This is a genomic window from Streptomyces sp. RPA4-2 (assembly GCF_012273515.2).
Lineage (GTDB): Bacteria > Actinomycetota > Actinomycetes > Streptomycetales > Streptomycetaceae > Streptomyces > Streptomyces kaempferi.
In genome coordinates this window covers 8,314,567-9,229,408 of record NZ_CP050975.2, presented here as the reverse complement: position 1 = coordinate 9,229,408, position 914,842 = coordinate 8,314,567, and the positions used below count along the sequence as shown (strand labels likewise).

The window sequence follows — 914,842 nt, the reverse complement described above, 5'->3', positions numbered from 1 at the left end:
CCGGCGGGGCCTCGGCGAGTCGCTCGACGTACCGCTGGCGGGCCGCCTGGCGGAAGACGCCGCGGTGTTCGCTGATCGACGTCCAGGGGGGTGTACGGCAGCGCGCACCCCGCGTACGACCTGGCCGACGGCCGCGTCCGCTTGACCGGACAGGTCTTTGACCACAGCGATGACGGCATCCAGCAGGCCGAGTTCGTCGTCGCTGCCGGCGCGGGCGCAGCCCCGCTCCACGCGCCGACCGCCGCGGCCGCGCCGTCTTGCACCGGCCGGCCGGGCAGCCAGTGGATCACCTCGGCAGACTCTCCGGTAACGTCAGAATATGAGTCATCCGCATCCTGAACTGAAAGCCGCCCCTCCCCTACCAAAAGGAGGGCTGAGGGTCGTCGCCCTGGGTGGTCTGGGTGAGATCGGCCGCAACATGACCGTCTTCGAGTATGCCGGCAAGCTGCTCGTCGTCGACTGCGGCGTGCTGTTCCCCGAAGAGACCCAGCCCGGCGTGGACGTGATCCTGCCCGACTTCACCTCGATCCGTGATCGCCTGGACGACATCGTGGCCGTGGTGCTCACCCACGGCCACGAGGACCACATCGGTGGCGTGCCGTATCTGCTGCGCGAGCGCTCCGACATCCCTGTCGTGGGCTCGAAGCTGACCCTGGCGTTCCTGGAGGCCAAGCTCAAGGAGCACGGCATCAGGCCGCGCACGGTCCGGGTCCGCGAAGGCGACCGGCGCGGCTTCGGACCCTTCGACTGCGAGTTCGTCGCGGTCAACCACTCCATCCCCGACAGTCTCGCCGTCGCGATCCGCACCGGTGCCGGAATGGTGCTGCACACGGGTGACTTCAAGATGGACCAGTTCCCGCTGGACGACCGCATCACCGACCTGCGCGCCTTCGCCCGCCTCGGCGAGGAAGGCGTCGACCTCTTCCTCACCGATTCCACCAACGCCGAGGTCCCTGGCTTCACCACCTCCGAGCGCGAACTGAACCCGGCGATCGAACAGGTGATGCGTACCGCCCCGCGCCGGGTGATCGTCTCCAGTTTCGCCAGCCATGTGCACCGCATCCAGCAAGTCCTGGACGCCGCGCACCAGCACGGCCGCAAGGTCGCCTTCGTGGGCCGCTCCATGGTCCGCAACATGGGCATCGCCCGCGACCTCGGTTACCTGAAGGTGCCCAGCGGCCTGGTCGTGAGTACGAAGGAACTGGAGAAGCTCCCCGACCACAAGATCACCCTGGTGTGCACCGGATCCCAGGGCGAGCCGATGGCGGCTCTGTCCCGGATGGCCAACCGCGACCACGTGATCCGCATCGGCAAGGGCGACACCGTCCTGCTCGCCAGCTCGCTGATCCCCGGCAATGAGAACGCCATCTACCGGGTGATCAACGGGCTGACCCGGTGGGGCGCCCATGTCGTCCACAAGGGCAACGCCAAGGTGCACGTCTCCGGGCACGCCAGCGCCGGTGAACTCGTGTACTGCTACAACATCGTCAAGCCCCGCAATGTCATGCCCGTGCACGGCGAATGGCGCCACCTGCGGGCCAACGCCGACCTGGCCATCCGTACGGGGGTCGATCCCGAGCGGGTGGTCATCGCCGAGGACGGCGTGGTCGTCGACCTCGTGGACGGGCGTGCGTCGATCACCGGCAAGGTGCCCGCGGGCAACGTCTACGTGGACGGCATGGAGGTCGGCGGCGCCACCGAGGCGTCCCTGAAGGACCGCGTCACCCTCGCGCAGGAAGGCGTGGTCACCGTGGTGGCGATCGTCGACGCCGACACGGGCGCCCTCGCCGAGACACCCGACTTCCTGGCCCGCGGGTTCGTCCACGACGACACCACGTTCGAACCGGTCATCCCCGTCATCGAGAAGACTCTGGCGACCGCCGCCCAGGAAGGCGTCGGCGACGCACACCAGCTGGAACAGCTCATCGCCCGTGCCGTGGCGAACTGGGCCTTCCGGACCCACCGCCGCAGGCCCCTCATCATCCCCGTCATCATCGACGCCTGACCGGCGGCCCCCGTCCCCGCTCCTGCCCAGTCGACAGCAGGAGCGGTTTCTGGCATCCACACGTACGCCGAGCGGCGTTCAAGAAACCGACGTCGGGCACCGACCGCGCGCCAGAAAGGAAACGGAAGAGCGCGCTCGGCCCGCACGCGCTCCCGGTCAGATCGCGCAGCTCGCCGCGATACCGTTTCGCGGCGCGTGAGGCGAAGTCACGGGGGACCGGCTTGCTCCGGCCACCCGTACCCAGATCTGTACGTGTGGGGCAAGGGGAAGCGCGGCACCCCAGGCGGGAGCGGTGCGGCCACGCTGGAGAAGATCCTTGCCACCGGCGGTCTCCCGGCGGTACTCGCCGGGGCGGTCACCTCGCTGGACCGGGGCGGTGCGCGTCCTGCATACGCGGCGCTGCGCGGGCAGATCGCCGGGCCGGCCCCGTCGTTCTTCACCAAGTTCCTCTACTTCGCCGGGCAGGCGGTACCTCCCGGGCACGGGCTGCGGCCGCTCATCCTGGACCGGGTCCTGTCCCAGCGGATCCGTGCCGTGGCGGCCCGGGTCGGCCGGGACAGCGGCCACGACCCGGACGGGACGGTCGCGGCGTGGGTATGGGCGGACGGGGACTGGTCGCCTGACCCCTACGAGGCCTACCTGTCGTTCATGCAGGTCGCCCTCGCGCTCGCCGAGGCCGCGCAAGCCCACCGGGCCGGCCGCGCGGGGCACGGGCAAGCTCGTCCTCCGTCGACGGCTGAAGGCAGGATCTGGCAACCCGCGGTGCGTGCGTCGCCTTCAGCAGTCCGACGAGACACGAGGCGCCCGGGCGAGGAGCCCGCCGTGGTCGGAGGCCCACGAACACCGTCGCTCCGGCGCACGGTTGCGCGGCCCGTATAGGGGGAAATCCGCTTACATGGCCGGATGATGAGACCACATCGCGTGTGGGAAGTCCGGCGTTCCGGTGTGAGGGGGGAGCGCGATGCAGATTGTTCACCGTGGCGCGCGGGCCGGGGCCAGAGCGGCCGCGGCGGCCGTCCTGACGGTGCTCCTGGGCCTGGGAGCGGCCGGGTGCGGCAGTTCGGGTGGTGGTTCCGGCGGAGGTTCTGGCGGTGGGTCCGCAGGAGGCTCGGGCGGTGGCATCGAGCCAACGGCGTTAGACGGTGGCCAGGACGGCGATCCGGGGCTCTCGCCCGTGGCACCGCCGCCGACAGACACGGGCCCGACGACGGTTGGCCCCGGTGCCACGGGGAGCGCGCCGCCGCCTTCACCCTCGTCGTGCGGACCCGAGCCGACGCCAGGGGCGACCTGCCTGCCGTCCCCATACGTGTCCGACACCGGTCTCGCAACCCAGGGCGGCTGACCAGTGGCCGACTCCGGCACCCCGGCCGGGATGCCTTCCGCGGGGCCACGGCCCGCGATCGTGCCGAGCCAGAGCGGTCGGCCCAGAGCGCGGCGTCGCGGCGTCCAACGCGGGCCGCGGCGCGTGCGCATGCGGCGTCGGACCCGCAGGCCTGTTCCCCGGCCGTCAGCGACCCCGCCGTCCCGAGGTGCGCCGCTGGACCTGGTCAACTCTGCCGCCGGGACGGCGTCGTTCCTCGGCTCCCTGTTGCTGTACGCCGGCTACATCTACATCAACGCCTATTTCGGCTACTTCCACCTCGACAGCTTCGCCATCGGCTTCAGCACCTTCGAGCTGATCATGCGCAGCCTGCGGCTGGCCACACTGCCCACGTTCGAGGTAATGGCCGTGATTCTGCTGATGCCTGGCCTGCTGCGCCTGCTTGCCCTGCTCCCCGTCCGGGGTCGGTATCTGCGTGGCCTGCGGCAGACCGGTCGTGCGGTCGCCCGCGCCTACCTCGCCGTGGCGGCCTCGGGTGTCGTACTCATGCTCCTGTGGCGCTGGATCCAGCCCCACGCCTGGGTCGCGCCCTCGCTGGTGGCGGTCGGGCTGCTGCTGGGGCGGACACCGGCCGCGACACCCGCCCGAGCATCGTCCGGCCCGGCATGGGAGCGGGCCGGGGCCCTCGTGATGGCGGGACTCTTCCTGATCTGGGCGGTCGCACTGGTGGCCGGACAACTGGGTCGACAGGGCGCCAGCAGTGACGCCGGGCAACTCGTGCGGCGGGTCGCCGTGGTCGTCGTGAGCACCGACCGGCTCAGCATGGTCTCGCCCGGCCTCGTCTACGAGGACCTCGGGCCCGGCACGCACTACCGGTACCGCTACAGCGGGCTGCGCCTGCTCATAGAACGCGACCACCGCTACTACCTGGTATCGCTCGGCTGGCGCAGGAACACCGATCCGACGTTCGTCATCGAAGACGACGACAGCGTGCGCGTCGAACTCCGAGCGGGGACCCAGCCGTCCGGCTGAGACCATCTCGCCGTGGCCGTCCCCTGACGGCCGTCGCTTCGCGGCCGATGGGGCTGGGGGCAGCTACGTTCGGCGCCCGCGGGCAAGGCAAAGGGCATACGGTCGTGGGTGGATGGCTGGGCTCATGTTGATGGCCCACCCGGTAGTCCTGCACCGCCTGGTCAGCGAGTACGAGACGCTGCGGGACCTGCACGCGGAGAACGGAAGTCCGAACGCGGAGCAGCGTATGCAGGACGTGGCCTACACGCTGCTTGTCCACCGGCACCCGTGATCGACGCCGCACTGATCGCCGCACGCCATCAACTGCCGGTGGCCCGGCCCGAAGACGACTCCCTGCTCGCCGCCGACTGAACCCCACCGCAGCCGGAAAGCCCCCGCACCGCGGTGCCAATCTCCGCCCGGCTCAAGGCCCGTGCCAGGTATGGGCTCACGAAATAGCAGTCGCATCCCGGAGAGAGACTGGAGGTCATGAGCCGACTGCTGCGGGAGATGGCGTGGCACGGGACAACGCCTGTTGCAGGCCGCGGTGATGGGGTGGTGGTCGAGGCGTTTGACAGTGAGCCCAGGCATCCATGCCCTCGCGCCGCCCCGACCGGCCGGAGGATCCCAAAACGAGGTTCCCCAGGCGGCGTTGCGGGAAATAATGTCCGCCATGACGTACGAAGGCTCCTCCATCGACCCGGCCAAGCCCAGCATCGCCCGCGTCTACGACTACCTGCTCGGCGGCAAGGACAACTACGCCGTGGACCGTGAGATCGGCGACGTGTTCAAGCGCGACCTGCCCGGTTCAGTGGCCATCGCCTTCGCCAACCGCGCGGCCCTGACCCGGGCGGTCAGGCAGATCGCGAAGACCACCGGCATTCGACAGTTCATCGACCTGGGCAGTGGCCTGCCGACCGCGGACAACGTCCACCAGGTCGCGCAACGCCACGCCCCCGAGTCCCGGGTCGTCTACGTCGACATCGACCCCCAAGTACTGGTCCACGGCCGCGCACTGCTCGAGAACAACGACCGGACCCGCGTCGTCGCGGTCGATGTGCGCAACCCCGAAGGCATCCACACCCACCCCGACACCCTGGAAATCATCGATTTCACCCGCCCCGTCGCCGTCATCCTCAGCGCCGTCCTCCACCACGTCAACGATGACGAGGACCCGGCCGGCATCGTCCGCTACTGGCGAGACCACATCCCCTCCGGAAGTTACTTCTTCATCAGCCACTTCCGCTCCGGCAACAACCCGGAGACCTCGGAGGCCGAGAAGGTCCTCCAGCAGACGTTCGGCCGCGGCCGGTGGCGCACCGACGCGGAGATCGCCTCCCTGCTGGACGGCCTGGAGATCCTCGACCCCGGGATCGTCCCCGCGTCCCTGTGGCGTCCCGACGAGAGCGACAACCCGTGGAGCAGCGGCGAAAGACGAGAGCTCACGGTCTGGGAACACCTCATCGCCGCCGGGCTCGCCCGGAAAGCCTAGACGCGATCCCCGGATGACGATCGCCGGGCAGCTGCGCCTCCGGCCGGCAGGTCGCCGGGGTGTCCACGTACTACTGACCTGCGACTGTTCAGGATGCAAGAGGCTCGGTAAGGGGACGTCGGCCCATCCGGGGGCGGCGAGCGTGCCCTGCGTCGTGGGGGTGCTCACAAAGTCGATCGCGTATCGGCGTGAACGTACGCATCACCCTCGGCGACGTCGTCGATCTCCTCGGCCCGTACAACGGAGAAGCCTGCCAGTCGCAGGATCCCGATCATTGCCGTCTGCATGAGGAGGACGACCTCGGCGTAGCGCTTCCACTCCGGCGCTGTTCTGCCAGTGCCCGCATACCGGCCTCTCCCAGTTCCGGGGCGCTCCAGCGGACGTAGACACCTCCGGCGTACTCACCCTGGCTGTCGACTTCCACGCAGACGCCGGGCTCGCTCCGCGCGCCCGGGCGCTCGACATTGGCGGGAAGGCCGGCGCGGTGGAGTTCTCGGCAGACGCGGCCTGCCAGGTCGTACCCAGCGGCGATGTTTTCCTCCGAAGCATACGAATATCCGTGCGCCTCAGCCTTGGCTCGGCTCTCGGGGTCCATATACGTCACTGGGTATCTCTTTCGAGGGGCAGGATCTGGACCAGGCCGACCGAGTTCTCCTCGTCCGCCTTGGTATGGGTGGCTCGGACCCTCCAGCGGCCGGCCGGCAGCGAAACCGATGCCTGGGTGGGCATCCCACCGCCGGGATAGTCCATGTCCAGTGCGGAGCCCGCTTCGGCGGAGTCCATGAGCACGGCTGGACCATCCGACGACCACGTGCCGCACTCCTCCCACTCGGTGACGGGGTCTGAGATGACAGCGCCGGCCGCCGCCCTCAACCCGGCCTCGGAGTCGGCGCCAAGCCACCGCAAGAAGGCCCGATGCTCGGGTAGATAACAACTGGTGGCAGGCTCGTCCGCCAACACCAGTGCCTGCGCACCACTTTCGCCAACGGCGATCACACCGGCCAGATCGTCCACCGCGCAGGCCCGGTCGTAGTCGTCCGGAGCGGAGGCGTCTCCCGCCATCACCCCGCTCTCCGTACACCCATGCCATGCGGCCAACGCCGAGACGGGGACGACGATCAAAGGCCCGCCCATCGACTCCACCCAGAGAGGGGAGGTGTGGGGTGATGCAGGGGCTTCGGCAGACGAAGGGGTGCTCATCCCGTCAGTGTGCCCGCACCCACTGACAACGCCCACGGCGGCCGATCGGCACGTGCTCAGCGCTGGCATCGAACGGTTCGGCTACTTCGAACAGCTGGCCGCCATCAGCCGTGGCGAAGCGGAATTCGCGTCGCTTCTCCCCGAACAGCACCGCTACGACGTGTACTTCGAAGACCTCCCCCACTGACGGTCGACCCCCATCGCGGTGGACCAACCCGCCACACCGTCTGGTTCGACGCCCTTGGACACCGATCCTTTTGGCGTGGCTCAGGCTGCTGGCGCCACTCATCAGCCCATCCGCCGGGGGGCAACCCTGTCGAGGGCATATGGTCACTACTGCGTCACAGCTGCCAGGCCAACACCACTCTCCACCGCCCCTGACCACCTGATGCACGTTCTCCGGCAAGGACTCCGCGAGATCTCGTACCGGTACCAACCGCGTCGATGGATGTCCCGCTGAAACCGGCCTCACCTTCACGCCAGCACGCCAGCACGCCAGCACGCCAGCACGCCAGCACGCCAGCACGCCAGCACGCCAGCAAAATGAGTTGCTCCGTCGGCCGCCCTGCTATGCATAGTCGCCGACGAGCGCAGCGAACATATCCAGTAGGCGCAGAGTCTCGGCCTCGGGCTGAGTCGGCAGGGAAAGCGCTACGCGTTCAACCCCCGCCTCCGCATACGCGGCGATCAGTTCGGGCCGCGGTGCTACCGACGCCACCATCACCGGCACATCTCCGGCGACCTCGGTCAGCCGGCTCAACTGCGACTGCACCCGGGCCGGGTGGCCCACCGAGTGTGGCATCCAACCATCGCCGTGCGCCGCCACCCTGGCCAATGCCGCCTCTCCATCGCCGCCAATGAAGATGGGCGGATGTGGGCGTTGTACCGGCTTGGGCCAACTGAAGATCGGGGCGAAGTCAATGTATGTGCCGTGGAACTCTGCCTGGTTCTTCGTCCAGATCTCCTTGATCGCGGCCAGTTGCTCATTCAGCTACTTTCCCCGCGTGCGCGGATCCACGCCGTGATTGCGCATCTCCTCGCGACTCCAGCCCGTGCCCACACCGAAGAGCACGCGGCCGCCGGACACCAGATCCAGGCTGGCTACCTGCTTGGCGGTTTGAATCACATCGCGCTGGACAAGCAGAGCCACTCCAGTTCCCAGCACCAGATCGCTGGTCACCGTCGCGGCCGCCGTCAGCGCGACGAATGGGTCAAGCGTGCGGTAATACATCCCGGGCAGTTTCCCACCACCGGGAAACGGCGTCTCCTGCTTCACTGCGACGTGGCTGTGCTCGTGCAGGAGAAGCGAATCGAAAGCTCGCTCCTCCAACGCCCTGGCCAGCTGGGCAGGCCGGATGCCCTCGTCAGTCAGGAACGTCGTGACACCAATCTTCATCACGTAAGTGAACCACGCCCTCCGCGGCTCTTCCTTGCCAAAAGGGGGGGCTAGGTTTGTGCCGTTGCGGTGCTGGTCTGGGCAGCGCAGTCCGCGTGAGCAATGGGCCCCCGACGCCGCACGATCGACGTTTCCCATTCCGACGTGGCCGAACGACAACACGAACGGCCTACCACCGCAGTAGTTCCCGACAGGGGCTAAGCGCCCAGCGACAGCCCGTCAGCGGCCAGCCCCGGTATTTAGCTTCCTCGGAACTACGGGCATCCGCATCAGAAATGGTCGGACTCCTTATCACATTTCAAGGATACTGATACATACCAGTCACCTATTCGATTCTTAATTCCTCATGGCTGTCGCTGAGCCAGGATGCGTCGGGAAATGACTGCGGGGGAATCCTGGCACCGTGCGTGGCTGCCCTACCAGGGCTTCAGTTGGATGGACCGACCCGGATCCACCCCCCCGCTGGAACGTTGCTCGGGCCGCGGCTGCAGCATCAGGCTGGCCTGGCCCTGTTGGAACGCTTGGGTTCACCCGCCCAGATCCGCAAGGCGGGGCCGTGCCGCCGGTTCGCGACCCTCGTGGCTTGCCGGCCAGGTCGTCGTCGAACCCGACGATCATCCCCAGCTCGACGATCGTCTCGTCCTCGCCGTCGATGGCCCGCAGTGTGTGGGGCAGGCATCGCGCGGGCTGCGTCCGCGATGATGAACGCGTCCCTCGGCGTCGGTCTCGGCCGCGCCCGGGTAGAGGTCGGCGATCCGCCGCATCGTCAGCCCCGGCAGGTAGGCGACCGGGCAGCCCATGTCGCGGGCGACGGCCAGCGGCAGGGCGCCGATTGAGGCCGGTTGGTCGACGACGAACAGCACCGTTCCATGCTTGGCCTGCAGCTCGGCGAACAGTTCGCGGAGCTTGGGTTCGGTGTTGGGCAGGCGTTTGTCGAAGGCTTTCTTCCCGGCCGGGGTGACGGCGGTGGCGTGGTGTTCGCCCTTGCCGACGTCCAGGCCGAGGAAGATGTGGGTCAACCGGCGGATCTGACCGGCTCTCGCCACCTTCAGCACACCGAGCGTCGCGAGCACGTGCCCACGCACCGCGCTCGTCGACCTGTACGGATACATCAACGAACCACCCACACCCCTTCCGGTCCCCACCTCACCGCCCCCCGGCTTGGCCGCGGCGAGTTGGACGGCCAGGGGTCCATACTTCTGATCCAGGGAAGATCGCGCCGACGGCCGGTCGGCGTGAGGCGGGGGGAACCATCATGGGCGTGGACGGCGCCTCGGGACCGGACGAGTTCGGGCAGCTGCTGGTCGCGCTGCGTCGGGGGGCCGGACTCAGCCAGGAGCAGCTCGCCCACCTCGCGGGCATCAGCGTTCGCGCATTGGCGGACATGGAACGTGGCCGGACCCGCGGCCCGCAGCGCGGCACCGTGCAGGCGCTGTGCGAGGCCCTGCGCGTGGAGCCGTCGGCAGCCGGTGAACTGGAGCGCGCGGCTGCCGCCGGCCGGCCGCGCGGTGAACGTACAGGCGGCGGCCCGGCTCGCCACCCGCTCGCACTCCCCCGCGACTTACATGACTTCACCGCTCGCCGCCGCTCCCTCGACGGGCTTCGGTCCCTGGTGGCGGCCGCCGAGGCTGCGGATCCGCCGGTCGTCGTTGTGTGCGGCCAACCCGGACTCGGCAAGACCGCGTTCGCGGTGCACGCCGCGCACAGCCTCGCACCGTTCTTCCCGGACGGGCAGTTCGCTCTCGACCTGCATGGCATGGACATGGAGCCGGCCGACCCGTGCGAGGCGCTGGCACGGCTCCTGCGCGCACTGGGCGTCGCCGACCGGGGCATTCCGCCGGGAACGGAGGACCGCTCGGGCCTGCTGCGGTCCATCCTGGCCGAGCGGCGCGTGCTCCTGCTTCTGGACAACGCCGGAAACGAGGCCCAGGTCCGGCCGTTGCTCCCCGCCACCGGACATTCCCTGACGATCGTCACCAGCCGCAACGCCCTGGCCGGTCTCGAAGCCGTCCACCGCACCGAACTGTCAGTTCTGCGCCGGGAGGAGGCGGTGGAACTGCTTACCCGGATCGTCGGACCGGAACGCGTCAGTGCCGAGGCTCAGGCCGCCCGGGACCTCGCCGACCTGTGCGGCAACCTGCCGCTCGCCGTCCGCATCGTGGGGCAACGGCTGGCCGCGAGACCCGGCGAACGCCTGCGCAAACTCGTCGGCCTGCTCGCCCAGGAGGAGCGCCGCCTCGACGCCCTGCGAGCCGGCGGCCTCCAGGTCCGCACCGCCTTCGCCCTCTCCTACCGGCGGCTCGGGCCGTCCGCCCGTACGGTCTTCCGTCGCGCGTCCCTCGCGGCGGGCAAGGATTTCGGGCCCGCAACGGCCGCTCTGCTCGCGGGCCTCTCGTCGGCGGAGGCCGCGCGGTGCGCCGAGGAACTGACAGACGCGGGCCTGCTTCAGCCACATCCCTCCGAGGAACGCTACCGCTTCCACGATCTGCTCCGGCTGTTCGCCGAGGAGCGGGCCGTCACCGAGGACGGCCCCGAGACCTGCGCCGCCGCCCGCGACCTGACCGCCCGGTGGATGCTGCGCCGGGCCACCGCCGCAGCACTGCGCTTCGACGCCGACCGACACCAGGACACCCACGACGGCGACCCGGACCCCGCCACCGCTCCCGCCGACCGTGACCAGGCCCGTACCTAGCTGGAGACCGAGCGCGACGAGTGGCTTTCCGCCCTCAAGCTGGCCCATGCCACCGGCCACCATCAAGAAGTCGTCGACGCGGCGGAAGCCATGCACTGGTTCTCCGACCTCAACCAGCACTGGGGCCTGTGGGCCGAGGTGTTCACGTCCGCCGTCGAATCGTCCCGCGCCCTCGGCAGCAGGCACGACGAGGCAGTCCACCTCAACTACCTGGCGTGGGCCCACAACAACTGCCGCTACGACCACACCGCCGCTCTGCAGACCGCCGAACTCGCCCTCACCGCCGCCCGCGAGATCGCCGACACCCTGCAGACCGGCTGGGCGCTCGGCTACGCCGCCGGGGCCCTGCAGCGCCTGGGCCGGATCGACGAGGCCATAGGCCGGCTCCGCGAAGCCGCCGCCTGCCTCGAAGGCCAGACCTCCGCCAACGGACGGCTCGCCGAACTCACCGTCCTGAACACACTCGGCAACAACCTGCGGGATGTCGGCCGTGCCGAGGAAGCGCTGGCCGTCCACCGCCGCAGCGAGGCGATCTGCCGTACCGGGATGCCCGGGCAGTCAACCGACCTGGTGGCCGCCTATCACGCCGTCGCACTCGCCGAGACCGGCCGCGACCTGGCAGCCCTGCGCCGCTGGGCCGAGGCCGAAGAACCGCTGCGCCGGGCCGTCACGAACTTCGAGAGGGCCCGGATGGCCGCCTGGAGCGAACCCGCCCGGCTCGACCTCGGGCGCGTGCTCCGTCACCTGAACCACCTGGACGAGGCCCGGGACTTTCTGCGCGCGGCCGACGACGCCCTCGGCGGCCTCAACAGCCCCCGGCAGGCCGAGGCCTCCGCGGAACTGGTCGAACTCGACCGGATGCGGACCACCCAGGGCCGATGAGTCCGCCGCCGGTCAGACGGAACTCCCGGTACCGGCAGAAGTGGACCGGACGCCAGATCTGCCGGTGGAAGTGCCTGGGCTGCCGGGCGCCACGGTGATCGACTGTTCCCGGGGTCCCGGCCGTGCGCACGGGACTTCCGCAGGACCCGCCGCGGCCGGGGGCGTGACGCCGATGGGCCGGGAACCGTACACACCGAGGGAACGGATCATGGGGATGAGTGACGGACAGCAGATGACGAGGCGCCAGATGCTGGTGGCCGGGGCAGTGACCGGGGCCGCGGTGGCGAGCAGCACGCTCTGGGCACCGAAAGCCTCGGCGGCGGCGGCACCGGCGATCTTCTACTCGCCGCACCAGGACGACGACGCGCTGGGCCTCGCCGGGTCCATCCTGGAGCACAAGGCCGCCGGCCGGCCGGTCTACCTGGTCCTCGTGACCAAGGGCGAGAACGGCGACCTGGCGACGCTGATGAACGGGGACCCGTGCCCGCTGACCACGTGGGGGGCGTCCAGCCACCCGTGCGCGGCGGGCGGCCACCACAATCTTTCGTGGCCGACGGACGGGACGAGCATGATCGTACCGGGCCGCACCACGGAGTTCATGGCCTCGGCGAAGAACCTCGGGGTCGACAAGGTCATCAACTTCAATTTGAGCGACGCCGCGTACGGAACCCCGGACCACTACAACGCGTTCGTGAACAAGGTCAAGGCGAAGATCAAGGCCCTCGCGCAGCAGTACCCGGGCGCCTCGCACAAGTTCACCGCCGGCTGGCTCGAGGTCACCGACACCCACAAGGCCATCTCTGACGCCGCATATCTCCTCATGAATGAGGGCGTGTTGACGGACGTACGGTTCAACTACGTCTACGCCTACGACATTCCGACGAGCAAGCGGGCCAACGGCGCCGCGTACGTGCTGAACATCCCGTCGAACCACATGGCCATAAAGCGCAACTCGATCTACTGCTACAACACCTGGGACCCGAGCCGGAACTTCTACGCGCTCGGCTACCACAGCGTGCCCGACAAGCTGGAGAGCGCGCACGCCGACCCCAGGGAGTTCGTGTTCACGATCCCCTCGGGGTACCGGACCGGGCAGATCACGCAGCCCATGACGTCCTGGTAGCGGGACCTACCGTGCGGTGACCTCCGCCGGATGGCGGGACAAATCGGGACCTGCTGACAGTCGATCTGCAGAATGGGCCTTATCCAACCTGATGGGGCGGCAGGTCCTGGTCTCGTAGTCACGCTCGAGGCGACGGTGGGCGGTGAGCCTTGAGAAGGTTCCCGCCCTTCGGCGCGACCACTGGTACAAGCTGCCCCCGAGAGCACCGCAACGCCTGCCACCGTGGACGCACGGGCCTGTTCATGATCCACGCGGTCCGGCGCTGCCGACGTCCCGATCACGAAGACGCCAGATCAGGTGGCTCGAGTCGGACGCCTGGGCGGGCTGCGGCAAAGGTCGCCGCCCGGGTCGCCCGCCTGGCGAACACAGCGCGCATCCCGGCTCCTGCTCATTTATCGCTCAGATGCCGTCGCAAGATCCGCCACCGCCTCGCGCCGGCCCTACCGGACGGGCCGCGCTCGCCGAGTATCTCGCCGACTGCCCCGGCGGCCCCCTCGCCGTCACTCTCTCCGGCAGACCGGGCACGCACCTGGCCCGTCGCTGGGGGGGAGCGCGGCGGGCCAGATATATCTACGTTCCCACAATGCCGCCGCATGCGCATCAGCTTCGTACCGCGCCGTCAGCCCATCCGTTTCACCGGCAGGCTCGAAGCCGGAAGCCGGCGGCCACCTTCATGGAGGAGTCGGGCGGCGCCACGACGGCGGTCGATGTCAGGCGGGGCTCGCCGGATCGATCAAGGTTCCACCCTGCGTCCACACGCCCCAGCCTTCTCCGGCCGGCGCATCTCGCCCACCCCGGCTTCGGCGCCCTGCCGACGATATATAGTTGCGCGACACATGCAACTGCTTGGTGAGGCCATGAGAGGTACGGGCATGGGCAATCTGCCCCCGGACGGGGATCACGGCACGTCACCCGGGGAGTCCGAGGGCCATGAGCCCATCCGGCAACTCGCCGAGGGCGTCGACCGCCTTATGCGGATGTTCATCCGCACGCGCGCTCAGTTGCTGGACCGCGCTCGTGACGACGTCGACTGGTCGGTCCAGATCCTGATGAGCGTACTGGTGAAAAACGGGCCCATGCGCGTCAAGAAGCTGGCGGAGCTGGTCGAGTCCGATCCCTCCACGGTGAGCCGTCATGCGGCACAACTCGTACGTGACGGCTTCCTCGAAAGACGCTCCGACCCAGCTGACGGGCGCGCCTGCCAGCTGGTGGCCACCGACAGGGCCCGGCGCTCCGTCGCCGACCGGACACGGTCACGCGACACGCATTTCGAGGAAATGCTCCACGGATGGGACAACCAGGACCGCGAGAGGTTGGCCGCACTGCTGGTGCGCTTTATCGACGACTTTGAAACGTACAAAACCGCGCTCGCAGCCAAGGACTGGAAGGGCTTCCGTCCCCCGGTGAGCCAAAAGGAGACCACCGCATGAGTTCCACCAGCGCCGCGTCCGCCGATACCGGCTCGGCCGGTACAGGGGAAGCGCCGAGAACCGGCTACACCCACCGGCAGATCATGGTGATCCTGTCCGGCCTGCTGCTCGGGATGTTCCTGGCGGCCCTGGACCAGACCGTCGTCTCGACCGCGATCTACAGGATCGGTGAAAGCCTCAACGGGCTGACCGCGCAAGCATGGGTGACCACCGCGTTCCTCATCACCTCGACGATCGCCACGCCGATGTACGGCAAGCTGTCCGACCAGTACGGGCGTAAGCCCTTCTTCCTCTTCGCCATCGCGGTGTTCATCACCGGCTCGGCGCTCTGCACACTCTCCACCTCGATGTACATGCTGGCCGCGTTCCGCGCCTTCCAGGGCATAGGCGCCGGCGGTCTGTTCTCCCTCGCCTTCGCGATCATCGGCGACATCATCGCGCCGCGTGAACGGGCGAAGTACCAGGGTTACTTCATGGCCGTCTTCGGCACGTCAAGCGTGCTCGGCCCGGTTGTCGGCGGCGCGCTGGCCGGCCAGAACACCCTGCTCGGCATCGACGGCTGGCGCTGGATCTTCCTCATCAACGTCCCGATCGGCATCGTCGCGCTGATCGTGGTGGCCAAGGTCCTCCACCTCGAGCACAACCGGCGCGAGCACCGCATCGACTTCGCGGGCGCCATCTCGCTCATGGTCGCACTGGTGCCCCTGCTGATCGTCGCGGAACAGGGCAGGACGTGGGGCTGGGGTTCCACCTCCTCGCTCGCCTGCTACGTCATCGGCGTCCTCGGCATCGTCAGCTTCCTGTTCGCCGAGCACCGGGCCGGAGAGGACGCGCTGCTGCCGATGCGGCTCTTCCGTAACGGCGTGTTCGCCGTCGGGGCCGCCCAGTCGATGATCATCGGTATCGGCATGTTCGGCGGAATCACCCTGCTGCCGCTCTACCTCCAGCTCGTCAAGGGCAACTCCCCGACCAAGGCGGGTCTGCTGACCCTCCCGCTGGTGCTGGGCATCATGGCGCTCTCCGTCGTCGCGGGCCAGATCACCTCGCGCACCGGCCGGTACAAGATCTTCCCGATCATCGGTGGCGGACTGCTTGTCATCGGCATGCTCATGCTGTGGCGGCTGTCGGCCGACAGCGGTCTCTTCTACGCCGACATCTCGATGTTCGTGGTCGGCGCCGGCCTGGGTCTGAACATGCAGACCATCGTGCTGGCCATGCAGAACGCCGTGCCGCCGCGCGACATCGGCGTCGCCACCTCGTCCACCACGTTCTTCCGGCAGATGGGCGGTACGGCGGGTGTCGCCGTGTTCCTGTCGATCGTCTACTCCGTGGTGGGCGGCAAGATCAGCGACGCCTTCGCCGACGCACGCGGCACAGCCGCCTTCCAGGCCGCGGCCCAGGCCCACCCCGACCAGCTCAAGACGCTCACTTCCGCGTCCTCCGGCTCGGCGGGCACCCTCAACGACACGTCCTTCCTGAGCCACCTCGACCCGGTCCTCGCCCACCCCTTCAAGGTCGGCTTCACGAACGCGGTCACCGTGGCGTTCCTGGTCGGCGCCGTGGTGCTGGTAGGCGCCTTCATACTGGCCTTCTTCATCAAGGAGGTGCCGCTGCGCACCACGGCCGCGGCCTTCACCAAGGACCCGGCCGAGACCGAGGCGAAGTAAGTAGACCGGACGGAGCCTGAGCGCTGCGGGAAGACCCCTGCCTTCCCGCAGCGTTCCACTCTCTTCCCGGATCTCGCGCTGACGTCGCCCGCTCCTGCGCGCCGACGACCGGCTGTCCGCACGCGCCCTGCGGCAGCTCGATCACGCGTTCGGCCGCGACGACCCGGCCGGGGAGACCGGTGCGGCCTGGGGCGTCGGGGACGTCTGCGGCAGCTGCTCGCGGGCCATCGCACGGACATACCGCGCCTGCTCGCCCTGGCGCGACCTGCCGGTCGAGCTCGGCTCGTTCAAGACCGCTCGATCACGGCTGATCAGGTGGGCCGTGGACGGCACCTGGGAACGGATTCTCACCATGGTCCGGGCAGCGGCCGACACTTGTGCCGACATCGGCTGACGCGACGGCTTCGGGGCCGTGATGGCAAACCTCCACGTTCCGCGGAGCGAACCCAGCGACGGGAAACCGCCTCAAATCCCACGTTGTTCTCCGCACTGTATGCGGATCAGCGGGCGATCGAGATCGCGAAGGGCGCGAACCCGCTGGACCGGATCACGTGCGGTACGAACAGGATCGCGGCTTCCGTCGCGCGGGCGGTCTGGATCCCGCCGAGATCAGTGATCCACTCCTTCCGCCAGCCGAGGTTGGTGAGCAGTTCGCGGACGGTCTGCTTGGCCTGCGGGTCGTCGCCGGAGAGGAAGGCGTCGGGCGCCTGGGTGAGTATGGCCGGCGCCGTCATCACCGGGAAGAGCATGGTGTTGAGTGTCTTGACGACGCGTGTTTCGGGGAGCGCTTCCTGGAGAAGCTCGGCGAGGCTTGAGCCGGGGTAGATCAGGTCGGCGGGCAGTCCGCCCGGTCCGTCGACGGTGGCGTTGGAGACGTCGACGAGAATCTTGCCGCGCAGTTCCTCGCGCAGGACGACGAGCCGGTCCAGCGAGCCGGCGCCGGGGGTGGCGTTGATGACGATCTGGGCTGTCCGGGCGGCGTCGGCGGCGGCGCCCGGCGCGCGGTCCGCCACGGTCACTTCATGCCCTGCCCGAGTGAGGGCTGTGGCCAGGTTGCCGCCGACCCGGCCGTTTCCGAGAACTGCGATCGTGGTCATGATGATCTGGTCCTTCCATGCGTGCGGGTTGTGGTGCGCGGTCAGCGTGAGAGCGTGGCAACGGCCTCGGCGTGGACGCCGGGCGCGGCGGCCAGGAAGCCCTCGCTCTGCGGGGTCCAGGGGCGGCCCTCGGCGTCGGTGATCTGTCCGCCCGCCTCGGTGACGAGCAGGGCCCCGGGCAGCAGGTCCGCGCGGGCACCGGCGAACTGCCAGAAGACCTCGATCCGCCCGGCGGCGACGTTCAGCAGGTGCAGGGTCGCGGGCACGGCGGTGCGGACGACGAGCGCGTCGAAGAGCATCGCGGTGATCGAGGAGCCGACGCGCCGCACGACCTTCTCGTCCTCGTCCGGCCGGGCCTGGCTGGTGGCCACGATGCTCAGGCCGAGGTCCGCGGTCTGGGCGACGTGCAACGGCCGGCCGTCGAGATGGGCGCCCGCGCCGGTGAGCGCGGTGTAGGTCTCGCCGGTCAACGGCAGGTGGACCACGGTGAGCACCGGCTGGTTCTCGCGCACGAGGGTGGCGGTCACCGCCCAATCCGGCAGGGCGTGCAGGTGGTTGACATTGCCTTCGACCGGATCCACGACCCACCATTCGCCGGACGGCAGCGCCCCGCCGTCCAGCTCCTCCTCCACCCAGCCGGCGTCCGGGCGCAGGCGCGTGAGGCGGGGGCGCAGGATGTCGAGGGCCGTGTCGTCGTTGGCGGCGAGCGCGCGCATCAGCTCTTCGCGGGTCTCGTAGCGGACCACCTCGCCGAAGCGCTCGCGCAGCGCCGAACCGGCCGCGCGCACGGCGATCGCGGTCTGGTCGAGAAGGTCGGCGTCGGAGGCGGCGGCGTCAGTGGTCTGAAGCGTTTCGGGCATGGCGGTACTCCCGTGTGAGGAGGGGTGATGAGGTCGGTCGGGCCGAGCTGTGCGTTCCGTCTTGCGCTCTCGTCTCGAAGGTATACAGGCCCTCAATTAACTTCAAATGCATGTCAAGCACGGCTAGGATTACTCACATGCAATTGGATTTGAACCTGCTCGCCGCGCTCGACGCGCTGCTGGAGGACGGAAGTGTGGCCGGCGCGGCCGCACGCCTGCACGTCACCGCACCCGCGATGAGCCGGAGTCTGGGCCGAATCCGGCGCACGACCGGGGATCAGATCCTGGTGCGCACCGGCCGCACGATGACCCCGACGCCGTATGCGATCGCCGTCCGGGAGCAGGTGCACGAGCTGCTGCACCAGGTCCAGGGGGTGCTGGCGCCGAGCCGTGAACTCGATCTGGCAACGCTGGAGCGCACTTTCACACTCCGCTGGCACGATTCCCTGGTCGCCCTGAGCGGCCCCGCACTGCTCGCGGCCGTACGCGGACAGGCGCCGGGCGTGCGCCTGCGCTTCGTCGCGGAATCGAGCATCGACACCCCCGAGTTGCGGCGCGGCGAGGTCGACCTGGAGGCGAACGCCAACCGCCCGAGCGCACCTGACATCCGTGCCGAGAACGTGGGTGAGACCCGCCTCGTCATCGTCGTGAGGCAGGGGCACCCCCTCGCGCGCGTCAGGACCGTCACCGCACAGCGGTACGCCGACGCTGAGCACGTCACCGTCTCGCGACGTGGAAACCTCAGCAATGCCCTCGACGACGCCCTCGCGCAGCTCGGCCTCACCCGCCGCGTGGTGGCGACCGTGCCAACGGAAGCGGCCGCGCTGGAGTTCGCGCGCGGTTCCGATCTCGTGATCAGCGTCCCCGAAGCCACCACGCGGTCCGCGGTCGCCGACCTCGGCCTGGTCCTGCTCCCCCTCCCGATCGAACTGCCCTCGGCACCGGTGTACCTGTCGTGGCATCAGCGCTACGACACCGACCACGCCCACGCCTGGCTGCGCGGACTGGCACGAACCGCGCTGAGCGTTGCCCCGTAACTGCTCGTCACGGAGGAGATGATCTGGCCGTGGAACGTGCCCCTTCCTGACGACACCGGCCATGTCACCGGCCCTCGATGCAGTCGCCCCCTCCTGACCGCACACTGACGGCTTCCGTCCTACGAACAGGTGCGGGAGCCGTCTGGTGTTCGCATGCGTATGCCTTCAGCAGGTCACGCGTGACGGTGCGAATGCCGGTCACCGGTGACGAGGCGGTAGAGGGCGCCGCCCACGCCTGCCTGACCGTTCTACGACCCAGGGACTGGATGCGGAGAAGCAGAAACGGATCCTCCCAGCTCATCCACCTCAGCCTCGCCGAGATCAGACGTCTGAATCAGCCGGCCCACCGACCGCCGCCCCTCCCCCCTCGACCACACCTTGCACTGGTCGACATGGCGTCGCGGGCGCCAACAGCAAGCCTGCCCCAGTCACTACAGACAACAAGGCCACAGCCCCTGAAGGCCTGCCCAGCAACCAGAAAAAGCACCGTTGCACTACTTAAGCGACGCTCCTCACTCGCCAAGCACGCCACGTAGTACATCTGCTGCGGATCCATTCATCCATTCCATTTCTCAATGCCATGACCAGCAACTGTTGGACTTGCGAATCATTGATTCCTAGGCTCGGTCAGACAGGCCTTCCGTGCGAGAAGACCTCGACCACCTGTCTTCCACATCCGGAGGAGACGTTCGATGAAGCAACGCACGATCGGCGGACAGACGGTGTCGGCGATCGGGCTCGGCGGAATGCCGATGTCCATTGAGGGCCGCCCCGACACCCGCAGATCGATCGCGACGATCCACGCTGCGCTCGATGCCGGTGTCACGCTCATCGACACGGCGGACGCGTATCACCGCGACGCCGGCGAGGTCGGACACAACGAGGAGCTCATCGCCCAGGCTCTGCGCGCGTACGGCCGGGGAGCGGACGTCGTGCTCGTCGCGACGAAGGGGGGTCACCTGCGGCCCGGCGACGGCAGTTGGACTCTGAACGGCAATCCGGCCCATCTCAAGCAGGCCGCCAAGGAGTCGGCCAAGCGCCTGGGCGTCGAGGCGATCGGCCTCTACCAGTTCCACCGCCCCGACCCGCGCGTCCCGTACGCCGATTCGATCGGTGCAATCCGTGACCTGCTCGACGAGGGCGTGATCCGCATGGCGGGTATCTCCAACGCGACTGTGGACCAGATCGACGAGGCGAACGAGGTCCTGGGCGGTCGGCTCGACTCGGTCCAGAACCAGTTCTCGCCCAGGTTCCGTTCAAGTCTGCGCGAGCTGGAACGCTGCAACGAACTAGGGATCGCGTTCCTGCCCTGGAGCCCGTTGGGCGGCATAGCGAACGCGCCCGAACTCTCGGCGCAACACGCCGCTTTCCGAGAGGTCGCGGACGAGGTAGGCGTCAGCGTCTACCGGGTGACGCTGGCCTGGGAGCTTGCTCTCGCGCCCGTGGTGGTCCCGATTCCCGGGTCCTCTCGCCCCGAAAGCATCCGTGACTCAGCGGCCGCCACCGACGTCAAACTCACTCCTGAGCAGATTTCCCGCCTCTCGGCGGCCTGAGGCGCCCGGCACCGAAAACTACTGATGGACAAGGATCCGATCGTGAAGAATTTCAAGCTGCCCGGCACCGAAATGGTCGTCCCGAACATCGTGCTCGGCCTCATGCGCATCCAGGACAAGAGCGACGCAGAGGTACGAGAACTCCTCGCCACCGCGATGGACTCCGGCATCACATTCCTCGATCACGCCGACGTGTACGGCAGCGAACTGCACGGCTGCGAGCGCCGTTTCGCCGAGGCGATGCGACTGGGCCCCTCGCAGCGCGAAAAGTTGATCATCCAGTCAAAGGCGGGCATCGTCCGCGAAGGCCCGTACTTCGACTTCTCCTACGAACACATCATCGAGTCGGTGGACGGTTCACTCAAGGCCCTTGGCACCGACTACCTCGACATCCTGCTGCTGCACCGTCCCGACGCCTTGGTCGAACCCGAGGAAGTCGCGCGTGCGTTCGACGAACTCGCCACGGCAGGCAAGGTACGGGCCTTCGGCGTCTCGAACCACACCTCCCGGCAGATCGACCTGTTGAAGCGCCACGTCAGTCAGCCGCTGGTGGTGAACCAGCTCCAGCTGTCGATCACGCACGCCCCGCTCATCGCGCAAGGCGTCGCAGCCAACATGCAGGGCTTGGACCAGTCGGTCAGCCGTGACGACGGGCTCCTGGACTACTGCCGCCTGCACGACATCACCGTGCAGGCCTGGTCACCGTTCCAGGCCGGCTTCTTCGACGGACCGTTCCTCGGCTCGGAGCGCCACCCCAAGCTCAACGCCGTCATCGACCGCCTGGCGGCGAAGTACGGTGTGCCCTCCCTGGCCATCGCGACAGCCTGGATCACCCGGCACCCCGCCCGGATGCAGGTGGTCATCGGTACCACCACACCGCAGCGCGTCGTGGACGCGGCCCTCGGATCGGACGTACCACTGACCCGTGCGGAATGGTACGAACTGTTCCGCGCCGCGAACTACATCGTGCCCTGACCTCCGACCCGACGCCATCTGCATGGGCCTCAGAGGTCGTTCAGTCCGTTTCTGGTAGTGGCCTCGTCCGGCTTTGGTGAGGAAGCCTTGGCGGGCGAGGCGGCTGTCGGTGACGTTCATGTCCGGGTCGTCGGCGGGCAGGCCGAGTAGCCGTGCGGTGCACGATCTGCTGATAGGCGGTGCCTTGGTCGTGAGGACCGAACCGAGATCGGATATTCGGCGTTCTGCCCGCCCCATGAGGACACAAGATGGTGCGCATGACTTTGGCCACCCCCATGCTGCACACCGCTCGCCTGCGGCTGCGTCCCTTCACCGACGCCGACGCGGACCGCCTCTTCGCACTGCACGGCAACACCTACGTAATGCGCTACTGGGACTCCCCGCCGTGGGACGAACGGGCTCGCGCCGAGCGCTTCATCGCGATGTGCCGGAAGATGGCGGACGAAGACACCGGGGTGCGGGTGGCCATCGACCGTGCTTCTGACGGGGCCTTCGTCGGCTGGTGCGGTCTGACCAGATGGAACCCGGACCACCGCAGCGCGTCGTTGGGCTACGTCCTCGGCGAAGCGATGTGGGGCCACGGCTTCGCGACGGAGGCCGCGCACGCCTTGCTGCAGTGGGCATTCGACAGCCTGGACCTGAATCGAGTTCAGGCCGAGACCGATACGCGCAACGTGGCATCCGCCCGGGTCCTGGAGAAGATCGGATTCATGCGTGAAGGGACGTTGCGGGAGGACTGCGTCGTGAACGGCGAGGTATCCGACTCGTGGGTGTTCGGGTTGATCAGGCGAGAGTGGCGGCCGGCGGCCGTGCCGATTCCAGCCCACGAGGAGCGGCTTTAATTCCGTTTCTGGTGGCGGCCGCGTCCAGGTTAACGCCTGATCGGGGTGGGTGTTGAAGGCATTCAGGATGGCCTGGTGGGCGGTGGCCGACTCGGACGGTTCGGATTCGGCCCCGGTCGGTGCGAGTTCCGCGATGACCTTCCGAGTCGTGGCGAGTTCCGCTCGTGTCTTGCGCCGGAGATCCGTCGTTAGTTTGTGTATGCCCGCTTCTGCGGGTGTGCCGGTGCCTCGTCGTGGTCCGAAGTTGGAACCGTTGTTGTTGTCGCCCGATGAGCGTGTGGTGTTGGAGCATTGGGCCCGCAGGGCGTCATCTGCGCAGGCAGTGGCGGGCCCGCATGGTGTTGGCATGCGACGGTGCTGATGTGCCGTTGTTGTGGTGGCACGGGAGTTACGGGTCGCGGCGGACACGGTCCGCAAGTAGCGGCGCCGGTTTCTGGCGGCCCGTCCGGACGGGCTGGTGGACGAGCCCCGGCCGGGCCGGCCACCCACCATCAGCGTGGACCAGGTGGAGGCGGTCATGGTCAGCACGCTGGAGGAGATCCCTGCACGCCCCGCACCATGACGGCTACTGCCAGGGCCAGTTGCCACCCGGTCGCCACCAATCGATCGGGTAGGCCGCCTGCGCTTCGCGCGCCCGTGAGGACCGCTTCGGTGGGACGAGGTTCCGGCGGTAGGGACGTCCCACGCCATGTCGGAAAAGTCCGCCCGGGGCGGGAGGGCCGGGTGTGTTCTGGTACCGGCCCTCCCGTGGGTGTGAGCGTTACTTCGGGCAGGTGTCCTGGGTGACCTTGCCGCCCGAGGCGGAGGCGGTGGCTGGGTCCATCGACAGGCACAGGCCCGTCCAGTTGTTGATGAACATGTAGGCCCCCTTGGTTCCGACCTTGGTCGGGATGATGTTCCACATCTGGCTGCCCGAGAACCAGCGGGTCTCGCAGCCCCACCAGAACAGCTGAGTCCCGGCCGACGGCGGGGTGCCGTTGTTGTAAGGGACGGTCAGGCACATGCCGTTGCCGGCCTTGATCCAGTAGTAGCCCTTGCTGTCAAAGGACGAGGGGAGCTCGGCTGCCCACTGGTGGCTGCTGGGCGCCGTCGACTGGCACACGTGCTGGGTCACCAAGCCGCCGGTCTTGGAGCTGTCGAACTCAGGTCCGCGCACCATGCACCGGTTGTACTCGGTGTTGACGTAGGTCTTGTCGGAGTTGACCACCCAGATCGCCCGATTGCCGGACGTGGTCGGTGGGGTGCCGCCCCAAGCCCAGTTCTGGCTGGGGGTGTCCCGGTTGTCGGCGGAGCCGCAAGCCCAGGCTGCCACCGTGCTGCCGTTGGCGGTCTGGCCGTTCAGGTCGTTCATGCAGATGTCCTTGGACCGGTCGTCTTGGTCCGTCATGTGCCGCAAACTGCCGCTGGGCGACATGTGCCAGCGTTGACCGGGGATTTCCTCGCAGTCCCAGATCTGAAGCTTGGTCCCGTTCGTGTTGTTGTTGCCCTCCAGGTCGAGGCACTTGCCGTTGGCCGCCTGGAGCTTGTAACCGTTGTAGGTCCACTTCTGTGAGGCGCCGCCGTTGCACTCCCACATCTGCACGGGGGTGCCGTTCGCGGTGCCGTTGCCGGTGACGTCCAGGCAGGCGTGGTAGCCGGGGCTGCTCGCGTCGGGGGTCAGGCTGCCGGTCGTGGTGGCGTAGCCGGACCGCGCGGGGAAGTGGAGGGTGCGCACGTCGCCGTCGCATTCGTAGGGCCTCGAAGTGTTCGCCCGACAGGTCCACGGCTCCTCTTTGACGGTGTCGCTGTCGTTGCCGGTGAACGCCCAGTTCATGAAGCCGCCGTCACCCCGGTTGCGGAAGGTCGAGTCCCCCTGGAAGACCCAGATCTGGAAGATGTCATAGCCGGAGGGGTCCTTTTGGTCCTTGTCCAGGAAATGTTTGAGCTTGTAGGTGGTGTCGAGCAACACCCCCGTCATGTCAGCCGTGTGCTCGTTCACAAAGAACTCGGAGTCAAACAGGTCGGTGCCCACGGTCTTGAACACCATGACGTTGAAGCCCGGAAACTCCGCGCTCAAGTTCGTCGCGGTGTTCTGGGTGAACGCCGCGTTGTCCAGCTTGTTGATGTCGGCGGCCGCTCGCTCGGCTTTGATCATGTCGAAGGCGGAGCTGATCAACGAGCTCATGCAGTTGCCGCCGGCCGGCACGGATGGGGTTCCGCAGGTCTTGTCCACGGGGGCGGTTGACGCCGGCGCAGCCTGGGCTTGGGCAGCCAGGCCGGAGACTACTACGACGGCTGCGGCGACCCCGCAGGCCAGGGCACGTCTCAGGCGGGACAGGGCTTCCATGTAAGAAACATCTTTCTTCTCGACCAAGGAGGGACGATAGGCCCCTGAATCCCCCATCTCGCGACTCCTTACGACATCCATACGGCAAGGCCGAGAGGCCTGACGCCCTTTCGCGTGCTACCCCGGTCCGGTGAGCCTTGCGGACCAAGACGTTGTTTCCTGAGCAATCGTCAATACCTGTGGACCGACGGTTGTCTGACGGACGTCCAGTCCGCGGAGGAAATCGACGTGCGTGGGAGCTCGGGCGCTGTCAAGCTGCGCCGGTGAATCGTGAACAGATCTCCAGGCTCGCCCATGCCAACCACCCGATCCAGTCTCCACTCGACGACGACTCGGTGCGACAACTGCTGGAACATGGCGCCCCATGTGGCGACGAGCGGGTACTCGACCTGGGCTGCGGCGGCGGGGAATGGCTTCTGCGCGCCCTGACCGCGCACCCGCAACTGCACGCCGAGGGGGTCGACATCTCCGAGGACGCCCTTCGACAGGCGCGCGAGGCCGCGAGCCGGCTGGGCGTCCAAACGCGCCTGGCACTGCACCGCCAGGAGGCCGCGGACTTCCGTTCCACGGACTCATTCGACCTGGTACTCAGCGTCGGGGCCACGCATGCCCTCGGCGGCCTGCTGCCCACCCTCGCGGCGGCACGTAGGCACTTGGCTCCGGGCGGACGTGTCCTGATCGGTGACGGCTTCTGGGAACGTGAGCCGTCACAGGAGGCCATCGAGATGCTCGGGGACTTCACCGACCTGGCGACCACCCTGGACCGCGTCGTCGCCGACGGGTGGACTCCCGTCCACGGGCATGTCAGCACGCGTCGTGAACTGGACGACTACGAGTGGGCCTGCTGGGGATCGCTGGCCTCATGGGCCCTGGACCACCCTGCCGACCCGGACAGCTCGCAGGTGCTTGAGACAGCCGCGGTCCGCCGCACCGAATGGTTGCGCGTCTACCGCGACACGTGGGGCTTCGTCGGTCTGGTCCTTCGTCAGACATCCGACTGACCCTGGACAAGCCCCAGCGCCCAGCCCCGTCGATGGATCGCGTCGGTACTCCCGCGCCCTGTGTCCTGCGGCTCCCTCCGCGCGCCAGGCTGGGCCGACTTGGGGGTCGCGTGGAGCACGTTGGCCGTTTCGTGAACCCAGCGCCGTTGATGGCGGGCCTCGGGGAACACCTCGGCCAGCCAAGGCCTTCCAGAAGCCCAGTGCTGGGCGCCCGTCCCCCGCCGGGCACAGTCACGCAGCAAGTCGCCCCAGGACTCGGCTGATTCCCGGTAGCCGTCGGCCATCGCGATCAGCTCCTTGGTGCCGTCCGCACTCACGCCCATGACGACCAGCACGCAGGACTTCGCCTCTGACAGGCGGATCCGCAGGTGGATGCCGTCGGCTGGTCCCCCGTTCGTGTTCACCTGCTCGCCGAAGCCGGCCTCCCCGCATAGGCGGGGATGTCCCGGAGACGCGATGCCACCCACCAGGTGTCCGAGCTGCTCCCCACACCCCTGGCGCGACCCGTGGGCCCACCGCGAACATCGCTTTGCGCCTGGGCCTCGGTCCGTTATCACCCGTCGAGTGGCGCGTGGGGTCAGATCACGCGGAGCGCCGGAACGGCTTCGACCTACGACACCGCAACGCCCGTCGGCTGTCTCTCCGGTGTCTCGCTCGGTCGGGTGCCAGTGATCGTGGACCGGCCCGCGTCACCCCCGGTTGTCGAGTTTCTCGTAGAAGGACAGGAGGCCGTCCGCGAGCCTGTCGGGGGCTTCCATCGCCGCATAGTGGCCGATCCCGTCGAGTGAGAGGGTGCTGACGTCCTCGGCGACCTGGCGCAGGGTCGCCGGGGTGAACTCTCCCGATCTGCCGCCGACAGCGAGCACGGGCGTGGTGAGTTTCCGGGATGCCAGTTCGCGGATTTCGTCGCCTTCGCGGAGCATCGATCGGTACAGTCCGGCCGCGCCGTTGAACGCGTCGGGTCGCGCGTAGGAGCGGGCGAGTTCGTCGATATCGTCGTCGGTGAACGCGTCAGGGGTCACGCAGAGCGACGGGATCGCGTACTGCGCGAGGAACGCCCGTTCTCGTCCGGCGAGCAGCATGTCGGGGATGCCGGGGGCGGCGAGCACGCCGATGTGCCAGGCGCCGCCATGGGCGACGTCCGCGAGCCTTTCGACACCGAACCCGGGCAGTCCGGTCTCGATCGCCGCATAGCTTCGCACGAGGTCGGGTCGTGTGGCGGTGACACGGAACGTGGTGGGGCCGCTGATGTCCTGGCCCGTGAGATGGACGGGGCCCACGTCGAGCCGCGCAATCAGTTCACACAGATCCTGGGCCGCGGTCACACTGTCGTGCGCTGTGGTCGCGGTGGCGGAGTCACCGAAGCCGCGAAGGTCGGGGGCGAATACGCGATGGTGCTCGCTGAGCAGGGGGATCAGCTTGCGGAAGACCCACCAGGTCTCGGGGAAGCCGTGGACCAGCATGACGGGAGAGCCGCTGGTCCCGGCCGATATGTAGTGCAGTTCGGTCCCGTTCAGGCTGACTTGGTGGTGCTCGACACCCGGGATGGTGGCGCCGCCGGCAAAGGGTTCCATCATGCTCCTGGACTCGATCGACAACATAGTTGTCAATCTATAGGTCGACAACATGGTTGTCGACCTCGTTTCTCGTATGCTTCGTCGCATGGCACGATCACCGGGCGCTGAACTCGCGCTGCTGCTTCTCGGCGGCTTCCAGTCGATGGTGGACGACGTGCACGGTGAACTGGCGCGTCGCGGGCACCCGGGCGTGCGCGCATCGCATGAGTTCGCCCTGCGCGCCATCGACGAGGGAGCGGACACGGCCTCGGAGCTCGGCCGTCGGCTCTCGGTCTCCAAACAGGGTGCCGCCAGGACGATTGCCGCACTGGAGAAGCTCGGATACGTCGAGCGGGAGGACGACCCGAGCGACGGCCGCCTCAAGCGGCTGCGGGTCACCGGCCGGGGCCACGACATGATGACGCTCGGCGCCTCACTCTTCGACGACGTGCGCGAGCGCTGGGGAGCGCATATGGGGCTCGAGCAACTCGAGTCCCTTGAAACACACCTGGCCCGGTTTGTCGCAGGTCGGCCGTCGAGCGTTGACGCCGCGGCACGGCTGAATGAGGATCTCGGCGAGGTCACCTGAGGACGCCGATCGCTGGACGGAACCGTCCGACCCGAGGTGACAGCTGTCGGCAGGATTCGAACGGTTCGCGGACACCGACGACGGTTGCTCGTGCGAGAGAAGTGCAGGTCGGCCCGGCTGTCGGAGAAGAACTGTTCCGCAGTCGGGTTGTCGGTTGGGAAGGGTCGCCGTTCCGGCCATGTTTGTTGCACCTGCCCGGAATCGGGAGGATCGTGATTGATGGGCAGGGGCGTAGCCGGGAAGTGACCACAGCCTGACAGGGCCCCAGGCAGAGAGCAGCGAAGCATCACCAAGCCTTCTGCCGATCCAGCGACGTTCTTCTGGAGGGCGTACTCGATGAGGCCGTACAGCCTGCCGGAATCGATTGAAGCGTGCCTGTTCGACCTGGACGGTGTCATCACGAAGACGGCCGTCATACACGCGGCTGCCTGGAAGGAGACGTTCGACGACTTCCTCCTCCGGCACGACGGATCCGGCTTCACGCCGTTCGACGTCACCGAGGACTATGACGAGTACGTGGACGGAAGGCCACGCACGGACGGTGTGCGCAGCTTCCTCGCCTCGCGCGGCATCAAGCTTCCCGAGGGCTCCCCGGACGACGAGGGCGACACGGTGCGGGGTCTAGGGAATCGCAAGAACGATCTATTGCTGGAGAAGATCAGCGCGACGGGCGTCGAATCGTACCCGGGCACCATGCGCTACATCCAAACAGTCCGGCAGCACGGCTTGAAGACAGGTGTCGTGTCCTCCAGCGCGAATTGCCGCGAGATCCTGGTGTCGGTCGGGGCCGAGGCGCTGTTCGACGTTCGCATCGACGGGCTGGTGGCCGCGGAGCGCGGGCTTCCCGGCAAACCGCATCCCGATACGTTCCTGGCCGCCGCCCATGACCTCGGTGTCACAGCTCGGGTGTCGGCTGTCTTCGAGGACGCACTGGCCGGAATGGACGCCGGTCGGTCGGGTCACTTCGGCTACGTCGTCGGGGTCGACCGGGTCGGCCAGGCGGATGCCCTGCTCGCCCACGGCGCTGACATCGTCGTGCAGGACCTCGCCGAGCTGGAGCACCAGCAATGATCACGGACAGTTGTTTCGCCGTCGATCCCTGGGCCCTGAAAGAAACATTTCTCAACTTGGATCTACTGCCGCAGAGCGAATCGGTCTTCGCGCTCTCCAACGGTCATGTCGGCTGGCGCGGAAACCTTGACGAGGGCGATCCTCATGGTCTGCCCGGCTCCTACCTCAACGGCTTCCACGAGTTGCACCCTTTGCCCTACGCGGAAGGAGGATACGGCTACCCCGAGTCCGGCCAGACCGCCATCAATGTCACCAACGGCAAAATTCTGCGGCTGCTGGTCGACGACGAGCCCTTCGACGTGCGCTACGGCAGGCTCGGCAGCCACGAGCGGGTGCTGGATCTGCGTGCCGGTCTGCTCCACCGCAGTTGTACGTGGACCTCGCCGGCGGGCCGCACGGTGCGGGTGCGCTCCACGCGGATGGTCTCCTTCACGCAGCGCTCCACCGCCGCGATCGCCTACGAAGTCGAAGCGGTCGACACCCCGGTACGCGTCGTGGTGCAGTCCGAACTCGTCGCCAACGAACAGCTTCCGTCAGTCGCGGGCGATCCCCGCACCGCTGCGGTCCTGGAGTCGCCACTCGACGCGGAGGAGAACCATGCGGTGGGGAACCGTCTCCTGCTGATGCACTGCACGCGCAACAGCAATCTGCGGGTCGCGGCCGCGGCCGAGCACACCGTACAGGGGCCTGGGCAGACGGAGACCAGTAGCGAGAGCAGCGACGACGTCGCGCGCCTGACGGTCACGTCGCTGCTGATCCCGGGCGAGAAGCTGAGGATCGACAAACTGGTCGCCTATGGCTGGTCACGCATCCGTTCCTTGCCCGCCGTACAGGACCAGGTGCAAGCCGCGCTCGCAGCCGCCGGCAGCACCGGCTGGCAAGGGTTGGTGGATGAACAACGGCACTACCTGGACGAGTTCTGGGCACGCTCCGATGTCGAAGTCGACGGAGACGAGGAAGTCCAGCAGGCCGTGCGGTTCGGACTGTTCCACGTGCTGCAAGCCGGCGCCCGCGCCGAACAGCGGGCCATCCCCGCCAAGGGGTTGACCGGCACCGGTTACGACGGCCACTCATTCTGGGACACCGAGACCTTCGTCCTGCCGCTGCTTACCTACACCTGGCCCGGTGCCGTCGCCGAGGCGCTGCGCTGGCGGCAGAGCACTCTGCCGGCTGCACGGGACCGGGCGAGGCAGCTGGGACTGCGCGGAGCGACATTTCCTTGGCGGACCATCGATGGTTCGGAGTGCACCGCCTACTGGCCGGCCGGCACAGCCGCCTTCCACGTCAACGCCGATATCGCGGACGCCGTCATCCGCTACGTCTCCGCCTCCGGCGACCAGGACTTCGAGCGGACCAGTGGGTTGGAGCTCCTCGTGGAGACGGCCCGGCTGTGGATGTCGCTGGGCCATCACGACCACCGCGGCATCTTCCACATCGACGGCGTGACCGGGCCGGACGAGTACAGCGCGGTCACCGACGACAATGCCTATACCAATCTCATGGCCGCCAGGAACATGCGCGGAGCGGCCGACAGCGCCGAACGTCACCGCGACGAGGCAGCGGCTCTCGGCGTGGACGACGAGGAAGCGGCGACCTGGCGCGACGCCGCACAGGCCATGCACCTGCCCTATAACGACGAACTGCAGGTGCATGAGCAGCATGCGGGGTTCACTGGCCACCAGCTGTGGGATTTCGCCGCGACCCGACCCGACCAGTATCCCTTGCTGCTGCACTTCCCCTACTTCGACATCTACCGCAAGCAGGTGGTGAAGCAGGCGGACTTGGTGCTGGCCATGTACATGTGCGGCCAGTACTTCGACGCCGACCAAAAGGCCCGCAATTTCGCCTACTACGAACCGCTGACGGTCCGCGACTCGTCACTGTCCGCGTGCTGCCAGGCCGTCATGGCAGCGGAGGTCTGCCATGAACGACTTGCCTACGACTATGTCGTCGAGGCCGCACTGATGGACCTGGACGACCTGGAGAACAACACTCGGGACGGGCTGCACATCGCCTCACTGGCCGGAACCTGGATGGCCCTGGTTTGCGGCTTCGGGGGCATGCGCCATAACGGCGACACACTGTCGTTCATGCCCCGACTGCCTGAAAAACTCAGTCGGCTCACCTTCCACATGGGGATCTGGGGCCGCCGCCTGCGGGTGGAGATCAAGACAGGAATCGCCACCTACACCCTGCTGGCCGGCTCAACGATGACGGTTCGGCATCACGACGAAGCACTCACCCTCACGGTCGGCTCTCCTGTGAGCCGCCCCGTCCCCGGCTCAACCTTGCGCCCGGCCCCCGAACAACCGCAGGGCCGCCGCCCCGGTCAGCTCCGGCTGCAACACGGGAAGCAGTGACAGTCGGGGACGAGCGCGCGCACCGTGACCCGCCGCATCGCGGCGATCGCCTCCGGACTCGGCCTCGACACGCGCTTCCAAGCGGGCAGAGGCGGCCAAGAGGGGCTGGATCCAGGGCCCGGGCGTTGTTCACGTCCGCGTTCACGTCGGTGTGCGTCGACGTGGACGATCACCCCCGGGTTCTCCGATCGGCAGCCCGCACTCGCGCTGAGCGAAACGTGCGGTCACGGTCTTGCCGTGCCGCTGGCACATCATGCTCCAGTCGTCAGCGAGAGTGTGTGGTCGAGGGACGAAAGCCCAGGGTGAAGCTCCTCCCGTGCCGGCGTATCAGCACTGGGGTGGGGTGACGGGTGGTGCCGGTGGCTCCGGTCGGTGGGCCTCCCAGTCCGCGCGGCCGCCTGCTCCCAGGACGCCTGTGGTGCGGCGCAGTTCCGCGGCGGAAAGGCTCGCGAGGGATCGGCGCGCGATGCGAGAAACGAGCAGCGGCAGCACAGGACGCAGGGGCTGGACGAGGCGCAACCACGGTGGCGCGTAGACGCTGGTGGCGCGGTGTTCGATACCGCGGGTCAGCCAGGCGGCGACCTGTTCGGGGCTGTGGACGCGGCGGACGGGTGCGGGCTGGTGGGAGCGCAGGGCACGCAGTACGGGATGGTCGTCGCGGGCGTCGATCATGTCGGTGCCGGTCCAGTGAAGGTAGGCGATGCCCACGCCGACGCCCTCGGGGCGCAGTTCGGTGCGCAGGGCCTGGGCGAAGGATTCCGCTCCTGCTTTGGAGGCACAGTAGGCGCTCATCAGGGGCGACGAGCCGAAGGAGGCGGTGGAGGCGATCTGGAGGAAGTAGCCGCGGGTGCGGAGGAGTTGGGGGAGGAAGACGCGGGCTGTGTTCGCGCTGCCGATGAGGTTGACGTCGATGACCCGGTTGAACAGGGCTGCGTCGCTGGCGGCGAAGGGGCCCGCGGTGGCGATCCCGGCGTTCGCCACGACCACCGATGCCGGCCCTAGCCGAGTTTGGACATCCCGTGCCGCTCCCCGCATGGCGGCTTCGTCGGTGACGTCCACCTCGAAGCAGCATGTGTCGGTGGGCAGACTGTCCGCCACGCGCCGCAGTGACTCCAGCTCTCGTCCCAGCAGCGCCACCCGCAGTCCGCGCCGTGCGAGGTTGCGGCTCGTTGCTTCTCCCACCCCTCGCGCTGCCCCGGTGACTACTGCCACCCGCCCGTTCGGTCGGCTCTGCATCGCTGCTGCCTCCTGACGGATGCGCGGCCCCTCGCTCCGGCCAGTCGATCACGCCCTCGCTTCCTCCACCTCCCACAAGCACCCCACCGGGTGAGCCGGAACCGCGCGAAGGGCTGGCCCATCCATGTGCCACACCAGAGGTCGTGCCACGGTTCCGAGACACATCGTGCCTCGCGAGTTCTGGGCGACGGCGTCGAGGGGATCGGGACGTAGTTGCCGCGCGGTCCCTCGGAGTCCGAACCCGTCGGCTTCCCCCGTCGGCGTCCCCCGACGGCGCAGCCGGTGTCGACGCGTGGGCGGAGTACCCGAGTCACACGCGTTGCCCCTTGCGGTCGCGGTGGGTGAGGCGGCTTTGCAGGGAGGAGAGTGCGCCGGTGCGATGCCGGCGCAGGGCCGCTCTCGCGGCGTTGGCTCCGGGCGCGCCGTGGACGCCTCCGCCCGGGTGCGCGGAGGCGGAGGCGAGGTAGAGGCCGGGGACGGGGGTCTCCGCTCGGCCGGAGCCGGGGACGGGACGGAAGACCAGCTGTTGGTGCAGGGCTGTGGTGCCGCCGTTGATGGCGCCACCGTGAAGGTTGGCGTCCAAGCCCTCCAGCGTGGGCGGGGCGAGGATGCGCCGCGCTCGGATGAGCCCGCGGAATCCGGGGGCATAGCGTTCGACCTGAGCCTCGACGCGGTCGGCCATCGCCTCCTGCTCGCGGGTGTCCCATGAACCGTTCAGTCCCTCGTCCCCGGCGTCCCCCCGTACCCGATGCGGCACGTGCGTGTAAGCCCAGGCGGACTCGGTGCCCCGGGGAGAGCGGCTGGGGTCGGTCGTGGTCATCTGACCGAAGAGGGCGAAGGGCTCGTCGGGGATGAGGCCCATCGCGATCTGCGCGGCGAATCGGGTGAGACCGTCCACGCCCTCCGCGAGATGGACGGTTCCGGCCCGCGAAGCCTCCGGGCAGGTCCAGGGCACCGGGCCGTTCAGCGCCCAGTCAACTTTGAACGTGGCGAAGTCCCACTGGAAGCGCTTCAGGTCGGCGAGCAGCCGCCCGGGGAGGTGCCGTTCGGCCACCAGAGAGCCGTACAGCGCCGGCGCGGACACGTCGGCCAGCACTGCCCTGCGGGCCGGGACCGCCTCGCCGCTCCTGGTGCGGACGCCGACGGCCCGCCCTCCGTGCACGACGACCTCGGTGACCTGTTCCCCGCAGTGGACGGCGCCGCCGCGGCGCGCCAGGCGGCGGACGAGAGCGGCGGTGAGCGCCCCGGAGCCTCCGGTGGGAACGGGAAACCCGTAGGTCTGGCCGAGCATGGACATGAGCCAGCCAAAGCCGCCGCTGCCCGCTGCCTCCGGCGAGAGGTCCGCGTGCAGGGCACTGCCCGCGAGCAGGAGCCTGCCGCCCTCGCCGCGGAATTCCTCCTCGCCCAGCCGCCGCACCGGCAGCACCATCGTCCTGGCCAGCCGTAGCCCGCCGGCGGCGCGCAGCCGCCACGCCAGCCGGGCTCCGGCGCGGAGCGGGGGGAAGGGCGTGAACAAGGCATCGAGGATGTCCGGCCGCAGCGTCTCCCATACCTCCCGCAGCTCCTTCCACGCCGCTCCGTCTCCGGGGGCGAACGTCTCCAGGCTCGCGGCGGTCTCCTCCGGATCACGGCTGAGAACCGCGCAGCGACCGTCCTGCAAGGGGTGGGCCAAGACCTTAGGGGCATGGCTCCAACCCAGGCCCTCCCGCTCCAGATTCAGGGCGGCGAGGACCGGGGACGCGGCGGCGAGAGGATAGAAGGCGCTGAAGAGGTCGCTGGCAAAGTCCGGGTCGACCCCGCGGTCGTGCCGGACCGCTCCTCCGGGCTCGTCCTGGGCCTCCAGGACCTCCACGCTCCAGCCCGCGTCGGCCAGGAGGTTCGCGGCGATCAGCCCATTGGGACCCGCACCGATCACTACGGCGTCCGGCATGAATCGCTCCCGGCTTGATGGGTGGCGCCGCCCCTGTAGGCGGCCGTCTCCAGCTCGGTACCGGCTCAGGTCCTGCGTGGACGCAGTCGCTCAGGGGTGGCGTCGGCCGGGTCCTCGTCCCCCTCGCACAGCCGGGCAAGGCGTCCCAGCATCGCGCGGTTTCGCACCTGTTGCGCCACCTCCAGGAGGCCGTTGTGCAGAGCGCCTCCCGCGCCACGCAACGGGTGTTCGTCGAAAATGATCAGGGTGTGTTCACCCCAGGGCCGCAGTTCCATCGCGATCCTCGCGGTCCCCAGTGGCCCGCTGTCCGCCTCCAGTTCGAGGACGGTGGGCGGTTCGCTGCGGCGCACGACAGTCCGATTGTGGAGGCTGATCGGCCCGAACTTGATCTCGTAGCGGAGGGCAGCCCCCAGTTCGGGCCATTGTCCCTCGTCCGGCTCGGCCCGTGAGGTGCCGACGACCCAGTCCGCGTAGCGTGCGGCGTCGGACAGAACCTCCCAGACCTCCCTGGGGGATTTCCTGATCAGACGGTGGCGTACGGCCATTGTGTTCCTCCGCCGCTCAAGTGTCGTGTCACTCCGCGCGCGTTCACACGCGAGGCTGGCTGGGGTGCCCGCTCCCGCGCTGGGACGGCAGCCATGCCCGATCTTCAATCGGCCGCTGAGCGCATCCCGCCATGAACCGGCTCTTCTTCCCCAGCCCCAGCAGTGCCACCCGGGCGCCGCGGCGCTGAGGGTAGGGCGTCCGACGGTTCGCCAGACTGTCTCGTGGGGGGTCAGATCATGGGGTCGAGGCCCTCCGGCGCGCCGCCCTGCTGCTCGCTCTGCTTCCGCAACTTACGGGCTTTGGCCTGCAGCTGCTCGCGCTCCTGGGGGTCCGAGGCGCTCTGGGCAGCATCTTCCAGCTTCTGGGCCTTCTGACGCATTTGCTGGGCAGAGTCACGGGAAGGATCTGCGGCGCTCATGGATACTCCTTCATGGACGAGGAGAGCGGGTCTCACCAGCAAAGCAGCCCCCTCAGGTCCGCGCATTCTGGAATGCGGGAGGACGTTCCGGAGACCTCCGGTCCGCGTGCGGCAGGCGGAAGAAAGTCATCCGGGCTCACCTGGACCGGGTAGATCGGCGGGGCCATCAACGACAAACGAGGCGACGCTCGCCGCCTGAACGCCTTCGACAAGCAAGCTCGGAGGGCGCGAAGACCGCTCTTCCGTCCGCTGCAGCAATTCGCCGCCCGCCCGTGAGTCACGAGGCCCGGGATACGAGTGCCTGATACTCGAGTTCGGACAGGTCCGTGGCCGGCACGTAGACCTGGACACCGTCGAGGAGATTCTGGAGTGCGCGGTAGCCGGAGGAGTGCGCGATCTTCTCCTCGGCCGTCGTCCGCGCCGGGCACCAGGCGATCAGCACGATCTTTTCCTGCCGGGCGCCGTCCGCCGATGCGAAGAGCAGGTTGTGGACAGCGTAACGAGGCTCATCGGCCTGGAAGGCCTTCAGCAGTTCGTCGTGCGTGAGGTTCCCCTTGAAGTCGAAGAGGACGGTCTCCAGCGTGTCACTGAGCCGGTAGATCACCGTGTTGATGTCCCGCCTGCCCTTCAACTCCTGAAAGGCGCTGATACAACTCTCGTCCACTACGACATTTCCGCTCACGACGAGTCCTTCTGATAACGGGGAGAGCAGGCCTAACGTCTCAACGAACCGGCTCCCCGGAGGTTCTGGGCCGCTCGCCCTGAGCACCTGTTCTGCTCCGCGAGACCACCGGGAGACCGTTCGCGCAGGCGGCCTGCGGTGTGTACGGGGCGCCGGTCTGTGCGGGCGATGCGGTGGCCGGCCGCTGACGGTCGAACCGCGAGTTCGCGGTCTTCGCCGGTGGACAGGGGAGCGAAGACGCCCACCCGCAGGTAGGCCGCCGCGGACACGGCCAGGTTCGCTCCGTGAACATGTGGGTACTCCCACGCCTTCTCCACCCCGCTGAACTGAGCGTAGAGAAGTGGTTGACGTCGTGCAGGCTTTCAAGGAGGGCGTCAGCTGTGCTGGAGGTAAGGCGGATGGTGCCCAGGACGGCGTCGTAGCCCCGTTACTGTAATTACCCGGCCGACTCCGTGAGAGACGTAGAAGATCGGGTACCCGCCCCTTATGTCTCCCCACTTTCTCGCGGCCTCGGTCTCCTCGTCGTTGTTTTTGATCATCGCTGGCCTGGTGCTGGTCACACTACTGATCGGTGCGTTCTGGTACGGCAGCAGACGCAACGCTCGCGAATCGAGCTCCAGAGTTCGCGCGGCAGGTCAGAGCTCACCGGCGGCGACACGTCGGGGCTCCTGGCAGACACCGGACGGGGAAACCGACGAGCCGCCCCAGCATTGATATGACGTCCGCCCGCTCCGCGTCCCGCACGCGCAGAAAGGGCTGAACCCGAGCCCCCATTCACCGTTCGATCCGATGTTCTCCGCCAAGCTCCGCGCTGCGGACACACGACATTGCGGAGGCCCCGGTGCCCAGTACAGCAGTGGCCCAAGGAGTACTTCCACGGTTGCTGGCGCTGCCCGGTGTATACCGGCCCCAAGCCGACACCCACCTGCTCGCCCGCGCCCTGGCAAGGGAAGACCTCCGCCCGACCACGAGGGTTTTGGACATCGGCACCGGCTCGGGAGCCATTGCGCTGCGCGCGGCAAGCAGAGGAGCAAAAGTCACAGCCGTGGACACGTCGTGGCGTGCGGTGGCCACCACGCGCCTCAACGCCCTGCACCGGCGCCTGCCCCTACGGGTCCTGCACGGCGATTTCACGGCCCGCACGACGGGCCAGCGATTCGACCTCGTCCTCGCCAACCCCCCTTACGTTCCGTCGCCCAGTAACCGGTTGCCCGTCAGCGGCCCGGAGCTCGCGTGGGACGCCGGCCGCAACGGCCGGGTGGTCATCGACCGGATCTGCGCAAACGTCCCGGTCCTCCTGCACCACGGCGGGCTCCTGCTCATGGTGCACTCCGCGATGTGCAACCCCGACCACACGCTGAAACAATTGGCAGAGTCGGGCCTGATCGCGCACATCACTCAGAGGGAGTACGTGCCCTGGGGACCGGTACTGCGCTCACGACGCGCCTGGCTCCAAAAGCAGGGGCTCGCCGCCTTCGGCGAAGAGCGGGAGGAACTGGTGATCATCCGTGCCCAAGCACTCTGACACGGCCCCCGCCGGGAGAACGACCTGCCGTGCTCGCCGGGTGAGTGTCGACCCCCTGGGGCCTGTCCTGGTCGAAGGACCGGTGGAGATCGTCCTGGATGACGGCACGGTCGCCCGCTCGGAACGTTTCATGGTCGCGATCTGCACTTGCCGCCGCAGCCGGACCTATCCCTGGTGCGACACCAGCCATCGACCCCGCGAGAAGACCGCCGGCGTCCCCACCCCCCATGAACGCTCCCAACAGGCCCATGACGGCAACGACGGACGCGCGACCAGGCCTGCTCCGGATGACAGGAACTCCCCATGACCACGCCCGGCATCACCACCTCCTCGCCTGCCGTCGGCGCGCGACTGGTCGGGGGCCGGGGAGACCTGTCAGGGACGGTCGTGGCGTCCTTGCGGACGGGCCTGCCTCTCGCGTATGAACCGGAAGCGGTAAGCGACCTCGACCCCTTGGGCGAGGACCTCCAGCTCGCCCTGCACCTGCTGTACGAGCTCCACTACCGGGGGTTCGAAGGCGTCGCCGACGACCGGGAATGGGATCCGGAGCTGCTGTGCCTGCGCCAAGGCCTGGAGGCCCGGTTTCTGAGGGCCCTGCGATCCGCCCTGGCCCACGCGCCACGGACCGTCGAGGAGACCTTCGCACCACTGCTCGTCGAACCCGTGGATCTCACCGGCAGCCTCAGCCACTGGCTCGAGACGTCCGGCGAACTCTGGCACCTACGCGAGTACGCCGCACTGCGTTCGCTCTACCACCTCAAGGAAGCCGATCCGCACGCCTGGGTCATCCCCCGCCTGACCGGCCGGGCCAAGGCCGCGATGGTCGCCATCGAGTACGACGAGTTCGGCGCCGGCCGCGCCGACCGCATCCACGCCCACCTCTATGCCGACCTCATGAACGACCTCGGCCTCGATCCCGCCTACGGCCGCTACCTCGACCAGGCACCCGCACCTCTCCTCGCCACCGTCAACCTGATGTCGCTGTTCGGCCTCCACCGGGCGCTGCGCGGCGCGCTCGTCGGCCACTTCGCCTGCGTCGAGGTCACCTCCTCCCCCGGCTCCCGCCGCCTCGCCAGAGCAATGCGCAGGTGCGGGGTCGGTCCCGCGGCCGAGCACTTCTACGCCGAGCACGTCGAGGCCGACGCCGTCCACGAACAGGTCGTACGCCACGAAGTCATCGGAGGCCTCCTGGCCGACGAACCGGAACTCGAAGAGGACATCGCCTTCGGCTGCGCGGCGACCCTCCTGCTGGAGGACCGGCTCGCCGCCCACATCAAGACCGCATGGACGCAGGAACTGTCCGCCCTGCGTACGCCTCTGCCGGGGAACTGACCCGCCCCTGTCCGGCCCACGTCCCCGGCGTCGCCTGTACGACCGATCAACCGACCTGGGAGACGAGGCAGTCGTAACGATGGTTCACGACGCGAAAAGGTGCGGTCAGTGCACGCAGGCCTGGTCCGTCTCGAAGGGGATGAGACGGACCAGGCCTGCGTCCAAAATGCCATATATCGCCACCTCGCGCCTGGTTCCTTGGCGGAAAGGTCGTACGGGCGCGGTGAACGCAAGTCAGCCCGAGACCGGCACGCTGAGCCCAGGCATCCCTTCGGAGGTCTTGGGCTGCACCGATGTGCGCGGCCTGAGGGCACGGGAAATTCATGACTTCGCCTCCCGCACCGATGGCCGCATTGGTGTGGCCGTACAAGAAGAAGGTCCGTCGCATGTCGCAGATCGAAAAGTCCATCGAGGTGGACGTCTCACTCCGCATCGCCTACACCCAGTGGACGCGGTTCGACACGTTCCCCCTCTTCCTGGACGGCGTGGAGGAGATCACCTATGTCAGCGACGTCCTCACCCGCTGGAAGACGAGGATCGACGGTGTTGAACGGGAATTCGATGCCGAGATCACCGAACAGATCCCTGACGAGCGCGTCGCCTGGAAAACCGTCGGCCAACCGAACTGGGCTGCGGTCGTCACTTTCGAGCACCTTGATGACGCAAAGACCAAGATCACTCTTCAGCGGATCTACACTCCCCAGGGCCTCACCGAGAAGCTCGGCGACAGGCTCGGCCATGTCAAGCGTCGGGCCTCCGGGGACCTCAAGAACTTCAAGCAATACATCGAAAGCCGCAGCGCCCAATCTGGCTACTGACAGGACGCCGTGACGCGCGTACCGGACTAGACTTGTTGTTTCTGCAGCCGTTGTGGCGTCGCTCCTGCCACGAGGGACGTCACCAGAGAGATCTCCGCGGAGGTACCCGGATGAGCGCCGGAGAGAGAGCTAAAGCAAAAGCCGAACAATCCCTTGGAAAGACTGTACGGAAGGCTGCCCACGCGGTTCACAGAGAGACCCTCGCCGCAAAAGGCGCTGCTCTCGAAGCGCGAGGCATGATGCGCGGCGCAAAAGAACAGACCAAGCGATCCGCCAAGGGGTGAAGTGGGTGTGACCTCGTGGTGGCCTGGCGGCGCCTCGGACAGCGGCGCCGGATGAACCGAGGGGGCGCGCTGTGGCCACGGACCCGTGGCTGTGTTTGCGGGAGACTTTTCACGGGGACTCGCCGATCAGGGGTCAAAGCTCCCCCGTCGGAGGAAAAAATGATCGTCCTCGGAGTTATCCTGCTCATCGTTGGACTCCTGGCAGGCATCGGAATCCTCTGGACCATCGGGGTCATCCTGGTGATCATCGGAGTGGTGCTGTGGATTCTGGGTTCCGTCGGGCACGCGGTGGGCGGCAGGCGCCACTATTGGTGATTTTCTGGAAGGACCTGAGAGGCGCACGGCGCCTCTCAGGTCGCGTCTACGGCCTCGCATTTCTCGCGCAGGCGCGTGCCCTCTTCGTGCGGCGCCGCGCCGTCTGCGCTCGGCTCTAACTTCGCGGCAGCAGAGTCCCGAGCGGCCCCAGGTCCAGATTGAGATCCTCCGGTCGCAATCCGTGTTGCTCACACAGTTCCGTCATTCGCTGATCGAGCAGCATCAGGGTGGTTCCGATCTCATCGACCTGAGTGTCGCTGAGGTCGCCCTGCTCGACACGGCGGATCGCCTGTCGTTCCATCAACTGCCTGAGGAGCTCGACCACGGTGAGTACCAGGGAGACCAGGTCACGCCCTATTTTCTCCGAGTCGAGGTCGAGTCGGGACTCGGTCACAGTGGACCTCCGTCACCCCAGGGGGCCGGAACACGTTCGTTGACGGATGACAACAGAGCGTGAAGTGACAGGCGAACCAGCGGGACGTCCGCGATGGCGATGACAAGATCGCCGCTGATGACCACTCCGGTGGCCAGTAGACGGTCCAGCAGGTCTACGAGAGGCACTCCGATGGGGCCGCTCAGTGGTCCGGAGTTGTCCCAGGGCACCACCTCGTGGGTCATGGACCTACACCTCGCCGACGAAGGAATAGGGCACCCACGGCCCTGACAGCTCGATCTGCAGCCCGGTCCGTTCACTCAACGAGATTGTCAGCCCGGCAAGTTCGTCGGCACGGTGATCAGCTACCAAGTATGTCGCGTTGAGGATCTGAGTCCGGGGGTCTCCCGAGAGTTGAGCCCCATGCGGGCGCAACCTACGGGAGGCGGCGGCGAGAAGACCCACTTCGGAATCCACTGACTCGGCGGCCTGCAGCGCTTCCTGCAGCTTCCGTTCGCGACGCTCCTGCACTCCCCGTTTGCGGTCCAGGTAGGCGAGGCCGGCTCCTGGTGCCGGGCGGTGCCGGCCGCTCGGCGCGGCGCTGTGGATCGATTCGTCCGGCGGGCTCGATGGCGCGTACACCTTTACGCCCCATTCAGCATGGTGCGCGATGCGCTCGAGCGCGGCGTGAAAGCGGTCCACCTCCTTGGTAAGCGCGTCCCGCGCCCTCTGTTCACCGTGGTACACCGTGGCCATCGGCACAGGAACGGTAGGACAGCAGGCGGCGGCCGCGGTGACGACATCGTGGTGGGCCCGTGCGTAGCGTTCCACTTCCCGCTGGTCGGACAGGCGAGCCTGCCAGGCCTCGTCGGTGAAGTCGCCGGCTCGGACGGTCTGGACGATCGCCGTCAGTCTCTCCAGCGGCAGTATGGTCACGGGCGCCTCGTCAGTGACACCTGGCAGCCCGAGGAAGGCTGACGGATCCGGTTTCCAGCACACAGCGAACACGTAGGTGGCGTTGGCGTCCGAACGCTCAGACCCGCGCTCCGTCATATTCCTCGGTTCTCCTTGGTCCTCGCTGGATGGGGTGGGAGGGTCGGTGCGGGATCACTACTCGGGCAGTTCATCCGGCGTCTTGGATTCGAGCTCCTCCAGACGCTCCCGCAACGCACGGTTCTCGTCCCTCAGAGCGTTGCGCGAAGCGCGTGAGCTGAGAGCCGGGTCGTTCTCCCACCAGTCGATCCCGGCTTTCTTCGCGGTATCCACGGAGGCCACGAACAGGCGGATTCTGATGGTGAGCAGCTCGATGTCGAGGAGGTCGACCTTGATGTCCCCGGCGATCACGATCCCCTTGTCGAGGACGCGTTCGAGGATGTCGGCAAGATTGGTGGTCTGAGGGCCGGAGACGGGAGGGGAACTCTGCCTGAAGTCGACGTCAGTCACGGCGCCGCCTCTGCCGAGGCTTCCTGGACGCGCCCTCGTCCTCGTCGGCGTCCTCCTCGGCATCCTCCGCTTCGTCCTCGTATCCGTCTTCGGCCTCCTCGTCCTCCGCTCCCTCTTCCTCCTCGTCCTCGGGCTCGTCCTCGTCCTCGTAGGCACCTTCGGCTTCGTCCTCGTACGCGGAGTCGGCGCCTTCCTCGGAGCCTTCTTCTTCGTCACCCTCGGGTTCCTCGTTCTCGGACTCCTCCTGCTCGGCCTCTTCCTCTTCGACGGCGTCCTCGTGCGACACGACGACTTCGCCGTCACGGATTTCGCCGCGCCAGCCTTCGGGCTCCTCATTGGTGAGCGTGACGTATCGCTGGAAGTTCTTGAAGTCCAGTCGCATACGGCGCCCTTGGGCCCGCCACAGGTTGCCGGTCTTCTCGAAGAACCCTGAGGGGTAGTACTCCACGACCAGCACGATGCGTGTCAGGGTGGGTGCCAGTTCATGGAAGCTGACCGCGCCACGAGTGGTGCCCTTGGCTCCCTCGGAGGTCCAGACGATGCGGTCGTCGGGAATCTGTTCCTGAACAGTCGCCTTGAAACTGCGCGAAGAAGGGCCGACCTTGACCTTCCAGTCGCTCCCGACCTCATCACTCTTCGAGACGTCGCGAACGCCCTTCGCGAAGCTGCTGAATTGGTCGTACTGAGTCCAGTAGTCGTAAGCGTCGCGCAGGGGCACTCCCACATCGAGGGTCTCGATGATGTTCATGACCTTGCCCCCGCTTGACTTACGTTTCCCCTTTCCCCCGCCGAAGGCTTCCTTCACCTTCCCCACGACGTTGTCCTTGACGCCCTTGGCCTTTTCCGAGACGAAGGCCTTCAGCGGAGAGTCGCCTTGCAGAATGCGGGAGCCGATGGCGGGAAGCGAGCCGGACTCGGCTGACTCGGAAAGCTGACCGGTGACGTCCGTCAGTTTTTCGCCCGCCTTCTCGGCAAGGTGTTCCACCTGCGCGGAGAGGAACTTGGTCAGCTCTCCGCGGAGCTGGTCCACGCCCGAAGTTTCCCCTGCGGATTGGTCTTTCTCCGTCTTGGCCATGACTGCCTACCTCCGACGATCGGCGCGCTTGGATGCTGCTCGCTTCGATGACGTCGTCTTCCTGGCCGCGGTCTTCTTGGCCGGAGCTGACTTCTTCGCCGCCGCCTTCTTCGCCGGAGCTGACTTCTTCGCGGGCGCGGACTTCTTCGCCGCCGCCTTCTTCGCCGGAGCTGACTTCTTCGCGGGCGCGGACTTCTTCGCCGCCGCCTTCTTCGCCGGAGCTGACTTCTTCGGCGCAGGCTTGGCCGACCGGCTCCTCTCCGCGCGGGCGGGAGCGGCCTTCTTGGAAGTCGCCGGCGGGGAGGTCCTGCGGGATCGCCGCGGGCTGGGGCGCCGTCGCTGAGGTCGCGCCACTTCAGGTTCTTCTTCCGGCTCTTCTTCCTCTTCCTCCTCCCCCTCTTCTTCGTACTCGGCCTCCGGCTCTTCTTCCTCCTCTTCTTCCTCCTCGTCCTCGCCGTCCTCGTACTCGGCCTCCGGCTCGTCCTCTTCCTCGTACTCCGCGTCTTCCTCTTCCGGCTCGTACTCCTCCTCGTCCTCCTCGTCCTCACCCGCGATCTCGCCGAGCCGGGCCGTGCGGTCGCTGATGGCGCCGGCGAGCGTGCTCATCCCCCGGTCGGCGGCAGCAGCCACTGCCTTGCGTCCCGCTTCGAGTACTTCTCCGCGCAGTTGCTCCTGCAGTTCGGCGAACTGAGGGATCTCCCCCAGCCTCCGCATCCCCTCGGCCGCGAGCTGGCGAGGTTCAAGCCCGAATCGCCGGCCCGCCAGGTAGGTCGCAATGGACAGAGCCAGGCGGCCCTTCTTCGTTCGCCCCAGCACATAGCCGCCCACTACAGCGGCCGCGAGCGTCACTTTTTCCTTCTCATCCATGAGCGTGTCCCCTTCGATCATGCGGTGCGGGAGCGACCCGTGTGGCGTATAGCCGATCGAGCAGTCGTTCCTCTTCTCGTTCGAACTCCTCCAAGGTGATGTCGCCGTCTTCGAACTCCCGGTTCAGCAGGGCCAACTGGGCACGGAGCACTCCGGGGTCGTGCAACTCACGCTCAGCCGCGTCGTTGAGTTTTTCCGCCACCCAGACGACGCCGCGGACCGGGGCGATGGGGAGAGTGAGAATGCCGGTGATCAGCCCCATGTCAGACTCCGGCGGTCCGAACACGGATGCTTTCGACGGAGACGAAGCTGTAGCAGGGCAGTGGGCCCGCGAGACGCAACTCAACGCGTTCGCGGCGGGATTCGGCAAACTTCTCCGCCGCGCTCATGAAGTCGTCGCTGTCACCGCGACCGACGAGGAACGACACGTTGAGAACGCACCCTTGGACGTCCGGCCCCGGGGCCATGGCGCGTGCCCTGGACGTGAGTTCGCGCAGTACTCGCCGGCCAGCTTCGGCGGCCCTGCTCTCCAGTGCGGTCGCGACGGCTTCGCCCAGTCGGACGTTGGCTTCGTACCCCGGCCTTCGACGAGCCTCGTCCCGCAGTCGCCGGACGTTCTTGTCCTCCGTGATGAGGCTACCGAGCGCGTTCTGTGCCGGGAGCGCCTTGACGTTGATCTCCACGCCGTCCGCGAGATGTTCCAGTACAACCAGGTGGTCCGCCTCCTGGGCTGCCAGCTGACCGCGCACCGTCTCCTCGTCCGGCGCCACCATCCCGAATCGCATCGGCAGGACCGGACCTTGGCCCGAAAGGCGGAGCAGAAGCTCCTGGTGAGCCAGAAGATCGCGTCGCCTGGCTCGGAGGTTCGCAGGAGCGTCACTGACCACGGCGGCGATCCCGCCCTGCCGGATCACGCGCAGCTGGGCTGCGGGGCTTCCCACACCGTTCGCGTCCGCCGGCAACAGGCTTCCGGCCCGCGTGATCGCGTACACGTACACCCCATCGCCTGTCATGGCTCAGGCCCTCACCGGTCGTCGACTCGAACCGCTACGGGTAGGAGCACGCCGCTTCCTCGGCCGCTCCTGCTGCTCTTCCTCGTCCTCGTCCTCGTCATGCTCGTCGGAGTCGTCGCTGCGGCCTCCGACTGCCTTGCGTACGGTGTCACCCACGCTCTCGGCGGCCTTGCGGACCTTGCGTTTGCCGATGGACTTGGCGGCGCTGCCGCTGAGCAGTTCGGGAACCGTGGTGCTGCCGGAGTCCCGTTCCAGGTCGAGCCGGTTGCAGGCCTCAGCGAACCGCAGATAGGTGTCCACACTCGCGATGACGATGCGCGCGTCGATCTTGAGGATCTCGATGCCGACCAGGGAGACCCGAACGAAGACGTCGATCACCATGCCCCGATCGAGAATGAGTTCCAGCACGTCGTACAACGTGCCGGCGCGCGGCGGGCACGCCACTACCTCATCGGAGTAGGTGGTCGCAGGCATGGGGTGTCCTTCCGGTTGTCGGCAGACCTGGGTCACTCATCGGCGGATCCGCGCCGATATCGACGGACCCTGCTGTACTCCAAGAGCTCGCCGTCCTGGTCGATCTGCACCTCGTACGAAGCGAGAAGGCTTGTCGTGTCCGGAATCCGGGGCAGCTCAAGGACGTCCACGACGACACACCAGCCGTCATCGACGCGCTTCACCGCTGACACACCCTCCGTGGGATGGCCGATCAACCCCTCCAGGCTCTGGCAGGCAGCCCGCGCTGCTTGGCCTGCACCCCTCACAGGGGGTGGGCGGCGAGCGGCTGTCGTCGAGGCTTTCCCGGCGCGCGGCCGACGTTCTTCTGCCATGTGTACAAGTCTGGCCAATATCGGGCATCGTGCACGTCGAGCAGAGCAGACGAGCGCACGTGACGCTGAGTAATGTTGTCACCTGCGGCCGAAGACGAGACCTGACAGGCTCGGCCGCTATGGCGATTCGGCGGCCGACAAAGGCGTTGCAGGGCACGATCCCCGCTCGGTCCGTTACGGACGTTCGGCTACAAGGATGTTGGGTGGGCGTCGATCACCCTGATGTCGACGGCTGTCACCGCCATGCCCAGGGTTTGGCCGGAGGTGTCCACCACAGACCGGCGCACCAGTCCGGCCGTCTCAGGCAATGGTCGATCCAGACCAACGGTCAGAGTCATGCTCACGTGCACGCCTGTGGACAGATCCGCGCGCGCCAGGCGGCAGCTGGCGGCGGTCACGCCCGGGACCGCGTCCGCCGCGCGCCTCAACGCGGCGGACGCCGCGCGCTCGGTGATCTGCAGCGTGAACGTGGGGTCGTCCAAGGGCAGCAGCGGCCCCAGCCACATCTCGTCACGGACGCAGGCCGTCACGTGATCGATGAGGCGCTGCGTGCTGGGCGGTTCCCGATCCCGCAGGGCCCTCGTCGCATGGTCCATTACCGGGTCGGCGACGGGGTCGCGGGGTGGAGGCCGAGTGCGGTGGTCGTCTAGCGCCACGAGGCCATCATCTCCTTCAGGGACCGGCGAGCCCGGTACAGCCTTCCGCGGACCGTCTGCTCGCTGGTTCCGGTCACTTGGGCGATCTGTTCGTAGGACAGTCCGTGCAGTTCCCGCAGGATCCAGCAGACCCTCTGACGAGGTTCGAGGTCGCCGAGTGCTTCCGCCAGCGCGTCGGCAAGAGCGTCCTCCTCCGCTGCCTGGGCGGGCGAACAGTCCGCGCGGGCGGTGGGTTCGGCCACTGCGTTCAACGGTACCGGCGCAGGTCGACGGCGCAGGGAATTCAGACAGCGGTTGACGGTGATGCGGTATATCCAGGTGCTGAATGCACAGGCATGGCGGAATTCGGGGAGGCGCCTCCAAGCGCTGATGAACGCGTCCTGGACCGCGTCCTCGGCGTCCTGAGGATTGCCCAGCGTATGGATGGCCAGTGCGAGCAGGGGGCGGCTGTGGCGCCGCATCAGGATGCTGAAGGCTTCCTCGTCGCCCTCGCCAGCGCGTGTCGCCAGCAGATCGTCCGGCGCGGTGAGCAGTCCGTCGGTCAGTCCGGGGACAGGAGCGTGGGGAGTGGGGGCGCCGCGGGCGGCTTGGCGCGGGGAAGGGCTGGTGCTGTGTGGCACGCCGACACCTCCTCCCTGCTCTGTTACGGGTGCCCGGCTTGGGAGACGTGATGTGGCTTAAAAGGCATATGTGACGATTTGCAACCCACGGGTGTCCAACCTTGTGACGGACACCGCGCCAGGTGCCCGCGTCGACCGAGCGAGGTGACTGTCATGTCAGACAGCCCCGACCGTCCCTCTTCCGGACAGGACGGCACTACAGAACCCGCGACCATGCTGAAAGGGCCGACCGGAGCCGGCACCTCACCCGAAACTCGGGGCCAGACCACCATCGCCGACGGCGTCGTGGCCAAGATCGCGGGAATGGCCGCCCGTGAGGTGCCCGGTATCCACAGCCTCGGAGCGGGAATGACCCGCGCCCTCGGAGCCGTCCGTGAGCGCGTCCCCGGTGGAGGGACCGGTGGTGTCAGCCGTGGAGTGAAGGTCGAGGTGGGCGAACGCCAGGCCGCTGTGGACATCGATGTCGTCGTCGACTACGGCTTCCCCATCGTCGAGGTCGCAGCCGAGGTACGCGTCAACGTCATCGGCGCAGTGGAACGCATGACGGGCCTTGAGGTGGTCGAGGTGAACCTCGTCGTCGACGACGTGAACCTGCCCGACGAAGACGACGCAGAGCCGAGCGAAGGCCGTGTCCAATGACCTCCGGCAGCGGGGCGGTCCCGCCAAAGGCGGCCGAACCCCCTCAAAGGGCAGGTGAGCGAGCGATGAACACAGCAACTGTGGGGCTGGCAGCCGGAATGGCACTGGGTTTCGCAGGATATTTCGGCGGCTTCTGGGCCTTCCTTCTCGTGGCGGTCCTGGGCGCCGCGGGCCTGGTCCTCGGTCTCGTCCTTCAGGGCGACGCCGATGTATTCACCCGGCGGCAACGGTGAGCACCGCCTCCCATACCGACGAACCTCGCGAACAGCCAGGCGCCGGGGATACGGGCATGCCATACCGCCCCACCCCGCCCGCGGCACGGGGCGCGACGGTGATACCTGACCGCGTAGTAGCCCGTATCGCCGCAAGAGCGGCCGGCACAGCCCTCTACCAGATCATCGGGCCGCGACACCCGCTCCCAGAGCTCGACGCACCCAGCGCCCGCGCGACTACGCACGACGGGACGGCGCGGCTGACGCTGTCCGTGGACCTCCCCTATCCCACAGACATCACCGGCACCTGCCGGCAACTGCAACGCGAGATCAGCGAACAGGTGGCCCACCTGACGGGGCTGGACATCAGCGAGGTGATGCTGACGGTACGGCGCCTGGTGGTCACGGACCGGCCAGCCCGCGTCCGCTGATTCGAACAGCCCGTAACACCTGCTCGTACTCGGCACCGGCCCTGCCTCCAACCCGCAAACCACCACCCACTGACGGCGGACGGCGGACACCATGACAGCTTCACAGCGGACCGCCTCAACTGAGCAGACGACAGGAAACGGGCAGCCCGGCAACCGCGCCCCCGCAACGAGCCCTCGGCCGCACGACGGTCAGGGGGCGAGGTCCCCCCGCCTGTGGTCCGGCCGCCGCATCCCGGCCGCCTTGGTCGCATTCATTGCGTTCTGCGCCATCGGAGCGCTGCTCTACGACGTGATCGCCGTACGCGCCGGACAGCCGGCCGGAACATGGCGCACCCGCATCACCGAGGAGATGACCACCCGCCCGGTGGACGACCCCTGGCTGCTGGCCACGGGTGCCGTCGCGGTCGTCCTCGGCCTGTGGCTGCTCATCCTCGCCCTGACGCCCGGTCTGCGCCGGCTCCTGCCCTTGCGAACACCTGAGGATTCCCCGGAGACAGGGGCCTGGCTGGACCGCAAGGGCGCCGCCATCGTGCTGCGCGATGCCGCGATGCGGGTCCCCGGCGTCAGCCGTGCCCGGATTCAGGTCCGGCGCCGCCGCGTCGTCGCCCGTGTCGAGGTCGGATTCCGCGACATCGCGACCGTCCGCGACGACCTCTCTCAGGCCCTGCAGCGGCAGTGTCGTCAGCTCGCGCTGGTACACACCCCACGACTGGCGATCCGGCTGCACCACCACACCCGCTGACACCGCCCTGCCCTGACCTGCCCCTGGAGCGCACCATGAACGGTCGATCCACACTCAACCGTCTCCTCCTGGCGCTGTGCGGCCTGGTGTTGCTGGGAGGCGGCCTGCTGATCCTCACTGCCGGGTTCGACGTCTACCACCGCCTTCGTGTCGTGCCGCCTGCCGGGTGGCCCGTGGCCATGCCCCGCGACGTCCTGCTCAGCAATGCCGACCGCATACGCTGGAGCGACCAGGGCTGGTGGTGGTGGGCTGCCGTCATCGCCATTCTGGTTCTGGCAGCGGCTCTGGCCCTCACCTGGCTACTCACCCAGCTGCGTCGTCGGCCTGGCGCGGTGCAGCTGGGTGGGACGCCTCCGGCCGAAAGCGTCGAGCTACGGGGGCTCGCCCTCGGTGACGTCGTAGCCTCGGAAGCCCGTACGCTGCCCGACGTCGAGCGGGCCAGCGCCCACCTCACCGGGCGCGCGGCGGGGCCCCAGCTCCACGTGGCTCTCACACTGTCGGATCATGGTCTTCCCGCCTCCGTGCTCCAGTCCCTGTGCCGTGGTCCCGTGGCCCACGCCCGCGAGTCGACAGGGTTGACCCACCTGCCTGCCCGCGCACACCTGCACGTGACCAGGCACAAGGCTCGCCGCGCCGAATAGAGCGGCGGCTCCCGTGGGGCGAAGGCGCCCACCAACAGGCAGCCCGCAACGGGCCCCGAACCTACAGTCCCGAGAACGGACCAGCCGCGGAAAGGATCGCGTGTGCAGACCTTTCTCCCGTATCCCGACTTCATGCAGTCCGCCGCGGTGCTGGACCAGGCGCGTCTGGGCAAACAGCGAGTCGAGGCCCTCCAGGTGCTGCGCGGCCTGACCGTCCCCGACCACGGATGGCGCCACCATCCCGCGGTACGCATGTGGACCGGCTACGAGGAGGCCCTGGTCCGCTACGGCCTGGACGTGTGCGCCATGTGGACGGCGGAAGCGCGCACCGACACGTGCGCCTCCACGCTCACCACCGACTTCGCCCGGTACCGTCCCGGCGCCACCGTACGCGTCCAGGAGCAACTCGCCGACGACGACGAGCTGCCACCCTGGCTGGGAGACCCCGCCTTCCACCGCAGCCACCAGTCGGCACTGGTGCGCAAGGCACCGGAGATCTACACCCCGTTCTTCCCGGACGTCCCCGACGATCTGCCGTACGTCTGGCCGACGTCCGACCGGGCCACCTCGTAAGGACCTGGCCCAACGCGGAGGCGCGGGACGCCACATCATGGGTGGCTTGCCCGAAGCCCTCTGCCCTCTGCCCTCTGCCCCATGACCCAGGTCGGACCCCCCTCCTCCTCATCCCCACCCGGCCGACCGTGCCGCAACCGAAGACAAAGTTATACAAGTCGCATAAAGGCGTAACCTGAGGTAAGTCATGCCGAAATGACAGAATCCTTTCCGAGCAAGACAGGGCGTGAGTACCGTGGCTGCCAATCAGAAGGCCCAGGCCAAGGGCGAGCGAGCCAAGGGCAAGGTCAAGAAGGTCGTCGGAGACGCGGTAGGTAATGAGTCCCTGGCAGCCAAGGGGCGCACCCAAGAGTCCAAGGGCGACCTGCGCGCGGCCAAGGAGAAGGTCAAGGACGCGATCCGACCCAAGTAGGCCTGCGCACCGCTGCGACCCCGGCAGGTACGTCACCAACTGCCGGGGTCCAAACTGCCTGATACGGGCAGTGCGTCGACGCATGGCATCTATGCGCAACCGAACAAGCCCCCCCCGCATGCCTGCCTCGGGGTCAGTCCTTCCCGACCGCGACAGCGGACGACCTCTCACAACCCCCGTGGGCTGCGTGGGCGCCTTGCGTTCGTCATGTGTGAACGCCGCGGGGCGGGGGGACTTCGTTCGACCAGGGCAGGCCCGTTTCGTGAGGCGTTCCTGCCGGAGTTCGCGCAGGCGTCATCGAAGTCGACGTCATGACGGGCAAGATGCTCCGGCCGCAGAGCACGTAATGCGACCTGTTCTAAGAGAGAGCTCAGGCGGCCCTGCCGGCGGGCAGACAACGTCGTGCGGGTCGAGGGCCGGATGATGGCCCTCGACCCACGACGCCGTTCTCTCACGCAGTCATAAGCGCGGCCCGACCGGAGTGCCGCCGACCACACGATCCCTCGGTGACTGCAGGTGCTGAGCACCGACTCCGGCCGCCGGATTTCCTGGTCTCAGAGGACGTTAAGTCCCGTTTCTGATGATGTGGTGTCGCCCGTTCGTGGGTGATGGGACAGTTCCGCCCTCGGGTCATGTCGTGTGCATGATGAGGTCGTGGGCATGGAACGGATGCCGTACGCAACCGACTTGTCCGACGAGCAGTGGGCGTTGATCGAGCCGCTGGTCACCGCGTGGAAGCAGGAGCGGGTGGCGCGGTCGGCGACCGGGGACCCGGGCTCCTGCGACCTGCGCGAGGTAGTGAACGCGCTGCTCTACCAGAACCGGACGGGCTGTCAGTGGCGGCTCCTGCCACACGACCTCCCGGCCTGGTCGGCGGTGTTCTACTACTTCACTCTGTGGCGCCAGGATGGTCTTGACCAGCGGATTCAGGAGATCCTGCGCTGCCAGGTGCGGGAGCGGTCCAGACGATTAGAGGACCCGTCCCTGGTGATCATCGACACCCAGTCCGTCCGCGTGGCGGCCGGGGTGCCGAAGGAGACGACGGGACTGGACGCGAACAAGAAGACGCCTGGCAGGAAGCGGGGACTCGCAGTCGACGTGCTGGGCCTGATCATCGGTGTGGTGGTCCTGGCCGCGAGCGCCCACGACAACGAGGCCGGCATCGCCCTGCTGGACCAGGCGGCCGAACGATGTGGGATGCGCCTGGAAAAGGTCCTGGTCGACCAGGGTTTCAAGGACGCTGTGATCATCCACGGGGCGGTAAAGGACATCACCGTCGAGGTGGTTCGGCGCAACCCCGACGACGAAGGCAAGGGCTTCGTCCCGCAACCGAAGCGGTGGGTGGTCGAGCAGGCCAACGGCACCCTCATGCTGCACCGGCGCCTCGCCCGCGACTACGATCACCGGCCCGACAACGCGGCTTCCCGCGTCTACTGGGCCTCCACCGCCGGCATGCTCCGCCGCCTCACCACCCCTGCCCCCGCCTGGCGGGACGACGTGGAGCTGGCCGCGTGAACGTCAGCGAACTCCTGCGGCTGCTGCAGGCCGAGCACGATGAGACCGCCGCACGAGCCGACCACCTGCGCGAGCAGATCGTGCGGCTCACCACCGGCCTCGCCGAGACCGAAGCCCGCCTGGCCGAGCTCACCGCGACTCGCAAGGTCATCGACGGCCTCACCCCGCCCGATCACGCAACGGCCTTCGTGGAGACCGCCACCGTCTACCAGCGCATCGTGACCACGTTCAACGAGCACCCTGGGAAGGTGTTCCGTGTCCGCGACCTGCACGAGCACCTCGGCCTGCCCACCGACGAGCCCTCGATCAACGTCACCCGCTCCCGCCTGGGACGACTCGTCCGTCAAGGACTCCTCGAACAACCCGGACGCGGCCGCTACCAGAAACGGACTTAACGCCCTCTCAGTGACCGAAGAGGTGGATTCGCCTGCTGCGGTGGCGTGGCTCGGGCGTCGCCGCAGGTGCCGACGCCCACGGTGTGGGCTCGGCCGCTCCCGCCTGACCCGTGGCTGCGTCAGTGGGCCCCTGTGGCCGTGTGGCTGTCCCGCGTGCCGACAGTTGGGCCGCCATGGCGTCGCGCTCGTTGCGGATCCGCATCGTGCGGCGGCGCCGGTGCATGGCGCCCCCGGCGGTCATCCACAGGCCGAGCGAGAAGATCAGGGCGAGGGCGAGCCCCGCGCAGAAGATCATCAAGACGCTCATGGTGGCGATGTCATTTCCCAGCACTGACACCGTGTAGTCGGGACCGCCGCCCAGGTTGTCGGAGATCGCCAGTCCTGTGAAGGCGGCCGTAGCGGCGAGCAGAAGAAGTCCGAGGAAAAGCATGCAGATCACCTCCAGGTCTCTGCTCAGCGGTTACCCCCGGTAGGCCCGCTCTAACATCCGGCGGTGTGAAGGGCTCGGCCGGGGCGACTGGCTCACGATCCTCCAGCTGTCCACCCGTACACCGGACTTCAACCAGGTCGCAGCCATCTCGAACGCGGCCAGACGTGCGTAGTCCGCCGCTGGGTCGGCGCCGAGACCCTTGCTGCGTGTGGCTCATGCGGCCGCTTCTCCTGGCGCCGCGCACGGTCCCAGAAATCGCACGGAGACCTGCGGGCGAAATTGCCGAGCTGGAGTCGGTTTGCGCCTACTGGTGCGGGTTAGGGGGAAATTCAAGGCCCCTTGTCGGACGCAGCCTGCGCACGGCACCGTCGCCCAGGGACCTTGCCGGAACGAAATCGTCACGCTCAAGGGAGAGAACGTCAGCAGAACCGACCGAATCGCCGAAAGACGAAAGAGGTGCCTCGTGCCTGACGACCACATTCGACAGACGAAGGAACCCGTTCCCCGCTCACGCTCCGGCGTGATCGGTGACAGATCCCCGAGAGCCGGAACCGAGCCGAGCAACGCCCAGAGCCCCCTTCGTCTGAGGTTGCTGCTGTCCGGGATCTTCCTGCCTCTCTTCGTCGCGGCGGCCGTAGTGTTCGGCGTGTGGGCGGCCGCCTCCGACGCTGGGGACACACCCGGCCGCGGCGCCCTGGTCACCATCGCGGCGGTGGCAGCCGCACTCGCGCTGACAGCCGCCTTGGACGTGACGATCGTGGCGCGTCGTCTGCGACGCGAACGAGTCCGCCGCGCTTGAACGACGCCGCCCCGGCACCGGCACACAGGCGTTCGGGTTCGGCGTCATCCGCAGGCGTTGAGCGGCATAGCGTCCGGGTACCCAAGGTCCACGCACTCGTCGTCGTGAGCGTCTGGAGGAAACCCTTGTCGGTGAGCCGAGTCCCGGTGACTGGAGGGCCGGCATGACCGGCACGGAGACGGTGAGGGCGGGCCGCCGCACCCTCGACATCCATCGGCCGGACAAGGCGATGTTTCCCGCCGACGGAGGGGACCGGGAGTACACGAAGGGCGATCTCGTCGACTACTACGTGGCCGTCGCCCCGTTCATGCTGCCGCACCTGCGAGGGCGCCCGCTGATGCTGGAACGGCACCCGGACGGCATGAACGGTCCCCAGTTCATGCAGAAGAACGTTCCGGATCACTATCCGGACTGGATCAAACGCGTCGAGGTGGCCAAGGAGGGCGGTACGGTCACGCACGTGGTCTGCGACGACACCGCCACGCTCGCCTACCTCGCGGACCAGGCCTGCATCACCCCACACCGCTGGTCGTCCCGTGTCGGTCGGCTCGACCGGCCCGACCGCTTGGTATTCGACCTCGATCCGATGACCGGGGACGACTCCGGTACCGTTCGCGAGGCGGCTCATCACCTGGGCGCGTTGCTGTCCGAACTGCGGCTGCCTTCGGCCTGATGACGACCGGATCGCGGGGTCTGCACGTCGTGGTTCCCCTCGGGGGGCACCATGGCTCCGAGGTGCGCGTACACGTCTGCGTGCCGAATAAACGCGGACGATCCGGTTTCAGGCCGTGCAGGGCCCCCCATTTCGGACTGGGAGCGGCTCCCCGCTGGTGGTGCGGTCACTGAACGCGCTCATGCGCTCACCGCACGACCGCCCGTCGCGCAGAAGCTGGCCTGAGCGCTGCTTGCCGAGAACGGCAGCCCCGCCGCACGGCAGCGGATGGACGAGGTTTCGTACTCGTTGTGTGTGTCCACTGGCACCCGGGGTGCCGATGTCGCCCTTCTCGCCGCCCGGCACCAACTGCCCGACGCCCTCCCCAGGACGACTCCGTACTCACCGCAGACTGACCTACCTACCTCATACCGCCGACGGATCCGGTCACTCCCGCTCGGCGAAGACGCTGGAGTCCAGGTGTGCGAGGAGGTCGGCGGGGTCTCTGTACACCGCACGGGCACCGGCCTTGTCCAGGTCCGCGCGCGGGATCCCGCCGGACAGCACCGCCACCGGAACCACTCCGTCGCGTACGGCGGCCTCCATGTCCCACACGGTGTCGCCGACGAACACGGCTCGTTCGCTCGGAACGTCTGCGAATCCCCTGGCCTGTTGGACGGGGTCGGGGGCGGGTTTACCGTCGGTGACGTCGTCCGCGCTGGCCGCTCCGAGGATGACGTCGTCCGCGTCGATGGCCCGACGCAGCGCGGAGAGTTCCGCGCCGCTCGCCGAGGTCGCCAGGACGATCTTCCAGCCCCGCCCGGCCAGTGCGCGCAGCAGGTCGCCCGCCGCGTCCAGCGCCGGCAGCCGGTCGAAGTACGTGGCATAGAGGGCGTGGTGGGCCGCGACGACCTGCCCGTCGTCCTCGGGATCACGATCCTTCCCGAGCAGATGCTCGATCAGGTCGCCACCACCCAGACCCACGGCCCGATGGATCTCACGCATGGGGACACGGTGGCCCGCCTGCCTGAACGCCTCCCACCAGGTGACGACATGCAGGTAATTGGTGTCGACGAGGGTTCCGTCGACGTCGAAGATCGCGGCGCGTTCCGTGGTCATCGCGCGCTCACAGCCCGCGGAGAGCGGGCAGCAGCTTCTGCTCGGCCCATTCCAGGTACGGCTCCTGGTGTTCGCCGCCGATCTGGACGAGCGCGACCTCGGTGAACCCCGCTTCGGCGTAGGGGCGTACGGCCTCGACCACTGCCTGTACGTCGTCGCCGCAGGGAATGGACTGGGCCACGTCCTCGGGCCGTACGAACTGGGTGGCACCCGCGAACCCGGCGGGTCCGGGAAGCTCGGAGTTGACCGGCCAGCCGCAGCCGAACCAGCGGAACTGGTCGTGGGCGCGGGCGATCGCAGCGTCGCGGTCGGTGTCGCAGCAGATCGGCAGCTGACCGACCTTGGGTTTGCCCGCGCCACCGTGATGGTCGAACGCGGAGATCAGCTCCGGTTTCGGTTCGGTGGCGATCACCAGGTCGGCGAGGCGGCCGGCGAGTTCGCACGAGCTGTCACCGGAGACGGCGACACCGATCGGCAGGGGGGTCTCGGGCAGGTCCCACAACGTGGCGTTCTCCACGTCGAAGTGGACGCCGTGGTGGTTGACGTTCTCCCCCGCGAAGAGCGCGCGGATGATCTCCACAGCCTCCTCCAGCATCGCCAGCCGGACGTGCGCGGCGGGCCAACCGCCGCCCACCACATGCTCGTTGAGGTTCTCTCCGGAGCCGAGCCCCAGGCGGAACCGTCCCTGGGAGAGAAGCTGCATCGTGGCGGCCTTCTGCGCGACGACCGCCGGGTGGTAGCGGGTCGTCGGGCAGGTGACGTAGGTCATCAGGGGAATGCGTTCAGTGGCCTGCGCGGCGGCGCCGAGCACGCTCCACGCGTAGGGGGCATGACCCTGGGATTCCAACCAGGGGAAGTAGTGGTCGGACGTGACCGAGAAGTCGAAGCCGGCGCGCTCGGCGCCGACCACATGGCCCACCAGCTCCCGCGGACCGGCCTGCTCGGTCATCATCGTGTATCCGATCCGCACCATGCCGCTCATCTCCTCGAAGGTCACCTACGCGAATACGGTCATCCGTCCCGTCACCGCCTGCTCACGGGCCCCTGCCCGCGGAACGTCGAAGGGCCACGCGGCCGATCCACGCAAGCAGCAGGTGGCCGGACCGATCCGTCACACGAGTGCGGGTACCCCTCTCATGGCTTTTCGCACCGCCGGACTCACCCACCACGCGGAGCGTCAGCCGGGCGGCTCCAGTGCCTGTCGTAGCGCGGCGCGCGCTTCCGCCCGGTGCCGGCCTCGTCCGTATCGGGCGTCACCAGGAAGTGGCTGAGGCCGGGCGTCTGGACGTGGGCGCCGAGTACGACGGCCGAGCCCATGACGGTGAGCATCACCAGGGGGCTGTGCCATCGCCCCGCGGCGGTCTGTGTGAGCTGGACGCCGGCGACGCCGCACAGGGCCCTCGTGCTGGGCGGCGCGCAGAGCCGGGCGTGACTGCGCCGATCAGCCATGCCGCACACGCGCCGAGCGCGGTGACGACTCCACAGCGGCGGATCTGGTGAATCAACGGGCTTTCCAGCGTAGCCAGCCCCACCGGCTCCGTGCCGACGTGTCCCACCCCTGGCGGACTGTCCGCCTCCCGTGGGGTGATGGTCGACGAGGTGGGGTTCTTCGACGAGGCACCCTCGGGCCGACAGGAAGTGGTCGACAGCAGGACGGCGAGCGAGGGCAGCATCCCCTACCTCCGCGGGCCAGAGGTGGTCACGGACGTCTGTGCCGGCCGTACACGCCGTGACGAACAGTCACGGCGAAGTGCTGCCGCTGTCCCGCGTCACGGACCTACTCGGGACCCACTCATGGCGTTGCTGTTCGAGGGAGGGCGGGTTGAGGATTTCGGTGACCGCCGCGGAGACCTGCCGCCGCAGTCCGTCGGGCAGCTGAGCACCGTTCACCGCTCCGACCAGGCCCTGCGCGACGTGGTGGAGTTTGTTGTTGGTGCACTGAGAGGTCTTGACCAGCACGCTCCAGGCGTCCTCGGCGGTCAGACCGAAGGAGGCCATCAAGACCCCGCGAGCCAGATCGATGACAGGACGGGTCTCCATGGCCCGCTTGAGCTGGCAGATTTCGATGCGCAGGCTGTCCTCGGCGTCCTCACGCGACCCCTCCCCCTCCAGAGGGCCGGCGGTGGCTGTACGCATGCCCCGGGCGTTGAAGGTCGTGCCGGGGTCGGTGCCATCGGGGTGGGCGAAGAGCGCAGATGTCCGGGTGAGCGTGAGCAGGTGCTCGACCGCGATCCCCGCAGTCTGGATGCGGACCGTCTTGGCCTCTGCCAGGGCCAGGCGGTGGATGCACAGCAGGACGTTGAGGCCGGAGCAGTCACAGAAGCCGACGGCGGCCAAGTCCAGGTCCAAGCCGCGGGCGGATGAGGCCAGCGCTTCGCGAAGGGCACGTTTGAGCGCCTGCTCCGTGTCGATGTCGAGTTCACCCGCGACCACCACGATGGTCCGCTCGCCGGCGGGGTAGGCCGCGACCTTCAGGAAAGGCGAGCCGTGCGCTGCCATCGTGTCGCCCGCCAGTACCTCATGGCCGGCTTCGTCGCCGCTTCTCACCTGGGAAGTAAGCAGATGCTCTGACATGAAGTCGCTCCCGGGGTGTCCACCGGTCTTTGCCTCCTCCAGCGTCGACCTCCCCATCTCACACGTCAAGCGATACACGAAAATATTTTCGTCCTTTCGAATGCGTGAACGCCACGTATGAGGTACTAGGCTGAAAACCATGGACGGAGTACCTGAGGGATACGGCGGCTGGACCTTCCTGACCAATCACGCACGGGTGCTGGCGTCGATCGACGACGATCCGGGCACCCGGATCCGAGACATCGCCGCACGATGCCGACTCACCGAGCGCGCCGTCCAGAAGATCATTTCCGATCTTGAGCAGAGCGGCTATCTCACCCACACCCGCCAGGGCCGCTCGAATCTCTACCGCATTGAACAAGGGACCATCCTCCGGCATCCGGCCGACGCCGGCCTCACCGTGGCGGGCCTGCTGGCCGCCCTCGACCAGCACGAGAACTCCCACCAAACCCGGCCCGCACAGCCGGCACGGCCTCAGGGCAACGACGGGACGGAAGAGCCTGCTGGCGACGGCAGTACGGCGGCCACGAAATCCGTATAGTCCGCCGTCATGCCGAGATGGCGGCGGCATTCCCGGAGATCGTGGCCGGACAGGGCAGCCACGGGACGCACGCTGGGCCGGTGTTTCGTCACCGGTAGGGCTGTCTCGGCCGACCTGTGTCTCACGTGATCCGAGGTAGACCCCATGTGGCGGATGCTCTACGAGATATGCGTGCGTGCGGGGATGCCGTGCGCGGCACGAGGGGCGGCGGTCGCGCACGGCATGAGGGGCGCCCCGTTGCCGTGCAGTGCGTGGCAGGGCACCCACCAGCATCGTGACACCGGCCCCGAGACCGCGCCGCGTTGAACATGGCATCTGTATGACGGCCGGCCTCAGGAGACCTGGACGTCGTGAATGTGGATGAAGCCGGGGCGGCGGTCACGGACAGCTTCATTCAGTGTCCAGACCTCGGCCTGTGCCCCCTTCGCAACCTGGCCCTCCTCGATGGCTCCCAGCGCCTCGGCTGCGCCGCTCTCACCCGCTGAGGCAGCCCCTCACGAGCCGCAAACCGGTAAGCGATGAGGCGCCGGATCTCCCGCTCTTCCGGGCTCACTCACCGAGCCTGAGCGGGAAACCGCCGCCTCATACAGGCAACCGCGTGCAGGGCCATGTGCGCGGCCGCTTCTCCCTCGGCATCACCCTTCGTGATGCTTCGCAGTGTCTCCCGGGTCTGCAGGCTGCACAGCAGGATCGCGGTCCCCACGATCAGAAGGAACAGGCCTACGCCGACGATGAACCCGGCGCCCGAACCCCACCACGAATCCAGCAGGGAACCGGCACCGGTCCCCCGTCACTGTCGCGCACACGCCCGACAGCCCACCCACCGCGTACAGGCGCGAGCCGGGCCCCTGTGAATGAGCGCCTCAGTTGGTGAGCTTCGCCAACTGAGGCACTCACGGCTGTGTCAGTGGTGTCGCGTAGCGTTCGTATCGAATGCGGGTGCTGTGATCTGCGCGGATGGGGGGACAGCGACGTGAGTGACTGTATGGAGTGGTTGGCGGGGCGCGATCGGGACGCGGCGCTGATCATCAGGACCGATTACAGCGACGAACAGGCATGGGCTGCGGTGAAAGCGGAACTGATGAGGCCCTGGGGTGATGGGGACTTCGAGCCGTACGTTCACATAGCCGATGATCCGCAGTGGGCGGGATGCACCTCGGCTCAGATTCTCTCCGCGGTGTCTGTCGATGAGGAACTGAGCGTGGTGTTCCTCGCCGATCGCCACTCAATGGGTGACGGGCTCATCACGTTGCTGGCAGTGGCGGTGCTGGCCAGGGAAGAGTGCAGCGACGAGGATTTCGAAGCGGACGGTGGCGAGTTCCGCACCGTCCCTGCCGGCGTCCACGAGATGCACGCGAACCTGATGATCGCGAATCTCTCCTTTGGCGATTTCAAAGAAGCGGCCGTGGAGGACTCCCAGGGCACCTTCCAAGGGTTCGCCATCTGAACACTCGGCTCGCCAACTGGAGCGCTCATCCGCCAGTTGAAGCACTCAGTCACAGCCCCGGCCGGGGCCGACCCCGGGGCCCGGCTCGTAGGTCGAACTCGACGTGCTCGCCGTCGGGAACTCAACTCCCTGGCCCTTGGCGCGGCTGATGCCTTCGCGACCGTAGACCTCCCCAAGGCGATCTGCACACACCAGTGCTCGATGAACTCCGCGTCGTCGTCGCTCAGCGTGTGGACGATCACGTAATTCCCCGGCCGTGGGGTCACGTAATTCCCCACCCTGTCGGTGGCGAGGTGTGAGGGGTCATCGTCGACTGGCCAGTGGCCTCTGGCAGACTCCGCGGCATGGGAATGTTCAAGCGGGCCAATGAGGCGGAGAGTGCTGGTCAAGTCGGGGAGCGAACCGACTTGAGCATCCTGCTGCTGCAGGGCGAAAACATGATCGAACAGTTGGGTCGTGCCCACATGTCCTGGGGGCTGGGTTCAGCGGACCGCTGGGATCTGGACCAGACGACCGGCATCATCACCTGGACCTTCCCTGACAAGAGGGCGACAGCACCCGCGCAGATCCTCGGCAGTTTCAGCCCCGGCTCGGGCTCGTGGCTGTGGGCCTGGGCCAACAAGAGCATCCTCCCCGACATGAGCCGTGACGCCCGCAGCTTCCGGGACTGGGCAGAAGACAACGGGCATCCCGCTCTCGCCCAGCCGAAGATCGAGGCCGATGAGAGGGCCGCTGGGACGCTTGTGGCCTTGGCTGTTCGGGTCACCGAGGCGACCGGCTATTACCGGGGCCCGGGAGGCAACTCCGCCGTGATCATCACGTTCGGTCCGGTCACTCTGACCGCCGCCGACGGCAGCGTTTCCAACTTCAACATCAATATCGACTAGCGCCGGAGAGCTGGGCGGAGCTCGACGCCTGGGCCTCAGTGCTCAGGCGCCGAGCGGAAGACTCCTACGGTCAGCTGTCCTTCGCGGTCGCCGTTCCGTTCTTGTCGGTGGGGTTCCTGGGGCGCTTGTTGGGGCGGTAGCTGGGGCCGTTCATGATGACCTGATGGCTGGTGTTGATCAGCCGGTCCAGGAGCGATTCGGCGACGACGGGGTTGCGGAACAGGGGATACCACTCGCTGGATGCCCGGTTGCTGGTGATGATCAGGGATCGTCCCTGCCGCTCGCTGACCAGCTCGTAGAGGTCGTCGGCCTGGGCGGCGGTCATCTGGCGCATGGCGAAGTCGTCGAGGATCAGGACGTCGGGGCGGATCAGCTCGCGCATGCGCTTGTCCCAGGTGCGGTCCGCGTGGCCGCCGGCGAGCTCGGCCACGATCCGGCTGGTCTTGGCGAAGCGGACGTTCGCGCCCTGGCGGACGGCGAGGTGCCCCAGGGCCTGGGCGATATGGGTCTTGCCGACACCGACCGACCCGAACAAAATTACGGACTCCCCGGCATGGAGCCAGCGCAGAGCGGCCAGGTCTCGGATCTGGGCGGCCGGGAGCTTGGAGGAGGCGGTGAAGTCGAACTCCTCCAAGGTCACCTGCTGCTCGACCTTGGCGCGGTGCAGGCGGCGTTGGAAGGCGACGGTCTCGCGGCGGGTGATCTCGTCCTGACACAGGACCTGGAGGAAGTCCAGGTGGCCGAGCTCTCCGCCGTGGGCTTGGGCCAGGCGGGCGTCGAGGGTCTCCAGCATCCCGGACAGCCGGAGCACCTTCAGCGATTCGCGCAGGGCGGTGTCCATCACGCTCATCGCACGGTCTCCTCAGCGTCGTCGTGGCCCTGGTCCTGGTGGAGTCCGCCGAGTGTCTGGGTGGGGATGTCGGTGGGGAACAGGCCCTCGGGGCCGTGGAGGAAGGCCGCAGCGCCGGCGTCGCCGGTCTCCGGCTCGGGGTCGGTCTCGGTGCCGGCGATCAGGATGCCCTTGATCGTGCGGTAGGACGGGTCGCCGACGGTCAGGGCCTTCGCGCAGGCGGCCTCCAGCCGGCTGTCGCTGTACTTCTTCCGCAGCCCGAGGATCCCCTGGGCGGCGCGGAGCCGGTAGAGCGCGTTGACCTCCAGCAGTTGGTCGACCACCTCCGGGCAGCGGTCCCCGACCTCGGACGCCTGGGTCCGGCACCAGAGCGGGGTCTTCATCTGGAACGCGATCTTCTCCGGCGGGTAGTCGCCTCGGTCAGTACGTTTTCCCTGTTCTAGGGCCGCATGAGTCTTGACCAACTGTCCCTCGTGGAAGACCTGGACCATGGTCGCGGTGGAGCGGACGTCGACGCGGCGGCCGATCAGCTTCCAGGGCACCGAGTAGAGCGTGCGGCCGACCTTGACGTGGATGTCCGGGCCGACCGTGACGGTGGACCATCGGGCCAGCACGAAGGGCTTGTCCGGCAGCGGTAGCAGGGCCGGGGCCTCGACCGCGTCGAACACCGCCAGCGGGGCGGCCCCGCCCAGCGGCCTGCACTGCCGACCGCCGGCGATCTCCCTGGCCCAGACGAGGGCCTCAGCCTGCATGTGTTCGAGCGAGGTGAACTGCCGCCCGCTCCAGAATGAGTCGCGGACGTAGGGCATCGGACGCTCGACCCGTGGCTTGTCCTTGGGATGAACCGCTCTGGCCGGATCGACCAACGCGCCGTAGTAGAGGGCGAGTTCGGCATACGCTTTGTTGATCTTCGGATCGTAGAGGTCGGGCTTGTCCACCCCGGTGGGCAGGTTGTCCGGCACCAGACGGCGCGGGACGCCCCCGAAGAAGCGGAACGCCTCGGCGTGGGACTCGGTCCAGGCGTGCTGGTCCATATGGATCACCGGGCGCACGAACATGTGCCGTGAACAGGGCAGCACCATCACGAAGGCCCAGATCCGGTGACGTTTGCCGGTGCCCGGATTGATCCACTGCCCCAGGAAGCCGTAGTCGATCTGAGCCTCCGAGCCGGGTTCGACGTCGCCCCGAAGCACCGTGACCTTCGACCTGGCCGCCTCGTCGGGCAGGTTCTCGTGCACCCACCGGCGGAACGAGGAAATCGATGCCTTCAACTTCCGCTCGTCACGCAGCCGTTGGTGGATCATGGTGACGGTGGTGGTCTCCAGCAGGGTCTTGATGTAGTCGCGGTGCTGGTCGATCTCGGGCCAGGTGATCTGGTTCAGACCCCGCCTGCCCCGGGAACCAGGTCTTGATCAGCTTGGCCCAGTCCGCCTCGCCCATCGGCGGGCCGCCTGGGGCGATCCCGGGCGCCTCGGCCGGCGCCAGGTACTTCCTGACCGTCTTGCGATCCACCCCCAGCGAGGCGCCGACCTGCGACTTCGAGCGGCCCGCATACCAGTGGACGTAGATCTCGATGATGTCGACCACGGTGAACGTTCTCCTTGCCATCCGGTTCGTCCATCGACCTCTCGGTCTCCAGGTCGAAGGACAGCGACGACTCCGAGACGCCCAGGGCCCTCGACCCGGCACGGGCATGCTCATGGGGAGACTGGAGGAATCGACAGAGATGATCAGTAGCCGCTCAAACAACTTAAACAGGGACAACAAGCCCCCGGTCCGGTGCCCCTAAGCCCTCGCCCGAGGTCACCGTCGCCATGGGGAATCGTGATCGCGAGGGTGGGGAATTACGTGACGCTGAAACCGCGCGGAGTGGGGAATTGCGTGATCGCTGACAGCGCGGTCTCGATCAGGACTCCCGCCGGCTCGCCTTCCGCCGAATGGTCACGCAGAGCCCGTTCCTTCGTCTCGACCACCACCTCGTGAGGCAGCGCGGGAGGGTTCTCGAACCTCAGACGAGAATGCACCCCGCGAAACTACGCGGACCGCATCCAACGGTTGCCTGTCATCGACCCGTCGAGCAAGAGGGAACACTGCCTGATGCGGCACGATCCCCGCGTGACGATCAGGGACAGCGGGCGGCAACGACCGTCTGCGCTCAGGTGGACCTTGCTGGTGAACCCGCCGCGCGAGCGGCCCAGACCCTCACTTCCTGCACCACCTCCACCAGGCGGGCGATGAGGCTCTGCCACGGCTTTTCGGCTTGGCGTTCTACACCCTCGCCCCCCTTTGAAGCAGGGGCTGGCGGCGGATCGGTACGGGCGCCCGCCGCGTGCTGGTGGGCGCGCACGATGGTGGAGTCGACCGAGATGTCCCAGTCGATCTCGCCCGCCTCGTCTGCTGCAGCCTGAACCTGCTGCAGCAGAAAATCCCAAGTGCCGTCCGCTGACCGCAGCCTGTGGCGTGCGTACACCGTCTTCCATGGCCCGAATCTCTCGGGCAGATCCCGCCACTGCACCGCGGTCCGCACCCGGTGCAGAATCCCGTCGATCACCTGCCTGTGATCTCTCCACCGGCCACATCGCCCATCGCTGACCGGTAGGAACGGCCGCAGGCGTTCCCACTCGGCATCCGTCAGATCTCCCCGCCCCATACTCAAAGCAACGACTCGGGCATAGGGCAGTCACATGATCGGCCGAACAAGTCCTAGGCGGCCACGAATACCTAAACACTCATGAGCCGCCGGACAGGCCTTAGCCTCGATCTTTCTTGAGGGTCCGCCGACGGAGTCGGCGGACCCTTTTGCTTTCCGGAGCTGATGCCGGGCAGGCCGGTGGCCCGGCTGTCGCGTCGGGTGGGCGCCGGGTTCCACTGCCCGGGCGGGTGATGCTGCCGCAGGGACGATGGGTTGCCAGTCAGCCGGGGTCAGGCAGGAGCGCGAGCCGTTCAAGGGCGGCGGTGATCTCGCCGGTCCAGGGCCAGTGCCGGGCGAGGCGGAGAATCCTGCGCCGACCGGTGGTGACGAGCTGGCCGGCTGCGGAGAACAGGCGGAACCGCAATCGACGCGGTTCCCAGAGCCTCGCCCGGCCGGTCAGCGCGAGCATGGGCATCCAGGCCAGCAGGTCGAGCGCGATCTGGACGATCTCCATCCAGACCCGGTTCTGGGCGGTGTCGTGCAGGGGCAGGTTGCGCAGGCCGGTGGCCCGGGCGGCCCGGATCCGGTCCTCGGCCCGTGCCCGGAGCCGGTGACGCAGCTCGAGCTCGGCGATCGGCTCAAGCCGGTGGTGTTGGTCGCGAAGCACGTGATCCGCATGCCGTCCGCGTCCGTGATCCTCAACTGGGCGCCGGGATGGGGCCGTTCCTTGCGGACGATGAGCCGCATGCCCTTGGGCCAGTCGTCCAGGAGCTTGCCGGTGAGCTCGGCGACCCAGGCCCCGTCCCGGGCCTCACCGTCGGCCTCGACGGCCGGGGTCCAGGCCGAGGCGGGGACCTTCAGCACGTGTTCGTGGATCGCTTCGGTGACCGTCATGCCGACCGAGTAGGACAGCCATCGGCCCGCTTCGCGAGCCAGGACACGAAGTCGTGGGTGCCGTAAGCCGGAGTCCGTGCGGATCAGCGTCTGCCGTCCTCGCCGGTAGTGCTTGGGCAGTTGGGCCAGGGCGAGTTGGGCGGTGGTGATGTGGTCGGCGGCGGTGTTGGAGCCCGCGTTTCCCGGTCGGAGGAGGGCGGCGACGGGTTCACCGGTTCCGCCCGGTCCGTGGTCGACGAAAGCCGTCAGCGGGTGATGGCCGTAGGTCTTCTTCCAGGTCGCGGCCGCGTCCTGCTTGTCGGAGTGGGCGATCACGAGGACGCCATCGAGGTCGACAGTGACCTGGCCGTCGGCGTCCGGGGCGTTCTCGCCGGCCAACGACCAGGCACGATGACGGACTTCGGAGCGTGCGGACCGGACGGCCTGCAGGGCTTTGTCGCCGGATGCGGCGAGGGTGTCGATCAGGCGGGAGACGGTCGGGTCCGAGGCGACCGGGCCGAAGACGGCCGGCTCACACCGCAGCATGGAGACGTCCGCGAGGCAGTCCCCGCCCAGTGCGACCGCCAGGGCGACGTCCAGGAGGATCTTGCCGGGATCGTGGACGGCCCGCGGTTTGCGCCACGGAGCCAGAGCTGCGGATATCGCCTGGTCAAGGCCCGTCTTGCGGACCGTCTCCAACAGCAGGACCGCACCGGCCTGCGAGAGCACCTGCCGACCGTCTGCCTGGACACGGACACGTGGGTACGACGAGATAGGCTCTCTCACCTGGAAAGTGCTCTTTTCCTTGCAGCCAACAGGACCCTCAGCAAGTCCCATCGTTGCAGGTCAAGGGCACTTTCCGTGTTTCTGATCAACTCTTGGACAGCCCACCTCGTGAAAGCCCGAGGTTAGCCCGCGGACGTGGCGGTATCGGCGTGCCGGGCCTCCATCGCGGCGATCACCCGCTGCCGGGCCAGCCGCCGGGCCTGCCTGAGCTTCGTGTCGGCCAGCAGGACGGGCGCGTACCAGATCCAGCCCCACACGCTGTAGGAAACGGTCCCGCTCAACACCAGCGCCTTGTTGGTGGCGAGGACCAGCACGAAGGTGGCGACGTACGCGGCCACCCGATGCCGGACCATGAGCCGCAGCGGAGCCCGCCACGGACCGGCCAGCAGTTCCAACGCGGCCGCCACCTCGGCGGCCCGCAGGTCCTCGGGATGCGCGGGCGCCTGACCGCCCTGCTCAAGCGCTTCCGCGACATCAGCGCTGTGAGACGCCAGAGCCGCACGTTCGACCCGCGCGGTGGCCGTCCTCTCCCGTAGGTCCTGCCAGTAGCCCCGCCCGGCCCAGCCGAGCGCGTCCTCCATCCGTGCCGCCTCGGGCGAACCCGCCGGAGCCAGCACGGCGATCCGCTCCTTCAGCAAGGCCGCCCGACCGCTGCGCCCGGGATACGTCCACTCGTCGGCCCGCAGGCACAACTCCAGGTAGGAGACGAGCAGTCCGAGGTCGTCGGGACACTGCGCGAGCCCGGCCTCGTAGGCCTTCTCCGCCTCGGCGTCGTGGTCGTCCTCGTCCTCCGCCGCGTGTGCGAGGCCGAGCCACCGGTAGAGCACTGGATCGGGCCCGAGTTCCTCCAGGCCGGATTCGGCCAGCTTCCGGACCTGCGTGAATCCGCCCACTGCAAAGAGCTCCTCGCAGCGGTCGACGTATTCGTCGTGCGTCATGCTTCCCACCCCAGTCGATCAACAGGGCCACTTTCAACCACACGAACCCGCTGGTCAAGGCATGTCGACGCGAGCCCAGAGCTCGCACCTGGCCGACGCCGCCGTCCACGAAGAGTTCGACGCCGGTGACGAACACCGTGGAACGGGCGATCAACCGACTGAAGCAGCACCGGACCGGGGGCCACTCGCTACGACAAGCGCCGCTACGTCTACCCCGGCACCGCCACCGCGGCAGCCCTCGCTATCTGGCTCCGGACATGATCAACCAGACAAGTCCTAGGCGTCGAGGTAGTGGTAATCCCCGTCCGGGAGGCCGATCACCAGGCCGCCGTTGTGGACCCTCCACTCGCTCATGCCGTCGACGTCGTGGCTGACCAGAAACAGCCCCCGCGGCCTCTCGTCGTACTCGTCATCCTCGTAGGAGGCCGGGATCTGGGCGATCTGACGCAACCTCTCCTCGAACCAGTCGAGGGACACCGCGCGGATGTTGCCCCCGTAGAAGGCCCACCCGCCGCTGTTGTACTGCCGAGGGGGGAAGGCCCAGCCCCCGCTGTAGGTGCGCTCCGGATCGTCTGCTTCCACGATCTCCTTGATCTGGGCCAGCTGTCCGTCGTCACACTCCAGCCAGCCCCTGACCGAGACCATGATTCCCACGGCGGTTCCTCCCCATTCGTGTGGCGCGCCGCCCTGGCGCACGGTTCCTGTGCGCTTGCACGCTAGGAGTGACCTGCTCGGTCGCGCAAAGGAATTGCCAGCCGGATCAGCCGTCTCGAGCGAGAGCGCACCTTCCCCATCCGGTCGGCCCCGGGCCATGGCCTCGTCGTACATCGCCCGCCAGCGGGCCGCGTCCATGCTGTGGCCCGCGGCCATCGCTCGAGTTTCAGGAGTCCACACCCTGCTGATGATCTGCGTTGGCCGTTCTCATACTCACCCGGGCCCGCAGAATCGAGAGGTATCCGCAGCCGGTCGTAAACGCCACGCCAGTTGCCGTACTTCTCCGGCAGGTGAACCCATGGGGTCACGGTCTGGAACTTGAAGGCGATCGCGTCGATCATCCCCCGGTGATCACGCCACCGGGCTGCGGAGTCCGGTCCGCGAGCAACAGCGCCATTCCCGTCCATTGCAACTGAGTTGACGGCATGCCCGGACCAACGACCGACTGATCCGAACGAAACTCCCTCGCCAAGGCGCCGCAGCTGGTCCCGTGTACGCGCACGTGTGGACGGCGAACTGCTCGCGGTGGCTCCGGAGGACCGGGCCGGGATTCTGCTGCACTCTGCGCCTCAGCCCGAACCTGAGTCACTAGCCGCGTCGCGGCTGTTCCTGACGCGCTGCCCGCACGCCCGGGCGCCAGCTCCTGGCACCCACGATCGGTTCACGGGTCCCCGGGAGCCTCCTCTCCGGGTTTACGCGTACGTGTCGACAGGGTTTGAAATCGCCGACAGAGAACACACGGGCTCTGACACATTCTTTATACGACCAGGTAGGAGACACACACCATGGGCATCATCGCCTGGATACTCATCGGTCTGCTCGCGGGCATCATCGCCAAGGCCCTCATGCCCGGCAGGGACCCGGGCGGCATCATCATCACGATGCTCATCGGTATCGCGGGAGGTCTCCTCGGCGGCTGGCTCGGCAAGGTCATCTTCGGCGTCGACTCCATCGACGGCTTCTTCGACCTCTCCACCTGGATCGCCGCCATCGTCGGCTCGCTCATCCTCCTCGTCCTGTACCGGGTCTTCACCGGAAACCGCCGCCACGCCTGATCCCACCCCCGCTCCCCGGGCGAAACGGCTCCGGCCTTGGATCCATCCAAGGCCGGAGCCGCCGCCTTTTGTCGACTTCCCGGAGCGACCTTCAGGCTGCCCCGGGGCAGCCTTCCTTACCTTGGCTGTCGTGAGACCCACGCTGTACGCCGGGAACGCTCGTCGCAGCGCCGGCCGCAAAGCCCCGGATCCGACGCGCGCACGCCGCGCCCTGCTCCTCAGCCCGTTCTGTTTCCCGGTCGACGCCTCGGCCCTGACGTAGTGATCCAGGTCTCTGAACGCTTCCCGACGCGTGCTTCCCGTCCCTTCAGGCAGAAATGACGGAACGGGTGACCAGCCAGGGACCAGATGTCGAGACACGATGAGGATCCAAGTCGACCATGCGCAACCAGCGGCGCGGGGTGCGCTGACGGAACACCCGGGGCGCCGAATGGAAGAGCAGCTCATCCTCATCCGGGCGGCGAACACTCACCGCGAGGATCTGGTGTTCGTCGGCGAGGTTCTCCCACTGCTTCGCGGCTCAGTCGCTGAAGCGACCTCTGCGCGGCGGCGTACGGGCACAGGCGACGGCCGGACGTGGAGGGCCGCGAGAAAACGCTGCGGCGGACGTAGCTGCGCAAGCTACCGCGGGCGGCCGCGGAAGGTCTCGCAGAGGTGCCGCTCGCCACCAGGCCTCGGCCTGCTCCGCCGGCCCAAGATCACTGTGGGGGGGCCGATCGGGCCTGCGCGCAAACTGAGCAGTTGGGCCTGTACATGATGGTCCGGAGGGCCAAAAGTGAGCTGACGCGGCGGACGAAACGCGGCCGCGCTTCTTCGCTGTTCCCCCCAAAGCCAGCGAGGATGCGGTTCCGTGGACATCCTGCTCGTCGCCAGCGCATTCAACAGCCTTTCCCAGCGCCTGTACGCCGAACTGACGGGTCACGGCCACCGTGTGGGGGTCGTACTCGCCGCTCACGGCCCTGACCCGATCCGGGCCGCTGTACGCGAGTTGCGGCCCGGCCTGGTCATCGCGCCGATGCTCAGGACGGCGCTGCCCGAGGACGTGTGGCGGGAGCACACGTGTTTGATCGTGCACCCGGGTCCGCCCGGCGACAGGGGACCGTCCGCTCTGGACTGGGCCATCGACGCACGGGCACCCCGCTGGGGTGTGACCGTGCTGCAGGCGGAGGCGGCGATGGACGCGGGCGCGATCTGGGCGGCCGAGCCGTTCCTCGTGCCGCCCGTCGGCAAGAGTGACCTGTACCGGGGCGAAGTCGCTGATGCTGCGGTGAGCGCGGTCCTTGCGGCGGTACGACGCTTCGCGGACGGCACACACAAGCCCTTGCCGCAGACAGACACGTCGGTGACGGTTGTCTGGCGTGATTCCTTCCGCCAGGAGCGGCGCCGCATCGACTGGCACCGTGATGACACCGAGACGGTGCTGCACAAGCTTCGCGCCGCCGATTCACAGCCGGGCGCGCTGGATGAACTCCTAGGCCGGGAGGTGTTCCTTCACGGCGGCTTTCCGGAAGACCAGCTACGCGGTCGCCCCGGCGAACTCCTCGCCAAGCGCGCCGGTGCCGTCTGCCGGGCCACCATGGACGGCGCGGTCTGGATCCCGGAGCTTCGCCCCCGCAAGAACTCTGGCGATCCCGCTCCCTTCCGGCGTCCGGCCACCTCTGTTCTCGCCGCCTTCACCGGACGTACCGGGGCGGCTCTGCCGGAGGCCCGCCTCCCCTTCGATGTGCCGGCGAACCGCCGTACCTGGAGCGATATCCGATACCGCCAGCATGGTGATGTCGGCTTCCTGAGCTTCTCCTTTCCCGGCGGGGCGATGAGCACCTGGCAGTGCCGCCGACTGCTCGCCGCCTACCGGTTCGCGCTCGCCCGCCCCGCCCGCGTCCTCGTCCTGGGCGGCACGCGCGACTTCTTCTCCAACGGGATCCATCTGAACGTCATCGAAGCAGCCCCCGATCCTGGCCGGGAGTCCTGGGCCAACCTCAACGCCATGGACGACCTCGTCGAGGCGATCCTGCTCACCACCGACCGGCTCGTGGTTGCCGCTCTCGGCGGGAACGCAGCCGCCGGCGGCGTCATGCTCGCACTCGCCGCCGACGAGGTCTGGTGCCGCACCGGCACCGTCCTCAACCCGCACTACCGGCGGATGGGTCTGTACGGCTCCGAGTACTGGACCTACACCCTGCCCCGGCGCGTCGGCCCCGAACAGGCGGAGCGGCTTACGAACGAGGCTTTGCCGGTCAGCGCGGCCCACGCCGAACGGCTCGGTCTCGTGGACCGGCTTGTAGCGGCCGCACCGCAGGACTTCGCCGCCGAGACCGGGCGGCTGGCCTGCGAACTCGCCGCCGGCCCTGGCCTGGACCGGCGCATCGCCGCCAAGGCCGACGCCCACGCCGCGAAGGAACGCGCACGTTCCCTCGCCGGCAGCCGACGTGCCGAACTCGCCCGCATGCACGCCATCTTCTTCGACCCCCGCGCCCCGTACCACGCCCTGCGCTCCGCCTTCGTTCGCAAGACCCCGGGCCATTCACCCTTCCCGCTCACCGGACCCGTCGACCCCGGATGACACCGCGTCCGCTGACGGCCGATGCCGGGAACATCTTCCTCAGCAACGACCTCTCCACGCGGCGCCGTGCAGGACTGCCCAAGACCGCCCTTTGCCGATCGTTCCGCCACTCCTCTCGCCGGCAGTTCCATGGACTCTGACTTTGCCCAGAAAATCGAACATGCGATCTAATCGGGGCTATGGACGCACCCACCTTCCCCAGTGACCTCGTCCAGGCTCAGACCGCCTGGTACGCCACGTACCGAGAACTCGCCCACACCCCGGCCACCCACGGCACCGCCGCGCACCGGCGACGCCTGCAAGAGCTGTCCCGTTTCATCGCCGCACACCCCTACTGGCAGAGTCCCAACGGAACGCCAGCGGCCAGAATGGCGCTCAAGGACCTTGCGCGGCAGCAGGCCCACTCATAATGCCCGGCACCGCATGTCAGCCCGCCGGCGAGCAGCACGGCAGCGCAGATCACGCCTTCGACATCACCGACCTCGAGTCCGGCATCGTGTTCGTGAACCCGGTACACGTGATCATGGCCAGGAGAGTCGAGAACGTGAACACCGGCCTCGCCGCGACATGGGCATCGTTGTCGCTGGCGGCAGCGTTCCAGAGGTTCCAGGGCTCGAGGCGGCAGTGACGCGTGCGCCACCGCTACGTCCCCCACCATCGGCACGGTCGGCTCGAGACCCGGTCCGGGACGCCGCCGGCTACCTGCCCTAGCGGACGAGGAACCAGGCCCCCCGAGCCGCCCGGTGGCGTCGTCCGGCTAAACAGGCGAACCTCTACGGCACGTCCAGTCGCCACTGCACGATCGACCGCATAGATGACGGGCTGTCCTTCCGTGACGGATCCCGCGACCAGGCGTCTGGCGGCTGCACGCCGCGCTGCCACGGCCGCCGGCCAGCCGGATTCCGGGCTGGTGTGGCGCCAGAAGGTAGGTGCTGGGCCGTCCAGAGCTGATGTCGGGTCCCGCAAGGCTGGGCCCCGGCAGGGGGTGGCGGTGGGGCACGCGGTGTTTTGTCGGGCTGGCGTCACCCCAGCGGTATGGCCCCTCGTATGCCTGTCTGCGACCACTACGTTCCCCAGCTTGGTGAAGTCGCCGTGCCGAACCCGTGCAGCCAGGACGTGGTGGGGGGAAGGGTGCATCAGGTGGCGGCTTCCCAGCGCAGGCTCGCTGCCTCGTCCCCGATCTCCCGGTAGGCCCGCGCCGCACGCTCCTTGACCCGTACAGGGGACTTCCGATCCCTGGCGCACCGGGGATTCGTGCCGGGATGGTTACGGTGTTGCCCATGCCACCAGAGCTGACTCCAGATCAGGTCATGCGCGCGGTCGCCGCACTCGAAGCGGCGTGGGCCAGTGACGATGATGCACTGGCCACCTTGGTGCAGAGCGGGCACGGCGAGCGGTCGCTCGCGGAGCTCGTCGCCCAGTACGGCGCCAGCCGACTGCAGACCGTGGTGCTCGTCGCCACCGGAATCGCCCACCTGGACGGGGCAGAACAGCAAGAGGCGCTGACGCAGTGGCGGGAGGGCCCCGTCTCCCTGGTGACCTCGGTCGCGATGACCATGATGTCCGGTTGGGCCCGCGCGGCCGGTGAGGACGTCCAATCGACGGGCGACCTCGCCCGGCATGCCCTGCAGGCCATCCTCTCCTTCACCGCGATCGGCGACGACCCACAGGGCGTACGGTCGCTGTTCGCGTACTTGCGGGAAGACGCCGTGGCTCATTCGTCATGAGACCTACTGGCAGGCATGCGCCCAAATGTGGCCGCGAGCGGCGCAGGGGTAGCGTGCTGGGTGGCCGTGGCAAGCAAGGCGCGGCAGGCGTAGGGCTCTCGCCCACGCATCCCCGGGGGGATGTCAGATGACGCGCCCGCCACGGGCCGAGCTCAACGTCAGCGTTCTATGGCAGGCGAGGGTGATGTGCGGCTGCACTCTCCCCAGGGGGCGCAGGCGTGGTGGGACGACGAACGCGGCGCGACCTACCAGATCCTCCAGACCCAGGTAGGCGGCGTATCGGACCGCCTGTGCGCGGCGGAGGGCCTGGCGTCGCTCGAAGTCGTCCACCAGACAGAGGCCCTCGCCGGCGAGCCGTGAGGCCGCTGCAGCTTCGATCGTTCAACACGCCTCCGGGGTACATGGCTCCGGATCAGGACGGCGTGCTGGGCGGCTCATGCTCGGGATCGTCGGGCATAGCAAAAGGTGCCCCGACCTGGAGTCGGGGCACCGCATCGTCTTGCGGGAGCAGAGAGCTGAGCGAGGCGCGGGACGGATGCGGAAAAGGACCGTGACAGTAGCCGCCGTTGCTCCGGGGCGGCCTCTTCGTAGCCGCGCAGGGGCTTGTGCGGGGATTCGGGGCAGGGATACGGAGCAGGCGGGAAGGATGCGGCGATGGCGTCCACGATGGAGGCAAGGGCGTCGGCTTCCGCCAGTGTGGTCGGCACGGGTTCCGGAGCGAGGCGACCCGTGCCGTGTGCATCAGGTGAACGGCGGCATCGCGCAGGTGGCGTCGGGCGTGTTCGGCCACGCTGATCCGCGCGTACGCGGGCGTGTGCCGGGGGCGCGGCATGCGCTGATGAGCGCGTGAAGGTGGGCGGCGGTCGGCTTCCGCGCGCCTGCAGCAGACCCGCCGCGCCAAGGCACTCCACCGGTGCGCGATACTCTCCCGATGGGTTCACGTACTGCTCCGATCAGCCAGACGGTCACGATACGGAGGGCCGTCGCGCAGGATGCCAAACGACTCACGCGGCTCGTGCGTGGCTCGGGCGCCTACCGGGGCAAGTACGCAGCCGCAGTCGCGGGCTACCGGGTCGGTCCTGATTACATCGAGGCCCATCGCGCCTTTGTGGCCGTCGGCGCCGACGAGCACGGAGGCCGGGTCCTCGGGTTCTACTCGCTCGTCCTCGCGCCACCGGAGCTCGACCTGCTGTTCGTCGCCGACGAAGCGCAGGGTCGGGGTATTGGACGCCTGCTCGTGGCGCACATGCAATCCGAGGCCCGTGCCGCTGGGCTCGACCGTCTCAGGGTCGTGTCGCATATTCCCGCCGAGGACTTCTACCACCGCGTTGGTGCGGTGAGGACCGGGACCGCCTTTGCGAACCCGCCCGCCGTGCCGTGGGACCGTCCCGAATTCGAGTTTCGCATTCCTCCGGAATGACGCGGTGTGCCTGCGGGCACCCTGATCGGTATGGCCACCGACGGGGCCGCCCACTGCTGCACCACCGACGACCAGGGCGCCCCGCCACCCCCACCAGCCACATCGGCACCCTCGGAACGCCTACCTGTATGCCGGTGGCCTTACGGCGGCTCCGTCAGGTTCCAGCCGACGCCGGAGCACCCGTCATGGCGCGGTCGAGCTGACCGGCGCCGCCATGTGTCTTCGCGATCATGCGCGTCCCGATCCACAGGTCGCAGAGGGTCTCCGCGTCGCTCGTTCGCCTCGCCGTCGAGGACGGTCCCGGCCGGGAGCGGCAGGCCGGCCAGGTCGGCGAGGTCGCCCCACACCGCGGTGACGTCACGTCCGGAGCGGGCCCGCATCCGCACCCGTCACCGGTCCGCCACATGACCCGTCCGGTGGCCGTCGACCCTCATCTCGAACACCCAGCCCCCTCCGGTCGGCAGTGCCGGAACAGGCTGGGGCGAGGACGACGGAGACGGGCCAGTCCGGCCCTCCAGCCTGCGACGGCCGCGGGTGTACTGCTCGCGGTGCGCTTCGGGAAGCAGACTCGGGTCCGGCTCCCTACGCTGGCGTAAGGTCTCGCAGCTGACGGCACGGGCCCTGCCCACTGACCAGGAGCTCGGCTGGGTCGCAGTCGCCGGTCGATGGCGCAGTCCGCCAGTCTCACGGCGGCGGCATTTCCTCAGGGAGTGGACGGCCTGGGGCCCCAGATCTGAGTCGGCGAAGCTGGAGTCCCCGGGGGTTGGCTGGCGCGGTTCGTGAAGAGGTACGCCAAAGTGCACAGCGCGCCGCGCGAGGCGGCACGCGACTTCGCGGGTGACGCGTCTTCGCGGGTGACGCGGCGGCCGGGCGATCGGCTGGAGGCCGATCGCCCGCCCCTCGTTCCAGCAGGTGTCAGCGCGCCTCGTTCGCGGGCCAGGCGCGTGGGTAGGGCACGCGCATCGTCTCGGGCGCCACAGGGGTGTGGTCGGCGGCGGCCCGGATGCGTCCGTCGCGCAGGACGATGGCACCGCTGCGGAGCATGGTCGTGACCAGTTCGGTGGCGAGGGCCTCGGGGGTTACGGCCAGGAGGTGGGCGGCGTCGGTCAGCCAGGCGCGGGCGTGGAGATACGGCTCGACCTCGTCGGATCCCGTCGCGGATCATCAGGGCGAAGGCGAAGATCCGGCGGGCGCCGTACCAGATGGTTCCGGCGGGGTCGTCGATGAGTCGCTGAGCCCGGCGAAGGGCGGCGGAGAACGCGGCTGCGGGGTCGGTGGGTATCGGGCCGTGGGAGGGGAGGATCAGGCGGGGGTCGAGGTCGGCCATCCGTTTGAGGGAGGCGAGCGCGGTGGTCGCCGCGCCGGGGCCGTCGAGGGCGAGGTTGACCCAGCCGACGTCGTAGTCCGACAGCGCGTCCCCGACGACGAGGATCCGCTCCTCTGGCTGCCACAGCGCGAGATGGCCCGGAGTGTGGCCGGGGGTGCGGACGGCCTGCCAGTCGGTGTCGCCCAGCTGTAGGACCTGGCCGTCGTCGAGCGGGACGTTCACGGTGTACGGGGCGACGGGTTGGTCGAGGTACTCGGCCCCGCAACAGCCGGGATCCCGACGGGTGATGGCGTCGGCCTCCGGTGTTCCGGCGGCGATGGTGGCGCCTTGGGCCTGGAGGAGGGCGTTACCGCCGACGTGATCGGAGTGCCAGTGGGTGTTGACGACCAGGTCGATGGGGCCGGCGTGTGCGCGGGCCCAGGCGGCGGTCTCGTCGGCGTGGCCGACGAAGCCGGTGTCGACCAGGGCCGGTTGCCGTCCCGGCAGCAGGAGGGTGTTGGCGTCAGGGAAGGGCCGCTGCCACCACGTCAGCCAGGACGGCAGGATCGCGTTGGAGGGCTGAGGGCTCATGCGGCGGGCCGGTTGACGCGGATCAGGGTCTGCTGGCCGTTGGCGACGAGCTTGCGGGCGCCGTCGACCTGGACGCCGTAGACCTCCAGTTGACAGACGGTCAGGGTGCGTCCGGTTTTGAGGACGGTGCCGATGGCTTCGAGGTGGTCGCCGGCGGCGGGTGCGAGGAGGTTGATCTTGTACTCGACGGTGAGGACCTCGGATTCGTCGTCGAACAGGGTGAGCGCGGCGTAGCCGCCGGCGGTGTCGGCGATGGCGCTGGTGGCGCCGGCGTGGATGTAGCCGTGCTGTTGTGTCACCTCGGGGCGGGCCTGGAGCACGATGTGGACCCGGCCGGGCCTGATGTGAGTGATCCGTGCGCCGAGGTGGGACATCAGGCCCTGCTGGTCGAAGCTGTCCTGGATGCGCTTGCGCACCGCGGGGCTCGCCTGTTCCTGCTGGTCTTCCACGTGCGTGCGCTCCTTCGGATCCGGGTCGGGTGGAGCGGGACGGGTTCCTCAGCCGGCCAGTCGTTCCACCAGCAGGAAGATACCGATGGCGATCATCATGGCACCGCTGATCCGGGTGACGATGCGGGCGGCGGAGGGGCGGGTGCTCAGGACCGTCCGTGCCAGGACGCCGACGGCGAGGTAGACGACTGTGCACGCGGTCAGATGCACCGTGCTGAGGAGGCCGGTCTGCGCGGTGACCGGCCAGCCCGTGGCAGGGTGGATGAACTGCGGAAACAGCGAGAAGTACAGCAGGAGTGCCTTCGGGTTCAAGCCGCTGATCCCGGCCCCCTTGAGCATGACCCGCAACCGGGAGGTGTCCGTGCTTTCTCCGGCGGCTGTCGGCACGGCCGGCTGTCGCAGGACGCCCCAGCCCAGCCACAGCAGGTAGCCGGCGCCCGCCACGGTCAGGGCGGTGAGCGCGGCCGGGGAGCTCGCCACGATGACTGCCAGGCCCGCGACGGCCACGAGCGCGTAGGCCGCGTGGCCGGCGATCAGGCCGGTGACGGCCGGGACGATCGAACGTCTCCGCAGGCCGGCGGAGATCGCGTAGGCCCAGTCCGCACCTGGCGTGAAGACCAGCAGCAGGTCCACAGCCAGGAAGGCCGCCAGCGTCGTCGTATTCATCGTTCGTTCCCTCTCGCATGTCTTGCTCTGGAGGGAAGGCTAGGCCGGAATTGCCCGAAGATGTTTGCGTATTTACCTCATGATCGCGAGATGTGAGGGAGAATCTCCTTCGTGGATGCCTTGGATCGGAAGATTCTTGCTGAGCTGCAGCTCGATGGCCGCCTGACGGTGACCGAGCTGGCCGCTCGTGTACAGCTGAGCGTCTCGCCCTGCCACCGTCGACTGCGCGACCTCGAACGTGAGGGAGCGATCCGCGGCTACCGGGCCGTCGTCGATCCGTCCGCCGTCGGCCTCAACTTCGAGGCCCTCGTCTTCGCCACCCTGCGCTGGGAAACTCCCGACACCGTCACCGCCTTCGAAGAGGCCGTGTCCGCCGTCCCCCACGTGCTGCAGGCGCAGCGCCTGTTCGGCGAGCCGGACTACCTCCTGCGCGTGGCCACCAGCGACCTTGCCGCCTTTCAGCAGCTCTACGACCAGCAGTTGGCCCGGCTTCCCGGAGTCCAGCGCCTGACCTCCACCCTCGTCATGAAGAACGTCATCGACGACCGGCCGTTGCCCGAGTAGCCGAACGCCTGAGGGTCAATTCCGCGGCGGGCGGCCCGGGTAGGCGGAGAGCCCCGGGGTGCCGGACCAGGATCACGCAGCCGCCGATCGCAACCGGCCTTACGGCGAGGCAGCGTCCGTACGGGTTCACCGTGCCCGGGATCGTCTGCTTCGCCGCGGCGTCTACCGCCGTTCCCCGGCGGGACCGCACCTTCTGACATCCTGTCCGGTCTGCTGGGCGTGCCCGATCCGCGCGAAGAAGCGGGACGTCGTGCGAGTTCCCCGCGACCGTGTTACTCCGACGACGGAACGGTGACCCCGCGGCGCGGCCCTGGGGTCCCTGACGGCGAGAGGAGGTTGCGGGCGAACACGTCCAGCGCTTCCGTGACCTCCCTCAACCGGTGCGCCTCGTCGGATCCGAGGACGGCGGTGAGTGCTTCGTCGATGCCGGCGGCGCGGACCCGCGCCACGCGCTCGGACTCCTCGGCGGCCTGACGCACCAACAGCCGGCGCCGGTCGGCGGGATCCGGGGTCCTCGCCTCGAAGCCTCGTCCAGCGGGACACCGTCAAGGTCGGCACGGCGCGGCTCGTCGAGAAGATCAGGCGCGAAAAGCCACCCACGTCGGAACCCGGCGGGGAAGCGGAGGTTCTCCAGGTGGTCTGCCGATGGCTCGGTCCAACCTCGTAGCACCACCCGCGTGAACCCCACCGCTCGCCGTGTCCACGCAAAGGTCGCGACCACCTTCGGCCATGCTCGATCTTCCAGAACTGCGCCAACGCCGCAGCGGACACTGAGCGTGACGTCTGGGCTGGTCATCGTTGCGCCCATGGCGGCCAGTGACCTATGCCCAGGCGCTACCTCCGACTGCCGTGACCTCAGCCGTCAAAGATCTCTAGCGGCGTACCTTGAACCTCAGGTGCAGCACCCTGTCGCCCTGGATGACCACGTGTGGATCCTCCAGCAGATGCTGCTCGTCGATGCCGCCGAAGTAGCGTCTGCCCGACCCGAACACCACCGGGACCACGTCCATCGCCACCTCGTCCACGAGACCGGCCGCGAGGATTTGGGCGCCCGCTTCGCCGGCATTCACCGCGACGATCCGCTCCCCGGCGAGTTCCCGGGCCTTGTCGATCGCAGCCACCACTCCATCGACGAAATGGTAAGACGCCTCGGGGTGCCACCCCTCGGGCTTGGGCCGACCGGACACCACGACCACGTGATCGCCCGCGGGTGGCTTGCCCTCCCAGCCGTTCACCTGGTCGAACAGGTTACGGCCCATCACAATCGTGCCGATCGACTCCCACGTCGACCGGACGTAGTCCGCCGACGCACGCGAGACCTTGATGCCGTCGCCGGCTCCGGAATGGTCGTACTCCTCGTCCCCGCCAACGACGATCGGGACGTCCCCGCTGAAGTACCACTCATGAAGAGGCCCCACCCCGCCGTTCGCGTCGGCGATGAAACCGTCCACCGACACCACACTGTGCATGATCACCGTGCCCACGGGCCCTCCTCAGAGTCTCCTTGCGCGTTCGCCACAATCCTTTCGCGTCGAGGGGATCCGGGCATGTAAGAAATCAATCGGCAGGCATCGGGCCGAAGTCCTGCGGGCCTCTCCGCTCGGTGGCGAATCGACGCTGCCGGGCCAGGTATTCCGTCGGAGTGTGGCCAGTGAAGTCTTTGAACTCCCTGCTGAAGTGGGCGTGGTCGAAGTACCCCGCCGTTTGGGCGAGCTGCGACCAGTCGACCGGGCGCAGGGCATCCACGCCCACGATCAGCCGCGCAAAGCGGTAGATCCGTGCCACCCGCTTGGGGGTGACACCGACATGTGCCTTGAACAGGCTGGCCAGGTGATTGCCACTCACCCCGGCGGCCTCGGCCAACGAACCGACCGGGATCGTGCCGTGCGAGGTCTCCAGACGCCTGCCTGTGTGCTGGACCAGGTCGAGACCGCGGGCCGGGGCTTCGACGAGCCGCGACCGCAGCTCCTCTTCCAGCACCCGCAATGTCTCGGCCGCCGACGCGACGTCGCCGACCCGGTTTCGAATCCGGTCCCCAGAGCGTTGCCAGACGGCGTCGACCGGCGCCCACCGGTTACGCAGTTCGGCGGCCGGCATGTCGACGAACGGCGACATCCCCCAGGGTTTGAAGTGCACCCCGACGAGCCGCACATGCTCGGGGTACTCAAAGAGGAAGCGCCTGGTCCACACGCCCATGAACCACCCCTCGGTGAACACAGCCGGCGCCACCGAACGGTCGGAGTCCCACAGACGGACAGGTCCGCCCAGGTGAAGGAACAAGTGGGCCGAAGGCATCGGCGGGACGTTCATCAGCCGGTGGCGCGGCACCCCGGTCAGACAGTAGATGTCGTCGATGAACCGGTCGAGCGGCGGAGCGGGCACCCGGCCGACGTATTCCATGGACCCAGTGTGGCCGCCCGAGCGGTCGGTTCGCGAGGGTGGTGTCGTCGGCCCTGCCATCGATCGTCTCCCTGCTGAACCCCGGCCCCTGAAGATCTCTGGAGGCCTGGTCGTTCGGGCTGCCTGAACTGCCGCAGCAGGCCTACTGGTAGCAGTTGCCGCTGCACAGCATGGAGACGGTGCCGCTCTCACCGGAAACCGCTGCAGCGGCAGGGATCCTGTGCGAGTCCCACGGCGTCGGCGCAGCAACGGCCGGCGTCCCGAGGGCGGCGAAGGCCGCGACGGCCATGAGAGCGGCAGCAAGGGCACGCTTGGGCATACGCATTCGGAACTTCTCGAACGATCCCGGTGGCTCAGCTACTTGCATCCGGCTGGACGCGAGACCAGTCTCACCATGCCGACTCCGCTCTGAGTAGCTCTTCCATGAGGTTCGAAACGTTCCGAGGCCTCCACGCCTCGGCTGCAGGCCGTCCCACCGCTCGGCTCTCACCGCGGCGTTCCCCTTTACGGCGTGAGCGGGGTCCTCTGCGGCCGCCTCACCAGGGGACACCTCCACGTCGTCGCCCAGCCTGACCACGCCGTGCCCTACGGCCACCCTGGTCCGGCCGCGTTCCTCGCCTCGCCGATGATCCGACGTCTCGCCAGCTTCCGCATCTTTGACCTCGATGAGTTGATGCGGTGACTTGGTCCGGGCCCACAGACCGCGCCCGGTCGCCCCGGTCCCGCCCTCCCGTGACCAGCGAGCGGACCCAGGCCGCCGGGCAGTGGCCTTTCCCCGAGCGCCACTGCCCGGCCCACACAACGACAGCACCGTCGTACGCCTACTGGACTCCGGTAAGGCGCCTTGAGCTCCAGGAACCTGCCCCTTCGCCGCTACATGCTGGGCGTTGTGGACGACGTTGGCCGACCTTGTCCCGAAGACGCCGGAACCGGTGGGCAGGGGCGGGCGGGTGTGGGAGACCTGATGTGACGGGCCGCAGGAGGCGGCCTCATGGGCAGGCCGCGGGGAGGCCGGGCGTGGGAGAGATCGTGCAGGGGCTGGAGCGTGCGTTGCGCACCCACCCGTCCCCTCGAGCACCGAGGCCCGTCTGCGGGTCCTGCTCGTAGCACACCGGAATTCCACCAGGAGCGTCGCCGCCGTGCTGGGAGTGTCGCAGCGCACCGTGCAGCGATGGGTGACGAAGAGGCCCGGAGCGCGGCGCCCGCCGGGTCCGCTGCAGGTCCGGGCTATTGAGAGGCGGCAGCAGAGCTGGGGAATCGTCGCCGACATGCCGGGAGGTGTTGAACTCGTCGACCGGGCAGACGAGTCGGACTACGAACTCGGCCTCGATCTCGATCTCGACTGCCTTGCGGGCCTGCAGGAGCCGGTGGAAGCCCTTGAAGATCGGCACATGCCCGCGCCGGGTGAACGTCGCCCGATCCTTCACCGCCAGGTCACCGACCATGCAGGCCCGACGGGAGCGCTTCGCCGGTCCCGTTGGTCTTCCGCCTCAGCACTCTCACGCTGTGCACGGCCGGGACGGGGCATTGCGCGCCGTCGAGTCCGCGCTGGCCATCCGTTCGTCCACGGGCGCTTTCCCCACCCCGGCCGCTTCCCTCAACACCGACACCGACAGCTGGAACAGGTACGCGAACGAGTCCTGCTCGCTCCGTAGTCACGTTGTCAGTGCCTGATGCGAGGATCAGGTCGACCTTACGCAAGGAGATCAGCATGGGCACCTGGGACATCGGTCCCTTCGGCAACGAGACAGCTGCGGGCTTCGCCAACGCTCTCGACGACGCCGAGCCCGAGGCATGTGAAGCTCTGATCCGAGGCGTCCTCGTCCGGACGGTCGTCGCCGCGGGCTATCTCACGGAAGCGGACGAGGCGGTGGCCGCCCCCGCACTCATCGCGGCGCAATGCCCGGGAGGCCAAACTGTCGTCGCCACGCCCTGCGGCCCGGAAACGCCTATCCCCGTGTTCCCTTCCGACCTTCGGACGCTCGCTGACAAAACCCTCGCCCGCATCGCCGGCGACGAAGCTGGGCCGGCCTCGAAGTGGGTCGACCCGGAGGACTGGAAGCAGTGGCAGGCCATACTCACACGCCGCCTTCGCGCAGCGCTTGTCCCGCCGCCCCCCTTCCATCGCTCTCTTCGACGTCCAGCCATAACGAAGCGTCACTCCGCACGGAAATTGAGCCAGAGCCCGAGAAGGGGCTGCATATGCTCACGACTTCGAGAGGCGTTCAGTCAGCCGCGGCCGAGCCTCCCGACTGCTCACCAACCAGCCTTTATCAAAACTACAGGTGCTGACACATCCACGTCAAAAAATCAATACCGACAAACCGGTACAGCTCAACAGGTCTACGTGGGCGGGTGTCCTGAAGAGAGGGGCGGGTCGGGAAGCCCGCGATGTTCGGAGGCGATGCTGCCACCTTCGCCTTTCCCACGAGGATTTGCCGCCCGGGTCCCGTGTCTGGGATCTTGTCCGAGGCGGCGATCTCGAGCAACGCGCGCAGTCGCGGCGCACTCACTCCGGCCCCAACTCAGGCCTGGTGGTGGAGTCGTGGCCGAGCCAGGAGCGTCGGATCTGGCGGATCTTCGGACTGTCCATGGCCATACTAAGAAGGAGAAATAGCGTGAACACCGAAAAAGTTACCGCTCGACGTCTTACGAGCGACGAGGTTGCAGAATTGGGCCTCCAGGAGGAGATTTTCGTCTCGGCAGAGCTGGACGACCTTTCTCTCGACTGCTTCGCTCCGGCTTTCCTCACGAAGCCGGGAAAGTATTTTGATGGAGGATCCTTCATCGCAAGGACAATTTTCGGCAAGGAAATTCATGTTCTCCCGGACAATTCCGAAGAGCGCGGGATCTGGGTTGCCGACGAAGCCGGGGAGGAAATCGAGGTTCTCCAGAGTGCCGGCGTCCTCCTGAACCTCGCGCTCTTCGTGCCCAACGGGAACAAGGAATCTCTGGAGTCGCTCTACACCGCCGCGAGGGAAGCGTTCGGCGCGGGAATCGTCCAGCGCTGGAACGAGGAAGTCGTGGCGGTGCCGGACGTCAAGGTCGACCTGTTCGAAGAGCCGGCCCGCGGTCGGAAGAACACGAGCGGCCAGAACCGCGACCGCCGCGCCTTGGACATCTACCCCACCCGAGTGCGGTTCATGGAGCCCAGCACCGGCTGGAAGTTCATCGTCGAACCGCACCACGAGCCCATCGACGACACACCGACGATCTGAGCCGACAGCAGCCCGCAGAACGCACGCCGACGGCTGCTGTCTCTCACCGCGCGACTTCAGCACACAGCCTGACCCGATCGGGACGAGACGGGGCGGGGCGGGGTGGCGGCACCCCGCCCCGCCCCCGCGCGACCCGCACATATTGCGGAGCTCTTTCGCGTATGCGCCGATCAGGCGCGCCGGCCTCGTGCGGGAGCAGGGTGTGGGCCGCTGATATCTCCGACAGCAAGGAGTGTTTCTTCTGATGACCGCACAGTCCGCACGCCCTGAACGCAGCGGTCCGGAGACCGCCTCGGTCATGGATGTCTCACCGTTCAAACCTTCTCTCGTCAAAGCGGTGTTCAGGGACGTGACCCCGATGCACGTCTCTCGGTCGGCCGCGTGGGCCGCCGCGTCGGTGACGCGGACAGTGCTGACGGAGATCATCGACGGCGCGAGGAGAGCGGCGGCGGCGGAGGCCCGGAAGAAGCTGATTCCCGGGGACCTTCTCTCGGCGATCGACCGGAACGTCGAGCTGGAGGTGGGGGGCAAGTGGTACGACCACAGCCCGACGTTTCAGGGCCTGACCGGTGTCCTGTACGACGCCGAGGGTGTCATCGTGCCTTCTCGTAAGCGCAGCAGGTCGCGCAAACCGAGCGCTGTGGTCGGCGCCCACAGGTTCGAGGCCGGGGTCAAGAAGCTGCTACGGAGCCAGAGGGCGACGGCCGTCCGGGCGATGGTCCGCGACCTCGACGGAATCGCGAGCGTGTTCCTGACGGACCTCGCCCGGGACGCGGCCATGGTCGTCCGCGAGGGCGGGGGCAAACGGTTCGGTTCGGTCACCCCAGTGATGTCTGGCGAACCGGCCCCACCCCCGTTCCCCAGGGATTCTTCCCTCCCGGCCCTGTCCGCCCGCAGGGGGGACAGGGCCGGGAGATCGGCAGGGACGACATCCTGGCCGCCACCACGATGCAGTTGTTCGGCGGCAACCTCAGACAGCAAGCCCTCACCGACGCAACGCAGGGATGGTTCCTGACCACCTGACGGGCCGCAGAGCCTCCCCATCTGCTCCCCTCGCGTGCCCGCATACCAGCCCCTCCCAGTTCCGGGGCGCTCCAGCGGACGTAGACGCCTCCGGCGTACTCACCCACGCTGTCGGCCTCCACCCAGACGCCGGGTCTTCTCCAAGCCTTGACGCTCGAGATTGGCGGCAGGGCCAACACCGTCGAGTTCCTCCAACAGCACCATCATCGAGACCGACAGCACCCCCAACGACCTGATCAAGCCCGAGGTTGTCAACCAGCAGGTGCGCAAGACGGCCGACGGCTCTGCCGGCCCCGGCCCGGCGCCGGCGGCGCAACGCACGGTCGTCCGCCGCTCCGAGCGTCGCGGCCGATCGTGACCGAACCTCCCCGAGCACAGCGGCGTCGGCTCCTCGAGGACGCTCGCCGGGAACTCGTGGACCACCTGCGGCGGACCATCAGTCCGCAGATGGGTCCAGAGCCGGCCCAGGACATCCTGGAACAGGCCAGGGTCTGGGGTCCGACGCCGGCGCTGGAGCTGGCCGCCCACCTGGACAAGCGACCGAGCACCTTCACCGCGCCCGCAGCGAATTGCCCAGCATCCCTGGTCCGACTGCTGTGCACACTGGACGAGTTGGGCCTGGCCTTGTTCACGGATAGCGGTTCTGGCTCAACTTGTGTGGCGTGGGTAGCCGGTCGACGGCCTCGTCGCGGACGTCAAGCACGGTCTGCTGGGGCCGGGACTGTGACTCAGAACGGATGGGACGCCTGCCCGGTGCCAAATCGGCATGCCTAACGTAGCCACTCGATGCGATCATGCAGTCCGCCGACAGAGCGGGGAAAGCGTATGGCCGGCCTGACAGTGACGGTGTGTCTGCCGCCCGAAGCCGCGGACGACATCGACGAGGCCCTCACGACGGCCCTCGCGCCATTTGACCAGGACAGTGACAACCCCGTGGACCGCGGCATGTGGGATTCACGCCGCATCCTCGGCGGCAGCAACGGCAGGGGGTTCGCGGTCGTCCGCGGATACGAGGACGACCCCAGGCTGATTCACGACGAGCCCACCTATAACGGCCTCCCCGCTCCCAGCGCTCCAGGAGTCTGTGCCGGAGGACCGCGTGCCCTGCTCGACTTCTCACGGCCGCAAGCCGCTCCCGAACGCGTGACAGCCGCAGGCTGGGATTTGTGGCAGCAACTGTCCGCGGTCCACCTGCCGGCACTGCCCCTGTCGTTCTTCGAGGAGCGTTGGAAAAAAGACCAGCACGCGTTCCCGGGCGGCCCCTGGGCCAACGGCATGCTGGCCGCCTACCGGGCCCAGCCCCTGATCAAGGCCTACATCCATCACTCCTGGAGCCTCTGGCTGGGATATCCAGACTCCCCGATCAGCAGGGAGCATCCCATCATCGGCTTCCGCGGCAGCCGCGCCGACTACATCCGTGAGTACTCCTGGGTTCCGCACAACACGGACGTACTCACCGTGGACGGCTGGTGGCGCGAAAGCAACGGAAGCGCCCTTCACGCGTACTGCCACCCGAAGTCGTGTCCCCACCAACCCCCCAGGCCCACTGTCTGGCCGGGCAGCGAGGCATACCTGTCACAGCAGCCCCACGACACCATCCTGGTACGACTCCACTGCCACTGCTGACATCACACAAAAGCTGTGCCAGAGCCCGGATAGCGACAGCGATTGTTCACGGGTTTGGGAGCCACCCCGATCCACGGTCGGGTGATGTTCACGAGTTTTCACAGCACTGCGGTTCTTGCCGAGGCAGCATCGGGATGCTCCTGGTGAAAGGTGCTGGTCATGCCGGTCCTGACCGAGCGTGAGGAGAAGAACAGCGTCGCGATCGCCTCCAACGAGTCCTTCGGCGGCTGGACCAAGACCTTCACCGACCCCCGCCTCTGCGCGGCCATCGTCGACCGCCTGACCTTCAACGGAACCATCATCGAGACCGGCACCTACTCCTACCGCCTCGCCAGCACCCGAGCCCGAGCCGAACACGCAGAAGCGGGCTGATCAACCGCTTCAACGCCTGGCCGGCAACCGTTGGAGACCGGCCAGGCCGACGTCATCCGAGCGGGACCCGCCCTGCGGCCAGGGGCCCGGCATCCAGATGAGCTGCGATGCGCGCGACGGTCCGGGCGTTGTCCTCGAACAGATGCGCCTGCATGCCCGCCGCCTGGGCGGCCTCAATGTTGACCGCGACGTCGTCGATGAACAGGCAGTTCTCCGGCCGCACGTCCAAGCTGGCGCATGCGGCCTCGAAGGCACGCAGGTCGGGCTTCTCGATGCCGATCTCGTGCGAGTAGAGGATCTGCTCCACCAGCTCGTCGAAGTGATAAAGCGACGTCTCCCGCTCCCTGGCGCCCACGAAGCTGTTGCTCAGGATGCCCAGCCTGCAGCTTCCGCGCAGCCCTCGCACATAGTCGATCAACTCCTCGTTCGGCGTCCCCAGATACTCCGCCCAGAGATCAGCCATGAAGGCTTCAACCTGGGGAGTGGCAAGACCCAAACGGGCCGCCACCTGCTCGTGCACCTCGCGCTCGCTGATACTCCCGACACTCCCAGCCCGCCACACGTCGCGCATCCGCTCATGGACAGTGCCCAGTGGCAGCTCCAACCGCTCCTCCCACCGTTGCACGCATCCCGTTTCCGGCGTGATCTCCAGCACGCCACCGATGTCGAGAATGACGCAGGTCGCGGTCACGCGAACTCCCCCTCTTCGTCCTGGACCAGCGAGCACAGATCGCCCTCTCATGTGATCGACAGAGACACTGTCGTCTCTCCCTCTGGGGCAAGGTCAAGCGATCTTCGAAGCTTGTGACAGCCCTGTCGCAAGCCGCCGACCCGGCTCGCCTCAATCAGCAGGTGCCTTCAAAACTCGTGACGATCCGCGAAGCCGTCGACCGGACGCTGCTGTCCAAACTCGTCAACAAACGCTGTCGCAAGAAGTGATCGAAGCCATGGGCCACGGCGAAGTCGTCACATTGCCGGTCTGCGTGGTCTGCGGCCGCACCGGCCGACTACCCAGCCGCACCAAGGAGGGTGACCGCTGCTGCACTTACTGCTACACGCGCCTCAATCCGCAGCCCTGCGCGCGTTGCGCAGTAGTCCGGCCGATCGCAGCCCGCCGCCCGGAGGGAGGGATCTGCCGAAGCTGTCAGGCGACGGACGCCCACTACTTGAGGCAGTGCGCGGACTGCGGCCGCATGCGTGCCCCACATACTCGACGGGCCGACGGCGGCATCCTTTGCCAGACCTGCGCACAACGTCCACCGAGCGTGTGCTGCCGCTGCGGGCAGGTGCGTCCTGTTCATGCCCGTAGTGATGACGGCCCGGTCTGTCGCGCCTGCTACCAAGGCTCTCGTCGGCACTGCGGTCTCTGCGGCGAGATCGCTCCGATCGCGTTACGCGCCACCGCCGAACGTCCAGAAACCTGCCAGCGGTGCTACCGCAACAAGAAGGAATGTCTGCGGACGCGTCCGCGACGGCAGGAAACTGCCCAGCGGCGGCTTCCGCTGCACCAGTTGTCGCCCCCGGACGATGCGTACCTGCGCACTCTGCGGCCGCCACCGGCCGATCACGTCGAACTGGCCCCTCGGCTCGGTATGCACTCCCTGCTACGACCACCACACCCTCAACCCGCACGCCTGCCCGAGCTGCGGCACCATGCGGGTTCTGGTCGGCCGCGCCAAAGACGGATCCCAAGTCTGCGGCCCCTGCGTCGGTTCAGAACTGAGGCAGCCGCCCACCACCAGCACGAGAACCCATGAGCCCTGCCACACCAGCACCGTTGATCAGAGGTTTTCAAGATGGTGGATCTTCGCTCTGGCCGCCTGCCTGCCCGGCGGTGTGGTGCTTCTTCTCCGTCGCGGTGCCTGTCGGAGCTCGACGCCGGGCGGGTCGCCGACTGTCAGTCGATGCCTTCGACGATGCGGAAGTCGCGCTCGACGCCGTCGGACAGGGCGACCAGCGCCTCCTGGTAGGCCTCGCTCTCGCGTGCCGCGAGGGCCTGTTCAAAGCTGTCGAACTCGATCACGATGGTGCGCTCGGCGATTCCGGCGTCGTGTGCGACGACCCGGCCGCCTCGGATGAGGAGCCGCCCGCCCCCGGCCTGGACGGCCGGACCGGCCAGTTTGTTGTAGGCAGCCAGCTTCTCAGGGTCTGAGATGGTGCGGTAGGAACTGACCCAGTAGCCCTTGGGCACGAAACCTCCAGTATTCGAAGAGCACATCTGACTTCGTATTCGCAATTCGGTTCTATCGAACCTGACGGCGGGTCGCCGGGATGATCCGGAGCACGAGCTGGTCGGCTCCGACCCTGCGGTCGACCGTCGCAGGATCCTCCCGAATGTCGGATCGTGCAGTCGCGTCGCCATTGCGACGCTGGGAGTCTGCGATTCGACCGAGGCTGCCGACTCGGCCTCTCAAGATGGGGAGATGCTCAGGAGCATGCTCAGATCCACGGCCGGCGCGCTGTGGGTCAGCGCGCCGACGGAGACGGCGTCGACACCGGTTTCCGCGACGGCGCGCAAGTCGTCCAAGGTGATCGTGCCCGAGGCCTCCAGCTCGATGCCGGAGTCGGGGGCCAGTTCGCGTCGAAGGCGGACGGCTTCGGCCAGTTGCGGCACGGTCATGTTGTCGAGCATGATCCATGACGGCTCGGCCTGCAGCGCTTCACGGGCTTGGGCGAGCGTGGCCACCTCCACCTCGATGGCCATGGTCCTGCCCTCCGACGCCATGTTCTTACGGACGCTGTCGATGGCGGCGGTGACGCCGCCGGCGGCCGCGATGTGGTTCTCCTTGAGGAGCACCATGGCACCGAGGTCCAGCCGATGATTGTGCCCTCCGCCCGCGGCGACCGCGTACTTGTCCAGCAACCGAAGTCCAGGGGCGGTCTTGCGGGTATCCAGGACGCGGACAGGCAGATCGCGCACGGCGGCCACATACCGATCGGTGAGTGTGGCGATGCCGCAAAGCCGCTGGAGGAGGTTCAGCACCGTCCGTTCGCCGGTGATGATCTGGTGTGCCGGGCCGGATATCCTCGCCAGGACATCGTCGGCCTCAAGTCGAGTGCCGTCGGGCACCGATTCGTCGATCCGTGTTTCGCCGCCGATACGGGCGTAAACCTCGGCAGCCAGGGGCATCCCGGCAGCCAGGCCCGGTTGGCGGGTGATGATGACTGCCGTCGCCCATTGTCGCGGCGCGACGCTCCATCGAGTGGTGACGTCATCAGCGGCCGCATCTTCGGATAGCGCGAGTGTCACGACGTTGCGGGCTGCCATGTGAGGGAACTGCATGCGGGGTCCTTGGCTTCCGGTTCGATCGGATGGGGCGTGCCGGTGATCGCGGATCAGGCGGTTGCCGGTGCCGAAGGCGCACAGGCGTCCTCGGCACCGACAGCGCCGATCCCGGCGGCATCTGTGGCAAGGGCTCGGCGTTGACGGCCGATCACGGCGTAGTGGTACGACTGGTACCTCCTGCCGGCTCCTCGATCGGGTCGGTCTCGGGCGAGCGGCGGGCGAGGGCGAGGCTGGTCAGGGTCGTGATCGCCATCGCGGCGATGCCGACCAGCGCTGCCGTGGTGTAGGCGCCATCGCTCGGGAAGAGGTGGTCGGTGTCGGTGCCTGCGGCCAGCACCAGGCCGCCTATGGCGCTGCCCAGGGAGTACCCGACGCTTCGGACGACATAGTTGAAGCTCATGGCGCTCGACGTCTCGCTCTTGGGCGTGACGGCCAGGATGACGCCGGGCATGGCGGCCGAGAAGCTGCCGACGCCGAAGCCCAGCACGCCCATTGCCACGAACAGTTCGGCCAGGTTCGACCGGGCCGCCACGAAGAGGACGAATCCACAACCGACGACGACGGCGCTGCCGGCCAAGAGCAAGGGGGCGTCGATCCGCATCCGAACCCGAGGCGTGAGCTTGCCTGCGACGAACCCCAGCACAGAGAACGGAACGAGGACCAGCCCGGCGACGAAGGTGGTCAGCCCGAAGCCGTAGCCGGCGCTGTGCGGTGTCTGCGCGTACCGGGTGATGAGCGTGAGCAGGAGGTACATGCCGATCCCGCCGACGAACATGGCGATATTCGCCCCGGCGACCGCCGGGCGCCGTACCGCCCGGACATCGACCAGGGGCGTCTCACTGCGCAGCTCGGAGGCGGTCCAGGCGCAGAGCAAGAGCACGGCAACGAGGGCGAGGACCACCGCCACGGCGAGCTGATGGCTCCATAGACTCGTCTCGCTTGCGAGGAACAGGACGAGGAACAGTCCACCCGCCAGGACGAGCGCGCCCGTTACGTCCACGTGAGCGGAGCGGCCTTCGGGAGCTACGGGCATGGAGCGCCAGGCGGCCAGGAAGGCAAGAGCGGTGACGAACAGACCGAGGCCATAGGCGGCGCGCACCCCGCCGAACTCGGCGAGCAGGCCGGCGAGGGGGTAACCGACGCCGACCCCGATGATGGAGACCACCGAGATCAGGGCGATCGTGGCCGCGCTGCGCCGCTCGGTTAGATGGTCACGGGCCACGCCCATCATCAGCGCCGTCAGACCGAGCCCGACGCCTTGGGCCGCCCTACCGACAAGCAGCCACGCGAACGGCAGTGGTAACACGGTGAGCGCACTGCCGGCGACGACGACCGCCAGCGTGGCGAGAATCGTGGCTCGTCGGTGTGGGCCGGCTCCGAGCCGGCCGAGGACGGGCGTAGCGACGGCGCCGCTCAGCAGCGCGATGGTCAGCGTCCACTGCGCGCTGTCGAGCGAGACGTGGAACGTGGTCGCCACGCTGGTGATGAGCGGTGCCCCGAGGCTGGCGACTGCCGCCACGACCAGGGCGATGAACATCAAGGAGGGGACCAGCAGCCGCGCCTCGGAGTGCTCCCGGGTAGTGCTCACCGGTTGCTTCCGGTCGTGCTGGGGAGGAAGTCGGCGAAGCGAGGCGCGCCGGACTCGTGCGGCACACGCGTGGCGCGCGCGGCGAAGCTGACGGCGTGGTACCACCCGCACAGCAGAAGCAGATCGAGCAGTTGGAGCTCGTCGAAGACCGACACGAGCCGTGTCCACAGCGCGTCATCGATGTCGGAACGCTCGTGCAGCGCGTCGACGGCGAGGATGAGCAGCCGTTCCCGCTCGGACGTCCAGCACTCGTCAGCGGGGCCGCCGTGCACCAGGGATGCCGCCTGCTCGCGGGTGAGCCCGATCCGTTCGGCGAACGTCATCATGTGCACGCCCCACTCGTACTCGCAGCCGCACAGCGCGCATGTCCGGTCGATGGCGATCTCGCGTTCCCTCATGGTCAGGGTCAGCTGTCGGCCCAGCTCATAGCGCCCCCATCCGTGCAGGGCGCCGGCCATCGGGGGGTTTCTGGCGAACATCCGGAACAGTCCGATCGGCGGCACGTCCCCGGGCATCATGCGCGCGAGCAGCGCGCCGGCCTGGTCGGTGTACGGCGGCTCCAGCAGGGCTATTCGCGGCATCGGCGCTCCCGTTGAGGTTGTTTCGAAATTCGAAACACGCATGGATGCTAGTGTTTCGAATAACGAAACGCAAGGAGGGTCATGCCGACACCGCGCCCAGGAACACCGGTTCGTGGATCGACGACCGGCCGTCCGATCATGGCCGCGATGGACCTTTTCGGCCGTCGGTGGGCGCTGCGCATTCTCTGGGAGCTGCGTGCGGGGCCGCTCGGCGCCCGCGCGCTGCTGGCACATTGCGAAGGACTGTCGTCCAGCGTCCTCTACCAGCGGCTTCGCGAACTCACGTCAAGCGGGATCATCGCCGCCTCAGCCGACGGCTACGAGCTCACTCGCCTGGGGACAGCACTCAGTCATGCCCTCCAACCGCTCAACGAATGGGCGATCACCTGGGCGCAGGCGCAAGAACCGAACGATCAAAATCCTGCGGAGGCATGAAGGTGGAGCCGGCGGCGGGCGGAGGAAGCGGACGCCGATGCGGCACAAGGATCACGGCACTGCGATGAGCAGGCACGGTCTGCCCGTCACGATCGTCCGCGCGTGCATGCGCGACGGCCAAGGCGGTAGTCCCACCGCGGTGCTGGACGAGGCGCCGTTGAGTGACGATGGACGCCGTCGTGTGCCGGTTCTGACGGGAACGTCGCACGCGGTCTTCGTGTCGGTGCACGACAGCCGACGGGGCAGTCCGGTCGTTTCCCTCCGCTTCTTCACCGCCGAGGGAGAACTGCCTGCGTGCGGTCATGGGACGGTTGCCGCTCTGGCCTTCCTGGCCGAGCGCGCCGGGGGCCGGGAGTATCGGACCACTGTCCATGCGGCAGGGCGTGTCTTCCCTGGTTGGTCCGTACGGGAGAAGACGCATGTCCATGCCGCCTTCGACCCGGGTCCCGTAGACCTCCGCACGCCCACAGCGATCGAGTGCGACCTTGTCCTGCCCGCACTCGGTGTCACCTCGGGCGTACTCGCTCCTGGTATCCGCGTCGCCTCAGTGGGACGGCCGCGGTTGCTGGTTCCCCTGCCTACGCGGTCCGCTCTCACCACCCTCAGCCCGGACTTCGAACGGCTCCGTGCCGCCTGCGACCGTCTCGGTCTCCTGGGCTGCTACACCTACTCGGTGCCGACGCCCACCGGCCGCGTCGCGGCCCGCATGTTCGCCCCGTCGATCGGCGTCGCGGAAGACATCGCCAACGCCAACAGCACCGCCTGTCTCGCTGCGCACCTGGCCGGCCAGGGCATCAGCGACATCACCGTCGACATGGGTGACTCCCTCGGCAGTCCCTCCACGATCACCGCCACCGCACAGCCTGACGCGTCGGGGCTGCGGGTCCTCTTGGGCGGCGCCGCGGATGTCATACGCAGCATCCGCATGCCATAGCCGGCCCGTAGCTCATCAGCGGCCGGCACGACAGACGATCTCCACCGGCGGCATGGCCGCAGGCCAGAGGCGGTACGGGGGGCCTGGTTCGGGCCGTAGGCAGGTCAGGACGGCGAGCGGAGCCATCCGTAGGTCCTGGCACCCGCCCACCTCCCCAGTCCCCGTCCCGAACTACTCAAGGGGACCAGCGAACGGCACCGAACAGCATGCGTGCAGTTCTCCTGCGCAGTAACCGTCGCAGGTTGGGTCGGCCGCGTGCCGTCACACACCCCACCCCCACGTCTCTCTGACAGACAGTCACTCCCGGCAGCTCTTTCTTCCATAGAGGAACTGCACCCAGTGCGGCCGAACTGCGTGCCGGCCGACGGGACCTGGTACTCGCCCTACGACGACCAGTACCTCGACAGTGCCAAAAAGCTGGAAGTCGACCACCTCCTATCTGCACCTTCGACAGCTTGACCTAGAGTTCTTGCTGGTCAATGCGTCAGCGGTATGCCGCTGGTGGCCACGACGTCGTCAATTGGCCCCGGCATGACGACTCGAAGCGGCCCCGATTCGTGAAGTTCCATGATGGTTCAAGCAGCCCCGTGCCGGCATGGCCCGGTCTCTGCCGGGGCCTGCGAAATCTGCCGCTGCTCAAGTGGGTGCGGCTCGAGCCGCCCGGGTGGGGCCGCCGAACCACGTCGCGGCCAAAAAACGTGTACGCGGGTGAGGGCGGCTACGCCTGGGCTGACGGCCTTGTCCCACCGTGAGCCGATGGGGATCATGACCGGGTGCCGCACCAACAGAAACTCCACGAACTGCTCGCACGCGCCGGACTCACGGTCGTCGAGGACGTGCGCCCGGGCAGCCTGTTCCCGCCGGAAGCCGGCCGGCGGATCGCGCGGGGTATCGCGGCACCGGACGGCGCGGCCCGGGAAGCGCTCGACGCCGCGTGGTGGCGCCGTCTTTGCGATGTCGACGGCGAGTTCCTGGTGGCCGTTCTCGGGCACCGGATCGGCGGCAACGACTCCTGGTGGACTCGGGTCCGGTACGCCGGGAGCGGTGTGCCGGAGTTGACCGGCGACCCCGGGTTCGTGGCGCTCTCCCTCGACGGGCAGGTGTTGCTGGCGGAGGTGTCCGGCGCGTACGGGGATCGGGTGACGGCCCTCGACCGACTGCCGGAGCGGCTGGAGGAGGCCGCCGCGGCCGCCGGGCGCGAGACGGAGGTCGAGCGCGCCGAGGTGTGGGCGGCGGTGCCCGGCCGACGTGCGTGGCCTCTGCACTGGGCCGAGGGGATCGGGTCCAATCCGGCCGCGACGGACGAACTGCTGATCCGACTGCTGGATGTGGAGGTGGGCTTCCTGCACAGCTGCGACCGGCCTGCCGTACTCGACGCCGCGGTGGCGCATCCCGATCCGCAAGTGCGGTCGAGGCCCGCGGACACCTTCCGGCCCAAGCTCACATCCGATCAGTGGGTACGCCTGGTCCGCGCCGAGCCGTCGCCGAGCCGGCGCGTGCTCTGGGCCGAGCATGCCTGCGCCTGGGGTGTCGAACTCCCCGAGGACCTTTACGACGACCTCCTCGCAGGCCCGTCCCGCGCTCAGGCCGCCGAACTCTCGGGGCTCCCCGCACACCGCCTCCCCCGCCTCGCGGCCGACGCCGATCCCCGGGTGCGGGCGACTGCCTGCGCGCGCTGGGAAGACCTCGCCGCGCCGCTGCGGGCGCTACTGCTGGCCGACACCGACGACGCGGTGCGTACGGCGGCGCTGCTCGCCCACCACAACGGCGTCCCCATGCCTCGCGAGGTTTTTGCCGCGCTGCCCGCGCCCCGGCGCGCGCTCGAACAGTGCCGTCTCTCGCCCGAGTTGGAGGCGGAGCTGGTCCGGGACGGGGGCGCGGAGGTACGCCGAGCGCTGGCCGCCAACCCACGGCTCAGTGCACACAGCGTCGCCGTCCTGGCCGAGGACCCATCCGACGACATCCGCTCGGCGGTGGCGCTGCGGCCGGACCTCAACGAGGAGCAGCGTGCCGCGGTGCGCTACGACTTCGCCCCGACGTCGATGTCGCGCACTCTGCCCTGGGTCGAGGGCCTGCACGGTGACGCCGACGCGATGCGGCGCCTCGCCGTATCGTCCCATCCGCTCATCCGCCGAAGTGTTGCCCGTGCCCGGCATCTTCCACCGGACGTCGTGGAGCGTCTGGCGCGGGACGAGGACCGGACGGTCCGCCTATTCCTCGCCGAATCGTGCGATGACGCGCCGGCCGAGATGCTGCTGGGGGTCTGGCGCTGGTGGGACGGCAGCTTCACGCACCCCGACCGACCCCGCAGCCACCCCAACTTCCCCCGTACGGACCTGCTGCGCTACGTCGGCGACCCCGGTGGGCGGATGCGCCGCCTGGCCCTGGACGACCCGGAATCCACGCCTGCCGACGTCGCACGTCTCGCCCGCGACCCAGAAGCCGAGGTGCGCCGCCGTGCGGCCGAGGACAGCAGGCTGTCACCGGCTGACGCGGTGCGGCTGCTGAACGACCCAGCGGCCCACGTCCGCGGCATCGCGATGCGCAATCCGCGGCTGCCGGCCCGCGTCCTTGCCGAGCTGCTGCACGACCGCGACACGGCATGCACAGCGGTCACCAATCCGGCGATCCCGGTCCCCGTCCTGCACCGCATCCTGGCCGCTGCCGCGGCAGCCGTGGGCGCCCGGCGCTGATCACCGCCACCCCGCAGGGCGGCCGTGGCGGTCTGACCCTGAACTCCGGCACACCCCCGCCTGGGCGGCTCGAGTTGGGGTCTGGCACATCACGGAACTTGCGCCAGACCCCGGCAGTTCCCCGTCCGCGGCCGGCTCCTCTCCTTTGAGGAGCTTGTCCATGAGCTCCCGGGAGAGCTCCACCGGCGGAGGATCGGCCCGGACGGTCGACACGACGAAGACCTCGCGCAGTTCAACGCTTTGCTGCGTGCTCTGGTCGATGTCGGGGGTGAGGACCTCCAGATCGAGACGTCCGTACGTCTCCCGGACGCGGCGCGCGTAGGGCACGCGCGCCCGGTCAGCGGCGGCGTCCCGCTGATCCTCGGCGGCGCCGCCCGGGCCGTTTTCCTTGGCCGCTTCCAGGAGCGTGACGAACTGCCGGTGCCGGTTCCGCCACAGCTTCCCGGTCCACCAGAGAAGCGCTGACCGGATCGGAGGGCGGGGCGCAGCGGACGCATCCGCCGAGGACCGCCGTCACGGCGTCCCAGTCCGGAGGCCCGACGAACTCGCCCTGCAGAAGCCGGTGGACGCCCGACCTGCTCACGGCCCGGGCGCCGACCGCCGGGTTCCGGGCGATCGTCCACTCCAGCTCCGCCGACGCTGGGCGTGCCCGCCGCCCGGTGCACCTCCCTGAGCCAGGCGGCGAACTGCTTGCGTGCCTCGTCTCCCCGCTGCAACGCCGCTCCCTCCCCAGCGTCCCGGAACGTCCCGGGACGCCCCGCGTCCCGGCCTGGGCCGCAGCCTGCGGCAAGAAGGCCCGTATCCCGATCCGACCCGGCTTCCGCCACCGGCCGCCCGGGCGGCGGAAGGTACTCCCGTCACCGACAAACGAACGGAGCACACGATGACGCCGCACGACCTCCTCAACACCCTCGACCCCGTCGGCCTGCTCGCCCTCACCGGCACGGTCATGATGTTCGTGGGGGTGGTGCTGGCGACCATCTGGTCGCGCCACGCCAACCGCCGGCCCGCAGCCCGCACAACCATGAACACTCTCCTCAAGGCGCTGCGCCGGCTCCATCCCCTGTGACGCCCGAACGGCCGACCGACGGATCCGTCCGAGCCTCAGGACATGCTGCCCCGGCACACCGTCCCCGGGGCCGGGGTGCGGCCCGTGCGGAGGTAGCGGTCGACCGTCCCCGTGACGCAGCGGTTCTGCGGGTACGTGCCGTGGCCCTCCTCCTCCGCCGTCAGGAGGACGCCGACACCGTCGCCCAGGGCGCGGGCCATGTGACGGGCGCCGGAGTAGGGGGTGATCGGGTCGCCGGTGCCGCCGACCACCAGAACGGGGGCCGCGCCGTCGGCGTTCACCTGGAGCGTGGCGCGCTCGCCGTCGAACGGCCAGTCGTAGCAGAGGTAGACGCCGGTGGACCAGGCCGCGCCGAAGACGGGTGAGGCGGCTTTGACCCGGGCCTCGTCCCGGTCGAGGCGTTCGAAGCCGGGGCGCAGGCTGGAGTCCGCGCAGGTGATCGCGGTCTGGGCGGCGCGGCTGACGTCGCTCGGGGTCGCCGCGCGGTCGGCGGAGCCGATGTCGTCCGCGCCCTTGCGCAGCGGACGGCCGTCGTTGTGGTCGATCAGCGCGGTGAGGGCCTTGGCGAGCGGCGCCCAGCCGTCCGTGCCGAGGTCGAGATGGTCGCTGACGGCGTACGCGACGTCGTCGGCGTCGAGGTTCCTTCCGGCGCCGGCCGGGGCGGGCTTCTTCGCCAGGCGGTCGGCCAGGCGCGCCATGCGCCGGGCAGCCTCCTCGGGCCCGTCGCCGGTCGGGCAGTGGCGGATACGGGCCGCGCAGTACGCGGCGAACCGGTCGAACGCCGCTTGGACCGCCTTCACCTGCGATACCTGCTCCTCATCGAGGTCCTCGGTCGGATCGACGGACGCTTCGAGGACGAGCCGTCCGACGTGCGACGGGTACATGTGGGCGTAGACCGCGCCGAGCGCCGTTCCGTACGAGACGCCGAAGTAGTGCAGCCGCTCGTCTCCGAGGAGGTAGCGCATCAGGTCGAGGTCGCTCGCGGTGTGCGAGGTGCCGATGTACGGGAGGAGCGCCCCGGAGTGCTCGGCGCAGGCGTCGGCCCCGTCGTAGCCGGTGTCGTCCGCGGTCTTCCCGCATCGCACGGGGATGGTCGCGCCGACGCCGCGCGGGTCGAAGGAGACCAGGTCGTAGCGGTCGAGGAGCGCCTCGTACTGGTTGAGGCGTTCGGGCAGTCCGCTCACGCCGGACACGCCGGGGCCGCCGAAGTTGAGGACGAGCGAGCCGATGCGCCGGGCGTTCGGGCCGGTGGCCTTGCGGCGGATCAGGGCGACGTCGATCGTCCTGCCCTCCGGCTTCCGGTAGTCGAGAGGGGCCTTCATGGTGGCGCAGTCGTAGCCCGTGCGCGCGGTGGACGGCGAGGTGCAGCTGGACCAGTGGAGGTGCTGGCCGGTGGTGAGCGCGGTGGGCAGACCGGCGGGCGGGTTGTTCGCGGTGAACTCCGTACGCGGCTCCGCACTCCGGCCGGGAGCGTCGTACTGGAGCCAGGCGCCGAGGGCCCCGATCGCGGCGAGGACGACCCCGGCGATTATGCGCGCGCCGACCGAGAGGCCCGGTCTGCGGCTTCGTATCGGATGTGCGTCACTCATCGAGATCCCCGCGCTCCCGCCCCTGGACGCCCGCCCCGTGCCCGCATGCCCGTACCCGTGAACGTCCGAACGTCGAATGCGTGCAGGATACAAGCCGCCTCCGACAGCACGGCCGGACGCCCGGCGTGCGATGTCCGGGACGGCGGGCTCGTCACGGCCGGTCAGCCGGTGGCGGACGGGGACACGACTCGACCACCGGTGTACGCGCGCCGACCCACCGCGCCGCCCCCTGCGCATCGACGCAAGCCGCGGCAGCGGGAATCGCCACCTCCACCGGCGCCGAGCAACTCCAGATCCTCAACCGCTACGACGACGGCACCCGCCGTCTCGCCAACACACACGGTCGACCGGACCAACACCGGCTGCACCAGCGCACGGCAGGACCGACTACGTGCAGAACATCGGCTGCTCCCCGTCCGGCGAGACGAACCGGCAGCGTCAAGGTTGTGCCGAGAACAGAAGGTCAGGGATGTCCTGAGCCCTCACACATCACGGCGATGGGTATGCGGGGCCAGGTAGAGGATTGGGTAGTTGTCGCCGGTTGTCGGCGCGTCAGCTGGACCCGGATCTATGAGCCGGATGTAGCGACCTCGACGGTGGGTTCGTCAGACCGCACGTCCGCAAGCTGCTGGTGACGGCCTGGCCGCCCGCCAGAAGTGACTTCCTGGGCGACTGCAGTGAACGTCCGCCGGAACGGACTCGATTACAAGCGTCTGCCCCAGCCCTCCGGGCCCACCTGCACTGGGCACTCATCACCGTGATGACCCGGCGCCGAGGGCGTGTATCGAAAGTTGTCTTCGATGTGAGCGGAGGCTGTTGCGGGGGTGGCGCCCGTCGGCCGCCTTTCCAACACTGGTGACGTACAGGCGACGGGGGGCACAGACATGGCGACGCGCACAGAACCGGCGCAGGCACCGCTACCGGAGCGACGGCCGGAGCTGGACGCGATCCGGATGCTGGTCGTGATCGGGCTGGTCTTCTTCCACTCGGCACTCGTATTCGCTGCCGACGACGACTTCTACGTCAAGAACGCCGAGACCACCGAAGCCATCATGATCATCGCCGGGTTCGGAGTCGTCTGGGCCATGCCGCTGCTGTTCCTCATCTCCGGCCTCGGTGCCTGGCACTCGCTTCAGCGCCGCGGCGCGTGCGGCTTCGCCAGCGAGCGGCTGCTGCGGCTCGGCGTTCCGCTGGTCTTCGCGACCCTCACGCTGAACCCGCTGCCGCAGTGGCTGCGGCTGCGCTCGGCCGACGCCGACTACCACGAGTCGTACCTCGGCTTCCTGCCCCACTTCTACGACGTGCACCTGGAGCCCGAAGAGTTCCCCTTCCTCGTCCAGGGCGAGCACTTCGAGACCGGCCATCTTTGGTTCGTCGTGCTCCTCCTGGCGTTCTCCCTCATGCTGGTGCCGTTCCACCGATGGTTGCCGCGCGAGCGCGTCCGCCGCATCGGCGACCGGGTGGCGGAGGCGACCCTGCACCGGCGGGGCGTCGTGTTCCTGCCGGCCCTCGCCTTCGCGGCGATCTGTGCCTTCGCAGGGCTGGAGGAGGACTACGCAGGCTGGCACCGCTGGTCGTACCTGCTGTTCTTCGTTGCCGGCTTCGCGCTCGCCACCGACGACCGCTTCCGCACCGTGATGCGGCGCGACGCCGGGAGCGCAGCCTGGCTCGGCGCCCTGCTGTTCGCGGCAGCCGGCCCCGGCTTTGCGCTGGCCGATGAGCCCTTCACGGAGATGACCGCCCTGGCCACCGCCTCACGGGCACTGTTCGGTGCTGCCGGATGGTGCCTGGTGGTCGCCATACCAGGCCTCCTCGACCGTCGGCGGCTGGAGCAACCGCGTGCGGCGCCGAACCCGACCCCGACGACGCGTCGGCGCCTCTATGACTATCTCGCCGCGGCTGTGCTGCCGCTGTACGTCCTGCACCAGCCGATCGTGGTCGCCGTCGCATACTTCGTGATCGGCTGGTCTGCGCCGATCTTGGTTGAGTACGCCGTGCTCGTGGTGATCGCCCTCATCCTCACCCTCACCGCGTACGAGCTGCTGGTCCGCCGCACGCGGGCGACCCGCTTCCTGTTCGGGATGCGACCCTAGGGGCGTCTCGAATGTGCCGGTCGCAGCCACTCGTTGACAGCCGCTACAAGGACGGTCGCCTCGTAGCGGACCGCGAGCTTGTCGTACCTCGTGGCCACCGCACGGTGCCTTTTGAGGCGACTGGCACCGCACTCGACCGCGTGCCGAGCCTCGTAGTCCTCCGGGTCGAACTTTGGCGGACGGCCGCCGCGGGAGCCGCGTTTCCATCGGTCGCGGGCCTGGTCGGCCTTGTCCGGGATGGTGCAGCGAATGCCACGTCTGCGCAGGTAGGCGCGGTTCGTGCGGGAGGCGTACGCCTAATAGGCGTTGAGGGCTGGGAGTTGGATCAGCTCTGGGCACCCTGATGCGGCCCAGGACGACCTCGAACCGCGGGAGGTTCCCGCGTTGCCCGGCGGTGATCACGATCGACATGGGCTTCTGCCCCTGCTCGACGGCGAGGTGCAGCTTGGTGGTCAGGCCTCCGCGCGAGCGCCCGAAGCCGTGATCGTCGGACTCGGTGGCGACACCACCGGGCAGCTCCTTCTGCAGGTCCCCCTTTCCGCACTCCGGCGGCGTGCTGGTGGGCCCGGCAGATGGTGGAGTCGATGTTGAGGTCCCAGGTGATCAGGTCCTTCGCATCGGCCCCAGCCTGGAGTTCGGTGAAGATGCGCTGCCAGGTGCCGTTGCGCTGCCAGCGGCGGAACAGGTTGTGCGCCCGGCCCCATGGCCCGTACTCGGAGGGCATGTCCCGCCACGGGATGCCGGTACGGACCGGAAGCGTATGCCGTCGATCAGCTGCCGTCGGATCCATATCGGTGGCCGGCCGGGCCTCTTACCCCTCGGCAACAGCGGCTCCAGCACACCCCATTGTTCATCCGTCAGGTCTCCACGCACCACGAACCAAGATCACCTCACCGCCGAGATCCAATTCCGATACACGCCCTAGTCTTCTGAGTCAGGAATTCTGTTCAGATAGCTGGCGAGGCGTTCGAGGGTCTCGTCTGCGGTCTTGGTCCAGACGTAGGGCTTGGGGTCGGTGTTCCATGTGGCGATCCAGGTTCGGATGTCCTTCTCCAGGGCCTGGACGGATCTGTGGACGCCTCGCCGTATGTGCTTCCGGTTGGCCGGGCTGCGCAAAGGCTCGTCCTCGCTCCGGGCTGAAGCGCCGGCCACAAGCTGCGGCTGGGATGGGCAGCGTGGACCTGCGCCGGCCGGGAACTCATCGGTCCGCCCCGGAGGCCGGCGTACGCGGGACGGGGACCCGGCGCTACGGCCGATGGTCGCCGGTTCCCAGGACCTTCATCTGGGCGGTCACGAGGGCGGTGGGAACCTTCTTGACCCTGTGAGCCTCGGTATCGACCGCGGAGAAGACTGCCACGGTGGAACCCGAGCGGATGACCTGGAAACTCTGGAGCGTCCTGACGGGATCGCTGTCCCCGCCGGTAGAGGACGACACGACGTCGAGCCTGAAGGAGACTCCCTCGTCGCCCTGATGCGGATCGCCGGTGGGACGCAGGTCCTCGAAGGTCGTATCCGCCGGCCACGTCATCGTGTAGGTAGTGCAGGTCGCCAGGGCCGAGCGCAGTTCGTCCATCACCCGCTCGGCGTCGGCCGCACGATAGGACACGAGGTGGAAGGTGGACGTTCCGTCCTCGTTCTGGGCCATGCGCGTCACGCTGCCGAGTGGGGTGTACTTGCTGGCGCCCGACAAGGCGGAGCCAACCGGCGCGCAGGACACGGGACGCGTGGCCTCCTCGCGCAGGGCACTGACGGTGCCGTCGCCGAAGCCGTCCGTGCCGGAGCCCAGCCTGGTGATGGTCCACCCCGGCAGGTCCCGTGCGTCGACCACCGCCCGTTCGAGCTGATTCTGAGTCAGGGGGCGCTGTGTCGGGCTTTTCGGCGTCGGCGTCGCGGCGGAAGCCGTTCGTGCGGCGCTCTCCGCACCCGGTGCATGGCCGGCGGTGGAGCCCCCGCCCTTCTCGGCACCGCAGCCGACCGTTCCCAGGCCCAGGACCACGCCTGCGGCTCCGACGGCCCATCTTCGTATGACGATGTTCTTCACTGCCCACCCCTGGATCGCATCTGTGAGAGGGGATAGTACGGCCATGACCTCGGGCGTTGCCCCCGGACCCCTGCGTTGACCGTCGGGCGCGCGTAGCGTGCGGGCATGCACCTTCGCTGGGAGTGGATCGAGCATCTGATGCCTGAGCAGTACGTGCCGACCCTCGGTTCAGTCCACCCGAGCAGCCCGTTCGCCGATCTGTTCGCGGCCGTGGTGGAGGTTGCCGGTACAGGCCGGTTCCTCCCACATGACAAGGACCTCGGATGGTGCGACCGAAGGACCGAGTAAGTCGTGGTCGACGCGATCGAGCACGACCACCGGCGGACCCTGGTGCCCACGCTCCTTGACCGCGGGAGGCGCACCGTCGACATGTACGAGTCCGACCCGGACAGTCCGGCCCGCGCCGCGGGCCTCGCCTGCCGGCTTGCCCAGGTGTGCTGCTGCTGGCGCTTCCCGACGGACGACCTCGCCGTCGATTCCCTACTCAGCGATCATTCACAATTCCTGATTGGCAGCCGAGTCGTCGTGGGGCGCCGGGCGGCCAATCACTGAAAGCCACAAACGGCAGAGCCTTTTGAACGACACCCGGCACCCCTGGGGGGTCAACCGCCCGGCACCCCTGGGCGGGTCAACCAACGACGGGCTTACCACATGTTCAGAGGACGGTCTGTTCCCACTCCCAGGGCCTGGCGTGGATCTCCCGGAGGAGTTCGGCGAAGGTATCACCGTCGAAGAGCAGACCGTTGTAGTCCGCCGGGATCCGCTTGTCGTTGATCACAGCGGAGGGCGTTCCTGGCCCTCCAGGGTCCTTCGCGCCCCCGGCCCGCTCGTACGCTTTCTCGGAAGTGGTGACGAAGGAGCGGTACTTCATGCTCTTGACGGCCGCGTCGAACGCCGGACCGCGCAGCCCCTCCACCTGGCCGGCCAGTTCCAGCAGACGGGCGTCGGTGAACCCATCAACACTCTCCTCGGGCTGGTTGGCGTAGAGCACCTCGTGGTACTCCACGAATTTGTCCTCCTCCAGCGCTGCCCGCAGTGCGTTGACCGCCTTCTTGGAGCCGCTCCCACCGAGCCTGTCGTCCAGGAAGGAGGCCAGGGTGTATTCGGTTGTCGCGCGGCGGGCCAGCATCGCTTCGCGCAACTGCGGGGAACCACCTGTGGTCTCGAACTCCTCGCAGACCGGACAGCGCGGATCCTCGTACAGGTGCACGGTCACCCTCGCGTCCGGATCACCCACCACGATGGTCATGCCATCCTTGCCGAGTTTCTCCGGCAACTTCTTCGCGCTCACGAACGCCGGTTTGGCCTCAGCCGACCGGTGCCCGCACCCCGCCAGCATCAGCACTGTGGCCACGCACAGCACAGCCCACTGCCCCCCACGCACCATGCGCCATCCCCTCCTGAAGAACAGCCAGACCTTAGACCATGTGTTCGGCAGGTGCCCAGCTCATTTCGTACGGGAAGCGGCAAGGCGTTCGCCACTTCGACGCCTCTGCCCGATGTCGCCGCAGGGCGCGGCGGTTGGCTCAACGTCGGGCCCGCACCAGCAGGTACAGGAAGTACGGCGTGCCGATGACCGCGGTGACCACGCCCGCGCCCAGTTGCGCACGGGCGATGAGCGTACGGCCCAGGAGGTCGGCCGTGCAGGGCAGCACCGCACCCAGAAGCAGGGACATCGGTACCACCCGGGCGTGACGGCGGCCGACCAGAGCGCGGGCCGCGCGCGGAGCCACCCGACCGACGAAGCCGATGGTGTCAGGCCTCGGCGAGCCAGCGATGCGGGACCGGCTCTGCAGGCTATGAATCGCCCACGCCGACGATATGCGGCGTGCACGGGCGAAAGCGCTGCCGAGAACATGCTCCGCAAGGCACGCCAGGTGCTCCCCGCTCTGCCTGGTCGGCGGGCCGTCCTTCTGACACTGCGGCGCCTGCTCGCCGATCCGGCCAAAGCGGCACCGGCCGATACGATGTCCGGGCCCAGCCGTCCCCCCGGCGACAGGCCCGTGTCCAGCGGAAGGACTCCGCAGTGATCCAGCTCCGCGCCCGTGCGGCGGTGTTCTCGGCTGGCTCATGGGGCACCGCCGTAGGAAAGATCCTCGGCGATGCCGGCACCGACGTGACCATGCACGCACGGCGCAGCGAGATCGCCGACGCCATCAACACCCCGCATCGCAATCCCCGGTACTTCCCCGACGTTCAGCTGCCGCCACCCGTGACCGCCACCACCGACCCGGCTGCCGCCGTGGACGGCGCGGACTTCGTGGTCCTGTCCATTCCCGCGCAGTCCCTGCGCGCGAGTCTCGCGGGATGGGCGCCGCACATCGGTCCGGACACGGTGATCGTGTCGCTGATGAAGGGCATCGAGGTCGGCAGCGGGCTGCGGGCGAGCCAGGTCATCCGCGAGGTGACCGGCGTGAATGCCGAACGGGTTGCCGTGCTGTCCGGCCCGAACCTGGCAGCTGAGGTCATGTCGGGCCAGCCCGCCGCCGCAACCGTCGCATGCTCCGACGAGACCGCGGCCCGCCGCTTCCAGCAGGCGTGCCGCACCTCCTACTTCCGGCCCTACACCAGCACCGACGTGACCGGCTGCGAGCTCGGCGGCGCCGTGAAGAACGTCATCGCCCTGGCGGTCGGTATCGCCTCGGGCATGGGCCTGGGGAACAACGCCACGGCCATGCTCATCACCCGCGGTCTTGCGGAGGCCACTCGGCTTGCCACGGCCATGGGCGCCGCCCCGGCCACCCTCGCCGGCCTTTCCGGCGTCGGCGACCTGGTGGCCACCTGTTCCTCACCGCTCTCCCGCAACCGCACCTTCGGCACCCACCTCGGCAACGGCCTGAGCGTCGAAGAAGCAACCACCGCCACCCGGCAGACCACCGAGGGTGTCAAGTCCGCCGCGGCAGTCCTCTCCCTGGCCCAGGTCCACGACGTCGAGATGCCGATCACTGAAGTGATCTCCGCCCTGCTGCACGAGAAGGTCACCCTCGACGAGGCCGCCGCCGCGCTGATGCAGCGGCCTCCCAAGCCCGAGCGCTGACCCCCGCGGCCCTGTTCGCGGGGCCCATCATCACCGACGGACACAATGTCACGGACGGCTGGAAGATGTTCAACCGACAAGGGCGGCGGATCGGTACGTATGACCCGGATCTCAACTACCTCAAGCCATGAGGGTTTCGCGATCGAGGTCGCGTCGCCAGGTGCCGGGAGGATTGTCGTCGGCGACTTCACCGAGACCTTCCCTATGGACCTCACATTCTGGGATTCGGGGCACTACGAGAAGAGCTGGGCGAACGCACTGCGTCGACTGGAGGAGGCGGATGTGGTGACTTCCTGCCTCGTCTCCTCCATCACGGATCCGAAGACGGCCAATTTTATCTTCTGTTGGCCGCTCTACCGGATCCGGGGCGACGTTTTCGCGCAGAATTCCCTGATCATCTTCAATGAGCTGGATAGCGCCTTCGACCCGGAGAGTCCCTGGCATTCCGTCAGTCCCCGAGAGATCGTTGATGAGGACGGCAATAGGATCTCAGAATGGTGCACCGACATCGAGACCGTACGGGAATTTCGAGCAGCGTCGGGATGAACTTGAGCGACCTTCTTCATTTAGCACTACGGCGGAAGGTGCGTCACGCGGCAGTCGCTGCGGACCATCACCATCCGCAACCGAGGGTCACTCGCCAGCACCGTCGCGCCGTTCCCCATCTAGAGGAATGGCACACGATCCTCAAAATCCGCGTCGTCAGAAAATTCTGGCGGGATCCAATTTCGCGACTGAGGCTTTTCCATCATCGGTCTGAGCTGGCCAAATGCAGGGTGAGGACGGCCTGGACGAGGCAGGTGATCCGGGTGGTCGAGCACCGGAGCTTGCGAAGAAGCCGCCAAGACTTGAGGGTGGCCACTGCCTGCTCGACGAGGGCGCGGATCTTCGCGTGAGACCGGTTCACCGCCTGCTGACCAGTGGAAAGGGCCTCCCACCGCCCCCAGCACGGGGTACGGACCGTGCCGCCGGCACCCCGGTAGCCCTTGTCGGCCCAGCACGTGATGCCGGCCCCGGCGAGGGCGTCGACGATGCCGTGTTCGCGAGCCGCGCGGACGTCGTGGACGGCGCCGGGCAAGGCTGGTGACGCCCACAACAGCCGGCCGAAGGGATCGGCGAGGACCTGCACGTTCATCCCGTGCCTCTTGTGCTTCCCCGAGTAGTAGGGCCGGTCCGCGGCGATCCGGTCGATCGGCAGCAGGGTCCCGTCCAGCAGCACGAACGCCTTCGACGATGCTGTCCGGACCGCCTCTGCAAGGGTCGGCGCGAGAGCGGCCAAGACCTCGACGGCCTCGGTGATGTACCGGTACGCGGTCGTGGTCCCAATGCCGAACCCGGCCGCGAGCTGGGCATACGGGTGGCCGTTGCGGAGATGGGCGAGCGTGAGCAGGGCCTGCCGGCCGACGCTCAGGCGCCGCCAGCGGGTACCGAGATCCCTGCGGCGCTGACGGAGCTTGGCGGACAGGAAGCGCAGGGCAGAACCGGACACGTCCACGCCGGACGGGTAGACAAGCACATGAAGCCTCTGGTGGAGACGGATTTCTTGGTCGAAAACCCATCTACCAGGGGCCTCACCGGTCTGTCAGCCCAACTGCTCGCCTCACCGGTCAGGTTGACAAGACATCAGTGCTCCCCGTGCACGTGACGCTCATAGAATCCCAGCATGCCCTCCCCGATAGCCCGACGCCCCTTGCTAATTGCCCTGCTGGTCGTGGGACTGGCCGCATTCGGCTACTACGCTCTGCAGCCCGTACGGGAAGCTTGCACGCTTTCCTCCGAACCGTATGGCTCCACCTTCACCCCAAACAGCTCCCACACCTCCGGCAGCGGCAGGTGCGGCGAAGATCGCACGCGCTTCATGGTCTGGCTTGAGGGATAGGCGCACCCATCGGATGAGATCGACCACCCTTGGGAAGCCGATGCAAGCCGCTGCCTGGCAGCCGCTGCGTTGGCCCGATGGCGGGTCAGCCCTGTTCAGCCGCGGTTTTGAAGGCGGCCTGCCACTCGATGCGAGCAGTACGGGGCAGGCTCACTGATCAGGTTGGAAAGGGCTCACTGCCCGAGTTCCAGCAATTCTACGGGCACCTCAACACGATATCTTTCCACCTAGTATGGATACGTTGTGGGCCAAAACCAAACTCCGTCTGCCTGAGAACCCAGGGCACCTATAACCGGCTTAGTGCGATCCAGCTCATCATGAGCTGGACTTCCCGATACGAGCATATGGAACGCCGCCGTCAGATATGAAACCACTTCGACCGTCGCGCCTGAAAATTTATTACATGAGGCCGACAGAAGAGGCTGACCCGGCACGCCACTCTCCGTATCACTATAGAAACCGACAGGCCTAAGCATATTTGTCATTTCTCATTCTCTCAGGGGGTGAATAGTTTCCACTTTCCAAGCGGGCGGTAAGGAGTATCGCTGAGCCGAATACGCCCGAAAGCGTACGCGTTGCCAAGGAGAGCCGCGTCTTCGGCCTCGCAAGTCCGCACACTCTTCTGACACCGGGACCACCCGCCCCGCAGCCGCACCTGACCCTAGAGCGATCACGTTCCCGGCCCTGTGCCCACTATCTGCGGCCCGTTGCCGTTCTTTTCCGGCATGGAAAGCGGCGGCTCATGAGGAACGCACGAGCCGACAGGACCGGACACATCGGGGAGTTCATCAGGCGCGGTCCGTGGTCGCTGAAGTCGATTCGCTCTTGACCCGACAGGTCCACCTCTTCGACACCGATCGCCTCGACTCCCTCAGCGTCGTGGTACTCCCGGTGCGCATCGAAGACATCCACGGTGTCTCGATCAGCGAATTCGTCCTCTTCGACAGCCGGTTCACCTGCATCGACGCCATCGTTGAGGTGATCAGTCATCACGCTGGCACCGCTGAAGGGAAGATCCGGCGGCGAACCCCATTTGTCACATGTGTATCAGCTACGGCGTTTCGGCCAATCCTCGACGAGGGTGAGGCCCACGTGCTTCAAGGGTGCATGCCGTCTACACGAGAGCATTCCGCACCCCGGCACGGAACTCGCTTCGTCTCAAACACGCATGTTCGATCCGGCCCGCCCCGTCGCTGATCCAGGCACCATCACAGGGTCGCAACCCATCCAGCGGCACGCACAGTTAGCGTCCAGCGAGCTGTGCGGTTTTGCAGCCTCCACACAAGAAGGAACGCCATGAATCCCTCCCCCACTCCGATGCATCAGCCCGACAAGAGCGGGCCCCGGCCTGTCCCCACGACGTCCCGCGCCGGCCACCTGCGCTCCTCGTCACGCCCGGACACGAGGTGGGCGGCATGAGCGAGCCCACTGATGAATCGGCCGAAAGCGTCCCGGGGCCGCGCACCACCACAGCGTCCCCCACCGCCACCCCCGAACTGGGCGGCGCCGCGCACCATGCGCCCGCTTCCGGGGCGCAGATGCGCTTCGTCGACCTGACGGGAAGTCGCGAAGCGGCAGGCCGCTCGATCCGGATGCGGGACATGGCCCGTCGCCTGCCGCAGCTCGTACGCCGCTCGCTGGCCCTCGCCTGGCAAGTCGATCGACGGGCCACCGTAGGTCTCCTGTTGTGCCAGACCGTTACCGGCGTGATGCAGGCCCTGGGCCTGGTCGCCGTCGCCGGCACCCTGACCGCGCTCCTGCGCGACGGCGACGTGTATCACCGGCTTCTCCAGGCGTGGCCGTCCGTCGCCTTGCTCGCGGGCGCCGCCGGCGTGCGTGCGCTCCTGGGCATCACCGTCAACTGGCTCTCCTCCCGGCTGGGCCCGCTGATGTCACGCGAGGCCGAGCAGATGCTGCTGACCGGCTGCGCCGAGGTCGAGCTGTGCGCCTACGACGACCCCGACTTCAACCGTGACCGGGAAGCCGCCGACCGCGGCGCCCAGGTCACCGGCGACCTGATCAATGAGGGCCAGGACCTGATCGCCTCGGGCGCAAGCTTTCTCGCCGGGGCGATCGTACTGACCGGCGTACACCCGATCCTGCTCCCCCTCCTCGTCGCAGCCAGCCTGCCGCAGGCCCTGGCCCAGGTCAGCGCCGCACGCGTCCGGTACCTGGCGAACCTCCGCAGCAACGGCGACAACCGGATGCTGTCAGTGCTGCGCTGGCACATCTACACCAAGGACGCCGCCGACCAGATCCGCGCCGGGACCATGGCCGGATTCCTGTCCGGCCGGTACCGGCAGACCGTCGCCCGTATCAACCGGGAAGACCGGACTGCAGCCGACCAGGGCGCCCGGATGTCGCTGGTCGGCGCAGTCTGCGGAGGCCTGGGGTCGGCGGTGGTGTGGGCGGCGGTCGTGTGGCTGCTCGCGACCGGCCGTATCACCGTCGGACATGCCGGCACGGCCGTCTTCGCCCTGCAGACGGTAGGCATGTCGGTCCGCGGCCTGGTGGCCGTCGGCGCACGCGCCGTACGCACAGGGCTGTACATGGATGACTGGAGTGGCTTCCTGGACAAGGCGGGCGGGTTCCGCATGCGCCGGGGTCCGCACCGTCCGAAGCCGCCGGAGACGATCGAGGTCACGTCGGTCACCCACCGGTACGCCGGCAAAGACCGCGACGCACTGTCCGACGTCTCCCTGACCTTGCGCCGCGGCGAGGTCACGGCGCTGGTGGGCTTCAACGGCTCAGGCAAGTCGACACTGTCGAGGCTGGTCAGCGGCCTCTACCTGCCCACAGGCGGGCAGGTGCTGTGGGACGGCGTCCCCACCGGCAACAGCGATCCGCACGCGCTATGGCAGCAGGTCGCCCTCGTACCGCAGGACTACTCGCACTGGCCACTGACGGTGCGCGAGAACGTGACGCAGGGACAGCCCACGGCGCGCGGCGACGCGGCGGTCCGGGAGGCATGCGAGGCGGCCGACGCCGACGAAGTCATCGACAAGCTCAAAGCCGGCCTGGACACCCTCCTGGCCCGCGAGTGGCTCAACGGAGAAGAACTCAGTGGCGGCCAGTGGCAGCGCATCGCCCTGGCGAGAGCGTTCTTCCGCCAGGCCGGTCTGCTGGTCCTCGACGAGCCGACGGCGAACCTGGATCCCCGCGCCGAGTACCGTATCTTCCAGCGGCTGCGAGACCTCGCCCGGGACCGGGCGGTGTTGCTGGTGACCCACCGCATCACCAATGTCGCCGTCGCCGACCGCATCGTGGTCCTCGACGACGGCAAAATCGTCCAGGAGGGCACCTACGCGCAGCTCTCCCAACAGCCGGGCCTCTTCCAGCAGTTGCTGTCCTACCAGATCACGTCCGAGCCGGACGGCTCGAAGCGCGAGACCCTCTCATGAGCGGCCCAGGCGCCACCTCCGTACGCCCAGCCGAAGCGGCCGCACCCACGGCCGCAGACGGCCCCGCCCTACGAATGCCGTCCCGAGGTGATGACGTGCCGCTCACCCGTTCCCATATCCGCGCGACCACCGAGGCGTACCTGGCCCGGCATCCGAACGAGCGGGATTCCCTAGCCGGGCTGTTGTCCCTCGTGGACGGAGTCGACGCCCCGGCCAGTCGTGCCGCGCTCCCCGGTCACGTCACTTGCAGCGCGGTGGTCATCGACCGGGAACAACGCGTTCTGCACGTCGGCCACAAGGTCACGGGGCTGCTCCTCGTTCCGGGTGGCCATGTCGAGGACGACCGGACGCTCCTGCCCGCGGCGCTGCGGGAAGTGTGCGAGGAGACCGGCATCCAGTCGGGCGACCTGTGCCTGACCCCGCAGTTCCTCGGCGCTCCGATCGACATCGACGTTCACGACATCGACGCCAACCCCGCCAAGGGCGAAGGCGCCCTCCAGCACTTCGACTTCCGCTTCGTCTTCTACCTCGTGCCCGAGCAGCACCTCCAGTTCACCTTGCAGGACGAGGAGGTTGCCGACGCCCGGTGGCTCGAGTTCGCCGACGTCAGGTCCCCGACCTTGCGTGCCAAGCTCCTGGACGCCCGCAGCCAGGGCCTCGACGGGCAGCCCGAGCCCGTTAACGCCTCCGCGCTGATCCGCGACGGCCACGGCAGATACCTGCTTCACCTCCGGGACCAGCGTGAGGGCATCTGGGTCCCTGGCACGTTCGCTCTCCTCGGCGGCGGCCGTAACGTGGAGGACGTCAGCCTGGAGGCGACCTTGCGACGGGAGCTCGCCGAAGAGGCCCCGGGCTTGGAGGTGAATGGCCTGACGCCGTACGCCCTGGAGGAGGCGACAAGCGTCGACGGCTTCGCGGTGCCGATCCAGGTCTTCGTGGGCCGCTGGAACAATGATCCGGAGACGGTGGACCTTCAAGAGGGCGTGCTGCTGCGGTGGTTCACCCCGGACACGCTCGAGCAACTGCACCTGAGCCCCGGTCTCAGCGACCTGATCCGCCGGCACGCGGCCGAGCATCCCCCGGCCAGCAAGCCGCCGGCCACGCTCCGGCTGCTGGGTGACGAGGCGCCGGAGGGGACCGAGCTCCACATCGTGGGTGTCCACCTCTACTTGGAGGACAACCACGGCCGGATCCTCCTCGACCTGCGCCAACCCGACTCTGCATACGCGGGCAACACGTGGCACTTCCTGGCCGTTCATTAGGCAAGTCTCTTGTCGGGTGCCAAACTGTCGGCTCGTCCAGAAGCTACGTGGAGTGTTGTTGGGAACTTCCGCAGCTCCGGTCCGTACTGCCCCTGCCGGACTTCATGCCTGCATACACACGAGGATCCGGTTACGAGCCCACGTGAGCCACTCTTGTTCATCCAGGCGGGCGCATCAAGATCGTGGCTCGATGTGGGCGGCGACAAAGGATTCTCGACTACTGAAAGTGATCGGTTGATGTCGGCTTGTGTCGGATGCCCGGGTGGCCTCGGTAGTCCTAGTGGGGCCATGCCCGTCATGTGGAACGGCAAGAATGGGCGGACAGTAATCGAGGTTGAGCGCATGGCATCCGAGGGAGACGATCACTGCCAACGCGACGGTCAGGCGATCGCCGTGGATCGCCAAGCGGCGGTGACGCCTCCTTCCTCCCAGTGCCACGATCCCTCACCCTCGCCGTGTTCCAAGAGCTTCCGAATCCGTGGAAGATCCGCATCGGGCGGGACATCGAGAGCCACCATCCGGAATTGCTCGATCCCCTCGCCGGTGGTGCCGAGGCGATGAAGGGCCTTCAGCACGGTCTGACGGGCGGCAGCTGAACCACCGTCCTTCAGCACGATCAACCTGATCGTGCAGTGCTCCGAGGCCCGGACCGTCTCCCCGGCCCCGCGAACACCTTCCTCGTCGGGTTCCACGCGGATGATGTCCCCGCTGGCGACTCCGCGTACGAACCAGGGCGTGTTGTCCAACCGCACCGAGCCGTCGCCGAGATCAACTGCCCACAAGCTCTCGACGCTTGCCGGCGGCCAGCCCTCCTCATCCACATCCATGCGGAAATGAACCCTCACGTGGTCTCCACTGATGCTCGTCACCGTGCCATCATCTACGCTGTCGCAGCAGACCTGGAGGCCATCCCCACCAGCGCCTTTCGTTCCCGCCGCAGAATGCGAAAACCGGGCGTTCGACCGGCTCCACGGCCGCTCACTCGAACCGGCTGAGAGGCTGAAGGCCCTCCACGAATGCCCGGAAGTCGGCCGCGAGCGGCAGTTCTGCTCCGGAGTCGGTGTCGAACCAGGTCACCGACGGTTCCCCCAACGCACTGTAGGCCCGGTAGTCGAGACCGATCCAGTGGTGACCGTCACCGGACAGCAGCACGACTGGAGACGGCAGTCCCCACTCCTCCACCAGGTACGGCGTGTCCAACAGCGACAAGCCGTGCCCGCCGGTGCCGATCCCCATCAACTCGGTGAACGGGATGTGGTCCTCACTCCACGAGGTTGGCTGATGGGTCGGAAAGGCATCCCGGTCGGCCGTGACACCGCCGCCGTTTTGCACACGCAGAAGGTCGAGCAGCGATTCGGGGAGTCGCAGCCCGAGGACGCGCTCCGCGTCGGCGACGGTCGCCTGGGTCAAGGCGGGCTGAACACCGTAGGTGTGTCCGCTCCAGAAGGACGCCTTGATTTCATCAAACTTCATCGGCTCCTCCACTCGGGCCGTCGCGGCGAACCAACTGATCAAGCTCTTCAGCGGAGTCGGCGGCGAGGCGGTAGATGCCGTGGAGGCTTACCGAGCGGATCAGCCGCCCGTCCTCGACGTACTTGAGCAGGCGCTCGCCACGACGAGATGTGAACGTCAGCCGCTCCAGAAGGTCCCCGGGGACGACCGTGTCGAAGGTGAGCGGGGCACCTGGCGGTCCGACAAGCACTTCAGTGACACATCCAGCCTTGAGCGGGCGCCAGTCCAGCAACTTCACGTAGTCATCATCGGGAAGCACCGAGCCGACGTTCTCGTAGGGAACGATGTGAGCTACCTCCAACATCCCCAGCACATGGAGGCGGGTGCGGTGCACACGCACCGGGTAGATGCGGTCGCCAGGCTGCACCCCCGCGCGCTGGAAGCTCGGCAGCGACTGGTGCGGCCCGCCGAACAGCATCGTCAGTCGCTGACCGGCATAGCCGGACCGCTCAAGCTCTCGGCACAAGTCGTTGATCCACAACGTCGTGTATGAGTTCGAGACGCCAGCACGGTAGCCGTGCCCTCTGACAGGCACCGTGCCGGGAGCCGATGTCAGTACGTGGTGGCATGCTCGCGGCCATGAACAAGGAGCATTTCTGAATGTTGATCGAGAAAGCCCGTGAACACGTACCTGACACCAGGGACGGTTTCCAATATCGCCGACTGTGCCTCCGCTTTGCTTGCTCGCCGCTCAGTCCAAGAGATCACCGCGGCACAACAGACCCTGTGGGATCTCATGGCCGACTCGTACCAGAACCGGCTGTGGGCTGCCGCCTATGTCGTCAACGGCGGCTGCTCGGACGACGGCTTCGACTACTTCCGAGGCTGGCTGATCGCACAAGGACGTACGACATTCGAGCGCGTCCTTGCAGCCCCCGACACACTTGCCGAACTCTCCCACGTCCGCACTGCCGCGGCTGAGGGCACCGACCTCGACTGCGAAGACATGCTGAGCATCGTCTGGAACGCACACCAGAAGGCCACCGGCCGGGAACTCCCCGCCGATGCCTTCACCATCCGGTACCCGGACCTGGACCCTGCCTGGGACTTCAATTTTGACGACCGTGAAGAGATGGCTCGCAGGCTTCCCGCCTTGACCGCGCTGTATTCGTACTGACAGCAGTCGGCAACATCCCGTGATGCCGATAGAGCCCAGCCTGAACTGCCCCACCGCAACCGCTACTCGAGTCCCATCCGGAAGGCCATCATGAGCTGGGACGTGATCCTCCTTCGCCTGCCCGACGACGTCACCTCGGTGCAGGAGATTCCCGCCAACTACACCCCGGACCCGCTGGGCCGGCGACACGACGTACTCGCGGCTGTCACCCAGGCCGTTCCCGATGTTGATCTCTCGGACCCCGCGTGGGGCGAACTTTCCGGCCCCACGTGGTCCATCGAGCTCAACATCGGCTCAGAAGACCCGGTGGACTCCGTCATGCTCCACATCCGGGGCTCCGGCGACGACGTGCTGACGCCCGTCCTCCGTCTCGCCGAGGCTCTGCGGTGCAAGGCGCTCGACTGCGCCGAAGGGGACCTGATCACTCCGGGGCAGACGTCGGGCTGGCACGCTTTCCAGCAGTTCCGCGATCGAGTGGTGGGACCCTCCCAGTGATACTTCCTGGTCACAGCGCCAGCATCTGCCCCATGCACCCTGAAACCCGATTGGGCCTCGAAAGCATGCTTCCGCCCGGTCGGATGGTCACGTCCGATGAGGGCGACGGAGATGTACAACCCCTCTGGCTCAGTGACGGGCCGGCCACGGCCGAGCTGTGGACGCGGATGCACGCCGAACACGTGCGGTCCGGCCTGTGGCCGCTGCTGCTCGACTCGTTGGATCCGAGCGACAGCGAATTCCGCCCATGGGGATCCGGGGAGGTCTTCCCCGAGCAGATGTCCTCCCCGGCAAGCCACGACCCTGCCGACCTCCTCGCCCAGTGGTGGACGACCTACACAGCCGTCGACGAAGACGACGACATGCTCGACACCCACAGGCGCCTCGCCGTCGCGGCCCCCTTCGGGCAGACCTGGCCCGGTCTCGCGTCCAGTCGGGAGACGACAACGAACCCCGATCAACTGGCCGCCGAGTTCGCGCAGGCGTTCCTCGCTGACCGCCCCCAGACGCGCCTGGGGCTTGTCGCCGCGGCATCCGGTGCCGAGGCGCTGACGGCGGCGGGCTGGGCCGGCCCCTGCAACTACGACAATGACACCGCGAAGTTCTCAGCGGTCGTCCGAGATTGGGAGCACCGGTTCGGTGCTCGTGTCGTAGCGGTCGGCTTCTCCACGCTGCACCTCAGCGTCGCCTCGCCTCCCGTGGACGAGCACGAAGCTCTCCTGGTCGCGGCCGAGCACTTCGCCTTCTGCCCGGACAACATCTGGCAGGGCAGTAGGCCGTACACACTGGCCGCATACGCCGAGCGGATCACCGGTGCCCACCACTGGGACTTCTGGTGGGACTGATCCGCTACCCGGTAGACGTTCGACTGGGAAGTGGCCTTCAGAGTGCGGTGCTGGGTTGTCAGGCGACGGACAGTCTGTGCCACCAGTGACTGCAGCCGCCGGAGCAGAAGCGCTCGCGGCGCCGTCCGTCGGCGATCGCGAGCACCGCGATCAGCAGCCGGAACGCCTTGCGGCGTTCGTCGAGAGGCGCGAGACCGGCGATCTTTCCCAATTGCTCGTCTATCCGGCCTCGTGAGATCAGCACTGCGGGTGCATGCGTCGGGCGCAGCCCGGCACGGCGGATGCTCTCTGGTGCGTCCTCGGTGACTGCGGGCGCCTGGACGCAGTGATGGCGCAGGAACAGCAGCACCTCGGACTGCTCTTCCTGGCCGAGGCCGTCGAACCATTCGATGCCCTCTGACATCGGGCGCAGCCCCTGCGCGAGCTTGTTGAGCAGGACATCGCGTTCGTTCACGACTGCCTCCCGTGGGATAGACGCTGCTCCGCAGCGGTGATCAAGATTCCGAGCAGCACCGCCAGATCGGCCGCGCCTTCTGCGTTGTCGGCCCAGCGGGTGGTCTGCAGTGGGTGAACCTGGTCGAGGAGAATGCCTTCGCGGGCCAGGACGAAGGCCAACGCCAGCATGGCCGCGCGGGCGTTGCCGTCCTTGAACGGATGGAAGAAGAGGATGTCGAGGTAGGTCCGGGCAGCGCGTGACGGGAGGGGCAGATCAGGTTGAGAGCGATCGGACAGACAGCGCTCGAACAGCGCCTGCGTATCGGGTGCAAGACCGTAGCGCTCCCGTCCGCCCTGCGCGAAGGCCGGCATCGTGCGGAAATCGACCAGGTCGTGGCCCAGCACAGCCCGCGGCCACTTCGCCATGAGGGCGAAGGTCAGCGCCTGCCCTGCCCTGCTCAGCGTCGGCGAAGGCCACCTCAAGAGCGGTCAGGACCCGCACGGTTCCCTCGCTGTCACGTCCGCCTCGCGTTGCCATGAAGAAATTCCGGAAGCCGTCGCGGGCCGGCGCTTCCGAGACGAGGCGTGCGCCGCGCCAGGACGGCCAGGAGATCTCCGGCCGGATGAGCAGCCAGTCGGCAAGGCTGTCCTTCGGTTGGCCGGGCCCCGGAAGTCATCTGATGCCACCCACGCCTCTGGCGAACCGCGAACTCACTGCGTCGACCACCGAAACGTCAGGTGCGATCCAACTGCCGAACCAACTGCCGAACCGGCCGCCGACCGCGTTCTTTACGATCTCCTCGGTCTGGCCCTCATCGATGCCGTTGTAGGCGAGAAACCATCGGAGGACTTGCATGCAATGCCCGTACCAGCCGCTCTCGGCCTGCGTGCGGTCAGCCACCACGGTGACCAGGCGCGTGCACGCCCGCTCCCAGTGCCAGAGGTCCGCCGAAGACACCGGCGTGCTATCCGGTGGAGCTTCCTGGCCCGCAGGCAGGCTCGGGGAGGGCTCGTCGGGATAGGTCGCGCGGATGCACCCTCGTCGATGGCATCCCGGCACCTGGACGCAGCGGAGCATGCTGGCGCCTCCAGCGGACACCGACCACGGCCTGTGACTGGCCGCAGACCACCTGCTCGGGGGGCTGGTGCGCGACTTCGCCGCCGAGCACCTGTCCATCGGCGCGCCCGCCTGCGGATCCTGGCTACGGGTGGAGCCGGCGGGGCGCTCTCGTCGGAACGTCACCACCCACGGTCCGCGCGACATCTGGAAGGAACTCCAGGACCTGGCCGTCCGGTGGCAGGCAGCCGGCAGCCCCAGCCGGTACCGCCTCCTCTTCGAGCCGGACGGTGGCCAGCGCGCCGTATCCGCGTGCGGCCGTCTGTCCTGGCGCCTTCCCACCCACCGTGCGGGAGCAATCCGTACCGGCGGAACTTGGCCCGGCCCTGGATCGGGTAGTCCTCACGCAAGCCCGTCGACCTGATTGCTATCCACTGATACCAGCATCTAGCTATGGTGGTGTGTATGGGAAAGCAGACGAACATCCGACTGGACGACGCCGTCAAAGCGGCCGCTGAGGACCGGGCCAAGCGCCGCGGTCTGAGCCTGCAGGGGTACGTGGCCGACTTGATCGAAGCCGATGTCAACCAGTCGCGAGCCGCCTTCATGGCCGGCGCAGCAGCGTTCCTGGCCAGCTACACGGAGACGTTCGAGGCAGAGGTCGGCGAAGACCGGTACCCCGGCCTCCCGCAAGGGCTGACAGAGAGCGCGCCGAGGGACGCCGCGTGAATCTCCGGATCGATCTCGCCTGGATCCTGGCAGTAGCGCAGCAGATCCCGGGAGACCCCCAGGTCGTCGACTACGGCGTGCCAGTCGCAGCGGAAGCACGTCATCGCGCGGAAATCCTGGACCACGAGGTCTATCCCGAGCCCCAGCACAAGGCCGCCGCGCTGCTCTGTGAGCTGGCGAGAAACCCCAGCCTGGAAGTGAGGAATCTCCTGTTCGCGGCCACGGTGACCGCGGCCTACTTGTCGGCGTGCGGCCTTCCGGTCAACCCCGGCCTGGACACCGTCCTCCCGTTGGCCCGCGCGGCTCGGGACGGGCTCCCGGTGCGGGAGGTCGCCGCTCAAATCAAGACCTGGACGAGCTGATCGAGCAGGCACTCCGTGCAATGCCGGGTCAGGGTTGCGGGTCTCAGCGAGCGTCGGCCGGGTATCCGCAGCGGTGAGGCGGCCCAGCGGGGGCACCTCGGTGGCCGGGTCAGTCCCGCTGAGATAGCGGGCGAAGCCGCGGACCGCGGTGATGCGCCGCGGGCTCACGGTCGTCACCACTTCACCCTCCCGCTTTTTCACCCAGGCCAGCGCGGCGGCGACGGTCACACGGGTCTGCTCGCGCTCTTCCAGGAAGGTGACAAAGTCAGGCAGCAGCCAGGCCGCCTCGGCCATCTTGTGCCCGAGGGACCGGCGAAGCCGCAGGTAATCCTCTAGCGCCTGCCGCAGCGCGGTCACGCTGCCCCCTGTCCGGGCCAGGGCTGAGCGACCTCGCGCAGTGCGGTGAAGTCGACCTTCGCGTAAAGCGCGGTCGTGGCCAGGTCCTGGTGACGGAGTACTTGGCTGATCGCCATCAGCCAAGGGCCCTGCCGCAGCGTCTCCCCGGCCAGGGCGTGCCGCAGCTGGTGCGGGCCCACTCTGGGCAATCCGGGACGCAGGCAGGCCCGTTCCACCACATCGCCCACCAGGTCCGCCCGGATCGGTCCGTGCGGAGCTCGGCAGGTAACGAAGATCCGACGAGTGCTCCCCCGTGGGCGGGCCCCGGAGAGGTAGGCGACCAGGGCCTCGCCGACCTCGACCGGTAGCGGGAGTCGGTCCTCCCGGCGTCCCTTGCCGCGGATGGCGATCTCGCCCAACCGCCAGTCGACATCGTCCAGTTGTAGCCGGGCCACCTCGATCGAGCGCAGGCCCAGGCGGGCCAGCAGCATCAGGATGGCGTAGCCGCGGATGCCGACGGCTCCTTCGCGCGGGCAGTGGTCCAGCAACTGCTGAACATCGGCTGCAGCCATCGTGGGTGGCACCGTTGCCAGGCGCCAGCCACCCACCGGCGGCACGGCCGTACCGAGCCTCAGCGGAGTCAGGCCGCGCAGGTGGAGAAACCGCATCAGTGACCGGAGTTCGGCCACCCGTCCCTTCGCCGAACCGGCCGAGACCCGTACGCACTCCCGTAGCAGGAAGGCGTTGAGGTCCGCGCCGGTCAAGCCACCCGGGGTGAACACCCCGGGTGGCTTGACCTGCTCGGACAGGAATCGGCGGGCGGTGTTCTCATAGCGCAGCACGGTGGCCGCGGACAGGCCGCGCTCGCCCACCATCCAACACCGGTACTGCACCAGCACATCTTCCAGCGGTGACGGTGCCACCAACGGGGGCGGGACGACCGCGGCCTGGCGCAGATACGTCAGCAGCGGCCTCATGCCGCGCGGGCCGGGCAGCCGACGACGGCCGACCTCCCACTGGTCGGACAAAAACTGCTGTAGTCGATCTTCACTGAGGTCAGCGGCCTGAAGTCCCCGCCGCGATAGCCACACTCCGACCTGGCCCAGGTCCTTGACCATGTTCCGGATCGTCAGCTTCGTGTAGCCGTGCTCCGCCAGCCAGGCCCGATAGCCCTCGACCTGCGATGCCAAAACACCGGCTTTCTGCGCGATCCCGCCATCGCCACCCCCTCCCCGGGAGCCCCCTGCCCCCAAGATCAAGGACTGCCCAGCGCGGCAACTATGCAGAGACCAACAAGCATGCGTTCACGCGAAAGAGACCTTCGCCCCGCACAATCGGCATAGTCGCGAACTCGGCATAGATCGATCTATGCGGATATCCACGTAGATTGACGAACTAGGGTATATGGAGCTTGATCGTCGCGGGGCGGATCTGCTGTTCCAGGTTTTGACGGAGCGTGAGGAAAAGAATTCTGTGGCGATCGCCTCCAACGAATCCTTTGGAGGTTGGACCAAAACCTTTACGGATCCAAGGCTCTGCGCGGCCATCGTGGACCGGCTGACGTTCGGCGGCAACATCATCGAGACCGGCACCGACTCCTACCGTCTGGCGGCCACCCGCGCCCGCGCCGAGCAGCAGGCCGCCGCCGCGGTCGCCGCAGGCTGACGAAGACGGCGCCGTCCTGCGGGGTCGAGCGCGTGGACGTCCTTCTGGCCGGAGAGCCGTTGAAGTCATCCGGGAAACCACGCGTCCTGCCGCTTGGGGTGCAGTTCGAAGGGCAGGGCCAGGGCGCGGAGAGTCTGTTCGGCGAATACAGGCTCCACCGGCCACTTCGGATCCCGCGGGTCCTGGCAGCGGATCCGCTGTTCGCAGTCGTGCAACACCGACCGGAGCGTCAGAGCCTGGTCTGGGGCGCTTCGCCGCACGCGGAGCAGGTGCGTAAGGTACGAGCGGCCCGGGAGCCGTGTGCGCCAGGCCGCCCCGGCCGCGCGGACGACGCGACCGAGGGGCCGAGCAGCGGGGGTGGCCGGGATGGCGGACGCGACAGACATGGCGGACGTGGGGCGGCATGCGGACGAGGCCGGGAAGGCCGGCGGGCGGATCGCACCGCTGGACCGGCGGGTGTTCGCCGTCGCGGGGGTGGTCTTAGCCGTGCTGATGGCGCTGTCCCCGCGCTACGGCTTCCACATCGACGAGCTGTACTTCCTCGACTCCGCCCGGCACCTCCAGGCGAGCTACGTGGACCAGCCGGCGCTGGCGCCGCTGCTGGCCCGGGTCTCGCTGTCGCTGTTCGGGGTCTCGGAGGCGGGCCTGCGGCTGTGGCCCGCGCTGGCCGCCGCGGGCACGGTGGTCGTGGGCGGGATGACCGCGCGGGAGTTCGGCGGCGCGCGGCGGGCGCAGTTGCTCGCGGCCGTCGCGACCGGCACCATGCCCGTCCTGCTGGGTGGCGCGCACGTCGCCAACACCACGTCGTACGAAGTGCTGGCGTGGGCGGCAATCGCGCTCGTGGTCGTACGGATCGGCCGCACCGGCGACACGCGGTGGTGGCTCGCCGCGGGAGCGCTGGTCGGCATCGGCGCGGAATTCAACCACCTCGCGGCTATTTTCGGGATCGTCCTGCTGGCCGCCGCGCTGCTCGGCCCGGCCCGTCGGACCGCGGCCGACCGCCGACTGCTCGCGGGCGCCGCGATAGCCGTGCTGCTCGTGCTGCCCGACCTGTGGTGGCAGGCACGGCACGGCTGGGCCATGTTCGAGATGACACGGGCGCTGAACGGGGAGAACGGAGGCCCGGGGAACATCCTCACCTGGATCGTGGGGCAGCTCGGCATGTCCTGCCTGGCGATGACGGTGCTGTGGGTGGCGGGCCTCCGGTTCCTGTGGCAGTCCCGCCGAGCGCTGTGGCGGTGCCTGGTGACCGCCTACGCCGTGCTGTTCGTGCTGTTCGCCGTGACGACCGGAGCGCAGGTCTACTACCTGGGCGGACTGTACGTGTGTCTGCTGGCGGCCGGGGCCGTGGGACTCGACGGGTGGCTGCACTCCCGCCCGGACCAGTTGCGCGGCCTGATGATCGGAACCGCAGCCTCGACCGCGCTGCTCGCCGTGATCGTGCTGCCGGTGCTGCCGCCCTCCGACGTGGCCTGGACGTACGACATCAACTCGAATTCGGGGGAATCCTTGGGCTGGCCCCAACTGGTCGGCACCGTGCGGCAGGTATGGACCGGGCTCCCGCCCGGGCAGCGCGCGAACGCGGTGATCTTCGCGGCGGACTACGGCGAGGCCGGCGCCATCAACGAACTCGGCCGCGGTACCGGACTGCCCACCGCCGTGAGCGCCCACAACACCGACTGGTGGTGGGGCCCCGGCAACCCGGACGCCACGACCGTGGTGGCAGTCGCCCCCGGCCCCGACCACGCCCCCGAGTACGCCGCCCATCTGCGCCAGTACTTCCGGCACGTCCGCGTGGCCGCCACGCTCTCCAACCCCGACGGCGTGCACAACATCGAATGGGGCGGCCACGTCTACATCTGTACAGGCCCCCGCCGCCCCTGGGGCGAGATGTGGCCCGAACTGCGCAACTACGCGTGACGCCCCGCTCCCGCGGTAAGGGCCGGACGGCATGAAGCGTCCTCACCGCTGCACCACTGGTCCTCGCGCTGGGTCCAGCCGCGAGCACTATCCGACGCTACATGTCCGTACGTCGTAGCTACACGAGAACAGAGCCACCACAGCGGGGCCGCCAGGTGGAGTCATTTCTCATCTACAAAATCGGGGCCCCCAGGCACCAGGTGGAGTCAGAACTGACCTACAAGTGGAGTCAGCCGTCACCTACGAAGCCAGACTCAGAAGGTTCACCGGGTTGGGGCAGGCCAGTCGGCGGGAAGCGTATAGCGCCAGCCCGGGCGCCATGCAGGTGGGGCTTCGAGCAGGTCATCCAGTGATGCTCCGGTGAGCAGACAGTCCAGAGCCCATCGGTTGGCCGAGTGGGCGATCAGCAGGATCCGGCAGCCGTCCCAGTCAGTGGCCAGGTCATGGAGGAATGCGTCGGTGGCCGCCAGGACCTGGCGGTAGCTCTGTCCGCCTGGGAAGGGCTCGTCGATCCAGCGGGCCCGTTGGGCGGCGATGAGGATGGCGGATGTTCCGTTGAGGTCGCCGTAGTTGCACTCGCGTAGTCGGATGTCCTGATGGATCGCGGGCTTGCCGCCGGGGAACGCGATCCGGGCGGTTTCCACGGCGCGGTGAAGGTCGGAGGTGAACACGGCCGCGAGCGCGTCGCCGCGTCGGCGCTCGCCCAGTTCCCCGGCCTGGCGACGGCCCAGTTCCGAGAGCCGGCCCGGGAGCCAGCCGGTAGCGATGCCCGCCTGGTTGTCGGTGGTGGTGGCGTGGGTCTCGTAGATGATCTCTACTGCCATCGGAGGCTCTCTTCTCGGTGGGTCAGGCCGCTTCGGCGAGTGGGCGGCCTCCCCAGCGGATACCCTTCTCGCTTCGGATACGGGCCCGCTCGCGGCGCTGGGCTGCCAGCACGTCGGGGTGACGGGCATTCATATTGCGCCAACGCGGACAGGACTGCAGGGCCCGGGTCTGCACGGTGTGGTTGCGGTGGTCGGAGTTCGCGATGGTGAACTGCCGCAGCGGCCCGAAGTGCGCCTCGATCGGGTTGGCCCAGGACGCGTAGGTCGGCGTGAAGCACAGCTCGACGCGGTTCTTCTTCGCCCAGCGGCGGATCGTCTCACCCTTGTGGGCAGACAGGTAGTCCAGGATGACGTAGTTGGGGGCGCCGTCCGGGCGGGCGGCCCGGATCGACCTGAGCGCGGCCAGCGTGTTCGCGGCACCCTTCTTCCGGCGGTTGATGCCCCGGAGCGTGTCGTCGCCGATCGAGTAGCACCTGTGGAAGTACCTGACGCCGTGGGTGCGATGGTAGGTCGCCGGGTGCCGCTCGGGGTGACTGGCGGGGGCCCAGCCCGCACCGCCGGTGGGGCGGATGCCGAGCGGGCCGAACTCGTCGAACGCGAAGACCCGGTCCGGGAAGCGCTCCAGGACATGCTCGATGCGGTCCAGCTTCGCCTCACGGTCGGGGTCCGGGGACTCCTTCCACGTCTTGGTGCGCTGGAAGGTGATGCTGCGGCGGGCCAGCAGGCGGCGTAAGGCCTCGCGGCCGATGTGGATGACCCTGCCATGGAATTTCCGCAGGCAGGCGGCGAGTTTGCGGATGGACCAGCGGGTGAAGGGCCGGCCAAGCTTGGTCGGGCGGGTGGTGGCCGTCTGGACGACGAAGTCCTCGTCGTCAGTACTGAGAAGGCGGGGACGGCCTCCCGCCCATCGAGGGTCCAGGCAGGCCAGGCCGATCTCATGGAACCGGTGGATCACATCCCGGACGGTGTCCTCGTCGGCCTGCACCAGCTTCGCGATCACCAGCACCCGGTTCCCGCCGACAGACGCCGCCAGCATCATCGCGCGTCGGAAGCGCACCGAACTGGTGCTGCCCCGGCGCACGATCTGCTGCAGCTTCTGCCCCTCCTGGTCAGTCAACCTGCGCACGCGGACAGGCTCAGCCACCGCACCCCCAGCACTCCGATCGGACGTCACCGCACATCCAACCGCCCCGACCACCAACCCGGCGAACCAATGTGGTCAGAGCACTAGTGTCCTGCGCCAGTAGTTGATCGTTAGAAAGTGCATGACCTCTGCTGCTGGTGTGTCAGTTCCTCGTCGTGGCCCAAAACTCGAACCGTTGCTGCTGTCTGATGACGAGCGGGCGGTGTTGGAGCGGTGGACGCGTCGGGCGACATCTGCCCAGGCCCTGGCCTTGCGGGCGCGGATCGTGCTGGCGTGCGCGGGGCCGGGAGTGCCGCCGATTGTCGCGGTCGCCCGGGATCTGCGGGTGACAGCGGACACCGTCCGCAAGTGGCGGCGCCGCTTCCTCGCCGAACGGCTGGAGGGGCTGGCCGACGAGCCGAGGCCGGGCCGGCCGCCCACCATCAGCGTCGATCAGGTGGAAGAGGTCGTGGTCACCACGCTGGAACAACTGCCGAAGAACGCCACCCACTGGTCTAGGAAATCGATGGCGGAGCACAGTGGTCTGTCGAAGTCCACGGTCGGCCGGATCTGGCGGCAGTTCCAGCTCAAACCGCACCTGAGCGACACCTTCAAGCTGTCGACAGACCCGTTGTTCATCGAGAAGGTCTACGACGTCGTCGGCCTCTATTTCAACCCGCCCGAGGGCGCAGTGGTGCTCTCGGTGGACGAGAAGTCGCAGATCCAGGCCCTGGACCGCTCCCAGCCCGTGCTGCCGATAATGCCGGGCATGCCCGAGCGGCGCACCCACGACTACGTCCGTAACGGCCTGACCACCTTGTTCGCCGCCTTCGACGTCGCAACCGGTCAAGTCATCACCGCTCTGCACCGCCGGCACCGGGCCGCGGAGTTCAAGAAGTTCCTGATCCGCATCGACAAAGTGGTGCCGGCGCACCTGCAGGTCCACCTGATCGTAGACAACTACGGCACCCACAAAACACCGGCGATCAAGGCCTGGCTGGCTAAACACCCGCGGTTCGAGCTGCACTTCACTCCGACCGGCTCCTCCTGGATCAACCAGGTCGAGCGGTGGTTCGGCTACCTGGCCCACCAGATGATCCGCCGTGGCGCACACAAGAACATCCAGGCCCTTGAAGCCGACATCCGAGCGTGGGTCAAAGACTGGAACGAAGACCCCAAGCCGTTCATCTGGACCAAGACCGCCGAGGAAATCCTCGACTCCCTCGCCCGCATCTGCCGACGGATCTCCGGCGCAGGACACTAGCAAGCTAGAGCTCACCGCTTCGCCAGAGCCGCTCCTGCTCGTTGAGGAGTCCCTCGTCGACGGCCGTGTTCCGGCGGTCTTCAACCCATACCTCGGCAAGTGGCCCGAAGACATCGAGTTTGTCGGCAGGGAAGGAACCATCCTCTTCACAAAGGGCGATCAGCGGCGCGACGGCCGAGTCATCGCGATCGCAGACTCGACACAGCACGGACTCTCTGAAGCCGCTGACGGTGGCGCCCTTGTTGTTGGGCCAGCTGTGGGGATAGCGGGCCAGCAGTATCGTCGGCCGGCTGCAGTTGGGGCACGGTGGTGTTACGTCGACGTTGAGGACGATCTCTTCTAAGTCGTGCGGCTCGCCTGTACTGGCTTCCTCGCTCACGCCACCCCTTGCCACGCCTCCGGGCCAAAGGATCCCTTGATGTCTGATGCGATGGTAGCGGCGTTCACCAGCGAGGGAAGCTGGTAGACGATGGTTTTCTGCGGGCCGCGGACCGCGAGTTGAACGGGATTCTGGCCGGGGTGGGCACCCATGATGCGCTTGAGTTCGTTGATGCACAGCTCGTTGATGCGGTGATAGGGCAGCCGAAGCTGGACGGGGGCCGCGCCGTCGCGTTCGGCGGAGGTCACGTCGAGGACCTGCAGTTCCTGCCCGAAGATGCTGATGGTGCCGTCGCGGTCGTTGACGCGGCCTTGCACGGTGATGACGCTGTCCTCCACCAGGGCGGCGGCGACCATCTGGTAGGTGGCAGGGAAGAAGAGGACCTCGATCGTTCCGTCACGGTCGGCGAGGTTGACGATGGCCCAGGCGTTGCCTTGTTTGGTCATCTTGGGCTGGACGCTGGTGATCAGGCCGGAGAGGCGGACCATACCTTCGGTGCGCCCTGAGGCCAGCAGATCGACGATGGTGGTGTCGCGGTTGTTGGACAGGATGTGCTCGGTGCCGTCCAGAGGGTGCGCGGAGACGTACATGCCGAGCATCTCGCGTTCGATGGCCAGCAGTTGTTTGCGGGGCCATTCGTCGTCGCTGACCGGCACGTCCAGGCTGAAGGTGTCATCGCCGGTTGCGTCGCCGAGTCCGGCGAAGAGATCGTCCTGTCCGTAGGCGGCTGCCTTCTTGAGCGGGACGACTGCGTCGATGGCGCTCTCGTGGGCGGCGGACAGTCCCTTGCGGGTGTGTCCGAGGGAGTCGAAGGCGCCGGCTCTGATGAGGGATTCCACGGCCCGCTTGTTCAGCGCGGGCAGATCGACCTTGTCGAGGAAGTCGGAGAACGAGGTGAACTTCCCCTTGGCCTTGCGGGCCGCGATGATCGATTCGATGACGTTGTCGCCCACGTTGCGCACGGACAGCAGTCCGAAGCGGACGTCGTCGCCCACGGCCGCGAACTCGGCGAGCGACTCGTTCACATCCGGCGCAAGGACGGTGACGCCGAGCTTTCGGGCATCGGCGAGGTAGATGCCGGCCTTGTCCTTGTCGTCGCCGACGGAGGTGAGCAGGGCCGCCATGTACTCGGCCGGGTAGTTGGCCTTGAGGTAGGCGGTCCAATAGGAGACGAGCCCGTAGCCGGCGGTGTGGGACTTGTTGAACGCGTAGCCGGAGAACGGGAGCATGACGTCCCAGATCGCCTTGATGGACTCTTCCGAGTAGCTGTTGTCGGCCATGCCGTCGTGGAACTTCTGCCACTCGGCGGCCAGCACCTCGGGCTTCTTCTTGCCCATCGCGCGGCGCAGCATGTCCGCGCCACCGAGCGTGTAGCCGGCCAGGGTCCGGGCGATGGCCATGATCTGCTCTTGGAAGATGAGCAGGTGGTGGGTGGAGCCCAGGATCGGGTCCAGGATTTCCTTGAGCTCGGGGTGGATCGGGTCCGGGTCCTGCTTGCCGTTCTGGCGTAGCGCGTAGTTGGTGTGCGCGTTGGCGGCCATCGGGCCGGGCCGGTACAGGGCGAGGGCGGCCGCGATGTCTTCGAAGCGGGAGGGCTCCATCAGCTTCAGCAGTGCGCGCATGCCGCCGCCGTCGAGCTGGAACACGCCGAAAGTGTCGCCGCGGCCCAGAAGCTCGTAGGTCTTCTTGTCGTCCAGCGGGATCACGGTGACGCTGGTGTCGCCGTTGCCCGGGTCGACGGTGGCCAGTTTGACGCCGCGGTTCTCGCGGATGTTCGTCAGCGCGTGGTCGATCACGCCCAGGTTGCGCAGGCCCAGGAAGTCCATCTTGACCAGCCCCATGTTTTCGCAGCTGGGGTAGTCAAAGCCGGTGATCTTGACGCCGTCCTTGGCGCGCATGTGCAGCGGGATGCGTTCGGTCAGCTTCGTCTTGGACAGGATGACCGCGGCCGCGTGCACACCGGTGCCGCGGGTCAGGCCTTCGACACCCTTGGCGGTGTCGATGACCTTCCTCACCTCCGGCTCGTTCTCGTACATCGTCCGGATTTCGCCGGCTTCGCCGTAGCGCGGGTGTGCGGAGTCGAAGATGCCGTCCAGCGGGATCGACTTGCCCATGATGTCCGGCGGGAGCGCCTTGGTGATGCGCTCGCCATGCTGGAAGGGGTAGCCGAGGATCCGGGAGGAGTCCTTGATCGCATTCTTGGCTTTGATCTTGCCGAAGGTGTTGACCATGGCGGTGTACTCGTCGCCGTACTTCTCGGTGACGTAGCGGACCATGGCGTCGCGCTGGCGGTCGTCGAAGTCGAGGTCGACATCCGGCGGGTTGATGCGCTCAGGGTTCAAAAAGCGTTCGAAGAGCAGGCCGTGCTCGAGCGGGCACAGCTCGGTGATCCGGGTCGCGTACGCGACGATCGAGCCGGTGGCCGACCCGCGGCCGGGCCCGACCGGGATCCCGTTGTCGCGGGCGTGGCGGCAGATGTCGGCGACCACGAGGAAGTAGGAGGAGAAGCCCATGGGACCGATGACCGTCATCTCGGTCTCGAAGCGCTCCATGACCTCGGCCGGGATCGGGGCGCCGTAGCGCATGGCGAGGCCCTTGAGGCATTCCTTGCGCAGCCAGGACTCCTGCGTCTCCCCCTCCGGCACGTCCGGGTACTGCGGCATCTCGTCGACGTTCTCGAAGACGGAGTCGTAGGACTCGATGCGCTCGGCGATCAGGAGGGTGTTGTCGCAGGCGTCCGGCAGTTCCGCGAACAGCTCCCTCATCTCGGCGGCGGTCTTGAGGTAATAGCCGCTGCCCTGGAACCGGAACCGCTTCGGGTCGTCCTTGTTCTTGCCCACCCCGATGCACAGCAGGTTGTCGTGCGCATCTGCGTGGTCCTCGTGCACATAGTGCGCGTCGTTCGTGGCCAGCAGCGGAATGTCCAGATCCCTGGCCAGCCGCAACAGGCCGTCGCGGACGTCCTTCTCGATGGACAGCCCATGGTCCATCAGTTCCAGGAAGTAACTCTCCTTGCCGAAGATGTCCTGGTAGGCGGCGGCGACTTCACGGGCCTCGTCGTACTGGTTCAGCCGTAGCCGCGTCTGGATCGCCCCGGACGGGCAGCCCGTCGTGGCGATGATGCCGCCTGCGTGCTCGCTGATCAGCTCCATGTCCATCCGCGGCTTGCCTGCGGGGAACTGACCGGTGTAGCTGGCCTCGGTCGACAGGTAGAAGAGGTTCTTCAGACCCTGGACGTTCTGCGCCCACATCGTCATGTGCGTGAACCGGCCACCGCCGGAGACGTCCTTCGATCCCTCACCGTCATCCGACATGGCCCGTTGGCCGCCCGGACCCCAGAACTCCTGCTTGCGGTTCCGGCGCGAGGACGGTGCGACGTAAGCCTCGATCCCGATGATCGGCTTGACGCCGTCGACGCCCTTGGACACCTGATGGAACTCGTACGCACCGAACATGTTGCCGTGGTCGCTCATGGCGACGGCAGGCATGCCCTGACGCTCTACTTCGGCGAACATCGGCTTGAGCTTCTGCGCGCCGTCGAGCATCGAATATTCGGTGTGATTGTGCAGGTGAACAAAGGAATCCGTCACTGGGAGGGCACCTCCGGAGCAGTCGCGGGAAGGCCCTCACCCTAGCCCTCAAAGGATGATCACTTCCGGCCCTGAGACGACCTCAAAATCGTCTCGGCCAAGCCCTTCCCGGGTGACCTCGCACTCTCACAGAACGAAGTCGGAACTCTCCTCGGCGTGGCGGATCGGCGCGTGTCGACGACGATCTTTACAAGCCCGACATAGCATGGAATGCATCAGCTGGCGATCATTGCGGGGATGCTGTCGAGATCGCACAGAGATGGCCGGTTTCTGGCATAGCGCGACCCTGGCGGGGTCAACACCAGACAGACCCAGGTCCTCGACGACGATGGGTGCTGGTGCTGTGACGGGGATGGTTCACCGGGCCTCGGCGCTGGTCGCCCGGGCCCGTAGCCTGGCCGGATGCCCGTTGACATCCGCGCTCTGTGGCCTCTCGCGCCCGCCTCCGAGTCCGACTGGCTCGCCGAACTCGCCCAGGACGACGGCCTCACCGGCTACGAGGCACCTGGGCGGCCCGACGCAGCCTGGGTGCTCGGCGCCATGTATGAGCGCGGAGAAACCGCGGGGGAATCGGTCAACGACACTCAGAGTCGGAACGAGCACCCCGGCCCGGGTTGGGAGCGGCTGCGCTGGGCGGAACTGGCCGCCCGCATCGGCGATCCCGTCGTGCCGCAGGGCCGGTACCCCTGTTTTCGCTGCTTCCCTTCCGCGAAAGAGGCGGGCATCCAGCCCGGCGCCATGGAATGGCCCGCCGAGGGCAGTCTTGACAGGCCGACATGGGACCAACTGATCAGGTTCCTCACCGCGCACAGCCCCCAGGGAGCGGATACCGCCTGCCTGGCGTACTACAACCCGATCGTCGCGCGGGACTTCGACAAAGGACAGGTCCGCTCTGGCCGCCTGGGCGACGCTCAGTCCCTCTTCGACCACCCGGACATCCCATACACCCCGTCCAACCTGTGGCCAGCCGAACGCTCCTGGGTCGTCTGCACCGACTACGACCTCTGGGGCACAAAGGTCTGTGGCCCCCGCCCGCTTGTTGAGGTGCTGCTCGCTGACCTCGAGATCGAAGCCATCCGCCTGCCCTGGACCAGCTAGTGACGTGCCGGACGCCGCGACACGGTGAACCCTGCCGGTCACGGCACTACTAGCAGTTCAGCTCAGAGGCAGGGCATGCTGCCCGATTTTCGTTGCTCACGCAGGTCTTCGCCACGCGAGTGCTGACGGGCTGCATCGTCGCACTGGACTATCTCTGGCTGTTGACGATGGCGTGTACCAGGGCCCAGATGAAGCCGTACGAGAATAGGCCGAGGTAGACGGTAGCGCTCAAGGCCAATATGCAACCCTGCTTGAACCTGGGTTCTTCGGACTTCTTGACAAGCCAGGCGTTGTAGACCACCGCGACGATGCCGAACGCTAGGAAACCGGCGAGCAGCCACACAGTGGAGAAGGTGACGTCGTCAGGCCCTATGACTTCTTTCGCATAAAAGCCGTGTGTCATGCCCTCTCCTGGTCAGCGGTCCCGCAAGTCGAATGTCTTCGTGCTGCCCGCGGAGAAGGTCAGACCGTAGCAGTGCCGCCTTGACGGCTTGACTTGATGGGGGTTGCGTCCGGTGGTGTAGCCGTCAGGGCCCGTATAACCGATCGACGTCCTGCTCTTGATCGGGTTGGCTGGATGGCATGCGAGAGCTCTGTACCGATCGTCTACTGCTCCGCCCGTGGCGGGAGTCCGACCTCGAACCGTGGGCGGCGATGAACGCCGATCCCGAAGTCCGAGAGTACCTGGGAGAACTGTTGACGCGGGAGCAGAGCGATGCCGTGGTGGCAGGCATGCAGGCCGAGTTCGACGAGCGCGGTTTTGGGTGGTGGGCACTCGAAGCACGCCACACTGGTGAGTTCATCGGCCGAGCCGGCTTGGACGAGGCGGGCGACGATATGCCGTTCACGGGTGTGGATATCGGTTGGCGGTTGATGCGTTCGGCTTGGGGCCACGGCTACGCCACCGAGGCCGCCCTCGCCTGCTTGGCCTTCGGTTTCGAGTCCCTCGGGCTGCCGGAAGTGGTTGCGTCGACGACCGTCGACAACCTTCGTTCCCAGGCCGTGATGCGCCGGATTGGCATGACCCGGGACCCGGCCGACGACTTTGAGGATCCGAGTGTGCCTAAGGGACCGCTTCGCCAGTGCTTGCTCTACCGGGTCTCCCGCAGTGATGACCACGGCCCGCACCACTCAGTGGGATACGACCCACGGCGCAGCCCGCGAGCTCCACGAGCGAGTGGCCCGACTCGTCGTTGATCGCGCAATCGTCTGGGGAACGAAGAGTGAACCTGGGGAATTTCACGGCTCTGGTCGCAGTCCGTGAACCACAGCCTCTGATGCGCCAGCAGAGACAGATGCGCCGATGACCCCGTCCCTGACGGTAGGGCATGCTGTTGCGGTGAGTGATCCTCAACCACCATGGCAGGAATGGCTGAACAGCCTGGACGTGCCCCGGAAGGCCGCCGCGGAGTCGCTGTGTGCCCAGTTCAGCTCGCTCGGCGTGACTGATCCTGTCGACCTGATCAAGTCGGAGGTCATGGAAGACCTTCCGCAGCTCGCGCGATTCGTGCTACTGCGAAACTTGTGGCACGGTGCGATCGACGGCTGGACCGAGCCAGGCTCGCTCGATCAACTGCCCGCCGGGCAACGCCTTCTTGCCGCCGGAACGGACCGGGAGGACCTTGTTCGCCTAGTCCGAGCCGTTGCCTATGAGGCGGTGTTCGCGACGCTCGACGAGCTGGACGCCGGCGGCGATCTAAACGTGTCGGGCGTGGAGGCCGGCTGGGTGGTCATGGAGTCGGGCGAAGATGGCTCTCCGACTGGGCGGACCCTGTCGGGCCTGCATGAAGACCTCCTGACAATGGATCCCAGTGGACGCGACGGAACTGACCTCTGGCAATGAGGGCAGTGCTTTGGGCTGATTGATGCAAGTCACGACTGGGTGAGGATGCGGGTCCGGAGGAGTGCGAATGAGGCTCGGCCGTACATAGCTCGCTTGAGCGTTTTCACCCGGTTCACGTGCCCTTCGACCACCCCGGAACTCCACGGAAGGGTGAGCCGGGCGGTGACAGCGTCGAGGTCCTGGCGGAGGAAGCCGGCGAAGCCCTTCATGGGCTTCGGTGCGTCCTGTTCGGCCTGCCGGATCCACTCCAGCAACAGGTATCCGCGCTGGTGGCGGACCAGGTCGGCGAACGCCCGAGCAAGATCGCAGGCCCGGGTGATGTCCGGGCAGGCGAGCCGGACTTGTAGGAGTCGCTCGCCCTGGCTTTCGGTGAGCGTCTCCCGGGCCCGCATGATCCACGAGGTGACCTTGCGAGGGCTCGGGATGTCGGCCCGGACCGGTTCGGCGGCGCCCGTGCGGAGGGCGGCGAGGTGTTTGCGGACGACCTGGCGGCTGCAGTGGTGGCCGCGAGCCTGGATCTCCAGGAACAGTCGGATGCCGCTGACCTGGCCTTTTGCTTCGGCGAAGCGGGCGTTGAGCTATGCCTTGAACGGCTCCAGGACGCCGTTGGGGCGGCGCTCGCGGGCGGAGACCACCCGGTCGTTGAGGTCAGTGTCGCGGAAACGGCGCACGGTCTTGCGGTCGAGGCTCAGACGGCGGGCGATGACGCTGATCCTCCAGCGTTTCTCCAGCCGGCGGTGGATGTCCTCGTTGCGGTGGCGGGTGCGTTCGATGATCTGGGTGCGGGGCAGTTCCGCGGGCGGTAACAGCATCGGAGGCGGCTCCGGTACCTCGGTCACCGTCTCCCCAAGGGTTTCCGGGCCGTTGCCACCCGCTACGAGAAACACGCCTACATCTGCCTCGGCACCGTCACCTTCGCGGCCCTCACGATCTGGCTCCGAACATGAGCCGAGAACCATAGCCTGGCTCCAGCTCTGCGTGCACCGAAGGTAGATTTTTCTACCTACAAGGGTGATCACCATAGAGGCAGGGTCATGACGAAAACGGATCCCGCGACCGCCAAGCAGGTAACGGCGGATTGGGCGCGAGTCTTCGACGGCTTCGACATTTGGCGCCCTTTCCGGCTGTTGCGCCGAAGTCGGGCCCCTGGTCCAAGGGATCACTCTTGATCGGTCCACTTCGGGTGACGCCTATTTCCCGACAGCACACATTCACGCATTGATGCGACCATTCCCAGTCGTCTCTCTGGCACTTGGCCAACGCCTGGCGTCAACATCAGGAGTGCAGGAAGCCATCAAGTTCACCGACCATGCGGAGGACTATCTCGACGCCGCCCGGCGCCTCGCTGGCCAGGCCAGATTGAGTCTCGATGTTCCGCCCACCGTCGCAGACGTCGTCAACGAACTGCGCGCTTTCGCGACAGCTCAGCAGGGTTTGGGCGGCTTGCCCGCGATATGGGCGGTTGAAGACAGCATCCTCGTCCCGTCGGCGAGTGGGGACAGGGACCTAGCGGAGGAGGGGCTGCAACTTGCTCGGGATCTGGTGAAGAAGTGGCCTAAGCACAGGCTGCCGCTGGACTGGGTCGGCGAAGAGGTATGGATTACTTCCTTGCGCAAGAGCGCGGACAACGCCGAGGATCTGCGCGCCATCGTTGAAAGCCAGGTCAGGGCCCACAAATTGGCGAAGATCCGACAGAACTAACGCGTCGGCACAAGGGCCTTGTGCTGTGTGGCTCCATCGCAAACCCGAAGGGGCATCGGCGCCGGCCAGATGATGAATGCTTGATCCAAGAAACAGGGCCTAGTGGTGAGGGGCGAGCCAGGCGTCGTAGTGGTCGCGCATGAGGGCCAGCGGTATGCGAGGGTGCAGAAGATCTGCTGGGCGGCGATTAGGCTTCACGCATGCTGACCAGCGAAGACGAGTCATACGAGGCCGTCAGGCGACTGGCCGCCGGAGTTGCTCTGGACCAGGCGCTCGATGTGACGGATCCGGAGTCCTGGATCGGCCTTGACTTCGGGGTACGCGAACTGGCCTGGCAGCGGCCGGAGCTGTTCCACTCGAACGCGTCGCTGTCCGGGCGGCGGCTGAGTTGGGATGCGGATGCGTCGCTGCCCACCGTCACTTGGCGCCATAGGCCCGATGACGCCGAACTCGCCCTCGCCCTCTGCCACCCCGACGGCCGGATCCGTGAGGCCGCACTGGACCATACCGAGGAGCGGCCCGCGCTGCTTGCGCTGGTCGTCATCCGCTGCGCGGACTGGGCTGGGCCGGTACGCGAACGGGCCCGCGTGCTGCTGTCCGAGACGCCCCCGCACCGGCTGGCCGCGCACGCCGCGCTGACCCTGCGGATCGGCCGCCGCCCGCGGGGCGGCTTCGCCCAAGAGCTGCTGACCGGGGCGCTGCGCGCGGGCCCTGCCGCGCAGGCCGAGGCGCTGCTCGACAGCGGCGACCGGGCCACGGCCCGCATCGCGTACCGCATCGCCGTCGAGCGGCGGCTGCTCCCCGCAGCGCGGCTCGCTCGGACCGCCGCCCGCCATCGCGACGTCGTAGTGCAGGACCTGTGCGCCGAAGCGGCTGTGGCCGCCCTCGGCGAGGGCACCTTCGACGAGTTCAGCGAGGTCGTGGTGCCGCTGCTCGGGTCCCGGCAGCCCCGGGTCAGGTCGGCGGGTGTGACCGCGCTGCGCCGGGCCGGGCGGCACGCCGACGCCGAGCCGTACCTCACCGACCGGTCCGCCGTGGTACGGGCGTGCGCCCGGTGGGTGCTGCGGCAGGGCGGCACCGACCCGGCGCCGCTGTACCGCGCGCTATGTGCCGACCCCACGGCCCAGCCCGCCGCCGCAGTGGGCCTCGGCGAGTGCAGGGTGCCTGAGGACGCGGACCTGGTCCGGGAACTCCTCGCCCACCCGGTCCCCGGCGTGCGCGCCTGCGCTTTGGCGGGGCTGCGGGCGCTGGAGGCGGTACGCGTCGATGACATACGACCGCTCCTGGACGACCCGTCGGCGGCGGTGGTCCGGCAGGCGACCGCCGCCCTGTTGCCGTGGGCCGACCGCGTACCGCAGGGGCTGCTGCGCGGGCTCCTGGCCCAAGACCGTCCGCGCCACCAGCGGATTGCGGCGGTCCGGCTGCTGCGGGCCGTCGGGGTGCACGCCCGGGTGGCCACGCGGCTCTGAGCCAATCCGCCGGACAGACCCTGAGGAAGCGACCCTCCCCTGTCTCTGACCGCCGCCTGCAGGTTCGTTCTGGTGAGCTTCAGCGCGGCCTGTAGAACGAACCCGCCGGCACCCCCGGACGGGTCGGCTGCCCGGCCTGTGTTCCTCAACCAACAGGGAAGAGGCCAGGGCGCCCCCGCAGCTCGAAGTACCGGCGGCCCGCCACCCGCTATGACGTCGGTAAAACCGTCAAACGGCCCCACGCGCCGAAAGCCGACGGCTGACCCGGCCGACCTTGGTAGACAGAAACAAGCGGGGAGCCTGCAGGCACCTGAACAGCCACACGCACAGCACGCGCCTCCCAAATCAAGGGAGGTCCGTGCCATGCGCCTCGGATGTTATTGCTTAGCCTCGGCATTCACATGAGTCACCCTTGCCCCGGGAATTGCCAGTGCTTCGACGATCCGGTCGGCGGCTTCCGTGGAGAAAAGCCCGTCAGTCACGCTGAGAACGTAGCTGGCGACGGAGGCATGGTGCACTTGCCGCAGCAGGATGAACGCCTCTGCCTGCGCCGGCGAGAAGGCGAAGCACAACCACTCCGCGAAGTCGTCTTCGGTGATCTCCAGCGGTTCATAATTCGACACCTCAAGAGTGAGGGCGTGCCGTCCACCACATGAGGCCACGCTAGCGTATGGAACCTCGCAGGCGGTGAATAGGTTGCGCACAACGAGCACGTCTTGCGCGACCGCCACAGACGGGCGAAAATAGAAAGAAACGGAGAAATAAAAAAATCAGGGGGCGGGGGGCAAGCGCGGTGGCCGTAGTGCCACCGCTTGATGCCACAACGCTTGTTGAGCGAAAATTTGCAGAGCGGAAAAAAATTTATCAACCTACGCTTTAGTGATTCTGCCTGTGGAACCTGAGGCCTACGTAATGATCAAGTATGGCTAATCTTCCGCTTGAACGAGCAACCCAGCGGTCTACGCACACGGGGCTCGTCGTGAAGGATTGAGCCTCAACCGGCATCGCCATGCGTACGCGACTTGTATGCGATTGGTAGAATCGTAGGTGCGGTGGGTCTGAGGGGATTGCAGTCGCCTCGTCGGGGATGTTCCAGCAGCGGGCGTCGCTAGCCTGAGTTGACCGGACCGCCGGATCTTGTCGTGCGACGCGGCGTCGCAGGATTCATCTGGAGCCTCCCATGCGCGTATTCGTCACTGGAGCCAGCGGCAGCATCGGCTCAGTTGTCGTTCCCGAACTTATCGCTGCTGGTCACGAAGTCCTCGGCCTTGTCCGTTCCGATGCTGCAGCTGCGGCCGTTTCCGCCGCCGGCGGGATGCCGCTCCGCGGCGACCTCGCCGACCTTGACAGCCTTCGCGCTGGCGTCGCCCAGGCCGATGGTGTCATCAACCTGGCCTTTGGGAACGACTGGAGCGACTTGGAGCCGTGCATCGACGAGGAAGCGCGCGCCGTGCAGACCTTCGCGGCCGCGCTCTCGGGCAGTGGCAAGCCGTTCGTGCATGCCGGCCTCACGCCGATGGTGCCAGGCCAAGTTTCCACCGAGGAGGACCCCGACACCACCAACGGTCCGGTCGGTGGACGCGGCCGCAATTCCCACGCGGTTCTGGCGCTGGCCGCCCAGGGTGTCCGGTCCTCTGTCGTCCGGCTGCCACGCTCCGTGCATCAGCGCGGGTCGCAGTACGGCTTTTGCTCGGTGCTCATCGCCGCCGCGCAGAAAACGGGCGTGTCGGCGTACGTCGGCGATGGCACGCAGCGCTGGCCGGCGGTCAACCGGCTTGACGCCGCCCGGCTGTTCCGCATCGCACTCGAGGATGCTGAGCCTGGCACGGTCCTGCACGCGGTAGCCGACACGGGCGACACAATGAGGTCGTTGGCAGAGGCTATCGGCGGGGCTCTCGCAGTGCCCGTCGAGTCGGCGTCGGCTGATGACTTCGGCGTCATCGGCCGCTTGTTCGCCCTCGACATGGCGTCATCGAGTGCACTGACTCGGAAACGGTTCGGCTGGGAACCTGCCCACCCGAGCCTGATGGCCGACCTCGTCGCCGGCGGCTATCCCGCCCTGGGCTGAAAACCTCAGACGAGAACAGACGGCCTACGCTTGCGAAGTCAGAGCGGAAGAGTTCCGGTAAGGCACCGACGCCGTCTTGTCGGCTGATGGACCCGTGACCGTTGGTGTCCAGCTCCGCAAACTACTCGTCCACCCACTCCTGGTGCCCATGAGCCCGCACCTCCGGGAGGTCAGAGCGTGCCCTGGACGCTCCAGCCCTGCTCGGGGCGGTCTGGGCGGACATGCGCGTACCGGAAAACGAACGCCTTGCGGATGGAGCGCTTCCGGGGCGGGCCCTGCCGCCTTCTCCCTCATGGGCGGGCCTGCGGCAGGCCCGCCCGCGGTACGGGCTTCTGCCCAGATCTCTGCGGCACCGCGCCCGGCCAACTCGCCTGATGCCACGACGAAGATCCTGATGGGGTGCGTCCAGGACTGAGGCTGCCGAGTCTGCCGGGCGCTCGCACCGCGGCGGCACATCACCTCCTCCGGCGGCTGAGCCTTGATGAACCTTCCTAGTCTCAGCCTGACGACTTCCCGCTCGCGCCTGGCGGCCCTGTGGCCCGCCATCGGGATCGATCGGTGCCCGGTCGGGTCATGCTGGGATGAGCACGATCTTCTTACCGCCGGCCCGTCCGGCAACCACCTGGGTGAATGCAGCCGGTCCCTCGCTCAGCGGCAGGGGCTCCGGTGCGAGTTTCAAGGTTCCCACCGCGGCCTGCTCCGCGAGCTGGACGAGTTGCGCGCCGTTGGGCTCGAGGTAGAGGTCCCAGCTCGTGATGCCGCGTTCCTCCGGAGGCGCGTCCGAGGTCAGGGAGCACAGTTGGCCGCCGTCCCGCACCAAGGGCAGGGCCGCGTCCGCCGTACCGGCAGCGATGATGAGGGCAGCGTCGAACCCGCCGCGCACCTTGGTCGACCAGTTCGGGTCGTGGTAGTCGACGACTTCCGCCGCTCCCAGACCAGTCAGGCGCTCTGTGGCGGTCGCGGAAGCGGTCGTGGTCACCTCGATGCCGTTGACCGCGGCGAGTTGGATGGCCAGGGCTCCGGTGCCCCCGCCTCCGTTGGTGATCAGGAGCCGCTGTCCTCGGCTGAGGTCCAGCTTCTCCAGGGCCTGCAACGCGGTGAGCCCGTTGACCGGCAGCGCCGCCGCTTGCACGGCGTCCAGCCCTGGTGGGCAGGCCGCAGCGTGATCCGCGTTGATCAGAACGCGTTCGGCCCAGAAGCCGCTTCCCCCGGGCAGCGGCGCCTCGTGTGCGAGCACCCGGTCGCCTACGGCAAACCCGGTGACACCCGCACCGACGGCCAGCACCTTGCCTGCGCCCTCCACTCCCAGTGCAGCCGGGGGGCGCAGCCCTACGTCCCAGCTGGCGTCGATTTCCAGTTCGTCCCACGGTCCGACTCCGGCTGCCTCAACCTCCACCAGGATCTGACCGGGCTTGGGAGATGACGGTTCGGGCAGTTCCAGCAGGACGACTTCCTTCTCGGCCGTGGATACTCCGCATGCCTTCACAGTAGATCGTTGTCCTCTCGTTCAGTCCGGCCGACCAGGAGGTACGGGCCGGAAACCCAAATCCGGCAGCGGTGTCGAACTGGACATTCCGCATGCCTTCACAGTAGATCTTTGTCTTCGTACTCAGTCCGACCGACCGGTTCCAGATCTCCGGCGCCTCAGACAGCAGCGTTGCTGGCGGCGGCGGGTCTCCATCCGTCCGCGTGTCCGCGTCGCGGAGGCCGCGGCGCTCGACGAGCAGTACGCCGTGGATGCCGGGGCGCTGCGGGAGGCGCCGCCGGACCCGGTCGGCGTCGCCGAGATGGGTGCCGGCTTGGCACGGTCTGGGTCTCGTCGACGCCTACCGCCAGCAGTTCCGTGCTGAGCCGTTCGACGACCCCGCGGTGCGGGTCGGAGAACCCGATGCCGGAGGTCCGCGGAGGCCGTTGGGTCATCCGGGCGCCAACGATCGGGGCGCCGGCCGGCGCCCCGCGACCGACGTCGCGACGTCCGTGATGACCGGCCGCGCCTGCCGCAGGTCTCGTTGTGCGGGTGGGCCGATATCGAGGCCAAGGGTGTCCGCGGCCCGCGGACTTCGGCCACAGTCGTTCCCGGTGCCGGGGCTGTTTAGACGAAGGTGAACAGCTTGTCGGTTTCGAAGCGCGACGTCGGGCTGTTGTACACCTTCGCGGGGTCGGGGTAGCCGAGAGCCAGCAGCACTGTCGTGGTGTGTCCGGTTTCGCGGATCTTGAACGCCTTGTCGACACTCGTCGGGTCGAACCCTTCGAGCGGCATGGCTTCGACGCCGAGCTCAGCAGCCGCCATCATGGTCAGACCCATGGCCAGGTAGGTCTGCTTTTCCATCCAGTGGTTCACGTCCTTGTAGCCGTACTTGCGCAGGTTGAGGAAGTCGCGGGTCATGAACTCCCACAGCTCGTGCTTTGCCGGGTCGGCGAACCGGCCGTCGGCCCTCTCCTTGCTGAACACCGCATCGAGGTGGCTGTCGGGAAGATCCGCCCTGGTGGTGAGGATGACGGTGTGTGAGGCGTTCAGGATCTTCTCGCTGTTGTCCTGGAATCGCTCGCCGAGGTTGGCCGCCAGCCGCTCCTTGCCTTCGGGCGTGGCGAGGACGTAGAAGTGGTTGGGCTGTACGTTCGTCGACGACGGTGTCGAGCGCAGGAACCCCAGCAGTTGCTGAAGTGTTTCCTCCGGGATGGTCTTGCTGGGGTCGAAGTACCTGGTGAGGTGCTTGTTCATGAGCTTGTCGAGATTCATGGCAACCTGCCTTTGTCTTGCAATCACTGGTTGAAGAGTTAGCGATTCGTGCTGTTTGGGTTAGTTCTTGCCGTGGCTAAGCAGTTCGTTGACGCGCGCGAAGCTCATACCTGTCGTCGCCGAAGCGAGGTCGCCCGCGCGGAGCGCCTTCGTGGCCTGTTCGAGTGCGCCCATCGCGTGGGTGTAGAGCAGCGGACCCAAGCTGATGCGCTTGACCCCGGCCTGCTGCAGTTCAGCGACGGTCAGCACTTTGTCCGACGGAGACACCAGGACGTTGACTGGTGTCGGGGCGACCGCGGTGACGATCGCGACGAGTGCTTCGCGGTCGGGTGGGAACGGCGCGTAGACCACATCCGCGCCCGCCTCGGCGAAGGCCGTCAGACGCCGAATGGTGTCGTCAAGATCGGGCCGTCCCTGGATGAAGTTGTCGGTGCGGCCGGTAATGACGATGCGCCCCTTGGCAGCGTCGACGGCGCTGCGTACGCGACTGACGGCTTCGTCGAAGTCGCGGATCGGTTGATCGGGATCGCCGGAGGTGTCCTCCACCCCGATACCGGCCAGGCCGGACTCCACGGCGGCCTCAACGGTCGCGGCGACGTCTTCAGGCATGTCGCCATAACCGTCTTCGAAGTCTCCGTTGACGGGCAGCCCGGTGAGGCGGCCGAGCAGCCGCGCATGCTCGAGGTGCTCTTCGCGGGTGACTTCGTGACGCCCGTCGAGGCGGCCGAGGGTGGCGGCGATCGCGGCGGACGATGTCGCGATCGCCTCGAAGCCGGCATCGGCCAGCATCAGCGCCGAGAGGCCGTCCCATGCGTTCGGCATGACGAGGCCACCGTCGCGGGTGTGCAGCGCCATGAACTTCTCATAGAGTTCGGAACCCGGCATGTCGAGCCTTCCTGAATGATCGTTGACTCAGTGAGGGGTTCGTCGGCTGGGTGCCTGGACCGCGCCGAGGTTCCAAAGAACAACCGGTGGGTGGGGTGTTGTTGGCGGCGGCGCGGAGCTTCCTAAAGCCGCTCCAGCCCCAGCAGACGAGATGACGCGCGCTGACTCCGTGGACGATGTCCGTGGACTCGACCATGCTCGATCACGCTCTCGCGTGCCGTGCCGGGCGTCGGCGGAACCGGGTGCGGGTTCACTGGGGCACGGTCGTAGCGACCGAGTCGGCAGCGGGGATGTCGAGGTCGGTCTGGTTGACATTGTTGATGAAGTTGGTGAGCAGGAACTGCACCGCCACCGCGATGATCGCCAGGATCTGCGGGTCGGTGTACCCGGCGCCCCGCACTCCTGCGAGCTCGGCGTCGCTGACCTGTCCGCGGCTCTCGACCACCCGCTGCGCGAAGCGGGCGGCCGCGGCGCGTTGGGGATCGATTGAGCTCCCGACGCGGCCGAGTTCGATGTCGTCGCCCGACATGCCGCCGAATCTGGTCGCGACGTGGGTGTGCATCGCCACGCAGTAACTGCAGCCGTTTGCTTGCGACACAGCCAGCGCGATGCTGTGCCGCGTCCTGGCGTCGAGAACCCGGCTCAGGGTGCCTTGCAGAGTCGTGACGACCTCAAGAACGGTCGGGTTCGACGCGAGGGTCTTGAACATGTTCGGGACGAAGCCCAGCTGCGCACCAACGTTGTCGAGTATCTGCTGTGCGCCGGTAGGCACATCCTCTGGAGGGGGAACGTTCAGTCGTGACACGGCGAGTCGACCTCCGGTCGGGGTGTGTGTAGTCGTCGTTGCGCCCAGGTCGGGCTCGAAGTGGTTCGGAGTTCCGTCGCAGGCCCTACCTGCGTTGGCTGCAACCTGGCCGGTGGCATCGGTTGCGCTTGGTGCCGTGCATTGCGGGGGGTGACTCCGCCGGAGCCGAGTCCGGAGATCTCTCCGCCACCCCAGACACCACATGTAAAGGACTATACAGACCAGAAATTTCTACGCAACCCCCTCGGGCGAATCGCCATCCACCATGTTGCATCCAGGCGAGCCGATGTCGCGTCGGATCAGTAAATATGCAGCTCAGAGGCATGGTAGGGCGACGTCGCGAGCAGCTCGGGCGATCTCGACAGGCAAGTTCAAGCCGCCTCAAGTCGGCCCGACTCGAACCCGAGTGTTGAGTTTTCTGGACGATTTAGTCCAACATTGGATGAGGAGGCTGACTGCAACGCAGGCAAGAGCTCTCGGATCTGCCTGCGCCTCCATCGCCCCTCCGTCTACGAGGAGGTCTGGTTGAGATGGCCCGCTACAACACAGTTCATCGACGCCAGGGTGTCGCGCCGCAGCACCTACTCCGATGCGCTCGCGATCCCGGCCGGCGCCCCGCAGGCCGTCCTGTCCGGCACCCCGGGATTGCGGCTGGACGGAACCCTGCCGGATGACTTCGCCGAGGAGGCCGAAAGCCTCGGACGACGTGTGCGAGGCGCTGCGGCGGGCTGGTGCCGAACTGAGCGACATCGGCCAGGTCCGGTCAGGGCTCACCGACCGCGACGACGTCGACGCCTACGTGAAGGTTCGCAAGGACGACATCTCTCACCGACCGACGTATATGCTCGTATTGGTCCTACAACTGATCCGGCCCAGCCTCCGTCTGAAGATCGAGGCCACCGCGGTTGTGATGCATTCCCCGGCCGAGCAACAGGAGTGAGTGACATGCGCGAGGGAGGCACCGTGCCCGGAACCAGCGGTACTCGCCGCACGCCACGCGGCCTGGAGACCCGTTCACGGATCGTTGATTCGGCGGCCAAGCTGTTTTATGTCAGGGGCGTCAACGCCACCACCCTCGATGACGTCCGGCTGGCGAGCGGCACGAGTAAGTCGCAGTTGTACAACCACTTCGAGGACAAACTCGCGCTGATCCACGCCGTGATCGACCTGCAGTCGACGTTCGTCCTCGCCCGCGAGGAACAGCGCCTGCGCGGCGTGAAGACCCTCACGGGTCTGCGCCGATGGCGTGACGCTCTCGTCCAGGCCAACTCACTGCAGGACGGCTCGTACGGGTGCGCGCTGGGCGCGATGTCGATTGAGCTGTCCGACAACGATGAACAATCCCGTCAAGCGCTCAACGCATCATTCGATGCGTGGCGGCGGATGCTCGTCGAAACGCTGACCCGGCTCCGCGTCCTCGGCGTACTTGCCGAGCACGCGGACCCGCAACGCTTGGGTACTGGTCTGCTGGCTGCTCTGCAGGGTGGCTACGTGCTCGCACAGAACGCTCACGACTCCGAGCCAATGGCCGTCGCGCTGGACATGGCCCTGGACCACATCGCCTCCTTCGCTCGCCGCTGAGCACACGTTCGCAGTTGCACGACACACTTCTCAGGCGGTCGCTGCCTCCTGAGGCCGGCTGGGCATACCTGCGCGACCCAAGAACACGGCGGCCACAAGGGTGCCTTCTGCAAGCTGGTCGGAGTCCAGATCGTCGGCGAGCCCGGACCCTGTGCGCTCGAGGATCGCCGGCCAGGGGCGTGGCGCGCCCGGAGATCGGTTGCCGAGGCGGCGAGCCCGCGCGCCTCCGGCGCCGAGTTCAGCAACTTGACGGCCGCAGACCAGTCCAGGGCGGCAGTTCCGTCGATGGCGAGGGTGATCGGCCTACCGGGAAGCGTGGCGACCAGGGCGCTCCACCCCGGGGTGACTACTCCGCCAAGTACCGGGTAACGAAGGCTTGGTTGGCAGGCCCGCGGTGATCGATGGGTGTTCGTCCTGCGGCAGCCGCCCGTACTCCGGTTCTGTCTCGAGGGTGACGGTGCGTCCGTCTGGGTCGTCCGTGACGATCAGGAAGACCTCGCCCGCCACCGTGCGGACGTCCAGTTGCTCGGTGAACGGGCGCCCTGGGCTGACTCCGGGCAGCGCCCGTGCTGTGTCGCGCGCTCTGTCCTGGAGCTTCTCGCTGCTGATGGGCATGACGAAGGTCAGACGCGGCGGCCGTAGGTGTGCTGATCCACGGGCCGCTCGGACTTGGGAAGCCCTCCGACCACGAGACGGTAGGAGTCCATCACGAGTTCCTTCACCAACTTCTCGTCGATGGTGCCCCCGCCTTCCACCGTGATCCAGTGCCTCTTGTTCATGTGATAGCCGGGGGTAATGTCCGCGTGCCGTTCACGCAAGGCCGCGGCGTCGTCCGGATCGGCTTTCAGGATCACGACGGGGCGACCCGGCATGTCGGTCATCAGCATGAAGACCTTGCCTCGCACCTTGTACAGGTCCCAGTCGGGGCCGAGACGACGCTCCAGGTCGGCCCCGGGCAGTTCCACAGTGCAGTCGCCCGCAATCTTCTGCAGCTCATGTCCGTCCAAGGTGATCAACTCCTCTATCGATCCGAGTGCCTTGACCGATCGACCGACCGGCCAGGGTTCAAGGTGGCGTCTATCGCATGGCCGCCACGAACGGCGGCGCCAGTACGCCGGCAACCGTGACGGAAGCTGGACGGGGGCTCCACTGTCTCCGCAGCGCTCGGTACGTACGCGCTCAGGTGCATGACCCAGGAGCACCAGGTAGGCAGCCGTCTGCTCGACGAACGCCGCCGTCCTTTGTCCGGGGTGGCCCCTGTGGGCCCCTTCGGAGGTGAGCGCCCGAGGGCGGCGATTTCTTACTTCCGGCCCGTCGGGAAGGTGAGGTCCTGGCGGCACAGTCTTTCCCGTCCGCGCCCGACGGACGGCTGCCAGGCTCCCAGGGCGTATTCGGCTGCGGTGCGAGCCCCCAGGTCAGCGCTGCCGGGCCGACGTCGTCGCCGCTGCATCAGCCCGTAGCGCTGAGATGTCCGCTGGCTACCAGCTGATCTCGCAATTTCTTACGGGCGTCAAACATCGTCTTGTAGAGCGCGTTACGATTCGTCTCCAGCTCACTGGCGAGCGTTTCCAGGGGAACCCCGTTGACGACCGCGGTGAAGACCTGCCGCTGGTGGGCGCTCAGTGCCGTCTCGACCGCGTTGCGCGCGGCTTCGCCCAGCTCTCGTGCCTGCCAGTGGCTGACGGGGTCGCTGCCGGAGCGGTCGGGCACTTGCGTCCATTCGTCCAAGTCGAACAAGGTATGTGCAACACGCCAGAAATGGCGGCCCAGCTTGCTGGACACTTCAAGTACGACGAATCGGAACGCCCACGTGGTGAACCTGGCGTCGCCTCGAAATTCCTGGATTTTGTGCGTGATCCTCATCAGTGCGTCGGCAGCCGCCTGGTGGGCGAGATCGTTCAGCTCGGGCCCGGTAATTCGGTAACGAGGGCCCCGGCGGAACACTTCGTTCATGGCGATCCGCACCAGCAGTTCGTGCAGCTGCGTGCAGGCCTGCTCGTAGTGCGACCCATGGCCGCCCTCGAGCGCGTCCACCCAGGCGGCGGACTCCGGGTCGAGCTGCCGTCGGCCCGTGGCGGGCCCTGCTGCCGGGGGGCTGCCGCTGGTTCCGGCATGTCTGTCCGGAGCCGAGCGGCAGGTCTTTTAACATCCGCAGAGTGCATGGTTCTCAATCCTCAGGTCATTTCGTGCGGACAAGCCCGTCACGAGACCAAGTACAGAACGTCTACGCGAAGTCACTGTTTTCTTTCGCCGTGCGCGCATCCTGCGATTCATGGACGGGGTTTCCGGCGTATTTCGACGAGGGATTCACCCGCTGCGTGGGGCACGCTTTTCCGTACTGTTGTGGTTGGTTGGTGAGCAGGCTGACCGTCGAGGCCTGTGACCCAATTCGCCGGTGACAGGCGTTCACGCCGTGCGCAACCCGGGGCGTGTACTGCGGCAGCAGTTGGCGGAGCTGCTGGTGCCCTCTGTGGATGCGCGACGTCGTGGTGCTCACAGGGGTTCCCCTCGTTTCTGCGATTTCGCGGCAGGAGAGGCCCTCGACGTCTGCGAGGTACACAGCGAGCCGGCGCTGCGCTGCTGGCCCGCGAACGGCCCCGGGATCCCGGTGAGACCCCTTTCCACATCTCGCGGCCCTCGGTCAGCAGGCTCGCCGCGGATGTCAGGTCGCCGGCGGTGCGGGCTTCCCTCGCCCATGCCGTCGTTTCCTCGAACCTGTTCAGGTCCAGAGCGTCCGGTTGGATGCGCGGCAGACAGCCCCCGCCGACCAGGCTCACGGAGCGGTCGCACTGCTCCCCCAGTGCCTGCCTGAGCCTGTAGGCGTACGTGCGCACGGAGCCTGCGGCGGATGGTGGGGCGTCGTCGCCCGACACGTCCTCCACCAGTTTCGAGAGGCTTACAGGCTTGCCTGCCCTGAGCAACAGCGAAGTGAGCACGGCGCACTGCCTCGGCTGACCGGCTCCGGTCTCGACCCTCTGTCTGTGCAGCCGGACCGGGTGGAGCACTGAGAACTGGACGCCCGCATACATGGTGCCTACCGCCTAGGGGATCCTTGTGAGGCTTGACTGCTTGGCCGTCCGCGAGGGACCGCTTTCCCCAAACGTACCGCAGGTCGGTCCAATTTTCAGGACTAAATAGTCCCCTTATTTGTGGGCCAGACCTACTGGCACCTCGCACTGCAGGACGGCTACGGCGCTGCGCCGGCATGACCGGACGGGCCCGCCCTGGCCGTGGTCGAGCAACTCTTCATGACAAGCGGGCAGGCTCGGAGCCGCCACGGTCCTCGCGGGCGGCGGTGTGTGCTCGCGCAACCGTGACTGGTAGCGGTTGGCGAACCACTCGGTGACCTCCGGCATGGAGGACGGCATGCAGCGGAGTGCGGGCGACCCGTCCAGCTCTCCGGCCGGCCGGAGAGCTGGACGGAAAGCGACCTGCCTTTGCGCAGGAGCCGCCGCTTTTTTCGCTGGCAACTGGGGTCGCATGCGGACAGTGAGGCATGCGGACGAACACGGCCTCCCGCCGTCGCGCCTCTGGCCTGCCGGGAGGAAGGTGAAGCCCAGCCGGCAGGGAGACCGCGGCGCAACCGCCCGCGGTGCCGCACTGGGCCTTCTCGGCGCCGTCTCGTCCCGGGCGGTTTTAGTGCCCTGCCGTGCCCTCCGCAGGCGGATTGCCGTCCTCGGCAGGCATGGCATAAGTCTTTATGTGGCCGATCGCCATGTCGAGGGCGATCCTCATGGGTTGGACGTTCCGCGCCGTCTGGGCAAGGAGATAGCCACCTTGAAGGGCGGCCATGAGGCCGGTGGCGAGTTCTCCAGTGTCCGCGTCGGCACGGAGGACTCCCGAGTCCTTCATCCGTGCGAGCCCGGCCTCGAGCAACCCTTCCCAGGTGCCGAAGTGCCGCGCGATCGCGGTGCGCGCCTCTTCGTCCTGATCGGCCAGCTCGCTTGCGAGGGAGCCGAGCGGGCAGCCGTACGCTCCGTTTCGGAGCGCGTTGTGTTCGACCACTGCGTCCCGCCAGCGCTCCAGCCCGCGGATGGAGTTGAGCCGCCGCAGTAGCTGGTGCTGGCGTTCGAGCAATTCCGCGGCCTGCAACGCGACAACGTCCCGCACCAACGCATCCTTGTCGGGGTAGTGGCGGTAGAGCTGAGATTTACTCGTTCCGCTGGCCGCCCTGACATCGTCGAGGGTCGTGGAACCCACGCCCTTGACGTACATCATGTCGGCGGCGGCCCTCAAAATGCGCTCTCGAGTCGCCCGCCCGCGCTCAGTCAACCGGGAGCCGTTTTTGTCGCTCGCCTGTTCCGCCACATTGACCAGATTACCGGTGCGAACGCTAGCAGGATTCAGAGTGGACCTCAAGGTCCCTTTTCTGTCCTGCCTCCGGTTCTCGGCCTATCCGACCTGGAGCCATCGCCCCGGGCCTCGCCGCCTCGACGAGCCCACGACCGCAGAGCTGGAACTCGGCGCCCAGTCGACGCGACAGCCGAGCTGCGACCATGCCGGCCACTCGACCGAGCAGCCGAAACGGCCCACTGGATGCACCGACGGGCCGACACGCGATCCGGTGAAGAACGGGAAGCCACGGGGAACTCCGCACGCCATCACAGGTCAGCGACTCTGCAGGCCAGGTGCCATCCACGCACGCGATCTTCCAAACTAGGGCTCTGGGTGACTGGGCTCCGTACCGAGCATGTGTGAGGACGCGGGCGACGTCATGTGCGTCGGATGATCAGCACGGCCACGTCGTCGAGGTGGTCTACCGCGACCGCGGCGTCGAGGATGCGGTCGGCGGTCTCCTCGGTGTTCAGCCCGTCGTGGATGGCTTGGGCGGCCAGCGTTCCGGCTCGCTCCAGTCCGGCGTCCAGTGTCAGGCTCGGCCCTTCGACCACGCCGTCGGTGACCATGACCAGCGCGGCGTCCTTGTCCAGCGTGAAGGTTTCTTCGGCGTAGTCCGCGTCGGGCAGGACCCCCAGCACCGGGCCGCCCGGCATCTCACGAATGCTGTGACTGCCGTCGTCGCGTGCGTACAGCAAGGGCACATGGCCGGCGCTCGCGCCGGTGACCCGTCCATCGTCTGGGTCGATACGCAGCATGGTGCAGCTGGCGAATCGTGCCGCGTCCATCGTGACGAGCAGCTCGTTGGTCCGCGTCAGCACCGTTGCGGGATCCGGTTCGTGGGCGGCGATCGCGCGCATGGAGGCGCGCACCTGTCCCATGGCTGCGGCGGCGTCCACGTCGTGCCCTTGGACGTCGCCGATCTCCAGGGCGATGGCACCGTCGGGCAGGACGAAGGCGTCGTACCAGTCTCCGCCGATGTCGAGCCCGTCGCGGCTTGGTTGGTAGCAGGCGGCGGCCTCCAGGCCCGGGAGGTGCTCGGGCAGCGTGGGGAGCATGGCCTGCTGGAGCGCCGTGGCCAGCTCGACTCGTGCCTCCTGCAACCTGACGCGCTTTAGTGCCTGGCCTGCAAGGTCGGCAAGAGTGCCCATGAGGGCCCGCTCATCCGGGGAGGAACGGTGTTCGCTGTCGTAGGTCACAAACCAGGCCCCGAGCGGCTGATCGCCACTCGGGCTGAGGGAGGTGATCGAGATGGCGTAGCCGGAGTCGAGCCGGTCGAAGTACGGCACCATGGCCCCGTGCGGCCAGCGGCGGATGTAGTCCTCCTGGTTGGAAATGAACTGCGGCTCACCAGTGCGGATCACATGGGGCAGCGCGCTGGGGGCGTCCAGCGGCAGGCCGTGCAGGGCGGCCACCGGTATCGGGATCCCGGCATCGGAGGAGACGCGTAGGCGGCCATTGGTGATGAACGCCAGCGCGGCGCCCGTACCGCCGAAGGTCGCGGCGAGCCGGGTCAGGACGACCTGCTGTATTTCTTGCTCTGTGACTGCTGTCATCACGGCGGAGGAGAAGGCCGCGATCTCGTCGGCGCGCTGACGTTCAGCACTCAGCGCGACCAACGCTCTGCGTCGGCGCGCTTGCCTCTTGGTGTCGTCGTGGATCACTCCGAAGACCCGCTCAGGGCCGCCAGACCCCAGAATGATCCGACGGGCCCGGCAGACCAGAAAATGCCAGCCATCGTGCTCGGTAAGGAACCGCAACCTGATCCAGGGGGACTGGGCGGCCGCCGAACGCACGAGCCGCCGCAGAGCGCCGCGGTCATCGGGATGGACTCGCCGAACCACCTCGGACAACGACATGGAGGCCTCCGGGAACAGCGCCGCCAAGGCGGGCGCGCCTCCCAGCCACTCCAGCTTGCGTTCCTGGGGTGAATACATGCACAGACCGAGGTTGGCGGCCTTGGCCGCCAGACGGAACGGGATCAGCAGGCCGCCCCGGTCGTTTCTCGCGTCCAACGAGTGCACCCACACCAGCGCCTCGCCACCTACGGGATCATTCACTCGTCGCGCCTCGACAAGGCAGACGACAGATGCTGCACCTGGCCCGGGGAACTCCAGCACCCGCATCGCAACCGTCGTCGTCGTGGCGGCATGGGAAACGAGACTCTCGCTCGCGCTCAGCTGACTTGTGGGCAACAGATCACCGAAGCCACGACCCACGCACTGCTCCACTGACCTGCCCAGCGTCCTGGCCATCGCCGCGTTGAGGCTGCGGATAACTCCGTCCAGGGTCAATAGAGCCGACGGTGTAGCCATCTGAAGAATGTCGTCCGAGGAGTCCATTTCGCCGCTCACTACCCATCTTCGAGCGATATGACCTCGTTGTCCTTCAATAACAGTATCTGCGTGCAGGGCAGGTCGCCTCCACCAGCAGCGGCATGCGACAGGGCGCAAAGCGCGGGACACCAGCGGACAGCCGACTGCGTGCGGGTCGACCGCCTGACCGCCACCCACCAGCTTGACCGGCTCCCGGGCGAGCTGGTCAAGCCGGGCCGCTACCTACTGATCACGCTGATCATGATCGACGGGGTCTATCACCATCGGTGATCCGATGGTCGCGATCGGCGTGCGTCGGCGGCTCGGGTGGCGACCCGCTCAGGGTCGGGTGAGGCCTGGGTGACGGTGAGGATCATCATGATTACTTACCGTACTGGGCGCGTCCGTGAACGGATTGCGTGCAGCGAGGACGGTGAACAGGGTGGCGACGATGGCAAGTCCGCCGTATCCGAGGGCGATCCGCGGTAGCGAGAAGTCGTTCGAGAGTTGGCCCGAGATGAGGCTGGGGAAAGCGGCGCCGCTGTAGCAGAGGAGGTAGATCGCGCTGAAGATCGGCGCCCGGTCGGCGAGTGTGCTGCCGTACAGCAGGCCGCGGGTGGCGGCACTGATGGCGATGCCTTGACCGGCGCCGGCGACGATGGTTGCGGCGATGAACAGCGCCAGTGTGCCGATGGCGATCGCTGCAACGATGCCGATCCAGCCGGCCAAGAAGACGGTCATGCCGATGCGTTGGGCTACCGCGGATGTGAAGCGGCCGCCGACGGGAGCGCCGAGAACGCTGGGGGCCATGTAGGCAGCAAACACCAGTCCGAGGAGGAGTGGGCCGTGGGTGTGGAGTTGATCTGCGACCAGTGCGGGCATGAAGGCCTGGTAAAAGGCCCCGGTCGCCCAGGTGGCCAAGAACACCGCGGCCGCGACAGGGAGCAGGTGCCTGACCCGGGCCGCTACGTGGACCCGGGGTATCAGTGATCGCCAAGCGCCCGGTGTCGACTTCGCGGTTTCCGGGCTGATGACGATGAGTGCGGCTGCCAGTACGAGGAGACCGGCGCAAACCAGGTAGATGAGGTCGCGTGGCCAGGGGGCGAACTGGACCAGGGCGCCGGAGGCGATGGCGCCGAGGGTGAGGCCGAGCATGGGTCCCTGGCTGGACGCGACGGAGGCCAACCATTCCGGCCTGGTGGGTGCGGTGTCGACGATGTAGGAGGTGAGGCTGCTGCTGGCCAACCCCGCACCGACGCCCATCAGTAGCCGACCGGCCAGCAGGGTGCCGATGTCCTGCACGTTCAGCAGGAACAGACAGCCCAGCAGGAGCAGTCCGAGGCTGGCGATCGCGGTGAGCCGCCGGCCCAGATGATTGGACAGCCGTCCCAGCACCAACAGTGTGGCGATAGTGCCGACGGAGTACGTGACGACGGCCAGCGAGATGCCGGCGTTGGTGAACCCGTCCTCGGCCCGGTAGGTGTTGAACAGGGGAATCGGTGCGGCCGTCGCGGCAAACGAGGCCACCAGGGAAACCACCGCAGATGAGAATGCCAGCCGGGGCGATTTGCCCCCGCGCGCCAGGTTGATCACTGGTGCCACGTCTTGCATCTAGCCGTGCCTTTCTATGGTTCTGAACCACCCGGAGTTTCTGGAAGTCCGGGGCTGTCTACCCAAGGCGCCGACGCCGGGCAGAGCTGGGCCGGCACACTCCGGCCAAATGACGCACCACGCGACACCACCCGTAAGCAAGAGGTCACAACGAACGGATGTCAGCGTCCGTCTGGTTGGTGTCGAACCGCGGCGCCGTCTTACCAACCACGTCGCGATCTCGCCCGTTCCTCGTCGCCCTCCCACCGCTACCAGCGCCGGTGAGGGAGGCCGGCATAGGCGATAGCGAAATATCGGTAAGACGGCGCGAAGGATCGACGCTCATCAGACAGGTGCAGAGGCAATCCGGCAGCCCCTGTCGCTCATCGGAGTCGCGTCATGCGCCACGGGGCGTGGGAGAGCCCATCCCACACACCGGGTTGAAAGGAGCCCTCATGCGTGACAGCTGGACTTGTTGGCGAGACCGCACTGATCACCGGCTCTGGCCACGGCATTGACGCAGCGATTGCGACCGGACTTGCCCATGCCGGAGTCGATGTCATCCTTCTCGCCCCCACCGCCGACCAACTCGACGAAACCACCAACGCCATCAGAGCAAGCGCGTCGAGTGTTGAGGTTCGCTTCGTGACTACCCATCTGACCAACGACGACCAGCGCACCACGGCCATCAGCTACCTGCTGCCCGGCGGCCCTGTTGATGTCCCGATCAAAAATGCGGCCGCTGTCGAGCACCTCGGCGCCCACGCCAGGATCAGTCCAGCGCAGCTACGGCAGACCTTGGAGAATGATTTGATGGGAGCTGGACGAGGTGTGCGCCGTGCGCTGGCCGAAGCCGTGCGCGAAGCGGTCCGCACCGGCCACCTGCCCCCGGGGACACGGCTGCCCTCCTCCCGCCGGCTCGCCGCCGATCTCAGCCTTGCACGCAACACCGTGGCTGACGCCTATACCGACCTCGTCGCCGAAGGATGGCTTACCGCGCGCAGAGGCTCGGGCACGCTCGTGGCGGACAGGATGAACACTCGGCCGATCTCGGCGCGCTCGGCCGCCGAGCCGTCCGGAGACCTTTGCCACGACCTGATCCCAGGTAACCCCGACCTCACCACTTTTCCTCGTGCAGCGTGGCTGAAGGCCACACGCCGCGCCCTGGCGGCGGCCCCCGCCGACGCGCTCGGCTACGGCGACCCCCGCGGTCGGCCGGAACTACGGGTCGCACTCGCGGACCATCTCGCTCGAGCCCGGAGCGTGTACGTGAGTCCGGATCACATACTCATCTGCGCCGGCGTCTCCCACGGCCTGCAAATCCTGAGCGGAGTCCTGGCCGGGCGGGGGGCGAGGAACGTCGCCGTCGAGTCCTACGGCCTGGACAAGTACTGCGCGCTGCTGGCGGCTGTTGGGCTGCAGACCCTCCCGCTTCCCTTCGACACCCACGGAACCGACCCGCTGCCGCCGGTCGGCACCGATGCGGTCCTGCTCACACCGGCTCACCAGTTTCCTGTGGGCACGGCGCTGCCGCGCGATCGCCGGACCGCCGTCGTGGACTGGGCCAGACGGACCGGCGGCTTGGTCCTGGAGGATGACTACGACGGTGAGTTCCGGTTCGGCAGCCAGTCCGTCGGGGCGCTCCAAGGGCTCGACCCCGACCACGTGATCTACCTGGGTAGCGCCAGCAAGACCCTTGCTCCTGGCTTGCGGCTGGCCTGGATGGCGCTGCCTCCCGCGCTCGCTGAGGAAGCCGCGGCGGCCAAGGGACAGATCGACTCGTGCGAGGTACTCAGCCAGCTGACGATGGCGGAATTCATCACCTCCGGCGCGTACGGCCGTCACGTACGTGCTGCGCGCCGGCGCTACCGCGATCGACGAGACGCTCTCGTCACAGCCCTGGCCCAGCACGCACCCAAGGTGCGCGTCATCGGGACACCGGCCGGCCTGCACACCGTGCTCGCTTTGCCGCCCGGGACCGAGCAGCGGGTCCTTCAGGCGGCAACCCGGCAGGGCCTCAAAGTGGCTGGCCTGTCCCGATACCGCCATGAACGTTCCCTGGACGCCCTGTCCGATGCCCTCGTCGTCGGTTACGGGGTGCCCTCCGACGCAGCCTGGCCTCAGGCGCTCTCCGCACTCGTGCGGATCCTTTCCTGACGCGCCCCCGACGCCCTGGAAAGGGCGTTCGCGGACGGCAGTATCCTGCGAGACTTGCACCAGCTGGAGGCGCCAGGTGCCGAGTTCGGGGTCGGGGCGAAGCCCGGCTGGCTGGTCGCCGGGCGCTGGTCTCGGGCGTGCTGCCCCCCTTCCTGGGCGTGTTCGCTCCTACCTCTTCCAGCAACGGGACCTGCCGGGCTTCCTGACTCGGTGGACCAGGCCGTCACTGCTTGGCGGCCTGGGGCCGGAGCTCGGACCTGGCCCTCTTTGTCCAACAAGTCGAACGAAAGGGGGCGCCGGGTTGCTGTCGGAACTGCTGAACACCTTCTGGTGATCACGGAGTTGCGACGCTCTGCGATCGCTGGGGGTCCTCGGTGACCCGGATGATCGTCCTACCGGTGACGCGCCGCTCCGGGGCGAAGGCGGCCGCTGCCTCGGTCAGCGGATGCACCGCGCCGACCCGCACATCGAGTCGCCCGTCCCGGACACGCTGCGCCAGGTCCGCGAGGCGCGCACGGTCGGGTTCCACGACGAAGAAGATCGCCCGCCCGTCCTCGGGCCGGACGGTGGGCGGCTGAGCGATCGTGACGAGCGTGCCGCCAGCGCGTACGAGCGCGGCCGAGCGGTCGAGGATGTCACCGCCGATCACGTCGAACACCACGTCGACCTCGCCGACGTCCTCCAGCCGGCTGGCCTCGAGATCCAGGAACGTATGCGCGCCCAGCGCGAGGACGGTCTCCCCGTCAGCGGACCGACCGGTGCCGATCACCCGGGCGCCCGCCTCCAGCGCGAGCTGCACCGCGATCGAACCGACGCCGCCCGCGGCGCCGTGGATCAGGACGCTCTGCCCGGTCATGATCCGCGCGTGGTCGAACAGGCCTTGCCAGGCGGTCAATCCGGAGATCGGCAGCGCCGCCGCCACCGTGCAGTCGACATCTGCGGGCAGCGGGGCGAGGTTGCGGGCCTCCACGGCGACGTACTCGGCCAGCGAGCCGTTGCGGGCCCAGTCGGTCAGTCCGAAGACCCGCTGACCGACCGTAATGCCGGTGGTTCCGTATCCGAGCTCCGCCACCACACCGGAGACCTCGTGCCCGGGCACGCTCGGTGTACGGTCGCGGCCCGCGCGATCGGACCACGTTCCGGGCCAGTCGAGCTCTCCGCGCGTGAATCCCGCGGCATGCACCCGCACGATGACGTCGTTCTCGGCGGCATGGGGATACGGCAGGTCGGTCAGAGTCAGCCCGCTGACGCCGGCGTCGCGGTCCAGGGCGGTGACGGCTTTCATGGCTGGTTCCTTGTCTGGCTTTCCGAAGAGCGCATTTATCAACCACGTCGGTGGATCTTCACCGTCGTGTCGTTGGCTCTCGCAGGTACTCCGATACGCGACGGCCGCCAGCACCGGTCCGATATGGCCGGCCTGGCCGGTAGATCCGTCGGCACGTGACCGACCGGTATGGACGAGGGCAACCACTGACAGAACTCCGGCACCACCCAGGTCGTGCGGGCTCGATCTCAGTAGCCGACGACGGATTTGTTCTGCGGGCAGTAGTCGGTGTGCCTTGTCAGTTTTCGATCCTGACCTGGCGTACATCGAAGGCGACGTAGCCGCTGAAGTCGCGACCGACACGGCTCGCCGCCGACTCCTTGATGTTCGGGTAAGACCAAGCCCCGTCCCTGAGCGTGACCTCGCCAACCACAACGTCGTGATACTGCGCCCTCCCCTTCCAGGGGCATGTGTAAGGAGTCGGGCTATCGCGGAGCGCGCCGGCCGCAACTGAGTCCGGTGGGAAGTAGACATTCCCCTCGATACTGACTACTGCCTCGCTCGCGGCCTCGGCCACGACGGTCTCCCCAACCACTGCCTTCATCGGTCTTTCCCTTCATCGATCCGTTTGCTTGGGCCACATCTGCCCTCGTGTCCGCCCGCGTGAGCACAGAGGCACCAACCCCTCGCGCTATGGCTCTCCAAGTCGCGATCACCGGTTGAGACGCCGGGCTTCGGTCGGGCGTCCAGTCGGTGCAGTCACAGCCGGCTCGCGCATTCGGTCGGAGGTTGGCGTCGGGTGGACTCCGCTTCTTACCCGTGTCTTGACGCTACGGGTGATCGGGGAGGCGTGAGCTCATCGGCGTTCGCAAGCCGTGCCGAATCACCCTGGCCTGCGGCTGGGTCGCTGCACTCCGCCCATGTGCTCAGGGCCGCACGTCATGAGACCGCGATGGGACTCCTCCGAGGGAACTGATGACTGCGGCCCGGTAGCTCAGCCACCAGCCGCCACCCGCGCCGACTCGGCGGCAGCACGATCGGAGTAGCCCGGGTGCCGGGCGTCGACCAGATCGGCGTAGCCGGTTGTTCGCGAGAGGTAGTCGGCCACGAAGGGGCAGATTGCGGTGATCGTGCCCCCGCGGGTGCGGATCTCGTCGGACACCCGCCGCACCAACGCGCCCGCCACACCCTGGTGCTGATGGCTCGTCTCGACTTCAGTGTGCCGAAGCGCGTACCGGTTGGGCTTCAGGTGGGTGTAGTAGAGCCAGCCGACCAGGCCGTCGTCACGGCGGAGCTCAAATCGACCTCGATCCATGTTGTCGGTCAGCTGCTCAGTTACCGGCACCTGCTCTTCGCCGCTCATCGCCTTACCCCTCCAACGTGTCGTCACGCCGACCATTCAAACAGTCACGCCTCGGACCTTCTAGTCCAGTACGGTGCTTCTCTACTCGCAAAAGCGTGCGTAGAATGGACTTGATGGTCCGTTCGCGCGCCGAGTGAGGTGCTCGGGACCACCGACCGAAGACGAACGAGGCGAGACGAGTACATGCAGCCATCACCGGCCGCCGTTGAGGTACGCAAGGACGAAACCACCCGCCTCTACGAGGCACTGATCGATGACCAGGTCGTCGGTACGCTGGCATACGAGACGACCGGCGGACGTGCCACGCTCACCCACTCTTATGTGGATCCAGATCACCGGCATCGGGGCATCGCGTCTGCCCTGGCGCGCCGCGCCCTGGAAGACCTGGCTCAAGGGCCGGCCAAGGTTGGCATCTACTGCGGTTTTGTCGCCGACTACGTCCAAGACCACCCTGAATGGAACGACGCCGTCGACATCAGCCGCTCGGCCTTCATCGCCACTCGCACCGCGCGAGACACGACCAGCGGGCGCTGACACTACGAAGAACCTGCACGTTGCCATCGAGCCTGGGCTCACCGTCACTTCGACGCGTCGACCGACGCGAACACGACTGAGCCGCACGCCCGGCATCCGCGCGCTTCGGCGCGCTCGGCAGGGAAGAGCCCGCCGGGCCCGGGCGCGCCCGGCGCCGTCGCCACTCTTCCTCTAGCGGACCGCGCCTTCGTCACGAGGCCCACCGGTTCTCGGAGATCCGGGCCCGGACGAGCGCCCCCTCGTGCTGCAGCACGATCAGGGCCATGTCGTCGCCGAGCGGCCCACCCGTATGCGCCCGCAGGTCTGCGCCGATCCTGCGCACGAGCGCATCCGGACGCTGATCGGCCCAAGCCGTCACCCGCTCCACGAGGGGGTAGAAGCTGCCCATGCGGTCCCGGGCCTCGGTGACTCCGTCCGTGTACAGCACCAGCCGGTCGCCCGGGGTGAAACGGAAGGTCAATGGGGCGTACTCGGTCTCCGTCAGTGCGCCAAGACCCAGTGGAGGGGCGGGGACGCTGACTTCCAGAGGCGTGACGTGCCTCCCGTGCAGCAGGAGCGGCGGCAGATGGCCGAAACTGATCAGACGGGCACAGGACTGGTCGTCCGGGATCTCGAGCACGGCCGCTGTGACAAAGTGTTCACCGGGCCATTCATCAGGATCTCCGCGATGCGACTGGCCCAGGTCCCAGCACACGTCGGACTCCAGGGCGGACGCGAGCCCGGACAGTGTGGAGTGGCCGTGCGCGTTGAAGCGGAAGGCACCGAGGACGGTCTCGATGTCCCCGATGGCCCCGAGCCCCTTGCCGCGCGCATCCCCGATGATCAGCCGGGTGGTGCCAGACGCGCGGACCAGCGCGTAGAGGTCTCCACCGATACGGGCTTCGGTCTCGGCGGCCACGTACGTCGACGCCAGGGACACCGATCCCGCGCGTCGCGGCAGTGGCCGCAACAGCACAGACTGCGCGGCTTCCGAGACCTGGCGCACGACAGCCAGCCGGCGCTGATGCTGCTCGCGCAGACGGGTGGCGATCAGGAGCAGCGTCGAGAACAGCACCAGGGACAGCATCTGCACGAGTACGTTCTCGGTGGTCAGTGTGTGTCGCTCAGCTCCCGCGGCGATCAGCGCTACGAGGGCCAAGAGAGCGGTGGCGGCAGTACGGCGGATGTCGGCGAAGGCGGCGGCTAGCGCGAGCGGGATGACCAACAGGTGGGCGAGGTGGATGTTCGGCGGCAGGAACCAGTCGGCCACCGGAATCGCCGCGATCGGCGCGGCCCACAGCGGCATCCATCGGTAGCCCTGCCACTGGCTGGTTGCTCTAGGCGTCGGCAAGGGCGGTCTGCTCATCATTGTTCTCCCAGGTTCGGCGCGCACGGCAATGAAGCGTCGCCGCTCGGTTCGCACACCGAGTTGCGTCACGGCACAGGGCACCGGGAAGAGCAGTCGTTCGTACATCCACAAACTGCTGTATCCGGTCGCTTCGGCCGTTCTGGCTGCTTCGACCATGTTGCGGATCCACTCCCAGCCTCTGGGGCGGACGAGGTCCGAGCTTCACGAAACTCCGATGCCGTGGTTGGGGTTTGGCGACAGGGCGGGGGCCGGATGGGACTTTCCACCCCGATTCCGGGCTGCCGCTGGCGTCGCGTAGGTCTGCTCTCCAGTTACGCGTGTTCGGTGTTCTCGGAGCACAGGCAGTGGCTTCCAAGCTGAAGCTGGGCGCGTAGTGGTTTCACGCACTGGCTGGCAGTTGCTGATCAGCCCAGATGATTTTGCCGTCCGGGATGTGGCGGGTTCCCCATCGGCGGGACAGTTGAGTGACGAGGAAGAGGCCGCGGCCGTGTTCGTCGGTGGTGCGGGCCTGTCGCACAAGCGGGTGGCTGTGGCTGGCGTCGGAGACCTCGCAGGTCAGCATCTCGTGCCGGATGAGGCGTAGGCCGATCGTGCGGTCGCTGTTGCAGTCGCTGTTGCCGTGGATGAGGGCGTTGGTGAACAGTTCGCTGACGATCAGCTCTGTGGACTCGGCCAGACGTTCCAGTCCCCACTGGGTCAGCTGCCGGGCAGCGAGAGTCCGGGCGCGGCTGACGACGGCGGGGGCGCTGGGGAACTGCCAGGAGGCAACCTGGTCCCTGCTCAGCGAGCGGGTCTGTGCGAGAAGCAGAGTGGCATCGTCGCTCGGCGGCTTGGCCCGCAGCGTGTCCACCGTGGAACCGCACAGCTCGTCCAGCGTGAGGTCGGGCCGTGCGAGGGCCGCGCGCAAACGGTTCATGCCGGTGCTGATGTCCTGGTGACGGGTCTCGATCAGACCGTCGGTGAAGAGGGCGAGCACGCTTCCTTCGGTGAGTCCAACGTTACGGACTCGAAGGGGACCAGTCCGAGACCGAGCGGTGCTCCGGCGGGCAGGTCGGGGTAGGTGACGTGGCCGTGCGGGGTGATGACCGCGGGCGGGGGATGGCCGGCCCGTGCCATGAACATGGTGCAGGTGCGGGTGACCGGGTCGTAGACGGCATACAGGCACGTGGCGGCCATCATGGTGGTGCCCGGGCTCTGGGGGTCTTCCGCCTCGGTGAAGCGGATGACCTGCTCGTCGAGTCGGGACAGTACTTCGTCGGGAGGCATGTCCGTGTCCGCGAGGGTGTGCATAGCGGTGCGGAGTTGGCCCATTTTCGCCGCCGCGTTGATGCCGTGTCCGACCACGTCGCCGACGACCAGGGCGACGCGGGCGCCGGAGAGGGGGATCACGTCGAACCAGTCACCCCCGATGCCGTGGTGGCTGTCGGCCGGCAGGTAGCGCCAGGCCACATCAGCGGCGGAGCCTCCCGTGGGGCGGTGGGGGTGCAGCAGGCGCTGCAGGGCGAGAGCCGCGGAGCGTTCGCGCGCGTATTGGCGTGCGTTGTCCAGGGCCAGTGCTGCCCAGCTGACGAGTTCCTCGGCCAGGAGCAGGTCGTCCTCCTCGAACGGCCGGGGGTCCTCGGTCCGCACGAAGACCTCCACGCCCAGCACTGCGCCCCGGGCGTGGATCGGGACGACCATCAACGAGTGCATGGCGTGCTCGCGGATCTTCTTCGCCCGCGCCGGGTCGTGGTGGTCGAGCCATGTGCCCGAGGATGGGTCCAGCATCGGCTCGAAGTGGGATTTCCCGGAGCGCAGGACCCCGGTGAAGGGCGAAGTGGGCGGGACGAAGACCGGCTCTCCGCGAGCGAACTGGGACTCCGGCGTTCCCGGGTGGATCGAGGCCAGGCCCGCACGGCGGAAGACGGGGATGCGCCCGTCCTGTGGGCCGAGACGGGCCAGGGGCTCCTCGCCGAGTGGGACGGACTCCGCCAGGTCGACGGTGGCGTAGTCCGCGAGGGAGGGAACGGCGAGGTCGGCCAGTTCCTGCGCGGTCTGCATGACGTCCAAAGTGGTGCCGATTCGCCTGCTGGCCGCGCCGAGGATGGCCAGACGCTCTTGTGCCCGTCGGCTGTCGGCGGCGTCCACGCTCACGACGCACACGCCCAGCGCGCGCCCCTGCGCGTCGTCGAGGCGGAAGTAGGACGCGGTCAATATGCGACTGCTTCCCTCCTTCGTCGGCAGGAAGGCTTGGTAGTCCACGTTGATCGCCGGGTCGCCGCTCTCCAGCACCTGGTGCATCACTGCCTCCAGCATTTCGGTCTCCGTCCCGGGCGCTGCCTCCGTCAGCCTGCGGCCCAGCCGCTTGGGGAGAGGGATGCCGTCCTTGGAGCCCTGGGAGTCGTTCACCTGGATGCAACGCAGGTGCGTGTCCCGTATGACGACACCGATCGGCGGGCAGCTCGGCAGCATAGCGAGGAGCGGTTCCGTTCTTGTGGCATCGGTCGGCCACGCGGGAAGCAACGCCTTGTCGGTCGCATAGACCGCCCACCAGCCTCGGCCGTCCTGCCCGGACAGCGATGACACGCACAGGCGCACATCGATGCGGTGGCCGTCGCGGTGGCGCACCTGCGCGAGGTCGGACCAGCCGCCCCGGAGGGTGCTCTCTTGTGCGGCGTGTGAAGCCTTTGCTCGGTCGCCAGCAGCCACCAACAGGACACCGGCGGACCGCCCCACCACCTCCGCGGCCGAGTAGCCCACGAGCCTCTGAGCGGTCTGCGACCATCCGACCACCGTCCCCTGCGTGTCTAGGAGAGCTATCGCTGGGGAGACTGTCTCGATGGTCGCCTGAACCTCGGAGACTGCTGTCGTTGCGGAACTGCCCATTGCTCTTCCCTTCTGTCTCCCCCCGGCGATGCGGTCCCCCAACTGCTCAGCTGTCTGGTGGATGGATAGGTTCAGGGCAGGAGTGATCGAGCTACCGGGCACGGCATGCCACAGCCCATTCAGGCTGTGCCCGGCGGTCGCCGCGGTGGTGGTCTCGGCCCGTCAGGCGGGCTCCGGCGGGACCCATGTCGTGGCCTGCGGTGCGGCCAACGGCCGTCGGCTGACACCGACGGGCAGCAACACGGCCGTCCGAGGACTTCTCGCTTGCTCTCACCCGTACCTCACGCGTCGGTCGACGACTAAAGGTGGTGCAGCCAGGCCCCCAGGGCAGCCCGCCAGGCGGCTCATGGCCTGAAGTCGCCAGTCCAGGCGGCGTGTGTGCTCGGAAAGCGCTGCGGGTTCCATGTGCGTCGTACGTACTCATGCGCGCAACGCTACGTATCCAGTGGCGCTGGAGGCGGGTCCATTTCTATGACAAATCCCCAGACCAATTCTGGACAAAGCGAGATCGCGATCTTCGGAGCTGGGACACTTGACTCGTCAAGCCCCACGCTCGCAGCCGCTGTGTAGCCTGTCGATCTGTTCGAACGGGATGAGGAGGCCGCCGGTGGATGCCGAAGGAGCGCATACTGCGATCCGGCTTCCCGCAGGGTCCTGGTGGGACTGGGACGTCGTCGCCTGGGACGGCGGACAGCTCAGGCTCGCCGCCGGCCACGACTTGACCCACCACCACGGCCTGGAACTGATCTTCGGCGATCCGATCTTCGTCAGTTGTCCGTCCGGCTTTCACGATCCGGTCTTCCGATCCCCGTCGCCCGACGAGCTCCTGAAAGTCACTCGCCAGCTCGGCGAGAAGCCGCCCATCGTGGTTGCCTTCGAGGCCGACGCCGGCGGGCAGGAGCCGGTCGCGTGCCTCATCGCCGCAGAGCGCCTCGACATCGTCCAGGAAACGGTCCTGCGGTACTGGCGCGAGGATGCAGGCCCCGACCAGCGCTTCGCTCCCTGGGTGACGTCCCCAGGCCAGTAGACGCACTGGGCTATACGGCCGCTGTGCCGACCTCTGCGGTCGGTGCTGGGAAGGCCAGTGCCTCGTCATATGGATGGCACTGCTGGAGACAGTGGTAGAGCTGGCCGATCATGCGGTTGAAGCAATGCCACGAAGTTAACGCCGCGGCCTCCAAGTCAAGCCCGGTGCGGAGATGGATCGTTCCGGGGTTCCAGGCCGCGGTTCCCTGATAGGAGAAGGTCGACCAGCACCTTCTTGACCAGGGGATCCGTTGTCGAGTCAGCTCTCCACCTGCACCTTGACCCGTACTACCACCGTCGCAGCGGGCGCCTTCGCGCCGGGCCATCTGGGCGGGCTGACTCAGCACATACCCTTCGAGCTCGTCGATCACGTCCTCGAAGAGACCAAGACCGTTCAGGCCCGGGTGCGTACGCTCCCGTCCCGGGTCGGGATCTACTTTGTCCTGGCCCTGGGGCTCTTTCCGTCACTCGGATACCGCCGCGTGTGGGACAAGCTCGTGGCTGGCCTGTCGGGCATCGACCACGGTCTTCCGTCGGAAGCTGCACTGCGGCAGCTGCGCCGGCGCCTTGGGCCGGAGCCCATAGAGGCGTTGTTCGAAACACTCGCAGTGCCACTGGCACGGCCGACCACGACTGGTGCCTGCTACCGGCGCTGGCGGACCGTAGCGTTCGACGGCTGCAGTTCGCTGAAAGCCCCTGACCTGCCGCGCATCCGAGCTCTGCTGGGCAAGGTTCGGCACCACTGGGGCATGTCGGGCTACCCCGCTTTGAGACTGACCGTTCTGTGCGAGACCGGGACTCGGGGCCTGCTCGGGGCAGTCTTCGGCCCGTCCGAGAACGGGGAGACCGTCCAGGCGGCCGAGTTACTGCCCCGGCTGACACCGGAGATGCTCCTGCTCGCGGACCGGGCTTTCGACGGCGACGAATTCCTGCGTGCTGTCTCCGAGACCGGTTCTCAGTTCCTGATCCGGCTGTGCGCACACCGACGCCCCGCGGTGCTGGCAGTCCTCCCTGACGGCTCCTACCTCACCCGCCTCCGCGGCTTGCGCGTCCGCATCATCGAAGCCGACATCACTCTCACCACCAGCAAGGGACAACGCATCACGGGCCATTACCGGCTCGCGACGACGCTCCTGGATCACCGCCACGACCCGGCCGAAGCCCTGATCCGTCTCTACCACGAACGCTGGGAAATCGAATCTGCCTTCTACTCACTGCGGCACACACTTCTGACTGGCCGGGTCCTGCGGTCCCAAGATCCACGCGGACTTGAGCAGGAAGTCTGGGCTCTGCTCACGCTCTACCAGGTGATCCGCACGGCCATGGTCGAGGCCGTCGAGTCTGTCCCAGGGGCTGACCCCGACCGGGCAAGCTTCACCGTTGCGCTCCAGGCCGCCCGCGACCAGGTCATCCGCGCGGACCACATCCTGCCGACCTCATCGGGCTTCACCACGAGCGGCATCTCCACTGCGGTCCGGTCCGCTCTGCTGCCGCCCAGGCGCGCACGCACCAGCGCCCGCAAGGTCAAGTGCCCGACCTCCCGTTATCCGGCGAACCCGACCAGCGAGCACCCCCTGACCAGCAAAAACGTGATCGGTCTTGCCGTTGAAATCCGGGCCCATCCCACATCGTCGGCAGGGCACGGCCGCAGCGGTCAACGTAATCAGGTCCTCCAGCACATGCGCACCTCACCGCATCGACCCTGGCATGCACGCGAGCTTGCCACTGCCCTCTCTCTCACTCACTACGACAGCTTCTGCGTCCAGCTGAGCCGCTGGACCAGGGAAGGTCTCCTCGAGAAGACCGCGAACGCGACCTACAAGCTCGCCCCTGAATGCCTACTGCCTACAGAAACGGGAGGGGCTTGACTTGGAGGCCGCGGCGTTAACTTCGTGGCATTGGCGGTTGAAGAGGTTACGCTGGGCGGCGGCGCGCCAGTCCGCGTGGTTGTGGCGCGCTCGACAATGCAGCGTTGGGTGCCGAGTTCGGAACCGTGTTCCGTGCCGCGTCATGGTCGTAGCCTCGGTCACCGAGCACGACATCGGGGGGCGCCGAGGCGCCCATGGGTCTCCATGGCACCAGCAGCCGGGACGGCACACAGCGCAGCCGCAGGTACCGTGCGCCGGCACGCTCGTGTCACCGGAGACCGGTCTGCCGCAGCGTTGCCACGGCGAGTCCCCGGTGCGCGCCTCCGTCGCGGCTTCGACCCGCTCCGTCTCTCCCTGCCCGGCCGGGGCGTTGGCAGCGGGTTGAAGCGCTCCACGCCCGTGGGACAGCCGGGCCCAGGACGTACTCGCCCAGGATGCGGTGGGCGAGGATCATCGGGTCGACGTGACGCGCGTGACCGTCCACCGGATCCCCCGTGGTGGACGGTTCGCGCCTCGGTGTCCAGAGATCGGAGTCGGCTGCGGCGACGTAAGTGTCCTTGGCCACTGGACGACACCGGCCGGACCGGCGACGGGATTCGAACCCGCGTTGCTCTCTTGACAGGAGAAGTAGCCGCGACCTGCGCACCTGAACGGGCTTCACCGTACTCGCCTCCCGACCGCCTGGCATCCCGATTTACGCGAGGCTGCCGTCCCACACGATCAGTCCTCGATGAGCTGTCGCCGGCGGAGTGATGTGCTGGCACTCGACGGCGCCGACCGGCCGGAGGTACGTATGGGTGACTCGACAGGTGATCGGCGGACGTCGGCCCATTCGCCGTTCAGCCACGTACGCCGCCGTTCAGGCGGCCGACGCCCGCGCGTCCCCGGAATCCTCCGCCGTCTGTCGCGCATGGGGGGCTGTCGGCACGGGAAGTCCACGTATCTCGCCCAACAGGCTCGTGATCGCGGCCATGATCTCGTCCGTCACCTCCCGGCACACCTCCAGAGTCGGCTCCCTCCCCTGGTAGCGGGAAAGGTCCACCGGCGGTCCGACGAGCACGCGGTGGGTTCTGCGGGGAAATATCCTTCCCATTCTCCCGTACGGCGGCATCAGCAGATTGGCGCCCCACTGCGCCACCGGAATCACCGGACAGCCGGTTTCCAGCGCGACCCGTGCGATTCCGGTCCTGCCCCGCATCGGCCACATCTCCGGATCACGGGTGAGCGTGCCTTCCGGATAGAAGACCACGCCCTCCCCCGCCCGGACCGCGGTGGCCGCCGTCTCGAGGGCCGCCAGCACACCGGCCCCTCCACGGGCGACAGGGATGTGCTTCATCGCATGCATGAGCCGCCCGAAAGCACCGGTGAACAGTCCCTGCTTCGCGAAGAAGCGGGGCGGCCGCCCCATGGCGTACTGGAAATACCCGTACGCTAGCGGATCGACGTAGGAATTGTGGTTGACCGCCGCTATGAAACCACCGTCGGCGGGGATGTGACGCTCGCCCTCCCATTCCCGCTCGAACAGCAGACGCACGATGGGCTGCGCGATCGCGGCCATCACCCGATAGGTCATTCCGATCTTTCGGCGCGGCATGCGTTTTTTCGTGTAAGGCATGTGCTGTGACCCCCGGAAGAAAGCAATCCCGAGCGAACTCCGGGGCACCTTTCCTCACACCTGTTTCCGCTCGGAATACGGCATCGCACTTGAGTCGCGAACTGGCCGACTCGTACGGTTCCGCTTGCCAGTCAAGCGGCACCGCGCACACTAAGCACAAGTGCTTGTACAGTCAAACATATCTTGCGTGGCGGACGCGTACCGCGGGCTGCCCCGACAACGGCCGGCGCAACGAGGCGGATCCTCGCAGTAGCCCTGCCTCGGGGCAGGCGTTGAGCGCTCGGTCCGGCACGGGGCACAGACGGCCGATCGCGCCGCCGATCTACCGGTGTTGCTGATCGCATGACCACAGTCCGCTCCGCAAGCCCGGCCAGGCAGCCGAGTTCGACACCGCGTTCCGCACCGGCCCGACTTCGACAACGACAGCATCGTCGGACTCCTCGTCCTGTTCGGCCATCATGGAGGGCGTGCCCATCCCAAGGCCCGCACCCCTTGAACTCCTGCCACGAACCTGCTGACTTCTCATCCCCCGTCGGAGAAAGCCTCCTGGCCGTACACCCGCACCCAGCACCCAGCACCCACAGCGACGATCCGACGCTGTGAATCCCGTGCGCCCCGACATCCGAAGCGCCTTCGCGGCGCGGAAGGCTGTCGCGGGATTTACCACGGAGTGAGCTACGCGTGGGCCGGGCGCGGGTGGGCGCCGGCACCGCTGTCGGGCCGCCTCCGGTCGGCGTGAACATCAAAAGCATCCAACGGCTCCGGCCGCGCCGCCCGTCGGGCCGTGCCTGCCGCGGCCCACGCCTTCCGCCACGCCTATGCCACACCGGCCCCGCCCGGTATCGTGCGCGATCCACATCCTGCTGCACGACACCTACCTGTGAAAGGAGAAAGCCGGCATGCGTCTGGGCATCACGGGCCACCGAGGTCTGTCCCCGGAGGTCGAAGGGCAGGTCCGCGTCGACCTCACCACGATCGTCGCCGTCTACGACGCCGAGGACCTGGTGGCCGTCAGCTGCATCTCCGACGGACCTGACACCTGGTTCGCGCAGGCCGTCCTCGATCACGGCGGCCGTCTGGAGGCCGTCATCCCAGCGGCCGAGTACCGCGAGACCCTGCCCGACTGGCACCACCCGGTGTACGACGAGCTCATGGCACAGGCCGATGACGTCCATCACACCGGCATGAAGGAGTCGACACCGCAGGCCCACCAGGCGGGCAGCGAGGTCGTGGTGGGCCTCGCCGACCAACTGATCGCCGTATGGGACGGGCAACCTGCCCGCGGCTACGGCGGCACCGCCGACGTCGTCGCATACGCGCACAGTGTCGGCCTTCCCATACGCGTCATCTGGCCCGAGGACACCACGCGAGACTGACTCAGCGAAGTACGGCGGGTAATACCGCCGAGGGCTCGGTGGTCGCTCTTCCCTCATGCTGCCTCTCACCGATGCCGGAGGCAGCTCTGCAAGCAGGCGTGGCGCAATCAGGCGCGCACACCTCTGCCGGCACGGTCCATGATTGCTGTCTGGTGCAGTTCCATTGAAGGGAAGGGTTGGGGATGCTACCCGTTGAGGAGCAACCGCCCCCTGCTCGGAGGTGCCCCCTTCCGTGAGCGGACGTCTTCGGTCACGGTCAGACTGAATTACCCGGACCCATCAGGCGGTGGTCCTGATGACAAGAGTGGAGATGTCTTGATCATCACGGCGGCCGCCGTGCGCAGCCCCTGGGTTCTCCAGAGGGTATGTGCTCCTCGTCGTGGCGGTGTTGGCGTGCCCGGGAGTCACAGGACGCAGAAACCGGTGGCCTTGAGGGCCTGGTTGATCTTCTTGCCCTGAGACTCGGTGGTGGTGACGTCCTTGTAGGTGAAGCGCTGCGAGGCGAGGTGATCGAGGCGCTGCCCGCTGCGGTTGATGGCACTGCACTGGTTTCGGGCGGCGTCGATGGCCTTGTCCTCGTAGCGGGCGGCGGCCGGGGCAGCCGCAGCCAGGGCGCGGAGCAGTCGGGCCCGAGCAGCGCCGGTCGGCTTCGGCGGAATGCCGGTTGCCTTAGCGACGGCATCGACGCCCGGCGTCGCGGCCGCGGTGGTGACCGCCTTGCTGGGCGCCGCGCTGGGCTTGCTCTCGGCCTTGCTGGTGCCGTCGTCGCAGGCGGTGAGCGCGGCGGCCGTCACGAGCAGGATGACGGCGGACAGGGTGGCGCGGGTCGTCAAGGTCCCCCCATGGAATCCGAGTTGAGCAGACGTCAGGCCGCGCGTGTGGTGTCAGAGTTGCATGTTGCGGCAGACGCATAGGTAGAAGGTCGTACGGTACAGGGCTACAGCGTCCCTGGGGCGGGGCCGGTGCGACCGGCCCCGGCGGCGAGGGCGTGCTGGTCGACGAGACGGATGCCCACGGAATGGGCGTAGCCGGGGCGGGCGGCCCTATCCCGTTCGCGGTCACCACTCTGCGCGCTGCCGAACACCGCACCCGGGAGGCATGTCTTCCGGCAGATGGGCGGTACGGCGGGTGTCGCCGTGTTCCTGTCGATCGTCTACTCCGTGGTGGGCGGCAAGATCAGCGACGCCTTCGCCGACGCACGCGGCACAGCCGCCTTCCAGGCCGCGGCCCAGGCCCACCCCGACCAGCTCAAGACGCTCACTTCCGCGTCCTCCGGTTCGGCGGGCACCCTCAACGACACGTCGTTCCTGAGCCACCTCGACCCGGTCCTCGCCCACCCCTTCAAGGTCGGCTTCACGAACGCGGTCACCGTGGCGTTCCTGGTCGGCGCCGTGGTGCTGGTGGGCGCCTTCGTACTGGCCTTCTTCATCAAGGAGGTGCCGCTGCGGGAGCAGGTCGCCCGCGCACGTGAACGACCGCTCGTTCCGCGGACTGTTCGGCGGAGAAGCACCGTCGGGAAGTGGTTCCCGGAGGTCATGTCCGTACTGGAGCCGCTTCGGTGCGCCGCCTGCCGGTGAGGATTGAGGAGACGATCACGAGAAGGATCTCCGTGGTGACATGGGCCGGAACACCCGCACGGGCCGACCGGTCCAGTCGGTCACTCCACGCTCGAACGGCGAGCGGAAAATCCGGACCGTCCTCGGCGGCCCCGCCATCGCGAAAAGCCCTCGCCTCCAAGGAACGAGGGCGAGGGCCATGTCGCGCGTCGACTAGAGGTCGGTGCGTCCGCCGAAGTGCTCGGGTACCTGGTCGCGCAGTACCCGCTCCACCGCGTGGAACTCGTCCTCCTGGCCAAGTCGCGAGCGATGGAGTGCGAGCCGCAAGCCCCTGATCAGCTCTTCCAGTCGGACCTCGTCACCCTCGTCGCTCTGCTTCCGAGCTTCCGCCAGGAGGCCGGCGAACGCGGCTACGGCCGAGTCCTTGTCGCGCTCCCACATCCAGGCGAACACGTTCCCGAACGCGTCGCCAGGGTTCGCGCTCTGACCTTCGACGCGGTAGATGGCGACGTCACCGGCCTCGTTGCGGATGAAGCCTTTGAGCAGGTGGTCGAACGTCCGACAGGGCACTTCCAAGCTGTCCATGTACGCCCCTCTCGTCAGCAGGTGTCGGGGTCATCCTGGCCGCAGTTGGGCTGCCAGGACAGTGTGCCCAGCGGACGCCGACCCAGTCGACGAAGCGTGACCAGGCGCACGGCCCGATCCCCCGGTCGTACAGAACCGTGGGACAGCCACAGCCCAGCGCCCTGGCCGCTGCCCTGGGAGATGGTGCCGCTGAGGTCATGGACGTGGTTCGACTGTGGTGTGGCGTACCGTGACCGCCCTGCGCGGACCACTGCCGATGTTCTGGCCCGTGTACCCGAACCACCCGCACGAATCTGGCCGCCCCGCCACCAACCGCGCCCCACGCGCCGCCGTGATCGCGGAAGGCACACCCATCGCCCTCGCAATGGCGGCCGCCTTCCGGATTACGACCATCGTCGCAGTCGGCCGCAAAGCCCAGGGCTCGCTCGTCCGCAACGCCGTTCAGGCCATCCCTCTACGCCACCCAGCCCAGGGCGGCGCCCGGATTTTCGCCACCCAACTCGTCCAACTCGACGAGGAAGCGCAGTCAGAGACCTGACACCCGTGGCGAACTGTCCGTCCTCACGCAGGCCACGGGACAGCAGCTGTGAGGATGCGCCCCGTGCATGTTGCGCCGCCCGATCGCCGGTGGCTGGGTGTGCGGTCAGACCGATCGTGGCTCATCGTCCCGCGTGCCGCCGACGGGACCTGCGGCGTGCAGCCGCGTCCGACCCGCCTCGCCCCGTACATGCCGGTGGCCCGGCCGGGGCTCACCGCCCCGGCCGGGCCACCTCGCGACAACTCACGCTCACGGCCGCCTGCGTGCCTGCGCGTCAGCGCTTCGCGCCGCCGTCCTCCCAGTGCTTGGTCACGGGGGTCGCCGTCACATCGCCCGAGTACACCAGCGCCACGCGGTGGTTGTACTGGATCGTGTACTGCGTCTTCGCGCCGGTGACGACCGTCCCGCTGGACTTGAAGTAGTCCACCGTCGCGTTCGGCGGCTGCGTGGCGACGTAGGCCTGGCCCGCGGGGAGGCTGTACCCGCTGATCGGGGCCTGCGTCGAGGCGCCCAGGCCGGCCGGGTACTCCGACGCGTCCGGGTAACTCGACCCGTAGACGGCCACCGGAGTGCTGCCCGCAGCAGAGATGATCTTCACGCCGTAGGCCTGCTTGGTGTTCTGTCCGCCCGGGTTGTAGAACCACACCTTCGCGCCGCTGAACCAGATCGCCGTCCAGTCGCCCTGCTGGTCGGCGACGACGAACTGCTGGCCGGTCTGTGCGGTGCTGCCCCAGTCGCTGATCTTGTTCGTGCCCGCGGCCGTGCCGTGGATCGCCTGGTCGCCGAAGAGCGGGGCGGACGCGTCGGGCGCGGTGCGCAGGAAGACGAAGTTCGACGCCTGCTTCCGGTCCGTGCACGCGGTCGTCGCACCGGTCGGGTCGTCGATCGGGCACACCTGGACGGTCTGCAGGTTGGTGTCGAAGGCGGGGTCGATGGTCACGACCGAGCCCACGGGCGCGGTGCCGCGCAGGCCGCTGAGCGGCGCGCCGAGCAGGCGCATGAAGTGGTCCCAGTCCCAGCTCGGTCCCGGGTCCCAGTGCTGCGCCAGGACACCGCTCAGGCTCGGCCCGGCGACGTCGTCGTGACCCAGGATGTGCTGGCGGTCCAGCGGTATGCCGAACCGGTGGGCCAGGTACTGCACGAGGTAGGCCGTGGACTCGTACTGCGCCTCGGTGTACCAGGTGGCGCCCTGCGCGGCGTAGCCCTCGTGCTCGATGCCGATCGAGTGCAGGTTCGAGGAGTAGTTGCCCGCGTGGAACGCGATGTCCTTCGTAGGCACCATCTGCGTCACCGCGCCGTCCGAGGACCGCATGACGTAGTTGGTAGACACGCTGTTCGACGGGTTGGCGAGACCGGCCACCCCGGAGTCGTACGTGCCCTCCAGGTCGTGGATGACGATGGTGTCGATCTTGATGCCGTTGGCGGGGCGGTTCGACACCTGCAGGCCGGCCGGGGAACCGGGCACGAAGGTGCACGGCACGGCCGGCGGGCACTCGGTGTCGGTGGCCGCGGCGGTCTTCAGGTGCAGCCGGTCCACCTGGGCGGTGGCGGGGCGCACCGCGGGGGCGGCGTCGAGCCGAACCCGCTGGCCGTCCTTGGTGGTGACACCTGCGCCGCCGCGGATGGTGGCGTAGACGCGGTTGGCGAAACCCGCCGCGTCCTGCTTCTGCGGCGACTGGCTGTAGCGGGCGACCGCGCCGTACCACTGGGCCGCGTCCGACGGCACGCTGCCGGCCACCTGCTTCTCGTACGAGGCCAGCAGGGCCGCGCCACCGCGGATGTTCGCCGCGGGGTCCTTGCGCAGCGCGTCCTCGGGCAGGCCCGTCAGCTTTGCGGCGGCCTGCAGGGTGTGCAGCGCCGGGTTCGCGGCCATCGACTTCAGATCGCTGCGGCCGACGGCGCCCGCGTCGCCGGAGGCCATCATGGCCGGGGTCACGTCGGTGAGGTGCATGGGCCCGTAGCCGCCGTCGGCGCTGGCCTGCGCGCCGTGCGAGTCCCAGGCCGACTCCTGGTATGCCAGGCCGAGCAGGACGCTCGACGGGACGTGGTACCCGGCCGCGGCCGAGGCGAAGTCCTGCTGCCGGGTGCTGCTCGTGGCGCCTGCGGTGCCGCTCGTCGTGTCGGCCAGCGCGGTGATCGGCAGGACGGCGAGGCCGCCTGCGGCCACCGCGCCCATCGCGATCGCGAGCGTCACACGCCGCCGCCGCGTCTTCCTCTTGTGCAAGGTGCTGATCCTTTACGGGAGTTCAGAAGTGGAAGGTCGTCGAGCACTCCGCTGACCAGGTCGCCACCAGGGATCAGGCATGCCGGTGGATCGATCGCCGGTCACACTGTCCGACCGGTCGACTACTCCCGAACCTGCTCCAATGCGTGCGACCCGGCCGGCGTCACTGGCCCCGGAGGGCCGTCGTCGCAGATCAGGGCGTGAGCCGCCCGCACCGGCCACGTTGCCGTGCGGGCGCCAGCCCATGACGAAGGCACCCCGTGACGACGGACGTCACGGGTGATTTGCTTGACGACTCAATGATATTACGTGGTCGATGCACGAGAACGCGTCGCGGTCGAGCGACGAAGGTGTGAAGGTCTTGAACGGGTCCTACGCCCCAGGGCGTTCGCTGGGGACGGAGGACCCGGCGCTGTTCGTGGGCGGTGGCGAGCGAGCGGGCCAGGAGGTAGCGAGGGACATGCGCTGTCCGGTCGTCTACCTGCCGGGGTTGCTTACCGACGGCCTGTCTAGAAGGCGGTCCAACCCGGCAACACCGAAGGAAGCGAGGGCAATCTGGACGGCCAGCTCGATCCAGTCGACACCCTTAGCGTCAGCGACGTCGAACACACCGGCAATGGCTGTTCCGAGCAGCGCCGCGGCGATGCCAACCACGAAGGTCCACAACACCCCGATGTGCTGACGGCCGGGCAGGACAAGGCGGCCCAAGAGACCAATCACGATGCCAATCACGAGGGCCGTGGCGACCCCTGAGATCTCCATGTGGCCTGCCTCCCCCTGCTGCTCCACAGGATTGTCGAAATAACGGTGCCCCCGCTTTCCTGATGCAGTCTCACCGCCTTGGACATAGACGTGGCCGATTCGTTCGATGTCGTACGAGCCGATGGCGCCACTCCGCCCGTTGGCGCCGCACCCGACATGGCGCACACCGGGGCGCCCGCGTGACCGACACGCGAGCAGACCTGACCGCTGTGCTGTGCTCACCAGCCAGCGATGGAACGGGCGAGCACACCGGTGAGGGCTGCGGTATGGCCACACCAACGCCCGCACCATGCAACTGGAAAGACCCCGAATCCGGCCCCGAGCATTGGCAGGAACAAAAGCGTGTCGTGGCACGGGCGCTGCCCTCCGCCCATGTGGCTGGTAGTCGGTGATGTGTCCGAAACAGTCACCGCGTGGGCGCCTTGGACGGGGGTATCCGCGTTATCGGTATTGGCGTGACTGGTAGAGGAGACGCTCATGTTGATGGCTCACCCGGTGGTTCTGCAGCGACTGGTCACCGAGTACGAGACACTGCGGGACCTACACGCGGAGAACGGGAGCCCGAGCGCGGAGCAGCGCATGCAGGACGTGGCCTACAGCCTGTGCGTCTCCACCGGCACCCGTGACGTCGACGCCGCCCTGATCGCCGCACGCCACCAACTGCCCGGCGCCCGGCCCGAAGACGACTCCCTGCTCGCCGCCGGCTGAACCCCACCGCGGCCAGAAAGCCCCTGCAACACGGCGCCGATCTCCGCCCGGCCAAGGCCCATGGGTCCGCGAACCCGCAGTCGCATCCCGTACGTCACAACCCTGGCCGCCTTGGCCTTTCCTGCCGCCCTCGCTCTGCCCTCCAACCCTCCCCTGGAGGGCAGAACAAGGGGCATCACGGGAGAAGGGCGAAGGGGGCCTCGATCGTGCGGCACCGTCAGGTCGCGGAAGCCGTCTTCTGCGCGTCCGGGACGGTGGGGCAGGTGTTCAGGACGGTATCTGCGCCGGTGATCTCCAGCAGCCGCCGTACAGCCACGGGCGGCCTGGCGATACGGAGGTCGGTGCTTCGGTGGAAGCGGAGCAGGTTGTTGAGGAACGTGGAGTCGGCGAAGCCAATGCCGTCGGCGTCCAGGACCGCCCTGGTACTGGCATGGTTGTGCCCGTCGGAGCCGATTTTGGGGGTACCCGGAAGGCATAACCGACCAACGCATCAGCACGCCGGGACGGACGTAAGGAAGCCGACGGTGCCGCCGCCCTGCGTGCCAGGGGAGAACCGATGGAATTACAGGTGGACGAGGTCTACGACGGCACCCCGTCCTGCGTCAAAACGGCCCGCCTCACGACGAAGGCGTTCCTCGCCCGGGTCGGGACCGAGCGCCTGGCCCGAATACCGGCCGACACCGTCAGCGGCGCGCAGCTCGTCGTCAGCGAGCTCGTCACCAACGCCGTCCGCCACGCCGAGGGCACCTGCGGGATGAACCTCGCCTACCGCGGCGGGCACGGAGTCGAGATCACGGTGTGGGACAAAGCATCCGGAAGCCTTACCGCCCGCGAGTGGGACCCGGACCGCCCGGGCGGCTTCGGACTCGAGATCGTCCGCACCATCTGCGGCCCCCTCACCATCACCCCCACCCAACACGGCAAACAGATCTGTGTCCGCATGCCCCTGCCACAGGCCGCCTGAACGCAGCCCCGACGCACTGCCATCGTCGCCATGCGAGTCACCACGGTGCACTTAAGTCCCCTCACTCGTGCCCAGGCAAAGCGCCGGCGCCCGGCTGCCGTCTGCGCCCGGCGTCCTCCAGCGCGACACGGACAATGTCCGGCAGCGGGTGACCCTGCGTCCAACCGATGATCGTGTCGGCAACGTCCCTCAGTCTGGTGTTGGTGTGCTGCGACACTTCGCGCAGGATCTCCCACCCGCCGACGGCGGAGCACCGGTGCAAGGCGATCAGGACACCGATGGCCTGGTCCACGGCCGCGTGGGATTCAACAGCCTGGCGAAGCTGCGCGTTCTCCGCCTTCAGACGCGCAAGGCTCCCCTCCCGCTCGCCCTCCGGCGGGCACGGCTGGGTACATCGGTCACGGGGCAGGGTCACAGCACGTCCTACAGCGATATCGGGGGCCTTTCACTACAGCTGCCCTGCCTGCACACGGTAAGACCACCTGATCAACGCCAAGATCACCTGACCGAACCGGTAGACGCATGTGGACGGACAGCCGCCCCCAGCAGCCCTACCGCGGCAGGCAGGACCACGGCACACAGTGGGAGGCAGGCGTTCCGGTGCGAAGAGGAAAGGCATGGTTCGCCCGCTGCACTGGCATCCGATGTCATGCCCGCTGCGTCAGCCAGGCCTGCTGCGTGTCCTCAGCGAGCCCTGCCGCGTTGGACAGATGATGCGTGCGTTTTCGTCCATCCGAAAGCGTCGCTCGGGGTCCTGGATGCCACGCCCGGCCTTCCGGGGCCCCCCACCACCTCCGCAGCCCCCGGCACACCTAGGCGGGGCGTACCTCCACGGCCCGTACCGCCGCATCCGCCCGCTCGATCGCGTAGACGACGAACTGCCCTGCTGCCACGAACTCCACGAATCTGACAGCCTGCGCGTGGAACGGGACATGCTCCTCACTGCCGCACGGAGCGATCACCCCCAACCCCTGCGCGGGGTCGAACGACATCACTTTGCCCGTTCGCAGAACGCTCCGCACACCGCCACCTCTCCTCCGACACCGCCGGCCGATCCCCTCATCACCTCGCGCACCGCACCGTAGGGCAACCCGGCCTCCCCCGAACAGAGCACACAACGCACCTTCGCCGGCCAACCTGCTCCGTAACGGGCCCACAGCACCCGTCTGGCGGCACAGGCGAGCCCGCCCAGCACGTCACCCGGACGGCACCACACCGCGGCTTCTGCAGCAGTCCGCGATCCCGGCACGTCGTCAGAGCCGAAGCGCTTTCGACCACGCGTCCTCAACGGCGTCCGCGTGCACTCGTTCGCCGAAGATGCCCTGCTGGAAAGCCGTCACCAAGTGCTCACCGCCACCCTCGAGCCGGAACGCCCGCGAGCCGCTCCGCAGGATTTCGACGAAGACGTCCAGCAACAAACGGGGCGCACCCGGCTCATCCGTCGACCCGCTCGATACGGCTCAGACAACAGGACGGCTCCGCACCGCAGTAGAGAAGGACCGCACGTCGGTCGACCATGACGGGATGACCCTCCACACGCCCGACAGGCACCACGACGGCAGGAGTCTCTACACCGGCGAGACCATGCAGTGGCCGCCGCTCGCTGCCGAACCACACCACGGCGAACCGATGAAGAAATGGACCCAGATCACACGGAACGACGGCACCATGCAGTGGGCCTACGACGGCAAGCCGCTGTACACCTTCGTGAAAGCGAAGAAAACCGCAGACACGACCGGCGATGGTGACGGCATGAAGGGCGTCCTCCCACCCGCTAGGCCGTAGAAGAAACAACTGCCGGGCGTGCCGGTTGGAGCCGTCATCGCAAGGTCAGGCTTCCAGCTGGAGCTGAGCTGGCCGCGCCTCGCCTCGTTCGCCGCGCGATGCGGCGATCAGTCAGTGGGGATCTTTTCCCGGCCTCGCTGGGCGTGGCGCACCATCGTCTCGATGCCGAGGGGATCAGTGTCGCTGGCCTGCTGATCAGGTCGGTCCCTCGGTATCGGGCGGGCCGCTCACGAACCGTTCCGCTCTCACTCATGGGAGCGCCTGCCTTCAAATGCAGTAGCCCAAATGCCCACGATCGGCCCGAACAGGCAGCCTCCCGAAGCCCGTTGACAGGAAGCGCAGAGCAACCTGCCACCGCGTAGGACTGCTGACGCCCTGCCCCGTGGTTCCGCTCCGCCCCAGCCCAGCCCATCAGGCGGGTGTAGTCGAGGACGTCGTGGGCACCGAGGCCGCGTACTCGGTCTATGTTGCGCGGGCTCGCGATGGCGGTGCCGTATGCGCCTTCGCGGTGGGAGCCCGATGGCGTAGCCGCCGACCGCGCCGCCGACCGTTGACCAGGCCGGCCCAGCCGGAGGTGAGACCGCCATGCTCGAGCAGGGCCTGCCAGGCGGTCAGCGCCGCGCCCCCGCCCGGTATCCCCCGGGCGGGGGCATGGCACGGCCGGACCACATCACCGTCCGCGACAGTTGACGGTTACCGCGTTGCGGTGGCCAGTGCCGCGCGGATGGCGTCCCTGCCGACCGGCTGGCCCTTCTCGTTCGAGTACGGCCCGTACGGTGTTCCCCACACCGGCGTACCCGTTGCCTGCCGCCAGCTGTCGGCCAGCGCTCCCGCGTCTACCACGCTGTACCCGATGGAGTCGATGAATTCCTTCACCGCCGCCTTCGCCGGTGCGGAGTCCCCGGCGATCGGCAAGTAGGACCGGTCGGCCGCCTCTGCCGGGCGGGCGAGTGACAGCAGGTGCTTGAAGAAAATGTTGTTGAACGCCTTTACGAGCAGGGCGTCCGGGACGTACCGCAGAAGCAGCTCGCTTGAGGTGAGGGACTTGCTGTCGAGCTCGGGGATGTGCCCGTCACGCTCGGGGCCGTAGTTGCAGGTGTCGATGACCGTCTTCCCGGCCAGTGGCGCGGCGGGCACGTGGGGGAAGGCGCTGACCGGCACCGTGACCACGACAATCTCACCCACCGCCGCGGCCTCTTCGCTCGTCGCCGCGGACGCCCGTGGCCCCAGTTCCTCGGCCATGTCCACGAGCGTTTCGGGACCGCGCGAGTTGCTGAGCACCACCTGGTGCCCGGCCCCGACAGCGAGTCGCGCGATGGTCCTGCCGATGCTTCCGCTTCCGATGAATCCCACAGTCGTCATAATCTCAACGCCCTTCAGAGGAGCCGAACTTGCCGGTTGCCGAGCTCGTTACGATCCGGGTTCGCGCCGTCAGACGGCGGGGAAATAATGGCCGTTGTCCAGATCGGCGAGCAGGCCGGGCCGGCCGGGTTCCCAGCCGAGAGTCCGACGGGTGATGAGGTTGGACGCCGGGTAGCTCTGCGTGACGATATTCGTGAGGAACCCGAAGTACCCCGGCGTCATCAGGGAATCGTTGGGAACGCTCACTGCGGTCAGGCCCAGACGGCAGGCGATGGCCTCGGCGATCTCGCGGAACGGGATGCCCCCGTCCCCAACCGCGTGCCAGTATCTGCCGGCTGACCCCTTCTCCAGCGCCAGGCGGAACAGGGTGGCGGCATCACGGATGTGCACGGCGTTCCACAGGTTCGCACCGTCGCCGTGGTAGCCGACGAACCCCTTTTCCTTCGCGAGCGCGATCAGCGTGGGGAGGAAGCCGGCACGATCGGTCGTGCTGTGCGCGATGTTGGCGATCCGCACGACCGAAGATCGCACCCCCTGCTCGGCGAGGTCGACAACGGCCCTTTCCACGACGTTGCGGACCCTCAGGGTGCCCTTGTGTTCCTCGCCGACGGGGAGGGCAGGGTCCTCCTCGGTGGCCGGCCGCCCCAGGTTCCCGGGCGAGCCGATGCTTCCCGCGGTGACCAGCGGCTTTCCGGTTCCCGCGAGTGCCTCGCCGTACGCGAGCATGATCGGAAGCTCAGCGGCGGCCACGGCGTCGAGCCCGCCGGAGGGCAGCAGATCCTGCCTGTGCGCGACGTGGATGACGCCGTCGGAGTCCGCGGCTGCCTCCTTGAGCCCGTCGAGATCCTGAAGGTCGCCGCGACGCACCTTAGCGCCGAGCGCGGACAGGGCCGCGGCGGCCGCGTCCGACCGGGCCAGGCCGGTGACCTCGTGCCCGGCGGCGATGAGCTCGGGGATGATGTACGAACCGGAATGGCCGGTCCCCCCAGCGACGAATACGCGCATCAAAACTGTCCTTGTGAGTGTAGGTGCAGGGTCTTCCCGTGCCGTAAGTGAACTGGCGTAATGCGGCACGAGAGGTAGTGGTAGGGGTGCGCTCAGCCGAGAAGGCTGATGCCGAGGGAGAAATTGGCGTGCTTGACGGAGTGGTTCATGAGGCCCAGCTCCAGCAGGCCGACGTTCTCCAGTGCCCGCGCCATGAACAGTTCCCCGATGTCCCAGGGGCGCAGCCCCAGGCTCTCGACGAACGCTGACACGCGTGCCTTCGCCTGCGCGTCGTCGCCCGCGATGAACACGTCCAGAGGGCGGTCCTCGGCCGGGCCGGCCGCCAGAACGTGGGAGAACACAGTGTTGAACGCCTTGACGACATGCGCGTCGTCGGGAGCCGCCTTGGCGATCTCCTGTGCGCCGGAACTGTCGTCGGGGACGACGAAGCCCTGCAGGTCGGGGGCTACGGGGTTGGTGAGGTCGACGATGATCTTGCCGCGCAGCGCGTCCCCGTACTCCCTCACCACCGCCGCCGCGCCGGCGTACGGCGCGGCGAGGATCACGATGTCCCCGCTCGGGGCGGCCCCGACCGTCCCGAGCGTGGCGCCGTCGAGCGTGGCGGCCAATTCCTTGGCCTTGGCCTGATCGCGGCCGATGATCTCGACGGCGTTACCGCCGGCGAGCGCCCGGCCGGCCAAAGCACGGGCCATGTTTCCCAGTCCGATAATGCTGATGCTGCTCATCGGTGTTCCTGCTTTCCGGGCTTCGGCCCTGCCGTCAAATTCCCGTGTCGAATTCTTGCGCCGAATTCACTTCGACGCCCTTAAGCGCCTGCTTTTCATGCTGCCATCGGTTCTGAGTGGCGTCCAAGACCTATTGAAGTCGCGGTGATACCCTGGAGGTATCACCGGGTTGGAGGTTCTATGGATCTGGATCTGGATCTGCGCAAATTGCGTTACTTCGCCGCCGTGGCCGACCAGTTGCACTTCGGCCGCGCCGCCGATCAGCTGCATATCGCGCAGCCGGTGCTCAGCCGGCAGATCCGCGCGCTCGAGCAGGATCTCGGCGCCTCGCTGTTCACCAGGGATCGCCACGGCGTAGAGCTGACAGATGCGGGCCGACAACTACTGGCCGACGCCGGTCCGCTGCTCGCCTCAACCCACGCGGTCCGCCGCCGGGTGTCCGCGGCCGCCAGCGGCAAGCGGCGGCTGATGGTCGGTTTCCGGGCCGGCATTGCAGTCACCCCGGCGGCCCGTGCGTTCGAGGCCCGGCACCCGGACGTGGTCGTGGACGTGCAGCGGATCGAAGGGGACAACCAGGCTGCGATGCTGCTCGACGGCCGCATCGACGTCGGCTATGTGCGGCTGCCCATCGACGAGGCCGGCCTGCGCGTCACCCCGCTGTACACCGAGCCACGGATAGCGGTGCTGCCCGCCGGACACCGGCTTGCCGGCAAGGAGGAGGTCACCGAGACCGACCTGGCCGGCGAACCGCTGGTCTGGCACGGTGACCCGAGCACGCAGCCCACCAAGCGCCCGCTCCCCAATGCCGGGTACCCGGTACGCGGGGTGGACGAGACGCTCGAGCATGTCGCGGCCGGCCGGGGCATCTCCTTCCTGGCCCGTTCGGCGTCGGTGTTCTACTCGCATCCGGACGTCGTCTATGTGCCCATCCCGGATCTGGCACCCGACCAGGTGTGCCTCGCGGTGGCGGCATCGCACACCACGCCGGTAGTGGATGACTTCGTCACCGCGGCCCAGTCGACGGCCGAGATCACGGCAGAATGTGGGAACTACGAGATGTGGCAGCTTGGAGGCGATGCCGTCACAAGGCACGCTTGAGCAGTTCGACGGCCCCCCGTTCATCATGCGGTCAACTTGACCTGGCCTTGAAGGGCCGGGCTTGGAGGTAGTGCCCAGCTGGCTGCTGGGGTGGACTCCTCCGTCCAGACACCCTGATGGGGTGGCAGGGACGCGTGACTCACGCCCCGCGTTCCACACGCTTTCGCCACGGGTGGCGATGTTGTGGGAAGCATTCCGGTCGGCGTGGGCAACGACCCCGCACCCCCGGCAGATGAAAAGCCCCTGGTCGACCCGGTTTCGCTTGTCGATGTGGCCGCACTCGGCGCACGTCTGCGACGTGTATGCGGGATCAACGAAGACCAGGGGCACCCCGGCCCGCTTGGCCTTGTAGACGATGAAATCTCCGAGCTGGGCGAATGCCCAGGAGTGGAGTGCGACCCGTTGGGGCTTGCGGAGCCGTACCCGGTTGCGGATGCCCTTGAGTTCTTCGAGTCACACGCCGCGTCCGGTGCGTTCTGAAGTTCCCCCCGCGAACTGGACAGCGGGTGTTTACGCTGCCGGGACGAGGTTCTGCCTGAGCAAGGATCTCGTTTCGAGCGGGGTGACGTACCCGTAGTCGGGGTGCCGACGGAGCCGGCTGCGGTTGTACTCGACCTCGACGTAGCGGAAAACGTCGGCCCGGGCGGCCTCGCGGGTCTCCCACATGGTCGTCCCGATCTCCGCTTTCAGGATGGCGAACCAGCTTTCCGCGGCGGCATTATCGTAACAAGAGCCGACACGCCCCATCGACTGCCTCATGCGCAACTTGCGTATTTCGCTGCGGAATTCGTCACTCGTGTACTCGCTGCCGCGATCCGTATGCATGACGCAACCCTGCTCCAGGCCGCCACGCCCGGCCGCCATCCGCAAGGCGGCGACCGGCAGTTCGGCGCGATGATGGTCGGCCATCGCCCAGCCGACCACCTCCCGCGTCGCGAGATCGATACAGGTCGCCAGATACAACTTCCCTTCCAGCGTACTGAGTTCAGTCATGTCGCCGACGAGCCGCATCCCGGGCCGGGGCGCCGTGAAATCCCGGCCGATCAGGTCGAGCGCGAACACCGCCCGCTTCGCCTGCCGGGTCAGGCCCCGCCGCCGGCGGCGGGTGATCCCGACGATCCGATGCTTGCGCATCAGCCGCTCGACCTTCTTGGAGTTCACCACCCGCCCGGCCCGCCGCAGGGCGGCGTGGACCCGCGGGGCCCCGTAGGCACCGCGAGATCCGGCGTGAAGCACCCGGATCTCGCCCACCAGCACCTCCTCGGCCCGCTCCCGCACCGTCCGGGCCCGCCGTGACGCCCTGTGCGCGTAGTAGGTGGAACGGGGCACTCCCAGCACACGGCACAGAAAAGCAACGCTGTGACCTGCAGGATTACCCTCCGATGCCTTCTCCGCATCGATGAAACGACACCGTGCCACGGTGTCTACCTCATCTTGTCCCGAGCGAAGAAGGCGGTCGCTTTTCCCAGAACCTCGATCGTGGCCTCCTGCTCGCGAACCTTCCGCCGCAGCCGGACCAGCTCCTCACGCTCCGCAGTGGTCAAAGCCCCGGCAGGCCCCTCACCGCGGTCGACCTTCGCCTGCTTCACCCACCCCCGCAGCCCTTCCGGACTCACACCCAGATCCCTCGCGACCTCGGTGACCGTCTTCTCCGAGGACAACGCCAAGGCGACCGCGTCCCGCTTGAACTCGGCCGTGTACCGCTTACTCATGTTGCTCTTGCCGCTCACTACCTGTGACTGCTTCCTCCGGGACCATCCGTCCCAGTATCAAGCTGTCCGACCGGCAGGGGGAACCTCATTCAGCCTCGGTCACGATCGTCTTGGAGATGATGTGATTCTGGTTGGCGGCGTGCCGCGCCTCTGTGCGGGCACGGGCCTTGAGCCGCCGCTTGGCGCTCTTGGTGCGCTTCTTCTGGAGCTTGGCCCGCAGGGCAAGCTGTCGCTTGCGGTACCGGTTGAGTCCCCGCCCGGCGGCGAGGTAGCCGGTGGAGGCGGTGGCGATGTTCCCGATGCCGAGGTCCACGCCGATGAAGCCGTCCGGCTCGTACTGCTGCGCCTCGGGCACGTCACAGGTGGCGACGAGGTAGAACACGCCGTCGCGCTCGACCAGGTCGGATTCGCCCTGCCGGTGCGCCTGGAGCACCTTGAGCGTGTCCGGGGAGCACACGAATGAGACGTTCTTGACCCGGCCGTCCACGGTCCAGATGGACACGGTCCGCTGACCGTACTGCCGGCTCAAACACCGGTCGTCATACGGCTGCGCGGCCTGGGGCCGGAACGCGATCGGCTTGGACTCGGCCTTGCGGCGACGCCTGGAGCCTTCCTTGCCGAGGTTCCCGGCACGGATGCTGGCCTTGAGCGTGGTGTACGAGTCGCGCACCTTCTTGGTGACGTGCTGCGCGGCCTGCGCTCCCAGCCCACGGGCTTTGAGTTCGGCGTAGGTGTGCTTGCGCAGCTCGTACTCACGCGGCACGCCGTGCTCGAACGCCACCTCCGACACCCAGTTCGCGGCGTCATTGACCGTGCTCAGGGTGCGCTCAAGCGCGGATGCCTGCACGGCATCCGGCATGAGTTTGACCTGCGTCACGATCTTCATGGACGTAACCGCAACATTGATCCATGTCACCACGCTGAGAGCCAAACCCCGATATCCGCAGGGGTCGTAGCGTCGTCCACACCCTCCATGCGCATTTGGTCTTCACCCCCAAATATCGGCGCGGACCATTCACCGACGAGATCCTTCGGCGCTGCGAAGAGGTCATGCGCGACGTGTGCACCGACTTCGGCGCGGAGCTGCGGGAGTTCAACGGCGAACCCGATCACGTCCACCTGCTCGTGCACTACCCGCCCAAGGTCGCCATCTCCCGGCTCGTAGGCTCCCTCAAGGGTGTCTCCGCCCGTCGCCTGCGGCAGGAGTTCCCCGGCCACATCCGCAAGTATCTGTGGGGTGAGCACTTCTGGTCGCCGTCCTACTTCGCCGCCTCGTGCGGGGACGCCCCGCTCGCCGCCATCAAGGAATACATCGAAAACCAGAAAAATCCCGCCTGAGGCCAATACCGCAGACCCGTGCACCCGCGCCGGTCACAGCAGCGTTAAGAAGCACTTCCTCCCGCGCGTGAACGCCCAGGGTTCCGCGCCAGATCATGCTGAAGAGTGAAATGGCCTGACGGAGTCGTGCTGTTGTGGCTGACCTCTGAGCCGGTTCTGTTCTTCGGCCGGCAGTTGTCTGAGGGGACCCCGAAGCACCTGAGACCGACTGGAAGTACGTGCTGCGGACGCGGCTCAAGTCGGCTGATCACGCTGCCGTCGGAGCAGAGCCGTTCACCGACGGTCTGCCGTTCGTAGCGTCGGGAGTCAACGCCGTCCTGCCCCGCGAGGAGAGCGCCGCGGTGGAGTGGATGAGGGGGCGGCAAGTCTCCGGGGTATCGCCGAGGTGAGCCCAAAAGGGGCCATGGAATGATCTTGAAGCTGTGAAGGCCCGGCCTAACTCGGCGAACAGGCTTGATGCCTTCAAAACCAAGGGGCTTCCGGCCTGGGAAACGCCGGAGGCCTTCGCTGCTCCCCTGGTCACCCGCGCCTTCGGATCGTAGGGCTACGGACGTCGTCCCAGTGCGGTAGGCCCCGGACTCCTAGGTCGGGACACTGTTCACCGGCTGGGGCGGCGAACTAGCGACCTGCCGCAAGTTCGCCCCAACCGCCAGGAACTACACCGCCTCGAAGCTGTTGTCCCAGGTCGGCCTGCGGGTGAGCGAGGCATGCGGGCTCGACCTGGACGACATCAAATGGGACCTGGGCCGCTTCGGCAAACTCCACGTTCGCCACGGCAAGGGCGCCGGCGGCTCGGGTCCGCGCGAGCGGATGGTGCCGCTGATCAACGGCGCCGACCGGACCCTTCGGTGGTTCATCGAGGACGTCTGGGGCCAGTTCGACGACGACCACACCCGCCCCGGCGCCCCGCTGTTTCCCTCCGAGCGCAAGAACACCGGCGGTTCCTCGCGCCGGGTCGGCGACGACTCACTGCGCGACGGCCTCAAGAACGCGACCAAAGCGCATCTGCCGGGGTGGGGGGAGAAGCTGACCCCGCACGTCCTTCGGCACTTCTGCGCGTCCCAACTCTACCGAAATGGCTTGGACTTGCTCGCGATCCAGGAGGTCTTGGGACACTCCTGGATCGCCACGACGATGCGCTATATCCACGTGCAGCAGACCCGGGTCGAGGATGCCTGGGTCGCCAGAATGGAACGGGCCGCGAAGCGGCTGGAAGGACTGGTCCGATGAGGTGGAACCTGCGGCTGACCGCCGCGAACAAGGGCATCTGGAAGGCGTCCGAGCTCCAGCGAAACCTCGCGGAGCGCGGCCTGGTGATCTCGGCCGGGAAGATGTCCGGGCTTTGGTCCGGCCAGCTCGTCTCTCTCAAGCTGGAGGACCTGGACGTCATCTGCGTGGTCCTCGGCTGCGAGATCGGCGACCTGCTGATTCCCGAGCCAGAGAAGGTCAGCAGCCCGGGGCAAGAGGAGAGAGAACGAGCAGCGGTCGGTGCAGGGACTGTCGCGCCGAAGGTGATCCCTAAGCGGCGCGACGGTCGATCGCTGCCGCCGGAGTGAATAGGTGACCCCGTTGCGCAAGTCCGCCCACTCCTGCGAGAGCTGCCTGGCCTGGGGAAATTGCCGTGGTCAGTTCTGCCCCGCCTGCTACTTTTTCAGCCGGAATCATGAGGCAGGCGTATGTGCCGGCTGTCATCGGAACCAACCACTCAAGCGCGACTACTGCCGTTTGTGCTCCTGCCAAGCCCGCCTCAACGTGAAGACCACCACGGGCAAGGCCACCGTCAGCGGCGAGGTGATGACTCCATGGCTCCAAGCGGTCCAGCACCATCAGCTCTTCCTCGCGGGCCTGCACTACCGGAGGGGCTCCGCGCTGAGTCCCGCGCGTCACGGCGGCCGAGTGGGAGCCCCTCGAAAGCCGCCGCCGTCTCCCGCTTGGCGCCCGAGTCCCCGATCGACTCAGCTACCGCTCTTCGCGCAGGTCAGCCGGAACTACCAACGATTCGACCCGAAGACCGTTGACTTGTCCAACCCGTGGCTGGCTTGGGCGAAATACCTCGCCTACCGACTCGCCGAAGCCCGGGGTTGGGGAGGCACTATCCGCTTCGCCGTCAACCGCGGCCTGGCCGTTGTCCTCACCGGCTACGTCGAGGGCGACCTCATCCGGCACAGCGAGGTGTTCACCCCGCTCCGGGCGCTCGATCTGCCGGTCGGCCACACCACCACGGTCCTGGAGGAGATGGGGATCTTCGAGGACGACAGCGAACCGTCCTTCGAACGCTGGCTCGCCGCGAGGCTGGAGGGCCTCGCGCCCGGCATCCGCGCAGAGGTCGAAAGGTGGACCCGGACCCTGCACGATGGCGGCCCTCGCAGCCTCCCACGGCAACCAGGCACGGTCTGGCTCTACCTCAACCGGGTCCGCCCGGCACTGCTGGAGTGGTCAGACCGATGCGACCACCTGCGGGAAGTGACCCGCGACGAGGTCCTCGCTTATCTCAAGACCTTGCACGGCCGTCACCGTCATGAACAGCTTGTCGCCCTCCGTTCGCTGTTTACGTGGGCCAAGCGGGCCAGCCTCATCTTCCGCAATCCCACCAGCCGGATCAAAGTCGGGCAGTACCAGTACGCCGTGCTCCAACCGCTCATCCCCGAACAGGTCAACCGATCGGTCGCGGCGGCCACTACGCCGGCAGCACGCCTCGTCCTCGCCCTCGCCCTCGTGGCGGTCCATGCCGCCCGGGTCGCGCAGATCGGCACCCTCAAGCTCGACGACGTCGACATCGGGAACCGGCGGATGACCATCGCCGGACGCGTCCGCCCGCTCGACGATCTCACTCTGAAACTGCTGCTGGACTGGCTGGAACACCGAAGGAAACGGTGGCCTAACACCGCGAACCTCCACCTGCTGATCAACAACCAGACCGCCACCAAGACCAGCCGCGCCAGCAACCACTGGATCAGCGCGCCGATGCGCGGGCAGACCGCGACCCTGGAGAGGCTCCGCGTCGACCGGCGCCTCGAAGAGGCCATAATCCAAGGCCCTGATCCGCTTCACCTCGCCGAGGTCTTCGGGCTCGATGAGAAGACCGCGATGCGTTACGCAGACTCCGCGCGGGCCCTGCTGGAACAAGCTGCCGAGCTGCAGCACCGGTGAAACCTGTTCGACCAGGACCCGAGAGTGAAGGGATCATAGGCGGATGCCGTCGCCCGAAGCAGCAGCCAGCGAACTGCAGGACCGCGCCACTCTCTGGAGCGTGGGCGAGATTCCCGCAAGCGATGTTGTCAGCGCGGCCTGTGATGCGCTCGTCGCCGGCCTAGACAGCCCCGGACTTACGATCGCAGGCGCGGTTGGCGGCCCTGGGGTTGAGGGCCGGATGGACCCGCTACGAAGCATGCCGGGGCGACCCCTTCCGTTGGCAGGGTCATGCCCAAAATTGGCGTGGTGCCACCCTCCCCGCGGCCGGATCCGCGTGGCCGCCTCGGAGAGGTTGTGCGGCGCGCCCGCGCTGCGGCAGCATGACGCCGTATGAGCAGAGACCGGTACGTCGACTTCTTGCGTGCGTGGGCGATCGTCCTGGTCGTACTCGGCCACTGGCTGATCACCGCTCTGGTGCGGGGGCCCGGTGGGGAGATCACCGCGCCGGAACTGCTGGCGACCATCCACTGGACCCAGTGGCTGACCCTGGGATTCCAGATCATGCCGCTGTTCTTCCTGGCCGGGGGCCACGCCGCGGGCGGCTCCTGGTCGCGGGTCCGCGCTTCAGGCGGTACGGCCGGCGGGTGGGTGAGACGGCGGGCTCTGCGGCTGCTTCTTCCGGCGGCCGTGTACAGCGCGCTGGTGCTGCTGGCCGTCGGGATCTGCTCGGCTGTCGGCGTGGACCCGGACACCCTCGCGCTGGTGGGCTGGGCGATGGGGATGCAGTTCTGGTTCCTTCCGGTGTATCTGCTCCTGAGCGCCCTGACTCCGGCGCTGCACGCGGCGCACCGACGCTGGGGAGCCCTCGTCCCGCTGGCGATGGGCGCTGTGGCGCTGGCAGCCGACACCCTGGTGGAGACAGCGCGGACGCCGTACGTCGGACTGCTCAACTATGTGCTCGTGTGGGGTGTGGCCTATCAGTTGGGCTTCTGCTGGCGCGACGGCCTGCTGACGGGGCGTCGGCCGGTGCCGGCCGTGATGGCGGCGGCAGGCGGACTCGCCTTCGCCGCGCTGATCACCGTCGGGCCTTTCCCGGTCAGCCTGATCCTGGTGACCGGGCAGAGCCCCGGCAACACCGATCCGCCGTCGGCGGCCATGCTGGCGTGGGTGGTGGCCGAGATCGGCCTGTGCCTGCTGGCCGGGCCCGCGATGCGGCGGCTTCTGGACCGGGCGCGGGTATGGCGGCTGGTGCGCCCGGTGGGCGGCGCCAGTATGACGCTCTACCTCTGGCACATGCTGCCGGTGCTGGTCGTCGCCGCCGTGTTCTATCTGACCGGGCTCGCGCCCGAGCCCGCGTTCGGGTCCGCGGCATGGTGGGAACTACGGGCGCCGTGGCTGCTGGTGCTCGGCGTTGCCATGGCGGGGGTGCTGCTGGCGCTGCGGCCGCTGGAACACTGGCTGACGCTCCTTTACGAGCGGACACGGCCGGACGCCGGCCCGCGCCGGTCCTGGGCGCTCTGGTTCGGCCTGGCGGTGAGCGTCGCCGCTTTGAGCCGCTTCGCCGTGCACGGCTTCGCGTACGACGGCCGGTTCCCGCTGCTCCCCGCGCTGGGCCTGGCGCTGGGCACGACGCTGGTGACGGTCCCCGGACCGAAGGCGGCGTACCCGAGCCCCGATAAGCCTGTGGATGACACCACCCTCGGTGCCCCGGCCGGCCGGCCGACCTGAACCGGTGCCCCCGGCCGTGCGGAGGGCCGCGCCGGGGCAGGTTCCCGGTCATCGACGGCCGCGTACGTTCCTCGTGTGCCCGGCGCCGGCGGGTCAGTTGACGCGGGCGAGGCGCAGCAGCGCCGTGGTGGCCGCTGCGGCCAGCACCACCAGCAGGAAGGGTGCCTTGCGCGCCGCCAGCAGCCCGCCGACCACCACTCCGGCCGGCCGGGCGATCCCCGCCGCGCCGTGCCCCGTTGTCAGCGACGCGGTCGCCACCAGCGCGGCCAGCAGCACGATGGCCGCGGTCTTGAGCAAGTCCTCGGCGCGCGGCGGCAAGGCGACTCTGGCCCACAGCAACGGCCCGACCAGGCGGAACGCGAAGGTACCGGCGGCCAGTGCCAGCAGCGCGGCCAGCATGGCGAAGGGGTACGGCATCAGATGGCCTCCGCGGTGATCGGGTTGAGCGCCATCCCGGCGAGCGCCAGCAGCTCCGGCAGCCCGGCCGGCAGGAAGGGGGTGGTGGCCAGCGCGATCGCCGCCCCGGTCAGCGTCGCCCGCCGCACACCCCGCTCCCGCAGGGCCGGCAGGATCACCGCGGGGAACACGGCGTCCAGCCCCAGCGCGTCGGTGTCGTGAATGAGGTTGCCGCCAGCGCGCCGACGAGCGCGCCGCTCGGCCAGCAGACCAGTACTCCGACCCCGCAGGCCCAGTACGCGGCGCGCTGCCGGGGCAGGTCGGGTTGGGCGAGCGCGAGCACCACGCACGCCCCCAGGCCAGCCGCCGACCTCAATCGCTCCCCACGTCGTTAGGGTGCTGGCAGCCTGCACACGCGCAGAGGCGGACTACGATGTGCACGACTTGCTCCCCGAAGCGCTCGATGAGCTCGGCCTCATTCTCTATCCGATTGCCAGTGAGGCCGGCCGAGAAGCCGCCGCGCGAGAGCTCGCACGACGCATGATGGCCGGTGAGCTGAAACCTTGGGAGCTCACTTTCCGGATCAACCAGCGCTACGGGCACGAGCTGCCCCTGACAGCACGGCTCGCCGAACTCGATGACGAGTACGCCTTCCTCGAATACGGCGGCGACGAAGAAGTAGCTCAGATCGATGCCGAGGTCACGACCGAAGCACACCCCCGCGTTCCCGCCGAACCCACGGGCGACCCCACCTGATGCACACGGACCGACCCCCGAGTTCCCACTGAACAGGCTTCAGTTTCTCTGAACTCACGGGGCTCTGTGCGACATCCCGTGAGTTCCCGTGACTCCTGCTGGGGCCCAGAGTCCCTGGCCTGGGGTTTCTCCCTCGTTGGCGTGCTCGGCCAACCTGTGACGTAGCTTCGGAATTCCTGAAGTGTCCTCGTTTTGTCCGACCATTCTGCGGCCTGGTCGAAGTCGAGGAGACTCATGCTGACGGCGCTGGCGGTGGTGAAGGACCTCAGCAAGATTCTGGAGAACTCACAGGACGTCGCGCTGGGCGGCGAAACCGGTCCGCCGGGCCGGCCACTCGGGCTGCCAACCCCGGCTTCGAGCAAGCGCGTTGAGAGCGCCGCGCTCCCACTCCTGCCGGCCCGCCACCGGGCCGGGTGCTTCCTCCGGCCACCACGGGACGTGACCGATCGCGTTGTTTCGACGGCCTCCGGATACGCCTGGGGCTTCCCGTGGCCGGCCAGTGCCAGCAGATGCTCATCGCTGTCCGTACGGTCGGCGGCCCACTCCAGCTCCTCGCGAGTCGGTGAGAAGAACAGATGCAGCTCATGCGCGGTGATCAGCCGCTTGAACTGCGGATAAGCGGTCCGTTCGATCGAGGTCACAACCCACCCCAGGCCCCAGACCACAGTCAACATCACCACCAACGACACTGAGCCGACGGGTGACGGGCCGGGCCCTCACAGCTTCAAGATCATCCCATGGCCCCTTTTGGGTTCACCTCGGCGATACCCCTCTCCGGCTCGTTTTTCTGAAGATGTGGGTGGCTCGCCAGCGTCGCTGGCGGGCCACCCACATCTTCAGAACCCGCCAGTTGCGTACGAGTTTTTCACGCGCCACCGCGTACGGACGCGTGTGATCAGCCGTCTGTTCGAACCGGCGGCGTGTCAGCGCCCTGGGCCGGGATGACGTCCTCGAACTCCTGAAACCTCCGGGGGTCGCCGGTCTCCCCAGCGGCTTCTGCTGCGGCCTTCAGAAAGCGGGCGGCCAGTTCCGTAAACGCCCGCAGGTCCGGGCCAGGTGCCGGGCGGCTGGTGTCGCGTACCAGCCGGCGCAGCCACGCGACCGGCAGCGCGTCCAGCCCGGCCGCGGAGTGCCAAGTCAACTCGACACTTCCTCCCGCCGCCGGTCATCGCCGGCTGGGGCCGGGATGGCGTTGTCGATGAGGACGGCCGCGATGGCGGCGGCGGCGGGGAAGGCGTCGGCGTTGAGGACCCGGGTGCGTGCCGCTGCGCCGTCGATGAGCAGCGCAAGTTGCTCGCCGAGCTGTTCAGGGTCGGCGGCGCCGGCTTCGCGGGCGGTGTCGGCGAGCCGCGCGGCGACGGCTTTCTTGTAGTCGCGTGCGTACTGGGACGCGGGGTGCTCGGGGTCGTGGAGTTCGACGGCGGCGGCGATGTAGGGGCACATGGGCGTGGTGGCAGGGATGTCGAAGGCGGCGAGGAGCCGTTCGCGCGGCGTGAGATCGGTGCGGTCGAACACGCCGGACAGAACGGAGGGGTCGAACCGGCGCAGGTACTCGGCGACGAGTTCGTCCTTGCCGGTGAAGTGCTGGTAGGCCGTGCGCTTGGACACCGTGGCCGCCGCACAGAGCTGGTCCATGCCGGTGCGGTTGATGCCCTGCTCGCGGAACAGCTGCTGGGACGCGCTGATGATGCGCTCGCGGGCGCCCCGGCCGCGGCGGCGGCCCGTGGGGCCCTTCTCCAACTCCGTCATGGCTCCATCGTACCGCCGCTGGGTAACGACTGGTGTACATAGTTGCGTCCCGGCCGCCCACCCCATACCGTAAGCACACAGGGCGGTGTACATAACACCGTCATCCCAGGTGCACACGGCACCACCGACTCAAGGGAGTGACGATGGGGAAGCTCGACGGCAAGGTGGCAGTTATCACCGGCGGCACCAGCGGCATGGCGCTGGCCGGGGCGAAGCTGTTCGTCGACGAGGGAGCGCACGTCTTCATCACCGGCCGCCGCCAGGAGGCCCTGGACGAGGCCGTGCAGCAGATAGGCCGCAACGTCACCGGTGTTCAGGGCGACGCCTCCGACCTGGACGACCTGGACCGCCTGTACGACACCGTCAAGCGGGAGAAGGGCAGCCTCGACGTGCTGTGGGCCAGCGCCGGAGGGGGCGAGCCCGCCCCGCTCGGCGAGATCACCGAGACCCAGTTCGACACCTGGTTCGGGCTCAACGCCCGCGGCACCCTGTTCACCGTCCAGAAGGCCCTTCCGCTCTTCAACGACGGCGGCTCCATCCTCATGACCGGCTCCAACGCCTCCCTCGGCGCCTTCCCCGGCTGGAGCGTCTACGCCGGCAGCAAGGCCGTCCAGCAGGCCTGGGCCCGAATCTGGCTCAACGAACTCAAGGACCGCCGTATCCGCGTCAACGTCCTGACCCCCGGCCAGGTCGCCACCGCCAAGCAGGCAGAACTCTTCGACGAGGCCACCAAGCGCCAGTTCGAGTCCCTCATCCCCCGCGGCCAGATGGGCCGCCCCGACGAGATCGCCACCGCCGCCCTCTTCCTCGCCTCCGACGACTCCAGCTACGTCAACGGCATGGAACTCGTCGCCGACGGCGGCACCACCGCCATCTGAACCGAACAACCCACGACGAGGACAGGACTTCTCATGAGCAGCATCAGCATCATCGGCACCGGGAACATGGCCCGCACCATCGGCGCGCGGGCGGTAGCGGGCGGCAACACCGTCGAGGTCATGGGCCGCGATCAGTCCAAGGCCGCGGACCTGGCCACGGCTCTCGGCGGCGGCACCACGACGGGAGTATGGGGCACCGCCCCGGCCGGGGACATCGTCATAGTGGCCCTGCTGTACGACGGTGTCGTGCCGGTAGTCGCCCAGTACGGCGACGCTCTCGCGGGCAAGGTCATCGTCGACATCAGCAATCCCTTCAACTCCACGTTCGACGGGCTGGCCCACCACGGGGAGACCTCGATCGCGCAGGAAGTCGCCAAGGCCGCCCCGGCCAGCGCCGGCGTGGTGAAGGCGTTCAACACCATCTTCCGTCAGGTCCTGGAGAAGGGTCGGCCCGACGTCTTCCTCGCCGGCGACAATGCGCAGGCCAAGGCACGCGTGGAGGCGTTCATCGAGAGCCTCGGGCTGCGCCCGCTGGACGTCGGCGGCCTGAAAATGGCGCACTGGCTGGAAGGAGCGGGCGTGGTCACGGTGGGCCTCGCCAACCACGGAGTGGGGAACCTGGACTTCGCCCTCAGCATCAGCGAACTTCCCGTCTGAGCAAACGGTTGACGGATCACCGAAAGACTCCTGCTGTGCTGCGGATCGGCTGCTGGCGCGACCGGGGCGCCCCTACCGACGGCGTTCTCGCAGCGGGTGTGTGTGGCAACTTCAACTGGCCCCGCTCCGGCACTCAAGTTGGCTGGTGTCGCGTCGTGGACGGCCAATTCGTGCCGGAGTAGTGCCTCTGTCCCTTGCGCCACTGGAGTGTCCGCCACGGCGCAGCAGCCCTCAGCACGTCGACCGAGACAGCAGCCCAACGGCAGGTCCTCGAGGAACTGGCCACTCGTCTGGCGAACACTGACGGTCACAGCGAGACTGTTCATGGCGCTACCCCAACCCGAGGAACGGCCCACAAGGCCACGATGCCGTTTGGGGAGCCAAGGGTGAGCGTCTCTCGGCCACCGGCCCTGAATGGGTGTCGGTACTGAGCAGTTGGTCTGATGTCGGGTGGACAAGTGCAGCCAGTCCTGAGACTGTGCAGCGAAATTTCAGATCCCACAGCTGGTGTGGCTCGGGGCTGTCGTGGAGGTTCGTGACGCCCCGACCCGTGTGGAGCGGTGTGATCGGTTTCGGGCTGGTGACTTCTCTGAACCAACGACAACCAGCGGGACCCGCTTCCGCCAGGAAAGCGATAGCAGCGCGGCCGAACATGTGGCGCTTGAGCACCTTGACGCGATTGACGTGTCTTTCGACGAATCGGGGTTCCAGGGAAGGGTGAGGTCGGCGATCACCGATGGTGATATGGGGTGTTTTATCCCAACTTGTCACGGGTAGCCACACCTCATGGGTGACTACGACACTTCGATCAGCGTGGCGGTGGCTCCAGCCAGGCTGTTCAGCTACCTCGCCGATGTGCAGAACCTTCCCGCCTACATGCCCGGGATGACCTCCGCCAAGCCGCACGACGGAGACCGGGTCACGGTTACCGCCCACATCGAACCGGCCTCCGAGCCAGAGCAGGACGTCAAGAGCGAGGCCTGGATCCGTGTTGCGGAAGAGGGCAAGTCGCTGGAATGGGGTGCACCAGGTCCGCACGACTACCGTGGCCAGTTGCACGTCGCTGCCGGAGACGACGAGAACCACTCACAGTTGTCCGTGGAACTGCACACCGAGCGGGTTGAAGGCACTCAGGTCGACCGGCGACTTATGGAGGCGTTGCAAGGCATCAAGTCCGCTGTGGAGGCGGCCGAGGCAAACCGGTAGCCACCGTCACGTTCCCCGCGTGAGGCTGCCTTCTGCGTGGCGGTCCACGCGCCGGGTTGGTCGAGTGCTGGAAAGAAGGCCCATCGAGTCCCCTTGCGGCCGGCAACGAGCCACACCGAACAGCACATCAATGAGCTCCTCAACACCCCGTGCACAACGGGACGCGCGCCCCGTAACAGGTGAACGACTGCGCAGTGTTCTGCGCTGCGGCCGCAGGTGACGTCACGGGTCGAACGACGGGTGCAGCTGTGCCAGTTGCTTCAGGTGAGAGGGCGTGTACTGAGAGCAGGCAGGATCGCGGCATCGATGAATGGTGTGAGAAATGCCTGGGTGGGCGGCAGGTGGTCGATCAATGTCCGGGCCGCGAAGCAGCCGATCAACAGGTGTGGGATGTAGTCGATCGCGAGGTTGTCGGCCAGGATTTCGCCTCGGTCAACGGCCCGCTGTAGCGCCCGCCGCATTTCCTCGAGTTCCAGCACGAGTTGATACTCCCGGAAAGAGTGCAAGAGTTCGATATTTGCGTGCGCTGCTACCGCAAGACTCCGCATCAGCTGTGAGTTGCGCTCCATTTGAGAGTCGTCCTGGCGGAGGACGATAGCTTGGAGGTCGCCGCGCAGAGTACCAGTATTGATTTCGGCCATATCGTACGACTTCTGGTGCCGAAGGGCGTTGATGATCAGCTCGTTCTTGGTACCGCGTCGATAGAGGGTGGCTTTGCTGGAGTGGGTACGCTCAGCAATGGCGTCCATGGTCAGGGCGTGATAGCCGACCTCCCGGAGCAGATCAAGTACGGCTTCGTACAGCTCACTCTCACGCTCCGGCGTGATCTTACTATTCCTACTTGGCTTGTTTTCATGGTGGCTGTTTTTCCCCTCGAAGTTTGCGCGCAAGGTTAACCGGTTCCTCAAGTACTTCCACATGGCCGACGGTCGCGGAGCTGCTGCATTTCATTGAGCGACTCAAAACCTGCGGCCTGTTTGCGGGAGGAGGATGATGCTCTCCACCCCGCCCATGAGGTGCTGCCGAGTCGGCAAAGTCGTCGCGTCGCAGCCGTGCTGTTCAGGGGTTCATGTCGTTGTCACCATCCCTGCCCCGGAAGTCCCTCTGCTCTCTGTCGCCCCGAGCAGAGGGACCATCTTGATCATCTAGTAGCTTCAGGATTGCTGCGTCTGCTTTCTTTTTGTCTTCCTTCGTCAGTTCGAGGGTCGCATTGCTGTAGACGGTGTATCGGTCGGGGTCGACAATGTTGGCGGCTCTTAGGGTAAACGTCAGAAGGATGCGCCATCCTCTGCGGTGGCCGACTCGCGCCTCAAGGTGGACTTTGTAATCACGGGGCTCCGGTACAAATCCGGAGAACGGCGCCTCAAACTCGACAATGAGTTGTTGTGCTTCCCTTCCGGCCACGGCGAATCCGGCCGGCAATTTTGTCTCGTCCTCTGGTCCGGGTTGGAGACGGGAGGGCGACGACATCCACAGAAGCGGCAGATGAGAGGCCGGCTCCTCAGGGAAGCTCAACCTCAGATCCTGCACAACTATCGGCTTGGCACCAGTGTTATGGAGGACGAGTGGAAGCCTCAGGCGAGCCATGGAGCAGTGGACAACCGCAGCGAAGGAGCGAGGTTCCCAGGACTTGAGGTGACCTTGCCTAGCGTTGATCCACCAGAAGGATGCGACCGTAAAGAGCAGCGCGCAAACCGAGATAACCCCGGCACCTGGAATCGATGGGGACGCATCCTGCACTACAGCGGCCGTCAGCGGAACCACAAATTCAGTGTGCCAGCCACAGGGCACGGAGGCTAACAGAACCGGTGTCGCGGGGTGAGTGAGTGGCCTCCCAGCGACCAGCGGTGCGGCGGCAGCGTCGTTGCCGCACCGGGGGCCTCCTTCGGCACGGTTCATGACGTCGGCAGTGGCGACCCATCGCACAGCCCTGAACGACCACCGGTGGGATCACGGCACCGGCGTCAGCGAGCCCAGTGATAGTCGGCCCTGCAGCCTATTCGGGCGCCGCCGTCCCAGCCACTCGGTCATCAAGCGGCGGTCAGCATCCATCACGACCCTTTTGGAGAAATTGGGCTCCCGCTAATCGGAAGGGCGCCGATGCCTACGTTTTGGCGCCTCTCCCCTACCAAGCAGCGCGAGTGCTGTCAGGCGTAGGCGACGGCGACCTCGACAGGGACGCGGGGCAGCCGCGGAAACCACGGGTCGGCGCCGGGGTGACCGATGTTGACCACCAGATGCGAGCGCCAACTGCTACCGGCGAAGAACTCTCCGTCTACGCCGGCCTTGTCGAAGCCCGCCATGGGACCGGCTGCAAGCCCCGCCGCGCGTACCGCGAGCAGGAAGACGCCGGTTTGCAGCGCCGAGTTGTACGCCGCGATGCTCGCACGCGTGTCGATCTGGTCGGCGAACGCCGCTCGCAGTATGTCGCCACGGGCGGGGAAGACTGTCGGCATCTGCTCGTGGAAGTCGATGTCGTAGGCGAGGATCGCCACGGCCGGCGCACTGAGCGTTTTAGCCCTGTTGCCCTCATCGAGATGCCGGACGAGTCGTTCCTTTCCCTCGCGGGTGCGCACGAAGAGCACGCGCAGAGGCTGGCCGTTGGCGGCGCTCGGCGACCAGCGGGCGAGCTCCCAGATCAAGGCGAGTTCTTCGTCGCCCACAGCCGCGTCGGTGAAGGTGTTCGCGGTGCGGGCCTCGGTGAACAACACCTTTCGTCCGGCGTCGTCGAGGACGTCGAGGGCCTGCGGTTCGCGGTCGGTCATGCTCACGATTTCTCTCTTGCTTCGGTTGCAGGGATGGTGCTTGGCATGTGTGGATGGCGCGGTACCGGGGCGCTTTGATCGCCCCCGCACTACGCGGCGGGCAGGGCTTGGCGGAGCGCGGGCACAAGGGACCCCTGGTGCTGCCACGCGGGCGTGTGATGCCCGACCGGCGATGTACGGCTCATGGACGGTTCTTGCGCTCCGCGCCAAGGCAGGCGAAGTATGCGATCAGGTCGGGGTTGTCGACCGCGGCGGGATTCAGGACCTGTTCGGCGGGGGCACCCTGGAGCAGACGTTTGACGGGGACCTCGAGTTTCTTGCCTGTCTTCGTGTGCGGGATCGCCGATACAGCGATGATCTCGTCGGGGACGTGGCGGGGCGAGGCGTCGGCGCGGATCGCCTCGCGGATCCGCTCCCGCAGGGAATCGTCCAGGCGGGCCCCGGCGGCGAGGACCACGAAGAGCGGCATCCAGTAGCCGCCGTCGGGTTCCTCCGCGCCGATGACGAGGGCCTCGGTGATCTCGGGGAGGCGTTCGACGGCGTCGTGGATGTCGGCGCTGCCCAGGCGCACGCCGTTGCGGTTGAGGGTGGCGTCGGAGCGGCCGTGGACGATCACCGAGCCGTGCGAGGTGAGCGTGATCCAGTCGCCGTGCCGCCACACACTGGGGTAGGCGCCGAAGTAGGCGTCGCGGTAGCGGCTGCCGTCGGAATCGTTCCAGAAGTAGAGCGGCATGGAAGGCATGGGCCGGGTGACGACCAGTTCGCCGAGCTGGTCGAGGACGGGGGCGCCCGTCGTGTCATAGGCGGCCAGCGCCACGCCGAGGCTGGGGGCGGACAGTTCCCCCGCCCAGACGGGGGTCGTGGATGCGCTGCCGGCGAAGCCGGAGACGATGTCCGTGCCACCGCTGGTCGAGGCCAGTTGGACGTCGGCACCCACGTGGTCGCGGACCCAGGGGTAGGCGGATGCGGGCAGCGCGGAGCCGGTGCAGCCGACGACGCGGATGGCCGATAGGTCGTGCACGGAGGGTTCGATGCCTATCTTGGCCATGGTCAGCAGATACTGCGGACTGGTCCCGAAGACGGTGACTTTGTGGCGGGCCGCCAGCTCCCAAAGGACGTCCGGACGCGCCTGCGGCGCGGGGCTGCCGTCGTAAGTGCAGGTGGTGGCGCCGGTCAGCAGGGTGGAGACGACCAGGTTCCACATCATCCAGTGGGTGGTCGTGTACCACAGCAGGCGGTCCCCGGTGCCGAGATCGGTGTGCAGGCCGAGGGTCTTGAGGTGTTCGAGCAGGACTCCGCCGTGCCCGTGGACGATGCCCTTGGGCAGTCCGGTGGTGCCGGAGGAGAACACCACCCACAGAGGGTGGTCGAAGGACACGGGGGCGATGGTGAGGTCCTCGGCGCGGGTGGCCAGGTCCTCCCAGGGGAGCATCAGCCCCGAGCCGACCCTCTTGGGCCAGGCGAGGCCCACGTGGTCCACGAGCACCGTGGCCTTCAGCGTCGGCAGGGCGGCGGCGAGTTCGAGCGATGGGGCGCAGCGGTCGTGTGTGGTGCCGTTGAAGAGATAGCCGTCCGCGGCGATGAGCACTGTCGGTTCGAGCTGGGCGAAGCGATCCGCGGCGGCCTTGGGCGCATAGTCCTGCCCGCACACCGACCACACCGCGCCCAGGCTTGCGGTGGCGAGGAAGGCGACGATGGCGTGGGGGGTGTTGGGCAGATAGCCCACCACCCGGTCGCCCTGTCCGACGCCCAGGTCGCGCAGGCCGGCAGCGACGGAAGCGACCCGGGCGCGCAGCTCGCGGCCCGTGATCTCATAGCCGACTCCGGTCTCGTCCAGGGCGGTGATCGCGGGAGCGTCCGGCCGCAGGTTGCGCAGCGCGTGATGGGCGTAGTTGAGGGTGGTTCCGGGGAACCAGCGGGCGCCGGGCATGGTCTCCTCGGCCAGCACCCGCTCGTACGGAGTCGTCGCGTCGATGTCGAAGTAGTCCCACACCGCGGCCCAGAATCCTTCGAGGTCAGTGACGGACCAGTGGTGCAGGGCTCGGTAGTCCGTGGGGTCCTGGATCCCTTCGGCGTTTTGGTGCCGGGCCGCCCATCGGGCGAAGTCCGCGATGCGACTGCGGGCGGCCGACTTCGGGTCGGGGGTGAAGAAGGGTTCCTTGTACGGCGCGGGGTGCGGGGTGGTCATGGAGTGGTGCTCCTCGTCAGGCAAGCCGGGCGTCAGCGGTAAGGCGGGCCGTATGCAGCAGGGATGCCCAGGCGGCGGTGTCCGTGAAGTCGCCGGTGCCGGCCGGGACGGTGTCCATCACAATGCGGTCTGGGCGCAGCAGGACGGCGTCGACTCGGCCGTGTGCCAGCCAGCCGGCCAAGGTGCCGTCGTCGCCAAGGTCGTCGGCGCGGATCATCGGGGCGCCCAGTGCCGTGGCCACGGCCGTCATCTGCGCGGTGGCTGGTCCTGCGGTGAGGACGGCGAAGGACTTCCCGAGGAGGTCATCGAGGCGCACTCGCCTGCCGTCCTGCCGTACCCAGGGCTGTGGGCAGAAGGTGCCGGCGAGCACGCGGCCGGTCAGTCTGGGGCGGCGGCGTACGAGTGGGCCGGCCGTCAGGGCCGGGCTTAGGTCGCGGCTCACCGCCGCGGTCACGCCGGGAATGCGGCAGGCCGTCCCCACGACGGCCCGGCGGAGCGCCGCGCTGCGGTCCTGTCCGCCGGTCATGGCCCAGCCCATGGCGACCGCCATGCGGATCACATGGCGGGCGTGTGGCTTGCGCTCGCGTTCGTAAGTGTCCAGCAGCCCCTCGGGTGCGCCTTGTTGGAGGACGCGTGCGAGTTTCCAGGTGAGGTTGTAGGCATCGCGCAGGCCGGTGCACAGGCCCTGCCCGACGAAGGGCGGGGTGAGGTGGGCGGCATCGCCCAGCAGGAAGACGCGCCCTTTGCGCCACCGGTCGGCGAGGCGGGCTCGGAAGGTGTACTGCGCCTGCCGTATCACCTCGAAGTCGTCGCCCTGCGAGGCGTCGGACGGCAGGTCCACCCAGGGGGCGACCAGCTCGCGCAGGCGCTCCCATCCGTCCGGGCCGTCCAGGTTCTGGTCCTCGGCCAGCCGGAACTCCCAGCGGTAGCGGTCCTCGCCGACGCGCATGAAGGTGGCCGGCCGGTCGGGGCAACAGATCTGCTCGACGCCTTCCCAGGTGCGCACCGGGCGGCTGGTGCGCACGTCGATGACCCGCCAGCTCTCCTCGAAGTGCAGGTCCTCCCAGAGGGTGCCGATGGCGTCACGGGTGACGCTGCCCGCACCGTCGCAGCCGAGGACGGCATCGGCCCACAGGTGCTCTTCGTCGTCGCTGCCGTCGCGCCGGAAGGCGACCCGGACCGGACCCGTGGGATCGTTCGGTCCGTTGGTGTCCCGTGCGACGGACTGGGTGACGGACACGACCTCCACCCCGCCCCACAGCTCGCACTCGGGGCGTCGCGCCAGGGCGTCGCGCAGCAGGCGTTCGAGATCCGGCTGGTCGAACATGCTGGTCTGCGGGAAGCCGTGGTGCCCGCGCAGGGACCGTGGGAACTCGCTGATCACGCGGCGCCGGGCGTCCAGCAGCCGCAGGCCGGGCGCCGGGCGGGTGAGGGAGGCGAACTCCTCGTGCACACCTACGCTCTGCAGGATCCGGCGGATCTCGTCGTCCACGACGACGGCGCGCGGCAGCGGGTAGACGTCACGGTGCCGTTCGAGAACGACGCTGCGCACTCCGTGCCGGGCGAGCAGCAGGGCGGCCATCACCCCGACGGGTCCGGCACCGATGATCACCACCGCTCTGCGGACTGTGCCTTTCATGGTGCGTCCGTGACGGGGGTCCGCTGCTCGCCGAGGTCGATGTGGCCGTCCGGGGTGGCGATCGTGGCGGTGATGAGGTCACCGCTGCGCAGGTACTTGGGGTTCTTGGCCTGGCCCTTGAAGAACGCCTTCCACTTCAGTGCGGGCGGCAGCAGCGCGGCGATCTTCTCGGCCGCCTTGGGCGGGGCCTTCAGGGCCGTGCCGCCGGGAGTGCCGGTCAGCAGCAGGTCGCCCGGGTCGAGGGTCTGGAAGCGGGCGAGCAGGGTGAGCGCCTGCGCGGGCCGCACGATCATGTCGGCCAGCGTGCGGTCTTGGCGCGACACGCCGTTGACCGACAGCCGCAGCCGCAGGTTCAGCAGATGGGCGAAGTCCTCGGGCTCCAGCAGGGTCAGGTACGGACCCGTCGGTGTGAAGGTCGGGTAGGACTTGCTCTCGTAGAACTGGGTCTTGGTGAGCTGGACGTCGCGGGCGCTGACGTCGTTGGTCAGGACGAGGCCGGCGACGTAGCGCGGCAGGTCCTGCTCCTCGACGACGGTACCCACCGGCAGGGTCGCGCCCATGACGAGGCCGAGTTCCACCTCGTAGTCGAGGAACTTCACATGCGCGGGACGGATGATCGCATCGTGGGGGCCGCTGACCGAACCGGACGCCTTGCGGAAGAAGGTGGGCGGGATGTCGCCGGTGAATCCTGAATCCTTGGCGTGGCTGCGGTAGTTGACCATCTGCGCGACGACCCGGCACGGGGTGGTGACCGGTGGCAGTGTCACCAGGTCGGCGACGGGCGTGCCGTTCTCAGTGGAAGCGGCGGCTTCGCGGACCGCGTCCCGGTCGGCGAGCAGTTCGGCGGTGGTGCTGGCCTTGGTCTGGATGCGGACGGCGCGTTCGTCCCGGACGACCCACCAGCCTCCCCCACTCTCGGCTTCGCTCGAGCGGGAGGCGCCCCCGGTGGTGCGCAGAACGTTGGTGCTCATGAGCTCATCGCTTTCATCAGGCCCAGCAGGCGTGCGGGGTCGAGTTCGTTGTCACCGCGCAGGGCCGTCATGACCTCGCGCAGCTTGGCGGGGGACGGGCTGGCGCCCAGGAAGTCGCGGGTGACCGGCGGGCCCCACTGGGCCAGGCCGCTCGCCGACATCGGTGCCCAGCCGGGCTCCAGGTCGCAGGAGAAGAGGTCGCCGTCGGCGAAGTGCTCCAGCATGAAGTGGTCGGGATCGCGCCAGTAGTCGAACAGCTGGCTGCCCTGGATGTGCCGGCCGATGCCCCAGCTGCGCTGGTAGCCGCGTTCGGCCAGGTACTCCCCGCCGGCGGCGATCGAGTCGAGGTCGGTGACCTGGTAGGCCGAGTGGACGTAGCCGGTTCCGGGCCCCAGGTGCAGGGCCAGCGTGTGGTGATCGACCGCCGCGCTGCCCTGGTCGCACCGGATGAACGCCATCGTCGGCCCGCGCCCGCGCTGCCCGTCGAGGAACAGGAAGTCGGACACGATCATCCCGAGGGTGTCCAGGTACCAGTCCAGGGTCCGGGCGAACACCCGTGATTCCAGCACTACATGGCCCAGCCGCTGGATACGGGACGGCTCACGGGGCGGCCGCTGGGTGGTGTTCGTACGGCGATGGTCGGTACCGAAGTTGAGGATCAGCGGCTCCTGCTCGGGCAGCGCGGGCAGCTGCTCGGCGCAGTGCACGACCCGGACCGGCAGGCCCGAGGGGTCGAGCAGGGCTACCTCCTGGCCCCCGCCCGGTACGCCGATGTCCCGGACGGTACTGCCGGTGGCGCGTGCCAGCCGGTCGAGGTCGGCGCGCTCGGCCGCCCGGAACGCCGGCCCGATGAACCGGGACGCACGCCCCCGCCGAATGACCATGCAGGGTGAGCCTGCGAAGGTACCGCGCAGCCACAGCTCCCGCTCGGTGCGGGCGGCGATAGCGAACCCGAAGTCACGTGCGAAGACCTCGGCCCGGTCCAGGTCCGGCTTCTCGAACTCGAGCCAGGCCAGATCCGCCGCCTTGATCACGGGGTTCCGGGAACGTCCTGGGTGCTCTCCGCGCAGGGCGCCCTGCTCACTGTGGAGGTCTTGGTGGGGCGTCCGGGGATCGGCCCTGTTAACGGGGGTGTGGGACATGGTGTCCTCCAAGCAACACTGCTGTAATGAGGAAATCATCAACTTTGGCGATACCCATCGTCAATAGAACGAGGCAAATAATTGAGGATCTCATCAGTAATGGCAGACTCATCGCGATGGCGGTTACACTCGGCGTATGCCGACGTCAGCCCCGCCCAAGAACCGCTTCGAGCGGCGCCGTGCCGAGACCCGTCACGCGCTAGTCCGCGCGGCCCGGCAGATCCTCGCCGAGACCGGCGACACCAGCGCCAGCATCCAGGCCATCGCCGAGCGTGCGGACGTCGGTTTCGGCTCCTTCTACAACCACTTCGAGTCCAAGACGGAGCTGTTCGACGCCGCGGTGACCGACGCCCTGGACGAGTTCGGGCAGGTCATCGACGAGCGGGTACAGGACATCGCCGACCCGGCCGAGCTCGTCGCCGCGGGTTTCCGGCTCACCGCCCGCATGGCCGACTCCCACCCTGAGCTCATGCGGATCCTGCGCGACCGCGGCCTGGCCTACATCCACTCCGATCGCGGACTCGCCCCGCGAGCTCTGCGCGACCTGGAGAACGGCATCGCCTCGGGTCGCTTCACCTGCCGCAACGCGACGACCGCCCTGTCCGCCCTGGGCGGCACGCTGATGTCCCTCGTGGCGCTGCGACTGGCCCGCCCCGACCTCGACGGGGACGAAGCCGCCTCGGACCTGGCCGAGATGGTCCTGCGCATGCTGGGCGTCCCGGCGGACGACGCCCACCAGGTGACCCGGCGGCCACTGCCCGGCCTCGATTGACCCGAGCACCGACTGCGCCAGGCCCCGTGACCACCGGCAAGGCCGTCGGCGCCATCCCGCCCGCCCATCGCCGCGCGGACCCTCGACCACGACCAGCCCGTAACCCGTTTCCCCCGGCCACCACGCCACCGGATGCGGCCAGCTGACGTTCGCGATCCCCCAGGGCGGCGTAACGTCGTGACAGTGGACTTCACCGCGGACAGTCTTCTGTCACGTGCCGCGCATGAACTCAGCCCGCGAGCGGACGAGCTGGTCCACGACGTAGTGCAGTGCCTGCGACGCGAGGTCCCCGAGCTGTGGGACGAACCGGACATCGCACGGATGACGGGGGAGAACGTCGCCGAGCACGTCCGCGCCCTACTTTTCGGCATCGCGCACGACGTTGAGCCACGGCGGATCCATCTGCCGGCTGCCGACGCGGAGCGCGCGCGCCGGCTGGCTCAACATGGGAAGCCGGTCACAACGCTGCTGCGCGCCGTCCGGCTCGCGCAGGGCCTCATCCTGGACAAGCTGCTCGAAGAGCTGCCCCTGCTCACCAGCGATGCTGAGACGATCAGCGGCGCGGCACGCAAGTTGATCACGCTGGCGACCGAATACACGGACCGTACATCGGAGAGGGGCGTCCTGGCCTTCCAGGACGAGCGGGACCGCCAGGTGCAGTGGCGTCTGTCGGTGGTGAACGAGGCAAGCATGCGCGTCGGGACGACCCTGGACATTGTGCGCACCGCCCAGGAGTTGGCGGACCTGGCCACGGAGTGTCTCGCCGATGCCGTCACCGTCGACCTCCTCGACACGCCCTCCGGAGACGAGCCTTCGGCGCTGGGCACCCGCATGCTCCGCCGGGCCGCCCAGCGGTCGGTGACGGACGGATTCCCCGAGACGACCTGCCTGGAAGCGAACTCCGGTGAACCGTTGGTTCGGCCAGAGCAGCTCCACAGGTATCCGGACGGCTCCCCACAGGCGCAGGTCCTGGTCACCGGGCAGCCCTCACGGCACCACCCCGCCCCGTCCACATCCATGCTGCTGATACCGCTGTGCGCGCGTGGCACCACGCTGGGCGTCGCGCAGTTCCTCCGGCACAGGCCCGACGCCTACGGGGACGAGGACCTGCTTCTCGCCCAGGAGATCGCGGCCAGGGCTGCGGTGGCCGTCGACAACGCCCGCCGATACACGCATGCGCGCGCCACGGCCCTCGCCCTCCAGCGCAGCCTGCTCCCACGCGGCACACCCGAGCAGTCTGCCGTCGAGGTCGCCTCCCGCTACCTGCCCGCTGCCGCCCAGCTCGGCGTGGGCGGCGACTGGTACGACGTCATCCCGCTCTCCGGTGCCAGGGTCGCACTCGTGGTCGGCGACGTGGTCGGCCACGGCATCCAGGCCGCCGCCACCATGGGCCGGCTGCGGACCGCTGTACGCACCCTCGCCGACCTCGATCTGCCACCCGACGAACTCCTTACCCACCTGGACGACGTCGTCATCCGTCTGTCCGGCGAAGTCTCTGCCGAAGCCACCGTCGAGACGGACACCGAAGCCGCGGGAGACCTCGGGGCCACCTGTCTGTACGCCGTATACGATCCCGTTGCCGGCTGCTGCACCCTCGCCCGCGCAGGCCACGTGCCGCCCGTCGTGATGACTCGGGACGGAACCGCCAGCATCCTCGAGCTGCCGGCCGGCCCACCTCTCGGAGTGGGCGGCCTGCCGTTCGAGACGGTGGAGATCGATCTGCCCGGGGGCAGCCTCATCGCCCTCTACACCGACGGCCTGGTCGAGGCCCTCGACCACGACGTCGAGGCAGGCATCACCCGGCTGTGCCAGGCCCTCGCGCAGCCCTCCACCTCCCTGGAGGCGAGCTGCGACGCCATCTTCGAAGCGCTGCTGCCGGCAGAGCGACCCCACGACGATGTGGCTCTCCTCCTGGCCCGCACCCACGTCCTCGGGGACCGTCAGGTCGCCACGTGGGATGTGGATGCCGACCCTGCCGAGGTCGCCCGGGCCAGAGCGTGCGTCTGCGAGCAGCTCAGCACCTGGGGACTGGAGGAACTCGTCTTCACCACGGAACTTGTGGTCAGCGAACTGGTCACCAACGCCATCCGTTACGGTCGGCCCCCCATCCAGCTGCGTCTCATCCACGACCGCACGCTCATGTGCGAGGTCGCGGACGCCGGCAGCACGACTCCGCACCTGCGGCGGGCCCGTGTCTTCGACGAGGGCGGGCGAGGCCTGTTCCTCGTCGCCCAACTCGCCGAGCGCTGGGGAACGCGTCATGCCCGACGAGGCAAGACGGTCTGGGCGGAGTGCGGCCTGGGTGCGCCGGACCTCTTCTCGGAAGCGGAAGCGCTGGGGTTGGACAGCCTTCCGGGGGCTCTGTGAGCGCCAACCTGCTAAGGGCTGTCCCGTAATCCCCGGTGGATCAGCGCGCGGCGTCAGATGCGGTGCATCGCAAGGCGGAGGGTCGTCCTCATACTGGGCGTATTCGGGCGATCCGACAACGCGGCGAGGTGCCGTAGCTGTCGTCGTGCGCCCGCCGGGGATTACGGGACAGCCCTTAGGCACACCGGATCCGATCGCGAGGTTCTTCGCAGGCTCGCCCGGCCGACGATGCAGCACCAGTCGGCATACATCCGGACGGGTACAAAAGGTTCCCTGGCGGGCTCGCTCTGCACTCGCCCCCGAGGCGGTGTGCCCGATACACGAACACCGAAAAATGTGGGCGCCGGTGCTCCCTCAAGCACCGGCGCCCACTCACCCCTGCCGGAGGTGGTCTTGGTGAACTTTCTGTTCGGGCATCAGGGGACGAGGATGAGGCGGATCGGATCGCCGATCTTGTTCTCCAGGCGGTTGACCGCGGCAGCGGCCTCGGCGAGCGGGATGTGGTCGGTGATGGACGGGGCCAGGTCGAGACGGCCGACCTCGGCCAGCCGGACCAGCTCGGTGACGGATTCGGGAGTGCCGCCGTAGTGGCCGCGGACCTGCTTGCCCAGGTAGTTGAAGGTCAGGCCCTCGCTGATGGTGATCGGCCTGGGGCTGATGCCGACCAGGATGAGGACCCCGTTCAGGCCCAGCGTGGCGGCGGCCTGCTCACGGACCGCCGGCACGCCGGCGCAGTCGAAGGCGAAGTCGAGGCCCCGTCCGCCGGTGGCCGCGTGGACCTGGTCTGCGAAGTCGGGGGCGGCCGGGTCCAGGGCGAAATCCGCACCGAAGGCCAGGGCACGCTCCCGGGCGCCGGGCAGCGGGTCGACGGCGATGATCGGCGCCGCGCCGGCCAGGCGGGCGACGCGGACGTTGTGCGCGCCGACACCGCCCACGCCCCAGATGCCGACGGACTGTGCGGGGCGCACCCCCGCGGTGGCGACGACGGCCGCGTAGGGGGTGGAGACCGCGTCGGGGATGATCGCGGCCTGGTCGAAGGGCAGGCTGTCGGCGATGGGGATGAGGGTGTCCTCGCGAGCGACGGTGTACTGGGCCCAGCCACCGTCGTAGTCGATGCCGGCGGTGAGCATCTGGGTACAGGGGCGGCGGCGCACGCAGCCCGCGCACTGTCCGCAGGTCTTGCCCGCCTCCAGGGTGACGCGGGTGCCGACGGTCAGGCCGCGCTTGAGGTCGGGGCCGAGGGTGTGGATCACTCCGGCGACCTCGTGGCCGACGGTGACCGTGTCGGAAGTGGCGAAGAGGGGGACGAGGGAACCGTCGATCAGGTGGACGTCCGAGAGGCAGACGCCTGCGGCCTTGACCTCGATGAGGACCTCGCCCGGGCCGGGAACGGGGATGGGTACTTCCTCCACGGCGAACTTCTTGCTGTCCAGGTGGAAGCGTCCGGCGAGCATGGTGTCCATGGGGGCTCTGCTTTCTGTGAGCGGCACTCAGGCGGTTCGGGCCGGTGGGTGCCGTGGGGTGCCTCGCGGGTGAGTGGTGGCCGGGAGGAGTGCGGGTGTCAGGAGGACCGCAGGCCTCCCGGCGTCTGGGGGCCTAGGCGAAGACGTCCTGCTGGTAGCGCTCGTCGGCTTCGAGCTGGGCGAGCCACTGCTGGGCGGTCTCGTCGTCGCTGCCGGTGTGCCTGCGGTAGATAGCCGCGAGCGCCTCGCGCACGGCGGGTGCCATGCGGCGGCCGTCCCCGCAGACATAGACGTATGCGCCGTTCTGGATGGCCTGCCACACGGTGTCGGCGGCGCCTGCGATGGCGTCCTGGACGAAGCGGGCCGGGTGGCCGGCCACTGCGGAGAAGGCGGTGTGCACCTGGGCGATCCCGGCCTGCTCCCAGTCCTGCATCTCCTGGCGGTAGAAGTAGTCGTGCTCGGGGTGGCGGCAGCCGACGAAGACCTGGGACAGGCCCACCTGGGTGCCGTTTTCGTGCTGGTGGGCTCGCTCCTCCAGGAAACCGCGCAGCGGCGCGATGCCGGTTCCGGGGCCGATGAGGATCAGCGGCGTGGCGGGGTCGGCAGGCGGGGCGAAAGTCGGGGAGGGCACGCGCACATAGCCGTAGACGACGTCGCCGGGATTGAGGCTTACGATGTAGGAGGAGCAGGTGCCGCGGTATCGGCCATCGCCCGACAGGGCCGGTCCTTCCAGGAGGCCGACGGTCAGGCGCACGTGCCGGGGGTCGGCCAGTGGGGAGGAGGAGATGGAGTAGAAGCGGGGGCGGATCGGGCCCATCATCTCCAGAGCGACCGCCAGCGGCAGTTCGACCGCGGGGAAGCGCTCCAAGAGGTTGAGCACGGAGACGCGCTTGCCCAGGACCTCGGTCTGGTAGCGCTCCTCGGCCTCGGCCGTGTCGGCCGTATATGCCTGCAACTGGGGCCGGGTCCACGGGCACTGGGTGTGCTCGGCCAGCGCCTGTATCTGGGAGCGGGTGGCCACGTCCTGCAGCTCCACGAACTCGGTGAAGAGCAGCCCTGCGGTGACAGGGGTGCCCACCGGAAGGTGGGTGCGGCCGCCTGCGGGCTGGTCCAGGCGCAGGACCTGGTCGCGGTCGACGCCGAGCCGTGCGAGGGCGCGGTTGACCAGCTGCGGCTCGTTCTTGGCGAAGACGGCCAAGTGGTTGCCGGTGTCGTAGGTGACTCCGTCGGGGAGCTCGACGGTGATGGACTTCGCGGCCGGGCGCGGGGGCTCGATGCTGAAGTCCCACAGGCCGGTCGCGTCGCTGACGAGTTCGTCGTTGGCCACGACAGTGAGGGGGTAGGCCTGTTCTGAGACGATCGCGGGGCGCACGTCGGCTTCGGTGAGCAGCTGGACCTGGAAGCGCGGCCCGGTGGTTTCGGAGGCGTCGGCGGCGTACTCCTCGGCCAGGGTCGTCCACAGGGTGTTCATCCATCGGCTGGCCATGCCGTCGAAGTCACCGGCGGCATCGGCGATGCCGCGCTCGATGACGCGGGTGGCGCCGGCGGCCAGCAGGCCCGCCTCAATCCGCTTGGGAAAGCCCTGGTAGGTGGCCACCCACTGGGTGTTGCCGGCACCCAGCAGTGCGAACCGCACGTTCGACAGTGAGCCCTCCGGGAGGCCGGCGGCGAGCAGGTCGTCGAAGCGCTGCGCGTTGTCCGGGGCCTTGCCGTTGTAGCTGGAGGCCACGACGACGAGCAGTCCCTCGGTGGGGAGGTTGTCGCCCAGCTCGTCCAGGCCGACCAGGGTGGTGCCGAACCCCGAGCGTTCGCCGCGGTCGGCGATGGTGCGCGCCAGGTCCTCGCACGAGCCGAGGCTGGAGCCGTAGGCGACGGTCAGGTTCACCCCGACACCGCTGACCGCGACCTGCTGCCGCGTGTCGTCGGTCTGCAGGTCCGCGGCGCCGAAGACGGTGCGCTCGTGCTCCTGGCGGGCGCGCACGACCAGTGTGAAGTCCCCGGGCTTGCGCGTCAGCGCCTCCCGAACGTCCATCTTGTAGTCGCTGGGGTCGGAGAACTTGAACTTCTGCAGCACCAGCGCGAGGGCCAGGCGCGCCTCGGTGAGCGCGAACTGCCGTCCGATGCAGGCCCGCACGCCGTTGCCGAACGGCTTGTAGGCATGCGGGTGGTGGTCGACCCGGTTCTCCGGCAGCCACCGGTTGATGTCGAACTCCTGCGGCCGCTCCCACGCCTTGGGATGGGTGTGCAGCGGGCCTTCGAGGATGTTGACCCTTGTTCCCTTCTTCAGCCCGTAGCAGCCGCCGATGACGGTGTCCTCCAGCGGGGACTTGCCGATCAGGGGGATGGGGGCCCACAGGCGCAGGGTCTCCTCCAGAATCCGCGGGATCACATCCATCTGCATGATCGTGTCGTAGTCCGGGACCGTGTTGCCCGGCATCAGCCGGTCCACCTCGGCGTAGGCTTGGGCCAGGACGTGCGGGTTGCGCATCAGCGAGTACGTGGCGAACGAGAGCAGGCCGCTGGTGGTCTCGTGACCGGCGATCAGGAAGGTGACCACCTGGTCACGGACGTTGTCGTCATCCAGCCCCTTGCCGGTCTCGGGGTCCGTGGCCTGCAGCATCAGCCCCAGCAGGTCGTCCTCGCCCGTGCCCCTGCCCTCGCGGCGCTCCTTGATCACATTTCCGACCAGGTCCCGCATCAGCTGGACGTTCTCGCGGTATTTCTTGTCGTCCGCCTTGCGGAGCTTGGTCATCATCGGCAGTTCCTGCGAGCGCCGCAGCGACTCCACGAGCGCCTGCAGCAGCGCGTTGAGGAAGGGGTGCAGATCCTCCTTGGCGAAGGAGTCGAACCGGTAGCCGAACCCTGACAGGGCGATCGTGTCCAGGGTGAGCCGGGTGTAGTCGTCGGTGATGTTGACCGGCTGGCCCTCCTTGCTCCCCCACTTGCCCGCCAGGTTCTGGGCGATCTCCAGCATTTGCCCGTAGTAGGCCTTCATGGCTCGCTGGCTGAACGCCGGCAGGAGGATCCGGTGCGCCATGCCCCATTCCTCCTCGTGCTGGTGGGCCGTGAACAGGCCCGCACCCGTGAAGTCCCGGACATGGTTCAGCGGCGTCTTCTCGATCTGCTTGTAGAACCGCGTCTCGTCGCAGACCTCGGCCACCAGGTCCGGGTCCCAGACGAAGACCTGTTCGATGCCGGCGATCTCCATGCCATAGAGACCCTCGGGAAACTGCTTGGACAGCTCGCCGAAGTACTCCACCGGGTTGGTGCTGGGTATCTGCGGCGTGTGTCCGAAGAACGGGACCCCGCGCGGAGACCGGATGGGTCGCAGGCCGGTCTCGGGCTGTGTGGACATGGCTTGCTCCTTTGTGCAGGGAGGGGGCAGGGGCGCCGGCGGAAACCGGGCGAACGACGGAAACATACGCCGTATGGAATTGGTACCATACGGCGTATGGAAAGTCGACCCCAAGCCGGGCGATGACTCCACCACCTGGACCGTTGCGCGATCACACCTGCTTCCGTACGACGTACGAAACTGGTACCGTACGAAGTATGGAAAAGGCGAAGCGTCCCCCGCGAGGAACGAGGAAGAGAGAGGTGCCTCTGACCGAGGCCGGCATCTACGCTGCCGCCGTGCAGCTCATCGATACGGATGGGGTCGAGGCGCTCACCATGCGCAAACTCGCGACCGTCCTTGATGCGAACCCGATGTCGCTGTACCACCACGTACCGAACAAGGACGCCCTACTGCGCGGCGTAGCCAGAATGGTCGGCGCCCAGTTCCGCACCGTGACACTGGAGGACGCTCCGTGGCAGGAGCGCATGCGCCTGCTCGCCACGGACTTCCGGACGCTGGCACACCGCCACCCCAAGCTCATGGCGTATTCGTTCAGCCACCAGGCTGACTTCATCCAACCCGAAGATCCGTTCTGGGTTTCGCTCGCCGCGATCCTGGATGCCGCCGGGGTGCCGCACTCCGAGTTCCCGCAGATCGCCGCCCTCGTGTGCGCCGTCATCACCGGAGTCCTCAGCGCCGAGCTCAACGGCGCGCTCCGCCAGTGGTCCAGCCTCAAGCCCCCCGCTCTCGGCGAAGACGGACTCACCGGGCCGAGCCACGACGAAGTCGAGGTCTTCCGCCTGGCGCTGGACACGATCATCACGGGCCTGGAAAGCCGGCTTGCAGTCGGTGACGGCAGTCTGGGCGCCGACCATTGAGTTCGCAGTCCTGAAAGTGTTGCGTCGAAGATCGGGCGGCGGCCGCGCAATGCCGCCCATCAGGTCCAACGACCTGGACGCGCCGGGCAGCCTGTTCTTCGGACACGTCTGCGCCCCCGTTATCTTTTTCGCGGTCCTGCAAGAGGACCGCCGGCCTCCGGGCCCGGCATGACTGTTCCCCCCTGTCGAGCGGATGACCTGGGGGTGGTGTCACCGGGCCCGAGGGGTGCCGTGGGAGACGCTGATAAGAGGTCCGACTACCGCCTGGCCGGGCGCAATGCCCGGCAACTCGAGGCGGCAGGCCTGCATAACGTAGATGCACGCATACGGCGCCATCGCCCTGGCCAGCACTGCACGAGCCCCGTTCGGGAGGATGGGTTGTACGACATCGACGAGATGGGCGTCTTCCTCGGCCTGGAGGTCGGCAAGAGTGCGCATCACGGGCACGGGCTCACCCGGGCCGGCAAGAAGGTCTTCGACAAGCAGCTGCCCAACAGCGAGCCGAAACTGCGAGCCGTCTTCGACAAGCCGGCCGCGAAGTTCGGCTCCGTGCACGTCGTCGTGGACCAGCCCGCCTCCATCGGAGCCCTGCCGCTGACGGTCGCCCGGGACACCGGCTGCAAGGTCGCCTACCTGCGCGGGCTTGCCATGCGGCGGATCGCCGATCTCTACCCGCGCTCCAGACGTCGCCGCTCCGCCTCTGTCAGATCCCCTCGACCAGTCACACAAGAGCCAACGATCCAGTGGGCGACTTGGGTGCGGTCAGCACCTGCGATGCCACCAAGCCAACCCCGGCTCTGCCGTTGGCTCGTGATGCGTTCGCCCGAGGAGCATCGCGTCCAGGCACGCTACCTGCACACGGAGTTCGCCGGCGGCCCTCGGTGGAAGCATGAACAGAGCCTCTTGCAGCTTGTCCCGGGCCCAACCCTCACCGCAGTACGGGCAGGTGAATTCAGCCTCCCACTGCCTCCACCGGCGCTTCGTGCCGTGAACACGCACGGACCACACGCTCAGTGCCACCGCCACGATGCCCGGAGACAATCGTTCCCGTTCGAGCACACGGACGGCAGCATTCGCCGCGCCCGACAGACCTGGGATATCGCGATACCGCACCCAGGGGCTTCCCCAGCCGCGTTTCCGCGGCCGAAGCGAGGCTGGTGATCTACGAGGCACGGCCCCTTCGGATGCAAGTCATAGACGACATCGTCCCACAGCCCATGATCGGCCGGGCAGATCCTAATGCGGAAAGCGACGGGGTGGGCGAGTGACTATGGATTCGCGGAACTCGGCAATCCGCGAGTGGACTTGGCGCATCAGATGGGTGTCCTCGATCCGATCCAGGTAGAGGCAGCGGGCTGCCAGGCCCGGGAGGTCGAAGGCGAAGTACAGGGACATCAGCGGGTTCACGAACAACTCGCTGCCCCGGGTTCGGTCAGTGAACCGGACATCGCCGAACGAGCCGCGCACGGCTGCCGCGATTGAACCGTTCACGATGCTGGGGCGCTCCGGGGTGTGGTGCTGAGCGTGCGTCACCGCGTCAAGGTAGAGAGCGCCCTCACGGGTGGCGCGCGGTATCGAGAACGCACCGAGGTACGCGCCGTCGCGCTCCAGCGCGGCAATATTCTCCAATACCTGCATATGGTTTACGCCGTGGTACGCGTCTACACCGAAGCCGACTGACACGACGAGCCGGGTCGGTATGCCGTCCAGCGCGGCCAGCGCCGCCACGCTCGTCAGGTCCTCCTCCGGAGTGCCGAGCCCGGCTTCATCGCCGCGCATCAAAATGTCCGTACCGCCGTCGACCAGCACCACAGCGTCGACGCAGTGCAGCTCGATCAGTGCTTGGTAGGCGGCGCGCAGCGGGCGCACCCCGGTCTGCGGGAAGGCGTACACGGTGAACGGGTAGCCGTGCTGGCGCAGCCACTGAGCGAGGGTCCGCTCCGGGAAATAGCCCTGGTGCAAAGCGGAGTCGGGAGTGACGGCGGCCAGGTCGGGGGCGACCCAGTCATCGATCGGGAGACCGGCGAGTGCGCTGAAGGAGAGGTTCGCGAGATATACCTGCTTGCCCTGATGCAGGAGGGAGAGCGCCAACGGCAGGCCGGAGTAGATGTCGAAGCCGCCACCCGCGCCCGCGACGAGGATCCGTTCGGCATCGGCGAGCCGGGTAAAGAGTGGGTTGGAGTGGAGGGACGTCATGACGATCATTGTCCGGGGACCCGGCCCCAGGCGCTCCCGAGTTCTCGACGCGGCGGCGGAGCCACGGAGTAACCGGAATCAAGAACTCTGACCCTCGACCGCCCAGAGTCAACCTGTTGCGGTGAGAACCCTGACTGGCGCCCGCTCATGAGACGTCTGTAGCAGTTCGCATAAAACAGCGAACTCGTCGTATGAGAGGAAGACCGACTCGCGGGTGGAAACGCGCTCCATCATCGGCGTCGCGACGCACTTGTTGCTGCGACGCCGCGAATCCGCCGATGCATCACCAGGCCGCCAGACGGGACCACAAGAATCGTCACCGGACATCCTCCCCGGCCAACTCCAGGGCGAGCGGTTCCGGTGCTACGACGGCACCCCGACCGCGCCCGTCAGCTACATGCGCCCGGCCGGTGACCAACCGGCCGCCGCAGCCTGTCAGTTCATCTCTGACGGCTGCCTGATCCGCCCTGCCCCGCGAACCGCGGGCCGGCTGGTGAAGGGGAGCCGGGCAGCCCGGCCCCGCGCACACGATCTGTCCTCTCATGTCCTGGTAGCCCACCTCTTGATGGCGAAGAAGCCGCCGCCCGCCGCGCTCCGCGTCCTCACCACACCCGCCACGCCCACAGCACCGTCCCGTCCGCGACACCGTCGAGTACGCGCGGATCATCGCGGCGCTCACTGGCCGCCAGCACCCGTCACAGAGAGCACCCCGAGGCGCGTGCGTGGCTTGCGCTCATCCGGGGAGCCCGGGCGGGGACAGGCGGACGGGGCGAGACTTGGTCTCGCCCCGTCCTGTCAGGCGTGTGCGGCGGCTGCCGTCAACGCAGCGTGTACGCCGTGGGCATGGTCTGCCTGACGGTGTTGCCCTGGCTGTCGGTCGCGCTGATTCTCAGTCCGATGCCCTTGGGGGCCTGGTTCCGCCGGGGGTTCTTGATCGTCGTGGTGAAGGTGTTCTTCCCAGTGGCTCTGGTGGTTGCCGGGTGCCAGGTGCTGCCCCCGTCGAAGGTGGTCTCAGCCTTCAGGGAGGTCACCTTGGGCAGGGCGGTGAGGCGTGGCTGGTAGTAACCGACGACGGTGATGTCGTGGTTCTCCCCGGCCTTGACGGTGTTGTCCAGGGCCAGATCGAAGTCGTAGCGCAGGAAGATCAGCGGTTCCGGGCGGCAGGCTGCCTTGTTGCTGCCGGTCACGTCACCCATGCACGGGCTCACCTTGGGGGCGTCACCCTTGGTCGCTTCGGCCGAGGTGTACTCCCAGACCGTCTTGACGTCGTTGGTCTTCGCCTCGAACGTGTACCGGGCCGACTTCGCCGGCAGGTCGTAGGCGATGAGGTCACCACCGTTGCAGCCGGCCAGCGCCAGCATCACCGCGGATACGAGCACCATGAGGGATCCTCTGCGGCGCCGTGCCGAAGGCACACCGGTGTTCATCGTGTTGGTCTCCTTAGCGGGTTCGAGTGCCGTCACTGGCTGATGTAGCTCTCGTCGGGGAGATGCTCCGTGCGGCGCTCGATCTCGTGACCGGACGCGTTCAGCAGAGCGAGGTCGCAGGTGTAGTCGAGGTTCGGCGACGTGGACGACGGAGTGGGCCCGCACGCCGGGATATCGGCGAAGTCGTGCGTGATCAATTCGTCGTTGACGATGCCGATCAGGGCCTGGCGGCCACCGCTGCTGTCTGTCAGGTAGATGGTCGGGTAGAACGTGTCGCCCTGTCGGCAGCCCGAGCACGGTCCGGCTCCGACCGAGAAGCCGGACTTGGTCTGCACCTGGGGAATGGCCCCTGGTACGGAGGGCCCCGCGTTCCAGTGGATGTCGTCCTTGCCGGTGAGGACCAGGTCGTTCGCCTCAGAGCGGTTGTGCGTCAGGAAGGAGTCCGCTCCGCGATCGGCCCACGATGCGGTGAACCGGCTGATCGCGTCGTTCTGCCGCTTGACGAACGTGGTGAGCGTCTGCCGCGTGGGCAGGCTGGGCAGAGTGACCTGTGACGCGATGGGGGTGTTGCGGAGGAACTGCATCCAGGCCAGCTGGTGGACGTCGCCGGGCTGTGCCGCGTGGAAGTGGAGGTCGACTTGGTCGAGATCGTCCTTGGCGACCCGGTAGCTGTCCGGCTTGATCTGTCCCTCGTCGTGGTACCTGGCGGCGTACACCTTCGGCACGACGCTGCCGCCGACACTGAGCTCGACAGGCGACCGTTCGGATCTGATCCGCTTGACCAGGCTTTCGGCCCGGTCGTAGGGCAGCGTCACGATGGGCAGAGGGCCGTAGGACTGGATGGCCGGGCAGCTCTTCGGCCCGTCCGGGCACTGGTCGAGCTCCGTGGGACGGCCCAGCGAGGTGAGATCCGGTGCGGCGACCAGCACGCCGACGGCGCCGGCGGCGGCAGCGGCCGCAACCCGCTCGTCCCGGAGCCTTGTGAAGTCACAGGTCGCCTGGCAGATGTCAGTCGGCGTCAGAAGCACGAGCTTGCCCCGGGCGTCGACGTTCGCAAGCTCGGCGGCGGAACCGGTGCCCGCCTCGACCACCGGGAGGTGTCCCTTGATCGGCAGCCGGGGAACCGGGATCGAGGCTTCGCGGAAGCTTGGATCACCGTCGTCCTTCAGCCACATCTGCGTCTCGCTCAAAGCGGCGTCAGGGGTCCCGTAGCGGGCGGACAGGCTGGTGGGGACACCGCGGCCGGTGGTCCGCAGGGTGACGACCGGGGTTGTCCGCGAGCTGTAGAAGTCGTGGGTGAGGGTGCCGATGCTCACCTTGCCCGTAGGCAGCACCCACCAGTTCGATTCGCTGACCCTGTAGCCGAGCGAGACCACCGTACCCGTTGTCCATTGCCCGGTCGCCGAGACCCGGTTGACGGAATCGGACGTCATGTAGGTTTCAGTCGATTCCGGGTACTGCACGCTCAGCGGCTTGGCCTTGCGCAGGTCCAGGCTGACCGTCGTGGCCTTGGTGAGGCTGACCTCCGGTGCCATCGGCTCTGCCTGCTGCCACTCACCGGCCGCGTTGCGCCAGGTGACCGGTATCTGCGCCGCGTAGACACCGCGGAAGAGCTGTTCGGTCACGGTGTCGGCGCCGGTTGCGTAGGTCGGGCCCGCGTGCAGGTGTACTTGGTCGTCGACCGGCGTGAACGTGGCGCTGCCGTAATGCACGTCGGTGGCACCGGTCGGAGGGACTACGTGCAGGGTCAACGGGAACTTCTCGGCTTCGACGAAGGTGTGAATGCCCGAGCTCAGCTGAATCTTGCCGGAATCGTCCCGGGCTTTGAGCAGCCCGTTGTAACCGCCGTAGGCACCGTCGGTGCCGAGCACGCCGCCGTCGAGTGTCACCGACACCTCGGCGGACCCGTTGGCGGGAACAATGACCTTGTCCGTGCCGAGGGTGAACATGCCTGCCACGGCGGGCCGGCCGTCGGCGAAGGAGACCGGCGCCTCGAGATGCAGCGTGATCGCCTTGTCAGCGTGGTTGGTGTACGTGATCTTCTTCGTCACCGGCGACTGCGGGTAGGCCAGGCGGCCGAAGTTCAGGTTCCCCTTCGGGATGACCTGCGGATCGGTCGCGGTCGCGAGGTCCACCCGGCCGGCGCCCTGGGCGTACAGGTCGTGCCCCAGATCGGTGGCAGTACTCATCAGCAGCGCCTTGATCTGCTGACCGGTCAGCTCCGGATGCTGCTGGGCGACGATGGCCGCGGCGCCGGCCACGTGGGGCGTGGCCATCGAGGTTCCGCTGGCCGTGGTGTAGTACTGGTCGACCGGAGTGCCCATGGTCGTACCGGCGGCGCGGGCCGCGACGATGTCGACGCCCGGAGCCGCGATGTCAGGCTTGGCGGCGCCGTCCCCGATACGGGGTCCGCGGTTGGAGAAGGACGCCATCTCGTCGGACTTGTCGACAGCCGCCACGGTCAGGGCGTCGTCGGCCGAGCCCGGGGCGACTACCTTCTGCGGAGTCAAGCCGGAGTTGCCGGCCGCGACCACGAACAGGGTCCCGGTGGCGCGGCTGAGCTCGTTGAGCGCCTGGCTCATCGGGTCCGTTCCGTCGGTGGGGTCACCTCCCAGGCTCATGTTGACGATCTTGGCTCCCGAGTGGGCAGCCCAGTCCATGGCCGCGATGATTCCGTCGTCGGGGCACTGCCCGCTGTCGTCGCAAACCTTGCCCACCAGCAGTTTGGCGCCGGGCGCGACGCCCTTGCGCAGCCCTTTGGAAGCGGCTCCGCTGCCCAGGACCGTGGACGCCACGTGGGTGCCGTGCCCGTGCCCGTCCTTGGCGCCCGTGGGGCTACCGGTGAAGTCGACCTGTCCGGCGATGCTCGCGGACACGTCCGGGTGGGTGGCATCGATGCCGGTGTCCAGCACCGCCACGGTCACGCCGGTGCCGTCGTAGCCGCGTTCCCAGGCGACCGGCGCGCCGATCTGCGGTACCGACTGCTCGAGGTCGACGTGGGCCAGGCCGTTGAGCCAGACCTTCTTGACCCCTGTCAGGGAACCGGCGGAGCGGGCGGCGGCCGGCGTGGAGGCCGTCTTGCCCCGCACCTCCTGCCACCACCGCCCGTCGTCGGCGATGTTCAACGAGCGGCCGTTGATGCTCGGAAGGGTCCGCCCGCCGGAGGCCCCGGCGACCTTCCGCGTCTTGTCGGCCGCGGCCGTGTCGGTGTAGGTGACGAGCACCGGCACCGTGTCGCCCTTGCCTGCCTCGACGAGCGTCACCAGTTGGCTCAGGTCGAACAGACTCCAGTCCAGCATCCCCTTGCCGACCAGCGCGAGGGCATCGTCCGGCACGACGTACAACTTGCCCTGGCGGGTGAGGGTGTGGAACACGACCGGCAGTCCGTCGGGCCGTGGCGCGCTCTCGGTATCGCGAACGACCGGTTTGCCGTCGTCGTCGACACCGACGTGCAGTTTGTCGCCGGTGATCAGCGTGACGGGGACGGACCCGCCGGACGCGGAGACGATCCGCGCCAGGTCTACGTTGGCGACCGCTTTCGGGTTGTTCGTCTGTGCGACACCGGATGGCGGCGTCTGCCGGACCGGCTCGGCGGCGTGGGTCGTCGTCGACGGCACGAGCATGCCGAAGACGGTCAGACCGACGGTCACCGCGCCCCAGCGTCTGCCGGTGCCCTTTCGTGCGCTTGACCTCATCTATGAGCCTCCTGTGAGAGGAACAGCGGGAAATTTGGGGAGATTTCGACGTGTTGGCCTGCGGCGCGCGGGCGATCGGGCCCCGCGCATACGAGAACGCCAACCCCCTCCTGCGGACTGGATCACTCGGCGCCCGGCGCCATGGGCTTCCGTGCCAGGGCCTGTCTGACAATCCCCGTCGTCGCCCGGAGAGCGGCCCCGCGGCGTCAGGTGCGTGCGCTCGGCGTGCCGGGCTCAGACCCTCGTACCGGGCGTACTCGGGTGTGTGCCCGGTCCGGTACGAGTGCGTGCATGGCGTCGCGGGGCAGACGGGAATCGTCAGGCAGGCCCTAGAGCGGTTCGTACTCGGCGACGTCGTCGGCGCCGGCCTCCCCGCTGTGAGCAGTGGCGGCGCCCGCTGGGTCCGGCGGCGGTCCGGCCGGCACCGGTTCGGCTTGAGAACGGAGTTCCGGTTCGGACGGGTCCTCTTCCGGCAGGGGCGTCGGCGGCTCAGCGGGCAGCATGGCGACGAGTGTGCGGGAGGGCCGACTGTCCGTGCGATCGGTCAGATGCGGGATTTAATCCAGCCGCCCGTTCCTCGACTTTTCTTCGTCCTGCGAGCGCTCTGCGGAATTCACTCGTCGCTCGAAGTCCGTTGGTTCAACTCGCCTACGAGGCCCGACTCGACGACCCTGACCGCGAGGGCCGTGCGCGAGCTCACGTCCATTTTGCGCATCGCCGACTTCACCTGACTGGCGATCGTCTGCGCCGACACCACCAGTACGTCAGCGATCTGACGGTTGGTCAGCCCATTGGCCAGCAGCCGGACCACTTCCAGCTCGCGCGGCGAGAGCTGGTTGCCGTAGCCGGGACGCCCCCGGCCGCGCGCCACCGCGACGACATCTCCTCCCCGCCCGGCCAAAAACCGGCCGATCCGGTCGGCGTCGTTGTGAGCACCAAGCTCCGACAGCGCCTGCGCGACGGCCGACAGCAGAGACAACCCGGCTTCGTCCCGACCTTCCACAAGCAGGCAGCGGGCGGAGCTCTCCCGGGCGAGCAGAGCGTCGTACGGGCGTGGCAGTGCCTCCCACGCGGCAGCCGCACGGAAGAACAGCGTGGCGGCATCCGCGATGCGGCCGTCGGCTTCCGCCAGGATCGCACGGCACAGGATCAAGGAAGCCTGTGGCGCCGCCGCGTCTCTGTCGCCCAACGCCCCTTCAAGAGCGTTCACCACGTCCGCGGCAGGCCCGAGCCGGCCGGCGGCGACCAGGGCCGCGGCGCGCGCCGGGGCGAACTCGACGGCGCGTGACCACAGGCCGCCGCCGACGACGATCTCGGCGAGCTGGTCCGTCAGACGCAGCGCCTCGTCGACATCGCCGTCGCGCAGGCACACCTGGGCCAGTGCGGCCGCGGCCTCGATACGCTGCTGGTCGTCTCCTCCGGCAAAACGCAGCCGCTCCTTCGCTGCCTCCCGGTCTCCCGCCGCGGCCTGCAGCAAGCCCGCGACGAGCGCCGCCTCGCACCGGTCCTTGAGCCGTACCCCGTTGTCGTCGTCGACCAGACGCTCGGTCCGTTCGGCGAGTCCCGACCAGGCGCCGGTGAACCAGTCGAGGTGGGCCCGGGAGGAGGCGATGCTGTCGAGGTAGTCCACGAGCTGATGGCGCTCGGCGAGGATCCGGGCCTTGGCCAGCCGTGCACTGGCCTCGTCGTACCGTCCCCACCGCGTCGCCTCCTCACCGACGTTCGTATGCCCTATCGCGACGATGGACGCTTCCCGCGGATCCAGGACGTCGTCCGGGATTTCGCGGGCCGCTGCCCATCCGGCCTCCTCGCCCAGCATGAGCAGCGCGAACGCGCGTTCCACGGACAGGCGCAGTCGGTCGAGGGACGCCATCGACTGCGTCAGCGGCGGCGCCTCCTGGAGCCATCGCAGGTGCTCCGAGACCGGCCGCGCGTTCCCCAGTGGCAGGGCCAGCAGGACGCGGGCGCGGGCCGTCTCCGGGGACCCCGGCGACAGATCGGGCAGCGCCGTGAGGATCTCGCGGCGGCCCGCCTCGATCTCGCCCGCCACCATGAGAACCCGGCCGACTTGGAAACGGACGGACGCCTGTCCCCCCGGCGCGAGGGCCTGGCCGGTGAGAGCCGAACGCAACGCTTCGATGATCGCCGAGTACGGGTCGGATCCGGACAGCGCCTGAAACTGGATCTTCGTCACCAGTCGTACCAGGATGCCGGCAGGGAGCGGGACGGTGGCGACCAGACTGTGCAGCAGCAGCGCCGAGGTGGCCATGTCCCCGGACTGGACGCAGAGGTCGGCCGCCTCGTCGGTGTACCGGCACGCGGCCTCGCTGACACCGGCCAGTCGGAAGTGCCGCGCCAACTGTGCCACCGGGGGCAGCGGCCACCGCTCCAGCGTCCGGCCCGCCCGCAGGTGCATGGCCCGCCGCTCCCCGGTCGAGATGGCGTCGTACACGGCGTCACACGCCAGCGAATGCCGGAACGACCACTGACCGGGCCTGGCCTCGCGCAGCAGGCCGTTGCCGAGCGCCTCGGCCGCCTGCGCTGCGAACCGCTCCTCCGGCAGACCGGTGACCGCACGCAGGGTCACGAAGTCGGCCGGCCCGGAGAGCACTGCGGCCGCGTAGAGGACGGTGCGGCTGTCGGGGTGGAGCCGCTGTACGCGTTCGAGCATGGCGTCGCGGATCGTCGGCGGGACCTCGATGCGATCCAGCCGCCGTCGCGCCCAGCCGCCGTCCTGGCGGATCAGATCGGCGCGGTCGTGCATCAGCCGCAGCGATTCCTCCACGGCAAGCGGTACGCCCTCGGTGCGCGCGTGCAGAAACGCCGCGAACTCGTTCGAGACATACCCGCCGTCCAGCATCGACGAGACGAACGAGGCGGTGTCGGCGACGTCCAACGGTCCCGGCGTCAGCCTGACCAGATGGGCGTCGGAGGGCAGCCGCGAGGCCAGCCTCAAGAGCGGGGAAGCCGACGGCACTTCGTCCCGCCGGAAGGTGAGCACCAAGCTCACCGGCTGCGGCCGGCGGGAGACGAGGAACTGCAGGAACTCGAGGGTCGCCTCGTCAGCCCAGTGGACGTCCTCCAGCGCGAGGAGGGCGACGTCGAGCCGGTCGAGGACCTCGACGAACGCACGGAACAGCCGGTGCCGGGCGGCGGTGGCGTCCTCCAGAGCCTCCGGAGCCGGAGGCAGGTCATCGGCCCACTCGGGGAACAACGGCCGCAGCGCACCGCCCAGACCGCTCAGCCGCAGCCCGACAACGTTGTCGACGCCGTCGCGCACCGCGTCAACCACCGCCCCGAGCGTGTACGGCACCCTCAATTCCAGGCAGGCACCGACCAAGGCGCGTCGCCCCCGCTCCGCCTGCGACGCCAGGAACTCGCGCAGCAGCCGGGTCTTGCCGATGCCCGCTTCGCCGTCGATCAGGACGACCGCGGGGGTACGTTCGAGCGCCGATCCGAGCGTGTCCAGCTCACCGTCCCGGCCTACGAACTGCGGCGCAGACAGCGCCGGGAGCCGACCGCCATCTTTAAGGGCCCCTCCACCCACCGCCAAATCCCCTCAGCCGACCACCGGTACGCCAGCGCCGACTTTATCCCCCGGGAGATCATGTGAGGGGCCGGCATCGCGGCTTTCACCGGGTGCCGCCGACAGGGACAGTTCCAAGCCTGTGATCCGTATGCCACGACTGTGTCGTTTTGGTGGATCGCGCCAGGAGAGACCGGTTCGGATCTTGCAGACCGTGCCACTGGTGGTCCGCCGCCCATCTGCCCGCAGCCGGGCGTAGTCGCCGAGGTGTCGGCGCAGGCCGGCAACTCCGTCTGGCCGCCGTTGACTTCATGGCGGTGTGGCACGGCGGTGTCCGCGTAGGACTTGTACTGGGTGGCGGTGCGACGTGACCAGGGGTCGTTGACGGTGACCGTCACCGACCTCCGTCTGGCCGCGCTCGGTTGGAGAGGGGTTGTTGAGGAGTTCGTTGATGAGCTGGGTGGCTTGGCTGTGTCCAATGCCGTCGTGCGCACTGCGCAGGTCGTCCTCGGCGCGCAGTAGCGTCGTCGCGGCTGCCTGATCCTGCCCGGTCGCAGCGAGACACCGCGCGTGAACGACGCCCAGGAGGGCCCGCTCATGCGGCGTTGCCGAGCGATACCGCCGGCCGGCTACCGAGGCGGTGGAGAGCTCCAGCGCCTTGGGAGACAGGCGGCGGCCTCGGTCTCTATCTGCGCGCGGGCGGCCTGCAGCCTGGCCAGGCGCTTCTCGCGCCGGTCCAGCTCGGCGGGCAGGTCCACCTCCTTGCCGTGGGGCGCCAGCAAGCCGGCTCCCGAGTTCTTCCAGCGCGTTGCCGAGTCTGTCCCCTTCCGTAACGACGAAATCCTCTACGTCGGTGATCGAGTAGACAACGATCTGCGACCGGCAGTGGCAGCAGGCATGCACACCGCTTTGGTGCACCGCGGCCCGTGGGCAACTATTCCGTGGCGAACCCGGAGGCTGAAAAGCTCCCAACTTTCAGGGTCGAAACCCTCCTTGAGCTATCAGGACTGATCCTTAACTTCAACGAGTCAGCGCGCTGACAGTCGTCGACCATCCATACAGTCGGTCGTCTAGTAGGACTCGCACGCGCCGCTCGTTCTGGTGCGGCGCCAACACACGCCGCACTTCCCGCACCCGGTCCATTCCCATCGCATACCAGGTCCGTTCAAGCTGATCGAGCGCCCGCACGGCATACCTGCAGGCCTCCTCAGGCTGTCCAGCAGCAGCCTCCACCGCGGCCAAATCGCCAAGTACAACTGCGTGGGCGCCGCTTCGTGCTGGCCACGCCAGCGACAACGGTCGGCGTTGCTACAGTTTCGACGCAGGGCGTCGCAGCACTCCAACCGGCCAGCGTCGTGGCGGATTACGATGCGGTTACGCGTTCGCATCGGCGCTTGTACTGGTCGGTCGCTCCAGCGGCACTGCATCCATCAGCCATGGCTTACGCGGCTTTGGCGGGGGGCGCGTGTTGCCGCAGCGGGTTTCGCACGCCGCCTCCACCGCGTCGAGCCAGGCAAGGACCTCCGCAGACGCAGGCCCGCGGCGAGCGCTCTTGGCCGGCGAGCCACACCACGGCGACGGCAGCCTCACGGTCGCCGCCCTCGCCCGCGAAGCGGGCATCTCTGGGGCGAGCGCCTACCGGGCCACCGAGGCGCTGGAGACCTTCCGACAGCGCGTCGACGAACGCACCAGCGGTCCCGATGTTCCCGCGACTCTGCGCGAGCGCATCCGCGAGCTCCAGGGCGAACTACGCGAAGCACGTCGCGCCCGCCACGAAGAGATCACTGATCTTCGCCGGTCCGTCGACACGCTCGCCCAGCACGTCCAGGTCCTCACCCTCGACAACGGGCGGCTGCGAGCCGAGTTGGGCCGGCAGAACACCGTCACCGTCATGCCGACGTGAGACGGAGCGAGGTAGTTGTCGCTAATCCTGATCCGTGACCAGAAGGTTTCCGAACCCACTGAGCACGACGGCTGTCGTCAGATTCGCATCGTTCTTGGCGCGTACCTCACGTTTTGCAATCTGGGCCGCCGGAGAGGAACTCGCCGCATGATCACCCGCATCCGAGTGTCAGCCCGGCCACGGCAGCACGGTGAGCTCCGGCCACTCGTCCCTCCAGCGCGCCGCCTTGGTCTCATAGACCTCCCGCGGGGCAAGGACTGGGTTCGGCCGGACCACGAGGTTGAACACGTCGGAAAGCCCATGGGGCGCATAGACACGCCACCCACCGTCGGCTTCCAGCCGCACCCCCAGACAGCACGTCGTCGCGGCGAACGAGTCGATCGCCGCCTCGGTGGACTCGTGAGGCGGGCAGGGCACCCCGAATTTCTGCTCGTACCAGAGATGCACACGGGCCTCGTTGCGGATCTCCACCTCGGCCGGCAGCCCGGCGAACACCTCCTGCCCTGCCTTGATCGCGGCATCCTCCGCCTCCCAGGACAGGTCGGTGCCGTCGAAGTAGAAGATGTCGTAGTCCTTGATACCGCTGGTCGGGGGCCTGCCGGTGACCACGTTCCACACCGTCTGGAACAGGCAGCCCGCCGTTACATACCAGCCGGGCAGCTCCATCGTCGCTGCCCTGGTCATCACGTCGGTCAGGACCTCGTTCTGGGAGAGCACGGACCGCAAGCCATCGAGTTGCTCAACGAGCGGGAGTCGACCAAGCATCCGTATTCCCTATCACGAACAGCCACTCGCACAACGCGTTGGCCTCGAGCAGGCGCCCCAGCCCGCGGGGCAGGCAATGTCAGGACCGCGCGGTCCGGAACGCGAGATGCCGGCTGAAGGCTTCGTGGCTGTCGGGGGTGAAGCGCCACTCCAGCAGGGCCGAACGCAGCTCCGGCTCGGTCAGCCAGCCATGCCAGGCGACCTCATCAGGATCGGCGGCCACCGTGTCCGGCACAACGGCTTCGTGCACGCCGAGCCAGTGAGGGCTCACGCCGCTGCGGTTGAGGAACGTGAACAGCAAGCGCGGCAGCACACGAATGCCCAGCTCTTCGGCCAGTTCCCTCGCGGCGGCCTGTTCATAGGACTCACCGACATCCACGGCGCCACCGACCATGACCTCGTAGAGCCCGGGGAAGCGCGAGAGCTGCTCCGACCGCCGGTGGACGAGGATCCGCCCACGCTCATCACGACACACCGTCACGGCGACCCGGTGCAGCCAACCCTCCCGGGTGGCCTGCCGGCGGCTGACCACCACCCCCAGCACACGATCTTGATCGTCGACACGCTCCACCAGTTCATCCACGACGCACACCCTGGCAGAGCCCACCGACAACGCCGCTTCCCGCGACCCGCAGAACGGACCGAGAACATCTGCGCAAGGAAGCCGGACGAGGATGAAGACAGTTGACCTGCAAATGCGACACCTATCGTGCTCAGGCTGATGACGACCGGCCGTCCGCGTCCCTCAGTGGAGTGAATCGGCTCTGCCCTTCCCTTGAGAGGGAGTCGCTGATCAGAAACGTTTCTGCCCGAATAACGGTGTCGAGGACGACGGTGTCCGGATCGGCGAGACCGGTGCAGGCCCACTCCTCAAGGCCGGCGACCTGCTCGCGGCGCGCTTGCTGAGCTGCGCCTCCAACGCTGCAGGCGGGCACCAGCGTGGCTCCTGGTCCCTCGGGATCGCAGCTTCCGAGACGCGACGACACGTCCAGCAGATGCGGGCTAGCAACGCCAGGCGTTCCTCGTGCTCTTGCGCCCTGCACGCGATGCACTGCCCGTACACAACGTGCCGGCGTACCTGCCCGCATTTCGGACAGGTACGCCGCGCCGTCATCGCAGCCTGCTGCTGCGCCGACAGTGCCCGCATCGGAGCCGCGGCGGCCGGGCCGTAGAGGGGGAACTCGCCCCATCCGTGCCGCGCCGGTAGACCCGCAGCAGTGCGACCGGCTGCTGTCCGTCGGCGGGCTTGAGGCGCTGGGCTTTCAGCTCTGTGGTTGTACGCAGGTGCTGAAGATGGTCGGGCACTTCGCAGCGCCGGTACACTGGCGGGCTGCTCTCTGCCGGCTGTGCGTCTGCCGTCGCTGTCGTCGTGTCCGTCATGTCACTCCCCCTCCTATTGGTGGAGTGCACTTGTCTCGCAGGTGCCGTATTCCTGTGCAGAACCGACAGAGAAGCCCACCAGGCCGACAGCTTCTGTCCCTAACCATTGCCAATCGGGACGATCGAGTACTTTTCTTGATCTCAGCTCTGAGGTGCGCCTGATAATGGCTTGATCATGGGGTGGCCCGTGGCCGAGTGACTACGCTGGCCGCTTTCACGCCTCGGAGGTTCGGTTGGTACGGCAAAGTGCGCTCGGGCAGGACTTCCGGCGGTTGTGGGTCGCTTACGCGGTCAGCGCGGCGGGTAGCGCCGTCGGCATGGGGGCCTTGCCGCTGATTGCCCTCCTGGTACTGGATTCCTCGGCCTTTCAGGTCTCTGTGCTCGCTGCGTTGTCCGCGGTGGCCAGCGGGGTGATCGCTCTACCGCTCGGGGTGCGTATCGAGCACCAGTACAAGCGGCCGGTCATGATCACCGCCGATCTGGTCCGTTGCGCGGGACTGGCAAGCGTTCCCGTCGCCATGGCTTTCGACGGACTCACCTTCACTCAACTGTGTGCGGTCGGCGTTCTGCAGACGGCGGCGTCTGTCGCGTTCGACGCGGCGAGTGGGGCGAACCTGAAGGCACTTGTCCTGTCTGAGCACCGCCTTCGTGCCAACAGCCTGTTCGAGACGACCAACTGGATCACCGTCAGCGCCGGCCCGCCCGTCGGCGGGCTGCTGATCGGGGTGCTGGGCGCGGCCGCGACGCTGGTGGTCGACGCGCTGTCCTTCCTCGGGTCGGCCCTTGGGATCCGTCGCATCCGGGAGCCTGAACCCACGCCGCCGAAACGCTCCGCCACCTCTCACCTGGGTCGTGACATTGCTGCCGGTTGGCAGTACCTCCTGCGGCACCCGGGACTGCGGCCGCTGTTCTTCAATGCGCTTCTTTTTGGCGGATCCATCATGATGACGTCACCGCTGATGGCAGTCTTGATGCTGGATGATCTCGGCCTGGCGCCGTGGCAGTACGGACTCGCCTTGGGACTGCCGTGCCTGGGCGGCGTACTGGGCTCGCGCCTGACCCCGCTGCTCACCCGGCGATTCGGACAGCGTCGCGTTCTGCTGCTGTCCGGTGTTGCACGCACGCTCTGGACGATCCTTCTGCCACTGGCGCCCTCCGGTGCCCTCGGCGTGTTCGTCATCGTGGCCGCCGACTTCGGACTGCTCTTCTCAGCCGGGGTCTTCGGCCCGTCGTTCACCACGTACCGCATGGCTGCCACCCCGGACGCGTTCATGTCCCGCGTCGGCACCTCCTGGTCCGTCGGCTCCAAGACATGCCAGGCCGTCTTCATGTTCGCCGGTGGCCTGATCGCCGCCGCAGTGGGGGTGCGTGGCGCTCTGCTCATCGCCGGCCTGCTGTGCATGGCAAGCGCGCTGCTCCTGCCATGGCGAAAGGCACGCATCTCTACCGGGCTTGTCCCAGCGCCTACGACGGAAGCGACTCCGTCCCCGACTACGGATAGTTCCTCCGCTTAGCTGCGCCCCGGCCCTTGCGGCCGGGCGCAGCTGTTTCAGAACGGGGGTTCGTCCGGCCAGGCGGCGCGGACGGGCAGGAGCGGGAGGCGCAGCGTGCGCCGGTCCGTCCAGCAGCCACACGCCTCCATCTCCGGGAACGGGCCCCTGGTCCACCAGCCGCCCGCGCCCCGGCAGTCGGAGAGCAGGAGCGACGGGGCCGTGGGGCCAGCTCGATGCGGTGCCGGTCGGCGTACAGCGCCAGGTCCCCGGCGGCCGTCACCGCGACCGCGGCTGGCGCGGCGGCGGAGCAGCAGGACGGTGATGCGGATGCGTGAAAAATTCCCCAGGGCTGCTCTTCGCCTCAGTTCGTCCGCTGGGCAACTGAGTGGGGATCGAAGAGCGTGCCCTGCCGGTGCTGATGGGGAAAAGCCGTTGCTCCGGAACCTGTTAGGACTGATAGAAGGGGGCATGGACGACGAGATCACTCCCCCGGTCGAGCGGATGCTCGCGGAACGCGCCTGTGAGCGCATCATCGTGGACTTTATCCACCGCCTTGACCTCGGCGACCCGAGTTCGGTGGCCGAGCTGTTCACGCCCGATGGTGTCTGGCACTGGCCTTTCGGGGACCGGCGCATTGAGGGGCGTGAGGCCCTGCGCGCCTACTTCGCCTCCCGCCCTGTGGACAGGCTGTCGCGTCGTCTAATGACGAACCTCTTGGTCACGGTGGAGTCTGAGACGACAGCGCGGGCCGTCTCGTATCTGACGACGTACCGGGTCGACGGCTACGCAGGCGGGATGATCGAGCCCCGGCTCCCGGCGAACGTCGGCCACTACGAGGACATCTTCCGCAAGGTCGACGGCGCCTGGTTCCTCGCCAGCCGCACCGTCTTCCTCCCCTTCGGCGGCGGCACCGAACGGCTCCCCGCCGTGGATGCATCACACGGCTGATGACCCGGCTTTGCAGGGCCCGGCGAACGAAGGTCGCTGGGCCCTGGTGATCGGTGAGTGTCAGCCGGGGTCGGCCGTGTAATAGGTGCGGCTGGGTACCCGCGACCTGCACTTTCGGGTACTGCACTTGCGTTAACCTCGCTGTTTCACTTGAGGTGACGCTGGGGGGTCGATCGAGGCGGTTTGGGGCGGTGGGCATGGTGGGGTCCCGGCGCGTTGGTCGGGTTCTCCAAGGTCTTTCGTGTCGTAGGTGGGCGGGGCGGCTGGTCAGTTGGCGGGGCGGGGTAGGGCGGCCAGGCGGTGGAAGGCGGCGGCGAGTTGGTGTCGCCAGGGCCAGGTTGCTGCGATCCGCAGGTGGAGGCGACGGCCGCCGCGGGTGAGACGGGCAGCGACGTGCAGGATCCGGTAGCGGAGTTTCTTGGGTTCGGCGGTAGCCGGCTCGCCGTCCAGCAGCAGGACGCGGGTCCAGGCCAGAAGGTCGATGGCCGCGAGGCTGAGCTCGAGCCAGGCGGCGTTGACGGAGAACAGGCGGGATGGGAAGCGTCCGAAGCCGGTGGTCTTGCCGCAACGGATGTGGTCCTCGACGGTGGCGTGTCCACGGTGGCGGACCTCCAGGAACTGGGCCGAGCCGCCGCCGGAGTACGGGGTGTCGGTGAGGAAGACCTGGTGCCGCAGGCCCTCGTCACTGTCGAACAAGGAGAGCTGGGCGCCGGGGTGCGGGCGTTCGCGGCGCACGATGATGCGGGTGCCGGCCGGGTATCCGTTCAGGTCGACCATGCCCGTCAGCTCGGCGACCTCGGCGGACTCACGCAGGGTCCCGTCGGCGTCCAGGGCGGGGTGCCAGACCTGTTCGGGCAGGGCGCGGATCGCGCGGCGGACCGGTGCGGTGACCGCGTATCCGACCGAGAAACGCAGGTGAAGGCCGTTGTCACGCAAGGCGCGAAGATGCGTGAGGAACGCCTTCGCGCTGCCCGCGCTGTTGGTGCGGACCAGGATGTCGGTGCCGTGCCGGTGGGTGTCGGGGATCTGCGCGAGGGCCTGGTCGAGCACGGTGATGTGATCGGCGGCAGTGTTGGCTCCGGCGTTGCCAGGCCGCAGCAGCCCGGACATCGCCTCGCCGGTGTTGGCCAGGAAACACAGCAACGGGTGGAACCCGAAGCCGCCTTTGTAGGTGGGTGCGGCCCGGTCTTTCTCGGAGTGGCAGGTGACCAGGGTGGCGTCGAGGTCCAGGACCAGGTCGGGCAGTTCGCGTCCGCCGGTCTTCACCGCGGGTATCGCGGTGCGGGTCTCGGCGGCCTGCAGCCAGGCCACCTCTCGGGCTGCGGCGCGGGCCGACCGCAGGCGGTCCAGTATGCGTTCGTCGACGGCGGCCAGCAGCCTCCAAGCCGTCGGCTTGGAGGCCACCGGGCCGAACACCTCGCGCTGGTCCCGCAGAACGGCCAGATCCGCGATCGCTTCGCCGCCGTCGGCGAGCATCACTGCGAGATCGGTGGCGATCCGGCCTGGGTCATGGCCGGTGCCGCGCGGCCGAAGCGGCCGGAGCACGGTGGTATACGCGGCCGTCAGCCCGGTCGCTTCGGCGAGGTCTGCCAGCAGACGTGCTCCGGCGTGCCCGACCACCCCCGACCCGTCGGTGGACACCACTAGCCGGGGCCGCGAACCGATATCCTTCACGCAGAAAGTGCCTTCCTCTGGCGACGACAGAACCCCTAGACAAGGTCCATCGTCCCAGCTCAGGAAGGCACTTTTGCGTTTCTACCCAACCCTCAGCCGCACCCCAACCGAAACGGCGAGGCTAACGGCCCACCGCACCCCCGGCACGACCGCGGTCCAGCATCCTGCTCCGCGACCACAACCAGCCGCAGTCGGGGGCCACCGTCCCTGCCCAAACGGGCACCGTAGGACCGGCAGCCGGCTTACGACAGGCGCACGGACGGCCAACGCGAGGGGTCTACATCCGCTGCACGTACGCAGCCCGCCATTCCGGCGACAGGTCCGTACCCAGCTCGGTCCAGTACTCCCGCCCACCAACGATCTTTCCGTCCCGAACGGTCCAGAACGACGCCACGCGGTGGACCCCCATGGCGTCGTGCGGGACCTCCACCTCAGAGACCACTGCCGCGCCGTCCGCCACGATCCGCAGCACCCGGATCGACCACCCCTCCGGGTACTCCGCGTTGATGCTCACGAAGTTGTCGCGACCCACGATCCGCTCTCCACTCACGGGCCACTCCACCACCAGGTCATCGGCCAGCAACTCACCTAGGCCGTTTCGTTTGGATCACCGCGCTGACCAGAGGAAGATGCCCGCGATGTGGAGTCCGGCCAGGTAGATGGTCGCGGTCTTCTCGTAGCGGGTGGCGATGCCCCGCCACTGTTTCAAGCGGTTGATGCAGCGTTCGACGGTGTTGCGCTGCTTGTATGCCTCGCGGTCGAAGGCGGGTGGCCTGCCGCCCCGGCTGCCGCGCCGCAGCCGGTGACCGCGTTGATCGGCTGGAACGGGGATGACCGCCCGGATACCGCGCTTGCGCAGGCGCTCGCGGATCGCGCGGGAGGAGTACGCCTTATCGGCCAGGACCACGTCCGGCCTGGTGCGGGGCCGTCCTCGCCGTCGAGGAACGCGAAGGCGGGCCATGACGTGATCGAAGGCGGGTGCGTCACCGGCCTGTCCGGCGGTGAGCACGAAGGCCAGTGGCCGGCATTGGGCATCGGAGGCCAGGTGGATCTTTGTGGTCAGTCCGCCGCGGGACCGGCCGATGGCGTGGTCTGCCGGTTCGCCTGCTGGGGCCCCGTTACCTTGTTCGTGGTCCCGCAATGGGGCTCCCGGCCTTCCGGTTCGGTATGACTTGGGCCCCTTGTCGATCATGGTCGAAAAAGTGGTGTCCCCGAGCCGGGAGGCATTGGCAGACCGCTGATCAGGGGCATGACCGCTCGCCTCGCTCGTCGAGGTGAAGCAGGCCTTCGTAACGTGGATGCTTAAGCACGCTGATGCCGCAGGTGGGGCCGGGGAAGTTCTGTCGGGGAGGGGTTTGTGCACCACGAGAGCGAAATCGACGTCTATCTCGGTCTGGACGTCGGCAAAGGTGAGCATCACGGCACTGCTATCACCCCGGCAGGCAAGAGAGTGTTCGACAAGCCGCTGCCGAACAGTGAAACGCGGCTGCGGGAGCTGTTCACTAAACTGCAGGCCAGACACGGAACAGTACTGGTCGTGGTGGACCAGCCAGCCTCGATCGGTGCTCTGCCGTTGGCCGTTGCCCGTGATTCGGGCTGCCGTGTCGCCTATCTGCCGGGGCTGACGATGCGGCGGATCGCCGACCTGTATCCGGGCGAGTCGAAGACCGACGCGCGTGACGCAGCGATCATCGCGGACGCCGCCCGGACCATGCCGCATACCCTGCGCGAGCTGGCACCGGACGACGAAACGGTCGCCGAGCTGAACATGATCATTGGGTTCGACGACGACCTCGCCGGCGAGGTGACCCGGATCAAGAACCGCATGCGCGGCCTCCTCACCCAGATTCATCCCTCGCTCGAGCGGATTCTGGGGCCCCGTCTGGATCACCCGGCGGTACTGTTCCTGCTGGAACGCTACGGATCGCCCGCCCAGTTGAGGAAAGCCGGCAGGCGCCGGCTGATAACGATGTTGCGGCCCAAAGCACCACGCATGGCCGAACGTCTCGTCGAGGACATCTTCACCGCCCTGGACGAGCAGACCGTCATCGTCCCCGGCACCGACGCCGCAGCCTTGATCATTCCCAGCCTTGCCGGCTCGCTGACCGCGGTACTCGACCAGCGGAAACTCCTGGCCGCCAGGATCGAGGAGCTGCTGGAGGCCCACCCTCTTTCGCAGGTCCTGATCTCGATGCCCGGCATCGGGGTCAGGACCGCCGCCCGCATCCTGGTCGACGTCGGCGACGGCAGTGGCTTCGCAACCGCCGGACACCTCGCCGCTTACGCAGGACTGGCCCCCGCCACCCGCAGATCCGGGTCGTCCATCCGCAGTGAACACCCTTCCAAGCGAGGTAACCGGCAACTCAAACGTGCCTTCTACCTCGCCGCCTTCGCCTCACTGTCACAGCCGGACTCACGCGCCTACTACGACAGGAAACGACGCGAGGGAAAACACCACGTCGCAGCCATCATCTGCCTCGCCCGACGCCGCACCGACGTCCTCTTCGCCATGCTCCGCGACGGCACCTTCTACCAACCACCCACCACAGCAACGGCTTGACGAAAACCATAGGGGCACTTTTTGCGGGCCCCGGCCGCGTGTTGGTGTGCGCGCACGATGGTGGAGTCCACCGAGACAGCCCAGTTGAGGTCGTCGTCGGCGTCGGCCTGTGAGACCAGCGCGGTGAACACCCGCTCCCATGTGCCGTCGATGGCCCACATCCGCAGCCGGTTGTAGACGCCTCGCCAGTTGCCGTACTTCTCCGGGAGGTGGATCCACTGCGATCCCGTCTGGAACTTCCAGGCGATCGCGTCGATCAATTCTCGGTGATCCCGCCACCGGCCACCCCGCCGTGGTTTCCGATCTGGGAGTAACGGCTCGATTCGCGCCCACTGCGCGTCAGTCAACGGCACACACGAACAACGACTGGCGGTGCTGGTTGGAACGGCGCCGCTGTCAGGCGGTCGGCCCAGTGCGGAGTCGCCGTGCGTCCCGCACGAGCGTGTACGAAGCGCTGAGGAAGATCACGGCTCCAGCCACGAGCCAGAGAACCGAGGCCCCAGAGCGGTACTCACGAACGGCAAAAACGAGCAGCATCACGCTCGCAAGGATGCCGAAGGCCGAGATCAGAGCGCTGATGCGGTTAGTCACATGGACATCATCAACGACAACCTCGGCCAGCGGAAGTGATCCAAACGAACCGGCCTAGCCCCTCCCAGTCCCGGGCCTGCATGCGGTCCCACAACGCTTCAACGATCTTCGAAGACTCCATGGCCGCATCCTGACAGGCCCTACTGACAACACTCGGTCCGTGTGCCGGATAGCCGCAGGCGACAGCAACACTGAAACCGTACACCCAACCTGTCATGCCAGCATCAGACACAGGCACTGACCAAGCCCGTGGCTCCTGCGTGATCGTTCTGCGTCGAGAACAGAAATGATCAGGTATGACCACGGGCGCTCTGCATTCGGATGCCGACAACCACCACGACCGTCACCATCGTGACGACAGGTCAGCCCCGTCAGCCGAGTACACCGCTCAAGTTCGAAGACCCGCCAAAACGCCCTGATATCCGTAACCCCGAAACCGCCCGGCGGGCTGTATTCGGGAGTATCCTGAAATTACCGAGGACATTTCGCATAAGAGTTTCTAAGCTCCTGTCGTTCTCGGCGATTCACAACACCGGGCCGGTGTACACCGGCCCGGGGGCAGGTCCGCGTCATGACCGCGACCATTCTGTATACGGCGGCGGTCGAGGAGCGGACCTTTTCGCTGCCGCTGCGTCTCGCGCTCGCCTCAACGGACACCCCTGGTGCTCTTCTGGACGGCGCCTGGTGGCCCCGCTCCCGCGACCTGGCGGCGGAACTTCCTGCGTTGACAGCGGTGCTGGATCCCCTTTGGGGGCGCATCACGCATGTCACGGTGAACCCGACCCTGTGGCCGGTCATCCCACGGAAGGTGCCCGTTGATGGGCATGTGGTGAGCGTCGGCTGGTTCAAGGCCGAGCAAGACCCCCACAAGCTGTTGCTGCTCTCCTACACCGTCGGCCGCTGGGACCTGCTGGTGATTCCGCCGCAGACGGATCGGGCCATCGCCGCCTGGCTGATGACCGCGGCTACCGGTCCGCTGCGCAGCCACATAGCGAGTGATCTGCTGGAGAGGGCCGAATTCCAACGGCTCGTGATAGAAGCCGACCAGGCCCGAGAAGCGGTCTGGGAATCCGAGGGCGGCCATGGCGCCCGTGTGACCGCGCCAGCACGCTCTGCGTGATCCCCGAAACGGCCCCGGTGAAACCGCCGGGGCCGTCCTTTCAGGCGCAACACGTGAGAGTGCGCAACCCACAATCCACGGTACACCTGCAGGTAGTTTCCGACGTGATTCCGTCGGCTGACGCGAAGCATGAGCACATTCTGCTCGGACCTCAAGCACCGACGGCCGGGCCCAGCTGCCGGCAGCGCCCGGCACCTGGCAGAGTGCTTGCTATTCCGCATTACCGCGCCACTGCCCCTGGACACGGAACCAGAGTCCAGGAGCGTAGATCGATTCGACGACAGCGGCTTCGCCTTTGGTCACCCTGAGGATCCGCAATGCGCCGCTCGGAAGCAGGTCGTACTCGTACGTGGCAGGCGACTCACCTTCGGTGATGTCGTCGTAGGAGATATCTGCAGCCGCCAGCTCCGTGTATTCCTTGGGGGGCCGGTTCTCCACCAGCTTGATGAACACGCTCATACCTTGACGATAGATCCCTCGCGGTTTTCTCGCGTGACATGCCAGAGTCACCGCCAACGGCCGCACCACCAGTCGGGCGGTATCGGCTCATTCAAGGTGGTCGGCGGCACCCTCGCGCCACTCGAATCAGGAAGAGGGTCGCGTCGTCGCTGATGATCCCGCCCCGCTCCTGGATCAGGGTGCGGGAGAGAGAGCGCACCACCGCCCGAACCCCTTCCTCGGCGTGCTCGATGCGGTTGACCCAGGCGATGAGTAGCTCCTCGCCGAACTGGAGGCGTTGCGGCTGGTCCGGGAGCGCACGAAGGTTCCCGTGCCGGAGGTCGACTTCGTCGATCGGTCCCATGAGGTGTGCGACGCCGACTACTTCTTCATGACGCACGTGGACGCGGACAACCTCAACACCGTCAGCGACACCCTGGCCAAGGCGGAGAGCGACGCGTACGCCGAAGGGCTCGGCGCGATCACCCGCGAACTCAACACCATCGTCGGCGCCGCTTTCGGCTCGCTGACCGGGCCGGGCGACAGTACGTGGCGCGCGGCCTTCCTGCGGATGGTCGAGGAGCTGCTGGGAGACGGCGAGCGACGCGGCGTCGTCCTCCCGCACGGCTACGACGTGATCCGCGACGCCGCAGCCGCTCATGCGGATTCGCTCGACGAGGTGACCGAGCCCCGGTTCGTCGAGTGGGACCTGTGGCCCGGCAACTGCATGGTGCGCGACGGTCGGATAGTGGCGATCATCGACCACGAGCGGGCGTTCTACGGTGATCCGCTGATGGAGTTCGGCTTCGCAGGAAGTGAATCGAGCGCTTACGGGAACGCCACGGCTTTCACTCGCGGCTACGGCCACCGGCCGTTCACCGCCGCCGAGCGGACCCGCCGGCGGCTGTACAACCTTCACCTCGCTCTGATCCAGATCATCGAGACGAACTTCCGGGCACACACCAACACCGAGCAGTATGAGTGGGCGTGCGCGCAGCTACGGGAGACCGTGGCCCTGCTTGGCAGGTATGCCGGAGACTGCTCCTCGACGCCGCACGCCCACACCGCACAAGAACCCTTCGGAACCCGCACAACGAGCTGCCATCACCTACGTGTCGGTTCGTCCGACGAGCAGCAACGCGACGGCGGGCCGGTCCCGCCAGCCTGCGAGGGAAAGCGGTCCGATCCGGCGGGCACCGCCCGCCCGAAGCGCGGAGGCAGGCCGCCGCCGACGCGCAGCTACACCCGCAGGCGCCCCGAATTCCCCGGAGAGGTTTCGTTCCCGCCCCGACCGCCATTACCAGCGAGGGGCGGGAACGAGAGTGCTGAAGGGGATGTCTGACCCCACACCAAGCCCGCGCACACGGCCTGAACAGCCGTTTCCCTCCACCCGGACGGAAGCCGTTGAGGGGCGCCTTACGAGCTCGCGCACGGTAGGCGGTGAGGCATCGGGTTTTCGATCGTTGATCATGGTCGTGTGGTGGGGAACGTATCTCGTGCAGCAATCATCAACGACCGGAGGATCACAGGTCCTTCGGCCGATTTGGTCGCTGAACTCGTCGCCGAAGTAGGTCCGTTGTGGCATGAACGGCACCAGGCCAGGCTCCTGCCCAGGCCAAGGAAGCGGGCTGTGGGCGCCGGTGCCGCGCTGTCTGCCGAAGCACTCAGGTTCGTAGCCCCCAGCAAGGTGGCCGGGGGTGTCGTACGCGGATTGGGCAGCCGGGGGCCGGGCGGCCGGGCTCAGTGTTTGTGTAGGCGTTCGAATCCCCGCGCGCCGGACCTCGACGCAGCTATCGAACGGTAACGTCCTCCAGCAACTCCGCGACCGTGAACCGGGATCCATAGGACTGCCGGGCGCCGTCGATGACCAGGAGGAAGCCGTCGCCGTCCCGGAACAACCTGCGGCGCTTGGGACTCAGAGGATGATCTGGCCTATAGCGCCTGGCACGCATCTCCAGCTCCACCAGCGCCTCGTCGCGCGTTCCATTCACATACGTCAGCACGTGGGCCTCGGAGTGCTTGCCCTCTCCCGCGCCCACAGTCGTCTCGACGATCAGTCCCCACGTTGTCATGCATCCCCTCCCGTTCGGATCAACGTACGCCACAGAGGCCCAACAGGTCAGAACGCGCCGGGAAAGGGCACACGAAGCCCTGAGGCACGAGACCGAAGGTGACATCAAAGCCCACTGACATTGATCTTGCCAACAGCCTCGAAACGGTTCCCGAAGTCACCTCAAAAACGACCCCTTGGGAACTGACACAGCCCCGCTCCGTCTCCTTCTCTTCCTGCCCCCGCGGCAAGCCTGCCGCGGGCAGCGAGCACGGAGACCGCTACCGTCGCGTAATCAGACCAGCCGGCGCCCGATCCCCCGAGGCGCTCCCGCACTCCTCCCCTTCCCGTCCATTCTCTTTTCCCAGCCACAGCGCGAGGGTGGTACGCAGAGGCGGATGTCCCGCTGCCGTTCAGGGCACGTACTCGATCAACCGGTCGACCAGCTCGACCGGGCGCGACAGCGCAACCAGGTGACCGCCGGGAACCTGGTCGATACCTCGCAGCCCTTGGGCTCAACTGGGACTGGGGACACCGGGATTGTGGGGCGGGGAGGCCGTGCGCGGCGGAGGGGGCAGAATGCCGCGCACGGCGGGGGCGCCCTGTGCTGTGCGGGCGGAGGGGCACCCGCCAGCATCATGGCACCGGCCATGAGGCCGTGCCGCGTTGAACAGGGCATCGGTGTGACAGCCGGCTTCAGGAGGGCTGGTCGTTGTTGAGGTGGATGAAGTCGGGGCGGCAGTCACGGACCGCTTCGTTCAGGGTCCAGACCGCCGCCTGCGCCTGCTTCGGGTCGTGGCCCTGCTCGATGGCTCCCAGCGCCTCGGCTGCTGCCACCCGCACCAGTTGCGGCAGCCCCTCACGGGCTGCGAACCGGTACTCGACGAAGCGCCTGAGCTCGCGCTCGGCCGGCTTCACCCCGCCGGGCCGCAGCGGGAACACCGCCCCCTCGTACAGGGCGACCGCGTGCAGGACCATGAGCGCGGCGGCCTCCCCCTCCGCATCACCCTTCGTGAGGCTGCCCAGCGTCTCCCGCATGTGCAGGCTGCACAGCAAGAACGCGGTCCTCACGATCAGAAGGAACACGCACACGCCCACGATGAGCCCGGCACCCACACCCCACCACGCATCCAGCAGGAAACCGGCACCCGCCCCCAGCGCTGCCACGCACACACCAAGCAACCCGCCCGCCGTGCACAGGAGCGAGTCGGGTGGGAAGGGGACCTTCATGTCCAGGCTTATCCCCGCTGGCCGTGACGCGACGGCCGATCACCGCGTTGGAACAGCAGCGCCAGATTCGTCCCCCTGCCGAGCGGCGCGTGAGCCGGGCCCCGGGCCGACCCCGGGGCCCGGCTCACCACAGGCGGAACCCGACGGGCTCTGGGCTCGACGTCGGTGAACTCCACGCCCAAGCCCTGCACGCCACGGCCGCCGCCGGTGCCTCCACTCTGGCGGTCCTGGTCGCCGTCGTGCACGGACCGTTGCTGCTTGTCCCGTCGGCCGTCACAGCGGTGTTGGGAGCTCGTCGCGGGGTTAGGTGTCCTGGCGGCCGAAGAGGGCTTTGAACAGCCCGGTGGGCGGCCGCGCCGCTTCGGTGATGCGGCAGGCCTCGCAGGTACGGCCGTCCGGCGGCGGGGCAGAAGGGTCCTCACCGCCAAGCCTCTCGAGTAGGCCACCGCAGCTCTCGCAGGGCGGGGACGGCGGGAGCGCGGGGTCGGGCTGCGCGGGAATGTGCCGCTGGGACCAGTCCCCGGCGGCAGCCGATCCATTCTTCCGCTCCCGGGCTTCCTGTTCTTTCCGGGCTGCGTTGTTCGTCCCCGAGGGTGAGGCCGGGGGGCAGGTGGTCCGCGTCGAGGCCCTGGCCGCCCAGCACCGTGGCGTTGCGTTCGTCCCGGTCCTGCTTGCCGGGGCACCCGCGCGCGCCACCTGGCAAGCCCCGGCGCGGGACCTCCCCTGGCGCGCGCACGGAGAAGCGCCGTCTCAGACCCAGGGCCCGGCCATCCCGTGCCGGGCCCGACAAGCTCCCCAGGATGCTGTCCGACACCCTGCGGCTGGTTCTTGGCCAGGAGGGTCTTCGGATTGAGGTCCTCGAGGTGGGGCGGGGCGCCACCCGGTGGGTGGCGCCCCGCGGGGTTCAGCCGACGTTGAGGGTCAAGGCTGCGGTGTGGAGCTTGCCGCCGGTCTGGAACTGCAGGAACAGCCGCCAGTTCCCCGAGGTCGGAAGCTCCGCGTTGAAGGACAGTTCCGGTCCGCCGAGGTCGCCGTTGACCTTGGTGGTCGGGTGCAGGTGCGCGAACGCCGTGTCGCCCTCGTGGAAGGCCGTCAGGTGCGCATAGGTGTCGAGGTAAGGCTGGAGATCGGTGACGGGCTTGCCGTCCTTGGTGACGGTGACCGTCATCGGACGCGCCATCCCTGCCATCGGCTCGCCCTTGACGGTGACCGTGTAGCCGTCGACCTCGGCGGTCTTGGCGGCGGCCGGAAGCGGCGTCTTCGTCTCCGGGCCCAGCACGGAGACGGTGCGGGACAGAACGAACGCTGTGCCCTTGCCTGCTCCGCTGTCGGGAGTGAAGGAGGCGAACATGCGCCACGCGCCGGGCGCGAGCGTGTCCAGGTCGGCCGTCCACGTGCCGTCGGCGGCCATGATCGGGTGGATGTGCTGGAAGCCGGTCAGGTCGGAGCGGATGGCGTAGAAGTGCATCCGCTTGGTCTGGTCGACCGCGAAGTCGGTGGCGGGCTTTCCGTCCGGGCCGTTCACCGTGAACCGGTAGGCGGCCTGCTTTCCGGCCGCCAGGGTCGTGTCCTTGCTGGTGAGGCGGTATCCGTCCTTGTTGTCGGACAGGCCGTTGCCGTCAGCCATGTGGTCCATGCCGGGCATGTCACCCATGGAGGGCGTCGCCTTCGCCGAAGCGGACGCGGACGACTTGGCGCCGTGGTCCATGCCCGGCATCGAGGAGGAACCGTCGTTGGAGGAGCCGCAGGCAGTCAGCGCCAGCGCGAGAGCGGCTGCGGTACCGGCCACCGCGAGGGCACGACGGCGCACAGCGGGACGGGTGGAAGCGAACATGGTGGTGGTCTTTCCGGGTGGGCGCACCACGCCGGGCGGGCGCGCGGAGGTGAGCAGGACACGTGCCGGGCCCCGGCGATCGGGGTTCCGGCGGGGTCCTGTCAGGTCCGCGCGATACACACCTGGAGCAGCAGACTTCGCCCGCCTGGTGGCGGTAGGCCCCTGCGCCCCGTACGACCCGGGGCCAGGGGGCGGCCCGCCAGGAACAGGGCCGCGAGGACCGCGACGACGGCCAGCAGACCGGGTGCCGTCAGTGGGGCTTCGTCGCGGGCGGGCGTCGAGACACACGTCGACCCGCTCATCGCCGCCGATCCTGACGCCTGCTGCCCGCCGGGATGTGCCATGGGCGCCGTCACGGACTGCAACGCGGCGGGGTCTTCGTGCATCCCGGCGGGCGCGGACATCGCACCGTGGCAGCCCTCTGCGGCGGTGGCCGGTGCGCCGTGCATGAGGAACAGGCCGAGCAGGACCGCGCACAGCGCCAGGAGCCGGGCGATCCCCCGCCTGCGCGCCTGTCCGCTGCCTGCTATCACTGCTTGCCTTCCCCACGTCATCGAACCCGGCCGAAGCGTCGCTACATTGCCTCGACCATACCCCGGCCCGGTACCCGACGCCCGGTGCATCAAGCCGTCGCGGCCACCGTCGCCTTCCCTTCCGGCATCCTCCCGCGTGGTGGGCCAGGGCGGCGTGCGGGTCACCGCCGTGGGTGGTGTGGTCGGGTGCACGGCGGCGGCGGTCAGCCGCGGTACGGCGTGGATCAGGGCGTGCTCGGCTGCGACGGCCAGGGCGTGGGCCTGGACCACGGTGAGGTCGGGGTCGACGACGATGTCGGCCTCGGCGCGCAGGGTGTGGCCGATCCACCGCATCCGGACCTGCCCGACGCCGCGGACGCCGTCCACCGCGTGCAGCGCATCTTCGGCGGTGTCGACCAGGGCGGGGTCGACGGAGTCCATCAGGCGGCGGTAGACCTCGCGGGCGGCATCGCGCAGCACCATGAGGATCGCGGCAGTGATGAGCAGGCCGACGATCGGGTCGGCGGCCCGCCAGCCCAGCGCGGCGGCGACCGCCCACAGGTGGGTGATGTCGCAGCCCGGCCGCAATCACACTGCTGAGCACCATGAAAACACCGGCGCGCGCTGCGGCGCCGGGCACGGTATGCGGGGCAGCGGTGAAAGGGAGCATGTCCGCCCCGGTATCGCCCAGTCGGGGCGGTCGTGACCTGGGTCCGGCAAAGGCCCCGAACGTGCCGGCGGTCGCGGGGTGGTCAGTCTTCGAGTTCGTGCCGGACGCGGCGCGAGGGGGTGAAGGTGTAGAGGTCGAGGATGTCGGGCGGCTCGGCAAGACCGGGGCCGCCGTCCTTGACCCAGGCGGTGATGTCGGCGGCGGCGCCGGAGTCGTTGACCTGGCCGAGCCAGACGGGCCGCCCGCCGGCCTGGCGGCCTTCGGCGGAGGGCTGGATGACGATGACGTTGGCGCGCTCACAGGCGTCCAGGCAGTCGGTACGCCGCACCATCGCCACTCCGGCCAGCAGGGTGCGCAAGTCGATGAGTTGCGCTTCGTGGTCCAAGCGCGGGACCTTGGCGGCGGTTCCACAGCAGCAGCCACGGCAGACGGTGACCGTGGGCCGTACCGCCCCCGAGGCGGGGGCGGCCTTCTTGCTGCGGCGGCTCACCGGTCGCCCCCGGCGGGGTGCCGCGGCCCGGTTCCATGCGGTGTCCCGCAGCAGCCGCAGCCCGTTGAGACCGACGATCACGGTCGATCCCTCGTGGCCCAGGACGCCGAGGGGCAGCGGCAAGTGCCCAGCCAGGTCCCAGATGACCAGACCCGAGATGAACACCGCCGCGATCACCAGGTTCTGCACCACCAGGCGTCGGGCGGCCCTCGATAGGCCCACGACGGTGGGAACGGTGGCGAGTTCGTCGCGGACGATCACCGCGTCGGCCGTCTCCAGGGCCAGATCGGATCCGGCCCGCCCCATCGCGATGCCGGTATGAGCAGCGGCCAGCGCGGGGGCGTCGTTGACGCCGTCTCCGACCACCAGCACCCTGCGCCCGGCCTTCTCCTGCTCCTGGACGGCGGTGGCCTTGTCCTGGGGCAGCAGTCCGGCGCGGACGTCGCTGATGCCGACCTCATTGGCCAGCAGAGCAGCGGCGCGCGGGTTGTCGCCGGTCAGCAGCATCGGCGTGCTGCCGGTCAGCGCAGCCAGGGTGGCAACGGTAGCGGCGGCGGCGGGGCGCAGCCGGTCGGCGATGCCCAGGACGCCCACGGCTACGCCGTCACGCTGGACGAGAACGGCCGTGCGACCCTCGCACTCCATGCTTTCGGCGATCGCCGCGGCTTCGACGGCAGCCGCGTCGGTGCCCTCCAGGAGGCGTGCGGGGGCTCCGACCGCGATCGCGTGGCCGTCGATGGTGGCGGCAACTCCGCTCCCGGGGACCGAAGTGAAGTCCCGCATGGCCGGGATCACCAGGCCGCGGGTGCGTGCCGCTTCGACGACGGCGCGGGCCAGCGGGTGCTCGCTGGGATGCTCCGCCCCCGCCGCCAACGTCAGCAGGGCGTCCTCGTCCAGGCCGGAGCCGGCCAGCGGCCGGACGTCGGTCACCCTCGGAGTGCCCTCGGTCAGGGTGCCGGTCTTGTCCAGGGCGACCACGTCGATCTGACCGAGGCGCTCCATCACGACGGCGGACTTGACCAACACGCCGTGGCGGCCCGCGTTCGCGATCGCGGAGAGCAGCGGCGGCATGGTGGCCAGCACCACCGCGCACGGCGAGGCGACGATCATGAAGGTCATGGCCCGCAGCAGCGAACCGGTGAGATCCGCGCCGAAGCCCAGCGGCACCAGGAAGACCGCCAGGGTCGCGACGACCATGCCCAGGCTGTAACGCTGCTCGACCTTCTCGATGAACAGCTGGGTCGGCGCCTTGGTTTGTGAGGCTTCCTCGACCATCGCCACAATCCGGGCGATCACCGAGTCGGAGGCATCCCGCTCCACCTTCACCCGCAGCGCCCCGGTGCCGTTGAGTGTGCCGGCGAAGACCTCGTCCCCGGCCTCCTTCGTCACCGGCAGGGGCTCGCCGGTGATGGTGGCCTGGTCGACCTCGCTGGCCCCCTGAAGGATGCGGCCATCGGCCCCGACCCGCTCGCCGGGACGGATCAGGACGGTGTCGCCGACAGCGAGGTCCTCGGTGGCCACTGTCTCCTCGCTCCCGTCGTCGGCCAGACGGGTGGCGGTGGTGGGGGCGAGGTCGAGCAGGCCGCGGACCGCGTCCTGGGTACGAGCGGTGGCCAGCGCCTCCAGCGCGCCGGAGGTCGCGAAAATGACGATCAGCAGGGCACCGTCCATCACCTGCCCGATCGCCGCCGCACCGAGCGCGGCCACGATCATCAGCAGATCCACATCCAGGGTCTTCTCCCGCAACGCCTGCAGGCCGGCACAGGCCGGCTCCCAGCCGCCCGTGACATAGGCCGCCGCGTACAAGGGCCCCCAGGCCCAGGGCGGGGCGCCGGTCAGCTGGAGCGGCAGCGCGATCAGGAACAGCCCCAGCGCAGCCCCGGCCCACCGCGCCTCGGCCAGCGCCAATACGCGCGTACCGCGGCGCGGCACCGCCGCCGGAGCAGCCGACGGCGTCCGTTCGGGGCGCTGGATGAGAGCGGAAGGCATGACAAAACGACCCTTCACGGGCGGAGGACAGCAACACATCCACCGTACAGGATCATATGAACAGGTCTTCATGTGTCACCAGTATGATGGCGTCATGGGTCACGGAGCCGATGCCAAGAACACCGCCACCACCCGCGAGCGACTCGACGCCGTGGGCGCGACCGATGTCGCGGCGACCCTCCAGGCCCTGGCCACCCCCTCCCGGCTGCGGATCCTCGCCCGGCTCCAGGAAGGCCCCTGCGCGGTCGGCGACCTCGCCGAAGCCGTCGACATGGAAGCCTCCGCCTGCTCCCACCAATTGCGCCTGCTGCGCAACCTCGGCCTGGTCACCGGCGAACGCAACGGCCGCTCGATCGTCTACGCCCTCTACGACCACCACGTCGCCGAACTCCTCGACCAGGCCCTCTTCCACGTAGAGCACCTCCGCTTCGGCCTGCGAGACACCCCCGAACCCGCCGCCGCAGCGACGGGAACGGTGTAGTCGACCCTGGCGCCCGGGTCGGCCGCCGGGAGGTCAGCGGCAGAGGGTCTGGATGTCGCTCCGCAAGCGGCCGGGCAAGTCGCCCTCCTCGTAGCCGGGCTGGTGACCGCCTGCCAGGAGGGACGGCGGGAGATTACGGCCATCGCCGCCCCTGCCATCTGCGGCGACGGGTGGATGAGGTCCCGAACGGCCGCTCTACGCGACGGATCCCGGGCCGGTGAGCCGGGAGAACGCATGCCGGCAGTTCGTGTGCCTTCTGCGAGGCCGATACCCCGGGCACCGTCGGCCTGGGTGCGTCCGCGCTCATGAACGACGGACCGAGAAGGGGTAACGGCCCTGTGACAGCACGCGGTTGGCGCCGGACGCGATAGTGACACGGGCGCAACCTCGCCCCATGATGGGTGGGTCATAGGGGGTTCGGTGGATGCGTCCCGTCTGTGCCGCCGCGGCGTGGTGCCGCGTGTGGTGCCAGTTGCGGCTGTCCGGGCAGCGCTGTTCTCCTTGCTGGGTACGGCGGTTGCAAGCACGGTCCACCATCTGGCCTTCGACTCCAGCCCATCCTGGGGCGTGCGTGTCCTTGCCGCGTGCCTGCTCTTCGGCATCGCGCTGCCGGGCGCGGGTCAGGACAAGTTGCTGGTACGGCAGTTGGTGCTCGCGGCCGGCTCTCAGGCTGTCGTGGGGTACTGGTTCGTACGGGCCGATGACGTGGTGAACGTTCCGGCGCACGGAGTGTGGCCGTCCTCCGTGGTCCCACTTCTGACGGTGTCGGGAGGAGCGGCTGACGGCGGCGGGCGAGGGTGTGGTCTACCGGTGGTGATCGGTGGGGTCTGTGACGGCGGTGGGATCTGTGACCGTGGTGGCGCGAAGGCCACGATCGACGAGGTCGATGAGATAGTCGAAGCTCTCGCCGAGGTCGGCTGACCACTGGAATCCGCCGGATGCCTGCAGGCTGGCGAAGCCGTGGAAGACGCTGCGCACCGCCCGCAGCGCGTGGGTCATCTCCTGTGGGTCGATGTCGTATCCCCGCAGTACCGCTTCGAAGGGACCGATCCCCCGTCGGGAGGCGAGCATGATCGGGTCGTCGGGACCGGTCGGCGTGAGGCCGAGGGTGGCCGCGTAGCGGCCGGGGTGGGTGAGCACGAAGTCGCGGAGTGCGCCGGCCGCGGCGGCCAGGGCGTCGCGGCCGGCGCGGCCCTGGACGGCGGTGCCGATCGCGTCGGCGGCCTCGTCGAAGGCGAGCGCCGCGATGCGCCGGTGGAGGTCGTCCTGGCTGGAGATGTGCTTGTAGAGCGACGGGGCTCGCACACCGACCCGCTCGGCCAGCCGGCCCATGGTCAGCTCGCTGAAGCCGATCTCGTCGGCGAGGTCGGCGGCGGCGACGACGATCGAGGCCGCGTCCAGGCCTGCCCTAGGCACGGACGCCTGCCAGGAAGGCCAGGACCGCGGTGAGGGTCTGCTGAGGGAACTGGACGTGCGGGTAGTGACCGGCCCCCTCGATCATCTCCAGCCGGCCCAGACCGGTCCGCAGGTCGGCGACGATCGCCTCGCCCTCGGCCTGCGGTGAGGCCCAGTCGGGGTCGAGGGTGCCCTGCACGACGAGCACCGGGCAGGTGACGTTGCCCAGCTGCTCACCGGCGTCGGCGGGGGAGATCTTGCCCATCGCCTGCAGGACCTTCATCCGGCCGGGCTCCTCCAGCATCGCGGTGATCTGCCCCATGCGCGTGTCCCAGTCCGCGGGCTTGGGGCCGGGGTAGGCGGCGTCAAGGTACTTGGCCCATTGCCGGGTACTGCCGAGGATGGTGGTGCCCATGAGATGGGTAGCGCCGCGGCGGTAGCCGGCCACCCGAAAGTCGCCGAGCCGGATCTGCTGCTTGCGGGTGAAGGGCGCGAGTTCGACCAGCGCGGTGACGAGGTCCGGGGCCTTGGCCGCGGCGATGGTGACCGCGCCGCCGGCGATGGAGTGGCCGACGAGTATCGCCGGCCCGCCGAGGTGCTTCACCAGGGCGATCAGGTCCCCCGCGAGGTCGGTGCGCGTGTAGGACGCCCAGCCGACGCTGGACTCGCCGTGGCCGCGCAGGTCCACCGCGGCGACTCGATACCCAGCCTCCACGAGGGCGGGGGTGAAGAACCGGTAGGCCTCGCGGCTGTCGCCCATGCCGTGGGCGACCACCACCAGCGGCCCGGCGGTCCCGCTCACCTCGTACGCGATGGTCCCGCCGTCGACGTTCAGGAACTCGGTCACAACTACCTCCATATGGTCCGCTAGCCCGGCGGCTAACTGCATTACCTAAAAGCTATCAGCATTAGCTTGGAAGTCAATCCCGGCGATGGAACTGCAGGCAATGGCAGGGCACGTGCCGCGCGCGGAGACCACAGGCTGCACTCAAGGCACGAGCGCCCCGCGGGGCCCTTCAGTCCCGCACTGCCTGCGCACCGGGGCGGCGACCGGCACCGATACGGCCGATGGATCCACCATGTTCGAGACCGCAAGAGCCGTGCCGTCGCACGCAGCAGCGCTGCTGATGTCACCGCGACAACGGCGCCGCGAAGTGGCGGTGCTACCCGCTGTACGCGGCATGCGTCGAGCCCGGCATCCCCTTGAGCAATGCTCAGGACTTGTGGATCGGTTCCGGGAGGGGACGCGGAGGGCGTACCTTCCCGAATGATCCTTAGATCTCCGAGTTAGGCCCGCGTTGCAGCGCGGGTCGGAAAGGCACGCCCAGTGCTGTAGTGAACGGCGAGGGCTCCACGCAGTCCGGCTCCCTGATCGACGAGATCGTGCGCGAGGGCGCCCGGCGGATGCTCGCCGCCGCGCTGGAGGCGGAAGTCAACCAGTACATAGCCGAGTTGACGGCTGAGACCGATGAGCGGGGGCATCGTCTGGTGGTCCGCAACGGTCGCCATCGGCCACGGACCGTGGCCACGGCAGCCGGGGCCATCGAGGTCACCGCGCCCCGGGTGAACGACCGCCGCATCGACGCGTCCACCGGCGAGCGCAAGCGGTTCTCCTCGAAGATCCTGACGCCGTGGTGCCGCAAGTCGCCCAAAGTCAGCGAGGTGCTGCCGCTGCTCTACCTGCACGGACTGTCGTCCGGGGACTTCGCGCCCGCGCTGGAGCAGTTCCTCGGCTCGGCCGCCGGGCTGTCACCGGCCACCGTGACCCGGCTGACGAAGCAGTGGGGCGAGGACCATGCCGCCTTCCAGGATCGAGACCTGTCCGACCGGGATTTCGTCTACGTGTGGGCCGACGGAGTGCACCCGAAGGTCCGCCTCGGGCAGGCGCACTCCTGCGTCCTGGTCCTGCTCGGCGTCCGCGTCGACGGCACGAAAGAGCTGATCGCGCTCGCGGAGGGGCTGCCCGAATCGACCGAGTCGTGGGCCGACCTGCTGCGCGACTGCCGCCGACGCAGCATGCGCGATCCCGAGCTGGTCGTCGGTGACGGTGCGATGGGCTTGTGGAAGGCGCTGGTGGAGGTGTTCCCGGCCGCACGGCAGCAAAGGTACTGGGTTCACAAGGCCCGAAATGTCACGAACTGCCTGCCGAAGTCGGCACAGCCGGGCGCGACGAAGGCGATGCAGGAGATCTGCAACGCGGAGGACAGGGCCCATGCCGAGAAGGCGATCGAGGTGTTCGTGAAGACCTACGGCGCCAAGTGGCCCAAGGCCGTCGCGAAGATCACCGACGACGCCGAGGAATTGCTCGCCGTCTACGATTTCCCGGCGGAGCACTGGATCCACCTGCGCACCACGAACCCTGTTGAGTCGACGTTCTCCACGGTCAAGCTCCGCACGAAGGGCACCCGCGGTGCCGGTAGCCCGGCTGCGGCCCTGACGATGGTGTTCAAGCTCGTCGAGTCCGCCCAGGCCCGCTGGCGGGCGATCACCGGCGCCCACCTGGTGCCCCTGGTCCGGGCTGGAGCTCGATTCAAGAACGGCGTCCTGGTCGAGCGGGAGGAGGCCGGAGCGGCATGAATCCTGGTGGCGATCCTGCCGCTGCCTCCGAGATCATCTGTCCATGTCGCACAACGATTCAGATCAGAACGAGGCAGTCCTGTCCAATGCTCACACCAGCGTGCCCGGCGGTCTTGAAGTGCCTGGCCAGCCGCCGGGCGGATTGATCATCTTCCTGAACGGAACATCGAGTTCTGGCAAATCGAGCATCGCCCGGGAGCTTCTCCAGATCCTGGATGAATCGTTCTTTCACATGCCGGTGGACGCCTTCCATGCGATGCGGTCTGATCGGGACATTCCCGACGAACGTCTGCAGGCCGAGATCGACCGAACCGCCATGGGCTTCCACCGCGCCATCGCCGGGATGGCCGCGGCCGGCAATCAGGTCGTGGTTGACCACGTGCTGAGCCAGCGTTGGCGCCTCCTCGACTGCCTCGACCTGTTCACTGCCGAGAACGTCGTCCTCGTCGGCGTTCACTGCCCGTTGCCGGAACTGCAACGCCGGGAACGGGTCCGCGGCGACCGGACGCCCGGCCTTGCCGCGCGGCAGTTCGAGCAGGTCCACGCGCACGGCACCTATGCCATCGAGTGCGACACGAGTAAGAGCACCTCTGGGGAGATCGCTCAGCAGATCAAGAACGCCCTGGCACGGCGGCCGACTCCGACGGCATTCACACGGCTGAAGCTAGCCATGCGCGCTGGCGATCCGAATTGAGCTCCACCCACAGGTCTTGACAATAGCTCCATCCCCTTCTGTACGCGGGTCGGGCACACCGGCCCTCTCAAGCCCTCGGAGACCGGGCGGCCGATCCCCTACATCGATCAGGTAGCGCCGGAGCCCGACCATAGGCCCGACCACGGCAGACATCCCACAGGGTTTGCGTGTCAAGTTCAGAGGGCGAGTCCGCTGTTGACGATGCGGGCCCAGAGGGTGTGGTGCCACTCGTTGGCGTCGGGGGCGGGTTCGGTGGTCAGGACCGGATTCGGGCCTGTCTCGATGAGGTGCAGAAGTGCCCAGGCGACGCCGTAGCAGTCGTCCGGGCCGAAGCAGGCGACCAGCGCTTGGGCCTCCTCGCCAGTGACGGGCTTGGCGATGGCGTCGAGCTGGTCGGATCGCCGGTCGATCTCCTCCCCGTCGGCGTCCCAGTCGGGGAGGGGGCCGTCGGCTACGAACGCCTGAACTTCTGGTCTCATCCTCGAATGATCAACCGCTGTGGCCGGCAGGAGCAAGGCGTCCTGCCGGTTCACGCGGCAGTCGCCTCTGCCTGCATGGCGGCTGCTGGGAAAGGAATGTGCTCGTCGAACCGTTCGTGCTGCTGGAGACAGTGGTGGAGCTGTCCGAGCAGTCGGTTGAAGAGATAGCGTTGGGCAGCGGCGTGCCAGTCTCCGTGTTTACGCCGGGCGCGGTAGTGGGCGCCGGCTCCGGGTGAGGCGGTGAGGCGGAGAACGCCCAGAGGTAGCCGGCGTGGTTGAGGCGGTCGTTCTTGACGATGCGCCGGCCGATGTGGCTCATCTTGCCGGAGGCGCGAGTGACTGGCGCACCTCCGGCGTAGGCCTTGAGGCCGCGGGCGTCGGCGTCGGCGAAGCGGTTATGGTCGTCGCCGACCTCGGCCAGGACGCGGGCGGCCAGCTGGATTCCCAGGCCCGGGAAGGACAGCAGGATCTCCGCGTCGGGGTGCCGGGGGAAGAGCTCTTCGACGGCCTGGGCGAGTTCCTCGGCAGCCTGGCAGGTGGCGTCGAGTTGGTGCAGAAGGGCGAGCATCTGCTTGCCGAGAGCGTCCTCGACCAGCTGCGGCTGGTGGGCGTACTCGGCGCGGAAGACCTCGCGCAGGCGGTCGGTCTCGGTGTCAAGCTTGCGGCTGCGGTAAGCCGCGTCTGAGGGCGGCGGCGATCTGGCTGCGGGTCAGGCGGGCGGCGCGGGCCGGGGTGGGGGCGAGCTTGAGGAGTTCGCGGGCTTCGGGGCGGCAGAGGCCGTTCTGCCAGGCTCCGAAGGCGTCAAGGGCGGCGGGGTAGTACTCGCGCAGCAGGGAGCGGAGCTGGTTGGAGATCTGCTGGTGGTTCCAGGTGGCGTCCTGCTGGGCTCGGGCCAGCACCGCGATGTGCTCGGCGAGCTCGACGTCCGCCTGGGCCCGGTCGGCCCGCGCGTCCGCGCCGGCCAGCCACCGGTAGAAGCCGGACCGCGAGACCGTGAGTATCCGGCATTGCCGCTTGACGCCGAAGGCGCCACGATGATCGTCGACGAACTGGAAGCGGCTCGGTGTACGCACGCTGGATCTCGATGGCCTCGTCAGCGTGCGCCGCTTCGAAACGATCCAGCGAACCGGCGGCTACCTCGACGAGTTCCACCTCCACGACCGGCATGGGATCCGGCTCACAGTCAACAATGAGCGCGCAATTAATCCGGCCCTCCGCCGGGCCCTCCAGTCGCCAGATTCGCGCCCCGGCACGAACGGTTTGACGACCGCGAAAATTACCCGTCACGCCCGCACTGCGCTTGGAATCACCCCACGCTCCCGCGTCCCCAAGGCGATGCACAGATTCTGGGGTTTTTGGATGATGATAGCCACAATGGGCGCGCCCCTGCTCTGCTCAGTTACCTACCAGCCTGCGTGCTCGCGGGAACGGACATCCTCGGGAGATCGGGGCACTGAGTCTCTCCATGTCGGCCGGCCCTGTCAGCTCTCTTTACGACAGACGATGTAGTCAGCCCCGTCCCGTTTAGCTAGGGCAGTCCAGCGGGTGGCGTTGCTGACGCTTGTGCCAGTGAGGTCGGCCAGTACCGAGGCGGGGAGATCAGTGGCCAGGGCAAGGCGTGCGCTGTTGCGGGCGACCAGACCAGTAAAGCCATGCGGAACCTGTCAAAGCGATCAAGGCAGGTAGATCGTTCTAACGCTGTGCTGGGAGCAGTGGGCCGTCTGGTGCCGGCTGGTTGATCCAGGCCGCTGCGGGGACCTTCGGGGGCTCCGGTGGCTTGCGGACGAAGCGTTCGGGGTGCTTCGCGTAGACCGCCTGGAGGACGTCGGCACGCATCTCGCGGAGCTGCTCGGCGAGACCGAAGTGCACGTCGTAGGGCGTGTGCAGGCCGATCCCGGAGTGCCGATGCTCCTCGTTGTACCAGGTGAAGAACTGGGTGCCCTACGCCCGGGCGTCCTCGAGGGATCCGAAACGCTCGGGAAAGTCGTGCCGGTATTTCAGGGTCTTGTACTGGCTCTCGCTGTACGGGTTGTCGTTCGACGTCTTCGGCCGCGAATGCGACTTGGTGACGCCGAGACCGGCGTCTTCGCCGACCTGGAGGACTCCGCCCTCGGTCACCTGCCCTCGGGGAAGTTCACCGCGAACGCCGCCTGGCTGACCCTGGCCGCCACCGCCTACAACCTCACCCGGGCCGCAGGTCACCTCGCCTCCACCTTCCATGCCAAAGCGCGGACCGGCACCATCCGCCGCCACCTCATCCACGTCCCGGCCCGGATCGCCACCAGGGCGCGGACGATCACCCTGCACCTCCTTCAACGCTGGCGCTGGGAAGCGGACTTCACCGGTCTGTGGACTACCACCGGACAGCGCCTGAGGACCTGACCCAGCTGCCCGACGCCCGCCCACGACCAGGAAAACCTTCGGAGAACCCGCCACCGGGACGGCCACCCGGCAAAACGTGCTGCCCAAACCCGGAATCAACACCAGAACCCCACCCGAAATCGAAGATCAGAATTCACGCGGTGGATCGAGGCTCAGAGACAGCGCCCCCGACGGGCTTCCCGAGGCCTTGCCCGGTCTTCACATCAACCCCCGGTCTCAGCTGGCTCATACCGCTCTTCCCCGGGCCGCATGAGCCAGCTGATGGCACCGAGAACGAGGCACGATTCCTGGACCGCTCGCGGACGCGGTCGTTGACGGTCGAAGTACGCGTCAGCTGACCCGAAGACCGACCGCCAGCGTCAGTTCAAGGACCCGGTGTGGCGATGCGAGATCCGGAAACAGCTCCCGCAGCTGCGACATCCGGTACCGGACGGTCTGGGGATGGACGAACAACGCCGCCGCCACCTCGTCCCGCCTGCCCTGGTGCAGCAGCCACGCCCGCAACGTCTCCTCCAGCCGCCGTGCGGTCGCGACAGGCAAGGTCCGCAACGGCGCGAGGGCTCGGGCACGCAGGTCTGCGAACGCGTCCACGTCGGCGCTCAGCACCAGCTCAGGCAGGTGGTCCTCGGTGTCGCGAATATCAGAGGAGAGGGAGCGCGCGCGTACGGCTCGTGCGTACGAGGCGGACGCACGAGTCCATGGCCGGGCCGGGCCGACCACGGCGGTGCGGCCGGTCAGCTGCCGCAGGAGATGTGATCGGTCGGCATCGGGGACGAGCAGCACACCGGTGGCATCCGGCAGATCGTCGAGGACGAGGGTGCTCGGGTCGAGTGCGCGGTAGGCAGGCCGGGCCTGGGCGGCGGGCAGCAGGACCGCGGTCAGCGAAACCGGAGGCTGCCACCCGGCCCGTTGAACAGAGGCCCGCAGCACGTCCGGGCTCGCGCCGGCGAGGAGGTCGCGGGCCAGGTGTTCCATGTGGCGCTCGTGGGCCCTGCCCCGGGCGGCCAGTTCGTCGGCGTGGCCCGCGGCGCTCGCGGCGGAGAGCTCGTCGATGTAGGCGAAGGTCAGCTCGGCGAACTTGGCGACCTCGGCGGCGGGCAGACCTGCGGGTACGGCACCCGCTGCCAGGTATCGCCAGGCCACGCGGGCGCCGACGCGGTAGGCGCTGAGTAGGGCGTCCATCGAACGGCCGTCGCGCACCTCGCCGCGGCCCAACTCGTAGGCTGCGTCACCGGCGTCGCCGCCTGTGGCGTTCCCGCTCGCGAGGTCCAGGTAGTGCCCCAGGGCGGTGCGGACGGCTCGGCGGATGGTGACGCCCATGTGGCCCGAAAGGGCGTTGGCGTAGGAAGGGACCTCGTCGATGATCGCCTGGACGACCTCGTCGGCGGTGGTCTTCAGCACGGCCCGAAGTGCGGTGACCGTCGTCTCGTCCAGGGCCAGTTCGCTGGCCTTCCGGATTGCATGGCTCACGTTTTGTTCCCTGCGAACAATTCAGCCGACCAGATTTACGTCCTGCGGTCAGGACTTTACGCCTTGAGGCGCAGCAAGCTGGAGTCATGACGAGTGCAGCCCTCCGCAGCAGGGCGTGGAAACTGCTGGAGATGGTCACGACGCCGCTGCTGCCGTCGGACTACCTCGACCTGGTCAGCCCACTGCGTGCGGGCGCTGACCTGCGTGGGCGCATCGAGGCCGTGCACCCCGAGACGGGTGACGCCGCGACTGTCGTGATCAGGCCGGGACGGGGCTGGCGCGGCCACACGGCCGGTCAGTACGTGCGGATCGGGGTCGACGTCGACGGGGTGCGCCTGTGGCGTGCCTACTCCATCACCTCGCCGACAAGCCGCCAGGACGGCCGCGTCACGATCACCGTGAAGGCGATCCCGGGCGGCAAGGTCAGCAACCACCTGGTCCGCAGGGCAAATCCGGGCACGCTGATCCAGCTCGACCAGCCGACCGGTGACTTCGTGCTGCCGCAGGCCAAGCCCGTCAAGGTGCTCTACCTGACGGCCGGCAGCGGCATCACGCCCGTGATGGGCATGCTGCGCGACATCGAGTTCGACGACGTCGTCATGGTCCACTGCGCGCCACAGCCGCAAGACGTGATCTTCCGCAACGAACTGCACGACCTGGTCGCGGACAAGAAGCTGCGGCTCACCGAGGTGCACACCGACACGGACGGCATGCTCGACATCGCCCGTCTCGACGAACTCGTGCCCGACTGGGCCGCGCGCGAGACCTGGGCTTGCGGGCCCGCGGGCCTGCTCGACGCCGCCGAAGAGCACTGGACCGAGCACGGCGTCCAAGAGCGCCTGCACACCGAACGCTTCCGCCCCAGCATCGTCGTCGCCGGCGACGGCGGCGGCGGCGAGGTCACGTTCAGCGCCACCGGCAAGACCGTCGACGCGGACGGCGCCACGCCGTTGCTGGACATCGGCGAGGAGGCCGGCGTGCTCATGCCCTCCGGGTGCCGCATGGGCATCTGCTTCGGCTGCATCACGCCGCTCAAGGCGGGCGCCGTCCGCGACCTGCGCACCGGCGAGATCACCGAGGCTGAGCCGGGCGTCCTCATCCAGACCTGCGTGTCCGCCGCGGCGGGCCCCTGCGACATCGAACGGTAGGAGCACCTTGACCGCCATCGACCCCACCGCCCACCTGACCGCGGAGCAGATCGAGGAGCTAGGCCGCGAGCTGGACGCGATCCGCGACGAGGTGATCGCCGGCCGCGGCGAGAAAGACGCCGCCTACATCCGTAAGGTCATCTCGGCGCAGCGCAAGCTCGAGCTGGTCAGCAGGGGCGTGCTGCTGTTCTCGATCTTCCCGCCCGCGTGGCTGCTCGGCACCGCCGGGCTGTCCGTGGCGAAGATCATGGACAACATGGAGATCGGCCACAACGTCCTGCACGGCCAGTGGGACTGGATGCGGGACCCGAAGATTCACTCCACCACCTGGGAGTGGGATCACGTCTCGCCGTCCGAGCAATGGAAGCACTCACACAACGAGCTGCACCACACGTACACCAACGTGATCGGCAAGGACAACGACCTCGGCTACGGCATCATGCGCGTCGACGAGGACCAGAAGTGGCACCCGTTCCACCTCGGCCAGCCGCTGTGGAACTTCATCAACGCCTGCTTCTTCGAGTACGGCATCGCAGCGTACGACCTGGAGCTCGGCAAGAACCTGCACAAGCGCCGCCGCAAGAACCCGGAGTTCCGCGCGCGGGCCAAGGCCGTGGGCCGCAAGATCCGCAAGCAGGTACTCAAGGACTACGTGATCCACCCGCTGCTGTCGGGCCCGTCGTTCCTCACCACGCTCGCCGCCACGTTCACCGCGAACCTGGTCCGCAACATCTGGTCCCACTCGGTGATCATGTGCGGGCACTTCCCCGAGGGCGTGCAGGTCTTCGAGCGCCGGTCGATCAAGGGCGAGACGCGCGGCCAGTGGTACCTGCGCCAGATGATGGGCTCGGCGAACATCAGCGGCAGCAAGGCCATGCACTTCATGACCGGGAACCTGTCGCACCAGATCGAGCACCACCTGTTCCCGGACCTGCCGAGCAACCGGTACGCCGAGGTCGCGGTGAAGGTGCGCGCGCTGTTCGAGAAGTACGAGCTGGAGTACGTCACCGGCCCGCTGCCCAAGCAGGTGTTCTCCGCGTGGCGCAAGGTCTTCCGGCTCTCGCTGCCGAACAAGAAGCCCAAGGTCAAAACGCCGGACCGCGAGCAGGAGCTCGTCGCCGCCTGATCCCCGGGTATTGGTTTCAGATCTCTCGGCCGTACCGGCGCAGCCCCACCCGGGCAGCTCTCCAAACAGTCTCGGCTTGTCGCGCACAGATCCGCGATCACGGCTCCGCCACCCGCGGCCAGGCCCCCGGCAAGGACGCGGCCGCGTTCAACTGGGTCGGCGACACCGTGTCCGAGTCGATCGTCCCCGCAGACGTGGCCTCCGCGATCTGGCGGGCCGCCGCGAAGATCCCCGGCGTCGTCCTCGTCAAGGACTCCGTCGACGCGGCCGGCCGGCACGGCGAAGCCGTCGCCCACGTCTCCAACGGCGAACTCACCGAGTACATCTTCGACCGCAACACCCACCTGTTCCTCGGCGAGCGCGGCTACCTCGTCAAGGACACCGCGATGGGCAAGGCCGGCATGCTCACCGGCACCAGCGCAGTCCTCTCCCGCGCCGTTGTGAACAAGATCGGTGACCTGCCCGCAGGCGCCCGCGCCTGACCCGTACACCGCCCAACCGCCCGGCCGCTGTCCACCACTCAGCAGCCGGGCGGACCCATCCCCCGACCACCTCGGCACCACACGGCCCTGCCCGGTGCTCGATCCCGCCGTTTCGCCGAGCAGGCAGGCGGGTGGTCTTGTATGCGAAGAACTGAGCGTGCCTGCTGTCCTGCCGGGGGGCAAGGTGGAACCGGTGAGAGATTGGGTGCGGGCGGTGCCCGCAGTCAGGAGAACGCTTGGAGGCAACGATGCCGGGTGCCCCGTTCGGGCTGACTGGGCTGCTCGCCGCAGCGGAGGACGCGGCGCCGGGGGCGTCTCTGGCAGTGGTGGCGCGCAATCTGCGCGACCGGTTCGGCGCGCGGGCGGTGTCGTTCCTGTTCGTCGATGTCGCCGGCCGACAGATGGTGCGGCTGGACGAGGGGAGCGCCTCGCAGTTCGGCCGCCACGCCAGTCGGATCCAGCTGGCCGGCAGCGCCTACGACCGAGTGCTGCTTGCCCAGGAGCTGGTGCAGGCCCCTGATGCCAGGCACGGGCAGCGGGTGCTCGCCCCGGTGACCCACCGCGGAGACACCATCGGCGTCCTGGAGTTGTCCCTGCCCCAGGTCAGCCGGGAGATCCTGGAAGAGGTCCGCGAGGCCGCACACGCGCTGGCGTACATCATCGTCACCGACCGCCGCTTCACCGACCTCTTCCGCTTGGGGCAGCGCGCCACCCCGCTCAGCCTGGCCGCCGAGATCCAGCGACAGCTCCTGCCCGACGCGCCTTCCTGCGAAGCCGCACAATTCGCGCTCGCCGCGTCCCTCGTGCCCGCCGAATCCGCCGCCGGGGACACCTACGACTACACCCTCGACCACGACATCCTGCACCTGTCCATCACCGACGCCATGGGCCACGACGTCAACGCCGCCCTCATGGCCACCCTCCTGGTCAACGCTTCGCGCGGCGCCCGCCGCGACGGCGCCGACCTGGCCGAACAGGCCCGCCGGATCCATCAGGCTCTCCTCGACCACGGCCACCACGCCCTCGCCACCGGCCAGCTCCTGCGCGTCGCCCTGGACGGAACCGGCGCACAGCTCGTCAATGCCGGACACCCCTGGCCGCTGCTCCTGCGCGACAGCGTGGTGAGCGAGGTGCGTCTGGACGTCGATGTGCTCTTCGGCGCGCCCCGAGGCACCCGCTACCACGTACAGGACCTCGACCTGCGCCCTGGCGACCGCCTCCTGCTCTACACCGACGGCATGCAGGAGCGACAGGCCGAGTCCGTCGACCTGCCGAGCCTGATCCGTAACACCGCCTCCGAACATCCCCGCGAGGTCGTGCGCGTCCTGGCAACGGCGGTCACCGACGCCTTCGACGGCCGCCTGGCCGACGACGCCACCGTGCTGTGCCTCGACTGGCACGGCCCCCACTACGACGGCCGCCACACCCACACTCGGGCCGGCCGATAGGCGCTGCCCCGTGCCCCGCAGGAGACGACCGGCGGGGAGGAAGGGCGTGCAGCAGTGGACGTGCGAGCAGGTCCTTGGGATCGAGCCCGCCGACGAAGGCGAGAAGCCGAAGCCGCGCACCAGCCAGGCGGAGAAGTGGGCCACCCGCCTCGCGGCCGCGACACAGTTCTTCAAGCGCGGGGGGCACTGAAAGTGCCGCGCAAAGCGCCGCGAACCCATTCGGCGGTTCGGAACGCACCATGCACTGGAACCTGCTGGGCGAAGGCGCCTCCGGCAGGACCCGCGTCGGCTACGTGCCCAGCCTGCGCTTGCTGACTGGACCGAGTCGTGCCGAGCCGCCTCTCATCGCTCAGCCGTCGGACTTCCTCCTCAAGTCGGCTCCGTTCGTCCCGCACGCCGGCTTGGAGTCCATCCCTTTTGATCGGGGTGGAACAAGCTGCCACGACCCGCTCACCCCAGCACGGGCTCACCTTGCTGGCTCCGGACGTCGGCTCGCACGTCATGACCCCCACCGCTTCCCCGGCCGCCCGGTGTCGACACCGTGTGTACACAAGGACGGTGGCCGCCGCGACCGGGTTTGAGCCGGGCACACGAACAGCGCCATGATGGGGCCCGTCGAACAGCCCCGGTGCGGTGGGAGTAACAGATGCGGCCAGACGGGAAGACGGCCCCGTCCGATCTCCAGCTGAAGATCGTGCTGCACGGCACGAGACCGCCCCTGTGGCGGCGCCTCGTGCTGCCGTCCGACACCTCGCTCGGGACGCTGCACGACGCCATCCAGGTCGCCTTCGGATGGCACGGTGGCCACCTGCATCTCTTCACCGACGGGTCCGGCCGGGGGTACGGCAATGCGGCCAGGCTCACCGACATCGATCTCGGCTTCGGCCGCGGGGTCGGCGACGAGGACGCCACCGCGCTCGGCGACGTGCTGGCCGAGGAGGGAGCACGGCTGCGCTACGTCTACGACTTCGGCGACGACTGGGAGCACGGGATCACGCTGGAGAAGACACTGCCGCGCCCGGTCCGCGCGGAGCGGACGGTGCGCTGCGTCGGCGGGCGCCGCGCCGATGTACCGGCCGAGGACATCGGCGGCGTGTCGGGGCTGGCCGAGGTACTGGAGTTCCTCGACACCCCGGACGGAGCCGGGGATGGCCCGTACGGTGAGCTGGTCGCCGAGCTGCGGGCGGCCGGTTACGACCCGGCGGCCTTCGACCGGGACGGGATCACCGCGCGCCTGGCCCAGTTGACGCCGGACACGGTGTCCGGCAAAGCGAAGCCGCCAGCCGGTGATCGGGCCGGGCGCGGCGGTGTCCGTCGGCTGGCCGCCGAGGACGTGGCCTTGTGTACCTGCGGGCAGTGCGGGGTGGGCGATCCGGTCGATGCCGGAGTCGACGGACCGGCCGAGGATGTGCCGGTGCTGCGCCCGGTGACCCTGGCTCCGCAGGAGGACCTTGTCGCTGCCGTGCGAGGTGTTCCGCTCTTCGACGCGGCGCTGCGGCTCGCCGCCTGGTGCCACGAGGGACGGCAGGTCACCGCCGGCCGGGTGCTGCGGCCCGCGCTCGCCCGTGAGGCCGTCGAGGAGCTCCAGCTGTGGAAGCTGGCCGACGACGACTCGCCGTATGCGGATGCCGTCGCGCGCGCTCGCGCGTTGAAGTCGGTGCGCAGTGCCAAGGACGTGGCCGTTCTCGACGATCCGTGGTGGCTCGCCGTGGACGGCGAAATGATCACGATCAGCGGGGGCCGCGCGTGGGGTGGCGCGGCAACCGACTTCGCCGGTGAGGGGCTTCTGGCGTTCTGGGCCGCCACGATGGACGATCTGCTGGAGGAGGTCGGTGAGACGGGGGTGTTGGACGGGTGGCACGGTGAGCTGGGCGAGCTGACCGCCCAGATCGCCGACGGACTGGTCGGTCTGCTGTACGACGCCCCGGACGACGCCTGGGTGGATGTCGACGAGCTGCGTGCGCAGGCCCGCGAGGCGGGCGAGAACGGGCCGGCGTTCGATCTCTTCCAGGCGCTGTTCGCGGCGTCCTTCCAGGAGCTCGGGGAAGGGCTCGCCCTGCTGGGCGCGGTGGAGTGCGAGCCCGGTGACGGCGACGATTCGGCGGAATCTCTGCGCACACTCCTGAACGCCATGGGCGGGCAGGAACTGGGCGGCGGTTCGGGAACCTCGTCGGCGGCGTCGGACCGGTCGTGGGAGGACAGGCGGGGGCACCGCATGCGGCTCACCCCACTCGGCCGCTACGGACTCCGCGCCTACCTGATGGAGTGCGGTGTGCCCGCCCCCCTGCTCGGTGAGTACGCCGAAGCGGACGCCGGCTCTCTGCTCCAGGGACTCCTGGGCTACTCCCCCGAGGAGATGCGCCGGGAAGTCGAAGGGTGGCTGGAACACCGCTCGGCGGCCGATGCCGCGGTAGGGCTGCTCGACGCATGCGCGGGAGCCGGCCACGAGGCGGCGGCGAAGCGCGCCGTGGCCCAACCGGTGCTGGCCGATCTCGACGAGCCCCGGGCACTGCGCGTGCTGCGCAAGGCAGCGGACTCCGACGTCGAGGGGTGCCGACAGGTGGCCGCCGCGACCCTCGGCGCGCGCCTTGGGGCAGAAGCACCCAGCAGCCCGGCGCGAGCCGAGGAGGCCGGACTGTGGCTACTCATCGACGGGCTGTCGGTCCTCGCCGGTGCGGGGGAGACCGAGGAGCTGGTCCGGGGCTTCCTGGAGAACTGGAACACGGCGCCGGAGGCGCTCGAACAGCGGGTGGACGACCTGTGGCGAGTGGAGCACCCGGCCACCGCCCACGTACTCGCCGAACTGGGTGAGGGCCTGCGCGGCGTCGACAGGCGGCTGGCCAAACGCATGCGTACCGCGGCCAACAAGGCCCACTCCCGCCGGTGACAGCAGGGTCGGAACCCACTGGTGGACGAAGGCGCGGTGAAGACCGCCTGGATGACGGTGAGGCGCAAGAGTGGCACGAGTCTTCGTACGGGAGCAGGGCACGGGCATGAGGAGCGTGCCGCCATTGGCCGCACCGGAATCGGCTGCCTGGGCGCGGAGTCTGCTCAACGACGGCTGGGCGGCGGTGTTCCTGCCCGGCGAGCCTGCCCGCCTCGGCCGATTGCTGCTCTGGCAGCCCGCCGGGTCAGCCGCCGAGAGCATGGCACCCGCGGGCATCGAGACCGAGGCGGCGGAGCTCGTACTGCCGCACGGCCGCTCGGTCGGACGGCGCAAGGTGGAGGGTTACGCGTTGCCTGTCGCCCTCGCTGTGGCCGCGCTGTCCGGGGCACAGCCGCCGCATCCGTCCGCCGACGCCTGGCAGGCCGCCGCCCGCTTCGCGCTCCGGCTGCTCGCCGACGGCCGTCTCCACCCGGCCCTCACCCCCGCCGGCTACGACACCTGGCAGGCGGGCCCTTTCACCGCCGCCCAGCGTCGGACGCTGGACGCCCTCGCCGCCGCCTTCCCGCCCCACGGCCACTGCCTGCCGGAATCGGGTCCCGCCCCGCTGCGGATCACTGAACCGGGTGCACTGGTACGCCGGTTCTGCGACGCGGTCGCCGACGACCTGGTCCGCACTCCTGCCGCTCCGCTCGCCATGGGAGCCCTGCCGTACGCCTGGCGCGAGACGCGTGCCGTGCCCGCCCTGCACGAGTGGGCCGAGGAGACCGCCGCCGCGTTCACCGCCGACGTCAGGATCTCTCTGCGGGTCGACGTACCCGATGGACGCCGCAGGCAGTTCCGGGCTGTCCTCCAGCTGCACACCGCTGCGGATCCGGCGCTCGTCGTGGAGGCCGCACAGCTGTGGAGCGAGCCGGCCGCGACCGAGCGCCTGCTCGGCCCGCGCGCCGAAACCGAGACGCTGCTCGCACTGCGCCGCGGCGCCCACGTCTGGCCACCGCTCGACCGGCTGCTGAAGGACGCCGCTCCGGACCAGGTGCGGCTGACCGACGACGAGGCGTTCGACCTGCTGGGCGACGCCACCGACACGCTGCGCGCCGCCGGTATCGACGTGCACTGGCCGCGCGAGTTGGTCAAGGCACTCACCGCGACCGCGGAGATCGGGCAACGCACCGCGCCCGGCTCCAGCGCCGGCGGCATGCTCGACGCCGACACCCTCCTCGACTTCCGCTGGCAGCTCTCGCTCGGCGGCGAGCCGATCACCGAGGCCGAGATGGACGCCCTCGCCGAGACGCGCCGCCCCCTCGTCCGTCTGCGCGACCAGTGGGTGGTCGCCGACCCGAAGCTGGTGGCCCGCGCCCGGCGCCGCCGGATGGAACCGCTCACTCCCATGGAGGCACTGGGCGCCGCGCTGATCGGCGAGATGGAGCAGGACGGGGAGACTCTTCGCTGCGCGGCGGTGGGAGCGCTCGGCGACCTCGTCACTCGTATCCGCGACCCCGAATCCCGCACCCCCGCCCCGCAGCCCGCCGCTCTGAAGGCCACTCTGCGCGACTACCAGAAGCGGGGCCTGACCTGGCTGGCCGAGATGTGTGAGCTCGGTCTCGGCGGCTGTCTCGCCGACGACATGGGCCTGGGCAAGACCATCACCCTGCTCGCTCTGCACCTGCACCGCCAGACCGAACCGGCCACCGCTGGCCCCATGCTCGTCGTCTGCCCCACCTCCCTGCTCGGCAACTGGCAGCGCGAGGCCGCCCGGTTCGCGCCGTCCACCCCCGTGCGCCGCTACCACGGCGGTGACCGCCACCTCGAAGACCTGGCCGACGACGAGATCGTCCTGGTCACCTACGGAGTACTGCGCCGCGACCGCGAAGCCCTCGCCGAGAACGTCTGGTCACTGGTCGCCGCCGACGAGGCCCAGCACGTCAAGAACCCCTACGCCGTCACCGCCCGCGAGCTGCGCGCCCTGCCCGCCCGCGCCCGCGTCGCCCTGACCGGCACCCCCGTGGAGAACAACCTCTCCGAACTGTGGGCGCTCCTCGACTGGACCACCCCCGGACTCCTCGGCCCCCTCTCCGCCTTCCGAGACCGCCACGCCCGCGCGATCGAGTCGGGCGAAGACCCGCAGGCCGCCGAACGGCTGTCCCGTCTGGTCCGCCCGTTCCTGCTGCGCCGCAAAAAGTCCGACCCAGGCATCGCGCCCGAACTGCCCGCCAAGACGGAGACCGACCGCGTCGTGCCGCTGACCGCCGAGCAGGCAAGCCTGTACGAGGCGGTGGTCCGCGAAACCATGGCGAAGATCGCCGAAGCCGAGGGCATCGCCCGCCGCGGCCTGATTCTGAAGCTCCTCACCGCGCTCAAGCAGATCTGCAACCACCCCGCCCAGTACCTGCGCCAGTCCACACCCCTGCACGGCCGCTCCGGCAAACTGGCGCTTCTGGACGAACTGGTCGACACCATCACCGCCGAAGGCGAGTCGGTGCTCGTCTTCACCCAGTACAAGCAGATGGCGACCCTGCTGGAGAAGCACCTCACAGAACGAGGCGTCCCCACCCTCTTCCTGCACGGCGGCACGTCCGTCACCGCGCGCGAGGAGATGGTGGAACGCTTCCAGCGCGGTGAAGTACCGGTGTTCCTGCTCTCCCTGAAGGCCGCGGGCACCGGCCTCAACCTCACCCGCGCCACCCATGTCGTGCACTATGACCGCTGGTGGAACCCGGCCGTCGAGGACCAGGCCACCGACCGTGCCTACCGCATCGGCCAGGACGGGCCCGTCCAGGTCCACAAACTCCTCGCGGAGGGGACCGTGGAGGACAAGGTGGCGAGGCTTCTCGAATCCAAGCGCGCGCTCGCCGACGCCGTCGTCGGCTCCGGCGAGGCCGCTCTGACCGAACTGTCCCACGACGACCTCGCCGAACTGGTCGCCCTGGGGAGGCAGTCATGAGCCCCTCGACCCCCGGCCCGCGCCGCGTACCCACCCGCGGCAAGCGTGCCTTCGCCGCGACCTGGTGGGGCCAGGCATGGGTGACGGCCCTGGAGGACTCCACCCTGGACTCGGGGCGCCTGTCCCGCGGACGTACCTACGCCCGCCAGGGCATGGTCGGTTCCGTCACCGTCGCCCCCGGCCAGGTCAAAGCCGCCGTCCAGGGCAGCAGGCCCCGCCCCTACCGCTCCGCCGTCCACCTGCCCGTCCTCACCGACGCCCAGTGGGACACCCTCCTCGACGCCATCGCGGCCCGAGCCGGGCACCTCGCGGCGCTCCTCGACGGCGAGATGCCCGCCGAACTCGTCGACGACGCGGGCCAGGCAGGTGTCCCCCTGCTCCCGCAGCCCACCGAACTCGACCCCGAATGCTCCTGCCCCGACTGGGGCTACCCCTGCAAACACGCCGCCGCGCTCTGCTACGCCATCGCCGCCACCATCGACGCCGACCCCTTCGTGGTGTTCGCCCTGCGCGGCCGCGTACGGGAGGAGGTCCTGGCCCAGCTGCGCGCCCGCCGTACGGCCGCCCAGGCGCCCTCCACACCACCGGCCCGAGCGGGGCTCCCGGCCGTAAGCGCCTACGCGGCCTGGGCCGCCCTGGCCGAACACACTCCGCCTCTTCCCGACCTCCCCGAACCGGCCCCCCACACCGCCGCACTGCCCGCCGCCCCGCCGCCCGGCACCGGGCTGTCCACTGCGGACCTCGAACGCCTCATGGCGGATACCGCCACACGCGCCGCCCAGCTGCTCACCGGCGACACCACCAGCCTGCACCTGTCCCAGCACGAGGACGCGGCGCGGATCGCCGCGAGCAACTGCGGACCCGACTGGTTCCACCACCTCATCCAGAACACCGGTGCCAAACCGACCGCGTTCGCCCGCCTCACCCGCGCCTGGCGGTATGGCGGCCCGATCGGCATCACCGTCGCCGAACAGCCCCGCACCCCCGACCCGGCAGCGATGACAGGCGCCCGCACCGCCCTGACCGAGGCCCTCACCGAAATGACCACCACCCCGGTCGCCCTCAGGGCCTGGCGCAACCGCCTCACCCTCACCGACCACGGCATCCAACTGCGCCTGGGCCCCGACACCCGCTGGTACCCCTACCTCCAGGATGACGACGGCGACTGGTGGCCGGCAGCGCCGGTCGACCCCGACCCGGTCGCGGCGCTCACCTCCGTGTGGCAGACCGGGAGGTGACACGTACGACAGACCCGTGAACCCGCCGGCTCAGCCCACATGCCACGTCTCCCCACTTCCGTCACCCGTACCGTTCACCAAGGAGCTCATGCCCCTTGACGACACCTGTCCGGGGGGTGCATCACTTTGGGAGTGGGCTCCGGAGCAGAGCGCTTCAACGCCATGGCCTTGGGATGCCGCGAGCCGTTTGAGAAGCGCGCTGCCGTTCGTCCAGGGCGGACCACCGAGGCACGAGCGTCAGCCCACACCGCTGCCCCGCACTCTGCAACCCGAAAGCCACCTGACACGCCATCAGAACGAGCGTCACGTGAGCGTCGAAACTGCCGTGCGCCGTCCCGGCGAAGGTGGTGGCACGACGTTTCGCCCACCACGCCACTGGCCGAAACCGCAGGTCAGCGATCGAACGCACCTTCGGTGCGCGCCGGCGGCGTGGTAAATCCCGTGGTGCGTGCTGGAGGTGCTTCCGTCTCCCCCTGACGTGGGCGGATGCGGCCATGGTCTCTCCCCGGGGTGGACCTCGAAGACGGTGCCGTCCCGGGTGCCATTCAGGGCGATGCCGGAAACAATGTGCAGGGTCTGGGCCAGGGCGTGGGAGTGCCAGTCGGTGCGGGCGCCCGGCGAGAAGCGGACCAGTTTGGCGCGCATCCGGGACGGCTCCTGGCCGACCACGATAGCCCGAGTGCCGTCAGCGGTACGAGGGTGAGTGCGGCAGCCACCGTGCCGACCAGCGGTGGCCCTGCCTGCCGCGGATGTTGCACGCTCGAGCTACTGCATGCTGGCTGAACGCACGAATCTGATCCATTTCGGGCCCTTGAGTAATCGTCAATACCTGTGGATCAGTTTCGGGTGGGCTGATCGCAACGAGTTCGACCTCGAAGCCGTCGTCGTTCTCCAGGTAGGCGGCGTAGTGCTGTCCGCCGCCGGCGTGCGGGTGCAGTTCGGGGAACATCAGGCGCCAGCCATGCTGGGCGGCCTCGACGGCCACCTTCTCGACAGCAGCGGCGTCCTCGACGTGGAACGCGAGGTGGTTCAGACCGGGGCGATGGCGGTCGTGCCGGTCGGCGGTGAGGGCCGGAGACTGTTCGAGGACGAGGTAGGTCGGCCCGAGCAGCCAGCTGCGGCCAGCGGCCCAACTCTGGGAGATGGTGTAGCCCAGCGTCGCCAGCAGCCAGCCGAGCGAGGCGAGTGCGCGGTCGAGGTCGGGCACCCAGATCTCAACGTGATGCAACGCTCCTGCGGTCCTTGTCCGGCGCTCCCCCAGGTGCGGCATGGGCGCGGGGCAGCAGCGGAAACGGCGTTTCGGGGCGCTCTCGTCACTGCTCCCAGGCTTTCGTCCGGTCAGAGCGGTTGCGGGGATGCCCAGTTCGGCAGCGCGCCGGGGTACACGCGTTCGTAGGCCGTGTTGTAGGTGCTGGCGAGTGCGGGGTCATCGAGCAGCCACGGCGCGGGGGCCGGCGGGCGGCTACGCCCGCCTCAGCGGCGGGTCGGGGCGCATCAGCACAGGGACCGGAACGGCAGATCGGGCAGGTATTGCTGCCATTGCTGCGGTGTAAGGGCGCTGTGGGTGGTGACGCAGATCCGTTGGACGGCTACCCCGACGCTGACGCGCGTCAGCTGAAGGGTGCGGTCGTCGGCGACGGTTGCCAGGACACGCCCGTCTGGGCTGAACGCCGTGTCGTTGACGGGTCCGCCGTGACCGGTCAGGGCCGAGCCGATGGCGGTGGCATGTTCCGGATGAGATACGTCCCACAGGCGCACGGTCCGGTCGTCGCCACCGGTGGCCAGGACACGTCCGTCCGGGCTGAAGGTGAGGGCGTCGACGAAGCTGGAATGGCCGGTGAGCGGCTGGCCCGCCCGTGCGAAGTGGGCAGGGTCGGTGACGTTCCACAGCCGTACGGTGTGGTCGGCGCTCGCAGTGGCGAGGGTATGCCCGTCCGGGCTGAAGGCTGCGGCGCGAATGCCGCCGCTGTCGGTCTGTACGGCCGGCCGGAACAGCCGGGGCTGTGCCGGATTCGACGTGTTCCACAGACGTAGCGTGTCATCGGAGCCCGCGCTGGCCAGAACGTGTCCGTCCGGGCTGAACGCCAGCGCCTCGACGCTGTCGGTGTGGCCCTGCAGGACGCCCAGAGCACGAGCACGCCCCGGATCGGTGACGTTCCACAGCCGTATGGTGTGGTCGGCGCTCGCGGTGGCCAGCACGCGGCCGTTCGGGCTGAACACCACGCGCATGACCGGGCCCTTGTGCCCGCCCATCACCCGCAGGCGCCTGGCTCGACGGGGGTCGGCGACGTCCCACAGGCGCACGGCGCCGTCGGCTCCGGACGTGGCCAGCACGCGGCCGTTCGGGCTGAAGTCCACGCTGGAGACGGTGCCTTCAGTGCCCGCCAGCGCAGCCAGTGCTCTGGGAAGCGCGGGATCGGTGACATCCCAGAGCTTCGTGCCCTGGTCGCTGCCCCCGGTGGCCAGAAGATGACCACAGGGGCTGAAGGCGACGGCGTCGAGGGGACCTGGGGTAGCCAGACGAGTACCGGGAAGATGCCACAGTCGTACCGTGTGATCACGGGAGGCACTGGCGAGCGTACGGCCGTCCGGGCTGAAGGCCAGCCAGTAGACGTAGTCGGTGTGACCGGTCAGCGGTTCGCCGAGGGCCGATGGATGCTGGGGGTCGGTGACGTTCCACAGCCGTATGGTGTGGTCGGCTCCGGCGGTGGCGAGGGTCTTTCCGTCGGGGCTGAACGCCACGGCGTACACGGAGTCGGTGTGGCCGGTCAGCGCAGGGCCCAGTGGGGTGGCGTGCGTGGGGCGGGACACGTCCCAAAGGCGTACGGTGTGGTCATTGCTGACACTGGCGAGCGTGCGGCCGTCAGGGCTGAAGGCGACCGCGTAGACCGTGTCCTTGTGGCCCCTCATCGGAGAGCCGAGAGGCTTGGGCTCGGCCGGGTCCGCGATGTCCCAAAGGTGGATGGTGTGGTCGTGGCCGGCGCTGGCGAGCACGCGCCCTCTAGGGCTGAACGTTGCCGAGGCGACCGCCCCTACATGTCCGGTCACGGCGTGACCGATGGGCGTGGCGTGCGCGGGGTCGGACACGTTCCACAGCCGTAGCGTGTGGTCGTAGCTCGCGGTGGCGAGGATCCGGCCGTCGGCGCTGAACGACACGGAGAACACGTAACTGGTGTGCCCCCTCAAGGGCGGGCCCCACACTGCGGGATGAGCGGGATTGGTGACGTTCCACAACCGTACCGCCCGGTCGCGGCCCGCGGCCGCCAGAGTGCGGCCGTCGGGGCTGAAGGCCAACCAGTACACCCAGCCGATGTGGTCCCTGAGGGGTTTGCCGAGTGCTCTGGGGCGGGCGGAGTCGCTGACGTCCCACAGGTGCACGGTGCCGTCGGTACCCGCGGTGGCCAGGGTGCGCCGGTCAGGACTGTACGCCACGGCGAAAACGGTCTCGGTGTGGCCGGTCAACGTGGTCGCGAGGGGCGTGTTCTCGGTGCTGAGGAGCCTGGTGTAGAGCTCGGGTGAGGGCCGCAGCCGGTAGGCGGCCAGGCTGAGACGTGCGGCCAGCGAGCTGTCGTTGCTCTCCACCTGCTCGGACCGGGCCGTGATCTCGCGGGATATGGCGACATCACGCTCCGCCCGTGCGGCGCCGCGCTGCTGGAACGCGACGACGGCGGCCGTTGAGGCCAGGACCGCCAGGACGGCCAGTACGGCGACTGCTGCTCGGCGCAGGTGACCGGCCCGGCGTTGCTGCCGGAGGGACGCCGTCAGGAAGTCCTGGACTCGTTCGCTGAGAAGGAGGTCGCCGCGGTGACGTTCGGCCCATTCGGCAGCTGTGGCCAGCTGACCGCCGCGGTGGAGCAGGCCCGGATCCTTGTGCTCGCGCTCCCAGGTGGTTGCGGCTTCCGCCAACCGCTGGTGGGTGAGCAGTCCTGCCCGGTCCTCGTTCAGCCAGCCGGCCAGCCGCGGCCACGCTTGGAGCAGAGCCTCGTGGGTGATCTCGACGGTGCCGGTGTCCAGTGTGACGAGGCGGGCCTGGGCCAGCGCGTCCAGAACGGCCTGGGTGCCGGGGTGAACGAGGGCGTCCAATTCGGCGCGCGCCACGCGTCGTTTGGTGTCGTCAGCCCCCTCGCCGAGGGCGACGAGCCGCAGGAAGACGGCGCGGGCCAGGTGCTGTTGGGAAAACGTCAGGCTGGCGAAGACGGTTTCGGCTGTCTGCGCGAGAGCATGTCGGATGCCGCCGGCGGCTTCGTAACCGGCCAGGGTGAGGGTGTTGCCGCGTCGGCGCCGCCAGGTCTCGCGCAAGGCGTGCGAGACCAGCGGCAGGGCGTTGGGCTGGCCGGTGGCATCGGCGACAACGCGGGCCAGCAGCGGGGTTTCGACCGTGCAATCGGCCTGTACGGCGGGTTGGCTGATGGCCCGGCGCAGTTCGTCGGTGGTCATCGGGCCGACGAGCAACTGCGTGTCGCGCAGCGCCTCGACAAGCTCCGGGTGTTCGGAGCAGCGGGCGTAGAAGTCGGCCCGGACGCCGATCACGACGCGGGTGCGGCTGTTGGCAGCCTGGGCTGCGGTGGTCAGTGCCTCGATGAATGCGGCCCGTTCCCGTGTGCTGGTGCAGAGGGTGAAGGTCTCCTCGAACTGGTCGACGATCAATAGGAGTTCGCTGTCCTCGGGCCGGTCGGCGAGGATCTGCAGAACGGTCATGTGCAGGGCGCGGGGCTTTTCCTGTAGCTCCTCGGACAGGGCGGTGGCTGATCCGCCGCTCAACGCGGCCAGTCGTGCGGCGCACTCCTCCAGCGGATGGGGGCCCGGGACGAGCAGTACTGTGCGCCATTCGCCTTTCCCTGTTGTGATGGCATCGGCCCTGGGCAGCAGGCCGGCCCGCAACAGGGACGACTTGCCCGAGCCGGAGGCTCCGAACACCGCGAGGAAGCGATGGTCACGGACGCGGGTGACCAGATCGTCGGTCAGGCGTTCGCGTCCGAAGAACCGTTCGGCGTCTTGCGGCTGAAACGCCGCGAGCCCCGCGTAGGGGCTCCGGCGTTCGTCGTCCAGGGAATCGAGCGCCTCGGCCGGTGCCTCGGCCGCCAATTCCGCGGCGGTCGACCGCCACCGCGTCTCCCACTCGGCCGGATCACCGTCACAGGCCCGTACGTAAGCGAGGGCGACAGCCAGGCTCGGGAGTCTGCGCCCCGCGGCGGCGTCCGCGAGGGTCGTGGACGAGTAGTGCGCCCGACGGGCCAACTCACGGTAGGGCGGACTTCCCGCCTCGGCCCGTAATCGCCGCAGGTCTGCCGCAAAGGCGGTCAGCAGGCCATCGTCGTCCGCCAACGGACGCTCGGCTCGCGGCACCCATACCTCCCCGAGATCAACAGATCCGGCTCATTGTCCGGAGCTTGTTGTCCGGCATCCAACTCCCGATTCCGGACAACAAAACAGCAGTACAAACAAGGGCAGCAGCCTACTGCGGTCTTCGCTCCGCCGACTCACCTCGGTCTGTCGGACGGCCGGACGCCAGCAGGATCCGGAACAGGATCTGAACCAGGGAGAAGGGTCACCGATGACGAAGCTCGTCGCTGTCACGTCTGGTGTGCTCACCACGGCGCCGGCAGCCGCGACGTCAGGCGCAGGCGCGGCCGGCGCGAACACGCGTGGAGCAGCGGGTGCGAGCGTCGCTTCCTTGCCTCCAAGCAGGCCTGGAGGCAGGGAACGAGCTCCAATGCCGCTGTCGCCCTCGCCGTGGTCACCCTCGGCCTGAGTGCCGAACAGGCCGGGGGGAGCAGCGCTGGGCTCACAACAACGTCTGCGGCTACAACGGCCCGTACGACGGGCTGCTGGGCGCAGAGAGCGACAGCGGACCGATCGACGGAAGGATGTCTCATGGGAAACGCACAAAGGGCGAGGCCTATGCCCAGGAAGCTCGCCATCGGTTCCTTCCTGGGCGCCGCAGCACTCGTCCTGACCGCGCTGGCGGTGGCAGACACCGCCGAAGCCGCAGATTGCCCCTCCGGGGCGCTGTGTTCCTACACCTCGACGTACGAATCCGGGTCACGCGGCGCGATCTACGGGGACAACACGGACCTCACCGGCTTCTCCCAGTTCCGTGGGGCCGAGTCTCTGTGGAACGCCGGTACCTCCTGCAATGTACGGGTCTACAGCGAGCGCAACTACACGGGCCACTACTGGACATTGGCCCGCGGCACGGGCATGTACTCGCTTAACGACGTGGCCAACAACCCGGAATGGGGAACGGCTTTGTACCACCACGTCTACTCAGACAACTGGTGCGTATGAGGCGAGCCCCGGCACGGCTCGCGGAGATCGTCGTCACCGCCGCGGCGTTCACGACTGGCTGTTCGTTCTCGGGTAGCGGCGACCGAGGGCAAGTCCCGTTCGACCCGCGACCGCTGTCCGCCGCCCTCGTCACCTCCGTGGCGGACACCGCTCGTTTGCGGGAGCAAGAGGAGTCCGCCGTCGCTGGTTGCATGGCACGCCGCGGATTCAGGTACGAGCCGGAGCGAACAACGGTGAGCGAGCGTGCGGTGACCACCAATCCGTACGGTCTGCTACGCAAGGAGCAGGCACGCCAGGACGGTTACGGCGTAGTGGGCGAGATTATCGGCGGGACGGGCAACCATGCTCCGCCGGCCGCTCACCACTCCACTGGCTGGACAAAGGCGCTGGAAGGCACGCACGTAGAGAAATTCACTCTTTCGACCGGAGTGGTTCTGACCTACCGGCCCGACGGGTGCGCTTACCAGGGCCGCGAAGCGGCCTACGGGCCGGGCTGGAACCGGCTTGAGAATGAACTGGAAGGTTTGCAGGCGGCTGTGATGGACCAGGCCGAAAAAGACGGCCGATATGTCAGCGCGCTGGCCAAATGGTCCTCATGCATGCGGAAGTCAGGCTACGTGTACGACGATCTGCAGGCACCGAGAAAAGAGCTTGCCCGCGACGTAGAGTCGACCGACGGCAGCGACAGAGCACTACGCAGCCTCGGCGGTGAAGAGTTGCGCATCGCATCCGACGATTACGTCTGCGAGCGCAGGGCACGGCTTCACGAAGCGGTGTACGAAGCCCAACGGTACGCGGAAAAATCCGCGCTCAACGACTCGACCCGAGCCGACCTTCGGCGCTACCAGATGTTGAAGCGGAAGGCATTAGGAACGCCAAATAGAAGTACCTCCACCGGCCCAGAGTGAAGGAAATGCACAACAGCGTCTACCGCAAGCACGTCACGCTGGAATGATTTCCCTGCCCTGAGTCCCGACAGGGGCGGCGCGCCCAGCGGGGCGGATTCACGACACACGTGCGTACGTGCCGGACTGTTCCCAGTGCAACTAGCCGCCCCATGCACGACCTCGGATGACGAACCCCAAGAGCAGCGCTACCTGATCACGGTGCAATCCCGTCAAGAACCCGTCGGGAGGCTTCCGCAGGAAGTCCCCGACGTCCAGCCGGCCCGGTGGCGCTTGGCCCTCGCGCAGGGCGTCGACCTTGGCGACGCGCGACGGCCCTGACGCTGGTCAGCGCGCCTCCACACTTTCGGCCGGCTGACAAAGGGTGTCACCCGACACCTCACGCAAGGTGATCCCATTTTTCGGGTCCGCCTGAGGCACCGAACAGATCTGACCAGAGGAGAGAGATGCTGATCCGCTCACGCCTGGCACGGTTTACCGCAACGGCCGTCGTCGCCGTCGGGGCAATGACCGCCTCGACCGCAGTTCCGGCGTCGGCAGCGCCGGCTGCCTTCCCCATCGACAAAACCGAATGCCCCAGCCACTACTTCTGCGCCTGGCACGTTCAGGACAATTCCTACTCGCAGATGTGCAAGTGGAAGGACCCGGTTCCCTCCTGGTTCAACTGCTCATGGGTGGCGGACGGTAAGTTCACCTACGCCGTCTACAACAACGGCACCTCGGGGGCGGGAGTGACGATGTACCGGGAGGTCGGCTACGTCAGCGCCATTGGCGGCTGCGTCTCGAAGGGCGAGTTTGTCCATCTCGCGAACAACTACAGCCCTCATTCGTCCAAGTGGGACTGCTGACCCGTTCGACTGGTTCCAGCAGACCTTCCGCACCCGCGGGCCCGTCATCGCGCTGCCGTGTACGGCGGCCAGCAACGCGGGCAGCCTCTGCCCTCGCCCGGCCATACGGTGAGGGTGGAGGATTCCGTAAGGTGTGTGGGGCGGGGCGGGACGCGGTCAGCCGCGCAGCGCGGAGGCGAGGATGCCGGGCACTTTCCACACGCTCGGTGCGGCGGTGAAGCGTGTGACTCGTTCGACGGTGGTCAGTGCGGTGCGGTTGGTGACGAAGTACGGCGGACGCGGGGACAGCGAGGGATCGCCCGTGAGCAGACCGCGTGGAGCGGGTGTGAAGGGGGCACGCAGTACGGTCTTTTCGATGTTCTCGAGCATGAACGCGTTGTGCACGAACCCGGTGCCGCTGCCGATGTCCTGGCGGGTGTGGCCGGGGAAGGCGCCCCAGGGGGTGAAGCCGAGCAGGAAGCCCACCCCGGACCAGCAGTTGACGCCCAGGGTGCCGTAGCGCAGGCCGGCGATGGCCGTCTGCACCGTCGGCCCGTCGGTCTTCTCGGTCCTGGGGTGGACGATCAGGGTGGCGCCGAGGGTTCCGGGGAGGGTGTTGTTGGAGAAGTCGACGGCGTGCCGCAGGAATTCGGCCGTGGTCGCGCCGGGCAGTCGTACGACGCCCAGGGCGCTTCCGAAGACCTCCTCGGTGATCAGGACGTCGTCGTGCTCGGTGATGTCGGGGACCAAGAGCCGGGAGCCGTCGCCGTGGGTCTCCGCCTGTGGGTGGGCGGCGAGAACGGCGGCCAGGCGGCGGTCGGTGCCGGGGTAGTAGTCGGCACGTGCAGGCAGCTCGCGCAGTACCCGCCGGATCTCGTCCAGGAGCCGCTCGGTGCTGTCCCAGTCACGCGGCACGACCAGGACCTGGCTGGCGATGCAATTGTGGCCGGAGTTGTTCATCTTGCTGGTGACGATGTGCTCGGCCTGGAAGCGGAAGTCGGCGTCGCTCCACGGCCCGGGCGCCACGATGCACGGGCTGACACCGCCCAGTTCACTGCTGAAGGGCTTGGTGACCAGGGGCTGGTCGGCGCGTCGGCGCCGTTCTGCGGCCTCGTCGGTGCCCCAGACGATGGCGTCGTGGGTTCGGTCGCTGCCGGTGACGTGGATGGCGTCGATGCCCTCGTGGCGGGTGAGGTAACCGCCTTCGGCCGCGCCGCCGTCGACGAACCGGACCCAGCCGCGTGCGACGAAATCGGTGAAGATGCGCTCGAAGTGGGGGCGCAGATAGGCGTTGACCGGGTTCAGTTTGGCGATGACGACCTGGCCCTCGACGTAGAGCTTGTGCAGGACGTCGAGCGCGGTGATGGCGGCGACATTTCCGGCGCCGAGCACCAGGGCCACGGCGGGGCGTCCAGGCCGGCCCCGGTACTCGCCCGCGGCGCGGTCGCGTACCTGCTCGGCGGTGGTACCGGGGCTCATCCACACCTGGGCCGTGAAGCCGTTGAGCAGCAGCCGGTCCCAGCCGGTGGCGGGGAAGACGCCGACCTTGGTGCGGCCGTCCTCCTCGCGCACGGCACTGGGGTCGACGGGGCCCTCGCCACGGGCGATGCGTCGCAGTACGTGGAGATAGGCTGCGGCGTTCTGCGCCAGGGCCCACGGTCCTCCGCTCCAGTCCTCGGCGGTCCACGGGGAGTCGGGGGCGTACCCCTTGGCGAGAGCGCCGACCGCGGCCAGTTCTGCGGCGCCGGACGCCACGCGGGGCAGCAGCCGTTCCAGCAGGGCGATGCGTCTGGTGAGCGGGGTGGCCGACCAGGACCCGGCGTTTTCGCGCAACTCCTTGACGGCCCGATCGAGGGAGGAGGTGCTGAGGTCACTGGAATTCACGTCATTCCTCGCAGAATTGGGTGAGGGTGGGCGGGGCAGTGCGCCGGGGCGCACTTCGCCCGGGGCACCTTGGATGCCGCGTCGTCACGCGGACAGCAGGCGCGCGTCGCGAGATGGGTCGATGAGCGTGATGGCGGCGGTTCCGCCGATCAGGAGCAGTGCACCGGTGATCAGGACAGCGTGCTGGTAGCCCGCTGCTCCCTGGGTGTCCACAAGGCTCCCGATCAGTGTCGGGGCAATGAGGCCGGCGGTGGTCACCACGGCGTTCATGAGGCCCAGGGCCCCGCCGCGGCGGTGGGCCGGGGCCAGTTCCGCGACGGTGGTGACGGCGATGCTGCCCATCGCTCCGGTGAGCCCGAAACCGATGACCAGGAGCGCGACCGTCGCCGCACCGGCTGGAGCCGACGGCAGGGCCAGGCACGCCGCGGCGCCTATGAGCAGAAGGATGCCGCCGAGCCCGCCGCGGGCCCGTCGGCTCGTGATGCCACTGCGCAGCAGCCATCCGGCCACGCCTGCCTGTCCGAGCACCACGACGCCACTCAGACCCCAGACCAGCATCAACAGCCGGGCGGACGCGGCCGAGGAATAGCCGAGTCCGTCGTGGAGGTAGGAGGGAAGCCAGACCAGGCCGAAGGCGATGACCCAATAGGTGCCGAAATAGGCGATCGTGGCACCGATCCAGGTACGGGTCGCGAGGATCCGGCGGTACGGCGTCCTGTGCGCGGCCGGGCCCATCCTGGTTCCGGCCCCCTTGACCGTTGCCGTCCCCGTTGCCTCACCGGAGTCGGCCGTGGCCGGGGAGTCATCGTCCGACGCGGCGGCGTACGGTCCCTCTCCGCCGAGGGGGATCCACAGCAGCGCCCACACCGTTCCGGCGAGCGCCACCACGGTGACGGCCGAGCGCCAGCCGTGGTCGTGGATCACCCACGTCAGTACGGGAGCGGCGATCAGGACTCCCAAGGTGATCCCCAGCACGATCAGAGCGCCGGGCAGGTTGCGTCGGTGGTTGGGGAACCAGGACAGGGTGGTCTGCTGAGCGACGGGGAAGGCGGGCCCCTCGGCGGCACCGAGGAGAACACGTGAGGTGATGAGCACGGCGAGCCCTCCGCCCATGGCCAGAGGAGCCTGGGCGACGGACCACAAAGCGGCCATCGCGAGCAGCAGCCACTTGGGCCGCACGCGGTCCGCGAGCAGTCCCACCGCGGCGCCGCAGATCGAGAACAGCAGGAAGAAGGCGCTGCTGGCGAGTCCGAAGGCGGACGAGGACAGGCCGAGGTCCTTGCGGATCGGATCGGCCGCGAGGCCGAGCACGGACTTGTCGGCGAAATTGATCATCATGAAGACGACCAGCAGCGCGGTGACGACCCATGCGCGGTGTCGGGGGCTCCTCACGGCCCTCGGACGGTGAGCGGGCACAGCGGGTACGACGTCGGTGTCGGTCACAAGGGCTCCGCGGGAGACGGGCGAAAGGGGGGCGGGGCGAGGGGCGGAGAGCGGCCCGGACCCGGGTTCGGGTCCGGGCGGTGTTCAGGAGAGCGGGACCCCGGCGATCGCGATGCGTTCCATGACGCGGCGTTGCGGGTAGTAGTCGTTGATCGCGTAGTGCTGGACCGCGATGTTGTCCCAGATCGCGACGGAGTCCGGCTGCCAGCGGAAGCGCACCTGGTACTCGGGGATCCGGGCCTGCAGCACGAGTTCGTGGAGCAGCTCGCGGCCCTCTTCCTCGTCCAGTCCGACGATGCGCGTGGCGAACGGTTCGTTGACGTACAGCAGCCGGCGCCCGGTCACCGGATGCCGGACCACCACGGGGTGCTCGACTGCCGGCATGGTCTGCCGCAGCGCGGCGATCTGGTCCTGAGCCATCGTCGCGCCCCAGGTGGGCACCCAGTCGTGTTCGGCCGTGAGGCCCTCGATCCGCTGCTTCGTCGCGTCGGGGAGGTTGTCGTAGGCGGCGCCCATGTCGGCCCACAGGGTGTCCCCGCCGGAGGCCGGGATCTCGACGGCGCGCAGTACCGAACCAAGGGCCGGGGCCGCCATGAACGAGTGGTCGCTGTGCCAGATGTTCTCGGTGCCCACGGCCATGGCGTCCTTGGCCAACCGGGAGACGCCGGCTCGGTCGCCCGTGGGGAAGAAGGGGTTGGCCTCCGGCTCGCCCCAGAGCCCGGCGATCGCGGCGTGGTCCTCCGGGCCGAAGTCCCGCTGGTCGCGGAAGAAGATCACCTTCCACTCCAGCAGCGCCTGGCGGAGTTCGTCGGCCAGGTCCGCGCCGATCGGCTGGGAGAGGTCCACGCCCGTGATCTCGGCGCCGATGTGCGGGGTGAGCGGGTGAATGCCCAGGATCCGGTACTCGCCCGGATCCGTGCCAGGTGCGGTGCGCTCCAGGATGCGCTTGCCGAACCGGATCAGTGGCTTGTCGAGAACAGGGTGGGGCGTCGCGACGCCGGTGCCGGCCATGCAGTCCTCCACGATGGGGATGGCTGATTTCGTTACTGGCAGTATCGATATTCGGGTATGGGGCCGCAAGGGCACGGAGCAACGAATTTCACGGATCCGGGCGGGCCGGTGTCGCTGTCAGGGCCGCGCCGGGCGGGCCCGCGCCGCCGTCAGGGCCGCGCCGCCACGGCGCGTGCGACCAGGTCGACCACCTCGTCGACGAAACGTCCGTCGAGCGGCTCCTGTTCGCCCAGCAGGCGGAACACCAGTGGCGCCGCCACCAGGGTCGACGCGGCCGCGACATCGACGTCGGCCCGCACATCCCCCCGCTCGATTCCGCGCTGCAGAATGACGCGCGTCTGCGCCGTCACCCGCTCGCTGTACGTCGCGTACGCGCTCCGAGCGGTCCCTGCCTTGGCCGCCGCACTCATGAGCTCGGCCAGCAGACGGTCCGTGCCGGGCAGGCGGTAGACCTCCAGACGCGCCGTCAGCAGAGCGTGCAGTTCGGCACGGAAATCCCCAAGGTCGGCGACGGAAACCGGGCCGACCCGGCTCTCCGCGGCGGCGAGGATCAGATCCTGCTTGGTCGGCCAGCGCCGGTAGATGGCCGGTTTGCTCACCTCGGCCCGGGCCGCCACCGCGTCCATCGTGACCGCGTCCATACCCTGCTCCGTGACCAGGTAGAGCACCGCGTCGAGCACCACCCGGGTGACCCGCTCCTCGCGTGGCCGCCCCGGTCCCCGCTTCTCCGCCTGGATCTGCCGTCCTCCCATGGCCACGAGACTAGAGGGCGTTCACCGGCTGAGGCACACGAGGTCGAGGCGGGGCCGACGACGGAAAGCCGGCAGGAGAGACCCGCCGCCGCTGTCGGCCCTTTCTGAACGGACCAACTGGCTCGCCGGGAGGCGGGGGCGTGGCGCGCAGCGGTGGCGCAGCCGTCGGATGCGCGTTCTGATCGTGTATGTGCGGTCGTCGTGCCGAATCTCTGAGCGCAGGGTCCTGTCGTGAGTAGCCCGCATCACCAGAACGACCGCCGTGGACATACCCGACTGGTTCGACTGGATCTTTCTCGGCCTGGCCGTCTTTCAGGCCGCAGACCTCGTCCCCATCATCCGCCGACGGCGCGGACTCGACTCCGCGGTGCGCTCCAAGGCACGCCTCGACCTGTGGGAGACCGTCGGTAGCCTGCTGCTTTCAGCGGCGTGCCACTAGGTTCCCTGGTGGCGGAATCCTGGTTCTGGCTCACCCTCGCCGGCCTCGCTCTCATGACCGCCGTCTACGCCGTGAAGGGCGTCCGCTTGCTCACCCGGACGTCGGCGGGAGTCGTGGGCGTCGTCTTCTTCAAGAGGCTGGGAGATCCCTACCGGCCCGCGGTTCAGGGCTGGTTGAAGTACACGGTCCACGAGACCACCGAAGCCATCGCCGGCCCCCCACCGTGCCCCGCACCCTGCTGCCCGGCAGATACGACGACCAGGAGCCCCTGCAGTACATCGGCCGCACCACCACCCTCCCCCGGAGCGCCGGCGCTACGGTCGCCGGACTCCTCACGGCGGCCCGGGCCAGGCATCCGAGGACAGGGTGGTCGCTCTCGGCCCGGTGGGGCAGCCAGGAAACCCTGGACGTCACCCTGGTCGAACTGGATCAGCCCGGTCTGCGGCGTGCGGGTGGGACGAGCCGACCGTGCTGTCATCGGCAGCTGACAGCGCGGCCCTCGGAGCGCGGGTCTCTCCTCTCGATTCAGCGGCACCGGATGAACCCGAGCCTGTGCGCAGGCCCGGTCGGCGCGCCCCGGCAGTCCGCCGGGCGGGAGGCGGCCGACGGGCAGATGGCGTCGTACGAGGAACTGGTGGCCGGCTGATCAGCGCGCGGCGAAGACGGGCGTCCACCGTCCGGCGGCGCGGTCGTCACCTCCGCGGAAGCCGCTCAGCGGCACCTCTTTGTCGCTGCCCAGGGCGACGACCACGAGCCGGTTGCGGAACTCGTTCGAGCCGGGCGTGATGTCCCAGGCGATCAGCCGCTCGTTGTCGATCCAGGCGAGCAGCTGCTGTCCGCGCACCGTGGTCGTGCGACTGCCGGTGGTGGGGTTCAGGATCTCGGAGGAGCTGTACTCCGTCCCGCCGCCGGCGTCGCCCGCGGCGAGTCGGCCGTTGAGGGACAGCCGCGCGTCGACGTACCAGCGCAGGTGCTTCTCCAGCGCGGGCGTTGGGGCCGGGTGGCCCCGGAAGTCGTAGAACTGCTGGCCGGGTTCCGCGGTGAGGCCCGTGTAGACGAGCTTGCCGTCACGGCTGAAGCCGAAGTCCTGGCGGTCGTTGAGGCCGGTGCCGTCACCGGACGGAACCTTGCTCCACGACTCCGTACCGGACGCGACGTCGACGATGGAGAAGCCGGTCCGGCCCGGTTCCTGGTAGTTCGGCCAGCGGCTCGACTGATTGCCGGACAGGGTGACGTGCACGTCGGGGTTCTTCTTGTAGGTCGTCGCGAGGAGTGTGCGGCCGTCGGGCGAGAACGCGACGGCCCCGACGGTGTGTTCGACCGGGATCCAGCGTTCCACCTTGCCGGTGAGCAGGTCGAGCAGTCCGATCCGTGAGGTCGGCAGGTCGCGTTCCAGAACAGCGGCGGTCCGCAGGCCCGGGGCGATCGCGACGAAGGACCACTTCGTCGCCTTCTCGTACGTGTGCGTCCGTGGGTTGAGAAGCCAGTAGGTACGGACGGTGGTGTGCCGGCCGCCCGACTGTTTGACGCTCGTCGCGGTGCAGTATGCGGCCAGCACGACTCTCCCGGCCGCGATCATGTCGCGCGGTGGCGACTGGTCGGGGTGGGCGATGAGGTCGCCGTGGTCGAGGACGTTTGCCGGGCGCACGTCATTCTTGCCGGAGTCCAGCCGCGGCACCGCCACGGCGACGGCCACCGCGGCGGCGGTGGCCACGGCGACGGACGCGATCGTTCGGGTCCGGCGGCGTCGCCGGACGGCCAGTACCCGGTCGGCGAGGTCCACCGGCGGCGGAGCCGACTGCGCGTTCTGCTCGCGGAAGGAGTCACGGATGAGGTCGTCGACGTTCACGGGCGCGCCTCCAGGGCCGAGAGGGCACGGGTCGGGGGTTGTTCGTCGGCGCCCCGGCCGAGCGCGGCCACTTCCGGGGCGAGGGCGCGCAGCCGGGCGAGCGAGCGGTGTGTCGTGGACCGCACCGTCCCGACGGAGCAGCCGAGGAGCCGGGACACGTCCGCCTCGGGCAGATCCTCGTAGTAGCGCAGCACGAGAACGGTGCGCTGGCGTGCGGTGAGCCGGGCCAGCGCGCCGCGCATCACGACGCGCAGGTCGGCCCCGGCCGAGGAGTCCGTGCCGTGGCGCGTGCCTTCCGGCGGCTCGGCGACGCTCACCTCCCGCCGGGGCCACTTCAGCCGCCAGCGGCTCACCTGCTGCCGGTAGAGGATCTGCCGTACGTACGCCTCGGGTTCGTCGATGCGGTGCCAGCGCCCGGCGGCCTTGATCAGGGCGTTCTGCAGCAGGTCCTCGGCGGCGTGGCGGTCCCCGCCGCTGAGCAGGACGGCCGTCCTCAGCAGCGCGGACGACCGGTTCGCCACGAACTCCCGGAAATTCTCCTGTGCTTCGGCATCCATCGTCACCTTCGTCTGTCCCCCGGGGGCCTTCTCCGACGGCGCTCGCCGCCACCCCCTGTGCCCCGGGTGACGCGCGCCGCGGGCCCCCGCTATGCCTCCCGGTGCAGGAAAATTATCCGGACTCCCCCAGCTGCGGGCGCCGTCCGACCCCTGCCTCGTTCCGGTCCCGCAGCCGACGCCAGCAGATCATCCCCGAGCCGAAGCCCAGCTCCTGGGACAGAAGCTCCCAGCGAATACCGGTGTACAACCCGAACAGTATCCCGCACGGCACCTCGCGGCTATCCGGACGCTTACGACCCGGACGCTGCGGATTACGCGTAACGACAGGCAGCAGCCGCTCGATGCGCGCCCACAACTCGTCCGTCTTGCCGTCGTTGAGAACAGCGCGAAGCGTCCGCCCTCGCGTAGGGCGGACGCTTGCGTTCGGACCTATCCCTGCAGCTTCATGCCTTTGGGCGTGGTGAGGCCTTTGGAGGCGTGAGCACGGAACGTCGCCGTCCAAATTGTGGGCGGGCACCCCTTGCCGTTGGGGTATTGCTTCTTCAGCTTGGCCTGGACACTGTCCTTGACGACCGTTTCACCGTTTTTCGTGGACGACACGGTGAGCTGCACGGGCAGGCGGGATGCACCGATGTGGTCGGAGAGTTGCACGGACAGCGACATGAACGGGTCGTCGGGGCTGCCCGTCGTACGTTCCTTGCACCTGCCGTTGACGCACAACCGGATCTTCGCTGCGTCCTGGCTGCCGAAGTCAGCGGGCTTCCAGACAACGGAGACGTGTGATTCTCCACCGGCCTTGGTGCACGGTGTGTCCTGGCCGAATAGCGAACATTCGGTCAAAGTCACCGCAAGCAGTGGTACGAGGAGAAATCGGAGCATGTCAGTACCACGCAACCTTCCCGGGGAGGGCACTGTTGGCCAGCCCGATGTCGGTGAATATCAACTGGCAGGGATCGAAGAATCCTCGGCTGCTGTCTCCTCCGCCTCCTCCTCCACCGGAGACGATCCCCTTGGCGAAGGCCCTTCCGCTGCTGTCGACCGTGTACACCGGCCTGCCTGAGTCGCCCTTCTTGCTGCAGGGGCCGGACGTCTTCTTGGCAATGACCATGTTCTCGGCCGTGGTTCCGGTTGTGTAGTGAACGGTCGCCTGTGTGCCAGTCACCTTCCACCCGCACATCTCGCCCGTCTGCATACCTCCCGTGCAGACCGTGTCGCCGCTGTGCGCCCAACGCGTCCAATAGCCGGTTCTGGCACAGATCTTGGGGAGCTGTCGCGGAGCGTCACCTCGAGGTTCGATTGCGAGGGGACGGTTCCCGTGAGACCGCGTACGCCTTGTCGTCTGACCGCCGCAAGTGACGCTCCCTCAGGTCCCCGCGGGTCGATGCTGTGGTCGGACGTGGACAGTAATGGTGCTGGTCATGCAGACCGATGCGCCGTTCTGGGACTCACTGGTGTTCGCCGGGATCGACGATGTGGATGTCGAGGCGGTGACGGCCGCGTTAGGCACCGTCGAGGTGGCGGCGAGAGGCCGCGCGGCAGGCTCTGCATGTCCGGACTGCGGCCGCTTCTCGGACCGAGTCCACGACCGATACCTGCGCAGGCTGAAGGACCTTCCGCTCGCTGAGCAGGGCTTTGTCATCCGGCTGACTGTAAGGCGCTTCATCTGCGGGTCGGTGGACTGCCCGCGCCGGACGATCGCCGAGCCGTTCTCCCAACTGGCCGCCCCGCACGTGCGGTTCACCACTCGACTCAACCACGCCCTGGAGCGAGTGGGGCTTGCGCTGGCCGGGCGGGCCGGCGCTCGGCCAACTGCCCAGCTCGGGTTCGGAGCGGGACGGATGACCTTGTTGCGCAGGGTCATGGCATTGCCCGATCCACGGTTCAGTACTCCGCGGGTGCTTGGCGTGGACGACTTCGCGATCCGTCGCGGCCAGACCTACTCCACTGTCTTGACCAGCGTCGAAGACCACCGCGTGGTCGACGTGCTTCCCACGCGTAAAGCCGGGCCGCTGACCGCCTGGCTGATCCGCCATCCCGGCGTGGAGATCAGCTGCCGAGACCGGGCCAGCGCTTACGCCGACGGTGCACGCCGCGGCGCCCCCGACGCTCTGCAGGTTGCTGACCGGTTCCATCTGTGGCTGGGCCTCTGCCGGGCCGTGGAGACCTGCGTCGCCGCCCACCGCGACTGCCTGCGCAACCCATCGCCCAGCAGCATGCTGCCGGAGGCCACCCTGGGTTCCGGTCCGCCGCAGGATGATACGGAGCCCGTCGGCCGGCGGGCCGATCGGAAGAAGGCAGCACATGCCCTGGTCCACGAGCTTCTTGCCCAGGGCCACTCACGCCGGGCGATTGCCCGGCACCTGGGCTGGGGCCTCAATACCGTGCTCAGGTGGGCCGACTGATCGCGCGCATCGATGAGGAATTCGAACGCCGTACTCTGCCGGAGCCCAACTACATCGAGTTGGCGATCTTCGGCTGGTGGTGGACCAGAATGCGGGAACGCTGACGGACCCGGGCTCGTGACGTTCCCTGATATCGATCACCGCCGCCGCTCTCCGCGACGACTTTCCAAGATCTGTGCCAGAACCGAGTTCGGGCAGCGTTTGCTCAGTACTTCGGGCGGCACCCGTACAGGTGAGGGAATCGAACGTGGACGCTCGCGTCGCCACGGCTCGCTGAGGGCACGCGGCCGACGGCCGGGCGGATGGCTCGGGTCAGGCGTTCTGCTTCTGCGGGTGCAACTCGAGTGTGATGTGCGGGTCGAGCGCCTGCAGGAAGTCGGGGGCGTCGAAGATCTCGCCGGCGGAGGCGACGCCGACGGTCTTGGTGCGGCCGGTCAGGACGCGCTCGAGGGCCACGGCGACGAGGGGCGCGGTGACGGCGTAGATGTCCTGGCCGCCGGCCGTGGCCCGGCGCTCGGTTCCGCCGGAGCGGACGACGACGTCGACGAGGAAGGTCTGGTTCGAGCGCCCGCTCTCGTCGGCGGCGGTCGGGGCCGGCGTGTGAGGGGCAGCGACGTCTCGGGCCGCCTCGGCGCTCATGTAGGTGGTCACATCGGGGATGGAGAGGTGCTGGGGGACGGTGACGGAGTCCGCCATCGTGAACTCCCCGATCACCAGCCGGGGTCCCATCGGTTCCGGGAAGGTCCACTCCAGGGTGGGCGCGGCGTCGGTGCGGCGCTCCCACTGTCCGCCGCTGTAGCGCAGGCGGTGGTCGCCGCGTCGCTCGCGGGAGACCGCGCCTGAGAGCCGGGTACCGGCAGTGGGGTGCCAGTTGCTGAGCGCGTAGGCGATGTGTGCCTCGTCGGCTTCGGTCCAGTCGCCCATCGCCGCGGTGGCCAGCAGGTCGCCGAGGCCGCCGAAGAAGGCCATGGCCGGGACGATCACCGCTCCCGCGTCCCGGGCCCGCTCGCGGTAGTGGGCGAATGTGTCGAGGTTGGCCTCGAGCTCGGCGGCCACGTCCAGGTAGGGGATCTTCGCGCGCAGCGCGGCCTCGATGACGGGGCCGGTGGTTGATGCGAAGGGGCCCGCGCAGTTGATGACCGCCGCCGTGCCCGCCAGGGCCCGGTCCAGCGAAGCCGGGTCCTCGACCGACGCCACCCGGGCCTCCAGCCCGTGTTCGTGGGCCATCTCCTCCAAGGTCTGTGCGTTGCGCCCGGACAGCACCGGAACGAACCCGCGCGCGGCCAGCTCCGCGACCACGAACCGCCCGGTGTGACCGTAGGCGCCGAACACCGTTACCAGCTGACCTGACCCCATGAGACTCTCCCACGTACTCGAACGCCCGCTGCGAGGTCGATCCGCTGCGGCCTGACATCCACATCCTGCCCCTCCGGCAGCGCCCCGCACGAGTGTCGGAAACGACATGCCGCGTACAGTTTCGGACATGCCTACTGTTGCCCTGGCCGCCACCGACGGCATGCTCCATTACGAACTGTCCGTGGCCGTCGAGGTCTTCGGAACCGACCTGACCCACATTGTGGATCCCTGGTACGACTTCTCCCTCTGCGGGAGCGGGCCGGTGCACGTCGACCGCTTCCGCCTGGACCCCGACCACGGACTCGACCACCTCGCGCACGCAGACACCGTGATCGTCCCCAGCTGGGCCGACACCGACCGCGACCCGCCCGCGGAGTTGGTCGAGGCGGTGCGTGCGGCCCACGCGGCCGGTGCCCGCGTGGCCTCACTGTGCACGGGCGCCTTCATCCTGGGCGCGGCAGGACTGCTCGACGGGAGGCGCGCCACCACACACTGGGCCCACACGCGGGAACTAGCCCGGCGCCACCCGGCGGCCACGGTCGATCCGGACGTCCTCTACGTCGACAACGGCGACGTCCTCACCTCCGCGGGCAAAGCCGCCGCCATGGACCTGTGCCTGCACCTGGTCCGCCTCGACCACGGCTCGGCCAACGCCAACAAGATCGCCCGACGCCTGGTCATCCCACCCCACCGCGACGGCGGCCAGGCCCAGTTCATCGCCACCCCCTCCCCGCCCCGGGCAACCACCCCCTGGGCGAGCTCCTCCCCTGGGCGCTGGAGCGGCTGGACCAGCCGCTGACCGTGGAGGATCTGGCCCGCCAGGCCCGCATGAGCTCACGTCACCTCGGCCGCCTCTTCAAGCACCTCACCGGTACCACGCCACTGCAATGGCTCCACACCCAGCGCATTCGCCACGCCCAGGAACTGCTGGAGACCACCGACGCCACCGTGGACACCATCGCCGCGGCCACCGGCATGGGCACCGCCACCACCCTGCGCCGCCACTTCCACCGCAGCGTCGGCGTCCCACCCGACACCTACCGCCGCACCTTCCGTCCCTAAAGGAGTTCCAAGGCCCTGTCGGCCAATCGAACAGCGCCAAGGCAGGTGCCGTCCGAAGTGGTGAACAAACGCTTCCCGCAGGCCGGCGTCGAGGTGGCGCTTCCCAAGTGCGGAACGACGTCGGCGAGGGTCCCCCGGCAGTACTGCGGCGCGTTGGGCAAGCGAGCGAACTGCCAGTCGCGGTCAGCGTGCACGCGGCCACCGACACCGCCTTCCGGCCCGGGGAATGGGTGGCGGATGACACGCGCCGAAGCCGGCTGTTCGTTGGGCCTTCGTAGAAGGTGGCCCCAACGACGATGAGTTCGAGCACTCTCCCGGGTCTTCAACACGCATGCATCTCCCGCTCGTGAATCTGGAGGCACTTTGAAGCTCTTGCTCACGTCAGGTGGCGTCACGAACCCCAGCATCCATTCGGCGCTCGTGCAGCTTCTCGGTAAACCGGTCTCCGAGTGCCACGCTCTTTGCATCCCGACAGCACAGTGGGGGCACCCGATGTGCGGTCCGGCATCGGTGCGGGGCTTCGTAGCCGCCGAGCCCACGTGGCAGCACATGTCCGGCCTGGGCTGGGCATCGCTCGGTGTCATCGAGCTCACCGCACTGCCCACCATTGGACCGGAGCGATGGATCCCCTGGATCCGGGCGGCCGACGTGCTCCTGGTCGACGGCGGCGACGCCACCTACCTGTGTCATTGGATGCGGGAGTCCGGGCTGGCCGATCTGCTGCCTTCGCTGTCCGACATGGTTTGGGTGGGGGTGAGTGCCGGAAGCATGGTGATGACGCCGAGGATCGGAGGGTACTTCGTCGAGTGGCCGCTGGCGCCGGACGACCGCACCCTGGGAGTCGTCGACTTCTCGATCTTCCCGCACTTGGACGCGTGGCCGAAGAACATGCTGGCTGATGCGCAGCGGTGGTCAGCTGACATTGGCGTCCCGGCCTATGCCATCGACGAACAGACGGCCATCAAAGTCGTCGACGGCGCCGTCGAGGTGATCTCCGAAGGGCAATGGACAAAGTTCGGGACATAGCCGCCCGGAATCGCAGGTCGCCGGCCAGCCACAGTGCCTCGGCGTCGCTCCGGTCGCCGCGGCTTGCGTCGATGCGCAGGGGTGCGGCGCGGCGGGTGCCGCGTTCGCGTTCACCTGCGGTCGGCACGTCGAGGGCGGGCGTGTTTTAGGCGTGCAGCGCGGCCGCCCGCGGCGTCTGTCCGGTGTGGCCGTCGTAGACGTCCCATTGGAATACGCGATGGCCACCGCTACCCGAACTCATGTCGAAGTAGACGGAAGGCGGGACTGTGCCATCGGCCAGGAGCACGCCGACGGCTCCTGTGTGGGAGGCCGAACTCGTCCGTCGTCCAGGCTTCCCGCTCCCCATCCCCCATAGCCCACCCTCCAGCCGTACGAACGCGCCCCGGATCGGAACGCCGACACCGACCATGCCGCAGCACCAGCGGGCCGCACATCGAATCCCTGAAGAGGTGAACTGGCCCCCGGACGCGGCTGCGGAGGCGACGGCCAGCGTGCACGACGCTGGCGGCCGGGTAAGTGCCTTTTCACATTTCGTGGGCCTCGCGGGGTATCGCCAACGCTGGGCGGAAGGGACTGTGGAGTGGTGTTGAAGCCGAACGGACGGTGGCGGGCCGGTCAAAAATGGCGGTTCGCCCATGATTTGGGAAGGGGGCGTTCGTGAAGCATGGATCCGTGAAGCGGCCTAACCGTGTGGCTGTCATCGGAGTGGGCATCATCGGCGCCAGCGTGGGCTGGAACCTGACCCGGCACGGGGCCAAGGTGGTCTTCATTGATGCTGGCCAGCCAGGCGAGGGCGTCACGAACTGGTCTTTCTCGTGGGTCAACGCCAGCAAAAAGACCGTGGCTGAGTGCTCAGTGCCGAGGCCGTGATGCCCTCCTCGCTGTCTGATCAGTGAGCACTGGCCGCTCGCTCCAGTCGAGGAAGCAGGAAGTCACTGATCTCCCACACAACGTCGGTCGTCAGCTCATCGGCGTACTACGGACCGCTCCGCAACGGGTCGACCTCGCTCGTCAAACCGCCCCCTCTGGCTTGGCCTTGATGTTCAGAACCCGTCGCCCCATCCGAAGGTGACGTTGTACGCGCGTTGGAGGGCATGCTGGCCCTCGTCCCCGTCGGCGTAGGCCCATACAAGGGCTGCGGCGAACCAGAGCAGAAAAACTCCGCTGACGATGCCCAGAGCGGCCAGCTTGCCGTACCAGCTGAGGAGGACCAGGGCGACGGTCACGATGACCGCGCCGAGGTGGGCTCCCCGCGAGTCGAGCGACGCGGCCTTGCGTGCCGCTCTTCTTTCAACTCTTTCTGCGGCGAAGCGCTCCTCGCGAACCGACTGCAGTTCGTTCTCGTCGAAGTTCATCTCATCCCCCTGGCACTGACGCTACATGGACCCGGACCGCGCTGTCAGAGGAGCACCACGGGGATATGGAACAGGTACTCACCTTGTCGTTTAACTTCAGGCGCTCGGTGGAGTCGTGGCAACGGCAACCTGAGCTGTCCAGGACCCGGGTTCCCGGGGCGGATCCCAGGTCACATCGACGTCGACTTCGTGGAAGTCGTGTGCGAGTCCGACCACCATGGCAGCCACGGCGGCCTGTGCCTCGGCTGGGTCGGTGTTGGCCGCCACGTCGGCAAGGCGTCCGCAGAGCATCGCGCCTTCCTCGGTGAGAACACTGTGGCGCCAGCCTTCCGGCGTCGCCAGCAGGACGATGCTTCTCGGCATGCCGAAGGGAGGCCGTTTCTTCGTCACGCGCTCTCGTCGCACCACGGAGCTATCCAACCTCGTGGGCTTCCTGGAGGTTCGCGCGGGTGGAAGCTCAGGCGCCGCGGCGGGGTTTGGTGCCGATCTTGTGGTGGGCTGGCCGGGCGTATGCCTCACCAGTGGCGAGGACCCGCCCGACGTCGTGGCGGGGTGCCGATCGCTGGTTCTTCGATCCGGGTGGCCGGCCCGGACCCGGGTGGGAAGGTTTCGGTGCACCAGCCGGGGAGCCGGTCTTTGTGCGCAGGTTTCTGAACCCTCTACGGACCCGGGCGGGCGTGAGCTTGTTTGGCGGGGTCGGCTTCTCCCAGGGCCGACGAAGGTCGGTGGCCAGCAGGCGGGCGAGGCGGGGCTGGGCGAAGGCGACGATCACCAGCCACGTCCACCGGTCGGCGGCCTCGGAGCTGCGAAGCCGGGGCTTGGTCCACCCGAGTGTCTGCTTGAACAGGCGAAAGGTGTGCTCGATGTCGAAGCGGCGGAGGAAGGAGTGCCAGCAGCGGTCGACGTCCGCTTCGGTGGCGCCGGTGCGCGACCACCACAGCCATACCGGCTTGTTGACCCTGCCGCTGGGCAGCTTCTCCACGGCCAGGCGGATGACGGTGCCCTCGATGACGGGCGGCGGCCCGTCGTGGCCGAGCCATACCGCCCGTCGGGTCAGCCGCGGATGCAGCCGGTCCCACGCCTGCGCGGTCGCCTTCCCATAAAGCCGCGTGTCCGTGGCCGTCACGGCCTGCCCGGTGCCCCAGGTTCTGGGATCGCCGAAGACGAATTCGCTGCCGTGCTTGGGCGGTCGGCCGCCCTTGGGGTTGGCCAGGCTGAACTCTTTGCGGGAGGGTGTCGGACGCCGCATCACCCGGCGCTGTCCTTGCCGGGACTGCACCTGCTGGAGGGCCGGGAGTGAGCCCGCGTCCGCGGCGTCTTCCCCGTCCTGGGCAGCCCCGCCGGCCTCGCCGCAGAACCGACTTTGTGCGCGAAGTGACCCCGTGGTCAACGAGACAGCTCAGCACATCTGGGACGCCCAGAATCATCCGGCGACCACGATCCCCGCCAAGACGGGCAAGGAGATCCCCGGCGCCCCCACCACGACGCCATTGCACCGGATCTCCTACGACGCCACGCTGCGCAGGCAAAACCGTGACACCGCGCGGGCGGCGTGCCAGGCCAGGTGGCCGAACTACTCCGCCGGCGGCAAGGACTGCGACGAATACCCGTTCAGTACCACGAAGGAAGGGGCCAAGAACGCGAACGGCAACTACTCGGCCCGGGCCCTGGACAGCACGGACAACCAGAAGGCGGGATCACGGCTCGCCACCTGGTACAACGACGACCGCATCCTCGACGGTGACGCCTTCTACGTGAAGGTGAAGTAACTCCCGCACGAGCTGAGCGGCCCGCCTGCGTCTGGACGTTCTTGTTGCCCTTGGCGATGAAAAAGGTGGCCGGGACGAAGTCGTACGTGTGGACCTTGTCGCGGCCGGTACCGGAGGCCGCGCCTTCGTCGAAGGGCAGCAGCTCCCTGCTCTCCCTCTTCCAACCCTTGATGCTGGCGTCCTCCTGCGCCGCGCCGACCTCGCCGCGGAAGCCACCCGAGACCTGCGTGAAGCCCCCGTGCTTCTGCCCCTTGTGCAGAACGGCGCCTGTGGCACTCGACTGGTTCCACCAGTTGATCAAGAACGTAGTCGTGTCTTTGATGGTGCCGGTGGTGTTGATCTTCTCGATGTACTACTCGAACAGGACGGACAGCTCGCCCTGGAAGGCGTACCCGATGATCGTCTCGACGTAGGTGAGGGTGCCGACAGGAGTGCCGGTCTCCACGTCGACAGCGACGACCTGGACGGTGCCGCGGCGGCACAGGGCGAAGTGGTTCTTGACCCACTCGGGCTTGCCAGCGCTGTTGCCGTGCGTGACGCACTCATTGTGGGTCACATCGTGGTAGTTGACCGCGAGGTGGCCTCGGACCTGCGGCACTGCCAGCAAAAGATGCTGCGGCCGAGCGCCGTGCGGGACAGGGCCCGAATCTTCCAGCGGCGCGTAGGTCGCCGTGTACCGGATGTCGGACGGATCCGGCTCACTGGCACTGACGGCCGTCGCCGGTGAAAGCAGCACGGCAAGCATGCTGACAACGGCAGACAGAGCCCATCTGACAGATTTCACAAATGCCCTCTGATGATCACGGTCGCGGCCAAAGTAACAACCCGTGCTCTTGTGGTGTCCTGTGCGCCCAAGAGTGATCAAAGCCATACAACATGTCCTCAACGAGCCCCCTGCAATGGGGCGTTCGGGAAGAGACCGAACTCCGAGACGGCGCGGACTCACTGCTCTCGGCGCCATCGCGGAACATGACCGGGCCGATCGGGTGAGCTGCCGCGGGCGGGAGAACCCTCTGCCTGCGGCCGTGCGTCGTGCCGGGTGTGGAAGCGATCAACGAAGTACACGTATCGGAGCCCGGTCTGGTCGTGGTCGACGTGGCAGCCGCCGACGACCAGACCGCCTTCGCCTTCCAGGCGACCCTGACCGGAATGTGGGCAGCTACCTCGGTGGAACGCGCGACCCGGGACCTCGGACAGCCCGGCGTACGACTGCGCTGCTACCTCGACATGCGCCAACGCTTCAGCCCCTGACCGAGACGCCAGTCTCCGAACCGAAGTGCTCCCGGCCGGCCACGTACCCAACACTGCGATTCGCCGACCGAATTCCGAGGCCGGGATGTCACGCCCAGCGCAGCGGCTCGACATGGATTTTCCCGTTTCACCGGTATTAGACGCAAACCACTACAAAAATCACTGCGCAACTCGAGCCATTTCAAGGGAGATTGCTTTGCGCGCACGTCTTGCCGCCGCGGCCGTCACGGTCGCTCTCACCGGACTCATCTTCAGCGCGCCGGCCGCCGGCACGTCCAGGCTGAAGGTGCCGTCGCCGGCCTGCACCCGCGGGACCGCGTTGGTGCTGACGTCCGCAGTCCGGGACGCTGCCGGCGGCCGACTCGAAGACAAGCCGGGCCGGTCACCGCCGACCGCCCGTGGCGCGGCTGGCCGCCGAGTGGCAGAAGTTCCACGACGGCATCCATACGCGGCTGCGGCTGAACCAGTACGACGAGGCCAAGACGAGTCCGTCGCCGGCGGTGTGGGACTTGTTGAATGCGTAGCCTGAGAACGGGAAGCTCACCGCTTCGCCGGAGCCGCTCCAGCTCGTTGAGGAGCCCCTCGTCGACAACGGTGTTCCGGCGGCCCTGCGGGGACACCTTCGTGGCCTCGAAACGCCGCCGCAGGTCCTCCGCAATCACGTCGACCGCCTCCACCGGCGCCGCCGTCTCCGCGGCCATCAGCAACCGGGGTCGTCCACTCTGCCCACCACTCACGACCGCAGTCCCTTCCACCGCCCCGCCTACCAGCAAGAGAATCACCGCGGCGAGCGTCAACACATGAAAAGTAACAATAAGTGCATATCGTCGTGTTGTGTGTTCACGGAAGTGAATTTGTTTCCCGCCGACCACCCGCGGACGCGGCCGTAGCGCAGTGGCTGCCCCCTGTGGATCCGAGCCCACTCGGCTTTCTGTCACCACGAACGCATCATGTGCCTCTCGATACTCAGCTGTCGGTCGATGTCGGCTGCGAGGTCGGCCAACTCTGCGACGCGTGGTCGAGAGGGGCGTTCTGCGGACCGAGCCGAAGTCGCTATGAAAGCGTTGACAACTCTTATTGCGGACTCGTCATCCAAGCGCAGCCCATGCTCGGGTAAAGATCCGTACAACCAACCCCACTCCTCGTGAGTCCTGATCATCACGGGCCGGAACTCCCGTCCCGATCAAGACCAGAGGGCCGAATGAACTCAACTCGACGATGCACGTCCACGGCGTCCGCAACCGCCGTCGTGCTCGCCACCGCCGGCGGTCTGCTCACCGTCACCGCCGTCCCCGCGTCCGCCGCGACGACCTGCACGTCGCCGGTGTACAAACGGCAGTTCTACGCGAACACCACCTTCTCGGGAACTCCGAAGCGGACCGACTGCGACAGCACGGTCGACGAGAACTGGGGCGCCAAGGCCCCCGCCTCCGGCCTGCCGACGAACAACTTCGCGGTCCGCTGGAGTGTCACCCGCGACTTCGGCTCCGGCGGCCCCTTCACCCTCTCGGTCGCCGTCCAGGACGGCATCCGCGTCTACGTCGACAGCTCCCGCAAGGTCGACCTGTGGAAGAACGGCTCGACGACGACGAAGAAGACCGTCAACGTCACGATCCCGGCGGGCCGGCACACCCTGCGCGTGGACTACGTCAACTGGACGGGCTCGGCGAACATCAAGTTCGGCTACGCACCCACCACTTCGGCGACCGCCGACAAGGTAAAGCCGCTCACACCGGCGGGCGCGTCGGCTTCGTACGACAAGACCACGGGCAAGGCGAAGCTCGGCTGGGCGAAGAACAACGAGATGGACCTCGCCGGCTACCGCGTCTATCGCCGCCTCAAGGGCGCGGCCTTCGGCAGCACTCCTCTGGCCACCACCACCTCCACCTCGTACACCGACACCCCGCCGGCCAGCGGCGAGGTGTACTACTACGAGGTCCGCGCCCACGACAGGGCGGGCAACGTCTCCGCGGGCTCCGCCGACCAGGCTGTGGTGAGCGCCGACCGCACCGCACCCGCCGTCCCCACCGGATTGAGCTCGGCCGCCGAGTCCAACGGTCTGCGGGTCAGCTGGAGCGCGGTCGAGGGGGCGGCGGCGTACCGGGTCTACCGGGCGGCGACCGCCCAGGGGACGTACACCCTGGTCGGCGGTACCGGCCAGGTGTCGTACACGGACACCTCGGCCGCCGAGGACGTGAGCTACTCCTACCGCGTGACCGCCCTCGACACGGCGGGCAACGAGTCAGCGCGGTCCGCCGCCGTCAGCGGCACACGCAGGGACCTCACCCCGCCTTCCGCCGTCACCGGAGTCACCGTCGTCCCGACCGAATACGGTTTCGCGGTGAGCTGGGACGCGAACCCCACCCCGGATCTGGCGAGCTACGTGGTCCGCCGCGGCGAACTCTGGGGAGACGACGACGAGAAGGTGTGCTCCCTCTACCCGGGCTACTACGTGTCGGCCGACACCACCTCGTACGCGTACACCACCGTCCCCGACGGCGAAGAGAGCTGCTTCATCGTCGACGCCGTCGACGATGCCGGGAACTCCGCCTTCCAGTGGACCGGCGAGGCACAGATCGTGACCGCGACCGAGTTCGACATGACGCCGAGCGTCGCAACGCCCGACGGCTCGCCCCTGCACCTGGAGGCTTCCGCCGCAGAGGGCGCCGAAGGAAACCGTCTGACGTGGTCCGGGCTCGGTGCGGGCGAGGAAGGCTCGTCCGCACCCGCGCTGGGCTTCCGCATCTACCGGTGGAACCCAGCCACCGCCGCCTACGAGAAGATCCACGAGGCCCCCGCCGGAGCCTTCGAGTACTTCGACACCGGCGCCCGGCGTGGCACGACCAGCTACTACTGGGTGACAGGCGTGAAATCTGACGGCACCGAAACTCTGCCCGCCGGCGACTGGGCCGTCACCGCACCCGCGGCGTGACCTGACCCGACGGACAGGCTCGAACAGAGACTCCCTCTGCATCCGAGCCACGCATGATCGCTTCGGAGATCGCCGCCCACCCGGCCAGTCAGCGATGGCGACCACCCTTGTCGCGTCGGCCACAGCAGAGCCCGCCGGGCCCACAGTTCCCGGCGGGCTTCGCTGTATGGCTGCCTACCGGAGGCCCCTGATCGGCGCCCGACCGTCCCGGCGAGCTCGAGAGATCTGGCTGCCGGACCGTCGGGGACGGCAGAGTCTGGCGCCGCACACCGCTCCTCCTTCTTTCTTGGCGGGGCTGTCGGCCGGGTCGGGAGCGCCGATCTCCGGCCGCCCAGAGGGGAGAGGGCGCGGCGTGTCTGCCCGCAACGGCTGTCGTTGAACGGGCACCGCACACGGGTCCCCCACAGCCCGTGGGCGGGGGCGAGGGCCCGGGCTGTTCTCTGGCTCCGGGCTCTCAGCGCTCCAAGTGACCCAGCCTAGCTGCGCAATTGCCGCGCAGGCGGCACTTCAGGCGCACACCTCCCACAAGACACGTACAAGGACAGCCAGTGCCCGAGGGGAACGCTGGCATCGACCTCGCGGCGCAGCGCGAACGCATTTTTTGCACAGTCCCCCAAGGCGCGGCACCCGACGCTTGGGCCTACAAGGGGCGGCCGCGACGGCGTCGAGGCAGAGCGATGGTGAGTTAGCGGTCCGAGCGTCGTCGGTGGTACCAGGCGCAGCGGTAGTCCGTGTCTCTGGCCCGTACCGATCGTTGACACGACATCGCGGCCGCACCACCCCACGGGTAGGCACGCGATTTCCGTGAGGGCCCGAGCCCCGCCCGGTCTCGGGCTCTCACCCGCCGACGTACTGCTGCCAACTGGGATAGCGGTGGCAGGTCTATCGCGGGCAGCGAGCGCGGAGGCCCTGCCTCGGGTAGGCCGCGGGCTTCACCGCGCCACGGACGGCTGGACGTGATGGAGCCGCCGGTCGCGGCTGGGGAAGGGCGGGAGCTCAGGCTTGCAGGAGGAGGCGCGACGCGAGAGCTACTCAGCGGCAGCCCGGTACCGTCCAGGAGAGCACTCTGGTCACGGCTGCTGCTTTGTACGGCCGGCTGAGGCTTGTTAAGCGTCCGCGCCGGAGCTGACGTGCCGTTGGGTCTCCTGGGGCCGTGCCAGTCAGCGCCCGGGCCTTGGGGTCGTCGCACAGGTGCGGGTGCCTGTCCCCGCGGCCCCGGTCGACCGCGATGCTGGCCTTTCACCGGTCGCCGGTGAACTCAAGTGCCGCAGTCCCCGCACCCTGGGCGCTGAGCCTCGCGTTCGGCGGCTTCCCGTGCTTGGCGGCGCCGCGCGTCTTGGGCGCGGTGGGCGCGGGCGGCGTCCCGGCGGGGGTTGCCGATCGCTTCCCAGAGATTCTGTCGGTCCTTGCGGCCGAAGCGCCAGAACGCGGCCCCGGCCGGGCCATGCTCGCGCCGCAGGTCCAGCGTGGTCGCCACGATCGGCATCTTCCCGTCGTAGACGCGGAAGCGCGCTCCCTCAGCTCACCTGGGGCGTCGTCTGGAGTTCACGTCGTGCCCGCCTCGGGGCCTGCTTCCCGGGCCCGGGCTTGCGGTTCGACCAGCACCTGCTGCTCGCAGGGAATCGCGCCGTTTGGACAGGTCCCCCACCAGCCGCCGCTCCGAAATCCGTAAGGCACAAGACGGCCACCTTCAAGGCAGATCGTCTCAAGAGGCCGGCCTTCGACGTCCGACACGCCTTCCGCCTGGACGACCTCGCACCAGAGGCCAGGCCAGAGGTCGCCTACGCCCTGGTCATCACCCTCAAGACGCCTTCCGTCGCGAACCTTTACGACCAAGTCGTCCGTACATACCCGGCACGCCTCGAAACCCTCCAGCCGCTCATCGACATCCCCATCAACATCCGCCCCTAGGGCGTGTTGCGAAAGTCCCGTCGTCCGCCCGGAGGGCGGGCCTCGCGGCGTCCGGTGCGTGCTCTCGGTGGGCCGGGCGGAAGCCCGCGTACTGGACGTACTCGGGTTTTCGCCCGGTGCGGCGAGAGTGCGTGCCAGGCGTCGCGAGGCAGGCGGGACTTTCGCAACACGCCCTAGTTGAGGAGAACTTCCGCGGGTGTCTTTCAACAGAATTCTCTGTCAGGTTCAGCGTGTTGAGCTGATGGCGCTTTCGTCTTCTGCGACGTCGACTCGTTGTACAGAGGTGCGCCCAGCCGGCGTCGACGTCGTCGCCCAGCACGTAGCCAGCGTGCTTCACCGGCGCACAACTGCAGGAGCCCGGCGGCGGCGACGGTCACAGCGGTAGCCGTCTCACCTTCGGCCGACGACCGAGCCGGAGCTCCCTGGAGACGTGAGGCATGGCGGTTGTTCCGCGGCTGGGCCATGCGAGGTCGTCCACGGCGAGAAACAGCTCGCCGCCCACGGTCGCGGGGGTTGCCCCGGTGAACGCCATGACGTCACGATGCAGGTGGGACTGGTCGGCGTAGCCGCAGTCAGCCGCGACGTGGGCCGCGCCTTCACCCGCGACCAGGCGGTGGGCGGCGTGATCGAAGCGGACCAGCTTCACGGCGCGCTTGGGCGGCAGGCCGAGTTGCGACCGGAACCGGGACCACAGGCGCTTACGGCTCCATCCGACCTCGGCCGCGAGTTCGTCGACCCGGGCAAGGCCACGGCTGCCGATGATCCGGTGCCAGGCCCAGGCCACCTCCGGGTCTACCGGCGGCCCCGCCTCATGCCGGCGGGCGAGCAGCGCGTCCGTCAGCGCGAAGCGATCCTCCCACGAGGAGACATCGCCCAGTTGCTCGCGGATCCGTGAGGCCTCCCGGCCCCAGAGGTCACCCAGGGACACGACGGCGCCGTCGAGGTCGGCGGGGGAGGCACCCAGAACCGCGCGTGCGATCACCGGGGACAGGCGCACCTGCACGCACTCGACGTTCTCTCCCCACGCCCGGACCGCGCCTCCGGACCCGAGCCCGGGCCCGGCCACGACGCTTCCCCGCTGCTGCCGCCCGGCGGCACAGTCAAGGACGGGCGAGCCGGCGCCGAACTCCAGGAGCAGCGTCACGGCCGGGTGCGGGACCATCCGGAGGGCGTCCAGGGCACGTACCCGGAACCCGGCCATGGTGAGACCGGCCACCCTGCTGGGGCGCTGCGGGCAAGCGACGTCCCACACAGCCGCACCGTGCATGAAGGTCCGCATCCTCCCATGATATGTGAGCCGGCTAAGGGGAACATTCGTCCAATCCACCGGCTCGTACCGGCGGAGACAGTGGGCTCATGACTGTTTCTGACGGAGGTTCGTACGGGAATGGCGGCGCCGCGGCCACCGAGAGTTCAACCCTGTCGCTGGACGGCGACGACATCTACGTGTGCCAGGACGGCCCCCGCGACGCCCCCGCACTCCTGCTCATCCATGGGTCCGCATCCTCGACCCGCTCGTGGGACCCGCTGGTTCCGATGCTGACCGGATCTCACCGCGTCATCCGGATCGACCTGCTCGGGCACGGCCGGTCGGCCAAACCGGCCGACCGCAGCTACGCACTCCCGGCCCAGGCACGCCGGGCCGGCGTGGCACTGGACCGGCTCGGCGTCGAGCACGCCGTGGTCGTCGGTCATTCCAGCGGCGGCGTGGTCGCCACCTCCCTGGCCGAACAGCGGCCCGACCTGGTGCCCGCGCTCGCGCTCGTCAACACCGGACCCAGCCTGGACGCCTTGATCGCACCGGATTCCGCCGCAACCGGCCCGTCGCAGTGGCCGCCGACCGACGAGCAGCTCCGGCGGTTCGCAAGCACGGGTTTCAGCCGCGCGGGCTACCAGATCCCAGAAGAGCTCCTGGACGATGTGCGCGGTATGACCTCCCACACCTTCACCGCGACGACCCGGGCCACCCGCTCCTACCTGGAGCAGAGGGCGCTGCCGGATCGGCTGACGGTCCTGGGTAAGCCGCTACTGGTGGTCTTCGGCGAGGACGACCGTAGATGGCGCTCCTCATCCGCCTCCGATTACCGCGCCGTTCCGGGCTCGACGGTCGAGCTGCTGCCCGGTCTCGGGCACTCGCCCCTGCTCGAGGATCCGCCACGGACTGCCACCCCCCTGCTGGCCTTCACCGCGATCCACGCCGTACGGGTGGACTGAATGACAAGGAGGGGTGCCATGCGGATTCTTGTCTCCGGCGCCAGCGTCGCCGGTCCGGTGCTGGCCTACTGGCTCACCAGACACGGATTCTCCGTCACCGTCGTCGAACGCGCGCCGGCTCTGCGCAAGACCGGCGGCCACGCGGTCGACCTGTTTCGGCCCGCGATGAACATCTCGGAGAAGATGGGCGTACTCTCGCGCGTCGAGGAGCGGGCCACCGGCACCAACCGGATGACCGTCCACCGGGAGGGCTCACGACGTCCCGTCCGGGCGGACCTCTCCAAGATCTTCAGCGCCACCTCCGACCGGCACGCCGAGATCATGCGTGACGACCTGAGCGAGATCTACTACGACGCCGCACACGACGACGTCGAGTACATCTTCGGCGACTCGATCACCGCGATCTCACCCGACGGCGAGGTGCGGTTCGAAAACGCCGCGCCGCGCCGCTTCGACCTGGTCGTCGGCGCGGACGGGCTGCACTCCAACGTGCGCCGCCTCGTCTTCGATGACGAGTCCCGCTGCAACGCCTTCATCGGGGCCTACCTCGGGGTGCTGACCCTGCCGAACATCTCCGACCTCGACCGCGAGCTCCTCATCCACGTCGGCGTCGGCCGCACTGCTGGCATGTACGGCGCGCGGCACCTCGGCGACGCGCGGGCGTTGTTCCTGTTCCGGAGCGAGCGCGAACTCGACTACCACCACCACGACGTACCCCTGCAGAAGGAGCTGCTGCGCAGTGCGTTCGCCAGCATGCACCCCCAGGTGGACCGCTGGCTGGACGAGCTCGACCGCACCCCGGCGTTCTACTTCGACTCAATCACCCAGCTCCGCATGGACACCTGGTCGCAAGGGAGGGTGACGCTCGTCGGCGACGCGGGCTACTGCCCCGGCCCAGCCGTCGGCGGCAGCACCAGCCTGGCCGTCGTCGGCGCGTACGTCCTCGCCGGAGAGCTGGCACGGGCAGGCGGCAACCACGAGCGCGCCTTCCCCGCCTACGAGCGCGCGATGGTGGAGCACGTGCGCGGCAGCCGCGCGGCCGCGCTGAGCGCGGCGAAGACCCTGATCCCCACCTCACGCCTCGGCGTGCTGGGACTGGCCCAGGGCGCCCGCCTGATCTCCGCGCTGCCCGCGGGCCCCAGCCGCGCCCTCGTCCGCCTCACCACCAAGAGCGCACGCCTCTACAACTCCATGACCGTCGAGGACTACCCGCCGCCCGCGGCATCAGGGGGTCGGGGCGGCCTCGCGGGCGACCCCGGAGGTGGACCAGGGTAGAGCGGTGGTCGTCGTTGAGTGAGGCGATGTCAGGAACATCGCCGCCGCTCTCCGCCACAAACGCGCGTGACGCCCGCCGCCCTCTCGCGCTCCTCGGCCTCGCATGATCACAAAACGGATGTCAGCCGACTACGACGAAGCCCTGGAACACGGCCGACTCAAGAAGCACAGCCTCCCGGCGAGGACACCGGCTGCCTCAGCGGAGCGGCCGGGGCGGACCACGCTCGCATTCACCGGATACCGGTGACACGTCGGCGGTGCGCGGCGGCCGCGTGGGGCGCCGTGCACCGCGGGGTGTTGACCGGTTCGGTGTCCGGCGTTGTGGTCACCGGTGGGTGGGGGTTCAGGCGCGGCGGCCGTGGTGGCCGCCGTCGTGGTGGCGGCCCCAGGAGGCGTCGTCGATGAAGCGGCCGTGGTCGTTGCGGAGGGTGGCGGTGTCGGAGCGGTTGTCCCAGACGTAGTTGCGGCGGTCCTGGTACACGTCACGGTAGGTGTCGCGGCCGACGCGACATCGCCCAAGCCGGGCAGCTCGTACTCGGCGGCGAGCTCCGCGAGCGCCTGATACGGCGTGGCGCTGGCTGAGGAGTTGGGATGCCTGCCGTTGGCGCTGTCCCAGGCAGCCGCCTACCTCGACCACCCAGGCTTGGGTGTCTCCGCCTACCGAGACAAACTTGCCAACCGGACCCGCTCTCTGACCGCGGCCGTCGGTTCCGCCACCCGGCCCTGCCGCTTGCGTTCGAGGCGTCGCAGCCGCTGGTAGAGCTCGCGCACGTAGCCGTGGCGGCACCAGCGCCGGAAGAAGTCGTACACCACCCGCCACCAGGGGAAGTCCAACTCGGTGCTCCCCTGCTCCCGTGCCGGGGAGTAGAGTCGGCGTCCTGTGACGTGGGGGAAGGGGCGCGGGTGCCGTTCCGCTATTACCTGTACATCAGTGACGCCAAGGTCGACATGATGCTGGCCCAGATCGACCCGGGGTGGGGGCGCAAGCGGGTCACCGAGTTCAGTTTCGGGCTGAAGATGCTGGGTGCCCGGCACAGTGTCGAGAGCGCGGGCACGGAGCGCGTCGCCCGTCTCGAGCGGGTGGTGCGCCATCTGGAGGACCACGGAGATCTGGGGGACGTGGACGAAGCCGGGCAGTATGTGTACGGGGTGCTGCCGATGCAGTGGGGCCCCGTCGGCAACAGTGGCACCGTGTACTTCGGCGGGCGCAGCGACCGGACGATCGTGGGCCTCGGCGGCTCGACGGGGCACGTGCTGGGCGCCCAGCAGGCCGCGAACCCCGAGCGGCACCAGATGAGCGGTTCCATGACACCGATGATGCTGGCCCAACTGGCCACCCTGGCAGTCGGGGACACCGTGCTGCCCGACGCCCTGACCACCGTCGTCCAGGCCAATGCCGTCCTCCGCGGGCCCGTCCAGAACGTCGAGTTCGTGGCCAAGCGGCTGGTGTGCGGGCCCTGCCCCTACCCGGAGCTGTACCCGGCGGGGGACATGGCGGTCCTGCTCGGCAGCCCCCTGTACGTGGCACTGGCCGAATGAGGTGGCGGGGCGAGCGCGCACCGGATCCCCGGGGGCCGGTCGTGTCGTCGCGGATCGATGCGGCACAGGGCATCATGCTGACGTTCGGCATCCACCCGCTGGCCCTCGACATCGACGCCGGCGGTGCGCGGATGTCGGCCATGATGAACGACAGCGCCCTGCTGACCCGCAGCCGGGGGCCGTACAGCCCGGACAACCTGCCGCCCGAGGCCCTGGAGATGGTGGATCTCGTGCTGCTGCGCTGGTCGCCTCGGCCGCAGCCCGAGTTCACCGTCGAGGGCGGTGGAAGATGGCCGGGACTGCTGGCGCAGTTCCACGCCGAGCAGGTCGCCGTGCGCTATGTGGTGCCGGAGGCCGTGCCACCGGATCTGTTCGTGCCACCGCGCGGCCAGGTGACGCTCAGCAGCGACATCCGCCTGGCCCTGCAGCAGCTGGCGGAGTCGCTGCGCACCGCGGGGCGGCGCCTCGGCGCGGAGCCGCCCGTCACCCTGGCACTGAGCTACCCCGACGACCCGGACTACGACGAGGCACGCGCGGATTCCCTTCCCGAGGAGTTCCGGGCCGCCGTCCCACCGGTCGTCGCCACCCTCGACATCGACCGGAGCGGCTGCACCCGTAAGCAGCGGGCGGTGCACGACGAGGCCCTGCGCCAGGCCCTGTACAGCGGACAGCAATGGGAGCAGACGGGCCGAACGGGGTTTCACGTCCGCACCGGGTATGCCTGTCTGCGTGACGGCGGAACCTGAGCAGACCGTTCTCCCGTCCGGCAGGCACGGCCACCGGCGCGGCCTGCGCGATCGTCAGAAGTCCGCCAGCGCCGCGGTCAGTTCGTCCGCCGTACGGACCGTGATGGCCGGGTTGTCGTTCAGCGCCTCGTCGATGACCTTCGCCAGTCGGGGCGGCAGGGACGGATCGCGCTCCCTGACCGGGACCACGGGCTCGCGCAGCGCCACCGCGATGGGGTCCTTGTGCTGCGGGAAGTCGCGCGGCGTGGCGCCGGTGAGCATCCAGTACAGACAGGCAGCGCTCGCCCACACGTCGACCTCCGGTCCGGCGTACTTGTAGCCGATCAGCTGGGTGCGCGCCATGAACGGGATCGTGCCGCCCATCGCCCCCGTCCTGGTGTGGCCGGACAGACCCGCCCGCTCGAAGGCCTTGGCCAGACCGAAGTCGGCGAGCTTGACCACGGGCCGGCCGTCGGATCCGGAACCGGACAGCAGGATGTTGGCGGGCTTCACATCGCGGTGCACCAGACCGCGCACCAAGGTGGCCGTACCGTCCTGCTGCCGCAGCGCGGGCAGCTCCGCCCGGTGGGCATGGGCCAGCCCCGCCAGCACCTGCCGGACGACGCACAGCGCCTCGGCCACCGGCACCCTCCCCCCGTGCCGCTCGGAGAACCCTTCGAGGCTGCCGCCGGGACAGTACTCGCCGGCGAAGTAGAAGGCGCGGTGGTCGTCGCCGCTGTCGCGGAACTCCACGATGTTCCGGTGGCGCAGCGCGCGGACGCTCTCCAGCTCGCGCCGCAGGGCGAAGCGGGCATGGTCGTCGGCGTGGCGGGTGACCGGCACCTGTTTGAGTGCGACGAGATCGCCCGTCGCCAGACTGCGGGCCAGCTGGACGACGCCCTGGGATCCGCGGCCCAGTTCGCGCACGAGGCGGTAGCCGGGCACCTCCGGAGGCACGAAGGAGGCGAGGGGGTCGAACGGTGCGCGGCCCCCGTCCGGTTCCCGATCGGGCGGCAGGGTCACCGTGATCCGCAGCCGTACGTCGCCGATGCGGATCTCGTCACCGTCGGCCAGGGGCTGCTCGGTGAGCCGGCCAAGACGGCCGTCGTTGACGAAAGTGCCGTAACTGCTGCCCAGGTCCCGCACCCGCAGCCGCGGCGGGTCGATATCCAGTCGGCAGTGCCGCCTGGACACGCTGCGGTGCCGTTCGGGGATGCGGATACGGCAAGCGTCCGACCGGCCCACCTCGCAAGTGACGGGTGCCTCGAAAACGTGGTCGCCGACCTCGTCGCCGGTGTGCACCGAAACTGTCACCTGCGCCGTCACGTGTCGTCCGTCCTCTCGGCGGTGAAGTCGTAGTCGTAGTCGAGCTCCCACAGCCGCAGGCCGGGCCGGTGGTCGGCCGAGATAAGGTGCCGGCCGTCGGCGGCGAACATCACCAGGCACACGGCCTCGGGGTGGCCCTCCAGCGTGTGCACACGCTGCCCCGTGCGCACGTCCCACACGTGGAGCGCCCGGTCGGAAGCCGAGACCACGTGGCGCCCGTCGGGGCTCACCTCGAACAGATGGCTGAACCAGGGCACCTCGCACACGGTCCGGCCGCTGCCCGTCTCCCACACCTCAAGGGTGCCGTCGGTGCCCGCGGTTGCCGCCGTGCCGCCGTCGGCGCTCAGCGCGAAGGACTCGGAGTGCCCGTCCCGCTCGTACAGCAGGCGGCGCCCGCGCACGTCCCACACCGACATCCGGAAGCCGGTGTAGACGAAGAGCCGCCTGCTGTCCGGTGTGAACCGCAGATCGGGATTGCCGAACGCGACCGGGAAGGCGAGCAACGGGCGGCCGGTACCGGTGTCCCACAGCCTGCCCGTGCCGTCCTCCCGGCCGACCGACGCGGCATAGCGCGCGTCGGGCGACAAGCGCACCAGGCGCACGGCGCCGTCGTGCCCCACCATCGTGCGCTGCAAGAAGGCCGGGCGCAGCCGCCACAGGCACAGGGCCCCGTCCTCGTCGCCGACCAGCGCGTACCGGCCGGCCGGGTCCATGGCGAGCGCCCTCACCAGGCCGTGGTCGCCGTGCAGCTCGCAGCTCCTGGTGCCGGCGTCGAGGTCCCACAGGTGTGCGGTGCCCGCCCAGTCGGCGGTGACGGCAAGGAGGCCGTCGTCGGCGACCGCGACGGTGTGCGTGTTGCCCGGAAGGACTTCGGGAAAGGTGTACTGGACCCGGCCCGTCGCCAGGTCGCACACATGGACTCGGCCGAAGGCGCCGGGGATCACCATCCGTGTGCCGTCGGGCGTCGGGGCCACCAGGACGTTCTGGGCGAGCACCGTGCCGCTGAAGCTGTAGCAGTCCCAGATGCCGAGCAGACCGGTACGTCTGCCCGCGGCTCTGCCCAGCTCCTCCCACTGCCGCCGCAGTTCGGGATGGCGCTCGAAGCCGGGGACGGCGCGGGCTGCCCGGAGCTGTTCCGCAGCCGCCGCCGGATCACCCTGCTCCGCCAGTGCCGTGGCCCGCGCGGCGAAGCGTGCCCTGTCCACCTCGCGCCGGGCCAGGGCGAGCGCGGCGGCGGGCCGCCCATAGTGCCACCCGGCGCGGAACCCGGCCGGGGCCAGACGGTGGATCTGGATGCCGCCTTCCCTGTCGCCGAGGACGGCGAGACGGCCGTCGCCGCTGAGGGCCAGAGAGGTCAGACTCAGCGGAACGGGCAGATCGGGCCGGGTGCTCGGGACGATCTGCGTACTGATCGTGTGCAGGCAGCGGCCGGAGGACAGTTCCCAGATCCGCAGCGGCTCCGTTCCGCTCAGGGAAGCCGAAGCGGCGATCGTGGCGTCGTCGCTGAGCACGACCCGATCGTGGCGGCCGATCTGGTCGGGCACGGTGGCGCGGACCCGGTCGGTGGCGCACTCCCATATGCGGGCCGTGGTCGACCAGCGGCCCAACAGCAGGGCTGCCGTGCCGCCGGGGCTCAACGCCACCTCGTCGATGCCGGTGCTGTGCCGGTCCGCGGACATGACCAACTGGTGCAGCGGGCGGCCCTGGGCGATGTCCCAGGTCACCACGCTGCCGCTGCGCGGGGCCGCGGACACCGCCGTGCTGCCGTCCTCGGCGAGGGCGACGTGGGAGACCAGGGCCGGCTCGTAGTGGATCCGAGGCAGTACCTGCCAGGTGTCGGGGTCCATCTTCTGGTGCGATGCGGGCGGGTGCTCCAGCGTCCGCCGCAGCCGCCCGGCCCGCGCGTCCCACACCTCCACCTGCCCCGTGCGGTAGGTCACCGCGGCGCCGCCCGAGCCGTTCAGCGCCAGCGCGACGATCTCCGGGCCCCGCTGACCGATCGTGCCCAGCAGGGTGCCGGCGGTCAGGTCCCACAGCTCGACGGGCCCGTAGCGGTGGCCCACCAGACCGGCCCTGCCGTCGGGGGCGACGGCGACGGCGGTCACCGGGACCGGATCGTCATGGAGGGCGCCGGCTGCCCCGGGCGGCAGTTCGTACCGGCAGCGGCCGGTGGCTGTGTCCCACACCCGGGCCCGGCCGTCCGCACCGCCGGTGAGCACCACCGTTCCCGCCGCGTTCACCGCGACAGCCCGTACCTCGCCCTGGTGGCCGGTGAGCCGCTCGGGTCTGCGTGCGGGGCCGCGGCGGCTCAACTCCGCCCGTGCGGCCTGCACCTCGGGACCATCCGGCGCGTCCGCGAGGAGCGCGCGGGCAGCGGTGTCGTCCCCCCGTTCCACCTGCACGAGGCCCAGCAGCCGGTCGGCCTCCTGGCCGGGCTCGCCCAGGGCCTTCGCCGTCCGCAGGCCGGACAGCACGTCCTCGTCCGAGAACGAGGCCCGCCGCCACCGGTAGAGGGACTGGTTGTAGACGGTGGGCAGGTGGTGCGGGTCGATGTCCCTGGCCTCGCCCCAGAGGCCCTCCGCCTCCTGAGCGCGGTCCAGGTCGAGCAGCGACAGCGCCTGGTTGGAGAGCGAGTCGGCGAGCAGTCGCACGGCCTGTGCAGGCACCCGCGGATACGGCCTGCCGACGGCGTCCTGGTAGATCTCCGCCACGGCCGCCGCGATCTCGTCCATACAGCGCGGGCGCCGGTCCCGGTCGACCTCGAAGCACCGCATCAGCAGATCGGCCAGGGCCGTCGGCATGGCGGGCGCGCCCGGGGCCGGGCGCCCCGAGGCCACAAAGGCGGCCAACACCTCGGGTGCCGACTGCCCGTACTCGCACGGCGGCCCGCCGGTGAACATCTCCAGCACGCTCAGCGCCCAGGACCAGATGTCGGTGGCGCGAGTGAGCGTGACGGGGGCGCCGTACACCGCGTCCGCCTGCTCCGGGGAGCAGTACGCGGGCGTCATTCCGCCGAAGCTGGCCAGCAGGCTTGCCTGAGGCGGTGCCAGTGCGCTCTCCCCGGCTGCGGCGCGGGCACCGGCAAGTCCGAAATCGGTCACCTTCGCTGTCCAGCCGTCGGTCGGGTCGACCATGATGTTCGCAGGCTTGACGTCCTGGTGGATCAGCCCCTGCTCGTGTGCGTGGCCGATGCCCCGGGCCATCTGCACAGCCAGGTCGAGCAGCCGTGCGAGCAGGCCGTCGCCGCCCCGGGCGTACAGCCGCCCGTCCCTCACCAGTTCGGCGAGCGAGCCCCCCGGCACCCACTCGGCGAACACGCAGGGCACGGCGTCCACTTGGCGGACGTACAGACAGGCGACGACGTGCGGGTGCAGGCCCAGGCCGACCCAGGTGCCCGCCTCCCGCTCGAACCCGCCCCGCCCCGCGGCCGTGGCGACCAGCTCGGGCCGGGGCACCTTGACGGCAAGGTCCGTGTTCCAGGAACGGTGGCGGACCCTGTACACCAGGCCCATGCCTCCGCCTTCCAGCACCTCGCGCACCTCGTAGAGACCGAGGACGAGGTCCCCGCGCCGCCACCTCCCCGTCGCCATGCCCATCAACCTTTCGCAGAACGAGGCAGGTTGGCAACGCACACCCGCCCGCTTCACGCACCCAGGTGCGGCATGCCCGCCGCGTGGCCCCCACCCGCTGCGGTCCAGTCGCCCGCGAGCGGAGCGGGAGACTCTCGACTTGGCAGGCACGAAGCTCCGTTGACATCCACCATGGTGTCACTGGCGGACACCGCCTGAAGGGAGGCCGGCCAGAGCACCGCAGCCGAGGTACGTCCCGCAGGGGGGCACCCGGCCGAACGGGGGCTGGTTGCCTGTGGGCGCCGATTATTACGTCCGAGCTGGTCAGGCCGCATGTGCGTACTCGTGGAGACGCCACCAAGTCGGTCACCTCGATGGACGTCCAACCGGTCCAGTCGGTCGGGTTAGTTGATCGGTACGGGAACCGGCCGCGGGGGCGCCGCGCTGTGCAGCGTGCGGTGAGGCCGGGGTAACGCGGCAGGTGCGGGCATGTGCAGGTCACGGTGGACCAGGGCGACCTGGTGGCCGCGACGGCGCAGACGCCGGGCAAGGACGTAGGCCGTAACACCGGCAGGGTGCCTCCCGCCTGCACAGCCCACAGCGATGGACAGCGTGTGCTGCCCAGCTCCGGGGCTGCGGGTGTAGGCGTGGGCTTGGGTGATGGTCGCGGCGAGCAGCTGCCGGATGCCGGGCGTGCCAAGTACGGCACGGATCACGCGCCGGTCCCGGGCGGTCAGCTCGCGCAGGCCTCGGTCCCAGTAGGGACCGCGGAAATGTTCTCCACCGTTTGTAACTCTCATGAGACGCCGCTGCCCTGTTGCGGCGGGATGCGCCGGTTGTCGCGTCGGTCAGCGAGGACGGCCAGCTGAGAGCCGTTCTCTCATCACGGAGTTCATCCCTGGTTGGTGGCGGCCCGTGATGGGGCTCGTTGAAATGGCTCTGACCGGATCGGCGTGAACGCTCCTGTAGGTTCTTCCGGACTCGCGTGGGCGGGCCCTCGGCGGAGGAAATGGGAGTGACCGTGGCTGACGAACGGCTTGATGCCGAGTGGCTTCGCGGCTGGTGTGAGCAGGTGGGTGCGGCGCTCGCGAAGCTGATGGAGTCGTTCCAGGCACGGTTTGGCTTCGAGCCGGGAAGCAACGTGGTCGTGCAGGCTTCGGAGGCGAGCCATCAGGCCACCGTCGTGCTCGTGGAGCTGACGCCGATTCCCTCGGACCTGACCACGATGTACTGGGTGATCGACGAGGTCTGCTTGCCCAATGTGGAGAACGGCTACTTCGTCCACCCGGCCTCGCTGGTCGCGGACCACTTCCGTGAGTACGGGGCCATCCAGATCGACGGGGAAGAGCCCGCCCTGGTCTTCGCCAGCGACGGGGGCGGGCATCTGTTCGCACTGGCGGGCTCCGGGCGGGTCTGGAGGTCGACCACCGCCTCGTGGTTCGATCAGTTCGACCTTGCCGCGGCCAGTCTTCAGGAGTTCTTCGAGGGGCTCTCTCGGCAGATCAGCGGCCAGCTCTGACGGCTGGTCGAATGGCGAGCCGACTCAAAGCCGGGTGAGGATTCGGATCCTCAGGAGCCGGATTTCACCTGTGCCTGGCCCTTTGCCCTGGTCGGCTTCAGACAGCACGAGACCATCCTCTACGGTGCACAGATGCGCTATTTGTTAGACGCCTTCGCCGTTGGAGCACTGAGGCGAGGTCGGTCCGTCGAGCAGTTTCTGGGCCCCACCGGCTCGCCAGAACGGCCTGGTGTTTCGAAGCTGGTCGAGCCTGCTTGACTTGCGTCTATGTCGACGACTCTTGGTGTGACCCGGCCGGACCAGGCTTCATACATGCTGCGCGCGGCGGCCAGCAACGCAGGCCTCTGCCCGGCAGCCTGCGTGCCGGCTGTGCCTGACGGCGTATCAACCACGGAGGTCCGGAGGGCGTCGGATGTGGTGGCGGGGCGGGGCGGGGGTTGCTGTCCATAGGCCCGCGGCTGGGAATCTTCGGCGATCATCCGCTCATTTTCTGAAATCGGTGGACCGGCGCCGGGCCGGCACGTCGCCGCGGATTGCGGGTCAGGTGCCGGCCTTGGGTCGGGATGCGGTGTGCCGGTACTCGGCGTTGATGCGCTGGGCTTCTTCGAGCTGGTCTTCGAGGATGATGATGCGGCAGGCGGCCTCGATCGGTGTGCCCTGGTCGACGAGTTCCCGGGCGCGGCCGGCGATGCGCAGCTGGTAGCGGGAGTAGCGGCGGTGGCCGCCCGCGGAGCGCAACGGGGTGATCAGGCGGGCTTCGCCGATGGCGCGCAGGAAGCCCTGGGTGGTGCCGAGCATCTCGGCGGCCCGGCCCATCGTGTAGGCGGGGTAGTCGTCGTCATCGAGCCGGCCGAACGAATCGTCTGCTGTCATTGCACCTCTCTACGGAACGCGTCGAGGGGCCCTGGTGCCGTACTGGCACCAGGGCCCCGAAGGAACTTCTACACCATCTGCCGGCCCTGATACTGCGCCGGCCTTCTGTGTCCGCACGCCCGCCCGGGAGAGGACGGGGAATGCGGGGATCGCGGTTGCTCGACCGGAGACCACCTCACTATCGATGTCCTGCGGTACCCGGACTCAACAATCACGCCCGGGCGATCCTGATGGCGCTCGGCCCCTCCGTTCATCCCTCTGGGATCTACCAACTGCTGGTACTGCTCTACTGCGTACTGCCGGTAATACGACCTGCTCGGTGACCCGTGCCAGCGTCACTCTTCAGCAGCCAGCCCCGTCGCCCATCCTGCGTCTGCTCTGGCTTGGAACCCCACTACCGAACTTCCCGGCACGCGCGCCCGCAGCCGACGCCTTCACCGAGGAACCACTGACAACCTCGCTGCTGGTACTGCGACCTGCACTTTTCCGGTACTGCCACCGCATTGACCGCGGTCCTGCTCACGGCGGCCCCTGATCACTGCGGGCCACCCGGTCCGGTCGTCAGCCCCGTCGCCGTCCTGCAGCAACCCTGGCTTCGAAGCTCCACCACCGCACCGTCCTGCGCACTGCAACTGCGTACTGCTGCCTGGCAGTTCCTGTCTGCCGGGCCTTGCTCGATCTCGGCTACGAGAGAAACCATAACCACCCCACTCCCAAATGTCTACTCTGGCGAACATAGATTTCCGCTTGATCAACGGAGAGGTAATCGGCCCCTGCCGGATCAAAGGACACGACGCGGGTCGCGAGGAGCGGGCGGGACCGGGCCTCAGCCGACACGGACGCCAGAACCCCGTACGAGCCCGCTCCCCAGCCCGCAGGAGCGTTGACGCACACTCGCCGGCGCGCGCAGGCCACGGGCCACTGGGCCCCGGCGCGGCCTTCCAGACACACAGCGTCCTGCCCGGTCCTGGTCGGCAAGCGGCGGAGCAGCGAGGCGCATGGATCGCCCGTCCGGCGCCACCCATCGCTCCCGACCCGGTGGGGCGAGGACTCGAAGACACCGGAAGAGGCCGATCGCAGATCGCTCAGAGTGAACGGATCATCGGACGCCACAGTGGACCACTTCCACCCAGAACGAGCAGTAATGTGCACGCATTGCGATCTCGACTGATGGTGCGTGACGCTCCGTCATGGGTGTGGGCGTTGGCCTGTCATGGCCCGAAGTGCTGTGCCACGAACCGCGCTCGTGGGCAGGGGAAGCCATATCCGAGGAGAACGAGGTGGTCGGAGCCGTCAGCCGGTCCCGCTACGCGCAGATCGTTGCCGAGCTGCGCGGCGTGACCGGACAACAGACACAAGGGCAGTTCACGATCGGTGACCGGGCTCTGGAGATCGAACCGATACGGCCCTGCAGCAGCCGGGCCACGGGTGCCACACGGCCGGCGGCGCAGTCCCTGGCCCGGCTGGCCGAGGACCTCGGCCTGCCCGTGACCACCATCCAGCAGGCGCGCTGGACCGCCTCACGCTGGCCGGCCGACCGGCGCCGGAAAACGGAGTCGTTCACCGTCCACCGCGTGCTGGCCGGCATCGACGACGAACGGGAACGGTTCGCCGCGATCGACGAGCTCCCTGACGGCAAGACCCGCTGGACCGTGGACGACGCCACGCAGCGGCTCGGAACCCAGGGGAAAACACCGGCCGCCCAGCAGGGGACAACCACCGTCATTACTCCCCGGCCCGGAGCCTGATCCTGCCGCCGCGGTGACCACCAACCTCGTCACCCTGTCCGCCCGCAACTGTTCGGGGGCGGGACGCCGCGGCCGCCGGGTGGAAGAGATCAGGGGTGACCTGGTCGCTGCCCGAGCCGACGCTGACCGCGCCCGTACCCATGGACCGATCTGCGGAGGGGATGAGCGGGCAAACCGAAAGGGAACACCTTCTGCGCCCTGCTCCACACCGAAGAAGGGCGGATGGTGCTCCGCTCCCGCCGCGGCACCGAGACGGCGCCGGCGTCCATCGCAGCCGCCGCTGGCTGACGGTCTTGGCATGATCGCGAAATGAGTGGAAGCGCGGACCAAATAGCCTTGTGGGGGCGTTCACTGTTTGAGCGTCAGCGGGACCCGGTGGTGTGGGCGGGCGGGGTGCTCGAGGCTGCTTCGGTGACGCTGGGAAAGCCCCTGGAGATCCAAGCTGCGTTGGCTCTTGCCGCAGACAGCACGCAATGGCCGGAGGGTCGGGCGGTCTTCGATCGGATCCGTCAGCGCGGGCTCGACAAGGACAAGCCCCTGACGGCTGCGGAGGACCTGTGTTTCCGGCTCGCGGAGCTCGTAGCCAAGCTCGCGCACAATGCGGCTGGTCCGCCTCCGCCTTTCGATTATCACGCAGGCTGGCAGGTGGGGCCGATCGCTTACCGTCTGGCTGGCGAGTTGACGGATCCGGCTCTTCGCTACCGCCTGGCTGCCGCTCTGGACGGGTGGCCGGAAGCTGAGTGATCCTCCGTGATCGCCCGACGGGAGTTGCGGAGCTAACCCCGCGTCGAACACGTCTTCGCACGCATGAAGACCTGGAAGATTCTCCGCGACTGTCGACTCAAAGGCGACGGCGTCCACCACGCCATGCTCGGCGTCGCACGGATGCATAACCACGCCCTCGCCGGATAGACCACCAAGCCGTACAGCAGCCCACATGCCCGAGGCCACTCAGAGATCATTTAGAGACCAGGATGGAGCGGGCGACGGCGACGAGGGCTTTCATGTGGCCGCGGCGTTTGACGATGCCGCGTTGCACACCTGACCGGAAAAACTCCGATCAGGTGTTGCAGCGGGCGCCCGGGGGTCGGCTACCGGCGGCTCGGGACGGTGACCCGGGCCTCCGCCAGGACAATGCCGGTCGCGGGGGGCACGGGAACGTACAGGCTCCAGTCGGCGTCACACCCATGCCGCACCCGGCACGCAACGGCCGCCTCTGCCGTATCGCTGCTCCTTCCGGCCGGCCGCGGCGGGCCGGGCACGTTCGCTGTGGAAGCGGCCCACCGACACGGCGTAAATTTCTACTATCAGGCGACATATCAAGAATTCTTGGCTGCTTTCGGCTATCGGTCTGATCACCGGCCTGTGACCAGCACTTTCACCGGTCACCGGTAGCCCCGCGTGGATGCCACTGCCCGCCCGTTTCCCGGTCGCCTCGCCGTACGGCAGCCGGCCCGAGGAGGACGACGTCATGCACCGCACCCCGCTGGTCCCCCGTCGAACCGGGACCGCCGCCCCGTCCGTCCGGGCCGCCTTCATCACCCTGCTGATCGCCGTGGTGGTGGTCGCGGGCGCGCGGTTGGTCCTGGCCGCCGCGGGCATGCAGGTCATGGGGATGGCCGAGTACTCCACGCTGATCCCGGTCGTGGCCGCCGCTCTGCTGCCGCTACGGCAGACCCTGATCGTGGGCCTGGCGAACCTGGTCGTCGCCATCCTTGCCTACGGCATTCTGCTGCCGTCCATGTCCCACGCCAGCCGGATCACCGTCGTCACCGCGCTGGTCGCCTCGATCCTGGTCAGCCTGGCCGTCTGCCGCGCCCGTATCGCCGCGGAAAGAAGCCTGAAAGGCCTGATGGTCGCCCGGGAGCGGCTCACGCTGCTCAGCGAGGCCAGCACCCGGGTCGGCGGCACCCTGGACGTTGCCCGCACCGCCGAGGAGCTCGCCGAGGTCGCCGTGCGCCGCTTCGCGGACCAAGCCGCGGTCGACCTCTTCGATCCCGTCCTCAAGGGCGAGGAGCCCGCGCGGGGGCCGCACGCAGGCCCGGTCACCCTTCGCCGCGCCGCCCGCCGGTCGGTGCCGGCCGCGCTCGCAGCCGCCGCACCGCCCGACAGCAGTACCGTCACCTACCGCAGGGGTTCGATGCCGGCCCTGAGCCTGTTGCGGGGCGTCCCCATGCACGGGCAGTTCACCGACGCCGCAGACGGCGAGGAGTGCTGGCCCGCCGATCCGAACGGCACCGGCACGCAGGCGCCGCACTCCACGCTGGCGGTCCCGCTGCGCGCCCGCGGGGTGACCCTCGGTGCGGCGCTGTTCACCCGGTCCCGGCACCGGGACCCCTTCGACGCCGACGACGTGCTGCTCGCGCAGGAGATCGCGGCGCGGGCCGCGGTGTGCGTGGACAACGCCCGCCGCTACACCCACGAGCGCGCCACCTCGGTAGCACTGCAGCGCAGCCTGCTGCCCCAGGCAGTCCCGCCGCAGCCGGCCGTGCAGGCGGTCGCCCGCTATCTGCCCGCGGATATCGAGGCGGGCGTGGGGGGCGACTGGTACGACGTGATCCCGCTGTCCGGGGCCCGGGTCGCCCTGGTCGTGGGCGACGTGGTCGGGCACGGCATCCGCGCCTCGGCGGCGATGGGGCGGCTGCGTACCGCGGTGCGCACCCTCGCCGACATCGACCTGCCGCCCGACGAGCTACTCACCCACCTCGACGACATCGTCATCCGGCTGCAGAGCGAGACTGCCCCCACCCCGGCGGGCTCGGGCGAGGACGCGGTCGCCGATGCGGATGTCGGCGAGTTCGTCGCGACCTGCCTATACATGGTCTACGACCCGATCTCGCGGCGGTGCACCGCCGCCCGGGCCGGCCACCCCCCGCCGGCCGTGGTGCGCCCCGGGGAGGGCGCCCGCTTCCTCGACCTCCCGGCCGGTCCCCCGCTGGGCGTGGGCGGCCTGCCCTTCGAGACCGCCGAGATCCAGCTGCCTGAGGGCAGTCTCCTCGCTCTGTACACCGACGGCCTCGTCGAATCTCCCCGCCACGGCCTGGACGAACGCCTCGAGCGCCTGCTCGAAGTCCTGTCCGAGTCGAAGCCCACGTTGCAGGAGGCCTGCGACCACGTACTGGACCTGCTGGTCGACGACCGCACCCGCGACGACCGCACCCGCGACGACATCGCCCTCGTCGTCGCCCGCACCCGGGCCCTGGACGACGGGCACACCATCGCCTGGGAGCTGCTGGACGACCTCTCCGAGGTCGCCCGCGCCCGCGATCTGGCCTCGCTGCAGGTGGCTCGCTGGGGGCTGCCGGAGGCGGCGTTCCTCGCGGAACTCGTAGTCAGCGAGCTGGTCACCAACGCCATCCGCTACGGCGGCAGCCCCGTGCAGCTGCGCCTGATCCGACACGACACCCTGATCTGCGAAGTGTCCGACAGCTCCAACACCGCCCCTCACCTGCGCCGGGCCCGCACCTTCGACGAGGGCGGACGCGGACTGTTCATCGTGGCGCAACTCGCCGAGCGCTGGGGCACCCGGCAGCAGTCCGACGGAAAGACCATCTGGGCCGAACTCGCCCTCCCACCAGCCACCGGCCCCCGCGCCCAGGGAGATGCGCAGAGCAGCCGCAACGGGGATGTCAGCAGGCCGACCACGGCAAAGCAGCGTGGTGACCTGCACGGACACAGGGACGGTCCTGCGGGCCGCGCACCAGTAGGCGCAACCCCTAGCGCGAACAGATAGGCGCAACCCTTGCCGCAACCTCGCGCTCCTGGTCGACCGGGGCGATCGGTCACGCGGCCCTGACGGCTCCGTAGGCGCTGGCGAGGTGGCGCAGCTCGGACCGTGCCGCCGGCACTGAGAGGTCCTAACAGAAGCTGTTGATGATCCTGTTCGTCCTGCACACCGGCATCCAGTGGGAGTACCTGCCCCAGGAGCTGGGCTTCGGCTCGGCCATGACCTGCTGGCGGCGCCTGGCCGCATGGAACGACGCCGGCCTGTGGGACGAACTGCACCTGGTGCTGCTGAAGAAGCTGCGGGCCGCGCAGAAGCTGGACTGGTCGCGGGCGGTGATCGACTCCTCCCACGTGCGGGCCGCTCGGCTGGGCCCAAAAGTGGACCCAGCCCAGTCGACCGCACACGTCGGGGCAGCAAGCACCACATCATCACCGACGCCCAGGGCATCCCGCTCGCGGTGTCACTGACCGACGGAAAACGCAACGACGTCACCCAACTCCTGCCCCTGCTCGACAAGATCCCGGCCGTGGCCGGCGTCGTCGGCCGACCCAGACGACGTTCGGGACCGTTTACCGGGGCGTTGTCCAGTACTACCTGCTCGCCGGAGATGTCTTCCGGCTGCACCGACTGCAATGGGTCATGGAGACAGCAATGCTCAAGACCCTTGCCGCCAAGCACCGTTCGTCAGTATCGAAGATGGCTGCCAAGCACAGGGTCAGAGTCGATACCCCCAACGGGCCTCGCGTCTGCTTCGACGCCCGAATCGAGCGGAAGAACAGAAAGCCACTGGTGGCACGGTTCGGCGGAATTACCCTCCAACGGCAACGAGCGGCGGAACTCGCCGATCGGGAGCCGATCCGGGTGGACTATCCGCAGAAGGAACTCATCGCGAGACTCCTGGCGGATACCTGCGAGATCCGCGGAAGCAAGGGCAACGTGCAAGTGCACCACGTCCGCGCTCTCGCCGACCTCGCACATGCCGGATGGCAGCCTTCCGACTGGGCGCGCGTCATGCTCCACCGGCGCCGCAAGACGGTCGTGGCCTGCGACACCTGCCACGACCGCATCCATGCGGAAAGGCCGGCCAGACCACACACGCAGTAGTCACTGGAGAGCCGGATGACAGGGAAACCGTCATGTCCGGTTCGGTGGGAGGCCGCCCGGAACAGGACCTGCCACGGCAGGCACCTCACCGCGCGGCCGACCCAACCGGCCGGCTCATGCATCACCGCCGCCTGGCCCGCGACTACGAAACCCGCCCCCACCGCTCCGAAGCCATAATCCACGTCGCGATGATCGACCTCATAAGCCCCCGACTCACCCGCGAATCCACCCCCAACTGGCGCGACACCTGAACCTCGAACCAAACAACCTTGGCTTCGGACCGCCGCACGTGATCGTGATCGCGATCGCAATGCTCCCCCGCCGTTCGGGGGACCGCCGACCGTCCTCCCCGGATCCGACGACTCCCACTCCCGCGCCGCCGGAGGGCCGGCAGCGACGGCTGTTCGCGGCGGGACGGCCGACGCTGCGATGCCGACGGTCGGGCACGGTGACGGCACACCGATCACGCAAGGTGAATGAATCGCTCCTGGGATCCGTACGAAACCTTCTATTTCGCGGCGGGAGCGCTCACGTCTGGTAGCAAGACGGCCCGGCGCCCCGGCGTCGCGCGGGTGACGCACGCCCGTCGGCCCGCCGCGCGGCGGGCCGACGCGGCCACTCCGAGCGGGCCGCCGACACGCGGAACGGAAGCCGGGGCCCGATGAGTTCGCTGCAGCCATCATCCGTCGAGGTCGCCACACGGACCAGACGAGCCGTCACCCGCCGGTCGGGAGTTCGGGGGTTGACATGAGCGGCTTCGCGACACAGCCTTTGGCAACGTTGTCATTCCTGCTCCGCACGGGACACGCGGAGCAGGTTCGGCTTGCGCCGCAATTTGATGGGACGTCACACACATGACTGATCAGTCGGGCTCGTCGCGCCACCCGTCGCGCCGGACCATCGTCACCACGGGTACCACGCTGCTGGCCGGTTTCGGTCTCGGTACCGCGCTCCCCGTGTCGACCGCTGCCGCCGCCCCCACCGGCGCACCAGCCACCTCCTCGACCCATGGCGAGCTGGCGCTCCACCGCCCCGTCACGGTCTCCTCGACGGCCTACGCCGCGACTCCCGGCTCGTTCGTCGTCGACCGCCTCTCCTCCCCCGGTGTCCGCGGCAGCGGCTGGCGGGCCGAGGACGGCGACCCGCAGTGGATATCCATCGACCTCCAGGCCGCCTGCGACGTCGACCAGGTCATCCTGACCTTCGAGGCCGACGCCTCCGACCCGGTGTACACTCCGCCGACCTCCGGAAACGTCCACAGCGGCACCACCGGCAACGAGATCCAGTCGAGCTATTCGCTGATCTTCGTCGTCGAGACGTCCCTGGACAATAAGTCGTGGACCACCGTGCACCGCACCACGGCGGGCACCGGGGGTGCGGTGAACATCCAGCTCGCCCGCCCGGTGACGGCGCGCTGGGTGCGGATGACCTCGCAGAAGCGCTCCAGTCCGCTGCCGCTCGGCCTCAACGGCTTCGAGGTGTACGGCCGCTCCAAGGGGCACCGCCCGGATGCCACCGGCTGGACCGACTGGGAGACCCAGCACGGCCCCGTCCCGAAGCTCTCGGTCGCCGACGACGGGACCGTGCCCCTGGAGTCGGGCTGGCGGCTCACCATGGACGACTGGGCGAATGCGGACGGCGCCGGTCTGTCGCGGGCGTCCTTCGACACCAGCACCTGGCTGCCCGCGACCGTTCCCGGTACGGTGCTCGGCTCGCTCGTGGAACAGGGCAAGCTCCCCGATCCGGTGTCGGGTCTGAACAACCTGCACGTCCCGGAAGCGCTCTCGCGCCACTCCTGGTGGTACAAGCGGGACTTCGCGCTGCCGCGGGGCCTGCGCACCGGTGCGGGGCGCCACGTGTGGCTGGAGTTCGACGGCGTCAACCACAAGGCCGACGTGTGGCTCAACGGCCAGCAGGTCGGCGACCTGACGTATCCGTTCGCGCGCGCCGCCTTCGACGTCACCAAGCAGCTCACCGGGAGCGGCGACAACGCGCTCGCCGTGCGCATCACTCCGATACCCGTCCCCGGCAGCCCCGGCGACAAGGGTCCGCTGGGCGAGTCCTGGGTGGATGCGGGCGCGCAGCAGATGAACCTCAACTCGCCCACCTATCTGGCGTCTTCGGGCTGGGACTGGATGCCTGCCGTCCGGGACCGGGCGGCCGGCATCTGGAACCACGTCCGGCTGCGGTCGACCGGTCATGTGGTCCTCGGCGATCCGCGCGTGGACACCGCGCTGCCCTCGCTCCCGGACGTGTCGGTCGCCGAGCTGACCGTGGTCGTCCCGGTCCGCAACGCCGACTCGGCCGACCGTCGGGTGACGGTCACCGCCGCCTTCGAGGGCGTGCGGGTGTCGAAGAGCGTCACCGTGAAGGCCGGCGAGAGCGTCGACGTCGTCTTCACCTCCGACGCCTACGCGCAGTTGAAGGTGCGCAGCCCCAAGCTGTGGTGGCCCAACGGCCTCGGCGAGGCGCACCTGCACGACCTCACGCTCACCGCGTCCGCCGACGGCCAGGAGAGCGACCGGCGCACCACCCGTTTCGGCATCCGGCAGTTCGGCTACGAGTACGAGATCCCGCTGGTGTTCACCGCGTCCGGCGACGCCTACACGCAGACGGTCACCTTCGACCGGCAGCAGGCACGCCACGTGCGCATCAGATGCCTGACCCGGGCCACCTCCTGGGGCAGTTCGCTCTGGACCCTGTCCGTGGGGGACAGCACGCGGCCGGGCACCGACCTCGCGCTGCACGCCCCGGCCGAGTCCTCCAGCAACGACCAGGACGGCAACGGCGCGGGCAACGCCACCGACGGGAACGCGGGCACCCGCTGGTCCTCCGCCTACGAGGACGACCAGTGGATCCGGGTGGATCTCGGCTCCGTCCAGTCGTTCGACCGGGTGGACCTCACCTGGGAGCAGGCGTACGCCAAGAGCTTCGTGGTGCAGGTCTCCGCGAACGGCTCGGACTGGGCCGACGTGAAGTCGGTGGACAACGGGGCGGTGCCGTTGCCGTTCAACAACGGCAACGCCAGCCTTCAGGTGGAGGACTTCGACCGGCAGACGGCACGCTATGTGCGCTTGAACTGTGGTCTGCGAAACACCAGTTGGGGCAACTCGCTGTGGTCCTTCGGGGTCGTCGACCGCTCCGACCCCGGAACCGACCTCGCCCTGCGCCAGAAGGCCACCGCCTCCACCGAGGAGAGCGACAACCCCGCGTCGCACGCCACCGACGGGAACGCGGGCACCCGCTGGTCCTCCGCCTACGAGGACAACCAGTGGATCCAGGTGGACCTCGGCTCCTCACGCGCGTTCGACCGGGTGGCCGTCGTCTGGGAGACCGCGTACCCGAAGACGTACGTGATCCAGGTGTCCGACGACGGCCAGAAGTGGACTGACGTCAAGTCCGTCTCGAACACGCCGGACCCGCTGAAGATCAGTGTCAACGGGGTGCGTGTGCTTGCCCGGGGAGGCAACTGGGGCTGGGACGAACTGTTGCGCCGGATGCCGGCGGAGCGGATGGACGCGGCGGTCCGGATGCACCGGGACATGAACTTCACCATGATCCGCAACTGGGTCGGTTCCAGCGACCGGGAGGAGTTCTTCGCCGCCTGCGACCGGCACGGCATCCTGGTGTGGAACGACTTCCCCAACGCGTGGGGCATGGACCCGCCGGACCACGAGGCGTTCAACTCCCTCGCCCGCGACACCGTGCTGCGGTACCGCATCCACCCGAGTGTGGTCGTGTGGTGCGGTGCCAACGAGGGCAACCCGCCGGCCGCCATCGACCAGGGGATGCGCGAGGCGGTGGAACGGCAGGTGCCCGGCCTGCTCTACCAGAACAACTCGGCGGGGGGCATCATCACGGGTGGCGGCCCCTACGGCTGGGTCGAGCCGGAGAAGTACTTCGATCCGCTCACGTACGGCAGCCGCGACTTCGGTTTCCACACCGAGATCGGGATGCCGGTCGTGTCCACCGCGGCGAGCACCCGCAGCATGACGGGCGACGAGCCGGAGTGGCCGATCCGCGGGGCGTGGTACTACCACGACTGGAGCGAGCACGGGAACCAGGCTCCGCAGAACTACCGGGCGGCCATCGAGGAACGCCTCGGCGAGGCGGGAGACCTGGACGACTTCGCGCGCAAGGCGCAGTTCGTCAACTACGAGAACACGCGCGCCATGTTCGAGGCGTGGAACGCCAACCTCTGGGACAACGCGTCCGGTCTGATGCTGTGGATGTCCCACCCGGCCTGGCACAGCACCGTCTGGCAGACCTACGACTACGACTTCGACGTCAACGGCACCTACTACGGCGCCCGTTCGGCCTGTGAACCGCTGCATGTGCAGGCCGATCCGCTCAAGTGGCAGGTGATCGCGGTGAACCACACCTCGGCAGACCTGCGCGGGGCCACGGTGACCGCCCGGACGTTCGACCTGTCCGGCAGGCAGCTGGGCAGGTCGGTGACAGCCAGGGTGGACGTCGAGCGGGCGAACACCGCGAAGGCGTTCACCGCCGCGTGGACGGACGGACTTCCGGACCTGCACCTGCTCCGGCTGACCCTGGAGGACGCCAAGGGCCGGGAGCTGTCGCGGAACACCTACTGGCGTTATCGCGAGGCCGACGCGCTGCGCGGGCTGAACAAGGTGAAGCAGGTGAAGCTGACCGGCGGGATCACCCAGGTCTCGCGCTCAGGTGACCGTCACGAGCTGACGGCGGTCATCCGCAACCAGGGGTCGTCAGTGGCCGCCATGGTGCGGCTGTCCCTGCTGGAGGACGCGCACGGCCGTCGTGTACTGCCGACGCTGTACAGCGACAACTATCTGTGGCTGCTGCCCGGCGAGTCCCGGACGGTCCGGCTGTCCTGGCCGGCGGAGGCCTGCTCGTCCCGCCACCCGGTGCTGACGGCGGAGGCCTACAACAGCCCGGTCGCCACGCTGCGCGGCTGAGCCGTCACCCCGTGCGCCCCGGCAGCTCGGCCGGGGCGCACGAGTGTGGCGTGGGCCCGATCCCCCCGTCCTACCCGGGTCGGGTCAGGGCCTCTGCCGCGGCTCCGCGGCTCCGCGGCTCGCGTTCGGCCCGGCGGCGAGCACCGGCGACGGGCACCGGACGACGGGCGTCGAAGACCCCAGGGGAATGACGCACGAAGGGCCACGCGTTCCCCTAGGCAGAACGTTGAGCACGGGAGAACGCTGTGAGCGCTACCAGCATCGGTACGTCGGTGACCGGGACCCTGCGGACCTGGCGTCGGGCCACGCCGGAACCCTTGTGGCCGGCCGGGGCGCTCCTGCTGATCGTCGCCATCCCGGTGGCCGACCTGTTCCTCCCGCCGAACATCCATCTGGCCCATCTGCTGGTCGTGGCCGTGGCCGTCACCGCCGTCCACGCCGGCCCGCGCGTCACGTCGCTGGTCGGGCTGCTGGCGGTGCTGGCGCTGATCGAGGCCGGAGCCGAGCGGCACACCCTGACCACCGAGAGTGTCGTCATCGAACTCAACTCGCTCGTCCTCGCGGTCGCCTTCCTCGTCTTCTTCACCCGCCTGCGGGACCGGCGCGAAGGGGAGCTCGCGCGGGTACGCCGGGTGTCCGACGCGACACAGCGCGTCGTCCTGCGACCACTGCCGGACCGGGCCGGGCCGGTCTCGCTCGCCTCCGCGTACCGAAGCGCCGACGCGGACACGTGCATCGGCGGTGACCTGTACGCGGTGGCCCGGGTTCCCGGTTCCACCCGGCTGCTGATCGGGGACGTTCGGGGCAAGGGGCTGGCCTCGATCAGTGACACGGCGATCGTGCTGGGCGCCTTCCGCGCCGCGGCGCACCGTCAGCTGCCGTTGCCGGAGCTGGTCGCCTACATCGAGGACACCGTCTGCTGGGGTCTCGGGGAGTTCGCGGAGCCGGAGGACGACGTAGCCGAGCGATTCGTGACGGCCGCGGTGCTCGACATCCCGGACGACGAGCCGGTCGTGCGCGTGATCAGCTGTGGTCACCCGCCGCCCCTCCTGCTCTCCGTCGCTACCTCCACGGTGATCCCCCTCGTGGTGCCCGAGCCGTCGCCGCCGCTCGGGCTCGGAAGGTTGTCCGACGACATCGTCCACGCCCCGGCGACCTTCCCGTTCGACCGCGGCGACCGGTTGCTGCTCTACACGGACGGCGTCACCGAGGCCCGGGACCGCGAGGGTGCCTTCTACCCCCTCGCCGAACGTGTCGCCCTCCGGCAGGAGCAGCCGCCGGGCGCGCTCGTCGCCGGCCTTGCCACCGACGTGCGGGAGCACACGGGTGGCCGGCTGGACGACGACATGGCGATGGTCGTTGTCCAGCGGGACCGGGATCCTTCCCTCGTCGGCTGAGTTCCGTTGCGCGTGCTCCGCCTACGGGGCGGGTGCCCCGGTCCTCGGAGCCTGTTCGGCGGCGTCCTGGGGTGAGTCGTAGAAGTCGAAGATCTGCTGCAGGCCGCCGATCTCGAAGACCTTGCGCATTCGCGACGAAGGGCATGCGATGCGCAGAGAGCCCTGATGAGCCGTGATCTGTTTGCTGATGGCGACCATGGCTCCGAGTGCCGTGGAGTCCAGGAACGGGACGAAGCACAGGTCCAGTACGAAATGCCGGTGTCCATGGTCGAGGAGACCGATCGCCGCCTCGCGCACCTGCGGCGCGGTGTGGGCGTCGAACTCGCCGTCGACCTCGAAGACGGTCCAGCCGTTCAGGCGGTGATGGCTGATGGACAGGGCTTGATTCCGGATGATGTTGGTTCGCATCGCCGGCTCTCTCTCCGGAGATCGGGACAGCTCACGCGACCCGCGACGCGTGGCACGACCACGACTGTCCCCGGGGCGACGGATGTCGTCCTGCTCTCACCATACGAGCACCTCCGAACGCCTGCCACACCCCGACTCCCACCCGGCCGGAGCACGGGAGGTCACCTCGGCCGGCGGTCAGCCAGACCTGCCGGCGCTCCTGGCTGGGCTGTCGTCGAGGAATCCGCCGGACTGGTGCTGCCACAGCCTCGCGTAGGCGCCGTCGGTCGCGAGCAGTTCCCGGTGGGCGCCCTGTTCGACGACCCGTCCATGGTCGATGACGACGAGCCTGTCCATCTTGGCGACCGTACTGAGCCGGTGCGCCACCACAAGCGCCGTCCTGCCGTCCATCAGCCGCCACAGCGCCTCTTGGATCAGGCGTTCACTCTCCGAGTCCAGGGCGCTGGTCGCCTCGTCGAGCAGCAGGATCGGCGCGTCACGCAGGATGGCGCGGGCGAGGGCGACCCGCTGGCGCTGTCCGCCGGACAGCTTGACTCCGCGCTCGCCGACGACGGTGTCGAATCCGTCCGGCAGCGCGTCGCTGAACTCGGTGACGTGTGCCGCCTCGGCCGCGCGCCGGATCTCGGTGTCGGTGGCGTCCGGCCGGGCGAAGGCGATGTTGTCCCGCAGTGTGCGGTGGAACATAGCCGGATCCTGCGGCACATAGGCGATGGTGCTGCGCAGGTCGGCCTGGCGGAGTCTGCTGATGTCCTGCCCGCCGATCAGGATGCGGCCGGCGTCGACGTCCGTCATCCGCAGCAGCAGGCCCCTGCCAGCCACCCCGAGCGGCGCCCCGCGACCTACCACCGCGCTCACGGGATCCGCTACTTCCACGGCTGCTGCTCCGTCGGCGACGACAAGCTCTGGGGCGTCAGCCGCCGTAAGAAGGGCGCCAACACCCTGGCCGCGTTGAGATCGATCCGCGCGGCCCGTCCGGGCGGCGCCCCGATCTATGTGGTCCTGGACAATCTCTCCGCCCACAAGGGCGACACCATCCGTCGCTGGGCGAAGAAGAGCCGGGTCGAGCTGTGCTTCACCCCGACCTACGCGTCATGGGCCAACCCGATCGAAGCCCACTTCGGACCGCTGCGGCAGTTCACCATCACCAACTCCAACCACCACAACCACACCGTGCAGAACCGGGCGCTGCACGCGTACCTTCGCTGGCGGAACAGCAACGCCCGGCATCCTGACGTGCTGGCAGCCCAACGCCGCGAGCGCGCCCGGATCCGCAGCGAGAAGGGCCTCCACCGGGGAGGGCGTCCCCTCCCCGCCGAACGGCTCCAGGTCTTCAGGTCGAGGACTGCGTGAAGACCCGCTCGCCCTCTCCACTCGGTTCCTCGAAGTTGGCCAGGTACCGGTTGAACAGCGTCTCATCCACGGTGACGGAGTTAGCACCTTCCTTGCCATTTCGGACCTCGAGGCGACGCTCCAGCGTCGTCCGGTCGGCCTTGAGGTGGACCAGTTCCCAGCGGCAGCCGTGACTTTCGATCAGCGCCTTGTAGCTGTCGCGGGCGGCGCGACTCCAGAAGCTGTAGTCCACCACCACATCGCGCCCGGCCAGCATCAGCTCGACCAGCTCCTGCCGCTGCTCGCGACGGACCTCTTCCTTGAGCTGGTCGAATGCCTCGGCCTCCAGCACCAAGCCAGCGTCGCGCTGCCCGAGTCGCTGCCAGACCACCTCGTCGATGGAGAGCCGAACGTAACCGCGTCGCACCAGCTCCATCGCGTAGGTGGTCTTGCCCGCTCCCGGAAGTCCGCACATCAGCACCACCGTGCTCAATCGCTGCGTCACGGAGCCAGGTTAGACCCCGAAAACACGCCCTGCTCCGTGGCGACCAAGGGCACCCGCTGGGAGCGGACCCCACCACGCTTGACCAACCCGGCGAACCTATGCGGTCAGAGCACTAGCAACCGAGCCAGGGCCTCCGCATCGTCGTGCTCGACCGCGTGATGGGCGGGTGTCCAGTAGGCACTCACCAGGGCATTCAACCGCCATCGCAACCCGTCCGCCAGCGACTGTCGCCGGGGTCGAATCCTCGGTTGCACCACCGCAAGGGACATCACCGTCCAGCCGCGTCACGGATGTTGGCGCGTTGTTCGTCGCGGGTGGCCGCGAGCCGGCCTCGGAGACTCCCCCGCTGTCGAGCAGGGACTCGCATTCTGGGATCTTTCTTTGCCGCAGCTTGATCAGCTGTATGTCCTCGCCTTGATCGACTGTGTCCGTGACATGACTAAGATGGGCCGACTTTGGGGGCTGGAGGGGGAGTTGATGATGGTGCGACGGAGATCGCTCGCATTCGTTGGCGTGGCCATACTGGCACCGCTGGTCGTGTCCGCCGCTTCCGCGCAGGCGGCGTCGGGCTCACTGGCCGTCACCACGCTGGGGCGGCACGGCGGTAAGGTCTCGACGACGGTCACGGTCGTCGCCGTGCCGTCTGGGCAGACGTACCGGGTGAAGTCCGGCAAGCGGATCAGCCTGCCGTCGGGACGCTACATCGCGATGACCGACATCTATGAGAGCGCCACGGACGGTTCGGGCACCGACACCATCGGCGCGCAGGTCGTGCAGGTGTCCGGCAGCACATCGGTGACGCTCGACGCACGCAAGGGCAAGGCCGTCAAGGTATCGCTCGACACGCCCGCCGACGTGACCGGACCGCCGCAGATCAGCGCGCAGGTCTGCGCCGCCACCGTTGGCAACATGCCCTCCGCTTTCAGCGCGGGCGGCTGGAACGAACAGGGAGCCCTCTACGCCATCCCGAATTCCTCCAAACTGCTGCAGTTCGGGTACATGGCGCAGTGGTCGGGAAACGACAGCTACGTCACCGTGAAGAACACCACGGGCATCCCGGCCGCGCCCGGTGGGTCGTTCACGCGGTCGAAGCTGGCGACGATGCGCTTCTCGGTACGCAGCGGTACGCAGATAGGCCGTCAGAACAGCATCGCGCTCCAGGCACAGCCGAAGGTCGACGACTGCACGACCGACCTCATGGCCGGGGTCCACGACGACAGCGCACCGTACAGCGCCGTCGCCCATGTGACTCCGGGGACTTGGCAGCCGCGCGACGACATCTTCGCGAGCAACGGCGACGACGTCGGCGGCGGTTTTCCGAAGGTCAGGACGCTGAAGGCAGGGCAGAGTTTCACCCAGTACTTCGGCCGGGCCGCCTGGAGTCCGATGCACTATCTGCCGATGGTCGGGCACAAGTCCGTCACCTTCTTTCCGGACGCCCTGATCGGCGACCCCGACGTCGGCGTCAGCGGGGCCGACCCGACGAAGGAGACGGTGATCCTGTCCAAGGGCGGCACCACCATCAAGAAGCAGACCCTGACCAACTGGGGCTCTTCCGATGCCGAGTTCTCCGCCGACATCCGCTCGGTCGGCTGGTACCACCTGACCGTCGACGCCCATCGCTACCGTCCCGGCATCACATTCCCTACCGGAATGCTGTCGTCGCGTGCCACCCTCGACTGGTATTTCAAGGCTGACCCAGCCAAGTCGGTGGTCGCGCCCGTCTTCCTGACCCGCTTCCTGCCCACCGGGCTGAACAGCCACAACCAGGCCGCACCGAACAGCACCACGACGGTCGGCGTGAGTGCCGGGCGCGGCTCCCAGGGCCCCGACGTGAAATTCACCACGGTGTCCGCCAAGTCCGTCCGGGTCTGGTCGTCCGCCGACGGCGGCAAGACCTGGAAGGCGGCGGCCGTCAAGCACTCCGGCTCGACCTGGCAAGCGTCGGTCCACAACCCGGCCTCTGGCGTCGTCGCCCTGCGCTCCGAGGTGACCGACTCCGTTGGGGACCGCTCGGTGGAGACGGTGTACCGGGCGTACGCGATCGGCTGAGGCCGTTGTTGCCGTCCGTGCGACATCCCGTGAGTTTCCCTGAGTCCTGCCGAGTCCTTGTCCCCGTGGCCAGGGCGTTCTATCTCTTTGGGGTGCTCTTCGAGCTGGTGACGAAGCTTCAGGATTCTTGACGCGTTCTCGCTTCGTCCGATCGATCCGTGATCGGGGTGACCGTCTTCAACGGCCTCCTGGCCAAATACGGGCCACACCCAGGCCCTGCTCTGCCTCGCCCGCCGCCGGGCCGATGTGCTCTTCGCGATGCTCCGCGACGGCACCTTCTACGAACCACAGCCAGCGTCAGCAGTCAGCTGACCGGCGGTTCAGCCAGGAGAACGACCCGATCGGCTTCAACATCGAACCCGAGGACCGGATGCCCGTAGTCGCCCTCCGGATCCATCAGGACCGGCTTGCCCAGCCGTCGCCCGATCGCCCGCGGGAAGCCGCAGAACACATCGAGTCGCTCCTGCCCCTGCAGCTCACGCAGATCAACATCGAAGTCGATCTCCTCCAGCGCCTGGAAGCGAAAGATCACCAGCACATCGGCTGTCAGCCAGACCCGCAGGTCCGGGCACTCGGCGTCAGCCGGACGGGACAACACTGCCTCCGCCCGGAGCACCGGCATCACGACCTCGCTCTCGGAGTACTGGCGCTTCCAGCCACTCGCGCCGATAAGGTCGAGAACCGCCTGCCAGTCCTCCACCGAGGTATCAGGGACACGCACGTCCGGCAGCGCCCCCACCTCATCAAGGTCGAAGAAGTACTGAACGTCGTCCCACAGCAGATCAGACACCCCGCCATGCTCCCCGGCGCCTGTCCCCGATGCAGCCCGATTTCCTTGACGAACCACATAGGGCCACCGCCCCCCGCGCCGACCCTCACCTCGCAGAGCCGCCTGTGCTCACTCGTTCTCAGTGGCCGGCCTGAGTGATCCCGTCGGCGAGCTGTCCGACCACGTTCAGGATCCCCTGCCCGAAGGCTGTAGGGGCGACCAGCACGCCGAACACCAACACGATGAGCACAGTGAACTGCTCATCGGATCGTTTCCGCGCCTGAGTGCGGCGCCGAAGCCGCAGAACGATGATGACAGCCAGGAGCACCGCCAGGTTGATCGTCAGCACCATGAGAACCCCTCCCCGAACACACCTGGTTCAGATGTAGCGGGCACGGGCAGCGAGAGGCACCTCGAAGATAGTCAGGTGGCAACAAAATGCAGTAGTTCGGCTCGATTCGCGGGGTTGCGCGGCCGCTCGTTCTGCGTCTCAGGCAGCGTGCAGCCTGGTCAGCGCGTGTCGTCTGGTGCTGCGGGGCGGCTTCGGCGGCCACTGAGCACGGTGGCGATGGGGAGGGCTGCTGCCAGGCCGCTGAGCAGGATTGCGGCGAGCGCGCCCAGGACGGCGGGCTGGTCGCCGAAGGCGATGCCGATCGCGGCCAGGGCGGGCCCCGCGTTGCGTACTGCGGCGACGCCGCCCATGGTGGTGCGGCGCACCGACGGACCTGTCGCCAGCAGGGTCCCGACGGCGAAGGCGGCGGCTGCGAGCACGAAGCCCGCGAGGAGGGCGAGTGAGCCGAGGAGTGCCACCACGTCACTCCAGTTACCGAGCAGCATGCCCGCCAGCACGATCAGGAAGGTCACGTTCGACACCGCGGCCGCCGCGGGGTGCCACGACCGTGCGGTGGTCGCGGCGTAGCGGCGCAGCAGCAGGCCGATGACGAACGGTACGAGTTGCAGGAGGGCCACGGTCCGCACCAGCGTCGCGACATCGAGGGAGATGTCCTTGCCGAGGTCGGCGGCGGTGAGGATGCCGTTGACGGTCGGGGCGAAGGTGAGGCTGCCGACGGTGGCGAGCAGCACCTGCATGGCCGCGCCCGCGACGACGTCGCCGCTCTGCACCATGGCGAGCTTCGCCCCGAAGGGCCCACCCGGGGACGAGGCGACCAGGACGAGTGCGATGAACGCTGCCGAGGGGAGGCTGAAGAGTGCACCGATGCCCCAGCCCAGCAGCGGGATGACGACCATGTTGGTGAGCAGCGCGAGCACCAGCAGCGGGACGTTGGTGAAGATGCCGCGCAGCGCCGGGATGGTGGCCCCGAGCCCGGCGGCGAACATGGTCGCCGCGATGAAGATCACGGTGACGGCGTTGAACAGCATGTGCAGGGTGTCCATGAGCATTCCCCTCGGTCGGCGGAGCGGCCGCGGTGCCGGCGTGCGCGTCGCCGCCCTGTCAGTCCCGGAGGTCGCCGAGCCAGCGCAGGGCGCTCAGGCTCGGCAGAAAGCAGTACTCGCCGCCGCGGGTGACGACGAACCGCGGCAGGGCCGCAAGGCGTCGTCGCACCGGCCGTCTGGGGATCGTGAAGCCGGTGACGCCGTCGTGGGATCCGGTGACGGGGTCTTCGGCGTCGCCCGAGCCGAAGAAGACGCCGTCGTTCATCCATTGCGACTGGACGAACTCGAACTGCCGCCCGAGGTGGGCTCCGATGAACGCGAACATCAGGCCGCGGTCGGTCCCGTCGTCCTCCAGAACTCCTTCGGGCAACGGCGGACCGTAGACGGCGCCGCGTCTGATCATGCGGTGCAGACGCACCTCTCCCGCCACCGAGGCGTCGCGGGGGTTGGCCCGGCGGATGTGGCAGCCGCCGGGCGTGATGAATCCCGCCGGATCGTCGCGCTCGTACAGGAAGGTGTTGCGGCGGTGCGGGTCGGCACCGAGAGCGGGGTCGTCGTGCTGCGGACTGAGAGCGAGGGGGGCTCCGCTGCGCCAGCGTCCCATGATCTTGGCCGCGAGCAGTTCCTCGTCGTCGGGGTCGGTGGCGTTGTCCCGCAGATAGCGCCGGAACGCAGCGACGTCCTGGTGGAGCTTGCGGAAGACCGCGTAGCTGCCGTTGCGCCCGAGCACCTCCGGCTGCGGGGTCTGGATCCCGCCGATCTCGTCCCGATAGCCGAGCACGAACTCCCCGGCCTTCAACGGCACCTCCAGCTGGTTGGACCCGGGGATGCCGCTTCCTTCGACGGCCGGATGGCTGACGCCGTCGCGATAGCCGAAGTGCTCGGTCTCGGTGGGCAGTGCGTAGCAGTCCTGCCGCCAGATCGCGGTCACACCGGCGAGGCGGTCGTACGCGGGCCGGGCCCGATCGACGGCCTCCTCCAACCGCGGGACGTCGGGCGCGACCGCCGCGAGCACCACATGGACATCCGGCGTGCCCAGCGGCGCTTCCCAGTTCGCGGGGCTGCTCTCGCCGACATCGCCGAGCGCTGTGGCCCGGGCGGCCATCCCTTGCCGGAATTCCCAGGCGAACGTGTCCAATGATCCGCGCGGCACGCCCAGCGCCGCCAGGCCGTAACAGGTGACGGCGACACTGACCCACGTGTCCCCCAAGGGGCTGACCGGGTCGACGGCAGGGGTCACCACCGCGCTCGCGCGTCGCATCAGTTCCCGACCGTCGGCCCGGTCATCGACGCGGAACACAAGATATGTCGCCGCGTAGGGAGTCGGCCGCGGGCTGAGAGCCCCGCGCTGGACGTCGTCGAGTTCCAACGCGACTTGCGTGGGCTCGCTCACGGTCCACCTCCATGTGGCGCTACTTCGAGACGAGGTTCCGCCAGAAGTTCCTGAGACTCTCGTCGCCTCCGAACAGCGAACTGAAGATCGTGGAGTCCGCCAGCAGCACATCGCCGGCCCGCTCACCGCTCGGCGGCATCCACAGAAACATGTTGAACTCGGTGTTGCCGGCATCGGTGAACGGGTGCGGCCTAGAGGTGTCGATCGGCTGCCTTGCCAGGACATGGATGGCATCCGGCTCGTCGGTCGTCACGGCGTAGTGCGGCAGATGCATGTGGAAGTTGAAGTTCGTCACCCCCTCCAGCCACCCTTTGGCGTCCAGGTCCCCGATGGTGGACAGCGGGGCGATCTTGTTCTTCTCCCGCACCGCGGGGCGCAGTCCGTAACGGTTCTCGACCGGCACTCCGAGGCCGTGCATCAAGCCCCGGACGTATGTGGCGAACCGCTGCTGGCGGGGGACCAGGGGATCGCCGTGATGGTGGTACTCCACGTCCCGCGCGGCCAGATCGTCCGATGCCCCGACGTCATGGTGGGGCCCCAGGACCAGACAGGCGTCCTCTCGGCCGAGGAAGGCCCGCAGTGCCTCGACCTCCTCGGGCTGGGCTTCCTGCCCGGTGACCATGTGGTCCAGCCCGAACACGAACAGGGTGTCGGTGTCGGCCAGTACGCGCTCGTCGAGCGGAGTCCGAAAGCCGGCCTGGTCGATGCGCTGATACACCGGGACGGGGTGCCCGGTGACCCCCTCGACGAACTCCTGGAACGGCACCCAGGCCCAGAAGAACAATTCCAGCGAGCCGGCGATGCCCTGCTGGAAATGCATCGGGTCGGACCACTTCGGGTCCTCGTAGGCAGGCCACGCCACCCGCCTGACCTCCGTCAGCGTGGAGAACCTGTTGTCCAGCTCAGCCGGATTCCTGCCCGCCTCGGCCGGATAGCTCCACGCGACGTAGATGCTCACCCGTCGCCGGCCAGGGGTGCGTTCGCGCGGGATGTGGTTCTGGTTGTAGGTGCGTGCCGTCCTGACCTCGCTCATCTCGTCTCCGATCCGCAGTGGGACGAGCACACGGCGGCCCGCTCTCACTGCAGCTGGTCGAGCATCTCCGACAGGGCGTTCTTGATCCGCAGAGCCTTCTTGATCTCATCAGCGGTCACGTACGGGTACTCCCCGTATTCGATGAAGCTGGGACAGTGGTGTTCACGCACGAACCGGACGAACGCATCGGGATTGGTCCGCCAGTCCTCGGGGAATCCTTCGAGGTTCTCGAAGGCCGTGTTCACCCCCGCCTTGCTGAAAAGCGCGACGGCGTCCTCGGTGTACTTGTCGAAGTCGGTGTCGAAGATCCCCTGATACATGAAGCGCGTGTCGTCGTCGAAAAGCACCCAGCGCAGATAGTGCAACTTCAATGGTGCGAGAAGGTGGGGGTCTCCCTCCAAAGCCTTGGCCAAGGCATAGCCGTACTCGCGCATCGCGTCGGCGCGGCCGGGCTTGACCTTGGCGACGATGGTGAACCCGTAGCACGCCGGTGTCTTCGGAAAAACGGGGCCGTACTTCCCCTGCTCGAACTGGGCGGTGTCCTTGGGGATGACCGCCGCCTGCGGCTTGATCTCCATGTCCGCTCCTGCCGCCATCTACTGGCCGGAAACAATTCGTCTCATATTCCCACGGACCACATCCACCCGCCTCGGGAGCAGCGAGGCGGAGGAGAGCCAGGGCGGTCCGTCGGCGCGTGGTTCACCGGGGGCCACCGGTGAGAAGCAGGCCACCGAAGGCGAGGGTATAGGCGTTGAGGACCCATGACAGGGACGCGTGGCCGAAGCCAAGGCCGCCCGCGATCTGCGGAAGCGCGACGTTGGCGATGGTCGTGTCCAGCGTCAGCATCAGCTGGGCGACGAGCACGATCATGATGCCGATGCCGATGCCGGCGCGCCCGGACGGCCCGGCCGGGGCCCGGTGGAGGCAGCCGCGGAGCTGCTTCGAGTCAGAGAGGGGGAAAGTGGCATGACTAGCGCGCATCCTGTTCAGGGCGGAGAAGGAGAAATGGGCATTGGGCGCTGCCACTCACGCCGGCATATGGCCCGTGAGGTTGAGGGGCGTGGGCGCCGACGACGGGAAGGGTGAGGCCGGCCGGCGCACTGCTACGCGCGCGGCCAGACCTCCGTGGGGTGAATTGTGGCCTGGCCGGGAGGACTCCCGCGCCTGCGCAGCAGTCCGGCTGCCGTCAAGCCTGGGCGGTGGGACGGACGATGAGTTCGTTGACATCGACGTCGTCCGGCTGCTCGATCGCGAAGGCGATGGCACGGGCGATGGCCTCCGGTTCCACGGCGAACTTGTCCCTGGCTTCGATGAGCTGGGCTCGCACCTCGGGGTTGTCGACGGCTTCGACGAAGCTCGTGCGGACGAAGCCTGGCGAGACGATCGTCACGCGCAGGTTCTCGCCCGCCTCCTTGCGCAGTCCCTCGGAGATGGCGCGCACCGCGTATTTCGTACCGGAGTAGACCGCCTGGTTGGGGACGGTGGTGTAGGCGGCGGTGGAGGCGGTGTTCACGAACTGTCCAAAGCCCTGCTCGCGGAAGACCGGCAGCGCCGCCGCGATGCCGTACAGGACGCCCTTGAGGTTGACGTCGATCATCAGCTCCCATTCGGTGACCCGCAGGTCGTCCAGCGGGGAGATGGGACCTACTCCGGCGTTGCTGACCAGGACGTCGAGCTTGCCGTAGCGCTCGCGTGCCAGCGTGACGAGGTCGGCCAGGTCCTGCTGCCGGGTCACGTCGGTGCGGACGAAGGCTACGTCGCCGCCGGCGTCCGTGATGCGGGTCGCCAGGGCACCGAGCGCGTCTGTGTTGAGGTCGCCGAGGACGACCTTCGCACCGCGCTCGGCCAGCAGTAGCGCGGTGGCCGCTCCGATGCCGCCGCCTGCCCCGGTGATGGCTATGACCTTGTTCTCGATCTCCTGCATGGTGATTTTTCCTTTCGGATCCTGTCGCTGGGTCCCGTCCCGTCGGCCGGCAGGCAGGCAGCGATGTGCCTGCCGGCCGACGGGACGGATTCGAATGCGTCACCGCGCGCGGCGGTGTGTGTGCCGGGCCGGGGATGCCGGTGGGGCGCCGCTCGGGATGGCGGGGGCCGTCAGACCTGGGCCATGCCGCCGTCGACGAAGAGCTCGACGCCGGTGATGAAGCTGGCGGCGTCGCTGGCAAGGAACACCGCGGCGGTGCCCATCTCGCTGGGGGCGGCGATGCGGCCGGTGGGGTTGCCCTCGCCCATCTTCGCTACCGCGGCGGGGACGGCGTCGGCACCCTGGGCGAGCGCCAGGGCGCGGCGCAGGGATTCAGTGTCGACCGCGCCGGGACTCAGGACGTTGATGCGGATGCCGGAACCCTTGACGTCCTGGATCCAGCCGCGCACGCAGTTGCGCACGGCTGCCTTCGCGCCGCCGTACAGGCTCATGCCAGCCGGGGGCTGGATGGAGGCGGTGGAGCCGATGACGGTGATCGTGCCGCCGGGCTTGAGCAGCGGCAGGGCCGGCTGCACGGTGAACAGGACGCCCTTGACGTTGACGTTGAAGGTCCGGTCGAACTCATCCTCGGTAATCCTCTGAAGGGGAGCGTGGGCGCCGATGCCGGCGTTGGCCACCACCGTGTCCAGGCGGCCGTGGCGGGCCATGACCTGTGCGTAGACCGCTTCCATGTCGGCGAGCTTGGCGACGTTCGCAACGACGCCCGAGCTCTTCGGCCCGATCTCGGCGACTGCTGCGTCGACCTGCTCCTGCTGGAGGTCGGTGATGACGACGTCAGCGCCGTTGAGCACGAACTCCTTGGCGATGGCCAGGCCGATGCCTGACGCGCCACCAGTGACGACAGCGGTCTTTCCTTCGAGCGAGCGAGTCATTTCGTATCTCCTGAGGCATTGCTTCGCTTCCCGCCGGACGGCGGGGAACAGGGACATGTGGGCGCACGCAACGTCGCGAGTCATACGCAGGTGGTAGTCACGTGCTGCATTCCGGACCTGCGGCTGGAGACTGCGGTGGAATGCCGCCCCGTCTCGGGGGGCGAGTGGTGGCGGTGCATGCCCTACAGTGGAAGTGGAGGCGCCGCCATTTCCGCAACTGTAAGTGGAGGCGTCGCCATTTAGCAAACGGAGACGGCAGGAGATTTGAAATGGCCACAGAGGCAGGGCGTCCCTTGCGGGCCGACGCGCAGCGCAACCGGGACAAGATCCTCGCCGCAGCGGCCCGCGTGTTCGCCGAGGAGGGCCTCGACGCCCACTTCGAACGCATCGCGAAGGAAGCCGGCGTCGGCAGCGGCACCCTCTACCGCAACTTCCCCACTCGGGAACTGCTGATCGAGGCTGCTTACCGGGGAGAACTGGCCCGGCTGTGCGACGCCGCCCCCGGCCTCCTAGCGGCGATGGAGCCCCGCGACGCCCTGCGGGACTGGATGGGCCGCTTCATCGACTACGCGACCGCCAAAATCGGCATGGCCGAAGCCCTGCGCGCCGTCGTCGAATCCGGCGTCAACCCCTACGCCCACAGCCGCGAGATGATGCTCGAAGCGCTCACCTCGCTCATGGAGGCCGCCGTCACGGCCCGCACCATCCGCACCGACATCAGCGCGACCGACATGTACGCCGCCCTCAGCGGCATCGCCCTCACCTCCGGCAAGCCCGACCAGCGCGAACAGGCCGAACGCCTCCTCGACCTCACCCTCGACGGACTGAGCACCCGCCCCCGCTGAGGGGTGTGTCGTGCGGGCGGCGGCTTTGCCAGTGACGGGTAACCGGCTCGGGCGACAGCCGCCGGTGGGCGATGGCGGTAGGAGTGCGGGGCCTGAGCCGCGGGGCTGCGTCCACATCACGGGTTCGGGATCTTCGTGCGCGGGATCTCGCGGCGTCTCGGCCTCCGGCTCGTCCGAATGACGCGGCCGCTACGGCCGTACACGCCCCTGCTCCCCGCCCAGTTCCTCGCGGCACCGCTCGCACAGAGGGTTCTCCGGGGTCCTACCGGTGAGTCGGCTGATGGCAGGCAGCCCGACCCGGAACCCGTACGCCGACCTCCGCAGAGCAGGCGTCTATGTAAGGGTTCCGGGCACCTTCGGTCCAGGATTCTGCAAACCCGCGCGCTTCCGCGTTCGATCTGCTGCGCTTGTCCGGGACGGACACGACGCCCTGGCCCTACCGGCGCCGCCGGGCGGCATTGGAGTGTCGATGTTCACCGCGCGGCAGCTGGCCGCCCCGTGGGCGCTGTCCCCGTCGACCCCAACCCCGACACCGTCCGCGAATGGCTCACCTGGACGACGGTTGGCGTGGAGGGCGTCGTCTTCGCACGGCTGGACGATCCCTACCGGCCCGCGGTCCGGGGCTGGTTGAAGTACAAGGTCCGTGAGACCACCGAAGCGATCGTCGGCGCCATCACCGGCCCCCTGTCCGTGCCCCGCAGAGGATTTCGTACACCCACTGCTCGTAAGGCTCTGCTGACGACTCGTCGGTATCCGGCTCGGGCGTGGGCATGGTCAAGTTCCCCCTCTGCGCCGGCATGTCGCCCGGCACCCGGGAGCAGACACCCCGACCGCAGCGTGCGACGGCTCCCCTTCGGCCGTCACAGCTACCACAACAGCAGCAATGGCCACAGCAGCTAACACGCTGTGACACCTGCACCGTCACAGGCCTACGGGTCCTGACGGTGCTGCGAGAGGTCGACGCGGACGGGAACCTGGATTGGGCCCGCTGACCGGCAGCGTCACTACGCCGCACTACGCGAGCTCGTCGCCGACGAGCAAGGCCAGGCCGGGGAGACGCAGGTCCTGTCCGGGGTCACCGTGCGCGGCATGGACGTCGGGAAGCGGCTGGCCCGGCAACGGAAACCTGCAGTCTGGGCAGCCCTGACGGACGGACAGCATGAGCGCCTGGAACAGCTCGGCATCATGGCGCTCGCCCCGGAACCGGTAGAGGAGGTGAAGCCGTCCACGGCAGCCGTGAGCGCCTTCGAGACGGGCGTAGCGGCCCTCGCGCAGTACAAGGGGTCCACACGGGCTCCGTGACCGTCCCCAGGCGGCATGTAGAGACGTTGCCGGACGGGACTCAGGTTCGGCTGGGGGTGTTCCTGTCGAACAGCAAGAGCAGGCGGGCCACGCTCACCGCGGACAAGCTCGCCGCACTCGCTGCACTCGGACTCAACTGGGACTGAGGGGCGCCGGGGATGGTAGGCGGGGATGCCGTGCGCAGCCTGGACGAGGGGGTGGCCGCGCACGGTATGAGGGCGCCCCGGTGGTATGCAGTGCGTGGCAGGGCACCCGCCAGCATCGTGGCACCGCCCTGAGACCCTGCCGCGTCGAAGAGAGCATCTGTGTGACGGCCTGGCTTCAGGGAACCTGCCGGCGGATTCATCGTTGGCCGTCATACCCGCGCCGGCAACATCACCTGCCTACGCGGCTCCGAACACCGTCGTGAACTGGTCGCCTGAGGGAGAGTGCATCTTGGTCCCGGATGTCGTGGCAGGCTCACCGGATGGATCACACATTCGACGCTCCACCCGTTGACCGAGAGGTCCTCGACTTCGCCGTCGGATTGGCCACGCGTGCCGGGCAGATGTCCGCGCAGGGCTTCTTCGGGGAGTGGGGAAGCCACCGCAAGGAAGACGGCAGCGAGGTCACGGAGATCGACCTCGCGGTCGAGGAGTCGGTCAGGAACGAGCTGGCCCGCCACATGCCCGAGGACGGCATCTACGGCGAGGAGAAGGGATCGACCGCCGGAGTGTCAGGGAGACGCGACCCTATCAACGGCACCACGTCATTCACCCGCCGGTGGCCACTGTTCTCGAACGACATCGCCTACGAGGACGAGTACGGTCCCGCCGTCGGGGTGATCAACATGCCCATGAGCCGACAGATGGTCGTAGCCGGGCGAGGTCTCGGGTGTTGGGTGCTGATCAGGGAGAATCCGGACCTGAAGTCGGGCCACCGCGCCCACGTCACCGAGCGGACCAGCACGCGCGGGGCAAGGACCCAGGCGCTCAATCCGGCCGGCTGGCCGGAGGAACTCCTCACCGCTCTCCACCGCCAGGTCTTCCTGATGGCATCCATGGGCTGCATCGTTGACCTCGTCACTGGCCGCGCGGACGCCGTAGTGATCGCCGGTCCTCCGATGGGGTACGAGGACGTGGCTCCCCTGCCGGTCATCGTGTCGGAAGCCGGCGGCCGAGTGACCGACCTGGACGGCACGTCCGTGCTGCAAGGCGACATGACGGTGCTGGCCACCAACGGCCTACTCCACGAAGCGATGCTGGACCTGGTCGAAGGCCTGCCGCGCAGCCGCGACCTGCACGCCCTCGACGACGCCGTGTAGCGCGGCAGGGAGCCGGACCTGAAGTTCATTCTTCAAAAGCTCAGCAAGCCGTCGACACACGAGCCGCGACCCGGCGGCCGCTGCACATAGGCCCCGCACGTTCGTGCCCCGTTCCTGGCGGGCCGCGCTCGCCAAGAACGAGCGTCCCGCCCGCAGTCCGGCAAGCGACAGTCGAACACGGTTCGCCGTTCGTGTCGGATGGACCTGCGAGCAGGAGACGGTGGGCCGATCACCCGCTCGCGAGGCGGAGCAGTCGGGGCTGGCGGTACCGACCGATCGAAGCGCGGAGGCCCCGGGCCGACGCACAGCAACACCGTGTAGGCGCCCCGAATCCCCCGAGGGGCTCTCGTTCCCGCCCCGACCGCCATTACCAGGGAGGGCGGGTGCGAGAGTGCTGAGGGGGATGTCTGACCCCACACCAGGCCCGCACACACGGCCTGATCAGCCGTTTCCCTCCACGCGGACGGAAGCCTCTGCAACACCCAGGTCAACAGCCTGAGCAACAGCTTGCGCAACAACGGGTCCTCACCCGGCCAGACCGGGAGCCGCGCCGCGGCCGGCCGGCAACGCCGGAGCGCCCGACGAGCAACTGGCTCCACGGTGGGCTGTCCTGTCCGCGGGCCAGAGCACGATGCACATACAACCTCGCTTCACCCGACAGGTCTGCGGAGGGCAATGAGGTCCATTTGTCTCCACGGGGAAAACACGTGAGCGACGCTCCGTGTCTACACCAAATCGCCTCTCAGAACACGATCGAGCGCCGCGCGGCCAGCGGGTCCCCATGTCGGCTTGCCGCCAGGAAGGCCCCGATCTCCGTTCTGGCCCATCAGCATGAGGAACAGGCTCTTCAGAGCAGCCAGCCCGCGGGCGCGGCGGATCGTCGCCTTGTCCGCGTGCGCGTACACGTCGAAGAACGGTGAGGCGGCGCCCGCGGGAAGCACCACCCACGCGGCCGCGAGGTCCCACGCCGGATCACCGGCGAACATGGCACCGAAATCGATCACACCCGAGAGCGTCCCGTCCGAGACGACGACGTTGGCCGGATGCAGGTCGCCATGCACCCAGAGCGGCGGCCCCTCCCAGTCGGGCGCCGCGACGGCGTCGTCCCAGACGGCTCGCACATCGCCGGCGAGGTCGTCGGGGACGACGGCCTGGAAGAAGTGGTCGAAACCGTCCGTGCACTCCTTGGGGTGGCCCCCGCGGTCCTCACTGACCGGCGCGTCAACGGGCGCCTCCACGTGGAGCGCCCTGAGGAAGCCCGCCAGGGTGTCGGCCGCGTGGTCGCCGCGGCTGATCGAGGAGTAGTCCAGTGGCTCACCCGGAACCCACGTCATGATCGTCCAGGGCTTCGCGAACCGCGCGGAAGGTTCACCGGTCCGCACAGGGGTCGGTACCGGGAGCGGCAGGCGCGGGGCCAGGGCGGGCAGCCATCGGCGCTCCTTGCGCTGGAGACCCGGGGCACCTTCAGTACGCGGCATACGCACAGCCAACTCGTCCCCAAGCCGCCACATTTGGTTGTCCCAACCGCCCGCTACCTCACGGATGGCCAACCCGGCAAGGTCCGGATGCTGCTCCTGCAGCAGGTCATGGACCAGGTCTGCGGTGATCTCGATCTCGGCGTCGGTCATGCGAAGCCACGGTACTGGGACAGGCACAGCAGCTCTCGCTCTCCAGAAGATCTAGCCACTGGGCCTTCTCCGAGAAATATCGGCAAAGGCGCGCCTGGCATGTTCGGAACAGGCACTCAAACAGAGCCATCGCTGTCTGAAGCGGCCTGGCGCTGCCCCGGCCAACCGGGAGGTACGCGCCATGGTCGGCGTCGCCGCCGTTGAACAGTGCGGGGCACGACGGTCGGGGACACTGTCACAGTCCGGCTGAGGGCTCTGGTGGGGGCTTCTTGTCCTGGCGGCCGAAGAGGGCTTTGAACAGTCCGGTGGGCGGCCGCGAGGCTTCGGTGATGCGGCAGGCCTCGCAGGTGCGTCCGTCCGGCGGCGGGGCGGAGGGGCCTTCGCCGCCAAGTCCCTTGAGCGGCCCGCCGCAGGTCTCGCAGGGTGGGGCGGGCGGGAGTGCGGGTTCGGGCTGCGCGGGAAGGTGCCGCGGGGACCAGTTCCCGGCGGGGGCCGTTCCTTCTTTCCGCTGGCGGGCTTCCTGTCCTTCCCGGGCTGCGCTGCGTTCGTCCTCGCGCCGGCGCCAGGCTTTGCGGTCCTGGGGGTTGTCCAAGGCGTCAAAAAGGGTTTCCCACCGGCGGTGTCCGCAGCGCCACCACACCGGTGTGAGCGGGCCGGATTCCTGGATGCGGTCCAGGGTGGTGAAGAGAACCGGGATGGCGTCGCTGAAGTCGACGTAGCCGTCCGGTTCGCCACCGAAGCCGCTGAGTTTCTGGTACTTGCCCGACCAGTGTTCGCGGGTCAGATCCAGCACCCGGTTCATACGGTTCTTCAGCGCCTGCTCTCCCAGCCGGGTGCCGGGGTCGAACACCACGGCAATCGGCGGATACCCGCCCCGGCCCGTCGGCGGGTAAAGGCTCTGCCACAACGGGACGCTCAGACTCGCATGGACCGCGTGGGCCGCGGGGATCATGGGATCCTTGACCTTCACACGGAAGTACTGGTGGTAGCGGGCGAACTTGGCCGCCAGGAATTCATCCGCTTCCGTGCACCGGTCGACCTCCACCAGCAGCACCGGCAGGCCGGCCTCCGGAGCCCGCAGGACCGCGTCCGCACGCACCGAAGGACGCGTACGGCTCGTGCCCGGCATGTTGTGCACCACCTCCGTCGCCCACGACCCCACCGACCCGGACCCCGCCGGAACCGGCGAGCCAGCCCGCACGGCCGGCATGGCGGCCTCGATGAGCGTCCCGGGGGCGGGTGTTGAGGTGGTGCGGGCGATCGGGCGGGTGGCAACAGGCTGGGTGCCGGTGAGGGCGATGACCGTCTCGTTGACGGCCATCGCGTGCGGGGCACCCGAGCGGGCCGCACCGCGCGCGTTGCCGCCCATGTCCGCAGCAGGGCGCCCGAGGGCTTCCGCTGCGGCGGTCAGGCCGAGTGCGGTCAGGCCCCACAGCTTCTGCCCATCCCGGGCGAAGCCGTCTGACTGCGTCAGTCCGTGCTTGGCGAGATCCAGGCAGGCGTTGCGTACACCCTTGCTGTCCTTGTGTCCCGGACAGGTCAGCCTGCGGATCTGATCCGCGCTCGCGACCTTCAGCACACCGAGCGCGGCGAGCACGTGCCCGCGCACCAAGCTGGTCGACCCGTACGGATACGTCAACGAACCACCCACACCCACACCCCTCCCCCAGCCCAGTCTCACCGCCCCTGGCGCCGACAGGCGCCCGGGGCCGCGGACCGGCCGCGCCGGGCCGCGCACCCCACGCGAACCCACCGGACCCTCTCGACTCGACGCCGCACCACCCTGCCACCTGCCGCTGACATCACACACAAGGCAGGGGGCAGGAGGAGAGAAGAGAGGGTTGTCGAGACCGGCGGTCGGGCCTGGTCAAGGGGCCTGACCTGCACGAACACCGGCGAGACAACTCCACGTGCCGGTAGGGGAGTTGGCAGGGGGAACGGTAGGGAAGACGGTAGGGGGAACGGTCGACTCCCTACCAGGCCACACCACCACGGCCGCGACCAGGTCGGAAGTGCGCACCACCGCTGCGCAGCGAGCACCGGGCGCCCCGATGATCACCGGCACGCCCATGCTCCCCGAGGGCCACCAGGTACCAGTACAGACCCCGCGCCCACACCCGGACAACACCGCAGCGGCAACACGTCTCAAGGACGGCGCGGGGTGCGCAACTGCCGGCACCGCCGCACCTGGCCATCGCCCCGACCACAGACCCGGCCACAGCAGGTCAGCGCGTTGCGCAGCCTCGCGCCGAGGCGCAGCCCTCGGGCTGATTGTGCAGGCTCTGCGCAATCAGCCCCGTGAGCGTGGGAGAGCGCCGATGCGGCATCCCCCAGAGCCGCTACCCACGGTAATGATCCAAGGTGCGGGCCTGTCCACGGTGTGTGACTCTCATGTCACCCCCAGTTTCTCTTCCCACAGGAGACGTCACCATGGCCGAGAACCAGAGCGACCGCGCGGACAAGAAGAACCTTGCGGACATGACCCCCGAAGAGCGGCGCGCTGCCGCCGCGCGCAGGGGCGACACGGCCCAGGAGAAGGGCGCAGCCCAGCACTTCAGCAGTGAAGAGGCCCGCGCAGCCGGTCACAAGGGCGGTAGCGCAAGCCAGGCGAAGCGCCCCCAGCGCTGACGACCGCACAGCGTCACAAGCCTCTCCACCGCAGCCACGCGGAAAAGGGAGCCAGGACTGCCGTCCGCACCCCTCGGGCTGTCATGTCCTCCGCCCCGGCTGCGCACCCGACCACCCCAGGTCACAGCGGTGCGCAGCCGGGGCACACCCATTGCGCAGACCCCGCGTAGTCAGCTGGTGTGATCGCGCAGTAGCCCAGCCATGGTCGGGGCGACCACGCCGGTGTGGGCTGTGGTGAGGCCACACCAGCGCCCACACCATGAACAGGCGAGGCCTTCCGCCGCGTTCGGCGCCGGCCGCGGCGGCGGGACCCTGCGCAGTCCCGGAGAGTGTTGCGCGGGCCCGCTGCGCACCAATCCGCGCACGTCGACAGCTGCACCAGGGCCAGCCGGAAGACGTCGCCAATCTCCGTAGCCCAGTTCCACGTCGCTGTCCGCGACACCGAGTACATCAAGACCTGCAGCTTCTGCCGACCGGAATACAATCCGGACGACACGTCCGATTGAGGCGCTGCGCAGCCGGTGCGCAAAGGACCGACCACAGCGGACTGCCCACTGCGCAACACGGTTCCCAGACCGCCCCATTGCGCATCGAGCCCTGCGCACCGGTCGGGCGCCACCGGAGCCCGACCAGGACCCCGACCACAGGCCCGACCACGGCAGGTCACCGCGTTGCGCAGCCGATGCGCACCACATGCGCAGCCCGGCCGGCGAGACTGCGCGATGACCGGGCGCAGGCGGGATGACCGCACCGGCGTGGGCTGTGGGGAGGCCACACCAGAGCCCACACCACGCGCACGAACGGCTCTCCCGTTGTGCAGCTGCGGGACACTGCGCACCGGGCCGCCGAGTGCAATGCGCAGGCACGTCCCCGACTGCGCAGCTCCCCAGTGTGCAACCGTGCAGCGGCCGGCCTGGCTGCACCGGTGCGGGTTGCAGGGCTCAGCGCTCACCAGTTACGGGCCGCCGAGGCGGCCGACCTGCCAGTGCCCCCGGCCCGTGACGTCCACGAACATCGCGTGGGCGGTCAGCACGTCCCGGACGGCCGCCATCCGCGTGGTGTGCCCCGCACCGGGGACGGTCTCTCCCAGGCGCTCCACAATCGCCGTACGGGTCAGGGGCGTCCGGGATTTGACCAACGTCCGGGCGATCCGGTGCAGCAGGGTGTCGCCGGGCGTTCCCAGCTCCGCCTGCCGCCACAGGTCCTCACCCCGCGTGTGCCGCGTGGTAAGCGCGGCCATCTGTGTCGAGGCGTGTTCCAGCATCACAGGCAGCACCGGCTGCCGCTGCGAGGGGACACGCGGGCGCCTCTGGCGCCGCCAGTACAGGGCCCCGGCCGCCACTGCGGCCACCAGCGTCGCGACCGCCAGCCGCTTCGGATTGCTGAACTGCACCGCCGCCTCGATCAGGCTGCCGGTCAGGTTCACCAGGACACCGGCTTGCTTCTCCAGGTCGGCCATCCGGCCCTCCGTCACCCCCACGTCTCCCAGAGCCGAGCGCAGGGCGACCCAGTCGCCGGCCGCGAGCCCGCTGTCGACCAGGTCCGCGTCGGTCCCGATGATGACCACCGGGGCGATCACCCGGGCCAGCAGCAGCATCGGCACATCGGAGGCGTCCCGTCCGGCAAGGACCTCAGCCTCCGGAGTCATCGGCAGGCCGGAGGCGTCCACGACATACAGGACGGGCGCATACCGGGACTGCCACAGCTCCAATGCCCGGCCCAGGTCGAACCGGCCGCCCTCGCGGCGCTCACCTCTGCACACGAACAGCCCACGCGCATCTGAATCGTGGCTTCGCACTGGAGTCGTAGGCTGCCGCACATGGAGCACCGCGAGGTAATGCAGGGAGTCGTTGCCGTACTGACGGAAGCCCTCGAGAGACGGCGACTGGTCCGCGAAGGCCAGGAGCAGGGCGCCGAACCGGCATCCGGGATGATCTCCTCGCTCCTGACGGAGCTGATGCCGAAGCTGGCGTTCGCTCCAGACGCGACCGTCCGCGACGTGACCATGGCCGTCAAGCGCGAGTGGTCACCGGCCATCGAGCAGATGGCAGCCGCATTCGCCCTGGCGTTCGTCACTCTCGCTGAGGCGCACGACGACGGCGCAGCGGATGTGTCGACTGCTGACATCCTGCGCGCGCTGGCGCTGCATTTCGAAAAGGGTGACGCACAGGACTGAGGTGATCTCGCGCGTGTTTCGGTGCTTTCCTAACGAGCTCGTGCACGGTAGGCATCAGCCGTTTCTCAATTTACGTGTCGACGGTGGTGGTTGCGGTGGCGATGGAGCCACACCGCGTGACGCTGAACGAACCGCTCCAGCCTCTTGAGGTGGCGTTCTTGCTGCATGCCGCACAATTGCTGCCTGGTGATCCGCAGGTTGACGACTACGGGCCGCTCTACGCAGCAGTCGCCCGGGTCATTGCCCGAGCCATGGAGCGTGATGTCTACGGCTCGCTGTATCTCAAGGCGGCCGCGCTGCTCCAGACGCTGGTGAAATTGCCGTGTCTGGAGCACTCCAACGAGGCCTTCGCCTGGCATTCCGCAGAGGCTTACCTGACCCTGAATGGGTGTCTCCTCGACTACCTGCCCAAAGAGGCGGTCTCTCTGGTAGCAGAGGCCGCCTCCGGGACCATGGGCGTCGGGCTGATTGGTCGCCAGTTGCGGGCGTGGAGTGTTCTCTGACCCGTCTCGTGCGGGATCCGCACCCACCAGAACCGCGCCGTGAGTCGCTGTACTGAGCGCTGAGGGATTCGGCGTCAAGGGCTGGAGCCGGGTGGGCCGTGCTGCGCGGCTGCCCGGAGCGGTGTTCGGTCACGCGCGGCTGGCTCATGGCGCGGGGCGGCGGCGGGGAGCCTTTCGGTTCGGGGCGGCCGGCCGGGATCTCGTCCGGCACGCCGCTTCATGGGTTGCTCGTCCGCCACAACAACAGGCAGCACAAAGCTGTCGCTGTCAGGCCAAGCAGCCCTGTGAGTACCAGGCGCCCGTCACACCATGTGACCGTTGGGTACGGTTCGTCGCGAACGTTGCGGGAGCCGATTCGAGAGCAAGCACTGCCGCCCCCGGGTAAGTGACGAAGTACGTCGCCCGGTGCCTTCAGCATGCGTTGGACCGCAGGGGCTTGCGCTAGCAAGCTAGAGCTCACCGTTTCGCCACAGCCGCTCCTGCTCGTTGAGGAGTCCCTCGTCGACGGCGGTGTTCCGGCGGTCTTCAACCCATACCTCGGCAAGTGGCCCGAAGACATCGAGTTTGTCGGCAGGGAAGGAACCATCCTCTTCACAGAGGGCGATCAGCGGCGCGGCGGCCGAGTCATCGCGATCGCAGACTCGACACAGCACGGACTCTCTGAAGCCGCTGACGGTGCCGCCCTGGTCAACGGCCGCACGCAACCGGGCCGTGGCAGGATGCAGATACGGGCGGGGAGAGCCGGGGTGCTTCTGACCCAGCAGCGCCCGCACCTCGTCCAGGGACCCACCGGCGTCTGTGACGTTGCTGGCCATTCCGTGCCGGCACATCCGCGGTGTGACGGACCCGCCCCAGACCAGCACGACGCGACGGCGACTCCAGCAACTCGCCGATCGCTCCCGTCGTGATCGGTGCCCCGCAGGGAGGGCGGAACAGGTTCACCAAGCAGTGGTCGCTGCCGCCGGATCCCAGCCACTCGTGCCGCTCCACCGCGTACAGGTCGAAAGCCTGCACCACCAGGAAGTCCACCGGCATCGCCCACGCCTTCTTCGACTTCGACCAGGCACCGTTCTCGTTCTGCCGACGCACAACGTGCACATGAGCGCCTTCAACATCACATCCCAACGACCTCGAATCGGGCATCAGATGAGCATCGCAGCGGTGCAGATCCGCTACTTGCCCCGGTCGCAGACCGACCCGGGCCGGCAAGAGAAGGGTCAGCCGGTCCCCCGCCGAGCGACAGGCCAGGAACATCGCGACGACCTCCTCGTCGCTCGCCCGGTCCACCTCGCTCTCGGGTTCCTGAAGCCGATGCCGCGAGTGCAGCCGCAGACGCATCCCGCCGCCCATCGATCGCTCTGCGCTGGCGACTGGGTCTGGATGCAGAGGGTGGGCGGTCCCGCGTGGCGTGCGAACGGAGCGCGGGACCGCATGCCCCGCCGTCCAGTCAGCGAGCCGGGTGCATACGACAATACGGATACCGGACTTCCGGGCGTAGTGCACTGTGCCGAGCGGACTATGGAACGCGGCGACTGAACCTGACGTGAAGAGGCCTGGTCCGTCACCACGGGGAGAGTGCCGGACCAGAAAGGCAGGCCGTAGCGGTCAGGGCGGCGTCGGACCTCGGTACCCACCGTTCCACCCGTCAGGCCGGAGTGCCGGGCACGCCCTTCGCGCACAAGGACGTGCCTGGCATCGTGCACGGCGTTCAGCGGCCGGCGGGCTCCGGGCAACGCTGGCGGCGTCGGTCCGGGTCGTCGACGCCGATCGGGCGGAGTCGACCGCGTGCTGAATCCTGCGGAACTTCCGGAGGGCGGTCCGTGAGGACCGCGACGACATGGGTCACATCCTGATCTACGACGAGCAGTTCGTCCGTCGGAGTGGTGACGACCAACCCCAGGTGCACGCTTCTGCGTGGGCGAACCCTGTTGGGCCGACGACCGGTTCCGGGTTGGCGGCCCCGCGAACTGGCCGGAACGCTGGGAAGAGAGCTTCGGTCGGGACGAGTCCGACGATCGATACGAGGAGATCAACCCGTACGAGCTACGCGCGCGATAGATCCCCGCTGGGCAGGGTTCCGTTCACATGCCCGGCTCCTGACTGCCTTCTGACCCGACACGCAGAGGCTGACCCAATAGCTCCCCAAATCCGCCATTGGCGCACCCGGCGGCCGGCATAGGCGCTTTACTGTTCAGCGTCAGTGGGAGCACCGGACGAGGTCGAGGGAGACGGCGTTGCTGAAGAGGGTTATCGCGGTGAGCACGGCCGCTGTGCTGGCGTGGGGCCTGAGTCCGACGACGGCGAACGCGGCATCGGCCTACGTGCACTTCAAGAACAAGGCCACGGGCCGCTGCCTGGACTACCGAGCCGACTACGGGCCCTACGCGACCGACTGCAACGGCAGCGGCTACCAAACCTGGCTAATCAACAACGAAGCCTTCCAGCTCTCCGCCATGCGGCAGAACGCGGGCGACCGACTCTGCTTGGTGGCCCGCAACGGTGCGGCCACGATGAAGCCGTGCCTGTCCAGCGACCCGGCAGCCCTGTGGGTCCTGGCCCCCACGACCGTCGAGTTCCAGCTGGTCAACAACGTGACCAAAACCTGTCTCGGCGAAGGGGCGGACGCCAAGCACCTCGTCAAACTCGTCCCGTGCTCAGGCGGCAACTCCCAGCAGTGGGAGATGCAGACCACCTGACTCCCTGCAAGGCACCGCCAATCGGCCTACCCTTCGGACCCAGGCGGCGAGTCGGTGGCAGCCCAGTCGATCACCGGGCCCTCGGGCAGGTAGGCGAGGTACCGCATCAACTTCGGCACCGAGGGTGGCCACGAGTGTCCCGCAGGCACATGCCATGTTGCGGCCTCCGGTTCCGAGTGGCCCGCAGCACCCTCAGTGGATGTCTGAGGCCTCGATCAGCTGGAGGGTGGACATGTCATCCGGATGAACGGCCACGGAGTTCCTGGGCCCTGCGGACACCATGCCCGTCATGTCGGGCGGCATCAGCAGAGTGCGACTTCCGGAAGCGCTCGCTTGCATGGGGTCCGGAGCCGCCACGCTTACTGACGTTGGCTCTTCGGGGTGAAGATTTGTTGAAGGGCCGAGCGGTAGGCGCTCGCTCAGACCAAAACCGCGTGACAGCAACTGGAGCGGCGGCCCAGGATGTCGCCGTGATCAAGATACGAACTGCCTCCTCCGACGATGCTCCCGTGCTTGCAAGCCTGAACGGCATCGTTCATGAGTTGCATGCGGGACACCGTCCTGACTTGTTCATCGGCTCGCCCGAGCAGGACGTCCTTGAGGCGTTCTTCCTGGACCGGCTGACCGACCCCGCAGTCACCGCCTTCGTCGCCGAGAGCTCAGACGGCAGAACTCTTGGGTACGCCCAGGCTCGAGTCGTCAGCTGGGATTCCAGTGCACTGGTCCGGTCGGACCTGGTCATTCTTCTTGACCAGATCGCGGTAGTCCCTGATGCCAGCGGCATGGGCGTCGGCTCGGCGCTGCTCGAAGCAGTGCGTGAAGTGGGACGCGAGGCAGGGTGTCGGCGCCTGGTCACAGAAGTCTGGGACTTCAATGAAGGCGCTCGTGCGTTCTACGACACCGCTGGTTTTCGGCGCATGAATGTGCGACTGGATCAGTTGCTCTGACTCGGAAGCATGATTCGGGCAGCCCGATTTCCGAAATCGGAGTTCAGGGTGACGGTGGCGCGTCGAGGGCGAGTCCGGTACCGGCGAGAAAGCCGTTGAGGACGGCGGGGCGCTACTGCAAGCGTTTGAGCCGGTTGCGGACGAGGGCCTCGAGTCTGTCGAGGGCCACCGAGGCGAGATTGGCCAGGCTGCGCTTGACGTGGGCCCACAGTCCTTCGACCGGGTTCAGCTCCGGCAAGTAGGCCGGCAGCAGGAACACCGTCAGCCAGTCCCGCTCGTCGATCATCTTGCGCATCGCGCGGGAGACGTGGGTGTTCAACCGGTCCCACACCAGCACGATGGGCGCCTTGACCAGCTGGTGCACGCCGTCGATCAGCCGGATGTAGTCGCGCTCGCCCATGCTGCGGCGCTCGTTCTTGCCATCGCGGTGCACCCGCAGTCGGTGGCACAGTTGGGTCCTGGACCCGGGCCGTATCGCGATGAGTCCGGCGACGGACAGGCGTCCGGAGCGGCGGCCGCTGACCGTCACCACTGGGGTGACGCCGCGCCGACCCCAGGTCCGTCCTCGGGGCGGCGGGCCCGTGAACTCTGCTTCGTTCTCGAAGCAAATCCATCCTCCGCAGGCCGCCCGTGCTCTTTTACCTCCGCCCAGGTCGCCTCCTTCCACGCTCCACGGCCTGCTCGTCGCGCTCGGCCACCCGCCGTACCGGCATCTGCGGGCTGAACCCGAGGCGGTGCATGAGGCGGGTGGCCCCGGAGACTCTGTAGGAGACGTGGAACTTCTGGCCGATCAGCGTGGCCACCCGGGCAGCGGTCCACGTTTGGTCCTCCACCCAGCCGTGCGCGGCCGGGCCCTGGTCGAGGTACTCGGCCAGCTTGTTCAGGCAGTACGGCGAGAGCTTGTTGCGCTGCCCGCCGGGCCCGCGGGAGACCAGCGCCGCCGCCCCTGCTTCCTTCCACATCTGGTGCCACTGGTAGGCCGACTTCCGGCTCACCCGCAGCCGCCGAGCCACCTCAGGTCCCTAATGCGCCGTAGGTGTCCATCGGGGGTTTCTGCCAGTGAGGGCCAGTGCGCGGTCGAGCACGGGTGCGTCTGTGTCTTGGGGTATTTCGTCACCCAGAAGGCCGAGACTGCGCATGCGGGGTGCCTCACGCCAGTATGTCGCGAACGTGGCTTCGGCCAAGGCCGCCGGAATGATGCGCCGTTGTCCGGTGGCTGCTGCCGTGTCCCAGGCGTGGACGGTGAATTCGGCGATCAGGATCCCGCCGAGCGCGGTCGCGGGCATGGGCGGTCCGCCGAGACCGGCCTCGCCCTCCCACGCTGCCGGCTCGGACCAGGCCTCGGCCGCCGGTTCCGCTCTGCCGGCCAGGAGCAACGTCCACTCGGACTCCGGTCGCCCGGCGAGGAGGGGCACCGGGTTCGCGGTCAGCAGGCCCGGATCCGATGCAGTGCGGGTGCCCGCGTCTCTCGTCATCAGCAGCATCATGGCGATGTGATTGACGAGGTCTTTCACCGTCCACGCCGAACACGGCGTCGGGTTGTGATACTGGTCGACCGGTGCACCGCGTACGGCGTCCACGACCAGATCGATGCTCTGTGCCAACTGTTCCGCCCTCGTCGTCGGCAGCATGCGGCATCCCTTCTGCGAAGTCGACTGCGACGAACGCAATCGCCGAGGTTCGCCCCTCATTCGTAGGGCGTCGTCCTAGTCGATGAAGGCGCTCCACGCGGTGGCGTTGAGGTTGTCGGTGAGGAAGATGTCGGTTCCTCCCAGGCGCTTTTCCCAGGACGGCATGAGTTCGACCGCGCGGGCGGTGACCGCATCCATCCAGACCTTGATTTCCGCCTGCTTGTTGTTGGCCGGCACCTTGGCGGCGGCCGACGCTTCCTTCATGTCGACCGTGCGCAGTGCTTCGGAAGCGGCGGCGCGCAGGTCCCGGATGTACTCCCGGTTCGTCGCCACGTCCTCGGGCGTACCGGGCAGGGCCATATGGCCGGTGACGATGGTCTCGTAGTCGTACTCCAGCAACTGGTCCATGGCGTCGAAGTACGCGGGCACGTGCGCGGAGAAGTACAGGCGGAAGAACGGCGCGTTCTTCGGAGTGAAGCTGTCCATCGCTCCCATGAGCTTCAGCTCCGGCAGGTGGATGAACAGGTTGCCGGCCTGGTGCCAGTCTCCCGTGTAGTCGAGGACGAACCGCACCCCGTCGATGTCCATCTCCTTGCGTCGGCCACTGAAGGTCTCGGTGGGCAGGGGACGCCGGTCGTCGTTCTTGACCTCCTTGATGAACTCGCCGGTGATCTCATGCGAGATGATCTTCATGCCGTCCCGCTTCAGCAGGTGAGCTGCCCCGATGTGGTCGGCGTGCGCGTGGCTGTAGATCAGGTGGGTGACCGGCTTGGGGGTGACCGACTCGATCGCCTTCAGCAGTTTGTCCCCCAGGAACGGTGAGGCGTCCACGAGGACGACACCGTTCTTCGTCTCCACGAACATCGTGTTGATCATCCCCTGGGTGACGAAGTGGGCACCGCCGCCCAGGTCCTGGACGACGTACCCGGACTCCGGGATGTCCGGGCCCAGGGCGAAGTCGGGTACAGGCGCGAACTCGGTCATGGTGATCTCCTTTGGGTGGCCCGCCCCAGGGCTGGGGCGGAGGGGTGTCTCGTGGTGGGGTTCTCAGGGGCCGCGTGAGGGCCGGCTCGGGCCTGGCGCCTGCGGCAGCGCGGTCTTCGAGGCGACAGCGGGCTGGTGCAGGACAGCCGCTCCTTTCCCCAGCCCCGGTGCAGGGAGGTCCTGTGGCTTCCTCGCCGGAGAAGGCCGTCGCTTTTCAGTCAGCATGACCTGCTTTGCGCGGGTGCGGACGCTCCAAGGGCGCCTTGCTGAACCTAGGTCTGGCTGGTCCACCTTCACCGGCCCGTCACGCCGCTACGGGGAGCACACTGGCCGCATGAACGACGACGGCGAACTGGGTGACTTCCTGCGCTCGCGGCGGGCCCGTCTGCGTCCCGAGGACGCGGGGGCGGCTTTCAGCGGCGGCGCGCGCCGGGTCCCGGGACTGCGCCGTGAAGAGGTCGCGCACCTGGCCGGGGTGAGCACGGACTACTACGCCCGTCTCGAACAGGGCCGGCACCCCCACGTCTCGGAGACGGTGCTGGAGGCGGTCGCCCGCGCGCTGCGCCTGGACGACACCGAACGCGGCTACCTCTTCGAACTCGCCCGACCCAGGGAAGCCGGACGCCACCGGAGCCGTCCCGCCCGCGCACCACGCATGCGGCAGCCGATCCACCAGGTGCTGGACGTCCTGAACGACGTCTCACCGGCCGTCGTCATCAACCACCGCAGCGACGTCCTGGGGGCTAACGATCTGGCCAAGGCGCTGATCGCCGACTTCGACGCACTGCCGCACCGCGACCGCAACCTCGCCCGATTCATCCTGCTCCACCCCGGCGCCCGTGACCTCTATCAGGACTGGGACCGGGTGGCGGAGACCTTCGTCGCCAGTCTGCGCCTGGCCTCCGGACGCCATCCCGACGACCGCCTGCTGAACGAACTCGTCGGGGAGCTGTCCATCAAGGTTCCCGAGTTCTCCACCTGGTGGGCCGGCCACCGCGTGGACCAGTGCGCCCACGGCACCCAACGCCTTTTTCACCCCGTGGTCGGCGAGCTCACCCTCTCCTACGAAACGCTGGCTCTGCCCGCCGACCCTGACCAGAGCATCGTGCTCTACACCACCGAACCCGGCTCCGCCTCCGCGGAAACACTCCGCCTGCTCGCCAGCTGGACCACACCGACGAACACACACGAGGCCGCCCCCTCCCAGGCACCGTACGGCTGATGAGGAACAGGCGGCCGATCAGTGACGAGGACTTGAGACCATGACGTCCACGCTCATCCAGACTCCCTTCGGAGGAGGGCCGACGGCCGCCGAGGTCATGCGGCACTGAACTCGCGGCAGCGATTCCAGCGCCATTTCATCGACGCAGTGCTGACCCGCACATCGCATATGTGAGCCGTGACATGCACGAGGTGTTCTACCGGGACGCAGTCGAAGACACTGCAACGTGGCCCGCAGGCTCCCCGTTACGGGCGTCGGCCTGATCATCGGATCGAGTCTCGAATATCCCGTCAGTGGCGAACGGCCTCGACGCCGGAATGTACAGAACACCTGTCTCCATGCGCGGTCCTGGGAGTCCGCAGAGGAGCCGGCCATCGCCCGGGACCGCGCAGACGAGGGCACAACACATCGCGGCAGCGGCAGGACTGCTGCCGCAGGTCACACGGAAGCCGAAATTACGGACGACCTTTGGGAGTCAACTTGAGGGTGCCTCGGAGGAGCTGCGCCCTCGTAGGCCCGTCGGGGCACTCCAGCTGGCGAGCATGCTGAGCGTCTCCGCAGAGGCCGAACCAGGTTCCGCGGTGTAGAGGCAGATACTCAGGTCAGGGTCGGCGGGCAGGGCCAGAATCTCGTAGGAGAGGGTGAGTTCGCCGACCACGGGGTGAACGAGGAGCCGGGTGCCGTGGGCGCACTGGTCCACGCGGTGGCCGGCCCACCAGGTGGAGAACTCGGGAACCTTGATGGACAGCTCCCCCACGAATTCGTTCAGCAGGCGGTCGTCGGGATGACGTCCGGCAGCCAGACGAAGACTGGCGACGAACGCCTCCGCGACCCGGTCCCAGTCCTGGTAGAGGTCACGGGCGGCGGGCTGGAGCAGGATGAATCGGGCGAGGTTGCGGTCGCGGTGCGGCAGTGCGTCGAAGTCCGTGATCAGCGCCTTGGCAAGATGGTTAACTGCCAGGACGTCGCTGCGGTGGTTGAGGACCAGGGCTGGCGAGACAGCGTTGAGGACGTCCAGCATCTGGTGGATCGCCGGACGCACGCGCGGCAGCGGGGCCGGACGGCGCCGTTCCGGGCTGGGGGACTTGGGTCGGGCGAGTTCGAAGAGGTAGCCGCGTTCGGTGTCGTCCAGGCGCAGCGCGCGGGCGACCGCCTCCAGCACCGTCTCCGAGACGTGGGGGTGCCGGCCCTGTTCGAGACGGGCGTAGTAGTCCGTGCTCACCCCGGCCAGGTGCGCGACCTCTTCACGGCGCAGTCCCGGGACCCGGCGCGCGCCGCCGCTGAAAGCCGCCCCCGCGTCCTCGGGACGCAGACGGGCGCGCCGCGAGCGCAGGAAGTCACCGAGCTCGTCGCTTTGATCCATACATCCAGTGATACCACTACAGCGGCATGACGGGCCGGTGAGTGGACCAGCCAGACCTAGGTTCAGCAGGACGCGCGCGAGGCGTCCGCACGCCTGTCCCGGGCGGGATGCTGGACGCGAACCGGGACGCAACGCCGCCTCCACAGGTGGCCCTCGCCGGCAACGGGCCCTTTCTGAGAAAGGGCCGCGCACGGCCGAGCGCAGCACCCGGTTATCCCTCGTTCCTCACACGAAGCAGATGAATCACGCCCTTTGTGATCTACGTCCTTGGGCTGGGCATCTCCGCCCAGGGCACCTCGGAATTCATGCTCTCCGGCGTGCTGCCCTCCATCGCCCAGGACCTCGACATCCCCCTCACCTCCGCTGGCATGCTGGTGTCCGCCTTCGCCATCGGCATGCTCGTCGGAGCACCGCTGATGAGCCTGGTGACCCTGAAGATGCCGCGCCGTGCCGCGCTGGTCGGCTTCCAGCTCGTCTTCATCGCGACCCACGTCGGCGCCGCCCTCGTCCCGCACTTCGGATTCCTGCTGGTCATGCGGGTGCTGTCGGCCGTGGCATATGCCGGATTCTGGGCCATGGCCTCGGTCGCGGCCATCTCGCTGGTGGACGCCGACAAGCAGGGCCGGGCCATGGGAGTGGTCGTCTCGGGACTGAGCGTGGCCACGATCATCGGTGTCCCGGGCGGCACCCTGCTCGCACAGCACGCGGCTGGGAAGCCGCCTTCTGGGCCGTAGCCGCGATGACCGCTCTGTCCACGAGCGTACTGCTCATCGCCCTGCCCGGCGGCCGGGACACGACAACGGCACAGCCGCGTCTGGCCACGGAAGTACGCTCGCTGATGCAGCCGCGGCTCTGGGTCGCCTACGCCACCACCGCACTGACCGTGGCCGCCCAATTCGCGATCTTCTCCTACCTCGGAGCCCTGCTGGAGGACGTCACCGGCCTCAGCACAGGCCTGGTACCCCTCGTGCTCGGACTCTACGGCGTCGGCGCGTTCATCGGCCTGACCATCGGAGGACGCGTAGCCGACCGCGCCCCCTTCACACTCCTGCTGGTGGGCATGGCCGCCTTCATCGTCACCGCGGCGGCACTCGCAGTGACCGCACATGTAGCCTGGGTCACGATCTCGCTGGTTGTACTCCTGGGCGCCGCCAACTTCGGAGTCACCCCCGCAGTCAACGCCAGAGTCTTCTCCATTCTCGGAGAGACCAGGACGCTCGGCGGCGCCGTGAACATCGCCGCCTTCAACGTCGGCATCGCCGTCGCCCCCCTGGCATCCGGCCTCGTGATCAACACGGGACTGGGGCTGGCGGGTACGGCCTGGATCGGCGCGGCCTTCGGGGTCGCCCACGTGGGCAGCGTTCTGCTGGACCGCCACCTCACCCGACGCCACGAAGCAGGAACCGAGGAGCCCACAACCGTCTCCGAGCTGGAGCACGCTCCCGCTGCCTCCTGACAACTGCGACCGAAACCAACGGAGCCGGCCGACCAGCGCGACGACATCCGCCGACGGCTTGAGGTGCGCAACGGTTACCACCAGCCCAGGAAGGTCACCACCGCGGCCGGGGCGGTCGAGGTGAAGGCCCCGCGGGTGAACGACAAGCGCGTCGATGCCAAAACCGGCGAGCGCAAGCGGTTCAGCTCGGCGATCCTGCCGCCGTGGTACCGCAAGTCCCCGAAGATCAGCAAGTTGCTGCCGCTGCCCTACCTGCATGGTCTCTCCTCCAGGGATTTCGTCCCGGCCTTGGAGCAGTTCCTGGGCAGCGTGGCCGGGCTCTCGCCGGCCTCGGTCAGCCGGCTCACCCAGCAGTGGCATGCCGACCACGCCGCCTTCATGGACCGTGACCTGTCCCAAGTCGACTACGTGTAAGTGCGGGCCGACGGCATCCACCTCAACATCCGCCTACAGGAGGGCAAAGCCCGCGTCCTGGTCCTCATCGGGGTCCGCGCCGACGGTTCCGAGGAACTGGTCGCCCTGGCCGACGGCTACCGCGAATCGGCGGAATCATGGGCCGACTTGATGCGCGACTGCGCCCGCCGGGACATGCGCGCCCCCGTCTTGGCGGTCGGTGACGGCGCTCTTGGCTTCTGGAAGGCCCTGGCCGAGGTGTTCCCCGTCACCCGCGAGCAGCGGTACTGGGTTCATAAAACGGCCAACGTCCTTGACTCCATGCCGAAGTCCGCGCAGCCCGGAGCGAAGAAAGCGATCCAGGACATCTACAACACCGAGGACCGTGACCACGCCGCGGCGGCGGTCAAGACGTTCGAGAAGCTCTGCGGCGCGAAGCTCCCCAAGGCCGTCAAGAAGATCACCGACTACCAAGAGCAGTTGCTGGCGTTCTACGACTTCCCCGCCGAGCACTGGATCCCAGGACCCCGGCGTTTGCCTCGGATGTCTGGTTGATCATGTGATGCCGTAGAGGGCGAGGACGCGGTGGCGTTCGGTGTGGGCTCGGCGTCCGCGTGCGGTGTAGACGTATTCGGCGAGTTCGAGCGTGCTGCGGATCAGGTCGCGGACTGCGGCAAGCACGGCGGCTGTATTGCGGGTTCTGACCTGGGAATTGTCGAGTCCGCTCAAGCCCGATGGCGGGCGATCACCGGTGTCCACCTGGTCGCGCTGACCCGGGCAGGCGCCGGGATCGAGAAGGGCGTCCTGGACGAGCGGCAGGAGCAGGCCACCTGGGCCAAGCCTTGATGCAACCCTCCCCCATGGCAGACTCCCTGACATGCCAGATTTCTGGGTGAGCGGCCAGGGTGACAAGTACCACGGCTGGGAGGGCTGCAGGGCCCTTGAAGGCGGACAGGCTTCCGCAGACTCGCAGGAGGGCTACGAGCGGCACAACGTGACGCGGTACGACAACGAGGATGCCGCTCGAACTGCTGCCAAAAAGCATGCCCGGTGCGAGGCTCACGCGTGCTTCGCCCGCGGGCGAGGTGCGGGACTTGCCCGGCTGTCGGAGCAGGCTCTCAAAGATCTGGACCATCCGAACTGGCTAGCGGGTCATGACCTGCCAGGCGAGGACTGAGTGGGCATTTAGAGATGAACTGTGCCGGTAAGTAACTTTCGCGGCCGTCACGCTTGGGCTGTTTGTCCTATGCGTGCACCCTCGCGTCCATCGGGCTGCGGACTTGCCCGCCCGTTTGCTCCGGTTCTCAAGCATGAAGTCCGTCTGGTTTGAAGATCAGGCAGAAACGCCCAGCAGTAGCGGAACAGCGCCGACCACCGCAATCCATGATCACGCTACGGCGTGAGCCAGCGGAAGCCGTACCCCAGCGACCTGTCCGACGCCCGATGGGCCTTACTCGAACCGACATTGACGGCCTGGAGAAAGGCCCGACTCGACCGCAGGCCCACCGGGCAGCCGGCCAAGGTCGACCTGCGCGACATCTTCAACACACTCCTCTACGTCAACCGCACCGGAATCCCCTGGAAATACCTCCCGCACGACTTCGCGAACCACGCCACCGTCTACGCCTACTACGCCGCCTGGCGCGACGAGGGAATCCTCACCCAGCTCAACCACGACCTCACCGGCCTGGCCCGCGTGAAGGAAGGACGCAAGCCCGAACCCACCGCGTCCGTGATCGACACCCAGAGCGTGAAGACCTCCACCAACGCGCCACTGACCAGCCAGGGAACCGACGCCGCCAAGAAAATCGTCGGCCGCAAGCGGGGCATCCTCACCGACACACTCGGCCTGCTCCTCACCGTGACCGTCACCGCCGCGAGCCTGTCCGAGAACGCCGTGGGAATCCAGCTCCTCGACCATGCCAAAAAGACCTACCCGACCATCTCCAAGAGCTGGGTCGACACCGGCTTCAAAAACGCCGTCATCGAACACGGAGCCAAGCTCGGAATCGACATCGAAGTCGTCAACAGAACTCCAGGAGTTCGCGGCTTCCACGTTGTCAAAAGGCGCTGGGTCGTCGAGCGAAGTATTGGATGGATCATGATGCACCGGCGTCTCGCCCGCGACTACGAGACGCTGCCCGCCAGTTCCGAAGCCATGATCCACGTCGCCTCGATCGACAACCATTGTGGCGGGTTGGCGCGGCGGAGGGTGGCGAAGAGCGTTTCTTTGGTGAAGTCCGTTTCTGCCAGCTTCGGGCACAGCTCGACCGGAGTACGAGCTTCCTCTGAACTCCCAGCCGTTGGTGCCTTCGCTGATGTCGGCGATGAGGCGGTCCCCGAAGTCGTCGTCACGCAGGCGCGGGCTGGCGGTGCCATTCGCATGAGCTCCGACAAGACGGGTGTACTGGGACAGCGTGATGTTCCGAGCTTGCAGCATCCGGGCTCCGCTGGGCGTTTCGCAGCCCCTGCCGGTCTGCTGAACGCGGCGGCACCCGGTGTCGACGTGGTCAGCGCCGGTCTCGGGCCCGGACGGGCATACACGCACAATCGGGCCGGGGAACTCACAGCATGGCCCTTGGACACGCCGGGGCATTTGCATAGCGCTGCCGTTCGCAGGGGACAAGCGCCGTTCACTCGAATGGGTGGTGTCGTGCACCCGAAGGCTCGGACAGTACCCGACCCTCGTAGTGTCATATGCCTGTTGCTCAGGCGAGGGGAAAACTCGCAGGAACAGACCAGGGGAGAGGACGGCATCGCATGATGACGGGCACCGACTGGGGTAAACGAGCACTGTGCCGGACGGCTGACCCTGACGACCTGTTCGTCCCGGGCGCTACACAGAACCGCGCCAAAGCACTATGTAACGGCTGCGTGGTACGCACTGAGTGCCTCTCCTACGCCCTGGACCAGCACATCGAGTACGGCGTTTGGGGAGGCATGACAGAGCGTGAGCGCCGAGCCTTGCTGCGGCGCCGACCAATGGTCGTCTCCTGGCGACGGCTTCTGGAAACGGCCCGCTTCGAGCATGAGCAAAGACAAAGCACCGCTGCCGTCCTTTCCAGGACGAGTTGAGGTGCGCTTTGCGCATGCTGGCCGAACGCCGGTCTTGGCTGACCGTGGCCTACGGGGCCAGGCCCGCCGGCACGGCCGAACATCTGTCACCTTGATCCGGTAGACGTGTAGTTCCACCCCGCTCGAGCAACAACGAGCGGGGGCCGCTTCACGCACCGTGCCGCTCTCACCCACAGGAGCGCCTCCTTCGATGTAGTAATCCGCCCCGCATCGATCCGAACAGGCGGACTCCGCAGGCGGAAGACGTGCCAGAGCGTCCAGGCCGCGGTCCGTGTCTTTCGGGTGCGGCTGTCGTTGAGGAGTCATCGTGTGCTGCACCGCCCCACGGGAAGGCGCGCGGTTTTTGAGGGCCCGATCCCCGCCCGGTCTCGGGCCCTCTGCCGTGCCCGGGTACGACTGAGGGTGTGGGCCGGGCGGGCCAGGCTTCGGTGCTGAGAGCCTGGGAGGAGCCGGGGCGGCTGTCGGTCGTTTCCCCCATCCGCGTGGTCACTCTCCACGGAGAGATCGACCATCAGACGGGCGAGGTCCTCCGGCAGGCGCTGCAGGTCACCGCGCCCCCCGGCCCTCGTGTGGTGGCCGACATGCGCGGTGTCGGCTTCATGGACTCCACGGGCATCAACATCTTCATCGCCGCCCACCGTGACCTCGCCGAGGCCAGCGGTTGGCTGCGCCTGACCGCCCCCACCACACCAGTCCTGCGCACCATCCAGCTCGTCGGCGCCGACGCCTTCATCGACTGCCGTGAAACCCTCCGCCAGGCCCTCGCCTCCTGACCAATGCCGCAAGGCTCGCGAGCTGTTCGGTGCGGGTCCTTTGCCCCGGGCAAGCCCGTCGCGGAGCGAGCGCAAAGGCCCCGCCAACGCGCAACCGGACCCACCGGTGGCTGATCCCCCTCTTCGCAACAGGTGATGCAACAGGTCTGTCCCTACCTGTCAGGCCGCGGGCCTCACCACGTCACGACCGGCCCGCCGTGGACGCCGGAGCGTCCGGGGTGAGCAGCAGCTTTGACAGCGGGCGGCCCCACTGCTGAGTGAGGGGGAAGACCGGCGCCTTCTGCCCCGAAGCAGTCTGCGGGGTTCCCGTGTCGGCCGTCCTTCCGGGCTGCATGTCACCTGAGCTCGACCGAATACGAGCTTCCACTGAACTCCCACCTGTCGGTGCCTTCACCGATGTCGGCCACGATGACGTCGTCGATGAAACGGTCCTCGAAGTCGTCGTCACGCAGGTCGCCGGCCAGCCAGAGCGCCTCGATGTCGCTCCAGTCCCCGCGGCTTGCGTCGATGCGCAGAGGGGCGGCTCGGCCGGTGCCGCGTTCGCGTTCGTCGGCGCCCGTCTTGACGAGGCCACTGATTTCGAACTGCCCGTCCTTGACTGTGCCGGAGATGGGGTCGGCGGGGACGATGGCGACGTTCTCGTACGCGGTGTGGATGAGATCGCGGTAACTGCGGCGGATGTTGTGCTCAGGATCCGACAGCCACTTGAAGAGGGTGTCGGGGCGGACGTCGAGGCCGGCGCTCTCCAGGGCTTCGTACCCGCGGCGGGTGCCGGTGAGCTGGCTGAGCTGGGCGTGCCAGTGCTTGGCGCTGTAGGAGGCGAGGCGGTGGCAGGGGGTGACCTGGGCGCGCAGGAGGTCGTTGCGTGCGGCGCCGAGGGAGTGGCCCGGTCCGGTGGGGCCTGCCATCAGTCGTCACCTTCGGGGCCGGGCTGGATGAACTTGGCCTTCACCTGGTCGAAGCCTGTCCCGACCCGATACGCGCCGGGCGGAGTCTCGTCGGGGGTCCCGAAGATGGCAGTGTCGACGTTGCGCAGAGCGACAAGGGTGTGGCCTTCCTGGACGGCCTTGAAGGCGTTGAGCCAGTGCCGGACGCAGTGCGATCGACAGGCGGGTCTTGTAGTGCTTGTACGGCTCGCCGCCGGCCTGGATGAGCTCGGTGCGGGCCTCGCGGGCCGCGGCGTAGAACGGCTTGAACAGCGACTCGTTCGCCTTCCCGTCCACGAGTCCTGGATGGTCACGGGCGTGGTGAGGTGGCCGTCGCGGTGCAGGCGTTCGAGCTGTTTGATGTGCGGGGTGGTCACCCATGCCCTGCCCTGGTCATCCGGCCGGTCGGTGAGTCGCCCGAGCGGGTGCGGCATGCCCGGGTGGTCCCACTCCGGAATGCTGCCTGGTAGATCCCGGCCTGGCCCCTGTCGAACGCGTCGAGGGGGCCAGTGTGCAGGAGCTTGTTCGGGGCGGGGGGGACGGCCGAGCAGGCGGAGGGGAAGGAGCCGTTGCGGTCGATCAGGCACAGCACGCCCTCCCCGAAGGAGGTGGAAACAAACTGCATCTGCTGAACGGCGCACCTGATGGCAGGCATACCCTGCTTGGCTAGGGGGTGGTGGTCACGAGGACCATGCGGCCCCATTGAGGGGAAGGGAAGACATGGCCGTGTCCGACAAGCAGGGTTCGATGCCTGATGACGGGAGAACGGGCCGCTCAGGCGGGATATCGGACACCCCTGGCGAGGTCACGTTGACGAAGGGGACCCGGGTCATCAGGTTCTCCTACACCAGGTCCGTGTTGTGCTTGCTCGTGGGTTTCGGGGGGCTGACTTACCTCGTCCTGCGGCAGGGCCCGCTCGAGGGCCGGGTCATAGCCGGGGTTGTAGCGGTTGGCCTGTTGGCAACCGCAGCCGTCCTCCGGTGGCAGCACGTTCGGCGCATGAGGAGGACCGCACCTCCCGCCTAGGCCCTGTCGTCAAATGATGATCTTGAGTGGTGGATCATGGTCGGGTGATACGTCGTCATGAACTGTCCGATGCCGAGTGGGAGTTCGTCCGGCCGTTGCTGCCCGCGTCCTTGCGGGGCCGCAAGCGGTTGGACGACCGAAGGGTCCTCAACGGGATCGTGTGGAAGTTCCGCACCGGCACGGCCTGGCGGGATGTGCCCGAGCGGTACGGATCCTGGGCCACGCTGCACACCCGTTTCCGCCGGTGGGCCAAGGACGGCACCTTCGAGCGGATGCTGCGGGCCGCGCAGGCCAAGGCGGACGCGGCCGGGGACATCGACTGGCTGGTGTCGGTCGACTCCACCGTCGTGCGGGCCCACCAGCACGCGGCCGGGGCCCGAAAAGGGGGCTCTGTCCGCCGGCACTCGGACGCTCGCGGGGTGGCCTGACCAGCAAGATCCACCTTGCCTGCGATGCGCTCGGCCGCCCGCTGGCCTTCACTCTCACGGGCGGGAACACCAACGACTGCACGCAGTTCACCGCCGTGATGGAAGCGATCCGGGTGCCCCGTCCCGGGCTGGGACGGCCCCGGGTGCGGCCCGCCCACGTCCTCGGCGACAAGGGCTACAGCTCCCGCGCGATACGGACCTGGCTGCGACACCGAGGCATCCCGCACACCATCCCCGAGCGGGCGGACCAAGTCCGCAACCGGCTCCGGCGCGGCAGCCGGGGTGGGCGTCCGCCGGCCTTCGACAAGCAGGTCTACAAGCGGCGCAACGTCGTGGAACGCTGCTTCAACCGCCTCAAGCAATGGCGCGGCATCGCGACCCGCTACGACAAGACCGCCGAGTCCTACCAAGCAGCCGTCACCCTCGCCTCGATGTGGGCGTGACATTTGACGACAACTCCTAGGGCCTGTCGGACGGGTCGTGTGGGCTGGTCAGAGTGCCTTGACTTACTGATCGTTTCAGAATGCGGTGCGGAGACCCGGGTGGTTGCCTTCAGTCCTCCAGACGCTGAAGGATCTGTCTGTATTCGTCGTTCTCGATGAGACCGGCGAGGACTTGGGCCATGTTGCTGACCCCGGCATCGCGGACGATGAGACCGTCCGAGCACCAGTAGTAGCGGCCCTCCAGGGCCTCTCCGCTCTTGGCCCACCGCTTCATCAGGACCTCGACCCGGGCAACCGTGCACATGGTCGCACTCCACCGCGAACCGTCGGGCAGCCTCACTTCGACGTCGATGTCGTCCACCGACTCCAGGTCCTCGTCGGCATCCGGCAGGAATGCGGCCTCGAACTGCTCCGCGCGGATGCGGTACCAGGGGCCGTCCCAGCTGCCCGGCTGCGTGCTGTCGCTCATCGGGCGAGTATGCAGGGCGGAACCCTCTACCTCCACCGCGTTGTTCTGGCACGCTTCCGTGCGTGAACAGCGATCTTGTGCCCGATGACCTCTGGGCGCACGTGGCGCCCCTGCTGCCGCCTTGCGCGGAGCGGCGACACCGCCACGCGGGACGGCGCCGGATACCAGACCGCATCGCGCCGGCGGGCATCCTCTACGTCCTGCGCACCGTCGTGGCCTGGCGCGATGTGCCACGCCAACTGGTCGGCTGCTCCGGCGTCACGGCCTGGCGCCGCCTGCGGGACTGGACCGAAGCCGGCATCTGGCCCCGGCTGCACACCGCCCTGCTCACCGAACTGCGGGCGGCCGGTCTGCTGGAGATGGACGACTGCGCCGTCGACGGCTCGCACGTCCGCGCCCTCAAAGGGGGCTCCACACCGGGCCGTCGCCGGTCGACCGTGGCCGTCCCGGCAGCAAGCATCACCTGATCGTCGACCGGCACGGCACCCCGCTCGCGGTGTCGCTGACCGGTGGGAACCGGCACGATGTCACCCAGCTCATGCCGCTGCTCGATGCCATTCCTCGTATCCCGGGCCTGCGCGGCCGTCCCCGCCATCGTCCCCGGCGGCTGTTCGCCGACCGCGGCTATGACTTCGACAAGTACCGCCGACTCCTGCGCAGCCGAGGAATCACCCCGAAGATCGCCCGACGCGGCGCCCCACACCGCTCCGGACTGGGCAAGACCCGCTGGGTGGTAGAACGCGCCTTCGCCTGGCTCCACCAGTTCAAGCGCCTCCGCAACCGGTACGAGATACGAGCCGACCTGCACCAGGGCCTCCTCGAACTCGCCTGCAGCATGATCTGCTTGGGGCGCCTCCGCACCGCATTCTGAAACGATCAGTTAGAAGTCATCTCAATTGGTGAGCCTGCGGTAGCAAATGAGGGTGCAGGCGATGCTTGTGAAGGCGAGGAAGTGCTCGGCTTTGCGCTCGTAGCGTCGGTGGAGGCGGCGGCAGCCGGCGAGCCAGGCCATCGTGCGTTCGACGGTCCAGCGGTAACGTCCCAGTCGCTGTGAGGACTCGACTCCCCTGCGGGCGATCCGGTGCTGGATGCCGCGTCGGCGTATCCATCGTCGCAGGTGGGAGTAGTCATAGCCTTTGTCGGCGTGGAGCTTTGCGGGCTTGCGGCGCCTCGGTCCGCGGCGGGACCGGATCGGCGGTATCCCTTGCACGAGGGGAATCAGGGCCTGGCTGTCGTGCAGGTTCGCCCCCGAGATTGCCACCGAAAGGGGCAGACCGGTCCGCTCGGTGATCAAGTGGATCTTCGACCCGAACTTGCCACGGTCGACAGGATTCGGACCTGTCAGATCCCCCTTTTCAGGGCCCGCATGTTCACCGAGTCGATCGCGCAGCGGGACCAGTCCAACTCACCACAGGCGCCGAGTTCGTCGAGGACCAGGCGGTGGAGTTTGGCCCACACCCTGGCCTTCGTCCACTCCGAAATGCGCCGATGAGCCGTCGCCCCCGACGGCCCGAACGAAGCGGTGGGCAACTGCTGCCACGTGCAGCCTGACGTGGCCACGAACACGATCGCGGCAAGCACCTCACGATCACCATGCCGGCGCCGTCCACCACCCTGAGGCCTCGACGGAGCCTCAGGCACCACCCGCTGAAACAACTCCCACAACTCATCCGGCACCAGCCGCTCAACGATCCCCACCATGACCGGCAGCCTACCGGCTCCACCAAATGAGATGACTTCTAAGAAGCGTTTCCTCCCGGGCGCGAACGCCCGGGGTTCCGCGCTAGATCATGCTGAATTCCAGGCTGGACTCGCGGCGCCCCCTCCGCGAACAGGCGATGACGCGCTGTCCCGGCGATCCGTTGCGCTCGTGTCGTCTCAAGCCAGCAGGTCGGCAGCCGCGGTGCGCAGCAGGCGGACAAGGTCTGGTGTGTCAGCCATGGGGTGGTGCGCGTACAGGAGGTTGCTGGCGAGCATGGCGCGCTGCGCGGTCGTGCCCTGTTGGAAGCCCGGCGAGGTGGCCAGTTGCGCTGCCCAGGCCGGGATGGCGGCCTGCCACTGGGCCCGCTGCCGCTGGAGGAGGATTTCGGCCCGCTTCGCCCGTGCGTTGGCAAGGGCGCACTGGATGTCATGCGAGTGAATCGGGCAGTCGGGGCCGAACATGCTGCGGGCGAGATGCCCGCCCCTGCTGTCCTGGTCTTGGGGTGTTTCGGCCGCCATGAACTGATCGTCGTCGACCAGGGCTTGGTAGAGATGCTGGCCCCACTGCTTGAGGTGCGGGAATCGGGTCTGCTCCTCCCGCGCGCCCCTCACACGCATCTCCCAGTCGTCCAGGCACTCGTCCAGTTCCTGGGCCCAGTCGGCGCTCACCTGGTAGTGGTGCACCACGTCACCGGAGCGGAAGGTGGCGGTGAAGCCGCTCAGTTCGCCATCGCGCTGGGCTGCTTCGGCCCGCACCCGCTCCAGGCCCCGCAGCCGGGGATGCTTCAGGTCTTCTGCCCCGTCAAGGCGCTTTGACCAGCCGCCTTGGTATCGCTCGAGGCGTACGCTGTCCGGCACGTCGGCAGCGACTGCCTGCAGGAAGGCTTCCCGGTCGCTCCAGCCGACGATCGAGGTGCGAGCGCCGCCGTCCGGGGCCGTGACCGGCCGACCCGGGTGGGGGTGCGGGATGGTGTCGATGCAGGGCCGGTCGCGGCCTGGATGCGTGGTCGTCAGATCGTCCACCAGGCCCTCAAGCCCGGCCAGCAGTAGTTCGAGATTTTCTGCCGGCGGCCGTTGGTCCTCGAGCCACTGCCGGGCGTGGTCGCTCGCGCGGACCTGCACGCTGAAACTGTCGCCGCTGCCCTGGAAGTCGGAGGCCGGGATGCATCCGTAGTCGGCGAGTTCTTCGGTGGCCGCCTTGATGACCTGGGCATCCCGGTCGGCCGGCGAGCCGGCAGGCATCGTGGCGGGTACAGAGAAGGTCAGTGTGTCCACGTAAGCAGCGTTGCCCGGCAAGCCCAGATCGTCGTACAGCTCGATGGAGTACTCCCCCGCGCCGACATGGGTGATGTAGGCGCTCACCCATCCGTAGACGCCGCGAGCGTTCTCGCCGTCGTCTTCGTCTTTCCCTTCGCCGTCGCACCCCTCGTCCGCTTCTGCGTCGTCGTCCTGCCCTTCGTACAAGGGACCCTCCACGGAGTCCTTCGCCCACTGCTTGAAGGCCTCGTCCGCATCGCCGCCCGCGGCCTGCAGATAGTGGTTGAGGTCGGGCAGATCGTGAAAGGCGGCGGCGGAGGCGAAGCCCACGGCGTCGCGGGCATGAGCTCCGACGATGTCAGGATCGATGCCTGCATTCACCAGCGTGTCGGCCTCCTCGGGGCTGCACCCCGCCTGAAGGAACCGCTCCCTGGCCGCTTCCTCGTCGTACACGTACACCGTCTCCTTGCCTGGTGCGCGGCCTGGGGGTGGTCGCACGAACCGGTTTCCGCCCGGCAGGCAGGCTGCCTGACGCGTGCCCGAGGCGCCGGCAGGGCTCAGTGTCTGCGCGCAAGCGACGGCGGACAGGAACACGAGCCGCAGCGGCTTCTTCCGTTGCCACTCCTGCTTCCTCGAGGTCCCCCGGTTCTTCGGGACTTTGGTCCGGCAGGACGTCAGGGGTGTTCCCCACGGCATCCTCCTCTTGGTGCTGACCGGCACCACACAGCAGAAGGGAACCGGACGGGAACACAGATTATCCATGTCGCCTACACATAATCGACACTCATGCCACAACCGTGATCTTGCCTGACAGACAATCAAGAGGACATCGCACACGTCGAAGCCCCACCCTCCCCCCGGCCGTACTCCGTCAACACCGGAAGGCCCCGCAGCGCCCTCGTCCAGCGGCGCCGGTCACCGCCGCTTCAGTGAGACGCATGCCAGGTCACGATCGGAGGACATCACTCATGAGGAACAACGGCACCGGGCGGCGATGCCGCTGCCGGGCCGGTCCTGGATGGCGGTGACGGTCACGGGGATGCCGAGCACGACAGTGGCGAACGGCAGGGCCAGCGGGCCTCGATGACTGCCTGGAAGGCGGCGAGCTGTTCGTGCGTCCACTATCCGACTGGCCCGAGAGGTGCGGAACCCCACGCCATGCCCCAGCAGCCACCAGCCCAACCGGCGCCCTCAGCGCACGTGACAGCCGCCGAGGCCGCTTCTTCTGCGGCAAGGGAGGCGGCGGATAGCAGCAGCCCGGCTTCCCGCAGCAGCCGGGCTTCCCGCTCGCCGTGGTCGGACAAGACGGTGCCCAAACGCTCCATCGCGTCCCGCGAAGTGGTACAGCAATGCGGAGTTCACGACTGTGCAGGTCAACGGGGCGGCGCAGCCACCTCCGTGCCGGATCGTGCTGCTGACGGCTGCGGGCAGCACGGACAGCCTGGACGCGGGCCGACAGGCGTCTTCCGCCACGATCCTGAGCGGAGCCACGCGGTCCGTATGACCACACCACTCGGCGAGGGGTCCCCCTTCGGCCGCCACGGCATGTCCGGCAGACGCTGGCTGGGATGGCCTCAATGGCTCGCGCGGCGAGCCGCTGTATAGCCCCGGTCCATAGGCGGCAGTCAGTTAGCCCACCTGGCGGGTTGTGGCTGTGCCGATCAGCGGTCCGCGCGGTCTCCTGTGCTTCCATCGCGCCAGGAGGCATAGGACATGGATAACGAGCGACAGCAGGACACCCGCTCCCGGCGCCGCGTACTGGCTGCGGCAGCCCTTGCGCCCGTACTCGCCGGTGTGCCTGCCGGGGCCCGCGCCCTGTCCCCCGGACCGCAGGACCGCGCCCTGGTCGAACCGGTGATGACCAAGCTGGCGGATTGGGCGGACGTGGGCGAGGCTCTCGGCCGACCCGGTGACATAAGGCGGTTCATGTACCACACGGGCTTGCCGCGCCGGGACCTCACAGTCTTCTCCCGCGGCATCCGGATCAATCCCGCGCTCGTCCTGGGCTCGCACGTGTCCTTCGTCCGGTACGCGGACCACAGCACGCTTTTGATGGGCGACGCCGTGGTCACCGAGCGGGAACTGCAGCACTTCAGTGACGTCCTGCAGGAGCACGGGATCATGCAGACCGCCATCCACAAGCACCTGCTCGCCCACGAGCCGGAAGTCTGGTGGGTTCATCTGCATGCCCACGGCCATGATCCGGTCACCGTCGCCCGCGGTCTGCGCGCCGCATTCGACTGCACTGGCACTCCGCCCGCCGAACCCACCACCACCTCCTCGCCGCCCGTCGACCTGAACACCGCCGCGATCGACGCCGCCCTGGGTGTCAAGGGCGCCACCGACGGCGAGATCTACAGGTGCACCTATGTCCGCCGCGAGACCGTCGCCGACGGCCCTGTGATCCTGCCTCCGGGACTGGGTGCCACCACCTCCGTCAGCTTCCAGCCGCTCGGCGGTGGAAGGGCCGCCCTCAGCGGTGACCTGGTCATGATCGCCAAGGAGGTCCAGCCCGTCCTCGTGGCCCTGCGGCGCGGTGGCGTCGAACTCGTCGAGGTGCACCATCACAACCTCACCGACGAACCACGCCTGTTCTTCGTCCACTACTGGGCCGTCGGTGTTGCCGTCAGCCTCGCCAAGGCCATTCGCCGGGCCGTGGACACCACCAACGTCGTGCCCATGCCCGGGGGAGCCGCCTGATGCGGCCACGAGACAAACATCTGCCCGTTCGACTTCAGCGAAGCCCTGGAGTTCAACCCTGCGTCGCGGACCTTATTTGGGCTACTGCTCGAAGTCACTTGTGGGGTGTGGTGAGCTGTGTCTCGTCCGTACGGTCGGGGGCATGGAGCTGACGTTCTACTCCAGTGAGGGCTGGGAGTCCTGGGGGCTGTCGGGGAAACCGACGATTCCCGAGGGGATGGCGTTCCTCGTCGACGATGACCTTCTGTTCGAGGACGGCCGAGGGGTGCGCGCGACGGCGGTGGTTTTGCCGGAAGGGACGGTGCCGTACTGCCCCATGAAGCCGTGGCGAGCTGCTGGTGCTGGTGCTCTCGCGCTTGGCAGCCAGGATGGCTGGACTTCGTCGAAAACGGCGAGGGCTTGAGCGGGGTCCGGGCTCACGAGGCGTTCCAGACCGGCCGTCGTGATCTTCGCCCACCTGCCGGCCCGTGCCCACATCTGGTCCTCGAAGGCGCGGACGGCCTTGTCCAGATCTCCAGGACCGGGGACGGCGGCGATGGACTCGGCGAGTTCTGCGCCTTCCAGCATCGCGAGGTTCGCACCCGCCCCCAATGGGGGGCATCAGGTGGGCGGCGTCGCCCAGCAGCGTCACCCCGGGGACGTGGGCCCAGGTGTGGGACACGGGCAGGACGTAGAGGGGGCGGTGGACGAAAGCGGTGCCGTGGCGGAGGAGGTCGAGGACGGGAGTGGCCCAGCCATCGAACAAAGCCAGCAGGCTTGATCGCACGGCCTCGACGTCGGCCAGGTCCAGGTTCGTGTGCCAGGTCTGAGGTTCCGACTTGTATGGCTGTAGCGGAGCGCGGTCGAGTTGGCCGCTCGTAGCGTCTCCGTAGGACGCCGGATCGGATGGCTCGTGAGGTTCCTGCCGCCTTCCGAGGCTGGCTCTCCGGGGGTGTGCCACCGACCCGGCGTCCGTCTGCGGCCTGACTCAACAGAGGCGTGTCCCGGCCCGTTTGGTTCCGGAAGTCGGAGTGTCGGCCGTGGACGTCCCTGTCGGTCACGCACCTGTTGGGAGCACCGTCCCGTGGTACTGCTCGGAGTTGATCCACACAAGTCCACCCACACCGCTGCCGCTGTGGCCGCCGACAGCCAGCAACAGCTGTCGTCGGTGACGATCCGGTCGAGCCTGTCGGAGTACCGGCGCCTGCTGCGCTGGGCCCGGCAGTGGCCGCAGCGCAGCTGGGCGGTGGAGAACGCCAACGGACTGGGCCGGCACCTGGTCCAGTGGCTGATCGCCCGAGGGGAGCGCGTCATCGACGTCCCCGCCACGGCGACCAGCCGGGTCCGCGAGCTCTCGCGCGGCGGCGGACGCAAGAACGACCAGATCGACGCGGCCGCCGCCGCAACCGTGGCCCACCTGCACGGCGACGGCCGGGAGGTGGAAGCCGAGAACCACTCCACCGCCCTGGCCATGCTCGACGAGCGGCGGGTAAACCTCGCCCAGGCGCGGGTCCGCGCCGTCAACCAGCTGCACGCGCTGCTGCGGGACCTGCTGCCGGGAGGCGCCCCGGAGCAGATGTCCGCCGACCAGGCAGCTGCCCTGCTGCGCACCGTCCGGCCCGCCGGCCCGGTGGAGAAGGTCCGCAAGGGCCTGGCCCGCGACCTCGTGGCCGAGGTCCGCGCGCTCGACAAGCAGTTGGCTGCCAATGCCGCCCACCTCGAGGAGCTCGTGGCCGCTGCGGACAGCACGCTCATGCAAACCCCGGGCATCGGCCCGGTGCTGGCCGCACGGCTGATCGCCCGAGTCGGACGGGCCAGCCGCTTCCCCACCGCCGCGGCGTTCGCGAACTACACCGGCACTGCTCCCGTGGAGATCGCCAGCGCGGACAAGTCCCGCCACCGACTCTCCCGCTCTGGTGACCGGCAGCTCAACTCCGTGCTCCACACCATCGCCGTCGTCCAGATCCGTATGCCCAACTCGCCCGGACACGCCTACTACCAGCGGAAAGTCTCCGAAGGGAAGACCAGCAAGGAGGCCAAGCGCTGCCTGAAGCGTCGCCTGGCCGATCATGTCTGGAAGGTCATGCTCGCCGACGAACGACGAGCCCAATCTCCCGCCGCCACACCTTGACAGGACACAGAGGCACCCCCTGCCGGTCGGACAGCTTGATACTGGGACGGATGGTCCCGGAGGAAGCAGTCACAGGTAGTGAGCGGCAAGAGCAATATGAGTAAGCGGTATACGGCCGAGTTCAAGCGGGACGCGGTCGCCTTGGCGTTGTCCTCGGAGAAGACGGTCACCGAGGTCGCGAGGGATTTGGGTGTGAGTCCGGAAGGGCTGCGGGGGTGGGTGAAGCAGGCGAAGGTCGACCGCGGTGAGGGGCCTGCCGGGGCTTTGACCACTGCGGAGCGTGAGGAGCTGGTCCGGCTGCGGCGGAAGGTTCGCGAGCAGGAGGCCACGATCGAGGTTCTGGGAAAAGCGACCGCCTTCTTCGCTCGGGACAAGATGAGGTAGACACCGTGGCACGGTGTCGTTTCATCGATGCGGAGAAGGCATCGGAGGGTAATCCTGCAGGTCACAGCGTTGCTTTTCTGTGCCGTGTGCTGGGAGTGCCCCGTTCCACCTACTACGCGCACAGAGCGTCACGGCGGGCCCGGACGGTGCGGGAGCGGGCCGAGGAGGTGCTGGTGGGCGAGATCCGGGTGCTTCACGCCGGATCTCGCGGTGCCTACGGGGCCCCGCGGATCCACGCCGCCCTGCGGCGGGCCGGGCGGGTGGTGAACTCCAAGAAGGTCGAGCGGCTGATGCGCAAGCACCGGATCGTCGGGATCACCCGCCGCCGGCGGCGGGGCCTGACCCGGCAGGCGAAGCGGGCGGTGTTCGCGCTCGACCTGATCGGCCGGGACTTCACCGCGCCCCGGCCCGGGATGCGGCTCGTCGGCGACATGACTGAACTCAGCACGCTGGAAGGGACGTTGTATCTGGCGACCTGTATCGATCTCGCGACGCGGGAGGTGGTCGGCTGGGCGATGGCCGACCATCATCGCGCCGAACTGCCGGTCGCCGCCTTGCGGATGGCGGCCGGGCGTGGCGGCCTGGAGCAGGGTTGCGTCATGCATACGGATCGCGGCAGCGAGTACACGAGTGACGAATTCCGCAGCGAAATACGCAAGTTGCGCATGAGGCAGTCGATGGGGCGTGTCGGCTCTTGCTACGATAATGCCGCCGCGGAAAGCTGGTTCGCCATCCTGAAAGCGGAGATCGGGACGACCACCTGGGAGACCCGCGAGGCCGCCCGGGCCGACGTTTTCCGCTACGTCGAGGTCGAGTACAACCGCAGCCGGCTCCGTCGGCACCCCGACTACGGGTACGTCACCCCGCTCGAAACGAGATCCTTGCTCAGGCAGAACCTCGTCCCGGCAGCGTAAACACCCGCTGTCGGGACTGTAAAACGTTCGGCCCTGTCTCGCTTTCGGTGGTGACGGGGCGTCCTGCTATCCGAGGAGGATGCGGTGCCGAAGCAGGGTGAAGCCTGCTCGTCCGTGCATCTGGCGTGCGATCCGTTTGGTCTTGGTGTTGACGCCCTCGGTGGGGCCGTTGCTGTACGGAAGCGCGAGCCCGGCGATCACGGCGTCGACGTCCCGGTCCAGGCCCCGGGTGAAGGAATGTAGATGGGGCAGGTCGGCTGCTCGGACTTGGGCGATCCAGGGCGTGAGCGCGTCGGCGTTGTCGGCGTGCGGCGTAAGGAGTGGGGCGAAGTCCCTGATATTGGTGGCCAGTTGAGTCATCTCGGGGCAGGCGGTGGTGAGCTTGGCCAGGAGCTGGTGCTGCTCGGCCTTGAGATTGTCGGGCCTGGTCAGCAGCATCCGGGCGAGCCTGCGCGGGGAGATATGGCTGCGGTCGGCGTCCGCGCGGCCCTGATTGATGTACTTGTGCAGGAGGTTCAGGCAGCCCGTGAAGCCGAGGGCTTTGATCTCTTCGAAGAGGTGCTTGACGGGGACGCCGGGGTCATCGACTCGGCGTTTGCGCAAGTGCTCGCGGTAGGGGTCGACGAGGTCGGCGCGGTACTTGGGGACGCGGAGCATGCGCTCGGGCCGATCGGCGCGGGCGTAGCGTTTGACGGTGTTCAGGGCCAGTTGGAGACGGCGGGCGCATTCGAGCAAGCCGACGCCCTGGTCGAGCAGTCCGTGGACCTGGTGCCAGCGTTCCAGGGTGGTCCGGGCGCGGGGCCCGTCGTAGATCGGCGCGTCCAGCACGGTAGCCCAACAGGCGCTGTGCGCCATGACCTCGCTTACGAGTTGGTGCGTGATAGCGGGTGAGGTTTCGTGTCACGCAGGTGGCATGATCCGGTTGTGGCGATCATGGTCAATCGGGCGGTGCTGGCGCATCGACTGTTCACGGGGCTCTCCCGGCGTCATCTTGCGTGCCTGGTCGAAGAGTTGGCCGAGCCGTGGCAGGCCGGGGTCGAGGGTCGTCGCCATGCTGTGCGAGGCGGGGCCCGCAAGCGGGCCGAAGGTGCCGGCGCCCGCCATCAGCTGGTGTTCGTCGACCGGTTGGTGGCCACACTCATCCACCTGCGGCACGACCTGCCGCACTCAGTGCTGGGGCTGCTGTTCGGTGTCGACCGTTCCACGGTCACCCGGGCGATCGGAGAGGTGCGCACGCTCTTGGCGGAGCGGGGGTGCGCGGTTCCGGACCGTCCCGGCCCGCGGCTTCGGACTCTGACGGATGTGTTTGCCTACGCCCAGGCCGAAGGTGTCGAGCTGCGTCTGGACGCCACCGAGATCCAGGTCCGCCGGCCACCGGCCGGCCGCGGCGGCCGCCGCGCATTCGTCTCGGGCAAGAAGAAGCAGAACACGATGAAGGCCACCGTGATCGCCGACTGGCGGGGCCGCACGTTATGGACCGATGCCCTACGACCTGGGCGTATGCACGACGCCACTGCCGCCCGCAACGAAGGCATCGCCGTCTGCTTCCGGCACTTCCCCGACGTCGAGGTCCTGTTGGACGACGGCTACCTGGGCCTGAGCCGCGACCACCGCGGGCAAGCGATCACACCGCCGAGAAAACCACGGCCGGGAGCACTGCCCGGAAGAGTCGAACAGTGGGAACACGACCGCCACGGCCACTCCTCCGACCGCATCACCGTCGAACACGCCCTCGCTGATCACAAACGCTGGAAGCAACTGACCCGCTGGACACATCGCCGCGACCGCCTGCCCGACACCTACCGAGCCATCGCCGGCCTCGTCTCCGACCGCAACACCAGCATCTGAAGGCGGCCGTGACCAAGGCAAACACGCCTCACCCGCTATCACGCACCAACTCGTTAGTCCGGAAAAAGGCCACCGCATGATCTCCCGGGGCACAGCCCTTGGCGACCAAGCGGTGGCCGTTACGCTATCTGCCTGCCTGGCTTCGGCTACGACCTATTGGGTCGGATCGTCAGAAGGTGAGGCTCCAGCGCTGGAGATGGCCCGGGTCCCAGGAGCTGTAGATGCCCGGGGTGCCGTCGGTGACGCGCAGCTTCCAGGTGCCGACCTTCGTGACCGCCGAGGCGTCGACCGTGTAGGTCTCGTGCAGCTCGGGCACGGGCTCCCAGCCCGGTCCCCAGGGCTTGACGGGAATGACGGTGCCGTCCGGGCCGATCAGGTCGATGATCATGAAGTTGCTGAACGGGTGGTCGAGGTCGACCGCGACCTTGAGGTCACTCGGGGCATGGCCTGGCTTCCCCTGGACGATCAGCGGGGACTCTGCCTTGCTCTCGAAGGGGATCAGATATGTGCTGGGGTTGACGAAGAAGCGCCCGCCGGATTCAAGCGAGGTCCAGGTGAACGAGAGCTTCCGGGTGTCCCCGACCGCGTTCCTGATGACGATGACCGTCTTGTAGTCGCCGGCCTTCTTGGGCGTGCCGGTGATCAGGCCGGTGGTGTGGTTGATCGACAGGCCGAGGGGGAGCTTCTTGGCGGAGTAGGTCAGCGGCCCCGGCCGGGTGCTGGAGGCGCTGAACTGGCGGCTGACCGGCTGGCCGACAGCCACCGGCTCGGTCGGCGGCGGCTCCACGGCGATGTGGTTGACGAAACGGTTTCCGACGTTGGCGGCCGCCCAGGCGTTGGCAACGGCCTCGTAGGCGTTGCTTTGCGAGCCGTAGAGGTCGGCGGCGGCCTGGAGCGTCGCGGTCCGGGCGCCCGCGTAGTCGCTGGTGCTGGTCATGTAGACGGTGAGAGCGCGGTACACCACGTCGGCTGCGGCGGTCCGTCCGATCCCCGCCACCGGCAGCTTGTCGTATGTGGGGCTGTCGTAGTCCACGCCGTTGATGGTCTTCTGCCCGCTGCCCTCGGCAAGCAGGTAGAAGAAGTGGTCGCCCACCCCGGCCACCATGTGTGGTTCTTGCGACTTCGCCTGCGGCGTCCAGTAGTCCAGGGGCGCGTAGCCGACGGAGCTGATGCCGGCCTTGGAGGGACGGTCCATGTAGCGGATGGGCTTGCCGTCGCCGTGCAGGTTGTCGAGCTCGGCCATCGTGTAGTCGGGCACGTCGTTCGGGTTGTCGGCGTAGAACTCGACGGCGGCGGCCATCATGTCGCTGATCGCCTCGTTGAGGCCCGGAGATTCACCGAAGTCGCCCAGACCGGCTGTGGAGGAGGTGACTCCGTGCGTCATCTCGTGCGCGGCGATGTCCAGGGACGTCACCGGATGCTGGCCGTCCGCGCCGTCGCCGTAGCTCATGCAGAAGCAGCCGTCCTGCCAGTTGGCGTTGGCGAGGGGGACCCCTTGCTGCGATTCGTAGTGGACTCGGGAGGAGCTGCCGCGGCCGTCGTCGGCTATGCCGTTGCGGCCGAAGCGGTCGTTGTAGAAGTCCCACGTCGTTTGCGCGCCGTATGCCGCGTCCACCGCCGCGGTCTGGGGATTCGCCACCGTCCCGTCGCCCCAGACATCGTTGTCAGCAGTGAACAGCACCCCGTTGGAGTTGACGCTCGAGTCGAGTGTCCGGTGGCCACCGTGCTCCGGGTCGATCAGGGCGTAGGTGCCGTCATCCTGGCGAGTGGAGCCGATCGTGACCTGCCCGCTGTAGAGGCTGTTGCCCTGTGCGGACTCGACGTGTTCGGAGTTCTCAAGGGTGGTTCCGCTCGCGGCGTCGGTCACGACGTGACGTTCGCTCGGGGATCCGTCCTGCTGCACGCCGGTGACGACGGTCTCCCAGGCCAGCTTCGGCCGGCCGTCCATCATCCAGACGACCTGTCTAGGGGCCGTGTGCGAACCCGCTCTGCGGGTGCCCTTCGAAGTCGCCTTGCTCAGGGCCGACTTCTTCGCCGCGGCGGCCGGCACCTTGGCCGTGGTCGTCGGCAGGGTCAGCTTCGTCTTGGTTGCGTAGGTGACGGTGCGGGCCCCTTGCCTCTGATGGACCACCAAGTCACCGCCGATCACGGGCAGGCCGGCGTAGGTTCGCTCGTAGCGGGTGTGAACCGTCCCGTCGGCGTCCCGGATCACGTCCTTCGGGATCAGTTTCTCGTGGGGGCCGAGATTCAGTGAACGGGCGGTGTCCGGTGCCGCGTTGGCCGCCTGGTCGAGCAGCTGCCGACGCTGTCCGGGCGACAGGTGAACGGTCCTGGCCTCAGGCCTGGTTGTCGCTTTGACCTGTGGGAGCGCTCCCACTTTCCGAGTGTTCCCGGATGCGTTGGGAGTGGACTCGGCGCCCGCCGAGGCGGGCAGGGCTGAGAACGCAAGTGCTGCGGTCGTGATCACCACGGTCGCGGCCAGACGCCGTCTGCGTCGGTGCGAACCCTGTGGGGACGCAGCCCTGTTGCTGGAGGAATTCAATCCCGGGTCCTTCCGTTCGGCCGTCTGTCGATGTCGACGGCCGTTGATACAAGGAGGCTGGAGGCCACGGTGCCTCCGACTGCGGTTGCAGCGGGAGTGATCATGACAGCAGGAACTGCCTCTGCAAAAGATTCGTATGGATCGTGAACAGATCTTTACCGAAGCGGACTTCGATCATTTTCGATCAGTTTCAGATGTCATGTCAGTCCTGTCTGACGTCCTGGCCGTCAGGTGGCGGCTCGAACAGCCGATTCCCCCGAGCCATGCACGAGCCATCTCAAGGTCTGCCCCGTAATTGCTGGTCAGGGGCGAGATGCTCGTGTCATGACAGGAGTCGTCAGGATGTCGGGCCACCCCGGAAACACCCCCAGCGGCCTCTCTGTTCGGGGGCCTCCACTGCGCGTACGCCACCGGGGCGCGGCAGTGCGACACCTACACGGTCCACAAGCACGCCGTGAGGGCCATCGCCGCCGGGCACCGGATGACACCCACGTTCATGGCCGCCCCCGAAACGGGCATCGGATCCGGACTGCACTTTCACGTCTCCCTCTGGCACGACAACGCACCCGCCTCCCGGATGCCTGTCGGCGCGGATCTCCCCGACGTCCTGCAGCAGTCCATCGCCGGACTCCTCGACGCCCTCCCAGAGATGGCACCCCTCCTCCATGCCCCCTATCCCAACTCCTACAAGCGCTACGCCCCCCACTCCTTCGCACCCGTCAACTACACCTGGGGCTACGACAACCGCACCTGCGCCGTCCGCGTCGCCGGCCGCCGCGAACACACCCGCCTCGAGGTCCGCCTCGCCGGCGCCCACGCCAACCCCTACCTCGCGCTCGCCGCCATCCTCGCCAGCATCTTCCACGGCATCACCAAGCTCGGCGTCCTTGCCATGGACGCCTCACCGGCCGCTCTCGCACTCGCCCGCTGGCAAGGCTCCGGATCGAACCTGCACTACGCCCAGCACGACTTCGACGCTAGGGCGATCCCGCCCAGCCTGCGCCCTGGCACCTTCGACGTGATCATGTGCCGCAACACCCTGCCCTACCTCGACCGGGAACGCTTCCTCGTCGACGCCGCCCGCTGGCTGACGCCCAAGGGCCAACTCCACCTCACCATCCCGGTAACCAGCCCGCACGCCCCGCCACCTCCCCCCTGGGCAAGAGGTCTCACCGTGGAGCAGATCCGCAGCCTCGGGGCGGGCTGGACGCAGCGAACCGACTACCCCCTCGACGCCGGCCACGTCTGCATAGTCCTCAGCGGCCAAGCAGACCCACCGGCGGCATCGACCCCTGCCCGGTGGTCCGGCTGACGTACGTCAGGTCACCGGGCAGGCACCAGCGTCCGGCGCGGGAGCAAACCAACCCATCCAGCTCCCCCGCCGCAGGGAAAGCCCCCGCGCCGGACCCACAATTCCCAGAATCTGGAGGATGCCCTACCCGATCTTCGACAGCGTCGAAGGCGCATATCTGCACTGCTACCACTCGCCACCGCGGAACCCGACGCCCAGATAGGTGCATGCAGAAGCACGCCCCGCGACGTGCTCGGCGTCAGTTCTCCATACAGCCAGGCAGCCTCAGTAGGCGTGCCGAAGTCTGCATGGCCGACGGCGCAGACGATGTTCACCTCGCCACCCCAGACCACCGGCACGGTCGCCCATAACGTGCCGGCGCCGCCCTCGGCGGCGGTCTGGTGCGAGATCTCGGCCCGGCCGCAGGTGGTGTGCGGGTCGGGCGTGCGGGGAGGCGAGTTCGACCGGGTCCTCCAGCAGCTCGACGGTCAGGCCCATCACCGTCGACATCGACGTGATCGACGCCCCCGACCGCATCCCGCGCGCGTGGCGCCGGATCAGGTCCCCGAGCCCGGGGCTCAGGCGCAGCCGGTCGAGCATGTCCATCTCCCGGGCGTCCTCGACGTCGTGGTCCTGCCGGACGTAGTGCAGGGTACGGCACGCCGATCCGGACCAGCTGCTCCGTCGCGGTGCGGCTGTCGGAGCGCGTGCCCAGCCCGTCCGCGACGACCGACATGCTCTCTACCGCCGTGGGCCCGGCCGGGTGCGGATGCGTCTTGCTCCGGCACACTTCGTCGCCGAAGTCGCGCAGCCCCTGAACTTTTTCAGGATGGCCACTGATCGAGTGATGGCTGAGCCGAAGCACGGGCACAGCCCCCCACGACGGCAGGCCATATGGTCAACGCCAATGGCTCCGGCTACAAGCACGGCCTCGACTGCCGGATCGAGACAGCCCGGTTCCGCGAGGAGCATTTCCATGTTCTGCGGGAACCCGATGTCCAGTGGGCGTGACGCTCCTGGCCGACGGATCGTTGAACCGGCCGGAGATCCCCACAGAGCGCAGAGAGACCCCGGGCCGAAGAGGTCTGGGGTCTCGTTCTGTGAACTTGGCGGTGAGGAGGCTCCGCGAACTCAGTCGTCTCCGTGATCAAGGAAGAGCTGGGCCAGCCTGGGAAGGCGGGCATGCATCTCCGAGGCGTTGTCGAAATCGAAGCTCTCGCCCATGTCGGCTGGCTCGTGGTTGGCTCGGGGGCCACAGAACTGGTCGTAGTCGTCGTAGAAGGTGCAGTCGTCCTCGTCTTCGTTGATGCGCTCGTAGGCGTATGAGGCTGCGTAGTTGACGGTTTCGTTGAACAGCGCCTCGTCGCTGCGTTCGGCCGCCGCAGCGATGACGTCCGGATGCTGGGCGAGAACATCGGGTGCAGTAGTGGCACGGTCGTACCACTCTCGGCCCTGGGCGATGAGGCCTGCGCGGAAGTCCATGAAGGCGTCGTCGGAGCAGCCTCCACCGATCAGATAGCCGGCAGCCCACACGTCCCAGCGGTAGATCGCCCCGTGGAGCTGATCGAAGCACTGCTGGTATTCGAGGATCGTCTGCTCCGAGGTCGCCGCGAGCCGCTCGACCAGGGCCGACGCGAACACCTGGCCCGGGTTTCCGGAGGCCAAAGCGGCGTCGGTGCGCGCCGTTTCGATGACGGTCCAGAATTCGTCGATGTTCATGGCCGCACCCTCTCACCTGGCCCTGACAGCCGACTCCAGGGTGCCGGTCGTGGCAGTAGGCATTGAGAGGTCAACGGTTCGCGGAACCCGCCGGTCGATCCGGGCGAGCTTGTCGTCCGCTCCCGCAAGTGTGATCTGGAGCCCTGTCAGCAGCCTGCGCAACTGCAGCGTCCGCACCGGCCGGACCTGGATTCTCGCCATGCCGTGGCCAGCTGCTGGACACCGCACCAGCCTGGCGGGCGGCTGGCAGCCCCGGCCCTATCTCAGCCATGAGTTCGGCAACCTTCGCCACGGACGAGGTGGGTGTTGGCGGGGGCGTTGACATCCGCACAGGTGCTCGCTCTACTCCCGAACAACGCCGGAGCGACGCTCCGCGCCGAGAGGCACGCCCAGCCGGTATGCAGGCCCAGCGCCGCGAGCCCGGACTAACGAGTTGGTGCGTGATAGCGGGTGAGGTTTCGTGTCACGCAGGTGGCATGATCCGGTTGTGGCGATCATGGTCAATCGGGCGGTGCTGGCGCATCGACTGTTCACGGGGCTCTCCCGGCGTCATCTTGCGTGCCTGGTCGAAGAGTTGGCCGAGCCGTGGCAGGCCGGGGTCGAGGGTCGTCGCCATGCTGTGCGAGGCGGGGCCCGCAAGCGGGCCGAAGGTGCCGGCGCCCGCCATCAGCTGGTGTTCGTCGACCGGTTGGTGGCCACACTCATCCACCTGCGGCACGACCTGCCGCACTCGGTGCTGGGGCTGCTGTTCGGTGTCGACCGTTCCACGGTCACCCGGGCGATCGGAGAGGTGCCCACGCTCTTGGCGGAGCGGGGGTGCGCGGTTCCGGACCGTCCCGGCCTGCGGCTTCGGACTCTGACGGATGTGTTTGCCTACGCCCAGGCCGAAGGTGTCGAGCTGCGTCTGGACGCCACCGAGATCCAGGTCCGCCGGCCACCGGCCGGCCGCGGCGGCCGCCGCGCATTCGTCTCGGGCAAGAAGAAGCAGAACACGATGAAGGCCACCGTGATCGCCGACTGGCGGGGCCGCACGTTATGGACCGATGCCCTGCGACCTGGGCGTATGCACGACGCCACTGCCGCCCGCAACGAAGGCATCGCCGTCTGCTTCCGGCACTTCCCCGACGTCGAGGTCCTGTTGGACGACGGCTACCTGGGCCTGAGCCGCGACCACCGCGGGCAAGCGATCACACCGCCGAGAAAACCACGGCCGGGAGCACTGCCCGGAAGAGTCGAACAGTGGGAACACGACCGCCACGGCCACTCCTCCGACCGCATCACCGTCGAACACGCCCTCGCTGATCACAAACGCTGGAAGCAACTGACCCGCTGGACACATCGCCGCGACCGCCTGCCCGACACCTACCGAGCCATCGCCGGCCTCGTCTCCGACCGCAACACCAGCATCTGAAGGCGGCCGTGACCAAGGCAAACACGCCTCACCCGCTATCACGCACCAACTCGTAAGGGCGGCCTACCGCCCGACTCGGCATCCCCCGAGCCGAACTGCCCCCAGCTTCAGCCAGATTGCTGCGACAACCCGGCGGTGAAGGTCTCTCACCTCACTCGATTCCATAGCGCCTCGTGGCGCGCACCCACGCGCTACGACAAGCTTGCGGTCCGCTACGAGGCGACCGTCCTGATCGCTGCGATCAACGAGTGGCTGTGATCGGCACCCGCCGCTAGAGCTCGTAGTCCTGGGCCAGTTCCTCCCAGCGAATGCTGCGCAGCACAAGGTCGGCGTCCTTGCCCGACGGGGCATCCAAGCCGGTCTGGAACCAGACCACGGTGAGAGCGGACCGGTGCAGTGCCGGGTCGAGTTCAGGGGCGACCGCTGTCGAGCGCAAGGCGCCGATGCAGGCCACGGGAGGCAGCACCTCAACGGGGCCGAAGGCGCCGGCAGTCTGGTCCGGGTACTCGCGGGAGGGGGGAACCAGGTGTACCGGCGCGGAGGGAAACGCACGTTCAGCCTGCCGCTGAAGGCTCCTGACCTTCATGTCGTTGATGGGCTTGCATGGGTAGCCCTCCAGCATCCCTCCGTAGGTCGAAGACATTCGCAGCTCGGTGAGCTCGATCGAACGTCCAGATGAGAGGGCTATGTGGCTCAGCGACATGCCGACACCCTACGTGCACGATGCACTTCCGATACACGGCCTAAAAGCGCGTCACCAGGATGCCCGTCCCCGGGAGCGCGGGGCGTCGCAGCGTCCGGGTTCGTCGGCTTCGGGGTGCGCTCGCCGCGCGGGGCGGCGGGGTAGTGCTCGTCGGCGATCCGCGGACTGCCCGGCCCGGCCGAACTACTGGCCGAGGAACGGCTGCGGCTTCACGGTGCCCGAGCAACCGTTCACCGCCGCGTTCGGCGAGACCCGCCGTGTCGGCAAGGACTCCACCATCTCGGTCGAGTCGGTCCGCTACTCGGTCCCGCACCAGCTCGTCGACGAGCGCGTCTGGGTCCGCTTCCACGGCGACGAGCTGATCGTCACCGCGATGACCGCAGGCAGCGCGGCCGAGGTCGCCCGCCACCCGCGCTCGATGTCCGGTGAGTCTCGCGGTGGATCCGGCCGTTCACCTCGGCCATGAAGTCCTCGCAGGCCTCGTGGAGTTCGGCGAAGTCGGCGTACTCGGTTCGCAGGTTGACCGCGGTGGGGACCAGGTCCCGCTTCGCGATTCGGACCGTCGCCTCGGTGCCGCCCTTCGAGGCCGGGTCGGCCGGCATGCACGACCTGACGACGGTGCCGTAGTAGCGGGCGATCGGCACCAGCTCGGGGTTGCGGACCGCGATCCGGGCCACGTGCTCGATCGTGACGGTCTTCTCGTTGTCGGTCAGGCAGTAGGTCGGGACCCCGCCCAGCTGCCGGAACGTCGCGTCCAGGCAGGCCGCCACGGTCGGCAGGGTCTTGTCGAGGACGGGGATGACCACCCGGAAGCGGGACCAGGCCAGCCACGCCCACCACAGGCTGGTGCGTCTGCCGTCGATGCGCGGGCCTTCGCCCCAGTCCCACTGCAGCCACATCGCCGGTTCGGGTATCCAGGGCCGGAAGACCCTGCGGTTCCCGGCCCGGTAGGACTCCTTCGCCGCGGCGACGGCCCGGCGGGTGGTGCGGTCGGTGCCGGTGAAGCCCATCGCGGCGATCTTCTTGTGAACAGCGTCGGCGCCGACCCTGCCGCGGGAGCGTTCGACCAGTTCCTCGACCTTCGGCAGGAAGTCGTCGATCAGCTTCGACCGCACCGCGCGCTCGGTCGGGTCGGCCCCCTGTCCGCGCAGCTGCACGTATCGACGCACGGTGTGGTGGTCGCAACCCGCCAGTTCGGCCGCCTTCCGGTAACTACCGGTGAGGTCGTAGGCCTCAAGAATCTCCATGATCTCCTCATCGCTCTTCACCCCGCCCACTCTGTGTGATGGGCTGGGCGGGTCTGCGGGGAGATCAGCTGTCCGTCACCGGGGAGATTTCATGTCCACCAGCGGGGAGGCCAACTGACCGCCAGCGGGGAGTCTGCCGTGTCCTCTGACAACGGATCGCGTCTGTCAGCGCACCCCGATCGATGCGCCATTCGCCCGCATCACCCTCGACCACCGCCAAGAACGTCATAGCCAGGGTCTACCAGATGTCCGTGACACAGCGCCGATCGGCTGTCGCCTGAAGTTGGAATGGGCTCACTGAGCCACATTCGGCGCGGGCGCGGGTTGCTGGCGAAGTCACGCCGACCCTGCTGCCCGGGGCGGCACGCGCGACGGGTGCTCAGCGCTGGAAGACCGCTGTCGCCACAGGCACCGCCAGCAGCAGGCTGAGCCCGATCAGGGGCAGCCGGTCCAACCACAGGACGGCGGCGAACTCACGCAGGGTCGCGGAGAGCCAGTACGCGGGAGAGGTCGCCGCCCCCACGACGTGGACAAGGACGCCGGCGCGACGGGCCAGCAGGGCGGTGCGGTAGACGTGGAAGCCGCTGGTGACCACCGTGGCACGGTGCCCGGAAGCGGTGCGGTCCATGAGAGCCGCGCTGAAGCGGAGGTTCTGCCCGGTGTTCACGGAGCAGTCCTCCCGCACGATCCGGTCGGCAGGCACCCCGCGTGCGCGCAAGTAGTCGGCCATGGCGTCCGCCTCGGAGCGCACCTCGTCGTCGCCCTGGCCGCCCGAGACGAGAAACACCACACCGTCTGCGTCCGGTGCGCCGGCGTCGTCGACCGCGAGGGCCCGCTCCAGCCTGCGGCGCAGCAGCGGACCGGGCCGGTCGCCATTGAGCCCGGCGCCCAGGACGACGACATGAGTAGTCTCGGGCGGCGGGGTGCTGCGGCCCCAAACGAACACGTAGACGGTGAAGGCGAGGAAGAGCAGGCTGAGGTATCCGGCGGCCGCGTTCACCGCCACCATGAGGGCACCCGCCACCTCGCCCCCGGCAGTCTGGACGACCGCGTCGAGGCCGAGCACCGCCAGCAGGGCGCAGCCGGCGGCGCCGGCGGCCAGCAGGGACGCCTGCGGTCCGTAGCGCCGGACCAGGACGATGCTGTCGACCAGCAGGAGCAGGCCCAGCGCGAGGGTCATGAGCAGGGCGGCGACGGCGAGCACGGTCACGACGGTGGGGTGAGTCTCCGCACTGCGGGCGGCCTCGCCGAGCCCGGCCGACGTCACCGCGAGGCAGAACAGGACAGCGGTGGAGAACCGGTGCGGCGCCAGCACGGCATGGACGACGCCGCCCACGGCGAACACCGCTGCGGCAACGTACTCCGGGTACTGCGGCACGTCCCTCACCACTCCGCTCTCCCGCCCGCCGGGCCCGACCCCGTCCGCCCGTCGCCGCCTGCGCATTTCCGGACCCGCGCACCGTTGCGGGGCCCGGTGCGGACGCCGCCGGACATCCTCGCAGACCCGTCGGGGCGCGCCGTGCGCGGGCGGGCGCCGACGCGATCAGCCCGGACCGGCGTACGCCCGTCGCCCAGGTCAGATGCACCAGGAGCGCAGGACCTCGGCGACGTCCCAGCCCAGGACGACGGGATTGCCGGTGAGGATCTCGATCAGCTCCGGGGAGACGCTGCACACGTTCAGCTCCAGGTCGAAGCCCCGGAAGGTCGGGCACCCCTTCTTGTAGCCACAGACCCGGCCGTTGGCCGCCTTGTACTCGATGTCATCGCCGTCGTCGCTGTTGTTGTTCATCGCGAGGCTGGCGAAGCAGTCGAAGACGTACCCGTTGTCAGGGCCCGCGAGTGGGTTGCCGCACTGGTCGAGGCGAGTGACGCGCATGACATCCGCGTTGGCGATGAGCGGCCACGACATGTCGGGACCTCCTACGTACAGGAGTCCGGCCCTCAACCAGCGGCATGTGTCCGGCCCGAAGCCAGCGACACCGTCAGTCTAGTGCCGCAGTCACCAGGGGAGAACGACCGCCCGCTCCTGCAAAAGTTGCTCCTCGCGTGAGCTGAGCTCGGCGTACAGAACGATCTCCTCCACGCTAGTGAAGGCTCCGCCGACACGTGCCCGAGCGCCGACGATCCGTGAGGCTGCATCCGCGGACAGACGGAACGCCCGGCTCAGGGTCTCGGCTGCCACGCCGTTGATGTCGATGAGTCCACCGTCATCAAAGCCAGCATGCCGATCTGGGTCCCCGATGCCGAGTTCGAGCGCGAGTCGCGGGTTCTCCAGCGCAATTCGCCTGCCCTCATCTCGTTTGCGCATCTCCGCTTGGACCGCTGCGACCGTTGCGGCGGACGCGCTCACAGGCTGAGACACGGCCTGCGCGCGGGGCGTGGTCTCTAGAGCGGCGGGAGCGCCGGGCAGGCGTCCTCTCCATACGCTCGACAGCGTGGTGAGACTGGGCTCGAGGTAGATCTTTGAGTCGACCTCGACGCGGTCTCCCCATTCCGTCTTCGAAGCAAAGAGAAAGTACCCCGCCAGGCGGCGCCCCGGATGGAGGACCACATCGAACAAGGCGCCGTCAAGATCGTCCAGCCCCGCAGCCTTGCGGGCCGGATCACCGACGCGTGCGTAGTGGTATTGGTAGTGCAGGTCGAACGTGAGCTTCTTGGAGCCAACATTCTCCACAACGGCGTTGACCTGAAAGAAGTTGAGGGAACCCTTCGGTCCGCGCATCCCCTCATCCTTAGCCCTCTCCTGGAGCGACTTCTCGTCCATGTCGGGAGCCTGGAAGCTGGTAAAGCTCAGTTTCAGCCCACAGTCGAACGTGTACGCATCACCAATATTCAGCAGGTCCGGCGCCGTCTCGTCACGCTTCCCCATGCCCGTCCTTCAGGTGCAAGGCCGGAGCAGTCACCCTCCTGGCCAGTCGATCCACAACACACACATGATCACGATTAGCTGCTGTAGTACTAGTACTCCAGCAGCGTTTCGCTATCTGGCCTGGTCAGAGGCGTCGTCGGGAGTGTAGTTGGCTGATGGTAGGTCAGGGGCGGTGTTGGCGGACCGCCCCTCCAACGAGTGAGCTCGTTTCCGGTAGTGGCAGTGGCGGGCGACGGCCTGGCGTCTGCGTCGCCATCGTGACCAGCTCACCGCGTGAAGGCGAAGCGCTCGGCCTGGCCTTGGGGTGGGGCGAGTTGCCAGGAGCTTAAGCGGACTTCCGCCACGGTGAGTGGAACCAGGGTGTCGGAACCGTTTCTGCACCCCCTTTTGAGGCCGCCTGGGCTGCCGTTGCGGCGAGAAAGGCATGGGCGAGCATGGCCAGGGTGATGTGCCGCATCCAGCCGACGTAGCGGCGGACTTCGTACTGGTCCAGGCCGCACTCGTTCTTTGCTGCCTGGAAGCATTCTTCAATGGCCCACCGTCGGCCGGCGACCCGCACCAGCTGGTCGACGTCCGTGCCCACGGGCGCATAGCCGAGGTAGTAGGCGATTTCATCGGGCCTGGTGACGCTGCGACGGGCCAATGCCCAGCGCTGGTGTGTGGGCGTCTCGCCGTCGAAGTCCTCGATGGCAGGGAGTTGGACGGCTGCCCAGTGGTAGACGCGTGGGCCCTTGGCGCCGTCGCCGCACGAGCGCTTTTCCCATGCCTCGTCCGGCGCCTGCGTGAAGAGATGGTCGATGCGGCCGAAGCGGGGCACGTGCTGGGACTTCGGGACGGCCAGGACATAGCCGACGGAGACTTCTTCGAGCATGCGGCGAAAGCGCCATTCCTGGCCGTAGGCGGAATCCGCGGTGACCCAGGCGATGGGCAGTGGCGATGCCAGTGCGCGCAGAACGATGGCTCTGGCCAGCTCGCCCTTGGTGGCGAAGGTCCGTTCGTCGGGAATCTTCGCGGCGCGGCAGCGTTGGCGGTCGTCCGTCCAGGACTTGGGGAGATACAGCTCCCGGTCGACCAAGGCTCGGCCGCGGGTGGTGGCATAGGCGGCGAAGACGCCGATCTGGCAGTTTTCGGTGCGGCCAGCGGTGCCGGAGTACTGCCTTTGCACGCCTGCGGACGTGATGCCCTTTTTGACGAAGCCGGTGTCGTCGAGAATGAGAACCCCGCTGTCCTCACCGAGCTTCTCGGCGACGTATATCTGCAGGTCATCGCGGACGTTGTCGGCATTCCAGGTTGCCCCGTTCAGCAGCCGCTGGAGGCCGTCAGGGGTGTGGTGGCCTGCGTATTCGGCCAGTTGCCAGCCGTTCTTGCGGCCGACCGGACCGAGCAAGGCGCGGACGTAGTCGCGCATTCGGCGTCGTAGGTCGGCGCGGCCGAAGCGGTGCCCGATACGGAGAAAGAGGTCGTTGAGTTCCCGGTCCCAGGCCGCGTCCGCGGGGTCGTCGATCACGCCGGGAGGCTGCCCGGATCACAGCCCAGACAGTTCTCAGAGGGCGTTAAGTCCGTTTCTGGTAGCGGCCGCGTCCGGGTTGTTCGAGGAGTCCTTGACGGACGAGTCGTCCCAGGCGGGAGCGGGTGACGTTGATCGAGGGCTCGTCGGTGGGCAGGCCGAGGTGCTCGTGCAGGTCGCGGACACGGAACACCTTCCCAGGGTGCTCGTTGAACGTGGTCACGATGCGCTGGTAGACGGTGGCGGTCTCCACGAAGGCCGTTGCGTGATCGGGCGGGGTGAGGCCGTCGATGACCTTGCGAGTCGCGGTGAGCTCGGCCAGGCGGGCTTCGGTCTCGGCGAGGCCGGTGGTGAGCCGCACGATCTGCTCGCGCAGGTGGTCGGCTCGTGCGGCGGTCTCATCGTGCTCGGCCTGCAGCAGCCGCAGGAGTTCGCTGACGTTCACGCGGCCAGCTCCACGTCGTCCCGCCAGGCGGGGGCAGGGGTGGTGAGGCGGCGGAGCATGCTTAAGCGGTGGAGGCCCAGTAGACGCGGGAAGCCGCGTTGTCGGGCCGGTGATCGTAGTCGCGGGCGAGGCGCCGGTGCAGCATGAGGGTGCCGTTGGCCTGCTCGACCACCCACCGCTTCGGTTGCGGGACGAAGCCCTTGCCTTCGTCGTCGGGGTTGCGCCGAACCACCTCGACGGTGATGTCCTTTACCGCCCCGTGGATGATCACAGCGTCCTTGAAACCCTGGTCGACCAGGACCTTTTCCAGGCGCATCCCACATCGTTCGGCCGCCTGGTCCAGCAGGGCGATGCCGGCCTCGTTGTCGTGGGCGCTCGCGGCCAGGACCACCACACCGATGATCAGGCCCAGCACGTCGACTGCGAGTCCCCGCTTCCTGCCAGGCGTCTTCTTGTTCGCGTCCAGTCCCGTCGTCTCCTTCGGCACCCCGGCCGCCACGCGGACGGACTGGGTGTCGATGATCACCAGGGACGGGTCCTCTAATCGTCTGGACCGCTCCCGCACCTGGCAGCGCAGGATCTCCTGAATCCGCTGGTCAAGACCATCCTGGCGCCACAGAGTGAAGTAGTAGAACACCGCCGACCAGGCCGGGAGGTCGTGTGGCAGGAGCCGCCACTGACAGCCCGTCCGGTTCTGGTAGAGCAGCGCGTTCACTACCTCGCGCAGGTCGCAGGAGCCCGGGTCCCCGGTCGCCGACCGCGCCACCCGCTCCTGCTTCCACGCGGTGACCAGCGGCTCGATCAACGCCCACTGCTCGTCGGACAAGTCGGTTGCGTACGGCATCCGTTCCATGCCCACGACCTCATCATGCACACGACATGACCCGAGGGCGGAACTGTCCCATCACCCACGAACGGGCGACACCACATCATCAGAAACGGGACTTAACGTCCTCTGAGACGTCGTCCGACGGCGTCTGCGAACAGCTCTTTACCCTCGGCGATATTCCCGGCGTGCTCTGGACGCCAGAAGGTGCCGTCGGTACTCGGCCCCTCATCCTGATGGGACACGGCGGCGGCCAGCACAAGAAAGCTCCCGACATCCTGCGCCGTGCGCACCGCTTCGTGGCGGAGTGCGGTTTCGCGGTGGTGGCGGTCGATGTGCCTGGCCATGGTGACCGGCCGACGGAGGAGGAGTACAACCGGATGGCAACCGAGAACCAGGCTCGCGTGGAGGCCGGGGAGGAGTTGGCTCCGCTGATCGCCGGTTTCCAGGCGCTCGTGGCTCGCCAGACCGTCCCGGAATGGCAGGCCATTTTGGACGCGGTCCAGGATCTCGAGTACGTCGGTGCTGGTCCAGTGGGCTATTGGGGGGTGTCGTTGGGGTGCGGGCTCGGCGTTCCATTCGTAGCCGCCGAACCCCGGGTTCGTGCGGCGGTCCTGGGCTTGGGCGGGGCGTTGGCGTCGGCGGCGGCTGCCGCGCGGATCACCGTCCCGGTGGAGTTCCTGGTGGGACGATGAGCGGGTGCCGCGGGCCCAGAGCTTGACGCTGTTCGACTCCTTGGCGTCGGCCGAAAAGACCCTGCACGCCAACCCTGGCAAGCACGGGGAGATCCCGGCATTCGTACTGGACAGCACACTACGGTTCTTCACGCGGCACCTGGGCTGACAGCGCCGCCTGCAGTCCGCGACGCGCCGATCGGGATCCGTTCCCGATCGGCGCGTTCAGCGAACACTGGTCGGCGTGGCCGACAGAGTTCAGGTTCGACAGATCGAGGACGATGAGGGCCGACGGCTGCTGCGGATCATCAGCAGAGGCAGTGGATCGGTGGTGACCTGGCGGCGGGCCCAGATGGTGTTGTTGTCCGTGCAGGGTATGCCGTGGCATTAACGCCTTGCTTCGGGGTCTGGCACAAGTTCCGTGAGCCGGTGACTCCATGTAGTTGTTGATCTCCGTTCGGAGGGTTCGGAACTCGCCTTGAAATCGCTCCTCGTGCGGGTGGTGCGGCTGACATTCGGTGGCCGTGAACGAGATGTTGTCCAAGCTGTGCGAGCTGCTGTTCCCGTCGGTCCCCGGTGTCGCGGTTGTGGCCGTGAGTACAGACGGCGAGGCAATACGGATCGAGGCGCGATGCACGCCGGCCGGAGCCGCCTGCCCTGACTGCGCCCGCTGGACAGAACGGGTCCACAGCTCCTACCTGCGGTTTCCGGCTGATCTGCCCGCTGCCGGGCGGAGAGCGCAACTCGCCTTGCGGGTCCGGCGGTTCTTCTGCCCGGCCACCGCATGCGGTCGGCGGACGTTCGTGGAGCAGGTGCCGAGGCTGACCCGCCGCCACGACCGGGTCACCGAGCGGCTGCGGCAGACGATGAGTGCGATCGGGCTGGCCCTGGCGGGCCGGGCCGGTGCCCGCCTCTCCCAGGTCATGGGCATCACCACCAGCCGCACCACGCTGCTGCGCCGGGTGATGGACCTGCCCGACCCGGCCGCCACGCAGCCCCGCGCCGTCGGCGTGGACGATTTCGCGCTGCGGCGCGGACATGTCTACGGAACGGTCGTGATCGACGCCGAAACCCATCAGGTCCTCGACCTGCTGCCCGAACGTGACGCCGCCACCCTCGCCCTGTGGCTCGCGGCCCACCCGGGAATCGAGGTCGTCTGCCGCGACCGCGCCGGTGCCTATGCGGAGGCGGCCGACACCGCCGCGCCCCAGGCCCTCCAGGTCGCCGACCGTTTCCATCTCTGGCAGAACCTCGCCTCGGCGGTCGAGAAGACGGTCGCTGGCCACCGCTCCTGCCTGCGTGACCTGCCGCCACCTGCCCCGGAACCCGAGCCCGCGTGGGAGACGCCCGTAGCGGCGGCATCCGGCGAAGACACCGAACCGGACGATCCGACCGGCAGGTTCGCCGAACGGGCTCGCGCCCACCACGCCCTCGTCCACGATCTCCTCGCCCAGGGCGTGGGCCTCCGCCACATCGCACGCCATCTGGGCTGGGGGCGGCACACCGTCCAGCGGTACGCCCGAGCCGCCCGCTGGCAGGACATGGTCAAGGGCCGCAAGCGCCAACTCCCCAGCAAACTCGACCCGTTCAAGACCTAACTGGCCGACCGCTGGACCGAGGCCGACGGGAACGTGACCATCCTCGCTCTCCACCGAGAGATCACCGCACGCGGTTTCCGCGGCCACTACTCCCTCGTACGCGACTGGATCCGGCGCGAGCTGCCCCAGCGAGGGGGCTTCACACCCGCTCCACCGCCGCCATCGATACGGCAAGTGACCGGCTGGCTCACCGGCACCCCGCCACCCTGACCGAGGAAGAGAAGCTGCATGGCGAGGCTGTGCTCGACCGCTGCCCGGAACTGGCCTCCGCCGCAGAGCTGACCGGCTCGTCCGCGGAGATGCTCACCACCCTCAGCGGCACCCGCCTGCCCGAGTGGATTACCGAGGCCAGCGACGCCGGCCTGCCCGGCATCAACAGCTTCGCCGCTGGTCTGATGAGCGACTTCGACGCGGTGACCGCCGGGCTGACCACCGACTGGAACTCCGGCCCGGTCGAAGGAGCAGTGAACCGGATCAAGATGCTCAAGCGGCAGATGTTCGGCCGCGCCGGTTTCGGCATGTTGCGTAAGCGGGTCCTGCTCTCCTGAGGCTGCGGTCAGACCGCGTCCTCCACCACTCCGAAGCCGTCTGGAAACGCCTCCAGGAACGCTCGCCGCGGCGGATCAGACTCCTTGCGGGACATGGTGGCGAGCAGGCCGAGGAACTCGTCCTGCTGCTCACGTGACAGCTTGCTCACGACGTGAGCGACGCCGTCCAGCACCTTGACGGCGTCGTCTGGATCCATTTGCTCGTCTTCACAGCCTTCGACGAACCAGAGCACATCAACCAGAGCCTCGGCCAGAGCTCGCGTCAGGGAAGGGTACGCACCAGGCATCGAGACGATCTCCCAGCAAGTCGGCGAACAGAGTTCCGTCATCTCAACACATGCCACTGACGTCACGGTCAGCAACCGGGTCACGGAACTTATGCCAGACCCCGAAGTAAGGCGTTAATGCTAGGTGACTGGGTCGGACACGCGATGACCTTCGCCGAGTGGCTGTACCGCTACCTGATCGGCAAGGAGATGGCCGGCTGGGACAGCACTGTCTTCTACCCGGGTCCCGTCGAGCTGGAGTACCCGCCCGCAGGACCGGGCCAACGCACCCAGGTGACCTACGGGCCGGAGCGTGGAATGTGAGCAGCACACCAACCGAGACGACCTCTTCGTGTCGATCTTTACCGCAAAGCGGTCGGCGCGCGTGGAAGAAGTCCTACAGGTACGGTGTCAGTGCTGTCGCAAGAGCCGGGCTGCGAAGGTATGCCTTCGCGCAGTGGATGTCGACGAGCCGCAGGCTCTCGGTCAGGTCCATATCGACGTCGGAGAAGTAGTTCTTCAGAGGGCGCAGAATAGCGACGGGGTCGCCGTGGTCGGCCAGGTTTATCCAGCGACCCACACCGGGTGGCCGGCTGCCGCGCCCTTCGACCGGGGCGGGCTGCAGGCGCTGGAAAATTCCGTGCGGGAGAGCAAGTGGCGAGCCGACGGTGACCAGCAGTTCGACGCGCAACTCTGGATGAGCGTGCAGTGCCTCGTAGGTGACAACTGAGCCCAGTGAGTGGGCAATCACGATCCGCGGCTGGTGGGCAGCGATCACCGAGGCGACTTCCTCGCGGGCCGCTAGGCGGGCGGGGGCCTCTGGGTGGCGCATATACATGTTGACCTCGCGGAGGCACGTTGCGATGAACCCGCGGGTGAGCCGGCCGTCGAAGCTGAAGTGTCTGGCCAGGGCGGTGACGATGTTCCGGAGTGGGATGCCAAGTCGGCCCTGTGCGGTGAGCTCAGGGACATTCAGTTTGAGTGCGTTGATCCACTGATCTGCCAGCTCAGCCTCCTCTGGGATGAGGCGGTCGAGGGCGTCGTCCTCTGGTCCGTGGGAGACCGGCATTCCCTGGCGCAAGTGGTGGGCGTAGTAGGCGAAGGCCAGCGCGTCGTCGGGAAGGGCCGAGCCGTGTGCCGAGAGGTACTTGGTCCAGGTCTTCGAGTAGTAGGCGGCGACCTCCTCGGGCCTGTGGCCGGACTTGTAGTTCCCCATGCCGTGAACTCCGACGATCAGTGACATAAAGGTGAGCTCCTGGAGGTGGATGATCAGGGGTGAGTGAAGGGGTTCAGGGGGCGCAGGGGCGGCAGATGGGAGCCGGGATTGAGCGCGATGAGAGTGTCGCCTAGCGCAATCACGAGAGTTCCGTCGGTGGTGACCGTCAGGCTCGACGGCTTGCGAGGCAGCCAGATAGTGTCCCGTTCAGCGCCGGTTTCCAGGTCCCACAAGCGCACCGCTCCATCACTACCCCCGGTGACTGCGAAGGGTCGGCCGTCGAGAGTGGCGGTGGTGATGCATAAGACAGCGCCGCGGTGGCCTTTCAGTTCCTGTGCCGGCGCCCAGGCTTCCAGGTCCCACAGGCGCACCGCTCCATCACTACCCCCGGTGACTGCGAAGGGTCGGCCGTCGAGAGTGGCGGTGGTGATGCATAAGACAGCGCCGCGGTGGCCTTTCAGTTCCTGTGCCGGCGCCCAGGCTTCCAGGTCCCACAGGCGCACCGCTCCATCACTACCCCCGGTGACCGCGAAGGGCCGGTCACCGAATTTCGCTGTGGCAACGCAGGATGGCCATCCACTGCCGCAGGTCAATGGGGTTCCCAGAGTCCGGTGCTCTACGAGGTCCCACAGCAGGAGCACACCGGTGTCGCGGCCAAGCCGGTGGGCCTTGCGGCCGCACAGCACTGCTATGGGCCTGCCCTCCACCGTGGTGCAAATGAGGTCGAAAAGGAGCAGCCGGCCATCGATCGTGTCGTGTCGTACGGGTTCTACGCTTGGCAGTTCCCACGTGGAGAGGGTTGAACGGCTTTCGGCGTATGCCATCCGTACCGAGAACCCGAGAGGGCGGCCGTCCAGGATCGCGAGATCCACCCCCGTCACAGGACGGCACCAATAGGAATCTGGGTCTTTGCCGAACCGTGTCCGCTGGCTGAGGCCCCATGTGTGGACTACGCCCCCGTCAATTCCTGCGAGTACATGGGCATATCCGCTGATTTCCATCGATTGGAGGGCGTAAATGTTCGCGTCTAGCCGCGCAAATTCAGGGACTCCGTCGTGAGAAATCACACCGCTTCGGGCAACATGCGTCCCGGCGTCGCCGACCCGACGCGCGTTCCATGGGCCTTGGTCCAGAAGGGCCTTGGCCAGATCGTCCCAGCCTGCGGAGACGGCGGCGATGGCCAGAGTCTGCTGGCGCTGGGCAGGTGAGCGTTGACGGAGAATGGCGAAGTGCTCGCCATACAATTCGGCTACGGGCAGACCTCGGGCAGCCGACCGAGGGGAAGGGTGCAGTAGGGGTTCGAGTGTATCCGGATCGGCATGCACCAAGAACTGCGGGTCGTTCAGGAGTTCCTTCAGGCGGCTTGCTTCTGCGGCGTGCTGGTCAACATGGCGGAGCAGGTAAGGGTCGGCGGTGTGCCAGCGGTGAGGTGTGCCAGTGAGTGCGAGCAGTCGCGTGAGAACCCCGTCCGGCTGAGACCGCAGGTGGTCTGCTAGTCCCTGATGGAAGAGTCGGTACACGGTTCTGCCTTCAGCGTCCACGTCGCGGCGTATGTGGAAGCGGGCTTCGTCCAACGCCGCGCGGATGTGTTCGATATCCGGTCTCTCGCCGGTGGCAAAGGCACTGGCCGCCGCCTGCACTACCCCCTCCGGCATGCCGGATCCGTGGGCGTGTGCCAGGGCCGCAAGCACCTCTTTCAGCCACGGGGTAGATTTCCGTCCTGCGGAATACAGCGTCAGATCGAGGAGCTTGTCCAGAGTACGCGGTACCTCCGGAGGATCGGGCTGGTTCACGACGGACCGCAAGTACAAGGCTGCCACCAAGAACTCGCCGTAACCTCGGATCCGATGCCGCACCAATGTCCGCGCGATATTGTCCGCGAGTTTGGCGCGGACCTCTTCAAGCCCGGCGGGCGAATACCGCGACGAGAAGGCGAGGACGGCATGCACGTAATCGCGCAGGTCGCTGCGGAGTTGAGACCGGGAGACCTTGTTGAGGTTGACCTGGCGGGCGCGCCGGAACAGCGGAGCGAACCGCAAACGCTCACTGCGTACGCCGATCAGCATCCGGCAGACCGGCTTAAGAGTGAGCAGGGCATCCATTAGTTCACGCGGGTGCTCCGCCTCGTCCAGCGCGTCCAAGACCAGCACCGGTCGGCTAACGCTTCCGTCGAGTGCGGTTACGACCTCCTCTGCCGTCCGAACCTGACCGAGCTTCCATTGGCGGCCCAGCGCAGCCATTACCTCAGTCACCGAACGCTGACGTGCGTGCACCACCGCCAATTCGGCGATTTCCGAGGGCGGTTCGGCGAGCGACTGCCAGAGCAGGCTCTTCTCTCTACGCAGAGCAGGGTGGGCGGCGCATACCAGGGTGCCCAGCAATGCGGACTTTCCCGCACCGGGCTTGCCGGTGAGTAAACACAGGTCACCACCCTTGCCATTCAGCCAAGTCGACAGGTGACTTGCTTCCTGCTTCCGGCCGCGGAACAGACCCGTGTCGCCCTGGTCGAGGATCAGTTCTGTCCCCGATGCCCGACCGAAGAAGTGCTCTTCGTCCGCCACCTCATCGAGGAGCGGAGCGGCCGCAGGGTCGATTCTTGCACGGGAGCTCTCGGGCGCGTCCTGTACGTATCTGGGGTTCGGTAGGAACGCGAGATGATTGAGAGCGGAACCCATTTCGGGGGTCGGGCACAGCGGTCGCTGCATGCGCTTGAGCTCTGGGGCCTCGCTCTGATAGAGCTCTACGCGCTCGGCAATGTGCCTGCAGAATTCGGAGAGGGAAAAGTAGGGCGTGGACGGGTCAAGGCGGATACGCTTGTCGAGGACCGATTCCAGCACCTCGGCGATGGCCAGCGAGAGCCACCCCTGCCAGGCCTCCTCGCCGACCTCGTTGGCACTTATTACCCAGGCTCTGCGGGAATCCGTGCGGATCTCGTTATGCCAGGGATTCCGTGCGTTGGCACCGGCATAGCACAAGTCCAAGAGGAACAGCACATAAGGCGCGGACTCCGGTGGCTGCGCGTCCTCAATGAACTTCAGCCACTGCTCGACATCGACTCGGGTCCGTACGTAGTCCCCACCGATAGGATACAGCGCACCACTTTGGCCCAGATCGCCATGGGTTAGGAGGTGCACCACGACGAATCCGGGGCCGGAGCCCAGTACCGTGTCGACGGCCTGCTCAAGTGCTCCCGCGGTCTTTGTAGGGTCCTGGGGGTGAGTTAGTGCTCTGTACCCAAAGGCGTTGAGGGCCCGGCGGATCCGCTGGGTGTACTCGGGGGCGTACTCCAGCCGCGCCCAGGGGCGGGGTGGCGTCTCGTCGTCCAAAGGGTCGGGTTGGCCTTCGATTCCCACCACCAACGCACGGTAGTCAAGCCCCGGTTGCCCACCCATGTTTGTCGTCCCCGATCTGTGCGCCCTGCGGAGAGCCACTGTAAATAAGGAGCGAGGATCCCGGGGCCCGTTTCCGGATAACACAGCTCCGACGCTGAAGGGGAGCATGGCCGGTTCGTCCCTGCTGTGACCGTATAGACACCTCAGGCGCTCAACACGTCAAGCTGCGGCAGCGAGTTCGACGGGGAAGGCGGTGTGCTCGTCGAACAGCTTGCGGTGCTGAAGGCAGTGGTAGAGCTGGCCGAGCATACGGTTGAAGAGGTTCCCTCTGAGCGGCTGCGTGCGAGTCTCCGTGGCCGTCGCGGCGCCTGCGGTAGTGGGTGTTGGCGCCTGGTGAGGCAGTGATGGCGCTGAAGGCCCAGAGGTAGCCGGCGTGGTTGAGGCGGTCGTTCCCACCGGCGAGTGATGTTCGACTTCTTGCCGGATGCCCTGGTGATGGGTGAGGCGCCGGCGTATGCCTTCAGGCCGCGGGCGTCGGCGAAGCGGTTGCGGTCGTCTCCGATCTCGGCGAGCACCCGGGCGCCCAGCTGGATGCCGAGTCCGGGGAAGCTGAGGATGATCTCAGCGTCCGGGTGCTGGGGTAAAGCTTCCTCCACCGCCTCGGCCAGATTGTCGGCCGCGGTGCAGGCGGCACGGTCCGCATTCCGTGCCGGGGACCGTGGGAGATCCTCTCCGCAGGCCAGAAGGCGGTGAACCGGTCCCACGCGAAGATCCGGGCCCTTGCCGCGACCGGTGGGGTTGCAGAAGTTGCTGCTGTTGTTGTACACACACCCGTCGTTGTCAGCACGCGCCGTCGCGTGCGTTCCCATAGTCGTCGAGGTGACGAATTCGGCAGCGGGTCCCAGAGCACCCCATGCCGCCAGGGCAGCCGATGCGATCAGCAGCGCCAACCTTGATCCTGGGCCTGCGCGAGGACCGGACGACGTCGATTCCGCGGCATCCGAATCCGGAGCCGCTGTCCGACCAGCTCCGCAAGAACTACCGGGAGGCACTGGTCCTTCGCCTGGACCCGCCAGTCGCATGCGACATCCATTTCGTCTCCGAGGATACCGCCGCGGCCCGGCCTCGCGGCCTGGTGGTCATCTCCGTTCCGCCCAGCGCCCGCACTCCTCACGCGATCCTCGGCACGACGGATCTGCGTGATGGCACGCTGCGCTTCCCCTACCGGAACGACAATCAGACGGCTTTCATGAACCTTGCTCAGGTCAAGCGTGCCATCGCCGCCGCGACAGCGCTTGCCGCCGGCCGCCACGAGGTCCTCGATGCCGCCTACGCGGCCGTCACCGGCGACGGCCGCGCGCTCCCGGGGCCCCAGATCACGGTGGTCCTCACTCCCGACCTTCCCGGGGCCTTTCCGATCGACGGTGCGTCGTTCGGCGTCTTCAGCGAGGAACTGGCAGCGGACGAACTCCCCTTCCTCGGCCGGGACGTCTTTCGCTCCTTCGGCGTGGGGCCAGGCGGTTCATCGCCTCGCAGGGCGATTCCCGCTCACGGCACGTCGCGCACTTCCATGCCGACGGCACTGCAGCGTGGGTGACCGCGGGGCCCGTCGTCCATGCGTTCACGGACTCCGACAGCGCCCTGCTGCACGCGGCGGAGAGCTGGGACAGCGACGGTGTGGTGCTCAGGGTCCTGGCCATCCTGAGAGACCTGGCCGGCCACGCAGCACAGCGTGCGGGGGCTTCCGGTACGGCAACCGCTCGCCTGACCCTCAGTTCCGGACCGAATCAGGTGGCCTGCGGGCTGGCCAGCAGCCGCGCGAGCAGTGCGCAGATCGTATTCAGCGCCGTGGAGCAGCACACGGCCACCGGGCGGGCCGGCGTCCTGCTCGATGCCGCGGCGGAGGGCGGCGCCGGGCTCGTTCGGGCTGCCGCTGCTCTGCTCGCGGACTGCTACCAGAACTTCGGCGTGGTGGAGGCGGAACAACTCACCCTCGACTGGCGAGTCAACCTGCCTGCTTGGGGGCACCGCGTCCGCAGCGCAGTCTCGGCGTGGGCACAGGCCGTCGGCGTCGAGACTGTCGGCTCAGTGACAGCGCCTGAGATGTGAGCCGATGAGCATGTGCGCCTCTTTCACACTCCTCGTATGGGCCGGTTCGTCGAAAACTCTCCCCGGGGCCGGATCGGCCGAAGCCGTTCGAGCACGGGCCAGTTCTGCCCCTGGAGCCCTCGATGAGCGAACAGCTGGCCCCCGCCGACCACGCCCGGCAGCAGTTAGAGCCCGCGGCCGCCGACGCGGTCCGCCAAGCAACTGGAGAACATCACCCGCGAGGCAGAGATCCACGCCTCGACCGCGCCCTGGTCATCATCTCCGTCGACCCCGATGCCGGCGAACCCCTCCCCGGCGACAGCACCGGCCCGCAGCATGCTGTCCGGAGGGACGCTTTCGAAGCCCCCGGTCCTGCGCAGCCGGGTGACCCTACCGTCCGGTGCCTGCAGCACCGTTGGTGATCGGAGAACGTGACGACTTCCCCGGTGTCTGGCCATGGCGCCCGATCTGCGCTGTAATGCGCGGTCATGGATGCGAGCGTGGTCGGGCTGGTGGGCGCGGCAGTCGGGGCGGTGGGAGCCGTGGCCGGTGGCTGGGTCTCCGGGCTTGGTCAAGGGCGTCAGCAGCAGCGACAAGTGCAGGCCGACCGCGAGCATCGGCGCGAAGCCGCGCGTCGTGAGGCGTACGGTGCGTGCATCGCGAGTACGAAACTGCTGTCCAACGCGTGGTGGCGTTTCGCCAACCTGGTCACAACCGAGCAGTCCACGCCAGAGCAGTGGCGGGCAGCCTCTACCGAGGTACACGAGACCTGGACCCGGTTCAGCACCGCGATCGCTGCTGTAGCTGTCGCTGGGCCGGTTGCCGCCGCAGAAGCCGCCGACGAGCTGCGTGTGGCGATGTACGAGTGGGAGAAAGCCGGGTTGGACTGGTTCGCAGCAGCACTGCGGGAGGGGCACGGCCGACTCGACCAGCACTCCGAACGCTTCGAGCAGGCGTGGCAGGCGAAGCGCGGTCCCGACCGCGCCTTCCAGCGGGCCGCACGGCGCGCCCTGGGAACGGAAGAACCGTAGGTCCGGATCGGCGATGAGGCGGGACAGCCGAGGCCCGCGCCGCGGGCCTCGGCACCAGTGAGACCTGTCGTACGGTCAGATTTGTGACATTACCGTGCAATTCGTCTGAAGATCCAAGAGCAGCAGTCAATGAAGCAGTCTATTTTCGCGCTGGCGGGTCTGCGAGCACGTTGGCTACAACTGCTTGGGTTTTGGCGACGTACTGCTCGCTGGCCTCCCAGCTCAACATTTCGGATCTCCAGCGGCCTTACGACCCGCTGGCCAGCACCTCCGCCTGTTGCGCGACTCCGAGTGACGAAAGGCCTTCCGCCGCGCACAGGCAGTCGGAGGCGCCGCCGACCGTGGTCTGGAGGATCTGGTAGTCCGTGCCGTGTTCGTGGCCCCAGTGCATCGCTGCGCGCCACAGGGCCCTCCCGTACCCGCGGCCGCGGTGCTGCGGGAGGATGCCGAAGTACTGGGGCAGGAGGCGAACGGTCCCGGCGGCGTCGGGCATGGTCTCCATCGGCCCGATGGCGCCGGCCACCCGGCCCTCGTGCGTCGTCGGCGCCCGCGCCGTGAGCGGGTCGGCGGTATCCCCTTCACCAGCGGAATCAGCGCCTGACTGTCGTGGAGGTTCGCCCCGGAGGCTGCGACGGACAGGGGCAGACCGGTCCGCTCGGTGATCAGGTGGATCTTCGAGCCGTACTTGCCTCGATCGACAGGATTCGGACCTGTCAGGCTCCCCTGTTCAGGGCTCTCATGTTCACCGAGTCGATCGCGCAACGGGTCCAGTCCAGCTCCCCACGAGAGCCGAGTTCGTCGAGGATCAGGCGGTGGAGTTTGGCCCGTACGCGGGCCTTCGTCCACTCGGTGAAGCGGCGGTGAGCCGTCGCGCCGCAGTGGGGACAACCGATCTTCTGCAAATTCTGCCGCCGTCGACAACGGTGAGTTTATCTGGACACTTTCATGATCGACGGGTGCGGATTCACACGGTCGTGTGTCACGCGATCGAGGCGATCCGCGACGGACCACTCCGGTCGGTCATTGCAGGATGTCCAGCTTGGCGGCGACGAGTTCGGAGCGGGTCAGCTCCAGCAGTCGGCCCATCCAGTTCCGTCCTTCGAGCCCGCGTTGCCCCCAGAAGCTCGATCCGATCTCGGTGTAGATCAATCGGGTGGCGCCTGTGGCCATCAGCGTCTCGGCGAACTGGGGGTGCTGCTGGAACTTCGCGCGGAGCAGGCGGGTCATGACGGCGACGCGAGCCTGGGGCCAGTCGTCGCGCAGTGTGGAATCCTCGGCGAGCTTCTGCGCGTCATACGGCCTTTCTGCACCGAGGACCTCGGTCTGTCGGTGTTCGTCGGCAACCGCCAGCGCCCAGTAGGCGTGCGCAACTGTGGGGTAGGTCCGGCTGCCCATGACGATCGGCGCGGGGAACTCGTTGCGCAGCACGAGGGTGCCCGGGTTCTCGGGCCAGCCGCGGGGGAAGACCACCTGGTTGAGATGGACGCTGCTCTCGACCGGTTCAGTCGGGCCGTCGGCGGGTGTCTTCGTCTCGTGCTGCTTCCGCAACTGCTCGCGCTCCGCGAAGTACTCCAAGGCTGAGGCGTGCATCTCCTCAGTGACGTCGACGGTTTTCCCGTTCCACAGCTCGATCTGGTTCCCCGGGCCGGTCACGATCACACGGAGAGGGAAGTCTTTGCGGTCCATGTCGCCCAGGGCGTATCTCCGCAGGTGTTCCGGGATGGCTTCATAGGCTTCTCGAACCGCGGTCCGGTTGGCCTCGGTCGGCTGCTGTCGGAAGACGTCGACGGCGGCGAGACAGCGACGGGTGGAGTCCGGACGGCCGTTGAGGTTGTCGATGTCGTCGCGGACCTCGCCAAGCAGCATCTCGGGCGTCAGCCAGCTCTTCGGCTCGGCGAACTTCCACGAGGCGAGGTGGTGGGCCGACGCCCGGGCACCTTCGGGCAGGTCAGTGGCGACCCATCCAGAGGCGAGCTTGCCGGCGAAGCCCTCAAGGGTCTCCAGCCCCCAGCAGTCGACCATTCCGTCGGCGTAGATCAGCAGGTCGGTGAGGAAGTAGTTCCCGCCGTTGCGGATGAAGGCATGCCGCCACGTGCCCTCAATGCGCGCGCCGTCCACGTTCCGCCACGTCCGCTGTCCTATCGCCATGCGCAGCAGGGTAGCTGTTCGCATTCCCACAAGATCGGGATATTCGGGCTGAGGTTACAGCTCAGCGTGGGGTTCGCCGAGGTCGTCCAAGAGGCTGATGATGCGCTGGTGGCGCTGGACCTCGCGGTCCCACCCGCGGGATTCGGCGTCGGTCACCAGTTGCTGTTCGGTGCAGAGTCGTTCGCGCAGCCGGGGCGCGTAATGGGGTGTGGTGACGAACTTCGCGCAGGTCAGGTAGAGGTCGCACTCGCAGGGCCCCTCTTGAGGCAGGCGCAGGCAGCGGCCGAGTTCGAGTTCGGTCTTGCCAATGTCCTTGGGCTGGCTCTTGCGTCCGCGGTATTCGCGGACTGCGTAGATCAGCCGCGATCGCTTACCCGTGTTGTAGCAAGTCATGCCCACGGCAACAGACCACTACCCGGGCTGTGGCCGATCCTTTGCCCTGGCGCCCACCGGAAAGACGCCTGCCTCGTTGAGGTCGGTCTCCGTCACCAGAGGCTTCGCCAGAATGCTTTGGAGGAGTCCATCCTGGGCGTCGGCTAGCTCGGTCAGTCGGCGCAGCAGCGTGAGCACTTCGATGAGTTCGACGCTCCACTCGGTGGGCCAGTGCGTTACGTGGATGTCGTCCAGCGGGCTCGACCTTCTGCCGGCAGGCCGTCCCTTGCGGTAACCGAACCACCTTCTGAGGACGTTCACGCCACCCACCTCGTAGGACCAGACTGCTCCCGATACCGGCCCAAAGACACCCGGTCCGACGCGGACGGTACCTGTGAGCGGGTCGTAGCGCATGTCGTCCGGCAGGCCGTCGCCCACCGGTTCGAGATATCTGACCTGTCGTTTGTCCCCGGGCTCGTAGGCGATGGACCCGTGAGGACGTCCCGAGGCGGAGTCGAAGCACACATCGCCGTAGGTGGAGGCCCACAGCACCTCCTTGCCCAGCCGTACGCCTGCTTCCCAGAGCCTGGGATCGCGGGTCAGGGGGATCCGTACGCCCGGCGTGGCGAGGTCGTCGCGGAAGCGCTCGGTGAAACCGGAGTGCCCGGCCACCGCCATGACGTAGGCTGCCAGGTCCGTCGCCTGGATGTCTCTAGACCGCAACAGGTACGAGAGGAATGGCAGTAGCTGATGCGCAACGTTGTCGTCGCCATCGGGCTGAAGAACGGGGTGTACTCGCCCGCCGCCCCGTCCGGCGAAGTGATGCATGTCCGGGAGAAGGCTGGTGGCGACGACGGCAGGCCCAGACCACCTCGGCGGATCCGACGCCGAGGGCTGGTTGAGGAAGATCTGCCCCTGTCGCAAGGCCGCCCAGAGTCCCGGGCGGGGCCGGTCGATGACGCGCTCGTCGGCGATCAGCCACTGCCGGTCGAAGCTGCGCATCCCGATGCGCACGACGTCCGGGCGTCCGGACTCCTCCCGGCTGAGGGGTACACCGTGCGGTGCCCGTCCCGGCAGCGCGTTGTGGATCTTTTCCGTGGAACTGTCCCGTGTCGGCTTAAACAGCGAGGCCTTGACCTCGGGGTCACCTTCGCCGACCAGTCGGTTCCAGCGCAGCTCCAGAACCTCCCTGCTCGGCGACACGACCCAGTTCCGGTGGGCCGCCATGCCGGGAGTTCCCCAGGGGAATAGATCGGCAAGCGCCGGGCAGGTCGCCCAGCCCGTCTCTGGAGCCGACACCGAAGGGGAGCTGTCCTTACGAGTGTTCCGCCCCGTGCGTTCATCCGACCGCACGGTGCCGAGCCGATCGTTCTCTTCGGCCAAGCGGTGCTGGGCGCCCAGGGTCAGGCAGCCCAGCTCCCGCAACTTCGCGCGTGTCTCGGCGTCGGTCGAATAGACGACGGTCCCCACCGTGCTCCGGGTCAGCAGCACTCTGTAGGCGTTGCGAATCATCCGGTCCGCCTCGTCGGCTGTCGCGTTCCTGAGCGACGGATCCCGGGAAGCCGTCCGATCTGTGATGAACCGGTCGCCGCGCCACACCAGGTCCGGCCCGATGACGACACCGCTCCAGTCGAACTCAAAGCCCTGAGCGGTGTAGATGCATCCCACCTGACCGAATCCGGCCGGGTCGGTGGCCCACAGTGCGGCGGGAGGCGCCCCGGACACCGAGCGGTCACCACGCAGGTTCCACGCCCGTGCCCAGTTGCCGATCACCACGTCGAGGGGTAGGGGCTCGCCTGGCCCGCGGTCCGCCGACCAGGGCCAGCAGTAGCCCGCGGTCATGCGAGCGGCGTACCCCTCGGTCAGCTGGTCCTCCAGGAAGGCCTCCATGTCCTGTGGAGTCCCGGCGACGAGGAGTTGCATTCTGCCGTCCGGTTCCCAGCGTGCGGGGCCGCCTGGCTCAAGCCCGGCGAGACGTGCCGTCCAGTGCATATAGGCATCGCTGCCGCCGCAGCGGAACTGGCTGTCCAGCGAGACGACCTGGACCGGCACTCCCTTGTCCTGAGCCGCGCGCGCGATTCCCGCCACGGACCCGATCTCGCCCGGGCGCACCACCTGCCCTTCGTCGAGAAGGAAGACAGAAACTCTTGCCGCGTCGATGAGTTCGTCGATCTGCGGGCGACCGGTCGTCAGGGCTGCCTTGGTGTAGCGGTTGGCGGAGGTCCTTCGAATGCGGTGAGCCTCGTCGCATATCAAGACATCCAAGGAGTTTTCCTGTGCTTCCATGAAACTGTTGAAGTACCGGAAGAGTTCATCCGCGGTGCGCCTGCGGCCCCCGACGACCCTCCGCAGGGTTTTGGTCAGGGCCTGTGAACCGGTGGCGTGCAGAGCGGCCTTGCCCTGTCGGCGCAACTTGCCCAGAAGGTGGAGAGCGATCACACTCTTGCCGGTCCCCGCCCCTCCCGTGACGATCACGACTTCTTTCCCGGCCGAGCGCTCCGCCTGCCGTACGGCGGCGAGGACCGTGCGGGCGGCGATCTCCTGCTCGTCGAGGAGGGTGAACTGTCCTCTCGTCCGGACCTCCTGGGCGGCGAGTGCCGTCAGCCGCTGGGGAGACAGGACCGTGCCTAGAAGAAGCGCATCGGCCGCTTCCGCTCCAGGACGCCCACCGCCGAACCGCGACCGGAGATAGGCGATCAACTCTCGCCGGCTCTCGCCGGTGAACAGCCGGTCCTCCTGCAAAAGACCACCGTCATCCCGGAGGCCGTGCACTCCAAATTCCGTGGCGTTGGGCAGATAGACGGCAACGTCGACGCGCTCCGGGTGATCGGCCAGCACGCTGTTGAACCGCACCAAGTAATCGCGGTAGAGCTGCACCTGGTCAACGGGGTCGAGGGCGAGAGCTGTGCCTCCGTCGGCAGAGCACAGCCCCGAGTCCGTTCCGTCCCGTACGGCGCTGGTCCACTCTTTGAGTTCGACGATGACGTACGACGGGGCGGAACGGAGAGGGTTCGGCCCGGCCAGAATCACATCCAGGCGTCCGCTATTCATCGGCAGAGCGAACTCGACGAGCATCTCCACCTCGGTGAGACCGGCGTCGACCAGGCAGCCGGCCAGCGCGGGCAGGCTCCGCTCCCAGGCCCTGACCTGCGAAGGAGGCGGCCTGTGTCCGACGGTTTGCGTGTAACTGTCGATGAGCAGGGTGACCAAGGAGCCGTTTCGCAGAGCGGCGGCGACGGAGCCCGCGGACGCGCGCAGCAAGGCTCCGCCGAGTGCCTCGGAGGTCTTCCATGCCTCGGCCGGGACCCCGGTGCCGGACGTCTGCTCGCCGTCGGGATCCTCCCGCTCAGCCGGGCCATCCATGACAGCGAAGGGTGAGGCTCCGTCCGGAAGCCGGATCGTTCCCGATGCGTCGGTCACCAGTGCGGAGAAGTCGGGCAGTCGGTCGAGATACGGCTCAAGAGCACGCCCCACGGCCCGGGTGACCTCTTGCGCCCGGGCCAGGCTCAGAGCACTCGACAAGAGGCCCCGAACACCGGGCCTGAAGGCGTAGAGGCCGTCTTTACGCAGCGATTCCGGCGTTCCTTCCAGCGCTCGCTCGTCGTCGATGCCTTCGAGAAGCCCGCCGAGCAGCACCTCGACGACATGCGCCGAGGTGGCTTCAGGGAGGGTGGCGCTGCGGACGATCTGGATGAGCAGAGGGCTGAGCGGCAGTTCCAGCGTGGAGAGCCGGACCGCCAGACGGTATGCCTCCGGGGAGAAGGAGCCCCGAAACACCTCGATCAGCCGCTCGGGCGGCTCGGCCACAGGGGCGGCAGAGACCGCTCGTGTTTCCTCGACATCAAGCGACTCCAGCGTGGCCGCCTCAATGAGGCGGGGAACAGCGGGACCGGTCAGCAGTTGCGTCCACGACGCCATCGATGCCGGCGACAGCGCGAGCACCGGCAGGGTCGGTCCGGTGCCCCCAGCGTATTCCGCCCGCTCGCCCGTCAACGGGTCCAGCATCACCAACTGGTGAGCGGCCGGGAAACGCCGGGCGGCTCTGACCATCTGGGGCTGAGCCGGGAAGTGTGTGGCGCGCCACAGTCGACGCGGCAATGGATTGATGGCCGCGACGGGTCCTCGAGCTCCCCAGCCTGCGACAGCCTCGGCGATGGCAGCGTTCGTCCAGGCCGGGTGAACGCCGTCCGTCAAGAGGAAGACGACCGACGCCGCGTCAATGTTCCAGCGGCGCGGGAGGTGCGGCTTCTGCGGGCTGAACGTGCCTGTACGGACGGTGCGAAAGTTCCCGCTGCGAACCAGCAGACCACTGACTTCGGGTACCAGTGACCGCCATACGCGCATGGACGGTGAGTCGTCGACCAGCAGGATCGCCGAGTGCAGCAGTTCGCGTTCAGGTCTCAGCACTACGTCGAGGGTGCCGGACTCAGCGGTGAGCCGGAGAGTGGCCTCCACGTCGACGACGTTCCGATGCGGGTGGTCTCGGTGCCCGCGCAGGGGACGGAGCGACCGGGCCAGCGAGTGCGCTCCGGACAGGGCCCGGGGGGCAGGCAGGCGCACGGCACGCGCACGCGTGTCGGCGCCTGAGCCAGTGCCTCCCCGGCCGGGGAAGAGGAACCGGCGCTGTCTCGCGGCCTGTTCCTCATCCGGCTTCGTCGGCGCGGCTTTCACATCCTCCGCGTCGAGGCTCTGTTCATCACTGTCGTCCTCGGCTGTGTCCTCGACCGGGTGCGCCGTGTCGGCCCCTGTCGCCGGATCCGGCGACAGGGCGCCCTCATCCCTCGTGCGGGACTCGTCCATGACACGGGCCAGCAGGAGGACGTCCAGGAGCTCGTCGCTGCCGAGGGGGTATCCGAGGTTGTCCAGGACCCGCTGCAGTCGGTCGATCACGCCGGGAATGTCTCGTCGAGCCGGTGCATGACGGCGTTGGTCAACTGGTCACGGCTCAGGTCGGCTCCCGTCACGCGCAGGTGCACCGCGGCCAGGAGCTGATCCGTCGCGAGAGTCTCCACGGCTGCCCGTTGCAGGAAGTTCTGGATGAGGTCCTCCGCGTCGGCGAGCGCCTCGGCTCCGAGGTGAAGGCGGACGATGTCACGGAGCTTGTCCTCGTCGGGGTCCGGTAGATCGAGGCGAACACACCGGCGCAGGAAGGCCGGAGGGAAGTCGCGCTCCCCGTTGCTGGTCATGACAACGATCGGGAAATGGGTGCACGACACGGTGCCGCGGTCTACTCTGACCCGCCGCCTGTCGCCGGTGACCAGGACGTCGGTGCTCTGCTGGTCCTCAGAAAGCCGCGAGAGTTCGGGGACCTCGAAGCCTCCCTCCTCCAGGACGACGAGGAGATCGTTTGGGAGATCGACGTCGGCCTTGTCCAGTTCATCGATCAACAGCACACGGGCGTGGTCCGGGGCGGCAAGTGCGGTGCCCAGCGGTCCCAGGCGCAGGAAGTCCCCGATGTCCGAACGGCGGCTCCTCGGAAGGTGCCTCAATCTCCTGGACGTACTCCGCGTGGTCCGCGTCTCGCGCTCCAGCGACGCCTCACGGAGCCGCCCGACCGCGTCGTACCGGTACAGAGCGTCCGCCAGCGTGGAGCGGCTGTTGACGGGCCAGCGCAGCACGTCACCTAGGCCCAGTTCTTTGGCGAGGGCGTGGGCGAGGGAACTCTTGCCCGTGCCGGGCCGCCCGGTGACGAGCAACGGACGGCGCAGACGCAGCGCGGCGTTCACGACCGCGACGTGGTCCCGGCCGAGGAGGTAAGGCTGGGCCGTGGATGCCCGCGATGCCCCGGGCAGGCTCCGCCACGGCGGCGGAGCGGGCAGGTCCGCCGGTCCGCGGAACACCCACCAGTCCTCGGCTGCCGTACCGGGAGCGTCATCGGGTGCGGAACTGTGCGACACGGTCGCTCTCCTTGACGTGATGAGTTTTTCAGGGCTGGGTGAGCGCCCAGGCGTCGGGGGCGAGAGGCGGCGGTCGATGGTCCGGGCCGTCGTACAGGAGAGACAGCCGGCGTCCGTGGTGGGTCGAGCAGTCGGGATCGGCCAGGGCCCTGGCCCGTTCCAGGCGTACCGATTCAGGGAGATCCGTGTGGCTGATGCCTTCCATCAGGGCAGAGAGTCGTTTAGCTGTCTCGGTGTCGTGATCCTGCCGATGCCACAGCACGGTGTGCACGCCGGCCTGGAGACACTGTCTGAGGACCTTGTTCTGGTCCTGCTGCTCGCAGCACATGATGACGATGCCGGCGTCGGGAACAGACTCCAGTCGTGCCTGGGCGACGCCTGGACGGACCGCATGCTGGTCGAGCACGAGGGGGTTCGACGACGTGAGTGCCTCGGTGCGCCGCTTCCATCCCGCGAAACTGTCCCGCGTCCGTTCGGAGCTGCGCAACACCACTCCGCGCACGACGCCCAGGAAGAAGTCGTCGTCCTCGGCTCCTCGCAGATGCCAGGTGTCCACGTCGAGCCGCAGCCAGGGCGGAGCTACGAAGAACTCGACCAGGGCCAGCTCGGCGTGTTCGTTCACCTCGTTGCGCAGCACCGTACGGATGCCCTCGACTACCTTGTCGCTCGATACTTCGGAGTCCTGGACCAAGACGACCTCATGACGGCCGGCGCCGTCGCACACCCAAATCTGGTAGGTGAAACGCTGCCCCGGCGGAACGGGCAGCAACTCGACCTGGATACGGGGCGCTGTTGCGGGCCTCGCCCACGCTCCGGGGCGCGGAACGGAGCGAAGATCCTCCCGGAACTGGCCGACTGCGGCCTCGGACACGTCCAGGTGCCTGGCCACCCTGCTCACCCACGCGTACAGGTCCTGCGCCACGGGGTTTCCCGCGGACTGCTCGGCCAGGCCGATCCTGACGACGGCCTGGAGGAGCAACGGAATCAGCGGATGGGAGGACGGGACGTATCCCTCGAACAGATCGGTCAGTTCCACGAGCCCCGAGACCAACGGAGGTGTTTCCACGTACGGAAGGACCTCGCGCAGCAGATCTGCGGGATCGGTGGCACGGCACAGCGCGAGCAGTCCGACCAGGTCCCTGCGCTGCCCGGCGGTCAGGGTCTCGCTCGGACTGACGACTTTCGCCGCGTGCACGAGTCCGTCCCAGGCGTCACGCCAGCCGTGACGGACACCCGCCGGGTCGGCCAGGTGCTCCCGTACCACGGCAAGAAGTTCCGGAACACCACGTCGTACGCCCAAGGCCAGAGCGAGCAGTCTGCCGTGATCGGACGCCTGTCCGGACGACACCCTGGAGAGCCGGGCGGACAGCCTCTCCTCGCACTTGACGACGGAGTCGGCTCCGGGCAGAAGCCTTTCCAGAGCTGCGAGCAGGCCCTGCGCGCCCTGGCCGGCCGTGGGCACCTGAACCGGCGAGAGGGCGGGCAGTTCCGCTTCGATCGTGGGCAACGCGATCGCGTACAGCGGCCCTGTCGCCGAATTCTCGCCGCGCGGGCTTTGATGGGTGGCGACCACGATGCCGACTACGGCCCCGCGGTCGCGGTCCCAAAGCGGCCCACCGCTGAATCCGGGGTAGACGGTGCCGGCGGTGACATCCAGCACGGTCCAGGCACCGGTCACCGCGCGGGGCAGCGCGCGGACCGTGGTCGCGGTATTGCCGCTCGCCCACAGGGCAACGACCTCGTTCCCCTCCCACTCGGGCAGGAAAGGCGCCAGCTCTGCGCCGTGGGGAAGCGCACTCGTGAGCCTCAGCACCGCCAGGTCGCCGAAGTACGGAAAGTGCCCCGCGGCCACGGCGCCACCCTGTGCGACATGCGCGCGCGGCGGACGCCACAGATCCTGGTCGGCCTTGGCGGTCAGATCCTGGTCCCGGTCGACGTGCGGCATCCGCAGCCGCACCACATCGACCGTTGGTGCGGCAGAGGCGTCGAACTGGGCACGTCCCAGAGCACTGTTGACGACATGGGCGCAGGTGAGCACAAGGGAATCGGAGATAAGGACGCCTGCACCGACCGGTCCGTCCTGCCCGTGGACGGACACGAACGACCGGAGAAGCACCGCGTCGCTGTTCGAGGAGGGGATCACCTGACGGGCCCTCGTGTCACGACACCGGAGAAGGGGATGCCTCGTCAGTGGAGGACGACTCTCCCCGGCCGGCGCCCCCCGGCGATCCGTCGGTGAAGTTCCAGGTGGCGGAGACGGTGAAACTCGCCTCGCCGCTTCCCGAGAAGACCCCGAGTTTGAGGTCGCTTCCCAGCGTCACCCCGAACTCGACCGTCACCTCGTCCGGCCGCCTGGCGGATTCGGTGAACGACTGATGGATCTCCGAGAGCACCCCACTCAGCGGACGTAGCGCCTCGGCGAGCGCCTCACCGCCCCGAGTGAGAGCGTGCGCCGCGCGCCCGTTGACACTGACGGGCTCCGCCGAGCCGAATCCCGGCGGGAGTTCGAGCGGCTCGTCCGCGTTGTCCTCCGATCGCTCCATAGGAGTCTTCGGTCCGCTCGGGACGTCGTTCCCCATCGGAGCGAGGTGCAGGCGTACGACCGACCCGTCGTCGAAAGCGAGATTCATGTCCCCCATGAGCGTCATCCTGTCATGATCAGGGGGTCGATGTGACCCCAACTGCCCTACCACGAACGCGATGGTGAAGGCTGCGACCCAAAAGGGTGAACTCGGCACCAGCCAGGGCACAGGCCGATATGATCTGATGGCTGTTCATGCCTTGGGGGTTTGACGACAGGGATCAAGATCCGGGCGGCCGCATACTTGTTCGCGTGGGCCAAGCGGAGAGCCAAGCCGGCCGTCGAGGGTGGGACGCAAGCGGACGCAGCCGTGAACCTGGTGATGGACCGCCTGCACGACGCGCTGGAGGAGTAGCTGTGGCCCAGGCGACCGGGGTCTGACCCGGCTTGAGCGCGAAACGGGCGGCGGACGGGACGCGGGCGGGCAGGCCGCGTTGAACGCTGTGGACGCCGTGCTGGAAGCCGAGGGCGGGGTATGCGGCTCTGTAGCAAGGGGCGTGGGATGTGGAGGGTCCCGGGCTCACCTACAGCCCGCAAGGAAGATCGTTCGGCTCAAGCCCAGTGGAGCCTTTCGCCGCGTAGGCGACAGTCCTTCACAGCCCCAGCCCGTGCGGCAGTGAGACGGGACACCTGGTGCAGACGCAAGGCGCCTGGAACGCCACCTACGACACGCTTGCCGCACCTCGCCCCGCCGACGTGTTCGCCCCTGCGCGATCGGCCTTGCCGGGGGTCAGTGGCTGGTCGCCTGGTTGACGGCGCTGCGGATGGCCATGTCTACGGCGCGCTCGCCCGCGAGTTCGTAGTAGAAACGGGCGCTGTCGGGGTGGTCTCGCAGTACACCGGCGACGATCCGGGCTGCTTGGCCGTGCAGGCGGCGCAGCCAGTCGCGGGTCGCGATCTGCTGGTCGAACTCGTTGGACGCCTCGTCCCAGGTGCACATGCCGCGGGCGGCCTCCTCCAGGAGGTCCCAATGTTCTTCCTCGGCGGCATGTCGGGCGACGCCGCGTAGCCAGGCGATGGCCCGCTTGGACTCGTTCCAGTGTGGCCAACCGGTTCCGTCGCCCCGGACGTGCCCGGTCATCGCCTGCACCAAGGTACGGGTCTGCTCGGGGTGGTCCAGCAGGAGCGGCGCGGTCGTCTCTATATCCAGGTTGGGAAGGACGTCGAGGTAGAGCTCGTAGTCGTCGCCGTGGTCGGCGGCCAGGGCTAGCAGCCGGCGGGCCGCGTCGGTGTCTTCCTCCTTGGCGGCCGCCAGGAGCTGTTGGGCCCGTGCGATGGGCAGGTCGATCTGAGGCGCGGTCTCCTGCTCGACCACGTCGAGGAAGTCGGCGATTGTCTGGGGGCGCTGGCGCGGATCGTGGTACGTGCACCGCCGGACGACGCCTCGCCAAGGTCCGGACGGCAGCAGCGGCACGTTCACCTCCGGCGGCAGACCGGTGAGTAGCCATCCGATGACCTTGCCCAGGCTGTAGATGTCGCTGGCGGGTGTGGCATTGTGCGGGTCGACCGACAGTTCGGGGGCGCCGAACTCAGCGGTTCCGATCGCAGTGCCCGTGCGCTTGGGGTTGGTCGTCTGCCCGCGAGGACGGCGCACAATGCCCCAGTCGCCGAGGACCCAGCGGCCGTCCAGGAGCAGAATGTTGGCGGGTTTGATGTCGCGGTGCAGGTAGTCCATGCGGTGGGCGTCGGCCAGGGCTGAGGCAACCGCGTCGACCAGGGCCCTCAGCGCGGCCGGATCGTGTTGCAGTTCGGGCTGGAGGCGTTCGGCGGTGCCCTGGGCCATTGGCATGACGAACCACTCGGCCCGCGGGCTAAAGTCGAGGACCGGCATCACGTGACAGTTGGTGCCGAGCTTCTGCGCGACCTCGATCTCGCGCAACATCCTCGCGGTCAGGTTCTCACGCAGCGAGCGGGGTTTCTTGAAGGCGACGACGGTCCCGGTGGCCTTGTGCACGGCCTCGTGGACGATGCCCATGCCGCCCTTGCCGTCCGGCAGCGGGAACGTCTCCAAGGCGTAGTCCTTCTTCACCCCGTGGGCGAGGCGGCGCACCTCGGTGTAGGCGTCGGCGGCCGTGGGCTGAGGGTCCGGGGCGGCCGACGAGGCGGCGGCCGCGTGGCCGGTGACCTTCACCAGCACCGGGTGGACGGCATCGGCGTCGTTGGTCGGCCGCACCCCCAGCAGGTACGCGGGGCCGCCTGCCGGGTTCTGGACGAGTCCGAATACGTCGCCGAGTTGCATCTCGGCGACCGTGTCGCTGGTGCGGTCGGCTGTGTTGAGGGCATGCAGTTCCACGCCGACACCCGAGCCGGCCCGCCCCGCCACCAGGACGGTGTCGCCTCCGCCGCGCGCGAGGTGTCCCGGGTAGGACACCGGGGTCAGCATCCAGTTCTCGTGTGGGCCGGCGCTGGTGCTGACGGCGAGGTCGACGACGGCGCTGTGTCCGCCAGCGGCGAGGAGGAAGCGACGCTCGCCGAGCCAGGCGGCCGAACGGACTGCCGCGTCGAAGTCGAGGGCGAAGCGCTGCTGGTTACCCACCTGGTCGTCGAGCCGCGTGAGCGCTAGGGTCGAGCCCGTTCTGGTGCCGAGCGTCGCGCCGGACCCGGACAGGACCCACACGGTGGAGTCCGGGCCGAGCAGCAGGGTGGCGTTCGCCTCGAATCCGCCGCCGACCGCCTGCAGCACGCCGTCGTGCCACTGCACCACGGCCGGCCCACACAGTACCCACATCGAGCCGTCCGCCCGGACCGCAGCGTCACCGTGTACGCCGGGCAGGGGCAGCCGCCACCTGGTACCGCCCCGCTGCAGGTCCACTTCCGCGACACCCGCCTCGGTGGTGATCAGCGCGCGCTCGGCGGACTCCCAGGCCATCCCGGACGGTCGCGCCGGCCAGGACTCGCCGGCCAGGACGACGCAGAGGTCGACGCCTGCCGGCGTCCGGGACGGCACGCCCGGCGCCGTCGCCGGGCGTGCTGCCAGGGCCAGCGCCGGGGCGGGCTCCGAGGGTTCCTGCAGCAGGAGTTCGTGTAGCGGGGTGTGCGGTGGTCGTGGCGGCCGGAAAGCCGCGCTGATCAAGGCAGTGAGCGGGGCGAGGTCGCAGACGGCGGCCTCGAGATGGTCCCGGTCCAGGAGGACACCCTGCGCCCGCAGAAGGGCGCTCACCTCGGCGCCGATCTCTTGGCCTGTGGCCCTGGCGCAGATCAAGACCCATCGCACTCCCGGCTCGAGGTCGCGCTCGCGGGCGGACATCGCGACGCGGGCCGTGGTGACTGCGTCCTCGCCCACCGCGGTCGTCACGGTGATTGCGTAGTCGCGTCCGGCGAGCTCGAAGAACACGGCCGGTTCGTAGGGCGCGCGGTAGACGAGCGTCGCATCGGGGTCTGTACGCCGGATCAGCGCCGCCACCACGTCGGCTAGGAGCCGATGGCGGTCCTCCTCCGGCAGCTCGTCGCTGTGGGCCTGGCCGTACTCGGCCAGCAGTTCCCGTACGTCCTGCATCGCCCCGCCCGTGCGTCGTGCCTGCCCGGGCGCCGCGCCCGCCGGGGCGATTGTCCCGTACGGCCCCGGCCCGATGCGCGCAATCAGCCAGATCAGCGGACGTACCGTCCAGCGCGGCACCAGATGCCAGGAGGCTGGCGCACCCGGGCCGCCGCGCTCCGCCACAGTCAGCCCGGCGGCATGCCGAGGTCTCCGTCATCGGTGGTCGTGGTGAGGCCGCAGGGGCCGGGGCCGTGGGCCAGCAGGGCCTGGATGGTGTGGTTCCCGGCGAGGATGATCAGGCCGTCCGCGCTGCCGCGGACGATGAGGCTGCGAAACTGGCCGGTTCGTACGAGGCTCTGCAGGATGACGGCGGGGTCGCCGCGGCCGGTGTTGCCGGGGAACCCCTCTGCCCGCCGAGGGCACGGTTCCCGTCCTCTTGACATCAGATTTGTGATTAGCGAATCATGAATCATGTCTCAAGAGGTTTTGGAGCGGCTGCGTGAGGCGTCCGTGCCGGTCTTCGGCAACCGCTACCGGGCGGAGCTGATGCTGGCCCTCGCCTCGGCGGACGGACGCGGGGTGTGCCTGGGCGATCTCGCAATCGCCCAGGAGGTGCCGGCGAGTGTCTATCACGCCCCGATGCGGGCACTGGTGGAGGCGGGCTTGGCACGGAAGCTGCCGCGGACGGCGGGGGAGAGGCGCCGCTGGTACCGGCGCAGTGACGATGACGCGCTCTGGCAGTGTCTTGCAGGCTTGTTGAGCTGTTTGGCACAAGTACCCGTACCTGTGCGGGTTGGATAGACGACGGGGCCGCCGTGTGCGGCCGGGGCCCGGTGAGGCAGGGTGGAGGCCATGGCGACCTTGGCGAACTCCGTGATCGACCGTTCCATGCGGACGGCATCCGCCGCTCTGCTGGAAGCAGGAGCGCAGACCCAGGTCGCATCCCTGCAGGGCGTCGAGGCCCTGTTCTTCTACCGGCTGGACTCAGCCGAGAACGCCCGGCGCCAGCATGTAGCTGCGGCTCGTCTGGACCGGATGGCGCCACTGGAGACGCTCCTGGACCTCCCGGTCGACATCCCCGTTCCGCTCGCCCTGCTCGATACCGGCCAGCGGCGCGCCGTACGCGCCCTTCCCACCGGGAGCGCCGACCGTGACCGCACGTCGGTGACCCGGCGCGCGGTGCGCCCGGCAAGCGTTGATCTGGCGGTGGTCTGGGCCTCCGGCGTGCGCCAGGGCCTGCGCGATGCCGGCCGGTTTGCTCCGTTCTGCCGCCGCGCCATGCTCCTCACCCGACGCCCCCCACGCCTGGACGAGGCGCTGGCAGAAGCCGACTTCTACGGCATCGGCGTCTTCATCACCAGCGGTGACGGCATCGAGATGGTGCTGGAGCCGGCCGCGTACCGGCCGCAGCGGCACACCGCAGCAGCATGGTGCTTCGTGGAAGAGCTGTATCAGCTCCTGCCGTAGTCCTTCGCGTCCGCCCGCGGCCGGGGCTGGGGCGGCACAGCGGCCGGGGCCGCAAGCGCCCATCGCTTGAGCTGCGCGGGCACCTTGAATCCGTTCGGCTGCAGCAGCTGCGCGTTCAGCAGCGGATACTGAGCGACGGCGGCGACGCAGCGCTCGTGCCACCACCACTGGCGCGCGGGACCGGAATCGAGCGCGGTCAGAGTGCGCAGCCACTCCATCAGGACCGCCACGTTGTGCGCGGCCGCCCGGGCCTGCCTGTCGCCTGCATTGCTGGCGAACGAATCCAGCGCCCGCACTCCCTCGCACGCCGCGCAGCCGCAGACCGGGGCAGCAGCGCCGGCGAACCGGTCGGCCAGTGTCTTGCCGAGGAAGAAGTGCATCAGCTCGGGAAACAGCACGTGCGGCGACTGGGAGAAGCCCTTGCTTTTCTCGGCCTTCTCGCCGGGGGCGACGATGTGCCGCAGCCGGCTGCCGGCGCCGAACGCCGTGAACGCCGCCCCCGCGGCCAGCGCACCGAAGGCGGCGAGGTCGGTGCGCAGCAGCGCCGCGCCCGGCACCTCCGTGACGATCCGCCGCAAGTGGTCGACGGCCCTGGGATGACGGGCGAGCGGATCCATCTGCCCGCCCAGCATCAGGGCCTTGGGCCCGCGTACCAGCCGCAGACAGGCGATCAGCTGCCGCACGGAGTCCTCCTCCCGCAGCCAGCCCACATCGACGGGCGCGGCGAAGATGACCTGCGGATCATCCAGGTCGGCCACCCGGCGGACCGCCGCCTTGAGCGCCTCGGAGTCCTCGGCCTGCAGGTAGCCGGTCGGGGTCATCGGCGCGGTGACACCCGCGGCCCGCTGCTCCGCCAGTGACACGGCCAGCGGATCGTCGAAGCCGAACGTGCCCTCAGCCGCGTCGGGGAAAGGCTCCTCCCCGCTCGCCGCCGCCACCTCGTACACCGCTGGGTCCACCAGCAGCGGTCCGCTGAACTGCTCGGCATCGCGCAACCTCCTGGCCTGCTGCAGTGCCTTGGGCCCGCACAGCACCAGCCCGCTGCGTCCCGCGTCGAGCTGGCCGCGGAAGAAGCCGACACGTGCCGGGCTCACGTGCAGCAGCATGCGATCCTCAAGGACGCGCAGCGCCCCCGTCAGAGCCGGGGATGCGTCGGGAGGCTCGGTGAGGTCTGAGCGCGGACGCGGCAGCGGAGCAGAAGACTCGATCATGGCCTCACCTTCGAAACGGAATGGGATAGCGCGCGGTCACCCGCCGCATAGAGGTGCTCGAAGTCCTCGGGCAGCAGGCGGGCACAGGTTGCCGCCTGGGCGGTGTCCAGGCCGCGGTCCGACAGCAGGGTGTCCACCAGCGCGTCCACCCGCTGCGGCCGCTCCGGCTCGATGGCGATCGGTTCGACGGTGCGGTAGCCCAGTGCCGACATCTCCACCGCCACGGTGCGGTACTGCCATTCGCTCAGGGCGTTCAGATCGACCGCGCGCCGCAGCAGAGCGCTCATGGACACCCGCCAGATCCGCTTGAGTTCCGCCAGCCGGGCAAGGTCCACCCCGCCGGTGAACGCCTGCCGGATGTCGGCTGCAGGCATCAGGAACTCCGAGGCGAAGGCGTCGGCCTGCTTCTCCTGCTCTCCTGCGGTGCCGGGCTCGGTGTGCATCACCAGATGCCCCAGCTCGTGTGCGACGCTGAAACGGCAACGGTCGCCCGGAGCATGGTCGTTGACCAGCACCAGCGGCATCTGGCGGCCGTCCCACTGACTGACGGCGTCCAGCAGCTTGCTGCCCAGGTCCCGCACCACGACCCAGCCGCCCGCCGCCTCGATGGAGCCGATCACATCGGCCACGGGCCCTGCGGGCATCGCCCACTCCTGCCGCACGTGGCGTGCCGCGTCCTTGGCCGTCGTGAGATCGTCCAGAACCACCTGCGGAAACCGGTGCGTGCCCTCGGGCACCGCGGCGGCGTCCATCATCCCGGACACCTGCAGCCGCACCAGGGCGAGTTGAGCGTGAATACGCCGCAGAGCCGGCGCCGACAGCGACGCCCGCTTGCGGTGATGGATCAGCCCGACACCCACTCCGCTCACCTGCGGGTCCACACGCAGCAACTCCGGCGGGTAGCCCAGAGCGGTGGCGTACAGCGCCAGCCGGTCCTCGCCGACCGCAAGCCGCCCCGACTCCGCCCTGCTGACGTACCCCTGGGAGACGACGGCGGCCCCGTCGGACGCCTTGGTCATGGCGTCGGCGACCTCGGTCTGCGTCAATCCCCGCGACTCGCGCGCGAGCGCGAGCATCCCAGAATGCGCCTGCAGGTCACCGGACGTCGCCACACCACACCACCTCAGATCAGACCTCAAAACATTAACACGGAATATTCCGAGGGTGATTCGTGGATGTCGTTGCGTCGGTCACACCAACTCCCGCTCGACAGCCCGCCTCTGACACAGATACCGCTGAGCCCACACGATCCAGAGCAGAATGCCGCCGCTGCGTCAAGGGCGACCATGACCTCCACTCGACTCGGGATCCCCTCCGCCCACCTCTAGCCTGCCGCTCTCCGGAGCCCTGTCATCTCCCGCTGCCCCAGGCCGCCTTTGCGCCAACCACGGCTGTGGAGTACCCCGGCGACGTCGTGCTCCTTGCGCGGGGCAGACATCTTTCGTGGCTGGAAGCCTGTTCGCAGAGCGATGACGCCGAGACAGAACCGACCGCCGAGCCGGTCGTTCGTTGCCCACCACCTAGTGATGACGGACTTCTTGTCTGAGAGGGCGTTAAGTCCGTTTCTGGTAGCGGCCGCGTCCGGGTTGTTCGAGGAGTCCTTGACGGACGAGTCGTCCCAGGCGGGAGCGGGTGACGTTGATCGAGGGCTCGTCGGTGGGCAGGCCGAGGTGCTCGTGCAGGTCGCGGACACGGAACACCTTCCCAGGGTGCTCGTTGAACGTGGTCACGATGCGCTGGTAGACGGTGGCGGTCTCCACGAAGGCCGTTGCGTGATCGGGCGGGGTGAGGCCGTCGATGACCTTGCGAGTCGCGGTGAGCTCGGCCAGGCGGGCTTCGGTCTCGGCGAGGCCGGTGGTGAGCCGCACGATCTGCTCGCGCAGGTGGTCGGCTCGTGCGGCGGTCTCATCGTGCTCGGCCTGCAGCAGCCGCAGGAGTTCGCTGACGTTCACGCGGCCAGCTCCACGTCGTCCCGCCAGGCGGGGGCAGGGGTGGTGAGGCGGCGGAGCATGCTTAAGCGGTGGAGGCCCAGTAGACGCGGGAAGCCGCGTTGTCGGGCCGGTGATCGTAGTCGCGGGCGAGGCGCCGGTGCAGCATGAGGGTGCCGTTGGCCTGCTCGACCACCCACCGCTTCGGTTGCGGGACGAAGCCCTTGCCTTCGTCGTCGGGGTTGCGCCGAACCACCTCGACGGTGATGTCCTTTACCGCCCCGTGGATGATCACAGCGTCCTTGAAACCCTGGTCGACCAGGACCTTTTCCAGGCGCATCCCACATCGTTCGGCCGCCTGGTCCAGCAGGGCGATGCCGGCCTCGTTGTCGTGGGCGCTCGCGGCCAGGACCACCACACCGATGATCAGGCCCAGCACGTCGACTGCGAGTCCCCGCTTCCTGCCAGGCGTCTTCTTGTTCGCGTCCAGTCCCGTCGTCTCCTTCGGCACCCCGGCCGCCACGCGGACGGACTGGGTGTCGATGATCACCAGGGACGGGTCCTCTAATCGTCTGGACCGCTCCCGCACCTGGCAGCGCAGGATCTCCTGAATCCGCTGGTCAAGACCATCCTGGCGCCACAGAGTGAAGTAGTAGAACACCGCCGACCAGGCCGGGAGGTCGTGTGGCAGGAGCCGCCACTGACAGCCCGTCCGGTTCTGGTAGAGCAGCGCGTTCACTACCTCGCGCAGGTCGCAGGAGCCCGGGTCCCCGGTCGCCGACCGCGCCACCCGCTCCTGCTTCCACGCGGTGACCAGCGGCTCGATCAACGCCCACTGCTCGTCGGACAAGTCGGTTGCGTACGGCATCCGTTCCATGCCCACGACCTCATCATGCACACGACATGACCCGAGGGCGGAACTGTCCCATCACCCACGAACGGGCGACACCACATCATCAGAAACGGGACTTAACGTCCTCTCAATCCACTCGTTGGAGGGGCGGTCCGCCAACACCGCCCCTGACCTACCATCAGCCAACTACACTCCCGACGACGCCTCTGACCAGGCCAGATAGCGAAACGCTGCTGGAGTACTAGTCCGGTGGGGGCTCCCCCGAAGGGGGCTATGGCGTGTGGGTGAGTGTTGATGAAGCCCAGATCAAGAGCAGTGTCTCCGTCGGTGGCCCGGCGCAGAGCATCGAGATGGACTTCTTCGAGTCCGGCCACCTCGCCGACGCGTTTCAGCAGCGCCGGCGCCCAGTCCAGGTCCAGCACGTCGTACGCCGGTGGATCCCAGTGGGGATCCCGGTCCGATGACGCGGCGGCGGACTGACGGCACGCGGCGAGGTACTCCTCGGGGATGCGGGCGAGTTGCTGGGTAACGGCCATGACGGCAGTATCCCTGCCGCGTCCACCGGATTTCGGGCTGCAGGCTTGGATGCGCCCACGGTCGCCGCCCCCATGGGGACTCATGACCGCCGGGGTGAGGAATTACGGGCTCTGTCGACGATCTTGTGACGACTGCCGTGGGCTATAGCGGGATCCCCGTGGATGACCGCAGGTGTCTATCAGGCCGTTGATTTCTCATGGGTGGTGGGCGATGACGGGTCTGTCGGGGTCTCTCAGGTCCGTGAGGGTCACTCGTCCGGGTCCTGCGGGTTCGTTGCAGTCCGGACCGTGCAGGTCCAGCTCTGTGAAGTCCAGCGTGAGCGCGTGGCTGCGCTCCATGTAGACGCGGTCCAGTTCGAAAGCTATGCGTGTGCCTGTTCCCGCTCCTGGACCGATTTTCCGGGGCTCGGAGAGTGGCCTCAGGCCGGCGAGTTCCTGCCGGAAGGCATGGCCATTCCGCCAGACCTCGATGACAACACGCGAGCTCACAGCACCGGCGGCTGCGCTGCCCCAGCGCTCCGGTCGAAGGAGTGACCCGAAGTATCCGAGCTGTGGGTTGCCCTGCTCGTCTAGGGCGTCGGCTCTGTCGTCCCGCACGACGAAAGCAAGGTCGCCGGTGATCTCAGCCTCGATCTGAAGGGTGTGCGCTGCAGCGAGCCGGGCGGCAGGGTGGAGCGCGTGTCCCAGGACGTTGCCCAGCACCCGCGTGGCGAAGTCCGGGTTGTTCCGGTCGGCCTGGAAGTACATCTGAGGGTGTGTCCGCACGTGCTCGTCGAACTCAACGATCTGGATGTCGGCCGCGCTGTACTTGTCCACCGTCACGATCGCACGCTACTCGACCACTCAAGCCGAGACCACGGCCAGCCTGGGTCCCTGCCTGAGCGGACTGTCAACATCGGCGATCTCACGGGCCGAGGAGAATGCGTCGCCGGAGGAGGTCGAGAGTAACTGTCAAATCCTGTGGATCATCGCGGAGAACCTCAAGCCAGCTGTAGCCATTGATCGAGGACTGCAAAGTCCTGGTCGGTAAGGCCGTGGGACGACGCGACGCGATGGAGGATTGCCTGGGCCGGGTGGTGGGTGGATACCCAGTCTCGGTCGGCGTCGGTGATCTCGTCGTCGACCCAGGCGAACGGGCGTCCGTCCGCCCACGCGACAAGAGTTCGGGTCTTCCAGTGGAGCCCGAACCACTGGTCTTCGCGTTCGTGGGCGTCTGAGGGCTCTGGCCAGTTCACGACCGGCAGCTGCGGCAGGCCGAGTCGCGGCGCCAGCTCGATATTGGCCTCTTCTTCCCAGGTGGTGGCCCAGACCAGGTCACACGGCAGCGCCGCGAGCCGCGGCCCGATCTGCGGGTCGAGCCGCGCCAGGTGCGAGTTGGATGCGGTGCCCGCCAGATCGCGCTGCGGGCCGTCACCGAACGGCAGGAGCGGTCCGTCGACGTCCAGGAAGAGCAGTGGACGGTTCCCGTGCCTGGTCATGCTGCGCTCACCTCGGGACGCTCGACGAGGTAGCCGTTGTGGAATGTGGCGCCGTTGCGGACGAGGGCGACGAGGTGGGGTGCGGTGATCGCGCGCTAGCGGGCCTGGGCGGACTCGGCGAGCTTGAACACCATGGCCAGGGCCGCTGCGGGGCTGCCAGCTCCGCGGGTGACCCGGGTCCTCAACTTGACGGTGCTGAAGGTGGATTCGATCGGATTCGTCGTTCTGAGGTGGACCCAGTGTTCGGCGGGGAAGTCGTAGAACGCCAGGAGTTCATCGGTCTCGTCGGTGACCTTCTTCACCGCCTTGGGCCACTTCGCGCCGTAGGCGCGATCGAAGTCCTTGACGGCCTTCTCGGCGTGGTCGCGGTCTTCGGCGTTGTAGATCTCCTGCAATGCCTTTTTCGCTCCGGGCTGGGCCGACTTCGGCAGGGCGTTGACCACGTTCCGGGTTTTGTGAACCCAGCACCTTTGGTGCCTGGCCTGCGGAAACACCTCTGTGAGAGCCCGCCACAGGCCCATCGCGCCGTCACCGACCACGAGCTCGGGGGCCCGCATGCCGCGCCGCCGGCAGTCACGTAGCAGGTCGGCCCAGGACTCGGTGGACTCGCGAAGTCCTTCGGCGAGCGCGATGAGCTCCTTGCGGCCGTCGGTGCGCACGCCCATGAGGACCAGGATGCAGGAGCGGGCCTGGCCGAGGCGGATCTTGGGGTGGACGCCGTCGGCCCACACGTAGACGTAGTCGGATTCCGACAGGTCGCGGGCTTGGAAGACGGCGTGGTCATCGCTCCATTGCTTGGTCAGCCGGGTCACGGTGGCCGGCGAGAGCCCGGCCGTACTGCCGAGGAACTGCTCCATGGCGGGCACGAAGTCGCCGGAGGACAGTCCGTGCAGGTAGAGCAGAGGAAGGACCTCGCTGATCTTCGGGGACTTCCGGCACCAGGGGGCCAGGATCTTCGACGAGAACCGCTCGCGCTCGCCCGTGGCGGCGTCGACGCGCTTGTCGTTCACGCGCGGCGCCTTGACCGGGACCGGGCCGGCGGCCGTGGTCACGGTGCGCTCGCGGTGGTGGCCGTTGCGGACCACCAGCCGGCGACCGGCATCATCACGATGGCCGGCCAACTCGGCTATGTACTGGTTGACTTCAGCCTCCAGGGCCGCGGCGAGCATCCGCCGGGCGCCCTCCCGGACGATGTCGTCCATCAGGAAGCCGGTCTCGGTGGTTCCGTCGTTGTTGACTACGCTGAGCATGGGCGTGCCTTCCCGACCCGCGCGCCAACGCGGGCCTACTCGATGACCAGAAGTCGATCACTCGGGAAGGTACGCCCTCCGCGTTCCGCGAGGCACCCTTCCCGAGGCCGATCCACAGACATCCGAGCTTGGTAAGAAGTCAAGTAGTGGCTGGCGCGAGAGCTGGGAATGCCTTGGTGGGATCGAACTTCTGGCGGGTGGCCAAGCAGTGGTGCAGGCAGCCCAGCAGTCGGTTGAACACGTGCCGCATGGCGGCGGTGTGCCGGTCTCCTCGGGCTCTGCGCCGGTCGTAGTGCTCCTTCACCTGTGGTGAAGCAGGGCTCCGAAGATCCACACGTAGCCGGCGGCGGCTAGCCGCTGGTTCTTCACGCGGCGGTGGTGCACGGCGTGGCTCTTGCCGCTGGCGACGGTGATCGGCGCGGCTCCGGCGTATGCCTTGAGGGCGCGGGCATCGCGGAAGCGGGAGCGGTCATCACCGATCTCGCCCAGCACGCGGGCGCCGGTGAGCGGGCCGATGCCCGGGAAACTGCCGAGGATCTCGGCGTCCGGGTGCTGCTCGAACGCCTTGGCTGCCGCACCGGCAAGGTCGTCCGCCGCTCGGCAGGCGGCATCCAACTGCCCTACCAGAGCGGCGGTCTGGTGTCCCATGGCCTGCTCGACCAGGGGGAGCTGGTGGAGGTAGTCGCCGGTGAAGATGGTCCGCAGACGTTCGGTCCAGGTGTCGATGTTGCGCTGCCGTCCCGACTTGCGCAGCAGCGACCGCAACTGGGCGCGCGTCAGTCCGCTGCCGCCGTGGGGTCCGGAGCCGCAGCGAGCACGGTCCGCGCTTCCCGGGAGTCCAGTCCGATGCCCCGGACTTGGAAGGCCGCCAGGGCGGCCGGGAAGTACTGCTTGAGGTGCGAGCGGAGCTGGTTGTTTAGCTGGGCGCGGTTCCAGACCGCGTCCTGCTGGGCGCGGGCGAGCACCGAGATGGCCTGGGCGAGCTCGGAGTCGGCGGGCAGCGGACGGTGGACGTCCGCGTCCGTGCGCAGGATGTTGGCCAGCGCCATCGCGTCGGCATGGTCGGACTTGGCGCGGGCAAGCGATGGCGCTCTCGATAGCGGGCGACCGCCATCGGGTTGATCGAGTACACCTTCCGGCCTGTGGAGCGCAGGCAGGCGAACAGCAGGCCCCGTGCGGTCTCGACCGCGACCGGGATGGGGTTTTGGGGACTGTCTCCAGACTCGGCCAGCATGTTCAGCAGCTGGCGGTAGCCTTCCGCGTCGTCGGCGATGTGCCTCTTGGCAACGAGCTGGCCAGCCTCGTCCACCAGAGCCACGTCATGATGGTTCTCCGCCCAGTCGATCCCGCAGGTGATCGTCAATCCTGTGTCCTCTCTCTCGTTGTTTGCCCAGCGTGTGAGCCTGTGCGGGGACACGCAGCGACCTAATAGGAGGGCTCGGCGGCCCGACATCCGATGAGCTGTTCGTGGCCCCAGCTGACCGCACGGCCCCGGTCTTCGGAGAGAGCTCTGCGGCTCGCGTGTTGAGGAGCGGGTGGTCGTACGGGCGGCTCGGGTCACGATCATCAGTGCCCCCGCGGAGGCGATCGACACGCGCCCTCCGCAAGGGCACGGCGGCGGGGCCCTCTGCCTGTGGAGAGGAGTCCGGCTCCGAGTCTTGAGTAGGGGTCACCCGTCACCGTGCACTGCTATTAGGTCTTGAGCATTGCTCTGCGGGCAGGACCACCGTCTCATCGGCGTGGCCCTGCTGGTTTGCCAGCGGTTCGCGTAGTATGGCGTAGTGGCGTTACCGGTCCGCCGGCCGCGCCGGGTTCCCGTCCTCATCGACCTCACGCAGCGCCGGCTCCCACTCGGGGTGGCCCGCCAAGGCGTCTGGGCGGCGGAGGTTGGACAGCCGTTGCCCGATTGCTTGTCGAGCGCGGGGCGGAGTGGGGTGCGCACAGTGTCCAGTGCTGGTCCCAGTACATCCGGGCCGCGGCCAGATTCTCCTGGAACCGTTCATCCGCGACCGACCAGACCATGCTCAACCGTTCCAGCCGCGCAGCTCGCTTGCCGGTCATCTGCCCGGCCCCGAACGCCCGCCGCTGCTCCGCCGGAAGTGCCGGGTGAGCTCGCCGAGCACGGTGCGGGTGGCCCAGGCGGGAAATTCCATGTCCTGGTCGGTGTCGCATGGGTCCAGGGCCGAACTGACCCCGCCATGGGCACCGCCACTGACCCCCTCCCGTCGGTGGCCGCATCACCGGGCACCGACCCGGCCTGGCGGCGCGCAGCAGCTCATCCGGGCACCGCGCGCCGCCAACGCGTCACCGGCATCCGGCCGACGAGGGCACCGTCCTGCCCGCGCCGCACAGGCAGGGCGGTGCGCCGACTGTCCGCAGCCAAGGCGAGACCCGGCGGACCGCAGCTTCCTGGAAGCGTGAGCGTAGCCGGAACGTTTCGCCTGCACCCATCCGGGCGACTCCGTGCCTCAAGCGGAGGTGCCTGGATCGCGGAGCCATCGGCACGCGGTGAAGCTGGGATGCGTCCGTCGAACGCATGATCGTCAGGAGGGTGACAGCTGTGTCCCAGGATTCTCTGCCAGCCATTTCCGGACCCCCGCAGTTCGCCCTCCGAGCGCGGAACAAACCCGAGAGCGACACGTGGTTCACCATCGGCCAGGCGTGGGAGTTCCAGGTCGACGGCGGCCCCGCATACCAGCTCCGGGTCACGATGACGCCGGTGAACTGGGACGGCGAGCTGCTCCTGATGCCGATTCCCGGTCAGGAGAAGGACCACGCATACGGACAGGCCTCGGCTGAGGCGGAGGGAAACCGGTGAGCGCTCAGGAAGCAACACAGCCGACGACCCAGACGACGCCTGAGGATGTTGACGGAGTCCTGAACTTTCTGTGGCTTGAGTTGACGAACCGCTGCAATCTGCGGTGCGTCCACTGCTACACGGATTCGCATCCGCTCAGCGGCGACCGGGACGTGCTGACCACTGATGACTACGGATCGGTGATGGGCCAGGCCTACGACCTGGGCTGTCGTCAGATCCAGCTGATCGGGGGCGAGCCCCAGCTCCACCCGGCCTTCAACCAGCTCATGCGCCGCAGTGTGGACATCGGCTTCGACTTCGTCGAGGTCTTCACCAACCTCACCACGCTGGACGAGGAGACGCTCGCATTCTCGGCCGAGAAAGGTGTGCACTTCGCGACCTCGGTCTACTCTGACGACCCCGCTGTGCACGATGCCGTTACCACCGTGCGCGGCAGCCACCGACGCACCGTCGCCAACCTCCGCCGGCTCGTCGAGAAGGGGGTGCGGACGCGGGTGGGAGTCATCGCGGTGAAGGGGGACGCCGCAGCCGCGGAACGCACCCGGCAATTCCTGCTCGACCTCGGTGTCGACGGCTCAGTGCGGACGTCCGAGGTGCGGGAGTTCGGCCGGGGGCAGGACCTCCTGGGACAGCCCGCGAGCCTCTCGGGCCTGTGCGGTCACTGCTGGAACGGCAACCTCGCCGTCGCGCCGGACGGAAAGGTCTTCCCGTGCGTCATGGCCCGGGACTGGGCTGTCGGTGACGTTCTGGACCAGACGCTGGAAGAGATCCTGCACGGTGACGAGCTCGCGCAGATCCGCCGCGAGATCCACGACACGGTGTGGCGGGAGAAGACCGCTCCTACACTGTGTCCCCAGTGCTGTGTGCCCGATCTCTCGTGTCCGTGCGATCCGCTGCTGTGTACCCAGTCGTGCGAACCTCTGCCGACAGTCCGGGAATTGTAGCGAGCGGTGCCCGATCATGGGCCGCGGGCGCGTCGCCCTGGCCGAAGGGGCACCGGTTCGCCGACCGAACCCGCGAGAAGCACGCCATCGTCCACGGGATGCTCGGCGAAGGACACAGCCGCCGCGCGGTCGCCCGCGAACTTCGCATGACCTACCGAACCGTGCAGCGTCTGGCCGATGCGGCGACCCCGGAAGACCTCTTCCAAGCGGAAGGGCAGTGGCAGAACCGCAGGACGAAGCTCGACGACTTCAAGCCGTACTTGCACGAGCGGTGGGCCGAGGGCTGCACGAACGCCTGGACCCTCTGGAAGGAGATCCAGACGCATGGATACGCGGGTGGATACGGGGCCGTCCGCGCATACCTTCGTCCCTTCCGGGACGCGGTGCCAGGGGGTCGGCCGCCATCTCCCAGGACTGTTGCCAGCTGGATCCTGACCCACCCCGACGTGCTTCCGGAGAAGGAGCGATTGAAGCTCAAGTCCGTGCTGGCTGGCTGCCCCGAACTGGACGCCCTCGCCGGGCACGTCCGCTCCTTCGGGCAGATGCTCACCCGGCTCCAGGGAGAACGGCTCCCCGAATGGATCGCGGCGGTCCGAGCCGACGACCTACCCAGCCTGCACACCTTCATCAACGGCCTCGAACGCGACCTCGCAGCCGTCACCGCCGGCCTGACCCTGCCTTGGAGCTCAGGCATCGTGGAAGGCCACGTCAACCGCATCAAAATGATCAAGCGGCAGATGTACGGACGCGCTGGCTTCAAGCTCCTGCGCAAGCAGGTACTGCTTGCCTCCTGACCTCGCTGTCGGTGGCCAGTGCGAGGATCTCCAGACGGCCACGCGAGGAGAGATATGGGCACCTGGGACATCGGCCCCTTCGACAACGACACCGCCGCCGACTTCGCCGGCGCCCTGGACGAGGCAGCACTGGAAGAACGCGAAGCCATGATCCGGGGCGTGCTCATGCGTGCCGCCGCGCCTGCGGACTTCCTGGGTATCTACGACGGCGAGCGTGCAGTGGCCGCGGCCGCCCTGGTCGTCGCGCAGCATCCTGACGGCGATCCGGCGTGTTCGAACTATGGCCCATCAGAGCCGCTACCGGAGTTGCCTGCAGGCCTTCGAATGCTCGCCGTCGACGCCCTGGACCAAGTGGTCTCCAACCGGTCTGAACTCGCAGAGCAGTGGGCCGAAGCTGCGAACTGGTCGAAGTGGCGCCAGGACATCACCCGCCTCCGCGACGCCCTTGACCCTCCGATCCCGCCACAAGAGGAAGCCCTCTTCGACATCTGACCGGTCACCCACAGTCACGGACCACAGAACTTGAGCCAGAACCCCAGTTTTGACAGCACCCCTGGGGCCCGCGGAATCGAACGGGTCCGGCTCGCATCAGTCGGGGGTCCGGAGGGGATGCCATTCGGCCAGCAGGATGGTGGCGTCGTCGGTCAGGTGTCCGCTGTGGTCGAGGATGTCGCGGCTGAGACGGCGCAGGGCCTCGGGCGCGGGCTCGCCGGCGGCGGTGGCCCGCACGACGGTGTCGACCAGGCGGTCTTCGCCGAAGAAGCCGCCGGCCGGTGAGCGGGCCTCGGTGACGCCATCGGTGTGAATGAGGATCCGGTCTCCGGGCTCGAGCTGGAAGCGCTCGACCGGAGGGGCAGAATTCGGGTGGCCGGGGCCGGGGCCGAGGCCGAGGCCGAGGGGGAGGTTGGGGTGCCGGGCCAGGGCGCTTACCACGACGCGCTGGCGGCGGATCAGCAGTGGGGGCGGGTGGCCGCAGTTGACCCAGGCAAGTTCCCCGGTCACGGGGTCGAGGTCGGCGAAAACGGCGGTCAGGAGCCGGTCCGGAACCCAGCAGCGCAGGGCCTGGTCGACGACGGGGGCAATGTCGGCGAGGGTGCCGTCGGTGCGGCGGGTGGAGCGGCAGCTTAAGCTAGGGCGAGTGCCGCGCACAGGCCCGAGGCGGTGTCGTGGCCCATGGCGTCGACCACGGCCAGGTGCAGTTTCCGCTCGCCGAGCGCGTGGTCGAACGCGTCACCGCCGATCTCGTAGGCGGGTTCCAGCACGGCGCTGGACGTGACCGCCGTGGTGCCCAAAGTGCGGGGCGGCATGAACGCCCAGGCGAGTTCGGCCTGCAGCGTCATCGGGCGGGTGCGCACCGTGGTGAGCAGGGTGTCGCTGTACAAGGTCTTGGAGACCACCAGCAGGGCGGTCAGGGACGCCAGCGCCCTGGCGCGCTCCAGGGTGTTGGGGTCCAGGGAGGGTGCGGTGAGGCGGAGCACGCCGATGCGCTCGATGCCGTCGACCAGAGGTAGCCACAGCACCAGGTGGGGTGTGTCCGTGGCCAGGCGCTGGGAGCGGGTGCGGTAGCACCAGCCGGCCAGGGTGCCGTCCACGGCCAGCGCGGCGTCCGCGCCGCCGTCCGACGGAGGCAGGGGGATGAGGTGGGTCTGCTGGAGGTCGGCGAGGTAGACCGCCGCGCCGGCCAGGCCCAGGTCGCGCGCGCCATGGCCGATGAGCGAGGCGAGCTCGCCCGGTGCGGTGTCGTGCGACCGCTCCAGCAGGCGGGCCAGCACCGGGCCGAGCACGGAGTCGTCCACGCCCTCCACCATCCTCTGCCGCCTTCCGGCCTGCCACCGCGTGCCTGCCCTGGGGCCCCGCTGAGCGTTCACCGGGCCGGTGGCACTGTCTGCCAGCGGGCCGCGGCGCGCTTCTGCCAGCGGGTCGGCCGTTCCAACCACCCCCCACCGCCGCCCGGCAGATGACCGAGCCGAATCGAACGCCACCCAGAACGGCTGCTGTCGAGACTGGTGAACATCTGCTGCGAAACTCGCGAACAAAGTCAGGCTGTCCTGACGGCCGTCCCAGCCGTGTCGGAGGCTCGTGTGGGGGCTGTTATGAGTCCTGGCGGCCGAAGAGGGCTTTGAACAGGCCGGTGGGCGGCTGCGCGGCTTCGGTGATGCGGCAGGCCTCGCAGGTGGGTCCGTCCGGTGGCGGGACGGAAGGGTCTTCACCGCCAAGGCTCTTGAGCGGGCCGCCGCAGCTCTCGCAGGGCGGGTCGGGCGGGAGTGCGAGTTGGGGCTGCGCGGGAATGTGGCGCTGAGACCAGTCCCCGGCGGTAGCTGGCCCTTCCTTCCGTTCCTGGGCTGCGTTGCGTTCGGCCTCGCGCCGGCGCCAGGCTCTGCGGTCCCGGGGATTGTCCAGGGCGTCGGTGAGGGATTCCCAGCGACGGTGTCCGCAGCGCCACCACACCGGGGCGAGCGGGCCGGACTCCCGGATGCGGTCCAGGGTGGTGAACAGGACCGGGATGGCGTCGGTGAAGTCGACGTAACCGTCCGGCTCGCCACCGTATCCGCCGAGCTTCTGATACGTGCCCGACCAGTGTTCGCGGGTCAGATCCAGCACCCGGTTCATCCGGTTCTTCAGCGCTTGCTCCCCCAGCCGGGTACCGGGCTCGAACACCACGGCAATCGGCGGATACCCGTCCCGGCCCGTCGGCAAGTAGAGGCTCTGCCACAACGGAACACTCAGACTCGCATGCACCGCGTGGGCCGCGGGGATCGCGGGGTCTTTGACCTTCACGCGGAAGTACTGGTGGTAGCGGGCGAACTTGGCCGCCAGGACCTCGTCCGCCTCCGTGCCCCGATCGACCTCCACCAGCAGCACCGGCAGGCCAGCCTCCGGAGCCCGCAGCACCGCATCCGCACGCACCGAAGGACGCGTACGGCTCGTGCCCGGCAAGTTGTGCACCACCTCCGTCGCCCACGACCCCACCGACCCGAACCCTGGCAGGACAGCAGGCACGGCGGGCGCGGCGGGCTCTGTGGGCGTTGCGGGGGCGGGTGTTGGGGTGGCGCGGGCGATGGGGCGGGTGGGGACCGGTTGGGTGCCGGTCAGCGCGATGACCGTCTCGTTGACGGCCATCGCGTGCGGGGCACCCGAGCGGGCCGCACCCCGCGCGTTGCCACCCATGTCCGCAGCCGGGCGTCCGAGGACCTCGGCTGCGGCGGTGAGGCCGAGCGGGGTCAGACCCCACAGCTTCTGCCCGTCACGCGCGCTGCCCTCGGAGAGCGTCAGTCCGTGCTTGGCCAAGTCCAGGCAGGCGTTGCGCACGCCCTTGCTGTCCTTGTGTCCCGGACAGGTCAGCCTGCGCATCTGATCCGCGCTCGCTACTTTCAGCACACCGAGCGCGGCGAGCACGTGCCCGCGCACCGCGCTCGTCGACCCGTACGGATACGTCAACGAACCACCCACACCCACACCCCTCCCCCAGCCCAGTCTCACCGCCCCTGGCGCCGACAGGCGCCCGGGGCCGCGGACCGGCCGCGCCGGGCCGCGCACCCCACGCGAACCCACCGGACCCTCTCGACTCGACGCCGCACCACCCTGCCACCTGCCGCTGACATCACACACAAGGCAGGGGGCAGGAGGAGAGAAGAGAGGGTTGTCGAGACCGGCGGTCGGGCCTGGTCAAGGGGCCTGACCTGCACGAACACCGGCGAGACAACTCCACGTGCCGGTAGGGGAGTTGGCAGGGGGAACGGTAGGGAAGACGGTAGGGGGAACGGTCGACTCCCTACCAGGCCACACCACCACGGCCGCGACCAGGTCGGAAGTGCGCACCACCGCTGCGCAGCGAGCACCGGGCGCCCCGATGATCACCGGCCGCCCGTGCTCTCCGGGTCGCCACCAGGTACCAGTACAGACCTCACGTCCGTACCCGGGCAACGCTGCAGCGGCAACGCGTCGCAAGGACGGCGCGGGGTGCGCAACTGCCGGCACCGCCGCACCTGGCCATCGCCCCGACCACAGACCCGACCACAGCAGGTCAGCGCGTTACGCAGCCGCGCGCCGAGGCGCAGCCCTCGGGCTGATTGTGCAGGCTCTGCGCAATCAGCCCCGTGAGCGTGGGAGAGCGCCGATGCGGCATCCCCCAGAGCCGCTACCCACGGTAATGATCCAAGGTGCGGGCCTGTCCACGGTGTGTGACTCTCATGTCACCCCCAGTTTCTCTTCCCACAGGAGACGTCACCATGGCCGAGAACCAGAGCGACCGCGCGGACAAGAAGAACCTTGCGGACATGACCCCCGAAGAGCGGCGCGCTGCCGCCGCGCGCAGGGGCGACACGGCCCAGGAGAAGGGCGCAGCCCAGCACTTCAGCAGTGAAGAGGCCCGCGCAGCCGGTCACAAGGGTGGTAGCGCAAGCCAGGCGAAGCGCCCCCAGCGCTGACGACCGCACAGCGTCACAAGCCTCTCCACCGCAGCCACGCGGAAAAGGGAGCCAGGACTGCCGGCCGCTCCACTCGGGCTGTCATGTCCTCCGCCCCGGCTGCGCACCCGACCACCCCAGGTCACAGCGGTGCGCAGCCGGGGCGCACCCATTGCGCAGACCCCGCGTAGTCAGCTGGTGTGATCGCGCAGTAGCCCAGCCATGGTCGGGGCGACCACGCTGGTGTGGGCTGTGGTGAGGCCACACCAGCGCCCACACCGCGAACAGGGCAGGCTCTTCCCCGCGTTCGGCGCCGGCCGCGGCAGCGGGGCCCTGCGCAGCCCCGGAGAGCTGCCAGCGCCGCCGCCCCTGGCCATCGCCCCGACCACGGCAAGTCGCCGCGTGGCGCAGCGGATGCGCACAGGACTCAGTCGTTGTGACGATGAGACCGCCACAGGGTTCACCGCTCAGGTGAACAGGGCATTTTCGACGTTGATGGTGACGAGTTCGACGTCCCGGGACACCGTTCCGTCCTGTCCCCGTCGGAAGACGCGCCGCCGGGTCGGAACCATGATTCCGTCGAACTCCTTGTATTCGCTCGGGTAATGCGCGGCAGGCCCGGCGTTGATGACCTCGGGAGTGTAGTCGTGCCTGCGCAGGAGCCCGTTCGAGTCGAAGTAGAAGATCTGCTCGGGGCAATGTGTCGCGATGTGGTCGGGGAAGGTGACCTTCAGGCGCTTCCACTCCTCCCCCTCCTCCGTGACCGGGGAAAGTTCCGCGGCCTCAAATCCGGGCGAGGAGAAGGTGAACGGAGACGTGAAGTACGTCCACATGGCATATCCGGCGAAGTAGGCGACGTGCAGGTCGTCCCAGGGGCTGTGTACGTCGGCCGGGAACGACGCACGGGGGTCAAAGCGATCGGCCTTCACGTCACCGGCGGCGCTCTCTACGGCAACACGCTTCGCGGTGAAGGATGACCGCAGGTGGGGCGCTGTGAAGGGATAGTGGCTGGCATGCTGCCGGTGCAGGTCCAGGCGGACTGCCGCTTGACTCAGGATCCCCTCCTGGCCCTTGAGCCGCCACAGCGAACCCCCGACCCGGAGATGCGCGGTGACCGAGGTGAACCGGTTGTACCGGTGCAGGCCGCCGTGCGCCTCGATGACGGTGGTGATGAGGTCACTCATGACATGTATCTCCCTGATCGTGTTCAGCCGGATGTGTACGTTCGGCCGCGTGGGCGCTGAGCAGCCAGGCGAACTCCGCGTTTCCAAGCACTTGCTCTTTATTCGGTGGCCAGGGCGGCGACGTCCGGCAACTGCCCGTGCGGGCCGCTCCTCAAAAAGGAGCGGATCAGAGCCGACTGACGGTGAGGTCGCCGGCGGTGTCGAGGCGGGCCGGGGTGAGCTCGAGGTGCGATGCCTCGGTGTCCGCGATCGCGCCCGGACCGGTGGGGCCGGTGCGGTGCCGGCGGCGGTCGTTGCACCAGGCGATCGCGCAGGCCGCCAGGTAGAGCAGGCTGATGGGGGTGGCGAGCAGCAGCATGCTGAGCGGGTCGGTGCTGGGGGTGGCGAGGGCGGCGAAGGCGGTGATGCCCATGAGCATGGCGCGCCACCAGCCGGCCATCCTGCGTGCGCTGATCACGCCGGCGAGGTTCAGCAGCACGAGGAGGACGGGGAGTTCGAAGGAGAGGCCGAAGACGAGGACCATGCGGGTGGCGAGGTCGAGGAAGTCGTCGACGGGCAGGAGGTTGGTGGCGTTGTCCGGGGTGAAGGAGATCAGTACCCGTGCCGTGGTCGGCAGACTCCAGTACGCCATGGCGGCGCCGGTCAGGAACAGCGGGATGCCGGCGCCGAGGAAGGCCAGGGTGTACTTCTTCTCGTGGCGGTGCAGTCCTGGTGCGAGGAATGCCCACAGCTGGTAGAGCCACACCGGGCTGGCGGCGACGACGCCCACGGTGATCGACACCTTCAGTGCCAGGGTGAAGGGTGAGAGGAGTCCGTTGAGGGAGATCACCCCGCAGTGCCCCGCGGTGTCCGCGCCGGCCAGTCGGCCCGGGGCGCAGCCGGGCAGGGGGTCGATGAGGAATCCGATGAGCTGCTTGTAGAACAGGGCTGCGGCCACGGTGACGAGCAGGATGGCCCCGACGGCCTTGAGCAGGCGGTTGCGCAGCTCGCGCAGGTGCTGCCCCAGGGGCATGTGTGCGGCGTCGTGGGCTGGTTGGGGCGTCATGGTCGGTCCCGGTTCCTTCGGTGCGGCACCGACCGCGCGTGGGTCGGTCGGTGGCTTCGGCGTTTCAGCGGTTGGGGGAGGTTTCTGCCTCGGCCGCCGCTCTTGCCGTTTGCCGGTTCTGGGACGCGGTCTGGAGGGCTGCGGCGGTGTGCGCGGTCGATGGTTCGTCGGAGTCGTCCTTCTGCATGGCCTTGGTCTCGCTCTTGAGGATCCGCAGTGACTGCCCGAAGGAACGGGCCATGTCGGGGAGCCGCTTGGCACCGAACAGGAGGACGACGACGAGGAGGATGAGGATGATCTCGGGTGCTCCGAGCCTGCCGAACATGGGTGTTTCCTTTCCGTAGGTCCATAGGCGCAGGAGCGGCACTCCTGCGCGCAGAGGCTTGCCGGCCACGGATGCGTGCGGCCGTGCCCTGCGTCGGGGTGGGGACGTTGGTGTGCTGGGGGACGTTGGTGTGCTGGTTGGTGATTGGTCGGGCTGGTCCCGGCTGCGGGCCGGCACGGGATGGCCGGCCCCTGGGTCTGAGACGGCGCTTCTCCGTGCGCGCGCCAGGGGAGGTCCCGCGCCGGGGCTTGCCAGGTGGCGCGCTTTGTCAGCGCCGGCGCCCGGTGGCTGTGGGAAGCGGTCCGTGGGTGGTGGCCTTTCCGAGGCCCTTCGAGGTGCCGGTCTCAGCGCTGTCGAGCCGTTCGTCCCCGAGGGTGAGGCCGGCGGTCAGGTGGCCCGCGTCGAGGCCCTGGCCGCCGAGCAGGTTCTTGGCCAGGAGGGTCTTCGGATTGAGGTCATCGAGGCTCAGATCCTGGAACTCGGCGGGTAGTTCGTCGCGCACGCTCGCCTGGGCGCTCTGCGAGAGCTCCCGGAGTTTGCGCAGTGTCCGCAGGGTGTCGGACAGCATCCTGGGGAGCTTGTCGGGCCCGACCAGAATGACGGCGAGCACGACCAGTGTCACGACTTCGAGCGGGCCGATGTCGGAAAACATCCATGCCTCCCTTCGGGGATGGTGACGGCTCCGCCGCTCCTGGACAGCAGGCAAACCGTGGCGTTGCGTTCGTCCCGGTCCTGCTTGCCGGGGGGCACCCGCGGCCAGGGCGTCCTCGGTCGAAGGCTCCGGCAGTGGGATCAGCAGGGAGCGATGTGGGGGCCTCTTCGGTGAAGGGGCTCCGGCTGCTCGATGGCGGCGACGCTGCCGCACGGGCGAGCTCGATCCGTCACGCCCGGGGCGTGCCCGGGCGTGACGGTTCGTCCGCTAGCGGGACGGGCCGGCGGCGCGGCGGTACGGGGCCAGGAAGTGCGTCAGTTCGTCGAGCAGTTCCCTGGGAGCCTGCTCGGCGACCCAGTGGCCAGCGCCGGGGATGACCACGCCCTGCACGTCGTCCGCGAGGGGCATCATCGCGTCCGCGACATGCGAGCCGTAGCCTTCCGATCCTCCGACCGCCAGGACCGGCATGGGCAGCTTGCTCTCCCCGCGCCCGGCGTTCTGGTCGAGGGTGGCGTCCCACGCCCGGTAGAGGCCGAAGCTGCCCCGCAGGGCTTCGGGGTCCGAAAAGAGGCGGAAGTAGTACTGCCGCGCATACTCCGGCAGCTTCGGTCCGCCCTGGATGTCGAACTCGTAGCCGAAGAAGATCTCTTCCCGGCCCTTGACCAGCTGCTCGGTCAGCTCGTGGTCGATCCAGTTGAAGGGGATGTGCCAGACCCGGTTGTTGACAGGCTCGGGTTCGAACAGGAGCGGAGAGCCCTTACGGGTCGGAGGACCGGGGACCTCCAGGAGAGCCACGCGGGCGACCCGCTCCGGATGGTCCGCCGCCAGCGCATAGCTGATGATCAGGCCGGTGTCGTGGCCGGCCACGGCAAACCGCTCGTGCCCGAGCGCGCTCATCAGCGCGACCAGGTCCTTGGCGAGAGTGCCGGAGTCGTACCCGCTCCTCGGCTTGTCGGTCAATCCGATGCCGCGCTGGTCGACGGCGACGACTGTGTGGCGCCGTGCCAGCTCCGGCATCACCATGCGCCAGGCGTACCAGTTCTCCGGCCAGCCGTGCACCAGGAGCAGCGGTGGCCCCTCACCTCCGGTGACCACGTGCTGGCGGATCCCGTTGGCCTGGACGAACCGGCTGGTGAACGTCTTGGTGAATCCTGCCGGCAGGTGCGGCGCCGTGGCGACCGAGTCGAAGCCTTTCGGCATCCGCCTGGGCTCGCCGGCGACGGCGGGCGTCAGGCCACCCGCCGCCAGCGAGATGCCCGCGGCAGCGGCGGAAGCGGCCGCGCCGCCGACGAAGGCGCGTCGTGAGAATCCGCGCCGCGGGGTGGTGCGGTGGGCCGTGGGCTGGTCAGGGCCAAGGCCCTCCTGGCCGGACGGTTCTATGGGCGACATGCTCATGGGAGTTTTTTCTCTTTCCGATGGTCAGGGCATACAGCGCGCAAGCCGGAACAGATAGGAGCATGTGCTCCTATGTGTCGGGACGTGACGGCTGGACTCGGAGGCAGCCGTTCGTGGTGTCACCACCGCGCCGGACGCTTGCCGGCCGCGGGGAAGCTGGTGTGTCAGCGGCCGGGGAAGCGCTCCGTGATCTCCTGGAGCACCCAGCCGTTCCCGTCGGGATCGCGGAAGGTCAGGAAGGAGCCGTAGGAAGCGCGCTCGGGGTGCGCACCGGGGAGCCGCCCCTGACCTTCGAGGGCGTGGGTGAGTGTTCCGCCCTCGTGGCCGTGGTACAGCAGCCCGCCGGCGTCGTGGAACACCTCGCTCACCTCGATGCCGCGGCTGGTGAGTTCGGTGTGCGCCTCCTCGATGTCGGAGACGACGAGGTACAGCCCCTGGGCCGAGCCCGGGGCGGCTGAGGTCATCCCGGCGCCGAACATGATCGAGGTTCCGGAGCCGGGCGGCGTGAAGTGCACGGCCCGCCAGTCCTCGCTGACGGCCTTGTCGAGGTCCAGGCGGAATCCCACCTGCTCGTAGAAGGCCTTGGCCCGGTCGACGTCAGTGACCGGCAGGACGATGAGTTCGAGCTTCATGTACATGTGAGGTCTTCCTCTTTCGGTGTGGGTGAATCCGCACCCGCGGGTGGCCGACTCCGCAGTCGGGGGGGGCGGGGGTGGCGTCGGGGTCCTTCTGCAGGTCTGGAGCATGGGGACGCCCCAGGGCCGCGGCCCTGCCTGACGGGCCGTTGCCGTCTTCGGGTCAGTCGGGTCAGTCGGTCGGGGGCAACGTCTCACTGGGTGTCGGCGGTGCGGTCCCCACCGGATGTCGTGAAGGAGTGGGTTCCGGCGTGGGCGTCGCGCTCGCGGAGGTGGGATGCCGGGGTGCGGTCGACCATGAGGCTGAGCAGTTCCGGGCGGCTGTAGTGGCCGCGTGTGTCCGCCAGGCGCTTGCGCCGGTCGATCAGCTCGAAGTCCAGGTCGGCGATGACCTCGCCCTCGCCGGACGTGAGCGGTTCGCCGATGATGCGGCCCTCGGGGTCGACGATGGCGGTGAAGAAGCCGCCGGACATCGCAGCGGCTGGGGCGCCGGTGTCCTTGGCGAGCTTCGCCTGCTGGTCCGCGTCGAGCCAGGCGGTGGCGTTGACCACGAAGCAGGCCGACTCCAGTGCGTGCTGACGGATGTTGACCTCGATCTGCTCGGCGAACAGCTCGCCGCCGAAGGAGCCGGGGTACATCGCGGCGTGGATCTGCTCGCCGTCGGCGATCAGCGCGTAGCGGGCCAGGGGCAGGTAGTGCTCCCAGCAGGCGAGCTGGCCGATCCGGCCGACGGCGCTGTCCACCGCGCGCAGTCCCGAAGCATCGCCCTGGCCCCAGACCATTCGCTCGTGGTAGGTCGGCGTGAGCTTGCGGCGGCGTTGGATCAGCGTGCCGTCCGCGTCGAAGAGCAGCTGGGTGTTGTAGAGGGAACCACCGTCACGCTCGTTGACGCCGATCGAGACGACCATGCCGGCTTCACGGGCGGCCGCGCCGATCGCGTCGGTGTCGGCGGACGGCACGGTCACCGCCTCCTCCATCAGCCGCAGGTGCTCCTTGGCCATGGTGTAGGGCGGCTGCACGAAGGAGAAGTACGGGTAGTACGGGACGACGGTCTCCGGGAAAACCGCGAACTGGACACCCTTCCGGCCCAGTTCATGAATCTTCTCCACTACTTTCCCTACCGTGCCCGCACGGCTGTAGAGAACGGGGCTGATCTGCACAGCAGCTGCCTTGACGACGGTCATGGTGCGACTCCATCTCACAATGCCGGGTCGGCGCACACGGGGCATTTCGGTTCGCCGAGCCTCAGCAGGCATGGGACGGCCTCTCCGAGACCTCTATGACCCGGGAGGTTGCTGGGCTGTGCGCCGACCACTTTCCGACTCTGATGCCGTGCCCCGCCCGTGGAGGGGTTTCGGCGCTTGAAGGACGTGGCGGCCTAGCCGTCTCACCTCCCATAAATAGGAGCATATGCTCGTATCTAGGGAAAGGCAAGACCTTGTCCGGCGCACTCAGACCTCCACCCACCATCGGGGACACCTCCGGAAGGGCACCTTGACCGGGGCATCGCAGCCGCGCCAGGACTTCCGGCCAAGGATTCCCCCACGCGCGCCGGACCCTTCCGGGCCCCACCGCGCCACCCCCGCCTTCACGAGATCCCCGCAGCCAAGCTGCGTGGCGCAGTCGTAGCTCACTCAGCCCATGGATCGAAGCCGGTATCGAGGACAGCCTCAAGGAAGGCACGCATCCGGGCCGCATCCTCGGCACCGAACTTCTTCTCGAACTCCGCCTGCGCACTCTCCCAGAGCGGGAGCGCCGCCTTCATCCGGGCCACGCCGCCGGGCGTGATGGTCACTATCCGCGCACGGCGGTCGGTCGCCGACGGCTCAATGGTGACCAGCCCCTCGCGCTCCAGCGGCTTGAGGTTGGACGCCATCGTCGTCCGGTCCATGGCGATCATGTCGGCGAGACGAGTGATCGTCATGCCTTCGTGAACGCTGAGCAGCTGCAAAGTACTGAACTGTGTCGCCCGCAGGCCCAGCGGAGCCAGGGCCTTGTCGTACGTCGCACCGAGATACCGAGACGCCTTGCGCAGCGCCAGGTTGTTACACAAGTCCGCCCTCGACCTCGCAGCCGTCATGGCACCCTCCAAAGACTCCACTCCCAGTATACGAGCACCTGCTCTTAAATGGACTCGCGACGGCCGGGGACGACGGGGCGCGGTAAGCGCGACGCCGCGAGCGGCTGGTTCACCGCCGCCAGCGCTGTGACCGCGTGGGTTCGCACGGTGTCTTAAGGCACGCCCGCCGCCTCATGTGAGGATGGGGTTATGACGGGGCTGAGGAAATGCGGGAGGCGGCCGGTCAGGCTCGTGGCGGCGGCAAGTGCGGCGCTGGCACTGACCGCCTGCAACCCAAGCGGTTCCGACGACGGGCGCTCCGGGAGTCGCGAGGCGGAGTACAAGCGCGTCATCGAGGACCCTCAGCCGGCCCCGGCCGGCGTCATTGAGGCGGCCGGCGCACCCGGTGGCGTGGCCCGCGCGGACGACGGCTCGCTGCTCCTGTCGTACTACGTCGGCAACGTCGAGGACGACGAAGGACCGGCCGCCTCCGCCTGGCGCATCCTGGATCCCGACGGCCGCACGGTCGCCGAGCACGCGGAACACACGGATGCAGAGGCGGGGCCGACCGCGTACAAGGGAATACGCGGTGGCTTCATGCGGGTGCCGCCCGGGGTGGGAGCCGAGGGAGCCTACGTCCTCGACGTACACGGCAAGCAGCACAAGGTCATCATCACGGAAGTCGCGTTGCGCACCCGCCCCGGCGACATCCTGCTCGTCGCGCCGGAGCCGGTCCTCGTCTACCACCCCGCCACGGGCACCGTGGCTCGACCGGCCGGAGTCCCGGAAAACGCCATCCGCCTCGCCGTCGACGAGCGGGGTACGGTCTGGAGCCTGAACCAGCCCGTCAGCGACGAAGAACCCTACCGTGTCGTATGGCAGCGCGGCGGTCGCACGATCGGCCACACGGTCGTCCCGAAGCCGTATACGGGAGGCATCCTCGCCGCGCGGGGTGGCACCGCAGCGCTGTCCCTCACCCAGGGCCAGGGCACGCAGGGCCTGTTGGTGACGACGGACGGCGGCGGGCACTGGCAGAGAGTTCTCGGCGGCGGAATCCCCTTCAGCGCCCTGCAGCGTGGCCCGCAATCGCTCGTAATGGAGCTGCTTGCGGACGGACGGCTACTCGTCGGCGAGGAAGGCGGCCGCTACTGGCTCGCCGGCGACCACACCAACGGCCTCTTCCACGAGCTGAAGACGCCGGCGAAATTCACGTCGCTCACCGTCTACGGCACCACGCTCTACGGCATCGCGGATTCGGCGACGGCGACATACGACCTGGTGAAGCACGAAGGCCTGTGGATCTCTCGCGACGGCGGACGCGAGTGGCGACGCTACCAGCAGCGCAGATAGTGGAGGAACGGGTGCGTGGACGTATCCGCACGCTCTCGACCGCCGCGCCACCGCCCGTTGCCAGTATCCGGCGGTGACCTTCGGTCCTCGCACGACTAAAGATCTGTGAAGGGTGGTTGCTGCCCGAAGAACGAGGGTCCGGTTCACGGTGACACGGCTGGCAGGTTCTTCGGCCCACTCGACAACGACCTCAGGGCAGAATGACGTCGTCATGGACACGCATCTCCTCCAACTCAGCGCCCATGGGCTCGTGCTTCGTCAATGGACGAGCAATGATCTCGCCGTCATGCAAGAGCTGTTCGACGACCCCGATGTCGCTTACCGGACCCCGTTGGAGTCACCGTTCGGCCAGACCGCCGCACTGCGATATCTGCACAGCGCAGAACAAGCCCGACGCGACAACATCCGGATCCATCTGGCCATCACCACTGATGGACACCAGGCGCTGGGAGAAATCCTGCTCAACCGTGCCACGGGCAGCATCGGCTATATCGTCGGCGCCGCCCACCGGGGACAGCGGATGGCAGTGCGTGCGCTTCGAACGATGACCGAGTTCGCGCACTCCGCCCCCGCCCTCCCGAAGGTGATCCTGGAGATCGAACCCGACAATCAGCCCAGCATCGCCGTCGCACGATCGGCCGCCTTCCACCTGTCCAGCTCAGCCCACGAGACCGTTACCGACAAGGGCCGGACCTACGATCTCCTCACCTGGGAACACAACCTGACCGCCGTCGCACGAGGTTAGAAACAGCTGACGCTCTGCTCTCTACTCCTCCTGCCTCTCGGCAGGCCCGTCGCGGGCAGCGCGGAGGCCATCGGCCGACGCACTATCGGAGACAGGCCGGGTCTGATCCCTCTCTGCACTCCAGCCCCCTTCCCTTCCCCTCCTTCCATTCTTCTTTTTCTTTCTGTCGGAGTAGGTGCGGGAGTCCAGAGAGGGATGTCGGGCTCAGTGAGTCCACCCGACCATGCCGGTGACCGGCAGCAACACAGCACAAAGCACCGGAGAGCGGGAACCGTTGTGGGCAGGGTTACCGGACCGGTTGTCAGCCCGCTCTCGGGCGGAGTTTCCGAACCGGGGCCATCGCAGTCCTCCATGCCTGCGGTACCCGGTCGAGAGACATCGTCCACAGTGATCGCAGGGCGAGAGGAGGCCGCGCCCTTGCCGCGCCTCACCTGAGACCGGGGTGATCGTGGCTGCTATGGTCCGCTGCGTCAGAGCAGCCTTCCCGGCCGGATACACCTCCGCCAGGAAGGCTTTTTTCATGCCCGGGTCAGACCTCTCCGGGCTGACCACCGTAAGGAGTCCCATGCCAGACGTGTCCGTCCGCTTAGCGGATACCGCAGACCGCCCCGTGCTGGAACGGCTATGGCTGATGTTCCGCCACGACCTGTCCCAGTTCTATGAAGTCCTCCCCGATACCGACGGGGCGTTCCGCACCGACCGGCTCGACAGCGCACTCACCGACACCGACTGGGCCGCCTACCTCGTGACGGTCGATACACGCCCGGCCGGCCTTGCCTTCGTCCGGGCTCTGACCGGCCCGAAACGCGTGCTCAACAGCTTCTTCATCGTCCGCGGAGCACGCAGGAAAGGCATCGGTCTCAGCGCCGTCCAGCAGGTGATAGCCCGACACCACGGCCCCTGGGAGGTCGCCTTCCAGGACGCCAACACCCGCGCAGTCCACTTCTGGCGACGCGTCGCCACAGAAATCGCCGGTCCCGCATGGACCGAGGAACACAGACCAGTCCCCCACCGGCCAGACCTCCCACCCGACGTCTGGATCTCCTTCGACCCGCCACACACCAACAACCCACACCAGTGACCGAGTTGTCGGCGGAGCTGTCGGCCCGGATACCGCACCGATGAGGGGCGGAGCTATCGGAACGTAACCGTGGTCGGGCCCTGGTGGTCGGCAAACCGGTCGGGGGCGACTGCTGCCCTGACTCGTACACGCGGCGCCGCAACAGGCGGCGGCGCACCGTACGGAAGCAGGCAGACGACGATGCAGGTGATCCCGGACGCGGGCACAGGAGACCGGCTGGCGCTCGCGGTGCTGGCACAGTACCGGATGGCGACGACCGAGCAGGTGCACCTGGTCATCAGTCCCGGGGTGCGGATCGAGCAGACCAGGCGGCGGCTGGCCAAGCTCCGGGTGGAAGGCCTCATCGACCGGATCACGCTGGCGCGGGCGGGGCGGACCCGGGTGTGGTTCCCGACCGTGCACGGGGCGCGGATCGCGTTCGAGTGACCGGAGTTGCGGGGCCGGCGGGTGCCGCGGTTGGTCGCCGACCGGTCCGCGGTGCGGCTGCGGACCGGACACGCTCTGACCGTCACCGAGACCGCGCTCTCGTTTCTGCAGGACGCCCGCCGCCGCGGCGACCTCTTCCGCCCACTCGACTGGATACCCGAAGTCCACCACACCCTCGGCAGCAGCGAGGCCGTCATCCCCGACGCGCTCACGTACTACCGGTCCCACGGCGACGACGGCGGGCACGGGTCGATGATGCGGGCCTTCCTCGAGACCGACCGAGCCACCATGGGCCCCGAACGCCTCGCCGCCAAAATCCCCGCCTGCGCCCGCCTCCACACCCCTGATGACATCACGGCCCTGATCAACAGCACGCCGGTAGATCTCGCCGTACCGCCGCACCCGCCGCCAATGACGGCTACGGCACGCGGAATCGCAGTACCGCCGGCTGGCGCCGGCACCCGCGGGCAACAGCTCCCGACACTGCACACACCGCCGCTTCGACTTCCTCGCCACCCCACCAGCGTCCCGCCCAAAGCCACAGGCCGGAAGAGCGCGAACGAGTGGCGCCCGGTCTCGCACCCCCGCAGGGACAAACCGCTGCTGACCAGCTCCCGGCCTGATCAATGACACAGGCCGCGTCACCCGCTCCGGCCACCTGGGGAACGCCGGTCTGATGACACTCGACACAGAGCAGGGCTGCGCAGCAGCAGCTGCGCAGCCCTGCTTCGGTACGCCTCAGATCCCGCCGACTGCGGCGAGGGTCAGGCCGGGTTGATGTTCTCGGCCTGCGGGCCCTTCTGGCCCTGGGTGACGTCGAACGTCACGACCTGTCCCTCCTGGAGCTCACGGAAGCCCGAGGAGTTGATCGCGGAGTAGTGCGCGAAGACATCCGGGCCGCCGCCGTCCTGGGCGATGAAGCCGAAGCCCTTCTCCGCGTTGAACCACTTCACAGTTCCCGTAGCCATGTCTCATGCCTTCCAGTCGATGAACGCCTCCCACTCCATGTGGGAAGGCGGAGGTGATCGCCCTGGTCCCTGCGGCACAGCACAGCAAAAAACACCCACGCCAAAGGCGGGGGTAAAGGGAACTCCCGAACCACGACAGCTGACGCAGACGCTACAGGCTCACAACACCCCGTCACCAGAGGAAACAGGTACACGTCATGACTTGGACCAGGCGCGCAGGCCCGCCGAGGACAGGCAGGCGCGCCCCATCTCAAGCCGCGGCTGTTGGATTCTCCGATTGGGCGGTGCGCCGGTACTCGGCGTTGATGCGCTGGGCTTCTTCGAGCTGGTCTTCGAGGATGATGATGCGGCAAGCGGCCTCGATCGGGGTGCCCTGGTCGACGAGTTCCCGGGCGCGGCCGGCGATGCGCAGCTGGTAGCGGGAGTAGCGGCGGTGGCCGCCCGCGGAGCGCAGCGGGGTGATCAGGCGGGCTTCGCCGATGGCACGCAAGAAGCCCTGGGTGGTGCCGAGTATCTCGGCGGCCCGGCCCATCGTGTAGGCGGGGTAGTTGTCATCGTCGAGCCGGCCGTACGAGTCGTCTGCTGTCATCGCACCTCTGGAACGCGTGGAGGGGCCCTGGCGCTCGTCGCGCCAGGGCCCCGAAGGAACTGCTACACCATCTGCCGGCCCTGGTACTGCGCCGACCTTCTGTGTCCGCACGCCCGCCCGGGAGAGGACGGGGAATGCGGGGATCGCGGTTGCTCGACCGGAGACCACCTCACTATCGATGTCCTGCGGTACCCGGACTCAGCAATTCCGCCCGGGCGATCCTGATGGCGCTCGGCCCCTCCGTTCTATCCCTCTGGGATCAATCACTTACCAAACGCGAACTGCGTACTGCTGGTGATGCGAACTGCTCAGCGGCCTGTCACAGCGCCACTCTTCGGCAGCCAGCCCCGTCGCCCGTCCTGCGACTACTGCTCTGGCTTAGAACCCCACTACCGAACCTCCCGATGCGCGCGCCCGCAGCCGACGCCTTCACCGAGGTGCCGCTCGCTGACTCCACTGCCGGGTACCACGAACTGCACTTACGGGTGGTGCGCACTGCGGTCCTGCTCACGGCGGCCCCTGATCACTGCGGGCCACCCAGTCCGGTCGTCAGCCCCGTCGCCGTCCTGCAACAACTCTGGCTCCGAAACTCCACCACCGCACCGTCCTGCGCACTACTACCTGGCAGTTCATGTCTGCCGGGTCCTGCTGTCTTCCTGGCTACGAGAGAAACCATAACCAAGCCACAACCCAATGTCTACTCCGGCCACCATAGATTTCCGCATGGCCCGTGAGAAGGTAATCGAGCTCGAACAACCACGGCCGCTCCCCGGCGCCGCAGAGGCGCAGCACAGGGAGCAGTGCCAGCCGCGCCGAGTTCAGGTCGCTCCCCTCACCAGCCGCCGCACCCCGCGGACGCGAGCCGGGACGGGCTGCCGCGCGCCGCCCACTGCGCCGGACGCCAATCCGGCCCGGCACGATCTACGGCGACGTCACCGTCCCATCCCGACAGCGGAGAGAGAGTTCCGTGGCCAGCGAAACCAGTCCCCAGATGTCAGCTGAGCTGTCGAGGCGGGCGGGCCACTATGCCGCCGCTGTCGCCGAGCGCCTCCTGGAAGCGGACCTGCCGGTGACCGGGATTCAGAGTTGCGGTCCCTGGCGCGACACGGACGGCAAGTACCTTGATGTCGAGGCCGCCATCTCGTTCACGCAGGCATTCCAGGATCAGCATGGCGGGGGCGACTGCGGGCTCCACTGGGCGGCCACGTCCGGCTGGTGTCTCTACACCGCCGACAAGGAGGACCGGTACCTGTCCGGCGTCCGCTGGCCCGGGGCCGGCCTGCTTCCCGAGCCCCGGCTCGTCACAGCCTTCGTCGACGCATTCCGTCTCGACCCGGCCGGGGCCGGCACCAGCGAACAGCCCTCCTACCGTCAGGAGGGCCACGACTTCCCCACACTGCTGGAGAGCCTGGCCCCCTACCTTCCCGCCCAGCCCTACCTGTTCGAGGAACCCCAGATCCGCTTCGCCGACCTGCACAGACGCGCCTACGAAAACCGCGTGCACCGGGCACTCGTCTCCCGCGCCTCCGACCCCCTGACCCACCTGCACCTCCGCCAGGGTGAGCTCACAGCCCTCCTGCACCTGCTCGAGTCCACCGAAAGCAGCAACCCCAGCGCCCTCAGCCGGCTGCTGGCGGCCGACCTTGGTGCCCGCGCAGGCCGGCCCCCCGAAGCCACAGAGACCCACAAGGGTGCCCTCCAGGAAGCGAACCACCGCCGACCAACGCCCTGACAGAAGCAGAGTGCAGACGCAGAACGCGCCAGTCGGCCAGCCATCCTCCGCGCCGCCCCGGCAACTTCCCGTTCCTGCCCCGCCCTGGAGGACGAGATCACCGACTAGCTCGGCTGTACTCGACGGCCTCGGTCGGACACGTTCTCACTGGTCATCGACGCATCTTCCATGATCGAGAGTTCCACCGAACGTCGTACGGTCCCGCTTTGGGAGGGAGGATGGAGGGATGGATGATGGCGATGGTGTCACCCCAGTGCTTGGCTCTGGGCTGGAGCTACTGGACCCCTTCCTGTCCCAGATCATTCTGGAGACCGGAGCCTCCATCGGCCATGTCTACCTGCTGTCTCAGGACGAGAGCGTGCTCCATCTGGCGGTGATGAGCGGAGTTTCGCGAGAGATCGTCGTTCCTTGGGCGCGGGTGGGGCTGGATACCCCGCTCCCAGTGTCGGATGCCGTCCGTGAGCGGTGCCTGGTGTGGGTCGGCAGCCAGGAGGAGATGGCTCTCCGATACCCGAGGGCCGCGCTGGTGCTGCCCTACCCCTTCGCAACGGTCGCCGCTCCGATCACCGGGGGCACGACCACGTGGGGCGGGCTGGTGCTGTTGTGGCCCGGTCCGCCGCGGCAGCTGGCATTGCCGGAGCGCGAGGCGGTGCAGGTCTGGTGCGACCGCCTCGGTTTTCTCCTGCAGCGGGAATCCGACCGTGGCCGATCCGTGGTGCCCGGGCCCGAGCCGCGGACGGTGCCCTGGCCCCTGACTCGTTTCACCGAGCCAGCCGAGGGCCAGGCTGCAGCCGACTTCGCCGAAAGGCTGCCCGAGGGCTGTTGCGGGCTGGACTCGGCGGGGCACATCACCTACATCAGCTCCGTGGCTGCCGAGCTTGTCAGGGCCGACTGCTCCGGCATGCTGGGGGCCAGGCTCAGCGACGCACTGCCATGGTTGAACAACCCGCTCTTCGAGGACAGCTACCGGGCCGCGGTGGTCGGCGGTCAGCCCACATCATTCACCGTCCTGTGCCCACCGGACCGACGGCTGTGCTTCCACCTCTACCCGGACGTCTCCGGTGTCAGCATCCGCATCATGCCGGCCCCCGACAGCGAGGATCCAGGGCCACACGTATCTCCGCCCGCACGGCCGGGTCGGGTCGTCGGCCTCTACCATCTGCTGCACTTGGCTGCCGCGCTCACCGAAGCCGTCGGCGTGCAGGACGTGGTCGACCAGGTCGCAGACCAGCTTCTGGACGCGTTCAATGCCCAGGGCCTGGTTCTCTTTGTCACAGCGAACGACCGGCTGCGGGTCATCGGGTACCGCGGCTACACCACTGAGATCATCAATCGCTTCGACGGCGCCGCCCTTTCGGGCCCACCCACTCCGTCCGGGTTGGCCCTGACCGCCGGCGTGCCCAGCTTCTTCGGCTCCGTGACCGAAATGGAGCAGGCCTACCCTGACATTCGCCGGCTGACGAACAAATCCGCCTGGGCCTTCCTGCCTCTCATCGTCTCCGGCCGTCCTGTCGGCTGCTGGACGCTCTCCTATGATCAACCTCACCGCTTCACCCCGGAGGAGCGCGCCATCCTCACCTCGACCGCCGGGTTGCTTGCCCAGGCGCTCAACCGTGCCTGTCTCTACGACGACGAGCACCAGCTTGTCCACCGCTTGCAGACCGCCCTGCTGCCCCGAGCTCTTCCCCACGTCTCCGGACTGGACGTGGCCGCCCGCTACCTGCCGTCAACCCGCGGCATCGATATCGGCGGCGACTTCTATGACCTCATCCGCCTCGGCCCCACCACCGTCGCCGCGGCGATCGGCGACGTCCAAGGCCACAACGCAGACGCAGCCGCCCTCATGGGACAGGTCCGCACCGCCGTCCATGCCGCCGCCGGCGCACCCCCCGGCGACGTCCTCGCCTGCGTCAACCGCCTGCTCACCGACCTCGACCCCGGCCTGTTCACCAGCTGCCTCTACGCCCACCTCGACCTGGCACACCACCGCGTCCAGCTGGCCACTGCCGGCCACCCGGCACCCCTCCTGCGCCACCCCGACGGACAAACCGAGGTTCTGAACCTGTCACCAGGTCTCCTTCTCGGCATCGACCCCGTCTGCCACTACCCGGCCACCGAGGTCCCCTTGCCGCCTGGCTCCGTGCTCGCCCTGTACACCGATGGACTTGTCGAAACACCAGGCGCCGACATCGAAGAAACAACCGCCGAACTCGCCATCCAGCTATCCAGAACACAAAACGACACCATGGATGCCCTCGCCGACACCCTCGTTCGTCACGCCCAGCAGACCACGCCACAAAACGACGACATCGCACTGCTTCTCATCAACCCGCAGCGATAGCGACTCCGGCCCCCCTGAGCCCGGCGATCGTCGCCCCAGGCCGTACCCGGCGGAGGAACCGAGGATCAAAGCCACCGGTCCCTCGACGCCCGGGCCGGAGGCCGGGTAAGGAGCGGCCTCCCCCCTTATCGTCCACCATTTGCCGGCATCCCGCCGGGGGGAGTGGAAGAAGAGGAAGCAGCACCTACACGGGCGGTCAATTACGCGTGAGCTCACGATTCAGGTCCTGGAGCAGGATGGACCATTGGGGTCGGAGCGGTACACCGGCAATAAGACTGCACCGCGCTGAACATGGCATCTGTGTGACGGCCGGCCTCAGGAGGTCTGGTCGTCGGGCGGGATTCCTCAAGCGCGGCCGCCCACTCCCGCTCGAAGGCCGGCACCCACCGCTCAATCCCTGATTGTCGGGCCCTCGCCATCCCGTGCAGATATGTCACGAGTCGGGGCGGGACTGTCAAACGAGCGGTGTAACTGGGGTAGTTGAGGCTACTGACGGGCTGCCGACAGGCGGCCGTCGAAGGTGATGTCGAAAGCGTTCAGCGCGGTCTTCCAGCGCATGGTCCAGCGGGCATGTCCCTTGCCGGTGGGGTCGAGGGACATGATCGCCATGTAGACGCACTTCAGGGCGGCCTGCTCGTTGGGGAAGTGTCCGCGGGCCTTGACTGCCCGGCGAATGCGCGCGTTCACCGACTCGATCGCGTTGGTCGTGCAGACGATGCGGCGGATCTCGGTGTCGAACCGCAGGAAGGGGGTGAACTCCTCCCAGGCGTTCTCGCCCTACGCCGCCACGGTGTCCCGTTCCTGGCCGGGCTGGCCCGCCGTGTGCGCGGCGAGGTAGCGCTCGGCGTCGAGGGCGGCCGCGCAGCCGCTGGCGGCGGCGGTGATGGCCTGGCGGTAAGTGTGGTCGACGACGTCGCCGGCCGCGAAGACGCCGGGGATGTTCGTGCGCGTGGAGGGTGCGTCGACCTTGAGGTAGCCCCCGTCGTCCAGGTCCAGTTGGTCCTTGAAGAGTTCGGTGCGCGGGTCGTGGCCGATGGCGATGAACAGACCGGTCACGTCGAGGTCGCGGGTCTGGCCGGTGAAGACGTCGCGGAGGACGAGGCCAGCGAGCTTTCCGTCCTGCTCCTTGATCTCGGCGATCTCGCTGTCGAAGGCGAAGGAGATCTTGTCGTCGGAGAAGGCGCGGTTCTGCATGACCTGGGAGGCCCGCAGGGTGGAGCGGCGGTGGACGACGGTCACGGAGCGGGCGAAGCGGGTGAGGAAGGTGGCTTCCTCCATGGCGGTGTCTCCGCCGCCGACCACGACGATGTCGCGGTCACGGAAGAAGAATCCGTCGCAGGTCGCGCACCAGGACACGCCCCGGCCGGACAGCTCGGCCTCCTTGGCCAGACCGAGCTTGCGGTAGCCGGACCCGGTGGCCACGATCACCGTCTTCGCTCGGTGCACGGTGCCCGCGGTGTCGGTGACGGTCTTGATGTCACCGGTCAGGTCAACCTCGACGATGTCGTCGTCGACCATCTCTGCCCCGAACTTCTCGGCCTGGGCCCGCATGTTCGCCATGAGGTCGGGGCCGTCGATGCCGTCGGGGAAGCCGGGGAAGTTCTCGACCTCGGTGGTCGTCGTCAGCGCGCCGCCGACGAAGATGGCGCCGCCGAAGACGAGCGGCTTGAGTTCGGCGCGGGCGGTGTAGAGGGCGGCGGTGTATCCGGCGGGGCCGGAGCCGATGACGATGGCCTCGCGTATGCCGGTGTCGGTCACGGAGGTCACGCCTCCTGGCGGGCGTCGATCTCGGCGATCAGGGCCTCGATGCGGGTCTTGATCTCGTCGCGGATCGGGCGGACGGCCTCGACGCCCTTGCCGGCCGGGTCTTCCAGGTCCCAGTCGAGGTACTTCTTGCCGGGGAAGATGGGGCAGGCGTCGCCGCAGCCCATGGTGATGACGTAGTCGGACGCCTGGACGGCCTCGGTGGTGAGGATCTTCGGCTTCTGGTCGGAGATGTCGATGCCGACCTCCTTCATCGCCTCGACGGCGGAGGGGTTGACCTGGTCGCCCGGGATGGAGCCGGCGGAGCGGACCTCGATCCGGTCGCCCGCGAGGTGGTTGAGGAATCCGGAGGCCATCTGCGAGCGTCCGGCGTTGTGGACGCAGACGAACAGCACGGAGGCGAGCGGGCTGGAGGACATCGGTTCTTCCTTCGTCAGTGATGGAGCGGTGGTACGGGTGGTGCAGGGGTGAAGTTCAGGCGCCCGGCAGGGAGTCGAGCAGTTCGGTGATGTGGGCGTCGATCTCGTCGCGGATGCCGCGGACGGCGGCGATCGGGGCGCCCTCGGGGTCGGTGACCGGCCAGTCCAGGTATCGGCGGCCGGGCAGTACGGGGCAGGCATCCCCGCAGCCCATCGTGATGACGATGTCCGCGGCCTGCACGACCTCGTCGGTCAGCGGCTTGGGGAACGCGCCGGCCATGTCCACTCCGGCCTCGGTGAGCACCTGCACGACGGCCGGCTCGACGTCGGCGGCCGGGAGAGTCCCCGCGGAGGAGACGGTCACGTGGCCGCCCGCTCGGTGGGCGAGCAGGGCGGCGGCCATCTGGGAGCGGCCGGCGTTGTGGCTGCACACAAACAGGACCCGGGGCAGGCCTGTGCCCGGGGCGCCCTCGATGTGCGCGAGCGCCTCCAGGCGTTCGGTGGCCAGGTGCTCGGCCAGCACCACCAGGTGGGTACGGACGCGGGCGTGTTCGGCCAGGCGCTCGTAGGAGTCGGTGACCAGGCGCTGGATGGTCTCGGGAGAGAAGTGTCCGCGGTAGCGCAGGGCCAGGCGGGCGATGCCGGAGGCCAGCCGGTCGTCGGGCAGCACGGGCGGTGGGGTTGCGGTCACGGGACGCCCCTTCGGGGTGTGGGTCTCCCACGGGTGTGGGATGCGGGTCCCAAAGATCACCCCGGACTGGTATCAGCCCGGAGTGATGTGAGAGTATCAGCCCATGCTGATGTCAGTCGACACTGATCTGATGCGGGTTCTGGCCGACCCGCTCCGCCTCCAGATCGTCTCCCTCCTGGCCAAGGAGACGCTCTGCACCACGCACCTCATCGAGGAGACAGGGGCGAAGCAGACCAACCTCTCCAACCACATGAGAGTGCTGCGCGAGGCCGGAGTGGTGGAGACCGAGCCGTGCGGCCGCTTCACCTACTACAAGCTGCGCGCCGACGTCATCGCCAACCTCGCCGGACAGTTCGCCGACCTGGCCGAGTCCGCCCGCAACGCCGCCGACAACAAGAGGGCCTGCCCGTGACCCCCACCGAAGCACCCGCGACCGCCGAAGACTCCTCGGTCGTCGCGAAGCTGTCGACGCTCGACCGTTTCCTCGCCGTGTGGATCCTCGCCGCGATGGCCGTCGGCCTCGGCCTCGGCAGGCTCATCCCCGGCCTCAACGACGCCCTGGCGAAGGTCGAGATCGGCGGCATCTCCCTGCCGATCGCCGTCGGACTGCTGATCATGATGTACCCGGTCCTGGCCAAGGTCCGCTACGACAAGCTCGACGCCGTCACCGGCGACCGCAAGCTCATGGTCTCGTCGCTGGTCATCAACTGGCTCGTCGGCCCGGCCGTCATGTTCGCGCTGGCCTGGATCTTCCTGCCGGACCTGCCCGAGTACCGCACCGGCCTGATCATCGTCGGCCTGGCCCGCTGCATCGCCATGGTCATCATCTGGAACGACCTGGCCTGCGGCGACCGCGAGGCCGCCGCCGTTCTCGTCGCCCTGAACTCGGTCTTCCAGGTCCTGGCGTTCGGCCTGCTCGGCTGGTTCTACCTCGACCTGCTGCCGAACTGGCTCGGCCTGGGCGACGGTCAGCACCTGGACATCTCCATGTGGAAGATCGCGCTGAACGTCGTCATCTTCCTCGGCGTCCCACTGCTGGCCGGCTTCCTCACCCGCCGCATCGGCGAACGCAAGCTCGGCCGCGAGAAGTACGAGACCGGCTTCCTGCCGAAGATCGGCCCGTGGGCCCTGTACGGCCTGCTCTTCACGATCGTCATCCTCTTCGCCCTGCAGGGCAAGACCATCACCTCGCAGCCGCTGGACGTGGCCCGCATCGCCCTGCCGCTGCTGGTGTACTTCGCGATCATGTGGTTCGGCACCTTCGCCCTCGGCAAGGTCATCGGCCTCGCCTACGACCGCACCGCCACCCTCGCCTTCACCGCGGCGGGCAACAACTTCGAGCTGGCCATCGCGGTCGCCATCGCCACCTTCGGCGTCACCAGCGGACAGGCACTCTCCGGCGTCGTCGGCCCGCTGATCGAGGTCCCGGTCCTGGTCGCGCTCGTCTACGTCTCCCTGGCCTGGCGGCGGAAGTTCAGCGCCGCACAGCAGCTGACACCGGCTCCGCAGGTGAACTGATGCAGGGCCTGGATCGCACCGGCCCCGGTCCGGCCCGGTGACCGGCGACCGCCATACGCAGGTGGTGATCGTCGGCGGCGGGCAGTCCGCTCTTGCCGCCGGCTACCACCTGCGCCGCCTCGGCGTGGACTTCGTCATCCTCGACGCCCAGCCCACGCCGGGCGGCGCCTGGCAGCACGCCTGGGACTCCCTGCGCCTGTTCTCCCCGGCGGCCTTCTCGTCCCTTCCCGGCCGCTTCATGCCACCGCAGCCCGACGAGGAATACCCGGACGCACAGCATGTGGTGGCCTACCTGACCGACTACGAGAAGCGCTACAGCCTGCCGGTCGAGCGGCCGGTACGGGTGCTGGGCGTACACAGGGACGGTGGTCTGCTGCGCGTGGAGACGGACTCAGGGGACTGGCGTGCCCACGCCGTGATCAGTGCGACCGGGATCTGGTGGCGGCCCTTCCTCCCCTTCCTGCCTGGGCTCGCCGACTTCGGCGGGCAGCAGCTGCACACCGCCGGATACCGGCGCCCGCAGGACTTCGTCGGCCGCCGGGTGATCGTCGTCGGCGGGGGCAACTCCGGTGCCCAGATCGCCGCCGACCTCGCCTACGACACCCAGCTGACCTGGGTCACGCAGCGCCCGCCGCGCTTCCTGGCCGATGACATCGACGGCCGGACGCTGTTCGACGTGGCCACCGCCCGCCGCCGCGCACTCGACGAGGGACGCACCGACACCAGGGGCGTCGCCTCGCTCGGCGACATCGTCGCCGTCCCGCCCGTCCGCGCGGCACGCGACCAAGGCCTGCTCAAGGCCACCCCGATGTTCAACCGCCTTACCCCCGGCGGTGTCGAATGGTCCGACGGCACCCGCGCCGAAGCCGACACGATCATCTGGTGCACCGGCTTCAGGCCCGCCCTCGCCCACCTCGCCCCGCTCCAACTCCGCGGCCGGCGCGGCCACATCGCCACGCTCGGTACGCGGGCCGCCGACGAGCCACGCCTGCACCTGCTCGGCTACGGCGACTGGACCGGCCCCGCCTCCGCCACCCTCATCGGCGTCGGCCGCCCGGCCCGCGAAGTGGCGCGGGAGATCGCGGCACTTCTTGCGGCCGGTGTGACATAGCCATGTCGGGAGAATCGTGGCTTCCTCCACTGCCGGGCAGAACATCAACTGCTGAAGACTGACGGTCATGACCAACACCCCGGCCTCCGACCACACCACAGCAGACGGTCAGGCCCCATGGCTCACCCCCGGGGTCCGCGGCATCGGCTCGGCCAGTTTCCTTGCGGACGTCGGTCACGAGATCCCCACCGCCCTACTGCCTTCCTTGCTGACCTCCACGCTGGGTGCGCCGGCCGCGGCGCTGGGAGCGATCGAAGGTGTCGCGGACGCGCTCGCGGGGGCGGCCCGGTTCAGTGGAGGCGTCCTCGCGGACGATCCGGCCCGTCGCCGCAAAGTAGCCGTCGGCGGTACGCCACCACTGCGGTGCTGGGCGCGGCCACGGCGGGAGCAACAGCCGTGTGGCAGGTCGGGCTGCTGCGGGCCGCTGCCTGGACCGCGCGGGGTCTGCGGGTACCAGCCCGCAATGCGCTGCTCGCGGACATCGTCCCGGCCAAGGCGTACGGACGGGCGTACGGCTTCGAGCGGATGATGGACAACCTCGGCGCGATTTTCGGACCGCTGCTCGCCCTTGGACTGGTGGCCTGGCTCGGCGTGAAGTGGGCGATCGGGCTCTCCGTGATACCCGGTCTGCTCGCCGCGGTCGCCATCGTCTACGCCATCCGACATACTCCGAAGCCGACGAGCCGGGACAAGATGCCGCTGCGTATCCGCGTACGGCCCGTCCTCCGCGGCGAACTGGGACGGCTGATGTTGGCAGTCGCCGCCTTTGAGTTCGGCAACGTCGCCGCAACCCTGCTGATCCTGCGGGCGAGCGAATTGCTCACGCCCGACCACGGTACGAAGACAGCGACCACGATCGCGCTCGGCCTCTACACCGCCTACAACGTCGCCGCGACTGCCGCCTCGATCCCGGCCGGACACCTGGCCGACCGACTCGGCGCGCGCGGCCCGATCCTGGTGCTGGCGGCGGGGGTGGCTGCGTTCGCAGTCGCCTACGGCCTGTTCGCCGTCAGCGGCGCGGTCTACCTCGTTCTGGCCATCCCGTTCCTTCTGGCTGGCGTCGGCATCGGCGCGGTGGAGACCGCCCAGCACTCCGCCGTCGCCGCGCTCGCACCGAAGGACTTGCGAGGCTCGGCGTTCGGTCTGCTCGCTACCGTTCAGTCCCTGGGCAACCTTGCTGCGTCCGGCATCGCGGGCATCTTGTGGAGTGCCGTTTCGCCCGAGGCCGCCTTCATCTATCTGGCAGCGTGGATGTTCCTTGCCCTCGGTGGCCTGGTCGTGGCCGCCCGCCACTAGTCACGCAGACACAGCCTGGTTGCCTGATCCTGCCGTTCCGGCGGGGAGGGGGTCAGGAGCGCAGGTCGAGCATGGCGGACATGGCCGCCACCACGGACGGGGCGACCTGGTAATAGACCCAGGTGCCGCGCCGCTCCGAGGTCAGCAGTCCGGCCTCGCGCAGCTTCTTCAGATGGTGCGAGACCGTCGGCTGCGAGACCCCCACGTCCTGGATGTCGCACACGCACGCTTCGCCGCCCTCGTGCGAGGCGACCTTGGAGAACAGGCGCAGCCGCACCGGGTCCGAGAGCGCCTTGAACATGACGGCCATCTTCTCCGCGTCCGCCTGGGACAGCTCGGCCGACGTGATCGGCGGGCAGCACGGGACGACCGGCTCGGCCGGCAGCACCGGGAGTTCCACCACCTGAGAATTCGACATGCGTCTATGTTGACACTCATCGATACCAGTGGCAAGCTCCGTGTGTCGACAGACATCGATACACGTCGATATAAGGGGGCGGCTGCGGTCACGTGCTCCGCGATCTGCTCCCGGGCGACCGCGGTCGTGTCAGTCGTGCCACCGCCCGGGAGCGGTCTCGGCGAGTGTTCATGCCTGCTCGCCCGCTGGCCGATGCCCCGCACTACCTGCCAATACTCTGCGTCTGAGGAGACCTTGCGCCATGAGCGACCAGCTTCCCGTCGTCGTCATCGGAGCCGGACCGGCCGGACTGGCCGCCGCCGCCAACCTCATCGAGCGCGGCATCGAACCTTTGGTCCTGGAAGCCGGACCGGCCGCGGCGGCCGCGGTACGGGAGTGGGGCCATGTCCGGCTCTTCTCCACCTGGGGCGAGGTCACCGACCCGGCCGCGGAAAAGCTCCTCGCGCCGACCGGCTGGACCAAGCCCGACGCAACCACCTACCCCTCGGGCGCCGACTGGGCCGAGCTCTACCTCCAGCCCCTGGCCGACGTTCTGGGCGACCGCGTGCGTCTCGGCGCGAGGGTCACCGGCGTCTCGCGCGCCGGACGTGATCGCATCGTCGACGCCGACCGGGAAAAGCAGCCCTTCGCCGTGCACTTCACCACCGCAGACGGCGGTGAGCAGCGCGTCCTCGCCCGCACGGTCATCGACGCCTCCGGCACCTGGACCGCGCCCAGCCCGGCCGGAGCCGGCGGCCTGCCCGCACTCGGCGAGAAGGCGGCAGCCGACCGCATCACCTACCGTGTGCCCGACCTGGGGGACCCCGCCGTGCGGGCCCGTTACGCGGGCAAGCGCACTGCCGTCATTGGCTCCGGCGCCTCCGCCTTCACCGCGCTCGCCGGCCTCGCCGACCTCGCAGGCGACGAGCCCGGTACGCACGCCGTGTGGATCCTGCGCCGCGGCATCAGCGGCTCAACGTTCGGCGGGGGCGAAGCCGACGAACTCCCCGCCCGCGGCGCCCTGGGGCTCGCCGCGAAGGCCGCCGTGGACAACGGGTACGCCGATGCGGCCACCGGCTTCCGCACCGAAGCCATCGAGCGCGACACCGACGGCCGCCTCGTGCTGGCCGGTGAGGACGGCCGCCGTCTCGACCCGGTCGACGAGGTGATCGTGCTGACCGGCCTCCGCCCCGACCTGACCTTCCTCTCCGAGATCCGCCTCGGCCTGGACGAACGCCTCCAGGCGCCTCTCGCGCTGGCCCCGCTCATCGACCCCAACCAGCACTCCTGCGGCACCGTCTACCCGCACGGCCACCGCGAACTGTCCCACCCCGAAGAGGACATCTACCTGGTCGGCATGAAGTCCTACGGCCGCGCCCCCACCTTCCTCGCCATGACCGGCTACGAGCAGGTCCGCTCCGTCACCGCCGCAATCGCCGGCGACCTGGAATCCGCCGACCGCGTCGAACTCACCCTCCCGGAGACCGGAGTGTGCAGCGGCAGCGGCCTTGCGGGCACCCCGGCCGCCGGAGCGGACGATGAGGGTGGCTGCTGCGCTCCGGCCCCCCAGCTCGTCCAGATCGGCATCACCCCCGCCGCCGGCGAGGGGTCCTCGTCCGGCGGGTGCTGCTGAACCGACCCGCACCGCGCCCCGGCTTCCACGGGCCGGGGCGCGACCACCCTCTACCGCTGGAGGATCGTCATGTCCCGCGTACAGCTCGCCCTCCGCGTCCCCGACCTCGCCGCGTCCATCGCCTTCTACAGCAAGCTGTTCGGCACCGAACCCGCCAAACTCCGCGACGGCTACGCCAACTTCGCCATCACTGAACCCCCGCTCAAGCTCGTCCTGATCGAAGGCCCCGAGGGCGAGGCCACTCGGATGGACCACCTCGGCGTCGAAGTCGAATCCACCGAAGCCGTCCACGCGGCCACCACCCGCCTCGCGGACCAGGGCCTGGCAACGGACGTGGAGAACGACACCACCTGCTGCTACGCCGTACAGGACAAGGTCTGGGTCCACGGCCCCGGCCAGGAACCGTGGGAGGTCTACGTCGTCAAGGCCGACGCCGACTCCCTCGCCAAACAGCAGGGCAGTACCTGCTGCACGGCCCCCACCGAGACCGACGCGAAAGCAGCCCCCGCGGGCGGCTGCTGCTGATCCGCCGATGACCGAACTCCACACCAGCGGGGCTGTGACCGGGACGGGGGTCCGGTCACGGCCCCGCGCCGCACTGCCTGCCCTGTGCGCCACCCAGATCACCAGCTGGGGCATCCTCTACTACGCCTTCCCCGTCCTGAACCCCCAGATCACCGCCACCACCGGCTGGCCCACCGGCGCCACCACCGCATCGTTCTCCGCCGCGCTACTGGTCTCCGCCCTCGCCGGAATCCGCGTCGGCCGGATCATCGACCGCCACGGACCGCGCACCGTGATGACAGCCGGCTCCCTCCTCGGCGCACTCAGCCTCCTCGTCGTGGCCGCCGCACCCGACCTGCCCCTCTTCACCGCGGGCTGGCTGCTCGCCGGAGCCGCGATGGCCGCCACCTTCTACCAGCCCGCCTTCGCCGCCCTCACCCGCTGGTACGCCCCCGACCACGTCCGCGCCCTGACCGTCGTCACCCTCGCCGGCGGCCTCGCCTCCACCGTCTTCGCACCCACCACCGCAGCCCTCACCGACCACCTCTCCTGGAGAGCGACGTACACCGTCCTCGCCCTGCTCCTGGCCGCCATCACCATCCCCGCCCACGCCTTCGCGCTCAAAGGACCATGGCCGGCGGCGCCTCCGGCCCCCGCTCACGCAGGCGGCGGCGTGAGCGCCATCGCCCGGAGCCGACCGTTCTGGATGCTGGCCTGCGCTCTGACCCTCTCCGCGTTCACCGTGTACGCGGTCGTCGTCGACCTGGTCCCTCTCCTGCTCGAACGCGGATTCACCACCTCCCAAGCCGCCTGGGCCCTCGGCCTCGGCGGCGCCGGGCAGACCCTCGGACGCACCCTGTACTCCCCCCTCACCCGCCACAGCACAACCACCACCCGCACGGTCACCCTCATCGCCCTCGGCGGCGCGACCACCGCAGCACTCGCCCTCGTCCCGGGCCCGTACGCACTGCTGACCGCACTCTCCGTCGCGGCCGGCATGGTCCGCGGCAACATCACCCTGCTCCAGGCCACCGCCATCCCGGACCGCTGGGGAACGACGCACTACGGCCACCTGTCCGGGCTCCTCACGGCCCCGGTAACCGCAGTCTCAGCGCTCGCGCCCTTCGCCGGTGCCGCCTTGGCCGCACCTCTCGGGGGTTACCCGCACCTGTTCACAGTGCTCGCGCTCATCTCCGCCATGGCCGCCCTCATTGCAGCCGCGGCCACACCTCCCGACAAACCCCCGGCGTGTGGACGGCGGATCAGGAAGGACCCTCCGTAAGGACGGTGCAGATGCTGCCCTGGGGGCACGTGGCAGAGGCGGTCGCCACGGCCCGCCGGGCCAGATCCCTCAGCACCGTGCGCGTCGCGCGCAACCCGGCCAGACGCCGCTCGATGTCCGTCAGGTGCTCGCCGATCAGATCGCCACCGTGCGTACGCGGCGCCTGGCAGGCATCCAGCGACAACAGCAATGGAATACACCCACGTCAAGAGTTGGAATGGGCGCCGGCCGGTGACGGCAGCCCGCACGCTGGCACCGCACCCGCACCGACCTCACCCCGACGGCATCCCACACCCCGCGGCAGCCGCATGTTCGATACACAAGCAGCCCCGGCCAGTGTCGGTCCTGGCCGGGGCTGTCGATGCGCATGGTCGTGAAGGGCGGTCGCCTACGCGGCGAAAGGCTCCATGAGGCTTCAGCCGAACGATCGTCCTCATGGGCAATGGGTGAGGCCCGGGGACACTGTCCCCTTCACAACCACGCATGGTGTAACCCGAGTAGGCTGCGGATGTTCCCGACCGGCGCGACCTCCGGAACCGCCGACGGCTGCCGGGAGCGGCTACGGGCGAGTGCTCTTGAAACGCACCGCGGAGCCCCACCGCGCCTGCTGATCCGTCATGCACCAACTGCACAGAGGGAGGCCTCCGGGACCGTAGCGCCAGGTCTGCCGCTGACACCCCGCACACAGGCCGACCTGACTGCCCGCGCAGTGCATCGTGCTGGGATCCGGCTCCGAAACCCGGGGCGCTGCCGTCGTCATCGCTGTGTCCTCATCCGGGCAGCGAACACTCACCACCTCGAACAAAGAATAGAACACTCCCCGATTGTCGGACCCTCACCATCCCGCGCCGGTATGCCACGAGCCCGGACGGGTGCCCCGTCACCAGTCTTCGGCGGATCTCCACGGCTGCGGACGGCGGCCCCTCGAATATAATCGAACACATGTCCGATCTGCCGCCTGATCCCGCCCGCCTCCGCGCGATCCTCGCCCACCTCGACAGGCAGCTCGCCGACACCGACACCCTCCGCACCTACCTCCGCCTGCAGCGCGACGAAGTACAGCGCGCCCTCCACGCGGCCGGCCGACCGCTCCGCCAGCCACAACAGCCGCAGGCCCGACGGTCACTGTCGCCGGTCCGGCCTGCCGAACCGCCTCCCAACGGCCCCACCGGGGCGGGAGACGGCTACATGCTGGAGAGCAAGCGCCACCCCAAAGACCCCCAGCCCGCTGTCCTCCACGTCGATAGCTGCACCAAGGCCAACCGGAAGGCCTCGCCGATCTCCGCAGCCCAGTTCCACGTCGCCATCCGCGACACCGAATACATCAAGCCCTGCGACTTCTGCCGACCAGAAGACAAGCCGGACGACACAGCGCCTCCCCTTGTTCGGCGGCGGGAGACGGCGCAGCGTCGGGTGGAAGGGATCCGGGGTGATCTGGACGCTGCCCGAGCCGATGCCCACCCCGAACGAACCGCCAATCTGCCCCGATGACCGGTATGCCGCACGTCGGCAGGATCGCTGCGGCCGCGCTGGATGCGGGCCGCGCTGGATGCGGGCGGCTGCACGGCCGCTGCACCCGCGATTCGTGGACAGCTCGTCGCCACGGTGCGGTTCCGCCGGCTACTCCACCAACACTGGCCGGGCAAGCAAGGAGCAGCGGTGGAGTGGACGATCTGGGCCGGGTTCGCGGCCCACACTGCTGATCTCGACGGTGACCTCCCCGGTCGGCGTGTCCGGGGCGGTCTTCCTCCTCCCCGTTCAGCTCAGCGTCCTCGGCGTGCCGAGTCCTGCGGTCACGCCGGCGAGCCGGTGGGCGGGGGCGGTCGGGGGCGAGCTATTGCGCGGTGTAGCCGCCGTCGACGGGCAAGGCGATGGCGGTGACGTAGCTGGCGCCGTCGCTGCACAGCCACAGGACGGCCTGAGCGATCTCGTCGGCGGTGCCGAGCCGGTCGATGGCCTGTCCTCCTTCGGCCTGGTCGCGGTCGAGTTCGCCGCCTTCGACCATGGCGTCGACCATCGGAGTGCTGATCGTGCCGGGACACACCGCGTTGATCCGCACACCGCGCGAGCCGTATTCGAGGGCGACGCTCTTGGTCAGGCCGATGACGCCGTGCTTGGAGGCGTGGTAGGCGGCGCGGCCGGGGTTGCCGACGAGGCCGCCGAGGGAGGAGCAGTTGACGATCGCGCCGCTGCCCTGGGTGCGCATGTGGCGCAGTTCGTGCTTGGTGCTCGCCCAGATGCCGCGCAGGTTGATGTCTTGGACGCGGTCGAACTGGTCGGCGCTCTCGTCGGCGGCGTCGGTGGGCGGGGGCATGATCCCGGCGTTGTTGTAGGCCATGTCGAGCCGTCCGAAGGCTTCGACGGTGCGGTCGATGGCGGCGGCGACCTGGGCCTCGTCGGTAACGTCGCAGACCAGCGCGAGGACCTGATGCCCGTCGTCGGCGAGCTGCTTGGTGGCGGCGTTGACGGCGTCCTCGTTGATGTCGGCGAGGCCGACGGCCGCGCCTGCTTCGGCGAAGGCGCGGGCGGTGGCCAGGCCCATGCCGGAGGAGGCGCCGGTGACGAAGGCGACCTTACCGGTGAAGTCGTAGGTGGGGTTCATGGCGGTGGCTCCCAACAAGGTTGTACGAGCGTGGAGTTCAGCGTGCGGTCGTGGCGGTGGCGTCGGCCGTCTCCGGTTCGGCGGCCGTGTCGGTGGTGTGGTGGGCGACGACCCGGGAGGGGCCGATGGTGCCGCGCAGCGCGAGGGCGATCAGGGGCAGCAGGGTGAGCGCGGCGAAGACCGCGCCGACCAAGGCCGGACCGGTCAGGCCGAGGGAGGAGTCCAGGGCCCGGCCCGCGACGAGGGATCCGGCGGCGATGCCGGTGTTGTAGCCGGAGGTGGTCAGCGCCGAGGTGAGGGTGGGGGCGTCGCCTGCGAAGCGGACGGCGAGGGAGGTGACGACCGGGTTGACGGTGAACCCGGCCAGGGCCATGCCGAAGACCAGGATCACGGCGGCCACCGGGCTGTTCGAGGCGGGGATCAGGGCCAGCAGGATGAGGGAGGTGGCTGCCGATGCGGTGATCGTGGTGACCATCGGGCGGTGGTCACCGAGACGGCCGCCGATCGCGGTGCCGCCCAGCGCCCCGATGCCGAAAGCGATCAGCACCAGCGGGACGGCGCCGGCCGGGATGCCCGCACGGTCGGTCAGCAGCGGCGTGATGTAGGTGTACGTCGCCAGGACCCCGCCCATGATCAGCACGGCCGCGCCGAGGGCCAGCCACAGCCGCCCCTGCTTCAGGGCGCGGACCTCGGCGCGCACGGAGACTTCGGCCTGCTGCTCGGTACGGGGGATGAACTGGCCGACGAACGCGGCGGCCAGGGCGGCGAGGACGGCGAGTGCCCAGAAGGGGCCGCGCCAGCCGGTGTAGTGGCCGACGAACGAGCCGATCGGCACGCCGATGACGTTGGCCAGGGTGAGGCCGCCCATCATGGCGCCGACCGCCCGGGTGGACTGGGCCGGGCCTGCCGCGGTGGTGGCGATGACGAAGCCGACGGCCCAGAACGCTCCGGTGGCCAGGGCGGTCACGACCCGGGCGGTGAGCACGACGGTGAAGGAGGTGCTGAGTGCGGCGACGGCGTGGCCGAGGGCGAAGACGGTCAGGGCGCCGATGAGGGTGTGGCGCTGGGGCAGGCGCAGTGTGGCCATGGCCATGGTGGGCCCGCCGACGATCATCCCGATGGCGAACGCGGTGATCAGGAGGCCAGCGTGGGACACGCTGACGTTCAGGTCGACGGCCATTTCGGGCAGCAGTCCGGCGATGACGAACTCGGTGGTGCCCATCAGGAACGTGCCGGCGGCGAGCACCCAGACGACGAAGGGCAGCTTGCCGGGGGCGGACCCGGTGGCGGAGGGCATGCGAAAACTTCTTCCCGTACGAGGAGGGGCGGTGCTGGGGGAGGTCAGGAGGCGGCCTCGATGGTGATCCGGTCGGCCCCGGCGAGTTGGTCGGCGTCGGCGTCGAGGTGGCCGAGGACCAGGAGGTCGGAGGAGGCGGAGGGGCCGTCCTTGTAGAAGATGGCGAGGTTGCCCCAGGGGGCGTAGTAGGTGAGGTCCCCGGTCCTTGGCGCCTGCGGTTCGGGCGCGTTCTCGGTGGTCAGCTTCCTGGGCGGGTCGGCAATCCGCTCGGTCCCGTGGAAGTCCTCCAGGTCCAGGGTGAGCGGGAGCAGGGAGGCCAGGTCGCGGGCGGCAGGGCTGTCGTTCAGGGTCGCCTCCACCTCTTGGCCGTCGATGGTGACGTGCATCGGAGTGCTCCTGTCTGATCCGGTCGGACTCGCGGACGCCGAGGCCGGTGTGGAGGCCGGGGCCGAGGCTGAGGTGGTGGGGGCCTGCTCGGTGGACGAGTTGTCGGAGCAGGCGGTTGCCGCCAGCAGCACGCCGACGGTGGCAGTGGTGGTCAGGCCCCGGCGGAGGGTGAGGGTGGTCATGGGGTGCCGTCCTGCGGGTCGGGCATGGGCTCGGCGTAGTGGCGGAAGCCGTCACGGTCGGTGTGCAGGCCGTACAGCAGCTCGGCCAGCGTCTCGGGGCTGGAGGTCGCGGAGTCGGGGCTGATCGCCCCGGGCACGATGAGCTGCGCGACGTGGATGTTCTCCGGCGCTAGCGCGGTGTGGAGCATCTGCGCGTATGCGCTCTCGCCGGCGAACGCGATGGAGGTGCCGGTCACGGTGTCCTTCGGGCGCACCGCGCTGCCGCCGTTGACGAACAGCAGCGTGCCCGTCCCCAGCTCCCGCATGCCGGGCAGGACCGCGTTCACGCAGGTGAGCGGACCTTTGACGGAGAAGGCCAGCGGGTCGTCCAGGTCGGCGGCGGTGGTTTCCAGGACCGGTTTCATGAAGTCGGCCCGCGGTACGGGGCTGTACTGCAGGATCTCGACTGGTCCCATCGTGTCTGTGGCCTCTTGCAGGGCTGTGGTGAGGGAGTCGGGGCCGAGGACGTCGGCGGTGAAGCCGCGCGCGTGGATGTCCTCCTGCGCCAGCTCGTACACCAGGTTGTCCTGGTGCTGGATGCTGCGCGAGAGGAGGGCAACGTGGTGGCCCGCTTTGCCGAAGCGGCGGGCGGCAGCCAAGCCCAGGCCGGGGCCAGCGCCGACGAGAGCGAAGGTGGTCACGGTGGTTCTCCTTTATGAATTGGGCGAGGCGGTCCCCATCGGGCCCGCCTCAGGTAGCGGGACGGTTCCCGGGTGAGGGACGGTGTTGGCCGGGTTCAGCCGGTGGCCGGAGTGGTGGCGTACTCCTCGTCGGTGACGGGGTTCAGCGAGTGCACGACGTCGTGGTCGTCGTCGCCCTTGTTGATGGCCAGGTGGACCATCAGCCGGTTCGGCGCGGCACCGTGCCAGTGCTCCTCGTCGGCTTCGAACAGGACGCGGTCGCCGGGCCGGATGACTTCCACCGGTCGCCGCGGCGCTGACACAGGTCGGGTCCCGGGGTGGAGCTACAGCGCGAAGCTGCGCGGCTTGGTGCAGCGGTAGGGGCTGTCCCAGCGGCCGGCGGTCGCGGCCGTCCAGTCGGGCTCCCAGCCAGGGCGGTAGCCGCAGGCACCCCAGCCGTCCGGATGCCCGTGAGGGATCTCCAGCCCGGCGGCCCGTGCGGCCCGCGCCGCCTCGTAGGCCTCATGGGCGAGCCGCACGGCGGTGACTGGGCTGTCGGCGCGACCCGTGAAGACGTGCAGGCCTTCGCCCGGCTGGTCTGGGCGGTGTATGGGGACCTCGACCTCGAAGTAGGGCAGCGGCATGACGTCGATGTAGACGTCGCCGGTGAACCAGTCGGCCGGACCCTTGGCGGTGTCGTTCGAGCTGCGGGTGATCTGCACGGAGACTCCTCGTATGAGTATGTGGCGGGGCGGCGTCAGGGGGTCAGGAGCGTCTTAATGGCGCGCCGCTCGTCCATCGCCTTGTAGCCCTCGGCAACCTGGTCCAGGGGGAGGGTGAGGTCGAAGACCTTGCCCGGGTCGATCGCACCCGTGAGCACGCGGTCGATGAGGTCGGGCAGGTAGCGGCGTACGGGGGCGGGTCCGCCGCGCAGGCCGACGTGGGAGAAGAACAGCTCTTGACCCCCGACGGTGACCTCGTGAGGGACGCCGACGAAGCCGACGTTGCCACCGGGACGGGCGGAGTGCAGGGCCTGGCTCATGGACTCCTGGGTGCCGACGCACTCCAGGACGCTGTCGGCGCCGATCCCACCGGTCAGCTCCTTGATCTTCTCCACGCCGTCATCGCCGCGCTCGGTGACGATGTCGGTGGCGCCGAACTCGCGGGCGAGCTTCTGCCGGCTCTCGTGCCGGGACATGGCGATGATCCGCTCAGCGCCCATCTCCTTGGCCGCGATCACGGCGGACAGCCCGACCGCGCCGTCACCGACGACCACGGCGGTCGAGCCGGGCTTGACCTCGGCGGCGTCCGCGGCCCACCAGCCGGTGCCCATCACGTCGGAGACGGCCAGCAGCCCGGGCCAGAACTTTTCGTCCGGCGCCTCGTCGGTGGCGACCAGGGTGCCCTGTGCGTTGGGGATGCGGACGTACTCGGCCTGACAGGTCGACATGAACTCGCGGTGCAGGCAGTTCGACTGGAAGCCGTTGCGGCAGTTCGCGCACGTGTTGTCCGAGGTCGCGAAGGAGCCGACGACGAACTGGCCCGGCCGGACCGAGGTGACCTCGGAGCCGATCTCCTCGACGAAGCCGACGTACTCGTGGCCCATCGGGTGCGGGTCGCCGATCGGCTCGGCGCCGCGGTAGGGCCACAGGTCGGAGCCGCACACGCAGGTGACGGCCGTGCGGATGATCGCGTCGGTGGGCTTGAGGATTTTCGGGTCCTCGAGGATCTCGAAGCGGATGTCGCCGGAGGCGTGGATCACTGCGCCGCGCATGAGAGGGGTTCCTTTGCGTTTCTGGGTAAGGAGGTGCGGGCGGCGGGCCGCCCGGCCGGGTGCGGAGCCCCCGGGGCTCCGCCTGGTGGGCGGGACGGGAAGCACCACGCGTTCCAGGTAACGCCCTCTTCAGGCGCGGAACGAGTTGCTGACGAAGGGTGTACTGGCAGTGCATCCCTTCGGCCCTGCGCGGGACGTACCGTCGAAGGCATGGACAACCGTGAGGAGGTCCGCGAGTTCCTCACCTCGCGGCGCGCCAAGATCACCCCCGACCAGGCCGGGCTGCCCTCCGGATCCCGCCGCCGGGTGCCGGGGCTGCGTCGCAGCGAGGTCGCCGCCCTTGCGGACATGAGCGTGGAGTACTACTCGAAACTGGAGCGTGGCGACCTCGCCGGAGTCTCCCCGGGCGTCCTCGAAGCCCTCGCCCGCGCGCTGTTGCTCGATGACGCCGAGCGCGCCCACCTGGCGAACCTCGCCCAGGCCGCCGACGGATCCGACGCCCTCACCCGGCCCCGTCGGCGTACCGCCCGGCGGTGGACACCGCACCGCAGTTTGCAGTGGACGCTGGACGCGGTCACCGCCGGACCGGCGTTCGTCCGCAACGGCCGGATGGACGTCCTCGCCGCCAACCCAATGTTCCGCGCCTTCTACACCGATCTCTACGCGACACCGGGTAACCAGCAGAACCTGGCCCGCTTCACCTTCCTGGACCCCGCCGCCCGCCGTTTCTACCCGGACTGGGACTCTTTCGCCGACATCACCGTCGCCATCGTGCGGACGGAGGCCGGCCGCAACCCCCACGACAAGGACCTCCACGACCTGGTCGGGGAGCTGTCCACCCGCAGCGACGAGTTCCGTACCCGGTGGGGCGCGCACAACGTGCGCCACCACAGCACTGGCACCAAGCACTTCCACCACCACGCCGTCGGCGACCTCTCCCTGGCTTTCGAGGGCCTGGACATGGCCGCCGCCCCCGGCCTGACCCTCACCGTCTACACCGCCGAGCCCGGCTCCTCCTCCGAGGAGGGGCTGCGCCTGCTCGCCACCTGGGCCGCCACCCAGGACACCGAGCGGTCAGCCACCGGGTGACCTGCGGCTGACCAAGAGGGGCGCCGAACCCCAATGGGTTCGGCGCCCCTTCTCCGTACAGACTTCGTAGGGGGCGACCCGCAGCTTGTTGCGCTGTTGTCGCCGCCTTCGACTCCCGTCCCGCCGTCCGCGGAGGTCGGCCCGGTCGGGCCGGCCGGGCCGGCCGGAGTCAGAGGTGCTTGTCGAAGAAGTGCCAGCTCCCGGGCCGCGGACACACGGGACGAGGCGTCGAGGGTGGTGTCGTCGGTGAAGGTGATCAGTGCGGCAGGTGACCGGCTGGCTCACCCGGCACCCCACGGCCCTGACCGAGGAAGACCGGGCCGGCCTGAAGGAGGTCCTCGCCCGCTGCCCCGAGCTGGACAAGGCCGCCGGACACGTCCGCGACTTCGGCGAGATACTTACCGACCACCTTGGCAGCACGCTCCCTGCCTGGATCGACACCGTCGATGCCAGCCAGCTACCCGGCCTCACAGGCTTCGCACTCCATCTGCTCCGAGACCTCGACGCCGTGACAGCCGGACTCACTCTGGACTGGAGCTCTGGCAGCATCGAGGGCGCCGTCAACCGCATCAAGAAGATCAAGCGGCAGCTCTACGGTCGCGCCGGATTCGAACTACTCCGCAAGATGATCCTGCTCCAGTAGCACTCCAAGCCCTCCGAACCCTTCGCCAAGACCGAGAACGGACAACACCCAGAGGGCTGGGGCGTGTCGGCACCGACGGACATAATGCCGCTGTGGACCTGAGACCGGAGTTGTTGCCCCCGCCCGTGAGCCAGCAGCAACTGAACGAGCTGTGCGCTGAGGTCGAGCGGATCGCTGAGTTGCTGGTCGCCCGCCCGGAAGTGGCGGTCGAGGCGATCGAGGCGTTCAACGCGATGACCGGGCACGACTACGTGGCTCTCGACTTCGCTGAGTACGACGGAAGCAGGAGCCTGGAGCAGTTCGCGAGGGAGGCGGCCCGGCTGGCTCGCCCCGTGGTTGCCGACATCACCCGGGACGAGCTCGTTGAGATCGTTCGCAGACTCCTGACTGCCTCTGCGGAGAGCGACTACTATCTGCGGCTCCTGGAGGCGAACGTGTCGCATCCCCGGGTGAGTGACCTGGTCTTCCATCCCTCGGACATCACTCAGGGCCCGTCTGCGGAGCAGATTGTCGATGAGGCTCTGAAGTACCGGCCGATCGCGCTCTGAGTAAATCGAACGCCAACCTCACCCTCCGCGACCGCTCCCCAAGATCTGTGCCAGAACCCGAAACTCGCGAAGAGAGCCAGTCATTGGCCTCGGCTTTGCAGTCTTGTTGTCACCCTCCCGTGCCGCCGTGGGCTATCCAAAAAGCGGGAAACGATCCGCGTCGGTGCCGAGTCCGTGTCTCTCGGCGGCGGTCAGCGGCAGGCGGCCGGTGGCGGCCCGCGCGTAGTGCTCGTCGCTCCAATCCACGGGCACCGGATGGCCGAGCAGTCCGTCAAGGGTGGCCCGTACACACGCCAGCCCGGCACCCTCCGGCGGCCGTACAGCTGCCGGAAGGTGTGCCACGAGGTCAAGATGATGAACTGTGGCCTCAACAGCGAGGGTCGCCATCAGGTCGCCAGCGATGAGCACATGCCCCTGCGTGCTGACGAACTGCTGGGGATCGCTGCGCTCAGCCGCTGTGACAGTGGCCGCCGCAGTCTCCAGGTACAGCCCTCGCAACTGCTCGAACTCCAGGAACATACTGGCGCCCACCCGGGTATAGCGTCGCCCGTTCGCCGCACCCACCGTGCCCGGCCGCCAGCTCGCCCAGTAGGTGGCGGCATCGCGGTCCGCAGGCCCGGCAGCCGGCGTGTGCAGAGCCACCAACCCCCGCTGTGCGTCGGCCAGGCAGTGGAAGACGAGATCCCGCACGGCCCACCCCGTGCACCCACTCGGCAACCAGGACTCCTCGTCGCTGAGCGAGGTCACCACGCCCGCAAAAGCCCCGTACGCAGCCGTCAGAACACCGACCGACTCCATGCGCCGCCCTCCCTCTCCACTGGCCCCGCTTCCGGGCACCTGGCCGAGCCGCGAGGTCGTCTGGGCCACCGCAGCAGCTCACCAGCCGATCGCAGTCAGCTCTGCCTTGCCCGGCCCTCATGCCAGCCGATCCGATCATGCAGTCGGGCGCCACGTGGGCTGCCCCGGGCCGAGGACGCTGGCCAAACGAGTCTCCCGGGGGTTGGTGACAATAGGCTCGCATTTGTGACGCCTATCGTGCCTCGGCTCACGTGACCATCATCGTGGGCCCCCCTACCTCTCTCTTCAGTAGTCGAGATCCAGGTAATCGATGTCGTTGATTTCGACGTCGGAAAGCCCCATCGCGCGGACTCCACCGTCCTGGAAATAGATTTCCTTGAATCCCTCGGCGATGATTCCGCGCATCTCCTGGTCGCTGGCCCCCGTGTCGCGGGCGTCGAACAGGCGCTGCGCGTACTCCGGGGAGGTGCACAGTGAGTCGCCGGAACCGTCCGTCGTCGGTGCTGCCGACCGCAGCGGTGTAGCCGAACCGGGCGCGGGTCTCGACCGTGATGCCGCCCGTGGCGGCGGCCTGGCGGTGCCGGCGCTTGCGCACCAGCGGCTGCCAGCGGGCCCGCACCGCGTCATCGATCTTCGCGGCGACGTCGGCGGGAGGGTGCTTGCGGGCGCCGCGGCGGTAGCGGTTGACGGAGTCGGCGGTGACGCCAATCTCCTGTGCGACGGCTTTGGCGCTGCCGAGCTGCTTGATCAGGTAGCCGATCTGGCGCTTGAGGGTCTTCGGCGGCTCCTTGGTGAAGCTCTCCCGGTCGGCCCGCTCGATGGCGTCCTCGATCTCCCCCACCGTGCTACTCCCCTTCGTCCAGGACGGCGTCGCCGCCCTTGATGTGACGGGCCGGGTTGAAGCCCTGCTCCATCAAATCGACCGCCCACAGCATCGACTGCACGCCCTCCAGCTTCGCCAGCCCCGGCGTCGGCCCGAGACGGAAACCGCCCGGCTGCGGCTTCCCGGACTCGTCGTACGGGAGGAAATCCAGCGGGCTCTCCCCGGGCGAGGGGTAGACGACGCAGTCGGATAGCACAGCCAGCGGAAACAGCCCGGTCAGCCTGACCATGTTGTTGAGCTTGCGGTGCATGTTCACCCGCGCCTTGGAAATGACCGCAGCCCGGATGTCGGGGCGCCAGGTCGGGCGCTGCATGGCCGGCCACGGCTCGCCCTCCTTGTAGGACTTGCCCTGGGGGCGCTCGCGGAGCTTGCCGACACCGCCCTTCACGGTCGCCTTGATGGCGGCCAGGACGGCCGTCATCGCGGGGTCGGTCTGCTTGTGCTGTTCCATCGCGGCGAGGAACTGGCGGTCGTCCAGGTCCCGGGTGACGCCGAGGTCGGCGAGGGTGTCGACGTAGGCGGCCTTGAGGCGGTCGTGCCACGGATCCAGATACGCGCCCGTCTCCCGGCGCAGGTAGGCCTCCAACGGCTGGACGTTGTAGCCGAGTTCCTGCGCGTAGGCGACGGTGTGCGTCTGGTACCAAGCCGGCCCGGTCGGGCGCGTGCCGTCCGGGGTGAAGGGGCTGGGCAGTCGCGGGTCGACCTCGACGTGGGACAGGTCGACCAGCCACGAGCCCGGGATCCTCGGGCTGAACTGCGGGGCGTGGAAGTGGTCGAGCGCGGACAGGCCGACCGTGAGCCGAGCCGCGGCCGCCAGGAACGCGGTGTTCAAGTCGATGCCGACCGCGAACGGGAGCGTGCACTCCTCATCGGAGAGCAGGTCCACCGACCGCACCCACTGGTAGGCCTCCTCGTTGAGGAACCCGCCACTCCAGCCCGAGGCCACCACAACAGGGTGCTCCGCGGTCGCTTCTGGCGGTGCCGGGTCCACCGGCTCCGTCCCCAGCGAGCCAGGGTTGTGGCCTGACACCCAGTTACCGGTCTCCTTGTCCTGCACCGGCCGTGTCGGCGGGCGCAGCGCGGTCATCAGTTCCAGGCCGGAGACGGCTGTGGAGCCGCGCGGGGTGATGACCCGGGTCGCATACGTGCCCAGCACGCGGGCGATGTCAGCCGGCTCCATCTCCGCAACGCCAGGCCACGACCGCTCATCGAGCGCGTCCCACGACAGGAGCGCCAACTGCACGCACTGCCGCTCACGACCCTGCGCCTTGCGGTAGATCCGCGCCCACGGGCCGAACCCGCGCTGCGTGAACTGCCACTTCGCCTTCAAGACCTGCTTGACGACCGGGTGGTCCTCCGGCAGGCGCAGGGAGCGGCGCTGCTCGTGGCCCTCCAGCCGCTCCGGCAATCCGAGCCGCACGGCCGCCGCGGCGGTAAGCACGACCAGCGGGTCGGAGTCCTTGCCGTAACGGCTCAGTTTCGCGGCACCCAGACCGGACTCCTTGAGCGTCCACTCCACCAGCTCCGGCACCGTGGTCGCCGGGCAGTCCAGCACAATCCCGTCCACGCCGTACGCGGAACCGTCACCGTCCAACACAGCGAGCGGACCGTGCGGAAACCGCGGATCAGCCGGAGACACTGCTGCCTTCCGCGTGACCGGGCGCCGCGACGTCGCCGAGCGAGCGGGACGCGCCGCCGCGACCGGCGCGGCGGGCGCCTCGACCGGAACGACGGGCTCCATGTCGGGCGCGGACGGGCCGGCGGGTGTCTTCGCTACCTCCGGCTGCGGCACCGCAGTCGGCACCGGGGCCGGGGCGGAGAGGGTTTCGGGATCCTGGGGTGGCGTGCGGTGCGCAGCTGTCCCCGGTGGTGTGGCTGCAGGGGGTCGCAAAGTCGGCGCCGGGCCGACGTCTTCGCGACCCGGGGCCGGCGCGGGGTAGCGGTGGGCGAGGCCCTCGAGGAGGCGGCGGTAGGCCTCCAGACGCTCGCCCCTGGGCTCGGCACGCCCGGCCTCCCACGCCGTGATGCTCGGCACCCGTACACCCAAGGCCTGGGCGACGGCAGCCTGCGTGAGGCCGGCCGCCTCACGCAGCCGCACCCGCTCGGCCGGGGCTGGCAGCACGGTGCCCTCGTCGACGGCAGCGAGCAGGGAATCGATCGCGGTGAACAACTGCGGTGGCTGGTCCGTCATCTGCGGTTCGTTCCCGCTCACCGGACACCCTGACGGATCTCTTCCAGCCGCGTCATCAACCGCTGGTAACGCTGCGAAGCAGCCTGCGAGGAATTCAGGCCCTGATGGGCGGCGATCTGCCGCCAGTCCATCCCCCGCCGCCGCGCCTCCATGACCACCTGCGTCTCCAACCGGTCCAACTGCTCACGCATGTCCTCGAACAGGCCCAGAGCAGCACCCACATCGTCCGGCCCCACGCCCAGTTCCTGCCCGTGATCGTTCTGTTCGCCAGCGGCTGCCAGCAGTCGCCCCACCAGCGATGCGTCCTGCTCGACACGACGCGCGGCCGTGGTGTCGTCACCAGGGGCGGGCGCCAGTACGGACAGACGGTCACGGGCCTGCTGACGGAGATCACGTGGCATACCGACACCCTACCGCACGGCGGCAATGAAACAACGATTCATTGTCTTATTGCTCCGGGACCATCCCCGCGCGTGCGGGGAGCAGCCTTCCAGGGTGGTGGTGCGGTGGGGGGTCTTGGGACCACCCCCGCGCGCGCGGGGATGGCCCCTTGAAGGTCGCGCTCACGTTGCGGTTCGGGAGCTGCTCCCCGCGCATGCGGGGATGGTCCCCTCTACGGCCGCATCGTGGCCTGCCTCACCAGCTGCTCCCCGCTTACGCGGGGATGGTCCCGGGCCGTCCGGGCTGCCCGCTCACGACCCGCGCTACTCCCCGCGCATGCGCGGATGTTCCCGAATCCAGGACCGACCCGGCGCGGTCGCCGGCTGCTCCCCGCGTGCGGGGATGTTCCCGACAGGTACATCGTCGCGCAGGATCGGCGCTCCTGCTCCCCGCGCAGGCGGGGATGGTCCCAGGCGCAACGACTCGACGTCGCACAGAACACCGGCGGCAGACGAGTGCGCTGCCGCGGTGACATCGCGGGGCGCGGTCCGGTCGAACCAGGTGCAGCGGACGTCTGCAGGCCCAGCCGGCCGGTCTATCTGGCTGGTCGGGTTCAATGCCTGTCTCGAGGTGGGAATAACCCCTGGCCCGCGTTCCGGCACGCCGCGCGGTGCATGCGCTTCCACCGCTCCCGGGGCCCCGCGTAGCTGCAGTCGGTGACGAAGGCCTCCACGGTCTCTCAGGTCGGCACTCCCTTGCCGGATGCAGCTGTGGCCAGCGCCGTGTTTGAGCGGGCAGGCAGACCCCTCCACATTTATCGTCATTATGACGATTTCAGGGTAGGGTGCATAGTGCATACGCCATTTCAGGCCCCGGACGGACGGTGCGCGATGACCACAGATGCCCAGCCCCACAGCTCCGCTGTCCTCTCGTCAGCGGCTCTTGCCTTCGAAAGTCACCTCGAGTTCGAGGTTCTGGCCGCCCCCCGCACCCTGACCGGCAGCCTGTTCCACTACACGAGCGACAAGGGGCTCTTCGGCATCCTGGCCTCAGGCGAACTCCGCCTGTCCCCTTATCGGTTTACCAATGACCTGTGGGAATCACAGCCCCACTACCCCAGCTTCAGCCAGCGCTCCGGTATAGGCACCGGCCCAGACCTGGCCCTTTGGGACGAAGTCGACCGGCAGCTACGCCTGCACACCAAGGTCGGATGCCTGACCCAGGACGTGACCCTGCCGGACACCGTGGCCAACCCCGATGCGCTGCGCGGCTGGGCGCACCTGGCGCTGTGGGCACACTACGGCGCGGGGCACGAGGGGGTGTGCCTGCGGTTCGACCGTGACCGGCTCATCGAGTCGTTCCTTCAGCACTCTGGCCCTGCATCATTAGCCTTCCACGGGCCCGTCCGTTACCTCAGCAGCCAACACGGCCCCGCCAATGCCGGCATCGACTTGGAGCAGGTCGCAGAGTTCGGGATCGACGCGGTGTCACTGGCCTACGCCGAGGCCAACAAAGACCACCTGTTCTTCCGCAAGCACATCGACTGGAGCAGCGAGAGCGAGTACCGACTGGTCGTGCTGAACCAATCCGTCGACTACGACTACGTCGACATCCGCAGCGCTCTCACCGGCATCGTCCTGGGCCAGGCCTTCCCGCCGGAGCGCCTGCCTGACCTGCTCACGGCACTGGAGCCCTACCCGGGCATCGAGATAGAACAGATCCACTTTTTCAACCGCGGTTTGCGCCTCCTTCCCTTCGAGGGAGATGTTGCGCGGACCGTTCGGCCGGCCTCAGATGTGGAGTGGCCCGCCGCGCGCCGAAATGGATCTCTGGCCGAGCGTCTGCAGGCTTTGCGTGCGGCAGAGACCGAGGCCGAAGCCCTGACCACGGCTGGAAATCGCGTGGCCGAAAAGCACGTCAAGGCTCTGGAGGCAGGCATCGGCAAACTGGCCGACGAGCTACGCAGTTGGCCTGCCACCAAGGTGGAAACCTATCCGCAGTCCAGCGCTGTCCCGCCAGCGAACCACAAGGCCCGTCCGGGAGTCCCCGGCGAGGTAGTCCACTACCAGCATGGCTTCATGTGCGTGGTGGAGAACCTGCCCACCTACTCCCACACCCTGATGGCGGCCGCGGCAGTCCAGGTACTCGACGGCCAGCGCCTGCGTCTGCACGCCGTCGTCACGACAGAGCGCTGGCTACCGGACGGCAATCAGATCACCGAACACTGGCGCAACCGCCAGGAGTCCCCCCAGGCTCAGGCTGCACAGACTGTGTCGGCCATGCTGGACGAGCTGACCAGCCAGGTACGCACCGTCCGCCCGGCCTTCGACCAGGTGCGCGACAGCACCGCCACGGATGAGTAGGCGTCGCAGCCCCAACGGTGCCAGCACCCCCCAGCCGTGATTCCGGCAGCCCCTCGCACACCTCTCAGTAACGCCGCGCCGGTGGGAGCGACACCGCCTGGTCAGTCGCACTGCTTCAAACCCCGCTGGACGGCGAAGTGGCCCTGCTCCACGAGCAGCAACCGTGTACCTGCCGGCCCGACTGAGAGCGTGTGTCAGGCGCATCGGGATCGCCGAGGTGTCTATTCGTCCGTCGCGCTGGAACGGGGCCTCGCGTCGAGCCTGGCCCTCCCGGAAGGGGTGCGGGCCAGCCGGCAGGCCGATCTGGCGGGTACCCGGCTTCATGTCCGGCAGTGACAGGAGGCTGTCGAGTCCGGCATCGATCGGGCCTGCCTGAAAACCCCGACCATCGCCGACGGCGGCTACCAGGGCACCGGCCTGCTCATCCCGCACCGTAACCGACGAGGTCAGGCCCGCCTCGGCCCGCACCAGGAAGCAGACAACGCCATCCACCGCCGAGCGCGAGCGCGTGTGGAACACACTCTGTCGCGGCTGAAGAACGGGAAAATCCTGTAGGACTGCCGACTCAACGGCGACGGAGTTCACCAGGTTGTTGGCCCGTATCTCCGAGGCTATGAAAGCCTCCGACCGCATTGGCCTACTCGCTGATGCCGCCGCCGGTCTCCATCAGCGCCGGGACATCCCTCTCCGGACCGGTATCAGCGTCCACCACATGACCGCAACCCAAGACGACGCCCTCCCTGACGACGAGAGCTGAGAACACCGCGGCTGACTGCTTCCGATTGTGGTGAACGGAGCGTGGCTTGGACGGGCGGAGCTGCTGCACGACACGATGGACACTGTCATGCATGGCCTGTTGCCATACGCAAGTCGTCTCAACGTGCGGAGTTACCCGTGTACGACAGTGCAAGATCCGCTCTTCGGGAGCTGGAGGACGATCAGGTATTTGAGCGGGTATCACTGCATGTGCTGCGGGCCCGCTTCCCTGAGCTGCGGATCACCAGCGCAGCAGGCGACCTCGGCCGAGATGCCTTTGGCCGCCCGCTGTTCGGCAAGGACGACAAGGTCGTGCTGTGGGTGAGCCTGCAGGAGAGATGGACGAGCAAGCTGACGTCCGAGCTGGTCAAGAACCGCAAGCATGACCGTCGGGCGGAGGCGATCTACGTCACGAACCGGTCGACCACCGAGAAGGTCAAGGAGCGGTGGAGGAAGACGGCAAGCGACGACTATGGCGTTGCTCTGGAGATCTTCACGCTGCCCGAGCTGGCTACCGAGTTGGAGTCTGATGGTCTGCGGTGGGTGGCCGAGCTTGAGCTCGGTGTGCGTCCTCGAGCGCCCTACCGGTTGTCGACGTGGGCGCAGTACGTGGAGGTCCTGGCCGGGTCGGTGCCGGGGATGGCTGCGCCGGTGGTGGGGCGTGAGGCGGAGCTGCAGGCGCTCGGGGCGGCACTGACCGGGGAAGGACCGTTGTCCCGGGTAATCGTGGTGGAGGGCCCGGGCGGTGTCGGGAAGACCCGTCTGACGATCGAGGCGACCCGATCGGTGTCTGCGGTGCTTGTCGCGCCCACCGGTGTATCGCTGGAGGCCGGTGCTTTCGCGGAGGTGCCGGTCGATGATTCCTTGATCGTCTTGATCGATGATGCCGACCGCGCGCGGGATCTGAGTGGTCTAGCGGCGCTGCTGCATGATGTGCGTTTCCAACGGGTGCGTTTCGTCCTGACCGTCCGGCCCGGGCGACGGCTGGGCGTGCTGCAGCACTGGGGTATTGAGCGCTGGGCGGGTCCGGTGGTGGAGCTGCGTCCGCTGGAGCGGTCAGCCATCGACGCGCTCGTCACCGGGCGGGGTATTCGCAGTGCTGCCTTCCGGCAGAGCGTCATTGACCTGGCTCAGGGCAACCCGCTGATCGCTCACACAGCCTGCGAGGTGGGTCTTGCCGCGAACAGGTTCGACTGGCCGCGTGCTGTGGATCTGCTGCGCGCCATGGCCGAGCGCCGTCTGCCGGCCGACGACTCCGCCCACTCGCACCGTGCGACGGCGGTCGCCCTGGCGTTGCTGGGTCCCGTGGCCGGTGGAGAGGACCTTGTCTCGCTGGCGGGTGCCATTTCGACGCTTCCGCCCGAGCCGTATCGGCTTTCCGTTCTGCTCGACGAGTTGGCCGACGCGGGCCTGGCCGACGCTGCGCCGTATTCGGTGCGGCCTGCCTTGCTCGCTCCGGTGCTTCTCGCTGATGCGCTGGATCCTCGCAGCCGGGTGAGACTGGATGTGGACCGGGCGCTGAGCGTGTTGTTGGAGAGGGCCGGACTCAGCTCCGGATCGGATGCCGTGTCCTTCGATGAACACCTCGCGTTCGGCGGGGCAGGGCTGGGCCCTCAGCTGAACGCCCTCGCGCAGGCGGCTTACGACTGCGGAGATGCGGTGGCGGGAGCACGTCTGATGTCAACGGTTCGTGGTTTGCTGTCCGACGAGGCGGATTTGGACGCATGGGCGGCCGTGGTGGGTCTGGCCGGAGAAGTGGCTGTCGCGGCTCCCGGGATCCTCGCGCAGCTGTACGGGCTGCTGGTCCAGCGGTGGCCGCTGGCACCGTCGCCTCGGCGATGGGGCGAGGGCGATCCGGTGGCGCACTACCGGTACGGGCTGCAGCGTCTTGGTGAGCGGTTCGCCGAACTCGCCCAGCGCGTGGGCCTCGACACTGTGCCCAGCCCGGTGGGTGTGATGTTGGATGTGGCCTGGCTGATGGAACCGGCCCTGTCAGTCGAAGGCTCCGGCCGGCGCGATGGGGTCCTGCGGGGCATCGAGCGGTGGTGTTCAGCCCCGGCCCATACACTGCCGGAAGGATTCGATGCCCTGTTGGAGCGGCGTCGCGAAGTTCTTCGGGTCATCACCCAATGGACACGGGACCGCCGGGTGTATGCGCCGCAGGGACTGGATCCAGAGGATGCCGCAGTTCGCGGGCCTCTCAGCCTCATCCGTGTGCTGATGGCCGCGGTGCAGCCGCTGCTGCATCTGACCGTGGAGAGCACGAGTGGCAGCCCGGAATCAGCGCACACGATCACCTTGCACGCCACAGTCATGCCGGACCGGCCGCAGACCCTTGAGCTGCTGCGCGAAGCACTGGCCCTGCTCGCCCCGCTCCTGGACGAGCCCTCGCTGCGCAGTGGCGAGGGCCTGGCCGTTCTGCACACACTCGTGGCCCTGCCAGGCGATCTACGCAGCGAGGGTGCTCGGCCGTTGATGTCGGGCACTGTCATGCCGACGTATGCGGGCACGATCCTGGATACCGCCGCCGTGGAGTTCACCGCGCAGATCGCGGACCGGTGGAACTCACTGCCTTTGCCGGTCAGACGCAGCGCCGCACAAGCAGTGCTCGGGCCTGATCCACGGCCGTACACCCTCAGCGGTGCCGCAGCCACCGGGGACGAGGTGTCCGTCGCGGCACTGGCGGATACGGCGCTGGCCCGTCTTGTGGTGGTGCAGCCGCTGCACGACAAGACGCCTTGGAGTGAGGTACTGGCATCACAGCAGCATGCCTCGGCCCAGCAGTTGGGCAGCGAGATGGACCTGGTGGAGGCGCTGGAGCTGCTGGACGAAACGGCACCGAACGTCAGGGGGGTCGCAGTCAGTGCGCTCCCGGCGTTTGCGCAGGCGGTCGGAGCCGGCGCAGATGATCCGCGGCCGGCACTGGAAAGGGTAGCCCGCGGCCCACTGGCCGGTGAGGGCGCCTTGCTGGCCGGTCTCGCGCAGCGCCACCCGGACGTGGTCTGGCCCTGGCTGGAGGAGCGCGTCAGCGATCCTCGCCTGGCCGTCGCGGCACTTGCTTCCGTCGATGCCTACCCTGAGTGCGAGTTGCGTCTGCTCCCGCTGCTCCTGGAGTCCGCTTCATCAGGATCGGTGGCGGGTGATGAGGTGACAGCCCGGCTGACGGGGATCTTGAACTGGCACCTGGTGCCGTGCAGGCAGCCGCTCGCACTGCGCCTGAAGGTACTTGCCTCCTTGGCGTCGCGGTGTCCAGCCGCGGCTCTTCCCAACACCCTTCAAGTCATCGGCTTCCTGCTCCGGGAGGCAGACCATGACAGCGTCCCCGTCGACAGTGAGGTGGCTGGCCAGTTCGCCGACGCTTTGCGCCGCCGGTTGAGCGAGGCCGACCGGATCTCCGAGACGGTGCACTTCGATGAGGACACGGCCTACGGTGCCGCAGCGATCGCGTCGTCCCTCCCCGAGGAATTCGCCGCCGTCCTCGTTGAACAGCTGCTGGCCACAGATGGCCGATATGACCTTCCCAGAGCCTGGTCGCACGCGCTCGCGAGGCTCACACCGTCCGTGCGCGAGCAGCTGGTCGGCGTCGTCCTCCGGCACATGGACCAGGCCCGTCCCGAGACCGACGTCAGCCAGCGCACGGGACTGGCGGCCGCGCGGCTGCTGTCAGCTCTCGGGCGCGGAACGCAGGAGTGGGTAGGCCGCGTGCGGCAGTGGGCATCAGGATCACCGGCCCAGCGTCAACAGGCCGCTGCCGCCATCCAACACGCATGGCAGACACCGCTGTGGGCAGAAACCGTCTCAACCCTGCTCGCCACAGACATCGACGCTGCCAGCCGGGACGCAATCCTGGTGGGCATCGCTCTGCCTGGCCTGGACACCGATCTCCCCGATGAGCCAGAGCCCCGCCGCACCGCCCTGGCCCCGCTGGTGACCGATGCGAACGCGTCGGTGAGGGCCTTCGCCTTGGATGCCCTGCGCCGCCTCGACGTCATCGAGGAAGAGGACAGCAGACAGGAAGCCGACTTCAGGCGCGGATACCGCCGTTGACGCCGCGTCAGAGACTGTTGCTCGCCACGCGGCAGTCACTGCCGCGACCGCGCTCTGCGACTGTGCTGAGCCGGCACTCGATGGCGTGCCTGGCGCTCGCGGTGACGCATCCAAGCCAGCAGCACATCGCGCTTGTGCTCGGACTCCTCCGGTACAAGGGCGAGGGCGAGCAGGCCAGGTACCGCGATCCCGACGACGACCGCGATAGCTACGGCCCACCATGGGGCGCCCACCATCGTCAGCGCAGTTACTGCCGCCCCCGCGGATAGCCCCATTCACCGGGCTGAGCCCACGCGCCTTCGGGAAGCTGGTGACCGTGCTGCGGCACGAGGGTGCGGATGCCGTCCGCAAAGGTCGGCCGTGGAGCCTGTCCTTGGAGGACCGGGCACTGCTGGTCGCGGTCATCTACGCACAACACAGCGGCCACGGCTGCACTCCAGGGGGAGGAGAGACGGCCCGGCCCACAACCAGCGACGCAGCCAGCAGATTAGCGCCCCGATCACGCGCTCGGCTTAGGCGCTGTCGCCATCACCTTCCTCGCCTCGGCAAAGAAATCCATCCGCAACTGCCACTTCTGCACCGACCTCGCACGGAACTCCATCTGTTCCTCCGCGCATGCGTTCGCTGGTCGCGGGCACGCCCCGTGCCCAAGGAACATTCGCAATTCAAGGATGCCGTCAGAAGCCTTCCGAGCAGCACTTACGACGCGTTCCGGCCCGAGCAGTTCCACCGTCTCCATTGCCCTCAACATGCCGCCGAAGGGCGGGTCAACTGTCGTAGTGAAGAATTCCTCGAACTCGTCATTCTCGTAGGTTGCCGGGTCAAGCAGGATCGGCAGGTCACGCATGATGTCGAACAGTTTCGTATGGACTTCGTCCCAACTGGCGAGATACGCAATGTATGCCTCCCGCCGCTGCCCTCGAAGCCACTGCTCGTGCTCCACGTGCGCCTGATCGGTCGTCTGCTTGCGACCGACGTAGATGCCCAGGAGCGCGCCACCGACGCCAAACACACCGGCAGCGACCGCTGCCACTACCGCCCCCCATGCCTCGTTCATGCCCCCGCATCATTCCCGGACGCGCAGAGGTCCGCCAGGCTGCCCGGTCAACCGGCCGACAGGGGGACGGCGCTCACGCGGCAAGCGACGCCAAGCACACGACGTGGTCAGCGCATACCATCGCGCAGACTTTCTGGTCCGCCACCGGGGCCGTTCCACCGCCCTGCCGACGCCGCTTGAACGGCGGTATCAGCGGCGCCGCAAGGTTTCACAGCCCGTCAGGAACGAGTTCGCGCTCAAGATCCACAGCCGCCCTGGCTGGCGATCATCCCTCAAAGCGGCTACGGCCGATGTCGGCCTGTCCGAGGGGGCGAGCGCGGCCCACCCGGTCTTCTAACCTGATCGCGTGATCGACTACGACGATTCCGGCCGCCCGATGGTTCAGGTGGGAGGCTCCGGACCCGCACGCCTACTGCTCTCGGAACCGGCCCGACGGTACGAAGACGAACCAACGCTCGACTTCCTCGTCAGGGCCCACGGGCCCTGGGGGAACGTCGAGACCTCGGTGGAGACCTGGGACGGCGACGGACTCGACACCTTCCTCGCCTCACTTGCCGAAGACTTCCGCGGCTGGGAAGGAGCGCGCACCTGGCATTCCCTCAGCTACGACCTGACCCTCTCAGCGGAACACCACCCTGGTGGCCACGTCCAACTGACCTGGGGCATCCACGGCCGGGCACCCTCCGAGGAATGGCAGTTCGAGACCAACACGGTGCACGCGGCAGGGGAGGACATGCGCAACCTCACCGCCGCAATCCACACGTTCATTGCGAGCGTCGCGGAGTAGCCAGACGAGCCCCGATGCCGAGCCCCACACATGAGATGACGCCTTAAACGCCTGCACCGCCGCCGTACGGACCGCCACCGCCCCGTGCCCCTGATCCCGCGCGCTGTTCCAGGCTCGCCAGACGGTCCCCCACGCGTCGTACTGCGTGGGACCGTTCCACCGCGGCGGCCAACTGGCCGTCCCGGCGCCATGTCTGTCCGGCGTCCGCCACCGTGCCACAGGTCGTCGACGCCCTGCTGGGCCGGGACACTTCCACTTACAGGGGTGTCGTCACGGGCAGGGAGCAGACGGGCACGGCTTCCGCATACGCAAGACAGCAGGCACCGTGGGGCGCCGCCCCCTACGTGCAGGAGGGACCATCCCCGCGCGTGCGGGGAGCTTCTTCCGCGACTGCGCGGTGCACGACTTCGACATCGTGCGCTGGGTCACTGGCCGCGAGGTGGTCGAGGTGTACGCGGCCGGCGGCAACCGGGGGGCCGAGTACATCGCCGAGGCGGGCGACGTCGACACCGCGTCGGCGATCCTCACCCTCGACGAACGGCACCCTCGCGCTGGTGTCCAACTCGCGCCACAACGCCCGCGGTTACGACGTCCGCCTGGAACTGCACGGCATGCGCGACAGCATCGCCGTGGGCCTGGAGGACAAACTCCCCCTGCGCTCGGTGGAACCCGGTGCCACCTTCCCCGCGGGCACCCTGCACGACTTCTTCATGGACCGCTTCGCCCCCGCCTACCGCGCCGAACTGACCGCCTTCACCGAGGTCGTCGCGGGCCGCGCCACCTCCCCGTGCACCGTCGCCGACGCGATCGAGGCGAGCTGGATCGCGGAAGCGTGCGCACTGTCCCTGGCCAAGCGCCGCGCGGTGCGGGTGGAAGAGGTGCGACGGGGCCGAGCCGGTCCGGCGGGGCGCTGGCGCTGGTGTGTGCGGCTGGCATCCGCCGGCCCGGAACAGCAGCCGTGGAAAGCTCGTGTGGTGTGAACCGCCCGCCGTTCGACAGGGGTTCGCTCACTCTCTGAACATCCCCGACAACGGATCGGCCCACCGGCCGGACCCGGCCGCCAGCACACGCCCGGCCGGCCAGCAGTCGCGCAGCGAGGCGCGGTGCGCTCGGGCGAATGGGCGGCCGCGTACGGCTCGGCACCGCGTACTGCGCAGTGCGTGGCAGGGTGCCCGCCGGCGTCGTGACATCGGCCATGAGAGCGCGCCGCGCTGAACAGGGCATCTGTATGACGGCCGGCCTCGGAGAGCCTGGCCGTCGTAGAGGTGAAGGAAGCCGGGGCGGCGGTCACGGACCGCTTCGTTCAGTGTCCAGACAGCCGTTGCGGCGTCGAAGCTACTCGCAACCGGGGACAGAGAACAGGCACTTCGAGGTGAAGCGGTCGTTGCCCGCGACCAGCTCCTGCGTGATCAGCTGGTTCCTCTCGTCGTTGACCTCATCGATCTCGTGCTTCAGTTCGACGATCCGCAATCGCAGGCTTGCGTTCTCATCCCTTGTGTCGTCCAGGGCCTTTGCATAACTGGCGATCCGCAGGGCGGTCACGGCTACTCGACGGTCCACGGCGTACTCGAGCTGCTCCACGGCCCGCTCGCGCGCCCGCATGTCCGACTCCAACCGTCGCCGCTCTTCAGCGACCTCACTGAGGTCCCGCCGAGTCCGTGCCTCGGAGACCACCAGCAGCGAACGCATGGTCGCGGCCAGGAAGCCGACCGCGCCGGCGGACAGGAACCCGGTTCCTCCTGCGGCCAATTCCCAGGTGTGGCGGAAGACGCCCTCGGCGACCAGTATTCCGCCGGCGGTGCAGCCCGCAGTGGACGCGATCACCAGTCTGTACGCCACTTCGTCCTACCCCCTAGCCACGGCTCCCCGGCCCTCCGCTGCGTCCGTCTCTTTTTGCAGCTGGATGGCGTGGAAGATGCCTCCGAGGAGCATCGAGCGGATTTTGGGATCGGAGATCCCCCATGCGTCGGCCGCGTCTTCCGGGGTAAGTGTTGATGAGGGTACCGCCCGAATTGACGGTTCGGGCCCGTGTTCTGAAGGAAGCGCACCACTTTCAACCAACATTTCCCGTGGATCTACGCGGAGGATCTTCGCCCACTTCGTGACTTGCTGCGGAAGGGGAAGAGTCTCGCCATCGAGGGTCCGCGAGATCGTCGTGGGTTTCGTGTCGAGCAGGCGGGCCAGCTCGGCCCGGCCTCCCTTGTAGGGCCTCACGTCGAAGCCGGCCTCGATCGCTTTCCGTGTGAGGTAGGTGCCGAAGGCCTTGACGCGAGCTTTCCGCTCCTCGCGTGTCTCCTGGTGGGGATCTTCCATGCTGCGCATGTTCGGAGAGTAGCGCGCATGCGAGCTACCTAGACAGAAGTCTCACGCATGCGTTTTCGCAGGTCAGGAACTCAACACTCGTTTACCCAGGCCAGACAGGGCAGCCCCGACCCCCTCCGCGTCGAAAAAAGTTTCATGCGACATAAGTGAATAAGTTGCGCGCATGCGAGTTATTTGATTAACTCTCACACGCGCGAGTGAAGTCGCACTCGCGAGAGTTGCTGCCTCGAGGGAGACCCCCATCCATGCTCCGCCTTGACATGGCCGTGCTCATCACGCGGGCCGAAGATCTCGGGGACGACGACATCGCCGGCATCGCCGCGCGATCGGGGGCGGTAAATGCGCCCTCCACCACCTCGAACCAGAAGGCACCGAACCGAGCCTCGGCAGCCTCTGGGCCTTCCGGAACGTCTACGGCTGCTCCATCGAGGGCCCCGCCGACGACGGAAGCAGGCGGCTGCAGACGCCGCCGGCCCTCCCTGCCCACAGGCGCGGGTCCGCCCGCCACTGCCGTTCCAAGGGCGCGCCCTGAGGCACGGAGGTCGCCCCGAGGTCGGGCCCCGGCCGGAAGCAACCCTAGCGACGCCGGCCCACCGCAGTTCATCCACTCATGAACGGAGCAGGACTTGACGGCAGAGTCTCACGGAGTCTCATCCGGTGGCGACATGGGGGAACCGGACCTCGTCGCCCGTGCCCAGCAGGGCGACCCGGACGCCTTCGCCGAGCTGTACCGGCAGCACCACCGCGCGATTCTCGGATTCGTTTACAAACGCGTCGGGAGAAACCGGGCGCTGGCCGAAGACATCACGGGCGAAGTGTTCCTTCGCGCCTTGTCCTGGTTGCGCACAGGCACATTCTCCTGGCGCGGAGCCGGGTTCGGCGGCTGGCTGTGCGTCATCGCCCGAAACAAGATTGCCGACTACTTCAAGAGCGCTCAGCGCCGCGAATTCCCCGTCTACGACATGCGAGATCACGACGCGGCGGTCGACAGCCCCGAGGAAACCGTACTGGACCACATGGAACATGACCTGGTCCGGCAGGCACTCGCCCGACTGCTGCCACCTCAACGCCAGGTTCTCGAGCTGCGCTACCTGCAGGATCACTCGGTGGCCGAAGCCGCCCTCGCGATAGAACGCAACACTGGCGCGCTCAAGACGCTCCAGTATCGGGCCGTTCAGTCACTCCGTGCCGTCTACGAGGAGGGCCCAGCGTGACAACCATTCTCGACATCCCGACCACGACGGAACGAGAGCTGGCTGAGCGGCTGCAGAGACTGGCCGCGAAATTCATCGTCGACCTGGACAGACAAGGACGGCTGGTGGAGCCTGGCGGAGCGGAGGCCCTCAAGCGCCTGCGCGCGCAATTCGAGGCACGGCGCAGCCATACGGCGATCTATCAGGCGGCCGTCGAGACCATCGTCGACGACTGCAGCTACCCCCGTGCCGTGGCCATGCAGATCGCGGACGTCCTGCACCTCAGAGGCCTCCTGGCCGAGGACGACGGTCCTGAGCCCCAGCACGACCGCGAACCGGGCCCTGCGCCCCTTGCACCGGATGCAGCCGGCGCCCGGGTCGTGCACCGCATCAAATCGCCAAACACGTCGCACGAACACGCGCCGGCGCCGGAGCTCGTCGAAGACCAGCTGCCGCAGATGCGCCCCTCCGCCGCCATCGCCGCCGACGAGGCGACCGTGGTCGAGCCGGCCGCAGAATCCCCGGCGGAGTGGTCTGAGGAGTACGCGCGCGCTGTCACGGTCGCGGCCAAGCTGCAGTCCGACCATGCGACGCGCCCGGAGCTGTCAGCCGTAGCGGCCCATCGGGACTGCGTCAGCGTCGCAATCAAAGCCACCTCGCTCGACGACTGGGGGTACTGGTTGACGGCGATCGGCACGCCTGTCGCTGTCACGAGCCACCAGGCGGGATACGCGCAGCTCGCTGTCGGAACCGTCGAGGGGGTAGAGGTTCACCTCACCGCTCACGAAGTTCCGCGGCTGCTCCAGGAGGCGGCCGATGCCACAGGCGAGCCCTTCATGCTGTGGGGGCGGGTCTACGACCTCACCCGCGGATACCGCGACCGGTTCGACAACTTCTGGGTCTACCTCGGCCAGCGGCAGGAGAGCGGGATGCCGCTGCTGTGCCTACGGGGCACAGACGGACCGATGTACCCGCTCGGATCGATCATCGTGAGCAACGGACCGCTCAGTCTTGTCGAGATGCCTGCCATCGGCCCTACGGCCAACGTGGCTGGAGACGAGGCATGAACCTCACCAGGGACATATGCCTTGGCCGGCCGAACGACCTCCCAGCGGGCCGACCGCCGCACAACCGGTCTCCCGACCGACCAAGTGCGCAACAGGCGCTGCGCACAGTTTCGACAAGTCTCGGACAAGGCAGTCACGCCCGGCGGTGCGCATCAACCGCGCACCGCCGTACGACACGCATGTCGAAAAGTCGTGTACGCGCCGGGAGTCCGCACTGTCGGTCGCATGAGTAGATCATTCACAGCCGGCCGAGAACTGGTGGTGCCCGTGCATTCTCGTTGACCGTGGCGTCGTTCCTGGCGGGCGCGGCGATGTCACCGGGAGGGCACAGTCGGCCTGGTCACTAGTGTGGAAAGCGGCGCGGTGGGCGAGTGACCATGGATTCTCGGAACTCGGCGATCCGCGAGTGGACTTGGCGCATCAGGTGGGTGTCCTCGATCCGATCCAGGTAGAGGCAGCGGGCTGCCAGGCCCGGGAGGTCGAAGGCGAAGTACAGGGACATCAGCGGGTTGACGAACAACTCGCTGCCCCGGGTTCGGTCAGTGAACCGGACATCGCCGAACGAGCCGCGGACGGCTGCCGCGATGGAACCATTCACGATGCTGGGGTGCTCCGGGGTGTGGTGCTGGGCGTGCGTCACCGCGTCAAGGTAGAGAGCGCCCTCACGGGTGGCGCGCGGTATCGAGAACGCACCGAGGTACGCGCCGTCGCGCTCCAGCGCGGCGATATTCTCCAGTACCTGCACATGGTTCACACCGTGGTACGCGTCTACGCCGAAGCCGACCGACACGACGAGCCGGGTCGGTATGCCGTCCAGCGCGGCCAGCGCCGCCACGCTCGTCAGGTCCTCCTCCGGAGTGCCGAGCCCGGCTTCATCGCCGCGCATCAAGATGTCCGTACCGCCGTCGACCAGCACCACTGCGTCGATGCGGTGCAGCTCGATCAGTGCTTGGTAGGCGGCGCGCAGCGGGCGTACCCCGGTCTGCGGGAAGGCGTACACAGTGGACGGGTAGCCGTGCTGGCGCAGCCACTGGGCGAGGGTCCGCTCCGGGAAATAGCCCTGGTGCAGAGCGGAGTCGGGAGTGACGGCGGCCAGGTCGGGGGCGACCCAGTCGTCGATCGGGAGACCGGCGAGTGCGCTGAAGGAGAGGTTCGCGAGATATACCTGCTTGCCCTGGTGCAGGAGGGAGAGCGCCAACGGCAGGCCGGAGTAGATGTCGAAGCCGCCACCCGCGCCCGCGACGAGGATCCGTTCGGCATCGGCGAGCCGGGTGAAGAGTGGGTTGGAGTGGAGGGACGTCATGACGATCATTGTCCGGGGACCCGGCCCCGGGCGCCTCCGGGTTCTCGACGCGGCGGCGGAGCCACGGAGTTACCGGATGCCGCGGGGCGAAAGTGCCGGGAAGAGGTCGATCTGCCCGATGCGAAGGGCCCAGTTCCGTGGGTCGGGACTGGGCTCGCTGCTGCAGGTACCCGGCCTGTGGCTTTGTCCCTTTTGCTGTGGTTCACGGCCAGGAGGAACGCGCCGGGCCGGGCTTGGGCCCGCGGGCTGTCAAAGACGGCTCCGGCGTCGTGATCACACCAGCCACATCAAGATCATCTTGTCCCTGACCGACAGTTCCGGGACAAGGCTTGGGGATTGCTCAGCCGGAGAGGCGGTAGGCCGTGGAGGTGTCGACACCGAGGGCAGCGAGCAGGTCGAGGGCGGCGGCCAGGGGCGGGGCTCCGGCCAGGCGGGCGGCGGCAAGGTGGGTGGGGAGGCGGTCAGCGGCGATCAGGGCTGTCCACTGGGTGGCGGAGAGGGCGAGGTAGCGAAGGCCGGGGAGGTCGGCCAGCAACGCCAAGTCCGGCGTGGGGCAACGAGACAGGTCGAGGGCACGCAGCGCGGGGAGGGTGCGCAGCGGGGCGAGGTCGATCAGTGTCTCGGAGCCGACGGCGAGTGAGGCGAGGTGCGGGTGGCGGGCGAGTGGGGTGAGGTCGGCCTCGGGGGTGAGGTCGATGGCCAGGTCCTCGACGGGGAGTGCTGCGATTGGGGACAGGTCGGTGGTGGCGCAGCGGTTGAGGTGCAGGCGCCGCAGGTGCGGGGTGGCGGAGAGCGGGGTGAGGTCGACGGCTGAGGGGGCGTCGTTGAGGTGGATCGCCTGGACGCTCGGTGAGAGCGGTTCTTCCAGGGTTGAGATCACCAGCTGGCGCGTGTTGTCTCCGGTCTGCTGTGGGGCGTGCGGATCGGGCTGGCCCAGGGCCTGGCCGAGCCAGGCGGTGACGGAGGAAGCGACGTAGCGGGGGCCGTCGTTGAAGTCGCGGCCGACCTCGATCACCTGGCCGGGGCGGCCGTGCGCGGCGGGCGCGAGGTCCACGGCGAAGTAGTTGCCGTCGAACCAGGTGGCGAAGGGGAGCCAGCCTGGATGCCCTGAGCAACGGCGCACCGTGTTCGGCGGGTCGGCGTCGAAGATTACCTGGTGCCAGCCGAGCTCCCAGCCGAACCAGGTCGGGACTTGGATGTAGTCGTCGTGCTCGGCCAGGGCCCCGTCGAGCGGAAGCCAGCAGTACCCGGCCAGCGCCTCGCTACCGCCGTCCCCGTCTGCCTCCAGGTAGAGCGCTCGCAGGTCCGGGGGCAGCGGCCGGCCGAGGTGGCGTTCGGCGGCGGCGAGCTGAGCCTCGGTGACGGGCGCCGACATCTCCGGTTTCGTGCCGACGTCTTCGGCGTGCTGCCTGAGCACGGCCTGCAGACGCTCGACCGCCTCCGCCGGGTCTCCGGCCTGGCGCAGCTCGGACGGTTGTGGGCCGTCGGTCGCTCCCGGTTCGGACGGTTGGAAGCCGGGGTCGACGGTCAGTGTCCAACCGTCCTGAGGGCCGGCGCCGGGCCGCAGATCATCCCGGAACACCACCAGCTCGAAGGCGCCCGACGGGCGGCAGGTCAACTCCAGGACGATGGCCTCCCAGCCGTGGCTGTCACGGAACCAGGACACCAGTGAGGCGAGGCTCTCGTGCGGGAACGGCATCCCGGAGAAGAAGCCCGGACGGCTGGGCACCACGTACCCGCCGCCGGACAGGCCGACGCTCGACCGGCTTCCGTGCCCCCGCAGCACACACTCCGTCCAGCCCTCCGGTGCCTGGGCCACGACCTCCGCCGTGATCTCCCGCGCCGCCTGTTCCACCGCCAGGTCCATTCCCGCCCTCTCGTCCGCACTGTTCGGACGAGCATGTCAGCAGACTGTGACAGAGCGACCGGCCGCCAGCACCGACGAGTCACTGCTGCCGCCCCCGAACATCCACGGCACCGCCCTGAGACGAGGTGGAAGACGAGCAGGATCAGCGGGTGCGTCGCACCCGAGTGGGCCGCGTTCTGCGGTATGCCGCCCATCTCCTCCCGCCGCCGGCCAGCGGACCGGCTGGTTCACCGTGCCCGTCGGTGACGCGGCATCACTTGTCGGTCAGTTCAGGGACCTCGGTCTTGGCGAGGTCACCGTGGTGCACGGCTGACCCGGTCCCGACCAGGGCCGGCGAGCGGCGTGGCGGGCGGCGCGAGCAGCGTCGGTCGCCGCTGCCGCGAGTACGCCGAGCCCGGCCGCCGCAGTTGCGGCGGTGAAAGCCGTCCCGGAGCCGTGGCGGTCCAGCAGGGCGCCGGCGAGTGCTGAGCCCAGGGAGGAGCCCAGGTTGTGCACCGACGGCCCGGTGAAGACCCTTGTCGGCCTGGCGCTGGCTCCCGAGCACCGGCGCGGACACGGCGCCGTATACGGCGCACTGAACCGGGCCCGCCTGGACGTCGAACGGCTGCAGACCAAGCTGGCCAGCCTGCCGCTCGCGGGCCCGGCGGGCGCTCGCGTACGCGCAGGTGTCACGCCTGGGCGCGGGCTTTGCGGGTGAGGCCCGCCGAGTTGCGGTGGCCGCTCGCGATGTCCGAAACGCGCTGGGGAGTGACGTCCAAGTACGGGGCCAGATCGTTCCGGTCGTACGGAGCGTCGAGGAGAGCACGGACCGTGAGTTGCCTCTCCTGACGGCCTACCGGCGTAGCCGGCAGGCCGTCATGCACGATCCCGGTTAGGGGTGCAGCGTAGAGGTGTACTGGCTCCTGCTATCCGACACGAAACCGTTGTCGTAGGCGCCCTTGGGGGTGAGCATCGAGTAGGCGGTGACCATTGGCTCGAAGTGCCACAGGCCCGTGTATGCAGTCTTGCCGAAGGTGACACGGACGTAGACGTGCCCGACCTTGCCAGGGGCGAGCTTCACGGTGGAGTTGTTGGGGAGGTCGAAGCCCAGGAGCCCGTTGGGCTGTGTGTAGCTGGGCTTCTCCCAGCGGTGGCGCACGGGGTTCCACCAGGTCGCCGTGATGCCTCTGAGCTGCTTCTCGCCCGGAGCGGAGTAGGTCCACAAGGACAGGCCGTAGCCGAGCGGAACCATCGTGTCCGGTGTCTTCTGCGTGTAATACATGGTGAGGTAGACGGTGTTACCCCGGCGGTAGGACTTGTGTATGCCGCTACCCCACTCCTTCATGGTCCCAATCTGATGGACCGCCTTCGTGTGAGCACCCAATGGCTCTGCGGACGCCGCGCCCGCACCCAACGGAAGCAGTCCCGCAACCACGGCAGCTGCGGCCGCAACCGCACGCATACGCATTCTCATGCCATCCCCTCCTACTGTCCTGCCGGCTGCGCATAGTAATGCACCATCGAGTAGCGGCCGGCACGCCTTAGTTAACGGCTCCAGTCCGCACCGTGAGCGTTCCGGGTCCAGGCGGTAGTCGATCCAGACGACAGGGGCATGCTGGCCGTCGCACTCGCCCGCTCCGCAGTCGACGCCGGAGACCCGATGGGTCGTCGAGCGCACCTTGTGCGCCACGAGGCGCTCTGTTTGTATCCCCGGCTTAGCCGGGAGGAACTCGGAAGGAGGTTTCTGGGCCTGATGACTTACCTGGATCCGAAAGGTGAAGGGGACAACAGCATGTCAGGAAACCAGTGACCGGGCTCAGTTGTCGGAGACGGTGTGCTGGGAGGCCCGCGCGATATGGCGAAGACTGGATTGTTTGAAGCCCAATCTCCAGAAGATGCAAGTTCTCATCCGCCGGAAGGACAGCTGAAACCGGCGCCGCACCCTGTACGGGGTTCGATCGTGCCCCCGTGCACCTCCGGAGTGCGGAGCGATGCCCAGTGACGTTTTCTCAGCGAGATAGTCTGCGCGAAGCGGCGTGAATCGTCTTGCGGATGGGCAGGCCAGAGGAGCTGGCCCGGATGCAGACGGCGTAAAGCCCCCTGGTAGGACAGGTCTCACCACAAGATCATGTCCGTAACCACCAGAGGCTTCACGTTGGTCACGTATGTTGCCACGCTCGATGTCCCGCGCCATGTCGTGGACTACCTGTCTCGACTACTGGCCGCACATCGGCGGCGGATCGGTACTCGGCGCGGTAGTCGGGCGCTTGGACCGTTTCGCCAGGCGGTGCTGGTCCTGCGCTGGTTCCGCGAGCATGGCTGCGTGCACTGCTTGGCCCGCGACGCTGGCGTTTCCCAGGCCACCGGCTACCGCTACCTGCACGAAGGCATCCACGTCCTGGCCGAACAAGCCCCGGAGCTGCACGAGGTACTGGAGCACTGCCGACGCGAGGGCATGACCCACGTCATCCTCGACGGCACGCTGATCGAATCCGACCGCCTCGCGGGCACTCGCGACAACGGCAACGATCTATGGTTCAGCCAGAGACACAAGGCGTTCGGCGGCAACGTGCAGTTCCTCTCCGCCCCGGACGGCACCCCGTTGTGGGTCTCCGATGTCGAACCCGGCTCCACTCCTGACATCACGGCCGCCCGACTCCACGCCCTGCCCGCGCTGTACAAGGCCGCGGCCGACGGGCTGCCCACCCTCGCCGACAAGGGCTACATCGGCGCAGGAATCGGCATCATCGTCCCGACCCGGCGCCCGAAGGCCCGCTCCGAGCAGGCACTGCACGCGAACACGCGCACCACAAATAACCTGATCAGAGGCATACGAGCCCTCGGCGAACGCGCAGCCGCCGAACTCAAGCAACGCTGGCGCGCTCTGCAGTACGTCACTGAGGCTTTTCCATCATCGGTCTGAGCTGGCCAAATGCAGGGTGAGGACGGCCTGGACGAGGCAGGTGATCCGGGTGGTCGAGCACCGGAGCTTGCGAAGAAGCCGCCAAGACTTGAGGGTGGCCACTGCCTGCTCGACGAGGGCGCGGATCTTCGCGTGAGACCGGTTCACCGCCTGCTGACCAGTGGAAAGGGCCTCCCACCGCCCCCAGCACGGGGTACGGACCGTGCCGCCGGCACCCCGGTAGCCCTTGTCGGCCCAGCACGTGATGCCGGCCCCGGCGAGGGCGTCGACGATGCCGTGTTCGCGAGCCGCGCGGACGTCGTGGACGGCGCCGGGCAAGGCTGGTGACGCCCACAACAGCCGGCCGAAGGGATCGGCGAGGACCTGCACGTTCATCCCGTGCCTCTTGTGCTTCCCCGAGTAGTAGGGCCGGTCCGCGGCGATCCGGTCGATCGGCAGCAGGGTCCCGTCCAGCAGCACGAACGCCTTCGACGATGCTGTCCGGACCGCCTCTGCAAGGGTCGGCGCGAGAGCGGCCAAGACCTCGACGGCCTCGGTGATGTACCGGTACGCGGTCGTGGTCCCAATGCCGAACCCGGCCGCGAGCTGGGCATACGGGTGGCCGTTGCGGAGATGGGCGAGCGTGAGCAGGGCCTGCCGGCCGACGCTCAGGCGCCGCCAGCGGGTACCGAGATCCCTGCGGCGCTGACGGAGCTTGGCGGACAGGAAGCGCAGGGCAGAACCGGACACGTCCACGCCGGACGGGTAGACAAGCACATGAAGCCTCTGGTGGAGACGGATTTCTTGGTCGAAAACCCATCTACCAGGGGCCTCACCGGTCTGTCAGCCCAACTGCTCGCCTCACCGGTCAGGTTGACAAGACATCAGTGCTCCCCGTGCATGTGACGCTCATAGAATCCCAGCATGCCCTCCCCGATAGCCCGACGCCCCTTGCTAATTGCCCTGCTGGTCGTGGGACTGGCCGCATTCGGCTACTACGCTCTGCAGCCCGTACGGGAAGCTTGCACGCTTTCCTCCGAACCGTATGGCTCCACCTTCACCCCAAACAGCTCCCACACCTCCGGCAGCGGCAGGTGCGGCGAAGAGCGCACGCGCTTCATGGTCTGGCTTGAGGGATAGGCGCACCCATCGGATGAGATCGACCACCCTTGGGAAGCCGATGCAAGCCGCTGCCTGGCAGCCGCTGCGTTGGCCCGATGGCGGGTCAGCCCTGTTCAGCCGCGGTTTTGAAGGCGGCCTGCCACTCGATGCGAGCAGTACGGGGCAGGCTCACTGATCAGGTTGGAAAGGGCTCACTGTCAGCCCCAGCCGGATCGGTGACATCGCCCGCGCCTCCCTCGCACTCAACCGAATCTGGAAGTGATCACCGCTGAGACAACGTCAGTGAGCTCTGGGAGCTGGCGTAATTCGGGGCGCCCGGCGCGGCAAGGAGCTTATGCTCCTCAGCCATGCCTACCAACGCAGAGATAATCGGTCTGGCCCTGGACCGGATCACGTCCGGATACGTCTTCCCCCAGCGAGTCGTGGAGATCGAGGGTGCGATCCGGAGTCAGCTCGCTGCTGGGGCGTACGACACGCTGAACGGCCTCGCGCTCTGCGAGGCCGTGACCGCCCACCTGCAGGAGGTCTGCCCAGACAAGCATCTGAGACTGCTCTGGCAGGACGAGCCGCAGTCCACGGATCCGGCGGACGAGGACGAAGGCCGAGCGGCCTTCCTCGCAATGCTGAGGGCTGCGAACCAGGGCATCCACCGCTTCGAGCACCTCGAGGGCAACATCGGCCATCTCGACATCCGGCGGATCGCCGACGCCGGCGACGGCGCCCGCGCGATCGGTGCGGCCATGGAACTGGTCGCCCACACCAGTGCGCTCATCCTCGATCTGCGTGAGTGCCGCGGTGGCTCACCTGAGGGCGCCGCCATGTGGTGTAGCTATTTCTTCCCTGACGACCAGGTGCACCTCAACGACATCTACGAGCGCTCCACCGGCTCCACCCGGCAGTACTGGACCGCCTCGCACCTGCCCGCGCCGCGCTACCTCGACCGCCCCGTGTACGTACTCACCAGTGCCATCACGTTCTCGGGAGGGGAGGACGTGGCGTACACCCTGCAGGCGCACGGGCGGGCCGTTCTCGTCGGCGAGACGACCCGGGGTGGTGCTCACCCGACCGCCCGGCACCCGGTGACGGAACACATCACAGTCACCGTACCGACCGCCCGGACGATCAGCACCGTCACTAGGACCAACTGGGAGGGCGTGGGCGTGGTGCCGGACCTCGCCGCCCCCTCAGATCAGGCGCTCGAGGCGGCACACAAGGACGCACTGCGGCGCGCTGCGTAGCTGTCCCGAGCAACCGTCAATCGGGGTGCTGCGCTCGGCATTTCGTTGAGAAGACCTCAGTGAGGGCATTCAAGGAGATGAGTGGGACGCCTAAGTCGCGCTAGAACGTACAGACAGAGACGAACGTGGGATCGCCTACGGGACGCGAGTCCTAGGGCGACGGAGGCCCCGTAGTAGTCGCCGGATTAACGACCGGCCAGGGAGGACGGGAAAGCCGTCCACAGGGCGAAGGGGGCCAGGTGACTCGGACACACCAGACCCGGGAGGTATGCGAAATGCAGATCGCCGCAACGGAGCTGGGTGTCCTGCGCGAGCAGGCTGAACCGCACGCCGTAGTCACTGGAGAGCCGGATGACGGGAAACCGTCATGTCCGGTTCGGCGGGAGGCCGCGCGGAACAGGACCTGCCCCGGCAGGCACCTCACCGCGCGGCCGACCCATCCGCCTGGCTCCAGCACGCAGCACCTCGACCGCAACGCCCAGTTCCGATACCTCAATGAACATGCACGAGACCACAGAGACGCCGGTGACCCGGTGATCAGTGTGGACAGCAAGAAGAAGGAGCTGATCGGCGAGCGAGTCCCACTCGCTCCAAGGTGTGGTTGAGCCGTGTGGTGAACCGTGCGTAGGGGACGGTCAACCGGGAGAACGGCTCGGCGAACGTCCGGCGCAGACAGTCCGCCGAGCCGCAGATGAAGCGCCGGACCGTCAGCCGGATCACGAAGCCCTGCTCGGCGAGGGGAAGGTCCTTCAGCCTGCGCTGGTAACGGTCGTGGACTCGTTCCGAGAAGCGCCCGCAGTCCGGACACGCGGCCCCGGCCGCGCGGCCTCTCGCCACCACTTCGACCGTGCCGAACGCGGCCGTAACCGCCTCGATATCCACATCGTCAATCCCGTCGAACACCAGCGAGTCCCAGAACGGTGCATCGGTCTGCATGACCAGCACCATCACGGTCCACAACCGACCGCAGCAGCGGCCGGCAGACACCTGAGGGAGCGTCAATTACGAGCGTCGGATGACAAGGCGTACGCGGTCTCACGCGAACCCGTCTCCTCACAATCGAACATCGAGGTGACCCTCCGCGACCGCTCCCCAAGATCTGTGCCAGAACCGACGGTTGACACCATTTGTAGGTCAGTTCTGACTCCACCCGGTGCCTGGGGGACCCGATTTGTAGGTGAGAAATGACTCCACCTGGCGGGCCCGCTGCGACGGATTGAGCCCGTGCCGGGTCAGGGGCAACTGGACCGACTACATCTCCAGCCGCAAAGACCCCTGAGACCTGCTCAGCTGCGTCGTGACCTGTCCGCATGGAGCGCCCGGCGGAGCGCCTCCAAGGGGTACGGGGTCTCCCTGTTATCGTCCTGGATCTTGCTGTAGAAGTCCGTCATCACTGCGGCGAGCGGTGCATGGCGGGAGAGGATCGCCCTGGCCTTTTGCGGTCCGTCCGGCGGATCCTCCCCTTCCGCGCATGCGCGGATAAGTGCCTCGCGTTCTTTCCGCTCGTAGCCGTATAGAGCTGTGATCAGCCTGTTCACCAGCCAGCTGCGCGTGTAGCAGCGATCGTAGGTCCTGTGCAGTTCGAAGAAGCTGGTCTCGGACGCGGACAGATCGAAGTGGGAGGAGATGGCGAGGCCGTAGTCGGCGAAGTAAAGGCGTCGGCCGTCGACCAGGATGTTCTGAAAATGGGCGTCGAAGTGCAGAAGCCCGCGAGCGTTCATGAAGGACGTGCCAGCCTCCAACTCGCCCTCCACCAGGGAACAAGCCCGGTCGGCAGACTCTTCACCAGCCTGCACCTGCTCGGCAAGCCACTCGTCGAGCGTCTGAGGGATGTACTCCAGGAACAGCGCGAGACTCGCAGAGGACTGCTCAAGGGCCTCGATACGACGGCGTACCTCCGGCCTGCCTCCCCAATAGGCCACGACCCGCTCCACGTCCGCGAGTTCCTCGGGAAGCACGGCCGTGTCCGGCAGCACGCGCCAGTGGTACATCATCGGGAACCCTTGGTACTGCCCTCCGAGCACCCAGTTCGTCGTCATGGTGTGAACGGCGAGCTCCCGCCACGCCCCGAAACCAGGCCCCCCACCGACGCCGTACTGGCAGAAGGTGGGAATCCCGAACAGGTTGGCCGTGGACCGTACATGCTCCGGCAGCAACTCCATATCCGTGAGCGGCACCCGCTTCACGAAGACCGGCTTCCCGTCAACCTCCAGCAGCGCAGACCTCCCGCCGATACCGGAGCCAAGCGGCACCGCGGCGTCCACGAGCTCGCCCAGCCGGCGATCACTTCGCAGGGCGAGGGAGGTGGAGACTGTGCTGTAGGCGGCCAAGCGCGCGTCTTCTGACATATCGGGATGCTCGACCGCCACCTGCATCGGAATGCCGACCTCGTTTCCACCATGCACGCGAGTGCCCACCAGCTGCTGCCTCTGCACTGTAGATGGAGGTCGATGAGGTGATCAGCGGAGTCGACGGACTGGGCAGGTTGGAGGGCAGCCCCACCACCTCTCGAAGGATGCGGAGATCAGGCTCAGCTGAAGCGATTCGACGCCTGACCGCTCGGTTCTGCCCGGCAAGTCGAGGACTGGAGAAGGTCGCCGACGCGCCCGGCCCCGTAGGGCGGCGCCGTCTTCTTCAGCCCGCGGCGACCGCGGCGGCCTGCTGTTCGGCGCGGGCGCGGGTGGCGGCCAGACGGTAGGAGTCGGTGCCGGTCTCGATGATGTTGCCGCCGAACGTCAACCGGTCCACGATCGCCGCGCAGAGCCTTGGATCAGTGAACGTCTTGGTCCACCCTCCGAAGGATTCATTGGAAGCTATCGCCACAGAATTCTTTTCCTCACGCACCGTCAATACCTGGAACAGCAGCTCCGCCCCGCGACGATCAAGCTCCATATACCCCAATTCGTCGATCTATGCGGATATCCACATAGATTGACGAGGTCGGATACATCCCGTTCGACCAGGACGCCGCGAACCTGTTCTTCCAGCTCATCGCGTCGCGCTATGAACAGGGCTCGGTGATGGTGACCTCGAACCTGCCCTTCGGGAAAGCGCACATGTTCCGGCGAACCTGTGCCAGGCAGCGCCGAAACTTCACAGGTTCCGGTGGCGCCTCGGATACTGCATGATCGACCCGTGCTGATCGAACTGGTGAAGGTCGCGAGGTTTCCCGGAACCTCCTGGCTGGCCGATGTCCGAACCTCGTTCGGTCACACGGCAGTCCGGTGGTGCGGGGACCGGGCCGCAGAGCCTGGCGAGTACCACGTCGAGTGGACTATCGACGAGGACATCGTCTGGGGGCGGAACGTCAAGCCAGCTGCCGGTATCGGCCCTGGGCTCCGGACTGGCGGGCACTGCGTCGTGCTGCGGGGCCGGCTGAGCCTCACAGAGGACGGTGCCGCCCTGCTGGACCTGGACGGCACCACTATCCTGTTGGACCTTGCCGATCAGGTGCCCGAAGGTGTTGCCGGCACCTGGGTCGAGCTCTTCATCGAGCGCGAGAAGATCGCTCTCTACCCCTACGAACTCTGACCAGAGGTCAGTCCTTGGTCGTCTCCCACCCTGACAAGCGGGTCTCGTCGACGCGATCAGACAGATAGATAGATCATGGTGGCCTCGGGATCCATGCCGAACGCGGCAGCGACGAGTTTGGGGTCCATGGTGTTGACCAGGTCGAGCAGTCGAGTGCAGCGGATCATTCGGGGCGGGAAGCCGCAGGCGTCGAGGACGTGACTGACATAGGCGGTGGACGCCGGGCCCCGGCCGGACTTCGTCTGGCGGGTGACCATGACGTGGGGATTGTCTGTCCGCTGGGCTTCGCGGTGAGCCAGACAGCGTTCCAGCACTGCCCATGACGCCGGATCCAAGGGAACCGGATGCGGACGGTTGCCGAGCCGGGTAGTCCGGGCGTGAGGGTCGAGGTCAGCGGTCTGCAGCATCTTGACTTCGCGGCTTGATGCGCCGTGCAACAGCGCGAGCATGCCCAGCAGGGCCTCGTGCGGATGAACGGCCGGACCGGTGGTCCAGCGGCGGAACAACACTCGTTGCTGGTCGAGTGTCAGCGTCGCCCCGGTGAAGCCGCTCCGCCCTCGGGAGGACAGACCGCGGGTGGGATCCACCAGCACAATCTTCCGCGAGCGCGCGAAGCGGAAGAACTGTCCGAGCACGACCAGCCGACGTTTTCGGGCCTTGGGTGCGCCGGCGAGGAAGGCTTCGACGTCGTGGACGTCGGTCAGCGCCCGGTCCTGCTTGCCGCGTTCGCTGGCGAGGAAGCGGGCGAGGTCACGCATGATGGCCAGTGCCGCCTCGATGGTTCCATCGCTGCGAGGCCGTGTTCCGGCACGGCGGGCTCTCTCGCACGAGCGCATCATGAAGTCGGCGAACGCACCCAGCGCTGACCACAGGGTCTCGGGGACGGCGTCGATCCACCGCCCCTTCGGGGCGGACGGATCAGTCTGTAGGCAGCGCCGCGGCGGGTGACGTGCTCCGGGCGGGCGCTGCGTGGGCCACCGGTTCTTCTGCGCGGTCGGCCCGGCGATACAGGTGGACAGCCGCCACGGCGAGCAGGACGATGCTGCCTGCGATGGCGTAGACCGTACGGGGCGTCGCGACCGCTGCGACGAGACCTGCGCTCATGAAGGCAACCATGGTGGCGGTGTTCAGGAGTGCAGCGTGGGCGGCGGCGGCGCTTCCCTGGCCGGCTGGGGCAACAGCACGGCCGATGGCCGTCTGGCGGGCAACACCGAACGCTCCATTGGCGCCGCCAGCCACAACGGTCAAGGCAAACAGGCCCGGCAGGCTGTCGAAGACGGCGATGGCCAGAAGAGCGGCGCCCACGGTGAGCACCATGAGCACGGCCAATCGTGCGGTGGGCCGCTCGGAGAGCGTACGCCCGGCGGCTCCGCTGCCGACGATCTGTCCGCCGGCCCATGCCATGGTCACCAGGCCGAACATTGTGGCTGTGGCGCCGTAGCCATCGCGGACGAGGTAAACCTCGACCACGTTGGTGACCTGCAGGGTGAACGTCAGCATCGCACCGATGAGCACGATCCGAGCTGCTGGTGCTTGCTGCAAGAGGGTTCGCAGCCCGGGGATCAGCCCTGATTTCTCCCGTGGCCGCGCGGAGTTGTCGTCTGCTGCCGGGTCTGGCGGCGCGGGCAAGAACAGGGCGACGAGAGGTACAGCGAGGTAGGTGACTGCGTCCACGAGCAGCACGCCTTGCAGTCCGACGGCGTCCATGAGCATGGCGCCGATGGCTGGCCCGATAAGGAAGCCAAGGCTGGAGGCCATGGCGATTCGGGCACCGGCCCGGCTCCATAGAGGGCTTCCAACTCTTGACGGGCTCTGACCGGATCGGCGTGAACGCTCCTGTACGTTCTTCCGGACTCGCGTGGGCGGGCCCTCGTCGGAGGAAATGGGAGTGACCGTGGCTGACGAACGGCTTGATGCCGAGTCGCTTCGCGGCTGGTGCGAGCAGGCGGGTGCGGCGCTCGCGAAGCTGATGGAGTCGTTCCAGGCACGGTTTGGCTTCGAGCCGGGAAGCAACGTGGTCGTGCACGCTTCGGAGGCGAGCCATCAGGCCACCGTCGTGCTCGTGGAGCTGACGCCGATTATTACGGGCGAACTGCCGACCAGGTCAGCGACCGAGCGCCGCTGACGAATCGAGGCCAGATCCTCATCAGCTGCTTCTGCGTCTTGGGCGATCCTCAGCGAGATGGCGTTGCAGGTCGATGTGCCGGAACTGATAAACCGCCCCGGCCTGCCTCAGCACGCCGCGGTGCTCGTGTGCATCCTGCAGAAACTCCATGAGGCGCCACGGAACCCCGTGACGTAGCGCCAGATAGACACGGGCAATGACGAAGTGAACCCATGCTGTCTCCAGCCAACCGGTTGTGAGCCCGAATGCAAGCCCAAATCCAATCCCGGCCGTGATCGCGGTCGCAAGCTCGATCGGGATCCCGTCTATTGTGAACTCGGCCACCCCTCCTACGGTCCCGAATACAAAACCAAACGCGAGTCCGAGTGTCAGCCCGAACATGAGGAAAGTGCGGCGGTCCAAGGCGAGAAGCGCGGCCGGCACGAAGCTAGCTGTGAGGTCAGGAGCATCAGCCCTGAATGTGCTCATGAGCGAGGTCACGATGCCGCATGTGAATCCGACCAGGAGCCCGGAAACCGGATGGGTCGAGACTCCGACCGTTACCCCGGTCGCGATCCCGAGCGGGAACCCGCGCCGGATTCCAATCGGCGAAAGGCGAAGTCGGATGCTCGGGAGCCCAGACTCCCTGTATCTGTGCGTGAACCTGCGTACGACTCTGCGCGTGAACCCTGCGGCAAGGCCTGTCATTAGCCCGAACACGATCCCGACCTGGAGCCCCAATAAAGCCCTACCTCCGATTCCGAGCGCGAACCCAGGCGTTGTCACGACCGTGGACTCGAATAACGCACGCCGCCACCAGATAGGGCACGAGCTGAGGCGTGGCTATGCGTAGCTCCCACCAGGCGAGATCGGGGTTACCTGCGCGTCGGTCCTGCAGGAACCGGGCAAGACAGACGAATGCTCGGCGCGCATGATCGGCTGACCAACGGGGCGGGTAAGGCTGTTGCGGGGCATAGGCGGCGGGAATGAAAGCATGGAAGAGATGGATACTGATGGCGGTACGGTCAGGATAATTAGCGGTATCACATAGTTCATCCGGGTGTGATGCTGGCAGAGGACCAGGGGGCGAGTCGGGGCGGGGGTTGTAGATGGTCCGTACCAGGAACAGACCCAGCGGCGTGGCGAGGGCCTGTCCGACAGGGCTGCTGGTGCCCAGATGGGTGATTACGCGGTTCCACCGGCGGGCTGCAGGGGCGTGCGGGCCGCCGGCGTCGCGGCGCAAGTAGTTGGCGGCCTGCTCGGCCTTGAGGGGCAGGAGCTGGATGACAGCGGAGCCATTGAGTCGGACGTTGGTACCCGGTCGGGTCAGGGCGGTTCGGTAGGGGGCGGTGCGGCTGGTCAGGACCAGTGGCTGTCGGGCGGGCAGAGCGCGGTTAAGCATGTCGAGTGCGGTGGCGTGCTGGGACGGCGGTAGTTCGTCGAAACCGTCGAACATCGGCAGGACGCGGCCCGCGTTGAGAAGGTGCAGAGCTAAGTCGCTGGACCCGGCTTCCGTGGTGTCCGCAAGGTTGACCGCGAGCGGAGCCGCTGTGGCCAGGCCGGGGTGGGTGCGACGCAACTGGTCGGCCATCCAAGATTTCAGCGGCTGGTGGGGGTCCCAGGAAGCCAGAGAAAACAGCACCGGCACCGGCTCCCCGTTAGCTCGACGTTCGATGAGATCCTGCAGTAGCCGGATCATTAGCACGCTCTTGCCTGCGCCGGGTTCGCCCAGGATCACCAAGCGTCGCGTGGGCACCCTCTCCGAGAACACCAGTCCGATCTCCGCATCCTGACCCGCCAGCCCGGCGGCATCCGTTGGCCACAGAGCGGGATCGCCCGGGGGCCCACCGGGCCAAGAGCGGGCCAGGCCGGTCAACAACGACCAGTCCTCCGCGAGATCGCCGTCGCCGGCAGCCCAAGCGACTGGCAGCGGGTAGGGGTCGTTGACCCTGCGCACTTCCGCCTCGTTGTCCCACTGGGCTCTGATCGCCACCGCCAGCTGCTCCAGGACCTTATCCGCATCCGCCGGTTCGGCCTCAACGCGATCGGCATGGAAAGCTGCCCAGGCAAGATATGCCGGTGCAAGAGCAGAAAGCGCAGTCGCAGCGGTTTGGGCTGCTCCAAGATCGAATCGCCAAGCCAGAACGAGCGCCGCGCTCAGCCCACCCAGGGACAACACTACGTATATCCAGCCCACATACCGCGGCCCCCGGCCACGTCCCCCGCGTCTCATAACAAGACATCATCACCTACCTCCCGTAGGACAAAAAGCCGATTGGCGATGCAGGTCAAACATGGATTTCCGACTGAACCACACGGGGCTCACGACCCGCGCAGCACAAAGCGCCTTGAGCTGCGGAAAGAGGTTGTAAAGCAGCCCGTTTGACCTACTTGGTAGTGGGTCCCGCGAGGTAGCTGGCCCAGCTGTCCTGGGCGAGCGCCGCCCCTTGGCTCGCGGTGTTCCGGTGCAGGCCGAAGAGGTCGCTGATGATGATTGACGGTAATTCCCCAGCCATGCCGAACTAGGCCGTGCTGCGTCCCATCGGCGGAAGTTCGTCAGACGGAGCGTGGGGTGTGACGGGTGGCAGGCCGGCCGCCCTGTCCGGTCCTCGCCCGCGCGGGACGGGCGAAAGTCAGGGCGGGCGGCGGGTCAGCGCTGTTCGAGTGGGTGCACGTTGTCCGGGGTCTCCGGGGTGTCCGTGTCAGCCGGTAGGTGGATGTGCCGCTCGATCTGGTGACCGGCGTTGTGGATGTGGGTGAAGTGGGCCAAGCGGAGGGTCAGTCCGCGCAGTGCGAACGTGGAGGCGGTGGTCCATGCGAGGGCGGCGAGGCCTGTGGCGATGGTGCGGCCGTCGGCTGGCGCGGCGTCCTGGTGAAGAGGCGATGTTTCAGCCCTGCGCTATTCGGTGTGCATGGCTGATGCCGGGACCGATGAACGGCGAGCGAGGCTGCGGGGGTTCTCACAAACTGACGTGCGCTGAACAGTGCCGTCCGTGCACACTCCACGCATGCGTGCTGACATCGCCGTACCGCTGCAGGAGAAGGCTCTGCAGCACGTCGCGGCTTCAGAGGACGTTAAGTCCCGTTTCTGATGATGTGGTGTCGCCCGTTCGTGGGTGATGGGACAGTTCCGCCCTCGGGTCATGTCGTGTGCATGATGAGGTCGTGGGCATGGAACGGATGCCGTACGCAACCGACTTGTCCGACGAGCAGTGGGCGTTGATCGAGCCGCTGGTCACCGCGTGGAAGCAGGAGCGGGTGGCGCGGTCGGCGACCGGGGACCCGGGCTCCTGCGACCTGCGCGAGGTAGTGAACGCGCTGCTCTACCAGAACCGGACGGGCTGTCAGTGGCGGCTCCTGCCACACGACCTCCCGGCCTGGTCGGCGGTGTTCTACTACTTCACTCTGTGGCGCCAGGATGGTCTTGACCAGCGGATTCAGGAGATCCTGCGCTGCCAGGTGCGGGAGCGGTCCAGACGATTAGAGGACCCGTCCCTGGTGATCATCGACACCCAGTCCGTCCGCGTGGCGGCCGGGGTGCCGAAGGAGACGACGGGACTGGACGCGAACAAGAAGACGCCTGGCAGGAAGCGGGGACTCGCAGTCGACGTGCTGGGCCTGATCATCGGTGTGGTGGTCCTGGCCGCGAGCGCCCACGACAACGAGGCTTAAGCATCGCCCTGCTGGACCAGGCGGCCGAACGATGTGGGATGCGCCTGGAAAAGGTCCTGGTCGACCAGGGTTTCAAGGACGCTGTGATCATCCACGGGGCGGTAAAGGACATCACCGTCGAGGTGGTTCGGCGCAACCCCGACGACGAAGGCAAGGGCTTCGTCCCGCAACCGAAGCGGTGGGTGGTCGAGCAGGCCAACGGCACCCTCATGCTGCACCGGCGCCTCGCCCGCGACTACGATCACCGGCCCGACAACGCGGCTTCCCGCGTCTACTGGGCCTCCACCGCTTAAGCATGCTCCGCCGCCTCACCACCCCTGCCCCCGCCTGGCGGGACGACGTGGAGCTGGCCGCGTGAACGTCAGCGAACTCCTGCGGCTGCTGCAGGCCGAGCACGATGAGACCGCCGCACGAGCCGACCACCTGCGCGAGCAGATCGTGCGGCTCACCACCGGCCTCGCCGAGACCGAAGCCCGCCTGGCCGAGCTCACCGCGACTCGCAAGGTCATCGACGGCCTCACCCCGCCCGATCACGCAACGGCCTTCGTGGAGACCGCCACCGTCTACCAGCGCATCGTGACCACGTTCAACGAGCACCCTGGGAAGGTGTTCCGTGTCCGCGACCTGCACGAGCACCTCGGCCTGCCCACCGACGAGCCCTCGATCAACGTCACCCGCTCCCGCCTGGGACGACTCGTCCGTCAAGGACTCCTCGAACAACCCGGACGCGGCCGCTACCAGAAACGGACTTAACGCCCTCTCATGCAGAGGAGAGCCGCTCGCCCGTGACCTACGGGTGACGATGCACTTCCATCCCGATCGTTCCGCGGAGGGCCATCTGGTCCTGGCCCAGATGGTGGAAGACCGTGTGTACCGGTCACAGTTTGTGACAGGCACGAGCAACGGTGGTCTGACCGCTCATCCTGGCGGAGACCGGTGGCGCTGGGAGAGCCGTATCTTCGGCGGCGCGTACGACGACGCATCAGCTGACCAGCGCCCCGTATATGGTGCGTTGAATTACCGCCGTGATCCGATCGGTGGTGCACCGCGGTTCGGCTCCTCGTACTTCAGGCTCGGCATCGAGACCCTCAGTCGCACCACGCTCTGCTACCCCGACAGTTCCACCGAGCCTTCCGACTTCGGCACAGCCGACCGCTGCTCGCTCATCGAGCTCGCTGAGGCGGACAAGCTGGATGCCGTGGACGGTCACATCGAGGCGCAGATTCACGGACCGGTCAGGTTCGACCGTGACGTAGAGGCACTGGTGTTGGACCCCAGTTATCGCGGCACAGAGATCGAATCCGCAGCTCACCGCCTCCCGTGCCCAATCGAATGGCATCCAGGTTTTCGGCTCAGCGTGGCTGAACTGCGACGTCACTCAAGCTATCGGGGACAGGAATACGTTGACCTGGGTGCTGAGATCGCCGTTGATGACCTGCTCAGCCCCAAGATCATCGGGGATGCCGCCCGCACTGGCCGCTACGGCTTTCAGGACCTCAAGAAGGTCTGGCACTGCCTGGCCCGCTTCGGAGAACGCACCATCTGCTGATCAGCAAAACCACGTCGAGCCGGACGAGCCGCTGCCAAGGGAATACCTGATAGGGCGTCACTCGGTAGCTCTGAGGGCCGCTAGGTAGCCGGCCCAGCTGTCCTGAGCCAGCGACGCCCACTGGGTCGCGGTGTTCCTGTGGACGCCGAAGAGGTCGCTGATGATGATCGGCGGGAGTTCACCGGCCATGCCGAACAAGGCCGTGTTGCGGGCGGCGATGGTGGGCAGGCCGTGCCGCATGAGCTGTCCGGACAACACCTCTGGGCTGCGTGGGCGGCTGGCGGGCTGGCCGGGTAGCAGGAGTTCGGGATGCTCGCTGGTGGCAAGCGGCCCCAGGGCAGCGCGCGACCGGCCTGTGGTGATCTGCTGTTCGATGAGACGAGCCAGCGTCGGCGGCAGGAGTACGGGGTTCTTGTCGAAGGTGAAGTAGGCCCCGCGCTCGTCCTGGTGAAAGCCGTCGGTCGTCAGGTGGACGATACGGATGACGGGCAGGCCGTAGAGCCGGATCAATACGCCGACGATCCGAAGTTCCAGAGGCAGTGAGGCATCCATCAGGCATCGACGGAGCTGGGCGGGGTGCTGTGGGTAGCGGGGCCCGGGGCGCTGCGGGCGGGGCCGATCCGGCGGCGCGGACGGGGGATGAGCACGGTGCGCTGGGGTGCTGGTGTGGTGTGGCCCGGGCGCGGGGTGTCCGGCTGGGGTGCCGGGGTGCCGTGCAGGTGGGTGCCGATCCAGTAACCGGCCAGCAGCCCGATGACCAGTGTCGATGGTCACGTAATTCCCCAGCAGCGACGTCACCTTCCCCGCCCACACGTTCGAACGCCCCGGGTTTCTCCTGCGCCTGGTGATCCGCATGTGGTTTGCTCCGGTGTGCTCAGCTGATAAAAGCTGGTTCGCGTCCCGTCTCGTGCGTGAAGATTCTGGGTGTGGAAGACATGGAACCTACCGAAGAAGAGACGCCGGACGGACCGTTGGGCTGGTGCCTGGTGGCCAACGTGGCGCGGGAAACTACGCGCGGTGAGAGTGGTCTCGACATCCAGCGCGGCACGAAGCACTTCCCGGTAGGCGCCCTGCTGTGGATCCCGCCCGTGCGTTGGGACCCTGGCTGGGGTCGCTGGCATGCGGTCGGGCGGCACAGAGGCAACGGCCGCCGGTACGTCAACATGGTCGTGCGCGCGGACGACCTGGAGAACTTCCGGGTCAAGGGTGTCTACAGCGAAGGTCTCGTCCGCAGCCTCAACGGCTACGACCACGACCCGGCCGCCCCGCGCACCCTGCAGGACCCGTGGACTCGCGAGCGGGCCCAGAGCTGGGCGGATGGCCGGAACGACCTCCGGGAGGGCATCGTCATCGACGGCCAGCGTCACCCGCGGATCTCCGTTCCCAACCCTCCGCCGGCAGAGCTCGCGGTCGGCGGCGAAATCCTGCACCTCGCCCAGTACGGCACCAGGGGACCCCACTACAGTCGCATGCCCCCGCCCGTGGAATGGGTCCCCGAGATCTGAGACGTGGCGTTCGAACGCGTGGGCGGGGAAGTTGACGCCGCTGGTGGGGAATTGCGTGACCGTCGACACCACTGAAGCTGATCAGAGCAGAAGCCACCATGAACGACCGCCAGTTGCGGCACGAGGCCGTGGAAATCAAGTGCAATTGCTCGCAGTGCCAGACGTGCCGCATAGTTCAGACGCTTGATCATTTCCGCGAGTAGGCGGAGGGCGCTACCCGGTTTCCGGCGACGGTCCCGACGCCCACGGCACGGTCTGTGCTCGCCCCCTTCGGCCGGTGGTTCGTGGTCCACGCGATCTCGTCGACGCGCATATCGCCTGATGTCTCAGTTCGGAACCGAAGGTGGCGATCGTCCTCCCGCCGCTCAGCGCTCTGGCGACCATACGTCGCATGACACGATCACGGACCCGCCGGCCAGCCGCCATCTATGCAGTCCTGCAGGCCGTGACCGTGATGCTGGCGCTGTGGCTGTCCAAGCACTTCCAGGTGGCGCGGCTGGGCGCCACGCTCGTCGCCCTGGCCCCCACCCTGCCCGGCGCCTACCTCACCTGGGCCGCCTACCGTGACGACCGCCGCGAGGCCGCAGCGGACACCGACACGAAGGTGAAAACGCTGGCAGCCGTCGTGGCCGCGGCCGAGACCCGGCAGCGCGCCCAACTGATCGGCCCCGGCGCCCATCGCATCGACGTGACCTTCCACCAGCGCACCGAGCCCGCCAACAACGCGACCGGCGCCGCAGCCCACGGCCGCCTCACCGACATCGTGTCCTACTACCAGAACCTGCGCCCCGCCCGCCTGGCCATCACCGGTGAACCGGGCGCCGGCAAGACACTGCTCGCCCTGGACCTCATCCTCGGACTGCTGACCCACCCCGGCCGCACCGACGCTGCCCCCGTCCCGGTCCGCTTCTCCCTGGCCGACTGGAACACCGAGCAACCTCTTCAGGAATGGCTCGCCCACCAGGTCCACCAGCAGTTCCGGGACCAGGGCATCACCCTCGCCGACGCAACCACGCTGGTGAATGGATACCGCGTCCTGCCGGTCCTGGACGAGATGGACACCGACGCCACTCCGGCCGGCCGCCGCCGTGCCGCGCGCGCCGTGGAGCAACTCAACGCCTACCAGGACCCCACCGGCATCGCCCCGGTCGTCCTGACCTGCCGCACCACCCAGTACGCGGACCTGGCCGGCCTTGACCTGCGGATGCGTGAGGCCGCCCGCATCCAACTCGACGACGTCAGCCCCGGCCAGGCCACCGCGTACCTCACCGCCCGCAGCACCAGCCCCGACCGCTGGCAGCCGGTCATCGACACATTCACGACCGCACCCGGCGGCACACTGGCCCGCTCCCTCGCCACCCCCTGGCGCCTCAACCTGGCCGCAACCGCCTACGAAGAACGCCACCCCGACACCCTGGCCTACCTCCGCGAACCGGACCACCTGCTCACCCTGGCCTCCCCCAGCGCGGTCCGCGACCACCTCCTCGCCCGCTACCTCCCCGCAGCCGCCCAACAGCACCCCACCCGCCCCAACCACTACCGCCCCGACCAGACCCACCACTGGCTCGCCGCACTCGCCGCCCACCTCGCCACCACCACACCCACATCCACCGCCAGCAGCACCGACATCGTCCTCCACCAGCTGTGGCCCATGGCCGGTCCCCGCCGCGTCCGCACCGCCGACACCCTGCTCGCCGCCCTCCTCACACTCGCCTTCACCACCCTGATCCTGTCGCGTTCTCCCTGGGCTCCCAATCTCGCCAAACGTTCAGCGCCTCAGTGGCCGTGTTGCTTGCCCTGGGAAGTATCTGGCAGCCCAGTCGTGCACGCGTTCCAGAGCCTCAAAGGTTCCAGCCCCAGCGGCTGCGCAGCCCAACCCACCTCCGCCGACTCGCCCGGACTATCGCGGTCGGGCTCGTGTTCGGGCTCGTGTTCGGGCTCTCGGTCGGGTTCTCGGGCGGGTTCGTGTTCGGGCTCTCGGTCGGGCTCATACTCGGGCTCGCGGTCGGGCTCACGCACGGGCTCCTGTTCGGGCTCGTGGAACGCCTGAATGACGCTCAGCCGACAGACCCGCGTCATCCGGTGCGGGACGATCTCGCGTACGGGCTCGCGGTCGGGCTCATACTCGGGCTCGTGCTCGGGCTCTCGGGCTGGCTCGTGGACAGGCTCATATGGGGGTTCTCAAGCGGGCTCGCGTTCAAACTCGCGCTCGCACTCGTGTTCAAACTCGCGTTCGCACTCGTGTTCGGGATGGTGGTCGGGCTGTACTGGCTCTCTGGGGCTGGCCGCCGCTACCTGGTCTTCCTGCTCTGTATCCGGGGCCGACTGCCCTGGCGCCTCGGCACGTTCCTGAACTGGGCCTACGAAGCGGGGCTCCTGCGGATCTCCGGCGTCGCCTACCAGTTCCGCCACCGGGAACTCCAGGACTGGCTTGCCGCACACCCCACTCCCTAACAACCGCCCCACCGGCTGCCTGTACACGTACCCCCGCAACGGCCATTCCGACGCCTCGGACGTCACACCGTGAACGATGCCGAGCTGGTGGTAGAGGTCGGCGCCGACGTCGCCCGCGATCCCGTCGCAGGAACTTCGAGAATCAGTCGGCAACCTGTGTGCAACGCACGGGGTGTGAGCAGGACCTTCCCGTCCTCAGTCGGCGCGGGACACCATGCTGTTCTGGGCGGCTTCCAGTACGGAGAGCCAGGAGGCGACGTTCGGCTTGCGTCGCAGGAGAGCTCTGCGATCCCGCTCGGTCATACCTCCCCATCCCCCGAACTCGATACGCTCATCAAGCGCTTCGGCAAGACACTCAATGCGCACCGGACACCCCGCACAGACTGCCTTGGCCTGCCGCTGACGTGCACTGTCCGCGAACAGGCCGTCCGCGTCGGAACTGCCGCACGCGGCCCTCTCCCGCCACTCGGCCCTCGCACTCGTCACAATTTCCCTCTCCCCGCAGGCCGTCCCACCCTACGGCTCTGAAGAAAATGCCGACCCATCGCATCTCCGGGCCGTATGGACCTCGACACACCAAGCTTTCCCCGAAACAGCCAGGTCACCGCTAGTCCTGTGAGCGAGACGTGCCTGTGCCCCTTGGAGCTTCGGCCTCTGTGTCGCCGTCTGTGCGGAGAGGCCCACGAGTCAGCAGGGCGCCCGCCTCAGCGTCACGAGTCGCCCTGGTGTGCCGATCAGACCGAGCGCAACCTGGGCTGCATCGGAAGCCCCCTGCAACGGCAGGGGTGCGACTAGACCTCGATGAAGGCGATGACCACCACGGTCTTCAGCGCCGTCACCCAGTACAGGAGCCGGACGCGTTCGACGTCGTCGACGTACTGGCGCAGCTGTGGGCCGGTGCTGTCGCCGGGGAGGGGTTCGCCGGCGTCGGGGTCGACGGAGATGACGACCAGGGCGCGGTCCAGGGCGTGGATCTCCGCCTCGCTGGTGATGTTCTCCAGCTGCTTGGCGGCGGAGTCGGAGAAGACGATCCGGGCTCGGCGTGATCCGTGGGCCATCAGGCGACGGCCGGGCGCTGGGCTGCGAGCCGGGTGAGGTGCGCTTCGCGCAGCTCTTCCCAGGGCGTGCAGTCTTCTGCTGCGGGCAGGCCGTTGGCGGCGATGTCCTCCAGGACGGCGGCGAGCCGGTCGGCGCTCTCGCGGGTTCTGGCGGCGTACGCGCGGACCGCGTCGGCGGCCGCGGGCTCCAGCTGCTGCCGGGCGTGGTCGGCGGGGGCCGGCTGTTCGCTCATCGAGGGCTCCAGGGGGCAGGACTGGCGTCTGCTCCCACGGTATCGGCCGATCCGGCCTCCGGGGAGCGCTCCGGACGAACCGGCCCATACGAGGAGGCCGCCATGGGACGCGGTGCGGCGGCCCGTCACCGTGGAACCGGCTGGCGTACCGCCGCGGGCCGCGTGCGCGACGTCCTGGCTGGCGAGCGCGCGTAGCCTGCGGGCATGCGCTTTCGCTGGGACTGGCCCTGCTGGTTTGCCAGCGGTTCGCGTAGTACGGCGTAGTGGCGTTACCGGTCCGCCGGCCGCGCCGCGTTCCAGTCGTCATCGACCTCACGCGGCGCCGGCTCCCATCGAAAAGGTCGAACAGCGGTACTCGCTCAGCATGGTGGCGGCGACCCTGGCCGTGTTCCTTGTCCCGCTCGCCGTCGGCGCCGAGCTGACCGGCTCCCTGCTGCGCGCCATGACCTTCATGATCGTGGCCTCGCCGTGCGCGGTGGTGCTGGCCACCATGCCGCCGCTGCTGTCCGCGATCGCCAACGCGGGCCGGCATGGGGTGCTGGTGAAGTCGGCCGTGGTGATGGAGCGTCTCGGGCAGGTCGACACGGTCGCCTTCGACAAGACCGGAACGCTGACCGAAGGCACTCCGAGGGTCACCGACATCAGGCAGCTCGCCGGATCCGGCCTGGGCGAGAACGAGCTGCTGGCCCTCGCGGCGGCGGCCGAGCACCCCAGCGAGCACCCACTGGCCCGGGCCGTCGTGGACGCGGCACGTGAACGCGGCCTGGGGCTGCCGGTGGCTGTGGACTTCGATTCCACCCCTGGCGTCGGAGTGCGGGCGACCGTGGGCGGAAGTGTCGTCGCGGTGGGAGCGCCTGCACGGCTGATCGACGGGGCTGGGCACGCGAAGGCCGCCCGGGCACGGCTCCTGGTGGGCGAGCTGGAGGAGGGCGGTCGTACCGCGGTCCTTGTACAGGTGGACGGCGCCCCGGTCGGAGTACTGGGCATCGCCGACCGGCTGCGCCCCGACGCCGTTGCGACCACCGCCGCACTCACCGCGCTCACCGGCGCCCCGCCGGTGCTGCTGACCGGCGACAATCCGCGGGCCGCCGCGCGCCTGGCCGCCGAGGTCGGGATCGACGACGTACGAGCCGGGCTGCTGCCGCAGCACAAAGTGAGCGCGGTCAGGGAACTGGAGGTCGCCGGCCGCAGGGTTCTTCTCGTCGGGGACGGCGTCAACGACGCCCCGGCCCTGGCCGCCGCGCACACCGGCGTCGCGATGGGCCGGGCCGGCTCCGACCTCGCCCTGGAGACCGCCGACGCGGTAATTGTCCGTGATGAACTCGCCACCGTACCCGCCGTGATCGGCCTCTCCCGGCGTGCCCGGAAACTGGTCGTCCAGAATCTCGTGATCGCCGGGATGTTCATCGCCGCCCTGGTCATCTGGGACCTCGCCGGCACCCTCCCGTTGCCGCTCGGTGTCCTGGGCCATGAGGGCTCCACCGTCATCGTCGGTCTCAACGGCCTGCGCCTGCTGCGCGACGCTGCATGGCGGCGCGCAGCATCGGAGCAGGCCCGATGAGCCGCCGCACCCGAGGTGCCCCGGCGCCGGCGGACACGCCCGAACTACACGGTCACCGTCTGCCGCGGCTGCTGCTGCGGCACGCCCAAGGTCCCCGGCCTGGACCACCCTGCCCAACTCGCCTCACTCAAAGCCGAGCTGCGAGGCATCGCGAGGGTACGGGCCGTAAACCAACGTGATCGTCGTGCAGCCCCTCACCGGCCGGACACGCCGTGGGCGGGTCACCGGTCTGGCTCGGCCAGGTCAACGACGCCGAGGCGACGGCCGGCATCGCCACGTGGATACGGGCTGCAGGGCCGGGTCTCGCCGACCCGCCCGCCATCCTCGCCGTGTACGCCTTCGGCCCGTCCCGGCGCGTAAGACGAAGCATCGAAGCCTGATCTCTACGGGTGGGCGTGCAGCCTGTCCGGCACAAAGTCGTGGCTTTGCCGCCAGCCGGTCGGCATCCGGCGGGCGCCGCAGAGGTGAGGATGCCCCTCGTCGAGGTCCTGGTGCTCGTGCTTGATACTCGCCGCGGCGGACGACGGCCACAGCCGCAGCGCGAGCAGCGCGGCGAGCAGGGCGATGGCGCCCAGGGCGGGTCCGGCCGCCTGGAGTCCGGCGGCCGCGCCCAGCCAGCCGGCGAGCGGGTAGGTCAGCAGCCCGCAGCTGTGCGACAGGGAGAACTGCGCGGCGAACGCCGACGTCCGCTCCTGCGGCGGCGCCGCCCGCCGGATCAGCCGCCCGGTCGGCCTGAGCACCATCGAGCAGGTGGCGCCGAAGGTGGCCCAGGTGACGAGCAGTGCGCCCAACCGCCAGCCGCCGCTCCCGGCGGCCGTGACGACGGCGAGCGCGGCGAAGACCGCGGTCAGCAGCAGAGCGCCGCTCAGCATCACCGCACGAGGGCGCCGACGAGCTGTTCTACCGCGAAGGCGTCCAGACCGTCGGCATCGACCGCATCGTGCAAAAGGCCGGCGTCGCCAAGGCATCGCTCTACAACCTGTTCGGCAGCAAAGAGGAACTAGTCCAGGCTTACCTGGACGCCGGGCATGCCGACACCCGCGTACAGGTCGAGCGCGCCCTGACCCGGTTCCGGACACCACGCGAGCGTCTGCTGGGGGTCTTCGACGGGCAGGGCCAGCTGTTCACCGAGCCCGACTTCAACGGCTGTGCACACATGACGGCCAGCGCAGAGGCGCTGCGAGGCAGCCCCGTCGAGGGTGCCGCGGACCGGTACCGGCTCTGGGTGAGGACGCTGTTCACGGATCTGGCGCGGGAGGCCGGCGTCGCCGCCCCCGAAGACCTGGCACGGCAGCTGCACCTTCAGTACGACGGCGCGGGAGTCTCGGCGCGGATGGACAGGAACCCGTCCGCGGCGACGACCGCCCGCATGGCAGCCGCGTCGCTGTTCGACGCTACGGTCAAGGACAAGGAACTGGCCGACGCCGGGCAGTGATCCGGTTGAATCGGCTCCGCCGGGGCTCCCGAAGGGGATTCACCCTGATCCCGAAGCGCTGGGCGGCGGAAGCGCCGACGGATGGCTGACGCCCACCGCCGCCTGGGCCACGAGGCCTTCGGCCGGATCAACAAGGCCAGGAAGGCACGGTGGGTGTTCCCGACCGCGTCAGCGGCGCCAACCTCCTCAGGTTCTCCTGGGTGGAGATCGTCCGGCACCAGTTGGTCAAGGACAGGGCGTCCCCGGACGACCCGGCGGTGGAGTCGTACTGGGCCGAGCGGCGTCGCAAAGGACCGCTCCCGCCGGTCGACGGCATGACCGTGCACCTGCTTCAGGCACGACAGGGTCGTTGTCCTATCTGCGGAGGACTCCTGCTGCACGCCGATCATCCGCCGAGGCGGTGTTCTGACTGTGTGCCATTCGCCCCCGAGGGACCCGCCTGGCAGTTCGGCCCGAAGGACAGGGTGGGGCCCATCTACCTGACCGGTCGGTGTGCTGGCCTGGCCGGACGTGGTCAGTTGGGGAGTGTCAGGCGGAAGGTGGTGTGCCCGGGGCTGCTGGTGACGGTGGCGGTTCCGCCGTGGGCGGTGATGACGGCGTGGACGATGGCGAGGCCGAGACCGGTGCTTCCCGTAGTGCGGGAGCGGGCGTGGTCGGCGCGTACGAAGCGTCCGAAGACCTCGGGCTGGAGCTCTTCGGGGATGCCTGGTCCGTTGTCGCTTACGCTGACGGAAATGCTGGCCCGATCGGTGGTGAGGCCGATGGTCACGTCGGTGCCCGGTGGGGTGTGGGTACGGGCGTTGGCGAGGAGGTTGCCGATGGCCTGCTGGAGGCGGTGCGCGTCTCCGGTGACGGCGACTGGTTGTTCGGGGAGGTCGAGGAGCCAGTGGTGGCCGGGGGCTGCGGCGCGTGCGTCCTCCGTCGCGTTCAGGATCAGCAGGGTCAGGTCGACCGGCTCGTGTTCGAGGGGGCGTCCGGCGTCCAGGCGGGCGAGGAGAAGCAGGTCGTCGACGAGGCGGGTCATGCGCCGGGACTCGCCGTCGATGCGCTCCAGGGCGTGGCGGACTTCGGCGGGGACGGGGCCGCGGTGGCGCAGGGCGAGCTCGGCGTGCCCTCGGATGTTGGTGACGGGGGTGCGCAGTTCGTGGCTGGCGTCGGCGGCGAAACGCCGGAGCCGTTCCTCGCTGTCCTGGCGCCGGGTGAGGGCGTCCTCCACGTGGCCGAGCATGTGGTTGAGGGCGGTGCCGACCTGGCCGACCTCGGTGCGCGGGTCGATGTCGGGAAGTGGTTCCGGCATAGCGACCTCGCCGCTGGCGAGCGGCAACCCGGAGACCTCCGCTGCCCGGGCGGTGACTCGCTGGAGGGGGCGCAGGGAGATCCGTACCCACAGGGCCCCGGCGATGCCGGTGACCACGAGGGCGGCGCCGAACAACACGGCTTCGACCGCTTCGAGGCGGTGAACGGTCTCTTCCACCGGGTGCAGGGGCAGGCCTGTGATCAGAATGTCCTGGTCGTCGCCCTGGACACCCGTGACCCGGTAGGCCCCCAGAGTGGAGAGGCGGATGGTGTGTCCGTGTCCGTCAACGGGGATCCCCGTCAGGGCGCGGCGATCCCCGGGCGTGAGCTGGAGGGGACGGTCTGTGGCGTCATCGACGACGGCTGCCTGCGTGACGGCGCCGTTCAGGAGGCGGGCACCGAAGGTCGATTCGGCCTGGCCCCGGGTATCGGGGCGGTTGTCGGCGTCGGGTTTGACCTCGTGTTCCAGGCTGGCGGCGAACCGGCCGCCGGAGGCGGAGAGCTGTTCGTCCAGCCGCCCCATCAGAAAGCCCCTCAGAGCGAGGGCGGTGGTGATGCCGACGGCGAGGCAGGCGAGGGCGAGCAGGGTGACGAGTCCGGCGGTGAGCTGGCCGCGCAGGGTGCGGGGCAGCGGGCGCCTCATGGGGAGTCCGCCTTGAGGACGTAGCCGACGCCGCGCACGGTGTGGATCATCGGGGTTCGTCCGGCATCGATCTTCTTGCGCAGGTAGCTGATGTAAAGCTCGACGACGTGGGCTCGTCCACCGAAGTCGTAGGCCCAGACGCGGTCGAGAATCTGATCCTTGGACAGCACTCGCCGCGGGTTGCGCATGAGGAATCGCAGGAGTTCGAACTCCGTGCGGGACAGATCGACCGTGCTTCCGCCGCGTCTGACCTCCCTGGCTTCCTCGTCCATGGTGAGGTCTCCAACGGTGAGCCGGTTCGTGCCCGGCTCGGCAGTCATTCCGGCCCGCCGGAGCAGTCCGCGCAGCCGGGCCAGGACTTCTTCCAGGCTGTAGGGCTTGGTGACGTAGTCGTCGCCGCCTGCGGTGATGCCGGCGATGCGGTCCTCGACGGCGTCGCGGGCGGTCAGGAACAGCACGCACACGCTGGGTGCCTCGCGCCGAAGGGCACGCAGGATCTGCAGGCCGTCAAGGTCGGGCAGCATCCAGTCCAGGACCACCGCATCGGGCCGGAAGTCACGGGCCGTGGTGAGCGCGGTCGCGCCGTCTGCGGCAGTACGGACCTGCCAGCCCTCGCTGTTCATGACCCCGGCCAGCACATCCGTGACGTCGGGTTCGTCGTCGACGACGAGGATCCGTACGGGCTCTCCGTCGGGGCGGTGCAGAAGCGAGGGCGTACGCGGCGCGTCCATAGTTCCTTCAGCATGCCCCGGCACAGGCCACGGCAGGGCGAGTCGTGTCTCTGAGTTTCCTCTGAATCGGCGCTGAGGGCGGCCGACGGAGCTATTTCAGAAGGTACACAGAGGTTGGGCTGTGAGGCTGGCTACCCATCGCCGGAGCGAGCCTTATCCGGAGGAGCCCCATGACCGCCACATCCACCGCCACGTACGCGAGCCGCGGTATGCGCCACCGGCGCACGCGCCGCGGCGCCGTGTCCTTCCTGGCGCCGCTGGTGATCTGGGCCGGCGCCGCCGGGGTGCTGGCCCTGTGGTGGAGCGACACGACCTCGGTCGTCGGCCCGGCGGGCTGGCTCACCGGTGCGGGACGCATCACCGGGCTCCTGGCCGGGTACGCCTGCGCCGTCCTGCTGGCCCTCATGGCCCGCATGCCACTGTTGGACCACACCATCGGTACCGACCGGCTTGCCCGCTGGCACGCCCTGGGCGGCCGCTGCACCGTCTCTCTCGCCCTTGTTCACGCCTTGCTGATCATCTGGGGCTACTCCCTGACATCCCACACGAACGTGGTCAGTCAGACCTCCACGCTCGTCCTGGACTACCCCGACCTCCTCAAGGGCACGGCCGGCTTCCTGCTGTTCCTGGTCACCGGAGTCCTCTCGGCCCGTGCGGCCCGCCGCAGGCTGAGTTACGAAACCTGGCACTACTTGCACTTCGTCACATACCTGGCCGTATTCCTCACCTTCGGCCACCAGCTCTCCAACGGAGCCGACTTCGTCGGCAACCGCCCGGCTCAGGCCGCCTGGTACTCCCTCTTCCTCGGCGTCGCCGCGCTGGTCGGCTGGTACCGGTTCGCCGTCCCCCTGCGGCGCGGCCTGCGCCACCGCCTGCACGTCACCGCGGTCCACTCCGAGGCACCGGGCGTGGTCTCCGTCCACCTCACCGGCGAGCATCTCGACGAGCTGGGGGGTGAGCCGGGGCAGTTCCTGCGCTGGCGCTTCATGGCCCGCGGACTGTGGTGGACCGCGAACCCCTACTCCCTCTCCGCTCCCGCACACCCCGGCCATCTGCGCATCACAGTCAAGACCGCCGGCGGCCACAGCGCCGCGCTCGCCCACCTGGCGCCGGGCACCCGGGTGTGGGCCGAGGGCCCCTACGGCGGGTTCACCGCGGACCGCCGCACCGCCCCAAAGGTCCTGCTCCTGGCCGGCGGGGTCGGCATCACCCCTTTGCGTGCGCTCTTCGAGACACTGCCGGGCGACGTGACCCTCGTCTACCGGGCCCGCCGCCCCGACGACCTCGCCCTGCGCGGTGAACTCGACGCGATAGCCGCCCACCGCAGGGCCACCGTGCACTACGTCGTCGACGAACCCGCCGGATACTCCTCACCCCTCACCGCCCGGGGTCTGAGCGCCCTGGTGCCGGATCTGGCCGCACACGACGTCTACGTGTGCGGGCCGCCCGGCATGACACAGGCCGCGATCCAAGCCCTGCGCGATGCCGGTGTCCCGGCACGGCGCGTCCACCACGAGTCCTTCGCGTTCTGAGGAGAGCCGCCATGCGCCGAGCAGTCCTTACCACTACCGGGATCAGCGCCCTCGTCGTCGTGCTGCTCGCCCTCAAACCCCACCAGCCCCCCGCCCTCGCAGGAGTGTCCCCCCGGTCCTCCACATCCTTCGCGTCTCCGCACACCTCCGCGGGGGCCTCCACGGGGACGGGCACGTTCACCGGGGACCCCATCGACACCCAGTACGGCGCCGTGCAGGTCGCCGCCACCCTCTCCAAGGGAAAGATCACCGCGGTCAAGGTCCTCCAAGCCCCGGACCAGAACGGCCGCGACCAGCAGATCGCCGCCTACGCGCTACCCCGCCTCACCCAGGAGGCCATCGGTGCGCAAAGCGCGCACATCGACGCCGTCTCCGGCGCCAGCTACACCAGCCAGGGCTACATCCAGTCCCTGCAGAGCGCCCTGGACCAAGCCCATGCCTGACAAGCCTATGCCTCACACCGGACACGGACTGCGCCACGTCGAGCACGTCATGGGCACCGTCTTCTCCTTCGACATCCGCGACAAGCCCACCACCGCCATCCACCGCGCCCTCGCCGAGGCCGTGCAACACCTCCACCGGGTCGACGCCGTGTTCTCCACCTACCGGCCCGACAGCCACATCAGCCGCCTCGACCGCGGTGAGATCCGCCTGGACGACTGCCCTCCCGAAGTCCACGAAGTCCTCTCCCTCTGCGCACAGGCCACCCACGACACCGACGGCTGGTTCAGCATCGCCCTCGCCGGAACCCTCGACCCCTCAGGACTCGTCAAAGGCTGGGCCACCGAAGCCGCATCCCAACTCCTCTACGAAGCAGGCGCGCACCACACCTGCGTCAACGGCGGCGGCGACCTCCAACTCCACGGCCAGCCAACCCCCGGCACCCCCTGGCGTATCGGCATCGCCCACCCGCTGCACCCCGGCAAGCTGGCCACCGTCATCACTGCCCACGGCGACCTGGCCGTCGCCACCTCCGGCACCGCCGAACGCGGCGCCCACATCCTCAACCCACACCACGGCACACCCGCCACCACATTCGCCTCCCTCACCCTCATCGGCCCTCGTCTGACCTTGACCGACACCTATGCCACCGCAGCCTTCGCCAGAGGCGATGGCGCGCAGAACTGGCTGGAATCATTGGACGGCTACGAAGCGCTCGCCGTCCTGCCCGACGGCCAGGAATGGCGCACACCAGGATTCCGTCGATATGGATCATGAGACAGGACACGGACTCAATCCCGCCCGCAAGAAACGGGCGCCTCCCCATCACGGCCGCGGCTTGCCCACCGAAGGCACCGCACGAGTCGAACTCGTCTGTTGCCCAGCGTTGAACACCAATTCCGAAGGAGCCCCCTGCGGGACTCGATCGGCCGTTGGTTCGTCTGGCTGCCGATTCCCGATGAGTCAGGTCACGCGCAGTCCGCCGTCGACGAACAGGTCGAGGGCGTTGACCCCGGTGTTGCGGAGGACGAAGTCGGTGGCATCGACAACCTCCGCCGTCGTCACGAGGCGTCCAAGAGGGGTGCGCGCCAGGTGGGGGTGCTCGGGCGCGTCGCGCCACTTGACGCTGTCTCCCACCACGCCCGGGTGGATCGCATTGATGCGGTGGGGTGCGATTTCCACGGCCAGGGTCTTCACCAGGCCGGTGATGCCGCTGTTGAAGGCGGTCACCATGGTGGAACCGGGGTAGGGGCGTTCCTTGGCCAGGCCACCGAAGAGCACGACCGACGCGCCCGGGTTGAACCGGTCACGCAGGGCTCGCACGGTCTCGGTGTAGCCCACCAGTTTGGTGGTCACGGACTCGATGGCTGCGGCGATATCGAAGTCCGCGAGGGAGTTGACGCCCTGTTTGATGGCGGTGATCACCAGGTTGTCGACCTCGCGCACATCGCCGAGCGCGGCGGCGATCGTCTCCGGCTGCGACAGGTCAATGGCCAGGCCTCTGGTCAGGCCGCCGATTTCGCCGGCCACCGTGTCGGCGTGCGCCGTGGTGCGGCTGGTGATGAGGACAGTGTCGCCACGGTCGGCGAATCGCTGGGCTACGGCGCGGCCCAGTCCGCTGCTTCCTCCGACGATGATCGAAGTAGTCACGACTCAGTGGTCCGTTCAGGTCGACGGGTGGCTGACAAGAAATTCCGTACCAGAATTGAGGCCCGGGACCGGAACGACGGCCCCGTACGGGCTACGACGGCGACCTCCTCAGGTAGTCGACGGCGGCGAGGTCGTCCCTGTCGTGGCCGGCCGCGACGGTCGCTTGCAGGCGATCCCGGACGGCCTGGAGCAGAGGGCTGGGGGTGGCGGCCGCCGCGGCCAGTTCGATGTCCTTCAGGGCGAGTTGCACCGCGAACCCGGGCGCGTACGAGGCGTCGTCCATGGCGCCTACTTTCTGCAACTCGTACGGCATGGCGAGCGGGCCGGCCTCGAGCACTCGAACAAACGTCGTGTGGTCGATGCCGAGTGCGTCGCACAGCGCGAGGACGTCGCTCATGGCGACCGTCGAGGCGGCCATCCAGGCGTTGACCACGAGCTTGACGGCGCTGCCCTCGACTCCCGTCCCGACGTGGAGCACGGACGAGCCGAGATCGTCGAGCAGGGGACGCGCCCGCGTAAGGACGTTTTCGGGACCGGCGACAAGCCAGACAAGCTTGCCCTGCCGAGCGGGAGCGGTGCTTCCCGAGACCGGTGCGTCGAGGTACGCAACACCGTGATCACGAGCCAGGCCTGCCAGCACGCCGGCGTACCTCGGTCCCACCGTGCTCGCCTGCACCCAGACGGCGTCGCTGTCGAGCCGGCCGAGGGCACCTGACATGACCTCCGTGACCGTCTCGCCGTCACGGAGCACAGTGATGACGACGGACGCGCCGGAGACCGCAACGTCCACCGCCTTCACTGCCGTGACGCCGGCCGCTTGCTCCGCAACCGCGCGGGCCCTCTCCTCCGTACGGTTCCACAGCCGTACCTCGTGGCCGGTATCTCCGAGACGCATCGCCATCGCGGCGCCCAGTGCGCCTGCTCCCAGAACAGCGACAGTGGAAGCGTGAGACATGAAAAACACCCCTTGTCTGTTTCCCCCCATGCTCATGTTCCGCCGGCAACCCGAGTCCCTCCTGGCAAAGAACCGCAGCGTCCTTCACGAGCAACAAGTCGAAGATCGGCGAGTCGGGCCGATGGCATCCGGACCTGGCCGCCGGCTCACGAACGCCGGCAACTTCCAGCCGTCGCCCGCCACCTCGGCCTCGCGGTTCCTCACGGCCCGGGATGCAGAGCATCGATTCGAGGCCGACGCAGGAAGCATGTCGCGGACAGAACAACCAGGAGACCTTCGATGACCAGGCTGAACAGCCCCAGGCGTTCTGCCCAATTGCCGTGACCAGCGGTGACCGAGGTCGAGGGAGTCGAGGCGGCTGACGCGCAGCAGACCACTACTGCTGATCAGTAGGTGCCGCCCTCGGGCAGCAGGAACGTACCGCCCCCGGACTATGTCCTCGCGGATATCGTCCGGGGGCGGGTTTTGTTCTGCGCGCCCCGGTCCGGTGGTGCGTCGTGGGTTCAGCTCACAGCGACGCCGTAGGGGCTGGTGCCGAGGGTGACCGTCGCGACGACTTTGCGGGATGTCGGGTCGATGACTTTGAGGGTGCCTGCTCCCTGGTTCGTGACGTAGATAGCCTCTTTGGTGACTTCCAGGTTGAACGGGTCGGTGCCGGGAGGGCCCAGGGCAATGGTCGCCGAGACGCGGTGGCTGCTGGTGTCGATCACGGACACGTTGCCCGGGCCGAGATCGGCGGAGTAGGCGAAGTGGCCGTCGGGCCCGATGGCCACGTCAAAGGGGCCCTCGCCGACCTGCACGGCCGTCGCCTTGCCGGTACGGGTTGCCACGGCAAGGACCTGCCTTCCCACTTCGTCGGCGACATAGGCCGACTTGCCGTCCGGGGTGATCGCGACGCCCACCGGGGAGCGCCCCGTGGGAAGAGTCCGGTCGACCCGGTGCGTGCGGGTGTTGATGGCCGACAGGCTGCCAGACCCCGAATTCGCCACGTAGGCCGTACCGCCGTCGGGACTGAACGCCACGTTCACCGGGGACTTGCCGACCGAGATGGTCGCGGTTACCCCGTTGGTTCGGACGTCGATCACCGAGACGGTGTTCGAACTGCCGTTGGTGACGTAGAGGGAGTTGCCATCGGGGCTGAGGCCGACACCGGTGGGGCTTTTCCCGACCGGCACGGTTGCGACGATCTTGTTGTTCCGGGTGTCGAGGACCGAGACCCGGGCCGAACCGCTGTTGGCGATGTACACGTGCTTGCCGTCCTTGGTGACCGCGACGCCTTCGGGCGCCACGCCGGCCGGCACCGTTGCTACGACCTTGTAGGTACCGGCGTCGATCACCGAGAGCGTGTTGTCCTGCTGGTTCGTGACATACACGCGGCCACTGCCACCGGCGCGGGCGGCCGCGGCCGGCACATGGGCGGAGTCCCTGCGGACTGGGGCGGTGGGCGTACAGGAGATCAACAGCATCCCGATGCCTGCCGCGAGTACCGGTCGGAGCGTCCTGCCGGGTCGCCGACGGCCGCTGCCGACTCGGGTCCGCAGGGCAGAGAACATCTCGCCTCCTGTGCGTGTTGCGAATGGTTGGGTCCGGGACCGGGCTCTGGTGGCCGGGGAAGGATCAGGCCAGGAGCCCGTGGGCGTAATAGTCCTTCTCGTCCCGGACGCCCGGAAGCGCAAAGAAGTAACCGCCGCCCCGTGGGCTGATGAACGGCACCAGTGCTTCGCCTTCCAGCCGCTTCTGCATGGCGATGTAGGTGTTCAGCTCCTGCTGGAAGCAGACGAATGCATGCCCCATGTCGAGTTCCGGCAGGTTGGGGCTCCGGTCGTAGTCGTAGCTGCGACGCAGGATCGTGCTGGTCGCCGCGGTCTGCGGAGTCTGGGGGTTGGCGAGGCGGATGTGCGAATTCAGCGGGGTGATCAGACCCTGCGGATCGTTGGTGTAAATGGGGTCGAAAAGATCCGTGGCGTTCTCGCCCACGGCGTACATGGGAGCGCCGCTCGCCTTGCGGCGGCCGAAAATCCGCTCTTGTTGAGCAATGGGCACCTTCTGCCACGCCTCGATAAAGAAGTGCACGATACGCACCGCGTGGTACGTGCCGCCCGCGGCCCACTCCGGTTCGCCGCTCTTCGGCTGGACCCAGACGACCTGATTCAACTGGACCTCGTCGGAGAGGGTCGGGTTGGAGATGCCGTCCTTGAAACCGAACCAGTCGCGCCGGACACCGACGGGACGCTCCGGATTGCGCTGGCCGTCAATACGCCAGCGCAGCTTCGCCGCGGACTTGGTGTGCATCAGGATGTCGAGCAGTGCGTGCACCGTCGTATCGCGGTGATCGGCGCAGATCTGGATCAGCAGGTCACCCTGGCTCAGCGCGGGGTCCAGGTCGTCATGGCGAAAGGGCGTCATCTTGACGAGCTGGACCGGCTTGCGCGCGCTCAATCCGTATCGGTCGTCGAAGAGGGACGCGCCCACTCCGACTGTCACGGTGAGACCATCCGCCACAAACGTGGGACCCATGATGCCGTTGTCCGTCGGCGTTGCGGTCGGGGGCACCTCCGGTGGCCTACCGCCCGCCGTGAGGAAGCGGGCTCGCGAGGTCAGAGTACGGAACAGATCGGTGAGTTCCGCATGATTGGAGGCGGTCACATCGAGCGAGACGAAAATCGCGTCCTGTTGGGGCACAGTGGCGATGCCTGCCTGGTGATGGCCGTGGAACGGAATCGTACGGGATTTCGGTTCCGCCTTGATTTCGACGATCGGCTCGGCGCTCGCCGCGCCGCCGCCCAACACGGTCCCACCCGCCGCCCCGGCCACGCCCGCCGCAGCACCGTGAAGAAACGACCGCCGCGCAAACGCACTCGCCGGGCACCCTCCGCCACTCCACCCTTCATCCAGGGACGCGGACGTCTCTTGAGCCATGGTTCCCCTCAGGCAAGGATCCAGGCGGCAAACCGTACGGTGCCACCGCGATCGGATTCCGTGAGCCGGCCCCGGCCCACAAGGCGCGCGACCGCGTGCGGCAGCCCAACCAGCGTCGATTGCCACCAGTTACATGACTATTCCGCAAAACGTAATATATTGGACGTACGCGCTCGCGCCACTTGGAGAGACGCCCTTTGGCCAACCCCTCCATCGCTGACGCGGCGTCGCGCTGACGTTGGTGACGGGCGCGGGGGACGCGATCAGCTTCTTGGCCCTCGGCGGAGTATTTACCAGCGTCATGACCGCGAATCTGGCACTGCTGGGCCTGGCAGTGGGTTCGCGTGATCTCATCCTCAGGGGACACACGCATTGGTGGCCTTCGGCGGAACCATCTGCGGCGCGCTTGTCGTTACCCGATCGCCATCGGAAAGAGAGGCACACTGGGAGGCGGGGTTCAAGCCGCCCTGGCCCTCGAGTTGTTGGTCCTCGGTGGCTCCTGGTCTGCTGGATGGCCACCTCCGGAATGTCCGAGTCGGGAACGCGGATCGGACTGCTGGCATCTGCGGCCCTTGCCATGGGCTGTCAGGGCGGGCTGGTACGTGGCACGGGAGGCCGCAACGTGTCGACCGCTCCGTCAGCCACTCCGTGGAACCATCGCTCGCGGCGGTGACGGCGATGGCACCGCACATGCCGTCGGCGACGAGCCGAGGCATGCGGCGGCCAGAAGCACAGGCCCGGCCCATCGCCGCACGCCACTCGTCGGGCTGGACAGGACCGTCACAGTCCATAAACGTGCTGATGCGGACACCCTCGTACTGCGCGGTGAGCAGCACCCGGTGCCGGGTGATGAACTGCCAGCCGTAGGCAAGGGTGCGACTACCATCCGGTCCGGCTACCGCAGTCCAGCCGAGTACGAGGCCGTCCGCCTGGCGGCCTGACTACCACGCTGATGGTGTCCGTCAAAGCGGAACAAGCTCAGAAGGGAGAGGAGACGCTCGTGACGCGGCGCCGGTACGAGGGAGTTCCGCATTCGGACACAGGGCGCGCCGAAGCCTTCAGTGACGGCGTCCTGGCGATCGTCATCACGCTTCTGGTGCTCCATCTGAAGCCTCCCCCGATCGATGCGGGTCGCCTGCTGGCCCAGCTGCTCAACCAGTGGCCGACCTATCTGGCCTATGTCGCCTCGTACCTCTACATCGCCGTCGTATGGCTCAACCACAAGGCGGCATTCCAGCGCATCAAAGTCATGACCCGTGGCCTGCACTGGGCCAACCTCGGCGTGCTGTTCTCCACTGCGCTGCTGCCCTGGCCCACCGCGCTCGTCTCCGAAGCCATCGCGGAGGCCAACCCACCGGACGACCGGGTCGCCGTCGGGCTCTACGCGATCATCGGCTCGATGCTATGGGTCAGCTGGATGATCTTCTTCCACGTGCTCTTCCGCCACCCCGAGCTCCTCGAAGACAGCGTGGACGAGACCTTCTTCCACGGCGAACGCCTTCGAGCCTTCGTCGGAGCCCTGCTTTACGCGGCCGCCGGCCTGGTCGGCGTACTGACCATCCCTGCTCTCGCGCTCGCAATCTTCGTACTCCTACCGCTCTTCTACGGCATCACGAGCCACGGCTACGCCCAGCTGCAAGTCCTCGGGCGCCGCCGCCTGCCACCCAAGCGATGAGGTGCCGTCAGCGCCTGCCCTGGTGTCTCAGACGGGCACTGGGGCACCCCATGGCCCGGATGGGTGCGTCCGAGCGGGCGACCGCTTTATATGACGCAGGTCTCACCCGGTGGTTGTGGGAACTGAAACGCTCCGCTCCCTGTACGCAAGGTGCCGCCCGAAGCCGTGAACACCCCGCGCGGGCACTGCCTCCTGAACTGCCGTCGAAACGCTGCTCTGCGTCGTGAACAGAGCCACACGCATCTCCGGAAACTCGCGAAGCAAAAACGGGAGGTGACAGCCAGCGAGTTGGAGAGCGGCGGATCGGCCGGTGTTGGCCCCTCAGACGCCTGGGCTGGAGAGCGGGACCGATCGCTAGTGGAGGCGGTCGATCCGGCCGTGTTGGAGTACGGCGGCGTGGCCCGACAACTTCATAAGGGCAGGTAGGTGGGTGACTGCGCGCGAGCGGCGGGGGCAGGAAGCCGTCGGCAGCCCGGTGGACTCGGCCCACATCCTGACCTCGCTCCGCTCGGCGAACGCTGATGCGCCGTGGGTCCAGAAGGCCGGCTCGGGTCCCCTGGCGGCACGCCGCCACGGGACCCGAGCCGGCCAGGGGGACCGGCGCACTATCGCGACGGCTATTCGTAGCCGAGGACCTTGAAGTTCTTGCTCACGAAGATGTGGTGCGGCCAGTTGACGCTGATGTTGTGCACCTCATACTCGCCGTTGCTCAGCTTCACCACCCGGTCGTTGATGCCTCCGGGGACGACGGCCTGCGCGGCCTTGATCGCCTTGTCCGCCGCCGCCCCGCTGACGATCGTCCCCTCTCCTTCGGTGTAGTCCGGGATCTGACCGACCGACTTCGCCGGTGACGGTGTCCCCTGCTTGAAGGGGGTCACCCCTGCCGCCTCGGCAGCCGCAACTCCGCCGTCGCCCCGGGGTTGCACGATGACCTGGGTAGCTGTGATGGTCGCGCTGTCGACCGTCCCCAGGACGAGGACGCTTGCGCCCTCCTTCACGGCGCGCATCGAGGCGCGGTGGGTTCCCTTCTTTGATTTCGTGGAGGACGCCTCGGTGACGGCCACCTCCACACCCGTTGCTGTCGAAAAGGTGAAGCCCGACGTGGACGTGGTGTCGACGATGCCGGTCGCACCCCCGGCAGACGGCCCAGCCACGGGCCCGCCACCGGCGGGCCGGCTGGGCGTTGCGGTCGGTGAGGATGTGGCTGTGGAAGAAAGGGACAACGCGGACGACGAGGAAACCGCCGCGGCGGACGTGCCTGCGTTGGCCAGTCCGGCCAACGCACTCGTCAACCCGGCGGCCACAATCAATCCGCCCTTCTTCTTCGACAGCACCCGCCGCACCCTCGGGCGGCGTGCTTGCACGGCCATGGTCGCCGGGACTGAGCCGGCCGGCGAGTGGCTTGTCGGGTCATAGTCATTCATGACTGCTCCTCATCGCGTGGGCTGCCGAGCCTGCTGGCCGTGCATATGAGGACGCTGTAGTTGAACTGAGAGCCTCCTAAGAGGGCATCTGGCCCCGCTGGTGCTCGTACGAGGCCGGCATCTGCCCCTGCGGCTCCGGTCACCACGACCAGTGCGTCAGCGCAGGCGGCCCCCACGTCGACGAGGATGAGGCGACGGACATCAAGCTCCGGCACGTGTCGGAACTCATCATCGACTGGGCCCGCACCGGACCACTCTGCTCCGACATCCGCACCGAACTCGACCACCACGTCGCCCAGCACACACCGCACGCACTCGCCGACGAGTAACCGATTGGGAAGCTTCAGACGGGGTGCTGCGGCCCCGGTGCAGTACAAGGGCGCGGACGGGGTCCGCAGGGGGCACGCGGACCGCGATCGTGGTCGACGGCCAGGAACACGCGGTGGGTGTTTTCTGTCGAACACGATCCAGGCGGGGGAAGCTCACCGCACGCGCTCCCCGACCTCGAACTGGAATGGGCAGCCGGATGACGGCGGCGGCCGTGCCGGGAGTAAAAAGGGCGGTGCGGTGGCGCCGTGCGCAGCCGGCGGCAGCGGCGGCCGCGCACGGCAGGGGCGCCCCGTGCTGTGCTATGCGTACGGCCGGGGAGCCCACCAGCATCGTCACACGGGTGATGAGACATCGCCACGCAGCACTGCGTGGTGCCACAGCCGGTCTGGGAGCGGGTTGTACGGTGCGAAGGCCGCACGTGTTCGTCCGAGCGCGCAACAAGGTCCTGCCCGTGCCCCATCCTTCACGGGCTGGTGTGTTGATGTCCCCGGTCAGTCGGCATCCCCCGACGGCCCCGGGGCATCACGCACAGAACACCGACTCTCGTAGCCGCCACGTCCTGCGCTGCGCCGGAGCGTAACTCGGGTGAGCGGGAGCGCCGTGCGCAGCCATCACCGAGCGAGAGGCGGCTCACGCACGGCTGGGCATTCCGTGTGGTGCAGTGCGCGGCAGGGCGCCCGCCAGCATGCTGTGCCGTCGTTGAGCAACACGGCTCATGAGCAAAGGTTCCGATGACAACGGAACCACGGTTGGAGAAGGGGGAGCCGTTCGGATCCGGCGGCCTCTGACCCGCCGGAGCCCGGAGGCCGCCGCCGACGCGCAGCAACACCCGCAGGCGCCCCGATCCCCCGAGGAGCTCTCCTTCCCGTCGCCGGCCGCCATTACCAGGGAGGGGCGGGTACAAGAGTGCTGAGGGGGATGCCTGACCCCACACCAAGCACGCGCACACAGCCTGACCAGCCGTTTCCCTCCCCGCAGCCGGAAGCCTGCCGCGGGCCACCTCGTGGACAAGTGCCTGACGCACCCGCCCACCTGGATGCGAGCACTGTGGCAACTACTCCCACGCCCCTGGGAGCACTAGCCGATCGTCCACGGTGATCGGTGCGGGGAGAAGACACAGGACACGGCCATCGCCGGGAACCACGCCGACGACGAAGTTGTCCTCGCTGGGCCCCAGAATCCCAGGTCGTAGAGCCGCTGGCCGTCCTTGACCAGCCGGCGCTCGTGCTTGCCCGCCACATTTGGTACCCGGACGGGATCAGGTCCGGCCTGCGGCCTGAGCGTGAAGTGCGGTAGTTGCGGCAGGCCCCACTCGCCCAGGGCAGACCGGTCGCCCTGGGGGATGTCCCACTCCTGAGCTACCCCGCACCCGGCGTGAAGGCGAACTGGCTCCCGGATTCGACTGCGGCAGCGACGGCCGGCGGGCACGACGCTGCCGGCCGGGAAGGGTGGCTACGACGGCCAGACCATTCGCAGGACAACGGCGCGGCGCACCCCCGCATCCAGCATCGCCTGCGAACGATGCTGCCCGTTGACGTAGCCCGGCCCCTTGGCGGGCTGGATGGCGTCGGCCACGCTGAACAACGTGGCGAGTGCCTCGCTTCTGCCAAAGGCCCGTCCCAGCCGCGGCAGCGTGGGCCAGGGCGTACTCCTCCATGTCCTCCGCGGCGATGCCCTCTGTGCGGGCCCGCTTCAGCACGTCCAGCGCCATCGCGCTGACCGCATGCCAGTCGCCGCCGTGATACCAGCAGCACTCCCGGGGCTCCCGCCGCGGCCAGACCTGACGTGCCCAGCGCCGCAACCACGTCACCCCGGTCGGCATGCATGCCGGTTCCCTGAACGGGCGGGGCTGGGCCAGTCGGACCATCGCGAACTTCTCGAACACCAACTGCGGTTCCGGCTCGTCGGGACGTGGAACGTAGCCGGTGCCACGGTCCTGATCGACCCGTGCACCCACCAGTTCCTCCAGCTGTCCCACGGTGATCGGCAACCAGCGTGGCGTCCGCGGCTGGTAGGGCTCTGCCTCGGCGAACCTCACCAGCTGGAAGCCCGTCTGCAGGGCCGCCCCGTCGGAGGCCAGGTGCCGCTGCACCCACACCGGCGGGCCGCCCACTGGCGTACTCGATCGCTCTTAACCGTTAGTCGTGACACCGAGCTTCAGCCGCTTTCCGTTCTTGTTGGCAGGGCGGCCGCGAGCAAACTGCGAACGCTGCGCGCCCGCGTTGCTCGTCGAGCGGCCCCGGCCTGACGGGGGCTTGCGTTCCATCCGGTGGTTCCGCTCGTCCCGGATGAACTGCTCGACAGGCTTGTGCAGGTTCGTACCCGTGGGCTCAGGCAGGTTCTTGAAGAGTTTGTTGTCGTACCAGGAGTGCCTCTTGTCCCACACCCGGGACAGAGCGTCCAACCAGTCCTGATGCTCGCGCTCGGGCACGTCACAGACCGTGAGGAAGACCAGCATCTGGTCCTTGCTGAGCATGGTGGTGCCGTCGAGCATGCGGCGCATCGTGGTGCGAGGAAGGCGGCCCAGACCGGCCCGGCGTTCCATCTCGCGGAGTGGCATCGCACCGGTCCGGTGGTACATCTCACGCAGAGCGGCACGTAGTTCCGCCGCGTTCTCGACCAGTCGGGGCAGGGGCGCGCTGCCGAACGCAAGCGCAGCGCTGTGCTCCACGGCTCGCCCGTGGCGCCAGCGGCGACGGGCCTGCTCCAACGATCCGCCGCAGGCCACGGCATACGCCTCCACCACCGGCAGGCGCGGGATGTGCTTGCCGCTCGCAGCGCGCTGCAGCGTGGTGGCCGAGTACGCGTTGCCGGTCCTCGCCGCAAGCTCGACATACGTGAGCTGGGCGTTGGTACGGATCTCACGCAGCCACCCGGCGAGAGCCAGGAGACCCAGGTTGAGCGTGGCGATCGGCTTCTCAGGACGTCCCATGACGCTCCCTCAAACCATCGGCAGGGACAGCGGGACCCGGCGGCCGAAGCGCAGTGTCACCACCGCCCCCACCGCGATCAGCCCGGCACCGGCGAGCAGTTGGAGGACGGGGCCCAGATCCATGCCGCCCCACGCGAGTGCGACGCTGGTCAGGACGATGACGATGATGACGACGGTCTCGGTTCCGGTGAGACGGTGCGGGGCGGGCGTACGGCCCCCCGCGGCATGACGTTTGCGGCTCATGCGAACTCCCTGTTGGGATCAAGGGCGGCTGCACTCGTGGGTGTCGCCGCCGGCGACTGCGGACTCCTCACCACACCTGAACGGTGGCACGTCCAGGGGATGTAACTGCATGGTGCCCTATGGCCCGTAAGGACCCCACCAGTTGATGCGTCCACGGGCCCATCTGGGATCCTGTTGGCCAGCTGCGCAGCTAATCCACACGGACCAGCCCCGCTGACCTGCATTGTTCTCACGCGGTGTACGGAGCTCCGTACGGTTGATGCACCTGCGACCCAGCTTCGGCACGGCGAGCTTGCACCCCTACAGGTAGGGATGCGACGCTCCATGACAGGTTCCAACTCCCCCGCCGGCTGCGGACTCCTCCCTACCAAACGGGCCAGAACCTTCGGGAACCGGCGTGCGTGGCAGCACCCGGCCCAACGGTGAGGGCCGACCTGCGACCAGGTCGGCCCTCTGCCATGCCGTGGAGACGGCGAAAGACAGCACCGTGTTGCGCGCGGGAACTCGTTGTCAGCGATCACGCAATTCGGCTCTGTCGGGGATCTTGTGATGTCGCAGGGTCATGGGCCCAGGAGTACGCGTTGGCGTAGGAGGTCGAGGTTGGCTCGGCCGTAGGTCATGCGCTTGATGAGCTTGACGCGGGTGACGTGCCCCTCGACCTGGCCGGAGCTCCATGGCGTGGAGAGCCCTGCGGTGACGGCGTCGAAATCGCGTCGCAGGCCGCTGACCAGGGAGTGGAGGGCTGGGAGGTCGTCGGCAAGGACGCGGTCCATCCAGTCGGGGAGTTGGTCTCCGCGGAGGTGGTGGAGCATTTCGGCGAAGTCGTGGACGTGCCGTGCGGCGGCGTCGAGGTGAGGGCAGGCGGTGCGGATCTCCTTCAGTTCCTCGGCGTCGGCGGCCGCGATGTGCTGGGGGTGCGTCATGATCCAGCGGATGACGCGTCGGGGTTTGGGGGCCGGCCTGGGCTGCGGCCGGGAGACCGGCTGCTGCTTCCGTCCTGGTTGGCGGGGAGGTCTGAAGGCGCGGAAGTAGCGGCGGAGGCACTGGACGCTCCCGGTGAATCCGCGTTCGCGTAGTTCCCGGTGGAGCTGGGGAATGTCGTGACAGCCCTCTAGCCAGCGGGCGTGGAGGTGGGGCTTGTGCTCGTCCAACACGGACAGTCGTCCGGTGGCTTTGACCAGGAGTTCGTCGAGGCTGGCGGCGCGGGCGAAGCGGCGGACGGTGGAGTGGTCCAGCCGCAGTGTCCGGCCGATCGCCGCCAGGGACTTTCCCTCGGCCAGCAGGGCCTGGACCGCGGCGTATCTCTCTGTGGCCAGGCCGCATTCGTGGCGACCCCGGTCATGGCGGAGGCAACCGCGAGGGACCTGGTCATGCCATTCACCCAACTAGGCAGAGGAAATCCTTGACCGGCTGCCGACTGTCGGCTGTCGGCTGTCACTGCCGTCGGAATACCAAAGGCGTCGTTCGAGATCTGTCTTCGCAGGTCAGGGCGACCGGCAGAACAGTTCAGCAGGGACAGGCAGTCAGCCGGATGCGGCTCGCATCTTTCAGCTGTTCACGGTGAGGAGGCGGGTGAAGTATCACGCACTGCGAACATCCGGATTCACTCGTGCGTACTATCTCTAGACTGCTGCACACCGCAGTAGTTGTGCCCTGCGGGTGATTCAGTCATCTCAGATGGGATACCTACCTATCGGTTTGCGAACACGGCACCCTCCTCGATCGCTGTGCCCGCAGACTGTCAGAAAGGCTTGTGCCATGTCTGAAGTCAAGGACCGCACCACGGAACTGACATCGCAGTACGCCGCTCAGGTGACCGGCGACCTCGAGCGCAATACCAAGGAGCAGGACCGTATCGGCGGGGAGATCCAGGCCTTGCAGGAGCAGTTGGCTGCACTGCAGCATGACCACACTGTGCTGGTGAACCTGCAGCAAGCACTGGGCGGTGCGAGCCCAGCTGCCGAGGCGGTCACCGCAACCGTGTCTTCCGTACCTCACCAGGGCGTTGCCTCATCCAAGCCGGGCAAGACGAAGAAGACGGCTGCCACGAACGCGAAGACCACGGCATCCAAGAAGACCGCACCGAAGCAGACAGCGCCGAAGCAGTCCGCCGCCAAGGTCTCGTCCCCGAAGGCGCCCAAACCGGCCACCGAGCCGACCCTCGTCGAGGTGATCCGCGGCTACCTGAAGCAGCAGAGCGAACCGCGTTCCGCCGCCGAGATCTCCGACGCTCTCACCCAGGCCCACCCCGACCGCACGGTGAAGACCACGGTCGTACGCACCACCCTCGAAGGACTGGTCGCCAAGAACCACGCCCACCGCAACAAGCAGGGCACGTCCGTCTTCTACACCGCCCCGGCCACCCAGGAACCCGCAGCCGGCTGAGCGTCCGTCGGACCTCCGGTGGTGCTGCCCCCGGGCCGAGCCTCGGTGCAGCACCGGCCGAAGTACCGGCGGGCAGATGAACCCAACCTGGATAAGGCGGATTCGGCCGCAATCGCAGACCGGTTCCCCGACCGCGATACGCAGCGTCCGGTGCTCTTGGAGCTGGCCTGCCGCGCCCTTCTGAACCCTGCAGTCGTGTGGGACAGCGGCAGGTTCAGCGCGCACGCCAGGTACGTACTTCCAGGTGGGTGATGTGGGCGTCGGGGCGGATGCGTCCGGTTTCCACGAGCCATTGGTGGACGGCTGCGGTGGCGTCGCCTGCCGCGGCGTCGACGCGGCGGGCGAAGTCGGCTGCGTGGCCACTGACCTCAGCCGTCCACGGCGGCCACCTTCTGACCGTGGCACTCACCTGCAGCTTCTCGCCTATTTGCGGCGGGCGACACATTCGTTGACTAACGGTAGTCGTCCGGGTACGACTGCATCCAAGTGTTGATCTTGTCGCGGGTCGTGACCAGCAGGCTCTGGTGCTTGTGGAGGTTGTCGAACGTGAAGTCGCCGTCCAGCGCGGTCTGCATCTGCCCGATCCAGGCGAGCGGCTGCCTGAAGTGTGCTGTGCCCTTCGGGCTGGCTTTCATGGACTTGCCGAGGTCGTCGAGGTTGGTCAGAAGGCGGTTGAGGAAGTACTGGCAGTTTCCGGGGGTCCCACAGCTGTCGTTGTACGTTGCTTGCAGTACTGAGAAGGCGTCTCGTACCTGCGGCACGGCCGCGCCCGGAGCAGCCGGGGTGGTCGGGTAGCCATTCGATGTGGCGGTGCTCGGCGTTGACGAACTCCCGATCATTTTTGCCGCAGTGCTCCCGGGCGTCGGCGTCGTCGTGACGGAGGAATCCGCGGGCCCGGGCCCGGCCTCAGCGCTGTGTCCACCAGAGCAGCCGGTCGCGAGAGCGGCTGCGAGTAGCACGACGGCCACTGCGGGTATGAGTTGGGTTTGACGCACGGCTTGTCCTCGAGTTCCGGGATGATGAACAGGGCGATACGCGTGCTTACCGTGTGCCGGTGTCCGCTGTCCATCTGGCGCAGGTGGAGGGGATCCGCGAGGGTGCGGACCCTTCCCTCCTGCTCGACCGTCGTGTTCCGGGTTCTACGACGACATGGTCCAGGTGCTGTGCGAGGCGAAACAGAGCGGGCTCGCGTTGGAGTGGCGTCAGACGGCCCTCGACCGCGACCAGGCCGACCACAGGCCGTCGGCCTCGGCCCTCTGCTCTCAGCGCCAGGTCAGGACGAGAGTAGGTGCGGCGCGTACTCGCGGACCGCATCCAGCAGTTGTCGCTTCGACGGGTTGACCATGGCGTGCCCGGCGACGGTGACGGTGGGCACCGTCTCGTTTCCGTCCGCGACGGAGCGGACGAACGCCGCTGCGTCCTTGTCCTGCCAGATGTTCCGTTTGGTGTAACGCAGGCGCGTGAAGAGCAGGCTCAGCCGCAGGTTCATGCAGAACACGCAGCCGGGCCGCCAGTACATCACGACGCCGTCGCTTTCCTCGGTCATGCACTTCCCCCGTACGGTGTTGCTGTCCCTGGCGGCCGGAACTTCCAGGCTACGGGACACCGGGGCCCGTACCTCGGTGCGTGGCCAGGATCTCGCGGCCGCGGTCCGGGGTGATCAGCTGGGCCAGGACCGGGTCGGCGAACAGGGATATCGGGGCAATATGGTCCTCGCACACCGGGTGCCACAGGCGTAGCGCTGCACGGAGTTCGGGCCAGGCTTCGTCACACAGGCCCGCGCGGGCCGTGCGGACCTTGGCGGGGTCGGACATAGGGTCGGGTTCGGGCCGCGGGCCGCCGCCCGCGTACAGGGTGACGACGATCGGTCCTGTACGGATCGGCGGCTCGTCGGGAGCCTGAAAGGCCGGCTGCCCGGCGAGGCGGTCGGCGACGGCGTGCACGGCCGCGTCGAACTCGGGTCCGCCGAAGGTGAGCCGGAAGCCCGGCTCGGCCGCCCGGGCCTCGTAGTCGGCGACGAGCGCTCGCACAGGTGCGGGCGCGTGCTCCTTGAGCCGCGGCAGGGGCCGCAGGTCGTGGGGGTGCGCGAGCTGGTCCTGCCGGACCAGGAGCGGTAGGAGTTCCGCGGCGAAGAGCGGGCTGAGCAGGAGGTCGTCGTTGCCCGGGCGGTACCACATCAGGCTCGCGATGTGGCCGCGCCAGTCGCCGAGCATCGCCTTCATCTGCATGCTCAGCACGTCTGCTCGCTCCCGCCCGTACTCGTGCGCCTGGGCGAACACCGACAGCGGTCCGTCGACCGCCCCGGCCAGCGCCTCGCATCGGGCCCGCTCGACCTCCGCGTCCCAGTGGTTCCGGGTGGCGCCCGGCGGCTTGCGCAGGGCGTGGAAGGACACCCACTGTCGGCGCATGAGGCCGTGGAAGGAGTCGTACCGCTCCGGTCCCTCGCCGGACCAGGAGGCGAGCCAGTACGCCGCCCACTCGCCGTCTACGTCCACGTCGTCGGGGTCGAGCAGCATGACCGCCGCGTCACCTTCAAGGGACAGGCGCAGGCAGCGCGCTAGGACCTTCGCCTCCTGAACGCCGAACGCCTCCTCACCGTCCTCGTCCTCTTCGAGATCGTCCTCCGCGAAGTCTTCCCAGACCTCGATCCAGGTGCGGTCGTCGGTGTCCCGCAGCCATTCCAGCTCCGCGGCGCCCGCCAGCCGGTAGATGAAGTGGCCCGCGTCCCGCCACCCGTTGGTGACCAGCAGGAACTCCCGAAGCGAAGGTGGCAGCCGGCGCCCCAGCCGGGCCTCGGCCGCAGCGACCTCGGCCTCACTGGCCGGCGCGAACCCGAGCCAGGCGTCCCGCACGACCTCCTGCGCGAGCGGTGCGTCCTTGTCCGGGTCGTGTCCCGCGATCCACTCCGCGCTCCACTGCTTCAGAAACGGCCGCCACGTCGTACGCTCACCCATCGTCTCCTCCGCCTCTCGCTCTCCGTCGTCCGACTTCACCTCACCACAGGGGTACGACAACGGGTTGCGGCCCGACTCGGCTACGCCCGCTTTCCGCGGGAAGAGATCAAGACCGGTGACCGCGCCCCGGCCCCGGGCTTCGAGAGAGCCAGAGGTCCCGGTTGCCCGCGATCAGCACGCGCCCGTCCGCGAGGGTGACCGCCGTTCTCGGGGGGTCCTCGCTGCAGCCGAGGCCGCGGCGTTTCCAGTCCGTGGTCGTCCGGTTGCCGACCCAGATGGAACTGCACAGCAGTGTGCGGGTGTTCGGCTTGGACTTGGGGCGGGGGGCCGAGCCGACCAGGACCGGGTGGCCCGCGGAGTCGACGGTCGCGGCAGTGATCTCGCCGGTGCCCATGGCCGAAGTGTCCATCCGGGTCCAGTGGGTGCCGTCCTGGCTGGTGAGAACCAGCGGGAGGGAGTCGTAGAAGGCGCCGGCCCTGGCATAGCCACCCACGGCGAGCCAGTGGTCCGACGCGTACAGGATGCTGTGCACCTGTGTGCCCGGTGGCATTCCGGTGCTTTCGCCGGACGTCCAGTGCGCGCCGCCGTCCGCGCTGCGCCAGAACGGGATCGTGCCCGAGGAGTGGAAGTCGAAGGCGTTGGTCGCTGCCGCGCCGAAGGCGACGACCTCCTTGCCGTTGACGCCGAAGTCGCCCACGGGTGTGGACGGTTGCCGACCTTCGATCGGCGGCAGCGGCACGCGACGCACGGTCTTGCCCGCGTCGTCGGACGCGAACACGTACGGAGACTCCACCCGGTCGACCGTCTGGCCGCCGCCGATCAGCAGGAGCGAGCCGACCTTGACCGCTGTGTTCACCGAGGCGTCGTCCGCGGTCTCCTGCTCGGGGCGGGTGTTGAACGTCAGTGGCAGCGTGGCGAGCCGGAACTGCTCGCCGTTCGGTGCCCTTCGGGTCAACGTGGCGCCGACACCGATCAGCGAACCGTCATCCCACGGCACCACCACGTCGCCCGGCAGGCCGCCACCGGGCCAGCCGCTGCGCATGGAGTACGGCACGTCGGTTTCGTCGTCGGCGCCCGGCTTCGGGTTGATCGAGAGCTTCGTACAGCCGTCGGAACCAGTCCAGTTGACGTTCACATAGCGGTACCCGTTGGCGAATGTCCCCTCGCCCAGGGCGCAGTCACCCAGCGGCACCAGCTGGCGCAGACCCTGGCGGGGCGCCACATACCCCTTGTTGTGCGGGCCGGTCACCGACGGGTAGTCCACCGCGCCCGCATACTCCTTGAACCCGAGCTCTGCCGCGCTCGTGTCCCCCGTGCCGGTGTCCCCTGCGTTGATCCTTCCGCAGCCGCCCAGTACGAAGGCCGCACTGGCTGCCAGGCTCGCGACGGCGGCGAGCCTCCCCCCACGTGTTCTCATCCCTCCACGCTACTGAACTCGAACACGTGAATGCCGGGCGCTGCCATGGTGGGCGCTGCATACGACAGCCTCGGCTACGACGGATTCCACGACTGACCCCTGCTCCAGGACCGCTACACGCTCGCCGTCCTGTTCGAATACGCTGCCACCCTCGGCCTCATCGGCATCGAGTACGTTCCGCCCGTCGGCGCCCGCGAGGACTACCGCGACAACTGGGGCGCCGACGACCTCGGGCATTGGCTCGCCCTAATGACACGAGTCGCGATCATCCGGATGACGCGCCATTCCACCCTCCGAGCCGGTCTCGATCGAACCGGCAGCAACCCGTTACGCGGGCGCGGGTGCGCGTCGTCTGAGGCGCCCTCGGGCTCACCACACCAGTCGTCTCGCTCGCTCCGCTCGTCGACGTTCTGACCGACGTCTACCGGGTGCTCGACCCAGCGGTTCAGAAGCGGGCGAATCGCGGACTCCCTCGGGCCTACGAAGGCGCGCTGACGAGGCAGGCCCAACAGAGCGCCGTCGAGCGGCGGCTGCAGAAACTCATCGCCGGGGAGAACAACACGCCCGAGTAGCTCCGGATCAACGCTGACGGCGCCCTCCCCCCGCTGACTGGGCGCCCGCACCGCTGGGGCCTCGCGGCTGACCCGTCCCCCTGCCTGGCCTCGGCGCGCAGCCGGCGACTTCACGGACGACGTGCCGACGAGGAGTCCTAGCCCCGACGGGCATCCCCTGGTTAACGTGTGCCGGACGTCAGGGGGGACGTGGCTGCATACATCTGTAAGGCCTGTGGTGACACGGTGTGGGCCGAGCCGGGCCGTGAGATGCGGACAGTGTCCGCGCACGCCCGTGAGGCCGGGCACCCGAATCGCGGTCTGACCCATCCGGCGAGCAAGGTCGTGGCTGCGCAGCGACGCGCTGGGGGGCGCCGTCCGCCGCAGCCCGAGCGTCGTTCGTGGGGCACCCGGTGGCGTGGGCTCCCCTTGAGCGCCCGTGTCATTGCCGTGCTCTGCCTTCTCGCGCTCGCCCTGACCTATGGATTGTGGCTGGCAGACACGGGCAAGGACCCCGACCCGTACTGCACCGCGAACGCACAACGGCACGGCATGTGCTGACCGGCACTCAACCCGCTATAGAGCGGGCTCCCGACCCTTCACCAGGAAGAGCATGAGCGAACCAACACAGCTCGGCAGCGACTCCGAAAGCCAGACAGACGAGCAGCGGGCGCCCGCCGGAGACGAATCCCGCCCGGGTGTCGTGGCAGCCAGAGCACAAGCCGACAGCAATATCCACAAAGCGAAAATAGAACTGGATTCCGCAGCCGAACTGGATCGCTGGCGGATCGGTCTCCCGGCGCTGCTGTGCGGTGTGCTCGCTTTCGTGTTCTTCATGGTTTGGGGGTTTAACCAGAAGCTTCCCGACGATGATGGGTCGACGGGGTATATCGACTGGTGGTGGTCGCCCGCGTGCCTGACGGCGTTCATCGTTCTTGGCGTCACACTTCGGGTGCGTACTGTCAATCGATCCAGCGCACACGACAAGGTGGTGAGTGACGAGGAATTCAATGTGCGTATGGCCGAGTTGGACTACATACCCGAGACCGACGCGCCGCTGCTCGCGAACCGAGAACTCCTCCAGCGGTACCACACCCTCTCGACCGGCCAGGCCAGCACAGCCTTCAGAGTCGCTGTATGGGTCATGGGAACAGCCACCGCACTCGTCATCGGCGGTGCCGTCGCCGCGGCCCTGGCCCGCACTACGACGACAGCGGTCACCCTGGCTTCCCTGACAGCCTTCATCTCCGCCCTCGGCGGCTACGTCTCCTCGACCCTCCTCGCCACCTACCGAGTCTCCGTCGAGCAGGCCCGGCACTACTTCCGCGAACCCCTCGCAGGCGGCTACCTCCTCGCAGCCGAACACCTCGCCGCCACCCTCGACGCACCGGAGCGCGCTACAGCTCTCGGACGCGTGGTCGACGGATTCATCCAAGCGGCCACCAACGTCCCCGGAGCCGCACAAGACTCGGCGCCGTCCGAAGAACCACCAGGGGCCACCTCCGCGCTCTCCTAGATGATCAATTCCAAGGGATGCCTGCGGAGGGTGTGGGGTGGGCGGCGGCCGAAGCCACCGCGAGACGGTCAGGCGGCGGGCTGCCGGCCCTGGTTGTCGAGGTGGCAGCGGGCGCTCAGGCGTCAGGGTCGACTTCGGGGTGCGTGAACCGCACGGGCTTGCGCAGCGACCGAGCGTAGGTGATTTCGGCTCGGGTGCTGTCTCCGATGTAGTCGCCGACTAACCTCGGGCTTTCACGAGGTGGGCTGTCCAAGAGTTGATCAGAAACACGGAAAGTGCCCTTGACCTGCAACGATGGGACTTGCTGAGGGTCCTGTTGGCTGCAAGGAAAAGAGCACTTTCCAGGTGAGAGAGCCTATCTCGTCGTACCCACGTGTCCGTGTCCAGGCAGACGGTCGGCAGGTGCTCTCGCAGGCCGGTGCGGTCCTGCTGCTGGAGACGGTCCGCAAGACGGGCCTTGACCAGGCGATATCCGCAGCTCTGGCTCCGTGGCGCAAACCGCGGGCCGTCCACGATCCCGGCAAGATCCTCCTGGACGTCGCCCTGGCGGTCGCACTGGGCGGGGACTGCCTCGCGGACGTCTCCATGCTGCGGTGTGAGCCGGCCGTCTTCGGCCCGGTCGCCTCGGACCCGACCGTCTCCCGCCTGATCGACACCCTCGCCGCATCCGGCGACAAAGCCCTGCAGGCCGTCCGGTCCGCACGCTCCGAAGTCCGTCATCGTGCCTGGTCGTTGGCCGGCGAGAACGCCCCGGACGCCGACGGCCAGGTCACTGTCGACCTCGATGGCGTCCTCGTGATCGCCCACTCCGACAAGCAGGACGCGGCCGCGACCTGGAAGAAGACCTACGGCCATCACCCGCTGACGGCTTTCGTCGACCACGGACCGGGCGGAACCGGTGAACCCGTCGCCGCCCTCCTCCGACCGGGAAACGCGGGCTCCAACACCGCCGCCGACCACATCACCACCGCCCAACTCGCCCTGGCCCAACTGCCCAAGCACTACCGGCGAGGACGGCAGACGCTGATCCGCACGGACTCCGCCGGCGGCACCCACGACTTCGTGTCCTGGCTCGCGAAGCGGGGCCGATGGCTGTCCTACTCGGTCGGCATGACGGTCACCGAAGCGATCCACGAACACGTGCTGAAGGTCCCCGCCTCGGCCTGGACCCCGGCCGTCGAGGCCGACGGTGAGGCCCGGGACGGGGCCTGGGTCGCCGAGCTCACCGGCAAGCTCCTGGACGACTGGCCCAAGGGCATGCGGCTCATCGTCCGCAAGGAACGGCCCCATCCCGGCGCCCAGTTGAGGATCACGGACGCGGACGGCATGCGGATCACGTGCTTCGCGACCAACACCACCGGCCGGCCGATCGCCGAGCTCGAGCTGCGTCACCGGCTCCGGGCACGGGCCGAGGACCGGATCCGGGCCGCCCGGGCCACCGGCCTGCGCAACCTGCCCCTGCACGACACCGCCCAGAACCGGGTCTGGATGGAGATCGTCCAGATCGCGCTCGACCTGCTGGCCTGGATGCCCATGCTCGCGCTGACCGGCCGGGCGAGGCTCTGGGAACCGCGTCGATTGCGGTTCCGCCTGTTCTCCGCAGCCGGCCAGCTCGTCACCACCGGTCGGCGCAGGATTCTCCGCCTCGCCCGGCACTGGCCCTGGACCGGCGAGATCACCGCCGCCCTTGAACGGCTCGCGCTCCTGCCTGACCCCGGCTGACTGGCAACCCATCGTCCCTGCGGCAGCATCACCCGCCCGGGCAGTGGAACCCGGCGCCCACCCGACGCGACAGCCGGGCCACCGGCCTGCCCGGCATCAGCTCCGGAAAGCAAAAGGGTCCGCCGACTCCGTCGGCGGACCCTCAAGAAAGATCGAGGCTAAAGCGCCTGAGTTCGCGAATACTGAGCACTCGGCGCCCCGAACCGGGGCGTTCGTCGCGTGTCAGTTGGCGATCATCGTCGTTCTTTCATCCAGCAGGCGGGGCAAATGTCGCGGCCACCGCGGGTCCGGTGCCCTTAGTGGGCATTTAGCGATGACCTGTATCGGTAAGTGACCTTCGCGGCCGTCACGCTTGGGGTATTTGTCCTATACGCGCACCCTCACGTCCATCGAGCTGCGGACATGCCCGCCCGTTTGCTCCGGTTCTCAAGCATGAAGTCCGTCTGGTTTGAAGACCAGGCAGAAACGCCCAGCAGCAGGGGAACAGCGCCGACCACCGCAATCCATGATCACGCTACGGCGTGAGCCAGCGGAAGCCGTACCCCAGCGACCTGTCCGACGCCCGATGGGCCTTACTCGAACCGACATTGACGGCCTGGAGAAAGGCCCGACTCGACCGCAGGCCCACCGGACAGCCAGCCAAGGTCGACCTGCGCGACATCTTCAACACACTCCTCTACGTCAACCGCACCGGAATCCCCTGGAAATACCTCCCGCACGACTTCCCGAACCACGCCACCGTCTACGCCTACTACGCCGCCTGGCGCGACGAGGGAATCCTCACCCAGCTCAACCACGACCTCACCGGCCTGGCCCGCGTGAAGGAAGGACGCAAGCCCGAACCCACCGCGTCCGTGATCGACACCCAGAGCGTGAAGACCTCCACCAACGTGCCCCTGACCAGCCAGGGAACCGACGCCGCCAAGAAAATCGTCGGCCGCAAGCGAGGCATCCTCACCGACACACTCGGCCTGCTCCTCGCCGCGACCGTCACCGCCGCGAACCTGTCCGAGAACGCCGTGGGAATCCAGCTCCTCGACCAGGCCAAAAAGACCTACCCGACCATCTCCAAGAGCTGGGTCGACACCGGCTTCAAAAACGCCGTCATCGAACACGGAGCCAAGCTCGGAGTCGACGTCGAAGTCGTCAATAGAACTCCAGGAGTTCGTGGCTTCCACGTCGTCAAAAGGCGCTGGGTCGTCGAGCGAAGTATTGGATGGATCATGATGCACCGGCGCTTCGCCCGCGACTACGAGATGTTGCCCGCCAGCTCCGAAGCCAAGATCCACGTCGCCTCGATCGACAACCTCACCAAGCGCATAACGGACGAGACGACACCCACCTGGCGAGGAACGTACTAGGAGATAAAGGGCAATCCATCTAGATCAAATGCCCTCTTACGGCATTGCGTCTGTATGGAGGGGGACAGTGACGACGTCTCGGTCACTGTGACGCGGCGAGTGTGACGACCGTCGCCACCGCGGCGAAGACGAGCACGATGGGGGCCATGGCGCTGCCGCGAGCGGCGCTGTCTCGGTAGTCGCCCCACTTGACGTGGTAGCCGATGGCGCCGAGGAGCAGGACGGCCATCCCGGCGGCGGCGGCGATGCCCAGCGGCTGCCACCAGATGCCCGCCACGAGCCCCGCCGCGGCTGCGACCTCGGCGAGTCCGATGAGACGGACCTGTGCGGAACTGAGGCCCTTTGCGACGAGGCCGTCCGGGACGTCCCCCTTGAGCTGCGCCTTGGGCGCGCCGGCGGCGAGGGAGACGAGGGCAAGAAGAGCACTGAGGATCACTGCAGCGATGTACACGAGGGTCCTTGGATGGAGATGAATGGGTGTGGGAGGCCCCGCATATCCGTCCCGGCGTAGGCCGCGGGACACGAGCTGTGCGTGGGGCCCCGCAAACGGGTGCCGCCCGTTCGTGCGGCGGTGGGTTGGGGCTGCGCCATGCCGGATGTGGCTGCGTCGGCCCTGGTTGCGTTTCGGTCATGGTGGGCCGATGGGCCATGAATGGTTCGAACACGCGTCAGCTGTACGGGCCTTGGACGCGCCGTCACATGCCGATGTTGCCTACGGCCGCAGCGAGACGCTCGGGTCGAGCCCCGGAGGTGGTTCGGGAAGTGGCGGTGGTCGGCGGCGAGGTTGCTCGGCCGGACCTTCCGCGATGCCTCCGCCGGTGAGGACGGTTTTCCGGGTGCGGGCGTCCCGCCGGACCACCACCGAGTCCTGTCGACATGACGGACCGGCACGGCGGACTCCTGCAGCGCTGTCCGCGCTGCGGGCCGGGAGCCGCCTGGTCGCACCGATGTGGCGTGTGATCGCCATGGGCTTCGCCGCCGCCGGGAGGCGGCGGCTGATCTGCGTGCGTTACACGGCGCGCAGCGGGGCGAGTGCCTTGCTCCAGGCCAGGACCTGGTCCAGGGTGGTGTGCAGGGCCTCGAGCTGGAAGTCGCCGGGCTTGAACACGCTGAAGTTCTCGAAGTCGTGGAACAGCGACAGCGAGACCTGTGAACGGACGTCCGCCATCTGCAGCTCACCCGCGATCAGCCGCAGGTGCTCGACCGCGCGGGCGCCGCCCAGGCCGCCGTAGCCGACGAAGCCGACTGCCTTGTTGTTCCACTCCGCGTAGAGGTAGTCGATGGCGTTCTTCAGGGCGCCGGACGTCGAGTGGTTGTACTCGGGCGTCACCATGATGAATCCGTCGAACGAGGCGATCTTGCTCGCCCACGCCTGCGTGTGCGGCTGGGAGTACTGACCCAGCGACGGCGGGAGGGCCTCGTCGAGGTGCGGAAGCTTGTAGTCGACGAGGTCGACCAGCTCGAACTCCGCGTCCGTCCGCTTCGAGGCGATGTCGTGCACCCAGCGCGCGACAGCCTCGCCGTTACGTCCGGGACGGGTGCTGCCGAGGATGATTCCGATCTTGGTCAACGCAAGAACCCTTCATGAAGGTGACCCGTGCCCGTTTTGGGCTGACATATAGCCCTGGCAGCCGGTCGGGACATATAGTTGCCACATCAAGCAAGTTACCAAAAGATTGTTGCGTCAAGCAAGTGCATGCCCGCATGACGGTTCCCGTGTGACGTTTCGCACCCTTGGTCCCCAACCCCGGTCCTCACACACGCGAGGTATTCCTGCATGACACCGAAGCCCACTCCGCCCACCGAGGCGCCGCAGCCGCTCACCCCCGACGAAGAAGCCGTCGTCCGGGCCCTCCCCTCGCTCCTCTACTCCCTGCCGCGCGCCATCGACGCCGACATGGCACGGGAGCAGCGGATGTCGAACACGGAGTACCTGACGCTGATGCACCTGTCGGAGGCACCCGACCGGCGGCTACGCATGCACGAGCTCGCCCACGCGATCGAGATGTCCCTCAGCGGAGCATCCCGGATCGTGCAGCGGCTGGAAAGCGAGGGGTACATCGAGCGGAAGCAGTGCGACACGGACGGCCGTAGCTGGCACGCCTCCCTGACCCACGCAGGCCTTGCCCGCCTGGAAGAGGCCTGGCCCAGCAACCTCGCCGCGGTACGCCGGCACTTCCTCGACCACCTGAAGGACCTGGACCTCAAGAAGCTCGCGGCCGCCCTGCGAAACGTCGCCACCTGAGGAGCGTCTCGGGACGTCGACACGCCCCTGCGGACATATTCATCACGCCGCAGCCTCACAAGTTTCATTGATGCCAGGCACTGTTGACCGCCGAGCACCCTTCGACATCACCTGGAGTGACCCACACCAGCACGCACAAGCAGTTCGCCGTCGAAAAGATCCGCCCGCCCTACTGGCGGATGACCTTCTCCAACGGGAGAGATCAACCTGATCGACCCGGACACATCGAGCAGCTCACCGAGTTGATCACTCGCATCGAGCAGACCCCGGATCTGACCTCCGAAGCGCCAACCCCCCACGGGCCTGCATCCGTATACCGACAACATGTACCGGCTGGCAAAGGTACCCGCCGCCACCATCAGTGAGATCGACGGCGGCGCCCGCGGAGCCCGTGACGTGCGGGACCGGCAGGCAGCCCGCTTCCGAGCGGCGCGGTGCGCTGCTGCGCGCCGACTGCGAATGGGTCGCCGCCCATGGGGAGGACACTTCAGTGCGTGAACTCGCCGCGGCGGCCAGCTTTTTCCCGTCGACGGTCAGCCCCACCTGGCGCGGATGCGGGCCGCGTGTGCCGAGGCGGCAACCCGCGGCTGGCGCAGCCGCGGGTGTCCGCACCGCGGCCGCTGGCCGCCACCGCTGCACACCGGCGCGGGCCTTGACGCGCTGCGTGCCTCGGTCGACATCTGGGCCCTCTGTCCGGTTCTGTGGCGACGCACACCAGTCACTGCACACGTGGACGGAGCAACCCGTGGAGGACGAGGCTGGAGAGTGCATCAGCCAGGCAGTCTCTGTCCTGTTCTGCCGCTGGTGCGGCAGCCGGGTTCAGTCGGTCGGCGATCGGGTCGTGGGCGAGGGCGAGCGCCGGACCGGTGATGGCCGTGTACAGGACGTGCGGCGGCACCCGCGGGATGCGGCCGGCGGCCGTGAGGCTGTTGATGGTCGGCTCGATGCTGTCCCAGAACGGCTTGATGAACCGTTCGTGCAGGTAGTCCAGGCGGTCGGAGTCGCGGGTGGACTCATCCGCCAGCAGACGGTTCATCGCTGAGGCGCTCGCTGATCGCCGGTACAGCTGAACGATCACGCTGCTGAGGCGTTCGTCGTCGTCGCGGGATTCTGCCAGCTGATGATCGAACTCTTTCTGGTCGTCCAGCAGCGCGAAGTCCACGACTGCACGCCAGAAGTCACCTTTAGACCCATAGCGGTCGTTGACGAAGTTGTGACTGACCTCGAGCCGCCGCGCGAGCTCGCGCACCGTGGTCGCGGCGTATCCGAGCTCCGCGAAGGTCTCGAGGCCTCGCCGAAGGATTTCAGTCTCGTCCAGTTGCGCAGGGGCGTATCTGCCCCGCGCAGGCGACTTCACCGCCGTCCGGTCGTCGGTCATTTTTCGCCGCTCCTCGCCGCAGCCTGCTGAACCGGGGTGTTCTCGCCGGCCCTGGCCCCCGACGCCGGCACAAAAGCGTCGACTCGGACCAGGGACGGCTCGTGTCAGGCAGATCCTATGTGCCCGTCCCGGCCCCTTGGAGAAGCACAGATATCGAGCTTGACAGTTGTCAGATCCAAGAACATGCTTGACGCGTCAAGTAAGTGTTGGTGGTCGTGACAGCCACCGCCTCATCTCTCAGGAGCTTCATGACCACCAAGAAGGACCGAGCAGTCGTCACCCTTCCCACCGCGGCCACGCGGAGCCGCAAGGTGACCGGCCTGGTGACCAGTCTCGTCGCCGCCGCTGCCCTGACCGCCACAGCCGTCCCGGCCATGGCGCAGGGCCAGAACTCGGACAAGACCCCGGGGCACTCGGCGCAACACCACTACCTGTCGCCGTTGCAGGTCACCTCGGCCTACTACGCAAGCTACAACGGGGACCTGGCCGCCGGTTTCGACCGCTACATCTCCAAGGACCTGGTTCTCCACGGGTTCAACGGGCCTGAGCAGCGCGAGGACTGGATCAAGGGCGATCTCAACATCAAGGCCGGGCTCAAGGGCTTCAAGATGACCGTCCTCGACCAGATCGTCGAAGGCGACAAGGTCGTCACCCGCTGGAGTTTCGAAGGTGTCCACACCGGGACTGTCTTCGGGATTCCCGCTTCCGGCCGCGACGTCACGCTCAGCGGCATCTCCATCGACCGCGTGGTACACGGCCAGTCCGTCGAGCACTGGTCCGAAGGCAACTTCGGCAGGTTCCTCGATGAGCTCCGCGGCGTGTCCGATCCCGGCTCCGCCACCCCCGGCACCAAATAGCGCTCCGTGGCGGCCCGTCCTTGGCGATGGCTCCGACCAGGGGCGGGCCCGCCCGTCGCGCTCGCATCTCACCCATACAGACCCGATGGAACAGGTACGAAAGCAGGAGAGAACCATGGGAATCCTTGACGAGAAGGTAGTACTCATCACCGGCACCGGTGGCGGGATGGGGCGCGTCGCCGCGCTGATCTTCGCCCGGGAAGGCGCGAGGATCGTCGGCGTGGACATCCAGGCCGGCGGCAACGCGGAGACGGCCGAACTCGTACGTCGCGCCGGCGGCGAGATCACGAGCATCGCACCGGTCGATCTGACCGACCCGGACCAGGTTCATCAGATGGCCGACTCCGCCGCCGACGCCTACGGCGGGCTCGACGTCGTCTACAACAACGCGGCCATGCAGCGCTTCGGGGCCATGCCCGACTTCTCCGTCGAGGACTGGCGCGCGACGGAAGCCGGAGAACTCGACATCCCCTTCTTCGTGTCGAAGTACACGTGGCCACACCTTGTCCGCCGAGGTGGCGGAGTCATCATCAACGTGGCATCGGAGGCCGGCCTGATCGCGGGCTCCACTCCCCCGATGATCGCCCACACCGCGGCCAACGCAGGCGTCATCGGAATGACACGACAACTCGCCCTCGAAGGCGCCCCTCACGGAATCCGCGCGGTCGCGATCAGCCCCGGCCCGGTTCTCACCCCGGCCAGCGACCGCGACCTCGGCGACAACCAGGCCATGAGGGACGCCATCACCAGCAAGACGCTCCTCAAGCGCTTCGCACGACCCGAGGAGATCGTCGAACTGGCCGCCTTCCTCTCCTCCGACCGGGCCTCCTTCATCACAGGCGCCAACTACCCGGTCGATGGCGGAGCCAGCGCCTGGTAACCCCACCCATGCAGCAACACCAAGGCCAACCTTGCCTCGAACAAACCGGCATGGGCGCTTTCCACGGCCCCGGCCCGAATGAGCGCGATGAGCTGCTGGACCTCCTCCGGGCTTGCGCCCGCGGATTCGAGACGAGCGGCTACACGAACCTCGGCGCCCGCGGCTGCCCTGATTCTCGCCCGGCTCTTACGGCCGTGGCTCTTGGCCATACGGCTCTCGTATTTCCCGCGCCCCGGCCCCATGCCCCGATGCGCCTGAAGAGCAGCATGCGGAAGGCTCGACAACCCTGTGGTGCTGGAAGTAGAAGACCTACGGCTCACACTGATGCTCGCAGACTGGACCTCGTAGCGAGGTCCGCGGGTACCTTTGCCGCGAAGCACCCCGGTCATGGGCCGCGCGCAGTTTGATGATTGTCAACGGGCACCGGCGGCTTGAGGTGCGTTCTACGATGCGCGAAGGCTGGGGTCCCGGCGCCAACTGGCTGCTGGTCCACAGTTTCAGCCCGGTCCCGTAACGCTCTGGCGGGGCCGGGCTGACCACTTCTCGGTGCTGCAGGAGCTGGCCGGGTTCGCGGGAGAGAGCGTGGGAACGGAGGAGGGGCCCGACGGCGCCGGCCCCCTCTTCACACGGTGGGATTCAACCCGAGGCTCCCAAAGCGTATCGCACCTCAGACCCTAAGAAGTCATCTCATTTGGGCGACTCGGTATTCTGTGAGTCATGGTGGGGATCGTTGAGCGGCTGGTGCCGGACGAGTTGTGGGAGTTGTTCCAGCGGGTGGTGCCGGAGGCGCCATCGCGGCCGCAGGGCGGTGGTCGGCGTCGGCATGGCGACCGGGAAGTGCTGGCCGCGATCGTCTTCGTGGCCACGTCGGGTTGTACCTGGCAGCAGCTGCCTTCGGCGTCGTTCGGCCCGTCCGGAGCGACTGCCCACCGGCGGTTCTCGGAGTGGTCGAAGGCCAGGGTGTGGGCCAAGCTCCACCGCCTGGTCCTCGACGAACTCGGCGCCCGCGGCGAGCTGGACTGGTCGCGGTGCGCGATCGACTCGGTGAACATGCGGGCCCTGAAAAGGGGGACCTGACAGGTCCGAATCCTAATGGGCAGCGAAGCGAGTCATCGCTATCCGAATCCGGAGTGAGAGCTCTTTCGACAGACCGCGGGACTCGCTTCAGCAGCGGTTCCGGCCGGAACCGAGACCTCGTCCGCCACCTGGGCAGGAAGCCCCCTACTGAGAGCGATCTGACCCCGGCCGGAACCGTTCCAGTTTCCGAGCTTCGCGAGCACAACAGCGCCTCGCGAGGACACAAACGCCTCACAACGGGTCTCCGCAGACCCAGTTCAGAACACGTCACCCGACGGTGCGAACCAAGAGCTTCGATGGTCGTGGCCTGAGCCAACTACACGGAACACCTTTCATCTTGTCGCGAGCCTGAGAGCTCTCGCGAAGACGAAGGACCGTGCAGTTCGCTGGGGTTGCGAACGGCTGGTGGGATGTTGTGCCTTGAGCACTTCCATTAGGGAGCACGCGCACCCTGCACAGGCTCTGGCCTGCGGAAACATCAGAGTGTGAGGGAGAACATGATGGAGATCGCGGGGTTACCAGTGCCGGTGTTCTGCGGGGTGGACTGGGCAGAAGACCATCACGATGTCGCTCTCGTCGATGCCGGCGCAACACGGCTCGCCAAGCTGCGAATCAGCGATGATGCAGCCGGATTCGCACAGCTCACAGCCCTGCTGACGGAGCACGGCGACAGCAAAGATCACAAGATCCCGGTCGCGATCGAGACGTCTCGGGGATTGCTGGTCGCCTGTCTCCGCGCGACGGGACGCCCTGTGTTCGCGATCAACCCGCTGGCGGTGGCACGCTACAGGGATCGGCACTCGGTCGCGAGGAAGAAGTCGGACGCCATCGACGCTGCTGTCCTGGCGAACATCCTGCGCACCGACATGGCCGCCCACCGGCCGCTGCCGAAGGACTCCGAGCTGGCACAGGCGATCGCGGTGCTGGCACGAGCTCAGCAGGACGCGGTCTGGGATCGCGTCCAGGCCCACAACAAGCTCCGCTCGCAGCTGCGCGAGTTCTACCCAGCGATCTTGGCCGCGTTCGCCGACAAGCGCGGGGGAATCTGCTCACCCGAGGCCCGGACCATCCTGGCCAAGGCGCCGACGCCCGCAGCGGCGGCCCGTCTCACGCGCCGACGTCTCCAGTCCCTGCTCAGGCAGGCTGGACGCCTGCGCGGCATCGAAGCCGAGGCCGACCGGTTCCACGAGGTTTTCCACCGCGAGTACCTCCACCAACCACCGCAGGTCGAGGCGGCCTTCGGCCAGCAGGCCACGGCTCTGCTGCGCCAGCTGGAGGCCGCCTGCACCAACGCCGACCAGCTCGAAGCCGCCACCAGGGAGTCCTTCGATCAGCATCCCGATGCCTCGATCATCTCCAGCTTTCCGGGCCTGGGCTCCTTAACCGGGGCCCGAGTCCTGGCTGAGATCGGCGACGACCGAGCCCGCTTCACTACCGCCGGATCGATGAAGGCCTACGCCGGCAGTGCACCAGTCACCCGGGCGAGCGGCAAAAGCTGCACGGTGATGGCCCGGCGGGTCAAGAACCAGCGCTTGGCGGCTGCCGGCTACGTCTGGGCCTTCGCCTCCCTAACCGCGTCGTCGGGCGCCAGAGCCCACTACGACCGCCGCAAGGAGGCTGGTGACCGCCACGTCGCTGCCCAGCGCAACCTTTTCAACCGCTTCATGGGGATGCTCTTCCACTGCCTCCAGCACGGAGAGCACTACGACGAGGAGACGGCCTTCCCCAACCAACCCGCAGCACAGCTTCCAGCGGAGGCCGCTTGACGAGTTACGCGCGTGGGATGTCTGTCGACCGGGGCAAGTACGGGTCGAAGATCCACTTGATCACCGAGCGGACCGGTCTGCCCCTTTCGGTGGCAATCTCGGGGGCGAACCTGCACGACAGCCAGGCCCTGATTCCCCTCGTGCAAGGGATACCGCCGATCCGCTCCCGCCGCGGACCGAGGCGCCGCAAGCCCGCAAAGCTCCACGCCGACAAAGGCTATGACTACTCCCACCTGCGACGATGGTTACGCCGGCGCGGCATCCAGCACCGGATCGCCCGCAGGGGAGTCGAGTCCTCACAGCGACTGGGACGTTACCGCTGGACCGTCGAACGCACGATGGCCTGGCTCGCCGGCTGCCGCCGCCTCCACCGACGCTACGAGCGCAAAGCCGAGCACTTCCTCGCCTTCGCCAGCATCGCCTGCACCCTCATCTGCTACCGCAGACTCGCCAAATGAGATGACCTCTTACTCCGGGTGTCTACACCGCCACGTCCGGCGTCGGACTCACCGGTGACCTGATCCTGGATGCCGGAGGAAACCCGAACGCCGTGTGGGTGTTCCAGATCCCCGAAGCCCTGACGACGGCATCGTCCAGCCGAGTGCTTCTGACGAACGGCGCTTCGGCCTGCAACGTGTACTGGCAGATCGGGAGTTCGGCCACCCTCGGCACCAACTCCACGTTCGTGGGCACCGTGATGGCCCTCACCTCGATCAGCGTGACCACGGGGACGAACATCGAGGGCCGTGCCCTGGCCCGTAACGGCGCCGTGACGCTCGACAACAACAGGATCTTCCTCAACAACTGCGCGACCGCCACCACCGGTGGGACCACGTCGGGCACGACGACCGGCACGACCACCGGCAACGTCGCCGGCAACACGTCCGGGAACACCGTGGGCAACACCGCCGGGAACACCACCTCCGGGAACACGCAGGGCAACACGGCCGGGAACGGCACCGCTGGAAACACGGTCGGCGGGACCACCGGTGGCCCCGGACATGGCGGGAAGCCCGGAAAGCCGCACCACCACGACAACAAGCCGGGCCACCACCACGGCCAGAAGCCTCACCACGGCGAGAAGCCGCATCACGGGCACGACATCGATCACGGCAAGCCCTCGTACGGCGAGCAGCCCGAGGGGAACTACGGCTACGCCGACGTCCCCCACGGACGCGAGGCCGCCCTCGACTACGCCAAGGGCTACGCGGGCTAGGCAGCACCCCGCAGTAACTCCGCTCGTCGGATCACGGCGCGCGGCGGAATCCTCACCGATTTCGCCGCGCGCCGCCGGTGATATTCCGAAAAAGCGGCCAGACATGAGTAGCTGATATGAGAAAAACAGGGTGGACGGTGTCCAGCGGAATTGAACCAGCGGACGTGAAGGAACTCCCGCACTCCGATCCCGGCCCGACCCCACAGGAATGCACCGACAGCACGCCGACGCCCGACAGGCTGTCGAAGGGGGCTCGGGCACTGAAAACCGGGCTGTCCACAGCAGTGATCCTGTGTGTGGCGACGACTCTCGTCCATGTCGTCCTGGTGTTCCTTCAGGTCGCTCCGACCAACACCGGCTCCAAGCGATACAGCCCACTGATCAACTCGTGGGTGTATCCGTTCTTCGAACAGAACTGGCGGCTCTTCGCCCCGGACCCCGACTCGGTCAACCGGCAGATCCTTGCGCGCACCGCAGGCGGGACCGGAAATCGGCTCACGTGAGTTCCTGGTTCGACCTGACGGCCGTGGACAACTCCGCCGTCGAACACGACGCGTTCCCGAGCCACACGGCGCAGAACCTGTTGCGCCGCTCCTGGACCTCCTACGTCGAGACATACGGTGGCGACGACAGGGCCCACACGGAACGCGCCCTGATGATGCAGAAAACTTGCGACCGAGCCGCCGGCCCCTCCACCCCGACCGCCTACAACCGGTGCGCCCATGCCGGTGTGTGCTGTGGTGTGGCCCCACCACAGCACACACCACGCAGGTCACGGCGTTGCGCCCGATACGCCAAGGTCTGCGCGACCAGCCCAAGCCAGCCTGCGCACGAGGGCGGGCGCCCACACCAGGCAGGCGAAATGCCCTCCCCTCGTTCGGCGGCGGCCGCTGCGCACACCCGGGAGGGATGCAGTCGCGTTTCCGGGGCAGCCGAGACGCAGAAAACAGCGCTTCGGCAGTGAGGCAGAACCTATGAATCTGGCGGAGCAGGACCACGGCCAGCAGCACCTGCCGGGCCCTTCGATGGCGGTCTCCCTCGTGGTGGAAGGCGCTGGGGAGATCGGCGAGACCCGGGACGCAGCCCGGGACTTTCTGGAGTCGTTGCAGGCCGTGCACGGCTTTCCTGTGTCTCAGCGGGCGGTCGGGGTTGTTCAGCTGGTGGTGTCCGAACTGGTGACCAACGCGCACAAATACGCGCCCGGCCCCTGCCTGCTGACCCTCGAGGTCAGTGAAGGAGCCGTCGCGGTGACGGTATGGGACAGCAGCACCGCGCTGCCCCTGATCCTGCCGCCGGACCCTGCCCGGGTCGGACAGCACGGCCTGGAGATCGTCATGGCCGTGTGCCGCAGCTTCGAGGTGCACCGCGAGCCCGTCGGCAAACGCATCCGCACCGCAATCACTCTGGCCGACGACCCCAACGGCGACCCAGCCGGCCACCAGCCAGTGTGACTGCGCGCCGACGCCCCGTCCCGCCAATCACGTGCTGCGGGGCTGGTTGTGGCAAGCCCGGCGCGGTCCTGCTGGACGTGCAGTTCGGTGCCAACTCCAGGTCACGTTTCCTGTGACGCAGGGACAGGGAGTTCGCCCGAGCCTCGGACGACCAGGTGGGTGGGGACGGTGATGGTGCGGGCGCGGGTGCGGTCGCCGTCGAGTCGGGTCAGCGCGGTGGTCGCGGCCGCCCTGCCGAGTTCTTCCGCGTCCTGGGCGACGACGGTCAGGGCCGGCTCGAGTGCCTCGGCGAGCGAGACGTCGTCGAAGGCGACGACGGCGATGTCCTTGCGCTTGCTGCGGGCCAGTTCGGCGACGACGCCCAACGCCATGATGTTGTTGCCGGCGAACAGCGCTGTTGGGGGATCGGCCAGGCCGAGGAGTTGGGCGGTCGCGGCCTCGGCTCCTTGCTGGTTGTGGGCGTTGGCGAGGAGCGAGCGATCGTCGGGGATGTCGGCTTCCTGGAGTGCCGAGCGGTAGCCGGCCAGACGTTCACGGCGGGTGTACAGCTTCACGGGCAGGTCGCCGACGAAGCCGATGCGCCGGTGTCCGTGGGCGATGAGGTGGGCGACGCCGTCGTGGGCGCCGGCCCGGTTGGAGCTGACAATGCTGTCGGTGGCGAGGCCGACTCCGGGTCGGTCCAGGAAGATCACGGGCAGTCCCGCCGTACGGTGGGACTTGAGGTGGGAGTGGTCGGCGCCGACGGACGGTACGACGATCAGGATGCTGACGCGGCGGGCGAGGAACTTGTCCGTCAGGGCGCGTTCGCGCTCGGGGTCGTCCGCGGAGGAGCCCATGAGGAGGGTCAGTCCGCGTTCGCGGACGGTGTCCTCGATGGCGCGGGCCACGGCTCCGAAGAAGGGGTTGGCGAGGTCGGGAATGACCAGGCCGATGGTGGTGTCCGGGCCGCCGATGCGGATGTTGCGGGCCATGAGGTTCGGCTGGAAGCCGAGCTTGGCCACTGCTGCGAGTACCTGTTCCCTGGTCTGCGCGGACGCGGGTCCGTCCTCGTTGAGGACTCGGGAGACCGTCTTGGCGCTGACGCCGACTTCTCGGGCGACGTCGGCCAGGGTGGGGCGGCGGTTCGCTGCCATGGAGGAAACCGTCTCCTGAGGGCTCTCGCTTCCGGCCGCGGCCTCGGCCGGAAGATGCGAGAGCTGGGTAGTGCTGTCAGGTGGCCCGGACTCCGGCGGCCTTCGCGGCCTCCGAATCCGCTACGACAGTATCTCCGGCTTCGTCGACGGTGAGCGCGCCGGTCATGATGGCGACGACCTCGGCCATGGAGTAGTCGGAGGGTTTGATCACGGCAGCGCGCCGGCCGAGGCGGTGGACGTGGATCCGGTCGGCGATCTCGAAGACGTGGGGCATGTTGTGACTGATCAGGACGACCGGCATGCCCTTGTCGCGGACCCGGCGGATGAGGTCGAGGACCTGGCCGGACTCCTTGACCCCGAGGGCGGCGGTGGGTTCGTCCATGACGACCACGGAGCGGGCCCAGGCGACGGAACGAGCGACCGCGACGGCTTGCCGCTGTCCTCCGGAGAGCGTCTCCACCGACTGCGTCAGCGAGCGCAGGCCGATCTTCAGGTCGGCCATGTGCTCGGCGGCCTCCTGGCGCATGCGCTTCTTGTCCAGCATGCGGAAGACACTGCCGAGGACGCCGGGGCGGCGCAGCTCGCGCCCGAGGAACATGTTCGAGGCGATGTCCATGGAGGCGGCCACGGCGAGGTCCTGATAGACCGTCTCGATGCCGTGGGCGCGGGCGCTCTGCGGGCCGGAGAAGGTGATGGGCTCGCCGTTGAGTCGTATCTCGCCCTCATCGGGGGTCACCGCGCCCGTGAGGGCCTTGATCAGGCTGGTCTTGCCGGCGCCGTTGTCGCCGATGACGGCGAGGACCTCACCGGGGAGCAGGTCGAAGTCGGCGCCGTCGATGGCGGTGACCTGGCCGTACTGCTTGACCAGACCGCGGGCCTGCAGAACGGGCGTGGGGGAGGAGGTGACGGTCATCGGGCCTTCTTCCGGGAGAGCTGGTCGACGGTCACCGCGAGGATCACCAGGACGCCGGTGATCAGGGTCTGGTAAATGGAGGCGACGCCCATCAGCTGAAGGCCGTTGCGGAACACGCCGACGATGAGGACGCCGATGAAGGTGCCAAGGACCGAGCCGCGTCCACCGAAGAGGCTGGTGCCGCCGAGGACCACGGCGGTGATGCTGTCGAGGTTGTCGGTCTGCCCGGCCTGGGGGTCGCCGACTCCGGTGCGGGAAATGAGCAGCAGGGCGGCGATGCCGTACAGCAGGCCGGCCACGGTGTAGATGCTGATGGTCAGGCGGGAGGTGCGGATGCCGTTGAGCCGGGCGGCCTCGGCGCTGTTGCCCAGGGCGTAGACATGCCGCCCCCAGCCGGTGCTGCTCAGCGCGTAGGCGAGGAGGAGGAACAGGGCGATGGTGACCAGGGAGCCGTAAGTGATGTCCGTGTGGCCCAGCGGGAAGGTCTCCCCGAGTGCCGTCAGCGGGCCGGTCAGGTTGGTGACCGTCTGCTCCTCGGAGTAGATGTGGGTCAGCGCGAACGCCACGTTGAGCATGCCAAGGGTGACGATGAACGGCGGCAGCGGGATCTTCTGCACCAGCAACCCGTTGAGCAGACCGAACCCGCCGCAGACCGCCAGGCCCAGGGCGATGGCGAGGAGCGGGGGCAGAGAGCCCTCGGCGGCCATCTTGGCGATCACGATGCTGCCGAACGCCATCACGGCCCCGCACGAAAGGTCGATCCCCGCCGTGAGGATGACCAGGGTCTGGCCGATGGCGAGGGTGCCCACGACCATGACCTGCTGCACGATCAGCGAGAAGTTCCCGCCGGTCAGGAACTGGTCGGTCGAGAAGGAGAAGAAGGCGCAGGCCAGGAGGAGGGCGGCCAGGGGTCCGGTGGTCGGCGCCGTGAGCAGTCTGCGGGCTGTGGTCGGTGCCTTGAGCTCCGAGTACGGCGTTGTCGTGGCTGTCATGCGAAGTCCTTGTCGGAAGACAGATGTCCTTGTCGGAGGACGAGGGCAGAAGCCCCGCCGACGGGACAAGGGGGGCGGCCGTCCCCGGTCGGGGAGGTGGGCCGACCGCCCCGCTGAGGAGAGTGGCGGTGTCGTACGGTCCTGGGGGGCTCAGCCCCAGCAGTTCTCCAGGCCGTAGCCGGTGTCCTTCGACGTGACCCCGTCCTGCGCCTTGTCGGTGATCAGCGTGACGCCGGTGTCGGTGTAACCGGATGCCTTCTTGCCGTCCTTGGCGTACGTCACGACTGCCTTGACGCCCTCGGCGGCCATTTTCAGCGGGTACTGCTGCGAAGTCGCGGCGATCTTGCCGTCCTTGACGGCCTGGGTGCCGGTGCAGCCGCCGTCGACAGAGACGATCAGGACGTCCTTCTCCCGGCCCTTGGCCTTCAGCGCGGTGTACGCGCCCAGGGCCGCCGGTTCGTTGATGGTGTAGACGACGTTGATGTCAGGTGACTTCTGCAGGCAGTTCTCCATCGCGGTCTGGCCCTTGGCCTGGTCGCCACCGGTGTCCTGGGCGCACACGACGTCCTTTTCGGTGGCGCCGAAGCCCTTCAGGAAACCGTTGTGTCGCTGGACGCCGACGGAGACGCCCGGCGCCAGGTCGAGGGCGGCTATCTTCGCCGTCTTGGCCTTCATGGCGGCCTTGGCGTACTCGCCGATCAGCTGGCCGGCCTTGAGGTTGTCGGTGGCGAAGAGAGCGTCGACCGCGCTCTCCGGCTCGGTCGGCGTGTCTAGCGCGATGACCAGAACGCCCTTGGCACGGGCCTTCTGGATCGCGGGCACGATCGCCTTGGAGTCGCTCGGGGTGATCAGGATGCCCTTCACCCCGGCGGCGACCATGTTCTCGATGGCGGTGACTTGACCGGCGTTGTCCCCGTCGAACTTGCCTGCCGCGGTGGACAGTTGGGCGCCGTTCTCCTTGGCGGCCCTCTCCGCGCCCTCTTTCATCTTCACGAAGAACGGGTTGGTGTCGGTCTTGGTGATCAGGCCGACTTTCACCTTGCCCGAGCCGGAGCTGGTGGAGCCCGAACCGGAGCCGGACCCGCAGGCCGTCAGGGTGAGTGCCGCGACGCCCGTGACCGCGGCGGCTCGGAGGAGGGACGAGGACAGGCGAGTGGTGCGAGACATGATCGACTCCTGTGGGAATAGCGGGCGGCACGGGGGTTGGGATCAGAGCGTGCCGCCCGGGGTGTCATCGTTGACTTATGTCATCGTTGACACTGCCTGGCCAGGATGATGGACTCCGGATCACGGCAACGTCAATGCCTTCCACTCGTCACAAATCGGCAACGTCCCCAGTCGTCGGCTCCGCGAGGCCGGTCAGTGGCTGTGTCGCCGCACCGCCCCTTTACCCGGTCTTCCCGAGCCTTTCCGAGAGAGAGCAGCCCATGAGCCCGCGTCAGATCACCGTTCTGGGAGAGTGCGTCGCGGACGCCTTCGCCGAACCGGCAAACGCCTCGAACGAGCTCGCCCTGCGGGTGCTGCCTGGCGGCGGACCTGCGAATACGGCGGTGGCCCTGGCCCGGCTGGACACGGCGGCCCGCTTCCTCGCACGCCTGTCCGGCGATGTGTTCGGCCGCCTGTTCCGGGCCCACCTGGAGGCGTCCGGCGTCGACCTGTCGTACGCCGTCGCCGCCGCCGAGCCCAGCACGCTGGCCGTGGCGGAGCTGAACGCCACCGGGCAGGCCGCGTTCTCGTTCCACGCGCAGAACACGGCCGACTGGCAGTGGACTCCAGAGGAACTGGCAAGGGTGGATCTGTCCGAAACGGCCTGCGTGCACACCGGGTCGCTGGCGCTGGTCCGTGAACCCGGCGGGGCGGCGGTGGAGGAGTTCCTGGCGGCTGCTGCTCCGCGGGCCACCATCAGTATCGATCCCAACGTCCGGCCGCTGCTGGTGCGCCCCGAGGTCTACCGCGCCCGGCTGGCGCACTGGTGCGCTCTCGCCGACATCCTGCGGCTGAGCGAGGACGACCTGGAACTCCTCCTGCCGGGCACTCCGCCCGAGCAAGCGTGCGACATCTGGCATGCGGCGGGGGTACGGCTCGTCGTGATCACGCTCGGCGCCGACGGCGCCCTGGCCTCGCTCGACGGCGAACGGCTGCGGGTGCCCGCGGTGGCCACGCGGGTCGTCGACACGGTCGGCGCGGGGGACTCCTTCACCGCCGGCCTGCTGCACCACCTCGGCGCCCGCGGACTCCTCGGTGGCCGACTGGCCGATCTCGGTCTCGACGAGGTTGCGGAAGCCTGCCGGTTCAGCACCCGGGTCGCGGCCCTGACCTGCTCGGTCGCCGGTCCCAATCCGCCGTGGCGGAACCAGTTGGCGCAGCTTGCGGCCGCCGACGGCGCCTGACTGGCGGGCGGCCCGCGCCGGGCAGTTCCGCCCCAGCCCTTGACGCATCGACCGGATTCCGCTCATCATCAGGTCACTTGTGTCATCGATGACACAAGTCAGCGATGACACCCCTGGTTCGGTTGCGTGGACGGCGACGCCGACCGGGGCGTCACGTTTCGGTCGGTCCACGCACGAGCCGCAGGCTCCGCCCAGTGGACGGCCACAGCACAGGAGACACCATGAGCTCTGGACGTGTATCCCGGCATGCTCTCGGACACCCAGGCCCAGCTCGTCTCCCAGGAGACGTCCGTCAACCTGATCGTCGACGGCAAGGTCGTCCGCAGCGCCACCGGTTCCAACAGCGAGACCTGGACTGGGCCTCCTTCGACATGCGCTCCTACGCCGGCAAGCAGGCGCAGATCCAGATCGTCGACATGAACACCGTCGGCTGGGGCCACCTCCTCGCCGACCGATTCACCGCCGCCGACAACGGCCGCGAAGTCCGTCGAGCGCGCCGACTGGGCCGACTACGGCAAGGACTACTACGCGGCGGTGTCCTGGGAGAACACGCCGGGTGGCAACCGGTACATGATCGGCTGGATGAACAACTGGGACTACAGCGGGGGCATCCCCACGTCACCTTGGCGGGGCGCGCAGAGCATCCCCCGGGAGATGGCCCTGCGTACGGTCGGCGGCAGCATCCGGTTGACCAGCCGGCCCGTGAACAGCGTGTCGTCCCTGCGGCAGCCGCACGCGGTGACCGCGTCCGGCGTCACCGTCAAGAGTGCCTCCAAGACCCTGATCGGCCCCGCGGCGCAGGGCAAGGCTCTCGACATCGAGGCGACCTTCTCCCTCAAGGACGCCGAACGCTTCGGTCTGAAGATGCGCACCGGTGCGAATGGCGAGGAGACCGTCATCGGCTACGACACCACGACTAAGGAGCTGTACGTCGACCGCACCCACTCCGGCGCCGTGGACTTCAGCAGCACCTTCCCCGGTGTCCGGACCGCACTGAAGGCCGAGAACGGCAAGGTGAAGCTGCGGATCCTCGTCGACTGGTCGTCCCTCGAGGTGTTCGGTGGCAGCGGCGAGGTTTCGATCATCGACCAGATTTTCCCCGACCCCGCCAGCCGGGGAGTGCAGGTCTTCGCCGAGAACGGCTCGGTGAAGCTGGACAAGGCCGTCGCCTGGCACCTCGACTCCGCCCACAAGTGACGTTCACGACTGACGCCCACGACTGACAAGGACACGAGACCGTGAAGAAATCCCTGCTCGCCGAGTTCACCGCCCGCGAGGGAGCACAGGACGAGGTCGCCCGTCTGATCGGCGACTACGCCCTGAAGGTGCGCGAGGAAGAAGGCAACCTCGCCTTCGACGTCTACACCAAGGCAGCCGTCCCGCGCGCCTTCTGGATCTTCGAGGTGTACCGGAACGAGGACGCCTTCCAGGCGCACCTGAACGCCCCGTACGGCGGCCCTTTCAACGCCGCCCTCGTTCCGCTGGTCGAAGAGGACGCCTCCCTGCTGACGTTCCTGAACCCGCTGGGCACGAATCCGTAACGAGCCGTTGACAAGGGCCTCCACCGGGGCGCGGTCTCATCCCGCACTCACTTGCCAAAACGATTGGGCACCACTTGGGTAGGCGGATCGGGATAACGAGTCGGTACGCGATTGAGGCTGGGGCGTGCTGGCCTGGCGAATCGGCTGGTGGGTGATCAGCAGGCGGTCTGCCGGGCGAGCACCAGCTCGGTGCTGGTGCGCCGCCGGGCGGGCCTGCGGGCCGCGCGGTCGGAGACCAGTCCGGCGATGGCGGCGTGCGTTTCGGCGTAGGACTCGCGGCGGCCGAGGTATCGCTGAAGCGACCGCCACTTCTTCTCCTCGCCGATCGTGAGCTCCGCGCAAATCCGTGCCCGGCCCAGTGGGCAACCGGGGTATGGGTCGTCCCGTCCGGTGGGAAGAGCGGAGATCCGTACGACCTCGATCAGCGCGGTGGTGGTAACGGCTTCGGCGGGGAGCTGCATGTGCGTAGTCTGCCCGCTGGCGCGTGCCTTGGTGACAACCACCGTGCTTCGGCTCACCGGCGACGGCTCCGGACCAGGGCTTCGTCAAAGTGCAGCCTTGGTCGACTTGTCCGGTTTCAAGGTGTGGTGACGCTGTAGACGCTGCCCTGGACCGAGAACGCCGTGCGACGCCACCACGCCCTGTGCACTCAGCTCAGACGTGCTGCATCCAGATATTGGGCTCCGTATAAGTGCCATGGTCAGCGGACTGGTCGACCCGTAGCAGGCTCAGCCCTCCCGGGATGACATAGTCACCCGTCTCTGGGAACACCATGCCGGTCCACTGCTCCCACTCGGCGATCGTGCCGGTCATGGTCTGCGACTGGGGAGCCGCCGCGAGAATTCGGGCGCCCAGACGCTGGTGGGTGCGGATCCATGGATCGAGGGCCATGCCGTCCTCGCGGGTCCACCCCATGAACGCCTCGACCGACGCCAGCGGATAGCGCGCCTTCAACGTTGGGCGCACCGGCGCGATGACCCGTGGCCATCCGGCGCCCTCGGCGAGCCGACGCAGCGCGGTGAGCATCTCCCCGGCAAGGCCGCGTCCCTTGAGTGACGGCGTAACGATCGCCCCACAGATCACCAGAGTGTCGGGTTCGACGCCCTGCTCTCGGCCCTCGACGGCGCGGATGGTGGTCTGGGTGTAGCCGGTAGGGAGCGTTTCGGTCCGCCCGTCCCACCGGATCGGTATACCCCAGCCGGACGCGGCCGGCAGCCCGCGCTCATCCACCAGCGTGAGATCGAGGTCGGCGAACCACTCCCGGATCCTGCCGATGTACTGCTTGGCCAGCCGATCGGCTGTGATGAACTCCGGGAAACCTTCACTGAAGAGCTCGCGCAACTGCTCATCAGGCCACGTACGTGCGTCTGTTCGCTCACCGATCAATGTCACGGGCCCGTTTATAGCGCACCCTCCACAGGCCGAGCGAGGAAGTTCAGCCCCCAGGGCTTCGGCAGATTCGCCTGACGATTCGTGATCATGTGAGTCCGAGGAGCGCGAGGGGCCGGCGGGGTTCGCGGGCGTTGTGGCGGAGAGCTGCAGCTATGTTCGTGGCTCCGGTCAGCCGCAGTGCCCCGATGGCGAGGTTGCGCCAGGTCGCCATGGCACGGGGTGCGTTGCCTGTTCGCAGTTGGGAGGCGTCCTCGGTAAAGGTGGTGTCCCGGATGTGGTGCAGGGCTTCCACCTTCCAGTGGTTACGCACGAGTGAGAAAAGTTGCGCGGGGGTGGCCTGCTCGGCGGTGAGGCTGGTGACGGCGTAGATGATCTTCACGGTGGTCTTGCCGGTCTTGCGGTCAGTGCGGCGGCGCTTGATCTGGACGGCTTGACGGGCGCCGGGAAAGAGCAGGTTGTTCACGGTGGCCACCTTGATCCGGCGGATTTCGGAGCGTCCGTGGCCGGCGTTCCGGGTGCGTCCCTGGAGCGAGATCTGCTTCCAGGGCAGGGACTTCAGCTGCCTGCGCAGCTTCTTCTGGTTGCGCTTGACGATCACGATGTAGTGGGCGCCGCGGCTCAGCAGGTAGTCGGCGTGCTTACGCTGGGTGTGCATCGCGTCGCTGGTGACCACGGTGCCAGCCAGGTCGGCAATGCTTTCCAGCAGCGGCTGGAAGCACGTGATCTCGTTCGTTTTCTCCTGCACGTCCAGCTGGGCCAGGACCAAGCCCGTTGTGTGGTCCAGGGCGGCGAGCAGGTGGATCTTCCGGCCTTTGGCCTTGGCCACCCCGCGCAGGCTCTTGCCGTCGACCGCCAGGGCGCGCAAACCGCCTGCGGTGCCGGAGCGGCGGTCGGCGAGCCAGCGTCCCACGGCCTGGTCCAGGTATCGCCGTCGATCCGGGCCAACAGGCGGCGGACCGTCGATTCCGCAGGCAGGAGCCGTTGGGGAAGCAGCGGATCGCACCGCACGCCGACGGCTTGCAGCACCTGTGGCGGGGCGTCGGCGATCCACTCACCGACCGCCAGCAGCGATCTCGCCCCGGCCAGTACCGCGCACGCGGTGAGCGCGAGCACGACGACGAGGGCGTGTCGCACTCCGCGCGGATCGCGCGGGTCGGGCACCTCCGCCAGCCGCTCCAGCAGGCCCGGCACTTCTGCGGGTACAACCCGTGGATGATCGCGGAGTTGGTCAAGGGCGGATGGGATCGGCGATGATGCGTCGGCAGGCACGGTCCTCCACTCGGATCACGGGGCGTAGAGAACCCCATGATCGTGGGAGCCCGTGCCTGTCTCGTCCCTGGATGACCGTTGAACTGGCAGATCGTCACGAACCGGACGACCTGCAACTACGCCGAAGCCCTGGGACGAAAGTCCGCGCGCTCGGAGACCGTGGTCTCGCCCGCGACGCGATCGACGTCCACGCCGCCCGCCAGCGCTACACCATCCCCGAGCTAGAGAATCTCGCAGCCAGACGCCCGGACGAATTCGACCTCGGAGAGCTCCACGACCGGCTGGAAAGCCTGGAATGGATCAGTGATGCCGAGTTCGAGGCCTATGGAATGGACTCCGCCGGGATCGCCGAACTACGTCACTGAGCCCAGGAGTGGCTGGAGGGGCTCGCACAGCGGCTCGTCGAGCCCTACCAAGATCCTTTCGACGAGTTGCATTCCGCCTCGATCAGCTCCGCCCCGTATGTCTCTCAAGGGTCTGCTGAGGAACAATCGCCTGAAAAGCTGTGCAGTGCGCCGGTTCGATGCCCCCGCTGGCCTCGCTCTGTGAAATGCTCGCGCTCCCGGCCAGGGGGGGCCAGGAGCGCCTCGGCGAGGGCACAGCGTGAGTCAGTGGGCTTTGCGATAAGCCTCGTGGATGCTGGCCGGGACACGACCGCGGTCGTTGACCTCGTAATTGTTGGCTCTGGCCCAGGTCCGGAGCTCCTCGGAGGTCGGCCCGTCGACCGGCGCCTTGCGTGCTCGACCGGCCCCGCTCACCCGACCGGTCTTACGGCCCTTCTCGATGAAGGGGGCAAGTGCCTCGAACAGCTTGTCGTAGTTGTCCGAGACCAAGTCGATCTCATAGCTCACGCCGTCTAGGGAAAAGGCGTGCGTGCGCACCTCGTCGGATTCCGCGCCCGTGAGGTCATCCGTGTAAACGGTAACAGTTTTCTGAACCATACGGGGATGGTACCCAGTTTCCTCCCGGCATCCAATCCGAACCTTCTGAAGCTGAGATCCAGATCGGTTGCCCTGCATCTTGGAGGAAAGGGGGCGGAAGCAGAACAATTCCTGCCTGTCGTCCCATCATTACTGTCGAGCTAGCCATCGCTTCCATGGGGGAGGACGAAGTAATAGAAGGGTGCGTCGCCGTTCGACGCTATCCGGCACACAGATAGAGTCGGCATAAAACATGGATTCTCCTGCGTGTTGCAAGGTCGATGGAATGTCACTCCGAGCCCTGTGGACACAGAATCGCAGCGCATGATCAGCTCTGGACAGGTGCGACGAATTGCGGGGCGGGCGAACCCAAGCAGTCGAGATCCGGCGGCCCATGAGCTGAGCGAGCCGCGGTCAGGGCGGCAAGGGCTCGTCCGTCGACACATGCTCGAACTTACCTTCAGCGGGATCAACGTGCCTTCCACACAGGTGGTTCACCGTCGTGGTCGAGCCATGACGAGCGGTGGGTGAGCCGGGCAGACGCGACAAGCGCCGCCGTCGTGCTCCCATCGGGTCTCGGACCAACTGCTGCCTTGACCACGCGGGGTTCGTGGCGTCAGTACGGAATGCCAGGATCCCTATTTGGGGTGGACCGGCCGAGCACAGCGTGTCCTTCCCTGTGCTCAAGATCGTTGATCAAGTCATGCGAAACATGATCAAGAATCTGACGGTCGGCGCCCTGCTCGCGGGCGTGTTCGTCCTGCCCGGGGCCTCGTCGGCATCCGCGACGGCCACGTCCGTGACGCCGCTGACCGCAGGCACCATCGCCACCGCCGCGACTCCCAGCTCGCTCGCCAGCAACGCCCGCCTGACCAACCGCCAAGCCCTCGCACGACTCGCCGCTGCCGGCATCCAGCGCCCCGTCGGCCGCACCTCCCTCGAAGGCGTACGCGCCCGCACCATCCAGGGGGTCATCGCACTCAAGAGGGCCAGCCGGTGCACGATCACCATCACCGGCGGCACCGAGTCCGGCCACAGTGCCGGCCCCCGCTCCCACGCCCGCGGATACAAGCTCGATCTGCGCACCCACCACGAGGGGGCCTGCCTCACCCGGTGGATCAAGACCACCCAGCACAAGGGCAGCCCGCGTGGCAACGACCCCCGCTGGCACGGCAACCTCAACGGCATCTCCCTCGACTACGTCTACGAAACCCCCAGGCGCGGTGGCGTCCACTGGGACATCACCTTCGTCTGAGACATCGCGCGAACGGATCCCGGGGAGCCGGCAAGCCTTCGAGTATCCGAGCGAGGGCCGGCGCGACGGTGTGTCGCCCGGCCCTCGCCCTGACTGCCACGCAGCCTCCACGACATCACCCTGACCAGGCTCGGCGCCATCAGAAGCACTCGGCGCATACATCGATCCCATGCCCCATTCTGCCGCCCCGTGCACCATCAGAGCATTACCCGGACCAGTTCACCTGAGACGGCCTGCGGATCGGTCTCGTCAACGCTGTGCTGTGGAGGCCTGGCTTTCGATGGCTGGAATCGCTGGCTGCCACGGGGGGCGAGATGGGCTCCCGGGGCTGGTGTGGCAAGTCACCTACCGACCGGAACGGATGGGTCAGGGCCGGTTGTACTGCACGCACTTGAGCGGGTTGGCGTTCGCATCGTCGACGCAGACGATGACAAATGCGGCCCCACCGGGCACATCCGCAGGGATTGTGGTCTCGATCGGATATGTCGCGTCGCACTGGGTGCTGGTGCTTCGGGCGTCGAGCCAGTTTGCAGAGGCAGTGTACGTGCCGAGCCACGCCCGTCGGCAGCCGACGGCACGGAGTGTTCCATCGGCCCCGACCGACCGGTTGTACCAAGTCAGGGTGCCGCGGGCGTAACTGGCCCCGTATGTAACGTCGAAAGCGGTGGTCGGGTAGGCGGCTGTCTGCGCGCCGGCGGCGGGAGCGCCCAGCAAGGTGCCCGCGGTCAGCACGACGGAACCGACGGCGGCAGCGAGATGAGTCTTCATACGATCTCCAGAATGGGATGAGCCGGTTGCGGCTTCACATCCTGGGCGGGTCGGCCACCTGCGGCCTACCTCTTAAGCCACGGCTTAAAAGGAGGGCCGGGACGGCAGGCGCGGCGCCTCACGCACCTCGTCACGAGTGCCCGGTGGCACCCGGGCAGAGCGGCGCTGCGCTCACCGGTCTGACACCGCGGTGCCCTCGGGTTTCACTGTTCCGTCAGGGCACCGGTCTGCAGCAGGGCCAGCCCGAGGGGGGTGATGAGGTGCAGCACGGACCCGCCTCGGCGGCTGGTGGTGATGAGGTCCGTGTTCCGTAGCACGGTCGCGTGCTGACTGGCCGCTGCGGCCGTGACGTTGAGGCGGCGGGCCAGCTCCTTCGTCGTGCAGCCTTCTGCTGTCACGTGCAGGGCGGCAGCTCGTGTGCGGCCGAGCAGAGACTCCAGGTTCCACGCGGCGGAGCCGTCCGCTTCTGCTGCCGGGCCGGTGCCGGTCAGCGGCCGACGGAGAGCCGGCACGGTCAGTCGGGGTGGCTGGGCGGTATCGAGCGGGTCCCACAGAAAGCTCACCGGGTGCTTCGAGAAGACCGTGGGCGTGATGATCAGTCCCCTTCCCTGGAGATGCACCTCAACTCGGCGCGGGTAGGGAGCTTCGAGCACCGGCGGACGCCAGCGAACCAGTGGTGCGCAGATCGAACGCAGCAGCAGATCGATTCCTCCCTCCAACACCAGGTTCGCGAAACGGGTGGACAGCGCGACCAGTTCGGAGCGCCCTCGATGCCAGTAGGGCTCTACGGTCAGCCGATGGCAGGCGCGCACGGCCTCGGCGAGCTCCCGCTGCGCGTCACGGTCGCCCTCGGACACCCGTCGGGCCCATGGCAGGTGTCCGGGGTGGAAGTCGAGACCCTCGAACTCGCGTCGCAGTCGGGACACCGGGGCGTGCAGTAGGTTGTCCACAGCGTGATCCAGAGAGGGCACATCGCCCATCAGGGCCAGCAGATCTAGCCCGGGACCTCGCACCGGAACCAGGGACGTCAGGGGGCGCGTGTCGGCTCCCATCCGGCCTGCGACCGCTGACCGCCACGTGCGGAAATGAGGAGGCTCCCGTCTCTCTCTCAGCAACTCCAGGCTGAAGTAGACCTCCGCTGCAACGCCGATCGTTGCAGCCACTCGTGTCCGGGCGAGGTCTTCCGTCGTGAAGTGAATGCGTAACACCGACCTGCCTCCTGCCACCGAAGTAGAGCGCGTGAGCACACCCCAGCATGCCCCAACTTCTCGCGCCCGTTCCGGTTGTCCCGTCTTAAATGATCTGGCCCTGGGTCGGGCTCCTGACCTGCGGCGGCCTCGATGTGGGCGGCGACCTCGGCGGAACACACGACCCGGGACCCCGGACAGCCCGGTCTACAGCTGCGCTGCTACCTCGACATGCGCCAGACCCTCAGCCCCTGGCCAAAGTCCCCGCCTGCCGCCAGGCCAAGACCATCCCGGCCTCATGGGGCCGAAATGATCCTTGTCGGGCCACAGGCGAGCCGGCCGGTCCCACGGCGCCGGTGCGGTAGCCCTCGGGGCTGATCCGGCCCGCGGTGCCGGTCATCACTCCGGTCCACCGATAGTGCAGCGCAGGGATGCGGGAAGGGCCGAGGGACTCGACGATGCGGCGCGTGGCCTCGATGCCGTCCATGCTGGGCATGCGGACGCGGGGTCTCCCCGGGCCGAGGGCTGCTCGAGCGCTCTGACGACGCAGGCGCGGTCGACATGGTGTCGGTCGCCGCCCGGCGGAAGGGATTCCGGTTCGGCTGCGTGGAGAGTGGCGTGGTGTCAGTGGGTGGTGCTGCCCGCGACCCACTCGCTCCACGGCATGGTCCAGTCGCTGAGGCCGTTGTCCGGTGCCAACGTGGTCTTGTCCTCGGAGTTCTTGACGATCACGACGTCACCGATCATCGAGTTGTCAAAGAGCCACGCGGCGGGCTGTTTGCCGTCGCCGCCGCCCTTGACGTCCTTCAGGCCCACGCAGCCGTGGCTGGTGTTGACCTTGCCGAAGACCGCGTCGGCACCCCAGTAGTTGCCGTGGATGAACGTGCCCGAGGCCGTCAGGCGCATGGCGTGCGGTACGGCCTTGATGTCGTACGCGGGCCTGCCGTCCTTCTTCATGAGGCCGACGCTCGCACCGTTCATATGGAGATGCCTGAACTTCTCGGAGATGACCATCTGACCGTTGTACGTCGGGTGCTCGGTGCTGCCGGACGAGATCGGAATGGTCTTGATCGTCTTGCCATCCCGTACGACGGTCATCTGCTTCGTCTTGGCGTCGACGGTGCTGACCTGGCTCCGACCGATCTCGAACGTGACTGTCTTCTGGATGCCGTGGAGGTTGAGCTCGACAGTGACGGTCGAGCCGGGCTTCCAGTAGTTCTCGGGGCGGAAGTCCAGGCGGCCGTCGTTGAACCAGTGACCGACGACCCGCTGCCCGCTGCTCGAACTGACCCGGATCTCCGACTCCACGATCGCCCTGTCACTGATCGCCTTGTCGAAGGAGACCGTCACCGGCATGCCCACGCCGACGGTCGAGCCGTCCTCGGGGGAGAGATGCCCGATGAAGTCGTTGGCCCGGGAGACCGTGGTGATCGTGGCGTTCCCGGTGGTGGAGCGGCCCTTGGTGTCCTCGGCCTCTGCGGCGATCTGATATCTGGTGGCCCGCTCCAGCCGGCCGTTCGGCTTCCAGGAGGTACCGTCCGCGGACAAGGTGCCCGGAATCTCGGCACCGCTCGCGACGGCGGTCATGGTCACCTTGGTGAGCTTGCCGTTGCTGACGGTGACTTTGACGGGGTCTTCGATCCCGACGTTGAAGGCACCTTGCCCGGGCGTGATCTTTATTCGGGCGTCGGAAGCATCGGCGGCCACCTGATCCACCCGCGCCTGCGGTTTCGGGGGATTCCCGGCGTCGTTGCGGCTGGTCGCCGCGCTGCTGGTACCGCCGAGGGCCGTGACTGCGAGTACGCCGCCAAGTACGCCGGCCGCAGCCGCCAGCCCGGCGTGTCGTTTACGTACAGTGATCAAACGCTTCTCCCATGCCACTGGTCTTTGCGTACCTGCGAGCCGATCGCCGGAGGAAGGGCAACCGGCTTGAAACCACTTATAGGCATGCATCTATCCAGAAAGGGGCAAATTGTGGTGAAGGCCACGCGTCGCCTAGATCTTGCTCGACGGTCGGATGGCGTCGAGCCGCCGGCCGGTAACGGCCTTCGAAGAGTTGGGGTGGGATCCGGTGTCAGCGACCGGGTAGCGGTAGGGGGACGGTCGTTACGCGACGTGCGATCGAGGTGGCGGCGCGCGCCGGGCTCAAGCCGAATTGGCTGATCAGTCCTGGAAAGAGGAGGGCGTAGTCGTCCTTGGGCGATCACGGGCGGCAGAACCAGAACTTGCGCCGGGAACCTTGCAAGCGCTGGAGAATGCGAACATGCTCGCCACGCCGGTGCCGCGAGGGCGGCCGCCGCTGGACGAAAGCCTCCTACACGCGGTGGCCCATGCATATCTTCGCGAAGCCATCAACGGCCCTGGGCTGACTCGACGCCTGGCTAGCCTGTTCGACCGGCCGGAGCCCACCATCAAGGACTGGATCAAAGCGGCCCGGGACCGCGGCTACCTCTCCCCCGCAGTCCCTGGCCGCCGAGCTGCCGGCCCAGGTCCTCTCCTCCGGCACTCCGACGACAACCCGCCACCGTCGTCCTGAGTATTCCTTCAGTTCAGTCGCTGTAGTCGCAGTTTCGGCGCGGACGTGCGATGACCGCGCCTGCCCCGTTCCATCAAAGAATCGGAATGGCATGCTGGCCGGGAGCCTCACCCGGATGTACGGATGCGACGTGCGGCGCCTGCAGGAGAGGCGCACCGTGGAATGCAGGCGGCCCGGCGCGCATCCTTCTGGCCGCCCCGGCCCGAACGACGTGTCTGCCGCCCCCGGCCACGTACGTCAGGCACCGCGCACCGGTCGATGCGCGCACGGTGAGGACCCGTAACCGTGACGGCACCGGGTCCTCACCCTCTAGTGCTTCCCCCTCACCCTGAGGTCCAGCGACCCGGTCGGGGCGCGGCTGCGTGCGGCTCGGCCTTGATTTCGTCGGTGATCCGGTCAGTACCGCCGGTGGGAGGGCAGGATCGAGCAGTGCGCCCGGCCCAAGGGCAGTCAGGGGGGAGGGCGCGTGCCGAGGCGGACGGAGAAGCAGGGGGTGCCGATCCCGTGGGTCACGGACAGCCGCGGGGACCGCTACGACGTGTCCGAGATCGACCGTCAGCCCGAGCCGCGGTACGTGGCGCCGCTGGAGTGCGGCGGGTGCGGGACCCGGGTGAGTGCCCTGCACGGAAACGCTGACAATCCGGACAGCCGCACCTCCCATTACTTCAGGATCGACCCGCACACGGCGGCCTGTCGGTGCGACCTCGACCAGCGCGGCAAGCAGCTCGCCGGGAGCCTGGCCGCGCCGCCGCCAGCTGTGAGCACCGGACCGCCCGGCGAGCAGCTGGCTCCCCGGGGGAAGCCTGGCGTTCTTGCCCGAGGCGCCAGCCGCGTGTTGGTGGATCCGTATCGGAGCGCCTTGGCTAGCGGCGAAGTGGCGGTCACCGCGGGGATACACCATCCACGCAGGAGCACCGGGTGACAGGCTCGCTCCATGGCAGAGGACGTCGTGGGGAGTCAGGTCGCCGACCTTCGGGCCGAGTGCGACGAACAAGCTCGGAAGAACCGCTTCCGCCGGCAGTTCTGGCGGTACACCCATGCCGCACTCGGACTGCCGGCTGCCGTGCTGGCCGGGATCTCGGGCGCAACGGGGCTCTCATCGGCAGATGCCCGTATTCCAGCGGCGGTACTGGCGCTCGTCAGCGCGGGACTTGGCGCTGCCATCGCCTTCCTGAAACCGGAGATGCATCAGCGAGCAGCTCACGCACGCCGCAGGGCCTACCTGGCCTTGGAGGTGGAGGCCCGCTTCGCGCTGACGCAGGCGGCATCCAGGGGCGAACCCGTGCCTCTCACTGCCTACAGGAACTTGCTGGAGCGCCGAAGGATGATCATCGCAGGTCAGCTTGACGAGCTGGTGCAGCGGATCTCTGTAGGGGGAGCATCTACCGAGACAGAGACCGGTGAATGAGGAGTCTTAGGGGACGCACGCCGCGGCGGACGGCCTGGCGGCCTTCTTGGAGGTTGGCCTGCACCTTGATCTGGCGACGATAGCCGGGGTCGTCGGCCAGGCGCGGGGTGTGCAGGGTCTTCGCGATCCGCCCGTAGTGCGCGCTCGCGTCAGTTCGGCTCAGTGGACGCCAACCGGACCTACGGGTTTGCAGAGTCCAGGCAGTCGCCAGCAAGCCCGCCTCCCACGGCCAACACCGGACGCGCGAGCGGGCCGGCCAACAACCACTGGCGGCCCGGTTCACGAGCGCGGTCTTGGCCGGAGCCGCCTCAACATCACCGGCGTGCTCTGCCAGAGCAGCCGTAAGCCGTACCCACAGAGCCGATTGAGTCCTGAAGGTCGCAAGCCGTCTGCAATCAATGGCCAGCCGTCGCGACCGTCACCCCACGCTCAACCCGCAAAGCGAACCTGTCTGCCCGGTCCGCAGGAGCCACCGCTCCCGTGCCCATGCCCGATCTGCGGCCGGGGTGGGCAGGCGAACCAAAGTGGGACGTCTTCCGCGCCCTGCTCCAAACCGACGCGGGACGCGTGGTGCTGCGCTCCCGCCGCGGCACCGAGATAGCGCCGGTTCTGTTCCGACTCTGCCCTGTTGCAAGCAGAGGGCTGGGGGCTGAAAAATGCGCAGGCGATCACCCATGCCCGTCCTAGAGGGGCTGGCAACAGGCTGGATTCTCAACCGTCACGTAGGGTCCCTGCGATCGACTGCCCGTCGTCGGTTGAGCATCGGGCCTGTTGCGTCGGCTCCCGGTGAAGGGCCAGGGGGCTCAGTGCTCCGGTCCGGCTGGCATCGACCGCTGGGCGGTGGACAGTCGGGACCCGGCAATGTTGCGAATGCGGCGTGTGCGGCCACTCTCGGCCAGAACTTCCAGAACGGTCGTGGCTGAGGACTTTTCGGCTGTGCGGAGCTGTAGCCAGTTGGAGGCCGCGAGCAAGTTCTCGGCGTCCCACGGCTCGTTCAAGGTCATCGCCCGCAGCAAAGTCCACTCATTGAGGCGCTGTGTGGAGAAGTCGTCCACTCCAACAGGGCCAGTCATCTCCAGGCGCCAGGCAGGATAAGCGGGACCCGTGAGCAGTTCAGCGGCTCGTCTGTCGAGGTACTCGCAGACGGCGCTGTTCGCCATCCCTTTATCCGGATCGGTGAGTACTTGGGCGATGAGGGCAGCTGCATCCGGCGGGGCCACCTCGTCGAACGCCCTCCGGTAGCGAGCAAACCGCACGTGCTCGTCCGGGTCCCAATCAGGATCGTCCGGTGACACCGCGCCGCTCGTCTCCACCGTCACCCCTCTCACCTGGTTCGGGATGGAAGCCTGTCCCAATCCTGGCACCCCGATGGCTGCCGAAGTCCCGTGGGGACTCACCTGGGTTCTGGTCATTCTGGCTTGCAGGCCAGATCGATCAGCCGGTGGATAACCGTTGTGGGGAGTGCCGGGTTGCTGGCCGCGGCCTGTGCGGTGGCTGGGGCGCGGAGTAGGCGGATGAGGTGGGGGATCGGGAGCTGCGGGTTTTTGATGGCTGCTTCGCGGATCCGGTGGGTGGAGTCGAGCAGTTGCAGGACGGTGGCGGGCGAGAGTCGAGGGTCGGCTGCGGCGCGTGCCCTCACCAGCTCGTGCGGATCCTCGGTGAAGCGCTCGGCGAGATCGCCGGTGGACTCCGGGGAGTCGAGCGCGAGCGGGCGCCGCCGCGGGTCGGGATCGTCGGCGAAGCGGAGGAGGGTGTGGCGGGGGAAGTTCGGATGGGTAAGCCCGAGGTAGGGATCTTGCCGCCTCAGCGCGACCTCCAGCAGCATTTCGGCGGGGGCGTCCTGGCAGAAGTAGGCGAGGTTGGAATGCACCTGCGGGTCGGGGACGTACCCCTGTTCGGACACTGAACCCCCGACACCCGCACCGCACGCTGGACAGCAGACGGCCCGGAGCGGCCACAGGACCCGCTCCGGGCCAGGCCACCACGCCTCGTACTGCGCCTGACGGTCGTCTCTCCGGCAGCGTGATACCCACGCCAGACGTGCGCGGGCAGGTGAGGCTCCGCGGAGCACCAGGACCAGGTGCCGTCGACCAGCTCATGGCCAGCGGCACGCGCGCAGCGGCTACCGTCGAGGGATGCGCCAGGCCGGCGCAGACAGGGACGAGTTCGGTCGAGGGCCGCGGGGCCGTGCGCGAGATGGAGCTCAGCTCGTCTTTTATCCTCTGCCCGTGTCGTACGGCGGTGAGGGTTGGTTCCAGACGTCATCACACCCGCCGATGATCTGACGGAGTTCGCGGGCAGTTCGAGGCGACATGGCCTGCGTCACGGCGTCGAGGAGAGCACGCGCTTCAAGGGGATTGCCGCAGCAGTACCAGTGCACGTTGCCCCACTCGTAGTCGTGCCACAGCTCGCGCTCAGGACGTCGGACGTAGTCCTTCCACAAGCGCGCGGCTGCGCTGACGTCGCCTGGCTGCAGATAATTCCGGGTGCGCTCGAGACGGTAGATCTCTGACAGTGCACGCGAGGACAGGCCGTCGATGACGGGGTTTGCGTCTGGTGTTGTGAGCGTTCACGTTTTTCCCCATCTCGGGTGGTTTGAGCGTCATGTAATTCCTCATCCCGACTTCTCCTAATTGGCCATGGGTACGACGGAGTTCGGGATCGAGGGACCTGGTCATCGCGGAGGCGCGTGGGCGGCCCTGGGCCTGTGGTTCGGAAGGCCGATGGTCAGCCCGGATGGCAAGGAGAACGTTCGTCGTGGTCGACATCACCGAGATCTACGTCCACTGGTACGCGGGCCGCTCGAAGAGCGAGCTGGCCGCGTCGCTGGGGGTGGACCGCAAGACGATCAGGAAGTACCTGGAGCCGGCGGAGGCATCCGGGATCACGCCGGGCGGGCCGCCGATGCGGGAGGCCGACTGGGCCAAGCTGATCAAGGGCTGGTTCCCCGAGCTCGGCGACCGGCGGCTGCGGCAGATCACCTGGCCCGACATCGACCAGCACCGCGACTACATCAAGAACCTGCTGGGGACAGTGACCGTCTCCACGATCCACCAGCGGCTGCGAGACGAGCACAAGCTGGACGTGTCGATCTCCTCGTTCCGCCGTTGGGTGCACGCCACGCTCCCCGATGAGACGGCAAGGTCCCAGGTCACGGTCTTGCGCGATGACGTCGAGCCGGGCTCGGAGGCTCAGATCGACTACGGCCATCTGGGCCAGTGGACCAATCCGAAGACCGGCAAGCGGCACCGGATCTGGGCCTTCGTGATGGTGCTGCCGTGCTCGCGGCACATGTTCGTCCGCCCGGTCCTCTACCTCCACCAGCACGCCTGGACCGAAGCCCACGTCGCCGCCTTCCGCTACTTCGGGGGCGTCCCGCGCCGGCTGGTGCCGGACAACCTGCGGACCGGCGTCGACAAGCCCGATCTCTACGACCCGAAGATCAACAAGGCATATGCCGAGCTCGCCACCCACTACGGCGCCTTGGTGGATCCGGCCCGCGCCGCCCGGCCCAAGGACAAGCCGCGGGTCGAACGCCCGATGCCCTACATCCGGGACTCGTTCTGGCGGGGGCGGGAGTTCACCTCGATCGAGCACATGCAGGCCGAGGCTGTGACCTGGAGCCAGAAGGTGGCCGGCCGACGGCAGTGCCGTCCGTTGCAGGGAGCCGCCCCGATGGCGGTGTTCGAGGCCGTCGAGGCCGAGACCCTGCTGCCGCTGCCGCCCACTCCGTTCGTGCTGGCCCGCTGGTCGACGGCGGTGGTCGGGCCGGACATCCACATCAAGGTCGGCCGTACCCTCTACTCGGTGCCCTGGAAACTGATCGGCCGCCGGGTCGACGTCCGCTCGACCGCCACGATGGTGCAGGTCTTCCTCGACGGCGACCTGGTCAAGACCCACGTGGCCCTTGACCAGGGAAAACGAACCGACAGGACCGACTACCCGCCGGAGAAGATCGCCTTCCAGATGCGCACGCCGATCTGGTGCCGCACCCAGGCATCAGAGGTCGGGGACGCCTGCCGGACCGTGGTCGACCAGCTGCTGGAGGTCAACGCGCTCTACCGGCTCCGCGCCGCCCAAGGGATCCTCGGGCTGAAGAAGAAGTACGGCGACGCGAGGCTGGAGGCCGCCTGCGCGAGGGCCATCACGGCCGGCGATCCGTCCTACCGCACCATCAAGGGCATCCTGATCGCCGGCACCGAGACCGATCCGGAGCCCGAATCGAGCGGGGACGCGGGAGCCGCGGCCTTCCTCCACGGGCCCCAGCGGCTGTTCGCCTCCGTCGCCCCGTTCGAGACGGCGGATGAACTCCACGACGACCAGGTCCACGGCGAAGCTGAGGGAAGCATCTGATGAGCGTGATGGACTCTGCCCTGCGTGAGTCGCTGAAGTCGCTGCGGCTCTCGGGGATGCTGGAAACCCTCGATGCCCGCCTGGCCCAGGCCCACGGCGGCGAGCTCGGGCACCTGGACTTCCTGCAGGTCCTCTGCCAGGACGAGATCACCCGCCGCGAGACCGTCGCCTTCCAACGACGCCTGAGTCGGGCGAAGTTCGAGCAGCAGGTCACCCTGGAGGAGTTCGACTTCACTGCCTCCTCGAAGCTTCCCGCCGCCCAGATCCGCGACCTCGGAGCCCTGCGCTGGCTCCACTCGGGCGAGTCGGTCATCCTCTTCGGCCCGGTCGGAGTCGGAAAGACACACGTCGCCCAGGCCCTCGGTCACCTCGCCGTCCGCCAGGGCGCCCACGTCCGGTTCGCCAAGACCAGCCGGATCCTCGCGGACCTCGCCGGCGGCCACGCGGACCGCACCTGGGACAAGCGGATCCGTGAACTGGTACGGCCCGACGTGCTCATCCTCGACGACTTCGCCATGCGCCAGCTCGGCGCGTCCCAGGCCGATGATCTCTATGAACTGGTCAGCGAACGGCAGGGCCGGTCCCTGATCATCACCAGCAATCGGGCGCCCAGCGACTGGTATCCGCTCTTCCCGAACCCGGTCGTCGCCGAGTCGCTGCTGGATCGGCTGATCAACACCAGCCACCAGGTCATCATGAACGGCCCCAGCTACCGGCCGAACAAGCGTCCCAAGAACCCCACCGACAAGCCCGACAAGCCCCCGGTCCGCTAACGCCCAGCCCAGTCCACGTTCCATTCCCGGGGCAGGTCCTCGTCGCAGAAGACGCAGACGAAGTCCTCCTCCCGAACGATGTTCAGCTGGCTGCAGGCGGGACAGCGCCGGAACACGACCTCGTGGGTGAAGCCGGGAGGGTGTTCGATCCCGGCTGCGTCCAGAGCCTTCGCGACGGCCGGCCACGAGCTGATGTCCGGGCAGTATCCGGTCGACTGGTTACTCACCCCGGCGACCACCCACTGCCCGGACTCTTCGCGGAAGCTCATCTCCCCGGCACCCAGAACAGGGCCACCGCCGGCACACACCACGTGCTCGCTCCGGCGCGGCGCGAGCCGCAGCACACCCGCTGAGTCGATGACAAAAGTGAAAGGCTCGGCTAGCTCCACCGCCGCCAGAGACGAAGCCCAGTCATTGAAGTCCGCCACCGAGTGGATGCTTCGGCCCTCAGCCTCTGGCCGGACAAGGGCCCGCAGATCAGGCGGTCCCACATACCGATAGCTCCACCCCAGCAAGTTCACGCTGGCCAACCTAACGCCCGTCCGAGGCCAGGGCCTGGGGAATTACGTGAACTTACCCCTGGGGAATAACGAGAACGTTCACAGGTGTCCGGTGGTGGCGAGCGATGCCGGCCCGGATGTGTCCTGGCCGTCTACGCGGCATGGACCTTTCGGTTCGTCGTCATGTCGAACATGGTGCCATGACTGCGAACGACACCACGAACGGGTTCGCGCTGAAAGCTCCCCAAGGACCAGTTTTGGGTTCGGTGAGGCCGTTGTGTCCGTGGTGCGTGAGATACGCGGATGGGGCAGTCTGACCGGCGCGGGGCGGCAGCGCCGGGGGACGGTACGTATGCAGGCGGCCGAGTTGCTCGGGTAGGGCATCAAGCAGTTGGAGGTGGCACGGCGCCTGCGGGTGAGTCCGAAGTCGGCCTATCAATGGCATCAGTTGTGGCGGGACGGTGGTATTGAGGCTCTGGCCTCCCGTGGCCCAGGCGGATCGCGGTGCCGTCTGTCGCCGCGCTGTCTGGAGAAACTGGCGGCATATCCTGAACAAGGACTGGCCGCGCACGGCTGGGTGGAAGGCCAGGTGTGGACCGCCGCGAGGGTGGCCACCTTGATCGGCAGGAAGTTTTCACGTCTCCTACAGCGTCTCCGGCGCGACGAGGCTGATGCACCGGCTCGGCTAGTAGGTGTTTTTGAACCCGAAACTCACTATCTGACGGCGACGTCAGGTCCTCTGGTGACAGAGTCGGTGCATACACATCATGGGACGCATGCGGATCATCGAGGTGGTGCGACGACGTTGGGCATGGCCGACCAGCACTCCGCCGACCGTGCAGCCTTCAGGGCGCCAGCGTTTCACCGCCCAGGATGTCGTCGGCAGGTGTCCGACAGTGAGACCGTCTGCGGCTCGTGTGGAACACCTCGGATCGACGACTGACCTGCTCTCCTTCAGGCCCACCGATATGCTCGCGCTATGCGAGGACAGAGGCCAATGGCCAAGACTGCTCGATGGCTGATGATTTGGGTCGTGTTCACCATCGTGATGCGCTTCGTCACCGGCCTCGCAGGCATTTACCAGGGCTGGCTGAACACTGCGGTGACGTCCGCGTCGATCGTGGCCGTCTGGTTCCTGGGCTCGCGGTTTCGGTCCCGCAGGGAGCACGACGGCAGGTGTACACGGCAGCTTCACTGATCGAGATTGCCGGGCCCCAACACGTAGCGGCTGCGGCGCGACAGCTCATGGATTCAGGATCTGCTCTCGTCGCCTTCTTGCCGATACGGCCCGGGACACCTTCGCGAGTGGACACGTGCGCTCCTGCGTCACGACGAGCTCCGGAGTGCTTTCCGTCAGGCTGCGCGGGAGGCACTCGGCTACATCGACAGCCCTGCAGCCTCCGCTCCGGATAGACGCTCACCGGCAGCTTGACGAGTGCCGGTCTCGGCCTGGAGAGCTTTTGGATCGCCTTTCCCCGCTCCCTACTGTCCCGAGGTCAGCGTGGACGAGATAGACCGCAGCCCAGGCGACCCGCAGTTCGGGCTCCTCGATTCGCGGCGAACAGCCCTCCAGACGGGGAAACAAGCAGCTCAAGCGGGCCTTCTTCCTCTCCGCGTTCGCCGCTCTGAGCGACTCGGCATCGCGGGCCTACTACGACAAGAAGATCGCCCAGGGCAAGCACCACACCCAGGCCCTGCTCTGCCTCGCCCGACGGCGGGCCGACGTCCTCTTCGCGATGCTCCGTGACGGCACCTTCTACGAATCTCAGCTTGCTCGGACGGTCGTTCCGCAGACCTAGACCATGGTCAGGAGGTGATCCGTGGGCCCGTAATCGATCTTCCAGTCGGCATAGACCCCTGCGGCGCCGTCCTTCTGGCACCGAAGCCCAACGGTCACCCAGCGGACCGACCCGTCGCCGGTGAGCGAGAACGCGACTGCCGTCTCAAACTCCTCGCCCCCGCACGGACAGCCCGCCTCGCCAGGATCCGCGTCCTCCCAGAACCCCTCGCTATCCGCGATGAACGCTCGGCCACCGCAACCAACGCACACTCGCTCGGCTCCGCCCTCGACATCGTCAACGAGCACACTGAAAACGCGCCCGCCACACCCGCCGCAGACAGAAGGAACGATCTTCACCGGACGGCCGTCGGCAGCGTTCCGGACAAACACCGCGAGCTCCGCAGAGACACCCTCGCCAACCTGATCACCAGCATGCACAGGCACATCGTTCCAGACGCCCGGACCAGCACCCATCCACCTTGACCAAAGACATAGGGGCACCCCCCACGCCAGCGGGACCAGGAAGAAGGCGATGACCACTCCGCGTAACCTCATTGCGGCACCCTAGTGCCGTGACCGTTTCTCGGGCCGCCGCACCGTCGGCGGCCCGGCGCGTAATACGGTGAGCGCGCCTCGATCCCCGGCAGCGTCCTCCCCATGCCCCTCGCCGACATGACGCTCGCCGCCAAGACCGACGCACTCACAGACCTCCTCGGACCGCTCCTTGCGGACTACGTCCACGTCGCCGGGATCGTCGTCTCGAACGCCGCCCGCCGGCGCCTGCCCCTCCCCGCGGACGAGGACGCGCTCCGGCCGGCCGCGCAGGGGTTCCTCCGAGGACTCCCCCCTCGCCCGGGTCCGCGAGACCATCGTGATCCCGCGCAGGATCCTTCTGCCCGAACAGACGAGCGTGATCGCCAGAATGTGCCACACCGAAGCTGCCTCGCTCGACTGGGCACTGGCGCAACTCCGCATTCCCGGAGGGGTGATGTCGCTGCTCGCCGACTCCTCGACACCACGCCGCACACCCCCGCTGTGGACACCATGATGGTCGGGACCCTCACCCTCGCGGTGGGGCCCCCAGCAGCAGCCACCGCCCGGTTGAACCACCGCAGTTCAGCGCCGCATGTGGACTCAGCAGGCGACCAGTGGCGTGCGCTGTGGCTGACTAGTGCCAGGTGATGGTGTCCGACTCATACAGTGCTCGGAGAGACAAGCAGGGGGGATTGTGAGCGAGCACTACACGGCAGCTTGTGATCGGCGTCAACACGTGCGGCCCATGATGCGCCGAGGGTCTGCTCAGTGTCCGCCCCGGTTCTCGACGCAGGGCCCGGACGGGTCGGGTTCGGCATAAGCGCCGTACACCTCGGTCGTCACGCCCTTCGGCGTGATCTCGGCGGAAACGCAGGCCTTGCCGTTGTGGAAGGAGAACCAGACCCGCTCGTACTGGGGCCACCCGGAGCTGATCGCGAGCCCGTTGTCGTCGCCGCATCCCCACTTGGCCATAAAGGCTCGCACGTCCTTCTCGGCGAACTGCTTGTTCTTTCGCATCGTCTCCAGAGCGGGATGGAGCAGACGCACGCTGGCCTCCCCGGCAGCCCGGTTCTCGGGGGCGAGTCCCCCGGACATGCGGTACGCGTGGTTCTCGTCGTAGTGCGGATTCTCCGGGAGTGCGCTGCTGCCCGGAGCCGTCGTCGCGGCCTCCGACGATGACGACGAGGGCACGCGGTCAGCGGCTCCCTTGGCGCATTCGGGCCTTCGTGTGAGTGATGGCGAGGGCGTGGCGGTGGCTGACGCCAGCGCGTTGTCGTCCGCGGAGGGTTCGGCCTGCACTCCGCAGGCCGTCATGAGTGCGGCCGAGGCGAACACGGCGATGGACAACATGCGGCGATTCGACATGCCCTGATCATCACCCCCGCTCATGGTGGCGTGCCTGAGTACCCCTACTCAACGAAGCGTGCAACCAGGCAGAACGGTTACACGCCGCAGCCGTAGCCGGTGTCGTAACGGTCTACGCGTTGCCGCCGTCGATCAGGAACGCGCATCGGGCGAAGTATCCAGTAGCTCGTCGGGCCGAGTGCCATCGCTTCTCATGAACATCGAACACGCCGTGGATTCCGTGCCTCCCGACGAACTGAACAACGGCTGTCGAAACCAGTAAACAGAACCACGTACTCAGCTGGCGCGGGACACCATGCTGCTCCGGGCTGCTTCCAGTACGGAGAGCCAGGAGGTGACGTTCGGCTTGCGCCGCAGGAGGGCTCTGCGCTCGCGCTCGGTCATGCCGCCCCACACACCGAACTCGATACGTTCGTCCAGGGCCTCGGCCAGGCACTCGGTGCGCACCGGGCACCTCGCGCAAACCGCCTTGGCCTGCTTCTGGCGTGGACTGTCCGCGAACAGGTCGTCCGCGTCGGAGCTGCCGCAGGCGGAGTTCTCTCGCCAGTCGGCCTTCGTACTCGTCATGGCTTCGCCTCTCCCCCGCGACCGTTCAACCATAGTGCGCTGATGAAGGTGCCATCCCAGCTCACCCCCGGGCCGTCGTCGTGCGCACTGTGCGCGAAACATGCCTTGGAGTCCGACTACGGCCGATGGAAATCGAGTCGTGAGTTTCGTACTTCGGCTGGCGTCGACGCCGGAGTCATGGTGCGAAGTCTTCAGCGGCGTCACGGTTGGCGGGCAGAGTGTCGCGCAGGGCGGGTTCACGCGTGGCGGTAGCCGCGCTCGGGGTCACGGACGTGCTCGGGGTCAAAGGGCGTAAACCAGTCCAGCGGGGCAAGGTTGACAATGCCCATCGACTGGTGGAGATCGTTCAGCAGCGGCACGTGGACCCAGACTGGGTCCACGTCCAGTCACTACGGCTCCGACGGCGACAGCCCCGACTGGACCCAGGAGACCAGCTCGACGATCAGCCGCGATGTCCAGGACATCGGCGGGGATCTGGGCGCCGTCACCAGCGCCACGGGCGGCACCGTCTTGCAGCTGACGGACATCCACGGCGACGTCACCGTGGAGCTTCCCCTGGACACCAGCCAGGCCCCGACGGCACTCGCCTTCGATGAGTACGGCAACCCGGAGGGCGACACCACCGCCACCCGTTACGGCTGGCTCGGCAGCAAGGAGCGGTCCAGCGAGACGGTCACCGGCGCCACCCTCATGGGAGTGCGCCTCTACGACCCGACCACCGGGCGCTTCCTGTCCATCGACCCCGTGCCCGGCGGCTCGGCCAACGCCTACGAGTACTGCGGCGGCGACCCGATCAACCGCTACGACCTCGACGGCAGGTTCTGGGGATTCCACCTCAGCATCGGCGCGAAACTGGCCTGGCACTACGGAAGCCGCGCCTACGGCGGCTACCTGAGGTGGAGAAACCGGCAGCAGGCACGCATCGTCGGAGTCGGCCTCGCATACATCGGGCACAAGTATCTCGGCTACCGATGCCGGTACCGCTATGGTATGCGCGTCTGCACCGGGGGCTTCGGTCTTCACGACCGTGGCGGAACCACGTACTTCACCAGTAGCAACCGCTACACGTCCCGAGCCCGCATACGCCACGAACGCAAACATAAGCTGCAGTGGATGCGCTACGGATGGCGATTCGGCTACATGTACCTCAGAGCAGGAAGCAACCCATGCCACAACCGTTGGGAACGCCGCGCCGGATGGAGGGACGGGGGATACCACTGCTGAACCAATCCCGGCAACGACCCGTCTGGCCCTTCGTGCTGCTGGGGTCGCTACTCGGCCTGGCAGTCCTCGCCGCTGTCGGCACATGGGTGTACGGCGTCTACAGCATGTCCGACCCGGCGACGTCTCTCGTGGTCGGCATGCGAATCGACGGATCCCGCATCTCGGTCAAGATGCCCACCTGCCCCACGGACAAGGTGGGAACGGTCGAGGTGTACGACAGCGACTCCGAAAAGCTGCTCTGGCAGGCAAGCGGCCCGAAGACCCAGGAGGGAAAGCGAGGTGCGGTCACCTTGTGGAAGGCGGACGATTTCCTGAAGGCGGAGCCAGGAACACACCCCAAGACCTTGCCGGCGAATCTCGACGTCTCCGTTACGTTCGCCGGAGTCGACGACGGCACCGGGGATGTGTTCAACGTCCGCAAGGTCAAGGCAGCGCATGTCCCCGATGGGCAGTACTGGACCCGCGACGGTTCCAGAACCGCCTCACAGATCGACGCCCAATTCAAATGCCACGCCAGCAGTTGAGAACCAGGAGGAACAACTTCTACCGGGCAAGTGGGCAACTCTGACCCGCTCGAACCAAGAGGGTGCCGCACTACGCGGCGCCCTCTCCCGTTTTCAGATGACGGAAGCCCCACCGCCTCTACATGGATCTCGCCCTGCAGGACTGGTTGTAGGGGTGCTCGTCGGAAACCGACGGGTTCCGTGAAACTGCGAGCACCAGCAGCCGTCCGAACCCGAGGGCCGGCGCGGCTGCACTGGTCCGGCCGATCACCTGGTGACCAGGTGTATGGCGTTCGTGCCAGGACAGCGAAAGGTAGCGGTGGGGTAAGCGCTGCGGAGTATGGACCGCCACTTCGTGTCGACTGACCACGGGATGGCAGATACCGGAAACAGCTCTCGAGAGGAGACGTCCCAGCACGCCCCGCTCCTCTCCTGATGCGTCGGCGGAACCGATAGCCTCGCGGCGCCGCGGCCATGAGGCCCCGGCGTCACATCCCCGGGCTGGCCGAGGCACTCTTTGACCTCTCGGCGTACCCCGCTTCCCGCAGAGGAGAAACGCCGTGCCCCGATGGGTCATCCTTCGATCTAATGGCGAGTCAGAAGCATTCCGCTACAACGCCCCTTACCGCGAACTCGAAGGGACCGAAGCCGAAGCCTTGAGCGCGATGCTGCGCATCGTCGACACCTACGCGCAGGCTAGATCTGAGTCAGGGCGCCGACGCCAGAGAAGGCAGGTCACTCGCGTCACCGACCGCAGCTACATTTTGGAGGTCCACAATCGGATGTCATCTGAGCACGCCCAGTTCACCCTCGCCGAGGTCATAGCCGACACTCACGACGACAGCCTCCCCGACACTGTGAGCGGTGAGGTCGCCCCTCTGTAATCAACGCACAGGCCGAAGGAGCCGGCTTGGAGACGGGCACACAACTCCGCGCCGAGCTTCGTCTGTGTGACGTCGCGCTCGACCTTTGCTCGTGCCGCGCGGTGCTGGTCGCGCCCACACCCTGAGACCGTCGGGGCTCTCAGGTTTCCTGGGTCCGCCACTGATGGAAAAAGGTCAAGCCCGGTCCGGCACCGAGATGAAGCGGGACACCGGTGAGCAGGGTGCCGACGTCGATGCCCTGCCCGGGCCGCAGGACGCTGAAGCCCTGCCGCGTGTAGTAGGGCCCCAGGGGGCGCGTCGTGTCGAAAGACCGCCGTTGGGCATGATCGCGCGCTTCAGGGGCGCGTCGGTCTGCATACCGACGATCAGCTCCCGCTCACGGTCGATGTATCCGGGCGCGTGCGAGGTGATCGTCGAAGGGGTTGCGGTGTCGACGTCCAGGATTCCCCTGCGCCGCTCGTCCGGGAAGAGGGCGCTGACTGTGCCCCACACGGACGGGTGCGGTCTGTCCGGCCGACCAGGAAGGATGCGTCGCCCTCGTACGGCGTGTAGTTGGCCTGAATGAAGTCGCGTCGACGCGCTCACACCATCGCGTGCCGGAGAAGCCACGCCATGCGTCGAGTGCCCGCGTCCCGGCTGTCACAGTCGCTGTCATCGCCGGTGGTCTCCTCTGCTCCGCACTGGGATGTCTCCCTTTCGATACTCGCGCGGCGTGAACGCCGCAGGGAGGGCCGGGAAGTGCCTGTGTCCGCGCCCTTCGGCCTCAGGCAGGGGCCGTTCGGCCCCGAGGTCGCACGCGCTTACGCGACGGGCAGGTCCGGTCGGACGAGGGTGCCCGACCTGCCGTGGACGATCTCGTACGCCGCGTCCAGGGCCCCGATCGCGGCTAGCCCCCCCGTGCGCTCGACGAAGCGGGCGGCTGCCTCCGCCTTGGGTCCCATGGATCCGTCAGCGAAGCCACCCCGGCGCAGTTCGGCGGGCGTGGCGCCGAGGAGGGGCCGCTGCCCGGGGGTGCGATAGCCGGCGTAGACGCAGGGCACGTCGGTGAGGATGAGCAGGAAGTCGGCCTTCAGGTCCTCGGCGAGCAGCGCCGCGGTGAGGTCCTTGTCGACCACGGCTTCCGCGCCGGTCAGCGCGCCGGTGTCGTGGTCGGCGGTGACGGGGACGCCTCCGCCGCCGGCGCAGATGACGAGGGTGCCGCTGCCCAGGAGTTCGTGGACGGTCTGGGTCTCGATGATCCGTTCAGGTGCCGGTGAGGGGACGACGCGGCGCCAGCCGGTGGTGTCGGCGGCGACGTGCCAGCCACGTTTGCGGGCGAGCGACGTCGCGATGTCGTAGGGGTACACCTGGCCGACGAACTTCGTGGGGTGCTCGAAGGCCGGGTCGTCGGCCCGGACCAGGGTGTGGGTGACCAGTGCGGCGATCCGACGCCTGGGGAGGGCGTCGTGCAGGGTGCGGGCCAGCATGGAACCGATCATGCCCTGGGTCTGGGCACCCAGCAGGTCCAGCGGATAGGGGGTGTTCAGGACGGGGTCGGCTGCGCTCTCGACGGCGAGCAGGCCGATCTGTGGCCCGTTGCCGTGCGTGATGACGATCTGGTGCTCGTGGGCGACGGCGGCGATCGCGGTGGTGACCCGGTCGATGTTGGCGGCCTGGACGGCCGCGTCGGGGCTTTCGCCCCGGTGCAGCAGGGCGTTGCCGCCGAGGGCGATGACGATGCGCATGGCTCAGCTCTCCACAGTGGCGACGAGCACGGCCTTGATGGTGTGCAGTCGGTTCTCCGCCTGGTCGAATACCACGGAGGCAGGCGAGGAGGGGATATCGCGGCGTTGCCGGCCCACGCGGTGGTCCAGTACGACCAGGCGCTGAGGAAACGGCGAACTCGCCGAAGGCCGCACGAGCGTAGACATACGGGCCGCCGCTCGCCGGGACGCGCTTGGACAGCGAGCCGAGCTCACCGCCGGCGCGTGCGTGACGGCGCCGAACACCACGGCGAGATGGTGCCGTAGGGCACCAAGGCCGAAGGGGAGCGCGAAGCCCCCGGTACCGATGATGCCGCCCATCACGAGTGCGGTCGCCGAGGGAAGTCCGAGCGACGCGTTGGGGGCGTCCTTCTCTGTAATTCTTGGCGTACGGGGCATAGTTGTGCTCCTCGCGCGGACCACTGGGGACAGGCTGCGAACGACGCGATCCGCGTACGATCCTGCTCGGCGGACGCCATCGCAGTCAGTGGCCACGTGTCCCCCGCCGGGGCCATTGGTCCCGTTCGGCAGGTCCCGAACGGCTCCGTGATCCCCCCGAATGGCCCGGGGGCGAAGCACGGAGCCGTTCGCGTGCCGAAGCGATGATCAGGACGAGGACAGCCCCAGCCCGTAGACGGAGCGCCCCCCTGCCAGCTGACGACCGGTCACCAGCTCGGGCTCGACCCGGATGAAAACCTCCTCGGGCGAGGCCCCCCAGGAGCGCGGGCCGGTACGGGTGAGCCGGCCATGCTCGACTGGATCGGTCACCATCGCGGCGCGTCCGGTGACCACGACGCTCCAACCGGAATGGGATGCCGCATCCACCTCGTCCGCTTCGAAAGCGATCACCACACCGTCGATCGCGGCGGCCAGTTCCGAGTCGGCCGAAGTCCGCATCACCACCGCGGAATCGGCGTCCAAGTTGAAGTTGATCGGCTGAACGGCGGGCAGGGCATGGCGTGTGTGGACGACGCGGCCTATCGGGACCCGCGACAACAGACGCAGGCACTCCTCGCGGTCGAGTTCACGGAAGCCGTCGTTGGGATTCATCGCGGGGTCCAACTCTCGGGGGGCGCGGTGGCTTGCGTTGCCGCATGTGGAACGGCGGGCCGCGGGGCCCACCGGTCCCCGCCGGATGACGGAGCGGCGGCCGCCGGTACCAACAGTCAGGGCACGTCGATCCGGCGCCCGGTGACGGAAGCCGGATCGACGCACACCCACAGGGATCGTTCGCCACCGGCCCACGGAGCGCTGTACGCGAGCTCCTCCAGACGTCGCACGCCTTCCACGTCCGTCACGGCCCGGGCACGGCCGCGCACGAGGACACTCCAGCCCTGGCTGAGCGCTTCGTCGATGTGATCGACCTCGAACGCCACGTCGCTGTCGACCACTTCGGCGGGCGCCGAGCCGGGCGCCGTCCGGAAGGCGATCGCATCGTCGACGACTGTGTAGTTGAGGGGGACGACGAGCGGCCCGTCGGCAGTGTCCGTCGCGAGTCTTCCGACCCCGTGTGTCGACAGCCGTGCCCGGCACTCTTCGGCGCTCAGTTCCATCAGCTCGGAGTGGCGGGCGGCCTTGCCGATCCCTGGTGGCAGGTCGGCATCGCCGCCGCGCAGGGCCGCCACGCTGGTCTCGAGGACGTCGGCGAGACGGATGAGTACGCTTTTGCCTGGCATGGCGATGCACTGTTCCTCCAGGTACCTGATGTATCCGGGAGCAGTACCCGCCCGGGAGGCGGTCTCTTCCTGGCTCAGGCCGAGTTCCTCGCGCCGTCGGGCGATACGGCGCCCGATGTCGCCCGACGCGTTGTCCGCGGTGGCGGACGACGCGTTCGTCGATGTCTGTTCCGACATGTCCGTTCACTTCCTCGTCTCAGGACGTCTTGACCGTCAGGGCGTCGTGCTGCGGCCCGCCGAGGACGACCTTGAGCGCGCCGGTGTCCGCGGCCCGTGAGAAGACGTCATAGGCCTCCTCCATGGCCGCCAGCGGGAAGGTGTGCGTGACCAGGGACGACGTGGGCAGGTGTCCAGCGGCCATCATGCGCAGCAGGGTGGGCGTGGAGTACGTGTCCACCAGTCCGGTGGTGATCGTCACGTTCTTGGTCCACAGGTCTTCGAGATGCAATGTCGCGGGCTTGCCGTGCACGCCGACGTTGGCCACGTGCCCACCGGGCCGCACCATGCGTGTGCATGTCTCGAAACTCGCCGGCACCCCCACCGCCTCGATGACGACATCCGCCCCCAGCCCTTGCGTGAGGTCGGCGACCAGTTGCTCCGCCTCCTCCCCCGCCGCGGCCACGGCGTCGGCGCCGAGGTGCTTGGCGGCGTCCAGCCGTGCTGGGGCCAGGTCCACTGCAATGATCATCTCGGGGGTGAAGAGGCGTGCCGTGGTGATAGCAGCGAGCCCGATGGGTCCCGCCCCCACCACGACCACGGTGTCCGCGGGATGCACCCGCCCGTTCAGCACGCCCACCTCGTAAGCGGTGGGGAAGATGTCGGCCAGCAGCACAGCGTCCCTGCTGTCCATCGCGCCGGGCAGCGGATGGGTGGACAGGTCCGCGTGCGGTACGCGGACGTATTCGGCCTGCGTGCCGTTGATCAGGCGGCCGAGGACCCAGCCGCCGTCCGCGCGGCATTGTCCGTACATTCCCTCCCGGCAGAAGCGGCAGCGGCCGCACGCGGTGATGCACGACACCAGGACCCGGTCGCCGGGGCGGACCGTGCTGACGTCGGTACCCACCTCGACGATCTCTCCGACAGCCTCGTGTCCGAGCACCGTGCCGGGGCGGACCTCCGGTACGTCACCCTTGAGGATGTGCAGGTCGGTCCCGCAGATGGTGACGGCGTCGACGCGGACGATCGCATCGGTGGCATCCTGGATCGCGGGATCCGCGACGTCCTCCCACGCGGACTTCCCGGAACCATGGAACACAAGTGCTTTCATGACGACCCCTTCTCTGGGCCTGGCGGACGCCGGTCGTGGAGGAGGACGGCATGCAGCTTCACCGTTGCCTGCGACCACCGTTGCCCTTGCCCGCCGTGTCGGCTCCGACAAGGGTGGAAAGCCCTTCGGCGATCGCCCCACGCGTGGATTGAACTTGTATGTCCAGCCTGAGCGCGACAGCTGCTGTCCGCTTGGGCCGGTCGGTCCCCATCAGGGGACCGGGCGGGCTGTTCGGGTCGACCGAGGGTCTCGCGTACGTGGACGGTGGCGCCGCACTTCTCGTACGAGGGCGGAACGGCCCACCGCCTGAACTCGGTGGGGCCCGGACGGCCCGCGATACCGCCTGGACGGCCCCTGCCCGCCGTGCAGTCCCCGCCGCCACCGTCCTGTCTGTCACGAGACAACGAGGAGGTGCGGTCGGATGCGCGGGACCAAGCGTGTGAGGCAACTGCTGTGGCGGTGGCGGAGCAATCCTCTGCGACGACACGACGACGTCGTCGGGGCCTGGATCGTGCTGGCCCTCTGGACGGTCATCGCGACCGGCGGCACCCTGATCGGCGTGCTGACGGCCCACCCCGCCGACGAGTCCTTCGCGCAGCTTCGCCGCGAGCGGCACTCGGTCCAGGCCGTTCTCGTCGAGAGCGCGGCTCCGACCGTGAATACGGGGGCGGGCACGCCCTACGACCAGATCCGGGCCACCGTCCGCTTGACGGCGAAGGACGGCTCAACGCGAACTGGCCGGGCCTTGCTGGATCCCGGGCAACAGGCCGGATCGAAGGTTGTCGTCTGGCTGAACGACAGGGAGTGGCTCACCACCGAACCGACGTCCGCCTCAACGGCCGCTGTGGAGGCGGACGTGTTCGGAGCCGCAGCCGCACTTGCCTTCGCCGGCCTGGCTTTCGCCGCCGGACGCGTCGTCCAATGGCGGTTCGATCAGCGGGTCTACGAAGGCGACACCTGTCCCGGAGTCCGGACCGAGGTTTCCGAAGACCATCACCTGAATGTTGACAGCGGTGCCCAGGTCGTCGGGGATGTGTTCGCGGTGGCGGTACAGGCGGGCTCGTTCGCTGTTCCAGGAGCGGAAGACCGCATGGACCGCCCGGTGCAGTTGCTCGCCCGGGTCCTGCGGGAACTCCTCGCCCGTCGCGTCCCGGATCATCCTTTTGAAGTCCTCGACGAGCCCGGCGGGGTCGCCGGTGGTCCCGCGCTGGTCGAACAGTGCTGGATCGATATCGAGGACCGTGCGGCCGTACATCTGCAGGAGGCGGCAGTAGGAGTCCCGTGCGAACTGCTCACAGCCTGTGGCCTTGGCGAGCCCGAGGACAGATTCGTCACTGAGGCCGACGTCGAGGATCGTCTCCATCATGCCGGGCATGGAGAACTTGCTGCCCGAACGCACGGACAGCAACAGCGGGTTGTCCCGCCCACCGAGTTCACGACCGGCGCCACGTTCCAACTCGCCAATTGCTGCAGCGACCTGAGCGGCCACCGCCGGCTCCTTGCCCGTGGCCAGGTATTCCCGGCAGGCGTCGGTGTGACGGTGAAGCCGGGCGGTACCGGCAGCCCCAGCCGAGTCATCTTCGCGAGGTTGGCTCCCTTGCCCCCGAGCAGGTCCGCCATGTCACGGCCGCCCTCGGCACATCCGTACACGTACCGGGTCATCTCTCTCATCCTCCAGGACTGCTCAGACGTGCGGGCCGACGGCGACGGGACTGGGGGCGTGATGCAGCACAGCGTGCGCGACGGATCCGATGTGGGTGCCGAACCTGGCTTCCCGCATCCGCCGTCCCACGACCACGAGACCCGCGTCGGCCGAGGCCCGGATCAGCAAACCGGCAGCCCGCCCTTTCGCGACGGTCTCGGTCACGGCAACCTCAGGGAACTTCTCGCACCAGGGACGCAGTGTCCCGACCACGGAGCGCTCCTGTTCAGCGAGCAGTTGCGGGCCGTCAACGGGAGTGAGCCGGTCGGCCGCGGCGTAGGCGGACGGGCCGCCGAAAGCATGGATCACGCGGAGCGGGGCTGCACGGCGCCGGGCAGCGTCGAAGGCGAACTCGATCTGCTCGTCGCACGGCTGCCCGGTGTCGAGGCCCAGCACGACATCGCGGTACGGGGTCTCGGGTATCTCCTCCTGGGATATCCCGTCCATCGCGCACAAGTGCTCGTCGGTGCCGCTCCGTCCCGCCCACACCAGCACCACGGTGCGCATCGACCTGGCGACCACCCGCTGTGACACCGATCCGGTCAGGAACCCGGCTGCTCCGCTGATCCCACGGGAGCCGAGAGCTATCAGGTCGGTCTGCCTGGCCGCGGCCAGAAGAGCCGTGACCGGCGTGTCCTCCAGCAAGTCGTCGATGATCAGCAGGTCGCTGTGGCCGGCGCGTACCGTGTCCGACACCCGTGACGGCGTCTCCTCGGCGCAGGCCCTCTGCGGCATGTCCGCCGGCACGGACGCGGTAGGGCGCGGCCGCCACTTCCAGGCGTGCACAAGACGCAGCGCCGTGCCTCGGCGTACAGCCTCCCGGGCCGCCCAGTGAGCGGCAGCCAGGCTTTCGGGAGAACCGTCCGTCGATCCCCGCGGCGACGTGTCGAAGCATGCTCCGCACCTCCAGCGTGCATGCCCGTGTCTTTCCTCTTCTCCCGACGAGCCACGTCTCAGGGTCGACATGGGTGCAGAGGCCGTGCAGACCCTTCCGAGGGGCCCTTCGGCCCAAGTGCTGTCGGCCCTTCCACGCCCGGAACGGCGGCTCTTCGTACACAGTGAGAGGAAGTGTCTGACGCATGTCCAGGCCCGGTGCCGTGCGGCCAGGCCTCGGGGCCGGTCGGCCCATGGTGCATGCGGGGCTTCACAGAGAAATTGGAGATAGCAGTATCGCGCTCCAGGAAGAGGCCAGGATCATGAACGCTTCCCCCACTTCCAGCATGCTGCGCGCGTTGCCGGCCGAGTGCGCCGAGCGGCTCATGGAGATCGCCCGGGAAGTGTCCTTCCCTCAGGGAACCCGCCTGTTCGAGGAGGGACATCGCGCGGACCGGTTCTGGATCATCCGTAGCGGCACGGTGGCCCTCGACATGCGAGTGCCCGGCCGCCGGGCGGCCGTCATCGAGACTCTTGGACACAACGAACTCGTGGGCTGGTCCTGGTTGTTCGCACCGCACAACTGGCACATGGGCGCCGAGGCGACGAGCCCGGTGCGCGCCTACGAGTTCAATGCCGACGTGGTAAGGGCCATGTGTCAGGCCGATCCGGCCCTGGGCATGGCAGTGGGCCAGTGGGTGGGAGACACCGTCGGACGCCGTCTGCGCTCGGCCAGGAAACGGCTGCTGGACCTGTACGCCCCATACGGCAGCGGAGTTGATCGCTGACCACATCGGAATCCACCGAGGAGTCACCGTGCACGGTAGCCCGCACATCGTCAGCGACGTGATGACCCACACGGTCGCTTCCATCGGCCGCAGGGCCAACTTCAAGGAGATCGTCGAACTGATGGAGCAGTGGAACGTCAGCGCTCTGCCCGTCCTGGAAGGCGAGGGCCGGGTGATCGGCGTGGTTTCCGAAGCTGATCTCCTTCCCAAGGAGGAGTTCCGCGACCGCGATCCGGACCGATTCACGCAGCTGCAGCGGCTCTCCGATCTCGCCAAGGCCGGCGCCGTGACTGCGGAGGAGCTCATGACGGCCCCGGCCGTCACCGTCCGGGCGAACGCGACCCTCGCGCAAGCCGCCCGGATCATGGCGCACGCCAAGGTCAAGCGGCTGCCCGTCGTCGACGACGTGGGCCTGCTGAAAGGCGTCGTCAGTCGCGGCGATCTCCTCAAGGTATTCCTGCGCGACGACGAGGAGATCGCCGAGGAGGTCCGCCGCGAAGTGGTGTCGTACCTGTTCCGTGCGCCGTTGTCACCGGTGCGGGTGAACGTCCACGACGGGATCGTCACGCTCGCCGGGCGTGTCCGGGACACCTCGTTGGTACCTGTGGCCGCACGCCTGGTGCGGGCCGTCGAAGGTGTGGTGGACGTCGAGTTCGAGCTCAGGGGACCGGCCGGGCAGCTGGAGCGGTGAGCGCCGGTCGATTCCAAGACCGCGCTCACATGGGGCCGGTCGGCTCTAGTGCGTTCGGCTCCGGAGCGTGACGATCGTCCTTCAAACCCACGCGTGGTCCGCAGTCCACCGCTGAAACCGAACAAGGGGTCGTCATGGCCGAGGCGCGTGCCTTCACGGAAGAGAACCCGATCCGGGTCTTTCTGCTGGACGACCACGAGGTCGTACGCCGCGGCCTGACCGATCTGCTGGACACCGAGCCGGACATCTCGGTGGTCGGCGACGCGGGCAGCGTCGAACAGGCGCTGGTGCGCGGCCCGGCGCTGCGCCCGCACGTGGCCGTGCTCGACGTACGCCTGCCGGACGGCGACGGGATCGGCGTCTGCCGCGAGCTGCGCAGTCAGATGCCGGATCTGGCCTGTCTGATGCTGACGTCCTTCGACGACGAGGAGGCGCTGCTCGACGCGATCATGGCCGGGGCCGCGGGCTATGTGCTCAAGCAGATCAAGGGCTCCGACCTGGTCTCGGCGGTGCGCACGGTCGCCTCGGGCCAGTCGATGCTGGATCCGACCACGACCGCCCGGCTGATGCGGTCGCTGCGCGCCGACCCGGCCGGGGAGCCGGCCCTCGCTCCCGAGCTCGCCGGCCTCTCGCCCCGCGAGCGCGACATCCTCGCGCTCATCGGGGACGGGCTCACCAACCGGGAGATCGGCAAGAAGCTGTACCTGTCCGAGAAGACGGTGAAGAACCACATCTCCCGGCTGCTGGCCAAACTCGGTGTCCAGCGGCGTGTGCAGGCGGCGGTCCTGGCCAGCCACCTGGAGAACCCAGACACCGCCGAGCGCAAGACTCGCTGACCCCGGCGAGTTTCCTGTCGCGGACGCGGTGGCCTGCGCCACCGGCCTCAGTCACCAGCAGCCGACGGGCACCGTACGCACAGAAAGGTCACCGGCTGCCTCAGTCATTCGCCGGACCGGGCCCCGGACCAGCGCTGGGTGCACCCACCGGTACCCGCCATACCAGCCGCGTGCCACCACCCTCGGGCCGTTCGCCGAGCGTCAATGCGCCCCTGAGGACGACGGCCCGCTCCTCCAGGTTCTTCAACCCGCTACGCCGTACGTCACTTGGCACCCCGCAGCCGTCGTCCGTCACGGTGAGGGTCAACTCGCCTCCTGCGCAGTGAAGCCGGACGTCCACGGCATGCGCTCCGGAGTGCCGGGCCGCGTTGCTCAGTGCCTCTCCGAGCACCGCGACGGCGTGGTCGGCGATCTCGCCGGGGACGTCGGTCTCCACGAGCCCCTCGATCCGCAGCGCGGGCGAGAACCCGAACGAGGTGGCCGACGCCGTCACCGCCTCGGAGACCCGGCCGCGCAGGCCGTTGCCCTCTCGGCCGGACCCCCCGTGTGTCCGCAAGCCGAAGATCGTCGACCGGATGATCTTGATGGTCTGGTCGAGGTCGTCGACGGTGCGCGTCAGCCGTTCCCTCCCCTCGGGATGCTCCATGAAGCGCTGCGCGCTCTGCAGGGTCATGCCCGCCGCGAAGAGCCGCTGGATGGCGAGGTCGTGCAGATCGCGGGCGATGCGGTCGCGGTCCTGGAGCAGCGCGATCTGTTCCGCGTCCCGACGCCGTTCGGCAAGTTCCAGGGCCAGCGCCGCCTGGTCGGCGAACCCGAGCAGCGGACCGGTGTCCGCGTCACCGAAGGGTGCGCCGCCCTGGACCCGCCCGAGCAGCAGCACACCCCGAGCCTTCCCGCTGATGCCGAGCGGCACAGCCACGACGGGTCCGAGCCCGGCCCACTGGGCTTCGCCCTCGCTCGCGCGCCCATCGTGTGCGATGTCGGCGCTGACCACGGGCTCCGCGGAGCTGAGCGCGGCACCGACGAAGCCGTCCCGCGTCGACATCACCAGGCCGCCGCGCTGCTCCGCGCCCGACGGCCAGCGCGGGCCGCAGCGCCTCCTCGCCCGGTACGCCTTCCGCGATCATTCCCATGTCTGCGGAGACGATCTTCCGGGCCTCGTCGACGATGAGCTCCAGCACCTCCGCGCTCGGCGCGCCGGTCAGCAGGACGCTGGTGACCTTCCCGCTGGCCCGCTGCCACCGCTCGCGCAGGCGCGTCTCCTCGTACAGCCGCGCGTTCTCGATGGCGACCCCGGCCGCGACCGCGAGCGTCGACAGGACCGACTCGTCCTCGGCGTCGAACTGCGTGCCGCTGCGTTTCTCGGTGAGGTAGAGGTTCCCGAACACCTCGTCGCGCACTCGGATCGGGACCCCGAGGAACGAGTGCATCGGCGGGTGGTGGGCGGGGAAGCCGTACGACTCCGGGTGCCGCGAGAGCTCCGGCAGCCGCAGAGGCACCGGGTGCCGGATCAGCTCGCCGAGGAGCCCGTGCCCGCTGGGCAGCGCCCCGATCCGCGCGCGCCGCTCGTCGTCGATCCCGACGGTCAGGAACTCGGACAGCTTCCGGTCCCCGCCGATGACGCCGAGCGCCCCGTACTCGGCGTCCACGAGCACCACCGCGGCCTCCACGATGCTGCGCAGGACCTGCGGCAGGTCCAGCTCCCGCCCGACCGAGAGGACGGCCTCCAGCAGGCTGTGCAGGCGGTCCCTGGTGCCGCGCACCGCGTCGATACGCACCTGCAGCTCGCCCAGCAGCTCATCGAGCCGAAGCCTGGGCAGATGCTGCTCGGATTCCCCACGCAAGTCCGCGTCCTCCGCGCCCATCGCTTCCTCCAGCCGATTCAGCGATCAAGACCGCGCACCAGTTCGCCTGCGCTCACCGTACTGCTTGGGAGGCTTGGGCATCACCAGGCACTGCCCGACGCCGTGAATCCTGAAGGGAGTTCAGCAGGGCAGGCGTCGCGGGGGCCGCTTCCGGTCACACCGCGCTCCGGCAGCAGAATGGGGTGCGATCGAACGGTTCCGGTTGCATCCCATTCCACCGCGGCACGGGCTGACGCTGCTTCAACCCGTATGTGCCACGGACAACAGCTCGGCGCCCATGCGTGTTGCCCACGTCTCGATCCGCTCGAAGTCGCGGAAGTCCCCTCCCTTCCCCGAGGAAACGATCTTCCGGGCGACGAATCCTTTGGCGCCGTCCACCAGACAGCCCCCGAACGTGACGTGTTCACGGGCATCCAGCCGGGTCATGACCCGCCGGACACAGGCGGGATGTCCCTGTACGTGGCCGATATCTGAACAACCACAGCGGGCGCCCCGCGAGCGCACGGCCGTACCGACGGACGAAGCGGCGGGCGTCCTTGTGCCAGCGCCCGCCATACAGGCCGCCGCCCACGACCACGGCGTCGTACGAGTCGACGTTCTTCACCGCCCGCGCGGGCACCGCCTCGGTGGACAGACCCTTCTTCCGCAGGACTTCGGCGATCGCCTCGGCTATCCGCGCGGTCGATCCGTTCGTCGTCCCGTAGGCGACGAGCACCTTGCTCATCATGTCGCTACCCCCCTTCTCGCCGTGTGCATCACAGCTTGCGCAGCCATGTCTCGGTGACACCGTGCAGGGCCGGCTCGTCCGGTCGCACGTGCGAGTCGTCCATCCGGTAGGTGAGCTTGTCGAGCACCGCGACCACGCCGTCGATCCGGTCGGTCATGGAGACGGCGATCTCTGCCTCGCTCCGGCGCTCCACCTGGCCGTCGAGGGTGACGACGCCCTCGTGTACTCCGACCTCGACGGTCGAGGGAGTCATCCACAGCGCGCGGACCAGCACCTCGTCGATCACCTCGCGGCGGATCACGTCGTCCGGCTGCAGGAAGACCTGGATCAGGTCGCGGCGGGTGACGATGCCGACCACCCGGTCCTCGTCGTCCACCACCGGCAGCCGCTCCACACGGCTGCGCGCCATGGTCCGGGCGGCTTCGGCGATGGTGTCGTCGGCGTGCACGGTGACCGGTGGAACCGACATCAGCTGTTCGGCCGTGCGGGCGTGCCCCTTGGCGGCCTGTCGTCGGGCGCCGCGGGTCAGCCCCGTGAACCGGAAGCGGCGGGGTGTTGCGTAGGGGTCCGGGATGGCCGCCTGCCGGACCATGAGGTCGGTCTCGGAGATCACGCCGAGGACCTTGTCGTCCTCGTCGATCACCGGCAATCCGCTGATGCGGTGCTCATGGAGCAGCCGGGCCACTTCCTTGAAGGGCGTGCCGTACGGGCCGTGACGACCTCCGTGGCCATCACCGATCCGACCTTGTTCTGCCTCATCTCTGTTCCTCCTCAGCGCAGTCGGCGCAGATAGGGGTCCTGGGCGCGGCGCGGCAGCAGGCGGACGCGTGCGTCGAGCACGGTGACCGCGGCGGGTGTCGCCAGGACGGGGTTGAAGTCGGCCTCGGCGAGCTGCGGCAGGTCGCTCGCCATGCGGGACAACCGCAGCAGAAGCTGTTCGAGGCCTTGGAGATCAGCCGGCCGGCTGCCGTGCGTGCCCAGCAGCAGGGGCGCACAGCGCGGCGCGGTGATCAGGTCGTGTACGTCGTGGTCGGTCAGCGGTGCGAGGCGGGCGGCGTGGTCGGCCAGCACCTCGGTCGCCGTGCCGCCGAGCCCGAACAGCACCAGCGGGCCGAAGACGTCGTCCTGCGTCACGCCCGCGAACAGTTCGGTGCCGCGCGCGGCGAGCGGCTGGACGACGACTCCGGTCATGAGTCCGGCGAACCGGGTCTCGAAGTCCCGGAAGGCGGCGCGTACTTGGGAGTCGCCCTCGATGTCGAGATGGACTGCGTGCTGTTCGGTCTTGTGGACCAGGCCGGGCCACTGGGCCTTCATGACCACGCGGCCGTCGGCACCGCGGAGCCGCTCGGCGGCGATGACGGCGTCGTCCTCGGTCTCGGCCCAGGCCCACGGAAGTTGCGGAATGCCGTAGCAGGCGAGGAGTTCCGCGCAGGTGCGCGGGTCGAGCCAGCCGCCGTCCGGATGGGTGGCGAGGTAGGTCTCGGCGACCGCTTGCGCCCGGGCCGGGTCCACCTCGTCCAGCTCGGGGATCGAGCCCGCGGGCCGCTGCAGCCAGGCCGTGCGGCGGGCGGCGTGCGCCAGCGCCCGGGCCGCCGCGACCGGTTCGGCGTACGAGGGGATGGCGCCGCCCTCCCGCGCGGGCAGCAGCTTGACCGGCAGGTCCTGCTCGAGGCGTACGACGGCGACGGGCCGTTCCCGCTGTCCAGGGCCGTCGGTGAGGGCTCGGACGAGGTAGTCGCCGGTCGCCACGGCGACCGCGGTGGGGACGAGGGCCACGAGCACGGCGTCGATGCCCGGGTACCGCAGAAGTCGGTCCACGCAGTCCCTGAGCTGGTCCTCCGTGACGGCCGCCGTGGCGTCGACCGGGTTGCCCGCGGCCGCCCCTTCGGGGAGCGCGGCGAGCAGGTCGTCGATCAGCTCGGCGGTGGGGGCGGGCAGGAACAGTCCTGCTTCGGCGCAGGCGTCCGCCGCGAGGACACCCGCGCCGCCCGCGTTGGTGACGATCGCCACGCGGGTCCCGGTCGGAAGCGGCTGGGCGTGCAACAGCGCGGCGGTTTCCATGAGTTCGCCCACCGAGCGGGTTGCGGTGATGCCTGCCTGGGCGAACAGTGCCTGTCGGGTCATGGTCCGGGTCGCGGCGGCCGCGGTGTGCGAGGCGGCGGCACGGCGACCGGCCTCGGTACGGCCCGCGTCGACCGTCAGGACGGGCATCCGGCGGGTCACACGCCGGGCGGTGCGGGAGAACGCCCGCGGGTTGCCGAAGGACTCCAGGTGCAGCAGGGCCAGGTCGGTGCAACCGTCGCTCTCCCACCACTGGAGCATGTCGTTGCCGCTGACGTCGTACTTGTCGCCGAGCGACACGAAGGACGAGACGCCGATGCCGAGCCGGGACAGCCCGTCGAGCAGGGCGATGCCCACGCCGCCCGACTGTACGGCTATGCCCGCGGTGCCGGGGCGCGGGTGTTCGGCCGCGAAGGTGGCGTCGAGGTGGATCTTCGGGTCGGTGTTGGAGATGCCCAGGCAGTTGGGGCCGACGAGACGCATGCCGTAGGTGCGGCACACGGTCATGAGCGCTTCCGCCTGGTCGGGGCTGAGTCCGTCCGTCACCACGAGTAGTGCCCGTACCCCGGCCTTGCCGCACTCTTCGGCCATGGCGGGCAGGGCGTCCGCGGGTGTCGCGAGGACCGCGAGATCGGGGACCTTGGGCAGTGCGCTGACCGACGAGTAGGAGGGCACGCCGAGGATCGAGGAGACGTGGGGGTTCACCGCGAAGAGTCGTCGGGTGAAGCCCCCCGCGTGCAGATGGTGCAGGAGGGCCCGCCCCACCGATCCTGGCCTGCGTCCGGCGCCGACCACGGCGACCGCTTCGGGGCGCAGCAGCGGTTCCAGGCTGACGACGTCGGCGGCCCGGCCACGGGCCTCGACGGCCGCGAGGTAGGTGTCGTCCTCGTCGAGCGCGATGGTGCAGCGCACCTCGGGACCCTCGAACCGGCGTCCGGCGCGCAGGCCCAGGTCGGTGAAGAGCCGCAGCACCTCGTGGTTCTCGCTCAGCGCGTCGGCGGTGAACGTGGTGACGCCGTCGGCACGCGCGGCGGAGACGAGGTGTTCCACCAGGAGGGTACCGACACCCCGGTGATGCAGCCCGTCGGCCACGGCGATCGACATCTCGGCCGTCTCGGGGTCGTCGACGGTCTCGTACTCGGCCAGGCCGATCACCCGGCCGTGCGTCTCGGCGAGCAGCGCCCGGTAACCGGGGCGGGCCGGCGCCGCGGCACGGTCCGCGGCCAGGTCGGCGGAGCGGCGGCTGGCGGCGAAGAACCGCAACCGGAGGTTCTCCGGGGACATCTCCTCGTAGAGTCCTCGCAGCTGCTGGTGGTCGCCGGGCCGTGGGGACCGTATGCACACGGTGGTGCCGTCCGCGAGCAAGGCGTGCACGGTGGGGCGATCGCGCTCGTCGTCCGTCATCTGGGACCTCCTCAGAACTTCTCGACTCTTCGAGCATCCAGCGGTGCGCGGCCCCGCCCCAGGGGCTGATCGGGTGCTCCACATGGGTCGGTCGGCCCCTGTCTCGCGGGCCGGTCCACGGCGGAAGGTGGACACCCTTGGAATCCCGTACGCATGGAGGGAACTGCTGCCATGACCGAGCCGATCGTTGTCGGGGTCGACGCATCCGCGCCCAGCAGGGCGGCGGCCGAGTGGGCGGCGGGAGACGCGCGGCTGCGCGGGCTGCCGTTGCGGGTCGTGCGTATCGAGGGGGTCGAGCAGGCCGTAGGGGTCGCCGCGGCGCTGCTCGCGCCGAACTCGCGGGCCTCGTGCGCCGTTCTCGGGCTGCGTGGCGAGGGCGGCGTCCCGGTGCCGGCCGTGGATTCCGTGGCTCAGGAGGTGGCGGCCCGCTCGGACCTGCCGGTGGTACTGGTGCCGGACGGCCGCCAGGGTCGTACGGGCCGCGAGTGGCGGACGGGCGAGGTGGTTCTGGGCGTGGACGCCCGCGACCCGGTCAGCGCCGTCGTGGACTTCGCCTTCGACGCCGCCCGACGCCGCGGTGTCCGGCTGCACGCCGTGCACGCCTGGCGGCTTCCCTCCTGCGCGGAGCGGTGGATGCCGTACGCGCTTCCGGAGGAGGACCGGGGCGCGTGGGAAGACCAGGAGGTGCAGCTGCTGTCGGACGCGCTGCGGCCGTGGCGGGAGAAGTACCCGCACGTCGACATCTACGAGGATGTCCGCCTCCAGAGTCTCGCGGCGGCCCTCGCCCGGGCGTCGGCGTCGGCGGCGCTCCTGGTGGTCGGCCGCGCGGGCCGGACACTCGGTCCCACGGAGCGGGACGTGCTGGAGCACACCGCGTGCCCGGTGGCCGTGATTCCATGCTGATACGGGACCGTACGGTCACCGGTCCGGCAGGGTGAGGGTGCGGGATTCCCCGGGCGCCACGGACACGGTGCGGTCAGCGAGGGCGATGTCGATCGGATCTTGGTCGGAAGCGGGCACAAACATCTTCAACTCTTCTGCAGTCAGGCGCACTTGAACCCCACGATGGCCGCGGTAGCGGATCGCGAAGCCGTACTGGGACAACTCCGGCAGCGGCACCGGATCGAACCGCAGCACGCCGCCCCGGGTCTCCAGACCGGTCAGGCAACGCTGGACGAGATCAAGGGTGCCGGCCATGGCACCGAGGTGGATGCCCTCCCCCGTGGTGCCGCCCTGAAGATCGGCGATGTCCCCGGCCAGGGCCTCGTGTACGAACGCCCACGCCTCCGCGCGCCGCGCCCTGGCCAGCACCCACCCGTGCACCACGCTGCTCAGCGTCGAGCCGTGACTCGTGCGGCTCAGGTAGTGGTCGACGGTGCGCCGCCAGACAGTGTCGTCCACCTCATGCCCCAGCCTGCGGAACAGCCCGCCGAGTTCGGCGGGCGAGAAGAGGTAGCCCAGCATCAGGACGTCCGCCTGCTTGGACGCCTGGTAGCGGTTGACGCTGTCGCCCTCGGCCTCCAGGATCCGGTCGAGCCGCCGGATGTCGCCGTAGCGTGTCCGGTAGCCGTCCCAGTCCAGCTCCTGCAGTGCTCCGTAGCCCTCGAACTGGCTGACCACCCCGGCGTGGAAGGGCACGTACAGCTTCCGGGAGACCTCATGCCAGCGGTCGAGTTCCGCCGCGTCGAGGCCGGTGCGCTCGCACAGGTCCCGACGCGATAGTTCGGGCAGGTCGTAGAGAACGTCGAGGGTGCGGGCGATCACCCAGGCGGCGGTGACGTTGGTGTACGCGTTGTCGTCGAGTCCAGCCCGGTCCGCGCCTGGGTAGGCGTCGTGGTACTCGTCGGGGCCGACGACGCCACGGATCCGGTACCTGCCGAGCGTCTCGTCGTACGCCGCGAGGCCGCTCCAGAAGCGGGCGATCTGCACGAGCATCTCGACGCCCTTGGTGTGCAGGAACTCGGTGTCGCCGCTCGCCTCGCAGTACTGCCACACGTTGTACGCGATCGCCGAACCGACGTGATGCTGCAGCCGTGAGTGGTCGGGAAGCCAGCGGCCGGAGCGCGGGTTGAGGTGCAGTTGCTGGGTCTCCTCCCGGCCGTCGCTGCCGCTCTGCCACGGGTACATCGCACCGGTGTGACCGGCGTCGACCGCGGCCCGGCAGGCCTGCTCGAGGCGGCGGTGGCGGTAGGTGAGCAGAGCGCGGGAGACCTCGGGGAAGTGCAGGTTGAGGTACGGCAGGACGAACAGCTCGTCCCAGAAGACGTGTCCGCGATACGCCTCGCCGTGCAGACCACGCGCCGGCACGCCGACATCCAACTCCGCGGTGTGCGGGGAGAGCGTCTGGAGCAGGTGGAAGAGGTGGAGCCGCAGCACCGGGCCCGCACTGTTCGGCACGTCCAACTCGGCGTTGCGCCAGAGCTGTTGCCAGGCCGTGCGATGGGAGTCCAACAGTGTCTCGAAGTCCGGAGCGCGGCCGACCCGGTCGAGAGCGGCGTGCACGGGGTCCTTGATGGCCGGGTCGTGGGAGGTGTGCAGGGCGACCGTCTTGTCCACGGTGACCGTCCGGCCGTCGGTCAGGGAGAGCCGTAGCAGCTGAGCCGCCCACGCGTCTTCGTGTGCGTCCAAGGTCCGGACGGGTACGTCGGCGGTCGTGCACGCCGCCAGGCCGATCCTGATGTCGGAGGTGTTGGTCCGGCAGTCCAGCCAGATCGTGTCCGGCGCCGCGGTGCCGGTCCGAAGGTCCGTGAGGTGTCGGGAGGCGAGGGAGCGGTACCTCTCCACTCCGGTGTTGGCGACTCTCCCGTCGAGCGCCGTCTCGACCTCGATCTCCCCTGACCAGCCCTGAGCCGTCAACTCCGTGCGCAGCACGGCCAGATGCGGATCGGCCATATGGACCAGCCGTACCTGCCGTACGGCGAGGTACCGGCCCACACCGTCCTCGACGTACTCGTAGCGCAGGGTGCGTTCCAGCGTGCCCGCGCGCAGGTCCAGGCTCTGGCGGTGGTCGAGAACCTTGTGGGTGTCGGGTGTGAGCCAGTTCCCTGAGGCGGTGCGCACTCGAAGTGGCAGCCAGTTGGGGAGATTGACCATGTCCTCGTTCTCGACCCGGTGGCCGGCCACGTCCGAGGTGAGGCGGTTGTAACAGCCTGCCCCGTACGTCCCCGGGTAGTGGACGGGGTCCGCCTCGCATTCGGGAGCCGCGCCCCGGGTGGCGAAGTAGCCGTTTCCGAGAGTGCACAGCGCCTCGCGCAGCCGCTCCTGCGCGGGCTCGTAGCCTTCGTACACCCAGGTCCAGTCGGGCATCCTCAGTCCTCTTTCTGTGTGAGCAGCTCCGCGAGGTCCTCGACCACCAGGTCCGCACCATGCTTCAGGAGGGCGGTTCGGGTGGCTGGGGTGCGGGCGCGGTCGACGCCCACGACGAGACCGAATCCGCCGCGTCGCCCGGCCTCGACGCCGGCGAGGGCGTCCTCGACGACGGCGGCGTGTCCGGCGGGAACCCCGAGGCGACGGGTCGCCTCCAGGAAGAGAGCGGGGTCGGGCTTCCCGGGGAGTCCCAGCCGTGCGGCCTCCCCGCCGTCCACCAGGGTGTCGAACAGACCGCGTACTCCGGCGTGTTCGAGGAGTTCGCCCGCGTGGCGGGAGGCGGAGGCGGCGGCCAGCGGGATCCCGGCGGACCGCAGGGATCGCAGCAGTCGGACCGTGCCCGGGTAGGCGTCGACGCTCCCGGCGCGCAGCTGCTCGGTGAACAGCAGTTCCTTGTGTGCGGCGACGGCCCTGACCTCGTCCTCGGAAGGCCGCAGGCCACGGGCTTCGAGGAAGGCCGCGGCGCCGTCGAGGCGCGACTTCCCGTCGACGTGGCGCAGATATTCATCGCGTGGGTCGAAGGGGCGCTCACCGCGTGGGCTCAGAAAGCCGTCGAAGGCCGTCTTCCACGCTGCGGCGTGCACCCGCGCGGAGTCCGTGATGACCCCATCGGTGTCGAGGACCACGGCCCGCGTCCCCCGCAGTGCACGGGGTACGCGGGCAGTGCCGCTCCGCTCCACGCTCATCAGGCGTCGGCCACCAGTGCGGTGAGGTCGAGGAGCCGGTTGGTGTAGCCCCACTCGTTGTCGTACCAGCCGAAGACCTTCACCAGGGAGCCGTTGGCCTGGGTCAGGGCCGGGTCGAAGACGCAGGAGGCGGGGTCGCCGATGACGTCCCGCGAGACGATCGGTGCCTTCGAGACACGGAGGATGCCGTTCAGAGGTCCCTCCGATGCCTCGGCGAAAGCGGTGTTGATCTCCTCCGCCGTCGCCGCCGTCCGCAGAACCACCGCGAGGTCGGTGAGCGAGCCGTCCTCGACGGGCACGCGCACCGCGATGCCGTCCAGGGCACCGGCCAGTTCCGGTACCACCAACCCGACGGCGCGGGCGGCTCCCGTGCTGGTCGGGATGATGCTCAGGGCCGCCGACCGGGCCCGGCGCAGGTCCTTGTGCGGGCCGTCCAGCAAGGACTGGTCGTCGGTGTATCCGTGGATGGTGGTCATCACGCCGCGCTCGATACCGAAGGCCTCGTGGAGCACCTTGACCATGGGCGCGACGCAGTTGGTGGTGCAGGGTGAGATCTTGCGGCGAACCGACGACCGAGCCGATCACCGACGTGCCGTTCAGGACGGTGTCGAAGATCGGGACCTGGATCGTGCCGTGGGCCGGCAGGGCCACCACGAGTTTCCCGCCGCGCCGCAGTCCCCCGTACACAGCGGAGAACGCAGCCTCGTCCACCGCGAGCGCGATCGCGGCGTGCGCGCCACCGAACCGCTTGAGCACCTCGGCCGGGTCGTGGGTGCGGGCGTCGATGACGAGGCCGGCGCCCAGTTCCGAGGCGAGTTCGAGCTTCTCGTCGGTGACGTCGATGGCCGCCACCGTCGCCCCCGCGATCTTCGCGTACTGCACTGCCAGATGGCCCAGTCCCCCAACTCCCGAAATGGCAACCAGTTGGGCGGGCCCGACTCCGACGACCTTGAGCGCCTTGTACGTGGTGCCGCCGGCGCAGGTGAGCGGGGCCGCGTCGAGCGGGGAGATCCCGTCGGGCACCGGCTGGGCGAAGTCGGCCCCTGGCGAGCATTTTCTCGGCGTATGCGCCGTCGCACCCGTACCCGGTGTTGACCTGCTCCTCGCAGAGCGTCTCCCAGCCGGACAGGCAGTGCTCGCAGCGTCCGCAGGCGGAGCCGAGCCAGGGCACCGCGACGCGCTGGCCGGGGGCGAGGTGAGTGACACCGTCCCCCGAGGGCCTCGACCAGCCCCACGCCCTCATGACCGGGAACGAACGCCGGATTCGCTTCACCGGCCAGTCGCCCTGCGCGGCATGGATGTCGGTGTGACAGAGCCCGGAGGCCTCCACCCGGACGCGCACCTGGCCGGGGCCCGGCTCGGGATCGGGACGCTCCTCGATGACCAGGGGCTCACCAAACGCTCGCACGACTGCTGCCTTCACAGGTTCTCTCCTCGGATGGTCGTTCGCGTCAGGTGATCGTCGTTCTGGCTGGTCAGCCGTGTGGGACCACGGCGACGGGGGCCGTGGCGTGGTGCAGCACCGCGTGCGTGACCGGCCCGATGTGCGCGCCGAGCGGGGAGTGGCGGATCCGGCGGCCGACAACCACCAGGGACGCCTCGCGTGAGGCGTCCACCAGATGGTTGGCCGCCTTCCCGGACAGGGAGTCCTCGGCGACGCCCACCGTCGGGAACTTCTGCCGCCACGGCCGAAGCACTCCGGCCACGGCCGCCGCTTCCTCCGCTCCGAGCTGAGCATTCAGCTCCAGGTCCGGAGGCATCCCGTATGCGATGTAGGGCGGCTCGTTCCAGGCATGGACGACCCGCAGCGAAGTGTTGCGCAGGTGTGCGGCCTCGAAGGCGAAGCCGATCAGGGTGTCGTCGGGGCCCGCGGTGTCGAGCCCGAGCACGACAGGCCGGGGGGGCGGGGCGTCGGATCCGGTGTCCGAGGCGCCCGACGGCTCGGTCGGGTGCTCGCCGGCGCCCCGCCCCTCGCCCCGAACGAGGACGACGGGGCGCTCGGCGCGCGCCACCACAGCCAGCCCGACGGAGCCGACCGCGAAGCCGCCCACCCCGCTCAGACCGCGGGATCCGAGCACCAGCAGCTCAGCGTCCTTCGCGGCATCGATCAGCAGGTCGACGGGCCGGCCCGTGACCTGATCCACGTGCAGGTCGACCTCCGGGTGGGCCGCCCGCAGACCTGCGGCCGCCTCACGCGGAATGCGTTCGGTCCAGTGCTGGAGGGTCCCAGGGCCGAGCAGAGTAGCCAGGGCCATGGGTTCCGAGACCGGCTCCCAGACGTGCACCAGCTTCAGTGGCAGCTCACGAAGCTGCGCCTCGCGAGCCGCCCATTCGGCGGCGGCACGGCTCTCAGGCGAGCCGTCGAAGCCTACGGTGACAATGCGGGCCATGCTGTTCACCTCTTGAACCGGGATCGCGTGATCCCGGTTCCAGCGTCGGGTCGTGGTTGGTGGCGGTGCAGGGGCCGCAGGTCCCCGGAAGAGGCCGTTCGGCCCCAAAGGCCCGTGCTCGGTGGGGGCGGACGACCCCTTGTCGGGGAGACCGTCCCCTCCCACGGTCAGCGCAACCAGCCGTTGTTCCGGACCACAGGCAGCTTGGCCCAGAGCTTGCCGACGCCCAGAGTGTCGCCGGCCGCTACCAGCGCCAAAGCGATGAGGACCACGACGTAGACGAGGTGGTAGTCCGCGAACGGGTTGCTGGACATGCTGGCCGAGCCGTCGGAGAGGTGCTTGGCGGGCGGCCACTCGGCAACCCACATCAGAGCCATCATCGCCGTGCCCGCGACGGCCGCGAGCCGCAGCGCGAAGCCGCCGACGAGGGCCAGTCCGATGCCGAGCAGACCGGCCATGAACAGCCAGTCCGCCCAGGTGGCGCCGGCCCAGGAGTGGAAGGTGGACTCCATCGGTCCGGCGGCCACGCCGCTGAGGAAGCCCTTGGTCGGCGAACCGCCGTCGATCCAGCCCTTGCCGGAGGGAGTGGCGTAGCCGAACCCGAAAGTCTTATCGAGGAAGGCCCACAGGAAGACGAACCCGGTCAACAGCCGGAGCGGAGCGAAGACGTAAGCCCGCGCGGTGGCCGCGTCGCTACGTGCCGATTCGACGGACTCAGACGTCGACGCCGCCCGGTCCCTGCGGAACGATGACAGACGGAATCCCGGACTCCGGTGAGGGTGCTCGTGCATGGCCATGGTGGTGATCCCTTCAGGGGAATCGGAGAGTGTCGGATCCGTGCCCGACAGCGACCACTCTGGTGGCGGCAGACCGGTCCCACCGGATGCCGAAAGGCCGTGCCCATAGGGCTGAACGGCCCTATCTGACGGCCTCGTTGGGCTCGTCGTACAACAGGTTTGTGGCACTGCGTCGAAGGCCCTCACCAAGGCACCGGCCGCCGGCCACAGAGTTCACCGGTCCCTGCGGCTCCGGCGACAGGGGCCGTTCGTCCCCTGCCCCTCGCGCCACTCCCGAGGTGTGTTGAGAGGGAAGGTTCCGCCACTCGCGGCTGAGGTTGCCCTGGGGGCAGGTGGCCCGGCGGTGGTCCCAGTCGATCGTGAAGGCGGCCTTGTCGAACCCGTCTCCGCTTTTGGCCTGGTGACTGTGGTCGGGCACGACCGGGCCGAGCAGGGTGATGCCGTGCACCCGCTGGGCGCGTTCGATCTGCGTGGGGCTGACGTAGGCGGCGTCGACCGCGTGCTCGGCCGGGGTCAGGTCCATCGCCGCGAGGTCGCCGTGGATCTGGGCGGTGAGCTCGCCGTCCTGGACCGGGGCGATCGTGGTGGCCACGTGCACGACCACCTCTGGCAGTTCTGACGTGCACGTTTCGGTGAAATGGGTGCGGTAGCCGGACCAGGCGGTGTCTCGTTTGACGCAGTAGTGCGCATCGGTGTCGTACGGAGAATCGAACCGCAACGACGCGGGTGGCAGCGCGTGGCCGTCGCGCCAGCGCAGACGCCCGCGGGCGTCCCAGTAATAGTGGTGCACCCAGACCCGGCGCAGGATCTCCACCTGCGTCAGCGTCCGGAGCCTGGGCGGGGCGTCGGCCGCCCACGCGGCGGCCAGGACCTTCTGTCCGTCCCGGCCGAAGGCCTCGGCCAGGGCGGTGACCCCGGCCTTCCCGCCGGGGACCTTGCCGATCTCCTGCCCTGCCCAGCGGCTGCCACCTTGCCCGGCCTTGACCGGGTCAACGTCAAAGACCACCCACTGCGCTGGATCTGGGAGGAATCCAAGCCGTTCAACCTCTACCGAGGCACTGACTGGATGTCCTCCCCGTGTCGAACGTGCGACCGGCGCGATCAGGACTTCGGCGGCTGCCGGTGCCAAGCCTTCGCCCTGACCGGCGACGCCACCCGCACCGACCCGGCCTGCTCCCTGTCTCCAGACCACGCGACACTGACAACCCTGGCTCGGCCGGCAACGAGCGGCGCCACCGAACTGATCCCACGCCGGCCGCAAAAACCGTCAGCCTGAAGGGGAGAGCCCCCGCCCCTACCAGCTGACAGCACGATTCCCGTAGCGAGGCGCCAGCTCCAGGGCGGGTTGCCGGGCCGAGTCCTCCTCCCACATCGTCGATCAGCCTGATCGCTTCCTGGCATTGACCGGAGTGCCGCTGGCGTGGAGGCAGGCGTAGGCGACCTGGGCGGCGAACAGCTCACTGCCGCTCTCCAGGGCCGGCACCCGGACCACGCGGTGCAGGAGCGCGACGTGGTGGCACGAGCCAACTTCCTACATGTTGGCCAGCTCGCCCGGGACAACGTCCGCCGTTAGGGCCTGTATCGAGTCGCGATCAATCTGCGGGTTTCGTCCTCGCGGCAGGGCTTGGAGCGGTAGATCTCCTTGTGTGACGCGAGTGCAACTGACGGATGAGGAGTGGGAGTTCATCGAGCCGTACTTGCCGATCGGCGAGTACGGCCCGTACCCCACGCGGCTGCGGCAGCAGTTCGAAGGCGTGATCTGGCGGTTCAAGACCGCCGGCCAGTGGCGGGAGATGCCCCAGGAGTTCGGCGCCTGGTCCACTGTGCACAACCGCTTCCGGCAGTGGCGTGACGCGGGCGTCTTCGAGGACCTGCTGGAGGGCCTGATCACGGAAGCCGCGAAGCGCGGCGAGGTGGACCTGTCCCTGGTCAGCATCGACTCCACCACCGCGCGCGCCCATCACGACGCCGCCGGAATGCACTTGGACCAGGACCTCCTCACCGCCCTGGAGAAGGCCGCCGCCGAACCGGCGGCAATAGTGCTCACCTGCTGGCGGCTACGGAATCAAGCATTCCCCGACTCCGTACCTCCCATTAGGCGGCGAAGGAGACGAGCAGTTCGTTGTACTGCTTGGCGGCGGTGGTCAGGTCCTGGTCGGAGAGGCCGAAGGCGGTGCCGTACACCTTGAACATCGGCTGCTGAGAGTCGAGCTGGCACAGGCGCAGGGTCGCCTCCCAGTTGTTGAGGAGGGTCTCGATGGTGGCCTTGTTGGCGCCTTCGGGGGTGTAGTGGTCGGCGGGGACGCCGGTGGTGACGGCGACGACGGCCTTCTTGCCGGCCAGTTGCGAGGGCGAGCCGTCGATGGTGAAGGCCCAGCCGAGGGTGAAGACCGTGTCCTGCCAGTGCTTGAACAGCGGGGTGGTGTTGTACCAGAACACCGGGTGCTGGAAGACGATCACATCGTGCTCGGCCAGCAGTGCCTGTTCAGCGGCGACATCGATCTGGAAGTCGGGGTAGGTGGCGTAGAGATCGTGCACCGTGACATGAGCCAGATCGCGGACGGCGTCCACGAGCGCCGCGTTGGCCCTCGACCGGGACAGGTCAGGGTGACCTACGACAAGGAGAACCTTGGACATGATGAGAAACCTTTTCCGTGATCAGTGAAATGGGTGAATGGGCGCAGATTGCTCCCGTGTGACGGGGCAGGAAGTTCGCCGGAACGACAGTCCTTCGCGAAGTCCGGGAGCGCGGGCCGGCCCGGGTGCGGCGGTGTTGGTGGTCAGTGGTCGATGCTGGCCATGTTGGCTTCGTCGTGGCGTTCGCCCGCGGCTGGCGTGAGGTTGTTGAGGCGGTCGAGCTGAGCGGCGCTGAGTTCGACGGCGTCGGCGGCGGTGTTCTCTTCCACGCGCGTAACCCGCCGGGTGCCGGGGATGGGGGCGATGTCGTCGCCGCGGGTCAGCAGCCACGCCAGCGCGGTCTGGGCCGGTGTGGCTCCGATCTCGGCGCCGATGGCCTGCACTTCGTCGACGATGCGCAGGTTGCGCTGGAAGTTCTCGCCGGTGAAGCGCGGGTTGGTCTTGCGCCAGTCGTCGTTGGTGAAGTCGTCGACGGTGCGGATCTGCCCGGTCAGCAGGCCGTGGCCGAGCGGCGAGTAGGGAACGAACCCGATGCCCAGTTCGCGCAGCAGCGGGAGGATCTCGGCCTCGACGTCGCGGGTCCACAGGGAGTATTCGGTCTGCAGCGCGGCCACCGGATGCACGGCGTGTGCCCGGCGGATCGTCTCGGGACCGGCCTCGGAGAGTCCGATGTGGCGCACCTTGCCCTCGGCGACCAGTTCGGCCAGCGCGCCGACGGTCTCCTCGATGGGCGTGTTGGGGTCGACGCGGTGCTGGTAGTAGAGGTCGATGCGGTCGGTGCCGAGGCGCAGGAGCGAGCCCTCGACCGCGGCCTTCACGTTGCTGGGGCTGCTGTCGATGACGCCGGGGCCGTCGCCCGCGTGGGAGACGAGGCCGAACTTCGTCGCCACCACGACGTCGTCGCGCCGGCCCTTGATGGCCTTGCCGACGATTTCCTCGCTGTGGAAGGGGCCGTAGATCTCGGCGGTGTCGATGTGGGTGACCCCGAGGTCCAGCGCCCGGTGGATGGTGCGGATCGACTCAGCGTCGTCGAGCCCTCCGCCCGTGGTGTAGGTGCCGGCCATGGTCATGGCTCCCAGGCCGATGCGGGAGACATCGAGCCCGCCCAGTGATACGTGCTTCATCAGGTACTCCTTGTTGTGAGGGCCGTCAGGCCGGTCGGTGGTCATGGTCAGGGGGTGCGCCACCAACTGGTGGGCCGCGCGGCGCCGGCGCGGGCGCCGTTGCCCGGGTAGCAGATCAGGGGCCGTAGGTGCACCGGGCGGCTGCCGGCCTCGGCCGGGGCATGGTGCTCAGGCGTGGGCGTCGTCGTAGGCCAGACTGTCGCCGAGTTCGCGGGATGCCTCGGCCTGGGCGAGGAGTTCCTTCGCCTTGGCCTCGGCGGCTTCGATGGCGTCCGAACCGGCGACGAAGCGCGGCAGCGGTTTGTCCTGGCCGACGATGGTGAGCAGGGCGCGGGCGAGCTTGGCGGGGTCGCCGGGCTGCTTGCCGTTCATGCTCTTCATGCCCTCGATCCGGGGGGCGGTGCGCGGGGCGTAGTCGTCGATGGACAGCTCGGGCCAGTTGGTGGAGCCGTCCACGAGGAGTTCGGTGCGGAAGTAGCCGGGCTCCACGACGGTGGTGTGGATGTTGTAGGGCTCGACGTCGTAGCGCAGGGACTCCATCCAGCCCTCTTCGGCGAACTTGGAGGCGGCGTAGGCGGAGGTGAACTCCATGCCGACCAGTCCGGCGGTGGAGGTGATGGTGATGATGTGGCCGGCGCGCTGCTTGCGCAGGATGGGCAGGACGGCGCGGGTGACGTTCATCGGGCCGAAGAGGTTGGTCTCGAACTGCCGGCGCATCTGCGCGGGCGAGATCTCCTCGAAGTAGCCGGTGAAGAGGTTTCCGGCGTTGTTGATCAGGACGTCGATGCGGCCGAAGCGGTCGACAGCTGCCTGCGCGGCGGCCTCGGCATCCTCGATGCTGGTGACGTCGAGCCCGGTGACCAGCAGGTTGTCCTGCGGCCCGCCGAGTGTCTTCTCGACCTCGTCGGGGCGGCGGCCGGTGGCGACGACCCTGTTGCCTGCGGCGAGGGCCTCGCGGGCGATGTCCGTACCCAGACCGCGTCCGGCACCGGTGACGAAGATGACCTTGCTCATGGGGGGTCCTTTCAGGCGCCGTGATCCGGCACCCGCTGTGTGCGGGGGTGCGCATGCAGCGCCGACAGCGCCGCAGAGGGGGCCGGGACCGGCGGCACAAGCGCCGTCCGGACGGACGGTTCCCACCGCCGTGGGCGGTGCACCACCAACAGAACCGCTTGTCACGCGCGTGTGGGAGTCCCTCTTGAGGGGGTCACTGACAAGGACCCCCAACCCGGCCGGAGCACTCGTAGAGTGAAACGCATGGCAGGCAGAAACGACCCACAAGGCACCAACCGCGACATCCGTGATGATTTCCGTGCGGAGATCCGGGAATTCCTGGGCACGCGCCGGGCCAGGGTCACCCCCGAACAGGCCGGACTGCCCCTGTACGGCGGAGAGCGCCGACGGGTCACCGGGCTGCGCCGCGAGGAGGTCGCCCTCCTCGCGGGCATCTCCAGCGAGTACTACACCCGGCTGGAGCGCGGCAACGCCACCGGCGTCTCCGAGAGCGTCATCGAAGGCATCGCCCAGGCACTCCAGCTCGACGAGGCCGAACGAATCCACCTGCTCGACCTCCTGCGCGGCGCCGCGACGACCCGTCCAACACGCCGGCGCCCGGCCCAGCAGCGCGTACGGCCCGCAGTGCAGCGCGTCCTCGACTCGATGGCCGGCACACCCGCGTTCATCCTCGGCGGACGCGGGGACATCCTGGCCGCCAACCGCCTCGGGCGCGCACTGTTTGCCCCCGTCTACGCCGACCCGGTACGGCCGCCGAACAACGCCCGATTCGTCTTCCTCAGCCCGCACGCGACCGAGTTCTTCCGCCACTGGGACGAAGTCGCAGGCGACACGGTCGCCATGCTGCGCGCCGAAGCCGGCCGCGACCTCTACGACCGGCGGCTGACGGACCTGATCGGGGAACTGTCCACCCGCAGCGAGGAATTCCGCCGCCGCTGGGCCGCCCACAACGTCCGGATGCACACCACCGGCGTGAAACTCCTCCACCACCCGGTCGTCGGCGACCTCGACCTGCCCTTCGAAACCTTCCCGCTCCCCGACGGCCCCAGCCAGTTCCTCCTCACCTACACCCCCGAGCCCCAGTCACCCACCCAGGACGCCCTGAACCTGCTGGCCAGCTGGGCCGCGACCAACGACGACATCGAACGATCCGCACCGGCCAACGACTCCCAGCCCGCCGACTCGGCCGGGACATCCGACTGACCGACGAGCGGCGCGAGTCGATCTGCGGCAACTTTTTGCGGAGCAGCGGCAGCATCCGCTACCGATATCGAGGCCAGGACTGCGCAGCCGTCCACGCGTGGCTCTGTCGGTGAGTCCGCCAAGAGACACTCAGCCAGCTACGCGAGACCGCTGGGGTGACGTCGCACTCCAGCTCGCGGCACCGTGGACAAACGGACAACTGCCAACCCCCGCCATAACTTCATCTCGAACACCCACCCCGCTCCGGTCGGCAGTGCCGGAACAGGCTGGGCGAGGGCAACGGAGACGGGCCAGTCCACCCGTCGAAGCGGTCATCAAGGCGAAGGCCGAGGGCCGACGGCCGCCGGAGCCCCGTACGGGAGACGGGGAGCAGGGCGGCCAGGTCCTGGACCTGATGGCGGCCCTGCAGGAGAGCGTCCGTAAGGCGCAGTCCGCACGCGGCGAGGACAGCGGGAACGCAGAGATCCACGAGATGCCCGAGTCCAAGCCGGAGCCGAAGAAGAAGGCCGCGGCTACGAAGACCGCGAAGAAGGCCCCCGCTAAGAAGGCTGCGGAGAAGACCACTGCCGCGAAGAAGCCGGCCCGGCGCCGTGGCGCCTGACCCGGCCCCGCCCGGTGTCCAGCGGCCGGCACAGCTTCGAGGACCTCTGACCGAACGAGTAGCAGCAGCCTGTGATGCGTGTCATAGACGTGCGGTCCGAGGCTGAATTCAGGGCCTGTCCCGCTTCAGGGGGAGCCAGCAGCGTTGTGACCTTCAGCGATAGGTGGCCAGAGGCGTCCAGAAGTCCGATGGGGAGCGGCCAGTGCTCAACTTTGGTTGGCCATTTCGCTCAGAGATAGTTGGCCGCTGCGGCCTCGACGTCGTCACGGAGCTGCGTGGAGGCGTGCTCCTTGAGGCGGAGCCAGGTCCGCCGCGAGTACGAGAACCGGATGAGCACACTCGCGCCGATCGAACCATGATCGTTCTCAGTGCCAACCGCTGTACCGGTGTTCCAAGCGCCGCCAATTGCATCGGACGCGAATAGGCGACACCCGACCTGGAGGTCACCTCCGAACCGCAGGCGAGCGGTCCCACCAGGGACGTTGACCTCGGCATCGCAAGAAACCACGATAGCCGTCGCGGCGGCGCCTTTGCGGGTGAGTCACTCGAGCGGGCGATTGAGCTGCGAAGACGCCCCCGGGTCGCATCTGATGCGAAATTCTCGCATCAGATGCGATAGACGGAGAGTGATCGTGGGTGGGTGGGGACGGTCGGTCCCGTGCCGGGATCTGCTCGACTGCACCTGGTGGTCGGCCTGCCGCTGCTGCGGCCGGACTCCCGGGGCAGAACACCTAGCCCGCGCGGGCGGCGGCGAGGTGGGCGTCCACGGCGACGACACCGTCGACGCCCTGGCAGAGGCCCACGACCACCGGAACGAGGCGCGGTTCCGGGACGTGACCCCGAAGGGTGACGACCCCGTCCCGGACCTCGACCGCGACGGTGCCCTCGTCCAGGCCGAGGATGCGCCCCAGGACGTCCCGCTCGACCTCGCCGCGGATCTCGACGTCGGAGCGGATGAAGGCGTCGAGCAGGTCACTGCGGGTGACGATGCCGGTGAGGAGCCCGTCGTCGCCGACCACTGGCAGCTGCTTAACGTGCCGCCTGCGGAGTTCCCGTGCGGCCCGGGGGATCGTCCAGTCGGCGCGGGCGGTGAACACGGGGCTGCTCATGAGCGCGCCCGCGGTCCGGGCCCGGGCCTTGCCCCAGGCACGCTCGTCGTTCCCGTCCTGACTCTGCGGATCGGGCATGCCGGTCTCGTGCCGCAGCGCGTCGGACGCGGACACGACACCGACAGGAGCGCCGTCGTCGTCGACGACCGGGGCCGCGACGATGTCGTTCGCGTCCAGCAGGGCGGCGACCTCCTGGAACGGTGTGCTGGGGCGGAGGGTGACGACATCCTCGGTCATCACGTCACCGACCGTGCGGCGGTACAGCATGGCATCGGCCTCCTCAGCTGTGCGACGGGGCGGCCGCGATCGGTCCGCCCGGGCGGACCACGCGCGGCGCGCCGGCCTCCGCGCCCCTGCCGGCTCGTCCACGCTGTCTTCCCTACCCATGACAGCACCGCACTGCTCCGGAGGCCAGTGATGTTCGGCCTGGCGGGGAGGCCCGGCGGTCCCACGGCCAGGAGTGCGACCGAGTGTGCGGTAGATGCTGGCGACGCTGCGCTTGTCGATGGGGGTGATCAGGTCACCCCCTGACCGCTCACTCAGCGTCATTGAGCTGCGGGCTTCAGCCGCGCATACGCGACACTTCAACATGCGAGCTCACCAGTCCCGAGGCCGCTGACCGCCCTACTGAAGCAGCCGCCGCGTCGCGGGCCGCGTCGCTTCCGCTGCCATGGCTACCAACCAGGGCACGATCGCCATCGGTCCTGCGCTTGGGGGCCTTCTGGGCTCAGTCATCGCAGCAGCTGGACGGCGACCTGCGCGGCGGTGTCGACGACGTCGTCGGCCAGGTGCCGGCTGCCGTTCAGGGCTGCCACCGCCTGGTCGTGGAGGGTCTTGTCGCCCAGCGATTCCTCCACGACGTAGCAGTGGCCTTCGTCGGTGACGCCTTCCTCCAGGACGTGCGGGACCGGGTAGTTGAGGTCCGCGATCCGTCGCTGGAATGCGGCCTCCGCCTGGAGTTCGGCTCCACCGGTACGCCGGTAGCGCGTCTGGTCGGCGGAGACGTACACGGCGCCATCGTCGGCGGCGGTCCGTTGCTTGACGAACCGCCAGCCGTTCTCGTTCTCGTTCATCAGGTCGCTCCTTCCGGCTCCGGTGTGAAGCCGTGCGGGTAGTCGGGGATGGCTCGGGACAGGGTCCGGACGTCCATGACCCAGCGCATATCACCCGCCGCGACGCGGCACCGCAGTTCGGCGGGTACGTCACTCCCGGGTTCGCGTGTCCCGGTTGCCGAATGTGCCTCAGTTCCGCGATCAGTCCCCCCGAGCAGTAGCCGCGGACCCCACATGCCGTCCAGCCGAGATTCATATCGCGTCACCGGTTTGACCGGTGACATCTGCTGTGGAACAGTCATCCCTCGCACCACAGTGATCCCGGAGAGGCCGTATCGGGCGCGCTCACGAACCGGGACATGCGTTTTCACATCCGCACGACGGAGGGGTTCCTCATGATCAAAAGGCGTACCTTCAACCAGGCCACGGGCCTTGGCATGGGAGCGGCCGCCGTCTCCGGTTTCCACGCGAGCGCGCAGGCCGTCTCACCCGGTCACCACGGGGCAGGTGGCAACCCGACGCCGACCGTGCCCACAGTGCCCCCGGGCACGCACACCTCCTTCGCCCGGCTCAAGCAGGTCAGGGCCGGTGTGCTCGACGTCGGTTACGCGGAGGACGGACCCGCGCACGGCCCCGTCGTCATCTGCCTGCACGGCTGGCCCTACGACATCCACAGCTACGTCGACGTCGTCCCCCTGCTCGCCGCTCAGGGCTACCGGGTCATCGTGCCCTTCCTCCGCGGTCACGGCACGACGCGCTTCCTGTCCTCCCGGACTATGCGCAACGCCCAGCAGTCGGCGGTCGCCCTGGACATCATCGCGCTGATGGACGCCCTCAAGATCGAAAAGGCTCTTCTCGCCGGCTTCGACTGGGGCTCGCGAACGGCCGACATCATCGCGGCCCTGTGGCCCGAGCGCGTCACAGGGCTGGTGTCCGTCAGCGGATACCTCATCACCAACATCGAGGCCCAGAAGAAGCCTCTGGCCCCCACGGCCGAGCACACCTGGTGGTACCAGTACTACTTCGCCACCGACCGCGGCCGCCTCGCCATGGAGGACAAGACCGACCGGCACGACCTGTGCCGGCTCGTCTGGGACACCGTCTCCCCCACCTGGGACTTCGACGACGCCACCTTCGAACGTACGGCCACCGCGTTCGAGAACCCCGACTACGCGGCCGTCGTCATCCACAACTACCGCTGGCGGCTGGGCCTCGCCGACGGCGAACGCCGTTACGACCGCTACGAGAAGCAGCTCGCGACCCGCCCCCTGATCAACGTTCCCACCATCACCCTCGACCCCGAACGCGACCCCTTCACCGCCCCCGGCAACGGCGCCTCGTACCGCGACCGCTTCACCGGCAAGTACGACCACCGCACACTCACCGGTATCGGTCACAACCTGCCGCAAGAAGCGCCCACCGCGTTCGCCCAGGCGGTCATCGACGTCAACCACCTCTGAGGGGGTTTCCCTTCAGACATCACCGCCCGCAAGGGGGACTTGTCCGCTCCACGGACATCACCCTCGGGGCGGTGGCGCCGGGAAATCGTCGCGGGCCACCCACTACCGCAGGCCACGGCCCCCACCGGAGCAAAAACCTGGGAAACCGCACGTCCAGCCCTCGGCTCTGACCTGCGTTCCGCGTAATTCGGCTGGTCTAGGGCCTGTTGTGAAAGTGCCGACGGGCCGGACGAGGTGATGCCCAGGTCCGGCCCGTCCGCTCGTCTCTACAGGTCGAGCTGATACTGCAGTGTCGTGTGAGTGGGCAGGTAGCCGAGGCTGTCGCTGATGTGTCTCATGTGCGTGTTGCTGTCGGCGGTGTCGGTCAGGAGGCCGCCGAGGTCCGGGTAGTGCCCGTGGGCCTGTCGGATCGACTCGGCCTTCATCCAGCGGCCGAGGCCGTGTCCGCGGTGCTCGGGCAGCACACCGGTGCCGTAGTGCTGGGCATCACCTGTGCCACCGCCGGGCACGACGAGTTCGGTGAACCCGGCGATCGAGCCGTTGGAGGTGTCGATGGCGACGACGGTGTGCAGGTGGTCGCCGCGCTGTTCGACGGCCTTTGCCGCAGCCCGGACCCGGTCCACGTCCCAGCTCGTGGTGCCGTGGTCGGTGTCCTCCATGGGCATGTCGTCCATGGCACGACGTGAGTCGGCGAAGGTCTGGGCGAGATCGTTGGGGACGGTTCCCTGCCAGGACGCGAGCCGGTAGCCGGAATGCGGACGCTCAACGATCTCTGCCAGGGAGGGGATGTCCACATCGGCCAGGGACAGGCGGGAGTACCTCAGGGTGAGAACCTTGCGGAAGCCGCGGGCCGGCAGGAAGTGGTCGCCGGGCGATCCGGCCCCGGCCTGCGTTACGACGCAGCGCCGGGTGTTGTCCCGGGCGGCGGCCACGGCAGTGTCGAGTAGCCGGGATCCGACGCCCTTGCGGCGCTCCACGGGGTGGACGTGGAGGGTCAGTTCGGCCAGGTGCTGTTGTCCGCCATCGAACAGGCGCAGAAAGGCCGTTCCGACGGGGATGGAATCGGCGTCGGACGCCAGCCATGCAAGGCGTCGGCTGTGTGCCCCGTGAGCGGGGTCGGTCAGTGGGGTGATGCGGAGCGACAAGGTGTCTCCGTCGTGAGGAGTTGGCAAAGGTCAGTACGCGGGCTCAACTGCTGGGCACTCCTGCGCATGTGCTCCACACCTCCTCGTCGACAGTGCCGGTCCGGATCAACATGGACGGCTGGGAGAACGTAGCTGGTCTATCGGCTCATCGGCAAAGGGTTAACTGAAGGCTGTTGCGGCCGCGTGGTCACAGCCACTCATTGATGGCCGCGACCAGCACGGTTGCTTCGTAGCGGACGGCGAGTTTGTCGTATCTCGTGGCCACGGCCCGGTGGCGCTTGAGGCGATTGATCCCGCATTCGACCACGTGCCTCTCGCGGTAGTCGGCCCTGTCGAACGTCGGCGGATGGCCGCCGCGGGAGCCGAGCTTCTTACGGTTGCGGACCTGGTCCTTCCTCTCCGGGATCGTGCACCGGATCCCACGTCGGCGCAGGTAGGCACGGTTCTTCCGGGAGCCGTACGCCTAATAGGCGACCGCGCCGGGCTTGGTGCGGGGACGGCCGACGGGCAGGCGGATTCTCACCTTCGCGAGCACGGGGACGAACTGCGGGCTGTCCCCGGCCTGTCCGACGGTCAGGACCAGTGCGAGCGGACGGCACCTGCGATCCGCGGCAAGGTGAATCTTGCTGGTCAGGCACCCCGGGACCTGCCGAGCAGAGCTTCCTTCAGGCGGAGCTTGTGTCTGCGTCGGATGCGTCGGCGCTTCGCCTGTCCGTTCTGTTCCTCCGGACCGCCCCTTTTTGCCGGGCTGCCGCTTGCTCCTGCGCGGCTTCTTCCAGGGCCTCCATGAGGTGCTTGCTCACGCGCAGACCCGCGGCATCGTGGTGGGCGCGGACCGTGGTGGAATCCACGCTGACCAGCGACAAGTCCGTTCTTCCCCCGTGGGCGCCCGCGGCGATCAGGCCTTCCAACAGGTCGGTGAACACCGGCGTCCCGCCAGACACGGAAGCGTCCGTAGACGGTCGCCCACGGCCCGAACTCGGCAGGCATCTCCCGCCACTGCCCACTGGACCGAAACCGCCAGATCACACCCTCGAACTGCTCCCGCGACCGCTCCGGATACGGGCCGTACCTACCGATCGGCAGGTACGGCTCGATGAACTTCCACTGGGCATTGGTGAGTTGCCTACGTGTCACGACCACAGTCCTATCGGATTCCACCCCTCGAACAGGACAAAACCCAAGAATGATCACGACGTCACACAGGCCCTAGCGGCCGCGCCGCTTCACGGCGAACAGCCCATGTCAGGTAGCTCGTGGGTCGTTGAGAGCGGGTGGCTCGACCAGCCCCTTGCCCGCTGCAACTCCCATCTTCCTCGGTTGCCCACCCCGCCTCACGTCCGCCTCTACAGTGGAGACAGCCGTCCCTGGGGTGGGGCTCGGCCAGCAACTTCCTTCCGGGAGTGCCATGGGACTCTGCTTCGACCTCCCGACGTCCAACGTCGTGGCCCATCTGCTCGATCCGGGCCGTAGGCCCCCTCGTCTGCGACACAGTGAGATCTCGTACTTCCTGCACGTCATGCAGCATCGCAACGACCGGTTCATCTCTTCATCGGCCGAGCTGGCCGATGAGGTACGGAATCGGGCTGTCGCATCCGGCCAGCGCCTCCGCGAGTTTCCTGACCGCTCGGACGTACTGGCGGGACCTGACGTCCGGTACGTACTGCAGCCGCTGGAAGAGCTGTTCGGCCGGTACGAAGCCGTCGTCCTCCCTGTCGGCACCGAGTTACACGAAGGCCAATTAAGCCGGTTCGCCCAGGAGGCGGCGCACGCGCCCGGACACGGCCTTCTTGTCCTCATGCCGCAGCTGTACATGCCGAAAGTGAACGTGCTCGTCCTGGACCCCGACGACGGAGTCAGCGATGCCTTGAAGCGAAGCGACGAATGGCCGGGCGCGGTCTTCACCGTCCGCGGCGAGAGCTCGTTCTTCGTTCCCTTCGACGCCGCTTACGCCGCCGTTGCCGGCGCGGCCTCGGCGGACGCCGACCTGAGGTCGGTGCTACACGCGGCTCGGGAGGCCGCGGAGTTCCAGGCAGTGACAGCCCGCAGGAGTCACCGTCGGCTGTTGCATCTCAGTGACCTTCATCTGGGGACCCTGCAGACGGGCTGGCGGCGCGAGTACCTGAGGCGCGCGCTCTCCCGTCTCGACCCCGTGGATCGAGTCGTCATCACCGGTGATCTCTTCGATCAGCCCCGCGCTCGTCATCGAGAGCAGTACGACGAATTCGTGAGCCAGCTCCGCGATCTCACTCGGGCCGAGCCGATCGTGGTGCCGGGAAACCACGACCAACGAATCTTCGGTAACAAGGTCGGGCGAGTGGGGAGTCGACGTAGTGAACTGGCCGAGGTGCGATGGGACCGCGGGGCCGTGCACGACCGGGACGCCAAGCTCGTCTTCCTCTGCTTCAACTCCTCGAAGAAGGGCGATGCCGCGCGCGGTGGCATCGGCGACAAGCAGTTTCTGGACGTCGCCACTTCGTACGATGCGGCCCGGCGGACCGCGGGGTACGACGACTGTCTGCGTATCGCGGTCCTGCACCACCACCCGTACCCGTACCCGCTGCCTGACGAGGAACCAAGGTCAGGGCACCACCCCAGTGAGGATCCGGTGGCGGGGCACAATCAGACCTGGGTGGAACGAGTCCGGAGCTGGTTTTCTCGGGAACGCCTGCTCGAGATGGAGGATGCCAAGCAGTTCCTGAGCTGGTGTGCGGCCCGTGACGTGAGCCTCGTACTGCATGGGCATCGACACCGGAGCCGGCTGGTTACGGACAGCATTCCCGTCAGCGGCGTTCCTTTCCGCAGGCACGAGCTGACGACTGTGGGCTGCGGCACCTCGCTCGGCGCGGGTGACTCCCCGCTGTCGTTCAACGTGATCGATTGGAATCCGGCTACAGGTAGCTGGGCCGTCGACTTCCAGGAGAGCGAGCCCGACGGCCGTGGATTCCGGTCAGTGGCCGTCCGCGCTTGCACCGCCCGGAGTACCGACGGCTGGTAGGGGAAGGACAGGGGCGGAACCTCACCGGTCCGGGCAGTCGGCGACCGCCCCTGCCACTATTTGACGGACGGCGACGTCTGGACTGTCGAGGTCCAAGAATGCGCTACCGACGCCCCGGGCCTCCGGTCGTCCGCCCTCCAGACACGTAGCGCGGGAGACGGAAGCGATGCGTGCCCCGCGGGGTGGGCGGGGCGACACGGGGGTCCTCGATGGTCGGATCGACGCGCTCCCACCGCAGGTGCGACGGGTGAGCCGTGCCCACGTCCTCGGCGAGCTGGTGACGTAGCTCGCTGGCTAGATGCCGGATCATCCGCGACTCCTCCTCGGCGAGGGACGGGCGAGTGGGCTCGCCGTGCGAGTTCTGGGATGCGGCGGCGATCAAAGCATCCTGGAGCGCCAAATAGCACGTCTTGGCGGCAGGCGTCAGGAACATGCCCCCCGCCTTCTCGCTGAAATACCAGTCGTGAAATGTCCTCGCGAACGCCAGGAGCTGCGCTCGGTCCGGTTCCTCTCCCGAGCGCCACCTCCGTGGGACGCGCTCCGTGAGATGGAACAGCGTCGCGTAGTGCTCAAGACGGCGATCACGTACTGAGAGGTCGTAGGAATGGCGCAGTTGCATGAGCATGTTGGCGCGGTTCGTCAGAAACCCCGCCGCCGCCCCGGCGAGACCGCCGAAAACAGCTCCGAGCAGACCGATGAGCACCGTCATGACCACCCCCGTCGCCGACCGCCGCGCCTTCCCCAAGACATCGCGGTACGGCCGACCGCGTCTCAGGCTGCCACAAGGGCGCTCTCCCGCGAAACGGTGCACGGGTCGTAGAGGGGGTGACGGCGGCCGTGGCAAAGTCCAGGTGTGCGGCCAGCCGAGTCCAGGCTGATGGCCACCGGAATTCCAGGTGGATGGCCGTCTGACCAGTGGTGTTCCTGATCACTTCCTTAACTGGAGGAGACCCCTCCGCCCGTTTGCTGGTGTTTGCACGCATCAGCTACCGGCCGGAGAGGTCCTGTGACGAAGTCTGACACGGAGATTATGGAAATCCTTGAGGCGTACGACCTGACCGGGACGGTCTGGTCGGCGGCGACCTTGACGGGGCACGACCCGAAGACGGTCAAGCGGTATGTCGAGGCCCGCAACGGCGGGCGCAATCCCTATGAGCGAGAGCCGCGGCCGAAGATGATCGACGCGTTCCTGGAGAAGGTCGAGGAGTGGGTCGAGCAGTCGAAGGCGACGATCCGCGCTGATGTGGTCCACGAGAAGCTCGTGAAGATGGGCTACCGGGGCAGCGCGCGCTCGACGAGACGGGCGGTGAACGCGGCGAACTGGCGTGGAAGGAGGGCAAGCGCCGGACGTACCGGCCGTGGATTCCCGAGCCGGGCCGGTGGCTGCAGTTCGACTGGAGCGAGGGTCCGCGGATCGCGGGGCGTCGGACCTGGCTGTTCTGCCATGGCTGTCCTGGTCGCGGTTCCGGGTCGTGATCCCGGTCTGGGACTGCACGTTGGGCACGCTGGTGGCCTGCCTGGACACCACGTTGCGGCGGATCGGCGGGGCGCCGACGTATGTGCGGACCGACAATGCGGAGACGGTGACCGTCGAGCACATCGCCGGGATCCCTGTGCGGCATCCGCAGATGGTCGCCCCGGGCCGGCATTACGGCTGCCAGGTGGTCAGTTGCGTGCCCTACGACCCGGAATCGAAGGGCGGTGCGGAGGCCACGGTCCGTATCGCGAAGGCCGACCTGGTGCCCACCAGCGCGAACCTGCTGGCCGCCTACGACTCGTTCGCCGAGCTCGCCGATGCCTGCCTGACCTGGTGCGATGCGGTGAACTCGCGTCGTCACCGGGCGACCGGGCAGACCGCGGACCGTCTGGACGTCGAACGCACCACGCTGCATGTCCTGCCCATCGAGCCGCTCGCGCTCGCGCTGGGCGAGGAGAGGCTGGTCGGCTCGGACCGCACGATCAGCTTCAACTCGGTGCGCTACTCGACCCCGCCGGGCTATACCGGCGCCAGGGTGTGGTGCCGGGTGGTCGGCGAAGAACTCTCCATCACCGCCCGCACCGACTCCGGTGATCTCTCGGAGATTTGGCGCCACCAGCTTTCCACCCCGGGTGTTCCGCAGATCATCGACGAGCACTACCCCGACCATCCCGACGGCCGCAGCATCCACCAGCCGAGGCTGCGGCCCCGCTCAGAAGCGGAGATCGCGTTCGTGGGCATCGGCCCTGGAGCCGGGCGCTGGCTCAAGGAAGCCGGACCCGCCGGCGCCACCCGCATCCGCGCCAAGATGGCCCGCGCGTTCGAGCTGGCCACCGTCCTGGGCAACGACAAAGTCGACCAAGCCCTCGGACTGGCGGCCACGGCCGGGCGCTTCCCTCTCTGTCAGCCTTGGGTGAGACGACCCGCTTCGTCGGGTTAGCCTGAGAGGGCATGACAGGAGAACCACCCCCTCATGACCAGCACCAAGCCCGCCGGATCCGATCCGGCTCCCCGGCCGAAGCGCCGCACTTTCAGTCCCGAGTACAAGCTGCGGATCGTGGCCGAGTACGAGGCCGCGCCCAAGAACGAGAAGGGCGCGGTCCTGCGCCGCGAGCGGCTGTACCACTCCCATGTCAAGGAGTGGCGGGCCGCGCGGGATGCCGGGGCCCTGGAGAAGCTGGTCGACCAGCGCACCGGCCTGGCGAGGCCGAAGAAATCTGCTGCCGTGGCGGAGAACGAGAAGCTGCGCCGCCAGGTGGAGCGTCTGGAGAAGGAACTGGCCTGGAACAAGGCCGCGTTGGAGGTCATGGGAAAAGCTTCCGCGCTCTTGGAAATGATCTCCGAGGGCGCGGACTGAACGCTGCCGTCGACCCGGTGGCCGACGACGCGTTCACCGGCATCGAGGACGAGCTCGATATCACGGCCGCCTGCCGGCTGACCGGCCGCTCCAGAGCCACCCACTACCGTCGGCTGCGTCCGGCGCCGCCGCGCGGACCCCGCAAGCGGCAGGTCCAGCCCTCGGCTCTGACGGCCGAGGAGCGGGCTGCGGTCCTGGACCTGATGAACAGCGTCGAGTACGCCGAGTTGCCGCCCGCCCAGATCTGGGCCCGCGAGCTGGATGCCGGGCGCTACCACTGCTCCGTCTCCACGATGTACCGGGTCGCCACCGGGCCCTCGCAGGTGTTCACCTGCCGAGTAGCCGGGAGGAATCTCACCTCCCGGCCCTCACAGAACCGTGCGTAACAGTCGCCCGTTACACGGCTCTTGTCGCCCTGATCATCAGACCATCCAGAGCGCCATCGTCACTCGCCAGTGCGCGAACATGCTGGGATATCGCTTCGCGATCTCCTGGAACTTCGCGATGGCCTTGCGCTTCGGCGCCAACCGTTCATATTTCCGTCGGATCCAACGCACCAGATAGGCGTTGATGCGCCTCAAGACCGGGTTCAGCTCCCACGGCCGGAAGCGGCCGTAGTAGTTGACCCAACCCGCCACCACAGGATTGACCCTGCGGGCGAGCTGCACGAAGGACAGGTCGGAACGGGTGTGCAGTCGCCATGACCGCACCTCCCACCCCATCCGTTTCAGGGCTTCCTTGCTGACGGCCGGCGTGAACGACAGGAACTGAGCACCCTGTCGGTCGCGGCCCTTTCTGGCGCGGAAGGTATAGCCCAGGAACGTGAACGCCTCGTGCTCGTACGAGCCTCGGCGCTTGTCGTCCTTGCAGTACACGATCCGGGTCTTGTCCGGGTGCAACTCCAACCCGACCTTGACCATCCTGTTCCGGAGCGCGTCCAGGACCTCGCGGGCCTGACGTTCCGTGACGCAGTGCATGACCGCGTCATCGGCATACCGCTCGAACTGGACGGCGGGGAACTCCCGGTCCATCCATGTGTCGAACGCGTAGTGCAGGAACAGATTCGCCAAAACGGGAGAAACCGGGGCCCCTTGCGGGGTCCCACGCTCCCGGTGCCGCAGGGAACCGTCGGGCATGACGAGCGGGGCGGCGAGCCACCTGCGCACGTACAACTTCACCCAGACGGCGTCGGTGTGAGCTTCCACGGCCTTGACCAAGAGGTCCCAGGGCACGCTGTCGAAGAACCGGGCGATGTCGAATTCGACGACCCAGCCCCGTTTCCAGCAGCGCTCCCGGCACTTCTCCACGGCATCCAGGGCCGACCGGCCAGGCCGATATCCGTAGCTGTCCGGATGGAATACTGGATCCACCCGCCGCATGAGATGCCGGGCCACGACGGTCTGCGCCACACGATCAGAAACAGCAGGAATGCCAAGCATTCTCAAGCCGCTTCCGTGCGTCTTGGGAATCTCCACCGCACGCACCGGAGGAGGGAAGTAAGAGCCCGAAGACATTCGGTTCCAGACCTTGTAGAGGTTCCCACTCAGGTCCTTCTCGAAGTCCTCGACACTTTGCTGATCCACTCCAGGCGCCCCTTTGTTTGCCCTGACTTCCTCCCACGCTTCCTTGACTTCCCACTTGGAGATTTCAAACGGCTTGGTCTTCGACTTCAACTGGCCCACCGAATTCCTCCCGGAAGACTTCCGGTTGATGCGATCAACTCAGTCACGAGCGACCCGCCCCCTTCGCTCCACCCCGATTACAGGGGTTTCAGCACTACTACGAGACGGTCCGCCAGCAGGGCCCGAGTCGGTACTCAGCTCCTGGCAGTTTCTGCTGCTCGGAGTCCTCCCTCTCGCCCACCATCCGGCGGGCAGTACCGGGCTCTGCCTTCTCCTGTTCCATACGGATGCCGCAGACCGGGCTCACGTCGCCTATATGCCGGACGCCACCTGACCAATAGACGGGCTCCCGTCAGGCTCATCCCGAGATCTATCCCATACCCCGGTTTCGACGTCGTCTGATTGTGTTACGACACGTCAGCAGCGATTCACTTGCGTTCGTCTTCCCGGCCCCCACCTGACATCTCTTCCGATGCCTTTTCCTCATCGCTCACCACGACGGTCATTAACCAACGCAGCATGAGGTGGTTTGAAGCCTCCCCCCGCAGGGCGGCTTCGAAGGGCCAAAACCTTCATCATCCGTACAGCACCGCTTACTTGAAGCTGCCTACCAACGCTTCCTTTCACGTTCAGGACACAAGGGACATCACCAAGGCGGCCGGACCGGTCAAGGGCGTCTGGTATCACGCCTACGTCATCCTCGACATCTTCAGCCGCTACATCGTCGGCCATACCGTCGAGCGGGCCGAATCAGCAGCGCGGGCCGAGGAGTTGATCCGCGAGACCATCGCCCGCAACGGCATCGTGCCCCAGACCGTGCACGCGGACCGCGACACCTCGATGACCTCGAAGAAGGTCTCGCAGTTGCTGATCGACCTCGGCGTCACCCGGTCGCACTCGCGGCCGAAGACCTCCAACGACAACCCCTACAGCGAGGCCCAGTTCAAGACCACGAAGTACATGTCCGACTACCCAGAACGGTTCGACTCGCTCGCCCACGCCCGCGACTGGTTCGACGCGTTCATCGCGTACTACAACCACGAGCACCGGCACTCGAGCATCGGCTGGCACACACCGGCCAGCGTGCACTTCGGCACCGCCGAGGAGGTCCGCGACCAGCGGGCCGTCACCCTCGCCGAGGCATACGCCCGCCACCCCGAACGCTTCGGCCGCCGCCCCCGACCACCCCGGATACCCCAGCAGGCATGGATCAACGACCCGGCCAAGCGCAGGGAACCCGCACCACAAATCTCATAACCTCACGACCGTCTCACTGGACTTGAAATCTTCCGCCACGAACGCCAGCTTCGGCGGAACACGGAGTCCCGCGCTGACCCGGCTCAAAGCCACGCGTCCAGCACGGGACACATCCACTGCGCAAAGAGCCGGGGCGTCGGGGGTGTTGTCGCGAAACGCGGCGCCTCTCCATACCGTGCAGGCCGCCGCTCGGCATGGCAGAGGATCCAGCACGCGGAAACCGTCGACGCCGATGTCGGCGGCTACACCGGACCAGCCACACGCCCCCAGGTGGTGTGCCACGGTGCGTTCGGTCAGGTGGGCCGCGCGCCGGGATGCGGGGACGTGCGCTGAGACGCGTATGCGGCATTGCCGTGGTGCCGCAAAGGGGCGAGCGTCTTGGTCACGAGAAGGTTTCGAAAGATCGAGAGCTTCCCCCCGCGTGCTAAAAATCAACGGCACTCAATGTTCACGTCAAGTTCATCTATGTGCAGGGGAGATGGCATGCGAAAGTTTGGACGTCTTGTAGTCGTGCTGGCCGCCTTGGCGGCGTGCTTCGGCCTCACCCAGACAAGCGCCTCCGCGATGGAAGCCTTCTGCTTCAACGACGACGGCGACGCAGGCGGCCGGTCGTGCTACATCTACCACGAGGCGGATGGCCATCACGTCGACTCGGTCAAGTTCGAGGCGTTGGGCGAATACCTCACGATCAACGACCTGGTGTCGGACGGTAAGGGCGTCGCCGCGTACGTCAACGGAGTGCGCTATCCGGGCCAGTCCTCCGTCTACGGCCCCGTCACCTACAACCTGAACATCAGCGAAGGCACCACAGTCGTCCTCACGTCCTGCCAGACCGACAACGGCACGGAGTACGACTGCCATACCGAAAAAGGGAAAGCCTGAGCAGCAGGGCACACACCGTTGACGTTCTGACCGGATGACACCTCAGGCGTCCGACGCACCAGGCTGCGGCGCCGAGTTCGACGGGGAGAGCGGCGTGTTCGTCGAACAGCTTGAGGCAGTGGTACGACTGCACGAGCCCGGTTCGCAGGCCGCAGTACTGGGTCCGGGACGTCTGGTCCGGGGACCGGTTCCGTAAGCCTGTACTGCGGACGTACGACGTTCACGCCGCCGTACGTGAGCTGGAGCGGCCGACTGCGGACGTGCGGAAGTTCAGCGCCACCCAGCAGCTGACGCCGGGCACCGCAGGCGAGCTGACGCGCTGCCTGGACCGCACCGGCCCCGGGCATGGTTGACGCGTTCCTCGTCCCTGTTCAAGGGTCTGGGCGCCGTGCACCGGGGAGCATGTTCGATGTTCCGAGAACGATGGCAGGGCGCCACCAGGCAGCGGCCGCGCGTGGGATGAAGCGCGCCCACGCTGACCAACCGCAACACCGTCGCTGAGGGCCGTGCGGTCGCCAAGACCGCCGCGGCCGTCGGCATCCGGCCCGCCTTCGGAGTCGACGTCGCCGTTGCCCCGCTCTACACCGCCTATGCCCGCACACCAGTGCGGGTGGTGCGCACGTCGTGGAACCCTCCGCGGTTGTGATGGCCCGACAGGTGACCATGTACCACCGGAACGCGCCGTCTCGCACGTCAAGCGCGCTCCGCCAAACGGTTGATACCGTGTCAATTCCCTTGGCGGGGCGATCGCCCTGATGGGTTACTTCAGGTGTCTGCATCAATGGGCGATGGTCCATTGAGTCGCCGCGGACAAGCCTCTCTCCCGGGACTGAACTCATCCCGTCCGGACGGGCCTCCGCACATCCCCCTACGCCGGCGGCCGGAAGTGTTGGCCTGGGCCGGTTCGGGACGTCCGCGGATCGGGACACCCAGTCGCTGCTCGGAGAAGACTTCCGAGTGAGGAGGAACCCCTCACGCCCATCAGTCCCAACCAAGGCTCCACCAGCGGCGGAACAACCGTCACCATCACCGGCGTGAACCTGTCCGGTGCCACCGCCGTCCACTTCGGGTCCCGGACGGCCACGATCACCGCGAACACGCCGATCTCGATCACCGTCATCGACCCCGCGGGCTGCGGCGTCGTCGACGTCAACGTGACGACCGCGGGAGGGACGAGCAACTCGCTCTCCCTTTTTTACATCAGCCCGCCGATCGCGGTGTCTGTGGGCCCGGGCTCCGGTCCGACCGCGGGCGGCAACACGGTCACCATCAACGGCTACGGACTCTCCACGGCCACCGCCGTGTCCTTCGGCTCCAACAGCGCGACGCCGACGGTCGTCTCGGACAGCCAGCTGTCGGTGGTCGTTCCGGCCGGCAGTTCCAGCGGCTCGGTCGACGTCACCGTCACCACCACCGGGGGCACGACCGCTCCGCTCACCTACGCCTACGTCGACGCGCCGACGCTGGTCTCGCTCACACCCGCCTCGGGGCCAACGTCCGGCGGTACCTCGGTGACCGTCAATGGCACCGGCCTGGCGTCCACCACGGCCGTCACCTTCGGCGGTACCACTGCGTCCTTCGCAGTGCTGAACAACGCCACGCTGGTGGCCGTCACACCGCCGGGCGCCGTAGGTTCCGTCGATGTCGTCGTGACCACCGAGGGCGGTAGCGCCACCGCCAGCGGCGGATTCACCTACGTGTCCGGTCCCGGCATCTGACGGTGTCTTGGACGCACGGCTGCGCACGGTTCAGGTCCGCTCCGGTCCACGGGCCCGTGCCCAGCGGAAGCGGTGCGAACTCGCGTACGCCCGCCCGCACCGCTTCTGTGCCCCCCAGCTCGCGGCCCGGCCAGGCCGACCACACCCCTTGGAGTCACCGTGGCCCCTCCCCTCCTCACCTCGGTCGTACCCAACACGGGTTCCGCGGCGGGCACCAATCACGTGACCCTGAACGGAAGCCAGTTCACCGGCGCCACCGCTGTCACGTTCGGATCCGCGGCCGCACTGTCGTACACGGTCAACACCCCCTCGACGATCACGGCGACCGTCCCGCCCGGAAGCGGCACGGTGAACGTCACCGTGCGCACACCCGCCGGGCTCAGCAACGCGGTCGCCTACACCTACGCGCCCACGCCGACCCTCAGCGCGATCGCGCCGAACCAGGGCCCGACGTCCGGCGGGACGATCGTGGTCCTCACCGGAACCGGCGCCACCGGGGCCACTGCCGTCACCTTCGGCAGCACCCCCGCGACCTCCTACACCGTCAACTCCGCCACTCAGATCACCGCAGTCGCCCCGGCCGGCACTGGCGCGGTGGCGGTCACCGCGACCACCGTCGGCGGCACCTCGGGACCGGTGTTCTTCTACTACCTCAACGCGCCCTCGCTGCTGTCCGTCTCGCCCTCCCAGGGCCCTGCGACCGGCGGGACGAGCGTGGTCCTCACCGGCACCGGCCTCACCGGGACCACCGCCGTCACCTTCGGCAGCACCCCGGCGAGCTCCTACACCGTCAACTCCGCCACCCAGATCACCGCGGTAGCCCCGCCCGGCAGCGGATCCGTCGCGTGCACCGTCACCGGTCCCGGTGGCACCAGCAACTCCGTCATCTACACCTACCTGGCAGCGCCGGCGCTCACCGCGCTGTCGCCCGCGCAGGGGCCGACGGGCGCGGGCGCCGCCGTGACCCTGACAGGCACCGGGCTGACCACGACCTTCGCGGTCCACTTCGGCACCGTACCGGCGGCCTTCACCGTGGTGTCGGACACGACAGCGATCGCGATCGCCCCGGCAGGTCCGGCGGGTCCGGTGCCGGTGAGCGTCACGACGTCGGGCGGCACCAGTAACTCGCTCACCTACCAGCGGGTCGCGCCTCCCGCGATCTAGCCAGTACCACGGCATCGGCGCCGCCGGCCCGCGCCTGCCCCGCGCCATCGGCCCGCTCCCGCCCATTCGAGCGAGCCGATGACTCAGGTGGGGCCGCCGGGACCCGCGCCTCCCGCATATGCCATCGAGAGCGGCCTAAGGTCACGCTCCGAACGGTTACGGCGAACCCCCGCCTGACAATCGGACCGAGGAGGCCCCTCAGTGAAAGCGTGTCGTGCGCGCAAAGCCGGAGTCATGGTCGCCGTAGCGGCGGCGGCCACAGTGCTGTTCCTCGCTCCGTCGGCTGCCGCCGCCGATCAGTCGTCGACCACGGTCCAGGCCACGCCTTCTTCGGCGACGACCGGGCAACTGGTGAGTCTCGACGCGACAGTGACCTGCAGCTCGGACCCGAGCGGCGGCCTCGGCGTGTCGTTCTTCGACGGCCCGGACCTCCTGGCGACCGCGCCCGTCTCCGCCGACGGACACTCCTCACTGACCACCGGTTTCACGACCACCGGAACACACACCATCACCGCCGCCTACAACGGCGACGACAGTTGCGGCGCTTCGAGCGACACCACCACCGTCACCGTGTCCCAGGCCCCGGCTCCCCCGGCCAACAACCCGGGCTGCCTGCTGTGCGGGCTCATCGACTTCCACGTCGGGGACATCCACAACGAGGTCAACGTCAACAGCCACAACGTGACGCGCATCCACAAGTAAGCCCGGCCTGCCGGCCACTTGACGCGCGCGAGGGGTGCCACGGGCCCGCGGCACCCCTCGCGTGTCTGCTACGAGGTCCCGGTTGAAGCAGCGCTCGACGGCGTGCCGCCGCCAGAAGATACATCTACCTCGGCACCGTCACCCTCACAGCACTCGTGATCTGGCTCCGCACACGATCCGAAAAAAGCCCCCTGCGCAGCGTCCGCTGGCCTGTCGCCACCGCCAGGCCAGCACGAACCCAGCCGCCACACGCCCCGTTGAGACGGAATTCAGGAGCGCAGGTCGAGCAGGGCGGACATGGCCGCCACCACGGACGGGGCGACCTGGTAGTAGACCCAGGTGCCGAGTGCTGACGGCCGATCCGGCGCACCTCCACCGTCTGTGGCACGGCTGGCGCCCAGCAGCGTGTCCGCGAGGTGGCTGCCGGGGGCTTCCCGGGGCACTGCGGCCACCGGACCTCGCTCAGGCCTGAACCGGCCCGTCCGCAGCACGTCCTTAGCGGCACCGACTCACATCCCTGGAGCGCCGCACCATGAGCACACGCCCACTGGCCGCTCTGTGGGCACGGGGCAGACCCGGCAGCCGACCCGGTCGGCTGCCGCGGCATACAGGTCCCCGGCTACACCCTCGACTTCATCGCAACCCAGGAGAGCGGCGGCCTTCGCTGACCGCGGTCCGGCGGAGCGGCACAGCACGGGCTGCCAGCCATCACAAGGGCGCGCGCTACTGCTGCGCGAAGCGCACGCCACGCGACCCGTGTGCTGACCGAAGCCGAATTCGGCCCAGTCACACAGGCACGTCGCCACCGGCTCGGCAGTCCGTCTGCGCCGAGCTTCCCGCCCCGCGGAAGGTGTCGTTGCTACACTTTGGTTGCCACCTCAAGGCAAAGTGGACGCCAGGAGTGCCACGGCTCATCGCAGACAGATGCAGGCCGTGAGCCTGGCGTGAAGGGGCGAGACCGCAGAAAATCCCGTGTAGCTGCTCCTGGGTCTACTGCGGGGGTCACCGTCGGGACTGCCGCCACCTTGCGGTCACGTTTGGCGACGGCCCAGCTTCCCCACCGCCGCCCACCGGGCCTCCTACGCCGGCCTCGCCCCGACCACGAAGTCGTCGGGGGCCTCGATCCACGGCGAACACGCACCTAGAGACGGAAACCCGCAGTTCAAACGCGCGATGTCCTCGCGTTCGCCGGCTGAGGCCTTCAGCAGGGCCGGGAAGACTCCCTGTCACGGGCGGCACCCCGGCGTCTTCACCGCCGGCCCCGGTTGCCTCGACCGCTGAAATCTGGCCTTCCGCCTCTTCTCCCCGTCTTCCGATCCCCATGCTTCCGACCCTCGCGCTTCCGGCGCCTGTGCTTCCGAGGCCCGTGCTCGCGGTCCTCGCGCCGCGTCCGCCGCGTGGGACGTAGGTGCGTCCCGCGAGCGACCTCAGGGGCGTGACCCGGATTCCGGCGCCGGACATCCTGATGGTGTTCATGGGACCACAGTGCTCCCGGGGAGTCGGGGCAACCAGATCCCTGCTGTGAGGAGGAACGCGGATCCTGGTACCGGCAGCACCACCCTGCGCAGGTCAGCGGTCGGTGTCCGGGCCGGTCGGCGGGTCGCCGCCGGGAAGCTTGAGGGTGAACACCGAGCCGGCCCCGACCTCACTCGTGACGGTGACGGTACCCCCGTGCGCGACGACGAGTTGGCGGACGATGGACAGGCCGAGCCCGCTGCCGCCGGTGCGTCGGCTGCGCGACTTCTCGGCTCTCCAGAACCGGTCGAAGACGCTGGGCAGATCCTCCGGCGCGATGCCGCTGCCGGTGTCGGTCACGTCGAGGACGACCTCGCCGTCCACCCGCCGTGCCGAGAGGGTGACCGTGCCGCCCTGCGGGGTGTGGCGTACCGCGTTGGACACCAGGTTCCCGAGCGCCTGCCGCATCCGGACCGGGTCGGCGTCGAACCACGGCGTCCCGTCCACCGTCGTCCGCAGAGCGATGCCCGCCGCCTCGGCCCCCACTCGGTGCGCCGCGGCGACCTGTTCGATCAGTTCGTCGGCGCGGACCGCCTCCGGGTGCAGCGTGAGGGCGCCCGCGTCGGCTGCCGCGAGGTCCTGGAGGTCGTCGATGACCCGTTGGAGGAGCATCGCCTCCTCGTGCAGGGAGGCGAGCAGTTCCGGGTCGGGGGCGACGATGCCGTCCCGGGTCACCTCGAGCCAGCCGCGGATGTTGGTGAGCGGGGTGCGCAGTTCGTGGGCGATGTCGCTGACCATCGCCTTGCGCTGGGCCTCCAGCCGTTCGCGGCGCTCGGTCAGTTCGTTGAAGGCCATGGCCAGGATGCCGGTCTCGTCCCGGGTGGTGACCGGAACCCGTGCGTGTGCCTCGGGCGGTTGCTGGGCGGCCTGGGTCAGCGCGCGCAGTGGGCGTACGAGTCGGGTGGCGACCAGCGCGGTCACGGCCACGGTGAGGGCGAGGACGAGACCGGTGACGGCGACGACCTTGGTCTTGTTGGCGGGTGACATGTCGAAGTGCGGTACGGCCGTGTCGCCCGTGCCGAGGAAGAGTTCGGCGACCGGGGCGACCGTGGGGTCGAGTTGTTCGCGGCGTGCCTCGGTGACGCATTCCTTGCCCTTGCGCTGGCGCGCCGTGTCCTGACCGTCGTGCGCCGTCTTGCTGAAGGCGAAGTCCGGTTCCATGCTCCGGTCGGTGACACCGAACTCGATGAACGCGGTGGGGCCCACGTGCTCGCGGTCCAGGCACGGCCGGGCGATCCTCGTCAGTTCGTCCAGCGCGGTCTGCTCGGTGTGCGTGGGGGTGTTGAGCAGTCCGTCGGCGCATTCGTTCGGCACGTTCGCGTTGCCGTCGACTCCGTTCGCGTCGATGAGGACGGGGCGGCCGCTCGGTGTCACCTTGATGGTGGTCTCGATGCCGTTGCGCCGGAAGCAATTCTGGCGTTTCGTCGCCAGTATCCGCAGTCGGGCGCGGTCCTGGGAGGTCAGCCGGTAGGGGCCCACCGCGCGGGGGTCGGTGCCGCTGAGCTGCGCCCCGGGTTCGGAGTAGGTGTCGGTGTGCAGGGGGTCGATCGTGGCCGCGGCGCCCGGCGGCAGGGCGGTGCCGGGGGGCGCGGAGTCGGCGATCGGTGTGCGGTCCGGTGCCGTGAGCGCGACGCGGCGTCCCGTGCTGTCCGACAGTTCGCGCAGGGTGGTGCGGACGCCGGACCAGTCGGCGTGTGTCGCGGCGTATCCGCTGAGCTGCCGGAGGATCTCGGTGTCGTCGGCGAGTGCCTGCCCCTGCTCCTCCTGGATGGCGCGTGTCGTGGTCTGCACCGCGAGCCACGCGGTCGCCGCCACCGAGCAGAGGGCGATCAGGACCGAGGTGATCATCAGCCGTACGAGGAGGCTCTTGCGCAGCGGTATGCCGGACCTCATGCGCGCTCGCCGCTGAGCTTGTACCCGACGCCGAACACCGTCAGCAGCCGCACGGGACGGCGCGGGTCCGGTTCGATCTTCCTGCGCAGGTTCATGATGTGCACGTCGATGGCCCGCTCGGTGGAGGCCCGGTCGCTGCCGCGGGTGCAGTTCAGCAACTGCCTTCTGGAGAAGACCCGTTCGGGCTCGGCGGTCATGGCGCGCAGGATCTCGTACTCGCCCGGTGTGCACTCCACGCGTGAGCCGTCGCAGTGCACCTCGTGCCGCACCGGGTCCACGGCGATGCCGGCGGCGCGTACGACCCGGTCCTGCTCGGTGGCCGCGCGCCCGCTGCGCCGCAGGACCGTGCGGATGCGGGCCATCAGTTCGCGGGGGCTGTAGGGCTTGGTCATGTAGTCGTCCGCGCCGAGTTCCAGGCCGAGCAGGACGTCGTCCTCGGTGGAGCGGGCGGTGAGCATGAGGACCGGGATGTCGCCGTTCCTGCGCAGCACCCTGCACACCCCGAAGCCGTCGATCACCGGGAGCATCAGGTCCAGGACGACGAGGTCCGGTCTGAGGCGCCGGACCTCGTCGAGGGCGGCCGCGCCGTCGTGGACCACGGTCGCGGTGTGTCCCTCCTGCAGCAGCGAGCGGCGTATCAGCTCCGCCTGCTTCTCGTCGTCCTCCGCGACCAGCACATGTGCGCACACCCAGCCGATGGTAGGCGCCGGCGGGCATGAACGGTGCAGGTCGGAGACGCTTCCCACACGCTGACAACTTCCTGATATCCGCGTGCGGGGCGGCCCGGCCGGCTGCTTCGGCCCTCGTCGCGCCCGCCCGGCGCGGTCCCGGGCGCGGGTCCGTCCGGTCCGTCCCGCGGGCCCGGGGCGACGCCTCTTCGCCCTGGCCGTACGGAAGTTGCCGCACGCACGGATCTTGACGCTCCCGGATCGGGCGCCTTAGTTTCCCCAAGGATTAAAACGTTTCAAAGCCGTGGGCCCGCAGGGGTCTTCTTTGTGCTGCCCTCCGAGAGAGTGGACGAGATCCATGAGCAACCACGCCCCGACGCCTCGTACGGGACTCCCCCGCCGCGCCCTCCTCGGAGCCGCCGTCGCCACCGCCGCGGCCGGCGCGCTGGACTGGCGCCTCCCCGTACCGGCCGCCGCCGCGTCCACTACGTCCTCGTCCCTGCCCTTCGCCGAGCCCGGTCACGAGGTACGGCCGAAGTTCCGCTGGTGGTGGCCGGACGGGCTCGTGCGCCCTGACGAGATCCGACGGGAGATCGACCAGATCGCCGACGCCGGTTTCGGCGGCGCCGAGATAGCGGCCGTCCACCACAGCGTCACGGACAGCGCGGTCCTCGACACGGCGCACCACGGCTGGGGCAGCGCCTCCTGGGTGACCGGAGTGGAGGCGGCCCTCACCCAGGCCGCCCGGCGCGGGATCACGGTGGACCTCACCATCGGCCCGAGCTGGCCCGCGGCGGTCCCCGGCATCACCCCGGACAGCGACGCCGCGGTCAAGGAACTCGCCTACGGATCCGTCACCCTGACCGCGGGAACTTCCTACTCCGGGACCGTCCCCGCTCCTGTCCACACCGCCGCGCCCGGGGTGACCCGCCAGGACCTGCTGCTGGTGCACGCGGCCCGCCTGAACACCGCGAACTCCACCCGCAAGGAGACCGGACTCGACCTGGACTCCGTGACCGACCTGAGCGACGCCGTCACCGCCGGCACCCTCACCTGGACCGCGCCCGACGACGGCACCTGGGTGATCCTCTCGTACTGGGTGCGCGGCTCCGGACAGACCCCGGAGGGCGGCCCGCACACCGCCCCCGCCGCGTACGTGGTCGACCACTTCAGCGCGGCCGGCACCCGGGCGGTGACCGACTTCTGGGAGGGCCGCGTTCTCACCCCCGCCGTACGCCGGCTGCTGAAGGTGTCCGGCGGGGCACTGTTCGAGGACTCCATCGAGCTGGAGACCGAGGGACTGCAGTGGACACCCGCGCTGCCGGACGCCTTCCTCGCCCACACCGGCCGCTCCCTGCTGCCGCTGCTGCCCGCCGTGGTCCTCGACCACGGCAGCCAGGTCTACGCGTTCGAGGCCGGCGTCACCCGGCAGATCCGGCACGACTTCTGGGAGACCGTCTCCGGCCTCTTCAACCGGCACCACGTCACGGCGCTGCGCACCTGGGCCCACTCACTCGGCCTGCGGCTGCGCTCCCAGCCCTACGGCCTGCAGACCGACGCGATCGCCTCGGCAGCGATCCTCGACATCCCCGAGGGCGAGTCCCTCGGCTTCAAGAACCTCGACGACTACCGCTGCCTGGCCGGCGGACGCGACATGGCCGGACATACGGTGCTGTCCTGCGAGGCGGGCGCGTACGCGGGCGGCGCGTACAACACCACCTGGCAGAAGTTCCTGCGCACCATGGGCGGCGCCTACGCGGCCGGTGTCAACCAGACGGTCGTGCACGGCTTCTCGTACGCCGAGCTGCCCGGCGTGAACTGGCCGGGATACGCGGCCTTCACCCCGTACAAGGGAACGGTCGGCTACGGCGAGTCCTGGGGGCCCAGGCACCCGACCTGGCGGCACGTCCAGGACGTGTCCGGGTATCTGAGCCGGGTCCACCAGGTGTTGCAGACCGGCCGCCCGCGCGCCGACGTCGCGGTCTTCCGGCAGACCGGCTACACCGCCACCGGCATCGGCGCCTCCTGGTTCACCGCGACCGGCATCCCGCTCGGCTGGACCCACCAGTTCCTCAGCGGCCCCCTGCTCGATCTGCCGAGCGCCACCGTGCGCCGGGGACGACTGGCACCCGACGGCCCGGCGTACAAGGCCCTCTTCGTCGAGGGTGACTTCTTCTACGGCTCCACGGTGACCCTCGCGTTGCCGGATGCCCGCGCCCTGCTGCGCCTCACCCGTGCCGGACTGCCCGTTGTCCTGCTGGGCGCCTGGGACACCGTCGTCCCGCCCGGTGTCCCGGACCCCGGCGAGAGCGAGGAACTGCGCACCCTGGTGGCCGAGTTGCTGGCCCAGCCCCGGGTCCGTCAGATCGCCGACAAGGCCGGCGTCCCTGCCGCGCTCGCCGACCTCGGGGTGGAGCCGGACGTCCGGTACGCGACCTCCTCCACCCTGCTGAACGCCCGCCGGGTGGCCGACGGCGTCGACTACTACTACCTGTGCAACGGCAAGCACGCCGAGACCGTCAAACCCCCGGTGGCCGCCATCGACCACGAGGTCACCCTGCGCCGCACGACGGCCGACGCCGTCCCCCACCTCCTCGACCCGTGGACGGGACGCGCCGAACGCCTCGCCCGCTACACCGAGGCCGGGGACACCGTCACCGTGCGGGTCACCCTGCAGCCCGCCGAGACCCTGATCGTGGCCCTCGGCCGCCCCGGCCTCTTCGGCGACCGTCGGGGCGGCCGCACCCACGCGGTGAGCAGTGACGCGGACGAGGTGCGTTTCACCGCCGCCGGGCTCACCGTCCGGGCCGCCACGGCGGGCACGTACAGCACCGTCCTGTCCTCCGGCCGTACCGTGCGGACGACGCTGAAGGCCGTCCCGGAGCCCATGGAGCTCACCTCCTGGAAGCTGCGCGTCGAGGACTGGCGACCGGGCGACACGGCTTCACAGACCACCGTCCTCCGGCACGACCTCGCCCTCGACGCGTTGCTGCCCTGGTCGCAGATCACCGAACTCGCCGACGTGGCGGGCATCGGCCGCTACCGCACCACCGTCACCCTCGCCGACGGCTGGAGCGGCGGCCGCGGCGCGCGCCTGGAACTGGGCGGCGTGAGCGACACCTGCCGGGTCACCGTGAACGGTCACCGGCTCGACCCCGTCGACCAGATCCATCCCGTCGTGGACCTGGGCGGCCTTCTGGTGCGGGGTGTCAACGTCATCGAGGTCGAGGTCGCCACTCCGCTGGCCAACCGGCTTCGGGTCAGCGACCCGGCGGTCTACGGCGGTACGGCCCGCCAGGCGTACGGCCTGACCGGACCGGTGCGGCTGGTGCCCTACGGCGAGGCCCGCATCGGCTGACCGCTCCTCTCCGGGGGCCGGCCCGACGCGGCGGGTGGCGTGCGCGCAGGGAGTGGCGTGCGCCAGCGGGCGTGCGCACCCGCCCGTCGCGGTCCCGGCCCCAGCCCGCACCTCGGCCTCGACGGCATCGCGCCGCTGAAACAGGGGCGGTTCGGCCGGTTCCCCGGGGCCGGGACCCTGTTCGTGGTCTGCCGCGCCATCCTCCTGTGGATCGTCATCCTCTCCGCGCTCGCGACCGCGTTCCTGGTCGGTGTGGTGCTGGGTATCACCTGGATGTGGCGCGTGCTCGCGCGGCCGTTCCGGTCCCGCAGCGAGGCAGCAAGGCAGCCGGCCGACGCCCGCGAGTACAGGGAGGCCGCGTGATCGACGTCTTCGCGTTCGTTGCCCTCGTCGTCGCCGTGTCCGCGACCAGCCTCTGCCACCACGCGCAGCCGATGCCCGGCGTGGCGTGGTTTCGGCGCCTCGCACGCCCGCACCCCCGGCCGTTCGAGGACGCGCCGGCCAACCCCCGAGCTGCCCCAGCCGCGCGCCATCCCGTCGCGGGCACGCCCCGGCACCGACAGGCGGGAAGCCGCATGACCGACACCCCGGCCCCCGCGCCCGCCGTCGGCCAGATCTGGCAGGACAACGACCCACGCGGCTACGGCCGTGAGGTCCGCATCGTCGAGATCGATGACACCCACGCGGTCGTCGAGCCGGCCTTGCCTCGCGGCGCCGGGCACCTGCGCGCCAAGCCCGGCCGCCGTACCCGCCTCCGCCTCGATCGCCTCCGACCGACCAGCACCGGCTACCGGTACGTCAGCGGCCCCACCTGACCTGTTCGCGTCGGCCTCGTCATCCCGCGAGCGGGCGCACCCCCAATCACACCACCAAACCCGAAAGGCCAACTGACACCCGGCGGACGACGTAATAAACTCAGCTCGAACGTGGCGGGCCCGCCTCACCGCGGATGTCATCCGGCTCCGCACCCGCCGTCTCGACCGCCTCGTGCCGGGGCACCTTCTCCCTGGCCACCCCGGCAGCGGCACGAGCCAACTGCGCACGCAGCTGGTCGAACGCCTGAGGACCTGACAGATCCCGCAACCTGCGACTTCTGCTCATGCACGACTAACGCCGCACCGACCCATCCGACACCGCAATACCGCCAAACGGGGGCACGTTGCGAACCTCGACGCCCACCGCGACTGCCGCCGACCGCGAGCGGAGCCCTCACTCTCGCAGGGGACAGGCCAAGGCCCGGGAGACGAAAGGCCGTTGCGGCGCCAGCCTCTTCTGCAGAAGTGGCCGACCTCAACCCGGCCTCGGAAGAGTGAACCATTGGGGGGCGACGTTTCACCCTCCAACCCCGTCCGCATACCTTCTCTCGTTGCACCCGACGAAGAGATACGCAAGCCGTTGCCCGCGCTCAAAATGTCCTTTGCCTCCGCACTGTCGGCCGCGGTCCTTGCATCGTCCCGCCGGACTGCACGCCCGGCAGCTGGTTGCCGCCACCCGGCTGAAGAAGTCGCGGGTTGCCCGAGGTATCGGGCACCTTCGCGATGTCGCGGCGGCGGAACACCTCACCCCGATCATCTACACATGCAAGGACGGCTACGTGTTCTCCGATGAGCGGACTGGATCGAGTACGAGAAGAAGCAGTTCCGGCAGATCCTCGGCCGTCTCACCCGGGTGATCACGGGCACGCACGCACTAACGGCACCGCCCGCAGCCATCCTCTTGTAGCGTCATCCACGGTGCGGTAGTACTGCTGTCGGCGTCCCCTCGCCGGACTTTTTCGTCAGCGGCGCGGTGATTACTGCCCCGATCGGCGCGTGGGTCGCGCGGGTGGCCAGGTAGAGCGCCGAGGCGGCCATCAGGGCCCCCATCACCGCAAGCATGATGCGGTAGTCCACCAGTGCGATCAAAGCAGCTCCGGCGCCGATGGCCGCGGTCTGCGGTACTCCTATCAGCACGTTCAACGCAGCATCGGTCCGCCCCATCAGAGAAACCGGCGTGCGCCGCTGGAAAAGGGTCATGACGCCCGCAACGATCAAAGGCAGGCTGGCACCGATGAGCACGGCGCCCGGCGCGACAGCGAAGAGAGATGGGGCCGCACTCAGAAGGAAGCCTGCGGCAGCGCAGGCCAGGCCGAGCATCACGGTCCGCCCTTCCCCTGCACGTCGCATGAACACTGCGGCGGCCACCCCAGCCGCTATCGCACCTGCACCCTGCAAGGAGCCGAGGACGCCGAGGAAGGTCGGCGGACGGTGCAGCCCTGCGTCGACGACGGCGAAGAGCACCGACTCACAGAATCCGAAGGCAACAACAGCGAGCACCACGGCGACGGTGAACTGGCGCAAGGCAGGCGTCCGCGCGATGTATCGGAAGCCGGCCGCGATCTGGACGCCAGCTTCCTCTTGCTGCGCCGACTGCGGGCGATCCTCCCGCTGCCGGATCAGCACAATGAGCAGGGCTGCCAGAGCGAAGGTCGCCGCATCACCTACCACCAACAGACCCAGGCCGAATGCGGACAGCACACCTGCACCCAGGAGAGGCGCAATCAGACGCAGGCCCTGCAGCAGGGTTTGCAGGAGGCCGTTGGCATCGCCCAAGTGCTCCGATGGGATCAACGTCTGGGTGAACGCGGTCATGGCCGAACTGGTGACGCCGCTGGCCAGCCCGTACAGAGTCATGACGAGGTAGCAGATCCAGACGCTATGGCGGTCGTGCACCAACAGCAGCGGCAAGACCAGCACCACGGACACCAGGTTCAGGACGATCAGCAACGGCCGACGACGCAACCGGTCCACCAGGGCGCCGCCCAGGGGAGCGCCCAGGGTGCCGAGGATGAAGGCGAAGAAGGTCAGGCCCGCGGCGGAACTGCTGCCGGTGAGTTCCTTGACCCGGATACCGAGGGCAATCCACAAGGCATTGCTCCCGGCCATGTCGATCATCCTGGCGAGGACGAGCAGGCGGACGTCGCGGCGGGCAAGCAGGGCACGCACGGTCAGTCCTCCAGCGGGCGCAGAGCATCGGCGGGGAAGGTGAACTGGATCAGCTCCATCGGGATGGCACCCTCAGGGCGCAGCGACGGATCTTCGAGCCGTTCGCGGTAGCGGAAGAGGATGGCGGTCAGCTCCGCCCTGAAGGACTCTGCTTCCTCCGGAGTGAGGTAGAAGATCGACTCAGCAGAGCTTGTGATCTTGTTCCAGTGCTCGGGGAAAGCGGATCGCATGGCGCCGATCTTGCGGATCCGTTCCAGCCATGAGTCCCACAGCACCGTGCTGAGCACAGCAGCGGCGATCGTGGCTTCGGGATCGCCTGCGGGATCGGAATCCTCGACAGTGAAGCCGATGTGAGCACGCCGCCAGGGACGACTGCGGCCAGTGCCGCCCCCAGCCTCCTCGACGAAGCCGTACTTGGCCAGGGTGCGCAGATGGAAAGCGCAGTTCGTCGGGGACTCACCCACCATCTGTGCGGCTTCGGTCGCGGTCAGCGGCTCGCGCCGGCCCAGAGCTTCGAGCAGGGCCAGGCGAGTGGGGTGAGCGACAGCCCGCATGGCCTTCGGGTCAGTGAGCCTGCGGTGCTCGCGTGGAGGGGCATCCACATCTTCGAAAGACATGTTTCGAAACTGTACGCTCGAAACATATCTTTCGAAAGCGGCTACGGGTGTCAACTCCCACTGCGCCGACGGGGAGTCGACAGGACAAGGTGGGAGCGGAGAAGGTGTGCGTCGTGCCGCTTCCGCCCAAGGGCTAATGGGTCCCGCATGCCGAAGGGCCACCTCGAGACTCCGAGTGCGGGTCCTCTGCTGTCCGGTCAGCTGCCGCCCGGCGAAGCCTCCTGGCGCCGCTGCCACCACCGGTAACCGGCCCGCGGTGCCTCCCAGTACACGGCGCGCAGCAGCCACCAGCATCCGATAAGCAGCCAGTAACAGAGCAGCAACTCAAACCAGACCAAATAGATCAGACCCTTGAGTAGGGCGAAGCTCAGGCTGACAAGGCCGCCTGCAGCCGGTAGCACTGGCAGCGACACTTTCAACGGACCGAGGCCGCCCGATAGTCGAACCCCCATCGCAAACCCCCCAAGAAGCGCACGAACCCATCGCGTGCAGTGCGGGGATGCTACCGCTAGCCACAGGGCTCGCGGACGCTGTTGCGGGTTGCTGCCGAGCCGGGAGCCGAACACACCGTTACAGAACAGCCACACCACCACCACTCGGTCCTCACATCCGTCATGATCGCGCGATGAACAGAACCCTCATGGCCTCCGCGGCTGCCGCGCTCCTCCTCGGTGCACTCACCGCGTGCAGCAGCACCCCCGGCCAGGACTCCAGCGACAAAGACGGCGTCACCGACGCGAAGTCCCTCGACGCCGCTGGCGCTTTCTCGCAGCTCTCTAGCGAGATGAGCACAGCGAAGCTGTCCGGCACCGTCACCGCAGAGAACGACCCGAACAAGCTCCTCGGCCGCCCGAACCAGTACACGTCGAAGATCACCTTCACGGACAGCCAGGTCTCCGCCGACGACGTCACCGGCACAGACAGGGGCGACGTGAGTCGTGGCGGCGCCATCGAGGCATTCGGCACGCCAGCCGACGCCACAGCCCGGGCCAAGTACATCCAGGCCGTAACCAAGGGCATGCCGGCGCTCTCCGAGTACGACTACGTCCACGGCACGGTCGTGGTTCGCGTGTCGCACTTCCTAACACCGAAGCAGGCCGCCGCGTACGAGTCGGCCGCCAACGGAATGAGCTGAGGGTGGCATTGAAGCAATCACTCGCGGCCGTGTCTGTCCTGCTGCTCGCTGCACTCACCGCTTGCGGCGGCGCCGACAAGTCGGCCTCAGATCAGGCGCCGTCACGGAAACCTGCCAGGGCGGCCAAATCCCCCGCCGCCGCTGGGGTTCCGGCGTGAAAGCACTGCACCCCCAAACGGGACGTCATCGTCTGGTCGAAGGTGCCCGGTCTCCCGGACAGTGCGCAGCGGCTGGGGGAATACAGCATTGCCACGTGCAGGACCACCTTTGAGGACCTCCCGGCCACGTCCCCCACGCAGGATGGCTACTGCACCCTGGCGGCTTGGGCGAGCGACAACCCCGGTTACAACACGGACGCCACTCCGGCCAAGCGCCCGAAGAAGGTGCAGGTGTCTGTGGGGCCAGCTTGCTGACGCACGCCGCTCGTCTGCCCACGCGCCGGGTGAGACCTTCGTCTCAGGGCCTTCCTGGGTCTCGAATCGTTCCTGCAGTTCGAGGAGCTTCGCGTGCTCGGCGTTCGCCGCGCGCTGGGCTTTGATCAGGTCCGGAGGAAGGTCGATTGCCACCGCGCGATCATGGATCGGTCACTCGTTCCCCTTGGGAGCGGCACACCGGGTGCCCGAACCTGGACGCATGACGATCATCAACCTCGACAAGGCACGCCACGAGCGCGAGCAGCCGCCGGCCCAGCATGCCGCCTGCGAGTGCGGCGAGACGTGGTTCGAGCTGCGCGGGGGCCCGACGGGGAGCGGTGCCGTGTGCATGACCCGCGACGGCTGCATCACCGGGTACGCCGGTGCTCCCTGCTGCGTCGGGTGTGGGAAGCCGCTCGCCGTAGAGGCACCGGCATGGTGATCAGGCCGCCTCGACGACGTCGCATTGCTCCGCCCGCACCGCTGCCGCCCGCTCCGTGATGAGCGCCTCGTACTCCTGGCGCTGCTCCGGGCTGAGCGTCCCGCCGACCCACTGCCATAGTTCGCGTATCTGGTCGTTGAGCTCGGCAGCAGACCGTGCGGAACCACCGTCGTCGGGGGTGGGGGACATACGGCTCCTGCGGGCGGACACTGACACCGACCGGACCGTACGAGGCTGTCCCTCATATGATCGCCGCATGATTCGCGCAGTGATCTTCGACGTCGGTGAGTGCCTGGTAGACGAGACCCGGGAGTACGGCACCTGGGCCGACTGGCTCGGCGTCCCCCGGCACACCTTCCACGCGATGTTCGGCGCCGTCATCGCCCAAGGCCGAGACTACCGCGACGTCTTCCAGGAGTTCCAGCCCGGCTTCGACCTGTACGAGCAGCGCGAGGCGCGCGCGGCCGCGGGCCAGCCGGAGCACTTCGGCGAGGACGACCTCTATCCGGACGTCCGGCCAGCGCTCACGCAACTCCGCGCGGATGGCCTGTGGCTGGGCATCGCGGGCAACCAGACGATCCGCGCGGGGAAGATTCTCCGAGAGCTCTTCGCGGACGACGTCGACCTGATCGGCACCTCTGACGACTGGGGCGCGAGCAAGCCGGACATCGCGTTCTTCGACCGGGTCGCGGAGGTCGTGCCCTTCGAGGTCGAAGAGATTCTGTACGTCGGGGACCGGGTCGACAACGATCTGCGGCCGGCTGTGTCCTCGGGGATGCCCACTGCGCTCGTCCGCCGCGGTCCCTGGGCCACGATTCAGTGGAAGACTCCTGAGGCTGAGGAACTCCCCACCTTCCGGGTGGAGAGCCTCCTCGAACTGTCTGGGCTGATCGCGCATTTCAACGGGACAGCGCGCTGACCGTCGTCGACCACCCGTAGAGCCGCTCGTCGAGATCGCGGACGCACTGCTCGTGCTGGTGCGGCGCGAGGGAGCGTCGTACTTCACGCACCCGGTCCATGCCCATGGCGTACCAGGTGCGTTCCAGCTGATCGACTGCACGGACCGCGTACTCGCAGGCGGCTTCTGGCTGCCCGGTGGCGGCCTCCACGGCGGCGAGGTCACCGAGGACGACCGTCATCTGCTTGTCGGCGCCCGGGCCGAGGTCGTCGAGGACTCCGAGGAGCGTGGTGCGGGCCTGCGGCAGGTGCCCAGCCTTGAGTTGGGTATTGCCCTTGAAGGCGGCCAGCCGGACCGCACTGAACCAGTCGAGCCACTCCGGAGACGGGTGCTTGGCGCCGCCGGCGAGCACGGTCTCGGCGTGACCAATCAGGTGGAGCGCGATCCGCGTGTTGCCGCAGCGGGTCTCGCACTCGGCCTCGACTGCGTCCAGCCATGCGAGGAGCTCCGCCGAAGCCGGGCCGCGGCGGGCATAGGTCCGCGCGGCGACCATCCGCTCGACGGCCGAGTCCCGGTCTCCGACCCACGCGGGGATGAATGCGGTGTGGGCGAGGATCGCGGCGCCAAGGAGTGCATCGTCGGCTTCGCCTGCGGCCTGGAGTGCCCGGAGCAGGGTCTGGCCGGCACGGCCGGGCTCGCGCAGGTCGAAGAATTCGATGCGGCCGGCGAGGAGCCACGTCTCGGCGAGCGCGGCCGCGACGGAGGCTCGGGTCTGGCCTGCGGTCTCGGGCAGGAGGGCGCAGCCGAGGTTGCCGTGGGCGATCGCGGACGGGTGCAGCGTCGCGGGGGCGACGGACCAATACAGGCGCCGGTGTGAGCGGGTCACTGCCTGGAAGTCCTGGGCGACGGAGGCGGGTTGTATGGCGGCGACGGCCTGTGAGGGGACGACGGCCAGGCCGACGGCGGCCGCGCCCACGGTGAGCATGGTTCGGCGGCCGCGGTCGGGCACGACGCCGTCAGGTGGAGTGAATCCCAGGTGTTCCAGCTCCTGGCCGAGGGCGCGTGTGAGAGCGTGTGCCGCGTCGCCTTGCGGCCATGGCGGTGTGTCGGATTCCCACCGGCGGACTTGGCGGACGCCGACACCGAGGGCTTCGGCGAGGTCCTGCTGTGACCGGTAGCCGGCCGCGATGCGGGCGGACTTGAGAAGGTTGTTAGCCACGGCGGGCCTCCCTGCTTGTGCGTGCTACCAGTGTCTCGGTAGGCCCTCTGGTTGGCCAGCAGTGCCCCTTACGGTGCATCAAAAGTCCTCTTTGGTGCGGGAGGAAGGCCTCTAGAAGTCCTCGAATCCTGCAATTGCAGGGGCCACCCTTGTACGCACCTGACCACCGGTGCCGCAGGGAGTCCCGATGTCGACGACGCGCTTACACACATCCGCAGGCTGCACGCTCCAGGGGGCCGGTACGGACTGGGACGCGATCCGCGTGACCCGCAGTACTGGCCTGACGGTCATGGAGATCCTCGGCTCGCGCTGCGGCGCTGTCGTCGACGACCCGGTCACCACGAGCCTGTACTTCTTCGTCCGCGTGGGGACGGCTTCGATGTGGGACGTCGACACAACGAGGCCGCTCGGGGCCGGGAGCAGCGTGACGATTCCTCCGACGCGACGTACGCAGGGGCCTGGCCCGTATTGGCGGATGTGCCCGGGTGAAGACACCTGGCTGACCGATGCTGCAGCGCTGAAGGCCGCGCTCGAGGACAGCTTGGTTCCGCGGCTTGGGGCGGAGCACTTCGGATGAGCAGGGCGGCCGTCGTCGAGCGGGTCACCGAGACGTATCAAGGTTGGATACGGCACTTGTTCGAGTGCGAGCGGTGCCAGACCAGCGAAGTATGCCGCGTCGGCGCCCCGTTGAAGTGGGCGTGGAAGCAAGCCCGGCGATGATCTGCGGGCGCTGCGATGAGCCGATCCGCCCCGGCCAGCAGTACTCGACTCACGAGGGCGCTTCGTCCGCTGGCGCCACCGACCACCAGCATCTGGTCCTGTGCAAGAAAACGCCGATCCAGACCACTCAGGACCCCGTGCGCTACTGAGAGACCCCCGCCCGCTTCTGCAACCACGAGCGGACGGACATCGCCCCCCACCGGGGGCACCATCCACAACTGGAGGAAGACGTGAGCATTGCGTTAGAGCGTGCGGCCACACCCGAAACCCGCGACCCGCAAGAGCTGCTCAATGCGGTCGCTCCCCACATCACCGAGCTGACCGCCAACATCTTCGACTCCGCTATGCCCCTCTGGGACCGCGAGATCGCGCTGCTCCTGCGCGACCACACGATGGTCCGCGACATGGCCGAACGGATCCTCGCCAACGGGATGATGTACGTCATGGGCTCCATCGAGAACCCGGACCAACACCTCGGCGTCGGCAAGCTCGTCGACATCGGCGTCCACCAGCTGATCCTCGACACACCCGTCTGGTGGGGCATCTGCCGCCTCTACAACGGCGGCCGGTACAAGCACCACGCCCCGTTCACCGAACGCCGCAGCGACGGCCTGTGCCTGCGCACCGGCGACTTCCTCAAGAGCCAGGGCCGGCAGATCGACGAGGAACTCTGGGCGATCGATGGCGCGAACTGCTCGCCGTGCGACGACAAGGTCCCCGACAGCCACTGAGCCCGCTACAGTCGCCCCCGTCCTCACGGCTCCCGAGGGCGGGGGTCCCCGGCCCCCGACGATCAGAGGAACTGCTGTGCCCGTACCTCACGACATCCCCGCCGAGACCGAACTCTGGGACGCCTTCGCGGAGTCGGCCTTCAAGCCTGACGCCGAGCCCTCGTTCTGCTGGACGCAGTACGCCGGCCATGGACCGGGCGCCGAGCTGCTCGGCGGCCCCGAGTCAGCGTTGGAGATCGGCTGCGGAACCGGCCGCGCCCTTGCCTACCTCGCGCAACAGGGCGTCAAGGTCAGTGGGGTCGACCTGTCGCCGCGCATGGTGCAGCTTGCCGGAGACCGGTGGGCGCCGCTTGGAGTACGGATCGAGCAGGGTGAGGTCCTCGACTGGTTCGTCGCGGATGAAAGCCTGTACGACGCGGTGTACTCCATCTTCGGGGCGGCCTGGTTCACCGACCCTGCCCGCCTCTTCCCGCTGGTTCGCGAGCACCTGGCCCCGGGCGGCGTGTTCGTGTTCTCCCAGCCGCCGGCCATCCCGGGCGCCTACGGGCCGCAGGGTATGTACAAGGGCGGGTTCGCGGGGAAGGCCATGTTCACCTACCGGTACAGCTATCGGCCCGCAGTGTGGGAGCGCCTGCTGACCCGGGCCGGTTTCGGCACTGCCAAGGCGGAAGTCCTCGATGCGCCGAAGCCTGGCCATATCGGCACGTTGATCGTGACTGCCCGCGTCTGAGCCCCGCGGCCGCCCCATAGTGGGACGAGATCAGCGTCCACGTCCTCGTGTCGACTCCGGTGTTGCGGCGGGTCATCTCACGAGGTCAGCGAGCGGGATGTCGAGGACCTAGGCGATACGGAGGAGTGTGCCGAGCTTCGATTCCTCGCCGGTCTCTACGCGCCAGAGGTGACGCGGTCCATGCGCGCGGCGAGGATGACCAGTTCTTGTGTCAGGTTTTGTCGCTCTCGTTCCGCGCGTACCCAGTTGCCGATGGCCCGGCGCACTTCGGGGATCCAGTTGTTGTCGTCAGGCAGGTCTCGCATCCGACAAACGCTCGACCGGAGTTGATCATAAGTCTGCTGAAGGCGTTCAGCATTTTTTGATCAAGCCCTGTCTGCGGCATCGGTGCGCGCTGAAGTCATCCCCAGAACTGAACAGAGTGCGACAAAAGCGCACCCCGTGTGAATGCGGCACAGGCGCGAGCCACACTCACACGCTCCCGACATCTGGCCCCCCGCGCCGAAGTTGAGTGTTCCTCAACTTCCGGCGCCCAGAGCGACGCGAGTCGCACCGATAGCGGCCATCCGCTTTTGATTGATTGACGTTCAAACTCGCTCAATCGAGTGAAGCATTTGCCCGTGACACGTGCTCGCTACCCGGCCTTCCCACCGCCTCCGGTGGCGATGCCGCCCCTGGGTTTGGGGGCGGGGAAGGGACGTGCGTCCGGTTCGCAGGTCGCTCCGACGGGCGGGAGGGTGCCGTCGAGGAAGTAGCGGCTCTCGTACTCCCTGACGCAGTCGCCGGAGTTGATCAGTGCCGTGTGTCCGTAACCGTGGTTGGTGAGCAGACGGGCGGAGGCCAGATCCTTGACCATGGCCTGCGAGCCCGCGTAGGGGGTGGCGGGGTCGTAGGTGGTGCCGACCACCAGGACGGGGTGTGCCGTCGGCTCGTTCCACGGCCCGCGGTAGCGGTTCGCGGCGACGACCGGCCAGGTGGCACACGGCTCCGCGGCCCAGGCCCAGAAGCGTCCGGCGTCACCCGCGCGGAGCGCGGCGGCCTCCTCCAACGCGTGGTACACACCGGGGTCACGCGGAGAGGGACTGTCGGAGCAGAGGATGGAGCCGGCCTGCTCGTCTCCCGTGTACGGGACCGGGACCGGCGACGCGGCCGACGGTGCCGCCGACTGCGGAACGCGCCCCTGCCACAGGTCCTGCAGCCTGACCGCGAGGTCCGTCCAGCCGGGGTGGACGACGTAGAGGGCGCTCACCACGTCGGCGACCGTCCGGCCGTAGGTCCAGTCGCCCATCGGATGCTGCCGTAGGCGCCGCATCAGCTCGTCGAACTTGTCCCGGGTGGCTTTCGCACCGCCGGCGGAGAAGGCGCAGCCGGCCGTGGAGGCGGACCCGCACAAGGCGAGGAACTGGTCCAGGGTCGCCGCGGCGCTGACGTCCGAGCCCATACGCAGGAACGGCGTCAGCCGTGGTTCCGCGTCCGAGGCGTGGTTCGTCCAGGCCTGCGGGTCGATGTTGCTGTCGAGGACCATCGCGCGGACCTTGCCGGGGAAGAGGTTGGCGTAGGTGGCGCCGAGGAACGTGCCGTAGGAGACGCCGAGGTAGGCCAGTTGCGGGTCGCCCACCGCCTGGCGGAGCTGGTCGAGGTCGCGGGCGGTGTCAGCGGTCGACACATGGCGCAGCAGCTCGGGGTCCCGCCGCTCACAGCGCCGGCCCAGATCCGCGAACGCGGCGATCCAGGCCGCCCGCTGCTGTTCGCCCACCGGGAGACCGGCCGGCTTGCCCGCATTCCACGCGACGGCTTCCTCGGTGGTCGTGAAGCAGTTCACCGCGGTGCTGTTGCCGACTCCGCGTGGATCCCAGCTGACGATGTCGAACCGTTCCCGTACCTCGCGCGGGAGGGACTCGTAGTTCTGGGGCATCTGCACCGTTCCGGGGCCGCCCGGGCCGCCGGGGTTGAAGAACAGGGTGCCCGCGCGGCGTCCGGGACCGGTCGCCTTTCGCCTGACGACGGCCAGCTCGATGGTGCGACGACCGGGGTCGAGATAGTCCAGCGGTACCTTGGCGACCGCGCAGTCGAACTCCGGTCCCTCGACGCAGAGTTTCCAGTCCAGCCGCGGGGCGGGTACCGGGGGGAACGGCACGTCGGCCGGAGCGGGATCCGCCGTGGCGAAGGCCGTGGAACAGAACACCGCCGACGCGATGACCATGGCCCCATGCCGACGGTTCGCTATGGAACCGGATATGGGCACGCTGTGTCCCTTTCGACGGAAGTCGCCTCGACGGTCCACCCAGTCGACTCCACCGTCACCGGCGGAGCATCCACAGCTGGGCCGATGGAGTGACCCGCTTCGGACGGAGACCGTGACGGGCTCACCCAGCCTGGTCGCCCGCCCACGGCGCATCCCCGCCGTGGCGCCCGTCCACGACAGCATGATGCCGTCACTCACCGGCAGCGCGTGCCAGCGCGCGGCGAACGCGTCCAGGACCAGGAGGCGAGCCCAGATACGTCTGCTGCTCGGCGCAGCCGCGGCGGCGCTCAGTCGCCCCCCGGCGACGGACGGCAGCCAACCGGGGCCGGCGCCGTCGGGCGCCGCTTCCTCCACAGCCGTGAGGTGCGCTCCATCCCATGCTCCAGTTCCAGGGACCCAGGACCTCCTGGCCCTGCGCTCAGCGTTCCCGCCACGGCGGCTGCCCGGGGGGTTCGGCGCACATCCCCTCTCCGTGAGTCTGGGGTGACCAGCACCGCCAGCACCGGTTAGTGATGAGTCGCTTAACTATGTAGACGATCTGATCTTTCGGACGTAAGGATCTCGCGCTGCGTCGCTGACCACGACGTACTGCCAAGGCTAGTAATCCTTAGGGGCACTGCTGGCCAGCACGGTCGGCGGCTGCGAGCTGACCATCGCCTGACTCCTCGCTCAGGACAGCCGAGTCGAGCAGGCCATCGCCTACCTGCGCCCGCTGCCTGGCCAGCGGGCGATTCGATTGCTCCAGGAGGCGCCGCGCACTGTCGATGCCCACGGTGGCGGTGCTCGTGCTGGCCGTAGGCTTGACGCTCGCCTCGTGCAACGGCGCCGACGGAAGCCTGCCGCACGGTCCCGGCCCGACCGGGCCGCCCTCATCGCGGCGCCTACGGGCTCGGAGGGGGCAGTGCGGTGCCGTTGTGGCAGCCGGAAACACCGTCGACCGGCTGCGCGGCCCGAACACCCGCTCCCGGACCCACTGACCCAGCTCGAGGCCCTGACGACGTTCCACAGGACCGATTCGGGGACCCGGTCGAGCGCGGTGCCGCCGAGGCCGAGCCGATGGGCGACGGGTCACCGGATTGCGAGCTGCGGCGACCGGCTGAGGCTTGCCCACATGGGCGTCATGGACGGGGTGGCCCGCCTCCAGGAAGCGGCCTTCAATGGCGCGACGGCCGCCGGCGACCGACACCAGGCCGTCGATCTCCATGGCCTGGCGCACGATGCCCCGCGCCGACAACAGCGCGTACTGCTCCCGGTCGGCCCGCTCACCGAGCACCCAACACCCCGATTGGCGCGGAACAGGGCGGCTTGACCAGCGGTCACAGCTCCTGCGCGTAGGTGTCCTGGTACGCCGCCCTCCCGCCGAACACATTCAGGGCGATGTGGCCATCGGCGTACGTCGTGTCCGTCACGTCGATGATCCGTGTGCCGCTGAGGAACACCTGGATGCGGTCGCGCTCGGTGAGGATGCGGACGGGGTAGGTCGTACCGCGGCGGACCAGGGCCGGGACGCGGGCGAGGGCGGCGCCGTCGTCGAAGAAGCCGTTGACCTTGGCGACCAGGCGGATCACGCGCAGGTCGGGGTCGATGTTGAGGCAGTAGGCATCGGTGCCGTCGGAGGAGGCGCGCCAGAGGAGGGAGAGGGCACCGCCCGTGTCCGGGTCGGGGCCGCCGAGCCGGACCAGGGTGGTGAGGTCCAGGTCCGTCGCCGTGCGCGCCGAGATCGCGTTGGAATCCTTGTCGAAGGTTCCGGTGCGGCCCGCGCTGTCCGTCGACCAGCGGCCGGCGGGGGTGATCGTCAAGTTGCCGAGGTCCGAGCGGAATTCACCGCAGGCCGGGGCGACCGCCAACGGCTTCGCACGGTCCACCAGGCGGTAGGTGCTGTCCAGCTTGTGCACCTTGAGCGAGTCGATGTGTGCGGTGCCGCCCTTGGCGTAGAAGGCCATGCCGTCGGCGTCCGGGCCGGGGAAGATCAGACTGGTCACGGCGGCCTGTCCGTCCGCGCCGAATGCCTCGACCGAGGACGAGTCCACGTACACGCGCAGGTTCACGCGGCCGTCGGTCGTCTTCATCGGCGCGGTGGTGCGGCCCGTGAAGTACTGCGTGAAGTCGCTCAGGCCCGATGCCGAGCGGTCCACGAACAACTCCTGCGCCTCGGCGTCGTATCCGACTGTCGTGTACTGGTCGCCGTCGGTCCGGAGCCGGAATCCGATCTCCGTGGCGGTGCCAAGGGGGATCTCGGCCTCGATCTCGTAGGCGATGCCAGTGACGCCCGCGAGCGGGTTCGCGGAGTCGGGGCCGACGGCGAGGTCCTTGCGGGTCGTGGTGGACGTGCGCAGCGTGACCAGCTCCGGGACCGGGCGCTGCGCCAGGCGTACGCCGTCGGCGGTGTCCGTGAGGGTCAGTTCGCGGGGGGTGCTCAGCTGGCCGTTCCAGCCGCCGGTCGGGGCGCTGAAGGGGTAATCCCAGTTGCTCATCCAGCCGAGCCAGACGCGGCGGTCGTCGGGCAGGCCGTAGAAGGACATGGCGGCGTAGTAGTCGCGGCCGGAGTCGGCGCGCAGGACGGTGCCGGCCTTCTGGTCGGGAGTGAAACCGGTGCCGTTCCACTCACCCGTGAAGTACTGGGCGGCCGAGCCGTTCGTGGCGCGTACGGCACCGGTGCTCAGGGTGAGGACCCACTTCACCTTGTCCTTGTCGCCGTCGACCGGCAGCGGGAAGAAGTCGGGGCACTCCCAGACGCCGGGCGTGGCCCAGTCGCCGTAGCCGAAGGAGCTGACCTGGGTCCAGGTGAGGAGGTCGGTGGAGGTGAAGAAGCGGATGTGGTCGCCGCCGGAGACGACCATCAGCCACTGGTCGTGAGCCGCGTCGCGGATGACCTTCGGGTCGCGGAAGGTCCAGCCGGCGTCGGGGCCTCCCGGGTTCTGCACCGCCGGGGTCGAGCCGCCGTGCCACTGCCACGAGCGGCCCTTGTCCCTGCTGTAGGCGATGCGCACGCTGGCATTCCCGCCCGGCTTGTCCGGGTGATAGCTGGTGTAGTAGGCGATCAGGCCCGAGCCGCCGTCGAAGAGACCGGAGGTGTCGTCCGCGTCCACAACCGCCGAGCCCGACCAGCAGTTGCCGTAGGCGTTCCAGGGCAGGGCGATCGGCAGGGCCTGCCAGTGGACGAGGTCCGTGCTCACCGCGTGCGCCCAGCGGCCCTCGTCCTGGTGGAAGAGGTGGTATTCGCCGTCGTAGTAGACCAGGCCGTTGGGGTCGCTGGTGAAGCCGATCAGCTGGGAGTAGTGGTACGTGGGGCGGTACGGCTCGGTGAAGTAGTCGGCGGTGCTGCGGATCTCGACGTTCTGAAAGTACGACGGCCCGTGCGCGGCCGCGGTGCCGACGGTGGCGCCCGTGGTGCGGGACACGCGTGTTTTCAGCGCCCGTACGCCGTCCACGTACACCTCGATCGTCCTGCTCGTCGCGCGGGCCTCGACGCGGTACGTGCCGCCGGACGCGATGCGCCGGACCGGGCCGGAGGCGGAGGCGAGGCGGGCGCCGGAGGAGCGGTCCATGAGGACGACGGCGTTGCTGCCGGCTTCCAGGCGGGCTTCGTAGCCGCCGGAGCCGTTCGCGGACGCGCGCAGGACCAGACCGGCAGAGGAGGAGCGGTCGCCGGGTGTGATGTCGGCTCTCGCCACCAGGTCGCCGTCGGTGAAGAGGGCCGTGCGCAGGCCGTTCTCGCCGCGGATGCCGCGCAGGTCGGGGGTCCAGGTGCCGGAGCGGGCCGTCCAGCCCTGGAGGCCGGTGGCGAGATCGGCCCCGGCGATGTTCTCGAAGGACACCGCTCCGGCCGATGCCGTGACGGCGAGTCGGCCCTTCGTGTGGGTGGAGTCCTGGGCGGTGATGACAGGGCTGTAGCCGTCGGGAGAGAGGAAGTTGGTCTGCCAGTGCACGCGCAGTTCGTCGCGTTCGGCTTCGACGCGCAGGCGGTAGACCGTGTCGGCCTTGATGGTGGTCGCGTACGTGCCGAGGGTGACGTTGCCGTCGATGCGGTAGAGCCTCAGCCTGCCCTGGTCCGCGTCGACTTGGACGCCGTAGCCGTGCGTGGCCGTGGCGTCGGTGCGTACCAGCAGTGAGGCGATTGCGGAGGCGTCGTGCAGGAGCAGGTCGGCCTGGAGCGCGGTGTCGTACGTCTTGGTCGTGGTGATGGCGCGGGCGGTGGCTCTCTGGGTTGGGGCCGCGCGCCAGCCCAGCGGACTCGCCGTCCAGGTGCCGCCGCTCGTGGTCCAGCCGGTGAGGTTGGTGGTGACTGAGGAGAGGGAGGGCGGGCCGAAGGTGACCGTGCCGCCCTGGGCGAGCAGGCCCACCGAGCCGGTGTCGTGGCGGTGGTCCTCGGTGTGGAGGAGCCGCTTGCCGTCGACATGCACCGTCAGCTCGGGTCCGTCGACTGCCACTTCGAGGTCATAGGGTCCTGCGGTCCGCGCGCCCGGAAGTGGAGCGGTGGCGAGTGTGTCGCCGCCGGTCAGGTCGTAGAGCCGTATGCGGGCGCGGCCGGGGTCGAGGGCGACCGCGTATCCGGTCGAGCCGTCCAGGGCTGCCCGGAACACCAACGCGCCTACGGCGGAGGAGGATTGGGGCGTGACGCAGGCCGCGTACGTGCCCTTGGCCGCGAGTTGCTGCTCGGACAGGGCCAGGGCGGGCCCGCGACGGCCGGCGGTCGCCTTCTGTCCGCCGTCGGAGGTGCGGGTCCAGGTGCCGGTGACGGGGATGGGGTCGGGAATCGGGGTGGCGGCGGGCGTCGCTCCGGCGGCGCTCGGGGCGGCCTGTGCTGCGGGGAGGATGCCTCCGAGAGGCAGCAGGGTGGCGGCGGTTCCTCCGGCGAGCAGGAGGGTACGGCGGGACACGCTCATGGCAGCTCCTGAGGAGAGCAGGGAGGGTGGGCCACGGCCCGGGGGACGTGCATCCCGCGGGCCGTGGTCGTGTGTAAGACCGTCACGGCCACAGCGGCCGAGGTCCGTCGGTGAAGGCCGACGCCATCTGCCAGGCGTCGAACCGCTCCAGGGCCACGTCGCCGTCGGCACCGATACCGACGCCCACGGCCTCGTTGGCCCGGGTGGGGTAGATGCGGGCGGTGAGGGCACGCCCGTTGGCGAAGACCTCCAGTGCGGAGTGGTCGACGAGGACGCGCAGGTCGACCCGCCCGTTAGTGCCCAACGGCAGTTCGCCGTAACGGGGTTCGGTGTCGACCGTCGGGTCGAGGCTGCTGGTCTCGCGGCGCAGGCGGAGGGTGCCGCCCGTTCCGTCCTGCGCCCTGCTCACCTCCACGACCGTGCGTTCCGCGCCGTCCGGTGTCTCGCGGACCACGAGCCGGGCGGTCGCTCCGGGAGCGAGACGCAGGGTCGTCTCGATGTCCAGCTGGTCCCCGCGCACGGCGGGCAGCCGGGTGTACCGGTCGGCCTGCCGGCCCGGAGCCACCTCTACGCGCTCCCGCCGCAGCTCGGTCAGCTCCGGCGCCGGGGCCTGATGCAGGCCGCCGTCCGTGGCGAGCGTGACGACCCTCGGCAGGGACATCACGCCGCACCAGCCGGCCTGCGCGTTCGCCTCGTCCGTCCGTCCCTCCTGGAGCCAGCCGAACATGATGCGGCGGCCGTGCTCGTCGCGAGTGGACTGGGGGGCGTAGAAGTAGCGTCCGCCGTAGTCGAGGCGGTGGAGGGCGGTCGGGTTGAAGGTGTCGCCGTGGTAGCGGCCGGTCCAGTACAGGGGGTGGTGGGTGGTGCCCTCGTCCCAGGCGGAGAAGACCAGCACGTCGGTGCTGCCGGCCTCCTCGTCCTCGCCGAGCCGGAAGAGGTCGACGCACTCCCACATCGTGCCGGTCCAGTCGAGCTCGCCCTGGTGCTGCGAGGCGTCGCCGGTCAGCAGGGGGCCGACGTAGCGCCAGCTGAGCAGGTCGTCGGATTCGTACAGGAAGGCCGTTCCGCCGACGCCCCGGATGCCCGAGCCCACCAGCTGGCGCCACACCTGGCCCTCCCGCCAGACGCAGTGGTCGCGGAAGGCCGTGATGTCGACGCCCTCGGGCGGGGCGGTGATGACCGGGTTGGCCTGGTCTTTGGTCCAGTACCGCAGGTCGGCCGATCCCCTGGCCACGCAGGGGAGTTCGTGGTCTCCGTGCCTGCCCGAGTAGACGAGCGTCGGCACTCCCCCGTCGTCCACCAGGACACCGGACCAACAGCCGTCGCGGTCCGGGCCGTCCGAGCCTGGCACCAGGGCGACTGGCTCATCGGACCAGTGCACGAGGTCGGTACTGGTGGCGTGGCCCCAGTGGATGCGGTGGTGGGCGGCGGCGAGCGGGTTGTACTGGTAGAAGAGGTGGTAGACGCCGTTCCAGTGGCTCAGCCCGTTGGGGTCGTTGAGCCAGCCGCCGGGCGAGGTGAAGTGGAAGCGGGGGCGGTGGGGGTCGCGCAGGGCGCGTTCGGCCAGCCCCTCGGCGGTGTGGCTGGCGGAGGGGAGGGTGAGGTCGTGGGTCATGCGGCGGTGGTCTCCGCTTTCTCGGTGTCGTCGGTGGCCTCGCCGTCCGGCCGGTCGGTGGCCTTCAGGACGCGGCGGGCGATGTCGGAGGCGGGTGCGCGCAGGTGGCAGCGCACCCAGTGGGGCTGTCCGTCGTTCTCGCCGACGATGTGGCGGACGGGCTCGGTGCGGCTGCACGTGCCGTCGTCGCCGTAGGGGCAGGACGTGGGGTTGAGGATCGCCTCGCGGTGCTTGGCGCGCTCGACGGGGTCGTAGCTGCTTACCCGTTCGGGGGTCGGGTACGGCGGACAGCAGCAGGCGGGTGTAGGGGTGGGCGGGGGCGTCCATCACCGCCAACGCGTCGCCGCCCTCGACGAGTTCGCCGGCGAACATGACCATGGTGGTGTCCGCGAGGTAGCGGGCGGAGCCCAGGTCGTGGGTGATGTAGAGCATGGCGATGTTTCGCTCGTCGCGCAGGCGCCGCATCAGGTTGAGCACGCCGACGCGCACGGAGACGTCCAGCATCGACGTCGGTTCGTCGGCCAGGATGAGGCGCGGGTCCACCGCCAACGCGCGAGCGATGGAGACGCGCTGACGCTGGCCGCCGGAGAGTTCGTGCGGGTAGGACTGGAGCATGTCCTCGGTCAGGCCGACCGTTTCTATCAGCTCGCGCAGTGTCTCTGGTGTGGCGGAGTGCCCGTGCAGGACGAGGGCCCGGGTGAGGAAGTGCTCGACGCGGTGGACGGGGTTGAGTGAGCCGAAGGGGTCCTGGAAGACCATCTGGACCTTGCGGCGGTACGCCCGTGATGCCCGGCGCCGCTCGGTGCGCAGGATGTCCTGGCCGTCGAGCAGTACCTGCCCGGCGGAGGGCTGTTCGAGGCGGGCGAGGCAGCGGGCGATGGTGGACTTGCCGCTGCCGGACTCGCCGACCAGGGCGGTGATCCGGCCGGCCGGCAGGTCGAAGGACACATCGTTGACGGCACGGACGCGGCGCCGGGAGAAGACGGTGCCGACCTGGAAGTCCTTGGTCAGACCGCGTACGGACAGCAGGGGCTGGGTCATCGGGGGGCTCCCTGGGCACTCTGGGCCACCCACCGGCCGGGGGCGATCTCGCGCAGGTCGGGGATGTTCATGGAGCAGTCCGAGCGGTCCTCGGGACAGCGGACGTGGAAGCCGCAACTGTCGGCGGTGCGCGGGGCGTCGAAGAGGCCGGTGAGCTCTTGGCGCGGGCCGGTCAGCGGCGGGAAGGCGTTCATCAGCGCCTCGGTGTAGGGGTGGAGCGGCCCCGCGAACAGGTCCTTGGCGTCGGCGAGTTCGACGATCCGTCCGCCGTACATCACGCCCATGCGGTCCGACAGCTCGATCATCAGGGACATGTCGTGGGTGATGAAGAGAATGGAGAAGCCCAGCTCCCGCTGGAGGTCGCGGATCTGCGCCATGATCTCCTGCTGCACGACCACGTCGAGCGCGGTGGTCGGCTCGTCCATGATCAGCAGCCGGGGGTGGAGTGCGACGGCCATGGCGATGACCACGCGCTGGCGCATGCCGCCGGAGAGCTGGTGCGGGTACGCCTTCAGCCTTCCCGGGTCGATGCCGACCAGCTGAAGCAGCTCGCCGGCCCGCTCCCGCGCGAGCCGCTTCTTCAGCTTCTCGTGGGTGGTGAAGATGTCGACGATCTGCTCGCCGATGGTCAGGACGGGGTTGAGGGAGTTCATCGCCGACTGGAAGACCATGGCGATCTCACGCCACCGGAAGGCGCGCAGCTCCCGTGGGTCCAGGGCGAGGACGTCCCTGCCCTGGAAGCGGATGCTGCCCGCGGTGATCTCCGCCGGGGGCTTCAGCAGCCGCATCACCGCGTTTGCGATGGTCGATTTGCCGCAGCCGGACTCCCCGGCGAGGCCGAAGACCTCTCCGGCGCCGATGGAGAAGGAGACGTCGTCGGCGCCCACGACGGTGCGTCCGTCGCTGCGGTATTCGACGCGCAGGCCGTTCACCTCAAGTACGGGTTCCATGGCTCAGCCCCTCCTCTCACGGCGGGCACGGCGGTTGCGCAGCCTCGGGTTGGTGATCTCGTCGACCGCGTAGTTGACCAGCGCGAGCGCGAAGGCGACGAGCGCGATGCACAGTCCGGAGGGGACGAAGGCCCACCACGTGCCGGTCATCAGCGCGCCGTCGTTGCTGGCCCAGTACAGGTTGGTGCCCCAGCTGACGACGCTGCTGTCGCCGAGGCCGAGGAACTCCAGGCCGGCCTGGGCGCCGATGCCGAAGATCACGCAGCCGAGCAGCGTGGTCATCACCACGGACGCCATGTTGGGCAGGATCTCGCGGAACATGATCCGCAGGGGACGTTCTCCGGTGACGACGGCGGCGGCCACGAAGTCCTTGCCGCGGATCGACTTGGCCTGCGCGCGCAGGACCCGGGCCGAGCCCGCCCAGCCGGTGACGACGAGGACCAGGATCACGGTGGAGGTCCCGGGCGGCAGGAACGCGGCCAGGATGATGAGCAGCGGCAGCCCAGGCAGCAGCAGGAAGATGTTGGTGACCAGGGTCAGCGCGTCGTCCACGACGCGGTCGAAGTACGCGGATGCGAGGCCGACGACGATGGCGACCGCGGTCGCCACGAGCCCCACGGTGAAGCCGACGAAGAGGGAGCTGCGCGCACCCCAGAGGGTGAGGGCGAGCACGTCCTGTCCCTTGGCGGTCGTACCGAGCCAGTGTGCGGCCGAGGGGGCCTGGCTGCCCGTGGAGTTGATGAGCGACGGGTCGCCGGGTGCCAGGACGGGTGCGAGCAGGGCCAGCAGCGCGAAGAGAGCGAGCAGGATCAGCCCGGTCAGCGCCTTCTTGCTGTCGATGAGCTGGCGCAGCAGTCCGCGCCGGCGGGAAGCGCGCGCGGAGGCCGTCGGCGCGGGGGCCGTGGCGATTTCGATGGCGGTCATGTCGGCAGCCTCCTCAGCGGACGCGGACGCGCGGGTCGAGGCGGACGTAGACGAGGTCGACGAGGAAGTTCGCGATCAGCACTGCGGCCGTGATCGTCAGGAAGATGCCCTGCATCAGTGGGTAGTCCAGGCCCTGGACGGCCATCAGCAGCTGGTAGCCGATCCCGGGGTAGGCGAACACGACCTCGGTGAGCAGCGCGCCGCCGACGACGAAGCCGAGCGCCATGCCGAAGTTGGTGACGGAGGGGAGCAGCGCGTTGCGGGCGGCGTAGCGGACCATGATCCGCGAGGGGCTGAGCCCCTTCGCCTCGGCCATGGTGATGTAGTCCTCGGCCGCGGTGGCGATCATGGTGTTGCGCATGCCGAGCATCCAGCCGCCGATGGAGACCAGCACGATGGTCAGGGCGGGCAGCACCAGGTGGGTGGCGACGTTGGAGAGGAATTCGCCGTTGAAGCCGGGGGTCAGTCCGACGTCGTAGGCGTGCCGCATGGGGAACCAGCCGAGGCTCACCCCGAACAGGTACAGCGCACCCATGGCCAGCCAGAAGTAGGGGAACGAGCCGACGAAGATCAGCAGGGGCGGCAAGGCGGAGTCGAGGACGCCGCCGCGCCGCCAGGCGGCGACGATGCCGAGCAGGTTGCCGAGCACGGCCGCGATGACGAGCGCGACACCGCCGAGGAGCAGGGTCCAGCCGATCTGCGAGCCGATCACGTCGGAGACCGGGGTCGGGAAGCGGGAGATGGAGATGCCGAGGTCGCCGGTGAAGACGCTTTTGACGTAGGAGACGTACTGCTCCCAGAGGGGGCGGTCGTCGAGGCCGAAGAGTTTCCGCAGCTGGGCTATCTGGTCGGGCTGCATGGTGCCCTGGGCCTGCGCGAACATCCGGGAGACCGGGTCGCCCGGCATGAAGCGCGGGAGAACGAAGTTCAGGGTGATGGAGGCCCAGAAGGCGAGCAGATAGAACCCCAGGTTGCGCAGGATCAGACGCACGGGTCGTGCTCCCTGTCGGTGGGGGGGTGAACGGTATGCGGTGCGCGGGGGCGGCCGTCCTGGGAGGAGGGCGGCCGCCGGTCCGTACGGGCGGCGTCAGCCCTTGACGGGCTTCAGCGACGTGAGCACGAGGATCGTGCTGCCGTTGCGGTTGCCGAGGGTGGCGTACGGGTTCTTCTCGGTGGGCCAGCCGGTGAAGCGGGCGTCCGTGTACGCGCCCCACTCGGGGCCGGTGAACAGCGGGACGACGGGCGCGTCCTCGTTGTACAGCTCTTGCAGGCCGTTCGTCTGCTCGCGCTGCGTCTTCTCGTCCGTGGCGGCGGCGAAGGCGTCGATGAGCTTGTCGGCCTTCTTGTCGCCGAAGCGGTGGTAGTTCTCCGTGGCCTGCTTGCCGACCGGCTGCACCATCTTGGTCGACATCACGCCGCGGTAGTACTCGTACGGGGTGGCGCCGTTGTTGCTCCACACGATGCCGGTGTCGAAGGTGCCGGTGTTGTACGAGGACGAGACCGCCGACCAGTCGGGCGTCTTCACGGTGGCGGTGATGCCGACCTTCGCGAGGTCCTGCTTGATGATGTTGGCGACCGAGATCCAGTCGGAGGAGGCGGAGCCGACGGAGATGTCGAGGGTGAAGTCCTTGCCGTTCTTCAGCTTCCGCTTGCCGCCGCTCTCCTTGTAGCCGGCCGCGTCGAGGGCCTTGGCTGCCGCCGTGCTGTCGTACTTCGTCCAGGTGCAGGAGGCGGCCAGCGACGTGTCACGCCACTTGTCGTAGGTGTGGGCCAGGCCCGTGCAGTCGGCGGGTTCGGCGTAGCCGTTCATCGCGACCTTGGTGATCTGGTCGCGGTCGACGGCCATGCTGAGCGCCTTGCGCACGGCCGGGTCGTTGAACGGCGCCTTGGTGGTGTTCAGCTGCCAGTTGATCATGGCGCCGGTGGCCGGGAACCAGTAGTGGTTGTGCTTCTTGTCCTTGGCGACGAAGGACTTCTCGATGTCCGGGATGAACGACTGCGTCCAGTCCACCTCGCCGTTGGTGAAGGCGATGTTGGCGCTGTCGTTGCCGGAGAAGGCGAGCATCTGGATGCCGGCGATCTGCTGCTTGCCCGGCTGCCAGTAGTCGGGGTTCTTGCGCAGCTCGTACGACTGGCTCTGGAACTTCTCGATCTTGGTGTACGGGCCGGTGCCGACCGGGTTCGGGTTGGTGAACTTCGCCGGGTCCTTCACCTTGGACCAGATGTGCTTCGGCAGGATGTAGTGGCCGCTGATCTCGTAGAAGGCGGTCGAGAACGCCTTGTTGAAGGAGAACGTCACCGTGTGGGCGTCGACCGCGGTGACCTTGTCGAGGTAGTCGAAGCCACCGAGCACCTTCTTCTGGAGCTCGAAGGTGTAGACGACGTCGTCGGCGGTGAGCGCCTGGCCGTCCGACCACTTGACGCCGTCGCGCAGCGTGAAGGTGAGGGACTTGCCGTCCTTGGCCTGCTCCCACTTGGTGGCCAGCCACGGCGTGTCCTTGGCGTCGGCCATGCTGTGTACCGCCAGCGGCTCGTAGACCGCCTGGAGGGTCATGGGGGCGGCCTGCGGGGAGAGCGGGTTGAAGTTGCGCGTGAACGTCGCCAGATCCTCGCGCGGGATGGTGAGCAGCTGGTTGCCAGAGGTGTCACCGGCGCCGGCGGTGCGCGAGCCACCCGTACAGGCGGAAAGGACCAGGACTGCGGCGGCGGTCGCGGTGACCGCTCTCAGGACGGCTCGGGGCCGCCGTGAAGGTATGCGGGAGGGTGCCATAATGGAGACTCTTTTCCTCTCTTCAACACACAGGGCGAAGACGGGATGGGATTCCTCGGCGGACTGATTAGCGGTCAGACCGACGAGCGTTCGAGCAGCGGGCAGTCGATCGTCACCCGGTGGGTGTCGAGCGGCTGCCCCGCTGCGAGAGCGGCGAGCATGTCGACGCCCTTGGTGCCCATGGCTTCGAAGGGCAGGGCGAGCGTCGTCAGCTTCGGCCGCAGATAGGCGGCGATGAGTTCCTGGTTGTCGAACCCCACCACGGCCACGTCGTACGGGATGCGCAGCCCACGTTCCTTGATCGCGTCGTACGCGCCCATCGCCATCCGGTCGTTTCCGCAGAACAGCGCGGTCGGCCGGTCGCAGGCCGGGCGGTCAACCAGTTCGCACACGGCGGTATAGGCGCTGTCGGCGGTCGCCCAGCCGGGGACGACGAGGGAGGGGTCGGGGGTGATCCCGGCCTCGCGCAGGGCACGCTCGTACCCTTCGCGCCTGCCGATGGCGGCCGGGATCGCCGGGTCGAGGTTGACGAACCCGATGCGGGTGTGACCGGCGTCCAGGAGCCGACGGGTCGCCTTGTATCCGCCCGACACCTCGTCGGGAAGGATGCACGGCAGCTCCCCATCCGCGTCATAGCAATTGACGAGCACAGTCGGCACCTCCCGGGCGGCCTTGGGGAGCGTGACGGCCCGATGCCAGGTCGTGGCGTACAGCAGGCCTTCCACGCGGTGCTCCAGCATCTGGTCGAGCGCGGCAGCTTCCTGGGCGGGATCGCCCTCGCTCGCGGCGATCAGCAGGAACCTCCGGTCACCCCAGGCGCGGCTCTGAGCGCCCGTGATCACCTCCCCCGCGAACGGGCCGGTCACGATCTCGGTGATCAGCCCGAACCACCCGCTGCGGTTCGCGGCCAGCGCCCGCGCCCCGGCGTTGGGCCGGTAGCCGAGCTCGGCGATCGCCTCCAGGATCCGCCGACGGGTCTCGTCAGGGATGGCGACACCGGGCTTGTCGTTCAGCACGAAGGAGACCGTGGTCTGTGAGACACCCGCATGACGCGCCACATCACTCATGGTCACGCGATGCGGCTTGTTCGTGGCCACTTCCAGTCCCTTTCGGCCGATTGAAGAGCGGACCAGGCGCTGGTCCGCTCGCTAGTCATGCGCTTTAGTAATGCGCTTTACTGTGGTGTTGCACGGAAGTTACGTCCGCCTTGAGCGGCATGTCAATACCTATGCAAGGGCTGCATCAGGCCACCGATCCCGGTGCCCTTCGCACCCGCACTCTTTCTGAGAGAGGCAGACAGTCACCATGGCCCGACCCCAGGCCCCCGTCAGTGTCACCGTCCTCGGCGAGTGCGTCGCCGACGCCTTCACCGACCCCGCCCGGTCAAGCTCCGATGAGCTCGCGCTGCGCGCCCTGCCTGGTGGCGGCCCCGCCAACACCGCCGTCGCTCTCGCCCGGCTCGGCACCCCCACCCGCTTCCTCGGGCGCTTCTCCACCGATGTCTTCGGCACCCTCTTCCGTGCCCGCCTCAGCGACGCGGGCGTCGACCTGACCGGCAGCGTGACCGCCCCCGAGCCCAGCACCCTCGCCGTCGCCGACCTCGACGAGACCGGCCAGGCCACGTACACCTTCTACGCCGACAGCGCGGCCGACTGGCAGTGGACCGGCGAGGAACTCGCCACCACCGGGTGGGAGAGCGCGGCCTGCCTGCACACCGGCTCCCTGGCACTGATACGCCAACCCGGCGGCATCCGCATCGAGGACCACCTCGCCAAGGCCCGCGAGCACGTCACCGTGTCCATCGACCCCAACGTCCGCCCCCTGCTCGTACCGCCCGCCGCCTACCGCGAACGGCTCCCCCACTGGTGCGCCCTCGCCGACATCCTTCGCCTCAGCGAGGACGACCTCGCGTTGCTGCTTCCCGGTGCCGACCCCGAGGAGGCGTGCGACACCTGGCACGCCGCCGGCGCGCGCCTGGTCGTGATCACTCTCGGCGGGCGCGGAGCCCTCGCCTCCCTCGACGGCCACCGCGTCACCGTCCCGGCCCCGGCCGTGGACGTCGTCGACACCGTCGGCGCCGGGGACTCCTTCACCGCGGGCCTGCTCCACCGCCTCGCCGCCCTCGGACACCTCGGCGGCCGACTCGACCGGCTGAACCTCGAAGACCTCACCGACGCCTGCACCTTCGCCGCCCACGTCGCCGCCCTGACCTGCTCAGTCTCCGGCGCGAACCCGCCCTGGCTGGACGAAGCGGCGCTGGAGGTCGGCGTGGAACAGCTCCTGCCGCATGCCTGAACGTGGCATACCCGTTCCCGCAGACAGAACTGCGGGAACGGGAGTCGAATTCAAACGGCCAGCACCCCGTACACACTGTTGCCATGACGTCGTCATGGTTGCCGGGGAGCCGAGCGGTGCTTGAGGTCAGGTGCGGCTCTCAGTGAGGTCTGCCGGCCCGGCCTGGATGCGGTCGGCCTCCTCGCGCAGTTCGTCGACTTGACGGCGAGCTGCGAGCTCGTGCTGTTCCAGCAGTCCGACAACCGACGACATCCGCGATTTCCCGGGGAGCGACGACACGACAGGCCACCGCTACCACGGAGTCACCAACCCTATGCCTGACCAGCGGAAATGCCGTCCTCAATTCCGGAAGACAACAGCTTCTGAGGGCTCGCCCAGAAGTGCTTAGAGCTCGTAACACGATCTTGTTGAGGTGCGCTGGTCGGGCGTGACCGATGTGACGATTCGCCCGTTCGGGAGGGTGTGAGTGCTCGGCCGGGGATCGTGGATGACGACTTATGGACGCTGATCGAGCCGCTGCTGCCGCCCTGGCCGGAGCGATCGCCGGGGCCTCTGCCGGTGGCAGACCGGCTGTGTCTGCAGGGCATCCTGTACGTGCTCTACAACGACATTGCCTGGCAACTACTGCCCCTGGAGCTGGGGTTGGGCTCTGGACAGACCTGCTGGCGGCGTCTGGAGCGGTGGCAGCAGGCCGGGGTCTTCGACCGACTGCACCGCATTCTGCTCGCCGAGCTGAATGCGGTCGGCGAACTCGACTGGTCGAGGGCGTGTGTGGACGGATCCCACATCCGTGCGAAAAAGGGGGAGCCGACACCGGTCCGTCACCGGTCGACCGCCGGAAGACGGGCAGCAAGCATCACTTGATCTGCGACGGACGCGGCACCCCGCTCAAGGTCATCACCACCGCGGCGAACGTCAACGATGTCACTCAGACCCTCGCCCTTGTCGACGGCCTCCCGCCGGTGGCCGGGCGTCCCGGCCGACCACGACGCCGCCCCGATTCGCTGCTCGGGGACAAGGGCTACGACTCCAACCCCCACCGCGAGGAGCTGCGCAAGCGCCGGATCCTGCCGGTGATCTCCCGCAAGGGCGCCCCGAACATCAAGGGCCTGGGCAAGCTCCGTTACGTCGTGGAGCAGACCTTCGCCCTGCTCCACCAGTTCAAACGCCTCGCCGTCCGCTGGGAACGCCGAACCGAACTCCACGACGCCTTCGTCTCATTGGCCTGCGGCCTCATCTGCTGGAGGCGACTGAAGAAGCACCGATCATGACCGTGTCACGAGCTTTGGGCTACAACTCACGCCACTCACCCAGAGGGCCGGCGGCCCGCGTCTGCGTGAAGTCGCGCACCAGGTCCCACGCCCGATCGATATCCAGGACAAAGTTGCCCTTGAAAACGGCGAGGTCGTCCATGATCGGGACTTCGACCTCGACGCCGGAGGGCACGGTGCCGTCTCCTGCGAGCAGAGACGTCCGCTCGGTGTCACTCATCAGATGAACGACCGCGTGGTCATCTCGGAAGGCCAGGGTCAGAACGGGGAAGTCCCTGTTCGGTGACCGAACCTCGACGTATCCCTGGCCACAGGAACGCAGGTCGTTGAAGCGATCTGTCAGATCCTTCACCTCCGTGCGTCGCTCAACCGGATCGAACAGTCCCGATTCCGGCGACGTCGTGGCCCACACCACGCTCATCCAGTCCCGCTTCCCCACACAGGCCATCGCTCACGATCCAGGGCCACGCTCCCACGCTCCACCACGACACGACTACTGGGACTGGGTCGCATGATCGTGTTACGAGCTCTTACTGTGCGAACGGAGGTGAACCGGCCCACGTGGACAGGACTGGCCGACGACTTCTTCGGCCGCCCTGCCTTGTCCCCGGACACCGGCACCCTCGCCCCCCCCTCGTCGACGAGTACGCGCAAACACAGGGAGGGCTCCCCAGACAGCAGCGACCGCTCTGCGCCTCGCCGTACTCACCGCGCGAGCGGAGGTGATCCATCTGAGACGCGTTCGTCGAAGCCGCCAGCTGTCACACCGACAGTGACCGGGCATCGGAACATACCCACCTGCCGGCGGTCCGCAACCTGAGTCAGTTGGACGAGATCCTCTTCGACCGCCCTGACGTCCTGACCACATGGACCACGGGGCACCACACGAGAGGACCGAGTGATCAATCAGGACAGTTTCCTCTTGGGCAGTTCCTGGCTCCCATCACGACCTACATTCCCGCGTGCCGCAATCCCGGACGACCAGCACATCAAACGCCTCGACCCACATGCGCCGACCGGAGCGCAGAGCCGTCGACAACGCTGTGCTCGTCACCAGCGGCCTCAACATGGCCTCAATTCATGGCACTACGCAGCACGACCCATGCGGTCCCGCGCACCGTTTGTACGCCGCACAGAACGTCCAGCCACATACATTCCGGCCGGGCCGATAGGAGAACAGCGTGCCGGCTACACGCAAGAGGCTGCTTCATTTGAATTCCAGTTCGGTGCCCCTAGGGACGATCTGGACGTTGAGTTCAATATTGATGTTGGAGCCAACGACTGCGATGCCGCGGGCCAGCATCGACTGCCAGTTGATGGTGTAGTCCTCGCGGTGCAGCTCGGTGGTAGCCCGGATAGCCGCACGGGTCTCACCTTCCATACCGACGCGCAGACCGCCGTATGTAGCGTCGAGAGTCACCGTGCGCGTGACTCCGTGCAGCGTGAGTCCGCCAGTGATCGCCCAGTTGTTACCGCCGCGATGAACGAAACGGTCGCTGTAGAACTCCATGGTTGGATACTGGTCCACGTCCAGGAAATCCGCGGACCGCAGATGCTCGTCACGCATCTTTACATTGGTATCGATCGAGGCGGCGTCGATAACGACATGCATTGCCGTCTCTTCCATCGACTCCCCGACCCGAATCGCCCCGGAGAAGTTGTCGAAATGGCCAAAGACGCGACCCAGTCCAATGTGCCGGGCTGCGAAGGAGATTCGGGTATGAGCTCGTTCGATTTCCCACTCGCCCGGGGTTGGCAAAGGGATCAACGGTGCCGCCTGGAGCAGAATATCTCTCACCCCGGTGCATTTTCCCTCTTCTACGACAGACACGTCTCCCCGGTACGGGCTGAAACTCTCTGACGAGACAGCGAGCCGATATTCCCCAACGGGAACCATGGCCAAGATCATGCCAAAGGGGTCAGTCTCCCCACCCACAATCTTATGACCGTTTCTGTCGCTCACGGTGAATTCGGCGTGCCTGACCGGCTGGGTCGCAGAATCGACAATGCGGCACGCCAGAAGACCCGCACCGGACGGCACGGAAAGGCCAGATATAGAGTTTTGCGCGTTCGCGGACATCGGGCGGCCAAGAAAACGACGGATCATGGTGTATGTACCCCTGTGCAATGAAGCTTCGCGGCCCTTACGGTTCGACTGGTCGTCGAACGGGCCGCTGTTAGAGCCATTATTCGATCACCTGGCGCCATTCGATGCAAACGGGTCGACGGAGAGAGGTGCTCCTGCATGCAACCTGACGTACATGACAATCACACCTGGTGAACCGCAGCCCAAATAGACGCAACCGACCGATGCTCCGCGCAGAGACCCACCCCGGTGCGGGGGTGCGTGTTAGCTGCTCTCCGGATGAGGTCCTCCGCGGCAGCGGTTGCTCACGCCAGCGAATCTGGACGGCGGTAAGTGCACTAAATCCGTTTTGCCATTTCCGTTTGAGGGTCGGAGTGAGTGACGCCATCCGAAACTCTTGACAATTCCTCCACATACTTCTCGATCGCTGAGCGGAATAGCGTTTCATGGAACCTCGCCTGCGGCTCGCGGAGAACTGGGCGCAGGCTGTCACTCTCCTCGGCGGCGAGCCGCGCAGGTGGCAGTTGTTCGGGGAGCCTGGGTATGTAGGTGTCCGCTGCGTGGGTGTCAGGCCTGAGCCTGGCCGCCGTCGGCGAAACAGTCGGTGCCGTTGACGAAGCTGGAAGCGTTGGAGGTGTTCGCGAGCCGAGCGAGGAGGTGATCCTCGTCTGGCTCACCATTTCGGAATTTCGAGCGAGAGGCTCTTCGGCTCCCCGGAGCATATTGCCCAGCCTGGATCACTCCCTGAGCCCGGAGATACTTCTCCGCCCAGCTGCCCAGTTCCTTCAGCGCGGGCTCCAGCGCGGCGCCGGCATCCGTCAGACCGTACGAGACCCGCAGCGGCGGTCCTTCCTCGACGTCGCGCACGACGAGTCCCGCGGCGCCTAGTTCCGTGAGGCGGTCGGAGAGCATCCGCTCGCTGATGCCGGGGATCGCCCGGCGCAGGTCGGCGAAGTGCACGGGATGCGGCAGCAGCACGGCCACGATCAGACCCGTCCAGCGCTTTCCGAACAGCTGGAAGACCCGGGCCATACCGTCGTCGACCTTCTGGCACGGCCCCGCGTCGTGTGCTCCCGGATCTGACATGTGCGTACTACATTCCTTTCGTGGAGAGAAAATCAGATGGGCGAGCCAGCGATCGTGCACAGAGAAGGATCTTTTGCGCTAGCGCGTCGGACATGCTGTCTGCGTCAAACTCCAACCTGCTCCTGTGACCTGTACTCTCATCCGCTTCTTTACTTCTTCTGGGCCATGGTTCACCGTGGGCTCGTGAGCCCGAGCTGCATAAGCGTCTTCCTCGGCGCTCGCAACGGTGCATACCAGCTGGTCCATGGCTGCGTGACTCAAGGGAACAGACAGTTCAGGCAGGGCGATCGTCACGGAGCCGAGGCTCGACAAGACCAAAGGATCAACCACCAGTCGAGGAAGCTCTGTGGTGACCCGGGCCGCTTCGTCCTCGGTCGGCCCAGCGAACAACAACGCAACCGCGGTCTGTACGTTTGCTGTGATATCGACGAGTCGTGGCAGTGATGTCAGGTTCCCGCCGGACCAGAAGTACATACGAATCTTCCGCATATCTATCCCGGTCGCAGGCTCGCCAACCTGAACCACACCGGTGGAGGGAATCCCACACGCTGACGTCGCCCGAGAAATGAGCAGTGCAACCAGAGATATCGGATGAGGTTGGAGCCTTCGTGCCGGGGTTCCTCGGGTATCGCATCAACTGGTACTCGGAGTGCTTCTGTTCGGGTGGGTGCCTCCTGCCGCGGTCAGGACGTCTTCCGCGAGGCGGTTGGCGAGGGCCAGGGGTGTTGTTGCCTCATTCGCACTGCCCTCGAGTACCCGTGCGGTGACTTCCTCGATGGAGGCGAGCCGCTGCAGGGCCTGCATCGGGGTCAGTTGGTGAAGCTCCAGGCCCGACGCGTACATGACTCCGCCCGCATTCGCCACGAAATCCGGTGCCCAAGTGATCCGCGCCTTGGCCAGGTCCTGTGCCACTGCATCGTGGGCCAGCTGATTGTTGGCTGAGCCGACGATCGCCCGGCAGCGCAGTGAGTCGACGAGCTCGGAGGTGAAAACACCACCTAGGGCACAGGGCGCCAGGATGTCTGTCTCCAAGGTATAAGCGCCGTCCAATTCAGCCCATCGCGCTCCGGACGTCTCGACAGCCGAGCGCCGCTCGGGGTCGACGTCGGTCGCCCGTACGCGGGCGCCCTGTGCGAGCAGACGCTTGGTGAGCTCCTGTCCGACGCCGCCGAATCCGACCACCACCACGTCACGCCCCCGCAGATGCGGTGTTCCCCACAGATGAGCGGCGGTCGCGTGCATCGCATGCTCTACGCCGGCGGCAGTCCCGAAGGTGGTGGCGCCGAGGCCATCGGCTGTGGCGGAATAGCCGCCCACATAGGGAGTGCGACGGCGCATGAGCTGGATGTCGGCGGAGCTGGTGCCGACATCGGGGGCCACGTAGTAGGCGCCGTTCAGATCGTGGACCAGTTCGGCGACATCGAGCAGCAGGGCTTCCCGTAGTTGGCCCTCCAGGTGCTCGGGGCCTCCGGGCAGGAGCGGAACGACGGTCTTTCCTCCGCCCGTGCCATTGCGGACCGCGGCAGCCTTGTAGGTCATGCCGCGGCTCAGTCGGAGACAGTCCACCAGCGCGTCGGCCGGGGAGTCGTATCGAGCAATCCGCATGCCACCGACGGCAGGTCCGAGGCGGGTGGAGTGAATGGCGATGACCACTGGCAGACCGGAGCGTCGGCCCTGCCGAACCAGGAACCCCTCATGATCGAGTGTGGTCTCCAGAGTGCGTGACGGCATGGCCAGTCCCTCCAGCTCAGATACGGTCTGACTTAAGGATAGGTAAGTCAGGGCTGGCTTAAGCTAACATAAGTCTGCTGCTTCGCTAGACGGGATGGTGTGATGTCGGCACTCACTGGCTCGCTGACCGACCGGGACAGCTGGAGCGAACACCGCTGCTCAGCGGCTCGCGCCCTGGAAGTACTCGGAACGCCCTCGAATTTGTTCGTGCTGCGCGAGGCCTTCTACGGCACGACGTACTTCAACGACTTCGTCCGCCACACCCCGTTGAGCGCACCCGCAACGGCCAAGCGGCTACGAGAACTCGTCGAGGTCGGACTGCTGCGGCGGACCCCCTACCAGGCGCCCGGACAACGAACACGCGACCGCTACGAACTGACCGAACCTGGCCAGGAGCTCCTGATCGCCTACTTCGCACTGATGGAGTGGGGCGACCGCCACGCCACCCGGGGAACGGAAGGCGGTCCGGTTCGCTTGCGGCACCGCGACTGCGACGCTCCCGTGCACGTGGGACTCTCCTGCTCCGACGGCCACGCGCTCGCCCCCAGCGAACTCGAGATCATTCCAGCCCCCGGCCTGTCGCGGGACGGGGCAACAGAATGATCCGTCCGAATCGCTTCATGAGGACCTGCCGCGAGACCGCCCGCTGATTACCTTGTCCTTGTGACCAGCAGACAGATGCCCCGGTGAGCCAGGACTGCAACACGGGTGACCAGGCCCACCGTGGAGCCCGCCCAACGGCGCCCGTCGGCTTTCCTACGCCAAGTCGCCCTCCCGAAGCCGAACTGGGACTGCCATCCGGAATCGGCCCCAGTGGAAGCCGACGAGTGCCAGATCGGCCCCACCGGATTTCCTGCTCATCTTTCGCCTATCCAACTTATGGAGCAGTAAATGACTGGCAATGTCGAAGGGTTCGATCTCCTGGTCGTAGGTGGCGGAAAGGCGGGCAAGACGCTCGCCATGGATGCCGCCAGAAACGGCAAGTCGGTCGCCATGGTCGAGCGGGACATGATCGGCGGCTCCTGCATCAATGTCGCGTGCATCCCCACCAAGGCACTGGTGAGCAGCGCCCGTACCCTTAGATCCTCGCGCCGAGCTGGCGATCTCGGTGTCCACGTTGATTCTCCCCAGGTCACCCCAGAGAGCCTCCTGAAGCACAAAACCGGTGTGGTGGAGGGCATGGTTGCCATCAACCACAAACAGTTCCTGGACTCGGGCATGGATCTCGTCCTCGGGAGGGCTCGCTTCGTCGCCCCTGGCACCGTGGAGGTGGAGCTCAACGGCGGGGGTACCCGCAACCTCACCGGTGCGCAGACCGTGATCAACACCGGCACCCGGCCATCCATCCCGCCAATTCCCGGCCTGGCAGAGGCGGGCTATCTGACCAGCAACTCGCTTCTCGACCTTAACCGAATTCCTCAGCGCATGGTCATCATCGGCGGCGGAGCAGTCGGTCTTGAATTCGCGCAGATGTTCGCCACCTTCGGTACGGAAGTGACGCTCGTCGAAGCAGGATCCCGCCTGCTGCCACGTGAGGACGAGGACATCGCACAGAGCGTGGCCGAACTCCTCACGCGCGACGGCACCCGCATCGTGACCGGCACATCAGTCGCCGCAGTTCGCCGAGAACAGGGCGGTGTACACCTAACTCTGAGCAACGGTATCTCGATCACAGCAGACGACGTTCTCGTGGCAACCGGACGTGCGCCCGTCACCTCCGAGCTCAACTTGCCCGCCGCCGGCGTCGACGTAGACGACAGAGGCTACGTCGTGACCGACGAACACCTGGCCACCTCCGCCCCTGGAATCTGGGCTGCCGGAGACGTGGCCGGGAGTCCCCAGTTCACCCACGTCTCCCTGGACGACTACCGCATCCTGAAGGAGAACCTTGCGGGCGGCGCACGCAGCACAAAGGACCGGCTCATCCCATACACGATCTTTCTGACCCCCGAGCTGGCGCGCGTGGGTCTGACCGAGGAGCAGGCAAGGGCTGCGGGGCATGCAGTGCGCATCGCCAAACTTCCCGTCGCCGCTATTCCCCGCGCTCGCACCATGCGAGAGACGGACGGTGTATGGAAGGCAGTCATCGACGGGGCTACGGACCGCATCCTGGGGGTGTCTCTGCTGGGGCCCGAGGCCGGTGAAAGCCTCACCACGGTGCAGACAGCCATGTTGGCCGACATGCCGTTCACCGCGCTGCGGGACATGATCATTACTCACCCGACCATGACTGAGGGCCTCAATCTCCTGTTCGCCGCGGTGAAGGGCTGAGCGTGTTGCCAATCTCAGGCCAACGCCGTGAAGGGCAGGGACGGCTTTCACAAGGTCGGTGATTCGGATTGGTCCTGCGGCGGAGCTTTCCGCAGAAGGCACCAACACCTCTTGAGGCGGCGGCCCCGGAACGGGGCACGGAAGGGCCTGCCAGCGCCTGATACGCCCTGTCCGCCCAGCAAGCCCCGCATCGGGAGGGGTATCGATGATCCCCTATCGAGCTGGGACGAGCTTCGACCAGTCAGCGAGCCGTCAACGGCCCCCCGGGAGGGATAACCGCGCCGTCGGAGCGCAGGCCATTGCGGCCCTGAGGCAATGGCGCCCTGCTCCAGCGCAGAAGCTGCGGTATCCCGGCTGTCTCACAGATCCAAAATGACGCCTTCGGTGGGCGTGGAGCAGCAGATGAGGATGTTGCCTTCAGCTGGTGGCTCGACCGGATCCGGCGAGTAGTGGACGGTTCCTGCCATCAGGGCCAGTTCGCAGGTGTGGCAGACGCCGGTGCGGCACGACCACTGGACGGGGACGTCGCACGCTTCGGCGAGTTCGAGCAGCGAGGCCTGAGTGTTGTTCCAGGGGACAGTCAGACCGCTGCGGGCGAAGGAGACAGACGGTCCGGTACCGACGGACCCTGCGGGCTGGTGGGGCGCGGGAACGCTCGAGGAACCTTCAATTCCCGGGGTAAGGGAGGGCCCGGCGCCGAAGATCTCGGTGTGCACCCGGGACGGTTCCAGACCGGCGTCGACCAGGGCCGTGGTGAAGCCGTTCATGAAGCCCACGGGCCCGCACAGGTAGGCGTCGGCGTCGGTCGGCAGGCCGAGACCGACGATGCGATCGGGCGAGAGTCGGCCAGCCATTGTGTAGTCCACGCCCTGACGGTCGGCGTCATTCGGTTTGCTGTAGTAGATGGCCGATCGGGCGTTCGCGAGTTCTTCGATCAGGCCGCGGCTCTCCTGAGCAAAGGGATGCTCGGTACCGTTACGGGCTGCGTGCAGCCACCACACCTCCCGCGTGGAACGGTCGCGTGCCAGCGCGTGGAGCATGGCCAGCAGGGGAGTCACCCCCACTCCGGCGGACAACAGCACCACCGGGTTGCTGCCCTTGGACAGGCAGAACGATCCGCGGGGCGCGGCGGCATCGAGGCTGTCGCCGACTCGGACGCGGGTGCGCAACCGGTTACTGGCCGCTCCGTACGGTTCCACCTTGACGCTGATCCGGTACATGCCTGCTCTGGGCTCGCCGGACAACGAGTAGCTGCGGATCAGAGGCGGCACGTCTGCCTCGAGCGGGACCTTCACGGTAAGGAACTGACCGGGCGAGGCAGCCGGCAGCGCTGAACCGTCGGCTGAGGTGAGGGACAGGGAGAACACACTCGGACTTTCGGGCTGAATGTGCGTGACGGTCAGGGGGCGGAACCCTCGCCAGCCGGGCGGCGGGGCGCCGGCCGCTGCAGTGAGCCCGGCGCTGCCCGAGGAGCGATCAGTGTCTCCGTCGGCCTGGTCCAGGAGCGTGTGCATGGACCCCTGCCATCCCGGGCTGAGTGCTGGGATGCGCAATGCCCGCTCGACCTGCGCACGGGTGTGTCCCGGTAGGTAGAGCACCCCGTCGATCTCCTCAACGGTCATCGCCTCCACACCGGTGGATACCTTGACAATCTCCTGCCCGGCTTCTACCTCACCCTCCTCGAGCACCCGCATGTAGAAGCCCGGGCGGCGACGGGACACCATCAGCGCCGCCATCTGCGGCTCCCCCATGCGCAGGCCCACCCGGTAGCACGTCACCCGAGGCTGTGTGACCTCGAAGAGCGCGTCGCCGATGCGGTATCGGTCCCCGATGCAAACCTCATCGTCCGCAAGGCCATCCACGGTGAAATTCTCACCGAACTCGCCCGGCCGCAAGTTCCTGCGTCCCAGCTCCATTTCCCAGAACCGGTAGGAGTCTGCCTGGTACACCAGTACTGCCCGCTGCTCGCCGCCGTGCCCGCCCAGATCGCCCTGGCCATCTCCGTCGATATTGAGGCGCCTCACCATCCGCGGCCCGGTGACGGTCTGCTTGTACACGCCGGTGTACACCGTCTTTCCGTGCCAGGGCACGTCGTGCGGCATTCCGACGTTCACTGCCATCAACGTAGCCACCACGTCACCTCTCGTGCGTGGCCTCCCCCGCCAGAGAGCTCGCCTCCGTCACAGAAGCTGTCGAGCGTCTCAGGAGCTCGCGCTCACAAGGGTCTCAGGGAACGACCAGGTCGGTGTCCTCATGGAGGTGCAACCGGACCAGGCCAGCCTCGGCCGCTTCTTTCATGATATGGCTACATCGGTTTCACAGGCTCCCCGGCAATGGGGGCCCCGAGCAACGTTGGACACCGTTCAGCGCGATCGTTCTTGCGATTCCCTAGACCCCGCACCGTGTCGCCCTCGTCGTCCGGGGAGCCCTCGGGAAGCTTGATGCCGCGCGAGGCGAGGAAGCTGCGCACACCGTCCACCCTCCAGGAGAACGTCGCTGGGTGGGCAGAGGGTCTAACAGATGAGCCAGGTCGGCCGGATCCCCAAGACGCTGGTCTGGGACCGGGAAGCGGCGATCGGCGGCAGCGGGAAACTCACCGTTCCGGCGGCGGCGTTCGCCGGAACTCTGGCCACCAGGATCAAGCTCGCGCCGCCCCGCGACCCTGAATACAAGGGGATGGTCGAGCGGAGCAACGGCTACCTGGAGACCTCGTTCCTGCCCGGCCGGCAGTTCGCCTCCCCGGCGGACTTCAACCAGGAGCTCGAGGACTGGCTGATCAAGGCGAACTCGCGCACGGTCCGCTCGATCCAGGGCCGCCCGGTCGACCTGTTGGAGCGGGACTACCTGTCGATGACGCCGCTGCCGCCCCTGGAGCCGCCGACCGGCCTGAGCTCGAGGATCTGGCTCGCCCGTGACTACTACGTCCGGGTCGACACCGGCGACTACTCGGTCGACCCGCAGGTCATCGGCCGGTTCATCGACGTCACCGCCTCCCTCGAGGAGGTGGTGGTGTTCTGCGACGGCCAGGTCGTCGCCCGCCACGAACGGTCCTGGGCGAAGCAGGCGGTGGTCACCGATCCCGCCCATGCCGCCACGGCCACGCGGATGCGCCAGGACCTGGCCGCGGACCACGACGCCAGACATCGACCCGCCGGCACACCGACGGCCATGCCGTCGCCCTTCGGGCCCTGCCCGACTACGACGCCCTGTTCGGCGTCGACTTCGATCAGCCGCCAACGAAAGCAGAGTGACACGTGAGCTCCACCGCCATCACCACGGCGACGAAGGACGGCCTGCCGTCCATGATCGCCTACCTGACCCGGGTCCTGAAGACCTCGAGGATCGGGGCCTGCTGGGAGGACCTGGCCGCCCAGGCCCGCGATGAGAACTGGTCCCACGAGGATTATCTGGCGGCCCTGCTGCAGCGGCAGGTCGCCGACCGGGAGTCAAAGGGCACCGTGATGCGGATCCGCACCGCCCACTTTCCTCAGGTCAAGACCCTGGAGGACTTCAACGCACGAATCTGATCCATTTCGGGCCCTTAAACCCGTGTGGGCGTGTTGGCCGCGGCCGTTGCGGTGCAGGCTGGTCGGGAGGGGCCGCCCGGAACGCTGTACGCCCCGGGCAGTCCGAGATGAGTCCAGGCAGCGACTTCTGGATGAGCCCGCAGTTCTTGGCCTTCTCAGGCCGCACTCGCCGGATTCGCCGATCCGGCGACTCGAAGGTATTCGGCGTTGATGCGCTGTGCTTCTTCGAGCTGGTCCTCGAGGATGATGATGCGGCAGGCGGCCTCGATCGGTGTGCCCTGGTCGACGAGTTCCCGGGCGCGGGCGGCGATGCGCAGCTGGTAGCGGGAGTAGCGGCGGTGGCCGCCCGCGGAGCGCAGCGGTGTGATCAGGCGGGCTTCGCCGAGGGCGCGCAGGAAGCCCTGGGTGGTGCCGAGCATCTCGGCGGCCCGGCCCATCGTGTAGGCGGGGAAGTTGTCGTCGTCGAGCCGGCCGAACGAGTCGTCTGCTGTCATTGCACCTCTCTGTGGAACGCGTGGAGGGGCCCTGGCGCTCGTCGCGCCAGGGCCCCGAAGGAACTGCTACACCATCTGCCGGCCCTGGTACTGCGCCGGCCTTCTGTGTCCGCACGCCCGCCCGGAAGAGGACGGGGAATGCGGGGATCGCGGTTGCTCGACCGGAGACCACCTCACTATCGATGTCCTGCGGTACCCGGGCTCAGCAATTCCGCCCGGGCGATCCTGATGGCGCTCGGCCCCTCCGTTCTTTCCCTCTGGGATCAACTAACTGCTGGTACTGCTGTACTGCGTACTGCTGGTGATGCGACCTGCTCGGTGACCTGTGACAGCGTCACTCTTCGGCAGCCAGCCCCGTCGCCCGTCCTGCGACTACTGCTCTGGCTTAGAACCCCACTACCGAACCTCCCGGTGCGCGCGCCCGCAGCCGACGCCTTCACCGAGGAACCACTTGCTGACTCCACTGCTGAGTACTGCGAACTGCTCTAACGAGTAATGCACTTGCTTCAATTGCGGTCCTGCTCACGGCGGCCCCTGATCACTGCGGGCCACCCGGTGCGGTCGTCAGCCCCGTCGCCGTCCTGCAACAACCCTGGCTTCGGAACTCCACCACCGCACCGTCCTACACATTCCAACTGCGTGCACTGCTGCCCGGCAGTTCGTGTCTGCCAGGCCCTGCTGATCTCGGCTACGAGAGAAACCATAGCCAGGCGATCTCCCAATGTCTACTCCAGCCAGCATAGATTTTTGTGGGTCCAACCGGGAGGTAGTCGCCCTCGGCGGCGACGGAGGCTGACACCCGTCACAGCCAGCGTGAGCGGGCGAAAGGCCAGGGGCATGTGCAGCGGGCAGGAAAGTGCCGTCGCGCGATCAAAGGCCCTGGGGACCCTAACGAAGATCGTCAATGCCTCAACCACCCGCTCACCTGCCGGCCGGTGAGGATCTCGGCAGGCGGGCCTGCACGTGTCGCACGGACGGGGCGTACGGCCGCGGAGTCCGGGGCGGACATTGACGACTATTCAGGGGCTTTGTGGTGCAATGACACTTGCCCGGCACCGGGTCCTGACGCCGCCCCTCGCCCACTCGGCTAGAGCCCTGAGCGTTGGCGGGCAGTAAAGAGCAGGGAGTCACCGTGACCGTATGCGGGCCTGACGAAGAAGGCAGGCCGACCCCTCGTCTTCCCGACAGCAGGGGTGGGCGGGGCAGCGCGATGACTTTGGCGGGGGCGCTGGCGGCGGCGGAGGCCGCGGCGCCGGTGGAGTCCCTTGACGTGGTCGCTCGGATACTCAAGGAGCACCTCGGGGCCGCTTCGGTGTCGTTCCTGATCACCGACTTCACCGGCGGCTCGGTCGTACGGCTGGGGGCGGCGGGCAGCGTCGAGACCGACGAGCCCGCGCGGCGCATCACGCTGCGGGGAACCCTCTACGACGACGTGATCCGCACCCAGCGGCCGAGCGTGGAGGACATGGGCGAGGGCGGTCTGGTGCGGCTCGTCGCCCCGGTGACCAACCGCGGGGACGCCATCGGGCTCCTGGAACTGTTCCTGCCCGCGGCACCGGACGCGGAGGCGATGCAAGAGGTCAGCGAGACCGCGCACGCCCTGGCGTACATCGTCATCGCGAACCGGTCCTTCACCGACGTGTACCAGTGGGGGCGCCGCACCGCCCCCTTGAGCCTGGCCGCCGAGATCCAGCACCGGCTGCTCCCGGCGTCGTTGGCGTGTGAGGCGGCGCAGTTCGCGGTGGCCGGGGCGCTGGAGCCGGCCGACCACGTCGGGGGCGACACCTTCGACTACGTGGTCGACCGGGACACGGTCCAGCTCTCCGTCACCGATGCCATGGGCCACGATGTCGATGCCGCGTTGCTCGCAACTCTCCTGGTGGGTGCCCTGCGCCGGGCACGGCGGGCCGGCGCCAACCTCGCCGAACAGGGCCGTCAGGCCGATCAGGCCGTGCACGAGCACGGCCGCCAGGGCTACGTCACCGGGCAGCTCCTGCGGATCAGCCTGCGCGACGGTACCACCGAGTTCGTCAACGCCGGGCACCCCTGGCCGCTGAGGATGCGGGACGGACAGGTGCAGGAGATCACTCCGAAGGTCGACATGCCGTTCGGCTTCCACGCACCGCGCAGCTACCGGGTCCAGTCGCTGGACCTGCGGCCGGGCGACCGGCTGGTGATGCTGACCGACGGCATGCTGGACCGCAACGCCCACACCCTTGATCTGCCGGACCTGATCGTCCGCACTCGCGCGCTGCATCCCCGCGAGGCCGCCCGCGCCCTCATCGCCGCGGTCGTCGAGGCCAACCACGGTCACTTGCAGGACGACGCGACCGTCATGTGCCTGGACTGGCACGGCATCGGCCACTCCCATCGGGACGCCGACACCGGCGCCGACCTTGCCGACGCCTCCGCCCCCTCACCTCCGGAGGGGACTACCTGCGGAGAATGACCCGAGACCGCTCCGCTACCCCGCTTCGGCTGGGCCCGTGTAGGCAGGCGAAGCGGAGGAGCGGACGGCTCTCGCGTGCAGTGTGATGCCTCGGCTGCCGTCCGACCCGTCGCGCCCTGGCACGCAGCAACGTGCGTGCCCGGCGGCGCGGGCCATACGTTGTCGCGGTCAGTAGACGGCGAGGGAGATGGCGATGTAGTGCGCCGTGAAGGCAGCCACGGTCAGGGCGTGGAACACCTCGTGGAAGCCGAACCACCGCGGCGAGGGGTCGGGGCGCTGCAGACCATAGACGACCGCGCCCGCACTGTAGAGAAGACCGCCGGCCACCACCAGGGCGAGTACGGCCACTCCGCCGGTGTGCAGGAAGTCGGGCAGGTAGCGCACCGGTGCCCATCCCAGGGCGAGGTAGCACGGGGTGTAGAGCCAGCGCGGGGCTCCGACCCACAGGACCCGGAAGGCGATGCCGGCCAATGCGCCCGCCCACACGATCCACAGCAGCACGGACCGCCGGCTGGGCGGGAGAAGGACCACCGCAAGGGGCGTGCAGGTACCGGCGATGATCAGGAAGATGTTGGCGTGGTCGAGACGCCGCAGGATCGCCTCGCCGCGCGGCCCCCAGGTGCCACGGTGGTAGATGGCGCTCGTGGCGAACAGCAGCCAGGCGGTGACCGAGTACACGGCGCAGGCCACGGCTGCCCGCGGGGTGCGGGCCAGGCAGATGAGCACGATGCCGGCGATCAGTGAGGCGGGAACCATTCCTGCATGGAGCCAGCCCCGCAGCCTCGGCTTGATCGGTTCGGCCAAGTCGGCCGCCCGCTCCACCAGAGCGGCAACCGAATGCGCGCCCTCCCCTGCATCGTCACCGTGTGATGCGCAGGGCTGCCCGTCTTCATGGTGTTCTCCACGCACTGCGGCGGCGTACGTGCATTCGGCTTCCGCAGCTTCGTGCGACACGGCTTCTCGTCCTCCCTCGGACTCCCGGGCATCACCGGTGATCATGCGGCCATGTTAAAAGACCGCACCCGGACAGTTTTCCGCAAGGTCGGTCTCAAGCAGGCAGGCCGCGTCGGCAGAAATGGGCCACTTCGCCGTCGCGTGAACTCCGGCCCGTTACTGCTGGCGCCCATTGACCCCGAAGCGGAGTAGATCAGCTCCCCATGGGAACGATGAGAGCTCCCGAGCGGGTATCTCCGCTCCCCTGCGCGCAAGGATCGCCGATGCTTCCTGAGGTCCGCCCCCACCTGTCCGACCCCCTCGCCGACCAGTTGGAACACCACCTGGGTCTGGCTCGGCAACGGGAAGCCGGCGATCTCGATGTGCAGTGCGTCGCCGGCATCGCCGTCGTCGCAGCTGCCCACTCCGACGGGTATGCGGCCACCGGCCATCTCCTGGGGTTGCTGGCCGCGCTGCCTGCCCCCACCGAGATGGGAGAACGCTTCTGGTCAGAGCTGTGGAGGTCTTCGGGCACCGCGTACCTCCTGCCCGCCAACATCAAGGCTTCGGTGCTGCGTTCCCTGGCGGGAGAAGGAATTGAGCTGGCCCGACACATCCTGTCGGCTGTCGATGAGATGACCCCGCCCCAGCGCGTCGCAGCCGGGGAGGTAATCGGTCAGGCCCTCGCCGAGTCCGACCATTTTCCCGACCTCAAGACACAGGTCATCGGAGAACTATGGCTCCGTGACCTCGAACTCACCGCCTGGCGCGTCCTGCACGCAGACCGCAGGTTCGACGATCCGACAGGACGCAAAGCATTCCTCGACGCCTGGAGCAGGGCCTGAGAGGCTGTTGCCTTTCCGGGCTTGAGGACTGCGTTTCCGCTGGTCGGACATGGGATCGGTGATCCCGTGGGAGTTGTGGCCTGTCGTGCTGTCGCTGCCCGGGAGGTCGTGGATGCCGTCGGTGGTTGGGCTATTGGAACAGCGTGAGCTGGGTGCTCGTCGTCGTGATAACGAGCTGCGGGAAGAAGCCGACCGTGTCCAGGCCGAGTTGGCCGTGGCCGAGCGGGAATGGAAAGAGTGGGCCATCGCCTGCTCACGGGTCGGCGAGGTGCTGGCCCCCGTGGATGAGAGCGGGCAGGACCCCACCCGAGCCGAGGGGACCGCGCCGGCCGCCGGGGAGCAGACCGGAAAGATGCCGCAGCTGCCGGAGGCAAGACGAAGTCGCAGGTTCCGATGTGGCCTGTGGGGCTGCCCTGGTCGGTGCTGTCAGTGGACTACCAGCGCATCCTGCAGGCGCTCGCGGACCGGGCCCGTCTCCATCAAGGACCGCTGACCTGCCAGGAGATGGCTGCGGCGTTTGGCATGGCCGTGGTGCCGGCACGGGTGGACGCATTGCGGTCGAAGGCGAAACGCCTGGTCGCGCGGGGCTGGTTGGCCGAGCAGCAGCCCCGGGCCGCTTTACCCTCACCCAGAGTGTGACCGGGCAAGGCGGCGCGTCATGAACAGGATCATCGACCAGTAGACCATCGCTTCGGCGCTGGTGGTGCGGCGCTCGAAGTCGCGCACCAGGCGGCGGGTGCGCATCAGGTGGGCGAAGAACCGCTCGACGATCCACCGCTTGTGCAGCACCACGAACCCCTTCTGGCCGTCGCTGCGTTTGACGATCGCCAGCACCAGCGCGAACACGGCCAGGCAGAACTCGATCAGACTACCGGTGTAGCCGCCGTCGGCCCAGATCAGGGCGAGCCGGTGGTGCGCGCAGGTCACCTGCCCGAGCAGGACCCGTGCGGCGACGCGATCGCCGGTGTCCGCGGCGGTGACCATCACACCCAGCAGCAGGCCGAGCGTGTCGACCACGACGTGCCGCTTGCGCCCGTTGACCAGCTTCCCGCCGTCGAACCCACGGCTTTCGGAGCCGGCGACGGCGTCCGCCTTGACCGACTGCGAGTCGATCACCCGGCCGTCGGCTCCGCGTCGCGGCCCAGCTTCTCGCGGACCCTGGCGCGCAGTCGGTCGTGGAACTCCCTGACCAGCACGTGGTCACGCCAGCGGCGGAAAAACGCGTATACCCGGTCCCATGGCGGGAAGTCCACCGGCATCGCCCACCACTTGATGCCATTGTCGACGAGATAGCGGATCGCATCGAGTATCGCGCCGTGGCAGTACGCCTCCGGCTGCCCACCCCGGCCGCGCATCCAGCCCGGCAGCAGCGGCCGCACCACCGCCCACTCCGCGTCCGCATATCCGAGGGATACCGCCGAACACGTTCCGGATGATCGGCTGCATTTCCGAGCCGGTGAGCAACACAATCACACGGCGGTGCAGCCGAGTTGAACTCCACCGGCGCAAGCACGTACAACTGCGGCAACAGGGTCTCCTGGATCTCGGTTGGCTTCGCAACCCTGAGCTACCGAGAGGCCCTGCCTTCATGCCCGTGACCAGCCGCGCTCACCCGATCGAGACTCCCGTTCGATGCACACGCCTCAAGATCGCAACGACAACAGCCACTGAGCTTCAGCGCTTGCCGTCGTGTCGGGTGAAGAGTTCCAGCAGCGCCCGGACGGGCAGGTGCGCCTCGGTTGGATGACGGAGGGTGCCGTCCGGGCAGACGTTGTAGCGCGTGCGCCGTCCGGCGCGCTCCCGGCGCAGGTAGCCGGCCTGTTCAAGGCCGGTGACGATGTTCTGAGCGGTGCGTTCGGTGATGTGGCAGGCCGCGGCGATGTCCCGCAGGCGGAGGGCAGGATCGCGGGCGACGACGATCAGTACGCGGGCGTAGCCGCTGAGGAAGCTCCACTTCCCGGTTTGTTCGATCACCATCTGCTCCGTTCTTCGATGTTGCCCAGCTGCGAACGTCCGCAGGGAATTCGGTTTCATCACCATCAGTGGCAGGCCGCGGATGTCGACCACTCGACCACGGTGGCGGCGGTTGATTGCCAGGGTCGGAGCCGTGAGAGTCCTTCCCACGGTCGAAGCCGCTATGCCTGCCTGCAAGTCACTGACCGTGCCCACCGCCCTGGCTCCTTTGCCCACCTGGCGGCGGATCCGTCCGGTCAGCACCTCCCGGATCTCTCTGACGACACCGGCCGCCGCCCAGCTGGCCATGAACCCCCGGACCGTCCGCCATCGGCACGCCCGATCTGAACGGCTGCAGCTTCGGCTGACCCGTGTTTGATCGCCTCGCCCACGCCACCGCTGTCACCGCCGGCCCTCATACGCCCGTACCGTGAAACGCCCGCCTCCCCCGCTGTCTCCGCCGCTCAGAGAGCTGGATGGCAAGTAAATATAATCTGCCTCATGTCGAAGCCTGACGAGCTGCTCGTTGACGTCGCCGCCTTGGTGGAGTCCGGGCAGAGCAACCAGATGTCCCTGACCGTGGTCACCGGTGGTGCTGTCATCACCGGTCGGCTGGCTCCCGAAGCAGTGTGGCGGCAGAGGGTGTCGGACGTGCTGACGGATTCCGCCCGCTTGGGAGAGTTCTCCGCCGTCTTCGACACCCCTACGATGAAAGACGGGCCGCCCACGCATCTGCACTTCCATGTCGCCCGGATCCTGCAGGGCACGGTGGGGATCCCGGAGACGGGCGGGATGTACCGGGTGGCGATCGATGACGTCAGCGCCTGGTCCATGGGCGACTTCAGCTATTCCGACCACTGAGCAACCACTGCGACCGGAACCCCGTTGCAAGCAGTGTGGGCCCGACCGGCACGTGCCGGTCGGGCCCACACTGCTGTTCAGGCGTCGGCTTCGTGCCTGTTTCCCTCGGTCAGACGGACACGGGAGTGCCGAGCATCGCGGAAGCTTGCTGGAGCGAGCTGAGGATGCGTACGGGTGCGGCCTCGGGGAGAGTGCGGCAGGTGAAGCCGAGCCGAGCCATGGCCCGGAGGACTTCGCCGGCGCTGAAATCACGGCGGTCCTGGCGGGTGATGACCTGGCCGACCTGCTTGACGGGGTAGTGGCGGCGGCCGATGATCACGGTTTCGCCGGCGACCGGTTCGGGCTTGATGCCCCTCATCGATTCCAGTACGCCGTTCTTGGTGAGCTCGAAGGGGAAGCGGGCGATGACGCAGCGCATGTGGCCTCACAGGGAGAAGGGGAGAACGATCCGACCAGGGCGAGGCGGCTCAGCGGGAGAGGGCGAGGACGCCCAGGGCGTTGCCTTGCCCGTCGACCACCGGCAGGGCAACGACCCGGCGGGAGCGCATCGCGTGCTCGGCTTCGGCCATCGTGGTCACGGGTGAGGCGATCGACCCGTGGTCGCCGAGGAGGTCGCGCAGGCGGACGCGGTCCGTGTAGGCGGAGCCTTCGCGGATGGCGGTGAGTTCGGTCCGGGTGACCAGGCCGGTGCACTGGCCGTCCTGGTCGCAGACGACCAGCCGGTCAGTGCGGGCGGCGGCCATGACGGACAGCGCAACCTCGACGCTCATGTCGTCACAGACCTGTGGTCCGGCCGCGTCCATGACCTCAGCCACCGTCTTGTGCACGGGGCCGGCGCTCGCCGGGCGGGGCTGCATCTGAACCAGCGTCACAAGGTGCCTCCTGCAGAGATGGGTCAGCTTCCTGATCACGAAGGTTCTAGGCCGCCGCGTCGAAGACGGTCTGGGGTACGGGCGCGCGCCGGGTTGTCGAAGAGGGGCGGCGCCGGCCTCGGGAGGTGGCGCTGCGCTTGGGGCGTTCGGACACCGGTGCGGTGATGACGACCGGGATGCCGGAGGGGGCCTGGGCGCCGGTGATCCGGTGCAGGGCCTCGTCGCCCGAGTGGATCTGGGTGGTCTGCGGCCGGATCCCGGCGTCCGACATGAGGCGGACCATGTCGCGGCGCTGGTTCGGTGTGACGAGGGTGACGACGCTGCCGGACTCGCCGGCGCGGGCGGTGCGGCCGCCGCGGTGGAGGTAGTCCTTGTGGTCGGTCGGCGGGTCGACGTTGACGACGAGGTCGAGGTTGTCGACGTGGATGCCGCGCGCCGCGACGTTGGTCGCTACCAGCACGCTGACGTGCCCCGTCTTGAACTGCGCCAGGGTGCGGGTGCGCTGCGGCTGGGACTTGCCGCCGTGCAGCGCGGCGGCGCGTACCCCGCTGTTGAGGAGGTCCTGGGTCAGCCGGTCGACGGCGTGCTTGGTGTCCAGGAACATGATCACCCGACCGTCGCGGGCGGCGATCTCGGTCGTGGCGGCGTGCTTGTCGGCGCCGTGGACGTGCAGGACGTGGTGCTCCATCGTCGTGACCGCACCGGCCGAGGGGTCGACCGAGTGCACGACGGGGTCGGTCAGATAGCGGCGCACCAGCAGGTCGACGTTGCGGTCCAAGGTGGCGGAGAACAGCATCCGCTGCCCTCCGGACGCACCTGGTCGAGCAGCGCGGTGACCTGCGGCATGAATCCCATGTCGGCCATCTGGTCGGCCTCGTCCAGCACCGTGACGCCCACCTGGTTCAGCCGGCAGTCGCCACGGTCGATGAGGTCCTTGAGCCGGCCAGGGGTCGCGACGACGATCTCGGCTCCGCCTCGCAGCGCGCCGGCCTGCTTGCCGATCGACATCCCACCCACCACCGTGGCCAGCCGCAGCCTGACGGAGCGGGCGTACGGAGTGAGCGCGTCGGTCACCTGCTGCGCCAGCTCACGCGTCGGTACGAGGATCAGCCCCAGCGGCTGGCGGGGCTCAGCACGCTGTCCCGCGGTGCGGGCGAGCAGGGCGAGGCCGAAGGCGAGGGTCTTGCCGGAACCGGTACGTCCGCGGCCCAGGACGTCGCGGCCCGCCAGGGTGTTCGGCAGCGTCGCACCCTGGATCGGGAACGGCGCGGTCACGCCCTGCCTGCCGAGTTCGGCCAGCAGCTGCTCGGGCATGGAGAGATCGGCGAAGCCCTCAACTGCGGGCAGGGCGGGGGTGATCGTCTTGGGGAGCGCGAACTCACCCTGCACAGCGGGCCGGCGGCCGTATCCGCTGGAACGGCGCACTGCCGGTGAGCCGAAGCGGCTGCCGCCCCTTCCCGCGTCGGCACTGCCATTCCGGGTACGGGGAGAGCGGTCGTTCGTACGTGTGCGGTTCATGCGGAACCTTCCTCGATGCGGCGCATATCAAGGAATTCCCGCAAGCGATGAGCAGCACGGAATTACAAGTATGGACCGATGTCAAAGCAAATCCAGCCGACGGCAATCCGGGGCTGGCGTAAATGCTGAAATGAGTGACGCAGTGCGGACGTGAAACCCGGGCGTCAACTGCGGTGTAGCTCTCCAGGATGCGCCTGCATCGTGCAGGAGGAGCCGCACCAGATTGCGGATCCCTCCGAGCGGTCCCGCAGGTGAAACCACTGCGGAAAATGCGTGCAGCTGGGGCCCGCACCCCGAAGGATGCGGGCCCCAGCTACAAGTTTGTCAGGCCGGAACGATGTTCTCGGCCGTCAGGCCCTTCTGGCCCTGCGCGATGTCGAAGTTCACCTTCTGGCCTTCGAGCAGCTCACGGAAGCCCTGGGCGGCGATGTTCGAGAAGTGGGCGAACACGTCAGCGCCGCCACCGTCCTGCTCGATGAAGCCGAAACCCTTTTCGGCGTTGAACCACTTCACGGTACCAGCAGCCATGTCATGTCTCCTTTGGGGCAGTACACCGACGTCCGCAATGTGCGAGCACCGTGTCGCCGCGATGATTACCCCACCGGAAAATGACCGGAAATACAAAAGCGCTCTCCCGGCAAGAGCCGGGTGGGAGCACTTGAAGTTTCGGGAACCACAACTGCAACTGAGATGGACAGTAGCACGCCGCAACGGCCCGCGTCGGTTAAGTAATTCCACTCCACTCGTTGCGACAAAAACTCTCGCCGCATCGTCCGTCAAACTCTCACGGCGTGGTCCGTCAAACTCTCACCTCAAGAACACAGATATTGACTCACTCGCGGTGCAACGTTCCAGAAAACGGAACACACCAGGGCCGCCAGGGCGCTATGACGTGCACGGCTGTCCGCAGGATCTCACTCAACGGCGACCAAGAGCAGCCAACAGCATGAGGTGGACCCGCGCTGATGCCGTGTCCAGAGCAGTAGTCGAGTTTTCGGTCCGGTGCGGGCACTCCACCGTGGATCGTGTCGGGCAAACTGCGCCCTCCGGCAGTGCCGTGCGCTCAAAGGCTCCGCTTCCCCGGACATGGCAACCTACTTCGGTGTTCGTTCGCCGTCTGCCCGACGGGCGCCGCATTCCTGACGACATGCGGGGAGAGTCCGACCGCTGGCTGGGAGCGAGGCACCTTGTCTGGCCTCAGGAAGTTGGGGCACGACGAAGCGTGGGGTAGCAGGGAAGGACCGTGTCGAGACCAACATTGAACAACCCGCTGAACCGCTGCCGTCAAGACCGCCAGCGGGGTCCTGCCGCCGGCGGACGCTGCCTCGCGTCACGCGGCGGCCAGGCACCGATGGCGCTGGAGTCCATGAAGGCGAGCCCACTAGGTCGGGGACCGTCCGCGACGCACTGGTGCCGTCTACGCGGAGGGCCTGCCGCAGGAGGTCCGAGACGTTCCGACGGGCCCCACTTCTCGTAGCCCGGACCAGCCCCCTGGGCGAAAGCTGGGTGCGCCGGGTCCGCTGTCAAATCACCTGGCATGCATTCGTCGAACTCGGGTACGCCGTCTGTTGCCGCCGCACAAGCGGCCGGTGACGCGCAAGCTGAGTCGCACAGGAGGGGCCTGACATGACAGTGACGAAGACGGCAGAGGCACGGACCGTGGTGCTTCCCGAGATTGCGGACCCGTCGAAGGTCGCCCCCAAGGACGCCCGGCAGTTGTCCAGGCTGTTCTTCGACCAGCTCGCCGTGCTCGAAGAGGGCACACCCGAGTACCAGTACGCGCGCAACACCCTCATCGAGATGAACATGTCCCTCGTTCAGTACGCGGCCGGGCGCTTCCGCAGCCGGGGCCAGGACGAGATGGAGGACATCGTCCAGGTCGGCACGATCGGGCTGATCAAGGCGATCGACCGGTTCGAGCTGTCCCGCGAGGTCGAGTTCACCTCCTTCGCGGTCCCCTACATCGTCGGTGAGATCAAGCGCTTCTTCCGCGACACCTCCTGGGCGGTCCATGTCCCCCGCCGTCTACAGGAAGCCCGTATCCAGCTCGCCAAAGCCACCGAGGAACTCCGCAGCCGGCTGGGGCGCATGCCCACCGTCAGGGAACTCTCGCAGCTGATGTGCCTGAGCGAGGAGGAAGTCAACGAAGCGCGTCTGGCTTCCAACGGCTACAACTCCTCCTCCCTCGACGCCACCATCAGCTCCAGCGAGGACGGCGAAGCGGCGCTGGCCGACTTCATCGGCATCGATGACCGCGCTCTCGAACTCGTCGAGGACTTCAACGCCCTCGCCCCGATGATCGCCGAACTCGATGACCGCGAGCGGCGCATCATCCACATGCGGTTCGTCGAGGAACTCACCCAGGCCCAGATCGGCGAACGCCTCGGCGTCTCCCAGATGCACGTCTCGCGCCTGCTCAATCGCACCCTCGCCAAGCTCCGCGAAGGCATGCTCACCACCAGCTGACCGCAGCGGCCCGCAGCGAACCGGTGGTGTTTCCCTCCCCCCAGGGAGGGAAACACCACCGGTTCGCGTCACGGCGTGTCGGTGAGGGCGCCTTCCTCTACCTTCCCGTGTGGATTTCTCGGCGGACAAATCTGGGTGATCCGTGTACCCGAATGCTGGGTCCGGGCTGAGTCTCGTGGCGTCGGCGCGGGTGGGGAGTCCTCGGGGACAAGGCGGAGCACAGGCTGGTCGAACAGTGCTTGCTGCAGTGCGGCAAGACCTTCGGTCAGTGCGGTGCGCTGGTGGCTGGGCATGCTGTCGAGGGCCTGGAGGAGAAGTTGGTCGCGCCGTTCACAAACCTGGGCCAGGTGCATACGTCCGGCGGGAGCCACGCACAGCATGACTTCGCGGCGGCTGCCGGGGCACGGCCATCGTTCGACCAAGAACGAGGGCCTGGAGGCGGTCGATCAAGCGGCAGACCGATGGCGGCGACGCGCGCCCAGGAGCCGGGTGAGCGCCCGCATGCAGATCCCGCTCTCGCGGTCGGCGATGTACATCACGCGCAGTTGGGAGACAGAGACACACGGAGGCGAGCCGTCGTTGCGGTCTTGTCCCCCATGACGTCGAGGAGTTCGGAGATGCTGCCGGCCTGGCTGGCCGCGGCGCGGACAGGGTCGAAACGGGGGCCGACGCGCTCGGTCATGCGTTTTCCCTCCGCGGCACCTGGTTCCTGATCCGGGTCATGCACGCGTGGTCGGACGGCGCCAGAGTCCGATCCGGCCGGACGAGTCCCTTGGTCGTCGGCATGGCCAACGAGCGTGCCGCGCTCTTTCGTATGACGATATGCCAGCCCTTGGGGTTCGGTCAGAGCGCCGGCTCCTGATGTGTGTGCCTGCCGAACGCGCTTCTCCAGCTCCACGGGTGCCCGAGCAGGGCATCCGTACCACCGTCATACCAGGACGACGTTCAGTCGTGGTCGTCACCGGCCTGGCGCAGTTGGTCGGCGTGGTGGGTGATGGTGGCGATACGGGCTGCGAGGTCGGGGTGGGTGGCCTCGAGGTGTGTGTGGGTGTCTGCGAGTGGATCGATGAGGTGGGCGGCGTCGTTGTCGGCTAGGGCGTTTGCGAGCCGGGCCAGCGGCATGCGGGCACGAGCTGGGAGGTCCGTGAGCGCGGAAACCTGGCCGGCGAGCTGGCGTAGTTCGGCGGCGTTGGCCCGGGCCCAGGTGGTAATCGTGCGGTCGGCGGCCCGACGGTTGCGGGTGGCCTGTACGCGCTGTTCGCCGGTGGTGCCCGGTGTGCCGGGGCGTACACGCAGGTAGCGGCGCTCGGCGGCCTGGCGGCTGGCGACGCCCAGCGGGTGGGCGAGGTCCGCCCAGCTGGAGCCTGCGGCCCGGGCTGCCTCGATCAGTCCAGGTTCCCATCCTGCTAGTTCGTCGCGTAGCTCACGCAAAAGAAGGAGCGCGGCCAAGGCCTGGTCCGCACTGGCCTGTCCGTCCTGGGGGTGCGCTGGAAACTGCGGGTTCTGGGCGGTGCGGACGGCCTCTCTGATCGTGTTCAGGGCTGTCGCGGCGGCAACGAACGAGGCAGCAGCAGGGTCCTGCTGCTGGGGGGAAGCGGTCATGAAGATCCTCTCTGACGTCACCCTTTCGATGACGCCTTCAGTTGTCATCGTTTGGATGACATGTTACAACGGTGTCAGACCAAGCGCATTGGCAGTTCCTGCCAGACCTTTGGAGGTGTTTTCGCGATGTTGATGCGCACTGACCCCTTCCGCGAACTCGACCGTCTCGCTCAGCAGCTGACGGGCGGGGCCGGCACCTGGACGAGGCCCTCGACCATGCCGATGGACGCCTACCGCGAAGGCGAGGAGTACGTGATCGCCCTCGATCTGCCCGGCGTCGCGAAGGACGCGATCGATATCGATGTCGAGCGGAACATGCTCACCGTCAAGGCCGAGCGGCGCCCGGTCGCGAAGGCCGACGACGTACAGCTGGAGCTCTCCGAGCGGCCCCTGGGCGTCTTCTCCCGCCAGCTGGTCCTGGCCGACACCCTGGACACCGAGCGCATCACGGCCGACTACGAAGCAGGGGTACTGACGCTGCGGATCCCCATCGCCGAACGCGCCAAGCCCCGCAAGATCGCAATCGGCCGGGAGTCCGACCGTAAGCAACTCGGCGGCTGAGGAGCCGGTTCCCCAGCCGCGCCCACGGCGGAGGACGGACGTCGATCTGCCTCTCTGGTCCCGTCCTCCGCCCCCGCGTCCGTCACACAACGACGTGAAGAGGCAGTGGTAGCCATGCGATGGGAAGCATTCCTCGACCACGTTCAAGAACGCGGCGAGTACACCACACCCCAGGAAGCCGAACGGGCCGCGCGTACCGTTCTGGCGTTGCTGGGCGCGCATCTGGTGGGCGAGGTCCGGGCCGAGCTGGCCGCCCGGCTCCCGGAGACCTTCGCCCTGGTTCTTCTCAACCCGCTGCAGACAGCCGAACCGCTCCCGCCGGAGCGGTTCCTGCGAGCGACTGCGGCGTGGATCGAGGGAGCCACCGAACAGACCGCGGCCTGGGATGTCAGCGCCGTACTGAGCGTGGCCGCCGACGCGGCGGGCGAGGAACTCACCGGCCGCGTCCTGCTCCAGCTCCCCCCGGGCTACGACCTCCTCTTCGGCCGTCCCGAGCGCGCCTGAACCCAGGAATGCGTCACCCGCTCATCACATCGGCAGGGCCGACCGGCACCCATCCCGCCGGCCCTGCCCACCGTAGAAAACGCCGTCGCACGAGAAAGGCAACCACTCCCCCATGCTTCCGCTGCGTGAACCGGCCACTGCCCGACCGAGCATGACGTTTCGGCAGATGCTTGAAACAATCCGTTACGAAGGCGCATATCCCACCCGGGAGCGGGCCGAGGAAGTCACACGTGGCGTGCTGGAGGCCCTGGGCCGTCAGCTCACCGGCGACGAACGCGTCGACCTCGCCGCCTGCCTCCCCGCTGAGGCCGCCCTCGTCTTCACCAGCCAGATCCCCGACCTCCAACCGCTCACCGGCTGGAGCTTCGTCAAGGACCTCGCCACACACGCAGGTGTCACCCCCGCGGTCGCACGCTGGGACACCGGAGCCGTCCTCGCCGTCGTCGCCCACCTGGCGGGGCCTGGCCTCATGGACCGCATCCTCGGCCAGCTCCCGTCCGGATACGCGCTGCTGTTCGGCCGCGCCGAACTCACCCAGGCCGCCTGACAGTTCCGGGCGGGACCAGCCCCGCACCTACGGTCATCCCATTCACATGACCGTCCGCACAGGGACAACTGCGATGACTGAGGGCGCGGTAGGAACGGGAAGAGACTCTGCCGACGCCGGGGACCTGCCATCGGGCTGCTGTTTCTGCCCGGCCAATGCGCTGTCATGCAGCTGGCGGCCGCGTGAAGGCACCGGGGCATCATGCCCCGCTCACCTTTCCGATGACGCCAGCCATCACAAGAGCGCAGCCGATCAGACGTTGAAACGGGCTGCAGTCGAGGCCGAGCTGAGGACCACACCGAAAGACGGAGTTGCTGGTCCAAAGCGCGTCAGGTTGCGTCCGTCGGGTTCGCTGATCCGGCGGCGCGACGGTACTCGGCATTGATGCGCTGTGCCTCTTCGAGCTGGTCTTCGAGGATGACAATGCGGCAGGCAGCCTCGATGGGGGTTCCCTGGTCGACGAGTTCCCGGGCGCGGGCGGCGATGCGCAGCTGGTAGCGGGAGTAGCGGCGGTGGCCGCCCGCGGAGCGCAGCGGGGTGATCAGGCGGGCTTCGCCGATGGCGCGCAGGAAGCCCTGGGTGGTGCCGAGAATCTCGGCGGCCCGGCCCATCGTGTAGGCGGGGTAGTCGTCGTCATCGAGCCGGCCGAACGAATCGTCTGCTGTCATTGCACCTCTCTACGGAACGCGTCGAGGGGCCCTGGTGCCGTACTGGCACCAGGGCCCCGAAGGAACTTCTACACCATCTGCCGGCCCTGATAATGCGCCGGCCTTCTGTGTCCGCACGCCCGCCCGGGAGAGGACGGGGAATGCGGGGATCGCGGTTGCTCGACCGGAGACCACCTCACTATCGATGTCCTGCGGTACCCGGACTCAACAATCACGCCCGGGCGATCCTGATGGCGCTCGGCCCCTCCGTTCTTCCCTCTGGATCAATCACTACCAAACGGGAACTGCGTACTGCTGTTACTGCGAACTGCTTGCACTGCTGATGGCCTCCTACAGCGCCACTCCGGCAGCCAGCCCCGTCGCCCGTCCTGCATCTGCTCTGGCTTAGAACCCCACTGCCGAACCTCCCGATGCGCGCGCCCGCAGCCGACGCCTTCACCGAGGTACCGCTCACTGACTCCACTGCTGGGTACCGCGTACTTGCCGGTACTGCCACCGCATTACCTGCGGTCCTGCTCACGGCGGCCCCTGATCACTGCGGGCCACCCAGTCCGGTCGTCAGCCCCGTCGCCGTCCTGCAACAACTCTGGCTCCGAAACTCCACCACCGCACCGTCCTGCGCACTACTACCTGGCAGTTCATGTCTGCCGGGTCCTGCTGTCTTCCTGGCTACGAGAGAAACCATAACCAAGCCACAACCCAATGTCTACTCCGGCCACCATAGATTTCCGCATGGCTCGTGAGAAGGTAATCGAGCTCGAACGACACGGCCGCTCCCCGGCGCCGCAGAGGCGCAGCACAGGGAGCAGTGCCGGCCGCGCCGAGTTCAGGTCGCTCCCCTCACCAGCCGCCGCACCCCGCGGACGCGAGCCGGGACGGGCTGCCGCGCGCCGCCCACTGCGCCGGACGCCAATCCGGCCCTGCAGGATCTACGGCGACGTCACCGTCCCATCCCGACAGCGGAGAGAGAGTTCCGTGGCCAGCCAAGTCAGTCCCCAGATGTCAGCTGAGCTTTCTAGGCGGGCGGGCCACTATGCCGCCGCTGTCGCCGAGCGCCTCCTGGAAGCGGACCTGCCGGTGACCGGGATTCAGAGTTGCGGTCCCTGGCGCGACGCGGACGGCAAGTACCTTGATGTCGAGGCCGCCATCTCGTTCACGCAGGCATTCCAGGATCAGCATGGCGGGGGCGACTGCGGGCTGCACTGGGCGGCCACGTCCGGCTGGTGTCTGTACACCGCCGACAAGGAGGACCGGTACCTGTCCGGTGTCCGGTGGCCCGGGTCCGGCCTGCTTCCCGAGCCCCGGATCGTCACGGCCTTCGTCGACGCTTTCCGTCTCGACCCGGCCGGGGCAGGCACCAGCGAACAGCCCTCCTACCGTCAGGAGGGCCACGACATCCCCACGCTGCTGGACAGACTGGCCCCCTACCTTCCCGCCCAGCCCTACCTGTTCGAGGAACCCCAGATCCGCTTCGCCGACCTGCACAGACGCGCCTACGAGAACCGCGTGCGCCGGGCACTGGTCTCCCGCGCCTCCGACCCCCTGACCCACCTCTACCTCCGCCAGGGCGAGCTCACAGCCCTTTTGCACCTGCTCGAGTCCACCGAAAGTAGCAACCCCAGCGCCCTCAACAGGCTGCTGGCGGCCGACCTCGGCGCCCGCGCAGGCCGGCCCCCCGAAGCCGCGGAGACCCACAAGGGAGCCCTCCAGGAAGCGAACCACCGCCGACAAACACCTTGAGAGAGGCGGAGCGCAGTGGCAGAACGTGCCGGCCTGCGGCTCTCTGCGCCGCCCCGGCAGCTTCCCGCTCCACGCAATCCCGCTCGGCGTGACCGCGCGGGCGGAGCGGGGTCAGGTGCCAGGTCCGCGGGGCCTCGCCCCGCAGGCGCTCGGGGAAACATGCCGGGGTGGGAGTTCATCCCAGCCCACCCAACGACCAGACGGACCAACCGGTTTGCGGCCGGACAGCCCAACGGTGTCGCACCTCGCTGAGGGAGGACGGTGGCCGAGGTCGTCGCAGCGGACCAGGAAGGGTGTCCAAGAGGACGGACGGATCGTTTTGACGAACGTGACGGATGATCAATGGATGACCACCAGCCAGGACACACAGGCAGGCAGCGGTAAACGCAGAGCCGACGCCCGTCTCCCTGGACAAACCCGCCGAAGGCACCCCGCTCACGCCCGTGGCCAGACCCCAGCAGAAGCCCCGGACCAGGGCACACCCGTGTACACACAGCTCGCCAAGGAGTGGGCCGCCCGCGGCGCCACCGTCCCCTGCCGCCCCGACCCGCTGTGGCAGCGTCTGGCCTCTCCCGAACATCTCAGGCACGAGACAGAAAGCACCTTGCGCCAGCTACACCTGGAAGGGAATGCCCACCGCGCTGACCGCACACCCCAGCCAGCTCAACCGGAGGCACCCTCGGCGCCGGGGCAATGAGCTCTGCCGGAACGTCCCATACGGAAGTCCTCATAGGCGGCAACTGCGGTCGCCGCGTGGCACGCTGCCCGGCGCCGGCCGCAGCGGTTGCACGTCCCGGGACTCACCGCCGCCCACCTCAGGCCGCCGGGGTGCGCGGGTGTTCTCACGGCAGCATCCGAGCCCTACGCGGCATGCCCGTCGCGCCTTGGCATGCGTCGAGAAGCGCTCCTCGTCGCGAACGGTCTCGACGGCGAGCGCTGGGTCAGCGAGTACGTCTATCCGGCGCTCGCCCACGAGTGCAAGGCCGAGCTGCCCAGCGACGCTCAACTCAGGAGTCGATCAGCGCTTTGTTGACGGCGCCAAGGAAGTCGTCGAGATCCTTCGGCGTCCGGGACGTGACCAAGGTGTAGCCGTTTGCGCTGTCGCTCACGACGGCTTCGTCGACCCAGTTCTTGGCTCCTGCGTTGCGGACATCGGTGCGCACTGAGGGGTAGGAGGTCAGGGTCTTGTCGTTCAAGATGTCGGCTTCTACCAGGGCCCAGGGTCCATGGCAGATCGCAGCGATCGGACGTCCCGACGCCGCAAACGCCCTGATCACCTCAAGGGCCCTTGGTTGCAGGCGGAGTTGGTCGGCGTTGATCGTGCCGCCAGGGATCAGCAGCAGCTGGTATGCGCCAGGATGCAGCGTCTCGAGCGTGGTGGTGGGCTCCACCGTCTCGCCGGGGTCCCGATCGCCCACCAGCGTCTGAACGGGGCCTGGGGTCACGGCTGCGATGGTGACGTCCGCGCCGTCTTCCCGTAGTCGACGGACCGGCACCAGCAACTCGTCCTGCTCAACCCCGTAGTTGGTGACGAGTATCAGCACTCGGTGACCGTTGAGCGGCTTGTCAGACATGATGATGCACCTTTCTCCCGTCTCGAAGGCCGCGTGACAGGGGGCGGGCGCCGAATCGTCACTGCGTCCTTATGCTCCTGGTCCCCGGCACGTACCTGCTCCCCCTGGTCAGCTCTGTATGACTGCGCTCGCGCGGCGCGATCGCGCCTGGCGTGGCGCTCGTGTGACGGCTGTGACAAACCGATCCGGTCGTTACAGGTTCACGCCGCCCCTGTTGTCGATGTCACTGGCCAATGGCCTGTTTGGCGGCTTCCGTCTCGGTGGTGGCGTCGGCCGTTGTGAGGGTGCCACCTGCCGTCTCCAAGTGCGCCCGAACGAACCACTGGAACTGCTCCAGGTCACGCAATTGTTCGATCAGCAGGTCCTCAGTGACTGGGTCGACGTCCTCCACCGTCTTGATCGCGGTCCGCAGGTCCTGGATCACTCCGGTGTACACGAGATCGAGCGCGCCGAGGTGGGCGATGGCGTCGGCGCGGCCCACGCTGTAGTCGTCCCAGGTGCGCCCTTCGACCAGCGCGCCCGGAGTGCCGTGGGCGACGCCTCCCAGGGCAGCTAGACGCTCGGCGACGTCGTCGGCCATGTCGCGAACACGGTCGACCTGCGGGTCGAGCATTTCGTGCACGGAGATGAAGTGCGGGCCCACCACGTTCCAGTGGACATGCTTGAGCGTGAGGTGGAGATCGTTGAGGGCGTGCAGGCGCTGCTGCAGGAGCTCGATGAGCGAGCCGGCGTCTTGGACCGTTATACCCGGGACTGTGTAGCGGGGGGTGGCTTCGGAAGCCATAGGTATATCTCCTGTTCTCATGCAGTTTGTCCTTTCCCGGTACCCGTGATGGGAGGACGCAACCCACCGCAGCCCCATCCGAGCCAAGACAGCTCTCCAGCTCGCCGGACTGCGCGCCTCCCGATACCGGCGTCAGGCCGGCCTCACGGAGTCCAGCGGTAGGGGTGCGGGGTGACGATCGGAGCCGCGGGATGCAGGGTGCAGGGAGGCGAGGAGGTCTGCGAGGCCGCCGGGGGCCCGTCCCCGCAGGCGGGCTGCGGTGTGTACGGGGTGCTGGTCGGTGCGTGCGATGCGGTGGCCGGCCGCGGACAGCCGGACTGCGAGGTCGCGGTCTTCACCGGTGGGCAGGGGGGCGAAGCCGCCCACCCGCTGGTAGGCCTCAGCGGACACGCCCAGGTTCGCACCGTGAACGTGCGGGTGCTCCCACACCCCGTCGCTGAGCCGGCGAGTGCGGAAGTAGTCGGCGTCGTGCCGGGCCACAAGGAGGGCGCTGCCTGTGGTGGGGGCGAGGCGGATGGTGCCCAGGACTGCGTCGTAACCCCGCCGAGCCCAGTCGGCCTGGTGGGCGAGCCAGGCCGCGGGCACGATGGTGTCGGCATCCGTCATGGCCAGCCACACGTCGGGGCCGGCATCTGCCAGAAGTTCCAGTGCGTGGTCGACGGCGGCCGCCCGTGCGACTCCGACATTGTGGCTGCGGGTTTTCACGACGTAGGCTCCCCCACGTGCGGCCAGAGTCGCTGTGTCATCCGTGCATGCGTCCGCTGTCACCACGACCACGGCTGGCATCGGTGCCACGTGCGCGGCGGCCGCGCGCAGGCTGCGCAGACAGGCAGCGATCCGGTGTTCTTCATTGTGCGCGGGGACGATGACAGCCAAGGCCGAGGGCGTCACGCGAGACCTTCCGCGCAGGCCGGCGAGAGTGCCGGGCGCATGCCCTGACTGTGCTCGTGGACGGTGAGGGTGAAGTCGGGGTCGTCGTAACGGGCCAGTCGGCTCAGGCTCGTCAGGGTGTCGAGGTGGTCGGCGATGTCCCGGCCCGTGCAGGTGTGTTCGGCCACCGGGTGGTTCCAGTGCACCGTGACCAGATGGCCGCCCTCCCCCAAGCTCTCGACGCTCTTGTCGAGCAGCCGTGTACGGGTGGTGGTGTCGAAGTAGTAGAGGAGTTCCGACAGCACTATCAGGTCGAAGGAGTCCTGCGGCCACTGCTCGGGCACCGTCATACGTCGCACCGTGACATGGTCGAAGCCGATGGTGCGCTGATCCGTGGCTTCGACGGCCGACGCTATGCGGTCCGTGGAGAGCAGGTGGTCGCATCGGGCAGCTAGGAGTTCGGTCAGCACGCCTACCGAGCAGCCGGGCTCGAAAGCCCGCGGGTAGCGGGGGCGGGGTAGAGCCGCGACGGTCAGGTTGTACTTGCGGCGGTCGTACCACCGCTCTCCGAGGTGCCAGGGGTCGGTGGTGTGGGCGTACTGGTTGTCGAAGTAGCTGGCGGGGGTGTTCAACGGATCACCGTCTCGAAGGTACGGGTGTGGTGCGCGATCTCCTGCGCTGGCAGCACCGGCGCGATGCCAGAGCCACGTGGCTCCAGTTGGCTGCTGAACCGTGCCAGGGCTGCTTTCTTGCGGTCGATCGCCGCTTCCGGCAGGGGGAGAACAGCGGCTCGGTGCCACGGCACCCGGGGGTCGTGCGGGCGGGCCCAGTGCCACATCCACACCGGGTAGGACCACACCGGCGTGGAGCTGTCGCGGCCGGCGCGCTTGGCGGCTCGGCCGGCGGCCTCGTGGTCGCTGTGCAGGTCGCCCTCCCACGGCGCCACGCACACGACGGCCCCGACGGCGTCCAGGGCTTCGCCGATCACGGCTCGCGCGTGGTTCTCATGCTCGTTGATGGCCGTGTCGGGCAGACCGGCATGTACAGGGATGGGCAGATCGCCGAGCTCGCCCAGCGCTGCGGCCAGCTCACCGCGGCGCCGGGCAGCCAGCCGTGCCCGGGCGGGTGGCGTCGCAGGGCCGTGGGAGGCTTCCCCGTCGCTCAAGCACACCGTGTGGACCTCCACACCGGCTTGAAGAAGGGCGGCGATGGTGCCGCCGAATCCCAGGACCTCGTCGTCGGGGTGGGCAGCCACCACGACGACGGGACCCATTGGAAGGACCAGGTGTGGCAGGTGGTCCGGCAGTCGCGCCTGCCGCCACTCGGACTCGTCGGTGCCCTGCGCGTCAATGGCTGCGGCGGCGGCCTGTCTCGCAGCCCTGGTGGTCTCTGCCGTGCTCATCGTGCCGTCTCTGCGGAAACCGGGGCCGCCAGACGACCGAGCTCGGCCAGGTTCGCCTCACCGTGGTGCTGGCGCACGTAGACCGTCAAATCTGCCACCGCGCGGGCGTGCCGTTCGTCGTGGCACAGCGGCCCGGCACCCGTGGCACGCCCGACGTGGTCCAGGACCTCGGTGCACACCCTTTCCGCCAGGGCCCGCACGCGCAGGCTGCGCACCCGTGCATCCTCGCGTTCATCGAGGGGGTCGATGTCGATGTCCTCGCCCGCCTGGCGCAGCACGGTGTCGGCGGTGTGCAAGAGCATGTCGACCGTTCCGAGGTGAGCGGCCGCGTGCTCGTTCAACCGCCCCGTCGCAGCCCGCTCGTACAGGGGCGCGGCGACGGCGTGGGCGCCGCCGAGCCAGCAGGCCGCCACGCCGATTCCCCCGTGCTGGAAACCGGGTCGCGTCAGATAGTCCTCCACCCCACCGACGGCTTGCGCGGACACATCCGTGAAGGACATGTCCAGACTGTCGCTGCCGGCCATACCGATCGCCGACCATGTTCCTTCCACCGGCTCCGCGCCTGGGTGGTCGAGCGCGACGGCGAACAGGCGGTAGCCGTCGTCGGCGTCTGCGCTCACCAGGGCGTGGGTGCAGATGCGTGCACCGGAGCAGTAGGGCTTGACGCCGCTGATCCTCCATCCCCTGTCGGTGCGTGTCGCGTGCACGCCGGGGCCTGGTGGGCGTGCGGCCCAGACTCCCCACCGCTCCCCCTTGGCGGGCAGGGGGTGGTCCAGTTCGTACAGGATCGCCGCAGCGTCCAGGTGTCCCTCGGCGAGCCGTGCCAGGCACAGGTCCCGCCGTCCCAGAGCGGTGAGAGCGGCAAAACGGCGCGCCGTCGACCTGCCTGGCAGCGGCACGTCTGGGGCCTCGCGCTCGACGAAGTCGGCGAACAGGTCCGCCGTGCGCCGCTCCGGGGTGCGGAGGTGGTCAGACAACTCGGGGGGCGTGACGATCACACGGACCTCCTGCATACATGGTCGAGGGCGCCAGCAGGCGTCTGGCTATCCGTAGGCTCTTACTCACAACACACAATGTGGCTGTCCAGCAGCTGGCGGCGCACGGCTCGGACCCGGCTGCGCAGGCCCCTGTACCCGGCAAGTGGCCCCACATCCCCTTGGCCGCAGGAGTGTCGTTCAAGTCACCGGTGAGAGTGTCCGCGCCGAACACCCCGCGTGCGGAACAGCGGCGGCTGAGGGCCTTGACCAGGACAGCATGGGCCCGCCCTGAGATCCGCTCGGACTTCCACCTTTACACCAGCCGTGCCGTGCCGCCAGGCAGTGACGGTCGGCAACCACGGCATAGATTGCCTCGCAACGCGCAGCTTCGAGGGTGCCGCGGTGATCCGCTGCTACCTGTGACCGGGCGGCCACTGCGCCGGCCAGTCCCACGTGACACACGGGCATACCTCAGTCCGTGAAGTCGAACGCGTGCCACCGCCCGTCCTGTCGGCGTTCCCCGCCCTCAGCCGACCGCGACGGCGGGGAGCACGAAGGCCGGCCCCACGCGCCTGTACGGTGCCCGCTGTAAGCCTGATCGTGGAGGGCCCGGGGCCCCCGTCTTCTGAGGAGTGAGCGGGCGGCACGGCGGTGAGGCGCGTCGGTTCAGCTGCGGGTGGGCGAGCGCGTTGCGGGTGCCGGACAGCACTGATCCCGGCAGCCAACGGGCTGCCGGGATCAGAGGTGGTTCGCCCTATTTGGGCTTGATCGCGTCCTTGGCCTTCTCCTTGGCCGCCCGCAGGTCGCCCTTGCGCTCCTCGGCCTTCCCTTTGGCCTTCAGGGACTCGTTGCCGACTGCACCGCCGACGACCTTCTTCACCTTGCCCTTGGCCTGATCTCCCTTGCCAGCCACAACCACTCACCCCTGTCTCGCTCGAAAACGATTTGTCTGCCTCGAGTAACCCCGGACTCCATTTTCAAACCAGAAGGTTGCCGCCGAGACTCCCGGAGCCTGACCCATTTAAAAGAAAAATAAGATCCGCAGGAGTGGAGATCGTTCCGCAGGGCACACGAGGCTGCGGAGGTTGATAACTATGGTTCCCGTTCTTCTCGTTCTTCTGCTCGCCCTACTCCTCTTCGGTGCCGGTTTCGCACTCAAGGCTCTGTGGTGGATCGCCGTCATCGTGCTGATCGTGTGGGTTCTAGGATTCGTGATCCGTCCGGCAGGAAACGGCGGCAAGCGCGGCCGCTGGTACCGCTGGTAAGAGGGCCTGAGCACGCGATTACAGGGGTGGGCCCCGACGCCGTGGCGTCGGGGCCCACCCCTGTTCCGCCCCCGGGTTACCGCAGTGATGAAAGTGTTGATTCTGCCGCTCCGGGGCACCTGGAGGTAATGGCCGGAGGTGACCGTGACGTCAGGAACCATGGCCTCCAACGCGGCATCTTCGGCCGGCCCATATTTTTGCAGCGAATGTGTGAGCTCCGGGAACCAGGGCACCCGGCTTTCCGAGGAAACGTCACCGGATTCGATGACGCCTTAAAAGACTCCGCAGTTCGGCTGCGGGTAGCAGAATCTCGATGAGGGAGCAGTTTTTATGAGTGACAACATCTGGGGCTACCAGCCGACCACCGGCCACACCGCGGGCACCGACCTGATCGGATACAAGGTCGAGGCCACCGATGGCAGCATCGGCAAGGTCGACAAGCACTCGGACGACGTCCACTCGTCCTACCTCGTCGTCGACACCGGCGTTTGGATCTTCGGCAAGCACGTCCTACTGCCGGCCGGCACTGTGAAGACGGTCGACCAGGCCGAGCGCAAGATCTACGTCGACCTCACCAAGGACCAGATCAAGGACTCTCCCGAGTTCGACAAGGACAAGCACGTCGGCGACGCCGGATACCACGAGCAGGTCGGAAGCTACTACCAGACCCACCGACGTATCTGAGCTCAGCACCACCCCAGCAGTGGGGCCCACCAGAGCGTCTCCGGTGGGCCCCACTGCTCGTGGACCGGAGGGTCCATCCAGCGAAGCCTCGGGTCTGCCGAGTCCGCTCTAAAATCGCCTGACATGGATTGGCCGCTGTTGATGGCACGTCCGCGTTCGAGTTCGGCGTTGAACTCCAACCCGAGCAGGATCGCAATATTGGTGATCCACAGACAGATGAGAGCGACGATGGGGGTGGCGAAGGTGCCGTAGGTCTTGTTGTAGCTGCTGAAGTTGGCGACGTAGAAGCCGAAGTGCGGAGGCGATGAGCCAGATGACCACCGCCAGGAGGCCGCCGGGCATCACTTGCCGGATGTGCCCCTTGACGTTGGGGGCGGCCCAGTAGAGCAGCGTGATGATCACGACGACCAGGAGGAGCATGACGGGCCACTTGGCGATGTCCCACGCGGTCACCGCGGTGTCACCCAGACCCAGGACGGACCCCATCTTCTTGGCCAGCGTTCCGGTGAAAACGACGCCGACCGCGGGTGAGGGCCAGAAGGATCACCACGGCCGCGGTGATGCCGAGACGGACCGGTAGCCTCTTCCAGACCGGCCGGCCCTCGCCGATGTCATAGACGATGTTGGACGCCCGCATGAAGGCGGCGACGTAGCCGGAGGCCGACCACAGCGCCAGCACGACACCGATGATCAACGCGAGCAGCGCCTTGCCCTGGCCGCCTTTGAGCTGCTCCAGCACGGTCGTCAGGAGATCGCGAACCGACCCGGGCGACATGCTGGAGAGGTTCTTGATCAGCGAGTCGATGGTGGAAGGGCCCAGCAGCTCCAGAATGGACACCAGGGCCAGCAGGGCCGGGAAGATCGCCAGGACTCCGTAGTAGGTCAGGGCAGCCGCCCAGTCCGTGAGATTGTCGTCCTTGAACTCCCGCACCGTGCGCTTCACAGCACCCTTGAAAGAACCAGCGTTCCCGGCGTCCTCCCGGGACGGACGGCCGGCACCGGCAACGTCACCACCCGCGCGGTCGCGGAGCGGGCGATCCACACTGCCACTGTCACCGTTCAAGCGCCGGTGGCCACCGTGGTCAGCACCGCTGACGTCATGGGCTGCTGACCGCGGCGCTCGCCTCCGGCAAACCCCTCGCCGTGGCCTGCCACGCCCCGGCCGCCATGCTGGCCACCAGGATCCGCGGCGTCTCCCCCTTCGCCGGTTACCGGGTCTCGGCGTTCACCAACGACGAGGAGAACGCCGTCGGTCTCGCCTCCAGGGCCAGGTGGCTGTTGGAGGACGAACTCAACGACCTGGGGGGCGAGTTCACCCGCGGCGAGATGTGGAAGCCGTACACGGTGGTGGACCGCAACCTGTTCACCGGGCAGAACCCCGCTTCGGCCGCCGTCCTGGCGGAGCGGCTCCTCAAGGCCCTCTGACAGCGTCCGAGTGCGCCCCTTGTGGCGTCGCCGCACTCGGACGGCGGGCGGCAGTCGCGGCAGCGCCCGACCTATATCGTGATCCACATGGCTTCCAGCCCGTCGGGGCCCTGGAGATCCCGCGCTCCCTCCAGGGCCCCGATGCTGTTCAGGAGGTACTTGACACCCTCGGCAGTGGCGGGGGCCGCTCAGCCTGAGTGCGCGCTGCGCAGCCTACGTCTGGCAGCAATCACGCGTATGTCGGACCGGCACAGCGAGAAGCACCGGACTGCGCGCCCTGTGAGCTCGGCGCCGCAGGACACGCCGCCAACCGGCCTGACGCGCTCTGCGCCCCGCCTACACCCTGTCCGCGGTGCGGACGTCTGCGCCCCTCCGGTGATGGAACGTCGTTCCGACTGCCCCGCATAGTCATAGTGTGCAGACTGGGATCGGCTGCCGGCATGGCGAGAACTTTCCGTCCCCAGGCGACTGCCCGGCCGCAGCTGCACCGTGTCGTATAGCGGCCTGGCCGAACGTAAGACGCCGGGCGGGGCGTGGAGCACTCCGGGTACCGGGGCAGAACAGTGAGCCAAGGCTGGGAGGATGCGGGTATGGACATCGCTCGCAGGAACAACATCACCGTCGTCGGCAACCCGCAGGGGCCGGTGGTGGTGCTGGCTCACGGGTTCGGCTGCGATCAGAACATGTGGCGGCTGACGGTACCCGCCCTAGTAGGGCTCCGTTAGGTCTGTGTCGCGGTCCTGTTTGGGGGCATGTTGGGTGTGTGGATGCATATGAAGTGAACCGTGCTCGGGCGCAGTTGGCGTTATTCGTGGCTGATGTGTTCGCGTCGGTGCCGCGTAAGGATCAGCGGGCGAAGGGTGACTGCTATCTGCGGGGGCTGATGCTGGACGGGCGGCGTAAGTCGATTCAGCCGATGGCGGAGCGGCTGCCGGACGGCAATGAGCAGAATCTGCAGCAGTTCGTGAACCAGTCGACGTGGGATCCGGTGCCGGTGCGGCGGCGGATCGTTGAGCGGATGGTGCCGCTGATCGGCCCGGATGCCTGGGCGGTCGACGATGTGTCGTTCCCCAAGGACGGCGAAATGTCGGTGGCGGTCGCCCGCCAGTACTGCGGGGCGCTGGGCAAGCAGGCGAACTGTCAGGTCGCGGTGAGCGTGCACGCGGTCTCCGACACCGCGTCCTGTCCGCTGCAGTGGCGCCTGTTCGTGCCCCAGGAGTGGGCGGACGATCCGGTCCGCCGACGCAAGACGGGGGTCCCTGACGGGATCCGGCACCGGGAGAAGTGGCGTCTGGCCCTGGACACCCTCGATGAGCTGGCCGGGTGGGGTCTGGTGCCGCCGGTGGTGGTGGCCGATGCCGGCTACGGGCAGAACGCCGACTTCCGCGACGGCCTGGACGGCCGGGGCATCGGCTATGTCGTGGCGGTCCGTTCGGACGTGACGGTCCTCCCGCAGGACGCTCAGCCCACTACCCCGGTGTGGTCCGGCAACGGTCGCAAGCCCCAGCCCCGCTACCGGCACAAGCCGTCTTCCGTATCCGTTTTGGCCGCCGGCCGTGGACGGCTGGCGTTCACCGAGGTGACCTGGCGTGAAGGCTCCCGCGGGCCGATGCGCTCACACTTCCTGGCAGTGCGGGTGCGGCCGGCCGGGATCCGAGCCCGCCGCCTGGCCCAGGCCGCCGCCACGCAGGAGGGCTTCTGGGACGGTGTCCTGCCCGAGGTCACGCTGCTGGTCGAGTGGCCCGAAGGCGCCGAAGCACCCACCGGCTACTGGCTGTCCAACCTGCCCGCCGACACCCAGATCGCCGAACTGGTCCGCCTGGCCAAGATCCGCTGGCGCATCGAACACGACTACCGGGAACTCAAGCACGGCCTCGGCCTTGACCACTTCGAGGGACGCTCCTGGACCGGCTGGCATCACCACGTCACCCTGGTCACCGCCGCCCACGCCTTCCTCACCGAACAGCGCCTGGCCCCAAAAGCCGATACAGCGGACTCACCCTCTACCAGATCCTCGACACCATCCAAGACCTGCTGAACTGCTGGACCGGCACCTGCACCACCTGCCACCGCCCCCTGCCCAGAACATCCCCCACCACCCCAAGCCCAAGAGCCAGAACAACCTAACGGAGTCCTACTAGTCGATGATTACCGGGTTGTGCTGTTCGACTACGTTGGTTCGGGGCGCTCGGATCTCGCCGCGTTCTCGGAGGACCGTTACGCCTCTCTGGACGGATACGCCCAGGATGTGGTCGAGGTGTGTGAGTCGCTCGACCTGCGCGATGCGGTATTCGTGGGGCACTCGGTCAGCGCGATGATCGGGGTGCTGGCCGCCGACTTGGCTCCCGAGCGTATAGGAGCGCTGGTGATGGTCGCTCCGTCTCCACGGTATATCGACGACGAAGGCTACCGAGGCGGGTTCAGCGCGCAGGACATCGACGAGCTGCTGGCGTCTTTGGAGGCAAACTATCTTGGCTGGTCAGCAACAATGGCACCGGTGATCATGGGGAATGCTGAGCGGCCCGAGCTCGGCGAGGAGCTGACGAACAGCTTCTGCGCCACCGACCCGGACATGGCACGAGTCTTCGCCCGGACCACGTTCCTGTCGGACACGAGGGACGATCTGAAGAGTGTGAAGGTGCCGACGCTGGTGCTGGAATGCACGCAGGACGTCATCGCCCCCCGGGAGGTCGGCGCCTTCGTCCACAAGGCGATCCCCGGCTCGACGCTGGTCACTCTCGACGCGACCGGGCACTGCCCGCACCTGTCCGCGCCCGAGGCCTCCAACGAGGCGATCACCGGTTTCCTGGCGGGCCTGCGTTGATGTGCCGCACCGGGCAGCAGCACGACCCGCACGATGCCGACAACGGGAGAACTTCGGATGCGGCGTTTGCCGCGCTGCTGGAGGACAGCGCCGAGGACCTCTACGAGAACGCACCGTGCGGATACCTGTCCACGCTGATGGACGGCACCATCGCAAAGATCAACACAACGCTGCTGGGCTGGCTCGGCCTGCAGCGGGAGTCGGTGGTGGGCCGAATGCGATTCACCGACCTGCTGACCGTGGGCGGCAAGCTTTACCACGAGACGCACTTCGCGCCGTTGCTGCGGATGCGAGGAGAGATCGGCGGCATAGCCCTGGAGATCAAACAGGCCGGCGGTGACCGGATGCCGGTGCTGGTCTCCTCCGCGGTCAAGCACGGCAGTACCGGAGATCCCCTGCTGATCCGGACCACCCTCTTCGACGCCCGGGACCGCCGCGCCTACGAGGAAGAACTCCTGCGCGCGCGGAAAGCGGCCGAAGAAACTCGCAAACAGGCGGAGGCCGACCGAGCGCGGCTCCAGGACGCCCTCGCCGTGCTCCAGCAGTCGCTGCTGCCCACCACCCTGCCGCCGGTGCCGGGAGTCGAGACGGCCGCCCATTACCACACCGCCTCCCCCGACCGGCTCGGCGGTGACTTCTACGACGTCTTCCCCATCGACGGCCAACGCTTCGCCTTCTTCCTCGGCGACGTGTGCGGCAAGGGGCCCCAGGCAGCCGCGGTCACCTCACTGACCCGCTACACCCTGCGCGCGGCCGCCCTGCACGATTCCGATCCTGTCTCCGCCCTGTCCACCCTCAACAGGGTGCTCAACGAGCACTACACCGGCGGCGACCCGCGCTTCTGCACCGCCATCTTCGGCACCCTGGAACGCGACTCCGCGACCGGGCAGGTCGGCATCCGCCTTGCCGCAGGCGGCCACCCCCTGCCCTCGTCCTGCGTGCCAACGGCACAGCCGACTTCCTGCCCACCCCGGGCGGCCTCCTCGTCGGCATCTTGCCCGACCCGCCCTTCGCCACCGCCACCACCATCCTCGCCCCCGGCGACACCCTCCTGCTCTACACCGACGGCCTCACCGAAGCCCGCACCGGCGAAGACCGCACCACCCTGTACGGAGACGAGGCCCTGCGCGCCTTCGCCGCCCGCCACTCCGGCGAGTCCCCACACGCCGTCGTCCAGGCCCTGACCGCCTTGCTGGACGACTTCGGCGACGGCCTCGACGACGACACCGCTCTGCTCGCCCTGGGCGTCCCAACCGCCGTCCCGACGACGAAGAACACACCATGAGCCCGCTTAACATCACCACCCGAGACGTCGCGACCGGTCCCGTACTGGAGGTCATCGGCGAACTCGACTACGGCAACGCCTCCGTGCTGCGTGAACTACTCACCACGATCACCCTCCAACCAGGTCAGCGCCTCGTCCTCGACCTGGCCGGCATGGACTTCTGCGACTCAAGCGGCCTCACTGCGCTGATCGCCGCCCGCAACCGGGCCCACGCCGCTCATGCCGAGATCGCGCTCGCCGCCGTCCCCGCGAACACTCTGCGCGTACTGCGCATCGTCGGCCTCGACCAGGTCTTCCCCCTCCACCCCGACAGCGACTCCGCCGCCCGGAGTCCGCGTGCGCGATGACCCTGTCGGCGAAAAGTGCGTCGAGCGCGGACGCGCGTGTGCCTGATCCCGTGGCCACACTTCGGTGTGCCGAGGTACGGGCGCGGACGCGAGGGTGGAGGCCAGGCTGCTCACAGGTACGGACTGGCCGGAGGCGGAGCCGGCCCGAAACTTGGTCCGGGCTGTGGCCGGGGTTGGGGGGTCCGCATACCGAATCCGTCGGGCGCTTCCCACGAGTTGAGTGTGATGTCAGGCAGCGAGCAGGCTCAGGCCAAGACCGAGCAGGCCAAGGGCGACGCCCGCGAGACCAAGGAAGAGATCAAGGATGTCTTCAAGGACTGACTCCTTGATCCATGAGGCGGGGCGCACCAGTGCCTACTGATGGCCCCGCCTCATGCCGTTCAGGCCGCTGACGGTGCGGTCACGCCGTCCTCGCCAGCCATACCGGTGCGAAGCTTGCGCAGGATCCTCGACAGGAGCCGGGAGACGTGCATCTGGGAGATGCCGAGCTCGGCGCCGATCTCGGACTGGGTCATCTCCAGGCCGAAGCGCATGTCGATGATGCGGCGCTCACGCTCGTCCAGGGTGCGCATCAACGGTGCGAGTGTGTGCAGGTTCTCGACCTTCTCCAGCTCAGGGTCCTCGGCGCCGAGGAAGTCGGCAAGGCTGGGGCTATCGGAGCTTCCAGTACCCTCGGCCCCGTCGACGGGTATATCGAGTGAGCTCGCGGTGTAGCCGTTGGACGCGACCAGCCCCTCGCGTATCTCTTCCTCGCTCAGCTTCAGTTGCTCAGCGAGCTCCTGCACTGTGGGTTCGCGGCCCAGGTCGACCGCGAACTCCTCCTTGCACCTGACTATCTCGTTGCGCAGCTCCTGGAGTCGCCGCGGGACATGGACGGCCCAGCTGGTGTCACGGAACAACCGCTTGATCTCGCCCACGATGTAGGGGACGGCGTAGGAAGTGAACTCGGTCTCGCGGGACAGGTCGAACCGGTCGATCGCCTTGATGAGTCCGATCGTGCCGACCTGGATGATGTCCTCCATGTCGCCACTGCCCCGGTTGCGGAAGCGGCGTGCGGCGTAGTGCACCAGGGAGAGGTTCATCTCGATGAGGGTGTTCCGCGCGTACTGGTGCTCGCGGGTTCCCTCCTCCAGGGTCTGCAGCTGGTCGAAGAACGTCTTCGAGAGGGCGCGCGCGTCATGCGGCGCGACCTTCCCGGTGTCCTCGATCCACGGCAGCTCCTCCACTGCCGCCGACGTCAGCGACCCCACGCGCTCCGCCGTCTGCGTCATTACGATCTTTCCTTCCGCCTGTTCCAGAGGTAGTGCGACCAGCAGATTCCCTGGGTTGAGCGGATCATGCAAATCTTTTGGGTGGATCCTCCGCGCTTCGTGCCGGCAGGACCACTGTGAGGGTGGAAGCGGCCAGTTCGGGCGTCCCCGCACAAATGGCTACGGAGCATCTTGCTGACGCGGCGCTCGGCTCACCCCCCTTGCGTGAGTCGGTTGCGGATCGTGACCTGCCTGCACGGTGAGCATCCCGCAACCGTCGTACCAGGGCTCCGGCCAACCCCGAACGCGTCGGCCAGCACGGTCTGGACATCGTGGCCGCTCTCGCCCAGCCCCTCACCATGGAGCCGACCAGGGTCGGCAAGTGCATCAGCGCCAGCATCGCGCTCGACGCGACCACCACGTAGCGCAGCGGGCCACCGGGCCCTGCCAGTGAGGGGACTGATCAGGCGGATCGCGCCTGGCCTTGTGCCACGGAGATGAGAGGGGCGTCCTCAGGAGCAAGGCGGAGCATGGGCAGGTCGACCAGCGCGCTCTGCAGGCGGGCGATGCCTTCGGCCATCGCTGTGCGCTGATGGGCAGGCATGGTGGCGAGCGCTTCCATGAGGAGTTCCTCGCGCCGACCACGTAGCTGGTCCAGATGCCGGCGACCGGAGGGGGTCAGGGTAAGAAGGACTTCGCGGCCACTGTCGGGCCAGGGACGGCGTTCGACGAAACCGAGGGCCTGGAGACGGTCGACCAGGCGACAGACGGAGGGGCGTGCTGCGCCCAGGAGTCGGGTGAGGGCGCGCATCCGTATGCCGTCCTCGCGATCCACGATGTTCATGACGCGCAGTTGGGAGACGGAGATGTAGGGGGGCGGGCCCTCGTTGCGGTCCTGCTCCCACATGACGTCGAAGAGTTCCGCGATGCAGCGGGCCTGCCGGGCAGCGTCGCGGAGGTGATCGTGGTTGGGCCGGATGCGCTCGGTCATGCGATTCCCATCCAGGGGGCCTGGTCCCTGATGCCTGTCATGCACGCAGGTAGAGAAGTCAGCCGCCGACCTCCGGTCCCGCTGGGCGATTCGCGCGGTCGACTGACGTGCCACCTTCGGACGTATGACGAAATGCCACGCCCTGGGACTCGGCCGACGCGTCGGGCGAATCCGCATGGTCGGGTACGAGGTGGGCGAGGGCGCCGGTGATGTCCAGCATCCGCTCGAGAGCCGGACGCCGGTTGTCGAGGAACAGAGTGACGCCTGCTGCGCTGGTGCGGCGGTGGAGCATCAGCAGCATGGCCAACCCCATCGAGTCGAGACCCTCCAGGTGGCCGCAGTCTAGGCGCAGGACACGCAAGTCCGGGCTGTCGGTGAGCTGCTGAGAGGCGAGGGCCAGGAAGTGGTCGGCGCAGTCATAGTCCAGAAAGCCGTGAATCTCCAGATGCACCGCAGTCTTGTCGGTGCTGGGGGTGGTAATGAGTTCTATTCCGGTCGGCGGCGGTGTCATCCACTGTTCCTGGAGTCGGAGGCGTTCACGGACCTTGTCCCGGTGAGATGGTCGGTTGCCTCGGCGAGCATGAGAGTGGCCCGGGGGAAGTCCTTGAGGTGCTCGCCAAGAATGTCCAGAGCCGGAATGAGGGAGCGGGTGGGGACGCCGCGGGCCGTGAGGATCCTGGCCGTCCAGGTCAGGAAACTGGTGAAGAGCTCCTCGTCGTTCGTGTAGAGGGCGGCAGCCAGGAAATCCACAATGTGGGCAATGTCCTCAGCCGTGTGCTGACGCTGCAAGGCCGTGTAATCCCGCATCGCGGGAAAGCGTTCCTCGAGCCCGTGCATGACGGTGCGCACCAGGTTCGGGTGGGTGCGGGCGACCATCGTGTATTCCTGGTCGGCCAGGTGCGGCAGATCGTCGATGGGCTGATGCGCCGGCTGGGGCTGCGGCAGCGGTCCCTGATCGAGCCGGTCCGCGGCCGCGGCCGCATCGGGCGCCCAGGCGTCCGCACCGAGCAGGCGAGCGTACTGGCCGTGCACGCCGAAGGCCGCCCCGCCCACCAGAACAGGCGTGTTCGTCGCCTGAACCGCCGTGATGGCGGCATGTGCGGTCGGCAGGCGCGTGGCGATGGAGCTGGAGAGGGCCACCATGTCGGGTCCGGTCTGGTGGAGGTGGGTGATCAGGTGGGTGGGGGGAACCTGCGCGCCGAGATAGTCGACCGACCAGCCGCGCAGTTTCAGGACCTCGGCCAGGATACGGGCGGGCAGGCCGTGCCATTCGCCGTCCACGCACGCCACGATGACCCGACCGCGGGCCTGAGCGGTGTGAGCGTCGTAGTGGTGGGAGAGCGCGGAGACGGCCCGATCGTTGATCGCGGTGGCGGCCTGCTCCTGCGCAACGGTCATGCGGTTGGCGGCCCACTCCTCGCCTACCTTGCGCTGCACGGAGGCAATGAGGTCCACGAGCACTCGCTCCGCGGTGACGCCGTCCTTGAGGGCGTCGAAGACCACCTCAGTGGCCACGTGCTCGTCGCCGGCGGCGACCGCCTGCCACAGCTGATCGGTCCGGTCCTCGAAGGAGACAGGGGTGAGGGTACTCATGCGGTGAACCTGCCCCGGGTATGACCGTCCACCGCACTCAGATGATGGGAACGGGGCGAGGCGATCACTATGACGGCCATGTCGTCGTGCGATCCGCTCCCCACCCACTGGGAGGCGAGCATCTGCACGTGCTCGACGACGGCTTCCGCCGGCATGCCCGCGCACTGGGACAGCGCTGCCCTGAGCCGGTCCTCGCCGAAGAACTCGTCGCCCAGCGGGCCGCCTTTGGCCTCGGTGAAGCCGTCCGTGAACAGCATGCAGAACTCGCCCGGCGCCAGCGTCTCACGCATGGTCGTGGCCGGCGCCTTGGGGAAGGTTCCGATGAGGGTGCCGCGGGAGGATCCTTCCTCCACCGTGCCGTCGTGCCGCACGATCAGGACGGGTTGGTGTCCGGCGCTCGTCACCCGCAGGCGTACCGAGCCGGCCTCGCGCACGGCCGACGCCATCACCAGGGTCGCGAAGCGGGTGTGGTGGGAATTGAGGAGCGCGCCGTTGAGCAGGTCGATCATCCGCTGATGGTCGCCCGCCATCGGCAGGAGTGCCTGCAGGGTGTTGCGGATCTTCCCCGTCAGAACGGCGGCTTCCATTCCCTTGCCGCACACGTCGCCCAGCACCGCGAAGGACTCTTCCCCTTCGACGGATGCGGGGTGGACGTCGTAGAAGTCGCCGCCGATGCGCTCGTGATCCCGGGAGGCGCGGTAACCGCCCGCGAAGTCCACACCCGAGATCTGGTGCAGGGCAGGGGGGAGCAGGTCCCGCATCAGCGTCTGCGTCAACGACACCTGCTCGGCATACAGGCGGGCCGCGGACATCGCGGCGCCGGAACGGGCCGCGAACAGCCTGGCGAAGACCTCCTCCCCGTCGCTGAACGCCGTCTCTCCGGTGCGTCGCAGCAGCACCAGAGCCCCAGCCGGTACACCGTGCCCGGGCAGCGGGGTGACGACGATGGACCCGACCGTCCCAAAGCCTTCCGGCACGAGCCACTCGGGCGCGGACGCGGGATCGATCCAGCGTGACGGCACCGGCGGAAAGCCCTGGAGTGCCTCCGCCAGACCGGGAACCTCGGACGGGTCGACGTCCCACCGGAAGCGCTGTGGGCGTCCGCCGCGCAGGCACAGGACGACGGGCAGGCGGCGGGCGCTGCGGGGCGCGATGACCACGGCGGCATCCGCGAGATGCTCAGCCGCCAGTTGGGCGATCACGTCCATGCACCGCTCCAGATTCAGTGACGACAGCAACGTGTTGGACGCCTCGGTAAGAAACGCTGTGCGTTCGCGTTCCTCCCGCAGCGCCTCACGGGCCAGCTGGTGATCGGTGTCGTCCACCAACCACCACACCACGTTCCCGTCATCTTGCACGGTCGGATGCGCCTCGAAGCTCCGCTCCCCCACCAGCCCCGGCACGGCAGCATTGTCGGCCTGGCGACTCTTGGCCGTCTGGGCGTGGGCGGTCGCCAGCCAGGCCGGAACGTTGTCCGAAAGAGCAGTACCGCGGCAAAGGCCGGGAAAGAGCGCAGCCGCCTTCGGGTTGACGTGACACACGACGCCGGCGCCGTCCACGACCAGAACTGGGTAGGGCACCGACGTGAATGCCTCATGGGCCGGAGCAACAGCGCTCACGGCATGTCCGTGCTGGGGGGATGTCACAAACAGGAAGGCCCGCTACGCGAACCCCTCACCTCATCCGGTCGAAGAATTTGTTGCCCTGCGGCAACCATCCTGCACCGTGCCTTCCGCTGGCAACCCGCCCCCGATCGAGTCTCACTCCGAACAGCGTATGAGTCATCCGCAGCCCGCCCCGAGCCCTCGCATCACAGGCGCATAGCCACCACAGACGCCGAAAGCGGCAGGTCAACGCAGCGGACGTGATCCTTTTCACCGCAGTACGGCCCGGAATTACCCGACCGTCGAACCATGTGAAGACGTAGAGGAGAAGATGAAGGTTCGTGAAACCACGCCCCCCGGGTCCGGCCTACACGCCGCACAGAGCCAGATCAGTGGGGCCCCAGCCGTCACGGCCCCAACGTGGTCCCGCCGCCGGAGACGACGGCCCTGAAGAGACTCCGCAAGGCCGCCTGGTGTCACCATTCACTGGCGTGTTCCGGACGTGACTGTTTTGAGGCATTGGTGAGGTTTGCACCGGTGGCGGCGTCGCGCTGAGAGTGACTGGTGCCGTGCCAGTCCAGGCACATGACGGTCGCATCGTCGTGCAGGTGGCCGTTGTTGGCAGCGAGGACCGCTGCGATGAGGGTACGGGCGGCCTCGCGGGGGTGCAGGTCGCGCGTCCGCACGATCAGCTCGGACAGCTCGATGCCTTTGGCCCTGTGCTCCAGCATGCCGTCGGTGAGCATGACGAGCCGGTCCCCAGGCCGCAGGTCCAGCGACTGGACGCGGTAGGTGTGAGGCGTAGGGAAACCAAAAGGTGTATCGACCTCCGGTGTGATCTCCTGCACCTGGCCGTTCCGCATGCGCAGTGGCCAGGGGTGCCCGGCGTTGATGAACTCGGTCGTGCCGTCGAGCAGGCTGATGCGCAGGAGTTGGCCCGTGACATAGCCCTTGTGGCTGTGGTCGTGCATGGCTTGGTCGGCCTCGCGGGCCTGTTCGGCGAGGCCGGCGCCGGCCCGCCGTGCCCGGCGCAGGGCGCCAACCAGCAGTGTGGCCAGCAGCGCGGCTTCGACATCGTGTCCCATGGCGTCGGTGACGGAGAGCTGCACCGTGTCCCGGTCGATCACGTAGTCGAAGGTGTCACCCCCGACCTGGTCGGCCGGCTCCAGCGCCCCAGCCACCGCGAACTGCGCCGCCTCGCAGGCCAGCGACGTCGGGAGCAGCCGATGCTGGATCTCGGCGGCCAGGCTCAAGGGGGCGGTACGGCGGCCCCACTGGTACACGTCGGTGTAGGAACGGTTGGCGATGACGATGTACGCCAGCGCGTGTGCGGTCTCGCCGATCTCCCGCATCACCGCCGCGTCGGGTGCCGTCGGCAGGAACAGTTCGAGCAGACCGATGGCATCCCCGCGGTTAGTAACTGGGGCGACAATCCGCACCAGCGCGCCCTCACCCTTCTCCTCCACACTCGGTCGCTGGGTGCGGATCACATCGTCGTACAGGGTGCCCCGCACCGTGATGCGCCGGGCGGGCGTGCCGGTGTCGACGCTGCCCGCCGCTCCCAGCCTCACCACCGAGCTGCCGGTGAAGTCGAGGATGAGGAAGGTCACCGATTCGGCTCCGAGATGTTCCTTGAGCATGCGCGCGACCACGTCGAGCGACTCCACGGGGGCTGCGGCCTCTGCCGCCTCCAGGGTCCCCGTCAGAGTCATCGCCGTGCCCCGGCGGTTCCCGTCCCCGGGGCGGCCAGAGGCCTGCCCGCCGTCCGGCCTTCGTGCGGTCACTTCAGCTCCTCAATGCTCGATGTCGCTCAGGACTCCGTCCGGGATGCGAGTTCCTGGGCTCCGGGGGTGGTGCACCCAGCTACCGTCGGCGCGGGTGATCGGTCGCCTGCGGCGCAGCTCACCCATGTCGCTAGGCAGCCTGACCAGAGCAGTACTGCACAGGCTGCCAGGGCGCTCAGCTTTCACAGCCCTGCGAAGACCGCATAGCGAGTTTCATACTCGTCCCGAGGAGTGCGGCTGCGCCACACCACAGCCGTCAGCATCATCTGGGTTACTGACCTTTGAGGCGTGTTGTCGCGGGGGGCTGACGATGTGTGATCGTCGCGGTATGCCGGTTGTGTGAGATATCCGCAGGGTGGTGGGCTCACGCCTGAACGACAGGCGTTTCGTGTCCTGGCACGTGAGCAGGCGCGTTCGGCAAGACTCTGTGGCGTCGACGCGCGGGGCGCCGGGCCCATGTCACAAGATCCGCGAGTCTCCGGTCTATGGGTTGAGCCGACGTCGACGGCGCTGATGCGTACAGGGTCGTCCTGGAGGGGGGGATGCCGCATGGACCCAGGTGAGACGGTGCCGATTACGGAGCTCTTGGACGAGCGTCGGTTCCTGCTGGATGTCGCGTACTGGATGCTGGGCAGCCCGGCTGTGGCGGAGAGCGTTGTCGATCAAACCTACCGCCGGTGGTACGAGCTGTCCGACGCGGAGCGTCATCGGATCGCCGTTCCCCGGTCATGGCTGGCCAGGACCGCGGGCGGGATCTGTCTGGACCGGCTCGCGCCGGCCGGCCCGGGTGCGACGGACCACAAAGATGATGCCCGTCGGCAGCCCCCGAGTGCAGAGGAAGAGGCCGGCCGGGTCGTGCTGAACGTGTTGGAGTCGTTGCCCTCGGCAGAACGGGCGACGTTCGTGCTTCGCGTCTTCGGCATGGCCAAGAGAACGGTCGCCGACATCGTGGGCCGCACGGAGCCCGAGACAGCGGAACTCGCCGATCGTGCCCGGCGCTGGCTGACGGTGCAACGCTCCCGGCCCACGACGCCGCAGCAGCAGGAAGCCCTGGCTCGCGCGGTCCGCGAGGCCTGCCTCACCGAGGACGCCGAACGGCTCGCCTCATTGCTGTGTCCGGACGTCACCGCGTTCTTCGACGGTGGCGGCAAGGTGCGGACCCTGACCGGGCAGGTCCACGGCAGCCGACAGGTCGCCGACAGCCTGCTCACGCTCTTGGCCCGCCGCCCGCGCACCGCCCTGACCACCCATTCAGTCAACGGCCGCACCGGACTCGTCGCCCGATACGGCCACCATGTTGCCGGCGTCATCGGCCTCGACATCACCGACGACCACGTCGCCCAGGTCTGGGTCATGCTCAACCCGGACAAGCTACGGTCCTGGAACGAACCCCACACACACGGCGGCCTCTTCTTCGACCGGATCCAGTGATAGCAGGGCACCCGCCACGGCGTGCTTGCGCACATGACCGTGCGCGGCTTTCGACGGTCGGCACCCCGGGGCGGGGACACAGCGTGGTCGCAGGCGATCATCAGCCCATCGCGAATGCTTCTTCGACCCAGACGACCTTGCCGCCCGGTATCGAGCGGGAACCCCAGCTCCGGGACAGCTGGGCCACCAGGAACAGGCCGCGGCCGTTCTCGTCGATCGTGCGAGCACGTCGAAGACGCGGAGAGCACAGCTCGGTATCGGACACCTCGCAGGTGAGGACCTGATGTTGGATCAGGCGCAGCACGATCGGACCGATGCTGTACCGGACGGCTTGGTCACCAGTTCACATGATGATCAGTTCCGTAGAGTCTCCCAGAGTCTCCAGCACCCATTCGGTCAGCTGACGGGTCGCCACGTGCCGGGCGCGACGGACATCGTTCTCCTCGTTGGGGAGCGTGGTTCCGTCGCGCTGGTGCAGAGCTCTTCGAGAGAGCAACCCGGTTGCGCCAAGGCGCTGCCCAACCGGAGCATTCCCACGTCGATGTCGTGAACTCCGGCCTCGATCAGACCGTCTGTGTGCAGAGCGAGGAGACTTCCCTCGGGCAGTTCGAGTTCCACGGCCTCGAAAGGGACGCCCACCCCGATACCGAGGGGCTCCTGAGGGGAGGTCGGGGAAGGCGACCTGACCCTGCGGACCAATGATCGCGGGTGGGGGATGCCTGGCCCGTGCCATGGAGCACGTCCGGGAGACCGGTTCGTAGACAGCGTAGAGGCAGGTCGCACCCACCACCGGGGGCTGGTCCGTGGCATCGGTGTGTCCACCCGGCCAGTCGCTGGACCGTGTCGTCCAGGTGCGCCAGAAGTTCGTCCGGAGCGAGATCCATGTCGGCGAGCGTGTGGACGGCGGTGCGGAGTCTGCCCATGGTCGCCGCAGCCTGGAGACCATGTCCGACCACGTCGCCCACAACGAGGGCCACCTGGGCGCCGGGCAGCGGGATCACATCGAACCAGTCGCCGCCGACGCCGTTGTCCATGTCGGTGGGGCGGTAGCGTGAGGCGACCTCGCCCGCCATGTCACCTTTCAAGTGGTGCAGGAGCAGATGGCGTTGGAGTGTCAGAGCGGTGGTGTGTCCACGGGCGTACTGGCGCGCGTTGTCCAAGGACTGCGCTGCGCGGCCGACGAGCGCTTCAGCAAGGAGCAGATCGACCTCCTAGAAGAGCGTCGGGTCCGCCGTGCGGATGAACAACGCCGCACCCAGCAGGACACGCCCCGCGCGGATGGGTTCGACCATCAGGGAGTGCATGCCTTTCTCGTGGATCTTCTGGGCCCGCACCGGATCCTGGTCGGCCGACGTGCCCGCGGCGGTGCCCAGGATCGGCTCCAGGTGGGGCCTGCCGGCGCGCAGGACGTCGGTGAAGGATGAGGTGAGCGGCCAGGGGATTGGCTCGCCGCATGCCCGTGGAGATTCCGGGACGCCTTCGTGGATGGAAGCCCCTGAATGCAGGGGGAGTTCGCCCACGGAGCCGATGCGGAACGGGGCCCCGTCAACGCTCGTCACCGACTGCTCCAGGTCGACGGCGACGTGGTCGGCGAGCAGGGGCACGGCGTGGTTGGCCAGTTCCTGGCCGGTCTGCACCACATCCAGGTTGCTGCCGAGTCGCGCGCCGACCTTAACGAGGACGGCGGGGCGGTCGCACGTACGTCGGTCTTCGGTGACGCCGACGCTGATGACGCACATCCCGAGCGCCTTGCCGTCGACGCCCTGAAGGCAGACGAACGAGGCCGCGAACGAGTGTTCCCGACGCGGGCCCGTCGCCAGCCACGATCGGTACTCGCGCACCCTGGTGATGCCGCTTTTGAGCACCTGCATCACTGCCTCGAGCGCCTCGGCCTTGGCCCCGGGCAGTACGTCGGTGAATCGGCGCCCCAGCCGTCGGTCACCGGAAATGCCGTCGTGGCTCTCCATCGTGTCGTTCACCCAGGTGCACATGAGCCGGAGGTCACGAACGACGACGCCGATCTGTGCGGACGCGAGAAGGAACTCCCCCGCCGATCCGTTCACCGCTTCCCCGGGCGGCGTGCCGACGCCGGGCACGGTCACCAGACCACTGCGCTGTTGCGTCGCGCCCTCGCACCATCGAGATCCGCAGACCGAGGTCGAACACATGCCCGTCGCGATGGCGCACCGCCGTCGTACCCGACCAGCCGTTGCGAGCACGGCACAGTTCGAGGAAGGCCGCTGAGGTGGGTGCTTGCGCGCAGGTCGGAACCACTGTGTGAAGCGGCGGCCGACCATATCGCCCGCGGGATGTCCGACGAGCCGCTCGGCGGCCTGTGTCCATGCGACCACCGTTCCCTCCTCGTCGAACACCGAGTTCACCGAGTCGGGCAGCTCGCGCGTGTCCAGCGGCCGGCTGACGTTCACCTTGTCGTTGCTGGTCATCAGGCTGCGTGCTCAGATAGCGGGAAGTACGCAAGGTGCGGTGAACCGTGGCCGGGTGCACCACCGGAGCGACCCGGCGCCGCACCCTGGCCCCGATGACAGACAGATGTCGAGCCAGCCCATTTGCACCTTTTGCGGCTACCGACCGTGCGGTGCGCTGATCTGTGACAGCACTCGAACCGCGGTCTTCGCCCGCACGGCCCTCAGGGCGGCCGGGAGCTGGGAGAGGCGCTGAGCGGCCGTCCGGCCCCCTCACCACAGCCGGTCCTCTCGGTGTCACAGAAGGAGGAAAGTGCCGGCACACGGAACGTGCGCGCCAAGGCGCACCGAGCCGAGGCTCGGTCCGGTACCGGCACTGACCGTGCGAGGGTCCGTGATTCAGACCCGGTACTCGGGTGCGACGTAGGCGAAGGTGGGGCCAACGGCGAGACCGTCGTCGTCCTGGATGGCCATCAGGCTCTGCGCCTGTCCCTTGATCGCGTACATCGTGCCCACCGACATTCCCAGCATCGCCGGGTTGCCGTTGAAGGCCTGCTCCAGCTGTTGCAACATCTTGCAGTACGTCTGGTTGAACGCTTCCTGCGCGGTGCGGATCGCGCTGCCCTCGGGGTGATCCTCCAGCCGTGGGTTGGGACGCAAGGGACGGATCCCCGCGGGGTCCACGGTCACCGCCTCGCCGGTGGGGCCGGACTCAGGCGTGTCCCCAGGCTGGTAGCGCCGCCCCAGCGCGAGTTCCTGGAACCGGTAGTAGTGGGAGACCGCCTTGGTCTCGGGGTGGAACAGGTCGATGTCCTCGTCCCAGACGTCGGCGCGGGCCGCGCCCTCGCCCTGCTCGACGATCTCCCCCAGCGCCGCAAGCGCCGAGTCGAGGTCGGTGACCGGGCTGAGGTGCCCGGCCGTGTGGGCGAACGGGCCGCCGGCGACCTGACGGGCGGGGTCCCCGGTGAAGACCTGGTCCTCACCCACTTCGGCGCACAGGCGCCGCAGACCCTTCTCGATGGCGTCGTAGAACTGCCCGATGGTCTCGTAGTTGTCGCCCTCGGCCGGGTCTCCCGGATGCGCCGGCTGTTCGAGACGCAGGAACATTCCGAGGGCCTCCTGCCCGAACGGCAGCAGGGCCAGCGCGATGGACCGGTCGGCGTGCGGCATCGTCCGCGGGTGCGGAGGCAGCATATGGGGCGCGTCCAGGCGGGGTTGTCCACCGACCGCGTTGAGCAGGTTCGCGGCCAGCGCGAGGTGAATCATCTCCTCGACGAAGACACCGCCGATGAGCTGGGCGGCGTCCGCGTTCCGCATGGGGTCGAGGGAGTACAGGGCAGTCAGGTAGGGCGGCAGCGTGGAGTGTTCCACTTCGATGGCCCACTGCAGGTGCCTGCGCAGATCTTCCAGCGTCGCGATGCCCGTCGTCGAGAGGTCATCAGAATGGTCGAACTTGTCTTGAAGCATGGATGGGAGGCTCACTTCCGGTGTCGTAGCGCGAGGGGGGCCGGCTTGCCGGAGCCAACGGCAGAACGCCGATGCCCTCACGTCCGCAACGAAACTGTTGGTCCGCCGCCGAAAAGGCAGGCGCCGCGCCCTCGATTCACCTCACTGACAGGGCGGGCCCAACATCTGTGACACCGACCGGGAACCCTCTTTCACACACCAACGGTGGTTTCCACACGCAAGCGTCGATGCATGGTAGAGGTGAGATAGTGTTCCGACCGTCGGTCGGCCGGGGGTAGTTCCCGCTTTCCAACATCTCGCCCCGGCAGGCCCGTTGCCGGCCTTCCGGCCTCATGTTCCACATTCCACACTCTCCGGGGGTGCAGTGCTCACTTCTGGCACCGCCTCGGCAATCTTGTTGCCCGGGGAGTTATCCCTGAAAGGTGTGTCTCATGGCTGAGCTGTTCTACGACGCCGACGCCGACCTGTCCATCATCCAGGGCCGCAAGGTCGCGGTCATCGGTTACGGCAGCCAGGGGCACGCCCACGCGCTGTCGCTGCGCGATTCCGGTGTCGATGTCCGTGTCGGTCTGCACGAGGGCTCCAAGTCCAAGGCCAAGGCCGAGGAGCAGGGCCTGCGCGTGGTGACCCCGGCCGAGGCCGCCGCCCAGGCCGACGTCATCATGATCCTCGTCCCGGACCCGATCCAGGCCCAGGTCTACGAGGAGCACATCGCCCCCAACCTGAACGACGGCGACGCCCTGTTCTTCGGCCACGGCTTCAACATCCGCTTCGACTTCATCAAGCCGCCGGCCGGGGTCGACGTGTGCATGGTCGCCCCGAAGGGCCCGGGTCACCTGGTGCGCCGCCAGTACGAGGAGGGCCGCGGTGTTCCCTGTCTCGTGGCCGTCGAGCAGGACGCCAGCGGTGGCGCCTTCGCGCTGGCCCTGTCGTACGCCAAGGGCATCGGCGGCACCCGGGCCGGCGTCATCAGGACGACGTTCACCGAGGAGACCGAGACCGATCTGTTCGGCGAGCAGGCCGTCCTCGCCGGCGGTGTCACCGCATTGGTGAAGGCGGGCTTCGAGACCCTGACCGAGGCGGGCTACCAGCCGGAGATCGCGTACTTCGAGTGCCTGCACGAGCTGAAGCTGATCGTCGACCTCATGTACGAGGGCGGCCTGGAGAAGATGCGCTGGTCGATCTCCGAGACCGCCGAGTGGGGCGACTACGTCACCGGCCCGCGCATCATCACCGATGCCACCAAGGCCGAGATGAAGCAGATCCTCGCCGAGATCCAGGACGGCACGTTCGCCAGGAACTGGATGGACGAGTACCACGGCGGCCTGAAGCGGTACAACGCATACCGGCAGCAGGACTCCGAGCACTTGCTGGAGACCACCGGCAAGCAGCTGCGCAAGTTGATGAGCTGGGTCGACGAGGAAGCGTGACCCCTCGCCCCAGCCGCGGTTGAGGAAGCTGCCCGGACGGTACGTACCCGCGTCGGAACGCAGGCGCCGCCGCATGCACGGGGCGCCCCCGACCGTGCTGCGTCCGTCCGGTCCTGTGCGGACGGAGGCAGCACGGTCGGGGGCAGCGGGGACTCGGCTCTCCTCTCCCGATCAGTCGTGTATGCCGGTCCGAGCGGCGGCGGAGACCTCGACGGCCGGCGCTTCGGGCAGGTCTTCCAGGAAGTCCGCGGTGGGCGTGAAGAACAGGGAGCCCGTGACCGAAGTGGAGAAATCCAGAATGCGGTCGTACCGCGCTGTCGACGTGCCCAGGAACATCCGCTCCAGCATCGTCTCCGTGACCTCGGGGCTACGCGCCAGCCGATGAAATAGGTGCCGAACTCCCCACGGCCCACGGATCCGAACGGCCAGTCGGCCCATGATCTCCGCGGCGAGCGCGAAGCACAGGTCCAGCCGTGAGGCGCAGAGGTGGAACAGCAGGTCGCCAGGGGTGGCGACAGCTCGGTGCACGGGACGTGCAGAGCCCTGAAAGGATGCAGCCGGGCCGGGCGCGGTCCGGCGAACAGGCGGTCCCAGGCGTGCGAACCGATGCCGGTGACGCAGCTCAGCCTGCCAGCGGGCTGGGCCCGGAACCCCACGGCCCGTTCCAGTCAGCCGAGGTCGGACAGCAGCTCGCGAACGGTGGCCTCGCCGCCGCTGTCGACCGTGACGACCAGGAAGACCGCCGCGCTGGTCGGTGGAGGCAGAACCATCTGAGGCACCGGTTCTGTGGCTTCTCCGGACATGAATCATCCTCTTTGTCTTCGGCCGCAGCAGCGGCAGTGGCTTTTTTCCTCCAGGAGCTCGGCCAGGCATCCGTGCGCGCTCCGGCCCTCTCCACGGTCCGGTCGGGTCAGGACCGGACGGCCAGGGCGAGAGGAAGAGCCGCCGATGCGGGGGCGCCCTCGTCGGTGACCGATTCCATGCCCTAAGAAGGGATGTCGGGAGCGGGGCGACTGTTGAACCATTCCCGGTAGGTCGTCTGCGCGATGAAGGCGCCAGCACCAGGAAGAAGGTCCGAGGGCCGAGGCCGGGCTCCGAAGAACGGGCTGCGGACGTCCGTGAAGACCCGGCGGTACTCGAGATGCGCCGGGAGTGCGGCACGTATGAAGGCGTCCAGCCTGAACTTCTCCGGGCCGGCGATCTCATGGACGCCGATCAGAGGTCGGGACACTGCGGTATGCGCGAGCAACATGGCCACGTCCGTCAGGGCCACCGGCCGCACTTCGAGCGGTGGCACCCGTACGATCCCGTCCTCGGTGCCCGCAGTCGCTATGTCCTCGGCTGACTCGAACATCTGCGTGGCGCGAAGTATGGAATAGGACGTTCCTGACCGCTGAACAAGCGATTCCTGAGCCTGGAGAACGCGGAAGACGCCCTCACTTCCGATCCGGTCCACGCCAACGACGGACAAGGAGACATGATGCTTGACACCAGCGGCCTTCTCGGCCCGGAGAAGCCCGCTGGTGGAACAGAGCCATGATCTGGCGAGACTCTCCTCGTCCACGACAAGGCTCTGGCCCTCGATGAGGGTTCCAGCGGCCAGGGACGGCTGACACGAAAGGTCAATCACCACCGCGCAGTCGTGCAGGGCCGCGGCGATCTCTTCTCGGCTGAGCGAGTGAAGACCCTCGGGTGCCGAGATCACGTCGACTTCGTGTCCGTGATCCCGGACCCAGAGCGCGGTCTCGACGCCTATGAGTCCGCCGTCGTCGACCACAACGACCTTCATTCGGAGAATCTCCCATGCCAAGGGAAACGCGCGGACGTCAGTGGGACACCGTCGTCATGCGGTTTCGCCTCCGCGGACGCACGGTCCTGGTGCTCACCTGGACTCTGCGGGTGTTTCCGCATGGATCCCCGCGAGCAGACCGGTGGACTGGCCCACCTCGATGAGGTAACCGTCGGGGTCGCGCAGGTAGCAACGCAGCTCGGCCCCGCGGTCGACGGGCTCGGTGAGGAAGTCGGCCCCCTGTGCGACGGCGTGGGCGTGGAAAGCGGCCATGTCGGCCACCCGCACATTGAGGAAGCTGGACACACGCTCACCGCTCCGGGGTGCCTCCAGTGTGACCCCCGGCTTGTCAGGCGTGGGCCCGCCTCCGGGATTCATGATGATCCAGCTGTTGGCGACCTTGACCATCGCCGGGTTCTCCTCCATCACGACCTCGCCGCCGAAGACGTCGGCATAGAAGCGCCGGGACACGGCCACATCACGCACTGTCAGGAAATGCGTGAGGAGGAGGCCATGCCGCGGTGCGGGCAGTTCCCCGTGAGGTGTCATCGTCCGTCATCCCTTTCATGAGCCCGAAGTGTCGAGGGTCAGGCCAGATGCTCCTGCTCCCCTGCGCTTACGCAGGTGCGGCGATGACACCTGCATGCAGCTGGGGGGTTTGACCGGACAGGCAGCCGATCTGTGACACCGACGGTCGTCTGAATGCGGTGACGTATGGTCAGGGACACCGCCACGCTCGCCGCCACCCCACCGGCGCACAGACCCGCCCACGTACCCGCGAACGTACAGGCCAGGATCGCGGCGGCGGTCATCGGCAGGACGCCCCGCTGTCGCAGGGACGGCTTTTGTAGCGACGTGCATGCGGGAGCCAGGTGAAGAAGACGAATCCCGCCGTGGGAACGGTGACCGCGGCGGCGGCACTCAGGGTGCTGATGGGGGCCTCGCCGGTGACCTGCTCGATCGCTGTGTGGAGTCCTGCGCCGAAGGTCGTGCACGGCGTGCCGCCGGCGCGCGAGCAGGCGACAGAGGCCGACGAGCTCCTGGAAGGTGAACAGCGCGTTCCACGCACACGGTGGTCCACAATGGCAATGGGAGGGGGCCGGAGCGGCAGGTGAGCGACACGCCGAACTGGCTTGGACTCCCGGTGATCGGCAGGAGTTCGGACGAGGGGCCGCACGCAGGAACAGCGACGCGCCCGCCACTCCACTCCCCCGAGCCCCCGTCAGGCAGCAGACCAGCGCAATGAAGAAGGCCATGTTCATGGTGAGTGCAGCAAGGGCGATCGGCACGCCACACGACGACCAGACGCAAGCACCCAGCGCTGCTCAGGACCCTGGCTTGGCGGCGTCGGTGTTCGCCAATTTCCGTCAGTACCTCATGGGTTGGGATGCGGCGGGCCGTCCCGGATCCGTCCTCGATCAGTTCCGCAGCGGGCTTGCCGCCCCACAGTTCAACGGCGTGCTGCGAGTGCGGTCCGCGCCCTCGGTCGGGCAGGCTGTGGCTGCCGCCCGCACAGACCTGGCGGGTCTTCCGTGGTGGTGGTGGGTCGGTCCCGACAGCCCCGAGGGCACCGCCGCCGCCCTGGAACGCCACGGAGGATGGGAACTCGCCGTCCTTCCGGTGATGGTGAGGCCGCTCGGCCACCCGGACGACACGCTCGCTCCGGCCGGTTCGGACGATGCGCGCGCCGGCCTGCGGGTGGAGACGGTCCGGGACGGGGAACGGCTGGAGGACCTGGTCCGGACGTACCGGACGTCGATGGGTATCGCCTCCGGCCTGGAGGCCGAGATGGTGCGCATCGAGTCGCAACGCGCGGACAACGCGGACATCGTCCGGCTGGCCGCGGTACTGGACGGCCAGGTGGTCGGGTCGACGGTGGTGATCACCGCCCACGCAGTGGCCGGCATCTTCCTCGTGCACGTGGCCGAAGCACATCGTCGGCGAGGTATCGGTGCGGCTCTGACGACCGCCGCGCTCCGGGTCGGACAGGAGAGGGGAATGCGCTGCGCCGCGCTCGTGGCGAGCCCCGCGGGGGAGCCACTGTACCGGCGCTTCGGCTTCACGAAGATGGCCGAGTACCACCTGTTCGCCTTCCCGGCCTGAGCTGCCGCCCGCCAGGTCCGTAGGCGTGTCGCCGAGGGCCCGGGTCTTCGGGCCGAACCGGGGAACGGGCCCTCGTGCGTTCGCGGCCAACCGCTGCGCCGGCATCCGCTGCCGGTGGACGCGCCAGGCACATGGTGGGCGAAGATCTTTCCCCCGGACCCGGCCGACGGGGTCCGAACGGTGTGCAGCCATGGCACACGAGACCGATGGAGGAGCGCTCCGGGTGCCCTGGGCACTTCGCTGCCGCACCACGCCGTCGACCCGGACGACGACCGCGTCGGCGCCGGGCGCACCTGCCGCGCCGCTCTCCCCGCCGGACAGAAGCTGTCCTGCGGCACCTACGGTTTCGGGACCTGCGTTACGTGTGCCCGGCGCGCGACGTGACGCGGCGCGGCACGCCGACCGCTCAGGTGCGCAACACAGGGCCGCCCACCGTGTACGTCACCGTCGACGGCCGCGGAGAAGCCGTCCCAGAGGCACCGGCAGCGCTCCTCCTTCATGGGCCCTATCTCAGAACACCGTGGTACCCGAGCGGGTCGCTTCTTTGTGAGAGGGCTCGCGTCGGGCGGGTCACTGACTGCCATGCGGTGTCACCCAAGACACTGTTTGCCCGGGCGGAAGACGACCGGGATCAGGACGTTTCCCGGAAGCCGGACCGGCCCCAGTCGGCCGGAAGCACGACGTGCGTGCCCCCGCCGGTCTCGTCCACCAGGTGCTCGCGGATGCTCTCGGACCGGGCCGTCCTCGTGCGGATCGGCCGCCTTCGCGGCAGGGACCCTCAGCCCGCTGTGACGGCGGCCGAGAGCAGCGAGGTCAGATGAGTTCCAGCCCGCCGTCGACGGTGATCACCTGACCGGTCGCATGGCGCCCTGCCGGGTCGGCCATCCGAAGGATCCAGTGAGCCATCTCTTCCGCGTCCGCGATGCGGCGGGTGGGGATGCGCTCGCGCTCATAGGCGTACATGTCGTCGGCGGCCTCGGGAGTGTAACCCGCGTGCAGCATGACGTCGGTGCGGGTGGGGCCGGGAGCCACGGAGTTGACGCGAACACCGTCACCTGCGAGTTCCAGGGCCCAGCTTCGCGTCATCTGTTCGACGGCGGCCTTGGTGGCCGAATAGTGCGCGCCACCCGCCATGGGACGGTGCCCGTAGGTGCTGGAGAGGTTGATGATGGTGCCGGAGGTCCTCCGCAGGTGCGGCAGGGCCTCATGCGCCAGGAGGCTGGGCGCGACGACGTTGAGCGCGAGCAGATCGACGATCGTCTGCTTGTCGGTCTCCGCCAGTGGCATGACCGCCGTCGCACCGGCGTTGTTGATCAGATGGTCGAGCCGTCCCCACCGCTCCACGGCGGCACTGACGACCTTGGCGGGTGCCCCGTCGGCACACACGTCGATCGCCAGGACCTCGATGTCGGCATGGGCCGCAGCGGTCTCCTTCAGCGGTTGCTCACGGCGGCCCACGCCGAGTACGTGTGCGCCTGCCTCGGCGAAGGCGACGGCCGTGGCCCGGCCGATACCGGTCCCGGCACCGGTGACGATCGCGACGTGGCCTGAGAAGGCCTGGTCGGGGGAGTTCGCGGACATCAAGGACTCCTTGTTCGATGTTCGTTGTACATAGAACACTATGGCCAGACACTGTGGTCGCGTCAAACACGGAAGTACCGGAGATGACATCCTTGGCAGATACGGCAACGGCGATCCACGCAAACCAACGTGTGCTTTCAACCGTATGTTGTGCTCACGGTGCGCGGCGTGCGGCAGGGAAGGGGCCCGCCCCTGTGGCAGCGGCACGCGTCAAGGGGCCCCGCGGCGGCAGGTCGCCGCCCGGGGCTCACAGATCATCGCGCATGGGGCCGAGCAGGAACGGGTTACGTCGTCTCGTCGCGCTCGGTGACATGCCCTCCGGTGCCGTCGGCGGCAGCGGCGGACAGCAGCGCCGGCAAGAGGCCGGGGAAACGGGCCTCAAGGGCGTCACGTCGCAGCCTCACATAGCAGCGCGTGCCCTCCTGCCGGGTCTGCGTGACACCCGCCTCGCGCAGCATCTTCAGATGATGACTGAGCGTGGACTTGGCGACGGGAGCGCTGAACCGCCCCCACCCTCGTTCGGCGCCGTCGGACAGGATCCGGACGATCCCCAGCCGTGTCGGATCACCCAACGCTCCCAGCAGGCGCGGCAGGGTGATGTCGCTGTCGGCAGGTGACGAGTGGTCCGGCATGCCGGCCATGCTACCGAACGTTCGGCACGCGTCGAACTTCGCGGTGCGAACGCGCCCGGACGCCACGGTGACCGGGACGCGGCTCCGGCCGCCGCCTTCGGGGCCTGCGCACCGCCGTGTCGCACAACGGTGTGTGTCCCGCCGAGTCCCACCTCCCCGGTGCGTGACGACCAGCACCCCCACGCGGTGAGCCAAGCGCTTCAGACGAACCGGCTCAGGAGACCCCTCTGCGGGGGCGACGCACAACCGGGCCGCAGCCCCTCAATGTGCGGGTACTTGTCGGTCGTCCGGTTGAGCAGTCGGGTCGTCCCTGCTCCCCCTGAGGTACCGGAGCAGATCTTCGTCGCTGTTGTCGGCACCGAGTTGCCGTACGACCTCCTCGACCGCCTGCTGGAGAAGCGGTGAACCCAACTGCAGCACGTCGTGTGCGAGGGCGGTGAGTTCGATCTCGACGCTCCTACGGTCGTGCGGCGAGGTGTGCGTGGTGATCAGGCCGCGGTCGCGCAGGCGGGTCACAAGACGGCTGGTAGCGGACTGGCTCAGCCCTATCCCGTCTGCCAGGTCGTTGAGGTAAAGCAGGCCTGTACCGGCCCGCACGCCCTCCCGCAGGGTCTGAAGGGCGTAGAACTCGCTCACTCCCAGGCCCAGATGCTGATGAAGGCGTCGCTCCATCTGGGCCTCGATCCGACGATGGACACGGCTCAGCCTGTTCCACTGCGTGATCAACGTGGCATCGTCACTCATGGGCGATGGCCTCCCTGCTGTCCGCGGCGTCCGACGGCCTCCTGCCGGAACGACACGTCGGCAGGAAACTGCAGCGAGCGAGCGGCCGCCGCTTGTCTGCATCATGTAGACAAGACCGGCTTCATCGTTGTGACAACCTTGGTGCCCTTGTCTCACGAGTACCGCGTTCGACAGAGCCACAGCCGATCCCGAGCGTTCGCCTCGCTGCGACTCCTGTTCGACGATCCTGACCTTCACGTCTCCTCAGGATTTCTCCGACGTGGCCACCGGCTGGGTGACCTCGACACGGTGGGTGGACGACCGCGACGCCCGAGGCTCCGGTGGTCGTCGGCGTCCGGGCGACGGGCCGGCGCGTTCAGCTCGTAGCCACCGGACCTGTTCAAGGCCGGTTCGCCCTGGGCGGCCAGGCGGTGCCACATCTTCGGCAGGCACCGTTTCGGCGTGCCGCGCGGCACGCCTCCGTGGGCACGAGCCGCTTCTCTCTCCCCCCGCCGGCGCCTTGCCGTGCGCACCGCACGCTCGCCGAGCCGAGTGCCCCGTCCGTCGTGCCGCCTGCTCTCACGCGGCGTGCCGGGCGGGCAGGTGAGCCGGATCAGGGGATCGGTGGGCCGACGGTACCAAGCGGTGAACACGGCCCTCGGAGACGAGAAGCCGCACGAGGTCCTCCATGTCCCCCGTGCCGGCCGCGGTCCGGAACGCGGTGACGAGGCGACGGTGCGCGTCAGCGGCGACTGGCCGCTCGCGGTCGCATTCGAGACGGGCCTGCGCGCGGTGGACCACCACGCGCGCGTGCGGGGCGTTGATCCGCAGCAACTCCGCGAGTTCGGCATAGGCGTAGCCGAAACCCTTCCGCAGCACGTAGGCGGTCACTCGATCCGGCGTCAGTCTCGCCATGAGCAGGGCCAGGGCCGCCTCGAGCGCCGCGGCCTGCTCGGCACGCTGCACGGGATCCGGGGCGGACGGGTCGCCGATGTCGGCCGACTGCCATTCGGCCGGGGTCTCGTGGCGGTGCCACCCCGACTGGATGACGTTGATCGCCAGACGGGTCGTGGCCGTGGTCAGGAACGCGGCCGGATTCTCGATCGTGGCGCGGTGGGTGAGCTGCCAGCGCAACCACGCCTCCTGTACCACGTCTTCCGCTCTCGAGGCATCTCCGAGAATGCGGTAGGCGATGCGGAACAGCCGTGTCCGCTGGGCCAGGAAAATCTCGAGGGCGTGGGACAGGCCGTCCTCGTCCGACCGGGCGACCGGGGGTTGGGCCGGCGTCGTCGTCTCCGGGCTGGGTGCGGACATCGGGGACTCCTCTTCGTGGACAGGCACCCCTCTGGGGCGATGGGTCCACCCTCGGTCCGCAGCCTCCCGCACCGCGCCCTTGTAGCCCGTGGTCGAGTCCGTGGGGACCCCCGGGGTTCCCGGGGTCCCGGGGGTCCCAGGGTCCCGGGGGTCCCGGGGGTCCCGGCCCCGGCCCTCAGCCCGCCGACACCGGGCCCTCGTCCCTGGTGTCCGTGGCCAGGGTGCTCGCGAGGGTACCCGGCAGCGCGCGACGTGAGTTGATCCCGAGCTTTGTGTACACCTTCCGTAGGTGCCACTCCACGGTGTGGGGGCTGATGAACAGCTCCGCGCCGATCCTCGCGTTCGTCATGCCGTCGGCGGCCAGCGTCGCGACCTGCGACTCCTGGGGGGTGAGAGCGCTCGTCGGCTTGGTCTCCCGCGCCCTGACGTGCTCGCCGGTGGCGAGCAGCTCGCGGCGAGCCCGCTCGGCGAACGCGTGTGCCCGCATTCCGTCGAACATCGAGTGCGCCGTGCGCAGGTGCTCCCGGGCCAGCGACCGGCGCTGGCTGCGGCGCAGCCACTCGCCGTACAGCAGGTGGGTGCGTGCCACCTCCACGGTCACACCGCCGCGGCCGAACTCCTCGATCGCGGTCCGGTACAGACGATCGGCCTCGTCACCGTCGGCAAGGAGAGCCTGGCTGCGGGCGCTGGCGCCACGAGCCCATCCGGAGTCGGCGGCACGGGTGAGTTCGACCAGCCGGGCCAGCGAGGCGCGGGCCTGGTCGAGTTGACCGCACCGGGTGGCGGCCTCGACGTGTTCGACCAGCGACAGGCCGGTGAAGTTGAATCCATCGTGCTCGACGCCCGTGCGAGCGGCCTCCAGGGCCTCCTCGTAGCGTGCCAGGCCGTTGAACAGGACGCCTTGGATGTAGCCCATGGCGCCCAACAGGGACACCTCACCCTGTTGTTCGGCGCTCTGCCTGGCTTCTTCGATGATGCCGGCGGCGACGTCCGCCTCGCCTCGCCACGCGGCCAGGACCAGCGTCGCGTACTTGTGCGGGGCGTGGCCGGTCGCGGCGGCGAGCGCGTCGGCTTCGTCGATCATCCTGGCCGCCTCGGCGAAGTCGCCGTGGTGGATGTGCACGCCGCCGAGGTAGATGAGAGCCGGTGGCAGCGCGCCGAGCGCTCCGATGTCACGGGCCAGGCGCACCGCGCGACTCGCCAGCGTGTCCCACGCGTGCAGGTCCCAGGCGTAGTGGATGAACGCCTCCAGCGCGACCGGGGCCAGCAGGAGCCAGCGCATGGTCGCCTCCCGGGTGTCGAGCTCCTCGTCCGCGAGCGGCTCCAGCGCGCGGCGCAGTGCCGGGACACCGGCCTCGTACCCGTCCGCGAGGAGTGCGGCCACACCATCCAGGAGGAGGTCGGCGGCCTTGGAGCCCGAAGGCGGGGCCCCGGACCCGCGGGCCGCGATCGCGGCAGCGCGGGCACCTGTGGGACCGTGGACCCGGTCCGCGAAGATGGTCGCGCTGATCGCCTCCAGGTACGTCTCCCGCGCCAGGGGCGACCCGGCGGCGGTGAACTGCGCCGCGGCATCGAGGAGCAGAGGTGCCGCCTCGTCGCTGCGGCTGCGGGCGAAGAGGATCCTGGCCCGCAGCCGCGCCAGGCGGGCACGGTCCAGGGGGCTCAGGGGGCACAGTTCGGCCACCGTCGCCAGCTCCGTGGCCCGGTCGGGCGCGGCGGCCGAGAAGTGCGCCTCGGCGGCCGCGAGGGCTCGGCGCCCCCGCGGCCGCGGGTCCGGTGTCACCTCGGCCGCGCGTTCCAGCAGTGCCGCCTCGGCCGCGATGCCACCGCGCTGCCGTGCGCGGTCGGCGGCCTGCTCCAGCCCCGCGGCGACCTCCTCGTCCGGCCCGTCGGCGGCCTCGGCGGCGTGCCAGGCGCGCCGGTCGGGGTCCAGGACCGGGTCCGTGGCCTCGGCCAGCGCCCGGTGTACCGCTCGGCGTTCTTCGGGCTCGGCTCCGTGGTAGACCGCCGAACGGGCCAGCGGATGTCGGAACCGAACCGACTCACCGAACTCGATCAGGCCGGCCGCCTTGGCCGGGCCCGCTTGAAGGGTGATCTGGAGAGAGGCGGCTGCGCGGACCAGCAGGCGCGCGTCACCGACCGGTTCCGCCGCGGCGATCAGGAGCAGTGTCCGGGTCGCCGCCGGCAGCGAACCGAGCCGGCTGGCGAAATCCCGTTCGATACGGCTCGCAACCGGCCCCTGGGTGCTCGGGTGACTCGACGGGTCCAGACCGTACGCCAACTCGGCGGCACTGCGACCACGGGAGAATTCGAGCAGCGCGAGTGGGTTGCCGTGCATCTCGGCCACGAACCGGTCCCGGACACGCTTCTCCAGCCGCCCGCCGACGGCGGCCTCGAGGAGCTCTCCGGCCGCGGCGGTGTCGAGACCGTCGATCCGCAGCGCCGGCAGACCGTTGAGTGCGGTCTGTCCCTCAGGGTCGCGCACCGCGAACGCCATGGCGACCGCCTCGGCAAGCAGTCGCCGCGCCACGAACTCCAGGGTCTGCAGGGACACCTGGTCCAGCCACTGCGCATCGTCGACCAGAATCAGCACCGGTCGGGACTCCGAGGCCCGGGTGAGCAAAGTGAGCACGGCGAGGCCGACCAGGAAGCGATCGGGCGGATCTCCGGCCGCCATCCCGAACGCCACGCGGAGGGCGTCGCGCTGGGGTTCCGGCAGCTCGTCGAGCTCGGGCAGGAACGGTGCGCACAGTTGGTGCAGGCTCGCGTAAGGCAGCTCCATGTCGGCCTCGATGCCGTGCGCCCAGGTCACTTTCACCCGTGACGCCTGCATGGCGAGGTATTTCAGAAGCACGGACTTCCCGATGCCGGCTTCGCCACGGACCACCAGTACTCGGGACTCACCTTCACGAGGGCCGACCAGCAGGTCGTCGAGCGCCGCACACTCGCGATGCCGGCCGACCAGGTCGGGGAGCGGGCTGGCGATCACGCGACGCAGCTCCTTCGTCGAATCAAGGGATGAAAGGCACCCACAACATTGTCGGAACGATCCTTGTAACGATACCTGGACCGCTCCCCACACCTTGTGTCGAATTGTTGTGACGGACTCCACGCAGGAAAAACCCCCGAGGCTGTCACAAACGAGCCCGCGATCCGGTCGACCACTACCTATGATCTTGCCCGTCCGCTGTCGCTGGAGGTCCCATGTCTTCGCTCGGACATCAGCTCGCCACGTCCGTTCTCGTGGTCGGAGCCGGTGGGTCAGGCCTCCAGGCCGCCATCGAAGTCGCGGAGGCCGGTGTCGCGGTCATCGCGATGGCCAAAGGCGCCGCCGACGATGTCCACACTGTGGATGTCCACACTGTGATGGCATCCGGAGGTTCCGAGCGGGCGCCGGCCGCCGCCGACATGGGTGACATGTGGGAACGGCATGCGGCCGACACGTTGTGGGAGGGCCGACTGCTGGCCGACCCACGCACCGCACAGATCGTGGCCCGCTGTGCCGCGCAGGGTTTCCACGACGCGGGGCGCTACGGCACGCGCCTCGACCGGCAGGGTCACGGGGGGCCGGCCGAGCGCGGGTTCGACGACCAGACGTACCGTCGCAGCGTTTTCGCTGACGAACGCACCGGCCCGGAGGTGCGGCGAGCGCTCCGCGAACGCGTGAGGCAACTCGCCATTCCCGTCCTGCCGAGCGTGTACGTCACCCGGTTGCTGGTCGACGACGGGACGGTGTTCGGTGCCTATGGATTCGACCTCGTCGACGGCTCGCGCTACCTCGTGCACGCCGACTCCGTGATCCTCGCGGCCGGAGGGCACACGCGCATCTGGAAACGTGCCTCCTCGCGTCGCGACGAGAACACCGGCGACGCCTTCCGCCTCGCCGTCGAGGCGGGCGCCCGGTTGCGCGACCCCGAGCTGGTGCAGTTCCACCCCTTCGGGCTGATCAGGCCGGAGAGCGCGGCCGGCATGCTCGTCAGCGAGGCGGCACGCGACGAGGGTGGCGTCCTGCTCAACAACCTCGGTGAGCGGTTCATGACGCGCTACGACGCCGAGCGGATGGAACTCTGCAGCCGGGACACGGTGGCGTCGGCGTCCTACACGGAGATCAAGGAGGGCCGCGGCACACGGCCAGGCGGTGTGTGGCTCGACCTGTCCCACCTGCCGCGTGAGACGGTACTGTCGCGGCTGCCGCGGGTGCACCAGACCCTGTGGGACCTGCAGATGCTCGACATCACCCGCGACCCGATCGAGGTGGCGCCGACCGCCCAATACGCCATGGGCGGTGTCTGGGTCCGGCCTGAGGACCACGGCACCGATGTCAACGGACTCTTCGTGATCGGGGAGGCGGCCAGTGGTCTGCACGGCGCGAGCCGGTTGGAGGAGAACTCGCTGATCGAACTGCTCGTCTACGGCCGAATCGCCGGCCGGGCCGCCGCGGAGTACTCGGCCGGACTCAGCGCCCTGCGACGGTCGCCGGCGACGGTTCGTGCCGCGGAGGCGGACGTGGACCGGCTCCTGGCCGCCGACGGCGACCAGAACGTCCGGGCCCTGCTGCGGTCGGTGCGCCACCTGATGACGGAGCGCGCCGGTGTCGTGCGGGACGAGACGGGTCTGGCCGCCGGGCTCGTCGAACTCGACGAGATCGAGGCCCGCATGGGGGACATGGGTGTGCACATCGACATCGGCGGCTTCCAGGACCTCGCGTACGCCTATAACCTCAGGTCCGCCGTTCTCGCCGCTCGCGCGACACTCGAGTGCGCGCTGGAGCGGCGTGAGACGCGCGGCTGCCACAACCGGTCCGACTACCCCGATGCCGACCCGGACCTGACAGTCAACCTTGTGTGGTCCCCCACGACCGGGGTGCGGCGCGAGCCCGTCCCTCCCATCCCCACCGCCATCGCCGAGTTGATGCACGGCGTCTCGGCCGACGTCAGGTCGCTGGAGCGGGAGCCCGCCCGGCGGGCGCCGCTGTCGGAGCGCGACTGACCGGATCGGCGCGTCGCAGGCCGCGTCCGCCGGTTCCACGCCCGGACCCCAGGATCCCGTGATCCCGACGACGATCCGGTGGGCCGCCGGACCGATGGCCGGCTTCGACTCAGCGGCAACAGACAAGGGAGCCACCGGGCGTGGGACAGGTAAGGGGGCACCTCGCCTGGGCTGATCGCCCGGGTTCGGCTCGGGACCCTCGGAAAGCACGATTGCTCTTCGCCGCGCTCTGGGCTGCCAGCGCGGTGTGCTGGATGGCCTCGGGCAGAGTGCGGCCGCTGCGCGTGCCGATGTGGTCGGCGTAGCGGATCGTGGAGGTCAAACCTGCCGCGATTCGACCAGCGTATCGCCGCACGTCCGTGGTCAGAGTTGTGAGTCCGCGTGCGCGCAGTGGCCGTGGGCCAGTCTGCCGCTCCAGGGTCCGGCCGCTGGAGCGACAGGCCTTTGCCTGCCCCTCACAGGGAACTGGCCTGAGCCCCGAAGAAACAGACACCGCGTCCGACTCCGCTGGACCGGAACAAGCCGGTGATTCGGCGGGATGCTCGAGGCGGGCCTTGACGCGCCGCCGAAGCAGAGTCCGGGGCGGAGACTTCGGCGCAGCCCGGTGAAGAGGCCGCGCTCCCGCGGGAATCCCGAGTGGCCGCACCGAGCCGGGCCGAAGGTGAGTGTGCACGGAATGGACGACAACTGTCGGAACGTGACCCCGATGTCCGTGCTCGCCACCCTCCCGGTGACCATCTCATCCGCCGTCAGACGGCGGCGTCCACCGCGGACGGCGGCTCACCGAGGTCGAGATCGAAGTCCATCACCCGGTGGAAGCGGGTGAGAGCGTTCCACAAACCGACCGACATGACGAACTCGACGAGTTCCCGCGGCTCGAAGCTGTCCCGCACCTGCGAAAGCAACTCGGGGCCGACGCCGGTCGCGCTGTCGTCGCGGCTGGTCAGCGGCAGGTCGACCGTGAGTGCGTGGGTGAACCGAAGGGCAAGCTGCTCCCTGCTGGTGAAGGAGGCGAAGTCACCGGCGGCCAGCCGCTCCAGGTCCGCCTCGCTCACCCCCTTCGCCAGCGCGGAGTAACAACGATGGCTCGTGGTGTAGCGGCAGTGGTTCAGCAACGACACGTAGACCGCGGTGAGTTCCTTGATGCGCTGGTCCAGCTCACCAGGACCGCTGACTGCGCGGACGAACGGCAGGTACGTGGTGAACATACCCGGACAGTTGGCGATGGCCAGCCACGTGTTCAGCAGCTTGCCGAACGACGCCTCCCCCGCCTCGATCAGCGGCAAATCGGTCGGGTCGATCAGTTCCCTGGTCACCAAGGGCACGAGCGCCATGAAAACATCCTCCTCGGATTGGATTGGTGAGGTGGTCCGTCAGTCAGCCTTTTCGCAGCACTTCCGCGATGGACGCCCAGTCGTGGTCAGCCATGCCCAGGTTGATCGCGGTCTGGAACATCTGCCGCAGGGCTGGCATGGCGGGCAGTTCCAGTCCGACCGAATCGGCGGCGGCTTCGGCCAGGCCGAGATCCTTGTTGCCCAGGGCGGTGCGGAAACCGGCCGGCAGGTAAGCGCGGTCCGACATCTCCTTGCCGTAGCCCTGGTACACCGGGCCTGGCAGCAAGGTTCCTGTGATCAGCTCGTGCAGGTCGTGTGCGTCGACTCCGTGGCGTTCCGCCAGAGTGAAGCCCTCCGCCATCGCCTCCAACGCGTGAATGATCAGCAGGTTCATGGTGATCTTCACGACGTTGGCCTGCCACGGCTGCTCCCCCACCCTCCAGGTGCGCCGGCCGACCGCCGAGAACACCGGCTCCAGGAGGTCGACCAACGCGCTGTCACCGGCGGCGAGCAGGTTGAGCTGCCCCGCCTCCGCGACGGCCGGGCGCCCCAGCACCGGGACGGCCAGATAGCCGACTCCGGCGGCCTTGTGCCGCTCGGCCATGGCGCGCCCGGCGGCAACCGAGATCGTCGACATGCTGACGTGGACGGCGTTCGGCCCCGCCTCCGTGAGCACTGACTCCTCGAAGACAGCGGTGACTGCGGTGTCATCGGCCAACATCGACAGCACCGGCCCGGCGGCGAACAGGTCGGCTACGGAGCCCGCGCGCTCAGCGCCCAACGCTACGAGTTCACCGACGGCCGCGGGCGACCGGTTCCAGACGGTCACCCCGTGTCCCTTCGCGAGCAGGCGGCGGACCATGCCCTTACCCATGTTGCCGAGACCGGCAACTGACACCTGTGCCATGTGAAGCTCCTTCTGCCGACGGTCAGATGACTGACTTGCCGAGCCCGCCGTCGACCTGCAGGACCTGACCGGACACATACGACGAGAGGTCGGAGGCCAGGAACACGGCGGCGGCCGCGATCTCCTCGGGGCGCGCCCAGCGGCCAAGACGGATCCCGAGGTTTTCCACCATGCCGTCGCGGACCTGTTCCGGGGTGAGGTTCTTCGCCTCGGCGGTGGCCGCATGACGGTCCAGCCAGACCTGTGTCAGCGTCATACCCGGCGAGATGCCGTTCACCAGCACGCCCTGCGGGGCCGCTTCCGCGGCCAGATAGCTGGTCATGGCAACCACGGCGGCGTTCACCGCGGCGGCGACGCCGATGTTCGGGACCAGCATGTGCGCTGCCATGCCCGCGATGTTGATGATGCGCCCGGTGCCACCCTTCTCGATGAGCGGCAGCGCCGCGCGCGCCACTCGCAGGTAGCCGACGGTCTTGGCGTTCAGGGCGTCACTCATGACCGCCTCGTCGGCCTCCGCCAACGGGCCGACGGCCAGCAGCGGCGCCGCGCAGTTGATGACGATGTCCAGCCGGCCCTGCCACTGGTGTGCCTCGCGCAGCGCGTCGGCCACCGCTTCGACATCATTGACGTCGGCCACCACCGTGAGCACCCGGCCCTCGCCGCCTGCGGCGATCTGCCTCTCGGCGGCCTCCAGCTTCGCCTTGGTGCGGCCCAGGAGGGCCACGGCGGCGCCCTGCGCATGCAGCGCCTCGGCCATCGCGAGGCCGATCCCGCTGCCGCCTCCCGTGATGAGCGCTGTCCGTCCGTCCAGACGAATATCAAGTGTCATTTCCGTTTTCCCATCCATGAATTTCAGGTGCGGTGCGAATACCGCTGCCCGCAAGCCTGCATCGTGGACGACCAGACGACAAGAACGACTAACGGCTCGGCCAACTCCAGATGAATTCGATTAACGGGTGACTAACCATCGCTGCCGTAGGGTCCCTTCCACGACTTTCCGGGTCCACCGCACGGAACAATGCACGCCGACGGCCGCATTGCTCGCCGAGTCCTTCTACGTGATGGCGGATCACCGACGGTACGCCGCAGCAGGTTCATGTCGTCGCCGGTCGCGTCGTAAACCGGACAGACACCTCTTGCATTTATGTCACCAGCTTTTCGGTCGGTGCGCGATGTGACCGAAACAGGTCGCACTATCTGAATTATTCCAGCTCAAGAAGGCGGAAACTGAAATGGTGCAATCTGCTGACCGGGGAATTTCGGTCGATGATATAGTCCGCAACGCGAGTATCGAGATAATTCCCCTCAAGGGTGCGGAAGAGAAGGCGGCCGTCGTGCCGGCCGACACGACCGTGGCCATCACCTGCTCGCCCAAGTTCGGACTGTTGCGCACACTCAACCACGTTGCCGCAGCGCGCCGATCTGGGCACCGGGTCGTGCCGCACCTGGCGGCCCGCATGGTCGAGGAGCGGCGCGACCTGCGACATTTTGTACGGAGAATCACTGATCTCGGTGTCGACGAACTGTTCGTCATCGGCGGCGACGGCGAGGAACCCGCCGGCAGGTTCAAAGAGGCCACGGAAATCCTCCAAGAATTGGGTGAGTTCGACCACGGTGTGTCCAAAATAGGGATCGGCTGCTACCCGGAGGGTCATCCGAAGATCTCAGAGGACGTTCTGTTCGACGCACTGTTGCGCAAGCAGCAGTACGCCGACTACATGGTCAGCCAACTGTGCTTCGACGCCTCGGCCATGGCCGGATGGTTGCGATTCGCTCGCGACCGCGGCGTCACCCTGCCGCTCCGTATCGGTGTCGCGGCCCCGCTGCAGGTCAGGAAACTGGTCGAACTCTCGGTCAAGATCGGTGTCGGCCAGTCTGTGCGATTCCTGTCCAAACAGCACGGCCTGGTCGGCAATCTGCTGCTCGGACGCGCCTACGAACCCATGGACCTGCTGCTCGCCATCCAGAAGGAGATCTCCTTCACCGACTTGTCGGTCGAAGGCCTGCACTTGTTCTCCTTCAACCAGGTCGACACCACACTCGACTGGCTGTCCCGCACCAGCGGTGTGGAGGAAGCCGGATGACTCCCCGCGACCTGCCGTCGTGACAACAACCACCGCCCACAGACAGAAGGTCGAGTTTAAATTTCATGAATCTCGAAGAGAAAATCCAGAAGGCCGGCAACGTCGCTGACATGCTGCGCAACGCGCCCCAGGGCCCGTACGTCTACCCCATGCGCGCCGAGTACACCAACTGGCGGGACGAGCAGCGTGCGTGGCAGGAGACCGCCGTGATGTTCGATCAGTCGCACCACATGACGGACATCTATTTCAAGGGTCCGGACGCGCTACGACTGATGTCTGATCTCAGTGTCAACGGATTCAAGAATTTCGGCAGGAACAAGGCAAAGCAGTTCGTGGCATGCAACTACGACGGTTACTTCGTGGGGGATGCCATTCTGTTCGCCTTCGAGGACGACGAGTTCAGCCTGGTGGGCCGCCCGGTCGCACCCAACTGGGCCGCCTTCCACGCCGAGCACGGAGACTACCGGGTCACGGTGACCCGCGACGAGCGTTCCATCGCCAACGACGGCAGGCGGCTCACTTTCCGGTTCCAGCTCAATGGACCGGCCACGCACAAGATCGTCGAGAAGGCGGCGGGCGCGCCGCTGCCGCGCATCAGGTTCTTCGCCATGGGCGAATTCGAGATCGCGGGTGTTCCGGTGCGCGCACTGAACCACACCATGGTCGGAGTGCCCGGGCTGGAATTCACCGGTCTGGAGCTGGTAGGTCCGTCGGAACACGCCGAGCGGGTCCGGGAGGCGCTCCTGACCGCAGGGGAAGAATTCCGGCTGCGCCAGGGCGGCGCACGTGCCTACCCGTCCACCGCCATCGAGTCCGGCTGGATACCTGCGCCGGTGCCCGCCATCTATACCGGTGAGACGATGAAACCGTTCCGGGAGTGGCTGTCCGCGGACGGCTTCGAGGCGAACGCCTCCATCGGCGGCAGCTTCGTATCGGACACCATCGAGGACTACTACGTCACGCCGTGGGACCTCGGCTACGGGCACGTCATCAAGTTCGACCACGACTTCATCGGCCGGGCGGCCCTGGAACGAATGGCGGACGAGCCCCACCGCAAGAAGGTGTGGCTGCGCTGGAACGACCGGGACACCGCGGAGCTGATCGCCGACAGCCTGTTCGGCAGCGGACCGCACGCGAAATACCTGGAGATGCCGGTCTCCAACTACGCCACCGGGTCCTACGACAAGGTGCTCGTCGACGGCAGGCTCGTGGGCGTCTCCGCGAACGCCGGCTACACCGTCAACGTGGGCGGCTGGTCCTCGCTGGCCATGGTGGACGACAGCGAGGCGATCGACGGCCGCGAGGTGACGATCGTCGTCGGCGAGGTGAACGGCGGTTCGGCCAAGCCCACCGTCGAACGGCACATCCAGCGCCACATCCGCGCCACGCTCCGCACCGCCCCGCTGGTATGACAGCGCCGTTCCAGAGCGTCGCGGGCACTCCGGCTCACAGTGGAGGACGTGATTCAGCATGACCGCCGCCCGTTGTGTTCTCACTTTGACCTGTGCCGACCGGCCGGGGATCGTCTACGCGGTCACGACGTTCCTCCTCGGGAACAACTGCACCATCGTGGAGAGCCAGCAGTTCACCGACCGCCAGGCCGGGAAGTTCTTCATGCGGGTGGAGTTCGAAGCGTTGGACCCGCAGACCACGATCGACACGCTGCGCGCGGGTTTCACCACCGTGCCAGAGCAGTTCTCCATGGAGTGGCGGCTGCTCGACGGGACGCGGCCGCAACGCATCCTGATCACGGCCAGCAAGTTCGGTCACTGCCTCAACGACCTGCTGTTCCGCGCCTTCAACGGCGGCCTGAACGTCGAAGTGGCCGCGGTGGTGTCCAACCATCCGGATCTGCGCTACCTGGCCGAGACCTACGGCGTCGCCTACCACCACGTCCCGGTCACGCCGGAGACCAAGTCGGCCGCCGAGAAGGACCTGCTGAACCTGGTCGGTGAGCTGGAGGTGGACCTCGTGGTGCTCGCCCGGTACATGCAGATCCTCTCCCCGGAGCTGTGCAAGAAGCTTGAGGGGCGCGCCATCAACATCCACCACTCGATGCTCCCCAGCTTCAAGGGCGCCCGGCCGTACTACCAGGCCCACACCCGAGGCGTGAAGCTCGTCGGTGCCACCGCGCACTACGTGACCTCCGATCTCGACGAGGGCCCCATCATCGAACAGGAGGTGGCGCGCATCGACCACTCCATGACCGCTGCCGACGTGACCACTCTCGGCCGGGACGTCGAGTGCCTGGCGCTGTTCCGCGCGGTCCGCTGGCACACCGAGAACCGCGTACTGCTCGACGGCAACCGAACCGTGGTCTTTCCCTGACCACCGCACCACACGCAGACCGGAACCACTGGAGGTTCGTCCGATGCCCATCCCCGGACTCACCCGTGTCGACCACTTCGGGATCACGGTTCCCGATCTGGACCAGGCGCGGGAGTTCTTCGAAGACGTGCTCGGGTTCGAGTACCTGTACCGGCTCGGGCCGCTGCGGGGCGAGGGCCACTGGATGAGCGAACACCTGAACGTGCCCGACGAGGCGGTGGCGCCGCGGATCTACTTCTTCCGCATCGGCGGGCAGGCGATCATGGAAGTCTTCGAGTACCAGGTACCCGGCCAGCGGCTGGAGCCACCCCGCAACAGCGACATCGGCGGTCACCACCTCGCCCTGTACGTGGAGGACATGGATACCGCGGTGGCCGAACTGCGGCGGCGCGGACTCCGGGTGCTGGGGGACCCGACGGACAGCAGAGGACCGCACGAGGGACAGCGTTGGGTGTACTTCCTGTCGCCCTGGGGACTGAACTGCGAGCTGGTGTCCTACCCGAACGGGAAGGCGTTCTTCCGCAACCCGCAGGCCTTCAGCTGAGCCTGCCGGTCAGATACGGGACATGAACGGCGTGCGGGTCCGCCAGGCGCGCCGGTACGCGGCCGCCGCACAGTAACGCCGTCGCTCTGCAGCCCGGCCTCACCGTCCTGGACGGTGAGGCCGGGCTGTTGCGCGCGCACCAGTCGTCCGGACCGTCGGTGGTCGCGGGACGGCCGGGGCGCCGCCACGGCCGGACGCGCACACCCGGTGCCCCTGTCGGCGGGCGCCGCCGACGTTCCCCGGGCCGTCGCGGGGCCGCGTCGACCCCTTCGGCCGCCGAGGCCCGACACGCCGGTACCACCCCGAGAAGGCCGTGGGAACCGATTGTGCTGCCACGGACCCCAAACGTGTGTCGCCCGTCGGTCGTCTCGCTCGGTGATCTCTCCGGTGTGCCCGGCCGGGTCGCGGGCGGGCGCGCGGCATGTGGCGGTGAGGGGCGTTGGTTTTGACTCCGCGTAAGGCAGGCCACGGCGGGAGGCGATCGCGGTTGCGGGGCGGGCGACAGTAGGCGCTGCGGCTGAGCAAGGGTGTGGGAGTGCTCAGGCTCAGCCACCTGCCCGGCACTCGACGCGAGGCGTTCCAGCAGGACCTCCCGGGCGCGCTGTTCGGCGGCCGCAGCGAAGCCGCCGGCCGCAACTGCCCGCGCCCGGACGCTCTACCGGTTGAGCGGCGTACTCCCGGGGATCTGCTCCGCAGCAGAACGGGGACGACGTCTCCACCTCGGACACTCCGACCTGGTCCGAGGCGCGGCGCGGGTACCTGGCACGCGCGACCGACAGCGGTGCGTAGGCGCTGCATCAGCGGTACGCGGTGACGACGCGTGAGTTGGGAGTCGCACGTTCCGCCGAAGTGCCCCGGCTCGTCACTCGGTCGCGGCGGTGAGCGGCTCTCCCGATTTCGAGTGGATTAACGCCCTCCGGAGCACACTCGAGCCCGTCACAACCTGCCAACCATGAAGGAAACCCCATGACTTACCACATATCTCGTGCCGCCGAACGCGAGTGGGTTGACGTCAAAGACGTGCCTGGACTGCGGCAGGCGTTGATGGTCGGCGAGATCCACGGGTCGCATCACATGGAGATCTCGCTGTACGAACTCGCACCCGGTGCGACCCTCGGCTGGAACCGCTGCCCGTTCGAGGAATCCTGGTTCGTGACGGCCGGCAACGGCCGCGCGGCGCTCGCGGGCCTGGAGTACGACCTCGGCGCCGGCGACTACGGCGTGGCGCCCGTCGGGCTGGCACATTCGCTGTCGGCCGGCGACCAGGGGTTGAGCTGGTTCTCGGTACGGGCACCGAAGCCGCCGGTGTTCGACGGCGCGCGCAGTCACATCTCGACACAGCCACTGTCCGGCGAGTACCTGGGCCGCCCCTCGGAAACCGACCCCCGCCACCGCTACGTCGGCCACTTCAGCGAATCCGACGTGGCGCCCTTCGGTGATCTGTCCATGCCGGGATACCACGGACCCAACATCAAGAACATCAGCATCCGGATGATGGTGGACCAACTGCTCGGCGCACAGCACCACACGACCTTCATCGCCAGCATCGCCCCGCGCTCCGGCCCGGGCAAGGCCGCGAAGGTGCATTACCACCCGTTCGAGGAGATCTACTACTTCATCGGCGGCGGCATGCGTGGCTGGATCGACGGCAACGAGGAGGTCACCGAGACCGGCGACCTCGTCTGGGTAAGCACGGACGGCACCCACGGCTTCGTCAACGAGCGTGAGGAGCCCGCCCGTTGGATCGAGGTTCAGTCGCCCGTCCCTCCGACCTCGGACGCCTTCTTCTTCCCGGACGACTGGCGCACTCTGCCTGAGGACGGGAAGACACGATGACATCCGCGGCGACTTCCACGTTCGGCCTGAACACGGTCGACTGGGAACGGCGGATCGACGTCGACCGGCTGCGCGACGACCGGCTGGGGCGGCTGCGAGACCAGCTCGAGGCATCCGAACTCGGCGCCGTCCTCGCCTTCGACTTCACCAACATCCGCTATATGACGGCCACCCACATCGGTACCTGGGCGGTCGACAAGTTGATCCGGTTCGCCCTCCTGGTACGGGGCGGCGAACCCATCGTGTGGGACTTCGGCTCGGCGGCACGGCACCACCAGTTGTACGCGCCGTGGCTGGACCACCCGTCCGACGAGCGCAATCCGTCGGGCGCCCGGGCCGGCATCTCCACGCTGCGCGGTGCGTTCAACCCTGACGCCGGCATCGCGGACGAGGTGGCCCGCAAGGTACGCCGCGAGCTCGACCTCTACGGCCTGGCCGGCGAAGCCGTCGGCGTGGATGTCATCGAGATGCCCGTACTGGCCGCGCTCCGGGACGCGGGCGTGACCGTCGTGGACGGTCAGCAGGTGTTCCTGGAGGCCCGGCGGGTCAAGACCGACACGGAGGTCACGCTGCTGACCCAGGCGTGCGCGATGGTGGATGCCGCCTACGACTCGCTATACACCTTCCTGCGACCCGGCGTACGCGAGAACGAGTGCGTCGGATTGGTCAGCAAGACGCTGTACGACCTGGGGTCCGAGCACGTCGAGGGGGTGAACGCAATCTCCGGCGAGCGGTGCTCTCCGCACCCGCACGTCTACTCGGACCGCATCATCCGGCCCGGCGACCCCGCGTTCTTCGACATTCTGCACAGCCACATGGGCTACCGCACCTGCTACTACCGGACCTTCGCGGTCGGCAGCGCGTCACCGTCGCAGCGCGACGCCTATACCCGGTGCCGCGAGTACATGGACCGGGCCATCGAACTCGTCCGGCCAGGCGCCACCACCGCGGACATCGTGTCCGTCTGGCCGACGGCCCAGGAGTTCGGCTTCCCGGACGAGGAGGCGGCGTTCGCCCTGCAGTACGGCCACGGCGTCGGACTGTCCATCTGGGAGAAGCCGATCTTCTCCCGCCTGGTCTCGCTGGACCACCCCGAGGTCCTCGAGAAGGGCATGGTGTTCGCTCTGGAGACCTACTGGCCGTCCGCCGACGGCCTGGGGGCCGCCCGCATCGAGGAGGAACTGGTCGTCACCGAGGACGGCTGCGAGGTGATCACCAAGTTCCCCGCCGAGGAACTGCTGGTCGCCGGGCAACGTTACTTCGCGGTCGGCGGGCAACTGCCCACACTCCGTGAACCCCAGTCGCACCGCAACCGCCCTCGCGACTGACCGGTCCGACCCGGCACCTGACTGTTCCGGACACGTCCGCCCCGCCTCGGCCGGCGTCACGTCGGCTGGGTCGAGGTACTCACACAACTGCTGCCCGGGGGTGCCTGGTCCGCCCTGACACGGGCACTCCCGGGCAGCGTCGCCGCGCCGGCCTCGAACACCGGCGCCCCGGCCGCGCGACAGGCCATCACACCCATGCCCGGCCTGCGACCCGTCAGGCCACGGCGAATCCTCTGTGCGAAAGCGAGCAGCGATGACACATACAGCCCGGGGACTCGACATTCCCCTCGTTCCCCAGAACGCGATCGGCCCCAAGGTGCCGCCTTCCGGCTACCTGGTCGAAGAGGTCGCCGACGGCGTCCACTGGATCACGGACGGCGGCTACCAGTGCGCGTTCGTGGTGTGCGACGACGAGGTGATCGCCATCGACGCACCACCTTCGCTCGGCGGCCTTGTCACTCGCGCCATCCGCGACGTGACAAACAAGCCCATCACCCACGTGGTGTACACGCACTTCCACGGCGACCACATCGGAAGGGTCGACCAGTTCCCCGATGAGGCCACCCGGATCGCGCAGCGGGAGACTCACACGATGCTGCGCGAGGCCGGCGATCCGCTGCGCCGGCTCCCGGACGTGACCTTCGGGGACTCCTACCGGATGGAGGTCGGCGGTCAGGTCCTCGAGATGCACTACAAGGGCAGCAACCACGCTCCTGGCAACAGCTTCGTGTACCTGCCCCGGCAGAAGGTCCTGATGCTGGTCGACGTGATCTACCCGGGGTGGGTGCCGTTCACCAACATCGCCCAGTCCAAACACATCCCCGGTTTCATGGCGCACCACGACCACGCGCTCGCGTTCGACTTTGACACGATGATCACCGGGCACCTCACCCGCCTCGGCACCCGCCAGGACGTCGAGACGCAGCGCGAGTACATGCACGACATTCGCGACGCCGCCCAGCACGCGCTGGAACTCACACCGGTCAAGCGGAACCTCGCACGCGACACGGTCGGCACAGAACACATCTACGAGTACTTCAAGACCATGTACGAGGCCGCTGCCTCGGAAGCTGCCAAGCCGGTCATCGACAAGTGGTCCGGCAGGCTGGGCGGTGTGGAAACCCTCGGGGTCAACCACACCCTGACGATGTATCACAGCCTCCGTCTCGACGGCAACGTCGAACCCCATGTGGTGTTCTTCCCCCCGGCCGACGACAGCCCCGGCCACGATCACCAGTGCTGAGAGGGGGCCGGCCGAAGGTTCACTCGACAACCCGGCGCCCCGTTGATCCGTCCTCCTGCTGCCCGGCGCGCAAGACCTGAGGTCCGTTGTGCCGCACGACCTGGCGCTTGGTGCCTGGGCTCTTGAGTGCAAGCAGCAACCGGTGAGCGGCTTCCGGATTACGAGTGGGTTAACGCCCTGCCGACGACACTCGAGCCGGCCACCGGCCGCCCAGGCCAAGGCTTTTGACCGGAGCCGAGGCTGTCCTGAACCCCGCGTCCTACGTGGCGACAGCGACTTGGACCCGTACGGGGCCTGGCACGAGCAAGAAGGGTTCACCGGCCGACCCGCGGCCTGATCGGAACACAACCCTCATGAGATCTGCGCCCCTTCGAGATCGACCCTCCGAGCCCGACCTCCAGGAGAACCTCATGACCGAAGCACCGTCCTCGGCTGTGGCAACGGCCACCTCGACCCCTGCCGGACCCTTTCCCCGATGGTATCGCTCCCTCCCCCGCGAACACCGGCCCGTGTTCTGGGCCGGGTTCGCCGGGTGGGGTCTGGACGCCTTCGACTTCACCACCCTGCCGCTGGCCCTGGGGTCCATCGCCGCGGCGTTCACGCTGAACTCCACCCAGTCGGGTCTGATCATGACGGTGACCCTGCTGGCCTCGGCCGTGGGTGGGGCCCTGGCGGGCCTGCTGTCGGACCGCGTCGGGCGGGTGCGGGTCCTGATGATCACCATCGCGACCTTCGCGGTCTTCACCGCCCTGTCCGGACTGTCCCAGAACTACGGTCAGATGTTGCTGTTCAAGGGGTTGCAGGGCCTCGGGTTCGGCGGCGAGTTCGCGGCCGGCGCGGTCCTGATCGCCGAGGTCGCCCCTGCCCGGCACCGCGGTCGGATCATGGGATTCGTCCACAGCTCGTACGCGGTCGGCTGGGGTCTGGCGGTCCTCGCCTACACGGTCATCTTCAGCCACGCCGGCCCTGACGCCTGGCGTTACCTGTTCCTCCTCGGCATACTGCCCGCCCTCGCGCTGCTCTTCATCCGGCGCAACGTGAGGGACTCCGTTGTCTCGACGGAGAATCGCCGTCGCATCGCGGGAGAGACCCCCGCTCCGGTCTGGGGCGGGCTCGTCGCGTTGTTCGGACGCGACCTGCGACACACCACGCTGTTCGCCCTGCTGGTCGGGATCGGGGTACAAGGCGGGTACTTCGCCATCTTCACCTGGCTGCCGTCCTACCTGCACACAGAGCGCGGTCTGACGGTCGTCGGCACCAGCGGCTACCTCTCGGCCGTCATCGCCGGCTGCTTCCTCGGCTATGTCGGTGCCGGTTTCCTGCACGACTGGGTCGGCCGCCGGGCCACGTTCATCTTCTTCGCGGTCAGCGGCGTGGTGTGCGTGGTGGCGTACACCTGGATCCCCGAGGGAGCCAACGGCCTGCTGCTCGTGCTGGGCGTGCCGCTGGGGATGGCGGCATGCGGATCGCTGGCCGGTACGGGCGTGTTCTTCAGCGAGTTGTTCCCCAGCCGGGTGCGCGGCACGGGCGTCGGCGTTGTCCACAATTTCGGCCGGGGAGTCGCCGCCTTCTTCCCCTCCCTCGTGGGCGCGCTCTCCTCGGTCTTCGGACTGAAGGCGGCCATGGGTGTCGGAGCTCTCGGGTACGTCCTGGTGATCGTCGGCGTGGTGGCCCTGCCTGAAACCCGGGGCCGGCAGATCGCGTAGGTCCGGCAACCAGGCATCGAGGCGAGGAGAGGGAACGGGAACGGCTGTGCGACATCCCAGAAGAACGTGCGGGATGCCGCACCCGTGGGCGGTCACCGAGTGGCACCTGGGAAGTGCAGCCGCTCCCCGCCCGCCGTCGCGGACCCCCGGGGTGCAGGGCGAACCCTTGGCCCCGTCCTGGGTGATCGGCGGGAATCGACGGGTGACGATTCGGGCGGTCCTCGGTGCCGGATGCGCCGATCGCGTCGTACCTGGTCGGCTCCGGACTGTGGTGGGTGTCCTCAGCCGACACTGCGCTCCGCCGCTTCCACCACGTTGACGAGAAGCTGGGCACGGGTCATCGGGCCGACGCCGCCCGGGTTCGGGGAGATCCACGCCGCGACCTCGGCGACATCCGGGTGGACATCGCCGACGATCTTGCCCTCGGCGCTGCGCGAGACTCCGACGTCGAGGACGGCGGCGCCCGGCTTCACGTCCTCCGCACGCACGAGGTGCGCGGAGCCGGCCGCGGCGACGATGATGTCGGCGCGCTTCAGGTGCGCGGAGAGGTCCCGGGTACCGGTGTGGCACTGGGTCACGGTCGCGTTCTCGCTGCGCCGCGTCAGCAGCAGCGGCATCGGCCGGCCGATGGTCACCCCGCGGCCGACGACCACGACCTCGGCACCCTTGATCTCCACGCCGTAGCGGCGCAGGAGGGTGAGGACGCCGTTCGGGGTGCAGGGCAGCGGGGCCGGCTCGTTCAGCACGAGGCGGCCGAGGTTCATCGGGTGGAGTCCGTCCGCGTCCTTGTCCGGGTCCATCAGCTCCAGGATGCGGTTCTCGTCGATGCCCTTGGGGAGCGGGAGCTGAACGATGTAGCCGGTGCAGGCGGGGTCCTCGTTGAGTTCCCGCACCACCGCCTCGATCTCCTCCTGTGTGGCGGTCGCGGGCAGTTCACGCTGGATGGAGGCGATACCCACCTGCGCGCAGTCGCGGTGCTTGCCCGCGACGTACTTCTGGCTGCCGGGGTCGTCGCCCACCAGGACGGTCCCCAGGCCGGGCGTGACGCCCTTCTCCTTCAGGGCCGCCACGCGGACGGTCAGATCGGACTTGATCGCGGCTGCGGTGGCCTTGCCATCGAGAATCTGGGCGGTCATGCTCTCTGATCCGTGCTCAGACGGCGGCGTCCGCCGCGGACCTGCGGCTCACCGAGGTCGAGGTCGAAATGGAGGCCGAGGTCCATCGCCGGGCGGAGGCGGGTGAGGGCGTTCCACACTCCGGCGGACATGGTGAGCGCGACAGGCTCCCGAGGGGGCAATCCGTGCCGCGTCCGCGACAGCACCTCGGAGTCGATGGCGGTCACGCCGACGTCGCGGCCGGTCAGCGGAAGATCGGTCGGGGCGATCTGTTCCTTGGTCACCGGCGGCACGAGTGCCATGGCAAGAACCTCCTTGGGTGGAACGGTGATGGTTTGCGCGCGCCGGTAGCGCCCAGGCCGTCGCCAGGCCGATCCCGCCGCCGCTTCCCGTGGCGGGCGCTGTCCGTCCAGTCGCACACCAAGCGTCATGTCCGGTTTCCCCACGAGGGCCCGGCGCGGATACCGCTGTCCGCAAGCGTGCTGCGCGGGATGGCAGGCGGCAAGGACGACTAACGGCTCAGCCAACTCCGGAGGAATTCGACTAACGATTCCCGGACAAGCGTTGATAGAGGACTCGTCGCGACTTTCCGGGACCATCGCACCGCCATCCGGCCCGGCGACAGCCGCTGCTTCTCATCCGTGCACCGGCCATGGACGGCGTCGTGCGCCACACATGGGCCCGCTGACAGGCAAGGACCGATCATCCTCGTTAATGTCCGCGAAACCGAGCTTGACCCAGCGACATCAAGCTCTCGAATATTGGCGGTATGGGGTCATCCGGCTCTGCCTGGCAGCAGCGGTTGCCCACCTGAAGAGGGCGCGTTTGTTCTGACTCCGAGTGAGGCGGGCCGCGGTGAAGGACGATCGCAGTTGTGGGGCGGGAAGCCGGCGGACGGTGATCCGGCGGAAGCTCGTGGCACCCGAGCCCGCGGACGACCTCGTGCCGCGGGACCGGCTGACCGGGTGGGTCCGGTCCCTCATAGACCAGCATCCCGTGGTCACGGTGTGCGCGACCGCGGGTGGCGGCAAGACCACGGCCGTCGCCCTGGCGCTGCGCGATCTTGAGCGCCCGGTCGCCTGGTTGTCGCTCGATGGAACGGAACAGGCTCCCGGCCGGTTGCTGGTGTATCTCGAGGCGGCGGTCGAGCCGTACGTCGCGGCGGCCGGCCGCGTCGCGTCCGACGCACTGCGGAGCGGGATCCAGATCGGCGAGGCCGCGGGGCTGCTGGCGGAGAGCCTGCAGGACAGCCGTCTCGTGCTGGTGTGCGACAACGTCGAGCGGATCACCGCCGACGAGGGATCCGTCGTAGTCCTGTCGGCGCTGGCCCGGTACCTGCCCGCCGACGTCACCCTGGTGCTGATATCGCGTACCAGCGTTCCGCTGGACATCGGCTCGATCAGCGACATGGCCCGGGTGGGAGAGCTGGGCGAGGAGGACCTCGCGTTCGACGCCGAAGAGGTCGCGGCGGCCCTCCGGCTGGTCGGCCACCCCGATGCCGACGTCGAGCGCATCGTCGAGATGACGGGCGGATGGGTGGCGGGAGTGCTGTTCGAGGGCTGGCGTACCGCAGAGGTGACAAGTGCCAGGTCCGGCGCCCTGCGCGGCTACCTGTCGGCCAACATCCTCCGCACTCTCTCCGCCGCCGAGCGCACCTTCTTGCTGCACACCAGTCCGCTGGCGGAAATCTCGGTCCCTGACGCGGTGGCGCTGGGCCAGACGGACGCGGTCCGGCTGATGGCATTCCTGCGGCTCAAGCGGCTGCCCGTGGCATGGTCCCAGGACGGTTCCCACCTGACCCCGCACCCCCAGTTCCGTGAGTTCCTGGCCGACGAACTGGCCAGGACCGAGGATCCTGAGACCGTGCGCCGGCTGTACCGTCGCCACGCGAACCTGCTGGTGCAGCGTGGCGAACTGGAGGAGGCCGTCGACGCGTTCCTGCGCCTGGGCGACACCGAGGACGCGTGGCGGCAGGCTGCAGTCGCCCTCCCTGATCTCCTCGGCCGGATGGACTTCGCGCTGGCGGCTCGGTGGCTCGACGCACTGGACGCCTCCAGCAGAACGCCCACGCCCGAGGTCGGCACCATAGTCCTGCGCGTGTCGTTCGCCCTTGAACACTGCGGACGCGGCAACGAACTGCTCGACCGGCACGGCCAGGACTGGCTTCCGTCACCCGGCTCACCGCACTTCGACGAGGCACTGCTGCTGGCGACCTGGTGCCTGTGGCACTCCGGCCGATTCGCCGAGGCGCGCACGCTGACCGACAGGCTGCCCGCCGGCCGCGCCCGAGAGGCCGCCGAGAACCTGCTGGCCCTGGCCGACGGCAGCGCCCCGCCATTCCCGGACTACGCGCCGGTGCCGTCCGGCACGGTCGACGGGATGCTGATGCGGATCGGGTATGTCCGAGGCCGCCTGAGCGGACTCGACCGGCCCGCCACCCTGGACCCCTGGCGGACCGTGATCGGCGCGCCGTGGGTCATCGCCGGGCTGCGGGCGACCGGTCGCCTGCACGAAGCCATGGAGATGTACGAGGTACGCCGCGAGTCGTGGCAACCGCCCTGGCTGCACGCGTTCGACGCGGTCGACCTCATGTTCGACCTCGGTCGGGGCGACGAGGCAGGCGCCGCCCTGGAACGCGGCCACCGGCTGATCGCGGAGACGGGCTCCCAAATCTACCGCGTCTTCGGACTGCTGAACGAGGCGAAACTGCGCCTGCGACTGCACCACGACACCGAGGCGGCCGACCGTGCGCTCGCCGAGGCGGAGGCGTACGGAGCGGCCGACTACGCGTTCAGCCGCGAGCTGTGCCACCTGTGGCGCGGCCTGTCCCTCCTCCTGCGGAACCACAACGCCGAGGCACGCGTGGAACTGGAGGCGTGCGTCGAGGGCATGCGGCGCGGTGACCGGCGGCTCGAACTGGGCACCGCCGCGGCATACCTCTCGGAGGCGTACTGGCGGCTCGGCGAGGAGGACGCGTCGGACGCCGCCGCCGAACTCGCCCTCACCGAGGCCGCGGCACAAGGATCACAGCACCTGCTGCTCAGCGCGCTGACCGACGTGCCTGCCGTAGCAGTCCGGGAAGCGGACGCGTCCCCGACGCGGATGTCGCGCTGGCACGAGCTCACCTCCGCACTGTCCAGGCAGGACACAGTGCGGGTGACGACGAGAGCCCCGCGGCTGCTGCTGGAGGAGTTCGGCGAACCCGTCCTGACCGTCGACGGTCAGCAGTCGGCGCTGCGGCTGAGCAAGAGCGTAGAGGTGCTCAGCTACCTGCTCGGTGCCCGACGCGAGGTGTCCCGGCAGGAACTCCTGGACGCCCTGTTCGACAGCCGCAACGAAGCCGCCGGCCGCAACTACCTGCGCCAGGCTCTCTACCGGCTGCGCGACGTACTCCCCGAGGATCTCGTCCCGCGGCAGGACGGGGACCGTCTGCACCTCGCCCACCCCGGCCTGGTCTGCGGTACGGCGCAGGTCATGCTGGACTCGCTGGTCGAGGCCGACCACCAGGACGGGGAGATCCGCCTGCGTACCATGACCGAGGCGCTCGCCCAGGCCGACCGCGGGCCGTACCTGGCGACGCTGTCCAGCGTCTGGGTGGAGCAGCGCCGGTCCGAGATCGGTGAACGGGTTACCAGCGGCCGCATCGAGGCGGCCAGACTGGCCTTCCGGCTCAGCAGATACCGGGAGGCCCGGCAGTTCGTGGACGACGTGCTGAAGGTCAGCCCGTACCGCGAGCAGGCATGGCAGTTGGCGATCTCCCTGGCACACGCGAGCGGCAGCGACGACGGTGTGCTGGCGCTGTACCAGCGGTACGCGGCGACGATGCGCGAGTTCGGAGTCGCCCCGTCCGCCGAGGTACGCCGGCTCGTCACTCAACTGCGGCGGTAGACGGCCCTGCCGCCGCTGATCGACCAGGGCCGCACCCCGGCCCGCGCCGGCATCGTCGCCGGCCGGCTGGCCGTCCTTGCTCGCCCCGGCACACTCCTGTGGAGATCCGACAGGTCCTCGCAGCGGTCCGTGTCCTCGCACAGGTTCCGCTGTCGCGGCTGCCCTCGCCGGGCCAGGTGCCAGGGCGGTCGATCCGGCGCGGACAACGCCGGGCCCTCGCCCGTCGCCGCCCCCACCGGCGGCGGCAGCACACGACCGAGGGGGCGGTCTCCAGGAGACCACCCCCATCGACTGCCGGCCGGCCTGCCCCACTCCTCTGACACCTTCCGGCCGAGGCAAACGTCGGAGTCCTTCCGGAGTATCAGGCGATCAGCTGGAACGGCTCTTCGAGTGCGTGCACCAGGACGGACATCCACCGCGCGGCCGGCGCACCGTCGATCGCGCGGTGATCCACCGACAACACCAGCGAGAGCTGGGTCGCGATCTCGATCCTGTCGTCGACGACGATCGGGGCCCTGGATCCCGCGCCGACGGCCAGGATCGCCGACTGGGGCGGGTTGATGATCGCCGAGAACTCGTCGACACCGAACATGCCGAGGTTGGTCACGGTGATCGAGCCGCCCTCCAGGTCGCTCTGCCGCAGGGTGCCGTCGCCCGCCTGCCGGACGAACTCCCGTACCTGGCCCGCAATCGCACTGGGCGATGCCTTGTCGACGCCGCGCAGCACGGGGGTGACGAGCCCGCGCTCACCGGCGATCGCGACGCCGACGTCGACGGAGTCGAACTGCCGCAACGCGTCGTCGGTCCAGATGACGTTCGCCTCCGGCACGGCCCGGTGCGCCACCGCGACCGCGCGCAGCACCAGGTCGTTGACCGAGATCTTGTGCGGCGACACCTCGTTGAGCTGTGCTCGCAGCGCGAGCAGCGCGTCGACGCGGGCGGTGCGCTTCACGTAGAAGTGCGGGATCGTCTGCTTGCTCGCGGTCAACCGCTCGGCGATCGCCCGGCGCAGACGGGTGTGCTGGATCTCGTGGAACGTGCCCGTGCCCTTTGTGGCCGGTTTGGCCGCCGGGGACGAATCCTGTGTCTGCGTCGGTACCTGCGCCTGGGCCTGTGTCGGTGCCCGTGCCGGCGCGGGCGCGGGCGCCGACTGCCTGGCACTCGCGATGGCGGCCTCCACGTCCCCGCGGACGATGCGGCCGTTCGGGCCGGTGCCCCGAACCTGGTCCGGCGTCAGGCCGGCCTCCTTCAGCCGCTTCCGGGCCAGTGGGCTGCTGAAGATCCGGCCGGCGGAGCCGTTCGACGTGGTCTGTACGGGTGCGGGCTCGGGCACCTCACGACGCTCGGGTGCCTGCCTGGGGGGAGGGGTGTCACCGACCTGGAGTTCGGCGAGCAGCCGGTCGGCGTCGCCGGGCTGGTCACCGTCGCCGCCGAGCAGCGCGACCGGTGAGCCGACCTCGACGAGTGTTCCGGCCGGCACCAGGATCCGAAGGATCACCGCGTCCGTCTCGGCGGCGACCTCCACGGACGCCTTGTCGGTCTCGATCAGTGCGATGGGGTCGCCTGTCGTGAAGGGGGTGTCCTCCTTCACCAGCCAGTCCGACAGGACGGCTTCGGTCGCGCCGGCCGCCACTTCGGGCATTCGCAACAGCGTTGCCATGGTTGGGCCTCCTTGTTCTCGGGCGTCAAATGGCGGCGGCGATGCCGCGCAGGGCGGCGACGACTTCCTCGGTGCGCGCGACCGCGGCACGTTCGAGTACCTTGCTGATGCTGGGAGAGGAGACCTTGCCGGTTACCCGCTCGACCGGCGCGTCCAGCCAGTCGAACAGTCGCCGGTGGATCTCGTCGGCCAGCCAGGAACCGTAGGACGTGCCGATGGCACCCTGCTCGACGATCAACACGCGGTTGGTCTTCTTGACGCTGCGTTCGATGGTCTCCCAGTCGATGCTCGCCCGGTCCAGCCACCGTAGGTCGATGAGATCGGCCTTGACCTCCGGTACCTGTTCGAGCGCCGCCAGGCTGTGCCCGACCATCGACAGGTACGAGATCACGGTGAGGTCGTCGCCCTCACTGCGTAGCGCCGCCTTCCCCACCGGGATCCGGTAGTCCAGGTCGGACACCGGTCCGATGCCGGTCGCCGTGTAGAGGTCGACGTGCTCCAGGACGACCACAGGGTCCTCGCAGGCGAGTGCCGTGTTCATCAGGCCCACGTAGTCGAACGGGTTGGAGGGTGCGATCACCCGCAGTCCCGGCGCCGTGGTGAGAATGCCCGCCGGGTCCATCGAGTGCTGCGACCCGTAGCCGGTACCCGCGGCGAGTTTGGAGCGCAGTACGAACGGCACGGGGATCTCGCCGCCGAACATGTGGCGTGCCTTGGCGACCTGGTTGAACAACTGGTCGGCGGCGACCCACATGAAGTCCGCGTACATGTACTCCACGATCGGCCGGAACCGCCCGTCCACCGCGATGCCACAGCCTAGGCCCGTGAAGGCGTTCTCGCAGATCGGCGTGCCCAGCACGCGGTCCGGTGCGACCTCGATCGCACGCTTGGTGGCGCCGTTGGTGCCGCCCTTGAGGCGGTGCACGTCCTCACCGAGCACGACGACGCGCTCATCGGTCTCCATGCGACGGCCGATGACGTCGCTGACCACGTCGATGAACCGGCGCTCGCCGAGTTGTCCGGAGAACGTGTCGGCCTCCTCAAAGCGGCTGTCGGCGAGCTCGCTCAGGTCGCCACGTACACCGACGTCGACGAACCCGGGGTCGGGCCACTCGCTCGCCTTGATCCGACGCTGTCCCGGCTTGCCGCCCGGGACGGGTTCCAGCAGCGCGTTGCCGATCTCCCGCATGGTCGCGACGATCTCGTCCCGCGCCGCGGTCACGTGCTCCTCGGTGGCCAGGCCGCGCCGGACGGCCTGGGTGCGCAGCAGCTCGACCGGATCCCGGTCCCGCCAAGCCTGCTCCTCGGACTTGTCGCGGTAACCGAAGGAGCTGCCCGGGTACGGTCCGTTCTGGTGGAAGTACCGGTACAGGTCGGCCTCGACGATGGTCGGCCCATTGCCCGCCCGCATGTGCGCGAGCGCCTCGTTCATGGCCAGGTTGACGGCGAGTGGATCCATTCCGTCGACCCGCCAGCTCGGTATGTCGAACCCGAGGCCACGCGCGGACAGACGTGGTTCGGCGGTGGACTCCGACACCGACGTCGACACCGCGTACTGGTTGTTCTCGATGAAGAAGCAGACCGGCAGTCGCCACACTGCCGCGAGGTTGAGGGTCTCCAGAACGGATCCGATGTTGGCCGCGCCGTCGCCGAAATAGGTGACGGTCACGGCATCGGAGCCGGATCTGCGTTGGTTGAACGCGAAGCCCGCTGCCTGCGGCACACCGCCACCGACGATCGCGTTGGTGCCCATGGCGCCGGCTTCCCGCCAGCGCAGGTGCATCGAGCCACCCCGGCCGCAGCAGTACCCCTCGGCCAGGCCGCAGATCTCCGCGAGGGTGCGCCGGAGCACGGTTCGTATGTCGTCGGTGAGCTCGGGCAGAGTCCCGGACTTGGGCACCGCGACGTGTCCGAACGCCTTGGCCAGGAACTGGTGGTGGCCTCGGTGTGAGCCGTTGACGTAGTCGTCGCTACGCAGGGGCAGGATCGAGCCGACGGCCCCGCCCTCCTGGCCGATGCTCGAGTGCGCCGGGCCGTGCACGAGACCCTGGCTCGCCAGTTCGAGCACATACTCCTCGAACACGCGGATCCACTGCGCTTGGGCCAGCATCCGCAGCAGCACATCGGGCTCCGCCGCGTCCCAGTCCTCGGTCGACGCGGTCAGACTGACCCACGGGGAAGCTGCGGCCAGGTTCACATGGGTGGGCATCGGTGCTCCTTGGAACGAACCCCCGCCAGATGGATCCAACTGGCGCCTGCTGTCCGGTACTATGCGTCGTAACTGCTCGTGATGCAAGCCAATTGGATCCAATGGAGGTTGAATGCCCATCCTCGGGCTCACCCGTGTCGACTACACCGGGATCACGGCTTCCGATCTGGATCAGGGCCGGGAGTGCCTCGAAGTCGCGCTCAGTGTCGAGTACCCGTGCCGGCTCGGACCGTTGGGGGACAACGAGGGCCACGGGATGAGTGAGGACCTTTTCTTCCGGACCGGAGGCCAGGCCCTCCTCGAACTCTCTGAGGCATTCCTCCGCAACCCGCAGGCCGTCAGGTGAGCGCCGACGTGGCGAGCAGGCGGATCGCCGACCAGCTCCGCGAACGGATCCTGGACGGCAGGCTGCCACCGGGCAGCAGGATCATCCAGGACGAACTGGCCGACGAACTGCACACCAGCCGCCTGCCGGTACGCGAGGCGCTGCGCATTCTGGAGGCCAAGGGCCTGGTGATACTGCGCGCCAACCAGGGCGCGTGGGTCACCCGGATGGACATGCGCGAATGCGAGCTGAACTACCAGATCCGTGAACGTCTGGAACCACTCCTGCTCGCCGAGTCCGCACCGCGCCTGTCCCCCGAGGACATCAATGAGCTGTCCCGTCTGCAGGACCGTATCGAGCAGACCGACGACGTCGAGGAGTTCTTGGTGCTGGACCGGGAGCTGCACTGGGCGACCTACCGGCACCACAAGGCCGAGGAACTCGCATCGATCGTCGCACGGCTCTGGGACACGACGCAGCACTACCGCAGGGCCTTCACCCGCCTGACAGGCACCCACCGTCGGTGGATCATCAGCGCCGAGCACCGGCTGCTGATCGAGGCGCTGCGCGACCAGGACTTCACAAGCGCGCAACACGTCCTGGAACTCCACATCCGCCGCACGAGAGTGGAACTTTCGAAGCACCCCGAGGTCTTCGACATCAAAGCCGAATGACAACGACCGACCTCAGCGGATCGGCACCTGCCTGACGGAGCGTCAATTCTGCACGTCGACCGACAAGGGCGACGTCGTCGACCACACCTACCGCCAGGCCATCACCGCCGCCGCCGGCGGCTGCGCGGCCGCCCTCGACGCCGAGCGCTACCTCTCCGCACACACAACGCGCGAGCCTGGCCGGGAACGGGACACCGTGGCGGTGTACGAGCGTGGTGCCGGGGTTCTGGGGTCGCGCTGAACATCTATGCCTCGGCACCGAACTGAGGGATCTCCGCGGGCGTCAGGTCGATACGGACGCGCATGAGCCGGACGGGATGGTGCCACCGTCCGCTCGCGTCCAGGGACACGTCGACCGCGAGCTCGGCGACCACCGTCGGCGCGACCAGCTGCACGTCGAGCTGCTGGCGGGAGCCCCAGCCTGCGGTGAAGGATCAACCGGTCCAAGAATGGTCGGGACTGCCTGGCTGGAGTTCGCAGGCCAGGGCCTGACGGGCAGCCCGCTCCAGGACGGTCGTGCGGCGCGCGTACTGCAGCTGGCCGGTGGTGTCGAAGCGTCCAGGAACAGTGTGGTCGGAGAGGAGATGGTGCCCGAGATTGCCCCGACCACTGTCTCGGCGGTGTGCCGCAGCCGGTACTTGCGCCAGCCCCTGTGGTCGGGCAGGCATGCCTGGTCGAGGCGCTTGAAGACGAGCCCTTCCAGCGGCCGATGTCCAAGCCAGCCACTCGGTGGCCTGCTGCGGGTCGGTGTCCGCCGCGTACGCCGAGGCCGACGGCGGTCTGCCGGTCGTGTCCTCGCCGGTTCTGCGCGAGTACGCCTACCGCGACCTGGTGGTGCTGCTCGGCCCCGCTTCCGAGCCCGTGCGCGCTCTGTCCGCCGGCCGTCCCGACGTGACCGAGCAGCTGCTCGCACCATGGCGGGAGCTGGCTGACGAGAGGCTGCGGCTGGAGACGGTGCACCTGGGGCAGCAGGGCACGGGTCACAGGTCGCTGCGGCCGGCCGCACGCACGCTGGGCCTGGCCGGCGAGCTCGGTGTGCGCTCGGGCTGCCGCCCGGGTCGGCGAACTTTGCATGGATACCTAGCGATGCACACGACTTCGCAGCACTTTCTGGTCATTGGTTCCGCTTGGGCGATGAGAGCAACTTGTCACATATGCCCTCGCTACTCGGTCAACACAGCGGCACCGCTTCGCGAGTAGGCGGGCTAGGGCCGTTGCGGAGTCGACGGCACCTCGCGCAAGATCGAAAACCAAGCGAACGGGAAGAACATGAGTGACGCGTCTTCAGACCTCGATATCACGGAGTTCATATCTCGCGTGGTGCATGACGGAAGCAACTACCGGATGGACGCGATGGAGGGTCTGTACACCGGTGACATGACAATTTTGTATCCGGACGAGAATGGATCGATCACTCGCGCTTCACGCTCGGATGTGTTCGGAGAGTTCGCCGCTCGCGGCCGCAACGGCGATTCTCCGCTTTCTACCGAGTATCGAATTCTGCACATCGAGCGGCAGGGAGACCTCGCAACGGCACTTCTCTACCGACGCATGAGCGATGAAGCGGCTCCGTTCCTCTACGAGTTGCGCCTTCAGTACAGGGCTCAGTGGCAGGTGTGTGGCGAGACCGTGACTCCATGGCCGGACCCCGAGGTGGCCGGAGCGTTCCTGCCGCCCAGGCAAAACGGTTAGTCCGGTGATCCGTCGAGGCGCGGAGGGTTACGGGATCGGGACGCACGTAACCCATCGGTGCGACTGCTGACCGAGATCAAGAAGTTTCGGCCCAGTTTTGAGAACATTCAGATGCCGCGGCGATCGTCAGCAGGCCCGATCCGCAACCAGGGACTCGGCACCATCCTCGGTGCCGAGTTCCTTGCCGCCACCGGCGGCGACACGGCCGTCTTCGGCACGCCCGACCGGCGCGCCGGATTCGGCGGCGTCGCACCGATTCCCTGCGACTCCGGCAAGTTCAGCGCAAACCTGAGACATCTCGTTCGATACGACCGGCAGCTCACCGGATTCTCCATACCTCCGCGCTTCGCGTTGATCAGCGCATTCTGTGAGCGGTCACGTCATTACGCGGCCGTCGACACATGCGAAGGCGCGCGGAGCTGCGCTGCTTCTGGCGGGCCAGGGCAGACGACACAGCCAAGCCGTTCTCGCCTGCCGCCGCGTCCATGTCCTGTGGGCCCTCCTTCGGACAGCCGGAGTTACCGACTCACGCCGCCTGCTGCTCTCACGGCTTGACGAACGGCATGAGAAATCATGTCCACGAGACGTCGGTTGCCAGATCATCGAGACCGACTTCTCAATTGTCCGAGATTCTGCGTGAAGGCCTGTCCCCGCATTGTTGGCCCAGTCCGTCCAGACGGCGCCAGCGGTCCGGTCGATCGCCCCTGCGGCAACCTCGTCCGGGATTCGGTGGACGCGGACCGCGTGGCGGCCGTTGGGGCTACAGACGGACGACGACGACGGCTGTGTCGTCGGTGGCGTCGCTCAGGGTGATGAGTGCTTCAGCGAGGTTCTCGGCGTCGTCTTTGCGGTGGCGTGCAAGGAGGTCGGCGAGGCGTTGAAGACCCTGGTCGATGTCTTCCCCACGGCGCTCGATCAGTCCGTCGGTGTAGAGAACGAGGGCGGCACCTTCAGAGTAGGTGATGGTGGCCTGCGGACGAGGGGTGTGATCGAGGCTCGCCCCCAGTGGGGGGTCGGTTGCCCGGTCGAGGAAGCGCACGGTGCCATCGGGGCTGACGAGGGCTGGGGGCGGGTGGCCGGCGCTGCTGTAGGTGATGTTGCGGCCGCCCCGGTCGACAACGGTCTGCACGGCGGTGGTGGAGAGAGCGCCCTCAACTGAACGTGCGTACAGGTCAAGCCCGTCGAGTGCGGTTGCCGGACCGTCCACCACTCGCGTGGCAGCGCTCAAGGCGCTGCGCAGTTGGCCCATCACGCCCGCTGCTGCCAGGCCGTGGCCCACGACGTCGCCCACGGCGACGGCAGAGTTCCCGTTGGGGAGCTGGGTTACCTCGTACCAGTCTCCGCAGACGTTGAGGGCGTTGAGGGCCGGGCGATATCGCACTGCGGCCTGGTGATGAGCGAGCGGCTGCGGTGCGGGCAGCATCGCGTCCTGAAGTGCGAGTGCCACTTGCCTTTCGCGGGCGCTGGTCTGGCGCAGTCGCTCGTTGACCTGTTGCAACTCGCAGGACCGCGCATACAGTTCGATTTCCATTTGCCGGCGCTGCTGATCGGATCTCGGTCTGTCGGCACGGACAAGGTCGGTGATCTCCTCGATACGGTGCACGACCAGCGCGATGGTGCCGACGGAGTTCAGGACGGGGGCGTTGATCGGGCTCCAGTAGCGCTCCGCGAACACTCCCGGCCGATCCGGCTCCTCCACGTCGTGCCGAATGGGCCCCTCGACGTCCTGGGTGCCGGTCGCTAGCACCCGCCGTAGCGATGCCTCGAGGTCGTCGACGCTGTTGGGGTCCTCAGGGAAGGCATCGAATACGTACCGTCCGACGAGTTGATGCCGACGGCGGCCGACCATGTGCTGGTAGGACGCGTTCGCGTCCAGAATGACCAGTTCGGGCGTGAGCACCAGCATCGCACTGGGTGACGCGTTGAAGATGGCCTTGTAATCGATCTCCCGCTTCGCCACGGTGCTTCCCACTTCTTCCGCCAATCGATCATTTTCTGCTTCTTGTTGTGTGCTTCGAGGCCGTGATCTCCTCATCGACTGATTTGCGGGCCAGCAGCGCAAGCTGCCTTTCGCACCGAGGGTCGACCGCGGCAGCACGTCGTAACCTGACCCGCGGGCAGACGCACGGGCCCTGGTCATTCAGGCCGGTTGTCCGGGGGTGTGTCCGACGTTGCCGGCTCGGTGGAGTCCCGTGTGTTCGAGGGTATGGAGCCAAGGTTCATTTCGGCCCAGACGACCTTGTCGCTCGTTGTGGAACGGCATCCCCATCTTTGGGACAGCTGGGCGACCAGGAAGAGGCCGCGACCGCTTTCGTCTGCGGTGTCCGAGCGACGCAGACGTGGGATACCGGTTCCGCTGTCGGAGACTTCACATGTGAGGACTTCGTGCTGGATCAGACGGAGTGAGATCGGGCCGCTGCTGTGGCGCAGGGCGTTGGTGACCAACTCGCTGACGATCAGCTTGGTCGGGTCCTCAAGTCTCTCCAGGCCCCATGCGGTCAGCTGAAGGGCTGCCATGCGCCGAGCGCTGCGGACGGCGCTCTGATCGCTGGGCAGCGTCCAGCAGGCAACGTTGACGGGTTCGAGCGAATGGGTCCGCACGAGGAGCAGGGCAATGTCGGCGGAGGATTCCTGGCGGCGGAAGATGTCCGTTGCCTGGCTGCACATCTCTTCCAGGGACTGATGCGGTTGCGCCAGCACGGTGGCAAGGCGCCGCATGCCCGAGTCGACGTTGTGGTCGCGGGTCGCGATCAGGCCGTCGCTGTACAGGGCCATGAGGCTACCTTCTGGCAGTTCCAGTTCCACAGCGTCGGGAGGCACACCGGACCCGTAGCCGAGGGGTGATCCGGCGTGAAGGTCTGGAAAAGTCACCCGGCCACTCAGGTCGATGATCGCGGGCGGGCGATGCCCGGCCTGTGCCATGGTGCACCGCAGCGTGCCGGGATCGTAGACCGCGTACAGGCAGGTCGCGCCCATGAGCGTGGAAGCCCGGGGGTGCTGCGTGGCCAGTCGCTTGACTGTGTCATCGAGGTGACACAGCAGTACGTCGGGCGGCATTTCCATATCCGCGAGCGTGTGAACAGCGGTGCGGAGCCTGCCCATGGCCACGGCGGCATCGATGCCGTGGCCAACCGCTCCTCCCGCGACCAGGGCCACGCGAGCCCCGGACAGCTCGATCACATCGAACCAGTCACCGCCTATGCCGTGCTCCACGTCGGCGGGCAAGTAACGCCAGGCTGCCTCGATCGCTGTATTGCCCGTCGTGGGCAGGGGGAACAGGTCGCGCTGGAGCGCCAGGGTCGCGGTGTGGGCGCGAGCGTACTGGCGTGCGCGGTCCAGTGACAGTGCGGCGCGGCTGACGAGTTGCTCGGCCAGGAGAAGATCGGCCTCTTCGAACGGCACCGGGTCCTGGGTGCGGACGAACAACGCCAGTCCCAGCAGAACATTCCGCGCATACATGGGCACGACCATCACCGAATGCATGCCGTTCTCGTGGATCTTCCGCGCTCGTACCGGATCCTGGTCGATCCATGTGCCTGCACCAGTGTTCAGGACCGGTTCCAGGTGGGATCTCCGGTTGTCCAGGGCTTGGCTGAGGGGTGAGGCAGGGGGCAAGGGGATCGGCTCACCGCGCGCCCACGGGGATTCCGGGACTCCCTGGTTGATCGACGCCAGGCCGGCACGCCGGAGAGCGGGGAGGCGATCACCCGACGGCTCGGTGCGTGCCGGGAGCGCCGCTTCGAACGGGACCGACTGCTCCAGGTCTACGGCGGCAAAGTCGGCGAACAGGGGCACCGCAAGATCCGCCACGCTCTGGCTGGTCCGCACCACATCCAGGGTGTCGCCAAGACGCGTACTGCTCTCGCTGAGGACGGCGAAGCGCTCACGCGCTCGTTGAGTCTCGGTGACATCGACAGTAACGGAGCACACCCCGAGCATTTGGCCGTCGGCGCCTTGGAGGCATGAGTACGAAGTGGTGACTGTGTGGTGGTCCCGGCCCGGACTCGTCGGCCGCAGCGTGCGGTCGTCGTGAACCCCGCTGCCGCCGCTTCGGACCACCCGCCGCATCAGCGTCTCGAACGCCTCGGACTGCGAGCCGGGCAGCACATCGCTGAACCGGCGTCCGAGCCGCCGGTCGCGCGGAATCCCGTCGTAGCTCTCCATCGTGTCGTTCACCCACATGCAGCGCAGTCGCGTGTCACGGATGACGACGCCGATCGGTACCCGACCGACGAGCGACTCCCGCAGGGAGCCCTCAGCCCCTTCCTCGGAAGGCTCGCCGACCCCGGTCGCGGACACCAGCCACCGGAACGTTGCATCTCGTCCCCACAGCATCGAGATCCGCAGGCCGACGTCGAGTTCGCGTCCGTCTTGGTGGCGCAGCCTCATATGTCCCGACCACTCGCTTTGGGTCCGACACCGTACGGCGAAGTCCGCTATCGCCGACGCTTCCCCCGTGGACGGCAGGAGCACGGCAGCGGATTTACCGATCACATTGCGGGCGGGGTAGCCGAGGAGTCTCTGGGCGGTCTGGGTCCATCCCACGATCGCCCCCCGCTCGTCGAGCACCGCGCTCGCCGAGCCGTACATTCCTTGGTTCTGCGGGCCATCATTGGGCGTTGTGTTCTCGGTCCTGGCCATCGGGTACGAGTCCTTGGATCGGTGGAGGTCAAGTGTGGTGTGGGAAGCCGCTCTGGGAACGGCATACGGACCAGGCCCACCACGGAATGGACAATCGGGGCGCAGCCCCGCACCCTCCACGCGAATGCCGTAGGTATCGAAATGGCACTATTCGGGCCTTTTGGTTAGTAGACCGGACAGTGCTCCGCTCTGTGACACGGATCGCCGCATACCGTTCTTGTGCGCACGGCCGCCGCGTGGAGGCATTCCCTTGTTGTCTGACGGGCCACAGAGGGCCCCAGGCGGACGGCGGCCACAGCAGCGCCGGTGTCCACGCCCCCGCTCCGCACAACAGCTCCACCGTCAGCTGCAAGTGGCTGGCCGAGGGTGACGGAGACGCGCCAGTTCACCCGTCCAGCCTGCGACGACCAGGGCTGCGCTGCTCGCGGGGCGTTTCGGAGAGCGGACTCGCGTCCGGGCTCCTACGCTGCTGTGGGGTCTCGCCGCTTGAGGCATCCATGCCTTCCCATGCCCATGGTCTCCGTCACGTGCACGCGTTGCCCTGGCCGGCTGTCCTGCCGAATTCCGAGAAATGGGTCCTGCTCCCAGCGGGCCGCCCTGCGGTACAACCGGCCGGCGAGCCCGCTGACGAACGCCGAAGTGCCCTGGTGAGGAGAGCGCGAGGGGCCTGCCCGCCCCCTCGCCGCAAGGGCTCCGGCCGCATGCGCTGTTGTTATGCTCCCGACGTGCAGGGATCAGGGTGAGTGGGGACGGTCCGGGGCGGCTGCGTGGTCGGCGCCGCGAGTACGAGGCGCTCGAGGAACTGGTCTCGGAGGTGGAGGCCGGACGCAGTGCCGTACTGGTCCTGCGCGGTGATGCCGGAATCGGTAAGTCCGCTCTCCTGGAGAGCCTGGTGGCACGGGTCGCTGGGCACCGCGTCGCCCGTGGGGCGGGTGCCGAGTCGGAGATGGAGTTGCCGTTCGCGGGACTGCATCAGTTGTGTGCCCCGTTCCTGGGGCGCGCCGACTCCCTTCCACCTCCGCAGAGAGAGGCGCTGGCCACAGCGTTCGGGGTGAGCACAGGACCGCCTCCGGACAGATTCCTGGTCGGTCTGGCCGTGCTCGGACTGCTGACCGAAGTGGCCGCCGAGCAGCCGCTGTTCTGCCTCGTGGACGACGCGCAGTGGCTCGACAGGGTCTCCGCGCAGACGTTGGCGTTCGTGGCGCGACGGATGCTCGCCGAACCGCTGGCACTGGTCTTCGCCTCCCGTGAACGGCGGGGACGCGACGATCTGGCCGGTCTGCCCGAGCTGACGCTGGACGGCCTCGACGACACCGAAGCCCGCGCCCTGCTGGACGCGGCGGCAAACGGCCCGGTGGACGAGCACGTCCGCGACCGCGTGGTCGCCGAAGCGCGCGGCAATCCCCTCGCACTGCTGGAACTCCCCTACGACCTCGTCGATGAGGATCCGGCCGATGGGCTCGACCTGCCCGATCCCGGACCGGTGACCAGCCGTATCGAGCGGAGCTACCTCGCTCGGGTCCACTCACTGCCGGCGGCGACGCAACGACTGCTGCTGACCGCCGCCGCCGAGCCGATCGGTGACGTGGCACTGCTGAGACGTGCCGCCGGGCGACTGGACATCAACCTGGCCGAGGCCGGCCCGGCGGTGACGGCGGGGCTGCTCGACGTCCGGAATCTGGTGCGCTTCAGGCATCCGCTGCTGCGCTCCGCGATCTACCGGTCGGCCGGGCTCGCGGAGCTGCGGGAGACCCACCGTGTCCTGGCGGAGGTGACCGACCCCGTCCTCGACCCCGACCGCCGCGCCTGGCACCTGGCGCGAGCGACCGTGCGGCCGGACGAGGAGATCGCCGCCGAGCTGGAGTCGTCGGCCACGCGGGCGCTCGCGCGGGGCGGCACCACCGCGGCGGCGGCGTTCCTCGCCCACGCGGCCGTGCTGACGCCGAGCCCGCAGCGCAAGGCGACGCGTGCCCTCGCCGCGGCCCAGGCGAAACTCCGCGCCGGTGCGCCCACCGCGGCGCGCGACTTGCTGGCGCTGGGCCGGAGCGGGGTTCTGGACGAGTCCGGTCGCGCTCGCGCAGATCTCGTCCAGGCCCAGATCACCTTCGCCTCCAGTCGCGTCGACGAGGCGCTCCCCTTGCTGCTGGCCACCGCGCGACGTCTGGTGCCGCTGGATGCCGGCCTGGCCCGAGAAACCTTCCTGGACACCCTGTCGGCCGCCATGTTCGCGGGGCGCCTCGCCTCCGGCGCGGACGCACGCGAGGTGGCGGTGGTGGCGCAGGTGACGTTGCCCCCCGTCACGAGGCCGCCGGGCAACGTCGATCTGCTCCTGCACGCTTTGGTCACCCGGTTCACCGGCGACTACCGCGACGCGGTCGCCGCCTCGCGCCACGCGGTGCGTGCCTTCCGCCGGGAGACCGCCCCGGAGGAGGTCCTACGCTGGTCGTGGCTGGCCTCGGCGCTGGCGGCCGAGATGTGGGACGACGAGGGCTGGACGGAGCTGGTGACGCGCCATGTGCGGACCGCCCGCGCCGTCGGCGCGCTGGCCGAGTTGCCGCTCGCGCTCAACTCGCGGGCCGTCGTCCACACCTGCGCCGGCGAACTGGACGCGGCGGCGCTGCTCATCGCGGAGATCGACCGGCTCCAGGAGGCGACCGGCAGCGGCTTCGCGCCGTACGGCACCATGACACTCGCCGCCTGGCAGGGACGGGCACACGATGCCGTTCCGCTGATCGAAGCCGGCATGGAAGATGCCCTCCAAAGCGGTGAGGGCATCGGTGTGGCCGTCGCACGGCGGGCCCAAGCCGTGCTCCACAACGGTCTGGCCAGATACGAGGAGGCGTTCGACGCGGCCCGTCCGGCGAGCGAGCATCCGCAGGACCTGGTCGCGGCCAATTGGGGACTGGTCGAGCTGGTGGAGGCCGCGGCGCGCAGCGGTCGCCCCGACGCGGCCGAGGCCGCTCTGGCCCGGCTGACCCGGACCACGGACGCGGCGGCGACGGACTGGGCGTTGGGCGTCCAGGCGCGCTCCCGGGCGCTGCTGAGCCGGGGGGAAGCGGCCGAAGAGCTGTACCGCGAGGCGATCGAACGACTCGGACGTACCCGGGTCGCGGCGGAGTTGGCACGGGCGCATCTGCTGTACGGGGAGTGGTTGCGGCGGGAGAACCGTCGCAATGACGCCCGGGACCAGTTGCGCGAGGCGCACGCCCTGTTCACACGGTTCGGTGCGGGTGCGTTCGCCGAGCGCGCCGTCCGCGAGTTGCGGGCCAACGGCGAGACGGTGGCCCGGCGCGACGGTGCCGCCGCGGTGACGCTCACCGCCCAGGAGACCCAGATCGCGCATCTGGCCCGGGACGGGCTCACCAACTCCGAGATCGGTGCCCAGTTGTTCCTCAGCCCGCACACCGTCGAATGGCACCTGCGCAAGGTGTACGCCAAGCTCGGCATCGCCTCCCGGCGGCTCCTGCGCACAGCGCTGTGACCGGCTCCTCGTCGTGGCCGGGCGGATTCCCCCGCGCGTCAGCCACGTGGAAGATCACCGCTTCCGGAGCACGAGCGCGCCCTGGGGCGGCCGTCACCGACTGGTTGACGTAGGCCGCAGGGACGCAAGGTGGTCGTCGAACGTCCGGCGGCCCTGGACGTACTGCCCGCGTGGCAGCAGGCCGCCTGTCGTCATGGCTCTGCCCACCCGCCCCGGAAGAGTCACCGGCACGACGAGTCGGCGCCGGCCCTGGGAGCGCACGACACGACGCGCCATGTCCACCATGTCCAGCCGGTCGGGCCCCGCGATCTCCTGCGCCATTCCCGACGGGCCCTGTAGCACGTGGTCGACGAGCTTCTCGGCGACGTCCTGGGCTGCGACGGGTTGGGTGAGCATTCTCGGCATCATGACCACGGGCGACCGGTTGTCCAGCAACTGCTGGGGGAACTCGAAGAACTGGGTGGCGCGCAGCACCGTCCACGGCACACCACCGTCGCGGACCAGTTCCTCTTGTGCGCGCTTGCCGAGGTAGTAGCCGAAGTCGACCTCGTCACTGCCGACGATCGACAGGGCGACCAGATGCTCGATCCCGTTCGACCGGGCGGCGGAGAGCAGGTGGCCGGTGGTCCGGCGGAAGAAGTCGACGGCGGGTTTCTTCCTCGTCGTGACGGTGTTCGTCACATCGATCACCGCATGGATGCCGGACAGCCTCTCCGCCAGACCGACGCCGGTGGTCAGGTCCACGCCGTGTGAACGGGCGAGGGTCACGGGCCGATGTCCTGCGGCCTGCAGTTCCGCGACGACGTACTTCCCCACCAGACCGGTTCCTCCGGCCACGGCCACCTGCATGTGATGCTCCTCTACCGACGTGGTTTCCGGCTCCGTGCTATAGACAGGACAGCCGCTCCGACTGTGACAAGGCCCGGACGGCCGCGCTTTCCCGGGCCGAACTGTCACACGCGCGTACGCCGCTCGGTCTCTGCAGAGGAGGGATGAGCGACATCACGGTCCCCCCTTGGCCGAGAGGAAGACCCATGACCACGCGCATCGTGTCCATCGCCGAAGGCAGACGGCTCACCCGCTCGATCGCGATCGGCACGCACACGCTTACGGCCGACGAACCCGAACCCATCGGCACCGATGCGGGTCCCACCCCGGGAGAGCTGCTGCTGGCCGCACTGGGGACCTGCACCTCCATGGCCTTGCGGGCCTTCGCGGACCGGCACCAGTGGCCGCTCGAACGGATCGACGTGGCCGTGCGGTTCGGGGACCAAGGACACATCGTCAAGAACGTCGGGCTGACCGGTGAGCTGGAACCGGATCAGCGGGAGCAGCTGCTGGCAGCCGCCGGGCGCTGTCCCGTGCACCGCCTGTTGACCAGGGAGGTCACGATCGTCACCGTACCCACGTTGCTGGCGGAACCGGATGAGTCCGGCGCCTAAGGGCTGTCCCGTAATCCCCGGCGGGCGCACGACGACAGCTACGGCACCTCGCCGCGTTGTCGGATCACCCGAATACGCCCAGTATGAGGACGACCCTCCGCCTTGCGATGCACCGCATCTGACGCCGCGCGCTGATCCACCGGGGATTACGGGACAGCCCTTAGGCGCTCCCCCCGGTGCCCGGCCCGCCCGTGACTCGAGCGGGTCAGGGCGTGGTCACCACGCCTTCGAGTTGCATCGAGTCGATTTCTTTGCGGGAGGAGATCCCCAGCTTCGCGAAGACCTTGCGCAAGTGCCATTCGACCGTGTGGGGGCTGAGAAACAGTCGGGCGGCGATCTCCGGGTTCGTGAAGCCGCCCTGAGCGAGTCGCGCGATCTCGCCCTCTTTCGCGGTGAGGACCGCCGGTGTCGCCGAGGCGCGCTTGCGCAGCTTCACCCCCGCGGCCTGCAGCTCCCGTCGCGCGCGCTCCGCGAACGCCTCGGCCCCGGCTTCGCCGAGCACCTCGTGTGCCGCGCTCAGTTGAGCACGAGCCTCCGCCCGTCGCTGTTCCAGGCTCAGCCACTCACCGTAGCGAAGCCGTGCCCGGGCGCTGTCCATGCGGGCCCCCGTCGTGTCGAGTTGCTCGATCGCTTCCTGGTGCAGGCTGTCGGCGGCCTGCCCCTCGCTCACCAGGGCACGAGTGGCGGCGGAGATGCCGAGCGCCCAAGCGGTCCCGCTGACCTGGGCCATCTCCTCGATCGCCCGCGCGGCCTCGGCCGCATGCGCGGTCCGCCCCAGTCGTACGGCCGCTTCGACGAGTTCCACCCGAGACTGGAGGGACAGTCCGAGTTCCTGCGGATTCTCACAACCACGTTCGGCGGCGGCAAAGGCCTCCTCATACCGGCCGAGGCCGTTGTAGAGGACCGCCGCCGCCCACTGGGTGGCCGTCGTCACCTTGCCCTCGCCCTGCAGGACGTGGTCGTGCGTGACGGCTTCGATCGCCTGCCGGGTCGTGGACTCCCGTCCCTTGAAGGGCTCCACGACGAGCGCTCCGTAATGCGCGAAGAAGCTGCTGCCCGTGGCTTCACCGATCGCGTTCGCCTCCACGGCGAGGGAGCCGGCGCCGCGGAGGTCGCCGGCGAACACCCGGTTCGACAGACGCAGCAGGAGGGCCGAGGGCAACACGGCGAGCGCTCCGTTGCCGCGGGCGAGGTCGACCAGCCGCGCCGACAGCTCGGACCAGGCGGCGAAGTCCCAAATGCTGTGTGCCATGCGGCACACGAGCGGAAGCCACCCCAGACCGTCCTCCCGCGAGAGCCCCTCCGTCCGGAACGCGGCCACGGCCTTCAGCAGGAGCGGCGCACCCATCGTGTAATCCTCGGTGACCACCCGCGCGAGGCCGGTCAGCAGGAGACTCTCGCGGCTCGCGGTGTCGACGGGGCCCGGGCCGCTCATCACCGCCTCGGCGACGTCGCGGACGCCGCCGGTGGCCAACCGGCCCGCGGTCAGGGCCGCGTAGATCGCGTCCCGGTAGGTCTGGCCGGCGAGTGCGGAGTCGTACGGCTGGAGCCGCTTGGCCGCTTCCAGCAACAGCGGCAGTCCGGCGCTGGCACTCTTGGCCGCGGACATGATCTGTCCCCGGAGCAGGGTCGCCTGTCCGGCTCCGACTTCGTCGAGGTGGTTCAGTTCCGCCGCGTCGACCAGTTCCCGCGCAGCGTCGAAGGCGCCCGCCTGGTACTCGGCCCGCGCCGCGGCCAGTGCCCGGGCTCCCCGGAGTACGGGATCCGCGGTCAGTTCGGTGGCTCGATGCAGGAAGGCCGCCGCGGCCGCGATTCCGCCGCGCGCGTGCGCCCGCCCGGCGGACCCCACCAGTTCGGCGGCGACGGCCTCATCCGGTCCGACCGTCGCGCTCGCCAGGTGCCATACGCGGCGTTCGGGATGGAGTCCGACGTCGATCGACTCGGCCAGAGCCCTGTGCACGCGCCGGCGTTCCTCGAAGCCCACGGCGCGGTACACCGCGGAGCGAACCAGCGGGTGGCGGAAGCGCACCCACGTGCCGAGCGTCACCAGGCCCGATGCCTCGGCGTGGGTCACGGCGGTGTCCACGGAGATGCCCAGGCGCTCGGCAGCGTGTCGCAGCAGGGCCACGTCACCGACCGGCTCGACAGCGGCGATGAGCAGCAGTTGCCGCGTCTCCACCGGAAGCGATCGGATCCGGCGGAGGAAGCCCGCCTCGATCTGGCTGGACAGGGGCCGGTCCTCGTGTCCTCCGAGACCTCCGGCCATCTCGACGGTGGTCAGGCTGCGCGGCAGCTCCAGCAGGGCCAGCGGATTGCCGCGCGTCTCTGCGACGATGCGGTCCCGCACACGCTGGTCGAGCGGGCCGGTCACGACGGAGTCGAGGAGTTCGCGGGACTCGCGCTCGTTCAGTCCACGGACGGGAAGCTCCGGCAGGTCGGCGAGGATCTCGCGGGAACCGGACTCGCGGACGGCCAGGACGAGCAGAACGGATTCGGCGAGCAGTCGGCGGGCGACGAATTCCAAGGTCTGGGCCGACACCCTGTCCAGCCACTGCACGTCGTCGACCAGGCAGAGCAACGGCTCGTCGCCGACGGCCCCGGCGAGCAGACTCAGGGTGGCCAGGCTGACCAGAAACCGGTCGGGCGCATCACCGACCTGCATCCCGAACGCTGTGCGCAGTGCGTTCCGCTGCGGCTCGGGAAGATCGTCGAGATGGGAGAGCAGCGGAGCGCAGAGCTGGTGCAGCCCCGCGTAGGAGAGCTCCATCTCGGACTGCACGCCGGCCGCCCTGACGACGCGGAAGCCGGCAGCCCGGTCGAGAAGGTATCTCAGCAGCTCGGACTTCCCGATCCCCGCCTCGCCGCGCACCACCAGGACGCCGCTTCGCCCGGCCCTGGCCTGCGCGAGGAGGTCATCGAGAACCAGGCACTCATGCCGCCGACCGATGAGCCCGGTCCGTGCTCCGTCACGCGCCATGTCAGCCTCCCCGCCGCCACGATACCCGGCGTCCGACGTCCGCAGGGTTGTCCTGAACTCGTGGCTCCCCGATCCGCGACATCGTCCGGGACTACGCGATCCGGTCACGTTCCCTCCGGCCCGTCGCCATCCGTTTCCCCCCTCCTCGTCCTGACCTCGGCAGCGCTCGCCGAGCGGCGCGGCGACCGGGTGGGACGAGCCATGGTGACTCCGTTGGGCACCCACGGCCAGGCCCGGGCCCACGTGGCCGAAAGCCTCTGTCGGAGACCGGCGCGACGACCGGTGAGGCGTCGGTGGATCAGGTCACCGATCCCACGACCATTGCCGTGCACACGAACGTCACCATCGTGATCACGACCATGGAGATCAGTGTCCCGCGCAGCCATCGCCTGAACCGGATGCGGTTCGCCGCCTCTGTCGCGCCGACGCTGTCGGCGATGTGGTCCGTCACCATGCGGGCCACCCCCACCTGCTCGTCGAGGTACCACAGCTCGATGGCCCTCCGCTGCTCATGGGTCAGCCCGTCCGTCCGCGCGGTGAAGGCGGCCACGCGCTGGCGAGCGGCACCGAGATGAGCCGCCCGGTACAGGTAAGCCTCAATGTCGACCAGCCCACGAGCGGCCTGTTCGTTCGTGTTCATGATTCGCTCCCAGAGTCGGCGGCCCGGCGATCGGGACCCGGACCGATTGGGTGGGTCGCGCGACGACTCGTGCGTCGCCGCGCGGGTGGGTCGCCGCGACCCGCCGGGTCGCGGCGACGCAGTCGGGTTGCCGGCCGCTCATCCGATCGGCGACCCGACGGCCGACGCGCTGAGCACCGGTCGCTCAGCCGGTCGCCTGCGCGGCCTCGTTGATCAGGCGCGCGACCTCACCGGGACGCGAGACGCTGACCGCGTGGGAGGCGGACACGGTCACCACCGTGGCCTGCGCTCGCTCGGCCATGAAGGTCTGAGCCTGCGCGGGGATGTTCCGGTCCTCGATGGCCACGAGAACCCAGGAGGGGACGTCCTTCCACGCCGGGGCGGAGGCGCCCTCCGCCAGGGCGGCGTCGGCGACGGGTCGCTGGGTGGCGGCCATGACCGCCGTGGTCTCCTCGGGGACGTCGGCGGCGAACTGCTGGTGGAACTTGCTCTTCTCGATGTAGAGATCCGCGACCTGGCTTCCGTCGGGCAGGGTGATCGGCACCGGGTGGAGCGTCTCCCCTAGGGTGCTGCCCGGGAACTTGCCGGACAGAGTGACCGCGCTCTCGCCTTCGTCCGGCAGGAAGCCCGCGACGAAGACGAGTGCCTTGACGTTGTCGAGTCCCTTCGCGGCGTTGCTGATGACCGAGCCGCCGTAGGAGTGGCCGGCCAGGACCACGGGGCCGTCGATGGAGGCCACGAGTTGTCTGACGTACTCGCTGTCTCCGGCCAGTCCGCGCAGCGGATTGCTCGCGGCCACCACCGGGTAGCCGTGGGACTGGAGCTTGTCGACGACGCCGTTCCAGCTGGAGGAGTCCGCGAACGCGCCGTGGACGAGGACGATGGTCGGCTTCTGCGCACTCATGGGAGTGGCCCTGCTTTCTTGTTGGTTGGGTTCGAACTGGCTGTTCGTGAGATCAGCGGGACCCAGGGGCTCCGGGTATGGCTGTCATGGCTGCGCCGTGGGACGGCTGGTGAGGGCTGGCCGCCCGGAGCCCCCGCGACGACTCGACCGCCGATGGGAAGACGGACATCACCATGGCGTGGTGATCGACTCCGCTGGTGAACGGCTGCCGTCCCGCTAGGCGTATTCGGGCGATCCGACAACGCGGCGAGGTGCCGTAGCTGTCGTCGTGCGCCCGCCGGGGATTACGGGACAGCCCTCAGGTCCTGAACGATGTCTTCCGTCGTGCCGGTGGCATTCGCGCGTCATCCGGCGTGCAGCTGTGCCATCGCGGGGTGTTGCGGCTCTCGGCGCCGGCGGACAGACCGGATTCCGGAACCGAATTCTGCATGCCGAATTCCACCGGATCTCACGGCGTCGCGTCCGCCGGTTATCACTGCCGGTAAACCTTGTTTTCTTCGCGGAATTGCACCGCGCGAGGGATCAGTCGGTGCCGAGAGCCTCACGCAGGACGTGGATGGCCTGCTCGATTGCCGCGGTGGAGGCCTGAGTTCCGCGAACCGGATTCAGCATCATGAAGTCGTGCAGGCTGGCGTTGTAGCGGACGCTGGTGGTCGGCACGCCGGCCCGGATCAACTTGCGGGCGTAGGCTTCGCCCTCGTCGCGCAGGACGTCGTTCTCGTCGACCGCGACGAACGCCGGCGGCAGCCCCTGGAGGTCTTCCAGGGTGGCGCGCAGCGGGGAGGCCGTGATCTGGTTCCGCTCCGCCGGGTCGGTGGTGTAGGCGTTCCAGAACCACTCCATGGCCTTCGCGGTCAGGTGCGGCCCGTGGGCGAAGGTCCGGTAGCTCTCGGTGTCCTGGCCCGCGTCGGTGACGGGGTAGTACAGCGACTGGTGCCGGAAGGTCACGTCGCCGCGTTGCTTGGCCAGGTGCGTCAGGGCGGCGCTCATGTTGCCGCCGACGGAGTCACCGGCGACGACCATACGGGAGCCGTCCAGGCCTTCTTCGGAGCCCTTGGTGGTGACCCACTGGGCAGTGGCGTACGCCTGCTCGATGGCGACCGGGTACTTCGCCTCCGGGGAGCGGTCGTACTCGACGAAGACCAGGGCCGACTCCGCGCCCACGGCCAGTTCACGCACCAGACGGTCGTGGGTGCCGGCGTTGCCCAGGATCCAGCCGCCGCCGTGCACGTAGAGGATCACAGGCAGGACACCGGTGCTGCCGACGGGCTTGATGATGCGCACCCGCACGTCGCCGACCCGGGCCGGGACAGTGATCCACTTCTCGTCCACGTCGAGCTTCTCGACGGGCCCGGACTGGACGTCGTCGAGCAGTTTGCGCGCACCCTCGACACCGAGTTCGTACAGCAGCGGCGGCTTGGCGGTCGCGTCGGCGAATTCCTGTGCGGCGGGCTCGAGAATGATCTCACTCACGGCATGCTCCTTGTGAGGTGGTGGGTTTTGGTGCTTTCCACCTCATGAGACCGGGCCGGGAGTCGATGTGTGACGCGCCGGGGAAATCGGCACGGTAATAACTCACCGGCCACGGCCTTCTCAGACAGAGTCCGCGCCGGCCCGAGCCGCCGATCCGGAGTCGTCAGTCAGAGACCACCTGGACGGGGTCGGCGGGCTTCGGCAGCAGGAAGCCGTCGACGTACAGATCGACGTGCTCGTTGTAGAACGCGGTCAGCCCGGCGATGCGGTTGGCGTGGATGGTCGGGAAGTCGTACGTCCAGGCGATGTCCTCGTGGGAGGCGGTGCCGCTGTCGAACGACCAGTAGCTGCTCGTCGTCCCCTTGTACGGGCATCGGGTCACCGTGTCCGAATGCCGCAACCGGGTCCAGTCGACGGTCGTGCGGTCGAGGTAGTAGCGGGTCGGCAGGCCGGTCTCGAACAGCTTCACGCAATCGGGGGCCTCCGCCAGCACGACACCGTCGAGCTCGACTCGGACGCTGCTGCCGGAACGCAGGGCGTCCACGCGGGAGTAGGGGCTCCGGGGGTGAACGAAGACCGGCTCCTCCTCCTCGAACCAGGAGTCCAGCGCCTCCCAGTCGAAGCGCACGGTGTCGTGCAGGGCTCTCGGGGCGCCGTCCCCCCAGACCCACGCCGAACCCGCGCGGACCTCCGGCCCGACCCGCAGGGTGTGCCGGTGCGCGGGGCCGGCACCGAGTTGCTCCGTGTGCTTGTCGTCGTGGAGCACACCGTCCACCATGTCCTCGACCGGAATGCTGAACTGGGGATAGGCCTGCCATTCCCACACGTACAGCGCGCGGCGGGTGTCGAAGACGACACGTCCGCCGATCATTCCCCGGATGCGGCGGGGAACGGGTTCGACGTGCCCGATCGGGACGATCAGGCTTGGGTGCAAGACATTTTCGGTTGCCATGGTGATCACCTTGAGTTCGCTGATGGCGGGCTCGCCGTGTCCGGTGTCCGCAGACCCCGGCGAGACCGCGGTTGCTCGGGCCGACGGCCCTCACCCGTTCGCTCGATGTTATCGACTGTGCCGGGGGCGGCACCTGAAAGCGAGGTGTGACCACAAGTTGTCGTCACACGGTGTTCCATGTCGGTGCGTCGCGCCGGTCCAGAGGGCGGCCCGGTCCGACGGGAGGGGCGTCGGCGACACACGATGTCACAGATCCAGGGTGCTCCCGGTCAGGGGGCTGTAACCGTTCCGTCCTGAGGAGATCCATCATGGACGCGCGTATCAACTACTTCGGCAACGCCCTTGCCGCCAAGGTCATTAAGCACCTGAACTCAGCCGGCGCGGCGGTGCACGGGGCCCTTCCGGTCACCACTCAGGAGCTGGTGAAGATCCGTGCCAGCCAGATCAACGGCTGCGGTTTCTGCACCGACATGCACACCAAGGACGCCCTCGCCGCGGGTGAGGAACAGCAGCGTCTGAACCTGGTGGCCGTGTGGCGCGAGGCCACGGTCTTCACCGACGAAGAGCGCGCGGCGCTGGAGCCGGCCGAGCAGGGCACCCGCATCGCGGACGGCTCGGACGGCGTGTCGGACGAGGCATGGGCGAACGCCGCGAAGCACTACGACGACGACCAGCTCGCCGCACTGATCTCCCTGATCGCCGTCATCAACGCCTACAACCGCATCAACGTCATCAACCGGCAGCCCGCCGGCGGCTACCAGCCGGGCATGTTCGGCTGAGCCGGACGGTCCAGGTCCGGCCGACCGGACCTGGACCGTCCGTCGCCCGGCCACATCGCACGCGGAACGACGGCCGTCGTCATCCGGGCGACCCCACGTCCCGGCGAAGTGTGGCTAGCCCCATGGGCAACGGATTCCAGAGGACTCTCATGTCAGAACGCCACGTACTCGCCCCTCTCCGACGAGTGAGCACCGACGTACTGGAAGTCGCCTATTACGAGACGGGCTCCGCGGAGAACGACACCGTGCTGCTCCTGCACGGTTTCCCCTACGACATCCACAGCTACGTGGACGTGGCCCCGCTGCTCGCGGACAGCGGGTTCCGGGTCGTCGTCCCCTGTCTGCGCGGCCATGGGCCCACCAGGTTCCTTTCCGGATCGACTCCGCGCTCGGGTCAACAGGCCGCCCTGGGCGCCGACACCGTCGCCTTCATGGACGCCCTGGGCGTGGAGCGGGCCTACCTCGCCGGATATGACTGGGGCGGGCGAGCCGCCAACGTCGCCGCGGCCCTGTGGCCCGAGCGCGTCCTCGGCCTGGTCTCGGTCAACAGCTACCTCATCCAGGACATCGGTGCGGCGGCCAAGCCCCTCGCGCCCGAACTGGAGGCGGGCTTCTGGTACTTCTTCTACTTCCTCACCGAGCGGGGCAGGGCCGGTCTGGCCGGCGATCCCCAGGGGGTCGCGCGGGTGATCTGGCGGCGGAACTCCCCCGAGTGGCAGTTCAGCGATCACGATCTAGAGCGGGCCGCGCAGGCCTTCGCCAATCCCGACTACACCGACATCGTGCTCCATTCGTACCGGCACCGGCTCGGTTTCGCGCCGGGCGCCGAGGCATACGCCGGCCTTGAGGCACGACTCGCCGAGCTGCCCGCGATCACGGTTCCCGCCGTCACTCTCGACGGCACGGTCGACGGCAACTTCCCCGCCACGGACGGCTCCCCGACCGCCCGTCACTTCACCGGCCCCCGGCTCCACCGCAAGGTGGCGGGCGCCGGCCACAACCTCCCGCAGGAGCGCCCCGAGGCGTTCGCGGCAGCCGTACGCGACGTGCGCGTCCTGCGGCAGGAGAACGCGAGCCACGACCGCCTCGCCGGACGGCGCCAGGACACGACATGAATCTCTCTCCCGCTCCGGAGGGCCCCGCCTCCCTCCGCCTCGCCAGTGCCCGTGGACGGTGGACCCTGCTGGCCACCGTCCTGGGATCCAGCGTCGTGCTGCTCGGCTCGACCGTCACCAACGTCGCGCTGCCGCAGATCGGCGACGACTTCGACGCCGACCTCGCCGTCCTCCAATGGACGGTGAACGGCTACATGCTGACCCTGGCGGGCCTGATCCTGGTGGGCGGCTCCCTGGGCGACCGTTTCGGGCGCCGCCGCGTCTTCGTCCTGGGCACCGTGTGGTTCGCGCTGTCCTCCCTGCTGTGTGGCCTGGCCCCGGACACCGCCACACTGATCGCCGCCCGGGCCCTGCAGGGTGTCGGCGGTGCTCTGCTGACCCCCGGCTCACTGGCGATCATCGAGGCCTCCTTCCACCCGGACGACCGGCCTCGCGCGATCGGCCTGTGGTCGGGCTTCGGCGGTATCGGCGCCGCCCTCGGGCCGTTCCTCGGCGGGTGGCTGGTGGACGGCCCCGGCTGGCGTTGGACCTTCCTGCTGAGCATCCTCCCGGCGCTGGTGTGCGTTCCCGTCGCGCTGCGCCACGTCCCGGAGTCCGTGGGCACGACCCCAGAGGACGCGGTCGGCACGGCCTGCGCGGGGCCCCGACGGGGACTCGGCTTCGACATACCCGGCGCCGTTCTGGGCGCTCTGGCGCTCGCCCTGGTCACGTACGCGCTGACCGAGGCACGCGCCGGCGGTCCGGTGGTCATGGCCGCGGCCGCCGGCGGCGTCGTGGCGGGCGCAGCGTTCCTCCGCGTGGAGCGGCGCAGCATTAACCCGATGATGCCGCCGGCGATCTTCTCGTCCCGGCAGTTCACCGCCGTCAACCTGATCACCCTGTGCGTCTATGCGGGCACGGGCGGGTACTTCTTCCTGACCGCTCTGCAACTGCAGATCGTCGTCGGATACTCAGCGCTGGCGGCCGGAGCGGCCATGCTGCCCAACACCGTGCTGATGCTGCTGTTCTCATCCCACTCCGGGATGCTCGCGCAGCGGCTGGGTCCGCGAACTCCGCTCACCGTCGGGCCGCTGGTGTGCGGAGCGGGCATGCTCATGATGCTGCGGGTTGGTCCGGGAGCCTCCTACCTGCGGGACGTCCTCCCTGCTCAGCTGGTGATGGGGGCCGGCATGGTCATCATGGTCGCTCCGCTGACCGTGACCCTGCTGTCCTCGGTGGACGCCTCGAACGCCGGGCTGGCCAGCGGCATCAACAACGCCGCGGCGCGGGCGGCCGGGCTGGTGTCCGTGGCGGCGCTGCCGCTGCTGGTCGGGATGGGACCGGACGCCTACCGGTCGGACGCGGCCTTCGACGCATCGTTCAGCCGGGCCATGCCGCTGTGCGCGGGCCTGCTGGCCGTCGGTGCGTCGGTCGCCTTCGGCATGCTACGGCAGACCGCAGCGGCTGCTCATCCGCCGCACGGGCGGACGCACGGCTGGCTGATGGAGCCGCCCCTGGTGTCCCGCTTCAGCCGTCACCAAGCCGTCGAATGACACCCGGCCGGGGCCCCGGCTGTCACACCGGTGGGAGCCCACCGGTCTCGTTGTTGAGAGGACCGCTGTCCCGCGGTCCGCGTCGGCGCACCACAACACGCCGACCTAGGAAAGGATGCAGACATGTCGTACCCGTACCCGGAGCAGAAGTACTGGGGTGAGGACGGTGAGGTCAGCGCCGTCTTCCGCCCCGCCACCACACCCCCGGCCATCGGCGAGAGCGGCACCGGGAAAGACGCCACCCACTATCTGGCGACCACCGGCACCACACGGGGTGAGTTCGGGCTGTACCGGGTCGAGATGCGGCCCCGGGCGGGCGGCCCCAAGACCCATTTCCACAAGCGGATCTCGGAGTCGTTCTACATCCTGGACGGCACAGTGCGCGTGTTCGACGGCGTGCAGTGGGTCGACGCGCGCAAGGGAGACTTCCTGCACGTGCCCCAGGGCGGGCTGCACGCCTTCCGGAACGACTCCGACGCCCCGGCCGACATGCTGCTCCTGTTCACCCCAGGCGCCCCGCGCGAGGAGTACTTCGAGCAGGTGTCACAGCTGGCACACGCTTCGGAGGAGGAGCGTGCCGCGTTCTTCGACAAGCACGACTCGTACTTCGTGGAATAGGAACCACCGACAGGCGGGGCCCCGCGCCTGTGACACCGGTCGTCGCCGGGATGTCACTGGCGCGGGGCCCTGTCTCCGCACCGGGGACTGCCGCCCCGCCATGTTGCCACCGCCGCCCTCCCGCGCAGGCTCCCGCCCGGTGAGTGACGGCACAGGGCCGGGCGCCGTCCACCGGCGGTGGACGGCGCCCGGCCCTGCGGGGGATCAGGCGGTGGGCCCTGCGGGGATCAGGCGGTGGGCCGCGGGGCGCGAAGGTGGGCGCGCTCCTTCAGCTCCTCCTCGTCCACCAGCTCGAGCATGGGCTTGCCGGGGGCGCACATCATGGTGACGACAAACTCGGTCCGCTCGTCGGCGAGGGCGTTGCCGTCCTGGTAGTGGATGGCGTCGCCGCCCGGCTCCCAGAAGGTGCCGCCGGCCTCGACGACGCGCTCGGGCTCGCCCTCGAGTTCGAAGCGCACGGCGCCCTTGATGACATAGCCGAACGCCGGGCCGGAGTGGCGGTGCGGCGGGGTGCCGGGGTCACCGGGCTCCCACTGGACGTGGATGGTCATCGCCGAGGCACCCTCGGGAATGGTGATCGGTGCGGCGTCCTGAAGCATTTTCGCCGCTCGGGTCCAGCTCGGGCCGTCCTCGCCGCCGGTTCCGTGACCGTGTCCGTCGTGGCCGTGGTGGGCGTGCTGTGAGTTCTCCGACACTGAATCGCACCTCCGTGGTTCCACCGTGTCCGGGCGGTCCGTCGTCCGCCGTCACGGTGGTCATGTCCGGTCGTGAAGACCGCTCCACCCATCTGACCGGGGGTCCGGCGGATCTGTGACACGGGCGACGGCCGGCCGTGTCCGGCACCCGGGAGCGCCCGGCCCGGTGTCACAGGAAACGGACCCGTCCTGTCTAGGTGTGACGAGCACGGTGGCACGCCAACGTCCGCCACCGTCGCCCACGGAGACCCAGCGGGGTCATCGGCCCCCCAATGGAAGAGATCCAGATGAGAGTCGTCGTCGCAGGTGCCACCGGTCTGATCGGTTCCAGGACCGTCACCGGGCTCCGGGACCACGGCGTGGAGGTGGTGCCGGTCGTCGGCGGCGCGCAGCGCCCGGTCGAGGCCTCGTCCGGTGCTGACGGTGACCCCTTCGCCGCCGCAGAGCTCCGGCTCCGGGACGCCACCGCCGAGGTGCTGACCGCCCGGGGCCGGCCCCGCCCGGTGATCACCGACACGCGTGCCCCGTTCTTCGGCGCGGTGCTCGGGGAGCGAGCCCTCCTTCCCAGGCCGGACGCCCATCTGTGACGTCACAGGTTCACCCAGTGGCTCCAGAACCACTGAGGCCACCGGCGGCGACGCGTCACCGCCCGTGCTTCCCACCCGTCGCCCCGCTGCACGCACCGTGTCCGCGGCCGACGCCGCCGACACCCACGCCGTGCCAGGAAGGCTGCCATGAGTAATCCGTCCCGGCCCACTGAGGCCACTCTGATCAGTGAGCTCGACCAGCTACCCGACCGTGACCGCGAGGAGACCGCCGAATGGCAGGCCTCCCTCGACGCCGTCGTGCGGAACGCCGGGCCGGAGCGGGCGGTGTACCTGATGCGGCGAGTGCACGAGTTCGCCGCGAAGTCCGGCACGTCCCTGCCGGGGCTGTTGTCCTCGGACTACATCAACACCGTGCCGGCCGCCGCGCAGCCCGTGTTCGACGGCGACTTGGCGCTGGAGTCCAGGATCACCGCGCTCAACCGGTGGAACGCCGCGGCGATGGTCACCCGCGGTTCGCGACTGGGGCTGGGTGGCCACATCTCCACCTACGCGTCGGCGGCTTGGCTCTACGAGATCGGGTTCAACCACTTCTTCCGGGGCAAGGACGGTGACGGCTCGGGCGACCAGCTGTTCCTCCAGGGGCACGCCTCGCCGGGCATCTATGCCCGGATGTTCCTCGAAGGGCGGCTGAGCACGGAACAACTGGACGCCTTCCGGCGGGAGGCGGGCGGTCACGGTCTGCCGTCCTACCCGCACCCCCGGCGGCTGCCGTGGCTGTGGGAGTTCCCGACGGTGTCCATGGGCCTTGGCCCGCTCGGCGCCGTCTACCAGGCCCGCTTCAACCGCTATCTGCGGGCTCGCGGCATCAAGGACACCTCCGCCTCCCGGGTGTGGGCGTTCCTGGGCGACGGGGAGATGGACGAGCCGGAGTCCATGGCCGCCCTGGCACTGGCCTCTCGCGAGGGCCTGGACAACCTGACCTTCGTCATCAACTGCAATCTGCAGCGCCTGGACGGGCCGGTACGGTCCAACTCGAAGATCGTCCAGGAGCTGGAGGCACGGTTCCGCGGCGCGGGCTGGAACGTGGTCAAGACCCTGTGGGGCGAGGCCTGGGACCCGCTGCTGGAGCAGGACACCACCGGCCGGCTGGTGCGGCGCCTGGGCGAGGTGCCCGACGCGCAGATGCAGACTCTGGCCGCGCGGGACGCGGCCTACATACGCAACAACTTCTTCACCGGTGATGCCCTGTCCGCCCTCTCCGCCTCCCTGAGCGACGCGCAGGTGGTCGAGCTGTTCGAGAACTCCCGGGGCGGACACGAGCCGTTGAAGGTGTACGCCGCCTACCGGGCCGCGGTGAACCACCGGGACGCGCCGACGGTGATCCTCGCCCAGACGGTCAAGGGGCACACCCTGGGCCCGGCGTTCGAGTCCCGCAACGCCAACCACCAGATGAAGAAGCTCACGATGGATCAGTTCCGGGTGCTGCGCGACCTGCTGAAGCTTCCCATTCCGGACAGCGCGCTCGCCGGCGACGAGGTCCCGTACTGGCACCCGGGGGAGAACTCGCCCGAGGTGCGGTACCTGCGCGAGCGCCGGGCCGCCCTGGGCGGTCCCGCGCCTGTCCGGCGGGTGGTCGCCAAGCCGTTGCCGGAACCGCCCGGCGCACCCTTCGAGGCGTTGGAGAAGGGCTCCGGCCACCAGGAGGTCGCCACCACGATGGCGCTGGTCCGGCTGGTGAAGGACCTGATGCGCGACCCCCGAGGCGGAACCCGCTGGGTGCCGATCATCCCCGACGAGGCCCGTACCTTCGGCATGGAATCGATGTTCCCCACGGTCGGCATCTACTCGCCGCTCGGCCAGAACTACGATCCGGTCGACGCGGACCAGCTGCTCCACTACAAGGAGAGCACCACCGGGCAGCTGCTCATCGAGGGCATCACGGAGGCCGGTTCCGTGGCCGAGTTCGCCGCTGCGGCGACCTCGTACGCCACGCACGGCGAGCCGATGATCCCTTTCTACATCTTCTACGCCATGTTCGGTTTCCAGCGCACCGGCGACCAGTTCTGGGCGCTCGGCGACCAGATGGGCCGCGGCTTCGTGGTCGGCGGCACCGCGGGGCGCACGACCATGACTGGTGAGGGTCTGCAGCACGGGGACGGGCATTCGCACCTGCTGGCCGCCACCAATCCGGCGGCGATCAGTTACGACCCGGCCTTCGCCTACGAGATCGCGGTGATCGTCCGGGACGGTCTGCGCCGGATGTATGGCGAGCGGCCCGAGAACGTCTTCTACTACCTGACCGTGTACAACGAGCCGAAGCATCAGCCGGCCATGCCGACGGTCCCCGGCATCGAGGAGGGCATCGTCCGGGGCATCTACCGGTTCCGGCCCGCCGACCCCGCCGTGACCGGACCCCGGCTCCAGGTGCTGTCTTCCGGCACGGCCATTCACTGGGCGCTGCGCGCACAGGAACTTCTCGCCGCCGACTGGAACGTGCTCGCCGACGTGTGGTCGGTGACGTCCTGGACGGAACTGCGCCGGGACGCGATGCGGGCCGACGATGCCCGGATGCGCGGTGAGGAGCGTACGCCGTTCATCACCCGGTCCCTGGCCGGTGCGCCGGGGCCGGTGCTGGCCGTCAGCGACTGGATGCGGCAGGTTCCCGACCAGATCAGCCAGTGGGTCGAGCAGGACTACTACTCCCTGGGCACCGACGGTTTCGGTCTGTCCGACACCCGTGAGGACGCGCGCCGCTACTTCCGGGTGGACGCCGAGTCGATCGTGGTGACCGCACTGGACCGGCTGGCCCGGGCAGGGCAGGTCCCCCGGGCGACCGTCGCGAAGGCCCGCGCGCGCTACGGCCTCGACCTGTGAGCGGCGACGTGGCGCCACTGACCCCGTGCGACCCAGCCGTGGACGACAGGTTCGGGTCCCCCGCGCCCTGCCGAGCCGTGAGGAGCTGAACGACATCATGACGGTTTCCGTGACCCTGCCGGCCCTCGGCGAGCCGTCACCGAGGGCACCGTGACCCGCTGGCTGAAACAGGTCGGCGAGCGCGTCGAGGCCGACGAGCCTTTGCTGGAGGTCTCTACCGACTAGGTCGACACCGATGTCGACGCCAGTCGCGCCGGTGTCACCCGCGCTCGCTGTCCCGACCACTCCGACGGCGGGGGCATTCACGCAGCGCGGCCGGACGGTCCGGATGGCCCGCATCCGCAGAGCCATCGGGGAGAACCTGAAGAAGGCCCTGCTGGGGCAGGCGCAACTGACCACCACGGTCGAGGCCGACGTCACCCGGCTGATGCGGCTGCGAGAGCGGGCGAAGGACAGTTTCCTGACCCGCGAGGGCGTCAAGCTGTCCCCGACGCCCTTCTTCGTCAAGGCCGCCGCCCAGGCGCTGAAGGCGCATCCGGTCGTCAATGCCAGGATCAACGAGGACGAAGAGACCATCACCTACTTCGACACCGAGAACGTCGGCATCGCGGTCGACACGGAGAGCGGTCTGATGACCCCGGTCGTCAAGGCCGCGGGCGACCTGACCGTCGCCGGGATCGCCCGGGCCGTCCACGACCTGGCCGACCGGGCCCGCAGTGGCCACCTCACCCCCGACGTCGTGTCCGGCGCGACCTTCACGATCTCCGACACAGGCTCGCGTGGGGCCACAGCGTCATCGTGCCACCGGGCCAGGCCGCGATCCTGGGCGTGGGCGCCACGGTCAGAAGGCCCGGAGTCGTGGCGCAGCGGTGGCGAGGACCTGATCGGCATCCGGGACCTGGTGCACCTGTCGCCGTCGTACGACCACCGGCTCGTGGACGGTGCGGATGCGGCTCGCTACCCGACCACGGTCAGGGAGATCCTGGAGTCCGCGGCGTTCGAGGACGACCTGTACCCCGACGCCGCGACGTGAGGAGGTGCCGGTGCGGGCGACGGCCCGCTCCGGCTGTGCGCCGTGGTCCCGGTGGCCGCGCCGAACGCCGTACCGCGACCGACGGACCCGGGAACGCTCGCGATCACCGATGCTCGGCGCGGAGGGAGCCTCGCCGTCGGCGGGTGGGCGAGCCGGCCGCCAGGTCACGGACGTGGATCCAGGCGGTGACGCCGCCGGCCTCCTCCCTGCGGTGCACGGGCACGGGCGCGTGGCCCAGGACGGCGGCCATGCGTTCGTCACCGGACAGGACGAGGCCGTAGAGCGTCGCCCAGCCGCCCATGAGCGCGTGGTGGCCCAGGTGGCGCAGCATGCGGGTGCCCAGGCCACGGCCCTGCCAGGCGTCCTCGACGAGGAGCGCGGCCTCCACGGCCGAATGGTCCGGCATCAGATGACCCACGGCGACGATGCGCCCCGTGGTGTCCCGTGCGGCCAGATGGATCGAACCGGGGCGGCCCAGCAGTGTGGGCAGGTAGGTCCGGGGATCGGGCATCGCCCGGTGGTAGCGGCTCCACAGGGTCTGCGATGAACAGCGACGATGCATCGCCACGGTGGCGGGGAGGTCGTCGGGGCCTATCGGGATGATCCGCGGTTCGCGGCGCATGAGTTCGTCCTTGCCCGGCCGGGCGTGGTGCAGCACCTGCGCGGCGGACCGGCGGTCGATGGAGCGGGGTGGGAACACCTGGCCGGCCGCACCGGCCGAGTGTGACAACGCCGACGAACCGTGCCACCGGAGCGGGTGTGGCCGCGGAGAACGAGCGGCCTGGACCGGTACCAGGGCCGCCGTTCTCCTCGCCGGCCGGCACGTCGCCCTGCCGTGTTCGCCCACGGGTGTCCTGCCGCCGTCACCGTCCAGGCAGCAGGACACCTTGGGGGCCTCAGCAGCGACTCGGTCGGCGCGTGGGCGCTGCGCGGATGGGTCAGCGCACCGAGCCGGCGGCTTCCTCGATGACGTCGGTGACCTTCCTGGGGTGCGAGACGCTCACCGCGTGGGACGACCGGACCTCCGTGGTGTGGGCGCCGGCTCGCTCTGCCATGAACTCCTGGGCCTTCGGCGGGATGTTGAGGTCCTGCGTGGCGATCAGGTCCCAGGAGGGGATGGTCTTCCAGGCCGGCTCGGCCGCGCCCTCGGTCAGGGCAGCGTTGGTGACCGGTCGCTGAGTGAGGGCCATCAGGTCGGTCTCGTCACGGGGCACGTCCGCCGCGAACTGGTGCCGGAACTTGTCGTTCTGGATGTAGAGGTCGGTGCCCTGGGAGCCGTCCGCGTTCGTGAACGGCACGGAGCGCAGCGCTTCGCCGAGAGTGCTGCCGGGGAACTTCCCCGACAGGTCGACCGCGCTCTCGCCCTTCTCGGGGAGGAAGGCGGCAAGGTAGACCAGAGCCTTGACGTTCTTGTTGCCGACGGCGGCATTGCTGATCACCGAGCCGCCGTAGGAGTGACCGGCCAGGACCACGGGACCCTCGATGCCGGCCAGAACGTCCTTGAGGTAGGCGGAGTCGCCGCTCAGGGAGCGCAGCGGGTTGGCGACGGCGACCACCGGATAACCGTCGTGCCGGAGCCTTCGCATGACGCCGTTCCAGCTCGTGGAGTCGGCGAACGCGCCATGGACCAGGACGACGGTGGGCTTGGGCCCCTGTGAGGTGGTGTTCTTGGCGGCGGAGGCGGGGGCGACCGTGGTGACGAGCAGGCCTGCGACGACGGTGGCGCCGGCCAGAACGGTGAGGGAGACACGGGCCCGGCTGGTGCGGGAGGTGCGGTTCATGTGGAGTGCCTTTCGGAACGGATGGGTGCGTCCCGCTCCCGAAGGGGGGAACGGGTGGTGTGCTGATGGCCGGCGACCCCGCACGGCCCGCTGCTCGGGCACAGGTGAGGTGCGCCGCGGGTGTGCCGACGGCACGTCGCCGCTGCGCGGAGGAAGGCCGCTCGGGTCGGCGGGACGGAGGTCCCGCAGGGCGAACTGCCGTGCGCCGTGGCCTGGTTGCTGGCAGTTCCTTCGTCGCCTTTCACCCCTATGACCGGAGAACCGTCGAAGGCGTGACATGTCGCGACGACGGTTCCGGGTGGGGGGATCGTTCAGGACCGGTGCCGGCCGCTGATCTCCCGGTACTCGGCCGCCGTGGGCTTGGGGATCTGTGCACCCGGGCCGTAGAGGACGCGGCTGAGCCTGCCGCGCAGGCGCTGGGTTCGGCTGGGCATGGCGCCGTCCACGTCCGGCACGGGTGCGGCCCGCAGGGGCGAATACTGCTCGTGGGCGGTCAGGGCGTGCAGCCGCGCCTGGCTGAGCGGCTCATGGATCTCCACGTACTCGCCGTGCGGAAGACGTTTGATGACGCCGCTCTCGCGCCCGTGCAGCACGTTGTCGCGGTCTCGCCGCTGCAGGCCCAGTGCCAGGCGTTTGGTGACGAGGAAGGTCAGGACCGGCACGACGAACAGGCCGATGCGCACGGTCCAGGTGACGTCATTGACAGAGACGTGCAGCCGGGTGGCGATCACGTCGTTGGCGGCACCCATGAGGGCCACCGCGTAGACGCTGAGCCAGGCCACGCCCAGGGCGGTGCGCACCGGGCGGTTGCGGGGGCGGTCCAGCAGGTGCTGGTCGCGGTCGTCGTCCGTGACCCAGGCCTCGAGGAAGGGGTAGGCACCCATGGCCAGGAAGAGCAGCACGCCGATCAGCAGGGGCAGGACGTTGTCCAGGGCCAGGGTGTGGCCCCAGAAGCTGATTTCCCAGCCGGGCATGACGCGCAGGAAGCCGTCGGCGACGCCCATGTACCAGTCGGGCTGGGAGTCGGCGGACACCTGGTCGGGACGGAAGGGCCCGTATTTCCACACGGGGTTGATCTGCGCGACGGCCGCCATGAAGAAGATCACGCCGGACACGAGGAAGAAGTAGCCGCCGGCCTTGACGGCGTACACCCGGAACGGGAGGCCGACGACGTTGCTGTTGGTACGGCCCGGTCCGGGATGCTGGGTGTGCCGGTGAAGTACGGCCAGGGCCAGGTGGCCGGCGAGCAGAGCGATCATCAGTGCGGGGATGACCAGGATGTGGATGGTGTTGAAGCGGGCGGTCAGGTCGTGGCCGGGGAACTCACCGCCGAAGAGGAAGAACGACAGGTAGGTCCCGACGACCGGCATCGAGAGGATCGTGCCGTTCACGACCTGCAGGCCGGTTCCGGACAGAAGGTCGTCGGGCAGGTCGTAGCCGGTCAGACCGGCGAACATAGCCAGGAGGAGTAGCAGGAACCCGAATATCCAGTTCAGCTCCCGTGGCTTGCGGAACGCGCCCGTGAAGAAGACCCGCAGCATGTGCACGAACACGGCGGCGACGAAGACCAGTGCCGCCCAGTGGTGGGCCTGGCGGATGAGCAGACCGCCACGGACGTCGAAGGAGATGTGCAGGGTCGAGTTGAAGGCCTCCGACATCAGCTGTCCCCGCAACGGGGTGTAAGTGCCCTGGTACGCCACGAGTTCGGAGGAAGGGTGGAAGTAGCAGCTCAGGTAGACGCCGGTGAGCAGGAGGACGACGAAGCTGTAGAGCGCGATCTCGCCGAGCATGAACGACCAGTGGTCCGGAAAGGCCAGACGCCGAGCGGAACGGGCCAGGCGGCGGTAGCCCAGTCGGCTGTCCGACCATTGGGCCAGCCTCTCCCCGGTGCGCCTCTGCCCCGGCTCGGCCGGCCGGCTGTCGTTGGCCATCTCTTCACCCTTCGTTTCTGCGTCACCCGAAGCTCGCTGCGTCCGGTGCCGAGGTCCCCCTGCCGCGGGGCCTCGGCACCGGCGCGTGCAAGGGCTTCCGATCGCCGTGCAGCGTGGCTGTCCGTGCCGGGCACCGACGCCTTCCTCGAAGAAGCGGCTCGGCGCCGGCCGGTGCGCCACACGAGCCGTCTCCCGTGGTGGCGCCGTCCGTGGCGATCCGGTGGTCCGCGGCGCTGCGGACCCCGCTCGGCACGGGCCGGAGGAACGCGCATACAGCACAGCGCGGCCGACTCGTCCGTGGCTGTGCTGTTCGGGCAGGATTCGTGAACTGCTGTCGTAGGCATGACCGGCGAGCCGGCTTCGGTGTGACACGAGGACGTGTCACCGGTATGGCGTGATGCCGGCCGAACGTCACCGTGAGGGGCGCCGCCGGACCCGGTCACGCCGCACATGGCGCCCGTCAGCGTGCGACGACGTTGTCCAGCTCCTCACCCGCGGCGAACCGGGTCAACTGGCGTCGGACAAGTTCTTCGAGACGTGGCCACAAGGACGGAGTGAACGCGCCGACATGCGGGGTGATCAGCACGCCGGGTGCTCCCCAGAGCGGATGTCCCGCCGGGAGCGGCTCGGGGTCTGTCACGTCGAGTGCGGCCCGCAGCCGTCCCCCGTGTGCCTCCTTGAGCAGGGCGCCGGTGTCGACGACGGCCCCCCGGGACACGTTGACGAGCAGTGCTCCGTCCTTCGGAGCGGACCCGACGGTGCCATAGCCGACGATGAGCACAGACCGCTCGTACAGGGACGGGAAGACTCGCGGCCGCCATGCCTCGCGGTCCTGGTCGTGCAGCAACTCCGGTATTCCCCGCAGGGAGGCGAGGATCAGGGTCAGGGCCAGCTCCGCCGTGCTCCCGGCGGGGACGCCTCGCGCGTTGCACAAGGTCACGTCACGCGGGATCCGGTCCAGTTCCGCCCGCAGTTCGTCGGTACCGGAACTGAGTGCCTGAACCACCCGGAGACGAGTCATGCGGGCGACGGGCTTGCCGATGATGTCGATGTCCTGGGTCAGCGGCGGGACGTAGAACTCCGCATCCGCCGGATCCGCTGGGAAGACCGAACGGCCGCCCCAGCGGGCATGGTTCAGATCGCGGGGCAGATCGGTGAAACTGCCGAACTGCGCGGTAAGCCATACCTGTGGGAAGCTCGCGGTCATGTCGACGTGCTCTGCTTTCACTCCGGATTCGCGGGCCGGACGCACACGGCACACGGGCCCGGCGCACCGTCATGGGGACACTGACCTGTGTCGCGGCGCGGTCAAGCGACAAGCTGTGGCCGGTCCGGCTCCGAGGCCGGCACCAGAGAACTGACTGCGCATGCCATCCACCTGTGACAGGGGCGGCCTATGACGGCGATCACCACCACCCCGCGCCGGCGAGCTGCTGACTCGTCGTCACCGCTGTCACAGGCGCGGCCCACGTGCTGTCTTGCTGGACATGCGCCCTGTCACAGCGAGAGCACCGATCGCCCGGACCCGACCCGGCTCCTACGCCGTCACGGCGGAGTTCTACGACATCCTCCAGGCAGCCGAGGACGAGAGGCTCGTCCGTGACCTCTACGGCCGGGAAGTCGCGAAGGCCCGTCTCGGCGTGCTGGACATCGGTGCCGGTACCGGACGGGTCACGCTGATGAGCCTGGCCGAGTCCCGGGTCGGCGTGCACGCCGTCGAGCCGGCCCGGGCCATGCGCACGTCCTTGATGACCCGCCTCGCCTCCCTGCCCGCGCGGGAGAGGGAGCGGGTGACCGTGCACCCGCACACTCTGGACGAGGCGGCTCTGCGCGCGGTCGCGGACGTGGCCGTCTGCCACAACGCTGTTGCCTGTCTCCCGCCGGCCGCGCGGCGCGCGCTGTGGCCCGCGATCGGCGCGGCCCTCGTCCCCGGCGGTTCGCTGTTCCTGCAGCTGCCGCCTGCCCGGCTTCCTGCCCGGAGCGTCGAGCGGGTCCTGCCCGAGCAGCGGGTCGGCGAGCACACGTACGGCGGAGACATGGTGATGTCGGCCGCCGGTGACCGCATCCGCACCCGCGTCGACTACTGGGTCCGGGGTGCGGAAGGTCTGCTGCGGGAGCACACCGAGACGTTCTGGATGTGGCCCGCCTCGCGCTCGCGGATGATCGACGACCTGGCACTGGACGGATTCGTCCCGTCGCCGGGGCATGACGATCCCGGCTTCCTGGGGGTGACGCTCCGATCCCCCTGGTGAGACAACGGATCACACGTCCTGGTCCGTTGGGCCGGGCGGACGTGTGCAGGACGGGTGCCGGTGTCCACGCGATGACGGCGGGAGGAACGCCGACGACGGCCGCCCCCGGCGTGCCGGCGCGGGTGTGTCACAACGAGTGTCGTCGCCCGGTCTCATGGATGACCGCTCCACACGCCTCGCTGTGTGTGCCGCACGACCTGGGACTGGGATCATCATGTCGCGTGAGAAGACGTTTGTCGTCGTAGGGGGCGGCCTGGCCGCCGGCAAGGCCGCGGAAGAACTGCGCGAGCACGGCCACGACGGGCCGCTCCTCGTCATTGGGGACGAGGAGGAGCGGCCCTACATCCGACCGCCGCTGTCCAAGGGCTATCTGCTGGGCAAGGAGGACCGCGAGTCGATCCACGTGCACCCCGAGGGCTGGTACCGGGAACACGGAGTCGACCTGCTTCTGGGCACGAGCGTGACCTCCGTCGACGCGCGGGCCAGGGAGGTGACGCTGGACGACGGCCGTCGCCTGCCCTACGCCAAGCTGCTGCTGGCGACCGGTTCCTCACCCCGCCGCCTGTCGGTCCCGGGGGCGGACCTGGAGAACGTGCTGTATCTGCGGCGTGTGGGCGACAGCGAGCGTCTCAAGGCCGCCTTCACCGAGGGCGCGCGGATCGTGGTGGTCGGCGGCGGATGGATCGGGCTGGAGGCGGCAGCGGCGGCCCGGACGGCCGGGGCGCAGGTGACCGTGCTCGAGCACGCGGAGTTGCCCCTGCTCAAGGTTCTGGGACGGGAAGCAGCCGAGGTCTTCGCCGGCCTGCACCGGGAGCACGGCGTCGACCTGCGTCCCCGCACCCAGATCGAGCGCGTCACCGGGACCGGTGGCCGCGTTACCGGGGTCCGGCTCGCCGACGGCAGCCACCTGCCCGCGGACGCCGTGGTGGTGGGGGTGGGCATCACACCCAACGTCCGTCTCGCCGAGGAGGCGGGCCTGGAGGTACGCAACGGCATCGTCACGGACGAGCACCTGAGGACGTCCATGGCCGACATCCACGCTGCCGGCGACGTGGCCAACGCTTACCACCCGCGGCTCGGCCGGCACCTGCGCGTGGAGCACTGGGCCAACGCTCTGCACCAGCCGCGCACCGCCGCGCTGAGCATGCTGGGCAAGCTGGGCAAGGACGCGGCCTACGACCGGCTGCCGTACTTCTACACCGATCAGTACGACCTCGGGATGGAGTACACCGGCTACGCCGAGCCGGGCGGCTACGACCGTGTCGTCTTCCGCGGGGCACGCGACGAACGGCGCTTCATCGCCTTCTGGATGTCCGGGAACCGGGTCCTGGCAGGAATGAGCGTCAACGTGTGGGACGTCATCGGCACGATCCGCACCATGATCGAGTCCGGCGTGGAGACCGATGACGCCGTCCTCTGTGATCCGGCGGTTCCCCTGGAGAGCCTTCTCCCCTGACCCGACGGCCAAGCACAGTCGGCACGACGGTCGCGGCGCAGGCGCGAACAGGCACCACGGATGTCGTGCCACCCCGTCAGCTGACGGGGCATCGGCCCCTGGCCGGCTGCCCGCCCACAGGTACGACCGACGAGAGCAGACACATGACCGACAGCCCCCTTCCACCGCTGCGTCCGATGCCGGACGACTGGCGACGGGCACTCGCCGTGGTGGCCCATCCCGACGATCTCGAGTACGGGTGCTCGGCCGCCGTGGCCTCCTGGGTGGCCGACGGACGGCAGGTCGCCTACGTACTGGCCACCCGGGGTGAGGCCGGTATCGACACCCTGGACCCCGAACGAGCCCGGTCGTTGCGCGAGGCGGAGCAGCGTGCGGCCGCCGCGGCCGTCGGCGTTTCCACGGTCGATTTCCTCGACCATCGGGACGGTGTGATCCAGTACGGCGTGCCCCTGCGCCGCGACATCGCCGCGGCCATCCGGCGTCACCGGCCCGAGATGGTGATCACACTGAACCACCGGGACACCTGGGCCCACAGTGCCTGGAACACCTCGGACCACGTGGCCGTGGGACGCGCCGTACTGGACGCGTCGGCGGACGCCGGCAACCGCTGGATCTTCCCGGAACTCACCGGCCAGGGACTGCAGCCCTGGGACGGCGTCCGGTGGGTGGCCGTCGCCAACTCGCCGACGCCGACGCACGCGGTCTCCGCCGAGCCGGGCTTCGAACAGGGGGTGCGGTCCTTGCTCGAGCACAGGACGTACCTGGAGGCGTTGACCGAGGAGGACCCCGAGACGTACGCGCGCCGTTTCCTGGCCGACACCACCCGCGCGCACAGCCCACGGTTCGGCAGCCTGCCCGCCGTCGCCTTCGAACTGTTCAGCCGGTGACCGGACGCCTCCGGATCTCACCCGCCCCGGTGCACCTCAGTCACGCGCACGCGACCGTGCCGAGAAAGGACCATCCATGACCTACGAGTCCCCCGCCGTTCTGGACGCCGGACCGTCCGACGGCGTCGACCCGGACGAGTTCGTGCGTGCGGCCATGCGCTGGCACTTCGACCCGGCGACCGGCTCGCGGTACTGGCTCGACCGGGCCGACCGGCTCGCCTTCGATCCGCGGTCGGACGTCAAGGGCGTGGACGACCTGTCGCTCTTCCCCGACCTGACCGACGAACTGCGGGACGTCCCGGTGGCGGATCTGATCCCCCGTGGCTACGGGAGCGGCGCCCGATTGGTCAACGTCTTCGACAGTGGCGGCACGACCGGGGCGCCCAAGCGGGTCGTCCAGCTCGCCGACTGGATGCGGCACAGTACGGATCAGGTCGACAAGCGTCTCCGGGACCACGGCCTGCCCACCGGTACCCAGTGGCTGACCGTGGCTCCGACCGGCCCACACCTGGTGGGGGACGTGCTGCAGCGGGCGGCAGGGTCCCTCGGCGGCCCGGGGCTGAGCATCGACATGGATCCCCGCTGGGTGAAGAAGCTGATCGCCGCGGGCCGGAGCGACGAGGTCGAGTCGTACACCGACCACCTCGTCGAGCAGTGCCGGCGGATTCTGCTGACCCAGGACATCGGGGTACTCGCCGCCACCACCCCGCTGCTGGAGCGCTTCGCGAACGAGGACGACCTCCTGGAGCGGATCAACGGCTCCCTCCAGGCGATCATCTGGGGTGGCACGCACATGGACCCCGACACCCGCCACCTGCTGAGCACGGAGGTCTTTCCCGAGGTGCCGCTCATCGGCATGTACGGCAACACCATGATGCTCACCGCACTGCTCGAACGGGTCGGTCTCGACGCGTCGCAGCCCTGCGTCTTCGACCCGGTGTCGCCGTACGTGTTCCTGTCGGTCGTGTCACCCGACACCGGGGAACGGGTCGAGGTCGGTGAGCGGGGCCAGGTGGTCGTCAGCCACGTCAGCAGATCCATGCTCATCCCCAACAACACGGAACGCGACACGGCCGTGCGCGTGCGGCCGGCCGACGGTCAGGCGGGCGACGCCGTCGCGGACGTGGCGCCGGTGCCCACGGTGAAGGGCGAAACCGTGATCGAGGGCGTGTACTGATGACGGCTGCCGAGGTCACCGGGCCGGTCCACCTGGACGCGCTGGGCCCCCGCGGCCCGTACCGAACGCGCGGGCCGAGCCCGGTGACGGATGTGTCCGGTGCCGAGGTGGCGCGGCTGAGCCTGGTGCCGCCGGTGTACGTCCGGCGGGCGCTGGCCGCGCTGCGCAAGGCGGAGGCGCTGCCCGCGGCCGGCGTCGACGCGCTGCTGGGGGCCGCCGGCGAGGAGTTCGCCACCGGCACGGTCGGCGGACTGGGCGTACGCGAGTACGAACACCTCGTCAGCCGTACTTCCGGCACCCCGCTGACGGTGGTGCGAGCCGCGACGCGGGGCACGGCGCGGTTCGTCGCTCTGGCCCGTTCGTCCGCCGAGCAGGGCAGGCCGCGCGGTGCGGTCTCCGACCGCCGGGACCCGGCCCTGGAGGCAGGGCACGCCGTATGGGCCCGCCGGGGTGACGTGTTCGCCGTCAACGCCTCCGGCAACCATCCCGGTGTGCACCGGCTGTGGCTGGAGGCGCTGGCCCTCGGCTACCGCGTCGCCGTACGTCCGTCGCGGCGGGAGCCGTTCACCCCGCACCGCCTGGTCGGGGCGCTGCACCGGGCGGGGGTCCGGGAGGACCAGCTGGTGTTTCTGCCCACGGACCACCAGACCGCCGACTCGCTGATCCGCGGTGCCGATCGTGCGGTGGTGTACGGCGGCGACGAGGTGGTCGCCCGGTACGCCCACGATCGGCGCGTGTTGCCGCAGGGGCCTGGCCGGACCAAAATCCTCATCACCGCGGACACCGACTGGCGGGAGCACCTCGACACGATCGTCGGCTCGGTCGCGGACGAGGGTGGCACCGCGTGCGTCAACGCCACCGCCGTCTTCGTCGAGGGCGATCCGGCGCCGCTCGCCGAGGCCGTCGCGGCCCGCCTGTCCCGGCTGCCCAGTGCGCCGCCCCAGGACACCCGGGCGGTTCTCCCGGTGTGCCCGCTGGACCGGGCACGGGCCCTCGACTCGTACCTGAGGTCGGTGGCGGCGGGGACCCGTGCCTGGCTCGGTGGTGACGGCGTCGTCGACGACCTCGGTGACGGAAGTGCCGTCCTGCGTCCGGCCGTCCATCAGGTCGGCAGCGCCAGTGCCGCGCAGCTACGGACCGAACTGCCGTTCCCCTGTGTGTGGGTGGCGCCCTGGAACCGCTCGGACGGTACCGCTCCGCTGAGGGACACACTCGTGCTCTCGGCCCTCACCCGCGACCACGCCCTGCTCGACGCGCTGCTGGCGGAACCCACCATCGCCAATGTGTACGTCGGTGACCACCCGACCTACTGGATGGCTCCGGGCGTGCCCCACGACGGTTACCTCTCGGACTTCCTGATGCGCGGCAAGGCCGTGGTCGGTGCCCTGGGACACGCGGTCAGTGGGGCATGAGCACCATCACGGCCGTCCCCAGCGCCATGGCTCCGTCCCGCACGTGACCGTACGGGTCCGTCGCGGCGGCGCGATGGGCGGCGGCCGTGGCGGACCGCAGCGAGGGCATGGGACGGGTCAGCGACCGCATCGCGCACCCAAGGAGATACACGGCCAGCAGGCCGGTGACCCATACACCCGTTGCCGACGCGCCCGCGGTGTGGCCGAGTGCCGCGCCGTGGTGCGCGACCGGGATGCCTCCGGCCAGGGTCTCGTGGGAGGGGACCGCCCGGCCGTGGGGCGTACGCAGCATCCAGGCCATCGCCGCCATGCCGGCCGCGGGCCGCAACCGCCCGGCGACCGCCGCCGCCGTGTCCACCGTGCAGTGGTGGAGAGCGGTCAGCGGGAACCACAGGGCGGCCGCCGTGAAGAGGGCCGTCATGGTCCGGCCGGACAGCGATCGGCCGGGACTCCAGATCATCGCCGCCATGGCCACGGCCATGACGAAGTGCAGCAGGTGGTCCACCCGGTCGCGCCCCGTACCCGGTGACCGGACGCCGTGCCGCAGTACGTGCGACGCCGCGAGGGCGAAGAGCACCGTCAGCATGACGCGCACGAAATCGACGGGAGTGTCCATGGAGCGGCTCAGCGGAGTGAACGCGGGGGCAGGTCACCGCCGGGACCGCCGGACCCGCCACCCGCCTCGGCCAGGTGCTCCGGCTCGCCATCGGGCTCGGTACGGACCGTGCTCCCGGCGAGGACCAGGGATGCGGCGTCCTGACGCACCTTCGCCGCACTCCTCCCGGCCGCCGTTGCCTCCCGGCCGCCGTGGTCGTGTGATGACCTCTTGTCCGACACCGTGTGCGCCTTCCTTGGTCCATGGCTGTTCCCACACTTGACCGGGTGTGCAATCGATTCGTGACAGGCAACGGCCGCAAAGGGTGTGGTCCCGAGACCGGTCGGGTGCCCCGTCCCGCGACGGCAGGTCCCTGACTGATCGAATGCCACGGTGTGCCACCGAAAGGCGTCGGACGCGATCATGCCACCGACCCCCGAGCGTCCCTCGGTGGCCGCTTGTAGCATGGCTCGCACGAAGCCAGAAGGGGAGATCCATGCACGCTGGCGCCCATCCCGACAACCTTGGCCAAGCGACGAAGGAGTTCCTTTCGGCGCGTCCGCAGCTTTTCGGCATCGCGTATCGCGTCCTGGGCGGCAGTGCGGCGGAGGCTGAGGACGTCGTGCAGGAGACCTGGGTGCGATGGCAGAACACGGACCGCGCGAAGGTCCACGAACCCGCCGCCTTCCTGACCACGGTCGCCACCCGCTTGGCGATCAACCTGGCCCAGTCCGCCCGCGTACGCCGTGAGTCCTACGTGGGGCCGTGGCTTCCCGAGCCCGTCGACACCAGTCATGATCCGCAGCTGGGCGCGGAGCGAGCCGAGGCCCTGGAGATGGCGGTTCTGTTGCTCCTGGAGAAGCTGAATCCCGTGGAGCGCACCGCCTACGTGCTACGGGAGGCGTTCGACTATCCCTACGGACGGATCGCCGAGATCCTGGAGACGACCGAGGCCAACACCCGTCAACTGGTGAGCCGCGGGCGCAGGCACCTGGCCGCCGAGCGCAAGGAGCACGTCACGCCGGCAGCCCATCGGCAGCTGCTGGAGGTGTTCCTCTCCGCCGCGCGAACGGGCGACCTGTCGGTACTGGAGGACGCGCTCACCGCCGACGTCGTCAGCTACTCGGACGGAGACGGGATCCGCGGCGCGTCCAAGATCCCGGTGGTCGGACGGACCCATGTCTCGCGTTACCTCGTGGCCTTCGCCCCGCGCTTCTGGCGGCAGGCGGACATCCGGTGGGTCGAGGCGAACAGCCGGCCGGCCGTGCTGGTCTCGTCCGGCGGGGTGGCTGTCGCCCTGCTGTCCGTCGACATCTCGGCGGAGGGCATCGAGCGGATCATGTGGGTGATGAACCCGGCCAAGCTGGCGCCCTACGTGGCCTCTCTGAGCAGCTGACCTGCTGTCGGGGGTTCTCGGGTCGGCAACGGCAGGCGTCACAGGAACGGTTGCCTGTCGGTCATCCAGTAGTCCGGACCCCGGACCCTCCCACCACCCTGAGGACAGACAACGTGACGTGCGTGGTGTGTGCGGTGCGACGCAGCCTGCGAAAGAGGGCACCCGGGTCTCACCGGGGCAAACCGCCGCCCTGCCCGTCACCGCCCCCTGGCACCCCGGGCCCCCGTGTACGCGCTCCCGGCCGTCCGCCGGGAAGCCGTACCGCGACGACATCGGAGTCATGCCGTGACCGAGCGGATCCAGTTGCCCACCCTGTCGACCGAAAAGGACTACGACGGCGACGAGTTCTTGCCCATCTACACGACCACCGTGACCGTGCACGGCGGTGTGGCCTTGCACGGGCGGGCCTCCGGGCGGGCACGCTCGTCCGACGGCGCCCTGGACCTCGATCTGCGCATGCCCGCCGAGCTGGGCGGTGACGGCAAGGGAACCAATCCCGAGCAGCTCTTCGCGGCCGGCTTCGCGGCGTGCTTCCACGGCGCACTGAGCCTCCTGGCGCGGCAGGAGGCACTCGACCCTGCGCTCATCTCCGTCGTGGCGACCGTCGCCTTCGGACGGGATCCCGAGGACGGTGGCTTCGTGCTCCATGTCGACCTGGTGGTGCAGTGGCCCGGTGTCGCCGCGGACGTGGCCACCGGTCTGCTGGAGAAGGCCGACACGTTGTGTCCCTACGCGCGTATGGCCTGGAGGGGTACGCCGACGACCATCACGCTCGCCTCCTGAGCGGTACGTCCGGCAGACGTCGGCCGCCGCCCCCGCGGCGGCCGCTCGTCGTGGGCGCGGCCGGTCACGACGGGAACCACAGGTCTGCGTCGGCGGCTTCCTCCTTGCGGACGGCGAAGACGGAGACGTCCTTCTTGTGAAGGCTGTGCGGGGGCAGGGCCGCTACCAGGGGGTGGTCACCGGGTGCGTGATTGAGTCCACCGGGCACTCGGTCACACACGCCCGGTCCATGATGTCGACACAGGGCTGCGCGATGACGTACGTCATTCCATTCCATTCCTCCTCCTCGCCGTCGAACACGTCACGGGGCCGGGTTCGTGCGGCCGTCGGCTCGTCGGTAAGACCGGGAATGCCTTCATGTTGTGACACGTGATGCACACTCTCGGTGGTCACCACTGTCGGTTCCGCGCCTCGCGGAGCCGCCGCCGGCTTCAAGACCGGACTCCCGCAGGGCCCCATGTGTGGGAAGAGCCGTGCCGGGCGTCGGAGCGGCTCTTGTCACAAACCGCCGCCCAGCCTGGTCCTAGCGGTGACCACCCAGAGCGACGGGAGTAATCGTGCCCTCGGAGTCACTGACCGCGCAGCCCCGGTCCGCGGCCGCCGTTGGCCAGGCCCGCGCCGAAGTGGACGAACTGCTCGCCGCCGACGGACCCGAGAACGTCCGCGCCCTGCAGCGCGCCATCCGCAACACCATGACCGAACACGCCGGCGTCGTCCGTGACGAACAGGGTCTGCGCGCCGGCCTGGCGGAGCTGGACACCATCGAGAAGCGCATGGAGAACGTCGGAGTCCACCCCCGACATCGCCGGCTTCCAGGACCTCGCCCACGCCTTCGTCCTCAAGTCGGCCGCCCTGGCGGCCCGCGCCACCCTCGAAGCGGCCCTGGAACGCCGGGAAACCCGTGGTTGTCACAACCGCAGCGATTTCCCCGACACAGACCCCGTCTTCCGCGTCAACCTCGTCTGGTCCCCGACGACCGGGATCACCCACGAGGGCATCCCCGCCATCCCGGATGAGATCGCGTCCCTCATGGCGGATGTCTCCACCGAAGGAAAGCTCGTCGAATAGCCGCCCACCACCCCCCGCGCCCGCGCGCTTCCCCGCTTTTTTCAAGGCTATTGAGCCTCGGCACAACAAAAGTCAGGGAATGCACCGTGACGTTGTCACAGGAAGCGTGTACACCCGGTCTTTTCTTACACGGACGACAACGCGCATTGCCGAAAGGATTTCAACATGAAGGTCGTAGTGATCGGCGGTACCGGACTGATCGGCTCGAAGCTGGTCGCCAAGCTCGACGAGCATGGTCACGAGGCAGTGCCGGCCGCCCCCAACACCGGCGTCAACACGCTCACGGGCGAGGGCCTGGACGAGGTCCTGACCGGCGCCTCGGTCGTGATCGACGTCTCCAACTCGCCCTCCTTCGAGGACCACGCCGTCATGGAGTTCTTCCGTACCTCGACCACCAACCTCCTCAAGGCCGAGACGGACGCCGGCGTGACCCACCACGTGGCCCTCTCCGTGGTCGGCACGGACCGGCTCCAGGAGAGCGGCTACTTCCGTGCCAAGCAGGCGCAGGAGGAGCTGATCAAGGACTCGGGAATTCCGTACTCCATCGTTCACGCCACGCAGTTCTTCGAGTTCATGAAGGGCATCGCCGAGTCGGCGACCGACGGTGACACCGTCCGTCTGGCCCCGGTCAGCATCCGGCCCGTCTACTCCGACGACGTGGCCGCCATCGTCGGCCGCACCGCTGTCGGCACTCCCGTCAACGGAGTGGTCGAGGTCGCCGGGCCCGACGAGTTCCAGCTCGACGAGCTGATCCGCAAGGGCCTGGCCGCCAAGAACGACCCGCGCAAGGTCGTGCCCGACGCGCATGCCCCGTACTTCGGTGCGGAGCTGCAGGAGACCACGCTGCTGCCCGGTCCGGACGCGCACATCGCGGAGACCCGTTTCACCGACTGGCTCGCCCAGCAGCACTGAGTCGCCGGGCGGCGGCCCTGGGACAGGGCCCGCCACCCGCGCGAGGGCCTGTCGTCCGCATCGCGGCACGGCAGGCCCTTTCCACATCCGGCACGGTGCCGGTCGGGAGGCCGACACACCTTGCCACCGACAGACGGCAACCACAGAGAAGGCAACCATCATGCTGGTTCAACGCCATCAGGCCGATTCTCCCGGCTCCGGCCCGTACCCGGCGGTGACCGGTACCTACACCGTCGACCCGGTCCACAGCACCATCGGGTTCTCCGTCCGGCACGCCATGATCTCCAATGTCCGCGGAAGATTCGACCGTTTCGAGGGCCTGCTCAAACTCGACGGCTCCAGCCCGTCCCGTTCCGAGGCGTACGTGAGTGTCCAGACCGACAGTCTGGACACGGGAGTCCCGGAGCGCGACGCGCACCTGGGGGGACCCGCCTTCTTCGACTCCGCGACGTTCCCCCTGATGAGCTTCCGTTCCACCGGCATCGTCCCGCTCGGCGGCGACGAGTTCCGCATCATGGGCAGTCTGCGCATCAAGGACATCGAGTTGCCCCTGGACATCGACGTCGTCTTCGTCGGTGCCGGCGACGCCGCCCACGGGCAGCACCGGGTCGGCTTCGAGGGCACGGCCACCCTGCGGCGTTCCGACTGGGGGCTGGCCTGGAACACGCCCCTGGAGACAGGGGGAGTCCTCGTCAGCGACAAAGTGACCCTGACCCTGGACGTCTCGGCGGTCCGGGTCGACCCGGACGCGGCGGCCTGACGAAAAGCCGATGTGGGTGGGCGGGGTGGTCCCGGTTCCGGGACCACCCCGCCCACCCACATCGGTGACGGCCGGCGACGGCATCCGCGCTCAAGCGGCGCTTTCCGTCGCCGTCAGCTCGCGTATCGCCCGTCGCCGCAGGGCGCGGCGTTCCCCTTCCGTCGTGCCGCCCCAGATGCCCTCGACCGGGCCCGCGTCCACGGCCCACTCCAGGCAATGCGCCATCACCGGGCAACGACAGCAAACGGCCTTCGCTTCGTCCGTCTGTACCGCTACCGGACCACTGTTGACATTGCCTATCGGGAAGAAAAGGTCAGGATCTTCGCGTAGACAGAGACCCCGTACGCGCCAATCCATGGAACACCTCCTACGTGAGGAACGGGGAACGGATACTGGTTCGGGCGGTGGCTTTTCGTGTGGAGGAATGTCAGGAACGCGGTGCGCAATGCATCACCGCTTTTCACTGGAAAGACCGAACGGTCGGCGCGTGTGTGACATCGGGCCGCTACCGACCGCAGACGGCGCGAAGCGTCGGTACCCACAGTGATCCACTGACCGGGAAGGCCCCGGCCCCCGGCCCCGGGCGCTGTCGGCTCGCGTACGGGACCGGCTGCCCGCTTGCCGGACGTCGGCAAGAAATCCCTCGCGAAACCGTTACGAAGAGCCTGCGCCGCCGGTCACTTGGAGCGGAGGTGATCGCACCGCCGCCAGAACCCTCAGCACGCCGGCCGCCGCCCTGGCGGTTCCCGGCAGACGGCCCCATGGCCGCGTCCGCGAGAACACCGGTACCAGCGAAACGGAGACCCAAGGAACATGTATCCACAGGCGCCCCCCGTGGGAAACGACATGAGCGAGGCCGTTTCCGTCTTCGTAGAGCTCCGGCCACGTCTCTTCGGCATCGCCTACCGCGTGCTGGGCAGTGCGGTGGAGGCCGAGGACGTCGTCCAGGAGGTGTGGCTGCGCTGGCAGCGGACCGACCGTGCCGTCGTGGTCAGCCCCGTGGCGTTCTTGTCGAGCGCCACGACACGGCTGGCCATCAACGTGGCTCAGTCAGCCCGCGTCCGCCGCGAGACCTACATCGGCCCGTGGCTGCCCGAGCCCGTCGACACCAGCAATGACCCGGAGGTCGGCGCCGAGCGGGCGGAAGCACTGGAACTCGCCCTGCTCCTGGTACTGGAGAAGCTGCCCCCGACCGAGCGCGCCGCGTACGTCCTGAGAGAAGCCTTCGACTACGGCTATCCCGAGATAGCGCAGATCCTCCAACTCAGCCCCGTCAACGTGCGGAAGATCGTGAGCCGGGCGCGCAGACACCTCACCGACGACCAGCGGGACAGCGTCGACGCTGCCGAGCACCGCAAGCTGCTCGATGCCTTTGTCGCCGCCGCTCGACAGGGGGACGTCGCCTCACTGGAAGCACTGCTCACACCGGACGTGGTCAGTCTGTCCGACGGGAACGGCATCCGGGGAGCAGCTCGCGTTCCCGTCCTGAGCCGTGCCCGCGTGGCGAACCTGTCGACCGCCTATCCACGGTTCTGGCCGACGGTCGAAGTGGAACCGGTCGAGGCGAACGGACGAAGCGGGATCCTGCTCCACCGGGACGGCCGAGCCGCCACTTTCATGACCATCGCGGCCACGTACCGGGGCATTCATCAGGTGCTGTGGGTCTTCAACCCGAGCAAGATCGCCGCCTTCATCGGCTCCCGCTCCCGCCGGGCGACCATCCGAGGCGTCTGATACCGGCCCGGAGCGGCATGTCAGGGACGAGGACGGTTCCAGGAGCGCAGTTTGTCGGGGTTGAGGACCACCCAGACCTCTACGACACGGGAGCCGGCTACGTCGAGGGCGACGACCGCGGCGACCTGGTCGTCGTAGCGCGCCACGAGGCCGGTGGATCCGTTGACGGGGTGGGTGCGCAACGTGGTGCGCGGGTGCCGGGCAAGCAGGGTCAACAGGCTCCGGGCAACTCCTTCGCTGCCGGTGACAGGCCGCGTCACCGTGCGGACCTTGCCTCCGCCATCGAAGAACGCGGTGACGTCGGGAGTCAGCAGGGACGCCAGACGGCCTGCGTCCTCATCGGCGCATGCCTGTCGTACGGCGTGAGCGATCCCGTCCTGCCGACTTGGTGATGCCGGCTGTGCGCGCCGGGTGCGAAGGCTGTGACGGGCCCGGTTCGCCGGCTCGGCGCATTCCGGTTCGGGCTGTCCCGGGCTGCCCTCGACCGTGCCCACCGCCGTTCCCAGGGCGTCGCTGAGCACGAACGCCGCTCTCTCGGCCGGTGACAACGTCTCCGGTTTCGGCGGGAGCACCGCGCCGACTCCGCCTTCCGGGCCGGTATCGCACTGTCCCCTCTCCCCCACGCACCGCTGTGCGGTGCCGTAAGGGTCCGGCGGGGTCAGCCGCTCCAGGCAGATGGCACCCACGATTTGGCTCAGCCAGGCCCGTGGCGACCCTATCCGGGACCGCTGGCGATCGGTGAGCCCGTACCACTCCCGATACGCCTCGTCGATGACACGCTCGGCCGCGACGGCGCTGCCCAGCATCCTGTGAGCGACCTCCAGCAGATGCCGCCGCTCATCGAGCAACTCCGCGATCGGCACGGTGTCACCGGCAGGTCCCATACCGCCTTCTCCCTCCCGACGGCCTCTCAGCACCGTTGCCACCGCGGCGGTGTACGCCCTGGAAGGTATCCGGCCGTGTCCGGGAACGCCACACCCATGTCCCGGGGAAAGGACGCCAATACAGTGTGTTCCGTTTGAACAGGCCGCTCGTGACGTCAACACTCGGCGGTCCCGGCGTCAGCGGCAGGATCCTGGCACAGCGGACCATCGGTGTCCGGGTCTGCATCCTCCGTGAGATCACCATCCCGGCCGGCCAGGCGACGGGATGGCACTACCACGACAGCTACCTGTACGCGTATGTCAAGCGGGGAACACTGAGCCACTTCAATGCCGCGTACACGTCCGACGGCGTGTACACGGCGGGCAACTTCCTGACGGAGACGCCGGACGCGGGCCACGTGCACATCGGCGAGAACCGAGGCACGACGGATGTCGTCCTGGAGGTCCTCTACGTCCCGTCGCACGGCGCTCGGCTGTCGGAGGATGCTCCTGGCCCCGGCTGCGAACCGCAGTAGCGCGGCGCGCGGCAGGCTGTCACAGCTCCCCCTGCTGCCCGGTCTATGCGGTGTCGACGGCTTGCGGCGATGTCCGCCCGAGCCCCGCAGCGAAGGAGGAGGAGCATGGCAGGGAAACAGGTCAACCGACGCGTTCGAACGATCGCTGGTCGACAGCGACTTGTCCACGGGCTTCCGGCACGAGCTGAGGAAGGACGAGAGGATGCCCCGAAGCACTGACCGGCAGACCGATCCCACCGCCGTCAGCGCGTCGCTCGCGGCGGAGGCCGCCCTGCTCGAAGGGCGGCTGAGTCTGCTCCGAGAAGCGATCGACACGGTGGACGCCCGCATCGACGCGGTCTCCGAGGCGCTCAGACAACTGCAGCACTCGGTGGCCGGGCCTGCCGACGGCAAGCCACGCTCGGGCGAGGCGAGCGACACCGGGCCCGGTCGCTCGGGGACGAGCCGTCCCTGACGGACCGGGGGCGGATCCGGCTGGTCGGCGCGGTGGGCGATGTGCTGTCCCACCGCCCACCCGTCCCCCTTCTCGACCGGTGGCCGCTGCATATGATGTCCCCTCCAGAACAAGGGTTGAGGACGAGAGGAACGCATGGTCTCCGTGACCTCCACGGCTCGCAACATCGAGATCACCGCCGAGAGCCTCCAGGAGGACCTGGCCCGGCTGGAGGTCCAGAAGCAGGCGCTGGAGAGGGAACTGGCTGCGGTCACCGCTCACCTCGGCTCCGTACAGCGTGCCCTCAACGCCCTTCAGGCCCTCATGCCCGCGTCCGCTCCGTCATCCGCAGCACCCGGCCCGGTGGCAGCGGATTCGACGCCGGCGCCGGCGCCCGCGCGGCAAGCGCCGCCCGCGGACACGGCCGAGGACGCCGACGAGAGCCGGGCACCGGCCGGCCACACCGAGGCCCACGCCGACAGCGTGAAAATGTACGGCAAGCTCACCGAGCAGATCCTGGCGTACTTCGCGGAAGCCGGAGACGTCGACGTCCGTGCCCGCGATGTCGCCTCCGCTCTGGGCCGTGACACCGACAGTGGCAGTATCAACGCCGTCCGGAGCACACTCGACCGTCTGGTCGGCACCTCCCGCGTCCGCCGTGTCGGCCGCGGTCTGTACCGCGCGGTCAAGCCGTAGCTGTTCCGGGCAGCGGGTGCGCACGGTGGGACTCCCGTCGCCCGGCGGCATCGAGGACGGCCTATCCGGCGACGGCGTCCGTGGGTTCCTCGCTCCGGCGGGGGGCGCCGCTGGAGGTGAAGGCCTCCCTCGGGTGCTGGACCGAGACGAGAGAGACGATGTCGCGGCCGTAGAGGGCGGCGGTGGCCCACACGGCGAAGACGCGGGCCTTGCGTTCCCAGCTGGGAACCGCCAGGACGTGGTAGCCCCGGTGCATCAGCCAGGCCGGGAAGCCCTTGATGACCAGTCGGCGGTACTGGAAGATGCCACGGCCCAGCCCGAGCGTGGCCACCACCCCCAGGCTGTGGTGCACATAGTCCCTCGCCGGTCGGCCGCGCAGTGACGCCAGTATGTTCTTCGCCAGACGTTTGCCCTGGCGGACGGCATGCTGGGCGTTGGGCACCGTGCGGGCGTCCGGGCGTCCGGCCGCGAGATCGGGCACCGAGGCGTCGTCGCCGGCCGCCCAGACGTCCGCCACCACCTCCGTGTCCGTACCGACCCTGAGATCAGCGCGCACGGTCAGCAGACCCCGTTCGTCGACGGGAAGGTCGGTGTGGTTGTGCACGATCGGGTTGGAGGCGTTGCCCGCCGTCCACACGAGCAGGCCGCAGTCGTACTCCTCTCCGTCCGAGAGCACGACACGTCCGTCCTTCGCCGAGACGAGCTGGGTGTTCAGGTGCACCCGCGCACCCCGCTTCTCCAGCGAGCGCACCACCCACTCACCGGGCCGGTCGGTGACCTCGGGCAGGATTCGGGCCCGCGCCTCGACCAGGTGGAAGGCCAGTTCTTCCGCGCCGATCTCCGGATAGTGCCTGAGTAGCGCGGTCGCCAGACCGAGCAGTTCGCCGAAGCCCTCCACCCCGGAAAAGCCACCACCGACGACGGTGACGGTGAGCAGCTTGCTGCGTTCGGGCCCGCGCGGCAGGGTCGCCGCGTGGTCGAACGAGGTGAGCAACCGGTCGCGGATCGCCACAGCTTCCTCGACATGCTTCAGCCCGTACGCCTGGTCACTCAGCCCCGGGATCGGGAAGGTGCGCGTGACGGCTCCCGCCGTCACCGCCAGCACGTCGTAGTGGAGGTCGAAGTCCGGCCCGGTCTGTGGCCTGACCGTGACCGTGTGCGCGCTGTTGCGGATCTCCGTCACCGAGCCCGCGATCAGACGGGTCCGGTGCAGATGCCGCCGGAGCGAGACCGCGGCATGACGGGCCTCCACCGACCCGGCGACCACCTCGGGCAGGAACGGCTGGTACGTTATATACGGACGAGGGTCGACCACGGTGACGCGCGCCTCACCCCGTCGCAGTTTCTTCTCCAGGCCCCACGCGGTGTAGAAACCCGCGTAACCACCACCCACGATCACGATCTCACGCACGGTGTCCTCTGTTTCTATAGGCTTCACCCTTCTAGACCGGTCGACACCACATGGTGTGACATGACCAAGTCTGGTCGGGTGACCACCGCATGCGGGAGGCCACGGGGCGTTCGCGGTGCCGACCTGACGACTTGCCAACCGCGCTGTCCAGCGGGGGATCTCCCGCGTCGACCCGCGTCGATTCGACCAGGACCGGGGGACCCACGCGCGCAGCGCCACGGGGCGCCGTGGTTTCCGCGCCGGCCCCAGTGGCACGGCCCATGCCGACCTCGGACGCGCGGTCGGCCGGGAGAAGGGCGTCGTACGAGCGGGAGCCGGCCCAGGCGGCCTCCTTCGACGTCGCGGGCCGTGAGCGCCTCCCGGCCCGCTCCCTTCGGTCCGGTCGCCACGCCCGTCACGCGTCGGCGTGCGCGCTCCAGTGCTTCTCCAGGATTTCGGCCACCTCCGCGGGCCGCTGGAGCACCGTCCAGTGATTGCAGTCCATCTCGATCACTGCCGTGGCGTGGAGGGAGGCGCCGAGCCTGCGCCCGAACTCGATCTGGCAGGCGGGGTCGAGCTCCCCCCAGAAGACGGCGCACGGCGCCGACACGGCGGACAGTCCCGGCTCCCACTCAGCCCCCATGGTGATCGCCGACCGGTACAGCCTGAGGACCGCGTCCTTCATCGGCTCGTCCACGCGGCTCACCATCTCCCTGGCCAGGCCGAGGGGCACGTCGAAACCGGCCGCCAGGTCGTCGGCGAAGGGTTCGGTGCGCAGTTCGGACATGAAGCGCTCGCCTTCGACCCGGTCCTGCCAGATCTTGGCCAGCGGATGCCAGACATATTCGGCGTTGACCGGCCCGTTACCCCCTGCCCAGGTACGGACAAGATCGGGACGCAGGTAGGCGACCCGGAGAGTGAGAATGCAGCCCCAGTCGTGGCCGACTAGGTCCACCGGCTCACCGACCCGCTCCAGCCGCTGGATGAGCCAGTCCACGTACTCCTCCTTCGTGGAGCCGAAACCGGCCGGTCGCGCGGCGCCGAAGCCGGGCAGGTCCCAGGCTTCCACGTCGGTCCTGTTCAGGTGCTGTCGCACACCGTCCCATACGTGGTGAGTGTCAGGAACGCCGTGGATCAGAATCGCGGGCATGAGTGAATTCCTTCATCAGTGGACGACGCCTCGTGGAGAAGAGCGGCATCCCATGCTGTCACACTGTTGTCGACTGCGCTGGTAGTCGACTGCGACGGACCGGCCTGCCACGTGAACCGTGTCACTCGATATGTGCTGTCCGGGCCGCCCTGACAATGGATGCTGGACACCGGCCCCCGGGCCGAAGGCGCCGTCCTACCGACGGTGGTACGGCCTGCCCGACGCCGGGAGAAAGGCATCAGCGACCCGCGAGCCGCGTACCCGGCTGGCCAAAGCACGCGCACCGTTCGCCCGGCGAGCCCGGTCCTGCCCGGACCCCGGCGCCGGTGCGCCGGAGGAAGAACCGCGCACACCTGGCATCCCACGAGAACACGACAAGATGGTCCGCCCCGTCCGGCGAACCTGTGCCACGACCGAGGCCACGCGCCCGACGTTTCTGCCGTCACCCCACGCCCCCGCGTTCTTCGACGGCGGGACGCGCCACCGAGGACGCGTTCGCCCGTTGCGCGGCGCGCGGGACAGTGGCAACAATTGACATCAGGCGGGCTTCCACCCAACCACCACCACAACATCATCACCGTGACGCCGACGACGGCCCCCGTATGCCGATGTTCCGGTACCTGGTTTTGAGTGCTTCATACGCTCTGCGATGAAGAGTGCGTGTTGCATATGATGCTTCGCAATACCCGCCCCGGCGTCCGGGTCGCGTGACACCCCCAGATGAGCTGGGCAGGGGTGCGGCACGACGGGTTGAGGATGAGAGGGAGACATGGTTCCGGCATCTCGCGCGGCGCGCAACATCGAGGTCACCGCGGGGAGTCTCCATGAGGACCTCAGTCGTCTGGAGCTGCAGAAGCGGGCGTTGGAGAGGGAACTGGCCGCTGTCGCCGCCCATCTCGACACCGTCCATCGGGCCCTGCGGGCCTTCGAAGCCGTGCTGGCGGACCCGCCGGGAGCGACGGACACCGTTGACACGGGCCGGCACCGTGACGCGGGGCGGACCGAGGGGGACACGCTTTCGGCCCCCGCCTCCCTCGACGCCTCGGCCGGCGTCACCCGGGCATCACGGCAGCCTGGAGGCAAGACGGAAACAGCGAAGCGGATGTCTCGCCCGAAGGTCGCCACGGAGCGAACGTACGGCAGGCTGACCGAGCAGATCCTGGACTACTTCGTACAGGTCGGCGACACCGATGTGCGCGCCCGCGACGTAGCGGTGGCGCTCGGCCGTGCCACCGACAGCGGCAGCGTCAACGCCATCCGCAGCACGCTCGACCGTCTCGTCGGCTCTTCCCGCGTCCGGCGCACCGGCCGAGGTCTTTACCGCGCCGGACCATCCTGAACGGCCCCTGACCAGCGGCCGACAGCGCCCCGGACGCCACCTCGCGGGGGATCGACGGGCGTCCGGGGCACCGCACCCGCTCAGCTCTGTGCAACGAGTGCGGGAGCATTCCCAACGTCTTGAACGAGGTGTCCGAACCCGACGTCGAGAACACTGTGATCAGGCTACCGCACTTTCACACTCCCGAAGACGACAGTGGTGGTCCACACCCACCTCCCGTGACAACGTTGTGAGTAGCGGCGTCCTCAGTGATCCGAAGGCGCCTCCGGCGCATCACCGTGGCCGGGTCCTGGGCGGCGGCGGTCTCCGAGGCCTGCGGCACATCGGGTCACAGGCCATCGTGCCTCTCGTCGGCGAACGCCGAGCTGGACAGTCCGCCCGGGCCACGTCCCGCCTCCCCGGTACGACACATCGCAGTGCATGCTCCAGACGTCGCCCCTCCTCGTTCCTGCGCCTGACTCCTGCCACCAGTCATGCCACTGTGCGGCCAACCGCCTGAACACGGGCCCACCAACGGGTTCATGGCGGCGAACCCGCCTCCATGGCCGTCACGGTCAGCAGCCTGCCGGGCTCGCCGTGGGAGTACGGCTCACGGCGCCGACGGTGACCGCGAGAATGCCGTACGCAGTTCGGGGTTCCTGCTCGGCTGCGTTCACCGGCCGGGCTTTCGACTACCCCTATGCCCGGATCTCGGAAGTACTCCACGTACGGGAGGCCCACGCACGGCAACTCATGCGCCGTGCCCGCACTCACCTCACCACGGCGCGACTCCGCCCGGTGAGCACCACCGCTCACCGGCGTCTTGTCCGGACTCACCGGTGCGGCAGCTGACCCAGCCGGACAGCCTGAGGAACGCCTCGTCCTGGAACGGTACGGCGGGCGCCGCTTCAAGCGGTGCCACCGTCCGCGTTCGCGTCCGACAGGTCCCCGCGGTGGCCGCCGCGTTGTGGCACGGACACGCGACCGGCCGGCCGATCTGGCGTTCGCCGATCACCTCTGCTCACTGGTCGTTCCGACTGATTCGCCGGGGCGGGTGCGTTGCGTGAACGGTGTCGGGCAGCGCCTCGGACAGCTCTCGGCGGGAAGTGATGCCGAGTTTGGTGAACACCTTGCGAAGGTGCCACTCGACGGTACGGGGACTGATGAGCAGCTGTGCACCGATCGCCGAATTCGTCTGCTGGTGCGCGGCGAGCCGGGCGATCTGGGCCTCCTGAGGTGTGAGTTCGTCGCGGGCTTCGACGGTGTACTTGCGTGCCCTCTCGCCCGTGGCCAGGAGCGCTCGACGGGCTCGCTCACCGAATCCTTCGGCGCCCATCGCGGTGAAGAGTTCGTGGGCCGACCGCAGTTGCTCACGGGCGTCGAGACGTCTTCCCTCACGGCGTAGCCATTCGCCGTAGAGCAGACGAGCCCGGGCGTGCTCGGCCCTGACCCGGGTGCGGCCCAGCCGCTCGATCGCCTCGCGGTAGAGCGGTTCCGCGGCGTCGCCCTCGCTCACCAGCGCACGCGAGCGCGCCTCGACGCCGAGCGCCCAATCGGTACCGCTGGCCTGTGTCATCTCGGAGAGCTGCTTGAGCGCATCGGCGGCGAGGTCGGTGGCGCCGCAGCCGGCGGCTGACTCGATCAGCTCGACCAACCCCCAGTTCGCGGCGGCCAGCTCCCGCGGGTACTCGCCTGCCGCACGAGCCGGGGCCAGCGCGTCCTCGTGCCGGCCCAGGCCATTGAAGAGCAGCGCGTTCGCCCATTGCGTGACGGTCGTCCCAATGCCCTCGCCACGGGCCACGACCTCGCTCAGAGTGGCTTCGATCAGAGGGAGGGTGTGTTCTTCGCGTCCTTGCCACGCACCGAACACCATGATCTCGTAGAGAGGACGTTCACTTCCGATCGCCTCCCTAACCGCTCTCGCCTCGTCGATGACGGACGCCGCCGCTATCCTCCGGCAGTCAGGGGCGGGGTCCCGGGCCATCTCGGAGGGCAGGCCCCGGTCGGCGACCAGGACTAACCGCAGGCTGCACCACAGGGAGGGAACCGCCCGTCCACCCGCCCGTCCACCCGTTCGACACCACGACGCGCCTGCGGGCCGGCGCACCCCTAGCATGCTGACTGTGCGACCCATTCTCCGGAAGATCGAGGGCGGCCGGGTACAGGGCCTCCTGCAGCTCATCGAGGACGGCATCCACCTCGTCGTCGCTGCGCTCCTCGTACTGCTCGCGGGGCTCCTGACCGTCGGCGTCGTCCATGACGTCATCAGGTCGATCCAGGGGCCGTACCGCGAGGAGGCGGTCGTTCTCTCCGCCCTGGACAACGGCCTTGTGTTGTTCATCGTGGCCGAGCTGCTCCACACCGTCCGCCTCACCATCAGGAACCAGACCCTCGACGCGGAGCCGTTCCTCGTCGTCGGCCTGGTTGCCGGCATCCGCAAGGTGCTCATCGTGACGGCCGAGGCGGAGAAGTCCTTCCGGTGGAACGTCGAGGGGATCGAATTGCTCATCCTGGCGGGGTTGATCCTCGTGATGGCGACAGCGGTGTACGTGTGGCGGCGCTCGACGCGGCCGGGAGACTACTTCCCGCTCCAGGAGGCGCGGCGCTCCCTGTCGCCGGAGCCGTCACCCACCCCGGTGCGCGGTTCCTGATCCGTCACCTTCCGCCGCCACGGCCGCCCGCACCCGCTGCTCCTCGCGAGCAGAGCCGACGTCCCATTCCAGGGGTGTGCGGCTCACCGCCGTCGCGAGGTCCTCCAAGGCCCGCTTCTGCAGTTCCGCCCCGCGCCGCACCACCGGGCTCCGGTCCCCGGCGGCGGCGCCCTCCCACGCGTGGAGCGCCTCCTCCACGCGCCCCCAGTCCGGATTCCTGTGCTCGCGCACGTCGACTGCCGCCTGCGCGGTGTCCGCCTCCAGGGCGTCGGCGAACCGCTCCGCCTCGGGACCGAAACGGCTGTCGGCCCGCGGGACGTGGCTCTCCATGAGCATCGCCGCCCGGCCGAACCCCTTGAGCGCCTCCTGCGCCTCCTCCACCTCGCGCGACGTCCGACCCCTGGGGCGGACCGGTTCCTGCCTTGCCCGGTCGTATGCCTCCTGCCAGGCGGCATGCGCCTCCCTGCTCGCCAGCAGTGCCCTGCGCATGTCGGCGCGATGCTCCCGAGTCGGTTCGGCGTAGCTGCGGAGCACCGCGGCCGCGTAGCGGCCGTTGGCGGCGAGCCAGTCCGCGAGCCGGCCCGGCAGCCGGGGTGTCTCCCATGCGGGGAAAACCGCATACGCCAGCATGGCCAGGGCCCCACCGAGCAGGGTGAGCACCACCCGCTCCGGGACCGTCTGCTCCCATGCCTGGCCGCCCATGCCGAGCAGGAAGACGACGTACGCGGCAGTGAAGCACTGGGAGTAGGCGTAGCCGGTACGGATCAGCGTGTACGACAAGCCCACCGAGACCACCGCCAGCGCGCCGGACACATGGGCGTCCGGGCCCAGGGCCCGCACCATCCCGGTGGCCAGCGCGACCCCCGCCAGGGTCCCGGCGAGACGGGCCACCGCACGCGCGTACGTCCGGTGGAAGTCCGGCCGCATCACCATCACCGAGGCGATGGGCGCCCAGTAGCCGTGGCCCAGGGGGAGCCGGGCGGCGATCAGATAGCCCAGTGTGGCCACCGCCGCCACGCGGACGGCGTGCCGGAACACCGGCGAGTCCCGGCGGAGCTCACGGCGGACCGACCGGACGACGACCGGGACCAGCCGGAACATGGTCGGGCGTACCAGGAACTGGGCGTCCGCGGGGCCGGGCGGCGTGGGCGTCCTCCCGCGCGCGCCGCCGCTCCCGGCGATCTCCAACGCCTCGCCGAGCAGTTCCACGAGCCGCTCGGCCGCCTGCCGCGCGGGGCCCTCCAGCACCTCGTGCTCCTCGTCGACGCGCAGGACGTCCGTGCTCACGGGCGGCACCTCGGCGGGAGTGCCGCGGCGGATCGCACGGGCGGCCGCGTCCAGGACGTCGGCGGCCGCGTCGAGCAACTCCCGCGCGCGGTCCCGCCCGGGGCCCTCCGCAGGGGCGCCGACGTACGGGTCGGCGAGCGCGGCGACGACCGGCCGAATGCGCTCGGCGAGCCCCCGGGGGCCGTGGAGGACGGGGGGACGGGTGCGGGCCTGTGCCGGCGTCACGGAGGCCGCGTCCCGGGCCGTCATCAACGGCTCCGGGTCGAACGGGGCGGTCGGGTCGTGCCGCAGCCGGCGGGCGTAGTCCGCCACGGCGGCCAGGGCGTCGGCGAGCGCGTCACGATGCGCCCCCCAACGGCGGATCGGGAACAGCAGGATCAGAACGGCCTGCGCCACGCCCCCGAGTGCGATGACCCCCGCGTGCTCCAGGGCTCGCCCGACGCTCGTGGGAAGGGTGACGGTCACCAACATGCTGCCGACCGTCGTCGCTGCGACGATCCCAGCGGTCGATCCAAGGGCCCAGGCCATCCCCGCGGCAAAGGCCCATACGGCCAGCAGTGGGAGGAACGTCACGAGTCGCCCCGCCGCCAGGTAGCCCACGAAGGTGCTGAGCGCCAGACCCACGCCCGCGCCGAGCGCGATCACCTTGCGTGGACGCCAGGTGCGCTGGAAGGTGGCCCCACCCGCGGAGTAGGCACCGAGGGCGGCGGACGCGGCATACGCAGGGGAGACCAGTCACAGCGTCGGCCCGACGACGAACGCCACCCCAGCTGCCGTGCGCAGCGCGAGCAGGGGCTCCAGCCGCGTCTCCTCGATCGTGAGCCCGGATCGCACGACCTCCCCGAAGGCCCGCAGCCACGTCACGGGTGTGAGCCTAGCCGGAACGCCCCGCCGGGTCGCGTCAGCCAGGTTGAGGGGCGGCAGCCGTCGGGCAAGGAAGCCTCCCACACGGCTTGGGAACAGGCTGGCGGGCAGTCGCTGGACGGGCTGCTACCACTGCGGACACTGCTGAGCGTCCGCCGTCCGTCCTCCGGGCCGGAGCGCGGGCCATCGCCGTTGGTTCAGGTCCGACCGGAGCGCGGGCGATTGCCCCCAGCCCCGGCCGGAGTCGGGTGCAATCGTCACCCGTCCCCCGGACCGGTCCGGTGAAACAGGCGGGTCGGCGGCCCCGGGTCTCTTACCGCTTGTGGCCGTTCCCGTGTCCGTTCGGGTGCAGGACCACCTTGGTCCAGCCCTCGTCACGGGCGTCGAAGTGCTCGTAGGCGGTGGGGGCCTCGTCCAGGCTGAGTTCGTGGGAGACGACGAAGCTCGGCTTCGCCTTCCCGCCGGCGATCAGGTCCCGCAGCGCCCGGTTGTACCTCTTCACCGGCGCCTGCCCAGTGCCCATGTGCTGGCCCTTGAACCACATCAGGCCGAAGTCGATCGGGACCTTGCCCTGCGCCTCCAGCTCCCCCTGGGCCTCGGCACCGCCGGGGTCCTCGGGCAGGAATACGCCCACCACACCGATGTCGCCCGTGAACCTGACCGAGTCGATCAGTCCGTTGAGCGTGAGACTGGCGTCCTCGTGTCCCTCGGGGTCGTGTGCCTGGTAGCCGACGCACTCACAGCCGTTGTCGGCACCCAGACCGAGGGTGGCCTCCTTGACGACCTCCGCCGGCTTCTGCTCGGCGGTGTTGATCGGGATGGCCCCGATCTCCTCCGCCTTGCGCAGCCGGTCGGGCTGGTAGTCGGCTACCCAGACGCGGCCGGCGCCCTTGAGGAGGGCGGAGTAGGCCGCCATCAGCCCGACGGGACCAGCTCCGAAGACGACCGTCTGGTCGCCAGGTTTGACGTGGGCCATCTCGGTGGCGTGATAGCCGGTGGGGAAGATGTCGGCGAGCATCACATAGTCGGTCTGCCGCTCGGCGGCGTCCTCGCCCAGACGCAGCGCGTTGAAGTCGCCGTAGGGCACGCGCAGCAGTTCCGCCTGGCCGCCCTGGTAGGGGCCCATGTCGGCGAAGCCGTAGGCGGCTCCGGCGAGGGCCGGTTCCGGCTGCATGGTGAGGCAGTAGTTGGTGAGACCCCGCTCGCACTGCTTGCAGAAGCCGCAGGCGATGTTGAAGGGCAGGACCACATACTGGCCGACCTGGACCTTGCGGACAGCCGAGCCTACCTCCACGACCTGCCCCAGGTTCTCGTGTCCCAGGGTGCGGCCAGACTGGAACGAGGTACGGCCCTCGTACATGTGCAGGTCCGAACCGCAGATGTTGGTAGTGGTGATCTTGACGATGATGTCGCAGGGGTGTTCGATCTTCGCGTCCGGTACGTCCTTCACGGTGACCGTTCGCGGGCCTTCATATACCGCCGCTTTCATGATGGCCTCCTTCGGTGCCCCGGCATGACCGAGCACGGCAGGGGATGGAGACGGCGCCGAAGCCTGGCACCCGGCAATTGGGATACGACAAGGGGCCTTGGCTCCGGTATGCGCCTGTGGGCAGCTCACACGGTTCAGGTGGAACGATGGTGCCGCCGCCGGGGCGCCCGCCGAGCGTCGACGCTCCGCGGCCTACCGTTCAAGTCTCCGTCGGCCCCCGCCGCGAAACAAACGTGCACCGATCGATCAGCGGGATCCTCGTCCCCGGACGACCACCGGTCAGCGCAGCAACTCCGGCTCAGGTCACCAGCTCGTCATCCTGGTCGTCCTGCAACATGTGGCGGCGTTCCTGTTCGCGCTTGGAGTAGGCCGCTGCCCGGATCGCCTCGTCGCTCTCCAAGCCTGATCCCAGCGCGCCGCCCACCGTGGCAATCGAAGCGACGAACCAGGACAACGTCCAGTACTCCGTCGCGTGCAACGGGGTTCGTGTCATGGAAGCGAACACCCGGTCGTTGAGGATGAACAGCGCCCACACCCAGCTGATCACCATCAAACCCACGTAACAGACGACCACCCCGATACCCACGGTCACGACCGTCGAGGCGTTGTAGAGCCTCGCCCTCTGCCGCGCCTCCGACGAGCCCTCTGCCGAGCGATGCCACAGCTGCGCGTCGACGATCAGCCAGCCGATCATGAGCGCGGCAGACCCAACCGTGGCGATCACGAGGCGCGGCGCGCTCAGGGCCTCAGCCAGGTTCCAGACGGTGGAGTTCACGGTGGCGACTGCTCCCGTGGCGAGTGCGGCCGCCAGGGCTTTCGACAGACCCGGCACCAACCGCCACGGCCGGTTGGCACGGACCATACCGACGAGCACCCACAGGTAACCGCGCAGCCCGCTGACGACGTACCGAAGATCGGCGGTCTCCTCCTCCCCGACCGGGCCCGGATGAATGGGTGTGAGACGACCAGCAAAGGACCCCAAAAGCGGCTGCGGAGGTCCCTCAGCCCCAGATGCCTGCCAACTCGTCAGGCCGAGCACGGCCTCTTCAACGGCCCGCCGGGCCCTCGTCTGCAGCCGCAAGCCCCCCAGGGAAGGAAGAGACAGCAACGCCAAGCCGTGGTCATGACTCAGATCCACGACGAGCTTGTGCCCGTGGGCGTGCAACGGAAGGTCGGTGAGGGCCACGACGATGTCCCAATTCTCCGCACGTCCGCGCTCCATGATCCGGCGCATCAAGGTAGGCAGGTCCTCCGTCCCTGACGTGAAGGGCTCACTGACCACCTCGACGTCGAACCGTCGCGCTGGACCTGACTTGTCGGCGAGACGAGCAGGAAGGACCCGGGCCATGCGCTGCGCGATCTCCGTGGGCGCGTCCGGATCCGCCAGGAGAGCCACGACCGTAACGCCCTGAGACGACACCGCATGACTCCTTCTCCTCAGCTGCCCCCGCGATCGCACGTGCCCACAGGATGCCCGCGAGGTAACGCCGACGCCGCGTGACACGCTGGCCCCCGCCGGCGGGTGCGGGCGGGCCAACTCCGCCTCGCCCGCCCCCTCGCAGCCGACCGACGCCGTTCCGGGGAGCAACCCAGCTCTCCAGACATGCCTACTCCCGCCCCGCGTCCGCCGCGACTTCCGACACGTCCGCCCACAGACCGCCTGCCCGGCCAGAGCACCGAACCCCAACCGCCCCGGCCCCGCGCGACCAGGGGCCGACCTGGGGCTGAGCCGCCGGGGCAAGTGCCCCACCGGGAGGCGAACCACCGTGTTCGCCGAAGGGCGCCGGCAGCGGTCAGGCGAAGGCCCCGACTGGTTCGGGGGATCCCCAGCCGGGGCCGATCGAGAGTGGGCGCGAACGGCGGTCGCCTCGCGGCGGGGGGCTCCATGAGGCTTCAGCCGAACGATCGTCCTCATGGGCAGAGGGTGACGCCCGGGGACACAGTTCCCTTCACGCCCACACATGGATCAACGGTGAAGCACCCTCGAATGTTCCCTGGGAGCAGCCCATACCGGGATTCTCCGGACGCTCGTGTGAGCGAGGCCCGGTGACGGCGCCTGTCGCGCGGTTCCCCGCGCGATCAGGTAATCAGGAACGGTGAACAAGGACGCGACCGACGCCTTCGTGCATGTCCGGGGCGCCAGTGAGAACAACCTGCGGAACATCGATGTCGACGTTCCGCGGGACGCGATGGTCGCCTTCACCGGCGTCTCCGGTTCGGGCAAGTCCTCGCTCGCCTTCGGCACGCTCTACGCGGAGGCCCAGCGGCGCTACTTCGAGTCCGTAGCACCGTACGCCCGAAGGCTCTTGCAACAGGTCGGCGCACCGCACGTGCAGGAAATCACCGGACTGCCACCGGCCGTGGCCCTGCAGCAGCGGCGCGGGGCGCCCAGCTCGCGCTCGACGGTCGGCACCATCACCACGCTGTCCAATCTGCTGCGCATGCTGTACTCCCGCGCCGGCACCTATCCGCCCCGGGCCGCACGGCTGGAAGCCGAGTCGTTCTCACCCAACACCGCGGCCGGCGCCTGCCCGGAGTGCCACGGACTGGGCGTCGTGCACGACGTCGCCGAGGACCTGCTCGTCCCGGACCCCTCGCTGAGCATCCGCGAGGGGGCGATCGCCGCCTGGCCGGGCGCCTGGCAGGGCGCCAACCTGCGCAGTGTCGTGAGCGGCCTGGGGATCGACATCGACCGACCGTGGCGCAGGCTCAGGAAGAAGGACCGGGACTGGCTGCTGTACACGGACGAGCAGCCCTCCGTGTACATCGAGCCGGAGGAGGACCGCGTCGACTACGGCTACCAGGGCAAGTTCTGGAGCGCCCGCAAGCACGTCATGCACGTCCTCGCCGACTCCAAGAGCGAGAAGATGCGCGAACGGGCGCTCCGGTTCGTCAGGAGTGTGCCCTGCCCCGAGTGCCACGGCAGCGGACTGCGGCCCGAGGCGCTCGCCGTGACCTTCGCCGGACGTTCCATCGCCGAGATCAACGCGATGCCGCTCACCGAGGTCGTGGTACTGCTGCGGCCCGTCGCGGGGCTGTCCGAGGCCGACGCCACCACGTCGACCGCCCGATCCGGGGAGACGACCGAGGTCGCGGTCCGGATCTGCGGCGATCTGGTCGCACGGGTCGACGTACTGCTCGACCTGGGCCTCGGATATCTCAGCCTCGGGCGCCGCTCGACGACCCTGTCGCCCGGCGAGGCGCAGCGCCTGCGGATCGCCACCCAGCTGCGCTCGGGGCTGTTCGGCGTCGTCTACGTCCTCGACGAACCTTCCGCGGGCCTGCACCCGGCTGACGCGGAACCACTGCTGGACGTGCTGGACCGCCTCAAGGCGGCGGGCAACTCGCTGTTCGTCGTGGAGCACGACATGGACGTCGTACGGCGGGCGGACTGGGTGGTCGACATCGGCCCCGGCGCGGGTGAGGGCGGCGGGCGCGTGCTGTACAGCGGCCCGGTCGCCGGTCTTGAGCGGGTCGGGGAGTCGGCTACGAGCCAGTACCTGTTCGGGCGCGCCCAGCCGCTCGATCACCGCCCGCGCGCACCGCACGGCTGGCTGCACCTGACCGGCGTCTCCCGCCACAATCTGCACGACGTGTCCGTCGACGTACCGCTCTGCGTCCTGACGGCGGTGACGGGTGTCTCCGGTTCCGGAAAGTCGACGCTGGTGACGCAGGTGCTCGCCGAGGTCGTCCGCGGCCACCTCGGACTCGTACCCGAGGAGCCCGACGAGGCGCAGCTGGAGGTCGACGTCCAGGACGCGTCGGGGGTCGAATCGTTCGACCGGCTGGTCCGGGTCGACCAACGGCCCATCGGCCGAACTCCCCGGTCCAACCTGGCGACGTACACGGGGATGTTCGACGCGGTGCGCAAGCTGTACGCGGCGACGGACGAGGCCAGGGCGCGCGGCTACTCGGCCGGGCGGTTCTCCTTCAACGTGCCCGAAGGGCGGTGCGGGACCTGCCAGGGCGAAGGATTCGTCGCGGTGGAACTGCTGTTCCTGCCCGGCACCTACGCGCCGTGCCCGACCTGCCACGGCGCCCGGTACAACGCCGAAACGCTGGAAGTCACCTACCGCGGCAAGAACATCGCGGAAGTGCTGGCGCTGTCCGTCGACGCCGCCGCCACGTTCCTGTCCGCCGTCCCGGCCGCCTCCCGCAGTCTGGAGACGTTGCGCGAGGTGGGACTGGGATACCTGCGGCTGGGGCAGCCCGCGACGGAACTCAGCGGTGGTGAGGCGCAACGCATCAAACTGGCCACCGAACTCCAGCGGGCTCGCCGCGGGCACGCGCTCTACCTGCTCGACGAGCCGACGGCGGGGCTGCACCCCTCGGACATCGCGCTGCTGCTGCGACAGCTGCACCGGCTCGTCGACGCCGGCAACACGGTCGTCCTCGTCGAGCACGACCTGGACACGATCGCCACCGCCGACTGGGTCATCGACCTCGGGCCGGGCGGCGGCGACGCGGGCGGGCGCGTGGTCGCGGCGGGCCCGCCGGCCAAGGTGGCGAGGGCCCGCCGCAGCGCCACCGCGCCCTATCTCGCGGCCCGGCTCTCGCGCTGCCATCGGCGGAACAGGTCGTAGACCCGGCCCCACGGCCCGTACTCGACGGGCATGTCCCGCCACGGAACACCCGTACGGACCTGGAACCGTATGGCGGCGGACGCTGAACGGCCGACTGGGGTGGACGCTGCAACGGCCCGAGCGTCGGGCGGTGGATCGGGACGAGTCCGAGATCGCCCGGTGGATCGCGCACGAGTGGCCGCGCATCAAAAGGGGCGGTGAACACATGTGCCTGGATCGTGTTCCTCGACGAATCAGGCGTCTCCCTGTTGCCGCAGGTTCGCCGCACCCACGCACCACGTGGCCGCACACCCCTCCTGCGACACCGGCTGCACTGGAAACGCGCGTCGATGGCCGCGGCCCGACGGGAGGTGGTCGCCGGTGTCCGCGGCGGACGTCGCGGGGTCCTTGCGCGGGGACTGTCAGATGCGGTTCAGCAGCGCGATCGCCCACGGCCGAAGCCACGCGCGGACTTCGAGTACACCGTCGCCGGAGACGGTGAGGCGGGTCACTGCGCCGCGCTCGGCGCTCGCGCGGATCGCGGCGACATCCGCTACGGACGGGTTGGTGCTGTGACCGCGTCGGGTCCACTCCGGCATCGCCCAGCCGTTCTCGGCGTCGACCACTTCCAGCTCGTAGCGTTCACCGGGCGCGAGCCCGGCGATGCGGAGCCGCAGGGCTCGCGGTCGTCCTGTGGCCAGGGTGCGGTCGGCGACGTTCCGGGTGTCGAACGATGCGGAGACGGTCAGTGGGGACTCGTCCGGATAGTGAACGGCCAGCGCTGCCACGCTGGTGCCGCGGCGGGTGACCACCAGGCCCTCCTCGCGGTGGACGAGCCGGTCGCCGAGCTCGTTCAGCATCCGGTAGGCGTGCATCGTCGGCTTGGCGATGCCGTGCTGGTTCAGCATGCCGAACCCGCCATGGAACGGATCGCGTCCGGCGCCCTCCTCCTCGAAGATATCGGTGAAGGTCCAGTAGGCGAGGCTGTCGACCAGACCGATCGAGGCGAGCACGGAGCGGACCACGAACGCGGCGGCCTGGGGATAGTCGTGGGTGAAGTCGCGGGAGCTGGAGCTCGAACTCCACTCGGTCAGGTGGATCTCGGCCTGTGGGTACGGGCCGGCATCGACGATCTCGCGCACCAGGCGCAGATCGGTCGGGGTGGCGTTGACACCGCGGGTGAGCTTGCGGCCATTGCCGTGCCCGTCCAGTGCCCAGTCGGTCGGATATGGATGGCATGAGATGAAGTCGACCGGGAGCCGGTTGGCGGCGCAGAATCGCAGGAACTCCTGCAGCCACACCGGCTGCCAGTCGAGCGAGTCGAGGTCGGGGGTAGTGAGTACGGTCTCGTGCTGTGTGATGTCCTCGGTTTCACCGTCGAAGCGAGAGTCCGGTACGAAGTTGCTGGTGGCTGGGCCGCCGACGCGTAGTGTGGGGTCAACCGACTTCACCGCCTCGACCGACACCCGGTACAGCTCGAAGTATTCGCTGCGGGTGCCGCGGAAGAAGGGGCTGAGGTTCGGCTCGTTCCATACCTCGAAGTACCACGTGCGTACCTCGTCGATCCCGTAGCGCCCGACCCAGTGTTCGACGGTGGCGCGTACGAGGACTGCCCACTTCGCATAGTCGGTCGGCGGCGCCCCGTTGGCGCCCCACCAGAAGACGGTCGCGCTCTGGCGGGCGAGTTCCGGTGGGCAGAAGCCGAACTCGACGAACGGTCGCACGCCGGCGGCGAGGATCGCGTCGAACAGCAGGTCGATGTAGTGGAAGGAGGGCGCCACTGCGCCGTCGATCTCGCGGTAGACGAACATGTCGCCGTGGAACAGGCCGTGGAAGCGGACGTATCTGAAGCCGCCGAGCCGGTGCGCCTGCGCCAACTGGCCCTGCCAATCGGCGCGCAATCCCTCGTTCGCTCGGCCGGCGCCGACGACTCGGCTCCAGAAGTGGTCCAACGGCGCATCCGGTGTGCCGGCGAAGTCGAGGTCGAGGCCGAGTTCCGGTTCCATGGCTCAGCTCCCGGTCCGCGGATGAAGTGCGTTCGTGCCGTCGCCGGGTCCGTCGGTCCTGGACTCGACGCTTCTCGGGCCGGCTTCCCGGTCTTCGGGGAGTCCGGGCTCGCCTTGGTGCATGGGTCTCATCGTTCTCCTGGCCGGTTTCAGGGCTGGCAACATCGTTGAAGTCATCCCGTCGTTGCAGTCAGGCGGGAATGAGCCCGAGGGCGACGAGCTCGCTCCACAGTCCGTCGAGCGGGCGTGGGTCCTGGGCCATGCGTACGTTGGCGAGGACCTGCTCGGCGGTGTCGGCGCCGACCACGACCGATGCCACCCGCGGGTCGCGTGCCGCGTAGGCGAGGGCGGCCCGCGGAAGCGTTGTACCGGCCGCGGAGGCGAGATCGGCCAGCCGCCGCGCCCGTTCCAGCAACTGCCGGGGGGCCGCGCCGTATTCGTAGTGCGCGTCCGTGGCGGGGCGGTCCTGCGCGAGCATCCCACTGTTGAAGACGCCCGCGTTGAGAACGGAGATCCCTGCCGCGCGGGCGGCCGGCACGACCTGCGCGAGCGCGGGCTGCTCCAGGAGGGTGTAGCGTCCCGCGATCATGATCGCGTCGAGTTCGCCGCGGGTCGCGAAGGCGGCGAGGGCCGCCATGTCGCCGGTGCCGACGCCGATCGCGCCGACCACGCCCTCGTCGCGCAGCCGCACCAGCGCCGGAAGCCCGGCGCCGAGCGCGTCCGCGAGCCGCTCTTGGGGGTCGTGCAGCAGTGCGACGTCGAGCCGGTCCAGGCCCAGGCGTTCGAGCGACTCCTCGATGCTGCGGCGGACACCGGCCTCGGTGAAGTCCCAGTACCGAGTCGGTTCGCCGTCGCTGCCGGGCCTGATCAGCCGGCCGACCTTGGAGCTGAGCACGTACCGCGCCCGTGGTCGCGAGCGAAGTGCGTGTCCGAGCCGTTTCTCGGCAAGGCCGAGACCGTAGTGAGGCGCGGTGTCGAAGTAGCGGATGCCGGCGTCCCAGGCGGCATCCACGACGGCCGTTGCGTCGTCCTGGGTGACGGCCTCGTAGAGGTCGCCGAGCTGTGCCGTTCCCAGGCCGAGTGCTGTCACCCGGACCCCGGACGAGCCGAGTTCACCGGTCCTCATGCGATCAGCCCGTAACTGTCGGCGGCCGTGCCGGCGAGCACCTGTTCGCGCTCGGCGTCCGAGAGTGGGCCGAGGAGCGCGACCAGCGCGCTGAGCTCGGCGCGAAGTGGGGCACGCAGGGTCGACACCGGCCAGTCGGACCCGATCATGAGCCGGCCCGGGCCGACGGCGTCGAGCGCGACGTCCAGCGCGGCTGGTAGGACGCCGTCCCCGGAGAGTTTCATGCGCACGTTCGGATAGGGAGCGAGGGCACGCACCCGGTCCTGCCATGGCGCCCCGGCGCCGCCCGGGTTGCCGAGGTGGTCGACGACGATCACCAGCGACGGGTGGTCGGCGGCGCAGGCCAGTACGTCGCCGAGATCGCGGGCGGCGACCAGCAGTTCGAGGGCAAGGCCCGAGCGGGCGTAGCGGGCGATGCCCGCGCGGACTCGCGGCCGTCGTAGCCAGCCGCTCTCCTCCGAGATCACGGAGTGGCGGATGCCTGCGAGCCCGGTGAAGTCCGCGGCGCCGACATCGCCCGCGAGGTCCGCCCAGCCGACGACGCCGCGGATGAGCGGTTCCCGCGAGCACGCCGCGACCAGCCGGGCCGTTTCGGCGGCCGACTGCTCCGCCGTGACGACGACAGCTCCGTCGACGCCGCACGACGCGGCCGCCGCCGCGTACTCGCCGAGTACGAACGGCCGACGGATCGACGTGGTGCGCTCGCCGGCCAGCCAGGGCGCCGCGGCGACCTCGGCGCCCCATAGGTGGATGTGGCTGTCGATCACTGGGCGGGCAGCTTCGGCTGGCTGTCGCGCCACAGTTCGTACTCGGCGCGGCTGTTGGCGCTGAGCGGGTAGTAGTCAGACAGCCTGGCGCCCTGTTCCAGGCGCATCCGGCTGAAGGACTCCCAGTCCTCGTGGTCCTCGGCGTCCTGGATGAGTTCGGGGGCCTTGGCGGCCGGCACTATCACGGCGCCGTCGTCGTCGGCGACGACCACGTCGCCGGGGAGGCAGAGCACGCCGCCCGCCGAGACCGGCACGTCGTACGCCCAGGGGAAGAGATCGGTCTGGGATGCGTAGTGCGGGGTGGTGCCGGTGCACCAGATCGGGACACCGAGCCGGCGGACCCGGGCGGCGTCGCGGATCCGGCCGTCGACGACGATGCCGGCCCCGCCGCGGCGCTTGAAGTAGCGCACGAGCATGTCGCCGAAGCAGCCGGTGAAGGCACTGCCCCACGCCTGGACGACGAGCACGTCACCCGGCTGAACCGTTTCGAGCACCGCCCACAAGGCCGTGTCACGCTCGATGTATTCCTGGCCGTGGCCGCTGGCGATGTCCTCGCGCTGCGGCATGAACTGCAGGGTGAGGGCGGATCCGACCACGCGGCTGCCGGCTTCCAGGGCTGTCGGTCCCTGGACGGCGGTCCGGGTGATGCCCATGGTGTGCAGTTTGGCGCAGGCGGTCGCGGCGCTGATCGCGTCCATGCGGCGCAGGCTCTCGGCGTCGGCGCGTCGGAAAGGCTCACCTCGAACGGGGAGCGGCCATACCGTCGACAACGGGTTTTCGGTGTCCATCACGAATCTTTCCGGGTTGTGGTGGGGGCGGGGGTGAAGCTGCTGTGGGCCGGCCTGCGGGCGCGCCGGGTGACCTCCATCCGCATCGAGATGCGGTGCAGCGGGGGAAGTGCGACGACGAGGCGGGGCGAGCCGACCACGGTGGTCACCGGCCGTGTTTCCGGGTCGGGGACGAGGTAGCTGTGGGAGTCTGCGGGGTGGTCCTCGGCGGCCTGGTCGAAGGTCACCCGGTCGATGCAGTCCTCCCCGAACGCGCCGGTCTGCACCACGACTTCCCGGTGGGAGGCCGGGTCGAGGTTGACGAGTTCGAGGCGCACGCCCTTGGCGTCGGCCTCGCGAACCAGGGCGGCCACGCCGTCCGGCAGGCCGGGTCGGCCGCGCAGCGCGTCGCCGAACGTCACCCTGGCCAGTGCGAGTCCGCCGTTGTAGAGCGCGGGCGGCGATCCGGTGATCAGTTGGGTGAGCACTTCGGTGACGACCGGGTTGAGCCGCTGCCACCAGTGGATGTCGTCGTCCGGGGGCCCGTACGGTGTCGCCCGCATCAGGGCGAGCCGCCTGGCGACCTGGCCCAGCGCGAGGGCGAGGGCGTCCTCGGGGTATCCGGGGTTGCGGCCGAGAAGGAATGACACCCACGGTGCCTCGTGTCCCTGCTCCTCCTTGTCCTGGAACCATTTCGTCTCGCGCCAGTCGAAGCCGGCGTCTTTCTCCAGTGCCTCCAGCCGCCCCAGATCGTCCGCGGCCGATGTCAGCCACCACAGCCAGACCGGGTAGATGAGGGGCACCGGATGCAGGTCGAACCAGCCGTTCGATCCGTGCCGGTAAGGCACGAGCTGGACCGGTACGCCCGGTGCGACGGCCATCTTCTGCGCCCAGCCCCAGCCCATGCTTCCTGCGGTGCCGGCGTCGGTGCGCACCACGCTGCGTGCGATGACGGTGTCGAGGGGCACCCGCGCGAGGTCGAGGGCGGCGGTGTCGCCGGTCACAAGAGTTTCGTTGATGGCGGCGATCATGGCTGCCGCCTCGACGGAGTGCAGTCCGTGCGGCCAGGCCCAGCCGTAGTGGCCGCCGTACCAGTTGCCGTCGTGGAGTTCGCCGACAGTCCCGGAGGGGCCGACGTTGTCCGGGATCAGGCCGCTGTTTGCCGTGGCGCGTTCGCGCCACGCGCCGACGTAGGACACGACCCAGTCCGCGAACTCTGCGTCGTGGTCGTAGAGCCAGGCGTTCGTCACCAGTGAGGTGGCGGCGAGGTTGATCGCGGTGTCGCCCCGGCCGAGCCGCTCCTGCATGGCGTCGCCCATGCGCCGCGCGTTCCGCGGCGGGAGAAGGTCGTCCCAGTCGGTGATGCCCGGCAGGTCGTCGAGCGGCAGACCGTACGGCTTCATGACGGCCTGGTGCGCGCTGTACTCGATCCATTCGGTTCCCAGGCCCGGCCGCGGTCCGCCCGATCCGGTGTGTGGCGCGACGATGATCCGCGCGACGGGGTCGTAGTTTCCGTGGGCGGGGTCGGAGTACAGGCGCGCGAACCGCAGGGCCCGCTCTCGGAAGGCGGCGTCGTCCGGGTCGGCGGCACACAGGGCGTAGAAGAAGTTCAGCGACTCGCCCTGGTGGAACCAGTCGTAGCCGACCTCGTACTCGTCGCGGACGAAGCCGAATTCGGTCATCTGCGCGGTGACTCCGGCCCAGTGCTTCTTGGCCGACGCGAGGAGGTCGTCCGCGCCGCCGAGCCGGTAGAGCACCGGCCAGTTGAAGAAGGGCTCGTAGAAGTCGTCGACGCCGTCGCGGTGGTGCATGCGCCCGTCGTACGCCAGGCGCCCGTCGGGACCGCAGTAGGTTGCTTCGAATTCGCGCCAGGCCTGGTCGAGAACGGAGAACAGGCGTCGTTCCAGGACGGCCCAGAGCGGGGTCTCGCGGATCGGGACCGTCGCGTCGACGCGCGGTGGGTCACCCTGTGGGTCGTTCATCGCGCTCATCCCTTGATCGCGCCTGCGGTGAGGCCGCCGATGATGCGTTTTTGCATGAATACGTAGAACACGATGACGGGAGCCGTGGCGAGCAGCATGTTGGGGTACACGACCGTGTAGTCCGTGGAGAGGCGGCTGATGGCCGCGTACACACCTGTCGTCACCGTGTAGATCCCGGACTGGGGGCCGAGGATGAACTGCGGATTGACGAAGTCCGTCCACACTCCGATCGAGTTGAGGACCATCGCGGTTGCGACGACGGGGCGCATGAGCGGAAAGATCACCCGCCAGAAGGTGCCGTAGCGGCTCGCGCCGTCGATGCGCGCGGCCTCGTCCAGTTCCCGGGGCACCGTCTGCACGAATGCGACGAACAGGAACACCGTGGTGGGAACGGTCAGAGTGGTTTCGAACAGCAGGAAGCCTGGAATGGTTCCGATCAGCCCGAGTGCCTTGAGCACGTAGATGACGGGGATGACGAGGGTCTGGCCCGGAATGAACAGGCCGGCCAGCAGTACGAGCATGATGGCCCGGTGGTAGCGGTGGCCGCCGCGCGCGATGGCGTAGGAGGCGGGTCCTACGACCAGCAGATTCAGCGCGTTGACCGCCACGACGAACAGCAGTGTCACACCGTAGGCGGCGACGACGTTGAAGTCCGGCGAGGTCAGCGCGTTGGTGAGGAACTTCAGCGAGAACCCGCCGCTGGGCCAGCCGAAGGGCTCCGTCAGGATGTCGTGCTGGGACTTGAACGCGTTGGTCAGCATCAGGTACAGCGGGCCGACCATGGCGAGGACGAGGAGAGCGACGGCCACGATGCGGCCCACGCGGCGGGCGGTCATGCGGCCACCGCCTGCTCGCTGCGCCGCCGGGCTGTGGTGATGACCACGGTCACCGTGACGATGACGACCATCAGTACGACCGACTGGGCTGCCCCGTAGCCGAGTTGGGTGTTGTCGAACGACGACGTGAGGATGTTGTACACGACACTTTGCGTCTCTCCTGCGGGGCCGCCCGCGGTCAGGGCGAGGATCAGTTCGTAGACGCGCAGGAGGCCGATGACGACGAGGACCACGTTCACGGTCACGGTCGGTGCGAGCATCGGGAGCTTGACGCGCCAGAAGGTCTGCCACGGGGTAGCGCCGTCGATCTTCGCGGCCTCGATGACGCTGTCCGGGACTGTCTGCAGGCCGGCCAGGTACAGCACCACGTTGACCCCGAAGCTGGACCACACGATCACGCAGATCACTGTCACGACGGCCCACGTCGGATCCGAGAGGAAGGGCAGCGCATGCTTGGCGCCGACTACCGAGTTGACCGCTCCGCTGGTGCCCAGGATGGACGACCACAGGAAGCCCAGGATGACCGCGCCCACCACGTAGGGGTAGAAGACGAGCACACGCAGGAACGCGTTGATCCGGTTGTTTCGGTTGAGCAGCAGCGCGACCCCCAGCCCCAGCACGTTGCAGGCGACCGTGCCGATGACGGTGATGAGGAGCGTCAGGAACGCCGCGTGCCTCACGGCGGAGTCCTCGGTGAGGCGGACGTAGTTGCGGAACCCGATGAGATGCGGCGGTGAGGTGAAGCCGTTCCAGTCGGTGAAGCTGAGGTACACCGCGATGGCGATCGGCACGATGATGAGACCGGCGACCAGAACCAGCGGCGGCGCCATCATCGCGATGTCGGCCGTGGTCGCACGGCGCCGTGCGCGGGTCCGGGCCGAACGCCCGGCCGCCTTCGAGGCGGCCGGCCGCCTGGTGGACTCCTTACTGACCTGCATTGGCGTTCCACCAGGAGTCGAGTTTCGCGACCGCCTTGTCGGCGGACTCGCCTGTGTAGAGGGACTGCACGACGGTGTTGAGTTCGTTGCCGAAGCCGGCGTTCACACCGGGTCCGGCGGTTCCGTTGACCGTTCCGGGGGCGGTGTCGACGATCTTCCCGACGGCCGCGTCGAGTTCGGTTCCCGGGTAGCTGTAGCCCGCCCGGAAGTTGCCTTCCGACTTGAGTGACGCCGTGACCGCGTTCTTGTCCGTCACCAGGTATTTGACCAGGTCGAGGGCGAGGCCCTGGTGCTTCGAGGACTTGAGGATCGAATAGGGCTGAGCCTGGCCGCTCATCTGCTTCGGTGTGGATCCGTCGGCCGTCGGCGTCGGGAACACGCCCACCTTGAACGGCAGGTTCTTCGCCGAGTTGACGCTCGCGTTCAGCCAGCTACCCATCACGAACATGCCCGACTTGCCGGCGAGGAAGTTGTCGATCGAGGTCTGATACTTCTCGCCCAGCGAGTTCTTGGGGACCGTTCCGCTCTTGATCCATCCCGCGTAGGCCTTCAGGTACGTGTTGTAGGCGCTCTGCTCGAAGGTGACCTTCTTCTTGTTGCGTTCGGCGTACCAGTTGAGGTTGTCGCCGAGCAGGCCCGGGTTGGCCATCATCGAGAACTGTGCGCCCGTGACCCACTCGCCCGCTGTCTGCAGCCCGACGTATCCGGCGTTCTTCAGTTTGGCGAGGTCCGCCGTGAATTCGGCAAGCGACTTCGGCGGCGTGGTGATGCCGGCCTTCTGGAACGCCGTCTGGTTGTAGTAGACGAGCGACTGGTTCTGCTGTCCGGTGGCGACCTGCCAGTTCTTGCCGTCCACCTTGTTGGAGTCCGAGAGAGGGGTCGAGGTCACCCACGAGGAGTCCGGGAAAGCGATCATCTGCTGGGCGACGACCGGGTCGAGGGTGCTGGCGACGATGTCCGGTGCCGATCCCGAAACGAGTTCCTGCTGGAGCGTGGACTGCACGTTTTTGCCGGAGGGCGACTCGATGGTGACCGTGACGCCCGGGTGGCTCTTGAGGAACGGAGCGACCAGGCCCTGGTAGTACGCCTTCGTCAGCACGGGGGTGATATTGGCGAGGATGCGGATGTTGCCTGTCCGTGAGCCGCCGCCCCCGGTCGCGGGCCCGGATGAGGACGAACACCCTGCCAGTGCACAGACGGACAGGGCGAGACCGGCGGCGATGGAAGCCTTCGCGGTGCGTGAGCCCACGCGTCCTCCGCGACCGGCGGAGGGCGCGCCCACGGCGATGCTGATGGGTCTGCTGCGTCTCATGGTGACCTCTAATCGACTATCGACTATCGGCTATCGGCTATCGGCTATCGGCTATCGGCTATCGGCTATCGGCTATCGATAGAACATAGGATGATGTTCGTTACCCGGCTGTCAAGGGTTCGTCACAAAATCCTGGCGACTATCGATAAGATGCGAAGTGGTCAAAGCCAAGGAGGCTTCATGCAAGACGGCATCGGACAACCGCTCACCCGGGTCCTGCTGTCCGACCAGGTGTATACGCGCGTACGGAGCCTGATCATCGAGGGTGCCCTCGAACCTGGCGCCCGGTTGGTCGAGTCCGAGATCGCCCGCCAGCTCGGAGTCAGCCAGGCGCCGGTGCGGGAGGCGGTCCGTCGCCTGGTGCACGAGGGCCTGGCGAACCATGTTCCACGCCGGGGCAGTTTCGTGGCGATCGTGTCGCAGGAGGACGCCCACCACGCGCGCGCCGTGCGCGTGGTGATCGAGGAGCTGGCCGCCCGCACCGTGGCGACGCAGGCCGCGACCACGGCATTCGAGGCGCTGGACGCCCAGGTGAAGGCCATGCGGCAGGCAGCGCTCCAGAGTGATGTCGGGCGTTTCCGCGATGCCGACATCACTTTCCACCGCTTGGTCTGCGAAGCCAGCGGAAACCCCTTCCTCCCGAAGCTGTGGGGGGTGATGGAAGCGAATCTGCGCGCCCTGCGGGTCGTCTCCGACCCGCTGTTCACCGGCGACTGGACGGCCATGGCCGAGGATCATGCCGCCCTGTTGTCCGCTCTGAAGTCCGCGGATCCCGACCGGGCGGGGGCCGTGTTCGCCGCCCACGCGCGGGGAGACGACGGAATGATCCCAGTTCACTGACCGTATCGAAGCACGTCAGCGCCCGTCGGCCGGAGCCGGCGGGCGCTGACGTGTCTGCGGCGAAATGTTCCCGCGACCGCCGGACCGCGGGCGAGGGCGGTTCCTCTATCTTCGAGAAAATCTAATCGATTAGATGACAAGTTGTTGACGGCGGGGATTCCGTCGTCTACTCTCGCGTGCCCTCGGGGACCAGGGGTGCAGGAAGGGGCTCCGACCTGCGGAGACCAGCGGTCGGCAGTTCATCCGCGCGAAACGATTGACGGGGCTTCACTCAGAACCTAACTTCTCGACTATCGATAACCGATGGGAGTTCGATGTCGAATCGGTCCAGGTCCCGCCGAGCCGTTCTCGCGGCCGCTGCGGTCTTCCTCTCTCTCGGCTCGGGCGGCCTCGCCGCGAGCGCGCATGCCTCAGAAGGTCCACACACGTACTACGTCTCACCCGGAGGGTCGGACCGGCATCCGGGTACCGCACGGTCGCCGTTCGAGACCGTCCGCCGGTGTTCGGCCGTGATGTCGGCGGGTGACCGCTGCGTCATCGGATCGGGCACGTATCACGAGACGATCACCCCGGCCCGGAGCGGGACCGCTGCCGCGCCGATCGCCTACGCCGCAGCGCCCGGTGCCCGGGTCGTCATCGACGGCGCCGACCCGGTGACCGGATGGAAGGCGGTCTCCAGCGCCGACCTGACCGCCGCCGAAAGCGACGATCCCTTCCTGGCCGGCTCCGATTTCGCGACCGCGGTCGCGACCGGCCAGGTCTACCAGGCGCACGTCACCATCAACCCGCACCTCACCGGCAACCAGGTGTTCTGGGACGGCGCTCCGCAGATCGAGGCGCAGTGGCCCTACCCCGGCGACGATGTGAGCGTGCCGAAGCTGGCCTCCGCCCAGTCGGGCACCACCGACAGCCTCTCCGACACCGCCCTGACGCAGCCGGCAGGCTTCTGGAACGGCGCGCTGCTGACGGCACACAACTGGTTCGTCAGTGAAACCGGCACCGTCACCGACTCACAGGTCGGCACCATCACCGCGGCGGGCCTGCCCGCCTGCGTCGGGCTGAGCCCGAACCAGAGCACCAACTACTCCCTCAAGGGAAAGCTCGCGCTCCTCGGGAAACCCGGCGAGTGGTTCTACCGGAACGCGGACCACACGCTGTACCTGTACTCGCCCGACACCTCCAAGCCCTCGGTCCGCTCCGTGGAGGCCAAGCAGCGTGCCCTCGCCATCGACCTCAGCGGCCGCTCGCACATCTCCGTCCTGGGCCTGGGTATCCGCGGCGCCACCGTCCAGACCTCCTCTACCTCGACCGGTGACGTCCTGGACGGCATCGTGGCGCGGGACATCTCCGCCGACGCAGAGCTCCAGCCCGACCCGAACATGGTGACCACGCCCGATGGCTGCGCCGTGCTGACCGCAGGCGAGACCACGTCCGGCATCCTGCTCAAAGGACACGGCAACGTGATCCGCAACAGCCTGATCGACGGCAGCACCGGCAACGGTGTAGCCATGTTCGACAGCGGCAACACCGTCACGAACACCACGATCCTGCATGTGGACACCCTGGGCAGCTACGCGGCGGGCATCAACGTCCTCGGCTCGAACCAGCGCATCACCCACAACACCATCGAGAGCTCCGGCCGCAGCGACATCAACATCGACAACAAGGTCGCGGGGACCACAGCGGGCGGTCACGACATCTCCTACAACGACCTGTCCGACTACGACAACCTGGTCGTCGACGGCGGCGCCGTCTACGTCTGCTGCTCGGTGAACCTCGCGACCACAATGATTCACCACAACCAGTTCCACGACCCGTCCCCGTTCGCGCACACCGCGCCGGCGCCGGGCGTCTACCTGGACAACAGCACCTTCAACGCGACGGTGTACAACAACGTCGCCTGGAACCGCACGACGTACGGGGCCGTCCTGATCAACCCCAACGGGCAAAGCACATCGGGAAACCGGATCTACAACAACACGTCCGGCACCGACACAAACGTCGCCAGCACCTTCGGTGGGACCTTCTCCGACACCGAGATCGTCAACAACATCGGCGTCACCGGAACCGGCCCGGGGATCACCAACTCGAACAACCTCACCCCAGTGAGCGCCGCGCAGTTCACCAACCCCGCCGCGAACGACTTCACCCTCACCGCGAGCTCGCCGGCCCGCAACGCGGGAGTGGTCCATCCCCCGGCAACGGACGGATACCGCGACCCGCAGCCGAGCCTGGGCGCCTACCAGTACGGCGTGCCGAAGTGGGTCGCCGGCGCCACCCGGGCCGGGCAGCGGATCGAAGCCGAGTCCTACACCTCAAGCAACGGGGTCAGTCCCCATGCCGCCGCCACGGGCACGGTCGTCGGTAGCTTCGACGGCGGTGACTGGATCGGCTACGACAACGTCGACTTCGGCGATGACGCGAACCTGTTCACCGCATTCATCGGAGTAGACGACGCGTATGCCAACAAGGGCATAGAGATCCACCTCGACTCCGTGACGGGGCCGCAGATCGGTGTGCTCTCCGTCGCGGGCACCGGCGGTTTCGACACCCTCTCCGTCCAGTCAACGTCGGTCACCCCCACCAGCGGACACCACCGCGTCTTCCTCGTGGCGTCAGGCGGACAGCCCGGATTCGGCAACATCGACTACTTCTCGTTCAACCGAGCGGGCCGGTAGTCGGTGCGACACCGCAGGTCATAGAAGCAATGCCGTCGTTCAGCAGCCGCGTCCACCGGGTTACTGACCCGGTGGACGCGGCCGTCATCCGCGTGCGGCGCGGCGGCCCTCTGCATCCAGGAGCTCGATCGGGATAGAGCCGAAACGAATCCTCGCAGCTTCCACGACGATCTCGCCTGGACTGGTCGGTCAGGTATCGCTCACCGGCGGCGCTCGCGCCGCAGGAAGACCTTGCGCGAGGCGGCGCCCACCGCGCCGTGGAAGGCCACGTCGGCGCGGTCGAGAGTGCGCGCATCACATCGATCGGCAGCATCCAGCGAAGTCCGGGCACTCTCCTTGATGCCGCGCACTTCGACGGGTGCGGCGAAGGCGGCGACGCTCCGGACCTTCTCCGATTCCATCATCAGGCGGTGGACCAGGAGGATCAGGACGATGGCTGCCGGGGACCTGCTCGGCCGCCTGCTGCGACAGTTCCGGCCGACGAGCATCGACGAGCTACGACACCACTTCCCTGATCGAGGTGCTGGAACAGATCAAGACCTTCTACACCGGCGAGTCGGTGGTGCCTGAGCTCCGCCCTGCTCCCACAAGTGTTTCCGCCGGCGCACGCTCTCGGGATGCATCCCCACCATCCGTGCAACCTCGGATGTAGAACGTCCCTGTTCGAACAACTCGACCGCCCGCATGCGACAGGCCTCGGTCAACTGCGGCGGCATCAAAGGCAGAACGGAGACGTCGGTAACAACAGCCTGCGACTCGGAAGACACACCAACATGCTCACACCGCCAAAGCCCCTGCACCCACAGAAATAACGAAAAGCTCAGTAGTTGCGCGCGGAACTTGCGGTGCACCGCGTTCAGTTGAACGACGTGCCCGTGGCCAAGGAGCGCAGGAAGGTGCCCGGGGTGGGAGCCTGCACCCCGTGCAACGCGACCCGTAGGTCCGCCAGTCCAGCAGTGTGCCGCAGCGTCCGCCGTTCGACGACCCCCTCGACCGCCACACACAGTGCGGTTGGTCGACGGGGTGCGCAGCGAGCCCCCATTCCGACGACGAGCAGGGGCGCGCCATCCTTTCAGCAAGCTCCTTCAGAGCATCTCCAGGGGCGTGGGCCCGCTGGGCGGCGGGAACGCCTCGTCGAGGGCGTCGAGCGTCTCGGTGGGAAGGTGGAGGTCCACCGCCCCGCGGATCTCCCGAACGTGCTCGGGTGATCCGGAACGCGGGATCGCGGCCGCCCCCTGTTCCAGCACCCAGGCGAGTGCCACCTGGGCCGGCGTGGCTCCGAGGGCCCGGGCCACGGCACCCAGAGCCTCGACCTTCAGCAGCCGCCCCTGCTCGATCGGGGAGTAGGCCATGACCGTCACCCCGGCCTCGCGGCACCAGGGGAGCAGATCCCACTCGACGCCGCGCCGGGAGAGGTTGTACAGCACCTGGTCGACGGCGCCCGCGTCGCCGCCGGGAAGGGCGGTCAGCTCGACCATGTCGGCGACGTCCAGATTGCTCACGCCCCAGTAACGGATCTTCTCGGCCTCCATCAGGTCGGTGAATCCCGCAAGGGTCTCCTCGAGTGGCCACCGTCCCCGCCAGTGCAACAGGTAGAGGTCCAGCTGTTCCGCACGGAGCCGCCGCAGGCTGCCCTCGCAGGCGGCGACGGTGCCCTTCCGGTCGGCGTGGCCGGGCAGCACCTTGCTGACGAGAAAGACCTCCTCCCGGCGTCCCCGCAGGGCCTCCCCGACGAGCTCCTCGGCTGCGCCGTCGCCGTACATCTCCGCCGTGTCGACGACGGTCATGCCCAGGTCCACGCCCAGCCGCAGCGCGGCGATCTCCTGTTCACGCCGGGCCGGTTCCTCGCCCAGGTACCAGGTGCCCTGCCCGAGCGCCGCGATCTCCTCGCCGGAGGGGAGCGCGATCGTTCTGGCCGATTCCGTAGACATCTCGGGCCTCCCGTCTGCCGCGGATCCGTGTCACGCGCGCCCGAAACGAGTACCCAGGTCCGCGCCTCCCGGACAACCGGTGTCACATGCGCCGTAGGGAGGTCAGGAGGGGCGAGTGGACTGCGCCGAGAGCGTGCCGGGACCGGGTGCGCGGTCGCGCGACGCGAGGGCGACCGACACGACGGCGCCACAGGAGAGGACCGCCGCGAAGCCGATCATCGCGGTCTGCACGGTGAAATGCCGCAGGGCGATGCTGAACAGGACGGAGGGCAGGCCCATTCCCAGGTACGCGACGACGAAGAACACGGCGAGGACCCCCGCGCGTGAGGCGGGCTCGGCCACTGAAACGGCACGTTCGACGCCTCCCTTGAACAGCAGCCCGGAGCCGGCTCCCGACAGGGACACGGCGACCAGGTAGAGCCAGAGCGCCGGGTGGTACAGGGCGACGGCGCACAGGACCAGGCCGACCGGGAATGCCACTGCCCCCACGGTCAGGACCCGGGGCAGTGGGAGGCGGCCCAGCACCAGCTGGGCGGCCGCCGCGGAACCGAACATGAGGAAGGCCGCCAAGCCGACCACGAGGTGCGAGTCGGTGTGCAGGGTGCCATGGAGCACGCTCGCCCCGAGGGAGGAGATCAGGCCGAGGATCGCGAAGGCGAAGGCGCCCAGCGCCCCGGCCGCGCCGAACGTCCGGCCGCCGCCGGGGCGCAGGACGAACCTGCTGGGCGGTTCGGCCGCGGGCAGCTCCAGGTCCACGGTCTCCGGGGTGGACAGCACCAGCGCCAGGCAAACTGCCATGGCGAGCGTGAAGATCGCCTGGGCGGTGATCAGGGGCGCGGGAAGCCACTCCGCGGCGACTCCGGCGACCAGGGGCCCTGAGGCCAGGCCGCCGAGGTTGGCGGCGGTGGCCACGATGCCGGGCAGCACCGAACCCGTCCGTTCCGGACGGGCCTCGTGGTGGAGGTCGTGCAGGTACGTCGTCGCGGTCGAGGCCATCAGGCCCAGACCGACACCGTTCAGTATCCTGCCCGCGATCAGCCCCGGCAGGTCCTGCCACGCGATCAGTACGACCGACGCGACGATGCCGACCAGTAGCGCCGGGACGATGACGCGCCGTCGGCCGAGCCGGTCCGACAGGTGTCCCAGTCCGAGGAAGGCGGCCGCCGCTCCCACGACCATCGACGCGTACGCCACCGTGACCGTGGTCGCGCCGAAGTGGTCCCGGGCCTCGTACAGCGGCCACAGCGGGGTGGGCGCGGTACCGAAGGCCATCAGCACGGTGAAGGCCACCGCCACGAACCAAAAGCCGGTCGTGTGCGAGGCACGCCGCCGGGCGGGGGCGCGGGGCGGCAGGTCGGCGGGAGCGGGTGCGGGGATCGGATGGGTCGGGTCGTCGGGAGCGTCGGCTGTGGGACGGCTCAGCGGCGTCGGAACGGCAGGCAGGGGTACCCCTCCTCGGGCAGAAATGGATGGCGCTTTCCATCTTCCTCACCAGCAAGGATCAGTGCCAACGAATGTTTTTGCTGGGTTCGAGCAATGCGAGTGATACTTCTCGTGTGGAGCTACGTCAGCTGGAGCACTTCATCGCGGTCGCCGAGGAGCTGAGTTTCACGCGTGCCGCCCGACGGCTGCACGTGGTGCAGTCCGGGGTGTCCGCCGCGATCCGCTCCCTGGAGCGCGAGCTCGGTTGCGCGCTGTTCGAGCGCACGTCGCAGCAGGTCCGGCTCACCGGGGCGGGCGCGGCGCTGCTGCCGGAGGCTCGGGCCACCCTGCACGCCGCCCAGACGGCCCAGGACGCCGTGCGCGACGCACAGGACACGTTGCGCGGCACGGTGAATGTGGGCGCCATGGCCTCGGTCGAGGTAGTGGACCTGCCTGCGCTCCTCGGACAGCTGCACGCGCGGCATCCGGCGATCGACGTCCGGCTGCGGCTGGCGACGACCGGATCGGCGGGACTGGCGCACGCACTGCTCAGCGGGGACCTGGACGTGGCCTTCCTGTCGCTGCCCGAGCACAAACCCGCCGGGATCGACGCACGGGAGCTGGCCACGGTGCCGCTCGTCCTGGTGGTGAGCGCCGCCCATCCGCTCGCGCAGCGGGGGGAGGTGGCACTTACGGACCTCGCGGGAGAGCCCTTCGTGGACTTCCCGCCGGGCTACGGCAACCGCGAGGTGGTCGACCGGGCGTTCGCGGTGGCGGGCGTCGTACGCCGGGTGGCACTGGAAGTGCCCGACATCGACATGGGGGCGGCACTGGTCCGGCACGGTCTGGGCATCGCCTTCCTGCCCGCGTTCGCCGTTGCCCGCACCCCCGGCCTGCACGTCCTGGACGTCGACGGCACCATGCTCCGCTGGAGCATGCATCTCGGCACGTCGTCGACCCGGCGGCCCAGCTCGGCCCTGCGGGCGCTGCTCGACCTGGTCGACCTCCACGTCATCGCCCTGTGACGCCCGGACCGCGGCCCGGGCGTTACAGGGCGGTGGTGTCCGGCCCCTGCGCTCGCTCCGGCCGCGGCATCTGGCGCGGCACCCGCTGACGCTCAGGCTGCCGTCGCCCATGGGTGGCGTCGGACACCTTCTCGGCCCCTTCGAGGCTGGACCACTCACCCACTGCAGCTCTGTAGCAGGGCAGCCCGCCCACCAGCTGCTGACACCGATCGCGCGAGAGCTCTGGTGAGGCATCAGCTGGGGCTGCCCAGCACGATCTTCCACACTCGGGTCGCCACCTGGAGGTTCAGCCGGTCCTCGACGTTCGCGAGGTCGTTGCCGCTGATGTCGCGGATGCGCTGGAGCCGATAGCGCAGTGTGCTGCGGTGGATCGCGAGGGACTCCGCGGTTTCGTCGTAGTTGCCGCCGCAGTCGAAGTAGCGGGACAGGGTTTCCACCATGGCCGCGTGGTGCCGGGAGTCGTAGTCGATGAGCTGCCCGAGACACTCGTGGACGAACGTCTCCAGTTCCCGGTAATCGTTGCCAGGTCCCAGGATGCGGTAGAGGCCGAGCTCGTCGAAGAAGGTCGTGCCGTAGCGCTCGCGGGAGCGGCGGCGCACTTCCAGGGCGCGCTGCGCCTCCTGGTAGTGGTGGGGGATGTCGGTCAGCGAGTCGCAAGGGGCGCTCACTCCGATCGTCCCGGACCGTGTCCCGGTCTTCCGGGCGAGCGCCTCGTACAACGCGCGGGCGTGCGGCCTGTCGTCGGCGACCAGGACCACGTGGTCGGAACGTCGGGTCAGCAGCGAGCGCATGCCCACGGCAGCGGCTGCCCGTCCCACGGTCTGCGCGAAGGAATCGTCCGCAATCCTGTTCGGCCACTGCACCACGACGATGTAGTGGCTGCGGTGCAGGTCGTGTCCCACTGCCTCGGACCGGGCGTAAGCGCTCGCCTCGTCCGTCCCTGCCAGGAGGTCGTCGACGAGCTCGCGGTGCAGCCTCAGCTCCACTTCGGCCAGATCGCGCAGGTGCGTCAGCTCCGGGGCGAGCGACGCGGCGGCGTGTTCCAGCGCGAGCACGGTGTGCTCGTCGGCCTCGCCCCGGACATCGACCAGGGCCAGCACGCCCAGGATCTCGCCGTGCGGGCGGACCAGGGTGATCAGCCGGTCCTTTATCCGCACCGGCCCCGCTTGACAGGCGACGGCGTGCAGCATTTCGTCGTGGCGCACGGGGTCCGGTTCGGGATAGGGGTCGGGGCGGCTGGGGCCGGTCCAGGACCTCAACCGACCGAAGCGGTCCTCGACCAGCGCGGGAAGCCCAGTGAGCCTGTGCAGTGCACGGGTTATGGCTTCCTCGCTGCCGCTCGAGGCAGCGACGTCGGCCATGAGCGCATGGACGGCTCGCTGGTACCCCAGCTCGGCCACGGCACAGATCAGCTGCCGCTGGAGGGCTGTGCGTTCGTCTCTCAGTCGCTGCAGCTCCAGCGCGTCATCGCGTCGGCGGCGGTGTGCGAAGGCGGCTGACAGTGCAGCAGCGGTGTGCCGGACAAGTGTGGCGAGCAGGGATCGTTCGGCCTCGGTGGGCCGGGAGCGGGACGTCACCACGAGGTAGCCGTGGAGTCCCTCAAGTCCGCGCAGCCCCAGGGCCCGGCCCCAGGGTCTGCCGGGTACGGTCACAGGGCCGTCCTGCCCGGCCAGCTGCCGCACCCTCCGACCCACGGCCGAGGCATGCTGCCCATTCCTCGGGCTGGGGACCAGGGCGCCGCCCACCTTGAGGTATCCGGCCTCGGCTCGGTATGGCCCCGCGGCGGCTATGTGGTCCATGGCCAGTCGCAGGATCTCGTCTTCGTCCGGGGTGTCGAACAGCGTGCGGAAGAGCACCATCAGGTCGCGGGGGTCATGGTCGGCTGGGGCGCGAGCGGGTGGGCGGGGCTGTCCGCGGGTGGTGTAGCGCCACCGGGCGCTGCCCGGCGAAAGGCTGCCCGCCCGGTCGGGGCAGCGGTGGTACGCGCTGTGCGTCCGGCTGCCGGCCATGGGATCACTCCGTTCTCCCTGAGCCTTCAGGGAGGCGAGTGGTAATGCGCGTACCCGCGCCGGGCCCGACTTATCCGAGATGTTCGGATTTTTTCTCTCGTACTCGTGGGGCAACCTGACTCGTGCATTCCTGACTCGCCAGGCGCAGGCGTGCAGCCACCCGGTTCATCACCCTGGGGAGTGCTCGAGACCTCCCAACCGCCGGGGCCGCGGGATCGAACACCAGGCGCCCCGCGGCGTCGCGGTCGTCGCCCGCATCCAGCGGCTGCGCACCGGACTCACCTACGCATCCATCGGCCCGGTGCTCGACCTGTTCGACCTGTTCGACCGCATCAGCCTGCTCGACGCCGCACTGCGCGGCCGCGGCACGAGGAGTGAAACACGCCCATGGACATGAACCGTCTCACCCAGAAGTCCCAGGAAGCCCTCCAGGAGGCCCAGACAGCGGCCGTCGGCATGGGGCACACCGAGGTCGACGGGGAACACCTGCTGCTCGCACTTCTCGATCAGGAGGACGGTCTGATCCCGCGGTTGCTACAACAGGCCGGCACCGAGCCGAAGGAACTGCGCGCGGCCGTGCGTGAGGAACTCTCCCGCCGCCCAAAGGTCACCGGCCCTGGCGCGGCACCCGGCCAGGTCTTCGTCACCCAGCGCCTCGGCCGCGTGCTCGACGCCGCCGAACAGGAGGCCAAACACCTCAAGGACGAGTATGTGTCCGTGGAGCACCTCCTCCTCGCCCTGGCTGAGGAGAGCTCTTCGACCGCGGCCGGGCGACTGCTCACACAGGCCGGCATCACCAGGGACTCGTTCCTGAGCGCGCTCACCCAGGTCCGCGGCAACCAGCGCGTCACCTCCGCCAACCCCGAAGTGGCCTACGAGGCTCTGGAGAAGTACGGCCGAGACCTGGTCCTCGAGGCTCGGTCCGGGCGGCTGGATCCGGTCATCGGCCGTGACGCGGAGATCCGCCGCGTCACCCAGATCCTCAGCCGCAAGACCAAGAACAACCCCGTCCTCATCGGCGACCCCGGCGTCGGCAAGACCGCCATCGTCGAGGGCCTGGCCCAGCGCATCGTGCGCGGCGACGTCCCCGAGGGCCTGCGCGACAAGACGGTGTTCGCCCTCGACATGGGCTCCCTGGTCGCCGGTGCCAAGTACCGCGGCGAATTCGAGGAACGCCTCAAGGCCGTCCTGTCCGAGGTGAAGGCCGCCCAGGGGCGCATCCTGCTCTTCGTCGACGAACTCCACACCGTCGTAGGAGCGGGCGGTGGTGCCGAGGGCGCCATGGACGCGGGCAACATGCTCAAGCCGATGCTCGCCCGCGGCGAACTCCACATGATCGGCGCCACCACCCTCGATGAGTACCGCAAGCACATCGAGAAGGACGCCGCCCTCGAACGCCGCTTCCAGCAGGTCCTGGTCGACGAGCCGAGCGTGGAGGACACCATCTCCATCCTGCGCGGACTGCGCGAACGCCTGGAGGTGTTCCACGGCGTGAAGATCCAGGACACCGCACTGGTCTCCGCGGCCACCCTCAGCCACCGCTACATCACCGATCGGTTCCTGCCCGACAAGGCCATCGACCTCGTCGACGAGGCGTGCGCACGGCTGCGGACCGAGATCGACTCGATGCCCGCCGAACTCGACGAGATCACCCGGCGCGTCACCCGCCTGGAGATCGAGGAAGCGGCCCTGTCCAAGGAGACCGACACCGCCAGCAAAACACGCCTGGAGGAGCTGCGCAGGGAACTGGCCGACCTGCGCGGCGAGGCCGACGCCAAACACGCCCAGTGGGAGGCCGAACGACAGGCGATCCGCCGCGTGCAGGAACTGCGCCAAGAACTGGAGCAGGTCCGCCACGAGGCAGAGGAGGCCGAACGGGCCTACGACCTCAACCGCGCCGCCGAACTCCGCTACGGCCGGCTCCAGGACCTGGAGCGCCGACTCGCCGCAGAAGAGGAGAAACTGGCCGCCAAACAAGGGCAGAACCGACTGCTGCGCGAGGTCGTCACCGAGGAGGAGATCGCCGAGATCGTCGCCGCCTGGACCGGCATCCCCGTCGCCCGCCTCCAGGAGGGCGAACGCGAGAAACTGCTGCGCCTCGACGAGATCCTGCGCGAGCGCGTCATCGGCCAGGACGAAGCCGTCAAGCTTGTCGCCGACGCCATCATCCGCGCCCGCTCCGGCATCCGCGACCCGCGCCGCCCCATCGGCTCGTTCATCTTCCTCGGGCCCACAGGCGTCGGGAAAACCGAGCTGGCCAAGACGCTCGCCCGGACTCTGTTCGACTCCGAGGAGAACATGGTCCGCCTCGATATGAGTGAGTACCAGGAGCGGCACACCGTCAGCCGGCTCATGGGCGCACCGCCCGGATACGTCGGCTACGAGGAAGGGGGCCAGCTCACCGAGGCCGTACGCCGCAAGCCGTACTCGGTCGTGCTGTTCGACGAGATCGAGAAGGCGCACACCGATGTCTTCAACACCCTGCTGCAGATCCTCGATGACGGCCGCATCACCGACGCTCAGGGCCGCACCGTCGACTTCCGCAACACCGTGATCATCATGACGTCCAACATCGGCTCCGAGCATCTCCTCGACGGCGCCACCGCCGAAGGTGAGATCAAGCCAGGCGCCCGCGCCCTGGTGATGGGCGAGCTACGCGGCCACTTCCGCCCAGAGTTCCTCAACCGCGTCGACGACATCGTGCTGTTCAAACCGCTCGGCGAGCGGCAGATCGAGCGGATCGTGGAGCTGCAGTTCGACGAACTGCGCCGCCGCCTCGCCGAACGCCGCATCACCGTCGAACTCACCGACTCAGCCCGGAAAGTGATCGCCCACCAGGGCTACGACCCTGTGTACGGGGCCCGGCCACTGCGCCGCTACATCTCCCACGAGGTCGAAACCCTGGTCGGACGCGCCCTGCTGCGCGGCGACGTCCAGGACGGCGCGACGGTCCGCGTCGACGCCGAACACGGAGAGCTGGTGGTCACCTACGACCAGCCCGAGGACGTGAAGGGAGCGCGGGCGGTATGAGCACGATGCAGGCGACGACCGTCAGTTGTCCGAACTGCGGGCGCACCAACCGAGTGCCCGTGGCCGCGGAGGGCCGCCCCAAGTGCGGCCACTGCGAGCAGCCCCTACCGTGGATGGTGGACGCGGGTGACGACGACTTCACTGAGGTCGCCGAGCGGGCCGACGTCCCCGTCGTGGTCGACCTGTGGGCCACCTGGTGCGGCCCCTGCCGCATGGTCAGCCCCGCGCTGGAGAAGGTCGCCACCGATCTCGCCGGCCGAATCAAACTCGTCAAGGTCGACGTCGACAAGAACCCGCGGCTGTCGCAGCGTTTCAAGGTCCAGGCTGTACCGACACTGCTCGTCCTCGACCAGGGGGAGACGGTCGCCCGGCAGGCGGGGGCGGCGCCCGCCCCCGTGCTGCGCCAGTGGGTGGAACAGTCGATCACGGCCCGGGAAGGGTGATCCGGATGACCCTGCACGCAGACCCCCACCTCGCGCTTGTCCGGCCGGTCCAGCCACTGACCCCAGAAGGGTGTCAGGAGTGTCTGCTGCTCGGCTCCCCGTGGGTCCACCTGAGGCTCTGCCTGACCTGCGGGCACGTCGGCTGCTGTGACTCCTCGCCGAACAAGCACGCGCGCATACACGCCGCTGCCGACGGCCATCCGATCGTGCAGTCGTTCCAACCCGGCGAGGAATGGCGCTGGTGCTACGTTCACGAGGCGTTCGTCTGATGTCCGGCGACCAGCCGCTGCCGGGCGGAGAAGCGGTGCCGGAGGAAGCGGACGACGCCGTCTTCGGGGAGACCCCAGACACCTGCGGCGCGTATCCGCGCCTTACGGAGGACCAGATAGCACGTCTGGCGGAGCACGGGCAACGCCGGAGCATGGCTCCGAACGACGTGCTGCTCCGGGAGGGGGAGCGCTGCGAGACGTTCTTCGTCGTCCTCAGCGGTACCGTCGCCGTCGTCGAGGACCACGGCACTCCCGAGGAGCGCGTGCTGCGCGTGCACGGCCCCGGTCGCTTCATCGGCGAACTCGGGCTGCTGCACGGGCAGGTGGCCTTCTACACCGCTGTCGCCAGGGAGCCGGGCGAGGTCCTCGTCGTCTCCCTGGACCAGTTGCGCCACCTGGTGGCCCAGGACTCCACCATCGGGGACGTCGTGCTGCGCGCCTGTCTGGGCCGTCGCGCGCTGCTCGTCGGACAGGGCGCCGGCTTCCGCATCATCGGCTCGCGCTACTCGCCCGACACCCGGCGGCTGCGCGAATTCGCCATCCGCAACCGGTTGCCGCACCGCTGGATCGACCTGGAGACCGACGAGGAGGCCGAGGAGCTGCTGCGCCGCTTCGGCCTCGGCCCGGAGCAGACACCGCTCGTCATCTGGCGGGACACCACCCTGTTGCGCAACCCAAGCAACGCGGAACTGGCCCGGCTCATCGGCCTGCCGTCACTGCCCGCCGGAAACCGTCACGGCGACGTCCTCATCGTCGGCTCCGGACCCGCCGGCCTCGCTGCCGCGGTGTACGCCGCCTCGGAGGGCCTGAGCACCACCGTGGTGGAGGCGATGGCCACCGGCGGCCAGGCGGGCACGTCGTCCCGCATCGAGAATCTGCTCGGCTTCCCTGCCGGCATCTCCGGCGCCGAACTGACCGAACGCGCCGTGCTCCAGGCCGACAAGTTCGGCGCCAGGTTCAGCATTCCGGTGGAGGCGACCGGTCTCCATCCCAAGGACGAGGACCACTACGTGGTGGCGTTCGCCGACGGCAGCGAGATCGCCGCCCGCGCTGTCGTCCTGGCCACAGGTGCCCGCTATCGCCGGCTCCAGGTACCCGGTATCGAACGTCTGGAGGGAACGAGCGTCCACTACTCGGCGACCTTCTACGAGGCCAAGCAGTGCCGCACCGACCCGGTGGCCGTCGTCGGCGGAGGCAACTCTGCGGGCCAGGCGGTGCTGTTCCTCGCCGGGTACGCGTCGAAGGTGCACCTGCTGGTCCGAGGACCCAGCCTTGAGGCCAGCATGTCCCGCTACCTGGTCGACCAGGTCGAGCGCCATCCGCGGGTGGAGGTCATGCTGCACACCGAGGTCACCGAGGTCATCGGCCAGGAGGTGCTGGAGGAGCTCGACGTGGTCGACAACCGCACGGGCGGACACCACCGACTCGCGGTACGGGGCCTGTTCGTCTTCACCGGCGCCGACCCCCACACCGACTGGCTCGCCGGCATCACCGCCCTCGACTCCCGCGGCTTCGTCCTCACCGGCCCGGATGCCCAGGAAGCCTGCGCCTACCCCGAGGTGTGGCACGGCCGCGGGCGCGCGTGCATGCCCCTGGAGACCAGCCTGCCCGGGGTCTTCGCGGTAGGGGATGTCCGTAACGGCTCGGTGAAGCGGGTGGCCTCGGCGGCCGGTGAGGGCGCGATGGCCATCCACTTCGTGCACCGGCACCTGGGGCACTCGGCCGCACCCGGCACCACGGGCACGTCCGCTGCCGCGGGCGGCTCGGACGCCTCCCCGCGCCTACGTCACAAGGAGTCCGCGTGGCTCGCATGACGAATGGCGGGCGATGAGATCACGAGGGGGAAGAAGGAGGCCATGACGAGGGCCATGGCCGTCCGGCGCCACCGCGGTGGCGGTCTGTGGGAAAGGCCCGTCTGGGCACCGCCCCTCTCAGCCCCTTGGCCGAGTTCGACGAACTGCTCAACCAGATGAGCGGCCTGCTGGAGTCGACGGTGGGCACGGCACCCGCGATCGCGTGGACACCTCTCGCAGACGTGTCGGAGTCCGCGGACGTGTCACGAACCGGTCGAGACCTACAGCAACGGCGTACGCCACGTCGTCGTGCTGGACCCCGACGGGAACAGCCTCTCGCTCGCCCAGGCACCCACCCAGTGAACCGAGCTCTGGGCGGGGACGGATGCCGGCAAGGCCGCGCATCACTGTGCGGTGATCGACACAGACGGGACGAAGGTGCTCTCGCGCCGGGTCCTCAACGACGAGCCCGAGCTCCTGGAGCTGAGGCGATGTCCTGGCACTGGCTGAGGACAGCCCGGTGACCTGGGCCGTCGACCTGAACGGCGGCGGGGGCACTCTGCTGACCGGCCATGGGCAGCGGCTGCTCTACATTCCTGGCCGAACCCGTCCACCACGCCCCCCGTGGTTACCACGGCGACGGCAAGACCGATGCGAAGGACGCCTACGTCATCGCCGATCAGGCACGGATGCGCCGGGACCCCTACAGTCTCTGCAGGAGTGGGACGAGATCGCGGTGGACCTGAAGATTCCTCACCGCCCGCCGCTGCGACCTGGCCGCCGACCGCACCCGTGCCATCCGCACCGCCTACCTCCGCCTCATCGCCGACGACCCCTACGTGGTCGAAGTCCACGACGGGACCAGTACCCAGATCGTCGTCTCGATGCCGCTCGGTAAAGAGTGGATAGCCAAGTCCAGGCAGCGACTCTCGGCGGCCCGAGTCGCCCTTGCCCGTGACACAGAAGATCACCATGGCGCACATCCCTGACCCGGGCCTGTCCTGCACCCCACTCCAACTGCTTGACAACGAAGATTGGGAATCAGTCAAGCTCAGGGAAAGGTCCTTGCCCGTCGTCCTGCCCTCGGCTCGCCTGCGCGTCCCGCTGCGGCCCAACGAATCCGGCCCTGACGATCTGACAGCATCGCGCCGAGCAAGCGGTCATCTGGGTGCAGGGCCGAGCGGGAATGCGAGCCGACTGATGATCTCCTCCTCCAGCGGACCGGGTGGCGGCCACGGGAATCGGGGAATGTGAGCGCGGAGCAGGATGAGGCCGTGCAGGGCCGCCCAAAGAGCGGTCGCCGTGGCGAGAGCATCCTCTGCACGGGACGTGCCCTCGTGCATCGCATCGGCGACGTCGCGCAGAAGTATCGAGAATGCTTCGGCGGGAGCGAGCTGACTCGCGATGGGCTCGCCGACAATGGGCGCGAGCTGGCGTACCGCCTGGTCAATGCGTTCTTCCGTGATGCTGCTCCCCCTGAGCCGCGGCCGGGAGAACAGAACGGCGTAGAGCTTGGGCTGCTCGGCACCGAAGGCGAGATAGGCGTGGCAGTCGGCCAGAAGTCGTTCACGCGCGCCTTCTGCTCCCGCCCGGGCGGTCTCAAGTTGACGCACCAGCAGTGAGCGGGTGTCGGTGACCACGGCCTCCACGATCTGGTCGGGCGTGTCGAAGTGCGCGTAGATCGACGGTGGCGCGATGCCGACCTTGCGGGCGATGGCCCGCAAGGTCACCGCGCTGTCTGATCCGGTCTCGACCAGCAGCTCGCGGGCCGCGGTCACGATCTCGTCGCGGAGTTGCCCTCCCTGACCTCGGGGGTTGCGTCTGCGTGCTGCCGCTGGAGCCATAGCAATGACTTTACAGGCGTAAGTTCTCATGCTCTACTTACGGCCGTAAGGTTACAGGGAGAGCGTGAAGGAAGATGATCATGGATGGTTCCGTTCGTATACGCACAGCCGACGACCGCATGAACGTCGGTGGCGGCGGCGAAGCGCCGCGGTGCACCGCATGAGCACCACGACCGTCACCCCACTTTCCATGGGCAACAGCAACGCCTACCTCCTGCGTGGCGAGCAAGCGATCCTCGTGGACACAGGCGGACCAGAGGACGGCGACCGCCTGCGCGACGCGTTGTCCGCGCAGGGCCTTCAGCCTCGCGACATCGCCCTGGTCCTCCTGACCCACGGCCACAATGACCACAGCGGCACGGCGGCGTCGTTCGCGGATGCGGGCGTTCCGATCGCGGTCGGCCTGGGTGACGAACAACTCCTGCGTACCGGACGCATCGGCGTACTCCCGATCAGTCATCCAGCCGGTGCGGTGTTGAGGCCCCTGGTTCTGCGCGCAAGGGCCCAGCCGGTCGAAGCCGACATCCTGGTGGAGGACAAGTTCGACCTGAGTCCCTATGGCGTCGACGCGCATGCCGAGCGGTTCGGCGGCCACACCCCCGGGTCGCTCGTCGTCCGCGTCGGCGACGATACGCTCGTCGGCGACCTGGTCCGCGGTGGCATGCTGCGCCGCCAGAGCCCGAAGCGCCATTTCTTCACCGAGGACGCCACCGGAGTGCGCAGGGCGCTCATGACCGAGCTCGACCGCCGTCCGCAGCGCCTGCTCCCAGGCCATGGCGGGCCCCTCGACGCGGACGAGACCCGACGACGCCTCGACAAGGTCGCTCCGGTGCCCGGTCGGCTCGCAGCATCCGAGTGAGGCAGGTGATGAAGCTGCAATGAGTGAACTGACGAAGCCCGAGGTCGACGTTCCGGAGGGGTGACACTCCAACCGAGTTGGTCATCCGGGACCTGGTCGTCGGGGTCGGGGCTGAGGTGAGGCCGGGCATGGTGGTCAGGGTCCACTATGTCGGGGTGACCTTCGAGTCCGGTAAGGAGTTCGATGCCTCCTGGGACCGGGGCCAGCCGTTCAAGTTCGCCCTGGGCAGCGGCAAGGCCATCAAGGGCTGGGACCGGGGGGTGAGGGGGATGAAGGTCGGCGGCCGGCGCGAGATCATCGTTCCCCCGCGTCTCGGCTACGGCAATCAGTCGCCCTCACCGTTGATCCCGGCGGGCTCGACCCTGGTCTTCGTGGTGGACTTGCTGGACGCGTATTCCAGCACAACCGGGTGGAGCAACGCCTAGAGCCCCTGACCGCTCCTCCCCCACGACGTACTGCGCTCGGCAAACGGGGGAAGCCGCCGGCGGGGGCGTACCGCGTCAGGCACCTCGAAGCCCAGGAAGCGGCATGGCGCCACGCCCCCCGACTGACCGAATATGTGAACGCCGTGCGCACGCGAATCGAGGCCATGCCGCCGGGGAAGGCGAGAACCGCGGCCGAAGCATGGATCAGCTGGGCAGCGGACACCGTGGAGAGTCTCGACCCCCTGGAAACTCCACCCCAGTTTCCCGACATCCCCGGGCCGCGAGCCGACGAGCTGAAGCCCTTCCTCGGGCACTGGAGCCCCTACGACCCCTGACGCACCACCCGCCCGACGGCCCGCCCAGCGTCCACAGCCAATTGCAGCACGAGGCGTGCAGCAACGGCTACTTCACATCACCGTGAGACCAGGCACATAGCTGGACCCACGGTGACCGCACCACAGTTCATCAGGGCCGGCAGGACGGCCGGACGCTGAGCAACTCGGTCCGCAGCACGGGCATGCCGTCAACAGGCGCCGGGTCCTGCGAAGTTGGCTCGATACCGCCAGCAGCGATCTCGTCGAGCGTCTTCAGGCCGGCAGCACCGACAGTGCCGAACACCGTGTAGTCCGGTCGCAGCGCGGAGTTGCCGTAGACGACGAAGAACTGCGAACCGTTCGTGTTCGGCCCGGCGTTGGCCATCGCCAGCAAACCGCGCCCGTAAAGGCGACGGACGCCGGTCGGATCGCTCGGTGCCGGCGGCAGGTCCACCGGCAGCTCGTCCTTGTACTCGTACCCCGGCCCACCCTCGCCAGTGCCGGTCGGGTCGCCACACTGCAGGACCTTCAGCGTCGGATACGCCGTCAGCCGATGGCACACCGTACGGTCGTAGAACCGGTGCCGCGCCAGGTGCACGAAGCTCTGGACCGTGCACGGCGCCTTCGCCCGGTCCAGACTCAGCGGGAGCCGGCCCTGGCTGGTCCGGACAGCCATACCGACCGTGCCGTGACTGGGGGTGTGCCGCGGGTCGGGCGGCAGGGGAACCCGCCGCGCCGCCGGCTCGTCCGGGGTCTGGGTGTACTGGCAAGGACCGTGCGTGGTTCGCGGCGGTGCATCGTAGGCGGAGGCGGTGGTGCTGCCCCCGGACACGACCAACACTGCTGCGGCCAATGCGGCCATGAGAGCTCGGTTCATCCTGCACACCCTCCAAGAGATCGCCAGATTTCGGAGCGGTCGCAGCGTAAAACGCGGCCCGGCGGGCGAGAACCCGCCCGCAAGCCAAATCCACCTCCCAGCCTTCGGCCCGCGGCCGCAGGCCACTTCGTTCGGATGCAGCACAGCGTCGGCTGGTCGATGAGGGCGTCCACCCGGTGAACGACGGATGCTCCCCGAACCCGGTCGAGCGGCCTCCCCAGCCCACGCAGAGGTCCCCACCGAACGCTGCTGTGCGCATGAGGTGATCTCACCGGGGTGCCGCTGTCGAGACTGACGGTGCCGCTACCGTCATCTCGGGTCACTCCGGGGGAAGGCGTCGCCGGTCGGCCAGCGTTCCGGCAGACCGAGAGCGGTGTGGACGGAGCGAATCGCGGGCTGGCGCTCGACCTGGATCCCAGCCAGTTGCGCGGTTGCCCAGGCAGGGAAGATGGGGGGCAGGAAACGAGGCGGGATCCGGGCTTTGCCAGAGAACGGGAGTGGAAGAGGGCTTCACTGGTGACATCCGGAGCATCCGCCGGTTCAAGGAGCCGCATAGCCCGTTGCCGAAGTCACTACCCACACCGCCACCTCCGGTCAGAACTGTTCCCAAGCCCCGGCGTGTGGTCCGTTGGATCATGACCGCCCCCGGCCGGCTACCGGAAGTCCGGTGCCACTGAGTCCAAGGAGATCCGCACCGGCTGTCCACACCTGGACCTCACCGTCCGACACGTGCGACAACCCCGCCCGAGAGGTTGAGCATCCCCCATCCCGTCTTCGGCAAGTGGCATTGATCGATCCGAAGGTGGATGACCTCAGCGGGCCGCATAGCCCCGAAGTACATGCACCCGAAGAACGCTTCAAGATGAGGACCCCGCCCCGGCTAGCGAGCAACGGCCTCCATCAGCCGAAACACCTGGGCCGTATGGGGAACCGCGGCCGGATCCACCTCCGCATTGACTGCTGGCCGACGGCTCAGGCGAACCTCGTGCCGGACGTGTCAGGCCCACTTCCGCCCGACTGCCCCGCTCCACGAACTTCATGAGCCCACCCCGTATCCGCCGTTGCTGATCACCGCGCGGAGCTCGAACACGGCCTCGGCGCCGGCCACGCTCCGACGGGCGCCAGTGATGTTCATCCGGTCCTTCACCAGTGAAGGGGCGTGCACGGCGCTGAGGGCACCCACGCGTGGCAGAAAAAGGGGTGGGTGGGATCGCGGTCGGGCTGGTAGCTTTCAGTCGACCGTGACACCGTCTGAGGAGGTGAGACCCATGAACGCTGTATCCATGTGGGTGCTCCCCCTTGCCGTCACGGCCGGCGATTGACGTAGGTGTCGCCGGGAGCGCCTCGACAACAAGGCACTCCCGAAGGGCATCACCTATGCACTCTCTGCAGTTCACCGCCGAGTCGTCGTCGAACGGCGTGCTCGAACGCGACTTCACCGTGGGCGGCGTCCCCGGTGTTCTGTGGTCGCCGGCCTCCAGGACGGCCGATCGCGCGCCCGCGATCCTGATGGCTCACGGCGGCGGCAACCACAAGAAGCACCCGGCGATGTCCGGCCGCGCCCAGCGCCTTGTGACCGGCTGCGGCTTCCATGTCGCCGTCATCGACGCGCCCGGTCATGGCGACCGGCCGCGCACGGCGCACGACGAGGCGGAGATCGCCGAGCTGTTCCGGGCGAGGGCTGCGGGCGAGCCGGAAGGCCCGATCATCGTGCGCTACAACGACCACTTGGCGCAGCTCGCCGTGCCCGAGTACCAGGCGGCGCTGGATGCCCTCCAAGAACTCCCGGAGATCGGCACCGACGGGCCGGTCGGCTTCTGGGGCATCAACATGGGCACCGCGATCGGCGTACCGTTCGTGGCGATCGAACCCAGGATCAGTGCGGCGGTCTTCGGTCAGCACTGGCCCGATGTCCTGGCCGAGAAGGCGAAGCAGATCACCATTCCGATCGAGTTCGACATGCAGTGGGACGACGAGCACATCTCCCGCGAGGAGGGTCTCGCGCTGTTCGACGCCTTTGCCTCGAAGGAGAAGTCGTTGCACGTGAACTCGGGCAAGCACAAGGAGCTGCCCCGGTTCGAGGCCGACAGCGCGGTCCGGTTCTTCGCCCGGCACCTCGGCGCGGTCGTCACCGCGAAGGTCTGACCTGAGCGGTTGTGGCGCCTGGCCGGCAACCCGGGCGCCGCAACCGCGGGTTCGCGTTGAGGCTGCGCATCCGGACGACTGGCGGGGCTGGCCGCCGAGTGCGGACAGCCGATACTGGAGTACGCGCCCGGACCGTACGGGGCGAGAGCGCCGACGACCCGCCGGGCTCGTCGAGGACTTCAAAGGGGCGATCCTGGACGCGGCCGCTGAGACCAACACCACCCCCACCGGCAATGTGAAGCAGCTTTGCTGAGACGGCCTCCTGCCGGGGCACCCCCTTATGAAGTGCCCAAAAACCCCCGCCATCAGCGGTTTCGCTGGGAACGGGGTCTTCGCATATCTACAGCCATGCGCAGGCAGATGCCGCCGAAAGCAGCCCTTTGCCAGTGATCACGCTGCAATGGCGTGTTGATCTTGCAGATCTTCGCGGCAGGTCAGAAGGCCTGTGACCCGCCTCCGAACGAAGCTCTGTGGACCATATGTGGACGGGCGCGAGCCCCGTACCGTTCCCAGCCCGGGGCTCGCATCCGCCAGCGGCGCAGTTGATCAGTCTGCGGTGTCGTCCTCCTCCCCCAGTCCTTGCATGATCCGGTCGTTCATCTCCTGCTCCTGGCCATATATGCACTTGGTTGAGCCACAGGGAGACTCCCGCGTGACGAAGGTCGTACGGCCGGAAGGCAAGGACCGAGGACACCTGATCCGGAACGAGGGTCAGTTCGCGCGCCTGCTTCCATGCACGCGAGTACGAGGAGGCCGCGACCACTTTGCCCCGCTCGCTGGAGAAGAGCCGGCTGTCCTTCGCCGTACCGAACTCCTTCAAGTGCTCGCGCAACAGCCGCACCAGCGGAGGCGGAATCGGCACGATGCGCACCTCGCCCTGGGCCCGCTGCTTCAGCCCCCGCCGGTCATGCGCCTCGCCGGAATCGGTCCACGCCTTCCCCGCCGAAGGACGCGTCTCCGCCAGCTCGATACGTCCCCAGCCCGACGCCGGAAGCGTGCAGTCGGAACGCCGGAGCCCGAGTGCCTCCCCAGGCCGCATGGCCGCGTAGTAGGAAGTCATCTCAATTGGTGAGCCTCCGGTAGCAAATGAGAGTGCAGGCGAGGAAGTGCTCGGCTTTGTGCTCGTAGCGTCGCTGGAGGCGGCGGCAGCCGGCGAGCCAGGCGTTCGACGGTCCAGCGGTGGCGTCCCAGTCGCTGTGAGGACTCGACGCCCACCTCTCGCCATCGTCACCCTCGGGTCGCTGATTCCAGATTCCAAAGACGGAACTCGCTTGCAGTCCCTTCCCCGCATGCGGTGATACTCGGCCATGAGCAGAATCGCCGAGGTCATCGTGTTGGCCGGCAGTGCAGAAGAGAGCATGGAACCGCTGACCCGGCGAAACCCCAACCGTAAGTGGTCTGGACAATTCACCCCTGCCGGGCATGGCTGGGTCGCCGAGTTCGTGCGACGGAGCAACTGGGTCGGACTGCTGGAAGACCTGGAGTCGCAGCCGTGGCCCTCCCCCCACTCCATACAGGTACTGATCCACGACGAGGAAGATGACTGCTTCGGCTTGTGGATGATGCACGACGGTCGACTTGTGGAAGTGCCGTTGCCGCGCACCAGTCGCTACTTCTGGCGAAACCACTACACGGGCGAAGTCGATCCAGACTGCCCCGGAATTCTCATGCGCACGGACAAGTCCGATGGCTCGCCCGAAGGAGACTGAGTGCCGGCCGTCACACTGTCCTGTCCAAGCAGGTCGCCCCGGGCTGCGGTACAGCCGCGAAGTACAGCAACCTCCGCACCCACGACCGACCGCCACCAGACCCAAGCACTCGACTGACGTGCCTGATAGACCTCAGAGGGCGTTAAGTCCGTTTCTGGTAGCGGCCGCGTCCGGGTTGTTCGAGGAGTCCTTGACGGACGAGTCGTCCCAGGCGGGAGCGGGTGACGTTGATCGAGGGCTCGTCGGTGGGCAGGCCGAGGTGCTCGTGCAGGTCGCGGACACGGAACACCTTCCCAGGGTGCTCGTTGAACGTGGTCACGATGCGCTGGTAGACGGTGGCGGTCTCCACGAAGGCCGTTGCGTGATCGGGCGGGGTGAGGCCGTCGATGACCTTGCGAGTCGCGGTGAGCTCGGCCAGGCGGGCTTCGGTCTCGGCGAGGCCGGTGGTGAGCCGCACGATCTGCTCGCGCAGGTGGTCGGCTCGTGCGGCGGTCTCATCGTGCTCGGCCTGCAGCAGCCGCAGGAGTTCGCTGACGTTCACGCGGCCAGCTCCACGTCGTCCCGCCAGGCGGGGGCAGGGGTGGTGAGGCGGCGGAGCATGCCGGCGGTGGAGGCCCAGTAGACGCGGGAAGCCGCGTTGTCGGGCCGGTGATCGTAGTCGCGGGCGAGGCGCCGGTGCAGCATGAGGGTGCCGTTGGCCTGCTCGACCACCCACCGCTTCGGTTGCGGGACGAAGCCCTTGCCTTCGTCGTCGGGGTTGCGCCGAACCACCTCGACGGTGATGTCCTTTACCGCCCCGTGGATGATCACAGCGTCCTTGAAACCCTGGTCGACCAGGACCTTTTCCAGGCGCATCCCACATCGTTCGGCCGCCTGGTCCAGCAGGGCGATGCCGGCCTCGTTGTCGTGGGCGCTCGCGGCCAGGACCACCACACCGATGATCAGGCCCAGCACGTCGACTGCGAGTCCCCGCTTCCTGCCAGGCGTCTTCTTGTTCGCGTCCAGTCCCGTCGTCTCCTTCGGCACCCCGGCCGCCACGCGGACGGACTGGGTGTCGATGATCACCAGGGACGGGTCCTCTAATCGTCTGGACCGCTCCCGCACCTGGCAGCGCAGGATCTCCTGAATCCGCTGGTCAAGACCATCCTGGCGCCACAGAGTGAAGTAGTAGAACACCGCCGACCAGGCCGGGAGGTCGTGTGGCAGGAGCCGCCACTGACAGCCCGTCCGGTTCTGGTAGAGCAGCGCGTTCACTACCTCGCGCAGGTCGCAGGAGCCCGGGTCCCCGGTCGCCGACCGCGCCACCCGCTCCTGCTTCCACGCGGTGACCAGCGGCTCGATCAACGCCCACTGCTCGTCGGACAAGTCGGTTGCGTACGGCATCCGTTCCATGCCCACGACCTCATCATGCACACGACATGACCCGAGGGCGGAACTGTCCCATCACCCACGAACGGGCGACACCACATCATCAGAAACGGGACTTAACGTCCTCTCAGTGACCGCCCTGCCCATAGTTCGCATCAAGGGGATCAGCCGCGACGAGCGGACCCTACTGCTCGATCACTGGCCGCCATACCAGCCGAGCGGTCGGCAGCCCGAGTGAACGCTCGGGCAGCCTTTGCCCGGCTGACGATCAAAGCGAACAGGGCTGCCCCAACGGGTACCCCGACAATCTCGCCTGCCTGGAACCCCACATCGAGCGTGGGGCGGAGCCACAGCTGCACCGCAAAGCCGATCACTGCCATCACGGGCACGGCCACGAGAGCGACGGCACATCCAACGCGCCGACGCGGTGGCTCGGTGATGTAGAGCCCGAGCATCGGGACAGCGGCGAACACCTCGACCGCGAGGGTGAGTGTTCTGTCGATCCCGTGGTCTTCGAAGTGCCGAAGCGCCAAAGTTGCGACTCCCCACACAGCAAGGCCGAGCAGAGCACGCAAGGCGACGGAGAGGACCACGCCCCACGCTCCACGGCGATTCGGGACAGTTTCGGGGCCTTGCTCTATCGTCACGCCGAGAGGCTAGCGACCGTTCGGGACGGTGTTTGCCCCGCCCCTGGTTGCGTGGGGCGGCTGACACCAGCGGTTGACACCAACAAGCACGAACAGCAGCGGTCGACGCCGGACCTCCGTGGACGATCGGCCGAAGCGTCGGACCGGTGGGCCGACGTCGACGGTCCTCGGCGATCGACCTGATAAGGATGAGGCTCAAAGCCCAAGCCGAACAGATGATGTCCTCGTGGATCACCTTCCCGTAGACGTACGCGCAGCACTGCGCTTCTTCGCCTTCTACATCGCGAATGGCACTCTCGACGTGGATCTCTTGGAGGGGATCGACTACCGGCCTCAGCTCATGGCGTTCGGCTCTCCGTTGGAGCAAGTCTTTGCGATCTTCGCCAATGTCCTTCAGGTGGACGAAAACGGGGAAGTCCTGAACGAAGGTGACGCCCAGTACCGTGCCGCGCAATAGGTCCGCTCGTACTGCGATCCGAGCTACCTAGTGGAGCCACCGTTCAAGCGTTGGGAGACCGAACTGCACGGGCCGTGACGGCAGTACCGCAGCGAAGTACCGCAACCACAGCACCCGATCACGACCGGTCTCGACTTTCCGAGGCGCGGAAGCAACCGAAATGGCAGTAGATGACCGCTCCGCTTTGAGCTACGGATCAGAAGGTTGCAGGTTAGGCACAGGCTCCCCGAGGCGCTGGCCGGTGCGGAGTGGTCGCTGTAGCACCGCCCCCAGCGTACGGAGCGAGAGTGCGTGCAAGAAAGCGCGAAAACTCGGTTTCAACCTTTGCTGCGCGGCAGCGCTCTACAGAGGGGTGACAGGACACAGCCCCTGACAGGGACCGGAAGGGAGAGCAGATGCCGCAGAACGGTCGAGGTTTCGAGGCGCCACAGAGATCCCAGGCGCCCGAGAGCTTCGAGGCCTTCGCACAGTCGCGCCAGAGATGGCTGTACCGGACCGCATACCTGCTGTGCGGGGACCCGGACACGGCCCGCGACCTTACACAGACCACGCTCGCCAAGCTTTTCCAGCACTGGGGGCGGGCGAGTGCAGCCGACCACATCGAGGCCTATGCCAGGACCGTACTGACCCGCACCTACCTCGCCGAGCGTCGCCGGCGGCTGCGGGACCTGCTGGCTCATTCCCGCCCCGACCCCCGGCCCGCGCCCGACCACACCGACCTGCGGGTGACGCTGATGTCGGCACTGGCCGGGTTGCCCCCCAGAGCACGGGCCATGGTCGTGTTGCGGTACTGGGAGGACCAGAGCGTCGAGTCCGTCGCCGAGCTCTTGAAGTGCAGCGAATCCACGGTCAAAAGTCAGTGCTCACGCTCTCTGGCAAAGCTGCGCACCCAACTGGACGAATCCCACATCTACGCCACGGGGAGCTGAGGAACCGCCATGAAGGACAACATCACCGAAGAAGACCGCCACAGCACCCTACTGGTCCGCGATGCGATGGAAAGTGCGGTGGCGGAGCTGCCCTCGTTGCACGGCCTGGTGTCCGCCGCAGTCACCCAGGGCCGGCGCCGCAAGGCGCGTGCCCGTCTCGCGATCGCCGCCGGGAGCGCTTGTGCAGCCGGGGCGGTAGTGGTCGCCTCCTTGACGCTCTCCGGTGGGGACGGCGCCCGCTCGACGGTCCGTCCCGCCGCGACCTCGCCACACGAGTCGCCCGGACTGGTCCAGCCGAAGCCCTACCGCACACCGGTCCACTGGTATTCGACGGCTCGGGAGGAGCAGATCCTGGAGGGTCTGACGGCGGTCGAGCGGACTCGACGGGCAGAGTTCCAGCAGAAGGCGGCAGTTCTACTCGACCAGCTTCTGCCGGACACTGTCGGCCTGATCCGTCCGGTCTACTCTAACGAGGCGGAGTACCAAGGCGAGACAGAAGGCGGCAAGGTGTTCTACGTCGTCCTCTCCGTGCGGCCCTCCGACGGTGGCCCCGGCCCAAGGCCTTGCTCCTGGAGCCTCACCAAGGGTGGGAGCTGTGAGAACGTCACTCTGTTGGGCGGTATCAAGGCCACGTCGCTTCGCTTGTTCGTCAGATCGCCTGATGTCATGTCCACCGAGGTCGCCTTCGTCTACGCGAACAGCGATGTCGTCTTCAACGTTTACCCGGGCGTGGGCAACTCGGGTTCCTCCCCGATCACAGGGAAGGAACTGATGGCGGCTGCGGGCGACTCTCGGTTCCTCGGCCTGGTGCATGACGCTACCCAACTTCCCTCCTACAGATGACACACCACCCCGGGCGCGCGTCAGGAGCGGTTGATCCGAACTTCCACCGGCGTTCCCGTCGCCCGTCAGATCGCCGACTACGAACGGCGGCTGCGACGTGAAGCTCACGCCCGGAATCTGGCAGCGAAGCAAGCGGTACAGCAGCGCGGTACCGAAACTCCAGCGACTGCCCCCGCCCATCGACGTCCCTGAGAGGCATCAGAGCGACCGGAATGACCGTCGTTGACCGAACTGGCTAGAGCTACGGATCAGAAGGCTTCTGACATCTACGGCGCCGGACAGAGGCCTACACCAGCATCTCTGTCCGGCCGTCGCACCAGTCGAAAGCGAGGACTTCACCCGCTGGTGGCCAGGTGGAGGAGAGGACGCGGGCGCGGGCCGTAGGGGTAGAGCCATGGGCTCCAGTCACTTTCTTGAAGGTGGGAGATCGCGATGAGTGCGTCGGCGGCGTTCTTGCAGCGTGGGTGGCGTGCCGTGAAGGAGGCGATGCGGGGTCGCTGCGTGAGCAGCCAGTCGGCGACGATTCGCGGGTCGCCGTCGTACCACCATGTGAAATCGAACTCCTCCCACAGGAAATCCGTCCCCCAGCCCAGTGCCAGTCGGACGAGGCCGACATCCGCGGCGGGGCCGGAGAGGCCGGCGATGTGGTCCAGCCATGGCTCCAGGCCGCCCGTGGCGTGGGCGACGCCTTCCACGAGGTCGCGGATGTCCGCCGGGGACCGGCCGCCGGTGAGGGCGAGGGTGAGCAGTGCCCGGAACGCCTGCTCGACCGCGGTGCGCTCGGCGACCGGCCAGCTGATCAGTTCGGCCCCGTACCGGCCGAGACCGCGGAGCTCATGGGACGGGTTGGTGCCAGGGCTTTCCGGGCCCCAGTTACGCAAGGCACGCGGTATGAGGCGGCGCCACAGGACCGGGTACTGGTCCGCGTCCCAGTGATCGACGACCTTGCCCATGAAGCCTTCGAGGACGTCATCCGGCACATCCCGCGGATCACCGCCGAGGATGCGCAGTTCCGCTTCCGTGAAGCAACGAGTGCACCCCTCCACCGGCCGGTCGAGCTCCGGAGGGGAGGCGAAGATCCGGTCCACCTCGGCGAGGGCGAGCCGCCACATCGTGTACGGGTCGAGGACAGGCTGATCGAGCATGGCGGCTACCTACCGGGACTCCGCACCGTGGGCTGGGCGAAGAGCGCGTCGTTACACCGGTTCCGGCCCGGCGGGTACCCGTTTCCCGACGCAGGCGAGGTCAAGATCCGCAAGGCCAGGCCGACTGCCCGCCCCTGAAAGCCAGGCATGGGCTGCCGGGCCGTCTCTCTCGTGCGGTCAACCACGGTCAATGACGGCTCGTCGCAGTCGAGATGCACTGTTCCCCTGGGTCGTCGCTACAGCTGATGCGACCTGGGGAACTATGCCGCCGACCACGTCCGCCCTTACAAGGCCGGCGTCTGCTGGCACTGCTGGTACCCGAGGCTCGGATACTCGGGGCGGAGATCAACTGTCAGAGCTTGGTGGGAGAGTGCCGTCATGCAGATCGCACTCTTCGACCTGCCGGAGACACCCCCGGAGCATGCCGTGATCGCTCGCTTCCATTTGGGCGGCGATGATCTCAGCGAGCCTGACCAGTGGTCGCTGGTCTTTGCAGCCGAGCGATCGGCGGGGGCCGCCGTCCGAGCCGCTGGTGTCGGCGAGGTCGACGGTAATGAGTTTGGTGGCGGTGAGGTTGTGATCTTCGCTCACGGCCCTGAAGCAAAAGCTCTTTACCGGGTGATGGAGCCCCACTTGCGTGCGCTCCCGTTTCGACCAGCACACGTTGTCCTGCGCTACGGAGAACCCGCCGACGATGTCGCGAGTGAGCGCATCGAGCTTTGAGCGCACGTGTGGTTATACGAGTTGGACACGGAAGGCGTCTGCGACAACGAAGGATCTTACGACCTTGGGATCTATTAGCGGCAGTGCGGGGGCTGCTGCTTGGGGGTCGGCGTGCCAGGCCGCCCGGGGCCCCAGGGCCAGGATGTCAGTGACCCGTGCAAGGGTGCCCCCATGGACTCTTCAGGAGTGGTCGAGGCATTGTGGGATCGGATCCAGGCGCGCGATTGGTCAGCTGTCGCCGACTTGGTCGCGGAGGACGTCGTGGTCGAGTGGCCGATCAGCGCGGAGCGCATCGTCGGCAACAAGAACTTCGTCGCGGTGAACAGCGAATACCCGGGGGGCTGGTCGATTCGGGTACTGCGGATCGTGGCTGACGGCAACGAGGTGGTCTCCGAGGTCGAGGTGCCGCATGACGAGTTCGGCGTGTTCCGCGCGGCCTCATTCTGGACCGTCCAGCAGGGACGGATCGTGCGTGGCCGGGAGTACTGGACGAGTGTTGGGGCTGATCCGCGCCCGGAGTGGCGGGCGGCTCTGGTTGAACCCATGTGAAGCGGCTGCCGCTCGCGGCGACGTTCCGGCTGATTTGGCCGTGACATGAGAAGGGCCGTGCGGGTTGGGTGAGTTGTGAAGCTGACCTGGGCCCGCGCGGCCTGTTCCCATCCGGCCCTGTCCGGTGTCTCCCGCGCACACTTCGGCGAGTTGTTCGCCGAACTCGCCGCCCCGTGGGAGGCGGCACGTCAGTCCGGACTTCGCGAAGCCAGGGGCGGTGAACGCCGCAGGGCGGCCGGTGCCGGGCGCAAGCCGAAGCTGGTCTTCTGCGACCGGCTGTTGTTCACCCTGGTACACCTGCGCCATCAGCTGCCGCACGAGGTCCTGGCCGAGCTGTACGACGTCGACCGCTCGACCGTTTCGACGGCGATCCGACAGGTCCGTCCGTTGCTCGCGGCCCGCGGCTTCGCAGTGCCCGACCGGCCCGGAATGAGACTGCGGACACTGGAGGATCTCTTTGCCTACGCCGAGGCCGAAGGCATCGAGCCTCGACTCGATGACGCCGAGAATCAGGTCAGGCGCCCACAGGCGGGCCGACCCGGGCGCCGAGCCTTCGTCTCGGGCAAGCGCCGCCAGAACACGGTCAAGACCACCACATTCAGCGACGGGCAGGGCCGCATCCTGCTGTCCGGGGTCGTGCGACCCGGCCGGATACACGACCAGACTGCCGTACGCACCGAGGGCATCGCCGAACAACTCCGCCTCCACCCATCGGTGAAGTCCCAGGCCGATGCCGGGTATGCAGGACTGGCCAAGGAGTTCCCCGACCAGGTCACCGCCCCGCCGAAGAAGCCGAAGGACGACGCGTGCGACGGCGACAAGCGGGCCTGGAGCGAAGCGCGGCGGCGCCAGTCCTCGGCCCGGATCTGCGTCGAGCACACCAACGCCGAGCTTCGGCAGTGGGCACCCCTGCGGCGCTTCACCGGACGCCGTGAAATCTACGCCGAGACACATCTGGCGATCGCCGGGCTGGTCTCCGACCGGTCCGCGCAGCGCCCCACCCGACGCCGGACAAGCACCGAACTCGCCCTCGTCCGCAACAGCACCTGCTGATCACACACCAGCCGAACCGCCAGGCCAGCACGTCCCGACCTCCATTTTCCCCGAGGTCGTTAGTACCCTGCGCTCATCAGTCCGCCGACCTTGGAGGCTTCGTGGGCCATGCCGCTCTCACCGCACCGGATCGACTGTGGTCGGCGCAGGAGGTCTTGTCGCGTCCTAGCCCGGTGCCGGCCGCGGCTGGGGTCTACGGCTGGCACTTCGAACAAGCGCCCTGTGCGGATCTCGCTGCCGGGCGCCTGCTCTACGTCGGCATAGCCCCGCGGTACATGGCGAACCGGACCAGCACGCAGAACCTGCGCAAGCGCGTGCGCTACCACTACCGGGGCAACGCGGCCGGATCAACGCTTCGCCTCACCCTCGGTTGTCTGCTCGGGATCGAGCTTCGTCGGGTGGGAAGCGGGACGCGTATGACCTTCGGCAAGGTCGGGGAAGCCGTCCTCAGTCAGTGGATGGCAGAGAACGCCCGGGTGTGCTGGCTTGAGCACGACGAACCGTGGACGCTGGAGTCGGAGCTCATCTCTCAACTCGATCTGCCGCTGAACCTCGACCAGAATCGCCACAACCCGTTCCACAGCCGCCTCAAGGAACTGAGATCCCAAGCTCGCGAGCGCGCACGAGAGTTGGCCGTCAGCGCGTAGACCGTCCGTCCGTCTGACATCACCAACTGACATCAACGACGGTGAACGTCGGCACACGGCGGTGGCTGGAGCCGGATGTGCGAGCGACCGGCGGGCCTCGTTCCGGCACTTCGCATCGCGCAGCGATCGAACTTACAAGGCGGATGTCGACCGCGAGCCGCATCGGATACGGGCAGGGGGCACTGTTGGTGCCGGGTGGCAGTGTGCTGCCATGCAGAACGCACTCTCTGATTTGACAGAGTCACCTCCGGAACACGCTGTGATCGCTCGGTTTCACCTGGGCGGCGACGGGTTCGGCGAACCGGCTCGGCCATTCACCGTGCATCGGCCGGCTACCGGGGCCAGCGCCCTGGGGGGCGACCCGGCACGGATTTGGCGTGAGGATCAGGCAGGGCGCTGCTGGAGCCGGTGTCCCCGGCCACCGGTGAGGAGTACGACGGCGCGGGGCAGCGGCACCGGTTCGTGTCCCTTCCGCACGGCGGCCCCCTGCACCTGTGAGCATTCCACGCGTACGACCGCGACGCGCGGGATTGGGTGAGCCAGTACGCGTTGGTCGCCTACTCATGACGCCGCCACGCAGATTGTGCACACAACATTGATCTCTCGGCTCTCCCGCTCCACCGATTCAGTACGCACTTGCGGCGTGCTCATGGTCATGGTGTGGACCCTGGTGCCCTCGTCGGTCTTCACCGGAGTCTTCAGCTTCGTGTTCGTCACGTTGGCGGTCCAGCCGCCCTGGGGCGAGACGAGCACGCCCAACACGGGATGGTCGGTGGGCAGGAAGACCTGCACCTTGATGGTGCTCGCCGTGTCCTCCTCATCGGGGACACGGAAGGAGAGAACGCCATCGGCGGCGGCCAGGGCGGCGACGACGCCGGCCCGGCGCAGCGTGGTGGTGCGTGTCGTGGACATGAGCGAGTGGATCTCCGTGCGGGAAGAGGTGGTGACAGCCACGACGGCCCGGTGTTGCACGACGGTGCGATGAACTCGTCCCGGATCCGGCCGCGCACTCGCGCCGGCTACACCTATGGTGCCTGGGGCGGGCAGATCCGGCACTTCTCGTACTGCCCAGTCGTTCGCCCTCCCCTCCGACTTCGCGCGTGTCAACGCGGCGGGAACCGCGGGGTGCTGACAGCTCGGCCAGCGACCGCCCGCTCCAAGTCGACGCACCAGTGCGGACCTTGCTTGGTCCAAACCCGCAACCGGGATATTTCACGGGTGGTCCACGAATCGGCCGGCGCGCACTCAGCCGTTCACCCGGAACGCACCCGCCGGTCGGGCGGAGATCACTCTCGCTGGCGATCCTCCTCCCCATGACGATCACTCACCGCATCGCCCGGCTCCACCCCATCGCCGCCGCGATCGCCCTGGCCGCCTCCGCGTCGCTGTTCGCCACTACGACCCCCGCGCAGGCCGCCTCCAATGCGGTTCCCACGTACGAAGTGAAGATCAACCTCACCACCGCAGCGCTGGACTCCTCGCACAACCCGCTCGCCGCCGTGAAGTCCGCCTTCGGCATCAGCGGTTCCGCCAAGGCCCGTTCCTACGAGTACTTCGACAACAGCGCGCTGGGACTGAACGGCCAGGGCTGGGACGTCCGGCTCCGTCACAAGAGCGGCTCGTCGTTCGAGGAGAGCTACAAGAAGCGCTTCCCGGTCACCGGCGGCGACATCAACGCAGCCCTGAGCACCGCCAACACCGCCGGCTTCAGCAGTAGCGACACCAACTACGACGCGGAGGTCGACTGGGGCTACTCCAAGCAGACCCTGAGCTTCAGCAACGAGAAGTCGCACAGTGCCTCGGGCTACTCCGGCACAGCCCTGCCGAGCGCGAGTACCGGGCTGGGCTGGGTCGTCGGCGACATCCCCGGCAAGCTGGAGGACTGGAGCTCCTCGAACTGGGGCAAGACCACGCTACAGGCGTCCCGGGTCCACGGCCCGGTCACCTCGCAGGTGTGGGGCGGCGCGTGGGAGGCCTCGGACGATGCGAGCATCGAGGTGCTGCCAGTCGTCGGCGCGAGCGGTTCGGGCACCGAGTACATCGTCGAGGTGTCCTTCAAGACAGACAGCTACAGCGACGCCACGAAGCTTCACACCGACGCCGTGAACGTCGCGGAGAGCCACGGCTGGCTGTACCACGGCGACATCCTCAAGACCCAGATGATCCTGGATCGTTACTGACCGCACCACACGACCGGTCCCGGCGCCAAGAGACCGGTGCAGGGGGCGGCAGGCGGACTCGCGGACGGTGGACACACGGTGACGGCTCTCCGGAGACCGGTCACCGCGTGTCCGCCTCGCACCGACTGCCGGACGGCATCTGGATGTTCGGCGGCCCGAAGTCCATGCAGGCCTACGTCGACCGCGCTCGTCGACGCCCTGACGAAGTGGCGCCATGGCCGTCACCGCAACAGCCCCCGCCGTCAGCTCACGGGCCATCACCTCCAGGACGGGCGCCGTCGCGGTGACGGCCGTGCTCGTGTTCCCGCGCGCCGCTATCGCGGTCGTCGACATCATCCAGGGCACCGCCGCCGTCGGCGCGCCCGAGGTCTGGAAGGCCCTCACCGGCGCAGTCGACCCCCACGACGCCTCGGTGGTCACCGCCTCCCGGCTGCCCCGGGCGGCCGCGGGCCTCCTCGTCGGCGCCGCCCGTCTGTCCTCGCTCGCCGGGTCGTCCTCGTGCGCGCCGGAAAGCACCGCGAGCGTGGCCAGATCGGTCGATCGGGACGCCGACCCGGCGGGCCGCACGACGCCGCGGAATACCTTTCCCTCGATCTGGAGGGTGTGGCCGTGGCCGACCGTGGCGGCGGCCACCAGTTCGGGTACGGCGGTGTCGGCGTCGGACAGTACCGTGGTGGACATGTCCGGCCGGGGATCGTCGTCGCCCCCGCCCGTGAACTCGGCGGCCGCGCGGTCGAGAAGGCGCTCCAAGTGACGGCCGCGCTCACGGTTGAACATGCGGATGACCAGGCGTATGGAGGGGTTGAGGCCCCTGGCCATGAGCGCCGCGGTCATGTTGACCTGGTCGTCGCGATAGGTCAGCGCGAGGGCCGCGGCCCGCTGCACGCCCGCTGCCCGCAGGGTCTGTTCATCCGGGTGCGCCGACACCAGCAGCTCGATGGGCGAGTGCGGTTCCCGGTGCAGTGCGGCGATCTCCGCGCCGTACTCGTCGCGCCGGGAGCGTAATACGACGGTGACGGCCTCGCCGCACACGGCGTCCAGTTCGACGGCGAGCCGGTGTGCGAGCCCGTCGTCGCCGCAGATCACCATGTGCTGGGAGCGGAGGCCAAGTTCCGTACGGAGGTGCAGAGTTGACGTCACACCAGTCAAGAACGGCAGCGCGGACGCACCCGGTTCCGGGTGGGCAACGGTTCGGCGTCAACGTTCCGTATGCGTCCGTCATCTCGTCCCGTATGCGTCCGTCATCTCGTCCCGTATGCGTCCGTCAGCCGTGCCGACGTGACCGCTGCCCTGGCATCGCACGCCCCCGCACTCCCCGGTGTCAGCCGTCCTTCGCCGGTCCCGCCGCGTTGAGGGCCGCGCCCGTCTGGTCCGCGAGGGTGACCGCGACCAGACGGGCCTGGAGCGGGGGCACGGGGCCCGGACCGGGGGTGAGCATGAAGCGGCCGCGGTACTGGCCGTTGCCGTACGTACGCAGCTCGATCTCGCCGTCCGGCCAGCCGCTCGCGTCGACGTCCCAGCGCCGCCGCCCGACCGCCACGTTCCCGTTCTGTTCCAGGCGTGGCGGCTGCCCCATGAGGGTGCCGTACTCGAAGCGGCAGCCGCGCAGATCGAGCAGTTCGGTCAGTTCGCGACGGACGTGGTCGACCACGGTGTCCGAGGACTTCGCCGACTGGGCGAGGTCGGCCGTCTCATGGAGACGGGCGAGGTAACCCGCGTCCGTCACGGTGATCACTTCGAGGCGGCGTGCGCGGGCGGCGAGCTGGGACACGATCAGGCCGACAATCAGCAGCAGGACGCCCGTCTCGATGTCGCCGGACGCGGTGATGTCGAAGGTCTGGTACGGACGGGTGAGGAAGAAGTCGAACCAGGCCGCGGCCGAAAGCGCCGCGAGCGCGCCTGCCAGACGGTTCCCGAGGGCGGCTACCGCGACGACCACCACGACCAGGATCAGCGCCGCGTTCGTACGCGAGAGATCCGTACGGAAGGGCACCAGGACGAGCGCCACCAGGAAGGGGGCCACAAGGCCCGCCACCAGGGCGAGCCGGTCCCGGAGCGGATAACCGGTCATCACGCCGTCACCTCCCTCGCTCGACGCGCCGGCTCCGAGCCCCGCGTCCTGGTACGCCTTTCGGGGCTCATACGCTGCCTCCTACGCTCTGCGTACCACCAGGCTGCTCCGCCCGCTCGGCGAAGGGCAGCGACAGCACCATGGTCAGGCCCCCGCCAGGAGTGTCCTCCGGGGTGAGCGTGCCGTCCATCGCCTCGGTCAGGCCCCGCGAGAGTGCCAGGCCCAGACCGAGTCCGGTGGCGTTGTCGGTGTCGCCGAGGCGCTGGAAGGGTTCGAAGAGGCGCTCGCGGTCGGTGGGCGGCAGACCGGGGCCCCGGTCGACGACACGGACTTCGACGCGGCCCGCGTGGGCGCTGGCGGTCAGCAGCACCTTGCGCCCGGCCGGACTGTGCCGGGCGGCGTTGGCGACGAGGTTGGCGATCACCCGCTCGAGCAAGGGCGGATCGGCCAGCACGGCGGGAACCTCCACCAGGTCCCCCACCTCGACTTCGGAGGTGTCGGCCAGCGCGGCCGGGAGAACCTCTTCCAATGCCGTAGCCCGCAGGTTCAGCGTGAGCACCCCCGCCTGAAGACGGCTGAGGTCGAGCAGGTTCTCCACCAGCCGGTTCAGCTTGGCCATCGACTCGTCCGCGGTGGCGAGGAGTTCGTCGCGGTCCGCGGCGGAGAACTCGACGTCACGGCTGCGCAGCGAGGCGACGGCCGCCCAGCCGGCGGCGAGCGGGGTCCGCAGGTCGTGACCGACCGCCCGCAACAACGCCGTACGCATCCGATCGGCCGCCCGGACCGGCTCCACCTCGGCGGCGGCCTCCGCGAGCCGGGCCCGCTCGACCGCCGACCCCACGTGCGCGGCGAAGGCCGCAAGGACGCGCCGCTCGGACGACGGAAGAGTGCGACCGCGCAAGACCAGGAAGGCGCCGGGCCCCGCGGGTACGGCCGTGACGCCGTCCTCTCCGGGCGGCTCGTCCACCAGCTCCGCGGAGTCCATCCCGAACGTCTCGCGGGTCCGTTCCACCAGCGCCGGGATCGTCGCACCCCCGCGCACGATGGTGCCGGCGAGCGACGACATGGTCTCCGCCTCCGCGGTGGCCCGGGCCGAGCGCCGCGACAGGCGCAGGGAGCGATCGACGACACCGGCGACCACGGCGGCCACCACCGCGAAGACCGCAAGAGCCAGCAACGCGTTCGGATCGTCGAGGGTGAACCGGCCGACGGGCGGGATGAACCAGTAGTTGAGCAGCAGCGACGCCGTCACCGACGCGATCACCGCCGACACAACCCCGCCTATGCAGGCCACACCCACCACAGTGAGCAGGAAGAGCAGAGCCTCGCTGGTGAGGTTGAGCCTGTCGCGTGCCGTGTCCGGATTCAGCAGCAGGGTGAGTGCCACGGGCAGCAGCAGTCCGGCCACCGGGCCCGCGATTCTGCGTACGGTCGAGAGGGTACGGCGGCGGGAGGGCAGCAGCGTGCCGCGTCCGGCGCGTTCGTGCGTGACCGTGTGGATGTCGATGTCGCCGGAGAGGCCGACGACCGTCTCGCCGGTGCCGCGCCCGGTGACGAAGCGTTCGAGGCGGCCGCGGCGGCTGGTGCCCAGGACGAGTTGGGTGGCGTTCTCCACGCGGGCGAACTCGACCAGGGCGGTGGCCACGTCGTTACCGACGACCGAGTGGTAGCTCCCGCCGAGGTCATCGATGAGCCGCCGCTGCCGGGCCAGGGAAGCGTACGAGGCACCCGCGGCGAGACCGTCGCTGCGGGTCACGTGTACGGCGAGCAGATCGCCGCCGGCCGACCGGTCGGCGATGCGCGCGGCCCGCCGGATGAGGGTGTCTCCCTCGGGCCCCCCGGTGAGCGCGACCACGACCCGCTCCCGGGTCTCCCACACCCCGCCGATGCCGTGCTCGGAGCGGTACGACTGCAGCGCCTCATCGACCCGGTCGGCGACCCACAGCAGGGCGAGCTGACGCAGGGCGGTCAGGTTGCCGGGGCGGAAGTAGTTGGCGAGGGCGGCATCGACCTTCTCGGGCGCGTAGATGTTGCCGTGCGCCATCCGGCGGCGCAGCCCCTCCGGCGGAATGTCCACGAGCTCGATCTGCTGCGCCCGTCGTACGACCTCGTCGGGCACCGTCTCGCGCTGCGGCACCCGCGTGATCTTCTCGACGACGTCGTTGAGGGACTCCAGGTGCTGGATGTTGAGCGCCGTGATGACGTCGATCCCGGCGGCGAGCAGCTCCTCGATGTCCTGCCATCGCTTGGGGTTGCGACCGCCTCCCGGCACGTTGCTGTGGGCGAACTCATCCACCAGCGCGACCTGCGGACGCCGCGCGAGGACCGCGGCCAGGTCCATCTCCTCGAACTCCCCGCCACGATAGGCGCAGGGCGCACGCCGGATGACCTCCAGGCCGTCGAGCATCGCCTCCGTGCCCTGGCGCCCGTGGCACTCCACGAATCCCACCACCACATCGGCGCCGCGCGCCGCCCTGCGTCGCCCCTCGTCGAGCATGCGGTAGGTCTTGCCGACCCCCGGGGCCGCCCCCAGGTAGACCTTCAGCAGACCGGGCCGTACATCACCCGCACCGGGCCGTACCTCACCCCCGCCGGTCCGTACGTCACTCATATCGGTCCGTACGTCACTCATCGCAGCCGAGGCGCTCCGCTCACTGGAGATCAATTCCCCGCAGGGAAGGGTTGCACCCCTACCGAAGCGCTTGTGCGAGTCGCTCGGCGCGCTCATTGACGCATCCTTGGCGCCCGTCACATGGACGTTGACACTGCTTTGACGGGCCCTGGCCCGATAGGGTGAAAGCGGTGTGCCGGGAAGTCTGGTCGGCAGGGAGCCACAAGGTCTCCTTCTCATGACCAAAGGGATGGCATGCGCAGTGTAGGGACAGTCCTGGCTCTCGTGGTCCTCGCCACCGTGGTGGCCACCTTCGCGCGCCGCTGGCGGATCCCCGCGCCCTCCCTGCTCGTGGTCGCGGGCCTCGCCGTCGCACTGCTGCCGGGCACGCCGGAGATCCAGATCAGCCCCGAGATCGTCGGCCTCGTCGTACTGCCGCCACTCCTGTACGCGAGTGCCGAGGAACTGCCCTGGCGCGAGCTGCGCGCCGTGTGGAAACCGGTCGGGGTGCTGTCGATAGGGCTCGTCCTGGCCTCGGCGGCCGCGGTCGGGGCGGTCGCCTCCCTGGTCACGCCCCTGTCGTGGCAGATGGCGTTCGTACTGGGCGCGGTGCTCGCGAGCACCGACCCGGTGGCGGTCACCGCGCTCGGCAGACGGCTGGCGCTGCCGCCCAAGGTCCAGGTGCTGGTCCAGGCCGAGAGCCTCTTCAATGACGCGACCTCCCTCGTCCTCTTTCGGGTCGCGGTGAGCATCGCCGTGGCATCGGCGGCCGTTGGCTGGGGTTCGGCAGCGGGAGAGTTCGCGCTGCTGGCGGGTGGCGGCATGGTCATCGGTGCCGCGGTCGCGGGCGTGGTGACGCTCATCCGGCGGCGCACCGAGGACCCCGTCCTGGAGACCGTGATCGCCCTCGTCACCCCGTATGCGGCCTACGTCCTGGCCGAGGCCGCGCACGCCTCGGGTGTCACCTCCGTCGTGGTGGCCGGGGTCGTCCTCGGCGGCCGGGGCGACCGCCTCACCAACGCGCGCATTCGCCTCCAACTGCACGCCGTCTACGGAACGGTGGTCTTCCTTCTGGAGAGCGTGGTGTTCTCGCTCATCGGGCTGGCGCTGCCGGCCCAGGTGCGGGCCCTGTCCGACGGCAGTCGGGCCTGGCCGCTGTACGCGCTCGCCGTCGCCGCCACGCTGATCACCATGCGCATGCTGTGGCTGGCGCCCCTGTCGGCCGTGGTGCAGCGCAAGGGCGGGATCCAGCGTATGAACTGGCGGGTGCCGGTCGTACTGACCTGGGCGGGCACTCGGGGCGTAGTCCCCTTGGCCGCCGCCCTGTCCATTCCGGTGACCACGAAGGCCGGGGACGCTCTCTCGGAACGCCCCCTCGTCCTCGTCCTGACCACCTCGGTCGTGGTCGTCACGCTCGTCGTCCAGGGCTTCACACTGGCTTCCGTCGTCCGCCGCTCGGGCATCGCCCTCGAACCCGACCACACCGAACGTGAGGAGGCCGCGGCCCGCTGCAGCCTGGCGAACGCGGGCCTGAGCCGCCTGGACGAGATCTCCGAACTGGAGGCCGTCCCCGACGTCGTCCTCGACCGCCTCCGCCGGGGCCTGACGGCCCGCCTCGACGACGCGAGCGATCGCCTCGGGCAGGCCGACGGCGACGGCGCTCCGACGGAATCCGCCGACCTCACCTACCGCCAGCTACGACGCGACCTGATCACGGTCGAGGAGGCCGAGCTCCAGCGCCTGTACGACCACCACCGCATCAGCGACACGACCCGCCGCCGCCTGCAACGCTCGCTGGACCTGGAGGAGGCGCGACTCGCGGACGCTTACGCGCCACCCCGCGATTGATCTTGGGGTGTGCCGGCCTGGGGGTTCGGCCGGCGGGCGATTCGGCAGCCGGGCCGGCGGGGCGGCAGCGATGACGCCGGCCGGCCGGTCGCCTTCGGTACGGCTCCTGACGAAGCAACTCCCAGCAGGCGAGCCACACATCGGGCCGACCGACTGCCCAGCACAACCCCACATCTTCCCCGGCCATTTGGCCGCGTGACGCCATGGGCGGCCAAGGATCGCGGCTGAACACGGGGAACCCGTTCCCCTACCTGGTGAGCGAGTCCGCGCTTCAGCGGAACTCGGCAAGGCGCGGCCGCAACCCGAGGGCGGTGAGCGCAGCCGCCGAGACGAGGGCTCCCAGAGCCCCGGGCAGCAGATCCCCCACTGCCGAGCGGCCGGCCTGAACCGAGGCGGTGAAGTGCTGGCGGTTGATGTCCGTCACCTTGTCCAGTGCCGTCATCCACGCCCCGAAGTGCGCGTTCGACGTGCCCGCCTCCCAGCCCATGCAGAACGCGACGGCCTCACGCTCCTTGCCCTGCCCAACCAGGGCACGGATCTTGCGGTCGTCGCGCTGGTACATGGCGTACGTCTCGACCGTATTCTCCGCCGCGGCACGCTCGCCGGCGAAGGTGATGTTGTCGAGTTCTCGCCGAAACTCGCCGGTGAAGCGCAGGTCGCCGTGGTCGGAGCCGTATGACTGCCACGTCGTGGCCAACCCGTCGTCGTACGTGGTGAGCGTCGCGCCCTTGAGCCCGTACAACTCCTGCGACTTGGCCAGAAAGGCCTGCGCGTACCGATCCCGGCGCTCGGGGTCGAGGAGATAGCGGCTCTCGTCGGCGTTCGCGTCGTAGGCGATCGCGCGGGCGCGGGAGAGCGCGACGACGGAGTCGAACGCATCACGTCGTGCCCCGCGCAGATGCTCGGCGGTGGCCGACAGCGCCTGGACACCGAGAAGGACGGCGAGCACCGCGCACACCGTCGCGGCCAGGACGCCGGGGTTGAGGATCCGGCGGAAACGGCGGGCCAGGTACCACTGGAGGACGCCGAGCGAGACGAGGAGCAGTACGCCGAGGACGACGGCGACGGCAAGCTGGGTTGCCAGGGTCGAACGGGCATGTGTGTATCGCGTGTTGAACGCGCTGTTGTTGGAGTCCACCAGCTTCCGTGCGCCTGGCAGGAGGTGGTTCTGCAGCAGGTCGGTGGCCTTGCGGTAGTCCGCGAGCGCGGCCGGTTTGCCACCGGTGCGGCCGTCGTTCTCCAGGGCACGGCCTATCAGCTCCTGGTACTCGGCGAAGTCGTCGGTCAGGGACTCCACGGTGTGTTCGTCGGAGCGGTCGCCCTGGGCGGCGACGGCGAGCGTGCGCAGGTCGTGACCGATCGCGCGGCGCGCGCCTCCGTAGAAACCGACCGCCTTCTCGTACGGCGTCGCCAGACGTCCTTTGCCCGCGTCGCCGCTGGACAGCAGGATGTTGGCGGCCTGCGCGTCCATGTCGTTCAGGGCGAGGTCGAGGTTGGCGGCGCTGGTGGTGCGCGTCGCGTCGCGGCCGGCGACAGTGTCCCAGTTGCTGGTCGCAGCGAGCCCGGCCAGCGCGAGCAACAGGGCCAGGGCGACGGCGAGCGAGACCGTGGCCCCGCGCAGGAGACGCAACCGCGCGGGCAGAAATGCCCAGTAGCGGCGGCGCAGAGCGGCCCACGCGGCCACGGTCTCGCGACGGAGGCGACGCTCCGGGCCACCGGGCCACGGCCCCCCTCCGGGCCGCGGCCCGGGTCCACCCCCGGGTCGGGCGACCGGTCTGCGCTGTGGCTGTGCGCTGGTCCCGGCCCCCGCCTCAGGACTGCGCGTGGTACCGGCCGTGATAGTCACGAGCCCTCCAACGTCACGCCACGGACGGTCGCCCGTGTCCCCGTGCCGCTCAGTCTGAGACCGGCTTCGGCCACCGACGTCGTCCGTTGATGATCTCCTGACGCCTTCTCAGGTGACCTTGACGGCACCTTGACGTCGCCCCCGACCGGCCGTAAGAGAAGCGCAAATTCCGCGCTCGACCGGGCGGTTGGCAGGTGCGGCCCGGCTAGATTTCCCCTCGGCCGCCGGGGAGACCTCGGACGTCAGTGGCATGACGGCTTCACCCCGGAAGCACCCTCGGATGCCTTCCTCGCCCGAGGGCATCCGCATGGCTTCCCGGCGGCCGAGCACGCGGCGGCGTTCTCATCGTCATCGCGCCGCCGACGCCCGTGCTCAGCCCTGCGGTGCCGTGACCCCGGCACCGCAGGGCCCGGCAGCCACCACACGCTCTGTCAGCCGGACCGACCGCCGGCGTGCCTCCGTGCGCCTGGGCCCAGCTCCCCACCGAGGCACGAAGGCCCCCATGTTCTCCGCCGCTCCCAGCAAGCTCCGCAGTCCCGCCCTCAGCGCGCGCCCCGGCCCGGATCGGCGGAAGGGGGTGAAACGCGGGCCTTCGATCTTGAGCGGGCCGCCTGCTTAGGATCCCTGACGTTCCAACACGCTCAGCGACGGCGGTTGGTGGCTGCTGTCGGGTCCACAGGCGCGCGCCAGGAGCCCCGGCATCACGGACCGGTTCCTCTCCGCGACTACGGGTGCAGCTTCTCGCCCTTCGCCAGCATCGCTACGTACTTCTCGATCCGGCGCGCCCGGGTCTCGGCCTTCTTGGCGTCCTGGATCCGGTACAGGATCGCGAAGCGGTTCTGCCGGTCCAGTGTCTCGAAGAACGCCGCCGCGGCCGGGTCGGCGGTCAGGGCCGCCATGAGGTCCTCCGGCACCGCTGCGGTTTTCGCGCCGTCGTAGGCCGCCTCCCAGCGGCCGTCCGCCTTGGCGCGGTCGACCTCGGCCTGCCCCGGCGGATGCATCCGGCCCTGCTCGATGAGGGCGGCCACCTTGTCCCGGTTGACCTTGGACCACTTGCTGCTCGGCTTGCGCGGAGTGAACCGCTGGAGCCACCACTGGTCGTCGAACTTGGCCTTCTGGCCGTCGATCCAGCCGTAGCAGAGTGCCACCTCGAGTGCCTGGGCGTAGTCCAGAGCGACGATTCCGGGGCCCTTCTTGCGAAGCTTGAGCCAGACGCCGGGCGAGACGGCGTGGTTCTCGCCGAGCCATGCCTCGAATGCCTCGGCGGATTCGAATGTGACGATCTCCAAGTCCTGAGTCATCCGAGCAGCGAACCACACCTGGCCGATTGCCATCAGGCATTCGGCACGGCCCCGGATGCTCGTGGGTGGAGAAAGAACATCCGGTACGTCGCGATCGGCCTGTCCACCACCTACCGGGCCGCCGTGCACCGGGCTCCCGGGCACCGTCGTGGTCGTGGACCACTTCCACATCGTCAGCTCGCCAACAAGATGCTCTCGCAGGTCAGGCGCCGCAGTCACCGGCTCGTCGGTGAACGTGTTCGCGGTGCGGGCCTCGCGGAACAGCAGGTCCTGGGCGGCGGGTTCAGGGACACCGCCGAACTGCGCGGGCGTCGCGGACGCGCCACGGATCCGGGGTGGAAGGCCCGCAGGAAGCTGCTGCGCAACCTCCTGCTGTACGGCCTCGGCGGACTCGTCCCGCCCTTCATCGGCATCAAGCTGATCGACCTGCTGATCTCCACAGTGCCCGAGCTGGGATGACGGGCTCCCCCTGGCGTGCGGAGCCCGTCAAGAGGGGGTCTGGGCACGTCAGGGGCGCGTCAGAGAAGGGGAGTTGTGCTTGTCCGGGACTTGCGGGACGGGTTCCATGGGACCCGTGAACAGCGCATGGCTTCTCTTCGACCGGCCGCCGAGTCCCGGCGCGGCCCGTTGTGCGCCTCGCTGCCCGGCAACGCCCGCGTCCGCTCTCCGCTGACGCCGACGCGTCGTCCGTAGCCCTCGGGGCGCCGTGATTCGTTCCGGCGTCCCGTTCTTCGTATCCGCACATGTTCGGCGTCCCCGCGCAGGGGCCGCCGACGTGCCCACAACCCCGGATGGACCATGTCTGACCACGATCTCTCCCCTCTTCCCGGCCGCACCGTCCTCGTCACGGGGGCCACCTCCGGCATCGGCCTGGAGACCGCCCGGCAGCTCGCCGAACGCGGTACCACCGTGCTGCTGCACGGCCGCACCGACGAGGAGGCGCGCGCCGCTGCCGACCGCCTGGTCGCCACGGTGGGCATCGACGCCGCCCGACTCCGCCCCTTCGCCGCCGACTTCACCCACCTCGACGAGGTCGAGTCCCTGGCGAACCGTGTCGTCGCCGAGCACCCGCACCTCGACGTCCTCGTCAACAACGCGGGCATCGCGGCGCCCGAGCGGCACACCGTCACCACAGACGGCAACGAGATCGCCTTCCAGGTCAACTTCCTCGCCCACTACCTCCTGACGTGCCTGCTGGAACCGGCACTCACCAGCGACCCCGGCGGCCGGGTCGTCAACGTCTCGTCGTCCCTGCACCGCACCGCGAACATCCAGTGGAACGACCCGAACCGCGCCCGCCGCTACTCCCGGCTCGCCGCCTACGCCCAGTCGCAACTGGCGCTCACCGTCTTCGCCGCCGACCCCCGCGTCACCGCGGTCTCCGTCCACCCCGGCATCTGCGACACGGCACTGATGCCCCTGTACGCGCACGAAGGCGTCACGCCGGCCGAGGGCGCGACGAACGTGGTACGCCTCTGCGACCCGGCCGTCGAGATCGTCAACGGCGCCTACTACGACCGCGCCGAACGCGTCGAACCGGCCCCGGCCGCCACCGAGGACCGCACGGTCAAACGCCTCAACAGACTCGCCGACCTGCTCGTCGGCCGCACCGCTTGAACTTCTCTTCCACACCATGGAGTTGATGCCCATGTCGAAGCGCGCCCGCAAGAAGAGGGCCCGCCGCAAGAAGAAGGCGAACCACGGCCGCAAGGCCGGTCAGAGCTGAGCCCCAGGGGCGACCCCACCACACACCGGGGTCGCCCCGACCCAGTGAAAGGCAACCCCGTGATCCAACTCCTCCCCCGCCAACTTCCCGCCCTCTCCCGGTGGTTCCCCGCCGCGGCGCCCGGCCCCGCCGCCCTCGCCGAACACGCCCTGGCGACCGGAACCGGGCAATGGTGGGCCGACCGGGCGGTGCACCCACGCACCGTCGCCGTACGCTGCGGTGACCACGCCCTGCTGCGCGGTGACCCGGATGCCCTCACCGCCGGGGACCTCACGCCGCTGGCCGACTGCTGCATCGACGCACCCGACCGCTTCCTCCCCGCCCTCGGCACCGCATTCGACCAGGTCATCCCGTGGGAGCGCATGGTGTACACCCAACGCACATCGCCCACCTCCACACCCCGTCTCCCTTGGGGCGTGACGCTGCGACGGCTGACGCCCGAGCACGCCCCGGCCCTCGCCGAACTCGGCACTGACACAGCTTGGATCCACGGCACATGGGGCGGACCGACCGCTCTCGCGGCCTCCGGTCTCGGCTGGGCCGCGTTCCACAAGGACCACATCCTCGCCGTCGCCTGCGCCCACCTCCTGAGCAGCAGATACGAGGACATCGCCTGCGTCACGGTCCCCGAGCACCGGCGCGAACACCTGGCCATCGCCTGCGTCACCGCCCTGTGCACGGACATCGCGGCCCGCGGCCACACCCCGAGCTGGTCCTGCTCCCGCGACAACCGCCCCAGTCGCCTGCTCGCCTGGACCGCCGGCTTCCGACTGGAGCGCGAGTACGTCCACTACGTGACGGGAAGTCCCACGCGGCACGACCGCCTCACCGCATAGAAGCCACACCACCGCACGGCCCCAGACACCGCGCGCAGGAAAGAGATCCGAAGTGACCAGGGCTCCCCTCCTCACCCTGCCGATCCTCGACGGCGGCTACGAGCTGACGATCCGCAAACTGAAACTGCAGGACGACTCCTTCACCATCCACTACTCGATCACTCCGGCCGTGCCCGACGCCGACAGCGCCGCGCCCCCCTTTCTGCCCTTCCTGGAGGCGAAGGACGACCTGGGCAACGAATACCTCGACTGGGCGGCGCCTACGGCCCGAGCCCTGACGGAATCCGCACCGAAGGTTCCCTCACCGGCCGGCCCGCCCCGCCTCCAGAGGCGCAGGTCCTCCTCGTCCGCATCACGGTCGCCCAGGACAGCCGCGAGACGGCGTACGACATGACCTTGCGCACTCACGCCTGAAACACCTCTCCCGACAGCGACGGCAAGGGCTGGCCGAGACGTTCACCGCTTACGGGCGTGGATGCTGCAGGGCCTGTCCGACATGAGGCAAACGACCCCGCGTCCACGTCGGCTAGGTCGTGTCCGATGGGCCGTGTGACGCTTCGGTTGGAAACTCGTTCCGTGGGTCATGGGGCGGGGGGATCTCTCCGATGAAGAGTGGGCTCGGCTGGAGCCGCACTTGCTTAAGCGAGTCGTGGGTGGGGTGGACGCTGGCAATGCCACGGTCGTTTGATCAACGGGATTCTGTTCCGGCAGCGGACCGGTCTCCCTCGGCGGGACCTGCCTCCCTGGTTCGGTAGCTGGAAGACGGTTCACGATCGTCATCGAAGGTGGTCGGCGGACTGCACGTGGGAGAGAATCCTGCGGGCCGTCCAGACCGACGCCGATGCGGAGGGCCGGATCGACTGAATTGACTTCCTTCGTTCAGCAGCAACCACTAAGTCAAGGCACTCTGGCCTGCCCACACGACCCGTCGGACAGGCCCCAGCCACGGACGCCGATGATCCGGCTCGCGTCAGCCGGTCGGCAGCTACTGATTCCCAATGTGGTTGTCAACGCCTGGCGCGTGACTGATGGTAGCTACCTCAGCCAAGGTTGGCAGCGCGCAACGGCGGGCTGCCCTCGAAGAGACGACCGTCGCGTAGGAGTGCCCACAGGACGTTCAGGCGGCGGCGTGCGAGAGCGATGACGGCCTGCTTATGGGTCTTCTTCTCGGCCCTCTTGCGTTCGTAGAACGCCTTGGAGACTGGGCAGCATCGGGCCGCGACCTGGGCGGACATGTAGAAGACCCGCATCAGGCGACGGCAGTAGCGACGAGGTCGGTGCATATTGCCGCTGATCCGTCCCGAGTCCTTCGGGACGGGCGCCAGGCCGGCGACACCGGCGAGACGGTCGGCGGTGCCGAATACGCGCATGTCGCCGCCGGTGTGGGCGATGAACTCGGCGCCCAGGACGGAGCCGATGCCGGGCATGCTCAGGATGACCTCGGCGTGCGGGTGGTCGCGGAACCGGCCCTCGACCAGGGCGTCGGTCTCGGCGATCTCCTCGTCCAGGGCCATCACCTCCCTCGCCAGCCTGGCCACGACGGCTGCGGCCAGCTTCTCTCCGGGAACGGCAGTGTGCTGGGCCTCGGCGACCTCGACAGCGGTGGCCGCGACGAGCCTGTAGTTGCGGACCTTGCGGTTCTTCAACCAGACGGCCAGGCGGTTCCTGCCAGCCCGACGCAGAGCGGCCGGCGTCTGGTAGCCGGTCAGCAGGACCAAAGACGCCTTCGAAGTGCTGTAGTCGAAGGCCCGCTCCAGGGCCGGGAAGTATCCCAGCAGCTGGGCCCGCATCCGGTTGATCGCCCTCGTGCGGTCCGCGGCCAGGTCCAGGCGGCGAGAGGTGAGGATGCGCAAGTCCACGGCGATGGCGTCGCCGTGGTGCAGCGGCTGGAGATCGCGCCGCATGCGGGCCTGGTCCGCGATGATGAAAGCGTCCTTCGCATCGCTCTTCCCGTCGCCCCGGTAGGAGCCGGAAGCGTGGTGGACGGTGCGGCCGGGAATGTAGAGGACCTGCTGCCCGTTGCCGGTCAGCAAGGCGATCATCAGCGCGGCCCCGCCGGCATTGAGGTCGATCGCCCAGGTCACCGGCTCCCCCTCGCTCAATGCGAGGACATCTGTGATCACTTCCATCAACGCGGTCTCGTCGTTGGCCACCCGCCGTGACAGTCTGCGCTGGCCCTCCGCGTCGATCACCACGCAGTGATGCTCGGCCTTGCCCGCATCCATACCGGCCCACAGTTCAGGCACAGTCACCTCCGGAGTCGTTTCTGTTCGAGTCCCAGCAGACGACCTCGCCAGCGTGTCCTTACCAAGCGATCTTGCCGCGCGCATCCCAATCAGTGGCCGAGTCGTCGCAGGACACCGGGCGGCCAATCAGTAGAAGCCACTCCTGCGGCATGAACTTGACAGCCATACCCAGCGCCCCTGGGTCTCCCGATCGTACGAGTGACCGGAATCAACCCACCAACAACGTAAGGAACTTGAAAGCGTGTTGTCGGGTGCTTGGATCAGGTGATCAGCGCTTGCGGTTGGGGCTCCACTCGTAGGCTCCTGGGGCCGTCTCGATGACTTCGTGGGGCCAGGTCAGCCGGACCTGTTCCAGGCGCCCGCGGTGCTCGGCGATCCAGTCTCCCTGGGGCCGGGTTCCCAGGAGCGTCGTAAGGCGGTCCGGGTCGCTGACCTGGATCGACAGCCAGCCGTCTTCGTGCATGTGGATATCGAGGCTCAGGCCGCGGTCTCCGCCGATGCTGGCTGTCTTGCCTGGTCCCAGGTTGGACAGCTCCTGCTCCCAGGAGTCCAGGTCATGCTGGAAGAGGTAAAGGTCGAGCCGGGCGTCGACGAAACTCGCGGAGGCCAGCACGTCCGCGTGCAGGATGTCGTGGCCGGTCAGTACGCCCGGCTGGAACCGTCCCGTGATGCGAACGATGCAGCGGTCCCCATCCGGATCGGCGAGGTGGATAAGGTCCATCGGAGCGGGCTCCGTCATGAAGTTGCTCGCTTTCGTGCGCTGGTGTGGGCTGCATCGTCTCCGATCACCGGATGCGCGACACAGTCAGGACCCGGCATGGAGGAGTCACGCGCCCAGGGCCAAGCCGGTGCCGGCGAGACAGCCGTCGACCACGTCCGACCGGTACTGGAGCTTCTTGAGCCGACGCTTGACCGCGCGGGTGACTTGGCTGAGGCTGGCGGCGGCGGCGGCGAGGTTGCCGATGTCGCGCTTGACCAGGGACCACACACCCTCCGTTGGGTTGAGGTCGGGCGCGTACGTGGGCAGCTGAACGACGGTGAGCCATTCGGCGTTTGCGTGGATGAAATCGCCCAGCGGCTTCGTCAGGTGCAGTCGGACGTTGTCCCAGGCCCACACGATCGGGCCACCCAGCTGAATGCGGGACCGGACGATCAGATCACGGAAGTCCCGCCGGCCGAAGCCCTTCGGCTGGCCCCTGCGCCCGCTGTACTCCCGGACCGCATAGAACAGCCGGGCCCGTTCACCAGCCTTGTAGCAGGTCATGCCCGCCATCGACACTCGCCCGGACCGCGGCCGCGCACCCGCACGACCGGAGTGCAGTCCCGGCGGCGGCCATGGTCCAGAGAGACCACCACGAGATGCGGCGGTCATAGCGCCTCGGTGCATTCGTCGACGAACGCGCAAAGCCGACGAATGAGGCTCAAGAAGAAGGGGGTGGGGTCCGAGTCGCCCTGCATGTGAGGTGCATCTTGGAGCCACTGCTGCCATAGGCCACCCGGTTCCCGGAAGCGGTCGGCTTGACCACCTCCAAGGTTCAGGTCGATGAACTGGAGAGCGCCCATGACGACGGTTTGGTCGTAAGCGAGGTCAGGGCGGCAGAGGTAGCGATCAAGGTAGGCGGCGAGCAGATCAGCGTCGCGCGCCGTTCCGAAACTGGCCAGGGCCACGCTGTAGGCCAGCCCGACACAGCAGACCTCGCTGGCCAGCAGGAGTTCTCCGAGGCACTCACGGAACTCGGTCTGGCGGGAGACAGCTACGAGCCAAGCCGCAGTTCTCCGTTCTCTCCAACTGCCCTCAAGAAGCGTGGCGATCTCATGCGGGGTGATGAGTCCCGCGTCCTCACAGAGGTCTCGCATGAATCGGTCGTACTCAGGACTTTTCATGCGCAGCAAGCTGCCGCCGAGATTCAGATATCGCCGCCCGGGCGTGACATAGCGACGAACCAGGGCCGACAACTCGGCATCGTCACGAGGATCACGTATCACACGGCCGATCTTGCCTTGCTGGTGCGAAACGAGGCCAGCCCATTCCTTGCGCTGCTCGTCCGCCGCCCTCATCGGGACCAGCGCGACGGACTGGACGAAATTCGTCAAGCGCGACTGGACCGGCTCATCAGCGGCCGGCGAAGCTACAGCTAAGAAGTCGGTTTCTCTCGTGGGTGAGACCCGACATCATGGACGTCGGTGGGTACATATGCGAGAGGATGAGTGCGGCGGGTGTCTGGAGACGGGCAGGCGGATCTGACGGAGCTGTGGCATCAGAATTGGCCTAATTGCCCTCCAGTAGGGTACAAGCTCCGTGACCCGTATCGAGGTGTCTGGGTACGTTTTCACAGCCTGCCGGAGTCAAAGCGATACGCGGAGGACGAGAGCGAGTACACCGTCGTACTGGAGCGTTACAACACCGTCCTCGATGAGTTGTTCGCTGGTGCGGACGTGTATGTGATCACACCGCTTTGGACGACCGAAGCCGAGGGTCCGCCATCGCAACCCGTCACGGGGTATTGGCAGAGCCTGCTGGTGGGGGACGATCCTGACCCTGAGTTCCGCACGTACTGCCACCTCTTCACCGCCCGCCGGCCCTGGCGGCGTGGCTGCATCGACGAGCTGCTCCGAGACATTGCCGATGACAAGGTGGCGGGCGTCCTCATCACCGACAGCCGGATGCAGCGCGTCCACCACCCCTACGACGGTGGCGCCGACGTCTTCCTTGCCACGTCCGAGGAACGGGACCGGATGCGCGATCGACATGGCGACTGGCTTTCCAGTCATCCCTCGGGTCTCTGATGGGCTCGGATCGCAGCCCCGCTCGGGATGGTCTCCACTGCAAGTACCGGGTTGAAAGACTCCACGAGTTCGTTGGTGGCAACGGCCACGAGGCGCGCGGGCGCATCACCGTCCAGCAGCGCGCTCACGTACTCGATGGCCTCCGCCGGCGAGAGCATCGGCAACCTCTGGCGCAGTGTCCGCACAGCGTGCATGCGTCCGTGCGTAGCGGCGACCCCACAGAGCGCATCGTGCAGGTCGTCTACTGCGGTCCGCACCGGCAGCCCACGTATCCGGACCCGGTAGTCGATCTCCCACTCCCCTGTTTTCGCGGAGACGACGCCGATCTGATGCAGTCCCCCGTCCACGCGGTCGACCAGGTACGGCCCATTACCAATCAGCATGTACTTCGAGTTCCGAGTGCGTACGAACTCCTCGGACTGCCAGGAGACGATCCACACCAGTTCGTGCTCCTCGACACGGACCACAGCCATCCGCATCGCGTCCACACTCACAGCCCGCCACTGCTGATAGTCGCGCTCCAACTGTCCTTCGACAGCGCGAACGGCAGCTTCTCGCTCGATCACCCGTGCAGCATCCCGTATTGCCCCCCATGCCGACCAGCGAATTCGCTCGGCCCAGCGCCACGTACCGAGGGAGCTGACGGACCCTCCTGCCCAGGAATACGACACCTGCGGAACAAGTGCTCTGCGCCAGTACCTGGAGGAGACCGGCGTGCTTGATGATGCGGGACTGGCGCCACAGGCTCGGATTGACCGTGTCCAGGGCAGGTCCGTCGACATAGTCGAAGACCGTGCTGTCGAAGACGATCTCCCCGCGTCCGTCGCGGATCACTCCGCCGTCCGGGAGCGGGGCGATCCGTCCGCGGCTCGTATCGGCGAAGTCGCGTTCGTCGTCGAAGGCCAGCTGGTCGAGGACCGCAGCGTTCGCCGCCTTCGTGAACTCGCTTGCGGGCGGCGGTCATGAGCTGCCTCTCTTCGCGTTCCGGTGCGGGCGGGCGTAAGGGCGGTGCACGGGTCTGGGCGGGCAGGCCGGGGTTGACGCCCACGGGCAGCTTGCGGACCTGGATGTCGATGCTGGCGTCGCCGCCGGCGGACGCCTCGGTGAGGCGGGTGCGGAGCAGGCCGTACGCGACCGCGTTCACGTTGTATCGGCCCCACTCCTTGGCCAGGGACTTGGTCAGCCCGATCACGCCCATCTTGGCGGAGGAGTAGTTGGTGGCCGACGTTGCCCTTCACCCCGCGGCCGAGGAGATGTTGACGACCTTGCGGTGCACTGCCTCGCCGCGCGCCTTCTCCGCCTTCGCCAGGCGGGAGATGTGCGGCTGGGCGGCGCGCAGAATGCGGAACGGCGCCTTGAGGTGCACGTCGAGGATGGCGTCCCACTGCTCGTCGGACATCTCCCATCACCTGGTCACGAGCCGGTCAGGCGATGTCCGCGGTGGCCGCGTTCGCTGTGATCACCAGGTTGTCGACCTCGCGCACATCGCCGAGCGCGGCGGCGATCGTCTCCGGCTGCGACAGGTCAACGGCCAGGCCTCTGGTCAGACCGCCGATTTCGTTGGCCACCGTGTCGGCGTGCGCCGTCGTGAGGCTGGTGATGAGGAGTGTCTCCACGGTCGGCGAATCGCTGGGCTACGGCGCGGCCCAGTCCGCTGCTTCCTCCGACGATGATCGAAGTAGTCACCATTCAGTGGCCTGTTCAGGTCGACGGGTGGCTGCCAAGGAATTCCGTAGAAGCAAGGAGACCCGGGACCGGAACGACGGCCCCGTACGGACTACGACGACGACTTCCTCAAGTAGTCGACGGCGGCGAGGTCGTCGTTGTCGTGGCCGGCTGCGACGGTCGCTTCGAGACGGTCTCGTACGGCCTGGAGCAGAGGGCTGGGGGTGGCGGCGCCGCGGCCAGTTCGATGTCCTTCAGGGCGAGTTGCACCGCGGATCCGGGCGCGTACGAGGCGTCGTCCATGGCGCCTACCGCATGGTGCGGGGCCCCAGGTCGCGGTCCGCGACTCCACCGCCAGCCTGATCATGGCTACCGAACTGAGCCGCGACCAGCTGCCCGGCAACGAACTGGCAGTTCATGTGAACCTGACCGCCAACGCGGACACCAACGTCGCCCCTGAAGACTTCCGGTTCAACGCCCCTGCTCCCGACGGACCTCCGTCCGCCCCTCGGCGCCATCGGTGGTGCTCAGCAGCTTTGTCGGCGTCGCTCGAACTGTGACCCTCTGACGGCGGATCAAACAAGTTCAACCTCAATGGCCAACTCGTTCGGGCTGGCTCTTGTGACGCGCGTAGCACTCGGGCACTATCTCCCTGCTCCACCATGCGGCAGCCCCGTCCCCAAAGTTGTCATGAGCAGGAGGAATCCCCCTATGTTGCATCGCCCGAAACTGCGCTCGGCCCTGTCCGTGCTCGCCCTCGTCCTCGGCGCCCTGTTCGTCCCCGGCGTCGGCGCCTTCGGCAGCGGCGCCACCGAGGCTCACGCCGTCACCAAGCTCACGCACGCACAGGCCACGTCCCGGTTCAGCTCGTCCGGTATCACCTGGTCGTCCTCCGGCGGCTGCTCGAACCGGAACAACGCCACCTGCACGTCCTTCGATCAGCTCAACCTCGCCACCGCCCAGGGGGCCCAGACCCTGAAGAGCGCCACCGGCTGCGCGCTCAACATCACCGGCGGCACCGAGACCGGGCACGCCAGCGGTACGTACTCACACTGGAACGGCTACAAGCTCGACTACGGCAAGTCCACGTGTCTCACCAACTACATCCACACCACCTTCAGCTACATAGGGCTCCGTGGTGACGGCGCTCCCCAGTACCAGTCCGGCTCCGGAAACATCTACGCCGACGAGGGCAACCACTGGGACGTCCTCTACTACAACTGCGGCGGCTGCTGAGCCGGCAGACAGAAGTGCCCCCGTCCGGCGGACGGGGCACGCCGGGGCTCAGAACCCACGCCTGCGGGTCCGCCAGTTCACCTGCGCGGACACCTCCTGCGGGCGGCGAACCTTCTTCCCGTCGTCGAGGAGTTGATGGCCGTTCAGCGCCTCAGAACGGGTCCTTGCCGTAGGGGCGATCGTCGCCGCCACGATCGCCCTGGAGCACTCCCAGCCAAGGTCCACATCCCGCCGCAAGAGTGGTGACCTCCGCATTTACGGCGCATACGGCGCCGCCGGATCGCACACCTGACAGGCGTTGGTCGCTTGACCGGCACCGCGAGTGCAGCGGCCGACCACGCGTGCGGGGCAGGTCAGCCCCTGCACAGTCAGGCCCCCGCGGTCAGATATGTCGATGCCTCCGTACAGCAGTCGGCAGTTATCGGAATCCAGCAGAGGAGACAAACTCACATGGTCAACCCCGTTCTCCGAGGGCTTGGCCGCGCGCTTGGCGGCAGCCGCACCGTCCGTCTCGGTCAGCCGCGCCCATGGGGCCCGCTGTCACCACCTGCGGCTGCGGCTTCCCACCGCACCATCCCTCCGGCACGAAGGAGTTGCAGTGATGACCACGATCGGCACGACCCTCCGACGCCGCGCACGCGCCGCCATCACCCTCGCCGCGGCGGCCGCGCTCGTCGGCCTGCTCCCCACCTCCTCCCAGGCGAACGTCAACAGGTACACCGTCCAGCCGAACTCGCCTAAGCCGACCGGGTGCAACAACTCCGGCACCATCCCGGCCGGCACCTGGATCCAGAACAAGGTCTGCGGCTACTGGGTCGGCACCGCCATGGCCAGCTCGTCCTTCGACGTCCACCAGACCGCCGCCAGCAACTACCACTACGGGCGCAGCTTGGGCGGCAACAACATCTGTGGCTGGATCCCGCCCGGCGCCCTCGGCTCCAGCCCGACCGCGTCCGTCGCGGAGTCGTGCAGCGACGCGACCAAGGACAACATCTCGCACCGCCGAACGATCGGATACAACTTCAACGCAGCCGCGCACGCGGCAACGGACGGCACCGCAATCACGGTCAACCCAGCCTGCACGGCGTACTACAACTACTACACGACCAGTGCATACAGCGACGGTTCACTGCGCGACGTGGCAGGCAATCCAGGGTCCACCGTGATGTATCGCTTCACGACGAACGGGTCCAACCCCGCGATCGTCGTCCGCGACAGCGCGATCGGCTGGATCTTCCTGAGCCGCTCGTGCGTCACAGACTGGAACGGCATCACCTTTTACAACGACAACGACTGATTCGCCGTACGCGACTGCCTGGCGCTTGATCGCACGCCAGGCGAGGGTCTTTTCGAAGGGCCCGTCCGGCGGAAGCCGCAGAATCCTCAAGCGCGACGGCACCAACGTCGTCACCAACTCCTCCTGTGCCGCCACGAGCGGCAGCCGGCACTCCCCCTACGACGGAGCCACCTGGTCCGCCTCATCCGACATCGACATCGACCACCTCATCCCCCTTGCCGAGGCGTGGGATTCAGGAGCCGACAACTGGGCCACCTCCAAGCGACAGTCGCTCGCCAACGACCTCACTCGCCTCCACCTTCTCGCGGTCACCGACAACGTCAACCAGTCCGGGGGCGACCAGGACCCTGCCACCTGGTGGCCCGCCCGCTGCACCTACGCCCATGCCTGGGTCCAGGTGACGTACTACTACGGACTCTCGGTCGACTCCGCCGAGAAGAGCGCCCTGTCCTCAATCCTCAACGGTTGCTGCCCCAACCTCTCGTCGACAGCAGTGCGTCCGTCCCGCTGAAAGCATCCGGTGGGACGGAACGACGGGAAGCCGACCCGTGTCGCAGCTGACAGCGAAGGCGCTTACAGGGGGCGGCCATCAGGACGACATCGCCATCCTGGCCGTGACCCGCCAGCAGTCGTATCCCCGTTGTCTGATTTCTGGTCGATGTCCAGACCCTCCGACCAGTGGACCTGTTGCCCGATCGGGAGCCGTCCAGCCTGGCCAAGGACGGGCAGCGGCCGCCTCGGGAACGTCATGAGGGGAGGCCGGAGTGAGGTAGGGCCTGTTCGCTCCAGACGGTCTCGCCTCCCGCGGTGTAGCGGGTGCCCCATCTTTGGGCGAGTTGAGCGACGATGAACAGGCCGTGTCCACCTTCGTCGACTGTGCGTGCGTGGCGCACAGGAAGGACGAAGGCGCCCTGTTCCAGATCGCCAACGTCTGTGCTGTGGTGGACGAGATCAGGGTCCGTCTGGGTCGTCCGCATTCGAATCGACGTTCCATCGCATCGGGTGGTGGCCCCGAGGGTGGTGCTGAGCCGCTCCGCCACGCCGCTCGCGCGGTCGCCCGCCGGATACGCCTCGCACATGTCGGTGAACACCCTGCACGGCATCGAGGTCGGGGACGGCTTCGAGCGCGTCCGCGTGAAAGCACGGGGTACGCCGCCCGGGCGAAGAAGCCCGTCCCACGCTGCCGGCAGGCGGCGCCCTCGGGCAGCTCGACCCGGACGGGGTCGGCCTGGCCCACTGCTCCAACTGGCCCATGCATAGGCGGCATGCATATGCACATGCCGCTAATCTCACGGATGGTTCGGATGAACCTCTTTGCGGCAAAAAGTGGAGGAAGACATGCGGAGCACGCGTATTCTCGCCGTCGGTGCAATGACCGCGGCGGCGTTCCTGGGCACCGGCCTCAGCGCCCATGCTCAGGGCACGCCCCCTACCAACCCCACTGTCAGCAGCGGGCGTGCCGGCGTCGAGGCCGCCTACGACAGCCGAATCGTTACTCGGCACTTCTCCACCGCCCCTGACGGTGTCCCCCAGACGGTCCACTGCCCGAACTTCACGCGAGTGGTCGGCGGCGGGGCGTACACGCCCAACGGTGTCCTCCAGGGGACGTACCCCACCTCTGACGGCCGGGGTTGGGTGGGCGTCGCCTTCTCGAACGGCACAGGCGGCCTGACGGTCTACGCCGTCTGCAGCCACGTCGTCCGCTGAGTCGGTTCCCACCACCCGATGAGCCCTCAGGAGCAGGACTACGCCAAGCCGCATGCCACCCGTTCGCGACCGGGTGGCATGCGGGGTACTCGTGGCGGAGGCCGACGGGGCTGACGGGGCTGACGGGGCTGACGGGCAGCTCGGTACCGTCGCCCTGATGGCACGGACAGCGGCCGACCGCACATGTCTGCTGCAACTCATCAGAGCTGCCACACGGGCCATCGGTCCGCGCACGACGACGCCGGTTTCCGAGACCGTGCCCAGGTCTTGGAAACCGACGTCATGCACGCGCACCGTCCGTGTCCCGGCACCGCCCAAAGCCGGCCGGGGCACGGACGTTCAGGCCGTCAGCTCACCGTTTGAGTGACCACCGGCGAGGTGCTGGCGTTGTGACTGCCGCTTCCGCTGTACACGGCAGTCAGGGAATGGCTGCCGACACTCAGCGTGGACGTGGTGAACGTGGCGACTCCCGCGGAGAGCCCGCCGGTGCCGAGCAAGGTGGCCCCGTCGAAGAACGAGACGGCTCCGGTGGGTGTGCCTCCGCCGGGGGCAACTGGGGTGACGGTCGCAGTCAAGGTCACCGGCTGGCCGGAGAGCGACGGGTTCGGCGCAGAGGACAGAGCCGTGCTGGTGTTGGCCTTGGTCACCGTCTGGCTGATGGTGCTGGAGGTCGAGGTGTTGTAGTTGCTGCTCCCGTTGTAGGTGGCCCTGACGGAGTGTGCTCCGACGCTCTGTGTCGAGGTGGTGAATGTGGCCACTCCCCCGGTGAGGGTCGCCGGCGTCTGGGGGATACCGCCGATGAAGAACGTCACCGTTCCGGTCGGCGTGCCACCCCCCGGAGCGACCGCCGCGACGATTGCCGTCAAGACCACCGGCTGCCCGAACACCGACGGATTCGGCGAAGAGGACACGCTCGTCGTGGTGTTGGCCTTGTTGACCGTCTGCACATCCACCGGCGACGTGGAGCCGTTATGGGTGCCACTCCCCCCGTAAACCGCAGTGAGCGCATGACTCCCGGCGTTCAGCGTGGCGGTGGTGAACGTCGCCACACCCCCGGAAAGAGTGCCCGTACCCAGCAGCGTCGCACCATCGAAGAACGACACCGTCCCACTCGGAACACCCGTCCCAGGAGCGACGACAGCCACCGTGGCCGTCAACACCTTCCCCTGACCGAACACCGACGGATCCGGCGCCGACGTGAGGACCGTCGTCGTGGCAGCCACGTTCACCGTCTGCGTGTCCACCGGAGACGTCGAACCATTGAAGTTGACACTCCCCCCATAGACCGCGGTGAGCGCATGACTCCCAACACTCAGCGTGGAGATGGCGAACGTCGCCACACCCCCGGAGAGAGCGCCCGTACCCAGCAGCGTCGCACCGTCGAAGAACGACACCGTCCCACTCGGAACACCCGCTCCCGGCGACACAACAGCCACCGTGGCCGTCAACACCTTCCCCTGACCGAACACCGACGGATCCGGCGCCGACGTGAGGACCGTGCTGCTGTCAGCCGCAGTGACCGTCTGCGGATCCACCGGGGAGGTGGACGCGTTGTGATTGCCGCTTCCGCCGTATACAGCGGTCAGGGAGTGACTGCCGACGGTGAAGGCTGACGTGGTCAGGGCGGCGATTCCGCCGACAAGAGTGGCGGTCCCGAGCAGCGTGGCGCCTTCGAAGAAGGACACGGCCCCGGTCGGAGTACCACCTCCTGGAGCTACGGGCGTGACGGTGGCAGTCAGCACCTTCGCCTGGCCGAACACCGACGGGTCCGGAGCCGACGCCAATGCCGTGGACGTGTTGGCTTTGGTCACCGTCTGGTTGATGGTGCTGGAGGTGGAGGTGTTGTAGTTGCTGCTCCCGTTGTAGGTGGCCCTGACCGTGCGGGTGCCGACGCCGAGAGTGGTGGTGGTGAATGTGGCCACTCCCCCGGTGAGGGTCGCCGGCGTCTGGGGGATACCGCCGATGAAGAACGTCACCGTTCCGGTCGGCGTGCCACCCCCCGGAGCGACCGCCGCGACGATTGCCGTCAAGACCACCGGCTGCCCGAACACCGACGGATTCGGCGAAGAGGACACGCTCGTCGTGGTGTTGGCCTTGTTGACCGACTGCACATCCACCGGCGACGTGGAGCCGTTGTGGGTGCCACTCCCCCCGTAAACGGCGGTGAGCCCATGGCTCCCGGCGTTCAGCGTGGCGGTGGTGAACGTCGCCACACCCCCGGAGAGAGTGCCCGTACCCAGCAGCGTCGCACCATCGAAGAACGACACCGTCCCACTCGGAACACCCGTCCCAGGAGCGACGACAGTGACCGTGGCCGTCAACACCTTCCCCTGACCGAACACCGACGGATCCGGCGCCGACGTGAGGACCGTCGTCGTGGCAGCCACGTTCACCGTCTGCGTGTCCACCGGAGACGTCGAACCATTGAAGTTGACACTCCCCCCATAGACCGCGGTGAGCGCATGACTCCCAACACTCAGCGTGGCGGTGGTGAACGTCGCCACACCCCCGGAGAGAGTGCCCGTACCCAGCAGCGTCGCACCATCGAAGAACGACACCGTCCCACTCGGAACACCCGCTCCCGGCGACACAACAGCCACCGTGGCCGTCAACACCTTCCCCTGACCGAACACCGACGGATCCGGCGCCGACGTGAGGACCGTGCTGCTGTCAGCCGCAGTGACCGTCTGCGGATCCACCGGAGACGTCGAACCATTGAAGCCGACACTCCCCCCATAGACCGCAGTGAGCGCATGACTCCCAACACTCAGCGTCGAGATGGCGAACGTCGCCGCACCCCCGGAAAGAGTGCCCGTACCCAGCAGCGTCGCACCATCGAAGAACGACACCGTCCCACTCGGAACACCCGCCCCCGGAGCGACGACAGCCACCGTAGCCGTCAACACCTTCCCCTGACCGAACACCGACGGATCCGGAGCCGACGTGAGGACCGTCGTCGTATCAGCCGCAGTGACCGTCTGCGTGTCCACCGGAGACGTCGAACCATTGAAGCCGACACTCCCCCCATAGACCGCGGTGAGCGGGTGGCTGCCGACGCCGAGGAACGAGGTGGTGAGAGTCGCGACTCCGCCGACAAGAGTGGCGGTCCCGACCAACGTGGCACCGTCGAGGAAGGAGACCGACCCGGTCGGAGTACCACCTCCTGGAGCAACGGGCGTGACGGTCGCAGTCAGCACCTTGGCTTCGCCGAATGCTGACGGGTCGGGCACCGAGGTGAGTGCAGTGGTGGTGTCGGCCGCGTTCACGCTCTGCGAATCCACCGGAGACGTCGAGACGTTGAAGTCGGGGCTTCCACCGTAGACGGCGGTCAACGCATGGCTTCCGACGCTCAGAGAGGAGGTGGTGAGGGTTGCCACGCCGCCGGCGAGGGTGCCGGTGCCGAGGAGGGTGGCCCCGTCGAAGAACGACACCGTCCCGGTCGGCGTACCTGCTCCAGGGGCGACGACCGTGACCGTAGCGGTCAGAACCTTGGCCTCGCCGAACACGGACGGATCAGGAGCCGACGTGAGCGTCGTGGTCGTGTCCGCCGCACTCACCGTCTGTGCATCGACGGGCGACGTGGAACCATTGAAGTCACCACTCCCGCCATAGACAGCGGTGAGAGCGTGGCTGCCGACGCTCAGCGTGGACGTGGCCAGCGTCGCAACACCACCGGCCAGAGTGCCGGTCCCGATCAGCGTCGCGCCATCGAAGAACGACACCGTCCCGCTCGGAACACCCGCTCCCGGCGCCACAGCAGCCACCGTGGCCGTCAGCACCTTGCCCTCACCGAACACGGACGGATCAGGAGCCGACGTGAGGAACGTCGTCGTATCAGCCGCATTCACCGTCTGCGTGTCCACCGGAGACGTCGAACCGCTGAAGTCACCACTCCCGCCATACACGGCAGTCAACGGATGACTGCCGACACTGAACGTGGACGTGGTCAGCGTCGCCACACCACCGGCGAGAGTCCCGGTGCCCAGCAACGTCGCGCCATCGAAGAACGACACCGTCCCGCTCGGAACACCCGCTCCCGGCGCCACAGCAGCCACCGTGGCCGTCAGCACCTTGCCCTCACCGAACACGGACGGATCAGGAGCCGACGTGAGCGTCGTGGTCGTGTCCGCCGCACTCACCGTCTGCGTATCAACAGGCGACGTCGAACCATTGAAGTCACCACTCCCGCCATAGACGGCGGTGAGAGTGTGGCTGCCGACGCTCAGCGTGGACGTGGTCAGCGTCGCCACACCACCGGCCAGAGTGCCGGTCCCGATCAGAGCCGCGCCGTCGAAGAACGACACGGTCCCGGTGGGAGAACCCACTCCGGGTGGGACGACTGACACTGTGGCGGTGAGGATCTTCGCCTGACCGAAGGAGGACGGGTCAGGAGCCGACGTGAGCGTCGTGGTCGTGTCCGCCGCATTCACCGTCTGCGTGTCAACAGGGGACGTCGAGCCGTTGAAGTCACCATCGCCGCCATAGACAGCAGTCAACGGATGGCTGCCGACGCTGAGAGTGGAGGTGGTGAGGGTGGCGACGCCGGCGGCGAGGGTGCCGGTGCCGATCAGAGCCGCGCCGTCGAAGAACGACACCGTCCCGGTCGGAGTACCCGCTCCTGGTGCGACTGCGGTGACCGTCGCTGTCAGGACCTTGCCCTCACCGAAGGATGACGGGTCAGGGGCGGAGGTGAGGGTGGTGGTCGTGTCCGCTGCGGTCACGGTCTGCGTATCCACGGGCGACGTGGAACCATTGAAGTCACCATCCCCGCCATAGACGGCGGTGAGAGCGTGGCTGCCGACGCTCAGCGTGGACGTGGTCAGCGTCGCAACACCACCGGCCAGAGTGCCGGTCCCGATCAGCGTCGCGCCATCGAAGAACGACACCGTCCCGCTCGGAGAACCCACTCCCGGCGCCACAGCGGTGACCGTCGCCGTCAGCACCTTGCCCTCACCGAAGGATGACGGGTCAGGAGCCGACGTGAGCGTCGTGGTCGTGTCCGCCGCATTCACCGTCTGCGTGTCAACAGGGGACGTCGAGCCGTTGAAGTCACCATCGCCGCCATAGACAGCAGTCAACGGATGGCTGCCGACGGTGAGGGTGGAGGTGGTGAGGGTGGCGACGCCTCCGGTGAGGGTGCTGGTGCCGATCAGGGTCGCGCCGTCGAAGAACGACACCGTCCCGGTCGGAGTACCCACTCCGGGTGGGACGACTGACACTGTGGCGGTGAGGATCTTCGCCTGACCGAAGGAGGACGGGTCAGGAGCCGACGTGAGCGTGGTGGTCGTGTCCGCCGCGGTCACGACCTGTGTGTCGACGGGCGACGTGGATCCGTTGAAGTCCCCATCCCCTCCATAGACAGCAGTCAACGGATGGCTGCCGACGGTGAGGGTGGTGGTGGTGAGGGTGGCGGTGCCGGCGGTGAGGGTGCTGGTGCCGATGAGGGTGGCGCCGTCGAAGAACGACACGGTCCCGGTGGGAGTACCCGTTCCTGGTGCGACTGGGGTGACCGTGGCTGTCAGGACCTTGGCCTCACCGAACACGGAGGGGTCGGGGGCGGAGGTGAGCGTGGTGGTCGTGTTCGCCGCGCTCACGGTCTGGGTGTCGATGGGCGAGGTCGATCCGTTGTAGCTGGCGCTGCCGTTGTAGGTGGCGGTGAGTGGATGGCTGCCGACGGTGAGGGTGGAGGTGGTGAGGGTGGCGGTGCCGGCGGTGAGGGTGCTGGTGCCGATGAGGGTGGCGCCGTCGAAGAACGACACGGTCCCGGTGGGAGTACCCGTTCCTGGTGCGACTGGGGTGACCGTGGCTGTCAGGACCTTGGCCTCACCGAAGGCGGAGGGGTCGGGGGCGGAGGTGAGTGTGGTGGTCGTGTTCGCCGCGTTCACTGTCTGCGTGTCGACGGGGGACGTCGAGCCGTTGAAGTCTCCATCGCCGCTATAGACAGCGGTCAACGGATGGCTGCTTAGAGCGGTGAGGGTGGTGGTGGTGAGGGTGGCGGTGCTTAGAGCGGTGAGGGTGGTGGTGCCGATGGGGGTGGCGCCGTCGAAGAAGGTGACGGTGCCGGTGGGGGTGCTTAAGCGTCGGAGGTGACGGTGGCGGTGAGGGTTTTGGTTTGGCCGAAGACGGAGGGGTCGGGGGTGGAGGTGAGGGTGGTGGTGGTGGGGAAGGGGATGGTTTCGGTGACGCTGACGGTGTTGTCGCTGTTGTTGGTGACGTAGGCGTGGGTGCCGTCGGGGGTGAGGGCGATGCCGAAGGGGCCCATGCCGACGGGGAGGGTGAAGGTGACGGTGTTGGTGGTGGTGTCGATGATGCTGACGGTGTTGTCGCCGTTGTTGGTGATGTAGGCGAAGAGTCCGTTGGGGGAGATCGCTACGTTGGTCGGTGCGCTGCCGACGGGGATGGTGGTGGTGACGGTGTTGGTGGTGGTGTCGATGATGCTGACGGTGTTGTCGCCGTTGTTGGTGACGTAGATGGTCAGGCCGTTGGGGGTGGCTGCCGCTCCGGTCGGTGAGGTGCCGACGGGGATGGTGGTGGTGACGGTGTTGGTGGTGGTGTCGATGACGCTGACGGTGTTGTCGCTGACGTTGGTGACGTAGACGGTCAGGCCGTTGGGGGTGACGGTGACCCCGAATGGTGCGTTGCCGACGGGGATGGTGGTGGTGACGGTGTTGGTGGTGGTGTCGATGACGCTGACGGTGTTGTCGCCGACGTTGGTGACGTAGACGGTCAGGCCGTTGGGGGTGGCTGCCGCTCCGGTCGGTGAGGTGCCGACGGGGATGGTGGTGGTGACGGTGTTGGTGGTGGTGTCGATGACGGAGACGGTGTTGTCGCTGACGTTGGTGACGTAGACGGTCAGGCCGTTGGGGGTGATGGCCACCCCTAACGGTGAGGTGCCGACGGGGATGGTGGTGGTGACGGTGTTGGTGGTGGTGTTGATGACGGAGACGGTGTTGTCGCCCTCGTTGGTGACGTAGGCGAACAGGCCGTTGGGGGTGATGGCCACCCCGGTCGGGAAGTTGCCTACGGGCACGGTCGGGTCGAGCAGTGCTGTTACCGGTGTCCGTCGGTATGCGAGCTGTCCGATTCCGAGCAGCTGTCGCCACTTCGACTGAAAACTCTTGGCCATGACGCACCCCTTGATCGTGATGCGGGTTGTCTGGACGGTCGACCTGGGTGCCGGGTTTTTCACGGCATCCAGGTGTGTCCGGAAAACCTTCCAAGGGAGTTGCCCACTCGGCAGGGCCACTGGCTATTTCGGCCAGCACATGCGACGGCCCATCCCCCGGGAAGGATGGGCAACCCACCGAGTCCAATACCAGAAGTAACGCACCGATCCCCGCAAGCGGACAGACACAGAGACCCATATTCACTCCAAAGGACTAACCCAAGACGCGGTTGCCCAAGGCGTCACGCCGACTCAATGGAGCTGATCTCTCGCCCTGAGGGTTGTCACACACCGGCTGGTCGCGATGAGCAGTTAACGCCGACCAAGTGGCCGACCGATGGGGCGGTCGCCCCTCTTCTCGATGCAGAGTTGGAGGGCGGCTACCAACTGGCGGACGTCGTCGATGGGTCTTTGGAGGAGCGGCTCGAGGCTTCCCCCTTGCTGCTGGCCGGCGATCTCCTGCGACGCAGGATCTCCCGGCGTATCGGGCCGGCTTGAACTTGAAGTCGACGTCGTCGCCGCAGCACATGACGGCCGACCGCACTCCGACCACGCCAAAGATCATTACGACTCACGGTGGCGTGTGCCCCACCGAGCCATCAGGCCCTTCTCGACTGAGCTCATCTCTGCTGAAAAGGCGATCCATTGACTCATGCACGACGAATCTGCACACGGTAGGCGCCCTCAAAGCAGTGGCGCTGAGACGTCGGTGTGAAGGGTGCCGCAAGCGCCAGCTCACTCCTCAATGACGTGATGCCGACGTGAGGCGTCGGCAACTCCGTCAGCGGACTGTCGCCTCCGGAAAGTTGAGCGTGCTGGTCCAGGTGCATGCGGATCGGCTCTGCCGGCGGGGGGCAGGCGGTATTCAAAGTCCAAGTAGGCACGCCGAGTTACCTACCGGCTGTCAGCGGGATGAGTAGCCGATCGGCGACTGCCTTGCCAACAGATCGCATGCCACCGTGAAGTCTCCTGGGCCCCGAACCGCCACGGTGAACAAGCGACGGGACTCGACCGAGATAATCGACGCCGCCCGTCGCCTGCCGTCCTGCAGAGATCGCAATCGGGCGTCCTTGCTCGGCCTCAACTGCTCACGCTTTCTGTGAGCATGGCGTGCGTGCATGTGATCACCCAGAAGTGGAGGTGCCCAGGTCACTCACCACGGTGAGCGTCGCCTTGTCGATTCCCACTCTTGCTGGACGGCGTCTTGGGTTAGTCCTTTGGAGTGAATATGGGTCTCTGTGTCTGTCCGCTTGCGGGGATCGGTGCGTTACTTCTGGTATTGGACTCGGTGGGTTGCCCATCCTTCCCGGGGGATGGGCCGTCGCATGTGCTGGCCGAAATAGCCAGTGGCCCTGCCGAGTGGGCAACTCCCTTGGAAGGTTTTCCGGACACACCTGGATGCCGTGAAATACCCGGCACCCAGGTCGACCGTCCAGACAACCCGCATCACGATCAAGGGGTGCGTCATGGCCAAGAGTTTTCAGTCGAAGTGGCGACAGCTGCTCGGAATCGGACAGCTCGCATACCGACGGACACCGGTAACAGCACTGCTCGACCCGACCGTGCCCGTAGGCAACTTCCCGACCGGGGTGGCCATCACCCCCAACGGCCTGTTCGCCTACGTCACCAACGAGGGCGACAACACCGTCTCCGTCATCAACACCACCACCAACACCGTCACCACCACCATCCCCGTCGGCACCTCACCGTTAGGGGTGGCCATCACCCCCAACGGCCTGACCGTCTACGTCACCAACGTCAGCGACAACACCGTCTCCGTCATCGACACCACCACCAACACCGTCACCACCACCATCCCAGTCGGCACCTCACCGACCGGAGCGGCAGCCACCCCCAACGGCCTGACCGTCTACGTCACCAACGTCGGCGACAACACCGTCAGCGTCATCGACACCACCACCAACACCGTCACCACCACCATCCCCGTCGGCAGCGCACCATTCGGGGTCACCGTCACCCCCAACGGCCTGACCGTCTACGTCACCAACGTCAGCGACAACACCGTCTCCGTCATCGACACCACCACCAACACCGTCACCACCACCATCCCCGTCGGCACCTCACCGACCGGAGCGGCAGCCACCCCCAACGGCCTGACCATCTACGTCACCAACAACGGCGACAACACCGTCAGCGTCATCGACACCACCACCAACACCGTCACCACCACCATCCCCGTCGGCAGCGCACCGACCAACGTAGCGATCTCCCCCAACGGACTCTTCGCCTACATCACCAACAACGGCGACAACACCGTCAGCATCATCGACACCACCACCAACACCGTCACCTTCACCCTCCCCGTCGGCATGGGCCCTTCGGCATCGCCCTCACCCCCGACGGCACCCACGCCTACGTCACCAACAACAGCGACAACACCGTCAGCGTCACCGAAACCATCCCCTTCCCCACCACCACCACCCTCACCTCCACCCCCGACCCCTCCGTCTTCGGCCAAACCAAAACCCTCACCGCCACCGTCACCTCCGACGCTTAAGCACCCCCACCGGCACCGTCACCTTCTTCGACGGCGCCACCCCCATCGGCACCACCACCCTCACCGCTTAAGCACCGCCACCCTCACCACCTCCACCCTCACCGTCGGCAGCCATCCGTTGACCGCTGTCTATAGCGGCGATGGAGACTTCAACGGATCAACGTCCCCCGTCGACACGCAGACAGTGAACGCGGCGAACACGACCACCACACTCACCTCCGCCCCCGACCCTCCGCCTTCGGTGAGGCCAAGGTCCTGACAGCCACGGTCACCCCAGTCGCACCAGGAGCGGGTACTCCCACCGGGACCGTGTCGTTCTTCGACGGCGCCACCCTCATCGGCACCAGCACCCTCACCGCTCTAAGCACCGCCACCCTCACCACCTCCACCCTCACCGTCGGCAGCCATCCACTCACCGCCACCTACAACGGCAGCACCAACCACAACGGATCGACCTCGCCCATCGACACGCAGACAGTGAGCGCGGCGAACACGACCACCACACTCACCTCCGCCCCCGACCCCTCCGCCTTCGGTGAGGCCAAGGTCCTGACAGCCACGGTCACCGCAGTCGCACCAGGAGCGGGTACTCCCACCGGGACCGTGTCGTTCTTCGACGGCGCCACCCTCATCGGCACCAGCACCCTCACCGCCTAAGCGTCGCCACCCTCACCACCACCACCCTCACCGTCGGCAGCCACCCACTCACCGCCACCTACAACGGCAGCGCCAACCACAACGGATCCACCTCCCCCACCGACACCCAAAGCGTCAACAAGGCCAACACCACCACCGCCCTGGTCTCAGTACCGGATCCGGCGGTGTTCGGCCAGACGAAGACTCTGACCGCAGCAGTCACCGTGGTCGTACCCGGAACCGGCATCCCCACCGGGACGGTCTCGTTCTTCGACGGCGCCACCCTCATCGGCACCAGCGCCCTCACCGGAGGCGTCGCCACGCTGACCACCGCCACCCTCACCGTCGGCAGCCACGCACTCACCGCGGTCTACGGGGGCAGCGCCAGCTACAACGGATCGACCTCGCCCATCGACACCCAGACGGTCAACAAAGCCGGTACCAGCACTGCCCTGACCTCCGCCCCCGACCCCTCCGTCTTCGGCCAACCGAAGATCCTCACGGCCACCGTCACCGCCACCGCACCCGGAACCGGCACACCCACCGGGACGGTCTCGTTCTTCGACGGCGCCACCCTCATCGGCACCAGCACCCTCACCGCCGGCACCGCCACCCTCACCACCTCCACCCTCACCGTCGGCAGCCACCCACTCACCGCCACCTACAACGGCAGCGCCAGCTACAACGGATCGACATCCCCCGTCGACACCCAGACAGTGAACAAAGCCGGTACCAGCACTGCCCTGACCTCGGCCCCCGACCCCTCCGTCTTCGGCCAACCGAAGGTCCTCACGGCCACCGTCACCGCCACCGCACCCGGAACCGGCACACCCACCGGAACGGTCTCGTTCTTCGACGGCGCCACCCTCATCGGCACCGGCACCCTCACCGGAGGCGCCGCCACGCTGACCACGTCCACCCTCAGCGTCGGCAGCCACGCACTCACCGCGGTCTACGGGGGCAGCGCCAGCTACAACGGATCGACCTCGCCCATCGACACCCAGACGGTCAGCAAGGCCAACACCAGCACCACGCTCACCTCGGCCCCCGACCCCTCCGTCTTCGGCCAAGGCAAGGTCCTCACCGCCACGGTGGCGGTCACCGCTCCGGGCGGGGGCACGGCGAACGGGACGGTGTCGTTCTTCGACGGCGCCACGCTGCTGGGCACCGCCGTGCTGTCCGGGGGTGTCGCCACCTTGACCACCGGCACGTTGGGCGTCGGCAGCCATGCGCTCACCGCTGTCTACAACGGCAGCGCCAACTACAACACCTCCACATCCCCCGTTGATACGCAGACGGTGAACCCGGCCAACACGGCCACCGTCCTGACGTCGGCTCCCGACCCGTCCGTGTTCGGTCAGCCGAAGGTCCTCACGGCCACCGTCACCGCCACCGCACCCGGAACCGGCATCCCCACCGGAACGGTCTCGTTCTTCGACGGCGCGACCCTCATCGGCACTACCACCCTCACCGGAGGCGTCGCCACCCTCACCACCTCCACCCTCAGCGTCGGCAGCCACGCACTCACCGCCACCTACGGGGGCAGCGCCAACTACAACACCTCCACATCCCTCATCGACACACAGACGGTCAACAAAGCCGGTACCAGCACCACGCTGACCTCGGCCCCCGACCCGTCCGTCTTCGGCCAGCCGAAGGTCCTCACGGCCACCGTCACCGCCACCGCACCCGGAACCGGCACACCCACCGGGACGGTCTCGTTCTTCGACGGCGCGACACTGATCGGCACCAGCACCCTCACCGGAGGCGTCGCCACGCTGACCACCTCCACCCTCAGCGTCGGCAGCCACCCACTCACCGCCACCTACGGGGGCAGCGCCAGCTACAACACCTCCACCTCCCTCATCGACACACAAACGGTCAACAAAGCCGGTACCAGCACCACGCTCACCTCGACCCCCGACCCCTCCGTCTTCGGCCAGCCGAAGGTCCTCACGGCCACCGTCACCGCCACCGCACCCGGAACCGGCATCCCCACCGGGACGGTCTCGTTCTTCGACGGCGCGACCCTGATCGGCACCAGCACCCTCACCGGAGGCGTCGCCACGCTGACCACCTCCACCCTCAGCGTCGGCAGCCACGCACTCACCGCCACCTACAACGGCAGCGCCAGCTACAACACTTCCACCTCCCTCATCGACACACAGACAGTCAACAAGGCCAACACCAGCACCACGCTCACCTCGACCCCCGACCCCTCCGTCTTCGGCCAGCCGAAGGTCCTCACGGCCACCGTCACCGCCACCGCACCCGGAACCGGCACCCCCACCGGAACCGTCTCCTTCTTCGACGGCGCCACCCTCATCGGCACCAGCACCCTCACCGGAGGCGTCGCCACCCTCACCACCTCCACCCTCACCGTCGGCAGCCACCCACTCACCGCCACCTACAACGGCAGCGCCAACTACAACACCTCCACCTCCCTCATCGACACACAAACGGTCAACAAGGCCAACACCAGCACGGCCCTCACCGCCTCGCCGAACCCCTCGGGGTCCGGCCAGGCGGTGACTCTGACGGCCACCGTCGCGGCAGTGGCCCCCGGCGGCGGGACTCCGACGGGAACCGTGTCGTTCTTCGACGGCGCGACCCTGTTGGGCACCGGGGCGCTCTCCGGAGGGGTGGCCACGTTCACGACCTCCAGCCTGAGCGTGGGGAGTCACTCGCTGACCGCCGTGTACGGCGGAAGCGGTAGCTACAACGGCTCGACCTCACCCGCCGTGACCCAGACCGTGTCCGCGAGCCTTCCCCCGAATCTCGTGGCTGCGATCCCGAGCTCCGGGTCGACCGTCGGCGGCACGAGCGTCCTGCTCGTCGGTTCCAACCTCAACGGCGTCACCTCGGTCACGTTCGGCGGCGTCCCGGCCACCATCGTGTCGCAGTCCTTCGGGACGTTCGTGACCGTCACGAGTCCACCCCACAGCGCCGGCACGGTGAACGTCGTCGTCAACACGGCCTCAGGTCCCAGCAACCCGGTGAACTTCACCTACATGTGAGCCTCCCGGGGCACAGCCCCTGTATCCCGGCCGGTGTTCCGGCCGGGATACAGGGCTGCCCAGGGAGACGACCGAAGGCACGTCATTCGTGCGGCCCGGGAGGCTCCCAAGGGCCTGACCGGCGGCCTGCCACATCCTCCGGCTGTCCCCTTCCGCAACCTGCGGTCAGCTGCCGTGCGCGACGGACAGGGGGCTGCCACCGGGCTACGACTGTCACGGCAGTGCGGGGTGGGTTAGGACCGGACGAGTGCCGGAACGTTTCATCAGCAAATTTTACGTCAGCGACCGGGAAGAGTCGGCGAAGGCGAACCGCCCGGTGGTACGACGTCCCTGTTTCCATCCTCGCGCTCCGCCGAATGGGTGGCCTCACGCCAAGAGCATTGTGTCAGATTCGCTGAAGTGAATTACTGAGGCCATCCGAGTAGGTGGGCTGCCCTCCCTCCATCGAGGAGCGTGGCAGCCGGTCTTACGTATCAAGGCCTTGATCGCGCTGCTGCGATGGGCCTCTTCGCGGAGGAGGACGATTCACCAGCCGGTTGCATCCCGGATGCGGCTGGGTGGTGCGGCAGGCTCGTACGACGCCACGGCGTCACGCGAGCCATCCACACCACCCGGTCTCCCTCTTCCCGCGGGCGTGCCGGCCTCCGTATCGGGCCTGATGCCGCCCCGCTGACCACTGCTCCGAATGTCGACGCCGGTGTTTGCCGATTCGCCGGGCGCTGAGGCAGCAACGGCAGGGAGGCAATGCGGCATTGCCTTCCACCGCCCGGTTCCAGGGCGCTGAAACCATCGTGAAGCCGCGCTGGATGCGGCTGCCGCAACCTCTGGGGCATGACGACATCGACATCGCACTCACACGCCATCGCGGCCAAGGGGATGCGCAAGGCCTACGGGGACAAGACGGTCCTCGACGGCATCGACCTGGCGGTGCCGGCCGGCACCGTTTTCTCCCTGCTCGATCCGAACGACGGCGGCAAGACCACCGCCGAGCCCGTGCGCCTCAGCTTGACGGCAGATGCCCGGTCCTCCCGACGCGGCGCGCCCCCGCCGTGGTGCCCGGCCACGACAGCGTGATGCCGTCACCCACCGGCAGCGCGTACCAGCGCGCGGCGAACGCGTCCAGCCGGACCAGGATGCGCTCGACGAGCGCTGCGGAGTCGAGGTCCGCCGCGATCGATGAGAACCATTCGGGAAGGTCCGAGCGCTGCCCCGACCGCAGTCGCCACAACGGATCGCACAGCGAGGCGAGGGTCTCGGAACGGGCCATGTCAGCGCGCTCGGCCGGGCTCGGTGGCCGCTTGGCCTCCCGGCGCGCCTGACGTTTCCGCTCGACGGGATCGACCGCCCAGAAGAGGTTGTTCCGCCCGGCCGCGATCCGGCCGAAGACGCCGCCGGACAGGCCCGCCTCGGCCTCGACCAGGAAGTGCACGGCGTCATGCGGCAGGTGGTCGTCGTAGCCCGGACCCTGTCGCGGTGCCAGTTGCGGTCCGTGTTCCCGCACGACGGTCATGCGGTAGCGGCGCCCGGACACCTTGGTGAACGTCACGTCCATGCCAGGCACGGTACCGACGGCCACGGAAAGATCGCACTCGAATACCCACCTCGCACGAGAGGCGGGGACCCACGCGGCGTGGTGCCCCCTCCCGCAGACAGGTCTCACCCGGCGTCGAGCGACACCCTCGAGTCCCCGTCGCGCAATTCCCCGGTGGGAGGCGGCGCGGTGCTGGCGCGCACCACGAGCTTGGTGGGGACGAGGGTGGTGCCGTGTTCCGTCGCGTCCAGATGCATCCGACGCAGGACGCCCTCGACGCAGAGGCGTCCCACCTCGGCGAAGTCCTGGTGCACCGTGGTCAGCGGCGGCAGGAAGGAACCGGCCTCCGGGATGTCGTCGAAGCCGATGACGCTGACGTCCTCGGGAATCCTCCGGCCCCGCTCGTGCAGGGCCCTCAGGAGCCCGAGTGCCATCTGGTCGTTGGCGGCGAACACCGCCGTGCAGTCCCGCTCGTCCGCGAGGAGCAGACCCGCGCGGTAGCCGGACTCCGCCGACCAGTCGCCCCGCACGAGGGGCGGTGCGACGCGCCCCTCCTCGGTCAGGGCGGCGTTCCACGCGTCGGCGCGGCGCTGCGCCGCGAACGACTCCTCCGGTCCCGCGAGGTGCCAGACCGTGCGATGGCCGAGGTCCAGCAGGTGCCGTACGGCGGCACGGGCTCCGCCCGCCTGGTCGGTGTCGACCACGGCGTAGCGGTCGCCGGCGTCGGAGTCGGCGACGACGACCTGTACATGGGGAGGCAGGGAGATGGTCGCCGCGTCGAGGAGGTGCACTTCCATGATGGCGATGACGGCGTCGACGGCGAGCTCGCCGAGCCGGGAGAAGGCACCCCGTACCTCGTCCTGGGTGGGGACGGCGACGGGCAGGAGGGTGACGGCGTAGCCGTCCTGCGCCGCGGAGGTGGCGATCGCCTCCAGGGTGCGCATGTTGCCCGTGGTGGAGAGGTTGAAGGTGATGACGCCGATGGTGCGGAACTCACCGCGTTTCAGGGCCCGGGCCGCGCTGTTGGGCCGGTACCCCAGCTCCTTCATCGCTGCCAGTACCTGCTGGCGGGTCTCCTCGTTGACACCGTCGTAGCCGTTGGACACCCGGGAGACCGTCTGCGACGAGACGCCGGCCAGCCGCGCGACGTCCGCCATGGACGCGCCCTGCGTACGACGCCCCGGCCGCTTTCCCGTGCGCGTACGGGCCCGATCGAGGTCCGTCGACCCGCTGTCCGCAGTGTCCACCCGTCTCCCCTGCTCCCGAGAAGCCGTTATTTCGGCGACTCTTGACCACCGACATTGGCGCAGTGTAGACATGCCGCCATCAGATGTTTACGTAAACATAACAGGCCAGGGCCCTTTCCGCGGCTGATGTTTACGCAAACATCGCGACGGCGTGCTCCGCCGGTTCCGAGATGGACGAGCGAGGAACGACATGACGACGCTTCAACCCCCCGCGGCCGTGACACGGCGTCCGGAGAGGCCTCCGGGTAAACGGGACCGCCGCTCCTGGACAGGCTGGGGGTTCATCGGCCCCTTCGCGGTGGTCTTCGCCTTCGTCTTCCTGGCACCGATCGCCTATTCGATCTATCTCAGCCTCTTCCGCGACAAGCTCATCGGCGGCACGTCCTTCGTCGGCCTCGACAACTACCAACAGGCACTGCAGGACCAGCAGTTCTGGGACTCCCTGGCCCGTGTCTCCCTGTTCCTGGTGATCCAGGTGCCGATCATGCTCGGCATCGCCCTGTTCGTGGCACTCACCCTGGACAGCGGCCGCCTGTACGGCCGGGACTTCTTCCGGATCTCGATCTTCCTGCCGTACGCGGTGCCCGCCGTGGTCGCCACCCTGATGTGGGGCTTCATGTACGGCACCCGGTTCGGCCTGGTCGGCGACATCAACAGCGCCTTCGACGTCACCCTGCCCGACCCGCTCTCCTCGAACCTGATCCTGGCGTCGATCGGCAACATCGTCACCTGGGAGTTCGTCGGCTACAACATGCTGATCTTCTACTCGGCGCTGCGGGTGATCCCGCAGTCCCTGTACGAGGCGGCGGAGATCGACGGCGCCGGACAGATCCGCGTCATCACGGCCATCAAACTCCCCGCGATCCGCGGCGCCCTGGTCATCGCGACGATCTTCTCGATCATCGGCAGCTTCCAGCTGTTCAACGAGCCGAGCATCCTGCGGCCGCTGGCGCGCAACGCCATCACGACGGACTACACCCCGAACTTCTACACGTACTCACTGTCCTTCAACGGGCAGCAGCACAACTACTCCGCGGCGGTCGCCATCATCATGGGGCTGATCACCATGGTCATCGCCTATGTCGTGCAGCTCCGCGGCATGCGCAAGGGAGCGTAACCCGATGAGCAGCACGAGCAGCACGAGCAGCACGAGCAGCACGAGCAGCACGAGCAGCCCCGTCACCACCGGCTCCCACTCCGCACCCGCCGAAGCCGGCGGCGCCTCCAAGGGCACGCCCCGCCTGCGCACCCGCCGCAAGGACGTGCCCAGGCGCCCCAAGCGCAGCATTCTGCTGACCGTGCTCACCGGCTTGATCCTGGTCTACACGGTGGTGCCCCTGCTGTGGCTGGTCATCAGCGCCACCAAGACCCAGGACGGACTCGCCAACTCGTCCGGACTGTGGTTCAGCCACAAGTTCGCTCTCTGGAGCAACATCCACGACACGTTCACGTACCACGACGGCATCTTCGTCCGGTGGCTGCTGAACACCCTGCTGTACGTCGTGCTCGGCGCCGGCGGCGCCACCCTCCTGGCGATCCTGGGCGGCTACGCGCTGGCGAAGTTCAAGTTCCCCGGAAAGCGCGCCGTCTTCGCCGTGGTCATCGGTGCCGTCGCCGTGCCCGGCACCGCCCTGGCGGTACCGACCTTCCTGATGTTCAGCAAGATGGGGCTGACCGACACGCCCTGGGCGGTGATCATCCCCTCGCTCGTGTCGCCCTTCGGTCTGTATCTGATGTGGGTCTTCGCCAGCGAGGCCATCCCCACCGAACTGATGGAGGCCGCCCGCATCGACGGAGCGGGCGAGATCCGCACCTTCTTCCAGGTGGCCCTGCCCCTGCTCGCCCCCGGCACCGTGACCGTCCTGCTGTTCACCACGGTCGCGACCTGGAACAACTACTTCCTGCCGCTGATCATGCTGAAGGACCCGAAGTGGTACCCCCTGACACTGGGCCTGGACGCGTGGAACTCCCAGGCCCAGACGATCGGCGGCGACGTGATCTTCAACCTGGTGATCACCGGTTCGCTGCTCACCATCGTGCCGCTGATCGCCGCGTTCCTGCTGCTGCAGAAGTACTGGCAGTCCGGGCTCGCCGCCTAAGCAGCGTCAAGGAATAGCCCGGCCTCAGGCCGCCGCCCCCCGCAGCCTCATCTCTTCCTGCTCCCCTCTGTCCCACCCATGAAGAAGTCCCGCCCACGAAGAAGTGGAAGCACCTCCATGCGCAGAACCACCGGCCGCCTGCTGCGCGGCTTCACCCTCCTCTCCGTCCTCGCCCTGGGGGCGACCGCCTGCGGAGGCTCCGACGACAGCAGCTCCGGCCAGAAGGCCGTCTCCGCCACGGACATCCAGGCGGCCCTCAAGAAGGGCGGGTCGGTCACGGTCTGGGCCTGGGAGCCCACGCTGAAGACGGTCGTCGCCGACTTCGAGAAGAAGTACCCCAAGGTCAAGGTCAACCTCGTCGGCGACCGGTCCGGTGACAAGCACTACACCGCTCTGTCGAACGCCATCGCGGCCGGCAAGGGTGTCCCCGACGTCGCCCAGGTCGAGTACTTCGCGCTGAGTCAGTACTCCCTCACCAAGGGCCTCAGCGACCTGGCCCCGTACGGCGCCGACAAGCTCGCCTCCAAGTACACCCCGGGTCCGTGGAACGCCGTGAGCGACGGTGACAAGGTCTACGGCCTGCCGATGGACTCCGGCCCCATGGCGATGTTCTACAACAAGAAGGTCTTCGACAAGTACAAGATCGCCGTCCCGACCACCTGGGACGAGTACGTCGACGCGGCCCGCAAGCTGCACAAGGCCGACCCCAAGGCGTACATCGCCAACGACGCCGGCGACGCGGGCTTCACCACCAGCATGCTGTGGCAGGCCGGTTCGCGCCCCTACAAGGTCGACGGCACGAAGGTGGCGGTCAACTTCGAGGACGCGGGCGCCAAGAAGTACACCGACACCTGGCAGAAGCTCATCGACGAGAAGCTCCTCGCGCCCATCAACGGCTGGACCGACGACTGGTACAAGGGCCTCGGCGACGGCACCATCGCCACCCTGACCACCGGCGCCTGGATGCCCGCCAACTTCGTCTCCGGGGTGCCGAACGCCTCCGGTGACTGGCGGGCGGCCCCGATGCCGCAGTGGGCCAAGGGAGAGAAGGCGACCGCGGAGAACGGCGGCAGCTCCCTCGCCCTGCCCGCGCTGGGCAAGAACAAGGAACTCGCCTACGCATTCGTCGAGTACGCCAACTCCGGCGACGGCGTGCAGAGCCGCATCAAGGAAGGCGCGTTCCCGGCGACCAAGGCCGAACTCCAGTCCACCGACTTCCAGAACATCAAGTTCGACTACTTCGGCGGCCAGCAGGCCAACAAGATCTTCGCCGAGTCCGCCGCCAACGTCGGCAGCGACTGGTCGTACCTGCCCTTCCAGCAGTACGCCAACTCGATCTTCAACGACACCGTCGGCAAGGCCTACATCTCCGGCACCAAGCTGGCCGAAGGTCTGAAGTCCTGGCAGGACGCCTCGATCAAGTACGGCAACGAGCAGGGCTTCACCGTCCAGAAGTAGGCACACGGAGGGCTGCCGCTGAGGAGCGGAGGCTCAGCGGCGGCCCTCCGCCACCCACCACGCACCTCGCACCACCCCGTGCAGCACATCGGAAGGACCGCCATGATCTCCACCCTCCTGTCCCAGTTGCGGCACGGGCCGGACGGTGATCCCACTCCCCGACTCGCCTACGGCGCCGACTACAACCCGGAGCAGTGGCCGCGCGAGGTGTGGGAGGAGGACGTACGGCTGATGCGTGAGGCCGGCGTCAACATCGTCTCCGTCGGGATCTTCTCCTGGGCCCGCATCCAGCCGGCCGAGAACGAGTGGGACTTCGCCTGGCTCGACGAGATCATGGACCTGCTGCACGCGGGCGGCATCGGCGTCGACCTGGCCACCGCCACCGCGTCCCCGCCGCCCTGGCTCACCACCGCACACCCGGAGATCCTCCCCGTGACCGCCTCCGGCGAGACGCTGTGGCCCGGGGCACGACAGCACTGGCGTCCCACCTCGCCCGTCTTCCGCGAGCACGCGCTGCGTCTGGTACGGACGATGGCCGAGCGGTACGCGGACCACCCCGCGCTGGTGGCCTGGCACGTCTCCAACGAGCTGGGCTGCCACAACGTCTACGACTACTCCGACGACGCCGCCCGCGCCTTCCGCGACTGGCTGCGCGTGCGCTACACGACGCTCGACGCCCTCAACCACGCCTGGGGCACCGCGTTCTGGTCACAGCGCTACAGCGCCTGGGAGCAGATCCTGCCGCCCCGGCTGGCCGCCACCCACCCGAACCCCACCCAGCAGCTGGACTTCAAGCGCTTCTCCTCCGACGCGCTCAAGGACTACCTGCGCGCGGAGCGCGACGTGCTGCGCGAGCTCACGCCCGCGGTGCCCATCACCACGAACTTCATGGTGATGGGCGGCACCAAGGGCATGAACTACACGGACTGGGCCGCCGAGATCGACTTCGTCTCCAACGACCACTACGTGGTGCCGGGCCCGCAGGACCGGGACGAGCTGTCCTTCTCCGCCAACCTCGTCAGCGGGATCACCGGCGGCCGTCCGTGGTTCCTCATGGAGCACTCGACCAGTGCCGTCAACTGGCAGCCCGTCAACGTGGCCAAGCGGCCCGGCGACCTCGCCCGCGACTCGCTCGTCCATGTGGCGCACGGCGCCGACGCGGTGTGCTTCTTCCAGTGGCGCCAGTCGGCGGCCGGTGCCGAGAAGTACCACTCGGCGATGCTCCCGCACGCCGGTGCCGACAGCGAGGTCTTCCGTGCCGTGACCGGCCTCGGGCAGACCCTCGACGCGCTGGCCCCGGTCGCCGGGACCCACCGCGAGCCGGCCCGGGTCGGCATCGTCTTCGACTGGGACTCCTGGTGGGCGAGCGAGCAGGACTCCCACCCGACCTCCCTCCTCGACTACCGGCAGGAGGCGCTGAACTGGTACTCCGCCCTCCTGGCCCTCGGCGTCCGCGCCGACGTCGTCACCCCGCACGCCGAACTGGACCGGTACGAGGTCCTGATCGCGCCGGTGCTGCACGTCGTCCCGGCGCCGCTGGCCAAGGAACTCACCCGGTACGTGGAGAACGGCGGCCACCTGGTCACGACGTACTTCTCCGGCGTCGTCGACGAGAACGACCACATCTGGCTCGGCGGCTACCCGGGTGCCCTGCGTGAGCTGCTCGGCATCCGCATCGAGGAGTTCGGCCCACTGCTCGGCACGGACACGGTCGAGGTCGGTGTGAACGGCGTGAGCGGTGGGGCGACCGGTACCGTGTGGACCGACCGGATCACGGTCACCGACCCCGCGGTGGAGGTGCTGGCCCACTACCGCAGCGGCACGTACGCCGACCGGCCCGCGGTCACCCGCCGTACGGTGGGCCAGGGTTCGGCCGCGTACATCTCCACCCGGCTCGGCGCCGACGGCCTCACCGGCCTGCTGCCGGAGCTGCTCGCGCCCGCCGGTGTCGGCAGTGAACTGCCGGACGCGGCACGCGGGAGCGTCGAGCTGATCGTGCGGCGCGGCGACGGCAGCCGCTATCTCTTCCTGGTCAACCGGACCGACGAGACGGTGGCGCTGCCCGGGATCGCCGGGGAGCCGCTGGTCGGCCGGACGGACGACGAGGGCACCGTCGTCCTCTCCCCCAGGGACGTCGCCGTGCTGCGACAGCCCGCCCCCTGACACCCGCGGTCACCCGGCATCGCGCCGGTTCGAGGGTTCCGCCGCCGTGTCCCCACGTGGGGGCACGGCGGTCCTCGTGGAAGGCCGACACGAGTGGGGACGTCCGGGTCCGGGTCGCGTCGTGCGGTGCCGGCGGCGGCGGCGTCAGTTTCCCCGGCCCGGGGCATCCGGCCGGCGCCGCACCCACCCGTACAGCGCCACCGAACACACCGCGGCGAACCCGCACCAGGTCGAAACGAACTCCAGCTCCCACAGCGCCCAGCAGATCAGCGCGCCCGCGCCGACCAGCAGCCCGAGCAGTCGCAGCAGCCGGTCGCCGGAGAGCAGCAGCGAGCCGACGGTGGCCAGGAGGTAGCCGCTGACGAGCAGTTCCGGGTGGGCCAGGTCGACCACGTAGCCGAGCGTGTGGCCGCGGATCTCGGCCCGCACCGGACGGGTCGCGAGCGCGAACGTGAGGGCGGCGGCGGTGACGACGCCGATCACGAGGGGGATCGTGAGCCGGCGGCGGGCGTGCCGGGGCGCCGCGCACAACACGCCCGCCGACACCCACACGGGCAGCAGCGGAAGGGCGATGGCCGCCCAGGCGACGGTGGCGGGGCCCGTTCCCCCACCGGAGTGCCAGACCAGGGACTCGACGATCTGGTGGGCTCCCAGCAGCAGCGGCAGCGCGGCCAACGGTAGGTCCCGGGCCCGCCGCGCACGCGTCACACAGGCCACTCCCACAGCGGCGATACCGGCACCGGCTGCCAGGTCGGCCGTCGCACTCCAACACATCGCGTCACCATGGGGTCGGCCTTCACGGTATTCCGGATCTACGGTGCCCCACGCTACGGCTCCCGCGGCCGTTGCCCGGCATGGACACGGCCGCCGCGGTCGATGTCCGTGCGGTAAGCGCGCCGTGCGGGGCGCCCGCACCGCGGCTCGCGGGCCGGCCGACCCGCCGGAATACGGGCCGGCGTACCGGCCTCGTGGGGTCCGTCGCCCAGAACCGGCCGGGCCGGTGCGGTGCGCGACACCCGGGTGGGCCGCGTGCCGGGTCGGCCCCTGGCATCCTGCATCCATGCCGACGCCCATGCAGCCACGCTCGTCCGCCGAAGCCTCCTCTCCCCCGCTCAACGGCACGCGCATACAGGCGCGTTCGGTGAGTCAGCAGGTGCGCGGGGCGGGCCGTGTCCTGGATGACGTGTCCCTCGACCTCGCCCCCGGACGGCTCACCGTCATCGCCGGCAGCAGCGGGGCGGGCAAGACCGTCCTCCTGCAGACGCTGGCCGGGCTGCGCGCCCCGACCGAGGGGGCGGTCCTGCACGACGGAGCCCAACCCGGTTCACCCGGGCCGGAGTTCGGGTTCGTACCGCAGGAGGACATCATCCACCGCGAGCTGCCGCTGCACCGGACGCTGGTGTACGCGGCGGGGCTGCAGATGCCCGCGGGCACGCCCGCCGAGGCGGTCACCGCACGCGTGGACCGGGTCCTGGAGACGCTCGGCCTCTCCGCTCGGGCCTCGACGCCCGTACGCGCGCTCAGTGGCGGAGAGCGCAAACGAGCCTGTATCGCGGCCGAGTTACTCACCCGGCCGCGGGCGCTGTTCCTCGACGAGCCCACCTCCGGGCTCGACCCGGTGACCGGGGCCGCTCTGCTGCGGACCCTGAGCGCACTGGCCGAGGAGGGCACCACCGTCGTGCTCACCACGCACACCCTCGCCGATCTGCTCCGCGGTGACCAGGTCGTGTTCCTCTCGCCCGGCGGCGAGGTGGCGTACGCAGGTGAACCGGGCGCGCTGCGCGGTGCGTTCGGGGTCGGCACGGTCGAGGAGGTCTACGGGGCGGTGGCGGGCGGGGCGCGCGCCGAGCGGGCCGTCCCCGCGGGCGTCGGAAAGACCGCCCCACCGGACGCCGGGCGGACCGGTGCCCCACCGTCTCCCGTACGTCCGCGGCGCGTCGGCGCCGTGCGGCAGTGGTCACTGCTCACCCGCCGTGGTACCGCGCTGCTCCTGCACAACCGTCTGTCGGCCGCGGTCCTGGCAGGTTCGCCGGTGATGATCGTGGCGATGTTCGCGGTGCTGTTCCGCGCGGGCGCGTTCGATCCCGCGGCGCCGGATCCCGGGTCGACAGCGATGATCATGTTCTGGATCGCCTTCGGCGCGTTCTTCTTCGGGCTGACCTACGGACTGCTGCAGATCTGCGCCGAGTTGCCCGTGCTGCGTCGCGAGTGGCTGGCCGGCCTGCGGATCGGCCCGTACCTCGCGTCGAAGCTGACCACGATGCTGCCGGTGCTCGCGCTCGCGGACGCGCTGCTGCTGGTGGTGCTGCGGGCGCTGGACCGACTGCCCGCGACGGGGTGGACGACGTACGGGTCCCTGTTCGTGTCGAGCGTGCTGGCCTCGGCCGCCGCGCTGGCGCTGGGGCTGCTCGCCTCGGCCGCGGTGACGGAGCCGGCGCAGGCGACGCTAATGCTGCCGCTGCTCTGCTTCCCGCAGGTGCTGTTCTCCGGGGCGTTCGTGCCGGTGCCGCGGATGACGGGGGCCGGGGAGGCGATCAGCTGGGCGATGACCAACCGGTGGGCGTTCGAGGCGCTGGGCAGCGGGGTCGGCCTGGAGTCGCTGTGGCGCGCGGGTGCCTCACCGCTGGGCCGTCCGCTGCTGGAGTCGTACGGGGACTCGTTCGGTCATCCGGCCGCCCGGGGCTGGCTGGTCCTGGCGGGGTTCGCGGTGCTGTTCCTGGTGGTGACGTGGGCGGTCCTGGTCCGCAAGTGCCGGGAGGGCGTGGTGCGCAGCCGGGCGGGGCGTTGACCGATCGCCAGTCGTCAGGAGGCGCGCCGGGCGCCCGCATGTCTCGGCCCACGCGCCGTTTCCGGCCACGCGGACCATCGGTACAGCCGTCGGCGCTGAGATCGATCATGGCCGGCCGGACCGGCGATCAGTACGAGAGCAGGGATTCGCTGGAAGATCGTCGATCACGGGCGCGGCCCCGCTGCGGTCCGGGCCGCGCCGGTGGCGTTCTTGACCGATGATCAGGCCGAGGAGTAGCGGAAGTTCGCCGAGGAGCCGACGATCGTGGACGTCCCGGATCTTCCCTGCGTGCTCGTACGCCGTCTTCAGCGACTGTTCCTTCGGCGGCTCGTACCCGAGACGTGAGCGACAGGGTATGTCCGGCTTCACCGCGGGGGCCGGGGACACCGTCAGCGAGGCGGGGTGACGAGCCCCATCTCATAGGCCGTGATGACGAGTTGGACCCGGTCCCGGGCGCCCAGTTTGGTGAGCAGGCGTGACACGTGCGACTTGGCGGTGGCCACCGTGATGAAGAGGTCCTCGGCGATCTCGGTGTTCGACCGGCCACGTCCGACCAGGGTCAGCACCTCCCGTTCCCGCTCGGTGATGCCCTCGACCGGCCGGGGGGAGCGCTCGGGGGCCGGCGCGGGACGCCCTCTGAAGTCCGCGATCAGACGGCGCGTCACGCCCGGCGCGATCAGTGCGTCGCCGGCGGCGACCACGCGGATCGCCGCGAGGATGTCGTCCAGCGCCATGTCCTTGACCACGAACCCGCTCGCGCCGGCCCGGAGCGCGCCGTAGACGTGGGCGTCCTCGTCGAAGGTGGTCAGGACGAGGACGCGTGCGGTTGCCGGACCGGCCGTGATCAGGCGGGTGGCCTCGATCCCGTCCATGCCGGGCATCCGGATGTCCATGACCACGACGTCGGGGCTGGTGTCGCTCACCAGTCGGACGGCCTCGGCGCCGGTGGCGGCTTCACCGACGACCTCCAGGTCGGGGTGATCGGCCATGAGCACGCGCAGGCCGGACCGGACCAACGGCTGGTCGTCGGCGAGCACCACCCGGACGGTCATCGGGCCTCCATCGGAACTGCGACGGGTGCGGGCAGCGGCAGCCGGGCCGTCACCCGGAAGCCGCCCTCGGGGCGCGGTCCGGCGCTGAGCCGGCCGCCCAGCAGACCGACGCGCTCCCGCATCCCGATGATGCCGAAGCCCTGGGCCGAGCCCTTCCCGGTGGCGCCGCGCCCGTCGTCGACGATCTCCACGGACAGCTCCTCGTCTCCGTAGCCGATGGCCACCCGGCAACGCCCGATGCCCGCGTGCCGGACCACGTTGGTCAGCGCCTCCTGCACGATGCGGTAGACGGACAGGTCGATGTCGGCCGGCACGAGACGTTGCTCCCCGCTGAAGCACAGGTCGACGCGTACCCCCGCGCCCGCGGTCGCCGCCGCCAGCCGTTCGACGTCCGCCAGCCCCGGCGAGGGTGCGAGCGGTGACCGCTCCGAGACGGTCACGCCCCGATCCGCCTGACGGAGTGACACCAGCGTGCGCCGAAGGCCCGACAGAGTCTCTCTGCTGGTGGCTTCGATGGCGCGCAGGGCCTCCCGCGCCTCCGCCGGCTGGGTCTGGATGACCCGGCCGCCCACACCGGCCTGAATGGCGATGATGCCGATGCTGTGCGCGACCATGTCGTGCAACTCCCGTGCGATCCGCAGCCGTTCGGCGGTCACGGCCTCGGCCACCTCTTGGGAACGTAGCACCACCGCGTGCTCGCGGCGCTCGCGGCTCAGCTGACCGGCCATGCAGGACGCGGCCATCGCCAGAAGCGCGATCACCTCGTTGACGGCCAGGCCGTCCCCGTGCGTGAAGACGCCGATCACCAGGAACTGCACGGCGAAGGACACGGCCACCGCGACGATCGAAGCGCGCCGTACGCAGGTGGCGACGATGAAACCCAGCACGAGGTCCACCGCGAGGTACGACAGGAACTGGCCCTGGTACGACGCCGTCAGGCTCACCGGGCCGGGACTCGGAGGACCCACCACCACGGCAGTGGATCCGAAGAGGGCCATGGCCAGAGCCGACAGCGGCATCCGTCGCACCACGCCGGCGAGCAGGCTCACAGCCAGCAGTGCCCCGACGCCATGGACGGTGCCCGACGCCCGCGGCGCACCCCCCACCAGCAGACCCACCACGAGGAGGTAGGAGACACCCCCCGCCCAGGCCACGGCCTTGGTTCTCGTCATCGGCGGCCTTCCCTCCCGGGAACAACAC

At 68.4% G+C, this 914,842-nt stretch carries 775 protein-coding genes, 1 tRNA gene and 134 pseudogenes; 426 read left to right on the top strand and 484 right to left on the bottom strand.

Translation table 11 applies throughout. The features are described 5' to 3' along the window. Positions 1-319: 319 nt before the first annotated feature. From HEP85_RS40835 to HEP85_RS40815, 5 genes and pseudogenes are all read left to right on the top strand, one after another. A complete protein-coding gene (locus tag HEP85_RS40835; RefSeq protein WP_168532304.1) occupies positions 320-2,005 on the top strand; it encodes a ribonuclease J in 1,686 nt (561 codons plus the stop codon). Positions 2,006-2,059: 54 nt separating this feature from the next. Beyond that, positions 2,060-2,884, top strand: coding sequence for a hypothetical protein (locus HEP85_RS40830; RefSeq protein WP_348772514.1), 825 nt, complete (start codon positions 2,060-2,062; stop codon positions 2,882-2,884). A 592-nt stretch (positions 2,885-3,476) separates the two neighbouring features. Further along, positions 3,477-4,358 carry a hypothetical protein gene (locus tag HEP85_RS40825; RefSeq protein ID WP_248002353.1) on the top strand — a complete coding sequence of 294 codons (882 nt, stop codon included), beginning with the start codon at positions 3,477-3,479 and terminating at the stop codon, positions 4,356-4,358. A 124-nt stretch (positions 4,359-4,482) separates the two neighbouring features. After that, positions 4,483-4,709, top strand: a pseudogene (locus tag HEP85_RS40820) (DUF5133 domain-containing protein). A 292-nt stretch (positions 4,710-5,001) separates the two neighbouring features. Beyond that, on the top strand, positions 5,002-5,829 hold the full coding sequence (locus HEP85_RS40815; RefSeq protein WP_168532302.1) for an SAM-dependent methyltransferase: 828 nt from the start codon (positions 5,002-5,004) through the stop codon (positions 5,827-5,829). 600 nt (positions 5,830-6,429) lie between these two features. Here HEP85_RS40815 and HEP85_RS40810 read toward each other — a convergent pair. Then, complete coding sequence (locus tag HEP85_RS40810; RefSeq protein WP_369658162.1) at positions 6,430-6,963, bottom strand: Imm21 family immunity protein; 534 nt, start codon at positions 6,961-6,963, stop codon at positions 6,430-6,432. 118 nt (positions 6,964-7,081) lie between these two features. Here HEP85_RS40810 and HEP85_RS40805 point away from each other — a divergent pair, with 118 nt between their 5' ends. Further along, the gene (locus HEP85_RS40805; RefSeq protein ID WP_282189887.1) at positions 7,082-7,216 is read left to right on the top strand and encodes a hypothetical protein; all 135 of its coding nucleotides are present in this window, start codon (positions 7,082-7,084) and stop codon (positions 7,214-7,216) included. 381 nt (positions 7,217-7,597) lie between these two features. On the opposite strand, the pseudogene HEP85_RS40800 reads toward HEP85_RS40805, so the two are convergent. Both HEP85_RS40800 and HEP85_RS40795 read right to left on the bottom strand, forming a co-directional pair. Continuing rightward, positions 7,598-8,425, bottom strand: a pseudogene (locus tag HEP85_RS40800) (LLM class F420-dependent oxidoreductase). A gap of 582 nt (positions 8,426-9,007) precedes the next feature. Further along, positions 9,008-9,453, bottom strand: a pseudogene (locus tag HEP85_RS40795) (IS110 family transposase); the annotation flags it as partial. Positions 9,454-9,680: 227 nt separating this feature from the next. Here HEP85_RS40795 and HEP85_RS40790 point away from each other — a divergent pair. The 6 genes and pseudogenes from HEP85_RS40790 to HEP85_RS40765 all read left to right on the top strand — a co-directional run. Further along, positions 9,681-11,117 carry a helix-turn-helix domain-containing protein gene (locus HEP85_RS40790; RefSeq protein WP_248002352.1) on the top strand — a complete coding sequence of 479 codons (1,437 nt, stop codon included), beginning with the start codon at positions 9,681-9,683 and terminating at the stop codon, positions 11,115-11,117. Between the two features lie 90 nt (positions 11,118-11,207). Further along, positions 11,208-11,999 carry a tetratricopeptide repeat protein gene (locus tag HEP85_RS40785; protein ID WP_248002351.1) on the top strand — a complete coding sequence of 264 codons (792 nt, stop codon included), beginning with the start codon at positions 11,208-11,210 and terminating at the stop codon, positions 11,997-11,999. 208 nt (positions 12,000-12,207) lie between these two features. After that, positions 12,208-13,122 (top strand): PIG-L family deacetylase, encoded by a 915-nt coding sequence (locus HEP85_RS40780; RefSeq protein WP_329293844.1) that lies wholly within the window; start codon positions 12,208-12,210, stop codon positions 13,120-13,122. A gap of 872 nt (positions 13,123-13,994) precedes the next feature. Further along, positions 13,995-14,552 (top strand): MarR family winged helix-turn-helix transcriptional regulator, encoded by a 558-nt coding sequence (locus tag HEP85_RS40775; RefSeq protein WP_168532300.1) that lies wholly within the window; start codon positions 13,995-13,997, stop codon positions 14,550-14,552. Further along, positions 14,549-16,219, top strand: a complete 1,671-nt coding sequence (locus tag HEP85_RS40770) for an MDR family MFS transporter (RefSeq protein WP_248002350.1) — start codon at positions 14,549-14,551, stop codon at positions 16,217-16,219. Before HEP85_RS40775 ends, HEP85_RS40770 begins: the two co-directional genes overlap by 4 nt. A gap of 223 nt (positions 16,220-16,442) precedes the next feature. After that, positions 16,443-16,565: pseudogene (locus HEP85_RS40765) on the top strand (transposase); the annotation flags it as partial. A 154-nt stretch (positions 16,566-16,719) separates the two neighbouring features. On the opposite strand, the gene HEP85_RS40760 reads toward HEP85_RS40765, so the two are convergent. Both HEP85_RS40760 and HEP85_RS40755 read right to left on the bottom strand, forming a co-directional pair. Next, positions 16,720-17,316, bottom strand: a complete 597-nt coding sequence (locus HEP85_RS40760; RefSeq protein WP_168532299.1) for an NADPH-dependent F420 reductase — start codon at positions 17,314-17,316, stop codon at positions 16,720-16,722. A gap of 41 nt (positions 17,317-17,357) precedes the next feature. Next, positions 17,358-18,176 (bottom strand): 3'(2'),5'-bisphosphate nucleotidase CysQ, encoded by an 819-nt coding sequence (locus HEP85_RS40755; protein WP_168532298.1) that lies wholly within the window; start codon positions 18,174-18,176, stop codon positions 17,358-17,360. A 137-nt stretch (positions 18,177-18,313) separates the two neighbouring features. Here HEP85_RS40755 and HEP85_RS40750 point away from each other — a divergent pair, with 137 nt between their 5' ends. The 4 genes from HEP85_RS40750 (at position 18,314) to HEP85_RS40735 (ending at position 22,583) form a co-directional block, all read left to right on the top strand. Then, complete coding sequence (locus tag HEP85_RS40750; RefSeq protein WP_168532297.1) at positions 18,314-19,213, top strand: LysR family transcriptional regulator; 900 nt, start codon at positions 18,314-18,316, stop codon at positions 19,211-19,213. A 692-nt stretch (positions 19,214-19,905) separates the two neighbouring features. Further along, positions 19,906-20,766 carry an aldo/keto reductase gene (locus HEP85_RS40745; protein WP_168532296.1) on the top strand — a complete coding sequence of 287 codons (861 nt, stop codon included), beginning with the start codon at positions 19,906-19,908 and terminating at the stop codon, positions 20,764-20,766. A 42-nt stretch (positions 20,767-20,808) separates the two neighbouring features. Further along, entirely contained in the window at positions 20,809-21,741 is a 933-nt protein-coding gene (locus HEP85_RS40740; protein WP_168532295.1) for an aldo/keto reductase family oxidoreductase, read from the top strand. Between the two features lie 257 nt (positions 21,742-21,998). After that, complete coding sequence (locus HEP85_RS40735) at positions 21,999-22,583, top strand: GNAT family N-acetyltransferase (RefSeq protein WP_168532294.1); 585 nt, start codon at positions 21,999-22,001, stop codon at positions 22,581-22,583. 760 nt (positions 22,584-23,343) lie between these two features. Here the strand turns inward: HEP85_RS40735 and HEP85_RS40730 are convergent. Next, the gene (locus tag HEP85_RS40730; protein ID WP_168532293.1) at positions 23,344-24,936 is read right to left on the bottom strand and encodes an RICIN domain-containing protein; all 1,593 of its coding nucleotides are present in this window, start codon (positions 24,934-24,936) and stop codon (positions 23,344-23,346) included. A gap of 236 nt (positions 24,937-25,172) precedes the next feature. Between HEP85_RS40730 and HEP85_RS40725 the strand changes: the two genes are divergently transcribed. Continuing rightward, complete coding sequence (locus HEP85_RS40725) at positions 25,173-25,910, top strand: cyclopropane-fatty-acyl-phospholipid synthase family protein (protein ID WP_168532292.1); 738 nt, start codon at positions 25,173-25,175, stop codon at positions 25,908-25,910. An 80-nt stretch (positions 25,911-25,990) separates the two neighbouring features. On the opposite strand, the pseudogene HEP85_RS40720 reads toward HEP85_RS40725, so the two are convergent. Together HEP85_RS40720 and HEP85_RS40715 are read right to left on the bottom strand one after the other, a co-directional pair. Beyond that, positions 25,991-26,290, bottom strand: a pseudogene (locus tag HEP85_RS40720) (transposase); the annotation flags it as partial. Positions 26,291-26,599: 309 nt separating this feature from the next. Further along, positions 26,600-27,487 (bottom strand): alpha/beta fold hydrolase, encoded by an 888-nt coding sequence (locus tag HEP85_RS40715; RefSeq protein WP_248002349.1) that lies wholly within the window; start codon positions 27,485-27,487, stop codon positions 26,600-26,602. An 85-nt stretch (positions 27,488-27,572) separates the two neighbouring features. Between HEP85_RS40715 and HEP85_RS40710 the strand changes: the two genes are divergently transcribed. The 3 genes from HEP85_RS40710 (at position 27,573) to HEP85_RS40700 (ending at position 31,486) form a co-directional block, all read left to right on the top strand. Beyond that, complete coding sequence (locus tag HEP85_RS40710; protein WP_248002348.1) at positions 27,573-28,055, top strand: MarR family winged helix-turn-helix transcriptional regulator; 483 nt, start codon at positions 27,573-27,575, stop codon at positions 28,053-28,055. A gap of 336 nt (positions 28,056-28,391) precedes the next feature. Further along, positions 28,392-29,126, top strand: a complete 735-nt coding sequence (locus HEP85_RS40705; protein ID WP_168532291.1) for an HAD family phosphatase — start codon at positions 28,392-28,394, stop codon at positions 29,124-29,126. Beyond that, the gene (locus tag HEP85_RS40700) at positions 29,123-31,486 is read left to right on the top strand and encodes a glycoside hydrolase family 65 protein (protein ID WP_369658049.1); all 2,364 of its coding nucleotides are present in this window, start codon (positions 29,123-29,125) and stop codon (positions 31,484-31,486) included. The genes HEP85_RS40705 and HEP85_RS40700 overlap by 4 nt, the downstream gene beginning before the upstream one ends. Before the next feature lie 327 nt (positions 31,487-31,813). On the opposite strand, the gene HEP85_RS40695 is transcribed toward HEP85_RS40700, so the two are convergent. From HEP85_RS40695 to HEP85_RS40675, 5 genes are all read right to left on the bottom strand, one after another. Next, positions 31,814-32,722, bottom strand: a complete 909-nt coding sequence (locus HEP85_RS40695) for an SDR family oxidoreductase (RefSeq protein ID WP_168532290.1) — start codon at positions 32,720-32,722, stop codon at positions 31,814-31,816. Positions 32,723-33,032: 310 nt separating this feature from the next. Beyond that, positions 33,033-34,652: a phytoene desaturase family protein gene (locus tag HEP85_RS40690; RefSeq protein WP_369658048.1), complete on the bottom strand. Its 1,620-nt coding sequence runs from the start codon at positions 34,650-34,652 to the stop codon at positions 33,033-33,035. 65 nt (positions 34,653-34,717) lie between these two features. Then, positions 34,718-35,197, bottom strand: a complete 480-nt coding sequence (locus HEP85_RS40685) for an SRPBCC family protein (protein WP_168532288.1) — start codon at positions 35,195-35,197, stop codon at positions 34,718-34,720. Positions 35,198-35,427: 230 nt separating this feature from the next. Further along, positions 35,428-35,616: a DUF6381 family protein gene (locus HEP85_RS40680; RefSeq protein WP_168532287.1), complete on the bottom strand. Its 189-nt coding sequence runs from the start codon at positions 35,614-35,616 to the stop codon at positions 35,428-35,430. A gap of 277 nt (positions 35,617-35,893) precedes the next feature. Beyond that, positions 35,894-36,298, bottom strand: a complete 405-nt coding sequence (locus tag HEP85_RS40675; protein ID WP_168532286.1) for an actin depolymerization factor/cofilin-like domain-containing protein — start codon at positions 36,296-36,298, stop codon at positions 35,894-35,896. Positions 36,299-36,784: 486 nt separating this feature from the next. On the opposite strand from HEP85_RS40675, the gene HEP85_RS40670 reads away from it, so the two are divergent. The 6 genes from HEP85_RS40670 (at position 36,785) to HEP85_RS40645 (ending at position 40,572) form a co-directional block, all read left to right on the top strand. Continuing rightward, positions 36,785-37,012 (top strand): DUF6479 family protein, encoded by a 228-nt coding sequence (locus HEP85_RS40670; protein WP_248002347.1) that lies wholly within the window; start codon positions 36,785-36,787, stop codon positions 37,010-37,012. A gap of 166 nt (positions 37,013-37,178) precedes the next feature. Next, the gene (locus tag HEP85_RS40665) at positions 37,179-37,823 is read left to right on the top strand and encodes a HemK2/MTQ2 family protein methyltransferase (RefSeq protein ID WP_248002346.1); all 645 of its coding nucleotides are present in this window, start codon (positions 37,179-37,181) and stop codon (positions 37,821-37,823) included. After that, positions 37,807-38,130 (top strand): CDGSH iron-sulfur domain-containing protein, encoded by a 324-nt coding sequence (locus HEP85_RS40660; RefSeq protein ID WP_348772478.1) that lies wholly within the window; start codon positions 37,807-37,809, stop codon positions 38,128-38,130. Before HEP85_RS40665 ends, HEP85_RS40660 begins: the two co-directional genes overlap by 17 nt. Then, the gene (locus tag HEP85_RS40655) at positions 38,127-39,155 is read left to right on the top strand and encodes an iron-containing redox enzyme family protein (RefSeq protein WP_168532284.1); all 1,029 of its coding nucleotides are present in this window, start codon (positions 38,127-38,129) and stop codon (positions 39,153-39,155) included. The genes HEP85_RS40660 and HEP85_RS40655 overlap by 4 nt, the downstream gene beginning before the upstream one ends. Positions 39,156-39,541: 386 nt before the next feature. Further along, on the top strand, positions 39,542-39,973 hold the full coding sequence (locus HEP85_RS40650) for an SRPBCC family protein (RefSeq protein WP_168532283.1): 432 nt from the start codon (positions 39,542-39,544) through the stop codon (positions 39,971-39,973). 443 nt (positions 39,974-40,416) lie between these two features. Next, positions 40,417-40,572, top strand: coding sequence for a DUF6131 family protein (locus HEP85_RS40645; RefSeq protein ID WP_168532282.1), 156 nt, complete (start codon positions 40,417-40,419; stop codon positions 40,570-40,572). 115 nt (positions 40,573-40,687) lie between these two features. On the opposite strand, the gene HEP85_RS40640 is transcribed toward HEP85_RS40645, so the two are convergent. The 12 genes from HEP85_RS40640 to HEP85_RS40585 form a co-directional block, all read right to left on the bottom strand. Then, the gene (locus HEP85_RS40640) at positions 40,688-40,966 is read right to left on the bottom strand and encodes a gas vesicle protein K (RefSeq protein WP_168532281.1); all 279 of its coding nucleotides are present in this window, start codon (positions 40,964-40,966) and stop codon (positions 40,688-40,690) included. After that, positions 40,963-41,190, bottom strand: a complete 228-nt coding sequence (locus HEP85_RS40635) for a gas vesicle protein (RefSeq protein ID WP_168532280.1) — start codon at positions 41,188-41,190, stop codon at positions 40,963-40,965. Before HEP85_RS40635 ends, HEP85_RS40640 begins: the two co-directional genes overlap by 4 nt. A 4-nt stretch (positions 41,191-41,194) precedes the next feature. Then, positions 41,195-41,998 (bottom strand): GvpL/GvpF family gas vesicle protein, encoded by an 804-nt coding sequence (locus HEP85_RS40630; protein WP_168532279.1) that lies wholly within the window; start codon positions 41,996-41,998, stop codon positions 41,195-41,197. Positions 41,999-42,055: 57 nt separating this feature from the next. Continuing rightward, entirely contained in the window at positions 42,056-42,388 is a 333-nt protein-coding gene (gene gvpJ / locus HEP85_RS40625) for a gas vesicle protein GvpJ (RefSeq protein ID WP_168532278.1), read from the bottom strand. Further along, complete coding sequence (locus tag HEP85_RS40620) at positions 42,381-43,463, bottom strand: SRPBCC family protein (RefSeq protein WP_168532277.1); 1,083 nt, start codon at positions 43,461-43,463, stop codon at positions 42,381-42,383. Before HEP85_RS40620 ends, gvpJ (HEP85_RS40625) begins: the two co-directional genes overlap by 8 nt. A 6-nt stretch (positions 43,464-43,469) precedes the next feature. Beyond that, on the bottom strand, positions 43,470-44,330 hold the full coding sequence (locus HEP85_RS40615) for a histone protein (RefSeq protein ID WP_168532276.1): 861 nt from the start codon (positions 44,328-44,330) through the stop codon (positions 43,470-43,472). Then, entirely contained in the window at positions 44,323-44,592 is a 270-nt protein-coding gene (locus HEP85_RS40610) for a gas vesicle protein GvpG (protein WP_168532275.1), read from the bottom strand. The genes HEP85_RS40615 and HEP85_RS40610 overlap by 8 nt, the downstream gene beginning before the upstream one ends. Position 44,593: 1 nt before the next feature. Continuing rightward, entirely contained in the window at positions 44,594-45,343 is a 750-nt protein-coding gene (locus tag HEP85_RS40605) for a GvpL/GvpF family gas vesicle protein (protein ID WP_168532274.1), read from the bottom strand. A 3-nt stretch (positions 45,344-45,346) separates the two neighbouring features. Next, the gene (gene gvpJ / locus HEP85_RS40600) at positions 45,347-45,817 is read right to left on the bottom strand and encodes a gas vesicle protein GvpJ (RefSeq protein WP_168532273.1); all 471 of its coding nucleotides are present in this window, start codon (positions 45,815-45,817) and stop codon (positions 45,347-45,349) included. Between the two features lie 32 nt (positions 45,818-45,849). Next, on the bottom strand, positions 45,850-46,170 hold the full coding sequence (locus tag HEP85_RS40595; RefSeq protein WP_168532272.1) for a gas vesicle protein: 321 nt from the start codon (positions 46,168-46,170) through the stop codon (positions 45,850-45,852). Positions 46,171-46,358: 188 nt separating this feature from the next. After that, positions 46,359-46,766: a hypothetical protein gene (locus HEP85_RS40590; protein ID WP_168532271.1), complete on the bottom strand. Its 408-nt coding sequence runs from the start codon at positions 46,764-46,766 to the stop codon at positions 46,359-46,361. A gap of 50 nt (positions 46,767-46,816) precedes the next feature. Continuing rightward, on the bottom strand, positions 46,817-47,371 hold the full coding sequence (locus HEP85_RS40585) for an RNA polymerase sigma factor (protein ID WP_248002568.1): 555 nt from the start codon (positions 47,369-47,371) through the stop codon (positions 46,817-46,819). 228 nt (positions 47,372-47,599) lie between these two features. Here HEP85_RS40585 and HEP85_RS40580 point away from each other — a divergent pair, with 228 nt between their 5' ends. The 9 genes from HEP85_RS40580 (at position 47,600) to HEP85_RS40540 (ending at position 53,006) form a co-directional block, all read left to right on the top strand. Continuing rightward, positions 47,600-48,085 carry an Asp23/Gls24 family envelope stress response protein gene (locus HEP85_RS40580; RefSeq protein ID WP_168532269.1) on the top strand — a complete coding sequence of 162 codons (486 nt, stop codon included), beginning with the start codon at positions 47,600-47,602 and terminating at the stop codon, positions 48,083-48,085. Between the two features lie 65 nt (positions 48,086-48,150). Further along, on the top strand, positions 48,151-48,318 hold the full coding sequence (locus tag HEP85_RS40575) for a hypothetical protein (protein WP_168532268.1): 168 nt from the start codon (positions 48,151-48,153) through the stop codon (positions 48,316-48,318). A gap of 56 nt (positions 48,319-48,374) precedes the next feature. Further along, complete coding sequence (locus HEP85_RS40570) at positions 48,375-48,728, top strand: Asp23/Gls24 family envelope stress response protein (RefSeq protein ID WP_248002344.1); 354 nt, start codon at positions 48,375-48,377, stop codon at positions 48,726-48,728. Between the two features lie 241 nt (positions 48,729-48,969). Then, a complete protein-coding gene (locus HEP85_RS40565; RefSeq protein ID WP_248002343.1) occupies positions 48,970-49,470 on the top strand; it encodes a DUF6286 domain-containing protein in 501 nt (166 codons plus the stop codon). Between the two features lie 35 nt (positions 49,471-49,505). Further along, the gene (locus HEP85_RS40560; RefSeq protein ID WP_168532267.1) at positions 49,506-50,111 is read left to right on the top strand and encodes an alkaline shock response membrane anchor protein AmaP; all 606 of its coding nucleotides are present in this window, start codon (positions 49,506-49,508) and stop codon (positions 50,109-50,111) included. Between the two features lie 102 nt (positions 50,112-50,213). Next, positions 50,214-50,684: an MSMEG_6728 family protein gene (locus HEP85_RS40555; RefSeq protein ID WP_168532266.1), complete on the top strand. Its 471-nt coding sequence runs from the start codon at positions 50,214-50,216 to the stop codon at positions 50,682-50,684. Positions 50,685-50,919: 235 nt separating this feature from the next. After that, positions 50,920-51,096: a CsbD family protein gene (locus HEP85_RS40550; RefSeq protein WP_168532265.1), complete on the top strand. Its 177-nt coding sequence runs from the start codon at positions 50,920-50,922 to the stop codon at positions 51,094-51,096. A 660-nt stretch (positions 51,097-51,756) separates the two neighbouring features. Further along, positions 51,757-52,611 (top strand): IS5 family transposase, encoded by an 855-nt coding sequence (locus tag HEP85_RS40545; protein WP_168533134.1) that lies wholly within the window; start codon positions 51,757-51,759, stop codon positions 52,609-52,611. Continuing rightward, complete coding sequence (locus HEP85_RS40540; RefSeq protein WP_211117739.1) at positions 52,608-53,006, top strand: type IV toxin-antitoxin system AbiEi family antitoxin domain-containing protein; 399 nt, start codon at positions 52,608-52,610, stop codon at positions 53,004-53,006. Before HEP85_RS40545 ends, HEP85_RS40540 begins: the two co-directional genes overlap by 4 nt. A 7-nt stretch (positions 53,007-53,013) precedes the next feature. Here HEP85_RS40540 and HEP85_RS40535 read toward each other — a convergent pair whose 3' ends face one another. Next, positions 53,014-53,436 carry a hypothetical protein gene (locus HEP85_RS40535; protein WP_168532264.1) on the bottom strand — a complete coding sequence of 141 codons (423 nt, stop codon included), beginning with the start codon at positions 53,434-53,436 and terminating at the stop codon, positions 53,014-53,016. 463 nt (positions 53,437-53,899) lie between these two features. Between HEP85_RS40535 and HEP85_RS40530 the strand changes: the two genes are divergently transcribed. The 3 genes and pseudogenes from HEP85_RS40530 to HEP85_RS40520 all read left to right on the top strand — a co-directional run bounded on the left by HEP85_RS40530 (position 53,900) and on the right by HEP85_RS40520 (position 55,303). After that, the gene (locus HEP85_RS40530; protein WP_248002342.1) at positions 53,900-54,235 is read left to right on the top strand and encodes a DUF6343 family protein; all 336 of its coding nucleotides are present in this window, start codon (positions 53,900-53,902) and stop codon (positions 54,233-54,235) included. A 163-nt stretch (positions 54,236-54,398) separates the two neighbouring features. After that, positions 54,399-54,958, top strand: a pseudogene (locus HEP85_RS40525) (ATP-dependent DNA ligase); the annotation flags it as partial. Positions 54,959-55,136: 178 nt separating this feature from the next. Continuing rightward, positions 55,137-55,303: pseudogene (locus tag HEP85_RS40520) on the top strand (DUF5133 domain-containing protein). Positions 55,304-55,334: 31 nt separating this feature from the next. Here the strand turns inward: HEP85_RS40520 and HEP85_RS40515 are convergent. The 4 genes from HEP85_RS40515 to HEP85_RS40500 form a co-directional block, all read right to left on the bottom strand. After that, complete coding sequence (locus tag HEP85_RS40515) at positions 55,335-56,006, bottom strand: HAD family hydrolase (RefSeq protein ID WP_168532263.1); 672 nt, start codon at positions 56,004-56,006, stop codon at positions 55,335-55,337. 7 nt (positions 56,007-56,013) lie between these two features. Next, positions 56,014-56,979, bottom strand: a complete 966-nt coding sequence (locus HEP85_RS40510) for an LLM class F420-dependent oxidoreductase (RefSeq protein ID WP_168534586.1) — start codon at positions 56,977-56,979, stop codon at positions 56,014-56,016. 185 nt (positions 56,980-57,164) lie between these two features. Next, positions 57,165-57,455: a hypothetical protein gene (locus HEP85_RS40505; RefSeq protein ID WP_168532262.1), complete on the bottom strand. Its 291-nt coding sequence runs from the start codon at positions 57,453-57,455 to the stop codon at positions 57,165-57,167. Between the two features lie 291 nt (positions 57,456-57,746). Then, positions 57,747-58,580: an ANTAR domain-containing protein gene (locus tag HEP85_RS40500; protein ID WP_248002341.1), complete on the bottom strand. Its 834-nt coding sequence runs from the start codon at positions 58,578-58,580 to the stop codon at positions 57,747-57,749. Positions 58,581-58,719: 139 nt separating this feature from the next. Here HEP85_RS40500 and HEP85_RS40495 point away from each other — a divergent pair, with 139 nt between their 5' ends. The 3 genes from HEP85_RS40495 (at position 58,720) to HEP85_RS40485 (ending at position 61,455) form a co-directional block, all read left to right on the top strand. Then, entirely contained in the window at positions 58,720-59,121 is a 402-nt protein-coding gene (locus tag HEP85_RS40495) for a helix-turn-helix domain-containing protein (protein ID WP_168532261.1), read from the top strand. A 985-nt stretch (positions 59,122-60,106) separates the two neighbouring features. Continuing rightward, complete coding sequence (locus tag HEP85_RS40490; RefSeq protein ID WP_168534584.1) at positions 60,107-60,568, top strand: hypothetical protein; 462 nt, start codon at positions 60,107-60,109, stop codon at positions 60,566-60,568. Between the two features lie 344 nt (positions 60,569-60,912). Next, the gene (locus HEP85_RS40485; RefSeq protein ID WP_168532260.1) at positions 60,913-61,455 is read left to right on the top strand and encodes a DUF6882 domain-containing protein; all 543 of its coding nucleotides are present in this window, start codon (positions 60,913-60,915) and stop codon (positions 61,453-61,455) included. Positions 61,456-61,525: 70 nt separating this feature from the next. On the opposite strand, the gene istB (HEP85_RS40480) is transcribed toward HEP85_RS40485, so the two are convergent. The 5 genes and pseudogenes from istB (HEP85_RS40480) to HEP85_RS40460 all read right to left on the bottom strand — a co-directional run bounded on the left by istB (HEP85_RS40480) (position 61,526) and on the right by HEP85_RS40460 (position 67,534). Beyond that, positions 61,526-62,305 (bottom strand): IS21-like element helper ATPase IstB, encoded by a 780-nt coding sequence (gene istB / locus HEP85_RS40480; RefSeq protein ID WP_168532259.1) that lies wholly within the window; start codon positions 62,303-62,305, stop codon positions 61,526-61,528. Then, positions 62,302-63,892: pseudogene (istA, locus tag HEP85_RS40475) on the bottom strand (IS21 family transposase). Before istA (HEP85_RS40475) ends, istB (HEP85_RS40480) begins: the two are co-directional and overlap by 4 nt. Before the next feature lie 521 nt (positions 63,893-64,413). Then, positions 64,414-64,955: pseudogene (locus HEP85_RS40470) on the bottom strand (IS5 family transposase); the annotation flags it as partial. 262 nt (positions 64,956-65,217) lie between these two features. Further along, positions 65,218-66,596, bottom strand: a pseudogene (locus HEP85_RS40465) (IS1380 family transposase). 122 nt (positions 66,597-66,718) lie between these two features. Beyond that, positions 66,719-67,534 (bottom strand): hypothetical protein, encoded by an 816-nt coding sequence (locus HEP85_RS40460; RefSeq protein ID WP_168532257.1) that lies wholly within the window; start codon positions 67,532-67,534, stop codon positions 66,719-66,721. 131 nt (positions 67,535-67,665) lie between these two features. Here HEP85_RS40460 and HEP85_RS40455 point away from each other — a divergent pair. Beyond that, positions 67,666-67,795 (top strand): annotated as a pseudogene (locus HEP85_RS40455) (IS5/IS1182 family transposase); the annotation flags it as partial. Between the two features lie 15 nt (positions 67,796-67,810). On the opposite strand, the gene HEP85_RS40450 reads toward HEP85_RS40455, so the two are convergent. Next, positions 67,811-68,179, bottom strand: coding sequence for a hypothetical protein (locus tag HEP85_RS40450; RefSeq protein ID WP_248002567.1), 369 nt, complete (start codon positions 68,177-68,179; stop codon positions 67,811-67,813). Between the two features lie 854 nt (positions 68,180-69,033). Between HEP85_RS40450 and HEP85_RS40445 the strand changes: the two genes are divergently transcribed. From HEP85_RS40445 to HEP85_RS40410, 8 genes are all read left to right on the top strand, one after another. Then, positions 69,034-69,303 (top strand): GlsB/YeaQ/YmgE family stress response membrane protein, encoded by a 270-nt coding sequence (locus HEP85_RS40445; RefSeq protein ID WP_168532255.1) that lies wholly within the window; start codon positions 69,034-69,036, stop codon positions 69,301-69,303. Positions 69,304-69,433: 130 nt separating this feature from the next. Further along, positions 69,434-69,565 carry a hypothetical protein gene (locus tag HEP85_RS40440; protein WP_282189886.1) on the top strand — a complete coding sequence of 44 codons (132 nt, stop codon included), beginning with the start codon at positions 69,434-69,436 and terminating at the stop codon, positions 69,563-69,565. A 588-nt stretch (positions 69,566-70,153) separates the two neighbouring features. Continuing rightward, positions 70,154-71,866, top strand: coding sequence for an enoyl-CoA hydratase-related protein (locus HEP85_RS40435; protein ID WP_168532254.1), 1,713 nt, complete (start codon positions 70,154-70,156; stop codon positions 71,864-71,866). A gap of 179 nt (positions 71,867-72,045) precedes the next feature. Continuing rightward, entirely contained in the window at positions 72,046-72,276 is a 231-nt protein-coding gene (locus HEP85_RS40430; RefSeq protein ID WP_168532253.1) for a hypothetical protein, read from the top strand. Further along, a complete protein-coding gene (locus HEP85_RS40425) occupies positions 72,276-72,494 on the top strand; it encodes a hypothetical protein (protein ID WP_168532252.1) in 219 nt (72 codons plus the stop codon). The genes HEP85_RS40430 and HEP85_RS40425 overlap by 1 nt, the downstream gene beginning before the upstream one ends. 652 nt (positions 72,495-73,146) lie before the next feature. Further along, complete coding sequence (locus tag HEP85_RS40420) at positions 73,147-73,593, top strand: hypothetical protein (RefSeq protein ID WP_168532251.1); 447 nt, start codon at positions 73,147-73,149, stop codon at positions 73,591-73,593. Between the two features lie 168 nt (positions 73,594-73,761). After that, on the top strand, positions 73,762-73,953 hold the full coding sequence (locus HEP85_RS40415) for a hypothetical protein (RefSeq protein ID WP_168524973.1): 192 nt from the start codon (positions 73,762-73,764) through the stop codon (positions 73,951-73,953). A 571-nt stretch (positions 73,954-74,524) separates the two neighbouring features. Further along, complete coding sequence (locus HEP85_RS40410) at positions 74,525-75,013, top strand: GNAT family N-acetyltransferase (RefSeq protein WP_168532250.1); 489 nt, start codon at positions 74,525-74,527, stop codon at positions 75,011-75,013. Between the two features lie 703 nt (positions 75,014-75,716). On the opposite strand, the gene HEP85_RS40405 is transcribed toward HEP85_RS40410, so the two are convergent. Genes HEP85_RS40405 through HEP85_RS40395 form a run of 3 tightly spaced genes read right to left on the bottom strand, consistent with a single transcriptional unit; the run spans position 75,717 to position 78,025 of the window. Further along, the gene (locus HEP85_RS40405) at positions 75,717-76,910 is read right to left on the bottom strand and encodes an MBL fold metallo-hydrolase (RefSeq protein ID WP_248002340.1); all 1,194 of its coding nucleotides are present in this window, start codon (positions 76,908-76,910) and stop codon (positions 75,717-75,719) included. Continuing rightward, on the bottom strand, positions 76,907-77,359 hold the full coding sequence (locus HEP85_RS40400) for a PaaI family thioesterase (RefSeq protein ID WP_211118163.1): 453 nt from the start codon (positions 77,357-77,359) through the stop codon (positions 76,907-76,909). Before HEP85_RS40400 ends, HEP85_RS40405 begins: the two co-directional genes overlap by 4 nt. 48 nt (positions 77,360-77,407) lie before the next feature. Then, positions 77,408-78,025 carry a LysE family translocator gene (locus HEP85_RS40395; RefSeq protein ID WP_168532249.1) on the bottom strand — a complete coding sequence of 206 codons (618 nt, stop codon included), beginning with the start codon at positions 78,023-78,025 and terminating at the stop codon, positions 77,408-77,410. 111 nt (positions 78,026-78,136) lie between these two features. On the opposite strand from HEP85_RS40395, the gene HEP85_RS40390 reads away from it, so the two are divergent. Further along, on the top strand, positions 78,137-78,589 hold the full coding sequence (locus HEP85_RS40390; protein WP_168532248.1) for an Lrp/AsnC family transcriptional regulator: 453 nt from the start codon (positions 78,137-78,139) through the stop codon (positions 78,587-78,589). 272 nt (positions 78,590-78,861) lie between these two features. Here HEP85_RS40390 and HEP85_RS40385 read toward each other — a convergent pair whose 3' ends face one another. The 3 genes from HEP85_RS40385 to HEP85_RS40375 all read right to left on the bottom strand — a co-directional run bounded on the left by HEP85_RS40385 (position 78,862) and on the right by HEP85_RS40375 (position 80,989). Next, on the bottom strand, positions 78,862-79,038 hold the full coding sequence (locus tag HEP85_RS40385; protein WP_248002339.1) for a hypothetical protein: 177 nt from the start codon (positions 79,036-79,038) through the stop codon (positions 78,862-78,864). Positions 79,039-79,461: 423 nt separating this feature from the next. Continuing rightward, entirely contained in the window at positions 79,462-80,073 is a 612-nt protein-coding gene (locus tag HEP85_RS40380; RefSeq protein WP_168532247.1) for a dihydrofolate reductase family protein, read from the bottom strand. A 73-nt stretch (positions 80,074-80,146) separates the two neighbouring features. Next, positions 80,147-80,989, bottom strand: coding sequence for an AraC family transcriptional regulator (locus HEP85_RS40375; RefSeq protein ID WP_168532246.1), 843 nt, complete (start codon positions 80,987-80,989; stop codon positions 80,147-80,149). A gap of 511 nt (positions 80,990-81,500) precedes the next feature. Here HEP85_RS40375 and HEP85_RS40370 point away from each other — a divergent pair. From HEP85_RS40370 to HEP85_RS40340, 7 genes and pseudogenes are all read left to right on the top strand, one after another. Then, positions 81,501-81,671, top strand: coding sequence for a hypothetical protein (locus tag HEP85_RS40370; RefSeq protein ID WP_168532244.1), 171 nt, complete (start codon positions 81,501-81,503; stop codon positions 81,669-81,671). A 406-nt stretch (positions 81,672-82,077) separates the two neighbouring features. Beyond that, complete coding sequence (locus HEP85_RS40365; protein WP_369658161.1) at positions 82,078-82,644, top strand: hypothetical protein; 567 nt, start codon at positions 82,078-82,080, stop codon at positions 82,642-82,644. A gap of 56 nt (positions 82,645-82,700) precedes the next feature. Then, positions 82,701-83,003, top strand: a pseudogene (locus tag HEP85_RS40360) (DUF4259 domain-containing protein); the annotation flags it as partial. A 604-nt stretch (positions 83,004-83,607) separates the two neighbouring features. Next, positions 83,608-84,207, top strand: a complete 600-nt coding sequence (locus HEP85_RS40355) for a hypothetical protein (RefSeq protein ID WP_168532243.1) — start codon at positions 83,608-83,610, stop codon at positions 84,205-84,207. A 244-nt stretch (positions 84,208-84,451) separates the two neighbouring features. Beyond that, a pseudogene (locus HEP85_RS40350) lies at positions 84,452-85,230 on the top strand (hypothetical protein). Positions 85,231-86,055: 825 nt separating this feature from the next. Continuing rightward, positions 86,056-86,856: a hypothetical protein gene (locus tag HEP85_RS40345; RefSeq protein WP_168532242.1), complete on the top strand. Its 801-nt coding sequence runs from the start codon at positions 86,056-86,058 to the stop codon at positions 86,854-86,856. A gap of 165 nt (positions 86,857-87,021) precedes the next feature. Next, positions 87,022-87,228: pseudogene (locus HEP85_RS40340) on the top strand (ATP-binding protein); the annotation flags it as partial. Between the two features lie 52 nt (positions 87,229-87,280). Here HEP85_RS40340 and HEP85_RS40335 read toward each other — a convergent pair. Then, complete coding sequence (locus HEP85_RS40335; RefSeq protein WP_168532241.1) at positions 87,281-87,919, bottom strand: HAD family phosphatase; 639 nt, start codon at positions 87,917-87,919, stop codon at positions 87,281-87,283. 113 nt (positions 87,920-88,032) lie between these two features. On the opposite strand from HEP85_RS40335, the gene HEP85_RS40330 reads away from it, so the two are divergent. Beyond that, positions 88,033-88,167, top strand: coding sequence for a hypothetical protein (locus tag HEP85_RS40330; RefSeq protein WP_282189885.1), 135 nt, complete (start codon positions 88,033-88,035; stop codon positions 88,165-88,167). A gap of 958 nt (positions 88,168-89,125) precedes the next feature. Here the strand turns inward: HEP85_RS40330 and HEP85_RS40325 are convergent. The 4 genes from HEP85_RS40325 to HEP85_RS40310 form a co-directional block, all read right to left on the bottom strand. After that, on the bottom strand, positions 89,126-89,419 hold the full coding sequence (locus HEP85_RS40325) for a DUF1330 domain-containing protein (RefSeq protein ID WP_168532240.1): 294 nt from the start codon (positions 89,417-89,419) through the stop codon (positions 89,126-89,128). A 219-nt stretch (positions 89,420-89,638) separates the two neighbouring features. Next, on the bottom strand, positions 89,639-90,511 hold the full coding sequence (gene nadC, locus HEP85_RS40320) for a carboxylating nicotinate-nucleotide diphosphorylase (protein WP_248002337.1): 873 nt from the start codon (positions 90,509-90,511) through the stop codon (positions 89,639-89,641). Positions 90,512-90,662: 151 nt separating this feature from the next. Further along, on the bottom strand, positions 90,663-92,051 hold the full coding sequence (locus HEP85_RS40315) for an MFS transporter (protein ID WP_369658160.1): 1,389 nt from the start codon (positions 92,049-92,051) through the stop codon (positions 90,663-90,665). 47 nt (positions 92,052-92,098) lie between these two features. Further along, positions 92,099-92,683, bottom strand: coding sequence for a carboxymuconolactone decarboxylase family protein (locus HEP85_RS40310; RefSeq protein WP_168532239.1), 585 nt, complete (start codon positions 92,681-92,683; stop codon positions 92,099-92,101). Between the two features lie 138 nt (positions 92,684-92,821). Here HEP85_RS40310 and HEP85_RS40305 point away from each other — a divergent pair, with 138 nt between their 5' ends. The 5 genes from HEP85_RS40305 to HEP85_RS40285 all read left to right on the top strand — a co-directional run bounded on the left by HEP85_RS40305 (position 92,822) and on the right by HEP85_RS40285 (position 97,814). Beyond that, on the top strand, positions 92,822-93,118 hold the full coding sequence (locus HEP85_RS40305) for a helix-turn-helix domain-containing protein (protein WP_168532238.1): 297 nt from the start codon (positions 92,822-92,824) through the stop codon (positions 93,116-93,118). 64 nt (positions 93,119-93,182) lie between these two features. After that, entirely contained in the window at positions 93,183-94,052 is an 870-nt protein-coding gene (locus HEP85_RS40300; RefSeq protein WP_168532237.1) for a PhzF family phenazine biosynthesis protein, read from the top strand. Positions 94,053-94,825: 773 nt separating this feature from the next. Continuing rightward, a complete protein-coding gene (locus HEP85_RS40295) occupies positions 94,826-96,745 on the top strand; it encodes a hypothetical protein (protein ID WP_168532236.1) in 1,920 nt (639 codons plus the stop codon). 240 nt (positions 96,746-96,985) lie between these two features. Beyond that, a complete protein-coding gene (locus HEP85_RS40290) occupies positions 96,986-97,210 on the top strand; it encodes a hypothetical protein (RefSeq protein WP_168532235.1) in 225 nt (74 codons plus the stop codon). A gap of 418 nt (positions 97,211-97,628) precedes the next feature. Continuing rightward, entirely contained in the window at positions 97,629-97,814 is a 186-nt protein-coding gene (locus HEP85_RS40285; protein WP_168532234.1) for a hypothetical protein, read from the top strand. A gap of 35 nt (positions 97,815-97,849) precedes the next feature. On the opposite strand, the gene HEP85_RS40280 is transcribed toward HEP85_RS40285, so the two are convergent. Next, on the bottom strand, positions 97,850-99,403 hold the full coding sequence (locus HEP85_RS40280; RefSeq protein ID WP_168532233.1) for an alpha/beta hydrolase: 1,554 nt from the start codon (positions 99,401-99,403) through the stop codon (positions 97,850-97,852). A gap of 884 nt (positions 99,404-100,287) precedes the next feature. Between HEP85_RS40280 and HEP85_RS40275 the strand changes: the two genes are divergently transcribed. Next, positions 100,288-101,496 (top strand): acyltransferase, encoded by a 1,209-nt coding sequence (locus tag HEP85_RS40275; RefSeq protein WP_168532232.1) that lies wholly within the window; start codon positions 100,288-100,290, stop codon positions 101,494-101,496. Here the strand turns inward: HEP85_RS40275 and HEP85_RS40270 are convergent. From HEP85_RS40270 to HEP85_RS40260, 3 genes and pseudogenes are all read right to left on the bottom strand, one after another. After that, positions 101,493-102,372, bottom strand: a pseudogene (locus tag HEP85_RS40270) (IS5 family transposase). The gene HEP85_RS40275 and the pseudogene HEP85_RS40270 overlap by 4 nt on opposite strands. Before the next feature lie 45 nt (positions 102,373-102,417). After that, positions 102,418-102,594: pseudogene (locus HEP85_RS40265) on the bottom strand (IS630 family transposase); the annotation flags it as partial. 148 nt (positions 102,595-102,742) lie between these two features. Continuing rightward, complete coding sequence (locus tag HEP85_RS40260) at positions 102,743-103,492, bottom strand: hypothetical protein (protein WP_168532231.1); 750 nt, start codon at positions 103,490-103,492, stop codon at positions 102,743-102,745. Positions 103,493-103,828: 336 nt separating this feature from the next. On the opposite strand from HEP85_RS40260, the gene HEP85_RS40255 reads away from it, so the two are divergent. Continuing rightward, positions 103,829-104,089, top strand: a complete 261-nt coding sequence (locus HEP85_RS40255) for a hypothetical protein (RefSeq protein ID WP_168532230.1) — start codon at positions 103,829-103,831, stop codon at positions 104,087-104,089. Between the two features lie 103 nt (positions 104,090-104,192). Here the strand turns inward: HEP85_RS40255 and HEP85_RS40250 are convergent, their stop codons facing one another. Both HEP85_RS40250 and HEP85_RS40245 read right to left on the bottom strand, forming a co-directional pair. Further along, a complete protein-coding gene (locus HEP85_RS40250; protein WP_348772512.1) occupies positions 104,193-104,786 on the bottom strand; it encodes a thioredoxin domain-containing protein in 594 nt (197 codons plus the stop codon). A 277-nt stretch (positions 104,787-105,063) separates the two neighbouring features. Beyond that, positions 105,064-105,291 (bottom strand): annotated as a pseudogene (locus HEP85_RS40245) (iron chelate uptake ABC transporter family permease subunit); the annotation flags it as partial. Positions 105,292-105,563: 272 nt separating this feature from the next. Here HEP85_RS40245 and HEP85_RS40240 point away from each other — a divergent pair. After that, positions 105,564-106,574 carry an NAD(P)H-dependent glycerol-3-phosphate dehydrogenase gene (locus HEP85_RS40240; protein ID WP_168532228.1) on the top strand — a complete coding sequence of 337 codons (1,011 nt, stop codon included), beginning with the start codon at positions 105,564-105,566 and terminating at the stop codon, positions 106,572-106,574. A gap of 99 nt (positions 106,575-106,673) precedes the next feature. Next, positions 106,674-107,120 (top strand): hypothetical protein, encoded by a 447-nt coding sequence (locus HEP85_RS40235; protein ID WP_248002334.1) that lies wholly within the window; start codon positions 106,674-106,676, stop codon positions 107,118-107,120. Positions 107,121-107,322: 202 nt separating this feature from the next. Here the strand turns inward: HEP85_RS40235 and HEP85_RS40230 are convergent, their stop codons facing one another. Together HEP85_RS40230 and HEP85_RS40225 are read right to left on the bottom strand one after the other, a co-directional pair. After that, positions 107,323-108,090 carry an IS5 family transposase gene (locus HEP85_RS40230; protein ID WP_168531995.1) on the bottom strand — a complete coding sequence of 256 codons (768 nt, stop codon included), beginning with the start codon at positions 108,088-108,090 and terminating at the stop codon, positions 107,323-107,325. 1,056 nt (positions 108,091-109,146) lie between these two features. Continuing rightward, a complete protein-coding gene (locus HEP85_RS40225) occupies positions 109,147-109,443 on the bottom strand; it encodes a hypothetical protein (protein WP_168532227.1) in 297 nt (98 codons plus the stop codon). 548 nt (positions 109,444-109,991) lie between these two features. Here HEP85_RS40225 and HEP85_RS40220 point away from each other — a divergent pair. Then, the gene (locus HEP85_RS40220; protein ID WP_168534578.1) at positions 109,992-111,854 is read left to right on the top strand and encodes an ABC transporter ATP-binding protein; all 1,863 of its coding nucleotides are present in this window, start codon (positions 109,992-109,994) and stop codon (positions 111,852-111,854) included. Positions 111,855-111,949: 95 nt separating this feature from the next. Beyond that, the gene (locus HEP85_RS40215; protein ID WP_168532226.1) at positions 111,950-113,116 is read left to right on the top strand and encodes an NUDIX domain-containing protein; all 1,167 of its coding nucleotides are present in this window, start codon (positions 111,950-111,952) and stop codon (positions 113,114-113,116) included. A gap of 380 nt (positions 113,117-113,496) precedes the next feature. On the opposite strand, the gene HEP85_RS40210 is transcribed toward HEP85_RS40215, so the two are convergent. From HEP85_RS40210 to HEP85_RS40200, 3 genes are all read right to left on the bottom strand, one after another. Then, complete coding sequence (locus HEP85_RS40210) at positions 113,497-113,985, bottom strand: DUF4265 domain-containing protein (RefSeq protein ID WP_168532225.1); 489 nt, start codon at positions 113,983-113,985, stop codon at positions 113,497-113,499. 109 nt (positions 113,986-114,094) lie between these two features. Next, complete coding sequence (locus tag HEP85_RS40205) at positions 114,095-114,631, bottom strand: SMI1/KNR4 family protein (RefSeq protein WP_248002333.1); 537 nt, start codon at positions 114,629-114,631, stop codon at positions 114,095-114,097. Continuing rightward, a complete protein-coding gene (locus tag HEP85_RS40200; RefSeq protein WP_248002332.1) occupies positions 114,579-115,109 on the bottom strand; it encodes a hypothetical protein in 531 nt (176 codons plus the stop codon). The genes HEP85_RS40205 and HEP85_RS40200 overlap by 53 nt, the downstream gene beginning before the upstream one ends. Positions 115,110-115,247: 138 nt before the next feature. Here HEP85_RS40200 and HEP85_RS40195 point away from each other — a divergent pair, with 138 nt between their 5' ends. The 3 genes from HEP85_RS40195 (at position 115,248) to HEP85_RS40185 (ending at position 117,085) form a co-directional block, all read left to right on the top strand. Next, positions 115,248-115,745 (top strand): DUF4240 domain-containing protein, encoded by a 498-nt coding sequence (locus HEP85_RS40195; RefSeq protein ID WP_348772476.1) that lies wholly within the window; start codon positions 115,248-115,250, stop codon positions 115,743-115,745. Between the two features lie 90 nt (positions 115,746-115,835). Next, positions 115,836-116,240 carry a hypothetical protein gene (locus HEP85_RS40190; protein WP_168532224.1) on the top strand — a complete coding sequence of 135 codons (405 nt, stop codon included), beginning with the start codon at positions 115,836-115,838 and terminating at the stop codon, positions 116,238-116,240. An 83-nt stretch (positions 116,241-116,323) separates the two neighbouring features. Further along, on the top strand, positions 116,324-117,085 hold the full coding sequence (locus HEP85_RS40185) for a DUF4253 domain-containing protein (protein WP_248002331.1): 762 nt from the start codon (positions 116,324-116,326) through the stop codon (positions 117,083-117,085). 58 nt (positions 117,086-117,143) lie between these two features. Here the strand turns inward: HEP85_RS40185 and HEP85_RS40180 are convergent, their stop codons facing one another. The 3 genes from HEP85_RS40180 to HEP85_RS40170 form a co-directional block, all read right to left on the bottom strand. Then, positions 117,144-117,539, bottom strand: coding sequence for a DUF5958 family protein (locus HEP85_RS40180; RefSeq protein WP_248002330.1), 396 nt, complete (start codon positions 117,537-117,539; stop codon positions 117,144-117,146). Further along, entirely contained in the window at positions 117,536-117,946 is a 411-nt protein-coding gene (locus HEP85_RS40175; protein ID WP_248002329.1) for a Fic family protein, read from the bottom strand. The genes HEP85_RS40180 and HEP85_RS40175 overlap by 4 nt, the downstream gene beginning before the upstream one ends. A 247-nt stretch (positions 117,947-118,193) precedes the next feature. Beyond that, the gene (locus HEP85_RS40170) at positions 118,194-118,478 is read right to left on the bottom strand and encodes a hypothetical protein (RefSeq protein ID WP_248002328.1); all 285 of its coding nucleotides are present in this window, start codon (positions 118,476-118,478) and stop codon (positions 118,194-118,196) included. A gap of 564 nt (positions 118,479-119,042) precedes the next feature. Between HEP85_RS40170 and HEP85_RS40165 the strand changes: the two genes are divergently transcribed. Continuing rightward, the gene (locus HEP85_RS40165) at positions 119,043-119,306 is read left to right on the top strand and encodes a hypothetical protein (protein ID WP_211118161.1); all 264 of its coding nucleotides are present in this window, start codon (positions 119,043-119,045) and stop codon (positions 119,304-119,306) included. Next, a complete protein-coding gene (locus HEP85_RS40160; RefSeq protein ID WP_168532222.1) occupies positions 119,303-119,668 on the top strand; it encodes a hypothetical protein in 366 nt (121 codons plus the stop codon). Before HEP85_RS40165 ends, HEP85_RS40160 begins: the two co-directional genes overlap by 4 nt. 353 nt (positions 119,669-120,021) lie before the next feature. Here HEP85_RS40160 and HEP85_RS40155 read toward each other — a convergent pair whose 3' ends face one another. Beyond that, on the bottom strand, positions 120,022-121,194 hold the full coding sequence (locus tag HEP85_RS40155; RefSeq protein ID WP_211118160.1) for a tyrosine-type recombinase/integrase: 1,173 nt from the start codon (positions 121,192-121,194) through the stop codon (positions 120,022-120,024). A 196-nt stretch (positions 121,195-121,390) separates the two neighbouring features. Between HEP85_RS40155 and HEP85_RS40150 the strand changes: the two are divergent. Beyond that, a pseudogene (locus HEP85_RS40150) lies at positions 121,391-121,669 on the top strand (ATP-binding protein); the annotation flags it as partial. Between the two features lie 65 nt (positions 121,670-121,734). On the opposite strand, the gene HEP85_RS40145 reads toward HEP85_RS40150, so the two are convergent. Beyond that, a complete protein-coding gene (locus HEP85_RS40145) occupies positions 121,735-121,887 on the bottom strand; it encodes a hypothetical protein (protein WP_168532221.1) in 153 nt (50 codons plus the stop codon). Between the two features lie 148 nt (positions 121,888-122,035). Here HEP85_RS40145 and HEP85_RS40140 point away from each other — a divergent pair, with 148 nt between their 5' ends. Beyond that, on the top strand, positions 122,036-123,589 hold the full coding sequence (locus HEP85_RS40140; protein ID WP_168532220.1) for a glycosyltransferase family 39 protein: 1,554 nt from the start codon (positions 122,036-122,038) through the stop codon (positions 123,587-123,589). A 263-nt stretch (positions 123,590-123,852) separates the two neighbouring features. Here the strand turns inward: HEP85_RS40140 and HEP85_RS40135 are convergent, their stop codons facing one another. Both HEP85_RS40135 and HEP85_RS40130 read right to left on the bottom strand, forming a co-directional pair. Continuing rightward, the gene (locus HEP85_RS40135; RefSeq protein ID WP_168532219.1) at positions 123,853-124,413 is read right to left on the bottom strand and encodes a histidine phosphatase family protein; all 561 of its coding nucleotides are present in this window, start codon (positions 124,411-124,413) and stop codon (positions 123,853-123,855) included. Positions 124,414-124,435: 22 nt separating this feature from the next. Further along, the gene (locus HEP85_RS40130; protein WP_348772475.1) at positions 124,436-125,557 is read right to left on the bottom strand and encodes an IS630 family transposase; all 1,122 of its coding nucleotides are present in this window, start codon (positions 125,555-125,557) and stop codon (positions 124,436-124,438) included. 121 nt (positions 125,558-125,678) lie between these two features. On the opposite strand from HEP85_RS40130, the gene HEP85_RS40125 reads away from it, so the two are divergent. Next, the gene (locus tag HEP85_RS40125) at positions 125,679-126,800 is read left to right on the top strand and encodes an IS630 family transposase (RefSeq protein ID WP_168532218.1); all 1,122 of its coding nucleotides are present in this window, start codon (positions 125,679-125,681) and stop codon (positions 126,798-126,800) included. A gap of 4 nt (positions 126,801-126,804) precedes the next feature. Here HEP85_RS40125 and HEP85_RS40120 read toward each other — a convergent pair whose 3' ends face one another. Continuing rightward, complete coding sequence (locus tag HEP85_RS40120; protein ID WP_168532217.1) at positions 126,805-127,179, bottom strand: DUF6300 family protein; 375 nt, start codon at positions 127,177-127,179, stop codon at positions 126,805-126,807. Then, on the bottom strand, positions 127,176-130,769 hold the full coding sequence (gene dnaE, locus HEP85_RS40115; protein WP_168532216.1) for a DNA polymerase III subunit alpha: 3,594 nt from the start codon (positions 130,767-130,769) through the stop codon (positions 127,176-127,178). The genes HEP85_RS40120 and dnaE overlap by 4 nt, the downstream gene beginning before the upstream one ends. Before the next feature lie 402 nt (positions 130,770-131,171). Here dnaE and HEP85_RS40110 point away from each other — a divergent pair, with 402 nt between their 5' ends. Continuing rightward, positions 131,172-131,867 (top strand): hypothetical protein, encoded by a 696-nt coding sequence (locus tag HEP85_RS40110; protein ID WP_168532215.1) that lies wholly within the window; start codon positions 131,172-131,174, stop codon positions 131,865-131,867. Positions 131,868-132,015: 148 nt separating this feature from the next. Here the strand turns inward: HEP85_RS40110 and HEP85_RS40105 are convergent, their stop codons facing one another. Beyond that, the gene (locus HEP85_RS40105) at positions 132,016-132,270 is read right to left on the bottom strand and encodes a hypothetical protein (protein WP_168532214.1); all 255 of its coding nucleotides are present in this window, start codon (positions 132,268-132,270) and stop codon (positions 132,016-132,018) included. 179 nt (positions 132,271-132,449) lie between these two features. Between HEP85_RS40105 and HEP85_RS40100 the strand changes: the two genes are divergently transcribed. Then, positions 132,450-133,064 carry a GNAT family N-acetyltransferase gene (locus HEP85_RS40100; RefSeq protein WP_168532213.1) on the top strand — a complete coding sequence of 205 codons (615 nt, stop codon included), beginning with the start codon at positions 132,450-132,452 and terminating at the stop codon, positions 133,062-133,064. Between the two features lie 142 nt (positions 133,065-133,206). Beyond that, positions 133,207-133,710 carry a hypothetical protein gene (locus HEP85_RS40095; RefSeq protein WP_248002327.1) on the top strand — a complete coding sequence of 168 codons (504 nt, stop codon included), beginning with the start codon at positions 133,207-133,209 and terminating at the stop codon, positions 133,708-133,710. 29 nt (positions 133,711-133,739) lie between these two features. Here HEP85_RS40095 and HEP85_RS40090 read toward each other — a convergent pair whose 3' ends face one another. Both HEP85_RS40090 and HEP85_RS40085 read right to left on the bottom strand, forming a co-directional pair. Further along, positions 133,740-134,228, bottom strand: a complete 489-nt coding sequence (locus HEP85_RS40090; RefSeq protein ID WP_282189923.1) for a transposase — start codon at positions 134,226-134,228, stop codon at positions 133,740-133,742. 60 nt (positions 134,229-134,288) lie between these two features. Next, on the bottom strand, positions 134,289-134,522 hold the full coding sequence (locus HEP85_RS40085; RefSeq protein WP_168532212.1) for a hypothetical protein: 234 nt from the start codon (positions 134,520-134,522) through the stop codon (positions 134,289-134,291). 469 nt (positions 134,523-134,991) lie between these two features. On the opposite strand from HEP85_RS40085, the gene HEP85_RS40080 reads away from it, so the two are divergent. Next, complete coding sequence (locus HEP85_RS40080) at positions 134,992-135,411, top strand: hypothetical protein (RefSeq protein ID WP_168532211.1); 420 nt, start codon at positions 134,992-134,994, stop codon at positions 135,409-135,411. A 200-nt stretch (positions 135,412-135,611) separates the two neighbouring features. Next, complete coding sequence (locus HEP85_RS40075; protein ID WP_369658047.1) at positions 135,612-136,880, top strand: hypothetical protein; 1,269 nt, start codon at positions 135,612-135,614, stop codon at positions 136,878-136,880. Between the two features lie 377 nt (positions 136,881-137,257). Here the strand turns inward: HEP85_RS40075 and HEP85_RS40070 are convergent, their stop codons facing one another. Beyond that, a complete protein-coding gene (locus tag HEP85_RS40070) occupies positions 137,258-137,503 on the bottom strand; it encodes a hypothetical protein (protein ID WP_168532208.1) in 246 nt (81 codons plus the stop codon). A gap of 557 nt (positions 137,504-138,060) precedes the next feature. On the opposite strand from HEP85_RS40070, the gene HEP85_RS40065 reads away from it, so the two are divergent. Further along, positions 138,061-138,948, top strand: a complete 888-nt coding sequence (locus tag HEP85_RS40065) for an SDR family oxidoreductase (protein ID WP_168532207.1) — start codon at positions 138,061-138,063, stop codon at positions 138,946-138,948. Positions 138,949-139,519: 571 nt separating this feature from the next. On the opposite strand, the gene HEP85_RS40060 is transcribed toward HEP85_RS40065, so the two are convergent. The 4 genes from HEP85_RS40060 to HEP85_RS40045 all read right to left on the bottom strand — a co-directional run bounded on the left by HEP85_RS40060 (position 139,520) and on the right by HEP85_RS40045 (position 143,378). Beyond that, the gene (locus HEP85_RS40060) at positions 139,520-140,434 is read right to left on the bottom strand and encodes an NADP-dependent oxidoreductase (RefSeq protein WP_168532206.1); all 915 of its coding nucleotides are present in this window, start codon (positions 140,432-140,434) and stop codon (positions 139,520-139,522) included. Between the two features lie 606 nt (positions 140,435-141,040). Then, entirely contained in the window at positions 141,041-141,688 is a 648-nt protein-coding gene (locus tag HEP85_RS40055; RefSeq protein ID WP_168532205.1) for a nitroreductase family protein, read from the bottom strand. Between the two features lie 60 nt (positions 141,689-141,748). Then, complete coding sequence (locus tag HEP85_RS40050) at positions 141,749-142,573, bottom strand: isocitrate lyase/phosphoenolpyruvate mutase family protein (protein ID WP_168532204.1); 825 nt, start codon at positions 142,571-142,573, stop codon at positions 141,749-141,751. Between the two features lie 250 nt (positions 142,574-142,823). After that, positions 142,824-143,378, bottom strand: coding sequence for a carboxymuconolactone decarboxylase family protein (locus tag HEP85_RS40045; RefSeq protein ID WP_168532203.1), 555 nt, complete (start codon positions 143,376-143,378; stop codon positions 142,824-142,826). Positions 143,379-144,084: 706 nt separating this feature from the next. Here HEP85_RS40045 and HEP85_RS40040 point away from each other — a divergent pair. Together HEP85_RS40040 and HEP85_RS40035 are read left to right on the top strand one after the other, a co-directional pair. Beyond that, the gene (locus tag HEP85_RS40040; RefSeq protein ID WP_168532202.1) at positions 144,085-144,318 is read left to right on the top strand and encodes a hypothetical protein; all 234 of its coding nucleotides are present in this window, start codon (positions 144,085-144,087) and stop codon (positions 144,316-144,318) included. Positions 144,319-144,341: 23 nt separating this feature from the next. Then, positions 144,342-144,959: a TetR/AcrR family transcriptional regulator gene (locus HEP85_RS40035; RefSeq protein ID WP_248002326.1), complete on the top strand. Its 618-nt coding sequence runs from the start codon at positions 144,342-144,344 to the stop codon at positions 144,957-144,959. Positions 144,960-145,582: 623 nt separating this feature from the next. Here the strand turns inward: HEP85_RS40035 and HEP85_RS40030 are convergent. From HEP85_RS40030 to HEP85_RS40005, 6 genes and pseudogenes are all read right to left on the bottom strand, one after another. Continuing rightward, on the bottom strand, positions 145,583-145,966 hold the full coding sequence (locus tag HEP85_RS40030; protein WP_168532200.1) for an MmcQ/YjbR family DNA-binding protein: 384 nt from the start codon (positions 145,964-145,966) through the stop codon (positions 145,583-145,585). A gap of 442 nt (positions 145,967-146,408) precedes the next feature. Beyond that, positions 146,409-146,993 carry an RNA polymerase sigma factor gene (locus tag HEP85_RS40025; protein ID WP_248002325.1) on the bottom strand — a complete coding sequence of 195 codons (585 nt, stop codon included), beginning with the start codon at positions 146,991-146,993 and terminating at the stop codon, positions 146,409-146,411. Between the two features lie 406 nt (positions 146,994-147,399). Then, positions 147,400-147,528, bottom strand: a pseudogene (locus HEP85_RS40020) (sigma factor-like helix-turn-helix DNA-binding protein); the annotation flags it as partial. A 91-nt stretch (positions 147,529-147,619) separates the two neighbouring features. Continuing rightward, a pseudogene (locus HEP85_RS40015) lies at positions 147,620-147,988 on the bottom strand (winged helix-turn-helix domain-containing protein); the annotation flags it as partial. Positions 147,989-148,595: 607 nt separating this feature from the next. After that, on the bottom strand, positions 148,596-149,267 hold the full coding sequence (locus HEP85_RS40010; RefSeq protein ID WP_248002324.1) for a TetR/AcrR family transcriptional regulator: 672 nt from the start codon (positions 149,265-149,267) through the stop codon (positions 148,596-148,598). A gap of 404 nt (positions 149,268-149,671) precedes the next feature. Further along, positions 149,672-151,636 (bottom strand): SpoIIE family protein phosphatase, encoded by a 1,965-nt coding sequence (locus HEP85_RS40005; RefSeq protein ID WP_168532196.1) that lies wholly within the window; start codon positions 151,634-151,636, stop codon positions 149,672-149,674. Positions 151,637-151,777: 141 nt separating this feature from the next. Here HEP85_RS40005 and HEP85_RS40000 point away from each other — a divergent pair, with 141 nt between their 5' ends. Continuing rightward, positions 151,778-151,900: a hypothetical protein gene (locus tag HEP85_RS40000; RefSeq protein WP_282189884.1), complete on the top strand. Its 123-nt coding sequence runs from the start codon at positions 151,778-151,780 to the stop codon at positions 151,898-151,900. Positions 151,901-151,948: 48 nt separating this feature from the next. On the opposite strand, the gene HEP85_RS39995 is transcribed toward HEP85_RS40000, so the two are convergent. After that, positions 151,949-153,220 carry an MFS transporter gene (locus HEP85_RS39995; RefSeq protein ID WP_168532195.1) on the bottom strand — a complete coding sequence of 424 codons (1,272 nt, stop codon included), beginning with the start codon at positions 153,218-153,220 and terminating at the stop codon, positions 151,949-151,951. A gap of 438 nt (positions 153,221-153,658) precedes the next feature. Here HEP85_RS39995 and HEP85_RS39990 point away from each other — a divergent pair, with 438 nt between their 5' ends. Beyond that, positions 153,659-155,356 carry an aminotransferase class I/II-fold pyridoxal phosphate-dependent enzyme gene (locus HEP85_RS39990; protein ID WP_168532194.1) on the top strand — a complete coding sequence of 566 codons (1,698 nt, stop codon included), beginning with the start codon at positions 153,659-153,661 and terminating at the stop codon, positions 155,354-155,356. 334 nt (positions 155,357-155,690) lie between these two features. On the opposite strand, the gene HEP85_RS39985 is transcribed toward HEP85_RS39990, so the two are convergent. The 3 genes from HEP85_RS39985 to HEP85_RS39975 all read right to left on the bottom strand — a co-directional run bounded on the left by HEP85_RS39985 (position 155,691) and on the right by HEP85_RS39975 (position 157,983). Continuing rightward, positions 155,691-156,641 carry an NADP-dependent oxidoreductase gene (locus HEP85_RS39985; RefSeq protein WP_168534560.1) on the bottom strand — a complete coding sequence of 317 codons (951 nt, stop codon included), beginning with the start codon at positions 156,639-156,641 and terminating at the stop codon, positions 155,691-155,693. 277 nt (positions 156,642-156,918) lie between these two features. Then, entirely contained in the window at positions 156,919-157,224 is a 306-nt protein-coding gene (locus HEP85_RS39980; RefSeq protein ID WP_168532193.1) for a DUF427 domain-containing protein, read from the bottom strand. A gap of 390 nt (positions 157,225-157,614) precedes the next feature. Beyond that, positions 157,615-157,983, bottom strand: a complete 369-nt coding sequence (locus tag HEP85_RS39975) for a GNAT family N-acetyltransferase (RefSeq protein WP_168532192.1) — start codon at positions 157,981-157,983, stop codon at positions 157,615-157,617. Positions 157,984-158,166: 183 nt separating this feature from the next. On the opposite strand from HEP85_RS39975, the gene HEP85_RS39970 reads away from it, so the two are divergent. Further along, entirely contained in the window at positions 158,167-158,517 is a 351-nt protein-coding gene (locus tag HEP85_RS39970) for a GNAT family N-acetyltransferase (protein WP_168532191.1), read from the top strand. A 190-nt stretch (positions 158,518-158,707) separates the two neighbouring features. Here the strand turns inward: HEP85_RS39970 and HEP85_RS39965 are convergent, their stop codons facing one another. The 3 genes and pseudogenes from HEP85_RS39965 to HEP85_RS39955 form a co-directional block, all read right to left on the bottom strand. Continuing rightward, complete coding sequence (locus HEP85_RS39965) at positions 158,708-159,862, bottom strand: PP2C family protein-serine/threonine phosphatase (RefSeq protein WP_168532190.1); 1,155 nt, start codon at positions 159,860-159,862, stop codon at positions 158,708-158,710. Positions 159,863-160,247: 385 nt separating this feature from the next. Next, positions 160,248-162,005 (bottom strand): annotated as a pseudogene (locus HEP85_RS39960) (PP2C family protein-serine/threonine phosphatase); the annotation flags it as partial. Positions 162,006-162,028: 23 nt separating this feature from the next. Next, positions 162,029-162,730: pseudogene (locus HEP85_RS39955) on the bottom strand (PAS domain-containing protein); the annotation flags it as partial. Positions 162,731-163,337: 607 nt separating this feature from the next. Here HEP85_RS39955 and HEP85_RS39950 point away from each other — a divergent pair. Together HEP85_RS39950 and HEP85_RS39945 are read left to right on the top strand one after the other, a co-directional pair. After that, on the top strand, positions 163,338-163,757 hold the full coding sequence (locus tag HEP85_RS39950; protein WP_168532189.1) for a hypothetical protein: 420 nt from the start codon (positions 163,338-163,340) through the stop codon (positions 163,755-163,757). Positions 163,758-164,007: 250 nt separating this feature from the next. Further along, entirely contained in the window at positions 164,008-165,624 is a 1,617-nt protein-coding gene (locus HEP85_RS39945) for an IS4 family transposase (RefSeq protein ID WP_248002323.1), read from the top strand. Positions 165,625-166,208: 584 nt separating this feature from the next. Here HEP85_RS39945 and HEP85_RS39940 read toward each other — a convergent pair. Together HEP85_RS39940 and HEP85_RS39935 are read right to left on the bottom strand one after the other, a co-directional pair. After that, a tRNA-Asp gene (locus HEP85_RS39940) sits at positions 166,209-166,289 on the bottom strand. A gap of 194 nt (positions 166,290-166,483) precedes the next feature. Continuing rightward, positions 166,484-167,218, bottom strand: coding sequence for a 1-acyl-sn-glycerol-3-phosphate acyltransferase (locus HEP85_RS39935; protein ID WP_168534556.1), 735 nt, complete (start codon positions 167,216-167,218; stop codon positions 166,484-166,486). A gap of 920 nt (positions 167,219-168,138) precedes the next feature. On the opposite strand from HEP85_RS39935, the gene HEP85_RS39930 reads away from it, so the two are divergent. Then, positions 168,139-168,615, top strand: a complete 477-nt coding sequence (locus HEP85_RS39930; protein ID WP_168532188.1) for a hypothetical protein — start codon at positions 168,139-168,141, stop codon at positions 168,613-168,615. Positions 168,616-169,019: 404 nt separating this feature from the next. On the opposite strand, the gene HEP85_RS39925 is transcribed toward HEP85_RS39930, so the two are convergent. Next, on the bottom strand, positions 169,020-169,448 hold the full coding sequence (locus HEP85_RS39925; RefSeq protein WP_248002322.1) for a hypothetical protein: 429 nt from the start codon (positions 169,446-169,448) through the stop codon (positions 169,020-169,022). Between the two features lie 279 nt (positions 169,449-169,727). Here HEP85_RS39925 and HEP85_RS39920 point away from each other — a divergent pair, with 279 nt between their 5' ends. Beyond that, positions 169,728-170,192 carry a hypothetical protein gene (locus HEP85_RS39920; RefSeq protein WP_211118158.1) on the top strand — a complete coding sequence of 155 codons (465 nt, stop codon included), beginning with the start codon at positions 169,728-169,730 and terminating at the stop codon, positions 170,190-170,192. Between the two features lie 192 nt (positions 170,193-170,384). Here HEP85_RS39920 and HEP85_RS39915 read toward each other — a convergent pair whose 3' ends face one another. After that, positions 170,385-170,756 carry a hypothetical protein gene (locus tag HEP85_RS39915; RefSeq protein ID WP_168532187.1) on the bottom strand — a complete coding sequence of 124 codons (372 nt, stop codon included), beginning with the start codon at positions 170,754-170,756 and terminating at the stop codon, positions 170,385-170,387. Positions 170,757-170,970: 214 nt separating this feature from the next. Here HEP85_RS39915 and HEP85_RS39910 point away from each other — a divergent pair, with 214 nt between their 5' ends. Further along, positions 170,971-171,294, top strand: coding sequence for a hypothetical protein (locus tag HEP85_RS39910; RefSeq protein WP_168532186.1), 324 nt, complete (start codon positions 170,971-170,973; stop codon positions 171,292-171,294). Between the two features lie 274 nt (positions 171,295-171,568). Here HEP85_RS39910 and HEP85_RS39905 read toward each other — a convergent pair whose 3' ends face one another. Both HEP85_RS39905 and HEP85_RS39900 read right to left on the bottom strand, forming a co-directional pair. Beyond that, positions 171,569-173,518, bottom strand: coding sequence for a peptidoglycan recognition family protein (locus tag HEP85_RS39905; RefSeq protein WP_168532185.1), 1,950 nt, complete (start codon positions 173,516-173,518; stop codon positions 171,569-171,571). A gap of 477 nt (positions 173,519-173,995) precedes the next feature. Then, positions 173,996-174,280 (bottom strand): GlsB/YeaQ/YmgE family stress response membrane protein, encoded by a 285-nt coding sequence (locus HEP85_RS39900; RefSeq protein WP_168534552.1) that lies wholly within the window; start codon positions 174,278-174,280, stop codon positions 173,996-173,998. 477 nt (positions 174,281-174,757) lie between these two features. Here HEP85_RS39900 and HEP85_RS39895 point away from each other — a divergent pair, with 477 nt between their 5' ends. Next, a complete protein-coding gene (locus HEP85_RS39895; protein ID WP_168532184.1) occupies positions 174,758-174,988 on the top strand; it encodes a DUF5133 domain-containing protein in 231 nt (76 codons plus the stop codon). Between the two features lie 556 nt (positions 174,989-175,544). Next, positions 175,545-175,952, top strand: a complete 408-nt coding sequence (locus HEP85_RS39890; protein WP_168532183.1) for an ATP-binding protein — start codon at positions 175,545-175,547, stop codon at positions 175,950-175,952. A gap of 61 nt (positions 175,953-176,013) precedes the next feature. On the opposite strand, the gene HEP85_RS39885 is transcribed toward HEP85_RS39890, so the two are convergent. The 3 genes from HEP85_RS39885 to HEP85_RS39875 all read right to left on the bottom strand — a co-directional run bounded on the left by HEP85_RS39885 (position 176,014) and on the right by HEP85_RS39875 (position 177,370). After that, complete coding sequence (locus tag HEP85_RS39885) at positions 176,014-176,367, bottom strand: ANTAR domain-containing protein (RefSeq protein WP_348772474.1); 354 nt, start codon at positions 176,365-176,367, stop codon at positions 176,014-176,016. A gap of 397 nt (positions 176,368-176,764) precedes the next feature. After that, positions 176,765-176,974, bottom strand: coding sequence for a cold-shock protein (locus HEP85_RS39880; RefSeq protein WP_168532182.1), 210 nt, complete (start codon positions 176,972-176,974; stop codon positions 176,765-176,767). A 231-nt stretch (positions 176,975-177,205) separates the two neighbouring features. Continuing rightward, on the bottom strand, positions 177,206-177,370 hold the full coding sequence (locus tag HEP85_RS39875; protein ID WP_168532181.1) for a hypothetical protein: 165 nt from the start codon (positions 177,368-177,370) through the stop codon (positions 177,206-177,208). A 106-nt stretch (positions 177,371-177,476) separates the two neighbouring features. Here HEP85_RS39875 and HEP85_RS39870 point away from each other — a divergent pair, with 106 nt between their 5' ends. Then, positions 177,477-177,737, top strand: a complete 261-nt coding sequence (locus HEP85_RS39870) for a hypothetical protein (protein WP_168532180.1) — start codon at positions 177,477-177,479, stop codon at positions 177,735-177,737. A 693-nt stretch (positions 177,738-178,430) separates the two neighbouring features. Here HEP85_RS39870 and HEP85_RS39865 read toward each other — a convergent pair. From HEP85_RS39865 to HEP85_RS39855, 3 genes are all read right to left on the bottom strand, one after another. Beyond that, a complete protein-coding gene (locus tag HEP85_RS39865) occupies positions 178,431-179,090 on the bottom strand; it encodes an NADPH-dependent F420 reductase (RefSeq protein ID WP_168532179.1) in 660 nt (219 codons plus the stop codon). A gap of 78 nt (positions 179,091-179,168) precedes the next feature. Further along, entirely contained in the window at positions 179,169-180,104 is a 936-nt protein-coding gene (locus HEP85_RS39860; RefSeq protein ID WP_168534548.1) for an SDR family oxidoreductase, read from the bottom strand. Between the two features lie 92 nt (positions 180,105-180,196). Then, entirely contained in the window at positions 180,197-180,829 is a 633-nt protein-coding gene (locus HEP85_RS39855; RefSeq protein WP_168532178.1) for an NADPH-dependent F420 reductase, read from the bottom strand. A gap of 186 nt (positions 180,830-181,015) precedes the next feature. Between HEP85_RS39855 and HEP85_RS39850 the strand changes: the two genes are divergently transcribed. Then, entirely contained in the window at positions 181,016-181,927 is a 912-nt protein-coding gene (locus tag HEP85_RS39850) for a LysR family transcriptional regulator (RefSeq protein WP_168534546.1), read from the top strand. Between the two features lie 123 nt (positions 181,928-182,050). Here HEP85_RS39850 and HEP85_RS39845 read toward each other — a convergent pair. The 4 genes and pseudogenes from HEP85_RS39845 to HEP85_RS39830 form a co-directional block, all read right to left on the bottom strand. Then, positions 182,051-182,407: pseudogene (locus HEP85_RS39845) on the bottom strand (RNA-guided endonuclease TnpB family protein); the annotation flags it as partial. A gap of 30 nt (positions 182,408-182,437) precedes the next feature. Next, positions 182,438-183,346 (bottom strand): IS3 family transposase, encoded by a 909-nt coding sequence (locus tag HEP85_RS39840; protein WP_168532177.1) that lies wholly within the window; start codon positions 183,344-183,346, stop codon positions 182,438-182,440. A 5-nt stretch (positions 183,347-183,351) separates the two neighbouring features. Next, positions 183,352-183,657 (bottom strand): transposase, encoded by a 306-nt coding sequence (locus HEP85_RS39835; protein ID WP_168532067.1) that lies wholly within the window; start codon positions 183,655-183,657, stop codon positions 183,352-183,354. A gap of 70 nt (positions 183,658-183,727) precedes the next feature. After that, positions 183,728-184,525: pseudogene (locus HEP85_RS39830) on the bottom strand (RNA-guided endonuclease TnpB family protein); the annotation flags it as partial. Between the two features lie 53 nt (positions 184,526-184,578). Between HEP85_RS39830 and tnpA the strand changes: the two are divergent. The 5 genes from tnpA to HEP85_RS39805 all read left to right on the top strand — a co-directional run bounded on the left by tnpA (position 184,579) and on the right by HEP85_RS39805 (position 189,837). After that, a complete protein-coding gene (gene tnpA / locus HEP85_RS39825; RefSeq protein WP_168534544.1) occupies positions 184,579-184,977 on the top strand; it encodes an IS200/IS605 family transposase in 399 nt (132 codons plus the stop codon). A gap of 594 nt (positions 184,978-185,571) precedes the next feature. Beyond that, entirely contained in the window at positions 185,572-186,207 is a 636-nt protein-coding gene (locus HEP85_RS39820; RefSeq protein ID WP_282189922.1) for a site-specific integrase, read from the top strand. Then, positions 186,204-186,533 (top strand): helix-turn-helix transcriptional regulator, encoded by a 330-nt coding sequence (locus tag HEP85_RS39815; protein ID WP_168532176.1) that lies wholly within the window; start codon positions 186,204-186,206, stop codon positions 186,531-186,533. The genes HEP85_RS39820 and HEP85_RS39815 overlap by 4 nt, the downstream gene beginning before the upstream one ends. A 463-nt stretch (positions 186,534-186,996) precedes the next feature. Beyond that, a complete protein-coding gene (locus HEP85_RS39810; protein WP_248002319.1) occupies positions 186,997-188,127 on the top strand; it encodes a hypothetical protein in 1,131 nt (376 codons plus the stop codon). Between the two features lie 372 nt (positions 188,128-188,499). After that, entirely contained in the window at positions 188,500-189,837 is a 1,338-nt protein-coding gene (locus tag HEP85_RS39805; protein ID WP_369658046.1) for an acyltransferase, read from the top strand. 93 nt (positions 189,838-189,930) lie between these two features. Here the strand turns inward: HEP85_RS39805 and HEP85_RS39800 are convergent, their stop codons facing one another. Beyond that, entirely contained in the window at positions 189,931-190,254 is a 324-nt protein-coding gene (locus tag HEP85_RS39800) for an AzlD domain-containing protein (protein ID WP_369658045.1), read from the bottom strand. Further along, on the bottom strand, positions 190,254-190,424 hold the full coding sequence (locus HEP85_RS39795) for a hypothetical protein (protein WP_211118157.1): 171 nt from the start codon (positions 190,422-190,424) through the stop codon (positions 190,254-190,256). The genes HEP85_RS39800 and HEP85_RS39795 overlap by 1 nt, the downstream gene beginning before the upstream one ends. Before the next feature lie 244 nt (positions 190,425-190,668). Here HEP85_RS39795 and HEP85_RS39790 point away from each other — a divergent pair, with 244 nt between their 5' ends. Continuing rightward, positions 190,669-190,989, top strand: coding sequence for a hypothetical protein (locus tag HEP85_RS39790; protein WP_369658044.1), 321 nt, complete (start codon positions 190,669-190,671; stop codon positions 190,987-190,989). A gap of 895 nt (positions 190,990-191,884) precedes the next feature. Here HEP85_RS39790 and HEP85_RS39785 read toward each other — a convergent pair. Continuing rightward, the gene (locus HEP85_RS39785) at positions 191,885-192,130 is read right to left on the bottom strand and encodes a hypothetical protein (RefSeq protein WP_168532172.1); all 246 of its coding nucleotides are present in this window, start codon (positions 192,128-192,130) and stop codon (positions 191,885-191,887) included. After that, on the bottom strand, positions 192,127-192,738 hold the full coding sequence (locus tag HEP85_RS39780) for a TetR/AcrR family transcriptional regulator (protein ID WP_168532171.1): 612 nt from the start codon (positions 192,736-192,738) through the stop codon (positions 192,127-192,129). The genes HEP85_RS39785 and HEP85_RS39780 overlap by 4 nt, the downstream gene beginning before the upstream one ends. Before the next feature lie 143 nt (positions 192,739-192,881). Between HEP85_RS39780 and HEP85_RS39775 the strand changes: the two genes are divergently transcribed. The 3 genes from HEP85_RS39775 to HEP85_RS39765 all read left to right on the top strand — a co-directional run bounded on the left by HEP85_RS39775 (position 192,882) and on the right by HEP85_RS39765 (position 195,479). Continuing rightward, positions 192,882-193,616, top strand: coding sequence for an SDR family NAD(P)-dependent oxidoreductase (locus tag HEP85_RS39775; protein ID WP_168532170.1), 735 nt, complete (start codon positions 192,882-192,884; stop codon positions 193,614-193,616). 33 nt (positions 193,617-193,649) lie between these two features. Beyond that, positions 193,650-194,273, top strand: coding sequence for an NADPH-dependent F420 reductase (locus tag HEP85_RS39770; protein ID WP_168532169.1), 624 nt, complete (start codon positions 193,650-193,652; stop codon positions 194,271-194,273). Between the two features lie 786 nt (positions 194,274-195,059). Next, complete coding sequence (locus tag HEP85_RS39765; RefSeq protein ID WP_168532168.1) at positions 195,060-195,479, top strand: SRPBCC family protein; 420 nt, start codon at positions 195,060-195,062, stop codon at positions 195,477-195,479. Between the two features lie 260 nt (positions 195,480-195,739). On the opposite strand, the gene HEP85_RS39760 is transcribed toward HEP85_RS39765, so the two are convergent. From HEP85_RS39760 to HEP85_RS39730, 7 genes are all read right to left on the bottom strand, one after another. After that, a complete protein-coding gene (locus HEP85_RS39760; RefSeq protein ID WP_248002318.1) occupies positions 195,740-196,369 on the bottom strand; it encodes a TetR/AcrR family transcriptional regulator in 630 nt (209 codons plus the stop codon). 169 nt (positions 196,370-196,538) lie between these two features. After that, positions 196,539-197,243, bottom strand: a complete 705-nt coding sequence (locus HEP85_RS39755; protein ID WP_168532166.1) for a hypothetical protein — start codon at positions 197,241-197,243, stop codon at positions 196,539-196,541. Between the two features lie 383 nt (positions 197,244-197,626). Next, positions 197,627-198,244, bottom strand: a complete 618-nt coding sequence (locus HEP85_RS39750) for a malonic semialdehyde reductase (RefSeq protein WP_168534540.1) — start codon at positions 198,242-198,244, stop codon at positions 197,627-197,629. 181 nt (positions 198,245-198,425) lie between these two features. Continuing rightward, the gene (locus HEP85_RS39745) at positions 198,426-200,432 is read right to left on the bottom strand and encodes an acetoacetate--CoA ligase (protein WP_168532165.1); all 2,007 of its coding nucleotides are present in this window, start codon (positions 200,430-200,432) and stop codon (positions 198,426-198,428) included. Between the two features lie 16 nt (positions 200,433-200,448). Continuing rightward, positions 200,449-202,071, bottom strand: a complete 1,623-nt coding sequence (locus HEP85_RS39740) for a bifunctional 3-(3-hydroxy-phenyl)propionate/3-hydroxycinnamic acid hydroxylase (protein WP_168532164.1) — start codon at positions 202,069-202,071, stop codon at positions 200,449-200,451. Continuing rightward, positions 202,068-203,042 carry a fumarylacetoacetate hydrolase family protein gene (locus HEP85_RS39735; protein ID WP_248002317.1) on the bottom strand — a complete coding sequence of 325 codons (975 nt, stop codon included), beginning with the start codon at positions 203,040-203,042 and terminating at the stop codon, positions 202,068-202,070. The genes HEP85_RS39740 and HEP85_RS39735 overlap by 4 nt, the downstream gene beginning before the upstream one ends. Then, positions 203,039-204,184 (bottom strand): VOC family protein, encoded by a 1,146-nt coding sequence (locus HEP85_RS39730; RefSeq protein WP_168532163.1) that lies wholly within the window; start codon positions 204,182-204,184, stop codon positions 203,039-203,041. The genes HEP85_RS39735 and HEP85_RS39730 overlap by 4 nt, the downstream gene beginning before the upstream one ends. 136 nt (positions 204,185-204,320) lie before the next feature. On the opposite strand from HEP85_RS39730, the gene HEP85_RS39725 reads away from it, so the two are divergent. Together HEP85_RS39725 and HEP85_RS39720 are read left to right on the top strand one after the other, a co-directional pair. Then, positions 204,321-204,956, top strand: a complete 636-nt coding sequence (locus HEP85_RS39725) for a TetR/AcrR family transcriptional regulator (protein ID WP_168532162.1) — start codon at positions 204,321-204,323, stop codon at positions 204,954-204,956. Between the two features lie 183 nt (positions 204,957-205,139). Continuing rightward, a complete protein-coding gene (locus tag HEP85_RS39720) occupies positions 205,140-207,323 on the top strand; it encodes a SpoIIE family protein phosphatase (RefSeq protein WP_248002316.1) in 2,184 nt (727 codons plus the stop codon). Positions 207,324-207,739: 416 nt separating this feature from the next. Here HEP85_RS39720 and HEP85_RS39715 read toward each other — a convergent pair whose 3' ends face one another. Further along, positions 207,740-208,786: a zinc-binding dehydrogenase gene (locus HEP85_RS39715; RefSeq protein WP_369658043.1), complete on the bottom strand. Its 1,047-nt coding sequence runs from the start codon at positions 208,784-208,786 to the stop codon at positions 207,740-207,742. A gap of 133 nt (positions 208,787-208,919) precedes the next feature. Next, the gene (locus tag HEP85_RS39710) at positions 208,920-212,141 is read right to left on the bottom strand and encodes a cytochrome P450 (RefSeq protein ID WP_369658042.1); all 3,222 of its coding nucleotides are present in this window, start codon (positions 212,139-212,141) and stop codon (positions 208,920-208,922) included. Positions 212,142-212,383: 242 nt separating this feature from the next. Between HEP85_RS39710 and HEP85_RS39705 the strand changes: the two genes are divergently transcribed. Next, complete coding sequence (locus HEP85_RS39705) at positions 212,384-213,001, top strand: TetR/AcrR family transcriptional regulator (RefSeq protein WP_248002315.1); 618 nt, start codon at positions 212,384-212,386, stop codon at positions 212,999-213,001. Positions 213,002-213,379: 378 nt separating this feature from the next. Next, positions 213,380-213,676: pseudogene (locus HEP85_RS39700) on the top strand (transposase); the annotation flags it as partial. Between the two features lie 561 nt (positions 213,677-214,237). On the opposite strand, the gene HEP85_RS39695 reads toward HEP85_RS39700, so the two are convergent. The 4 genes from HEP85_RS39695 to HEP85_RS39680 form a co-directional block, all read right to left on the bottom strand. Continuing rightward, the gene (locus HEP85_RS39695) at positions 214,238-215,197 is read right to left on the bottom strand and encodes a DUF1152 domain-containing protein (RefSeq protein ID WP_168532158.1); all 960 of its coding nucleotides are present in this window, start codon (positions 215,195-215,197) and stop codon (positions 214,238-214,240) included. A gap of 818 nt (positions 215,198-216,015) precedes the next feature. After that, complete coding sequence (locus tag HEP85_RS39690; RefSeq protein ID WP_168532157.1) at positions 216,016-216,579, bottom strand: hypothetical protein; 564 nt, start codon at positions 216,577-216,579, stop codon at positions 216,016-216,018. 77 nt (positions 216,580-216,656) lie between these two features. Beyond that, positions 216,657-220,319 (bottom strand): S8 family serine peptidase, encoded by a 3,663-nt coding sequence (locus HEP85_RS39685; protein WP_168532156.1) that lies wholly within the window; start codon positions 220,317-220,319, stop codon positions 216,657-216,659. A gap of 613 nt (positions 220,320-220,932) precedes the next feature. Continuing rightward, the gene (locus HEP85_RS39680) at positions 220,933-223,866 is read right to left on the bottom strand and encodes an AAA family ATPase (RefSeq protein WP_369658041.1); all 2,934 of its coding nucleotides are present in this window, start codon (positions 223,864-223,866) and stop codon (positions 220,933-220,935) included. 366 nt (positions 223,867-224,232) lie between these two features. Here HEP85_RS39680 and HEP85_RS39675 point away from each other — a divergent pair, with 366 nt between their 5' ends. Continuing rightward, entirely contained in the window at positions 224,233-224,367 is a 135-nt protein-coding gene (locus HEP85_RS39675; RefSeq protein ID WP_282189883.1) for a hypothetical protein, read from the top strand. Between the two features lie 107 nt (positions 224,368-224,474). On the opposite strand, the gene HEP85_RS39670 is transcribed toward HEP85_RS39675, so the two are convergent. Beyond that, positions 224,475-224,627, bottom strand: coding sequence for a hypothetical protein (locus HEP85_RS39670; protein WP_168524971.1), 153 nt, complete (start codon positions 224,625-224,627; stop codon positions 224,475-224,477). Here HEP85_RS39670 and HEP85_RS39665 point away from each other — a divergent pair. Beyond that, positions 224,602-224,885, top strand: a pseudogene (locus tag HEP85_RS39665) (HAD family hydrolase); the annotation flags it as partial. The gene HEP85_RS39670 and the pseudogene HEP85_RS39665 sit on opposite strands and share 26 nt — an antisense overlap. Here HEP85_RS39665 and HEP85_RS39660 read toward each other — a convergent pair. Beyond that, a pseudogene (locus HEP85_RS39660) lies at positions 224,866-225,105 on the bottom strand (transcriptional regulator); the annotation flags it as partial. The pseudogenes HEP85_RS39665 and HEP85_RS39660 overlap by 20 nt on opposite strands. 292 nt (positions 225,106-225,397) lie before the next feature. Here HEP85_RS39660 and HEP85_RS39655 point away from each other — a divergent pair. Beyond that, positions 225,398-225,748, top strand: coding sequence for a hypothetical protein (locus HEP85_RS39655; RefSeq protein ID WP_168532153.1), 351 nt, complete (start codon positions 225,398-225,400; stop codon positions 225,746-225,748). A 168-nt stretch (positions 225,749-225,916) separates the two neighbouring features. Here HEP85_RS39655 and HEP85_RS39650 read toward each other — a convergent pair whose 3' ends face one another. Together HEP85_RS39650 and HEP85_RS39645 are read right to left on the bottom strand one after the other, a co-directional pair. Continuing rightward, entirely contained in the window at positions 225,917-226,513 is a 597-nt protein-coding gene (locus HEP85_RS39650; RefSeq protein ID WP_168532152.1) for a nucleotidyltransferase family protein, read from the bottom strand. A gap of 79 nt (positions 226,514-226,592) precedes the next feature. Continuing rightward, positions 226,593-227,105, bottom strand: a complete 513-nt coding sequence (locus tag HEP85_RS39645; protein WP_211118156.1) for an NUDIX hydrolase — start codon at positions 227,103-227,105, stop codon at positions 226,593-226,595. A gap of 1,021 nt (positions 227,106-228,126) precedes the next feature. On the opposite strand from HEP85_RS39645, the gene HEP85_RS39640 reads away from it, so the two are divergent. Further along, the gene (locus HEP85_RS39640) at positions 228,127-229,407 is read left to right on the top strand and encodes an MFS transporter (protein ID WP_168532150.1); all 1,281 of its coding nucleotides are present in this window, start codon (positions 228,127-228,129) and stop codon (positions 229,405-229,407) included. A 35-nt stretch (positions 229,408-229,442) separates the two neighbouring features. On the opposite strand, the pseudogene HEP85_RS39635 reads toward HEP85_RS39640, so the two are convergent. Then, a pseudogene (locus tag HEP85_RS39635) lies at positions 229,443-229,666 on the bottom strand (hypothetical protein). A 188-nt stretch (positions 229,667-229,854) separates the two neighbouring features. Between HEP85_RS39635 and HEP85_RS39630 the strand changes: the two are divergent. Beyond that, positions 229,855-230,334, top strand: a complete 480-nt coding sequence (locus HEP85_RS39630) for a nuclear transport factor 2 family protein (RefSeq protein WP_168532149.1) — start codon at positions 229,855-229,857, stop codon at positions 230,332-230,334. 267 nt (positions 230,335-230,601) lie between these two features. On the opposite strand, the gene HEP85_RS39625 is transcribed toward HEP85_RS39630, so the two are convergent. The 3 genes and pseudogenes from HEP85_RS39625 to HEP85_RS39615 form a co-directional block, all read right to left on the bottom strand. Further along, a complete protein-coding gene (locus tag HEP85_RS39625) occupies positions 230,602-232,008 on the bottom strand; it encodes an IS1380 family transposase (RefSeq protein WP_168532148.1) in 1,407 nt (468 codons plus the stop codon). A 277-nt stretch (positions 232,009-232,285) separates the two neighbouring features. Further along, entirely contained in the window at positions 232,286-232,591 is a 306-nt protein-coding gene (locus HEP85_RS39620) for a nuclear transport factor 2 family protein (protein WP_168532147.1), read from the bottom strand. A gap of 24 nt (positions 232,592-232,615) precedes the next feature. Continuing rightward, a pseudogene (locus tag HEP85_RS39615) lies at positions 232,616-233,110 on the bottom strand (IS5 family transposase); the annotation flags it as partial. 255 nt (positions 233,111-233,365) lie between these two features. Here HEP85_RS39615 and HEP85_RS39610 point away from each other — a divergent pair. Beyond that, complete coding sequence (locus HEP85_RS39610) at positions 233,366-234,568, top strand: IS110 family transposase (protein ID WP_168532146.1); 1,203 nt, start codon at positions 233,366-233,368, stop codon at positions 234,566-234,568. On the opposite strand, the gene HEP85_RS39605 is transcribed toward HEP85_RS39610, so the two are convergent. Then, entirely contained in the window at positions 234,538-234,921 is a 384-nt protein-coding gene (locus HEP85_RS39605; RefSeq protein ID WP_248002312.1) for an IS5 family transposase, read from the bottom strand. The two genes, HEP85_RS39610 and HEP85_RS39605, sit on opposite strands and share 31 nt — an antisense overlap. Positions 234,922-234,964: 43 nt before the next feature. Then, positions 234,965-235,159, bottom strand: a complete 195-nt coding sequence (locus HEP85_RS39600) for a hypothetical protein (protein WP_168532144.1) — start codon at positions 235,157-235,159, stop codon at positions 234,965-234,967. A gap of 571 nt (positions 235,160-235,730) precedes the next feature. On the opposite strand from HEP85_RS39600, the gene HEP85_RS39595 reads away from it, so the two are divergent. Then, entirely contained in the window at positions 235,731-236,279 is a 549-nt protein-coding gene (locus HEP85_RS39595) for a DUF5994 family protein (protein WP_168532143.1), read from the top strand. 210 nt (positions 236,280-236,489) lie between these two features. Here the strand turns inward: HEP85_RS39595 and HEP85_RS39590 are convergent, their stop codons facing one another. Then, entirely contained in the window at positions 236,490-236,738 is a 249-nt protein-coding gene (locus HEP85_RS39590) for a hypothetical protein (protein WP_248002311.1), read from the bottom strand. Between the two features lie 310 nt (positions 236,739-237,048). On the opposite strand from HEP85_RS39590, the gene HEP85_RS39585 reads away from it, so the two are divergent. After that, entirely contained in the window at positions 237,049-238,059 is a 1,011-nt protein-coding gene (locus tag HEP85_RS39585; RefSeq protein WP_248002310.1) for a phosphotransferase family protein, read from the top strand. Positions 238,060-238,507: 448 nt separating this feature from the next. Here the strand turns inward: HEP85_RS39585 and HEP85_RS39580 are convergent, their stop codons facing one another. The 5 genes and pseudogenes from HEP85_RS39580 to HEP85_RS39560 form a co-directional block, all read right to left on the bottom strand. Continuing rightward, positions 238,508-238,789 (bottom strand): hypothetical protein, encoded by a 282-nt coding sequence (locus HEP85_RS39580; protein ID WP_248002309.1) that lies wholly within the window; start codon positions 238,787-238,789, stop codon positions 238,508-238,510. Positions 238,790-239,463: 674 nt separating this feature from the next. Next, complete coding sequence (locus HEP85_RS39575; protein WP_168532142.1) at positions 239,464-239,934, bottom strand: hypothetical protein; 471 nt, start codon at positions 239,932-239,934, stop codon at positions 239,464-239,466. A 967-nt stretch (positions 239,935-240,901) separates the two neighbouring features. Continuing rightward, entirely contained in the window at positions 240,902-241,831 is a 930-nt protein-coding gene (locus HEP85_RS39570) for a hypothetical protein (protein ID WP_168534532.1), read from the bottom strand. Positions 241,832-242,500: 669 nt separating this feature from the next. After that, a pseudogene (locus HEP85_RS39565) lies at positions 242,501-242,889 on the bottom strand (cation diffusion facilitator family transporter); the annotation flags it as partial. 635 nt (positions 242,890-243,524) lie between these two features. Then, positions 243,525-245,492: pseudogene (locus tag HEP85_RS39560) on the bottom strand (heavy metal translocating P-type ATPase); the annotation flags it as partial. A 94-nt stretch (positions 245,493-245,586) separates the two neighbouring features. Between HEP85_RS39560 and HEP85_RS39555 the strand changes: the two are divergent. Further along, positions 245,587-245,973 carry a metalloregulator ArsR/SmtB family transcription factor gene (locus HEP85_RS39555; RefSeq protein WP_168532140.1) on the top strand — a complete coding sequence of 129 codons (387 nt, stop codon included), beginning with the start codon at positions 245,587-245,589 and terminating at the stop codon, positions 245,971-245,973. 804 nt (positions 245,974-246,777) lie between these two features. On the opposite strand, the gene HEP85_RS39550 is transcribed toward HEP85_RS39555, so the two are convergent. Both HEP85_RS39550 and HEP85_RS39545 read right to left on the bottom strand, forming a co-directional pair. Continuing rightward, a complete protein-coding gene (locus HEP85_RS39550; RefSeq protein ID WP_329295297.1) occupies positions 246,778-247,359 on the bottom strand; it encodes a TetR/AcrR family transcriptional regulator in 582 nt (193 codons plus the stop codon). A gap of 22 nt (positions 247,360-247,381) precedes the next feature. After that, positions 247,382-248,215, bottom strand: coding sequence for an alpha/beta fold hydrolase (locus HEP85_RS39545; protein WP_168532139.1), 834 nt, complete (start codon positions 248,213-248,215; stop codon positions 247,382-247,384). Positions 248,216-248,703: 488 nt separating this feature from the next. Here HEP85_RS39545 and HEP85_RS39540 point away from each other — a divergent pair, with 488 nt between their 5' ends. Together HEP85_RS39540 and HEP85_RS39535 are read left to right on the top strand one after the other, a co-directional pair. Continuing rightward, positions 248,704-249,945 carry an IS256 family transposase gene (locus tag HEP85_RS39540; RefSeq protein WP_168532138.1) on the top strand — a complete coding sequence of 414 codons (1,242 nt, stop codon included), beginning with the start codon at positions 248,704-248,706 and terminating at the stop codon, positions 249,943-249,945. 43 nt (positions 249,946-249,988) lie between these two features. Further along, positions 249,989-250,639, top strand: coding sequence for a chloramphenicol phosphotransferase CPT family protein (locus tag HEP85_RS39535; RefSeq protein WP_168532137.1), 651 nt, complete (start codon positions 249,989-249,991; stop codon positions 250,637-250,639). Between the two features lie 176 nt (positions 250,640-250,815). Here HEP85_RS39535 and HEP85_RS39530 read toward each other — a convergent pair whose 3' ends face one another. From HEP85_RS39530 to HEP85_RS39520, 3 genes and pseudogenes are all read right to left on the bottom strand, one after another. After that, positions 250,816-251,118 carry a hypothetical protein gene (locus HEP85_RS39530; protein ID WP_168532136.1) on the bottom strand — a complete coding sequence of 101 codons (303 nt, stop codon included), beginning with the start codon at positions 251,116-251,118 and terminating at the stop codon, positions 250,816-250,818. A 50-nt stretch (positions 251,119-251,168) separates the two neighbouring features. Further along, a pseudogene (locus HEP85_RS39525) lies at positions 251,169-252,047 on the bottom strand (transposase); the annotation flags it as partial. Between the two features lie 763 nt (positions 252,048-252,810). Beyond that, positions 252,811-253,194 (bottom strand): annotated as a pseudogene (locus tag HEP85_RS39520) (integrase core domain-containing protein); the annotation flags it as partial. 6 nt (positions 253,195-253,200) lie between these two features. On the opposite strand from HEP85_RS39520, the pseudogene HEP85_RS39515 reads away from it, so the two are divergent. Continuing rightward, positions 253,201-253,500, top strand: a pseudogene (locus HEP85_RS39515) (transposase); the annotation flags it as partial. Positions 253,501-253,830: 330 nt separating this feature from the next. Here the strand turns inward: HEP85_RS39515 and HEP85_RS39510 are convergent. Next, positions 253,831-254,970 carry a CdaR family transcriptional regulator gene (locus tag HEP85_RS39510; protein ID WP_168532134.1) on the bottom strand — a complete coding sequence of 380 codons (1,140 nt, stop codon included), beginning with the start codon at positions 254,968-254,970 and terminating at the stop codon, positions 253,831-253,833. 86 nt (positions 254,971-255,056) lie between these two features. Between HEP85_RS39510 and HEP85_RS39505 the strand changes: the two genes are divergently transcribed. From HEP85_RS39505 to HEP85_RS39470, 8 genes are all read left to right on the top strand, one after another. Continuing rightward, positions 255,057-256,118 carry a ferredoxin reductase gene (locus HEP85_RS39505; RefSeq protein WP_168532133.1) on the top strand — a complete coding sequence of 354 codons (1,062 nt, stop codon included), beginning with the start codon at positions 255,057-255,059 and terminating at the stop codon, positions 256,116-256,118. A 7-nt stretch (positions 256,119-256,125) separates the two neighbouring features. Further along, positions 256,126-257,244: an acyl-CoA desaturase gene (locus HEP85_RS39500; RefSeq protein WP_138895250.1), complete on the top strand. Its 1,119-nt coding sequence runs from the start codon at positions 256,126-256,128 to the stop codon at positions 257,242-257,244. Positions 257,245-257,411: 167 nt separating this feature from the next. After that, the gene (locus HEP85_RS39495; protein ID WP_329293502.1) at positions 257,412-257,726 is read left to right on the top strand and encodes a hypothetical protein; all 315 of its coding nucleotides are present in this window, start codon (positions 257,412-257,414) and stop codon (positions 257,724-257,726) included. Positions 257,727-257,974: 248 nt separating this feature from the next. Continuing rightward, positions 257,975-259,174 (top strand): PP2C family protein-serine/threonine phosphatase, encoded by a 1,200-nt coding sequence (locus HEP85_RS39490; RefSeq protein WP_369658040.1) that lies wholly within the window; start codon positions 257,975-257,977, stop codon positions 259,172-259,174. Positions 259,175-259,220: 46 nt separating this feature from the next. Further along, positions 259,221-259,364 carry a hypothetical protein gene (locus tag HEP85_RS39485; protein WP_329293499.1) on the top strand — a complete coding sequence of 48 codons (144 nt, stop codon included), beginning with the start codon at positions 259,221-259,223 and terminating at the stop codon, positions 259,362-259,364. Positions 259,365-259,820: 456 nt separating this feature from the next. Continuing rightward, a complete protein-coding gene (locus HEP85_RS39480; RefSeq protein WP_168532131.1) occupies positions 259,821-262,061 on the top strand; it encodes a plasmid pRiA4b ORF-3 family protein in 2,241 nt (746 codons plus the stop codon). Positions 262,062-262,167: 106 nt separating this feature from the next. Continuing rightward, on the top strand, positions 262,168-265,002 hold the full coding sequence (locus tag HEP85_RS39475; RefSeq protein WP_168534526.1) for a DEAD/DEAH box helicase: 2,835 nt from the start codon (positions 262,168-262,170) through the stop codon (positions 265,000-265,002). After that, entirely contained in the window at positions 264,999-266,240 is a 1,242-nt protein-coding gene (locus HEP85_RS39470; RefSeq protein WP_369658039.1) for an SWIM zinc finger family protein, read from the top strand. The genes HEP85_RS39475 and HEP85_RS39470 overlap by 4 nt, the downstream gene beginning before the upstream one ends. A gap of 501 nt (positions 266,241-266,741) precedes the next feature. On the opposite strand, the pseudogene HEP85_RS39465 reads toward HEP85_RS39470, so the two are convergent. The 3 genes and pseudogenes from HEP85_RS39465 to HEP85_RS39455 all read right to left on the bottom strand — a co-directional run. Then, positions 266,742-266,903: pseudogene (locus HEP85_RS39465) on the bottom strand (cupin domain-containing protein); the annotation flags it as partial. Between the two features lie 193 nt (positions 266,904-267,096). Beyond that, positions 267,097-267,510, bottom strand: a pseudogene (locus HEP85_RS39460) (VOC family protein); the annotation flags it as partial. 224 nt (positions 267,511-267,734) lie between these two features. After that, complete coding sequence (locus HEP85_RS39455; RefSeq protein WP_211118155.1) at positions 267,735-271,586, bottom strand: WD40 repeat domain-containing protein; 3,852 nt, start codon at positions 271,584-271,586, stop codon at positions 267,735-267,737. A gap of 555 nt (positions 271,587-272,141) precedes the next feature. Here HEP85_RS39455 and HEP85_RS39450 point away from each other — a divergent pair. The 3 genes from HEP85_RS39450 to HEP85_RS39440 all read left to right on the top strand — a co-directional run bounded on the left by HEP85_RS39450 (position 272,142) and on the right by HEP85_RS39440 (position 274,281). Then, positions 272,142-272,528, top strand: coding sequence for a peptidase inhibitor family I36 protein (locus HEP85_RS39450; protein ID WP_168534522.1), 387 nt, complete (start codon positions 272,142-272,144; stop codon positions 272,526-272,528). A gap of 233 nt (positions 272,529-272,761) precedes the next feature. After that, a complete protein-coding gene (locus tag HEP85_RS39445; protein ID WP_168532128.1) occupies positions 272,762-273,436 on the top strand; it encodes a hypothetical protein in 675 nt (224 codons plus the stop codon). Positions 273,437-273,879: 443 nt separating this feature from the next. After that, positions 273,880-274,281, top strand: coding sequence for a peptidase inhibitor family I36 protein (locus HEP85_RS39440; protein WP_168532127.1), 402 nt, complete (start codon positions 273,880-273,882; stop codon positions 274,279-274,281). 156 nt (positions 274,282-274,437) lie between these two features. Here HEP85_RS39440 and HEP85_RS39435 read toward each other — a convergent pair whose 3' ends face one another. From HEP85_RS39435 to HEP85_RS39420, 4 genes are all read right to left on the bottom strand, one after another. Beyond that, complete coding sequence (locus tag HEP85_RS39435; protein ID WP_168532126.1) at positions 274,438-276,144, bottom strand: aldehyde dehydrogenase family protein; 1,707 nt, start codon at positions 276,142-276,144, stop codon at positions 274,438-274,440. Positions 276,145-276,228: 84 nt separating this feature from the next. Next, the gene (locus tag HEP85_RS39430; protein WP_248002307.1) at positions 276,229-277,536 is read right to left on the bottom strand and encodes an MFS transporter; all 1,308 of its coding nucleotides are present in this window, start codon (positions 277,534-277,536) and stop codon (positions 276,229-276,231) included. A gap of 135 nt (positions 277,537-277,671) precedes the next feature. Further along, on the bottom strand, positions 277,672-278,598 hold the full coding sequence (locus HEP85_RS39425) for a TauD/TfdA family dioxygenase (protein ID WP_168532125.1): 927 nt from the start codon (positions 278,596-278,598) through the stop codon (positions 277,672-277,674). A 149-nt stretch (positions 278,599-278,747) separates the two neighbouring features. Beyond that, positions 278,748-279,350, bottom strand: a complete 603-nt coding sequence (locus HEP85_RS39420; protein WP_168532124.1) for a TetR/AcrR family transcriptional regulator — start codon at positions 279,348-279,350, stop codon at positions 278,748-278,750. A 262-nt stretch (positions 279,351-279,612) separates the two neighbouring features. Between HEP85_RS39420 and HEP85_RS39415 the strand changes: the two genes are divergently transcribed. Continuing rightward, a complete protein-coding gene (locus HEP85_RS39415) occupies positions 279,613-279,789 on the top strand; it encodes a hypothetical protein (RefSeq protein ID WP_211118153.1) in 177 nt (58 codons plus the stop codon). 223 nt (positions 279,790-280,012) lie between these two features. Continuing rightward, positions 280,013-280,435: a hypothetical protein gene (locus HEP85_RS39410; RefSeq protein ID WP_168524970.1), complete on the top strand. Its 423-nt coding sequence runs from the start codon at positions 280,013-280,015 to the stop codon at positions 280,433-280,435. On the opposite strand, the gene HEP85_RS39405 is transcribed toward HEP85_RS39410, so the two are convergent. The 5 genes and pseudogenes from HEP85_RS39405 to HEP85_RS39385 all read right to left on the bottom strand — a co-directional run bounded on the left by HEP85_RS39405 (position 280,436) and on the right by HEP85_RS39385 (position 283,387). Further along, positions 280,436-281,638, bottom strand: a complete 1,203-nt coding sequence (locus HEP85_RS39405) for a WD40 repeat domain-containing protein (RefSeq protein ID WP_168532123.1) — start codon at positions 281,636-281,638, stop codon at positions 280,436-280,438. It abuts the gene before it with no gap. Further along, positions 281,635-282,195, bottom strand: coding sequence for a SigE family RNA polymerase sigma factor (locus HEP85_RS39400; protein ID WP_168532122.1), 561 nt, complete (start codon positions 282,193-282,195; stop codon positions 281,635-281,637). The genes HEP85_RS39405 and HEP85_RS39400 overlap by 4 nt, the downstream gene beginning before the upstream one ends. A 145-nt stretch (positions 282,196-282,340) precedes the next feature. Further along, positions 282,341-282,550 (bottom strand): annotated as a pseudogene (locus HEP85_RS39395) (transposase); the annotation flags it as partial. A gap of 74 nt (positions 282,551-282,624) precedes the next feature. Then, positions 282,625-283,041, bottom strand: a complete 417-nt coding sequence (locus tag HEP85_RS39390; protein ID WP_168532121.1) for a hypothetical protein — start codon at positions 283,039-283,041, stop codon at positions 282,625-282,627. A 34-nt stretch (positions 283,042-283,075) separates the two neighbouring features. Then, the gene (locus tag HEP85_RS39385; RefSeq protein WP_168532120.1) at positions 283,076-283,387 is read right to left on the bottom strand and encodes a hypothetical protein; all 312 of its coding nucleotides are present in this window, start codon (positions 283,385-283,387) and stop codon (positions 283,076-283,078) included. A gap of 226 nt (positions 283,388-283,613) precedes the next feature. Here HEP85_RS39385 and HEP85_RS39380 point away from each other — a divergent pair, with 226 nt between their 5' ends. Then, complete coding sequence (locus HEP85_RS39380) at positions 283,614-284,597, top strand: ISL3 family transposase (RefSeq protein WP_248002306.1); 984 nt, start codon at positions 283,614-283,616, stop codon at positions 284,595-284,597. Between the two features lie 312 nt (positions 284,598-284,909). Here the strand turns inward: HEP85_RS39380 and HEP85_RS39375 are convergent, their stop codons facing one another. Further along, positions 284,910-285,953, bottom strand: a complete 1,044-nt coding sequence (locus tag HEP85_RS39375) for a trans-acting enoyl reductase family protein (RefSeq protein ID WP_211118151.1) — start codon at positions 285,951-285,953, stop codon at positions 284,910-284,912. A gap of 127 nt (positions 285,954-286,080) precedes the next feature. On the opposite strand from HEP85_RS39375, the pseudogene HEP85_RS39370 reads away from it, so the two are divergent. The 4 genes and pseudogenes from HEP85_RS39370 (at position 286,081) to HEP85_RS39355 (ending at position 288,911) form a co-directional block, all read left to right on the top strand. Next, positions 286,081-287,015: pseudogene (locus HEP85_RS39370) on the top strand (GlxA family transcriptional regulator). Between the two features lie 90 nt (positions 287,016-287,105). Beyond that, positions 287,106-287,227 (top strand): annotated as a pseudogene (locus tag HEP85_RS39365) (transposase); the annotation flags it as partial. 151 nt (positions 287,228-287,378) lie between these two features. After that, the gene (locus HEP85_RS39360) at positions 287,379-288,041 is read left to right on the top strand and encodes a Type 1 glutamine amidotransferase-like domain-containing protein (protein WP_168532118.1); all 663 of its coding nucleotides are present in this window, start codon (positions 287,379-287,381) and stop codon (positions 288,039-288,041) included. Between the two features lie 657 nt (positions 288,042-288,698). Beyond that, positions 288,699-288,911 (top strand): FAD-dependent oxidoreductase, encoded by a 213-nt coding sequence (locus tag HEP85_RS39355; protein ID WP_329528772.1) that lies wholly within the window; start codon positions 288,699-288,701, stop codon positions 288,909-288,911. Positions 288,912-289,084: 173 nt separating this feature from the next. On the opposite strand, the gene HEP85_RS39350 is transcribed toward HEP85_RS39355, so the two are convergent. From HEP85_RS39350 to HEP85_RS39340, 3 genes and pseudogenes are all read right to left on the bottom strand, one after another. Beyond that, positions 289,085-289,396, bottom strand: a complete 312-nt coding sequence (locus HEP85_RS39350; protein WP_168532117.1) for a hypothetical protein — start codon at positions 289,394-289,396, stop codon at positions 289,085-289,087. Positions 289,397-289,492: 96 nt separating this feature from the next. Further along, positions 289,493-289,786: a hypothetical protein gene (locus HEP85_RS39345; RefSeq protein WP_168532116.1), complete on the bottom strand. Its 294-nt coding sequence runs from the start codon at positions 289,784-289,786 to the stop codon at positions 289,493-289,495. A gap of 67 nt (positions 289,787-289,853) precedes the next feature. Beyond that, a pseudogene (locus HEP85_RS39340) lies at positions 289,854-290,591 on the bottom strand (transposase); the annotation flags it as partial. 187 nt (positions 290,592-290,778) lie between these two features. Between HEP85_RS39340 and HEP85_RS39335 the strand changes: the two are divergent. Continuing rightward, positions 290,779-291,165: a NucA/NucB deoxyribonuclease domain-containing protein gene (locus tag HEP85_RS39335; RefSeq protein ID WP_168532114.1), complete on the top strand. Its 387-nt coding sequence runs from the start codon at positions 290,779-290,781 to the stop codon at positions 291,163-291,165. Positions 291,166-291,517: 352 nt separating this feature from the next. On the opposite strand, the gene HEP85_RS39330 is transcribed toward HEP85_RS39335, so the two are convergent. Continuing rightward, the gene (locus tag HEP85_RS39330) at positions 291,518-291,763 is read right to left on the bottom strand and encodes a hypothetical protein (protein WP_369658038.1); all 246 of its coding nucleotides are present in this window, start codon (positions 291,761-291,763) and stop codon (positions 291,518-291,520) included. Positions 291,764-292,206: 443 nt separating this feature from the next. Between HEP85_RS39330 and HEP85_RS39325 the strand changes: the two genes are divergently transcribed. From HEP85_RS39325 to HEP85_RS39315, 3 genes are all read left to right on the top strand, one after another. Further along, positions 292,207-292,416 carry a DUF6207 family protein gene (locus tag HEP85_RS39325; RefSeq protein WP_348772473.1) on the top strand — a complete coding sequence of 70 codons (210 nt, stop codon included), beginning with the start codon at positions 292,207-292,209 and terminating at the stop codon, positions 292,414-292,416. 398 nt (positions 292,417-292,814) lie between these two features. After that, positions 292,815-292,940, top strand: coding sequence for a hypothetical protein (locus HEP85_RS39320; RefSeq protein ID WP_282189882.1), 126 nt, complete (start codon positions 292,815-292,817; stop codon positions 292,938-292,940). A 725-nt stretch (positions 292,941-293,665) separates the two neighbouring features. Continuing rightward, positions 293,666-295,348, top strand: a complete 1,683-nt coding sequence (locus HEP85_RS39315; RefSeq protein ID WP_348772472.1) for a PA14 domain-containing protein — start codon at positions 293,666-293,668, stop codon at positions 295,346-295,348. A gap of 2,284 nt (positions 295,349-297,632) precedes the next feature. Here HEP85_RS39315 and HEP85_RS39310 read toward each other — a convergent pair. Next, positions 297,633-298,538 (bottom strand): helix-turn-helix domain-containing protein, encoded by a 906-nt coding sequence (locus HEP85_RS39310; protein WP_248002305.1) that lies wholly within the window; start codon positions 298,536-298,538, stop codon positions 297,633-297,635. Positions 298,539-298,615: 77 nt separating this feature from the next. Here HEP85_RS39310 and HEP85_RS39305 point away from each other — a divergent pair, with 77 nt between their 5' ends. Next, a complete protein-coding gene (locus tag HEP85_RS39305) occupies positions 298,616-299,473 on the top strand; it encodes an alpha/beta fold hydrolase (protein ID WP_168532110.1) in 858 nt (285 codons plus the stop codon). A gap of 18 nt (positions 299,474-299,491) precedes the next feature. Beyond that, positions 299,492-300,748, top strand: a complete 1,257-nt coding sequence (locus tag HEP85_RS39300; RefSeq protein ID WP_168532109.1) for an FAD-dependent monooxygenase — start codon at positions 299,492-299,494, stop codon at positions 300,746-300,748. Positions 300,749-301,091: 343 nt separating this feature from the next. Here HEP85_RS39300 and HEP85_RS39295 read toward each other — a convergent pair. Beyond that, positions 301,092-301,250: pseudogene (locus HEP85_RS39295) on the bottom strand (lamin tail domain-containing protein); the annotation flags it as partial. Positions 301,251-301,651: 401 nt separating this feature from the next. On the opposite strand from HEP85_RS39295, the gene HEP85_RS39290 reads away from it, so the two are divergent. Together HEP85_RS39290 and HEP85_RS39285 are read left to right on the top strand one after the other, a co-directional pair. Further along, positions 301,652-302,287 carry an SAVMC3_10250 family protein gene (locus tag HEP85_RS39290; RefSeq protein ID WP_168532108.1) on the top strand — a complete coding sequence of 212 codons (636 nt, stop codon included), beginning with the start codon at positions 301,652-301,654 and terminating at the stop codon, positions 302,285-302,287. 41 nt (positions 302,288-302,328) lie between these two features. Continuing rightward, positions 302,329-303,033: a hypothetical protein gene (locus HEP85_RS39285; RefSeq protein ID WP_168532107.1), complete on the top strand. Its 705-nt coding sequence runs from the start codon at positions 302,329-302,331 to the stop codon at positions 303,031-303,033. Positions 303,034-303,087: 54 nt separating this feature from the next. On the opposite strand, the gene HEP85_RS39280 is transcribed toward HEP85_RS39285, so the two are convergent. From HEP85_RS39280 to HEP85_RS39270, 3 genes are all read right to left on the bottom strand, one after another. Continuing rightward, complete coding sequence (locus HEP85_RS39280; RefSeq protein ID WP_168532106.1) at positions 303,088-304,338, bottom strand: protein kinase; 1,251 nt, start codon at positions 304,336-304,338, stop codon at positions 303,088-303,090. Continuing rightward, positions 304,335-307,928 (bottom strand): WD40 repeat domain-containing serine/threonine protein kinase, encoded by a 3,594-nt coding sequence (locus HEP85_RS39275; protein ID WP_168532105.1) that lies wholly within the window; start codon positions 307,926-307,928, stop codon positions 304,335-304,337. Before HEP85_RS39275 ends, HEP85_RS39280 begins: the two co-directional genes overlap by 4 nt. Before the next feature lie 383 nt (positions 307,929-308,311). Continuing rightward, on the bottom strand, positions 308,312-308,707 hold the full coding sequence (locus tag HEP85_RS39270) for an RNase adapter RapZ (RefSeq protein WP_168532104.1): 396 nt from the start codon (positions 308,705-308,707) through the stop codon (positions 308,312-308,314). 215 nt (positions 308,708-308,922) lie between these two features. On the opposite strand from HEP85_RS39270, the gene HEP85_RS39265 reads away from it, so the two are divergent. After that, positions 308,923-309,426 carry a hypothetical protein gene (locus HEP85_RS39265; RefSeq protein ID WP_168532103.1) on the top strand — a complete coding sequence of 168 codons (504 nt, stop codon included), beginning with the start codon at positions 308,923-308,925 and terminating at the stop codon, positions 309,424-309,426. A gap of 540 nt (positions 309,427-309,966) precedes the next feature. Here the strand turns inward: HEP85_RS39265 and HEP85_RS39260 are convergent. Further along, positions 309,967-310,299 (bottom strand): MerR family transcriptional regulator, encoded by a 333-nt coding sequence (locus HEP85_RS39260; RefSeq protein WP_168532102.1) that lies wholly within the window; start codon positions 310,297-310,299, stop codon positions 309,967-309,969. A gap of 1,280 nt (positions 310,300-311,579) precedes the next feature. Here HEP85_RS39260 and HEP85_RS39255 point away from each other — a divergent pair. The 9 genes and pseudogenes from HEP85_RS39255 to HEP85_RS39215 all read left to right on the top strand — a co-directional run bounded on the left by HEP85_RS39255 (position 311,580) and on the right by HEP85_RS39215 (position 323,215). Next, on the top strand, positions 311,580-312,047 hold the full coding sequence (locus HEP85_RS39255; RefSeq protein ID WP_168532101.1) for a DUF6192 family protein: 468 nt from the start codon (positions 311,580-311,582) through the stop codon (positions 312,045-312,047). Between the two features lie 309 nt (positions 312,048-312,356). Further along, positions 312,357-312,791 (top strand): hypothetical protein, encoded by a 435-nt coding sequence (locus HEP85_RS39250; RefSeq protein WP_168532100.1) that lies wholly within the window; start codon positions 312,357-312,359, stop codon positions 312,789-312,791. 18 nt (positions 312,792-312,809) lie between these two features. Next, positions 312,810-312,959, top strand: a pseudogene (locus tag HEP85_RS39245) (IS5/IS1182 family transposase); the annotation flags it as partial. Between the two features lie 493 nt (positions 312,960-313,452). Further along, positions 313,453-315,780 carry a SpoIIE family protein phosphatase gene (locus HEP85_RS39240; RefSeq protein ID WP_369658037.1) on the top strand — a complete coding sequence of 776 codons (2,328 nt, stop codon included), beginning with the start codon at positions 313,453-313,455 and terminating at the stop codon, positions 315,778-315,780. A 143-nt stretch (positions 315,781-315,923) separates the two neighbouring features. Then, positions 315,924-316,333 (top strand): annotated as a pseudogene (locus HEP85_RS39235) (IS5 family transposase); the annotation flags it as partial. Then, a pseudogene (locus HEP85_RS39230) lies at positions 316,330-316,878 on the top strand (group II intron reverse transcriptase/maturase); the annotation flags it as partial. The pseudogenes HEP85_RS39235 and HEP85_RS39230, both read left to right, overlap by 4 nt. A 107-nt stretch (positions 316,879-316,985) precedes the next feature. Further along, positions 316,986-317,129 (top strand): annotated as a pseudogene (locus HEP85_RS39225) (IS5/IS1182 family transposase); the annotation flags it as partial. A 603-nt stretch (positions 317,130-317,732) separates the two neighbouring features. Continuing rightward, positions 317,733-321,818, top strand: coding sequence for a discoidin domain-containing protein (locus tag HEP85_RS39220; RefSeq protein ID WP_168532098.1), 4,086 nt, complete (start codon positions 317,733-317,735; stop codon positions 321,816-321,818). Between the two features lie 245 nt (positions 321,819-322,063). Further along, positions 322,064-323,215, top strand: a complete 1,152-nt coding sequence (locus tag HEP85_RS39215) for a PP2C family protein-serine/threonine phosphatase (RefSeq protein WP_369658036.1) — start codon at positions 322,064-322,066, stop codon at positions 323,213-323,215. Positions 323,216-323,236: 21 nt separating this feature from the next. On the opposite strand, the gene HEP85_RS39210 is transcribed toward HEP85_RS39215, so the two are convergent. Together HEP85_RS39210 and HEP85_RS39205 are read right to left on the bottom strand one after the other, a co-directional pair. Continuing rightward, positions 323,237-323,623, bottom strand: a complete 387-nt coding sequence (locus tag HEP85_RS39210; protein ID WP_168532097.1) for an STAS domain-containing protein — start codon at positions 323,621-323,623, stop codon at positions 323,237-323,239. Positions 323,624-323,800: 177 nt separating this feature from the next. Further along, a pseudogene (locus HEP85_RS39205) lies at positions 323,801-324,427 on the bottom strand (ABC transporter ATP-binding protein); the annotation flags it as partial. Positions 324,428-324,439: 12 nt separating this feature from the next. Here HEP85_RS39205 and HEP85_RS39200 point away from each other — a divergent pair. Continuing rightward, positions 324,440-324,973 (top strand): annotated as a pseudogene (locus HEP85_RS39200) (transposase); the annotation flags it as partial. Here HEP85_RS39200 and HEP85_RS39195 read toward each other — a convergent pair. Then, positions 324,954-325,457 (bottom strand): ATP-binding protein, encoded by a 504-nt coding sequence (locus tag HEP85_RS39195; RefSeq protein ID WP_211118150.1) that lies wholly within the window; start codon positions 325,455-325,457, stop codon positions 324,954-324,956. The pseudogene HEP85_RS39200 and the gene HEP85_RS39195 overlap by 20 nt on opposite strands. 381 nt (positions 325,458-325,838) lie before the next feature. Between HEP85_RS39195 and HEP85_RS39190 the strand changes: the two genes are divergently transcribed. Next, the gene (locus HEP85_RS39190; protein WP_168532096.1) at positions 325,839-327,509 is read left to right on the top strand and encodes a hypothetical protein; all 1,671 of its coding nucleotides are present in this window, start codon (positions 325,839-325,841) and stop codon (positions 327,507-327,509) included. A gap of 304 nt (positions 327,510-327,813) precedes the next feature. Here the strand turns inward: HEP85_RS39190 and HEP85_RS39185 are convergent, their stop codons facing one another. From HEP85_RS39185 to HEP85_RS39145, 9 genes are all read right to left on the bottom strand, one after another. After that, on the bottom strand, positions 327,814-328,299 hold the full coding sequence (locus HEP85_RS39185) for a hypothetical protein (protein ID WP_168532095.1): 486 nt from the start codon (positions 328,297-328,299) through the stop codon (positions 327,814-327,816). A 118-nt stretch (positions 328,300-328,417) separates the two neighbouring features. Next, positions 328,418-328,630, bottom strand: coding sequence for a hypothetical protein (locus HEP85_RS39180; RefSeq protein WP_168532094.1), 213 nt, complete (start codon positions 328,628-328,630; stop codon positions 328,418-328,420). 158 nt (positions 328,631-328,788) lie between these two features. Next, positions 328,789-329,673, bottom strand: coding sequence for a bile acid:sodium symporter (locus HEP85_RS39175; RefSeq protein WP_168532093.1), 885 nt, complete (start codon positions 329,671-329,673; stop codon positions 328,789-328,791). Between the two features lie 58 nt (positions 329,674-329,731). Further along, positions 329,732-331,066 (bottom strand): Dyp-type peroxidase, encoded by a 1,335-nt coding sequence (locus HEP85_RS39170; RefSeq protein WP_211118149.1) that lies wholly within the window; start codon positions 331,064-331,066, stop codon positions 329,732-329,734. Positions 331,067-331,085: 19 nt separating this feature from the next. Next, complete coding sequence (locus tag HEP85_RS39165) at positions 331,086-332,099, bottom strand: hypothetical protein (protein ID WP_168532092.1); 1,014 nt, start codon at positions 332,097-332,099, stop codon at positions 331,086-331,088. A 44-nt stretch (positions 332,100-332,143) separates the two neighbouring features. Then, entirely contained in the window at positions 332,144-332,677 is a 534-nt protein-coding gene (locus HEP85_RS39160) for a hypothetical protein (RefSeq protein ID WP_168532091.1), read from the bottom strand. 121 nt (positions 332,678-332,798) lie between these two features. After that, positions 332,799-333,080, bottom strand: coding sequence for a hypothetical protein (locus HEP85_RS39155; RefSeq protein ID WP_211118148.1), 282 nt, complete (start codon positions 333,078-333,080; stop codon positions 332,799-332,801). A 205-nt stretch (positions 333,081-333,285) separates the two neighbouring features. After that, positions 333,286-334,023: an SDR family oxidoreductase gene (locus HEP85_RS39150; RefSeq protein WP_168532090.1), complete on the bottom strand. Its 738-nt coding sequence runs from the start codon at positions 334,021-334,023 to the stop codon at positions 333,286-333,288. 170 nt (positions 334,024-334,193) lie between these two features. Continuing rightward, positions 334,194-335,012 carry an SDR family NAD(P)-dependent oxidoreductase gene (locus HEP85_RS39145; protein WP_248002302.1) on the bottom strand — a complete coding sequence of 273 codons (819 nt, stop codon included), beginning with the start codon at positions 335,010-335,012 and terminating at the stop codon, positions 334,194-334,196. Positions 335,013-335,224: 212 nt separating this feature from the next. On the opposite strand from HEP85_RS39145, the gene HEP85_RS39140 reads away from it, so the two are divergent. The 4 genes from HEP85_RS39140 to HEP85_RS39125 all read left to right on the top strand — a co-directional run bounded on the left by HEP85_RS39140 (position 335,225) and on the right by HEP85_RS39125 (position 338,405). Next, positions 335,225-335,800 carry a TetR/AcrR family transcriptional regulator gene (locus HEP85_RS39140; protein ID WP_168532089.1) on the top strand — a complete coding sequence of 192 codons (576 nt, stop codon included), beginning with the start codon at positions 335,225-335,227 and terminating at the stop codon, positions 335,798-335,800. A gap of 1,089 nt (positions 335,801-336,889) precedes the next feature. Then, complete coding sequence (locus tag HEP85_RS39135; RefSeq protein ID WP_369658035.1) at positions 336,890-337,102, top strand: hypothetical protein; 213 nt, start codon at positions 336,890-336,892, stop codon at positions 337,100-337,102. Next, positions 337,099-337,248 (top strand): helicase, encoded by a 150-nt coding sequence (locus tag HEP85_RS39130; RefSeq protein ID WP_348772471.1) that lies wholly within the window; start codon positions 337,099-337,101, stop codon positions 337,246-337,248. Before HEP85_RS39135 ends, HEP85_RS39130 begins: the two co-directional genes overlap by 4 nt. A 320-nt stretch (positions 337,249-337,568) precedes the next feature. Continuing rightward, positions 337,569-338,405, top strand: a complete 837-nt coding sequence (locus HEP85_RS39125) for an inositol monophosphatase family protein (protein WP_168532088.1) — start codon at positions 337,569-337,571, stop codon at positions 338,403-338,405. Between the two features lie 725 nt (positions 338,406-339,130). Here the strand turns inward: HEP85_RS39125 and HEP85_RS39120 are convergent. Then, positions 339,131-340,033 (bottom strand): aminoglycoside phosphotransferase family protein, encoded by a 903-nt coding sequence (locus HEP85_RS39120; protein WP_168532087.1) that lies wholly within the window; start codon positions 340,031-340,033, stop codon positions 339,131-339,133. Between the two features lie 235 nt (positions 340,034-340,268). After that, positions 340,269-341,684, bottom strand: coding sequence for a replication-relaxation family protein (locus HEP85_RS39115; RefSeq protein ID WP_369658034.1), 1,416 nt, complete (start codon positions 341,682-341,684; stop codon positions 340,269-340,271). Positions 341,685-342,463: 779 nt separating this feature from the next. Between HEP85_RS39115 and HEP85_RS39110 the strand changes: the two genes are divergently transcribed. Further along, positions 342,464-342,661, top strand: a complete 198-nt coding sequence (locus HEP85_RS39110) for a general stress protein (protein ID WP_168532035.1) — start codon at positions 342,464-342,466, stop codon at positions 342,659-342,661. A 955-nt stretch (positions 342,662-343,616) separates the two neighbouring features. Here HEP85_RS39110 and HEP85_RS39105 read toward each other — a convergent pair. Further along, complete coding sequence (locus HEP85_RS39105) at positions 343,617-344,423, bottom strand: hypothetical protein (protein WP_168532085.1); 807 nt, start codon at positions 344,421-344,423, stop codon at positions 343,617-343,619. 57 nt (positions 344,424-344,480) lie between these two features. On the opposite strand from HEP85_RS39105, the gene HEP85_RS39100 reads away from it, so the two are divergent. Together HEP85_RS39100 and HEP85_RS39095 are read left to right on the top strand one after the other, a co-directional pair. Beyond that, entirely contained in the window at positions 344,481-344,837 is a 357-nt protein-coding gene (locus tag HEP85_RS39100) for a hypothetical protein (RefSeq protein ID WP_168532084.1), read from the top strand. A 116-nt stretch (positions 344,838-344,953) separates the two neighbouring features. After that, positions 344,954-345,340, top strand: coding sequence for a fic family toxin-antitoxin system, toxin component (locus HEP85_RS39095; protein ID WP_211118147.1), 387 nt, complete (start codon positions 344,954-344,956; stop codon positions 345,338-345,340). Positions 345,341-345,789: 449 nt separating this feature from the next. On the opposite strand, the gene HEP85_RS39090 is transcribed toward HEP85_RS39095, so the two are convergent. Continuing rightward, entirely contained in the window at positions 345,790-346,155 is a 366-nt protein-coding gene (locus HEP85_RS39090) for a DUF6300 family protein (RefSeq protein WP_168532083.1), read from the bottom strand. 1,440 nt (positions 346,156-347,595) lie between these two features. Here HEP85_RS39090 and HEP85_RS39085 point away from each other — a divergent pair. Further along, positions 347,596-348,036, top strand: a complete 441-nt coding sequence (locus HEP85_RS39085; RefSeq protein WP_329293385.1) for a ricin-type beta-trefoil lectin domain protein — start codon at positions 347,596-347,598, stop codon at positions 348,034-348,036. 470 nt (positions 348,037-348,506) lie between these two features. Further along, on the top strand, positions 348,507-348,983 hold the full coding sequence (locus HEP85_RS39080) for a GNAT family N-acetyltransferase (protein ID WP_168532081.1): 477 nt from the start codon (positions 348,507-348,509) through the stop codon (positions 348,981-348,983). A 43-nt stretch (positions 348,984-349,026) separates the two neighbouring features. On the opposite strand, the pseudogene HEP85_RS39075 reads toward HEP85_RS39080, so the two are convergent. The 4 genes and pseudogenes from HEP85_RS39075 to HEP85_RS39060 all read right to left on the bottom strand — a co-directional run bounded on the left by HEP85_RS39075 (position 349,027) and on the right by HEP85_RS39060 (position 351,598). Then, a pseudogene (locus HEP85_RS39075) lies at positions 349,027-349,650 on the bottom strand (transposase). Continuing rightward, on the bottom strand, positions 349,622-349,996 hold the full coding sequence (locus tag HEP85_RS39070) for a winged helix-turn-helix domain-containing protein (RefSeq protein WP_248002300.1): 375 nt from the start codon (positions 349,994-349,996) through the stop codon (positions 349,622-349,624). The pseudogene HEP85_RS39075 and the gene HEP85_RS39070 overlap by 29 nt, the downstream one beginning before the upstream one ends. Positions 349,997-350,005: 9 nt before the next feature. Continuing rightward, positions 350,006-350,614, bottom strand: coding sequence for a TIGR03086 family metal-binding protein (locus HEP85_RS39065; protein ID WP_168532080.1), 609 nt, complete (start codon positions 350,612-350,614; stop codon positions 350,006-350,008). A gap of 75 nt (positions 350,615-350,689) precedes the next feature. After that, positions 350,690-351,598, bottom strand: coding sequence for an MBL fold metallo-hydrolase (locus HEP85_RS39060; protein ID WP_168532079.1), 909 nt, complete (start codon positions 351,596-351,598; stop codon positions 350,690-350,692). Positions 351,599-351,932: 334 nt separating this feature from the next. On the opposite strand from HEP85_RS39060, the gene HEP85_RS39055 reads away from it, so the two are divergent. Further along, positions 351,933-352,820 (top strand): helix-turn-helix transcriptional regulator, encoded by an 888-nt coding sequence (locus HEP85_RS39055; RefSeq protein ID WP_168532078.1) that lies wholly within the window; start codon positions 351,933-351,935, stop codon positions 352,818-352,820. A gap of 475 nt (positions 352,821-353,295) precedes the next feature. Here HEP85_RS39055 and HEP85_RS39050 read toward each other — a convergent pair whose 3' ends face one another. Further along, on the bottom strand, positions 353,296-354,183 hold the full coding sequence (locus HEP85_RS39050) for a helix-turn-helix transcriptional regulator (RefSeq protein ID WP_168532077.1): 888 nt from the start codon (positions 354,181-354,183) through the stop codon (positions 353,296-353,298). Between the two features lie 305 nt (positions 354,184-354,488). Here HEP85_RS39050 and HEP85_RS39045 point away from each other — a divergent pair. The 6 genes and pseudogenes from HEP85_RS39045 (at position 354,489) to HEP85_RS39020 (ending at position 359,880) form a co-directional block, all read left to right on the top strand. Then, positions 354,489-355,639, top strand: a pseudogene (locus HEP85_RS39045) (Cmx/CmrA family chloramphenicol efflux MFS transporter). A 3-nt stretch (positions 355,640-355,642) separates the two neighbouring features. Then, positions 355,643-356,878, top strand: a pseudogene (locus HEP85_RS39040) (IS256 family transposase). 31 nt (positions 356,879-356,909) lie between these two features. Next, positions 356,910-357,209, top strand: coding sequence for a hypothetical protein (locus HEP85_RS39035; RefSeq protein ID WP_168532076.1), 300 nt, complete (start codon positions 356,910-356,912; stop codon positions 357,207-357,209). 222 nt (positions 357,210-357,431) lie between these two features. Further along, a pseudogene (locus HEP85_RS39030) lies at positions 357,432-358,241 on the top strand (IS5 family transposase); the annotation flags it as partial. A 551-nt stretch (positions 358,242-358,792) separates the two neighbouring features. Further along, the gene (locus tag HEP85_RS39025; RefSeq protein ID WP_168532075.1) at positions 358,793-359,107 is read left to right on the top strand and encodes a WhiB family transcriptional regulator; all 315 of its coding nucleotides are present in this window, start codon (positions 358,793-358,795) and stop codon (positions 359,105-359,107) included. Between the two features lie 482 nt (positions 359,108-359,589). Beyond that, complete coding sequence (locus tag HEP85_RS39020) at positions 359,590-359,880, top strand: STAS domain-containing protein (protein ID WP_168532074.1); 291 nt, start codon at positions 359,590-359,592, stop codon at positions 359,878-359,880. Between the two features lie 335 nt (positions 359,881-360,215). On the opposite strand, the gene HEP85_RS39015 is transcribed toward HEP85_RS39020, so the two are convergent. Next, entirely contained in the window at positions 360,216-360,788 is a 573-nt protein-coding gene (locus HEP85_RS39015; RefSeq protein WP_168532073.1) for a hypothetical protein, read from the bottom strand. 1,091 nt (positions 360,789-361,879) lie between these two features. Here HEP85_RS39015 and HEP85_RS39010 point away from each other — a divergent pair. Continuing rightward, a protein-coding gene (locus HEP85_RS39010; protein ID WP_248002562.1) for an IS5 family transposase occupies positions 361,880-362,703 on the top strand; the annotation gives its coding sequence in 2 pieces (ribosomal slippage) (positions 361,880-362,219 and positions 362,219-362,703; 825 coding nt in all). 109 nt (positions 362,704-362,812) lie between these two features. Here the strand turns inward: HEP85_RS39010 and HEP85_RS39005 are convergent. Beyond that, positions 362,813-363,172, bottom strand: coding sequence for a hypothetical protein (locus HEP85_RS39005; protein ID WP_168532072.1), 360 nt, complete (start codon positions 363,170-363,172; stop codon positions 362,813-362,815). Positions 363,173-363,234: 62 nt separating this feature from the next. Between HEP85_RS39005 and HEP85_RS39000 the strand changes: the two genes are divergently transcribed. After that, a protein-coding gene (locus HEP85_RS39000; protein ID WP_168532071.1) for an IS5 family transposase occupies positions 363,235-364,043 on the top strand; the annotation gives its coding sequence in 2 pieces (ribosomal slippage) (positions 363,235-363,583 and positions 363,583-364,043; 810 coding nt in all). Between the two features lie 21 nt (positions 364,044-364,064). On the opposite strand, the gene HEP85_RS38995 is transcribed toward HEP85_RS39000, so the two are convergent. After that, a protein-coding gene (locus HEP85_RS38995; RefSeq protein ID WP_248002298.1) for an IS5 family transposase occupies positions 364,065-364,873 on the bottom strand; the annotation gives its coding sequence in 2 pieces (ribosomal slippage) (positions 364,065-364,526 and positions 364,529-364,873; 807 coding nt in all). Positions 364,874-365,050: 177 nt separating this feature from the next. Further along, positions 365,051-366,583 (bottom strand): hypothetical protein, encoded by a 1,533-nt coding sequence (locus HEP85_RS38990; RefSeq protein WP_248002297.1) that lies wholly within the window; start codon positions 366,581-366,583, stop codon positions 365,051-365,053. Between the two features lie 1,260 nt (positions 366,584-367,843). Between HEP85_RS38990 and HEP85_RS38985 the strand changes: the two genes are divergently transcribed. Beyond that, positions 367,844-368,830, top strand: coding sequence for a DUF1259 domain-containing protein (locus HEP85_RS38985; RefSeq protein WP_168532069.1), 987 nt, complete (start codon positions 367,844-367,846; stop codon positions 368,828-368,830). A gap of 142 nt (positions 368,831-368,972) precedes the next feature. Further along, a complete protein-coding gene (locus HEP85_RS38980; RefSeq protein ID WP_168524967.1) occupies positions 368,973-369,233 on the top strand; it encodes a hypothetical protein in 261 nt (86 codons plus the stop codon). On the opposite strand, the pseudogene HEP85_RS38975 reads toward HEP85_RS38980, so the two are convergent. Further along, positions 369,197-369,632: pseudogene (locus HEP85_RS38975) on the bottom strand (FAD-dependent oxidoreductase); the annotation flags it as partial. The gene HEP85_RS38980 and the pseudogene HEP85_RS38975 sit on opposite strands and share 37 nt — an antisense overlap. A gap of 261 nt (positions 369,633-369,893) precedes the next feature. Between HEP85_RS38975 and HEP85_RS38970 the strand changes: the two are divergent. From HEP85_RS38970 to HEP85_RS38960, 3 genes are all read left to right on the top strand, one after another. After that, a complete protein-coding gene (locus tag HEP85_RS38970) occupies positions 369,894-370,940 on the top strand; it encodes an IS110 family transposase (RefSeq protein ID WP_168532068.1) in 1,047 nt (348 codons plus the stop codon). 78 nt (positions 370,941-371,018) lie between these two features. Beyond that, on the top strand, positions 371,019-371,324 hold the full coding sequence (locus HEP85_RS38965) for a transposase (RefSeq protein ID WP_168532067.1): 306 nt from the start codon (positions 371,019-371,021) through the stop codon (positions 371,322-371,324). A gap of 5 nt (positions 371,325-371,329) precedes the next feature. Then, on the top strand, positions 371,330-372,238 hold the full coding sequence (locus tag HEP85_RS38960) for an IS3 family transposase (RefSeq protein ID WP_369658033.1): 909 nt from the start codon (positions 371,330-371,332) through the stop codon (positions 372,236-372,238). A gap of 66 nt (positions 372,239-372,304) precedes the next feature. Here HEP85_RS38960 and HEP85_RS38955 read toward each other — a convergent pair. Continuing rightward, positions 372,305-373,105, bottom strand: a pseudogene (locus HEP85_RS38955) (transposase); the annotation flags it as partial. 66 nt (positions 373,106-373,171) lie between these two features. Here HEP85_RS38955 and HEP85_RS38950 point away from each other — a divergent pair. Continuing rightward, positions 373,172-374,086 carry a transposase family protein gene (locus tag HEP85_RS38950; RefSeq protein WP_369658159.1) on the top strand — a complete coding sequence of 305 codons (915 nt, stop codon included), beginning with the start codon at positions 373,172-373,174 and terminating at the stop codon, positions 374,084-374,086. A 169-nt stretch (positions 374,087-374,255) separates the two neighbouring features. Here the strand turns inward: HEP85_RS38950 and HEP85_RS38945 are convergent, their stop codons facing one another. Continuing rightward, a complete protein-coding gene (locus HEP85_RS38945) occupies positions 374,256-376,463 on the bottom strand; it encodes a M4 family metallopeptidase (RefSeq protein ID WP_248002295.1) in 2,208 nt (735 codons plus the stop codon). Between the two features lie 544 nt (positions 376,464-377,007). Between HEP85_RS38945 and HEP85_RS38940 the strand changes: the two genes are divergently transcribed. Then, positions 377,008-377,940: a methyltransferase domain-containing protein gene (locus tag HEP85_RS38940; protein WP_168534500.1), complete on the top strand. Its 933-nt coding sequence runs from the start codon at positions 377,008-377,010 to the stop codon at positions 377,938-377,940. A gap of 1,110 nt (positions 377,941-379,050) precedes the next feature. On the opposite strand, the gene HEP85_RS38935 is transcribed toward HEP85_RS38940, so the two are convergent. After that, entirely contained in the window at positions 379,051-379,638 is a 588-nt protein-coding gene (locus HEP85_RS38935) for a DUF4240 domain-containing protein (RefSeq protein ID WP_168532064.1), read from the bottom strand. Positions 379,639-380,134: 496 nt separating this feature from the next. On the opposite strand from HEP85_RS38935, the gene HEP85_RS38930 reads away from it, so the two are divergent. Further along, entirely contained in the window at positions 380,135-381,049 is a 915-nt protein-coding gene (locus tag HEP85_RS38930; protein ID WP_369658158.1) for a transposase family protein, read from the top strand. Positions 381,050-381,320: 271 nt separating this feature from the next. Here HEP85_RS38930 and HEP85_RS38925 read toward each other — a convergent pair whose 3' ends face one another. Next, on the bottom strand, positions 381,321-381,752 hold the full coding sequence (locus HEP85_RS38925; RefSeq protein ID WP_168532063.1) for a hypothetical protein: 432 nt from the start codon (positions 381,750-381,752) through the stop codon (positions 381,321-381,323). 174 nt (positions 381,753-381,926) lie between these two features. Here HEP85_RS38925 and HEP85_RS38920 point away from each other — a divergent pair. Next, positions 381,927-382,167: pseudogene (locus HEP85_RS38920) on the top strand (IS21 family transposase); the annotation flags it as partial. 22 nt (positions 382,168-382,189) lie between these two features. Here the strand turns inward: HEP85_RS38920 and HEP85_RS38915 are convergent. The 7 genes and pseudogenes from HEP85_RS38915 to HEP85_RS38885 form a co-directional block, all read right to left on the bottom strand. After that, a pseudogene (locus HEP85_RS38915) lies at positions 382,190-383,020 on the bottom strand (IS21 family transposase); the annotation flags it as partial. A gap of 358 nt (positions 383,021-383,378) precedes the next feature. After that, the gene (locus HEP85_RS38910) at positions 383,379-384,377 is read right to left on the bottom strand and encodes a YdcF family protein (protein ID WP_168532062.1); all 999 of its coding nucleotides are present in this window, start codon (positions 384,375-384,377) and stop codon (positions 383,379-383,381) included. A 198-nt stretch (positions 384,378-384,575) separates the two neighbouring features. Beyond that, the gene (locus tag HEP85_RS38905; protein WP_248002293.1) at positions 384,576-384,908 is read right to left on the bottom strand and encodes a hypothetical protein; all 333 of its coding nucleotides are present in this window, start codon (positions 384,906-384,908) and stop codon (positions 384,576-384,578) included. Between the two features lie 90 nt (positions 384,909-384,998). Beyond that, a complete protein-coding gene (locus tag HEP85_RS38900) occupies positions 384,999-385,868 on the bottom strand; it encodes a hypothetical protein (protein ID WP_168532061.1) in 870 nt (289 codons plus the stop codon). Positions 385,869-386,193: 325 nt separating this feature from the next. Beyond that, positions 386,194-387,315 carry an IS701 family transposase gene (locus tag HEP85_RS38895; protein ID WP_369658157.1) on the bottom strand — a complete coding sequence of 374 codons (1,122 nt, stop codon included), beginning with the start codon at positions 387,313-387,315 and terminating at the stop codon, positions 386,194-386,196. A gap of 106 nt (positions 387,316-387,421) precedes the next feature. Then, positions 387,422-387,820, bottom strand: a complete 399-nt coding sequence (locus HEP85_RS38890; RefSeq protein WP_211117739.1) for a type IV toxin-antitoxin system AbiEi family antitoxin domain-containing protein — start codon at positions 387,818-387,820, stop codon at positions 387,422-387,424. Then, positions 387,817-388,673 (bottom strand): annotated as a pseudogene (locus HEP85_RS38885) (IS5 family transposase). Before HEP85_RS38885 ends, HEP85_RS38890 begins: the two are co-directional and overlap by 4 nt. A gap of 209 nt (positions 388,674-388,882) precedes the next feature. On the opposite strand from HEP85_RS38885, the pseudogene HEP85_RS38880 reads away from it, so the two are divergent. From HEP85_RS38880 to HEP85_RS38865, 4 genes and pseudogenes are all read left to right on the top strand, one after another. Beyond that, a pseudogene (locus HEP85_RS38880) lies at positions 388,883-389,489 on the top strand (alpha/beta hydrolase). Between the two features lie 75 nt (positions 389,490-389,564). After that, positions 389,565-389,708 (top strand): annotated as a pseudogene (locus HEP85_RS38875) (IS630 family transposase); the annotation flags it as partial. A 145-nt stretch (positions 389,709-389,853) separates the two neighbouring features. Next, positions 389,854-390,918, top strand: a complete 1,065-nt coding sequence (locus HEP85_RS38870; protein WP_248002561.1) for an ISL3 family transposase — start codon at positions 389,854-389,856, stop codon at positions 390,916-390,918. After that, positions 390,810-391,466, top strand: coding sequence for a transposase (locus tag HEP85_RS38865; RefSeq protein WP_248002560.1), 657 nt, complete (start codon positions 390,810-390,812; stop codon positions 391,464-391,466). Before HEP85_RS38870 ends, HEP85_RS38865 begins: the two co-directional genes overlap by 109 nt. 8 nt (positions 391,467-391,474) lie before the next feature. On the opposite strand, the gene HEP85_RS38860 is transcribed toward HEP85_RS38865, so the two are convergent. Further along, positions 391,475-391,837 carry a hypothetical protein gene (locus HEP85_RS38860; protein WP_248002292.1) on the bottom strand — a complete coding sequence of 121 codons (363 nt, stop codon included), beginning with the start codon at positions 391,835-391,837 and terminating at the stop codon, positions 391,475-391,477. Positions 391,838-391,897: 60 nt separating this feature from the next. On the opposite strand from HEP85_RS38860, the gene HEP85_RS38855 reads away from it, so the two are divergent. Beyond that, positions 391,898-392,056 (top strand): hypothetical protein, encoded by a 159-nt coding sequence (locus tag HEP85_RS38855; protein ID WP_248002291.1) that lies wholly within the window; start codon positions 391,898-391,900, stop codon positions 392,054-392,056. A 73-nt stretch (positions 392,057-392,129) separates the two neighbouring features. Here HEP85_RS38855 and HEP85_RS38850 read toward each other — a convergent pair whose 3' ends face one another. From HEP85_RS38850 to HEP85_RS38840, 3 genes and pseudogenes are all read right to left on the bottom strand, one after another. Then, a complete protein-coding gene (locus HEP85_RS38850) occupies positions 392,130-392,975 on the bottom strand; it encodes a hypothetical protein (protein WP_168532059.1) in 846 nt (281 codons plus the stop codon). 26 nt (positions 392,976-393,001) lie between these two features. Further along, positions 393,002-396,304, bottom strand: coding sequence for a hypothetical protein (locus tag HEP85_RS38845; protein ID WP_369658032.1), 3,303 nt, complete (start codon positions 396,302-396,304; stop codon positions 393,002-393,004). Positions 396,305-396,499: 195 nt separating this feature from the next. Then, a pseudogene (locus HEP85_RS38840) lies at positions 396,500-396,978 on the bottom strand (IS110 family transposase); the annotation flags it as partial. Between HEP85_RS38840 and HEP85_RS38835 the strand changes: the two are divergent. The 5 genes and pseudogenes from HEP85_RS38835 to HEP85_RS38815 form a co-directional block, all read left to right on the top strand. Beyond that, positions 396,958-397,062 (top strand): annotated as a pseudogene (locus HEP85_RS38835) (IS5/IS1182 family transposase); the annotation flags it as partial. The pseudogenes HEP85_RS38840 and HEP85_RS38835 sit on opposite strands and share 21 nt — an antisense overlap. Before the next feature lie 170 nt (positions 397,063-397,232). Next, the gene (locus HEP85_RS38830) at positions 397,233-397,877 is read left to right on the top strand and encodes a hypothetical protein (RefSeq protein ID WP_168532057.1); all 645 of its coding nucleotides are present in this window, start codon (positions 397,233-397,235) and stop codon (positions 397,875-397,877) included. Continuing rightward, entirely contained in the window at positions 397,874-398,389 is a 516-nt protein-coding gene (locus HEP85_RS38825; RefSeq protein ID WP_168532056.1) for a hypothetical protein, read from the top strand. The genes HEP85_RS38830 and HEP85_RS38825 overlap by 4 nt, the downstream gene beginning before the upstream one ends. Before the next feature lie 122 nt (positions 398,390-398,511). Continuing rightward, positions 398,512-398,703, top strand: a pseudogene (locus HEP85_RS38820) (hypothetical protein); the annotation flags it as partial. 153 nt (positions 398,704-398,856) lie between these two features. After that, on the top strand, positions 398,857-399,399 hold the full coding sequence (locus HEP85_RS38815; RefSeq protein WP_168532055.1) for a hypothetical protein: 543 nt from the start codon (positions 398,857-398,859) through the stop codon (positions 399,397-399,399). Between the two features lie 247 nt (positions 399,400-399,646). Here HEP85_RS38815 and HEP85_RS38810 read toward each other — a convergent pair. From HEP85_RS38810 to HEP85_RS38775, 8 genes and pseudogenes are all read right to left on the bottom strand, one after another. Continuing rightward, positions 399,647-399,928: pseudogene (locus HEP85_RS38810) on the bottom strand (GNAT family N-acetyltransferase); the annotation flags it as partial. Positions 399,929-399,933: 5 nt separating this feature from the next. After that, positions 399,934-400,268: pseudogene (locus tag HEP85_RS38805) on the bottom strand (transposase); the annotation flags it as partial. Positions 400,269-400,419: 151 nt separating this feature from the next. Then, complete coding sequence (locus HEP85_RS38800; RefSeq protein WP_168532053.1) at positions 400,420-401,547, bottom strand: NADAR family protein; 1,128 nt, start codon at positions 401,545-401,547, stop codon at positions 400,420-400,422. Positions 401,548-401,601: 54 nt separating this feature from the next. After that, complete coding sequence (locus tag HEP85_RS38795; protein WP_211118142.1) at positions 401,602-401,940, bottom strand: hypothetical protein; 339 nt, start codon at positions 401,938-401,940, stop codon at positions 401,602-401,604. A gap of 18 nt (positions 401,941-401,958) precedes the next feature. Beyond that, a complete protein-coding gene (locus HEP85_RS38790) occupies positions 401,959-406,809 on the bottom strand; it encodes an SAV_2336 N-terminal domain-related protein (RefSeq protein WP_348772470.1) in 4,851 nt (1,616 codons plus the stop codon). Continuing rightward, on the bottom strand, positions 406,806-407,816 hold the full coding sequence (locus HEP85_RS38785) for a MoxR family ATPase (RefSeq protein WP_168532051.1): 1,011 nt from the start codon (positions 407,814-407,816) through the stop codon (positions 406,806-406,808). Before HEP85_RS38785 ends, HEP85_RS38790 begins: the two co-directional genes overlap by 4 nt. Positions 407,817-407,844: 28 nt before the next feature. Further along, on the bottom strand, positions 407,845-409,914 hold the full coding sequence (locus tag HEP85_RS38780) for a trypsin-like peptidase domain-containing protein (RefSeq protein ID WP_282189919.1): 2,070 nt from the start codon (positions 409,912-409,914) through the stop codon (positions 407,845-407,847). Positions 409,915-409,975: 61 nt separating this feature from the next. Further along, entirely contained in the window at positions 409,976-410,464 is a 489-nt protein-coding gene (locus HEP85_RS38775) for a CU044_2847 family protein (RefSeq protein ID WP_248002287.1), read from the bottom strand. A 141-nt stretch (positions 410,465-410,605) separates the two neighbouring features. On the opposite strand from HEP85_RS38775, the gene HEP85_RS38770 reads away from it, so the two are divergent. After that, on the top strand, positions 410,606-410,752 hold the full coding sequence (locus HEP85_RS38770) for a hypothetical protein (RefSeq protein ID WP_168532050.1): 147 nt from the start codon (positions 410,606-410,608) through the stop codon (positions 410,750-410,752). A gap of 375 nt (positions 410,753-411,127) precedes the next feature. Here HEP85_RS38770 and HEP85_RS38765 read toward each other — a convergent pair whose 3' ends face one another. Beyond that, the gene (locus tag HEP85_RS38765) at positions 411,128-413,893 is read right to left on the bottom strand and encodes a serine/threonine-protein kinase (protein WP_168532049.1); all 2,766 of its coding nucleotides are present in this window, start codon (positions 413,891-413,893) and stop codon (positions 411,128-411,130) included. Between the two features lie 167 nt (positions 413,894-414,060). Beyond that, positions 414,061-414,318, bottom strand: coding sequence for a hypothetical protein (locus HEP85_RS38760; protein WP_168532048.1), 258 nt, complete (start codon positions 414,316-414,318; stop codon positions 414,061-414,063). 409 nt (positions 414,319-414,727) lie between these two features. On the opposite strand from HEP85_RS38760, the gene HEP85_RS38755 reads away from it, so the two are divergent. Further along, on the top strand, positions 414,728-415,342 hold the full coding sequence (locus HEP85_RS38755; RefSeq protein ID WP_168532047.1) for a hypothetical protein: 615 nt from the start codon (positions 414,728-414,730) through the stop codon (positions 415,340-415,342). On the opposite strand, the gene HEP85_RS38750 is transcribed toward HEP85_RS38755, so the two are convergent. From HEP85_RS38750 to HEP85_RS38735, 4 genes and pseudogenes are all read right to left on the bottom strand, one after another. After that, positions 415,327-416,553, bottom strand: coding sequence for a hypothetical protein (locus HEP85_RS38750; protein WP_168532046.1), 1,227 nt, complete (start codon positions 416,551-416,553; stop codon positions 415,327-415,329). The genes HEP85_RS38755 and HEP85_RS38750 overlap by 16 nt on opposite strands. Next, positions 416,550-417,629, bottom strand: a complete 1,080-nt coding sequence (locus HEP85_RS38745; protein ID WP_248002286.1) for an ImmA/IrrE family metallo-endopeptidase — start codon at positions 417,627-417,629, stop codon at positions 416,550-416,552. Before HEP85_RS38745 ends, HEP85_RS38750 begins: the two co-directional genes overlap by 4 nt. 477 nt (positions 417,630-418,106) lie before the next feature. Then, positions 418,107-418,505, bottom strand: coding sequence for a type IV toxin-antitoxin system AbiEi family antitoxin domain-containing protein (locus HEP85_RS38740; protein ID WP_211117739.1), 399 nt, complete (start codon positions 418,503-418,505; stop codon positions 418,107-418,109). Next, positions 418,502-419,358: pseudogene (locus tag HEP85_RS38735) on the bottom strand (IS5 family transposase). The gene HEP85_RS38740 and the pseudogene HEP85_RS38735 overlap by 4 nt, the downstream one beginning before the upstream one ends. A gap of 260 nt (positions 419,359-419,618) precedes the next feature. Here HEP85_RS38735 and HEP85_RS38730 point away from each other — a divergent pair. Continuing rightward, positions 419,619-419,798, top strand: coding sequence for a hypothetical protein (locus HEP85_RS38730; protein ID WP_168532044.1), 180 nt, complete (start codon positions 419,619-419,621; stop codon positions 419,796-419,798). A 267-nt stretch (positions 419,799-420,065) separates the two neighbouring features. Here the strand turns inward: HEP85_RS38730 and HEP85_RS38725 are convergent, their stop codons facing one another. The 4 genes and pseudogenes from HEP85_RS38725 to HEP85_RS38710 all read right to left on the bottom strand — a co-directional run bounded on the left by HEP85_RS38725 (position 420,066) and on the right by HEP85_RS38710 (position 423,961). Beyond that, entirely contained in the window at positions 420,066-420,692 is a 627-nt protein-coding gene (locus HEP85_RS38725; RefSeq protein ID WP_168532043.1) for a hypothetical protein, read from the bottom strand. Between the two features lie 158 nt (positions 420,693-420,850). Beyond that, complete coding sequence (locus HEP85_RS38720) at positions 420,851-421,348, bottom strand: HAD domain-containing protein (RefSeq protein WP_168532042.1); 498 nt, start codon at positions 421,346-421,348, stop codon at positions 420,851-420,853. After that, a pseudogene (locus tag HEP85_RS38715) lies at positions 421,345-422,598 on the bottom strand (IS256 family transposase). Before HEP85_RS38715 ends, HEP85_RS38720 begins: the two are co-directional and overlap by 4 nt. Before the next feature lie 139 nt (positions 422,599-422,737). Beyond that, positions 422,738-423,961, bottom strand: a pseudogene (locus tag HEP85_RS38710) (IS110 family transposase). 1,197 nt (positions 423,962-425,158) lie between these two features. On the opposite strand from HEP85_RS38710, the gene HEP85_RS38705 reads away from it, so the two are divergent. The 4 genes from HEP85_RS38705 to HEP85_RS38690 all read left to right on the top strand — a co-directional run bounded on the left by HEP85_RS38705 (position 425,159) and on the right by HEP85_RS38690 (position 427,646). Further along, positions 425,159-425,416, top strand: coding sequence for a hypothetical protein (locus HEP85_RS38705; protein WP_168532041.1), 258 nt, complete (start codon positions 425,159-425,161; stop codon positions 425,414-425,416). Next, on the top strand, positions 425,413-426,360 hold the full coding sequence (locus HEP85_RS38700) for a radical SAM protein (protein ID WP_211118141.1): 948 nt from the start codon (positions 425,413-425,415) through the stop codon (positions 426,358-426,360). Before HEP85_RS38705 ends, HEP85_RS38700 begins: the two co-directional genes overlap by 4 nt. A 98-nt stretch (positions 426,361-426,458) precedes the next feature. Beyond that, positions 426,459-427,154 (top strand): transposase, encoded by a 696-nt coding sequence (locus tag HEP85_RS38695; protein WP_168532039.1) that lies wholly within the window; start codon positions 426,459-426,461, stop codon positions 427,152-427,154. A gap of 54 nt (positions 427,155-427,208) precedes the next feature. Beyond that, positions 427,209-427,646 carry a DUF4259 domain-containing protein gene (locus tag HEP85_RS38690; protein ID WP_168532038.1) on the top strand — a complete coding sequence of 146 codons (438 nt, stop codon included), beginning with the start codon at positions 427,209-427,211 and terminating at the stop codon, positions 427,644-427,646. Positions 427,647-427,742: 96 nt separating this feature from the next. Here HEP85_RS38690 and HEP85_RS38685 read toward each other — a convergent pair whose 3' ends face one another. The 3 genes from HEP85_RS38685 to HEP85_RS38675 form a co-directional block, all read right to left on the bottom strand. Then, a complete protein-coding gene (locus tag HEP85_RS38685) occupies positions 427,743-428,303 on the bottom strand; it encodes a PP2C family protein-serine/threonine phosphatase (protein ID WP_369658031.1) in 561 nt (186 codons plus the stop codon). Further along, positions 428,279-428,962 carry a hypothetical protein gene (locus HEP85_RS38680; protein ID WP_369658030.1) on the bottom strand — a complete coding sequence of 228 codons (684 nt, stop codon included), beginning with the start codon at positions 428,960-428,962 and terminating at the stop codon, positions 428,279-428,281. Before HEP85_RS38680 ends, HEP85_RS38685 begins: the two co-directional genes overlap by 25 nt. Before the next feature lie 283 nt (positions 428,963-429,245). Beyond that, the gene (locus HEP85_RS38675) at positions 429,246-430,604 is read right to left on the bottom strand and encodes a replication-relaxation family protein (RefSeq protein WP_369658029.1); all 1,359 of its coding nucleotides are present in this window, start codon (positions 430,602-430,604) and stop codon (positions 429,246-429,248) included. A 779-nt stretch (positions 430,605-431,383) separates the two neighbouring features. Here HEP85_RS38675 and HEP85_RS38670 point away from each other — a divergent pair. Continuing rightward, on the top strand, positions 431,384-431,581 hold the full coding sequence (locus tag HEP85_RS38670) for a general stress protein (RefSeq protein ID WP_168532035.1): 198 nt from the start codon (positions 431,384-431,386) through the stop codon (positions 431,579-431,581). Between the two features lie 446 nt (positions 431,582-432,027). Here HEP85_RS38670 and HEP85_RS38665 read toward each other — a convergent pair whose 3' ends face one another. The 8 genes from HEP85_RS38665 to HEP85_RS38630 form a co-directional block, all read right to left on the bottom strand. After that, the gene (locus tag HEP85_RS38665) at positions 432,028-432,744 is read right to left on the bottom strand and encodes a hypothetical protein (protein ID WP_168532034.1); all 717 of its coding nucleotides are present in this window, start codon (positions 432,742-432,744) and stop codon (positions 432,028-432,030) included. A gap of 166 nt (positions 432,745-432,910) precedes the next feature. After that, the gene (gene tatC / locus HEP85_RS38660) at positions 432,911-433,789 is read right to left on the bottom strand and encodes a twin-arginine translocase subunit TatC (protein WP_248002284.1); all 879 of its coding nucleotides are present in this window, start codon (positions 433,787-433,789) and stop codon (positions 432,911-432,913) included. Positions 433,790-433,853: 64 nt separating this feature from the next. After that, positions 433,854-434,114 carry a Sec-independent protein translocase subunit TatA gene (gene tatA, locus HEP85_RS38655; RefSeq protein ID WP_168532033.1) on the bottom strand — a complete coding sequence of 87 codons (261 nt, stop codon included), beginning with the start codon at positions 434,112-434,114 and terminating at the stop codon, positions 433,854-433,856. A 268-nt stretch (positions 434,115-434,382) separates the two neighbouring features. After that, a complete protein-coding gene (locus HEP85_RS38650; RefSeq protein WP_168532032.1) occupies positions 434,383-434,766 on the bottom strand; it encodes a Sec-independent protein translocase TatB in 384 nt (127 codons plus the stop codon). Between the two features lie 267 nt (positions 434,767-435,033). Then, positions 435,034-436,161: an alpha/beta fold hydrolase gene (locus HEP85_RS38645; RefSeq protein WP_168532031.1), complete on the bottom strand. Its 1,128-nt coding sequence runs from the start codon at positions 436,159-436,161 to the stop codon at positions 435,034-435,036. 164 nt (positions 436,162-436,325) lie between these two features. Continuing rightward, entirely contained in the window at positions 436,326-436,799 is a 474-nt protein-coding gene (locus tag HEP85_RS38640; protein ID WP_168532030.1) for a VOC family protein, read from the bottom strand. A gap of 191 nt (positions 436,800-436,990) precedes the next feature. Next, positions 436,991-437,980 (bottom strand): nitrilase-related carbon-nitrogen hydrolase, encoded by a 990-nt coding sequence (locus HEP85_RS38635; RefSeq protein WP_168532029.1) that lies wholly within the window; start codon positions 437,978-437,980, stop codon positions 436,991-436,993. 446 nt (positions 437,981-438,426) lie between these two features. Then, complete coding sequence (locus HEP85_RS38630) at positions 438,427-438,849, bottom strand: MarR family winged helix-turn-helix transcriptional regulator (RefSeq protein ID WP_248002283.1); 423 nt, start codon at positions 438,847-438,849, stop codon at positions 438,427-438,429. Positions 438,850-439,107: 258 nt separating this feature from the next. On the opposite strand from HEP85_RS38630, the gene HEP85_RS38625 reads away from it, so the two are divergent. The 4 genes and pseudogenes from HEP85_RS38625 (at position 439,108) to HEP85_RS38610 (ending at position 443,087) form a co-directional block, all read left to right on the top strand. Then, positions 439,108-440,205 (top strand): hypothetical protein, encoded by a 1,098-nt coding sequence (locus HEP85_RS38625; protein ID WP_369658028.1) that lies wholly within the window; start codon positions 439,108-439,110, stop codon positions 440,203-440,205. Between the two features lie 211 nt (positions 440,206-440,416). Continuing rightward, positions 440,417-440,950, top strand: coding sequence for a GNAT family N-acetyltransferase (locus HEP85_RS38620; protein WP_168532027.1), 534 nt, complete (start codon positions 440,417-440,419; stop codon positions 440,948-440,950). A 565-nt stretch (positions 440,951-441,515) separates the two neighbouring features. Then, complete coding sequence (locus HEP85_RS38615; protein ID WP_168532026.1) at positions 441,516-442,031, top strand: GNAT family N-acetyltransferase; 516 nt, start codon at positions 441,516-441,518, stop codon at positions 442,029-442,031. 180 nt (positions 442,032-442,211) lie between these two features. Then, positions 442,212-443,087, top strand: a pseudogene (locus HEP85_RS38610) (replication-relaxation family protein). Between the two features lie 134 nt (positions 443,088-443,221). On the opposite strand, the gene HEP85_RS38605 reads toward HEP85_RS38610, so the two are convergent. Continuing rightward, positions 443,222-443,425 (bottom strand): cold-shock protein, encoded by a 204-nt coding sequence (locus tag HEP85_RS38605; RefSeq protein WP_008735947.1) that lies wholly within the window; start codon positions 443,423-443,425, stop codon positions 443,222-443,224. Between the two features lie 250 nt (positions 443,426-443,675). Then, a complete protein-coding gene (locus HEP85_RS38600) occupies positions 443,676-444,014 on the bottom strand; it encodes a MerR family transcriptional regulator (protein WP_168532025.1) in 339 nt (112 codons plus the stop codon). A 991-nt stretch (positions 444,015-445,005) separates the two neighbouring features. Between HEP85_RS38600 and HEP85_RS38595 the strand changes: the two genes are divergently transcribed. Continuing rightward, on the top strand, positions 445,006-445,746 hold the full coding sequence (locus HEP85_RS38595) for a DUF6292 family protein (protein ID WP_168532024.1): 741 nt from the start codon (positions 445,006-445,008) through the stop codon (positions 445,744-445,746). Between the two features lie 226 nt (positions 445,747-445,972). After that, positions 445,973-448,087, top strand: coding sequence for a SpoIIE family protein phosphatase (locus HEP85_RS38590; RefSeq protein ID WP_168532023.1), 2,115 nt, complete (start codon positions 445,973-445,975; stop codon positions 448,085-448,087). 486 nt (positions 448,088-448,573) lie between these two features. Here HEP85_RS38590 and HEP85_RS38585 read toward each other — a convergent pair. The 4 genes and pseudogenes from HEP85_RS38585 to HEP85_RS38570 all read right to left on the bottom strand — a co-directional run. Further along, positions 448,574-448,861: pseudogene (locus HEP85_RS38585) on the bottom strand (transposase); the annotation flags it as partial. A gap of 3 nt (positions 448,862-448,864) precedes the next feature. Continuing rightward, positions 448,865-449,854 (bottom strand): thioredoxin-disulfide reductase, encoded by a 990-nt coding sequence (gene trxB / locus HEP85_RS38580; protein WP_168532022.1) that lies wholly within the window; start codon positions 449,852-449,854, stop codon positions 448,865-448,867. After that, positions 449,851-450,270 carry an arsenate reductase ArsC gene (locus tag HEP85_RS38575; RefSeq protein WP_168532021.1) on the bottom strand — a complete coding sequence of 140 codons (420 nt, stop codon included), beginning with the start codon at positions 450,268-450,270 and terminating at the stop codon, positions 449,851-449,853. Before HEP85_RS38575 ends, trxB begins: the two co-directional genes overlap by 4 nt. A gap of 55 nt (positions 450,271-450,325) precedes the next feature. Next, the gene (locus HEP85_RS38570; RefSeq protein WP_168532020.1) at positions 450,326-450,961 is read right to left on the bottom strand and encodes an arsenate reductase ArsC; all 636 of its coding nucleotides are present in this window, start codon (positions 450,959-450,961) and stop codon (positions 450,326-450,328) included. A 103-nt stretch (positions 450,962-451,064) separates the two neighbouring features. Here HEP85_RS38570 and HEP85_RS38565 point away from each other — a divergent pair, with 103 nt between their 5' ends. From HEP85_RS38565 to HEP85_RS38550, 4 genes are all read left to right on the top strand, one after another. After that, positions 451,065-451,373: a helix-turn-helix transcriptional regulator gene (locus tag HEP85_RS38565; RefSeq protein WP_168532019.1), complete on the top strand. Its 309-nt coding sequence runs from the start codon at positions 451,065-451,067 to the stop codon at positions 451,371-451,373. After that, positions 451,370-452,479 (top strand): ACR3 family arsenite efflux transporter, encoded by a 1,110-nt coding sequence (arsB, locus tag HEP85_RS38560; RefSeq protein ID WP_168532018.1) that lies wholly within the window; start codon positions 451,370-451,372, stop codon positions 452,477-452,479. Before HEP85_RS38565 ends, arsB begins: the two co-directional genes overlap by 4 nt. Before the next feature lie 37 nt (positions 452,480-452,516). After that, positions 452,517-453,590: an ArsO family NAD(P)H-dependent flavin-containing monooxygenase gene (locus tag HEP85_RS38555; protein WP_168532017.1), complete on the top strand. Its 1,074-nt coding sequence runs from the start codon at positions 452,517-452,519 to the stop codon at positions 453,588-453,590. A 396-nt stretch (positions 453,591-453,986) separates the two neighbouring features. After that, positions 453,987-454,886 carry an MFS transporter gene (locus HEP85_RS38550; protein ID WP_248002281.1) on the top strand — a complete coding sequence of 300 codons (900 nt, stop codon included), beginning with the start codon at positions 453,987-453,989 and terminating at the stop codon, positions 454,884-454,886. 52 nt (positions 454,887-454,938) lie between these two features. Here the strand turns inward: HEP85_RS38550 and HEP85_RS38545 are convergent, their stop codons facing one another. Next, complete coding sequence (locus HEP85_RS38545; RefSeq protein ID WP_148012120.1) at positions 454,939-455,304, bottom strand: helix-turn-helix transcriptional regulator; 366 nt, start codon at positions 455,302-455,304, stop codon at positions 454,939-454,941. A 241-nt stretch (positions 455,305-455,545) separates the two neighbouring features. On the opposite strand from HEP85_RS38545, the gene HEP85_RS38540 reads away from it, so the two are divergent. The 5 genes and pseudogenes from HEP85_RS38540 to HEP85_RS38520 form a co-directional block, all read left to right on the top strand. Next, positions 455,546-456,916, top strand: coding sequence for an NAD(P)-binding domain-containing protein (locus HEP85_RS38540; protein WP_168532016.1), 1,371 nt, complete (start codon positions 455,546-455,548; stop codon positions 456,914-456,916). A 69-nt stretch (positions 456,917-456,985) separates the two neighbouring features. After that, the gene (locus tag HEP85_RS38535) at positions 456,986-457,441 is read left to right on the top strand and encodes an ArsI/CadI family heavy metal resistance metalloenzyme (RefSeq protein WP_168532015.1); all 456 of its coding nucleotides are present in this window, start codon (positions 456,986-456,988) and stop codon (positions 457,439-457,441) included. A 7-nt stretch (positions 457,442-457,448) separates the two neighbouring features. Further along, the gene (locus HEP85_RS38530) at positions 457,449-458,702 is read left to right on the top strand and encodes an MFS transporter (protein WP_168532014.1); all 1,254 of its coding nucleotides are present in this window, start codon (positions 457,449-457,451) and stop codon (positions 458,700-458,702) included. A 942-nt stretch (positions 458,703-459,644) separates the two neighbouring features. Then, complete coding sequence (locus HEP85_RS38525) at positions 459,645-460,193, top strand: DUF6233 domain-containing protein (protein WP_168532013.1); 549 nt, start codon at positions 459,645-459,647, stop codon at positions 460,191-460,193. A 168-nt stretch (positions 460,194-460,361) separates the two neighbouring features. Then, a pseudogene (locus HEP85_RS38520) lies at positions 460,362-460,509 on the top strand (sulfite exporter TauE/SafE family protein); the annotation flags it as partial. A gap of 27 nt (positions 460,510-460,536) precedes the next feature. Here the strand turns inward: HEP85_RS38520 and HEP85_RS38515 are convergent. From HEP85_RS38515 to HEP85_RS38485, 7 genes and pseudogenes are all read right to left on the bottom strand, one after another. Continuing rightward, positions 460,537-461,304, bottom strand: a complete 768-nt coding sequence (locus HEP85_RS38515) for an SDR family NAD(P)-dependent oxidoreductase (RefSeq protein WP_168532012.1) — start codon at positions 461,302-461,304, stop codon at positions 460,537-460,539. A gap of 37 nt (positions 461,305-461,341) precedes the next feature. Next, the gene (locus HEP85_RS38510) at positions 461,342-462,601 is read right to left on the bottom strand and encodes an MFS transporter (RefSeq protein WP_248002280.1); all 1,260 of its coding nucleotides are present in this window, start codon (positions 462,599-462,601) and stop codon (positions 461,342-461,344) included. Between the two features lie 44 nt (positions 462,602-462,645). Continuing rightward, positions 462,646-463,170: a cyclophilin-like fold protein gene (locus HEP85_RS38505; protein WP_168532011.1), complete on the bottom strand. Its 525-nt coding sequence runs from the start codon at positions 463,168-463,170 to the stop codon at positions 462,646-462,648. Then, the gene (locus tag HEP85_RS38500) at positions 463,167-463,850 is read right to left on the bottom strand and encodes an SDR family NAD(P)-dependent oxidoreductase (protein WP_168532010.1); all 684 of its coding nucleotides are present in this window, start codon (positions 463,848-463,850) and stop codon (positions 463,167-463,169) included. The genes HEP85_RS38505 and HEP85_RS38500 overlap by 4 nt, the downstream gene beginning before the upstream one ends. 95 nt (positions 463,851-463,945) lie before the next feature. After that, a pseudogene (locus HEP85_RS38495) lies at positions 463,946-464,154 on the bottom strand (cupin domain-containing protein); the annotation flags it as partial. 19 nt (positions 464,155-464,173) lie between these two features. Then, on the bottom strand, positions 464,174-464,551 hold the full coding sequence (locus HEP85_RS38490) for a hypothetical protein (protein ID WP_248002278.1): 378 nt from the start codon (positions 464,549-464,551) through the stop codon (positions 464,174-464,176). Positions 464,552-464,586: 35 nt separating this feature from the next. Further along, on the bottom strand, positions 464,587-465,603 hold the full coding sequence (locus tag HEP85_RS38485; protein WP_168532009.1) for a zinc-dependent alcohol dehydrogenase family protein: 1,017 nt from the start codon (positions 465,601-465,603) through the stop codon (positions 464,587-464,589). Positions 465,604-465,813: 210 nt separating this feature from the next. Here HEP85_RS38485 and HEP85_RS38480 point away from each other — a divergent pair, with 210 nt between their 5' ends. The 3 genes and pseudogenes from HEP85_RS38480 (at position 465,814) to HEP85_RS38470 (ending at position 467,883) form a co-directional block, all read left to right on the top strand. Next, on the top strand, positions 465,814-466,692 hold the full coding sequence (locus HEP85_RS38480) for a helix-turn-helix domain-containing protein (RefSeq protein WP_168532008.1): 879 nt from the start codon (positions 465,814-465,816) through the stop codon (positions 466,690-466,692). A 256-nt stretch (positions 466,693-466,948) separates the two neighbouring features. Continuing rightward, a pseudogene (locus HEP85_RS38475) lies at positions 466,949-467,335 on the top strand (transposase); the annotation flags it as partial. A 92-nt stretch (positions 467,336-467,427) separates the two neighbouring features. Then, a complete protein-coding gene (locus HEP85_RS38470) occupies positions 467,428-467,883 on the top strand; it encodes a hypothetical protein (protein ID WP_168532007.1) in 456 nt (151 codons plus the stop codon). A 132-nt stretch (positions 467,884-468,015) separates the two neighbouring features. Here HEP85_RS38470 and HEP85_RS38465 read toward each other — a convergent pair whose 3' ends face one another. The 4 genes and pseudogenes from HEP85_RS38465 to HEP85_RS38450 form a co-directional block, all read right to left on the bottom strand. Further along, positions 468,016-468,681, bottom strand: coding sequence for a maleylpyruvate isomerase N-terminal domain-containing protein (locus HEP85_RS38465; RefSeq protein ID WP_168532006.1), 666 nt, complete (start codon positions 468,679-468,681; stop codon positions 468,016-468,018). A gap of 285 nt (positions 468,682-468,966) precedes the next feature. Then, positions 468,967-469,522: pseudogene (locus HEP85_RS38460) on the bottom strand (XRE family transcriptional regulator). Between the two features lie 4 nt (positions 469,523-469,526). After that, a complete protein-coding gene (locus HEP85_RS38455) occupies positions 469,527-471,755 on the bottom strand; it encodes a helix-turn-helix domain-containing protein (RefSeq protein WP_369658027.1) in 2,229 nt (742 codons plus the stop codon). 17 nt (positions 471,756-471,772) lie between these two features. Beyond that, positions 471,773-472,156: a hypothetical protein gene (locus tag HEP85_RS38450; RefSeq protein WP_248002277.1), complete on the bottom strand. Its 384-nt coding sequence runs from the start codon at positions 472,154-472,156 to the stop codon at positions 471,773-471,775. Between the two features lie 870 nt (positions 472,157-473,026). Here HEP85_RS38450 and HEP85_RS38445 point away from each other — a divergent pair. The 4 genes and pseudogenes from HEP85_RS38445 to HEP85_RS38430 all read left to right on the top strand — a co-directional run. Continuing rightward, positions 473,027-474,499 carry a DUF2971 domain-containing protein gene (locus tag HEP85_RS38445; RefSeq protein ID WP_168532004.1) on the top strand — a complete coding sequence of 491 codons (1,473 nt, stop codon included), beginning with the start codon at positions 473,027-473,029 and terminating at the stop codon, positions 474,497-474,499. 375 nt (positions 474,500-474,874) lie between these two features. Then, positions 474,875-475,051: pseudogene (locus tag HEP85_RS38440) on the top strand (transposase family protein); the annotation flags it as partial. Positions 475,052-475,393: 342 nt separating this feature from the next. Continuing rightward, a complete protein-coding gene (locus tag HEP85_RS38435) occupies positions 475,394-479,302 on the top strand; it encodes an ATP-binding protein (RefSeq protein WP_168532003.1) in 3,909 nt (1,302 codons plus the stop codon). Positions 479,303-479,522: 220 nt separating this feature from the next. After that, positions 479,523-479,702 (top strand): annotated as a pseudogene (locus HEP85_RS38430) (hypothetical protein); the annotation flags it as partial. 99 nt (positions 479,703-479,801) lie between these two features. On the opposite strand, the gene HEP85_RS38425 reads toward HEP85_RS38430, so the two are convergent. Continuing rightward, positions 479,802-480,359, bottom strand: a complete 558-nt coding sequence (locus HEP85_RS38425; RefSeq protein WP_168524966.1) for a hypothetical protein — start codon at positions 480,357-480,359, stop codon at positions 479,802-479,804. A gap of 376 nt (positions 480,360-480,735) precedes the next feature. Between HEP85_RS38425 and HEP85_RS38420 the strand changes: the two genes are divergently transcribed. Together HEP85_RS38420 and HEP85_RS38415 are read left to right on the top strand one after the other, a co-directional pair. Further along, positions 480,736-481,146, top strand: coding sequence for a DUF6228 family protein (locus HEP85_RS38420; RefSeq protein ID WP_168534487.1), 411 nt, complete (start codon positions 480,736-480,738; stop codon positions 481,144-481,146). A gap of 382 nt (positions 481,147-481,528) precedes the next feature. Then, positions 481,529-482,030, top strand: a pseudogene (locus HEP85_RS38415) (Gfo/Idh/MocA family oxidoreductase); the annotation flags it as partial. 451 nt (positions 482,031-482,481) lie between these two features. On the opposite strand, the gene HEP85_RS38410 reads toward HEP85_RS38415, so the two are convergent. Together HEP85_RS38410 and HEP85_RS38405 are read right to left on the bottom strand one after the other, a co-directional pair. Continuing rightward, complete coding sequence (locus tag HEP85_RS38410) at positions 482,482-482,985, bottom strand: hypothetical protein (protein WP_168532002.1); 504 nt, start codon at positions 482,983-482,985, stop codon at positions 482,482-482,484. A gap of 6 nt (positions 482,986-482,991) precedes the next feature. Further along, a complete protein-coding gene (locus tag HEP85_RS38405; RefSeq protein WP_168532001.1) occupies positions 482,992-483,468 on the bottom strand; it encodes a transcriptional regulator in 477 nt (158 codons plus the stop codon). A 665-nt stretch (positions 483,469-484,133) separates the two neighbouring features. Here HEP85_RS38405 and HEP85_RS38400 point away from each other — a divergent pair. Continuing rightward, positions 484,134-484,682: a sigma-70 family RNA polymerase sigma factor gene (locus tag HEP85_RS38400; protein WP_168532000.1), complete on the top strand. Its 549-nt coding sequence runs from the start codon at positions 484,134-484,136 to the stop codon at positions 484,680-484,682. Further along, the gene (locus tag HEP85_RS38395) at positions 484,679-485,728 is read left to right on the top strand and encodes a BN159_2729 family protein (protein ID WP_168531999.1); all 1,050 of its coding nucleotides are present in this window, start codon (positions 484,679-484,681) and stop codon (positions 485,726-485,728) included. The genes HEP85_RS38400 and HEP85_RS38395 overlap by 4 nt, the downstream gene beginning before the upstream one ends. 343 nt (positions 485,729-486,071) lie before the next feature. Here the strand turns inward: HEP85_RS38395 and HEP85_RS38390 are convergent, their stop codons facing one another. Both HEP85_RS38390 and HEP85_RS38385 read right to left on the bottom strand, forming a co-directional pair. Then, complete coding sequence (locus HEP85_RS38390; RefSeq protein ID WP_168531998.1) at positions 486,072-487,031, bottom strand: DUF1152 domain-containing protein; 960 nt, start codon at positions 487,029-487,031, stop codon at positions 486,072-486,074. A 340-nt stretch (positions 487,032-487,371) separates the two neighbouring features. Next, positions 487,372-488,898, bottom strand: a complete 1,527-nt coding sequence (locus tag HEP85_RS38385; protein ID WP_168531997.1) for an SMI1/KNR4 family protein — start codon at positions 488,896-488,898, stop codon at positions 487,372-487,374. A gap of 487 nt (positions 488,899-489,385) precedes the next feature. Between HEP85_RS38385 and HEP85_RS38380 the strand changes: the two are divergent. After that, positions 489,386-489,532, top strand: a pseudogene (locus HEP85_RS38380) (transposase); the annotation flags it as partial. A gap of 237 nt (positions 489,533-489,769) precedes the next feature. Here HEP85_RS38380 and HEP85_RS38375 read toward each other — a convergent pair. Beyond that, positions 489,770-490,222, bottom strand: a complete 453-nt coding sequence (locus HEP85_RS38375) for a hypothetical protein (protein WP_168531996.1) — start codon at positions 490,220-490,222, stop codon at positions 489,770-489,772. 783 nt (positions 490,223-491,005) lie between these two features. On the opposite strand from HEP85_RS38375, the gene HEP85_RS38370 reads away from it, so the two are divergent. Further along, entirely contained in the window at positions 491,006-491,800 is a 795-nt protein-coding gene (locus tag HEP85_RS38370; protein ID WP_211118140.1) for a transposase family protein, read from the top strand. Here the strand turns inward: HEP85_RS38370 and HEP85_RS38365 are convergent. Continuing rightward, positions 491,789-492,556: an IS5 family transposase gene (locus tag HEP85_RS38365; protein WP_168531995.1), complete on the bottom strand. Its 768-nt coding sequence runs from the start codon at positions 492,554-492,556 to the stop codon at positions 491,789-491,791. The two genes, HEP85_RS38370 and HEP85_RS38365, sit on opposite strands and share 12 nt — an antisense overlap. A gap of 692 nt (positions 492,557-493,248) precedes the next feature. Between HEP85_RS38365 and HEP85_RS38360 the strand changes: the two genes are divergently transcribed. Then, on the top strand, positions 493,249-494,139 hold the full coding sequence (locus HEP85_RS38360) for a S41 family peptidase (protein ID WP_168531994.1): 891 nt from the start codon (positions 493,249-493,251) through the stop codon (positions 494,137-494,139). Positions 494,140-494,597: 458 nt separating this feature from the next. Continuing rightward, positions 494,598-494,711: pseudogene (locus HEP85_RS38355) on the top strand (hypothetical protein); the annotation flags it as partial. On the opposite strand, the gene HEP85_RS38350 reads toward HEP85_RS38355, so the two are convergent. The 3 genes and pseudogenes from HEP85_RS38350 to HEP85_RS38340 all read right to left on the bottom strand — a co-directional run. Continuing rightward, entirely contained in the window at positions 494,677-495,075 is a 399-nt protein-coding gene (locus HEP85_RS38350; protein ID WP_248002558.1) for a transposase family protein, read from the bottom strand. The pseudogene HEP85_RS38355 and the gene HEP85_RS38350 overlap by 35 nt on opposite strands. 350 nt (positions 495,076-495,425) lie before the next feature. Then, positions 495,426-496,487 (bottom strand): serine/threonine protein kinase, encoded by a 1,062-nt coding sequence (locus HEP85_RS38345; protein ID WP_168534483.1) that lies wholly within the window; start codon positions 496,485-496,487, stop codon positions 495,426-495,428. A gap of 286 nt (positions 496,488-496,773) precedes the next feature. After that, positions 496,774-497,049, bottom strand: a pseudogene (locus HEP85_RS38340) (ATP-binding protein); the annotation flags it as partial. Positions 497,050-497,069: 20 nt separating this feature from the next. Here HEP85_RS38340 and HEP85_RS38335 point away from each other — a divergent pair. Together HEP85_RS38335 and HEP85_RS38330 are read left to right on the top strand one after the other, a co-directional pair. After that, positions 497,070-497,189, top strand: a pseudogene (locus tag HEP85_RS38335) (ATP-binding protein); the annotation flags it as partial. Between the two features lie 85 nt (positions 497,190-497,274). Continuing rightward, a complete protein-coding gene (locus HEP85_RS38330) occupies positions 497,275-497,670 on the top strand; it encodes a hypothetical protein (RefSeq protein ID WP_168531993.1) in 396 nt (131 codons plus the stop codon). A 56-nt stretch (positions 497,671-497,726) separates the two neighbouring features. Here HEP85_RS38330 and HEP85_RS38325 read toward each other — a convergent pair whose 3' ends face one another. Beyond that, the gene (locus HEP85_RS38325; protein ID WP_168531992.1) at positions 497,727-498,428 is read right to left on the bottom strand and encodes a hypothetical protein; all 702 of its coding nucleotides are present in this window, start codon (positions 498,426-498,428) and stop codon (positions 497,727-497,729) included. 160 nt (positions 498,429-498,588) lie between these two features. Continuing rightward, the gene (locus HEP85_RS38320) at positions 498,589-499,554 is read right to left on the bottom strand and encodes an MFS transporter (protein ID WP_282189918.1); all 966 of its coding nucleotides are present in this window, start codon (positions 499,552-499,554) and stop codon (positions 498,589-498,591) included. Positions 499,555-499,558: 4 nt separating this feature from the next. On the opposite strand from HEP85_RS38320, the gene HEP85_RS38315 reads away from it, so the two are divergent. Further along, entirely contained in the window at positions 499,559-499,795 is a 237-nt protein-coding gene (locus HEP85_RS38315) for a hypothetical protein (protein ID WP_248002276.1), read from the top strand. Positions 499,796-499,816: 21 nt separating this feature from the next. Here the strand turns inward: HEP85_RS38315 and HEP85_RS38310 are convergent, their stop codons facing one another. The 3 genes from HEP85_RS38310 to HEP85_RS38300 form a co-directional block, all read right to left on the bottom strand. Beyond that, entirely contained in the window at positions 499,817-500,515 is a 699-nt protein-coding gene (locus HEP85_RS38310) for a hypothetical protein (RefSeq protein WP_369658026.1), read from the bottom strand. 7 nt (positions 500,516-500,522) lie between these two features. Further along, positions 500,523-501,953, bottom strand: a complete 1,431-nt coding sequence (locus HEP85_RS38305) for an NACHT domain-containing NTPase (protein ID WP_168531990.1) — start codon at positions 501,951-501,953, stop codon at positions 500,523-500,525. Positions 501,954-502,161: 208 nt separating this feature from the next. After that, a complete protein-coding gene (locus HEP85_RS38300; protein ID WP_282189881.1) occupies positions 502,162-502,290 on the bottom strand; it encodes a hypothetical protein in 129 nt (42 codons plus the stop codon). A 655-nt stretch (positions 502,291-502,945) separates the two neighbouring features. Here HEP85_RS38300 and HEP85_RS38295 point away from each other — a divergent pair. The 3 genes and pseudogenes from HEP85_RS38295 (at position 502,946) to HEP85_RS38285 (ending at position 504,995) form a co-directional block, all read left to right on the top strand. Further along, positions 502,946-503,804, top strand: a pseudogene (locus HEP85_RS38295) (IS5 family transposase). Further along, positions 503,801-504,199 (top strand): type IV toxin-antitoxin system AbiEi family antitoxin domain-containing protein, encoded by a 399-nt coding sequence (locus tag HEP85_RS38290; RefSeq protein ID WP_211117739.1) that lies wholly within the window; start codon positions 503,801-503,803, stop codon positions 504,197-504,199. The pseudogene HEP85_RS38295 and the gene HEP85_RS38290 overlap by 4 nt, the downstream one beginning before the upstream one ends. Positions 504,200-504,248: 49 nt before the next feature. Beyond that, entirely contained in the window at positions 504,249-504,995 is a 747-nt protein-coding gene (locus HEP85_RS38285) for a DUF3626 domain-containing protein (RefSeq protein WP_168534481.1), read from the top strand. Positions 504,996-505,052: 57 nt separating this feature from the next. On the opposite strand, the gene HEP85_RS38280 is transcribed toward HEP85_RS38285, so the two are convergent. Next, positions 505,053-505,547, bottom strand: coding sequence for a hypothetical protein (locus tag HEP85_RS38280; protein ID WP_168531989.1), 495 nt, complete (start codon positions 505,545-505,547; stop codon positions 505,053-505,055). A gap of 383 nt (positions 505,548-505,930) precedes the next feature. On the opposite strand from HEP85_RS38280, the gene HEP85_RS38275 reads away from it, so the two are divergent. The 3 genes from HEP85_RS38275 (at position 505,931) to HEP85_RS38265 (ending at position 508,954) form a co-directional block, all read left to right on the top strand. Beyond that, a complete protein-coding gene (locus HEP85_RS38275) occupies positions 505,931-506,500 on the top strand; it encodes a hypothetical protein (protein ID WP_248002275.1) in 570 nt (189 codons plus the stop codon). Positions 506,501-506,891: 391 nt separating this feature from the next. After that, positions 506,892-508,550, top strand: a complete 1,659-nt coding sequence (locus HEP85_RS38270) for a hypothetical protein (RefSeq protein WP_168531988.1) — start codon at positions 506,892-506,894, stop codon at positions 508,548-508,550. A 32-nt stretch (positions 508,551-508,582) separates the two neighbouring features. Continuing rightward, on the top strand, positions 508,583-508,954 hold the full coding sequence (locus HEP85_RS38265; RefSeq protein WP_168531987.1) for a hypothetical protein: 372 nt from the start codon (positions 508,583-508,585) through the stop codon (positions 508,952-508,954). Positions 508,955-509,149: 195 nt separating this feature from the next. Here HEP85_RS38265 and HEP85_RS38260 read toward each other — a convergent pair whose 3' ends face one another. From HEP85_RS38260 to HEP85_RS38250, 3 genes are all read right to left on the bottom strand, one after another. Further along, positions 509,150-509,440 (bottom strand): WhiB family transcriptional regulator, encoded by a 291-nt coding sequence (locus HEP85_RS38260; RefSeq protein WP_168531986.1) that lies wholly within the window; start codon positions 509,438-509,440, stop codon positions 509,150-509,152. A 305-nt stretch (positions 509,441-509,745) separates the two neighbouring features. Then, on the bottom strand, positions 509,746-510,012 hold the full coding sequence (locus HEP85_RS38255; RefSeq protein WP_168531985.1) for a hypothetical protein: 267 nt from the start codon (positions 510,010-510,012) through the stop codon (positions 509,746-509,748). Next, positions 510,012-510,245 (bottom strand): hypothetical protein, encoded by a 234-nt coding sequence (locus HEP85_RS38250; protein WP_168531984.1) that lies wholly within the window; start codon positions 510,243-510,245, stop codon positions 510,012-510,014. Before HEP85_RS38250 ends, HEP85_RS38255 begins: the two co-directional genes overlap by 1 nt. A gap of 331 nt (positions 510,246-510,576) precedes the next feature. On the opposite strand from HEP85_RS38250, the pseudogene HEP85_RS38245 reads away from it, so the two are divergent. Together HEP85_RS38245 and HEP85_RS38240 are read left to right on the top strand one after the other, a co-directional pair. Then, positions 510,577-511,806 (top strand): annotated as a pseudogene (locus HEP85_RS38245) (heavy metal translocating P-type ATPase); the annotation flags it as partial. A gap of 15 nt (positions 511,807-511,821) precedes the next feature. Continuing rightward, a pseudogene (locus tag HEP85_RS38240) lies at positions 511,822-512,186 on the top strand ((2Fe-2S) ferredoxin domain-containing protein). Between the two features lie 3 nt (positions 512,187-512,189). Here the strand turns inward: HEP85_RS38240 and HEP85_RS38235 are convergent. Next, the gene (locus HEP85_RS38235) at positions 512,190-512,678 is read right to left on the bottom strand and encodes an MFS transporter (RefSeq protein ID WP_369658025.1); all 489 of its coding nucleotides are present in this window, start codon (positions 512,676-512,678) and stop codon (positions 512,190-512,192) included. Positions 512,679-512,746: 68 nt separating this feature from the next. Here HEP85_RS38235 and HEP85_RS38230 point away from each other — a divergent pair, with 68 nt between their 5' ends. Continuing rightward, positions 512,747-513,241, top strand: coding sequence for a TetR/AcrR family transcriptional regulator (locus HEP85_RS38230; protein ID WP_248002273.1), 495 nt, complete (start codon positions 512,747-512,749; stop codon positions 513,239-513,241). A 514-nt stretch (positions 513,242-513,755) separates the two neighbouring features. Here the strand turns inward: HEP85_RS38230 and HEP85_RS38225 are convergent. Together HEP85_RS38225 and HEP85_RS38220 are read right to left on the bottom strand one after the other, a co-directional pair. Next, positions 513,756-515,180 (bottom strand): cell wall metabolism sensor histidine kinase WalK, encoded by a 1,425-nt coding sequence (locus tag HEP85_RS38225; RefSeq protein ID WP_168531982.1) that lies wholly within the window; start codon positions 515,178-515,180, stop codon positions 513,756-513,758. Further along, entirely contained in the window at positions 515,177-515,911 is a 735-nt protein-coding gene (locus HEP85_RS38220; protein ID WP_168531981.1) for a response regulator transcription factor, read from the bottom strand. Before HEP85_RS38220 ends, HEP85_RS38225 begins: the two co-directional genes overlap by 4 nt. Before the next feature lie 170 nt (positions 515,912-516,081). On the opposite strand from HEP85_RS38220, the gene HEP85_RS38215 reads away from it, so the two are divergent. Genes HEP85_RS38215 through HEP85_RS38205 form a run of 3 tightly spaced genes read left to right on the top strand, consistent with a single transcriptional unit; the run spans position 516,082 to position 518,661 of the window. Next, entirely contained in the window at positions 516,082-517,443 is a 1,362-nt protein-coding gene (locus tag HEP85_RS38215) for a ferric reductase-like transmembrane domain-containing protein (RefSeq protein ID WP_168531980.1), read from the top strand. A gap of 11 nt (positions 517,444-517,454) precedes the next feature. Next, positions 517,455-517,886: an FMN-binding protein gene (locus tag HEP85_RS38210; protein WP_168531979.1), complete on the top strand. Its 432-nt coding sequence runs from the start codon at positions 517,455-517,457 to the stop codon at positions 517,884-517,886. Further along, positions 517,879-518,661, top strand: a complete 783-nt coding sequence (locus HEP85_RS38205; RefSeq protein ID WP_248002272.1) for an FAD:protein FMN transferase — start codon at positions 517,879-517,881, stop codon at positions 518,659-518,661. Before HEP85_RS38210 ends, HEP85_RS38205 begins: the two co-directional genes overlap by 8 nt. Before the next feature lie 186 nt (positions 518,662-518,847). Here the strand turns inward: HEP85_RS38205 and HEP85_RS38200 are convergent, their stop codons facing one another. The 4 genes from HEP85_RS38200 to HEP85_RS38185 form a co-directional block, all read right to left on the bottom strand. Then, the gene (locus HEP85_RS38200; RefSeq protein WP_168531978.1) at positions 518,848-519,534 is read right to left on the bottom strand and encodes an SDR family oxidoreductase; all 687 of its coding nucleotides are present in this window, start codon (positions 519,532-519,534) and stop codon (positions 518,848-518,850) included. Between the two features lie 91 nt (positions 519,535-519,625). Further along, complete coding sequence (locus HEP85_RS38195; RefSeq protein WP_168531977.1) at positions 519,626-520,525, bottom strand: NAD(P)-dependent oxidoreductase; 900 nt, start codon at positions 520,523-520,525, stop codon at positions 519,626-519,628. Between the two features lie 467 nt (positions 520,526-520,992). Continuing rightward, a complete protein-coding gene (locus tag HEP85_RS38190) occupies positions 520,993-521,955 on the bottom strand; it encodes a beta-propeller fold lactonase family protein (RefSeq protein ID WP_369658024.1) in 963 nt (320 codons plus the stop codon). Positions 521,956-522,106: 151 nt separating this feature from the next. Beyond that, positions 522,107-523,303: a Dyp-type peroxidase gene (locus HEP85_RS38185; RefSeq protein ID WP_248002271.1), complete on the bottom strand. Its 1,197-nt coding sequence runs from the start codon at positions 523,301-523,303 to the stop codon at positions 522,107-522,109. A 337-nt stretch (positions 523,304-523,640) separates the two neighbouring features. Here HEP85_RS38185 and HEP85_RS38180 point away from each other — a divergent pair, with 337 nt between their 5' ends. Next, positions 523,641-524,081, top strand: coding sequence for a DUF1275 family protein (locus tag HEP85_RS38180; protein ID WP_168534473.1), 441 nt, complete (start codon positions 523,641-523,643; stop codon positions 524,079-524,081). A 279-nt stretch (positions 524,082-524,360) separates the two neighbouring features. Further along, positions 524,361-525,083, top strand: a complete 723-nt coding sequence (locus HEP85_RS38175; RefSeq protein WP_168531974.1) for a TMEM175 family protein — start codon at positions 524,361-524,363, stop codon at positions 525,081-525,083. A 617-nt stretch (positions 525,084-525,700) separates the two neighbouring features. On the opposite strand, the gene HEP85_RS38170 is transcribed toward HEP85_RS38175, so the two are convergent. Then, positions 525,701-526,507 (bottom strand): hypothetical protein, encoded by an 807-nt coding sequence (locus HEP85_RS38170; protein ID WP_168531973.1) that lies wholly within the window; start codon positions 526,505-526,507, stop codon positions 525,701-525,703. A gap of 86 nt (positions 526,508-526,593) precedes the next feature. On the opposite strand from HEP85_RS38170, the pseudogene HEP85_RS38165 reads away from it, so the two are divergent. Next, a pseudogene (locus HEP85_RS38165) lies at positions 526,594-526,689 on the top strand (DUF6248 family natural product biosynthesis protein); the annotation flags it as partial. Positions 526,690-527,914: 1,225 nt separating this feature from the next. Here the strand turns inward: HEP85_RS38165 and HEP85_RS38160 are convergent. The 5 genes from HEP85_RS38160 to HEP85_RS38140 all read right to left on the bottom strand — a co-directional run bounded on the left by HEP85_RS38160 (position 527,915) and on the right by HEP85_RS38140 (position 531,397). Then, positions 527,915-528,076 carry a hypothetical protein gene (locus tag HEP85_RS38160; RefSeq protein ID WP_168531972.1) on the bottom strand — a complete coding sequence of 54 codons (162 nt, stop codon included), beginning with the start codon at positions 528,074-528,076 and terminating at the stop codon, positions 527,915-527,917. A gap of 213 nt (positions 528,077-528,289) precedes the next feature. Continuing rightward, complete coding sequence (locus HEP85_RS38155) at positions 528,290-528,412, bottom strand: hypothetical protein (RefSeq protein ID WP_282189878.1); 123 nt, start codon at positions 528,410-528,412, stop codon at positions 528,290-528,292. 556 nt (positions 528,413-528,968) lie between these two features. Next, positions 528,969-529,769: a helix-turn-helix transcriptional regulator gene (locus tag HEP85_RS38150; RefSeq protein WP_168531971.1), complete on the bottom strand. Its 801-nt coding sequence runs from the start codon at positions 529,767-529,769 to the stop codon at positions 528,969-528,971. Between the two features lie 9 nt (positions 529,770-529,778). Next, positions 529,779-530,012 (bottom strand): hypothetical protein, encoded by a 234-nt coding sequence (locus HEP85_RS38145; RefSeq protein WP_168531970.1) that lies wholly within the window; start codon positions 530,010-530,012, stop codon positions 529,779-529,781. 560 nt (positions 530,013-530,572) lie between these two features. After that, on the bottom strand, positions 530,573-531,397 hold the full coding sequence (locus tag HEP85_RS38140; protein WP_168531969.1) for a transposase: 825 nt from the start codon (positions 531,395-531,397) through the stop codon (positions 530,573-530,575). A gap of 373 nt (positions 531,398-531,770) precedes the next feature. Here HEP85_RS38140 and HEP85_RS38135 point away from each other — a divergent pair, with 373 nt between their 5' ends. Continuing rightward, complete coding sequence (locus HEP85_RS38135) at positions 531,771-532,397, top strand: hypothetical protein (protein WP_168531968.1); 627 nt, start codon at positions 531,771-531,773, stop codon at positions 532,395-532,397. A gap of 214 nt (positions 532,398-532,611) precedes the next feature. On the opposite strand, the gene HEP85_RS38130 is transcribed toward HEP85_RS38135, so the two are convergent. The 5 genes from HEP85_RS38130 to HEP85_RS38110 all read right to left on the bottom strand — a co-directional run bounded on the left by HEP85_RS38130 (position 532,612) and on the right by HEP85_RS38110 (position 536,768). Beyond that, positions 532,612-532,806: a hypothetical protein gene (locus tag HEP85_RS38130; RefSeq protein WP_248002268.1), complete on the bottom strand. Its 195-nt coding sequence runs from the start codon at positions 532,804-532,806 to the stop codon at positions 532,612-532,614. Positions 532,807-532,849: 43 nt separating this feature from the next. Further along, the gene (locus tag HEP85_RS38125; protein ID WP_168531967.1) at positions 532,850-533,158 is read right to left on the bottom strand and encodes a hypothetical protein; all 309 of its coding nucleotides are present in this window, start codon (positions 533,156-533,158) and stop codon (positions 532,850-532,852) included. Between the two features lie 512 nt (positions 533,159-533,670). Then, positions 533,671-533,943 (bottom strand): glutaredoxin domain-containing protein, encoded by a 273-nt coding sequence (locus tag HEP85_RS38120; protein WP_168531966.1) that lies wholly within the window; start codon positions 533,941-533,943, stop codon positions 533,671-533,673. A gap of 49 nt (positions 533,944-533,992) precedes the next feature. Next, positions 533,993-535,351, bottom strand: coding sequence for an SMI1/KNR4 family protein (locus HEP85_RS38115; RefSeq protein ID WP_168531965.1), 1,359 nt, complete (start codon positions 535,349-535,351; stop codon positions 533,993-533,995). Positions 535,352-535,457: 106 nt separating this feature from the next. Beyond that, positions 535,458-536,768 carry a hypothetical protein gene (locus HEP85_RS38110; RefSeq protein ID WP_168531964.1) on the bottom strand — a complete coding sequence of 437 codons (1,311 nt, stop codon included), beginning with the start codon at positions 536,766-536,768 and terminating at the stop codon, positions 535,458-535,460. 1,164 nt (positions 536,769-537,932) lie between these two features. Here HEP85_RS38110 and HEP85_RS38105 point away from each other — a divergent pair. From HEP85_RS38105 to HEP85_RS38095, 3 genes are all read left to right on the top strand, one after another. Beyond that, complete coding sequence (locus HEP85_RS38105; protein ID WP_168531963.1) at positions 537,933-538,835, top strand: hypothetical protein; 903 nt, start codon at positions 537,933-537,935, stop codon at positions 538,833-538,835. Between the two features lie 345 nt (positions 538,836-539,180). Then, entirely contained in the window at positions 539,181-540,557 is a 1,377-nt protein-coding gene (locus tag HEP85_RS38100) for an IS1380 family transposase (protein ID WP_168531962.1), read from the top strand. Between the two features lie 521 nt (positions 540,558-541,078). Further along, positions 541,079-541,918, top strand: coding sequence for an IS5 family transposase (locus tag HEP85_RS38095; RefSeq protein WP_168531961.1), 840 nt, complete (start codon positions 541,079-541,081; stop codon positions 541,916-541,918). Positions 541,919-542,000: 82 nt separating this feature from the next. On the opposite strand, the gene HEP85_RS38090 is transcribed toward HEP85_RS38095, so the two are convergent. Beyond that, positions 542,001-542,369, bottom strand: coding sequence for a DoxX family protein (locus tag HEP85_RS38090; RefSeq protein ID WP_168531960.1), 369 nt, complete (start codon positions 542,367-542,369; stop codon positions 542,001-542,003). Between the two features lie 558 nt (positions 542,370-542,927). After that, complete coding sequence (locus HEP85_RS38085) at positions 542,928-543,488, bottom strand: NADPH-dependent FMN reductase (RefSeq protein ID WP_168531959.1); 561 nt, start codon at positions 543,486-543,488, stop codon at positions 542,928-542,930. Between the two features lie 207 nt (positions 543,489-543,695). On the opposite strand from HEP85_RS38085, the gene HEP85_RS38080 reads away from it, so the two are divergent. Next, positions 543,696-544,163 carry a MarR family winged helix-turn-helix transcriptional regulator gene (locus HEP85_RS38080; RefSeq protein ID WP_168531958.1) on the top strand — a complete coding sequence of 156 codons (468 nt, stop codon included), beginning with the start codon at positions 543,696-543,698 and terminating at the stop codon, positions 544,161-544,163. Between the two features lie 718 nt (positions 544,164-544,881). On the opposite strand, the gene HEP85_RS38075 is transcribed toward HEP85_RS38080, so the two are convergent. Next, positions 544,882-545,541: a TetR/AcrR family transcriptional regulator gene (locus tag HEP85_RS38075; RefSeq protein ID WP_168531957.1), complete on the bottom strand. Its 660-nt coding sequence runs from the start codon at positions 545,539-545,541 to the stop codon at positions 544,882-544,884. 248 nt (positions 545,542-545,789) lie between these two features. On the opposite strand from HEP85_RS38075, the gene HEP85_RS38070 reads away from it, so the two are divergent. The 8 genes and pseudogenes from HEP85_RS38070 (at position 545,790) to HEP85_RS38035 (ending at position 552,788) form a co-directional block, all read left to right on the top strand. Next, on the top strand, positions 545,790-546,398 hold the full coding sequence (locus HEP85_RS38070) for an ester cyclase (RefSeq protein ID WP_168531956.1): 609 nt from the start codon (positions 545,790-545,792) through the stop codon (positions 546,396-546,398). 115 nt (positions 546,399-546,513) lie between these two features. Next, a complete protein-coding gene (locus HEP85_RS38065) occupies positions 546,514-547,278 on the top strand; it encodes an SDR family NAD(P)-dependent oxidoreductase (protein WP_168531955.1) in 765 nt (254 codons plus the stop codon). A gap of 717 nt (positions 547,279-547,995) precedes the next feature. Further along, positions 547,996-548,369 (top strand): annotated as a pseudogene (locus HEP85_RS38060) (transposase); the annotation flags it as partial. A 483-nt stretch (positions 548,370-548,852) separates the two neighbouring features. Beyond that, positions 548,853-550,121 (top strand): IS110 family transposase, encoded by a 1,269-nt coding sequence (locus HEP85_RS38055; protein WP_168531954.1) that lies wholly within the window; start codon positions 548,853-548,855, stop codon positions 550,119-550,121. Positions 550,122-550,138: 17 nt separating this feature from the next. Then, complete coding sequence (locus tag HEP85_RS38050) at positions 550,139-550,579, top strand: IS5 family transposase (RefSeq protein WP_282189877.1); 441 nt, start codon at positions 550,139-550,141, stop codon at positions 550,577-550,579. A 14-nt stretch (positions 550,580-550,593) separates the two neighbouring features. Next, a pseudogene (locus tag HEP85_RS38045) lies at positions 550,594-551,337 on the top strand (ice-binding family protein); the annotation flags it as partial. Positions 551,338-551,453: 116 nt separating this feature from the next. Further along, positions 551,454-552,301, top strand: a pseudogene (locus HEP85_RS38040) (DUF5819 family protein). A gap of 10 nt (positions 552,302-552,311) precedes the next feature. Next, a complete protein-coding gene (locus HEP85_RS38035) occupies positions 552,312-552,788 on the top strand; it encodes an ATP-binding protein (protein ID WP_248002267.1) in 477 nt (158 codons plus the stop codon). Between the two features lie 101 nt (positions 552,789-552,889). Here HEP85_RS38035 and HEP85_RS38030 read toward each other — a convergent pair whose 3' ends face one another. The 4 genes from HEP85_RS38030 to HEP85_RS38015 form a co-directional block, all read right to left on the bottom strand. Next, positions 552,890-553,921, bottom strand: coding sequence for a LacI family DNA-binding transcriptional regulator (locus HEP85_RS38030; RefSeq protein ID WP_168531953.1), 1,032 nt, complete (start codon positions 553,919-553,921; stop codon positions 552,890-552,892). A gap of 76 nt (positions 553,922-553,997) precedes the next feature. Then, positions 553,998-554,834: an ATP-binding cassette domain-containing protein gene (locus HEP85_RS38025; protein WP_168531952.1), complete on the bottom strand. Its 837-nt coding sequence runs from the start codon at positions 554,832-554,834 to the stop codon at positions 553,998-554,000. Then, a complete protein-coding gene (locus HEP85_RS38020) occupies positions 554,831-555,826 on the bottom strand; it encodes an ABC transporter permease (RefSeq protein WP_168531951.1) in 996 nt (331 codons plus the stop codon). The genes HEP85_RS38025 and HEP85_RS38020 overlap by 4 nt, the downstream gene beginning before the upstream one ends. Positions 555,827-555,976: 150 nt before the next feature. Next, entirely contained in the window at positions 555,977-556,993 is a 1,017-nt protein-coding gene (locus tag HEP85_RS38015) for a sugar ABC transporter substrate-binding protein (RefSeq protein WP_168531950.1), read from the bottom strand. Positions 556,994-557,253: 260 nt separating this feature from the next. Here HEP85_RS38015 and HEP85_RS38010 point away from each other — a divergent pair, with 260 nt between their 5' ends. The 3 genes and pseudogenes from HEP85_RS38010 (at position 557,254) to HEP85_RS38000 (ending at position 559,757) form a co-directional block, all read left to right on the top strand. Beyond that, positions 557,254-558,216 carry a carbohydrate kinase gene (locus HEP85_RS38010; protein ID WP_168531949.1) on the top strand — a complete coding sequence of 321 codons (963 nt, stop codon included), beginning with the start codon at positions 557,254-557,256 and terminating at the stop codon, positions 558,214-558,216. 246 nt (positions 558,217-558,462) lie between these two features. Further along, positions 558,463-559,413 (top strand): annotated as a pseudogene (locus HEP85_RS38005) (glycoside hydrolase family 32 protein); the annotation flags it as partial. Between the two features lie 41 nt (positions 559,414-559,454). Next, positions 559,455-559,757: a putative quinol monooxygenase gene (locus HEP85_RS38000; protein ID WP_168531948.1), complete on the top strand. Its 303-nt coding sequence runs from the start codon at positions 559,455-559,457 to the stop codon at positions 559,755-559,757. A 155-nt stretch (positions 559,758-559,912) separates the two neighbouring features. On the opposite strand, the gene HEP85_RS37995 is transcribed toward HEP85_RS38000, so the two are convergent. From HEP85_RS37995 to HEP85_RS37980, 4 genes and pseudogenes are all read right to left on the bottom strand, one after another. Continuing rightward, complete coding sequence (locus tag HEP85_RS37995; protein ID WP_211118300.1) at positions 559,913-560,218, bottom strand: hypothetical protein; 306 nt, start codon at positions 560,216-560,218, stop codon at positions 559,913-559,915. Between the two features lie 193 nt (positions 560,219-560,411). After that, the gene (locus tag HEP85_RS37990; protein WP_168531947.1) at positions 560,412-561,149 is read right to left on the bottom strand and encodes a hypothetical protein; all 738 of its coding nucleotides are present in this window, start codon (positions 561,147-561,149) and stop codon (positions 560,412-560,414) included. An 85-nt stretch (positions 561,150-561,234) separates the two neighbouring features. Then, complete coding sequence (locus HEP85_RS37985) at positions 561,235-562,059, bottom strand: ISAs1 family transposase (protein ID WP_248002266.1); 825 nt, start codon at positions 562,057-562,059, stop codon at positions 561,235-561,237. 74 nt (positions 562,060-562,133) lie between these two features. Next, positions 562,134-562,283: pseudogene (locus HEP85_RS37980) on the bottom strand (transposase family protein); the annotation flags it as partial. 206 nt (positions 562,284-562,489) lie between these two features. Between HEP85_RS37980 and HEP85_RS37975 the strand changes: the two are divergent. Then, complete coding sequence (locus tag HEP85_RS37975) at positions 562,490-562,783, top strand: hypothetical protein (RefSeq protein ID WP_211118139.1); 294 nt, start codon at positions 562,490-562,492, stop codon at positions 562,781-562,783. A 243-nt stretch (positions 562,784-563,026) separates the two neighbouring features. On the opposite strand, the gene HEP85_RS37970 is transcribed toward HEP85_RS37975, so the two are convergent. Continuing rightward, complete coding sequence (locus HEP85_RS37970) at positions 563,027-563,359, bottom strand: Lsr2 family protein (protein ID WP_168531946.1); 333 nt, start codon at positions 563,357-563,359, stop codon at positions 563,027-563,029. A 691-nt stretch (positions 563,360-564,050) separates the two neighbouring features. On the opposite strand from HEP85_RS37970, the gene HEP85_RS37965 reads away from it, so the two are divergent. After that, positions 564,051-564,593 (top strand): hypothetical protein, encoded by a 543-nt coding sequence (locus tag HEP85_RS37965; protein WP_248002265.1) that lies wholly within the window; start codon positions 564,051-564,053, stop codon positions 564,591-564,593. A gap of 366 nt (positions 564,594-564,959) precedes the next feature. Here the strand turns inward: HEP85_RS37965 and HEP85_RS37960 are convergent, their stop codons facing one another. Together HEP85_RS37960 and HEP85_RS37955 are read right to left on the bottom strand one after the other, a co-directional pair. Then, positions 564,960-565,361, bottom strand: coding sequence for a hypothetical protein (locus tag HEP85_RS37960; protein WP_168531945.1), 402 nt, complete (start codon positions 565,359-565,361; stop codon positions 564,960-564,962). 203 nt (positions 565,362-565,564) lie between these two features. Next, positions 565,565-566,311, bottom strand: a complete 747-nt coding sequence (locus tag HEP85_RS37955) for a winged helix-turn-helix domain-containing protein (RefSeq protein WP_348772468.1) — start codon at positions 566,309-566,311, stop codon at positions 565,565-565,567. A gap of 390 nt (positions 566,312-566,701) precedes the next feature. On the opposite strand from HEP85_RS37955, the pseudogene HEP85_RS37950 reads away from it, so the two are divergent. Next, positions 566,702-566,779 (top strand): annotated as a pseudogene (locus HEP85_RS37950) (DUF6207 family protein); the annotation flags it as partial. A gap of 13 nt (positions 566,780-566,792) precedes the next feature. Here HEP85_RS37950 and HEP85_RS37945 read toward each other — a convergent pair. Together HEP85_RS37945 and HEP85_RS37940 are read right to left on the bottom strand one after the other, a co-directional pair. Next, complete coding sequence (locus tag HEP85_RS37945) at positions 566,793-567,044, bottom strand: hypothetical protein (protein WP_248002264.1); 252 nt, start codon at positions 567,042-567,044, stop codon at positions 566,793-566,795. A gap of 128 nt (positions 567,045-567,172) precedes the next feature. Next, positions 567,173-568,411: an Ig-like domain-containing protein gene (locus HEP85_RS37940; protein ID WP_168531943.1), complete on the bottom strand. Its 1,239-nt coding sequence runs from the start codon at positions 568,409-568,411 to the stop codon at positions 567,173-567,175. Between the two features lie 1,607 nt (positions 568,412-570,018). Between HEP85_RS37940 and HEP85_RS37935 the strand changes: the two genes are divergently transcribed. Next, complete coding sequence (locus HEP85_RS37935; RefSeq protein WP_168531942.1) at positions 570,019-570,492, top strand: hypothetical protein; 474 nt, start codon at positions 570,019-570,021, stop codon at positions 570,490-570,492. Positions 570,493-570,508: 16 nt separating this feature from the next. Here the strand turns inward: HEP85_RS37935 and HEP85_RS37930 are convergent. The 3 genes and pseudogenes from HEP85_RS37930 to HEP85_RS37920 all read right to left on the bottom strand — a co-directional run. Further along, a pseudogene (locus HEP85_RS37930) lies at positions 570,509-570,643 on the bottom strand (Tn3 family transposase); the annotation flags it as partial. Between the two features lie 652 nt (positions 570,644-571,295). Then, positions 571,296-571,811: a hypothetical protein gene (locus HEP85_RS37925; RefSeq protein WP_248002262.1), complete on the bottom strand. Its 516-nt coding sequence runs from the start codon at positions 571,809-571,811 to the stop codon at positions 571,296-571,298. 89 nt (positions 571,812-571,900) lie between these two features. Continuing rightward, entirely contained in the window at positions 571,901-572,395 is a 495-nt protein-coding gene (locus HEP85_RS37920) for a hypothetical protein (protein WP_168531941.1), read from the bottom strand. An 854-nt stretch (positions 572,396-573,249) separates the two neighbouring features. Here HEP85_RS37920 and istA (HEP85_RS37915) point away from each other — a divergent pair. Continuing rightward, positions 573,250-574,845 (top strand): IS21 family transposase, encoded by a 1,596-nt coding sequence (gene istA, locus HEP85_RS37915; protein ID WP_168531940.1) that lies wholly within the window; start codon positions 573,250-573,252, stop codon positions 574,843-574,845. Next, positions 574,845-575,618 (top strand): IS21-like element helper ATPase IstB, encoded by a 774-nt coding sequence (gene istB, locus HEP85_RS37910; protein ID WP_168531939.1) that lies wholly within the window; start codon positions 574,845-574,847, stop codon positions 575,616-575,618. Before istA (HEP85_RS37915) ends, istB (HEP85_RS37910) begins: the two co-directional genes overlap by 1 nt. Here istB (HEP85_RS37910) and HEP85_RS37905 read toward each other — a convergent pair. Further along, positions 575,615-576,139 carry a hypothetical protein gene (locus HEP85_RS37905; RefSeq protein WP_168531938.1) on the bottom strand — a complete coding sequence of 175 codons (525 nt, stop codon included), beginning with the start codon at positions 576,137-576,139 and terminating at the stop codon, positions 575,615-575,617. The genes istB (HEP85_RS37910) and HEP85_RS37905 overlap by 4 nt on opposite strands. 376 nt (positions 576,140-576,515) lie before the next feature. On the opposite strand from HEP85_RS37905, the gene HEP85_RS37900 reads away from it, so the two are divergent. From HEP85_RS37900 to HEP85_RS37890, 3 genes and pseudogenes are all read left to right on the top strand, one after another. Then, a complete protein-coding gene (locus HEP85_RS37900) occupies positions 576,516-577,061 on the top strand; it encodes a hypothetical protein (protein ID WP_348772467.1) in 546 nt (181 codons plus the stop codon). Positions 577,062-577,151: 90 nt separating this feature from the next. Then, positions 577,152-577,316 carry a hypothetical protein gene (locus HEP85_RS37895; protein WP_168531937.1) on the top strand — a complete coding sequence of 55 codons (165 nt, stop codon included), beginning with the start codon at positions 577,152-577,154 and terminating at the stop codon, positions 577,314-577,316. Positions 577,317-577,647: 331 nt separating this feature from the next. Beyond that, positions 577,648-577,917, top strand: a pseudogene (locus tag HEP85_RS37890) (transposase); the annotation flags it as partial. Here the strand turns inward: HEP85_RS37890 and HEP85_RS37885 are convergent. Then, the gene (locus HEP85_RS37885; protein WP_248002261.1) at positions 577,914-578,438 is read right to left on the bottom strand and encodes a hypothetical protein; all 525 of its coding nucleotides are present in this window, start codon (positions 578,436-578,438) and stop codon (positions 577,914-577,916) included. The pseudogene HEP85_RS37890 and the gene HEP85_RS37885 sit on opposite strands and share 4 nt — an antisense overlap. Before the next feature lie 370 nt (positions 578,439-578,808). On the opposite strand from HEP85_RS37885, the gene HEP85_RS37880 reads away from it, so the two are divergent. After that, on the top strand, positions 578,809-578,946 hold the full coding sequence (locus tag HEP85_RS37880; RefSeq protein WP_369658023.1) for a hypothetical protein: 138 nt from the start codon (positions 578,809-578,811) through the stop codon (positions 578,944-578,946). A gap of 251 nt (positions 578,947-579,197) precedes the next feature. On the opposite strand, the gene HEP85_RS37875 is transcribed toward HEP85_RS37880, so the two are convergent. Both HEP85_RS37875 and HEP85_RS37870 read right to left on the bottom strand, forming a co-directional pair. Then, positions 579,198-579,782, bottom strand: coding sequence for a hypothetical protein (locus HEP85_RS37875; RefSeq protein WP_369658022.1), 585 nt, complete (start codon positions 579,780-579,782; stop codon positions 579,198-579,200). A gap of 291 nt (positions 579,783-580,073) precedes the next feature. Beyond that, on the bottom strand, positions 580,074-580,364 hold the full coding sequence (locus HEP85_RS37870; RefSeq protein ID WP_168531935.1) for a WhiB family transcriptional regulator: 291 nt from the start codon (positions 580,362-580,364) through the stop codon (positions 580,074-580,076). A gap of 351 nt (positions 580,365-580,715) precedes the next feature. Between HEP85_RS37870 and HEP85_RS37865 the strand changes: the two are divergent. The 3 genes and pseudogenes from HEP85_RS37865 to HEP85_RS37855 all read left to right on the top strand — a co-directional run. Beyond that, positions 580,716-581,189, top strand: a pseudogene (locus tag HEP85_RS37865) (RHS repeat-associated core domain-containing protein); the annotation flags it as partial. 341 nt (positions 581,190-581,530) lie between these two features. Next, the gene (locus HEP85_RS37860) at positions 581,531-582,112 is read left to right on the top strand and encodes a hypothetical protein (protein ID WP_329295388.1); all 582 of its coding nucleotides are present in this window, start codon (positions 581,531-581,533) and stop codon (positions 582,110-582,112) included. A 539-nt stretch (positions 582,113-582,651) separates the two neighbouring features. Then, the gene (locus HEP85_RS37855; RefSeq protein ID WP_168531932.1) at positions 582,652-582,975 is read left to right on the top strand and encodes a hypothetical protein; all 324 of its coding nucleotides are present in this window, start codon (positions 582,652-582,654) and stop codon (positions 582,973-582,975) included. A gap of 306 nt (positions 582,976-583,281) precedes the next feature. Here HEP85_RS37855 and HEP85_RS37850 read toward each other — a convergent pair. From HEP85_RS37850 to HEP85_RS37820, 7 genes and pseudogenes are all read right to left on the bottom strand, one after another. Beyond that, positions 583,282-583,630: pseudogene (locus HEP85_RS37850) on the bottom strand (pyruvate formate lyase family protein); the annotation flags it as partial. A 145-nt stretch (positions 583,631-583,775) separates the two neighbouring features. Further along, entirely contained in the window at positions 583,776-584,699 is a 924-nt protein-coding gene (locus HEP85_RS37845; RefSeq protein WP_168531931.1) for a carbamate kinase, read from the bottom strand. Between the two features lie 624 nt (positions 584,700-585,323). Continuing rightward, positions 585,324-585,767 carry a pyridoxamine 5'-phosphate oxidase family protein gene (locus tag HEP85_RS37840; RefSeq protein WP_168531930.1) on the bottom strand — a complete coding sequence of 148 codons (444 nt, stop codon included), beginning with the start codon at positions 585,765-585,767 and terminating at the stop codon, positions 585,324-585,326. A gap of 116 nt (positions 585,768-585,883) precedes the next feature. Further along, entirely contained in the window at positions 585,884-586,570 is a 687-nt protein-coding gene (locus HEP85_RS37835) for a pyridoxamine 5'-phosphate oxidase family protein (protein WP_168531929.1), read from the bottom strand. A gap of 19 nt (positions 586,571-586,589) precedes the next feature. After that, complete coding sequence (locus HEP85_RS37830) at positions 586,590-587,660, bottom strand: zinc-dependent alcohol dehydrogenase family protein (protein ID WP_168531928.1); 1,071 nt, start codon at positions 587,658-587,660, stop codon at positions 586,590-586,592. Positions 587,661-588,606: 946 nt separating this feature from the next. Further along, a pseudogene (locus HEP85_RS37825) lies at positions 588,607-589,322 on the bottom strand (PEP/pyruvate-binding domain-containing protein); the annotation flags it as partial. A gap of 22 nt (positions 589,323-589,344) precedes the next feature. Next, complete coding sequence (locus tag HEP85_RS37820) at positions 589,345-590,328, bottom strand: universal stress protein (RefSeq protein ID WP_168531927.1); 984 nt, start codon at positions 590,326-590,328, stop codon at positions 589,345-589,347. A 230-nt stretch (positions 590,329-590,558) separates the two neighbouring features. Between HEP85_RS37820 and HEP85_RS37815 the strand changes: the two genes are divergently transcribed. From HEP85_RS37815 to HEP85_RS37805, 3 genes are all read left to right on the top strand, one after another. Then, positions 590,559-591,023: a Crp/Fnr family transcriptional regulator gene (locus tag HEP85_RS37815; RefSeq protein WP_168531926.1), complete on the top strand. Its 465-nt coding sequence runs from the start codon at positions 590,559-590,561 to the stop codon at positions 591,021-591,023. 28 nt (positions 591,024-591,051) lie between these two features. Continuing rightward, positions 591,052-591,714, top strand: coding sequence for a CBS domain-containing protein (locus HEP85_RS37810; RefSeq protein ID WP_168531925.1), 663 nt, complete (start codon positions 591,052-591,054; stop codon positions 591,712-591,714). Between the two features lie 134 nt (positions 591,715-591,848). Beyond that, positions 591,849-592,550 carry a response regulator transcription factor gene (locus HEP85_RS37805; RefSeq protein ID WP_168531924.1) on the top strand — a complete coding sequence of 234 codons (702 nt, stop codon included), beginning with the start codon at positions 591,849-591,851 and terminating at the stop codon, positions 592,548-592,550. A gap of 100 nt (positions 592,551-592,650) precedes the next feature. On the opposite strand, the pseudogene HEP85_RS37800 reads toward HEP85_RS37805, so the two are convergent. The 4 genes and pseudogenes from HEP85_RS37800 to HEP85_RS37785 form a co-directional block, all read right to left on the bottom strand. Beyond that, positions 592,651-594,415, bottom strand: a pseudogene (locus HEP85_RS37800) (GAF domain-containing protein). Positions 594,416-594,655: 240 nt separating this feature from the next. Then, positions 594,656-595,142: pseudogene (locus HEP85_RS37795) on the bottom strand (flavodoxin domain-containing protein). Between the two features lie 28 nt (positions 595,143-595,170). Continuing rightward, a pseudogene (locus tag HEP85_RS37790) lies at positions 595,171-595,901 on the bottom strand (CBS domain-containing protein). A 12-nt stretch (positions 595,902-595,913) separates the two neighbouring features. After that, a complete protein-coding gene (locus HEP85_RS37785) occupies positions 595,914-598,607 on the bottom strand; it encodes a bifunctional GNAT family N-acetyltransferase/acetate--CoA ligase family protein (protein WP_168531923.1) in 2,694 nt (897 codons plus the stop codon). A 171-nt stretch (positions 598,608-598,778) separates the two neighbouring features. On the opposite strand from HEP85_RS37785, the gene HEP85_RS37780 reads away from it, so the two are divergent. Then, positions 598,779-599,510 (top strand): universal stress protein, encoded by a 732-nt coding sequence (locus HEP85_RS37780; protein ID WP_168531922.1) that lies wholly within the window; start codon positions 598,779-598,781, stop codon positions 599,508-599,510. Positions 599,511-599,525: 15 nt separating this feature from the next. On the opposite strand, the gene HEP85_RS37775 is transcribed toward HEP85_RS37780, so the two are convergent. The 8 genes and pseudogenes from HEP85_RS37775 to HEP85_RS37740 form a co-directional block, all read right to left on the bottom strand. Beyond that, a complete protein-coding gene (locus tag HEP85_RS37775) occupies positions 599,526-601,913 on the bottom strand; it encodes a glycoside hydrolase family 65 protein (RefSeq protein WP_168531921.1) in 2,388 nt (795 codons plus the stop codon). 2 nt (positions 601,914-601,915) lie between these two features. Further along, on the bottom strand, positions 601,916-602,659 hold the full coding sequence (locus HEP85_RS37770; RefSeq protein ID WP_168534465.1) for an HAD family phosphatase: 744 nt from the start codon (positions 602,657-602,659) through the stop codon (positions 601,916-601,918). Further along, positions 602,659-603,204: pseudogene (locus tag HEP85_RS37765) on the bottom strand (type I glyceraldehyde-3-phosphate dehydrogenase); the annotation flags it as partial. The pseudogene HEP85_RS37765 and the gene HEP85_RS37770, both read right to left, overlap by 1 nt. Before the next feature lie 64 nt (positions 603,205-603,268). After that, positions 603,269-603,511, bottom strand: a pseudogene (locus tag HEP85_RS37760) (zinc-binding dehydrogenase); the annotation flags it as partial. A gap of 250 nt (positions 603,512-603,761) precedes the next feature. Continuing rightward, positions 603,762-603,989 (bottom strand): annotated as a pseudogene (locus HEP85_RS37755) (alcohol dehydrogenase catalytic domain-containing protein); the annotation flags it as partial. A 145-nt stretch (positions 603,990-604,134) separates the two neighbouring features. Next, positions 604,135-605,049: a universal stress protein gene (locus HEP85_RS37750; RefSeq protein WP_168531920.1), complete on the bottom strand. Its 915-nt coding sequence runs from the start codon at positions 605,047-605,049 to the stop codon at positions 604,135-604,137. Between the two features lie 167 nt (positions 605,050-605,216). Further along, positions 605,217-605,846, bottom strand: a complete 630-nt coding sequence (locus HEP85_RS37745; protein WP_211118137.1) for a DoxX family membrane protein — start codon at positions 605,844-605,846, stop codon at positions 605,217-605,219. Between the two features lie 121 nt (positions 605,847-605,967). Further along, complete coding sequence (locus HEP85_RS37740; protein ID WP_168524964.1) at positions 605,968-606,852, bottom strand: hypothetical protein; 885 nt, start codon at positions 606,850-606,852, stop codon at positions 605,968-605,970. On the opposite strand from HEP85_RS37740, the pseudogene HEP85_RS37735 reads away from it, so the two are divergent. From HEP85_RS37735 to HEP85_RS37725, 3 genes and pseudogenes are all read left to right on the top strand, one after another. Further along, a pseudogene (locus HEP85_RS37735) lies at positions 606,790-607,122 on the top strand (pyrroloquinoline quinone biosynthesis protein PqqE); the annotation flags it as partial. The gene HEP85_RS37740 and the pseudogene HEP85_RS37735 overlap by 63 nt on opposite strands. Before the next feature lie 144 nt (positions 607,123-607,266). Continuing rightward, positions 607,267-607,419 (top strand): hypothetical protein, encoded by a 153-nt coding sequence (locus HEP85_RS37730; protein WP_168531919.1) that lies wholly within the window; start codon positions 607,267-607,269, stop codon positions 607,417-607,419. Between the two features lie 73 nt (positions 607,420-607,492). Beyond that, positions 607,493-607,873, top strand: a pseudogene (locus tag HEP85_RS37725) (transposase); the annotation flags it as partial. Positions 607,874-607,940: 67 nt separating this feature from the next. Here HEP85_RS37725 and HEP85_RS37720 read toward each other — a convergent pair. The 3 genes from HEP85_RS37720 to HEP85_RS37710 form a co-directional block, all read right to left on the bottom strand. Further along, positions 607,941-608,483: an NAD(P)H-dependent oxidoreductase gene (locus tag HEP85_RS37720; RefSeq protein WP_168531917.1), complete on the bottom strand. Its 543-nt coding sequence runs from the start codon at positions 608,481-608,483 to the stop codon at positions 607,941-607,943. Between the two features lie 143 nt (positions 608,484-608,626). Further along, positions 608,627-609,607, bottom strand: a complete 981-nt coding sequence (locus HEP85_RS37715; RefSeq protein WP_168531916.1) for an aldo/keto reductase — start codon at positions 609,605-609,607, stop codon at positions 608,627-608,629. A 168-nt stretch (positions 609,608-609,775) separates the two neighbouring features. Next, the gene (locus HEP85_RS37710; protein ID WP_168531915.1) at positions 609,776-610,621 is read right to left on the bottom strand and encodes an SDR family oxidoreductase; all 846 of its coding nucleotides are present in this window, start codon (positions 610,619-610,621) and stop codon (positions 609,776-609,778) included. A gap of 243 nt (positions 610,622-610,864) precedes the next feature. On the opposite strand from HEP85_RS37710, the gene HEP85_RS37705 reads away from it, so the two are divergent. Beyond that, positions 610,865-611,824: a helix-turn-helix domain-containing protein gene (locus HEP85_RS37705; RefSeq protein WP_168531914.1), complete on the top strand. Its 960-nt coding sequence runs from the start codon at positions 610,865-610,867 to the stop codon at positions 611,822-611,824. A gap of 253 nt (positions 611,825-612,077) precedes the next feature. Next, positions 612,078-612,425 carry a hypothetical protein gene (locus HEP85_RS37700; RefSeq protein ID WP_211118136.1) on the top strand — a complete coding sequence of 116 codons (348 nt, stop codon included), beginning with the start codon at positions 612,078-612,080 and terminating at the stop codon, positions 612,423-612,425. A gap of 731 nt (positions 612,426-613,156) precedes the next feature. On the opposite strand, the gene HEP85_RS37695 is transcribed toward HEP85_RS37700, so the two are convergent. Both HEP85_RS37695 and HEP85_RS37690 read right to left on the bottom strand, forming a co-directional pair. Continuing rightward, positions 613,157-613,801 (bottom strand): CBS domain-containing protein, encoded by a 645-nt coding sequence (locus HEP85_RS37695; RefSeq protein ID WP_168531913.1) that lies wholly within the window; start codon positions 613,799-613,801, stop codon positions 613,157-613,159. Positions 613,802-614,265: 464 nt separating this feature from the next. Beyond that, on the bottom strand, positions 614,266-614,607 hold the full coding sequence (locus tag HEP85_RS37690; RefSeq protein WP_168531912.1) for a hypothetical protein: 342 nt from the start codon (positions 614,605-614,607) through the stop codon (positions 614,266-614,268). Between the two features lie 374 nt (positions 614,608-614,981). Here HEP85_RS37690 and HEP85_RS37685 point away from each other — a divergent pair, with 374 nt between their 5' ends. Next, positions 614,982-616,046 carry an alpha/beta fold hydrolase gene (locus HEP85_RS37685; protein WP_168531911.1) on the top strand — a complete coding sequence of 355 codons (1,065 nt, stop codon included), beginning with the start codon at positions 614,982-614,984 and terminating at the stop codon, positions 616,044-616,046. 266 nt (positions 616,047-616,312) lie between these two features. Here HEP85_RS37685 and HEP85_RS37680 read toward each other — a convergent pair whose 3' ends face one another. Next, positions 616,313-617,191 (bottom strand): GNAT family N-acetyltransferase, encoded by an 879-nt coding sequence (locus HEP85_RS37680; RefSeq protein ID WP_168531910.1) that lies wholly within the window; start codon positions 617,189-617,191, stop codon positions 616,313-616,315. A gap of 187 nt (positions 617,192-617,378) precedes the next feature. Continuing rightward, positions 617,379-618,328 (bottom strand): annotated as a pseudogene (locus tag HEP85_RS37675) (IS5 family transposase). A gap of 382 nt (positions 618,329-618,710) precedes the next feature. Here HEP85_RS37675 and HEP85_RS37670 point away from each other — a divergent pair. Further along, positions 618,711-620,189, top strand: a complete 1,479-nt coding sequence (locus HEP85_RS37670) for a metallophosphoesterase (RefSeq protein WP_168531909.1) — start codon at positions 618,711-618,713, stop codon at positions 620,187-620,189. Between the two features lie 103 nt (positions 620,190-620,292). Here HEP85_RS37670 and HEP85_RS37665 read toward each other — a convergent pair whose 3' ends face one another. Further along, positions 620,293-620,898 (bottom strand): hypothetical protein, encoded by a 606-nt coding sequence (locus HEP85_RS37665; protein WP_168531908.1) that lies wholly within the window; start codon positions 620,896-620,898, stop codon positions 620,293-620,295. Between the two features lie 787 nt (positions 620,899-621,685). Between HEP85_RS37665 and HEP85_RS37660 the strand changes: the two genes are divergently transcribed. The 3 genes from HEP85_RS37660 to HEP85_RS37650 are packed head-to-tail and all read left to right on the top strand — an operon-like array spanning position 621,686 to position 623,409. Next, positions 621,686-622,606, top strand: a complete 921-nt coding sequence (locus HEP85_RS37660) for a hypothetical protein (protein ID WP_248002260.1) — start codon at positions 621,686-621,688, stop codon at positions 622,604-622,606. 33 nt (positions 622,607-622,639) lie between these two features. Then, positions 622,640-623,023, top strand: coding sequence for a transposase (locus HEP85_RS37655; protein ID WP_168531906.1), 384 nt, complete (start codon positions 622,640-622,642; stop codon positions 623,021-623,023). A 17-nt stretch (positions 623,024-623,040) separates the two neighbouring features. After that, a complete protein-coding gene (locus HEP85_RS37650; protein WP_168531905.1) occupies positions 623,041-623,409 on the top strand; it encodes a helix-turn-helix domain-containing protein in 369 nt (122 codons plus the stop codon). A 36-nt stretch (positions 623,410-623,445) separates the two neighbouring features. Here the strand turns inward: HEP85_RS37650 and ltrA are convergent, their stop codons facing one another. Then, positions 623,446-624,705 (bottom strand): group II intron reverse transcriptase/maturase, encoded by a 1,260-nt coding sequence (gene ltrA / locus HEP85_RS37645; RefSeq protein ID WP_168531904.1) that lies wholly within the window; start codon positions 624,703-624,705, stop codon positions 623,446-623,448. 537 nt (positions 624,706-625,242) lie between these two features. On the opposite strand from ltrA, the gene HEP85_RS37640 reads away from it, so the two are divergent. From HEP85_RS37640 to HEP85_RS37620, 5 genes are all read left to right on the top strand, one after another. Further along, positions 625,243-625,902, top strand: a complete 660-nt coding sequence (locus tag HEP85_RS37640; RefSeq protein WP_168531903.1) for a DDE-type integrase/transposase/recombinase — start codon at positions 625,243-625,245, stop codon at positions 625,900-625,902. 483 nt (positions 625,903-626,385) lie between these two features. After that, positions 626,386-626,784: a hypothetical protein gene (locus HEP85_RS37635; RefSeq protein ID WP_168531902.1), complete on the top strand. Its 399-nt coding sequence runs from the start codon at positions 626,386-626,388 to the stop codon at positions 626,782-626,784. A gap of 980 nt (positions 626,785-627,764) precedes the next feature. After that, positions 627,765-628,502, top strand: a complete 738-nt coding sequence (locus HEP85_RS37630) for an IPT/TIG domain-containing protein (RefSeq protein WP_168534461.1) — start codon at positions 627,765-627,767, stop codon at positions 628,500-628,502. Positions 628,503-628,661: 159 nt separating this feature from the next. Continuing rightward, complete coding sequence (locus tag HEP85_RS37625) at positions 628,662-629,666, top strand: IPT/TIG domain-containing protein (RefSeq protein WP_168531901.1); 1,005 nt, start codon at positions 628,662-628,664, stop codon at positions 629,664-629,666. 234 nt (positions 629,667-629,900) lie between these two features. Beyond that, entirely contained in the window at positions 629,901-630,368 is a 468-nt protein-coding gene (locus HEP85_RS37620) for an Ig-like domain-containing protein (RefSeq protein WP_168531900.1), read from the top strand. A gap of 269 nt (positions 630,369-630,637) precedes the next feature. Here HEP85_RS37620 and HEP85_RS37615 read toward each other — a convergent pair whose 3' ends face one another. Further along, positions 630,638-630,820, bottom strand: coding sequence for a hypothetical protein (locus HEP85_RS37615; protein WP_248002258.1), 183 nt, complete (start codon positions 630,818-630,820; stop codon positions 630,638-630,640). 572 nt (positions 630,821-631,392) lie between these two features. Here HEP85_RS37615 and HEP85_RS37610 point away from each other — a divergent pair. Next, positions 631,393-631,544 (top strand): annotated as a pseudogene (locus HEP85_RS37610) (transposase); the annotation flags it as partial. 393 nt (positions 631,545-631,937) lie between these two features. Here HEP85_RS37610 and HEP85_RS37605 read toward each other — a convergent pair. After that, positions 631,938-633,776 (bottom strand): cell wall metabolism sensor histidine kinase WalK, encoded by a 1,839-nt coding sequence (locus tag HEP85_RS37605; protein WP_168531899.1) that lies wholly within the window; start codon positions 633,774-633,776, stop codon positions 631,938-631,940. After that, a complete protein-coding gene (locus HEP85_RS37600) occupies positions 633,773-634,465 on the bottom strand; it encodes a response regulator transcription factor (RefSeq protein ID WP_168531898.1) in 693 nt (230 codons plus the stop codon). Before HEP85_RS37600 ends, HEP85_RS37605 begins: the two co-directional genes overlap by 4 nt. Before the next feature lie 337 nt (positions 634,466-634,802). Between HEP85_RS37600 and HEP85_RS37595 the strand changes: the two genes are divergently transcribed. From HEP85_RS37595 to HEP85_RS37585, 3 genes are read left to right on the top strand one after another with little or no spacing between them, the layout of a single operon-like run. Beyond that, positions 634,803-637,802 carry a glycosyl hydrolase gene (locus HEP85_RS37595; RefSeq protein WP_168531897.1) on the top strand — a complete coding sequence of 1,000 codons (3,000 nt, stop codon included), beginning with the start codon at positions 634,803-634,805 and terminating at the stop codon, positions 637,800-637,802. A 57-nt stretch (positions 637,803-637,859) separates the two neighbouring features. Further along, a complete protein-coding gene (locus tag HEP85_RS37590; protein WP_168531896.1) occupies positions 637,860-638,165 on the top strand; it encodes a hypothetical protein in 306 nt (101 codons plus the stop codon). Continuing rightward, positions 638,162-638,617, top strand: coding sequence for a hypothetical protein (locus tag HEP85_RS37585; protein WP_369658021.1), 456 nt, complete (start codon positions 638,162-638,164; stop codon positions 638,615-638,617). Before HEP85_RS37590 ends, HEP85_RS37585 begins: the two co-directional genes overlap by 4 nt. A 909-nt stretch (positions 638,618-639,526) precedes the next feature. Here HEP85_RS37585 and HEP85_RS37580 read toward each other — a convergent pair. After that, positions 639,527-640,786 (bottom strand): MFS transporter, encoded by a 1,260-nt coding sequence (locus HEP85_RS37580; RefSeq protein WP_168531893.1) that lies wholly within the window; start codon positions 640,784-640,786, stop codon positions 639,527-639,529. A 2-nt stretch (positions 640,787-640,788) separates the two neighbouring features. Further along, positions 640,789-641,403: a helix-turn-helix domain-containing protein gene (locus tag HEP85_RS37575; RefSeq protein WP_365227998.1), complete on the bottom strand. Its 615-nt coding sequence runs from the start codon at positions 641,401-641,403 to the stop codon at positions 640,789-640,791. A gap of 625 nt (positions 641,404-642,028) precedes the next feature. On the opposite strand from HEP85_RS37575, the gene HEP85_RS37570 reads away from it, so the two are divergent. Both HEP85_RS37570 and HEP85_RS37565 read left to right on the top strand, forming a co-directional pair. Next, positions 642,029-642,538 carry a hypothetical protein gene (locus HEP85_RS37570; RefSeq protein ID WP_168531891.1) on the top strand — a complete coding sequence of 170 codons (510 nt, stop codon included), beginning with the start codon at positions 642,029-642,031 and terminating at the stop codon, positions 642,536-642,538. Positions 642,539-643,171: 633 nt separating this feature from the next. Next, complete coding sequence (locus tag HEP85_RS37565) at positions 643,172-643,393, top strand: hypothetical protein (RefSeq protein ID WP_168531890.1); 222 nt, start codon at positions 643,172-643,174, stop codon at positions 643,391-643,393. Here the strand turns inward: HEP85_RS37565 and HEP85_RS37560 are convergent, their stop codons facing one another. Then, positions 643,394-643,582: a hypothetical protein gene (locus HEP85_RS37560; RefSeq protein WP_168531889.1), complete on the bottom strand. Its 189-nt coding sequence runs from the start codon at positions 643,580-643,582 to the stop codon at positions 643,394-643,396. It abuts the gene before it with no gap. 67 nt (positions 643,583-643,649) lie between these two features. Between HEP85_RS37560 and HEP85_RS37555 the strand changes: the two genes are divergently transcribed. After that, on the top strand, positions 643,650-644,312 hold the full coding sequence (locus HEP85_RS37555; RefSeq protein WP_168531888.1) for an HAD family hydrolase: 663 nt from the start codon (positions 643,650-643,652) through the stop codon (positions 644,310-644,312). Here the strand turns inward: HEP85_RS37555 and HEP85_RS37550 are convergent. Next, complete coding sequence (locus HEP85_RS37550; RefSeq protein WP_168531887.1) at positions 644,293-645,510, bottom strand: helix-turn-helix transcriptional regulator; 1,218 nt, start codon at positions 645,508-645,510, stop codon at positions 644,293-644,295. The genes HEP85_RS37555 and HEP85_RS37550 overlap by 20 nt on opposite strands. Positions 645,511-645,697: 187 nt before the next feature. Here HEP85_RS37550 and HEP85_RS37545 point away from each other — a divergent pair, with 187 nt between their 5' ends. The 3 genes from HEP85_RS37545 (at position 645,698) to HEP85_RS37535 (ending at position 647,691) form a co-directional block, all read left to right on the top strand. Then, positions 645,698-646,087 carry a hypothetical protein gene (locus HEP85_RS37545; RefSeq protein ID WP_168531886.1) on the top strand — a complete coding sequence of 130 codons (390 nt, stop codon included), beginning with the start codon at positions 645,698-645,700 and terminating at the stop codon, positions 646,085-646,087. A gap of 373 nt (positions 646,088-646,460) precedes the next feature. Continuing rightward, positions 646,461-646,961, top strand: coding sequence for a hypothetical protein (locus tag HEP85_RS37540; RefSeq protein WP_168531885.1), 501 nt, complete (start codon positions 646,461-646,463; stop codon positions 646,959-646,961). A 76-nt stretch (positions 646,962-647,037) separates the two neighbouring features. Then, complete coding sequence (locus HEP85_RS37535) at positions 647,038-647,691, top strand: bifunctional 2-polyprenyl-6-hydroxyphenol methylase/3-demethylubiquinol 3-O-methyltransferase UbiG (RefSeq protein ID WP_168531884.1); 654 nt, start codon at positions 647,038-647,040, stop codon at positions 647,689-647,691. A gap of 155 nt (positions 647,692-647,846) precedes the next feature. On the opposite strand, the gene HEP85_RS37530 is transcribed toward HEP85_RS37535, so the two are convergent. The 9 genes from HEP85_RS37530 to HEP85_RS37490 form a co-directional block, all read right to left on the bottom strand. Further along, a complete protein-coding gene (locus HEP85_RS37530; protein ID WP_248002257.1) occupies positions 647,847-647,996 on the bottom strand; it encodes a hypothetical protein in 150 nt (49 codons plus the stop codon). Positions 647,997-648,325: 329 nt separating this feature from the next. Then, the gene (locus tag HEP85_RS37525; RefSeq protein WP_168531883.1) at positions 648,326-649,894 is read right to left on the bottom strand and encodes an alpha/beta hydrolase; all 1,569 of its coding nucleotides are present in this window, start codon (positions 649,892-649,894) and stop codon (positions 648,326-648,328) included. Positions 649,895-651,252: 1,358 nt separating this feature from the next. Further along, entirely contained in the window at positions 651,253-654,822 is a 3,570-nt protein-coding gene (locus HEP85_RS37520) for a glycoside hydrolase family 32 protein (protein WP_168531882.1), read from the bottom strand. An 82-nt stretch (positions 654,823-654,904) separates the two neighbouring features. After that, positions 654,905-657,478 carry an ATP-binding cassette domain-containing protein gene (locus tag HEP85_RS37515; RefSeq protein ID WP_369658020.1) on the bottom strand — a complete coding sequence of 858 codons (2,574 nt, stop codon included), beginning with the start codon at positions 657,476-657,478 and terminating at the stop codon, positions 654,905-654,907. After that, on the bottom strand, positions 657,475-658,428 hold the full coding sequence (locus HEP85_RS37510) for an ABC transporter ATP-binding protein (protein ID WP_168531880.1): 954 nt from the start codon (positions 658,426-658,428) through the stop codon (positions 657,475-657,477). The genes HEP85_RS37515 and HEP85_RS37510 overlap by 4 nt, the downstream gene beginning before the upstream one ends. Before the next feature lie 3 nt (positions 658,429-658,431). Beyond that, positions 658,432-659,352: an ABC transporter permease gene (locus HEP85_RS37505; RefSeq protein WP_168531879.1), complete on the bottom strand. Its 921-nt coding sequence runs from the start codon at positions 659,350-659,352 to the stop codon at positions 658,432-658,434. Positions 659,353-659,365: 13 nt separating this feature from the next. After that, positions 659,366-660,343, bottom strand: a complete 978-nt coding sequence (locus HEP85_RS37500; RefSeq protein ID WP_168531878.1) for an ABC transporter permease — start codon at positions 660,341-660,343, stop codon at positions 659,366-659,368. Between the two features lie 96 nt (positions 660,344-660,439). Next, positions 660,440-662,122 (bottom strand): ABC transporter substrate-binding protein, encoded by a 1,683-nt coding sequence (locus tag HEP85_RS37495; protein WP_168531877.1) that lies wholly within the window; start codon positions 662,120-662,122, stop codon positions 660,440-660,442. A 74-nt stretch (positions 662,123-662,196) separates the two neighbouring features. Continuing rightward, entirely contained in the window at positions 662,197-663,189 is a 993-nt protein-coding gene (locus HEP85_RS37490) for a LacI family DNA-binding transcriptional regulator (protein WP_168531876.1), read from the bottom strand. A gap of 238 nt (positions 663,190-663,427) precedes the next feature. Here HEP85_RS37490 and HEP85_RS37485 point away from each other — a divergent pair, with 238 nt between their 5' ends. Continuing rightward, positions 663,428-664,417: a carbohydrate kinase gene (locus HEP85_RS37485; protein WP_168531875.1), complete on the top strand. Its 990-nt coding sequence runs from the start codon at positions 663,428-663,430 to the stop codon at positions 664,415-664,417. Between the two features lie 126 nt (positions 664,418-664,543). Here HEP85_RS37485 and HEP85_RS37480 read toward each other — a convergent pair whose 3' ends face one another. Further along, positions 664,544-664,669, bottom strand: a complete 126-nt coding sequence (locus tag HEP85_RS37480; protein WP_282189875.1) for a hypothetical protein — start codon at positions 664,667-664,669, stop codon at positions 664,544-664,546. 210 nt (positions 664,670-664,879) lie between these two features. Between HEP85_RS37480 and HEP85_RS37475 the strand changes: the two genes are divergently transcribed. After that, positions 664,880-665,688, top strand: a protein-coding gene (locus tag HEP85_RS37475) for an IS5 family transposase (protein ID WP_168531874.1) whose coding sequence is annotated in 2 segments (ribosomal slippage) — positions 664,880-665,213 and positions 665,213-665,688 — 810 coding nt in all. Because the reading frame shifts where the segments join, the coding sequence is not laid out codon by codon here. A gap of 19 nt (positions 665,689-665,707) precedes the next feature. Here HEP85_RS37475 and HEP85_RS37470 read toward each other — a convergent pair. From HEP85_RS37470 to HEP85_RS37455, 4 genes and pseudogenes are all read right to left on the bottom strand, one after another. After that, positions 665,708-666,109 carry a hypothetical protein gene (locus HEP85_RS37470; protein WP_248002256.1) on the bottom strand — a complete coding sequence of 134 codons (402 nt, stop codon included), beginning with the start codon at positions 666,107-666,109 and terminating at the stop codon, positions 665,708-665,710. A gap of 786 nt (positions 666,110-666,895) precedes the next feature. Further along, entirely contained in the window at positions 666,896-667,795 is a 900-nt protein-coding gene (locus HEP85_RS37465; RefSeq protein ID WP_168531872.1) for a YceI family protein, read from the bottom strand. A gap of 732 nt (positions 667,796-668,527) precedes the next feature. Further along, positions 668,528-668,860, bottom strand: a pseudogene (locus HEP85_RS37460) (winged helix-turn-helix transcriptional regulator); the annotation flags it as partial. A gap of 633 nt (positions 668,861-669,493) precedes the next feature. Next, on the bottom strand, positions 669,494-670,591 hold the full coding sequence (locus HEP85_RS37455; RefSeq protein WP_168531871.1) for a Glu/Leu/Phe/Val dehydrogenase: 1,098 nt from the start codon (positions 670,589-670,591) through the stop codon (positions 669,494-669,496). Between the two features lie 102 nt (positions 670,592-670,693). Here HEP85_RS37455 and HEP85_RS37450 point away from each other — a divergent pair, with 102 nt between their 5' ends. Then, complete coding sequence (locus HEP85_RS37450; RefSeq protein ID WP_168531870.1) at positions 670,694-671,194, top strand: helix-turn-helix domain-containing protein; 501 nt, start codon at positions 670,694-670,696, stop codon at positions 671,192-671,194. Between the two features lie 288 nt (positions 671,195-671,482). Beyond that, a complete protein-coding gene (locus tag HEP85_RS37445) occupies positions 671,483-672,862 on the top strand; it encodes an NAD(P)/FAD-dependent oxidoreductase (protein WP_168531869.1) in 1,380 nt (459 codons plus the stop codon). Positions 672,863-673,221: 359 nt separating this feature from the next. Here HEP85_RS37445 and HEP85_RS37440 read toward each other — a convergent pair whose 3' ends face one another. Further along, the gene (locus tag HEP85_RS37440) at positions 673,222-674,982 is read right to left on the bottom strand and encodes an MOSC domain-containing protein (protein ID WP_369658156.1); all 1,761 of its coding nucleotides are present in this window, start codon (positions 674,980-674,982) and stop codon (positions 673,222-673,224) included. A 406-nt stretch (positions 674,983-675,388) separates the two neighbouring features. Between HEP85_RS37440 and HEP85_RS37435 the strand changes: the two are divergent. Further along, a pseudogene (locus HEP85_RS37435) lies at positions 675,389-676,113 on the top strand (IS21 family transposase); the annotation flags it as partial. Positions 676,114-676,116: 3 nt separating this feature from the next. Then, entirely contained in the window at positions 676,117-676,389 is a 273-nt protein-coding gene (locus HEP85_RS37430; protein WP_282189874.1) for an ATP-binding protein, read from the top strand. A gap of 155 nt (positions 676,390-676,544) precedes the next feature. Here the strand turns inward: HEP85_RS37430 and HEP85_RS37425 are convergent, their stop codons facing one another. Continuing rightward, complete coding sequence (locus HEP85_RS37425; RefSeq protein ID WP_168531867.1) at positions 676,545-676,883, bottom strand: MerR family transcriptional regulator; 339 nt, start codon at positions 676,881-676,883, stop codon at positions 676,545-676,547. 1,210 nt (positions 676,884-678,093) lie between these two features. Between HEP85_RS37425 and HEP85_RS37420 the strand changes: the two genes are divergently transcribed. After that, a complete protein-coding gene (locus HEP85_RS37420; RefSeq protein WP_168531866.1) occupies positions 678,094-679,332 on the top strand; it encodes a PP2C family protein-serine/threonine phosphatase in 1,239 nt (412 codons plus the stop codon). Between the two features lie 168 nt (positions 679,333-679,500). On the opposite strand, the gene HEP85_RS37415 is transcribed toward HEP85_RS37420, so the two are convergent. Continuing rightward, the gene (locus tag HEP85_RS37415; protein WP_248002255.1) at positions 679,501-680,286 is read right to left on the bottom strand and encodes a hemolysin III family protein; all 786 of its coding nucleotides are present in this window, start codon (positions 680,284-680,286) and stop codon (positions 679,501-679,503) included. A gap of 263 nt (positions 680,287-680,549) precedes the next feature. Between HEP85_RS37415 and HEP85_RS37410 the strand changes: the two genes are divergently transcribed. Next, positions 680,550-681,110, top strand: a complete 561-nt coding sequence (locus tag HEP85_RS37410; RefSeq protein ID WP_211118133.1) for a hypothetical protein — start codon at positions 680,550-680,552, stop codon at positions 681,108-681,110. A gap of 624 nt (positions 681,111-681,734) precedes the next feature. Here the strand turns inward: HEP85_RS37410 and HEP85_RS37405 are convergent. The 3 genes from HEP85_RS37405 to HEP85_RS37395 all read right to left on the bottom strand — a co-directional run bounded on the left by HEP85_RS37405 (position 681,735) and on the right by HEP85_RS37395 (position 683,372). After that, a complete protein-coding gene (locus HEP85_RS37405) occupies positions 681,735-682,226 on the bottom strand; it encodes a transposase (RefSeq protein ID WP_248002254.1) in 492 nt (163 codons plus the stop codon). Next, on the bottom strand, positions 682,223-682,492 hold the full coding sequence (locus HEP85_RS37400; RefSeq protein WP_248002253.1) for a transposase: 270 nt from the start codon (positions 682,490-682,492) through the stop codon (positions 682,223-682,225). Before HEP85_RS37400 ends, HEP85_RS37405 begins: the two co-directional genes overlap by 4 nt. Positions 682,493-682,784: 292 nt before the next feature. Next, the gene (locus HEP85_RS37395; RefSeq protein ID WP_248002252.1) at positions 682,785-683,372 is read right to left on the bottom strand and encodes a MarR family transcriptional regulator; all 588 of its coding nucleotides are present in this window, start codon (positions 683,370-683,372) and stop codon (positions 682,785-682,787) included. A 192-nt stretch (positions 683,373-683,564) separates the two neighbouring features. On the opposite strand from HEP85_RS37395, the gene HEP85_RS37390 reads away from it, so the two are divergent. Next, a complete protein-coding gene (locus tag HEP85_RS37390) occupies positions 683,565-683,924 on the top strand; it encodes a hypothetical protein (RefSeq protein WP_168531864.1) in 360 nt (119 codons plus the stop codon). Positions 683,925-684,033: 109 nt separating this feature from the next. On the opposite strand, the gene HEP85_RS37385 is transcribed toward HEP85_RS37390, so the two are convergent. The 4 genes and pseudogenes from HEP85_RS37385 to HEP85_RS37370 all read right to left on the bottom strand — a co-directional run bounded on the left by HEP85_RS37385 (position 684,034) and on the right by HEP85_RS37370 (position 686,842). Beyond that, positions 684,034-684,342 (bottom strand): SCO5918 family protein, encoded by a 309-nt coding sequence (locus tag HEP85_RS37385; protein WP_168531863.1) that lies wholly within the window; start codon positions 684,340-684,342, stop codon positions 684,034-684,036. A 49-nt stretch (positions 684,343-684,391) separates the two neighbouring features. Beyond that, positions 684,392-684,796 carry a CBS domain-containing protein gene (locus tag HEP85_RS37380; RefSeq protein WP_168531862.1) on the bottom strand — a complete coding sequence of 135 codons (405 nt, stop codon included), beginning with the start codon at positions 684,794-684,796 and terminating at the stop codon, positions 684,392-684,394. 46 nt (positions 684,797-684,842) lie between these two features. After that, positions 684,843-686,314 (bottom strand): annotated as a pseudogene (locus HEP85_RS37375) (DEAD/DEAH box helicase). A 324-nt stretch (positions 686,315-686,638) separates the two neighbouring features. Beyond that, complete coding sequence (locus HEP85_RS37370) at positions 686,639-686,842, bottom strand: cold-shock protein (RefSeq protein WP_067385816.1); 204 nt, start codon at positions 686,840-686,842, stop codon at positions 686,639-686,641. Between the two features lie 1,098 nt (positions 686,843-687,940). On the opposite strand from HEP85_RS37370, the gene HEP85_RS37365 reads away from it, so the two are divergent. After that, on the top strand, positions 687,941-688,780 hold the full coding sequence (locus HEP85_RS37365) for an RNA polymerase sigma factor SigF (RefSeq protein WP_168531861.1): 840 nt from the start codon (positions 687,941-687,943) through the stop codon (positions 688,778-688,780). A gap of 535 nt (positions 688,781-689,315) precedes the next feature. Here the strand turns inward: HEP85_RS37365 and HEP85_RS37360 are convergent. Continuing rightward, positions 689,316-689,462 (bottom strand): hypothetical protein, encoded by a 147-nt coding sequence (locus HEP85_RS37360; RefSeq protein ID WP_168531860.1) that lies wholly within the window; start codon positions 689,460-689,462, stop codon positions 689,316-689,318. Positions 689,463-689,725: 263 nt separating this feature from the next. Continuing rightward, on the bottom strand, positions 689,726-690,382 hold the full coding sequence (locus tag HEP85_RS37355; protein WP_168531859.1) for a type III effector protein: 657 nt from the start codon (positions 690,380-690,382) through the stop codon (positions 689,726-689,728). Between the two features lie 126 nt (positions 690,383-690,508). Between HEP85_RS37355 and HEP85_RS37350 the strand changes: the two genes are divergently transcribed. The 3 genes from HEP85_RS37350 to HEP85_RS37340 all read left to right on the top strand — a co-directional run bounded on the left by HEP85_RS37350 (position 690,509) and on the right by HEP85_RS37340 (position 691,994). Beyond that, positions 690,509-690,943, top strand: a complete 435-nt coding sequence (locus HEP85_RS37350) for an Hsp20/alpha crystallin family protein (protein WP_168531858.1) — start codon at positions 690,509-690,511, stop codon at positions 690,941-690,943. Between the two features lie 114 nt (positions 690,944-691,057). After that, complete coding sequence (locus HEP85_RS37345) at positions 691,058-691,447, top strand: DUF2267 domain-containing protein (protein WP_168531857.1); 390 nt, start codon at positions 691,058-691,060, stop codon at positions 691,445-691,447. Between the two features lie 112 nt (positions 691,448-691,559). After that, positions 691,560-691,994, top strand: coding sequence for a DUF2267 domain-containing protein (locus HEP85_RS37340; RefSeq protein WP_168531856.1), 435 nt, complete (start codon positions 691,560-691,562; stop codon positions 691,992-691,994). Between the two features lie 329 nt (positions 691,995-692,323). On the opposite strand, the gene HEP85_RS37335 is transcribed toward HEP85_RS37340, so the two are convergent. After that, positions 692,324-692,662 carry a MerR family transcriptional regulator gene (locus HEP85_RS37335; protein ID WP_168531855.1) on the bottom strand — a complete coding sequence of 113 codons (339 nt, stop codon included), beginning with the start codon at positions 692,660-692,662 and terminating at the stop codon, positions 692,324-692,326. A 999-nt stretch (positions 692,663-693,661) separates the two neighbouring features. On the opposite strand from HEP85_RS37335, the gene HEP85_RS37330 reads away from it, so the two are divergent. Next, positions 693,662-694,402, top strand: coding sequence for a DUF6292 family protein (locus tag HEP85_RS37330; RefSeq protein ID WP_168531854.1), 741 nt, complete (start codon positions 693,662-693,664; stop codon positions 694,400-694,402). A 1,007-nt stretch (positions 694,403-695,409) separates the two neighbouring features. Here the strand turns inward: HEP85_RS37330 and HEP85_RS37325 are convergent. From HEP85_RS37325 to HEP85_RS37295, 7 genes are all read right to left on the bottom strand, one after another. After that, positions 695,410-695,976, bottom strand: coding sequence for a type 1 glutamine amidotransferase domain-containing protein (locus tag HEP85_RS37325; protein WP_168531853.1), 567 nt, complete (start codon positions 695,974-695,976; stop codon positions 695,410-695,412). Between the two features lie 223 nt (positions 695,977-696,199). Next, positions 696,200-696,760, bottom strand: coding sequence for a DNA starvation/stationary phase protection protein Dps (gene dps / locus HEP85_RS37320; protein ID WP_168531852.1), 561 nt, complete (start codon positions 696,758-696,760; stop codon positions 696,200-696,202). A gap of 132 nt (positions 696,761-696,892) precedes the next feature. Then, on the bottom strand, positions 696,893-697,651 hold the full coding sequence (locus HEP85_RS37315) for a glycosyltransferase family 2 protein (protein WP_168531851.1): 759 nt from the start codon (positions 697,649-697,651) through the stop codon (positions 696,893-696,895). Next, positions 697,648-698,262, bottom strand: a complete 615-nt coding sequence (locus HEP85_RS37310; RefSeq protein WP_168531850.1) for an SAM-dependent methyltransferase — start codon at positions 698,260-698,262, stop codon at positions 697,648-697,650. Before HEP85_RS37310 ends, HEP85_RS37315 begins: the two co-directional genes overlap by 4 nt. Further along, entirely contained in the window at positions 698,259-699,032 is a 774-nt protein-coding gene (locus tag HEP85_RS37305) for a PIG-L deacetylase family protein (protein ID WP_168531849.1), read from the bottom strand. The genes HEP85_RS37310 and HEP85_RS37305 overlap by 4 nt, the downstream gene beginning before the upstream one ends. After that, a complete protein-coding gene (locus HEP85_RS37300) occupies positions 699,029-700,030 on the bottom strand; it encodes an acyl-CoA dehydrogenase family protein (RefSeq protein ID WP_248002251.1) in 1,002 nt (333 codons plus the stop codon). The genes HEP85_RS37305 and HEP85_RS37300 overlap by 4 nt, the downstream gene beginning before the upstream one ends. A 733-nt stretch (positions 700,031-700,763) precedes the next feature. Next, the gene (locus HEP85_RS37295) at positions 700,764-700,922 is read right to left on the bottom strand and encodes a CsbD family protein (protein WP_248002250.1); all 159 of its coding nucleotides are present in this window, start codon (positions 700,920-700,922) and stop codon (positions 700,764-700,766) included. Between the two features lie 181 nt (positions 700,923-701,103). Between HEP85_RS37295 and HEP85_RS37290 the strand changes: the two genes are divergently transcribed. Beyond that, entirely contained in the window at positions 701,104-701,274 is a 171-nt protein-coding gene (locus HEP85_RS37290) for a hydrophobic protein (protein WP_168531846.1), read from the top strand. Between the two features lie 330 nt (positions 701,275-701,604). Continuing rightward, a complete protein-coding gene (locus HEP85_RS37285; protein WP_329293014.1) occupies positions 701,605-701,958 on the top strand; it encodes a PRC-barrel domain-containing protein in 354 nt (117 codons plus the stop codon). A 2-nt stretch (positions 701,959-701,960) separates the two neighbouring features. On the opposite strand, the pseudogene HEP85_RS37280 reads toward HEP85_RS37285, so the two are convergent. Further along, a pseudogene (locus tag HEP85_RS37280) lies at positions 701,961-702,901 on the bottom strand (YihY/virulence factor BrkB family protein). Positions 702,902-703,062: 161 nt separating this feature from the next. On the opposite strand from HEP85_RS37280, the pseudogene HEP85_RS37275 reads away from it, so the two are divergent. The 6 genes and pseudogenes from HEP85_RS37275 to HEP85_RS37250 form a co-directional block, all read left to right on the top strand. After that, positions 703,063-703,383, top strand: a pseudogene (locus HEP85_RS37275) (type 1 glutamine amidotransferase domain-containing protein); the annotation flags it as partial. 590 nt (positions 703,384-703,973) lie between these two features. After that, positions 703,974-704,093 (top strand): annotated as a pseudogene (locus HEP85_RS37270) (alpha/beta fold hydrolase); the annotation flags it as partial. Positions 704,094-704,146: 53 nt separating this feature from the next. Further along, positions 704,147-705,421 (top strand): IS701 family transposase, encoded by a 1,275-nt coding sequence (locus HEP85_RS37265; protein WP_168531845.1) that lies wholly within the window; start codon positions 704,147-704,149, stop codon positions 705,419-705,421. 111 nt (positions 705,422-705,532) lie between these two features. Beyond that, positions 705,533-706,207 (top strand): annotated as a pseudogene (locus HEP85_RS37260) (alpha/beta fold hydrolase); the annotation flags it as partial. Then, positions 706,207-707,492 (top strand): annotated as a pseudogene (locus tag HEP85_RS37255) (PP2C family protein-serine/threonine phosphatase). The pseudogenes HEP85_RS37260 and HEP85_RS37255, both read left to right, overlap by 1 nt. Further along, on the top strand, positions 707,489-707,839 hold the full coding sequence (locus HEP85_RS37250) for an STAS domain-containing protein (protein ID WP_168531842.1): 351 nt from the start codon (positions 707,489-707,491) through the stop codon (positions 707,837-707,839). The pseudogene HEP85_RS37255 and the gene HEP85_RS37250 overlap by 4 nt, the downstream one beginning before the upstream one ends. Before the next feature lie 380 nt (positions 707,840-708,219). On the opposite strand, the gene HEP85_RS37245 is transcribed toward HEP85_RS37250, so the two are convergent. The 6 genes from HEP85_RS37245 to HEP85_RS37220 all read right to left on the bottom strand — a co-directional run bounded on the left by HEP85_RS37245 (position 708,220) and on the right by HEP85_RS37220 (position 714,989). Beyond that, on the bottom strand, positions 708,220-709,110 hold the full coding sequence (locus HEP85_RS37245) for an RNA polymerase sigma factor SigF (protein WP_168531841.1): 891 nt from the start codon (positions 709,108-709,110) through the stop codon (positions 708,220-708,222). Between the two features lie 442 nt (positions 709,111-709,552). Continuing rightward, a complete protein-coding gene (locus HEP85_RS37240; protein ID WP_168531840.1) occupies positions 709,553-710,080 on the bottom strand; it encodes a MarR family winged helix-turn-helix transcriptional regulator in 528 nt (175 codons plus the stop codon). A gap of 58 nt (positions 710,081-710,138) precedes the next feature. Beyond that, positions 710,139-710,591: an STAS domain-containing protein gene (locus HEP85_RS37235; protein WP_168531839.1), complete on the bottom strand. Its 453-nt coding sequence runs from the start codon at positions 710,589-710,591 to the stop codon at positions 710,139-710,141. Then, positions 710,588-711,673: a B12-binding domain-containing protein gene (locus tag HEP85_RS37230; RefSeq protein ID WP_168531838.1), complete on the bottom strand. Its 1,086-nt coding sequence runs from the start codon at positions 711,671-711,673 to the stop codon at positions 710,588-710,590. Before HEP85_RS37230 ends, HEP85_RS37235 begins: the two co-directional genes overlap by 4 nt. Beyond that, complete coding sequence (locus HEP85_RS37225) at positions 711,670-713,214, bottom strand: PP2C family protein-serine/threonine phosphatase (RefSeq protein WP_248002555.1); 1,545 nt, start codon at positions 713,212-713,214, stop codon at positions 711,670-711,672. Before HEP85_RS37225 ends, HEP85_RS37230 begins: the two co-directional genes overlap by 4 nt. Positions 713,215-713,753: 539 nt before the next feature. Next, on the bottom strand, positions 713,754-714,989 hold the full coding sequence (locus HEP85_RS37220; protein ID WP_369658155.1) for a PP2C family protein-serine/threonine phosphatase: 1,236 nt from the start codon (positions 714,987-714,989) through the stop codon (positions 713,754-713,756). 621 nt (positions 714,990-715,610) lie between these two features. Here HEP85_RS37220 and HEP85_RS37215 point away from each other — a divergent pair. Next, a complete protein-coding gene (locus HEP85_RS37215) occupies positions 715,611-716,492 on the top strand; it encodes a sigma factor (RefSeq protein ID WP_168531837.1) in 882 nt (293 codons plus the stop codon). 100 nt (positions 716,493-716,592) lie between these two features. Here the strand turns inward: HEP85_RS37215 and HEP85_RS37210 are convergent, their stop codons facing one another. The 6 genes and pseudogenes from HEP85_RS37210 to HEP85_RS37185 all read right to left on the bottom strand — a co-directional run bounded on the left by HEP85_RS37210 (position 716,593) and on the right by HEP85_RS37185 (position 720,382). Further along, a complete protein-coding gene (locus HEP85_RS37210; protein ID WP_168531836.1) occupies positions 716,593-716,796 on the bottom strand; it encodes an ATP-binding protein in 204 nt (67 codons plus the stop codon). 92 nt (positions 716,797-716,888) lie between these two features. After that, the gene (locus HEP85_RS37205) at positions 716,889-717,302 is read right to left on the bottom strand and encodes a SpoIIE family protein phosphatase (protein ID WP_329529248.1); all 414 of its coding nucleotides are present in this window, start codon (positions 717,300-717,302) and stop codon (positions 716,889-716,891) included. Next, a pseudogene (locus HEP85_RS37200) lies at positions 717,241-717,438 on the bottom strand (hypothetical protein); the annotation flags it as partial. The pseudogene HEP85_RS37200 and the gene HEP85_RS37205, both read right to left, overlap by 62 nt. Next, positions 717,383-717,526 (bottom strand): annotated as a pseudogene (locus HEP85_RS37195) (SpoIIE family protein phosphatase); the annotation flags it as partial. The pseudogenes HEP85_RS37200 and HEP85_RS37195, both read right to left, overlap by 56 nt. Before the next feature lie 177 nt (positions 717,527-717,703). Then, complete coding sequence (locus HEP85_RS37190; RefSeq protein WP_168531834.1) at positions 717,704-718,936, bottom strand: PAS domain-containing protein; 1,233 nt, start codon at positions 718,934-718,936, stop codon at positions 717,704-717,706. A 378-nt stretch (positions 718,937-719,314) separates the two neighbouring features. Continuing rightward, complete coding sequence (locus tag HEP85_RS37185; protein WP_168531833.1) at positions 719,315-720,382, bottom strand: ferritin-like protein; 1,068 nt, start codon at positions 720,380-720,382, stop codon at positions 719,315-719,317. Positions 720,383-720,813: 431 nt separating this feature from the next. Here HEP85_RS37185 and ilvC point away from each other — a divergent pair, with 431 nt between their 5' ends. Then, positions 720,814-721,812: a ketol-acid reductoisomerase gene (gene ilvC, locus HEP85_RS37180; RefSeq protein ID WP_168531832.1), complete on the top strand. Its 999-nt coding sequence runs from the start codon at positions 720,814-720,816 to the stop codon at positions 721,810-721,812. A gap of 171 nt (positions 721,813-721,983) precedes the next feature. Here ilvC and HEP85_RS37175 read toward each other — a convergent pair. The 3 genes and pseudogenes from HEP85_RS37175 to HEP85_RS37165 all read right to left on the bottom strand — a co-directional run bounded on the left by HEP85_RS37175 (position 721,984) and on the right by HEP85_RS37165 (position 724,150). Then, a pseudogene (locus HEP85_RS37175) lies at positions 721,984-722,615 on the bottom strand (Dyp-type peroxidase domain-containing protein). A 182-nt stretch (positions 722,616-722,797) separates the two neighbouring features. Beyond that, positions 722,798-723,601, bottom strand: coding sequence for an SDR family oxidoreductase (locus HEP85_RS37170; RefSeq protein ID WP_168531831.1), 804 nt, complete (start codon positions 723,599-723,601; stop codon positions 722,798-722,800). 93 nt (positions 723,602-723,694) lie between these two features. Further along, a complete protein-coding gene (locus HEP85_RS37165; RefSeq protein ID WP_168531830.1) occupies positions 723,695-724,150 on the bottom strand; it encodes a VOC family protein in 456 nt (151 codons plus the stop codon). 909 nt (positions 724,151-725,059) lie between these two features. On the opposite strand from HEP85_RS37165, the gene HEP85_RS37160 reads away from it, so the two are divergent. Next, positions 725,060-725,704 (top strand): GNAT family N-acetyltransferase, encoded by a 645-nt coding sequence (locus HEP85_RS37160; RefSeq protein WP_248002249.1) that lies wholly within the window; start codon positions 725,060-725,062, stop codon positions 725,702-725,704. Positions 725,705-726,517: 813 nt separating this feature from the next. Here the strand turns inward: HEP85_RS37160 and HEP85_RS37155 are convergent. The 5 genes from HEP85_RS37155 to HEP85_RS37135 all read right to left on the bottom strand — a co-directional run bounded on the left by HEP85_RS37155 (position 726,518) and on the right by HEP85_RS37135 (position 732,943). Next, the gene (locus tag HEP85_RS37155) at positions 726,518-727,285 is read right to left on the bottom strand and encodes an SDR family NAD(P)-dependent oxidoreductase (protein ID WP_168531829.1); all 768 of its coding nucleotides are present in this window, start codon (positions 727,283-727,285) and stop codon (positions 726,518-726,520) included. Between the two features lie 284 nt (positions 727,286-727,569). Next, the gene (locus tag HEP85_RS37150) at positions 727,570-727,917 is read right to left on the bottom strand and encodes a helix-turn-helix transcriptional regulator (RefSeq protein ID WP_168531828.1); all 348 of its coding nucleotides are present in this window, start codon (positions 727,915-727,917) and stop codon (positions 727,570-727,572) included. Positions 727,918-728,178: 261 nt separating this feature from the next. Continuing rightward, on the bottom strand, positions 728,179-728,661 hold the full coding sequence (locus HEP85_RS37145; protein ID WP_168531827.1) for a MarR family winged helix-turn-helix transcriptional regulator: 483 nt from the start codon (positions 728,659-728,661) through the stop codon (positions 728,179-728,181). A 558-nt stretch (positions 728,662-729,219) separates the two neighbouring features. Continuing rightward, complete coding sequence (locus tag HEP85_RS37140; RefSeq protein ID WP_369658019.1) at positions 729,220-729,954, bottom strand: sigma factor; 735 nt, start codon at positions 729,952-729,954, stop codon at positions 729,220-729,222. A gap of 175 nt (positions 729,955-730,129) precedes the next feature. Continuing rightward, complete coding sequence (locus HEP85_RS37135) at positions 730,130-732,943, bottom strand: AAA family ATPase (protein ID WP_369658018.1); 2,814 nt, start codon at positions 732,941-732,943, stop codon at positions 730,130-730,132. A gap of 215 nt (positions 732,944-733,158) precedes the next feature. Between HEP85_RS37135 and HEP85_RS37130 the strand changes: the two genes are divergently transcribed. Beyond that, positions 733,159-734,943 (top strand): FAD-binding protein, encoded by a 1,785-nt coding sequence (locus HEP85_RS37130; protein WP_168531826.1) that lies wholly within the window; start codon positions 733,159-733,161, stop codon positions 734,941-734,943. Positions 734,944-735,692: 749 nt separating this feature from the next. Here HEP85_RS37130 and HEP85_RS37125 read toward each other — a convergent pair. The 3 genes from HEP85_RS37125 to HEP85_RS37115 are packed head-to-tail and all read right to left on the bottom strand — an operon-like array spanning position 735,693 to position 738,067. Continuing rightward, positions 735,693-736,277, bottom strand: coding sequence for a carboxymuconolactone decarboxylase family protein (locus HEP85_RS37125; RefSeq protein WP_168531825.1), 585 nt, complete (start codon positions 736,275-736,277; stop codon positions 735,693-735,695). A gap of 43 nt (positions 736,278-736,320) precedes the next feature. Then, entirely contained in the window at positions 736,321-737,184 is an 864-nt protein-coding gene (locus tag HEP85_RS37120; RefSeq protein ID WP_248002247.1) for an NAD(P)-dependent oxidoreductase, read from the bottom strand. Positions 737,185-737,206: 22 nt separating this feature from the next. Next, positions 737,207-738,067 carry an SDR family NAD(P)-dependent oxidoreductase gene (locus tag HEP85_RS37115; RefSeq protein ID WP_248002246.1) on the bottom strand — a complete coding sequence of 287 codons (861 nt, stop codon included), beginning with the start codon at positions 738,065-738,067 and terminating at the stop codon, positions 737,207-737,209. Positions 738,068-738,416: 349 nt separating this feature from the next. Between HEP85_RS37115 and HEP85_RS37110 the strand changes: the two genes are divergently transcribed. The 8 genes from HEP85_RS37110 (at position 738,417) to HEP85_RS37075 (ending at position 748,253) form a co-directional block, all read left to right on the top strand. Continuing rightward, on the top strand, positions 738,417-739,268 hold the full coding sequence (locus tag HEP85_RS37110; RefSeq protein ID WP_369658017.1) for a methylenetetrahydrofolate reductase: 852 nt from the start codon (positions 738,417-738,419) through the stop codon (positions 739,266-739,268). A 65-nt stretch (positions 739,269-739,333) separates the two neighbouring features. Next, positions 739,334-740,680, top strand: a complete 1,347-nt coding sequence (locus tag HEP85_RS37105; RefSeq protein WP_168531822.1) for an aminomethyl transferase family protein — start codon at positions 739,334-739,336, stop codon at positions 740,678-740,680. A gap of 58 nt (positions 740,681-740,738) precedes the next feature. Then, positions 740,739-741,596: a formyltetrahydrofolate deformylase gene (purU, locus tag HEP85_RS37100; protein ID WP_168531821.1), complete on the top strand. Its 858-nt coding sequence runs from the start codon at positions 740,739-740,741 to the stop codon at positions 741,594-741,596. A 43-nt stretch (positions 741,597-741,639) separates the two neighbouring features. After that, positions 741,640-742,140, top strand: coding sequence for a VOC family protein (locus tag HEP85_RS37095; protein WP_168531820.1), 501 nt, complete (start codon positions 741,640-741,642; stop codon positions 742,138-742,140). Between the two features lie 966 nt (positions 742,141-743,106). Beyond that, positions 743,107-743,976, top strand: a complete 870-nt coding sequence (locus HEP85_RS37090; protein WP_329528413.1) for a cupin domain-containing protein — start codon at positions 743,107-743,109, stop codon at positions 743,974-743,976. After that, complete coding sequence (locus HEP85_RS37085) at positions 743,973-745,304, top strand: Xaa-Pro peptidase family protein (RefSeq protein ID WP_168531817.1); 1,332 nt, start codon at positions 743,973-743,975, stop codon at positions 745,302-745,304. The genes HEP85_RS37090 and HEP85_RS37085 overlap by 4 nt, the downstream gene beginning before the upstream one ends. Positions 745,305-745,557: 253 nt before the next feature. Next, the gene (locus tag HEP85_RS37080) at positions 745,558-746,547 is read left to right on the top strand and encodes an MBL fold metallo-hydrolase (protein WP_168531816.1); all 990 of its coding nucleotides are present in this window, start codon (positions 745,558-745,560) and stop codon (positions 746,545-746,547) included. 509 nt (positions 746,548-747,056) lie between these two features. Further along, complete coding sequence (locus HEP85_RS37075; RefSeq protein WP_248002245.1) at positions 747,057-748,253, top strand: MFS transporter; 1,197 nt, start codon at positions 747,057-747,059, stop codon at positions 748,251-748,253. Between the two features lie 281 nt (positions 748,254-748,534). On the opposite strand, the gene HEP85_RS37070 is transcribed toward HEP85_RS37075, so the two are convergent. Together HEP85_RS37070 and HEP85_RS37065 are read right to left on the bottom strand one after the other, a co-directional pair. After that, positions 748,535-749,389 (bottom strand): bifunctional methylenetetrahydrofolate dehydrogenase/methenyltetrahydrofolate cyclohydrolase, encoded by an 855-nt coding sequence (locus HEP85_RS37070; protein WP_168531814.1) that lies wholly within the window; start codon positions 749,387-749,389, stop codon positions 748,535-748,537. Then, a complete protein-coding gene (locus HEP85_RS37065; RefSeq protein WP_168531813.1) occupies positions 749,386-749,670 on the bottom strand; it encodes a hypothetical protein in 285 nt (94 codons plus the stop codon). The genes HEP85_RS37070 and HEP85_RS37065 overlap by 4 nt, the downstream gene beginning before the upstream one ends. 613 nt (positions 749,671-750,283) lie before the next feature. On the opposite strand from HEP85_RS37065, the gene HEP85_RS37060 reads away from it, so the two are divergent. After that, on the top strand, positions 750,284-753,256 hold the full coding sequence (locus tag HEP85_RS37060; protein WP_248002244.1) for a BTAD domain-containing putative transcriptional regulator: 2,973 nt from the start codon (positions 750,284-750,286) through the stop codon (positions 753,254-753,256). 361 nt (positions 753,257-753,617) lie between these two features. Here HEP85_RS37060 and HEP85_RS37055 read toward each other — a convergent pair whose 3' ends face one another. Both HEP85_RS37055 and HEP85_RS37050 read right to left on the bottom strand, forming a co-directional pair. Then, complete coding sequence (locus HEP85_RS37055) at positions 753,618-754,916, bottom strand: dihydrolipoamide acetyltransferase family protein (protein ID WP_168531811.1); 1,299 nt, start codon at positions 754,914-754,916, stop codon at positions 753,618-753,620. 25 nt (positions 754,917-754,941) lie between these two features. Beyond that, on the bottom strand, positions 754,942-757,125 hold the full coding sequence (locus HEP85_RS37050; RefSeq protein ID WP_168531810.1) for a thiamine pyrophosphate-dependent enzyme: 2,184 nt from the start codon (positions 757,123-757,125) through the stop codon (positions 754,942-754,944). Positions 757,126-757,237: 112 nt separating this feature from the next. Between HEP85_RS37050 and HEP85_RS37045 the strand changes: the two genes are divergently transcribed. The 3 genes and pseudogenes from HEP85_RS37045 to HEP85_RS37035 all read left to right on the top strand — a co-directional run. Next, positions 757,238-757,471: a hypothetical protein gene (locus tag HEP85_RS37045; RefSeq protein ID WP_168531809.1), complete on the top strand. Its 234-nt coding sequence runs from the start codon at positions 757,238-757,240 to the stop codon at positions 757,469-757,471. 8 nt (positions 757,472-757,479) lie between these two features. Then, on the top strand, positions 757,480-758,124 hold the full coding sequence (locus tag HEP85_RS37040; RefSeq protein WP_248002243.1) for a GntR family transcriptional regulator: 645 nt from the start codon (positions 757,480-757,482) through the stop codon (positions 758,122-758,124). Positions 758,125-758,191: 67 nt separating this feature from the next. Continuing rightward, positions 758,192-758,365, top strand: a pseudogene (locus HEP85_RS37035) (thioredoxin-disulfide reductase); the annotation flags it as partial. Positions 758,366-758,369: 4 nt separating this feature from the next. Here the strand turns inward: HEP85_RS37035 and HEP85_RS37030 are convergent. After that, positions 758,370-758,519, bottom strand: coding sequence for an ATP-dependent DNA ligase (locus HEP85_RS37030; RefSeq protein WP_168531807.1), 150 nt, complete (start codon positions 758,517-758,519; stop codon positions 758,370-758,372). Positions 758,520-758,871: 352 nt separating this feature from the next. On the opposite strand from HEP85_RS37030, the gene HEP85_RS37025 reads away from it, so the two are divergent. The 3 genes and pseudogenes from HEP85_RS37025 to HEP85_RS37015 form a co-directional block, all read left to right on the top strand. After that, positions 758,872-759,324, top strand: a complete 453-nt coding sequence (locus tag HEP85_RS37025) for a hypothetical protein (RefSeq protein WP_248002242.1) — start codon at positions 758,872-758,874, stop codon at positions 759,322-759,324. Between the two features lie 69 nt (positions 759,325-759,393). Further along, complete coding sequence (locus HEP85_RS37020) at positions 759,394-759,816, top strand: hypothetical protein (RefSeq protein WP_248002241.1); 423 nt, start codon at positions 759,394-759,396, stop codon at positions 759,814-759,816. 150 nt (positions 759,817-759,966) lie between these two features. Next, a pseudogene (locus HEP85_RS37015) lies at positions 759,967-760,137 on the top strand (transposase); the annotation flags it as partial. 439 nt (positions 760,138-760,576) lie between these two features. Here HEP85_RS37015 and HEP85_RS37010 read toward each other — a convergent pair. Together HEP85_RS37010 and HEP85_RS37005 are read right to left on the bottom strand one after the other, a co-directional pair. Then, a complete protein-coding gene (locus HEP85_RS37010) occupies positions 760,577-761,776 on the bottom strand; it encodes a PP2C family protein-serine/threonine phosphatase (protein WP_168534447.1) in 1,200 nt (399 codons plus the stop codon). Positions 761,777-761,952: 176 nt separating this feature from the next. Continuing rightward, positions 761,953-764,457 carry a SpoIIE family protein phosphatase gene (locus HEP85_RS37005; protein WP_248002240.1) on the bottom strand — a complete coding sequence of 835 codons (2,505 nt, stop codon included), beginning with the start codon at positions 764,455-764,457 and terminating at the stop codon, positions 761,953-761,955. Between the two features lie 739 nt (positions 764,458-765,196). Between HEP85_RS37005 and HEP85_RS37000 the strand changes: the two genes are divergently transcribed. Further along, a complete protein-coding gene (locus tag HEP85_RS37000; RefSeq protein ID WP_168531805.1) occupies positions 765,197-767,938 on the top strand; it encodes an AAA family ATPase in 2,742 nt (913 codons plus the stop codon). Positions 767,939-768,031: 93 nt separating this feature from the next. Here HEP85_RS37000 and HEP85_RS36995 read toward each other — a convergent pair whose 3' ends face one another. Continuing rightward, on the bottom strand, positions 768,032-768,787 hold the full coding sequence (locus HEP85_RS36995; RefSeq protein ID WP_168531804.1) for an SDR family oxidoreductase: 756 nt from the start codon (positions 768,785-768,787) through the stop codon (positions 768,032-768,034). Positions 768,788-768,972: 185 nt separating this feature from the next. Here HEP85_RS36995 and HEP85_RS36990 point away from each other — a divergent pair, with 185 nt between their 5' ends. Continuing rightward, positions 768,973-769,380 carry an OsmC family protein gene (locus tag HEP85_RS36990; RefSeq protein WP_168531803.1) on the top strand — a complete coding sequence of 136 codons (408 nt, stop codon included), beginning with the start codon at positions 768,973-768,975 and terminating at the stop codon, positions 769,378-769,380. Between the two features lie 205 nt (positions 769,381-769,585). Here HEP85_RS36990 and HEP85_RS36985 read toward each other — a convergent pair whose 3' ends face one another. From HEP85_RS36985 to HEP85_RS36965, 5 genes are all read right to left on the bottom strand, one after another. Next, positions 769,586-772,357 (bottom strand): AAA family ATPase, encoded by a 2,772-nt coding sequence (locus HEP85_RS36985; protein ID WP_369658016.1) that lies wholly within the window; start codon positions 772,355-772,357, stop codon positions 769,586-769,588. Between the two features lie 298 nt (positions 772,358-772,655). Continuing rightward, positions 772,656-772,997 (bottom strand): hypothetical protein, encoded by a 342-nt coding sequence (locus tag HEP85_RS36980; protein ID WP_168531802.1) that lies wholly within the window; start codon positions 772,995-772,997, stop codon positions 772,656-772,658. A 184-nt stretch (positions 772,998-773,181) separates the two neighbouring features. Further along, positions 773,182-773,901, bottom strand: coding sequence for an alpha/beta fold hydrolase (locus tag HEP85_RS36975; protein WP_168531801.1), 720 nt, complete (start codon positions 773,899-773,901; stop codon positions 773,182-773,184). Positions 773,902-774,423: 522 nt separating this feature from the next. Further along, the gene (locus HEP85_RS36970; RefSeq protein ID WP_168531800.1) at positions 774,424-775,374 is read right to left on the bottom strand and encodes an alpha/beta hydrolase; all 951 of its coding nucleotides are present in this window, start codon (positions 775,372-775,374) and stop codon (positions 774,424-774,426) included. A gap of 163 nt (positions 775,375-775,537) precedes the next feature. Beyond that, positions 775,538-776,326: a DUF427 domain-containing protein gene (locus HEP85_RS36965; protein ID WP_168531799.1), complete on the bottom strand. Its 789-nt coding sequence runs from the start codon at positions 776,324-776,326 to the stop codon at positions 775,538-775,540. Positions 776,327-776,634: 308 nt separating this feature from the next. On the opposite strand from HEP85_RS36965, the gene HEP85_RS36960 reads away from it, so the two are divergent. The 4 genes from HEP85_RS36960 (at position 776,635) to HEP85_RS36945 (ending at position 780,370) form a co-directional block, all read left to right on the top strand. Continuing rightward, positions 776,635-777,105, top strand: a complete 471-nt coding sequence (locus tag HEP85_RS36960) for a carboxymuconolactone decarboxylase family protein (RefSeq protein WP_168531798.1) — start codon at positions 776,635-776,637, stop codon at positions 777,103-777,105. A gap of 185 nt (positions 777,106-777,290) precedes the next feature. After that, entirely contained in the window at positions 777,291-778,220 is a 930-nt protein-coding gene (locus HEP85_RS36955; RefSeq protein ID WP_248002237.1) for an alpha/beta fold hydrolase, read from the top strand. Beyond that, entirely contained in the window at positions 778,217-779,752 is a 1,536-nt protein-coding gene (locus HEP85_RS36950; RefSeq protein WP_168531796.1) for an MFS transporter, read from the top strand. The genes HEP85_RS36955 and HEP85_RS36950 overlap by 4 nt, the downstream gene beginning before the upstream one ends. A 123-nt stretch (positions 779,753-779,875) precedes the next feature. Further along, the gene (locus HEP85_RS36945; protein ID WP_059267106.1) at positions 779,876-780,370 is read left to right on the top strand and encodes a cupin domain-containing protein; all 495 of its coding nucleotides are present in this window, start codon (positions 779,876-779,878) and stop codon (positions 780,368-780,370) included. Positions 780,371-780,597: 227 nt separating this feature from the next. Here the strand turns inward: HEP85_RS36945 and HEP85_RS36940 are convergent, their stop codons facing one another. Then, positions 780,598-781,065, bottom strand: a complete 468-nt coding sequence (locus HEP85_RS36940; RefSeq protein ID WP_168531795.1) for a cupin domain-containing protein — start codon at positions 781,063-781,065, stop codon at positions 780,598-780,600. Positions 781,066-781,352: 287 nt separating this feature from the next. Between HEP85_RS36940 and HEP85_RS36935 the strand changes: the two genes are divergently transcribed. The 4 genes from HEP85_RS36935 (at position 781,353) to HEP85_RS36920 (ending at position 785,520) form a co-directional block, all read left to right on the top strand. After that, positions 781,353-781,652 (top strand): NAD-dependent epimerase/dehydratase family protein, encoded by a 300-nt coding sequence (locus tag HEP85_RS36935; protein WP_168531794.1) that lies wholly within the window; start codon positions 781,353-781,355, stop codon positions 781,650-781,652. Positions 781,653-781,799: 147 nt separating this feature from the next. Next, the gene (gene aceE / locus HEP85_RS36930; protein ID WP_168531793.1) at positions 781,800-784,487 is read left to right on the top strand and encodes a pyruvate dehydrogenase (acetyl-transferring), homodimeric type; all 2,688 of its coding nucleotides are present in this window, start codon (positions 781,800-781,802) and stop codon (positions 784,485-784,487) included. Positions 784,488-784,637: 150 nt separating this feature from the next. Beyond that, the gene (locus tag HEP85_RS36925) at positions 784,638-784,712 is read left to right on the top strand and encodes a biotin/lipoyl-containing protein (protein WP_248002554.1); all 75 of its coding nucleotides are present in this window, start codon (positions 784,638-784,640) and stop codon (positions 784,710-784,712) included. Positions 784,713-784,722: 10 nt separating this feature from the next. Then, positions 784,723-785,520, top strand: coding sequence for a 2-oxo acid dehydrogenase subunit E2 (locus HEP85_RS36920; protein WP_248002236.1), 798 nt, complete (start codon positions 784,723-784,725; stop codon positions 785,518-785,520). 103 nt (positions 785,521-785,623) lie between these two features. Here HEP85_RS36920 and HEP85_RS36915 read toward each other — a convergent pair whose 3' ends face one another. From HEP85_RS36915 to HEP85_RS36900, 4 genes are all read right to left on the bottom strand, one after another. Further along, positions 785,624-786,220 (bottom strand): GNAT family N-acetyltransferase, encoded by a 597-nt coding sequence (locus HEP85_RS36915; protein ID WP_248002235.1) that lies wholly within the window; start codon positions 786,218-786,220, stop codon positions 785,624-785,626. Positions 786,221-786,458: 238 nt separating this feature from the next. Then, positions 786,459-787,301: an alpha/beta hydrolase gene (locus HEP85_RS36910; protein ID WP_168531792.1), complete on the bottom strand. Its 843-nt coding sequence runs from the start codon at positions 787,299-787,301 to the stop codon at positions 786,459-786,461. A gap of 311 nt (positions 787,302-787,612) precedes the next feature. Then, positions 787,613-789,232, bottom strand: a complete 1,620-nt coding sequence (locus HEP85_RS36905) for a cytochrome bc complex cytochrome b subunit (RefSeq protein WP_369658015.1) — start codon at positions 789,230-789,232, stop codon at positions 787,613-787,615. A gap of 460 nt (positions 789,233-789,692) precedes the next feature. Next, positions 789,693-790,439: an NAD(P)-dependent oxidoreductase gene (locus HEP85_RS36900; RefSeq protein WP_168531791.1), complete on the bottom strand. Its 747-nt coding sequence runs from the start codon at positions 790,437-790,439 to the stop codon at positions 789,693-789,695. 280 nt (positions 790,440-790,719) lie between these two features. On the opposite strand from HEP85_RS36900, the gene HEP85_RS36895 reads away from it, so the two are divergent. The 5 genes from HEP85_RS36895 (at position 790,720) to HEP85_RS36875 (ending at position 796,416) form a co-directional block, all read left to right on the top strand. Further along, positions 790,720-791,484, top strand: coding sequence for a bifunctional 2-polyprenyl-6-hydroxyphenol methylase/3-demethylubiquinol 3-O-methyltransferase UbiG (locus HEP85_RS36895; RefSeq protein WP_168531790.1), 765 nt, complete (start codon positions 790,720-790,722; stop codon positions 791,482-791,484). A gap of 214 nt (positions 791,485-791,698) precedes the next feature. After that, positions 791,699-792,940: an NAD(P)/FAD-dependent oxidoreductase gene (locus tag HEP85_RS36890; protein ID WP_168531789.1), complete on the top strand. Its 1,242-nt coding sequence runs from the start codon at positions 791,699-791,701 to the stop codon at positions 792,938-792,940. Positions 792,941-793,083: 143 nt separating this feature from the next. Continuing rightward, entirely contained in the window at positions 793,084-793,827 is a 744-nt protein-coding gene (locus tag HEP85_RS36885) for a PIG-L deacetylase family protein (protein WP_168531788.1), read from the top strand. A 76-nt stretch (positions 793,828-793,903) separates the two neighbouring features. Beyond that, positions 793,904-795,004, top strand: a complete 1,101-nt coding sequence (locus HEP85_RS36880) for a phenazine antibiotic biosynthesis protein (protein WP_168531787.1) — start codon at positions 793,904-793,906, stop codon at positions 795,002-795,004. Continuing rightward, entirely contained in the window at positions 795,004-796,416 is a 1,413-nt protein-coding gene (locus HEP85_RS36875; protein WP_369658014.1) for an aldehyde dehydrogenase family protein, read from the top strand. The genes HEP85_RS36880 and HEP85_RS36875 overlap by 1 nt, the downstream gene beginning before the upstream one ends. Here HEP85_RS36875 and HEP85_RS36870 read toward each other — a convergent pair. Together HEP85_RS36870 and HEP85_RS36865 are read right to left on the bottom strand one after the other, a co-directional pair. Next, positions 796,403-797,032 carry a DUF5134 domain-containing protein gene (locus HEP85_RS36870; RefSeq protein WP_168531786.1) on the bottom strand — a complete coding sequence of 210 codons (630 nt, stop codon included), beginning with the start codon at positions 797,030-797,032 and terminating at the stop codon, positions 796,403-796,405. The genes HEP85_RS36875 and HEP85_RS36870 overlap by 14 nt on opposite strands. A gap of 8 nt (positions 797,033-797,040) precedes the next feature. Beyond that, positions 797,041-797,181 (bottom strand): hypothetical protein, encoded by a 141-nt coding sequence (locus HEP85_RS36865; protein ID WP_168531785.1) that lies wholly within the window; start codon positions 797,179-797,181, stop codon positions 797,041-797,043. Between the two features lie 326 nt (positions 797,182-797,507). Here HEP85_RS36865 and HEP85_RS36860 point away from each other — a divergent pair, with 326 nt between their 5' ends. After that, on the top strand, positions 797,508-798,407 hold the full coding sequence (locus tag HEP85_RS36860) for an RNA polymerase sigma-70 factor (RefSeq protein ID WP_369658013.1): 900 nt from the start codon (positions 797,508-797,510) through the stop codon (positions 798,405-798,407). Between the two features lie 285 nt (positions 798,408-798,692). After that, the gene (locus tag HEP85_RS36855; RefSeq protein ID WP_168531784.1) at positions 798,693-799,190 is read left to right on the top strand and encodes an Ohr family peroxiredoxin; all 498 of its coding nucleotides are present in this window, start codon (positions 798,693-798,695) and stop codon (positions 799,188-799,190) included. A 64-nt stretch (positions 799,191-799,254) separates the two neighbouring features. On the opposite strand, the gene HEP85_RS36850 is transcribed toward HEP85_RS36855, so the two are convergent. After that, on the bottom strand, positions 799,255-799,410 hold the full coding sequence (locus tag HEP85_RS36850; RefSeq protein WP_248002589.1) for a hypothetical protein: 156 nt from the start codon (positions 799,408-799,410) through the stop codon (positions 799,255-799,257). Continuing rightward, a pseudogene (locus HEP85_RS36845) lies at positions 799,380-799,457 on the bottom strand (ferredoxin family protein); the annotation flags it as partial. The gene HEP85_RS36850 and the pseudogene HEP85_RS36845, both read right to left, overlap by 31 nt. 296 nt (positions 799,458-799,753) lie before the next feature. Here HEP85_RS36845 and HEP85_RS36840 point away from each other — a divergent pair. From HEP85_RS36840 to HEP85_RS36830, 3 genes and pseudogenes are all read left to right on the top strand, one after another. Then, positions 799,754-800,258 (top strand): annotated as a pseudogene (locus tag HEP85_RS36840) (succinate dehydrogenase); the annotation flags it as partial. Between the two features lie 165 nt (positions 800,259-800,423). Beyond that, on the top strand, positions 800,424-801,170 hold the full coding sequence (locus HEP85_RS36835; protein ID WP_168531783.1) for an SDR family oxidoreductase: 747 nt from the start codon (positions 800,424-800,426) through the stop codon (positions 801,168-801,170). 160 nt (positions 801,171-801,330) lie between these two features. After that, the gene (locus tag HEP85_RS36830; RefSeq protein WP_168531782.1) at positions 801,331-801,930 is read left to right on the top strand and encodes a YceI family protein; all 600 of its coding nucleotides are present in this window, start codon (positions 801,331-801,333) and stop codon (positions 801,928-801,930) included. Between the two features lie 90 nt (positions 801,931-802,020). Here HEP85_RS36830 and HEP85_RS36825 read toward each other — a convergent pair whose 3' ends face one another. After that, complete coding sequence (locus tag HEP85_RS36825) at positions 802,021-802,287, bottom strand: WhiB family transcriptional regulator (RefSeq protein WP_168531781.1); 267 nt, start codon at positions 802,285-802,287, stop codon at positions 802,021-802,023. 456 nt (positions 802,288-802,743) lie between these two features. Here HEP85_RS36825 and HEP85_RS36820 point away from each other — a divergent pair, with 456 nt between their 5' ends. Continuing rightward, a complete protein-coding gene (locus HEP85_RS36820; RefSeq protein ID WP_211118129.1) occupies positions 802,744-803,664 on the top strand; it encodes an RNA polymerase sigma-70 factor in 921 nt (306 codons plus the stop codon). 20 nt (positions 803,665-803,684) lie between these two features. Here HEP85_RS36820 and HEP85_RS36815 read toward each other — a convergent pair whose 3' ends face one another. Further along, complete coding sequence (locus HEP85_RS36815; protein WP_168531779.1) at positions 803,685-804,548, bottom strand: sigma factor; 864 nt, start codon at positions 804,546-804,548, stop codon at positions 803,685-803,687. A 149-nt stretch (positions 804,549-804,697) separates the two neighbouring features. Between HEP85_RS36815 and HEP85_RS36810 the strand changes: the two genes are divergently transcribed. The 3 genes from HEP85_RS36810 to HEP85_RS36800 all read left to right on the top strand — a co-directional run bounded on the left by HEP85_RS36810 (position 804,698) and on the right by HEP85_RS36800 (position 806,192). Next, positions 804,698-805,063, top strand: a complete 366-nt coding sequence (locus HEP85_RS36810; RefSeq protein WP_168531778.1) for a cupin domain-containing protein — start codon at positions 804,698-804,700, stop codon at positions 805,061-805,063. Positions 805,064-805,265: 202 nt separating this feature from the next. Next, complete coding sequence (locus HEP85_RS36805; protein WP_168524963.1) at positions 805,266-805,517, top strand: hypothetical protein; 252 nt, start codon at positions 805,266-805,268, stop codon at positions 805,515-805,517. Positions 805,518-805,652: 135 nt separating this feature from the next. After that, on the top strand, positions 805,653-806,192 hold the full coding sequence (locus HEP85_RS36800) for a hypothetical protein (protein ID WP_369658012.1): 540 nt from the start codon (positions 805,653-805,655) through the stop codon (positions 806,190-806,192). Between the two features lie 61 nt (positions 806,193-806,253). Here the strand turns inward: HEP85_RS36800 and HEP85_RS36795 are convergent, their stop codons facing one another. Then, a complete protein-coding gene (locus HEP85_RS36795) occupies positions 806,254-807,603 on the bottom strand; it encodes an NAD(P)/FAD-dependent oxidoreductase (protein ID WP_168531777.1) in 1,350 nt (449 codons plus the stop codon). Positions 807,604-807,997: 394 nt separating this feature from the next. Continuing rightward, complete coding sequence (locus tag HEP85_RS36790; protein ID WP_168531776.1) at positions 807,998-808,732, bottom strand: alpha/beta fold hydrolase; 735 nt, start codon at positions 808,730-808,732, stop codon at positions 807,998-808,000. Between the two features lie 769 nt (positions 808,733-809,501). Here HEP85_RS36790 and HEP85_RS36785 point away from each other — a divergent pair. After that, a complete protein-coding gene (locus HEP85_RS36785) occupies positions 809,502-810,071 on the top strand; it encodes a hypothetical protein (protein WP_168531775.1) in 570 nt (189 codons plus the stop codon). 1,000 nt (positions 810,072-811,071) lie between these two features. Here HEP85_RS36785 and HEP85_RS36780 read toward each other — a convergent pair. Further along, complete coding sequence (locus tag HEP85_RS36780; protein WP_168531774.1) at positions 811,072-811,923, bottom strand: helix-turn-helix transcriptional regulator; 852 nt, start codon at positions 811,921-811,923, stop codon at positions 811,072-811,074. Between the two features lie 241 nt (positions 811,924-812,164). On the opposite strand from HEP85_RS36780, the gene HEP85_RS36775 reads away from it, so the two are divergent. Continuing rightward, positions 812,165-812,701 (top strand): phosphate-starvation-inducible PsiE family protein, encoded by a 537-nt coding sequence (locus tag HEP85_RS36775; RefSeq protein WP_168531773.1) that lies wholly within the window; start codon positions 812,165-812,167, stop codon positions 812,699-812,701. Here HEP85_RS36775 and HEP85_RS36770 read toward each other — a convergent pair. From HEP85_RS36770 to HEP85_RS36760, 3 genes and pseudogenes are all read right to left on the bottom strand, one after another. After that, positions 812,675-814,852 (bottom strand): annotated as a pseudogene (locus HEP85_RS36770) (FUSC family protein). The gene HEP85_RS36775 and the pseudogene HEP85_RS36770 overlap by 27 nt on opposite strands. Positions 814,853-815,165: 313 nt before the next feature. After that, positions 815,166-816,341, bottom strand: coding sequence for a glutathione-independent formaldehyde dehydrogenase (locus HEP85_RS36765; RefSeq protein WP_168531772.1), 1,176 nt, complete (start codon positions 816,339-816,341; stop codon positions 815,166-815,168). Positions 816,342-816,639: 298 nt separating this feature from the next. After that, the gene (locus HEP85_RS36760; RefSeq protein ID WP_211118128.1) at positions 816,640-817,761 is read right to left on the bottom strand and encodes a hypothetical protein; all 1,122 of its coding nucleotides are present in this window, start codon (positions 817,759-817,761) and stop codon (positions 816,640-816,642) included. Positions 817,762-817,875: 114 nt separating this feature from the next. Here HEP85_RS36760 and HEP85_RS36755 point away from each other — a divergent pair. Continuing rightward, positions 817,876-818,050, top strand: a pseudogene (locus HEP85_RS36755) (transposase); the annotation flags it as partial. Between the two features lie 387 nt (positions 818,051-818,437). Continuing rightward, the gene (gene uvrA / locus HEP85_RS36750; RefSeq protein ID WP_168531770.1) at positions 818,438-820,924 is read left to right on the top strand and encodes an excinuclease ABC subunit UvrA; all 2,487 of its coding nucleotides are present in this window, start codon (positions 818,438-818,440) and stop codon (positions 820,922-820,924) included. Here uvrA and HEP85_RS36745 read toward each other — a convergent pair. From HEP85_RS36745 to HEP85_RS36705, 9 genes and pseudogenes are all read right to left on the bottom strand, one after another. After that, positions 820,903-820,995, bottom strand: a pseudogene (locus HEP85_RS36745) (transposase); the annotation flags it as partial. The gene uvrA and the pseudogene HEP85_RS36745 sit on opposite strands and share 22 nt — an antisense overlap. A gap of 330 nt (positions 820,996-821,325) precedes the next feature. Continuing rightward, complete coding sequence (locus tag HEP85_RS36740; RefSeq protein WP_168531769.1) at positions 821,326-822,909, bottom strand: beta-xylosidase; 1,584 nt, start codon at positions 822,907-822,909, stop codon at positions 821,326-821,328. 190 nt (positions 822,910-823,099) lie between these two features. Further along, complete coding sequence (locus HEP85_RS36735) at positions 823,100-824,035, bottom strand: aldo/keto reductase (protein WP_369658011.1); 936 nt, start codon at positions 824,033-824,035, stop codon at positions 823,100-823,102. Further along, positions 824,032-824,802 (bottom strand): amidohydrolase, encoded by a 771-nt coding sequence (locus HEP85_RS36730; protein WP_168531768.1) that lies wholly within the window; start codon positions 824,800-824,802, stop codon positions 824,032-824,034. Before HEP85_RS36730 ends, HEP85_RS36735 begins: the two co-directional genes overlap by 4 nt. Further along, positions 824,799-825,590: a ribonuclease activity regulator RraA gene (locus tag HEP85_RS36725; RefSeq protein ID WP_168531767.1), complete on the bottom strand. Its 792-nt coding sequence runs from the start codon at positions 825,588-825,590 to the stop codon at positions 824,799-824,801. The genes HEP85_RS36730 and HEP85_RS36725 overlap by 4 nt, the downstream gene beginning before the upstream one ends. After that, positions 825,590-827,551 (bottom strand): hypothetical protein, encoded by a 1,962-nt coding sequence (locus HEP85_RS36720; RefSeq protein ID WP_168531766.1) that lies wholly within the window; start codon positions 827,549-827,551, stop codon positions 825,590-825,592. The genes HEP85_RS36725 and HEP85_RS36720 overlap by 1 nt, the downstream gene beginning before the upstream one ends. A 5-nt stretch (positions 827,552-827,556) precedes the next feature. Beyond that, entirely contained in the window at positions 827,557-828,387 is an 831-nt protein-coding gene (locus tag HEP85_RS36715) for a carbohydrate ABC transporter permease (protein WP_168531765.1), read from the bottom strand. After that, positions 828,384-829,325, bottom strand: coding sequence for a carbohydrate ABC transporter permease (locus HEP85_RS36710; RefSeq protein ID WP_248002230.1), 942 nt, complete (start codon positions 829,323-829,325; stop codon positions 828,384-828,386). The genes HEP85_RS36715 and HEP85_RS36710 overlap by 4 nt, the downstream gene beginning before the upstream one ends. Beyond that, positions 829,312-830,424, bottom strand: a complete 1,113-nt coding sequence (locus HEP85_RS36705) for an ABC transporter substrate-binding protein (RefSeq protein ID WP_168531764.1) — start codon at positions 830,422-830,424, stop codon at positions 829,312-829,314. The genes HEP85_RS36710 and HEP85_RS36705 overlap by 14 nt, the downstream gene beginning before the upstream one ends. Before the next feature lie 303 nt (positions 830,425-830,727). Here HEP85_RS36705 and HEP85_RS36700 point away from each other — a divergent pair, with 303 nt between their 5' ends. Then, positions 830,728-831,477 carry a GntR family transcriptional regulator gene (locus HEP85_RS36700; protein WP_248002229.1) on the top strand — a complete coding sequence of 250 codons (750 nt, stop codon included), beginning with the start codon at positions 830,728-830,730 and terminating at the stop codon, positions 831,475-831,477. Between the two features lie 512 nt (positions 831,478-831,989). Next, the gene (locus HEP85_RS36695) at positions 831,990-834,155 is read left to right on the top strand and encodes a carbohydrate-binding protein (RefSeq protein WP_248002552.1); all 2,166 of its coding nucleotides are present in this window, start codon (positions 831,990-831,992) and stop codon (positions 834,153-834,155) included. A gap of 200 nt (positions 834,156-834,355) precedes the next feature. On the opposite strand, the gene HEP85_RS36690 is transcribed toward HEP85_RS36695, so the two are convergent. From HEP85_RS36690 to HEP85_RS36675, 4 genes are all read right to left on the bottom strand, one after another. Continuing rightward, the gene (locus HEP85_RS36690; RefSeq protein ID WP_369658010.1) at positions 834,356-834,559 is read right to left on the bottom strand and encodes a hypothetical protein; all 204 of its coding nucleotides are present in this window, start codon (positions 834,557-834,559) and stop codon (positions 834,356-834,358) included. 129 nt (positions 834,560-834,688) lie between these two features. Next, the gene (locus HEP85_RS36685; RefSeq protein ID WP_369658154.1) at positions 834,689-834,787 is read right to left on the bottom strand and encodes a hypothetical protein; all 99 of its coding nucleotides are present in this window, start codon (positions 834,785-834,787) and stop codon (positions 834,689-834,691) included. A 453-nt stretch (positions 834,788-835,240) separates the two neighbouring features. Further along, positions 835,241-836,086: an aldo/keto reductase gene (locus tag HEP85_RS36680; RefSeq protein ID WP_168531760.1), complete on the bottom strand. Its 846-nt coding sequence runs from the start codon at positions 836,084-836,086 to the stop codon at positions 835,241-835,243. A gap of 102 nt (positions 836,087-836,188) precedes the next feature. Continuing rightward, positions 836,189-837,376 (bottom strand): MFS transporter, encoded by a 1,188-nt coding sequence (locus HEP85_RS36675; RefSeq protein WP_248002228.1) that lies wholly within the window; start codon positions 837,374-837,376, stop codon positions 836,189-836,191. 266 nt (positions 837,377-837,642) lie between these two features. Here HEP85_RS36675 and HEP85_RS36670 point away from each other — a divergent pair, with 266 nt between their 5' ends. Next, positions 837,643-838,533: a LysR family transcriptional regulator gene (locus HEP85_RS36670; RefSeq protein ID WP_168531758.1), complete on the top strand. Its 891-nt coding sequence runs from the start codon at positions 837,643-837,645 to the stop codon at positions 838,531-838,533. 233 nt (positions 838,534-838,766) lie between these two features. On the opposite strand, the gene HEP85_RS36665 is transcribed toward HEP85_RS36670, so the two are convergent. Continuing rightward, entirely contained in the window at positions 838,767-840,542 is a 1,776-nt protein-coding gene (locus HEP85_RS36665) for a CdaR family transcriptional regulator (RefSeq protein WP_168531757.1), read from the bottom strand. A 79-nt stretch (positions 840,543-840,621) separates the two neighbouring features. On the opposite strand from HEP85_RS36665, the gene HEP85_RS36660 reads away from it, so the two are divergent. Genes HEP85_RS36660 through HEP85_RS36645 form a run of 4 tightly spaced genes read left to right on the top strand, consistent with a single transcriptional unit; the run spans position 840,622 to position 844,284 of the window. Continuing rightward, positions 840,622-840,939, top strand: a complete 318-nt coding sequence (locus HEP85_RS36660) for a hypothetical protein (protein WP_248002227.1) — start codon at positions 840,622-840,624, stop codon at positions 840,937-840,939. Then, positions 840,930-843,572 carry an ATP-dependent chaperone ClpB gene (gene clpB / locus HEP85_RS36655; RefSeq protein WP_168531756.1) on the top strand — a complete coding sequence of 881 codons (2,643 nt, stop codon included), beginning with the start codon at positions 840,930-840,932 and terminating at the stop codon, positions 843,570-843,572. Before HEP85_RS36660 ends, clpB begins: the two co-directional genes overlap by 10 nt. Then, the gene (gene trxA / locus HEP85_RS36650) at positions 843,569-844,015 is read left to right on the top strand and encodes a thioredoxin (RefSeq protein WP_168531755.1); all 447 of its coding nucleotides are present in this window, start codon (positions 843,569-843,571) and stop codon (positions 844,013-844,015) included. The genes clpB and trxA overlap by 4 nt, the downstream gene beginning before the upstream one ends. Positions 844,016-844,020: 5 nt before the next feature. After that, complete coding sequence (locus HEP85_RS36645) at positions 844,021-844,284, top strand: UBP-type zinc finger domain-containing protein (protein ID WP_148012074.1); 264 nt, start codon at positions 844,021-844,023, stop codon at positions 844,282-844,284. Here the strand turns inward: HEP85_RS36645 and HEP85_RS36640 are convergent. Further along, on the bottom strand, positions 844,266-844,427 hold the full coding sequence (locus HEP85_RS36640; protein ID WP_369658009.1) for a hypothetical protein: 162 nt from the start codon (positions 844,425-844,427) through the stop codon (positions 844,266-844,268). The two genes, HEP85_RS36645 and HEP85_RS36640, sit on opposite strands and share 19 nt — an antisense overlap. 9 nt (positions 844,428-844,436) lie before the next feature. Here HEP85_RS36640 and HEP85_RS36635 point away from each other — a divergent pair, with 9 nt between their 5' ends. Beyond that, on the top strand, positions 844,437-846,098 hold the full coding sequence (locus HEP85_RS36635) for an FAD-dependent oxidoreductase (RefSeq protein WP_369658008.1): 1,662 nt from the start codon (positions 844,437-844,439) through the stop codon (positions 846,096-846,098). Between the two features lie 393 nt (positions 846,099-846,491). Further along, positions 846,492-846,820 (top strand): annotated as a pseudogene (locus HEP85_RS36630) (transposase); the annotation flags it as partial. A 417-nt stretch (positions 846,821-847,237) separates the two neighbouring features. Here HEP85_RS36630 and HEP85_RS36625 read toward each other — a convergent pair. Further along, entirely contained in the window at positions 847,238-847,855 is a 618-nt protein-coding gene (locus tag HEP85_RS36625) for a TetR/AcrR family transcriptional regulator (RefSeq protein WP_168531752.1), read from the bottom strand. A 226-nt stretch (positions 847,856-848,081) separates the two neighbouring features. Here HEP85_RS36625 and HEP85_RS36620 point away from each other — a divergent pair, with 226 nt between their 5' ends. The 3 genes and pseudogenes from HEP85_RS36620 to HEP85_RS36610 all read left to right on the top strand — a co-directional run bounded on the left by HEP85_RS36620 (position 848,082) and on the right by HEP85_RS36610 (position 849,540). Beyond that, on the top strand, positions 848,082-848,780 hold the full coding sequence (locus HEP85_RS36620; protein ID WP_369658007.1) for an MBL fold metallo-hydrolase: 699 nt from the start codon (positions 848,082-848,084) through the stop codon (positions 848,778-848,780). Positions 848,781-848,799: 19 nt separating this feature from the next. Further along, positions 848,800-849,205: pseudogene (locus HEP85_RS36615) on the top strand (FKBP-type peptidyl-prolyl cis-trans isomerase). A gap of 143 nt (positions 849,206-849,348) precedes the next feature. Continuing rightward, positions 849,349-849,540, top strand: a complete 192-nt coding sequence (locus HEP85_RS36610; RefSeq protein WP_248002226.1) for a hypothetical protein — start codon at positions 849,349-849,351, stop codon at positions 849,538-849,540. Positions 849,541-849,670: 130 nt separating this feature from the next. Here the strand turns inward: HEP85_RS36610 and HEP85_RS36605 are convergent, their stop codons facing one another. After that, positions 849,671-850,381, bottom strand: coding sequence for a peptidylprolyl isomerase (locus HEP85_RS36605; protein ID WP_248002225.1), 711 nt, complete (start codon positions 850,379-850,381; stop codon positions 849,671-849,673). Positions 850,382-851,432: 1,051 nt separating this feature from the next. Then, on the bottom strand, positions 851,433-851,579 hold the full coding sequence (locus tag HEP85_RS36600) for a hypothetical protein (RefSeq protein ID WP_168531748.1): 147 nt from the start codon (positions 851,577-851,579) through the stop codon (positions 851,433-851,435). A gap of 194 nt (positions 851,580-851,773) precedes the next feature. Between HEP85_RS36600 and HEP85_RS36595 the strand changes: the two genes are divergently transcribed. After that, a complete protein-coding gene (locus tag HEP85_RS36595; protein ID WP_168531747.1) occupies positions 851,774-852,541 on the top strand; it encodes an alpha/beta hydrolase in 768 nt (255 codons plus the stop codon). 546 nt (positions 852,542-853,087) lie between these two features. Here HEP85_RS36595 and HEP85_RS36590 read toward each other — a convergent pair. Together HEP85_RS36590 and HEP85_RS36585 are read right to left on the bottom strand one after the other, a co-directional pair. After that, positions 853,088-853,592, bottom strand: a pseudogene (locus tag HEP85_RS36590) (site-specific integrase); the annotation flags it as partial. Between the two features lie 10 nt (positions 853,593-853,602). Next, positions 853,603-853,753, bottom strand: a pseudogene (locus tag HEP85_RS36585) (IS5/IS1182 family transposase); the annotation flags it as partial. Between the two features lie 95 nt (positions 853,754-853,848). Between HEP85_RS36585 and HEP85_RS36580 the strand changes: the two are divergent. Beyond that, positions 853,849-854,250: a hypothetical protein gene (locus HEP85_RS36580; protein ID WP_168531746.1), complete on the top strand. Its 402-nt coding sequence runs from the start codon at positions 853,849-853,851 to the stop codon at positions 854,248-854,250. 142 nt (positions 854,251-854,392) lie between these two features. Here the strand turns inward: HEP85_RS36580 and HEP85_RS36575 are convergent, their stop codons facing one another. From HEP85_RS36575 to HEP85_RS36565, 3 genes are all read right to left on the bottom strand, one after another. Further along, a complete protein-coding gene (locus HEP85_RS36575; RefSeq protein ID WP_211117739.1) occupies positions 854,393-854,791 on the bottom strand; it encodes a type IV toxin-antitoxin system AbiEi family antitoxin domain-containing protein in 399 nt (132 codons plus the stop codon). Next, the gene (locus tag HEP85_RS36570) at positions 854,788-855,642 is read right to left on the bottom strand and encodes an IS5 family transposase (protein WP_168533134.1); all 855 of its coding nucleotides are present in this window, start codon (positions 855,640-855,642) and stop codon (positions 854,788-854,790) included. Before HEP85_RS36570 ends, HEP85_RS36575 begins: the two co-directional genes overlap by 4 nt. A gap of 140 nt (positions 855,643-855,782) precedes the next feature. Continuing rightward, on the bottom strand, positions 855,783-856,265 hold the full coding sequence (locus tag HEP85_RS36565; RefSeq protein WP_369658006.1) for a hypothetical protein: 483 nt from the start codon (positions 856,263-856,265) through the stop codon (positions 855,783-855,785). 226 nt (positions 856,266-856,491) lie between these two features. Between HEP85_RS36565 and HEP85_RS36560 the strand changes: the two genes are divergently transcribed. From HEP85_RS36560 to HEP85_RS36550, 3 genes are all read left to right on the top strand, one after another. Further along, complete coding sequence (locus tag HEP85_RS36560) at positions 856,492-856,722, top strand: hypothetical protein (protein WP_248002224.1); 231 nt, start codon at positions 856,492-856,494, stop codon at positions 856,720-856,722. Between the two features lie 395 nt (positions 856,723-857,117). Then, entirely contained in the window at positions 857,118-857,651 is a 534-nt protein-coding gene (locus HEP85_RS36555; RefSeq protein WP_168531744.1) for a SigE family RNA polymerase sigma factor, read from the top strand. 9 nt (positions 857,652-857,660) lie between these two features. After that, positions 857,661-858,494 carry a hypothetical protein gene (locus HEP85_RS36550; protein WP_168531743.1) on the top strand — a complete coding sequence of 278 codons (834 nt, stop codon included), beginning with the start codon at positions 857,661-857,663 and terminating at the stop codon, positions 858,492-858,494. 335 nt (positions 858,495-858,829) lie between these two features. Here HEP85_RS36550 and HEP85_RS36545 read toward each other — a convergent pair whose 3' ends face one another. Beyond that, positions 858,830-859,639: a hypothetical protein gene (locus tag HEP85_RS36545; RefSeq protein WP_168531742.1), complete on the bottom strand. Its 810-nt coding sequence runs from the start codon at positions 859,637-859,639 to the stop codon at positions 858,830-858,832. Positions 859,640-860,017: 378 nt separating this feature from the next. Between HEP85_RS36545 and HEP85_RS36540 the strand changes: the two genes are divergently transcribed. The 4 genes from HEP85_RS36540 (at position 860,018) to HEP85_RS36525 (ending at position 862,611) form a co-directional block, all read left to right on the top strand. Further along, positions 860,018-860,362: a hypothetical protein gene (locus tag HEP85_RS36540; RefSeq protein WP_168531741.1), complete on the top strand. Its 345-nt coding sequence runs from the start codon at positions 860,018-860,020 to the stop codon at positions 860,360-860,362. 171 nt (positions 860,363-860,533) lie between these two features. Then, positions 860,534-860,911, top strand: a complete 378-nt coding sequence (locus HEP85_RS36535) for a nuclear transport factor 2 family protein (RefSeq protein ID WP_059203638.1) — start codon at positions 860,534-860,536, stop codon at positions 860,909-860,911. A gap of 75 nt (positions 860,912-860,986) precedes the next feature. Further along, positions 860,987-861,964, top strand: coding sequence for a transposase (locus HEP85_RS36530; protein WP_248002223.1), 978 nt, complete (start codon positions 860,987-860,989; stop codon positions 861,962-861,964). A gap of 101 nt (positions 861,965-862,065) precedes the next feature. Beyond that, positions 862,066-862,611, top strand: coding sequence for a GIY-YIG nuclease family protein (locus tag HEP85_RS36525; RefSeq protein ID WP_168531740.1), 546 nt, complete (start codon positions 862,066-862,068; stop codon positions 862,609-862,611). 669 nt (positions 862,612-863,280) lie between these two features. Here the strand turns inward: HEP85_RS36525 and HEP85_RS36520 are convergent. Next, positions 863,281-863,523: pseudogene (locus HEP85_RS36520) on the bottom strand (DUF1775 domain-containing protein); the annotation flags it as partial. A gap of 401 nt (positions 863,524-863,924) precedes the next feature. Here HEP85_RS36520 and HEP85_RS36515 point away from each other — a divergent pair. Continuing rightward, on the top strand, positions 863,925-864,791 hold the full coding sequence (locus tag HEP85_RS36515) for a hypothetical protein (protein WP_168531739.1): 867 nt from the start codon (positions 863,925-863,927) through the stop codon (positions 864,789-864,791). A 214-nt stretch (positions 864,792-865,005) separates the two neighbouring features. After that, positions 865,006-865,284 (top strand): annotated as a pseudogene (locus HEP85_RS36510) (ABC transporter permease); the annotation flags it as partial. Positions 865,285-865,589: 305 nt separating this feature from the next. Here the strand turns inward: HEP85_RS36510 and HEP85_RS36505 are convergent. The 3 genes and pseudogenes from HEP85_RS36505 to HEP85_RS36495 form a co-directional block, all read right to left on the bottom strand. Next, positions 865,590-865,880, bottom strand: a pseudogene (locus tag HEP85_RS36505) (NAD-binding protein); the annotation flags it as partial. A 232-nt stretch (positions 865,881-866,112) separates the two neighbouring features. Continuing rightward, on the bottom strand, positions 866,113-866,862 hold the full coding sequence (locus tag HEP85_RS36500) for a DUF4118 domain-containing protein (RefSeq protein ID WP_168531738.1): 750 nt from the start codon (positions 866,860-866,862) through the stop codon (positions 866,113-866,115). A 67-nt stretch (positions 866,863-866,929) separates the two neighbouring features. After that, the gene (locus tag HEP85_RS36495; protein WP_168534431.1) at positions 866,930-869,473 is read right to left on the bottom strand and encodes an ATP-binding protein; all 2,544 of its coding nucleotides are present in this window, start codon (positions 869,471-869,473) and stop codon (positions 866,930-866,932) included. Between the two features lie 255 nt (positions 869,474-869,728). Between HEP85_RS36495 and HEP85_RS36490 the strand changes: the two genes are divergently transcribed. Further along, the gene (locus HEP85_RS36490) at positions 869,729-871,321 is read left to right on the top strand and encodes a Na+/H+ antiporter (protein WP_168531737.1); all 1,593 of its coding nucleotides are present in this window, start codon (positions 869,729-869,731) and stop codon (positions 871,319-871,321) included. A 271-nt stretch (positions 871,322-871,592) separates the two neighbouring features. Here the strand turns inward: HEP85_RS36490 and HEP85_RS36485 are convergent, their stop codons facing one another. Both HEP85_RS36485 and HEP85_RS36480 read right to left on the bottom strand, forming a co-directional pair. Next, entirely contained in the window at positions 871,593-873,005 is a 1,413-nt protein-coding gene (locus tag HEP85_RS36485; RefSeq protein WP_168531736.1) for a hypothetical protein, read from the bottom strand. An 887-nt stretch (positions 873,006-873,892) separates the two neighbouring features. Further along, positions 873,893-874,468: a YdeI family protein gene (locus HEP85_RS36480; protein ID WP_211118126.1), complete on the bottom strand. Its 576-nt coding sequence runs from the start codon at positions 874,466-874,468 to the stop codon at positions 873,893-873,895. Positions 874,469-874,657: 189 nt separating this feature from the next. On the opposite strand from HEP85_RS36480, the gene HEP85_RS36475 reads away from it, so the two are divergent. The 5 genes and pseudogenes from HEP85_RS36475 to HEP85_RS36455 form a co-directional block, all read left to right on the top strand. After that, positions 874,658-874,927: a hypothetical protein gene (locus tag HEP85_RS36475; protein ID WP_168524962.1), complete on the top strand. Its 270-nt coding sequence runs from the start codon at positions 874,658-874,660 to the stop codon at positions 874,925-874,927. A 339-nt stretch (positions 874,928-875,266) separates the two neighbouring features. Next, a complete protein-coding gene (locus HEP85_RS36470) occupies positions 875,267-876,085 on the top strand; it encodes an SDR family NAD(P)-dependent oxidoreductase (protein ID WP_168531735.1) in 819 nt (272 codons plus the stop codon). A gap of 168 nt (positions 876,086-876,253) precedes the next feature. After that, entirely contained in the window at positions 876,254-877,030 is a 777-nt protein-coding gene (locus HEP85_RS36465) for a GNAT family N-acetyltransferase (protein ID WP_168531734.1), read from the top strand. 52 nt (positions 877,031-877,082) lie between these two features. Next, positions 877,083-877,424, top strand: a complete 342-nt coding sequence (locus HEP85_RS36460) for a hypothetical protein (protein WP_248002222.1) — start codon at positions 877,083-877,085, stop codon at positions 877,422-877,424. Between the two features lie 189 nt (positions 877,425-877,613). Further along, positions 877,614-877,891: pseudogene (locus tag HEP85_RS36455) on the top strand (transposase); the annotation flags it as partial. A 179-nt stretch (positions 877,892-878,070) separates the two neighbouring features. Here HEP85_RS36455 and HEP85_RS36450 read toward each other — a convergent pair. The 4 genes from HEP85_RS36450 to HEP85_RS36435 all read right to left on the bottom strand — a co-directional run bounded on the left by HEP85_RS36450 (position 878,071) and on the right by HEP85_RS36435 (position 881,262). Continuing rightward, positions 878,071-879,255 carry an IS110 family transposase gene (locus tag HEP85_RS36450; RefSeq protein WP_168534427.1) on the bottom strand — a complete coding sequence of 395 codons (1,185 nt, stop codon included), beginning with the start codon at positions 879,253-879,255 and terminating at the stop codon, positions 878,071-878,073. Positions 879,256-879,544: 289 nt separating this feature from the next. Then, a complete protein-coding gene (locus HEP85_RS36445) occupies positions 879,545-879,997 on the bottom strand; it encodes a DUF5959 family protein (protein WP_168531733.1) in 453 nt (150 codons plus the stop codon). 105 nt (positions 879,998-880,102) lie between these two features. Then, a complete protein-coding gene (locus HEP85_RS36440) occupies positions 880,103-880,540 on the bottom strand; it encodes a transposase (protein ID WP_248002221.1) in 438 nt (145 codons plus the stop codon). Positions 880,541-880,644: 104 nt separating this feature from the next. Beyond that, entirely contained in the window at positions 880,645-881,262 is a 618-nt protein-coding gene (locus tag HEP85_RS36435; RefSeq protein ID WP_168534425.1) for a DUF6000 family protein, read from the bottom strand. Positions 881,263-881,493: 231 nt separating this feature from the next. On the opposite strand from HEP85_RS36435, the gene HEP85_RS36430 reads away from it, so the two are divergent. Then, positions 881,494-882,063, top strand: a complete 570-nt coding sequence (locus tag HEP85_RS36430; RefSeq protein ID WP_211118124.1) for a hypothetical protein — start codon at positions 881,494-881,496, stop codon at positions 882,061-882,063. Here HEP85_RS36430 and HEP85_RS36425 read toward each other — a convergent pair. The 5 genes from HEP85_RS36425 to HEP85_RS36405 all read right to left on the bottom strand — a co-directional run bounded on the left by HEP85_RS36425 (position 882,045) and on the right by HEP85_RS36405 (position 884,031). Next, positions 882,045-882,629: a YrhB domain-containing protein gene (locus tag HEP85_RS36425; protein ID WP_168531732.1), complete on the bottom strand. Its 585-nt coding sequence runs from the start codon at positions 882,627-882,629 to the stop codon at positions 882,045-882,047. The two genes, HEP85_RS36430 and HEP85_RS36425, sit on opposite strands and share 19 nt — an antisense overlap. Further along, positions 882,626-883,261: a hypothetical protein gene (locus tag HEP85_RS36420; protein ID WP_248002220.1), complete on the bottom strand. Its 636-nt coding sequence runs from the start codon at positions 883,259-883,261 to the stop codon at positions 882,626-882,628. The genes HEP85_RS36425 and HEP85_RS36420 overlap by 4 nt, the downstream gene beginning before the upstream one ends. Positions 883,262-883,297: 36 nt before the next feature. Continuing rightward, positions 883,298-883,462 (bottom strand): hypothetical protein, encoded by a 165-nt coding sequence (locus tag HEP85_RS36415; protein ID WP_248002219.1) that lies wholly within the window; start codon positions 883,460-883,462, stop codon positions 883,298-883,300. 25 nt (positions 883,463-883,487) lie between these two features. Next, a complete protein-coding gene (locus tag HEP85_RS36410; protein WP_168531731.1) occupies positions 883,488-883,679 on the bottom strand; it encodes a hypothetical protein in 192 nt (63 codons plus the stop codon). 178 nt (positions 883,680-883,857) lie between these two features. Continuing rightward, entirely contained in the window at positions 883,858-884,031 is a 174-nt protein-coding gene (locus HEP85_RS36405; protein WP_168531730.1) for a hypothetical protein, read from the bottom strand. A 62-nt stretch (positions 884,032-884,093) separates the two neighbouring features. On the opposite strand from HEP85_RS36405, the gene HEP85_RS36400 reads away from it, so the two are divergent. The 5 genes and pseudogenes from HEP85_RS36400 to HEP85_RS36380 all read left to right on the top strand — a co-directional run bounded on the left by HEP85_RS36400 (position 884,094) and on the right by HEP85_RS36380 (position 887,968). After that, the gene (locus HEP85_RS36400) at positions 884,094-884,288 is read left to right on the top strand and encodes a hypothetical protein (protein ID WP_168531729.1); all 195 of its coding nucleotides are present in this window, start codon (positions 884,094-884,096) and stop codon (positions 884,286-884,288) included. Positions 884,289-884,439: 151 nt separating this feature from the next. Then, the gene (locus HEP85_RS36395; RefSeq protein ID WP_168531728.1) at positions 884,440-884,964 is read left to right on the top strand and encodes a hypothetical protein; all 525 of its coding nucleotides are present in this window, start codon (positions 884,440-884,442) and stop codon (positions 884,962-884,964) included. A 601-nt stretch (positions 884,965-885,565) separates the two neighbouring features. After that, on the top strand, positions 885,566-886,261 hold the full coding sequence (locus tag HEP85_RS36390; protein WP_168531727.1) for a hypothetical protein: 696 nt from the start codon (positions 885,566-885,568) through the stop codon (positions 886,259-886,261). Positions 886,262-886,343: 82 nt separating this feature from the next. After that, positions 886,344-886,772 (top strand): annotated as a pseudogene (locus tag HEP85_RS36385) (DUF1524 domain-containing protein); the annotation flags it as partial. Positions 886,773-887,599: 827 nt separating this feature from the next. Continuing rightward, positions 887,600-887,968 carry a hypothetical protein gene (locus tag HEP85_RS36380; protein WP_168531725.1) on the top strand — a complete coding sequence of 123 codons (369 nt, stop codon included), beginning with the start codon at positions 887,600-887,602 and terminating at the stop codon, positions 887,966-887,968. A 347-nt stretch (positions 887,969-888,315) separates the two neighbouring features. Here the strand turns inward: HEP85_RS36380 and HEP85_RS36375 are convergent, their stop codons facing one another. The 3 genes and pseudogenes from HEP85_RS36375 to HEP85_RS36365 form a co-directional block, all read right to left on the bottom strand. After that, complete coding sequence (locus HEP85_RS36375; protein WP_369658153.1) at positions 888,316-893,511, bottom strand: beta strand repeat-containing protein; 5,196 nt, start codon at positions 893,509-893,511, stop codon at positions 888,316-888,318. Between the two features lie 93 nt (positions 893,512-893,604). Beyond that, a pseudogene (locus tag HEP85_RS36370) lies at positions 893,605-893,997 on the bottom strand (Ig-like domain repeat protein); the annotation flags it as partial. Between the two features lie 44 nt (positions 893,998-894,041). Further along, entirely contained in the window at positions 894,042-895,094 is a 1,053-nt protein-coding gene (locus tag HEP85_RS36365; protein WP_369658005.1) for a beta-propeller fold lactonase family protein, read from the bottom strand. Positions 895,095-896,599: 1,505 nt separating this feature from the next. Here HEP85_RS36365 and HEP85_RS36360 point away from each other — a divergent pair. The 5 genes and pseudogenes from HEP85_RS36360 to HEP85_RS36340 all read left to right on the top strand — a co-directional run. Further along, the gene (locus HEP85_RS36360; RefSeq protein WP_369658004.1) at positions 896,600-897,910 is read left to right on the top strand and encodes a beta-propeller fold lactonase family protein; all 1,311 of its coding nucleotides are present in this window, start codon (positions 896,600-896,602) and stop codon (positions 897,908-897,910) included. Beyond that, a complete protein-coding gene (locus HEP85_RS36355; RefSeq protein WP_369658152.1) occupies positions 897,808-898,308 on the top strand; it encodes an Ig-like domain-containing protein in 501 nt (166 codons plus the stop codon). The genes HEP85_RS36360 and HEP85_RS36355 overlap by 103 nt, the downstream gene beginning before the upstream one ends. Positions 898,309-898,322: 14 nt before the next feature. After that, a pseudogene (locus tag HEP85_RS36350) lies at positions 898,323-898,427 on the top strand (hypothetical protein); the annotation flags it as partial. A gap of 45 nt (positions 898,428-898,472) precedes the next feature. After that, positions 898,473-901,304, top strand: a complete 2,832-nt coding sequence (locus HEP85_RS36345; protein ID WP_369658003.1) for an Ig-like domain repeat protein — start codon at positions 898,473-898,475, stop codon at positions 901,302-901,304. An 831-nt stretch (positions 901,305-902,135) separates the two neighbouring features. Next, a pseudogene (locus tag HEP85_RS36340) lies at positions 902,136-902,324 on the top strand (ABC transporter); the annotation flags it as partial. Here the strand turns inward: HEP85_RS36340 and HEP85_RS36335 are convergent. Together HEP85_RS36335 and HEP85_RS36330 are read right to left on the bottom strand one after the other, a co-directional pair. Continuing rightward, entirely contained in the window at positions 902,305-902,856 is a 552-nt protein-coding gene (locus HEP85_RS36335; RefSeq protein WP_168531721.1) for a hypothetical protein, read from the bottom strand. The pseudogene HEP85_RS36340 and the gene HEP85_RS36335 overlap by 20 nt on opposite strands. Positions 902,857-902,960: 104 nt before the next feature. Next, positions 902,961-903,992, bottom strand: a complete 1,032-nt coding sequence (locus tag HEP85_RS36330; RefSeq protein WP_168531720.1) for a LacI family DNA-binding transcriptional regulator — start codon at positions 903,990-903,992, stop codon at positions 902,961-902,963. Positions 903,993-904,272: 280 nt separating this feature from the next. On the opposite strand from HEP85_RS36330, the gene HEP85_RS36325 reads away from it, so the two are divergent. The 4 genes from HEP85_RS36325 (at position 904,273) to HEP85_RS36310 (ending at position 909,802) form a co-directional block, all read left to right on the top strand. Beyond that, on the top strand, positions 904,273-905,199 hold the full coding sequence (locus tag HEP85_RS36325) for a carbohydrate ABC transporter permease (RefSeq protein WP_168531719.1): 927 nt from the start codon (positions 904,273-904,275) through the stop codon (positions 905,197-905,199). A 4-nt stretch (positions 905,200-905,203) separates the two neighbouring features. Next, entirely contained in the window at positions 905,204-906,181 is a 978-nt protein-coding gene (locus tag HEP85_RS36320) for a carbohydrate ABC transporter permease (protein WP_369658002.1), read from the top strand. Positions 906,182-906,298: 117 nt separating this feature from the next. Further along, positions 906,299-907,639: an ABC transporter substrate-binding protein gene (locus HEP85_RS36315; RefSeq protein ID WP_168531717.1), complete on the top strand. Its 1,341-nt coding sequence runs from the start codon at positions 906,299-906,301 to the stop codon at positions 907,637-907,639. A gap of 102 nt (positions 907,640-907,741) precedes the next feature. Beyond that, the gene (locus HEP85_RS36310) at positions 907,742-909,802 is read left to right on the top strand and encodes a beta-galactosidase (protein ID WP_168531716.1); all 2,061 of its coding nucleotides are present in this window, start codon (positions 907,742-907,744) and stop codon (positions 909,800-909,802) included. Positions 909,803-909,946: 144 nt separating this feature from the next. Here HEP85_RS36310 and HEP85_RS36305 read toward each other — a convergent pair whose 3' ends face one another. Further along, positions 909,947-910,576, bottom strand: coding sequence for a DUF6629 family protein (locus HEP85_RS36305; RefSeq protein WP_168531715.1), 630 nt, complete (start codon positions 910,574-910,576; stop codon positions 909,947-909,949). 286 nt (positions 910,577-910,862) lie between these two features. Between HEP85_RS36305 and HEP85_RS36300 the strand changes: the two genes are divergently transcribed. Next, positions 910,863-912,590, top strand: coding sequence for an ATP-binding cassette domain-containing protein (locus HEP85_RS36300; protein WP_248002218.1), 1,728 nt, complete (start codon positions 910,863-910,865; stop codon positions 912,588-912,590). Positions 912,591-912,979: 389 nt separating this feature from the next. On the opposite strand, the gene HEP85_RS36295 is transcribed toward HEP85_RS36300, so the two are convergent. Together HEP85_RS36295 and HEP85_RS36290 are read right to left on the bottom strand one after the other, a co-directional pair. After that, a complete protein-coding gene (locus HEP85_RS36295) occupies positions 912,980-913,642 on the bottom strand; it encodes a response regulator transcription factor (protein ID WP_168531714.1) in 663 nt (220 codons plus the stop codon). Then, positions 913,639-914,814, bottom strand: coding sequence for a sensor histidine kinase (locus HEP85_RS36290; protein ID WP_168531713.1), 1,176 nt, complete (start codon positions 914,812-914,814; stop codon positions 913,639-913,641). The genes HEP85_RS36295 and HEP85_RS36290 overlap by 4 nt, the downstream gene beginning before the upstream one ends. Positions 914,815-914,842: the final 28 nt, after the last annotated feature.

Excerpts from the sequence above, each read along its gene's own strand:
- HEP85_RS40835 (WP_168532304.1), top strand. The coding sequence starts at position 320 with ATGAGTCATCCGCATCCTGAACTGAAAGCCGCCCCTCCCCTACCAAAA.
- HEP85_RS40825 (WP_248002353.1), top strand. The coding sequence starts at position 3,477 with ATGCGGCGTCGGACCCGCAGGCCTGTTCCCCGGCCGTCAGCGACCCCG.
- HEP85_RS40815 (WP_168532302.1), top strand. The coding sequence starts at position 5,002 with ATGTCCGCCATGACGTACGAAGGCTCCTCCATCGACCCGGCCAAGCCC.
- HEP85_RS40810 (WP_369658162.1), bottom strand. The coding sequence starts at position 6,963 with ATGGGCGGGCCTTTGATCGTCGTCCCCGTCTCGGCGTTGGCCGCATGG.
- HEP85_RS40790 (WP_248002352.1), top strand. The coding sequence starts at position 9,681 with ATGGGCGTGGACGGCGCCTCGGGACCGGACGAGTTCGGGCAGCTGCTG.
- HEP85_RS40785 (WP_248002351.1), top strand. The coding sequence starts at position 11,208 with ATGCACTGGTTCTCCGACCTCAACCAGCACTGGGGCCTGTGGGCCGAG.
- HEP85_RS40780 (WP_329293844.1), top strand. The coding sequence starts at position 12,208 with ATGGGGATGAGTGACGGACAGCAGATGACGAGGCGCCAGATGCTGGTG.
- HEP85_RS40775 (WP_168532300.1), top strand. The coding sequence starts at position 13,995 with ATGGGCAATCTGCCCCCGGACGGGGATCACGGCACGTCACCCGGGGAG.
- HEP85_RS40770 (WP_248002350.1), top strand. The coding sequence starts at position 14,549 with ATGAGTTCCACCAGCGCCGCGTCCGCCGATACCGGCTCGGCCGGTACA.
- HEP85_RS40760 (WP_168532299.1), bottom strand. The coding sequence starts at position 17,316 with ATGACCACGATCGCAGTTCTCGGAAACGGCCGGGTCGGCGGCAACCTG.
- HEP85_RS40755 (WP_168532298.1), bottom strand. The coding sequence starts at position 18,176 with ATGCCCGAAACGCTTCAGACCACTGACGCCGCCGCCTCCGACGCCGAC.
- HEP85_RS40750 (WP_168532297.1), top strand. The coding sequence starts at position 18,314 with ATGCAATTGGATTTGAACCTGCTCGCCGCGCTCGACGCGCTGCTGGAG.
- HEP85_RS40745 (WP_168532296.1), top strand. The coding sequence starts at position 19,906 with ATGAAGCAACGCACGATCGGCGGACAGACGGTGTCGGCGATCGGGCTC.
- HEP85_RS40735 (WP_168532294.1), top strand. The coding sequence starts at position 21,999 with ATGACTTTGGCCACCCCCATGCTGCACACCGCTCGCCTGCGGCTGCGT.
- HEP85_RS40715 (WP_248002349.1), bottom strand. The coding sequence starts at position 27,487 with ATGATGGAACCCTTTGCCGGCGGCGCCACCATCCCGGGTGTCGAGCAC.
- HEP85_RS40710 (WP_248002348.1), top strand. The coding sequence starts at position 27,573 with ATGGCACGATCACCGGGCGCTGAACTCGCGCTGCTGCTTCTCGGCGGC.
- HEP85_RS40705 (WP_168532291.1), top strand. The coding sequence starts at position 28,392 with ATGAGGCCGTACAGCCTGCCGGAATCGATTGAAGCGTGCCTGTTCGAC.
- HEP85_RS40700 (WP_369658049.1), top strand. The coding sequence starts at position 29,123 with ATGATCACGGACAGTTGTTTCGCCGTCGATCCCTGGGCCCTGAAAGAA.
- HEP85_RS40695 (WP_168532290.1), bottom strand. The coding sequence starts at position 32,722 with ATGCAGAGCCGACCGAACGGGCGGGTGGCAGTAGTCACCGGGGCAGCG.
- HEP85_RS40690 (WP_369658048.1), bottom strand. The coding sequence starts at position 34,652 with ATGCCGGACGCCGTAGTGATCGGTGCGGGTCCCAATGGGCTGATCGCC.
- HEP85_RS40685 (WP_168532288.1), bottom strand. The coding sequence starts at position 35,197 with ATGGCCGTACGCCACCGTCTGATCAGGAAATCCCCCAGGGAGGTCTGG.
- HEP85_RS40680 (WP_168532287.1), bottom strand. The coding sequence starts at position 35,616 with ATGAGCGCCGCAGATCCTTCCCGTGACTCTGCCCAGCAAATGCGTCAG.
- HEP85_RS40670 (WP_248002347.1), top strand. The coding sequence starts at position 36,785 with ATGTCTCCCCACTTTCTCGCGGCCTCGGTCTCCTCGTCGTTGTTTTTG.
- HEP85_RS40655 (WP_168532284.1), top strand. The coding sequence starts at position 38,127 with ATGACCACGCCCGGCATCACCACCTCCTCGCCTGCCGTCGGCGCGCGA.
- HEP85_RS40650 (WP_168532283.1), top strand. The coding sequence starts at position 39,542 with ATGTCGCAGATCGAAAAGTCCATCGAGGTGGACGTCTCACTCCGCATC.
- HEP85_RS40645 (WP_168532282.1), top strand. The coding sequence starts at position 40,417 with ATGATCGTCCTCGGAGTTATCCTGCTCATCGTTGGACTCCTGGCAGGC.
- HEP85_RS40635 (WP_168532280.1), bottom strand. The coding sequence starts at position 41,190 with ATGACCCACGAGGTGGTGCCCTGGGACAACTCCGGACCACTGAGCGGC.
- HEP85_RS40630 (WP_168532279.1), bottom strand. The coding sequence starts at position 41,998 with ATGACGGAGCGCGGGTCTGAGCGTTCGGACGCCAACGCCACCTACGTG.
- HEP85_RS40620 (WP_168532277.1), bottom strand. The coding sequence starts at position 43,463 with ATGGCCAAGACGGAGAAAGACCAATCCGCAGGGGAAACTTCGGGCGTG.
- HEP85_RS40615 (WP_168532276.1), bottom strand. The coding sequence starts at position 44,330 with ATGGATGAGAAGGAAAAAGTGACGCTCGCGGCCGCTGTAGTGGGCGGC.
- HEP85_RS40610 (WP_168532275.1), bottom strand. The coding sequence starts at position 44,592 with ATGGGGCTGATCACCGGCATTCTCACTCTCCCCATCGCCCCGGTCCGC.
- HEP85_RS40605 (WP_168532274.1), bottom strand. The coding sequence starts at position 45,343 with ATGACAGGCGATGGGGTGTACGTGTACGCGATCACGCGGGCCGGAAGC.
- gvpJ (WP_168532273.1), bottom strand. The coding sequence starts at position 45,817 with ATGCCTGCGACCACCTACTCCGATGAGGTAGTGGCGTGCCCGCCGCGC.
- HEP85_RS40595 (WP_168532272.1), bottom strand. The coding sequence starts at position 46,170 with ATGGCAGAAGAACGTCGGCCGCGCGCCGGGAAAGCCTCGACGACAGCC.
- HEP85_RS40590 (WP_168532271.1), bottom strand. The coding sequence starts at position 46,766 with ATGGACCATGCGACGAGGGCCCTGCGGGATCGGGAACCGCCCAGCACG.
- HEP85_RS40580 (WP_168532269.1), top strand. The coding sequence starts at position 47,600 with ATGTCAGACAGCCCCGACCGTCCCTCTTCCGGACAGGACGGCACTACA.
- HEP85_RS40575 (WP_168532268.1), top strand. The coding sequence starts at position 48,151 with ATGAACACAGCAACTGTGGGGCTGGCAGCCGGAATGGCACTGGGTTTC.
- HEP85_RS40570 (WP_248002344.1), top strand. The coding sequence starts at position 48,375 with ATGCCATACCGCCCCACCCCGCCCGCGGCACGGGGCGCGACGGTGATA.
- HEP85_RS40560 (WP_168532267.1), top strand. The coding sequence starts at position 49,506 with ATGAACGGTCGATCCACACTCAACCGTCTCCTCCTGGCGCTGTGCGGC.
- HEP85_RS40545 (WP_168533134.1), top strand. The coding sequence starts at position 51,757 with ATGGAACGGATGCCGTACGCAACCGACTTGTCCGACGAGCAGTGGGCG.
- HEP85_RS40535 (WP_168532264.1), bottom strand. The coding sequence starts at position 53,436 with ATGCTTTTCCTCGGACTTCTTCTGCTCGCCGCTACGGCCGCCTTCACA.
- HEP85_RS40515 (WP_168532263.1), bottom strand. The coding sequence starts at position 56,006 with ATGACCACGGAACGCGCCGCGATCTTCGACGTCGACGGAACCCTCGTC.
- HEP85_RS40510 (WP_168534586.1), bottom strand. The coding sequence starts at position 56,979 with ATGGTGCGGATCGGATACACGATGATGACCGAGCAGGCCGGTCCGCGG.
- HEP85_RS40505 (WP_168532262.1), bottom strand. The coding sequence starts at position 57,455 with ATGGCTGATCGGCGCAGTCACGCCCGGCTCTGCGCGCCGCCCAGCACG.
- HEP85_RS40500 (WP_248002341.1), bottom strand. The coding sequence starts at position 58,580 with ATGTCAGAGCATCTGCTTACTTCCCAGGTGAGAAGCGGCGACGAAGCC.
- HEP85_RS40495 (WP_168532261.1), top strand. The coding sequence starts at position 58,720 with ATGGACGGAGTACCTGAGGGATACGGCGGCTGGACCTTCCTGACCAAT.
- HEP85_RS40490 (WP_168534584.1), top strand. The coding sequence starts at position 60,107 with ATGGAGTGGTTGGCGGGGCGCGATCGGGACGCGGCGCTGATCATCAGG.
- HEP85_RS40485 (WP_168532260.1), top strand. The coding sequence starts at position 60,913 with ATGGGAATGTTCAAGCGGGCCAATGAGGCGGAGAGTGCTGGTCAAGTC.
- istB (WP_168532259.1), bottom strand. The coding sequence starts at position 62,305 with ATGAGCGTGATGGACACCGCCCTGCGCGAATCGCTGAAGGTGCTCCGG.
- HEP85_RS40460 (WP_168532257.1), bottom strand. The coding sequence starts at position 67,534 with ATGACGCACGACGAATACGTCGACCGCTGCGAGGAGCTCTTTGCAGTG.
- HEP85_RS40450 (WP_248002567.1), bottom strand. The coding sequence starts at position 68,179 with ATGGTCTCGGTCAGGGGCTGGCTGGAGTGTGACGACGGACAGCTGGCC.
- HEP85_RS40445 (WP_168532255.1), top strand. The coding sequence starts at position 69,034 with ATGGGCATCATCGCCTGGATACTCATCGGTCTGCTCGCGGGCATCATC.
- HEP85_RS40430 (WP_168532253.1), top strand. The coding sequence starts at position 72,046 with ATGGACGCACCCACCTTCCCCAGTGACCTCGTCCAGGCTCAGACCGCC.
- HEP85_RS40425 (WP_168532252.1), top strand. The coding sequence starts at position 72,276 with ATGCCCGGCACCGCATGTCAGCCCGCCGGCGAGCAGCACGGCAGCGCA.
- HEP85_RS40420 (WP_168532251.1), top strand. The coding sequence starts at position 73,147 with ATGCCACCAGAGCTGACTCCAGATCAGGTCATGCGCGCGGTCGCCGCA.
- HEP85_RS40415 (WP_168524973.1), top strand. The coding sequence starts at position 73,762 with ATGGCAGGCGAGGGTGATGTGCGGCTGCACTCTCCCCAGGGGGCGCAG.
- HEP85_RS40410 (WP_168532250.1), top strand. The coding sequence starts at position 74,525 with ATGGGTTCACGTACTGCTCCGATCAGCCAGACGGTCACGATACGGAGG.
- HEP85_RS40405 (WP_248002340.1), bottom strand. The coding sequence starts at position 76,910 with ATGAGCCCTCAGCCCTCCAACGCGATCCTGCCGTCCTGGCTGACGTGG.
- HEP85_RS40395 (WP_168532249.1), bottom strand. The coding sequence starts at position 78,025 with ATGAATACGACGACGCTGGCGGCCTTCCTGGCTGTGGACCTGCTGCTG.
- HEP85_RS40375 (WP_168532246.1), bottom strand. The coding sequence starts at position 80,989 with ATGGAATACGTCGGCCGGGTGCCCGCTCCGCCGCTCGACCGGTTCATC.
- HEP85_RS40345 (WP_168532242.1), top strand. The coding sequence starts at position 86,056 with ATGGCCGGCCTGACAGTGACGGTGTGTCTGCCGCCCGAAGCCGCGGAC.
- nadC (WP_248002337.1), bottom strand. The coding sequence starts at position 90,511 with ATGCAGTTCCCTCACATGGCAGCCCGCAACGTCGTGACACTCGCGCTA.
- HEP85_RS40315 (WP_369658160.1), bottom strand. The coding sequence starts at position 92,051 with ATGTTCATCGCCCTGGTCGTGGCGGCAGTCGCCAGCCTCGGGGCACCG.
- HEP85_RS40310 (WP_168532239.1), bottom strand. The coding sequence starts at position 92,683 with ATGCCGCGAATAGCCCTGCTGGAGCCGCCGTACACCGACCAGGCCGGC.
- HEP85_RS40305 (WP_168532238.1), top strand. The coding sequence starts at position 92,822 with ATGGCCGCGATGGACCTTTTCGGCCGTCGGTGGGCGCTGCGCATTCTC.
- HEP85_RS40300 (WP_168532237.1), top strand. The coding sequence starts at position 93,183 with ATGAGCAGGCACGGTCTGCCCGTCACGATCGTCCGCGCGTGCATGCGC.
- HEP85_RS40285 (WP_168532234.1), top strand. The coding sequence starts at position 97,629 with ATGACGCCGCACGACCTCCTCAACACCCTCGACCCCGTCGGCCTGCTC.
- HEP85_RS40280 (WP_168532233.1), bottom strand. The coding sequence starts at position 99,403 with ATGAGTGACGCACATCCGATACGAAGCCGCAGACCGGGCCTCTCGGTC.
- HEP85_RS40275 (WP_168532232.1), top strand. The coding sequence starts at position 100,288 with ATGGCGACGCGCACAGAACCGGCGCAGGCACCGCTACCGGAGCGACGG.
- HEP85_RS40250 (WP_348772512.1), bottom strand. The coding sequence starts at position 104,786 with ATGACCATCGTGGTGGGTGATCCGGACGCGAGGGTGACCGTGCACCTG.
- HEP85_RS40235 (WP_248002334.1), top strand. The coding sequence starts at position 106,674 with ATGACCCGGATCTCAACTACCTCAAGCCATGAGGGTTTCGCGATCGAG.
- HEP85_RS40225 (WP_168532227.1), bottom strand. The coding sequence starts at position 109,443 with ATGACTGATCACCTCAACGATGGCGTCGATGCAGGTGAACCGGCTGTC.
- HEP85_RS40220 (WP_168534578.1), top strand. The coding sequence starts at position 109,992 with ATGCGCTTCGTCGACCTGACGGGAAGTCGCGAAGCGGCAGGCCGCTCG.
- HEP85_RS40190 (WP_168532224.1), top strand. The coding sequence starts at position 115,836 with ATGAGCTGGGACGTGATCCTCCTTCGCCTGCCCGACGACGTCACCTCG.
- HEP85_RS40185 (WP_248002331.1), top strand. The coding sequence starts at position 116,324 with ATGGTCACGTCCGATGAGGGCGACGGAGATGTACAACCCCTCTGGCTC.
- HEP85_RS40175 (WP_248002329.1), bottom strand. The coding sequence starts at position 117,946 with ATGGCGAAGTGGCCGCGGGCTGTGCTGGGCCACGACCTGGTCGATTTC.
- HEP85_RS40165 (WP_211118161.1), top strand. The coding sequence starts at position 119,043 with ATGGGAAAGCAGACGAACATCCGACTGGACGACGCCGTCAAAGCGGCC.
- HEP85_RS40140 (WP_168532220.1), top strand. The coding sequence starts at position 122,036 with ATGGCGGACGCGACAGACATGGCGGACGTGGGGCGGCATGCGGACGAG.
- HEP85_RS40135 (WP_168532219.1), bottom strand. The coding sequence starts at position 124,413 with ATGGCAGTAGAGATCATCTACGAGACCCACGCCACCACCACCGACAAC.
- HEP85_RS40125 (WP_168532218.1), top strand. The coding sequence starts at position 125,679 with ATGACCTCTGCTGCTGGTGTGTCAGTTCCTCGTCGTGGCCCAAAACTC.
- HEP85_RS40110 (WP_168532215.1), top strand. The coding sequence starts at position 131,172 with ATGCCCGTTGACATCCGCGCTCTGTGGCCTCTCGCGCCCGCCTCCGAG.
- HEP85_RS40105 (WP_168532214.1), bottom strand. The coding sequence starts at position 132,270 with ATGACACACGGCTTTTATGCGAAAGAAGTCATAGGGCCTGACGACGTC.
- HEP85_RS40100 (WP_168532213.1), top strand. The coding sequence starts at position 132,450 with ATGCGAGAGCTCTGTACCGATCGTCTACTGCTCCGCCCGTGGCGGGAG.
- HEP85_RS40085 (WP_168532212.1), bottom strand. The coding sequence starts at position 134,522 with ATGCTGTTACCGCCCGCGGAACTGCCCCGCACCCAGATCATCGAACGC.
- HEP85_RS40075 (WP_369658047.1), top strand. The coding sequence starts at position 135,612 with ATGCTGACCAGCGAAGACGAGTCATACGAGGCCGTCAGGCGACTGGCC.
- HEP85_RS40065 (WP_168532207.1), top strand. The coding sequence starts at position 138,061 with ATGCGCGTATTCGTCACTGGAGCCAGCGGCAGCATCGGCTCAGTTGTC.
- HEP85_RS40055 (WP_168532205.1), bottom strand. The coding sequence starts at position 141,688 with ATGAATCTCGACAAGCTCATGAACAAGCACCTCACCAGGTACTTCGAC.
- HEP85_RS40050 (WP_168532204.1), bottom strand. The coding sequence starts at position 142,573 with ATGCCGGGTTCCGAACTCTATGAGAAGTTCATGGCGCTGCACACCCGC.
- HEP85_RS40005 (WP_168532196.1), bottom strand. The coding sequence starts at position 151,636 with ATGGACTCCTCGGACGACATTCTTCAGATGGCTACACCGTCGGCTCTA.
- HEP85_RS39995 (WP_168532195.1), bottom strand. The coding sequence starts at position 153,220 with ATGCAAGACGTGGCACCAGTGATCAACCTGGCGCGCGGGGGCAAATCG.
- HEP85_RS39985 (WP_168534560.1), bottom strand. The coding sequence starts at position 156,641 with ATGAAAGCCGTCACCGCCCTGGACCGCGACGCCGGCGTCAGCGGGCTG.
- HEP85_RS39980 (WP_168532193.1), bottom strand. The coding sequence starts at position 157,224 with ATGAAGGCAGTGGTTGGGGAGACCGTCGTGGCCGAGGCCGCGAGCGAG.
- HEP85_RS39975 (WP_168532192.1), bottom strand. The coding sequence starts at position 157,983 with ATGAGCGGCGAAGAGCAGGTGCCGGTAACTGAGCAGCTGACCGACAAC.
- HEP85_RS39970 (WP_168532191.1), top strand. The coding sequence starts at position 158,167 with ATGCAGCCATCACCGGCCGCCGTTGAGGTACGCAAGGACGAAACCACC.
- HEP85_RS39965 (WP_168532190.1), bottom strand. The coding sequence starts at position 159,862 with ATGAGCAGACCGCCCTTGCCGACGCCTAGAGCAACCAGCCAGTGGCAG.
- HEP85_RS39935 (WP_168534556.1), bottom strand. The coding sequence starts at position 167,218 with ATGCCGCGCCGAAAGATCGGAATGACCTATCGGGTGATGGCCGCGATC.
- HEP85_RS39930 (WP_168532188.1), top strand. The coding sequence starts at position 168,139 with ATGCGTCTGGGCATCACGGGCCACCGAGGTCTGTCCCCGGAGGTCGAA.
- HEP85_RS39920 (WP_211118158.1), top strand. The coding sequence starts at position 169,728 with ATGGGCGGTACGGCGGGTGTCGCCGTGTTCCTGTCGATCGTCTACTCC.
- HEP85_RS39915 (WP_168532187.1), bottom strand. The coding sequence starts at position 170,756 with ATGGACAGCTTGGAAGTGCCCTGTCGGACGTTCGACCACCTGCTCAAA.
- HEP85_RS39900 (WP_168534552.1), bottom strand. The coding sequence starts at position 174,280 with ATGGAGATCTCAGGGGTCGCCACGGCCCTCGTGATTGGCATCGTGATT.
- HEP85_RS39895 (WP_168532184.1), top strand. The coding sequence starts at position 174,758 with ATGTTGATGGCTCACCCGGTGGTTCTGCAGCGACTGGTCACCGAGTAC.
- HEP85_RS39890 (WP_168532183.1), top strand. The coding sequence starts at position 175,545 with ATGGAATTACAGGTGGACGAGGTCTACGACGGCACCCCGTCCTGCGTC.
- HEP85_RS39870 (WP_168532180.1), top strand. The coding sequence starts at position 177,477 with ATGACCCTCCACACGCCCGACAGGCACCACGACGGCAGGAGTCTCTAC.
- HEP85_RS39860 (WP_168534548.1), bottom strand. The coding sequence starts at position 180,104 with ATGCGCGTATTCGTCGCTGGGGGGACCGGCCATTCCGGTTCGTACATC.
- HEP85_RS39855 (WP_168532178.1), bottom strand. The coding sequence starts at position 180,829 with ATGAGCAGCATCAGCATTATCGGACTGGGAAACATGGCCCGTGCTTTG.
- HEP85_RS39815 (WP_168532176.1), top strand. The coding sequence starts at position 186,204 with ATGAGGTGGAACCTGCGGCTGACCGCCGCGAACAAGGGCATCTGGAAG.
- HEP85_RS39805 (WP_369658046.1), top strand. The coding sequence starts at position 188,500 with ATGAGCAGAGACCGGTACGTCGACTTCTTGCGTGCGTGGGCGATCGTC.
- HEP85_RS39800 (WP_369658045.1), bottom strand. The coding sequence starts at position 190,254 with ATGCCGTACCCCTTCGCCATGCTGGCCGCGCTGCTGGCACTGGCCGCC.
- HEP85_RS39780 (WP_168532171.1), bottom strand. The coding sequence starts at position 192,738 with ATGACGGAGTTGGAGAAGGGCCCCACGGGCCGCCGCCGCGGCCGGGGC.
- HEP85_RS39775 (WP_168532170.1), top strand. The coding sequence starts at position 192,882 with ATGGGGAAGCTCGACGGCAAGGTGGCAGTTATCACCGGCGGCACCAGC.
- HEP85_RS39770 (WP_168532169.1), top strand. The coding sequence starts at position 193,650 with ATGAGCAGCATCAGCATCATCGGCACCGGGAACATGGCCCGCACCATC.
- HEP85_RS39765 (WP_168532168.1), top strand. The coding sequence starts at position 195,060 with ATGGGTGACTACGACACTTCGATCAGCGTGGCGGTGGCTCCAGCCAGG.
- HEP85_RS39750 (WP_168534540.1), bottom strand. The coding sequence starts at position 198,244 with ATGACCGACCGCGAACCGCAGGCCCTCGACGTCCTCGACGACGCCGGA.
- HEP85_RS39745 (WP_168532165.1), bottom strand. The coding sequence starts at position 200,432 with ATGACCACCCCGCACCCCGCGCCGTACAAGGAACCCTTCTTCACCCCC.
- HEP85_RS39740 (WP_168532164.1), bottom strand. The coding sequence starts at position 202,071 with ATGAAAGGCACAGTCCGCAGAGCGGTGGTGATCATCGGTGCCGGACCC.
- HEP85_RS39735 (WP_248002317.1), bottom strand. The coding sequence starts at position 203,042 with ATGAGCACCAACGTTCTGCGCACCACCGGGGGCGCCTCCCGCTCGAGC.
- HEP85_RS39730 (WP_168532163.1), bottom strand. The coding sequence starts at position 204,184 with ATGTCCCACACCCCCGTTAACAGGGCCGATCCCCGGACGCCCCACCAA.
- HEP85_RS39725 (WP_168532162.1), top strand. The coding sequence starts at position 204,321 with ATGCCGACGTCAGCCCCGCCCAAGAACCGCTTCGAGCGGCGCCGTGCC.
- HEP85_RS39715 (WP_369658043.1), bottom strand. The coding sequence starts at position 208,786 with ATGGACACCATGCTCGCCGGACGCTTCCACCTGGACAGCAAGAAGTTC.
- HEP85_RS39710 (WP_369658042.1), bottom strand. The coding sequence starts at position 212,141 with ATGTCCACACAGCCCGAGACCGGCCTGCGACCCATCCGGTCTCCGCGC.
- HEP85_RS39695 (WP_168532158.1), bottom strand. The coding sequence starts at position 215,197 with ATGACGTCCCTCCACTCCAACCCACTCTTTACCCGGCTCGCCGATGCC.
- HEP85_RS39690 (WP_168532157.1), bottom strand. The coding sequence starts at position 216,579 with ATGGTGCTCGTATCCGCGGTGATGCTGGCGCTGGCCGGCTGCAACGGT.
- HEP85_RS39685 (WP_168532156.1), bottom strand. The coding sequence starts at position 220,319 with ATGAGGTCAAGCGCACGAAAGGGCACCGGCAGACGCTGGGGCGCGGTG.
- HEP85_RS39650 (WP_168532152.1), bottom strand. The coding sequence starts at position 226,513 with ATGCTTGGTCGACTCCCGCTCGTTGAGCAACTCGATGGCTTGCGGTCC.
- HEP85_RS39630 (WP_168532149.1), top strand. The coding sequence starts at position 229,855 with ATGGACGACGAGATCACTCCCCCGGTCGAGCGGATGCTCGCGGAACGC.
- HEP85_RS39595 (WP_168532143.1), top strand. The coding sequence starts at position 235,731 with ATGACCGCGACCATTCTGTATACGGCGGCGGTCGAGGAGCGGACCTTT.
- HEP85_RS39590 (WP_248002311.1), bottom strand. The coding sequence starts at position 236,738 with ATGAGCGTGTTCATCAAGCTGGTGGAGAACCGGCCCCCCAAGGAATAC.
- HEP85_RS39580 (WP_248002309.1), bottom strand. The coding sequence starts at position 238,789 with ATGACAACGTGGGGACTGATCGTCGAGACGACTGTGGGCGCGGGAGAG.
- HEP85_RS39570 (WP_168534532.1), bottom strand. The coding sequence starts at position 241,831 with ATGTTCGCTTCCACCCGTCCCGCTGTGCGCCGTCGTGCCCTCGCGGTG.
- HEP85_RS39555 (WP_168532140.1), top strand. The coding sequence starts at position 245,587 with ATGGGTCACGGAGCCGATGCCAAGAACACCGCCACCACCCGCGAGCGA.
- HEP85_RS39535 (WP_168532137.1), top strand. The coding sequence starts at position 249,989 with ATGTCGCACAACGATTCAGATCAGAACGAGGCAGTCCTGTCCAATGCT.
- HEP85_RS39530 (WP_168532136.1), bottom strand. The coding sequence starts at position 251,118 with ATGAGACCAGAAGTTCAGGCGTTCGTAGCCGACGGCCCCCTCCCCGAC.
- HEP85_RS39505 (WP_168532133.1), top strand. The coding sequence starts at position 255,057 with ATGACGAGTGCAGCCCTCCGCAGCAGGGCGTGGAAACTGCTGGAGATG.
- HEP85_RS39490 (WP_369658040.1), top strand. The coding sequence starts at position 257,975 with ATGCCGGGTGCCCCGTTCGGGCTGACTGGGCTGCTCGCCGCAGCGGAG.
- HEP85_RS39480 (WP_168532131.1), top strand. The coding sequence starts at position 259,821 with ATGCGGCCAGACGGGAAGACGGCCCCGTCCGATCTCCAGCTGAAGATC.
- HEP85_RS39475 (WP_168534526.1), top strand. The coding sequence starts at position 262,168 with ATGAGGAGCGTGCCGCCATTGGCCGCACCGGAATCGGCTGCCTGGGCG.
- HEP85_RS39470 (WP_369658039.1), top strand. The coding sequence starts at position 264,999 with ATGAGCCCCTCGACCCCCGGCCCGCGCCGCGTACCCACCCGCGGCAAG.
- HEP85_RS39450 (WP_168534522.1), top strand. The coding sequence starts at position 272,142 with ATGCCCAGGAAGCTCGCCATCGGTTCCTTCCTGGGCGCCGCAGCACTC.
- HEP85_RS39440 (WP_168532127.1), top strand. The coding sequence starts at position 273,880 with ATGCTGATCCGCTCACGCCTGGCACGGTTTACCGCAACGGCCGTCGTC.
- HEP85_RS39425 (WP_168532125.1), bottom strand. The coding sequence starts at position 278,598 with ATGGCCGGCACCGGCGTCGCGACGCCCCACCCTGTTCTCGACAAGCCA.
- HEP85_RS39420 (WP_168532124.1), bottom strand. The coding sequence starts at position 279,350 with ATGGGAGGACGGCAGATCCAGGCGGAGAAGCGGGGACCGGGGCGGCCA.
- HEP85_RS39400 (WP_168532122.1), bottom strand. The coding sequence starts at position 282,195 with ATGGATGCCGAAGCACAGGAGAATTTCCGGGAGTTCGTGGCGAACCGG.
- HEP85_RS39385 (WP_168532120.1), bottom strand. The coding sequence starts at position 283,387 with ATGCAGACGGGCGAGATGTGCGGGTGGAAGGTGACTGGCACACAGGCG.
- HEP85_RS39380 (WP_248002306.1), top strand. The coding sequence starts at position 283,614 with ATGCAGACCGATGCGCCGTTCTGGGACTCACTGGTGTTCGCCGGGATC.
- HEP85_RS39375 (WP_211118151.1), bottom strand. The coding sequence starts at position 285,953 with ATGGGGTCAGGTCAGCTGGTAACGGTGTTCGGCGCCTACGGTCACACC.
- HEP85_RS39350 (WP_168532117.1), bottom strand. The coding sequence starts at position 289,396 with ATGAACTTCGACGAGAACGAACTGCAGTCGGTTCGCGAGGAGCGCTTC.
- HEP85_RS39310 (WP_248002305.1), bottom strand. The coding sequence starts at position 298,538 with ATGCGGACCTTCATGCACGGTGCGGCTGTGTGGGACGTCGCTTGCCCG.
- HEP85_RS39305 (WP_168532110.1), top strand. The coding sequence starts at position 298,616 with ATGACTGTTTCTGACGGAGGTTCGTACGGGAATGGCGGCGCCGCGGCC.
- HEP85_RS39300 (WP_168532109.1), top strand. The coding sequence starts at position 299,492 with ATGCGGATTCTTGTCTCCGGCGCCAGCGTCGCCGGTCCGGTGCTGGCC.
- HEP85_RS39275 (WP_168532105.1), bottom strand. The coding sequence starts at position 307,928 with ATGGCGACGGGGAGGTGGCGGCGCGGGGACCTCGTCCTCGGTCTCTAC.
- HEP85_RS39270 (WP_168532104.1), bottom strand. The coding sequence starts at position 308,707 with ATGAGAGTTACAAACGGTGGAGAACATTTCCGCGGTCCCTACTGGGAC.
- HEP85_RS39260 (WP_168532102.1), bottom strand. The coding sequence starts at position 310,299 with ATGACAGCAGACGATTCGTTCGGCCGGCTCGATGACGACGACTACCCC.
- HEP85_RS39250 (WP_168532100.1), top strand. The coding sequence starts at position 312,357 with ATGAGTGGAAGCGCGGACCAAATAGCCTTGTGGGGGCGTTCACTGTTT.
- HEP85_RS39240 (WP_369658037.1), top strand. The coding sequence starts at position 313,453 with ATGCCACTGCCCGCCCGTTTCCCGGTCGCCTCGCCGTACGGCAGCCGG.
- HEP85_RS39220 (WP_168532098.1), top strand. The coding sequence starts at position 317,733 with ATGACTGATCAGTCGGGCTCGTCGCGCCACCCGTCGCGCCGGACCATC.
- HEP85_RS39210 (WP_168532097.1), bottom strand. The coding sequence starts at position 323,623 with ATGCGAACCAACATCATCCGGAATCAAGCCCTGTCCATCAGCCATCAC.
- HEP85_RS39180 (WP_168532094.1), bottom strand. The coding sequence starts at position 328,630 with ATGGTGCTGACGATCAACCTGGCGGTGCTCCTGGCTGTCATCATCGTT.
- HEP85_RS39175 (WP_168532093.1), bottom strand. The coding sequence starts at position 329,673 with ATGGACACCCTGCACATGCTGTTCAACGCCGTCACCGTGATCTTCATC.
- HEP85_RS39165 (WP_168532092.1), bottom strand. The coding sequence starts at position 332,099 with ATGAGCGAGGTCAGGACGGCACGCACCTACAACCAGAACCACATCCCG.
- HEP85_RS39160 (WP_168532091.1), bottom strand. The coding sequence starts at position 332,677 with ATGGAGATCAAGCCGCAGGCGGCGGTCATCCCCAAGGACACCGCCCAG.
- HEP85_RS39155 (WP_211118148.1), bottom strand. The coding sequence starts at position 333,080 with ATGCGCGCTAGTCATGCCACTTTCCCCCTCTCTGACTCGAAGCAGCTC.
- HEP85_RS39150 (WP_168532090.1), bottom strand. The coding sequence starts at position 334,023 with ATGCAGGAGATCGAGAACAAGGTCATAGCCATCACCGGGGCAGGCGGC.
- HEP85_RS39145 (WP_248002302.1), bottom strand. The coding sequence starts at position 335,012 with ATGTCCCTGTTCCCCGCCGTCCGGCGGGAAGCGAAGCAATGCCTCAGG.
- HEP85_RS39140 (WP_168532089.1), top strand. The coding sequence starts at position 335,225 with ATGGCCACAGAGGCAGGGCGTCCCTTGCGGGCCGACGCGCAGCGCAAC.
- HEP85_RS39135 (WP_369658035.1), top strand. The coding sequence starts at position 336,890 with ATGGACGTCGGGAAGCGGCTGGCCCGGCAACGGAAACCTGCAGTCTGG.
- HEP85_RS39125 (WP_168532088.1), top strand. The coding sequence starts at position 337,569 with ATGGATCACACATTCGACGCTCCACCCGTTGACCGAGAGGTCCTCGAC.
- HEP85_RS39120 (WP_168532087.1), bottom strand. The coding sequence starts at position 340,033 with ATGACCGACGCCGAGATCGAGATCACCGCAGACCTGGTCCATGACCTG.
- HEP85_RS39110 (WP_168532035.1), top strand. The coding sequence starts at position 342,464 with ATGGCCGAGAACCAGAGCGACCGCGCGGACAAGAAGAACCTTGCGGAC.
- HEP85_RS39100 (WP_168532084.1), top strand. The coding sequence starts at position 344,481 with ATGGAGCACCGCGAGGTAATGCAGGGAGTCGTTGCCGTACTGACGGAA.
- HEP85_RS39090 (WP_168532083.1), bottom strand. The coding sequence starts at position 346,155 with ATGGCCAGCAACGTCACAGACGCCGGTGGGTCCCTGGACGAGGTGCGG.
- HEP85_RS39065 (WP_168532080.1), bottom strand. The coding sequence starts at position 350,614 with ATGCTGCCGACGACGAGGGCGGAACAGTTGGCACAGAGCATCGATCTG.
- HEP85_RS39060 (WP_168532079.1), bottom strand. The coding sequence starts at position 351,598 with ATGACCGAGTTCGCGCCTGTACCCGACTTCGCCCTGGGCCCGGACATC.
- HEP85_RS39055 (WP_168532078.1), top strand. The coding sequence starts at position 351,933 with ATGAACGACGACGGCGAACTGGGTGACTTCCTGCGCTCGCGGCGGGCC.
- HEP85_RS39050 (WP_168532077.1), bottom strand. The coding sequence starts at position 354,183 with ATGGATCAAAGCGACGAGCTCGGTGACTTCCTGCGCTCGCGGCGCGCC.
- HEP85_RS39035 (WP_168532076.1), top strand. The coding sequence starts at position 356,910 with ATGCCAGATTTCTGGGTGAGCGGCCAGGGTGACAAGTACCACGGCTGG.
- HEP85_RS39025 (WP_168532075.1), top strand. The coding sequence starts at position 358,793 with ATGATGACGGGCACCGACTGGGGTAAACGAGCACTGTGCCGGACGGCT.
- HEP85_RS39015 (WP_168532073.1), bottom strand. The coding sequence starts at position 360,788 with ATGGCAGGCCCCACCGGACCGGGCCACTCCCTCGGCGCCGCACGCAAC.
- HEP85_RS39005 (WP_168532072.1), bottom strand. The coding sequence starts at position 363,172 with ATGAGCGACAGCACGCAGCCGGGCAGCTGGGACGGCCCCTGGTACCGC.
- HEP85_RS38985 (WP_168532069.1), top strand. The coding sequence starts at position 367,844 with ATGGATAACGAGCGACAGCAGGACACCCGCTCCCGGCGCCGCGTACTG.
- HEP85_RS38980 (WP_168524967.1), top strand. The coding sequence starts at position 368,973 with ATGGAGCTGACGTTCTACTCCAGTGAGGGCTGGGAGTCCTGGGGGCTG.
- HEP85_RS38950 (WP_369658159.1), top strand. The coding sequence starts at position 373,172 with ATGGTCAATCGGGCGGTGCTGGCGCATCGACTGTTCACGGGGCTCTCC.
- HEP85_RS38935 (WP_168532064.1), bottom strand. The coding sequence starts at position 379,638 with ATGAACATCGACGAATTCTGGACCGTCATCGAAACGGCGCGCACCGAC.
- HEP85_RS38930 (WP_369658158.1), top strand. The coding sequence starts at position 380,135 with ATGGTCAATCGGGCGGTGCTGGCGCATCGACTGTTCACGGGGCTCTCC.
- HEP85_RS38925 (WP_168532063.1), bottom strand. The coding sequence starts at position 381,752 with ATGTCGCTGAGCCACATAGCCCTCTCATCTGGACGTTCGATCGAGCTC.
- HEP85_RS38905 (WP_248002293.1), bottom strand. The coding sequence starts at position 384,908 with ATGTCGTGGCCGCTCATCGCCAACGCGGATGTCATGCGCGTCACTCGC.
- HEP85_RS38900 (WP_168532061.1), bottom strand. The coding sequence starts at position 385,868 with ATGGGGAAGCGTGACGAGACGGCGCCGGACCTGCTGAATATTGGTGAT.
- HEP85_RS38870 (WP_248002561.1), top strand. The coding sequence starts at position 389,854 with ATGTTGTCCAAGCTGTGCGAGCTGCTGTTCCCGTCGGTCCCCGGTGTC.
- HEP85_RS38855 (WP_248002291.1), top strand. The coding sequence starts at position 391,898 with ATGACCTTCGCCGAGTGGCTGTACCGCTACCTGATCGGCAAGGAGATG.
- HEP85_RS38850 (WP_168532059.1), bottom strand. The coding sequence starts at position 392,975 with ATGTCACTGATCGTCGGAGTTCACGGCATGGGGAACTACAAGTCCGGC.
- HEP85_RS38815 (WP_168532055.1), top strand. The coding sequence starts at position 398,857 with ATGGATGCGAGCGTGGTCGGGCTGGTGGGCGCGGCAGTCGGGGCGGTG.
- HEP85_RS38800 (WP_168532053.1), bottom strand. The coding sequence starts at position 401,547 with ATGGCGATAGGACAGCGGACGTGGCGGAACGTGGACGGCGCGCGCATT.
- HEP85_RS38795 (WP_211118142.1), bottom strand. The coding sequence starts at position 401,940 with ATGACTTGCTACAACACGGGTAAGCGATCGCGGCTGATCTACGCAGTC.
- HEP85_RS38775 (WP_248002287.1), bottom strand. The coding sequence starts at position 410,464 with ATGACGCTCATGGGGGACATGAATCTCGCTTTCGACGACGGGTCGGTC.
- HEP85_RS38765 (WP_168532049.1), bottom strand. The coding sequence starts at position 413,893 with ATGCAGGACGTACGGGAACTGCTGGCCGAGTACGGCCAGGCCCACAGC.
- HEP85_RS38760 (WP_168532048.1), bottom strand. The coding sequence starts at position 414,318 with ATGTCAAGAGGACGGGAACCGTGCCCTCGGCGGGCAGAGGGGTTCCCC.
- HEP85_RS38755 (WP_168532047.1), top strand. The coding sequence starts at position 414,728 with ATGGCGACCTTGGCGAACTCCGTGATCGACCGTTCCATGCGGACGGCA.
- HEP85_RS38750 (WP_168532046.1), bottom strand. The coding sequence starts at position 416,553 with ATGATCGAGTCTTCTGCTCCGCTGCCGCGTCCGCGCTCAGACCTCACC.
- HEP85_RS38745 (WP_248002286.1), bottom strand. The coding sequence starts at position 417,629 with ATGCTCGCGCTCGCGCGCGAGTCGCGGGGATTGACGCAGACCGAGGTC.
- HEP85_RS38720 (WP_168532042.1), bottom strand. The coding sequence starts at position 421,348 with ATGACCAGGCACGGGAACCGTCCACTGCTCTTCCTGGACGTCGACGGA.
- HEP85_RS38695 (WP_168532039.1), top strand. The coding sequence starts at position 426,459 with ATGCTCGGCGAAGGACACAGCCGCCGCGCGGTCGCCCGCGAACTTCGC.
- HEP85_RS38690 (WP_168532038.1), top strand. The coding sequence starts at position 427,209 with ATGGGCACCTGGGACATCGGCCCCTTCGACAACGACACCGCCGCCGAC.
- HEP85_RS38680 (WP_369658030.1), bottom strand. The coding sequence starts at position 428,962 with ATGGTGGAGGGCGTGGACGACTCCGTGCTCGGCCCGGTGCTGGCCCGC.
- HEP85_RS38670 (WP_168532035.1), top strand. The coding sequence starts at position 431,384 with ATGGCCGAGAACCAGAGCGACCGCGCGGACAAGAAGAACCTTGCGGAC.
- HEP85_RS38665 (WP_168532034.1), bottom strand. The coding sequence starts at position 432,744 with ATGAGTGACCTCATCACCACCGTCATCGAGGCGCACGGCGGCCTGCAC.
- tatC (WP_248002284.1), bottom strand. The coding sequence starts at position 433,789 with ATGACGCCCCAACCAGCCCACGACGCCGCACACATGCCCCTGGGGCAG.
- tatA (WP_168532033.1), bottom strand. The coding sequence starts at position 434,114 with ATGTTCGGCAGGCTCGGAGCACCCGAGATCATCCTCATCCTCCTCGTC.
- HEP85_RS38650 (WP_168532032.1), bottom strand. The coding sequence starts at position 434,766 with ATGTTTTCCGACATCGGCCCGCTCGAAGTCGTGACACTGGTCGTGCTC.
- HEP85_RS38645 (WP_168532031.1), bottom strand. The coding sequence starts at position 436,161 with ATGAGCATGTCGCCCATAGAACCGTCCGGCCAGGAGGGCCTTGGCCCT.
- HEP85_RS38640 (WP_168532030.1), bottom strand. The coding sequence starts at position 436,799 with ATGTACATGAAGCTCGAACTCATCGTCCTGCCGGTCACTGACGTCGAC.
- HEP85_RS38635 (WP_168532029.1), bottom strand. The coding sequence starts at position 437,980 with ATGACCGTCGTCAAGGCAGCTGCTGTGCAGATCAGCCCCGTTCTCTAC.
- HEP85_RS38620 (WP_168532027.1), top strand. The coding sequence starts at position 440,417 with ATGGACACGCATCTCCTCCAACTCAGCGCCCATGGGCTCGTGCTTCGT.
- HEP85_RS38615 (WP_168532026.1), top strand. The coding sequence starts at position 441,516 with ATGCCAGACGTGTCCGTCCGCTTAGCGGATACCGCAGACCGCCCCGTG.
- HEP85_RS38605 (WP_008735947.1), bottom strand. The coding sequence starts at position 443,425 with ATGGCTACGGGAACTGTGAAGTGGTTCAACGCGGAGAAGGGCTTCGGC.
- HEP85_RS38600 (WP_168532025.1), bottom strand. The coding sequence starts at position 444,014 with ATGACAGCAGACGACTCGTACGGCCGGCTCGACGATGACAACTACCCC.
- HEP85_RS38595 (WP_168532024.1), top strand. The coding sequence starts at position 445,006 with ATGTCAGCTGAGCTGTCGAGGCGGGCGGGCCACTATGCCGCCGCTGTC.
- HEP85_RS38590 (WP_168532023.1), top strand. The coding sequence starts at position 445,973 with ATGGATGATGGCGATGGTGTCACCCCAGTGCTTGGCTCTGGGCTGGAG.
- HEP85_RS38575 (WP_168532021.1), bottom strand. The coding sequence starts at position 450,270 with ATGTCCTCCAGCCCGCTCGCCTCCGTGCTGTTCGTCTGCGTCCACAAC.
- HEP85_RS38565 (WP_168532019.1), top strand. The coding sequence starts at position 451,065 with ATGCTGATGTCAGTCGACACTGATCTGATGCGGGTTCTGGCCGACCCG.
- HEP85_RS38545 (WP_148012120.1), bottom strand. The coding sequence starts at position 455,304 with ATGTCGAATTCTCAGGTGGTGGAACTCCCGGTGCTGCCGGCCGAGCCG.
- HEP85_RS38540 (WP_168532016.1), top strand. The coding sequence starts at position 455,546 with ATGAGCGACCAGCTTCCCGTCGTCGTCATCGGAGCCGGACCGGCCGGA.
- HEP85_RS38535 (WP_168532015.1), top strand. The coding sequence starts at position 456,986 with ATGTCCCGCGTACAGCTCGCCCTCCGCGTCCCCGACCTCGCCGCGTCC.
- HEP85_RS38530 (WP_168532014.1), top strand. The coding sequence starts at position 457,449 with ATGACCGAACTCCACACCAGCGGGGCTGTGACCGGGACGGGGGTCCGG.
- HEP85_RS38525 (WP_168532013.1), top strand. The coding sequence starts at position 459,645 with ATGTCCGATCTGCCGCCTGATCCCGCCCGCCTCCGCGCGATCCTCGCC.
- HEP85_RS38515 (WP_168532012.1), bottom strand. The coding sequence starts at position 461,304 with ATGAACCCCACCTACGACTTCACCGGTAAGGTCGCCTTCGTCACCGGC.
- HEP85_RS38510 (WP_248002280.1), bottom strand. The coding sequence starts at position 462,601 with ATGCCCTCCGCCACCGGGTCCGCCCCCGGCAAGCTGCCCTTCGTCGTC.
- HEP85_RS38505 (WP_168532011.1), bottom strand. The coding sequence starts at position 463,170 with ATGACCACCCTCACCCTCCGCCGGGGCCTGACCACCACTGCCACCGTC.
- HEP85_RS38485 (WP_168532009.1), bottom strand. The coding sequence starts at position 465,603 with ATGCGCGGCGCAGTGATCCACGCCTCCGGCGACATCCGCTTCGAGATC.
- HEP85_RS38480 (WP_168532008.1), top strand. The coding sequence starts at position 465,814 with ATGGACAACCGTGAGGAGGTCCGCGAGTTCCTCACCTCGCGGCGCGCC.
- HEP85_RS38465 (WP_168532006.1), bottom strand. The coding sequence starts at position 468,681 with ATGGAGTCGGTCGGTGTTCTGACGGCTGCGTACGGGGCTTTTGCGGGC.
- HEP85_RS38455 (WP_369658027.1), bottom strand. The coding sequence starts at position 471,755 with ATGACGGACCAGCCACCGCAGTTGTTCACCGCGATCGATTCCCTGCTC.
- HEP85_RS38450 (WP_248002277.1), bottom strand. The coding sequence starts at position 472,156 with ATGCCACGTGATCTCCGTCAGCAGGCCCGTGACCGTCTGTCCGTACTG.
- HEP85_RS38445 (WP_168532004.1), top strand. The coding sequence starts at position 473,027 with ATGACCACAGATGCCCAGCCCCACAGCTCCGCTGTCCTCTCGTCAGCG.
- HEP85_RS38425 (WP_168524966.1), bottom strand. The coding sequence starts at position 480,359 with ATGAACGAGGCATGGGGGGCGGTAGTGGCAGCGGTCGCTGCCGGTGTG.
- HEP85_RS38420 (WP_168534487.1), top strand. The coding sequence starts at position 480,736 with ATGGTTCAGGTGGGAGGCTCCGGACCCGCACGCCTACTGCTCTCGGAA.
- HEP85_RS38405 (WP_168532001.1), bottom strand. The coding sequence starts at position 483,468 with ATGCGCAGCATGGAAGATCCCCACCAGGAGACACGCGAGGAGCGGAAA.
- HEP85_RS38400 (WP_168532000.1), top strand. The coding sequence starts at position 484,134 with ATGGGGGAACCGGACCTCGTCGCCCGTGCCCAGCAGGGCGACCCGGAC.
- HEP85_RS38390 (WP_168531998.1), bottom strand. The coding sequence starts at position 487,031 with ATGACGTCCCTCCACTCCAACCCACTCTTCACCCGGCTCGCCGATGCC.
- HEP85_RS38385 (WP_168531997.1), bottom strand. The coding sequence starts at position 488,898 with ATGGACCTGGCGGTGGAACAGGCGGCGCGGGAGATCACGGCGGAGGTC.
- HEP85_RS38375 (WP_168531996.1), bottom strand. The coding sequence starts at position 490,222 with ATGAAGGAGTGGGGTAGCGGCATACACAAGTCCTACCGCCGGGGTAAC.
- HEP85_RS38370 (WP_211118140.1), top strand. The coding sequence starts at position 491,006 with ATGTCCGTAACCACCAGAGGCTTCACGTTGGTCACGTATGTTGCCACG.
- HEP85_RS38360 (WP_168531994.1), top strand. The coding sequence starts at position 493,249 with ATGCCTACCAACGCAGAGATAATCGGTCTGGCCCTGGACCGGATCACG.
- HEP85_RS38350 (WP_248002558.1), bottom strand. The coding sequence starts at position 495,075 with ATGCAGACCGATGCACCGTTCTGGGACTCGCTGGTGTTCGACGGGATT.
- HEP85_RS38345 (WP_168534483.1), bottom strand. The coding sequence starts at position 496,487 with ATGTCAGAAGACGCGCGCTTGGCCGCCTACAGCACAGTCTCCACCTCC.
- HEP85_RS38325 (WP_168531992.1), bottom strand. The coding sequence starts at position 498,428 with ATGCGTGACCTCGCCCGCTTCCTCGCCAGCGAACGCGGCAAGCAGGAC.
- HEP85_RS38300 (WP_282189881.1), bottom strand. The coding sequence starts at position 502,290 with ATGGCTGGGGAATTACCGTCAATCATCATCAGCGACCTCTTCGGCCTG.
- HEP85_RS38285 (WP_168534481.1), top strand. The coding sequence starts at position 504,249 with ATGCACTTCCATCCCGATCGTTCCGCGGAGGGCCATCTGGTCCTGGCC.
- HEP85_RS38280 (WP_168531989.1), bottom strand. The coding sequence starts at position 505,547 with ATGGATGCCTCACTGCCTCTGGAACTTCGGATCGTCGGCGTATTGATC.
- HEP85_RS38275 (WP_248002275.1), top strand. The coding sequence starts at position 505,931 with ATGGAACCTACCGAAGAAGAGACGCCGGACGGACCGTTGGGCTGGTGC.
- HEP85_RS38270 (WP_168531988.1), top strand. The coding sequence starts at position 506,892 with ATGACACGATCACGGACCCGCCGGCCAGCCGCCATCTATGCAGTCCTG.
- HEP85_RS38255 (WP_168531985.1), bottom strand. The coding sequence starts at position 510,012 with ATGGCCCACGGATCACGCCGAGCCCGGATCGTCTTCTCCGACTCCGCC.
- HEP85_RS38250 (WP_168531984.1), bottom strand. The coding sequence starts at position 510,245 with ATGAGCGAACAGCCGGCCCCCGCCGACCACGCCCGGCAGCAGCTGGAG.
- HEP85_RS38235 (WP_369658025.1), bottom strand. The coding sequence starts at position 512,678 with ATGCTGAGCGGCGCTCTGCTGCTGACCGCGGTCTTCGCCGCGCTCGCC.
- HEP85_RS38225 (WP_168531982.1), bottom strand. The coding sequence starts at position 515,180 with ATGAGGCGCCCGCTGCCCCGCACCCTGCGCGGCCAGCTCACCGCCGGA.
- HEP85_RS38220 (WP_168531981.1), bottom strand. The coding sequence starts at position 515,911 with ATGGACGCGCCGCGTACGCCCTCGCTTCTGCACCGCCCCGACGGAGAG.
- HEP85_RS38215 (WP_168531980.1), top strand. The coding sequence starts at position 516,082 with ATGACCGCCACATCCACCGCCACGTACGCGAGCCGCGGTATGCGCCAC.
- HEP85_RS38210 (WP_168531979.1), top strand. The coding sequence starts at position 517,455 with ATGCGCCGAGCAGTCCTTACCACTACCGGGATCAGCGCCCTCGTCGTC.
- HEP85_RS38205 (WP_248002272.1), top strand. The coding sequence starts at position 517,879 with ATGCCTGACAAGCCTATGCCTCACACCGGACACGGACTGCGCCACGTC.
- HEP85_RS38195 (WP_168531977.1), bottom strand. The coding sequence starts at position 520,525 with ATGAGCATGGGGGGAAACAGACAAGGGGTGTTTTTCATGTCTCACGCT.
- HEP85_RS38190 (WP_369658024.1), bottom strand. The coding sequence starts at position 521,955 with ATGCTGTTGATCTCCTGTACGCCCACCGCCCCAGTCCGCAGGGACTCC.
- HEP85_RS38175 (WP_168531974.1), top strand. The coding sequence starts at position 524,361 with ATGGTGTCCGTCAAAGCGGAACAAGCTCAGAAGGGAGAGGAGACGCTC.
- HEP85_RS38170 (WP_168531973.1), bottom strand. The coding sequence starts at position 526,507 with ATGAATGACTATGACCCGACAAGCCACTCGCCGGCCGGCTCAGTCCCG.
- HEP85_RS38150 (WP_168531971.1), bottom strand. The coding sequence starts at position 529,769 with ATGGGACGTCCTGAGAAGCCGATCGCCACGCTCAACCTGGGTCTCCTG.
- HEP85_RS38145 (WP_168531970.1), bottom strand. The coding sequence starts at position 530,012 with ATGAGCCGCAAACGTCATGCCGCGGGGGGCCGTACGCCCGCCCCGCAC.
- HEP85_RS38135 (WP_168531968.1), top strand. The coding sequence starts at position 531,771 with ATGTCTGAAGTCAAGGACCGCACCACGGAACTGACATCGCAGTACGCC.
- HEP85_RS38120 (WP_168531966.1), bottom strand. The coding sequence starts at position 533,943 with ATGACCGAGGAAAGCGACGGCGTCGTGATGTACTGGCGGCCCGGCTGC.
- HEP85_RS38115 (WP_168531965.1), bottom strand. The coding sequence starts at position 535,351 with ATGGGTGAGCGTACGACGTGGCGGCCGTTTCTGAAGCAGTGGAGCGCG.
- HEP85_RS38110 (WP_168531964.1), bottom strand. The coding sequence starts at position 536,768 with ATGAGAACACGTGGGGGGAGGCTCGCCGCCGTCGCGAGCCTGGCAGCC.
- HEP85_RS38105 (WP_168531963.1), top strand. The coding sequence starts at position 537,933 with ATGAGCGAACCAACACAGCTCGGCAGCGACTCCGAAAGCCAGACAGAC.
- HEP85_RS38080 (WP_168531958.1), top strand. The coding sequence starts at position 543,696 with ATGACACCGAAGCCCACTCCGCCCACCGAGGCGCCGCAGCCGCTCACC.
- HEP85_RS38075 (WP_168531957.1), bottom strand. The coding sequence starts at position 545,541 with ATGACCGACGACCGGACGGCGGTGAAGTCGCCTGCGCGGGGCAGATAC.
- HEP85_RS38070 (WP_168531956.1), top strand. The coding sequence starts at position 545,790 with ATGACCACCAAGAAGGACCGAGCAGTCGTCACCCTTCCCACCGCGGCC.
- HEP85_RS38065 (WP_168531955.1), top strand. The coding sequence starts at position 546,514 with ATGGGAATCCTTGACGAGAAGGTAGTACTCATCACCGGCACCGGTGGC.
- HEP85_RS38055 (WP_168531954.1), top strand. The coding sequence starts at position 548,853 with ATGATGGAGATCGCGGGGTTACCAGTGCCGGTGTTCTGCGGGGTGGAC.
- HEP85_RS38050 (WP_282189877.1), top strand. The coding sequence starts at position 550,139 with ATGTCTGTCGACCGGGGCAAGTACGGGTCGAAGATCCACTTGATCACC.
- HEP85_RS38035 (WP_248002267.1), top strand. The coding sequence starts at position 552,312 with ATGAATCTGGCGGAGCAGGACCACGGCCAGCAGCACCTGCCGGGCCCT.
- HEP85_RS38030 (WP_168531953.1), bottom strand. The coding sequence starts at position 553,921 with ATGGCAGCGAACCGCCGCCCCACCCTGGCCGACGTCGCCCGAGAAGTC.
- HEP85_RS38025 (WP_168531952.1), bottom strand. The coding sequence starts at position 554,834 with ATGACCGTCACCTCCTCCCCCACGCCCGTTCTGCAGGCCCGCGGTCTG.
- HEP85_RS38020 (WP_168531951.1), bottom strand. The coding sequence starts at position 555,826 with ATGACAGCCACGACAACGCCGTACTCGGAGCTCAAGGCACCGACCACA.
- HEP85_RS38015 (WP_168531950.1), bottom strand. The coding sequence starts at position 556,993 with ATGTCTCGCACCACTCGCCTGTCCTCGTCCCTCCTCCGAGCCGCCGCG.
- HEP85_RS38010 (WP_168531949.1), top strand. The coding sequence starts at position 557,254 with ATGAGCCCGCGTCAGATCACCGTTCTGGGAGAGTGCGTCGCGGACGCC.
- HEP85_RS37995 (WP_211118300.1), bottom strand. The coding sequence starts at position 560,218 with ATGCAGCTCCCCGCCGAAGCCGTTACCACCACCGCGCTGATCGAGGTC.
- HEP85_RS37975 (WP_211118139.1), top strand. The coding sequence starts at position 562,490 with ATGACCGTTGAACTGGCAGATCGTCACGAACCGGACGACCTGCAACTA.
- HEP85_RS37970 (WP_168531946.1), bottom strand. The coding sequence starts at position 563,359 with ATGGTTCAGAAAACTGTTACCGTTTACACGGATGACCTCACGGGCGCG.
- HEP85_RS37965 (WP_248002265.1), top strand. The coding sequence starts at position 564,051 with ATGATCAAGAATCTGACGGTCGGCGCCCTGCTCGCGGGCGTGTTCGTC.
- HEP85_RS37960 (WP_168531945.1), bottom strand. The coding sequence starts at position 565,361 with ATGAAGACTCATCTCGCTGCCGCCGTCGGTTCCGTCGTGCTGACCGCG.
- HEP85_RS37945 (WP_248002264.1), bottom strand. The coding sequence starts at position 567,044 with ATGCCCAGCATGGACGGCATCGAGGCCACGCGCCGCATCGTCGAGTCC.
- HEP85_RS37935 (WP_168531942.1), top strand. The coding sequence starts at position 570,019 with ATGGCAGAGGACGTCGTGGGGAGTCAGGTCGCCGACCTTCGGGCCGAG.
- istB (WP_168531939.1), top strand. The coding sequence starts at position 574,845 with ATGAGCGTGATGGACTCTGCCCTGCGTGAGTCGCTGAAGTCGCTGCGG.
- HEP85_RS37875 (WP_369658022.1), bottom strand. The coding sequence starts at position 579,782 with ATGTTGTCCATCGCCGTGTTCGCCTCGGCCGCACTCATGACGGCCTGC.
- HEP85_RS37870 (WP_168531935.1), bottom strand. The coding sequence starts at position 580,364 with ATGACGAGTACGAAGGCCGACTGGCGAGAGAACTCCGCCTGCGGCAGC.
- HEP85_RS37860 (WP_329295388.1), top strand. The coding sequence starts at position 581,531 with ATGCCACAACCGTTGGGAACGCCGCGCCGGATGGAGGGACGGGGGATA.
- HEP85_RS37845 (WP_168531931.1), bottom strand. The coding sequence starts at position 584,699 with ATGCGCATCGTCATCGCCCTCGGCGGCAACGCCCTGCTGCACCGGGGC.
- HEP85_RS37840 (WP_168531930.1), bottom strand. The coding sequence starts at position 585,767 with ATGAATCCCAACGACGGCTTCCGTGAACTCGACCGCGAGGAGTGCCTG.
- HEP85_RS37835 (WP_168531929.1), bottom strand. The coding sequence starts at position 586,570 with ATGTCGGAACAGACATCGACGAACGCGTCGTCCGCCACCGCGGACAAC.
- HEP85_RS37830 (WP_168531928.1), bottom strand. The coding sequence starts at position 587,660 with ATGAAAGCACTTGTGTTCCATGGTTCCGGGAAGTCCGCGTGGGAGGAC.
- HEP85_RS37820 (WP_168531927.1), bottom strand. The coding sequence starts at position 590,328 with ATGTCGACCCTGAGACGTGGCTCGTCGGGAGAAGAGGAAAGACACGGG.
- HEP85_RS37815 (WP_168531926.1), top strand. The coding sequence starts at position 590,559 with ATGAACGCTTCCCCCACTTCCAGCATGCTGCGCGCGTTGCCGGCCGAG.
- HEP85_RS37805 (WP_168531924.1), top strand. The coding sequence starts at position 591,849 with ATGGCCGAGGCGCGTGCCTTCACGGAAGAGAACCCGATCCGGGTCTTT.
- HEP85_RS37785 (WP_168531923.1), bottom strand. The coding sequence starts at position 598,607 with ATGACGGACGACGAGCGCGATCGCCCCACCGTGCACGCCTTGCTCGCG.
- HEP85_RS37780 (WP_168531922.1), top strand. The coding sequence starts at position 598,779 with ATGACCGAGCCGATCGTTGTCGGGGTCGACGCATCCGCGCCCAGCAGG.
- HEP85_RS37775 (WP_168531921.1), bottom strand. The coding sequence starts at position 601,913 with ATGCCCGACTGGACCTGGGTGTACGAAGGCTACGAGCCCGCGCAGGAG.
- HEP85_RS37770 (WP_168534465.1), bottom strand. The coding sequence starts at position 602,659 with ATGAGCGTGGAGCGGAGCGGCACTGCCCGCGTACCCCGTGCACTGCGG.
- HEP85_RS37750 (WP_168531920.1), bottom strand. The coding sequence starts at position 605,049 with ATGGCCCGCATTGTCACCGTAGGCTTCGACGGCTCGCCTGAGAGCCGT.
- HEP85_RS37745 (WP_211118137.1), bottom strand. The coding sequence starts at position 605,846 with ATGGCCATGCACGAGCACCCTCACCGGAGTCCGGGATTCCGTCTGTCA.
- HEP85_RS37720 (WP_168531917.1), bottom strand. The coding sequence starts at position 608,483 with ATGTCCAAGGTTCTCCTTGTCGTAGGTCACCCTGACCTGTCCCGGTCG.
- HEP85_RS37715 (WP_168531916.1), bottom strand. The coding sequence starts at position 609,607 with ATGAAGCACGTATCACTGGGCGGGCTCGATGTCTCCCGCATCGGCCTG.
- HEP85_RS37710 (WP_168531915.1), bottom strand. The coding sequence starts at position 610,621 with ATGAGCAAGGTCATCTTCGTCACCGGTGCCGGACGCGGTCTGGGTACG.
- HEP85_RS37705 (WP_168531914.1), top strand. The coding sequence starts at position 610,865 with ATGGCAGGCAGAAACGACCCACAAGGCACCAACCGCGACATCCGTGAT.
- HEP85_RS37695 (WP_168531913.1), bottom strand. The coding sequence starts at position 613,801 with ATGCTGTACCGCCGCACGGTCGGTGACGTGATGACCGAGGATGTCGTC.
- HEP85_RS37690 (WP_168531912.1), bottom strand. The coding sequence starts at position 614,607 with ATGAACGAGAACGAGAACGGCTGGCGGTTCGTCAAGCAACGGACCGCC.
- HEP85_RS37685 (WP_168531911.1), top strand. The coding sequence starts at position 614,982 with ATGATCAAAAGGCGTACCTTCAACCAGGCCACGGGCCTTGGCATGGGA.
- HEP85_RS37670 (WP_168531909.1), top strand. The coding sequence starts at position 618,711 with ATGCAGCATCGCAACGACCGGTTCATCTCTTCATCGGCCGAGCTGGCC.
- HEP85_RS37665 (WP_168531908.1), bottom strand. The coding sequence starts at position 620,898 with ATGACGGTGCTCATCGGTCTGCTCGGAGCTGTTTTCGGCGGTCTCGCC.
- HEP85_RS37655 (WP_168531906.1), top strand. The coding sequence starts at position 622,640 with ATGACCAGCACCAAGCCCGCCGGATCCGATCCGGCTCCCCGGCCGAAG.
- HEP85_RS37635 (WP_168531902.1), top strand. The coding sequence starts at position 626,386 with ATGCGAAAGTTTGGACGTCTTGTAGTCGTGCTGGCCGCCTTGGCGGCG.
- HEP85_RS37620 (WP_168531900.1), top strand. The coding sequence starts at position 629,901 with ATGGTCGCCGTAGCGGCGGCGGCCACAGTGCTGTTCCTCGCTCCGTCG.
- HEP85_RS37605 (WP_168531899.1), bottom strand. The coding sequence starts at position 633,776 with ATGAGGTCCGGCATACCGCTGCGCAAGAGCCTCCTCGTACGGCTGATG.
- HEP85_RS37595 (WP_168531897.1), top strand. The coding sequence starts at position 634,803 with ATGAGCAACCACGCCCCGACGCCTCGTACGGGACTCCCCCGCCGCGCC.
- HEP85_RS37575 (WP_365227998.1), bottom strand. The coding sequence starts at position 641,403 with ATGTCTTTCGAAGATGTGGATGCCCCTCCACGCGAGCACCGCAGGCTC.
- HEP85_RS37570 (WP_168531891.1), top strand. The coding sequence starts at position 642,029 with ATGAACAGAACCCTCATGGCCTCCGCGGCTGCCGCGCTCCTCCTCGGT.
- HEP85_RS37565 (WP_168531890.1), top strand. The coding sequence starts at position 643,172 with ATGACGATCATCAACCTCGACAAGGCACGCCACGAGCGCGAGCAGCCG.
- HEP85_RS37560 (WP_168531889.1), bottom strand. The coding sequence starts at position 643,582 with ATGTCCCCCACCCCCGACGACGGTGGTTCCGCACGGTCTGCTGCCGAG.
- HEP85_RS37555 (WP_168531888.1), top strand. The coding sequence starts at position 643,650 with ATGATTCGCGCAGTGATCTTCGACGTCGGTGAGTGCCTGGTAGACGAG.
- HEP85_RS37545 (WP_168531886.1), top strand. The coding sequence starts at position 645,698 with ATGTCGACGACGCGCTTACACACATCCGCAGGCTGCACGCTCCAGGGG.
- HEP85_RS37530 (WP_248002257.1), bottom strand. The coding sequence starts at position 647,996 with ATGCGAGACCTGCCTGACGACAACAACTGGATCCCCGAAGTGCGCCGG.
- HEP85_RS37525 (WP_168531883.1), bottom strand. The coding sequence starts at position 649,894 with ATGGTCATCGCGTCGGCGGTGTTCTGTTCCACGGCCTTCGCCACGGCG.
- HEP85_RS37520 (WP_168531882.1), bottom strand. The coding sequence starts at position 654,822 with ATGAGCGTGTCCCGCCGTACCCTCCTGCTCGCCGGAGGAACCGCCGCC.
- HEP85_RS37515 (WP_369658020.1), bottom strand. The coding sequence starts at position 657,478 with ATGACCCAGCCCCTGCTGTCCGTACGCGGTCTGACCAAGGACTTCCAG.
- HEP85_RS37510 (WP_168531880.1), bottom strand. The coding sequence starts at position 658,428 with ATGGAACCCGTACTTGAGGTGAACGGCCTGCGCGTCGAATACCGCAGC.
- HEP85_RS37505 (WP_168531879.1), bottom strand. The coding sequence starts at position 659,352 with ATGACCGCCATCGAAATCGCCACGGCCCCCGCGCCGACGGCCTCCGCG.
- HEP85_RS37495 (WP_168531877.1), bottom strand. The coding sequence starts at position 662,122 with ATGGCACCCTCCCGCATACCTTCACGGCGGCCCCGAGCCGTCCTGAGA.
- HEP85_RS37490 (WP_168531876.1), bottom strand. The coding sequence starts at position 663,189 with ATGAGTGATGTGGCGCGTCATGCGGGTGTCTCACAGACCACGGTCTCC.
- HEP85_RS37485 (WP_168531875.1), top strand. The coding sequence starts at position 663,428 with ATGGCCCGACCCCAGGCCCCCGTCAGTGTCACCGTCCTCGGCGAGTGC.
- HEP85_RS37480 (WP_282189875.1), bottom strand. The coding sequence starts at position 664,669 with ATGTCGTCGGTTGTCGGACTGCTGGAACAGCACGAGCTCGCAGCTCGC.
- HEP85_RS37470 (WP_248002256.1), bottom strand. The coding sequence starts at position 666,109 with ATGAGCGTGGTGTGGGCCACGACGTCGCCGGAATCGGGACTGTTCGAT.
- HEP85_RS37465 (WP_168531872.1), bottom strand. The coding sequence starts at position 667,795 with ATGATCCGTCGTTTTCTTGGCCGCCCGATGTCCGCGAACGCGCAAAAC.
- HEP85_RS37455 (WP_168531871.1), bottom strand. The coding sequence starts at position 670,591 with ATGCCGTCACGCACTCTGGAGACCACACTCGATCATGAGGGGTTCCTG.
- HEP85_RS37450 (WP_168531870.1), top strand. The coding sequence starts at position 670,694 with ATGTCGGCACTCACTGGCTCGCTGACCGACCGGGACAGCTGGAGCGAA.
- HEP85_RS37445 (WP_168531869.1), top strand. The coding sequence starts at position 671,483 with ATGACTGGCAATGTCGAAGGGTTCGATCTCCTGGTCGTAGGTGGCGGA.
- HEP85_RS37440 (WP_369658156.1), bottom strand. The coding sequence starts at position 674,982 with ATGGCAGTGAACGTCGGAATGCCGCACGACGTGCCCTGGCACGGAAAG.
- HEP85_RS37425 (WP_168531867.1), bottom strand. The coding sequence starts at position 676,883 with ATGACAGCAGACGACTCGTTCGGCCGGCTCGACGACGACAACTTCCCC.
- HEP85_RS37420 (WP_168531866.1), top strand. The coding sequence starts at position 678,094 with ATGACTTTGGCGGGGGCGCTGGCGGCGGCGGAGGCCGCGGCGCCGGTG.
- HEP85_RS37410 (WP_211118133.1), top strand. The coding sequence starts at position 680,550 with ATGCTTCCTGAGGTCCGCCCCCACCTGTCCGACCCCCTCGCCGACCAG.
- HEP85_RS37395 (WP_248002252.1), bottom strand. The coding sequence starts at position 683,372 with ATGGCCAGCTGGGCGGCGGCCGGTGTCGTCAGAGAGATCCGGGAGGTG.
- HEP85_RS37390 (WP_168531864.1), top strand. The coding sequence starts at position 683,565 with ATGTCGAAGCCTGACGAGCTGCTCGTTGACGTCGCCGCCTTGGTGGAG.
- HEP85_RS37385 (WP_168531863.1), bottom strand. The coding sequence starts at position 684,342 with ATGCGCTGCGTCATCGCCCGCTTCCCCTTCGAGCTCACCAAGAACGGC.
- HEP85_RS37370 (WP_067385816.1), bottom strand. The coding sequence starts at position 686,842 with ATGGCTGCTGGTACCGTGAAGTGGTTCAACGCCGAAAAGGGTTTCGGC.
- HEP85_RS37365 (WP_168531861.1), top strand. The coding sequence starts at position 687,941 with ATGACAGTGACGAAGACGGCAGAGGCACGGACCGTGGTGCTTCCCGAG.
- HEP85_RS37360 (WP_168531860.1), bottom strand. The coding sequence starts at position 689,462 with ATGACCGAGCGCGTCGGCCCCCGTTTCGACCCTGTCCGCGCCGCGGCC.
- HEP85_RS37355 (WP_168531859.1), bottom strand. The coding sequence starts at position 690,382 with ATGACCGCTTCCCCCCAGCAGCAGGACCCTGCTGCTGCCTCGTTCGTT.
- HEP85_RS37350 (WP_168531858.1), top strand. The coding sequence starts at position 690,509 with ATGTTGATGCGCACTGACCCCTTCCGCGAACTCGACCGTCTCGCTCAG.
- HEP85_RS37345 (WP_168531857.1), top strand. The coding sequence starts at position 691,058 with ATGCGATGGGAAGCATTCCTCGACCACGTTCAAGAACGCGGCGAGTAC.
- HEP85_RS37340 (WP_168531856.1), top strand. The coding sequence starts at position 691,560 with ATGCTTCCGCTGCGTGAACCGGCCACTGCCCGACCGAGCATGACGTTT.
- HEP85_RS37335 (WP_168531855.1), bottom strand. The coding sequence starts at position 692,662 with ATGACAGCAGACGATTCGTTCGGCCGGCTCGATGACGACGACTACCCC.
- HEP85_RS37330 (WP_168531854.1), top strand. The coding sequence starts at position 693,662 with ATGTCAGCTGAGCTTTCTAGGCGGGCGGGCCACTATGCCGCCGCTGTC.
- HEP85_RS37325 (WP_168531853.1), bottom strand. The coding sequence starts at position 695,976 with ATGTCTGACAAGCCGCTCAACGGTCACCGAGTGCTGATACTCGTCACC.
- dps (WP_168531852.1), bottom strand. The coding sequence starts at position 696,760 with ATGGCTTCCGAAGCCACCCCCCGCTACACAGTCCCGGGTATAACGGTC.
- HEP85_RS37305 (WP_168531849.1), bottom strand. The coding sequence starts at position 699,032 with ATGAGCACGGCAGAGACCACCAGGGCTGCGAGACAGGCCGCCGCCGCA.
- HEP85_RS37290 (WP_168531846.1), top strand. The coding sequence starts at position 701,104 with ATGGTTCCCGTTCTTCTCGTTCTTCTGCTCGCCCTACTCCTCTTCGGT.
- HEP85_RS37285 (WP_329293014.1), top strand. The coding sequence starts at position 701,605 with ATGAGTGACAACATCTGGGGCTACCAGCCGACCACCGGCCACACCGCG.
- HEP85_RS37250 (WP_168531842.1), top strand. The coding sequence starts at position 707,489 with ATGAGCCCGCTTAACATCACCACCCGAGACGTCGCGACCGGTCCCGTA.
- HEP85_RS37245 (WP_168531841.1), bottom strand. The coding sequence starts at position 709,110 with ATGACGCAGACGGCGGAGCGCGTGGGGTCGCTGACGTCGGCGGCAGTG.
- HEP85_RS37240 (WP_168531840.1), bottom strand. The coding sequence starts at position 710,080 with ATGACCGAGCGCATCCGGCCCAACCACGATCACCTCCGCGACGCTGCC.
- HEP85_RS37235 (WP_168531839.1), bottom strand. The coding sequence starts at position 710,591 with ATGACACCGCCGCCGACCGGAATAGAACTCATTACCACCCCCAGCACC.
- HEP85_RS37230 (WP_168531838.1), bottom strand. The coding sequence starts at position 711,673 with ATGAGTACCCTCACCCCTGTCTCCTTCGAGGACCGGACCGATCAGCTG.
- HEP85_RS37220 (WP_369658155.1), bottom strand. The coding sequence starts at position 714,989 with ATGACTCTGACGGGGACCCTGGAGGCGGCAGAGGCCGCAGCCCCCGTG.
- HEP85_RS37215 (WP_168531837.1), top strand. The coding sequence starts at position 715,611 with ATGGACCCAGGTGAGACGGTGCCGATTACGGAGCTCTTGGACGAGCGT.
- HEP85_RS37205 (WP_329529248.1), bottom strand. The coding sequence starts at position 717,302 with ATGCCACGGACCAGCCCCCGGTGGTGGGTGCGACCTGCCTCTACGCTG.
- HEP85_RS37190 (WP_168531834.1), bottom strand. The coding sequence starts at position 718,936 with ATGACCAGCAACGACAAGGTGAACGTCAGCCGGCCGCTGGACACGCGC.
- HEP85_RS37185 (WP_168531833.1), bottom strand. The coding sequence starts at position 720,382 with ATGCTTCAAGACAAGTTCGACCATTCTGATGACCTCTCGACGACGGGC.
- ilvC (WP_168531832.1), top strand. The coding sequence starts at position 720,814 with ATGGCTGAGCTGTTCTACGACGCCGACGCCGACCTGTCCATCATCCAG.
- HEP85_RS37170 (WP_168531831.1), bottom strand. The coding sequence starts at position 723,601 with ATGAAGGTCGTTGTGGTCGACGACGGCGGACTCATAGGCGTCGAGACC.
- HEP85_RS37165 (WP_168531830.1), bottom strand. The coding sequence starts at position 724,150 with ATGACACCTCACGGGGAACTGCCCGCACCGCGGCATGGCCTCCTCCTC.
- HEP85_RS37155 (WP_168531829.1), bottom strand. The coding sequence starts at position 727,285 with ATGTCCGCGAACTCCCCCGACCAGGCCTTCTCAGGCCACGTCGCGATC.
- HEP85_RS37150 (WP_168531828.1), bottom strand. The coding sequence starts at position 727,917 with ATGCCGGACCACTCGTCACCTGCCGACAGCGACATCACCCTGCCGCGC.
- HEP85_RS37145 (WP_168531827.1), bottom strand. The coding sequence starts at position 728,661 with ATGAGTGACGATGCCACGTTGATCACGCAGTGGAACAGGCTGAGCCGT.
- HEP85_RS37140 (WP_369658019.1), bottom strand. The coding sequence starts at position 729,954 with ATGTCCGCACCCAGCCCGGAGACGACGACGCCGGCCCAACCCCCGGTC.
- HEP85_RS37130 (WP_168531826.1), top strand. The coding sequence starts at position 733,159 with ATGTCTTCGCTCGGACATCAGCTCGCCACGTCCGTTCTCGTGGTCGGA.
- HEP85_RS37125 (WP_168531825.1), bottom strand. The coding sequence starts at position 736,277 with ATGGCGCTCGTGCCCTTGGTGACCAGGGAACTGATCGACCCGACCGAT.
- HEP85_RS37120 (WP_248002247.1), bottom strand. The coding sequence starts at position 737,184 with ATGGCACAGGTGTCAGTTGCCGGTCTCGGCAACATGGGTAAGGGCATG.
- HEP85_RS37110 (WP_369658017.1), top strand. The coding sequence starts at position 738,417 with ATGGTGCAATCTGCTGACCGGGGAATTTCGGTCGATGATATAGTCCGC.
- HEP85_RS37105 (WP_168531822.1), top strand. The coding sequence starts at position 739,334 with ATGAATCTCGAAGAGAAAATCCAGAAGGCCGGCAACGTCGCTGACATG.
- purU (WP_168531821.1), top strand. The coding sequence starts at position 740,739 with ATGACCGCCGCCCGTTGTGTTCTCACTTTGACCTGTGCCGACCGGCCG.
- HEP85_RS37095 (WP_168531820.1), top strand. The coding sequence starts at position 741,640 with ATGCCCATCCCCGGACTCACCCGTGTCGACCACTTCGGGATCACGGTT.
- HEP85_RS37090 (WP_329528413.1), top strand. The coding sequence starts at position 743,107 with ATGACTTACCACATATCTCGTGCCGCCGAACGCGAGTGGGTTGACGTC.
- HEP85_RS37085 (WP_168531817.1), top strand. The coding sequence starts at position 743,973 with ATGACATCCGCGGCGACTTCCACGTTCGGCCTGAACACGGTCGACTGG.
- HEP85_RS37080 (WP_168531816.1), top strand. The coding sequence starts at position 745,558 with ATGACACATACAGCCCGGGGACTCGACATTCCCCTCGTTCCCCAGAAC.
- HEP85_RS37070 (WP_168531814.1), bottom strand. The coding sequence starts at position 749,389 with ATGACCGCCCAGATTCTCGATGGCAAGGCCACCGCAGCCGCGATCAAG.
- HEP85_RS37065 (WP_168531813.1), bottom strand. The coding sequence starts at position 749,670 with ATGGCACTCGTGCCGCCGGTGACCAAGGAACAGATCGCCCCGACCGAT.
- HEP85_RS37055 (WP_168531811.1), bottom strand. The coding sequence starts at position 754,916 with ATGGCAACGCTGTTGCGAATGCCCGAAGTGGCGGCCGGCGCGACCGAA.
- HEP85_RS37050 (WP_168531810.1), bottom strand. The coding sequence starts at position 757,125 with ATGCCCACCCATGTGAACCTGGCCGCAGCTTCCCCGTGGGTCAGTCTG.
- HEP85_RS37045 (WP_168531809.1), top strand. The coding sequence starts at position 757,238 with ATGCCCATCCTCGGGCTCACCCGTGTCGACTACACCGGGATCACGGCT.
- HEP85_RS37020 (WP_248002241.1), top strand. The coding sequence starts at position 759,394 with ATGAGTGACGCGTCTTCAGACCTCGATATCACGGAGTTCATATCTCGC.
- HEP85_RS37005 (WP_248002240.1), bottom strand. The coding sequence starts at position 764,457 with ATGGCCAGGACCGAGAACACAACGCCCAATGATGGCCCGCAGAACCAA.
- HEP85_RS36995 (WP_168531804.1), bottom strand. The coding sequence starts at position 768,787 with ATGCAGGTGGCCGTGGCCGGAGGAACCGGTCTGGTGGGGAAGTACGTC.
- HEP85_RS36990 (WP_168531803.1), top strand. The coding sequence starts at position 768,973 with ATGACCACGCGCATCGTGTCCATCGCCGAAGGCAGACGGCTCACCCGC.
- HEP85_RS36985 (WP_369658016.1), bottom strand. The coding sequence starts at position 772,357 with ATGGCGCGTGACGGAGCACGGACCGGGCTCATCGGTCGGCGGCATGAG.
- HEP85_RS36980 (WP_168531802.1), bottom strand. The coding sequence starts at position 772,997 with ATGAACACGAACGAACAGGCCGCTCGTGGGCTGGTCGACATTGAGGCT.
- HEP85_RS36975 (WP_168531801.1), bottom strand. The coding sequence starts at position 773,901 with ATGAGTGCGCAGAAGCCGACCATCGTCCTCGTCCACGGCGCGTTCGCG.
- HEP85_RS36965 (WP_168531799.1), bottom strand. The coding sequence starts at position 776,326 with ATGGCAACCGAAAATGTCTTGCACCCAAGCCTGATCGTCCCGATCGGG.
- HEP85_RS36960 (WP_168531798.1), top strand. The coding sequence starts at position 776,635 with ATGGACGCGCGTATCAACTACTTCGGCAACGCCCTTGCCGCCAAGGTC.
- HEP85_RS36950 (WP_168531796.1), top strand. The coding sequence starts at position 778,217 with ATGAATCTCTCTCCCGCTCCGGAGGGCCCCGCCTCCCTCCGCCTCGCC.
- HEP85_RS36945 (WP_059267106.1), top strand. The coding sequence starts at position 779,876 with ATGTCGTACCCGTACCCGGAGCAGAAGTACTGGGGTGAGGACGGTGAG.
- HEP85_RS36935 (WP_168531794.1), top strand. The coding sequence starts at position 781,353 with ATGAGAGTCGTCGTCGCAGGTGCCACCGGTCTGATCGGTTCCAGGACC.
- aceE (WP_168531793.1), top strand. The coding sequence starts at position 781,800 with ATGAGTAATCCGTCCCGGCCCACTGAGGCCACTCTGATCAGTGAGCTC.
- HEP85_RS36920 (WP_248002236.1), top strand. The coding sequence starts at position 784,723 with ATGTCGACGCCAGTCGCGCCGGTGTCACCCGCGCTCGCTGTCCCGACC.
- HEP85_RS36910 (WP_168531792.1), bottom strand. The coding sequence starts at position 787,301 with ATGAACCGCACCTCCCGCACCAGCCGGGCCCGTGTCTCCCTCACCGTT.
- HEP85_RS36905 (WP_369658015.1), bottom strand. The coding sequence starts at position 789,232 with ATGGCCAACGACAGCCGGCCGGCCGAGCCGGGGCAGAGGCGCACCGGG.
- HEP85_RS36900 (WP_168531791.1), bottom strand. The coding sequence starts at position 790,439 with ATGACCGCGAGCTTCCCACAGGTATGGCTTACCGCGCAGTTCGGCAGT.
- HEP85_RS36895 (WP_168531790.1), top strand. The coding sequence starts at position 790,720 with ATGCGCCCTGTCACAGCGAGAGCACCGATCGCCCGGACCCGACCCGGC.
- HEP85_RS36890 (WP_168531789.1), top strand. The coding sequence starts at position 791,699 with ATGTCGCGTGAGAAGACGTTTGTCGTCGTAGGGGGCGGCCTGGCCGCC.
- HEP85_RS36885 (WP_168531788.1), top strand. The coding sequence starts at position 793,084 with ATGACCGACAGCCCCCTTCCACCGCTGCGTCCGATGCCGGACGACTGG.
- HEP85_RS36880 (WP_168531787.1), top strand. The coding sequence starts at position 793,904 with ATGACCTACGAGTCCCCCGCCGTTCTGGACGCCGGACCGTCCGACGGC.
- HEP85_RS36875 (WP_369658014.1), top strand. The coding sequence starts at position 795,004 with ATGACGGCTGCCGAGGTCACCGGGCCGGTCCACCTGGACGCGCTGGGC.
- HEP85_RS36870 (WP_168531786.1), bottom strand. The coding sequence starts at position 797,032 with ATGGACACTCCCGTCGATTTCGTGCGCGTCATGCTGACGGTGCTCTTC.
- HEP85_RS36860 (WP_369658013.1), top strand. The coding sequence starts at position 797,508 with ATGCACGCTGGCGCCCATCCCGACAACCTTGGCCAAGCGACGAAGGAG.
- HEP85_RS36835 (WP_168531783.1), top strand. The coding sequence starts at position 800,424 with ATGAAGGTCGTAGTGATCGGCGGTACCGGACTGATCGGCTCGAAGCTG.
- HEP85_RS36830 (WP_168531782.1), top strand. The coding sequence starts at position 801,331 with ATGCTGGTTCAACGCCATCAGGCCGATTCTCCCGGCTCCGGCCCGTAC.
- HEP85_RS36825 (WP_168531781.1), bottom strand. The coding sequence starts at position 802,287 with ATGGATTGGCGCGTACGGGGTCTCTGTCTACGCGAAGATCCTGACCTT.
- HEP85_RS36820 (WP_211118129.1), top strand. The coding sequence starts at position 802,744 with ATGTATCCACAGGCGCCCCCCGTGGGAAACGACATGAGCGAGGCCGTT.
- HEP85_RS36815 (WP_168531779.1), bottom strand. The coding sequence starts at position 804,548 with ATGGGACCTGCCGGTGACACCGTGCCGATCGCGGAGTTGCTCGATGAG.
- HEP85_RS36805 (WP_168524963.1), top strand. The coding sequence starts at position 805,266 with ATGCCCCGAAGCACTGACCGGCAGACCGATCCCACCGCCGTCAGCGCG.
- HEP85_RS36800 (WP_369658012.1), top strand. The coding sequence starts at position 805,653 with ATGGTCTCCGTGACCTCCACGGCTCGCAACATCGAGATCACCGCCGAG.
- HEP85_RS36790 (WP_168531776.1), bottom strand. The coding sequence starts at position 808,732 with ATGCCCGCGATTCTGATCCACGGCGTTCCTGACACTCACCACGTATGG.
- HEP85_RS36785 (WP_168531775.1), top strand. The coding sequence starts at position 809,502 with ATGGTTCCGGCATCTCGCGCGGCGCGCAACATCGAGGTCACCGCGGGG.
- HEP85_RS36780 (WP_168531774.1), bottom strand. The coding sequence starts at position 811,923 with ATGGTGTTCGGTGCGTGGCAAGGACGCGAAGAACACACCCTCCCTCTG.
- HEP85_RS36775 (WP_168531773.1), top strand. The coding sequence starts at position 812,165 with ATGCTGACTGTGCGACCCATTCTCCGGAAGATCGAGGGCGGCCGGGTA.
- HEP85_RS36765 (WP_168531772.1), bottom strand. The coding sequence starts at position 816,341 with ATGAAAGCGGCGGTATATGAAGGCCCGCGAACGGTCACCGTGAAGGAC.
- HEP85_RS36740 (WP_168531769.1), bottom strand. The coding sequence starts at position 822,909 with ATGGAACCGGAACTCGGCCTCGACCTCGACTTCGCCGGCACACCGGAT.
- HEP85_RS36735 (WP_369658011.1), bottom strand. The coding sequence starts at position 824,035 with ATGAGGACCGGTGAACTCGGCTCGTCCGGGGTCCGGGTGACAGCACTC.
- HEP85_RS36725 (WP_168531767.1), bottom strand. The coding sequence starts at position 825,590 with ATGGACACCGAAAACCCGTTGTCGACGGTATGGCCGCTCCCCGTTCGA.
- HEP85_RS36720 (WP_168531766.1), bottom strand. The coding sequence starts at position 827,551 with ATGAACGACCCACAGGGTGACCCACCGCGCGTCGACGCGACGGTCCCG.
- HEP85_RS36715 (WP_168531765.1), bottom strand. The coding sequence starts at position 828,387 with ATGACCGCCCGCCGCGTGGGCCGCATCGTGGCCGTCGCTCTCCTCGTC.
- HEP85_RS36710 (WP_248002230.1), bottom strand. The coding sequence starts at position 829,325 with ATGCAGGTCAGTAAGGAGTCCACCAGGCGGCCGGCCGCCTCGAAGGCG.
- HEP85_RS36700 (WP_248002229.1), top strand. The coding sequence starts at position 830,728 with ATGATGTTCGTTACCCGGCTGTCAAGGGTTCGTCACAAAATCCTGGCG.
- HEP85_RS36695 (WP_248002552.1), top strand. The coding sequence starts at position 831,990 with ATGTCGGCGGGTGACCGCTGCGTCATCGGATCGGGCACGTATCACGAG.
- HEP85_RS36690 (WP_369658010.1), bottom strand. The coding sequence starts at position 834,559 with ATGATGGAATCGGAGAAGGTCCGGAGCGTCGCCGCCTTCGCCGCACCC.
- HEP85_RS36685 (WP_369658154.1), bottom strand. The coding sequence starts at position 834,787 with ATGGTGGGGATGCATCCCGAGAGCGTGCGCCGGCGGAAACACTTGTGG.
- HEP85_RS36680 (WP_168531760.1), bottom strand. The coding sequence starts at position 836,086 with ATGTCTACGGAATCGGCCAGAACGATCGCGCTCCCCTCCGGCGAGGAG.
- HEP85_RS36665 (WP_168531757.1), bottom strand. The coding sequence starts at position 840,542 with ATGGCCGGCAGCCGGACGCACAGCGCGTACCACCGCTGCCCCGACCGG.
- HEP85_RS36660 (WP_248002227.1), top strand. The coding sequence starts at position 840,622 with ATGTTCGGATTTTTTCTCTCGTACTCGTGGGGCAACCTGACTCGTGCA.
- clpB (WP_168531756.1), top strand. The coding sequence starts at position 840,930 with ATGGACATGAACCGTCTCACCCAGAAGTCCCAGGAAGCCCTCCAGGAG.
- trxA (WP_168531755.1), top strand. The coding sequence starts at position 843,569 with ATGAGCACGATGCAGGCGACGACCGTCAGTTGTCCGAACTGCGGGCGC.
- HEP85_RS36645 (WP_148012074.1), top strand. The coding sequence starts at position 844,021 with ATGACCCTGCACGCAGACCCCCACCTCGCGCTTGTCCGGCCGGTCCAG.
- HEP85_RS36635 (WP_369658008.1), top strand. The coding sequence starts at position 844,437 with ATGGCTCCGAACGACGTGCTGCTCCGGGAGGGGGAGCGCTGCGAGACG.
- HEP85_RS36620 (WP_369658007.1), top strand. The coding sequence starts at position 848,082 with ATGAGCACCACGACCGTCACCCCACTTTCCATGGGCAACAGCAACGCC.
- HEP85_RS36605 (WP_248002225.1), bottom strand. The coding sequence starts at position 850,381 with ATGGCCGCATTGGCCGCAGCAGTGTTGGTCGTGTCCGGGGGCAGCACC.
- HEP85_RS36595 (WP_168531747.1), top strand. The coding sequence starts at position 851,774 with ATGCACTCTCTGCAGTTCACCGCCGAGTCGTCGTCGAACGGCGTGCTC.
- HEP85_RS36580 (WP_168531746.1), top strand. The coding sequence starts at position 853,849 with ATGAGCAGAATCGCCGAGGTCATCGTGTTGGCCGGCAGTGCAGAAGAG.
- HEP85_RS36570 (WP_168533134.1), bottom strand. The coding sequence starts at position 855,642 with ATGGAACGGATGCCGTACGCAACCGACTTGTCCGACGAGCAGTGGGCG.
- HEP85_RS36555 (WP_168531744.1), top strand. The coding sequence starts at position 857,118 with ATGCCGCAGAACGGTCGAGGTTTCGAGGCGCCACAGAGATCCCAGGCG.
- HEP85_RS36550 (WP_168531743.1), top strand. The coding sequence starts at position 857,661 with ATGAAGGACAACATCACCGAAGAAGACCGCCACAGCACCCTACTGGTC.
- HEP85_RS36545 (WP_168531742.1), bottom strand. The coding sequence starts at position 859,639 with ATGCTCGATCAGCCTGTCCTCGACCCGTACACGATGTGGCGGCTCGCC.
- HEP85_RS36540 (WP_168531741.1), top strand. The coding sequence starts at position 860,018 with ATGCAGATCGCACTCTTCGACCTGCCGGAGACACCCCCGGAGCATGCC.
- HEP85_RS36535 (WP_059203638.1), top strand. The coding sequence starts at position 860,534 with ATGGACTCTTCAGGAGTGGTCGAGGCATTGTGGGATCGGATCCAGGCG.
- HEP85_RS36515 (WP_168531739.1), top strand. The coding sequence starts at position 863,925 with ATGACGATCACTCACCGCATCGCCCGGCTCCACCCCATCGCCGCCGCG.
- HEP85_RS36500 (WP_168531738.1), bottom strand. The coding sequence starts at position 866,862 with ATGACCGGTTATCCGCTCCGGGACCGGCTCGCCCTGGTGGCGGGCCTT.
- HEP85_RS36495 (WP_168534431.1), bottom strand. The coding sequence starts at position 869,473 with ATGAGTGACGTACGGACCGGCGGGGGTGAGGTACGGCCCGGTGCGGGT.
- HEP85_RS36490 (WP_168531737.1), top strand. The coding sequence starts at position 869,729 with ATGCGCAGTGTAGGGACAGTCCTGGCTCTCGTGGTCCTCGCCACCGTG.
- HEP85_RS36480 (WP_211118126.1), bottom strand. The coding sequence starts at position 874,468 with ATGACTCAGGACTTGGAGATCGTCACATTCGAATCCGCCGAGGCATTC.
- HEP85_RS36475 (WP_168524962.1), top strand. The coding sequence starts at position 874,658 with ATGCTCTCGCAGGTCAGGCGCCGCAGTCACCGGCTCGTCGGTGAACGT.
- HEP85_RS36470 (WP_168531735.1), top strand. The coding sequence starts at position 875,267 with ATGTCTGACCACGATCTCTCCCCTCTTCCCGGCCGCACCGTCCTCGTC.
- HEP85_RS36450 (WP_168534427.1), bottom strand. The coding sequence starts at position 879,255 with ATGGATGCGGGCAAGGCCGAGCATCACTGCGTGGTGATCGACGCGGAG.
- HEP85_RS36445 (WP_168531733.1), bottom strand. The coding sequence starts at position 879,997 with ATGGACCTTATCCACCTCGCCGATCCGGATGGGGACCGCTGCATCGTT.
- HEP85_RS36440 (WP_248002221.1), bottom strand. The coding sequence starts at position 880,540 with ATGACCTGCTACAAGGCTGGTGAACGGGCCCGGCTGTTCTATGCGGTC.
- HEP85_RS36420 (WP_248002220.1), bottom strand. The coding sequence starts at position 883,261 with ATGGGCGTGATCGGGCTGACCAAGTCCCTGGCCAAGGAGTGGGGCCGA.
- HEP85_RS36415 (WP_248002219.1), bottom strand. The coding sequence starts at position 883,462 with ATGTCCGACGAGCAGTGGGACGCCATCCTCGACGTGCACCTCAAGGCG.
- HEP85_RS36405 (WP_168531730.1), bottom strand. The coding sequence starts at position 884,031 with ATGGACGACGCCTCGTACGCGCCCGGATCCGCGGTGCAACTCGCCCTG.
- HEP85_RS36400 (WP_168531729.1), top strand. The coding sequence starts at position 884,094 with ATGGCTACCGAACTGAGCCGCGACCAGCTGCCCGGCAACGAACTGGCA.
- HEP85_RS36395 (WP_168531728.1), top strand. The coding sequence starts at position 884,440 with ATGTTGCATCGCCCGAAACTGCGCTCGGCCCTGTCCGTGCTCGCCCTC.
- HEP85_RS36390 (WP_168531727.1), top strand. The coding sequence starts at position 885,566 with ATGACCACGATCGGCACGACCCTCCGACGCCGCGCACGCGCCGCCATC.
- HEP85_RS36380 (WP_168531725.1), top strand. The coding sequence starts at position 887,600 with ATGCGGAGCACGCGTATTCTCGCCGTCGGTGCAATGACCGCGGCGGCG.
- HEP85_RS36365 (WP_369658005.1), bottom strand. The coding sequence starts at position 895,094 with ATGGCCAAGAGTTTTCAGTCGAAGTGGCGACAGCTGCTCGGAATCGGA.
- HEP85_RS36360 (WP_369658004.1), top strand. The coding sequence starts at position 896,600 with ATGGCCAAGAGTTTTCAGTCGAAGTGGCGACAGCTGCTCGGAATCGGA.
- HEP85_RS36335 (WP_168531721.1), bottom strand. The coding sequence starts at position 902,856 with ATGGACGTGACGTTCACCAAGGTGTCCGGGCGCCGCTACCGCATGACC.
- HEP85_RS36330 (WP_168531720.1), bottom strand. The coding sequence starts at position 903,992 with ATGGCGGACGTCGCGCGGCTGGCCGGCGTCTCGTCGCAGACGGTCTCC.
- HEP85_RS36325 (WP_168531719.1), top strand. The coding sequence starts at position 904,273 with ATGACGACGCTTCAACCCCCCGCGGCCGTGACACGGCGTCCGGAGAGG.
- HEP85_RS36320 (WP_369658002.1), top strand. The coding sequence starts at position 905,204 with ATGAGCAGCACGAGCAGCACGAGCAGCACGAGCAGCACGAGCAGCACG.
- HEP85_RS36315 (WP_168531717.1), top strand. The coding sequence starts at position 906,299 with ATGCGCAGAACCACCGGCCGCCTGCTGCGCGGCTTCACCCTCCTCTCC.
- HEP85_RS36310 (WP_168531716.1), top strand. The coding sequence starts at position 907,742 with ATGATCTCCACCCTCCTGTCCCAGTTGCGGCACGGGCCGGACGGTGAT.
- HEP85_RS36305 (WP_168531715.1), bottom strand. The coding sequence starts at position 910,576 with ATGTGTTGGAGTGCGACGGCCGACCTGGCAGCCGGTGCCGGTATCGCC.
- HEP85_RS36300 (WP_248002218.1), top strand. The coding sequence starts at position 910,863 with ATGCCGACGCCCATGCAGCCACGCTCGTCCGCCGAAGCCTCCTCTCCC.
- HEP85_RS36295 (WP_168531714.1), bottom strand. The coding sequence starts at position 913,642 with ATGACCGTCCGGGTGGTGCTCGCCGACGACCAGCCGTTGGTCCGGTCC.
- HEP85_RS36290 (WP_168531713.1), bottom strand. The coding sequence starts at position 914,814 with ATGACGAGAACCAAGGCCGTGGCCTGGGCGGGGGGTGTCTCCTACCTC.